General features: G+C 60.3%; 775 protein-coding genes, 18 tRNA genes, 3 rRNA genes and 31 pseudogenes (1 of these 827 running past the window's edge). 486 read left to right on the top strand and 341 right to left on the bottom strand.

The window, feature by feature from the left end:
• Nucleotides 1-56: 56 nt before the first annotated feature.
• Nucleotides 57-335, bottom strand: a complete 279-nt coding sequence (locus tag J3P81_RS17810) for a DUF3509 domain-containing protein (protein WP_434560097.1) — start codon at nt 333-335, stop codon at nt 57-59.
• A 356-nt stretch (nt 336-691) separates the two neighbouring features.
• Here J3P81_RS17810 and J3P81_RS17805 point away from each other — a divergent pair, with 356 nt between their 5' ends.
• From J3P81_RS17805 to J3P81_RS17790, 4 genes are all read left to right on the top strand, one after another.
• Entirely contained in the window at nt 692-2,518 is a 1,827-nt protein-coding gene (locus J3P81_RS17805) for a long-chain-acyl-CoA synthetase (protein WP_434560095.1), read from the top strand.
• A gap of 95 nt (nt 2,519-2,613) precedes the next feature.
• Nucleotides 2,614-3,132, top strand: a complete 519-nt coding sequence (locus J3P81_RS17800) for an ankyrin repeat domain-containing protein (protein ID WP_420766956.1) — start codon at nt 2,614-2,616, stop codon at nt 3,130-3,132.
• Between the two features lie 71 nt (nt 3,133-3,203).
• Nucleotides 3,204-3,734: a hypothetical protein gene (locus J3P81_RS17795; protein ID WP_434560093.1), complete on the top strand. Its 531-nt coding sequence runs from the start codon at nt 3,204-3,206 to the stop codon at nt 3,732-3,734.
• 71 nt (nt 3,735-3,805) lie between these two features.
• Complete coding sequence (locus tag J3P81_RS17790) at nt 3,806-3,997, top strand: PLDc N-terminal domain-containing protein (protein WP_053149901.1); 192 nt, start codon at nt 3,806-3,808, stop codon at nt 3,995-3,997.
• Between the two features lie 64 nt (nt 3,998-4,061).
• On the opposite strand, the gene J3P81_RS17785 is transcribed toward J3P81_RS17790, so the two are convergent.
• From J3P81_RS17785 to gcl, 9 genes are all read right to left on the bottom strand, one after another.
• Nucleotides 4,062-5,261 (bottom strand): MFS transporter, encoded by a 1,200-nt coding sequence (locus J3P81_RS17785; RefSeq protein ID WP_434560091.1) that lies wholly within the window; start codon nt 5,259-5,261, stop codon nt 4,062-4,064.
• 248 nt (nt 5,262-5,509) lie between these two features.
• Nucleotides 5,510-6,508, bottom strand: a complete 999-nt coding sequence (locus J3P81_RS17780) for a sulfate ABC transporter substrate-binding protein (protein ID WP_420766953.1) — start codon at nt 6,506-6,508, stop codon at nt 5,510-5,512.
• Between the two features lie 90 nt (nt 6,509-6,598).
• Nucleotides 6,599-7,423: an ion transporter gene (locus J3P81_RS17775; RefSeq protein ID WP_420766952.1), complete on the bottom strand. Its 825-nt coding sequence runs from the start codon at nt 7,421-7,423 to the stop codon at nt 6,599-6,601.
• Nucleotides 7,424-7,444: 21 nt separating this feature from the next.
• Nucleotides 7,445-8,347, bottom strand: coding sequence for an urea transporter (locus J3P81_RS17770; RefSeq protein ID WP_434560089.1), 903 nt, complete (start codon nt 8,345-8,347; stop codon nt 7,445-7,447).
• A gap of 123 nt (nt 8,348-8,470) precedes the next feature.
• Nucleotides 8,471-9,886, bottom strand: coding sequence for a pyruvate kinase (gene pyk / locus J3P81_RS17765; protein WP_434560087.1), 1,416 nt, complete (start codon nt 9,884-9,886; stop codon nt 8,471-8,473).
• Nucleotides 9,876-11,156: a glycerate kinase type-2 family protein gene (locus J3P81_RS17760; protein ID WP_434560085.1), complete on the bottom strand. Its 1,281-nt coding sequence runs from the start codon at nt 11,154-11,156 to the stop codon at nt 9,876-9,878. Before J3P81_RS17760 ends, pyk begins: the two co-directional genes overlap by 11 nt.
• Before the next feature lie 149 nt (nt 11,157-11,305).
• Entirely contained in the window at nt 11,306-12,196 is an 891-nt protein-coding gene (locus J3P81_RS17755; RefSeq protein ID WP_420766948.1) for a 2-hydroxy-3-oxopropionate reductase, read from the bottom strand.
• A gap of 161 nt (nt 12,197-12,357) precedes the next feature.
• A complete protein-coding gene (hyi, locus tag J3P81_RS17750) occupies nt 12,358-13,140 on the bottom strand; it encodes a hydroxypyruvate isomerase (RefSeq protein ID WP_420766947.1) in 783 nt (260 codons plus the stop codon).
• A gap of 75 nt (nt 13,141-13,215) precedes the next feature.
• Nucleotides 13,216-14,991 carry a glyoxylate carboligase gene (gene gcl, locus J3P81_RS17745; protein WP_434560083.1) on the bottom strand — a complete coding sequence of 592 codons (1,776 nt, stop codon included), beginning with the start codon at nt 14,989-14,991 and terminating at the stop codon, nt 13,216-13,218.
• Between the two features lie 267 nt (nt 14,992-15,258).
• Here gcl and J3P81_RS17740 point away from each other — a divergent pair, with 267 nt between their 5' ends.
• The gene (locus J3P81_RS17740; protein WP_420766945.1) at nt 15,259-15,699 is read left to right on the top strand and encodes a GlcG/HbpS family heme-binding protein; all 441 of its coding nucleotides are present in this window, start codon (nt 15,259-15,261) and stop codon (nt 15,697-15,699) included.
• Between the two features lie 216 nt (nt 15,700-15,915).
• Nucleotides 15,916-16,374: an REP-associated tyrosine transposase gene (locus J3P81_RS17735; RefSeq protein ID WP_434560081.1), complete on the top strand. Its 459-nt coding sequence runs from the start codon at nt 15,916-15,918 to the stop codon at nt 16,372-16,374.
• 138 nt (nt 16,375-16,512) lie between these two features.
• Here the strand turns inward: J3P81_RS17735 and J3P81_RS17730 are convergent, their stop codons facing one another.
• On the bottom strand, nt 16,513-17,121 hold the full coding sequence (locus tag J3P81_RS17730; RefSeq protein WP_420766943.1) for a TetR/AcrR family transcriptional regulator: 609 nt from the start codon (nt 17,119-17,121) through the stop codon (nt 16,513-16,515).
• Between the two features lie 131 nt (nt 17,122-17,252).
• On the opposite strand from J3P81_RS17730, the gene J3P81_RS17725 reads away from it, so the two are divergent.
• On the top strand, nt 17,253-18,167 hold the full coding sequence (locus tag J3P81_RS17725; protein WP_434560079.1) for a DUF808 domain-containing protein: 915 nt from the start codon (nt 17,253-17,255) through the stop codon (nt 18,165-18,167).
• A 132-nt stretch (nt 18,168-18,299) separates the two neighbouring features.
• Here the strand turns inward: J3P81_RS17725 and J3P81_RS17720 are convergent, their stop codons facing one another.
• Nucleotides 18,300-19,088, bottom strand: coding sequence for an MlaA family lipoprotein (locus J3P81_RS17720; protein WP_420766941.1), 789 nt, complete (start codon nt 19,086-19,088; stop codon nt 18,300-18,302).
• Nucleotides 19,081-20,379 (bottom strand): serine/threonine protein kinase, encoded by a 1,299-nt coding sequence (locus J3P81_RS17715; protein ID WP_420766940.1) that lies wholly within the window; start codon nt 20,377-20,379, stop codon nt 19,081-19,083. Before J3P81_RS17715 ends, J3P81_RS17720 begins: the two co-directional genes overlap by 8 nt.
• Before the next feature lie 427 nt (nt 20,380-20,806).
• Between J3P81_RS17715 and J3P81_RS17710 the strand changes: the two genes are divergently transcribed.
• The 3 genes from J3P81_RS17710 (at nt 20,807) to J3P81_RS17700 (ending at nt 23,944) form a co-directional block, all read left to right on the top strand.
• Nucleotides 20,807-21,661, top strand: a complete 855-nt coding sequence (locus J3P81_RS17710) for a glycine betaine ABC transporter substrate-binding protein (protein WP_420766939.1) — start codon at nt 20,807-20,809, stop codon at nt 21,659-21,661.
• Nucleotides 21,662-21,977: 316 nt separating this feature from the next.
• The gene (locus tag J3P81_RS17705; RefSeq protein ID WP_420766938.1) at nt 21,978-22,289 is read left to right on the top strand and encodes a DUF485 domain-containing protein; all 312 of its coding nucleotides are present in this window, start codon (nt 21,978-21,980) and stop codon (nt 22,287-22,289) included.
• Nucleotides 22,286-23,944, top strand: coding sequence for a cation acetate symporter (locus J3P81_RS17700; protein WP_434560077.1), 1,659 nt, complete (start codon nt 22,286-22,288; stop codon nt 23,942-23,944). Before J3P81_RS17705 ends, J3P81_RS17700 begins: the two co-directional genes overlap by 4 nt.
• 277 nt (nt 23,945-24,221) lie before the next feature.
• Here J3P81_RS17700 and gltA read toward each other — a convergent pair whose 3' ends face one another.
• Nucleotides 24,222-25,511 (bottom strand): citrate synthase, encoded by a 1,290-nt coding sequence (gene gltA, locus J3P81_RS17695; protein WP_003172803.1) that lies wholly within the window; start codon nt 25,509-25,511, stop codon nt 24,222-24,224.
• A 365-nt stretch (nt 25,512-25,876) separates the two neighbouring features.
• Between gltA and sdhC the strand changes: the two genes are divergently transcribed.
• From sdhC to J3P81_RS17640, 11 genes are all read left to right on the top strand, one after another.
• On the top strand, nt 25,877-26,251 hold the full coding sequence (gene sdhC / locus J3P81_RS17690) for a succinate dehydrogenase, cytochrome b556 subunit (RefSeq protein WP_024780620.1): 375 nt from the start codon (nt 25,877-25,879) through the stop codon (nt 26,249-26,251).
• Nucleotides 26,245-26,613 (top strand): succinate dehydrogenase, hydrophobic membrane anchor protein, encoded by a 369-nt coding sequence (sdhD, locus tag J3P81_RS17685; RefSeq protein WP_003179222.1) that lies wholly within the window; start codon nt 26,245-26,247, stop codon nt 26,611-26,613. Before sdhC ends, sdhD begins: the two co-directional genes overlap by 7 nt.
• A gap of 3 nt (nt 26,614-26,616) precedes the next feature.
• Entirely contained in the window at nt 26,617-28,389 is a 1,773-nt protein-coding gene (gene sdhA, locus J3P81_RS17680) for a succinate dehydrogenase flavoprotein subunit (protein WP_039594132.1), read from the top strand.
• Between the two features lie 11 nt (nt 28,390-28,400).
• Complete coding sequence (locus J3P81_RS17675; RefSeq protein WP_039594133.1) at nt 28,401-29,105, top strand: succinate dehydrogenase iron-sulfur subunit; 705 nt, start codon at nt 28,401-28,403, stop codon at nt 29,103-29,105.
• A gap of 262 nt (nt 29,106-29,367) precedes the next feature.
• Nucleotides 29,368-32,199: a 2-oxoglutarate dehydrogenase E1 component gene (locus J3P81_RS17670; RefSeq protein WP_420766934.1), complete on the top strand. Its 2,832-nt coding sequence runs from the start codon at nt 29,368-29,370 to the stop codon at nt 32,197-32,199.
• Nucleotides 32,200-32,241: 42 nt separating this feature from the next.
• Nucleotides 32,242-33,465, top strand: coding sequence for a 2-oxoglutarate dehydrogenase complex dihydrolipoyllysine-residue succinyltransferase (odhB, locus tag J3P81_RS17665; protein ID WP_420766933.1), 1,224 nt, complete (start codon nt 32,242-32,244; stop codon nt 33,463-33,465).
• A 111-nt stretch (nt 33,466-33,576) separates the two neighbouring features.
• On the top strand, nt 33,577-35,013 hold the full coding sequence (gene lpdA, locus J3P81_RS17660; protein ID WP_434560075.1) for a dihydrolipoyl dehydrogenase: 1,437 nt from the start codon (nt 33,577-33,579) through the stop codon (nt 35,011-35,013).
• Nucleotides 35,014-35,210: 197 nt separating this feature from the next.
• Nucleotides 35,211-36,377: an ADP-forming succinate--CoA ligase subunit beta gene (gene sucC, locus J3P81_RS17655; RefSeq protein WP_003179235.1), complete on the top strand. Its 1,167-nt coding sequence runs from the start codon at nt 35,211-35,213 to the stop codon at nt 36,375-36,377.
• Nucleotides 36,377-37,261 (top strand): succinate--CoA ligase subunit alpha, encoded by an 885-nt coding sequence (gene sucD, locus J3P81_RS17650; protein WP_039594137.1) that lies wholly within the window; start codon nt 36,377-36,379, stop codon nt 37,259-37,261. The genes sucC and sucD overlap by 1 nt, the downstream gene beginning before the upstream one ends.
• Nucleotides 37,262-37,592: 331 nt before the next feature.
• On the top strand, nt 37,593-38,906 hold the full coding sequence (gene brnQ / locus J3P81_RS17645) for a branched-chain amino acid transport system II carrier protein (protein WP_434560073.1): 1,314 nt from the start codon (nt 37,593-37,595) through the stop codon (nt 38,904-38,906).
• A 136-nt stretch (nt 38,907-39,042) separates the two neighbouring features.
• Nucleotides 39,043-39,780, top strand: coding sequence for a DUF599 domain-containing protein (locus tag J3P81_RS17640; protein WP_420766930.1), 738 nt, complete (start codon nt 39,043-39,045; stop codon nt 39,778-39,780).
• Nucleotides 39,781-39,853: 73 nt separating this feature from the next.
• On the opposite strand, the gene J3P81_RS17635 is transcribed toward J3P81_RS17640, so the two are convergent.
• A complete protein-coding gene (locus tag J3P81_RS17635) occupies nt 39,854-40,105 on the bottom strand; it encodes a hypothetical protein (RefSeq protein WP_420766929.1) in 252 nt (83 codons plus the stop codon).
• Nucleotides 40,106-40,252: 147 nt separating this feature from the next.
• Between J3P81_RS17635 and J3P81_RS17630 the strand changes: the two genes are divergently transcribed.
• The 4 genes from J3P81_RS17630 to J3P81_RS17615 all read left to right on the top strand — a co-directional run bounded on the left by J3P81_RS17630 (nt 40,253) and on the right by J3P81_RS17615 (nt 43,976).
• Nucleotides 40,253-40,729, top strand: coding sequence for a PaaI family thioesterase (locus tag J3P81_RS17630; RefSeq protein ID WP_434560070.1), 477 nt, complete (start codon nt 40,253-40,255; stop codon nt 40,727-40,729).
• Nucleotides 40,726-41,187, top strand: a complete 462-nt coding sequence (locus J3P81_RS17625) for a PaaI family thioesterase (protein ID WP_434560068.1) — start codon at nt 40,726-40,728, stop codon at nt 41,185-41,187. The genes J3P81_RS17630 and J3P81_RS17625 overlap by 4 nt, the downstream gene beginning before the upstream one ends.
• 87 nt (nt 41,188-41,274) lie before the next feature.
• On the top strand, nt 41,275-43,179 hold the full coding sequence (htpG, locus tag J3P81_RS17620; RefSeq protein WP_420766926.1) for a molecular chaperone HtpG: 1,905 nt from the start codon (nt 41,275-41,277) through the stop codon (nt 43,177-43,179).
• Nucleotides 43,180-43,247: 68 nt separating this feature from the next.
• Nucleotides 43,248-43,976, top strand: coding sequence for a dienelactone hydrolase family protein (locus J3P81_RS17615; protein WP_434560066.1), 729 nt, complete (start codon nt 43,248-43,250; stop codon nt 43,974-43,976).
• Nucleotides 43,977-44,129: 153 nt separating this feature from the next.
• On the opposite strand, the gene J3P81_RS17610 is transcribed toward J3P81_RS17615, so the two are convergent.
• On the bottom strand, nt 44,130-44,990 hold the full coding sequence (locus J3P81_RS17610) for a pirin family protein (RefSeq protein WP_434560064.1): 861 nt from the start codon (nt 44,988-44,990) through the stop codon (nt 44,130-44,132).
• 120 nt (nt 44,991-45,110) lie between these two features.
• On the opposite strand from J3P81_RS17610, the gene J3P81_RS17605 reads away from it, so the two are divergent.
• Both J3P81_RS17605 and J3P81_RS17600 read left to right on the top strand, forming a co-directional pair.
• Nucleotides 45,111-46,127, top strand: a complete 1,017-nt coding sequence (locus J3P81_RS17605) for an amidohydrolase family protein (RefSeq protein ID WP_434560062.1) — start codon at nt 45,111-45,113, stop codon at nt 46,125-46,127.
• A gap of 146 nt (nt 46,128-46,273) precedes the next feature.
• The gene (locus tag J3P81_RS17600; RefSeq protein ID WP_420766922.1) at nt 46,274-46,738 is read left to right on the top strand and encodes a DUF3859 domain-containing protein; all 465 of its coding nucleotides are present in this window, start codon (nt 46,274-46,276) and stop codon (nt 46,736-46,738) included.
• Nucleotides 46,739-46,929: 191 nt separating this feature from the next.
• On the opposite strand, the gene fabB is transcribed toward J3P81_RS17600, so the two are convergent.
• From fabB to J3P81_RS17575, 5 genes are all read right to left on the bottom strand, one after another.
• Nucleotides 46,930-48,150 (bottom strand): beta-ketoacyl-ACP synthase I, encoded by a 1,221-nt coding sequence (fabB, locus tag J3P81_RS17595; RefSeq protein WP_420766921.1) that lies wholly within the window; start codon nt 48,148-48,150, stop codon nt 46,930-46,932.
• An 11-nt stretch (nt 48,151-48,161) separates the two neighbouring features.
• Nucleotides 48,162-48,677, bottom strand: a complete 516-nt coding sequence (fabA, locus tag J3P81_RS17590) for a 3-hydroxyacyl-[acyl-carrier-protein] dehydratase FabA (protein WP_030138344.1) — start codon at nt 48,675-48,677, stop codon at nt 48,162-48,164.
• A gap of 250 nt (nt 48,678-48,927) precedes the next feature.
• Nucleotides 48,928-50,829: an ATP-binding protein gene (locus J3P81_RS17585; RefSeq protein WP_434560060.1), complete on the bottom strand. Its 1,902-nt coding sequence runs from the start codon at nt 50,827-50,829 to the stop codon at nt 48,928-48,930.
• Nucleotides 50,826-51,758, bottom strand: a complete 933-nt coding sequence (locus J3P81_RS17580; RefSeq protein ID WP_434560058.1) for an ABC transporter substrate-binding protein — start codon at nt 51,756-51,758, stop codon at nt 50,826-50,828. The genes J3P81_RS17585 and J3P81_RS17580 overlap by 4 nt, the downstream gene beginning before the upstream one ends.
• On the bottom strand, nt 51,759-53,918 hold the full coding sequence (locus J3P81_RS17575) for a TonB-dependent receptor plug domain-containing protein (protein ID WP_434560056.1): 2,160 nt from the start codon (nt 53,916-53,918) through the stop codon (nt 51,759-51,761).
• Nucleotides 53,919-54,082: 164 nt separating this feature from the next.
• Here J3P81_RS17575 and J3P81_RS17570 point away from each other — a divergent pair, with 164 nt between their 5' ends.
• The 8 genes from J3P81_RS17570 to J3P81_RS17535 all read left to right on the top strand — a co-directional run bounded on the left by J3P81_RS17570 (nt 54,083) and on the right by J3P81_RS17535 (nt 60,264).
• Nucleotides 54,083-55,108 (top strand): NAD(P)H-dependent glycerol-3-phosphate dehydrogenase, encoded by a 1,026-nt coding sequence (locus J3P81_RS17570; protein WP_420766917.1) that lies wholly within the window; start codon nt 54,083-54,085, stop codon nt 55,106-55,108.
• Between the two features lie 28 nt (nt 55,109-55,136).
• Nucleotides 55,137-55,484, top strand: coding sequence for a DUF4389 domain-containing protein (locus J3P81_RS17565; RefSeq protein ID WP_434560054.1), 348 nt, complete (start codon nt 55,137-55,139; stop codon nt 55,482-55,484).
• A complete protein-coding gene (gene sixA, locus J3P81_RS17560) occupies nt 55,481-55,933 on the top strand; it encodes a phosphohistidine phosphatase SixA (protein ID WP_420766915.1) in 453 nt (150 codons plus the stop codon). Before J3P81_RS17565 ends, sixA begins: the two co-directional genes overlap by 4 nt.
• 46 nt (nt 55,934-55,979) lie before the next feature.
• On the top strand, nt 55,980-56,423 hold the full coding sequence (locus tag J3P81_RS17555) for a hotdog fold thioesterase (RefSeq protein ID WP_420766914.1): 444 nt from the start codon (nt 55,980-55,982) through the stop codon (nt 56,421-56,423).
• A 151-nt stretch (nt 56,424-56,574) separates the two neighbouring features.
• Nucleotides 56,575-57,369, top strand: a complete 795-nt coding sequence (locus J3P81_RS17550) for an alpha/beta fold hydrolase (protein ID WP_434560052.1) — start codon at nt 56,575-56,577, stop codon at nt 57,367-57,369.
• Entirely contained in the window at nt 57,366-58,217 is an 852-nt protein-coding gene (locus J3P81_RS17545) for an alpha/beta hydrolase (RefSeq protein WP_434560050.1), read from the top strand. The genes J3P81_RS17550 and J3P81_RS17545 overlap by 4 nt, the downstream gene beginning before the upstream one ends.
• 129 nt (nt 58,218-58,346) lie before the next feature.
• Entirely contained in the window at nt 58,347-59,165 is an 819-nt protein-coding gene (locus J3P81_RS17540) for a DUF4892 domain-containing protein (protein WP_434560048.1), read from the top strand.
• Between the two features lie 61 nt (nt 59,166-59,226).
• Complete coding sequence (locus J3P81_RS17535) at nt 59,227-60,264, top strand: AI-2E family transporter (protein ID WP_420766910.1); 1,038 nt, start codon at nt 59,227-59,229, stop codon at nt 60,262-60,264.
• Between the two features lie 9 nt (nt 60,265-60,273).
• Here the strand turns inward: J3P81_RS17535 and J3P81_RS17530 are convergent, their stop codons facing one another.
• Together J3P81_RS17530 and J3P81_RS17525 are read right to left on the bottom strand one after the other, a co-directional pair.
• Nucleotides 60,274-61,314 carry a sensor histidine kinase gene (locus J3P81_RS17530; protein WP_434560046.1) on the bottom strand — a complete coding sequence of 347 codons (1,041 nt, stop codon included), beginning with the start codon at nt 61,312-61,314 and terminating at the stop codon, nt 60,274-60,276.
• A pseudogene (locus tag J3P81_RS17525) lies at nt 61,314-62,071 on the bottom strand (response regulator). The gene J3P81_RS17530 and the pseudogene J3P81_RS17525 overlap by 1 nt, the downstream one beginning before the upstream one ends.
• 276 nt (nt 62,072-62,347) lie before the next feature.
• Here J3P81_RS17525 and pyrF point away from each other — a divergent pair.
• The gene (gene pyrF, locus J3P81_RS17520) at nt 62,348-63,046 is read left to right on the top strand and encodes an orotidine-5'-phosphate decarboxylase (RefSeq protein WP_420766907.1); all 699 of its coding nucleotides are present in this window, start codon (nt 62,348-62,350) and stop codon (nt 63,044-63,046) included.
• 76 nt (nt 63,047-63,122) lie between these two features.
• Here pyrF and J3P81_RS17515 read toward each other — a convergent pair whose 3' ends face one another.
• Nucleotides 63,123-64,127, bottom strand: coding sequence for an NADP-dependent oxidoreductase (locus J3P81_RS17515; protein WP_420766906.1), 1,005 nt, complete (start codon nt 64,125-64,127; stop codon nt 63,123-63,125).
• A gap of 226 nt (nt 64,128-64,353) precedes the next feature.
• On the opposite strand from J3P81_RS17515, the gene J3P81_RS17510 reads away from it, so the two are divergent.
• The 4 genes and pseudogenes from J3P81_RS17510 to J3P81_RS17495 all read left to right on the top strand — a co-directional run bounded on the left by J3P81_RS17510 (nt 64,354) and on the right by J3P81_RS17495 (nt 68,799).
• Nucleotides 64,354-65,115 carry an SDR family oxidoreductase gene (locus J3P81_RS17510; protein WP_420766905.1) on the top strand — a complete coding sequence of 254 codons (762 nt, stop codon included), beginning with the start codon at nt 64,354-64,356 and terminating at the stop codon, nt 65,113-65,115.
• Nucleotides 65,116-65,323: 208 nt separating this feature from the next.
• Entirely contained in the window at nt 65,324-66,721 is a 1,398-nt protein-coding gene (locus J3P81_RS17505; protein WP_434560044.1) for a PLP-dependent aminotransferase family protein, read from the top strand.
• Between the two features lie 110 nt (nt 66,722-66,831).
• Nucleotides 66,832-67,890, top strand: a pseudogene (locus J3P81_RS17500) (HAMP domain-containing protein); the annotation flags it as partial.
• The gene (locus tag J3P81_RS17495; RefSeq protein WP_434564132.1) at nt 67,891-68,799 is read left to right on the top strand and encodes a methyl-accepting chemotaxis protein; all 909 of its coding nucleotides are present in this window, start codon (nt 67,891-67,893) and stop codon (nt 68,797-68,799) included.
• A 164-nt stretch (nt 68,800-68,963) separates the two neighbouring features.
• Here the strand turns inward: J3P81_RS17495 and J3P81_RS17490 are convergent, their stop codons facing one another.
• Nucleotides 68,964-69,722, bottom strand: coding sequence for a hypothetical protein (locus J3P81_RS17490; protein WP_434560042.1), 759 nt, complete (start codon nt 69,720-69,722; stop codon nt 68,964-68,966).
• Nucleotides 69,723-70,093: 371 nt separating this feature from the next.
• Between J3P81_RS17490 and J3P81_RS17485 the strand changes: the two genes are divergently transcribed.
• From J3P81_RS17485 to J3P81_RS17470, 4 genes are all read left to right on the top strand, one after another.
• Nucleotides 70,094-70,169: transfer RNA gene (locus J3P81_RS17485), tRNA-Glu, on the top strand.
• 2 nt (nt 70,170-70,171) lie between these two features.
• Nucleotides 70,172-70,247, top strand: a tRNA-Gly gene (locus J3P81_RS17480).
• Nucleotides 70,248-70,352: 105 nt separating this feature from the next.
• Nucleotides 70,353-70,428: transfer RNA gene (locus tag J3P81_RS17475), tRNA-Glu, on the top strand.
• A gap of 3 nt (nt 70,429-70,431) precedes the next feature.
• Nucleotides 70,432-70,507: transfer RNA gene (locus J3P81_RS17470), tRNA-Gly, on the top strand.
• Between the two features lie 181 nt (nt 70,508-70,688).
• Here J3P81_RS17470 and J3P81_RS17465 read toward each other — a convergent pair.
• Together J3P81_RS17465 and J3P81_RS17460 are read right to left on the bottom strand one after the other, a co-directional pair.
• A complete protein-coding gene (locus tag J3P81_RS17465) occupies nt 70,689-71,096 on the bottom strand; it encodes a PA2817 family protein (protein ID WP_420766902.1) in 408 nt (135 codons plus the stop codon).
• A 77-nt stretch (nt 71,097-71,173) separates the two neighbouring features.
• On the bottom strand, nt 71,174-73,621 hold the full coding sequence (locus J3P81_RS17460) for an acyl-CoA dehydrogenase (protein ID WP_434560040.1): 2,448 nt from the start codon (nt 73,619-73,621) through the stop codon (nt 71,174-71,176).
• Nucleotides 73,622-73,924: 303 nt separating this feature from the next.
• Between J3P81_RS17460 and J3P81_RS17455 the strand changes: the two genes are divergently transcribed.
• The 3 genes from J3P81_RS17455 (at nt 73,925) to J3P81_RS17445 (ending at nt 76,392) form a co-directional block, all read left to right on the top strand.
• On the top strand, nt 73,925-74,548 hold the full coding sequence (locus tag J3P81_RS17455) for a glutathione S-transferase family protein (RefSeq protein WP_434560038.1): 624 nt from the start codon (nt 73,925-73,927) through the stop codon (nt 74,546-74,548).
• 135 nt (nt 74,549-74,683) lie between these two features.
• Complete coding sequence (locus tag J3P81_RS17450) at nt 74,684-75,616, top strand: ABC transporter ATP-binding protein (RefSeq protein ID WP_420766899.1); 933 nt, start codon at nt 74,684-74,686, stop codon at nt 75,614-75,616.
• Nucleotides 75,613-76,392 carry an ABC transporter permease gene (locus tag J3P81_RS17445; RefSeq protein WP_420766898.1) on the top strand — a complete coding sequence of 260 codons (780 nt, stop codon included), beginning with the start codon at nt 75,613-75,615 and terminating at the stop codon, nt 76,390-76,392. Before J3P81_RS17450 ends, J3P81_RS17445 begins: the two co-directional genes overlap by 4 nt.
• 57 nt (nt 76,393-76,449) lie before the next feature.
• Here the strand turns inward: J3P81_RS17445 and J3P81_RS17440 are convergent, their stop codons facing one another.
• Entirely contained in the window at nt 76,450-76,965 is a 516-nt protein-coding gene (locus J3P81_RS17440; RefSeq protein WP_420766897.1) for a DUF2062 domain-containing protein, read from the bottom strand.
• Between the two features lie 145 nt (nt 76,966-77,110).
• Between J3P81_RS17440 and J3P81_RS17435 the strand changes: the two genes are divergently transcribed.
• The 12 genes from J3P81_RS17435 to J3P81_RS17380 all read left to right on the top strand — a co-directional run bounded on the left by J3P81_RS17435 (nt 77,111) and on the right by J3P81_RS17380 (nt 88,605).
• Nucleotides 77,111-79,357, top strand: coding sequence for a DNA internalization-related competence protein ComEC/Rec2 (locus J3P81_RS17435; protein WP_434560036.1), 2,247 nt, complete (start codon nt 77,111-77,113; stop codon nt 79,355-79,357).
• 96 nt (nt 79,358-79,453) lie between these two features.
• Nucleotides 79,454-80,089: a MotA/TolQ/ExbB proton channel family protein gene (locus J3P81_RS17430; RefSeq protein ID WP_420766996.1), complete on the top strand. Its 636-nt coding sequence runs from the start codon at nt 79,454-79,456 to the stop codon at nt 80,087-80,089.
• Nucleotides 80,086-80,514: an ExbD/TolR family protein gene (locus J3P81_RS17425; RefSeq protein ID WP_434560034.1), complete on the top strand. Its 429-nt coding sequence runs from the start codon at nt 80,086-80,088 to the stop codon at nt 80,512-80,514. The genes J3P81_RS17430 and J3P81_RS17425 overlap by 4 nt, the downstream gene beginning before the upstream one ends.
• Nucleotides 80,514-81,524 carry a tetraacyldisaccharide 4'-kinase gene (gene lpxK, locus J3P81_RS17420; protein ID WP_434560032.1) on the top strand — a complete coding sequence of 337 codons (1,011 nt, stop codon included), beginning with the start codon at nt 80,514-80,516 and terminating at the stop codon, nt 81,522-81,524. The genes J3P81_RS17425 and lpxK overlap by 1 nt, the downstream gene beginning before the upstream one ends.
• Nucleotides 81,525-81,546: 22 nt before the next feature.
• Nucleotides 81,547-81,732, top strand: coding sequence for a Trm112 family protein (locus J3P81_RS17415; RefSeq protein ID WP_003179363.1), 186 nt, complete (start codon nt 81,547-81,549; stop codon nt 81,730-81,732).
• A complete protein-coding gene (gene kdsB / locus J3P81_RS17410) occupies nt 81,729-82,493 on the top strand; it encodes a 3-deoxy-manno-octulosonate cytidylyltransferase (protein ID WP_420766893.1) in 765 nt (254 codons plus the stop codon). Before J3P81_RS17415 ends, kdsB begins: the two co-directional genes overlap by 4 nt.
• On the top strand, nt 82,493-82,957 hold the full coding sequence (locus J3P81_RS17405; protein ID WP_420766892.1) for a low molecular weight protein-tyrosine-phosphatase: 465 nt from the start codon (nt 82,493-82,495) through the stop codon (nt 82,955-82,957). The genes kdsB and J3P81_RS17405 overlap by 1 nt, the downstream gene beginning before the upstream one ends.
• Nucleotides 82,954-83,973: a UDP-N-acetylmuramate dehydrogenase gene (murB, locus tag J3P81_RS17400; protein ID WP_434560030.1), complete on the top strand. Its 1,020-nt coding sequence runs from the start codon at nt 82,954-82,956 to the stop codon at nt 83,971-83,973. Before J3P81_RS17405 ends, murB begins: the two co-directional genes overlap by 4 nt.
• A 267-nt stretch (nt 83,974-84,240) precedes the next feature.
• Nucleotides 84,241-84,711 (top strand): (2Fe-2S)-binding protein, encoded by a 471-nt coding sequence (locus tag J3P81_RS17395; protein ID WP_420766995.1) that lies wholly within the window; start codon nt 84,241-84,243, stop codon nt 84,709-84,711.
• Nucleotides 84,708-87,023, top strand: coding sequence for a molybdopterin cofactor-binding domain-containing protein (locus tag J3P81_RS17390; RefSeq protein WP_434560028.1), 2,316 nt, complete (start codon nt 84,708-84,710; stop codon nt 87,021-87,023). Before J3P81_RS17395 ends, J3P81_RS17390 begins: the two co-directional genes overlap by 4 nt.
• A complete protein-coding gene (locus J3P81_RS17385) occupies nt 87,023-87,994 on the top strand; it encodes an XdhC family protein (RefSeq protein WP_434560026.1) in 972 nt (323 codons plus the stop codon). Before J3P81_RS17390 ends, J3P81_RS17385 begins: the two co-directional genes overlap by 1 nt.
• 20 nt (nt 87,995-88,014) lie before the next feature.
• Nucleotides 88,015-88,605: a nucleotidyltransferase family protein gene (locus J3P81_RS17380; RefSeq protein WP_434560024.1), complete on the top strand. Its 591-nt coding sequence runs from the start codon at nt 88,015-88,017 to the stop codon at nt 88,603-88,605.
• Between the two features lie 1,055 nt (nt 88,606-89,660).
• On the opposite strand, the gene rne is transcribed toward J3P81_RS17380, so the two are convergent.
• Nucleotides 89,661-92,852, bottom strand: coding sequence for a ribonuclease E (rne, locus tag J3P81_RS17375; protein ID WP_434560022.1), 3,192 nt, complete (start codon nt 92,850-92,852; stop codon nt 89,661-89,663).
• Between the two features lie 699 nt (nt 92,853-93,551).
• Between rne and rluC the strand changes: the two genes are divergently transcribed.
• The 3 genes from rluC to J3P81_RS17360 are packed head-to-tail and all read left to right on the top strand — an operon-like array spanning nt 93,552 to nt 96,170.
• A complete protein-coding gene (gene rluC / locus J3P81_RS17370) occupies nt 93,552-94,508 on the top strand; it encodes a 23S rRNA pseudouridine(955/2504/2580) synthase RluC (protein WP_434560020.1) in 957 nt (318 codons plus the stop codon).
• Nucleotides 94,498-95,160, top strand: a complete 663-nt coding sequence (locus tag J3P81_RS17365) for an HAD-IA family hydrolase (RefSeq protein ID WP_420767180.1) — start codon at nt 94,498-94,500, stop codon at nt 95,158-95,160. The genes rluC and J3P81_RS17365 overlap by 11 nt, the downstream gene beginning before the upstream one ends.
• A gap of 20 nt (nt 95,161-95,180) precedes the next feature.
• Nucleotides 95,181-96,170: a S49 family peptidase gene (locus J3P81_RS17360; RefSeq protein WP_434560018.1), complete on the top strand. Its 990-nt coding sequence runs from the start codon at nt 95,181-95,183 to the stop codon at nt 96,168-96,170.
• Nucleotides 96,171-96,212: 42 nt separating this feature from the next.
• On the opposite strand, the gene J3P81_RS17355 is transcribed toward J3P81_RS17360, so the two are convergent.
• Nucleotides 96,213-96,791, bottom strand: a complete 579-nt coding sequence (locus tag J3P81_RS17355) for a Maf family protein (protein WP_420767182.1) — start codon at nt 96,789-96,791, stop codon at nt 96,213-96,215.
• 105 nt (nt 96,792-96,896) lie between these two features.
• On the opposite strand from J3P81_RS17355, the gene J3P81_RS17350 reads away from it, so the two are divergent.
• The 23 genes from J3P81_RS17350 to araH all read left to right on the top strand — a co-directional run bounded on the left by J3P81_RS17350 (nt 96,897) and on the right by araH (nt 117,029).
• Nucleotides 96,897-97,424: a YceD family protein gene (locus J3P81_RS17350; protein ID WP_003204262.1), complete on the top strand. Its 528-nt coding sequence runs from the start codon at nt 96,897-96,899 to the stop codon at nt 97,422-97,424.
• Nucleotides 97,425-97,437: 13 nt separating this feature from the next.
• The gene (gene rpmF, locus J3P81_RS17345; protein ID WP_003179396.1) at nt 97,438-97,620 is read left to right on the top strand and encodes a 50S ribosomal protein L32; all 183 of its coding nucleotides are present in this window, start codon (nt 97,438-97,440) and stop codon (nt 97,618-97,620) included.
• Nucleotides 97,621-97,624: 4 nt separating this feature from the next.
• Nucleotides 97,625-98,635, top strand: coding sequence for a phosphate acyltransferase PlsX (plsX, locus tag J3P81_RS17340; RefSeq protein WP_434560016.1), 1,011 nt, complete (start codon nt 97,625-97,627; stop codon nt 98,633-98,635).
• Between the two features lie 123 nt (nt 98,636-98,758).
• A complete protein-coding gene (fabD, locus tag J3P81_RS17335) occupies nt 98,759-99,697 on the top strand; it encodes an ACP S-malonyltransferase (protein WP_434560014.1) in 939 nt (312 codons plus the stop codon).
• Between the two features lie 15 nt (nt 99,698-99,712).
• Nucleotides 99,713-100,456: a 3-oxoacyl-ACP reductase FabG gene (fabG, locus tag J3P81_RS17330; RefSeq protein ID WP_420767185.1), complete on the top strand. Its 744-nt coding sequence runs from the start codon at nt 99,713-99,715 to the stop codon at nt 100,454-100,456.
• 190 nt (nt 100,457-100,646) lie between these two features.
• Nucleotides 100,647-100,883 carry an acyl carrier protein gene (acpP, locus tag J3P81_RS17325; RefSeq protein WP_003175607.1) on the top strand — a complete coding sequence of 79 codons (237 nt, stop codon included), beginning with the start codon at nt 100,647-100,649 and terminating at the stop codon, nt 100,881-100,883.
• A gap of 108 nt (nt 100,884-100,991) precedes the next feature.
• On the top strand, nt 100,992-102,236 hold the full coding sequence (gene fabF, locus J3P81_RS17320; protein WP_109754384.1) for a beta-ketoacyl-ACP synthase II: 1,245 nt from the start codon (nt 100,992-100,994) through the stop codon (nt 102,234-102,236).
• Complete coding sequence (gene pabC, locus J3P81_RS17315; RefSeq protein ID WP_434560012.1) at nt 102,236-103,051, top strand: aminodeoxychorismate lyase; 816 nt, start codon at nt 102,236-102,238, stop codon at nt 103,049-103,051. Before fabF (J3P81_RS17320) ends, pabC begins: the two co-directional genes overlap by 1 nt.
• A gap of 3 nt (nt 103,052-103,054) precedes the next feature.
• Entirely contained in the window at nt 103,055-104,215 is a 1,161-nt protein-coding gene (gene mltG, locus J3P81_RS17310) for an endolytic transglycosylase MltG (protein ID WP_434560010.1), read from the top strand.
• Between the two features lie 20 nt (nt 104,216-104,235).
• Nucleotides 104,236-104,868 (top strand): dTMP kinase, encoded by a 633-nt coding sequence (gene tmk / locus J3P81_RS17305; RefSeq protein ID WP_434560008.1) that lies wholly within the window; start codon nt 104,236-104,238, stop codon nt 104,866-104,868.
• Nucleotides 104,861-105,847 carry a DNA polymerase III subunit delta' gene (locus J3P81_RS17300; RefSeq protein WP_434560006.1) on the top strand — a complete coding sequence of 329 codons (987 nt, stop codon included), beginning with the start codon at nt 104,861-104,863 and terminating at the stop codon, nt 105,845-105,847. The genes tmk and J3P81_RS17300 overlap by 8 nt, the downstream gene beginning before the upstream one ends.
• Before the next feature lie 40 nt (nt 105,848-105,887).
• Nucleotides 105,888-106,244 (top strand): PilZ domain-containing protein, encoded by a 357-nt coding sequence (locus J3P81_RS17295; RefSeq protein WP_186611513.1) that lies wholly within the window; start codon nt 105,888-105,890, stop codon nt 106,242-106,244.
• A gap of 11 nt (nt 106,245-106,255) precedes the next feature.
• Entirely contained in the window at nt 106,256-107,050 is a 795-nt protein-coding gene (locus tag J3P81_RS17290) for a TatD family hydrolase (protein WP_434560004.1), read from the top strand.
• Nucleotides 107,051-107,433: 383 nt separating this feature from the next.
• The gene (locus J3P81_RS17285) at nt 107,434-108,072 is read left to right on the top strand and encodes a TetR/AcrR family transcriptional regulator (protein WP_039593659.1); all 639 of its coding nucleotides are present in this window, start codon (nt 107,434-107,436) and stop codon (nt 108,070-108,072) included.
• A 138-nt stretch (nt 108,073-108,210) separates the two neighbouring features.
• Entirely contained in the window at nt 108,211-109,179 is a 969-nt protein-coding gene (locus J3P81_RS17280; protein ID WP_420767192.1) for a GTP 3',8-cyclase MoaA, read from the top strand.
• A gap of 99 nt (nt 109,180-109,278) precedes the next feature.
• On the top strand, nt 109,279-109,884 hold the full coding sequence (locus J3P81_RS17275) for a DUF4823 domain-containing protein (RefSeq protein WP_039593661.1): 606 nt from the start codon (nt 109,279-109,281) through the stop codon (nt 109,882-109,884).
• A 15-nt stretch (nt 109,885-109,899) separates the two neighbouring features.
• Entirely contained in the window at nt 109,900-110,460 is a 561-nt protein-coding gene (locus J3P81_RS17270) for a DUF1285 domain-containing protein (protein ID WP_420767193.1), read from the top strand.
• Between the two features lie 114 nt (nt 110,461-110,574).
• Nucleotides 110,575-111,318, top strand: coding sequence for a FadR/GntR family transcriptional regulator (locus J3P81_RS17265; RefSeq protein WP_434560002.1), 744 nt, complete (start codon nt 110,575-110,577; stop codon nt 111,316-111,318).
• Nucleotides 111,319-112,194, top strand: a complete 876-nt coding sequence (locus J3P81_RS17260) for an SMP-30/gluconolactonase/LRE family protein (protein ID WP_434560000.1) — start codon at nt 111,319-111,321, stop codon at nt 112,192-112,194.
• Nucleotides 112,195-112,431: 237 nt separating this feature from the next.
• Nucleotides 112,432-113,250, top strand: a complete 819-nt coding sequence (locus tag J3P81_RS17255) for an SDR family oxidoreductase (protein WP_434559998.1) — start codon at nt 112,432-112,434, stop codon at nt 113,248-113,250.
• Between the two features lie 175 nt (nt 113,251-113,425).
• On the top strand, nt 113,426-114,430 hold the full coding sequence (locus J3P81_RS17250) for a substrate-binding domain-containing protein (RefSeq protein ID WP_420767197.1): 1,005 nt from the start codon (nt 113,426-113,428) through the stop codon (nt 114,428-114,430).
• A gap of 75 nt (nt 114,431-114,505) precedes the next feature.
• Complete coding sequence (gene araG, locus J3P81_RS17245; RefSeq protein ID WP_420767198.1) at nt 114,506-116,050, top strand: L-arabinose ABC transporter ATP-binding protein AraG; 1,545 nt, start codon at nt 114,506-114,508, stop codon at nt 116,048-116,050.
• A gap of 10 nt (nt 116,051-116,060) precedes the next feature.
• Nucleotides 116,061-117,029 carry an L-arabinose ABC transporter permease AraH gene (gene araH / locus J3P81_RS17240; RefSeq protein ID WP_420767199.1) on the top strand — a complete coding sequence of 323 codons (969 nt, stop codon included), beginning with the start codon at nt 116,061-116,063 and terminating at the stop codon, nt 117,027-117,029.
• A gap of 206 nt (nt 117,030-117,235) precedes the next feature.
• Here the strand turns inward: araH and J3P81_RS17235 are convergent, their stop codons facing one another.
• Nucleotides 117,236-117,616, bottom strand: a complete 381-nt coding sequence (locus J3P81_RS17235; protein ID WP_434559996.1) for a Rho termination factor N-terminal domain-containing protein — start codon at nt 117,614-117,616, stop codon at nt 117,236-117,238.
• Between the two features lie 32 nt (nt 117,617-117,648).
• Nucleotides 117,649-117,996: a hypothetical protein gene (locus J3P81_RS17230; RefSeq protein WP_434559994.1), complete on the bottom strand. Its 348-nt coding sequence runs from the start codon at nt 117,994-117,996 to the stop codon at nt 117,649-117,651.
• A gap of 166 nt (nt 117,997-118,162) precedes the next feature.
• Here J3P81_RS17230 and J3P81_RS17225 point away from each other — a divergent pair, with 166 nt between their 5' ends.
• Nucleotides 118,163-118,645: a GNAT family N-acetyltransferase gene (locus J3P81_RS17225; RefSeq protein WP_434559992.1), complete on the top strand. Its 483-nt coding sequence runs from the start codon at nt 118,163-118,165 to the stop codon at nt 118,643-118,645.
• Nucleotides 118,646-118,648: 3 nt separating this feature from the next.
• Here the strand turns inward: J3P81_RS17225 and J3P81_RS17220 are convergent, their stop codons facing one another.
• Nucleotides 118,649-119,281, bottom strand: a complete 633-nt coding sequence (locus tag J3P81_RS17220; RefSeq protein ID WP_420767202.1) for a glutathione S-transferase family protein — start codon at nt 119,279-119,281, stop codon at nt 118,649-118,651.
• Between the two features lie 186 nt (nt 119,282-119,467).
• On the opposite strand from J3P81_RS17220, the gene J3P81_RS17215 reads away from it, so the two are divergent.
• The 5 genes from J3P81_RS17215 to J3P81_RS17195 all read left to right on the top strand — a co-directional run bounded on the left by J3P81_RS17215 (nt 119,468) and on the right by J3P81_RS17195 (nt 124,573).
• On the top strand, nt 119,468-120,451 hold the full coding sequence (locus J3P81_RS17215; RefSeq protein ID WP_420767203.1) for a 2-dehydro-3-deoxygalactonokinase: 984 nt from the start codon (nt 119,468-119,470) through the stop codon (nt 120,449-120,451).
• A 19-nt stretch (nt 120,452-120,470) separates the two neighbouring features.
• On the top strand, nt 120,471-121,091 hold the full coding sequence (locus tag J3P81_RS17210) for a 2-dehydro-3-deoxy-6-phosphogalactonate aldolase (protein WP_434559990.1): 621 nt from the start codon (nt 120,471-120,473) through the stop codon (nt 121,089-121,091).
• 49 nt (nt 121,092-121,140) lie between these two features.
• Nucleotides 121,141-122,289, top strand: a complete 1,149-nt coding sequence (gene dgoD, locus J3P81_RS17205) for a galactonate dehydratase (protein ID WP_434559988.1) — start codon at nt 121,141-121,143, stop codon at nt 122,287-122,289.
• A gap of 112 nt (nt 122,290-122,401) precedes the next feature.
• On the top strand, nt 122,402-123,712 hold the full coding sequence (locus tag J3P81_RS17200) for an MFS transporter (protein WP_420767206.1): 1,311 nt from the start codon (nt 122,402-122,404) through the stop codon (nt 123,710-123,712).
• Nucleotides 123,713-123,769: 57 nt separating this feature from the next.
• On the top strand, nt 123,770-124,573 hold the full coding sequence (locus J3P81_RS17195; RefSeq protein WP_434559986.1) for an IclR family transcriptional regulator: 804 nt from the start codon (nt 123,770-123,772) through the stop codon (nt 124,571-124,573).
• A 6-nt stretch (nt 124,574-124,579) separates the two neighbouring features.
• Here the strand turns inward: J3P81_RS17195 and J3P81_RS17190 are convergent, their stop codons facing one another.
• Complete coding sequence (locus tag J3P81_RS17190) at nt 124,580-125,632, bottom strand: NAD(P)-dependent alcohol dehydrogenase (RefSeq protein WP_434559984.1); 1,053 nt, start codon at nt 125,630-125,632, stop codon at nt 124,580-124,582.
• Between the two features lie 178 nt (nt 125,633-125,810).
• Here J3P81_RS17190 and J3P81_RS17185 point away from each other — a divergent pair, with 178 nt between their 5' ends.
• Nucleotides 125,811-126,701, top strand: coding sequence for an AraC family transcriptional regulator (locus J3P81_RS17185; RefSeq protein ID WP_420767269.1), 891 nt, complete (start codon nt 125,811-125,813; stop codon nt 126,699-126,701).
• A gap of 183 nt (nt 126,702-126,884) precedes the next feature.
• On the opposite strand, the gene J3P81_RS17180 is transcribed toward J3P81_RS17185, so the two are convergent.
• Nucleotides 126,885-128,549 (bottom strand): electron transfer flavoprotein-ubiquinone oxidoreductase, encoded by a 1,665-nt coding sequence (locus J3P81_RS17180; RefSeq protein ID WP_434559982.1) that lies wholly within the window; start codon nt 128,547-128,549, stop codon nt 126,885-126,887.
• Nucleotides 128,550-129,095: 546 nt separating this feature from the next.
• On the opposite strand from J3P81_RS17180, the gene J3P81_RS17175 reads away from it, so the two are divergent.
• The 11 genes from J3P81_RS17175 to J3P81_RS17125 all read left to right on the top strand — a co-directional run bounded on the left by J3P81_RS17175 (nt 129,096) and on the right by J3P81_RS17125 (nt 137,041).
• On the top strand, nt 129,096-129,845 hold the full coding sequence (locus J3P81_RS17175; protein ID WP_007908338.1) for an electron transfer flavoprotein subunit beta/FixA family protein: 750 nt from the start codon (nt 129,096-129,098) through the stop codon (nt 129,843-129,845).
• Nucleotide 129,846: 1 nt separating this feature from the next.
• Nucleotides 129,847-130,776 carry an electron transfer flavoprotein subunit alpha/FixB family protein gene (locus tag J3P81_RS17170; protein WP_420767210.1) on the top strand — a complete coding sequence of 310 codons (930 nt, stop codon included), beginning with the start codon at nt 129,847-129,849 and terminating at the stop codon, nt 130,774-130,776.
• Between the two features lie 75 nt (nt 130,777-130,851).
• Nucleotides 130,852-131,676 carry a substrate-binding periplasmic protein gene (locus tag J3P81_RS17165; RefSeq protein WP_434559980.1) on the top strand — a complete coding sequence of 275 codons (825 nt, stop codon included), beginning with the start codon at nt 130,852-130,854 and terminating at the stop codon, nt 131,674-131,676.
• Between the two features lie 9 nt (nt 131,677-131,685).
• Complete coding sequence (locus J3P81_RS17160) at nt 131,686-132,045, top strand: DUF4398 domain-containing protein (RefSeq protein ID WP_420767212.1); 360 nt, start codon at nt 131,686-131,688, stop codon at nt 132,043-132,045.
• Nucleotides 132,042-132,851: an OmpA family protein gene (locus tag J3P81_RS17155; protein WP_434559978.1), complete on the top strand. Its 810-nt coding sequence runs from the start codon at nt 132,042-132,044 to the stop codon at nt 132,849-132,851. Before J3P81_RS17160 ends, J3P81_RS17155 begins: the two co-directional genes overlap by 4 nt.
• Nucleotides 132,852-133,045: 194 nt before the next feature.
• The gene (locus J3P81_RS17150) at nt 133,046-134,488 is read left to right on the top strand and encodes a PLP-dependent aminotransferase family protein (RefSeq protein WP_420767214.1); all 1,443 of its coding nucleotides are present in this window, start codon (nt 133,046-133,048) and stop codon (nt 134,486-134,488) included.
• A gap of 85 nt (nt 134,489-134,573) precedes the next feature.
• Complete coding sequence (locus J3P81_RS17145) at nt 134,574-135,056, top strand: translation initiation factor 2 (RefSeq protein WP_434559976.1); 483 nt, start codon at nt 134,574-134,576, stop codon at nt 135,054-135,056.
• Between the two features lie 148 nt (nt 135,057-135,204).
• Nucleotides 135,205-135,459 carry a YkgJ family cysteine cluster protein gene (locus J3P81_RS17140; protein ID WP_420767216.1) on the top strand — a complete coding sequence of 85 codons (255 nt, stop codon included), beginning with the start codon at nt 135,205-135,207 and terminating at the stop codon, nt 135,457-135,459.
• Nucleotides 135,460-135,513: 54 nt separating this feature from the next.
• Complete coding sequence (locus J3P81_RS17135) at nt 135,514-136,122, top strand: START domain-containing protein (RefSeq protein WP_420767217.1); 609 nt, start codon at nt 135,514-135,516, stop codon at nt 136,120-136,122.
• A 138-nt stretch (nt 136,123-136,260) separates the two neighbouring features.
• Nucleotides 136,261-136,497: a hypothetical protein gene (locus J3P81_RS17130; RefSeq protein WP_420767218.1), complete on the top strand. Its 237-nt coding sequence runs from the start codon at nt 136,261-136,263 to the stop codon at nt 136,495-136,497.
• 202 nt (nt 136,498-136,699) lie between these two features.
• Nucleotides 136,700-137,041 (top strand): ribonuclease E inhibitor RraB, encoded by a 342-nt coding sequence (locus J3P81_RS17125; protein ID WP_434559974.1) that lies wholly within the window; start codon nt 136,700-136,702, stop codon nt 137,039-137,041.
• Nucleotides 137,042-137,202: 161 nt separating this feature from the next.
• Here the strand turns inward: J3P81_RS17125 and J3P81_RS17120 are convergent, their stop codons facing one another.
• On the bottom strand, nt 137,203-138,015 hold the full coding sequence (locus J3P81_RS17120) for a c-type cytochrome (RefSeq protein WP_434559972.1): 813 nt from the start codon (nt 138,013-138,015) through the stop codon (nt 137,203-137,205).
• Between the two features lie 610 nt (nt 138,016-138,625).
• On the opposite strand from J3P81_RS17120, the gene J3P81_RS17115 reads away from it, so the two are divergent.
• The 3 genes from J3P81_RS17115 (at nt 138,626) to J3P81_RS17105 (ending at nt 142,824) form a co-directional block, all read left to right on the top strand.
• Nucleotides 138,626-139,831 (top strand): acetyl-CoA C-acetyltransferase, encoded by a 1,206-nt coding sequence (locus J3P81_RS17115; RefSeq protein ID WP_434559970.1) that lies wholly within the window; start codon nt 138,626-138,628, stop codon nt 139,829-139,831.
• Nucleotides 139,832-139,857: 26 nt separating this feature from the next.
• Nucleotides 139,858-142,002, top strand: coding sequence for a 3-hydroxyacyl-CoA dehydrogenase NAD-binding domain-containing protein (locus tag J3P81_RS17110; protein ID WP_434559968.1), 2,145 nt, complete (start codon nt 139,858-139,860; stop codon nt 142,000-142,002).
• Between the two features lie 87 nt (nt 142,003-142,089).
• Nucleotides 142,090-142,824 carry an amidotransferase gene (locus tag J3P81_RS17105; RefSeq protein ID WP_434559966.1) on the top strand — a complete coding sequence of 245 codons (735 nt, stop codon included), beginning with the start codon at nt 142,090-142,092 and terminating at the stop codon, nt 142,822-142,824.
• A gap of 95 nt (nt 142,825-142,919) precedes the next feature.
• On the opposite strand, the gene J3P81_RS17100 is transcribed toward J3P81_RS17105, so the two are convergent.
• From J3P81_RS17100 to J3P81_RS17090, 3 genes are all read right to left on the bottom strand, one after another.
• Nucleotides 142,920-143,891, bottom strand: a complete 972-nt coding sequence (locus J3P81_RS17100; protein WP_420767224.1) for a magnesium and cobalt transport protein CorA — start codon at nt 143,889-143,891, stop codon at nt 142,920-142,922.
• A 132-nt stretch (nt 143,892-144,023) separates the two neighbouring features.
• On the bottom strand, nt 144,024-144,746 hold the full coding sequence (locus tag J3P81_RS17095) for a 1-acylglycerol-3-phosphate O-acyltransferase (RefSeq protein ID WP_434559964.1): 723 nt from the start codon (nt 144,744-144,746) through the stop codon (nt 144,024-144,026).
• Between the two features lie 186 nt (nt 144,747-144,932).
• On the bottom strand, nt 144,933-145,622 hold the full coding sequence (locus J3P81_RS17090; protein WP_434559962.1) for a crotonase/enoyl-CoA hydratase family protein: 690 nt from the start codon (nt 145,620-145,622) through the stop codon (nt 144,933-144,935).
• Nucleotides 145,623-145,928: 306 nt separating this feature from the next.
• Between J3P81_RS17090 and J3P81_RS17085 the strand changes: the two genes are divergently transcribed.
• From J3P81_RS17085 to J3P81_RS17065, 5 genes are all read left to right on the top strand, one after another.
• A tRNA-Ser gene (locus J3P81_RS17085) sits at nt 145,929-146,018 on the top strand.
• A gap of 237 nt (nt 146,019-146,255) precedes the next feature.
• A complete protein-coding gene (locus tag J3P81_RS17080; protein WP_434559960.1) occupies nt 146,256-147,278 on the top strand; it encodes a UV damage endonuclease UvsE in 1,023 nt (340 codons plus the stop codon).
• Nucleotides 147,279-147,404: 126 nt separating this feature from the next.
• Nucleotides 147,405-147,899, top strand: coding sequence for a nuclear transport factor 2 family protein (locus J3P81_RS17075; RefSeq protein WP_434559958.1), 495 nt, complete (start codon nt 147,405-147,407; stop codon nt 147,897-147,899).
• Between the two features lie 52 nt (nt 147,900-147,951).
• Complete coding sequence (gene dapF, locus J3P81_RS17070; RefSeq protein WP_434559956.1) at nt 147,952-148,755, top strand: diaminopimelate epimerase; 804 nt, start codon at nt 147,952-147,954, stop codon at nt 148,753-148,755.
• A 179-nt stretch (nt 148,756-148,934) separates the two neighbouring features.
• Nucleotides 148,935-150,107, top strand: coding sequence for a zinc-dependent alcohol dehydrogenase (locus tag J3P81_RS17065; RefSeq protein WP_434559954.1), 1,173 nt, complete (start codon nt 148,935-148,937; stop codon nt 150,105-150,107).
• A gap of 142 nt (nt 150,108-150,249) precedes the next feature.
• Here the strand turns inward: J3P81_RS17065 and J3P81_RS17060 are convergent, their stop codons facing one another.
• The 6 genes from J3P81_RS17060 to J3P81_RS17035 are packed head-to-tail and all read right to left on the bottom strand — an operon-like array spanning nt 150,250 to nt 164,362.
• Complete coding sequence (locus tag J3P81_RS17060) at nt 150,250-152,424, bottom strand: HlyD family efflux transporter periplasmic adaptor subunit (protein WP_434559952.1); 2,175 nt, start codon at nt 152,422-152,424, stop codon at nt 150,250-150,252.
• On the bottom strand, nt 152,421-153,800 hold the full coding sequence (locus tag J3P81_RS17055; RefSeq protein WP_434559950.1) for an efflux RND transporter periplasmic adaptor subunit: 1,380 nt from the start codon (nt 153,798-153,800) through the stop codon (nt 152,421-152,423). The genes J3P81_RS17060 and J3P81_RS17055 overlap by 4 nt, the downstream gene beginning before the upstream one ends.
• Nucleotides 153,797-154,558 carry an efflux RND transporter periplasmic adaptor subunit gene (locus tag J3P81_RS17050; RefSeq protein WP_434559948.1) on the bottom strand — a complete coding sequence of 254 codons (762 nt, stop codon included), beginning with the start codon at nt 154,556-154,558 and terminating at the stop codon, nt 153,797-153,799. The genes J3P81_RS17055 and J3P81_RS17050 overlap by 4 nt, the downstream gene beginning before the upstream one ends.
• Nucleotides 154,555-156,453, bottom strand: coding sequence for a TolC family protein (locus tag J3P81_RS17045; protein WP_434559946.1), 1,899 nt, complete (start codon nt 156,451-156,453; stop codon nt 154,555-154,557). Before J3P81_RS17045 ends, J3P81_RS17050 begins: the two co-directional genes overlap by 4 nt.
• A 39-nt stretch (nt 156,454-156,492) precedes the next feature.
• The gene (locus tag J3P81_RS17040) at nt 156,493-164,091 is read right to left on the bottom strand and encodes an Ig-like domain-containing protein (RefSeq protein ID WP_434559944.1); all 7,599 of its coding nucleotides are present in this window, start codon (nt 164,089-164,091) and stop codon (nt 156,493-156,495) included.
• 46 nt (nt 164,092-164,137) lie between these two features.
• Nucleotides 164,138-164,362: a hypothetical protein gene (locus tag J3P81_RS17035; protein WP_434559942.1), complete on the bottom strand. Its 225-nt coding sequence runs from the start codon at nt 164,360-164,362 to the stop codon at nt 164,138-164,140.
• 240 nt (nt 164,363-164,602) lie between these two features.
• On the opposite strand from J3P81_RS17035, the gene J3P81_RS17030 reads away from it, so the two are divergent.
• The 6 genes from J3P81_RS17030 (at nt 164,603) to J3P81_RS17005 (ending at nt 169,756) form a co-directional block, all read left to right on the top strand.
• Entirely contained in the window at nt 164,603-166,792 is a 2,190-nt protein-coding gene (locus J3P81_RS17030; RefSeq protein ID WP_434559940.1) for a response regulator, read from the top strand.
• A gap of 655 nt (nt 166,793-167,447) precedes the next feature.
• A complete protein-coding gene (locus J3P81_RS17025; protein WP_420767236.1) occupies nt 167,448-167,864 on the top strand; it encodes a glycine zipper domain-containing protein in 417 nt (138 codons plus the stop codon).
• Between the two features lie 120 nt (nt 167,865-167,984).
• Nucleotides 167,985-168,158, top strand: coding sequence for a hypothetical protein (locus J3P81_RS17020; RefSeq protein ID WP_434559938.1), 174 nt, complete (start codon nt 167,985-167,987; stop codon nt 168,156-168,158).
• Between the two features lie 42 nt (nt 168,159-168,200).
• Nucleotides 168,201-168,404, top strand: coding sequence for a hypothetical protein (locus J3P81_RS17015; protein ID WP_420767238.1), 204 nt, complete (start codon nt 168,201-168,203; stop codon nt 168,402-168,404).
• Between the two features lie 85 nt (nt 168,405-168,489).
• A complete protein-coding gene (locus J3P81_RS17010) occupies nt 168,490-168,861 on the top strand; it encodes a hypothetical protein (RefSeq protein ID WP_434559936.1) in 372 nt (123 codons plus the stop codon).
• A gap of 199 nt (nt 168,862-169,060) precedes the next feature.
• Nucleotides 169,061-169,756 (top strand): HAD-IA family hydrolase, encoded by a 696-nt coding sequence (locus J3P81_RS17005; protein WP_420767240.1) that lies wholly within the window; start codon nt 169,061-169,063, stop codon nt 169,754-169,756.
• 40 nt (nt 169,757-169,796) lie between these two features.
• Here J3P81_RS17005 and J3P81_RS17000 read toward each other — a convergent pair whose 3' ends face one another.
• Entirely contained in the window at nt 169,797-170,543 is a 747-nt protein-coding gene (locus tag J3P81_RS17000; protein ID WP_420767241.1) for a 3-oxoacyl-ACP reductase family protein, read from the bottom strand.
• A gap of 125 nt (nt 170,544-170,668) precedes the next feature.
• Between J3P81_RS17000 and J3P81_RS16995 the strand changes: the two genes are divergently transcribed.
• A complete protein-coding gene (locus tag J3P81_RS16995; protein ID WP_434559934.1) occupies nt 170,669-171,592 on the top strand; it encodes a LysR family transcriptional regulator in 924 nt (307 codons plus the stop codon).
• A gap of 124 nt (nt 171,593-171,716) precedes the next feature.
• Here the strand turns inward: J3P81_RS16995 and J3P81_RS16990 are convergent, their stop codons facing one another.
• The 3 genes from J3P81_RS16990 to J3P81_RS16980 all read right to left on the bottom strand — a co-directional run bounded on the left by J3P81_RS16990 (nt 171,717) and on the right by J3P81_RS16980 (nt 175,229).
• Nucleotides 171,717-172,445, bottom strand: coding sequence for an aspartate/glutamate racemase family protein (locus tag J3P81_RS16990; protein WP_420767243.1), 729 nt, complete (start codon nt 172,443-172,445; stop codon nt 171,717-171,719).
• A gap of 59 nt (nt 172,446-172,504) precedes the next feature.
• Nucleotides 172,505-174,034: an NCS1 family nucleobase:cation symporter-1 gene (locus J3P81_RS16985; protein WP_434559932.1), complete on the bottom strand. Its 1,530-nt coding sequence runs from the start codon at nt 174,032-174,034 to the stop codon at nt 172,505-172,507.
• 451 nt (nt 174,035-174,485) lie between these two features.
• A complete protein-coding gene (locus J3P81_RS16980; protein WP_420767244.1) occupies nt 174,486-175,229 on the bottom strand; it encodes a phosphoadenylyl-sulfate reductase in 744 nt (247 codons plus the stop codon).
• Between the two features lie 172 nt (nt 175,230-175,401).
• On the opposite strand from J3P81_RS16980, the gene thrH reads away from it, so the two are divergent.
• Nucleotides 175,402-176,019, top strand: a complete 618-nt coding sequence (gene thrH, locus J3P81_RS16975; RefSeq protein ID WP_434559930.1) for a bifunctional phosphoserine phosphatase/homoserine phosphotransferase ThrH — start codon at nt 175,402-175,404, stop codon at nt 176,017-176,019.
• Nucleotides 176,020-176,122: 103 nt separating this feature from the next.
• Here thrH and pabB read toward each other — a convergent pair whose 3' ends face one another.
• The 4 genes from pabB to J3P81_RS16955 all read right to left on the bottom strand — a co-directional run bounded on the left by pabB (nt 176,123) and on the right by J3P81_RS16955 (nt 180,804).
• Nucleotides 176,123-177,466 carry an aminodeoxychorismate synthase component I gene (gene pabB, locus J3P81_RS16970; RefSeq protein ID WP_434559928.1) on the bottom strand — a complete coding sequence of 448 codons (1,344 nt, stop codon included), beginning with the start codon at nt 177,464-177,466 and terminating at the stop codon, nt 176,123-176,125.
• A 277-nt stretch (nt 177,467-177,743) separates the two neighbouring features.
• The gene (locus J3P81_RS16965; RefSeq protein ID WP_039593716.1) at nt 177,744-178,730 is read right to left on the bottom strand and encodes an alpha-L-glutamate ligase-like protein; all 987 of its coding nucleotides are present in this window, start codon (nt 178,728-178,730) and stop codon (nt 177,744-177,746) included.
• Entirely contained in the window at nt 178,730-180,262 is a 1,533-nt protein-coding gene (locus tag J3P81_RS16960; protein WP_420767247.1) for an inactive transglutaminase family protein, read from the bottom strand. The genes J3P81_RS16965 and J3P81_RS16960 overlap by 1 nt, the downstream gene beginning before the upstream one ends.
• Nucleotides 180,263-180,267: 5 nt before the next feature.
• Nucleotides 180,268-180,804: an ATP-dependent zinc protease family protein gene (locus J3P81_RS16955; RefSeq protein WP_420767248.1), complete on the bottom strand. Its 537-nt coding sequence runs from the start codon at nt 180,802-180,804 to the stop codon at nt 180,268-180,270.
• A gap of 276 nt (nt 180,805-181,080) precedes the next feature.
• On the opposite strand from J3P81_RS16955, the gene J3P81_RS16950 reads away from it, so the two are divergent.
• The 5 genes from J3P81_RS16950 to prpF all read left to right on the top strand — a co-directional run bounded on the left by J3P81_RS16950 (nt 181,081) and on the right by prpF (nt 187,883).
• The gene (locus J3P81_RS16950; protein ID WP_434559926.1) at nt 181,081-181,794 is read left to right on the top strand and encodes a GntR family transcriptional regulator; all 714 of its coding nucleotides are present in this window, start codon (nt 181,081-181,083) and stop codon (nt 181,792-181,794) included.
• Nucleotides 181,791-182,675, top strand: a complete 885-nt coding sequence (gene prpB, locus J3P81_RS16945) for a methylisocitrate lyase (protein WP_030137801.1) — start codon at nt 181,791-181,793, stop codon at nt 182,673-182,675. Before J3P81_RS16950 ends, prpB begins: the two co-directional genes overlap by 4 nt.
• Before the next feature lie 40 nt (nt 182,676-182,715).
• Complete coding sequence (gene prpC, locus J3P81_RS16940) at nt 182,716-183,843, top strand: bifunctional 2-methylcitrate synthase/citrate synthase (RefSeq protein ID WP_434559924.1); 1,128 nt, start codon at nt 182,716-182,718, stop codon at nt 183,841-183,843.
• 204 nt (nt 183,844-184,047) lie between these two features.
• Nucleotides 184,048-186,639, top strand: a complete 2,592-nt coding sequence (acnD, locus tag J3P81_RS16935; RefSeq protein ID WP_434559922.1) for a Fe/S-dependent 2-methylisocitrate dehydratase AcnD — start codon at nt 184,048-184,050, stop codon at nt 186,637-186,639.
• 53 nt (nt 186,640-186,692) lie between these two features.
• Nucleotides 186,693-187,883 carry a 2-methylaconitate cis-trans isomerase PrpF gene (gene prpF, locus J3P81_RS16930; protein ID WP_434559920.1) on the top strand — a complete coding sequence of 397 codons (1,191 nt, stop codon included), beginning with the start codon at nt 186,693-186,695 and terminating at the stop codon, nt 187,881-187,883.
• Nucleotides 187,884-188,012: 129 nt separating this feature from the next.
• On the opposite strand, the gene J3P81_RS16925 is transcribed toward prpF, so the two are convergent.
• The 9 genes and pseudogenes from J3P81_RS16925 to J3P81_RS16885 form a co-directional block, all read right to left on the bottom strand.
• Nucleotides 188,013-188,906 carry a metal ABC transporter substrate-binding protein gene (locus J3P81_RS16925; protein WP_434559918.1) on the bottom strand — a complete coding sequence of 298 codons (894 nt, stop codon included), beginning with the start codon at nt 188,904-188,906 and terminating at the stop codon, nt 188,013-188,015.
• Complete coding sequence (locus tag J3P81_RS16920) at nt 188,907-189,806, bottom strand: metal ABC transporter permease (protein ID WP_420767253.1); 900 nt, start codon at nt 189,804-189,806, stop codon at nt 188,907-188,909.
• Nucleotides 189,806-190,558 carry a metal ABC transporter ATP-binding protein gene (locus tag J3P81_RS16915; protein ID WP_434559916.1) on the bottom strand — a complete coding sequence of 251 codons (753 nt, stop codon included), beginning with the start codon at nt 190,556-190,558 and terminating at the stop codon, nt 189,806-189,808. The genes J3P81_RS16920 and J3P81_RS16915 overlap by 1 nt, the downstream gene beginning before the upstream one ends.
• Nucleotides 190,555-191,484, bottom strand: coding sequence for a metal ABC transporter substrate-binding protein (locus J3P81_RS16910; RefSeq protein WP_420767255.1), 930 nt, complete (start codon nt 191,482-191,484; stop codon nt 190,555-190,557). The genes J3P81_RS16915 and J3P81_RS16910 overlap by 4 nt, the downstream gene beginning before the upstream one ends.
• Nucleotides 191,485-191,519: 35 nt before the next feature.
• Nucleotides 191,520-192,095 (bottom strand): DUF6162 family protein, encoded by a 576-nt coding sequence (locus J3P81_RS16905; protein WP_434559914.1) that lies wholly within the window; start codon nt 192,093-192,095, stop codon nt 191,520-191,522.
• Complete coding sequence (locus J3P81_RS16900) at nt 192,092-192,418, bottom strand: hypothetical protein (RefSeq protein WP_420767257.1); 327 nt, start codon at nt 192,416-192,418, stop codon at nt 192,092-192,094. Before J3P81_RS16900 ends, J3P81_RS16905 begins: the two co-directional genes overlap by 4 nt.
• Nucleotides 192,415-192,957 carry a thiamine pyrophosphate-binding protein gene (locus J3P81_RS16895; protein ID WP_434559912.1) on the bottom strand — a complete coding sequence of 181 codons (543 nt, stop codon included), beginning with the start codon at nt 192,955-192,957 and terminating at the stop codon, nt 192,415-192,417. The genes J3P81_RS16900 and J3P81_RS16895 overlap by 4 nt, the downstream gene beginning before the upstream one ends.
• Complete coding sequence (locus tag J3P81_RS16890; protein WP_420767259.1) at nt 192,954-194,168, bottom strand: PepSY-associated TM helix domain-containing protein; 1,215 nt, start codon at nt 194,166-194,168, stop codon at nt 192,954-192,956. The genes J3P81_RS16895 and J3P81_RS16890 overlap by 4 nt, the downstream gene beginning before the upstream one ends.
• 229 nt (nt 194,169-194,397) lie before the next feature.
• Nucleotides 194,398-194,481 (bottom strand): annotated as a pseudogene (locus J3P81_RS16885) (redox-sensitive transcriptional activator SoxR); the annotation flags it as partial.
• Between the two features lie 233 nt (nt 194,482-194,714).
• On the opposite strand from J3P81_RS16885, the gene J3P81_RS16880 reads away from it, so the two are divergent.
• The 4 genes from J3P81_RS16880 to J3P81_RS16865 all read left to right on the top strand — a co-directional run bounded on the left by J3P81_RS16880 (nt 194,715) and on the right by J3P81_RS16865 (nt 198,881).
• Nucleotides 194,715-194,981: a hypothetical protein gene (locus J3P81_RS16880; RefSeq protein WP_420767260.1), complete on the top strand. Its 267-nt coding sequence runs from the start codon at nt 194,715-194,717 to the stop codon at nt 194,979-194,981.
• 98 nt (nt 194,982-195,079) lie between these two features.
• Nucleotides 195,080-195,700 (top strand): LysE family translocator, encoded by a 621-nt coding sequence (locus J3P81_RS16875; protein WP_420767261.1) that lies wholly within the window; start codon nt 195,080-195,082, stop codon nt 195,698-195,700.
• Between the two features lie 155 nt (nt 195,701-195,855).
• Nucleotides 195,856-197,022, top strand: coding sequence for a cysteine desulfurase family protein (locus J3P81_RS16870; protein ID WP_420767262.1), 1,167 nt, complete (start codon nt 195,856-195,858; stop codon nt 197,020-197,022).
• 50 nt (nt 197,023-197,072) lie between these two features.
• Nucleotides 197,073-198,881 carry an aminopeptidase P family protein gene (locus J3P81_RS16865; RefSeq protein WP_434559910.1) on the top strand — a complete coding sequence of 603 codons (1,809 nt, stop codon included), beginning with the start codon at nt 197,073-197,075 and terminating at the stop codon, nt 198,879-198,881.
• Nucleotides 198,882-198,891: 10 nt separating this feature from the next.
• On the opposite strand, the gene J3P81_RS16860 is transcribed toward J3P81_RS16865, so the two are convergent.
• Together J3P81_RS16860 and J3P81_RS16855 are read right to left on the bottom strand one after the other, a co-directional pair.
• The gene (locus J3P81_RS16860) at nt 198,892-199,482 is read right to left on the bottom strand and encodes a 2-hydroxychromene-2-carboxylate isomerase (RefSeq protein ID WP_420767264.1); all 591 of its coding nucleotides are present in this window, start codon (nt 199,480-199,482) and stop codon (nt 198,892-198,894) included.
• Nucleotides 199,483-199,514: 32 nt separating this feature from the next.
• A complete protein-coding gene (locus tag J3P81_RS16855) occupies nt 199,515-200,243 on the bottom strand; it encodes an SDR family oxidoreductase (protein WP_434559908.1) in 729 nt (242 codons plus the stop codon).
• An 89-nt stretch (nt 200,244-200,332) separates the two neighbouring features.
• Here J3P81_RS16855 and J3P81_RS16850 point away from each other — a divergent pair, with 89 nt between their 5' ends.
• Nucleotides 200,333-200,902 (top strand): TetR/AcrR family transcriptional regulator, encoded by a 570-nt coding sequence (locus tag J3P81_RS16850; protein WP_420767266.1) that lies wholly within the window; start codon nt 200,333-200,335, stop codon nt 200,900-200,902.
• Between the two features lie 8 nt (nt 200,903-200,910).
• Here J3P81_RS16850 and J3P81_RS16845 read toward each other — a convergent pair whose 3' ends face one another.
• Together J3P81_RS16845 and rhtA are read right to left on the bottom strand one after the other, a co-directional pair.
• Nucleotides 200,911-201,192 (bottom strand): hypothetical protein, encoded by a 282-nt coding sequence (locus J3P81_RS16845; protein WP_420767267.1) that lies wholly within the window; start codon nt 201,190-201,192, stop codon nt 200,911-200,913.
• 165 nt (nt 201,193-201,357) lie between these two features.
• On the bottom strand, nt 201,358-202,245 hold the full coding sequence (gene rhtA, locus J3P81_RS16840; RefSeq protein ID WP_420767268.1) for a threonine/homoserine exporter RhtA: 888 nt from the start codon (nt 202,243-202,245) through the stop codon (nt 201,358-201,360).
• Nucleotides 202,246-202,926: 681 nt separating this feature from the next.
• Between rhtA and J3P81_RS16835 the strand changes: the two genes are divergently transcribed.
• The 5 genes from J3P81_RS16835 to rrf all read left to right on the top strand — a co-directional run bounded on the left by J3P81_RS16835 (nt 202,927) and on the right by rrf (nt 208,122).
• Nucleotides 202,927-204,465, top strand: a 16S ribosomal RNA gene (locus J3P81_RS16835).
• A 65-nt stretch (nt 204,466-204,530) separates the two neighbouring features.
• A tRNA-Ile gene (locus J3P81_RS16830) sits at nt 204,531-204,607 on the top strand.
• 27 nt (nt 204,608-204,634) lie between these two features.
• Nucleotides 204,635-204,710 (top strand) — tRNA-Ala (locus tag J3P81_RS16825).
• Nucleotides 204,711-204,960: 250 nt separating this feature from the next.
• Nucleotides 204,961-207,852: ribosomal RNA gene (locus J3P81_RS16820) — 23S ribosomal RNA — on the top strand.
• Between the two features lie 154 nt (nt 207,853-208,006).
• Nucleotides 208,007-208,122, top strand: a 5S ribosomal RNA gene (gene rrf, locus J3P81_RS16815).
• The 16S, 23S and 5S rRNA genes sit together here with 2 tRNA genes alongside, the layout of an rRNA operon.
• A gap of 98 nt (nt 208,123-208,220) precedes the next feature.
• Here rrf and J3P81_RS16810 read toward each other — a convergent pair.
• Nucleotides 208,221-208,622, bottom strand: a complete 402-nt coding sequence (locus tag J3P81_RS16810) for a lysozyme inhibitor LprI family protein (protein WP_434559906.1) — start codon at nt 208,620-208,622, stop codon at nt 208,221-208,223.
• A gap of 120 nt (nt 208,623-208,742) precedes the next feature.
• Here J3P81_RS16810 and J3P81_RS16805 point away from each other — a divergent pair, with 120 nt between their 5' ends.
• On the top strand, nt 208,743-209,201 hold the full coding sequence (locus J3P81_RS16805) for an SRPBCC family protein (protein ID WP_434559904.1): 459 nt from the start codon (nt 208,743-208,745) through the stop codon (nt 209,199-209,201).
• A gap of 302 nt (nt 209,202-209,503) precedes the next feature.
• On the opposite strand, the gene J3P81_RS16800 is transcribed toward J3P81_RS16805, so the two are convergent.
• The gene (locus J3P81_RS16800; protein WP_434559902.1) at nt 209,504-210,451 is read right to left on the bottom strand and encodes an AraC family transcriptional regulator N-terminal domain-containing protein; all 948 of its coding nucleotides are present in this window, start codon (nt 210,449-210,451) and stop codon (nt 209,504-209,506) included.
• 198 nt (nt 210,452-210,649) lie between these two features.
• Here J3P81_RS16800 and J3P81_RS16795 point away from each other — a divergent pair, with 198 nt between their 5' ends.
• Entirely contained in the window at nt 210,650-211,387 is a 738-nt protein-coding gene (locus J3P81_RS16795) for an SDR family oxidoreductase (RefSeq protein WP_420767864.1), read from the top strand.
• Nucleotides 211,388-211,449: 62 nt separating this feature from the next.
• Here the strand turns inward: J3P81_RS16795 and inhA are convergent, their stop codons facing one another.
• Nucleotides 211,450-212,136, bottom strand: a complete 687-nt coding sequence (inhA, locus tag J3P81_RS16790; protein WP_420767863.1) for an isonitrile hydratase — start codon at nt 212,134-212,136, stop codon at nt 211,450-211,452.
• A gap of 99 nt (nt 212,137-212,235) precedes the next feature.
• On the opposite strand from inhA, the gene J3P81_RS16785 reads away from it, so the two are divergent.
• The gene (locus tag J3P81_RS16785; RefSeq protein WP_434559900.1) at nt 212,236-213,222 is read left to right on the top strand and encodes a GlxA family transcriptional regulator; all 987 of its coding nucleotides are present in this window, start codon (nt 212,236-212,238) and stop codon (nt 213,220-213,222) included.
• On the opposite strand, the gene J3P81_RS16780 is transcribed toward J3P81_RS16785, so the two are convergent.
• The 4 genes from J3P81_RS16780 to J3P81_RS16765 all read right to left on the bottom strand — a co-directional run bounded on the left by J3P81_RS16780 (nt 213,191) and on the right by J3P81_RS16765 (nt 217,391).
• Nucleotides 213,191-214,093 (bottom strand): alpha/beta fold hydrolase, encoded by a 903-nt coding sequence (locus J3P81_RS16780; RefSeq protein WP_434559898.1) that lies wholly within the window; start codon nt 214,091-214,093, stop codon nt 213,191-213,193. The genes J3P81_RS16785 and J3P81_RS16780 overlap by 32 nt on opposite strands.
• Before the next feature lie 28 nt (nt 214,094-214,121).
• A complete protein-coding gene (locus J3P81_RS16775) occupies nt 214,122-214,499 on the bottom strand; it encodes a hypothetical protein (protein WP_434559896.1) in 378 nt (125 codons plus the stop codon).
• Between the two features lie 275 nt (nt 214,500-214,774).
• On the bottom strand, nt 214,775-216,598 hold the full coding sequence (locus tag J3P81_RS16770; RefSeq protein ID WP_434559894.1) for a glycoside hydrolase family 15 protein: 1,824 nt from the start codon (nt 216,596-216,598) through the stop codon (nt 214,775-214,777).
• The gene (locus J3P81_RS16765) at nt 216,591-217,391 is read right to left on the bottom strand and encodes an SDR family oxidoreductase (RefSeq protein WP_420767858.1); all 801 of its coding nucleotides are present in this window, start codon (nt 217,389-217,391) and stop codon (nt 216,591-216,593) included. The genes J3P81_RS16770 and J3P81_RS16765 overlap by 8 nt, the downstream gene beginning before the upstream one ends.
• A gap of 157 nt (nt 217,392-217,548) precedes the next feature.
• Here J3P81_RS16765 and J3P81_RS16760 point away from each other — a divergent pair, with 157 nt between their 5' ends.
• On the top strand, nt 217,549-218,721 hold the full coding sequence (locus J3P81_RS16760) for an MFS transporter (protein ID WP_434559892.1): 1,173 nt from the start codon (nt 217,549-217,551) through the stop codon (nt 218,719-218,721).
• Between the two features lie 50 nt (nt 218,722-218,771).
• Here J3P81_RS16760 and J3P81_RS16755 read toward each other — a convergent pair whose 3' ends face one another.
• Nucleotides 218,772-219,905, bottom strand: coding sequence for a cupin-like domain-containing protein (locus J3P81_RS16755; protein ID WP_434559890.1), 1,134 nt, complete (start codon nt 219,903-219,905; stop codon nt 218,772-218,774).
• 82 nt (nt 219,906-219,987) lie between these two features.
• Nucleotides 219,988-220,758 (bottom strand): trans-aconitate 2-methyltransferase, encoded by a 771-nt coding sequence (gene tam / locus J3P81_RS16750; protein WP_434559888.1) that lies wholly within the window; start codon nt 220,756-220,758, stop codon nt 219,988-219,990.
• A gap of 131 nt (nt 220,759-220,889) precedes the next feature.
• Between tam and J3P81_RS16745 the strand changes: the two genes are divergently transcribed.
• The 5 genes from J3P81_RS16745 to J3P81_RS16725 all read left to right on the top strand — a co-directional run bounded on the left by J3P81_RS16745 (nt 220,890) and on the right by J3P81_RS16725 (nt 253,894).
• Entirely contained in the window at nt 220,890-221,624 is a 735-nt protein-coding gene (locus J3P81_RS16745; RefSeq protein ID WP_434559886.1) for a thioesterase II family protein, read from the top strand.
• Between the two features lie 264 nt (nt 221,625-221,888).
• The gene (locus J3P81_RS16740) at nt 221,889-234,302 is read left to right on the top strand and encodes a non-ribosomal peptide synthase/polyketide synthase (RefSeq protein ID WP_434559884.1); all 12,414 of its coding nucleotides are present in this window, start codon (nt 221,889-221,891) and stop codon (nt 234,300-234,302) included.
• Nucleotides 234,302-247,870, top strand: a complete 13,569-nt coding sequence (locus J3P81_RS16735) for a non-ribosomal peptide synthase/polyketide synthase (protein ID WP_434559882.1) — start codon at nt 234,302-234,304, stop codon at nt 247,868-247,870. The genes J3P81_RS16740 and J3P81_RS16735 overlap by 1 nt, the downstream gene beginning before the upstream one ends.
• On the top strand, nt 247,867-251,079 hold the full coding sequence (locus J3P81_RS16730) for a non-ribosomal peptide synthetase (protein ID WP_434559880.1): 3,213 nt from the start codon (nt 247,867-247,869) through the stop codon (nt 251,077-251,079). Before J3P81_RS16735 ends, J3P81_RS16730 begins: the two co-directional genes overlap by 4 nt.
• A gap of 355 nt (nt 251,080-251,434) precedes the next feature.
• On the top strand, nt 251,435-253,894 hold the full coding sequence (locus J3P81_RS16725; RefSeq protein ID WP_434559878.1) for a TonB-dependent siderophore receptor: 2,460 nt from the start codon (nt 251,435-251,437) through the stop codon (nt 253,892-253,894).
• Between the two features lie 687 nt (nt 253,895-254,581).
• Here J3P81_RS16725 and J3P81_RS16720 read toward each other — a convergent pair.
• From J3P81_RS16720 to pvdM, 5 genes are all read right to left on the bottom strand, one after another.
• Nucleotides 254,582-258,712 carry an amino acid adenylation domain-containing protein gene (locus J3P81_RS16720; RefSeq protein ID WP_434559876.1) on the bottom strand — a complete coding sequence of 1,377 codons (4,131 nt, stop codon included), beginning with the start codon at nt 258,710-258,712 and terminating at the stop codon, nt 254,582-254,584.
• A 39-nt stretch (nt 258,713-258,751) separates the two neighbouring features.
• Nucleotides 258,752-260,410, bottom strand: coding sequence for a cyclic peptide export ABC transporter (locus tag J3P81_RS16715; RefSeq protein WP_434559874.1), 1,659 nt, complete (start codon nt 260,408-260,410; stop codon nt 258,752-258,754).
• A gap of 276 nt (nt 260,411-260,686) precedes the next feature.
• Entirely contained in the window at nt 260,687-261,562 is an 876-nt protein-coding gene (locus tag J3P81_RS16710) for a formylglycine-generating enzyme family protein (protein ID WP_434559872.1), read from the bottom strand.
• Between the two features lie 20 nt (nt 261,563-261,582).
• Entirely contained in the window at nt 261,583-262,863 is a 1,281-nt protein-coding gene (gene pvdN / locus J3P81_RS16705) for a pyoverdine-tailoring periplasmic protein PvdN (protein WP_434559870.1), read from the bottom strand.
• A complete protein-coding gene (gene pvdM, locus J3P81_RS16700; RefSeq protein ID WP_434559868.1) occupies nt 262,860-264,230 on the bottom strand; it encodes a pyoverdine-tailoring dipeptidase-like protein PvdM in 1,371 nt (456 codons plus the stop codon). The genes pvdN and pvdM overlap by 4 nt, the downstream gene beginning before the upstream one ends.
• 256 nt (nt 264,231-264,486) lie before the next feature.
• Here pvdM and pvdP point away from each other — a divergent pair, with 256 nt between their 5' ends.
• Nucleotides 264,487-266,103, top strand: coding sequence for a pyoverdine maturation tyrosinase PvdP (gene pvdP, locus J3P81_RS16695; RefSeq protein WP_434559866.1), 1,617 nt, complete (start codon nt 264,487-264,489; stop codon nt 266,101-266,103).
• Nucleotides 266,104-266,297: 194 nt separating this feature from the next.
• Here the strand turns inward: pvdP and J3P81_RS16690 are convergent, their stop codons facing one another.
• Genes J3P81_RS16690 through J3P81_RS16680 form a run of 3 tightly spaced genes read right to left on the bottom strand, consistent with a single transcriptional unit; the run spans nt 266,298 to nt 270,819 of the window.
• Complete coding sequence (locus J3P81_RS16690) at nt 266,298-267,698, bottom strand: efflux transporter outer membrane subunit (protein ID WP_434559864.1); 1,401 nt, start codon at nt 267,696-267,698, stop codon at nt 266,298-266,300.
• Nucleotides 267,699-267,708: 10 nt separating this feature from the next.
• Nucleotides 267,709-269,670, bottom strand: a complete 1,962-nt coding sequence (locus tag J3P81_RS16685; protein WP_434559862.1) for a MacB family efflux pump subunit — start codon at nt 269,668-269,670, stop codon at nt 267,709-267,711.
• The gene (locus J3P81_RS16680; RefSeq protein WP_434559860.1) at nt 269,671-270,819 is read right to left on the bottom strand and encodes an efflux RND transporter periplasmic adaptor subunit; all 1,149 of its coding nucleotides are present in this window, start codon (nt 270,817-270,819) and stop codon (nt 269,671-269,673) included.
• 436 nt (nt 270,820-271,255) lie between these two features.
• Between J3P81_RS16680 and J3P81_RS16675 the strand changes: the two genes are divergently transcribed.
• The 10 genes from J3P81_RS16675 (at nt 271,256) to J3P81_RS16630 (ending at nt 282,846) form a co-directional block, all read left to right on the top strand.
• Nucleotides 271,256-271,738, top strand: coding sequence for a sigma-70 family RNA polymerase sigma factor (locus tag J3P81_RS16675; protein ID WP_420767837.1), 483 nt, complete (start codon nt 271,256-271,258; stop codon nt 271,736-271,738).
• A gap of 145 nt (nt 271,739-271,883) precedes the next feature.
• On the top strand, nt 271,884-273,218 hold the full coding sequence (locus J3P81_RS16670; protein WP_434559858.1) for a lysine N(6)-hydroxylase/L-ornithine N(5)-oxygenase family protein: 1,335 nt from the start codon (nt 271,884-271,886) through the stop codon (nt 273,216-273,218).
• A gap of 187 nt (nt 273,219-273,405) precedes the next feature.
• Nucleotides 273,406-276,678: a transporter substrate-binding domain-containing protein gene (locus J3P81_RS16665; protein WP_434559856.1), complete on the top strand. Its 3,273-nt coding sequence runs from the start codon at nt 273,406-273,408 to the stop codon at nt 276,676-276,678.
• Between the two features lie 154 nt (nt 276,679-276,832).
• The gene (locus tag J3P81_RS16660) at nt 276,833-277,255 is read left to right on the top strand and encodes a response regulator (protein WP_434559854.1); all 423 of its coding nucleotides are present in this window, start codon (nt 276,833-276,835) and stop codon (nt 277,253-277,255) included.
• A gap of 113 nt (nt 277,256-277,368) precedes the next feature.
• The gene (locus tag J3P81_RS16655) at nt 277,369-277,983 is read left to right on the top strand and encodes a response regulator (RefSeq protein WP_420767833.1); all 615 of its coding nucleotides are present in this window, start codon (nt 277,369-277,371) and stop codon (nt 277,981-277,983) included.
• Nucleotides 277,984-278,127: 144 nt separating this feature from the next.
• On the top strand, nt 278,128-278,994 hold the full coding sequence (locus tag J3P81_RS16650; protein ID WP_434559852.1) for a pirin family protein: 867 nt from the start codon (nt 278,128-278,130) through the stop codon (nt 278,992-278,994).
• Between the two features lie 94 nt (nt 278,995-279,088).
• Nucleotides 279,089-280,531 carry a mechanosensitive ion channel domain-containing protein gene (locus J3P81_RS16645; RefSeq protein WP_420767831.1) on the top strand — a complete coding sequence of 481 codons (1,443 nt, stop codon included), beginning with the start codon at nt 279,089-279,091 and terminating at the stop codon, nt 280,529-280,531.
• Between the two features lie 123 nt (nt 280,532-280,654).
• Complete coding sequence (locus tag J3P81_RS16640) at nt 280,655-281,095, top strand: carboxymuconolactone decarboxylase family protein (RefSeq protein ID WP_434559850.1); 441 nt, start codon at nt 280,655-280,657, stop codon at nt 281,093-281,095.
• A 141-nt stretch (nt 281,096-281,236) separates the two neighbouring features.
• Entirely contained in the window at nt 281,237-281,659 is a 423-nt protein-coding gene (locus J3P81_RS16635) for an HPF/RaiA family ribosome-associated protein (protein WP_420767829.1), read from the top strand.
• Nucleotides 281,660-281,670: 11 nt separating this feature from the next.
• Entirely contained in the window at nt 281,671-282,846 is a 1,176-nt protein-coding gene (locus J3P81_RS16630) for a hypothetical protein (protein WP_434559848.1), read from the top strand.
• Between the two features lie 203 nt (nt 282,847-283,049).
• Here J3P81_RS16630 and J3P81_RS16625 read toward each other — a convergent pair whose 3' ends face one another.
• Nucleotides 283,050-284,201 (bottom strand): MFS transporter, encoded by a 1,152-nt coding sequence (locus J3P81_RS16625; RefSeq protein ID WP_434559846.1) that lies wholly within the window; start codon nt 284,199-284,201, stop codon nt 283,050-283,052.
• Between the two features lie 129 nt (nt 284,202-284,330).
• A complete protein-coding gene (locus J3P81_RS16620) occupies nt 284,331-284,987 on the bottom strand; it encodes a carboxymuconolactone decarboxylase family protein (protein WP_434559843.1) in 657 nt (218 codons plus the stop codon).
• A gap of 256 nt (nt 284,988-285,243) precedes the next feature.
• Here J3P81_RS16620 and J3P81_RS16615 point away from each other — a divergent pair, with 256 nt between their 5' ends.
• Nucleotides 285,244-286,263: a diaminopimelate epimerase gene (locus J3P81_RS16615; RefSeq protein ID WP_434559841.1), complete on the top strand. Its 1,020-nt coding sequence runs from the start codon at nt 285,244-285,246 to the stop codon at nt 286,261-286,263.
• Between the two features lie 679 nt (nt 286,264-286,942).
• Here J3P81_RS16615 and codA read toward each other — a convergent pair.
• From codA to J3P81_RS16590, 5 genes are all read right to left on the bottom strand, one after another.
• Nucleotides 286,943-288,190, bottom strand: a complete 1,248-nt coding sequence (gene codA, locus J3P81_RS16610; protein WP_434559839.1) for a cytosine deaminase — start codon at nt 288,188-288,190, stop codon at nt 286,943-286,945.
• Nucleotides 288,191-288,202: 12 nt separating this feature from the next.
• Entirely contained in the window at nt 288,203-289,474 is a 1,272-nt protein-coding gene (codB, locus tag J3P81_RS16605; RefSeq protein WP_434559837.1) for a cytosine permease, read from the bottom strand.
• 257 nt (nt 289,475-289,731) lie between these two features.
• On the bottom strand, nt 289,732-290,562 hold the full coding sequence (locus J3P81_RS16600; RefSeq protein WP_434559835.1) for an alpha/beta fold hydrolase: 831 nt from the start codon (nt 290,560-290,562) through the stop codon (nt 289,732-289,734).
• Nucleotides 290,563-290,639: 77 nt separating this feature from the next.
• On the bottom strand, nt 290,640-290,996 hold the full coding sequence (gene queD / locus J3P81_RS16595; RefSeq protein WP_025212792.1) for a 6-carboxytetrahydropterin synthase QueD: 357 nt from the start codon (nt 290,994-290,996) through the stop codon (nt 290,640-290,642).
• A gap of 83 nt (nt 290,997-291,079) precedes the next feature.
• Nucleotides 291,080-292,159, bottom strand: coding sequence for a patatin-like phospholipase family protein (locus J3P81_RS16590; protein WP_420765667.1), 1,080 nt, complete (start codon nt 292,157-292,159; stop codon nt 291,080-291,082).
• A 225-nt stretch (nt 292,160-292,384) separates the two neighbouring features.
• On the opposite strand from J3P81_RS16590, the gene J3P81_RS16585 reads away from it, so the two are divergent.
• The 8 genes and pseudogenes from J3P81_RS16585 to J3P81_RS16550 all read left to right on the top strand — a co-directional run bounded on the left by J3P81_RS16585 (nt 292,385) and on the right by J3P81_RS16550 (nt 299,854).
• A complete protein-coding gene (locus tag J3P81_RS16585; RefSeq protein WP_434559833.1) occupies nt 292,385-292,693 on the top strand; it encodes a PepSY domain-containing protein in 309 nt (102 codons plus the stop codon).
• Nucleotides 292,693-293,004 (top strand): PepSY domain-containing protein, encoded by a 312-nt coding sequence (locus J3P81_RS16580; protein ID WP_420765669.1) that lies wholly within the window; start codon nt 292,693-292,695, stop codon nt 293,002-293,004. Before J3P81_RS16585 ends, J3P81_RS16580 begins: the two co-directional genes overlap by 1 nt.
• Nucleotides 293,004-293,672, top strand: coding sequence for a response regulator transcription factor (locus J3P81_RS16575; protein WP_434559831.1), 669 nt, complete (start codon nt 293,004-293,006; stop codon nt 293,670-293,672). The genes J3P81_RS16580 and J3P81_RS16575 overlap by 1 nt, the downstream gene beginning before the upstream one ends.
• Complete coding sequence (locus J3P81_RS16570; protein WP_420765671.1) at nt 293,669-294,982, top strand: ATP-binding protein; 1,314 nt, start codon at nt 293,669-293,671, stop codon at nt 294,980-294,982. Before J3P81_RS16575 ends, J3P81_RS16570 begins: the two co-directional genes overlap by 4 nt.
• A 234-nt stretch (nt 294,983-295,216) precedes the next feature.
• Complete coding sequence (locus tag J3P81_RS16565; RefSeq protein ID WP_420765919.1) at nt 295,217-296,533, top strand: Na+/H+ antiporter family protein; 1,317 nt, start codon at nt 295,217-295,219, stop codon at nt 296,531-296,533.
• 82 nt (nt 296,534-296,615) lie between these two features.
• Nucleotides 296,616-297,506: pseudogene (locus J3P81_RS16560) on the top strand (cache domain-containing protein); the annotation flags it as partial.
• 84 nt (nt 297,507-297,590) lie between these two features.
• Nucleotides 297,591-298,412, top strand: coding sequence for a methyl-accepting chemotaxis protein (locus J3P81_RS16555; RefSeq protein WP_371914218.1), 822 nt, complete (start codon nt 297,591-297,593; stop codon nt 298,410-298,412).
• Nucleotides 298,413-298,792: 380 nt separating this feature from the next.
• Nucleotides 298,793-299,854, top strand: coding sequence for an AI-2E family transporter (locus J3P81_RS16550; protein ID WP_420765672.1), 1,062 nt, complete (start codon nt 298,793-298,795; stop codon nt 299,852-299,854).
• Here the strand turns inward: J3P81_RS16550 and J3P81_RS16545 are convergent.
• The 4 genes from J3P81_RS16545 to J3P81_RS16530 all read right to left on the bottom strand — a co-directional run bounded on the left by J3P81_RS16545 (nt 299,851) and on the right by J3P81_RS16530 (nt 302,068).
• Entirely contained in the window at nt 299,851-300,033 is a 183-nt protein-coding gene (locus J3P81_RS16545; protein WP_420765673.1) for a hypothetical protein, read from the bottom strand. The genes J3P81_RS16550 and J3P81_RS16545 overlap by 4 nt on opposite strands.
• An 89-nt stretch (nt 300,034-300,122) precedes the next feature.
• The gene (locus J3P81_RS16540; protein ID WP_420765674.1) at nt 300,123-300,317 is read right to left on the bottom strand and encodes a hypothetical protein; all 195 of its coding nucleotides are present in this window, start codon (nt 300,315-300,317) and stop codon (nt 300,123-300,125) included.
• Between the two features lie 257 nt (nt 300,318-300,574).
• Nucleotides 300,575-300,650: transfer RNA gene (locus J3P81_RS16535), tRNA-Asn, on the bottom strand.
• 221 nt (nt 300,651-300,871) lie between these two features.
• Nucleotides 300,872-302,068: an amino acid aminotransferase gene (locus J3P81_RS16530; protein ID WP_434559829.1), complete on the bottom strand. Its 1,197-nt coding sequence runs from the start codon at nt 302,066-302,068 to the stop codon at nt 300,872-300,874.
• Nucleotides 302,069-302,400: 332 nt separating this feature from the next.
• Between J3P81_RS16530 and uvrB the strand changes: the two genes are divergently transcribed.
• From uvrB to J3P81_RS16475, 11 genes are all read left to right on the top strand, one after another.
• A complete protein-coding gene (uvrB, locus tag J3P81_RS16525; protein WP_420765676.1) occupies nt 302,401-304,416 on the top strand; it encodes an excinuclease ABC subunit UvrB in 2,016 nt (671 codons plus the stop codon).
• A gap of 242 nt (nt 304,417-304,658) precedes the next feature.
• Nucleotides 304,659-306,140: a glutamate--tRNA ligase gene (gltX, locus tag J3P81_RS16520; RefSeq protein WP_039593947.1), complete on the top strand. Its 1,482-nt coding sequence runs from the start codon at nt 304,659-304,661 to the stop codon at nt 306,138-306,140.
• Nucleotides 306,141-306,286: 146 nt separating this feature from the next.
• Nucleotides 306,287-306,362: transfer RNA gene (locus J3P81_RS16515), tRNA-Ala, on the top strand.
• Nucleotides 306,363-306,441: 79 nt separating this feature from the next.
• Nucleotides 306,442-306,517, top strand: a tRNA-Glu gene (locus tag J3P81_RS16510).
• Between the two features lie 53 nt (nt 306,518-306,570).
• Nucleotides 306,571-306,646 (top strand) — tRNA-Ala (locus J3P81_RS16505).
• Nucleotides 306,647-306,721: 75 nt separating this feature from the next.
• A tRNA-Glu gene (locus J3P81_RS16500) sits at nt 306,722-306,797 on the top strand.
• A 179-nt stretch (nt 306,798-306,976) separates the two neighbouring features.
• The gene (locus J3P81_RS16495) at nt 306,977-307,516 is read left to right on the top strand and encodes a TetR/AcrR family transcriptional regulator (protein WP_039593946.1); all 540 of its coding nucleotides are present in this window, start codon (nt 306,977-306,979) and stop codon (nt 307,514-307,516) included.
• 27 nt (nt 307,517-307,543) lie between these two features.
• Nucleotides 307,544-308,377, top strand: a complete 834-nt coding sequence (locus J3P81_RS16490; protein WP_434559827.1) for an alpha/beta fold hydrolase — start codon at nt 307,544-307,546, stop codon at nt 308,375-308,377.
• 45 nt (nt 308,378-308,422) lie between these two features.
• The gene (locus tag J3P81_RS16485) at nt 308,423-308,872 is read left to right on the top strand and encodes an acyl-CoA thioesterase (RefSeq protein ID WP_434559825.1); all 450 of its coding nucleotides are present in this window, start codon (nt 308,423-308,425) and stop codon (nt 308,870-308,872) included.
• Nucleotides 308,873-309,250: 378 nt separating this feature from the next.
• Nucleotides 309,251-310,210, top strand: coding sequence for a tRNA dihydrouridine synthase (locus J3P81_RS16480; RefSeq protein WP_420765680.1), 960 nt, complete (start codon nt 309,251-309,253; stop codon nt 310,208-310,210).
• Nucleotides 310,211-310,329: 119 nt separating this feature from the next.
• Nucleotides 310,330-310,782, top strand: coding sequence for an Hsp20 family protein (locus J3P81_RS16475; protein WP_420765681.1), 453 nt, complete (start codon nt 310,330-310,332; stop codon nt 310,780-310,782).
• Nucleotides 310,783-311,016: 234 nt separating this feature from the next.
• Here J3P81_RS16475 and J3P81_RS16470 read toward each other — a convergent pair whose 3' ends face one another.
• Complete coding sequence (locus J3P81_RS16470) at nt 311,017-314,295, bottom strand: PAS domain S-box protein (protein WP_434559823.1); 3,279 nt, start codon at nt 314,293-314,295, stop codon at nt 311,017-311,019.
• A gap of 67 nt (nt 314,296-314,362) precedes the next feature.
• Complete coding sequence (locus J3P81_RS16465; protein WP_420765683.1) at nt 314,363-315,253, bottom strand: LysR family transcriptional regulator; 891 nt, start codon at nt 315,251-315,253, stop codon at nt 314,363-314,365.
• Nucleotides 315,254-315,410: 157 nt separating this feature from the next.
• On the opposite strand from J3P81_RS16465, the gene leuC (J3P81_RS16460) reads away from it, so the two are divergent.
• The 19 genes from leuC (J3P81_RS16460) to J3P81_RS16370 all read left to right on the top strand — a co-directional run bounded on the left by leuC (J3P81_RS16460) (nt 315,411) and on the right by J3P81_RS16370 (nt 334,482).
• Nucleotides 315,411-316,829: a 3-isopropylmalate dehydratase large subunit gene (gene leuC, locus J3P81_RS16460; protein WP_420765684.1), complete on the top strand. Its 1,419-nt coding sequence runs from the start codon at nt 315,411-315,413 to the stop codon at nt 316,827-316,829.
• 11 nt (nt 316,830-316,840) lie between these two features.
• A complete protein-coding gene (gene leuD / locus J3P81_RS16455; RefSeq protein ID WP_030142033.1) occupies nt 316,841-317,485 on the top strand; it encodes a 3-isopropylmalate dehydratase small subunit in 645 nt (214 codons plus the stop codon).
• 142 nt (nt 317,486-317,627) lie between these two features.
• The gene (locus J3P81_RS16450; protein WP_434559821.1) at nt 317,628-318,392 is read left to right on the top strand and encodes a class I SAM-dependent methyltransferase; all 765 of its coding nucleotides are present in this window, start codon (nt 317,628-317,630) and stop codon (nt 318,390-318,392) included.
• A 56-nt stretch (nt 318,393-318,448) separates the two neighbouring features.
• Nucleotides 318,449-319,531: a 3-isopropylmalate dehydrogenase gene (gene leuB, locus J3P81_RS16445; RefSeq protein WP_063320312.1), complete on the top strand. Its 1,083-nt coding sequence runs from the start codon at nt 318,449-318,451 to the stop codon at nt 319,529-319,531.
• A gap of 54 nt (nt 319,532-319,585) precedes the next feature.
• A complete protein-coding gene (gene asd / locus J3P81_RS16440; protein WP_420765686.1) occupies nt 319,586-320,698 on the top strand; it encodes an aspartate-semialdehyde dehydrogenase in 1,113 nt (370 codons plus the stop codon).
• Between the two features lie 253 nt (nt 320,699-320,951).
• The gene (locus tag J3P81_RS16435) at nt 320,952-321,962 is read left to right on the top strand and encodes an aspartate-semialdehyde dehydrogenase (protein WP_420765687.1); all 1,011 of its coding nucleotides are present in this window, start codon (nt 320,952-320,954) and stop codon (nt 321,960-321,962) included.
• Between the two features lie 208 nt (nt 321,963-322,170).
• Nucleotides 322,171-324,744: a FimV/HubP family polar landmark protein gene (locus J3P81_RS16430; RefSeq protein ID WP_434559819.1), complete on the top strand. Its 2,574-nt coding sequence runs from the start codon at nt 322,171-322,173 to the stop codon at nt 324,742-324,744.
• 280 nt (nt 324,745-325,024) lie between these two features.
• On the top strand, nt 325,025-325,849 hold the full coding sequence (gene truA / locus J3P81_RS16425) for a tRNA pseudouridine(38-40) synthase TruA (RefSeq protein ID WP_434564131.1): 825 nt from the start codon (nt 325,025-325,027) through the stop codon (nt 325,847-325,849).
• A 63-nt stretch (nt 325,850-325,912) separates the two neighbouring features.
• Nucleotides 325,913-326,545: a phosphoribosylanthranilate isomerase gene (locus tag J3P81_RS16420; protein WP_434559817.1), complete on the top strand. Its 633-nt coding sequence runs from the start codon at nt 325,913-325,915 to the stop codon at nt 326,543-326,545.
• 256 nt (nt 326,546-326,801) lie between these two features.
• Nucleotides 326,802-327,722 (top strand): acetyl-CoA carboxylase, carboxyltransferase subunit beta, encoded by a 921-nt coding sequence (gene accD / locus J3P81_RS16415; protein WP_434559815.1) that lies wholly within the window; start codon nt 326,802-326,804, stop codon nt 327,720-327,722.
• Entirely contained in the window at nt 327,719-329,026 is a 1,308-nt protein-coding gene (gene folC, locus J3P81_RS16410) for a bifunctional tetrahydrofolate synthase/dihydrofolate synthase (protein ID WP_434559813.1), read from the top strand. Before accD ends, folC begins: the two co-directional genes overlap by 4 nt.
• A complete protein-coding gene (locus J3P81_RS16405) occupies nt 329,010-329,699 on the top strand; it encodes an SPOR domain-containing protein (RefSeq protein ID WP_434559811.1) in 690 nt (229 codons plus the stop codon). The genes folC and J3P81_RS16405 overlap by 17 nt, the downstream gene beginning before the upstream one ends.
• Before the next feature lie 89 nt (nt 329,700-329,788).
• Entirely contained in the window at nt 329,789-330,349 is a 561-nt protein-coding gene (locus tag J3P81_RS16400; protein ID WP_039593931.1) for a CvpA family protein, read from the top strand.
• 41 nt (nt 330,350-330,390) lie between these two features.
• Nucleotides 330,391-331,896: an amidophosphoribosyltransferase gene (purF, locus tag J3P81_RS16395; protein ID WP_305495814.1), complete on the top strand. Its 1,506-nt coding sequence runs from the start codon at nt 330,391-330,393 to the stop codon at nt 331,894-331,896.
• A gap of 57 nt (nt 331,897-331,953) precedes the next feature.
• Nucleotides 331,954-333,165, top strand: a complete 1,212-nt coding sequence (locus J3P81_RS16390) for an O-succinylhomoserine sulfhydrylase (protein ID WP_420765693.1) — start codon at nt 331,954-331,956, stop codon at nt 333,163-333,165.
• Nucleotides 333,162-333,935 carry an SDR family oxidoreductase gene (locus J3P81_RS16385; protein ID WP_434559809.1) on the top strand — a complete coding sequence of 258 codons (774 nt, stop codon included), beginning with the start codon at nt 333,162-333,164 and terminating at the stop codon, nt 333,933-333,935. The genes J3P81_RS16390 and J3P81_RS16385 overlap by 4 nt, the downstream gene beginning before the upstream one ends.
• 170 nt (nt 333,936-334,105) lie before the next feature.
• Nucleotides 334,106-334,181: transfer RNA gene (locus J3P81_RS16380), tRNA-Val, on the top strand.
• 58 nt (nt 334,182-334,239) lie between these two features.
• A tRNA-Asp gene (locus J3P81_RS16375) sits at nt 334,240-334,316 on the top strand.
• An 89-nt stretch (nt 334,317-334,405) separates the two neighbouring features.
• Nucleotides 334,406-334,482: transfer RNA gene (locus J3P81_RS16370), tRNA-Asp, on the top strand.
• A 210-nt stretch (nt 334,483-334,692) separates the two neighbouring features.
• Here J3P81_RS16370 and J3P81_RS16365 read toward each other — a convergent pair.
• The gene (locus J3P81_RS16365) at nt 334,693-335,976 is read right to left on the bottom strand and encodes an NAD(P)/FAD-dependent oxidoreductase (RefSeq protein ID WP_420765695.1); all 1,284 of its coding nucleotides are present in this window, start codon (nt 335,974-335,976) and stop codon (nt 334,693-334,695) included.
• Nucleotides 335,977-336,159: 183 nt separating this feature from the next.
• On the opposite strand from J3P81_RS16365, the gene J3P81_RS16360 reads away from it, so the two are divergent.
• Nucleotides 336,160-336,236 (top strand) — tRNA-Val (locus tag J3P81_RS16360).
• A 108-nt stretch (nt 336,237-336,344) separates the two neighbouring features.
• On the opposite strand, the gene J3P81_RS16355 is transcribed toward J3P81_RS16360, so the two are convergent.
• On the bottom strand, nt 336,345-337,481 hold the full coding sequence (locus J3P81_RS16355) for a tyrosine-type recombinase/integrase (RefSeq protein WP_030142010.1): 1,137 nt from the start codon (nt 337,479-337,481) through the stop codon (nt 336,345-336,347).
• Nucleotides 337,481-337,714 carry a hypothetical protein gene (locus tag J3P81_RS16350; RefSeq protein ID WP_434559807.1) on the bottom strand — a complete coding sequence of 78 codons (234 nt, stop codon included), beginning with the start codon at nt 337,712-337,714 and terminating at the stop codon, nt 337,481-337,483. The genes J3P81_RS16355 and J3P81_RS16350 overlap by 1 nt, the downstream gene beginning before the upstream one ends.
• Nucleotides 337,715-337,887: 173 nt before the next feature.
• On the opposite strand from J3P81_RS16350, the gene J3P81_RS16345 reads away from it, so the two are divergent.
• The 3 genes from J3P81_RS16345 to J3P81_RS16335 all read left to right on the top strand — a co-directional run bounded on the left by J3P81_RS16345 (nt 337,888) and on the right by J3P81_RS16335 (nt 339,511).
• Nucleotides 337,888-338,169 carry a hypothetical protein gene (locus J3P81_RS16345; protein ID WP_434559805.1) on the top strand — a complete coding sequence of 94 codons (282 nt, stop codon included), beginning with the start codon at nt 337,888-337,890 and terminating at the stop codon, nt 338,167-338,169.
• Between the two features lie 669 nt (nt 338,170-338,838).
• Entirely contained in the window at nt 338,839-339,243 is a 405-nt protein-coding gene (locus J3P81_RS16340) for a hypothetical protein (protein ID WP_434559803.1), read from the top strand.
• A gap of 13 nt (nt 339,244-339,256) precedes the next feature.
• On the top strand, nt 339,257-339,511 hold the full coding sequence (locus J3P81_RS16335; RefSeq protein ID WP_434559801.1) for a DUF7660 family protein: 255 nt from the start codon (nt 339,257-339,259) through the stop codon (nt 339,509-339,511).
• A 34-nt stretch (nt 339,512-339,545) separates the two neighbouring features.
• Here J3P81_RS16335 and J3P81_RS16330 read toward each other — a convergent pair whose 3' ends face one another.
• The 4 genes from J3P81_RS16330 to J3P81_RS16315 all read right to left on the bottom strand — a co-directional run bounded on the left by J3P81_RS16330 (nt 339,546) and on the right by J3P81_RS16315 (nt 341,939).
• Nucleotides 339,546-339,788, bottom strand: coding sequence for a hypothetical protein (locus J3P81_RS16330; protein ID WP_420765703.1), 243 nt, complete (start codon nt 339,786-339,788; stop codon nt 339,546-339,548).
• A gap of 592 nt (nt 339,789-340,380) precedes the next feature.
• Nucleotides 340,381-340,842 carry a hypothetical protein gene (locus J3P81_RS16325; RefSeq protein WP_434559799.1) on the bottom strand — a complete coding sequence of 154 codons (462 nt, stop codon included), beginning with the start codon at nt 340,840-340,842 and terminating at the stop codon, nt 340,381-340,383.
• A gap of 246 nt (nt 340,843-341,088) precedes the next feature.
• Nucleotides 341,089-341,652: a siphovirus Gp157 family protein gene (locus tag J3P81_RS16320; RefSeq protein ID WP_198795952.1), complete on the bottom strand. Its 564-nt coding sequence runs from the start codon at nt 341,650-341,652 to the stop codon at nt 341,089-341,091.
• Nucleotides 341,649-341,939, bottom strand: coding sequence for a hypothetical protein (locus J3P81_RS16315; RefSeq protein WP_434559797.1), 291 nt, complete (start codon nt 341,937-341,939; stop codon nt 341,649-341,651). The genes J3P81_RS16320 and J3P81_RS16315 overlap by 4 nt, the downstream gene beginning before the upstream one ends.
• Nucleotides 341,940-342,238: 299 nt before the next feature.
• Here J3P81_RS16315 and J3P81_RS16310 point away from each other — a divergent pair, with 299 nt between their 5' ends.
• Both J3P81_RS16310 and J3P81_RS16305 read left to right on the top strand, forming a co-directional pair.
• Nucleotides 342,239-342,550 carry a DUF1654 domain-containing protein gene (locus tag J3P81_RS16310; RefSeq protein ID WP_434559795.1) on the top strand — a complete coding sequence of 104 codons (312 nt, stop codon included), beginning with the start codon at nt 342,239-342,241 and terminating at the stop codon, nt 342,548-342,550.
• Nucleotides 342,551-342,640: 90 nt separating this feature from the next.
• Nucleotides 342,641-343,483, top strand: coding sequence for a sce7726 family protein (locus J3P81_RS16305; RefSeq protein ID WP_165887382.1), 843 nt, complete (start codon nt 342,641-342,643; stop codon nt 343,481-343,483).
• Here the strand turns inward: J3P81_RS16305 and J3P81_RS16300 are convergent.
• The 3 genes from J3P81_RS16300 to J3P81_RS16290 all read right to left on the bottom strand — a co-directional run bounded on the left by J3P81_RS16300 (nt 343,465) and on the right by J3P81_RS16290 (nt 345,859).
• Nucleotides 343,465-344,541, bottom strand: coding sequence for a beta family protein (locus J3P81_RS16300; protein WP_198795955.1), 1,077 nt, complete (start codon nt 344,539-344,541; stop codon nt 343,465-343,467). The two genes, J3P81_RS16305 and J3P81_RS16300, sit on opposite strands and share 19 nt — an antisense overlap.
• A gap of 1 nt (nt 344,542) precedes the next feature.
• Complete coding sequence (locus J3P81_RS16295; protein WP_434559793.1) at nt 344,543-344,962, bottom strand: hypothetical protein; 420 nt, start codon at nt 344,960-344,962, stop codon at nt 344,543-344,545.
• Between the two features lie 87 nt (nt 344,963-345,049).
• Complete coding sequence (locus tag J3P81_RS16290) at nt 345,050-345,859, bottom strand: XRE family transcriptional regulator (RefSeq protein ID WP_165887385.1); 810 nt, start codon at nt 345,857-345,859, stop codon at nt 345,050-345,052.
• 99 nt (nt 345,860-345,958) lie between these two features.
• On the opposite strand from J3P81_RS16290, the gene J3P81_RS16285 reads away from it, so the two are divergent.
• The 3 genes from J3P81_RS16285 to J3P81_RS16275 all read left to right on the top strand — a co-directional run bounded on the left by J3P81_RS16285 (nt 345,959) and on the right by J3P81_RS16275 (nt 346,920).
• Nucleotides 345,959-346,198 (top strand): YdaS family helix-turn-helix protein, encoded by a 240-nt coding sequence (locus J3P81_RS16285; protein WP_165887386.1) that lies wholly within the window; start codon nt 345,959-345,961, stop codon nt 346,196-346,198.
• A 31-nt stretch (nt 346,199-346,229) separates the two neighbouring features.
• On the top strand, nt 346,230-346,436 hold the full coding sequence (locus J3P81_RS16280) for a hypothetical protein (protein ID WP_030141993.1): 207 nt from the start codon (nt 346,230-346,232) through the stop codon (nt 346,434-346,436).
• A gap of 76 nt (nt 346,437-346,512) precedes the next feature.
• Nucleotides 346,513-346,920 (top strand): hypothetical protein, encoded by a 408-nt coding sequence (locus J3P81_RS16275; protein WP_434564130.1) that lies wholly within the window; start codon nt 346,513-346,515, stop codon nt 346,918-346,920.
• A 1,186-nt stretch (nt 346,921-348,106) separates the two neighbouring features.
• On the opposite strand, the gene J3P81_RS16270 is transcribed toward J3P81_RS16275, so the two are convergent.
• Nucleotides 348,107-348,376, bottom strand: coding sequence for a hypothetical protein (locus J3P81_RS16270; protein ID WP_434564129.1), 270 nt, complete (start codon nt 348,374-348,376; stop codon nt 348,107-348,109).
• 252 nt (nt 348,377-348,628) lie between these two features.
• Here J3P81_RS16270 and J3P81_RS16265 point away from each other — a divergent pair, with 252 nt between their 5' ends.
• The 11 genes and pseudogenes from J3P81_RS16265 to J3P81_RS16215 all read left to right on the top strand — a co-directional run bounded on the left by J3P81_RS16265 (nt 348,629) and on the right by J3P81_RS16215 (nt 357,767).
• On the top strand, nt 348,629-348,961 hold the full coding sequence (locus J3P81_RS16265; RefSeq protein ID WP_434564128.1) for a phage holin, lambda family: 333 nt from the start codon (nt 348,629-348,631) through the stop codon (nt 348,959-348,961).
• Between the two features lie 301 nt (nt 348,962-349,262).
• Nucleotides 349,263-349,886 (top strand): putative metallopeptidase, encoded by a 624-nt coding sequence (locus J3P81_RS16260; protein WP_434559791.1) that lies wholly within the window; start codon nt 349,263-349,265, stop codon nt 349,884-349,886.
• A gap of 32 nt (nt 349,887-349,918) precedes the next feature.
• A complete protein-coding gene (locus J3P81_RS16255; RefSeq protein WP_420765718.1) occupies nt 349,919-350,380 on the top strand; it encodes a DUF2280 domain-containing protein in 462 nt (153 codons plus the stop codon).
• A pseudogene (locus J3P81_RS16250) lies at nt 350,367-350,561 on the top strand (terminase large subunit domain-containing protein); the annotation flags it as partial. The gene J3P81_RS16255 and the pseudogene J3P81_RS16250, both read left to right, overlap by 14 nt.
• A gap of 314 nt (nt 350,562-350,875) precedes the next feature.
• The gene (locus J3P81_RS16245) at nt 350,876-351,250 is read left to right on the top strand and encodes a hypothetical protein (protein ID WP_420765733.1); all 375 of its coding nucleotides are present in this window, start codon (nt 350,876-350,878) and stop codon (nt 351,248-351,250) included.
• A 40-nt stretch (nt 351,251-351,290) separates the two neighbouring features.
• Nucleotides 351,291-351,974, top strand: a complete 684-nt coding sequence (locus J3P81_RS16240) for a phage minor tail protein L (protein ID WP_434559789.1) — start codon at nt 351,291-351,293, stop codon at nt 351,972-351,974.
• A gap of 3 nt (nt 351,975-351,977) precedes the next feature.
• Complete coding sequence (locus J3P81_RS16235; RefSeq protein WP_434559787.1) at nt 351,978-352,763, top strand: C40 family peptidase; 786 nt, start codon at nt 351,978-351,980, stop codon at nt 352,761-352,763.
• A 242-nt stretch (nt 352,764-353,005) separates the two neighbouring features.
• Nucleotides 353,006-353,899 (top strand): hypothetical protein, encoded by an 894-nt coding sequence (locus J3P81_RS16230; protein WP_434559785.1) that lies wholly within the window; start codon nt 353,006-353,008, stop codon nt 353,897-353,899.
• Nucleotides 353,900-354,360: 461 nt separating this feature from the next.
• Complete coding sequence (locus J3P81_RS16225) at nt 354,361-354,936, top strand: tail assembly protein (protein ID WP_434559783.1); 576 nt, start codon at nt 354,361-354,363, stop codon at nt 354,934-354,936.
• A 60-nt stretch (nt 354,937-354,996) separates the two neighbouring features.
• Nucleotides 354,997-357,513, top strand: a complete 2,517-nt coding sequence (locus J3P81_RS16220) for a host specificity protein J (protein ID WP_434559781.1) — start codon at nt 354,997-354,999, stop codon at nt 357,511-357,513.
• Nucleotides 357,510-357,767 (top strand): hypothetical protein, encoded by a 258-nt coding sequence (locus J3P81_RS16215; RefSeq protein WP_434559779.1) that lies wholly within the window; start codon nt 357,510-357,512, stop codon nt 357,765-357,767. Before J3P81_RS16220 ends, J3P81_RS16215 begins: the two co-directional genes overlap by 4 nt.
• A gap of 2,276 nt (nt 357,768-360,043) precedes the next feature.
• Here J3P81_RS16215 and J3P81_RS16210 read toward each other — a convergent pair.
• The 3 genes from J3P81_RS16210 to J3P81_RS16200 all read right to left on the bottom strand — a co-directional run bounded on the left by J3P81_RS16210 (nt 360,044) and on the right by J3P81_RS16200 (nt 362,145).
• On the bottom strand, nt 360,044-360,523 hold the full coding sequence (locus J3P81_RS16210) for a hypothetical protein (protein ID WP_434559777.1): 480 nt from the start codon (nt 360,521-360,523) through the stop codon (nt 360,044-360,046).
• 318 nt (nt 360,524-360,841) lie between these two features.
• Nucleotides 360,842-361,252, bottom strand: coding sequence for a VOC family protein (locus tag J3P81_RS16205; protein WP_420765744.1), 411 nt, complete (start codon nt 361,250-361,252; stop codon nt 360,842-360,844).
• Nucleotides 361,253-361,404: 152 nt separating this feature from the next.
• Nucleotides 361,405-362,145, bottom strand: coding sequence for an SDR family NAD(P)-dependent oxidoreductase (locus J3P81_RS16200; protein ID WP_420765745.1), 741 nt, complete (start codon nt 362,143-362,145; stop codon nt 361,405-361,407).
• A gap of 155 nt (nt 362,146-362,300) precedes the next feature.
• Here J3P81_RS16200 and J3P81_RS16195 point away from each other — a divergent pair, with 155 nt between their 5' ends.
• Nucleotides 362,301-362,903 (top strand): TetR/AcrR family transcriptional regulator, encoded by a 603-nt coding sequence (locus tag J3P81_RS16195; RefSeq protein ID WP_434559775.1) that lies wholly within the window; start codon nt 362,301-362,303, stop codon nt 362,901-362,903.
• A 31-nt stretch (nt 362,904-362,934) separates the two neighbouring features.
• Here the strand turns inward: J3P81_RS16195 and J3P81_RS16190 are convergent, their stop codons facing one another.
• The 3 genes from J3P81_RS16190 to J3P81_RS16180 are packed head-to-tail and all read right to left on the bottom strand — an operon-like array spanning nt 362,935 to nt 365,073.
• Nucleotides 362,935-363,912, bottom strand: coding sequence for a saccharopine dehydrogenase family protein (locus J3P81_RS16190; RefSeq protein WP_434559773.1), 978 nt, complete (start codon nt 363,910-363,912; stop codon nt 362,935-362,937).
• A complete protein-coding gene (locus tag J3P81_RS16185) occupies nt 363,909-364,310 on the bottom strand; it encodes a VOC family protein (RefSeq protein WP_434559771.1) in 402 nt (133 codons plus the stop codon). Before J3P81_RS16185 ends, J3P81_RS16190 begins: the two co-directional genes overlap by 4 nt.
• Nucleotides 364,311-364,329: 19 nt before the next feature.
• Nucleotides 364,330-365,073, bottom strand: a complete 744-nt coding sequence (locus J3P81_RS16180; protein WP_434559769.1) for an SDR family NAD(P)-dependent oxidoreductase — start codon at nt 365,071-365,073, stop codon at nt 364,330-364,332.
• A gap of 138 nt (nt 365,074-365,211) precedes the next feature.
• Between J3P81_RS16180 and J3P81_RS16175 the strand changes: the two genes are divergently transcribed.
• Nucleotides 365,212-366,138 carry an AraC family transcriptional regulator N-terminal domain-containing protein gene (locus tag J3P81_RS16175; protein WP_434559767.1) on the top strand — a complete coding sequence of 309 codons (927 nt, stop codon included), beginning with the start codon at nt 365,212-365,214 and terminating at the stop codon, nt 366,136-366,138.
• A 351-nt stretch (nt 366,139-366,489) separates the two neighbouring features.
• Here J3P81_RS16175 and J3P81_RS16170 read toward each other — a convergent pair whose 3' ends face one another.
• Together J3P81_RS16170 and J3P81_RS16165 are read right to left on the bottom strand one after the other, a co-directional pair.
• Nucleotides 366,490-367,656 carry an ATP-binding protein gene (locus tag J3P81_RS16170; protein ID WP_434559765.1) on the bottom strand — a complete coding sequence of 389 codons (1,167 nt, stop codon included), beginning with the start codon at nt 367,654-367,656 and terminating at the stop codon, nt 366,490-366,492.
• The gene (locus J3P81_RS16165) at nt 367,646-368,461 is read right to left on the bottom strand and encodes an alpha/beta fold hydrolase (protein WP_434559763.1); all 816 of its coding nucleotides are present in this window, start codon (nt 368,459-368,461) and stop codon (nt 367,646-367,648) included. Before J3P81_RS16165 ends, J3P81_RS16170 begins: the two co-directional genes overlap by 11 nt.
• 931 nt (nt 368,462-369,392) lie before the next feature.
• On the opposite strand from J3P81_RS16165, the gene J3P81_RS16160 reads away from it, so the two are divergent.
• Both J3P81_RS16160 and J3P81_RS16155 read left to right on the top strand, forming a co-directional pair.
• Entirely contained in the window at nt 369,393-369,683 is a 291-nt protein-coding gene (locus tag J3P81_RS16160; RefSeq protein WP_434559761.1) for a hypothetical protein, read from the top strand.
• Complete coding sequence (locus tag J3P81_RS16155) at nt 369,680-370,066, top strand: response regulator (RefSeq protein WP_434559759.1); 387 nt, start codon at nt 369,680-369,682, stop codon at nt 370,064-370,066. Before J3P81_RS16160 ends, J3P81_RS16155 begins: the two co-directional genes overlap by 4 nt.
• Nucleotides 370,067-370,525: 459 nt before the next feature.
• Here J3P81_RS16155 and J3P81_RS16150 read toward each other — a convergent pair whose 3' ends face one another.
• Complete coding sequence (locus J3P81_RS16150) at nt 370,526-370,735, bottom strand: hypothetical protein (protein WP_434559757.1); 210 nt, start codon at nt 370,733-370,735, stop codon at nt 370,526-370,528.
• A gap of 369 nt (nt 370,736-371,104) precedes the next feature.
• Here J3P81_RS16150 and J3P81_RS16145 point away from each other — a divergent pair, with 369 nt between their 5' ends.
• Nucleotides 371,105-371,749 (top strand): hypothetical protein, encoded by a 645-nt coding sequence (locus tag J3P81_RS16145; RefSeq protein ID WP_434559755.1) that lies wholly within the window; start codon nt 371,105-371,107, stop codon nt 371,747-371,749.
• A 183-nt stretch (nt 371,750-371,932) separates the two neighbouring features.
• Here J3P81_RS16145 and J3P81_RS16140 read toward each other — a convergent pair whose 3' ends face one another.
• The 3 genes from J3P81_RS16140 to J3P81_RS16130 form a co-directional block, all read right to left on the bottom strand.
• Nucleotides 371,933-372,490 (bottom strand): nuclear transport factor 2 family protein, encoded by a 558-nt coding sequence (locus J3P81_RS16140; RefSeq protein ID WP_434559753.1) that lies wholly within the window; start codon nt 372,488-372,490, stop codon nt 371,933-371,935.
• A gap of 141 nt (nt 372,491-372,631) precedes the next feature.
• Nucleotides 372,632-373,273: a hydrolase gene (locus tag J3P81_RS16135; RefSeq protein ID WP_434559751.1), complete on the bottom strand. Its 642-nt coding sequence runs from the start codon at nt 373,271-373,273 to the stop codon at nt 372,632-372,634.
• 180 nt (nt 373,274-373,453) lie between these two features.
• Nucleotides 373,454-373,864 (bottom strand): hypothetical protein, encoded by a 411-nt coding sequence (locus J3P81_RS16130; protein WP_434559749.1) that lies wholly within the window; start codon nt 373,862-373,864, stop codon nt 373,454-373,456.
• 256 nt (nt 373,865-374,120) lie between these two features.
• On the opposite strand from J3P81_RS16130, the gene J3P81_RS16125 reads away from it, so the two are divergent.
• A complete protein-coding gene (locus J3P81_RS16125; RefSeq protein ID WP_434559747.1) occupies nt 374,121-375,032 on the top strand; it encodes a LysR family transcriptional regulator in 912 nt (303 codons plus the stop codon).
• A 735-nt stretch (nt 375,033-375,767) separates the two neighbouring features.
• Here J3P81_RS16125 and J3P81_RS16120 read toward each other — a convergent pair.
• Complete coding sequence (locus J3P81_RS16120; protein WP_434559745.1) at nt 375,768-376,742, bottom strand: LysR family transcriptional regulator; 975 nt, start codon at nt 376,740-376,742, stop codon at nt 375,768-375,770.
• A 239-nt stretch (nt 376,743-376,981) separates the two neighbouring features.
• Between J3P81_RS16120 and J3P81_RS16115 the strand changes: the two genes are divergently transcribed.
• The 6 genes from J3P81_RS16115 (at nt 376,982) to J3P81_RS16090 (ending at nt 381,982) form a co-directional block, all read left to right on the top strand.
• Nucleotides 376,982-377,644 (top strand): 3-keto-5-aminohexanoate cleavage protein, encoded by a 663-nt coding sequence (locus J3P81_RS16115; RefSeq protein WP_434559743.1) that lies wholly within the window; start codon nt 376,982-376,984, stop codon nt 377,642-377,644.
• Nucleotides 377,637-378,887, top strand: coding sequence for an MFS transporter (locus J3P81_RS16110; protein WP_434559741.1), 1,251 nt, complete (start codon nt 377,637-377,639; stop codon nt 378,885-378,887). The genes J3P81_RS16115 and J3P81_RS16110 overlap by 8 nt, the downstream gene beginning before the upstream one ends.
• Nucleotides 378,888-379,667: 780 nt before the next feature.
• Nucleotides 379,668-379,958: a winged helix-turn-helix transcriptional regulator gene (locus tag J3P81_RS16105; protein WP_434559739.1), complete on the top strand. Its 291-nt coding sequence runs from the start codon at nt 379,668-379,670 to the stop codon at nt 379,956-379,958.
• Between the two features lie 87 nt (nt 379,959-380,045).
• Nucleotides 380,046-380,651, top strand: coding sequence for a hypothetical protein (locus tag J3P81_RS16100; RefSeq protein ID WP_434559737.1), 606 nt, complete (start codon nt 380,046-380,048; stop codon nt 380,649-380,651).
• Between the two features lie 796 nt (nt 380,652-381,447).
• Nucleotides 381,448-381,678, top strand: a complete 231-nt coding sequence (locus J3P81_RS16095; protein ID WP_420765760.1) for a hypothetical protein — start codon at nt 381,448-381,450, stop codon at nt 381,676-381,678.
• Nucleotides 381,679-381,778: 100 nt separating this feature from the next.
• Nucleotides 381,779-381,982, top strand: coding sequence for a hypothetical protein (locus tag J3P81_RS16090; RefSeq protein WP_420765924.1), 204 nt, complete (start codon nt 381,779-381,781; stop codon nt 381,980-381,982).
• A gap of 124 nt (nt 381,983-382,106) precedes the next feature.
• On the opposite strand, the gene J3P81_RS16085 is transcribed toward J3P81_RS16090, so the two are convergent.
• Complete coding sequence (locus J3P81_RS16085; RefSeq protein ID WP_434559735.1) at nt 382,107-382,991, bottom strand: LysR substrate-binding domain-containing protein; 885 nt, start codon at nt 382,989-382,991, stop codon at nt 382,107-382,109.
• Nucleotides 382,992-383,098: 107 nt separating this feature from the next.
• Between J3P81_RS16085 and J3P81_RS16080 the strand changes: the two are divergent.
• Nucleotides 383,099-383,515: pseudogene (locus J3P81_RS16080) on the top strand (PACE efflux transporter); the annotation flags it as partial.
• 1,010 nt (nt 383,516-384,525) lie between these two features.
• On the opposite strand, the gene J3P81_RS16075 reads toward J3P81_RS16080, so the two are convergent.
• Both J3P81_RS16075 and J3P81_RS16070 read right to left on the bottom strand, forming a co-directional pair.
• On the bottom strand, nt 384,526-385,050 hold the full coding sequence (locus J3P81_RS16075) for a DUF2867 domain-containing protein (RefSeq protein ID WP_420765762.1): 525 nt from the start codon (nt 385,048-385,050) through the stop codon (nt 384,526-384,528).
• Nucleotides 385,051-385,074: 24 nt separating this feature from the next.
• Entirely contained in the window at nt 385,075-385,719 is a 645-nt protein-coding gene (locus tag J3P81_RS16070) for a DJ-1/PfpI family protein (RefSeq protein WP_434559733.1), read from the bottom strand.
• A gap of 125 nt (nt 385,720-385,844) precedes the next feature.
• Here J3P81_RS16070 and J3P81_RS16065 point away from each other — a divergent pair, with 125 nt between their 5' ends.
• From J3P81_RS16065 to J3P81_RS16055, 3 genes and pseudogenes are all read left to right on the top strand, one after another.
• Nucleotides 385,845-386,405 carry a TetR/AcrR family transcriptional regulator gene (locus J3P81_RS16065; protein ID WP_434559731.1) on the top strand — a complete coding sequence of 187 codons (561 nt, stop codon included), beginning with the start codon at nt 385,845-385,847 and terminating at the stop codon, nt 386,403-386,405.
• A 391-nt stretch (nt 386,406-386,796) separates the two neighbouring features.
• A complete protein-coding gene (locus tag J3P81_RS16060; RefSeq protein WP_434559729.1) occupies nt 386,797-387,408 on the top strand; it encodes a hypothetical protein in 612 nt (203 codons plus the stop codon).
• A 43-nt stretch (nt 387,409-387,451) separates the two neighbouring features.
• Nucleotides 387,452-387,580 (top strand): annotated as a pseudogene (locus tag J3P81_RS16055) (chlorhexidine efflux transporter); the annotation flags it as partial.
• A 75-nt stretch (nt 387,581-387,655) separates the two neighbouring features.
• Here J3P81_RS16055 and J3P81_RS16050 read toward each other — a convergent pair.
• Together J3P81_RS16050 and J3P81_RS16045 are read right to left on the bottom strand one after the other, a co-directional pair.
• Nucleotides 387,656-387,832: a DUF3606 domain-containing protein gene (locus J3P81_RS16050; RefSeq protein WP_434559727.1), complete on the bottom strand. Its 177-nt coding sequence runs from the start codon at nt 387,830-387,832 to the stop codon at nt 387,656-387,658.
• Nucleotides 387,833-387,993: 161 nt separating this feature from the next.
• Nucleotides 387,994-388,422 (bottom strand): DUF2628 domain-containing protein, encoded by a 429-nt coding sequence (locus tag J3P81_RS16045; protein ID WP_434559725.1) that lies wholly within the window; start codon nt 388,420-388,422, stop codon nt 387,994-387,996.
• A 304-nt stretch (nt 388,423-388,726) separates the two neighbouring features.
• Here J3P81_RS16045 and J3P81_RS16040 point away from each other — a divergent pair, with 304 nt between their 5' ends.
• Together J3P81_RS16040 and J3P81_RS16035 are read left to right on the top strand one after the other, a co-directional pair.
• Nucleotides 388,727-389,437: an AzlC family ABC transporter permease gene (locus J3P81_RS16040; protein ID WP_420765767.1), complete on the top strand. Its 711-nt coding sequence runs from the start codon at nt 388,727-388,729 to the stop codon at nt 389,435-389,437.
• Entirely contained in the window at nt 389,434-389,742 is a 309-nt protein-coding gene (locus J3P81_RS16035) for an AzlD family protein (RefSeq protein WP_186707518.1), read from the top strand. The genes J3P81_RS16040 and J3P81_RS16035 overlap by 4 nt, the downstream gene beginning before the upstream one ends.
• A gap of 48 nt (nt 389,743-389,790) precedes the next feature.
• Here J3P81_RS16035 and J3P81_RS16030 read toward each other — a convergent pair whose 3' ends face one another.
• A complete protein-coding gene (locus J3P81_RS16030) occupies nt 389,791-389,997 on the bottom strand; it encodes a hypothetical protein (protein ID WP_420765768.1) in 207 nt (68 codons plus the stop codon).
• A 232-nt stretch (nt 389,998-390,229) separates the two neighbouring features.
• A complete protein-coding gene (locus J3P81_RS16025; protein WP_434559723.1) occupies nt 390,230-391,441 on the bottom strand; it encodes an MFS transporter in 1,212 nt (403 codons plus the stop codon).
• A gap of 129 nt (nt 391,442-391,570) precedes the next feature.
• On the opposite strand from J3P81_RS16025, the gene J3P81_RS16020 reads away from it, so the two are divergent.
• Nucleotides 391,571-392,059, top strand: a complete 489-nt coding sequence (locus tag J3P81_RS16020) for an anti-virulence regulator CigR family protein (RefSeq protein WP_434559721.1) — start codon at nt 391,571-391,573, stop codon at nt 392,057-392,059.
• A 186-nt stretch (nt 392,060-392,245) separates the two neighbouring features.
• Here J3P81_RS16020 and J3P81_RS16015 read toward each other — a convergent pair whose 3' ends face one another.
• Complete coding sequence (locus J3P81_RS16015) at nt 392,246-394,096, bottom strand: sigma-54-dependent Fis family transcriptional regulator (protein WP_434559719.1); 1,851 nt, start codon at nt 394,094-394,096, stop codon at nt 392,246-392,248.
• A 359-nt stretch (nt 394,097-394,455) separates the two neighbouring features.
• Here J3P81_RS16015 and J3P81_RS16010 point away from each other — a divergent pair, with 359 nt between their 5' ends.
• From J3P81_RS16010 to J3P81_RS15985, 6 genes are read left to right on the top strand one after another with little or no spacing between them, the layout of a single operon-like run.
• Nucleotides 394,456-395,550 carry an ABC transporter ATP-binding protein gene (locus tag J3P81_RS16010; protein ID WP_420765772.1) on the top strand — a complete coding sequence of 365 codons (1,095 nt, stop codon included), beginning with the start codon at nt 394,456-394,458 and terminating at the stop codon, nt 395,548-395,550.
• Entirely contained in the window at nt 395,550-396,659 is a 1,110-nt protein-coding gene (locus J3P81_RS16005) for an ABC transporter ATP-binding protein (protein WP_420765773.1), read from the top strand. Before J3P81_RS16010 ends, J3P81_RS16005 begins: the two co-directional genes overlap by 1 nt.
• Complete coding sequence (locus J3P81_RS16000) at nt 396,656-397,522, top strand: carbohydrate ABC transporter permease (RefSeq protein WP_420765774.1); 867 nt, start codon at nt 396,656-396,658, stop codon at nt 397,520-397,522. The genes J3P81_RS16005 and J3P81_RS16000 overlap by 4 nt, the downstream gene beginning before the upstream one ends.
• 10 nt (nt 397,523-397,532) lie before the next feature.
• Nucleotides 397,533-398,333, top strand: a complete 801-nt coding sequence (locus tag J3P81_RS15995; protein WP_420765775.1) for a carbohydrate ABC transporter permease — start codon at nt 397,533-397,535, stop codon at nt 398,331-398,333.
• Nucleotides 398,334-398,343: 10 nt separating this feature from the next.
• On the top strand, nt 398,344-398,616 hold the full coding sequence (locus J3P81_RS15990) for a DUF2160 domain-containing protein (protein ID WP_030142071.1): 273 nt from the start codon (nt 398,344-398,346) through the stop codon (nt 398,614-398,616).
• A gap of 42 nt (nt 398,617-398,658) precedes the next feature.
• The gene (locus J3P81_RS15985; RefSeq protein ID WP_420765776.1) at nt 398,659-400,401 is read left to right on the top strand and encodes an ABC transporter substrate-binding protein; all 1,743 of its coding nucleotides are present in this window, start codon (nt 398,659-398,661) and stop codon (nt 400,399-400,401) included.
• 90 nt (nt 400,402-400,491) lie between these two features.
• Here the strand turns inward: J3P81_RS15985 and J3P81_RS15980 are convergent, their stop codons facing one another.
• Nucleotides 400,492-401,430, bottom strand: coding sequence for an alpha/beta hydrolase (locus J3P81_RS15980; protein WP_434559717.1), 939 nt, complete (start codon nt 401,428-401,430; stop codon nt 400,492-400,494).
• Nucleotides 401,431-401,616: 186 nt separating this feature from the next.
• Here J3P81_RS15980 and J3P81_RS15975 point away from each other — a divergent pair, with 186 nt between their 5' ends.
• Nucleotides 401,617-401,844, top strand: coding sequence for a hypothetical protein (locus tag J3P81_RS15975; RefSeq protein WP_434559716.1), 228 nt, complete (start codon nt 401,617-401,619; stop codon nt 401,842-401,844).
• Nucleotides 401,845-401,938: 94 nt separating this feature from the next.
• Complete coding sequence (locus J3P81_RS15970; RefSeq protein WP_420765783.1) at nt 401,939-402,481, top strand: hypothetical protein; 543 nt, start codon at nt 401,939-401,941, stop codon at nt 402,479-402,481.
• Between the two features lie 49 nt (nt 402,482-402,530).
• On the opposite strand, the gene J3P81_RS15965 is transcribed toward J3P81_RS15970, so the two are convergent.
• The 16 genes from J3P81_RS15965 to J3P81_RS15890 form a co-directional block, all read right to left on the bottom strand.
• Nucleotides 402,531-403,325, bottom strand: coding sequence for a ChbG/HpnK family deacetylase (locus J3P81_RS15965; protein ID WP_434559715.1), 795 nt, complete (start codon nt 403,323-403,325; stop codon nt 402,531-402,533).
• A complete protein-coding gene (locus J3P81_RS15960) occupies nt 403,297-404,472 on the bottom strand; it encodes a GNAT family N-acetyltransferase (protein WP_434559713.1) in 1,176 nt (391 codons plus the stop codon). The genes J3P81_RS15965 and J3P81_RS15960 overlap by 29 nt, the downstream gene beginning before the upstream one ends.
• A gap of 5 nt (nt 404,473-404,477) precedes the next feature.
• Nucleotides 404,478-405,167: an N-acetyltransferase gene (locus J3P81_RS15955; RefSeq protein ID WP_420765786.1), complete on the bottom strand. Its 690-nt coding sequence runs from the start codon at nt 405,165-405,167 to the stop codon at nt 404,478-404,480.
• Nucleotides 405,164-407,059, bottom strand: a complete 1,896-nt coding sequence (locus tag J3P81_RS15950) for a hypothetical protein (RefSeq protein WP_420765787.1) — start codon at nt 407,057-407,059, stop codon at nt 405,164-405,166. Before J3P81_RS15950 ends, J3P81_RS15955 begins: the two co-directional genes overlap by 4 nt.
• A gap of 227 nt (nt 407,060-407,286) precedes the next feature.
• Nucleotides 407,287-408,591 carry a lipopolysaccharide biosynthesis protein gene (locus J3P81_RS15945; RefSeq protein WP_434559711.1) on the bottom strand — a complete coding sequence of 435 codons (1,305 nt, stop codon included), beginning with the start codon at nt 408,589-408,591 and terminating at the stop codon, nt 407,287-407,289.
• Entirely contained in the window at nt 408,588-409,592 is a 1,005-nt protein-coding gene (locus tag J3P81_RS15940; RefSeq protein ID WP_434559709.1) for a polysaccharide deacetylase family protein, read from the bottom strand. The genes J3P81_RS15945 and J3P81_RS15940 overlap by 4 nt, the downstream gene beginning before the upstream one ends.
• Nucleotides 409,593-409,604: 12 nt before the next feature.
• The gene (locus tag J3P81_RS15935) at nt 409,605-410,741 is read right to left on the bottom strand and encodes a glycosyltransferase family 2 protein (protein ID WP_420765789.1); all 1,137 of its coding nucleotides are present in this window, start codon (nt 410,739-410,741) and stop codon (nt 409,605-409,607) included.
• Complete coding sequence (locus tag J3P81_RS15930; RefSeq protein WP_434559707.1) at nt 410,734-411,693, bottom strand: glycosyltransferase; 960 nt, start codon at nt 411,691-411,693, stop codon at nt 410,734-410,736. Before J3P81_RS15930 ends, J3P81_RS15935 begins: the two co-directional genes overlap by 8 nt.
• Nucleotides 411,690-413,060, bottom strand: a complete 1,371-nt coding sequence (locus J3P81_RS15925) for an O-antigen ligase family protein (protein WP_434559705.1) — start codon at nt 413,058-413,060, stop codon at nt 411,690-411,692. The genes J3P81_RS15930 and J3P81_RS15925 overlap by 4 nt, the downstream gene beginning before the upstream one ends.
• Complete coding sequence (locus tag J3P81_RS15920) at nt 413,057-414,160, bottom strand: glycosyltransferase family 4 protein (protein WP_420765792.1); 1,104 nt, start codon at nt 414,158-414,160, stop codon at nt 413,057-413,059. The genes J3P81_RS15925 and J3P81_RS15920 overlap by 4 nt, the downstream gene beginning before the upstream one ends.
• A complete protein-coding gene (locus J3P81_RS15915) occupies nt 414,157-415,749 on the bottom strand; it encodes a GumC family protein (RefSeq protein WP_420765793.1) in 1,593 nt (530 codons plus the stop codon). The genes J3P81_RS15920 and J3P81_RS15915 overlap by 4 nt, the downstream gene beginning before the upstream one ends.
• 16 nt (nt 415,750-415,765) lie before the next feature.
• Entirely contained in the window at nt 415,766-416,788 is a 1,023-nt protein-coding gene (locus J3P81_RS15910; protein ID WP_420765794.1) for a polysaccharide biosynthesis/export family protein, read from the bottom strand.
• A gap of 20 nt (nt 416,789-416,808) precedes the next feature.
• Nucleotides 416,809-417,453, bottom strand: coding sequence for a CpsD/CapB family tyrosine-protein kinase (locus J3P81_RS15905; RefSeq protein WP_420765795.1), 645 nt, complete (start codon nt 417,451-417,453; stop codon nt 416,809-416,811).
• On the bottom strand, nt 417,454-418,200 hold the full coding sequence (locus tag J3P81_RS15900; protein ID WP_434559703.1) for a sugar transferase: 747 nt from the start codon (nt 418,198-418,200) through the stop codon (nt 417,454-417,456).
• Nucleotides 418,197-419,255, bottom strand: coding sequence for an NAD-dependent epimerase (locus J3P81_RS15895; RefSeq protein ID WP_434559701.1), 1,059 nt, complete (start codon nt 419,253-419,255; stop codon nt 418,197-418,199). Before J3P81_RS15895 ends, J3P81_RS15900 begins: the two co-directional genes overlap by 4 nt.
• Entirely contained in the window at nt 419,252-420,610 is a 1,359-nt protein-coding gene (locus J3P81_RS15890; protein ID WP_434559699.1) for a UDP-glucose dehydrogenase family protein, read from the bottom strand. Before J3P81_RS15890 ends, J3P81_RS15895 begins: the two co-directional genes overlap by 4 nt.
• 376 nt (nt 420,611-420,986) lie before the next feature.
• Here J3P81_RS15890 and J3P81_RS15885 point away from each other — a divergent pair, with 376 nt between their 5' ends.
• Nucleotides 420,987-422,684 carry a sulfatase-like hydrolase/transferase gene (locus tag J3P81_RS15885; RefSeq protein ID WP_434559697.1) on the top strand — a complete coding sequence of 566 codons (1,698 nt, stop codon included), beginning with the start codon at nt 420,987-420,989 and terminating at the stop codon, nt 422,682-422,684.
• Nucleotides 422,685-422,692: 8 nt separating this feature from the next.
• On the opposite strand, the gene J3P81_RS15880 is transcribed toward J3P81_RS15885, so the two are convergent.
• Entirely contained in the window at nt 422,693-424,612 is a 1,920-nt protein-coding gene (locus tag J3P81_RS15880; protein WP_434559695.1) for an acyltransferase family protein, read from the bottom strand.
• Nucleotides 424,613-424,860: 248 nt separating this feature from the next.
• Here J3P81_RS15880 and J3P81_RS15875 point away from each other — a divergent pair, with 248 nt between their 5' ends.
• The 5 genes from J3P81_RS15875 to J3P81_RS15855 all read left to right on the top strand — a co-directional run bounded on the left by J3P81_RS15875 (nt 424,861) and on the right by J3P81_RS15855 (nt 429,566).
• Nucleotides 424,861-425,529, top strand: a complete 669-nt coding sequence (locus J3P81_RS15875) for an ABC transporter ATP-binding protein (protein ID WP_420765801.1) — start codon at nt 424,861-424,863, stop codon at nt 425,527-425,529.
• Complete coding sequence (locus tag J3P81_RS15870) at nt 425,529-427,997, top strand: FtsX-like permease family protein (protein WP_434564127.1); 2,469 nt, start codon at nt 425,529-425,531, stop codon at nt 427,995-427,997. The genes J3P81_RS15875 and J3P81_RS15870 overlap by 1 nt, the downstream gene beginning before the upstream one ends.
• Nucleotides 427,987-429,057 carry a lipocalin-like domain-containing protein gene (locus J3P81_RS15865; RefSeq protein WP_434559693.1) on the top strand — a complete coding sequence of 357 codons (1,071 nt, stop codon included), beginning with the start codon at nt 427,987-427,989 and terminating at the stop codon, nt 429,055-429,057. The genes J3P81_RS15870 and J3P81_RS15865 overlap by 11 nt, the downstream gene beginning before the upstream one ends.
• Nucleotides 429,058-429,119: 62 nt before the next feature.
• Nucleotides 429,120-429,362, top strand: coding sequence for a hypothetical protein (locus J3P81_RS15860; protein ID WP_420765803.1), 243 nt, complete (start codon nt 429,120-429,122; stop codon nt 429,360-429,362).
• A 30-nt stretch (nt 429,363-429,392) separates the two neighbouring features.
• The gene (locus J3P81_RS15855; protein WP_420765804.1) at nt 429,393-429,566 is read left to right on the top strand and encodes a hypothetical protein; all 174 of its coding nucleotides are present in this window, start codon (nt 429,393-429,395) and stop codon (nt 429,564-429,566) included.
• 168 nt (nt 429,567-429,734) lie between these two features.
• Here the strand turns inward: J3P81_RS15855 and J3P81_RS15850 are convergent, their stop codons facing one another.
• The 6 genes from J3P81_RS15850 to xthA form a co-directional block, all read right to left on the bottom strand.
• A complete protein-coding gene (locus tag J3P81_RS15850) occupies nt 429,735-430,253 on the bottom strand; it encodes an Hcp family type VI secretion system effector (RefSeq protein ID WP_420765805.1) in 519 nt (172 codons plus the stop codon).
• Nucleotides 430,254-430,348: 95 nt separating this feature from the next.
• The gene (locus J3P81_RS15845) at nt 430,349-430,519 is read right to left on the bottom strand and encodes a hypothetical protein (protein ID WP_420765806.1); all 171 of its coding nucleotides are present in this window, start codon (nt 430,517-430,519) and stop codon (nt 430,349-430,351) included.
• A gap of 10 nt (nt 430,520-430,529) precedes the next feature.
• Nucleotides 430,530-431,924: a 2-oxoadipate dioxygenase/decarboxylase HglS gene (hglS, locus tag J3P81_RS15840; protein ID WP_434559691.1), complete on the bottom strand. Its 1,395-nt coding sequence runs from the start codon at nt 431,922-431,924 to the stop codon at nt 430,530-430,532.
• 137 nt (nt 431,925-432,061) lie between these two features.
• Nucleotides 432,062-432,991: an alpha/beta fold hydrolase gene (locus J3P81_RS15835; RefSeq protein ID WP_420765808.1), complete on the bottom strand. Its 930-nt coding sequence runs from the start codon at nt 432,989-432,991 to the stop codon at nt 432,062-432,064.
• Between the two features lie 383 nt (nt 432,992-433,374).
• Nucleotides 433,375-434,709 carry a substrate-binding domain-containing protein gene (locus J3P81_RS15830; protein ID WP_420765809.1) on the bottom strand — a complete coding sequence of 445 codons (1,335 nt, stop codon included), beginning with the start codon at nt 434,707-434,709 and terminating at the stop codon, nt 433,375-433,377.
• A gap of 224 nt (nt 434,710-434,933) precedes the next feature.
• Nucleotides 434,934-435,746: an exodeoxyribonuclease III gene (gene xthA, locus J3P81_RS15825; RefSeq protein WP_434559689.1), complete on the bottom strand. Its 813-nt coding sequence runs from the start codon at nt 435,744-435,746 to the stop codon at nt 434,934-434,936.
• 175 nt (nt 435,747-435,921) lie between these two features.
• Here xthA and J3P81_RS15820 point away from each other — a divergent pair, with 175 nt between their 5' ends.
• From J3P81_RS15820 to J3P81_RS15790, 7 genes are all read left to right on the top strand, one after another.
• The gene (locus J3P81_RS15820; RefSeq protein WP_420765811.1) at nt 435,922-436,566 is read left to right on the top strand and encodes a GNAT family N-acetyltransferase; all 645 of its coding nucleotides are present in this window, start codon (nt 435,922-435,924) and stop codon (nt 436,564-436,566) included.
• Nucleotides 436,567-436,631: 65 nt separating this feature from the next.
• Nucleotides 436,632-438,359, top strand: coding sequence for an autotransporter assembly complex protein TamA (locus J3P81_RS15815; protein WP_420765812.1), 1,728 nt, complete (start codon nt 436,632-436,634; stop codon nt 438,357-438,359).
• Nucleotides 438,356-442,042 (top strand): translocation/assembly module TamB domain-containing protein, encoded by a 3,687-nt coding sequence (locus J3P81_RS15810; protein WP_434559687.1) that lies wholly within the window; start codon nt 438,356-438,358, stop codon nt 442,040-442,042. The genes J3P81_RS15815 and J3P81_RS15810 overlap by 4 nt, the downstream gene beginning before the upstream one ends.
• A gap of 233 nt (nt 442,043-442,275) precedes the next feature.
• Nucleotides 442,276-442,749, top strand: coding sequence for a MarR family winged helix-turn-helix transcriptional regulator (locus J3P81_RS15805; RefSeq protein WP_420765814.1), 474 nt, complete (start codon nt 442,276-442,278; stop codon nt 442,747-442,749).
• Nucleotides 442,746-444,215: an efflux transporter outer membrane subunit gene (locus J3P81_RS15800; protein WP_434559685.1), complete on the top strand. Its 1,470-nt coding sequence runs from the start codon at nt 442,746-442,748 to the stop codon at nt 444,213-444,215. Before J3P81_RS15805 ends, J3P81_RS15800 begins: the two co-directional genes overlap by 4 nt.
• 15 nt (nt 444,216-444,230) lie before the next feature.
• Complete coding sequence (locus tag J3P81_RS15795; protein WP_420765816.1) at nt 444,231-445,427, top strand: efflux RND transporter periplasmic adaptor subunit; 1,197 nt, start codon at nt 444,231-444,233, stop codon at nt 445,425-445,427.
• Nucleotides 445,428-445,671: 244 nt separating this feature from the next.
• A complete protein-coding gene (locus tag J3P81_RS15790; protein ID WP_420765817.1) occupies nt 445,672-447,201 on the top strand; it encodes a DHA2 family efflux MFS transporter permease subunit in 1,530 nt (509 codons plus the stop codon).
• Between the two features lie 115 nt (nt 447,202-447,316).
• Here the strand turns inward: J3P81_RS15790 and J3P81_RS15785 are convergent, their stop codons facing one another.
• A complete protein-coding gene (locus J3P81_RS15785; protein ID WP_434559683.1) occupies nt 447,317-448,084 on the bottom strand; it encodes a UDP-2,3-diacylglucosamine diphosphatase in 768 nt (255 codons plus the stop codon).
• Nucleotides 448,081-448,584 (bottom strand): peptidylprolyl isomerase, encoded by a 504-nt coding sequence (locus tag J3P81_RS15780; RefSeq protein WP_420765819.1) that lies wholly within the window; start codon nt 448,582-448,584, stop codon nt 448,081-448,083. Before J3P81_RS15780 ends, J3P81_RS15785 begins: the two co-directional genes overlap by 4 nt.
• 248 nt (nt 448,585-448,832) lie before the next feature.
• Here J3P81_RS15780 and J3P81_RS15775 point away from each other — a divergent pair, with 248 nt between their 5' ends.
• The 3 genes and pseudogenes from J3P81_RS15775 to J3P81_RS15765 all read left to right on the top strand — a co-directional run.
• Complete coding sequence (locus tag J3P81_RS15775; RefSeq protein ID WP_420765820.1) at nt 448,833-450,530, top strand: glutamine--tRNA ligase/YqeY domain fusion protein; 1,698 nt, start codon at nt 448,833-448,835, stop codon at nt 450,528-450,530.
• Between the two features lie 21 nt (nt 450,531-450,551).
• Nucleotides 450,552-451,934, top strand: coding sequence for a cysteine--tRNA ligase (cysS, locus tag J3P81_RS15770; protein WP_434559681.1), 1,383 nt, complete (start codon nt 450,552-450,554; stop codon nt 451,932-451,934).
• 216 nt (nt 451,935-452,150) lie between these two features.
• Nucleotides 452,151-452,236, top strand: a pseudogene (locus J3P81_RS15765) (DUF2214 family protein); the annotation flags it as partial.
• Between the two features lie 194 nt (nt 452,237-452,430).
• On the opposite strand, the gene csrA reads toward J3P81_RS15765, so the two are convergent.
• On the bottom strand, nt 452,431-452,625 hold the full coding sequence (csrA, locus tag J3P81_RS15760) for a carbon storage regulator CsrA (RefSeq protein WP_003179932.1): 195 nt from the start codon (nt 452,623-452,625) through the stop codon (nt 452,431-452,433).
• A 247-nt stretch (nt 452,626-452,872) separates the two neighbouring features.
• Between csrA and J3P81_RS15755 the strand changes: the two genes are divergently transcribed.
• A complete protein-coding gene (locus J3P81_RS15755) occupies nt 452,873-453,235 on the top strand; it encodes an SPOR domain-containing protein (RefSeq protein ID WP_420765822.1) in 363 nt (120 codons plus the stop codon).
• A gap of 132 nt (nt 453,236-453,367) precedes the next feature.
• On the opposite strand, the gene J3P81_RS15750 is transcribed toward J3P81_RS15755, so the two are convergent.
• The 3 genes from J3P81_RS15750 to J3P81_RS15740 all read right to left on the bottom strand — a co-directional run bounded on the left by J3P81_RS15750 (nt 453,368) and on the right by J3P81_RS15740 (nt 455,606).
• Nucleotides 453,368-454,057 (bottom strand): endonuclease, encoded by a 690-nt coding sequence (locus tag J3P81_RS15750; RefSeq protein ID WP_434559679.1) that lies wholly within the window; start codon nt 454,055-454,057, stop codon nt 453,368-453,370.
• A 5-nt stretch (nt 454,058-454,062) separates the two neighbouring features.
• A complete protein-coding gene (locus tag J3P81_RS15745; RefSeq protein WP_434559677.1) occupies nt 454,063-454,362 on the bottom strand; it encodes a DUF1654 domain-containing protein in 300 nt (99 codons plus the stop codon).
• A 155-nt stretch (nt 454,363-454,517) separates the two neighbouring features.
• Nucleotides 454,518-455,606, bottom strand: coding sequence for an asparaginase (locus tag J3P81_RS15740; RefSeq protein ID WP_420765825.1), 1,089 nt, complete (start codon nt 455,604-455,606; stop codon nt 454,518-454,520).
• Nucleotides 455,607-455,920: 314 nt separating this feature from the next.
• Between J3P81_RS15740 and J3P81_RS15735 the strand changes: the two genes are divergently transcribed.
• The 8 genes from J3P81_RS15735 to J3P81_RS15700 all read left to right on the top strand — a co-directional run bounded on the left by J3P81_RS15735 (nt 455,921) and on the right by J3P81_RS15700 (nt 463,464).
• Nucleotides 455,921-456,367: a hypothetical protein gene (locus tag J3P81_RS15735; protein WP_434559675.1), complete on the top strand. Its 447-nt coding sequence runs from the start codon at nt 455,921-455,923 to the stop codon at nt 456,365-456,367.
• Nucleotides 456,368-456,501: 134 nt separating this feature from the next.
• Nucleotides 456,502-457,461 (top strand): sugar ABC transporter substrate-binding protein, encoded by a 960-nt coding sequence (locus J3P81_RS15730; protein WP_420765827.1) that lies wholly within the window; start codon nt 456,502-456,504, stop codon nt 457,459-457,461.
• A gap of 55 nt (nt 457,462-457,516) precedes the next feature.
• Nucleotides 457,517-459,070 (top strand): sugar ABC transporter ATP-binding protein, encoded by a 1,554-nt coding sequence (locus tag J3P81_RS15725; protein WP_434559673.1) that lies wholly within the window; start codon nt 457,517-457,519, stop codon nt 459,068-459,070.
• Nucleotides 459,067-460,044 carry an ABC transporter permease gene (locus J3P81_RS15720; protein WP_039592822.1) on the top strand — a complete coding sequence of 326 codons (978 nt, stop codon included), beginning with the start codon at nt 459,067-459,069 and terminating at the stop codon, nt 460,042-460,044. Before J3P81_RS15725 ends, J3P81_RS15720 begins: the two co-directional genes overlap by 4 nt.
• 3 nt (nt 460,045-460,047) lie before the next feature.
• Nucleotides 460,048-461,067, top strand: coding sequence for a LacI family DNA-binding transcriptional regulator (locus J3P81_RS15715; RefSeq protein WP_420765829.1), 1,020 nt, complete (start codon nt 460,048-460,050; stop codon nt 461,065-461,067).
• A 23-nt stretch (nt 461,068-461,090) separates the two neighbouring features.
• Complete coding sequence (rbsK, locus tag J3P81_RS15710) at nt 461,091-462,005, top strand: ribokinase (RefSeq protein WP_434559671.1); 915 nt, start codon at nt 461,091-461,093, stop codon at nt 462,003-462,005.
• Nucleotides 462,002-462,406 carry a D-ribose pyranase gene (gene rbsD, locus J3P81_RS15705; RefSeq protein WP_434559669.1) on the top strand — a complete coding sequence of 135 codons (405 nt, stop codon included), beginning with the start codon at nt 462,002-462,004 and terminating at the stop codon, nt 462,404-462,406. Before rbsK ends, rbsD begins: the two co-directional genes overlap by 4 nt.
• Nucleotides 462,407-462,435: 29 nt before the next feature.
• Nucleotides 462,436-463,464, top strand: coding sequence for a nucleoside hydrolase (locus J3P81_RS15700; protein ID WP_434559667.1), 1,029 nt, complete (start codon nt 462,436-462,438; stop codon nt 463,462-463,464).
• 42 nt (nt 463,465-463,506) lie between these two features.
• Here the strand turns inward: J3P81_RS15700 and J3P81_RS15695 are convergent, their stop codons facing one another.
• A complete protein-coding gene (locus J3P81_RS15695; protein ID WP_434559665.1) occupies nt 463,507-463,704 on the bottom strand; it encodes a hypothetical protein in 198 nt (65 codons plus the stop codon).
• Between the two features lie 131 nt (nt 463,705-463,835).
• Between J3P81_RS15695 and J3P81_RS15690 the strand changes: the two genes are divergently transcribed.
• Nucleotides 463,836-464,141: a hypothetical protein gene (locus J3P81_RS15690; RefSeq protein WP_434559663.1), complete on the top strand. Its 306-nt coding sequence runs from the start codon at nt 463,836-463,838 to the stop codon at nt 464,139-464,141.
• Nucleotides 464,142-464,304: 163 nt separating this feature from the next.
• Nucleotides 464,305-464,619 carry an I78 family peptidase inhibitor gene (locus tag J3P81_RS15685; RefSeq protein ID WP_434559661.1) on the top strand — a complete coding sequence of 105 codons (315 nt, stop codon included), beginning with the start codon at nt 464,305-464,307 and terminating at the stop codon, nt 464,617-464,619.
• Nucleotides 464,620-464,684: 65 nt separating this feature from the next.
• On the opposite strand, the gene J3P81_RS15680 is transcribed toward J3P81_RS15685, so the two are convergent.
• Both J3P81_RS15680 and J3P81_RS15675 read right to left on the bottom strand, forming a co-directional pair.
• Complete coding sequence (locus tag J3P81_RS15680; protein ID WP_003179963.1) at nt 464,685-464,897, bottom strand: cold-shock protein; 213 nt, start codon at nt 464,895-464,897, stop codon at nt 464,685-464,687.
• Nucleotides 464,898-465,186: 289 nt separating this feature from the next.
• Nucleotides 465,187-465,489, bottom strand: a complete 303-nt coding sequence (locus tag J3P81_RS15675; RefSeq protein WP_420765836.1) for a hypothetical protein — start codon at nt 465,487-465,489, stop codon at nt 465,187-465,189.
• 373 nt (nt 465,490-465,862) lie between these two features.
• On the opposite strand from J3P81_RS15675, the gene thrS reads away from it, so the two are divergent.
• The 16 genes from thrS to J3P81_RS15595 all read left to right on the top strand — a co-directional run bounded on the left by thrS (nt 465,863) and on the right by J3P81_RS15595 (nt 483,973).
• Complete coding sequence (gene thrS, locus J3P81_RS15670; protein ID WP_434559659.1) at nt 465,863-467,785, top strand: threonine--tRNA ligase; 1,923 nt, start codon at nt 465,863-465,865, stop codon at nt 467,783-467,785.
• On the top strand, nt 467,785-468,336 hold the full coding sequence (infC, locus tag J3P81_RS15665) for a translation initiation factor IF-3 (protein ID WP_169432615.1): 552 nt from the start codon (nt 467,785-467,787) through the stop codon (nt 468,334-468,336). Before thrS ends, infC begins: the two co-directional genes overlap by 1 nt.
• 60 nt (nt 468,337-468,396) lie before the next feature.
• On the top strand, nt 468,397-468,591 hold the full coding sequence (gene rpmI / locus J3P81_RS15660; protein WP_002553160.1) for a 50S ribosomal protein L35: 195 nt from the start codon (nt 468,397-468,399) through the stop codon (nt 468,589-468,591).
• Nucleotides 468,592-468,621: 30 nt separating this feature from the next.
• On the top strand, nt 468,622-468,978 hold the full coding sequence (gene rplT / locus J3P81_RS15655; protein ID WP_039592831.1) for a 50S ribosomal protein L20: 357 nt from the start codon (nt 468,622-468,624) through the stop codon (nt 468,976-468,978).
• A gap of 109 nt (nt 468,979-469,087) precedes the next feature.
• On the top strand, nt 469,088-470,104 hold the full coding sequence (gene pheS / locus J3P81_RS15650) for a phenylalanine--tRNA ligase subunit alpha (RefSeq protein ID WP_207964006.1): 1,017 nt from the start codon (nt 469,088-469,090) through the stop codon (nt 470,102-470,104).
• A gap of 26 nt (nt 470,105-470,130) precedes the next feature.
• Entirely contained in the window at nt 470,131-472,509 is a 2,379-nt protein-coding gene (gene pheT, locus J3P81_RS15645; RefSeq protein ID WP_434559657.1) for a phenylalanine--tRNA ligase subunit beta, read from the top strand.
• A gap of 3 nt (nt 472,510-472,512) precedes the next feature.
• On the top strand, nt 472,513-472,815 hold the full coding sequence (ihfA, locus tag J3P81_RS15640; protein ID WP_002553164.1) for an integration host factor subunit alpha: 303 nt from the start codon (nt 472,513-472,515) through the stop codon (nt 472,813-472,815).
• The gene (locus J3P81_RS15635) at nt 472,796-473,152 is read left to right on the top strand and encodes a MerR family transcriptional regulator (protein WP_003179985.1); all 357 of its coding nucleotides are present in this window, start codon (nt 472,796-472,798) and stop codon (nt 473,150-473,152) included. Before ihfA ends, J3P81_RS15635 begins: the two co-directional genes overlap by 20 nt.
• A 90-nt stretch (nt 473,153-473,242) precedes the next feature.
• Nucleotides 473,243-473,319, top strand: a tRNA-Pro gene (locus J3P81_RS15630).
• 318 nt (nt 473,320-473,637) lie between these two features.
• Nucleotides 473,638-475,479, top strand: a complete 1,842-nt coding sequence (locus J3P81_RS15625; RefSeq protein WP_434559655.1) for a DUF4011 domain-containing protein — start codon at nt 473,638-473,640, stop codon at nt 475,477-475,479.
• A gap of 29 nt (nt 475,480-475,508) precedes the next feature.
• Nucleotides 475,509-475,898: a hypothetical protein gene (locus J3P81_RS15620; protein ID WP_434559653.1), complete on the top strand. Its 390-nt coding sequence runs from the start codon at nt 475,509-475,511 to the stop codon at nt 475,896-475,898.
• Nucleotides 475,899-476,658: 760 nt separating this feature from the next.
• Entirely contained in the window at nt 476,659-478,098 is a 1,440-nt protein-coding gene (locus J3P81_RS15615; protein ID WP_434559651.1) for a hypothetical protein, read from the top strand.
• A 9-nt stretch (nt 478,099-478,107) separates the two neighbouring features.
• Nucleotides 478,108-478,920, top strand: coding sequence for a hypothetical protein (locus J3P81_RS15610; protein ID WP_434559649.1), 813 nt, complete (start codon nt 478,108-478,110; stop codon nt 478,918-478,920).
• A complete protein-coding gene (locus J3P81_RS15605; protein ID WP_434559647.1) occupies nt 478,921-480,453 on the top strand; it encodes a hypothetical protein in 1,533 nt (510 codons plus the stop codon). It begins immediately after the preceding gene.
• Nucleotides 480,453-481,502, top strand: a complete 1,050-nt coding sequence (locus J3P81_RS15600) for a hypothetical protein (RefSeq protein WP_434559645.1) — start codon at nt 480,453-480,455, stop codon at nt 481,500-481,502. Before J3P81_RS15605 ends, J3P81_RS15600 begins: the two co-directional genes overlap by 1 nt.
• 419 nt (nt 481,503-481,921) lie before the next feature.
• Nucleotides 481,922-483,973 (top strand): ATP-binding protein, encoded by a 2,052-nt coding sequence (locus J3P81_RS15595; RefSeq protein WP_434559643.1) that lies wholly within the window; start codon nt 481,922-481,924, stop codon nt 483,971-483,973.
• Nucleotides 483,974-484,409: 436 nt separating this feature from the next.
• On the opposite strand, the gene J3P81_RS15590 is transcribed toward J3P81_RS15595, so the two are convergent.
• Nucleotides 484,410-485,285 (bottom strand): LysR family transcriptional regulator, encoded by an 876-nt coding sequence (locus tag J3P81_RS15590; RefSeq protein ID WP_420765839.1) that lies wholly within the window; start codon nt 485,283-485,285, stop codon nt 484,410-484,412.
• Nucleotides 485,286-485,384: 99 nt separating this feature from the next.
• On the opposite strand from J3P81_RS15590, the gene J3P81_RS15585 reads away from it, so the two are divergent.
• Nucleotides 485,385-486,554, top strand: coding sequence for a mandelate racemase/muconate lactonizing enzyme family protein (locus tag J3P81_RS15585; RefSeq protein WP_434559641.1), 1,170 nt, complete (start codon nt 485,385-485,387; stop codon nt 486,552-486,554).
• Between the two features lie 100 nt (nt 486,555-486,654).
• Nucleotides 486,655-487,962: a C4-dicarboxylate transporter DctA gene (dctA, locus tag J3P81_RS15580; RefSeq protein WP_434559639.1), complete on the top strand. Its 1,308-nt coding sequence runs from the start codon at nt 486,655-486,657 to the stop codon at nt 487,960-487,962.
• Between the two features lie 81 nt (nt 487,963-488,043).
• On the opposite strand, the gene J3P81_RS15575 is transcribed toward dctA, so the two are convergent.
• The 5 genes from J3P81_RS15575 to J3P81_RS15555 form a co-directional block, all read right to left on the bottom strand.
• The gene (locus J3P81_RS15575) at nt 488,044-488,805 is read right to left on the bottom strand and encodes an SDR family oxidoreductase (RefSeq protein WP_434559637.1); all 762 of its coding nucleotides are present in this window, start codon (nt 488,803-488,805) and stop codon (nt 488,044-488,046) included.
• 29 nt (nt 488,806-488,834) lie between these two features.
• A complete protein-coding gene (locus J3P81_RS15570) occupies nt 488,835-489,662 on the bottom strand; it encodes an EamA family transporter (RefSeq protein ID WP_420765843.1) in 828 nt (275 codons plus the stop codon).
• Nucleotides 489,663-489,738: 76 nt separating this feature from the next.
• Entirely contained in the window at nt 489,739-490,644 is a 906-nt protein-coding gene (gcvA, locus tag J3P81_RS15565; RefSeq protein WP_420765844.1) for a transcriptional regulator GcvA, read from the bottom strand.
• 130 nt (nt 490,645-490,774) lie between these two features.
• Entirely contained in the window at nt 490,775-491,383 is a 609-nt protein-coding gene (locus tag J3P81_RS15560; protein ID WP_434559635.1) for a LysE family translocator, read from the bottom strand.
• Between the two features lie 137 nt (nt 491,384-491,520).
• Nucleotides 491,521-492,303 (bottom strand): SDR family NAD(P)-dependent oxidoreductase, encoded by a 783-nt coding sequence (locus J3P81_RS15555; protein ID WP_420765846.1) that lies wholly within the window; start codon nt 492,301-492,303, stop codon nt 491,521-491,523.
• A gap of 202 nt (nt 492,304-492,505) precedes the next feature.
• Between J3P81_RS15555 and J3P81_RS15550 the strand changes: the two genes are divergently transcribed.
• Nucleotides 492,506-493,075 carry a TetR family transcriptional regulator gene (locus tag J3P81_RS15550; protein ID WP_434559633.1) on the top strand — a complete coding sequence of 190 codons (570 nt, stop codon included), beginning with the start codon at nt 492,506-492,508 and terminating at the stop codon, nt 493,073-493,075.
• A gap of 225 nt (nt 493,076-493,300) precedes the next feature.
• Here the strand turns inward: J3P81_RS15550 and J3P81_RS15545 are convergent, their stop codons facing one another.
• Nucleotides 493,301-493,564, bottom strand: a complete 264-nt coding sequence (locus J3P81_RS15545; RefSeq protein ID WP_420765848.1) for a hypothetical protein — start codon at nt 493,562-493,564, stop codon at nt 493,301-493,303.
• Nucleotides 493,565-494,021: 457 nt separating this feature from the next.
• On the opposite strand from J3P81_RS15545, the gene J3P81_RS15540 reads away from it, so the two are divergent.
• Nucleotides 494,022-494,723 carry a TetR/AcrR family transcriptional regulator gene (locus tag J3P81_RS15540; RefSeq protein ID WP_434559631.1) on the top strand — a complete coding sequence of 234 codons (702 nt, stop codon included), beginning with the start codon at nt 494,022-494,024 and terminating at the stop codon, nt 494,721-494,723.
• A complete protein-coding gene (locus tag J3P81_RS15535) occupies nt 494,720-495,505 on the top strand; it encodes a pyrroline-5-carboxylate reductase family protein (protein ID WP_434559629.1) in 786 nt (261 codons plus the stop codon). The genes J3P81_RS15540 and J3P81_RS15535 overlap by 4 nt, the downstream gene beginning before the upstream one ends.
• Nucleotides 495,506-495,663: 158 nt before the next feature.
• Here J3P81_RS15535 and J3P81_RS15530 read toward each other — a convergent pair whose 3' ends face one another.
• The gene (locus J3P81_RS15530; protein WP_434559627.1) at nt 495,664-497,700 is read right to left on the bottom strand and encodes an FAD-dependent oxidoreductase; all 2,037 of its coding nucleotides are present in this window, start codon (nt 497,698-497,700) and stop codon (nt 495,664-495,666) included.
• A gap of 481 nt (nt 497,701-498,181) precedes the next feature.
• On the opposite strand from J3P81_RS15530, the gene J3P81_RS15525 reads away from it, so the two are divergent.
• Together J3P81_RS15525 and J3P81_RS15520 are read left to right on the top strand one after the other, a co-directional pair.
• Nucleotides 498,182-499,081, top strand: a complete 900-nt coding sequence (locus J3P81_RS15525) for a glycine betaine ABC transporter substrate-binding protein (protein WP_434559625.1) — start codon at nt 498,182-498,184, stop codon at nt 499,079-499,081.
• A 182-nt stretch (nt 499,082-499,263) separates the two neighbouring features.
• The gene (locus J3P81_RS15520) at nt 499,264-500,100 is read left to right on the top strand and encodes a DMT family transporter (protein ID WP_434559623.1); all 837 of its coding nucleotides are present in this window, start codon (nt 499,264-499,266) and stop codon (nt 500,098-500,100) included.
• A gap of 118 nt (nt 500,101-500,218) precedes the next feature.
• Here J3P81_RS15520 and J3P81_RS15515 read toward each other — a convergent pair whose 3' ends face one another.
• Complete coding sequence (locus tag J3P81_RS15515; RefSeq protein ID WP_434564126.1) at nt 500,219-500,923, bottom strand: methyl-accepting chemotaxis protein; 705 nt, start codon at nt 500,921-500,923, stop codon at nt 500,219-500,221.
• A 204-nt stretch (nt 500,924-501,127) separates the two neighbouring features.
• Nucleotides 501,128-501,982, bottom strand: a pseudogene (locus J3P81_RS15510) (cache domain-containing protein); the annotation flags it as partial.
• Nucleotides 501,983-502,429: 447 nt separating this feature from the next.
• Between J3P81_RS15510 and J3P81_RS15505 the strand changes: the two are divergent.
• Nucleotides 502,430-503,473, top strand: coding sequence for a GlxA family transcriptional regulator (locus J3P81_RS15505; protein WP_420765854.1), 1,044 nt, complete (start codon nt 502,430-502,432; stop codon nt 503,471-503,473).
• 6 nt (nt 503,474-503,479) lie between these two features.
• Here J3P81_RS15505 and J3P81_RS15500 read toward each other — a convergent pair whose 3' ends face one another.
• The 3 genes from J3P81_RS15500 to J3P81_RS15490 form a co-directional block, all read right to left on the bottom strand.
• Complete coding sequence (locus J3P81_RS15500) at nt 503,480-503,686, bottom strand: hypothetical protein (protein WP_420765855.1); 207 nt, start codon at nt 503,684-503,686, stop codon at nt 503,480-503,482.
• Between the two features lie 177 nt (nt 503,687-503,863).
• Nucleotides 503,864-504,265, bottom strand: a complete 402-nt coding sequence (locus J3P81_RS15495; protein WP_434559621.1) for a hypothetical protein — start codon at nt 504,263-504,265, stop codon at nt 503,864-503,866.
• Between the two features lie 138 nt (nt 504,266-504,403).
• Nucleotides 504,404-505,609: a YbfB/YjiJ family MFS transporter gene (locus tag J3P81_RS15490; protein WP_434559619.1), complete on the bottom strand. Its 1,206-nt coding sequence runs from the start codon at nt 505,607-505,609 to the stop codon at nt 504,404-504,406.
• Between the two features lie 111 nt (nt 505,610-505,720).
• Between J3P81_RS15490 and J3P81_RS15485 the strand changes: the two genes are divergently transcribed.
• The gene (locus J3P81_RS15485) at nt 505,721-506,596 is read left to right on the top strand and encodes a LysR family transcriptional regulator (RefSeq protein WP_434559617.1); all 876 of its coding nucleotides are present in this window, start codon (nt 505,721-505,723) and stop codon (nt 506,594-506,596) included.
• Nucleotides 506,597-506,661: 65 nt separating this feature from the next.
• Here J3P81_RS15485 and J3P81_RS15480 read toward each other — a convergent pair whose 3' ends face one another.
• Nucleotides 506,662-507,384, bottom strand: coding sequence for a pirin family protein (locus J3P81_RS15480; RefSeq protein ID WP_434559615.1), 723 nt, complete (start codon nt 507,382-507,384; stop codon nt 506,662-506,664).
• A 237-nt stretch (nt 507,385-507,621) separates the two neighbouring features.
• On the opposite strand from J3P81_RS15480, the gene J3P81_RS15475 reads away from it, so the two are divergent.
• Nucleotides 507,622-508,572 (top strand): GlxA family transcriptional regulator, encoded by a 951-nt coding sequence (locus J3P81_RS15475; protein WP_434559613.1) that lies wholly within the window; start codon nt 507,622-507,624, stop codon nt 508,570-508,572.
• Nucleotides 508,573-508,755: 183 nt separating this feature from the next.
• Nucleotides 508,756-510,240 (top strand): ATP-binding protein, encoded by a 1,485-nt coding sequence (locus tag J3P81_RS15470; protein WP_434559611.1) that lies wholly within the window; start codon nt 508,756-508,758, stop codon nt 510,238-510,240.
• Here the strand turns inward: J3P81_RS15470 and J3P81_RS15465 are convergent.
• Nucleotides 510,187-512,997 carry an ATP-binding protein gene (locus J3P81_RS15465; RefSeq protein WP_434559609.1) on the bottom strand — a complete coding sequence of 937 codons (2,811 nt, stop codon included), beginning with the start codon at nt 512,995-512,997 and terminating at the stop codon, nt 510,187-510,189. The genes J3P81_RS15470 and J3P81_RS15465 overlap by 54 nt on opposite strands.
• Before the next feature lie 245 nt (nt 512,998-513,242).
• Here J3P81_RS15465 and J3P81_RS15460 point away from each other — a divergent pair, with 245 nt between their 5' ends.
• The 7 genes from J3P81_RS15460 (at nt 513,243) to J3P81_RS15430 (ending at nt 520,035) form a co-directional block, all read left to right on the top strand.
• Nucleotides 513,243-514,064, top strand: a complete 822-nt coding sequence (locus J3P81_RS15460) for an alpha/beta fold hydrolase (protein ID WP_434559607.1) — start codon at nt 513,243-513,245, stop codon at nt 514,062-514,064.
• A gap of 129 nt (nt 514,065-514,193) precedes the next feature.
• Nucleotides 514,194-515,141 carry a LysR family transcriptional regulator gene (locus J3P81_RS15455; RefSeq protein WP_434559605.1) on the top strand — a complete coding sequence of 316 codons (948 nt, stop codon included), beginning with the start codon at nt 514,194-514,196 and terminating at the stop codon, nt 515,139-515,141.
• Nucleotides 515,138-515,551 carry a DoxX family protein gene (locus J3P81_RS15450; RefSeq protein WP_434559603.1) on the top strand — a complete coding sequence of 138 codons (414 nt, stop codon included), beginning with the start codon at nt 515,138-515,140 and terminating at the stop codon, nt 515,549-515,551. Before J3P81_RS15455 ends, J3P81_RS15450 begins: the two co-directional genes overlap by 4 nt.
• Nucleotides 515,544-516,182, top strand: a complete 639-nt coding sequence (locus J3P81_RS15445) for an antibiotic biosynthesis monooxygenase (RefSeq protein ID WP_434559601.1) — start codon at nt 515,544-515,546, stop codon at nt 516,180-516,182. The genes J3P81_RS15450 and J3P81_RS15445 overlap by 8 nt, the downstream gene beginning before the upstream one ends.
• Before the next feature lie 118 nt (nt 516,183-516,300).
• Nucleotides 516,301-518,139: an amidohydrolase gene (locus J3P81_RS15440; protein ID WP_434564125.1), complete on the top strand. Its 1,839-nt coding sequence runs from the start codon at nt 516,301-516,303 to the stop codon at nt 518,137-518,139.
• Between the two features lie 148 nt (nt 518,140-518,287).
• The gene (ycaC, locus tag J3P81_RS15435) at nt 518,288-518,917 is read left to right on the top strand and encodes an isochorismate family cysteine hydrolase YcaC (RefSeq protein WP_014337664.1); all 630 of its coding nucleotides are present in this window, start codon (nt 518,288-518,290) and stop codon (nt 518,915-518,917) included.
• 239 nt (nt 518,918-519,156) lie between these two features.
• Nucleotides 519,157-520,035: a LysR family transcriptional regulator gene (locus J3P81_RS15430; protein ID WP_420765858.1), complete on the top strand. Its 879-nt coding sequence runs from the start codon at nt 519,157-519,159 to the stop codon at nt 520,033-520,035.
• 51 nt (nt 520,036-520,086) lie between these two features.
• Here J3P81_RS15430 and J3P81_RS15425 read toward each other — a convergent pair whose 3' ends face one another.
• The 24 genes from J3P81_RS15425 to J3P81_RS15310 form a co-directional block, all read right to left on the bottom strand.
• A complete protein-coding gene (locus J3P81_RS15425; RefSeq protein ID WP_420765859.1) occupies nt 520,087-520,563 on the bottom strand; it encodes a hemerythrin domain-containing protein in 477 nt (158 codons plus the stop codon).
• 202 nt (nt 520,564-520,765) lie between these two features.
• Nucleotides 520,766-521,875, bottom strand: a complete 1,110-nt coding sequence (locus J3P81_RS15420) for an NAD(P)/FAD-dependent oxidoreductase (protein WP_434559599.1) — start codon at nt 521,873-521,875, stop codon at nt 520,766-520,768.
• 254 nt (nt 521,876-522,129) lie between these two features.
• Nucleotides 522,130-523,593 (bottom strand): NADH-quinone oxidoreductase subunit NuoN, encoded by a 1,464-nt coding sequence (gene nuoN / locus J3P81_RS15415; RefSeq protein WP_186609337.1) that lies wholly within the window; start codon nt 523,591-523,593, stop codon nt 522,130-522,132.
• A 7-nt stretch (nt 523,594-523,600) separates the two neighbouring features.
• Complete coding sequence (gene nuoM, locus J3P81_RS15410) at nt 523,601-525,133, bottom strand: NADH-quinone oxidoreductase subunit M (RefSeq protein WP_434559597.1); 1,533 nt, start codon at nt 525,131-525,133, stop codon at nt 523,601-523,603.
• 39 nt (nt 525,134-525,172) lie between these two features.
• On the bottom strand, nt 525,173-527,026 hold the full coding sequence (gene nuoL / locus J3P81_RS15405; protein WP_420765863.1) for an NADH-quinone oxidoreductase subunit L: 1,854 nt from the start codon (nt 527,024-527,026) through the stop codon (nt 525,173-525,175).
• Complete coding sequence (gene nuoK, locus J3P81_RS15400) at nt 527,023-527,331, bottom strand: NADH-quinone oxidoreductase subunit NuoK (protein WP_003180046.1); 309 nt, start codon at nt 527,329-527,331, stop codon at nt 527,023-527,025. The genes nuoL and nuoK overlap by 4 nt, the downstream gene beginning before the upstream one ends.
• A 4-nt stretch (nt 527,332-527,335) precedes the next feature.
• Nucleotides 527,336-527,836: an NADH-quinone oxidoreductase subunit J gene (gene nuoJ / locus J3P81_RS15395; protein WP_186609331.1), complete on the bottom strand. Its 501-nt coding sequence runs from the start codon at nt 527,834-527,836 to the stop codon at nt 527,336-527,338.
• Nucleotides 527,837-527,845: 9 nt separating this feature from the next.
• A complete protein-coding gene (nuoI, locus tag J3P81_RS15390) occupies nt 527,846-528,394 on the bottom strand; it encodes an NADH-quinone oxidoreductase subunit NuoI (RefSeq protein WP_215005602.1) in 549 nt (182 codons plus the stop codon).
• Nucleotides 528,395-528,405: 11 nt separating this feature from the next.
• Nucleotides 528,406-529,413 carry an NADH-quinone oxidoreductase subunit NuoH gene (gene nuoH / locus J3P81_RS15385; protein ID WP_039592869.1) on the bottom strand — a complete coding sequence of 336 codons (1,008 nt, stop codon included), beginning with the start codon at nt 529,411-529,413 and terminating at the stop codon, nt 528,406-528,408.
• Nucleotides 529,410-532,124: an NADH-quinone oxidoreductase subunit NuoG gene (gene nuoG, locus J3P81_RS15380; RefSeq protein ID WP_434559595.1), complete on the bottom strand. Its 2,715-nt coding sequence runs from the start codon at nt 532,122-532,124 to the stop codon at nt 529,410-529,412. The genes nuoH and nuoG overlap by 4 nt, the downstream gene beginning before the upstream one ends.
• A 142-nt stretch (nt 532,125-532,266) precedes the next feature.
• On the bottom strand, nt 532,267-533,625 hold the full coding sequence (nuoF, locus tag J3P81_RS15375) for an NADH-quinone oxidoreductase subunit NuoF (protein ID WP_420765866.1): 1,359 nt from the start codon (nt 533,623-533,625) through the stop codon (nt 532,267-532,269).
• On the bottom strand, nt 533,622-534,119 hold the full coding sequence (gene nuoE / locus J3P81_RS15370; RefSeq protein WP_092196990.1) for an NADH-quinone oxidoreductase subunit NuoE: 498 nt from the start codon (nt 534,117-534,119) through the stop codon (nt 533,622-533,624). The genes nuoF and nuoE overlap by 4 nt, the downstream gene beginning before the upstream one ends.
• A gap of 2 nt (nt 534,120-534,121) precedes the next feature.
• Complete coding sequence (gene nuoC, locus J3P81_RS15365; RefSeq protein ID WP_434559593.1) at nt 534,122-535,903, bottom strand: NADH-quinone oxidoreductase subunit C/D; 1,782 nt, start codon at nt 535,901-535,903, stop codon at nt 534,122-534,124.
• 72 nt (nt 535,904-535,975) lie between these two features.
• A complete protein-coding gene (locus J3P81_RS15360) occupies nt 535,976-536,650 on the bottom strand; it encodes a NuoB/complex I 20 kDa subunit family protein (RefSeq protein WP_039592874.1) in 675 nt (224 codons plus the stop codon).
• Nucleotides 536,651-536,660: 10 nt separating this feature from the next.
• Entirely contained in the window at nt 536,661-537,074 is a 414-nt protein-coding gene (locus J3P81_RS15355) for an NADH-quinone oxidoreductase subunit A (protein WP_030141323.1), read from the bottom strand.
• A gap of 662 nt (nt 537,075-537,736) precedes the next feature.
• A complete protein-coding gene (gene aceA / locus J3P81_RS15350) occupies nt 537,737-539,062 on the bottom strand; it encodes an isocitrate lyase (RefSeq protein WP_018925513.1) in 1,326 nt (441 codons plus the stop codon).
• 456 nt (nt 539,063-539,518) lie between these two features.
• Nucleotides 539,519-540,280: a secretin N-terminal domain-containing protein gene (locus J3P81_RS15345; RefSeq protein WP_434559591.1), complete on the bottom strand. Its 762-nt coding sequence runs from the start codon at nt 540,278-540,280 to the stop codon at nt 539,519-539,521.
• Nucleotides 540,281-540,520: 240 nt separating this feature from the next.
• Entirely contained in the window at nt 540,521-540,946 is a 426-nt protein-coding gene (locus J3P81_RS15340) for a GNAT family N-acetyltransferase (RefSeq protein ID WP_420765869.1), read from the bottom strand.
• Nucleotides 540,939-542,105 carry a JmjC domain-containing protein gene (locus tag J3P81_RS15335; RefSeq protein ID WP_420765870.1) on the bottom strand — a complete coding sequence of 389 codons (1,167 nt, stop codon included), beginning with the start codon at nt 542,103-542,105 and terminating at the stop codon, nt 540,939-540,941. Before J3P81_RS15335 ends, J3P81_RS15340 begins: the two co-directional genes overlap by 8 nt.
• Before the next feature lie 84 nt (nt 542,106-542,189).
• Nucleotides 542,190-543,560 carry an adenylosuccinate lyase gene (purB, locus tag J3P81_RS15330; RefSeq protein ID WP_420765871.1) on the bottom strand — a complete coding sequence of 457 codons (1,371 nt, stop codon included), beginning with the start codon at nt 543,558-543,560 and terminating at the stop codon, nt 542,190-542,192.
• 124 nt (nt 543,561-543,684) lie between these two features.
• Nucleotides 543,685-544,308: a high frequency lysogenization protein HflD gene (hflD, locus tag J3P81_RS15325; protein ID WP_039592880.1), complete on the bottom strand. Its 624-nt coding sequence runs from the start codon at nt 544,306-544,308 to the stop codon at nt 543,685-543,687.
• The gene (mnmA, locus tag J3P81_RS15320; RefSeq protein ID WP_434559589.1) at nt 544,305-545,429 is read right to left on the bottom strand and encodes a tRNA 2-thiouridine(34) synthase MnmA; all 1,125 of its coding nucleotides are present in this window, start codon (nt 545,427-545,429) and stop codon (nt 544,305-544,307) included. Before mnmA ends, hflD begins: the two co-directional genes overlap by 4 nt.
• A gap of 59 nt (nt 545,430-545,488) precedes the next feature.
• A complete protein-coding gene (locus tag J3P81_RS15315) occupies nt 545,489-545,935 on the bottom strand; it encodes an NUDIX hydrolase (RefSeq protein ID WP_420765873.1) in 447 nt (148 codons plus the stop codon).
• Nucleotides 545,936-546,133: 198 nt separating this feature from the next.
• Nucleotides 546,134-548,359, bottom strand: a complete 2,226-nt coding sequence (locus tag J3P81_RS15310; protein ID WP_420765874.1) for an NADP-dependent isocitrate dehydrogenase — start codon at nt 548,357-548,359, stop codon at nt 546,134-546,136.
• 480 nt (nt 548,360-548,839) lie between these two features.
• Here J3P81_RS15310 and icd point away from each other — a divergent pair, with 480 nt between their 5' ends.
• Entirely contained in the window at nt 548,840-550,096 is a 1,257-nt protein-coding gene (icd, locus tag J3P81_RS15305) for an NADP-dependent isocitrate dehydrogenase (protein ID WP_030141334.1), read from the top strand.
• 73 nt (nt 550,097-550,169) lie between these two features.
• Here the strand turns inward: icd and cspD are convergent, their stop codons facing one another.
• Nucleotides 550,170-550,484 (bottom strand): cold shock domain-containing protein CspD, encoded by a 315-nt coding sequence (gene cspD / locus J3P81_RS15300; RefSeq protein ID WP_434559587.1) that lies wholly within the window; start codon nt 550,482-550,484, stop codon nt 550,170-550,172.
• Nucleotides 550,485-550,711: 227 nt separating this feature from the next.
• Between cspD and clpS the strand changes: the two genes are divergently transcribed.
• Together clpS and clpA are read left to right on the top strand one after the other, a co-directional pair.
• Complete coding sequence (clpS, locus tag J3P81_RS15295; protein ID WP_030141336.1) at nt 550,712-551,074, top strand: ATP-dependent Clp protease adapter ClpS; 363 nt, start codon at nt 550,712-550,714, stop codon at nt 551,072-551,074.
• 29 nt (nt 551,075-551,103) lie between these two features.
• Nucleotides 551,104-553,374 carry an ATP-dependent Clp protease ATP-binding subunit ClpA gene (gene clpA, locus J3P81_RS15290; protein WP_305495539.1) on the top strand — a complete coding sequence of 757 codons (2,271 nt, stop codon included), beginning with the start codon at nt 551,104-551,106 and terminating at the stop codon, nt 553,372-553,374.
• A 237-nt stretch (nt 553,375-553,611) separates the two neighbouring features.
• Here clpA and infA read toward each other — a convergent pair whose 3' ends face one another.
• From infA to trxB, 4 genes are all read right to left on the bottom strand, one after another.
• Nucleotides 553,612-553,830, bottom strand: a complete 219-nt coding sequence (gene infA / locus J3P81_RS15285; RefSeq protein ID WP_002553999.1) for a translation initiation factor IF-1 — start codon at nt 553,828-553,830, stop codon at nt 553,612-553,614.
• Between the two features lie 157 nt (nt 553,831-553,987).
• Nucleotides 553,988-554,695, bottom strand: coding sequence for an arginyltransferase (locus J3P81_RS15280; protein WP_420765876.1), 708 nt, complete (start codon nt 554,693-554,695; stop codon nt 553,988-553,990).
• Between the two features lie 56 nt (nt 554,696-554,751).
• Entirely contained in the window at nt 554,752-555,432 is a 681-nt protein-coding gene (gene aat, locus J3P81_RS15275) for a leucyl/phenylalanyl-tRNA--protein transferase (RefSeq protein WP_434559585.1), read from the bottom strand.
• Nucleotides 555,433-555,501: 69 nt separating this feature from the next.
• Entirely contained in the window at nt 555,502-556,461 is a 960-nt protein-coding gene (trxB, locus tag J3P81_RS15270; protein WP_434559583.1) for a thioredoxin-disulfide reductase, read from the bottom strand.
• Nucleotides 556,462-556,780: 319 nt separating this feature from the next.
• Here trxB and J3P81_RS15265 point away from each other — a divergent pair, with 319 nt between their 5' ends.
• The 6 genes from J3P81_RS15265 to cysG all read left to right on the top strand — a co-directional run bounded on the left by J3P81_RS15265 (nt 556,781) and on the right by cysG (nt 564,425).
• Nucleotides 556,781-559,189 (top strand): DNA translocase FtsK, encoded by a 2,409-nt coding sequence (locus tag J3P81_RS15265; RefSeq protein ID WP_420765879.1) that lies wholly within the window; start codon nt 556,781-556,783, stop codon nt 559,187-559,189.
• A 58-nt stretch (nt 559,190-559,247) separates the two neighbouring features.
• On the top strand, nt 559,248-559,871 hold the full coding sequence (gene lolA, locus J3P81_RS15260; protein ID WP_420765880.1) for an outer membrane lipoprotein chaperone LolA: 624 nt from the start codon (nt 559,248-559,250) through the stop codon (nt 559,869-559,871).
• Nucleotides 559,872-560,037: 166 nt separating this feature from the next.
• Entirely contained in the window at nt 560,038-561,363 is a 1,326-nt protein-coding gene (locus J3P81_RS15255) for a replication-associated recombination protein A (RefSeq protein WP_434559581.1), read from the top strand.
• The gene (gene crcB / locus J3P81_RS15250; RefSeq protein WP_207961507.1) at nt 561,360-561,734 is read left to right on the top strand and encodes a fluoride efflux transporter CrcB; all 375 of its coding nucleotides are present in this window, start codon (nt 561,360-561,362) and stop codon (nt 561,732-561,734) included. The genes J3P81_RS15255 and crcB overlap by 4 nt, the downstream gene beginning before the upstream one ends.
• A 15-nt stretch (nt 561,735-561,749) precedes the next feature.
• Nucleotides 561,750-563,030: a serine--tRNA ligase gene (serS, locus tag J3P81_RS15245; protein ID WP_434559579.1), complete on the top strand. Its 1,281-nt coding sequence runs from the start codon at nt 561,750-561,752 to the stop codon at nt 563,028-563,030.
• Entirely contained in the window at nt 563,031-564,425 is a 1,395-nt protein-coding gene (gene cysG, locus J3P81_RS15240; protein ID WP_434559577.1) for a siroheme synthase CysG, read from the top strand. It abuts the gene before it with no gap.
• A gap of 151 nt (nt 564,426-564,576) precedes the next feature.
• On the opposite strand, the gene J3P81_RS15235 is transcribed toward cysG, so the two are convergent.
• From J3P81_RS15235 to J3P81_RS15205, 7 genes are all read right to left on the bottom strand, one after another.
• Complete coding sequence (locus J3P81_RS15235) at nt 564,577-565,563, bottom strand: glutathione S-transferase family protein (RefSeq protein ID WP_434559575.1); 987 nt, start codon at nt 565,561-565,563, stop codon at nt 564,577-564,579.
• A gap of 88 nt (nt 565,564-565,651) precedes the next feature.
• The gene (locus J3P81_RS15230) at nt 565,652-566,653 is read right to left on the bottom strand and encodes a glycosyl transferase family protein (protein WP_434559573.1); all 1,002 of its coding nucleotides are present in this window, start codon (nt 566,651-566,653) and stop codon (nt 565,652-565,654) included.
• Nucleotides 566,650-566,985: a TusE/DsrC/DsvC family sulfur relay protein gene (locus J3P81_RS15225; RefSeq protein WP_434559571.1), complete on the bottom strand. Its 336-nt coding sequence runs from the start codon at nt 566,983-566,985 to the stop codon at nt 566,650-566,652. The genes J3P81_RS15230 and J3P81_RS15225 overlap by 4 nt, the downstream gene beginning before the upstream one ends.
• Nucleotides 566,982-567,275 carry a sulfurtransferase complex subunit TusB gene (tusB, locus tag J3P81_RS15220; RefSeq protein WP_434559569.1) on the bottom strand — a complete coding sequence of 98 codons (294 nt, stop codon included), beginning with the start codon at nt 567,273-567,275 and terminating at the stop codon, nt 566,982-566,984. The genes J3P81_RS15225 and tusB overlap by 4 nt, the downstream gene beginning before the upstream one ends.
• A complete protein-coding gene (tusC, locus tag J3P81_RS15215) occupies nt 567,275-567,637 on the bottom strand; it encodes a sulfurtransferase complex subunit TusC (protein ID WP_434564124.1) in 363 nt (120 codons plus the stop codon). The genes tusB and tusC overlap by 1 nt, the downstream gene beginning before the upstream one ends.
• On the bottom strand, nt 567,637-568,029 hold the full coding sequence (gene tusD, locus J3P81_RS15210) for a sulfurtransferase complex subunit TusD (protein ID WP_420765889.1): 393 nt from the start codon (nt 568,027-568,029) through the stop codon (nt 567,637-567,639). Before tusD ends, tusC begins: the two co-directional genes overlap by 1 nt.
• A 98-nt stretch (nt 568,030-568,127) precedes the next feature.
• Entirely contained in the window at nt 568,128-568,457 is a 330-nt protein-coding gene (locus J3P81_RS15205; RefSeq protein ID WP_434559567.1) for a DUF6388 family protein, read from the bottom strand.
• A gap of 132 nt (nt 568,458-568,589) precedes the next feature.
• On the opposite strand from J3P81_RS15205, the gene J3P81_RS15200 reads away from it, so the two are divergent.
• Nucleotides 568,590-568,940 (top strand): hypothetical protein, encoded by a 351-nt coding sequence (locus J3P81_RS15200; RefSeq protein WP_420765891.1) that lies wholly within the window; start codon nt 568,590-568,592, stop codon nt 568,938-568,940.
• A gap of 55 nt (nt 568,941-568,995) precedes the next feature.
• Here the strand turns inward: J3P81_RS15200 and J3P81_RS15195 are convergent, their stop codons facing one another.
• Complete coding sequence (locus J3P81_RS15195; RefSeq protein WP_434559565.1) at nt 568,996-569,427, bottom strand: GNAT family N-acetyltransferase; 432 nt, start codon at nt 569,425-569,427, stop codon at nt 568,996-568,998.
• A 129-nt stretch (nt 569,428-569,556) separates the two neighbouring features.
• Here J3P81_RS15195 and ggt point away from each other — a divergent pair, with 129 nt between their 5' ends.
• The 3 genes from ggt (at nt 569,557) to J3P81_RS15180 (ending at nt 573,247) form a co-directional block, all read left to right on the top strand.
• Nucleotides 569,557-571,284, top strand: coding sequence for a gamma-glutamyltransferase (ggt, locus tag J3P81_RS15190; RefSeq protein ID WP_434559563.1), 1,728 nt, complete (start codon nt 569,557-569,559; stop codon nt 571,282-571,284).
• 69 nt (nt 571,285-571,353) lie between these two features.
• Entirely contained in the window at nt 571,354-572,574 is a 1,221-nt protein-coding gene (locus tag J3P81_RS15185; RefSeq protein ID WP_434559561.1) for a helix-turn-helix domain-containing protein, read from the top strand.
• 34 nt (nt 572,575-572,608) lie between these two features.
• Nucleotides 572,609-573,247 carry a Vgb family protein gene (locus tag J3P81_RS15180; protein ID WP_434559559.1) on the top strand — a complete coding sequence of 213 codons (639 nt, stop codon included), beginning with the start codon at nt 572,609-572,611 and terminating at the stop codon, nt 573,245-573,247.
• A gap of 105 nt (nt 573,248-573,352) precedes the next feature.
• On the opposite strand, the gene J3P81_RS15175 is transcribed toward J3P81_RS15180, so the two are convergent.
• On the bottom strand, nt 573,353-574,240 hold the full coding sequence (locus tag J3P81_RS15175; RefSeq protein ID WP_434564123.1) for an EamA family transporter: 888 nt from the start codon (nt 574,238-574,240) through the stop codon (nt 573,353-573,355).
• Between the two features lie 361 nt (nt 574,241-574,601).
• Between J3P81_RS15175 and J3P81_RS15170 the strand changes: the two genes are divergently transcribed.
• On the top strand, nt 574,602-575,690 hold the full coding sequence (locus tag J3P81_RS15170; protein ID WP_420765897.1) for an SMP-30/gluconolactonase/LRE family protein: 1,089 nt from the start codon (nt 574,602-574,604) through the stop codon (nt 575,688-575,690).
• 134 nt (nt 575,691-575,824) lie between these two features.
• On the opposite strand, the gene J3P81_RS15165 is transcribed toward J3P81_RS15170, so the two are convergent.
• Nucleotides 575,825-576,265, bottom strand: a complete 441-nt coding sequence (locus J3P81_RS15165; RefSeq protein ID WP_434559557.1) for a hotdog fold domain-containing protein — start codon at nt 576,263-576,265, stop codon at nt 575,825-575,827.
• Nucleotides 576,266-576,427: 162 nt separating this feature from the next.
• Between J3P81_RS15165 and J3P81_RS15160 the strand changes: the two genes are divergently transcribed.
• Complete coding sequence (locus J3P81_RS15160; protein WP_434559555.1) at nt 576,428-577,045, top strand: TetR/AcrR family transcriptional regulator; 618 nt, start codon at nt 576,428-576,430, stop codon at nt 577,043-577,045.
• A 4-nt stretch (nt 577,046-577,049) separates the two neighbouring features.
• On the opposite strand, the gene J3P81_RS15155 is transcribed toward J3P81_RS15160, so the two are convergent.
• The 4 genes from J3P81_RS15155 to J3P81_RS15140 all read right to left on the bottom strand — a co-directional run bounded on the left by J3P81_RS15155 (nt 577,050) and on the right by J3P81_RS15140 (nt 581,595).
• Complete coding sequence (locus tag J3P81_RS15155; RefSeq protein WP_434559553.1) at nt 577,050-577,433, bottom strand: DUF1850 domain-containing protein; 384 nt, start codon at nt 577,431-577,433, stop codon at nt 577,050-577,052.
• Nucleotides 577,430-579,457: a TRAP transporter permease gene (locus J3P81_RS15150; RefSeq protein ID WP_420765901.1), complete on the bottom strand. Its 2,028-nt coding sequence runs from the start codon at nt 579,455-579,457 to the stop codon at nt 577,430-577,432. The genes J3P81_RS15155 and J3P81_RS15150 overlap by 4 nt, the downstream gene beginning before the upstream one ends.
• 78 nt (nt 579,458-579,535) lie before the next feature.
• A complete protein-coding gene (locus J3P81_RS15145) occupies nt 579,536-580,489 on the bottom strand; it encodes a TAXI family TRAP transporter solute-binding subunit (RefSeq protein WP_434559551.1) in 954 nt (317 codons plus the stop codon).
• 95 nt (nt 580,490-580,584) lie between these two features.
• Nucleotides 580,585-581,595 (bottom strand): LacI family DNA-binding transcriptional regulator, encoded by a 1,011-nt coding sequence (locus J3P81_RS15140; protein ID WP_434564122.1) that lies wholly within the window; start codon nt 581,593-581,595, stop codon nt 580,585-580,587.
• A 174-nt stretch (nt 581,596-581,769) separates the two neighbouring features.
• Here J3P81_RS15140 and J3P81_RS15135 point away from each other — a divergent pair, with 174 nt between their 5' ends.
• The 3 genes from J3P81_RS15135 to J3P81_RS15125 all read left to right on the top strand — a co-directional run bounded on the left by J3P81_RS15135 (nt 581,770) and on the right by J3P81_RS15125 (nt 585,504).
• Nucleotides 581,770-582,945 (top strand): Gfo/Idh/MocA family protein, encoded by a 1,176-nt coding sequence (locus tag J3P81_RS15135; RefSeq protein WP_434559549.1) that lies wholly within the window; start codon nt 581,770-581,772, stop codon nt 582,943-582,945.
• Between the two features lie 59 nt (nt 582,946-583,004).
• Nucleotides 583,005-584,021 carry a sugar phosphate isomerase/epimerase family protein gene (locus J3P81_RS15130; RefSeq protein ID WP_434564121.1) on the top strand — a complete coding sequence of 339 codons (1,017 nt, stop codon included), beginning with the start codon at nt 583,005-583,007 and terminating at the stop codon, nt 584,019-584,021.
• Between the two features lie 250 nt (nt 584,022-584,271).
• Nucleotides 584,272-585,504 (top strand): nucleoside permease, encoded by a 1,233-nt coding sequence (locus J3P81_RS15125; protein ID WP_420765905.1) that lies wholly within the window; start codon nt 584,272-584,274, stop codon nt 585,502-585,504.
• 18 nt (nt 585,505-585,522) lie between these two features.
• Here the strand turns inward: J3P81_RS15125 and J3P81_RS15120 are convergent, their stop codons facing one another.
• Nucleotides 585,523-586,179, bottom strand: a complete 657-nt coding sequence (locus tag J3P81_RS15120) for a polysaccharide lyase family 7 protein (protein WP_420765906.1) — start codon at nt 586,177-586,179, stop codon at nt 585,523-585,525.
• A 248-nt stretch (nt 586,180-586,427) separates the two neighbouring features.
• Between J3P81_RS15120 and J3P81_RS15115 the strand changes: the two genes are divergently transcribed.
• Nucleotides 586,428-586,763, top strand: coding sequence for a hypothetical protein (locus J3P81_RS15115; RefSeq protein ID WP_420765907.1), 336 nt, complete (start codon nt 586,428-586,430; stop codon nt 586,761-586,763).
• A gap of 85 nt (nt 586,764-586,848) precedes the next feature.
• Here J3P81_RS15115 and J3P81_RS15110 read toward each other — a convergent pair whose 3' ends face one another.
• The 4 genes from J3P81_RS15110 to J3P81_RS15095 all read right to left on the bottom strand — a co-directional run bounded on the left by J3P81_RS15110 (nt 586,849) and on the right by J3P81_RS15095 (nt 590,764).
• Nucleotides 586,849-588,612: an L-lactate permease gene (locus J3P81_RS15110; RefSeq protein WP_434559547.1), complete on the bottom strand. Its 1,764-nt coding sequence runs from the start codon at nt 588,610-588,612 to the stop codon at nt 586,849-586,851.
• 219 nt (nt 588,613-588,831) lie between these two features.
• Nucleotides 588,832-589,167, bottom strand: coding sequence for a DUF6124 family protein (locus tag J3P81_RS15105; RefSeq protein ID WP_434559545.1), 336 nt, complete (start codon nt 589,165-589,167; stop codon nt 588,832-588,834).
• A gap of 418 nt (nt 589,168-589,585) precedes the next feature.
• On the bottom strand, nt 589,586-589,966 hold the full coding sequence (locus tag J3P81_RS15100; RefSeq protein WP_420765910.1) for a RidA family protein: 381 nt from the start codon (nt 589,964-589,966) through the stop codon (nt 589,586-589,588).
• 114 nt (nt 589,967-590,080) lie between these two features.
• Nucleotides 590,081-590,764: an SOS response-associated peptidase family protein gene (locus J3P81_RS15095; RefSeq protein WP_434559543.1), complete on the bottom strand. Its 684-nt coding sequence runs from the start codon at nt 590,762-590,764 to the stop codon at nt 590,081-590,083.
• 295 nt (nt 590,765-591,059) lie between these two features.
• On the opposite strand from J3P81_RS15095, the gene J3P81_RS15090 reads away from it, so the two are divergent.
• From J3P81_RS15090 to J3P81_RS15080, 3 genes are all read left to right on the top strand, one after another.
• Complete coding sequence (locus J3P81_RS15090) at nt 591,060-592,235, top strand: hypothetical protein (RefSeq protein WP_420765912.1); 1,176 nt, start codon at nt 591,060-591,062, stop codon at nt 592,233-592,235.
• On the top strand, nt 592,232-592,957 hold the full coding sequence (locus J3P81_RS15085) for a ferritin-like domain-containing protein (protein ID WP_434559541.1): 726 nt from the start codon (nt 592,232-592,234) through the stop codon (nt 592,955-592,957). The genes J3P81_RS15090 and J3P81_RS15085 overlap by 4 nt, the downstream gene beginning before the upstream one ends.
• Nucleotides 592,958-593,032: 75 nt before the next feature.
• Nucleotides 593,033-593,299, top strand: coding sequence for a hypothetical protein (locus tag J3P81_RS15080; RefSeq protein WP_420765914.1), 267 nt, complete (start codon nt 593,033-593,035; stop codon nt 593,297-593,299).
• Between the two features lie 203 nt (nt 593,300-593,502).
• On the opposite strand, the gene galE is transcribed toward J3P81_RS15080, so the two are convergent.
• Nucleotides 593,503-594,549 (bottom strand): UDP-glucose 4-epimerase GalE, encoded by a 1,047-nt coding sequence (gene galE, locus J3P81_RS15075; protein WP_434559539.1) that lies wholly within the window; start codon nt 594,547-594,549, stop codon nt 593,503-593,505.
• 330 nt (nt 594,550-594,879) lie between these two features.
• Here galE and J3P81_RS15070 point away from each other — a divergent pair, with 330 nt between their 5' ends.
• The 4 genes from J3P81_RS15070 (at nt 594,880) to J3P81_RS15055 (ending at nt 600,139) form a co-directional block, all read left to right on the top strand.
• Nucleotides 594,880-596,034, top strand: coding sequence for a glycosyltransferase family 1 protein (locus J3P81_RS15070; protein WP_434559537.1), 1,155 nt, complete (start codon nt 594,880-594,882; stop codon nt 596,032-596,034).
• Nucleotides 596,022-597,203, top strand: a complete 1,182-nt coding sequence (gene glf / locus J3P81_RS15065; RefSeq protein WP_434559535.1) for a UDP-galactopyranose mutase — start codon at nt 596,022-596,024, stop codon at nt 597,201-597,203. The genes J3P81_RS15070 and glf overlap by 13 nt, the downstream gene beginning before the upstream one ends.
• A gap of 63 nt (nt 597,204-597,266) precedes the next feature.
• Entirely contained in the window at nt 597,267-598,376 is a 1,110-nt protein-coding gene (locus tag J3P81_RS15060; protein WP_420765929.1) for a beta-glucosidase, read from the top strand.
• Nucleotides 598,373-600,139 (top strand): ABC transporter ATP-binding protein, encoded by a 1,767-nt coding sequence (locus J3P81_RS15055; RefSeq protein WP_434559533.1) that lies wholly within the window; start codon nt 598,373-598,375, stop codon nt 600,137-600,139. The genes J3P81_RS15060 and J3P81_RS15055 overlap by 4 nt, the downstream gene beginning before the upstream one ends.
• Before the next feature lie 1,360 nt (nt 600,140-601,499).
• Here J3P81_RS15055 and J3P81_RS15050 read toward each other — a convergent pair.
• Nucleotides 601,500-602,402 carry a LysR family transcriptional regulator gene (locus J3P81_RS15050; RefSeq protein ID WP_434559531.1) on the bottom strand — a complete coding sequence of 301 codons (903 nt, stop codon included), beginning with the start codon at nt 602,400-602,402 and terminating at the stop codon, nt 601,500-601,502.
• Between the two features lie 100 nt (nt 602,403-602,502).
• On the opposite strand from J3P81_RS15050, the gene J3P81_RS15045 reads away from it, so the two are divergent.
• Complete coding sequence (locus J3P81_RS15045) at nt 602,503-603,366, top strand: aldo/keto reductase family oxidoreductase (protein ID WP_434559529.1); 864 nt, start codon at nt 602,503-602,505, stop codon at nt 603,364-603,366.
• 100 nt (nt 603,367-603,466) lie between these two features.
• Nucleotides 603,467-604,732 (top strand): cytochrome P450, encoded by a 1,266-nt coding sequence (locus J3P81_RS15040; RefSeq protein WP_434559527.1) that lies wholly within the window; start codon nt 603,467-603,469, stop codon nt 604,730-604,732.
• Here J3P81_RS15040 and J3P81_RS15035 read toward each other — a convergent pair.
• Nucleotides 604,702-605,487: an MBL fold metallo-hydrolase gene (locus J3P81_RS15035; RefSeq protein WP_434559525.1), complete on the bottom strand. Its 786-nt coding sequence runs from the start codon at nt 605,485-605,487 to the stop codon at nt 604,702-604,704. The two genes, J3P81_RS15040 and J3P81_RS15035, sit on opposite strands and share 31 nt — an antisense overlap.
• 92 nt (nt 605,488-605,579) lie before the next feature.
• Here J3P81_RS15035 and J3P81_RS15030 point away from each other — a divergent pair, with 92 nt between their 5' ends.
• Complete coding sequence (locus J3P81_RS15030; RefSeq protein ID WP_434559523.1) at nt 605,580-606,158, top strand: DJ-1/PfpI family protein; 579 nt, start codon at nt 605,580-605,582, stop codon at nt 606,156-606,158.
• Nucleotides 606,158-606,547 (top strand): helix-turn-helix domain-containing protein, encoded by a 390-nt coding sequence (locus J3P81_RS15025; RefSeq protein WP_434559521.1) that lies wholly within the window; start codon nt 606,158-606,160, stop codon nt 606,545-606,547. Before J3P81_RS15030 ends, J3P81_RS15025 begins: the two co-directional genes overlap by 1 nt.
• A 12-nt stretch (nt 606,548-606,559) precedes the next feature.
• Here J3P81_RS15025 and kefC read toward each other — a convergent pair whose 3' ends face one another.
• The 4 genes from kefC to J3P81_RS15005 all read right to left on the bottom strand — a co-directional run bounded on the left by kefC (nt 606,560) and on the right by J3P81_RS15005 (nt 611,065).
• On the bottom strand, nt 606,560-608,386 hold the full coding sequence (gene kefC, locus J3P81_RS15020; protein ID WP_434559519.1) for a glutathione-regulated potassium-efflux system protein KefC: 1,827 nt from the start codon (nt 608,384-608,386) through the stop codon (nt 606,560-606,562).
• 1 nt (nt 608,387) lies between these two features.
• Nucleotides 608,388-608,909 (bottom strand): glutathione-regulated potassium-efflux system oxidoreductase KefF, encoded by a 522-nt coding sequence (gene kefF / locus J3P81_RS15015; protein ID WP_434559517.1) that lies wholly within the window; start codon nt 608,907-608,909, stop codon nt 608,388-608,390.
• Nucleotides 608,910-609,011: 102 nt separating this feature from the next.
• On the bottom strand, nt 609,012-610,358 hold the full coding sequence (locus tag J3P81_RS15010; RefSeq protein WP_420763530.1) for a sensor histidine kinase: 1,347 nt from the start codon (nt 610,356-610,358) through the stop codon (nt 609,012-609,014).
• Nucleotides 610,355-611,065 carry a response regulator gene (locus J3P81_RS15005; RefSeq protein WP_420763531.1) on the bottom strand — a complete coding sequence of 237 codons (711 nt, stop codon included), beginning with the start codon at nt 611,063-611,065 and terminating at the stop codon, nt 610,355-610,357. The genes J3P81_RS15010 and J3P81_RS15005 overlap by 4 nt, the downstream gene beginning before the upstream one ends.
• A 340-nt stretch (nt 611,066-611,405) precedes the next feature.
• On the opposite strand from J3P81_RS15005, the gene J3P81_RS15000 reads away from it, so the two are divergent.
• The 4 genes from J3P81_RS15000 to J3P81_RS14985 all read left to right on the top strand — a co-directional run bounded on the left by J3P81_RS15000 (nt 611,406) and on the right by J3P81_RS14985 (nt 614,418).
• A complete protein-coding gene (locus J3P81_RS15000) occupies nt 611,406-612,191 on the top strand; it encodes an MlaA family lipoprotein (protein ID WP_434559515.1) in 786 nt (261 codons plus the stop codon).
• On the top strand, nt 612,184-612,423 hold the full coding sequence (locus J3P81_RS14995; RefSeq protein WP_434559513.1) for a hypothetical protein: 240 nt from the start codon (nt 612,184-612,186) through the stop codon (nt 612,421-612,423). The genes J3P81_RS15000 and J3P81_RS14995 overlap by 8 nt, the downstream gene beginning before the upstream one ends.
• A gap of 146 nt (nt 612,424-612,569) precedes the next feature.
• Entirely contained in the window at nt 612,570-613,871 is a 1,302-nt protein-coding gene (locus tag J3P81_RS14990) for an Nramp family divalent metal transporter (RefSeq protein WP_420763534.1), read from the top strand.
• Nucleotides 613,872-613,938: 67 nt separating this feature from the next.
• Nucleotides 613,939-614,418, top strand: coding sequence for a VOC family protein (locus J3P81_RS14985; protein ID WP_420763535.1), 480 nt, complete (start codon nt 613,939-613,941; stop codon nt 614,416-614,418).
• Here the strand turns inward: J3P81_RS14985 and J3P81_RS14980 are convergent, their stop codons facing one another.
• On the bottom strand, nt 614,419-614,820 hold the full coding sequence (locus J3P81_RS14980; RefSeq protein WP_434559511.1) for a RidA family protein: 402 nt from the start codon (nt 614,818-614,820) through the stop codon (nt 614,419-614,421). It lies immediately after the preceding gene.
• A gap of 130 nt (nt 614,821-614,950) precedes the next feature.
• Here J3P81_RS14980 and J3P81_RS14975 point away from each other — a divergent pair, with 130 nt between their 5' ends.
• Together J3P81_RS14975 and J3P81_RS14970 are read left to right on the top strand one after the other, a co-directional pair.
• Nucleotides 614,951-615,877: a LysR substrate-binding domain-containing protein gene (locus J3P81_RS14975; RefSeq protein WP_434559509.1), complete on the top strand. Its 927-nt coding sequence runs from the start codon at nt 614,951-614,953 to the stop codon at nt 615,875-615,877.
• Nucleotides 615,878-615,907: 30 nt separating this feature from the next.
• Nucleotides 615,908-616,300, top strand: a complete 393-nt coding sequence (locus J3P81_RS14970; RefSeq protein ID WP_434559507.1) for a GFA family protein — start codon at nt 615,908-615,910, stop codon at nt 616,298-616,300.
• 13 nt (nt 616,301-616,313) lie between these two features.
• Here the strand turns inward: J3P81_RS14970 and J3P81_RS14965 are convergent, their stop codons facing one another.
• The 3 genes from J3P81_RS14965 to J3P81_RS14955 all read right to left on the bottom strand — a co-directional run bounded on the left by J3P81_RS14965 (nt 616,314) and on the right by J3P81_RS14955 (nt 618,992).
• Nucleotides 616,314-616,811, bottom strand: coding sequence for a DUF3916 domain-containing protein (locus J3P81_RS14965; protein ID WP_420763539.1), 498 nt, complete (start codon nt 616,809-616,811; stop codon nt 616,314-616,316).
• A gap of 108 nt (nt 616,812-616,919) precedes the next feature.
• On the bottom strand, nt 616,920-618,365 hold the full coding sequence (locus tag J3P81_RS14960) for an aldehyde dehydrogenase family protein (protein ID WP_434559505.1): 1,446 nt from the start codon (nt 618,363-618,365) through the stop codon (nt 616,920-616,922).
• A 180-nt stretch (nt 618,366-618,545) separates the two neighbouring features.
• Nucleotides 618,546-618,992, bottom strand: a complete 447-nt coding sequence (locus J3P81_RS14955) for a thioredoxin family protein (protein WP_420763541.1) — start codon at nt 618,990-618,992, stop codon at nt 618,546-618,548.
• Nucleotides 618,993-619,342: 350 nt separating this feature from the next.
• Between J3P81_RS14955 and J3P81_RS14950 the strand changes: the two genes are divergently transcribed.
• The 8 genes from J3P81_RS14950 to J3P81_RS14915 all read left to right on the top strand — a co-directional run bounded on the left by J3P81_RS14950 (nt 619,343) and on the right by J3P81_RS14915 (nt 626,025).
• Entirely contained in the window at nt 619,343-620,191 is an 849-nt protein-coding gene (locus J3P81_RS14950) for a transporter substrate-binding domain-containing protein (RefSeq protein ID WP_420763542.1), read from the top strand.
• A 54-nt stretch (nt 620,192-620,245) separates the two neighbouring features.
• Entirely contained in the window at nt 620,246-620,908 is a 663-nt protein-coding gene (locus J3P81_RS14945) for an amino acid ABC transporter permease (RefSeq protein ID WP_434559503.1), read from the top strand.
• Nucleotides 620,909-620,917: 9 nt separating this feature from the next.
• Nucleotides 620,918-621,580, top strand: a complete 663-nt coding sequence (locus tag J3P81_RS14940) for an amino acid ABC transporter permease (protein ID WP_434559501.1) — start codon at nt 620,918-620,920, stop codon at nt 621,578-621,580.
• A complete protein-coding gene (locus tag J3P81_RS14935) occupies nt 621,577-622,365 on the top strand; it encodes an amino acid ABC transporter ATP-binding protein (protein ID WP_434559499.1) in 789 nt (262 codons plus the stop codon). The genes J3P81_RS14940 and J3P81_RS14935 overlap by 4 nt, the downstream gene beginning before the upstream one ends.
• 26 nt (nt 622,366-622,391) lie before the next feature.
• Complete coding sequence (locus J3P81_RS14930; protein ID WP_264427496.1) at nt 622,392-622,781, top strand: RidA family protein; 390 nt, start codon at nt 622,392-622,394, stop codon at nt 622,779-622,781.
• 164 nt (nt 622,782-622,945) lie between these two features.
• Nucleotides 622,946-623,710 (top strand): IclR family transcriptional regulator, encoded by a 765-nt coding sequence (locus tag J3P81_RS14925; protein WP_420763545.1) that lies wholly within the window; start codon nt 622,946-622,948, stop codon nt 623,708-623,710.
• A gap of 29 nt (nt 623,711-623,739) precedes the next feature.
• Nucleotides 623,740-624,957, top strand: coding sequence for an amino acid deaminase (locus J3P81_RS14920; protein WP_434559497.1), 1,218 nt, complete (start codon nt 623,740-623,742; stop codon nt 624,955-624,957).
• A gap of 153 nt (nt 624,958-625,110) precedes the next feature.
• A complete protein-coding gene (locus J3P81_RS14915) occupies nt 625,111-626,025 on the top strand; it encodes a sugar kinase (RefSeq protein ID WP_434559495.1) in 915 nt (304 codons plus the stop codon).
• A 42-nt stretch (nt 626,026-626,067) separates the two neighbouring features.
• On the opposite strand, the gene J3P81_RS14910 is transcribed toward J3P81_RS14915, so the two are convergent.
• Both J3P81_RS14910 and J3P81_RS14905 read right to left on the bottom strand, forming a co-directional pair.
• A complete protein-coding gene (locus tag J3P81_RS14910) occupies nt 626,068-626,343 on the bottom strand; it encodes a peptidylprolyl isomerase (RefSeq protein WP_019690952.1) in 276 nt (91 codons plus the stop codon).
• 48 nt (nt 626,344-626,391) lie between these two features.
• Nucleotides 626,392-628,929, bottom strand: coding sequence for a PAS domain S-box protein (locus J3P81_RS14905; RefSeq protein ID WP_434559493.1), 2,538 nt, complete (start codon nt 628,927-628,929; stop codon nt 626,392-626,394).
• A gap of 133 nt (nt 628,930-629,062) precedes the next feature.
• On the opposite strand from J3P81_RS14905, the gene J3P81_RS14900 reads away from it, so the two are divergent.
• The gene (locus J3P81_RS14900; RefSeq protein WP_420763549.1) at nt 629,063-630,181 is read left to right on the top strand and encodes a PilT/PilU family type 4a pilus ATPase; all 1,119 of its coding nucleotides are present in this window, start codon (nt 629,063-629,065) and stop codon (nt 630,179-630,181) included.
• A 133-nt stretch (nt 630,182-630,314) separates the two neighbouring features.
• Here the strand turns inward: J3P81_RS14900 and J3P81_RS14895 are convergent, their stop codons facing one another.
• The 10 genes from J3P81_RS14895 to J3P81_RS14850 form a co-directional block, all read right to left on the bottom strand.
• Nucleotides 630,315-632,270: an acetoacetate--CoA ligase gene (locus J3P81_RS14895; protein WP_434559491.1), complete on the bottom strand. Its 1,956-nt coding sequence runs from the start codon at nt 632,268-632,270 to the stop codon at nt 630,315-630,317.
• A gap of 161 nt (nt 632,271-632,431) precedes the next feature.
• The gene (hbdH, locus tag J3P81_RS14890) at nt 632,432-633,208 is read right to left on the bottom strand and encodes a 3-hydroxybutyrate dehydrogenase (protein WP_420763551.1); all 777 of its coding nucleotides are present in this window, start codon (nt 633,206-633,208) and stop codon (nt 632,432-632,434) included.
• Between the two features lie 7 nt (nt 633,209-633,215).
• Nucleotides 633,216-634,607 (bottom strand): GntP family permease, encoded by a 1,392-nt coding sequence (locus J3P81_RS14885; protein WP_420763552.1) that lies wholly within the window; start codon nt 634,605-634,607, stop codon nt 633,216-633,218.
• 302 nt (nt 634,608-634,909) lie between these two features.
• Nucleotides 634,910-636,325 carry a sigma-54 interaction domain-containing protein gene (locus J3P81_RS14880; protein WP_420763553.1) on the bottom strand — a complete coding sequence of 472 codons (1,416 nt, stop codon included), beginning with the start codon at nt 636,323-636,325 and terminating at the stop codon, nt 634,910-634,912.
• Between the two features lie 144 nt (nt 636,326-636,469).
• Nucleotides 636,470-638,050, bottom strand: a complete 1,581-nt coding sequence (locus J3P81_RS14875; RefSeq protein WP_434559489.1) for an ABC transporter ATP-binding protein — start codon at nt 638,048-638,050, stop codon at nt 636,470-636,472.
• 13 nt (nt 638,051-638,063) lie between these two features.
• Nucleotides 638,064-639,086 carry an ABC transporter permease gene (locus J3P81_RS14870; protein ID WP_434559487.1) on the bottom strand — a complete coding sequence of 341 codons (1,023 nt, stop codon included), beginning with the start codon at nt 639,084-639,086 and terminating at the stop codon, nt 638,064-638,066.
• Nucleotides 639,086-640,144, bottom strand: coding sequence for a microcin C ABC transporter permease YejB (locus tag J3P81_RS14865; RefSeq protein ID WP_434559485.1), 1,059 nt, complete (start codon nt 640,142-640,144; stop codon nt 639,086-639,088). The genes J3P81_RS14870 and J3P81_RS14865 overlap by 1 nt, the downstream gene beginning before the upstream one ends.
• Complete coding sequence (locus J3P81_RS14860; RefSeq protein WP_434559483.1) at nt 640,144-642,012, bottom strand: extracellular solute-binding protein; 1,869 nt, start codon at nt 642,010-642,012, stop codon at nt 640,144-640,146. The genes J3P81_RS14865 and J3P81_RS14860 overlap by 1 nt, the downstream gene beginning before the upstream one ends.
• Before the next feature lie 129 nt (nt 642,013-642,141).
• The gene (locus tag J3P81_RS14855; RefSeq protein WP_042610373.1) at nt 642,142-642,423 is read right to left on the bottom strand and encodes a peptidylprolyl isomerase; all 282 of its coding nucleotides are present in this window, start codon (nt 642,421-642,423) and stop codon (nt 642,142-642,144) included.
• A 73-nt stretch (nt 642,424-642,496) separates the two neighbouring features.
• On the bottom strand, nt 642,497-643,381 hold the full coding sequence (locus J3P81_RS14850) for an esterase/lipase family protein (RefSeq protein WP_434559481.1): 885 nt from the start codon (nt 643,379-643,381) through the stop codon (nt 642,497-642,499).
• Between the two features lie 324 nt (nt 643,382-643,705).
• On the opposite strand from J3P81_RS14850, the gene J3P81_RS14845 reads away from it, so the two are divergent.
• Nucleotides 643,706-644,758: a hypothetical protein gene (locus J3P81_RS14845; RefSeq protein WP_434559479.1), complete on the top strand. Its 1,053-nt coding sequence runs from the start codon at nt 643,706-643,708 to the stop codon at nt 644,756-644,758.
• A gap of 73 nt (nt 644,759-644,831) precedes the next feature.
• On the opposite strand, the gene J3P81_RS14840 is transcribed toward J3P81_RS14845, so the two are convergent.
• Nucleotides 644,832-645,902 (bottom strand): 3-deoxy-7-phosphoheptulonate synthase, encoded by a 1,071-nt coding sequence (locus J3P81_RS14840; RefSeq protein ID WP_434559477.1) that lies wholly within the window; start codon nt 645,900-645,902, stop codon nt 644,832-644,834.
• A gap of 733 nt (nt 645,903-646,635) precedes the next feature.
• Here J3P81_RS14840 and J3P81_RS14835 point away from each other — a divergent pair.
• The 6 genes and pseudogenes from J3P81_RS14835 to J3P81_RS14810 form a co-directional block, all read left to right on the top strand.
• Entirely contained in the window at nt 646,636-647,064 is a 429-nt protein-coding gene (locus tag J3P81_RS14835) for a GNAT family N-acetyltransferase (protein ID WP_434559475.1), read from the top strand.
• A 129-nt stretch (nt 647,065-647,193) separates the two neighbouring features.
• On the top strand, nt 647,194-647,835 hold the full coding sequence (gacA, locus tag J3P81_RS14830) for a response regulator transcription factor GacA (RefSeq protein ID WP_003200277.1): 642 nt from the start codon (nt 647,194-647,196) through the stop codon (nt 647,833-647,835).
• 2 nt (nt 647,836-647,837) lie between these two features.
• Nucleotides 647,838-649,661 carry an excinuclease ABC subunit UvrC gene (gene uvrC, locus J3P81_RS14825; RefSeq protein WP_420763562.1) on the top strand — a complete coding sequence of 608 codons (1,824 nt, stop codon included), beginning with the start codon at nt 647,838-647,840 and terminating at the stop codon, nt 649,659-649,661.
• A gap of 32 nt (nt 649,662-649,693) precedes the next feature.
• On the top strand, nt 649,694-650,254 hold the full coding sequence (gene pgsA, locus J3P81_RS14820; RefSeq protein ID WP_030141409.1) for a CDP-diacylglycerol--glycerol-3-phosphate 3-phosphatidyltransferase: 561 nt from the start codon (nt 649,694-649,696) through the stop codon (nt 650,252-650,254).
• Between the two features lie 62 nt (nt 650,255-650,316).
• Nucleotides 650,317-650,392 (top strand) — tRNA-Gly (locus J3P81_RS14815).
• Between the two features lie 222 nt (nt 650,393-650,614).
• Nucleotides 650,615-651,253 (top strand): annotated as a pseudogene (locus J3P81_RS14810) (tyrosine-type recombinase/integrase); the annotation flags it as partial.
• Between the two features lie 10 nt (nt 651,254-651,263).
• Here J3P81_RS14810 and J3P81_RS14805 read toward each other — a convergent pair.
• Nucleotides 651,264-651,773, bottom strand: a complete 510-nt coding sequence (locus J3P81_RS14805) for an Lrp/AsnC family transcriptional regulator (protein WP_434559473.1) — start codon at nt 651,771-651,773, stop codon at nt 651,264-651,266.
• A 199-nt stretch (nt 651,774-651,972) separates the two neighbouring features.
• Between J3P81_RS14805 and J3P81_RS14800 the strand changes: the two genes are divergently transcribed.
• The 4 genes from J3P81_RS14800 to mdeB all read left to right on the top strand — a co-directional run bounded on the left by J3P81_RS14800 (nt 651,973) and on the right by mdeB (nt 656,734).
• Nucleotides 651,973-652,989: a 1-aminocyclopropane-1-carboxylate deaminase gene (locus tag J3P81_RS14800; RefSeq protein ID WP_434559471.1), complete on the top strand. Its 1,017-nt coding sequence runs from the start codon at nt 651,973-651,975 to the stop codon at nt 652,987-652,989.
• Nucleotides 652,990-653,097: 108 nt separating this feature from the next.
• Nucleotides 653,098-653,559, top strand: a complete 462-nt coding sequence (locus tag J3P81_RS14795; protein ID WP_434559469.1) for a transketolase — start codon at nt 653,098-653,100, stop codon at nt 653,557-653,559.
• A gap of 56 nt (nt 653,560-653,615) precedes the next feature.
• Entirely contained in the window at nt 653,616-654,035 is a 420-nt protein-coding gene (locus tag J3P81_RS14790) for a hypothetical protein (RefSeq protein ID WP_434559467.1), read from the top strand.
• A complete protein-coding gene (mdeB, locus tag J3P81_RS14785) occupies nt 654,026-656,734 on the top strand; it encodes an alpha-ketoglutarate dehydrogenase (protein WP_434559465.1) in 2,709 nt (902 codons plus the stop codon). Before J3P81_RS14790 ends, mdeB begins: the two co-directional genes overlap by 10 nt.
• 10 nt (nt 656,735-656,744) lie before the next feature.
• Here the strand turns inward: mdeB and J3P81_RS14780 are convergent, their stop codons facing one another.
• From J3P81_RS14780 to J3P81_RS14750, 7 genes are all read right to left on the bottom strand, one after another.
• Nucleotides 656,745-657,899 carry a M20 family metallopeptidase gene (locus tag J3P81_RS14780; RefSeq protein WP_434559463.1) on the bottom strand — a complete coding sequence of 385 codons (1,155 nt, stop codon included), beginning with the start codon at nt 657,897-657,899 and terminating at the stop codon, nt 656,745-656,747.
• Nucleotides 657,896-659,320 (bottom strand): M20 family metallopeptidase, encoded by a 1,425-nt coding sequence (locus J3P81_RS14775; protein WP_434559461.1) that lies wholly within the window; start codon nt 659,318-659,320, stop codon nt 657,896-657,898. The genes J3P81_RS14780 and J3P81_RS14775 overlap by 4 nt, the downstream gene beginning before the upstream one ends.
• Nucleotides 659,317-660,306, bottom strand: a complete 990-nt coding sequence (locus J3P81_RS14770; RefSeq protein ID WP_434559459.1) for an ABC transporter ATP-binding protein — start codon at nt 660,304-660,306, stop codon at nt 659,317-659,319. Before J3P81_RS14770 ends, J3P81_RS14775 begins: the two co-directional genes overlap by 4 nt.
• Complete coding sequence (locus tag J3P81_RS14765; protein WP_434559457.1) at nt 660,303-661,319, bottom strand: ABC transporter ATP-binding protein; 1,017 nt, start codon at nt 661,317-661,319, stop codon at nt 660,303-660,305. Before J3P81_RS14765 ends, J3P81_RS14770 begins: the two co-directional genes overlap by 4 nt.
• Before the next feature lie 47 nt (nt 661,320-661,366).
• On the bottom strand, nt 661,367-662,269 hold the full coding sequence (locus J3P81_RS14760) for an ABC transporter permease (protein WP_214509212.1): 903 nt from the start codon (nt 662,267-662,269) through the stop codon (nt 661,367-661,369).
• 9 nt (nt 662,270-662,278) lie between these two features.
• Entirely contained in the window at nt 662,279-663,196 is a 918-nt protein-coding gene (locus J3P81_RS14755; RefSeq protein WP_434559455.1) for an ABC transporter permease, read from the bottom strand.
• A 103-nt stretch (nt 663,197-663,299) separates the two neighbouring features.
• Nucleotides 663,300-664,820, bottom strand: coding sequence for an ABC transporter substrate-binding protein (locus J3P81_RS14750; protein ID WP_434559453.1), 1,521 nt, complete (start codon nt 664,818-664,820; stop codon nt 663,300-663,302).
• Nucleotides 664,821-665,005: 185 nt separating this feature from the next.
• Here J3P81_RS14750 and J3P81_RS14745 point away from each other — a divergent pair, with 185 nt between their 5' ends.
• Both J3P81_RS14745 and J3P81_RS14740 read left to right on the top strand, forming a co-directional pair.
• Nucleotides 665,006-665,938, top strand: a complete 933-nt coding sequence (locus J3P81_RS14745) for a LysR substrate-binding domain-containing protein (protein WP_434559451.1) — start codon at nt 665,006-665,008, stop codon at nt 665,936-665,938.
• Between the two features lie 156 nt (nt 665,939-666,094).
• Nucleotides 666,095-666,199: pseudogene (locus J3P81_RS14740) on the top strand (restriction endonuclease); the annotation flags it as partial.
• 698 nt (nt 666,200-666,897) lie between these two features.
• On the opposite strand, the gene J3P81_RS14735 reads toward J3P81_RS14740, so the two are convergent.
• A complete protein-coding gene (locus J3P81_RS14735; protein WP_434559449.1) occupies nt 666,898-667,080 on the bottom strand; it encodes a hypothetical protein in 183 nt (60 codons plus the stop codon).
• 365 nt (nt 667,081-667,445) lie between these two features.
• The gene (locus J3P81_RS14730) at nt 667,446-670,676 is read right to left on the bottom strand and encodes an AAA domain-containing protein (protein WP_434559447.1); all 3,231 of its coding nucleotides are present in this window, start codon (nt 670,674-670,676) and stop codon (nt 667,446-667,448) included.
• A 364-nt stretch (nt 670,677-671,040) separates the two neighbouring features.
• On the opposite strand from J3P81_RS14730, the gene J3P81_RS14725 reads away from it, so the two are divergent.
• On the top strand, nt 671,041-671,496 hold the full coding sequence (locus tag J3P81_RS14725) for a hypothetical protein (RefSeq protein WP_434559445.1): 456 nt from the start codon (nt 671,041-671,043) through the stop codon (nt 671,494-671,496).
• 156 nt (nt 671,497-671,652) lie between these two features.
• On the opposite strand, the gene J3P81_RS14720 is transcribed toward J3P81_RS14725, so the two are convergent.
• On the bottom strand, nt 671,653-672,132 hold the full coding sequence (locus J3P81_RS14720) for an endonuclease/exonuclease/phosphatase family protein (RefSeq protein WP_434559443.1): 480 nt from the start codon (nt 672,130-672,132) through the stop codon (nt 671,653-671,655).
• A 704-nt stretch (nt 672,133-672,836) separates the two neighbouring features.
• Here J3P81_RS14720 and J3P81_RS14715 point away from each other — a divergent pair.
• Nucleotides 672,837-673,466 (top strand): LysE family translocator, encoded by a 630-nt coding sequence (locus tag J3P81_RS14715; protein WP_434559441.1) that lies wholly within the window; start codon nt 672,837-672,839, stop codon nt 673,464-673,466.
• A 34-nt stretch (nt 673,467-673,500) separates the two neighbouring features.
• Here the strand turns inward: J3P81_RS14715 and tnpC (J3P81_RS14710) are convergent, their stop codons facing one another.
• On the bottom strand, nt 673,501-675,042 hold the full coding sequence (tnpC, locus tag J3P81_RS14710) for an IS66 family transposase (protein WP_434559439.1): 1,542 nt from the start codon (nt 675,040-675,042) through the stop codon (nt 673,501-673,503).
• Here tnpC (J3P81_RS14710) and tnpC (J3P81_RS14705) point away from each other — a divergent pair.
• From tnpC (J3P81_RS14705) to J3P81_RS14695, 3 genes are all read left to right on the top strand, one after another.
• Nucleotides 674,971-676,467: an IS66 family transposase gene (gene tnpC / locus J3P81_RS14705; protein ID WP_434559437.1), complete on the top strand. Its 1,497-nt coding sequence runs from the start codon at nt 674,971-674,973 to the stop codon at nt 676,465-676,467. The two genes, tnpC (J3P81_RS14710) and tnpC (J3P81_RS14705), sit on opposite strands and share 72 nt — an antisense overlap.
• A gap of 54 nt (nt 676,468-676,521) precedes the next feature.
• Nucleotides 676,522-677,028: a GNAT family N-acetyltransferase gene (locus tag J3P81_RS14700; RefSeq protein WP_434559435.1), complete on the top strand. Its 507-nt coding sequence runs from the start codon at nt 676,522-676,524 to the stop codon at nt 677,026-677,028.
• Between the two features lie 150 nt (nt 677,029-677,178).
• Complete coding sequence (locus J3P81_RS14695; protein WP_434559433.1) at nt 677,179-677,439, top strand: hypothetical protein; 261 nt, start codon at nt 677,179-677,181, stop codon at nt 677,437-677,439.
• Nucleotides 677,440-677,558: 119 nt separating this feature from the next.
• Here J3P81_RS14695 and J3P81_RS14690 read toward each other — a convergent pair.
• Both J3P81_RS14690 and J3P81_RS14685 read right to left on the bottom strand, forming a co-directional pair.
• Nucleotides 677,559-677,756, bottom strand: a pseudogene (locus J3P81_RS14690) (hypothetical protein); the annotation flags it as partial.
• 182 nt (nt 677,757-677,938) lie between these two features.
• Nucleotides 677,939-678,753, bottom strand: a pseudogene (locus tag J3P81_RS14685) (alpha/beta fold hydrolase).
• 1,391 nt (nt 678,754-680,144) lie between these two features.
• On the opposite strand from J3P81_RS14685, the gene J3P81_RS14680 reads away from it, so the two are divergent.
• Nucleotides 680,145-680,510, top strand: coding sequence for a histone-like nucleoid-structuring protein, MvaT/MvaU family (locus tag J3P81_RS14680; protein ID WP_434559431.1), 366 nt, complete (start codon nt 680,145-680,147; stop codon nt 680,508-680,510).
• A 167-nt stretch (nt 680,511-680,677) separates the two neighbouring features.
• On the opposite strand, the gene J3P81_RS14675 is transcribed toward J3P81_RS14680, so the two are convergent.
• The 3 genes from J3P81_RS14675 to J3P81_RS14665 all read right to left on the bottom strand — a co-directional run bounded on the left by J3P81_RS14675 (nt 680,678) and on the right by J3P81_RS14665 (nt 682,530).
• Complete coding sequence (locus J3P81_RS14675) at nt 680,678-681,370, bottom strand: DUF421 domain-containing protein (RefSeq protein ID WP_434559429.1); 693 nt, start codon at nt 681,368-681,370, stop codon at nt 680,678-680,680.
• Nucleotides 681,371-681,591: 221 nt separating this feature from the next.
• Entirely contained in the window at nt 681,592-681,822 is a 231-nt protein-coding gene (locus J3P81_RS14670; protein WP_434559427.1) for a DUF6555 family protein, read from the bottom strand.
• A 126-nt stretch (nt 681,823-681,948) separates the two neighbouring features.
• Nucleotides 681,949-682,530: a chemotaxis protein CheB gene (locus tag J3P81_RS14665; RefSeq protein ID WP_434559425.1), complete on the bottom strand. Its 582-nt coding sequence runs from the start codon at nt 682,528-682,530 to the stop codon at nt 681,949-681,951.
• Between the two features lie 341 nt (nt 682,531-682,871).
• On the opposite strand from J3P81_RS14665, the gene J3P81_RS14660 reads away from it, so the two are divergent.
• A complete protein-coding gene (locus J3P81_RS14660; RefSeq protein ID WP_434559423.1) occupies nt 682,872-684,383 on the top strand; it encodes a diguanylate cyclase in 1,512 nt (503 codons plus the stop codon).
• Nucleotides 684,384-684,823: 440 nt separating this feature from the next.
• Entirely contained in the window at nt 684,824-685,048 is a 225-nt protein-coding gene (locus J3P81_RS14655; protein ID WP_434559421.1) for a DUF2188 domain-containing protein, read from the top strand.
• Between the two features lie 1,559 nt (nt 685,049-686,607).
• Here J3P81_RS14655 and J3P81_RS14650 read toward each other — a convergent pair.
• Together J3P81_RS14650 and J3P81_RS14645 are read right to left on the bottom strand one after the other, a co-directional pair.
• Nucleotides 686,608-687,488, bottom strand: a pseudogene (locus tag J3P81_RS14650) (manganese catalase family protein).
• Nucleotides 687,489-688,637: 1,149 nt separating this feature from the next.
• The gene (locus J3P81_RS14645; RefSeq protein ID WP_434559419.1) at nt 688,638-689,048 is read right to left on the bottom strand and encodes a response regulator; all 411 of its coding nucleotides are present in this window, start codon (nt 689,046-689,048) and stop codon (nt 688,638-688,640) included.
• A gap of 392 nt (nt 689,049-689,440) precedes the next feature.
• On the opposite strand from J3P81_RS14645, the gene J3P81_RS14640 reads away from it, so the two are divergent.
• Nucleotides 689,441-691,099 (top strand): sensor domain-containing diguanylate cyclase, encoded by a 1,659-nt coding sequence (locus tag J3P81_RS14640; RefSeq protein WP_434559417.1) that lies wholly within the window; start codon nt 689,441-689,443, stop codon nt 691,097-691,099.
• Nucleotides 691,100-691,270: 171 nt separating this feature from the next.
• On the opposite strand, the gene J3P81_RS14635 is transcribed toward J3P81_RS14640, so the two are convergent.
• On the bottom strand, nt 691,271-692,275 hold the full coding sequence (locus J3P81_RS14635; RefSeq protein ID WP_434559415.1) for a chemotaxis protein CheB: 1,005 nt from the start codon (nt 692,273-692,275) through the stop codon (nt 691,271-691,273).
• A gap of 336 nt (nt 692,276-692,611) precedes the next feature.
• Here J3P81_RS14635 and J3P81_RS14630 point away from each other — a divergent pair.
• A pseudogene (locus J3P81_RS14630) lies at nt 692,612-692,790 on the top strand (KUP/HAK/KT family potassium transporter); the annotation flags it as partial.
• A gap of 203 nt (nt 692,791-692,993) precedes the next feature.
• Here the strand turns inward: J3P81_RS14630 and J3P81_RS14625 are convergent.
• Nucleotides 692,994-694,007 (bottom strand): chemotaxis protein CheB, encoded by a 1,014-nt coding sequence (locus J3P81_RS14625; protein ID WP_434559413.1) that lies wholly within the window; start codon nt 694,005-694,007, stop codon nt 692,994-692,996.
• Between the two features lie 454 nt (nt 694,008-694,461).
• Here J3P81_RS14625 and J3P81_RS14620 point away from each other — a divergent pair, with 454 nt between their 5' ends.
• The gene (locus tag J3P81_RS14620) at nt 694,462-694,746 is read left to right on the top strand and encodes a hypothetical protein (RefSeq protein WP_434559411.1); all 285 of its coding nucleotides are present in this window, start codon (nt 694,462-694,464) and stop codon (nt 694,744-694,746) included.
• Nucleotides 694,747-695,203: 457 nt separating this feature from the next.
• Here the strand turns inward: J3P81_RS14620 and J3P81_RS14615 are convergent.
• Nucleotides 695,204-695,974: pseudogene (locus tag J3P81_RS14615) on the bottom strand (MFS transporter); the annotation flags it as partial.
• A 20-nt stretch (nt 695,975-695,994) separates the two neighbouring features.
• On the opposite strand from J3P81_RS14615, the pseudogene J3P81_RS14610 reads away from it, so the two are divergent.
• From J3P81_RS14610 to J3P81_RS14600, 3 genes and pseudogenes are all read left to right on the top strand, one after another.
• Nucleotides 695,995-696,929, top strand: a pseudogene (locus J3P81_RS14610) (LysR substrate-binding domain-containing protein).
• 494 nt (nt 696,930-697,423) lie between these two features.
• Complete coding sequence (locus J3P81_RS14605; protein ID WP_434559409.1) at nt 697,424-699,130, top strand: sensor domain-containing diguanylate cyclase; 1,707 nt, start codon at nt 697,424-697,426, stop codon at nt 699,128-699,130.
• 913 nt (nt 699,131-700,043) lie between these two features.
• Nucleotides 700,044-701,365, top strand: a pseudogene (locus tag J3P81_RS14600) (APC family permease).
• A gap of 443 nt (nt 701,366-701,808) precedes the next feature.
• On the opposite strand, the gene J3P81_RS14595 reads toward J3P81_RS14600, so the two are convergent.
• Together J3P81_RS14595 and J3P81_RS14590 are read right to left on the bottom strand one after the other, a co-directional pair.
• Nucleotides 701,809-702,078, bottom strand: a complete 270-nt coding sequence (locus J3P81_RS14595; protein ID WP_434559407.1) for a DUF6555 family protein — start codon at nt 702,076-702,078, stop codon at nt 701,809-701,811.
• Nucleotides 702,079-702,461: 383 nt separating this feature from the next.
• Nucleotides 702,462-703,145, bottom strand: a complete 684-nt coding sequence (locus tag J3P81_RS14590; protein WP_434559405.1) for an SOS response-associated peptidase family protein — start codon at nt 703,143-703,145, stop codon at nt 702,462-702,464.
• A gap of 295 nt (nt 703,146-703,440) precedes the next feature.
• Between J3P81_RS14590 and J3P81_RS14585 the strand changes: the two are divergent.
• Nucleotides 703,441-704,140: pseudogene (locus J3P81_RS14585) on the top strand (hypothetical protein); the annotation flags it as partial.
• A 351-nt stretch (nt 704,141-704,491) separates the two neighbouring features.
• On the opposite strand, the gene J3P81_RS14580 reads toward J3P81_RS14585, so the two are convergent.
• The 3 genes from J3P81_RS14580 to J3P81_RS14570 form a co-directional block, all read right to left on the bottom strand.
• A complete protein-coding gene (locus tag J3P81_RS14580) occupies nt 704,492-704,716 on the bottom strand; it encodes a ferredoxin (RefSeq protein WP_434564120.1) in 225 nt (74 codons plus the stop codon).
• A 97-nt stretch (nt 704,717-704,813) separates the two neighbouring features.
• Nucleotides 704,814-706,220, bottom strand: coding sequence for a heavy metal sensor histidine kinase (locus tag J3P81_RS14575; protein WP_434564119.1), 1,407 nt, complete (start codon nt 706,218-706,220; stop codon nt 704,814-704,816).
• A complete protein-coding gene (locus tag J3P81_RS14570; protein ID WP_434559403.1) occupies nt 706,220-706,897 on the bottom strand; it encodes a heavy metal response regulator transcription factor in 678 nt (225 codons plus the stop codon). The genes J3P81_RS14575 and J3P81_RS14570 overlap by 1 nt, the downstream gene beginning before the upstream one ends.
• Before the next feature lie 165 nt (nt 706,898-707,062).
• On the opposite strand from J3P81_RS14570, the gene J3P81_RS14565 reads away from it, so the two are divergent.
• From J3P81_RS14565 to J3P81_RS14525, 9 genes and pseudogenes are all read left to right on the top strand, one after another.
• Nucleotides 707,063-707,269, top strand: a complete 207-nt coding sequence (locus J3P81_RS14565) for a co-regulatory protein PtrA N-terminal domain-containing protein (RefSeq protein WP_434559401.1) — start codon at nt 707,063-707,065, stop codon at nt 707,267-707,269.
• A gap of 182 nt (nt 707,270-707,451) precedes the next feature.
• Nucleotides 707,452-709,245: a copper resistance system multicopper oxidase gene (locus tag J3P81_RS14560; RefSeq protein WP_434559399.1), complete on the top strand. Its 1,794-nt coding sequence runs from the start codon at nt 707,452-707,454 to the stop codon at nt 709,243-709,245.
• Between the two features lie 14 nt (nt 709,246-709,259).
• Nucleotides 709,260-709,583, top strand: a complete 324-nt coding sequence (locus tag J3P81_RS14555; RefSeq protein WP_434559397.1) for a hypothetical protein — start codon at nt 709,260-709,262, stop codon at nt 709,581-709,583.
• Nucleotides 709,573-710,673 carry a copper resistance protein B gene (locus tag J3P81_RS14550; protein ID WP_434559395.1) on the top strand — a complete coding sequence of 367 codons (1,101 nt, stop codon included), beginning with the start codon at nt 709,573-709,575 and terminating at the stop codon, nt 710,671-710,673. Before J3P81_RS14555 ends, J3P81_RS14550 begins: the two co-directional genes overlap by 11 nt.
• A 10-nt stretch (nt 710,674-710,683) precedes the next feature.
• Nucleotides 710,684-711,427, top strand: coding sequence for a c-type cytochrome (locus J3P81_RS14545; protein WP_434559393.1), 744 nt, complete (start codon nt 710,684-710,686; stop codon nt 711,425-711,427).
• Nucleotides 711,417-711,632, top strand: a pseudogene (locus tag J3P81_RS14540) (DUF411 domain-containing protein); the annotation flags it as partial. The gene J3P81_RS14545 and the pseudogene J3P81_RS14540, both read left to right, overlap by 11 nt.
• Before the next feature lie 9 nt (nt 711,633-711,641).
• Nucleotides 711,642-711,797, top strand: a pseudogene (locus J3P81_RS14535) (IS3 family transposase); the annotation flags it as partial.
• Nucleotides 711,790-712,107, top strand: a pseudogene (locus J3P81_RS14530) (IS66 family transposase); the annotation flags it as partial. The pseudogenes J3P81_RS14535 and J3P81_RS14530, both read left to right, overlap by 8 nt.
• 158 nt (nt 712,108-712,265) lie before the next feature.
• Nucleotides 712,266-712,592: a four-helix bundle copper-binding protein gene (locus tag J3P81_RS14525; protein ID WP_434564118.1), complete on the top strand. Its 327-nt coding sequence runs from the start codon at nt 712,266-712,268 to the stop codon at nt 712,590-712,592.
• A 145-nt stretch (nt 712,593-712,737) separates the two neighbouring features.
• Here J3P81_RS14525 and J3P81_RS14520 read toward each other — a convergent pair.
• Nucleotides 712,738-713,214: pseudogene (locus J3P81_RS14520) on the bottom strand (sensor histidine kinase); the annotation flags it as partial.
• Between the two features lie 687 nt (nt 713,215-713,901).
• Here J3P81_RS14520 and J3P81_RS14515 point away from each other — a divergent pair.
• From J3P81_RS14515 to tnpC (J3P81_RS14480), 8 genes and pseudogenes are all read left to right on the top strand, one after another.
• A pseudogene (locus J3P81_RS14515) lies at nt 713,902-714,536 on the top strand (IS3 family transposase); the annotation flags it as partial.
• A gap of 163 nt (nt 714,537-714,699) precedes the next feature.
• Entirely contained in the window at nt 714,700-715,158 is a 459-nt protein-coding gene (locus tag J3P81_RS14510) for a hypothetical protein (protein WP_434559391.1), read from the top strand.
• Between the two features lie 23 nt (nt 715,159-715,181).
• Entirely contained in the window at nt 715,182-716,060 is an 879-nt protein-coding gene (locus tag J3P81_RS14505; protein ID WP_434559389.1) for an RHS repeat-associated core domain-containing protein, read from the top strand.
• Complete coding sequence (locus J3P81_RS14500; protein WP_434559387.1) at nt 716,061-716,468, top strand: hypothetical protein; 408 nt, start codon at nt 716,061-716,063, stop codon at nt 716,466-716,468.
• An 886-nt stretch (nt 716,469-717,354) separates the two neighbouring features.
• Nucleotides 717,355-717,623 (top strand): annotated as a pseudogene (locus J3P81_RS14495) (IS3 family transposase); the annotation flags it as partial.
• An 85-nt stretch (nt 717,624-717,708) separates the two neighbouring features.
• The gene (gene tnpA / locus J3P81_RS14490) at nt 717,709-718,026 is read left to right on the top strand and encodes an IS66-like element accessory protein TnpA (RefSeq protein ID WP_434559385.1); all 318 of its coding nucleotides are present in this window, start codon (nt 717,709-717,711) and stop codon (nt 718,024-718,026) included.
• On the top strand, nt 718,023-718,358 hold the full coding sequence (tnpB, locus tag J3P81_RS14485; RefSeq protein ID WP_434559383.1) for an IS66 family insertion sequence element accessory protein TnpB: 336 nt from the start codon (nt 718,023-718,025) through the stop codon (nt 718,356-718,358). Before tnpA ends, tnpB begins: the two co-directional genes overlap by 4 nt.
• A gap of 49 nt (nt 718,359-718,407) precedes the next feature.
• Complete coding sequence (tnpC, locus tag J3P81_RS14480; RefSeq protein ID WP_434559381.1) at nt 718,408-719,955, top strand: IS66 family transposase; 1,548 nt, start codon at nt 718,408-718,410, stop codon at nt 719,953-719,955.
• A 52-nt stretch (nt 719,956-720,007) separates the two neighbouring features.
• On the opposite strand, the gene J3P81_RS14475 is transcribed toward tnpC (J3P81_RS14480), so the two are convergent.
• The gene (locus J3P81_RS14475) at nt 720,008-721,885 is read right to left on the bottom strand and encodes a preprotein translocase (protein ID WP_434559379.1); all 1,878 of its coding nucleotides are present in this window, start codon (nt 721,883-721,885) and stop codon (nt 720,008-720,010) included.
• Between J3P81_RS14475 and J3P81_RS14470 the strand changes: the two are divergent.
• The 6 genes and pseudogenes from J3P81_RS14470 to J3P81_RS14445 form a co-directional block, all read left to right on the top strand.
• Nucleotides 721,874-722,361: pseudogene (locus J3P81_RS14470) on the top strand (transposase); the annotation flags it as partial. The gene J3P81_RS14475 and the pseudogene J3P81_RS14470 sit on opposite strands and share 12 nt — an antisense overlap.
• 998 nt (nt 722,362-723,359) lie before the next feature.
• The gene (locus J3P81_RS14465; RefSeq protein ID WP_434559377.1) at nt 723,360-723,743 is read left to right on the top strand and encodes a hypothetical protein; all 384 of its coding nucleotides are present in this window, start codon (nt 723,360-723,362) and stop codon (nt 723,741-723,743) included.
• A gap of 359 nt (nt 723,744-724,102) precedes the next feature.
• Nucleotides 724,103-724,702, top strand: a complete 600-nt coding sequence (locus tag J3P81_RS14460; RefSeq protein WP_434559375.1) for a hypothetical protein — start codon at nt 724,103-724,105, stop codon at nt 724,700-724,702.
• 319 nt (nt 724,703-725,021) lie between these two features.
• Nucleotides 725,022-725,660 carry a DUF2459 domain-containing protein gene (locus J3P81_RS14455; protein WP_434559373.1) on the top strand — a complete coding sequence of 213 codons (639 nt, stop codon included), beginning with the start codon at nt 725,022-725,024 and terminating at the stop codon, nt 725,658-725,660.
• A 423-nt stretch (nt 725,661-726,083) separates the two neighbouring features.
• Nucleotides 726,084-726,704, top strand: coding sequence for a hypothetical protein (locus J3P81_RS14450; protein WP_434559371.1), 621 nt, complete (start codon nt 726,084-726,086; stop codon nt 726,702-726,704).
• A gap of 47 nt (nt 726,705-726,751) precedes the next feature.
• Entirely contained in the window at nt 726,752-727,027 is a 276-nt protein-coding gene (locus J3P81_RS14445) for a hypothetical protein (RefSeq protein WP_434559369.1), read from the top strand.
• A gap of 108 nt (nt 727,028-727,135) precedes the next feature.
• On the opposite strand, the gene J3P81_RS14440 is transcribed toward J3P81_RS14445, so the two are convergent.
• The 12 genes and pseudogenes from J3P81_RS14440 to J3P81_RS14385 all read right to left on the bottom strand — a co-directional run bounded on the left by J3P81_RS14440 (nt 727,136) and on the right by J3P81_RS14385 (nt 738,306).
• Nucleotides 727,136-728,131 carry a hypothetical protein gene (locus tag J3P81_RS14440; protein ID WP_434559367.1) on the bottom strand — a complete coding sequence of 332 codons (996 nt, stop codon included), beginning with the start codon at nt 728,129-728,131 and terminating at the stop codon, nt 727,136-727,138.
• 281 nt (nt 728,132-728,412) lie between these two features.
• Nucleotides 728,413-729,306, bottom strand: a complete 894-nt coding sequence (locus tag J3P81_RS14435; RefSeq protein ID WP_339555750.1) for a LysR family transcriptional regulator — start codon at nt 729,304-729,306, stop codon at nt 728,413-728,415.
• Nucleotides 729,307-729,387: 81 nt separating this feature from the next.
• A complete protein-coding gene (locus J3P81_RS14430; RefSeq protein WP_434564117.1) occupies nt 729,388-730,428 on the bottom strand; it encodes an alpha/beta hydrolase in 1,041 nt (346 codons plus the stop codon).
• A 73-nt stretch (nt 730,429-730,501) separates the two neighbouring features.
• Nucleotides 730,502-731,446, bottom strand: a complete 945-nt coding sequence (locus tag J3P81_RS14425) for an alpha/beta hydrolase (RefSeq protein ID WP_434564116.1) — start codon at nt 731,444-731,446, stop codon at nt 730,502-730,504.
• 127 nt (nt 731,447-731,573) lie between these two features.
• The gene (locus J3P81_RS14420; RefSeq protein ID WP_434559365.1) at nt 731,574-732,347 is read right to left on the bottom strand and encodes a carboxymuconolactone decarboxylase family protein; all 774 of its coding nucleotides are present in this window, start codon (nt 732,345-732,347) and stop codon (nt 731,574-731,576) included.
• 201 nt (nt 732,348-732,548) lie between these two features.
• Nucleotides 732,549-733,043 carry a (R)-mandelonitrile lyase gene (locus J3P81_RS14415; RefSeq protein WP_434559363.1) on the bottom strand — a complete coding sequence of 165 codons (495 nt, stop codon included), beginning with the start codon at nt 733,041-733,043 and terminating at the stop codon, nt 732,549-732,551.
• Nucleotides 733,044-733,102: 59 nt separating this feature from the next.
• Nucleotides 733,103-734,095, bottom strand: coding sequence for an aldo/keto reductase (locus tag J3P81_RS14410; RefSeq protein WP_434559361.1), 993 nt, complete (start codon nt 734,093-734,095; stop codon nt 733,103-733,105).
• Between the two features lie 25 nt (nt 734,096-734,120).
• Nucleotides 734,121-734,711: a flavodoxin gene (locus J3P81_RS14405; protein ID WP_434559359.1), complete on the bottom strand. Its 591-nt coding sequence runs from the start codon at nt 734,709-734,711 to the stop codon at nt 734,121-734,123.
• Complete coding sequence (locus J3P81_RS14400; protein WP_434559357.1) at nt 734,708-735,697, bottom strand: aldo/keto reductase; 990 nt, start codon at nt 735,695-735,697, stop codon at nt 734,708-734,710. The genes J3P81_RS14405 and J3P81_RS14400 overlap by 4 nt, the downstream gene beginning before the upstream one ends.
• 474 nt (nt 735,698-736,171) lie before the next feature.
• Nucleotides 736,172-736,415: pseudogene (locus J3P81_RS14395) on the bottom strand (LysE family translocator); the annotation flags it as partial.
• 192 nt (nt 736,416-736,607) lie between these two features.
• Entirely contained in the window at nt 736,608-737,888 is a 1,281-nt protein-coding gene (gene umuC, locus J3P81_RS14390) for a translesion error-prone DNA polymerase V subunit UmuC (RefSeq protein ID WP_434559355.1), read from the bottom strand.
• Nucleotides 737,875-738,306: a LexA family protein gene (locus J3P81_RS14385; protein WP_420763597.1), complete on the bottom strand. Its 432-nt coding sequence runs from the start codon at nt 738,304-738,306 to the stop codon at nt 737,875-737,877. The genes umuC and J3P81_RS14385 overlap by 14 nt, the downstream gene beginning before the upstream one ends.
• Before the next feature lie 99 nt (nt 738,307-738,405).
• Here J3P81_RS14385 and J3P81_RS14380 point away from each other — a divergent pair, with 99 nt between their 5' ends.
• Both J3P81_RS14380 and J3P81_RS14375 read left to right on the top strand, forming a co-directional pair.
• Nucleotides 738,406-738,612, top strand: a complete 207-nt coding sequence (locus tag J3P81_RS14380; RefSeq protein WP_434559353.1) for a hypothetical protein — start codon at nt 738,406-738,408, stop codon at nt 738,610-738,612.
• Nucleotides 738,613-738,826: 214 nt separating this feature from the next.
• Nucleotides 738,827-739,072, top strand: coding sequence for an EAL domain-containing protein (locus J3P81_RS14375; RefSeq protein ID WP_434559351.1), 246 nt, complete (start codon nt 738,827-738,829; stop codon nt 739,070-739,072).
• Here J3P81_RS14375 and J3P81_RS14370 read toward each other — a convergent pair.
• Nucleotides 739,044-741,149, bottom strand: coding sequence for a TonB-dependent siderophore receptor (locus J3P81_RS14370; RefSeq protein ID WP_434559349.1), 2,106 nt, complete (start codon nt 741,147-741,149; stop codon nt 739,044-739,046). The two genes, J3P81_RS14375 and J3P81_RS14370, sit on opposite strands and share 29 nt — an antisense overlap.
• 235 nt (nt 741,150-741,384) lie before the next feature.
• On the opposite strand from J3P81_RS14370, the gene J3P81_RS14365 reads away from it, so the two are divergent.
• The 3 genes from J3P81_RS14365 to J3P81_RS14355 all read left to right on the top strand — a co-directional run bounded on the left by J3P81_RS14365 (nt 741,385) and on the right by J3P81_RS14355 (nt 745,378).
• The gene (locus tag J3P81_RS14365; protein ID WP_434564115.1) at nt 741,385-741,900 is read left to right on the top strand and encodes a sigma-70 family RNA polymerase sigma factor; all 516 of its coding nucleotides are present in this window, start codon (nt 741,385-741,387) and stop codon (nt 741,898-741,900) included.
• A complete protein-coding gene (locus tag J3P81_RS14360; protein WP_434559347.1) occupies nt 741,887-742,867 on the top strand; it encodes a FecR domain-containing protein in 981 nt (326 codons plus the stop codon). Before J3P81_RS14365 ends, J3P81_RS14360 begins: the two co-directional genes overlap by 14 nt.
• Nucleotides 742,868-742,987: 120 nt before the next feature.
• On the top strand, nt 742,988-745,378 hold the full coding sequence (locus tag J3P81_RS14355) for a TonB-dependent siderophore receptor (RefSeq protein ID WP_434559345.1): 2,391 nt from the start codon (nt 742,988-742,990) through the stop codon (nt 745,376-745,378).
• Nucleotides 745,379-745,665: 287 nt separating this feature from the next.
• Here J3P81_RS14355 and J3P81_RS14350 read toward each other — a convergent pair whose 3' ends face one another.
• Together J3P81_RS14350 and J3P81_RS14345 are read right to left on the bottom strand one after the other, a co-directional pair.
• Nucleotides 745,666-746,139, bottom strand: coding sequence for a LysR substrate-binding domain-containing protein (locus tag J3P81_RS14350; RefSeq protein WP_434559343.1), 474 nt, complete (start codon nt 746,137-746,139; stop codon nt 745,666-745,668).
• A complete protein-coding gene (locus tag J3P81_RS14345) occupies nt 746,126-746,626 on the bottom strand; it encodes a MaoC/PaaZ C-terminal domain-containing protein (RefSeq protein WP_434559341.1) in 501 nt (166 codons plus the stop codon). The genes J3P81_RS14350 and J3P81_RS14345 overlap by 14 nt, the downstream gene beginning before the upstream one ends.
• A gap of 321 nt (nt 746,627-746,947) precedes the next feature.
• On the opposite strand from J3P81_RS14345, the gene J3P81_RS14340 reads away from it, so the two are divergent.
• The 6 genes from J3P81_RS14340 to J3P81_RS14315 all read left to right on the top strand — a co-directional run bounded on the left by J3P81_RS14340 (nt 746,948) and on the right by J3P81_RS14315 (nt 754,058).
• Entirely contained in the window at nt 746,948-747,973 is a 1,026-nt protein-coding gene (locus tag J3P81_RS14340) for an AraC family transcriptional regulator (RefSeq protein WP_434559339.1), read from the top strand.
• A 284-nt stretch (nt 747,974-748,257) separates the two neighbouring features.
• Nucleotides 748,258-749,601, top strand: coding sequence for an MFS transporter (locus J3P81_RS14335; protein WP_434559337.1), 1,344 nt, complete (start codon nt 748,258-748,260; stop codon nt 749,599-749,601).
• Nucleotides 749,602-749,642: 41 nt separating this feature from the next.
• Nucleotides 749,643-750,389, top strand: coding sequence for a nitroreductase (locus J3P81_RS14330; protein ID WP_434559335.1), 747 nt, complete (start codon nt 749,643-749,645; stop codon nt 750,387-750,389).
• Complete coding sequence (locus J3P81_RS14325; protein WP_434559333.1) at nt 750,386-752,038, top strand: AMP-binding protein; 1,653 nt, start codon at nt 750,386-750,388, stop codon at nt 752,036-752,038. Before J3P81_RS14330 ends, J3P81_RS14325 begins: the two co-directional genes overlap by 4 nt.
• Before the next feature lie 50 nt (nt 752,039-752,088).
• Entirely contained in the window at nt 752,089-753,396 is a 1,308-nt protein-coding gene (locus J3P81_RS14320; RefSeq protein ID WP_434559331.1) for an OprD family porin, read from the top strand.
• Nucleotides 753,397-753,557: 161 nt separating this feature from the next.
• On the top strand, nt 753,558-754,058 hold the full coding sequence (locus J3P81_RS14315) for a hypothetical protein (RefSeq protein ID WP_434559329.1): 501 nt from the start codon (nt 753,558-753,560) through the stop codon (nt 754,056-754,058).
• A 3-nt stretch (nt 754,059-754,061) separates the two neighbouring features.
• Here the strand turns inward: J3P81_RS14315 and J3P81_RS14310 are convergent, their stop codons facing one another.
• Entirely contained in the window at nt 754,062-755,039 is a 978-nt protein-coding gene (locus tag J3P81_RS14310; protein ID WP_434559327.1) for a polyprenyl synthetase family protein, read from the bottom strand.
• Nucleotides 755,040-755,196: 157 nt separating this feature from the next.
• Between J3P81_RS14310 and fni the strand changes: the two genes are divergently transcribed.
• From fni to J3P81_RS14285, 5 genes are read left to right on the top strand one after another with little or no spacing between them, the layout of a single operon-like run.
• On the top strand, nt 755,197-756,252 hold the full coding sequence (fni, locus tag J3P81_RS14305) for a type 2 isopentenyl-diphosphate Delta-isomerase (protein ID WP_434559325.1): 1,056 nt from the start codon (nt 755,197-755,199) through the stop codon (nt 756,250-756,252).
• The gene (locus J3P81_RS14300) at nt 756,249-757,547 is read left to right on the top strand and encodes a glycosyltransferase (RefSeq protein ID WP_434559323.1); all 1,299 of its coding nucleotides are present in this window, start codon (nt 756,249-756,251) and stop codon (nt 757,545-757,547) included. The genes fni and J3P81_RS14300 overlap by 4 nt, the downstream gene beginning before the upstream one ends.
• Entirely contained in the window at nt 757,544-758,722 is a 1,179-nt protein-coding gene (crtY, locus tag J3P81_RS14295) for a lycopene beta-cyclase CrtY (protein ID WP_434559321.1), read from the top strand. Before J3P81_RS14300 ends, crtY begins: the two co-directional genes overlap by 4 nt.
• On the top strand, nt 758,719-760,209 hold the full coding sequence (locus J3P81_RS14290; protein WP_420763616.1) for a phytoene desaturase: 1,491 nt from the start codon (nt 758,719-758,721) through the stop codon (nt 760,207-760,209). Before crtY ends, J3P81_RS14290 begins: the two co-directional genes overlap by 4 nt.
• The gene (locus J3P81_RS14285) at nt 760,206-761,207 is read left to right on the top strand and encodes a phytoene/squalene synthase family protein (RefSeq protein ID WP_434559319.1); all 1,002 of its coding nucleotides are present in this window, start codon (nt 760,206-760,208) and stop codon (nt 761,205-761,207) included. The genes J3P81_RS14290 and J3P81_RS14285 overlap by 4 nt, the downstream gene beginning before the upstream one ends.
• On the opposite strand, the gene J3P81_RS14280 is transcribed toward J3P81_RS14285, so the two are convergent.
• A complete protein-coding gene (locus tag J3P81_RS14280) occupies nt 761,089-761,634 on the bottom strand; it encodes a sterol desaturase family protein (RefSeq protein ID WP_434559317.1) in 546 nt (181 codons plus the stop codon). The two genes, J3P81_RS14285 and J3P81_RS14280, sit on opposite strands and share 119 nt — an antisense overlap.
• A 268-nt stretch (nt 761,635-761,902) precedes the next feature.
• Between J3P81_RS14280 and J3P81_RS14275 the strand changes: the two genes are divergently transcribed.
• A complete protein-coding gene (locus J3P81_RS14275; protein WP_434559315.1) occupies nt 761,903-763,153 on the top strand; it encodes a serine hydrolase domain-containing protein in 1,251 nt (416 codons plus the stop codon).
• 105 nt (nt 763,154-763,258) lie between these two features.
• On the opposite strand, the gene J3P81_RS14270 is transcribed toward J3P81_RS14275, so the two are convergent.
• Nucleotides 763,259-764,254: an MBL fold metallo-hydrolase gene (locus J3P81_RS14270; protein ID WP_434559313.1), complete on the bottom strand. Its 996-nt coding sequence runs from the start codon at nt 764,252-764,254 to the stop codon at nt 763,259-763,261.
• Between the two features lie 147 nt (nt 764,255-764,401).
• Between J3P81_RS14270 and J3P81_RS14265 the strand changes: the two genes are divergently transcribed.
• Nucleotides 764,402-764,905, top strand: coding sequence for a YkgB family protein (locus J3P81_RS14265; protein ID WP_434559311.1), 504 nt, complete (start codon nt 764,402-764,404; stop codon nt 764,903-764,905).
• 162 nt (nt 764,906-765,067) lie between these two features.
• On the opposite strand, the gene J3P81_RS14260 is transcribed toward J3P81_RS14265, so the two are convergent.
• The gene (locus J3P81_RS14260) at nt 765,068-765,571 is read right to left on the bottom strand and encodes a MarR family winged helix-turn-helix transcriptional regulator (RefSeq protein WP_434559309.1); all 504 of its coding nucleotides are present in this window, start codon (nt 765,569-765,571) and stop codon (nt 765,068-765,070) included.
• A 197-nt stretch (nt 765,572-765,768) separates the two neighbouring features.
• On the opposite strand from J3P81_RS14260, the gene J3P81_RS14255 reads away from it, so the two are divergent.
• Complete coding sequence (locus J3P81_RS14255; RefSeq protein ID WP_434559307.1) at nt 765,769-766,581, top strand: DUF1206 domain-containing protein; 813 nt, start codon at nt 765,769-765,771, stop codon at nt 766,579-766,581.
• Between the two features lie 29 nt (nt 766,582-766,610).
• Nucleotides 766,611-767,856 (top strand): annotated as a pseudogene (locus J3P81_RS14250) (cation:proton antiporter).
• 144 nt (nt 767,857-768,000) lie between these two features.
• On the opposite strand, the gene J3P81_RS14245 reads toward J3P81_RS14250, so the two are convergent.
• A complete protein-coding gene (locus J3P81_RS14245; protein WP_434559305.1) occupies nt 768,001-768,996 on the bottom strand; it encodes a lipase family protein in 996 nt (331 codons plus the stop codon).
• Between the two features lie 366 nt (nt 768,997-769,362).
• On the opposite strand from J3P81_RS14245, the gene J3P81_RS14240 reads away from it, so the two are divergent.
• From J3P81_RS14240 to qhpG, 4 genes are read left to right on the top strand one after another with little or no spacing between them, the layout of a single operon-like run.
• Nucleotides 769,363-771,267 carry a sigma-54-dependent Fis family transcriptional regulator gene (locus J3P81_RS14240; protein WP_434564114.1) on the top strand — a complete coding sequence of 635 codons (1,905 nt, stop codon included), beginning with the start codon at nt 769,363-769,365 and terminating at the stop codon, nt 771,265-771,267.
• Complete coding sequence (locus J3P81_RS14235) at nt 771,267-772,985, top strand: ABC transporter ATP-binding protein (protein WP_434559303.1); 1,719 nt, start codon at nt 771,267-771,269, stop codon at nt 772,983-772,985. Before J3P81_RS14240 ends, J3P81_RS14235 begins: the two co-directional genes overlap by 1 nt.
• Nucleotides 772,975-773,652 carry a subtilisin-like serine protease QhpE gene (gene qhpE, locus J3P81_RS14230; protein WP_434559301.1) on the top strand — a complete coding sequence of 226 codons (678 nt, stop codon included), beginning with the start codon at nt 772,975-772,977 and terminating at the stop codon, nt 773,650-773,652. Before J3P81_RS14235 ends, qhpE begins: the two co-directional genes overlap by 11 nt.
• Entirely contained in the window at nt 773,649-774,944 is a 1,296-nt protein-coding gene (gene qhpG, locus J3P81_RS14225) for a flavin-dependent monooxygenase QhpG (RefSeq protein ID WP_434559299.1), read from the top strand. Before qhpE ends, qhpG begins: the two co-directional genes overlap by 4 nt.
• Nucleotides 774,945-775,065: 121 nt before the next feature.
• Here qhpG and J3P81_RS14220 read toward each other — a convergent pair whose 3' ends face one another.
• Entirely contained in the window at nt 775,066-776,556 is a 1,491-nt protein-coding gene (locus J3P81_RS14220) for an aldehyde dehydrogenase family protein (protein WP_420763626.1), read from the bottom strand.
• A 476-nt stretch (nt 776,557-777,032) separates the two neighbouring features.
• Here J3P81_RS14220 and peaA point away from each other — a divergent pair, with 476 nt between their 5' ends.
• From peaA to J3P81_RS14175, 9 genes are all read left to right on the top strand, one after another.
• A complete protein-coding gene (gene peaA, locus J3P81_RS14215; RefSeq protein WP_420763627.1) occupies nt 777,033-778,613 on the top strand; it encodes a quinohemoprotein amine dehydrogenase subunit alpha in 1,581 nt (526 codons plus the stop codon).
• A gap of 81 nt (nt 778,614-778,694) precedes the next feature.
• Nucleotides 778,695-780,125: a quinohemoprotein amine dehydrogenase maturation protein gene (peaB, locus tag J3P81_RS14210; protein WP_434559297.1), complete on the top strand. Its 1,431-nt coding sequence runs from the start codon at nt 778,695-778,697 to the stop codon at nt 780,123-780,125.
• A 1-nt stretch (nt 780,126) separates the two neighbouring features.
• Nucleotides 780,127-780,450 (top strand): quinohemoprotein amine dehydrogenase subunit gamma, encoded by a 324-nt coding sequence (gene qhpC / locus J3P81_RS14205; protein WP_007933151.1) that lies wholly within the window; start codon nt 780,127-780,129, stop codon nt 780,448-780,450.
• Between the two features lie 24 nt (nt 780,451-780,474).
• Nucleotides 780,475-781,593, top strand: coding sequence for a quinohemoprotein amine dehydrogenase subunit beta (gene peaD / locus J3P81_RS14200; RefSeq protein ID WP_434559295.1), 1,119 nt, complete (start codon nt 780,475-780,477; stop codon nt 781,591-781,593).
• A gap of 80 nt (nt 781,594-781,673) precedes the next feature.
• Nucleotides 781,674-783,374, top strand: coding sequence for an AMP-binding protein (locus J3P81_RS14195; RefSeq protein ID WP_434559293.1), 1,701 nt, complete (start codon nt 781,674-781,676; stop codon nt 783,372-783,374).
• Between the two features lie 73 nt (nt 783,375-783,447).
• On the top strand, nt 783,448-785,433 hold the full coding sequence (locus tag J3P81_RS14190) for a M10 family metallopeptidase C-terminal domain-containing protein (RefSeq protein WP_434559291.1): 1,986 nt from the start codon (nt 783,448-783,450) through the stop codon (nt 785,431-785,433).
• A gap of 164 nt (nt 785,434-785,597) precedes the next feature.
• Complete coding sequence (locus J3P81_RS14185; RefSeq protein ID WP_434559289.1) at nt 785,598-785,966, top strand: RidA family protein; 369 nt, start codon at nt 785,598-785,600, stop codon at nt 785,964-785,966.
• A gap of 45 nt (nt 785,967-786,011) precedes the next feature.
• A complete protein-coding gene (locus J3P81_RS14180; protein ID WP_434559287.1) occupies nt 786,012-786,890 on the top strand; it encodes a LysR substrate-binding domain-containing protein in 879 nt (292 codons plus the stop codon).
• A 188-nt stretch (nt 786,891-787,078) separates the two neighbouring features.
• The gene (locus J3P81_RS14175; protein ID WP_434559285.1) at nt 787,079-788,005 is read left to right on the top strand and encodes an AEC family transporter; all 927 of its coding nucleotides are present in this window, start codon (nt 787,079-787,081) and stop codon (nt 788,003-788,005) included.
• Between the two features lie 169 nt (nt 788,006-788,174).
• Here the strand turns inward: J3P81_RS14175 and J3P81_RS14170 are convergent, their stop codons facing one another.
• Nucleotides 788,175-788,870, bottom strand: coding sequence for a TetR/AcrR family transcriptional regulator (locus J3P81_RS14170; protein WP_434559283.1), 696 nt, complete (start codon nt 788,868-788,870; stop codon nt 788,175-788,177).
• 135 nt (nt 788,871-789,005) lie between these two features.
• On the opposite strand from J3P81_RS14170, the gene J3P81_RS14165 reads away from it, so the two are divergent.
• The 3 genes from J3P81_RS14165 (at nt 789,006) to J3P81_RS14155 (ending at nt 792,047) form a co-directional block, all read left to right on the top strand.
• On the top strand, nt 789,006-789,887 hold the full coding sequence (locus J3P81_RS14165; protein ID WP_434559281.1) for a DMT family transporter: 882 nt from the start codon (nt 789,006-789,008) through the stop codon (nt 789,885-789,887).
• Between the two features lie 161 nt (nt 789,888-790,048).
• The gene (locus J3P81_RS14160) at nt 790,049-791,371 is read left to right on the top strand and encodes an APC family permease (RefSeq protein ID WP_434559279.1); all 1,323 of its coding nucleotides are present in this window, start codon (nt 790,049-790,051) and stop codon (nt 791,369-791,371) included.
• A 130-nt stretch (nt 791,372-791,501) separates the two neighbouring features.
• A complete protein-coding gene (locus J3P81_RS14155) occupies nt 791,502-792,047 on the top strand; it encodes a cytochrome b (RefSeq protein ID WP_420763639.1) in 546 nt (181 codons plus the stop codon).
• Between the two features lie 25 nt (nt 792,048-792,072).
• On the opposite strand, the gene J3P81_RS14150 is transcribed toward J3P81_RS14155, so the two are convergent.
• Entirely contained in the window at nt 792,073-792,966 is an 894-nt protein-coding gene (locus J3P81_RS14150) for a LysR family transcriptional regulator (protein WP_434559277.1), read from the bottom strand.
• A gap of 94 nt (nt 792,967-793,060) precedes the next feature.
• On the opposite strand from J3P81_RS14150, the gene J3P81_RS14145 reads away from it, so the two are divergent.
• The gene (locus J3P81_RS14145) at nt 793,061-794,227 is read left to right on the top strand and encodes an MFS transporter (protein WP_434559275.1); all 1,167 of its coding nucleotides are present in this window, start codon (nt 793,061-793,063) and stop codon (nt 794,225-794,227) included.
• 52 nt (nt 794,228-794,279) lie between these two features.
• Here the strand turns inward: J3P81_RS14145 and glcF are convergent, their stop codons facing one another.
• The 3 genes from glcF to glcD are packed head-to-tail and all read right to left on the bottom strand — an operon-like array spanning nt 794,280 to nt 798,064.
• A complete protein-coding gene (gene glcF, locus J3P81_RS14140) occupies nt 794,280-795,497 on the bottom strand; it encodes a glycolate oxidase subunit GlcF (protein WP_434559273.1) in 1,218 nt (405 codons plus the stop codon).
• A 3-nt stretch (nt 795,498-795,500) separates the two neighbouring features.
• Complete coding sequence (gene glcE, locus J3P81_RS14135) at nt 795,501-796,565, bottom strand: glycolate oxidase subunit GlcE (RefSeq protein ID WP_434559271.1); 1,065 nt, start codon at nt 796,563-796,565, stop codon at nt 795,501-795,503.
• The gene (glcD, locus tag J3P81_RS14130; RefSeq protein WP_434559269.1) at nt 796,565-798,064 is read right to left on the bottom strand and encodes a glycolate oxidase subunit GlcD; all 1,500 of its coding nucleotides are present in this window, start codon (nt 798,062-798,064) and stop codon (nt 796,565-796,567) included. The genes glcE and glcD overlap by 1 nt, the downstream gene beginning before the upstream one ends.
• A gap of 232 nt (nt 798,065-798,296) precedes the next feature.
• Here glcD and glcC point away from each other — a divergent pair, with 232 nt between their 5' ends.
• Entirely contained in the window at nt 798,297-799,064 is a 768-nt protein-coding gene (gene glcC, locus J3P81_RS14125; RefSeq protein WP_434559267.1) for a transcriptional regulator GlcC, read from the top strand.
• On the opposite strand, the pseudogene J3P81_RS14120 reads toward glcC, so the two are convergent.
• Nucleotides 798,997-799,239 (bottom strand): annotated as a pseudogene (locus J3P81_RS14120) (ACT domain-containing protein); the annotation flags it as partial. The gene glcC and the pseudogene J3P81_RS14120 sit on opposite strands and share 68 nt — an antisense overlap.
• Before the next feature lie 67 nt (nt 799,240-799,306).
• Nucleotides 799,307-800,203, bottom strand: coding sequence for an alpha/beta fold hydrolase (locus J3P81_RS14115; protein ID WP_434559265.1), 897 nt, complete (start codon nt 800,201-800,203; stop codon nt 799,307-799,309).
• Nucleotides 800,204-800,493: 290 nt separating this feature from the next.
• Here J3P81_RS14115 and J3P81_RS14110 point away from each other — a divergent pair, with 290 nt between their 5' ends.
• On the top strand, nt 800,494-802,671 hold the full coding sequence (locus J3P81_RS14110) for a PQQ-dependent dehydrogenase, methanol/ethanol family (protein ID WP_434559263.1): 2,178 nt from the start codon (nt 800,494-800,496) through the stop codon (nt 802,669-802,671).
• 41 nt (nt 802,672-802,712) lie between these two features.
• Nucleotides 802,713-804,149 carry an aldehyde dehydrogenase gene (gene aldA, locus J3P81_RS14105; protein WP_434559261.1) on the top strand — a complete coding sequence of 479 codons (1,437 nt, stop codon included), beginning with the start codon at nt 802,713-802,715 and terminating at the stop codon, nt 804,147-804,149.
• 55 nt (nt 804,150-804,204) lie between these two features.
• Here the strand turns inward: aldA and J3P81_RS14100 are convergent, their stop codons facing one another.
• The 4 genes from J3P81_RS14100 to J3P81_RS14085 form a co-directional block, all read right to left on the bottom strand.
• Nucleotides 804,205-806,148, bottom strand: a complete 1,944-nt coding sequence (locus J3P81_RS14100) for a sigma-54-dependent Fis family transcriptional regulator (RefSeq protein ID WP_434559259.1) — start codon at nt 806,146-806,148, stop codon at nt 804,205-804,207.
• Between the two features lie 138 nt (nt 806,149-806,286).
• Nucleotides 806,287-806,682: an alpha/beta hydrolase gene (locus J3P81_RS14095; RefSeq protein ID WP_434559257.1), complete on the bottom strand. Its 396-nt coding sequence runs from the start codon at nt 806,680-806,682 to the stop codon at nt 806,287-806,289.
• A gap of 51 nt (nt 806,683-806,733) precedes the next feature.
• On the bottom strand, nt 806,734-807,462 hold the full coding sequence (locus J3P81_RS14090) for an ABC transporter substrate-binding protein (RefSeq protein WP_434559255.1): 729 nt from the start codon (nt 807,460-807,462) through the stop codon (nt 806,734-806,736).
• 1 nt (nt 807,463) lies between these two features.
• Nucleotides 807,464-808,507, bottom strand: a complete 1,044-nt coding sequence (locus tag J3P81_RS14085; protein WP_434559253.1) for an Ldh family oxidoreductase — start codon at nt 808,505-808,507, stop codon at nt 807,464-807,466.
• Between the two features lie 95 nt (nt 808,508-808,602).
• On the opposite strand from J3P81_RS14085, the gene J3P81_RS14080 reads away from it, so the two are divergent.
• From J3P81_RS14080 to J3P81_RS14070, 3 genes are all read left to right on the top strand, one after another.
• Nucleotides 808,603-809,490: a LysR family transcriptional regulator gene (locus J3P81_RS14080; RefSeq protein WP_434559251.1), complete on the top strand. Its 888-nt coding sequence runs from the start codon at nt 808,603-808,605 to the stop codon at nt 809,488-809,490.
• 219 nt (nt 809,491-809,709) lie between these two features.
• Nucleotides 809,710-810,135 carry a YciI family protein gene (locus J3P81_RS14075; RefSeq protein ID WP_434559249.1) on the top strand — a complete coding sequence of 142 codons (426 nt, stop codon included), beginning with the start codon at nt 809,710-809,712 and terminating at the stop codon, nt 810,133-810,135.
• A 23-nt stretch (nt 810,136-810,158) separates the two neighbouring features.
• Nucleotides 810,159-810,566, top strand: a complete 408-nt coding sequence (locus tag J3P81_RS14070; protein WP_420763671.1) for a VOC family protein — start codon at nt 810,159-810,161, stop codon at nt 810,564-810,566.
• Nucleotides 810,567-810,667: 101 nt separating this feature from the next.
• Here J3P81_RS14070 and J3P81_RS14065 read toward each other — a convergent pair whose 3' ends face one another.
• Complete coding sequence (locus J3P81_RS14065) at nt 810,668-812,104, bottom strand: amidase (RefSeq protein ID WP_434559247.1); 1,437 nt, start codon at nt 812,102-812,104, stop codon at nt 810,668-810,670.
• 116 nt (nt 812,105-812,220) lie between these two features.
• On the opposite strand from J3P81_RS14065, the gene J3P81_RS14060 reads away from it, so the two are divergent.
• Together J3P81_RS14060 and J3P81_RS14055 are read left to right on the top strand one after the other, a co-directional pair.
• Entirely contained in the window at nt 812,221-812,793 is a 573-nt protein-coding gene (locus J3P81_RS14060) for a TetR/AcrR family transcriptional regulator (RefSeq protein WP_434559245.1), read from the top strand.
• 27 nt (nt 812,794-812,820) lie between these two features.
• Nucleotides 812,821-813,723 (top strand): LysR family transcriptional regulator, encoded by a 903-nt coding sequence (locus tag J3P81_RS14055; protein WP_420764030.1) that lies wholly within the window; start codon nt 812,821-812,823, stop codon nt 813,721-813,723.
• Nucleotides 813,724-813,803: 80 nt separating this feature from the next.
• Here the strand turns inward: J3P81_RS14055 and J3P81_RS14050 are convergent, their stop codons facing one another.
• From J3P81_RS14050 to J3P81_RS14040, 3 genes are all read right to left on the bottom strand, one after another.
• The gene (locus J3P81_RS14050) at nt 813,804-815,360 is read right to left on the bottom strand and encodes a TerC family protein (protein WP_434559243.1); all 1,557 of its coding nucleotides are present in this window, start codon (nt 815,358-815,360) and stop codon (nt 813,804-813,806) included.
• A gap of 271 nt (nt 815,361-815,631) precedes the next feature.
• The gene (chrA, locus tag J3P81_RS14045; RefSeq protein ID WP_434559241.1) at nt 815,632-816,993 is read right to left on the bottom strand and encodes a chromate efflux transporter; all 1,362 of its coding nucleotides are present in this window, start codon (nt 816,991-816,993) and stop codon (nt 815,632-815,634) included.
• Between the two features lie 113 nt (nt 816,994-817,106).
• Entirely contained in the window at nt 817,107-817,976 is an 870-nt protein-coding gene (locus J3P81_RS14040) for an NmrA/HSCARG family protein (protein WP_434559239.1), read from the bottom strand.
• Nucleotides 817,977-818,093: 117 nt separating this feature from the next.
• Between J3P81_RS14040 and J3P81_RS14035 the strand changes: the two genes are divergently transcribed.
• A complete protein-coding gene (locus tag J3P81_RS14035) occupies nt 818,094-818,969 on the top strand; it encodes a LysR family transcriptional regulator (RefSeq protein ID WP_434559237.1) in 876 nt (291 codons plus the stop codon).
• A 19-nt stretch (nt 818,970-818,988) separates the two neighbouring features.
• Here J3P81_RS14035 and J3P81_RS14030 read toward each other — a convergent pair whose 3' ends face one another.
• Nucleotides 818,989-819,342 carry a hypothetical protein gene (locus tag J3P81_RS14030; protein ID WP_420763678.1) on the bottom strand — a complete coding sequence of 118 codons (354 nt, stop codon included), beginning with the start codon at nt 819,340-819,342 and terminating at the stop codon, nt 818,989-818,991.
• Nucleotides 819,343-819,748: 406 nt separating this feature from the next.
• On the opposite strand from J3P81_RS14030, the gene J3P81_RS14025 reads away from it, so the two are divergent.
• The 3 genes from J3P81_RS14025 (at nt 819,749) to J3P81_RS14015 (ending at nt 822,919) form a co-directional block, all read left to right on the top strand.
• A complete protein-coding gene (locus tag J3P81_RS14025) occupies nt 819,749-821,164 on the top strand; it encodes an acyclic terpene utilization AtuA family protein (protein WP_434559235.1) in 1,416 nt (471 codons plus the stop codon).
• Nucleotides 821,161-821,469 carry a DUF4387 domain-containing protein gene (locus J3P81_RS14020; RefSeq protein WP_420763680.1) on the top strand — a complete coding sequence of 103 codons (309 nt, stop codon included), beginning with the start codon at nt 821,161-821,163 and terminating at the stop codon, nt 821,467-821,469. The genes J3P81_RS14025 and J3P81_RS14020 overlap by 4 nt, the downstream gene beginning before the upstream one ends.
• Nucleotides 821,470-821,545: 76 nt before the next feature.
• Nucleotides 821,546-822,919, top strand: coding sequence for an MmgE/PrpD family protein (locus tag J3P81_RS14015; protein ID WP_434559233.1), 1,374 nt, complete (start codon nt 821,546-821,548; stop codon nt 822,917-822,919).
• Between the two features lie 41 nt (nt 822,920-822,960).
• On the opposite strand, the gene J3P81_RS14010 is transcribed toward J3P81_RS14015, so the two are convergent.
• On the bottom strand, nt 822,961-824,166 hold the full coding sequence (locus J3P81_RS14010; protein WP_434559231.1) for a citrate synthase: 1,206 nt from the start codon (nt 824,164-824,166) through the stop codon (nt 822,961-822,963).
• Nucleotides 824,167-824,425: 259 nt separating this feature from the next.
• Between J3P81_RS14010 and J3P81_RS14005 the strand changes: the two genes are divergently transcribed.
• From J3P81_RS14005 to J3P81_RS13975, 7 genes and pseudogenes are all read left to right on the top strand, one after another.
• On the top strand, nt 824,426-825,715 hold the full coding sequence (locus J3P81_RS14005; RefSeq protein WP_434559229.1) for a CitMHS family transporter: 1,290 nt from the start codon (nt 824,426-824,428) through the stop codon (nt 825,713-825,715).
• Nucleotides 825,716-825,806: 91 nt separating this feature from the next.
• Nucleotides 825,807-827,204, top strand: coding sequence for an OprD family outer membrane porin (locus J3P81_RS14000; protein WP_434559227.1), 1,398 nt, complete (start codon nt 825,807-825,809; stop codon nt 827,202-827,204).
• Between the two features lie 81 nt (nt 827,205-827,285).
• Nucleotides 827,286-828,263, top strand: coding sequence for a phosphoglycerate dehydrogenase (locus J3P81_RS13995; protein WP_434559225.1), 978 nt, complete (start codon nt 827,286-827,288; stop codon nt 828,261-828,263).
• Nucleotides 828,260-829,243, top strand: a complete 984-nt coding sequence (locus J3P81_RS13990) for an alpha/beta hydrolase (RefSeq protein ID WP_434559223.1) — start codon at nt 828,260-828,262, stop codon at nt 829,241-829,243. The genes J3P81_RS13995 and J3P81_RS13990 overlap by 4 nt, the downstream gene beginning before the upstream one ends.
• Entirely contained in the window at nt 829,240-830,493 is a 1,254-nt protein-coding gene (locus J3P81_RS13985) for a lipase family protein (protein ID WP_434559221.1), read from the top strand. Before J3P81_RS13990 ends, J3P81_RS13985 begins: the two co-directional genes overlap by 4 nt.
• Nucleotides 830,494-830,672: 179 nt before the next feature.
• The gene (gene treS / locus J3P81_RS13980) at nt 830,673-832,739 is read left to right on the top strand and encodes a maltose alpha-D-glucosyltransferase (protein WP_434559219.1); all 2,067 of its coding nucleotides are present in this window, start codon (nt 830,673-830,675) and stop codon (nt 832,737-832,739) included.
• Nucleotides 832,740-832,812: 73 nt separating this feature from the next.
• A pseudogene (locus J3P81_RS13975) lies at nt 832,813-833,205 on the top strand (hypothetical protein); the annotation flags it as partial.
• A 23-nt stretch (nt 833,206-833,228) separates the two neighbouring features.
• Here J3P81_RS13975 and J3P81_RS13970 read toward each other — a convergent pair.
• The 4 genes from J3P81_RS13970 to J3P81_RS13955 form a co-directional block, all read right to left on the bottom strand.
• Nucleotides 833,229-833,759, bottom strand: coding sequence for a cupin domain-containing protein (locus tag J3P81_RS13970; RefSeq protein ID WP_434559217.1), 531 nt, complete (start codon nt 833,757-833,759; stop codon nt 833,229-833,231).
• Nucleotides 833,760-833,842: 83 nt separating this feature from the next.
• Complete coding sequence (locus J3P81_RS13965) at nt 833,843-834,577, bottom strand: substrate-binding periplasmic protein (protein WP_434559215.1); 735 nt, start codon at nt 834,575-834,577, stop codon at nt 833,843-833,845.
• A 23-nt stretch (nt 834,578-834,600) separates the two neighbouring features.
• Complete coding sequence (locus J3P81_RS13960) at nt 834,601-835,944, bottom strand: GGDEF domain-containing protein (protein WP_420763693.1); 1,344 nt, start codon at nt 835,942-835,944, stop codon at nt 834,601-834,603.
• Nucleotide 835,945: 1 nt separating this feature from the next.
• On the bottom strand, nt 835,946-836,716 hold the full coding sequence (locus tag J3P81_RS13955) for a substrate-binding periplasmic protein (protein ID WP_434559213.1): 771 nt from the start codon (nt 836,714-836,716) through the stop codon (nt 835,946-835,948).
• A gap of 229 nt (nt 836,717-836,945) precedes the next feature.
• Here J3P81_RS13955 and J3P81_RS13950 point away from each other — a divergent pair, with 229 nt between their 5' ends.
• Nucleotides 836,946-838,682 (top strand): OPT family oligopeptide transporter, encoded by a 1,737-nt coding sequence (locus J3P81_RS13950; protein WP_434559211.1) that lies wholly within the window; start codon nt 836,946-836,948, stop codon nt 838,680-838,682.
• A 57-nt stretch (nt 838,683-838,739) separates the two neighbouring features.
• On the opposite strand, the gene J3P81_RS13945 is transcribed toward J3P81_RS13950, so the two are convergent.
• Both J3P81_RS13945 and J3P81_RS13940 read right to left on the bottom strand, forming a co-directional pair.
• On the bottom strand, nt 838,740-840,524 hold the full coding sequence (locus J3P81_RS13945) for an IlvD/Edd family dehydratase (protein ID WP_434559209.1): 1,785 nt from the start codon (nt 840,522-840,524) through the stop codon (nt 838,740-838,742).
• Nucleotides 840,525-840,570: 46 nt separating this feature from the next.
• Nucleotides 840,571-841,752 (bottom strand): fumarylacetoacetate hydrolase family protein, encoded by a 1,182-nt coding sequence (locus tag J3P81_RS13940; RefSeq protein WP_434559207.1) that lies wholly within the window; start codon nt 841,750-841,752, stop codon nt 840,571-840,573.
• A 114-nt stretch (nt 841,753-841,866) separates the two neighbouring features.
• Here J3P81_RS13940 and J3P81_RS13935 point away from each other — a divergent pair, with 114 nt between their 5' ends.
• From J3P81_RS13935 to J3P81_RS13920, 4 genes are all read left to right on the top strand, one after another.
• Nucleotides 841,867-842,805, top strand: a complete 939-nt coding sequence (locus J3P81_RS13935) for a LysR family transcriptional regulator (protein ID WP_434559205.1) — start codon at nt 841,867-841,869, stop codon at nt 842,803-842,805.
• 244 nt (nt 842,806-843,049) lie between these two features.
• Nucleotides 843,050-844,432, top strand: a complete 1,383-nt coding sequence (locus J3P81_RS13930) for an MFS transporter (RefSeq protein ID WP_434559203.1) — start codon at nt 843,050-843,052, stop codon at nt 844,430-844,432.
• Nucleotides 844,429-845,169, top strand: coding sequence for an SDR family oxidoreductase (locus J3P81_RS13925; RefSeq protein ID WP_434559201.1), 741 nt, complete (start codon nt 844,429-844,431; stop codon nt 845,167-845,169). The genes J3P81_RS13930 and J3P81_RS13925 overlap by 4 nt, the downstream gene beginning before the upstream one ends.
• 25 nt (nt 845,170-845,194) lie before the next feature.
• Nucleotides 845,195-846,043 (top strand): ureidoglycolate lyase, encoded by an 849-nt coding sequence (locus J3P81_RS13920; RefSeq protein ID WP_434559199.1) that lies wholly within the window; start codon nt 845,195-845,197, stop codon nt 846,041-846,043.
• Between the two features lie 57 nt (nt 846,044-846,100).
• Here J3P81_RS13920 and J3P81_RS13915 read toward each other — a convergent pair whose 3' ends face one another.
• A complete protein-coding gene (locus tag J3P81_RS13915; RefSeq protein WP_434559197.1) occupies nt 846,101-846,982 on the bottom strand; it encodes a LysR substrate-binding domain-containing protein in 882 nt (293 codons plus the stop codon).
• Between the two features lie 116 nt (nt 846,983-847,098).
• Here J3P81_RS13915 and J3P81_RS13910 point away from each other — a divergent pair, with 116 nt between their 5' ends.
• Nucleotides 847,099-847,524, top strand: a complete 426-nt coding sequence (locus tag J3P81_RS13910; RefSeq protein WP_420763703.1) for a VOC family protein — start codon at nt 847,099-847,101, stop codon at nt 847,522-847,524.
• A gap of 123 nt (nt 847,525-847,647) precedes the next feature.
• Here J3P81_RS13910 and J3P81_RS13905 read toward each other — a convergent pair whose 3' ends face one another.
• The 3 genes from J3P81_RS13905 to J3P81_RS13895 form a co-directional block, all read right to left on the bottom strand.
• Nucleotides 847,648-848,601 carry a diguanylate cyclase gene (locus J3P81_RS13905; protein ID WP_434559195.1) on the bottom strand — a complete coding sequence of 318 codons (954 nt, stop codon included), beginning with the start codon at nt 848,599-848,601 and terminating at the stop codon, nt 847,648-847,650.
• 3 nt (nt 848,602-848,604) lie between these two features.
• Nucleotides 848,605-849,564 (bottom strand): response regulator, encoded by a 960-nt coding sequence (locus J3P81_RS13900; protein WP_434564113.1) that lies wholly within the window; start codon nt 849,562-849,564, stop codon nt 848,605-848,607.
• Between the two features lie 168 nt (nt 849,565-849,732).
• The gene (locus J3P81_RS13895) at nt 849,733-850,545 is read right to left on the bottom strand and encodes a helix-turn-helix transcriptional regulator (RefSeq protein WP_434559193.1); all 813 of its coding nucleotides are present in this window, start codon (nt 850,543-850,545) and stop codon (nt 849,733-849,735) included.
• A gap of 103 nt (nt 850,546-850,648) precedes the next feature.
• Between J3P81_RS13895 and J3P81_RS13890 the strand changes: the two genes are divergently transcribed.
• Nucleotides 850,649-851,605, top strand: coding sequence for a threonine dehydratase (locus tag J3P81_RS13890; protein ID WP_434559191.1), 957 nt, complete (start codon nt 850,649-850,651; stop codon nt 851,603-851,605).
• Nucleotides 851,606-851,693: 88 nt separating this feature from the next.
• The gene (locus tag J3P81_RS13885) at nt 851,694-852,314 is read left to right on the top strand and encodes a TetR/AcrR family transcriptional regulator (RefSeq protein WP_420763708.1); all 621 of its coding nucleotides are present in this window, start codon (nt 851,694-851,696) and stop codon (nt 852,312-852,314) included.
• A 53-nt stretch (nt 852,315-852,367) separates the two neighbouring features.
• Here the strand turns inward: J3P81_RS13885 and J3P81_RS13880 are convergent, their stop codons facing one another.
• Nucleotides 852,368-853,828, bottom strand: coding sequence for an efflux transporter outer membrane subunit (locus J3P81_RS13880; RefSeq protein ID WP_434559189.1), 1,461 nt, complete (start codon nt 853,826-853,828; stop codon nt 852,368-852,370).
• Between the two features lie 211 nt (nt 853,829-854,039).
• Here J3P81_RS13880 and J3P81_RS13875 point away from each other — a divergent pair, with 211 nt between their 5' ends.
• Genes J3P81_RS13875 through fabF (J3P81_RS13865) form a run of 3 tightly spaced genes read left to right on the top strand, consistent with a single transcriptional unit; the run spans nt 854,040 to nt 859,503 of the window.
• Entirely contained in the window at nt 854,040-855,149 is a 1,110-nt protein-coding gene (locus tag J3P81_RS13875) for an efflux RND transporter periplasmic adaptor subunit (protein WP_434559187.1), read from the top strand.
• A complete protein-coding gene (locus J3P81_RS13870; protein ID WP_434559185.1) occupies nt 855,146-858,208 on the top strand; it encodes an efflux RND transporter permease subunit in 3,063 nt (1,020 codons plus the stop codon). Before J3P81_RS13875 ends, J3P81_RS13870 begins: the two co-directional genes overlap by 4 nt.
• Complete coding sequence (fabF, locus tag J3P81_RS13865) at nt 858,205-859,503, top strand: beta-ketoacyl-ACP synthase II (protein ID WP_434559183.1); 1,299 nt, start codon at nt 858,205-858,207, stop codon at nt 859,501-859,503. Before J3P81_RS13870 ends, fabF (J3P81_RS13865) begins: the two co-directional genes overlap by 4 nt.
• Nucleotides 859,504-859,510: 7 nt before the next feature.
• On the opposite strand, the gene J3P81_RS13860 is transcribed toward fabF (J3P81_RS13865), so the two are convergent.
• Together J3P81_RS13860 and J3P81_RS13855 are read right to left on the bottom strand one after the other, a co-directional pair.
• The gene (locus J3P81_RS13860; protein ID WP_434559181.1) at nt 859,511-860,725 is read right to left on the bottom strand and encodes a multidrug effflux MFS transporter; all 1,215 of its coding nucleotides are present in this window, start codon (nt 860,723-860,725) and stop codon (nt 859,511-859,513) included.
• A 190-nt stretch (nt 860,726-860,915) separates the two neighbouring features.
• Complete coding sequence (locus J3P81_RS13855; protein ID WP_434559179.1) at nt 860,916-863,126, bottom strand: TonB-dependent siderophore receptor; 2,211 nt, start codon at nt 863,124-863,126, stop codon at nt 860,916-860,918.
• Between the two features lie 289 nt (nt 863,127-863,415).
• Here J3P81_RS13855 and J3P81_RS13850 point away from each other — a divergent pair, with 289 nt between their 5' ends.
• The 10 genes from J3P81_RS13850 to J3P81_RS13805 all read left to right on the top strand — a co-directional run bounded on the left by J3P81_RS13850 (nt 863,416) and on the right by J3P81_RS13805 (nt 897,188).
• Nucleotides 863,416-864,219 carry an ABC transporter ATP-binding protein gene (locus J3P81_RS13850; RefSeq protein ID WP_420763715.1) on the top strand — a complete coding sequence of 268 codons (804 nt, stop codon included), beginning with the start codon at nt 863,416-863,418 and terminating at the stop codon, nt 864,217-864,219.
• Nucleotides 864,216-865,199, top strand: a complete 984-nt coding sequence (locus J3P81_RS13845) for a FecCD family ABC transporter permease (protein ID WP_420763716.1) — start codon at nt 864,216-864,218, stop codon at nt 865,197-865,199. The genes J3P81_RS13850 and J3P81_RS13845 overlap by 4 nt, the downstream gene beginning before the upstream one ends.
• Nucleotides 865,196-866,245, top strand: a complete 1,050-nt coding sequence (locus J3P81_RS13840; protein WP_420763717.1) for a FecCD family ABC transporter permease — start codon at nt 865,196-865,198, stop codon at nt 866,243-866,245. Before J3P81_RS13845 ends, J3P81_RS13840 begins: the two co-directional genes overlap by 4 nt.
• 63 nt (nt 866,246-866,308) lie before the next feature.
• Nucleotides 866,309-867,238, top strand: a complete 930-nt coding sequence (locus tag J3P81_RS13835; protein WP_434559177.1) for an iron-siderophore ABC transporter substrate-binding protein — start codon at nt 866,309-866,311, stop codon at nt 867,236-867,238.
• A 157-nt stretch (nt 867,239-867,395) separates the two neighbouring features.
• Nucleotides 867,396-868,349: a TauD/TfdA family dioxygenase gene (locus J3P81_RS13830; RefSeq protein WP_434564112.1), complete on the top strand. Its 954-nt coding sequence runs from the start codon at nt 867,396-867,398 to the stop codon at nt 868,347-868,349.
• Nucleotides 868,350-868,419: 70 nt separating this feature from the next.
• Nucleotides 868,420-873,234, top strand: coding sequence for a condensation domain-containing protein (locus J3P81_RS13825; protein ID WP_434559175.1), 4,815 nt, complete (start codon nt 868,420-868,422; stop codon nt 873,232-873,234).
• A 41-nt stretch (nt 873,235-873,275) separates the two neighbouring features.
• Entirely contained in the window at nt 873,276-882,740 is a 9,465-nt protein-coding gene (locus J3P81_RS13820) for an amino acid adenylation domain-containing protein (protein ID WP_434559173.1), read from the top strand.
• 11 nt (nt 882,741-882,751) lie between these two features.
• Nucleotides 882,752-891,769 (top strand): amino acid adenylation domain-containing protein, encoded by a 9,018-nt coding sequence (locus J3P81_RS13815; RefSeq protein WP_434559171.1) that lies wholly within the window; start codon nt 882,752-882,754, stop codon nt 891,767-891,769.
• Nucleotides 891,766-895,548: a non-ribosomal peptide synthetase gene (locus J3P81_RS13810; protein WP_420763722.1), complete on the top strand. Its 3,783-nt coding sequence runs from the start codon at nt 891,766-891,768 to the stop codon at nt 895,546-895,548. Before J3P81_RS13815 ends, J3P81_RS13810 begins: the two co-directional genes overlap by 4 nt.
• Nucleotides 895,545-897,188 (top strand): cyclic peptide export ABC transporter, encoded by a 1,644-nt coding sequence (locus J3P81_RS13805; RefSeq protein WP_434559169.1) that lies wholly within the window; start codon nt 895,545-895,547, stop codon nt 897,186-897,188. Before J3P81_RS13810 ends, J3P81_RS13805 begins: the two co-directional genes overlap by 4 nt.
• Nucleotides 897,189-897,206: 18 nt before the next feature.
• Here the strand turns inward: J3P81_RS13805 and fhuF are convergent, their stop codons facing one another.
• On the bottom strand, nt 897,207-897,935 hold the full coding sequence (fhuF, locus tag J3P81_RS13800) for a siderophore-iron reductase FhuF (RefSeq protein WP_434559167.1): 729 nt from the start codon (nt 897,933-897,935) through the stop codon (nt 897,207-897,209).
• A 199-nt stretch (nt 897,936-898,134) separates the two neighbouring features.
• Here fhuF and J3P81_RS13795 point away from each other — a divergent pair, with 199 nt between their 5' ends.
• Together J3P81_RS13795 and J3P81_RS13790 are read left to right on the top strand one after the other, a co-directional pair.
• Nucleotides 898,135-898,338, top strand: coding sequence for an MbtH family protein (locus J3P81_RS13795; RefSeq protein ID WP_420763725.1), 204 nt, complete (start codon nt 898,135-898,137; stop codon nt 898,336-898,338).
• Between the two features lie 48 nt (nt 898,339-898,386).
• Nucleotides 898,387-899,817 carry a diaminobutyrate--2-oxoglutarate transaminase gene (locus tag J3P81_RS13790; protein WP_434559165.1) on the top strand — a complete coding sequence of 477 codons (1,431 nt, stop codon included), beginning with the start codon at nt 898,387-898,389 and terminating at the stop codon, nt 899,815-899,817.
• A 153-nt stretch (nt 899,818-899,970) separates the two neighbouring features.
• Here J3P81_RS13790 and J3P81_RS13785 read toward each other — a convergent pair whose 3' ends face one another.
• From J3P81_RS13785 to J3P81_RS13775, 3 genes are read right to left on the bottom strand one after another with little or no spacing between them, the layout of a single operon-like run.
• Nucleotides 899,971-900,897, bottom strand: coding sequence for a sugar ABC transporter substrate-binding protein (locus tag J3P81_RS13785; RefSeq protein WP_434559163.1), 927 nt, complete (start codon nt 900,895-900,897; stop codon nt 899,971-899,973).
• 59 nt (nt 900,898-900,956) lie between these two features.
• A complete protein-coding gene (locus J3P81_RS13780; protein WP_434559161.1) occupies nt 900,957-901,748 on the bottom strand; it encodes a TIM barrel protein in 792 nt (263 codons plus the stop codon).
• The gene (locus J3P81_RS13775) at nt 901,745-902,767 is read right to left on the bottom strand and encodes a Gfo/Idh/MocA family oxidoreductase (RefSeq protein WP_434559159.1); all 1,023 of its coding nucleotides are present in this window, start codon (nt 902,765-902,767) and stop codon (nt 901,745-901,747) included. Before J3P81_RS13775 ends, J3P81_RS13780 begins: the two co-directional genes overlap by 4 nt.
• A 179-nt stretch (nt 902,768-902,946) precedes the next feature.
• Here J3P81_RS13775 and J3P81_RS13770 point away from each other — a divergent pair, with 179 nt between their 5' ends.
• A complete protein-coding gene (locus J3P81_RS13770) occupies nt 902,947-904,947 on the top strand; it encodes a sigma-54 interaction domain-containing protein (protein ID WP_434559157.1) in 2,001 nt (666 codons plus the stop codon).
• A 20-nt stretch (nt 904,948-904,967) separates the two neighbouring features.
• Here J3P81_RS13770 and J3P81_RS13765 read toward each other — a convergent pair whose 3' ends face one another.
• Nucleotides 904,968-906,269, bottom strand: a complete 1,302-nt coding sequence (locus J3P81_RS13765) for an SDR family oxidoreductase (protein ID WP_434559155.1) — start codon at nt 906,267-906,269, stop codon at nt 904,968-904,970.
• A 147-nt stretch (nt 906,270-906,416) separates the two neighbouring features.
• Between J3P81_RS13765 and treA the strand changes: the two genes are divergently transcribed.
• Both treA and J3P81_RS13755 read left to right on the top strand, forming a co-directional pair.
• Nucleotides 906,417-908,021 carry an alpha,alpha-trehalase TreA gene (treA, locus tag J3P81_RS13760; protein WP_434559153.1) on the top strand — a complete coding sequence of 535 codons (1,605 nt, stop codon included), beginning with the start codon at nt 906,417-906,419 and terminating at the stop codon, nt 908,019-908,021.
• A gap of 61 nt (nt 908,022-908,082) precedes the next feature.
• The gene (locus J3P81_RS13755; RefSeq protein WP_434559151.1) at nt 908,083-909,000 is read left to right on the top strand and encodes a LysR substrate-binding domain-containing protein; all 918 of its coding nucleotides are present in this window, start codon (nt 908,083-908,085) and stop codon (nt 908,998-909,000) included.
• 65 nt (nt 909,001-909,065) lie between these two features.
• Here J3P81_RS13755 and leuD (J3P81_RS13750) read toward each other — a convergent pair whose 3' ends face one another.
• From leuD (J3P81_RS13750) to xylA, 6 genes are all read right to left on the bottom strand, one after another.
• Entirely contained in the window at nt 909,066-909,671 is a 606-nt protein-coding gene (leuD, locus tag J3P81_RS13750; RefSeq protein ID WP_434559149.1) for a 3-isopropylmalate dehydratase small subunit, read from the bottom strand.
• Between the two features lie 3 nt (nt 909,672-909,674).
• A complete protein-coding gene (leuC, locus tag J3P81_RS13745; protein WP_434559147.1) occupies nt 909,675-911,096 on the bottom strand; it encodes a 3-isopropylmalate dehydratase large subunit in 1,422 nt (473 codons plus the stop codon).
• 154 nt (nt 911,097-911,250) lie between these two features.
• The gene (locus J3P81_RS13740; protein WP_420763736.1) at nt 911,251-912,387 is read right to left on the bottom strand and encodes a sugar ABC transporter permease; all 1,137 of its coding nucleotides are present in this window, start codon (nt 912,385-912,387) and stop codon (nt 911,251-911,253) included.
• Nucleotides 912,388-913,944, bottom strand: a complete 1,557-nt coding sequence (gene xylG / locus J3P81_RS13735; RefSeq protein ID WP_420763737.1) for a D-xylose ABC transporter ATP-binding protein — start codon at nt 913,942-913,944, stop codon at nt 912,388-912,390.
• Between the two features lie 164 nt (nt 913,945-914,108).
• Nucleotides 914,109-915,110: a D-xylose ABC transporter substrate-binding protein gene (xylF, locus tag J3P81_RS13730; RefSeq protein WP_305494967.1), complete on the bottom strand. Its 1,002-nt coding sequence runs from the start codon at nt 915,108-915,110 to the stop codon at nt 914,109-914,111.
• A gap of 147 nt (nt 915,111-915,257) precedes the next feature.
• A complete protein-coding gene (gene xylA / locus J3P81_RS13725) occupies nt 915,258-916,574 on the bottom strand; it encodes a xylose isomerase (protein ID WP_434559145.1) in 1,317 nt (438 codons plus the stop codon).
• 154 nt (nt 916,575-916,728) lie between these two features.
• Here xylA and J3P81_RS13720 point away from each other — a divergent pair, with 154 nt between their 5' ends.
• The 4 genes and pseudogenes from J3P81_RS13720 to J3P81_RS13705 all read left to right on the top strand — a co-directional run.
• Complete coding sequence (locus tag J3P81_RS13720; protein WP_420763739.1) at nt 916,729-917,916, top strand: XylR family transcriptional regulator; 1,188 nt, start codon at nt 916,729-916,731, stop codon at nt 917,914-917,916.
• Nucleotides 917,917-918,134: 218 nt separating this feature from the next.
• A complete protein-coding gene (locus J3P81_RS13715; protein ID WP_434559143.1) occupies nt 918,135-918,476 on the top strand; it encodes a hypothetical protein in 342 nt (113 codons plus the stop codon).
• 165 nt (nt 918,477-918,641) lie between these two features.
• Complete coding sequence (locus J3P81_RS13710) at nt 918,642-919,019, top strand: hypothetical protein (protein WP_434559141.1); 378 nt, start codon at nt 918,642-918,644, stop codon at nt 919,017-919,019.
• Nucleotides 919,020-919,112: 93 nt separating this feature from the next.
• Nucleotides 919,113-919,580: pseudogene (locus J3P81_RS13705) on the top strand (LysR substrate-binding domain-containing protein); the annotation flags it as partial.
• A gap of 9 nt (nt 919,581-919,589) precedes the next feature.
• Here J3P81_RS13705 and J3P81_RS13700 read toward each other — a convergent pair.
• Nucleotides 919,590-919,898, bottom strand: a complete 309-nt coding sequence (locus tag J3P81_RS13700) for a hypothetical protein (RefSeq protein ID WP_434559139.1) — start codon at nt 919,896-919,898, stop codon at nt 919,590-919,592.
• Between the two features lie 160 nt (nt 919,899-920,058).
• On the opposite strand from J3P81_RS13700, the gene J3P81_RS13695 reads away from it, so the two are divergent.
• From J3P81_RS13695 to J3P81_RS13685, 3 genes are read left to right on the top strand one after another with little or no spacing between them, the layout of a single operon-like run.
• Nucleotides 920,059-920,787 (top strand): STN domain-containing protein, encoded by a 729-nt coding sequence (locus tag J3P81_RS13695; RefSeq protein WP_434559137.1) that lies wholly within the window; start codon nt 920,059-920,061, stop codon nt 920,785-920,787.
• Entirely contained in the window at nt 920,784-921,329 is a 546-nt protein-coding gene (locus tag J3P81_RS13690; RefSeq protein WP_420763744.1) for an RNA polymerase sigma factor, read from the top strand. The genes J3P81_RS13695 and J3P81_RS13690 overlap by 4 nt, the downstream gene beginning before the upstream one ends.
• Nucleotides 921,330-921,383: 54 nt before the next feature.
• Complete coding sequence (locus J3P81_RS13685) at nt 921,384-922,340, top strand: FecR family protein (RefSeq protein WP_434559135.1); 957 nt, start codon at nt 921,384-921,386, stop codon at nt 922,338-922,340.
• A 22-nt stretch (nt 922,341-922,362) separates the two neighbouring features.
• Here the strand turns inward: J3P81_RS13685 and J3P81_RS13680 are convergent, their stop codons facing one another.
• Nucleotides 922,363-922,746 carry the 3' portion of a prepilin-type N-terminal cleavage/methylation domain-containing protein gene (locus tag J3P81_RS13680; RefSeq protein ID WP_434559133.1) on the bottom strand. Its footprint extends 228 nt past the window's final position, so 384 of the gene's 612 nt are visible here — the last part of the coding sequence; the start codon falls outside the window, past its right edge; it ends in the stop codon at nt 922,363-922,365.

Here is a 922,746-nt window from a genome sequence, read left to right as displayed (position 1 = left end):
CAAAAAAAATCAGGCCATGGAGCCATAAGCTCCAGGCCTGATCCCGGCACAGCGTGTCAGGCGCTGTGATAGGTCGGTAGCGCGAAACGATGCTGGCTTTGCAGCATCGCCACAGGCGGCAATTCGCTGGCTTGTTCAGCCAGATCGCGGCGAATGGCACTGATGGCCCAGGACAACTGGTCCCCCGCGTGCAATTGCGCATAGGAAATCGTGCGTTTGAACAGTTTGCCGTCGCTGTTGCGCAAGGTCAGCAGGATCCCGCCATCCGGGCGTGCCTGGGTAGTGACTTCGTAGTTGGAAAACAGCGATGCAAACTTCTCTTGAATCACGTTCATCGTTCATTGCTCCATGGTATGGCAAACCGTGGAGGGGTAGTTGCAGTGTCTGTGCCAGTATTTGATTTGTTAAAAAATCCTTTTAAAACAATAGCTTAATAAATACCTATATTTTTGCTTTCGTGCAACTTGCATGAACGGCCATCGTGCATCCTGCATTTTGCGTGGTCCGACAATTATTTTTGGAACCAAACCGTGTCCCCGCGCTCACGCTTCGCCTGTTCCATGCAGCGGATACAAAACATTGCAAAAACCGCGTGTACAGCCTTGGAATCGCTGGCGTACTTTCGATCCAGATTTCGCATAACCCCACACAAGAACCGCGACCCATAAGGTCGGCCGGGGAAGGATCACCCATGAGTCGTACACCCAGCGACGCTATTACCTGGGGCATGATGTTGCGCAAGTTGCCCGCCATCGCCAGAGCTGTTCCCCGCATTGTCAAAGGCATGAAACTCGCCAACGTCCAGGATCCCGCGCAGCCCTGCGGCCTGGGTTGGTGCTTCGAACAAGCCACGCTACGCAACCCCCGAGGCCCGGCGCTATTGTGTGGCGATACGGTGCTGAGTTATGCACAGGTCAACGAGCAGGCCAATCGCATCGCCCATTGCTTGTTGGCGCGAGGCGTCGCGAAGGGCGACTGCGTAGCGATTTTCATCGAGAACCGTCCACAATTGCTGATCACGGTGCTGGCGGTGGCGAAAGTCGGCGCGGTCAGCGCGATGATCAACACCTCGCAAACGGGGGATGCACTGGTCCACAGCCTCGCATTGGTCGCGCCTGTTGCGGTGATGGTCGGGGATGAGCTGGTCGCGGTGTTCAACGATGTGCGCGGTCGAACCGCGCTACCTGATGCTCGAACGTGGTGGGTGGCGGACCAGGATGCCTCCTCGGCGCCGTCCGGATTTGTCGACCTGATGGGCACAAGCCAGCAATTCCCCGGCGCCAACCCGGCCAGCAGCCAGCAGGTGTTTTTCAACGATCCCTGTTTCTATCTCTACACCTCCGGCACCACGGGGCTACCGAAGGCGGGGGTGTTCCGCCACGGCCGCTGGATGCGCACGTCCACCAGTTTCGGCCTGATCGCCTTGGACATGCAGCCCGACGACATCGTCTATTGCACGCTGCCGCTGTATCACGCCACCGGGTTATGTGTGTGCTGGGGCGCGGCGATCTGCGGTGCCTCGGGATTTGCGATCCGCCGCAAGTTCAGCGCCAGCCAGTTCTGGAGCGACGTGAGAAAGTATCGAGCGACGACCCTGGGTTACGTCGGTGAGCTGTGCCGTTACCTGGTCGATCAGCCTGCCAGCATCACGGACCGGCAGCACCGCGTGACGAAAATGATCGGCAATGGCCTGCGCCCTGGCGCCTGGGCGGCGTTCAAGACACGTTTCGGCGTTGACCACATCTGTGAACTTTACGCGGCCAGCGACGGCAACATCGGGTTTACCAACATCCTGAACTTCGACAATACGGTCGGGTTTTCACTGATGGCCTGGGAACTCGTGCAATACGATCACGACAGCGGCGCGCCCTTGCGCAACCTGCAAGGCCGCATGCAAAAAGTCCCCAAGGGCGAACCGGGCCTGCTATTGGCGCGCATCGACGAAAAGGCGCCGCTGGATGGCTATACCGATCCGGCGAAGACAGAGAAAACCATCCACCGGGACGTTTTCGTCCCGGGCGACCGTTATTTCAACACCGGTGATTTGCTGCGCAACATCGGTTTCGGCCACGGGCAGTTCGTCGATCGTCTCGGCGACACCTACCGCTGGAAAGGCGAAAACGTCTCCACCACGGAAGTCGAGAACGTGTTGCTGCAACATCCGCAGGTTGCCGAGGCGGTGGCCTATGGCGTCGAGATCAACGGCACCAATGGTCGCGCCGGCATGGCCGCGATCACACCGGCCGAATCCCTGGCGACCCTGGACTTCAATGAACTGCTGCGGTTTCTCCAGTGCAAACTGCCCGCCTACGCGGTACCGCTGTTCTTGCGCATCAAGGTGAAGATGGACACCACCGGCACCTTCAAATACCGCAAAACCCGTCTCAAGACCGAGGCTTTCGACCCGTGCCAGACAGGCGATGAGCCGATCTACGCCTGGCTGCCCGAGACCTCGACCTATGTGCCCGTGGACCGGCAATTGGCGATGCGCATCCAAGGGGGACAGTACCGCTATTGATTCTGACTATGAGCATCGCAGAGAAAAAAGGGATGACAGCCCCGGAGTCCCTCGGGAAACTAGCGGCTTTGTGATGAGCCTGATGGAGTTTTCCCATGTCTGATACAAGCCGCCAGATGACCCCGGAAGAAGCAGCGGAATTTGCCGAGCAGGTCTTCAACGTTGCCCGCCAGGGCGACGCCGCGATGATGGCCGCGCTGCTGAGCAAGGGCTTGCCGCCGAACTTGCGCAATCACAAGGGCGATACCTTGCTGATGCTGGCCGCGTACCACGGGCATGTCGAGACAGTAAAAGTCTTGCTGGAACACAAGGCCGATCCGGAAATCCGCAACGACAACGGTCAGAGTCCCATTGCCGGTGCAGCGTTCAAGGGTGACCTTGCGGTGGTTTCAGCCCTGGTGGACGGTGGCGCGCAAGTGGAAGGTTCCTCGTTCGACGGTCGCACGGCATTGATGATGGCGGCGATGTTCAACCGAGTCGAAATCGTCGATTACCTGATCGGCAAAGGCGCCGACCCGAAGGCCAAGGATGCCAACGGCGTCTCGGCACTGGACGCGGCCAGGACCATGGGCGCGGTGGACACCACGGCGCAATTGGAGAAGTTGTTGGGCTGACCTCGCCAAAGGGAGTGGGGGATGCGCTATCCTTCGCGCCCGAAAAAAACACATCGCCACAGGATCCGCCCATGAAAGCCGTACTCATCGAACTCATCAGCAAAATCAGCTCCGGCTGCCTGGGCGAGGCGGACATCGAGAAGATTGCCGATGAGGCGGCCCAGGCCTACGCCGACCCGGTGGCGTTCCTGGCGGCCAACCCGGACATCAATTACGACGACACTTTCCCCATCGCGCTGGGCGAGTGGGTGGTGGTGGGCAGCTTGCCCGATACCGTGTTGTTCCAGGCGGATACCTACGTCGAGTTGTTCGAGCAGATCGTCGCCTCGTTCGGCCCCGGCGTCGCGTTCAACCTCAAGCCCAAGCAACTGGCCAAGACTGAAGCCCTGACCGCACTCAACCGCATCCAGATCCAGATGAGCAGCCTGAACAAGGAAAACGGTGGCTACGTGCTGATGAATTTCAGCCAGTTGCTCGACGATGAATTGCAGATGGTGCTGGTGTACGGCAACGACGTGCCGCGCGTGCTGGAGTTGTGCGCCGAGGTGGGCATCGCCGCGGCACCGTCCTTGGAAGCGCTCAAGGTCGCGGTTTACGTCTGAAGCAATAAAACGGAACCCTTGCCCAGGGGCCGCTATCCTAAATGGGCATATCACCATTCGGGAGCGACACCATGGGTTCCACTTTCAACGGCCTGATTGGCCTGATTATCCTGGCGCTCGATATCTGGGCGATCATCAACGTACTCAAGAGTGGCGCGGGCACCGGGGCGAAAGTCCTTTGGGTACTGCTGATCCTGCTGCTGCCGGTGTTGGGCCTGATCATCTGGGCGATTGCCGGGCCGCGTGGCAACGTGCGGGTCTGACCGCCCGATAAAAAAATGCCCGACAGGTCATGACCTGTCGGGCATTTTTATTTGCGCGCCGTTATCAGGCTGTCGCCAACGAGGCCTTCTGCGAAGCGCTCAAGAAACGCAGCAAAGCCAGCAGCGGGAAGGCGCTGCCGACGATGACCACCCACAGCCAGCCGCCGTGTTCGTAGACCGCACTGGCGATGGACGAACCGAACGCACCGCCGACGAAGATGCTGGTCATGTACAGCGCGTTCAGTCGGCTGCGACTTTTGGCGTCGAGGGCGTAGATGGTGCGTTGGCCCAGGACCATGTTCATCTGCACGCAGAAATCCAGGACCACGCCGGTCACCGCCAGGCCAATCACGCTGTAGGTCGGGTGAATGAAGGCGGGCAGGAAACTCAAGCTGGCGAACAGCATCGCCAGCAGCGAAGCGACGCGGGTGTGACCGGCATCCGCCAGGCGCCCGGCTATGGGTGCGGCTATGGCACCGATGGCGCCGACCAGGGCGAACAAGGCGATCTCCGTCTGGGTGAGACCATGGTTGCGCGCCAGCTCCAAGGGCGCGGCGGTCCAGAACAGGCTGAACGTGGCGAACATGCAAGCCTGGTAGAACGCCCGTTGACGCAACTGCGGTTGTTGGCGCAACAAGGTGCCGAGCGATCCCAGCAGCTGGCCGTAGGAAGCGCTGTGATCGGGCTGGCGCTTGGGCACGGTCAGCGCCAGGACGATACTGATGGCCGCCATCAGCACGGCGGCGATCATGAACATCGCCCGCCAGCCGAAATGATCGGCGACGACGCTGGAGATCGGCCGCGCCAGCAGAATTCCAAGCAACAGGCCGCCCATGATCCCACCGACAACCCGTCCCCGGGATTCCTCGGGTGCCAGGTGCGCTGCCAGTGGAATCAGCACTTGCACCGAGACAGAACTGAAGCCAACCAGTAGCGAGACCAGCAGGAACACATTCGGCTGATCGGTGAAGGCCGCACCCAGTAGGCTGGCTATCGCGACCACGGTGGTGAGAATCATCAAGCGCCGGTTTTCCAGCAGATCGCCCAATGGCACCAGGAAAAACAGGCCCAGGGCATAACCGATCTGGGTCAGCGAGACGATCAGGCTGGCCATGGTGCTGGACAGGCCGACGTCGGGAGCGATCAGTTCGATGATGGGTTGGGCGTAGTAGATGTTGGCGACGATGGCGCCGCAGCAGAAGGCGAACAGCAGGACCATGCCGCGGGTCAGGGTGACGCCGGGCGAGGAGGGATGAGCACTCATGGCAATCTCGTCGATCGATTGAAAGGATGGCGTGAGGCTAAAGACTTGCAGGGCTCTGGAACAGGCTTTGCGGCTGATATCAGTCATGCCCGGGATTAATGATGGCCATCAAATTCCTGTGGGAGCGAGCTTGCTCGCGATAGCGGCTGCTTATTCAGCATCGTTGATGCAGACAGACCGTATCGCGAGCAAGCTCGCTCCCACAGGATGGGGCTTGGCTGACAGGCGGTGTTTATGTGAGTCGAGTCTTACTGTCCGCTATAGATCTGATCGAAAACCCCACCGTCATTGAAGTGAGTCTTCTGCACGGTGCGCCAGTCACCGAAGGTTTTTTCCACCGACAGGAAATCAACTTTCGGGAAGCGGTCCGTGTATTTGGCCAGCACGGCCGGATCCCGCGGACGCAGGTAGTTGGCGGCGGCAATTTCCTGGCCTTCGGGTGACCACAGGTATTTGAGGTACGCCTCGGCGGCTTCGCGGGAGCCTTTTTTCTCGACCACTTTATCCACGACGCTCACTGGCGGCTCGGCTTCGGCGGACACGCTTGGGTAGACCACTTCGAACTGGTCCCGGCCAAACTCGCGGGCGATCATTTCCGCTTCGTTTTCAAAGGTCACCAACACGTCGCCAATCTGGTTGGTCATGAAGGTCGTCGTCGCGGCGCGGCCGCCGGTGTCCAGCACGGGGGCTTGTTTGAACAGCTTGCCGACGAAATCCTTGGCCTTGTTCTCGTCGCCGCCGTTCTTGAGCACGTAACCCCACGCCGACAGGTAGGTGTAGCGACCATTGCCGGAGGTTTTCGGGTTGGGCACGATCACCTGCACGCCGTCCTTGAGCAGATCAGGCCAGTCCTTGAGCGCTTTCGGGTTGCCTTTGCGCACGATGAAGACCGTGGCCGAGGTGAACGGCGCGCTGTTGTTCGGCAAACGAGTGACCCAGTTTTCCGGAACCAGCTTACCGTTGTCCGCCAAGGCGTTGATGTCTGTGGCCATGTTCATGGTGATGACATCCGCAGGCAGCCCATCGATCACCGAACGCGCCTGCTTGCTGGAGCCGCCGAAGGACATCTGCACGGTGATGTTCTCTTTGTGCTCGGCTTGCCAGTGCTTCTGGAACGCAGCGTTGTAGTCCTTGTAGAAATCGCGCATCACGTCGTAGGAAACGTTCAGCAGGGTTGGGGCGGCGTTGGCCAGGCTGCCGAAGGTCAGGCCGGCGGCGAGAAGGGAGGCGCCAAAGAAGTTCTTCACTGCGAATTCCTTTTTATAGGGGGAGGCGGGCGAGTAGCCAGCACACTAATGGCAAGTCTATAGGCCTTCAAGAATTTAAAAGTACTTTGCTTATTCCGTTTTCTTGAAAAGCGCATTACCGCAACGAGAGCAGAAAGCAGCGCCATGTTCATGGTTGTTTTTGCTGCACACCGGGCAATCGTGCTTGAGCTGGTCGCCCCGCATGGCCGTGGCGAGTTCAGCCGTGAAAATACCCGTGGGCACGGCGATGATCGAGTAACCGGTGATCATCACCAGCGATGACACCACTTGGCCCAGGGGTGTCTTGGGCACGATGTCGCCAAATCCTACGGTGGTCAATGTCACGATAGCCCAATAGATGCCCTTGGGAATGCTGGTGAAACCGTGCTCGGGGCCCTCGATGACGTACATCAGCGTGCCGAATACGGTCACTAGGGTCGAGACGCTGACGAGGAACACGATGATCTTCTGCTTGCTGCCCCGTAGCGCCGCCATCAGGTAGTTGGCTTGCTTGAGGTACGGGCTGAGCTTGAGCACCCGGAAGATCCGCAGCATGCGAATGATCCGCACGATCAACAGGTATTGGGCATCGCTGTAGTACAGCGCCAGGATCCCCGGCACGATTGCCAGCAGGTCCACCAATCCATAGAAACTGAAGGCATAGCGCAGCGGTTTCGGCGAGCAGTACAGGCGTAGGACGTACTCGACGAGAAAAATGAAGGTAAAGCCCCATTCGATGTAGGCCAGCAGGGCCGCGTAGTTCTTGTGCACGCTGTCGATGCTGTCGAGCATCACGATCACCAGGCTGGCAAGGATGATCAGCAGCAGCGTACTGTCGAAGCGCCGGCCGGCCACGGTGTCGGTCTGGAAAATGATCACATAGAGGCGTTCACGCCAGTTGTTGCTGCTGTCCATAACCTTCGCCTGAATCGATGATCAGCGAAGCCTAGGGCGATTGCCCCGCAGAGCGCAAGGCTCGTTATCAAGGATGGTCTGGTGCCAGAGCCGCTCTGTTGAGTGAACCAGCCAGCAGGCGAGGATGAATGGCGCTGTCAGTGGGGCCAGGCCCAGGGCGGCGAAGCCCGGCGTGAGAAAGACCGCCAGTAAAATGCCCGTCAGCGGCTTCCATGGTCCACGGGCCCGTTGACCCAGGGCCACGGCCACCAGCGCCGGGTTATAGCCGCCCAATCCGGACAGGGCGAGGCTACTGTCGTGTTGTAGCCAGGCGAACCCAAGGCCGACGACGGAGCCGAACAGTGCCCAGCCAGCGGCGCGGCGATTGGCGATCAACAGGCCGATCGCGACCAGCGCTCCGGCCAACGGGTGGTCGAGAAACATGACCTGGCCCAGCCCGATCAAAGGGGCCGTCAACAGATCGGGTAACGTCATGTCCAGCGCCGCGGGTGAGGGCGATGGCGGGGGGAAACCCAGCAACAACCAGCCCATCCCCACGAAGGGCGCGGTGTAGGCGGGCAAGCAGCGAGGGCCGGTGGTTCGCTTGAGCCATTGTTGGGTCAGCATCGCACCGAGGCCGCCACCGGCGATGATCAACGGTGGCAGCAACACCGACCACGGCAGGGCCAGGCTCAACAGCAATCCCAGCAGGATGCCGTTGTAGCTGAAGAGGCCAGCTTGTCGATCTTCCTTGGTATAGCCGCGTCGTTGCGCCGTCAGCAATCCAGCCACGCCGCCCAGCAGCGCACCGCCGAGCAAGGTGGGTGCGGTGAGCAGGATGGCCAACAGGCACAGCAAGCCGCACAGCGGATGGCGCTGGAGGAAAATCTGGCTGAAGCCGTTGAGCAGGGCGGTGGCCCAGTCGGGGCAGTGGGGGTTGGGCATGATAGGTGATGTCAGATGGACCGAGTCGCCTTCATCGCGAGCAAGCTCGCTCCCACAGGGGTTTGTGATCGCCGCAAATCCAGTGTGGGAGCGAGCTTGCTCGCGATAGGGCCAGTTCAGACGCTAGAGCAGCGTCTCGATGCGCAGCGAATTGGTCGACCCCGGCTGCCCGAACGGCACCCCCGCCGTGATCAGCAAGGTGTCGCCACGCTGGGCCATGCCTTGGGCCTGGGCGATTTCCAGCGCCGTGGAGCACACTTCATCCACCTGCCGCAGCCGATCGTTGACCACCGAATGCACGCCCCAGGCCACGGTCAGGCGGCGAGCGGCCTGCAGGTTCGGCGTGAGGTTGAGGATCGGCACTGTCGGCCGTTCCCGTGCGGCCCGCAGGCTGGAGCTGCCCGACTCGCTGTAATTCACCAGCACCGCCACCGGCAGGACGTTGCTGACCCGGCGAATCGCGCAACTGATGGCGTCCGACACTGTTGCCTCGGCTTTCGGCCGGCTGACGTCCAGTTGCGCCTGGTAGTCGGGGCCGTTTTCCACCTGGCGGATGATCTTGCTCATCATCTGCACGGCTTCGAGGGGGTAATCGCCAGAGGCGGTTTCCGCCGACAGCATCACCGCATCGGCACCTTCGGCCACGGCGTTGGCGACGTCGGTGACTTCGGCGCGGGTCGGCGCCGGGGAGAACCGCATCGACTCCAGCATCTGTGTCGCCACCACCACCGGTTTGCCCAGGGCACGGCAGGTGCCGATGATGTTTTTCTGGATCTGCGGCACGCTCTCGGCCGGCACCTCGACGCCGAGATCACCACGGGCCACCATGATCGCGTCGCTCAGTTCGGCAATCTCGCGCAACTGGGCGACGGCCGATGGTTTCTCGATCTTGGCCATCAGGAACGCCTTGTCGCCGATCAGCGCGCGGGCTTCAAGGATGTCCTCGGGGCGCTGCACGAACGACAGCGCCACCCAGTCCACGCCCAGCTCCAGGCCGAAGCTCAAGTCGCGGCGGTCCTTGGCGGTCAGCGGGCTCAGGTCAAGCACGGCCTGGGGCACGTTCACGCCCTTGCGGTCCGAGAGTTCGCCGCCGTTAAGCACCTCGGTGTCGATGGCGTCGGCATGCTGGGTGATTACCCGCAGGCGCAGCTTGCCGTCGTCCAGCAACAAGTCCATGCCAGGCTTCAACGCCGCGATAATCTCTGGGTGGGGCAGGTTCACCCGGCGTTGATCGCCCGGCGTCGGGTCCAGGTCCAGTCGAAGGGCCTGGCCCTGTTGCAGCAGCACCTTGCCGTCGGCGAATTTGCCGACCCGCAGTTTCGGGCCCTGCAAGTCCATCAGGATGCCCAGCGGATAATTGAGCTGCTGCTCGACTTCGCGAATCCACTCATAGCGCTGGGCGTGGTCGGCGTGATCACCGTGGCTGAAGTTCAGGCGAAAGATGTTCACACCGGCCTGCACCAGTTCACGGATGTCATCGATGCCGCGAGTGGCGGGGCCGAGGGTCGCGAGGATCTTGACCTTTTTATCAGGCGTCATTTTTTGGGGTCTCGAGGATCAGGATGGCGCGAAAGTCGTTCACGTTGGTGCGGGTCGGTTCGGTGACGATCAGCGCGTCCAACGCGGCGAAGTAGCCGTAGCCGTTGTTGTTGTCCAGCTCGTCGCTGGCGTTGAGGCCCAGCTCGGCGGCGCGGCGATAACTGTCAGGCGTCATGAGGGCGCCGGCATTGTCCTCGGAGCCGTCGATGCCATCGGTGTCGCCGGCCAGCGCATAGATGCCGGGATGGCCCTTGAGGCTGTCGGTCAGGCTCAGCAGGAATTCGGCGTTGCGCCCGCCACGGCCGTTGCCGCGCACGGTGACGGTGGTTTCGCCGCCGGAAAGGATCACGCACGGCGCCGCCAACGGTTGGCCGTGCAGGGCGATTTGCCGGGCGATGCCGGCATGGACCTTTGCCACCTCCCGGGATTCGCCTTCCAGGTCACCGAGAATCAATGGGCTGAAACCAGCCTGGCGCGCCTTCACGGCTGCGGCTTCCAAGGATTGCTGGGGGCGAGCGATCAGTTGGAAATGACTGCGGGCCAGGCTTGGGTCTCCGGGTTTGACGGTTTCCGATTCCGGGTTTTGCAGCCAGGTGCGTACCGAGGCCGGCACTTCAATGTTGTAGCGCTTGAGAATCGCCAGGGCCTCGGCCGAGGTGCTGGGGTCGGCCACGGTGGGGCCGGACGCGATGACCGTGGCGAGATCGCCGGGCACATCGGAAATCGCATAGGTGTACACCGTCGCCGGCCAGCAGGCCTTGCCCAGGCGTCCGCCTTTGATGGCCGAGAGGTGTTTGCGCACGCAATTCATCTCACCAATGGTGGCGCCGGATTTGAGCAAGGCTTTGTTGATCGATTGTTTATCGGCCAGGGTGATGCCGGCCGCTGGCAAGGCCAGCAATGCCGAGCCCCCGCCGGACAGCAGGAAAATCACCCGGTCGTCTTCATTGAGGTTGCTGACGAGTTCGAGCACCCGTCCGGCCACTTCCAGGCCCGCGGCGTCCGGCACCGGGTGAGCGGCTTCGACCACTTCGATTTTCTGGCAGGGCGCGCCATGGCCGTAGCGGGTCACCACCAGGCCGCTGACCTCGCCTTGCCAGCAACGCTCGACCACTTGCGCCATGGCCGCCGCCGCCTTGCCGGCCCCGATGACGATCACTCGGCCGCTGCGGTCGCTGGGCAGGTATTGTTCGAGGACTTGCTGCGGATGAGCCGCGTCGATGGCTGTGGCAAACAGCTCGCGCAGCAGTTGTTGCGGATCGACCGACATGGCGGGCTCCCGAGATTCTTGTTATTTGAGGGCAACGCAGACTCCTGTGGGAGCGAGCTTGCTGGCGATGGCTATTTCAGAACCAACAATGATGCTGACTGAACGACCGCTATCGCGAGCAAGCTCGCTCCCACAGGGTTGTTTGAGTGTCAGTTGTCGCGAATCGAGAAATTCGCCATATGCTCCAGCCCTTTGATCAACGCCGAGTGGTCCCAGTTGCTGCCGCCGATGGCCGCGCAGGTGCTGAACACTTGCTGGGCGTTGGCGGTGTTGGGCAGGTTGATGTTCAGTTCCTTGGCGCCTTGCAGGGCCAGGTTCAGGTCCTTCTGGTGCAGGCTGATGCGGAAGCCCGGGTCGAAGGTGCCCTTGATCATGCGCTCGCCGTGGACTTCGAGGATCTTCGACGAAGCGAAACCACCCATCAGCGCTTCACGGACCTTGGCGGGGTCGGCACCGTTTTTCGAGGCGAACAACAGGGCTTCGGCCACGGCCTGGATGTTCAGGGCAACGATGATCTGATTCGCCACTTTGGCGGTCTGGCCGTCGCCGTTGCCACCGACCAGGGTGATGTTCTTGCCCATGGCCTGGAACAGCGGCAGGGCTCGTTCGAAGGCAGCGTTGTCGCCACCGACCATGATGCTGAGGGTCGCGGCCTTGGCGCCGACTTCGCCGCCAGACACCGGGGCGTCAAGGTACTGCGCGCCTCTTTCATTGATTTTGGCCGCGAAGGTCTTGGTGGCGGTCGGCGAGATCGAGCTCATGTCGATCACTACCTTGCCCGCACCCACGCCGGCCGCGACGCCATCGGCGCGAAACAGCACGTCCTCGACCTGTGGCGTGTCCGGGACCATGACGATGATGAATTCGGCTTCCTGGGCGACTTCCCGAGGATTGGCCAATGCCACCGCGCCACCGGCCACGAGATCGGCCGGGGCGGCGTCGTGGTGCTGGGTCAGGAACAGGCTGTGACCGGCTTTTTGCAGGTTGAGAGCCATTGGGTGGCCCATGATGCCGGTGCCGATGAATCCGATTTTAGCCATGAGAAAAATCCTCTCTTATTAAAGTGCCCACGGACTCTGTGGCGAGGGAGCTTGCTCCCGCTGGGCCGCGAAGCGGCCCCAGAAATCCATCGGTGAAAAAACATGCGTCTGCTTCGCAGCCGAGCGGGAGCAAGCTCCCTCGCCACACGAGCTCTCGCCAGTCAGATTGCGTTATGGGTTTTCAGCCAGCCCAGTCCCGCTTCGGTAGTGGACAGCGGCTTGTATTCGCAGCCGATCCAACCCTGGTAGCCGATGCGATCCAGGTGTTCGAACAGGAAGCGGTAGTTGATCTCGCCGGTGCCCGGCTCGTTGCGGCCCGGGTTGTCCGCCAATTGCACATGGTTGATCTCGCCCAGGTGCGCCGACAGCGTCCTGGCCAGGTCGCCTTCCATGATTTGCATGTGGTAGATGTCGTACTGCAGGAACAGATTGGCGCTGCCCACCTGCTCGCGGATCGACAGGGCCTGGGCCGTGTTGTTCAGGTAGAAGCCCGGGATGTCGCGGGTATTGATGGCTTCCATGACCAACTTGATGCCTTCGCCTTGCAGCTTTTCGGCGGCGTATTTGAGATTGGCGACGAAGGTTTTTTCCGCCAGTGCCTCGTCGCACTTCTGTGGACGAATCCCGGCCAGGCAATTGACCTGGGTATTGCCCAACACTTTTGCGTAGGCGATCGCCAGATCGACCCCGGCGCGGAACTCTTCGACTCGGTCCGGCAGGCAAGCAATGCCGCGCTCACCGTCGGCCCAATTGCCGGCCGGCAGGTTGAACAGCACCTGGGTCAGGCCGTTGGCGTCGAGCAGGGCCTTGAGTTCGGCAGAGCTGTAATCGTAGGGGAACAGGTATTCGACTCCACTGAAACCGGCCTTGGCGGCCGCTTCGAAACGGGCGAGAAAATCCTGTTCGGTGAACAGCATGGACAGGTTGGCGGCGAAACGCGGCATGGTTGTCTCCTGTGGATAGTTGGCAGGCCCCCTTGTGGAAGCGAGCTTGCTCGCTCCCACAAGGGGGCCACTCGGTCAGTCGAGCAATGAGATGGCCGTAGGTGCATCGTTGCCTACCAGCGCCAGGTCTTCAAATTCATTGACGGCGTTGATCTCGGTGCCCATGGAAATGTTGGTCACGCGTTCCAGAATGATCTCGACGATCACCGGCACCTTGAATTCCTCGATCATTTCCTGAGCCTTGCGCAGTGCCGGCTGGATGCCAGACGGTTCGAACACTCGCAGAGCCTTGCAGCCCAGGCCTTCGGCGACGGCGATGTGGTCAACGCCATAGCCGTTGAGTTCCGGGGCATTGAGGTTGTCGAACGACAGCTGCACGCAGTAGTCCATGTCGAAACCGCGCTGGGCCTGGCGGATCAAGCCCAGGTAGGAATTGTTCACCACGACATGGATGTACGGCAGCTTGAACTGCGCGCCCACCGCCAATTCTTCGATCATGAACTGGAAATCATAGTCGCCCGACAGCGCTACGACTTTGCGGTTCGGATCGGCCTTGACCACTCCCAGGGCGGCTGGGATGGTCCAGCCCAAGGGACCGGCCTGGCCGCAGTTGATCCAATGGCGTGGCTTGTAGACGTGAAGAAACTGCGCCCCGGCGATCTGCGACAGGCCGATGGTGCTGACGTAGCAGGTGTCCTTGCCGAATACCTGGTTCATTTCCTCGTAGACACGCTGCGGCTTGACCGGCACGTTGTCGAAGTGGGTCTTGCGTTGCAGGCTGGCCTTGCGTTGCTGGCAGTCCTGCAGCCAGGCGGTGCGGTTCTTCAGCTTGCCGGCCGCTTGCCATTCACGGGCCACCTCGATAAACACGGTCAGGGCCGAAGCGGCGTCGGAGACGATGCCCAGGTCGGGGGTGAATACACGGCCGATCTGGGTGGGTTCGATGTCGACGTGAATGAACGTGCGGCCTTCGGTGTAGACATCCACCGAACCGGTGTGACGGTTGGCCCAGCGGTTGCCGACGCCCAGCACGACGTCAGACTTGAGCAACGTAGCGTTGCCATAGCGATGCGAGGTCTGCAGGCCGACCATGCCGACCATCAACGGGTGATCGTCGGGGATGGTGCCCCAGCCCATCAACGTAGGAATGACCGGGATGCCGGTCAGCTCGGCGAATTCCACCAGGAGGTCGCTGGCATCGGCGTTGATGATGCCGCCACCGGCCACCAGCAAAGGGCGCTCGGCCTGATTGAGCATTGCCAGGGCTTTCTCGATCTGCACGCGGTTGGCCGCGGGTTTGGCCAGGGGCAGCGGCTGGTAGGCGTCGATGTCGAATTCGATCTCGGCCATCTGTACGTCGAACGGCAGGTCGATCAGCACCGGGCCGGGACGGCCGGAGCGCATTTCATAAAAAGCCTTCTGGAAGGCATACGGCACCTGGCCGGGTTCCAGAACAGTGGTGGCCCACTTGGTCACTGGCTTGACGATGCTGGTGATATCCACAGCCTGGAAGTCTTCCTTGTGCATCCGGGCGCGGGGCGCTTGTCCGGTGATGCACAGGATCGGAATCGAGTCGGCCGACGCGCTGTAGAGGCCGGTCACCATGTCCGTACCAGCCGGGCCCGAGGTGCCGATGCACACGCCGATGTTGCCGGCCTTGGTCCGGGTATAGCCCTCGGCCATGTGCGAGGCACCTTCAACGTGGCGAGCAAGGACGTGATCGATGCCACCCACCTTTTGCAGGGCGGAGTACAGCGGGTTGATCGCAGCACCCGGGATGCCGAAGGCGGTGTCCACGCCTTCACGGCGCATCACCAGAACGGCGGCTTCGATTGCTCTCATTTTGCTCATTATTTTGTGCCTCTTACGTTTTGTAATTGTATACAAGTGGCTGTGCGAAGAGTTTATTCATGGCGGATGGCGCAGGTCAATCCCTTTCCTCAAGCAGCTGTTTCATTCGTCGGCCTAGCTGGTTTTTAGCGGCTCTTTGCTGAATAAGGTTGGTTTGCGGAAATTATTGTATACAAAAACATAACGTGTTGTGTTCTATTTGTGGGGTTCGGTTTTGCTGCAAAGTGAAGCCCGAGGCTTTCCCATGACAAAAGAAGGACAGCACCCATGAGCGCTCTGACTTTGAAAATCGCCCTCGACCTGGCTGGGCAAGCCCTTGCCATCGGTCGTGAAATAAGCGCCGCCCCCCTGACCGTCGCGGTCCTGGACAGCGGCGGGCACCTGGTTGCCTTGCAACGCGAAGACGGCGCCAGCCTGCTTCGCCCGCAGATCGCCATCGGCAAGGCCTGGGGGGCCATCGCCCTGGGCAAAGGCTCGCGGCTTCTCGCCCAGGACGCCCAGCAACGCCCAGCGTTCTTTGCTGCTTTGAATGGCTTGGGCCAAAGCAACATCGTGCCGGCCCCGGGCGGGGTGTTGATCAGGGATCAGGCCGGGAAGGTGCTGGGGGCGATGGGAATCAGCGGGGATGTTTCGGATGTGGACGAGCAGGTGGCGGTGAAGGCGGTGGAGGCTTCGGCGTTGAAAGCGGATGCCGGGATGGTTGCTTGATGATGGGGTGAATGGACTGGCGCCATCGCGAGCAGGCTCGCTCCCACAGGGTTGATGTTGGGACACGCGATGTCTGAATACCGCAAACCCCGTGTGTGGGAGCGAGCTTGCTCGCGATGGCGATCCTGCAGACACATCCAGCTAAAAGTCTGCCTCCCACCCAGGCATCCGCAGGTCTAGCCTTCCCGGTGAGTCAGATCATTGAAGGGGCAAGGAATGCCTGGTTTACCTGCTTCACATCGACTGCGCCTCGGCCGCTACGCTGAATCCAGCCGGATCTATTTACTGACCACCAACACACTTGGCCGTGCCCCCATTTTCAAAGACGTTATTTTGGGGAGGTTGGTGGTTGATCAATTTCGAAAAGCTCAGGAGCAAGGCTGGGCCGATTCATTGGCTTGGGTGGTCATGCCTGACCACTTCCATTGGCTGATCGAGTTGCGCAAGGGATCTTTGAGTGAGTTGATGCAACGGACCAAATCATTGAGCACCAAAGCGGTAAACCTACGCTTGGACAATAAAATCAGCCTTTGGCAGCAGGGGTTTCATGACCGGGCATTGCGGCGAGATGAAGATTTGGTGTTCATGGCTCGCTATGTCATCTGCAACCCCTTGCGGGCAGGGCTGGTGAAGAGGCTTGGCGACTATCCGCTCTGGGATGCCATTTGGCTTTGACTGGATATCGAGTTGCCTTCATCGCGAGCAGGCTCGCTCCCACAGGGGTTTTGTGGTGAAAAAAGAATCTGCAAGCAACCTGAGTTTCGTGTGGGAGCGAGCCTGCTCGCGATAATGGCGACTCGGTCCCGAGCCTAGCTAGCGATCCAGCTCACACCCCTTCAAAACCAACCGGATAATCGTCTGCGCCGCCGCTTCGTAATCCGCTTCATCCAGCTTGGCCTTGCCGGTCACGGCGCTGATCTGCCAGTCGAAATCGGCGTAGGTCTGGGTGGCGGCCCAGATGCTGAACATCAGGTGGTTGGGGTCGAGGGGGGCGATCTGGCCGCGGTCGATCCAGGTCTGGATACAGTCGATGTTGTGCCGGGCCTGGGCGTTGAGCTGTTCCACCAGGTCCGCGCTCAGGTGCGGGGCGCCGTGCATGATTTCGCTGGCGAAGACTTTCGAGGCGAAGGGCAGGTCGCGTGAGATACGGATCTTGGAGCGGATGTAGTGGCTCAGCACTTCGCCCGGCTCGCCATCGGCGTTGAACGGTGTCGAGGCTTGGAGGATGGGTTCGATGATGCTTTCCAGGACCTCGCGATAGAGGTTTTCCTTGGACTTGAAATAGTAGTAGACGTTGGGTTTGGGCAGGCCCGCCTTGGCCGCGATGTCGCTGGTTTTGGTCGCGGCGAAGCCCTTGTCGGCAAATTCTTCGCTGGCGGCACGCAGGATCAGTTCTTTGTTGCGCTCGCGGATAGTGCTCATAAACCCTGGGTTTCCTTGCCGGTTCTGGCGGTTGCGCATGGTAGCACCGGCCTCGCGCGACGCTCAAGAATGCCCCTAGGATGCGTGGCTCGCGCTATGCTTCGCAGCATTATTTGTTCAAGGAGCCCCCCATGGCTGGAAGCAGTTTGCTGGTTTTGATCGACGACATCGCTACCGTGCTCGACGATGTGGCATTGATGACCAAGATGGCCGCCAAGAAAACCGCCGGCGTGCTGGGCGATGACCTGGCGCTCAATGCCCAGCAGGTGTCAGGCGTGCGTGCCGAGCGGGAGCTGCCAGTGGTCTGGGCGGTGGCGAAGGGATCCTTTATCAACAAGCTGATCCTGGTGCCGTCGGCGCTGGCCATCAGTGCCTTCGTCCCTTGGCTGGTGACGCCGTTGTTGATGGTGGGCGGCGCCTACCTGTGTTTCGAAGGGTTCGAAAAACTCGCCCACAAATTCCTTCACAGCAAGTCCGAGGACCAGGCCGAGCACGCGCAACTGGTCGAGGCGGTGGCGGATCCAGCGGTCGATCTGGTCGCCTTCGAAAAGGACAAGATCAAGGGCGCGGTGCGTACCGACTTCATCCTCTCGGCGGAGATCATCGCCATTACTCTTGGCACTGTTGCCGATGCGCCGTTGACCCAGCAGGTGATCGTGCTGTCGGGCATCGCCATTGTCATGACCGTCGGCGTCTACGGCCTGGTGGCGGGAATCGTCAAGCTCGATGACCTGGGCTTGTGGCTGACCCAGAAGCCAGGGCAGGCCGCCAAGAACATTGGCGGGGCGATCCTGCGCGCAGCGCCTTACATGATGAAAAGCCTGTCGGTGATCGGCACGGCAGCGATGTTCCTGGTGGGCGGCGGCATCCTCACCCATGGCGTGCCGGCGGTGCATCACTGGATCGAAGGCGTTGCCGCGAGTGCCGGTGGCGCCGGGTTCATCGTGCCAATGCTGCTCAATGCGGTGGCGGGAATTGTCGCGGGGGCGATGGTGTTGGCGGGTGTGCTCGTCGTGGGCAAAATCTGGAAAGCGCTGAAAGGCTGAGTCTGCCAACGCATTACAACTGTGGGAGCGAGCTTGCTCGCGATGACGGTCTGACATCCAACATTAATGTTGCCTGACAGACTGCAATCGCGAGCAAGCTCGCTCCCACAGTGGTTTTGCGGTCTCCGAACGTTACTCGGCGATCTGCAACTTCCGCGACTCGGTATACACGTACCGCACCTTTTCATACTCGAACGGCGAATTCAGCTGGCCGTAGCGGAAGCTCGTCTGGTAGCGCCTGTCCACGCCGCGCAGCAACAACAGTTCCGGGTGGTTGGAGCTGACCTCCGACACGTTGAGGAAGTTGATCGCCGATTCCGCCGTGTAGTCCACCAACAAGCCCGACGTGTCGCGCAGGTTCGAAGGGCCGAAGATCGGCAGGACGAAGTACGCACCGCCCGGTACGCCGTAGAAGCCAAGGGTCTGGCCGAAGTCTTCGCTCTGGCGCGGCAGGCCCATGGCGGTGGCCGGGTCCCACAGGCCGGCGATGCCGACGGTGGTGTTGAGTAGCAGCCGCGCCGTGGTTTCCATCGAACGCTTGCCCTTGAATTGCAGCAGGCTGTTCATCAGGTTCGGCACGTCCCCCAGGTTATTGAAGAAATTGCTGACCCCGGTGCGCACAAAGCTTGGGGTGATGTAGCGATAGCCGTCGACCACGGGCAGGAACACCCACTGGTCGAAGCGGTAATTGAAGTGGTAGACGCGTCGGTTCCAGGATTCCAATGGGTCGTAGACGTTCAGCGCGTTGAGCGTCGAGCGTTCGAATTCCCGTTGATCCAGGCCCGGGTTGAACTTGAGTTTGGTCAGCGGCTCCTTGAAGCCGTCCGAGTCCACCACCACAGGCGCGTCGGCCTTGCTGTTATCGGCGTGGACCATGCCCGCGCTCATTAACGCGGCGATCAGCAGGAGGTATTTAGCCACGGAAGAACTCCAGCATGGCGTCGCTGTTGACGCGATAGTTAAGGTTGCCGCAATGGCCGCCCAGCGGATAGACCGTCAGGCGATCACCAAAGGTCTTGCGCAGGAAGCCCAGGTCACCCGGGCCGAGGATCACATCGTCGGCGTTGTGCATGACCGCGATCTTCGGGCTGGCCTGCAAGTAATCCTTCAGTGCATAGAGACTGACCTGGTCAACCAGTTGCAGCAGGCTGCCGCCGTCAGTGCGTGCTCGCCACATCGGGATCACCTGCTCGGTGAGATAACAATCGAAGTCGCATTGCAGCGCGCGCTTGAGGAATGGCGTCAGGCTGGTGCTCTCGGTGATCGGAAACTTGGGCGGAGTGATGAGGCCGCGACGATTGATCAAATCCGAAGTGAAGGCGATGTCGGCCGCCGAGAAACGGAACGACGTGCCGATCAGCATCGCCATCTGCTCGTTGCTCAAGTGCTGCTTGGACTGCTGAAAATCGTAGAGCAGCGCATCGTTGAGGTCGATGTAGCCTTTTTGCTGGAAGTAGCGGGTCAGCTTGTTCAGGACCAGTTCATAGAACGTGGTGGTGCTGTTGATGCCCTTGACCTCGGTCTGGACCAGCTTGTCCAGGTTGGTGATCGAGGTATAGAGGTTCACCGGTGGGTTGAGCAGCAGCACTTTCTTGAAGTTGAAGCTGCGTCGGGTTTCGTCCAGGTGCGCGACGAACGCTGCGTCCAGTGCGCCGAGGCTGTAGCCGGTCAGGTAGTACTCGGTCACGGGCACTTTTGGATTTTGCGCGCGCACGGCCTGCATCACTCGATACATGTCTTCGGCATCTTCCTTGGTGATGCCCGGTGTGGCGAAGCGCGAAGCGGCGCTCATGAAGTCGAAGCTGGTGGGCGAAGACAGCTGCACCACGTGGTAACCGGCCTTGTAATAGAGGCGCTTGAGGTATTCGTTGAGCGTGCTGTCATACCGCGCGCCGGTGCCGGCGATCAGGAAGATCAGCGGCGCCGGTTTGTCCTGGGTGGCCATGCGGTAGGTGAGGCTTTTCACCGGCCAGAAATTGTCCGGCAGGATGAACTCCCGTTCGGGGCGCAGGGTGACGTTGTAGTCCGCCTGGTCGATGTCTTCGTTCAGCGGCAGTTCCGGTCTAAGGTCTGGCGGCGTTGTCGCGATCGTCGCCTCGAACGGGTTGGTCAGGGGGTAGCCATAGCTGGCGGCGTCGACATCCACCGCCAGCGCGGACGCACTCAGGATAAGGCCGCCGAGGAGGGCAGCGAAGCGCAAGGAACGGAGCATGACTGGATCCCTTAGAGGAAGGTGCCGAATGAGGTTCGCAGCCTATGACCATCGAAGTGAAGCCAAGTGCCATGACGGCTGCAAAACAAGCGCGTGCGAGGCGCGACAGTAGCGGGACAATACACGTTGGAGCGTGGAGGCGGCTAGTGGAGCCGCCAGCTTCCTGGTACTGGCATGCAAAGTTTGGGCGAAAATGACCCTGCTAAACCGGTTAGATGGGTTGCTGGCTTTCTGATGTCGTTTCTCGCTGCTTCGGCGTCGCAGACAGAGCAGGTTCCAGATCGGCGCAGGTTGATGATCAGTCGGTCAGTACTCCACTGGCGTTCGGAGCGGTTTGCAGGCGAGCGTGATGGGGGCGCTGGGCACCATAACAATACGTTGAAGCCGCTCGGCATCCGCCGGGCGCAGCACTTTCGGGGAAGTAACGATGAAGATGCGACGACTCTTGGGCGCAGGTGCCGCACTGGTACTGGCGATCAGCTCCACCTTGGCCAGCGCCGAAACCAAAACCCTGAGCATTGGCTACGTTGACGGTTGGTCCGACAGCGTTGCGACCACTCACGTGGCCGCCGAAGTGATCAAGCAAAAACTTGGCTACGATGTGAAGTTGCAGGCTGTCGCGACCGGGATCATGTGGCAGGGCGTTGCCACCGGCAAGCTCGATGCGATGCTGTCGGCCTGGCTGCCGGTGACCCACGGCGATTACTGGACGAAGAACAAAGACCAGGTCGTCGACTACGGTCCCAACTTCAAGGACGCGAAGATCGGCCTGATCGTACCGGAGTATGTCAAGGCCAAGTCGCTCGAAGACCTGAAGACCGATGACTCCTTCAAGAAGCGCATCGTTGGCATCGACGCCGGTTCAGGCGTAATGCTCAAGACCGACCAGGCCATCAAGGACTACGACCTGACCGGCTATCAACTCAAGGCCAGTTCCGGCGCCGGCATGATCGCCGAGCTGACCCGTGCCGAGAAAAAGAACGAGTCCATCGCCGTCACCGGTTGGGTGCCGCACTGGATGTTCGCCAAGTGGAAACTGCGCTTCCTGGACGACCCGAAAGGCGTCTACGGCGCGGCTGAAACCGTGAACAGCATCGGCAGCAAGGAATTGGGCACCAAGGCGCCAGAAGTGGCCGAATTCCTGAAGAAATTCCAGTGGGCCTCGAAAGACGAAATCGGCGAAGTCATGCTGGCGATCCAGGAAGGCGCCAAGCCGGACGCCGCCGCCAAGGATTGGGTCGCCAAGCACCCGGACCGCGTGAAGGAGTGGACCGGCAAGTAATCGGCCTGGTTTGACTGTTCCAAAAGCCGCATGACGTTGTGTCATGCGGCTTTTTTGTGCCCGCGATTCCTGGATTCTCCTCAAAACACTGTGGGAGCGAGCTTGCTCGCGATGACGACGCAACATTCAACAGAGATGCAAGCAGACACACCGCTATCGCGAGCAAGCTCGCTCCCACAGGAGGGTGAGTATGGAAATGTGCGGAAAACTGGCGCAACCGTCATGTCGTTCTAATACTAAGGTCGTCTGGAACCTGGCCTTCAGCCGCATAGAGTAGAGCTGTACCAAATAAATCTGTGCTGCGAGGATAAAAACAATGAACGACAGCATTTACCTCTCGATTCAAAACAGCCCGCGCTTCAAGGAGCTGGTGAAAAAGCGAGAGAAGTTCGCCTGGATTCTCTCGGCGATCATGCTAGGGCTGTATTCCGGCTTCATTCTTCTGATCGCCTATGGGCCGCATATTCTCGGGGCCAAGATGTCGCCCGAGTCGACCATCACCTGGGGTATCCCTATCGGGATTGGCTTGATTCTGTCGGCCTTCGTCCTGACCGGCATCTACGTGCGACGCGCCAACGGCGAATTCGACGACCTGAACAATGCGATTCTCAAGGAGGCTCAGCAATGATCCGGCGTCTAGTGGCTCTTTTGAGCATTGCAGCATTTGCACCGGGTGCCTGGGCGGCTGACGCCCTGACCGGCGCCGTGCAGAGACAACCCCTCAACGTCCCGGCTATCTTGATGTTCGTGGCCTTCGTGGGCGCGACCCTGTACATCACCTACTGGGCTTCCAAGAAAAACAACTCGGCGGCGGACTACTATGCGGCCGGCGGCAAGATCACCGGCTTTCAGAACGGCCTGGCGATTGCGGGCGACTACATGTCGGCGGCGTCCTTTCTTGGGATTTCCGCACTGGTATTCACCTCCGGCTACGATGGCCTGATCTACTCCATCGGCTTCCTGGTGGGCTGGCCAATCATCCTGTTCCTGATCGCAGAGCGCCTGCGTAACCTGGGTAAATACACCTTTGCCGACGTGGCGTCCTATCGCCTCGGGCAAACCCAGATCCGCACCTTGTCCGCCAGCGGCTCGCTGGTGGTGGTGGCGTTCTACCTGATCGCGCAAATGGTCGGTGCCGGCAAGCTGATCCAGCTGCTGTTCGGCCTGGACTACCACGTTGCGGTGATCCTGGTCGGCATCCTGATGTGCCTCTATGTACTGTTCGGCGGCATGCTGGCGACGACCTGGGTGCAGATCATCAAGGCGGTGCTGTTGCTGTCGGGTGCGTCGTTCATGGCCCTGATGGTGATGAAGCACGTCAACTTCGATTTCAACATGCTCTTCGCCGAAGCGGTCAAGGTTCACCCTAAAGGCGAGGCGATCATGAGCCCCGGCGGCTTGGTGAAGGATCCGATCTCGGCCTTCTCCCTTGGCCTGGCGCTGATGTTCGGTACCGCTGGCCTGCCGCACATCCTGATGCGCTTCTTCACCGTGAGCGACGCCAAGGAAGCTCGCAAGAGCGTGCTGTATGCCACTGGCTTCATCGGCTACTTCTACATCCTGACCTTCATCATCGGCTTCGGCGCGATCCTGCTGGTCAGCACCAACCCGGCCTTCAAGGACGCGGCAGGTGCCTTGCTGGGCGGCAACAACATGGCGGCGGTGCACCTGTCCAACGCGGTTGGCGGCAGCATCTTCCTGGGCTTCATTTCGGCGGTGGCGTTCGCGACCATCCTGGCGGTGGTAGCGGGCCTGACCCTGGCCGGTGCTTCGGCGGTGTCCCATGACCTGTATGCCAGCGTGATCAAGAAGGGCAAGGCCAACGAGAAGGACGAGATTCGCGTCTCGAAGATCACCACCATTGCCCTGGCAGTGCTGGCGATCGGCCTGGGCATCCTGTTCGAGAAGCAGAACATCGCGTTCATGGTGGGCCTGGCGTTCTCCATCGCGGCAAGCTGCAACTTCCCGGTGCTGCTGCTTTCGATGTACTGGAAGAAGCTGACCACCCGTGGCGCCATGGTCGGTGGCTGGCTGGGCCTGATCAGTGCCGTGGGCCTGATGGTGCTCGGCCCGACCATCTGGGTACAGATCATGGGTCACGAGAAGGCGATCTTCCCGTACGAATACCCTGCGCTGTTCTCGATGATCATCGCGTTCGTTGGCATCTGGTTCTTCTCCGTTACCGACAAGTCGGCCGAAGGCGTCAACGAGCGGGCGCTGTTCTTCCCGCAGTTCGTGCGTTCGCAGACTGGCCTGGGGGCGAGTGGGGCGGTGAACCACTGATGCAGAGGTAAGTGCTTGAAGAAATACCCCGGTCGAGAGGCTGGGGTATTTTTTTGTGTAAGGTTTATGGAAGGCAGGCCTGCCCCCATCGCGAGCAAGCTCGCTCCCACACTGGAGCACGTTCATCCTGCGGGAGCGAGCTTGATCGCGATGGCGCCGGGTCTGCCAATACAGTTACCGGATCAGATTAAAAGAGGCATAAACAAAACAGCCCCCGCTCTTATATAAGAAGCGGGGGCTGTTTCAGTGCAGCTTGGGACCTATCGCAAGGCAGGTCTTACTTGCGGTCTTCCAGCTTGGTGATGTCACGCGACTCGTAGCCGGTGTACAGCTGGCGTGGGCGGCCGATCTTGTACGGGCTGGAGAGCATTTCCTTCCAGTGAGAGATCCAGCCGACGGTCCGCGCCAGGGCGAAGATCACGGTGAACATGCTGGTTGGAATGCCGATCGCCTTGAGGATGATCCCCGAGTAGAAGTCGACGTTCGGGTACAGCGAGCGCTCGATGAAGTACGGGTCGGTCAGGGCGATCTCTTCCAGGCGCATGGCCAGTTCGAGTTGCGGATCGTTCTTGATCCCCAGTTCCTTGAGCACTTCGTCGCAGGTCTGCTTCATGACGGTGGCGCGTGGGTCGCGGTTCTTGTAGACCCGGTGACCGAAGCCCATCAGCTTGAACGGATCGTTCTTGTCCTTGGCCTTGGCGATGAACTTGTCGATGTTGGAGACATCGCCGATTTCATCGAGCATGGTCAGTACCGCTTCGTTCGCACCGCCGTGGGCAGGGCCCCAGAGCGCGGCGATACCGGCGGCGATACAGGCGAACGGGTTGGCACCCGACGAACCGGCCAGGCGCACGGTGGACGTGGAGGCGTTCTGCTCGTGGTCGGCGTGGAGGATGAAGATCCGGTCCATGGCCTTGGCGAGCACCGGGCTGATCGGTTTGATCTCGCACGGGGTGTTGAACATCATATGCAGGAAGTTCTCTGCATAGGTCAGGTCGTTGCGCGGGTACATCATGGGCTGGCCCATGGAGTACTTGTAGACCATGGCTGCCAGGGTCGGCATCTTCGCCACCAGGCGGATCGCGGAGATTTCGCGATGCTGGGGGTTATTGATGTCCAGGGAGTCGTGGTAGAAGGCCGAGAGGGCACCGACAACGCCGCACATGACGGCCATCGGGTGGGCATCGCGACGGAAGCCGTTGAAGAAGGTCTTCAACTGTTCATGAACCATGGTGTGGTTCTTCACGGTGCTGACGAACTGGGCCTTTTGCTCTGCGGTCGGCAATTCGCCGTTGAGCAGCAGGTAGCAGGTTTCCAGGTAGTCCGATTTTTCAGCCAGTTGCTCGATCGGGTAGCCGCGGTGCAGCAGGATGCCGTTGTCGCCGTCGATATAGGTGATTTTCGATTCGCACGAGGCGGTCGACATGAAACCTGGGTCAAAGGTGAAACGGCCCGTGGCCGTCAGGCCCCGTACGTCGATTACATCGGGACCAACGGTGCCGGTTAAAATGGGCAGCTCGACGGGGGCTGCGCCCTCGATGATCAACTGCGCTTTTTTGTCAGCCATGTGGCCTCCTATTAATGCTTGGAATCATCAGACAGACCCCCCACGCAGGGCCCGCACCACTATAGTGAGATAAATCCGAATGTCAATTTGCCTAAAGTCTTGCTCCAGAAGGCTTTAACCGGACTTTTTCCGCGAAATTGCCTGCCGTTTACGCCTTTTGCCTCATATGTGCAATGCGCTATTAGGGGAAGGTGAACGCGTTGTCATTAGTAGCCTAACTGTCTATACTCGGCCACCGACCGCCAGGGGCTTTTGGGCCTGCTTTCTTGGGGGTCGTCACTCCCTGGGTGGTGAGTACCTGACCAGTGCGCGCCCCAACAACTTTGCCCTGATTGTTAGGGGCTCTTCAGTGTGAAAAAAAAGCCGTGAAAAGCCAACGACCTGTAAACCTAGACCTAAGGACCATCAAACTCCCAGTCACTGCTTACACGTCCATTCTTCACCGTATTTCCGGTGTCATCCTCTTCGTCAGCCTGGCCATCATGCTTTATGCATTGGACAAGTCGCTCGATTCGGAAGAAGGCTTCGGTCAGGTGAAAGCGTGTCTGACCAGTCCGCTAGCCAAGCTAGTGATTTGGGGCATCCTGTCCGCCTTGCTGTATCACTTGGTCGCCGGTGTGCGCCACTTGATCATGGACATGGGCATCGGTGAGACGCTGGAAGGCGGCAAGCTGGGCTCGAAAATCGTTATCGCCGTTTCGGTGGTGGTAATCGTTCTGGCAGGAGTCTGGATATGGTAACCAACGTCACGAACCTCTCGCGTTCTGGCCTGTATGACTGGATGGCGCAGCGTGTGTCTGCGGTCGTTCTCGCGGCTTATTTCATCTTTCTGATTGGATATGTAGTCGCCAACCCCGGCCTGGGCTACGCCCAATGGCATGAACTGTTTGCAAACAACTGGATGCGTATCTTCAGTCTGCTGGCACTTGTCGCACTGGGCGCCCACGCCTGGGTCGGCATGTGGACCATCGCGACCGACTACCTGACGCAGATGGCGTTCGGCAAGTCGGCGACTGCCGTACGTTTCCTCTTCCAGGCAGTATGCGGCGTTGCGATGTTCGCTTACTTCGTCTGGGGTGTGCAGATTCTCTGGGGTATCTGATTCATGGCTAACATTCCAACGATTTCTTTCGACGCCATCATCATTGGTGGTGGCGGTGCCGGCATGCGCGCTGCGCTGCAACTGGCACAGGGCGGTCACAAGACTGCCGTGATCACCAAGGTTTTCCCGACCCGTTCGCATACCGTGTCCGCCCAGGGTGGCATCACCTGCGCCATCGCTTCGGCCGACCCGAACGATGACTGGCGCTGGCACATGTACGATACCGTCAAGGGTTCCGACTACATCGGTGACCAGGACGCTATCGAATATATGTGTCAAGAAGGCCCGGCCGCTGTGTTCGAGCTGGACCACATGGGCCTGCCGTTCTCGCGTACCGAAACCGGCCGCATCTACCAGCGTCCGTTCGGCGGCCAGTCCAAGGACTATGGCAAGGGCGGCCAGGCTGCGCGTACTTGCGCGGCGTCCGACCGTACCGGTCACGCTCTGCTGCACACCCTTTATCAGGGCAACCTGAAAGCCGGCACCACGTTCCTGAACGAGTACTACGCCGTTGACCTGGTGAAAAACCAGGACGGCGCGTTCGTCGGTGTGATCGCGATCTGCATCGAAACCGGCGAAACCACTTACATCCGCTCGAAAGCCACCGTATTGGCGACCGGCGGTGCAGGCCGTATCTACGCCTCCACCACCAACGCCCTGATCAACACCGGTGACGGCGTTGGCATGGCCCTGCGTGCTGGCGTGCCGGTGCAAGACATCGAAATGTGGCAGTTCCACCCGACCGGCATCGCCGGCGCTGGTGTACTGGTCACCGAAGGCTGCCGTGGTGAAGGCGGTTACCTGATCAACAAGCACGGCGAGCGTTTCATGGAGCGTTATGCTCCGAACGCCAAGGACCTTGCCGGTCGCGACGTCGTGGCTCGTTCGATGGTTAAAGAGATCATCGCCGGCAACGGCTGTGGCCCGAATGGCGACCACGTGATGCTCAAGCTCGACCACCTTGGCGAGGAAGTGCTGCACAGCCGCCTGCCGGGTATCTGCGAGCTGTCGAAGACCTTCGCTCACGTCGACCCAGTCGTTGCGCCGGTTCCAGTGGTTCCAACGTGCCACTATATGATGGGCGGCGTTGCCACCAACATTCATGGCCAGGCAATCACTCAGAACGCCGAAGGCGTGGACGAAATCATCCCTGGCTTGTTCGCCGTGGGTGAAGTGGCTTGCGTATCGGTACACGGTGCCAACCGCTTGGGCGGCAACTCGCTGCTCGACCTGGTGGTGTTCGGCCGCGCTGCCGGCCTGCACCTGGAAAAAGCGCTGACCGACGGTATCGAATACCGCGACGCCAGCGACACCGACATCGACGTGGCCCTCAAGCGTCTGGCTGGCCTCAACGAGCGCACCGAAGGCGAAGACGTCGCCACCCTGCGCCGCGAGCTGCAAAGCTGCATGCAGAACTACTTCGGTGTGTTCCGTACCGGCGAGTACATGCAGAAGGGTATTGCCCAGCTCGCACAATTGCGTGAACGAATCGCCAACGTGAAGATCAACGATAAGTCGCAGGCGTTCAACACTGCACGTATCGAAGCGCTGGAGCTGCAGAACCTGCTGGAAGTGGCCGAAGCCACCGCCATCGCCGCAGAAGTGCGCAAAGAGTCCCGTGGTGCCCACGCCCGCGAAGACTTCGAAGACCGTGACGACGAAAACTGGCTGTGCCACACCTTGTACTTCCCAGGTGAAAAACGCGTCGCCAAGCGTGCCGTGAACTTCTCGCCGAAGACTGTTCCGACTTTCGAACCAAAAGTCCGGACTTATTAAGGGTGACCGCTATGTTGCAAGTCAGTGTTTATCGCTACAACCCTGATCAGGACGCCGCGCCGTTCATGCAGGACTTCCAGGTCGATACCGGTGGTAAAGACCTGATGGTGCTGGACGTGCTGGCCTTGATCAAAGAGCAGGACGAAGGTTTTTCCTATCGTCGCTCGTGCCGCGAGGGCGTTTGTGGCTCCGATGGCATGAACATCAACGGCAAGAACGGCCTGGCCTGCATCACGCCGCTGTCGGCTGTGGTCAAGGGCAACAAGCTGATCGTTCGTCCGCTGCCAGGTTTGCCGGTCATCCGTGACCTGGTCGTCGATATGAGCATCTTCTACAAGCAATACGAGAAGGTGAAGCCATTCCTGCAGAACGACACGCCGGCTCCGGCCATCGAGCGTCTGCAGTCCCCTGAAGAGCGTGAAAAGCTCGACGGTCTGTACGAGTGCATCCTGTGCGCTTGCTGCTCGACCTCGTGCCCATCCTTCTGGTGGAACCCGGACAAATTCCTGGGCCCGGCCGCCCTGCTGCAAGCGTACCGCTTCCTGGCAGACAGCCGTGACACCAAGACGTCCGAACGTCTGGCCGCACTGGATGACCCGTTCAGCGTATTCCGCTGCCGCGGGATCATGAACTGCGTCAACGTCTGCCCGAAAGGCCTGAACCCGACTAAGGCCATCGGTCACGTACGTAACATGCTGCTGCAAAACGGCGTGTGATTCAGCTGCTGTACCCGTAGAACCGCTGTACCCGTAGAGGCGAGGGCGTGGGCTTCAACCCACGTCCTGGCTATAACCAGAACAGCCGCTCACAAAGCGGTCGTTCTTATTTTGAAGAAATGAGACAAGCAGGGGCATCCGGGCTGGTACCCGGACTATCAGCGTGATCCTAAGTGGCTTGTTTTAGTCGCTGCACTCGGACTTCTGCAAGTTTGCTCGGTGTTTTCGCCGGTGGTGTTCCCCTAATCGAGGGTGACCAAGCATGCAAGAAAGCGTGATGCAGCGCATGTGGAACAGTGCCCACCTCTCCGGTGGTAACGCTGCCTATGTGGAAGAGCTCTACGAGCTCTACCTGCACGACCCTAACGCTGTGCCAGAAGAATGGCGCACCTACTTTCAGAAGTTGCCGGCTGACGGTAACTCTGCCACCGATGTTTCGCACTCGACGATTCGCGATCATTTCGTGCTGCTGGCAAAGAACCAGCGCCGCGCTCAACCGGTTTCTGCCGGCAGCGTGAGCTCCGAGCATGAGAAGAAGCAAGTTGAAGTGCTGCGACTGATCCAGGCCTACCGGATGCGTGGCCACCAGGCAGCCCAGCTGGACCCGCTGGGGCTGTGGCAGCGTCCTGCTCCTGCAGACCTGTCGATCACTCATTACGGCTTGACCAATGCCGATCTTGATACGACCTTCCGTGCCGGCGACCTGTTCATCGGCAAAGAGGAAGCGAGCCTACGCGAAATTCACGAAGCGTTGCAGCAGACATATTGCCGCACCATCGGCGCTGAATTCACGCACATCACCGATTCCGAGCAGCGCCAGTGGTTCCAGCAGCGTCTGGAAAGCGTTCGTGGCCGTCCGACGTACTCCGCCGACATCAAGAGCCACTTGCTCGAGCGCGTCACCGCCGGTGAAGGCTTGGAAAAATACCTGGGCACCAAATACCCAGGCACCAAGCGTTTCGGCCTGGAAGGCGGCGAAAGCCTGATTCCGATGCTGGACGAGCTGATCCAGCGCTCCGGTTCCTACGGCACCAAGGAAGTCGTCATCGGCATGGCCCACCGTGGCCGCCTGAACGTACTGGTCAACACCTTCGGCAAGAACCCACGCGAGCTGTTCGACGAGTTCGAAGGCAAGAAGAAGGTCGAGCTGGGTTCCGGTGACGTGAAGTATCACCAGGGCTTCTCGTCCAACGTGATGACCACAGGTGGCGAAGTCCACCTGGCCATGGCGTTCAACCCGTCCCACCTGGAAATCGTTTCCCCGGTGGTCGAGGGTTCCGTCCGTGCGCGCCAGGATCGTCGCAACGATCCGACCGGTGAGAAGGTATTGCCAATTTCCATCCACGGTGACGCGGCATTCGCCGGTCAAGGCGTGGTCATGGAAACCTTCCAGATGTCCCAGACCCGCGGTTTCAAGACCGGTGGTACGGTTCACATCGTCATCAACAACCAGGTCGGTTTCACCATCAGCAACCCGCTGGACTCGCGTTCCACCGAGTACGCAACCGACGTCGCGAAAATGATCCAGGCGCCGATTCTCCATGTGAATGGCGATGACCCGGAAGCCGTGCTGTTCGTGACCCAACTGGCCATCGACTACCGCATGCAGTACAAGCGCGACGTGGTGATCGACCTGGTCTGCTACCGTCGTCGCGGCCACAACGAGGCCGACGAGCCAAGCGGCACCCAGCCGCTGATGTACCAGCAGATCGCCAAGCAGCGCACCACTCGTGAGCTGTACGCCGAGCGCCTGACCCAGAGCGGTGTTCTGGATGCCGAGCGCGTCCAGGAAAAAGTCGATGAATATCGCAACGCCCTGGATAACGGCCTGCACGTTGTGAAGAGCCTGGTCAAGGAACCGAACAAGGAACTGTTCGTGGACTGGCGTCCTTACCTGGGCCACGCCTGGACCGCTCGTCACGACACGCGCTTCGATCTCAAGACCTTGCAGGAACTGTCCGCCAAGCTGCTGGAAATCCCGGAAGGCTTTGTGGTCCAGCGTCAGGTCGCGAAGATCTACGAAGACCGGCAGAAGATGCAAGCCGGCGGCCTGCCGATCAACTGGGGTTACGCCGAAACCATGGCGTACGCGACCCTGGCGTTCGAAGGTCACCCGATTCGCATCACCGGCCAGGACGTAGGCCGCGGCACTTTCTCGCACCGTCACGCGGCGCTGCACAACCAGAAAGACGCCAGCACCTACATCCCGCTGCAACACCTGTACAAGGGCCAGCCACGTTTCGACCTGTACGATTCGCTGCTGTCCGAAGAAGCCGTCCTGGCGTTCGAATATGGCTATTCCACCACCGAGCCGAATGCGCTGGTGATCTGGGAAGCCCAGTTCGGCGACTTCGCCAACGGTGCCCAGGTGGTTGTCGACCAGTTCATCACCAGCGGCGAGCACAAGTGGGGTCGTCTCTGCGGCCTGACCATGCTGTTGCCACACGGTTATGAAGGGCAGGGGCCGGAGCACTCTTCGGCACGTCTGGAGCGTTACCTGCAGCTGTGCGCCGAGCACAACGTCCAGGTTTGCGTACCAACGACCCCGGCGCAGATCTACCACCTGCTGCGTCGTCAGGTCATCCGTCCGCTGCGCAAGCCGCTGATCGTGCTGACACCGAAGTCGTTGCTGCGTCACAAACTGGCGATTTCCACGCTCGAAGACCTGGCCGAAGGCTCGTTCCAGACCGTCATTTCGGAAATCGATACCCTGGACGCAGCGAAGGTGACTCGCCTGATCCTGTGCAGCGGCAAGGTCTACTACGACCTGCTGGAAAAACGTCGTGCCGAAGGCCGCGAAGACATCGCCATCGTGCGTATCGAGCAGCTTTACCCGTTCCCGGAAGAGGACCTGATGGAGGCCATCGCGCCTTACACCAACCTCACCCATGTGGTGTGGTGTCAGGAAGAACCGATGAACCAAGGCGCGTGGTACAGCAGCCAGCATCACCTGCGTCGCAGCATCGGCAACCATAACAAGGCCCTGGGCCTTGAATATGCCGGCCGTGATGCGTCTGCCGCACCTGCTTGTGGTTATGCATCGATGCACGCCGAGCAGCAGGAAAAACTGCTGCAAGATGCCTTTACCGTTTAATGCCTTCGCGCACCTGAAACCGAATTTAAGGAACCACAGATAATGGCTATCGAGATCAAAGCCCCCACTTTCCCGGAATCGGTTGCCGATGGCACCATTGCCACCTGGCACAAAAAACCGGGCGACGCGGTCAAGCGCGACGAACTGATCGTCGACATCGAAACCGACAAGGTCGTGTTGGAAGTACTGGCCGAAGCTGACGGCGTCCTGGGCGCTATCGTCAAGAACGAAGGCGACACCGTGCTGTCCGCTGAAGTCCTGGGCTCCATCGAAGAGGGCGGTGCTGCCGCCGCCGCTCCAGCCGCCGCTGCCGCACCGGCTGCTGCTCAAGCCGACGCGCCTGCTGCCTCGGGCGAAGACGATCCAGTCGCCGCTCCGGCCGCTCGCAAGCTGGCTGAAGAAAACGGCATCAACATCGCTTCCGTTGCCGGTACCGGCAAAGGCGGTCGCGTGACCAAGGAAGATGTGGTTGCCGCCGTTGCCGCCAAGAAAGCCGCTCCAGCCGCTGCCCCGGCCAAGCCAGCCGCGCCTGCCGCTTCCGCGCCAGTGTTCGCTGCCGGTGACCGCGTTGAAAAACGCGTTCCGATGACCCGCCTGCGTGCCAAGGTCGCCGAGCGCCTGGTTGAAGCCCAGTCGAACATGGCGATGCTGACCACGTTCAACGAAGTCGACATGACCGAAGTCATGGCCCTGCGTTCGAAGTACAAGGACCTGTTCGAGAAGTCCCACAACGGCGTACGCCTGGGCTTCATGTCGTTCTTCGTCAAGGCTGCCACCGAAGCGCTCAAACGCTTCCCGGCCGTCAACGCGTCGATCGACGGTTCCGACATCGTCTACCACGGCTACGCCGACATCGGTGTTGCGGTCTCCAGCGACCGTGGCCTGGTGGTTCCGGTCCTGCGCAACGCCGAGCTGATGAGCCTGGCCGAAATCGAAGGCGGCATCGCCACCTTCGGCAAGAAGGCCCGTGACGGCAAGCTGTCCATCGAAGAGATGACCGGCGGTACGTTCACCATCACCAACGGTGGTACATTCGGTTCGATGATGTCGACCCCGATCGTCAACCCGCCGCAAGCGGCTATCCTGGGCATGCACAACATCCTGCAGCGTCCGATGGCGATCAACGGTCAGGTCGTGATTCGTCCGATGATGTACCTGGCTCTGTCTTACGATCACCGCCTGATCGACGGCAAAGAAGCCGTGACGTTCCTGGTAACCATCAAGAACCTGCTTGAAGACCCGGCTCGTCTGCTGCTGGATATCTGATTTTCGCCGCGAGGGCCGGTCTGTCGACCGGCCTCTTGCTGAAACAACCGGTTTCGTCCCTCGACGGTCATCACAAGTGATCGTCCGGTTTGATTCGAAAAGGAATGACTCATGACTCAGAAATTCGACGTGGTAGTGATTGGTGCGGGCCCTGGTGGCTACGTAGCGGCCATCAAGGCTGCGCAACTGGGCCTTACCACTGCCTGCATCGAGAAATACACCGACAAGGAAGGCAAACAGGCCTTGGGCGGTACTTGCCTGAACGTCGGTTGCATTCCTTCCAAGGCGCTGCTGGACAGCTCCTGGAAATACAAGGAAGCGAAAGAAAGCTTCAACGTTCACGGTATCTCTACCGGTGAAGTGAAAATGGACGTCGCCGCGATGGTTGGCCGCAAGGCTGGCATCGTCAAGAACCTGACCAGCGGTGTCGCCACCCTGTTCAAGGCCAACGGCGTGACCTCCATCGAAGGCCACGGCAAACTGCTGCTGGGCAAGAAAGTCGAAGTGACCAAGCCGGACGGCTCGGTTGAAGTGATCGAAGCCGAAAACGTCATCCTGGCGCCAGGCTCGCGTCCGATCGATATCCCGCCTGCTCCAGTCGACCAGAATGTGATTGTCGATTCCACCGGCGCCCTGGAATTCCAGACCGTGCCAAAACGCCTGGGCGTGATCGGCGCTGGCGTGATCGGCCTCGAGCTGGGTTCGGTATGGTCGCGCCTGGGCGCTGAAGTGACCGTGCTCGAAGCCCTCGACACCTTCCTGATGGCCGCCGACGCCGCGGTTTCCAAGGAAGCGCTGAAGACCCTGACCAAGCAAGGCCTGGACATCAAACTGGGCGCCCGCGTGACCGGCTCCAAGGTCAACGGCGACGAAGTCGTGGTGAACTACACCGACGCCAACGGCGAACAGACCATCACCTTTGACAAGCTGATCGTGGCCGTCGGCCGTCGTCCAGTGACCACCGACCTGCTGTCCGCCGATTGCGGCGTGGAAATCGACGAGCGCGGTTTCATCGCGGTCGATGACCATTGCGCAACCGCCGTACCTGGCGTCTTCGCCATCGGCGACGTGGTTCGCGGCATGATGCTGGCCCACAAGGCTTCCGAAGAAGGCATCATGGTCGTCGAGCGCATCAAAGGCCACAAGGCCCAGATGAACTACGACTTGATCCCATCGGTTATCTACACCCACCCGGAAATCGCATGGGTTGGTAAAACCGAGCAGGCCTTGAAAGCCGAAGGCGTTGAAGTTAACGTCGGCACCTTCCCGTTCGCCGCCAGTGGCCGTGCCATGGCAGCCAACGATACCGGTGGTTTCGTGAAAGTCATCGCCGATGCCAAGACGGATCGCGTATTGGGCGTTCACGTCATCGGCCCAAGCGCTGCCGAGCTGGTCCAGCAAGGCGCGATCGGTATGGAATTCGGCACCAGCGCCGAGGACCTGGGCATGATGGTCTTCTCCCATCCGACCCTGTCCGAAGCCTTGCACGAAGCGGCCCTGGCTGTGAATGGCGGCGCCATCCACGTGGCCAACCGCAAGAAGCGTTAATAGATAATAAGAAACCACGGCGGTATCGGCCCGTCGTGAGCCTTGCGCGCAAGACTCACCGCGGAATGTCCGCTGGACGCAGTCTTGCGTAGCAGCACCGGTTGACCGGAACGCTACGCAAGCAGCAGTCACAGGTGGTGCGGCACCACAACGGTGCAGCACCGAATGCGCAGTACCTAACGAAGACGGTAATAAGCATGAATCTTCACGAGTATCAGGGTAAGCAGCTGTTCGCTGAGTACGGCCTGCCAGTATCCACCGGCTACGCTGTAGACACCCCGGAAGCGGCAGCAGAAGCTTGCGACAAAATCGGCGGCAGCGAATGGGTCGTCAAAGCCCAGGTTCACGCCGGTGGTCGCGGTAAAGCGGGCGGCGTCAAGCTGGTTCGCAGCAAAGAAGACGCCAAAGCCTTCGCACAGCAGTGGCTGGGCAAGCGTCTGGTGACCTACCAGACCGACGCCAACGGTCAGCCAGTCACCAAGATCCTGGTTGAATCGTGCACTGATATCGCTAAAGAGCTGTACCTGGGCGCTGTCGTTGACCGTTCGAGCCGCCGCATCGTGTTCATGGCTTCCACCGAAGGTGGCGTGGACATCGAGAAAATCGCTCACGACACCCCTGAGAAAATCCTCAAGGCCACCATCGATCCACTGGTTGGCGCACAGCCGTTCCAGGGTCGCGAGCTGGCATTCCAGCTGGGCCTGGAAGGTAAGCAGGTCACTCAGTTCGCCAAGATCTTCGTAGGCCTGGCCAAGCTGTTCCAGGACCACGACCTGGCACTGCTGGAAGTGAACCCGCTGGTGATCAAGGCCGACGGCGATCTGCACTGCCTCGATGCCAAGATCAACATCGACGCCAACGCCATGTACCGTCAGCCTAAGCTGAAGACTTTCCACGATCCGTCGCAAGACGATCCGCGCGAAGCGCACGCTGCCAAGTTCGAACTGAACTACGTAGCCCTGGAAGGCAACATCGGCTGCATGGTCAACGGTGCCGGCCTGGCCATGGGTACCATGGACATCGTCAACCTGCACGGCGGCAAGCCAGCCAACTTCCTCGACGTGGGCGGCGGTGCTACCAAGGAACGCGTTACCGAAGCGTTCAAGATCATCCTGTCCGACACCAACGTCGCTGCAGTACTGGTCAACATCTTCGGCGGCATCGTTCGTTGCGACATGATTGCCGAAGGCATCATCGGCGCCGTGAAAGAAGTCGGCGTGAAAATCCCGGTTGTTGTTCGCCTCGAAGGCAACAACGCTGAGCTGGGCGCTAAAGTACTGGCAGAAAGCGGTTTGAACATCATCGCTGCTACCAGCCTGACCGACGCTGCTCAACAAGTCGTTAAAGCTGCGGAGGGCAAATAATGAGCGTCCTGATCAACAAAGACACCAAGGTTATCTGCCAGGGCATTACCGGTTCGCAAGGTAGTTTCCACACCCAGCAAGCCATCGAGTACGGCACCCAGATGGTTGGCGGCGTAACTCCGGGCAAGGGCGGCACCGAACACCTGGGCCTGCCTGTCTTCAACACCGTGAAAGACGCCGTAGCGGCCACTGGCGCCACCGCCAGCGTGATCTACGTTCCAGCTCCTTTCTGCAAGGACTCCATCCTTGAAGCAGCGTTCGGCGGCATCAAGCTGATCGTTTGCATCACCGAAGGCATCCCGACCATCGACATGCTGGAAGCCAAGGTCAAGTGCGACGAACTGGGTATCACCCTGATCGGCCCTAACTGCCCAGGCGTGATCACTCCAGGCGAATGCAAGATCGGCATCATGCCAGGTCACATTCACTTGCCAGGCAAGGTCGGTATCGTTTCCCGTTCCGGTACCCTGACTTACGAAGCCGTGAAGCAGACCACTGACGCCGGTTTCGGTCAGTCGACTTGCGTCGGCATCGGCGGTGACCCGATCCCAGGCTCCAACTTCATCGACATCCTGAAGCTGTTCCAGGAAGACCCGAAGACCGAAGCGATCGTCATGATCGGTGAGATCGGCGGTTCCGCTGAAGAAGAAGCCGCTGCCTACATCAAGGCCAACGTGACCAAGCCGGTTGTTTCCTACATCGCGGGTGTGACTGCTCCTCCGGGCAAGCGCATGGGCCATGCTGGCGCAATCATCTCTGGCGGCAAAGGCACTGCAGACGAGAAGTTCGCTGCGCTGCAAGACGCAGGCGTGAAAACCGTGCGTTCGCTGGCAGACATCGGCAAGGCCCTGGCCGAGCTGACTGGCTGGGAAATGAAGAAGTAAGCTTCGGCTGACTTTTTTGTTTCAGCAACAAAGGCCACCTTCGGGTGGCCTTTGTCGTTTCTGGCATTGGGTCGCGTTTGCCCTTGTGCGAACCCGGTTAACCGGAAAAATAGATACGTAAACGCGACACAGAAACGTCGTGTATCGGATAGTTCGCCCTGTAACAGTGCGTTTTTCCGCCAAATTCGTTAGTCTGGCGGCCAATTTTGCGACCGCGGCCCACAAGGCGGCGATGCGCTCAACGGGTCGATCCCATACGGATCGGCAGCATTTCCCTCACCCTTCAGGGAAATCCCTCTCTAAATTCCGATTCAGTAGTGTGGTTTCCTTAATGAAAGTGTTGAAAGGTCAGGACATCCTGGCGCTTGGTTTCATGACATTTGCCCTGTTCGTCGGGGCCGGCAATATCATCTTCCCGCCTATCGTTGGTTTGCAGTCCGGGCCTCATGTCTGGATGGCGGCGTTGGGCTTCCTGATCACTGCGGTTGGGTTGCCGGTGATCACCGTCGTTGCGCTGGCGAAAGTCGGTGGCGCGATGGACGCGTTGAGCAGCCCAATCGGCAAGATTGCCGGTGGCTTGCTGGCGGCAGTCTGCTACCTGGCGGTCGGCCCGCTGTTCGCCACGCCCCGAACCGCCACCGTATCGTTTGAAGTAGGCCTGGCGCCGCTGACCGGCGAAAGTCCGTTGGCGCTGTTTCTCTATAGCGCGGTGTACTTCCTGCTGGTGTTCTTCATTTCGCTCTATCCAGGGCGCCTGCTCGATACCGTCGGGCGCTTTCTCGCGCCGCTGAAAATCATCGCCCTGGCCGTGCTCGGCATCGCTGCGTTTGCCCTGCCCGCAGGCGATATCGGCGTGGCGACACCCGAGTACGTGGCGGCTCCGTTTTCCCAAGGCTTCATCAATGGTTACCTGACCATGGATACCCTTGGCGCTCTGGTGTTCGGCATTGTTATCGTCAACGCCATCCGTTCTCGGGGCGTCGAGTCGCCGGCCTTGATCACCCGTTACGCCATCATCGCCGGGCTGATTGCCGGTGTGGGGCTGGCGCTGGTTTATGTCAGCCTGTTCCGCCTGGGCTCCGGTAGCCACGAAGTGGCGGTGGGCGCGACCAACGGCGCCGCTGTGTTGCACGCCTACGTACAGCACACCTTCGGCAGCCTGGGCAGCGGCTTCCTTGCGGTGTTGATTTCCCTGGCATGCCTGGTGACCGCCGTCGGCCTGACCTGCGCCTGCGCCGAGTACTTCAGCCGTGTACTGCCGCTGTCCTACAAGACCTTGGTGATCATCCTCGCGGCATTTTCGCTGCTGGTGTCCAACCTGGGCCTGACCAAGCTGATTGCCTTCTCGATCCCGGTCCTGACTGCGATCTATCCACCTTGTATCGCGCTGGTGGCCCTGAGCTTCTGCAAGGATTTCTGGCACGAGCAAGGTCGGATTGTCGGCCCGGTCATGCTGGTGTCGTTCCTGTTCGGCTTGATCGATGCGCTCAAGGGGGCAGGGCTGGCGGATTGGATGCCGGCGCAACTGGCCCATCTGCCGTTGAGCGAGCAAGGCCTGGCGTGGCTGGTGCCTTCGGTCATGACCCTGGCGGTCGCTGTGGTGTGCGATCGGTTGCTGGGCAAGCGCAGCGAAGCCTTGGCTTAAGCGTCTCGCTGCAGCTCACCGATAAGACCGAAATGCCCCGTATCAGTCGATACGGGGCATTTTTTTGCCCGCGGTGTCTCCCACAGGGTTCGCTGATACTATTGCCACCGATTTTGTTTCTGCCACAGGGAATTGCATGTCATTCATCCAAGCCAACCTGATCCATCTTCTGGCCGCGGTATGGTTCGTCATCTGCTGGGCCGGTTATACCCGGTATGCCTCTTGGAAGGCTCGCGACACGGCATGCCTGGCCAGCGTTATGCATTTGTACCGTGAAGACTGGATGCGACGCATGTTGCTGCGCGACAACCGCATCGCCGACGCCAGCGTGATCGGCAACCTGGAGCGCAACGCGTCGTTTTTTGCCTCCAGTACATTGATTATCCTGGCGGGTATCCTGACGGTGCTCGGAGCGTCTGATCGAGCGGTTTCGTTGCTGGCTGACCTGCCGCTGGTGCAGCAGGCCTCCCAAGGCATGGCGGAAGTGAAGCTGCTGTGTCTGGCGTTGGTGTTCGTCTATGCGTTCTTCACGTTCAGCTGGTGCATGCGCCAATACAATTTCGCCGCCGTCCTGGTGGGGTCGGCGCCGATGATCGGTGAGCGGCACGTGTCCGAGCTTGAGCGCAAGGCCTTTGCTTCGAGGGCGGCGCGGGTTATTTCCATGGCGGCCAACCAGTTCAACTTCGGTTTGCGTTCCTATTATTTCGGCATGACCATGTTGGCCTGGTTCGTCAGCCCGTGGTTGTTCATGTTGATGAGCGCCGGCGTGGTCTTTGTGTTGTATCAGCGCGAGTTCCATTCGGACGTGCTGGACGTCATGGTCTATACGCCTACCGAGGCGCCAGCGCCCGAAACCGGCAAGGAAACCGCCTGACGGCGTGACTCGTTGAATCGCAGGCAAAAGAAAACCCGCACCAGGCGGGTTTTCTTTTACTGCTAAAACCGTATCAGTTGGTTTTAGGCGCGTCGGCAGGGGCTTGTTCCTGTTGCGCGGCATTGTTCGATTCAGCCTGATCTTTGGCGGCTTCGGCGTTTTCTTTCGCCGCGTCGTTCACTTTATCCTGTGCTTTGTTCATGTCTTGCTGAGCTTGTTCAGCGTGTTGTTGGGCATCTTGAGCCTTGTCCTCGGATTTTTTATCGCAGGCAGCGAGACCGAGAGAGGCGGCCAACATCAAGGCAATAGCTAAAGTCTTACGCATGGGGTGTTTCTCCTTATGGATATAACTACTGGCCTTTTGAACCGTGCCCTCAGGGTTAAGTTCCTCTCGCTCGTTAGATATATAACTTTGCACACCGATGGAACTTTGCCGGGTGCACCTGAAAGTCCCTGAAGGAGTTATCGGTCAATGGCTGAAGATCCCGTTTTTGAGCGCGCGACCCGCTTTTTATCGGCGCTCAGGCATTGCCACGTGCTGGGCATCAAACTGCACAGCGCCAGTCGCGATGGGTTGACCCTGGAGTTGCCCTACAGCGCGCATCTTGTCGGCAATCCCCTGACGGGCATTGTCCATGGCGGAGCGCTGACTTCATTGATGGACACCGCCTGCGGCATGTCGACCTTATGTGTACTGCCGCAATTCGAAGTCTGCCCGACATTGGACCTGCGCATCGACTACATGCACGCTGCCAGGCCCAACAAGGCCATCTATGGTTTCGCCCAATGCTATCGGGTGACGCCGGATGTGATTTTCAGCCGGGGATTTGCCTATCAGGATGATCCCGAGCAGCCCATTGCCCACGTTGTGGGTACTTTCATGCGCCTGGGCGACAACGCCCGAGGACTCAAGGGAGGCGGCCCCACGGCTGCCGCGCTGACACCATGACCGAGCTTACCGAGGTGCAACTGCGCCAGGCTTGCGAGCAGGGTGACGTCGCGATGCTGCTGGCTTCGATTCCCTATGCGCGGCTCATCGGCGTCGAATGCACCCGCCAGGGTGATGATCTGCTGTTTCGCCTGCCGGCCAATAAAGACAACATCGGTAACCCTTTACTGCCCGCTATCCACGGCGGGGTCATCGCCGGATTCATGGAGCTGTCGGCCGCCGTTCATCTGCTGATTGCCACCCGTGCGACCGGTGTGCCGAAGATCATCGATTTTTCCCTGGATTACCTGCGTGCCGGGCAGTTCCGCGACACCTTTGCCCGGTGCCAGGTCTGGCGCCAAGGGCGGCGCGTGGCCAACGTGGCGGTCACGGCCTGGCAAGAGTCCGAAGCCGAACCCATTGCCACCGCCCGTGCCCATTTCAAGATCCCGGCGCCCTCCAGGCCGAGCGGCCCTTGAAATCATCAACGTTGCCCCCACCTTGTGGACATCCCGCCGCCATTCTCTGCGAGGCGGACACCACCATCCACTTGGAGTTTGATGACCATGAGCGTGGAAACTCAAAAGGAAACCCTGGGCTTCCAGACCGAGGTGAAGCAACTGCTGCACCTGATGATTCACTCGCTGTATTCGAATAAGGAAATTTTCCTCCGCGAGCTGATTTCGAACGCCTCCGACGCTGTCGACAAATTACGTTTCGAAGCGCTGTCCAAGCCAGAACTGCTGGAGGGCGGCGCCGAGCTGAAAATCCGTGTGAGCTTCGACAAGGACGCGAAAACCGTCACCCTCGAAGACAACGGTATCGGCATGAGCCGCGACGAGGTGATCACGCACTTGGGCACCATCGCCAAGTCCGGCACCGCCGATTTCATGAAAAACCTGTCTGGCGACCAGAAGAAGGATTCCCACCTGATCGGTCAGTTCGGCGTCGGATTCTATTCCGCGTTCATCGTTGCCGATCACGTTGAAGTGTTCAGCCGCCGTGCCGGCCTCGCCCCGAGCGAAGGCGTGCACTGGTCCTCCAAGGGCGAGGGCGAGTTTGAGGTCGCGACCATCGACAAGGCCGATCGCGGCACCCGCATCGTCCTGCACCTCAAGTCTGGCGAAGACGAGTTCGCCGATGGCTGGCGCCTGCGCAACATCATCAAGAAGTACTCCGACCACATCGCGCTGCCGATCGAGCTGCCGAAGGAAGCCACCGCTGCCGAAGGCGAAGAAAAGCCCGAAGTGGAATGGGAAACCGTCAACCGCGCCAGTGCCTTGTGGACCCGTCCGCGCACCGAGGTAAAGGACGAGGAATATCAGGAGTTCTACAAGCACATCGCCCACGATTACGAAAATCCGCTGAGCTGGAGCCATAACAAGGTCGAAGGCAAGCTGGAATACAACTCGCTGCTGTACGTGCCGGCCCGCGCGCCGTTCGACCTGTACCAGCGCGAAGCGCCACGTGGCCTGAAGCTTTACGTGCAGCGCGTGTTCGTAATGGACCAGGCCGAATCGTTCCTGCCGCTTTACCTGCGCTTCATCAAGGGTGTGGTGGATTCCAATGACCTGTCGCTGAACGTTTCGCGGGAAATCCTGCAGAAAGATCCGATCATCGACTCCATGAAGTCGGCGCTGACCAAGCGCGTGCTGGACATGCTGGAGAAACTGGCGAAGAACGAGCCCGAGCAGTACAAGAGCTTCTGGAAAAACTTCGGCCAGGTCATGAAAGAAGGTCCGGCCGAAGACTTCGCCAACAAAGAGAAGATCGCCGGCCTGCTGCGCTTTGCCTCGACCCAGGGTGAGGATGGTGAACAGATCGTTGGCCTAGCCGACTACCTGGCTCGCGCCAAGGAAGGACAGGACAAGATCTACTACCTGACCGGCGAGACTTATGCACAGGTCAAGAACAGCCCGCACCTGGAAGTCTTCCGCAAGAAAGGCATCGAAGTGCTGCTGCTGACCGATCGCATCGACGAGTGGCTGATGAGCTACCTCAACGAGTTCGACGGCAAGAGCTTCGTCGACGTGGCCCGTGGCGATCTCGACCTTGGCAACCTGGATTCGGAAGAAGACAAGAAAGCTGCCGAAGAAGTCGCCAAGAGCAAAGAAGGCCTGGTCGAGCGGATCAAGACTGCCTTGGGCGAAGCCGTCAGCGAAGTGCGGGTTTCCCACCGCTTGACCGATTCCCCGGCGATCCTGGCCATCGGTGAGCAAGACCTCGGTTTGCAGATGCGCCAGATCCTCGAAGCCAGCGGACAGAAAGTCCCGGACTCCAAGCCGATCTTTGAATTCAACCCGGCCCACCCGCTGGTGGAGAAGCTCGACAACGAGCAGAACGAAGAGCGTTTCGGCGACCTGTCGCACATTCTCTTCGACCAGGCGGCCCTGGCGGCTGGCGACAGCTTGAAAGACCCGGCTGCGTATGTACGTCGCCTGAACAAGCTGTTGGTTGAACTGTCAGCTTGATCAAGTGAGACAAAACCCGCTTCGGCGGGTTTTGTCATTTCTGGTGTTGAGTCAAAGAGGAGTCCGTCATGAGTCAGGTTACGGTTCGTTCGCTGGTCTATCAGGTCGATGGTCAAAGTTATGAGGGGCGCCTGGCCTTTGATGTCAACCAACAGGGCCCACGTCCGGGTTTGCTGATGGCGCCGAACTGGATGGGTGTTGGGGCGGGGGCCGAGGAAATCGCCAGGTCTGTGGCGGCAAACGGATATGTGGTGCTGATTGCCGACCTTTACGGGCAAACAGTGCGCCCGAGCAATGCCGATGAGGCGGGAGCGGCGATGATGCCGCTCAAGAACGACCGGGCGTTGTTGCGCAAGCGCATGCAGGCAGCGTTCGAGCGACTGCAGAGCCAGGACCAAGCGAAGGTCGACACGGCGAAGCTGGCCGCTTTTGGTTTTTGCTTTGGGGGATGCTGCGCCTTGGAGTTGGCTCGCACTGGCGCACCCCTGAAAGCGACGATCTCATTCCACGGCACCCTGGATACGCCGAACCCGGTTGATGCGCAGAACATCGAGGGGGCGGTATTGGTCCTGCACGGCGCCTCCGACCCGCTGGTGCCAAAGGAACAGCTGCCGGCCTTCGAAGATGAAATGAACGCGGCTGGGGTGGATTGGCAATTGCTGAGCTACGGCGGTGCGGTGCACTCGTTCACCGACCCGCAGGCCAATGTGCCTGGCAAGATGATGTACGACGCCAAGGTCGCCGGACGGGCGTTCCGCTCGATGCATAACCTGCTGGATGAAGTGTTCAAGGGCTGACGTCGGGCCCGGATCTCTTTTGTCTGGTACAAAGCCATCGCGAGCAAGCTCGCTTCCACATTGGATCAAGTTGTTCTCGGCATTTGTGAACCGCACCGATTCAGTGAGGGCGCGAGCTTGCTCGCGATGTCTGCCTGACAGGCAACCCTTGAATCAGGGCAACTCGATCCGCTCGCTTTCCCCTGGTACGGTTGGCCAGTCCCCGGCCGCCCAGCGTCGGCGGGCTTCGTCTATGCGGGCCGGGTCGCTGGAGACGAAATTCCAATTCATCCGCCGTGGCCCATCCAAGGGCGCACCGCCGAACAGCACGGCATGGCACTCGGTGTCGGCAGACAGCGTCATTTCTTCCCCGGCAGGCAATATCGCCAGCGAATGGGGCTCAAGCGGCTCACCGTCCAACTGCGCCTCGCCGTCCAGGATGTACAGTGCGCGTTCTTCATGTTCCGTGGGAATCAGCAGCGTCGTTGCGGTCTGCAGGTTCAGTTCGGCATAAAGCGTAGGAGACAGCACCGGCACCGGCGATTCCAGGCAAAAGCCTGACCCGGCGATCATGCGGATGCTCACCCCCAGGTTCTCACTGACCGGCAGGCTCTGTGCCGGATGATGGCTGTAGTGCCCCGGACCTTCCTCGTGAGACTTGGGCGAGGCCAGCCAGATTTGCAGCCCATGCAGCACGAAGCCGCTCTCCAACAACGCTTTTGGTGTCCTCTCGACATGGGCAATGGCGCTGCCGGCGGTCATCCAACTGACATCCCCGGCGTTTACCACCTGATCGGAACCGAGGCTGTCCTTATGCTGGATCTGGCCCTCGAACAAGTAGGTGAGGGTGGACAGACCGATGTGTGGATGTTGGCGAATGTTCATGCCTCGACCGGCCGGGTAGGACGTTTGCAGCATATGGTCGAAAAACACGAAAGGTCCGACGCTGCGGCATTTAGCGGACGGCAAGGGCCGAAGAATCGGCTGGCCTTCCACGTCTTCTGCGCGGGGACGAACGATGAGGGGAGCGGTCATGGTGTCTTCCAGGTTGAACGACGGATGGGCAGAGCATAACCCGAGGTTGCAACGGACGGCAGCGCCGGCTTGAACCCAGGCGGGACGGCTGGGGTCTATGCTGCTCATGGCCTATGGAGAATGCCCGTGCCCTCGATCCGTTTGATGTTCGCCTGCCTGCTGGCCGTTACGTGCAGCACCGCCTCGGCTCGCGAATATGCCTACAGTGATGCGCACCTGCATTACGTCGATTTCTTCCAGGAAACCGCCGGCATGGCCAAGCTCCTCAAGGCCATGGCGGACAATCGCATCGAGCATGTGATGATTTCCGGCGTGCCCGTGGCGAAGAAATGGCACGAAGACGAACCCAAGCGACCGCGTTACTACGCCGGTGACGATGCGGACGCCTATTGGTACAGCGCCACCGATGTGATTGTCGCTGCCGCGGTGTCCAAGCTCCCCGCTGAGCAACGCCAGCATTTCCATCCATTCCTGTCGGGCTTCAACCCCAATGACAAGAACTCCGATGCGCATATCCAACGCATGCTCGATCTCTATCCGGGGCTGTGGCAAGGCATCGGCGAAGTGTTCACCCGTCATGACGACCTGACGGCGCTGACCTCCGGCGACACGCCGCGCGCCAACAACGAAGCCATGACGCGCATCTATCACCTGGCGGCGGAGAATGATCTGCCCGTGATGCTGCATTCCAACATCACGTCCAAGCGTGAGAGAAATCCGCTGTACCTGGCAGAAATCGAAGAACCGCTGCGCAACCATCCACACACACGGTTCATCTGGGCCCATGCCGGCACGAGCATGGAGATTCACCGGCACCAGACCCGGCTGGATTTTCTGCTGCCGACCTTGACGCGGATGCTGGAGTCTTATCCCAATCTTTTCATCGACCTGTCCTGGAGCATGCTCACGCCGTATCTACTGGATGAGGCGGGCAAGCCCCGGGATGAATGGTTGAAACTGGTGGAGCGCTTCCCGGAGCGGTTCATGGTGGGATCGGACGTGGTAGGACGATTCAACAAATTGGGTAACGAGTTGCACAGCTTCGATCCGTTCCTGGATGCCTTGCCTGAGGATGTGGCGCGGAAGGTGGCGCGAGACAACTTTCTGGCCGTGTTGCCGCGCTCAGTCACCCGCTGAGCTCGCTCTTGTCGCGAGGGAGCAGGCTCCCTCGCCACAGGTCAACCCTGTATGCGGGCTTTAGCTGGCCTGGTGAACACCGCTTTGTCATCAGCCTGTCACCCCCGCGTCATACCCTCGCGCTCATCTCAATCAAGGAGCGCACCATGCACCTCACCCGTTCAAGCGCACTGCTCGCGCTGTTGTTGACCTGCGGCCTGGCCCAGGCGGAAGTTCGTGTCGAAGGCCCGGTGGAATATGGGGTATTCGAAGGGCCGAAGGCCGAGTTGCAATCGGGCGAGCGGGTCTTGCGTCGCAGCAATGAGCAGATCCGCCAGACCGAAAGTGTTCCGGCCAAGCTGGGCACCAAGTTCGGCATGCGCTATCAGCTGGCGGGCAAGGTCGCTGACGACCAGCCGTTGACCCTGTTGTACTTCACCCCCGGTATCCGCACACCCGATGGCGTACGCCACGACAAATTCGAAGTCATCCAGAAACTGGTGCCCGGCGCGCCCCAGGACGTCATGGCCTATGAATTTACCGAAAGCCACGAAGTGGTGCCGGGGGAGTGGCGGTTCATGGTGTTCCAGGGGGATCGGCTGTTGACGCAGCAACGGTTTGTCGTGCGCTGAAACTTCATTTGCACAGATCAAAGTGTGGGAGCGAGCCTGCTCGCGAAGGCGGTATGACAGTCAGAGCGTTGTTGCTTGATACTCCGCTTTCGCGAGCAGGCTCGCTCCCACAAGGAATTTAGGCAATCCGCCGGACAAAAAAACGCCCCGAACCAGTCGGGGCGTTTTTTTGTGTGGCGTAGTAGCGGGGCTTACTTGCCCTGCCAGCGCTTCATCACCAGGGTAGCGTTGGTGCCACCGAAGCCGAAGCTGTTGCTCATCACGGTGTTGATGGTGGCGTTCTCGCGAGTCTGGGTCAGGATAGGCAGGTCGGCCACTTCCGGATCCAGTTCGTCGATGTTGGCGGAACCGGCCATGAAGTTGCCTTCCATCATCAGCATGCAGTAGATCGCTTCGTGAACGCCGGCGGCGCCCAGGGAGTGACCCGACAGGCTCTTGGTGGAGCTGATGGCCGGGGCCTTGTCGCCGAACACTTCGCGCACACCCTTCATTTCCGCGACGTCGCCGACCGGGGTCGAGGTGCCGTGGGTGTTCAGGTAGTCGATCGGTGCATCGACGGTGGACATGGCCATCTGCATGCAGCGCACGGCACCTTCACCGCTCGGTGCGACCATGTCATAGCCGTCGGAGGTGGCGCCGTAGCCGACGATTTCCGCGTAGATCTTCGCGCCACGGGCAAGGGCGTGTTCCAGCTCCTCGACCACGACCATGCCACCACCGCCGGCGATGACGAAACCGTCACGGTCGGCGTCGTAGGCACGGGAGGCTTTTTCCGGCGCGTCGTTGCGCTTGCTGGACAGGGCGCCCATGGCGTCGAACAGGAACGACTGGCTCCAATGTTCTTCTTCACCGCCACCGGCGAACACGATGTCCTGCTTGCCCATCTGGATCTGTTCCATGGCGGTACCGATGCAATGGGCACTGGTGGCGCAGGCGGAAGCGATGGAGTAGTTCAGGCCCTTGATCTTGAACGGCGTGGCCAGGCAGGCCGAAACGGTGCTGCTCATGGTCCGCGTGACGCGGTACGGGCCGACACGCTTGACGCCTTTTTCGCGCAGGATGTCCAGCGCTTCCATCTGGTTCAAGGTGGAGGCGCCGCCGGAACCTGCTACGAGGCCGGTCCGTACGTTGGAGACCTGCTCTTCGGTCAGGCCGGAGTCAGCGATGGCGTCTTTCATGGCCAGGTAGGCATAAGCCGCTGCGTGGCCGACGAAACGGTAGATCTTGCGATCGATCAGCTCTTCGAGGTTCAGGTCAATGGAGCCGGAAACCTGGCTACGCAGACCCATTTCGGCATATTCCGGATTGAACCGGATGCCAGGGCGACTTGCACGCAGGTTAGCGGAGACGGTCTCTTTGTCATTGCCCAGGCACGAAACGATGCCCAGACCAGTGATAACGACGCGGCGCATGCGGATAACCCTTAGAAGTTGTCAGTGGAAGTGAAAACGCCAACCCGGAGGCCTTCGGCGGTGTAGATCTCGCGACCGTCGACAGCCACCGAACCATCGGCGATGGCCATGTTCAGCTTGCCCTTGAGGACGCGTTTGATATGGATGTTATAGGTGATCTTCTTCGCAGTCGGCAGTACCTGACCGAAGAACTTCACTTCGCCCGAACCCAGGGCGCGGCCGCGACCCGGCAGGCCTTGCCAGCCGAGGAAGAAGCCGACCAGTTGCCACATGGCATCCAGGCCCAGGCAGCCGGGCATCACCGGATCGCCTTCGAAATGGCAGGCGAAGAACCACAGGTCCGGAGTGATATCCAGCTCGGCGACCAATTCACCTTTGCCGTACTTGCCACCCTCATCGCTGATATGGGTGATGCGATCCACCATCAGCATGTTCGGGGCGGGCAGTTGCGCGTTACCTGGGCCGAACAGCTCACCGCGACTGCAGCGCAGCAGATCTTCCCGAGTAAAGGCGTTTTGTTTGGTCATGCGAGCTCCTCAATAGTCCCATGCGGCAGGGTGGGGCAAATCTTCCCGACCGATCGAAGCGTTCATGCCTCGAGTCGGCAGCCTACTCATAGACTATTGCGTTGTAGTGAAAGTCACAGCACACGGGAAAATCAATGTACACCTGTGCACTGAAATAGTTATTCCTTCCCCGATCGAGGCGTGGCCGGGTGCTTAAGACTGCCGCACTTTCGCCTTTCACGCCAGTCGCAGATAGTCCTAAGCCCTGCATTTACCCGACCCAGCGTTGCAGAATCTGCTGCAAGTCGATTCGTTTGAAGGGTTTGGCCAGGTAATCGTTCATGCCCGCTGCCAGGCACGCTTCGCGATCACCCTGCAGTGCATTGGCGGTCAGGGCGATGATGGGCACGTCGGTGCAGCCGGGCAACTGGCGGATCTGCCGCGTGGCTTCGTAACCGTCGATGACCGGCAACCGGCAGTCCATCAGGATCGCTTCGAAAATCAGGCTCTCGGCGCTACGTACGGCCTGGGCGCCATCGGTGGCGACGCTGACCTTGAAGCCGAGGCTGCGCAGCATCGCTTCGATCACCGTCTGGTTAACCGGATTGTCTTCCACCAACAAGACATTGCCGCCTTCTCCGTTGCTACCGCCGCCGGGCAGGCGTGGGGGCAGGGTCGGTGGCGCCAGGCGCGACAGGGCCAGCGGGATTTCCAGGGTAAACACCGAGCCCTGGCCTTCCTGGCTCTGGGCCCGCAGCGTGCCGCCCATGCGTTCGGCCAGGGTGCGGGCGATCGGCAGGCCGAGGCCCGTGCCGCCGTAGCGTCTTGAAATGGAACTGTCGGCCTGCTGGAAGGCGTCGAACATGCGCTCCAGGCTTTCGGCCGGGATGCCAATGCCGCTGTCGCGCACGGTGCAGGTGAACCACAGCAATTCGTGATCAAGGGCCTGCCACTGGCACTGCACCGTGACGCGGCCCTGGTCGGTGAATTTCAACGCGTTGCCGATCAGGTTCACCAGGATTTGCCGGATCCGCGTCGGGTCGCCTTGTACCTGCAGCGGCTTCATGTCGTCGGGGACCAGCAGGTCCAGGCCCAGCTTGCGCTGCGCGGCGCTGTGCTGGAACGACTGCGCGCAACTGCCCACCAGCTCGGCCAGGTTGAACGGGATGTGCTCCAGCTCCAGCGCCGAACGCTCGATGCGCGAGAAGTCGAGAATGTCGTTTATGACCTTCAACAGGTGCTCGGTGGATTCCGATGCCAGCGCGGTGTATTCATGCTGCTCATCGGTCATGTGGGTGGTTTCCAGCAATTGCAGCATGCCCAATACGCCATTCATGGGCGTGCGCAGTTCGTGGCTCATCATCGCCAGGAATTCCGACTTGGCGCTGTTGGCCTTTTCTGCTTCCTCACGGGTCTTGATCAATTGAGCCATGGCCTGGTGCTGTTCGCGGCTTGCTTGTTCGAGGCCCGCGGCCAGGTTGTTGATATGCCGCGACAGGGCGCCCAATTCCCCGTCGTCGACAATAGGCAAGGGCCTGCTGTAATCACCCTGCTGGATGGCCTTGACCGCATGGCCGATGTCGCGAATCGGCTGCGACAGGCTCGCTGCCAGGCGGCGCGCCACCAGGAATGTGAACAGCAGCGCAAACAGGGCCAGGACCGCTGCCTTGAGCAGGATCTCCTGCTGCCGCTGGCTGAAGGCGTCGCTGGACATGCCGACAATGACGCGGCCCAGGTAATCCTCGCCGGCCGCCTCGATGGGCGGACTGTTGCCTTGCAGGAAATCATTGTTGAGGGCAATGCGCTGCAGGCGAACGGGGGCCTGGAATACTTCGACCTGCTGGGAATGGTTGCGGGTTTGCGACGGCTGTTCCACGTACACGAGAACCCGCTCGGTGCGGTCCTGGACTTCCAAAAAGCGCACGTGAGGCGTGGCGAGCGTGGCCGTCAGCAGGCTTTCCAGCACGTCATTGTTACCGGATATGACGCCGTACTCCGCAGCTGGAGCGAGTTGGTTGGCGATCAGCTGCCCGGTGTGGTTGAGTTCCTGGCGCAGGTCCTGGATTCGCACGAAGGTGAAGAAGCTGATCAACAGCACCGTCAGCAGCAGTGCCGGCCCCAGGGCGATGAGCTGGGTACGGGTATTGATATCCCAGCGGCGACGCAAGGTCATGGACGGTGTTCTCCTTCTGCCAGCTGCGTAGCGACGGATTCGACGTCAATCGGTTCGATCCCCAACGAGCGAGCGACCTGTTGATTGCTCAAGACTTTGAAGCGGGGCGGATACAGGCTGCGCGGCCACGTGGCGGCGGGGCGGTCCAGCAATTCGTCGAGAATCGCCAGCCAGTCTTCCTGGTCGCTGTAGGTGCTGGCCAGGCTGCCGGCCTTGACGAAGGCGGCGCTTGGCCCGATCAGCGCGCGTTGCCGGGCGTAACTGCTCAGCAGCAGGTTCTTCACGGTCTTGGGGTTATAAAGGTCGGGGTCGTCGAGGCCCAGCAAGACGTCGCTTTGGCCCAGCAGGTTTTGCAAAGGGCGGCTGTCGTTGATGTCGTCCCAGCGTTCGCTGACGATTTGCAGGCCCAGCGGCAACGCTGCCTGCTGAAGGTCCTTGAGCAGGAACTCGCTGTGCCTGTCGTACAGCACGCCGACCCGCCGTACTTGTGGCAGGACCTGACGAATCAGGCGCAACTGCCGGCCCATCGGTGGATCGCTCCAGAGCAGGCTCAGGTGTCCGGGCGTCCCGTCACCCAGGCGTTCCCGGGCTTGCTGACGGCTGATCCGCAGCACCAGAGTGGCCGGCCCGCGAGGCGTTTGCAGGCGCCAGTCGAGGCTCGGCGGGTCGAGCAGGATCAGACGCACGTCATCCGGCAACCGATCCGGCGCCGGCAGGTTGGCCAATGGGGTGAATCGCACGCGGTCCTGGGGACGCCGGGCCTGCAAGGCCTGGGTGAATGACTGCACGCCGGGGCTGTCCTGGACGCCTGTCAACAGGACCTCGGCGGCCCGAGCCTCGAGCGTGACCAGCAGGCCGGCAAATGCCAGGCACAGTAACCACCACAGGCGGCCACGAAAGGGCGTCGTGCGGGGTTGGCACCGGGACATCTAGAAGGACAACTCCGCGCTGAAATACACCACATGGCGGGAATCGTAGCGGTTGTCGACGAACGTGGTCGGCTGGTCATCGAGGCGTTGCTGCAGGGTCCCCGCGACTTCCAGGCTGGCTTTGCCCAGGGGAATGCGCCGGGCGAGGCGGGTGTCGATCCGTTCGTAGCGGTAACCGTTGAGGGCGTCGGCGGCGTAATAGAAAACCGCGCTATTCCAGCCCCGGCCCCAATCGCGCAGCCAGCCGGCCGAACCGCTGTTGCGGGCGGTCAGCTGTTCGTCGAGGGGGTTGCTGGCCAGCGCATCGACATAGGCGTAGGTCAGGCGCAGCCGGTCGGCCGCTGTCATCCGCCAATCGAATTGGGTCTCGGCGCCGGTGAACTGCGATTCGTTGCTGTTGCTGGCGATGTACTGGTTGTTGCGCAATGGTTCGCTGATCATTCCGGTGATTTGGTCGTGGAACAGCTTCACGTCCACCGCCAGGCCCAAATCCATGAAATAACCGTTATAGCCAAGCTCACGCGAGCGCATGTGCTCCTGATCCAGGTTGCCAGGGCCGCGCGTTCGAACGAAATAACGGGCGCTGTCCTGACCAAAGGCGGCCGGCCGTAGATTGGTGACTTGATAACTCCAGTTGACGTTGTTCTCGAACATGTCCGGCGAGCGCACCGCCTCGGAATAGACCGCCCGGAGGCCGTGTCGCGGGGTGATCAGGTAGTTGATTGCCATCCGAGGGGTCAGCGAGCTGCCCGTCAGGCGTGCGTCCTCGAACATCGCGCCGCCCTGCAACAGCCAGTGTTCGCTGGCCCGCCATTCGAGCTGGCCGAACAAACGGTAGGTGGTGTCGTCCAGGGTGCCGTTGAAGTACGTCTGCGAATCGGCCCGGTCGTAACGATAATTCACGCCGGTGACCAGCCGCAGGCTGTCGGAGAGACTGAGGGTGTCCTGGACCTCAAGGTCATAGCGCGACTCCCGGGCGCTCTGGTCGATATCGCCACACAGTGTCCGGGAAGCACCGTTTCGCCATTGATCGAGCACTTGATTGGCCAGTGCCTGTTCCTGGGCCGTGCCGGCGGGGACCCCGGTATTCAGGAAACTGGGAATATTGCGCGCCAGCTTCTCGGCATAGTTGGGGTTGAGCTGCCACAGATCGGTCAATTGCGGGCTGAACGACACCTCGGCATCGCAGGCGCGCCAAGTCTGCTGGCGATCCCAATGCTGCATCGAACCCTGGATATAAAGGCTGTGGTTAGGATTCAGGTCCAGGTTCCAGCGCAGCGAAGCGGCGTAATCCTTGGCGCTGACGTCGGAGTTATCCCCAGCTTCGGTAATCCCGGCGAACACCGGACGGTAGGTGTAGGGCCGCTGGTTGGTCCCTTCCTTGGCATTCAACTGCCAGTCAATGCTCTGGTATTCATCCAGGGTTTGGCTGACGGACAGGTTGAAGCGGTTCAGGCGACGGCTGTCGCGGTAGTCGGCCCCGTTGCGGTTGCTGTCAAAACCGTCGTCTTGCTGGCCGGACAGCGACAATCGCATGTCACCGTCTTCCCAGCCTGTGCCCTGGCTGGCGTACCAGTCGCTGATGCCGTTCTGGCCTCGGGTAACCTTGAAACGGGTGCCGTGGCTGTCGGCCGGGGCGCGGGTGATGATGTTGACGACGGCCATCAGTGCATTGGCGCCATAGCTGACGGTGTTGGGGCCGCGAAAGACTTCGATCCGCTCGATGTCTTCCATGGCGACCGGTATATCGCTCCAGTCCACCGTCGCCAGGCCGGCCCGGTACACCGAGCGACCATCGATCAGCACTTGCATGCGCCGCGCTTCACTGGCACTGGTGCCGTGGTAGTTGGCGGTGGGCTGGTTGCCGCTGATGTTGCCGACCATCATGCCTGGCACCAGGCGCAACAATTCGCTGATGTCCCGAGCGCCGCTGGCCTTGATCAATTCACGGTCCAGCACGGTCATGCTGCCCGGTACCGCCGCCGGCGACTGCTTCAGGCGCGTGGCGGTCAATACCTGGGGGAGGGGCTGGTTGTCCACGAACAAGTCGTCGGCCACCGCTGGCGGGCTGATGATCAGCGCCAATAGCAATGATGAGCCTGGACGGGTGGGGCCAACGAACACGGCACAGCCTTTGGATAGAAGAAGGATGGCGGGCATGTTAACCGAGCCGAACGACTTTTCCATTCACGTTGACAGCATTTTCCTAGGAATTGGTGGTCAGCTTCCTACAGCGATGGGTAATTGCGGACGGGGCTGGTCGCGCTCTGGCTGCTCCGTATAATGCCCGGCATTGCCACTTGGTATGGAAGAGCGGATTGCATATGACTGAACAGCGCCCGATTGCGGTCCTTGGAGGCGGGAGTTTCGGCACCGCCGTGGCTAACCTGCTGGCGGAGAATGGCCACGCGGTGCGCCAGTGGATGCGTGACCCGGAGCAGGCCGAGGCCATCCGGGTCAACCGGGAAAATCCGCGTTATCTCAAAGGCATCAAGGTCCGCCCTGAAGTCGAGCCGGTGACCGATTTGCAGGCCACACTCCAAAATAGCGATCTGTTTTTTGTCGCCTTGCCCTCTAGCGCCCTGCGTTCGGTGCTGGCACCGCACGCCGAGCGCTTGAGCGGCAAATTGCTGGTGAGCCTGACCAAAGGCATCGAGGCGCAAACGTTCAAGCTGATGAGCGAGATTCTTGAGGACATCGCCCCCAAGGCGCGAATCGGCGTGATATCCGGGCCTAACCTGGCGCGGGAGATTGCCGAACACGCCCTGACCGCCACCGTCGTCGCCAGCGAAGATGAAGAGCTGTGCCAGCAGGTCCAGGCCGCGCTGCATGGCCGCACCTTCCGGGTCTATGCCAGCGCGGATCGTTTCGGTGTGGAGCTGGGCGGTGCGCTGAAGAACGTCTATGCGATCATCGCCGGCATGGCGGTCGCCCTGGGCATGGGCGAGAACACCAAGAGCATGCTAATCACTCGGGCGCTGGCGGAAATGACCCGTTTCGCCGTGAGCCAGGGCGCCAACCCGATGACCTTCCTCGGCCTGGCCGGCGTGGGCGATCTGATCGTCACCTGTTCCTCGCCCAAGAGCCGCAACTATCAGGTCGGTTTCGCACTCGGCCAAGGCCTGAGCCTGGACGAGGCCGTCTCGCGCCTGGGCGAAGTGGCCGAAGGGGTCAACACCCTCAAGGTGCTCAAGGCCAAGTCCCAGGAAGCCGGCGTGTACATGCCGCTGGTCGCCGGTCTGCATGCGATCCTGTTCGAAGGGCGCACGCTGGAGCAGGTGATCGAACTGTTGATGCGTGGTGAACCCAAGACCGACGTCGATTTCATTTCCACCAGCGGTTTCAACTGATTCCGTTGACCGCAAGCAGGAGCGAACCATGAACGATCCGAAAGGGCAGCCGCAATACGAATCCATCCTGCTGCGAGTGCTGTGGATGGTGATTTACCTGCTGGTCTGGCAGGTGGCGCAATTGATCCTCGGCGCCGTGGTGCTGGTGCAATTGATCTACCGGCTGATCTACGGCGCACCGAGTGCCAGCCTGATGAATTTTGGCGACAGCCTGAGCCAGTTCCTGGCGCAGATCGGTCGCTTCGGCACTTTCCATAGCGACCAGAAGCCTTGGCCATTCGCCGACTGGCCAACCCCACGCACACCGGAAGGTGAAACGCCCCACACCGTTGCAGCGGCACCGCATCCCGCCCGGGACGAGGAGCCGAAGCTATGAAATTGTGGGTGTTGCGTCATGGCGAGGCCGAGCCCCACGGTGTTCGTCCCGACCCTGAACGGGTGCTGACCATCCATGGCCGCGAGGAAGTCTTGCTCAGCGCCGGTCGGTTGATGGGCGAGCCCTTGCGGGCCATTTTTGCCAGCCCCTATGTACGTGCCCAACAGACCGCGCAATTGGTTCGCGAGGCGCTGGGGTTCGAGCCGGAGTTGGTCACGGTTGATTGGCTCACGCCGGAAACCCGTCCGGCCGAGGTATTGAAACACCTGGATGATCAAGACAACGTGCTGCTGGTCAGCCATAACCCACTGGTGGGCAGCTTGCTGGGGCTTTTGCAGCACGGTCATCTGCAGCAACCGGAACAAGTATCGACGGCAGGCCTGGCCGAGCTGGAGGGCGACCTGCCACTGGCCGGTTCGATGAAACTCAAGAGCCTCAGGCACCCCTGAGAACAACCGTCCCAAGACAAAACAAAAACACAAAGGAAGGGCAGCGATGAGTCTGTGGCGCACCACCCCCAATATTGAACAACTGAACGCGGCCGGTAAGAACACCATCAGCGAAGTGCTGGACATCCGTTTCGAATCTTTCGACGACGAATCCCTGACCGCGAGCATGGTGGTCGATCATCGTACCCATCAACCGTTCGGCCTGTTGCACGGCGGCGCGTCCGTGGTGCTGGCCGAGACAGTCGGCTCCATGGCGGCCTATCTGTGCGTCGACACGAGCAAGTTCTACTGCGTCGGCCTGGAAATCAACGCCAACCACTTGCGTGGCGTGCGCAGCGGGCGAGTAACCGCGACGGCCCGGATGGTTCACCTGGGCCGCACCACCCAGGTCTGGGACATCCGCCTGGTCAATGATGACGGCAAGGTCAACTGCGTATCGCGCCTGACCATGGCGGTGGTTCCATTGGGTGAGCAGCCGCCGGCGCGCTAAGAGACGTTACAAGCTAAGCAGTCCCGCTTTTACTTGTAGCTTGCAGCTCGAGGCTCAATGTTGCTGTCATCATTCCTGTCAGTTCCGGTCATTGCCGCACCATCAGGTTCTGCGCAAAATCGGTCGCAGTTCTCGCAATGGATCGGCCAATATGTCGCAACAGGTGTTTTTCGCCCACGCCAATGGTTTCCCCTCCGCCACCTACGGTAAGTTGTTTGCCGCGCTGGCGCCGCAGTACGAGGTTTCCCACCTCGAACTGCACGGCCATGACCCGCGATTCCCAGTCGACGACAATTGGAACAATCTGGTGGACGAACTGATTCACCACCTTGAGCGGCAATCGCAGCCGGTGTGGGGCGTCGGGCATTCTCTGGGCGGCGTACTGCATTTGCATGCGGCGTTGCGCTGCCCGCAGTTGTATCGTGGTGTGGTCATGCTCGATTCCCCGGTCCTGACCCGCGCCGACCGCTGGCTGATTCTTGCCGCCAAGCGCCTGGGCTTCATCGATCGCTTGACGCCGGCCGGGCGAACCCTGGGGCGGCGGGAAGAATTCAACGACCTGGCGTCGGCGCGGGAATATTTTGCCGGCAAGACGTTGTTTCGCGGTTTCGACCCGGAGTGCTTCGAAGCGTACCTGCAACATGGTTTGCAGCCGGTTGGTGATCGGTTGCGGCTGCGCTTCGACCCGGCCACGGAAATCAGCATCTACCGAGGCGTGCCGCACACCAGCCCCGGGAGGGCTCGAAAGCTCGACATCCCGTTGGCGGTAGTGCGGGGCCGACAGAGTCGGGTGGTGATGCGTCATCACGCCCGATCCGTGAGCCGCATGCCCTTGGGCGAATCCTTGACCATGCCGGGTGGTCACATGTTTCCACTCGAATATCCCCAGGACACGGCCAACTTGCTCAAGGGCCTGCTGCAGCGCTGGCAGGGTCGTAGCCCATGAGCGTCGTCGAAGAAATTCGCCTGAGCCTGCCCCACATCGAGTTGGCGGCCCATTTGTTCGGGCCGGAAGATGGCCGGCCGGTGATTGCCCTGCATGGCTGGCTGGACAACGCCAACAGCTTCGCCCGGCTGGCGCCTATGCTCCAGGGCGTACGGGTGATTGCCTTGGACATGGCCGGTCACGGACATTCCGGGCACCGTCCGCCCGGCGCCGGCTATGCCCTGTGGGATTATGCCCACGATGTGCTGCAAGTTGCCGAGCAACTGGGCTTGAAGCGTTTCGGGCTGCTGGGGCATTCCATGGGGGCCATTGTCTCGCTGGTCCTGGCCGGTGCCTTGCCGGAGCGGATCAGTCACCTGGCCTTGATCGATGGGGTGATTCCTCCTACAGCGAAAGGCGACAATGCGGCCGAGCGCATGGGCATGGCCCTGCAAGCGCAACTGGATTTGCAGCAAAAACGCAAACCCGTCTACAAAACCCTCGACCGGGCCATCGAAGCGCGTATGAAGGGACTGGTGGCAGTCAGTCGCGAAGCCGCCGAGCTACTGGCCCAGCGCGGCTTGATGCCGGTGCCGGGAGGGTTCACCTGGCGCACCGACAATCGCCTGACCTTGCCCTCGCCGCTGCGCCTGACCGAGGAACAGGCCATGGCCTTCGTCGCGCGGGTCGCTTGCCCCGCGCACTTGGTAGTCGCGGCCGACGGCATGCTTGCCCAGCACCCCGAATTGCTGGAGCGTCTACCCTTCAGTCATGAACAGTTACCTGGCGGCCATCATCTGCACCTGAACGACGAGGTCGGTGCCGCTCTTGTAGCAGACTGTTTCAATCGGTTCTTCAGCGTTTCTTGACTTGCGCCGGGCAAGTGTCGAGGCTGGGCGGGTTGAAAGGGAGCCAACCATGACAGATATCCATTCACTTGCCTTGTTGTGCATTGATGAACGCCTTTGCGTCGCGCGGACCCAGGCCAAGCCGATCCAATGAAACTATCCATTCGTTCATTCGTCCTGCTGGCACTGGCCGGTTTCAGCCCGCTATCCCTGGCTGCCGATGTACCCGGCAGCCGGGATCTGGAACGCGTGCCGCGCATGCCCGACGCGCAAATCGTCGATTATCGGCAAACCAGCGACCTTGAGCGTATCTACCCCATGGGGTCGATTCGCAAGATCAGCGGCCAACTGCGTTTCGACGGGCAGGTCGATGCCCGTGGCAACGCCACCTCGGTGACCTACGAACTGCCGCCGGAACATACCGCCACACAAGCGTTCACCGCCGCCCGCGAAGCCTTGCAGAAACAGGGCGCGGAGCTACTGTTCTGGTGCCAGGCCCGCGATTGTGGCGAAAGCAGCCTGTGGGCCAACGAAGTGTTCGGCAATGCCAAGCTCTATGGCGCCGACAACGGCCAGGCCTACCTGTTGCTGCGCCTGGCGCCGCCGGCGGACAACACGCTGATCGCGCTGTATGCCATCACCCGTGGCAACCGCAAGGCCTACCTGCATGTCGAGCAGTTCGAAGCGAGCGCGCCCCTGGGGGATGTGCTGCCGACTTCTGCCACGTTGTTGCGCCAGCTCAAGGACACCGGCGTGCTGGACTTGCCGCGTCTTGCCGGCGAACCGGAGGAAGCCTGGCTACGCCTGTTGTCTCGGGCCTTGAACCTGGACACCGGCCTTCGGGTCAGCGTCGCCGGCCCACACGCCGAGGCGTGGCGCCAGGCGCTGGTCGAGCAGGGCGTCCGGGCGGCAAGAATGGAAGCGGCCGGCGGTAACAAGGCGGGCTTGCACCTGGAGCTGTTGCGATAAGCTGACGTGGCGAACGCGCGTGTCGTCCTAGCCCGGCCTTGTTCATTTCTCGAGACCTTACATGCTCAATAACGATCGGCTGTTGGTGCAAATACTGCTCCTGGTGTTGTTCGGGGCCAGCCTCTGGGTGATGGCTCCGTTCTGGTCGGCGCTGTTCTGGGGGGCTGTGCTCGCTTTTGCCAGTTGGCCACTGATGCGCCTGCTGACCCGTTGGGTCAACGGTCGCGAATCCTTGGCGGCGGCCTTGCTGACGGTCGGCTGGATGTTGCTGGTGGCGGTGCCGCTGGTGTGGCTGGGCTTCAATCTCGCCGATCATGTGCGCGATGCCACGGCCTTTGTCAGGGATGTGCAGGTCGATGGCCTGCCCGAAGCCCCCGACTGGCTCGCCGGCGTACCGCTGGTGGGCGGGCGCCTGGTAACGCTCTGGAACAGCATCGACCAGCAGGGCGCGGCGATGATGGTGTCCATCAAGCCCTACCTGGGACGTGTCGGCAACTGGTTGCTGGCCCGTAGTGCGCAGATCGGCGGCGGAATCCTCGAACTGACCCTGAGCATCGTGTTCGTGTTCTTTTTCTACCGGGACGGCCCGCGATTGGCGGCGTTTGTCCAGGGGCTGCTGGAGCGGCTGATCGGTGATCGTGCCGGGTACTATGTCGAATTGGTGGCCGGCACGGTGCAGCGAGTGGTCAACGGGGTGATCGGTACCGCCGCGGCTCAGGCGGTACTGGCGCTGATCGGCTTTTTGATCGCCGGGGTGCCGGGTGCGCTGGTACTGGGTATCGTCACCTTCCTGCTCAGCCTGATTCCCATGGGGCCGCCGCTGGTCTGGATACCTGCCACGGCCTGGCTGGCGTGGAAGGGCGAGTATGGGATGGCGGTGTTCCTGGGTATCTGGGGCACGTTCATCATCAGTGGCGTGGACAACGTGCTCAAGCCCTACCTGATCAGTCGTGGTGGAAACCTGCCGTTGGTGATCGTGTTGCTCGGGGTGTTCGGTGGCTTGATCGCGTTCGGTTTCATCGGGTTGTTCATCGGTCCGACCCTGCTGGCGGTGGCGTACAGCTTGCTGACGGATTGGAGCAAGAGCCAGGCGCGGTAACGCAGCGGTTCAGGCCACACGGGGCACGCGAATCACCGCCGTCAACCCGCCGCCGGGTGTTTCCTCCAGGCTCAAGTGCCCGCCCAGGCGTTCGGCGGCCTCCCGGGCGATGGTCATGCCCAGGCCGACGCCTCCCGAGTTGCGGTTGCGCGAACCCTCCAGGCGAAAGAATGGCTCGAATACCGCTTCGCGCTTGTCCGCCGCGATGCCGGGGCCGTGGTCAATCACCCGGATCAGCAACTGGTGCTGCTGATCGTCCAGCACGATCGATGCGTCGCCCGCGTAACGCACGGCATTGTCGATGAGGTTGTTGATGCATGAACGCAGTGCCATCGGTTGCACCCGCAAGGGCGCGCAGGTACCGCTGGCATGCACATTGGCGCCGTGGTCCTGGGCGTTTTCGCTTAATGATTCAACCAGCGCCTGCACGTCCATCCATTGCAACGCTTCGCTGGTGCGTTGTTCGTGGAGATAGGTCAGGGTCGCGTCGAGCATGCCGATCATATCGTCCAGGTCTTGACGCATCTGATCCTGCAGCCGGGGGTCGTTGATCTGCTCCAGGCGCAGCTTGAGTCGCGCAAGTGGGGTGCGCAGATCATGGGATACCGCGCCAAGCATGCGCGAGCGTTGCTGCACCTGCTCTCGGATCCGTTGTTGCATCAGGTTGAACGTATGGGCGGCTTGGCGGGCCTCCCGCGGACCGTTCTCCTCCAATGGCGGGCTATGGAGGTCCTCGCTCAGCCGTTGGGCGGCGTCGCTCAGTCGCTGGATGGGCCGAGTCAACAGCTTGGCGCCGTACCAGGCCGCAACGATCAGGAACACAAATTGAAACGTCAGGGGCACCACAGGCCCGCCAAACCGGGGGCGTGGGCCGGGTGGCGGGCCGGAGTGCGAGGGACCTGCGGTTTGATGGGAAAATTCCGGGGGCGGCCCGGGAGGTGGCTTGTCGTAATGAAAAAACCAGGCAAAGGCCAGCAGGTGCGCCAGCACGATCGCCACCAGCAGCACGCCGAACAGGCGGCCAAACAGGGAATCGAAGCGCAGGCGCATCAACCGATATCCCGCGCATCGAACAGGTAGCCTTCACCGCGCACGGTCTTGATCAACTGCGGAGCCTTCGGATCGTCCCCCAGTTTCTGGCGCAAGCGCGAGACCAGCAGATCGATACTGCGGTCGAAGGCCTCGATCGAGCGACCGCGCGCGGCGTCCAGCAATTGTTCACGGCTGAGCACTCGGCGTGGTCGCTCGATGAACACCCACAACAGGCGGAATTCTGCGTTGGAGAGGGGCACTACCAGCCCGTTGGCGGAAACCAGTTGGCGCAGCACGCTGTTGAGCCGCCAGCTATCGAAGCGAATGTTGGCGCGCTGCTCGCTGCGATCGTCGCGCACCCGGCGCAGGATGGTCTGGATTCGCGCCACCAGCTCCCGGGGTTCAAAAGGTTTGGCCATGTAATCATCCGCGCCCAACTCCAGGCCGATGATGCGGTCGGTGGGTTCGCAGCGGGCCGTCAGCATCAGGATTGGAATATTCGACTCGGCGCGCAGCCAGCGGCACAGTTGCAAGCCGTCTTCGCCCGGCAGCATCAGGTCCAGCACGATCACGTCGAAGTGTTCGGCCTGCATCGCCTGGCGCATGGCCGCGCCATCGGTTACGCCACTGGCGCGAATGCCGAAGCGGCCAGGTAGTCGATCAGCAGCTCGCGGATCGGTACGTCGTCATCGACGATCAGCGCGCGGGTGCTCCAGCGCCTGTCGTCGTCGGACACTTTCTGATCGCCAGAATTTGCTACAGGGGTGTACTGCATGAGATGCATCATCTGCCATTGGGGCTGCCAACCGAAAGAAGGCGGCGGGGGTGTGGGGTGAGCATAAGCTTCGCGGCGGTGGGCCGTGAAGCGTTGAAAGAGCGGCGTTCGGCGGCTGAGGGTAGCGTCCCGTCGTGTTATGCGCATGTCATGAATGTATCGGCGTTGACACACATGACGGTAGTGCCGATCAATGATTTGCCGATCATCGGGTCCCGCTAGGGCGCTGGTTCCGCTACAATGCGCGCCGATTTCGACTTGCCTGAGAGCTCATCCATGTCCGCCTGCCAGACGCCTATCATCGTCGCCCTGGATTTTCCTACCCGTGACGCCGCCCTGAAGCTGGCCGACCAGTTGGACCCCAAGCTCTGCCGGGTCAAGGTCGGCAAGGAGTTGTTCACCAGCTGCGCGTCGGAAATCGTCGGAACCTTGCGGGACAAGGGTTTCGAAGTGTTCCTAGACCTCAAGTTCCACGATATCCCCAATACCACCGCCATGGCCGTCAAGGCCGCTGCGGAAATGGGCGTGTGGATGGTCAATGTGCATTGCTCCGGTGGCCTGCGCATGATGGCTGCCTGTCGTGAAGTGCTGGACCAGCGCAACGGCCCCAAGCCGTTGCTGATCGGCGTGACCGTGCTGACCAGCATGGAGCGTGAAGACCTGGCGGGCATCGGCCTGGACATCGAGCCCCAGGAGCAAGTGCTGCGCCTGGCGGCGCTGGCGCAAAAGGCGGGTATGGACGGCCTGGTTTGCTCGGCCCTGGAGGCCAACGCCCTGAAAACGGCCCACCCCTCGTTGCAACTGGTGACCCCGGGCATTCGCCCGGCGGGCAGTGCCCAGGACGACCAGCGCCGCATCCTGACCCCGCGCCAGGCACTGGACGCTGGCTCCGACTACCTGGTGATCGGCCGGCCGATCAGCCAGGCAGCCGATCCGGCCAAGGCGCTGGCGGCGGTAGTGGCGGAGCTGGCCTGACCCAACTACGCGGGCCCCTGTGGGAGCGAGCTTGCTCCCACAGTTGTTTTGCGTCGGCCACTCACAGTGATGTGCCTCAGACCTTCAACACCAACTTCCCAAAATTCTCACCACTGAACAATTTGGTCAGCGTCTCGGGGAATGTCTCCAGCCCTTCGACGATGTCTTCCTTGCTCTTGAGCTGCCCCTTGGCCATCCAGCCGGCCATTTCCTGCCCGGCGGCGGCGAACTGCGAGGCATAGTCCATGACCACGAACCCTTCCATCCGCGCGCGGTTGACCAACAGCGACAGGTAGTTGGCCGGGCCCTTGACCGCTTCTTTGTTGTTGTATTGGCTGATGGCGCCGCAGATCACCACGCGGGCCTTGAGGTTCAAACGGCTGAGCACCGCATCGAGAATGTCGCCGCCAACGTTATCGAAATACACATCCACGCCTTTGGGGCATTCGCGCTTCAGGCCGGCGTGAACGTCTTCACTCTTGTAATCGATGGCACCGTCGAAGCCCAGCTCATCGATCAGGAATTTGCATTTGTCGGCGCCGCCAGCGATGCCGACCACGCGACAGCCTTTGATCTTGGCAATTTGCCCGGCAATGCTGCCTACCGCCCCGGCGGCACCGGACAGGACTACGGTTTCGCCGGCCTTCGGTGCGCCGACATCCAACAGGGCGAAATAGGCGGTCATGCCCGTCATGCCCAGCGCTGACAGATAACGTGGCAGCGGCGCCAGTTTCGGATCGACTTTGTAGAAGCCTCGCGGCTCGCCGAGGAAATAATCCTGCACACCCAAGGCACCGTTCACGTAGTCGCCTACCGCGTATCCGGGGTTATTCGAGGCGACGACCTGGCCTACGCCCAAGGCGCGCATGACCTCACCAATGCCGACCGGCGGGATGTACGATTTTCCCTCATTCATCCAGCCACGCATGGCCGGGTCCAGGGACAGGTACTCGTTCTTGACCAGGATCTGGCCGGGTGCCGGCTCGCCGACCGGGACTTGTTGATAAGTGAACGTCTCACGGGTAGCGGCGCCCACCGGGCGTTTGGCGAGCAGGAACTGGCGGTTGGTCAGGGCGGTCATGACAGGCACTCAAGATGAATGAAGCCTTGTTGATAGACGCTTGGAGCCTTCGCTGCAAGGTTTGCCGATACAGCGAATGCACATCGATCCAACCCAGTGATAATCCGCCGGGTATCGTTATCACTGGCGTTCATGCGACGCCAACCGGCGGTTGGATAGTGCTGCCGCACCGAAGCGATGGATGGCTATATTGCAGCGACAACGGTAATTCTTCGAGGCATTGACGATGAGCATGACGTTTTCCGGACAGGTTGCCGTGGTGACGGGCGGCGCGGCGGGCATTGGTCGCGCCACGGCCCAGGCGTTCGCAGCACAGCACCTGAAGGTAGTCGTCGCCGACCTGGACGTCGCGGGTGGCGAAGGCACGGTGCAGTTGATTCGCGATGCGGGTGGCGAGGCTGTGTTCGTGCGCTGCGACGTGACACTGGACAGCGACGTGCAAAATCTCATGAATGAAGTCATCGGCGCCTACGGTCGCCTCGATTACGCATTCAATAACGCGGGCATCGAAATCGAGAAGGGCAAACTGGCTGACGGGACGCTGGATGAGTTCGACGCGATCATGGGCGTCAACGTTAAAGGCGTCTGGTTGTGCATGAAATACCAACTGCCCTTGCTGCTTGCCCAGGGCGGCGGCGCGATCGTCAATACGGCCTCGGTGGCAGGGCTTGGGGCGGCGCCAAAGATGAGCATCTACGCGGCGTCCAAGCATGCGGTGATCGGCTTGACCAAGTCTGCGGCGATTGAATATGCCAAGAAGAAAATCCGCGTTAATGCGGTGTGCCCGGCGGTGATCGATACAGACATGTTTCGTCGGGCCTATGAGGCGGACCCGAGAAAAGGCGAATACGCCAACTCGATGCATCCGGTGGGCAGAATCGGCAAGGTCGAGGAAATCGCCAGCGCCGTGTTGTATTTATGCTGCGACGGCGCGGCATTCACCACGGGCCAGGCGTTGGCGGTGGATGGGGGGGCTACGGCAATCTGATTCCGACAAGCGCTTTTCTCGCTGCAGGACAAAGCCCGCACTGGTTGCGGGTTTTTCTTTGGAGGGCAAAGGTTCCCCTGATGGGTTTGCCATTGTATTTCAAGAAATGAGAATCAGCCGTTTTTGCGTGTTCTCTTACATCGCCCACCATCGCCCTGTGCTTAACTGTTTGTGGAAATAAAACAAACGCTTAGGAGCTTGGTTACTCATGGAGTTGAGAATCGACCGGCAGGCCCTGGTGCCCGTCGTGCAGCAAATTGTCGATGCGTTGGCCTGCTGGATTCGACAGGGCGCGGTGGAGCCGGGGACTCGCCTGCCATCGATCCGCCAGCTGGCACGGGAGAACCTGCTGAGTCAGGCGAGCGTCCATGAAGCCTGCCAGCGTTTGGTCGCCCAGGGCTTGCTTGCGTCGCGCCACGGTTCGAGTTTTGTCGTGGCTCCGGCCGCTTGCGCAACGGAAGAAGCCTTGGCCCATGGCTGGCTGCAAGGTGTATTGGCCGATCATGACGCCCCGGCAGGCGTTATGTATCAAGCGCTGAAGCTGGGCGGCGGCGGGCTGCCTGAAAGCTGGCGCGAAAGTGATGACCTGGGGTATGCGATACGTCAGGTGACTCGCACCGACATGGCGGGGTTGTTCAACTACAGCACGCCACTGGGACTGCCAGCCCTGCGTGAGCAGCTGTCCAGGCGATTGAAACAGTTCGATATCGATGCCGATGAAAAACGCATCCTGACCACCCTGGGCGCTACCCACGGGCTCGACCTGATCGTGCGCACGCTTCTGCGACCGGGCTGCTGCGTGGTGGTGGAGAGCCCCGGTTACTCGAAGCTGTTCGACCTGCTCAGGCTGCACAAGATAGACATGATCGAGCTGCCCAGGACACCCCGTGGCCCGGACGTCGACGCCCTTCAACGCCTGCTGGCGATTCATCGACCCAGCGCTATTTTCGTCAACAGCGCCTGCCACAACCCAACCGGCAGCAGCCTGGCGCCGGCGGTGGCCCAGCGTCTGCTGCAACTGGCGCAAGAGCACGCGATGCTGGTCATCGAAGATGATGTCTACGCCGATTTCCAGGGGCCAACGCGGGCCCGATTGGCGGCGCTGGATACCGACGTGGTCTACCTGGGCAGCTTCTCCAAGACCTTGAGCAGCTCTTTACGCGTTGGGTTCATGGTGGCGGCGCCCTCCGTCATCGCGCGTCTGAGCGAGATCAAGGAGATCACTTGCCGGGGCGGTTCCCGATTCGCCGAGTCCGTGCTGGCCAGCCTCCTGGCCAATGGCGCCTATCGCAAGCTGGTCCAGCGCCAGCGCCAGCGCCTCAATGCCGACATGGCGGTGGCGTTGCAGCTTTTGGAGGATGCCGACTGGAAAGTATTCGGCAAACCGGCGGGAGGCCTGTTCATCTGGGCGCGTCCGCCGCTGTGTGACTATGCTGAGGTACAGCGTCTGGCCAGGCGGTGCGGCATTCAGTTGTCATCCCGCACGGCGTTCAGCCCATCGGGTGCCGAGACGGATTGGCTGCGGGTCAACGTCGCCTATGCCCGGGATCCCAGGGCCTTGGCTTTCTTCCGGGCCACGGCTCTGGATCGACCTCAAATGTCCTGAAAACGACGCGGCTGTAGCTTTTTGCCATTATTCCGACGCCAGCATCTTGTGTTGCGGGGCGTCTCGTTGCGAATCTGCAATCAACACACACCGGCAGAGGACTGGGCGCAATGATTTCGGCCGTGCAAGGACGTTTTGCCAACCTGGGTATGGCAAAGAAATTGGGTATCGGCTTTGTCCTGGTGCTGCTGCTTACCGCAGTAGTGGCGGCCATTGGCGTCTGGTCCCTGCAAACCATCAGCCATCGCTTCGACGGCTTGAAGCAGATGTCATCCCTCAACAGCCGGTTGCTCAAGGTCCGGCTGCTGGAGCAGGAATTTGCCTTGCGTTCAGACCCCAAGTCCGCCGATGCCCTGCGACAGGGGGTCGATGGCTTGTTGGCCCTGGCGAACGACCTCAGGGCACGGTCAGACGGCAATGCGGCGGTGATGAATGAGGTGGAGCAGGCGCTGACGGCGTATCGCAAGGCCTTCGATGAGTTCGTCGGGCTGAGCCAGAGCAAGGACCTGGCGCTGGAAATGGCCAGCTGGTCGGTGTCCAGTGTCGCCAACAACCTGGATGTATTGCAGGCCGGACTCGCCGATGATGGCGCCTATACCTTGAAGGATTCCGAGGGCAAGGAGGGTGCAGAGTTCATCGAGCAGGCCAACCAGGTCAGCGAAGTGTCGCGACTTATGCTGCAGTCGATGAACGAAGCGCGCGTTCGGTTGGACCAAAGCCGTAAAGGCAGTGATGAGGCTGCCGGGCAGGGCAATATCGAACAGGCCGAACAGGCCATGAAGTTGGCGGAAGCGCTCAAGGGCGCGGTCAAGGATCCGGGTTACCAGACCGTACTCAACGAGGTCGCCGGGCACATCGGCGGGTTCAATCAGCAACTGGCGGAATACACCGCGCTGCTGGCCAAGGAAAAAATCGTCTACCAGCAATTGCATGAGCGCGCCGATCAGGTGATGGCGCGGGTCGACCAGGCCTACAGCGCCGAAGACAGTGCCATGCAGGCGGAACTTAAGAAAAATTCATTGATGATCATCGGCTCGTCGGCTTTGGCGCTGCTGGTTGGATTGATCGCGGCCTGGGTGATTACCCGGTTGATCGTCGCCCCGCTGCGCAGTGTGATCCGTGTCGCCCAGCGGATCGCCGCCGGGGACCTGAGCGCCAAGGTCGAAGTGATGCGCCGGGATGAGATTGGCCAGCTGATGTTGGCGATGCAACAGATGGGTGCCGGCTTGAGCAGTATCGTCAGCGGTTTGCAGGCTGGCATCGACCAACTGGCCAGCTCCGCCCAGTCGCTGTCGTCCGTCACTGAACAGACCAACCTGGAAGTCAGCAGCCAGAAGGAAGAAACCGAGCAAGTGGCCACGGCGATGAACCAGATGACTGCCACGGTTCACGATGTAGCCCGCAATGCGGAGGAGGCGGCGCAAGCGGCCCAAACGGCTGATGATAAAGTCGAAAGCGGCCAGCAGGTCGTGCGCCAGAGCATGGTCCGTATCGAGCAACTGGCTGACTCGGCGACCATGGCGAGCACCAGCATCGAAAGCCTGAGCGCCGAGATACAAAACATCGGCACCGTGCTGAGCGTGATCAAGAGTGTCGCCGAGCAAACCAATCTGTTGGCGCTCAACGCAGCTATCGAGGCGGCGCGGGCTGGCGAACAGGGCAGGGGGTTTGCGGTGGTGGCCGATGAAGTGCGGGCCCTGGCCAGGCGCACGCAACAGTCCACCGAGGAAATCGAGCGCCTGGTCAGCGCGCTACGCTCTGCTGCTCAAGCGTCCGTACAGCAAATCCAGAGCAGTGGCGAGCTGGTAAAAATGGCGGTCAGCGATGCATTGCAGACCGAAAGCGCGCTAGGCAGCATCGCGGCGGCGGTGTCGTTGATCCAGCAAATGAACCAGCAGATCGCAGCGGCCGCCGAACAACAAAGCTCCGTGGCCGAAGAAATCAACCGCAGCGTCACCAGCATCCGCGCCAGCGCCGATCAATCATCCGTGGCCATGCAGGGTAATGCTGCCTCCAGCGTTGAACTGGCGCAGTTGGGCGTTGAGTTGAAAGGAATGGTGGGGCATTTCAAGTTGTGAGTTGGGGAGCTGTTGCTGCCACTATCGCCAGCAAGCTGGCCCCCACGTGGGATGTCCGGTGAACACAAGGTTCATGTCGCCGCAAATCCTGTAGGAGCGGGCTTGTCCGCGAAGAGGCCAGCACGTTCCAACCTTCTCACCCCATCCCGCTCCGCACCCCAACCTCAGTCGTAGACCTTCTTTTTCTTCCACTCGTCGTTCGCTTCGTCTTCCTTCAACCCCTCGGTCAACTGGTTCACCTCACCCTCCACAGGCTGAGTGCTCGCCAGGACCTGGGCATTGGCCCGAGCCAGAAGCTTTTCCAGATAAGCCAGCTGTTCAGCATAGACCTGCGGTTCCTGCTGCTTGCGCAAATACTGGACACCACGCTCGAACGCCAGGCGAGCCTGCCCGGGCTGTTCCTGCTGCAGCGCCTGCTGGCCGAGGTTGTTGAAGAATTCGATGTGCAGCAGCACCAGAATGTGCCGGACCTCGCGAACCCAGCGCTTGGCCTCGTTGGGCGGCAGGAAACCGTCCTGGGCCGCGCGGGTGATCTGGCCGTGCAAGGCCTCGAGCAGGAACCGAACATCCTTGGCCTTCGCTTCGGTCTGGATCGGCGCCGGCGGGTTGTTGACCGGAATCGATTCACCCTGGGCGGCCAGTGCAGTCAGTTCGTCCAGGCGTGCCTTGACCTGAGCGTTGGACTTGTCGAGATTCAGCAGGCGCTGGCAGACGTTCAGCTCAAGACGCGTGATCAACAGCTTCAGGGCAGGGGTCATCAACTGGCCGGGGAAGGTTTCGGTGAGCTCGCCACAACGACGCAGGCGGTCGTTGAGCTCGACCTTGGTGCGGGCCTTTTCCAGCTTGTTGTTTTCCACCACATGGTTCATGTAGCCAATGGCGATCAACAGTGCGATCCCGGCTACGACGAGCAGGGTGATCATGAGTGGTGTCACCGGTAAGACCTCTTTAATGGGGAACGCATGTCATGAGTGTAGTGGCTTGGCTTTTAAGCGCATAGGCCCGAGCGACGCGATTAGACGGGCGTCGTGCTGTTTATAGGGCCTACAGCGGAGTAGATGCACATTGCCACTATTTGCCTGGTGCGACTATAGCGCCTTGGCGGGTGACAGAATATAGGCGTCAGAGACCGGGCGGACAAAATTCGCGAAGCCGCTTCAAAGCGGGGGAAGTCATTGATTTAAATAAATTTATATCTGGGGGTTGACGACCCTCCAATCCATCCATAGAATGCGCGCCACTTACAGCGTAAAGCACCTAGCCAAACGCGATAAGCAGTGAATGTTGTACGTGTGTCCCCTTCGTCTAGTGGCCTAGGACACCGCCCTTTCACGGCGGCAACAGGGGTTCGAGTCCCCTAGGGGACGCCAATGCGGGAATAGCTCAGTTGGTAGAGCACGACCTTGCCAAGGTCGGGGTCGCGAGTTCGAGTCTCGTTTCCCGCTCCATTTTTAAACAGCGTTGCTTTCGGGCAGGGCTGAGTGAAGCCAGAGCCGACATCTTAGGATGCGGATTTGGGCACTGGAATACACACCATGTGTTCCAGTTAGTGTGTCCCCTTCGTCTAGTGGCCTAGGACACCGCCCTTTCACGGCGGTAACAGGGGTTCGAGTCCCCTAGGGGACGCCATATGCGGGAATAGCTCAGTTGGTAGAGCACGACCTTGCCAAGGTCGGGGTCGCGAGTTCGAGTCTCGTTTCCCGCTCCAAATTCAAGAAAACGCCGCTCATTCGAGCGGCGTTTTTTTATGCGCCTATAAAAAGTCTCCTAGCCCTCCAGGCGGTCGCGAGCCGCGATGACTCAGCGATCGGGCTGGGTTGCGCTGCTCCACAGCAAAGAAAAAGCCCGCAAGGTGTAAGCCGTGCGGGCCTGTTTTTTACTGGCTGCGATCAGTGTTTGCTGTCCTGGTCCGACATCGCCAGCAATTGTTTTTCCTGGTTCCAATCGAAGGGCTCGTCGTTCTGCTCAGCTTCGAACCGACGTTCCTCCAAGGCCTGGTACAGGTTGATTTCTTCGTCGGGCATGTAGTGAAGGCAATCGCCGCCGAAGTACCACAGCAGGTCGCGAGGCACCAAGTGGGCAATCTGCGGATATCGGACGATCACTTGGCACAAGAGGTCCTGGCCCAGGTATTGGCTTTCGATCGGATCGACCGGCAACTGCGCGCGCAAATCATCAAAGCGTTCCAGAAACAGCGCATGGCTTTCTTCGGGCACCTGTTCGGCCTCACCCACGGCGACCAGGATGCTGCGCAAGTGGTCAAGCAAGACGAGGTGATCGGCAACGACGTTGGACACGAGATAAGTCCTCAAGAGCAAAACGGGCGCAGGAGTATAAAGCGCCTGCGCCCGCTTTTACATGCTGGTCGTCCGGATCAACGGACTTTGTCCTCAGTGAGCGTCAGCGCTTGCGGGTCGAAGTCGTCCACGTCGATGACCTTGCGGCGTGCCGTTTCAGCGGCTCGCAGGGTCTGCGCTTCAGTTGCATTCAGCACGCCCGCTTCGAGCGCTGCATCGATAAGGGGCTCTCCAGGTGCCGGGTCGAGCTGACCCTGCTTCAATGCCACGTGCAATTTCTTGTGCAGCGGATGGGCGGTGGCCAGCAGGTCGGCGGCGTATTGCAGCGCACCGACAGGATCATCCTGTGACTGTGGGCGATAGCAGCCTTGAAGCAACTCCTCCAAAGTCGGATCGCCCTTGGCGCGACCGATAACCGCTGCCACCTCGGCATCGAGCCGGTCGCTCGGACCTTTATGACGCCGGCCGAAAGGAAACACCACCACACGCAACAGGCAGCCCAGCAGCCGGCTTGGGAAGTTGGCCAGCAGCTCGTCCAACGCCCGCTCCGACTGACCCAGGCTTTCTTCCATGGCCCACTGGAACAGTGGCGCCATATGGTCCGGCGAATCGAGATCGTGGTAGCGCTTGAGTGCAGCCGAGGCCAGGTAAAGGTTGCTCAACACATCACCCAATCGGGCAGACAAGCGCTCGCGGCGCTTGAGCTCACCACCCAGCAACATCATGCTCAGGTCCGCCAGCAAGGCAAATGCCGCCGCTTGCCGGTTGAGGGCGCGGAAATAGCCTTGGCTCAAGGCGTTGCCTGGCACGTTATCGAAATGCCCCAGGCCGAGATTCAGCACCAAGGTACTGGCGGCGTTGCTGACCGCGAAACCGATGTGCTTGAGCAGCAATGCGTCGAATTCGAGCAATGCCTGGTCTTTGTCCTCGCGGGTGGCCAGGGCCATTTCCTTGAGCACGAACGGATGGCAGCGGATGGCACCCTGGCCGAAGATCATCAGGTTGCGCGACAGGATATTCGCGCCTTCGACCGTGATGAAAATCGGCGCGCCTTGCCAACTGCGTCCCAGGTAGTTGTTAGGACCCATGATGATGCCTTTGCCGCCGTGAACGTCCATGGCGTGGCTGATGCATTCGCGGCCACGTTCGGTCAGGTGGTACTTGAGGATCGCCGACAGCACCGAAGGTTTTTCGCCGAGGTCCACCGCGTTGGCCGTCAGCATGCGCGCGGCGTCCATCAGCCAGGCGTTGCCACCGATGCGCGCCATGGCTTCCTGGATGCCTTCGAAGGCCGACAACGGCACGTTGAATTGTTCACGCACCTGGGTGTACTGGCCGGTGACCAGGCTGGTGAACTTCGCCGCGCCGGTACCGACCGCGGGCAATGAAATCGAGCGCCCGACCGACAGGCAGTTCATCAGCATCATCCAGCCCTTGCCGAGCATGGCCTGGCCGCCGATCAGAAAGTCCAGCGGGATGAAGACATCCTTGCCCCAGTTCGGCCCGTTCATGAAGGCGGCGCCGAGGGGCAGATGGCGACGGCCGATCTGAACGCCGGGCGTGTCGGTGGGGATCAGCGCCAGGCTGATTCCCAGGTCTTCTTCGTCGCCCAGCAAGTGGTCCGGGTCATAGGCCTTGAAGGCCAGGCCGAGGAGGGTGGCGACCGGGCCTAGGGTGATGTAGCGCTTTTCCCAGTTCAGGCGCAGGCCAAGGGTTTCCTCGCCTTGCCACTCGCCTTTGCAGATGATCCCGGTGTCGGGCATCGCCCCGGCGTCGGACCCGGCCAGTGGGCCGGTCAGCGCGAAGCAGGGGATGTCGTCGCCACGGGCCAGTCGCGGCAGGTAATGGTTGCGTTGTTCGTCGGTGCCGTAATGCAGCAACAGTTCCGCGGGGCCGAGGGAATTGGGGACCATGACGGTGGAAGCCAGGTCGCCGCTGCGGGTGGCGAGCTTCATTGCCACCTGGGAGTGGGCATAGGCGGAGAACCCCTTGCCACCGTATTCCTTGGGAATGATCAGGGCGAAAAAACCATGCTCCTTGATGTGTGCCCACGCTTCGGGCGGCAGGTCCATCGCCTGGCCGATCTGCCAGTCGCTGACCATCGCACAAAGCGCTTCGGTAGGGCCGTCGAGGAACGCCTGCTCCTCGTCGGTCAGACGAACCTTGGGGTAAGCCAGCAGCGTGTCCCAGTCTGGCCGTCCACTGAAAAGCTCGCCATCCCACCATACCGTGCCAGCGTCGATGGCGTCGCGCTCGGTCTGGGACATGGGCGGCAGGGTTTTCTGGAACCAGTCGAACATCGGCGCGCTGAAGTATTTGCGGCGCAGGTCCGGTAGCAGCAGCGGTGCCGCGATGGCGGCGAGCACCAGCCAGAGAACGAGCATCAGCCAGCCGGGTGCATGGCTGGCGATGCCCATCACCAGCAGGTAGACGGCGACGATGCCCAGCGCCGGTAGCGGGGCGGTGCGACGATGCGCCAGCCAGGCTACCCCGACGACCAGAACCAGTATCCACAACAACAGCATAAGTGATCCTCCGTGAACCAAGGCAAAACCGACCTTCAGAGCTTAGACGGCCCCTGCAAAACCGGCAGTCGGCGCGATGTGATTGATTTCGTGGGAAACCCTCGACGTATCGCGCCAGTCTGGTTGGCAACAACCGTGGGAAATCGTTCGTTGCCAGCGTGAGAAAACGCCATTGTTTGGCGCAAATGCCTTGTCGGCCCCGGCTGGGTCGACAGCGCGCGTCGGCTCCGTGGCGGGTAATGATTTGAGCCGTTCCTCATCCGGCGTATGCTGCTGCGGCATTTATCCTTTGAGGAAGCCGAGATGCTGAAGATTTGGGGCCGGAAGAACTCATCGAATGTTCGAAAGGCGTTGTGGTGTGCCGAGGAACTGGGACTGGCCTACGAGGCCATCGATGCCGGCGGGGCCTTCGGTGTGGTGGACACGCCGCAGTACCGCGCCAAGAACCCCAACGGTCGGGTTCCGATGCTGGAAGACGAAGGCTTCGTGCTCTGGGAGTCGAATACCATCGTTCGCTACCTGGCCGCTCGTCATGCATCGGGTTCGGCTTGGTACCCCGACGATGTCCAGGCCCGGGCCAAGGCAGAGAAGTGGATGGACTGGACCACGTCCAGCTTCGCGGCCCCGTTTCGCACGGTATTCTGGGGCGTCCTGCGCACCCCGTCCGAGCAGCAGGACTGGGTTGCCATCAAGGCGGCGATCAAGGAGTGCGACGACCTGCTGGCGATGGTCGACCAGGCCCTGGCCGAACAGCCTTACCTTGGCGGTGAGGAAATCGGCATGGGCGACATTCCCCTCGGCAGTTTCATTTATGCCTGGTTCGAGATGCCCATCGAGCGCGCCGCGCTGCCGAACCTCCAAGCCTGGTATGCACGGCTCAGGCAGCGTCCGGCCTATCAGAAAGCTGTCATGACCGCGTTGACTTAATAGTTACTATCGACACACTTCACTGTACTTGTGCGGCGACGCCACGCACCATTGCCTTCGTGCGCCATGGTTGCATTGCTCGCCGTGCGCCCTTATCTAGTGTTCTTCTTCCCCCTTCTTGGTGCGTAATCCGATATGAGTTCCGCTCTGTCCATACGGCAGTTAACCAAAACCTACGGCAACGGTTTCCAGGCCCTGAGTGGTATCGATCTGGACGTCGCCGAAGGTGATTTCTTCGCCTTGCTTGGCCCGAACGGGGCAGGCAAATCCACGACCATCGGCATTCTTTCCACTCTGGTGAACAAGACCGGCGGCACGGTCAATGTCTTCGGCCACGATCTGGACCGCGCGCCCGCCGCGCTCAAGCGCTGCATCGGCGTGGTGCCTCAGGAATTCAATTTCAACCAGTTCGAAAAGACCTTCGACATCGTCGTGACCCAGGCCGGCTACTACGGCATCCCACCGAAGATTGCCAACGAGCGCGCCGAACAGTACCTGACCCAACTGGGCTTGTGGGACAAGCGCGACGTGCCGTCCCGTTCGTTGTCCGGTGGCATGAAGCGACGTTTGATGATTGCGCGCGCGCTGGTGCATGAACCGCGCCTGCTGATCCTCGATGAACCGACCGCGGGCGTGGACATCGAGCTGCGCCGTTCGATGTGGACCTTCCTGACCGAGCTGAACCAGAAAGGCATCACCATTATCCTCACGACGCATTATCTGGAAGAAGCCGAGCAGCTGTGCCGCAATATCGGCATCATCGACCACGGCACCATCGTCGAGAACACCAGCATGCGGCAGTTGCTGAGCCAATTGCACGTGGAAACCTTTTTGCTGGATCTCAAGCATGACTTGAGCGTCACCCCTCAGCTCGTAGGCTATCCGGCCCGGCTGCTGGACGGCCACACCCTGGAAGTCCAGGTCGACAAATCCGTCGGCATTACCGGGCTGTTCACCCAGCTGGCCCTGCAAAACATCGAAGTGCTGAGCCTGCGCAACAAGACCAATCGCCTTGAGGAGTTGTTCGTGTCCCTGGTGGAAAAAAACCTGGCGAAGGTGGCGGTATGAGTTCGGAACTGCGCCCCAACCTGATCGCCCTCAATACGATCGTTTATCGCGAAGTCCGACGCTTCATGCGGATCTGGCCGCAGACCTTGCTGCCCCCGGCCATCACGATGGTTTTGTACTTTGTGATCTTCGGTAACCTGATCGGCCGGCAGATCGGCGACATGGGCGGCTTTACGTACATGGACTACATCGTGCCGGGGCTGATCATGATGTCGGTGATCACCAACTCCTACGGCAACGTCGTGTCGAGTTTCTTCGGCAGCAAATTCCAGCGTTCGATCGAAGAACTGATGGTCTCACCGGTTTCGCCCCATACGATCCTGATCGGGTTTGCCTTGGGCGGTGTGTTGCGAGGATTGGCGGTTGGCCTGATCGTGACCCTGCTGTCGCTGTTCTTCACCGACCTGCAGGTGCATCACCTGGGCGTGACGATCCTGGTGGTGGTGCTGACGGCTACGATCTTTTCGCTGCTGGGTTTCATCAATGCCGTGTTTGCGCGCAACTTCGACGACATCTCCATCATCCCGACCTTCGTACTGACGCCGCTGACCTACCTGGGTGGAGTGTTCTATTCGATCTCCTTGCTGCCCCCGTTCTGGCAGACCGTATCGCTGGCCAACCCGGTGTTGCATATGGTCAACGCGTTTCGCTACGGGATCCTTGGGGTGTCGGACATTCGCATCAGTATCGCGATCACCTTCATGCTGGTGGCGACCGTGGTGCTTTACGTGGGGTGCGCGCGGTTGCTGGTGAGTGGGCGGGGAATGCGTACCTGAGATTGTCTTGGGTTCTTCGTTTTTTTGGGGTGCGTGAATACACACACCCCAAAATCATCACATCCGACTCCGCTTGCGCCGCCTCCATTGTCTGGTAACCCACCAGCGCCAGTACGCCATCGTCACGAAGTATGCCAGCGCCCCAAGCACCAACCCAGTCACCACCGAACCCAACAGAAACGGCTGCCACAACGTCGCCAGCTGGTGGGTGATCCACTCCCAGGTCAATTCGTCCGGCAACGTCCGGGCTGGCACATCCATCAGCCAGGCGCCGGTTTGATAAGTGCAGAAGAACACCGCCGGCATGGTGATGGGGTTGGTCAGCCAGACCAGGCTCACGGCAATCGGAATGTTGCCGCGAACCGTGATGGCCAGCGCCGCGGCCAGCAGCATTTGCAGGGGAATAGGCAAGAAAGCGGCGAACAGGCCGACGGCCATCGCCCGGGCGACCGAATGGCGATTGAGGTGCCAAAGGTTGGGGTCGTGCAGCAGCGTACCGAGAAAGCGTAAGGATTTGTGTTCCCGAATGCTCGCTGGGTCAGGCATGTAACGTTTGAATAGGCGCCGGGGCATAAGGCTTCTCGGTCGGATCACAGCAGTCAGGCCGCAAGTATGTCCGGATTCTACGACTGACAGATTCAGACTTTGTGACAATTGATAACGCGCAGGGTGCCATTGAACGTCTAAGCCTGGAGAGGGAACTCTCAAGGATGGGCTTATGCGCACGGCAATGGTCGCGCTTGCACTGGGGCTGCTGGCCCCGATTTTTCTACCGGCCTTGCCGCCGTCCTGGTTGATTGCAGCCATGACTGTGGCGGCGTTGTTGGTGTTGCCGACGCGTACGTACTGGGCAGGCTTGTTCTTCATCGGGCTGGCCTGGGCCTGTTTTTGCGCACAGCTCGCATTGGACGATCGGTTGTCCGTCGCGCTGGAGGGTGAGACTCGCTGGGTCGAGGGGCGGGTCGTCGGTTTGCCGCAACAGGGTGATGGCGTCGTGCGTTTCGAGCTCGCCGATGCGCATTCCCGGCGTACGCGTTTGCCGGCGTCGATGCGCCTGGCCTGGTATGGCGGGCCGCTGGTCAATAGTGGAGAGACGTGGCGCCTGGCGGTGAAACTCAAGCGACCCGCGGGGTTGCTCAATCCCCATGGCTTCGACTATGAGGCCTGGCTGTTGAGCAGGGGGATCGGTGCGACCGGCACCGTCAAGGATGGTTCGCTGCTACAACCGGCCAAAGGCGCCTGGCGCGATGGGGTGCGCCAGGCACTGGCAAAGGTCGATGCCCAGGGCCGTTCCGGTGCGCTGCTGGCGTTGATCCTCGGTGACGGCGCCGGGTTGAGCCGCGAAGAATGGCGGGTGCTGCAAGACACCGGCACCGTCCATCTGCTGGTGATTTCCGGGCAGCATATCGGCCTGCTTGCCGGCCTGGTCTATCTGCTGGTGGCGGGGGCGGCGCGTTATGGCGTCTGGCCGGCGCGTTTGCCGTGGTTGCCCTGGGCGTGCGCCCTGGCATTTGCCGCGGCCCTGGGGTACGGCCTGCTCGCCGGGTTCGATGTGCCGGTGCGACGGGCCTGCGCAATGATTGGCCTGGTGCTGTTGTGGCGCTTGCGTTTCCGCCAGGCTCAACCCTGGTGGGCCTGGATGGCGGCGTTCGTCGGGGTGCTGGTGCTGGATCCGCTGGCCAGCCTGCGGCCAGGCTTCTGGTTGTCGTTCGCTGCGGTGGCGATATTGATGTTCACTGTTGGCGGTCGCCTGGGGCCGTGGCGCTGGTGGCAGACGTGGACCCGCGCCCAGTGGTTCATTGCCCTGGGGCTGTGCCCGCTGTTATTGATCCTGGGACTGCCGGTCAGCCTCAGCGGTCCTTTGATCAACCTGCTGGCGGTGCCCTGGATCAGCCTGTTGGTGTTGCCCTCGGCACTGCTTGGCACGGCGTTGCTGCCGATCCCCTTCGTCGGCGAAAGCCTGCTCTGGATCGCCGGCGGGCTGCTCGATCTGCTGTTCAATGGGCTCGGCTTGGCTGCCGGGCAGGTGCCGGCCTGGGTGCCTCTCGCCATACCGCTGTGGGCGTGGTGCATTGCAGCGACCGGTGCTCTGCTGTTGTTGCTGCCCGAGGGCGTGCCCCTACGCCTCCTCGGATGGCCGATGTTGTTGCTGATGGTTTTTCCTCCCAGGGACGAAGTGCCTCCGGGCCAAGCGGAAGTCTGGCAATTGGACGTCGGCCAGGGGTTGGCGATCCTGGTGCGCACCCATCGGCATACCTTGCTCTACGACGCAGGGCCGCGCTTTGGCGAGGCGGATTCAGGCGAGCGCGTGGTCGTGCCGACCTTGCATAAGCTTGGTGTGGAAAAGATCGACATTCTGTTGCTTAGCCACGCCGATGCCGATCACGCCGGCGGAGCCCAGGCCGTGCGCAACCGATTGCCACCGACTCGGGTCATCAGCGGTGATCCGCAAGCGCTGCCCGGGGATTTGCAGGCGGGTTCATGCGATAGCGGCGAGAGCTGGGCATGGGACGGGGTCAGGTTCGAGCTCTGGCGCTGGGATTCAGCTGTCGAAAGCAATCAGAAATCCTGTGTCTTGCTGGTCATGGCGGGCGAGGAGCGACTGCTGTTGACCGGCGACATCGATACCCACGCCGAGCGCGCCTTGCTCGAAGGTCCCTTGGCGGGACCGATCCAATGGCTGGCGGCACCGCACCATGGCAGCCGCAGCTCATCGTCGATGGCGCTGCTGGCGCGGCTCAAACCTCATTCGGTGTTGATATCCAGGGGGCGGAGCAACGCGTTCGGCCATCCGCACCCCTGGGTGATCGAGCGATACAGGAGGTTGGGCCTGTCGATTTTCGACAGCGCCGAGCAGGGCGCCATTCGTCTGCAACTGGGCGCCTTCGCGCCGGCGCGCACCCAGGCAGATGTTCGGCGTTACTGGCGTGACCGGCTGGCCGCGGGGGCTTGGACAGAACATTGACCCAGCTCGTCAGTCATGGTCGTGTTGTCGGCGGCACGGGTCTGCACCGCGCGTCTGTATGATAAAGTGGCGCACTTTTTCGAGGGGGCAGTCACTGTGTGGGAATTGGTCAAATCCGGCGGCTGGATGATGTTGCCGATCATCCTGAGTTCCATCGCGGCATTGGGAATCGTTGCCGAACGCCTGTGGACCCTGCGGGTCAGCCGCGTGACCCCGGAGCATCTGCTCGGGCAGGTCTGGGTCTGGATCAAGGACAAGCAGCTGAACAAGGACAAGCTCAAGGAGTTGCGTGCCAGTTCGCCGCTGGGCGAAATCCTTGCGGCGGGCCTGGCGAACTCCAAGCATGGCCGCGAGATCATGAAGGAGTGCATCGAAGAGGCGGCTGCCCGGGTCATCCATGAGCTGGAGCGCTACCTCAATGCCTTGGGAACCATTGCCGCCATGGCCCCGTTGCTGGGATTGCTGGGCACGGTGCTGGGCATGATCGATATTTTCAGTGCGTTTACCGGGACCGGCATGACCACCAATGCATCGGTGCTGGCCGGTGGCATTTCCAAGGCGTTGATCACCACCGCAGCCGGTTTGATGGTGGGAATCCCCTCGGTATTCTTCCATCGTTTTCTGCAACGTCGCGTCGATGAGTTGGTGGTGGGCATGGAGCAGGAAGCTATCAAGTTGGTCGAGGTGGTGCAGGGCGACCGCGATGTGGACCTGGCCGGGGGCAAGAAGTGAAATTCCGCCGCAAACCACGGGAAAACATCGAGATCAATCTCGCGTCGCTGATCGACGTGGTATTCATCCTGCTGCTGTTTTTCGTCGTGACCACCACGTTTACCCGGGAGACCCAGCTCAAGGTCGAATTGCCGCAGGCCGTCAGTGGCTCGCCGGCCGAAGACCAGCAACTGAAGAACCTGGAGGTCACCATCAGCGCCGAAGGGACGTTCTCGGTCAACAACAATCTGTTGCCCAAAAGTGACCTGGCGAGCCTGATCGAGGCCCTGCAGAAGGAGTCCGGCGGCGATACGAGCCTGCCGCTCTCCATCAGCGCCGACGGCAAGACGCCTCATCAATCGGTCATCACCGCCATGGACGCCGCCGGCAAGCTCGGCTTCAGCCATCTGCGCATGACCACCGTCGAGGCGGCGCCCGCACCCTGATGGCCATGTCCGATCGATTGCTTGCCGCCTGGTATGAAGGGCATCCCGCCCTCGCGCTACTGCGGCCATTTGAATGGCTGTACCGACGCGTCGTGGTCGGCAAACGCGAGCGTTTCCTGGCAGGCGAGGGTGAGGTTTACCAGCCGCCCGTGCCGCTGATCGTGGTTGGTAATATCACCGTTGGCGGCACTGGCAAGACGCCGCTGATTCTGTGGATGATCGAACATTGCCGGCGCAGTGGCCTGCGGGTCGGCGTAGTCAGCCGGGGCTACGGCGCCAAGCCGCCGCAATTGCCCTGGCGGGTCGCGGCGGACCAGGGCGCCGACATCGCGGGCGACGAGCCGCTGCTGATCGTCCAGCGCACCGGCGTGCCATTGATGATCGATCCCGATCGCAGCCGCGCTGTCCGGGCTTTGCTGGAAAGCGAGCCGCTGGATCTGATCCTGTCCGACGATGGCATGCAGCATTATCGCCTGGCGCGGGACCTTGAACTGGTATTGATCGACAATGCCCGGGGCCTGGGCAACCGGCGTTGCCTGCCTGCCGGTCCGCTGCGCGAGCCGGCCGAGCGCCTGCAATCGGTCGACGCCGTACTGTTCAACGGCGCCAGCGCTGATCGCGAGGACGGCTTCGCCTTCCAGCTCCAACCCACCCTGCTGGTCAACCTGGCCAGCGGCGAACGGCGCCCCCTCGATCATTTTCCACCCGGCCAGGCCCTGCACGCCGTGGCCGGCATCGGCAATCCGCAGCGTTTCTTCACGACCCTTGAAACGCTACACTGGCGGCCAATACCGCACGGGTTTGCCGATCATGCCGAATACAGTGCCCAGGCGTTGAATTTTACGCCGTCCCTGCCGGTGGTCATGACGGAAAAGGACGCGGTCAAGTGCCGTGCCTTCGCCGCGCCCGACTGGTGGTACCTGGCGGTGGACGCAGCACCTTCGCCGGCCTTCGCGGCCTGGTTCGATACGCAGCTGATGCGCCTGTTGCCGGATCGGCTCTTGCCTTAAACGTTTTTCCAGGGGATTTTTCATGGACACCAAACTGCTCGATATCCTGGCTTGCCCGGTCTGCAAAGGCCCGCTCAAGCTCAGCGCCGACAAGACCGAGCTGATCAGCAAGGGCGCCGGCCTGGCCTATCCGATTCGCGACGGCATCCCGGTGATGCTCGAGAGCGAAGCCCGCACCCTGACCACCGATGAGCGCCTGGATAAATGACCACAGCCTTTACCGTCGTCATTCCGTCGCGCTTCGCCTCGACGCGCCTGCCTGGCAAGCCGTTGTTGTTGATCGCCGGCAAGCCGATGATCCAGCATGTCTGGGAACAGGCCAGCAAGAGCAGCGCCCAACGCGTAGTGGTCGCGACGGACGATGCGCGCATCGTTGAGGCGTGCGAGGGCTTTGGCGCCGAGGTGGTGATGACGCGCGAGGACCACAACTCTGGTACTGATCGCCTGGCGGAAGTGGCCGCGAAGCTCGGGCTGGCGCCCGATGCCATCGTCGTCAACGTGCAGGGCGACGAGCCATTGATACCGCCAAGTGTCATCGACCAGGTGGCCGCGAACCTGGCGGCCCATCCCGAGGCGCGCATGGCCACCCTGGCCGAGCCGATCGAGGACGTGCCGACGCTGTTCAACCCCAATGTGGTCAAAGTGGTCAGCGACCTCAACGGCCTCGCGCTCACGTTCAGTCGCGCCACCTTGCCCTGGGCCCGGGAGGCCTTCGCGCAGAGCCGCGACGTGCTGCCCGACGGCGTGCCGTACCGCCGCCATATCGGCATCTATGCCTACCGCGCCGGTTTCCTCCAGGACTTCGTCGCCTGGGGGCCGTGCTGGCTGGAAAATACTGAGGCCCTGGAGCAACTGCGCGCATTGTGGCATGGCGTGCGGATCCACGTCGCCGATGCCTTGATCGCGCCTCCGACCGGGGTGGATACCCCCGAAGACCTTGAGCGCGTTCGTCGCCTGCTGGAGGCTTGATGCGGGTTCTGTTCGTCTGTCTTGGCAATATCTGCCGGTCGCCCACAGCCGAAGGTATCTTGCGCCACAAATTGCGCGAAGCCGGGCTGCAAGAGCAGGTGGAAGTCGCTTCCGCCGGCACCGGCGACTGGCATGTCGGTAAAGCGCCGGACAAACGCAGCATGGCCGCGGCCCTGCGTCGCGGCTACGATTTATCGGCCCAGCGAGCCCGGCAGGTGACCCGCGCCGATTTCGCCACCTATGACCTGATCCTGGCGATGGACAGCAGCAACCTGCGCAACCTCAAGGTGTTGCAACCGGCCAATGCCCGAGCAGAGCTGGACCTTTTCCTGCGTCGCTACGAAGCCGAACTCGATGACGTGCCTGACCCTTACTACGACGGTGAGCAAGGTTTCGAGCAGGTGCTGGATCTGATCGAGCGCGCCACGGATCGTCTGGTGATCGAATTGAAGGGGCGGTTATGACCTTGCAAGTCCAGACGGGCGTCAGCCTCAAGCCGTACAACAGCTTCGGTGTGGATGTCGGCGCCCGGCTGTTCGCCGAAGCCCACAGCGATACGGATGTTCGGGAAGCCTTGGCCTATGCCGCCGGCCACGACGTGCCGCTGCTGGTCATTGGCGGCGGCAGCAACCTGTTGCTGACCGGCGACATCAACGCGCTCGTGTTACGCATGGCCAGCCGGGGGATTCGCTTGCTCGTCGATGACGGCGAGCGGGTGGTGATCGAGGCCGAGGCCGGGGAGCCGTGGCATCCGTTTGTCCAGCACACGCTGGCGCAAGGTTGGTCGGGCCTGGAAAACCTCAGCCTGATTCCCGGTACGGTGGGGGCTGCGCCGATGCAGAACATCGGTGCCTACGGTGTGGAAATAAAGGATGTTTTCGCCGGCCTCACCGCGTTGGATCGCTACACCGGCGAGCTGCGCGATTTCACCGTCGACGAATGCGCCTTCGCCTACCGCGACAGCCTGTTCAAGCAGCAGCCGGACCGCTGGTTGATCCTGCGGGTGCGCTTTGCCCTCAGCCGTATCGCGCATTTGCACCTGGAATACGGCCCGGTGCGCCAGCGCTTGACCGAACAAGGCATCGACCAGGCGACGCCTGCCGATGTCAGCCGGGCGATCTGCAGCATCCGCAGCGAGAAACTCCCAGACCCCGCCGTACTCGGCAACGCCGGGAGTTTTTTCAAGAATCCATTGGTGCCGGCCGCTCACGTGGCGCATCTCAAGGCGCAATACCCCGACCTGGTGGCTTATCCACAGGCTGGTGGGCAGATGAAAATCGCCGCCGGCTGGCTGATCGAGCGGGCCGGTTGGAAAGGGTTCCGCGAAGGCGACGCCGGAGTGCATAAGTTGCAGGCGCTGGTGTTGGTCAACTATGGCAATGCCACGGGGCTGGAGCTGCTGGATCTGGCTCGACGGATTCAGAAAGACATCGCCGAGCGTTTCCAGGTCGAGCTGGAAATGGAACCTAATCGGTATTGATAGCCCTCGCAATCGCGTCAGGAAAAACGCCCTGCACCGCCCGCACAATGTGATTTGTGCAGGATTGTGCAGGGCGTTTTGCGTGTTCCTGGGTTAATTTAACTGGCTGATGATGCGAGCATTCGCGTCCCAAGGCCCGGTGCAGACGCTTGCTTGCGTATGCGCAACGAAGAGCCCGATTAGCCTGAGCCAATCTGCGATACCGAACCGATTACCCAACGGCAGATGGCTCGACCCTCATAACTCGATAACGATGCGGGCGTGCCCATGATTACCCTGAAACTCAATGGAAAAGATCACTCACTGGATGTGACCGAGGACATGCCTCTGTTATGGGCGATCCGAGACGTGGCCGGCTATAACGGCACCAAGTTCGGCTGCGGCATGGGCCTGTGCGGCGCCTGCACCATCCACATCGACGGCGCCCCGGCGCGCAGTTGCATCACGCCGATCGGCTCAGTGAAGGGCCAGAACATCAGCACCATCGACGCGCTTCACGTCGATCCGGTCGGGCAGGTCGTGCAGAAGGCCTGGCTGGATACCGCCGTCGCCCAATGCGGCTATTGCCAGGGCGGGCAAATCATGTCCGCCACCGCGTTGCTCAAGACCAACCCCAACCCCAGCGACGAGCAGATCGAAGAAGCCATGGCTGGCAACATCTGCCGCTGCGGTACGTATAACCGGATCAAGACCGCGATCCGCCAGGCTTCCACTCACTTGAAGGAGGCCAAGGCATGAGCCGCTTGCCCGCTGATTTCGCGCTGAGCAACCTCAGCCGTCGTGGATTTCTCAAGGGCGCCAGCGCCACCGGCGTGCTGGTCCTGGCCGCCACTTGGGGCCTGCCGGATGCCTTTGCCGAAGAGAAGAAGTTCGGCGCCGAGGGCATGCCCCATGGCGCGGTCGATGATCCGAAGGTGTACGTCAGTATCGCCGCCGACGGCAGCGTGACAGTGATCTGCAACCGTTCGGAAATGGGCCAGGGCGTGCGTACCAGCCTGAGCATGGTAGTGGCCGACGAACTGGATGCCGACTGGGCGCTCGTCAAGGTCCGGCAGGCGCCGGCGGACGAGGCGCGTTTCGGCAACCAGGACACCGACGGTTCACGCAGCATGCGTCACTGGTACGAGCCGATGCGTCGTTGCGGTGCCGCGGCCCGGACCATGCTCGAACTCGCCGCCGCTGCGCAGTGGAAGGTGCCGGCGCAAGAATGCCGTGCACAGCTGCACAAAGTGGTGCATCAACCTTCAGGGCGCGAGTTGGGTTATGGCGAGCTGGCTGCCGCCGCCAGTGCCTTGCCGGTACCGGCTCGCGACAGCCTACGCCTCAAGCAGCCCTCGGAGTTCCGCTACATCGGCAAGCAAGCGAGCCGCGCCATCGATGGCGCAGACATCGTCAACGGTCGTGCGGTCTTTGGCGCCGATGTGCATTTCGACGGAATGCTCTACGCCGTCGTGGCCCGTCCGCCGGTCTATGGCGGCAAGGTCAAGTCCGTGGATAGCAGCGCAGCGCTGAAAGTACCTGGTGTGGTCAAAGTGCTGCAGATCGAAGGGCGCCCGTTGCCTTCCGAGTTCCAACCCCTGGGCGGCGTCGCCGTGGTGGCGAAGAACACTTGGGCGGCTATCAAGGGCCGCGATGCACTGAAGATCCAGTGGGACGATGGCCCGAACGCTGGTTATGACTCCATTGCCTACCGCAAGGAACTGGAAGCGGCCGCCCTCAAGCCCGGAAAAGTCCTGCGCAGCACCGGCGATCTCGACGGTGCGCTGACCCAGGCTGATTCAACTCTTGACGCGTCGTATTACCTGCCGCACCTGTCCCAGTCGCCCATGGAACCGATGGTGGCCGTCGCCCGGTTCAAGGACGATCAATGCGAGGCCTGGGCACCCAGCCAGGCACCGCAGGTGACCCGTGAACGCGTGGCCGAGCGCCTGGGCATTCCTTTCGAAAAGGTCACGGTGAACATCACGCTGCTGGGCGGCGGTTTCGGACGCAAGTCAAAACCCGACTTCGTCGTCGAAGCGGCTGTCCTCGCCAAGGAATTTCCCGGCCAGGCCGTACGGGTGCAATGGACCCGCGAGGACGATATCCATCACTCGTATTTCCATACGGTATCGGCTGAATACCTGAAGGCCGGCCTGGACAAGAACGGCATGCCCTCCGCTTGGCTGCACCGCACCGTGGCCCCGACCATCACCGCGCTGTTCGCGCCCGGCATGACCCATGAAGCACCATTCGAAGTGGGCATGGGCGTGACGAACATGGCCTACGCCATTCCCAACATGCGCCTGGAAAACCCCGAGGCGGTGGCCCATACCCGGGTTGGCTGGTATCGCTCGGTCTCGAACATTCCCCATGGCTTCGCGATCCAGAGTTTCATCGACGAACTGGCCCACAAGGCCGGCCAGGATCCGCTGAAATACCACCTCAAGTTGCTGGGCCCGGACCGCAAGATCGATCCGAATTCCCTGAATGACGGTTGGAACTACGGCGAATCCCCCGAGCGTTATCCCATCGACACGGCGCGGATCCGTACCGTGCTGGAAACCGCCGCGAAGGCCGCCGGTTGGGGACGTGAGCTACCCAAGGGGCGGGGATTGGGATTGGCGGTGCACTACAGCTTCGTCACTTATGTGGCAGCGGCGATCGAAGTCGAGGTCAAAGACGACGGCACGGTGATCGTGCACAAGGCGGACATCGCCGTGGACTGCGGTCCGCAGATCAACCCTGAGCGCATCCGCTCGCAGTTCGAAGGTGCCTGCGTCATGGGGCTGGGCAATGCGATGGTAGGCGAGATCAGCTTCAAGGGTGGCAAGGTGCAGCAGGACAATTTCCATATGTACGAAGTGGCGCGAATGTCCCTGGCGCCCAAGGAAGTGGCGGTGCATCTGGTCACTCCGCCGGGCGAGGTGCCGTTGGGCGGTGTTGGCGAACCGGGCGTGCCGCCCATTGCGCCGGCCTTGTGCAACGCGATCTTCGCTGCCACTGGCAAGCGTATCCGCAATCTGCCCGTGCGTTATCAGCTGCAAGGCTGGCAACAGGCCAAAGCCTGATGGACAGCGTTGACCTGAACGTATTGCGCAGCGTCCTGGAATGGCGCCGCGCTGGGCAGCGGGTGGTATTGTTCACCGTGGTTCAGACCTGGGGCACCGCGCCCAGACCTCCGGGGGCCATGTTGGCCCTGCGCGAGGACGGCGTGGTGATCGGTTCGGTATCGGGCGGTTGTGTCGAGGATGACCTGATCGCCCGGCTGCACGACGGCCGTATTCCCGAGGACGGTCCGCCGGTGCAACTCATCACCTACGGCGTCACCCGCGAAGAGGCAGCGCGCTTCGGCCTGCCGTGTGGCGGTACGTTGTGCCTGACCGAAGAGCGGGTCGGCGATCCTGCCTGGGTCGCCGAATTGCTTGAGCGATGCGAGGCCCATGAAATCGTCGCCCGGGAGCTGACGATCGCCAGTGGCAATGTGACTCTGGCGCCGGCGAGCAAAACCGACGCCCTGGTGTTCGACGGGCAGCTGCTGCGAGCCATTTATGGCCCACGTTGGCGGTTGCTGTTGATCGGCGCTGGGCAACTGTCCCGTTACGTGGCGGAAATGGCCCGATTGCTGGATTTCGAGGTGCTGATCTGCGATCCGCGCAAGGAGTTTGTCTACGGTTGGGAAGAACAGCATGGCCGCTTCGTTACCGGCATGCCCGACGAAGCGGTTCTGGACATCCAGACCGACGAACGCACGGCGATCGTGGCCCTGACCCATGATCCGCGCCTGGACGACATGGCACTGCTCACCGCCTTGGATTCCAAGGCCTTTTACGTCGGCGCCCTGGGCTCGCGGGTCAACAGCCAGAAGCGCCGAGATAATCTGGCTCAGCTAGGCTTGTCCGCAGAGGCGATCGGACGCTTGCATGGACCAATCGGCCTGCACATTGGCAGCCACACGCCGGCGGAGATCGCTTTGTCGCTGTTGGCTGAAATCGTGGCCATCAAAAATGGCGTGGAACTGCGGCAGAAAAAAACGTTGTAGGCCGTGGACGAGGAGGGCGTATGGGAAAGTCGATTGGCGTGATCATCCTGGCGGCGGGATCGGGCAGTCGCTTTCGTCAGGTAGCCGGCGCGGACAAGGATAAGTTGCTGGCCGACTGCACGGGGCGTGACGGCGCCGTCAGATCGGTAATCGAGCATGTGTTGGTCAACCTGCCGGCATCCTTGGAACGGCGCGTTCTGGTGGTGAACAACGACCGGCCGCAAGCCATTCGCATGGCCCAGGCCTATGGCTGCGATATTGTGGAACTGAACTCCCCCGGCCTGGGGGATAGCATTGCCGCGGGTGTCCAGGCCTGCCCGGATGCCGATGGCTGGCTGATTATGCTGGGCGATATGCCTTTCATCCTGCCGTCGAGCATCGAGCAAGTGGCCGCGGTAATTAGCGAGGAGGGCATCAGCGTGCCGGTCCTCACCGGCGAGTACGGACACCCGGTGGGATTTGGTCGTGGGCTCGGGCCGAAACTGATGGCACTGACCGGGGATTTTGGTGCCAAGGCGCTGTTTACCGGAGCGCAAGTGCTTGAGGTTCCGGTGGACGACCCTGGCGTAACCTGGGATGTCGATGTGCCAGATGCGCTGGCCTTCAAATAAACCATCGACGATGGACCATGACCGGTATCGGCTGCACATCCCGTGTGAGAGCTTTAGGGGATAGAAATCCTGCGCCTGGCTCGAATCCCCTGTGGGAGCGAGCCTGCTCGCGATAGCGGTCTAGCATTCACCATGGTTGCAGGCTGAGCCGGCGCCATCGCGAGCAGGCTCGCTCCCGCATTGGATCTTCAGTGGGTATAAATCCTGAAGCTGGCCCGAATCCCCTGTGGGAGCGAGCCTGCTCGCGATAGCGGTCTAGCATTCCCCACGGGTGCAAGTTGAGCCGGCGCCATCGCGAGCAGGCTCGCTCCCACATTGGATCTTCAGTGGATATGAATCCTGAGGCCGGCCCGAATCCCCTGTGGGAGCGAGCCTGCTCGCGATAGCGGTCTGGCATCCACCATGGTTGCAAGCTGAGCCGGCGCCATCGCGAGCAGGCTCGCTCCCACATTGGATCTTCAGTGGATATAAATCCTGTGCCTGGCCCCGAATCCCCTGTGGGAGCGAGCTTGCTCGCGATAGCGGTCTAGCATTCACCATGGTTGCAGGCTGAGCCGGCGCCATCGCGAGCAAGCCCGCTCCCACATTGGAGCTTAGTGGATATAAATCCTGTGCCTGGCTCGAATCCCCTGTGGGAGCGAGCCTGCTCGCGATAGCGGTCTGGCATTCACCATGGTTGCAAGCTGAGCTGGCGCCATCGCGAGCAGGCTCGCTCCCACATTGGATCTTCAGTGGATATGAATCCTGAGGCCGGTCCGAATCCCCTGTGGGAGCGAGCCTGCTCGCGATAGCGGTCTGGCATTCACCATGGTTGCAAGCTGAGCCGGCGCCATCGCGAGCAAGCTCGCTCCCACATTGGATCTTCAGTGGATATGAATCCTGAGGCCGGCCCGAATCCCCTGTGGGAGCGAGCTTGCTCGCGATAGCCGTCTGGCATCCACCATGGTTGCAAGCTGAGCCGGCGCCATCGCGAGAGGGATGTGTTTGTATATCTGCGTGCATGAAAAAGCCCCGCCTGGCATAACCAGGCGGGGCTTTTTTACTTGGCGGTGGGATTAAGCGTGAGGTTTAGGCTCGTGCTCTTTTTCCAGCGCTTCAGTGTGACGCGGTGCGACTTCTTCAGCGGTGTGCTGAGGTTCGTCAAACGTCGGAGCCGGTTCAACCGGGGTTTCGGCGACCGGGGCAGGAGCTGCCTCGGCGACTTCTTCCACGGCCGGAGCGGGCTCGGCAGCAGGGGCTTGGGCGGCGGCAGCGGCAGCTTGTTCGGCTTCCTTCTGCAGACGCTCGGCTTCACGCTTGCGGCGGCGAACTTCGCGCGGATCGTTTGGAGCGCGACCGTTCGGAGTCAAGGCGCTGACAGGGGCAGGCTCTTCAAGCGGGGCCGGTGCTTCGACAACCACGGGCGCTTCGACCACTGGAGCAGGTTCGACCACTTCTGGCTCGGCCGCTTTCACCGGCTCTGGCGTCGGCTCAGGCTCGACAACGGCGGCCGTTGCGGCTGGCTCCGCGGTCCAGTTGAACGCAGTCTGCTCTTCGCGGGCAGGCTCTGGCGCCTTTTCCTCGATCGGTGCTTCGACAACCGGCTCGGCAGCAACAACGGGTGCTTCGACGACCGGCGCAGGCTCGGCGGCGACTTCAACTTCAGGCTGGGCTTCGGATGCCGGTGCGAGTTCCACTTCAGGTGAAGCGGTAGCTTCCACCGGGGCAGAGGATTCGACCACAGGCGCTTCAACCGGCGCGTTTTCCACCGCAGCGGTGGCACGTTCAGCCTGCTCGTTTGCCTGGGCTTCGGCCGGGGCGCTGATCGCGCTGCTGGCAACTGCCGCAGTGACCGCCAGGCCAGCGGCCAGGTCAGCAGCGCTTGGCGTTTCGGCGTTCTCGGTGGATTCGGATTCTTCCGAACCTTCGATCACGTTGCCATTGGCGTCGCGCTGACGCTCACGACGGTTGCTGCGACGACGCTGGCCACGGGAGCGGCGGCGTGGACGATCGCCTTCGGCGGTGTCCTGGCCGTCTTCCTGCAACTGCTCTTCGGTGTTCAGCACTTCTTCTTCGCTGGCAGCGGCGGCTGCCTGCTCGGCGCGTGGCTGGCGTTCCTCGCGTGGAGGACGCGGTGCGCGCTCTTCACGAGGCTGGCGAGCCGGACGCTCTTCAGCGACGGCGGCGGCAACGGCCGGGGCCGCATCCAATGGCTCTCGCAGTTCGCGAACGCGTTCTTCACGCTCGCCGCGAGGCTTGCGGTCTTCACGCGGCGCACGCGGTTGGCGTTCTTCACGCGGCGGACGCGGTGCGCGCTCTTCGCGGGCTACGGCCGGCGCTTCCTCACGGGCTTCGCGAGGTTGGCGCTCTTCACGCGGCTCACGTGGCGCACGCTCTTCACGCGGGGCACGTTCTTCGCGCGGCTTGCGCTCTTCGTCGCGACGACCGTTGCGGTTGCGGGTCTGCTGGCGACCGTTGCGGCGTTCTTCGTTGCGGGCCGGACGCTCGGAAGCGGCGGGCTTGGCGACGACGGTCGGGGCAGCCGGCTCTTCCTTGGTGGCGAACAGGCTGACCAGCGACTTCACCAGGCCTTTGAACAGGCTCGGTTCCGGGGCGGCGGCCGGGGCGGCAACCGGAGCGGTCACTTCGGTCGGAACCGGAGCGTTGGCGCGGGCCGGAGCGGTCTTGACCGCTGCCTCCTGGCGAACCAGGGTGCGAGTGGCGGCGGCCGGCTGGATGTCTTCCACTTCGGCAGCGGCAGCGGCGATTTCGTAGCTGGACTGGTTGGTGTGGGCTTCCGGGCTGTCATCACGCAGGCGCTGCACTTCGAAGTGCGGCGTCTCGAGATGATCGTTCGGCAGGATCACGATGCGGGCGCGGGTGCGCAGTTCGATCTTGGTGATCGAGTTGCGTTTTTCGTTGAGCAGGAACGCAGCGACCGGGATCGGCACCTGGGCGCGAACTTCGGCGGTGCGGTCCTTCAGGGCTTCTTCTTCGATCAGGCGCAGGATCGCCAGGGACAGCGATTCAACGTCACGAATGATGCCGGTACCGCTGCAGCGTGGGCAAACGATGCCGCTGCTTTCGCCCAGGGATGGACGCAGGCGCTGACGGGACATTTCCAGCAGGCCGAAGCGCGAGATACGGCCGACCTGTACGCGGGCGCGATCGGCTTCCAGGCATTCACGGACTTTTTCTTCCACGGCGCGCTGGTTCTTGGCCGGGGTCATGTCGATGAAGTCGATGACGATCAGGCCGCCGATGTCGCGCAGGCGCAACTGACGGGCGATTTCCTCGGCGGCTTCAAGGTTGGTCTGCAGGGCTGTCTCTTCGATGTCGCTGCCTTTGGTGGCGCGCGCCGAGTTGATGTCGATGGACACCAGGGCTTCGGTCGGATCGATGACGATGGAACCGCCGGACGGCAGCTCGACGACGCGCTGGAAGGCGGTCTCGATCTGGCTTTCGATCTGGAAGCGGTTGAACAGCGGAACGCTGTCTTCGTAGAGCTTGATCTTGCTGGCGTACTGCGGCATCACCTGGCGAATGAAGGTCAGGGCTTCGTCCTGGGCTTCGACGCTGTCGATCAATACTTCGCCGATGTCCTGGCGCAGGTAATCGCGGATGGCGCGGATGATCACGTTGCTTTCCTGGTAGATCAGGAACGGCGCGGAGCGATCCAGCGATGCTTCTTTGATGGCGGTCCACAGTTGCAGCAGGTAGTCGAGGTCCCACTGCATTTCTTCGCTGCTGCGGCCCAGGCCGGCAGTGCGCACGATCAGACCCATGTCGGCGGGGGCTACCAGGCCGTTGAGGGCTTCACGCAGTTCGTTGCGCTCTTCGCCCTCGATGCGGCGGGAGATGCCGCCGGCGCGTGGGTTGTTCGGCATCAGGACCAGGTAACGGCCAGCGAGGCTGATGAAGGTGGTCAGGGCGGCGCCCTTGTTGCCACGTTCTTCTTTTTCAACCTGGACGATGACTTCCTGGCCTTCGCTCAGCACGTCCTTGATGTTGACGCGGCCTTCAGGGGCTTTCTTGAAGTATTCGCGGGAGATTTCTTTGAGGGGCAGGAAGCCATGGCGCTCGGAGCCGAAATCGACAAAGGCAGCCTCAAGGCTTGGTTCGATGCGAGTAATCCGGCCTTTATAGATATTGGCCTTCTTTTGCTCGCGTGCACCGGATTCGATATCCAGGTCGTAGAGGCGCTGGCCGTCTACCAGTGCAACACGCAACTCTTCGGGTTGAGTTGCGTTAATCAGCATTCTTTTCATGTAGTACCGTCGGTTTCCGGGCTGCCGGAAACGGCGTTCGGCACACACGACTTCTCACGGTCGGTGTCAGGTGCGTCCTGGAAATGGCGGGGCCATTCCAGTGTCCAGCGAGTTCGACCCAATGATGGCGAAGTCGCGACGGACGCGTCCTGCTTGCTGGTACTCAAGCACTCAGTCAGGAGGAGGAATCAACCGGCGCCTGTGGACGAGATGAAGCGTCTAAATATAAGCCTAGTGCTACACAGTCCGACGGTTGTACATCTCCACCCTACACGTATCCCTGATAGTTCGGGTGCTGCCGCGCGCAGAATCCGCAGCGGGTTGGCATTTACCGTGAGCTCCGAAAGGGGAAGTCACGCATCATGGCTAATTTAGGCGTTGTTTCCGAAGCTCTCGCTCGGGGTCGTTCCCGGGTGACTGCACTTTGTGAACTGGCCGTGAATGTGGCGCGCAAGGCGAGTCAGAACTCTGCTTTGCGGCGTATTTCAGGCCTCATGTCACCTGCGCTCGTTGCACCTGCAAACTCTGCCGTTACGTAGCAAGAACCCCGTAGGACGGCCTCTCGTCCTCGTGAATTGCGTTGGTCAGGGCCGGTTTTTGACCGTTAGTCCGCTGTCCAGCCACTTTTGGCGGCGTTCGCGACTATAGCAGCAATGATTAAGTGCTTCAATTCCATAAAAAATTGTTATGATCGCCGCCATGACGACTACTGCCCCTTCGACCCCTGGCGTTCAACTGCTCGAGGTCTCGCCGGAATATGCCGGCCAACGAATCGATAATTTTCTCCTTGCCCGGCTCAAAGGTGTGCCCAAGACCTTGATCTATCGCATTTTGCGCAAAGGCGAAGTGCGGGTGAACAAAGGTCGGATCAAGCCCGAATACAAGCTGCAGGCCGGTGATGTCGTGCGTGTACCACCGGTTCGCGTGCCGGAACGTGACGAGCCGGTGCCTTTGGCCCAGGGCCTGTTGCAACGCCTGGAGGCTGCCATCGTCTTCGAAGACAAGGCCCTGATCGTGGTCAACAAGCCTGCGGGTATTGCGGTCCATGGCGGCAGCGGCCTTAATTTCGGTGTGATCGAAGCCTTTCGTCAGTTGCGTCCGGACGCCAAGGAATTGGAGTTGGTCCATCGTCTCGACCGCGACACCTCCGGCCTGCTGATGATCGCAAAGAAGCGCAGCATGCTGCGCCACCTGCACGAGCAATTGCGCGGCGATGGCGTCGACAAGCGCTACATGGCGTTGGTGCGTGGCCGCTGGGAGACCTCTGTCAAGCAGGTCCGCGCCCCGTTGCTCAAGAGTAACCTGCGTTCAGGCGAGCGCATGGTGGAGGTCAACGAGGAAGGCAAGGAAGCGCTGACCGTATTCAAGGTGCTTCGACGCTTCGGCGACTTTGCCACCATGGTCGAGGCCAAGCCGGTCACCGGGCGTACCCACCAGATCCGCGTGCACACTCTGCATGCCGGGCACTGCATCGCCGGCGACAGCAAATACGGCGATGACGATTTCACCAAGGAAATCCGTGACTTGGGCGGCAAACGCCTGTTTCTCCATGCCTATATGTTGACGGTGCCGTTGCCTGACGGCGGCGAGCTGAAGCTGCAGGCTCCCGTGGATGACATGTGGGCCAAGACCGTGGAGCGGTTGAGTGCATCCTGACTACAAGCTGCTCATATTCGATTGGGATGGCACTCTGGCGAACTCCATCGGTCGGATCGTGGATGCGATGCACGTTGCGTCGGATCGCACGGGGTTTCCCCGGCGGGATGATTTCGCGGTAAAAGGCATCATCGGTCTCGGCTTGCCGGAGGCGATTCGCAGCCTGTACCCGGAAATCGATGATCAAGAGCTGATCGTTTTTCGCCAGCACTACGCCGATCACTACATTGCCCTGGAAGCCGAGCCTTCGCCGCTGTTTGACGGCGTGGTGCAAACCCTCGGGGCCTTGCGGGAAGAGGGGTATCGGCTGGCGGTCGCGACCGGCAAGGCCAGGCGTGGGCTGGATCGGGTATTGAAGGCGCATGGTTGGGAAGATTATTTCGATATCACTCGTGCCGCGGATGAAACGGCGAGCAAGCCACATCCACTGATGCTTGAGCAGATCCTGGCTCATTGCAATGTGTCCGCTGGCCAGGCGCTGATGGTCGGCGACTCATCGTTCGACCTGCAAATGGCCCGTAACGCAGGCATGGGGTCGGTGGCTGTCAGCTATGGCGCGCAGACGATCGAGGCGCTTAAGGCCTTCGAGCCGTGCCTGGCGATCGACCATTTTGCGCAATTGCACGCTTGGTTGAGCCAGCGTGCCGATTAAGTTCTGATGGAGATACATGCATGACGGATGAATGGAAGGCACCGGCCAAGGCGAGCGCCGAGAGCGGTGACGATAAAAGCTGGAAGCTGCTGGAAAAGACGTTGCTGGCCAGCGTCCAGGAGCAGCGCCGGTCCCGTCGCTGGGGGATTTTCTTCAAGCTGCTGACGTTCATCTATCTCTTTGTCGCGCTAATGCTGTTTACGCCGCTGATGAGCATAGAGAAGGGGGCCGTGAGCGGCTCGGCTTATACGGCGCTGATCGACATCGAAGGCATGATCGCCGACAAGGAACCTGCAAGCGCGGACAATATTGTCGGCAGCCTGCGGGCGGCGTTCGAGGATCCAAAGGTCAAGGGTGTGGTGTTGCGCATCAACAGCCCGGGCGGTAGCCCGGTTCAGTCGGGTTACGTCTATGACGAAATCGTTCGGTTGCGCGGGTTGCATCCAGACATCAAGGTCTACGCGGTGATCGCCGATCTCGGTGCGTCCGGGGCCTACTACATCGCCAGTGCGGCGGACCAGATCTACGCCGACAAGGCCAGCCTGGTAGGCTCCATTGGTGTAACGGCGGCCGGCTACGGGTTTGTCGGCACCATGGAGAAGCTGGGCGTGGAGCGGCGGGTCTACACCTCAGGCGAGCATAAATCGTTTCTTGATCCGTTCCAGCCGCAAAAGCCGGAGGAAACCGCATTCTGGCAAGGCGTGCTGGACACCACTCACAAGCAATTCATCGCCAGCGTCAAGAAGGGTCGGGGCGAGCGTTTGAAAGACAAGGAGCATCCGGAGCTTTTTTCCGGGCTGGTCTGGTCTGGCGAGCAGGCTCTGCCGCTGGGCTTGATCGATGGCCTGGGCAGTGCCAGCTCCGTGGCTCGGGATGTAATCGGTCAGAAAGACCTGGTGGATTTCACTATCGAAGAATCGCCGTTCGATCGCTTCTCCAAGAAGTTGGGGGCGAGCATCGCTGAGCACTTGGCGATGTGGATGGGCTTCCAGGGGCCGGCGTTGCGCTAGGCTCTGGCGGGGCCCCTCGCCACAAATGGGTTGTCTGGGGTTTCAGGGAACCTGCACGCCCTCAGCCAGCAACATATCCACAAGGCGAATCAGCGGTAGGCCGATCAGGCTTGTGGCGTCCGGGCCTTCGGTGCTCTGGAACAGGCTTACGCCCAGGCCCTCGGCCTTGAAGCTGCCGGCGCAGTCGTACGGCTGCTCGGCGCGCAGATAGCGCTCTACGCGAGCTTGATCCAATGCCCGCATATTCACGGTGAAGGGTACGCAGTCGACCTGGCATCTGCCGGTCTGGCTGTTAAGCAGGGCCAGGCCGGTCAGGAATGTCACTCTGGCGCCGCTGGCGGCCATCAGTTGCTCGCGGGCATTTTCGAATGTGTGAGGCTTGCCCAGAATGCGGTCGCCGAGCACGGCGACCTGATCCGAGCCGATGATCAGGTGGCCTGGGTGGCTATCGGCGAGTGCCAGGGCTTTCTCCCGGGCCAGGCGCTTTACCAGTTGGGCCGCAGGTTCGTCGGCGTGACGGTTTTCGTCGATGTCCGGCGAACTGCAGACGAATGGCAGCCCCAGGCGGGCCAGCAGTTCCCGGCGGTAAACCGAGCTTGAAGCGAGTAATAAGGGCAGCATGGCTATCTCCGATGGGCAGGGAAGGATTCTAGCCAGGCACGCAAGTGACGGACAGGGCTGAATTTCCTTTGACATGGCCCGGTGCATCCCTATAATGCTGCGCCTATGTTGAATGACCCGATTCCACCTCACGTTGACCCGCGCAAATTGGCTGATCGTGGCACCACCCTCCAAGGTGAACTGCTGCTGGCCGATTTGAAGAGACTCTGCGACCCGCTTTCCGACGATGTCGGTACGGTCCAGGCCAAATTCGTTTTTGAACGAGATGAACGTAAATCTGTGGTAATCCACAGCTTTATCGACACTGAAGTCAAAATGGTTTGCCAGCGTTGTCTTGAGCTGGTCACCCTGCCGATCCACAGCGAATGCAGTTACGCGGTGGTGAAGGAGGGTGCGAATACCCAGTCGTTGCCGAAAGGTTATGACGTGCTGGAACTGGGCGAAGATCCTTTGGATCTGCAGTCACTGATCGAGGAGGAGCTTTTGCTCGCCTTGCCCATTGTGCCTGCTCATCATCCGGAAGAATGCCAGCAGCCGGCGGGAGCAGATGAGCCCGAACCGAGCGAGGACGAGGTAACGCGGTCCAACCCGTTCAGTGTATTGGCGCAGTTAAAGCGTGACCCAAACGTTTAGGAGTTAATCAATTATGGCTGTTCAGCAGAACAAAAAATCCCGCTCTGCCCGTGACATGCGCCGTTCGCACGACGCTCTCGAGGCTAGCACCCTGTCTGTAGAAAAAACCACTGGTGAAGTTCACCTGCGTCACCACGTATCGCCAGAAGGCGTATACCGTGGCCGTAAAGTGATCGACAAGGGCGCTGACGAGTAATCACTTGTCCGCTCAAGTCATCGCGATTGACGCAATGGGCGGGGACTTCGGTCCCCGCAGCATTGTCCAGGCCAGCCTTGCTTGCCTGCGTGCCACGCCCTCGCTGCACCTGACCCTCGTCGGTCAACCCTCCCTTCTAGAAGAACTGCTCGGCGGCCAATCGGCTGCGGATCGCGCGCGCCTGTCGATCATGCCCGCGTCCGAAATCATCGCCATGGACGAAAAGCCAGCCCAGGCCCTGCGCGGCAAGCCTGACGCGTCGATGCGGGTGGCCCTGGAGTTGTTGCGCGATGGCAAGGTGCAGGCGTGCGTCAGTGCAGGCAATACCGGGGCGCTGATGGCGCTGTCGCGCTACGTGCTCAAAACGTTGCCGGGCATCGATCGTCCGGCAATGGTGGCGGCGATCCCGACCCAGCGCGGGTTCTGCCAATTGCTTGATCTGGGCGCGAACGTCGATTGCAGCGCCGAGCACCTGCTGCAATTCGCCGTGATGGGTTCGGTTGCGGCGCAGACCCTTGGCATTGCGCGTCCTCGCGTGGCGCTGCTGAACATTGGCACCGAAGAGATCAAGGGCAACCAGCAGGTCAAGCTGGCGGCGACTTTGTTACAAAATGCACCGGGCATCAATTACATCGGATTCGTCGAAGGTGATGGCTTGTATCGCGGCGAGGCCGATGTGGTGGTGTGTGACGGCTTTGTTGGCAATATCCTGCTCAAGTCCAGCGAGGGATTGGCCACCATGATCGGGCAGCGCATCGAGGCGTTGTTCAAGCAGAGTTTGGCCTCGCGGGTGGTGGGTGCGCTCGCGCTGCCGTTGATGCGTCGGTTGCAGGCGGACCTGGCGCCGGCGCGGCACAACGGTGCAAGTTTCCTGGGGCTGCAAGGTATCGTGATCAAGAGCCATGGTTCGGCCGGGGTGCAGGGGTTTCAAAGCGCCATCAACCGGGCGGTGATCGAGATCCAGGAAAACCTGCCGGAACGCCTTCATGGGCGCCTCGAGGATTTGTTAACTTAGGCGTTTTCGTCCGACAATGCTTAAATGTGACCGGTCGGTTCAAGCCGTCATCCAACTGTCAGTTTCCTAGCGCCCCCAGGGGCGTCAATTTTTGACGACAAGATCATTAGGGGCTTTGTTTTCATGTCTGCTTCCCTCGCATTCGTCTTTCCAGGACAGGGCTCGCAGTCCCTCGGCATGCTGGCCGAGCTGGGCGCGCAATACCCGCTGATCCTCGAAACATTCAAAGAAGCATCCGATGCACTCGGCTACGACTTGTGGGCACTGACCCAGCAAGGGCCGGAAGAGCAACTCAATCAAACCGATAAAACCCAGCCGGCAATCTTGACGGCCTCCGTTGCGCTGTGGCGCCTATGGTTGGCCGAGGGCGGCGCGCGCCCGGCGTTTGTCGCCGGTCACAGCCTGGGCGAATACAGCGCCCTGGTGGCTGCGGGTAGCCTGAGTCTCGGCGACGCGGTGAAGCTGGTGGAACGTCGTGGCCAATTGATGCAGGAAGCCGTTCCGGCCGGGCAGGGCGGCATGGCCGCGATCCTCGGCCTGGAAGACGCCGACGTGTTGGCAGCGTGTGCCGAAGCGGCTCAGGGTGATGTGGTCAGTGCGGTCAACTTCAACTCCCCGGGCCAGGTGGTCATCGCGGGGGCCAAGGCCGCCGTCGAGCGCGCCATCGAGGGTTGCAAGGCCCGTGGTGCCAAGCGCGCCATGCCGTTGCCGGTCAGTGTGCCGTCGCATTGCGAGCTGATGCGTCCAGCCGCCGAGCGTTTTGCCGAGTCCATCGCCGCCATCGACTGGCAGGCTCCGCAGATTCCCGTGGTGCAGAACGTCAGCGCCAACGTCGCAGCAGACCTGGAAATCCTCAAGCGCGACCTGCTGGAGCAGCTCTACAAGCCGGTTCGTTGGGTTGAATCGGTCCAGACGCTGGCAGCCAAGGGTGCGACCGAACTGGTCGAGTGCGGTCCTGGCAAAGTGCTGGCAGGCCTGAACAAGCGCTGCGCCGAAGGCGTGTCCACTTCCAACCTCAACACCCCAGACGCTTTCGCTGCCGCTCGCGCAGCGCAAGCCTGAACAGGAGAAGCTTGCATGAGTCTGCAAGGTAAAGTTGCACTGGTGACCGGTGCAAGCCGCGGCATCGGCCAGGCCATCGCCCTGGAACTGGGTCGCCAAGGCGCCATCGTTGTCGGCACCGCGACGTCCGCTTCGGGCGCCGAGCGTATCGCCGCTACCTTGAAGGAAAACGGCATCCAGGGCACCGGTCTTGAGCTCAACGTGACCAGCGATGAGTCTGTTGCGGCGGTATTGTCCAGCATTCAGGAGCAGTTCGGCGCGCCGGCGATCCTGGTCAACAATGCCGGTATCACCCGCGATAACCTGATGATGCGCATGAAAGATGACGAGTGGTTCGACGTGGTCGATACCAACTTGAACAGCCTGTACCGGCTGTCCAAGGGCGTCCTGCGTGGCATGACCAAGGCTCGTTGGGGCCGAATTATCAGTATCGGCTCGGTTGTGGGTGCCATGGGCAACGCAGGCCAAGTAAACTATGCTGCAGCGAAGGCCGGTCTGGAAGGTTTCAGCCGTGCGCTGGCACGAGAAGTCGGTTCGCGCTCGATTACGGTAAACTCGGTCGCACCGGGTTTCATCGACACCGACATGACCCGTGAACTGCCGGAAGCGCAGCGTGAAGCCTTGTTGACACAGATTCCGCTGGGTCGTCTGGGGCAAGCTCAAGAAATCGCGTCCGTGGTCGCTTTTCTTGCTTCGGACGGTGCGGCATACGTGACTGGGGCTACAATCCCGGTGAACGGCGGGATGTACATGAGTTAAATGTGACGGATTGCTTCAAAAAAATGTCATACGAGCTGTCTAAAATCCGTTATAAAGCTGCAATCTATTTATAGGCGGCGGGCCCCAGGTTCGAGGAGTGAAGCTTTCGGTTGAAAAACCGAAAAGTCTTTCTATACACTTACCCACCGGCCAGCTGCCTGAATTTGTCCATTAGGAGTGAAAACAAGGTATGAGCACCATCGAAGAGCGCGTCAAGAAAATCGTTGCCGAGCAACTGGGCGTTAAAGAAGAAGAAGTTGTGAACACCGCTTCCTTCGTTGAAGACCTGGGTGCCGACTCCCTTGACACCGTTGAGCTGGTGATGGCTCTGGAAGAGGAATTCGAGACCGAGATTCCTGACGAAGAAGCTGAAAAGATCACTACTGTACAAGCTGCTATCGACTACGTTACCAGCCACCAGGCGTAATCGTATTCAGTCGTCGCTAGCTGTCATGGAAAAACCGCACTGCCATCACGGCGTGCGGTTTTTTCTTTAGGCCTGATGCAAAGTCGTCATTTGAAAAAGGAGAGTGCTGTGTCGCGTAGACGCGTCGTAGTCACCGGTATGGGTATGTTGTCGCCACTGGGCACGGATGTGCCGAGCAGCTGGCAGGGCATTCTGGCTGGCCGTAGTGGCATTGGTCTGATCGAACACACCGACCTTTCTGCCTATTCCACCCGTTTTGGCGGCTCGGTAAAGGGCTTCAATGTCGAGGAATACCTGTCGGTCAAGGAAGCTCGCAAGCTTGACCTGTTCATTCAATACGGCTTGGCTGCCGGTTTTCAGGCAGTGCGTAACGCCGGCCTGGAAGTCACCGACGCCAACCGCGAGCGCATCGGCGTGGCAATGGGTTCAGGTATTGGTGGCTTGACCAATATCGAAGAAACCAGCCGCACGCTGCATGATTCGGGGCCGCGACGGATTTCTCCGTTCTTCGTGCCGGGCTCGATCATCAATATGATTTCCGGTTTCCTGTCCATCCACCTCGGTGCACAGGGGCCTAACTATGCCATCGCCACGGCGTGCACCACCGGCACCCACTGCATCGGCATGGCCGCGCGCAACATCATGTACGACGAAGCCGACGTGATGATCGCCGGCGGCGCCGAAATGGCGGCCTGCGGTCTGGGCATGGGCGGTTTCGGCGCCTCCCGCGCGCTGTCGACCCGCAACGATGAGCCTGCACGGGCCAGCCGGCCTTGGGACAAGGGCCGCGACGGCTTCGTGCTGTCCGACGGCGCCGGTGCGCTGGTGCTCGAAGAATTGGAGCACGCCAAGGCTCGCGGTGCGACCATTTATGCCGAGCTGATCGGCTTTGGTACCAGCGGCGATGCGTACCACATGACGTCGCCACCGGCCGATGGCGCTGGTGCTGCCCGCTGCATTGCCAATGCCTTGCGTGATGCGAAGATCAATGGCGAGCAGGTCCAGTACATCAACGCCCACGGCACTTCGACCCCGGCGGGTGACCTCGCGGAAGCCCAGGCGATCAAGACGGTGTTTGGCGAGCACGCCTACAAGCTGGCCGTCAGTTCCACCAAGTCCATGACCGGTCACTTGTTGGGTGCGGCGGGGGCGGTGGAAGCCATCTTCAGCGTACTGGCGATCAATAGCCAGACCGCGCCGCCGACCATCAACCTCGATGAGCCGGACGAAGGTTGCGACCTTGACTTCGTGCCGCATACGGCCCGCAGCATGGACATCGATGTGGTGTTGTCCAACTCCTTCGGCTTTGGCGGAACCAACGGATCGCTGGTGTTCCGCCGGTTCGCCGGTTGATGGAAAGCTGGGTCGACGGTCAGCCGGCAGACGTCCTGTCGCTGAAAGATCGCGGCCTGGCTTATGGCGATGGGCTGTTCGAGACCATCGCCGTGCGCAATGGCGCACCTGTACTGCTGGAACGCCACCTGCAGCGTCTGGAGGCCGGTTGCCAGCGTCTGGCGTTCAACGTCGACTTGAGCGTGCTGGGTGCTGAGCTGAGCGCCTATGCCCAGCGCCTGGGCAATGGCGTGCTGAAACTCATCGTGACCCGGGGCAACAGCCTGCGTGGTTATGCGGCCGATCCGTCGAGTCCGGCCAGGCGTATTCTGCAAGGAGGCCCGCCGGCTGCTCATCCCGCCACCCATGCCGAACAAGGCATCCAAATGTTCCCCTGCACCGTGCGTTTGTCCGAACAGCCCTTGCTCGCCGGCCTCAAGCACCTCAATCGCCTGGAGCAAGTGCTGGCCCGCGCCGAGTGGCGCGACATCGAGCATGCCGAGGGATTGATGCTTGATACGTCCGGACGGGTGATCGAAGGCGTCTTCAGCAACCTGTTCCTGGTGCGCGATGGCGTTCTGTTCACAGCGGACCTGAGCCGTTGTGGCGTGGCCGGTGTGATGCGCGCCGAATTATTGTTTCAAGCCAAGTCCCAAGGCATCGCCACGCAAATCACCGACATCAGCCTCGAACAGCTGCACCAGGCCGATGAAGTCATGGTCTGCAACAGCGTTTATGGCGTGTGGCCGGTACGCGGGTGCGGTTCGGCGCGCTGGCCCGTTGGCCCGCTCACCCGTAAACTGCAGGCCCTTGCCCGTGCGCTATTGGATGCTTGATTCGTGAGACGTAAATTCTTGTTGTTGCTGGAGACCGGACTGGTTCTGGCAGGGCTGTTGTTGGGCGCTTCGGCCTGGAAAATTCATTCGGCGCTGCAGCAGCCGTTGAACATCACCCAGGAAGAGTTGCTGGATGTGCCCAATGGGACCACGCCGACCGGAACCCTCAATCGTCTCGAAGCCGATGGCCTGATCAAGGATGCGTTCTGGCTGCGCGTCTATTGGCGTTTCAATCTTGCCGGCCAGCCGTTGCACACTGGTGAATACCGGATGGTGCCGGGCATGACGATGGAAGGCCTGATCGGCGTCTGGAAGCGCGGTGAAGTGGTGCAGTACAGCGTGACGCTGGTGGAGGGCTGGAACTTTCGCCAGGTGCGCGCGGCGTTGGCCAAGGATGAAAAGCTCGAGCAGACGCTCGCCGGCCTGAGTGATAGCCAGGTCATGGATCGCCTTGGCCATTCCGGCGTATTTCCGGAGGGTCGGTTCTTTCCGGACACCTACCGATTCGTGCGCGGTACATCGGATGCCGACCTGCTGAAGAAAGCCTACGAGCGGCTCGATGATGTGCTTGCCAAGGAATGGGCGCAACGGGCCGCCGACGTGCCCTACACCCAACCCTATCAAGCATTGATCATGGCTTCGCTGATAGAAAAGGAAACCGGTGTGCCCCAGGAACGGGGTCAGATTGCCGGGGTGTTCGTGCGGCGCCTGCGCCTGGGCATGCTGCTGCAGACCGATCCCACTGTGATCTACGGCCTGGGGGAGCGCTACACCGGCAAGCTCACCCGTTCCCATCTGAAAGAACCCAATCCCTACAACACCTACCTGGTGCCGGGCCTGCCGCCTACGCCTATCGCGATGGTCGGGCGCGAGGCGATTCACGCAGCATTGAACCCGGCCGACGGCAACAGCCTTTACTTTGTTGCGCGGGGCGACGGCAGCCATGTGTTTTCCGATGATCTGGAGTCGCACAACAATGCGGTGCGGGAATACCAGCTCAAACGTCGCGCCGACTACCGCTCCAGCCCGGCCCCGGCCACACCTGAAGATTCGGCGCCGATTCCCGCCGCGTCACCTGATACCGCGCCGCAAGACGGGCCCCAGGTGCCGCCTCAGGATCCGGCCCCCGAACCGGATGCCAGTGAGCCACCGAACCCGCAATGACTTTGACTAAGGATCGCCCCGTGACTGGTTTGTTTATCACGCTGGAAGGCCCGGAAGGCGCCGGCAAGAGCACCAACCGCGAATACCTCGCCGGACGCCTCCAGGCCGCCGGCATCGAGGTGGTCTTGACCCGCGAGCCGGGCGGTACGCCGCTGGCCGAGCGGATTCGCGAGGTGTTGCTGGCGCCCCTTGAAGAAGTCATGAACCCTGACGCTGAGTTGTTGTTGGTGTTCGCTGCCAGGGCGCAGCACCTGGCCGAAGTGATTCGACCGGCGCTGGCCCGAGGAGCCGTGGTGCTTTGTGACCGCTTCACCGATTCGACTTACGCCTACCAGGGTGGTGGCCGAGGCTTGTCCGTCGAGCGTATCGCTGCGCTGGAAACGTTTGTCCAGGGCGACCTGCGGCCGGACCTGACCCTGGTTTTCGACCTGCCGGTGGAAATCGGCCTGGCGCGGGCCAGCGCTCGTGGCAGGCTGGATCGCTTCGAGCTTGAAGGGGCAACGTTCTTCAATGCCGTGCGCAACGCCTTCATCGAGCGAGCCAAGGCCGATCCGACGCGTTACCTGTTGATCGATGCCGCGCAGCCGTTGACCCAGGTCCAGCAATCGCTGGATGCGGTGTTGCCCGGGTTGCTGGAGCGTGCCCGTGGCTGAAGCCTATCCCTGGCAGGACGGTCTCTGGCAGCAACTGGCCGGCCGCACGCAGCATGCCCACGCGTACCTGTTGCATGGCCCGGCCGGTATCGGCAAGCGGGCGTTGGCCGAGCGCCTGATGGCGAGCCTTTTGTGCCAGGCCCCGACGGCCACGAATGCCTGCGGGGAATGCAAATCGTGCCTGCTGCTCAAGGCTGGCAGTCATCCGGACAATTACGTGCTGGAACCTGAAGAAGCGGACAAAGCGATCAAGGTCGACCAGGTCCGTGACTTGGTCAGCTTCGTGGTCCAGACCTCGCAAATGGGCGGGCGCAAAGTCGTGCTGGTCGAGCCGGTTGAGTCAATGAACATCAACGCCGCCAACGCTTTGCTCAAGAGCCTCGAAGAGCCTTCCGGCGATACCGTCCTGTTGCTGGTCAGTCATCAGCCGAGCCGTTTGCTGCCGACCATCAAGAGCCGCTGCGTGCAGCAGGCCTGCCCGCTGCCCAGCCAGGCGATGAGTTTGCAATGGCTCGCCCAGGCCATGCCTGACAGCACCGATGAGGAACGTGGCGAACTGCTGACCCTGGCCGCCGGTTCGCCGCTGGCGGCCGTCAGCCTGCAGGCCCAAGGCGTGCGCGAGCAGCGGGCGTTGGTGGTGGACGGCGTGAAGAAGCTGCTCAAGCAGCAACAATCTCCAACGCAACTGGCCGAAGGCTGGAACGCCATTCCCCTGTTGCTGTTGTTTGACTGGTTCTGCGATTGGTCGAGCCTGATCCTGCGTTATCAGCTTACCGAGGACGAAGCCGGCCTCGGATTGACCGACATGCGTAAAGTCATCCAATACCTGGCGCAAAAAAGCAGCCAGGACAAAATCTTGAACATCCAGGACTGGATTCTTGCCCAACGTCAGAAGGTGTTGAGCAAGGCCAACCTCAATCGCGTATTGCTGTTGGAGGCGCTGTTGGTGCAATGGGCGAGTTTGCCTGGTCGTACCTGACAGAGGCACTAGACTCAGCTCAATCGCAGCGGAGACCAGCATGAACGAACCTGTCAGTCCCGGACCACGCAACGGCATTCTGTCCCTGACCATCAAGGACAAGTCGGTGCTCTACGCGGCCTACATGCCGTTTATCAAAAACGGCGGCCTGTTCATTCCCACCAACAAGAATTATCGCCTGGGCGACGAGGTGTTCATGCTGCTGAGCCTGATGGACGAACCGGAAAAAATCCCGGTCGCCGGCAAGGTGATCTGGATGACTCCCAAAGGCGCCCAGGGCAACCGGGCCGCCGGCGTTGGCGTGCAGTTCAACGAAGGCGACAACTCGGCTCGCAACCAGATCGAAACCCACCTGGCCGGAACGCTCAAGTCCGACCGTCCCACCCATACGATGTAGCCTGGCCCTTTATGCTCGTAGACTCTCATTGCCACCTCGATCGCCTTGACCTCGCCGCCCATAGCGGATCCCTCGACGCCGCGTTGGATGCGGCGCGCCAGCGAGGGGTGGGGCATTTCCTCTGCATCGGTGTCAGCGCCGACAACGCCGCCGACGTCAAGCGCCTGGCTGAACGATACGAAGACGTCGATTGTTCGGTGGGCATCCATCCACTGGATGTGCAGCCCGATGCCACGCCGGCCCTGGATTGGCTGTTGCACGAACTCGATCATCCGCGAGTCGTGGCTATCGGCGAGACCGGGCTCGACTATCACTACGAGCCGGAGGCCGCCGAAGTCCAGCAGGCGTCGTTCCGGTTGCACTTGGAGGCCGCCAGGCAGACCGGTAAGCCGGTGATCATCCATACCCGTGGCGCGCGGGCCGATACCTTGGCATTGCTGCGGGACGCGGCGCTGCCCCACGCCGGTGTGCTTCATTGCTTCACCGAGGATTGGGATATGGCCAAGGCTGCCCTGGACATGGGTTATTACATTTCCTTGTCCGGCATCGTCACGTTCCGTAATGCCGACGCCCTGCGCGACGTCGCAAGCAAAGTGCCAGCCGATCGTTTGTTGGTGGAAACCGACTCGCCTTATCTGGCGCCCATCCCTTATCGTGGCAAGCCCAACCTTCCGCAGTATGTCCGGGAGGTTGCCGAATACCTGGCGATGCTGCGGGGGGAACCGTACGACCGGTTCGCGGAGCAAACCACCGAAAATTTCAAGCGGCTGTTCCCGTTGGCTCGGGTCCGTACGGCAAGAGCCTGAAATCGAGGCAAAAAAAACCCGGGTTCTGGGGGGTGAATCCGGGTTAAGACCATTAGGAGTAAAACAAAGGCACGCGGTCCGTTGGTACCTTTACCGGCGCGTCACTTGGGGGAGATGTCGTGCCGACAGTTCAAGTATTGATCAGTCTGGCGATGAGTCCAGTTTGACCGAGGTCGTTTTTAAACAAATTTGGAATACGTTCGCTTCGGATAAGTTCTCATTGCCGGCAAAGCCTGCCCAGGCGGGTCCGCGCTTACCAACTGAGGAGCTGGGGTCGCACCGTTTTGTGAAGAACTGTGGCCGTGCGCGGATGATCCGTGCATTTTTGCGTAAGTTAGGCATAATACCCGGCTTCGAATTTTGACCCTTCAGACCTTTTTCTTATGCACAAAGAACCTCGTAAGGTCCGTGAGTTTCGTCGCCGCGAGCAGGAAATTCTCGACACCGCGCTCAAGTTGTTCCTCGATCAGGGTGAAGACAGCGTCACCGTCGAGATGATTGCGGATGCCGTGGGTATCGGCAAAGGCACGATTTACAAACACTTCAAGTCCAAGGCAGAGATCTACCTGCGGCTGATGCTCGATTACGAGCGGGATTTGAACGAGCTGTTGCATTCGGCCGATGTCGACAAGGACAAGGAAGCGCTGTCCCGAGCGTACTTCGAGTTCCGCATGCGCGACCCGCAGCGTTACCGCTTGTTCGATCGCCTGGAAGAAAAGGTGGTCAAGGGCAACCAGGTGCCGGAAATGGTCGAGGAGCTGCACAAGATCCGCGCCTCGAATTTCGATCGCCTGACCTTGCTGATCAAGGGCCGGATCAGCGAAGGCAAGCTTGAAGACGTCCCGCCGTATTTCCACTACTGCGCTGCCTGGGCGCTGGTGCACGGCGCGGTGGCGCTGTACCACTCGCCGTTCTGGAGCAATGTGCTGGAAGACCAGGAAGGCTTTTTCCAATTCCTGATGGATATCGGTGTGCGCATGGGAAACAAGCGCAAGCGCGACACGGATACGCCGAGCAGTTGAGGCATTCAGCTGCTTAATTGCGCCATGTCCGCTTACATGGCGGAGTGCCCCAGGAATATACTCGGGCTTGGGTCTTGCGAAAACTTGATTTCTAGGTCAATTTTCACGGGCTCGATTCTTCTTTCGCCGGAGTGATCCATGATCGTTGACCGTCAAGGCAGGCGTTTTCGCAATTTGCGGATCAGCCTGACTTCAGCCTGCAATTACGCCTGTACCTACTGCGTGCCTGATGGCAAGCGGCTGGTGGCTGCGCAGGATGAACTGTCGGCCGAGGCCATGGCGCGAGGCGTGGCGTATCTGATCGAAGCGGCCGGAATCGAGCGGTTGCGCATCACGGGTGGCGAGCCGCTGGTCAGCCCCAAGCTTGAGAGCTTCATGACAGCGGTAGGGCAGATGGGCCTTGAGGACATCAGCCTGACCACCAACGGCCAGCTGCTGGCCAGGAAGCTGCCGCTGCTAATGAATGCCGGTATCCGCCGGATCAACGTTTCCCTCGACACCCTGGACGCCGCTGCCTTTCGCAGCATAGCCCGCGGAGGAGACCTGGCGACTGTGCTCGATGGCATGGAGCAGGCCCGGGCGGCGGGCCTGAAGATCAAGGTCAACATGGTGCCGCTGCGCGGGCAGAACCTCGATCAGGTGATGCCGTTGCTTGAATACTGCCTGGAACGTGGCTATGAGTTGCGCTTCATCGAGTTGATGCGCATGGGGCACCTGGCCAAGGATTCCAATGCGTTCCTTCAGCAATTCGTCAGCCTTCAGCAACTGCTGGGCCTGATTGGCGACCAATACGAATATCTGCAAGCCGACGCTCCCGTCGATGCCACGGCTGTGCGCTATGAAATTCCCGGGCTCGGGCACTTTGGCGTGATCGCCAACGAAAGCGTGCCGTTCTGCCGAACCTGTTCGCGACTGCGGTTGTCTTCCACTGGCTGGCTGCACGGCTGCCTGTCGTCGAGCAACCGTCATTACGTCGGCGATCTGCTGGACAAGCCCCGACACCAGGCGTTGCCGGCGCTCCAGCGCTTGCTGGTCAAGGCGTTGGGAGACAAGCAGGAAGTAGCGTTCTCGGGTGGCGCGACCATCATGAAAATCATTGGCGGCTGACTGGCTTCTCGTGGCGAGGCGCATACCCTGCAAGCTGGCGCAAAAGCTGCATCCCACGGCCATTCGCCGGTTTTCCGTCACCGGTTTTTGGAGGATAGGATGCGTAGCCTGTTTTTGCTGCTGACCGTTTTGACGCTTGGTGGCTGCATGAATGTCAGCGATATGGGGGAGGGCGTTCGTTATCACATGAGCGATGCCGGCCTGCTGGACCATAGCGACAGCCGCCGTGTAAACAACCTGCGCATCCAGCCGGATTCCTTCATCTACATCGCTCAGGGCGCTTTTGCTCCGCCAGGTAGCGCCTATCCGCGACCCAACGTCGTGGCTGAAGAAGCCTTCAATGGATTCATCGAATATTTCCCGATGGTTCGTCGCGCCCGGGTCCCGGAAGGCCTCGATCAGGCGATGGGTGAAGCGCGTGCCGCCGGTGCCCACTATTTGCTCTACACCCGATTTGCCAAGGCGGACAACCGCATCGGCAACACCGACGAATGGCTGGATGAAGAGGCGGTGGATCGCCTGGGTGTCGACACCAGTGTGATTCAAATCATGTTGATCGAGACCAGCACCCAGTATTTGATTGATACTGCACGCATCAAGAGTCGTGGCGGTTTGCTGACGTTGCACGACAAGCAGCCACAAGACCTCATCGCCGCGCCGTTGCGTGAGTACGCCCGCAGCTTGTTGGGGATGAGCAACGAATAAACAGAAGGGGGCACCATGAGCGGACCGCAAAAAGCCAATGACCTGCTGGGGCAGATCCCCAAGACCAAAGGCCTGCCGCCGGTCCACTTGTGGAACCCTGACTTCTGCGGCGACATCGACATGCGCATCGCCCGCGATGGCACTTGGTACTACCTGGGCACCCCCATCGGACGCAAGCCGATGGTCAAGCTGTTCTCCACCATCATTCGCCGCGACGGCGATGATTACTTTCTGATTACCCCTGTGGAAAAAGTCGGCATCAAGGTCGATGACGCGCCGTTCGTGGCCGTGACCCTGGAGGTCGAAGGAGAGGGGGAAGGGCAGTTGTTGCGCTTTACCACCAATGTCGAGGAAGTCACCGAAGCCGGCCCGGAACATCCGATGCGGGTGATGATCGATCCCCAGACCCAGGAACCGGCGCCTTACATTCATGTGCGCAGCAATCTCGAAGCGCTGATTCATCGCAATGTGTTCTATCAATTGGTGGAGCTTGCGGTCAGCCGTGAGATAGATGGGCAGCGCTGGTTGGGCGTCTGGAGTGGTGGCGAGTTTTTCCCCATCGGCCTGGAGCCCTGATTTTTCTGTAGGGGCGAGCTTGCTCGCTTTCACAAGGCGCCAAAAATTCAAATTGACACCCAATCGTATGATGATTAGCGTGGGCACCTAACAAGAAATGCCCACGGGGTGCTCATGTCCAGCAGTTTTCACGCGTCGACCGTCGATTGGCTGGGGGGCTGGATCGCCGCCGGCCAGGTCAAGCCTGGGCAAACCATCAAGGTCGAGGCGGATCTGGGCGAGCAACTGGGCGTCAGCCGCACGGTGATTCGCGAAGCCATCAAAACCTTGGTGGCCAAAGGCATGCTGGAAGTCGGGCCGAAGGTCGGCACGCGGGTATTGCCGGTGCGCCGCTGGAACCTCTTTGATCCACAAGTGGTGGGCTGGCTGTCGCGCAGCGGCTTGCCGGAGAATTTTGTCGACGATCTGCTGGACCTGCGCCGCACCATCGAACCGATGGCCGTGCGCTGGGCCTGTGAACGGGCGACGGCCGACCAGGTGCAGGCGATCCGCCTGGCCTATCATGCGCTTGAGCGGGCGGTGGACAGCGGTGCGGATTACAACCGCGCCGACCAGTTCTTCCACGAATGCATCCTCGCGGCCAGCCACAATCAATTCATCGAACAAATGGTCCCAGCCCTCGGAGCGTTGTTGGCGGTTTCGTTCGAGGTGTCGGCCGCCGACCCGGACGAACTGCGCCGCACGCTGCCGATCCACAAGGACATCGCCGAAGCCATCGCCGCTCGGGACGCGACGCGAGGCGTCTGGGCCTGCATGACGCTGATCGATAACGCAGACCTGGCCATCAAGCGTTTTTACCCCAATGTCATGGCCGGTCGAACAGACAACGCCGGGAAACTCGGGAACAGGAGGTTTTAAATGAAGTGGACGGCTGTGACGGAGCATCGGGCGAAGCTGGGCGAGGGGCCTTTTTGGGACGAGCCGACCCAGGCGCTGTATTGGGTCGATATTGCCGGCAAGCAGGCGTTGCGGCTGATTGGCAAGAACGTGCAGATCTGGCAGATGCCTGAGCACGTCTCTGCATTCATCCCGACCCAGAGCGGCGATGCCTTGGTGACGTTGAGCAGTGGCGTTTACCGGTTGGACCTGGACTCCCCAGGACTGGAACCGCGCCTGAAGTTGCTGTGCATGGCCGATCCCCAGCCGGGCAATCGCGCCAACGAAGCCCGCTGCGATGCGTTGGGCCAGCTCTGGCTGGGCACCATGCAGAACAACATCGGGGAAGATGGCGAAGACTTGCCCATCGAGCAGCGCTCCGGTGGGCTGTTTCGTGTCGGCGGCGATGGCCGCGTGATGCCGCTGTTGCGTGGCTTGGGCATCCCCAACACATTGTTGTGGAGCCCTGATGGCACGACCGTCTATTTCGGCGAGAGCCTGGACGGGACCCTTTATCGGCACTTCATTTACCCCGATGGAAAACTCGCGCCCGCCGAAGTCTGGTTCGGACCCCATTCCCGTGGCGGGCCGGATGGTTCGGCGATGGATGCGCGGGGCTATATCTGGAATGCCCGTTGGGACGGCAGTTGCCTGCTGCGGTTGCATCCGGAGGGTCACGTCGATCAGGTGATCGAATTGCCGGTCAGTCGCCCTACCAGTTGTGTATTCGGTGGTGAAGACCTACGGACTTTGTATATCACCAGTGCGCAAAGTCCCCTCAATCACCCATTGGACGGGGCGGTGCTATCGATGCGCGTCGATGTGCCGGGCGTGGCTTGTACACGGTTCGCGGGGTAAATCCCAAAATGTGGGATGTAAATATATATATTGAGATTATTTGGCGGTCGGGTTTATAGTCGGCTCCATCAGCAATACGCACTCACACTTAAAAAAACAAAACAGGTGAAGTGATGCATCGTTTTTTCCCGGAACGCCTCGGCGGTGTTCGCGAATCAGTGTTGAGCCCACAGCTTTTGAACCGGCCATCGTTGGGTGTCCGGTTTTTGTCGTGTGTTTGCACTGGAGGCCCCGTCCATGGCTGAAGCGCTTTGCTTGCCGCCGGTGCCTGAGCCCGTGAAGGGCGAACGCCTTAAAGACAAGGTCGTGCTGTTGACCGGCGCTGCCCAGGGCATCGGCGAGGCCATTGTCGCCGCGTTCGCTTCGCAACAGGCCCGGCTGGTCATCAGCGACATCCAGGGGGAAAAGGTCGAAACCGTCGCCGCCCATTGGCGTCGACAGGGTGCGGATGTCCAAGCGCTGAAGGTTGATGTCTCGAACCAACAGGATTTGCACGTCATGGCCCGCCGGGCGGTCGAGTTGCATGGTCGCATCGACGTGCTGGTGAACTGCGCAGGCATCAACGTGTTCCGCGATCCGCTGGAAATGACCGAAGAGGACTGGCGCCGTTGCTTTGCCATCGACCTGGATGGCGCTTGGTACGGTTGCAAGGCGGTGTTGCCACAGATGATCGAACAGGGCGTGGGCAGCATCATCAACATCGCGTCGACCCATTCGTCCCACATCATTCCCGGTTGTTTCCCATACCCCGTAGCCAAACATGGCCTGCTGGGCCTGACCCGTGCCCTGGGCATCGAGTACGCACCCAAGGGCGTGCGGGTGAATGCCATTGCGCCGGGCTACATCGAGACTCAACTGAACGTCGACTACTGGAACGGCTTTGCCGATCCCCAGGCCGAACGCCAGCGCGCGCTGGACCTGCACCCGCCACGGCGCATCGGGCAGCCGATTGAAGTGGCAATGACGGCCGTATTCCTGGCCAGTGACGAAGCACCGTTCATCAATGCCTCATGCATCACCATCGATGGTGGGCGTTCGGTCATGTACCACGACTGAACATTCTTGGATTGCGGAGGGAAACTTCGCCTGTAATCCAATCATCATACGATATGACTATTTACACCTATGCTTGTGCAGTAACACGATTTGACCGGCCAGCCTGCGCAATTCCACCCATGTGGAGCAGATCCCTGGACGTTTGGCTTTCAATAAAAAAAACAAGGAGTCAGCTATGAAATATCGTCGTGGGATCCGTTCCCTGTGTCGTGCCGCCCTGGCGGTGACCGCGGTCAGCCTTAGCAGCAGCCTGCTGGCAGCGGATCCGGTAAAAATCGGTTTCCTGGTCAAGCAGGCGGAGGAGCCCTGGTTCCAGACCGAGTGGGCTTTCGCCGAGAAGGCGAGCAAGGACAAAGGCTTCGAATTGATCAAAATCGCCGTGCCCGATGGCGAAAAAACCCTTTCGGCCATCGACAGCCTTGCCGCCAACGGTGCCAAGGGCTTCGTGATCTGCCCGCCGGACGTGTCTCTCGGCCCAGCCATCATGGCCAAGGCCAAGCTTAACGATCTCAAGGTGATCGCCGTCGACGACCGTTTCGTCGACGCCAAAGGCAAGTTCATGGAGGACGTGCCATACCTGGGCATGGCGGCCTTCGAGGTGGGCCAGAAGCAGGGCGCCGCGATGGCCGCCGAGGCGAAAAAGCGTAACTGGGACTGGAAAGACACCTACGCGGTGATCAACACCTTCAACGAACTGGACACCGGCAAGAAGCGCACCGACGGTTCGGTCGATGCCTTGAAGAAAGCCGGGATGCCGGAAGACCACATTCTGTTTGCGGCGCTCAAGACCCTCGACGTCCCCGGCAGCATGGACTCCACCAACTCGGCGCTGGTGAAGCTGCCAAGCGCTGCGAAAAACCTGATCATCGGCGGTATGAATGACAACACCGTGCTGGGCGGCGTGCGCGCCACCGAAGCAGCCGGCTTCAAGGCGGCCAACGTGATCGGCATCGGCATCAACGGCACCGACGCCATCGGCGAGTTGAAGAAACCGGACAGCGGCTTCTTCGGTTCGATGTTGCCAAGCCCGCACATCGAAGGCTACAAGACCGCCGAAATGATGTACGAGTGGATCACCACCGGCAAGGAACCGCCGAAGTACACCGCCATGGACGAGGTGACGCTGATCACCCGGGAGAACTTCAAGCAAGAGCTGGAAAAGATCGGCCTGTGGAACTGACGGCCGGTTGATTCAAAAGCGGCCCTGGCCACATGAGTGGCAGGGTCGCTTGATCTCTGTGAGTTCGAGGTGGTTATGCAAGCGCAAACAGCGACACGGCAACACAACATCGGCGGCAGCTTGCGATTCAACGGGATCGGCAAGTCCTTTCCTGGCGTGCAGGCGCTGGCCAATATCAGTTTCGTTGCTCATCCGGGGCAGGTGCATGCCTTGATGGGCGAGAACGGCGCGGGCAAGTCCACGTTGCTGAAAATCCTCGGGGGCGCCTACATCCCGAGCAGCGGCGACTTGCAGATCGGCGAGCAGACGATGGCCTTCAAAGGCACCGCCGACAGTATCGCCAGCGGTGTGGCGGTGATTCACCAGGAATTGCACCTGGTGCCGGAAATGACCGTCGCGGAGAACCTGTTCCTCGGTCATTTGCCGGCGCGTTTCGGCCTCGTCAATCGCGGCGTACTGCGTCAGCAGGCGTTGACATTGCTCAAAGGGCTTGCGGACGAAATCGACCCGCAGGAAAAAGTCGGTCGTCTGTCCCTTGGCCAGCGCCAGTTGGTGGAAATCGCCAAGGCCTTGTCCCGTGGCGCCCACGTCATTGCCTTCGACGAACCGACCAGCAGCCTGTCGGCCCGGGAAATCGACCGTTTGATGACGATCATTGCCCGCCTTCGGGACGAGGGCAAAGTGGTGCTGTACGTCAGCCACCGCATGGAGGAGGTGTTCCGCATCTGTGACGCGGTGACGGTCTTCAAGGACGGTCGTTATGTCCGCACCTTCGAGAACATGAGCGAGCTGACCCACGATCAGTTGGTCACGTGCATGGTCGGTCGCGATATCCAAGACATTTATGACTACCGCCCCCGCGAGCGCGGCGATGTGGCGTTGCAGGTGAAAGGCCTGCTCGGGCCGGGCTTGCGCGAACCGGTGAGTTTCCATGTACACAAGGGCGAGATCCTCGGCTTGTTCGGGCTGGTCGGCGCCGGTCGTACCGAGCTGCTGCGTTTGCTCAGTGGCCTGGAACGTCAGAGCGAGGGCAGCCTGGTCCTGCACGGCAAGGAGTTGAAACTGCGTTCCCCCCGGGATGCCATCGCCGCTGGTGTGCTGCTCTGTCCGGAAGATCGCAAGAAGGAGGGCATCATTCCGTTGGGCAGCGTGGCCGAGAACATCAACATCAGCGCCCGTCCGGCTCATTCCGCGCTCGGCTGCCTGTTGCGTGGCGAGTGGGAGCGGGGCAATGCCGACAAGCAGATCAAGTCGCTCAAAGTGAAGACCCCGGCGGCGAGCCAGAAAATCATGTACTTGTCCGGCGGTAACCAGCAGAAAGCAATCCTGGGACGCTGGCTTTCCATGCCGATGAAAGTCCTGCTGCTTGACGAGCCGACGCGAGGCATCGACATCGGCGCCAAGGCCGAGATCTACCAGATTATCCACAACCTGGCGGCCGATGGCATCGCGGTGATTGTGGTGTCCAGTGACTTGATGGAAGTGATGGGCATTTCCGACCGAATCCTGGTGCTGTGCGAAGGGGCCATGCGCGGCGAGTTGCCGCGTGACCAGGCCGACGAATCCAACCTGCTGCAACTGGCGCTGCCGCGCCAACGCGTTGCCGACGCGGCGAACTGAGAGGTAAATCATGACCATCCAAAACAATGCACTGCCAACGGCGCGCAAACCCCTGGACCTGCGCCGCTTCCTCGACGACTGGGTCATGCTGCTGGCGGCCATCGGCATCTTCGTGCTCTGCACCCTGATGATCGACAACTTCCTGTCGCCGCTGAACATGCGCGGCCTGGGCCTGGCGATTTCCACCACCGGCATCGCGGCATGCACCATGCTGTATTGCCTGGCGTCCGGGCATTTCGACCTGTCGGTGGGTTCGGTGATTGCCTGCGCCGGCGTCGTCGCGGCCGTCGTGATGCGTGACACCAATAGCGTATTTCTCGGCGTGAGCGCGGCGTTGGTGATGGGGCTGATTGTCGGCCTGATCAACGGCATCGTCATCGCGAAACTGCGGGTCAATGCGCTGATTACCACGCTGGCGACCATGCAGATCGTACGCGGCCTGGCCTACATCTTTGCCAACGGCAAGGCGGTGGGGGTGTCGGAAGAATCGTTTTTCGTCTTTGGTAACGGCCAGATGTTCGGTGTGCCGGTGCCGATCCTGATCACCATTGCCTGCTTTCTGTTCTTCGGCTGGCTGCTGAACTACACCACTTATGGGCGCAACACCATGGCCATCGGCGGCAACCAGGAAGCGGCATTGCTGGCAGGCGTTAACGTTGATCGCACCAAGATCATCATCTTCGCCGTGCACGGTGTAATTGGTGCGCTGGCAGGCGTCATCCTGGCGTCGCGCATGACCTCGGGCCAGCCGATGATCGGCCAGGGTTTCGAACTGACCGTGATCTCTGCTTGTGTTCTGGGTGGCGTTTCGTTGAGCGGCGGCATCGGCATGATTCGCCATGTCATCGCCGGCGTGCTGATCCTGGCGATCATCGAGAACGCGATGAACCTGAAGAACATCGATACGTTCTACCAGTACGTCATCCGCGGCTCGATCCTGCTGCTGGCGGTGGTGATTGACAGGTTGAAACAGCGTTGAAGATTATTGGAGGCTGACCTGCCGCCATCGTCGGATCGCCGCCCGGAGCAGGCTCGCTCCCACACTGGCTCTGCACTGTTCCGAAGTCCTGAGCCAGGCACAAAAACCTGGGGGAGCGAGCCTGCTCGCGAAGGCGTCGGCACATCCGACACTTCCTTAGCTGACCCACCGCATTCGCGAGCAGGCCCGCTCCCACAGTTTTCGCTCTACCCCGCCTTGCGCAACGCCTCGACCAGTTCCTGCTTGCGCATCTTCGAGCGTCCGGGAATATTTTTTGCCCGGGCTTCTTTCATCAAGCTGTCCACGGTCTGGGCCTCATGGGAGGCTTTGCTGGTGCGCGGCTGCCCTTCGCGGCTCTTGGCGGCGCGCCGGGCCGACTCCTTGCGATCGGATTGCTTGGCTTCGGCGGGCTTCTTCTTGCCGGATCCACCAGAGCGTTCGCCGCCTCCCGATTGCTTGTTCACCGTGGCCCAGGCCCGAGCCTCGGCCTCGCCTTCCGACACACCTTTTTGCTCATAGCTGTCTTCGATGTGCTCGGCCTTGCGCTTCTGCTCATCGGTGTACTTGTCTTTGCTTCCACGAGGCATGGGAACGGTCCTCCTCAATGGCTGGGTAGAAGTTATTGACTGGAGGCCCCACCACCTTCAGAGCCTGAACCTCCGGTTGTGGTTTTCGAACCCACGCCAGTATCGGCATTGTCGGGCGCAGTGGAGTCAGGTGTGTTCATCCCGCCTTGGCGGCCCGTGTCGTTGCCTTGGACCCGCGGATCGGTGCCTGTGGCAGGCGGCTGGCCATTGTTCAAGGTGCCGCCCGTGCCATCGGTGTTCAGTTTGGGCAAACCTTGGGTGGCCGGCGAGTTGGGTGCCTGAACCGGGTCGGTCGGTCCGGTGCCACTGGTCGTGGCCGCGAAAGCCGCCGAAGACAGCAGCGTGGCGAATGTGAGTGCAGTCAGCCTTGAATAGATCATGGTGTCGCCTCCATTTTTGAAATGCTTGCCAGATTTTTGGCCGCGCTGGAGTGGGGTTGGTGCCGCAGGGGCGACGAACGGCGCTATTGGGGGTGTCTTTAGAAGATGTGACGAGCGCCGCAGAGCGGCTTAGTATGATGCTTTCAATTGGCGACAAGGCCTGTTCATGTCCATCGAAATCCGTCCCGCGCAGCCCAGCGATGCGCCGCAAATCCTTGCTTTCATCACTGAGCTGGCCGATTACGAAAAAGCTCGCCACGAAGTCATCGCCAGCGTGGCCGACATCGAGCGCAGCCTGTTCAGCGAAGGCGCCACCGCCCACGGCTTGATCTGCCTGCGCGATGGCATGCCGATCGGTTTTGCGGTGTTTTTCTTCAGCTATTCCACTTGGTTGGGCAGTAATTGCCTGTACTTGGAAGACTTGTACATCACGCCTGAACAGCGCGGTGGCGGGGCGGGCAAAACCTTATTGCGACATCTGGCGAAGATCGCCTGCGACAACGATTGTGGTCGCTTCGAGTGGAGCGTGCTGGACTGGAACACCCCGGCCATCGACTTCTACAAATCCCTCGGCGCGCAACCGCAGGAAGAGTGGGTGCGCTACCGGATGGATGGCAAGGTGCTCCGGGACTTCGCTAACGGCAACTGACGTTCATGAGTACGCGTCGGACGCCCACTGGGTAAACCCGGGTCGCTGTTGGAGTCGCGTGCAATAAGCGGCTACGGCTGGATAGTCCGGACGTTCCATGGGCGTCTGCCGCCAGCGGTGTACGGATAGGCCAATGAGTACGTCTGCAAGGGAAAAGTCCGCACCGGCTACGTAGGCGCCGGTGTGGTCCAGCTGTTGTTCCAGCAAGCCCATCTTCTCATTCCAGCCTTTGACGCCGGCGGCGATGAGTTGTGGGTCCTGGAAATCCGGGTGCTTGCGCACCAGTCCATAAAACGCATCGCCCCACGACGGATTGAGCTCGGTGGCTTGCCAATCCATCCACTGCTCTACACGCGCCCGTGCGGCAGGCTCGACAGGCAGCAGGTCGCTGCGCCCGTGCTTGCCCACCAGATAGCGGCAAATGGTGTTCGACTCCCAGAGCACGCCGCTCTCGTCGACAATCACCGGCACCTGGGCGTTGGGATTCAATGCCAGGAACGCCGGGTCATGGGTCGACGCGAAGCCGATGCCCCAGTCTTCGCGCTCGTAGGAGATTTCCAGTTCCTGGCAAGTCCACAAGACCTTTCTGACGTTAATCGAGGAAGTGCGGCCGAGGATCTTCAGCAATTGTCCCATCACTTTTTCCCTGAGTTGTTTGGCGTCCGGTCAGAAACGTAGCAGGGTCTTGGGTGGATGGCGATGCCTTCACGATAGAATTGATATCCCAATATGTGGGAGAGATATTTATATATTGAGATTTTCCTGCGTCCGGGTTTATAGTCCGCGTCACTCACTGCCCAATAAACAAAACAGGTGAAGCGGATGCAGGCGCAATTGATCGCGCTCGATTGGGGAACGACCTCATTACGGGCTTACAAACTAGCCGCGGGAGGCGAAGTGCTCGAACAGCGTTCGCTGTCGTCGGGGATCATGCAGTTGCCGTCCGGGCCGCGGACGATAGCGGGCCAGGTCTGCATCGACGGTTTTGAGCTGGCCTTCGATGAAGCCTGCGGCGATTGGCTCGATGCGCAGCCAGGCTTGCCCGTCATTGCCTGCGGCATGGTGGGCAGCGCCCAAGGTTGGCGGGAAGCGCCTTACTGCGACACGCCGGCAAACGTCGCCAATCTCGGACATTCCCTACAAATTATCCGGAGCCTTCGCGGTGTTGATGTTCACATCGTGCCAGGGGTAATCCAACGCTCCCGACTGCCCAATGTGATGCGCGGCGAAGAAACCCAGGTGCTCGGTGCGTTGCCTGGCTTGCCCAACGAAGCGGTGCTGATCGGCTTGCCGGGCAGCCATTCGAAATGGGTGGAGGCGGCCGAAGGCTGCATCGTCCATTTCGACACCTTCATGACCGGCGAGATCTTCGCCGTGCTCAGCGACCACAGCATTCTCGGCCGCACCCAGCAGCGCGGCGCGGCGTTCGATGGCGTGGCTTTCGATCGCGGCGTGCAGGTGGCGCTGTCGTCGGATGGGCAGATTGGCCCGCTGTCCACCGTGTTCAGCGCCCGCAGCCTGGGCCTGACCGGCGAGCTCGGCGCGAGCGCCCAGGCCGATTATCTGTCGGGTGTGCTGATCGGCCATGAGTTGACGGCCCTGGCCGCCGTGCAACGTCAACGGCGCAACAGCGTTCACCTGCCGACGGTCGTGCTGATTGGTAATTCTCAACTCTGCGCCCGTTACCAGCGGGCCCTCGACGCCTGCGGTTTCGCCCGCGTGATCCTGGCCGAACAGGCCACCGAACGCGGTTTGTGGCAACTGGCCTTGGCGGCCGGGCTGCTCGGACCCACCGCGTCGCGTTAAACCTGACTGGAGACCTGACATGCTCAAACAAGCATTGGCGCACAACGGGCTGATCGCGATTCTTCGCGGCCTGCGCCCCGAGGAGGCGGCATCTATCGGCGAAGTCCTGTATAGCGAGGGATTTCGAGTCATCGAAGTGCCGCTCAATTCCCCCGAACCGTACGAAAGTATCCGCATCCTGCGCAGTACCTTGCCCGCCGATTGCCTGATCGGCGCGGGTACCGTGCTGACCCCGGAGCAGGTGGAGCAGGTCAAGGCGGCCGGTGGCCAGGTGATCGTCATGCCTCACAGTGACCCGAAGGTCTTGCGGGCGGCAAAAGCGGCGGGGCTGTACCTGTCGCCCGGCGTCGCCACGCCGACCGAAGCTTTCGCCGCGCTGGCCGAGGGCGCTAATGTGCTGAAGATGTTCCCCGCCGAGCAAATGGGCCCGGCGGTGGTCAAGGCCTGGCTCGCGGTTTTACCGGCCGGGACCGTGCTGGTGCCGGTGGGCGGGATTACGCCGGACAACATGGCGGTGTTCGTCGAAGCCGGCGTCAAGGGTTTCGGCCTGGGTTCCGGGTTGTTCAAGCCGGGCCTGACAGCAGATCAAGTGGCGGTGCGCGCCAAGGCCTATGTGGCCGCATGGAATGCCTTGAACTGAAGACTTTTCCAGCGCTCCGAGCGCTGCATCTGACAAGAGAGACAACAAGATGAAAATCACCAAGCTGACCACGTTTATCGTTCCGCCGCGCTGGTGCTTCCTCAAGGTCGAGACCGATGAGGGCGTGACCGGTTGGGGCGAACCCGTGGTCGAAGGCCGTGCCCACACAGTGGCGGCTGCGGTTGAAGAATTGTCCGACTACCTGATCGGCAAAGACCCACGCAACATCGAAGACATCTGGACCGTGCTCTATCGCGGTGGCTTCTACCGCGGCGGGGCCGTCCACATGAGCGCCCTGGCCGGTATCGACCAAGCGTTGTGGGACATCAAGGGCAAGGCCCTGGATGTGTCGGTCAGCGATCTGTTGGGCGGCCAGGTGCGGGACAAGATCCGTGTCTATTCATGGATCGGCGGCGACCGGCCGGCGGACACCGCCCGAGCGGCGAAAGAGGCGGTGGGACGCGGCTTCACGGCGGTGAAGATGAACGGCACCGAAGAACTGCAGTTCCTCGATACCTTCGAAAAAGTCGACCTGGCCCTGGCCAACGTGGCAGCTGTGCGCGACGCGGTCGGGCCGAACGTCGGCATTGGCGTGGATTTCCACGGCCGTGTGCACAAGCCAATGGCCAAGGTTCTGATGAAGGAGCTCGACCCCTTCAAGCTGATGTTCATTGAAGAACCGGTGCTCAGCGAAAACTACGAAGCCCTCAAGGAACTGGCGCCGCTGACCAGCACCCCGATTGCCCTGGGCGAGCGGTTGTTCTCGCGATGGGATTTCAAGCGGGTACTCAGCGAAGGCTATGTGGACATCATCCAGCCGGATGCGTCCCACGCCGGCGGCATCACCGAAACCCGCAAGATCGCCAACATGGCCGAGGCCTACGATGTGGCGCTGGCACTGCATTGCCCGTTGGGTCCGATCGCCCTGGCGGCGTGCCTGCAACTGGACGCGGCTTGCTACAACGCGTTTATCCAGGAGCAGAGCCTGGGCATCCATTACAACGAAAGCAATGACTTGCTGGACTACATCAAGGACCCGCGAGTGTTCGACTATGACCAAGGCTTCGTGAAAATTCCGAACGGTCCTGGCCTGGGTATCGAGATCAATGAGGAATACGTCATCGAGCGCGCGGCCATTGGCCATCGCTGGCGCAACCCGATCTGGCGCCATGCCGATGGCAGTTTTGCCGAATGGTGAGTCACGCCTGACCCTGTGGGAGCAAGCTCGCTCCCACAATTTGATCTTCGCAAGCAGGAGATCTTCTTCGATGCGCCCGTTTCCTCAATAAACATAAAAAGAGGCACCTCACATGCAAGCGCACACCCTGAGCGCGCAGGCGTCGTCGGTGACGCCCAGCCGCAAGCGTTTTTTCATCATGGTGTTGCTGTTCATCACGGTGGTGATCAACTACCTGGACCGCAGCAATCTCTCGATCGCGGCCCCCGCATTGACCAGCGACCTGGGCATCGACCCGATCCACGTCGGGCTGATTTTCTCGGCGTTCGGCTGGACTTACGCCGCCATGCAGATCCCCGGCGGCTGGCTGGTGGACCGGGTGCCGCCGCGCATCCTGTATAGCGTGGCGTTGTTGCTGTGGTCGGCGGCCACGGTGATGCTCGGTTTTGCCGCCAGTTTCATCGCGCTGTTCGTGCTGCGCATGGCCGTCGGTGCCCTGGAAGCGCCGGCTTATCCGATCAACAGCCGCGTGGTCACCACCTGGTTTCCCGAGCGCGAGCGGGCCACGGCCATTGGTTTCTATACCTCCGGGCAGTTCGTTGGGCTCGCATTTTTGACTCCGGTGCTGGCGTGGCTGCAACACGCGTTTGGTTGGCACATGGTGTTTGTCGCCACGGGCGCGGTGGGCATTCTCTGGGCGGTGATCTGGTATGCGGTATATCGCGAGCCTCGGGATTTCAAGGGCGCCAATGCCGCGGAAATCGAGTTGATCCGTGAGGGTGGAGGGCTGGTGGACATCCAGGCCGATACCGCCAAGGCCAAGGCCAAATTCAGCTGGAGCGACCTGGGCATCGTCCTGACCCAACGCAAGTTATGGGGTATCTACCTGGGGCAGTTCTGCCTCAACTCCACGCTGTGGTTTTTCCTGACGTGGTTCCCGACCTACCTGGTGAAGTATCGCGGCATGGACTTCATCAAGTCCGGCTTGCTGGCGTCGTTGCCGTTCCTTGCGGCATTCGTCGGCGTGCTGTGTTCCGGCTTCTTCTCGGACTGGCTGATCCGCCGGGGCGCCACGGTGGGTTTTGCGCGCAAGCTGCCGATCATTGGCGGGCTGCTGATTTCCACCTCGATCATCGGCGCCAACTTCGTGGAGTCGACGCCCCTGGTGATCGCCTTCCTGGCCCTGGCGTTCTTCGGCAATGGCCTGGCGTCGATCACGTGGTCACTGGTTTCCACCTTGGCACCGGCGCGGTTGCTCGGTTTGACCGGCGGGGTGTTCAATCTCATCGGTAATCTGGCGGCCATCGCCACGCCGATTGTCATCGGCTTCCTTGCCAGCGGTGATTCGTTTGCCCCGGCCATTACCTATATCGCCGTATTGGCATTGGCCGGGGCGCTGTCCTACATCCTGCTGGTCGGGAAGGTCGAGCGCATCGAGTTGTAGTCCGACGGGGCGGGCGACCATAATGCCGCCCGTTCCCCGCACTGTTGAAGGCCGGATATGCAGCAAGACGATCCAAAAATCATCAAGGATGCCGCTCCTACTGGCACGCAGACCTTGCTGCGCGGCCTGGGCGTGGTCCAGGCGGTCGCCAGCGGTGCTCGCGACTTGAAGGAAATCGCCCGGCTGATCGGCACCACCCGCAGCACCACCCACCGCCTGGCCAGTTGCCTGGTGGACGAACGTTACCTGCGCGTGGTGCCGCAAGTGGGTTACCTGCTGGGGCCGAAGTTGATCGAGCTGGGTTTCCAGGCTCGGGAAGAGTTGCCACTGGTGAGCCTGGCGGGGCCGTACCTGGACGAGTTGTCGGCGCTCACCGGGGACACCGTTCACCTGGCGATTCGCGAGGGCGACGAAGTCTTGTATCTGCTGAAGAATCCGGGGCGTAACGGGCCGGAAATGCGTTCGCGCGTGGGCCATCGCATGCCGTTGGCGCGGACAGGGATCGGCAAGGCGCTGATGCTCGATGATGCCCAGGAACAATGGAAGCGGCTGTACGAAATCAGCCTGCCGGCGGGTGGGAAGAATCAATTCTGGCCGCAGCACCAGGAGCAATCCTGGGAACAGTTCCAGCAACGGATGGTGGAGTATGTGGCGGGGGGCTATGCCTTCGACCTGGAGGACAACGAACCGTCGATCCGCTGTGTGGCGGCGCCGATCCGTGACGCCGGCAAGCGCATCGTCGCCGGTATCAGCATCGCCAGCACGGTGCCGTACATGCCTTTGGAAAAGATGGCCGAGCTGATTCCCCTGGTCAAAAGGGTCACAGCCCGGCTGTCGGCGGAACTGGGTGCCAAGGTTTGACGAACGTCAGGCCTTGAGCGTCGCCATGTCGATAACGAAGCGGTACTTCACATCCCCGGCGATCATGCGGCTGTAGGCCTCGTTGATCTGGCGGATGTCGAGCATTTCAATGTCGCAGCTGATGTTGTGTTTTGCGCAGAAATCCAGCATTTCCTGGGTTTCGGCGATGCCGCCAATCAGCGAGCCGGCCAACACTCGGCGACCCAGGATCAGCTTTGCCGCGTGTACGGGTGGGTCGACCGGCTCGACCAGGCCGACGATGATGTGCACGCCGTTGAAATGCAGCGTATCGAGGTAGGGATTGAGGTCGTGCTGCACCGGAATGGTGTCCAGCAGGAAGTTGAAACGTCCGGCGGCGGCCGCCATCTGTTCGGCGTCGGTGGACACGATCACATGATCCGCGCCTTGGCGACGGGCTTCTTCTGCCTTGCTCGCCGAGCGAGTGAACAACGTCACTTCCGCGCCCATGGCCTTGGCGAACTTGATGCCCATGTGGCCCAAGCCACCCATCCCCAGCACGCCGACCTTGTCTCCGGCCTTCACGCCATAATGCTTGAGGGGAGAGTAGGTGGTGATGCCTGCGCAGAGCAGCGGCGCGGCGCTAGCCGGGTCGAGTGTCTGGGGGACGCGCAGTACAAAATGCTGGCTGACCACGATGCTGTCGGAATAGCCACCCATGGTGTGGCCGCCGCTCACGTGGTCCGGGCTGGCGTAGGTCTGGGTCATGCCTTCCAGGCAGTATTGTTCCAGATCGGCACGGCAAGCTTCGCATTCGCGGCAGGAGTCGACCATGCAGCCTACGCCTACCAGGTCGCCGACCTTGTGATGGGTGACATTCGCCCCCACGGCGGTGACTTTGCCGATGATTTCGTGGCCGGGCATCAGCGGATAGACGGCGATGCCCCATTCGTTCCGGGCCTGATGGATGTCGGAGTGGCAGACGCCGCAGTAGAGAATTTCGATCGCCACATCGTCCGCGCGCGGGCTGCGGCGCTCGAACTTCATGGGGGCGAGGGGCGTGGTGGCCGATTGGGCGGCATAACCGATGGCTGTGTACATGATGGACCTCGCTATCATTGAACGGTGAGGGGTTCATTCTGGGAGGCAGGGCGGCCGGTGGCGATGGCGATTCCTACGCCTGTCATGCCTAATCCTACGGCGTTGGCCAGGATTCGATTCCATGTGGCGCCAGACCTGCGATGATGTTTTCATCCCTTTCTTCGTGAAGTTTTCGCTCATGCTGCTGACCCGTCATCTCGATGCCAACGCCACGCTGGTTTCGCTGATAGAACCTTTGGCGACCCACGACGGTTTTGTTCCTACGCGACTGCCAGGGGTGCACGCGCTTCGCGCCAGCCAGGACGTCGCTCGTGGCCCGCAGCTCTACGAACCGAGCCTGGTGATCATTGCCCAGGGCAGCAAACTGGCGTACCTGGGGCCCCGCACAATGGAATATGGCGCGGGGCATTATCTGATCCAGGCCCTGCCGGTGCCGTTCGAATGCGAAACCTACGCCATGCCCAATGCTCCGCTGTATGGAGTTTCCGTTGCGATCGATCGGGCGATGCTGGGCGACCTGGTGCTGGCCATGGGGTTGATGCCGGGGCGGAATCTGCCGCCTCAGACGCCGGAGTCCATGACTTGCGCAGTGCTCGATGACGCCATGCGTGGGTGTGTCGAGCGCTTGTTGCGCTGCTTGCACGACCCGTTGGAATGCCAGGTCATGGGCCAGGCGCGGCTGCGGGAGCTGCTGTTCGTCGCGTTGCGCGGACCCCAGGCCGATGTGCTGCGGGCGTTGGTGGAACAACAGGGCCAGTTCGCCCGGATTGCCGCTGCCCTGGGCCATTTGCATGCGCACTTCACCGAGCCGTTGAACGTCGAGATCCTGGCCAGTCGCGCGAACATGAGTGCTTCGACCTTTCACGAGCATTTCAAGCGCAGCACGTTGCTATCGCCGGTGCAGTACCTCAAGCGATTGCGCCTACTCAAGGCCCAGCGGCTGCTGCTCTGCGAGGGCATGAGCGTGGCCCAGGTCGCGCACCAGGTGGGGTATCAGAGCCCGTCGCAATTCAGCCGGGAGTACAAGCGTTACTTCGAGCGCAACCCAGGGGACGAACGCGCCGCCTGAATTGTGCAGGGAACCCTGTGGGAGCGAGCCTGCTCGCGAAAGCGGTTTATCATTCAACACACATGTCGACTGAGACACCATTTCGCGAGCAGGCTCGCTCCCACTTTGGTTCGGTGTGTTTCCCGGAATCGCGGGCAACAAAAAGGCCCCCATTGCGGGAGCCTCGATGTTCAGCGTTCCGGCTTACATGTTCGGGTAAGTCGGTCCGCCGGCGCCTTCCGGCGTGACCCAGGTGATGTTCTGTGCAGGGTCCTTGATGTCGCAGGTCTTGCAGTGAACGCAGTTCTGGGCGTTGATCTGGAAGCGCTTCTCGCCATCTTCCTTGGTGATCACTTCATAAACGCCGGCCGGGCAGTAGCGCTGGGCCGGTTCGTCGTACAGCGGCAGGTTCTTGCTGATCGGGATGCTCGGGTCGGTCAGCTTCAGGTGGCAAGGCTGCTCTTCTTCATGGTTGGTACCGGAGATGAACACCGAGCTGAGCTTGTCGAAGCTGATCTTGCCGTCCGGCTTCGGGTAGTCGATCTTCTTGCATTCGGCCGCAGGTTTCAGGCAAGCATAATCTGGCTTGGTGTCGCGCAGCGTGAACGGAATCTTGCCGCCGAAAATGTTCTGGTCGAGCCAGTTGAAACCGCCGCCGATGATCGCACCGTACTTGTGGATCGCCGCGCCGAAGTTGCGGCTGGCGAACAGCTCTTCATACAGCCAGCTGTTCTTGAAACTGTCGACATAGGCCGTCAGTTCATCGCCGCCTTCGGACTCGGCGAACAGGCGATCAGCCACGGCTTCGGCAGCGAGCATGCCGGATTTCATGGCGGTGTGACTGCCCTTGATCTTGGCGAAGTTCAGGGTGCCGAGGTCGCAACCGATCAGCGCGCCGCCCTTGAAGACCATCTTGGGCAGCGAGTTCAGGCCGCCCTTGGCGATGGCGCGAGCGCCGTAACTGACGCGCTTGCCGCCTTCCAGATACTGCTTGAGCACAGGGTGATGCTTGAGGCGCTGGAACTCGTCGAATGGTGACAGGAAGGTGTTGCTGTAGGACAGGTCGACGATCAAGCCGACGACCACTTGGTTATTTTCCAGGTGATAAAGGAAAGAGCCGCCGGTATTTTCGGTGCCCATGATGTCCAGCGGCCAGCCGGCGGTGTGCACCACCAAGCCTGGTTGATGCTTGGCCGGGTCGATTTCCCAGATTTCCTTCAGACCGATGCCGTAGTGCTGGGTGTCGGCTTCGCTGTTCAGGTTGAAGCGCTTGATCAATTGCTTGCCAATGTGGCCACGGCAGCCTTCGGCGAACAGCGTGTACTTGCCGCGCAACTCCATTCCAGGGGTGTAGAGGCCTTCTTTCGGATTGCCTTCGCGGTCGACGCCAAGGTCGCCGGTGATGATCCCGCGGACGACGCCGTTTTCGTCGAACAACGCTTCCTGGGCGGCGAAGCCCGGGTAGATTTCCACGCCCAGGTTCTCGGCCTGCTGGGCCAGCCAACGGCAAAGATTGCCAAGGGAAATAATATAGTTGCCTTCGTTGTGCATGGTCTTGGGCACAAAGAAGTCAGGGATTTTGCTCGCGGTCTCGGCGTTTCTCAGGACATAAATGTCATCGCGCTTGACCGGCGTGTTCAACGGAGCGCCGAGCTCTTTCCAATCCGGAAACAGTTCGTTCAGGGCGCGCGGTTCGAACACTGCGCCGGAGAGGATGTGCGCGCCGACTTCGGAGCCTTTTTCGACCACGCAGACGCTGATTTCCTTACCGGCTCCGGCGGCCTTCTGTTTCAGTCGGCAAGCGGCAGACAGGCCAGCGGGGCCGGCACCGACGATGACCACGTCGAATTCCATGTATTCGCGTTCCACAGGCTATCTCCTACTCAAGGCTCAACAGTTTTTTCTAATTGGAGGTTTGGCGTTGCATCCGTTGTTTCCTTCGCGAAGCGACGAAAGCGACAATGGATGACCCGAGCTTCTCTCTTAAGCGGCGCATTATATCTACACCACTCTCAGGGTCCAATACAAACGTTTGTTTGAAATTGCCGCAGCCCAGATAAATCACTGACGTACGGCTTATGACTGACCATTTTGCCGTATTGACCGGAATAGACGTTCCGGTCAAGATACGGGCGGTTTTGCGCTCGCCGTAGGCTGACTGTTGGTTCCAAGAGCACCTCTAAAGACAGGGCGAAGGCAGCACAAAGTGACGAGTTGCGCGGTTCGGACGCGCAGTTTACACGCCGCGATAATGAATGACTCATCGGTCATCACTGACGAATGGTCTTCACTCCCGTGAGCAAAGGTCATGTGTGGTTCATGCCGGCGTTTTTAGAGGTGCCCTTGCGCCCATGATCATCAACCGCCAGGTTCGCCCAGGCGACTTTCTTTTCACCGGAGAGTAACGAGGAATCCATGAAGGTTCTTGTAGCTGTCAAACGAGTGGTCGACTATAACGTCAAGGTTCGCGTCAAGGCGGACAACTCCGGCGTCGACCTCGCCAACGTCAAGATGTCGATGAACCCTTTCTGCGAAATCGCCGTAGAAGAAGCCGTACGCCTGAAAGAAAAAGGCGTGGCGACTGAGATCGTCGTCGTTTCCATCGGCCCGACCACCGCCCAGGAACAACTGCGCACCGCGCTCGCGCTGGGTGCCGATCGCGCCATCCTCGTCGAATCCGCCGAAGACCTGACTTCCCTGGCCGTTGCCAAGCTGTTGAAAGCCGTAGTTGACAAGGAACAGCCACAGCTGGTGATCCTCGGCAAGCAGGCCATCGACAGCGACAACAACCAGACCGGCCAGATGCTCGCTGCGTTGAGCGGCTACGGCCAGGGCACCTTCGCGTCGAAAGTCGAAGTGTCGGGCGACAGCGTTGCCGTGACTCGCGAAATCGACGGCGGCGCGCAGACAGTTTCCCTGAAACTGCCGGCCATCGTCACCACCGACCTGCGTTTGAACGAGCCGCGTTACGCGTCCCTGCCAAACATCATGAAAGCCAAGAAGAAGCCGCTTGAAGTGCTGACTCCTGACGCTTTGGGCGTTTCCACCGCCTCCACGAACAAGACCCTGAAAGTCGAAGCGCCGGCTGCACGCAGCGCCGGCATCAAGGTCAAGTCGGTGGCTGAACTGGTCGAGAAACTGAAAAACGAAGCGAAGGTAATCTGATATGACTATCTTGGTAATCGCCGAACACGATAACAAGGCGCTGGCTCCGGCCACGCTGAACACCGTTGCTGCCGCCGCCAAAATCGGTGGCGATGTCCACGTCCTGGTGGCCGGGCAGGGCGCTGGCGCCGTTGCCGAAGCCGCCGCCAAGATCGCTGGCGTGAGCAAAGTCCTGAACGCCGATAATGCTGCCTATGCGCACCAACTGCCGGAAAACGTTGCTCCATTGGTAGCTGAGCTGGGCAGTGGCTACAGCCACATCCTGGCGGCCGCGACATCGAACGGCAAGAACATCCTGCCTCGCGTAGCTGCTGCATTGGACGTCGACCAGATCTCCGAAATCATTTCGGTAGAAAGCGCCGACACCTTCAAGCGTCCGATCTACGCTGGCAACGCCATCGCCACCGTGCAATCGACCGCTGCGATCAAGGTCATCACCGTTCGCGCCACCGGTTTCGACCCGGTTGCCGCCGAAGGTGGTTCGGCTGCCGTTGAAGCCGTGGGCGCTGCCCACGACAAGGGCATTTCCAGCTTCGTCAACGAAGAGCTGGCCAAGTCCGATCGTCCTGAGCTGACCGCCGCCAAGATCGTCGTTTCCGGCGGCCGCGGCATGCAGAACGGTGACAACTTCAAGCACTTGTACGCCTTGGCCGACAAGCTGGGCGCTGCCGTTGGCGCATCCCGCGCAGCGGTCGACGCCGGTTTCGTTCCCAACGACATGCAGGTCGGCCAGACCGGCAAGATCGTTGCACCACAGCTGTACATCGCCGTCGGTATCTCCGGCGCGATCCAACACTTGGCCGGCATGAAGGACTCCAAGGTGATCGTTGCGATCAACAAGGACGAAGAAGCGCCAATCTTCCAAGTGGCCGACTACGGCCTGGTGGCGGACCTGTTCGAAGCCATCCCTGAGCTGGAGAAGCTGGTCTAATCCGGCATCTTCACTTATAAAGAGCCCGGCCTTTTGGCCGGGTTTTTTATTTCTGTTTCCGGAGCGCTTAGTGCCATGGATCTTCGCCGTTTGGCTTGCTCGTCGTTGTTCTGGGCGTTGGCGTGCGCGCCAGGGCTGTCTGCCGCCGCTGGCAAATGCGAGCGCCTGATCGCTACTGGCAGCCCCGATGCGCCGCCTTATCTTTGGCAAGATCCCCAGGATCCCAAGCATTTGATCGGTGCCGGGGCCGACCTGCTGGCGCAGGTGGCGCAGGCGCTGGGGATCAAGATCGAATTGCTCTACGCCGGCAAACGCGCCCAGGCGTTGGACGAAGTGCGCAGCGGACGCATGGACCTGCTCACCGATGCCCCGCTGACCACGACTGGGTTGCAAGCCTTGGATTACGTGCACCCGCCACTGCTGGAGAACGATTACCTGGTCTGGACACGCAAGGATTCGACGCTGGTGGTCGAGCGACCGGAGGATCTTCATGGGCATAACGGCGCCTTGTCGGAAAAGGCTCGCATGACACAGGGATTTGGCCTTTTCGCTGAGCAGAATCTCACCGTGACCCGTACGCCCAACCTGACCCAGGCCTTTCAGAAACTGCTCCTGGGTGAAGTGGAATATGTACTGGCGGGGCGCTACTCGGGCCTGGCGATGGCGCAGACGCTAGGGATGGCGAATGACTTGCAAGCCGCACCGCAAGCGGTGGACAAGCCGGGCTTGTTCCTCGCGCTTTCCCATAACTCCGCCTGCAATGACCCATGGTTACGCGGACAGCTGGCGCAAAAGATGACAGAATTGGCCGCGTCTGGCCTGACGGAGCCTGTGTTGCAGCGCAATCTGGAGCGTTGGAGAGCACAGTTGAAGTCCCCCGTCAGTGCCCCCAAACAGTAGGGAATATTAGTGACTATTCGACCTCTTTTCGCTGCCCTGGCCGTTCTGGCTCTGGCGGGTTGCGCAGCCGATCCAGCGCCGAATGAACAGATCCGCCTGACTGAACAGGCCATTGAGCAAGCGCGTGCGGTGGGTGCCACCACCGACGAAGTACCCGAATTGAAACTGGCTGAAGAAAAATTCACGCGCGCCAAATCCAACATGGCCGATGAATCCTATAAAAAGGCGCGCATGCGTGCTGAACAGGCCGAGTTGGATGCACGTCTGGCCGAAGCGAAGGTGCTGACGCTCAAGAGCCAGGAGCAATTGAACGTGCTCGACACTCGCATCAAGCGCTTGCGCAAACAGCTGAGGGAGGATGCCCAATGAAGCACTCCCAAGTATTGGGCGGCCTGGTCCTCGCGGGGCTGGCCAGTCTGTACGGTTGCGCCGGACAGCGCAGCGAGGTGGCGCTGGAAAAGGCCAGCAATGACTTCCAGAAGGTCAAGGAAGATGCCAACGTGCTGCGTGCGGCGCCCCGGGACGTGATCCGGGCCGGCGAATCCCTGGCCCGCGCCGATCGCTTGTCCAGCTACTGGGGCAGCGGTGAGGACGTGCAGCATTACGCCTACTTGAGTCAGCGCTACAGTCAGATTGCCCGTGAGCACAGCAACCAGGTGCTCAACGAAGAGCGCGCGACGAAGCTCGAGCTGGAGCGCCAGCGCCTGCAGCTGGCTCTGCGCGAATCCAAGCTGCTGAGTGTCCAGCAGCAGGGCAAGTGGCTTGAAGAGCAGATCATGGCGATGGCGACCACCCAGACCGATCGCGGCCTGGTGATGACCCTCGGGGATGTGCTGTTCGATACCGGCGAAGCCGAGCTGAAAAACTCGGCCAATCGCGTGGTGCTCAAGATCGTGCAGTTCCTGCAACTCAATCCCAAGCGCGTGGTGCGCATCGAGGGCTACACGGACAGCACCGGCGGCAAGCAGGAAAACCTCAAGCTGTCCCGCGACCGCGCTCAGGCCGTGGCGGACGTGCTGGTGGACCTTGGCATTGACGAAAAGCGCATCCAGGTCGAAGGCTACGGCGATCAATACCCGGTGGACGTCAACGCAACCGAGCGTGGCCGGGCGCAGAACCGTCGCGTTGAAATCGTATTCTCCGATGACAAGGGCCAGCTCGGCGCCGCCCGTTGAGGACGGCGTCACTGGAAAACCCGGCCCCTTCGAGGCGCCGGGTTTTTTTTCGCCTGATGTTTGGGATGAGTACAGTTGGGGCTGTCAACCCACTGTACTGTCGAGTAATCTGGCAACTGTCCCAGTACACTTCTAAACTGTGCCGGTAGAATTTCCGACAAGAATAAAACGTCTGCGAAATCGAGTACTGCGTCATGACCAACCTCCTGCTCTATCAACGTATTGCGCAACAGTTGGCGGAAGACATCCGGCGTGGGGTGTATCAGCCGGGTGAACGCGTGCCTTCGGTGCGCAAGATGAGTTCGCAGCTCAACGTCAGCCATGCCACCGTCCTCCAGGCCTATGCGAACCTTGAAGACCAGGGGCTGATTCGCGCGCGGCCGCAATCGGGCTATTACGTGCACCAGACGCCGGCGTTGACCGCGCCGACGCCGGACATTGCCCGGGTCGAGCGCCCCGGATTGGTGACGCGTAGCAGCATTATCCAACAGGTGTTGGTCGAGTCGCGCCGCGAAGGGGTGTTTCCGCTGGGCGCGGCGGTGCCGAGCGTTGATTATCTGCCCGTGCGGGCGTTGCATCAGCAGTTAGCCAAGGTCACGCGTTTCCACAGCCCGCGGGCGTTCAGCTACATGTTCAGTCCCGGCTTCGAGCCGTTGCGCCGCCAAGTCGCGATCCGCATGCGTGACGCCGGCGTGGTGGTGGATCCTTCCGAGGTCGTCATCACCCATGGCTGCGTCGACGCCCTGCAAATGTCCTTGCGCGTGCTGACGCGTCCCGGGGATTTGATCGCCGCCGAGTCGCCCACTTACTACGGGCTGCTGCAACTGGCGGATCTGCTGGGCCTGAAGGTCATCGAGATCCCCAGCGACCCGGTCACTGGCATGAGCCTTGAAGCCTTGCAATTGGCGGCCAACCAATGGTCGATCAAGGCGCTGGTCCTGACCACGCGCCTGAGCAATCCCTTGGGTGGCACGATGCCCGAAGAGCGGCAAAAACAACTGCTGCGCCTGGCATCGGATTTCGATATCCAGATCGTCGAGGACGATATCTATGGCGAACTGATGTTCGAACAGGGCCGGACCAAGGCATTGAAGGCCTACGATCGCTTGGATCGGGTGATCTACTGTTCGAGTTTCTCCAAGACCCTTTCGCCCGGCGTTCGGATTGGCTGGATGATCGCCGGCAAGTTCCAGCAGGAGATCCAGCGACTCCAGACGTTCAGCACCCATTCGGCGTGCAGCGTCACTCAGATGGGGATCGCGGCTTACCTGGAGAATGGCGGCTATGACCGGCACTTGCGCTATATTCGCCAGGAGTACCGCAAGAACCTCAGCGCTTTTCAATTGGCGGTGCAACAGCACTTTCCGGAAGGCACGCAGATGAGTCGTCCCACCGGTGGGTTCATTCTTTGGGTCAGCCTGCCGGGGCGGGTCAACACCCAGGAACTGCACGTCCGCGCGCTGCAACAGGGCATCAGCATCGCCCCCGGGCTGATTTTCAGTAATACCGAGCAATTCAACCACTGCATCCGCCTGAATTGCGGCATACCCTGGAATCGCGAGGCAGAGCGTGCGTTGATGACCCTGGGGTTGCTGGCGACCCAGTTGTGCCAGGAGACCGCCAGCGGGTTTTTATAGAAATCAGCGGCTTGGCCCGATGTGCTTGTCAGCGCCTCAATATCGGGCGAGCATGGACATCTCTGCCGTAGGTGTCGTCGTGTCTATGAAAGCCATTGTTCCTGCTGCGTGGGTTTTGATCGGCCTGTTGAGTGTCCTCGACATGGGGAGTGCCATGGCAGCTTCGGCCCAAGAGAAACCGGCCGCCAGCGCCGCCAAGCCCACCGCGAAGAAAACCGCCGAGATAAAGAAGACTGTCAAAAAGACGCCCGCCAAAACGGCCGCCGCAAAGAAAAAGCGCGCCCCCATTGCCTCCAAGAGCAAATCGGCCCGCGAAGTCGCCAAGACCCCTTTACCACCGGCCAGGCTGGACCTGAGCCTGCCACACGATATGGTCGATCAGTTGCAGCCACCCGGCAAGGTGCCCCTGCCCAAGCGTGAGCCACTGTTGCCGTCCATGTTTGGGGAAAAGCCGGGCCCGTTCCAGCTCAACGGCCGTCTGTTGAGCAACGAGATGCAGCTGCCCTTGCGCAATCAGGAGCGCAACGAAGTGGAAGGCGCGGCACTGGAATTCGAATTCAAGCAATAAGGCCATGCAATGCTGCTGTTCGTCGCTGACTGCCGGGTCACTCCACCCACTACGAAAAAAACCCCCGGACGGCGATTTCAAACAGCTGTTTTAGCCGTTACCCTGTGTCCTGTTACCAATCATTACCTGTCGTGAGGATCCTGTCGTCATGAAGTGCCGTGAAGGCTGTGGCGCCTGTTGCATCGCCCCTTCCATCAGTTCTCCCATCCCTGGCATGCCCCAAGGCAAGCCGGCGGGAGAACGTTGCGTGCAGTTGTCGGCCGGTAATCTCTGCCTGATCTTCGGCCAGCCTGAACGCCCGGCGGTGTGTTCGGCGTTTGAGGCGGACCTTGAGGTCTGCGGCAATAGCAGCGAAGAAGCCATTCGATTGATTGGCTGGTGGGAGCAGGTCACGGCAGCGTAGTGGGACAACGATCGGAAACGACATGAACGAACTTGGACGATAAGGAAAACAATTATGGGTTCGCTGCATCGTATGGCTGTGTTGTGTGGATTGACCGTCCTGTTGGCAACAGCTACCGCCCAGGCAGAAGACTGGCAAGTCGCCAAGGAAAAGGAAGGTATCCAGGTGTCGCTGAGTGAGGTCGCTGGCTCGAAGTACAAGGCCTATCGCGGCGTGACCGTCATGAAGACCACCATGGCCAAACTGCGGGCCCTGCAGGAAGACGTTGCGGATGCGTGTGGATGGATCCATGAATGCAAGAGCCAAAAGTTGCTCAAGCACGAGGGCGACAAGAGCTGGACCTACACCCAATTCAATACGCCGTGGCCGGTCACGGCCCGCGACTCCGTGCTGGAAGTCACTACCGTTGAAGGAGCTGATGGCAGCCTCACTCGCAAACTCAAGGGCGTGCCTACCTATCTGCCGGAAGAGAAAGGCTTTGTGCGCGTGACGCAGGTCGAAGGCTTCTGGAAGTTCACCCCCAAGGCGGCGAACCAGATCGAAGTGACTTACCAAGTCCACACCGAGCCGGGGGGTGATGTACCGTCCTGGCTGGCTAACAAGTTCGTGGTGGACGCGCCGTTCAATACGCTGAAAGCGCTGAAAGAGCGCGCCGAAAAATAATCGGTAGGCCGCGATGAAGAAACCGCCCACGAGGCGGTTTTTTCATTGGTGCCGTCAGCGAACTCAGCGGAACGATTGTTTCGCCATCAATGTCGAGATAGACGTAAGCCCGGCCATGTATTGATCGAGGAGACACCGATGCAGAAGTGGGAAATCACTTTCGTTGATGATCACGGCGAAGCCGTCGCCGAGCAGTTCGATTACGACCAGGAGCCCACAATGGAACAGGCCGCCCAATTGATCCGCCAGAGACTGCTCCCCGTGCCCGCCAAGCTTGATCTCAACGACCTGGAAGGTCGCACGCAAGACCCTACGCTCAAAAGCCTCAAGACCCAAAACAGCATTGAAATCATCAGCATTAAACCGATTTCATGAAATTCATTGTTCGGTCCCGCTTGGCAGTGGCGATGACTTGAAGCTACTCTGCAACCGAGATCAGCGAAAGGATCGCCAAGGTCCGGTCTTGTCAGCTACATGCTTGTGTCCCGACGGCCAGTTGATGCCGTACTGCTTGTAACCAGCGGTTGCACGCACGGGAAGACGGAAAGTCTATCCATCGGTCTGAGGAGGACGTTTCATGAGCACAGCCTATCAAGAAGACATCAGCGCCAGTGTGCTGCGCCGCATGAAAGAAGGCGGTTTCGATTTCTCCCAATTTCATCCCATCGAGTTCTATGCCATTTTCCCCGACGAGGAACGGGCGCGCAGGGCGGCAGGCCAATTCAGGGGGGAATCGCTGAATGCGCAGATCAGCGCGCGGGACGATGGAGCCTGGTCGCTCGAACTGAGCCGGGTGATGTACGCCACTTATGATGACATCGGCGATTTCGAGTTGAACTTCGAGGCCGTGGTCGAGCCCTTGGGTGGCGTTATCGAAGGGTGGGGCGTCAAGCAGGAGATCCGTCGCCTGCAGGCCTGAATGTTTTATGCATCCAGCAACGGCTGACCTTTGTGTCGGCCGTTTTCATGTTGGGTGCTGATCGATTTTCTGTCGTCATCGCGAGCAAGCTTGCTCCCACAATCGGTCTGCGATCCGCCACAACGCCCAGTGGTAACGGGCTTTGCGGCGAAGGAACGCGCCTACGGCTTCAACGGCTGCTTGCGTCCTGCCATGTGCTTCAAATACCCCACCAACAGGTCAAGCTCAGAATCCGGCAACACCGCTGCGGAGAATCCCGGCATTTTACCCTGTGGCCAGTGGCGCAAGCTTTGAGGGTCACGGATGTAACGTTTGAGGAAATCTTTCGAGAAGTATTCCGTAGGGTTGAAGGGAATGTTCAGGTCCGGTCCGAACTGCGCATCACCCGCGCCATTGAGTCGATGACAAGCCAAACAGTTTTTCTGAAACAACTCGAAGCCTTTGTTGACCGGATCGTTTTTGGCCAGGCTGGGCGAGGGCAGCAGGGCGGGGAAGCGGTCGGCCACTGGTGACAAGCGCTTGATGCTTGCCAGCGCATACGGCCATTGCTCGGGGCTGATATGGCCCGCTTGAGGATCGGTCCAGATCAGATAGAAAGGACCGGCGCTTTGCTTGCCTTCCCCCAACGCCGGCCAGGGTTTGGTCGGGTCCTCGATCGCCAGCCACGCGCGGGCGCCGTGTGCATTGAGTAATGGCGCCGCTGGCAGTTCAGCTGCGAAACCGTCCAGGGCTACGGCTTGCAGATGATCGTTCGGTTGCACCCCGGTCAATAGCGAGGTCAACGGCACGGCGCGATAGCTCATGGGTTTCTTGTAGGAAACGTCTTCGTTGATCTGAATTGTTTGAACGTCGGGATGCTTGAGTAGCTCTTCAGTCTGCCAGGTGCGGGTACCCGCGCCCAGCTCCAGCGTGAGCTGCGCCGCGTACAGAGGGCCGCTGATCAGCAGTGCCCCGAGGACAATTAGTGCTTTCAAGTGAATCGCCGTCCATGTCGAGAGGGAAGCGCAAAGGTTGGCACAGCCACCGTTGCCGGAACAATCAACCCTCTCACATTTATTTAGCGAAACGACTGTAATAAAGCGGACATCGCGCGTCTGGGTCAGCCGATCACTTTAGTGATGTTCGGCAAGATCAACAGCAGCGTCGTGGCGAAGAGAATGAGTCCGGCTTGACGAACTTTCGTATGTTTGAACATGGCTGACCCGCCTTTTTGTTATTTCCTGAGGCCAGCCTGCATTACTCCGTGACGGCTGGCGTTGCACTTCCTGTCTGACAAGCGCCTCGGCAAAACCCGACGACTTACTTGTACAAGGTTTACATTAGGGGCCGCAGCCGGCTTCGCTTAGACCCAATTAGTATCAGTTTATGGGTCCAAGTTATCAAAACAGCATGAGGCCTATTGCCAGCTGCTTGCGGGCCCTTTTGCTAGACAGCTTGCTTACCTGAAACGGTTAATCCGATAGCTCGCTACCGTTCGTCTGAGCGTGCCTGTCAATGTCGTTGAGCACTGAGGTCATTGAATCCGCCGCCGCTGGGCTTAAGGTTAGAGGTGTTTGTAAAAGCCGATCGCGGTTTGAGGATGTCATGACCGAAGCTATGATTTTTGACGCATTACGCACGCCTCGCGGTAAGGGAAAAGCTGACGGCGCCCTGCACACCGTCAAGCCGGTGAACCTGGTCGGTGGCCTGTTGACGGCGTTGCGCCAGCGCATGAGCCTGGACACCAGCCAGGTGGACGACATTGTGCTCGGCTGCGTGACGCCGATCGGCGATCAAGGTGCCGACATCGCGAAGACCGCCGCCCTGGTGGCTGACTGGGATGTCAGCGTGCCCGGCGTTCAGCTCAACCGCTTTTGCGCTTCGGGTTTGGAAGCGGTGAACCTGGCCGCGATGAAGGTTCGTTCCGGTTTCGAAGACCTCGTAGTGGCGGGGGGCGTCGAGTCCATGTCCCGTGTGCCTATGGGCAGCGATGGCGGCGCATGGGCGCTGGACCCGCAGTCCAATCTGCACGGCCATTTCGTTCCCCAGGGCATCGGCGCCGACCTGATTGCCACCCTCGAAGGTTTCAGTCGCGAGGACATCGATGCCTTTGCGTTGCAATCCCAGCAAAAAGCCGCGCGAGCACGGGAGAACGGCTCGTTCGATAAATCCCTGGTGGCAGTACGGGACCAGAATGGCATCGTGCTGCTGGACCATGACGAATTCATCCGCGCCGACTCGACGCTCGAAGGCCTGGGCAAACTGCGGCCAAGCTTCGAAGCGATGGGGCAGATGGGCTTCGACGCCACGGCATTGCGCGTCTATAGCCATGTGGAGCGGATCAATCATGTGCACACGCCGGGCAATAGCTCGGGCATCGTCGATGGCGCCGCGCTGATGCTCATTGGCTCCCAGGCCAAAGGTCGCGAGCTGGGCTTGCAACCCCGGGCGCGGATTGTTGCCACTGCCGTCACCAGCAGCGAGCCGACCATCATGCTCACCGGTCCGGCCCCGGCCACCCGCAAGGTATTGGCCAAAGCTGGCCTGCGGGTCGAGGACATCGACCTGTTCGAAGTCAACGAAGCCTTTGCCTCGGTAGTGCTCAAGTTCATCAAGGACATGGCCATCGATCCCGCCAAGGTCAACGTCAACGGCGGCTCGATCGCCATGGGCCATCCGTTGGGCGCCACCGGTTGCGCAATCCTTGGCACGCTGCTCGATGAGTTGGAGGCGCGTCACCTGCGCTATGGCCTGGCGACACTGTGTGTCGGCGGCGGCATGGGCATTGCCACCCTTATCGAACGCCTCTGAGCCCCGATTTTGAAGGAACACTTTTCATGACCCATGCCATTCGTTTCGAAACCGGCCCGGACCGGATCGTCGTGCTGACCCTGGACATGCCGGGGCAGGCGGCCAACACCATGAACGCGATATACCGCGAGGCCATGGGCGCCTGCGTTGCTCGCCTGATCGCCGAAAAAGACTCGATCGCCGGCGTGATCATCACTTCGGCCAAAAAGACGTTTTTTGCAGGCGGCGACCTGAACGAGTTGGTCCAGGTCGACAAATCCCAGGCCCAGGCCTTTTACGAAACGGTGTCCGAGATCAAGGCGCAGCTGCGCGCATTGGAGACCCTCGGCAAACCGGTGGTCGCCGCTATCAACGGTGCGGCCCTGGGCGGCGGCTGGGAAATCTGCCTGGCCTGCCATCATCGGGTGGCGCTGGATCATCCCTCGGTGTTGATCGGCCTGCCGGAAGTCACCCTTGGCCTGTTGCCGGGCGGCGGCGGTGTGGTGCGGATGGTGCGCTTGCTGGGCTTGGAGAAGGCATTGCCGTATTTGCTCGAAGGCACCAGGGTTCGTCCGCAACAAGCGCTGCTGGCTGGTTTGATCGATGAGCTGGCGACGGATCGCGACGAGCTGCTGGATAAGGCCCGGGCCTGGATTCTCGCTAACCCGAGCGTGGCCCAGCCGTGGGACATGAAGGGCTATCGGATCCCTGGGGGCACGCCGTCCGCCCCGGCGGTCGCCCAGATGCTGGCGATCGCGCCTTCGATTCTGCGCAGCAAGACCCAGGGCTGCCTGCCCGCACCGGAAAAAATCCTCTGTGCGGCGGTGGAAGGCGCGCAGGTAGGCTTCGATGCGGCGCAGTTGATCGAAACCCGATACTTCACCGAGCTGACGACCGGCCAGGTGGCGAAAAACCTGATTGGTACGTTCTGGTTCCAACTCAACGAGATCAAGGCCGGAGGTTCTCGCCCGCAGGGTTTTGCGCCTTTTCTGACGAAAAAAGTCGCTGTGCTCGGCGCCGGGATGATGGGCGCGGGTATCGCCTATGTCAGTGCTGCGGCCGGCATCGACGTGGTACTCAAGGACATTGACCTGGACGCAGCGCAAAAGGGTAAGTGCCGCGCGGCGTTGCTGCTGGACAAGAAAGTCGTCCGTGGCCTACTCACCGCGCAACAGCGCGACGCCATCCTGGCGAGGATCCAGCCGACCGACAGCGATGCGGACCTGGCCGGCTGCGACCTGGTCATCGAGGCCGTATTCGAAGACCGCGTCCTTAAAGCCAGCGTGACGGCCGCAGCCCAAGCAGTGGCCGGGCCGGACGCGGTGATTGCGTCCAATACTTCGACCTTGCCCATCACCGGCCTCGCGATGGCGGTGCCGGACGAGGGCAAATTCATCGGGCTGCATTTCTTCAGTCCAGTGGAAAAAATGCCCTTGGTCGAGATCATCAAGGGTGCCCGCACCTCTGACGAAACGCTTGCCCGTGGCTTCGATTTCGTCCGGCAAATCGGCAAGACGCCGATTGTCGTCAACGACAGTCGTGGGTTTTTCACTTCGCGGGTGTTCGGCACCTTTACCCACGAAGGCATCGCGATGCTCGGCGAAGGCGTGAGCGCGCCGATGATCGAAACCGAGGCACGCAAGGCCGGGATGCCAGTCGGGCCGCTGGCTGTCTCCGACGAAGTTTCAATCAGCCTGATGAGGCATATCCGCACGCAGACTGCCAAAGACTTGCAAGCAGAGGGGAAAACTCCGACCGAGCACCCCGCATTCGCTGTGATCGATCTGCTGCTCGAAGAATACAAACGGCCAGGTAAAGCGGCCGGAGCCGGTTTCTATGAGTACCCATCCCAAGGGCAGAAATATCTCTGGCCGGGGCTCAAGGCGCGTTTCGAGAAACCCGCGGGGCAGATTCCAGCCCAGGATATCCGTGATCGCCTGCTGTTCATCCAGGCCCTGGAAACCGTTCGTTGCGTCGAGGAAGGCGTTGTCACCTCGACGGCGGACGCCAATATTGGCTCGGTCTTCGGCATCGGATTCGCGGTCTGGACGGGCGGGGCGTTGCAGTTTATCAACCAGTACGGTTTGCCGGCGTTTATCGCCCGCAGCCAGTACTTGGCCGAGCAATACGGCGAACGTTTTTCACCCCCGGCACTGTTGCTGGAAAAGGCCGCCGCTCAAGCACTGTTCTGACTATTCGCGGGGGGCTTGCCTTGGGACGGTGTTTCAGGGCAGGCTCTGGGGTGTGCAATATTCCCATCATCGTGTCAGGTATTTTTTATGTCGCTACGCATCTGCATTCTGGAAACCGATATCCTGCGTCCAGAACTGGTCGACCAGTATCAGGGTTACGGGCAGATGTTCCAGCGCCTGTTTTCGCAGCAGCCCATTGCGGCCGAATTTGTCGTGTACAACGTGGTGGAAGGGCAGTATCCAGGCGACGATGAACAATTCGACGCTTATCTGGTGACCGGCAGCAAGGCGGATTCCTTCGGGACCGATCCGTGGATACAGACGCTCAAGACTTATCTCCTGGACCGCTACCAGCGTGGCGACAAGCTGCTAGGCGTCTGCTTCGGCCATCAATTGCTGGCACTGCTGTTGGGCGGCAAGACCGAGCGCGCCAGCCAGGGTTGGGGGGTGGGCACCCATCGCTACAAACTCGCGGCCAAGGCCCCCTGGATGAGCCCGGTGATGGAGGAGCTGACCTTGTTGATCAGCCATCAGGATCAAGTCACCGAGCTCCCGGAAAATGCCACCGTCATCGCCTCGAGCGATTTCTGCCCGTACGCGGCTTATCACATCAATGATCAAGTCCTGTGCTTCCAGGGCCATCCGGAATTCATCCACGACTATTCCCGGGCCTTGTTGGAGATTCGCCAGCAACACCTCGGTGAGAAGATCTACAGCCAGGGCGTGGCGAGCCTGGAACAGGAACATCACGGTACGACGGTAGCGGAGTGGATGATGCGTTTCGTCGCCCATAAACCCCAAGCCGATGCCGCCCAGGGCTGACTACTCGGGCATGCCACCGTTGATCAGCGGTTCACTGCTGATCAACGGTGGGAAGCTGCTCGCGAAGAAGGCTACGCAAATCCCGTCGAAAAATCCTACAACCACCCCGACCGCTTGAAACTTGCCCACAACGCGGTACATCCAACCCCGATGAACCCGAGCACCAGGAAATATCCATAGTGCCAGGTCAGCTCCGGCATGTTTTCGAAGTTCATCCCGTAGATGCCGGCCACCGCCGTCGGAAACGCCAGGATTGCCGCCCAGGCGGCGAACTTGCGTTGCACCACGCTCTGGCGCGAGGCTTCGAGCAGCACGCCGATTTCAATCGTCTGGCTGGCGATGTCCGCCAGGGTCGCCAAGTCTTCCATCTGCCGTGTGACGTGGATCTGCACGTCGCGGAAATAGGGGCTCATGTTCTTGTCGATGAAGGGGAAATCCAGGCGCTGCAGTTCTTCGCTGATTTCCACCATCGGCGCCGCATAGCGACGCAGGCGCAGCACGTCGCGGCGCAAACTGTGCAGGTTCTGGATGTCCCGCTCATTCAGGGCGCTGCATAGCACGTTGCGCTCCAGTTCATCGATCTCGGCATGAATGGCTTCGCCCACCGGCAGGTAATTTTCAATGACGAAATCGAGGATTGCGTAAAGAACGAAATCCTCCCCGTGCTCCAGCAGGATAGGACGTGCCTCACAGCGTTGTCGGACATGGGCGTAAGACGCCGAGTGACCGTTGCGGGCGGTAATGATGTAGCCCTTGCCGGCGAAGATATGGGTTTCGATGAACTGCAGCTTGCCGTCCTTGCGCACCGGCGAATACGTGACGATGAACAGCGCATCGCCGAACGTTTCCAGCTTGGGCCGGCTGTGCTTCTCCATCGCGTCTTCAATCGCCAGCTCATGCAGGTTGAACTGGCGCTGCAGGTTGGTCAGTTCCTGGGTGCTGGGCTCTTCGAGGCCGATCCACACGAAGTGTCCGGGCTTCGCCGCCCAGGCGCTGCCTTCATCGAGGGTGATATTGGTGACTTTCTTACCGGCGCTGTAAACCGCAGCAGCAACAACTCTACCCATGATGTGGTTCGCTTCTTCTTGGAAATTGGCAGTGGGGGCAGCGTCCAGCTTAGCGCGCCACGCTGATTGAGAGTCAGCGAAATTCATGAAGTTCGCGTAAAAGAAAACCCGCCGTAGGAGCGGGTTTCTTGTTCACATGGGCTGCAACTGCCGGTCCATCGTCTCGATGCACTCGCGCATCTGCTCACGACATTGAGCGATAAGGCGAGGCATGTCGTCCATGCTCAGGCCCGCCGTGGGAATTGCCGGCAGGGAGCGTATGAGAATGTCACCACTGCGCCAGCGATTGAGCTGCATATGCTTGATATAAGTGCTCACACAGACTGGGATGATCGGCACTCCGGCAGCAATCGCCATCTGGAACGCGCCTTTCTTGAACGGCAGCAATTCAGCGCCCAAGTTGCGTGTGCCTTCCGGAAACACCCAGATCGAGGTGTTTTCATGCTGGAGGGTGTGGGTGGTGGTCAGCATCGACTTGCGGGCCTTGATTGCATTGCCCCGATCAATCAACACGTTGCCCGCCAGCCAGAACAATTGACCGAACAGCGGTACCCATTTCAGGCTCTTCTTGCCGATGCACACGGTACGACGCGGTACCACATTGCCGAAGACAAACAGATCATAGTTGGATTGATGATTGGCGATGATCACGCTGCTCTGGGCTTTATTCGCCAGTGTGTCGACTTCGGCCTTGACCCGCAGGCGCAGGATCCACATCGCGGGTACCGCATACAGCCTGGCGCACAGACGGCTGTTGTCAGGGTTGAACGGGCGACACACACCCAGAATCACCCCCAACACACCCGCCAGGATAAAGTGCAGGCCCATCAAAGACATACGCAGTGCAAACAACATCAACAGGCCCCACAGGGACAAAAGGTGGCGCAGTGTACGGATGTGCACTGTTTTCAGCAATTGCCCCTATAGAGGTAGGAGATGGGCGATGTTTAAGCTGATGTTTCGAAATGGCGCGTAAGAAGCGGCTTAGAGCGGTCGCCGGGTTTTAAGCCGCACGTGTCGGAACCTCACTTCAGCCAGGGTTCAGCCCATGTATTCCTGGTCCAGCAATATCGCGCTGTCCAACGCATCCAGCAGCGACTTGCGAACCTTAAGCTTGGTGTTTTTGTGGGCGGTCATATTGATCTTTTTCAACTGACGCGCCGCTTCCAACGCCGTAGATTGCAATTCGTCCGCCGACACCACCTTATCGAGGAAGCCCGCATCCACGGCGCTCTGGGGATTGAACATCTCGCCATTGATGACCGAGCGGTGGAATGCCGACTTGCGCAACCGATCCCGGGCCAGCTCGATACCGGCATGGTGCATGGTCATGCCGATCTGCACCTCGTTCAGGCCGATCGTGAACGGCCCTTCGACACCAATGCGGTAATCCGCCGACAACAACAGGAACGCTCCCTTGGCGACCGCATGCCCCGGGCAAGCGACAATGACAGGGAAGGGGTGCGACAACAGGCGGCGAGCCAGGGTCGAACCGGACGCCACCAGGCTCACCGCTTCCTTGGGACCTGCGGTCATCACTTTCAAATCGTACCCGCCCGACAGAATCCCCGGCTGCCCGGTAATGATCACCACCGCGCGATCGGCCACTGCCTGGTCCAACGCAGCGTTGAACGCGGCAATCACATCAGGCGAAATGGCATTGACCTTTCCGTTGTTCAAGGTCAGGGTCGCGATACCGTCTTCGAGATGGTAGGCAATCAGGTCGCTCATGACGCTATTCCTTGTAAGAGAAGTCAGCAGACGTTACCCACCGTCGCAGGCCAGGTAAAGCGCCGTGACTGACTCACCGGTCAGCCCCGCCCCTTTCAAACGGCCTCGCCCGCCCGATGGGCCGCGCTTGCTTCTATAAGCGGGCCTGCGGACAAAGCCGAAGTTTGGCCGGTTTGCCATGCCCCGACCCGTTTGAAATGCTGGCCTGCCTTAAGCACATGAAAATTCTGAAAAAAACCTTTGCCATCGCCAAGGCTTTCGACTACATTAGCGCGCCTCGACAGACTGAACAGTTTGCCGAGACACGGTGAAGTGTCCGAGTGGCTTAAGGAGCACGCCTGGAAAGTGTGTATACAGGAAACTGTATCGAGAGTTCGAATCTCTCCTTCACCGCCACATTCTACAAACACAAACCCCTGATTTTCCTAGAGAAAGTCGGGGGTTTGTGGTTTTTGGCGTCTGGAAAAGGGGCGGTATGGGAACAATGTGGGACCAGCCCACGTTTCTGTTCGGGCTGCCACTGCCTGATCTCGAACACTTTCCGAGGAAAGCTGTTTCAACGACCAATCAAAAACGACGACTCGGCCGCCAGGATGTCTACCGCCAACACAGACTCAACGGCCAGGACTCCCCATGACCCACCCCCGCATTGGCTTCGCCTGCCAATACCGGCACCCTGATCGCGGCCTCTCGGCGGCCGCGCTAAAGACAATCGAAGCCCCCTTCAATCCGCGCACTACAACGTTGCGCTGGATGGACAGCGTCTCCCCACAGGTCGCCCGCGACAAGCTGTTGGAAATCATCACGCACAATCTCGACGCGCAGTTACGCCTTATCGCCTACGTCGCCGAGCTTCCCCCGACCCTGCGCATGCTTCGGCTGAGTAGCGATCTGTTGCCGTTCTACAGTCATCCGAAGGTGAGCGCGTTCTATCAGGACCCTGCCATCCAAGCCCAACTGGAAGAGCGCTTTGGCGCGATCGGGGATCTGGCGCGTTCAGCGGACATCAGGCTGTCCTTTCACCCCGGCCAATACTGCGTACTGGGTTCGGATAAACCGCCGGTGGTGGAGAACAGCCTCGCCGAGTTCGAGTACCACGCCGACATGATCCGGATGATGGGCTTTGGTCGGCATTTCCAGGATTTCAAATGCAACGTGCACATTGCCGGGCGGCTGGGGGGCGAGGGGATACGTTCGGTCTGGCCACGGTTGTCGGAGGCGGCGCGCAATTGCATTACCTTCGAAAACGAGGAAAAGACCTACGGCCTGGATGATTGTCTGGAACTTGCCGACCTCGCACCCATCGTGCTGGATATTCATCACTGTTGGATCAACGAGAACGATTACATCGCGCCGGATTCCCCACGAGTCGATCGCGTCATCGACAGTTGGCGCGGCGTGCGGCCCACCATGCATTACTCCCAACCCCCGGAGCGGCTTCAGGCGTTGGGTTTCGATGCTGACGATAAGCTTGAGATGGATGCCTTGTTGAGGGTCGTGTCCAAGCGAGACCTGTACGGGCACAGCGCGCAGATGTGGAATCGCTGGACGAACCAGTACGCCCTCAGGTTTCTGGACCGGTTCGACATTATGTTGGAGGCGAAGGACAAGAATCTGGCAGCGCAGGGTTTCTACGAGGACGTTGTACGGCGTTGACGGCGGTATCCACGTGATAGCTCAGCGCCAAACAGCATCAGGCAACCCCACTGCAGTATCGAGCAAAGACCTCTCCCCGTATGCCGTTAAGGTTCTATTGAAATTTAATGGCTGTGGGAGAACATCATGACTCGGTGGATGAGTTTGGCTTGGCAAGCCCAAGTGCTTGCACTTTCTTTTATATTCTCAGCGGGCAACGGCTGGGCTTCGGACAATGTTCAACGTACCAATACGGATCTGGTTCGCCAGGCTTTCGCGAATTGGCAGGAGGGCAAGGGCACGGTCTTCGACCTGCTGGCGCCGGATGCCAAATGGACCGTGGCCGGCACAAGCCCGGTGTCAGGCGTCTACACCAGCAAGGCTGAGTTGGCCCAAGCCGTGCGCCCGATCACTGCTCGGCTGGCTACGCCGATTGTGCCAACGGTGCAAAGCATCATTGCCGAGAACGACGTCGTGGTTGTTCTTTGGAACGGCACAGCCACGGCACTTGATCACAAGCCCTATAAAAACACTTACCTGTGGCACATGACGCTCAAGGATGGGCAAATCATCGAAGTGACCGCCTTTCTGGACACCTATATGCTCAACGATCTAATGCATCGAATTTCATACAAACCCTAGATGCTCGTCCGACCTCGCGCAGGGCAAGTTGTCGCAAGACCAGGATCAATCCATGCCGCTTAACTTCCACAAGATGCATGCCAACGGCGATGACTTCGTTATTGTCGATTCGCGAAACTCGGCCAATCCGGTGACAGGTGCGCTGGCCCAGCGAATGGGCGACCGCAACCGGGGTATTGGCTTCAACCAACTCGCGGTACTGCTCGATTGCGACGATGCTGCTGCGCGGGTGGTCTTCTGGAATGCGGATGGCTCGGCGCTGGATGTTTGTGGCAGCGCGACGCGGGGGGCGGCGGACCTGCTCATGCGCGAAGCGAATGTGGGTTCGCTGATGCTGCGGACCAACCGGGGTCTACTGACTTGCGAACGCACCCCAGCCGGTGATATTTCCGTTGACATGGGCGTACCGCTTTTTGGCTGGTCGGACATCCCGCTGGCGCAAGCAGCGGACACCGCTGACTTGCCACTGGCTGGCAGCCCGGCCGCTTGCAGCATGGGCAATCCCCACTGCACCTATTTTGTCGAAGACCTGGCCAGCGTTGATATCGCCACGGTGGGTCCCGCTATCGAAACCAATGCGTTATTTGCGCTCAAGACCAACGTTCATTTCGTCCAGATCATTGAGCGAAGGCATATTCGTCTACGCATCTGGGAGCGTGGTGCCGGCATCGCGCTGGGGTCAGGTTCTTGCTCATGTGGTGCGGTCGTCAACGGCATCCGTCGTGGTTTGTTGGACAGCACCGTTGAGGTTGAATGTGATGGTGGAAGCGTGACGGTGCGATGGGATGGCGTGGGCGCGGTCTTTCTTATCGGACCGGTGGAGGCAAGTTTTTCGGGGGCAATGAGTCTGGGGTGAGCGGAGGGAAGAGCCGCTTGATAACCCGAATGACGGCGCAACCGTCTATCGCGTTTTACCGATGTGGGCAGACATGCTTTGAACTTGTCGCGTTTTCCTCCGACCGAAAACATCAGTAGGTGCGCATAACGAGAATGTTCATGGCTGGCGCACCGACCCTGTTCAGGAGGTGTACCAAGATGAAAGCGTTACGCTGGCATGGAAAAAAAGATATCCGCTGTGATGATCATCTGCCCGACCCCACCATAGAAGACCCACGTGACGCCATTATCAAGGTCACCTCGTGCGCCATCTGCGGCTCGGACCTGCACTTGTACGATGGCTTCATGCCCGGCATGAAGCATGGCGACATCATGGGCCATGAGTTCATGGGTGAAGTAGTGGAAGTGGGTTCGGCCAACAAGAAACTGAAAATTGGCGATCGCGTAGTGGTGCCCTTTACGATTTGCTGTGGTGAATGCGATCAATGCCGTCGGGGTAACTTTTCGGTCTGCGAGCGCAGCAACCGCAACAAGGACCTGGCCGACAAGGCCTTCGGCCACACCACTGCGGGGCTGTTCGGTTATACCCACCTGACTGGCGGCTATCCTGGCGGCCAGGCCGAGTACGTGCGGGTGCCTTATGCGGACTTTACCCCGGTGGTGATTCCGGACGGCCTGACCGATGAGCAAGTGCTGTTTCTAGGGGATATATTCCCCACCGGTTGGCAGGCGGCCGTGCAATGCGATATCCAGCCCACCGACACCGTGGCCATCTGGGGCGCCGGTCCGGTAGGACAGTTCACGGTGCGCAGCGCGGTGATCCTGGGAGCCAAGCAGGTGGTGTGCATCGACAACGTGCCCGAGCGCCTGGCCATGGCCAAGGCCGGGGGCGCCATCACCATCAACTTCGATGACGAAAGTGTGCTGGACCGCTTGGCCGAGCTGACGGGCGGCAAGGGCCCAGAGAAATGCATCGACGCGGTAGGCATGGAATCCCACGCGACCCGTTCGTTCGATTCCATCTACGATCGGGTCAAGCAAGCGGTGATGCTGGAGTCAGACCGCCCCCACGTGCTGCGGGAGATGATGTATGTGTGCCGCCCCGCCGGCACGTTGTCCATCCCCGGTGTGTATGGCGGCTTGATCGACAAGATCCCGTTCGGCGCGGCCATGAACAAGGGCCTGACTTTCAAGATGGGGCAGACCCACGTGAACCGCTGGACCGACGACCTGCTCCGGCGCATCCAGGAGGGGCAGATTGATCCAAGCTTCGTCATCACTCACACCGTGAGCCTTCAAGACGGCCCGCAAATGTACAACACTTTCCGGGACAAAAAAGACGGCTGCGTGAAGGTGGTGCTCAAGCCTTGAGCCGACGATGCACCCGTGGCGAGGGAGCTCGCTCCCGCTTGAGTGCGAAGCGCTCACAGAAAAGGGGCCGCTGCTCCCGAGGCGTCGGAGCGGCCCAGCGGGAGCAAGCTTCCTCGCACGGGGGAGCAGGTGAAAGCCCCCGTCAGAACCCGCTTTCTCTGATCAGAATCGACAACGCATCGGTGAACAGCTCTGCAACCGGGCTGATGCGGGCCCCCTCGATGGACACGTTGCCCAGGCGCATCATCATCTGGGCGGGAGGGGCGTCCAAACGTATTCTCACCCGGTAAAGGGCATCACGGATCTGCAGGTTCCGGTCCTGTTTTGCGGAGACGGCGATGGGACCGCCGTAGGTCGTGCTCAGCATCAGATGCGGGACGTTCTGGGTGCGTGAATCGTCAATGCCGATCACTTCTCCCTCAAGCGTCGTGCCGCTGCCTCCCTGTGCATAAAAGCGCGCGCGAGCGCCAACGGCCACGCGCGCGAGGTCTTGCTGGCGAACGAATGCTTCCACCGTCCAGCTATCGGGGCTGACCAAGACGCCCAGCGGCTGATTGGGCTTGACCCAGACGCCGGGCTGCACGGCGGGGTCGATGTCGATGAGCACTCCGGCCATCGGGGCGCGCAATGTCAGGCGTTGCAACTCGGCCGCCTGGGCGGCGGACTCGGCTTGCTGACGGTTGAGCTGGCTGGCAATCGAGGCATATTTTTCGGCCCCATCGGCAGTTCCGGGGAGCCCGGCAAGCTGCGCGCGCAAGGCGAGGGTCGCTTTGTGAGACCGTTCGGCCTTGTCGCGTATGACCGGGGAATCCAGAACGACCAAGGTTGAACCGGCTTCGATCGGTTGCCCGGCGAGAGGCATCTCCACCAGCCGGGACGGCAAGGGACTATAGAGCGTGTATTGAACCTCTGCATGCAGCCAGGCGGGCGCCTGCACCTGGGTGCTCCACGGCAAGGCGGCCAATAGCATCAGCGCGCCTGGCCCGAGCAAAAGCAGGCGACCTCGCCGCGTGGGGATCTCCTTGCGACGACCCCACCAGACCTTGAGTTCACGCTGGATAGGCATGACGACGAACCATGCAATTTCGACTAGGAACAACAAGATACCCAGCGCCTTGAAAAACAGGTAATACACGGCGACGGCGATGCCGAGAAACACTACCAGGCGATAGATACGGGTGACGATGGCAAAGGCAATGAGAAAACCACGCAGGCGCGGCGCTACGACTTCCGGATCGGGTTCGTCCCAGGACAACAGGCGACGGCGCATCCAGGCTTGCGCCAAGGCACCCGAGCGCTCGTGGAGGTTGGGCAGGTCGAGCCAGTCCGACAGCAAAAAATACCCATCAAAGCGCATGAAGGGGCTGGCGTTGAGGGCCAATGAAATCATCCAACTGGTGGTCGCCAGGAAGAACAGCCCGCTCTTGAGCATTGGGTTTTCGCACAAGGCCCAACCTAGCGTCGAAACTCCGGCAACCAGCAGCTCCACGAGAATGCCGGCACCGGCGATGTGAAAGCGTTGACGGCGGTCGGCGAGCTTCCAGGATTCGCTGGTATCGGTGTAGAGCACCGGCCATAGCACCAGGAACGCCACGCCCATGTGCGCGACGCGCACGCCGTAGCGCGTAGCCGTATAGGCATGGCCGAGCTCGTGAAGGCACTTGGTAATCGCCAGGGCTACCAGATAACCGACCAGGCCTTGCGGTGACAGGCTTTGCTGGAAGCTGGCAACGAACACATCCCATTGCTGTTCGACGAAGAACAGGCCCAGCACGATGGCGAGGGCGATGCACACCAGAAAGGTCCGGCTGAACAGTGGCGCGACCCAGGGCAGGGTTTTTTCTAACAGGCGCTGCGGACGCCAGAGCGGCACGCGCATGAACAGGTAATTGTGAAGCAACCATTGCCAACCGGTGTGCTTGCCTTGCCGGGCCATCTCTTCCAGGCGTCGGGTACCGGTGACGTCGCTGACATGCAATAACTGATGGCGGCTCAGAAACGCCAACAAGGCCGCCAGTTCCGCTCGGCTGACGTTCAGGGGCGTTTCGGCCGCGAGCGCCTCGAGCAAGCGGGTCGGGCTACCCAGGGACCAGCGTGACAGGATCTCGAACTCCAGCCAGCCGATGTTGAAGAACCGGTTACCGACCGGGTCCTGGATCATCCAGGCTGGCGAGCCATCACGTTGCGAGGCCGCGGGAATCAGGCGCAAGTCTTCGCGCACCGCGGGCAGGTGTTCGGGAAGATGTACGTCTGGGTCTTGCAATGTCGATCCGGCCGATGAGCCCGACAGCAGAGTCGCCAGGTCCAGTTCGCTCACAGCCCGCTCCATTCACGCAGGGCGGCCAACGGACGGCGCATGACGTAATAGATCAGCGGTACCGATTCGCCATACAGCTTGGCGGTGCCCTTGAGGCCGATCCGCGCCAACTGGCTGGCATCACCCTGGAACTGCCCCCGAATGCGATACGAGGGAATGTTGTCTGGCGAAAGCGTGGCCTGGTAGCTGGTCTGGATCAGGCTGGCGGTCAAGGGCGATAGCGGCGCAACGTGCAGGAACAGACGAATTTCAGAACCGGTATCGAGGTTGATGGCATTGGCCACCGGGAGCCAGACCAGCACCCCCGCATCTTGCGGGTCGGCCAGCTGGATGATGCGCTCGCCAGTGACCACCGGCTTGCCGATCCAATCATTGGTGTCGCCAAATATCGCGATGCCGTCGCGTGGCGCTCGGACCACATTGCGCTCAAGCATTTCGTCGAGCCAAGCGACCTCGGCCTGTTTCTCCTGCACTTGCCCATTGAGCGCGGCCAGCTCGCCCTTGCTCTGTGCGCTTTCGAAGGCTTTTTGCGCAGCGAGCAGCGCTTCGGACCGGGCGACTTCCAGCGCTTGCCGGGCAACCGCGCGGCGATTGCGCAGGGTCGTGTCGTCGAGGCTGAACAGCGGTTGATCCTTTTGCACCATCTGGTTGGGCTGCACCAGGAACTCGTGCACCACGCCATCTTGCGGGGAGGCGATGGCCATCGCGTTATGGGCTTCGATCTCGGCCGGTGCCAGGGCGCTCAGTCGGACCGGCACCAGGCACGCCAGGGCCATGGCCGTCCCCAACGCCAATAAACGCCACGGGCGCTGTCGCCAGACCTGCCAGCGGGCGCCGAGCGTGGGGCGTTTGTTGGTCAGCGCCGCGAGGCAGTAGGCATAGGTTTGCCCCAGTCTGGCGAGCAGGGCCTGGGTATGTTCGTCCGGCTCGGTATCGCAGGCAAGCAGCAACATGCCACGACGTGAATGATCGCGAGGCGGTAGCGGTACGCACAGCAGATGCATCGGCATCCATTCGGTCCAGCCCTCGGCGAAGCTTTCGGGAAGGTCCCGGGCTCGCAACAGATGCAAGACGGTGGCTGGTGTCGATTCGGCCGATACCGCGGGCTGCGTCCAGAGATGCTGGGCCAGCCTCTTGAGCCAGACGGTAAACGGTGTCTCTTCAGGCAGCACCGCCAAGCTGGAAACGTTGCTCAGCGAGGGCTTGCCCAGCACATCGCTGACAAATACATAGCCTTGGCGATAACGCAGAAGTTGCCACGTTTCGTTGACCATCACAAAACCCAGCTCGGCGGTACTGCGCGCTTCTTGTGCGCGCTGCTCAAGATGCAGCAGCACCGCGACCGGGTTGGGCGCTGTATTGGCTTGGGCGTTCATTGCGGCGCTTCGAACAGCGCAGTGCCACTCATGCCGGCGAGCAGATCGACGGGCCGGCCTTCGATCACCCCTTCAAGCTCGATGGTCTGGCTGACGGCGTCGACCTGGCCGTTGATGGCGCTGACTTTGGCGGGATAACGTTTGCCGGTCTCACCCAAATCAACCTGGAAGGGCAGGTCGGGCTTGAGCCAGACCAACCATTTGGAAGGTACATTCACACGTACCTTCAATGGCCCTTTGCTGATGATGTCGAGCAGTGGTTGGCCCAGGTTGACGCCCTGAAAGGCTTTGACCTGGACCTTGACCACGCGCCCGTCGAACGGTGCGAGCACATTGCATTGTTGTTGCTGGGCCCGGTACTGGGCCACCTGGGCAGCGGCTTTCTCTGCGGCACTGGCGGCCAGCGAAACTTCCACCTCGCCGGCGGACTGCAACCCTTGCAAGCGCAGCTTGGCGTCATGGGTTTCACGGGCGGAGCTCAGGTCGGCCTGGGCCATCTTCAGGCGAGCGACCTGTTCGTCGCAGTCGAAACTGACGAGCACGTCACCCTTGCTGAACGTCGATCCCAGCGACGCGTTGACCGCGCGTACCCGCCCCACCAGCTGGCTCGCCAGGGTGGTTTCCTGGTCGGCCACCAGCAGCACGCGTACGCCGGCATCGGTTTCGCTTTGTGCCCATGCCGGTTGCGCTGACACGACCAGACCGAGCAACGAACCGCCGATCACAGAAAGAGAAGCACAACGTGATCGGATCTTCATTTCGAGGCCACCTGTGTTGGGCCCGATTTCAACCACGCGCGCAAATTCGGCACTTCAGCGACCGTGGCGGCTTCGCAGAATGCGTTCAAGGAATCTCTGTCTGGCTGGGCGCGCAACGTGCTCTGGTAGTGACTGGTGCCTGCCACGCTTCCGTCGGCACGGCGCAGGCTGACGCTCCATTCACCGCGACGGATACCATCCTGAATGTTGGCGATACGCAGTTGCATGATCAGCGTAGGCCCGGGCTGGTTGTTTTCGGCAAGCACGAACTGGTTGCGTTTCAATGCTTGGCGAGCCACTTCGAGCATGTCATTGGCTGCCCGGGCATCGCCTGAGTATTCCAGGCGTACCGCCAACGGTTGCTGCGAAGGCAACTCTCCGATCGCCGTCGTGAACGCCTGGCGTTCTGAACGGCTCAGGCTTTCCTGCAGTTGTTGCGAGAGTTGCTGCAAGTCGCTGGCGTCGCGCACGTCTTCGGGTAGCACGTCCAGGCCCAAGGAGTTGTAGATGCGCCCGAAAGCGGTCTGCGCCGTGGCGTAGGCCGAGTATCGCTGGAACTGTGCGAGCAGGGCGCGGGTTTCGGTGCGAATGACTTCAAGCTCGGAATCGGTGCGGGACGACACCGAAGCGCGGGCGAACTTGGCCATGCGTTGATCGACCTGGCTCGACTGGTCGGCCAGGTCGTAATCGACCAAGGCGAGCTTGTAGCGCTCCACCGAGATGCGCACTTGTGTCAGCACGGCCATCGAGAGCGCAAGGCGGCGCGCGTTGTCGGTTTTTTCCTGGGAGGCGCTGGCTTTTTGCGTGGCCGGGATGGCCGCCAGCTTGAACAGGTTGGCGCTGACCTGTACGCCGCTGTCGACCCAGTTGCTGTTATAGAGATATTTGTTGGAGTCGTACTGATCGTTGATGTTGATTCCAAGGCTGGGCAGCAGTGCCAGCAATTGGCGTCGCGCTTCGTCCGCCGAAATGCGCTTGCGATAGTCTTCCTCACGCAGCTCAGGACGCGCCTGTAAGGCGATTTCCTCAAGTTTGGCCATGTCGACCGGGACGCCAGGCAGCGAGGGCTCGCTTTCCTCAGCCAGCGTGAATTGGGTGCCCGGTGGAATGCTCATCAGCGCGGCCAATTCGCGTTTGGCGAATTCCAGATCCTGGCGGCGAGCGTTGAGCAAAGTGGTCGCGTCCAGCAGGGCGCTTTGGTAAGCCAACGCCTGTGCCGGCGGTAGCAGACCCTGTACCTCGGCCTCCCGTGATTTGCCCAGCGCCAGACGTACACGGTTCAGCAGCTCGTCGGCCTGGCTTTCAAGACGCTGGGCGCCCAGGGCGCGCCAGTAGGAGGTGCGCAAGTCCTGCAGGACCGTTTGCATCACGCGTCGGCGTCGCTCCTCGGCGATCAGGTATTGGTCGGCACTCTGCTTGGCGCGGTAGTAGCTGACGCCAAAGTCCAGCAGGTTCCAGGAAAACTCAGCGTTGGCCAGTGTCCGGTTACGCTCGACGGAGGAAGAGGGGATCAACGAAACCGTGTTGGTTTCAATGCCGACGCTCGTACCACCCGACTCGTTGTTGCGCGACGTGTAGCCAGCCGAGACCAGCATCTTGGGAAGCATGTCGTAACGTGAAACGTCATGCAGGCCCGCCGCCAGAGCCGATTCCATCAACTTCAGGCGATAGTCGAGGTTGTATTTGAGCGAGCGTGCCAGCGCGTCGGCGAAGGTCAATGGCCCCTTGATCGGTTCCTGGTCGGCGTAAAGCTGGAGCTGGTCACCGGCCACTCGTTGGTGAATTTCATCTTGTTGCAACGGCTTCGGCGCAACGGAGCAGCCTGCCAGGCCGATAACCATGGCCGCGACCCAGCCTGCGCCCAGTACTGAACGATTTTTTTCCATCAAAGACATGTGATTACCGTTTTTATAAGGAAAGTAGAGGACGTTGGGTCAACCTTTGCGCTGGGGCGGCGGTAGCCGTTCGACTTGAGTGGACGAATGAGGCTGGCGCTGTTTGGCGGCCTGGCTGATTTGGTCACTGAAGGAAACGGCCGCCTTGGGCTGATCAGACGGCGGGCTGGGCTTGACTTCTCTTGCCGAAGGCTCTTCAGCCACAGGCTGCAAGGCATCGAAATCGCCGAACAAGCTATGGCCACCGGTGAAATACAGGCTGTCCTTGAATTTGAGCGAACCTTCCTGGTAATCGACGGTTTTTTGCGAATCCTGTACCGCCAGCGTGACGTGCAGATTAGGAACGAAACCGAGGCCGATCCCGATCGACTCCGAACGTATTTCGCCGCTGTAGGCTTCGGCATAGCCGGAGCGCAGCGGGTCGAGTCGTTCATCGGCCTGGATTTGCGAATCCATCACCGGAAGCGTGACGAACAAGCCCGGCACCATGTCGCGCCGTACGCTCAACGAATCAAGCTGCCAATCCGGGTATTCATGACGCAGAACGTCGCCGGTGGGCGCGTTCCGATCCGTCGAGACATCGGACGTGGGCGGCAGCGGCAATGTCGAGGAGTCCATGCGCAGCCTCAATTGCGCCGTTGCGAAGCCGCCATGGTCGTCGGTGATCCGGTAATCGATGGTCGGCACCGCGCCGAGATAATTGGCGTTCGGTGTAAATACGAAGCGGCCATCGAGGTCGAGCCTAATCGTGCCGACGCCTGGGATTGCCACGCTGTCGCCGGCCGCGAAGGTGCCGGTCACGCCATCCACGGTGAAATCGACCACATGAATCGCATCGTTCTCGGGGTCGCTGTCGTTGCCGAGCACGCTGCCCCTGATCGGGTCTCCTTGGGGCGCGCTATGAACGCCGTCGTTGACGGCCACGGGCGGCTCATTGATATGGATGCGCACTTGGGCGGTGTCGCTGCCACCCACGCCATCGCTGATCACGTAGGTGATCGTGACATCGCCCGTGACGCCGGGTGCCGGGGTGAAATCCAGGGTTCCGTCTGGGTTGATCGTAACGCTGCCGTCAGCGCTCTGGGCGTGGGTGACGGTGAGCGGATGGCCGCTCGGATCGGTGTCGTTGGCCAACACCGGTATGGATTGGATGGGCGTGTCGCGGTCTGTGAGCAACACCCCGTCATCGTTGGCGACAGGCGTGGAATTGACCCGGATGGTCAGGTCGGCATTGTCGGTACCGCCCGCGCCGTCGGTGATGCTGTAGGTCACCACCGGCACATCGCCGTGGAAGGTCGCAACCGGCGTGAAGAGGTAACTGCCGTCGGCGTTGAGCGTCAGGGTGCCGACACCGGTAATGGTTGCGGTATCGCCAGGATTGAAAGTGCCCGCAACCCCCGCGACAGTAAACCCGGCGACGCTCAGCGGATGACCTTCCGGATCACTGTCGTTGGGCAGGACGTTGCCGCTGGCCGGCGTGCCCTGCTGGACGGTTTGCAGCCCATCGTCTACCGCCACTGGCGGCGCGTTGACCCGAATCGTCAGGTCGGCGCTGTCGGTACCGCCCACGCCGTCGGTGATGCTGTAGGTCACCACCGGTACATCGCCGTGGTAGGTGGGGATCGGCGTGAAGAGGTAGCTGCCGTCGGCGTTGAGCGTCAGGGTGCCGACACCGGCAATGGTTGCGGTATCGCCAGGATTGAAACTGCCGACTACCCCCGCCACGGTGAACCCGCCGACACTCAGGGAGTTGCCGTCCGGGTCGCTGTCATTGGGCAGGACATTGCCGCTGGCCGGATCGCCTTGCTGGACGGTTTGCAGACCATCGTCCACCGCAACCGGTGGCGCGTTGACCCGGATGGTGAGGTCGGCGGTGTCGGCGCCGCCCGTGCCATCGGTGATGCTGTAGGTCACCACCGGCACATCGCCGTGGAAGGATGGCGCTGGTGTAAACAAGTAGCTGCCGTTGGCATTGAGCGTCAGGGTGCCGACGCCGGCAATGGTGGCGGTATCGCCAGGATTGAACGTGCCGACGACCCCCGCGACGGTGAACCCGGTGACACTCAAAGGGTTGCCGTCCGGGTCGCTGTCATTGGGCAGGACATTGCCGCTGGCCGGATCGCCTTGCTGGACGGTTTGCAGGCCATCGTCCACGGCCACCGGCGCGGTGTTGAGGTGGATGGTGATGGTTTGCGTCGCGATTTTCCGCCCTTCGGCGCCTTGGTCCTGGCCGCTGCCGGCAGTGCCGCTGTCGGTGGTGTTCGGGTTCTGGTCGTTGAGCACGAAGTCGACGGCTACGTCGGCGCTGGCCGATGTCGAGGCGTTGGTGTTGCTGTAGGTGACGGCGCCCATCACTTTGCCGACCACTGAACCGTCGGCATCGGCGTTGAAGGTGACTTGCAGCGTGCCCGAGGCATTGCTGATGCTGCCCACGACCACCCCGTCGACGAGCAGGTCGCTGCCGTTGACCTGAACACCGACCGCATCGTCCCCCGCATCGCTGTCGAAAAGGCCAAAGACATCATCGGCATTGCCGCCGCCCTGACGGTTGATGGTCAGCGTCGCGCCCTGCCATTTGTCAGCACTCACATCCAGTTCGAGGTCGCTGACGGCCACATTGCCGTCGCCATCCAGACGAACGGGGTTGCCGCCCTTGGTCACGGTTTGCGAGCTGTCGAGGCCCGAGGCCAAAGGCGCATCGTTGACCGGCAGCACGGTTACATTGATCGTGCGGGTGGTGATCAGCGCGGCGGTGGTGCCGTCGGCGTAGTCGAAATCGCCCGGGTTCTGGTTGGCATCGTCGGTGTCGCCGGTCAACGCTCCAGGACGCTGCCCGGTGCTGCCGCCATCGTTGACGGAAACCGTCACCGTGAAGTTGCCCGTGTAGTCGCTGCCTGCCGGCGCGCCCGTGGCCGTCGGGTAAGTAATCGTCAGGGCCTGAAGGCGAGCGTTGACTTCGGCTTGGGTGGCCCCGCTGATCGTCACCGTATCGCTGCCCACACCGCTGATCGAACCACCACTGCCGCCCACGCCGGAAATCACCCCCTGGCTGACGTGTACGGTGGCCGAGAACGTATTGGCACCGTTGGCGTCCGGGTCACTGATGGTGAACCCACCCACGCTGCCGGTCAGGTTGAGGGTCGCCGAGCCTTCCCTGACGGTGACATCGCTGGCGGTAACCTGGGTCGGGTCGTTGAGGCTGGAAACAAACAGCGTCCGCGTGTTGCTGCCCATATTGAGCGTGAGCGAGCCAGGCAACGCCGCGTAGGGATCGATAACGGTGGCGGGGACCACGGCGGTCGAAGCACCGGACGGATTCAAGCCGCCGTTGGCCAGACCACTGGCGTCCAGCACGCCGGTGGCAACGTTGCGAATGCGGTCGTCGGCAATCACCTGCACCCTGTAGCTGGTGTCGGTGTTGGCAAGGGTGCCGCTGAGGGTAACCTGCAAACCCGCGAGGTAAGCATTGACGTTGGCCAGGCTGCCGCGGATGACCAATGCACTGTCCGTGCCGGAGTAGGTGTCATCGATTTCGAAGCTGGTGTGATCTTCCGTGGGCGAGCTGGTGGAGCCGAGAATGATGTCGGTGTAGCTCGCTTGGCTCAGCGGCACGCCATTGGCATCGGTCAGGCGCACGGTCACCTGAGTGAAGTCCTGTTCCGGCGAAGCGCTCTCGCCTGGCGGTGCGCTGATGCCCCCACCGTCGTTGTAGTCTCGATCCGAGACCGAGAACCCCGGCACGGCCACCGCTGCGCCGCTTTGGCCTATCGCCAGGCTACCGCTGCCTGCCGTTACGGTAGGGGCGTCGTTGGTCGCTTGCAGGGTGATTGCCAGTTCGCTGGTCTGGGCGGGCGACGCAACGCTGCCACTGCCCACGTCACCACCGATGGCGGCGGTGCCTTCGTTCATTTGCACGCTGAGCGTAACGTCGCCAGCAGTGGCACCGTTGTAGTCGTGGTTGGCGTGGGCTGCGCTGGTGTAAGTCAAGCCAGTGCCGGCGGCGTTGAGCAGCGACTGGATATCGTCCGCCCGACCGATCAGGGTGACGCTGTTGCTGTTATCGCCACTGATGCTCACGGTTCGCCCTGACGGCAGGGTGATGGTGGTCTGCGTACCCGCGCCGCCAATCCCCAGTATGCCTTGGCCCGATGGCACGCTGACCGTCACGGAGACCGGAACGTCGAGGGCCGTGGACTCGGTATCGACCACCGAGATGCCGGTGACGGCGGTCGAGCGATCTTCGTTGATCAGTTGGGACGCCGGGATGCCCACGCTGGGCAGGCTGTTGATTGTCGACACGCGGACCAACACGCTGGCCTGTGCCAGGTTGAGGTCGGTGCCGGTGACGCTGTCGGTGTATCCATCGAATTCAACGGCGGAGATCGGCTGCCCGTTGCCGCCGGGGGTGGCCGCCTGGTTTTCGCTGCCGCCATTGGCCCCCGTCGTCAGGTTGCCGCCGGCGTCACGCAGCCGATCATCGACCACGACCTGGATGCGGTATTGATGGTCCTCGTTGCTGGGGTCGTTGACGCTGGCGGTCAGGGTCGCCAGCGCCGCGTTGACTTCGGCTCGGGTGCCGCGAAGGACCAGGTAATCGCCATTGCCGTCTTTATCGGCGTCTCGGGTAGCGCCGCCGCCCAGGCCGACGGAGAGGGTGACGCCCGCATACTCGCCCGCCGTGAAAGCGGTGCCGTCGGTCTGGGTCAGCCGCACGATGACTTGCACCGAATCCTGCGTGCCGACGCCGCTCAAGTCATCGAGATCGCCCACCGTGAAGCCGCCCACCGGATTGTTGCCAGCGACGGTGCTGTCGATATTGACCGGGTTGTTGGGGGCAGACACCGTTGGCTTGTCGTTGGTCGGCAGAATTTCGATGTTGTAGGTCGATGCCGTGGCGGTGACGCCCTGGGCGAATGAGCCACTGTCGTTGACGCTGAAATCACCGTCACTGACGATGTAGGAAAATGAGTCGTTGCTGGTTTCACTGCCGTCATGTTGATAAGTGACGCGATTGGCGTCCAGGTCGGCTTGGGTGAAGACCGAGCCGAGCCCGAGGACGCCGCCGTTGAGCATCAACCTGCCATGCTCCGGAATAGCGGTGAGCCGGTATTGGCGCTGTAGGCTGGAGTTATCGTCATCGCCGTACACAAGGTGCGCGCCGCCCACCGAGCCATTTATCGTCCCGGATCCATCGGCATTGGCATAACCCGATGCACCGCCGATCACTGCCGATTCCCCTTCGTGGATGGCGCCCGCTTCACCGGCGACCAGTTGGGATTTGGAATTGAACGCGGGCGCATCGTTGACCGGTGATATGGTGATCGGCACCACCAAAGCCGAGCCGGTGCTGGATTGGTTGGTACCCGCTCCGACGGCCACGCCCTGGTCGTCAACGGGCACCACGGAAAAACTGTCAGTAAAGTTTTCGCTGCCGTCATGGACGTACTTCAGGTCGCCCGCGGCCAATTGCGCCGAGGTCACGGTCTGATTCAACGTCACGGTCACGCCGCCAAGCGTCAGGTGACCGAATTGTGGCAGCGCACTGATCTGCAGGATGACGTCGTTGCTCGTGGCGTATTGGGTGCCGCCGCTGGCATCGGCTTGTCTGTCGGTATCGGCGACCACGATGTTGCCGTTGGTAATGGTGACGGTGCCGCCTTCGGCCGTGAATACCCGATCGTCATTGGTGGCGGTCGGTGTGTCGTTTTTCGGCACGATACTGAGGCTGAAATTTTCGGTCGCGGTGGTCAGCGTCCCGTCGGAAACCGAGAATTGGAAGTTGTCGACAAAGTGTTCGTCGCCGCTGTGCTGGAACGTAACGCGTCCAGCGTCCACGTCGGCCTGGGTGAAGGTGCCGAACGCACCGATCGCCACACCGTCGAGCAGCAATGTGCCGCTGCCCGGCGTGACCAGCACCCGGTACGTCAAACCGTCGGCGGGGGTGAAGTCATCCGTGGCGTTGAGGTCGGCGGTCGTCAGCGTGTAGCTGGCGGCTTCGTCGATCGTCGCGGTTTTGTCGCCGCCGCTGACGGGCGCCTGGTTAGGCGCGGGGTCGGCCGGCAGTGCCCCCGGCAACGTCGATGGCTCGGCCGGCACGTGGACGTTGAACGTCTTGACCGTCAACGAGCTGTTGGCCGCGTCGGTGTCGTAGATACCGCCATCGCGCGCGCTTGGATACAGGCGTACGCCGCCGTCCTTGACGGTAAAACTCATACTGTCGGTTCGCGCCGTGCCGGTATAGGCCCGAACGTGATAGACCACGTTGCCTGCGTTGATGTCGGCCTGGGTAAAGCTCGATCCCACCACCAGCAACCCACCGTTGAGCGTGAAATAACCGACGTTTCTGTCGGGCACGGCGGTGAGCGTATACCTGAGGCTGGAATCGAAGGAGTCGTTGTCGGTGACCTGCAGCATGGCGTTGGTGACGACGCGAATCGTTTCCCCAGGATTCAGGTTCTGGTCGATGCTGTGATCCAGGACCGGATCGTCGTTGTTGGGCAGGATGGTGAGATCGACGGTCAACGTCGACGTCTTGGGCACACCGGTGCCGCCGCCATCATCGGTGACATTGAGCAAGAAGCTATCGGTGGCGCCGGCCCCGCTGGCTTCGCTGCCGTCGTGGCTGTAGGTGAGCTTGGAGAGGTCCAGGATGACGAAGCTGCTGTCGGTAATCACCACGCCGTCATAGCGCAACGTACCGTGGGTCGGCAGGGAGTTGAGCGTATAGGTGAAGTCGACACCCGGGGATTGATCGGGATCGCCGATCTGGATCGTGCCACGGGGCGTGCCGATCGGGCTGACCAGGTTGCCGTTGTCGGTCAGGTTGACGCTTTGCTCGCCCTCGATGATCGTGATGGTGCCGCTCGATGTCGGCGCCTGGTTCACCGGATTGACGTGAACCTGCACGTTGTGGTCGTGAACGACGCCGCCGGCGCCGTCATCGATGGTAATGGTGAAACTGTCGGTGAGGCCCGCGGGATTGATGACCTGGTCGCCATTGTGGCGATAGCTGAGGTTGGCGATCTGGTCGATGGAAAAACTCGACCCTACCCCTAGCTCCTTACCGTTGAGCAACAAGGTGCCATTGCTCGCCAGGGAGGTGAGCTTGATGATGACCTGTTGCTGCACGTTATCGACATCGGTCATGCCCAGGTTGCTTTGGGTGAAGCCCTTGCCGTCGGGGGAGCTGGTGGCCGGCGAGAAATTCGCCGTCCCGCCTTCGTCCACCTGCAACGCCGGGCCACTGCCGGAAATCGTCGGTGCGTCATTGACCGGGGTCAGGTTGATGTCGATGGTTTTGCTGGTGGTATTGCTGCCGTCGTCGCTGGTCAACGTAAACGAGGCAGCACCATTGAAGTTGCTGTCGCCCCGGAACGACATGCCGTTCAAGGCGGCGTTGATGTCTGCCAGCGAGCCGCTGAAACTGATGCTGGCGCCGCCATTGCCGGTCAAGCCGGTGAGGCCATTGGTACTGGCCAGGTTCAGCGTGCCATGGCTGGCATTCAAGGTGACGTGTTGTGTTGCGCTATCGGTGTCGCTGACGCTGATGCCGCTAATCGCGACGGAAGCATCTTCGGCGCCGCTACGTGCCACGACCGCGGTATCGGCGATGACCGCCGCCGCGCCGTCGAATAGCATTCGTTGTTCAAGGGCGAAAAACCTGTTGCGTGATACTGGAGATACATCACTTCTGGGTTTGGTGTTCTTCACCGTTTCGCCCCTGATTTTTTTTCTTATCTATATGTCCTTCGCCTGTTTCGTCGGACACCTGCGTTATCGCAGTCTCGTCCGCTTGCGCCTTCGTCTCCATGTCTCGGGCGGGTATGGCAAATACCAAGTGCGCCTGTTTTATCGGCGCCTGCAAGCCGATCTTTAGCCCCATGATCCACATCTTTTCGAGTCGCTGCATCGCCTTGATCCGACGATGCGTACTGGTCGCCAGAGGAGGCGAAAGCCCGCCACTTTCGTTGGTTTGTAGGACGTTGCTGTAGCCTTTCGGTCGAGAATCGTCATTTGTTGGGTAATTGCAGCCCGACACATCCCACAATCCAATCGCACTTTCCTACCCCGCGCGGGATAATACGGCCCTGCCTGGGGTCACAAGCTTTTCCCCTCGCTGGGTATTGGCGTGCCAGAAGGATCGAACGCAATGACAGATTGGCTCCAGAGCTATGGAGAAATGGCTGAAAGGGTGCGCCGTCACGATTGGAACGACACCTCCCTCGGACCCTTCGAAAAATGGCCAGATGTGCTCAAGACCACCGTGGCGCTGAGCTTTGCGTCCCATTTTCCCCAAGCAATCGTCTGGGGCCCCGAGCTGGTCATGCTGTACAACGATGCGTTCTTGCCCATCCTCGGTAGCAAACCCGAAGCATTGGGCCGTCCGTTCGATCAGGTTTGGCAGGAAGCCTGGAGCGATATCGGGCCGATCGTGGGCGCGGCCTTCGAGGGACAAGCGACCTATATCGAGAATTTTCCATTGGTCATCGAACGTGGCGGTGGCCCCGAGAAAGCTTTTTTCACGTTCTGCTACAGCCCCATCCGGGATCAGTTCGGCAAGGTCGTGGGTATGCTGGACACGGTCACCGAGACGACTTCCACGGTGCTCATGACCCAACGCCTGGCGGTGCTCGATGCCATTGGCAGTGCCGTGGCCAATGCCACGGATCCGCAGGCGATCATGGCGACCACCGCGCGCATTCTCGCGGCGCACCTCAACCTGTCCAACTGCGCCTATGCCGATATGGATGAGGACGAGGATGGCTTCACGATTCGTGGCGATTGGGCGAGGGCTGGTTCGCCCAGCATCATCGGGCATTACCGTCTGCTGGATTTCGGCCGGTTGGCGGTCACCAATCTGCGGGCCGGCAAGCCATTGGTGATCAACGACAACCTGACGGAGCTGGCGCCTGAGGAAGCGGCTGCGTTCCAGTCGATAGGCATCGCGGCCACCATTTGCGTCCCGCTGATCAAGGATGGTCGCTTGACGGCGCTGATGGCGATCCATGACAAAACACCGAGAACCTGGACGTCGAACGACCTGACGTTGCTGATGGAGGTCACCGAGCGCTGCTGGGCCCACATCGAACGCGCCCGTGCGGACGCCGCGGTGCGTGAAGGCCTGGCGGCACTGGCCGAACTGAACGCGACCCTGGAACAACGGGTCGAGGAGCGCACGACGCGGCTGCAACAGACCGAAGCGGCGCTTCGCCAGTCGCAAAAGCTCGAAGCCATCGGCCAGCTCACCGGTGGCGTGGCCCATGACTTCAACAACCTGCTGACCATCATCCGGTCCTCGGTCGACTTCCTGCGCATGCCCAACCTGTCCGACGAGCGCCGGCAGCGCTACATGGTCGCGGTTTCCGAAACGGTGGAGCGGGCTTCGAAGCTGACCAGCCAGTTACTCGCGTTTGCACGGCGACAGCCGTTGAAGCCGGAAATCATCGACGTGGGCAAGCAAGTCCAGAGCCTGGGGGACATGCTGGAAACGGTCACGGGGGCGCGCATCCACGTCAAGGTCCAATTGTGTGAACAGCCTTGCTACATCCGCGCGGATCTGAGCCAGTTCGAGACGGCGCTGATCAACATGGCCTTGAACGCCCGGGATGCCATGAACGGCCAGGGAACGTTGTGGTTGAGGCTCGATTGTGGGCACAGCATGCCGCCGATCCGAGGCCATGCCGGGGCAGGGCAGGCCTTCGCCGCCATCGCCCTGGAGGACACCGGGACGGGAATCGACCCGCAAATACTCGAGCATATTTTCGAACCGTTCTTCACCACCAAGGAAGTGGGCAAGGGCACGGGGCTGGGGTTGTCCCAGGTATTTGGTTTCGCCAAGCAGTCGGGAGGCAACGTCGATGTTTCCACCGTCGTCGGTAAGGGCACCGTCTTTACGCTGTATCTTCCGGAAGTCGAACCAGAAGGAGTCCAGGCGCCCAAACGCGAGGAAACCACGCCTATGGTGCTGGAGAAGGGCCGGCGTCGGGTATTGATCGTGGAAGACAACTTGGAAGTGGGGCGTTTCGCCAACCAGATCCTGCAAGACCTGGGATACGAAACGGCCTGGGCGACCAATGCCGAGCAGGCGTTGGAGATGATTGGCCAGGATGCGACGAGGTTCGACGCCGTATTCTCCGATGTCGTCATGCCCGGCATCAGCGGAATCGCCCTGGCGAGGGAATTGCACAAGCGTCGCCCGGAGCTGCCGGTGGTGTTGACGTCTGGTTACAGCGAGGAGCTGGCTCGAAGCGGACATGAAGGTTTCGAGTTTCTGTCCAAACCTTATTCGGCTGATCAGGTCTCCAGGGTTCTGAGCCGCACCATACTGGGCGCGGAGTGAGTGTTTCCTTTTTGAAACAGTGGGTTCCGTTCGTCGGTCAGGGCGGGTTGCGGACAGGCAGTCTGTTGATGACCCGCTAGTCTCACTGACGTGAAAGTCGATATTTATAGGCAATCGTTGTTGCCGGTATCGGCTTCGTCAAAAGGGGAAATGCGATGGGAGCACAGTACAGCGAGGAAAATGGCGCCGCGTATCCGGTCAACGAAGGTCTACAGTGTGGTCAGTCGGCCTATCGATCGGATTTCGGCGACGAGCCGATCAAGTCCATCAAGACGAGAGTATCCAAGGTACAGCGAGGGGAAAAAGCCAAATTCCTGCCCCGAATACCCGTCAGGAAATAATCGTCAGCGCAGCCCCTCATCGAATGGGGCTTTTTTTCGCCCGTTCGTTTCGTAAAAACGGGACGTTTCCTGAGATTTTTCATTTTTTTCCTACAGAGATTTGCTTTCACGTTTCTTTCACAGTCGGTCGCGTAGTCTCAGCTCATCCGTTAGAAAGCAGTACCTGCCCGTTTCCCCAGCGGGCTTTTTTTTGCCTGTCATAAAACTACCCCCTTGCTTGTGGTCCAACCGCCATGGCTGTCGCGGTTTGGCGTACACTCGCGCCCGCGCGCGCCGGCCTTTTCCCCCGATGCGGCATTCTTGAGGTTTTTATCATGCGTTTGACTTTGTCCACCTTGGCGCTTGGGCTTGTGCTCGCTCAGGGCGCGATGGCCGCTGGCGACGGTACTGCTGCGGTTGGCGGTGGTCTGGGCGGTGTGTTGGGTAATGTGGTTGGCCAACAGATGGGCGGCAGCACTGGCGCCGCGATTGGCGCGGGTGTCGGCGGTGCGGCCGGTAGTGCGGTGGGCGCGCGCAAGGGCAGCCGTACGGAAGCAGCCATCGGTGGTGGGCTGGGTTCGGCGGGTGGCTCGATCGTTGGCAACCGCTTGGGCGGATCGACCGGATCCACCATCGGCGCGGGCATTGGTGGGGCGGCAGGCGGTGCGCTGGGCAGCAACCTGTCCAACGATAATGATGGACACTCGGGCGGCAAGAAGCACAAGCACAAGCACAAGAAAAAGCATCGCTGAGCGAATCCACGCATTGAAAATACCGGCCCAGCGCCGGTTTTTTCTTATGGGCATTTACCCGGAACGATTAGCTTTCTATCGCCTCGAATTCATACATTCACGTGTGATTGGAGGTGTGTCATGACGCCGGAAACTGAAGGCAAGGAAGAAAAGGGCCCGTCGGGTGTTCCCTTCATCAACGATCCGGGCGTCAACGATCCGGGTAACGAAGACCCTGGTTCCCTGATGGATGATGCTCAGGTTCCCTTGATCGACGATGAAGATGCCGAGGTTGAGGATGAGTCCTACAAATAAGTCCGTCTTGCTTGCGCTTATTGCAAATACCAAGAGGTTGCCATGACTGCTGATACGCCCGTACCCGACGACGAGACGCCGGAATATCCGCTGCGTTCACCCACCGACCCGCTAAGCCGCGACCAGCGACCCCCTGATGACGACGACACTGGAGTCGAGCAGGTGCCAAGCGATGATCAGGATGTCGAGGCGACGCCGGACGATCCGGACATCGCCGGTGACGACGCTTCGGGCACGCCCAGCTGATCGTCATCCGCCCGTCGATTTCGCGGCACCATCGGCGCGCCAGGGTTGCCTGACATGAAGTAATCATCTGAAAAGGAGATTGACCATGATGAAGTCAAACCTGACGGCTCTGGCATTCGCCGGAGTCCTCTGCGCCAGTTCACTGGCGGCTTTCGCCCAATCGTCGGACAACGCGCCCGTGGACAAGGGAGGCATGCCGCCTTCGACGCAGATGGATGCGGGATCCACCACCGACACCACCGGCAACGCCCTGCCACCCGGCTCCGTGGGTGGAGGCAACGGTGGTGATGCCAGCGGCAGCAGCACCAGCCCGGGAACCGGTAGCGGTTCCACCAGCGGCGGCAGCACGATGGGCGGCGGTTCCGGCTCAAGCAGTGGGACCGGCAGCAGCAGCGGTAGCGGCGGTAGCTCAAGCGGCGGCGGGTCGGGCTCCGGCTCAGGTGGTTCCGGCAGCTGACGCACGTTCCCGTCGATCATCCCAACTGTTCGTGACGGGGGGTTGCAGTTGCCAATCCCCCGTCACCGTCCTACCAAAATTTTCCATTGCCTGTATCGAGCGCGCCTCGTTATTCTGCTGAATCCTTTAAGGCGAATACGTTGCGCCGGGCGCACCTGAGCCATCCCTGAAATGCTGAGTTGATAACGGATCAGATGCGATGAATGCACCGCTGAAAAAGTTTGGCCCGATCAAGGCCGTGATTTTCGACATGGATGGCTTGCTGCTGGACACCGAAGGCATCTATACCGAAGTCACGTCCATCATTGCCGAGCGCTACGGGCGCACCTTCGACTGGAGCGTCAAGCAGAACATCATCGGGCGTGGCGCCACGGACCTGGCCAACTACGTTGTCCAGGCGCTGGAGTTGCCAATCACCCCCCAAGAATTCCTGACCATTCGCGAACCCTTGATGCGCGAGCGTTTTCCTCATGCCATGGGGATGCCTGGCGCTGAGGAGCTGGTGCGGCATTTGAAGGCTCACCACATCCCGATTGCGGTAGGGACGAGTTCGGCTCGCCCATCGTTCGAGCTGAAAACCACCCTGCATCGGGACTGGTTCGCGTTGTTCGACTGCATCGTGACCGCAGATGATCCGGAAGTGGGTGCGGCCAAGCCCGCTCCGGATATCTTCCTCACCGCGGCCCGACGCCTGGGCGTCGATCCTCGCGATTGCCTGGTCTTCGAGGATTCCCCGTTCGGCGTCACGGCGGCGAAAGCGGCGGGCATGACCGCCATCGCTATTCCGGATTCGGCCATGGCCGACGAAAAGTACGCCCACGCCGATGCGATCATCCGATCGCTCAAACTGTTCCAGCCAAGCCTGTGCGGTTTGCCGGAACTGGAATGGGCTTGATGCGAAAGGGCTGCTGTGCAGCCCTGCGGGTTGCCTCGGATCAAGCGCCGAAACCGCCGTCGATGGTCAGGCTGGCCCCGGTGATATAGGCAGCTTCCGGGCCCGCGAGGTAGGCAACGAAGCTGGCGATTTCTTCCGACGTGCCGTAACGGCCAACCGCCATGAGGTCTATCAGGCTGGAGGCGAAGTCGCTGTCGGCCGGGTTCATGTCAGTGTCCACCGGGCCGGGCTGCACGTTGTTGACGGTGATGCCCCTTGGGCCTAGGTCACGGGCCAGGCCTTTGGTCAGGCCTACCAGCGCGGATTTACTCATGGCGTACGTGGCGCCTCCAGCGAAGGGCATGCGATCGGCGTTGGTGCTGCCGATGTTGATGACCCGGCCACCTTCGCCCATGTGCCGCGCGGCGGCCTGGGTGGCGACGAACACACTGCGCACGTTGACGGCCAGGGTCTGGTCGAAATCTTCCAGCTTGAACTCATCCAGCGGCGCCATTGCCAGCACGCCGGCATTGTTGACGAGGATATCCAGGCGGCCAAAAGCCTCGACGGTGGCGGCGACGGCGTTGCGCACGGCGTCGGCGTCGGCGCTGTCAGCCTTGATGGCCAGGGCCTTGCCGCCCGCTGCAGTGATGCTGTTCTGCAGTTCTTCGGATTTTGCGCCAGAGCTGACGTAGGTAAAGGCGACTGCCGCGCCTTCCGCAGCCAGGCGCTTGACGATGGCGGCGCCGATGCCACGGGAACCGCCTTGGACCAATGCGACTTTGCCGTTCAGTGCTTGGGTATTCATGATGTTCTCCAGAAGGTGCCGGGGCGAGGTGCCGCGGTGATGGGGCGAGTATCAAGACTAGGCTATCGGCTGGGTAGACCTTCGTTGATATAGTCTGTGTAAACCCAAAGTTGGTAGTGGGCGCCATGGAGAGTTTCAGCAGTATCGAATGTTTTGTTCGCAGCGCCGAAGTCGGCAGCTTTGCCGAGGCGGCACGACGTTTGGGCGTGACCCCGGCAGCGGTGGGTAAAAGCGTCGCCAAGTTGGAGGCGCGGATGGGGGTGCGCCTGTTCCAGCGCAGCACCCGCAGCTTGAGGCTGACCGAAGCCGGCCAGTTGTTTCTAGGAGAAGTTGGCAGCAGTTTCAACACCATCCAGAATGCCGTCGCCAACCTGGCCAGCGCCGGCGGACAACCGGCGGGAACGCTGAAAGTGAGCATGGGCACGGCGTTCGGGCGGTTGTATGTCGTGCCGTTGTTGGGGGAATTGCTGCGCAGGTACCCGGCGATCAGCCCGGATTGGCATTTCGATAACCGGCAGGTGGACTTGATCGGCCAGGGCTTCGACGCGGCTATCGGCGGCGGTTTTGAGTTGCCTCAGGGCGTCGTTGCTCGAAAATTGGCCGTGGCCCACCGGGTGCTGGTTGCGTCAGGCGATTATTTGCAGAAATATCCAGAGATCATCGAGCCCGGGGATCTGGCGCACCATCGAGGCATTCTTATTCGTTCGCCCCAAACCGGGCGTGTCCGTTCATGGCAATTGACCAGCCGCGACCAACAACATAGCCCGCTCATGCTTAAACCCGGCATGACAATGAGTGATTCAGAGGCCGATTGCGCCGCCGCGGCTCAGGGGTTGGGCATCGGTCTGGTCAGCATGCCAGTAGCTCTTCCCTTCCTCGACAGCGGCGCCGTGCAACGGGTCCTGCCGGACTGGTACGTCGATGATGGCAACATTTCCATCTATTACGCTGAGCATAAACTGTTGCCAGGCAAGACTCGGGCGTTCGTGGACTTCATCATTGAGCAGTTTGGCGAACAGGGGTTAGCTCGGCGGTTCAGCGCGGTCTGATCTGGACGTTGACCGAGTTGGCTCCAGTCGCGAGCAAGTTCGCTCCCACAGGATTTCGCAATAACACAGTTTGTGTGGCCGCTGGAATCCATGTGGGAGCGCGCCACGGTCTAGAGCCGCACACTCACCGCCCAAACCGCCCCGGCCAGCCGATGATGTTCTTCGGCCGAGGTGTCGCATAGGTGCGCACCTTAGAGGTGGACAACCCCAGCCGCACCAGCGATTCGGCAATCGTCACGGCCGCGGTCACCCCGTCGACCACCGGCACGCCGGTGCGCTGGCGGATCTGCTCATCGAGCCCGGCCATGCCGCCGCAGCCCAGGCAGATCACTTCCGCCTTGTCCTGCCTTACCGCCAGTTCGGCCTGCTGCACGATCGCTTCCACCGCCCGTTGCGGGTCCTCTTCAAGCTCCAATACCGCAAGGCCGCTGGCCCGCACCGAGGCGCAGCGATCGAACAGGCCGGAGAGTTTGAGACGATCTTCGATCAGCGGCACTGTGCGGTCGAGCGTCGTGACGACCGAGTAAGCGTGGCCCAGGAACATGGCGGTGCTGGCGCCAGCGTCGGTGATATCCACCACCGGCACGTCGAGCAACTCCTGCAAGCCCTCGCGACCATGCTCGCCGTAGCCGGCCTGGATTACCGCATCGAAGGGTTGGTCATAGGACATCACCCGGTCCATGACGGCGATGGCCGCCAGGTAGCTCTCGAAGTTGCCTTCGATGGAATCGGCACCGAAATGCGGCGTGAGCCCAATGATCTCGGTACCCGGCGCGGCGACGGCCTGGGCTTGTCGGGCAATGGCCTGGGTGATGGAATCGGTGGTGTTGACGTTGACCACTAGAATTCGCATGAGCTATTCCTTTTGAACGAAAAACAGGAGGCCCGTACCTGACGAGCCATCTCTATGGATTAATGGTTGACGTTATCCACAGCGATGGATTCGCCGCTTACGTCCTCGTAGTGCGGCTCGCGCTTGGCGATGATCAGGTACAACAACCCTGCAATCGAAGCGCCAATCAGCCAGGAAAATGGTGAAATGCTGTCGAAGCCGGGCACCAGCGCCAGGACAATCGCGATCAGTGCCGCTGGAATGAACGCCGCCACCGCCCGCAGGTTGACCCCGTTGCTGTAGAAATACGCACCATTTGGGTCCTCGCTGTACAGTTGCGGCACGTTGATGCGGCCTTTTCGCAGCAGCCAGTAGTCGACCATGATCACGCCATACAGCGGCCCGAGCAGGGCGCCGAGGCCGGACAGGAAATACACGATCACCAGCGGGCTGTTATAGAGATTCCACGGCAGGATCAGCACGGCAATGGCGGCGCTGATCAACCCCGCGCGGCGGAAGGTCAGGTACTTGGGCGCCAGGTTGCTGAGCACGAACGCCGGGGCGACGAAGTTGGCCATGATGTTCACCGCCACGGTGACGATCAAAAAGGCCAGGCAGCCAAGCACCAGGAAGAACGTATTGGGAATCGAGGCGATGACCTGGGTCGGGCTTTCGATGATCTGGCCGTTGATCTGGAACTGCGCACCGCACAACAGGATGGTAATGGCGGCAAACACCAGAATGTTCACCGGCAAGCCCCAGAAGTTTCCTACGACGATGGTTCGGCGGCACGGCGACGAGCGGGCGAAATCGCAGAAATTCAAGATGAGCGTGCCATAGATCGCCAGCCACAGCGCACCGCCCGCCAATATGTTGCGCCACATCTCGCCTCCGGTCAGGGGCTCGCGGATCGACCAGGCAATGGTTGCGTCGGCCTGCAGATACATCCAACCGGCAAGTGCCGCGACCGTCACCAGAATTACCGGCCCGGCGAAGCCTTCGTAGCGCCGGACCATCTCCATGCCGTAGGCCAGGATCACCAGTTGCACGAACCAGATGGCCACGAAGCACACCCAACCCAGGCTCGACAGCCCGAGGATGGAGTTCTGGTCGTACTCGGCGAACCCAGGGTGGACAGCGGTCAACAACACGCGAAATACCACTGAAGCCAGGTACGTCTGAATACCAAACCAGGCGATGGCGATAACGGCCCTGATCAGCGCAGGAATCTGCGCGCCGTGGATACCGAAACTGATCCGGCTGATGACGGGAAAAGGTACTCCAGTTTTCTGCCCCATGTAGCCGGACAGGTTCATGAAGCCATACACCAATGCCGCGCCGATCCCCAGGGATAGCAGGATCTGCCAGCCGCCCAGGCCCAGGGCATAAAGGCCGATGGCGAATGAATAGTTGGCGATGTTGTGTACGTCGTTGGTCCACAGGGCAAAGATGCTGTAGCGACCCCAGCGCCGGCCTTCGGCCTTGGTTGGCGCTAAATCCTTGTTATGCAATCTGGGGCTCAAGGCGAGAGGAGCTGCTGCTCGTTCTTCGAGCGCAGTGGTTGGGGAGGGCAGATCCAGCGCGATGTTATTAGAAAGACTTGTACGCATTCCGGCAGGCTCCAGAGTCTCGGGCCACGGTGACTGTGCATGAGCGCGAGGCTCGGCAGATCTTCGTCGCGGCGGCGAGCATCATTGGTTACGGGGCATCTGCAGCCTGTACGGGATAGGGCGCTTCAGGCTTGCGGATCGAAAAGTGTGTGTATTTTGTTTGGTCTTTGTATACAAAACGCTGGTCGTCTTAAGCCAGATATATGCCACTTCAGGATCTAACGAATAGGTCGTTGATTTCGGTTTGTTATGGATTGCAAGTAACCGCCTGAAATATCGAAGGTAAAATTTGACCGTTCGAACAGGTATTTATTTTCAACGCTAGCGTCAAGCGGGGGAGGCAGCAGGTAGGGTTTTAGAGTCGGTGTAACTTTTAGGGGCATTCAAGCGGGGCATGCACACAAAAATGGCACCTGAAGTGACATTTTTGTGTACAGAAAATGAGGAAGGACTAAACAGTCTTGGATTTGGCGATGATATTGCCGGCGTGCAGCCCGCATTCTTTCTGCGTGGCTTCCTCCCACCACCAGCGGCCCTCGCGCTCATGTTGGTTCGGCAGGACGGGGCGGGTGCATGGCTCGCAGCCGATGCTGATAAAACCGCGTTCGTGCAGGCTGTTATAAGGCAGCTCGAGCATGCGGATATAACCCCAGACTTCCTCGCTGGTCATCTGCGACAGCGGGTTGAACTTATACAGCGTGCGCTCGGGCGTAGAGAATGCCGTGTCGATTTCCAGCACCGCCACCTGGCTGCGGGTGCCAGGGCTCTGATCGCGACGCTGGCCGGTGGCCCAGGCGCGCACGTCGGTCAGTTTACGCCGCAACGGCTCGATCTTGCGGATGCCGCAGCATTCGCCATGGCCGTCCTTATAGAAACTGAACAGGCCTTTTTGCTTAACGAAAGGGTCCAGTTTCGTATGGTCGGGCGAGATCAATTCGATGTCGATCTTGTAGTGGTCGCGGACCTGGTCGATGAAACGATAGGTTTCCGGATGCAGGCGGCCGGTGTCGAGGCTGAACACCTTGACGTTCTTGTTCAGTTTCCAGGCCATGTCCACCAGCACCACGTCTTCGGCGCCGCTGAAGGATATCCACAGGTCATCGCCGAATTCGGCGAAGGCCAGCTTGAGGATGTCTTGGGGGGACTTGTTGGCATAGGTCGTGGCGAGTTCCACGACGTCAAACGATGGGCTCATCAGGGCGGTTTCCTACAGGTCGGTGGCGCTGGGCGCTCTATATGGGGCTGATGGTAACAAAAGCAACGGGGGCTGGCGCGCTCCTGTGCGTTGCGCGGGCTTCGACGAATGGCTAGAGTCGGCAAGCCTTTTGTTCGCTCAACCGATAAACATCAAAAAATGGGAGTGTCTTGTGGAAATTGCCTGTCTCGACCTGGAAGGTGTGCTGGTCCCGGAGATCTGGATCGCCTTCGCTGAAAAAACCGGGATTGAATCCCTCAGGGCAACCACTCGGGACATTCCCGACTACGACGTGCTGATGAAGCAACGGTTGCGCATCCTTGACGAGCATGGTCTCAAGCTCTCCGATATCCAGGAAGTCATCGCCACCCTCCAGCCGCTGGACGGCGCCATCGAATTCGTCGACTGGCTGCGGGAGCGGTTCCAGGTGGTGATTCTTTCCGACACCTTTTACGAGTTCTCCCAACCGCTGATGCGTCAGCTGGGTTTCCCGACGCTGCTCTGCCATCGTTTGATCACCGACGACGGCGGGCGAGTGACTGGCTATCAGCTGCGTCAGAAAGATCCCAAGCGTCAGTCGGTCCTTGCCTTCAAGAGCCTTTACTATCGGGTGATCGCGGCGGGAGATTCCTACAATGACACCACTATGCTGGGCGAAGCCGACGCTGGGATACTGTTCCATGCGCCTGAAAACGTCATCCGCGAGTTCCCGCAATTCCCGGCGGTGCATACGTTTGCCGAGTTGAAGCAGGAATTCATCAAGGCTTCGAACCGCCCCCTCGGCCTGTAACACTTCTCAGTGTGGGAGCGAGCCTGTTCGCGAAGCGGTTTGTCAGTCAACATCAATGCTGGCTGAACCACCGCCTTCGCGAGCAGGCTCGCTCCCACAGGGTTTACAGGTTCTGCAAGGTTTCGAGCAGGACCTTCACCTTGGTCATCGACTCCTGATATTCCGCCTGCCAATCTGAATCCGCGACAATCCCACCACCGCCCCAGCAACACACCTGTCCATCCTTGACCAACAAACTGCGGATGGCGATCGAGCTGTCCATTTCCCCGCGCACATCCAGATACAGCAGCGAGCCGCAATACAACCCGCGTCGGGTCGGTTCGAGTTCGTCGATGATCTGCATGGCGCGGATTTTCGGCGCGCCGGTGATCGAGCCGCCGGGAAAGCTACCAGCGATCAGGTCCAAGGCGTCCTTGCCATCCGCCAGTTCGCCGGTCACGCTGCTGACCAGGTGATGCACGTTCGGATAACTTTCCAGGCTGAACAGCTCCGGCACTCGCACCGAGCCGATGCGGCACGTGCGGCCCAGGTCATTGCGCAGCAGGTCGACAATCATCAGGTTTTCCGCTCGGTCCTTGGGGCTGGCCAGCAGTTCGGCGGCGTGGGCCGTGTCTTCCTCGGGCGTTGTGCCGCGGGGTCGGGTGCCCTTGATCGGGCGGGTTTCGACGTGGCCTTCGCTGACCTTGACGAAACGCTCCGGCGACAGGCTCAGTACCGCGCCGCCCTCCGGCAGGCTCTGGAAACCGGAAAAAGGCGTCGGGCAGGCCGCCCGCAGCGCCTGGTAAGCGGCCCACGCATCGCCCTGGCACCGGGCGCGAAAGCGCTGGGCAAAGTTGACCTGATAACAATCGCCGGCCTGGATATACGCCTGGATACGTTCGAATGCCTGCTTATAGGCTTCAGCGCTGAGGTCGGGCGCCATTGGGCCCTCAAGACTGAACGCCTTGGCAGGCGCCGCGAGCGGCTGGCTGAACAGTTCAATCAAACGTCGGCGTTCACTTTCGCCGCAATGGGGATGGAAAACCAGTTGGCTGGTAGCGGCCTGGTGATCGGTAATCAATGCCCAGTCGTACAGGCCGAAACGTGCGTCGGGCAGTTGCAGGTCATCGTGTGCATGGGACGGCAGTGCTTCGAGGTGTCGGCCGAAGTCGTAGCTCAAGTAGCCAATCAGGCCGCCAGCGAAGGGCAATTGCACCGTGCCAGGTAGCTCTGCGTGGCCCAGCTGCGTTAGATGCATCCGAAGACGCTGTAGGAAATGGCCACCGCTTTCATCCGGCAGCACCGCCAGTTGTTCCAGCGGCCAGGCACTGAGCAGGTCATAACGCCCCCGCTCGGCGCTCGGCCGGCCGCTGTCGAGCAGCACGCTTCCCGGGGCATGGCGGATCGCCGCGAAATAATCGGCGGGGTTGGCGCGGTAGGGCAGCGGGTGTACGAAGCAGGTTGGCATGGGCGGGGTGGGTCGGCCGTTCAGGCGGGGTGGCGATTGTAATCCCCTGTAGGAATTGCTCCTAGAGGGATGTCGGTATTGAACAGGTCTGAAGCTTCAATGAGACCCGTGGCGAGGGAGCTTGCTCCCGCTGGGCAGCGAAGCGGCCCCCTGGGCAGTTGAGCGCGATCATTCTGATACACCGAGGTGCTGGGCTTTGGGGTTGCTGCGCAACCCAGCGGGAGCAAGCTCCCTCGCCACAGGGTTCAACCTTCAGCTTCGGTTTTCATCCTCAGCTTCACCCCTCAACCGGCGGAATGTGCCCGAACAATTCCTGGGCAAACGCCACGCGCTCTTCCACGGTTTCGATCACGCCTCGGGCCTTGAGCTCTTCCAGGCGTGCTTCCACGGCATGGGTGCGCAGGGTCAGCCCGCAGTCGTTGGCAATCTGGATGTTCAGCCCGGGGCGGGCGTTCAGTTCGAGGATCAACGGTCCTTTTTCCTGGTCCAGCACCATGTCTACGCCGATGTAGCCCAGCCCGCACAGTTCATAGCAACCGGCGGCCAGTTTCATGAAGCCGTCCCAGTAGGGCAACTGCACGCCATCCACCGCGTTGGTGGTGTCGGGGTGCTTGGTGATGATGTTGTTCAGCCAGGTGCCGCGCAGGGTGAGGCCGGTGGCGAGGTCGACGCCGACGCCGATGGCGCCCTGGTGCAGGTTGGCCTTGCCGCCGGACTGACGGGTCGGCAAGCGCAGCATGGCCATCACCGGGTAGCCCATCAACACGATGATGCGGATGTCCGGCACGCCTTCGTAGCTGATGCTCTTGAAGATCTGGTCCGGCGTCACGCGGTACTCGATCAGCGCCCGGTCACGGTGCCCGCCCAAGGAATACAGGCCGGTGAGGATGCTCGAGACGTGGTGCTCGATTTCCTCGTGGCTGATGATCTTGCCGGACACGGTGCGGTAGCGGCCTTCGAAGCGATCGGCGATGACGATGATGCCATCGCCGCCGGCGCCCTGGGCCGGCTTGATCACGAAGTCGGTGCGCCCGCCGATGATCTCGTCGAGCTTGTCGATTTCCTTCTCGGTGGAGATCACCCCGTACAGCTCCGGCACATGAATGCCGGCGGCGATAGCCCGTTCCTTGGTGATGATCTTGTCATCGACGATGGGGTACAGGCTGCGCTTGTTGTACTTGAGCACGTAGTCGGCGTTACGCCGGTTGATGCCCATGATGCCCCGGGCTTCCAGGGCTTTCCAGGTCTTCCAGAGGCCGAACATCAGGAGTCAGCCTTGACGAAGGCCTTGAACCGAACCAGCTCGGTCAGGCGGTAGCCGCGATAGCGACCCATGGCCAGCATGAAGCCCACCAGGATCAGCAGGATCGCCGGGAAGGTGAACACGAAGTACACCAGCTCAGGAACACTCATGATCAGGTGCGCCAGCGACGCGGCGAACAAGGTGCCGATGGCGACTTTCATCGCGTGGCCGGCGCCGCGTTCTTCCCAAGTGATGGACAGGCGTTCGATGGTCATGGTCAGGATCACCATCGGGAACAGCGCCACTGACAAGCCGCGTTCCAGGCCCAACTTATGGCTGAACAGGCTGATGGCGGCGATCAGCACCACCACGAACGTCAGCACCACCGAGAGCCTCGGCAGCATTTGCAGCTTGAGGTGCTCCAGGTACGAACGCAGCGACAGGCCCAGCGTGGTGATCACCGTGAACAGTATGATGCCGAAACCCAGTTGGGTTTCGCGGAAGGCGAGGGCGATCAGCACCGGGGTGAAGGTCCCCAGGGTTTGCAGGCCGATCAGGTTGCGCAGCACCAGGATCACCAGCACGCCAATGGGGATCATCACCATGATCATGAAGGTTTGCTGGGTCTGCAGCGGCAGGCCGTACAGGGAATATTCGAGGAAGTTGGCGTCAGTGTTCTCATCCGTCAGCTTGGCCAGGCGAATGGCGTTCATTTCGCTGTTGTTCATGCTGAAGGTGACGGTGGCTTTCTTGCCGCCATCGACGGTGATCAGGTTCTCATCGCCGGTCCACCACAGCAAACGGTCGGTGGGCAGGCCTTGCTCGCCGGTATCCGGGTTGAAATACAGCCAATCGGTGCCGTTGAAACTGCGCAGCCACAGCTCGGGTGTCTGCGGTTGGTCAGCCACCAGGCGGATGGTGTGGACCTTTTCCACCGGCACGTGGGCAATGGACAGCACCAATTCAACGATGCGTGCCTTGTTGGCCGACGAAGGATCACCGGCCAGCAACAGCTTGACGTTGTCGTCGTTGAGGTTGTTGACCCGCTTGATCGCTTCGCTGATGAAGGTCTCGACGTCTGCCGAATGCTGGCGGATCGGCGCGAGCAGTGCTTCGGCGGCGAGTTTTTCCGGCCCTTCGACGGCAATGCTGTCGCGGAAGGTAGGGCCCTTGACCTTGGTTTTCTCGGCGCTGTAGCGCTTGGTCAGCACCAAGCGGTAATAGAGGGTCTGGTTGCCCTTGGCGCGACGGGCCGACCACGTCACCTTGCGGTTGCCGTCGACCCGGTTCACCGCCACGCCGTAATTATTGGAAATGAAGCTCTCGTTGAGGCTCACATAGTCGCGGCTCAAGGGGGGCACGAACATCTGGATCTTCACCGGATCCTTGGCGTTGGGCACGAATTCGACCTTGGCATCGATATTCCAGAGATCATCGGTGGCGTCTTCGGTCACCGGGATGCCGAGCACGAAAATCTGATAGGCCGTTACCGACAGGCCCAGCACCACCAGGATGGCGATCAGCATTTTCAAATGGAGGGTAAGGGAGCGCATTGGAATTACTCTGCGGTGTGAGCGGCATTGGCGCAGGCGGGTTTGCCGGCTGCGTATTTGAGACTGGGGTCGACCAGCGCGTCGAAGCGTTTAAGCGCCTCGGAGCCGATCAGCAACGGGTATTGAAAGGCGCTGCGGTCGGTCAGGTTCACTTCGATGCTGCGCAGGGCCGAGCCCATGCAGATGTCCAGTTCGATGACCGGCCGGGCCGTGTACTTCTTGCCTTCTTCGGGGTCGTAGTCACCGGCGCGGCGCTTGATCTTGCTGACCCGGGCCAGCGGGCGTTCGATGGGGTGCGAATGGGCGGCGTCGATCGCCAGGTAAAAGCGCACCCAGGATTCGCCGTTGCGCTTGAAGCGCTTGATGTCGCGGGCACTGAGCGAGGCCGTCTTGGCACCGGTGTCCAGCTTGGCGGCAACCTCCAGGTCAATGCCCTGCAGCGCCGCATATTCGTTGAGGCCGTACACGGTTTTTTCCCCCGCCGCGGCGAGCCCCGGCAGGCACATAAAGCAAAAGGCAGCGGATAAGGGCTTGAGTGTCATAAATCCTGGTGCGCAGCGTTCCGTTTTCGGTTCAGGCCCTGGCATTACTGCACAAGCTCCCTAGGTGCCTTCTCTATATAGAAGAGTGGCAAATGCGGCGGCATTCTAGCACGGTGGTTTTCTGACGCCACCGCTGGCCGGGGCTACGATACTTCGAAGCGGCAAGTTATGTCAGCACGCGTTATTAGACGATTGTCGACAATATGGTTTTTTGCTTTGACCTTTGAGGGTTATACGTTTAGTTTTTGCCGTATTGATTTCAAAGGTGTCGACAATATGCTCGATCAGCTCGAAACGCCGGTCCTCGTCCAAGACGATGTCGAGACCTTGTCCGAGAACGTTTTTCGACGCATCCAGGCTGCCATCGTCAAGGGCGATATCGCCCCGGGCAGCAAGATCTCCGAGCCCGAACTGGCCCGTACCTACGGCATCAGCCGTGGGCCGCTGCGCGAGGCGATCCATCGCCTCGAAGGCCAGCGCCTGCTGGTGCGCATCCCCCATGTCGGGGCACGAGTGGTCTCGCTGAGCCATGCCGAGCTGCTGGAGCTCTATGAAATTCGCGAGTCCCTGGAGGGCATGGCCTGTCGCCTCGCGGCGCAGCGCATGACCCTGGAGGAAATCGACGAACTGCGCCGGGTCCTGGAAACCCACGAGCGGGATGCGGCGTTCCAGGCCGGTGTCGGCTATTACCAGCAGGAAGGCGACTTCGACTTCCACTATCGGATTATCCAGGGCAGCGGCAATCGCACCCTGACGCAGATGCTCTGCGGCGAGTTGTACCAACTGGTGCGCATGTACCGCATCCAGTTCTCCACCACGCCCAACCGTCCGCGCCAGGCTTTTGCCGAGCACCATCGGATTCTCGATGCCATCGCCGACCGTGACGGCGAACTGGCTGAATTATTGATGCGCCGGCACATCGGCGCGTCCAAACGCAACATTGCGCGTCATTTCCAGGACAGCGCCGCCACTGAACGAGGTGAGTCATGAGCAACAGCACTCCAGGCCAGCGATTCCGCGATGCGGTCGCCAGCGAGCATCCGCTGCAAGTGGTCGGCACGATCAACGCCAACCACGCGCTGCTGGCCAAGCGCGCCGGTTTCAAGGCGATCTACCTATCGGGTGGCGGCGTGGCAGCCGGCTCTCTCGGCGTGCCGGACCTGGGCATCACCGGCCTGGATGACGTGCTGACCGACGTGCGCCGCATCACCGATGTTTGCGACTTGCCGTTGCTGGTGGACGTGGACACCGGTTTCGGTTCCTCGGCGTTCAACGTGGCGCGCACGGTCAAGTCGATGATCAAGTTTGGCGCGGCGGCGATTCATATCGAGGACCAGGTCGGCGCCAAGCGCTGCGGCCATCGCCCGAACAAGGAAATCGTCTCGCAGCAGGAAATGGTCGACCGCATCAAGGCCGCCGTCGATGCCCGCACCGATGACAGCTTCGTGATCATGGCCCGTACCGACGCCCTGGCGGTGGAAGGCTTGGAATCGGCGCTGGACCGCGCCGCCGCATGCATCGAGGCCGGCGCCGACATGATTTTCCCCGAAGCCATCACCGAACTTGAAATGTACAAGCTGTTCGCCAGCCGCGTGAAAGCGCCGATCCTGGCCAACATCACCGAATTCGGCGCGACCCCGCTCTACACCACCGAACAACTCGCCGGGGCCGACGTGTCCCTGGTGCTCTACCCGCTGTCGGCCTTCCGGGCCATGAACAAGGCGGCCGAAAACGTCTACACCGCCATCCGTCGCGACGGCACGCAACAGAATGTCATCGACACCATGCAGACCCGAATGGAGCTTTACGATCGCATCGACTACCACACCTTCGAGCAGAAGCTCGATGCGCTGTTCGCGGCGAAGAAGTAAGGCGCGACTCCCTACAAATTCAAGAAAATGGAGACAGAACATGGCCGAAGCAAAAGTACTCAGTGGCGCCGGGCTCCGTGGCCAGGTAGCTGGGCAAACAGCCCTGTCCACCGTAGGCCAGTCGGGCGCCGGGCTGACCTATCGCGGCTACGACGTCCGCGACCTGGCGGCGGATGCGCAATTTGAAGAAGTGGCCTACCTGCTGCTGTACGGCGAGCTGCCGACCCAGGCACAGCTGGACGCCTATACCGGTAAATTGCGCCAATTGCGCGACTTGCCCCAGGCCTTGAAAGAAGTGCTGGAGCGCATTCCCGCCGACGCCCACCCGATGGACGTGATGCGCACCGGTTGCTCGTTTCTCGGCAACCTTGAGCCTGAGCAGGATTTCTCCCAACAGCACGACAAGACCGACCGCCTGCTCGCGGCGTTCCCGGCGATCATGTGCTACTGGTATCGCTTCAGCCACGAAGGTCAGCGCATCGAATGCGTAACTGACGAAGTGTCCATTGGCGGCCACTTCCTGCATCTATTGCACGGTAAGAAGCCGAGCGAGCTGCACGTCAAAGTGATGAACGTGTCGCTGATTCTCTACGCCGAGCACGAATTCAACGCCTCGACCTTCACCGCCCGCGTCTGCGCCTCCACGCTGTCAGACCTGTTCTCTTGCATCACGGCCGCCATCGGCTCGTTGCGCGGCCCGTTGCATGGCGGCGCCAACGAGGCGGCGATGGAAATGATCGAGCGTTTCAGCTCACCGCAAGACGCCATCGAAGGCACCCTCGGTATGCTGGCGCGCAAAGACAAGATCATGGGCTTCGGCCACGCGATCTATAAGGACAACGACCCGCGCAACGAGGTAATCAAGGGATGGTCGAAAAAACTTGCCGATGAAGTGGGCGACACGGTGCTGTTCCCGGTTTCCGAAGCCATCGACAAGACCATGTGGGAGCAGAAGAAACTGTTTCCCAACGCCGATTTCTACCATGCCTCGGCGTACCACTTCATGGGCATCCCGACCAAGCTGTTCACGCCGATCTTCGTCTGCTCGCGCCTGACCGGCTGGGCCGCCCACGTGTTCGAACAACGCGCCAACAACCGCATCATCCGACCGAGCGCCGAATACACCGGCGTTGAACAGCGCAAGTTCGTGCCAATCGAACAACGCTGAGCTGGAGGGCTAGCCGCAGGAACTGGGGAACTGGATAAACCCACAACCCTGTGGGAGCGAGCCTGCTCGCGATAGCGTCGGGTCAGCAGCATCAATGTTGGCTGACACACCGCAATCGCGAGCAGGCTCGCTCCCACAAGGGAACATGTTCACTTCAGTAGCTGCGCCAACCCTTCTGAAACCACCGTGACCCGAGTCCTGACGATGAACACAGAATTTCGCAAACCGCTGCCTGGCACTTCGCTGGATTATTTCGATGTTCGCGCGGCCGTGGAGGCCATCCGCCCCGGCGCCTACGATGGCTTGCCGTACACCTCTCGCGTATTGGCGGAGAATCTCGTGCGCCGCTGCGACCCGGCCACGCTGCGTGAATCGCTGCTGCAACTGATCGAGCGCAAGCGCGACCTGGACTTCCCATGGTTTCCGGCGCGGGTGGTGTGCCATGACATTCTCGGCCAGACCGCCCTGGTGGACTTGGCCGGTTTGCGCGACGCCATTGCCCAGCAGGGCGGCGACCCGGCGCAAGTCAACCCGGTGGTGCCGACCCAACTGATCGTCGACCACTCCCTGGCGGTCGAGAGCGCCGGTTTCGATCCCCAGGCCTTCGCCAAGAACCGCGCCATCGAAGACCGCCGCAACGAAGACCGCTTTCACTTCATCAACTGGACCAAGAAAGCTTTCAAGAACGTCGATGTGATTCCGCCGGGCAACGGGATCATGCACCAGATCAACCTGGAGAAAATGTCGCCGGTGATCCAGCAGCGGGACGGCGTGGCCTTCCCGGACACGTGCGTCGGCACCGACAGCCACACGCCCCACGTCGATGCACTGGGCGTGATTGCCATCGGCGTTGGTGGCTTGGAAGCGGAAAGCGTCATGCTTGGCCGCGCCTCGTGGATGCGCTTGCCGGAAATTGTCGGCGTCGAGCTGACCGGCAAGCTGCAACCGGGCATCACCGCCACCGACATGGTGCTGGCGCTGACTGAATTCCTGCGTAAACAAAAAGTCGTGGGCGCATGGCTGGAGTTTTACGGCGAAGGCGCCAGCGCGCTGACCTTGGGCGACCGGGCGACCATCTCCAACATGGCCCCTGAGTACGGCGCCACGGCGGCAATGTTCCATATCGATCAGCAGACGATCGACTACCTGAAGCTCACTGGGCGCGAAGACCAGCAAGTGCAGCTGGTCGAACACTACGCCAAGACCATTGGCCTGTGGGCAGACAGCCTCAAGGGCGCGCAATACGAGCGTGGCCTGACGTTCGATCTTTCTTCGGTCGTGCGCAACATGGCCGGCCCGAGCAACCCCCACGCCCGTGTCGCGGTGTCGGATCTGGCCGCCAAAGGCATCTCCGGCCAGTGGGACGACGTGCCTGGGCAAATGCCCGACGGCGCGGTGATCATCGCCGCGATCACCAGTTGCACCAACACCAGCAACCCGCGCAACGTGATCGCCGCAGGCCTGCTGGCGCGCAACGCCAACCGCCTGGGCCTGGCCCGCAAGCCGTGGGTCAAGTCATCCCTGGCACCGGGCTCTAAAACCGTGGCGCTGTACCTGGATGAAGCCGGCCTTACGCCCGAGCTTGAGAAGCTGGGCTTCGGCGTGGTGGCGTTTGCCTGCACCACGTGCAACGGCATGTCCGGTGCGTTGGACCCGGTGATCCAACAGGAAATCATCGACCGCGACCTGTACGCCACCGCCGTGCTGTCGGGCAACCGCAACTTCGACGGGCGTATCCACCCGTACGCCAAGCAGGCGTTTTTGGCCTCGCCGCCCCTGGTGGTTGCTTATGCCATCGCCGGGACCATCCGCTTCGACATCGAGAAAGATGTGCTGGGCGTGGTGGACGGCCGCGAAATCCGCCTCAAGGACATCTGGCCAAGCGACGAAGAAATCGAAGCCGTGGTCAAGGCAGCGGTGAAGCCGGAGCAGTTCCGCCAGGTCTACATCCCGATGTTCGCCATCCAGGAAGACACCGGCCCGAAAGTCACGCCGCTGTACGACTGGCGCCCGCAAAGCACCTACATCCGTCGCCCGCCTTATTGGGAAGGTGCATTGGCCGGTGCGCGGCCACTGCAGGGCATGCGCCCGCTGGCGGTGCTGCCGGACAACATCACCACCGATCACCTGTCGCCATCCAACGCCATCATGTTGGACAGCGCCGCCGGTGAGTACCTGGCGAAAATGGGCCTGCCGGAAGAGGACTTCAACTCTTACGCGACCCACCGCGGCGACCACCTGACCGCGCAGCGCGCGACCTTCGCCAACCCGAAACTGTTCAACGAAATGGTCGTTGAAAACGGCAAGGTCAAGCAGGGCTCCCTGGCCCGGGTCGAGCCGGAAGGCAAGGTCATGCGCATGTGGGAAGCCATCGAGACCTACATGGAACGCAAGCAGCCGTTGATCATCGTCGCTGGCGCCGACTACGGCCAGGGATCGTCGCGGGACTGGGCGGCCAAGGGGGTGCGTCTGGCCGGTGTCGAGGCGATCGTTGCCGAAGGCTTCGAGCGCATCCATCGCACCAATCTGGTGGGCATGGGCGTGTTGCCGCTGGAGTTCAAGCCCGGTACAGATCGCAAGACCCTGGGCATCGACGGCAGCGAAATATACGACGTGATCGGCGAGCGCACCCCGCGCGCGACGTTGACGTTGGTCATCACCCGCAAGAACGGCGAGCGCGTCGAAGTGCCGGTGACCTGCCGCCTCGATACCGCCGAGGAAGTGTCGATCTACGAAGCCGGGGGCGTGTTGCAACGTTTCGCCCAGGACTTCCTCGAGTCGGCGGTGGCCGTTTAAATCGCCTGGGTGGCCGGTTTTTCCGGCCGCCCGTTTTTAAGGAGTTGGAGCACATGGCTCACTCGCCTCAAATCAAGATCCCCGCGACCTACATGCGTGGCGGCACCAGCAAAGGCGTGTTCTTCAGCCTGCCAGACCTGCCCGAAGCCGCCCGAGTCCCTGGCCCGGTCCGGGATGCCCTGTTGCTGCGGGTGATCGGCAGCCCCGACCCGTACGAAAAACAGATCGATGGCATGGGCGGCGCGACGTCCAGCACCAGCAAGACGGTAATCCTGTCCAAGAGCACCCGGGCCGACCACGATGTCGACTATCTGTTCGGCCAGGTGTCCATCGACAAGCCTTTCGTGGACTGGAGCGGCAACTGCGGCAACCTGTCGGCGGCGGTGGGGTCGTTTGCCATCAGCAGTGGCTTGGTGGAGCCGGCCCGGATTCCGCAAAACGGTGTGGCCGTGGTGCGGATCTGGCAGGCCAACATCGGCAAGACCATCATCGCCCATGTACCGATCACCGACGGCGCGGTGCAGGAAACCGGCGACTTCGAACTCGATGGCGTGACCTTTCCGGCGGCTGAAGTACAGCTGGAATTCATGGACCCGGCTGCCGAGGAGGAGGGCGGTGGCGGCTCGATGTTCCCAACCGGGAACTTGGTGGACGACTTGGAAGTGCCCGGTGTTGGTACCTTGAAGGCGACGCTGATCAACGCAGGCATCCCGACGATTTTCATCAATGCCCGGGATATCGGGTACACCGGTACTGAATTGCAGGGCGCCATCAACGGCGATCCGAAGGCGCTGGCGATGTTCGAAACCATCCGCGCCCACGGTGCCTTGCGCATGGGGTTGATCAAGCATCTGGACGAAGCGGCTCAGCGCCAGCACACCCCCAAAGTCGCGTTTGTCGCGCCGCCAGCGGATTACCTTTCGTCCAGCGGGAAAGCCGTGGCGGCGGGCGACGTCGATTTGCTAGTGCGGGCGTTATCCATGGGCAAGCTGCACCACGCCATGATGGGCACCGCCGCCGTCGCCATCGGCACCGCCGCCGCGATTTCCGGCACCCTGGTGAATCTGGCCGCCGGCGGTATCGAGCGCAACGCCGTGCGTTTCGGCCACCCGTCCGGCACCTTGCGTGTCGGCGCCGAGGCCAGCCAGGTCGACGGCGAATGGACTGTGAAAAAAGCCATCATGAGCCGCAGCGCGCGGGTATTGATGGAAGGGTTCGTGCGGGTGCCCGGGGATGTTTTTTAACGGGTTCCTTCAGACATAACCCAAGACCTGTGGGAGCGAGCCTGCTCGCGATGAGGCCGGCACATCCAGCATCTATGTTGGTTGACACACCGCTTCTCGCGAGCAGGCTCGCTCCCACCGTGGCTGTGGTTAGCCTCCCATCAGTGCCGTGACGACCACCCCCACATTAGTTTCCAGCTCCGCCACCGGGTCGGCGCCATCGGTGCTCAGTACCAGCAACTGACTGCCGCCCTCGGTAATGGCCGCTTTCACAGCTTCCGACGGCTGGCGATGATGCAGCACCAGCGCCACGTCATTGTCTTTCAACGTTGTGGTCAATTGCTTCAAGGCCTCGGGCGTCCACTCGGCGTCGGGCCGGGCGTCAGTACTGATGCCATCCAGATTCAACCCGCTGATCAAGTAACCAAAATGCTCACTCAGGCTGACTACGCTCAGGTTATCGGCACTGGCGAGACGTTTTTCGCTGTCGGCGCTGAGCTTGAGCAGGCGTTGCTTGAGGGCCGCCAGGTTGGCGTCGATTTTCGCTTTGTCGTTTGGGGCCAGGCGCACCAGGTCGGCGGCGATCACGTCGGCCATCCGCCCCAGGTTGGGGCTGGCCATCCATGGCTGGCTCGCCAAACCATCAGCCATCCCCGGTTGCACGGCGATACCGGGCAGGGCGCCGTCCACCGGGCGGGCCGCGTCGACTTCGACGATGCGGATGTTGCTGCGTCGGGCCATGGGGTACAGCGGATCGTCCGGCCATAACGAGCGCAGGCCGATCACGGCATCGGCATCGCTGGCCAGTTTGCCCAGGGCCGGCGCGCCACGGCCGCTGAAATAGGCATTCTGGCGGGTGCCAGGCAGATTGGCGGGCGCGGCCCGCTCCAGGCTGACCTCGGTGCCCTTGAGCAAGGCCTCGCCCAACCCGTAGGTGACCGGCAACGACGCCAGCAGACGGACCTTTTCGGCGGCGAATGATGAAGTGACGGCCACGCCGCACAACGCGACGGCCAGGGTCAGTTGTCGCAATGAAAAAACCATTTATCCAAGATTCCCTTTGAGGCTGGGGACGACGCCACGGGCGATGGCGCTCAGGGCGAAGGCGATGCCGGCCACCAGAATGATCGCGGCACCGGACGGGATCGGCAGGTCGAAGACGATCGGCGCGAGAATCCCGCACAACGTGCTGACGGTGGCGATCAGTACCGAACACCAGAAGAAGCCTTTCAACGATTGGCTGAGCAGGCGCGCGGCAGCCGCCGGGATTACCAGCAGCGCTCCCACCAGAATGGCGCCAATGACTTTCACCGCCGCCACGGTAATCAATGTCACCAAGATCACGAACAGGTAGTCCAGGGCCTTGACCGCCACCCCGCGCACCGCCGCCAGTTGCGGATTGAAGCTGGCGAGCATGATGCGGTTGTACAGTGGCAACGCCAGCGCCATCACCAGTGAACCGACCACCGCCAGCACCAGCAGGTCGTTGCCGTTGACCGTCAGCACGGAACCGAACAGCACGTTCTCCAAGATGTGTACGTTGATCTTGCCCGCCAGGATCAACAGCAGGCTTGCACCCAGGGCCAGGGACACCGAAAGGAAGACGCCAATCAGGGTGTCCGGTGACAGGCCGGTTCGGTTGCGCAGGTAATTGAGCAGGATGCCGAACAGCAGGCAATAGCCGAACAGGCTTCCGTACGGCCCGGTGTAGGGTTCGCCGAGCAGGATGCCGACGGCCACGCCAGTCAGCGCCGCATGGCCCACGGCTTCGGAAAAAAACGCGAAGCGCTTGACCACCACCAGCGTACCGAGGCCGCCAAGCACCGGGCCGATCAACAACCCGGCCAACAATGCGTTGACCACAAACCCATAGGCCAGCGCTTCGGGCAGATAGCCGGACGAGGCCCAGCCCTGGACCATCAAGCGAAAGGCTTCGTAACTCATCAGGCCGCGCTCCCGTTAGTGCGTGGATGGGTGGAAAACAGCGTGAGCAGTCGCTCCGGGGTCAAGGTTTGGCGTGGCGGGCCGTCGAACAGTACCCGGCGATTGAGGCCCGTGACCCGGTCGGCCAGCCGCCCGACGGCTTCCAGGTCATGCTCGATCCACAGCACGGTGATCCCGGCCTGGCGCCAGTCCTGCAGCAACCGCTCGAACACCTGGATGCCGGCCTCGTCGAGGGCTGACATCGGTTCGTCCAGCACCAGCAGTTGCGGCGAAGGGATCAAGCCCTGGGCGAGCAATACCCGCTGGCGCTCACCGCCGGACAGCGCGCCCATCCGGCGCTTGCGCTTATCCTGCATGCCGACCCGCTCCAGGGCCTGGCCGATGGCACCGGTGTAATGCTTGCTCAAGCCGAGAAAGGCCGGGCGCCGTTGACACATCGCGGCCATGAAATCGTCCACCGTCATGGGCAGGCCACGATCGAACTCAAGGGCCTGGGGCACATAGCCGATGACGCCGGGCTCACCTGGCCACTGCAAGCTCAGGCGCCCCTTGTGCGGCATTTGTCCGAGCAGGGTCTTGATCAGGGAACTCTTGCCGCCGCCGTTGGGGCCGACCAGGGCATGGACGCTGCCAGGTTGTATCTGCAAGCCCACGTTGTCGAGAATCGTGGTGCGCCCCAGCTCGAGGCTGATGTCGATGAACTCGATCAGCGGGCCGGCCTTTGGCTGGATAAGGGTTTGCTGCACGGTCATGCGCCGGACTCCTGGATCGCCCGGACCACGGTGTCGAGGTTGCCGGTCATCTCCTTTTCGTATTTCCCGGCGCTGTATTCACCGTAGGAAATGTGCGAAAGCGGGTACAGCTTTACGCCTGATTCACGTTGGATGGTGTCGACGTAGGTGGAGGGAAAATCCATCTCCGAAAAGATCACTTTCACATCCAGTTCGCGCAACTGATCGATGGTCTTTTTCAACTGGCTGGGGCTCGGCTCGATACCGTGGGCCGGCTCGACCACGGCGGTCACTTCCAGGCCGAACTCGCGCAGCAGGTAATCGTAGGCGGCATGTACAGTCGCGACCCGCAACTCGGCGTTCGGCGCCTGGGTCAGCTTGGCCAGGGCGTCCGCACGCATCTGCCGCAGGCGCTTGCCGTAGGCGCGAGCGTTTTGCGTGTAGGTCTTGGCGTTATCGGGGTCGAGCTTGCCCAGCTCCCGGGCGATGTTGTTGACCTGGGCAATGGACGCGCTGATGGACAGGAACGTATGCGGGTTGACGACTTTGCCCGCGCCCCTGGCGGCAGTGCCGGTGGCGGCGAGCAAGGGCACGTTTTCGTTGGCTTCGATGACCTTCACGTCTGGTGTTTCGCTGGCGGCGATCATGCGGTCGGCAAAATCGTCATGGCCGACGCCGTTGAGCACGATCACATCCAGACCGCTGATGCGCTTGATGTCTTCGGCCCTGGGTTCATAGGCGTGGGGATTGAATCCGGCCGGGATCAACGGCACCACTTCGGCCTTGTCACCGACGATGTTCGCCACGTAACTGTAGTAAGGGTGCAAGGTGATGCCGATGCGCAGGCGCTTGGACGTTTCGGCGCTGGCCATCGGGGCGAGCAGGCAGGCCAGCAGGCCAAGCAACAGCAGGCGCAGGAACGGGCGGCGTGGAGAGGCGATAGACATGGGCAAGCGGTCTTCTCTTGGATGAGGGCGAGGGGTCAATGCCGGTGCTGGCGGGTCACGCCGGCATCGAATTGCGCGACGATCTGTTGCCAGCCGGATGCGGACAAAGCAGCGTCTTCCAACACGGCAGGGGCGGTCGCAGGATTGCTGCGGTTGAGCCAGATGTCCGGGGGCGCGTCGGATGTTTCGCTGATGCGCATCAGAAAGGAGCCTGCGATTGACGGGGTAGCACTCGCGCCAAAGTAGGCTTTTTCACCCAGCAGTTGCCAGGCGTGGCCGCCGCGGGTGACAGAACTGGCATCTTGGGCGAACGGGGCAAAACCTTCGTCCGCCAACGCTTGCGGGCCGGGAAGGGCTAGCTCGCTTTCCCGCAGAATGCGGATCTCGTCCAGCGTGACCCGCAGGTCGGCATAGATGCCTTGCTCGGCGGCGCTGAGGTCGCGACGGGCATCCAACTGGTTGCTTTGCACGTGAGTGACGTCCTGGGTTTCGCCATGCCAGGCCACCACCGACCCGGCTCCCAATACGATGATCAGGCACAGCAGCAAGACATAAAGGGTTTCGTGGCCCGCGCCAGCGGGGCGAACGACGTGGAGGGTAGGTGTGCTCATGGGGCCTCGATGTCGGCTTGGTCGATTTCCACGACGTGCCCGGGGCCGGCGTCGAAGAGTACGTAGAACTCGGCGTCCGGTTTCTTGAAGGTCAGCGTTGAGTCGGCGCCGAGCTTGCCGGGAACGAGGATGGTTTCGTCATAGCCAATCACGTCCAGCGTCACTCCGGGTGCACCGCTGCCGTCGGAAAAACCGCCGGTGCATTGGATCTGCTCGGCGTCGATGGCCTTGCACTCGCACATCGGGTTATGGGCCAGTGCGCTGGTGCTCAAGCTTGCGCAAAGGAGCAATGCCATGCTGTTGAGGAAGGCGCGGAGGGTCATGGTCGGGCTCCTTGGGTTTTCAGCCAGGCAACGGTGGCCGGGGAGGCCTGGTTCAGTGGAATCGAGGCCTGGTGCATCGAACCGTCCCAACCCTCGAGGGTTATCCACAGTTCGGCATCGGGCTGGGTCTTCGGCGGGACTGGCAACAACGCGCCCATGCGATAGGGCGAGCCAAAGAAAATCACCCCGGCGGCCCGCAGGCTGCGGGGCTTGCCAATGCGCAGATAGGTGGCTTTCACCTGGCTGATGCAGCGTTGGCACAGCGCGGCATTGAAGTGCTTCATGGGGCCGGCGGGACCCTGGGTACGAGGGGCTTCGTTGCGAAATTCCGCCAGGCGCAAGCTCCACGGCCCGACCCGGATCTCGCCGACTTCCCGCTCGCCGAGCCCGCCGTCGCCACGGAACAACGCAGCTTCCGAGAAATACTTGGGCATGAAGCCCAGGGGAATCAGCAGCAACAGCACATTGAGATGGAAACGCCATTTATGCCAGAACCGGCCCAGGCGAGAGGGTGGCAGGGTTGTGGTGGACGGATTCACAGGCTGCCCTCCGGCGAGTCACGGTGGAGGGAGGGTTGCAATGGGGGGGCGATCCGGGCGGGCCGGGCAGGTTTCTGGCTGCGCTTGACGGCGTTGGCAGTGGCCAGGGCGGTGCGTTTGGTCCAGATCAGCAACCCACTGAGGACCATCATGCTCAGGATCAGACCGAAGAAAAACCAGATGAGCTTGATCCAGAGGCCGCCGAAGTCCCCGGTGTGCAATGGCCGCATGGATTCGGTGACGAACTCCAGGGGCGTGCGGTCCGCCAACAATCGCGTGGCGTCCACCTCGCCGCTGTAGGGATTGATGGTCGCGGTCTGGAACATCAATGGATACCAGCCGCGCCCGCCGATTTCGACGTGGCTGTAGGCATTGCCGGGTAGGCTGACAAAACTCGCGTCCAACCCCGGGATTTGCTGCCGGGCGATCTCGATGGCTCGGTCCAGGTTCAATCGCGGTGGAGCAATACCATCGGCTGACAGTGGAACGCTTTCACGAGCCACGACCGGGACGACCGGCGCGCTGGAGATGGAGATGCCGTTGTCGGCCAGTGTGGCTTCGATCAGGAACCAGGTGCCGGTCACGGAAATGACCGCGATGAACCAGATCGACCAGATACCGCTGAGCCGATGGAAATCGCCCCAGAAAATCCGCGCGCCGTGGCGGATGCGCAAGGTCGGGCGCAGGAAACCTTTCCAGAAGCGTTTGTAGACGACAAGCCCGGTAACCAGTGATGCCAGCATCGGCAGGCCGAGGAGAGACACCAGGTACCAGCCCCAGCTGTAGCCGTTGGTGAACGGCACCAGCCACCATCCATGCAGGGCGCGGGTAAAAGCCCTGAAATTGAACGCCGGGGCCGATCCCTGGATGACGCCGCTGTAGGGATTGACGTAGACGGTGTCCGGGCGGCCGTCGGGGTAGGTGACTTTGGCTTCAAGGGCAAAATGAGACTCATCCGGACGCACGATACTTTGCACTTGTGTCAGCGGCTGGGCTTGCTTGATGGCGGCCATGACCTGGTCATAGCTGAGCAACGGGGCGTCATCGCTGGGCTTGCTGGCGCGCATCTCAGGATTGACCAGCCAGACGATCTCCTGGCTGACCACCGCCAGAGTGCCGGTGACGCAGACGATCAGGACAAAAAACCAGATGGGCAACGCCAACCAGCTATGAACGAGAAACCAGAGTTTGGAGCGGGACTTCTTCGACATGATTGAACGTCTTGATTCGATGGAAGGTTCCGTGTCGCGGGCTTCGCAACGGCCTGAACCCTGGAAAAGCAGGCCGTGGCTTTTGCCGACGCGGCCTGCTGCATCTAATTAAGACGAACGAGACACTCAAATCCTGAAGAGTAAGTTGAAAGAAAATGTTTCGCGTTAGCGATAAGCGTGGTTTGGTGTTTGGGTGGCGAGCCATCAAGCTCCCGGACGATCACACATAACCGATGCAGCCGTTCAGTCGGTCGCGCAGAGCGATCAGTTGATTGATGCGCTCATCCAGATTCCGGCTCCACGGCGCCGGAATTTCTGGTGGCTGGTTCACAAGCATCGGGCCAAAGCGGTGACGTTCGGCTCATTTCAGGTACTGCGCATTATCGAGCGCAGCCTGGACGGCGCTCTGCATTGCCCCTGGGTCAGCCAAGCGCAACGAGAGATACGAGAGGGCGATACCCACTATCGAAACCGTTGATTTTTGCCGTTCCATGCTGGCGGGTAGCCTTTGTTCATCGCCCCACTACAGAACATTGGACGCCCGCCATGAACCGTATCCTTGCTGTCTTGCTACTGTTGGCCGTCACCGTATTGAGCGGTTGCGCCTCGTCGTCTCCGGAGCTGCGTCCTTACACAGCTGAGGAAACTCGTGAGCTGGCGCTCGAAGCGCTGAATCGCCGAGGCCTTTCTTTTGAGGAATATCACGCGAAGAAAGCCGAATTGCTGGGACCGTCGCAGAAAAATACCGGTTTCGACGAGCGTGGCGAAATGAATGCCGAACGGACCGTTCAACTGCCTGGCCGACCAAGCTGAAGGACTGTACCGCTCGAAGTTTTGCCTAACTGTCCATGGGCGCGTGCCGGGACGTGGGGTAGGGTCATCATTTGACTGCCCCAACGGATTGATTTGCCATGACGCTCTCGCTTGACCTGCTGCTGGGCTTCGCCCTGTTTGCCCTGGTGACCTCGATCACACCAGGCCCCAACAACACCATGTTGCTGGCCTCGGGTGTCAATTTCGGTTTCAGCCGTACGATCCCTCACATGCTGGGCATCACCTGCGGCTTTTTTTCCCTGGTGCTGGCGGTGGGCCTTGGCCTGGGCGCGGTGTTCCAGACTTATCCATTGCTGTACACCGTGCTGCGCTACATAGGCGCGGCGTATCTCATGTACCTGGCATGGAAAATCGCCCATTCCGGCCCGGTCTCGGACAGCTCAACGGGCAACAACAAGCCGATCGGTTACTGGGGCGCGGCGGCGTTCCAATGGGTCAACCCCAAGGCCTGGATCATGGCCATCGGTGCAATCAGCACCTATACACCGCTGCAAGGCTACTTTTTCAATGTGGTAGTGATCGCGGCGGTGTTTGCCTTGATCAATCTGCCAAGCGTCAGCCTTTGGGTCGTTTGTGGCAGCCTGTTGCGAAACCTGTTGCGTGATCGTCGATGGTTGCGCCTGTTCAACTGGGGCATGGCGCTGCTGTTGGTCGCGTCGCTGTATCCGTTGTTGCTCGAAAGCATGAGTGAGGGCTGAGCTTCGGCGCGATGCCTGCTAAGCTCGCTGTTCCAGGAGCGTTCCTACGCACTTATAAATGAAGTCCGACTTCTTTAAAGGTCTTGATCAGGTAATGCTTGTCTCGAATCCAACGAGGGCACCCTGGTCTTGGAACCGGCTCTGCGAGTTTCCTTATGAATAAGCGTCCTTTGTATTTCGATTACGCCGCCACCACGCCGGTGGATGAGCGGGTTATCCAGGTCATGATCCAATGCCTGGGCTTCGACGGTAACTTTGGCAACCCAGCCTCCAGCTCCCATGCGTTCGGCCAGGAGGCACGACAAACCGTGGAGCAGGCACGCCAGCAGGTGGCCCGGTTGGTTGGCGCTCGAGCCGATCAAATCATCTGGACCTCCGGTGCCACCGAATCCAATAACCTGGCCTTGAAGGGCGTGGCGCAGGCGCGCGGTGCCGGTGGTGGGCATGTCATTACCAGCCTGATCGAACACAAGGCAGTTCTCGATACGGTCAGGCAACTAGAGGAAAGTGGCGTCGAGGTGACTTGGCTGGCGCCAGACGCCGATGGCCTGATCACTGCACGCGCGGTTCGCGAGGCCCTGCGCGAAGACACGTTCCTCGTGTCGCTGATGCTGGTGAACAATGAGTTGGGGACCGTCAACGACGCCGTTGCCATCGGTGAGATCGTTCGCGAGCACGGCGCGCTGTTCCACATGGACGCCGCCCAAGGGGCGGGAAAGGTGGGCATCGACCTGGCCCGGTGGCCGGTGGACCTGATGTCCTTTTCCGCGCATAAGATCTACGGACCCAAGGGTATCGGCGCGCTATACGTTGGCGACCGTGCGAGGCCTCGGGTATCGGCACAGATTCATGGCGGAGGCCACGAAGGTGGTTTACGCTCCGGCACCCTGGCGACCCATCAGATTGCAGCCATGGGCGCTGCGTTCGAGCTGGCGGCGCAGTCGTTCGACCAGGAGCTTGCCCAGATCGCCCGGTTGCGCAATCGTTTGCTCGAGCCGCTATTGGCATTACCCGGTGTATGTATCAATGGCAGTGCGAGCTGCCGTATTCCCCACACGTTGAGCCTGACGTTCAATGAAGGTGAATTCAACTCGGCGACATTGGGTGCGTCGATTGCATTTTCGGCTACTTCGGCCTGCAATTCAGCGCAGAACAGCCCATCCCATGTCCTGCTGGCCCTGGGGCATGATGCACGTGCGGCCGGGCGGACTATCCGCTTGAGCCTGGGGCGTTTCACTAGCGAACAGGATATTGATGAGGCGGTGCGGGTTATCAAGGAAGCCTGCGCTGCTGCGCCGGCGTTTTGGGCGACGACCCCTTGAACCGACCGACCTTTTGCAACGAACAATAAAATCGATTAGCAGGAGTAATAATGAGTACCGAGCCTTTGACCCCAGGAGAGGTGCCCCAGCGCCTGGCCCGAATTCGCCAGTTGATGAGCGAGGAGGGCGTTCATGCGCTGCTGGTCCCGTCGGCCGATCCGCATCTGTCCGAATATCTGCCAGGCTATTGGCAAGGGCGTCAGTGGTTGTCCGGTTTCCATGGATCGGTCGGCACCTTGATCGTGACGGGGGAATTCGCCGGGGTCTGGGCCGACAGTCGATACTGGGAACAGGCCACGAAGGAACTGGAGGGCAGTGGGATCGAGTTGGTCAAGCTCATGCCAGGTCAGCCCGGCCCATTGGACTGGCTGGGTGAACAAACACCCGAGGGTGGTGTTGTGGCGGTCGACGGTGCAGTCATGGCCGTTGCGTCGGCCCGCACGCTGAGCAGTAAGCTTGAATCGCGCGGCGCGCGGTTGCGTACCGACGTCGACCTGCTGCATAAGATCTGGACCGATCGTCCAGCCCTTCCGGATCAGCCCGTCTACGCCCACCTGCCACCCCAAGCCACGGTGAGTCGTGTAGAGAAGCTTGCCAAACTGCGCGAATCCCTCAAGGAACGCGGTGCCGATTGGCATTTCATTGCGACCCTGGATGACATTGCCTGGCTGTTCAATTTGCGTGGCGCGGATGTGTCGTTCAACCCGGTGTTTGTCTCCTTCGCGTTGATTGGCCAACAACAGGCGACGTTGTTCGTAGCCTTGGACAAAGTCGGTGCGCCATTGCGTGCCACTCTTGAACAGGATGGCGTGACGCTGCGCGATTACAGCGAAGCCGCGGCCGCGCTGCGTGAAGTGCCAAGCGGTGCGAGCCTGCAGATCGATCCGGCGCGGGTCACGGTCGGCTTGCTGGATAACCTGGACAGTGGCGTCAAGCTGGTCGAAGGTCTCAACCCCACGACCCTGGCCAAATCCCGCAAAACCTCGGCGGATGCCGAGCATATCCGCCAGGCAATGGAACAGGACGGTGCGGCGCTCTGCGAATTCTTCGCCTGGCTGGAAAGCGCCTGGGGCCGCGAGCGCATCACCGAGCTGACTATCGATGAACATCTGACCGCGGCACGCAAACGCCGGCCGGATTTCGTCTCCCTGAGCTTCAATACCATCGCGGCCTTCAATGCCAATGGCGCAATGCCCCACTACCACGCCACGGAAGAAGCGCACGCCGTTATCGAAGGCGATGGCCTGTTGTTGATCGATTCGGGTGGCCAGTATCTCGGCGGTACCACGGACATCACACGCATGGTACCGGTCGGAACGCCAACGCCGGAGCAGAAGCGTGATTGCACCCGAGTCCTCAAAGGTGTGATCGCGTTATCGCGGGCCAAATTTCCCCGGGGCATCCTATCGCCTTTGCTCGATGCCATCGCCCGCGCGCCAATCTGGGCCGAGCAGGTGGATTACGGCCATGGCACTGGCCATGGCGTCGGTTATTTCCTGAACGTGCACGAGGGGCCACAAGTCATTGCCTATCAAGCCGCTGCCTCGCCACAAACCGCGATGCAGCCGGGTATGATCACGTCCATCGAACCGGGCACTTATCGCCCGGGTCGCTGGGGTGTGCGCATCGAGAACCTGGTCCTCAACCGCGAGGCAGGCAGTAGCGAGTTCGGTGAGTTCCTGTCCTTCGAAACCCTGACGCTGTGCCCGATCGATACCCGTTGCCTTGAGCCAGCGTTGCTGACCCAGGATGAAAGGGACTGGTTCAACGCCTACCACGCCGAGGTTCAGCGTCGGTTAAGCCCATTGCTGCAAGGCGATGCGCTGCAATGGCTGAACATCCGGACAGCGGCGATCTGATGCAAAAAGGTCAGGCTAGGGCTTCACGGACGAAGTCCAGCCGATCCTGGCCGAAGAACAGCTCGTTGCCTACAAACATGCTCGGCGCGCCAAACACGCCTCTGCGGATCGCTTCTTCGGTGGAGTTTTTGAGCTGGTCCTTGACCTGTTGATCAGAGGTCAAGGCCAGTACATACCCAGGATCAAAACCGCCGTCTTCCAGAACCGCCGCAACTGTCGCTGGATCGTTGAGATTTCGGGCGTCAATCCAAAGCGCGCGGAACAGGCAATCGATAAAGGTCTCGAATCGGTCTGGGTGGCGCAATTGCATCCCGGTTACGGCGCGCATCAACAGCAACGTGTTGATTGGGAAATAGGGGTTGAGCTTGAACTCAACGCCATAACGGGTAGCAAAGCGATTCAGATCCTTGAACAGATAAGGCCCTTTGGCCGGTACGGTAACAGGCGATGCGTTGCCGGTTGCCTTGAAGACACCCCCCAGCAACATCGGGCGGTAGATCAGCTCACTATCCGCTTGTGCGCAAAGCGCAGGTAACTGCGTGTAGGCCAAGTAGGTGGTGGGGCTGCCGAGATCGAAGAAAAACTCTACGGATTTGCTCATGGGCTGCTCTTTTTTTGTTATGAGGTGGAGGCTTACCAGCGTTCGCTCCAGGGGCGCAGATCCAGCTCGAATGTCCAGGCATCGCGGGGCTGGGTATGCAAGTACCAGTAATTTTCGGCAATGTGTTCCGGATCGAGAATGCCGTCTTCGTCCTTGGTGGCATATTTTTCCGGGAAGTTGTCGCGAATGAAGGCCGTGTCGATGGCGCCGTCCACTATTATGTGAGCGACATGGACGTTCATCGGGCCCAGTTCGCGCGCCATGCTTTGCGCCAAAGCTCGCACGCCATGCTTGGCCCCGGCAAACGCGGCGAACCCTGACGCTCCGCGCAATCCGGCCGTGGCTCCGGTAAACAGGATTGTCCCGCGCTGGCGCTTGACCATGCGCTTGGCCACTTCCCGAGCATTGAGAAAGCCGGAGAAGCAAGCCATTTCCCAGATCTTGAAATACTTGCGCGCCGTCTCTTCCAGAATGCTGCAGGGCACATTGGCGCCAACGTTGAATATGAAAGCTTCGATCGGCCCGATCTGTACTTCAATTTGCTCGATCAGCCCGATGACTTCATTTTCGTTGCGCGCATCGCAGGCGAAACCGTGAGCATCACCTCCCTCGTCCCGAATGCTGTTAACTAACGGCTCAAGCTTGTCGGCACTTCGACGCGTGACGCAGGCAACGAAACCCTCCCGGGCGAAACGCCTGGCTATTGCCCCGCCGGTGGCATCGCCAGCACCCACAACCAGTACGACCTTCTTGTTATTCATAGTTCGTCCCATTGCTAAACGATCGTTAACTAAACGGACGTTATGTTAAGATCCGGCCAACGTCAAGGTGTGCATTCAGAGGCAGGACGATGCGTTATTCAGCCAACCACAAGATGGAAACTCGCGAAAAACTGCTCGCCAGCAGCGCTATCTCCGCTAAGAAGTCCGGATTTGCAACGGTGGGCGTTGATGGCCTGATGAAGGCGATCGGGTTGAGCGGCGGCGCGTTCTATAGCCATTTCTCATCCAAGGATGAGCTTTTCAGGGCGATTGTCGAACGAGAGCTGGCCCACAGCCTGGACCGCTTGAGTGGCGATGGGATCATGGACTCAACGAAACTGGAGCGTTGTCTCAAGCAGTACTTGAGCATGAGCCATGTGGAGCAACCGGAGGTGGGGTGTGCCTTGCCCGTGTTGGGGGCAGAGATCGCGCGCTCGGATATTCAGGTACGGGAGGCGGCACAGACTTGGATCTGCCGGTTGCATGAAGGCTGGGCGCGGATAATGGGAAGTGACAGCCTGGCATGGGCGGTCCTGTCACAATGTGTCGGGGCATTGGTGGTGGCACGCATGTTGGCATCGCCTGAGATTCAGCGCGATGTCCTCAAATCCAGCCGTGAGGAAATCAGTCGTCGAATCGCCGAGCGACCCTTTGACTGATCCGCTGATTATTTGCAGATGACGATCATGCTGCGGCTGGTATACCCGGCGGGGTTGAGCCCGAAGGGATAGTCACCCGGTTCCTCGACGGCATCACCGGATTTGGCGATCACCTTGTAGTTCTTGGGGGCGCATGAATTGGCCGCCGTGGCGGCGCATTGATCCCAGGATGAAGTCAGACCGGAGCAATTGATGTGAAGGCCCTTTTTACCGCGTTTCATTTCGGTTTTCGATGTCGCCGCGCAGCCCGCAACTGCCAGCACGGCGATCAAGATCAAGATTCGTTTCATTCCCGTCCTTATGCCGTCGTGGATCTTGTGTCTACGTACGGCTGTGTTCGCTTTCGCTTGAAGCGTTCATGACGTCCTGTATAAAAAAATCCATGCCTGGCATTAGGTTACGGGGCTAAACATGGCCTAAATGTGCGGTAAATACCAGAGCTATATAAAAACTGCTCAATCTGCTGCGATGGCGGGCTTTGCGGTATCTCCCATCGTCAGTGTCGCGCCGACTGATGCAAGGACGATGCAGGTGATGGCGGCCCACTGCGCCAGCGACAGGTATTCCTGAAGGAAGATAAATCCTGACAAGGCGCCGATCGCGGGCTCGACGCTCATTAGCGTCCCGAACGTGCGGGCTGGAATCCGGGTCAGGGAAATCATCTCCAGGGTATAAGGCAGGGCTGTGGACAGGATGGCGACCCCGATGGCGACCGGAATCAGACTCGGCGTCAGCAGCGCGGCACCGGCGTGCACAATACCAATAGGGGCGACAAACAGAGCCGCTATCATGACTCCCAATGCTGCGGTCTGAACGCCATTGTCCGCGCCGGCCTTCTGGCCAAACAGAATGTATAGCGCCCAACACACGCCTGCGCCCAGGGCGTAACCGGCACCTACCAAGTCGATGCCGGTGTCGGCTGCCCCGGTAGGTATCAATAGCAGCAATCCGATCACTGCCAAGGCGATCCAAAGGAAATCGATCGCCCGACGCGAGGCGTAGATTGCAACCGCCAGCGGGCCGGTGAATTCCAGTGCCACGGCAATGCCCAGCGGAACGCTACGAAGAGACATATAGAAGAGGAAGTTCATGCCGCCGAGCGCCATCCCGTAGACCATCACCGTGCGCAGGGATTGAGCGGTGAGCTTGGCGCGCCAAGGGCGTAGCAATAACAACATGATGATGCTGGCGAAGATAAGGCGCAGGGTCGTGGTTCCTTGCGCGCCCACTACCGGGAACATGCTTTTGGCAAGAGCCGCGCCAGACTGGATCGAGGCCATCGCGATTATTAGCAAGGCAACCGGGAATAAAGAAGAAACCAGGTTGCGATTGGCTGGAGTCATTACGGGGTGTCATCCAATAAAAGGGCAAGAGAAACGGGTTTGAGCAATATAGTGCGCATTTCAAGCGGCGCAGTCTATATATCAGGCGGGTTTGGACCCGTTCAGCCGGAAAGATAAAGAAAGGAAAAAATAACGGTTGACGGCAAATTCTGGATGTCTATAATTCGCCCCACTTCCGGCGCAGTCGAAACGGAAAACTCCTTGAGTTTCAATGAGTTAACCAAGTTTCGGTAAGTGCTTCGCTTCAGTTCATCGAGGCGCGGAAGGAGTGGGTAGGCCGGTTTGTTGGGCGCTATCGACGGTTCGATCTTCTCGGTCGAAAGCGGTAAAAAAGAGGTGTTGACAGCAGCGAGTAACGCTGTAGAATTCGCCTCCCGCTAACGAGAGATCGGAAGCGCAAGTGGTTGAAGTTGTTAAGGATTTCCAAGCGAAACTTTGAAAACTTCTTAAAATAACCGCTTGACAGATACACGGGGCGCTGTAGAATGCGCGCCTCGGTTGAGACGAAAGGCTCAACCCACCGCTCTTTAACAAATGAATCAAGCAATTCGTGTGGGTGCTTGTGGAGTCAGACTGCTAGTCAACAGATTATCAGCATCACAAGTTACTCCGCGAGAAATCAAAGATGTAACCAACGATTGCTGAGCCAAGTTTAGGGTTTCTCAAAACCCAAAGATGTTTGAACTGAAGAGTTTGATCATGGCTCAGATTGAACGCTGGCGGCAGGCCTAACACATGCAAGTCGAGCGGCAGCACGGGTACTTGTACCTGGTGGCGAGCGGCGGACGGGTGAGTAATGCCTAGGAATCTGCCTGGTAGTGGGGGATAACGCTCGGAAACGGACGCTAATACCGCATACGTCCTACGGGAGAAAGCAGGGGACCTTCGGGCCTTGCGCTATCAGATGAGCCTAGGTCGGATTAGCTAGTTGGTGAGGTAATGGCTCACCAAGGCGACGATCCGTAACTGGTCTGAGAGGATGATCAGTCACACTGGAACTGAGACACGGTCCAGACTCCTACGGGAGGCAGCAGTGGGGAATATTGGACAATGGGCGAAAGCCTGATCCAGCCATGCCGCGTGTGTGAAGAAGGTCTTCGGATTGTAAAGCACTTTAAGTTGGGAGGAAGGGCATTAACCTAATACGTTAGTGTTTTGACGTTACCGACAGAATAAGCACCGGCTAACTCTGTGCCAGCAGCCGCGGTAATACAGAGGGTGCAAGCGTTAATCGGAATTACTGGGCGTAAAGCGCGCGTAGGTGGTTCGTTAAGTTGGATGTGAAATCCCCGGGCTCAACCTGGGAACTGCATTCAAAACTGTCGAGCTAGAGTATGGTAGAGGGTGGTGGAATTTCCTGTGTAGCGGTGAAATGCGTAGATATAGGAAGGAACACCAGTGGCGAAGGCGACCACCTGGACTGATACTGACACTGAGGTGCGAAAGCGTGGGGAGCAAACAGGATTAGATACCCTGGTAGTCCACGCCGTAAACGATGTCAACTAGCCGTTGGGAGCCTTGAGCTCTTAGTGGCGCAGCTAACGCATTAAGTTGACCGCCTGGGGAGTACGGCCGCAAGGTTAAAACTCAAATGAATTGACGGGGGCCCGCACAAGCGGTGGAGCATGTGGTTTAATTCGAAGCAACGCGAAGAACCTTACCAGGCCTTGACATCCAATGAACTTTCCAGAGATGGATTGGTGCCTTCGGGAGCATTGAGACAGGTGCTGCATGGCTGTCGTCAGCTCGTGTCGTGAGATGTTGGGTTAAGTCCCGTAACGAGCGCAACCCTTGTCCTTAGTTACCAGCACGTTATGGTGGGCACTCTAAGGAGACTGCCGGTGACAAACCGGAGGAAGGTGGGGATGACGTCAAGTCATCATGGCCCTTACGGCCTGGGCTACACACGTGCTACAATGGTCGGTACAGAGGGTTGCCAAGCCGCGAGGTGGAGCTAATCCCACAAAACCGATCGTAGTCCGGATCGCAGTCTGCAACTCGACTGCGTGAAGTCGGAATCGCTAGTAATCGCGAATCAGAATGTCGCGGTGAATACGTTCCCGGGCCTTGTACACACCGCCCGTCACACCATGGGAGTGGGTTGCACCAGAAGTAGCTAGTCTAACCTTCGGGGGGACGGTTACCACGGTGTGATTCATGACTGGGGTGAAGTCGTAACAAGGTAGCCGTAGGGGAACCTGCGGCTGGATCACCTCCTTAATCGACGACAGCAGCGGCTCCATGAGCTCCCACACGAATTGCTTGATTCATTGAAGAAGACGATTGGGTCTGTAGCTCAGTTGGTTAGAGCGCACCCCTGATAAGGGTGAGGTCGGCAGTTCGAATCTGCCCAGACCCACCAATTTCATGGTGTACCCTGTAGCGATACGGGGCCATAGCTCAGCTGGGAGAGCGCCTGCCTTGCACGCAGGAGGTCAGCGGTTCGATCCCGCTTGGCTCCACCATTACAGATTGGTTCCAACGTTTAAAGCTTAGAAATGAGCATTCCATCCGCGGGATGATGAATGTTGATTTCTAGTCTTTTGATTAGATCGTTCTTTAAAAATTTGGGTATGTGATAGAAAGATAGACTGAACGTTACTTTCACTGGTAACGGATCAGGCTAAGGTAAAATTTGTGAGTGGCTCTTAGAGCCAGATCGAATTTTCGGCGAATGTCGTCTTCACAGTATAACCAGATTGCTTGGGGTTATATGGTCAAGTGAAGAAGCGCATACGGTGGATGCCTTGGCAGTCAGAGGCGATGAAAGACGTGGTAGCCTGCGAAAAGCTTCGGGGAGTCGGCAAACAGACTGTGATCCGGAGATGTCTGAATGGGGGAACCCAGCCATCATAAGATGGTTATCTTGTACTGAATACATAGGTGCAAGAAGCGAACCAGGGGAACTGAAACATCTAAGTACCCTGAGGAAAAGAAATCAACCGAGATTCCCTTAGTAGTGGCGAGCGAACGGGGACTAGCCCTTAAGCTTCTTTGATTTTAGCGGAACGCTCTGGAAAGTGCGGCCATAGTGGGTGATAGCCCTGTACGCGAAAGGATCTTAGAAGTGAAATCGAGTAGGACGGAGCACGAGAAACTTTGTCTGAATATGGGGGGACCATCCTCCAAGGCTAAATACTACTGACTGACCGATAGTGAACTAGTACCGTGAGGGAAAGGCGAAAAGAACCCCGGAGAGGGGAGTGAAATAGATCCTGAAACCGTATGCGTACAAGCAGTGGGAGCCCACTTTGTTGGGTGACTGCGTACCTTTTGTATAATGGGTCAGCGACTTATTTTCAGTGGCGAGCTTAACCGAATAGGGGAGGCGTAGCGAAAGCGAGTCTTAATAGGGCGTCTAGTCGCTGGGAATAGACCCGAAACCGGGCGATCTATCCATGGGCAGGTTGAAGGTTAGGTAACACTGACTGGAGGACCGAACCGACTACCGTTGAAAAGTTAGCGGATGACCTGTGGATCGGAGTGAAAGGCTAATCAAGCTCGGAGATAGCTGGTTCTCCTCGAAAGCTATTTAGGTAGCGCCTCATGTATCACTGTAGGGGGTAGAGCACTGTTTCGGCTAGGGGGTCATCCCGACTTACCAAACCGATGCAAACTCCGAATACCTACAAGTGCCGAGCATGGGAGACACACGGCGGGTGCTAACGTCCGTCGTGAAAAGGGAAACAACCCAGACCGTCAGCTAAGGTCCCAAAGTTATGGTTAAGTGGGAAACGATGTGGGAAGGCTTAGACAGCTAGGAGGTTGGCTTAGAAGCAGCCACCCTTTAAAGAAAGCGTAATAGCTCACTAGTCGAGTCGGCCTGCGCGGAAGATGTAACGGGGCTCAAACCATACACCGAAGCTACGGGTATCACGTAAGTGATGCGGTAGAGGAGCGTTCTGTAAGCCTGTGAAGGTGAGTTGAGAAGCTTGCTGGAGGTATCAGAAGTGCGAATGCTGACATGAGTAACGACAATGGGTGTGAAAAACACCCACGCCGAAAGACCAAGGTTTCCTGCGCAACGTTAATCGACGCAGGGTTAGTCGGTCCCTAAGGCGAGGCTGAAAAGCGTAGTCGATGGAAAACAGGTTAATATTCCTGTACTTCTGGTTATTGCGATGGAGGGACGGAGAAGGCTAGGCCAGCTTGGCGTTGGTTGTCCAAGTTTAAGGTGGTAGGCTGAGATCTTAGGTAAATCCGGGATCTTAAGGCCGAGAGCTGATGACGAGTTGCCCTTTGGGTGACGAAGTGGTTGATGCCATGCTTCCAAGAAAAGCTTCTAAGCTTCAGGTAACCAGGAACCGTACCCCAAACCGACACAGGTGGTTGGGTAGAGAATACCAAGGCGCTTGAGAGAACTCGGGTGAAGGAACTAGGCAAAATGGCACCGTAACTTCGGGAGAAGGTGCGCCGGTGAGGGTGAAGCACTTGCTGCGTAAGCCCACGCCGGTCGAAGATACCAGGCCGCTGCGACTGTTTATTAAAAACACAGCACTCTGCAAACACGAAAGTGGACGTATAGGGTGTGACGCCTGCCCGGTGCCGGAAGGTTAATTGATGGGGTTAGCTAACGCGAAGCTCTTGATCGAAGCCCCGGTAAACGGCGGCCGTAACTATAACGGTCCTAAGGTAGCGAAATTCCTTGTCGGGTAAGTTCCGACCTGCACGAATGGCGTAACGATGGCGGCGCTGTCTCCACCCGAGACTCAGTGAAATTGAAATCGCTGTGAAGATGCAGTGTATCCGCGGCTAGACGGAAAGACCCCGTGAACCTTTACTATAGCTTTGCACTGGACTTTGAATTTGCTTGTGTAGGATAGGTGGGAGGCTTTGAAGCGTGGACGCCAGTCTGCGTGGAGCCATCCTTGAAATACCACCCTGGCAACTTTGAGGTTCTAACTCAGGTCCGTTATCCGGATCGAGGACAGTGTATGGTGGGTAGTTTGACTGGGGCGGTCTCCTCCTAAAGAGTAACGGAGGAGTACGAAGGTGCGCTCAGACCGGTCGGAAATCGGTCGTAGAGTATAAAGGCAAAAGCGCGCTTGACTGCGAGACAGACACGTCGAGCAGGTACGAAAGTAGGTCTTAGTGATCCGGTGGTTCTGTATGGAAGGGCCATCGCTCAACGGATAAAAGGTACTCCGGGGATAACAGGCTGATACCGCCCAAGAGTTCATATCGACGGCGGTGTTTGGCACCTCGATGTCGGCTCATCACATCCTGGGGCTGAAGCCGGTCCCAAGGGTATGGCTGTTCGCCATTTAAAGTGGTACGCGAGCTGGGTTTAGAACGTCGTGAGACAGTTCGGTCCCTATCTGCCGTGGACGTTTGAGATTTGAGAGGGGCTGCTCCTAGTACGAGAGGACCGGAGTGGACGAACCTCTGGTGTTCCGGTTGTCACGCCAGTGGCATTGCCGGGTAGCTATGTTCGGAAAAGATAACCGCTGAAAGCATCTAAGCGGGAAACTTGCCTCAAGATGAGATCTCACTGGAGCCTTGAGCTCCCTGAAGGGCCGTCGAAGACTACGACGTTGATAGGCAGGGTGTGTAAGCGCTGTGAGGCGTTGAGCTAACCTGTACTAATTGCCCGTGAGGCTTGACCATATAACACCCAAGCAATTTGTAGGCTCGAAAGAGGCCAGATTGGGGTGTTGTGAAGACGAAACGAACCGAAAGTTCGAGATACTCACAAGCAACACGCTATCACATACCCATTCGCTGGAACGTGACCGTAAGGCACGCGCTGGCTACCGAATTTCTTGACGACCATAGAGCATTGGAACCACCTGATCCCATCCCGAACTCAGAAGTGAAACGATGCATCGCCGATGGTAGTGTGGGGTTTCCCCATGTGAGAGTAGGTCATCGTCAAGATTAAATTCCGAAACCCCTATCTGCTGATGCAGGTAGGGGTTTTGTTTTTGCGCTTGGATTAAAACCGGATGGCTTGTCATCCCTCTCATTGTCCTCAATCAAGCTTCAGGCACCGGACAGCTCAGGTCCCCTTCTTTGCAGCTGAGATAGGTGTTGAACGCGTCAATCCGCGCCTTGGTCAGCGTCGTGATGCACTCATTGTGGATCATGGGATGGACGCTTCCGCCTTCGACACCGGACGCCGAAAAGCTACATTCAGCGTCACGGAAGTCAATCCAGGCGCGCTGTGCCTTGACCAACAATTGTTTGGCCGTAGCGTTATCCTTCAGGCGCGCTGTGATTTTTTGGTACAAGCGGTTCAACTCTTTATCGGCGGCCCTGTTTTCCTGGGTTGCGCACTGGTTCAACTCGCCCTGGGTCGTGGCGTTTGCGCAATCATCAGCTTGGACGGGGCTGACGAACAGCAGCGGAATAAGGGGCAGCAGCAAGCGTTTGGACATTATCAATCTCTCCTTGACGGGTAAAACTGCCGGAGGGAGTGTACCCAAACAATGCGCTGACACAACTTTCCGGTTGGCCTCGTGGTCTTACAAGCCTAGTGTTGAACAAGGAGGTGACCCATGCATTTACCTGACCGTATCGAAAGAAAGATCTTATTGAAGGCGCCCCGTTCGCAGGTTTGGCGCGCACTGGCCGATGCTGAGACCTTCGGCCAATGGTTTGGTGTGAATCTCGACGGGAAACGGTTTGTCGCCGGAGAGCGCACCCAAGGGCAGATTACTTATCCGGGCTACGAACACCTCGTTTGGGATGTGATGGTGGAGCGTGTCGAGCCCGAGCGGGTGTTTTCGTTTCGCTGGCATCCCTACGCTATCGAGCCACAGACGGATTACTCCCAAGAGTCCGAGACTCAGGTGGAGTTCGAACTCGAAGACTTTAAGGGGGGGACGTTGTTGAAAGTGGTGGAGTCGGGATTCAACGGTATTCCTGAAGCGCGTCGACTCAAGGCCTTTCGAATGGATAGTCGGGGTTGGGATGAGCAAATGGCCAACATCGAGGAATTCCTGAGCAAGGCATGATATGGCTTCAGAGCCTTTATCGATCCGATGCCCGATTGACTAAGGGTTTTCGGAAGGGAGGGTATAGCGAATCTCTTACACGGCTTGGTAGTTATATCCTCTATTTCACTTTGGATCCGACGCGTAATCTTTGCTCATCCACTGAAGCACAGGGAGTGCTCAGGATCAGGGATGATCGACCTTGCAAGGATAGCTATCGACAGGGAGTCGTAATGGTCTTGGAAAAACCCGCTTAGGCGGGTTTTTTTTCGTCTGCGAGAAAGATATTCCGTCAGGCCTGGCGTCGGGTTTTGCATGCCGGATCAGGCGCTGCTGGCCTGTAATGCCATCGCCCGCAGACGAGCGATGTCCTTGCTCGGCGAGGCGCCGAATAGGCGGCTGTATTCCCGACTGAATTGAGAAGGGCTTTCATAGCCCATCTTGTAGCCAATTGACGAAACGTCGCAGTTCTCGGCCAACAACAATCGTCGGGCTTCCTGCAGGCGCAGCTGTTTCTGATATTGCAGCGGGCTCATGGCGGTCACGGCTTTGAAGCGGTGATGCAGCGCCGAAGGGCTGAGATTGATCATTTGCGCCAGACTCTCGATGCTCAATGGCTCGGCGTAATGGCTATTGAGCCACTCGATGGCTCGGCTGATGCGGTGGGTCTGGGTGTCAGGAATTGCGATTTCATGCAGGCGCCGGCCTTGGGCACCGCGCAACAGTCGATAGAAAATCTCCTGCTGGGCCAAGGGCGCAAGTGTCGCGATGTCGTCCGGACTGTCGAGCAGCCGCAGCAAACGCAGCATAGCGTCGAGCAGGGGTTCGTCAATTCGGTCCAGGAATAATCCGCGGTCAGTTCTTTCAGCCGGCAAACCGATGGGGTTGGCATCGGCAATCAGCCGACAGATCTGGGCCGGCTCAATGTCCAGGCGAATGCACAGGTACGGTTGCTCTGGACTGGCCACGATCACTTGGTCGGCCAGCGGCAGCGTCACCGAGACCACCAGGTAATTGAGAGGGTCGTAGACATAGCGCTCGTGGGCCAGCGTGACTTCTTTGCGACCCTGCACAATCACACAGAGCCCCGGCTTGTGCACGACGTGCAGGGCTTCTGTGGGTTGGTCGCAGCGGATCAGGTGCAACGCTTCAATAGCCGTGGCGTGGACACCAAATTCCGGTGCGAAGCGCTTCATCAGGTTCGCCAGTTCGGCGCGACGCACGTCTATGCGGTTATCGGGCGTGATGGTGATGGACGTGGATACCGACATGCCGATCAATCTCCCTGGCCAATTGAATGGATCGCGCTAGTAAAGCTGATTGCAACTGCGACGACCAGAGGCGCTATCGTTACAGGATCGTGCAAATGCGCAGGAGAATCCGGCTAACCGAAACGCAGAACGAATCCCTAATCTGGACCTGTCAAAACGCTCCACCGGGAGCCAACACATCCAGACGAGGGATTCATCATGTCCGATATTCAAAACAAAGTCGTGGTCATTACTGGCGCCAGCAGCGGGATTGGTGAGGCGGCGGCACGCTTGCTGGCTGCCCGGGGGGCTTGCGTCGTATTGGGCGCCCGGCGCGAGGAGCGTTTGCAGGCACTCGTGCAGGAGCTTGAGGCCGCCGGCCAACGGGCTGCTTGCAAAGCCGTGGATGTGAGCCGTCGCGATGACGTGCAGAGCCTAATCGATTTCGCCGTCGAAAAATTTGGCCGACTCGATGTGATCGTCAATAACGCCGGGGTCATGCCCCTCTCCAAACTTGAGGCATTGAAAGTCGATGAGTGGGATCGCATGATCGACGTCAACATCCGCGGGGTGCTCCACGGTATCGCTGCCGGCCTGCCACTGATGCAGCGTCAGCGCAGCGGCCAATTCATCAACATTGCTTCCATCGGTGCCTACGCAGTCAGCCCGACTGCCGCGGTGTACTGCGCCACGAAGTATGCCGTGCGGGCGATTTCCGAAGGCTTGCGTCAGGAAGTCGGTGGGGATGTTCGCGTGACCGTGATTTCCCCCGGCGTCACCGAGTCGGAGTTGGCCGAAAGCATTTCCGATGAAGGCGGTCGCGCCGAGATGCGTGAGTTCCGTCGGATCGCCATACCCGCCGAGGCCATCGCCCGGGCGATTGCCTACGCCATCGAACAACCGGCGGACGTCGATGTCAGCGAACTGGTGGTGCGGCCGACGGCAAGCCCTTACTGAGGCGAATCGATCCAGCATCGGCTCCAGCCAGGTAACGCTCGCTTACCTGGCTCAACCTCCCGCTACACCTTTTCCAACCGCGCCGCAGCCCGGTGAGTGATCTGCGAACGTACCCGCAAAGACTCTGCCGAACGCCGGTTGGCTTCTTCCAATACTTTCGTCGGCGCCGTGTCCGGACACCCTGAGGCGAACGGCGGTGCGGGAGCGTATTCGAGTTGCAGCTGGACCAGTTCCGCGGTGTCTCGATCGAACAGCTCCGCCGCCAAGGTCAGCGCAAAATCGATGCCTGCCGTGATGCCGCCCCCGGTGAGCAGGTTACCGTCTCGTACTACGCGGTCCTTGACCGGCGTCGCGCCCAGGGGCTGCAGCAAACTGTGGAAGGCCCAGTGGGTGGTGGCGCGCTTGCCACGCAACAATCCGGCCGCACCAAGCACCAGCGAACCTGTGCACACCGAGGTGACATATTTGGCATGGGCCGCCTGGCGTTTGATGAAGGACAGGGTCTGCTCGTCTTCCATCAGTGGACCGACGCCACTGCCGCCGGGGACGCAGATCACGTCGAGCCTCGGGCAGTCCTCAAATGTGGTGGTCGGCAGCAAGACCAGCCCGGTGCTGGAATTGACGGGCGCCAGGTCTTTCCAGATCAGGTGCACTTTTACATTCGGCAACGAGGCCAGTACATCGTAGGGGCCGGTGAGGTCCAGTTGCTGGACCTGAGGGAACAACAGAAAACCGATCTGCAACGTCATGTGGCTTGCTCCTTTGGATGATGGCCGAGGGGTAGACGGTTTTACTGTAGGCTCGTAGGATCTGGCGTATTCGCCAATAAGCCCACGAATCACGCCAATATGCCAAATACACCGAAATCCATTCATGTGCTGGCCTTCGCCAATGTGCAGGTGCTCGATGTCACCGGCCCCCTGCAAGTATTTGCATCGGCCAACGATCTTGTTCGTGGGCAGGGTCTGCCGGCGCCGTACGCGCCGACCGTGGTCGCTGCCGGTGGCGGGGCAGTGATGTCGTCGGCGGGGTTGGCGCTGATGGCCGAGCCGCTCCCCAACGACGTCAGCGACACCTTGTTGATCGCGGGCGGTTGGGGCGTGTACGAAGCCGCCGAGGATCCAGCCCTGGTGGCCTGGGTCAAACATCAAGGGATGCGCTCGCGACGGGTCGCGTCAGTGTGTACCGGAGCGTTCCTGTTGGCGGCCAGTGGCTGGCTGGATGGGCGCCGGGTGGCGACTCACTGGACCCGCTGTGAACAGTTGGCCCAGCAACATCCGCAACTGCGGGTCGAACCCAATCCGATTTTCATCAAGGATGGTCCTGTCTGGACGTCGGCCGGGGTCACGGCCGGGATTGACCTGGCATTGGCGTTGGTCGAAGAGGACTTGGGCCGGGCGATGGCCTTGGAGGTGGCTCGGCATCTGGTGGTTTTCCTCAAGCGCCCCGGCGGGCAATCGCAGTTCAGCGCCACCCTGGCGCTACAAAAGCAGGGCGGTCGCTTCGACAAATTGCACGCCTGGATCGCCGAGAACCTGACGCGGGACCTGGGCCTGTCGAGCCTGGCTGCCGAGGCGGGCATGAGTGAGCGCAGTTTGGTCCGCCATTACCGCGCCGAGACCGGCCAGACCCCGGCCCGCGCCGTGGAACTGATCCGCGTGGAGACCGCTCGCCGTCTGCTTGCCGACAGTGCGGTGCCGGTCAAGCGCGTCGCCCTGCAATGTGGCTTCGGCAGCGAAGAAACCCTGCGCCGCAGCTTTTTGCGAGCCGTGGGCGTGACACCCCAGGCTTATCGCGAGCGGTTCAGTGCCCAAGCAGATCAAGCAACGCCTTGACCGTGGCCTCGGGTGCTTCCTGAGGAATGTTGTGGCCGACGCCGGGCAGTACGCGGCGTTCATAGAACCCGCTGAAGTGGCCTGTATCTTCATCGTCCTCCGTCGCAGGCCCCACACCGTCATCGCCGCCGCACAGGGAAATACTTGGCACGCTGATGACAGGTTGCTCTGTCAGTTTTTCCTCCATCCACTCGAGCGTCGGATCCCCCGGCGCGTACATGAAACGATGGCGATAGGAGTGGATCGTCACTTCGACGAAGTCCGGATTGTCGAATGACGGTGCGCTAAGAGCGTACAGCTCGGCGCCGCGTTTCCAGGTTGGCGACCAGAGGCGCCAGAGCAATCGGCACAATTCACGCCGATTCTGCGTCAGGCCTTCGACGCCCCGGGCGGTGTGGAAGTAATACTGGTACCACAGACGGTATTCATCTTCGGGGCTCAGCGGCTGGGTTGAATGGGGAATGTCCTGCAGATTGTAGCCATCGCCCGTTACCAGGCAACGGGCGCGCTCGGGCCACAAGGCGGCGACGATGCACGCGGCGCGGCCACCCCAGTCATAACCGCACAACGCGGCTCGGGGAATGTCGAGCGCGTCCATCAGGTCCAGCAGGTCCTGGGCCAGTGCCGCCTGTTGGCCGGAGCGGGCGATGGCGGGATTGTTGAACCGGGTCGGTCCATAGCCGCGCAGGTAGGGCACGATGACCCGATAGCCGCGTTGGGCCAGGACCGGGGCCACCTCGTCGAAGGCGCGCGGGTCATAGGGGAAACCGTGGAGCAGGATGATTGGCTCGCCGCTGGCGGGTCCATGTTCTTCATAGGCGATGCGCAGCAGTGGCGTCACCGCGAAATTGACCTTGGGCGCAGTTGTCATATCTGCCTCCGGCATCGCTCGATTGTTGTCAGGCGGGCTCCTGGTTCACGTATTTGGCCCGCTCCGGTGTGAACGTCACGATCATGTTCGTGCTGGAGCAGGTCAGGGTTCGTTCCTGGGCCAGGTCGATGTCCAGGTCCTCCCCGCGCAGGCCCTGCCATTGGGCCAGGTACTTGAGACAACCGAATTTGGCGGTTTTCTTCAGACTGCGGCTGACCCCGCCTTTCCAGCCCAGCACCGGCAGTTCACCGTCCCGGCAGCGTTGAGCCAGTTCCGGAAACCTCGCCGCCCGGTCGCGGCCGATTTCCCAGCATTTGATCAAGCCTTTGTCGTGGTCGTCCCAGAGTTCTCCCCGGGTCAGCCCTGTTCGGGGCTCGGTGGTAATGGAGCGTTTGATGTGCGTCATGTCAGGTCCTTGAATCGGGTTTTATCGGGCAGCTCCGCTGCACCCGTGAGTGCATCGATCTTAGGAGAGGGTTGGAGGACTGGCAACCTGCAGCCAGCGAAATGCGTTCAGCTTTGTTGGAATCCAACGTGGCGAGGGAGCTTGCTCCCGCTGGGACGGTCCGACGCTTCGGGCGAAGCGACCCCAAATTTCCGAACTGAAAAGCGGCGTCTGCTACGCAGCCGAGCGGGAGCAAGCTCCCTCGCCACGGAATCGTCATTGGTCATAACCGCAGCTCACGGCTGCCAATGATTTTTCTCCCCGCTCAACTTGCGATCCAAAAAGCTCGCCGCGCTGATCAGCGCCAAATGGCTCAAGGCCTGGGGCAGGTTGCCGAGATGATAACCGTGGCTGTCGAACTCCTCGGCATACAGGCCCAGCGGATTGGCGTAGCGCAGCAGCTGTTCGAATTCCAGTTGGGCTTTTTCAACCCGGCCGGCGCGGGCCAGGCATTCGACGTACCAGAATGAGCAGGCCACGAACGAACCTTCGGTGCCGCTGAGGCCATCAATGGGGTTGTCGTCGGTGCGGTAGCGATAGACCATGCCGTCTCGCACCAGGTCTTTTTCGATGGCGTCCAGCGTCGACAACCAGCGCGGGTCGCGGGCGCTGACGAAGCGCACCAGCGGCATCAGCAGCATCGAGCCGTCCAGGGCGGTGCTGCCCAGGCACTGGACGAAGTGCTGATGTTCGTCGCTCCAGAAGTTCGTCCAGATGTCTTCGTAGATGGCCTGGCGGGTCTCATCCCAACGGGCGAACGGGGCGGGCAGGGAGCGTTTGCTCGCCAGGCGGATGGCGCGGTCCACGGCCACCCAGCACATCAAGCGCGAGTGCAGGAAATGTTGCTTGTCACCGCGCATTTCCCAGATGCCGACATCCGCGTCCCGCCAGATCGTGCATACCTGATCCACCACATCGACGGTGTGTTTCCAGCCCTGGTGGGAGATGGCTTCGCCGTATTTGTTGACCAGGTACACCGCGTCCATCAGCTCGCCGAAGATGTCCAGCTGCACCTGCTGGTAGGCCAGGTTGCCGATACGCACCGGCTGCGCGTTGCCATAGCCGCTCAGGTGCGTCAGTTCGGTTTCGGGCAATTCAAGCCGACCGTCCAGGCCATAGAGGATGTTGAGTTTGGTCGGTTGGTCGCGACAATCGCTGACTCGGCCACGCAGCCAGCGCATGTAGGCGTTGGCTTCGTCGACAAAGCCCAGGCGCATGAAGGCGTAGACGGTGAACGAGGCGTCGCGGATCCAGGTGTAGCGATAATCCCAGTTGCGCTCGCCGCCACGTGATTCCGGCAGGCCGAAGGTGGCGGCGGCGAGGATGGCGCCCTGTTTGCGCGATGTCAGGAGTTTCAGCGCCAGGGCGGAACGGTTGACCATTTCCCGCCAGCGGCCGCGGTAGTTCGATTGGCTGATCCAGCCGCGCCAGAACGCCAGGGTTCGTTCCAGGCAAAGGGCACTGGTATCGTCCACCAGCCGAGGGTCGTCGATGCTGCCCAGCAGGAACTCAGCGGTCTGGCCTTGCTCCAGGGTGAACTCCGTCACTGCCGCCTGGCCGTCCAGCGTCAGGGGCTGGTCGGCGCACAGGCGCAGGCTCGGTTGTTGCGGTGCCTCGAAAATGACGTGATCGCCCTCCTGGCGCGCCGTTGTCGCGGCGCGGGAATAATCATGGCGCACCGCGCAACGCATGCGAAACGTCGCGCTGCCGACGGTCATGCGCACCCGACGCATCAGCACCGGCAGGTCATCCTCGCTGTCGCCGATGGGCAGCAAATCGGTGATTTCCACCACCACGCCGTCGCTCAGCCAGCGGGTCTGCAGGACGTTGGTGTCGGGCAGGTAGATCTGCTGGCGACGGGCGTCCGGCAAGATCGGCGCGAGTTGAAAGATGCCGGCCTCGGGAGTGTCCAACAGCGAGCAGAAGATCGACGGGCTGTCGAATTCCGGCCAGCAGAAAAAATCCACGCTGCCTCGATCGTTGACCAGCGCGGCGGTGCGCATGTCGCCAATGATGCCGTGGTTCTCGATGGGGCTTTGCGGTTCGTCATGATCAACCATTGCCGCGGAACCCCGGATAGAGGCTCATTCCACCGTCGATGAACAGCGTGGTGCCCACGACATAATCGGACAAGTCCGATGCCAGCCAGACCACCGCATTGGCGACATCCTCCACATCGCCGACCCGACCGTAGGGGATGAGCTCGAGGATTTTCTCCTCATTGTCGCCTGCCATGGCCTCCCGATTGATGGCCGTGCGGATGGCGCCGGGGGCGATGCTGTTGATGCGGATGCGCTGGTGGCTGGTTTCCTGGGCCAGGGTCTGCATGAGCTGGTCGATGCCGCCCTTGGATGCCGCATAGTTGACATGACCGGCCCAGGGGATGCGCTGGTGCACCGAGCTCATGTGGATAATCTTGCCGGCGGCCCGGGACACGCCCTGGCGAATGCCCTGGCGGTTGAAGATTCGCAGGGCGGCGCGGGCGCAGAGGAATTGGCCGGTGAGATTGACGTTGATGACGGTGTTCCAGTCGTCCAGGGTCAGGTCCACGGCGGCGGCGTCCTTTTGCAGGCCGGAGTTGGCGACCAGGATGTCCAGCGTGCCGAAGGCGTCGAGGGTCTGGGCGAACAAGCGTTCGACATCCTGCTCCTTCGATACATCGGCGCCGAGGGCGATGGCGCGGCCGCCGCTGTCGTTAATCTCGCGGGCCAGGTCTTCGGCCGGGCCTGCACTGGAATGGTAGTTGAGCACCACGGCGGCACCGGCCGCCGCCAATGCCCGGGCGGAGCCGGCGCCGATGCCAGAGCTGGCGCCAGTGACCAGGGCAACTTGTCGGGCGAGGGAAATCTGCATGGGTAGCACCTTGAACTGAGGGCCTTACTTGCTGACTGGCGCCAGGTGCCGAGAGTTCATTTGCAGGAAACAGTCTTCACATTTCACCCACAGTTTTACGCTTTCCCCGTCCCGGTCGTTTATGGCAAGTTGCAGGCCCTTGTTGAGACTGTGTCCCATGGCAAACCCCTATCGTGAATTATTCACTGCCCCTGGCAGCCGCGGCTTCGTGCTGGCGGGGATGATCGCGCGCATGCCGATATCCATGACCGGCATCGGCGTGATCACCATGCTTTCGCAGCTCAAGGGCGGCTATGGTCTGGCCGGCGCGGTGGCGGCGACGTTTGCCTTGGCGACCGCGTTCTGCGCGCCTCAGGTGTCGCGGCTGGTGGACCGTTTCGGCCAGAGACGGGTCTTGCCGGCGGCGGCGTTGCTGGGGGGCGGGGCGCTGTTGATGCTACTGCTGTGTACGCGATTGCAGGCGCCCCATTGGACGCTGTTCCTGTTCGCTGCCCTGGCCGGTTGTATGCCCAGTATGTCGGCGATGGTCCGAGCGCGCTGGACCGAGGTGTATCGCGGCCAGCCGCAACTGCGCACCGCTTATGCGCTGGAGTCGGTGCTCGACGAGGTCTGTTTTATTGTTGGGCCGCCGCTGTCGGTGGGGTTGTGCGTGGTGGCGTTCCCGGAAGCGGGGCCCCTGGCCTCGGTGCTGCTGCTGGCGATCGGCGTGACCGCGTTTGTGCTGCAACGTGGGACCGAGCCGCCGGTGCATCCGCACCAGGCCCATCATCAGGGCTCGATCATTGGTTCAGGGGATGTGCTTTTGCTGCTGTTGTTGATGGTCGCCATGGGCGTCATTGTCGGGGTGGTGGATGTGGTCAGCGTGGCGTTCGCCCAGCAGCAGGGGCAACCGGCGGCGGCGAGCATCGTGCTGTCGGTCTACGCCATCGGCTCGTGCCTGGCCGGGCTGGCGTTCGGCGCGCTGCGATCCAAGCTGCCTCTGCCGCGGTTGTTCCTGTATGGCGGCGTGGCGACCGCGGTCACCACGCTGCCGCTGTTGTTGGCGAGCAATATCCTCGGATTGTCCCTGGCGGTGTTCGTTGCCGGTTTATTTTTCGCGCCGACGCTGATCGTCGCCATGGCCTTGGTGGAGCGCATCGTGCCGCCAGCCCGGCTGACCGAAGGCCTGACCTGGCTGGTGACTGGCCTGAGCATCGGCGTGGCGATCGGCGCGGCCGGTTCGGGGTGGCTGGTGGATACGTTCGGCGCGCGCAGTGGGTTCTGGCTGGCGATTGCGGCCGGGGCGGTGGTGCTGGGGGCGGCGGTGCAAAGTTATCGCCAGCAGAGGTAAGCGACAGGTTTGCCGTACACATTCCCTCGCCACGAGTGCAACCTCGACCGCTACCAACCCCGTCCCGAATTCACCCAGAAATTGACTGACAGCGATGTGGACACCGATTCCACTTGATGAAACCAGCCTTCCGGCAAGAACAGCAGGTCACCGGCCTCCAGTGTGGCCCGCAGGAACGTCACGTCCCGGGCGCTGGGGAAACGTGCATAGTCCGGCGCGTCGGGATTGAAGTCGCAGCCGTCCAGCCCGCCTTGGGGCGCGGTCGACCAGGTGCCCAGGGCTTCGCGGTGGTGGGGCGCGGCGAGGGTGAAGGTTTTCTGGCCCCAGACCTGGGCGAACAGGTTATCGGTGTCGTCGCGGTGCAGTGGGGTGAGGGTGCCCTTGGGACCGATCCAGATACGTGGCGGGATGAACAGCGAAGCGTCGAAGTAGGGCGGGTATTTGATCAACTCCATCAACTGCGCCGGCAGAATGTTGTTGCCCATGTACGCCGGCGGCTCGCCGTTGGCGGCCGTGGTCACCGGGTTGTCGAGGGAGGCGATGAAATCGGCCATGGAGGTGGAGCGAAAATCCCGCTCCGTTGAAAAGGTTTTCTTGACGTAGTCGCCGTGGCGGGTGATGCCTTGCAGCTCGGCAAAATGCACCAGGGTTTCTTCCCGGCTGAGCTTGAACAAGGGCCAGTCCTGCAGCGCATCGCTGATGACCACCGGGATGCCATGGGGCAGATAGCGCGCCTTGAATTCCTGGACTGACAACCCGCTGCACGGCCGACGTTCCACGCTGTGTTGGGTTGGCAGGCTGGCGGTGAGCTTTTCGCTGAAGCGCGACGGGGTGGGGTAGCGCTTGTTCATGTCGACCTTTTCCACCGGGCGGCTGCCATGGCGCGCATGGTCGATGATCTGTGGCAGCAACGTCGCCAGGCCCATGTTGCCGCCGATTTTCAAGCGGCCGCTGGCGAACAGTTCCTCGACATTGGCCAGGCCGGCCATGATCCCGAGGAAGTCCTTTTCCGCCACTTCGATGGTGACGTCGGGGCTGGCGTGGCGCCCGGCCTGGGTGCGGCTGGTGGCCTTGACCTCGGACCAGTACGCCTGGTGCGGGCCGAACACGAACTGGAAGACGCCTTCGATACCAACGGCGCCGGCATTGGCGAACAGCTTGCCCAGGATGGTTTGCAGGTCCACGGCGGTCACTCTTGCGGGTTTTCGGTCTAGCAGGTAACGAGGGCCGTGACCGAAAATTTAGCCTGTGCCGCCAGTCGCCGCCCTAGCGTGTCGCGACGATGAAGACCCGTGGAAACGGTAGCAGGACCGAACCATCGTCCAGGGTCGGGTAGGCCTGTTCGACAGCCTTGAGGTATTGCATCAGGTATTGCTCGCGTTGCGCCTCGTCCAACGGTTCGAGAAACGGGCGCAAGCCGCTGCCCTTGAACCATTCCACGATGCCCGAAGCGCCACCGGCCAGTGGATGATGATAGGTGGTGCGCCACACATCGACCCGGCTGCAATGGGGCTTGAGGATCGAATAATAGGTGCTGGCGTCCTCCACCTCGGTCCGAGAATCAGCGGCCCCGGCCAGTTGGCTGGCCCAGGGGCCATTGGCCGCAATCTCCCGCATCAAGCGGTGGGACGGCTGATGCAGCGTGTCGGGCATCTGGATCGCCAGGCTGCCACCTGGCGCGAGCTTGTCCACCAGTGACGGCAGTAGGGTGGCGTGGTCCGGCAGCCATTGCAGCACGGCGTTGGCGAAGATCACCTCGAAGGGGCCGCTTTCATTCCAGTGGCCGATGTCTGCCGTGTCGAATGTCACGCCGGGCAAGCGCTTGCGGGCGGCTTCGACCATGTCGGCGGAACTGTCCAGGCCACGCACCGTCGCGCCGGGGAAGTGCTCCACCAACAGTTCGGTGGAGTTTCCGGGGCCGCAGCCCAGATCGATCACCTGGCGCGCCTGTACCGGCGGGATCGCCGCCAGCAGATCGCGGGACGGGCGGGTGCGTTCCTGTTCGAAAGCGACATATTGTTGGGCGGACCAGCTCATTGTGTTCTCCTTGGGCAGACCAGAACCATGGGGTTTGCAGTATAAGACGCATCCAGGGGAGAGGCCGGCGACTAATTTTTTACGGCCCGGCCTCGTTATCCTTTTGACTCGAACGATCGGAGAAAACCGCAGTGACCCAACTGACCCTGCTGTGCCTGCCTTATTCCGGCGCCAGCGCAATGGTGTACAGCCGGTGGCGGCGCAAATTGCCGCACTGGCTGCACGTGCAACCAGTGGAGTTGCCGGGACGCGGGGCGCGCTTCGACGAGCCGCTGCACACCGAGATGGGCCCGTTGGCGATGCAACTGGCGCGGGAGCTTTACCCGACGCTCCAGGCGCCGTACGCCTTGTTCGGTCACAGCCTGGGTGCGCTGTTGGCCTGTGAAATCGCCCATGCCCTGCGTGAACTCGGCAGCCCGGAACCGGTGGCGCTGTTTGCATCCGGCACCGCCGCGCCGACGATGCGAGCCGACTATGATCGCGATTTTGCCACGGCAAAGACCGACGCTGAGTTGATCGAGCAACTGCGCACCCTCAACGGCACGAGCGAGGAGATCCTGGCCAATGAAGAACTGATGGCCCTGACCCTGCCGATCCTGCGGGCCGATTTTTTGCTGTGCGGACGTTTTCAGCCGCGGCAGCGACCGTTGCTCAAATGCCCGGTGCACGTGCTCGGCGGCACCGCCGACAAGGCCACCACGGCGCAACTGATGGGCTGGCGCCAGGAAACCACGGGCAGCTTTTCGGTAGACATGCTGGCCGGCGGGCATTTTTTCATCCACGAGCACGAGGCCAAGGTGCTGCGGCTGATCAAGGATCAGTTGAGCGTGCATCATCGGCGGCATGGGTTGGCGATCAGCGCATAACCCGTTAAAGACCCGCTTTCGTGACCTAGGGAGCTTGCTCCCGCTGGGCGGCCGGGCCGCCTCAAAAAGAATGGCGCATTAACCCAGGCAGACCGCATCAGCCGGTTTACGACTGCTGCGCAGCCGAGCGGGAGCAAGCTCCCTCGCCACGGTTTTCTTCCTTCCTGACACTTGTTCCCAATCGCTAATTTTTCCGGTTTGCATTCGTTTCATAGGGACGACATGCCTCTGTGCCTTGTGCCCACTGATTCCGGATACCCAGAAATGAATGCTGAAAACGCCTTGAAACTTGCTCGCCGGTTTATCGGGTTGCCTTTGGACAAGCGCCAGATGTTCCTGGCGGCGCTGGACAAGGAGGGCGTGGATTTCAGCAGCTTTCCCATTCCCCAAGGCGTCGAAGCCGAGGATCGCCAGGCCCTGTCCTATGCCCAGCAGCGCATGTGGTTTCTCTGGCAGTTGGATCCCGAAAGCGGCGCCTACAACCTGCCCGGGGCGGTGCGGCTCAAGGGCGCGTTGAGCCTGTCGTCGCTGGAGCAGGCTTTTGCCAGTTTGGTGGCGCGTCATGAAACCCTGCGCACGGTGTTCCAGCGCCAGGCCGACGACAGCCTCTTGCAAGTGGCGACCGATGCGCCGCTGCTGATCGAGCATCAGGACCTCAGCGGCTTGCCGGCAGGCAATCGCGAGCAAGCGGTGCGCCAGGCTGCGCAAGCACAATCGATGCGGCCCTTCGACCTGTCCAGCGGCCCCTTGCTGCGGGTCGAGTTGCTCAAGCTCGATGCGCAGGAGCACGTACTGCTGTTGACCCTGCACCACATCGTCTCCGATGGCTGGTCGATGAACGTGCTGATCGAAGAGTTCATCCGCTGCTACGACGCCCACGAAGCCGGCGTGCCGCCGCAACTGGCCGATTTGCCGATCCAGTACAGCGACTACGCGCTGTGGCAGCGCCGTTGGCTGGAGGCCGGTGAGCAGGGCCGACAACTGGCGTACTGGCAGGCCCAGTTGGGTGATGAGCATCCGGTGCTGGAATTGCCCACCGACCATTCGCGCCCGGCCATGCCAAGCTATCGCGGCAGCCGTTATGAATTCGCCATCGAGCCGGGGTTGGCGGAGCAACTGCGCAGCACGGCCCAGCAGCAGGGCGTCACGCTGTTCATGCTGCTGCTCGGCGCGTTCAACGTGCTGTTGCATCGCTACAGCGGCCAGTCCGACATCCGCGTGGGCGTGCCGATTGCCAACCGCAACCGCGATGAAATCGAAGGCCTGATCGGTTTCTTCGTCAACACCCAGGTGCTGCGCACCGAATTGGATGGCCAGATCCGGGTCGACGAGTTGCTGCGCCGGGTCAAGGAGACCGCGCTCGGTGCCCAGGCCCACCAGGACTTGCCTTTCGAGCGCCTGGTCGAGGCATTGAAATTGGAGCGCAGCCTCAGCCATACGCCGCTGTTCCAGGTGATGTACAACCATCAGCCCCAAGTGGCGGATGTCACCACGATCCGAACGGCGTCCGGGCTGGAACTGGACATGATCGAGTGGCAGACCCGCACCACCCAATTCGACTTGACCCTGGACACTTACGAAAAAGCAGGCACGTTGCGCGCCGCGCTGACTTATTCCGAGGACCTGTTCGAGGCGCCGACCGTCGCGCGCATGGCGCGGCATTGGCTGCGATTGCTCGCGGCGATGATTGCCGATCCGTCCCGGCGTGTCGGGGAGCTGGCGCTGCTTGATGCCGACGAGCACGCCACTCTGGTTTATGACTGGAACGCCACGGCCCAACGCTACCCGACCGAACTGTGCATGCATCAGTTGATCGAAGCCCAGGTGGCGCGCACTCCGCACGCTCAGGCGCTGGTGTTTGGCGACCAGAGCCTGACCTACGCCCAGCTCGATGCCCGCGCCAACCGTCTGGCCCATCTGCTGCGCGGACGCGGTGTACGAGCGGACAGCTTGGTGGGCATCTGCATCGAGCGTTCGGTTGAGATGGTGCTTGGCCTGCTGGCGATCCACAAGGCCGGCGGTGCCTACGTGCCGCTGGATCCGGAATATCCGCAGGATCGCCTGGCCTACATGATCGAGGACAGCGGCATCGGCTTGCTGCTGACCCAGCGCGCGCTGTCGGCGGGGCTGCCAACCGAGGGGATCGGGGTCATCGCGCTCGACCAACCGGACGGTTGGCTCGACGGTTACAGCGACAGTCGACCCGACGTCGCGGTCGACCCGCTGAACTTGGCTTACGTGATCTACACCTCTGGTTCCACCGGCAAACCCAAGGGCGCGGGCAACAGCCACGCGGCACTGGTCAATCGCTTGTGCTGGATGCAACAGGCGTATCGCCTGGATGGCAGCGACGCGGTGTTGCACAAAACCCCGTTCAGTTTCGACGTGTCGGTGTGGGAGTTCTTCTGGCCGCTGATGACCGGAGCACGCTTGGTGATTGCCGCGCCTGGTGCCCATCGTGATCCGCGGCAACTGATCGATAGCATTAACCGTCATCGCATCAGCACGCTGCACTTCGTGCCGTCGATGCTGCAGGCCTTCATCCATGAACCTGGCGTGGAATCCTGCGAAAGCTTGAAGCGTATCGTCTGCAGTGGTGAAGCCTTGCCGCTGGATGCGCAGCAGCAGGTCTTCGCCAAACTACCGGACGCAGCGCTCTACAACCTGTACGGCCCGACCGAAGCGGCCATCGACGTGACTCATTGGACTTGCCTAGATGAGGGCGCCGATTGCGTACCGATCGGCCAGCCCATCGCCAACCTGCGTACCCATGTGCTCGACGCCGATCTGTCGCCGGTACCGTGGGGCGTGGCGGGCGAGTTGTACCTGGGCGGGGCGGGGCTGGCGCGCAGTTATCACCAGCGTCCGACGCTGACCGCCGAGCGTTTCGTGCCGTGCCCGTTCCATGACGGCGCGCGCCTGTACCGCACCGGCGACCGCGTGCGCCAGCGCGCCGACGGTGTGATCGAATACCTTGGCCGTCTCGATCATCAGGTCAAGCTGCGCGGCCTGCGCATCGAACTGGGGGAAATCGAAGCCCGTCTCGTGCAACATCCACTGGTGCGCGAGGCCGTGGTACTGGTGCAGGACGGCAAGCATCTGGTGGGCTACCTGGTGCTGGAAAACGGCGACCCGCACGAGCAGTGGCAACAGGACCTCAAGGCCTGGCTGCTCGCCGGCCTGCCGGAATACATGGTGCCGACCTACCTGATGCCATTGGCCGGCCTGCCCGTGACCGCCAACGGCAAGCTCGATCGCAAGGCCTTGCCACAACCCGACGCCGCGCCCCGGCAAACATTCATCGCCCCGCAAGATGCACTGCAAACCGTCTTGGCTGAAATCTGGCAGAGCGTGCTTGGCGTTGAGCGCGTCGGTCTCGAAGACAACTTCTTCGAACTGGGCGGCGATTCGATCATTTCCATCCAAGTGGTGAGCCGCGCACGACAGGTCGGTGTGCATATTCATCCCCGCGACCTGTTCCAGTACCAGACCGTGCGCAGCCTGGCGCTGGTCGCCCGCCACGACAACCACAGCGCCCTGGACCAAGGTCCGGTCACTGGCGATGCCATGCTCGGGCCGATCCAGCAGCAGTTTTTCGCCCAGGCGATGCAGGCCCGCGAGCACTGGAACCAATCGCTGTTGCTGACCCCACGCGAACCGCTGAATGCACAATGGCTCGACGCGGCGCTGACCTGCGTCATCAACCACCACGACGCCTTGCGCCTGCGCTTCGTCGAAGACGCCGACGGTTGGCGGCAGAGCCATGCCGCGCTTTTGCAAAGCGCCGACCTGTGGCAACGCGATGCCCGATCCATCGAGCACCTGAATGCGCTGTGCGACGAGGCGCAGCGCAGCCTGGACCTGCAAGACGGGCCACTGGTGCGCGCCATGCTGGTGAACCTGGCCGACGGCAGCCAGCGCCTGGCGCTGGTCATCCATCACTTGGTGGTGGACGGCGTGTCATGGCGCGTGCTGCTGGAAGATTTGCAGCAGGCCTACGAGCAACTGGCGGCGGGTGGCGGTGTTACGTTGCCGGCCAAGACCAGCGCCTTCCAGAGTTGGACGGCGCGTCTGAGGGCCGACGCATCGCGCTTCGATGACCAGTCGGCCTATTGGAAAAACCAGCACGAGGCCGCGTGGGACCTGCCATGCGAACGCCCGCAGGGCAGCTTGCAAAATATCCACGGCGAGAAAATCCAATGGCGCCTGGAGGCCGAACTGACCCGGCAACTGCTGCAACAGGCGCCCGCTGCCTATCGCACCCAGGTCAACGACCTGCTACTCACCGCGCTGACCCGCACCATCAGCCGTTGGAGCGGGCAGCCAAGCACATTGATCGAGCTCGAAGGTCATGGCCGCGAAGACCTTTTCGATGACATCGACCTGACCCGCACGGTGGGTTGGCTGACCAGTCTGTTCCCGGTCAAGCTGACAGCCACCGAGGACATCGGCGGCTCGATCAAGACCATCAAGGAGCAACTGCGCAGCGTCCCGGACAAGGGCCTGGGCTACGGCGTGCTGCGTCATCTGGCAGCACCGTCGGTGCAAGCTCGATGGACGGATCTGGCGCCTGCGCGCATCACCTTCAATTACCTCGGCCAGTTCGACCGCCAGTTCGATGAGGCGGCGCTGTTCCTGCCGTCCGGCGAAGGCAGTGGCGTCGCCCAGGACCCGACGGCACCGCTGGCCAACTGGCTGACGGTGGAAGGACAGGTGCATGGCGGCGAGCTGGCGATGAGCTGGGGCTTCAGCCGTGACATGTTCGACAGCACGACCGTGCAGCAACTGGCCGATCAATACGCCGTCGAGCTCAAGGCGCTGATCGACCATTGCGTCAACCTGGCGGAACCGCAAGCCACGCCGTCGGACTTTCCGCTGGCGCGGATCACCCAATCGCAACTCGATCATCTGCCAGTGGCGGCCGGTCAGTTGGATGATGTCTATCCGCTGTCGCCGATGCAGCAGGGCTTGTTGTTCCACACGTTGTACGAGCAGGCGGCCGGCGAATACGTCAATCAATTGCGGGTGGACGTGCAAGGCCTGGATGCCGAGCGCTTCCGTGCGGCGTGGCAGGCCACTGTCGCGGCGCAGGATATTTTGCGCAGCGGCTTCGTCTGGGAAGGTGAATGGCCGCAACCGCTGCAGATCGTTCACAAGCAGGTGCAGTTGCCGTTCACGGTGCTGGACTGGCGCGAGCATGCCGACCCGGCCCACGCCCTCGCCGCGTTGGCCGAGGCCGAGCGTGCCCAAGGTTTCGACTTGAGCCAGGCGCCGCTGTTGCGCCTGGTGCTGGTGCAGACCGGAGCGGCGCAATGGCATTTGATCTACACCCATCACCACATCCTGATGGATGGCTGGAGCAACTCGCAGTTGCTCGGCGAGGTGATGCAGCGCTACAAAGGCCGCGCCCCGGCCAGCACTGTTGGGCGTTATCGCGACTACATCGCTTGGCTGCAACGCCAGGACGGCCAGCTCAGCCAGGATTTCTGGAGCGCACAGCTGGCCCCGTTTCAAGAGCCGACCCGACTCGCCCGCGCGGCCTCGGACAGCGGCGAGAGCGGTCACGGCGATCATTTCCTGACCCTCGACATGCGGCGCACCCAGGCACTGGAGTCGTTTGCCCGCCAGCAGAAAATCACCCTCAACACGCTGGTGCAAGCGGCTTGGCTGCTGTTGCTGCAACGCTATACCGGGCACCCGACCGTGACGTTTGGCGCGACGGTTGCCGGTCGCCCGGCGGATCTGCCGGGGATCGAGCAGCAGGTCGGCCTGTTCATCAACACCTTGCCGGTCATCGGCAGCCCGCGTCCGGACCAGACGGTCGGCCAGTGGCTGCAAACGGTGCAGGACCAGAACCTGAGCCTGCGGGAGTTCGAACACACGCCGCTGGCGGACATCCAGCGTTGGGCCGGGCAGGGCGGCGAGGCGCTGTTCGACAACCTCTTGGTATTCGAAAACTATCCGATTGCCCAGGCTTTGCAGCAAGGCACTGCCAGCGATGTCACATTCGGCGACGTTGCCAACCGTGAGCAGACGCATTACGCACTGAGCGTGGCGGTTACCCTCGGCGAACAATTGGCGCTGCACTTCAGTTACGAGCGTCGGCAGTTCGCCGACGAGATGATTGATCACATCGGCACTCATCTGCTGCATCTGCTTGAGCAATTCAGCCAGGACGCCGGACGCAATCTGGGTGAAATCGCCCTGGCCAACGGCGCCGAACACACGCGCCAACAGGCCGACAACCACCCGCAGCCGTACCCGGTAAACATCCCCGTGCACCAGCGCATCGCCGCGCTGGCCGCCGAGCGCCCGCAACGCACGGCGGTGATTTTCAACGACCGACACGTCAGCTACGGCGAGATCGATCGGCGCGCGAACCAACTAGCCTACGCCTTGATCAGCCGCGACGTCGGCCCGGAAACCCGAGTCGGCGTGGCCCTGCCGCGCAGCGAAGAGGTGATCGTCACGCTGTTGGCGGTGCTCAAGGCCGGCGCTGCCTACGTGCCGTTGGACGTCAGCTATCCCCGCGAACGCCTGGCTTATTTGATGAAGGACGCCGGGTTGGCGCTGCTGGTCAGCGATTCCTCGGTATCGGCCCAGTTGTCCGTGGATGAGTCGTTGCCGTTGCTGGAGCTGGACCGTATCGATCTGCGCGAACTGCCGACCAGCGCGCCCAACGTCCAACCCGACCCGCACAACCTGGCCTACGTGATCTACACCTCCGGTTCCACTGGCAACCCCAAGGGTGTCAGCGTGGCCCACGGTCCGCTGGCGATGCACTGCCAGGCCATTGGCGAGCGTTATGAAATGCGCGACAGCGATTGCGAATTCCATTTCATGTCGTTCGCGTTCGACGGCGCCCACGAGCGCTGGCTCACCAGCCTGACCCACGGTGCGTCGCTGCTGATTCGCGACGACAGCCTGTGGACCCCGGAGCAAACCTACAACGCCATGCACGAGCACGGTGTGACGGTGGTGGCGTTCCCGCCGGTGTACCTGCAACAACTGGCCGAGCACGCCGAGCGTGAAGGCAACCCGCCGAAGGTGCGCATCTATTGCTTCGGCGGCGACGCGGTGCCCAACGCCAGTTTCGAGCGGGTCAAGCGCGCCTTGCGTCCTGAGTACATCATCAACGGTTACGGTCCGACCGAAACGGTGGTCACGCCGCTGATCTGGAAGGCCGGTCGCGAGGCGTGTTGTGGCGCTGCCTACGCGCCCATCGGCAGCCGCATCGGCGACCGCAGTGCCTACGTGCTCGATGCCGACCTTAACCTGTTGCCCCAAGGCATGGCCGGTGAGCTGTATCTGGGCGGCACGGGATTGGCTCGCGGTTACCTGAACCGACCGGGGCTGACCGCCGAGCGTTTTGTCGCCGACCCGTTCAGCGCCGGCGGCTTGCTGTATCGCACCGGAGACCTGGTGCGCCAGCGCGCCGACGGCACTTTCGATTACCTGGACCGCATCGACAACCAAGTGAAGATCCGTGGTTTCCGCATCGAACTCGGTGAAATCGAAGCCAGTCTGCAAGCCCTCGATGGCGTGCGCGAAGCGGTGGTCGTGGCCCAGGAAGGCACCGCCGGCAGCGGCAAGCGTCTGGTCGCCTATGTGGTGGCGGCAGAACCTGCCCGTGAAGACTTCGCCGAGCACTTGCGTGAGCAGCTCAAGGCGACGTTGCCGGCGCACATGATTCCGGCCTATCTGCTGCTGCTCGAATGCCTGCCGCTGACCCCCAACGGCAAGCTCGACCGCAAGAACCTGCCCAAGCCCGACGCCAGCCAATCGCAACACGCCTACCTGGCGCCGCGCACTGCGCTGGAACAGCAACTGGCGGCGATCTGGCGGGACGTGCTCAAGCTTGAACGCGTGGGCCTGCGGGATAATTTCTTCGAACTGGGCGGCGATTCCATCGTCTCGATCCAGTTGGTCAGCCGCGCCCGCCAGGCCGGTATGCACTTCACGCCCAAGGACCTGTTCCAGCACCAGACCCTGGAAACACTCGCGACCGTGGTTCGCCAGGGTGAAGCCGCCCAAGTCATCGATCAGGGTCCGGTGACCGGTGAACTGGCGCTGTTGCCGGTGCAGCGGGTGTTCTTCGAACAGGCGATACCGCAGCGTCATCACTGGAACCAGGCGGTGATGCTCAAGGCGACCGAACGCCTGGATGCATCGGTTCTGAACCAGGCTTTGAACGCGTTGTTGGAGCATCACGATGGCCTGCGCTTGAGCTTCACCGAGCAGGCCGAAGGCTGGAAGGCGGTTTACCGTCTCGCCGACATTCAATGCCAAGACCTGCTCTGGACTATGGACGCACCTGATGCGCAGGCCTTGCAAGGCATCGCCAATGAGGCCCAACGCAGCCTGGACCTGCAAGATGGGCCGTTGCTGCGGGCAGTCCTGGCGACGCTGGGCGATGGTACCCAGCGGTTGTTGCTGGCGGTGCACCACTTGGTGATCGACGGCGTGTCGTGGCGAATCCTGTTCGAGGACCTGCAAAGCGCCTATCGTCAGTTGTCCAGCGGTGCGGCGCTGCGATTGCCGCTGAAGACCACCTCCGCGCAGGCCTGGGCCGAGCGCCTGCAAGCGCATGCCGGCAGCAACCGGCTGGCGCAGGAACTGGCGTTCTGGCAAGCCCAGCTCGAAGACGTCGATGCCTCGTTGCCGATGGATAACCCGGCGGGCGGCCAGCAGAACCGCCTGGCCGTGACGGTGCGCACACGACTCGACGCCACGCTGACCCGGCAACTGCTGCAAGACGCGCCCAAGGCTTATCGCACCCAGGTCAACGACCTGCTGCTCACCGCGCTGGCGCGGGTGATGGTGCGCTGGACCGGCAGCGACAGCGCGCTGATCCAGCTTGAAGGCCATGGCCGCGAAGCCTTGTTCGACGACGTCGATCTGACTCGCACCGTCGGCTGGTTCACCAGCCTGTACCCGGCGCGGCTCACGCCTCGGGCAGACTTGGGCGATTGCCTCAAGCAGATCAAGGAGCAACTGCGGGCGATGCCCGACAAGGGCCTCGGTTTCGGCGCCCTGGCCCATCTGGCGGATGACGCGACGCGGGCGATCCTGGCCGGGCTGCCGACGCCCAGCCTGACCTTCAACTACCTGGGCCAGTTCGACGCCAGTTTCAACGAAGCCGACGGCGCTTTGTTCGTGCCGGCCCACGAAGCCGCCGGCGATGAGCTGGACGCCGAAGCACCGCTGTCCAATGCGCTGGCCTTGAACGGCCAGGTGTTCGGCGGCGAACTGGACCTGGGCTGGACCTTCAGCCGCGAGCAGTTCAACGAGTCCACCATCCAGGCGCTGGCCGACGATTATGGAATGGAACTGCAGCGGCTGATCGAGCATTGCTGCCGGGGCGAGCACAGCGGCGTGACGCCGTCGGACTTCCCGCTGGCGAGCCTGAACCAGCAGCAACTGGACGGACTGGCGCTGCCTCCAGCGCAGATCGTCGACCTGTATCCGTTGTCACCGATGCAACAAGGCATGCTGTTCCATGGTGTGTATGGCGACGCGAGCGGCGACTACATCAACCAACTGCGCCTGGACGTCGAAGGGCTGGACCCGGAACGCTTCCGCCAGGCCTGGCAAGCGGCGGTGGATGCCCATGACATCCTGCGCACGCGGTTTGTCTGGCAGGGTGATTTGCCGGCGCCGGTGCAAGTGGTCAGCAAGTACCTGCAACTGCCTTACAGCGTGCAGGATCTGCGCGGTGAGTTATCGCCTGACCAGACCCTGCGGGCCCTGGCCGATGCCGAACGCCAGCAACTTCACTTGAGTGCGCCGGCCCTGATGCGGCTGATGATCGTGCGTCTCGACGAGCAGCGTTATCACCTGATCTACAGCCACCATCACATCCTCATGGACGGCTGGAGCAATTCGCAACTGCTTGGCGAAGTGCTGCAACGCTACAGCGGGCAATCCGTTGCCGTATCGGGCGGTCGTTATCGGGACTACATCGCCTGGCTGCAACGCCAGGACGCGGCGCTCAGCGAAGCGTTCTGGAAACCTTTGCTGCAACGCCTGGAGGCGCCGACGCGGCTGGCTGACGCGGTGGCCAAACCCACGGACGCTGGTGTTGGTTATGGCGATCATGTGCAGGTGCTGGACGAAGCCCTGACCCGTCGCCTGGAAGCCTTCGCGCGTGCCTCGAAAGTCACGGTGAACACGCTGGTGCAGGCGGCGTGGTTGCTGCTGTTGCAGCGCTACACCGGTCGAGAAACGGTTGCCTTCGGTGCGACGGTGGCCGGTCGCCCAGCGGACCTGCCTGGCATCGAGCAGCAGATCGGTTTGTTCATCAACACCTTGCCGGTGATCGCCAGCCCTCGGGCCGAGCAGTCTTTGGACAGCTGGCTGCAAGCGGTGCAAGCGCAGAACCTCGCCTTGCGCGAGTTCGAGCACACCGCGTTGCTGGACATCCAGCGCTGGGCCGGGCAGGGCGGCGACGCGTTGTTCGACAGTTTGTTGGTGTTCGAGAACTACCCGATCGCCGAGGCCCTGGAGCAGGGAGCACCGGACGGTTTGCGTTTTGGTTCGCCGATCACTCAGGAGCAGACCAACTATCCGTTGACGCTGTTGGTGGGGCTGGAGCGGCAGTTGTCGGTGCATATGAGTTATCAGCGGGCGAGTTTCTCGGCGGTTACCGTGGAGCGGTTGGCGGCGCATCTGGCTCAGTTGCTCGGACAGATGACGGCTAATGGCGAGCTGTGCTTGGGTGAACTGTCGATGCTGGAATTCGATGAACACCAGCGCCTGACCCATGACTGGAATCCGGTGGATGCGCCGTTCGAGCAAGACCTATGCATCCATCAATTGATTGCCCGCCAAGCGGAAAACACCCCGGACGCCTTGGCGGTGACGTTCAATGATATTCGCCTGAGCTACAGCGAACTCGACGGCCGCGCCAATCGTCTGGCCCATAAACTGATCGAGCTGGGCGTCGGCCCGGAAGTGCGCGTGGGCGTGGCGATGCCGCGCTCCGAGCAACTGCTGATCGCCTTGCTGGCGGTGCTCAAGGCTGGCGGCGCGTATGTGCCGCTTGACCCGGATTACCCGGCCGAGCGCGTGGCCTACATGCTCGACGACAGTCGGGCGAAGGTGCTGTTGACCGAGCAGGCTGTGGCGCAGACGTTGACCGTTCCGGCTGGAACCGAAGTGCTGATGCTGGATCGGGTTGAATTGACCTCATATCCCTTAAAAACACCGGACACAGCGCTCACACCAGATAACCTCGCCTACGTCATCTACACCTCCGGTTCCACCGGTAAACCCAAAGGCGTGGCCATCGCCCACCGCAACGTTCTGGCGCTGATCGACTGGTCGAAAACCGTCTACAGCCGCGACGACATCCAAGGCGTGCTGGCCTCGACCTCGGTGTGTTTCGACCTGTCGGTGTGGGAGCTGTTCGTGACCCTGGCCAACGGCGGTTCGCTGATCATCGCTCGCAATGCCCTGGAACTGCCGCACCTGCCGGCCCGCGACCAGGTGCGCCTGATCAACACCGTGCCCTCGGCCATCGCGGCGTTGCAGCGCAGTGGGGATATCCCGCAGAGCGTGCGCATCATCAATCTGGCCGGTGAGCCGCTGAAGCAAAGCCTGGTGGATGCCCTCTACCCAACACCCCTAACCTGTGGGAGCGAGCCTGCTCGCGAAAGCGGTGGGTCAGGCAATCCGATGCAAACTGACAGGACGCCTTCGCGAGCAGGCTCGCTCCCACAGGGGATTGAGCATGTCTATGACCTTTATGGCCCATCGGAAGACACCACCTATTCAACCTGGACCCGCCGCACCCAAGGCGGCACGGCCAATATCGGTCGCCCACTCAAGCACACCGCCAGCTACCTGTTGGACGCCAACCTGCAACCGGTCCCCCAAGGCGTGTCCGCTGAGCTGTACCTGAGCGGCGCGGGCATCACCCGGGGTTACCTTGGCCGCGCGGCGATGACCGCCGAAAAATACGTGCCCAACCCGTTCTCCACCACCGGCGAACGCCTGTACCGCACCGGCGACCTGTGCCGTTACCGCGACGACGGTGCGCTCGAATACCAGGGCCGCATCGACCATCAGGTGAAGATCCGTGGTTTCCGTATCGAGCTGGGGGAAATCGAGGCGCGACTGTTGCAGCAGCCCGAGGTCAACGAAGTCGCCGTGCTGGCCCAGGAAGGGCCGGGCGGGCAGCAACTCGTCGCCTACGTGGTGGCCTCGCTGGACGCCGACACCCTGCGCGATCCACTCAAGGCCCGCCTCAAGGAGCATCTGCCCGACTACATGGTCCCGGCTCACTGGCTGTTCCTCGATCACCTGCCGTTGACCCCCAACGGCAAGCTTGACCGCAAGGCGTTGCCGGGCATCGAGGCCGGGCGCTCGAAAAACGCATACCAAGCACCGGTCAGCGAACTGGAACAGCAAGTCGCGGCGATCTGGGCCCAGGTGCTCACCGTCGAGCGCGTGGGCCTGAACGATCACTTCTTCGAGCTGGGCGGCCACTCGCTGCTGGCGGTCACCGCCGTCTCGCGCATGGCCCTCGAACTGGGGTTGAGCCTGACCCCGCAACTGCTGTTCCAGCACCCCGTCCTGCAGGATTTCATCGCCCGACTCGACAGCACGGACGGGCCAATCAATGAAGAGAAACTTAACAAGCTGGACGCCCTGCTTGATGAAATGGAGGAAGTCTGATGGACAAGAGTGTTGCTTTGAGGGTCGTCAAGCGCTTTATCACTCTGCCGCTGGACAAACGCAGGCTGTACCTTGAGAAGATGCTGGAAGAGGGCGTCTCGCCGGCCAACCTGCCGATCCCCGAGGTGCGTTCCGGGTTCGAGCATATCCCGCTGTCCTACGCCCAGGAGCGTCAGTGGTTCCTCTGGCAAATGGAGCCGGACAGTTCGGCCTACCACATCCCCAGCGCCCTGCGCCTCAGAGGTCGATTGGACGTGCCGGCGCTGGAACGCAGCTTCAACGCTTTGGTCGAGCGCCACGAAAGCTTGCGCACCACGTTCAGCGAGCACGGCGAGCAAGCCGTTCAGGTTATCCACCGGCAGATGCCCCTGAGCATCGCTGTCGAGGCGCTGCCTGCTGGTTCACCGATCAGCGAGGACGCGCGCATCAAGGCATACGTCGAAGGCGAAACCGCGCGTCCGTTCGATTTGCGCCAGGGGCCGTTGCTGCGGGTTTCGCTGTTGAAAGTCGCCGAGGACGACCACGTGCTGGTGCTGATCCAGCATCACATCATTGCCGATGGCTGGTCGATGCGCGTGTTGGTAGACGAACTGGTGCGCTGTTACGCCGCCGACACAGACGGCCAGCCGTTTGTATTGCCGGAGCTGCCGGTGCAATACGCCGACTACGCCATCTGGCAGCGCCATTGGCTGGAAGCCGGCGAACGTGAGCGCCAGTTGGCCTATTGGGTGCAGACCCTGGGCGACGAGCAACCGGTGCTGGAGCTGCCGTTCGATCATCCGCGTCCCCCGGTGCAAAGCCTTCGTGGCGCGCGGCTGGATTTGACACTGGCGCCGGAGCTGGCTGCCTCGCTGAAACAACTGGCCCAGCGAGAAGGCGCCAGCCTGTTCATGGTTTTGCTCGCCTCGTTCCAGGCGTTGCTGCACCGCTACAGCGGCCAGCCGCAGATCCGCGTCGGCGTGCCGACGGCGAACCGCAACCGGGTCGAGACCGAAGGGCTGATCGGCTTTTTCGTCAATACCCAGGTGCTTAACGCCCACGTCGATGGGCAGCAGCCATTCGATGGCTTGCTCGCCCAGGTCAAGCAAGCGGCCATGGCGGCCCAGGCCCATCAGGATTTGCCTTTCGAGCAACTGATCGAGGCGTTGCAACCAGAGCGCAGCCTCAGCCACAGCCCGATCTTCCAGGTGATGTTCAACCACCAGAACGCCGATGCTACGGGTCGCCGGCAGACGCACCTGCCGCAACTGCGCGTCGAGGACCTGACGTGGGAAGGGCGCACCGCCCAGTTCGACTTGACCCTCGGTAGCTACGAAACCGAGCAGGGCATCGCCGCGGAGCTGACCTACGCCACCGACCTCTTCGAACCGCAGACCATCGAGCGCCTGGCCGCGCATTGGCAAAACCTGCTGCAAGGCATTGTCGATGCACCCCGCCAGCGGGTCGGCGAACTGCCGCTGCTCGACCCGGCGCAACAGCGATTCACGCAACAGCAATGGCTGCGCGTCGCCGACCACGGCGCCGGAGCCGTGTGCGTGCACCAGCGCATCGCTGAACAGGCGCAGCAGAACCCCGACGCACTGGCACTGACCGTGGACGGACAATCCCTGAGCTATCGGCAATTGGACGCCCGCGCCAATCAACTGGCCCACCGCTTGATTGATCTGGGTGTGTCCCCCGGCGAGCTGGTGGGCATCGCGGTGGAGCGCAGCATTGAGATGATTGTCGGCCTGCTGGCGATCCTCAAGGCCGGCGGCGCCTACGTACCGCTGGACCCGGCGTATCCCGAGGATCGCCTGGCCTACATGATCGAAGACAGCGGCATCGGGTTGCTGCTGACCCAGGCCCGTTTGCAGGCGCGATTGCCGATCCCGTCGACGCTCCGGACCCTGCTGCTCGATCAGCGGGACGCCGCGCTGCAAAAGGCTCCGAAAACCTGCCCGGCCGTATCGCCGACCGGCGAGCACCTGGCCTACGTCATCTACACCTCCGGCTCCACCGGTAAGCCCAAGGGCGTGATGGTGCGCCATGGTGCGCTGAGCAATTTCATCACCAGCATGATCGCCCAGCCGGGGCTCGCGGCGAGCGATCGCATGTTGTCGCTGACGACCTTTTCCTTCGATATTTTCGGCCTGGAAATCTACGGGCCGCTCTGCGCCGGGGCCAGCATCGTCCTGACCGGGCAGAACGTGCATCAGGATCCGCAAGCGGTGCTGGCGCTGGTCGAGCATCACGACATCAGCGTGCTGCAAGCCACGCCGTCGAGCTGGCGCATGCTGCTCGACCATGAGCGGGCATCGGTGCTCGCCGGCCGGACATTCCTGTGCGGCGGCGAAGCCTTGCCCCAGGAACTGGCGCAGCGACTGCTGGCGCTTTCGCCAAAGCTCTGGAACCTCTATGGCCCTACCGAAACCACCATCTGGTCGGCCGCGCATCCATTGAGCCCCGAGCGCGACCGGCCGTTCCTTGGCCAGCCGCTGGACAATACCGCGCTGTACGTCGTCGGCGGCGACCTGACCCTCAATCCGCCCGGCGCGCCGGGTGAGCTGCTGATCGGCGGCGCCGGCCTTGCCCGTGGTTATTTCCAGCGCCCGGGGCTGACCGCCGAACGCTTCGTACCGGACCCGTTTTCCACCGCCGGCGAACGGCTGTACCGCACCGGCGACCTGACCCGCTATTGCCCCGAAGGCGTGGTCGAATACCTCGGCCGCATCGACCATCAGGTGAAGATCCGCGGCCTGCGCATCGAACTCGGGGAAATCGAAGCCGCGCTGCTGGCCCAGGACAGCGTGCGCGAAACCGTGGTGGTCGCCCACGAGGGCCCGACCGGTGCGCAACTGGTGGGCTACGTCGTGCCTGCCAGCGGCGCGGTGCCGGAGCCCGATGCGCCGTTGCGCGTCGCGCTCAAGGCAGCCCTCAAGGCGCAGTTGCCGGACTACATGGTCCCGGCGCACCTGTTGTTCCTGGCCCGATTGCCACTGACACCCAATGGCAAGATCGATCGCAAGGCCTTGCCGGCGCCCGACGCCAGCGATCTGCAACAGGCCTACGTGGCGCCTCGCAGTGAGGTCGAGCAACAAGTCGCGGCGATCTGGCAGGACGTGCTCAAGCTTGAGCGCGTGGGCCTGGAGGACAACTTCTTCGAATTGGGCGGGCATTCGCTGCTAGTGACCCAAGTGGTCTCGCGAATCCGTCGGGTGCTGGGCATCGAGGTGCCGCTGCGCAGCCTGTTCGAACACAGCACCTTGCAGGCGTTTGTCGCAGCCTTCGAGGCCACGCCAGGCGAACAGGCTCCGGCAATGGTGCCGGTGCCTCGCGATGCGCCACTGCCGCTGTCGTTTGCCCAGGAACGCCAATGGTTCCAGTGGAAAATGGACCCGGACAGCGCCGCCTACAACATCCCCACGGCCCTGCGGATGCGCGGCACGCTGGACAAGGAGGCGCTGCGCGAAAGTTTCGCCGCGCTGGTGGCGCGTCACGAAAGTTTGCGCACTGTATTCGTCGAAGAGGGTGGGCGCACCTGCCAAGTCATTCGCGAGCAGGGTGAGGTCGACTTCGTCGAGCAGCGCCTGGAAGAGGATGAGATCCAGGCCTTTGTCGAACAGCAGACACAGCGCCCCTTCGATCTGTTGACTGATTCATTGCTGCGCGTGGCACTGCTGGAGGTGGATGAGCAGGATCACATCCTGGTGCTGACGCTGCATCACATCGTCTCCGATGGCTGGTCCTTGCAGGTGATGGTCGATGACCTGATGAGCCTGTATTCGGCGTTCGCCCAAGGCCAGCAAGCGCATCTGCCGCCATTGGCGGTGCAATACGCCGACTACGCCGTCTGGCAGCGGCAATGGATGGCGGCCGGTGAGCGGGATCGCCAATTGGCCTATTGGTCCGGGCAACTGGGCGGTGAGCAACCGCTGCTGGAACTGCCCACCGACCGTCCACGCCCGGCGCAGCAAAGCCTGCGCGGCGCACGCCTGCCGATCAGGCTGGACGCTGCCTTGAGCGCGAACCTCAAGGCCCTGGCCCGACGGGAAAACGTCACGCTGTTCGTGCTGTTGCTCGGCTCTTTCCAGGCGCTGCTGCACCGCTACAGCGGCCAGGCCGACATCCGCGTCGGCGTGCCGATCGCCAACCGTCAACGACTGGAAACCGAGCGACTGATTGGTTTCTTCGTCAACACTCAGGTCCTGCGCAGCGAGTTTCACAATGGGCTGACCGGCGCCGCTCTGTTGCAGCAGCTCAAGCAGACGGCCCTGGCCGCGCAGATGCACCAGGACCTGCCTTTCGAGCAACTGGTGGATGCTTTGCAGCCGCAGCGCAACCTCAGCCACAGCCCGTTGTTCCAGGCAATGTTCAACCACCGCAACGAAACCGATTCGGCGTTCGCCAATGCCTTGCCGGACCTTTGCGTCGAGCCCCTGGGCTGGACGCAGCGTACCGCGCAATTCGACCTGAGCCTGGACACGGTCGAGGGCCCGCAGGGCTTGCACGCGGCCCTGACCTATGCGACGGATCTGTTCGAGCCGGCGACCATCGAGCGCATGGCCCGGCATTGGCTCAACCTGTTGCACGAGCTGGTGCAAGACCTGCATCGCCCGGTGGTGCAGTGGGCGCTGTTGGATGAGGACGAGCGCCGGCACATGCTCAGCGACTGGAACGCGACGGCGCAGCATTACCCGCTCGACCGCAGCGTGCAAAGCCTGATCGAGGAGCAAGTGCGCCGGACCCCGGACGCGCCTGCGCTGGTCTTCGGCGAGCAGCGCCTGAGCTACCGTGAACTCAACGCCCGGGCCAACCGTTTGGCCCATCGGTTGATGGACCAGGGCGTCGGCCCCGACGTGCTGGTGGGCATCGCCGTGGAGCGTTCCGTGGAGATGGTGCTGGGGCTGTTGGCGATCCTCAAGGCCGGCGGCGCCTACGTGCCCTTGGACCCCGAATATCCGCGCGATCGCCTGGCCTACATGTTCGACGATAGCGGCATCGGCTTGCTGCTGACTCAGCGACATTTAATCGATTCCTTACCGATTCCGGTAGGGCTGCACAGCCTGGTGCTGGACCTGCCCGATGACGGCTTGTATGCCAGCCGCGTCGGCAATCCAGGCGTCGAAGTCCACGGCGAAAACCTGGCTTACGTGATCTACACCTCCGGCTCCACCGGCAAGCCCAAGGGTGCGGGCAATCGCCATAGTGCCTTGGTCAACCGGTTGTGCTGGATGCAACAGGCGTATGGCCTCGATGCCTCGGACAGCGTGCTGCAAAAGACACCGTTCAGTTTCGACGTGTCGGTGTGGGAGTTTTTCTGGCCGCTGCTGACCGGTTCGACGCTGGTGGTGGCCGCGCCGGGCGCCCACCGTGACCCGGCGCAGTTGATCGACTTGATCACGGCCCAGGGCATCACCACGCTGCACTTCGTGCCGTCGATGCTCCAGGCGTTTATGCAGGACCCGCGCGTGGCCGAATGCACCGGTTTGAAGCGGATCGTCTGCAGCGGCGAAGCGCTGCCGGTGGATGCCCAGCAGCAGGTGTTCGCTAAATTGCCGAACGCCAACCTGTACAACCTCTACGGCCCGACCGAGGCGGCCATCGACGTCACTCACTGGACCTGTGTCGAGGAGGGCCGCGACAGCGTGCCCATCGGCCAACCGATCGCCAACCTCGGCACCTACATCCTCGACGATGAATTGTCGCCGGTTCCGGTGGGGGTGATCGGCGAGTTGTATCTGGCGGGCGAAGGGCTGGCGCGGGGTTACCACCGACGCGCGGCGTTGACCGCCGAGCGCTTCGTCACCGGGCCGTTCGGCCATGGTCAGCGCTTGTATCGGACCGGCGATCTGGCGCGCTATCGCCCCGACGGCGTGATCGAATACGCCGGGCGGATCGACCATCAAGTGAAGATCCGTGGCCTGCGCATCGAACTGGGCGAGATCGAAGCGCGCCTGGCCGAACACGATGCCGTGCGCGAAACCGTGGTCCTGGCCCAGGACGGCACACTGCTGGTGGCTTATCTGGTGCCGGCGCGCGCCGAGCTGCTCGCCGCCGATGGCGCCGTTCGCCAGGCGCTGCAAGCACGCCTCAGGGAACATCTGAGCCAATCCTTGCCCGACTACATGGTGCCGCAACACTGGGTGTGGCTGGAAAAAATGCCGGTCAGCCCCAACGGCAAGCTCGAGCGCAAGGCACTGCCCAAGGCCGAGTCGAGCGCCCATCCTCAAGCCTACATCGCAGCCATGACGGCGCAGCAGCAGACGCTGGTCGATATCTGGCAAAGCGTGCTTGGACGCGAGCGCGTGGGTGTGACCGACAATTTCTTCGAGCTGGGCGGCGATTCGATCATCTCCATTCAGGTGGTGAGCCGGGCCCGGCAGGCCGGCCTTCATTTGAGCCCCAAGGACCTGTTCCTGCACCAGACCATCCAGGGTTTGGCCGGCGTGGCGACAACGGGAGACGGCGGGCCGGTCATCGACCAGGGCCCGGTGACAGGCGAGGCGCTGCTGCTGCCGTTCCAGCAGTTGTTTTTCGAGCAGGCCATGGCCGAGCCCCATCACTGGAACCAGTCGGTACTGCTCAAAGGCGTGCGGCCGGTGCACGCCGGGCATCTGGAGCAGGCGTTGCAGGCCGTGGTCGAACATCACGATGCGTTGCGCTTGGCCTTCTCCCATGAGGATGGCGCCTGGATCGCTCGCCATAACACCCTGGCCGATCAACGTGCGTTGTGGCAACGCTCGCCGCTGTTGTGGGCCGCCGAGGTTCCCGACGCGCCGGCCCTCGAACGCCTGGCCGAACACGCCCAGCGCAGTCTTGAACCGGGCAGTGGCGCGCTGCTGCGCGGTGTCCTGGCGACCCTGGCTGATGGCAGCCAGCGGTTGTTGTTGGTGATTCATCACCTGGTGGTGGACGGCGTGTCCTGGCGGGTGCTGCTGGAAGATTTGCAACAGGCATACGACCAATTGCAGGCCGGCCAGATGCCGACGTTACCGGCCAAGACCACGTCTGCACAGACTTGGGCGCAACGGTTGCGGGCCCATGCCAGCAGTGCGGCGTTGCAAGGCCAAGTCGCTTACTGGCAGGCGCAACTGGACGGCGCTCGCCCCGACCTGCCTTGCGACCACCCGCAAGGTGATTTGAGTCGGTGTCATGGGACGCAAGTCCAGACGCGGCTGGACAAAGCACTGACACAACGATTGTTGCAGCAAGCCCCGGCGGCCTATCGCACCCAGGTCAACGACCTGCTATTGACGGCGCTGGCCCGGGTGATCGGCCGCTGGACTTCCCAGGCGTCGACCTTGATCCAGTTGGAAGGCCATGGCCGCGAGGCCCTCTTCGATGATGTGGACCTGAGCCGCAGCGTGGGTTGGCTCACCAGCCTGTTCCCGGTGCGTCTGACCCCGACGGCGACCGCCGAAGGCTCGATCAAGGCGATCAAGGAGCAACTGCGGGCGATCCCCGACAAAGGGCTTGGCTTCGGCGTGCTGCGTTACCTGGGCGATGAACCGACGCGTCGTGCCCTCGCGGCACTGCCGGTGCCGCGCATCACCTTCAATTACTTGGGGCAGTTCGACAGCGGCTTCAACGAAGCGGCCAATGGGCTGTTTGTCCCGGCCAGCGAATCGGCGGGCGCGGCGCAAAGTCCGTTGGCACCGCTGGATAACTGGTTGACTCTCAATGGCAGCGTCTATGCCGGTGAGTTGAGCATCGATTGGAGCTTCAGTACGCAGATGTTCGACGAAGCGACGATCCAGGCGCTGGCAGAGGATTACGCTCGGGAATTGCGGGCGCTGATCGACCACTGTTGCCAGACCGAACGCCACGGCTTCACGCCGTCGGACTTCCCCCTCGCCGGGCTGAACCAGGCGCAATTGGACGCGTTGCCGCTGGTGGCGCGAGAGGTGGAGGACCTTTATCCGCTATCGCCGATGCAGCAGGGCATGCTGTTTCACACGCTGTACGAGCAACAGGCCGGCCACTACATCAACCAGATGCGCGTGGAGGTCCAAGGGCTGGACGTCGAACGCTTCCGCCTGGCCTGGCAGGCGGCCACGGATACCCATGACGTGCTGCGCAGCGGGTTTGTCTGGGACGGCGATTTCAAGCATGCATTGCAGGTGGTGTACAAGCGCGTCGACGTTGTGTTGCAGCTTGAGGACGGGCGCGCACAGGCTGACCTGGCTCACTATCTGGAAAACCTCGCAACGGCCCAGCGCCAACAAGGGTTTGCCCTGGACGCGGCGCCGTTGTTGCGGTTGGTGGTCGTGCGCGTGGCGGACGATCGTTATCACCTGATCTACACCTGCCATCACATCCTCATGGACGGCTGGAGCAATTCGCAGTTGCTCGGCGAAGTGCTGCAATGCTACAGCGGGCAGTCCGTTGCCGTATCGGGCGGTCGTTATCGGGACTACATCGCCTGGCTGCAACGCCAGGACGCGGCGGTCAGCGAAGCGTTCTGGAAACCTTTGCTGCAACGCCTGGAGGCGCCGACGCGGCTGGCTGACGCGGTGGCCAAACCCACGGACGCTGGTGTTGGTTATGGCGATCATGTGCAGGTGCTGGACGAAGCCCTGACCCGTCGCCTGGAAACCTTTGCCAGATCTTCGAAGGTCACGGTCAACACGCTGGTGCAGGCCGCCTGGTTGCTGCTGTTGCAGCGCTACACCGGTCGAGAAACGGTTGCCTTCGGTGCGACGGTGGCCGGTCGTCCGGCGGACCTGCCTGGCATCGAGCAGCAGATCGGTTTGTTCATCAACACCTTGCCGGTGATCGCCAGCCCTCGGGCCGAGCAGTCTTTGGACAGCTGGCTGCAAGCGGTGCAAGCGCAGAACCTCGCCTTGCGCGAGTTCGAGCACACCGCGTTGCTGGACATCCAGCGCTGGGCCGGGCAGGGCGGCGACGCGTTGTTCGACAGTTTGTTGGTGTTCGAGAACTACCCGATCGCCGAGGCCTTGGAGCAGGGCGCACCGGACGGTTTGCGCTTTGGTTCGCCGATCACTCAGGAGCAGACCAACTATCCGTTGACGCTGTTGGTGGGGCTCGAGCGGCAGTTGTCGGTGCATATGAGTTATCAGCGGGCGAGTTTCTCGGCGGTTACCGTGGAGCGATTGGCGGGGCACTTGGCTCATTTGCTGGGACAGATGGCCGCTCAGGGCGAGCGCCCGTTGGGTGAGCTGTCGATGCTGGGATTTGATGAGCATCAACGCCTGATCCATGACTGGAATCCAGTGGATGCGCCGTTCGAGCAAGACCTATGCATCCATCAATTGATTGCCCGCCAAGCGGAAAACACCCCGGACGCCTTGGCGGTGACGTTCGATGATATTCGCCTGAGCTACAGCGAACTCGACGGCCGCGCCAATCGTCTGGCCCATAAACTGATCGAGCTGGGCGTCGGCCCGGAAGTGCGCGTGGGCGTGGCGATGCCGCGCTCCGAGCAACTGCTGATCGCCTTGCTGGCGGTGCTCAAGGCTGGCGGCGCGTACGTGCCGCTTGACCCGGATTACCCGGCCGAACGCGTGGCCTACATGCTCGACGACAGCCGGGCGAAGGTGCTGTTGACCGAGCAGGCTGTGGCGCAGACGTTGACCGTTCCGGCTGGAACCGAAGTGCTGATGCTGGATCGGGTTGAGTTGACCTCATATCCCTTGAAAGCGCCGGACACAGCGGTCACACCGGACAACCTCGCCTACGTCATCTACACCTCCGGTTCCACCGGCAAACCTAAAGGCGTGGCCATCGCCCACCGCAACGTTCTGGCGCTGATCGACTGGTCGAAAACCGTCTACAGCCGCGACGACATCCAAGGCGTGCTGGCCTCGACCTCGGTGTGTTTCGACCTGTCGGTGTGGGAGCTGTTCGTGACCCTGGCCAACGGCGGTTCGCTGATCATCGCTCGCAATGCCCTGGAACTGCCGCACCTGCCGGCCCGCGACCAGGTGCGCCTGATCAACACCGTACCCTCGGCCATCGCCGCGTTGCAGCGCAGTGGGGATATCCCGCAGAGCGTACGCATCATTAATTTGGCCGGTGAGCCGCTGAAGCAGAGCCTGGTGGATGCCCTCTACCCAACACCCCTAACCTGTGGGAGCGAGCCTGCTCGCGAAAGCGGTGGGTCAGGCAATCCGATGCAAACTGACAGGACGCCTTCGCGAGCAGGCTCGCTCCCACAGGGGATTGAGCATGTCTATGACCTCTATGGCCCATCGGAAGACACCACCTATTCAACCTGGACCCGCCGCACCCAAGGTGGCACGGCCAATATCGGTCGCCCACTCAAGCACACCGCCAGCTACCTGTTGGACGCCAACCTGCAACCGGTCCCCCAGGGCGTGTCGGCTGAGCTGTACCTGAGCGGCGCGGGCATCACCCGGGGTTACCTTGGCCGCGCGGCGATGACCGCCGAAAAATACGTGCCCAACCCGTTCTCCACCACCGGCGAACGCCTGTACCGCACCGGCGACCTCTGCCGTTACCGCGCCGACGGCGTGCTCGAATACCAAGGCCGCATCGACCATCAGGTGAAGATCCGCGGCTTCCGTATCGAGCTGGGGGAAATCGAGGCACGACTGCTGCAACAGCCCGAGGTCAAGGAGGTGGCGGTGCTGGCCCAGGAAGGGCCGGGCGGGCAGCAGTTGGTGGCCTATGTGGTGGCTTCGGCGGATGCCGACACCCTGCGCGATACACTCAAGGCCCGCCTCAAGGAGCACCTGCCCGACTACATGGTCCCGGCTCACTGGCTGTTCCTCGATCACCTGCCGTTGACCCCCAACGGCAAGCTTGACCGCAAGGCGTTGCCGGGTGTGGAAACCGGGGCGACGCAAAACGGTTACGCGCCACCCGCAAGCGAACTGGAGCAACAGATCGCCGACGTCTGGCGTGAAGTCCTGGAAGTGGAACAAGTCGGTCGCAACGATCATTTCTTCGAGCGCGGCGGTCACTCATTGCTGGCGACCCAGGCCATCTCTCGGCTGCGCAAACTCACGGGCTATCCGCTGAGCTTGCGTGATCTGTTCGATCATCCACGCCTCAGCGCATTGGCGGCGCTGATGAGCGGGACCGGTGATGCAAGTGTGCGCGCCGGCGACTCCAGCAAGGTCCGGCTCAAGGCCCACGGGCCAAGGCAATCGGCTCCGCTGTCGCTGGTGCAACGGCGGTTGTGGATCGCCGAGCAGCTGTCCGGTGGCACTTCGGCGTATGGCATGCCCATGGCCCTGCGCTTGTGCGGCGAGTTATCGGTCGAACGCCTGATGAGCAGTTTTGCCGAAGTGACGCGCCGTCACGCCGTACTGCGCACCGCGTACGTCCAGGACGACGAAGGCGATCCGCTGGCGCTGATTGCCGACGAAGTCCGGTTGGATTTCCCGCTGGTCGATCTCTGCGATCTATCGCCGGGTGCCCAGCTGGAACAGGTGGCCCAGGCGACGCTGGACAATGCTCGCACGCCGATCGACTTGGAGCAGGCGCCGCTGCTGCGTGGGCGAATCCTGCGCCTGAACCCCACCGAACACGTGTTGTTGTACGCCATGCACCACATCATTTCCGATGGCTGGTCGATGGGGCTGTTGATCAACGAACTGGTGCAGATCTACCAAGCCGCTTCGCGCCATGAACCGATGCCGCTGGCGCCGCTGGAGGTCCAATACCATGACTTCGCCCTCTGGCAACAGGCGTTGGAAGAGCAAGGCGTTCTGGCGCGCCAGGCCGACTATTGGAAGCAACGGCTCGATGGCTTCAACGGGCGTCTCGACCTGCCGCTGGACAACCCTCGTGGGCAGACCTCGTCGTATGAGGGCGATGCGTTGCAGTTCGAACTGTCTGCCGGACTCAGCGCGGCATTGCGGCGGCTATCGAGCGAAGCCGGCGTCACGCTGTACAGCACGCTGCTGGCCTCGTTCCAAGTGTTGTTGCATCGCCTCTGCGCCGCGCAGGATCTGGTGGTGGGCGCTGACGTGGCGGGGCGCGAGCAACCGGAGCTGGAGCGCTTGATCGGCTTCTTCGTCAACGTATTGCCGCTGCGCTCGCGCTTCGATGCGGGCATGACGTTCACGCGGTTCCTGGCCCAGACCCAGGACGACTTGCTCGGCGCGCTGGAGCATCAGGACTTGCCGTTCGACCAGATCGTCGATGCCTCGGGCGTGCCTCGTCACAAAGGCATGAACCCGTTGCTCCAGGTGCTGTTCGTGATGAACAACGTGCCGGTGCGCACGCGCTCCATGGCGGGCTTGAGCGTGGAGTTCCTGCCAGCGCTGCAGAACCATTCTAAATTCGACATGGCATTGTTCGTTGACGAAGAAGAAGGGCAATTGCGCGGTAATTGGCAGTTCGCCACACGCTTGTTCGGACATGGGCGCGTCCAGTACCTGATCGGGGCCTGGACGACCCTGTTGGAACAGATCGTCGCTGATCAGGATATTCAATTGGGAGCTATCAGCATGCCAGTCGACAACGTGGCGACAGCCGCCACGCCTGCCAACGTCCCGGGGCCCAAGGCCGACAAACTGGGCAAGTTCCTCAAGCGATCGGCGACACCGGCCGCGCGGCCGCGTCCGGCGCTGGTGCGTGAATCCCTGGTGGCCGCGCCACAGCGGTTCCCATTGATGCTGGAGCCCGGCGACCCGCACCTCGACGTTATCGAGTGGATCTGGCAAAACCGGCCATTGATCGAGCAGAAGCTGGCCGAACACGCTGGCATCCTCTTCCGTGGTTTCGAGCTGGACGGCATCCAGGGTTTCGAAGCGTTCGCCGAAGCGATTCAACCGGGGTTGTACGGCCAGTACGGCGATTTGCCGAAAAAGGAAGGCGGCAAGAACACCTACCGTTCCACGCCATACCCGGAACGCAAGATGATCCTGTTCCACAACGAGAGCTCCCACCAGGATCGCTGGCCGCGCAAGCAGATGTTCTATTGCGAGCAAGCGGCGCCCGTGGGCGGCGCGACCCCGGTGGTGGACTGCCGCCTGATGTACGAAAAACTGCCGGCGGACCTGCGCGAAAAATTCGAGGACAAGGGGCTGCTCTACGTACGCACCTTCACCGACAAACTCGACGTGTCGTGGCAGCACTTCTTCAAGACCGAGGATCGCCGCGAAGTGGAGGCCCGTTGCCGGGCCGGCGGCATCCAGTGGCGTTGGCTCGATAACGATGAATTGCAAACCCGTACGCCAGGGCCGGCAATCATCACGCACCCGATCACCGGGGAAAAATCTTTCTTCAACCAAGTGCAGTTGCATCACATCCATTGGCTGGAGCCGGACGTGCGCCAGGACCTGTTGTCGATGTACGGCCTGGACCGCATGCCCCGGCATGTCTACTACGGCGACGGCACACCGATCGAAGACGAGGTGATGGCGCGTATCGGTGAGTTGTACGAAGCCTGCGCGGTGCGTTTCGACTGGCGCAAAGGCGATGTGATCCTGCTGGACAACATGCTGGTGGCCCATGCCCGCGACCCGTTCGAAGGGCCACGCAAGATCGTGGTCGCCATGGGTGATATGTACGACCACGCCAGCCTGCAACGGCCCGCGACCGTCGGGCAATCCGCCCGGGGCGTATTCAGTACCGAGGAAACCGGAGCATGAACGAGGTGATGATGGACGTGCAGGACGCGGGTTTCGCCCTGGCGCCCGAGCAGCAACGGGTCCTTGAGCAATTGTCGGGCACGGTGACCACTGGCGAGGCCTTGCGTTGGGTAAGCGTGGCTATCGACGGCGACCTTGACCCGCAGCGATTGCAGGGCGCTTTCGACAGGCTGGCGACGCAGCAGCCGATGCTGCTGGCGCGGTTGGTCAAGGTCGCAGGTTTCCACGGCTTGCGTCAGGTTGCCCAGGCCGGGCGCTTCCCGCTGACGATAAACGCAAGCGAACAGCCCGTTGAAGAGGTCCAGGCACAGTTCAACGAAACCCTCGGCCGGGCGTTCGTGGTCGGCGAATCGGCTGGCGTCCAGGCGGTGCTTTATCGTTTGGCGCCACGGCAATGGCAACTGCTGCTGGGCATCGCCCGCTACAGTGCCGATGCGCCATCGATGAACCTGCTGCTTGGACAGGTAGGGCAGGCGTATGCGGGCCAGTGCTCGGAAGACGAAGCGCCGGGAGAGTTCGCCCAGTACCTGGAATGGCGCAGCGAAGTGGTCCTGGATGAAGATGCCGCCACCGCGCGAACCTATTGGCAGCAACATCTGCAAGGTTTGCAGGCGCAGATCGACACGCCATGGTTGGCGGCACGCCGCGCCGGCAGCGGGACCGCCGATGCCCGTGTTTCATTGGAGCTGGAACCGGTCCGGCGCGATGCTTTGCAGCGCTTGGCCGATGAGCTCGGGCAACCGTTGGAGACGTTATTACAGGGCGCATGGTGGGTGCTGCTGGGACGCCTTAGCGGTTCCGATCAGGCACTGGTGGGCGTGCGTCGCGACAGCCGCAGCGATTATGACTACTTCGCCAGCGCCATTGGCGTGTTCGAGAAGACCCTGCCGCTTTGCGTGCCGTTGCCCCCCAACGCGCCGTTCAGTGAGTGGCTGGTGCAGTTGGCGGCGGGCCTTGAGGCGCATCGCACCTGGCAGGAATATTGGGTGCCGGAACTGGCACCTTACGCGGCGTATCCGGCCTATGGCTTTGCGATCGGTCGAGCAAGTTTCGTCCACAGCGACGCCGGTTTGAAGTGGCAGGAGTCTTTGCCTGTCCGGACCGATCCGCTTGAGCTACTGCTGCAGGTTCGATTGGAGGATGCCCAGCAGCTTGCCGCGATCGACCTGCAATACGCCGACGCTCGTTATTCGAAAGCCACCGCCAGCACCGTGTTGGAACAATACGACGTGCTGCTGGCCTCTATCCTGGCGGATGCGCAAACGCCGCTCGCGCAGCTCAACCTGCTGGGCCGCAGCGAGGAACAGCGCTTGCGCGCGATCAACCCGCCGATGCAAGTATTGAGCGATAACCGCTATCTGCCGCAACGCATCGCGGACCTGGCGCTACGGACGCCGGAGGCCATCGCGCTGACCGACGCCCACCAGTCCTTGAGCTACGGCCAGTTGAATGAGCAGGTCGAACGCGTGGCCCTCGGCCTCCAAGAGCAAGGCCTGGGTAAGGGCTCGATCGTCGCCCTGGCCTTGCCGCGCTCGGCGGATCTGGTGATCGCGATGCTGGCGGCATGGCGCATCGGTGCGGCCTATCTGCCGCTGGATATCCAATGGCCCCAGGCCCGTCAGGCGTTGATGCTGGAGCAGGCGGGCGCCGCAGTGGTGGTCACCGATGCGGCGCACCTGCCGGCGTGGCAGGCCCCGCCATGTAACGTGCTGACGTTGGCCGGGCTGAGTCCGTCGAGCGAGCCCTTGCCGGCGCTGGCGACCAAGGGCAACGACATCGCCTATGTGTTGTTTACGTCCGGCTCCACCGGTGTGCCCAAAGGCGTGGTGATCGAGCATCGGCAATTGCTCAACTACACCGCCCAGGCCAGCCAGGCGTTGGCGCTGGATCAGTGCACACATGTCGCCTTCAGCTCCACCGTGGCGGCGGACCTGGGCAACACGGCGCTGTTTGGCGCGCTGTTCAATGGCGCGACGCTGCACGTTGCCAATGACGAGCAGATGCAGGACGGCGCGTTGTTTGCCACGTTCATGCGGCGGCAACAGATCGATTGCCTGAAAATCGTGCCATCGCACCTCGCGGCATTGCTCGACAGCGAGCAGGCGACATTGCCGCGTACCCTGGTGCTCGGCGGTGAGCCGATTGCGCCGACATTGATCGAGCGCATCGCTCGGTTGCGTAGCGATTGCCGAGTGTTCAACCACTACGGGCCGACGGAAGCCACGGTCGGGGTGATGATCCATCCGGTGTCGCTGGGGGGTGCCGCTGAGGATTGTTCGGCGCTGACCCAGGTGCTGGGCAACAATCAGGTTTATATCCTGGATGCTGATTTACGCCTGGCACCGGTGGGCGTGCCGGGTGAGTTGTACTTGGGCGGGGCGCAACTGTGCCGGGGTTATTTGAACGCCGGGGCCGATGGACAGACGTTCATCCAGAGCCCGTTCGATCCGGCGCAGCGCCTCTACCGCACGGGTGACCTGGCGCGTTATCGCCCGGACGGCGGCATTCAACTGCAGGGGCGGCGCGATCAGCAGGTCAAGGTGCGGGGCTTCCGTATCGAACTGGCGGAAATCGAAGCCCAGCTGCTGCGCCTGCCACAAGTAACCGAGGCGCTGGTGGTGCCAGCCACCTCGGCCGAGCAAGGTTTGCTGGCATTTATCGTGGTAGCGCAAGGCTTGCCTACGGATGTGCTGGACACCGTGCGCGCCGAGCTGAGCGCACGCTTGCCCGGCGTGATGGTGCCGCAGCATTGGCACCTGATCGAACGCTTTCCACGGCTGGCCAACGGTAAGATCGATCGCCAGGCGTTGCAGCACTTGGCCGTCGCGACGAGCGATGAAGAGGGCGTCGCACCCCGTGATGGACTCGAACAATTGCTCGCTGCGCGCATGGCCCAATTGCTTGGGCTCGAACGGTTGGGCATCGATCGCGACTTCTTCGCGGCCGGCGGTCACTCGCTGCTGGTGATCAAGTTGGTGGCCGGCATTCGCAAGCTGTTGCAGTGCGATATCCATCCGGGACTTGTCTTCGATCATCCGACCGTGGCGTCGCTGGCGACGGCCTTGCGGGCGGAGGAGAACATCCCGGGACAACTGGAGAAAATCGCCCAGGCCCGCCTGCGCTTGGAGGCGATGAGTCCCGAAGAAAAGGCTCGACTGACCGAACAGGCTCGCCAACAGCAGGCGGCCAAAGCGGCGCAGGGTCGTTGATCTGAGCTAAACGCAGTGCAGAGGGTCCCTGGCGGCGTTCCCACGCGAAAGCCTGGGAACGATGCTCAACCAACAAAAGGCCGACGCCAGCACGCGTCGGCCTTTTTTGTAACTTTCGTGCAAATGATAAATAAACTCATTCCGGTTTTTCCAAGGTGCTTCGTCTTACTAAGGAATGCGGGCGAATCGGCTCGGGCAAGGCAGCCCAGGCGCCGGTTGTGTCCAGAAAACATGTCGCTGTCGTTCAGCCGGATGACCGTGCCCGGGGAGGGGTCGGTCAGCAGGTAATCCGCGCTGGCGAACGGCAGGCCCTTCGGCCCCATGGGCTTTTCACTTCTATCAATAAGAGAGCACGATGTCGGCAATTCATGAGTTGAAACCGCTGTTCAAGGCACTTGTCATGTCCCGCGGCCTGCGTTCGCGGCGGGTGTTGACGGGCTTGGGTCTGGTCTGTGTGTTGCCGTTGAGCACCCAGGTGATGGCCGAAGACGTCAGTGTCAACATCCCAGCGCAACCGCTGCCGCAGGCGCTGCAAGCGTTCGGCCAGCAAACCAACCAACAAATGATCTACAACGTCGACGAGTTGGCCGGCCTGAAAAGCAACCGCGTCAGCGGCAAGATGAGCCCGCAGGCGGCCATCACCGAATTGCTCAAGGGCACCGGCGTGCGCTACAGCCTCGAGGGCAACACCCTGATATTGGTGAAGGGCTCCCCCGCGGGCCTGGAACTGGGCGCAACGACCATCAACGCCGAACAGTTGGCTGCAACGACCGAAGGCAGCAACTCGTACACCAGCAACGCCGTGACGATCGGCAAGGGCACCCACACCCTCAAGGAAATTCCCCAGTCGATCACCGTGATGACGCGCAAGCAGATGGATGACCAGAACCTGGTCAACCTCAAGGACGCCGTCAACCAGACCACCGGCATTGTCGGCCTGCAGGGCGTGGGGCAGGGCATGATCCTGTCGTCGCGCGGTTTCCAGATCGACGATTGGCAGTACGACGGTGTGCCGATCCCGCGTAATACCTACTCGCTGGGCAACTGGGCGACCCAGGACCTGATTTTCTACGACCGCCTGGAGATCCTTCGTGGCGCGTCCGGCTTGCTGCAAGGTACCGGCAGCCCCGGCGGCGCTGTCAACCTGGTGCGCAAGCGTGGCCAGAGCACACCGACCGTGACCCTGACGGGCAAGGCCGGTTCCTGGGACCACTACGGCTTGCAGCTGGACGCTGGCGGTCCGCTGAACGACGCTGGCAACATCCGCGGCCGTATCGTTGCCGACGAAGACCAGAGCAACTCATTCATCGACCACGCGTGGACCAAAACCCACTCGCTGTACGGCTCGTTGGACATCGACCTGAGCGAAGACACCACCCTGGGCTTGGCGGTCAGCCAATCCAATGGCGAATCGCGCGGCAACATTCGTGGTTTGCCGCGCTACGCCGATGGCTCGATGCCGGACGTGTCGCGCTCCACCTACACCGGCGCGCGTTGGAACCGGTCGGAAATCGATGTCACCACCTACTATGCCGATCTGGAGCATCGCTTCAATGAGGATTGGGCGTTCAAGGTGGGGGGCGTGTACATGACTGAGGACAACCAGGCGAAGAACCAGCGCGTCCAAAGAAACGGTGGTCTCTTGCCCGATGGCAGTGGCGTGCAATATGCCGACTTCCTGACCGACTTCCAGTCTACCAAGACCGGTCTCGACATGAACCTGACCGGCAAGTTCGAAGCCTTGTCGATGGAACAGGAGGTCATGCTGGGTGGCAACTTCTCCCAATTGGAGACGGATGATAAATATGCCCGTACCTTCAACAGCACCAGCGACTCGATCTTCGACCTTGACAATGACCGCCCGGACATCAGCTACGACAGTTTGATCGCTGCGGGTGGCATGGGCGTCCTCAGCAAGTACGACGTGCGCCAGAAAGGCATATACGGCACCTGGCGCGTCAAGCCGGTGGATGACCTGACACTGATCCTGGGTTCCCGGGTCAGCTGGTACGACTTCAGCTACAAGTCGAAAAATGAACTCGCAGCCGGAATTACACGCAACACGCCAAGCTACTCAACCGAAACCGGCGTGGTCACGCCCTATGCCGGTGTCGTCTATGATCTGAGCCGTGAGTGGGCGGTTTACGCCAGCTATACCGACGTGTTCCAACCGCAGACCAACGTCGATCCCAGTGGTTCGGTACTCAAGCCCATTGTTGGCAAAAACTACGAAGTCGGCCTCAAGGGCGAGTTGATGGATGGACGGGTCAATACCTCCTTGGCTGTGTTCCGCTACGACCACGAAAACCGCGCCGTCAACATCCCTAGCTGCACTGGGGTGAACTGCTCTTCTGCCTCCGGGAAAGTGCGCAGCCAAGGCATCGAGGCCGAAATCAGCGGTGAAGTGGTAGACAACTTGCAGTTGTTCGCGGGCTACACCTATAACACGACGAAGTACCTGGAAGATCCGATCAACGAAGGCAGTATCTTCAGTACCTGGACGCCGAAACACATGCTGCGCGTGTGGGGCAACTACCAGTTCACCGGCGACTGGAACCGTGCGAGCGCCGGCCTGGGCTTCACCACCCAAAGCCATACGCAGGTCTACGATCTGAACCATGACGTACCGGGTTATACCGTATGGAACGCCCGTGTCGGCTACAAGTTGACGTCTGAGATCGATCTGGCGGTCAATGCCAACAACCTGTTCGACAAGACCTACATAACGCCGGCTTACAACCAACTCAATGGCAACAACAACTTTGGCGATCCGCGTAATTTGATGTTCACGGTGAAGTACACGCCGCAGTTCTGATTGCCTGCAAATAAAAAAACCGACCCACTTACACGGGTCGGTTTTTTTATGGGATTAATTTCGCTGAAAACGCAAACCCCGTGGCGAGGGAGCTTGCTCCCGCTGGGTTGCGAAGCGACCCCAGAGTTCCTGAACTGAAAAACGGCGTCTGCTGCGCAGCCGAGCGGGAGCAAGCTCCCTCGCCACAGGAACCTGTGTCCTACAAAAAATGTGGCGAGCCGGACATTTCTGACGAGTCGTGTCGGTTGGTGGTTCGGAAGCGATGGGGATAGGCTTTGTCCGTCGCTGCAAAATCAGCGACCGGGTTTGGTCGCCCGGGGTTAGAATGGCGCACTTTCAGCCGCGCGAGCGGCTGTCTGCCTTATGGCTGACTGTGCGTGGGAGGGCTTCGGCCCTGCCGGGTTCCATTCCCTGGTCGACCAACCTGCGTACAGTTCGCCACCCTCTGCTTGGTCGCAGAAATGGTGAACTCCACTTCTGAATGGAGTTGCACGACTGACCAATCGGGCACTGGATGACATCGAGCTGCCCCAGCCTCCACGCTAGCCGCAGCACCGCAGCCCCCCGTGGCGAGGGAGCTTGCTCCCGCTGGGCCGCGAAGCGACCCCAGAGTTCCTGAACTGAAAAGCGGCGTCTGCTGCGCAGCCGAGCGGGAGCAAGCTCCCTCGCCACAGGTTCATTTTTTGCTCAAGAAAGCTTCTCTACCGTACTGGCCAGAAAAACCTCGACCAGCTCCCCAAGCAACCCCTCATCAAAAATCATGCTGCGATGACCCAGCGGAGACTGCACCGAACACCGCAACGCCCCCGTCAAGCTATGCTCTCGAACCAGTGCCTCGCAAAAAGCCAGCTCTTGCGGGGTTTTCTCCGCCTGTGTCCACCAGCAGCTCGGTCGAACCCTCACAGGCTTGAAATTGAATCCCGCAAATGCCTCCAGCAACCGATCATGCACCGAGAACGCCTGGGCATTCATGACCTCTTCCTTGACGCTCTGCACGATCGAAAGCAAGTCGCCTCGCTCAGGCTCGATCTGTCCGGCTGCCCACTCATGGAACGCCTTGACCGAACTGTCCGGTCGCTCCCGTCGATAAGCCGCCGTGCGCTCCGTCAGCGAAGGGAACAGCAAGTCGAAGTATTCAATTGCTTCAAGTAGATCCTGGGAGGCCGCATCGTCTTTTTCGTTACCCGCCAGATGCCGATGGCGCGGCAGCCCTGAGGGATACAGGTGTTCTGGAATCGTGCTGTCCACCAACCCGAGGAAATCAACCGTGTGCCCCTGGCTTTCCAGCATCGCCGCGATGTCGAACGCGATCGCGCCGCCGAGGGACCAGCCCATCAAGTAATACGGACCTTCAGGTTGGGCCCTGATGATTTCCTTGCTGTAGTCGGCAATCATCTCCTGCCAGGCCTCGGGGCCTGCATGGGGTTCGCTGAAGCCGCGGTGCATGACGCCGACAGTGCGCGCCCGGTTTTGCAGTCTGCGCGCCAGCGGTTGGTAGCAGAACACGATGCCGCCGCTGGGGTGCAGGCAAAACAGCTGCGGTGCGCTGGCGGGCGCGTTATTCAGGGCAACGAGGCATTGCGTCTGTTCACGGTGTTTCTGTGAGATGAACAGGGCCAACTCGGCGATGGTCGGGTTGGCCAGCAACTCTTGCAGACGCACGGTGATGTTCAGGTTCGCCTTGAGCTTGGCGATCAGCTCGATCGCCAGGATCGAATGCCCGCCCAGTTCAAAGAAACTGTCGCTGATACCCACGCGCTCGGCTTTGAGGGACTGCTGCCAGAGTTGCGCCAACGCCTGCTCCAACTGCGTGCGGGGCGCCACGTGGTTCGAATGCCGAAGGGTGGCCTCGGGTTCGGGCAAGGCCTTGCGGTCGAGCTTGCCGTTGGCGTTGAGCGGCAGGTGATCGATGAACAACAGATGGCTGGGCACCATGTAATCCGGCAGATGCGCCTTGAGCGCGATCAGCAGGTTATCCCGCAGTTCGGCCGTGGCCGGTTGTGTCGGGATGACGTAGGCGATCAGTTGCAGGCCGCCCGGGCCGTCGTGGGTCAGCACCACGCCCTCGCGCACGCCCGGCAGTACTTGCAGGCGCGCCTGGATCTCGCCCAGTTCAATGCGGAAGCCGCGGATCTTGACCTGGTGATCCAGGCGCCCGATGTATTCAATGCTGCCGTCGCTGAGGTAGCGGGCCAGATCCCCGGTGCGGTACAGGCGTCCACCTGGCGATGGGTCGAACGGGTCGGGAATGAAACGGCTGGCGGTGAGGTCGGCACGCTGGTGATAACCACGGGCCAGGCCGGCGCGCCCAATATACAGCTCACCGCTGCACCCCTTGGGCACCGGGTTCAGGTGCGCATCGAGCAGATACCAGGACAGGTCGACGATGGGCTCGCCGATGGGGCTCGCGGCTTCGCCGTGCAAGTCCGCCATCGACAGTGGTCGCCAGGTGACATGGACGGTGGTTTCGGTGATGCCATACATGTTGATCAATTGTGGCGCCTGATCGCCGAAACGTTCGAACCAAGGGCGCAGACTGTGCACATCAACTGCTTCGCCGCCGAAAATCACCTGCCGCAACCGATGGATGAGGGGCTGTCCAGGCTTACATGCAACTCGCAGCAACGACTTGAACGCCGAAGGCGTCTGGTTGAGCACCGTGACTTTTTCCTGGCAGAGCAGGGCGTAGAAATCCTCTGGCGACCGGCTCACGGCGTGGGACACGATGACCAGCCGCCCCCCGTGCAGCAGCGCGCCAAAAATCTCCCACACGGAAAAATCGAAGGCATAGGAATGAAACAGGCACCACACGTCCCGGTGGTCGAAACCGAACCACTGTTCAGTGGCCTGGAACAGGCGGTTGACGTTGTGGTGCGCGAGCAGCGCGCCTTTGGGCTTGCCGGTCGAACCGGAGGTGTAGATCACATACGCCAGGTTGTCCGGATCCATTGGCACATCGGGATTGTGCTCAGGCCAGGCGTTGTCGGCATCGCTCGTATCCAGCAGCAGGCAGTCGATGTCGGCCGGCAACGCCAGCGATTCAAGCAGATGGGCCTGAGTCAGGATCTGCCTGACGCCGCTGTCCTGGATCATGTAGGTCAGTCGGTCGGCCGGGTAGGCCGGGTCCAGCGGCACGTAGGCGCCACCGGCCTTGAGAATCGCCAGCAGGCCGATGATCATTTGCGGCGTCCGCTCCACGGCGATGCCCACCAGCACATCGGGGCCGACGCCTTGCTCGATCAATCGATGGGCCAATCGGTTAGCGTGGCGGTTAAGCTCGGCATAGCTCATGTGCTGCCCGTCGAACGTTAGCGCTATCGCCTCACCTGTGTTGGCGGCATGGGTTTCGATCATGCGATGCAGGCATTCTTCGCTATGCAGCCGGGTGGGTTGGCGGTTCCAGTCGTCCAGGGTCAGCCGCCGTTCTTCGGCGCTCAATAATTGCAATTCGCCGAGGGCGCGTTCGGGCGTCTCGATCAGCCCCCGCAACAGGTTCTGCCAATGCTCGGCCATGCGCTCGATGGTGTCCGCGCGGTACAGGTCACGGCTGTACTCGAACGTCGCGAGTATCTGCTGCTGTGAATAGTCGACATCCAGTGACACATCGAACTTGGCCTGGCCTTCACCGGTGTCGAGGAACTCCAGCGTCAGTAGATCCAGGCTTGGCAGCGATGTCGTCTGTGACCCGGTGCGCCAGTTGAACAGGACCTTGAACAACGGGTTGGCGCCCAATTGATCCTGGATCAGTTCCAGCGGGTAATCGGCATGCTCCAGCGCGGCGAGGGATTGGCCGCGTAGCGCTCGTAGGTAATCCAATGCGCTGCGGCTCGAGTCGATCCGCGCCCGGTACACCTGGCTGCTGACGAAAAATCCCACCAACGCCTGGCTTTCATGGCTGTTGCGATTGGCGTTGGGGACACCGACGGCAAAATCGTCCTGGCGGCTGTAGCGGGCCAGCAGCAATTGCCACGCACCCAGCGCCACCACGAACGGCGTGAGCCCCTGGCGTTGGCAAAAAGCGTCCAGTGCTCGCGCCAACGACGGCGCCAGCGATACGTGCACGCGACCGGCCCTGTGTTGTTGGCTTGTGTTGCGTGGAAAGTCCTGGGGCAACTCCAGGGTGGGCAAGTCGCGGCCCAGGTACTCGCTCCAGTATTCGCCACTGCGCAGGCGGGCAGCGCTTTGCAGATAGTCGCCGCGCTGGTGAATCGCGTAATCGGCGTATTGCATCGGTAACGGTGGCAGCGCAGACGAATCACCCAGCACCGCCCGGCGGTACGCCTGGGTCATGTCCTGCATGAGGATGGTATTGGACCACGCATCGGAAACGATGTGATGCATGTTGAGCAGCAGCACATGTTCGGTACGGCTCAATCTCAGCAACGTGGCCCGTATCAGCGGTGCCTGGGTGAGATCGAACGGTTGCCGGGCGTGTTGCTCGATGCGCTGCGATAGCGCCGGCTGGTCGAGCCCGGCAAGGTCTTCGCGATGCAGGGTCAGGCAGGCGCTGCGCTCGATTACCTGAGTGGCGGCGCCGTCGATTTCAATGAACGCGGTGCGCAGGATGTCGTGTCGGTCAATGACGCGGTTCAGGGCGTCTTCCAAGGCATCGGCGTTCAGTTCGCCGCTCAGGCGCAAGGCCCGTGGCAGGTTGTAGGCCGAACGGGTCGGGTCCCGCTGCTGCTCCAGCCACAAGCGTTGCTGGGCGAAAGACAGGGGCGCGCGATCCAGCCTGCCGCGGCTGGCCAGGGCGTGCCTGTCATCGGCGACCTCATCGAGCAACAGCGCCAACAGATCATCATCTAGCAGTTCGTTCATGGTGTTCTCGCGGTAAAACAGCATTGGCGTCGGGCAGGCTCAGGCGAAGGCTGCCGGGACCTTTTCACTCACCACCCGGCCGGCCTGCATTCGCACCAGTTGATCGGCGATGTCGAAGTAACGATCGTCGTGGGAAATGACGATGATGGTTTTGCCCAGGGCCTTCAGCTCCGGCAGCAGTTCGGTGTAGAACACGCGCCGGAACACCGGGTCCTGGTCGGCGGCCCATTCGTCGAAGACCAGCACGGGACGTTCTTCCAGCCAGGCATTGAGCAGGGCCAGGCGCTTGCGCTGCCCGGTGGAAAGATCGGTGGTGCTGAAAGCGCCGTCGCGAATGCTGACTTTATGGGCGATCTCCAGGCGATCCAGGTAGCGGTTGGCATCCCCGGGTACGTTTTGATCGCCCTGCACCAGTTCATCGAACAAGTAATAGTCGGCGAAGATGGTGGTGAAAAGCTGGCGATAATCGTCACGTCGCGCCGCCGATACCGGCTCGCCATCCAGGAGAATTTCACCGCCCTGGGGCGCATAAAGGCCCAGCAGCAATTTGATCAGCGTGGTCTTGCCGCCGCCGTTCTCACCGACGATAAACACAATGTCGCCCTGGGCGATGGTCAGGTTGACCGGTCCAAGGGCGAAGGGCTGGGTGCCGTCGACCGCGGGGAAGGCGTAATGCACGTCACGCAATTCGAGCCGCTGAATTGTCGGCTTGGGGGCGCTTTTGTTGTTGAGCAGCAGGTGCGGTTCCGGCGAGGAAAACTGCTCGGCCAATTCGGCAATGCGCTTGAAGGCGATGTTGGCGCGGCTGATCACCGGCAACGTCATCACCAGGTATTCCAACGGCCCCTTCATGTACAGCAACACCAGCACGAAACCGCTGAGCACCGCTTTGTCGGTGCCCAGCCACAGCGATTGCAGGGCCAGGACCAAGCCGATGACCACGAAAAAAAGCATCGAGCCGAAGGTCTTGGCGACCACGAAAGTATTGACCGCGCGGATGTTGGTGTCGCAGATCTGCTCGGCGGTGGCTTCGATGCGCTGGCTGAACATACGCTGGCGGCGCGGGCGGTGGATGCGCAGCTCCTTGGCGCCCGCGGCGATGGCGCTATAGTGCTTTTGCAGGGCGTCTTCGGCCTCGCGGGCGGCTTCGAAACCACGAATGCCACGAGCGCGCGCCACGTACTGGATGACCGTGCCGATCACCAGCGCCACCAACAGCAGCGCAAACATCGGCAACGACAGGTAGGCCAGGTAGCCCAGGCAACCGAGGGTGACGGTAAAGGCAATCGCCAGCGGTGCGAAGGAAAACGCGAAGTTGCTGACCATGTTGACGTCGTGGGTCAGGATCGGGATCAGCCGATGACTGCGGAACCGCTCGATCTGCTCGATGGGCGCCAGCAGGACTTTCTGGCCGAGGGATTTGCGCAGGCTGGCGATGATGTTCTGGCCGACGTGGTTGGTGCCGATGTCCGACAGGATCGAGGTCAGCAGCGCTGCCACGCACAGGCCGGCGAAGGTCGCCAACACTTGGGGGGTGGGCCCCGTATCGGCGTTCAAGGCCCCGTTGATGGTTGCCAGCAGGGCCGTGATGCTCAAGCCACCCAGCATGCCCAGGAGAATGGAGCCTGCGACAATCAGCCGGAAGGGTTTGAGCAGAATGAACAGCTCAGCGATCACCCCGCGTTTTGGTTGGCTCATGAGGTTTCCCTGCTAGTTGAAAAAAAGGCAAAGGCCATCGCGGGCTTTCACCGCAAGGGCTGGAGGACAGCGGCACGCCGGTTGGGGCGCGCCCACCTATGGAACGATTGGAGGGGAAGGGGATTTAACCAGAGTCTCCTGACACACATTATTGTGGCGAGGGAGCTTGCTCCCGCTCGGTTGCGCAGCGACCGCAAAATCTAGGGGCCGCTTCGCAGCCCAGCGGGAGCAAGCTCCCTCGCCACAAAAAGCGGATCTTCAGATGGTCCGGTTGAGCTACATATCCCGGGCGACCCGAAACCCCAGCCAGTCACCGCGGGCATCGGAAAACACCGCATTGCGATTGCCCGAACGGGAAAACACCGGCGCTTCGCCCCAGTCGTTGCCGCGGATGCGTCGCACCTTGCAGTTGCCCATCAGCGCGGCGCTGCCGTCGCTCGGCGCATCGGTGTAGTTTTCGTTGAAACAATCGGCGGTCCATTCGTAGACGTTACCGTGCATGTCGTACACGCCAAAGGCGTTGGGCGCGAAGCTGCCCGCCGGCGCTGTGAAGTTGAAGCCGTCGGCGGCGCCATAGGTATTGGCGTGCTGGGCGATGCTGTAGTCCTTGCCTTCATCGAACGGGAAGGGGAACGGGCCGGTGCTGCCACCACGTGCGGCGTATTCGCGCAGGGATTCACTGACCAATCGGTACGGCTTACCGGTCTTCTTCGAAAGCCACGCCACGTAGGCAGTAGCCTCTTGGAGGTTCATGCACACCGCCGGGTGCCGGTCGGTGTATTGCTTGCGCGGGTCGCTGCCCTGGTAGTCCGGCACGCCGGCCCGGCACGCGCGGCCGGGGCGCTTGTCGCCGTCGGGCATCACGTAGCCGGTATCGCGCAGGTAGGCGAACCATTCACCTTTGAGCACCTGGAAACGGCTGATCGCAACGGGCTTGGCGAACGTCACCGGGTGCAGCGGGCCTTCGTCGGGCTCGCGGCCCACTTCGTCTTCCGGGGTGCCCATCTGGAAGGTGCCGGTGGGCAGCACGACCATTTCCGGGCAGTTCTTGCAGTCGCGAAACACATGGCCCGGTTGCGAGGCCTCGGCATCGGAGGGCAGCAGGGCGGCGAGGGCCAACGCCGGGAGTGTCTTCAATAAAAAGCGGTTCATCGATTGCTCTCGATCAGTCATCAGAGTGTTTTGCCCAACAGCGCCAGGAAGCGATCAATCTCGGCTTCGGTGTTGAGCAGCCCCGGCGCGGTGCGGATCACCGGTCCGGCATCGCGGTGCACGGCATCGGCGACCACGCGGTTTTGCATCAGGTAGGCGGCGATCTCGTCGCTCTTGCGATCCTTGACCCGGAAGAAGGTGAAGCCGGCGGACAGTTCTGGGCTCAGCGGCGTCACCAGCTCGATCTGCGGCAACGCGAGCAGGTGTTTTTTCAGGTAAGTGTTGAGCGCGTGGATAAGCGCCTGCACCTCGGCCTTGCCCAGTTGCAGGTGCAGCTTGAACGCTTCGTCCGCCGCCCAGCGATGCTCGAAGGCGTGGTAGCCGCCCGGGGTCATGGTGGTGGAAAACGCCGTGGCTTCGGAGAAGGTCGGGATGATCGGCGTGACGTACCTGACCTCTTCGCTGCGGCTGCACACCACGCCGGTGCCCCGTGGGCCGAACATCCACTTGTGGGTGCCGGCGATGAAAAAGTCGCAATTCATCGCCGGGAAACTCAAATCCTCGACGCCGAAACCGTGCACGCCGTCCACCACGTACACGATGCGCTGTTCATCGCTGCGGCCCTGGTTGTGCTTGTCCACCAGGGCGCCGATCTTGCCGATGGGCAGCTTGACGCCGCTGCCTGAGTGCACCCAGGTCATGCCCAGCACGCGGGTTTCGGGACGGATGTTGCGGTCGATGGCCGTGAGGATTTGCGCCTCGCTGACGCCATGGGCGTTCTCGAACAGCTTGATCTTGCGCACCCGTGTTCCGTCCCGTTGCTTGCGCAGATCGAGAATGGTGTGGGTGGCGTAGTGTTCGTGGGCGGTGGTGAGGATTTCCTGGTCGGGCCGGACATGGACCCCGCCGTAAATCATCGCCAGGCCTTCGGTGGTGCTGCCGGTGAGGGCGATCTGCTTCGGGTTCGCTTGCAGGTAGCGACCGGCCCAGGTCCGCACGTTTTCCTCGCGCGCTTCGGTGACGCCCAAGTCCCAGTCCATCAACAGCCCGGGGTTTTTATCCAGGGCGGCGCGGTGCCGCTCGATGGCCTCGCGCACCGGGCGCGGGTGGGTGGTGACCAGGAAATTGGAGAAGTGCAGGTAGTTCGGGTCCTGGTTGAACAGCGAGCGCAGCTGCGCCCATTTGTCCCGGGACAGCGGCGGCGGAGAGTCGGCCGCGGCACTCGAAGGCAGGTTTGCGGCCAATGGCAGGCCGGCGGCGATAATACCGGCGTGCTTGAGGAAGGCGCGGCGCTCGATCATGGCTGAGCGGCCTTCTGCGCCGAGGCGATGGCAGGGCGGGCGGCTTTCTGCACCTGATCCCAGACCCGCAGGAAATTGCCGCCCCACAGCTTGGCGATGTCGGCTTCGGAGTAACCGCGGGTCAGCAGTTCGGCGGTGACGTTGCGGATGTCGCTGACGTTCTGCCAGCCTTTCACGCCGCCACCTTCGTTGAAGTCCGAACTGATGCCGACGTGGTCGATGCCGATCTTGCGCACGGCATAGTCGATGGCATCGCCCAAATCCTTGAGGCTGGCCTTGGGTTCCTCTTCGAGAATGCCGTAGAGCTGGCCGGCGTATTCGCCGAACTTCTGTTCCGGCCACGCGGCGATGATCGGGTCGCCGGGCATCAAGGCCATCGCCAGGTTGGGCAGCGGTGGCAGGTCGAAGCGCTCGCGCAGGGCATTAAGTTTGCCCTGGGTTTTTTGCGTCAGCGGGCGCAGGTATTGAGAGAACCCCACGATCTGCACCACGCCGCCGCTGGCTTTGATCAGCTGCATTTCCTTGTCGCTGAGGTTACGCGGGATGTCCACCATCGCCCGTGGCGCGGAGTGGGACGCCACCAGCGGCGTGCGGCTCAGTTGCGCGACTTGCTCCAAAGCCTGGGTCGACATCTGCGACACATCGATGATCACGCCCAGGTCGTTCAGACGTGTCACTGCTTGCTTGCCGATGTCCGATAGCCCGCCAAGGGCGTCGGGCGAGTCGTTGAAGAACGGCAGCGGGCGCGAGGAGTCGGCCCAGTCGTTGTTGCCGATGTAGCTGAAGCCGAACATACGCATGCCCCGCGCCGTCCACAGGTCCAGCAGGTTCAGGTCGTGGCCCAGGGGATACGCGTTGAGCATGCTGATGAAAATCGCAAACTTGCCTTCGCCATGCAGGCGCCGGAAATCGTCCGGGGTGTAGGCGATGGCGACCTGGTTGGGGAAGTCCCGGACCATGCCGGTGATGATCTTGTAGCGCACCTCTTGCTGGTTGCGCGCTTCCTCGACGAACCCGGCGGTGGGCTTGTGTGGCGCGTTGGGCCCGTTCCACAGTTCGGGCCAGCCGAAGATCGTCAGCGCGGCGCCGGAGAGGCGGCCGCGATTGGCTTTCACCAGGTCGAACTGGCCCTCGCCGTCCTTGTCCGCTTCGTTGCCGGCGGTGCCGAAATCCAGCGGCACGGTGATGTGGCTGTCGAAGGACAGCAGGCGTTCGTGCAGCTCGCGCGCTTCTTTCATCACCTTGACCGAGTAGCCGGGGTTGTCCCGCCACCAATGGTCCCAGGCCGCGACGCCAGCCCCGACGACCAGCGCCAGGGCCAGGGGCACGCCGGTGAAAAGAGCCTTTTTCGAACGTGGTGTTGTCATTGCCGATCTCAGTCTGGTTCGCCTTGGAAGGACAGGCGCGGGGGCCTTTGCTATCTGGGGGGAACGAGTGATCGGGCAGGAAATTTAGATGTTCTCAGCGCCGCCATCATGAGCAGGCTCGCTCGCACATTTGGAATGCGATCCCCTGTGGGAGCGAGCTTGCTCGCGATGAGGCCCTTACAGCCTCTATAAATTTGTCAGGCCGCCCATCGTTCTAGCTTGGATAAAGCCCACCAGGGCGAATACAGGTAAGGCAATGACGATTTCTCGACGATGGTTCATGGCAGGCCTGGCGCTGACCGGTGCCGCCGTGCCTGCGGTGTACTACGGGCATCGCGAACTGACCCGGCCGGACCCGACCATCACACCCGGCGAAGCTTCCTTCGATGTGGCGGACGTCGCCGGACAGCGGCGGGCGAACACGTTGCGGGGAATCTGGACGATCCGTTTCAGCGGGCGCGATGCCGGCCTCGACGGCTTGCCGGGCGACAATCTGGAGATGTTTCTCGACATCGCCCACAAGGGCCGTGGCCTGGTGGGTTACCTCGACACCGCCGAACGGCTGCGCGGTGGGGATGAGCCGCGTTATCGGCTGCTGGGCGACCTGGCCGGCAGCGACCCGAAGCAATTGAGCTGGCGATTGATCGGTGCCGGGCATGGCACGCCAGACTACGAATTCATCATGACCCTGGACGAAGTCTGGGCCGGTTTCGGCAACGCCGGCACGGCCACCCTCAGCGGCCGGGTGTTGTGGTTGGATCGCCCGTTGGCGTTGCCGGAGCTCGACAATCAGTTCGTCGCCGTCAAACAGCGGTTCCCCGAAGCCCGGGAACGTACGCCGCTGAGCCCGAAGTTGCTGGACTGGCTGGTGTCGCCCGAGCACCGGCTGTTCCATCAACTCTGGCATGCCACGCGAGACAAATGGCACACCCTCGACGAAGACAAGCGCGACGCCCTGCGTGGCATCGGCTGGCAACCCGGGCCGCGGGACAACGAACGTGATGCTCGCGGGCCGCGCAAAGATCGCAACGGCTCGGGCGTGGATTTCTTCTTCATGCACCGGCATATGCTCGGCACGGCGCGTTCTTTCCAGCCGTTGCCGTCATGGCCACGTTTTCCATTGCCGCAACCTGAGTTGGAGCGTGATCGCCTGGGCTTTGCCCGGTATTTCGACAACGTCGACGGGACGGCACTGCCACCAACGTGGCTCGCCCGTGGTGACGAGCAATACGCCCAATGGGTCAGCGACATCAAGACCGCCGAGACCTATCACAGCAATTTCCAGGTCTGGGAATCCCGTTACCGCGACCCGCGCTATTTATCCAAACTGACCCTGGGCCAGTTCGGTTCGGAAGTGGAATTGGGGCTGCATGACTGGCTGCATATGCGCTGGGCCTCGGTGCCGCGAGATCCGTCAAACGGCCATCCGGTGCCATTCGCCCGTGATCAGGCCGACTTCGCCCAACGCTGGTTCGAACCGGAAAACGACTTTTTAGGCGATCCGTTTTCCTCCCATGTAAACCCGGTGTTCTGGGCCTTTCACGGCTGGATCGACGATCGTCTCGAAGACTGGTTTCGCGCCCACGAACGTTTTCATCCGGGAGAAGTGAGCCGGCTCGAAGTCAACGGCGTGTCCTGGTTCGCCCCGGGCCGCTGGGTCGAAATCGCCGACCCCTGGCTCGGCCCGGACACCCATGGCTGCAGCACCACGCCGGGTTTGCAGGTCGGGCGCTCGGTGGAGATGGACCCGGAAACCATGAAGTTGGCGTTGCGTATTACGTTTGGCAGTGATGACGACAAGCTGGCTCAACTGTTTCGCCGCGTACCGCAGAGGCCTTGGTATGCGCGCAATCTCAAGGCCAAGGTGGTGTGAGCCCAGGCTCGAACCGACCGAACCTGGGACCGTGTGCAATGACTGCTTTTGTGGCGAGGGAGCTTGCTCCCACTGGGCTGCGAAGCGCCCCAATGACGAGCGCCTCTGTGGGTCAGGTGTTTTGAGGCGGCTGGTTCTGGGGCTGCTGCGCAGCCCAGCGGGAGCAAGCTCCCTCGCCACGGTGGTGCTCGGCTTTAGATCGGCTCCACCCGCCAACCCCCACCCAACGCCTTGTACAACGTCACGCTCGCCTGCACCCGCGCCAGTCGCAACTGCACGTTCATGTCCTGGGCGGCGAAGAGGGTACGTTGGGTTTCCAGTACCGTGAGTAAATCTTCAGCGCCGGCCTGGTAGCGGCGTTGGGCAATGTCGAAGGCAGTCTGGGCCTGGTGCAGTTCTTCGCTTTGCCATTGCCGTTGGCGGTCCAGGCCGTGGATGCCGTTCAGGGCTTTTTCGACGTCGGCGAAGCCGTTGATGATGGCGGCGCGGTAGGCCTCCAGCAGTTCTTCCTGGCGCGCGGTAGCCCGGGCTCGCTCAGCCTCCAGGCGACCATTGTTGAAGATTGGCGCGGCCAGCCCGGCGCCGAGGTTGTAGACGTTGTTGCGCAGCAACTGGTCGGCGATGTCGGCGCCGGTGGCCAGGCTCAGGCCGAGGGTGGCGGAGGGCAGCATGGCGGCGCGGGCGACAGTGATGTCGGCCTGGGCGGCGGCAAGGCGCGCTTCGGCGGCGGCGATGTCGGGGCGGCGCAGCAGCAGGTCGCTGGGCACGCCGGCATCGATGGCGGGCCAGCGCAATGCGTCGAATGGTTCATCGTCGAGTTGCAGCGATTGCACCGGTTCGCCCAACAATGCCGCGAGGGTGATCAATGCCTCGCGGGCCTGTTGCTGCACTTGCGGCAGGCGGCGTTCCTGGGCCGCCACCAGGCTCTTTTGTTGAGACAGTTCCAGGGCCGTGGCGCTGCCCGCGTCGTAGCGAGTCTGCACCAGGTCCAGCACATTGCGGGCGTTGCCCAGGTTCAACTCGGCGATGCGCTGTTGCTCGCGCAGGGACAACGCCTGGGTGTAGCTGTTGGCGACGCCGCTGAGCAGGGTCAGCTCCACGGTCGCGCGGTCGGATTGGCTGGCCGACAACGTGCTCAGCGCACTGTCCCGGGCCGCCCGTTTACCGCCCCAGAAATCCAGCTCATAAGTGGCGCTGAGGTTGGCGTCGTAGTAATCGATGGTGCGGTTGTCCCGATCCACGTCCAGCTGGCTATAGCCCTGGCCCCGCAGCAATTCCTGGCGATTGCCGTTGAGCCCGGCGGTGATTTCCGGCAGCAACGGCGCGCCGGCGATCACCGCGCTGGCCTGGGCCTGGCGAACCCGAGCCATCGCGGCGGCCAGGTCGTGGCTGTCCCGGCGCGCCTGTTCGATCAAGCGGTTCAATGACGGGCTGCCGAACTGCGTCCACCATTGTTGGTTATCCGCTCGGACACCGGGCGTATCGAGGCTCTGCCAGGCTTCGGGCGGTTGGATGCCGCTGTCCGGTGCCGACACCGGCGTGGCGCAGGCCACCAGCATCAGGCTGGCGGCCAGGAGAGTCAGGTGCGCTTTCATAAGGAGGGGTTCATTCACTGGTGAGGGCCGCGACCGGGTCGAGGCGGGCGGCCTTGCGGGCGGGCATGAAACCGAAGACGACGCCGGTGACCAGGGCGCAGCCGAAGGCGCCGAACACCGCCAGCCATTCGAAGGCCACGGCGATCTTGCCCAGCAGCAGGCCGCCGCCCACCAGCAGGGCCAGGCCGATACCGGCCAGCCCGCCGACCACCGAGAGCATCACCGCTTCGGTGAGAAACTGGCGCAGGATGTCCCGCTGGCGGGCGCCAGTGGCCATGCGGATGCCGATCTCCCGGGTCCGTTCGCGCACGGTCATGAGCATGATGTTCATCACGCCAATGCCACCCACCAGCAGAGAGATCGCCGCAATGGCCCCGAGCATCAAAGACAGCGTGCCTTGGGTGCGAGCTTCGGCCTGGATCATCGCGGCGTTGTTGGTCAGCTCGAAATCCCGCTTGCCGTCGTGCAGGCGCGACAGGGTACGGGAGACCGCCTGCTCGGCCTCCTTGACCTTGCCCGCATCCCGGGCGGCGATCACCACGTACTCGGGATGACGGGTGCCGAACAGCCGAACGCTGGCGGCGGAATAAGGGATGGCGATGCGATTGTCGGCATCCGAATCCCCGGAGCTGGCGCCTTTTTCCGCGAGTACGCCGACCACCTGGAACGGCACGTTCTCGATCAGGATGTAACGGCCGATGGGGTCGGCGACGTCCTTGAGCAGTTTTTGCCGGACCTTGTGGCCGATCACCGCCACTGCCGCGGCGCCTCGTTCATCGGCGTCGCTAAAGTAGGCGCCCTCGGCCACGGGCCAATTGAAGATGATCGGGAAGTGGGTGTCGTTGCCGCCCACGTAGCTGGTGTGGTCGAGGTTGCCGAACCGCACGCTGGCGTTCTTGCCGTTGACCGGCATGATGCGTTGCACTTCGGGCAGGGCAGCGAGGGCGGCAATGTCCTGTTCGCTGATGATGCCCTTGGCGGCGCGCGGGTTGGGGGCCGTGCCGTTGAGGTAGATGATGTTCGAGCCGAAGGCGCCCATCTGGGCCATGACCTGGCGCTTGCTGCCTTCGCCCACGGCGAGCATGACCACCACCGAGGCCACGCCGATGACGATGCCGAGTAGGGTCAGGGCGGTGCGAAAGCGATTGATCCACATCACCCGCCATGCGGCCTGCACCGCGTCCACCAGCTCGCCTTTCCAGGCGCCGTTGTGTTCGCTGCCGGCACTCAGGCGTTGGCGCAGGTCCACGGCGTGCAAGGCGTTCGGATTGGCCTGCGGTGCGGCGGTAGCGCTGTCGCTGATGATCAAACCGTCGCGGATCTCGATGATGCGCTTGGCCCGGGCCGCCACTTCACGGTCGTGGGTGATCAGGATCACCACGTGCCCCTGGCTCGCCAGTTCGTCGAGCAACGCCATCACCTCAATCCCGCTCTGGCTGTCGAGGGCGCCGGTGGGCTCGTCGGCGAGGATGATGTGGCCGCCGTTCATCAAGGCCCGGGCAATCGACACTCGTTGCTGCTGCCCGCCGGAGAGTTGATGGGGGCGGTTGCCGGTGCGGCTGGCCAGGCCGAGGCGGTCGAGCAGTGCGCTGGCCCGGGCGTGGCGCTCGGCGGCGGAGGTGCCGGCATAGATTGCCGGCATCTCGACGTTTTCCTGGGCGGTGCCGGAAGCAATCAAATGGTAGCCCTGGAACACGAAGCCAAATGCTTCGCGCCGCAGCCAGGCCAGTTCGTCGCTGCCCAGGCCGGCGACGTCTTCGCCGGCGAAGCGGTACTCGCCACTGGTAGGACGGTCGAGGCAGCCGAGGATGTTCATCAAGGTCGATTTGCCGGAGCCGGACGCCCCGACAATCGCCAGGAACTCACCGGCATGAATGGACAAGTCGATGCCGCGCAGCACTTCCACCCGGGGGCTGTCGCCGCCGCCATAGGCCTTGCGAATGTCCCGCAGTTCGATCAGGGGCGTGTCCACTCAGCCTCCGCTTGCGCTGGATGGGCCGATCAGCACGCGCTCGCCTTCGCTCAAGCCGTCGAGGACCTGGGTGCGCAGGCGATCGCTGACGCCCGTACGGACGGTGCGCGGCTGGACATCACCATTGTCGGCGAGCACGCGTACCTGGTCGGCCTCTTGCAAGGCGGCGATGGGCACGGTCAGCACGTCCTTGGCCTGGGCGGCGACAAAAAACACTTGTGCGGTCATGTCGGCCATCAAGGCGCGGTCGGCGTTGTCCACGTCGAGTAGCACGGTATAAAGCACCACCCGCTCGCTGCCGCTGCGGCCGCCGGTGGGGCTGCCGCCCTGGCTGGCTTCCAATGGGCGCGGCGGCACGGGGAGGATCTGGCGAACGGTGCTGCTCCAGCGGCGACTGCCGCCGGCCAGGGTGGTGAAGTACGCGGTCATGCCCGGCTTGACATGGCCGATGTCGGCTTCCGAGACTTCGGCCCAGACCGTCATCGGCGACAACCGGGCGATGCGCAGGATCAACGGCGTCTGCTGCTGGGCGTTGAGGGTCTGACCTTCCCGCGCGCCGACCGCGACCACGGTGCCGCCCATGGGCGCATAAATGCGCGTATAGCCCAGTTCCGCCTCGTCGCTGCGCAGGCTGGCCTGGGCCTGGCGGATCTGGGCCTGAAACATGTCGATGCGCGCCTGGGTCGCGCGCACCTCGGCCTGGGCGGTCTGCACATCTTCTTCGCGGGTGGCGCCGCCGGCCTTGAGCTGTTGCTGGCGACGGAATTTCTGCTGCGCCAGGTCGTGCTGGGCGCGCTGTTCCTGAAGCTGGGCCTTGAGGTTCTCGATGGAAAATCGCCCGGCGTCGAGCCTGGCTTTTTGCGTGGAGGGGTCGATTTCCACCAGTAGCTGGCCTTTAGTCACTTCGTCGCCGGCTTCGACGTGGATCTTCTGGATCTGCCCGGACGCCTGGGCGCCGACGTCCACGTAGCGCCGGGGCTGCAAGGTGCCCAGGGCCGTTACGCTGTTTTCGATGTCGCCACGGGTGACCGGGACGGTGTCGAGCGGCACGCGGTCCGGCACAACCACTTGCCACGCAGCGAAAGCCACGGCCGGAAGCAGGGCGAAGGTGAGAAGCCAGGCGCGTCGGGTAGGGCGGGGACGTTTCATGCGGGGTTCCGGCCGGTGATATCGGGCCCATCGCACGGAAGGCCGGGACGGGTGGCTGTTCTGGTAAACGAGCGTTGTGGGCGGGAATTTAACGAGGGGAACCCATGGTAGCGCTTGAACGACACCCACCCCGTGGCGAGGGAGCTTGCTCCCGCTGGGCCGCGAAGCGGCCCCAAAACCTGAGTTCTCTCCTGAAATGTGTCGCCTGCCCTGGGCCTGCTGCTCAGGCCAGCGGGAGCAAGCTCCCTCGCCACAAATGCAGGTTCCGATGCCCGATGACCTGAACGATTGAGCCCCGATACAAACCAAAGCTTTAAATCTATATGAGAATTACTATAAATTACGCAATTGAATCTGCCACCATCGTGCCATGTCCGTTTCAGGCATGCCGGGGGGGGCACAGGGATAGCTGTCGCAGTCATTGCGCACGGGAGTCATGTTGGAAAACTACTATCGCGAACTGGTGTGTTTCCTGAACGCCAGGCTAGGCAACCGCCAGGCGGCCGAAGACGTGGTGCATGACGCTTATGTGCGGGTGCTGGAGCGCGCCAGCGATACGCCCATCGAGCAACCCCGTGCGTTCCTTTATCGCACCGCGTTGAACCTGGTGATCGACGGGCATCGGCGCAACACCTTGCGCCAGGTCGAGTCCCTCGATGTCCTGGACAGTGAAGAACGCTTCTTCACGCCATCGCCCCACACCAGCCTCGACCATGGCCAGCGCCTGGACATGCTGCAACGCGCCCTGGCCGAGCTGCCACCGATGTGCCGCGAGAGCTTTCTGCTGCGCAAGCTCGAAGGCCTGTCCCACCCGCAAATCGCCGAGCGCCTGGGCATTTCCAGGGCGTTGGTGGAGAAACACATCGTCAACGCCATGAAGCATTGCCGCGTTCGTGTGCGGCAGTGGGACGCGACCTGATTCGTCCCTCGCCGGTCGCAAGGCGGTAAATTTTTTTTCATTGTCCTCGTTCCACTCAACAGACGACTCGCCGGCGCTTGAAATGCCGGCCGGTTCCCCAGGCTTTCCGCGCCCTGTTGAGGGACTTTTCCAGAGGACACTGGACATGACACAGGCAATTGCATCGCCCATCGTTCACGACTTGATCGGCATTGGCTTCGGCCCTTCGAACCTGGCGCTGGCCATCGCGCTACAGGAACGAGGGCCGGTCCAGGGTGAACTGGACGTGCTGTTCCTCGACAAACAGGCCGATTATCGTTGGCACGGCAACACCCTGGTGACCCAGAGCGAACTGCAGATTTCCTTCCTCAAGGACCTGGTGACCCTGCGCAATCCCACCAGCCCTTACTCGTTCGTCAACTACCTCAAGCACCACGGCCGCCTGGTGGATTTCATCAACCTCGGCACCTTCTATCCGTGCCGCATGGAGTTCAACGACTACCTGCGCTGGGTGGCCGGGCACTTCACCGAGCAGAGCCGCTATGGCGAAGAAGTGCTGCGCATCGAGCCGGTGCTGCGTGACCAGCAGGTCGAAGCACTGCGGGTGATTTCCCGCGGTGCCCAGGGCGAAGAGCTGGTGCGCGCCACGCGCTCTTTGGTGGTCAGTGCCGGTGGCACGCCGCGCATCCCCGATGCGTTCAAATCGTTCCAGAACGACGCCCGGGTATTCCATCATTCGCAGTACCTGGCGCGCATGGCGAACCAGGCCTGCGTGAGCGGTCAGCCGATGAAGGTCGCCATCATCGGCGGCGGACAGAGCGCGGCGGAGGCTTTCATCGACCTCAACGACAGCTTCCCGTCGGTGCAGGTCGACATGATTCTGCGGGGCTCGGCCCTCAAGCCGGCGGATGACAGCCCGTTCGTCAACGAAGTGTTCTCGCCGGAGTTCACCGACCTGGTGTTCCAGCAACCCCACAGCGAGCGCGAGCGCCTGGTCAACGAGTACCACAACACCAACTATTCGGTGGTGGACATCGATTTGATCGAACGCATCTACGGGATTTTTTACCGCCAGAAAGTCTCTGGCATCGCCCGTCATGCGTTCCACACCCTCACCACCATTGAGAAAGCCACGGCCACCGACGCGGGCGTGGAGCTGGCGGTGCGCAACAACGCCACCGGCGAGCTGACGGTGCGCTGCTATGACGCGGTGGTGCTCGCCACCGGCTACGAACGCCAGATGCATCGCACCTTGCTGGAGCCGCTGGCGCAATACCTGGGGGATTTCGAGGTGGATCGCAACTACAAGCTGATCACCGATGAGCGCTGCAAGGCCGCGATCTATATGCAGGGCTTCTGCCAGGCCAGCCATGGCCTGAGCGACACATTGCTTTCGATCCTGCCGGTGCGCGCCGATGAGATCGCCGGCTCGCTCTATGAGCACGCAAGGCATCGTGGCCAGGGGCATTCGGTGCGTGACCTGAAGCTGGCCACGGCTTAAGTCTCACCGAGCTTGCACATTCCTCAGGAAATTCTTGAGAAACTTCCTACACTCATCTTACGTCCCTCTCGGTAGCCCCGGGAGGAACGTAAACGGTTCGCTGTTCCCTCGCATTGGCAGTCCGAACCGATCAGCCGGTCGCTGAAGTAGCGTTCCGGGCCGATTTCGCCAAGCGAAACCTGATCGAATGATGCTGTTGCTGCGCACGGGCCTGGCGGCGATATGGCTGGGTCTATCCTGTATGGCGCCACAGGTGGGCGCTAAACCCGAGTCGCTGCAGGTGCTCGGACGATCCACTGTGAGCGATTATTCGGTGAGCCTGGACGAAGCCGACTGGGCCTGGCTGCGGCGCAAGGGCACGTTGCTGCTGGGCACCTCGGCACCGGATTATCCGCCGTTCAGCATCACCGGCAATGGCAACGATTACGAAGGCTTGACCGCTGACTACGCCCGGTTGATGGGGCAGTTGTTGCACGTCGAGGTGCGGGTGCAGCGGTACGCCTCGCGGGATGCATCGCTCCAGGCCCTGCGCAGCGGGGAAGTCGATGTGCTTGGCACCGCCAATGGCTTCGAGGCCAGCGATCCGGGGCTGGCGATGTCCCAGGCCTATGCCGATGACATTCCTACGCTGGTGGCCAGGGTCGATGCCGGCGAGGAACTGCCCGCGGACCTGGCGGGCAAACGGGTGGCGATGCTGTATCACTACTTGCCCCCGGACAAGGTCGAGGCTTTTTATCCCGACGCCACTTTGCAGTTGTTTCCCTCGACCTTGAGCGCCATCGGCGCCGTGGCGTTCGGCCAGGCCGACGTTTACCTGGGGGATTCGATCAGCGCCCACTACCTGATCAGCAAGAACTACCTGAACAATGTCCAGTTGGTGGATCTTTCCCGCATGGAAGTGCAACCGTTCGCCTTCGCGGTCAGTCGTGGCAACAAGCAGCTGTTGCGCATCGTCAATGCCGCGTTGCAGGCCATCCCCATCGGCGAACGCATGGGCATCCTGCGGCGTTGGAATGCCGGCGGGGCAAGCGTGCCGGGCCAGCAGGCGTTGCATTTCAGTGTGAATGAACAGCGCTGGCTCGATGCCCATCCGCGAATCAAGGTGGCTGTCAGCGAAAATTTCCTGCCGTTGACGTTTTTCGATGAGCACGGCCAACTCCGCGGCATCGGGGCCGATGTGCTGGCCAGGATCAGCTTGCGCACCGGCCTGAAATTCGACATCCAGCATGGCGATTCGGTGGATGACCTGGTCGGCAGGATCACCAGCGGCAAGGCCGACGTTCTGGCAACCGCGATTCCCAGCGCGGAACTCGAAGACGAGTTGCGCTTTACCCGTCCGTACCTGACGAACCCCTTTGTGCTGGTGGTGCCGGTCAAGGCGAATGACTCGCTGACGATGGATCGGATGGCCGGCAAACGGCTGGCGCTGGTGCGCGGGAACATGCTGCGCGAATACCTGTTGGAGCAGTTTCCCACGGTGCAGTTGGTGCCGGCGCAGAACCTGGCCGAGGCCATGTCCATGGTCGCCACAGGCGCGGCGGACGGCGCGATCAGTTCGCTGATCAGCGCTCGCTACATGATCTCTCGCCAGTACCGCGAGAAGCTGCAAGTCACCAGCACCGTCGGCACGGTGCCCGCCCGCGTCGCGCTGGCGACCAGTCATGACGCAGCGCAGCTCTATTCGATCCTGGACAAGGCGCTGCTGAGTATTTCCCCCGAGGAAATGGATGAGCTGACCAACCGTTGGCGCAGTGAAGTGGTAATCGATGATAGCTACTGGCTGCGCCATCGCACCGCGATTGTCCAGGGTTTCGCCATCGCCGCGCTGCTGTTGCTGCTGGCATTGGGCTGGGTTGTCTACCTGCGGCGCCTGCTCGAGCAATTGCGCGTGGCCAAGGCCAGCGCCGATGATGCCAACCGGGCCAAGACCACGTTCCTGGCGACCATGAGCCACGAAATCCGCACGCCGATGAACGCCGTGATCGGCATGCTGGAAATGGCGCTGAAAAAAGCCGAGCAAGGCGTCATGGACCGGGCCGCCCTTGAAGTCGCGTCGAGCGCCGCCCAAGGCTTGTTGGATTTGATCGGCGACATTCTCGACATCTCCCGTATTGAGTCGGGGCGGCTGTCGCTGACACCTGAGCGCGCCAACCTGCGCACGATGGTCGAGGCCGTGGCGAGGATGTTCGAGGGCCTGGCCCGGCAAAAACAATTGAACCTGCGACTGGATGTGGACGCGGCGAGCAATCAGGACGTATTGATCGACCCGATGCGCTTCAAGCAGGTGCTCTCGAACTTGCTGAGCAATGCCATCAAGTTCACCGAGCAGGGCCACGTGCGCCTGGTGCTGCGAGCCGAACCGGGAAAGGGAGGGCAGCGCCTGGCCATCCGTCTGCGGGTTGAAGACACCGGCCGCGGAATTTCAGTCCACGACCAGCAACGCTTGTTCAGCCCCTTCGCTCAAGTCGGCGACAGCACCCAGGCGGCGCGCAGCGGTTCGGGGTTGGGGCTGGTCATCAGCCGCACCTTATGCGGCATGATGGGCGGCACATTGCTGCTCGATAGCGTGCCGGGACAGGGTACGCAGGTCGAGATCCGCCTGGAGTTGCCATTGCTTGAAACGGTGGGCGAAGCGCCGGTGGTGCAGACCGAGGCGGTGATGCCCGCACGGCCGTTGAACATCCTGGTGGTCGATGATTACCCGGCCAACCGGTTGTTGCTGGTCCAGCAAATAAACTACCTGGGCCACCGGCTGCGGGAGGCCGAGGACGGTGCCGAGGGGTTGCGGGCGTGGCGCGCCGGGCAGTTCGACGCCGTCATCACCGATTGCAACATGCCGCGGATGAGCGGTTATGAATTGGCCCGCGCCATTCGCGACGACGAGCGGGACCGAGGCCTGGCGCCGACCACGATTCTCGGCTTCACGGCCAATGCCCAGCCCGAGGAAAAGGCCCGTTGCCTTGCGGCGGGAATGGACGACTGTCTGTTCAAACCCATCGGCCTGAACCAATTGAACGCGCGTCTGGCATCGGTCGTGCCCAACGGTGCGGTGGAACCGCGTGTTGCTGACGCAGACTTCGACCTGACCAGCCTGGAACAACTGACCGGCGGCGACTGGGTTTCCACCCAGGGCCTGTTGCTGGAACTGATCGACAGCAATGGACAGGACAAGGCGCGGTTGCAGACATTGTTTTCGCGCCATGACGTGTCCGGGCTGTCCGATCTGGCGCATCGGATCAAGGGCGGGGCCAGGTTGATCCAGGCACAGCGCTTGATTGCCGCTTGCGAAATACTGGAAAACGCCTGCCGCGCGGGCGAAACGTCATCGCTCGCTGCTGCGGCGGATGAGTTGCACGAGGCGATGGAGCACCTGACTGGGCGGCTCCAGGCTTACATGACAAGCAAGCCCGTTGCGCAAGGCAACGCCGGCGCCATCGACCCTACGCGCGACCGGCATTGATAGAAAACGCACACTGCCGCAGGTCGACAGGCGATTTTTCTTCCTGTTTTTGAGATTTGTCCTACAGCGTGCCTAAAGACCTTCCTCTAGCCTGACGCGACTTAACGTTCCCGAGCCGGTTCGTACCTGCCGCGTTGCCATTGGAATGCCTGCCATGCCAAATAAAGCTCTACGCATCATGATTGCCGATCCTGAGCATTATCATCGACTGCAACTAGAACGCCTGTTTAATCACCAAGGCTATTTCCGCATCGCTCCGGTGAGCGACGTGCATGAACTCCTGACGTTGGTGGACTGCGGCTGTGAGCCGTTCGACCTGGTCATCGTCAATGCCAGCGTGGCGGATGACGCCTTGGACCTGCCCGGATTCTTCCTCGACAACCCTCTGGTTCGTCATGCTTTGATCTACAACGCCCAGCAGGGCACCCCGGCGACTCGCCAGCCTTTTCTCCAGGTAAGCAACGCCCGACTGCCCGATGCGATTTCCGTGCAGCGCTTGATGAAAAGCGTCGATCCAGCGGCCAACGAGCCGGTTCCGTCCTGGGCTCGCACCGTCGAACAGCGTCACGGAACCTGACGGCACCGTTAGTCCGCACTGTCAGATCTTACAGGTGGCTGGGTCAGCCATTTGTGTCACCGTCGATGCAGTCATGGCGTCGGCGCCGTTTGCATTGTCCCCGGGGAGTTGCCTTGAAAAACGTATTGATTGTGGACGATCACCCCGTCATCCGGGGGGCGCTGCGGCTTGTATGCCAGAACGAGGGATTCAGCCAGGTCACTGATGTCAGCGGCGTGGCCGATGCGCGGGCATGTATCAAGCAGGATATCCCGGACGTGGTGATCTTGGACCTGGTCATGAATGGTTTCGATGGCCTGGACCTGCTTGTCTGGATCACCGGCCAATTTCCCGGTTGCGCTGTGCTGGTGTTCACCTCCCAGGATGCCCAGCATTTCTGCAACCGCTGCATTTCTGCCGGGGCCAGGGGGTTCGTGACCAAGAAAAGTGACCTGAAGGAGCTGATAAAGGCCATCCACGCCTTGAAGTCCGGCTATTCCTATTTTCCGCAGATGTCCGTCAGGCTGGACTTTCAACAACGTTCCGAGCAGAAAGCACTCGAGAGTCTTTCCACCCGGGAGCTGTCCATCCTGCGGATGCTGGCGATGGGCATGCGTGGCAAGGACATCGCCGAGACTTTGTTCCTCAGCCCGAAGACAGTCAGCACCTACAAGACCCGTTTGCTGGAAAAGCTCGGCTTGAGTTCCCTGGTGGGCCTGTCGGAATTTGCCAAGCGCAATCAGCTTTGAGCGTCAGAACCGAGTTCGCCCTTGCAGTGTCGATCGTCGTTCCATAGGTAGAACGCTAAGGCCGGTTTTTGCAGTCTGGTGCGTTATTGGTATGGGTTTTAAGCTGTGTCCATCGAATCTCAACCTTTGATTTGGAGACGCAGCTTGAAAAAGATCATAGGCCTCTATACCAGTCCAAGGCCGCATTGGGTTGGCGACGGCTTCCCGGTCCGTACGCTGTTTTCCTACGACAACCTGGGCAAGCACATCAGCCCGTTCCTGCTGCTGGACCACGCCGGCCCCAACGAATTCACGCCCACCACCGAGCGCCGTGGCGTCGGCCAGCATCCTCATCGGGGTTTCGAAACCGTGACCATCGTCTACCAGGGCGAACTGGAGCACCGCGACTCTACCGGCAGTGGCGGCAAGATCGGCCCCGGCGACGTGCAGTGGATGACCGCTGCCTCAGGAATCATCCATGAGGAATTTCACTCCGAAGCGTTCGCCCGGCAGGGTGGCTTCATGGAGATGGTCCAGCTGTGGGTCAACCTGCCAGCCAAGGACAAGATGGCGCCGGCCGGCTACCAGACCCTTCTCAAGCAGGACATTCCGAACATCACGCTAGAAGACGCGGCCGGCAGCGTGCGGGTAATCGCCGGGCGCTTCGAGGGGCACCAAGGCCCGGCGAAAACCTTTACGCCCATCGACGTCTGGGATATCCGACTGAACGCCGGAAAAGAGCTGACCCTGGACCTGCATGACGGCCACAGCAGCGCGTTGGTCGTGCTGCGAGGTTCGATCCAGGCCAACGGCCGCGAACGGGTCGAAGCCGGGCAACTGGCACTGTTTGATCGGGTAGGCGACCAGTTGAGGGTGCAAGCCAACAACGACGCGGTACTGCTGTTGCTCAGTGGCGAGCCGATCGATGAGCCCATCGTCGGCCATGGTCCGTTCGTGATGAACAGTGAGCAGGAAATCCACCGGGCCTTCGAGGATTTCCATTCCGGGCGCTTCGGCCGGATGGATGGCTAGTCAAGCAGCAACGCGAATCCATTGTGGGGGTGATCTCTACAGCCGCTTGAATCTGTGCCAATCTTCGCCAATCGCCCTTCCTGGAGCTGTCCCGATGCTCGCCCCGATCACCGACCATCCGCTGCTGTGTGCCCTGGCATTGCTCGTGCTCGATTTGCTGGCGTGGCGGCTGGTCAGTGCCGAACGGACCTACTGGAAAATCGGCGTGCGGCTGGCGATTTTCATGTTGTTCAGCATGCTGCTGTTCAACGAAGGCCTCAACCCCATGCAGACCGCACAATGGGTCGATGACGTACCTCGGCACCTGGCGGCGACCGGCCTGCAGATTGCGTGGTGGTTGTTCGCCGCGCGAACCCTGACGGTGATGATCGGCGCGGTCATGATGCAACGGGTCGGCCATACGGGACGGCTGTTGCAGGATCTACTGGGGGCGGTGATTTTCCTGGTCGCTGTCATCGCGGCGCTGGCTTATGTGTTGGATCTGCCGGTCAAGGGCGTGCTCGCGACGTCCGGCGCAATGGCGATCATCGTCGGCCTGGCCTTGCAGAGCACCCTCAGCGATGTGTTTTCCGGCATCGTGCTCAACACCACCAAGCCCTATCAAGTCGATGACTGGATTTCCATCGACGGCACCGAGGGCCGGGTCACCGACATCGACTGGCGGGCCACGCGATTGCAGACCTCCCAGGGCAGCATGGCGGTGATTCCCAATTCCTTGGCGGCGAAAGCCAAGATCGTCAACTTCAGCCGTCCCAGCGACATGCATGGCTTGTCCATCAGCCTCCAGATCAGCCCGCATGCGCGCCCACAAAAAGTGATCGAAGCGCTGGAGCGGGCAATGATCGGCTGCCGGGCGCTGCTCGCCAGCCCGGCGCCCAGCGTCACGCTCAAGAGCGCCGGCAGCGCCGGAGCGGAATACGAGATCAGCGGTTTTGTGGCCTCGATGGGGCAAAAACGCGAAGTCCGCAACCAACTGTTCGATCTGGCGTTCCGGCATCTGCATGCATCGGGCGTGAGCCTGCTGTCTACTGGCGAAAGCGCGGCGGCCGTGGCGGTGTCGCGTCCTCGGGCATTGCTGGAAAGCTCCAGCATCTTTTCCACGCTGCGCCCGGACGAGAAAGACACGTTCAGCCAGAACATGACCCTGCAGACGTTCCGCGCCGGCGACGTGATCCTGGCGGCCGGAGAGGTCAGCGACCACCTGTTCATCATCGAGTCCGGCGTGGTCAGCGCGAGCCTCATGCGTAATGGCCAGCCCATCGAGGGCGGGCGCATGGGGCCGGGTGAAGTCATCGGCGAAGCCGGGGTCGTCGCCGAGCAAGCGGCGTTGGCGAGTTTCACCGCGAAGACGTTCTGCACCCTGTATCGCATCGAGAACAGTTACCTCAAACCCTGTCTCGAGGCCCGTCGTGACATCGGCGACGCCATGAAAAACCTGTTGGACGTACGCATCCACCTGGCTCAGAACCTGACCCGTGACATACCCAAGCCGGTCGCCAAGAAGCGCTTTCTGCAATGGTTGCGCAGCCGGGCCTGACCTATCTCCACCGGCAGGCAACGACGCTTCATTGGTCACTCGAACTTCCCCACAATTGGCTATTTGTCCTGCGCCAGTGCAGGGCTAACGTAGCGCCACACCCAATTGTTCAGGAGTTCCCCCATGCAACCGCGTATCGATTTTTATGCCGCTTCCCCTGATGCCTACAAAGCCATGCTGGCCCTGGAGAACGCGGTCTCCAGATTGGGCCTTGAAAAGTCCCTGATCGAGCTGGTGAAGCTGCGCGCTTCGCAAATCAATGGCTGCGCGTTCTGCATCGATATGCACGCCGCCGATGCGCGCAAGGACGGCGAGACCGAGCGGCGCCTGTATGCCGTGACCGCCTGGCGCGAGGCGCCGTTTTTCACCGGCCGTGAACGCGCCGCGCTGGCTTGGACCGAAGCCCTGACGCGCCTGAGCGAGACCCATGCGCCCGACGCCGACTACGAGCTGCTGAACGAGCACTTTACGCCCAAGGAAATGGTCGACCTGACCGTTGCGATCAACGCCATCAACGGTTGGAACCGCTTGGCGGTGGGCTTCCGAAAAATGCCGGAGGTCTGAAAGGCGAGGTAATACCGGCTCCCACAAAGGGTAATCAACAGCCGCTCAGGCTCCAGTCATCCCGCGCCGGGAACTTCGCCCGTTTGATCTTCTTCTACCTACAACAGGCGGCGTCAGCCGTCTTTTGCAAAGGAGTCGATCATGCAAGTTCAAGTCAACAGCAACCATATTGAAGGCAGTGCCCGTTTGCAGGAATGGGTTGGCAGTACGGTGGTGGACGCGTTGCAGCGTTTCGAAGATCAGCTGGCCCGCGTCGAGATTCACGTCAGTGATGAAAATGCCCAGAAGGGCGGTGCCGCCGACAAGCGTTGCCAGATCGAGGCACGCGTACAGGGCCACTCATCGTTGTCGGTCAGTCACAAGGCCGAGAGCCTGGAGCTGGCCGTGGAGGGCGCTGCCGAGAAAATGCTGCACGCGCTCGATCATCAGATCGGCAAGCTCAACCCCGCCGTCGAATCGATGGGCCGCGTGACCGCACCCGTCGATGAGGCGCCGCCGGAGATGGTGGACGCCATGCTGGAGGAGGACTTCCTCGAAAACCAAGAGGCTCGTGGTAAAGAATAAAGGAGACGATCATGACCGCTCATCAACCCTTCAGCCGGCAGGTGCTGGCCGAGCTCCTGGCGTTCGACGAACAGCCGAGCCTTTCGTTGTACATGCCCACCCATCGCACATTCCCCGAGCGTAGCCAGGACCCGATCCGCTACAAGAACCTGGTGTGTGACCTGCAAACCCAACTTGAACAACAGCACCCTGGCATGGACTGCGCGCCGTTGCTGGCTCCGTTCCTGGCCTTGGTGGAGGACCAGGGTTTCTGGAATTCCAACCGCGACGGCATCGCGGTGTTCGGTGCCCTTGACTATTTCAAAGTCGTTTCGGTGAGCCAGCGCTTGCCGGAATGCGCGTTCGCCAACAGCCATCCTTATCTCAAGCCGTTGTTGCGCCTGGTGCAGTCCACCGAGCGTTACCAGGCGTTGTGCCTGACCCGCAACGAGATCTGGTTGTATGAAGGTTCCAGCGAGCAGTTGGAAAAAATCGAGCTGGCCGAACCGGTCCCGCGCAACCAGAACGAGGCGTTGGGCGATGAGCTGACGTCGGGTGACCAGCAGGGCTTCCCCAATGGTTTCAGCCGCAGCGGCGAGCGTGGCGATGCGATGATGCATGAGTCCGCCGGTGGCGGTAAGCAGGACGAGATCAACCTGGATCGCGAACGGTTTTTCCGCGCGGTGGACAAAGCCATCCTGCAACATCACTCGCAGCCTTCGGGCCTGCCGATGATCCTGGTGGCCTTGCCGGAAAACCAGGCAGTGTTCCGTGCCGTCAGTCATAACCAGCACCTGCTGACGCAGGGTATCGAGGGCGATCCTTCGCGGTTGAGCGTCGAAGAGTTGCGGGTCCAATGCGCCAAGCTCATGGCCCACAGTCACGCCGACCAAGTGGTCGATAGCCTGAATCGCTATGGCGTCGCGGTCGGCCAGGGACGCGCCCTGGACAAGCTGGCCGACATCGCCAAGGCCGCTTGGGAGGGCCGTGTCGCGATGTTGCTGGTGGAGGCGGAGCGCCAGGTGCCCGGCCAGCTGGACCCGGACAAAGGCCGGTTGATCATCGACGAGACGGGCGATGAACAGGCTCCAGATGTGCTGGACGAACTGATCCTCGCGGTGACGCGTCAAGGCGGTGAAGTGGTCGTGGTGCCGCCCGAGCATGTCATGCCGACCGACACCGGGGCAGCCGCGGTGTGCCGGTTCTGACCGATACGTGATGTAAGCCGAGCCCTGTGAGAGCTTGGTCGCGATGGCAGATTGTCAGTCATCCCTCGATGTCGACTGACCCGACGCCATCGCGAGCAGGCTCGTTCGAATGCGAAGCCTCTGGCACAGCGCGTTCACCGGTTTACGACTGCTTCGCAGCCGAGCGGGAGCAAGCTCCCTCGCCACGGGGACGTCTCAAGGCTTCAGACTTTCAACACCTTACCGCTAAACGCCACCGCCACCAGCGATAGCGCAATCAAGCCGAACGCGATGCCCAGGCTGCTGCCATGGGCGACGAAGCCGATCAGTGCCGGCCCTGCGAGAATGCCGGCATAACCGATGGTGGTAATGGCCGGCACGGCGATGGCTTCGGGCATCAGCGTCTGTTTACCAACGGCGGTGTACAGCACCGGCACGATGTTGGAACACCCGGCACCGACCAATGCATAACCCAGCAGCGCGGCTTGCCACATGGGCGCGACGGTCGCCATCAGAAATCCCGCGGCGGCCATCGTTGCGCCGTAAATGATCACCCGCTTGGCCCCCAGTCGATGCACCACCGAATCGCCCGTCAGCCGGCCAATGGTCATGGTCAAGGCAAACGCGGCGTAACCCAGCCCGGCATAAGCGGTATCCACTGCGCGTTCGGCGGTCAGGAACACGGCGCTCCAATCCAGCACCGCGCCTTCGGCCAGGAACACGATAAAGCACAGGATGCCGATAAACAGCACCACGCCGTGGGGAATGGCAAACGCCGGCCCAGCACTTTCACTGCCATAGGGCAGCAGGTGCGGCGCTGCCTTGAACAGCGCCACCAACAGCACGCCATTGACGACAAGCGTCGCCGCCAGCGGCGAAAGTCCCAGGCCGAGCAGGGCGCTCACACCGGCGGCGCCAATGATCCCGCCGAGGCTGAACATGCCGTGGAAACCCGACATCATGGTCTTGCCGCTGGCGCGCTCGACGATGACCGCTTGCAGGTTCACCGTCGAGTCCACGGTGCCGAGCCCGGCGCCAAACAGGAACAACGCCGCCACCAACCACGGCAAGGAACTCATGGTCGCCAGCAATGGCAGCGCCAGGCAGACCAGAAGCGTGCCGCCACTGAGTACTCGACGGCAACCGAACCGTGTCGCCAGCGCGCCGGAAATCGGCATCGCCAGGATCGATCCGACTCCAAGGCATAGCAGCAGCAACCCGAGGGTGCCTTCGTCGAGGTTCGCCCGCACCTTGGCATAAGGCACCAGCGGTGCCCACGCGGCGATGCCGATTCCGGCGATGAGGTAGGCGACACGGGTGGACATCTGCTCCAGGCGCCTTGGAACAAAGGTAGGTGGAGGGGTGATAGCGGTCATGAATCGTCCTTGGCGTTCGTGCGGTGCGGTCAAGCGGGCAGGGAGGCGCCTATGCTTGCATATCCACTGACCGCACCGCGACCCCAACGTGCCAAGGCACTGGACGTGTCCTGTCGGAACCCGCGCGAGTCATCGCGCCTGATACAACCTGAGGCTGATCACATGGTCAGCCTCCACCTCGAAATACACCAGGGCGGTGGGGAAGTCGGATTCTGCATCGAAGCATTCGACGACCACATTCCGGGCCGACGTTCCATGAACCGACAAGCGTAGGGCTTTGCGCAGCAACCGCTTGATCTGAGGTTGGACCGGGATGGGCGGACGGCCCTTGCGCACCCGCTCGCAAAAGTCCAGCGTCACCTCCCGGGGCGTGGGTGGCGGTGGCGAGGCGAGGCCCGCTTCTGCAAACAACCGATTGAGCTGATCGGCCGCGGAGACGGCTCGCGGAAAACCCGCGAACGCCGAGGCCTGTACCACCAGTTCAATCATCTCTCCCGGCGCCAACCCTGATGCGAGCCCGGTTTTCAAATGTACGCTAAGGGGAGGACCGACCATTCCGGCCGCCACGATGGCGGCCAGCGTTGCGCCTTCACGCAGGCGCGGGTCGAGGCCGGGACGACTCTGCAAATGACCGTACACCACACCGACGGCGAGTTCGCCAAGCGCCGGAGCAGTGTGGAACAACGCGTCGAGTCGCGCGCCGCCGTCGGGTACCAGTTCGATGAAGTGTTTTCGGCCTTCGCTGTAGAGCTCTGCCATGGGCGTTGAGGTGCGCTTGTCTTTCATGATGAGTCCTTGTCCGGGCGTGACTTGCCTACGTTACGAGCTAGCCAGCCAAGTCGCACCTGTCGGACCTTACAGGTGACGCCCCGGTGTTTTGCGTGTACCGAACCGGCGTTGCAGCATTTTCCATCGGCAGATCCGATTGGCGCTGGAGGATGTGCAAACGCGATGACAGGGTTATTGATGCTGTATCCGCGTGTGCTCGGTCGGTGGATTGGCCTAGAGTAGCGACTTCCCCAGGCTTATTCCGGACCGACGCATGGCACAGTTCTACGACGCACGCGGCAATGTTTATGGAGTCGTTTCCCCGCAGCAAATCCGTGCCGAGGGGATCGATCTTCCGCCGTCTGCCGTCCAGGCAGCGCGAACGCGCCAAGCCTGGAGTTGTGCCGCGGTGCAGGCTTTTTGCGCATGGGCGCCGGGCGAAGCGCCGCCGGATGCCAAGGCCCATCGCAGTGATGGCCTGCTGATTGGCCCGTTCCAGGACGAGCCGCCATTCGATGTGTTGATCGTTAATACCGATGGAACGCTGGCCGAGCGCAGTGGCAATGGCTTGACGATTTTTTCCCTGGCCCTGCAAGAGCGAGGTCTGCTGCCGGAGGACATGGATTTTTTGCTAAGGGTCCATCACGACAAACCCGAAGGTGTCTCACCGCTGCAAACGACGGTTCGCGCCGCCGAGTTCGAAGGCGTGCAAGGGTTCTGGCTGGATCTGGGCAAACCGCTGTTCGGACCCCGTGCCGTCGCTGCCCAAGGGGTGGACAAAGTGACGTCCGGCCGGTGCGAAACAAGCCGGGTGCCTGCGCTTCATGCGTTGGATCCGGCGTGGGGCAATAGCCAGTTCGTGCGTATCGGCAACCCCCACTGCGTGACGTTGGTCGATGACGTGGAGGCATTGCCGAGTCTTTCACAGATGCGCGCGCCGTTGCTGTCGCAGAGCCTGACCGCCATTGCCTATGCCACCCCCGGCGGGGCGGGCGATCCTTGTCCGGCGGGGATCAATCTGCAGTGGGCGTGGCGCGCGGGCGAAGGGCAAGTCGCGGCGCGGGTGTTCGAGCGGGGCGAAGGCCCTACCGCGTCATCAGGCACCAGCGCCAGCGCCGTGGCCAGTGCCGCCTGGCGGTTGGGGTGGGTGAGGGCGGGGGTGGTGAGGGTGGTGATGCCCGGCGGTACGGCGCCGATCCTGCTGGAGGAAGAGGCAGGCGAGCTGGTGCGGGTCAGGTTGTTTGGCGCGGCGCGGCCGATGACGTCTTCGCGAGCAAGCTCGCTCCCACAGTAGATCTCCAGCGGGCGCAGATTTCAGGTATCACACCAATCCCCTGTGGGAGCGAGCCTGCTCGCGATGGCGTCAGCTCAGTCACACAGACATCAACTGACAGGCCCCTATCGCGAGCAGGCTCGCTCCCACAGTAGATCTCCAGCGGGCGCGGATTTCAGGTATCACACCAATCCCCTGTGGGAGCGAGCCTGCTCGCGATGGCGTCAGCTCAGTCACATAGATATCAACTGACAGACCCCTATCGCGAGCAGGCTCGCTCCCACAGTAGATCTCCAGCGGGCGCAGATCTCAGGTATCACACCAATCCCCTGTGGGAGCGAGCCTGCTCGCGATGGCGTCAGCTCAGCCGCATAGATATCAACCGACAGCCCCCTATCGCGAGCAGGCTCGCTCCCACAGTAGATCTCCAGCGGGCGCGGATTTCAGGTATCACACCAATCCCCTGTGGGAGCGAGCCTGCTCGCGATGGCGTCAGCTCAGCCGCATAGATATCAACCGACAGCCCCCTATCGCGAGCAAGCTCGCTCCCACAGTAGCTCTCCAGCGGGCGCAGATTTCAGGTATCACACCAAGCCACTGTGGGAGCGAGCCTGCTCGCGATGGCGTCAGCTCAGTCGCATAGATATCAACTGACAGACCCCTATCGCGAGCAAGCTCGCTTCCACAGGTATAGGGGATTTCAGGTCAGCTGCGGCCCGAACTCTACCACCGGCATCTGCCGCTTCATCAGCACTTCGCCCTTGCGAATCGAGTAAAGCGGCAGGCCCTGGCTGCGGATCACTTCGTAGTCGCTGTCGGCCGAAAGGACCAGCAGGTTCGCCGGACGCCCAGGCTCCAGCCCGTAGCGCTCGCCCAAGGCCATGGCCTTGGCACTGTTGTCGGTGACCAGGTCCAGGGCGCTTTGCAGGTTGCGATAGCCGAGCATATGGCAGATGTGTAGCCCGGCTTCGAGCACGCGCAAGATGTTGCCATTGCCCAGCGGGTACCATGGATCGACGATCGAATCCTGGCCGAAACACACATTCATTCCGGCTTCGAGCAGTTCATTGACCCGGGTGACGCCGCGACGCTTGGGGAAGTTGTCGAAACGTCCTTGCAAATGGATGCTTTCAGTCGGGCACGATACGAAGCTGATTCCAGAGTGGCCGAGCAGGCGGAACAGCTTGGCGCAGTAGGCGTTGTCGTAGGAGCCCATCGCCGTGGTATGGCTGGCGGTCACCCGCGCGCCCATGTCGCGACTGCGCGCTTCTTCGGCGAGCACTTCGAGGAAGCGCGAGTGTGGGTCGTCGGTTTCATCACAATGCACGTCCACCAGGCAGCCGGTGCGCTCGGCCAGGTCCATCAGGAACTTCACCGAACTAACACCCTGGTCGCGGGTGTATTCGAAATGCGGAATGCCCCCCACCACGTCGGCGCCCATGCGGATCGCTTCTTCCATCAGCTCGCGGCCGTTGCGGTAGGACTCGATGCCCTCCTGGGGGAACGCGACGATTTGCATGTCGACCAGATGGCGGCTTTCCTCGCGCACTTCGAGCATTGCCTTGAGCGCCGTGAGCGCCGGATCGGTCACGTCGACGTGGGTGCGCACGTGTTGGATGCCATGGGCGGCCAGGGCCTGGAGAGTCTTCTTGGCGCGGGTCTTGGTGTCTTCTTGGGTGATGGTGGCCTTGCGTTCGCCCCAGCATTCGATGCCCTCGAACAGCGTGCCGCTCATGTTCCAGCGCGGTTCACCGGCGGTCAGTGTGGCGTCCAGGTGTATGTGCGGCTCGACGAAAGGCGGCACCACCAGGTTGCCTCCGGCATCAATGTCTTCGGGGCCCAGGCTGGGGGCTTCGGTCTGGCGGGCGATGCTGGCGATCAGGCCGTTTTCCAGGTGCAATTCATGCAAGCCTTCGCGGTTGCGCAGGCGGGCGTTGATGATGTGCATCAGGCGAATCCTTTAGAGGTCTTGTAGGGGCGCGTCAGCGGTGCGAGTGCCTGTCACGCCGATCAATAGCACATACGTTAGCGCGCCGGTGGCGATTCCTACCAGCGGTGCGACCCATGGCGAGTTGAACGCCGCAACGGTGCCGACGGCATAGGCACCCAGCCCAGGCCAATTGAACGCAGGCAGTTGCGCCTGCGCCAAGCGAGGATAGCGCCCACGCCAGCGGAAGAAGAAGTCGGCCATGATGACCCCGCCAATCGGTGGAATCACGGTGCCGAGCAGGATCAGGTAAGGCACCAGCAAATCGTACATGCCCAGCAACGCCAACAGGGTGCCGATCGCGGCGCCGACCAGCGTGACCGCCCTGCGTCGGCGAGTGCGCAGCAGGTTGCAACCGGCCACGGCGAAGTTGTAGATGGTGTTGTCCTGGGTGCTCCAGATATTGAGCAGCAGCATCGCCATCGCCGCCATGGCGAAGCCCTGCAACAACAGAACTTCGACGACGTCGGGCTGCTGGTAGACGATGGCACCGTATGCGCCGATCAACACCATCAGGCCATTGCCCAGGAAAAAGCCGATCAGGCTCGCCAGCACCGCGACCTTCGCCGAGCGGGAAAAACGTGTCCAGTTGGTCGCCTGCGTGGCGCCGCTGACGAACGTGCCGAAAACCAGGGTGATTGCCGTAGACCAATCCAGATTACCCGTTGGCACAACTGCCAGCAGGCCATCGAGGCCGCCGACCTTCTGCGTCGCGACCCACATCGAGAGCATCAGCAACAACAGCATGGCCGGTACGGCGATGTACGACAGGATCTCCAGCCCGCGATAGCCGATATAAGCCGTGGCGCAGAATCCCAGGCCGAACAGCACCATCAGCCCCAGCACCGTGCCCTGGCCCAACTCGAAGTACTTGCCCAGCACCACCGCAGCGGTGGCCGTGCCCCAGGCGTACCAACCGATCTGGGTAAAGCCCAGGATCAGATCGCTGAGCTTGCTGCCTACTTCGCCAAAACAGAGGCGGCCCATCAACACTGAATTGAGCCCGCTCTTGAACGCGATGTAACCCAGGCCCGCGGCATAAAGGCCCAGCAACAGATTGCCGATGACGATGACGCCGAGCATGTCCGCGAAACCGAACGCCACGCCCAGCTTGCCACCGGCAAACATGGTGGCGGTGAAAAACGTAAAGCCCAGCACCACCATGGCCGTCGAAGCCAGGCCCTTGCGCGCGCTCATCGGGACTTCACTCAAGGGGTAGTCATTACCGGGATCGTTCTGGGTCATGTGGCGGGTCCTTGCGGAGAGAGAAAAAGCGCAAGCGTGCAGCGGCCGTGCCAAGCGAGCGATCGCCGGTTATTTATAGACAATCCCGTTGGGTTGGGTGGGTTTCGAGGAACAAAAGTGGTGCAGGGATGGTTCACGTTGGAACACGGAGGGGCCGTGTGGGAGCGAGCTTGCTCGCGATAGCGTCAGGTCAGCCACATTCCCATCAACTGACGAATCGCTATCGCGAGCAAGCTCGCTCCCACACCATAAAGATTTCAGGTAGGGGAAAGCGGCCCTAAGAACCGCAACACCGCCGCAACGATGGCTTCCGGCGCATCCTCCTGAACCAGATGTCCAGCGTTCGGCACGGCCTGAAACAGCGCCCCCGGAATCATCTTGTGCAGCGCGCGGCCACGCTCGATGGGGATCCACTGGTCATCTTCACCCCACAATATCTGGGTCGGGCAGCGTACGCTGGGGTACAGCCCTTCGACCTCACGGGTGTAGCGCTCGTCCATCTGCGCAATCTGCCGGTAGAAGGCCGCCTGGCCCGGCTCGCCAAGCCACGGCTTCACGTAGGGCGCCAGTTCTGCGTCGCAGATGTCTCGTTTCATCGCGCCGCGGACATAGGTCGGCACGATGGCGCGCTGGATGTAATCGGGCAGGCCGCTGAACGCCGCTTCATGCTGGCGCACATGCTGGACGAAAGGCGAACCCCAGGGCGACAGGGCCACCGGGTCGATCAGGGTCAGGCTTCGGTAATCCTTGCCATCGAGCAGATGTGTACGCAGCGCGGTGGCGCCGCCAAAGTCATGGGCCACTACGTCTGGACGCTCCAGGTTCCAGTGTTCCAGCAATTGGGCAAGCAGTGTGTTCTGCACGCCCAGGGACACGTCGGCGTCCGGTTGCGCAGATTGGCCATAACCCAGCAGGTCGAAGTAATGCACTTTGTGCGTGGCGAAGAAGAGCGGGGCGATGCGGTGCCACACATGGGAAGAAAAGGGCGTGCCGTGGACAAACACCAGCGGCGGGCCGTCGCCGTGGATGGCGTAGCGGACGGGGTGTCCGTTGAACTGGTAGACCTGATCCAGCGGCCAGTGAGTCATGATCGTATCCTCTTGGCATGTTTAAGCCAGAGAGCATAGACACAAAAGCTGCAGCTCCCTCGCCACAGCAGGTTTGGTTACTCCCCGTGATAGATGCAGCCGCTGGTGCAGGTCTCGTGGATGCGAATGGCGCTGAGTTCCGGCAGCAGCGGCTTCAACTCATTCCAGATCCACTTGGCCAGGACTTCGCTGGTCGGGTTTTCCAGGCCAGGAATGTCGTTGAGGTAGTTGTGGTCCAGGCGCTCGTAGAGCGGCTTGAAGATCGCCTTGATTTCCGAGAAGTCGCGAATCCATCCAGTGTGCGGGTCGATGTCACCGCTGAGGTGGATAGCCACCTTGAACGAGTGACCGTGAAGACGGCCGCACTTGTGGCCTTCGGGTACGTGGGGCAGGCGGTGGGCGGATTCGAAGGTGAATTCTTTGAAGATTTCCACAGGTTCAGGCTCTTTAAGGTAGCGGTCGCGAGGCAGGCGGCGGAGTTTATCAGGTTGATCCGTGTGATGCGCGAGCATGCTGACTAAAGGGTCAGCAAACGCTCGCCCCATCCACCGTTGGCCGTCAGTTCAAGGAACTCATCGCCGAGCCGGCGGCTTTCGTCCATCGCCGTGCGCCAGTATTTACGGCGGCTCGGGTCATCGCCCATGAAGCGCTTGAAGTCGTTGCGATCCGGCAGTTTGCCGTAGGGCAGGCGAGCCAGGTATTCGCGCGATGGCGCGAGCAACAGCACGTTCTGGAGGCGTTCGGCGTTGCCCCTGCGCCATGGCAGGCCCTTGTCGAACCAGCCGGGAATGACCCGATCGGTGAAGTGTGGATAAAGGACTATGTCGTCGCCGCTGTAGGGCAGGTCGAGGTGATAGTCCAGCAGACCGCCGTCGCGGTAGGTGCCGGCGCCGGCGCCGGGGAGGTCGCGCACGCCTTCCATTACCATCGGGATCGAGCCCGACGCCAGCAACGCCTGGCGCAGGTTATCGGCGGCCAGCGGCACGAAGCGCGACGGGAAGTCTGTCAGCGGATTCAGCGGAGGCGCCAACCGAGGATCGTGTACGATCAGCCGCTCAAAATGCCGCGACAAGCGTGCGCGGCCTCGCAAGTTGTCGGCAATCACCGATGACAAGCCCAGGCCCAGCCGGCCACGGTGGTCCAGTGCCAGCAAGCCGTGGCTCTTGACCACCATGATATTGAGCCGGTAGAGCGGGTTATCGAGGATCGTCAGGTCCCGGCCTTCCAGCAGGTCGTCGAGCATGCGCTGGGAGCTTTGGCTGACGCCGGCCATGGTCACGCCTTTGGCGAAGCTCTGTTCGTTATACAAAGTGCCCAGGCGCCGGATACCCTCGGCGGCGTTCGGCAGACAGGCGCTGGCAAAGCGCCAGGAGCCAACCGAAGCGCCGATCAGCGATCGCTCTCGCGGCGCGGCGGGGAGCCATTCACCGAACAGGGCCAGGTCCAATCCCTGGATGCCCAAGGCTTTCGGGCCACCGGCGGCACCCGGCAGGATGCCAACATCGGCGGCCTTGAGGCCCGCCTCGCGGATACGCTTGAAGGCGCGGGAGCCGGCCTTGACGGTGAGGGCTGGGAATTTGATATGGATGGCGGTCATACCGGTCTCTGATACTGGCAAGCGATGAATTATAACGACACAAAACCCCGTGGGAACGAGCTTGCTCACGATAGCGTCAGCCCAGTTGCATCGATGGCAACGCAAAGACCGCTGCTGCCAGCAAGCTCGCTCTCAATTGATGTGTGTCCAATGATGGCAATTCAGTTTCAGTTAAGTTCACCCCGATAAAGTTTCCCGGTGAAGATTATAAGAAGGAGATAATCCGTGAACCGCCTGACTGCCTTTATTCTCGTGACGCTCATGGCCTTTGGCGCTGGCCTGGCTCAAGCACGAGATCTCCATCGCCATGAGATCAAAAAGCTGGTGGACGCTGGTACCATCCTGCCTTTTGACAAGCTCAACGAAGCGGCCCTGGCCGAACACCCTGACGGCACCGTGATTGATTCAGAGCTGGAAGATGAATACGGCAAGTACCGTTACAAGGTGGACCTGCGCGATGCGGATGGCATCGAATGGGAACTGGAACTCGACGCCGTCAGCGGCAAGGTGCTCAAGAATCATCAGGATACGTAATGAAGCTTAGTTTACGCGCCCGCAGCCGCTGGGCGCTGGCGCTGCTGGCGTTCTGTTCACTCGCCATGGCCCGGGACCTGGACCAGGACGAGGCCCTGCAACTGCGCCAACAGGGCGTGATCCTGCCGCTGGAGCAATTGCTCCAACAAGCGCTGGACCGCCATCCTGGCGCCAAGTTGCTGGAGGCCGAGCTGGAGGAAAAGCACGGCGTCTATATTTATGAGGTCGAGCTGCTGGATACCGACGGCGTAGTGCGCGAACTGGACCTGGAGGCCGCTACCGGCCGTTTACTCAAAGATAAGGAAGACTGATGCGCCTGCTCCTGGTGGAAGACCACGTTCCCCTGGCCGATGAGCTGATGGCCGGGCTTGCGCGGCAGGGTTATGCGGTGGATTGGCTGGCCGATGGTCGTGATGCGATCTATCAGGGCAGCAGCGAGCCCTACGACCTGATCATTCTCGACCTGGGCCTGCCGGGCGTTCCTGGGCTTGAGGTGCTGACGCAATGGCGAGCCGGTGGCCTGGCCACGCCGGTGTTGATCCTCACCGCCCGCGGCTCCTGGGCCGAGCGCATCGAAGGGCTCAAGGCCGGGGCCGATGATTACCTGACCAAGCCCTTTCACCCCGAAGAACTGCACTTGCGCATCCAGGCGCTGCTGCGTCGTTCCCACGGCCAGGCCAATCAACCGACGCTCCAGGCGGCCGGGTTGCACCTGGATGAAGGGCGCCAGTGCGTGATTCGTGACGGAGCGGAGATCCAGCTGACCGCCGCCGAGTTCCGCTTGTTGCGCTATTTCATGTTGCACCCCGAGCAAATCCTCTCCAAGAGTCATCTCGCCGAGCACCTGTATGACGGAGAAACCGAGCGCGATTCCAATGTGCTGGAAGTCCACGTCAACCACTTGCGGCGCAAGCTGGGGCGCAGCGTGATCGAAACCCGTCGCGGCCAGGGATACCTGTTCGGCGGGCAGACGCAGTGAGATCCATCCAACGGCGCCTGAGCCTTGGGCTGATCGGTGTGATGGTCGTGGTCGGCCTCGTCCTGGCGCAGACCAGCCTGTGGCTGTTCGAACTAGGCTTGCAGCGTTATCTGGAAGCGGGGCTGCGTAACGACAGCGAGAACCTGTTGGTGGCTTTGGTCCGTGGCCCGCAAGGTTTGCAGTTGGACGAGCGGCGCTTGTCACCGGCGTATCTGCGGCCGTTTTCCGGGCACTATTTCCGCATCGATTTCGCCAACGAGCATTGGCGCTCCCGCTCCCTGTGGGACCAGGAACTGCCCCGGCTCGACCATCCGGGCCTGCACAGCAATCTGCAACTGGGCCCCGAAGGCCAGAGGCTGCTCGTACTGCGCACCGACTATCGGCGCTTGGGCCAGGCGATTTCCATCAGCGTGGCCCAAGACTACACGCCCGTGCGGGACAGCTTCCTGAGGATGCAGCAGGTCGGCTTGGGGCTCGGCCTGGCCGGGTTGCTGCTGATCCTGTTACTCCAGCGCCTCACCGTACATCGCGCGTTGCGTCCGTTGGAAAAGGCTCGGGAGCAGATTGCCCAGTTGCAACGCGGGCAGCGCTCGCAGCTCGATGAGCAAGTGCCCAGGGAGCTGGAGCCACTGGTGGCGCAGATCAACCATCTGCTGGCCCACACCGAAGACAGCCTCAAGCGCTCACGCAACGCCCTGGGCAACCTGGGCCATGCCTTGAAGACCCCGCTGGCGGTGCTGCAAAGCCTGGCGTCGAACGAAAAGCTCGACCCTTATCCGGAACTGCGCAAGTTGCTGCTCGAACAACTGGAGCAGGTTCGCCAGCGCTTGAACCGCGAACTCAATCGCGCCCGGTTGTCCGGTGATGCGTTGCCCGGGGCGCACCTGGACTGCGACGCCGAACTGCCGGGATTGCTGGCGACGCTGAACATGATCCATGGCGAGCATCTGCATCTGGCCTACGTCGGGCCGCCCGGCTTGCACCTGCCTTGGGATCGTGAAGACCTGCTGGAACTGCTGGGCAACCTGCTGGACAACGCGTGCAAATGGGCCGACGCCGAAGTGCGCCTGAGCGTGAGCGAGACGGTCGAGGGCTTCAGCCTAGTGGTGGAAGACGATGGGCCGGGCATCCCCGCGGAGCGCCGCGACCAGGTATTCAGCCGAGGCACGCGGTTGGATGAGCAAACCGACGGCCACGGCCTGGGGCTGGGCATCGTGCGCGACATCGTCGACACCTGGGGCGGGACGCTGGCGCTGGGTGACAGCGAGTGGGGCGGCTTGAAGGTCGTGATCGACTTGCCCAAGCGCTGAAACACGCTAATGGTGCCGCTGAGCCCTGGGGGAGCGAGCTTGCTCGCGATAGCGTCAGTTCAGCCAAATGAATATCAACTGACCCACCGCCATCGCGAGCAAGCTCGCTCCCACAGTGGATCGGCAGTGAATGCGAAACCCGCCGCATGACCCTTGCAGCTTGCCGCCGCTTCCTGCAAAGTCGCGACCTTTTTGTCCGGTGGCTTTCCATCGCTGTGCTTTGAGGTAACGATGATAAATGCAGTAATTGCGGCGGTTGGCGTCATGCTGGTGCTCAGCCTGTCCCGCGTGCATGTGGTGATCGCGCTGATCGTCGGCGCATTGGTGGGCGGCCTGACGGGCGGCCTGGGGATCGAGGCGACGCTCAAGGCGTTCAATGCAGGCCTGGGTGGCGGCGCTACGGTGGCGCTGTCCTACGCATTGCTGGGTGCTTTCGCCGTGGCGATCGCCAAGTCCGGCATGGCTCACGCCTTGGCCGACAAAGCCCTGGCCATGGTCGACCGCCAGGACGCCGCCGGCGGCACGGGCGTCAAGTGGGTGCTGATCGGCCTGCTGGGTACCGTCGCGGTCGCTTCACAGAATATCCTGCCGATCCACATCGCCTTCATCCCGCTGCTGGTGCCGCCACTTTTATATGTACTGACCAAGTTGCAGATGGACCGCCGGTTGATCGCCTGCGTCATGACCTTCGGCCTGATCACGCCCTATATGTTCCTGCCGGTGGGCTTCGGCAATATTTTCCTTAACGAAATCCTGTTGGCCAACGTCGCGAGAAGTGGCGTGGACGTCAGCGGCATCAACATCACCCACGCCATGGGCATCCCGGCGCTGGGTATGGTGTTTGGCCTGGCGCTGTCGTTTATCACCTATCGCAAGAAACGCGTCTATGACCTGAAGAAAATCGCTCGCGCCGAGCAGGTGGCGGTGCGCTATAACCCGCTCAGCCTGTTGGTGGCGGGGTTGGCGATCGCGGCGGCCTTTGCCATCCAGCTGCTGCTCGACTCGATGATCATCGGCGCCCTGGCCGGCTTCCTGATCTTTTCTGTCTCGGGTGTGGTGCGTTGGCGCGAGACCGATGACCTGTTCACCGAAGGCATGAAGATGATGGCGATGATCGGCTTCATCATGATCGCCGCGTCGGGGTTCGCCGAGGTGATGAAGGCCACCGGTGAAGTCCAGAGCCTGGTTGAAACCTCGGCGGCCTGGATCGGCCACAACAAGGGCGTCGGCGCATTGCTGATGTTGCTGGTGGGATTGTTGGTGACCATGGGCATCGGCTCGTCGTTCTCCACGGTGCCGATCCTGGCGACTATCTTTGTGCCGCTGTGCCTGCAACTGGGTTTCAGCCCGCTGGCGATCGTCTGCATCGTCGGCACCGCCGGCGCCTTGGGCGATGCCGGCTCGCCTGCCTCGGACTCGACGCTGGGCCCGACCTCCGGCCTGAACATCGACGGCCAGCATCACCACATCTGGGACACCGTGGTTCCGACCTTCATCCATTACAACCTGCCGTTGCTGGTGTTTGGTTGGGTGGCGGCGATGGTGTTGTAGGCCAAGACCGCGTTGCGTTCATCGCGAGCAGGCTCGCTCCCACAATGGATCGCATTTTCCTGTGGAAGCGAGCTTGCTCGCGATGGGGCCCTTGAATTCAGCGACCCTGCCAACTGACTGTTCACCTTGTCCTACAGTTTTGCCGTGGGCTGCCGTTAACCCAGCTAACCACACCATAAAACCTACAAGAGTGAACAGCATGCGCCTGAGCTTGAAGGCTAAAGTCCTGTCCCTGGCAATACTGCCGGTATTGCTGTCCGCCGTGATCATCAGCCTGACCACTGCGTTCATCTTGAAGGAACAGGCCAGCAAAGAAGTCCAGCAAACCCGCGAGCGCCTGCTCAGCGAGGCCAAGGCCACCCTACAGAATTATGTCGCGGTCGGGCTGACGGCCATCAAGCCGCTCTACGATGCCGCCGCGCCCGGCGATAACGAGGCGCGTGCCCAGGCGATCAAGTTGCTGTCCAATATCAGCTACGGCAAGGACGGCTATTTTTTCGGCTACGACTCCGAGACCATTCGTCTGTTCAAGGCCAACAGCCCTGATGGTGTGGGCAAGAGTTTCAAGGACAACCGCGATCCGAACGGTGTCTACGTCAACCGTGACCTGGTGAAAGTCGCCAAGGACGGCACGCATTACCTCGAATACAGCTCGCCGCTGCCGGGCAGCAAAGACCTGGTGCCGAAGCTCGGCTACACCGAATACTTGTCCAAGTGGGACCTGGCGGTGGGCAGCTCGGTGAATCTGGATGGCATCGAAGGTCAGGTGGCGTTGGTGGAAGCCAAGGTCCACGATCGGCTGCAAGGCGTGATCCTCAGCATCGTCGGGATTGCCGCCGTGGTGTTGCTGGTGATCGCGGTGGTGGGCCTGGTGCTCGCCAACACCATCCTGCGTCCGTTGCACCTGATGAAGGACAACCTCGACGACATCGCGGCGGGAGAGGGCGACCTGACCCGGCGCCTGGCGATTACCAGCCAGGATGAACTGGGCCAACTGGCCGGTTCGTTCAACCGTTTCGTCGACAAGATCCACGGCCTGGTGCGGCAGATCACCGACATGACCTCGCAGCTGACCGGGCTGGTGACACAAGTCTCCGAGCAAGCCCAGCGTTCAGAGCAGGCCATGGAACGCCAGCGCCACGAAACCGACCAGGTCGCCACCGCGATCAACGAGATGTCCTCCGCCGCCCAGGAAGTCGCCCGCAGTGCCCAGGGCGCCGCCGTCGCGGCCCAGCAGACCGACGAAGAAGGCCAGTCGGCCAAGCGCGTGGTGGCCGGCAGTATCCAGCAGATCCATGCGTTGGTGAACGATATCCGCAGCAGCGGCGTGTCCTTGGACAGTCTGCAACAGGACGTGGCCTCGATCGTCAGTGTCCTGGGAGTGATTCGTTCGATCGCCGAGCAGACAAACCTGCTGGCCCTTAACGCCGCCATCGAGGCCGCGCGGGCCGGCGAAGCGGGACGCGGTTTTGCGGTGGTCGCCGATGAAGTCCGTGCCCTGGCCAGCCGGACCCAGCAAAGCACCCAGGAAATTCAGGGGATGATCGACCGGTTGCAGTCCGGCACCCATGCGGCGGTGGAAGCGATGCGCCGTTCCAGTGAGGCCGGCGACGGCACGTCGGAGCGGGCCAATGAGGCCGGCGCTTCACTGGACACCATGGCGCAGCTGATCGGCACCATCAACTCGATGAACGCCCAGATCGCCAGTGCCGCCGAAGAACAGACCGCGGTAGCCGAAGAAATCAACCGCAGCGTTCACCAGATCGCCGTGGCCGTGGACAGCGTTGCCGACGAAACCCAACTCGGCGCCCAGACCTCCCGCAGCCTGGCCGACCTGGGCCAGCGCCTGGGCAAGCTGGTGGGGCAGTTCCGGATCTGATCCGGGCAGCAGGAGCTGCCGAAGGCTGCGATCTTTCGCTTTCGATCCAGATGTGCCGCCTGGCTCGCCAGGCCCTATCGGAAGCGGAGGATCGCAGCCTTCGGCAGTTTCTGTCGGTCATCCTGTGGGAGCGAGCAAGCGCGCTCCCACAGTTGTTCTTCGCCGCCTGCATTGCCGGATCAGTGCCTGGGCTATGGCTCGCGCACCCTGTATCAACACGCCGAACGGCACATCCACCGCAATGTCGGGTCGAAAAACGGCGGGGTAGGCCACGTCCGGCCAGGCGGTGTTGATTTGGGTTCATGGCGCGCAGCAGACGCGACGGCACTCCGGCGAGTCCTGGCGGACTAATGTGTATCTGCCAAGGACATGGAAAGCAAATGAACCGCAAGAACCTCCAAAACAAATCGCAGATGTTGCTGCTGATCCTGGTCAGCATCGCCTTCGTCTGGATCCTGCTGCCGTTCTACGGAGCGGTGTTCTGGGCCGTCATCCTGGGCATCGTCTTCGCGCCGCTGCAGCGGCGGCTGCAATTGAAACTCAACTGGCCGCGCAACCTCACGACGCTGCTGACCCTAACCAGTTGCATGCTGATCGCTGTCTTGCCGGTCATCGTCATCAGCACCTTGCTGGTCCAGGAAGGCGCGGCACTCTACAAGAGCCTGGAAAGTGGCGAGCTGGACGTTGCTGATTACCTGGCCCGCTTCAAGGAAGCATTGCCCCCGTACTTCCAGCACCTGCTGGACCGTTTTGGCCTGGGCAACCTGAGCGGGTTGCGGGACAAGATCGTCAAGAGCGCGATGCAGGGCAGCGAATTCTTCGCCACCCAGGCGTTCAGTTTCGGCCAGGGGACGTTCCAATTCCTGGTGAGCTTTTTCGTGATGCTCTACCTGCTGTTCTTTTTCCTGCGCGACGGTCCGGAACTGGTGCGCAAGGTTCGCTTTGCCGTGCCATTGGCGGAGCACCAGAAGCGCCGCCTGCAGTTGAAATTCAACCGGGTGGTGCGGGCGACGGTGAAAGGCAACCTGTTGGTAGCGATTACCCAGGGCGCACTGGGCGGCTTGATCTTTTGGGTGCTTGGCATTCCGACAGTGCTGCCCTGGGCGGTGCTGATGGCGTTCCTGTCGCTGCTGCCAGCCGTGGGAGCGGGCATCGTCTGGGCGCCGGTGGCGGTGTATTTCCTGCTGTCGGGGGCGATCTGGCAGGGCGTCGTGCTGACCCTGTTCGGTGTATTCGTGATCGGCCTGGTGGATAACTTCCTGCGGCCGATCCTGGTGGGCAAGGACACCAAGATGCCCGACTACATGGTCCTGGTCTCGACACTGGGCGGGCTGGCGGTGTTTGGCCTGAATGGCTTTGTCATCGGCCCGTTGATCGCGGCACTGTTCCTGTCGTGCTGGGCGTTGTTCGTCGAAAATACGCCTCGGGTGCAATTGCCTTAGGCGCGCAGCAGATAGGGACCGATGCGTTGCGACATGGCCTGGGCAGCGGGCAGTGAAGTCAGCGGGCCGCTGATGGTCACACCGTCCTGCACCAGATACCAGCAAGCCAGCAGGCCTCGTTCCCTGAGCGGGGCGGGGACGGCGCTGCCAACGACAGACATGATTTGAACCTTGGGCATGGGAAACCTCCATCAATCGATGGGGCTACCTTACGTCTCATGAAGGATGGGGAAAAATCAACGGCTTCAATAGTAGGAATCGATGCCGCTCAATCGACCACCAGGTCCAGCATGTGCACCACTTCCTGCTCGTTGAGCAGGCCCTTGCGGACCAGGCTCTCCGCGAGCAGCGAGAGGAACTTGGCGCTGCGGTGGCCTTCCAGGTGCTTGAGCTCGGTCAGTGCGTTGTACACCTTGCTCGAGGTGCACAGTCCCACGATGCGGTGAGGGTTTTGTGTTGGCATGGCTTCGTCCTTGTTGTTATGAAGCTGCAATGGCGGACCGGGACAGTTTGCGGCACGGCCATGACGCTCAGGTGACAGCTTGGGATTGGGAAAAACAAAGCAGGATTCAGACCATGATGCCGCATTGGCGCCAAATTATTGTTCTGGTAGCGACCTCAGACAGGCGCGCTACGGCCATCAGCGGGCTCTGACCGCCGAAAGGCGCCCATAAAAAAGCCCCTGAATCTTTCGATTCAAGGGCTTTGATTTTTGCTGTCTGGCTCCACGACCTGGACTCGAACCAGGGACCCAGTGATTAACAGTCACTTGCTCTACCAACTGAGCTATCGCGGAATGACGCGTATGTTACTGATTGGAAAAGAGAAGTCAAGCTTGGGTTGATGATTGGGCGGGATTTTCGTGGTTGAGGTGTTCAGGTAGCAAATGTTACTGCTCCACACATTACCGGCCGGACGCTGACCATTGTGGCGAGGGGATAAATCCCTGGCCACAGGGGGCACCCAAAAAAAACGGGAAGCACGATGGCTTCCCGCTTTTCATCCAGCGCCGGGGTGTCAGATCACCTGGACGATGGCCTTGGTTACCGCATCGATGTTGTTCTGGTTCAGCGCGGCCACGCAGATGCGGCCGGTGTCCAGGGCATAGATGCCGAACTCGTTGCGCAGGCGCGTCACTTGTTCAACGGTCAGGCCGGAGTAGGAGAACATCCCGCTCTGGCGTGCGACGAAGCTGAAGTCGTGGTGCGGCGCGGCCTTGGCCAGCATGTCCACCATCTGGTCGCGCATGCCGCGGATGCGCAGGCGCATCTCGGCCAGTTCTTCTTCCCACTGGGCCCGCAACTCAGGGCTGTTGAGCACGGCGGCGACGATGCTGGCGCCGTGGGTTGGCGGGTTGGAGTAGTTGGTGCGGATCACGCGCTTGACCTGGGACAGGACGCGGGCACTTTCTTCCTTCGACTCGCTGACGATCGACAAGGCGCCGACGCGCTCGCCATACAGCGAGAACGACTTGGAGAACGAACTGGAGGCGAAGAAGGTCAGGCCCGACTCGGCGAACAGGCGCACCGCCGCGGCGTCTTCATCAATACCCTTGCCAAAGCCCTGGTAGGCCATGTCCAGGAACGGCACGTGGTTCTTGGCCTTGACCACGGCCAGCACGTTTTTCCAGTCCTCGGGGCTCAGGTCCACGCCGGTCGGGTTGTGGCAGCAGGCGTGCAGCACAACGATCGAGCGGTCGGGCAGGGCGTTGAGGTCTTCCAGCAGGCCGCTGCGGTTCACGTCGTGGGTGGCGGCGTCGTAGTAGCGATAGTTCTGTACTGGGAAACCGGCGGTTTCGAACAGGGCGCGGTGGTTTTCCCAGCTTGGGTCGCTAATGGCCACGACCGCGTCTGGCAGCAGTTGCTTGAGGAAGTCGGCGCCGATCTTCAGCGCGCCAGTGCCGCCCACGGCCTGGGTGGTGATGACGCGGCCCGAAGCGATCAGCGGGGAGTCCTTGCCGAACAGCAGGGTCTGGACCGCCTGGTCATAGGCGGCGATGCCGTCGATCGGCAGGTAGCCACGGGACACGTGCTGAGCCACGCGAATCGTCTCGGCTTCAACCACGGCGCGCAGCAATGGAATGCGCCCTTCCTCGTTGCAGTAAACACCTACGCCCAGGTTGACCTTGTTGGTACGGGTGTCGGCGTTGAAAGCTTCGTTGAGGCCCAGGATGGGGTCGCGTGGTGCCAATTCGACAGTGGAAAACAGGCTCATTAGTGCGCGGCTCTGAATGGAGAGTGAGGGGACGTGTCGCGCTCCAGCCGGATGCACTAGAGCGGTGCACAAACGGGGAGCTAGTATAGAGGCCATCACCGGGCAGGGCGACAGGCTAATCGGTCTTTACCGTAAGTATTTTCGTTTTTTTTCGACCGTTAGTCCCTTCGCCGCGTCAAAGTCTGCAAGGCGTGTAGGACGCTCGTCTTGAAAGCGAAGGCATTCACCTCCACATTGTGTGAATTCCAGCTTTTTCATCGGCCGACGTCAGTCAATTCGGTCTTCCTCGTTCCCGTCGGCTGGCCGACAGGAGTGAACCCAGGGGTTATGTTATGTCTGAATTCCAGCTAGTCACCCGCTTCCAGCCCGCCGGCGATCAGCCGGAAGCCATCCGCCTGATGGTCGAAGGCATTGAGGCCGGGCTGGCGCACCAGACGTTGCTGGGTGTGACCGGCTCGGGCAAGACTTTCAGCATCGCCAACGTGATCGCCCAGGTGCAGCGCCCGACGCTGGTGCTGGCGCCGAACAAGACGCTGGCGGCGCAGTTGTACGGCGAGTTCAAGGCATTTTTTCCGAACAACGCGGTTGAATACTTCGTTTCCTACTACGACTACTACCAGCCCGAAGCGTATGTGCCGTCGTCGGACACCTTCATCGAAAAGGACGCCTCGATCAACGACCACATCGAGCAGATGCGGCTGTCGGCGACCAAGGCGTTGCTCGAGCGCAAGGACGCGATCATCGTCACCACGGTGTCGTGCATCTATGGCTTGGGCAGCCCGGAAACGTACTTGAAGATGGTGCTGCACGTGGATCGGGGCGATAAGCTCGACCAGCGCGCCTTGCTCCGGCGCCTGGCGGATTTGCAGTACACCCGCAACGACATGGATTTTGCCCGGGCGACGTTCCGCGTGCGGGGTGATGTGATCGACATCTACCCGGCAGAGTCGGACCTGGAAGCGATCCGCATCGAGCTGTTCGACGACGAAGTGGAAAGCATCTCGGCCTTCGATCCGCTGACCGGCGAAGTGATCCGCAAGATGCCGCGCTTCACCTTCTATCCCAAGAGCCACTACGTAACGCCACGGGAAACCTTGCTGGACGCCATCGAGGGGATCAAGGCCGAGCTGCAAGAGCGCCTGGAATACCTGCGTTCGAACAACAAGCTGGTGGAGGCCCAACGCCTGGAGCAGCGGACCCGCTTCGACCTGGAAATGATCCTGGAATTGGGTTACTGCAACGGCATCGAGAACTACTCGCGCTACCTCTCGGGCCGTCCGGCGGGCGCGCCGCCGCCCACTTTGTACGACTACCTGCCGCCTGACGCCCTGCTGGTGATCGACGAGTCCCACGTCAGCGTGCCGCAAGTTGGCGCCATGTACAAAGGGGACCGTTCGCGCAAGGAAACCCTGGTGGAATATGGTTTCCGCCTGCCCTCGGCCCTGGATAACCGGCCGATGCGTTTCGACGAATGGGAAAGCGTCAGCCCGCAGACGATTTTCGTCTCGGCCACTCCTGGCAATTACGAGGCCGAGCATGCCGGTCGCGTGGTCGAGCAAGTGGTGCGGCCGACGGGGCTGGTGGACCCGCAGGTCGAGGTGCGCCCGGCACTGACCCAGGTCGATGATTTGCTGTCGGAAATCACGAAACGCGTGGCCTTGGAAGAGCGGGTGCTGGTCACCACGCTCACCAAGCGCATGGCCGAAGACCTCACCGATTACCTGGCAGACCATGGCGTGCGGGTGCGTTACCTGCACTCGGACATCGACACGGTGGAGCGGGTCGAGATCATCCGCGACCTGCGCCTGGGCACTTTCGACGTGTTGGTGGGCATCAACCTGCTGCGCGAGGGCCTGGACATGCCGGAGGTGTCGCTGGTGGCGATCCTCGACGCTGACAAGGAAGGTTTCCTGCGCTCCGAGCGCTCGTTGATCCAGACCATCGGTCGCGCGGCGCGAAACCTCAACGGTCGCGCGATTTTGTATGCCGATCGCATCACCGGGTCCATGGAGCGGGCTATCGGCGAGACCGAGCGTCGCCGCGACAAGCAGATCGCCTTCAACCTGGCCAATGGCATTACGCCTAAAGGCGTGTTCAAGGACGTCGCCGATATCATGGAAGGCGCCACGGTGCCTGGCTCGCGCAGCAAGAAACGCAAGGGCATGGCCAAAGCCGCCGAGGAAAGCGCCCGCTACGAAGCCGAACTGCGCTCGCCGAGCGAAATCACCAAGCGTATCCGGCAATTGGAAGAGAAGATGTACCAACTGGCCCGTGACCTGGAGTTCGAGGCCGCGGCGCAGTTGCGCGATGAGATTGGCAAGTTGCGCGAGCGGTTGCTGACTGTCTGACTCTTGCAGTGGCTTCGAAGGCCTCATCGTCGGAACGCCGCCCGGAGCAGGCTCGCTCCCACAGTGGACCGCATCCAGTCCAGACAACTCGGTTTCCTGTGGGAGCGAGCCTGCTCGCGATGAGGGCGACTCGGTCTGGCAGGCTTACTCAAATCGGCCTCTCACTGGAGCCCGCCCACCATCGCCTGTTACCATTCGCCCCCTGTTTGATCTTCGCTTTTATCTTCTTTCCGAGACATGCCATGACCACCGTCCGTACCCGCATCGCGCCTTCGCCCACTGGCGATCCCCATGTCGGCACCGCTTACATCGCCTTGTTCAACTATTGCTTTGCCAAGCAGCACGGTGGTGAGTTCATCCTGCGGATCGAGGACACCGATCAGTTGCGCTCGACCCGCGAGTCGGAACAGCAGATTTTCGACGCCCTTCGCTGGCTCGGCATCGACTGGAGCGAAGGCCCGGATGTTGGCGGCCCGCATGGCCCGTATCGCCAGAGCGAGCGCGGCGAGATCTACAAGCAGTACTGTCAGCAACTGGTGGACATGGGGCACGCATTCCCTTGTTTCTGCACCGCCGAAGAGCTCGACCAGATGCGCGCCGAGCAGATCGCCCGTGGCGAAACCCCGCGCTATGACGGTCGCGCGCTGCTGCTGTCCAAGGAAGAAGTCGCCCGTCGCCTGGCCGCTGGCGAGCCCCATGTGATCCGCATGAAGGTGCCGACCGAGGGCGTCTGCGTGGTGCCGGACATGCTGCGTGGCGATGTCGAGATCCCATGGGACCGCATGGACATGCAAGTGCTGATGAAGACCGACGGCCTGCCGACGTACTTCCTGGCCAACGTGGTCGACGACCACCTGATGGGCATTACCCACGTCCTGCGCGGTGAGGAGTGGCTGCCGTCGGCGCCGAAACTGATCCTGCTTTACGAGTACTTCGGCTGGGAGCAACCGCAGTTGTGCTACATGCCGCTGCTACGCAATCCGGACAAGAGCAAGCTGTCCAAGCGCAAGAACCCGACCTCGGTGACCTTCTACGAGCGCATGGGCTTCATGCCCGAGGCGATGCTCAACTACCTGGGGCGCATGGGCTGGTCGATGCCCGACGAGCGCGAGAAGTTCTCGCTGCAGGAAATGGTCGAACACTTCGACCTTTCGCGTGTTTCCTTGGGGGGGCCGATCTTCGACGTCGAGAAATTGTCCTGGCTCAACGGCCAATGGCTGCGCGACCTGCCTGTGGAAGAGTTCGCCGCGCGCGTGCAGAAGTGGGCGTTCAACCCTGAATACATGATGAAGATTGCCCCGCACGTGCAGGGCAGGGTCGAGACGTTCAGCCAGATCGCGCCATTGGCCGGGTTCTTCTTTGCCGGTGGCGTGACCCCCGATGCGAAGCTGTTCGAATCCAAGAAGCTTTCGGGCGACCAGGTGCGGCAGTTGATGCAATTGATCCTCTGGAAGCTCGAAAGCCTGCGCCAGTGGGAAAAGGACAGCATCACCGCGACGATTCAGGCAGTGGTCGAATCCCTGGAGTTGAAACTGCGCGACGCGATGCCGCTGATGTTTGCCGCCATTACTGGCCAGGCGAGCTCGGTGTCGGTGCTCGATGCCATGGAAATCCTCGGGCCGGACCTGACCCGTTTCCGCCTGCGCCAGGCCATCGATCTGCTCGGTGGCGTGTCCAAGAAGGAGAACAAGGAGTGGGAAAAGCTGCTGGGCGCGATCGCTTAAGCGGCTGATGGAGGAGGGCATGCCCCGGTTTTCCGGGGTTTGTCGGTAAGTGATTGTTATCCCGGCAAAAAATTTTCAAATTCTTTGAAAATAAATTTGACAGCCCTCCGATACGCCCTTAAGATTCGCCCCGTCCTCAGCGATGAGGGGCTATAGCTCAGCTGGGAGAGCGCTTGCATGGCATGCAAGAGGTCGACGGTTCGATCCCGTCTAGCTCCACCAATTTACACTTCAAGGCCTGGCCACACCGGCCTTGAAGCGATCAACTCTCAGCGTTGATCAGTTATATAGAAGGGTTTGCGTCCCCTTCGTCTAGTGGCCTAGGACACCGCCCTTTCACGGCGGTAACAGGGGTTCGAGTCCCCTAGGGGACGCCAGTTTTACAGAAGCGATGTTGCAAGATGTCGCTCCGCCGCGAGGCGAAAAATCCGGGGCTATAGCTCAGCTGGGAGAGCGCTTGCATGGCATGCAAGAGGTCGACGGTTCGATCCCGTCTAGCTCCACCAATCTCAGGTTCAAGGTCTGGCCACTCCGGCCTTGAATCGATCAGTTCTCAGCGCTGATCAAGTAAGAAGGTTTGTGTCCCCTTCGTCTAGTGGCCTAGGACACCGCCCTTTCACGGCGGTAACAGGGGTTCGAGTCCCCTAGGGGACGCCACGATTACCCGCTCTGCGGGATTTTATAAGGGTCATTCAATTCTTGAATGGCCCTTTTGTTTGCCTGGCGTTCAGCCAATTTCCTATTCTCCTGAAAATACTTCTGACCGGCGGTCAACATTTCGCTTGCGAAAATTTATTATGAGAATAATATTTCAATCGTAATATTCGGAGGCAACGATGAGCGATAAAAAAGCACAGACCCGCGAACGCATTCTCAAGGCCGCCAGCGATGCGCTGATCCAGCGCGGGCCGGCCGAGCCGAGCGTGGGCGAGGTGATGGGGGCGGCCGGGCTAACGGTGGGTGGTTTCTACGCTCATTTCGAAAGCAAGGACGCCTTGATGCTGGAGGCGTTCAAGCAGTTGCTGAACCGCCGCCGTGGCTTGATCGCCGACATGGATGCCGAGCTGACGGGTGAAGAACGGCGCGCCTTGGTCGCGGCCTTCTACTTGTCGCGCAAGCACCGCGATTCAACCGAGCAGGCGTGTCCGATTCCGGCATCGGTCGGCGAGCTCGGGCGGCTGCCGGATGCATTTCGTGAGGTGCTCAATGAGCATATCGAGCTGATGGTCGCGCAATTGGCCGCCAGCCCCGAAGACGCGGACAAAGCCCTGGCTGACATTGCCTTGATGGTCGGCGGCCTGGCGCTGGCACGGGCATTGGGCCCGGGTGAGTTATCGGATCGTTTGCTGCGCGCCGCCAAGTCGGCGGTGCGCTGAGCTAAGGCGCAAGCCCTGGAGATGAGCATGGACAGGTTGAGCTGGATTCGTGGCGTCAATGGCACCCTTGGTTGGATAGCACCGCGCCTGGTGGCGAAGAAAATGCGCAGGGCCTTCATGAGTCCGCGCAACCTGCCACCGAGGGCCTGGGAATTGCCATTGCTTGCCTCGTCCGAGCGCATTACCTTGCGCTTCGGCCTGTCTGCCTTGCGCTGGGGCAAAGGCCCGGCGGTCCTGCTGATGCATGGCTGGGAAGGACGGCCGACGCAGTTCGCGGCCTTGATAACCGCGCTGGTGGATGCCGGTTATACCGTGGTGGCGCTGGACGGACCGGCCCATGGTCGCTCGCCGGGCCACGAAGCCAACGTCCTGTTGTTTGCCCGGGCGATGCTCGAAGCCGCAGCTGAATTGCCACCGCTGCAAGCGGTGATCGGTCACTCCATGGGTGGCGCCAGTGCCATGCTGGCGGTCCAGTTGGGCTTGCGGACCGAGACGCTGGTCAGCATCGCCGCGCCTGCGCGGATCCTCGGCGTGCTGCGTGGGTTCGCCCGGATGATGGGAATGCCCGCCAGGGCCCGCTCGGCTTTCATTCGCCAGGTGGAGCAGGATGTGGGCATGCAGGCTTCGAAGATGGATGTTGCGCAATACCAGCTGGATATTCCAGGGTTGATTGTCCATGCCGAGGACGATACGTCGGTTTCGGTCAGGGAATCGCAACTGATCCATGAAGCCTGGTTCGACAGTCGCTTGCTGCGGTTGTCCGAGGGTGGACACCAGCGAGTCCTGGCCGATCCCCGTGTCATTGATGGCGTGTTATCACTGCTGGCGGGGCGCAGCCTGCAAGCGCGGCAATCGGCTTGAGCTTCCGTTACACTGCCCCGATCCAAATTCGACCGGGAGAGGGGCATGGGCTGGGATCGGGCAACGCCGTTCATTATTGATCTTCAGGTCAATCCAGAAGATATCGATGGGCTAGGCCACGCCAACAACGCGGTGTACGTCACCTGGCTGGAGCGTTGCGCGTGGCGGCATTCCCAGCGCCTGGGCCTGGATCTGGTGGAATACCGGCGACTGGATCGGGCCATGGCGGTGGTGCGGCATGAAATCGATTATCTGGCGGCCGCCTACGAGGGCGACGAATTGCAGTTGGGGACCTGGATCGTCGACTGGGACCAGCGCCTGAAAATGACCCGGCATTTCCAGCTGGTCCGTCCCAGTGATAACACCACATTGCTGCGGGCCCAGACCACTTTCGTCTGCATCGAACTGTCTACCGGCCGGCCCAAGCGCATGCCGCCGGAGTTCATCGAAGGTTATGGCGTGGCGCTGAATTCATCTGGCCTCTTTATAGACTGACCCACCGCCATCGCGAGCAGGCTCGCTCCCACAGGGTTTGGTGGTGGATTCCGGTTTTGTGGGCGCCTTGGAGTCGGTGTGGGAGCGAGCTTGCTCGCGATGGCGGCGGCACATCCAGCATCTTCCCAAGCTGATACACCGCCATCGCGAGCAGGCTCGCTCCCACAGGGTTTGGTGGTGGATTCCGGTTTTGTGGGCGCTTTGGAGTCGGTGTGGGAGCGAGCTTGCTCGCGATGGCGGCGGCACATCCATCATCTTCCCAAGCTGATACACCGCCATCGCGAGCAGGCTCGCTCCCACAGTGATTCGTGGTGGATTCCGATTTTGTGAAGGAAATCCGCTAAACTGCCGCACGTTTTTTCGTTGAGTGTGTTTCCCATGCAAATTGCCTTGGCGCCCATGGAGGGGTTGGTCGACAACATCCTGCGGGACGTCCTGACCCGTGTTGGCGGTATCGACTGGTGCGTCACCGAGTTCATTCGCGTCAACGACCGTCTGCTCACGCCGGCCTATTTCCATAAGCTTGCCCCTGAACTGTTGACCGGTGCCCAGACAGCGGCGGGTGTGCCCCTGCGTGTGCAGTTGCTCGGTTCCGACCCGGTATGCCTGGCGGAAAACGCGGCGCTGGCCTGCGAGCTGGGCTCCGAGGTGATCGACTTGAATTTCGGTTGCCCGGCCAAGACAGTGAACAAGTCACGGGGCGGGGCGGTGTTGCTCAAGGAGCCAGAGCTGCTCAACGAAATCGTGGAACATGTCCGTCGTGCGGTGCCCAAGCACATTCCGGTTACGGCGAAGATGCGCCTGGGTTTCGACAGCCCGGACGGCGCGCTGGTCTGCGCCACGGCGCTGGCCGAGGGCGGCGCGGCGCACATCGTCGTGCATGCGCGGACCAAGGTCGACGGCTATAAGCCACCGGCCCACTGGGAGTGGATTCCCCGCGTCCAGGAAGTGGTCAAGGTGCCGGTGTTCGCCAACGGCGATATCTGGTGCGTCGATGACTGGCGTCGGTGCCGGGAAATCAGCGGTGTCGAAGACATCATGCTTGGCCGTGGACTGGTCTCCCGTCCCGACCTGGCGCGGCAGATCGCCGCCGCCCGGGCGGGTGAAGAGGTTATCGAGATGTCTTGGGCCGACCTGCAACCGATGCTCCAGGATTTCTGGGTACAGGTGGTGGAGCAATTGACCCCTCGCCAGGCGCCGGGTCGCTTGAAGCAATGGCTGGCCATGCTGACCCGCAATTACCCCGAAGCCGTGGAGTTGTTCGGCGCGCTACGGCGAGAAACGGAACTGGATGCGGTGGGCCATTTATTGGGTGTGCAGCGCACCGAAGCGGCCTGAAAAAAATCTCAGGAAAAGCTCTTGAAAAGTTTTTGGCGGACCCTAGATAGGGGGTACGCGATGCCGAATTCGGGTCGCGGAGACAAAAAACCTTGCTGAACTTTCAGGAGATTTGAATCATGAGTACTGCATTTTCGCTGGCCCCTCTGTTCCGTTCCTCGGTGGGCTTCGACCGTTTCAACGACCTGTTCGAAACCGCACTGCGCAACGAACCGGGCAGCAGTTATCCACCCTACAACGTGGAAAAACACGGCGATGACGAATACCGCATCGTAGTCGCCGCTGCCGGGTTCCGGGAAGAAGACCTGGACCTGCAAGTGGAAAAAGGTGTGCTGACCATCAGCGGCGGCAAGCGCGAGGCCAGCAACGACAGCGTGACCTACCTGCACCAAGGCATCGCCCAGCGGGCGTTCAAGCTGTCCTTCCGGTTGGCGGATCATATCGAGATCAAGGCCGCCGGCCTGAGCAACGGTCTGTTGAGCATCGACCTGTTGCGCGTGGTACCGGAAGAGGCGAAAGCCAAGCGCATCCCGATCAACGGTGCGCAGCAAAAACCCGCGCTGGAGAATTGATCCATCGCAATTGAAGAAGGGCGCCGAATGGCGCCCTTCTTCATTTTTGAGATCGGTGGAAGATTAATCGTGGCGAGGGGATTTATCCCCGCTGGGCTGCGAAGCAGCCCTAAAAGCCGTCGCCTCGGCGTGTCAGGCTAAACAGCGTCGTCTGTTCTTTTTTGGGGCTGCTTCGCAACCCAGCGGGGATAAATCCCCTCGCCACAAAAGCCCGTCTTGTATTGCGGTTCAGAATTAGGGCAACAACCGCTCAAACGCCTCCAGCGGCAACGGCCGGCTGTGCAGGTAACCCTGGTACAAATGACAATCGAGCCCCTGCAGGAACTGCAATTGTTCCAGCGTCTCCACCCCTTCGGCGATCATTTCCAGGTTCAGGCTACGGGCCATGGCCACGATGGCGCGGATGATTTCGGCGTCGTTGGGGTCGCTGGTGGCGTCCCGCACGAAGGATTGATCGATTTTCAACGTGTCGACCGGTAGGCGTTTGAGGTACGTCAGCGACGAGTATCCCGTGCCGAAATCATCCATGGCGAAGCTCACGCCCAGTTTCTTGAGGCGACGCATCTTGCCGATGGTGTCGTCCAGGTTCTGGATTACGATGCCTTCGGTGATTTCCAGTTTGAGCACGCAATAGGGCAGGCCGTGACGGGAGAGGCTGCTTTCGATGCGTTCGACGAAATCACTCTGGCGAAACTGCCGTGGGCTGATGTTGACGCACAATTTGAAGCGCTGCGGATCGACCTTGCCCTTGGCGATCAACTGCTTGAAGCCGTTGCAGGCTTCATCGAGGATCCAGGTCCCGACCTCCAGGATCAAGCCGCTGTCTTCCAGCACCTTGATGAACTCGTTGGGCGACTGCGCACCCAGGTCCGGATGATTCCAACGGACCAGGGCTTCGGCGCCGATGATGCGGTTGTCCCGGGCATCGATCTGGGGCTGGAAATGCAAACTGAACTCGTTGCGAGCCAGGGCCTGGCGCAAGTCGGTTTCCATGCGCAGTCGCTCGCTCGCGGCTTTTTGCATGGTGGCGTGGAACATCTGCGACGTGTTGCGCCCCGAGTCCTTGGCGCGGTAGAGGGCAATGTCGGCGCGCTTGAGCAGGTCGGTCGGGGTGGAGCCGTGGTCCGGAATCAGCGCCATGCCAATGCTGGGGGTAACTTGAAGCCGTTGGCCGTCCAGGAACATCGGTTCCGAGAGCAGGTCACGCAGGGTGTCGGCCAGGTTCTGTACCTGTTCGCTGACTGCGGCCCGTGTGCCTTCGAGGCCGCTGAGCAGTACCACGAACTCGTCGCCACCCAGCCGCGCCACGGTGTCTTCGAGGCGCACGCTGGCTTCGAGGCGTGCGGTGATGATCTTCAGCACCGTATCGCCCACCGGATGGCCGAGGGAGTCATTGATGTGCTTGAAGTGGTCCAGGTCGAGGAACAGCAGGGCTCCGCGAAGGCTGTGGCGCTTGAGCAAGGCGATCTGCTGGCTCAAGCGGTCCATCAACAACGCCCGGTTGGGCAGGTTGGTGAGTGGGTCGTGATAAGCCAGGTGGCGGATCTGCGCTTCGGCGTTGCGCAGCAGGCTGACGTCCCGGGCTGTCAGCAGCAGACAGGCGGTCTCGTTGAGCGTGATGGGTTCCACCGACACTTCCACCGTGAGGATTTCCCCACGCTTGTTGCGCCCGAGCATTTCCTGATGCACGACCCGGCCCTTGAGCTGTAGCTCTGCCAGCAGCGCCGTGCGTTGTTTTTCCTCGGCCCAGATGCCGACTTCGTACACTGTGTGGCCGACCACTTCGTCGGCGCGATAGCCAGTGAGGCGGCAGAAACCGTCGTTGACCTCAAGGTAGCGGCCGCTTTCGCATTCAGTGATGGTGATGGCGTCAGGGCTGGAGTGGAAAGCCTTGGCGAATTTTTCCTCGCTGGCCTTGAGCGCCGCCTCGGAACGCTGCTGCTGGGTGATGTCCCGCAGGGTGGTGACGATGCAGGGCTGGTTGCCGACGTGGATCTGCCGGCTGGAAATCACGCAGGTCAGCGGCTGGCCGTTCTTGTGGTGGACGACGATGGCGACATTGCTCAGCGATTGCTCGCGGATCACCCGTTCGATGCGTTGCAGGCTGCTGCCGGACGCGTCCCACAGACCAATCTCGTCGGCGCTGCGGCCGATGACGTCGCTGGCCGCCCAGCCGAAGGTCTGGGTGAAGCTGGAGTTGATTTCCAGGAATCTGCCATCGTCCTGGTGGGTCACGCAGATCGGGTCGGGGCTGACCTGGAACAGTGTGGCGAATTTTTCTTCCGATGCCGCCAGGCTCTGTTCGCGCTCCACCTGATCGGTGATGTCGAGCAAAGTGCCGGCCATGCGCAAGGGGCTGCCGTCGTCGTCGCGGTAGAGGCGGGCGCGGCTCTCCAGATAGCGTGAGCTGCCGTCCGGCAGCTGCACGCGATAGGTCAATTGATAGTTGCCCGCCGGGCCTTCGCGCAGGCTGCGGTAGGCGTTGCGCATGTTGTTGCGTTCTTCGGTGGGTACGCCCTCGAAAAACGCGTCGAACGATTCATGAAAGGCTTTGGGCTCCAGGCCATGGAGCTGCGCGGCCCGGGCCGAACCGTAGAGCATGCCGCTGGGAATGTGCCAGTCCCAGGTGCCCAGTTGCGCCGAGTCGAGGGCCAGGTCCAGGCGTTCCTGGCTGTCCTTGAGGGCCTGTTCGGCGAGTTTGCGCTCGGTGGTATCGAGGAACGTGCTCAGCAGGTACGGTTGGCCTTCGAGTTCGACTTTCTGCGCGCTGAGGATGCCGTTGTGGACCTGGCCGTTACTGGCCCGGAACTCCACTTCCATGCTCACCAGTTCGCCTTTGGCCTTGGTCGCCTCCACCAGCTTCGCCCGTTGCCTGGGGTCGACCCACAGGCCCAGTTCCAGGGTGGTGCGGCCAATCACATCGTGAACCGGCCAGCCGAACAGGCTTTCGAAATACTGGTTGGCTTCGCTGATCAGGCCGTCCTCCTGGCGGGTCAGCAAGACCATGTTCGGGCAAAGATGAAAAAGCGTGGCGAAGCGTTTTTCCGAGCTGCGCAGCGCCTGTTCCCGTTCGCGCTGGTGGGTGATCTCGCGAATGACCCCGATCATGCGTGGACGGCCATGTTTGTCGGGCAATACGCTGCCGCTGATTTCCAGCCAATGCAGGCTGCCGTCGGGCCAGACGATTCGGTGGTGCATGGCCTGCTCGAGCGGTGCGCCGGCCACCGCCGCGTGAAACGCGCGCATGGCCCGGGCCCGGTCCTCGGGCAGCAACAGATCGAGGTAGTCCACGTCGGCGGGTAACGGATGGCGCGGATCGAAGCCGAACAGTGCCTGGGTGCCTCGGGACCAACTGATCTGCCCGGTATCGATGTCCCACGACCAGGCCCCCAGCCGCGCTCCGTTCAGGGCGGCCAGCAGCTGTGGCGCGCTGTCCCAGCTCTGCTCGGACCGCTTCGGGTCGAGCGCCTGGATACGCGGCAGGGGCGGAAGATGGTCGGCGGGTTTGGGCATTCTCTAGCGGGCCTTGGGCGGGTGGGTGTGATGCACAGGCGTAGTGGCCCTATAGGAGTAGCACAACTTATGCCCTTGTCCCTGGCAGATCGATTTGTGCGTCCAGTAGAGCCATGAAAGCCCGTGCTGCATTCGACAGCGTCCGTTCGGTGTGCACGATATAGCCTAGCTGGCGACTGAGCTGTATGCCCGGCAAAGGGATGCGCGCCACCTGTTCGTCGAGCATGGTGCGCGGCAGGACGCTCCAGGCCAGGCCAATGGAGACCATCATCTTTATGGTTTCCAGATAATTCGTGCTCATGGCGATGTTCGGTGTCAGGCCTTGGGCTTCGAACAGTCGCTGGACGATGTGATGGGTGAAGGTATTGCCGCCAGGGAACACCGCCGGATGCAACGCGATGTCCGCCAGGCTCACTGCGCCGTTTTCCAGCAGCGCATGTTCCGGCGCTACGACGAAATCCAGCGGGTCGTCCCACACCGGCTTGGCCCTTACCAGTGCGTGGGGCTCGGGGGCGAGGGTGATGACGGCGAGTTCCGCGCGACCGTGAAGGATTTCCTCGTAGGCCACTTCCGAATCAAGGAACTGAATATCCAATGCCACCTGTGGGTAGCGTCGGGTGAATTCCCTTAATAAGGAGGGCAGGCGATGCAAGCCGATGTGGTGACTGGTGGCGAGGGTCAGCCGCCCGGTCACTTCGCCGGTCAGATTGGTCAGGGCGCGGCGGGTGTCGTCGAGCACGTTGAGAATCTGATAGGCCCGGGGCAGCAGCGCCCGGCCGGCTTCGGTCAGGCCAATTTCACGGCCCAGCCGGTCGAAGAGGCGCACATTGAGCTGTTGTTCCAGCCCGGCAATACGCTTGCTGATAGCGGGCTGGGTGAGGTGCAGGCGCTCGCCGGCTCCGGAGAAACTGCCGGTCTCGGCGATGGCAATAAAGGCGTTGAGGTTGGCTAAGTCCATGGCCGTACCGGTCGAATTCCTGTTGGTTATGCAAAGCATGAAAAATATGAATTTGAGTTATTTAATGTAGCCTCATAACATCAGCCTCACAAGCCAAGGGATCATTTACTCACTCAAGACCCAGGGCATAGAAACAAGCTGATGAGGAAACCGTGTGATGGCCGGCAAAACGCTCTACGACAAGCTCTGGGATTCGCATTTGGTCAAGCAGCGCGACGATGGCTCGGCGCTGATCTACATCGATCGTCACATCATCCATGAAGTGACTTCGCCGCAAGCCTTCGAAGGCCTGCGCCTGGCTGGGCGCAAGCCTTGGCGCATCGATGCCAACATCGCCACCCCGGACCACAACGTACCGACCACCCCGGAGCGCAAGGGCGGCATCGAAGCCATTGCCGACCAGGTCTCGCGTCTTCAAGTCCAGACCCTCGACGACAACTGTGATGAATACGGCATCGTTGAATTCAAGATGAACGACGTGCGCCAGGGCATCGTCCACGTCATCGGCCCGGAGCAAGGCGCGACCTTGCCCGGCATGACCGTGGTCTGCGGTGACTCCCATACCTCGACCCACGGCGCATTCGGCGCCTTGGCCCACGGCATCGGCACTTCCGAGGTCGAGCACGTGCTGGCCACCCAGTGCCTGGTCGCCAAGAAAATGAAAAACATGCTGGTGCGCGTCGAGGGCAAGTTGCCGTTCGGCGTGACCGCCAAGGACATCGTCCTGGCCGTGATCGGCAAGATCGGTACCGCTGGCGGTAACGGCCATGCCATCGAGTTCGCTGGCAGCGCGATCCGCGACTTGTCCGTCGAGGGCCGCATGACCATCTGCAACATGTCCATCGAAGCCGGCGCGCGCGTCGGGTTGGTGGCCGCCGATGAAAAAACCGTCGAATACGTCAAGGGCCGTCCGTTCTCGCCCAAAGGCGCGGAGTGGGACATGGCGGTCGAAGCCTGGAAAGACCTGGTCTCTGACCCGGACGCCAAATTCGACACCGTGGTCGAGCTCGATGCGACGCAGATCAAGCCGCAAGTCAGCTGGGGCACTTCGCCGGAAATGGTCCTTGCAGTGGACCAGAACGTGCCGGATCCGGCCAAGGAAACGGACCTGGTCAAGCGCGACTCCATTGTCCGTGCCTTGAAGTACATGGGCTTGAGCGCCAACCAGGCGATCACCGACATTCAGCTCGACCGTGTTTTCATCGGCTCCTGCACCAACTCGCGGATTGAGGACCTGCGCGCCGCGGCGGTCATCGCCAAGGGCCGCAAGGTCGCCTCGACCATCAAACAGGCCATCGTGGTGCCGGGCTCGGGCCTGGTGAAGGCCCAGGCCGAAGCGGAAGGGCTGGACAAGATTTTCCTCGAAGCCGGTTTCGAATGGCGTGAGCCGGGTTGCTCGATGTGCCTGGCGATGAACCCGGACCGCCTGGAGTCGGGCGAGCATTGCGCCTCGACGTCCAACCGAAATTTCGAAGGCCGTCAGGGTGCCGGTGGTCGTACGCACCTGGTTAGCCCGGCGATGGCCGCGGCGGCAGCTGTCAACGGCCGTTTCGTCGACGTCCGCGAATTGATCTGAAGGAGCGCAGCATGAAAGCTTTTACCCAGCACACCGGTCTTGTCGCGCCTTTGGATCGTGCCAATGTCGACACCGACCAGATCATCCCCAAGCAATTCTTGAAATCCATCAAGCGCACCGGCTTCGGCCCGAACCTGTTCGACGAATGGCGCTACCTGGATGTCGGCCAGCCGTACCAGGACAACTCCAAGCGTCCGCTGAACAAGGACTTCGTGCTCAACGCCGAGCGCTACCAAGGCGCCAGCGTGTTGCTGGCCCGTGAGAACTTCGGCTGCGGCTCGAGCCGCGAGCACGCGCCGTGGGCTCTGGAAGAGTACGGTTTCCGCAGCATCATCGCGCCGAGTTACGCGGACATTTTCTTCAACAACAGCTTCAAGAACGGCCTGCTGCCGATCATCCTCAGCGATGCCGAAGTGGACGAGCTGTTCCAGCAGGTCGAGGCCAATCCTGGTTATCAATTGCAGATCGACCTGGCCGCGCAGACGGTGACCCGCCCCGACGGCAAGGTGCTGGGTTTCGAGATCGATGCGTTTCGCAAGCATTGCCTGCTCAATGGCCTGGATGACATCGGCCTGACCTTGCAGGACGGCGAGGCAATTGCCGCGTTCGAGGCCAAGCATCGGGCGAGCCAGCCTTGGTTGTTTCGCGATGCTTGATGGATTGATGTAGGCAGTACCGGCCTCATCGCGAGCAAGCTCGCTCCCACAGGTGTTTGTGAACACCCAAAATCCCTGTGGGAGCGAGCTTGCTCGCGATGAGGCCCACCCAGGCAACACAACACCCAAAAGGAAGCCACACATGACCAGCACCGCCCACAGCCAAGTCGTCCAAAAGCAATTCGGTGAACAGGCCTCGGCCTACCTGAGCAGTGCCGTGCACGCCCAGGGCACCGAGTTCGCCCTGCTACAGGCCGAGCTGGCCGGTCGTGGCGATGCCCGTGTGCTGGACCTGGGTTGCGGCGCCGGCCATGTGAGTTTCCACGTGGCGCCGCTGGCCGGTGAGGTGGTGGCATACGATCTGTCCCAGCAGATGCTCGACGTGGTGACGGCGGCGGCTGCCGAGCGTGGCCTGGGCAATATCAGCACGGTTCGTGGCGCCGCCGAGCGGTTGCCGTTCGCCGACGCTGAGTTCGACTTCGTGTTCAGCCGCTATTCGGCGCATCATTGGAGCGACCTCGGCCTGGCATTGCGGGAAGTGCGCCGGGTGCTCAAGCCGGGCGGGGTGGTAGCGTTCATCGATATCCTGTCGCCTGGCACGCCGTTACTGGACACCTACCTGCAAAGCATCGAAGTGCTGCGCGACACCAGCCATGTGCGCGACTATTCGGCCGCCGAATGGTTGCGCCAGGTCAGCGAAGCGGGGCTGCACACTCGCAGCACGTCGCGCCAGCGCCTGCGCCTGGAGTACCAGTCCTGGGTCGAGCGCATGCGCACCCCCGAGGTGATGCGTGCGGCGATTCTTGAGCTGCAGCGTTCGATGGGCGACGAAGTGCGTGAATATTTTCAGATTGAGGCCGATGGTTCGTTCAGTACAGATGTGCTGGTGCTGTGGGCCGAGCGATAGGATTTTTACCGGTCGGCCCCAGGGGTTGTGCCGAAAACCGAACAAACGAGGAAAGCATGAGCAAACAGATTCTGATTCTCCCAGGTGACGGCATCGGCCCGGAAATCATGGCCGAGGCGGTCAAGGTCCTGGAGTTGGCGAACGACAAGTACGGCCTGGGCTTCGAACTCAGCCACGACGTCATCGGTGGCGCGGCCATCGACAAGCACGGCGTACCCCTGGCCGATGAAACCCTGGACCGTGCCCGTGCCGCCGATGCCGTGCTGCTGGGCGCCGTGGGCGGCCCGAAATGGGACAAGATCGAACGCGACATCCGCCCGGAGCGCGGCCTTCTGAAGATTCGTGCGCAACTGGGTCTGTTTGGCAACCTGCGTCCGGCGATCCTTTATCCGCAACTGGCCGACGCGTCGAGCCTGAAGCCGGAAATCGTCTCGGGCCTGGACATCCTCATCGTCCGCGAACTGACCGGCGGTATCTACTTCGGCGCCCCGCGCGGCACCCGTGAGCTGGAGAATGGCGAGCGCCAGGCCTACGACACCCTGCCATACAGCGAAAGCGAAATCCGCCGTATCGCCCGGGTCGGCTTCGACATGGCCCGCGTGCGGGGCAAGAAACTGTGCTCGGTGGACAAGGCCAACGTGCTGGCTTCCAGCCAACTGTGGCGCGAAGTGGTCGAGCAGGTGGCCAAGGATTACCCGGACATCGAACTGAGCCACATGTACGTCGACAACGCGGCGATGCAACTGGTGCGTGCGCCGAAGCAGTTCGACGTGATCGTCACCGACAACATGTTCGGCGACATCCTGTCCGACGAAGCGTCAATGCTCACCGGTTCCATCGGCATGCTGCCGTCGGCCTCCCTGGACGCCAACAACAAGGGCATGTACGAGCCGTGCCACGGTTCGGCGCCGGACATCGCCGGGCAGGGCATTGCCAACCCGTTGGCGACCATCCTGTCGGTGTCGATGATGCTGCGCTACAGCTTCAACTTGAACGATGCCGCCGACGCGATCGAAAAAGCCGTCAGCGTGGTCCTGGACCAAGGCTTGCGCACCGGTGATATCTGGTCGCAAGGCTGTACCAAAGTCGGTACGCAGCAAATGGGCGATGCAGTAGTCGCCGCGCTGCGGAATCTGTAATCTTTCGGGCCCACCGCCTCGACGGTGGCCCACTTTTGTATAGGTGTAGTTGCGATGAAACGTGTAGGTCTGATCGGTTGGCGCGGCATGGTCGGTTCCGTGCTCATGCAGCGAATGCTGGAAGAGCAGGATTTCGATCTCATTGAGCCGGTGTTCTTCACCACTTCCAACGTGGGTGGCCAGGGCCCGTCCGTGGGCAAGGACACCGGTGCGCTCAAGGATGCCTACAGCATCGACGAGCTCAAGACCCTCGACGTGATTTTGACCTGCCAGGGCGGCGACTACACCAGCGAAGTCTTCCCGAAACTGCGTGAAGCCGGCTGGCAGGGTTACTGGATCGATGCCGCTTCCAGCCTGCGCATGCAGGACGACGCGGTGATCATCCTCGACCCGGTCAACCGCAAAGTCATCGACCAGCAGCTGGATGCGGGCACCAAGAACTACATCGGCGGCAACTGCACCGTCAGCCTGATGCTGATGGGTCTGGGTGGCCTGTTCGAAGCGGGCCTGGTGGAGTGGATGAGCGCCATGACCTATCAGGCAGCCTCCGGTGGCGGCGCGCAGCACATGCGCGAGCTGATCAAGCAAATGGGCGTGACTCACGGCGCCGTGGCTGACGAGCTGGCGAACCCGGCCAGTGCCATCCTGGACATCGACCGCAAGGTCGCCGAAGCGATGCGCAGCGATGCCTACCCGACCGAGAATTTCGGCGTGCCGCTGGCCGGCAGCCTGATCCCTTGGATCGACAAGGAACTGCCGAACGGCCAGAGCCGTGAAGAATGGAAGGCCCAGGCCGAGACCAACAAGATCCTGGGCCGCTTCAAGAGCCCGATCCCGGTGGACGGCATCTGCGTGCGCATCGGCGCCATGCGTTGCCACAGCCAGGCGCTGACCATCAAGCTGAACAAAGACGTGCCGATCGCCGACATCGAAGGCTTGATCAGCCAGCACAACCCGTGGGTCAAGCTGGTGCCGAACAACCGTGAAACCAGCATGCAGGAGCTGAGCCCGACCAAGGTCAACGGCACCCTGAACGTGCCAGTGGGCCGCTTGCGCAAACTGAACATGGGCTCGCAGTTCGTCGGTGCCTTCACCGTTGGCGACCAACTGTTGTGGGGCGCGGCCGAACCGCTGCGCCGCATGCTGCGGATTTTGCTCGAGCGTTGATCGATTGTCGCTGTGAAAGAACCCGCGCCTTGTAAGAGGTGCGGGTTTTTTATTGGGGCAGTTTTTGGGTGTCTGGACCGGCCCCTTCATGAGCAGGCTCGCTTCCACAGGTTTTGTGTTCACTGAAGATCCAATGTGGGAGCGAGCCTGCTCGCGAAGGGGCCGCCACAGTCACCACAAACTTCCCGCCAATTGCCTGCCCACCCACCACCCGGTAAAGTGCCGCTCCCCACGTTTTACCTGAGGTAGACCCATGAGCCAGTCCTTTGATATTGCCGTGATCGGCGCCACCGGTACTGTCGGCGAAACCCTCGTCCAGATTCTTGAAGAGCGCGACTTCCCGATCGGCAACCTGCACCTGTTGGCCAGCAGCGAGTCGGCGGGCAGCTCGGTGATGTTCCGGAGTAAAAACGTGCGGGTGCGCGAGGTCGATGAGTTCGATTTCAGCAAAGTCCAACTGGCGTTTTTCGCGGCGGGGCCGGCGGTCACTCTGAGCTTCGCTCCGCGCGCCACGGCGGCCGGCTGCGCGCTGATCGACCTGTCCGGTGCGCTGCCGGCCGAACAGGCGCCGCAGATCGTACCGGAGGCCAACCCGCACGTGCTGGCGAACCTGTCCAGGCCCGTGCAGGTCAGCAGCCCCAGCCCCTCGGCGACGGTCCTGGCCGTTGCCTTGGCACCGTTGCGCCAATGCCTGGATATCCAGCGCGTGAGCCTGACTGCCAGCCTCGCCGTATCGGCCCAAGGCCGCGTTGCGGTCACTGAGTTGGCGCGCCAGACGGCGGAATTGCTCAACGCCCGTCCGCTCGAACCGACGTTCTTCGATCGGCAGATGGCGTTCAACCTGTTGGCCCAGGTGGGTAGTCCCGATGCGCAGGGCCATACCCCACTGGAAAAGCGACTGGTGAGTGAGCTGCGCCAAGTGCTGGAGCAACCTTTGTTAAAGATTTCCGCGACTTGCATTCAAGCCCCGGTGTTTTTTGGCGATAGCTTTAGCGTGACCGTGGAGTCTGCCGGTCCCGTCGACCTGGCGAAGGTCAACGCCGCCCTGGAAGCGGCCCCCGGCATCGAGCTGGTGGAGGCGGGTGATTATCCGACGCCGGTGGGTGATGCGGTGGGGCAGGATGTGGTCTATATCGGTCGCGTGCGCGGCGGCATCGATGATCCGTCGGAGCTGAATATGTGGCTGACGTCGGATAACGTGCGCAAGGGCGCGGCGCTCAACGCGGTGCAGGTGGCTGAGTTGTTGATAAAAGACCTGCTGTAAAAGATACTTGGCAACAATTTGTCGAATGGTTCTAGCTGGGCGCTATGCTTGGCCAGAGTGCTGAAGGCGAACCTCCCTCCCGGGGACTGCCTCGGGCATGAGTGAAACGATCGCGCGCACCGTCGCTTGGGGCTGCGCGCAATGCCTTACGGCAGCGGCATCAACACCTTCTCGCTGGCCGAGGAATGTTCAAACAAAGGAAGAGGCTATGGTTCAAGTTCGCAAACTGGTGTTAGCAATAGCGGCCGCCTCGGCGCTGTCCTCCGGTATGGCGCAAGCGCTCGGGCTGGGGGAATTGACCCTCAAGTCGCCGCCGAACCAGCCTCTGGTGGCCGAGATCGAACTGCTCGATGTCCAGCAACTGACCGCCGCCGAGGTGGTGCCGAGCCTGGCCCCACCTGAAGAATTCGCCAAGGCGGGCATTGACCGCCAAGCCTTTCTCAATGAATTGAGCTTCACACCGGTGATCAACGCCAACGGCAAGAGTGTCCTGCGGGTGACTTCCAGCCGGCCGCTGACCGAACCGATGGTCAAATTCCTCGTGCAGGTGATGTGGCCCAACGGCCGCTTGCTGCGCGACTACAGCGTACTGCTCGATCCGTCTAAGTTCTCGCCGCAGGCCGCTGACGCCGCTCGGGCGAAGCCGTCCCAGGTGGTTTCATCGCCGGTCACCGGGGCTACCAAGCCGTCCCAATACACCACGACGCCGCGCGATACCCTATGGGAAATCGCCGCCAAGGTGCGCAACGGTGGTTCGGTGCAGCAAACGATGCTGGCGATCCAGGCGTTGAACCCGAACGCATTCATCGACGGCAACATCAACCTGCTCAAGACCGGCCAGGTGTTGCGCCTGCCCGATCCGGTGCAAAGCACGGCATTGCCGCAGCCCCAGGCCATTGCCGAAGTGGCCGCTCAAAACGCCGCCTGGCGTCAGGGGCGTCGGAGCGGGGCGGGTAACGGACGCCAGCAGGTGGACGCCACCCGGCGTGGCGGTGGCGATAACGCACCGGCCCAGGGCGCGGCTCGCGATAACCTGAGCCTGGTTTCCGCCGAGTCGGCGAAAGCGGGTGCCAAAGGCAAAGGCGCAGCCGGTGATGCCCAGGCCCTGAGTAACCAACTTGCCGTGACTCAGGAAAGCCTCGATTCGGCTCGTCGCGACAATGAAGAACTGAAGAGCCGCATGGCCGATCTTCAGAGCCAGCTGGACAAACTGCAGCGCCTGATCGAGCTGAAGAACAACCAACTGGCGAAAATGCAGGCCGAAGGCGTCGCGGTCCCGCCCACTGGCGAAGCCACCCCGGCGATGTCGGCGGAACTGACCCCCGCGCCAGCGGCACAAGCACCGTCCGCCGCCCCGGCACCCCAGGCCACCCCGGAAGCGACCCCGCCGGTTGAACCGGCGCCGGCCGCAGCCGACGAGAAAAAATACAACGACCTGCTGACCAATCCGATCCTGCTGGGCCTGATTGGCGGCGGTGCGTTGCTCCTCTTGCTGCTGCTCCTGCTGCTCGCTCGCCGCCGCAAGGCCCAGCAGGAAGCCGAGAAACATCTGCGCATGGCCCGAGCCCTCGAGGAGGAGGCCGACTTCTCCCCGGAGCTCGATCTGCCCCCGAGCAGCTTCGAGGGCATTGAAGTACCACCACCCAGCGTAAAGCTCGAACCCAAGCCAGCCCCCGCGCCAGCCCCTAGGCCTGCCCCGGTGGTTGCGCCCGTGGTCGTCACGCCCCCCATAGCCGCACCGCTGGTAGCACCGGCCGCGGAGCGTTCGGACGACGTGCTGCCCCAGGCTCAGTCGCACATCGATCGTGGTCGCTTGAATCAGGCCGCCGACCTGCTTGAACAAGGCATCAAGGCCGAGCCCCAGCGCAGCGACCTGCGCTTGAAGCTGATGGAAGTCTACGGCCAGCAGGGCGACCGCGACGCCTTTGTCGCCCAGGAGCGGCAGTTGGTCGCCAATGGCGACAATTACGCCCAGGTCGAACAGCTCAAGAGCCGTTTCCCGGCCATGGCGGTCGCCGCCGGTGCAGGCCTGGCTGCGGCAGCCGTCGCCGCTGAGTTGGATGCCCAGTACGTCAAGGAGCTGTTGGAAGACAAATCGCCGACCGACGACGAGCTCGACAGCGCTTTTGATCTGAGCCTGGAGGACATGGACACCTCTCCGGTCGCGCCAGCCCCCGAGCCGCTTGCCGAACTGGATGCGTTTCCGCAAGACGATGACCTGAGTTTTGAATCGGTGCTCAAGCAACAGACCGAGGCCAACGAAAGCCTCGACGATCTGTCGGAGTTCGATCTGGACCTGGGCGCGGACTCTCCGGCACCCGCCTTGGCGGATGAAGACTTCCTGCTGGACCTGGACGACGATCTCAAGGGGTTGGATATTCCAGCGGCCGAAACGCCCGCGTTGGATGACACGCCGGCCGACGATCTTGAACTGCCGGCGGATTTCGATCTGTCCCTGGCCGACGAGATGGACGCCCACGATCAGCCTAAGGATGCTTTCGAGTCCGAGCTGGACGATGTCAACGCCGAGCTGGATCGCCTGTCCGACAGCATAGGCCAGCCAACCTTCACTGCTGAAGACGCCCTGGCGACTGCCGACGACGAGCCGGACTTCGATTTCCTCAGCGGCACCGACGAAGTGGCAACCAAGCTCGATCTGGCCCAGGCCTACATCGACATGGGCGACAATGACGGCGCCCGGGATATCCTCGGCGAAGTGCTCAGTGAAGGCGATGCCACGCAGAAGAGCGAAGCGAAGGAGATGCTGTCGCGCCTGGCGTGAGTCGGCGGTTAAACAAAAACGGCAGCCGGTGAGGCTGCCGTTTTTGTTTGCAGGTTTTGTAGCGTCTGGGCTGGCGGCATCGCGAGCAGGCTCGCTCCCACAGGTGTTGTGGTCGCTGGAAACCCCTGTGGGAGCGAGCCTGCTCGCGATGGCGCCAGGCCATTCACTGCGGGACCGCCGGTTACACTGGCATCCCACCGCACCCGCTTTATAATGCCCGCCTTTGCGTACCTCAGCAGGCTGTAATTCCTTGGCAAACATAGACAACCCGGCCGCCGAAATGGCGGCCGACGGCTTTTTCCGAATCGCCTTGGGCGTTGAATACAAAGGCTCGCGCTATCGCGGCTGGCAGCGTCAGGCCTCCGGCGTATTAACGGTGCAGGAAACCCTTGAAGACGCGCTGTCCAAAGTCGCCGATTCCCCCGTGTCGCTGCATTGCGCCGGACGAACCGACGCCGGCGTGCATGCCTGCGGCCAGGTGGTGCATTTTGACACCCAAGTCGAGCGCTCGATGAAGGCTTGGGTGATGGGGGCCAATATCAACCTGCCGCACGATGTCAGCGTCAGTTGGGCAAAGGCGATGCCCGCGCATTTTCATGCGCGCTTCAAGGCCATCGCCCGGCGCTATCGCTACGTGATTTACAACGATCAGATCCGCCCAGCGCACCTGAATGAAGAAATCACCTGGAACCACCGTCCGCTGGATGTCGAGCGTATGGCCGAGGCCGCGCAATACCTGGTCGGCGTTCATGATTTCAGCGCTTTTCGCGCGGGGCAGTGCCAGGCCAAGTCGCCGATCAAGGAACTGCATCATCTGCGCGTGACCCGTCACGGCAAGATGATCGTGCTTGATATCCGCGCCAGCGCCTTTCTGCACCACATGGTGCGCAACATCGCCGGTGTGCTGATGACCATCGGCGCGGGTGAGCGGCCGGTAGAATGGGTCAAGGAAGTGCTCGAAAGCCGCATTCGCCGCTCGGGAGGCGTGACCGCGCACCCGTTTGGCCTGTACCTGGTCCAGGTTGAATATCACGACGAATTCGAGTTGCCTGAGCGTTACATCGGGCCACATTTCCTCACGGGTTTCTCGGAACTCGACGGCTGACGCCCTCCGCTGCATTTGTTACCATCCGGGACTTCCACGGATTTGCCTGAGGTTTTATCCACCATGTCGGTCGTTCGCAGCAAGATATGCGGAATCACCCGAGTCGAAGACGCCTTGGCGGCGGTCGACGCCGGTGCGGACGCCATCGGCCTCGTGTTCTACGCCAAGAGCCCACGGGCGGTGACGGTGCAGCAGGCACGAGCGATCATTCAGGCGTTGCCACCCTTCGTCACGCCGGTCGGCCTGTTCGTCAATGCGAGTCGTTGCGAGCTGGGCGAAATCCTCGATGCGGTGCCGCTGGCCTTCCTGCAGTTCCATGGCGACGAGACACCCGCCGATTGCGAGGGTTGGCATCGACCGTACATCAAGGCGTTGCGGGTCAAGGCCGGCGACGACATCGCCGCCAGTTGCAAAGCCTTTTCCGGGGCCAGCGGTATCTTGCTGGACACCTACGTGGAGGGCGTTCCGGGAGGGACCGGTGAAGCGTTCGACTGGACGTTGGTGCCGCAGGGCCTGGACAAGCCGATCATCCTCGCCGGTGGCCTGACGGCGGACAACGTGGCTGACGCCATCGCCCAGGTTCGACCCTACGCGGTGGACGTCAGTGGCGGGGTGGAGCAGGCCAGGGGCATCAAGGACCCGGCGAAGATCCAGGCATTCATGGCGGCTGTGCGCAGCAGCCAGTCGTCAATGTGACGGCTGGCAGACTGCCGCCGTCCATACCTGCACTGTTCAAAGCAGGCAGGCGCCGCCTACGGGTGGGCCGATAGCGTAGTGGCAATCGCAGTGCAGCGGTTGCCGGGATGGTGGGGGATGGTTGGGCTGGGCGCAGGTCATGTTTCGCACTGACCGCGACGATCCTCGTTCCTCGCCGCACAATGAATTTGAGCTCAAGGGCATACGCGGGGCCGCGAACCAGAGCGTTCGGGCCGCCGGTACTGGAGAAAGAAGCATGAGCAACTGGTTGGTAGACAAACTGATCCCTTCGATCATGCGTTCCGAGGTGAAGAAAAGCTCGGTGCCTGAAGGTCTGTGGCACAAATGTCCATCCTGCGAAGCGGTGCTGTACCGTCCCGAGCTGGAAAAGACCCTGGACGTTTGCCCCAAGTGCAACCACCACATGCGCATCGGCGCGCGTGCCCGTATCGATATCTTCCTGGACGCCGAAGGCCGTGTTGAGCTGGGTGCCGAACTGGAGCCCGTGGACCGCCTTAAATTCCGCGACGGCAAGAAATACAAGGATCGCCTGACCGCTGCCCAGAAGCAGACCGGTGAAAAAGACGCCCTGGTTTCCATGAGCGGCACCCTGTTGGGCATGCCGGTGGTGGTGTCGGCCTTTGAATTCTCGTTCATGGGCGGTTCCATGGGCGCCATCGTCGGCGAGCGCTTCGTTCGCGCCGCCAACTACGCCCTGGAAAACCGGTGCCCGATGATCTGCTTCGCCGCCTCCGGTGGCGCGCGGATGCAGGAGGCCCTGATCTCGCTGATGCAAATGGCCAAGACCTCCGCGGTACTGGCGCGCTTGCGTGAAGAAGGCATTCCGTTCATCTCGGTGCTGACCGATCCGGTCTACGGCGGTGTGTCCGCCAGTCTGGCGATGCTGGGCGACGTCATCGTCGGCGAGCCGAAAGCCCTGATCGGCTTCGCCGGTCCGCGTGTGATCGAGCAGACCGTGCGTGAAAAGCTGCCGGAAGGTTTCCAGCGCAGCGAATTCCTGCTGGAACATGGCGCGATCGACATGATCATTCACCGCCAGGAGCTGCGTCCGCGCCTGGGTAATCTGCTGGCGCAACTGATGGGCCTGCCGACGCCGACCTTCGTCGCCACGCCAATCGAGCCGATCGTGGTTCCGCCGGCGCCTGCTGGCCTATGACCGAACGTACCCTGGGCGACTGGCTTGCCTACCTCGAGCAGTTGCATCCATCGGCCATCGACATGGGGCTGGAGCGCTCGCAAGCGGTAGCGTCCCGCATGGGACTGGCCAAGCCGGCGCCTCGGGTCATCACGGTTACCGGCACCAACGGCAAGGGGTCGACCTGCGCCTTTCTGGCCTCGCTGCTGCGGGCCCAGGGATTAAGTGTCGGCGTCTACAGTTCGCCGCACCTGCTGCGCTATAACGAGCGGGTGCAGGTCAACGGTGTCGAAGCTTCCGACGCCGATCTGTGTGAAGCCTTCGCGGCGGTGGAAGCCGGGCGGGGCGAGACTTCCCTGACCTATTTCGAGATGGGCACGCTCGCGGCGTTCTGGCTGTTCGCCCGTGCCGGCCTGGATGCGGTCGTGCTGGAAGTCGGCCTGGGTGGTCGCCTGGATACCGTCAATCTCGTGGACGCGGACATCGCGCTGGTCACCAGTATTGGCGTGGATCACGCCGATTACCTGGGCGATACCCGCGAGTCCGTGGCTTTCGAGAAGGCCGGCATTTTTCGCCAGGGCGCGCCGGCACTCTGCGGCGATCTCGATCCGCCGCAGCCGTTGCTGGATAAAGTGCGCGAGCTGGGCTGCCCGTTCTTCCTGCGTGGGCGGGACTTCGACCTGGCCATGACGGAGCGGCACTGGCAATGGCGTGGCAGCGATGCTCGGGGCAACCCGGTCGAGCTGCGTGACCTGCCGCAGCTGGACTTGCCAATGGAGAACGCCGCGCTGGCACTGCAGGCCTACCTGCTGCTCGGGCTGCCGTGGGACACCGGACGGATTATCCAGGCACTGCAGGCGACTCGCGTTGTCGGTCGTCTTGATCGCCGCTCGATCGATTGGCAAGGCAAGCGCCTCGACGTGCTCTTGGATGTCGGTCACAACCCCCACGCGGCGCAGTACCTGGCTGAACGCCTGGCGCGTCGACCCGTGGCGGGCAAGCGGCTGGCGGTGTTTGGCCTGCTGTCGGACAAGGACCTGGATGGCGTTGTCGATGCGTTGGGTGCTAGTGTCCAGCACTGGGCCGTGACGCCACTGGATTCGCCGCGTTCGCGTCCGGTCAGCGAGTTGCAGGCGGTGTTGCAGCATCGTGGCGCTTCGGTGGAAGCTTATGGCAGTGTGGCCGACGCGCTGGAAGGGCAGTGCGCCCTGGCGACGGCAGACGACGAGATTCTGTTGTTCGGATCATTTTATTGCGTTGCCGAGGCCCTTCAATGGTTGGCCCGGCGCTCCACGGAGGAAGCTGCAGATGGCATTGCTGGATAAGGCTTACAAGCAGCGCATGGTCGGGGCCCTGGTGTTGGTGGCCCTGGCGGTGATTTTCCTGCCGATGCTGTTTTCCCGGCAGGACGAGCAGCGCCAGGTCACGGTTGATGCGCCGGCCGCGCCCCAAGCGCCTGCGGTGCCACCCGTGCAAGTCGAGCCCGTGCCAGTGCCCGAGCCGCAGGCACTGCCCCAGGAGCCGGTGCCGAGCGACGCGGAATTGGCTGAACAATCCGCCGCGCCTACCGCGCCGGTCGGGTCCACGCCGACAGCGCCCGCATCTGCCGCTGCCGCGCCTGCCCCGGCGGCACCCGCCAAGCCTGCTGTAGCGCCAACGCCCATCCCGGCGACGCCGGCGATCAAACCGGCGCCAAGCCAGCCGATCACCGCTGCCCCCAAGCCAGACACCACCCAGAGCCGCGTCGATGCCAACGGCCTGTCGGTGAGCTGGTCGGTGCAACTGGCCAGCCTGACCAGTCGCGAGAGCGCGGAAAAACTGCAGAAAAGCCTGCGCAGCCAGGGCTACAACGCCTACATCCGTTCCGCCGATGGCAAGAATCGGGTCTTTGTCGGTCCGTTGATCGAGCGTGCCGAGGCCGACCGCCTGCGCGACTTGCTCAATCGCCAGCAGAACCTCAAGGGTTTTGTGGTTCGCTTCCAGCCAGAGCGCGGTTGACAGCCATTTAGCCGATTTGAATCACGCAGCTTACCGACAGCCCTGCGCTCTGCTAAAATGCGCCGCCTTATCCGTCTGTAGGCTGCACCGTGCCATTTACCTGGGTTGACTGGGCGATCGTTGCGATCGTCGCCATCTCCGCATTGATCAGTCTGAGTCGCGGCTTCGTCAAGGAAGCGCTCTCGCTGCTGACCTGGATCATCGCGGGAGTCGTGGCCTGGATGTTTGGTGGCTCGCTGTCCCAGTACCTCGCCGGATACATCGAAACACCCTCGGCCCGCGTGATCGCGGGCTGTGCCATCTTGTTTATCGCCACCTTGCTGGTGGGCGCAATGATCAATTATCTGATCGGCGAACTGATTCGCGTCACCGGGCTTTCCGGGACGGACCGGTTCCTGGGCATGGCTTTCGGCGCGGCGCGTGGCGCCTTGCTGGTGGTCGTGGCCGTCGGGCTGTTGAGCCTGGGGCCGGTACAGCAGGATACGTGGTGGCAGGAGTCCCGGCTCGTGCCACAATTTCTATTGGTCGCAGACTGGTCCAAGAACCTGATCCTGGGTTGGAGCAGTCAGTGGCTTGCCAGCGGTATCAGCGTACCCGCTGAAATACCGTTCAAGGAACAGCTCTTGCCGATGGCCAAAACGCCGCAGTGAGTGTTGTTCAGTTCAGATCCATTAAGTAGGGGTTGCGTCGCATGTGTGGCATCGTCGGTATCGTCGGTAAGTCGAACGTCAATCAGGCGCTGTATGACGCGCTAACCGTGCTCCAGCACCGCGGCCAGGACGCTGCCGGTATCGTGACCAGCCATGACGGCCGGTTATTCCTGCGCAAGGACAATGGCCTGGTGCGCGACGTGTTCCATCAGCGTCACATGCAGCGCCTCGTCGGGCATATGGGCATCGGCCATGTGCGTTACCCGACAGCGGGTAGCTCGACTTCGGCCGAAGCCCAGCCGTTCTATGTCAACTCGCCGTACGGCATCACGTTGGCGCACAACGGCAACCTGACCAATGTCGAGCAACTGGCCAAGGAGATCTACGAATCTGACTTGCGCCACGTCAACACCAGTTCCGACTCGGAAGTGATGCTCAACGTCTTCGCTCACGAGCTGGCCCAGCGCGGCAAGCTGCAGCCGACCGAAGAAGACGTGTTCGCCGCCGTGACCGACGTGCACAACCGTTGCGTGGGTGGCTACTCGGTGGTGGCGATGATCACCGGCTACGGCATCGTCGGTTTCCGCGACCCGCACGGTATTCGTCCGATCGTGTTCGGCCAGCGTCACACCGACGAAGGCGTCGAGTACATGATCGCCTCCGAGAGCGTGTCCCTGGACGTGCTTGGTTTCACCCTGATTCGCGACCTGGCCCCGGGCGAAGCGGTCTACATCACTGAAGACGGCAAGTTGTTCACCCGCCAGTGCGCGACCAACCCGAGCCTGACGCCGTGTATCTTCGAGCACGTCTACCTGGCCCGTCCGGACTCGATCATTGACGGTATCTCGGTCTACAAGGCGCGCCTGCGCATGGGCGAGAAGCTCGCCGACAAGATCCTGCGCGAGCGTCCGGACCATGACATCGACGTGGTCATCCCGATCCCGGACACCAGCCGCACCGCGGCCCTGGAGCTGGCGAACCATTTGGGCGTGAAGTTCCGCGAAGGCTTCGTGAAGAACCGCTACATTGGCCGCACCTTCATCATGCCGGGCCAGGCTGCACGGAAAAAATCCGTACGCCAGAAGCTCAACGCCATTGAACTGGAATTCCGCGGCAAGAACGTGATGCTGGTGGACGATTCCATCGTACGCGGTACCACCTGCAAGCAGATCATCCAGATGGCCCGCGAAGCCGGCGCCAAGAATGTCTACTTCTGCTCGGCGGCCCCGGCCGTGCGCTACCCGAACGTCTACGGCATCGATATGCCGAGTGCCCATGAGCTGATCGCTCATAACCGCACGACCCAGGAAGTGGCCGACCTGATCGGTGCCGACTGGCTGATCTACCAGGACTTGCCGGACCTCATCGAAGCGGTGGGTGGCGGCAAGATCAAGATCGAGCAGTTCGATTGTGCGGTATTCGACGGCAAGTACGTCACCGGCGACATCGACGAGGCCTACCTGAATCGGATCGAGAACGCGCGTAACGACGCGTCCAAGGCCAAGACGCAGGCGGTCAGCGCGATCATCGATCTGTACAACAACTGAGTCACGAACCGGCCCCGAGGGGCCGGTTTGCGTTTAACCGATTACAGGAGTGGCAGCATGAGTCAGGATTGGGATGCCGGTCGGCTGGACAGCGACCTTGAAGGCGTAGCGTTCGATACCCTGGCGGTTCGCGCGGGCCAGCACCGTACACCGGAAGCCGAACATGGCGATCCGATGTTCTTCACCTCCAGCTACGTGTTCCGCACGGCCGCCGATGCCGCGGCGCGCTTTGCCGGGGAAGTGCCGGGCAACGTCTACTCGCGTTACACCAACCCGACCGTGCGGGCTTTCGAGGAGCGTATCGCCGCCCTGGAAGGCGCCGAGCAGGCCGTGGCGACCGCCACCGGCATGGCCGCGATCATGGCGGTGGTGATGAGCTTCTGCAGCGCTGGCGACCATGTACTGGTGTCGCGCAGCGTCTTCGGCTCGACCATCAGCCTGTTCGAAAAATACTTCAAGCGTTTCGGCGTGGAAGTCGATTACGTGCCCCTGGCGGATTTGTCCGGTTGGGATGCCGCGATCAAGGCCAATACCAAGCTGCTTTTCGTCGAGTCGCCGTCCAATCCGCTTGCTGAGCTGGTGGACATCGCCGCGCTGGCGGAAATCGCCCATGCCAAGGGCGCCATGCTGGTGGTCGACAACTGCTTCTGCACACCGGCGCTGCAACAGCCGCTCAAGCTGGGCGCGGACGTGGTGGTGCATTCGGCCACCAAGTTCATTGACGGCCAAGGTCGTTGCATGGGCGGTGTCGTTGCTGGTCGTGGCGAGCAAATGAAAGAGGTCGTGGGCTTCTTGCGCACCGCTGGGCCGACCCTTAGCCCGTTCAATGCCTGGATCTTCCTCAAAGGCCTGGAAACCCTCGGCCTACGGATGAAGGCTCATTGCGCCAATGCCCAGGCCCTGGCCGAGTGGCTGGAGCAGCAGGACGGTATCGAGAAAGTGCATTACGCCGGCCTCAAGAGCCATCCGCAGCACGAACTGGCCTTGCGTCAGCAGCGCGGTTTCGGCGCGGTGGTGAGCTTCGAGGTCAAGGGCGGCAAGGAGGGCGCCTGGCGTTTCATCGACGCGACCCGGTTGATCTCCATCACCGCCAACCTCGGTGACAGCAAAACCACCATTACCCACCCGAGCACCACCTCCCACGGTCGCCTGTCGCCCCAGGAGCGTGAATCGGCGGGTATCCGTGACAGCCTGATCCGCGTGGCGGTCGGCCTGGAAGACGTGGCGGACCTGCAAGCCGACCTGGCCCGCGGGTTGGCGGCCTTGTGATCGAGCTGGCTACGCCGCCGAGCGGTACTCATGGCCGGGTAGCCCTGGTGACGGGCGCCGCGCGGGGTATCGGCCTTGGGATTGCCGCCTGGCTGATCTGTGAAGGTTGGCAGGTGGTTCTCACCGACCTGGACCGCGAGCGCGGTTCCAAGGTGGCGAAAACCTTGGGTGACAATGCCTGGTTCATCGCCATGGATGTGTCGGACGAGGCCCAGGTTGCCACCGCTACCGCTGAAGTGCTCGGCCAGTTCGGGCGGCTCGACGCGCTGGTGTGCAACGCCGCCATCGCCGACCCGCACAACATCACCCTGGAAAGCCTGGACCTGGCGCATTGGAACCGGGTCTTGGCGGTGAACCTGGGCGGGCCGATGCTGCTGGCCAAGCACTGCGCGCCTTACCTGCGTGCCCACAACGGGGCCATCGTCAACCTGGCCTCGACCCGCGCCGCGCAGTCGGAACCGGACACCGAGGCCTATGCGGCCAGCAAAGGAGGTTTGCTGGCCCTGACTCATGCCCTGGCGATCAGTCTAGGGCCGGAGATTCGGGTCAACGCCGTCAGCCCTGGTTGGATCGACGCGCGAGACCCATCGCAACGTCGAGCGCAGCCGCTCACCGATGCCGATCACGCCCAGCATCCGGCGGGCAGGGTGGGTACGGTGGAGGACGTGGCGGCGATGGTGGCATGGCTGCTTTCGCGCAACGCCGGTTTTGTCACGGGGCAGGAGTTCGTGGTGGATGGCGGCATGACCAAGAAAATGATTTATGAGTAAGGAGCAGCTGCAAGCGGCAAGTTTCAAGCTGCAAGCAGCGTGGTGCGGGTCCGGTGCTTTTTACTTGTAGCTTGGCACTTGTCGCTTGAAACTGTTTCTGAAAAAAATCCAACCCTGCTATTGACTTAGCTTCGGTACCTGCGTAAATTTCGCGGCCTCAACGCAGCAAAGGGTGATTAGCTCAGCCGGGAGAGCGTCTGCCTTACAAGCAGAATGTCGGCGGTTCGATCCCGTCATCACCCACCATGTTTCTTGAGAGTCTTGCGAAAGCAAGATGGAAGCTGTCAAAAGCATCCACCGACGCGCAGCGGTAGTTCAGTCGGTTAGAATACCGGCCTGTCACGCCGGGGGTCGCGGGTTCGAGTCCCGTCCGCTGCGCCATATTTTCCGAAGCAGGTTCGCCTGGTTCGAGATCCAAGCCCGCGGGTTTGGATCAGACGAGTTAAATGGACGCAAGTCCACAGCGATACGCAGCGGTAGTTCAGTCGGTTAGAATACCGGCCTGTCACGCCGGGGGTCGCGGGTTCGAGTCCCGTCCGCTGCGCCATATCTGCTTCGAGGCCCACTGAACGCCTTAAAGCTAAGAAGAAAGCTGAAGAGCTTCTTCCAATCGATAGCAAAGACCCTGGTCGAAAGACCGGGGTTTTTTGTTTCCGGGATTTGAAAGATTGAAACAAGCCCCTGTGGCGAGGGAGCTTGCTGTGGCGAGGGGATTTATCCCCGTTGGGCTGCAAAGCAGCCCTTGTTGTTCGCAGCTTCAGAACCCCAACCGATCCCGCAACCCGTAATACCAAGCCCCCATCGCTGCAAACGGGGTGCGCAGCAATTGACCGCCGGGGAAGGGGTAGTGCGGCAGGTCCGCAAACGCGTCAAAACGCTCTGCTTGCCCTCGCAATGCCTCTGCCAGTACCTTGCCCGCCAAATGCGTATACGTCACGCCATGACCACTGCAGCCTTGGGAATAATAAATGTTATCCCCCAGCCGCCCGACTTGCGGAAGACGCGACAGAGTCAGTAGGAAATTTCCGGTCCAGGCGTAATCGATCTTCACATCCTTGAGCTGCGGGAACGCTTTGAGCATCTTCGGCCGAATGATCGCTTCAATGTTGGCCGGATCCCTTGCGCCATACACCACGCCACCACCGAAAATCAGGCGCTTGTCACCCGTCAGCCGGTAGTAGTCGAGCAGGTAGTTGCAATCTTCGACGCAGTAATCCTGAGGCAGCAGGCGATGGGCCAACTCGTCCCCCAGCGGCTCAGTGGCGATCACCTGCGTACCGCAAGGCATCGACTTGGCCGCCAACTCCGGCACCAGGTTGCCCAGGTAAGCATTGCCCGCCACGATAATGAATTTGGCCCTGACCTTGCCCTGCGGCGTATGCACGACCGGACTGGCGCCGCGCTCGATGCGCACCGCCGGCGACTGCTCGTAGATCACACCACCCAGTGACTCCACCGCCGCCGCTTCGCCCAACGCCAGATTGAGCGGGTGGATATGCCCTCCGCTCATATCCAACATGCCGCCGACATACTCCTCGCAAGCCACCACCTCGCGAATACGCCGCTGATCCAGCAACTCCAGCTGTGTATGACCGAAACGCTCCCATAAACGCTTCTGCGACTCCAGATGACCCATCTGTTTAGCGGTGAGGGCCGCGAATACACCGCCGTCCTTCAGATCGCACTGAATCTGATACTTAGCCACCCGCTCACGGATGATCCGCCCACCCTCGAACGCCATGTTGCCGAGCAACTGCGCTTGCTGTGGACCGACGCTGCGCTCGATCACATCAATGTCACGGCTGTAGCTGTTGACGATCTGCCCACCGTTGCGACCCGAAGCGCCGAAGCCGACCTTCGCCGCCTCGACGATCGTCACTTTAAAACCGTGCTCCAGCAGAAACAGCGCGGAAGACAACCCCGTGTATCCCGCACCGATCACGCAGACATCGGTTTCGACATCATCCTGCAGGGCGGGGCGCGACGGCGTCGCATTGGCCGATGCGGCGTAATAGGACGCTGGGTAGGATGTGTTCGCCATTCTGGAACCTCTGTTTTATATTTTTTACGAATGCAGCGATCCTACCCGAGATAAAAATCCGCCGCCAGCCACCACAAAATCCTTGTCGCCTCGGCGCAATTAAATATTTTGCATATTCATAGGCTTAGGTGAAAAAAAGGTGTTGACACCCTTTTGGAATTCCGTAGAATGCCGCCTCACAGCAGGCACGTAGCTCAGTTGGTTAGAGCACCACCTTGACATGGTGGGGGTCGTTGGTTCGAGTCCAATCGCGCCTACCAAACAAAATCCGCTCTGCTGGGCGGTCTAGAAGGGCTCACCGAAAGGTGGGCCCTTTTTTGTTGGCTGCGATTTTCAAAACTTTTTCAAAACTTTTGCAAAACCCCACCTCACAACGCCAATTCGGCACCCACCTCGACGTATTCAATCGTCTGCTCGCCGTGTCCCTTCTGGTAGTGCTTCGTCATCTTTTCGTCTGCATGACCAAGCAGCGCCTGGATGTATTCCTGGGGGAAGTTCTGCTGCTCATAGAGCCACGCGCCTAAAGCGCGAATCTCGTGAAAAGTGGGGCGCTCTCCTGCTGGCATATAGTCATAGGCGTGCGCCTCGTCCCTGGCCTTGCTGAATTCCTTGGTCAGGTAATCCGGCGTCACAGAGGTCCAGTGATCCTTCGCATTGATCTGCTCTCTGCGCCTCGCCTTGGGCTTGTAATGGATCAGGTAGGGGGAAGCGACGGGTGAGCGTAGGCACTCTCCTACAACCTCGCGTAGGGCGGCCCCCATCTTGATTTTGAGGTGAACCGGATTGCTGTAACCCTGAGTTTTTCCGGGCGAAACGGTCAGCGTGTTTTCATCCATGTTGGCGGCTGATTTCTGCCAGGTCACGATGTCCTCGCGCCGCTGGAGGCTAGTCAGCGCTAGGCGGATGGCGCGCTTTAACCATGGAGGTGTAGTTGCGGCGTTGATTATGGTTTTCAGCCCTTCGAGGGTGTGACGTTGTCGCTTCTTCTCCGCCTCCTTTTTCACCAGGGTTAGCTCGGCCACATTTCGCTCTGCGAGGCCTTTCGCCACGGCAAAAGCGAATATCTGTACCCAGAGACCGCGGTGCTTCGTGTAGGCGTTGTTGCTGAACTGGTCCAGGTATTCAGCCATGGCAAGCACGTCCAATTGCCCAATCAGGCGTTCGCCAAGGTCTCGCTGATACCGCTGAAGCTTGAACTTGATCTCCTCTAGTGTGCGAGCTGCGTAGCCTTTGTCCTTAAGCCATTCGTCCTGAAAACGCTGCAATAGGATGTTGATCGTCGGCAGACGCTCGCCAGTCAACACGGTGAGTAGCGCGCCGTCGTCGACAACCAGCGCCGACAGTTTCAGATTCGCCGCCCGCGCTAGCTTTATTGCTTCTTCCAAAGGACGGTTGATGCTCGTCACCAATCCGGTGATGGGATTGCGGTACCGCCAATATTTTCCGTTGGGGTAGAGGTTCGGCGGCAACTTTCTATTTTTCAATATGCGTGGCCGAGCCGCCATCAACCAATCTCCATCATTTGTGCGAGCAGCGGGTCGTTTGCTCCCATGACTGCTGCTTGCAGGTCTACAAAGTACATCCCGCCCTTGATCTCCCCGATCACTTCCCCCTCCTCGATCCATCTTTTGAGCTGCTGGACGCTAGGTTTGCCGCCTGCGTACCGTAGTTTTCTGTACTCGCTCACCTCCATGAGGCGAGGGAGCTTTACTGTCATTTGGGCAATGATTTTTGCCATGATGATGCTCCATGCCGCGCGCAGCGGCGGAAGGTTGTGATGATATGGAGTGATGTTCGGGAAGGAGAGCAGGCAGCCAAAAAGACCGTTTCGGCTGGTAACAGATTGCCTTTGGCGGAATACTGGTGGCATTCTGCTGCTAGACGAATTGGGCCATGCGAGAGGATTGTAAAATGACAACTAACGCAAACGAAGCAATGCTTGAACAACTGAAAAATGAAGCCACCAAAATGGGCATTGACCCAGATTTGGTTCGTTTGGAAGACATCAGCGTCATGAAGCGTGCCGAAAAAATACGTGTCAAATGGCGCGACATTGAAATTGAAGCCCCCGCGCCATCCCAGGAAACATTTGATTCCTGGTTTGAAGAAAATGGGAAGGTAATAGCCGGTGCTGTCGTTGCTTTAGCCGGTGTTACGATTGGGCTTATAGGGGCTGCAGCGCTTAAGCGATAAGTCGACTATTGAAAGCGGACGAGGTATCGCCTACAGAAAAATGCCCCAGCTCAATTTGAGTGGGTTTTACAGGTGGTTTGTGAGTATGAGAAGTGCTGATGTGGAACGTATTCGTAGCAGATCAGCATATACAGAATGAGCAGCATGGACGCGGAATAATGGACGTGCAGATGACGGCAGCATCAAACACAACACAGAGACCTACCAGTCTACAATACAGTTATAAGAGCTTTGAGGTCTCAATTCGATTCGATTGGACCGAGGAGCTTCCATTTCCTAAAGCCTTTTACGTCACTCTCCAGCAGTCACATACGGCCTCCATAGAGGAGACAAGAGAGGATGGCGCTTGGGTCAATTATGAGGAGGCTGCCGAGCAAGGTAAGCGGCTTGCAGAAGGTTGGGCGGACCAAATAGAGCGTGAGCGACTAGCGGGTAACAGATCTTGTTGAGCTGCTCTTGGTGGTGGAAATTGGATGCTCGATGGGGCTGATGGTAATCATCTTCCTGTACGAGCTCACTGATCTGGCAACTTACAACGAACCTTGAATCTCTTGCCAACGGGCTTGATCTCGACTGATCCGATGCGCTCCGTGGTGAAAGCGCTATGCTGGCAATTTTATAATGGGTGGAGTTGAATAGCCGATTCACGAATGGAATACGGGACGGTTTATGCAGTTCAAGCGCGGCTTCAGCATCCTCGGTTTCGCTATGATTATCGTTATGGCGGCTGGGTGTAAGTCCTACACTGAGAAAGCAGCGGAGGGGCTACCTAACTCCGAAACCGCAGGTATTCGGGCGATAGAGAAGACGCTCACGATTGCCAGCGTAGATGGAGCAGACACTCTGTATGCGTTGTACACGCAGCGTACAGAATATCGCTTGTCGCCGGGAAAACACCGTCTGGAAGTGAAGAAGTGGACGGGAACACGAGCGACGAGGCCAATTTTTCGGGACGTTTACCTAAAAGCCGGGCGTGAGTACGGTCTCAAATCGATGCCAAGCGAAGACTGGTGGGACTTTAAGATCGAGGATATGGAATCCGGTGAACGGATAGATAAACCGATCACCCCTTAAGGATGGGGCGACGATGGACCCCTACGACCTCCTAGAAGAAGTCAACGACGACCAATCTTTTCTTAGATTTGCCCATGCTCTGATGGCAGATAGAGCGGCAGCCTCGGCAGATAGCACAGATTGGGAAAACGATACGATAGATGGTTTCTTGGAATCTGCCGTTGCGTGGGCAAAAGCCAGCGACTTTGGTATCAGGCAGGGGCTTGATCCGTCTAACCCTTGGCGTCAGTTTGCGGTTTTTCTGTACTGCGGAAAGATCTGTGAATGACCCGTGCGTTTGAGGGCTGTTGGAAAAAAAGCTCCTATTTAGCGTTAAGTGCCAAGTCTCTAAGCCTTCTCTCCGTCGCGTGGTCGAACCGGTCCAGAATTAGGTCGGCTTGATCCCCGGTGATGGCTCCCGCGCAGGTTAGGCCGATCACAAATCCGTGAGCTTTTGCACCGCTTTTGACGGCCAGGATCATCGATCCAGCGGTCTCGATGTCTTTTAGTATCTTCTCAGCGGCGCGCATCGCCCCGGCTGGTAGGTTGAAAGGTTCGTTAGACATTTGGTACTCCGCACACGCAAGTTTGCCCTTCGCCGGGCCGGGGCGTCGTCGCCCTCTGATGCCATCGACCAATTCGACGAAGTAGGGTTTCAGAAATCCTTAGCTTTTGGCGCCTGACGGGGTCGCGTTTCCGATAGGCTGCCCATCTGCCGGCTGGCACGACAAACGGCTCGCCAGCGACCTCATCCTAGGAGGAACCCAACCCGTTTGCCTAGAATCCAATTTGGAAACGGGAGGTGGAAGTGGAATGAAGTGCAGTTGCTGGATTTGTTGGGGCGACGCGTATCGCAAGGGTCTATGCGGTGACTGGGATGATGTCACTTGCCTAGAGTGTGGACATTACATAATTAGTCGCCGTTTGTTGAAGGATTACCTAGGTAGTAAATTTGACGTAGAGCGCATGCGAGACACTTTCGCTTTCGTTAGCGCTCAGGGTTGCATTCCGCTGGTGCACAGGTACAGCGCCGTATTTGCCAACAAAATGCCGCCACTAAAGCCTTCTGGGAAATTGATCGGCTGGCCTATCACCTTAAACAAGCTGGCAGTACAGCGGGGTGAATAGATGATCTGTCATGGCGAGCCCAAATAGGTATCAAGCGGCTAATCTGACCTGATTCCAGGCGCCGACGGCAGAGAATAGCTTCGCGACTTGTCCCTCTCCCAGACACACATCGTCGGGTATCGCAATCCAGCCAGACGCCACCAGATGGTTCGGATTGCAGCTCTTGCGGAGCTCCAGGTAGTAATGCTCGATAGCATGCGTAAGACTTTCCACCTTGTAGACGCCTTGTGGCGATATCTCCACTGACTTGATGTACTCGGCTCCGCGGTCGTCTCGGCACATGCCGGCGATATAGATTGTCCAGTTGTAGGCGAAATCGAAGATTGCGTTTGCGATTTCAAGCGTTCGGATCTGGCGGCAACTTTTCCAGTTCATCATGACCTGCGTGCCGCTCGGGTCAATGTTTACCACTGCGACATGGTTGGTCCTGAGCAATGCCCGGCATTTTCGTTCGGCGCGGGCGACGTTGTTATTCGCTTTACGTTTGCTCATGGCGTGTCCACCGCTTTGCGCCTCGTACTCCGCTTGGCGTGAGGCCGCGATTTGCGTCTCCGCTTCAGGATTGTTTCCGGGTCTATACGGGTGGAGCGGGGCGGTCGTATCGGATTGAAAGGCGGTGCCTCCAATTGAACGACTCGTCCGCCCTCCTGGAGATATTTGGTGATCTGATCATCGATCGATTCTGCATTCCGCCGCTGCAGCTCGATCAGGCTGAGGTGATTGCTAATCATCTTTGCCTCACTTAATTCGGATGGAGCTATCTCCACGTTCCAGGTGCGCCCAGGACGGTTCGGGCAGAAGTTCATGCTCGACGTCTTCACCAGCTTCGATCCGTTTCCGGACGGCGTCGTTGTGATCGCGGATTTCTTTGAGTTTGGCGGCGATAGCGTTCTTATCGGGCGCAATGCTGGTTTTCACGGCAATGAGCTCATCCGGCACGGCGTCCTCGTTGTCCACGATTACCTTCTCTTTGCCGAGGGCCAGGGTAATGGTGAAAAGGGGACGCTTAATGGTTTTGAGATTTGCCGCTTCCATGTTTCGGCGAAGGTAGTCGGTGATCTCGGCCACGCTGTTGTTCTTGATGCGCTTGAGCTCGGTGAGACGCTCAATCTCGTTTTCAATCGCGGCCACATCGCTTTCAATGTTCCGGCGCAGCATGACGACATTGTCGGCCTTCACTTCGAACTCGCCTTGGATCTCTTCCAGGGCGTGCTGTAGGGCCTCTTTAAGTCCCTCATCATCGACGTCGGCCATCGCTTGGATCTCGGCGAGCTTGCCGGAGAGTGCGTATAGCTGGGTCATGCAGCTGACTCCTCTTCGAATTTCGCAGAAAGGTCTTTCAGTTCTTTGGCGATGCGCCGGACCGCCGTATCGTCTTTACGCGCGGTCAGGCGTCGAACTGCGTGGTCATGGATCTTTTTGAGTTCTTGCAGCGACTGGGCACCTTGCATCGTCTCGACAACCGACCTGATGTAATCCAGCCGTTCTTGCTTCTGGCGTTCCTCTTCCGCGACCTTGTCTTCAGCTTTGATCATCGCTACCTCATCGCGCACCGCATCGACATAGGCGGCGTCCTCATAGAGGCCCATGTGGATGTCGGCTGCAAACCCGAGGGGTTGACCTCCCAGCGTGAGCCGGGTAATCGTTTATGGCGCGTGTTGTTAAAGAGCTGTGGGACCTGATCAGGCCCTTTTACGGCGTAGCGCAGTAGAGATGGGTAAAAATTAGCAATGGCTAATCGAGACGTCAATAGCAAATGCTAAAAAATTGGATAATAAGCCGCACCCTGCCTAGAGCTCCAATTTCGTGAGCGCAGGAGGTGGTTACATTTTTATTGGACTCAGATATGCTAAATAAGCTGGTTATGCATACAGTGTTGGAGCAATCTATGGTGACTGAACTCAAGCACACCCAACCAAAACGCCAGGGAATGACCGCGATTGAGCGCCTGGGCCTGCGCATCTCTTCGTTAATCAATCATCCTGTTGCGCAGATTCAACGCAGGATTACGTTTCAGCGCTTGGATACAGAGGGAGACCAAGAATGGGACGAAGTGATGGGGCTGTTATCCGATACGCCGGGGATCACGGTGACTTTCAACAACGACGCGACAGTTACGTTGAGATGGGACGCGCGTACAGAGGATGACGTGGAGATTGAGTCGGAGTCCTTAAGGGCAATAGCTGAGCCGTTGCCTTGAGAGCGTTGTAGATAGCTGCTGTTGCCCCGAGATGCAGCGAATGTGCATTTATGGTGTATTCTTAGCGGTCAGTGGTGCGTTAAACGCACCTTGAATCTTTTCATTGTGTCAAGATTTGTTGGTGATTTTGTGATCAAGGAAAAGGCCATTAAGGCTGCTCTGATCGATTGGCTGTATGCCAAAGGGATGGTCCGAGACGCTGTGGTAATCAACGAGATGGTCGTGGCTAATTGGGCTCGACGAGCTGATATAGCGCTTGCTAACGGCAGATTATACGGTTTTGAAATTAAGAGTGCTTTCGACTCCTTAAAAAGACTGCCGGGGCAAATTGAATCGTTTAGGTGTCATTTTGACAAAGTCACAGTGGTAGCGGCTTCTAAATTTATCGCTGATATTACCGAAAGCTATCCGTCTGAAGTCGGTGTAATTGAAGTTTACCTGAAATCTGACAAGGTCGCATTTAGACAGGTGAGGGCGGGGCGGATTGATGAGGTTAAAAACTCCCAATACCTTGCTAGCCTGATAACGCGAGTGGAAATCGAAAGGCTGCTAAGGGCGGAAGGTATTTCCTTTAAGGTTGGAGCTACAAGGAAGGAGCTTCTTCAATATGTAGATTTGATCGCTATAAAGAAAATGCGTTCGTTCGCGCTATCATGTATAAAAGAGCGGTATCGAAAAACGTTTATAGCCTTTGATAAAGCTAGAGAGGCTAACGGGTCGCTAGAAAGCTTATCATTACTAAGTCGAGGTGAAAGCCTGCGAGCTGTCCTGTCTCTATCGCAAGAAATACCACAAAGCTATTTTAGGGCAGCGGGAGGAGAGTATGAACGTAGCGTTGATACTTCAGTACTTGGCCATGAGTTTGGAGCAATACCAGAGGATATGCCCCAAACGGTTTTAGTAAGGCGGAGAAGTCAAATTAGATCGTCATAGTCTTCTTCATCGTCTATACGGCCGCTGCATCTGAAATCGATTTGTTTAGATATATGCATGTTGACTCTCGCGGCTATCCAAGCAGCAGGGGTCTTCATGCCTTCGATATTTCCTTGAGCAGCCTGTCTGATCATTTCGGCTCCCCATGTCAAATCGTCTTCGATTTCTGTATATGAAGAAATAAGCTTTTGCGCAGCGTCAATATATCCTGTTGAGTTATTCTCTGGGCGTCTTTCAAAGATCCAGGCATCGTTCAATGGATAGTCAATTCGGGGGGTGTAACGGCCTCCTCCGGTAATGTAAACGCGTGAATGTATGGAGCCATGATCCCCATAAATCGCTGCTCCTGAACCAATTGCATCATGGATCTTAGACTCGTACATGGCAATCAGGCCGCGCTTACCGCCGCTATTAGGGTCTAAAAAAGAGACTACAGACGATGGAAAGCTGGTCGCAGTGATGATTATTTCTGCATCCTCTACCTCGTCCCTTATTTCGTTTATAGTAGAAATGCATCCTGCCAAGCAGGCGGGCAGGGTATCTCTTACATATCCTGCGTCGATGATTACTACCGCGTTCTCAACGGAGTCCAAAGAGGATAACGCTGAAATTATTTTTGCGGTGTCCTCGCCAAAATTTCTGACTTTAAATGCTACTTTGTTACAACCGATTCTCTCCAGTTCCCTGGTCTGTCTGATGATCTGGGATGTTTTAGAATCAGGGGTGATTTGAATTATAGGTATAACGGGGGCATTGATTTTGCTTATAAAGTCTCTCCAATTTTTAAAATTGGTACTAGAATCTTTTAAGCGTTTGATATCTTCTGTGAGAAAAGAGGGCTCGGTTGTTAGATCCAGCATGAATGGACGGCCGGCAGTAGCGGAAACTATTTTAGATAATGGAACCTCTATGTTGGGCTGTCGAGGCCAAGCGCCTAACGTGAAAGCAGGGATAATCGCATCTTTATGATTGTTGGTGAGATTTTCATAGCCGGTAATTTCTGCAGGCCTGCTACGTAGTGCCGGGTAATAATTATAATCTTCGAAGGTTATGTCCATGTTACGCTTCCTCTGGTGACTCTAGTTCTACCTGAATACCATTCGGGGCAGGAGAATGGGGCTCTGCGGGTTTTCGCTCTCTTTTTGTCGCCTGCTGTCGTACCGTTTTTGAAATTATGTAAGCGTTGATTTCTATAATTTTGGCGTTTGCATTTTCAAGATCGTTAACCCTGATTAGCAGCTCGGCGTATGCCTGATGAGCCTTCGTTAATTCGGACATCAATTTCCATAGAGGAATTGTTAAAAAAATTCCCACTAATAGCGCTGCCGACCAACCAGAGATTCCGAGCCAAATGGCTTTCTCGCCTGCCGACAATGTATATACGGAGAGCAAAACACCGATGATACTTAAGGAGACGCCGGCAATACCTAAGTAGATCCCGGCATTCGATTCGATTGAGAACGGCTTGATTCTTTGCAACTGTCACCTCCTGGCATGGAAATCCTGTTTATTGCATGAATTGTTTGTTGTCTCTAGATAAGAGGGGCTGAACATACGACGTAAAGCTCACAGCTTTCGAGCATTCCAAACGAGCAGAACCTTTGCGTGGATCGTCACGTCATTGACGTGTGCTATCAAATCCTTGTTTTTTTTATTATCCGAAATAAGCCAGAAATGCTCGGCGTCCTTCATTTGCAGACGTTTTATATAGAGCAGTCCGTGCCACGTGATAACATACACGCCTTCGCCTATAAATTCGTTGACGCCGCGATCAACTATGACGGGGTCGTTGTTATTAATAGTGCCCTCCATGCTCTGGCCCCAGCCAGTGATCATCGCGAGGGCAGAAGCGGATGTATAGGTCACACCTTTCTCGCGAAGCACTTCCTCTCGGACCACAAGGTTCCGGATTGCCTCGTTATATTCCGGTGGAACTTGACCATGGCCCATCGCCGCTCTGACGTCATACTGGGGAATCAAAATTTCGTCGTTGGTTGGGCGCAGATGGGCCAAGTTTGCTGGATAAAAATTATCAAGCTCGTCATCTGGCGCTTCAGCAGCAGCAAGGATTCGGTCGCGCGCTTCGCTGGAAAATCCCGTTACCTTCGTGAGCGAATGCTTCAACTGTTCAATAGCTGAAAGCCCGGCCTTCGCATGGACAGCTGGTTCCATCGGAACCGGACTGACCAAGCTACCTGCCGGAAGGCCAATTTTGTCTTCCAGATTCGCGGCAGCCTTTTCTCCGAGGTTTCGGTGCCCATTCAGGATTTGTGACAGGTACGACGCATCAAGGCCGTATTGATTGGCGAAGTCTTTTTGGGAGGCTCCAGCCATTACGGCTTTCAGCGCCTTCACTCTCAATTGATTTATGTCCATCCCTAAATCATCGCCTCCGGTTAGCACACAGTAAATTACAGGTTGCTATTGAATAGGGCATTAGCAATTGCTAATCTTGTGAGTGCACGGAGGTACAACATGAACCTGCACGATTACATCAAGCCTTTCAACAAACAGGCACTAGAGGAATTTGCGGGCAACTGCGGCACTACGGTGGGCCAACTCAAGCAGGTTGCCTATGGCTATCGCCGGCCAGGCGCAGCCCTCGCAATCGGTATCGAGCGTGAGTCCTCTCGAGCTGTCACGTGCGAGGAAATGCGTCCAGACATCGATTGGGCATATTTGCGTAATTCTCTATCAACCAAACCAGCTGCGTAACCTTTCAAAGCAACCAAGGAGTTTTGCACCGATGGGATTTAAAGACCCCCTCAACCAACGCAGAGATATCGCTCGCAAGATTCGTCTCTATCCGCTCTTGGATCGGCAACTGCAACGTGCCGCCGACAAGAGCCGCCGCGAGTACGCAACCTACCTATTCGAGATGCTTGAGTGGGCCGCCGTAAACGGGGCCATCGAAGCACTGATGCCGGAGGATCTGAAGGATATCGCGGGCTAGAGGCCCTCAGGAGGGCACGATGCAATTTACTGAAGAGAACGTGCCGCCCGAGATCCGAGCCAAGGTTCATCGACTCATGGAAGCAAGAGGGTGGGTATTCGGGCGACTGCATAGATCTCTTTCTTCCGCGCATTGGCGTGTGCTCGTGGCGAAGTTCTCGACTCACACCGAGCGCAAACACACCGCCATCGCTGAGCTGACAAAGACTGTGCGCTCACCAGCACCTGAGCGATTTCGACATTGTGCGATCGTTACTTGGGCATTACCCAAGCCAGCTGGAGTCAGTGGCAAACGTTCGACAACCGTGCTGCCAGCAGCGTGGTACGAGATGGATAATTGGTCTGAAGAGCCTTATCCGATCAAGACCCAGGAGCGGTGGCGGAGGGATATACGTAAGGCGCTGGAACGCGAAGTTGATCAGGCTTTAGTTGCTGCCCAAACGCTGTTGGATGCAGAGGGACTTATTGAAACAAAAGCCGCTTGACTTGATTTGAGCCAATGAGCCATTATTTACCCATCCTGCCGTTCCTGCGTATTGATAGGGATGATAGAAAGAGCCCAGCCATAGATGCTGGGCTTTTTGTTTTTAAGATTTACTGGTTGATAGGTTGGACTGCTAAAATCTGGCGCCGATACTATGGTTCGGCCGAAACATAGCCGGTTAGCGGGAGAAAATGAGAAAAGAGTTTGAAGCTGTACGTTAAGCCCCATGAGCTCGCTAGATCCAAGCATGGCTATTTAGACGCAGCAACTGAGCGTGGGTGGGTCCTCTGGCAGAGGGCTTGGCATGCAGCAATGTCAATTGGATGCCCAATACTCTCGCAACAACCAGATACTGCGAATTTGACCGAAGAAGAAATTGATTTTCGTCAAAAAGCTATTCCAATAGTTTACTGAACTTCCTCTTTAAAGCAGGTCGAGCACTATCGAGGATCTCTGCATCCGCAGAGGCCTTTTCGTTTCCGGCTCCACCACAGCCATTGCCCTGGTGGGTACCGTTGGGGCTGACTTACACAGAGTCCCTATGGCTTTTGCTTCGGCAATGCGCAAATTGCGGGGGCTCATTCGTACCTGTATCCCGCTGGCCGTCTCCAAACGGCTTGTATATTTCTGAAGTAACCCTGGACTCAGTCGAGCTCGCCATAGGCTCAGCCACTTGGTTGACCGGTGCTGGGAACGTGGCGCTCGGTAGTTCCATATGGTTAAGCTTGGCGCCTGCAGAACTTGTATCGAGGTCAGTTACGCTACGCGGCTGAAATAGACAACGGTCTGAAACCGCCGCGGGAGTTGTACTGGCCGGCTGATCATGAGACGTTCTCGCATCAGCTTCGGAACGTTCACTAGAGGTCAGGGCACCAGCCGTGTAATTCTCGTCTAGCCACGCTACCAACTGCACTGCGCGATAGGGTGGGCGCCCTGGAGCCGCTTCCAACCGTAGCGCAATGCGTTCCCTGTTCATGTCGTTGACTTGGAATCCACGCAGAACAAGATATTGATCAATAAAGTCTTCGACATCCCACGCCTCGGTGATCGAGGCGAAGATGCCCTCGATCTTTCCCGAGTAGCGCTTTTTATCTGAACGTTCCCAAGGCATGATCTAGACCCTTAATATCAGAATGATACTGTGGTGGCGTGCGGTGTGCTTGGCAATATTTCATTCTCGCGAGCGATTACTGGCCAATGACGGCTGAAGAAAGATCACCTGTCCTCGCCATGCCCTGCGCAGCTAATGTGTTGGGTTTTGCGTACCGAGGGGAAAGATTCCAGCGGACATTTGAGACTCCATGGCTCCGTGCTACTGTTCTGACAGCTGACAATAGTTGAGCGTGCAACATCACGCTGAAAGATACTCCACATGCTATCGCTGCGAGTGTCCAGGCATCGCCGTCACTCATCTGGCTTGCAGTGTGAAGCGTGACCCTTTTTACGCCGCCGAACACATAGTGGATCTCGTAAGTGTTAAGAGTTTGCACCTTCAGCTGGCTCCTATTAGGCAGTCGCTAGCCATGCTTAAGTTTCTGACCCATTAGGGGTTTTACCGCTCGACCGCTTAGGGGCCGACGCGCTCAGAAATAGATTGCGCAAACTTAAAAAAATTCAGTGCGGCCGCCTTTCCGCATAATCATTAGTCCCTGATCAGCTCGGCCTTCGCCGAGTTTCGTATATATCCCCCCGAAAGGGAGGAAGCTGAGATACCGAAGATGCCAGACAAACCAGACACTTGGGCGATAGCGCTTACGTGGTTGAGCCAGCATTCGCCAATCCTCTATGCGGCTGCGTTGTCCTGCGCTATGGCCGTCCTGCGAATCACGTACGGTGGTGGCACAAGGCGCCAGATGATCGTAGAGGGCGCCATCTGTGGCGGCCTGGCCCTGACGATCATCAGCGGACTTGAGTTCTTCTCGCTGCCCCAGAGCATGGCGACATTCGTTGGTGGCTGGGTTGGTTTCCTTGGGGTGGAGAAGATTCGCTCCATTGCTGACCGGGTGACTGATTTCAAGCTCCCTGGCCGCAAGGCCGAGTAGCGCGATACACGTTTCGCGCATCAGCAAACTGTGTCGCGATATGGGGCAAAACCACTACCACCTGGTGTATTGATCATGAAGCTGCTTGAGAGCGCCCTGATATACGGAGGCAGTGAGTTTAGACCTGAGCCTTCGCATGACGTCCTGAGCGGTAGAGCTTACCTTCTCGGTGTTTCTCCCGGTTCGCTCCGCCCATGCAGATGCTGCCTTCAATACAGCTTTTTCATCAATGCGCTGGGACACCTGTTCATTTCCTTTTTGAACACAGCTGATCTTAGTTGAACGGGCGGGATGGGGAGAAATGAATCGACCAATGCCGCCAGCAGCTTTACTCGACCTGTCCGATCTTCCCGGCCTAGGCATGCGCCTGGTCCCTGCGCCAGAAGTGTGGGAATGGCTCCAGGCCGAGATCCTTGCCGACACCGGTAGCATTCACAGTTTAGACCATGCTCACCTACTGGATGCAGACGTCCGGGTCATGTGGGCGTCGGCGAGCTTCGACAAGCAGGGCCGCACAGTCCTGGGCCAGGCCGAGCAAGTGGCGTTCCGTGCCGGTGGCTGGCAGAAGGCCCGGATGGAGCAGCAGATGCGTGATTGGTTCGGCGATGTGCCGAGCTTCATCATCACCCTGGCCGCCGATTACTGCGCCCAATGCAGCGACCTAGAGTTCTGCGCACTCATTGAACACGAGCTGTATCACCTAGCTCACGCGACCGACAAGTACGGTCAACCAGCATTCACCCAAGACGGTAAGCCGAAGATAAAGCTTCGAGGCCACGACGTGGAAGAGTTCGTCGGTGTGGTCCGCCGCTACGGCGCTACGCCTGACGTTCAAGCTCTGGTGGATGCTGCAAACAGCCCTGCTGAGGTGGGGAAACTGAACATAGCGAGGGCCTGCGGAACCTGTCTCCTCAAGTCGGCCTGACACTTGACCAGACTTTGACGGAATAAACCCATATGGCAGCCCTGAAAGATGAGGTAAAGCGCTTCATTGTGCAGTCCCTTGCCTGTTTCGATACGCCAAGCCAAGTGGCGCAAGCAGTCAAGGACACCTTCGGCCTCGAAGTCAGTCGGCAGCAATGCGAGTTCTACGACCCCACGAAATACGCAGGGCGCGACTTAGCGCTGAAGTGGCGGACGGTGTTTGAGGACACTCGCAAGCGCTTCAGAGAAGAAACGGCAGAGATCCCCATCGCCAACCGAGCGTTTCGCCTTCGCGCCTTGAACCGCTTCGTGGAGAAGGCCGAGAGCATGAAGAACATCAGCCTCGCGATGCAGATCCTGGAGCAGGCGGCGAAAGAGACGGGCGATATGTACGTCAACCGCTCGCGCAAGGAAGAGCCGGACGACGAGCCGGCGGTTCCCACTCGTATCCAGGTGGACGTAGTGGATGCGAGGAAGCCGAATGCCGAGCCTTAACGTTCCCCAGGCTCAGTTCCTCACGTTGCCCCACAAGTTTCGCGCTTTCGTTGCTGGATTCGGTTCCGGCAAGACCTGGGTGGGTTGCTCTGCACTGAGCAAGCACTTCATGGAATGGCCGAGCGTAAACGCTGGCTACTTCGCACCGACCTATCCGCAGATCCGAGACATCTTCTACCCGAACGGCGGAACAGAAGCAGCTCCCGCAACGGTGACGATCAACAGCCGTTACACGGTAGCCAACCCGTTCCCTGGGCACGAGGTGATTGTACAGGCGGAGATCCTGATCGGAGGCAAGTGGGGCGATGCTGGTTGGTTCTACAGCTCTGGCGGCTACGGCACCAAGGGCTCACAACTGGACTTGAACACCTTGATCGTTCAGACGGGGGCGAGCCGAGTTAGCTACACATCCAACGCCAGTGGCGACCCCTTTGGACAAACAGCCACAGGACTGACGTCCGCAACTTGTCGCTTAAAAGTCTGGAGAGTCCATGCATGACCTTGTGCGTTTACGCTGAGATTGGCAGCAATTTTCAACAGGTGGGTGGGGACTGCCCTAATGGTTGGATTCAAATGAATGGTCAGCGTCCCGATGATGAGAAGACCCTGCTTTACACCGCATCGGAGAAAGGCGAGTGGGTAATCTCCGATAGAACGTTGCTGGAGATCCAGATGAAAAGGGAAGCGGATTGGGCATCCTCTGAGATGGTCGTCGTGGCCGAACAGCTCGTGATGCTTGAAGACTCTGACCCTGCCGCCTTGCCTGGGACAGATCGGCAATGGCGGGACTATCGAATCGCGCTCAGAGCCTGGAAGGAAGGGCACCCTGATTTCCCAGACGAAGCAAAGCGCCCAAAACGGCCCATCTGATCTCCACTCGCCTGATTTTAATTTTTTCTGAGGACACTCCATGCCGATTACGGCTGATATCCAGACGCTGGAGCCTGGCGCTTGGGTGGAGCTTTTTGAGCTCGATGCAACGATGCTGGGCGCCGAGCTGTACCGCTTCCATGGTTACCCACAGCAATCCTCAATATTTTGGCAGGGCAAAGAGTATTCGCCTTGGCCGATTAAAGCTGAAGGCTTCGAGATGACGGGGCAGGGGACGCAACCGACGCCGACTCTTTCCGTGGGCAACGTTGACGGCTTTATCACTGCGCTGGTTTTGTATTTCGAAGATCTCGTCGGCGCGAAACTGATTCGCCATCGAACCCTGGGCAAGTATCTCGATGGGCAGCCCGAAGCGGACCCAGAGGAAGAACTTCCACCAGATATTTGGTATGTCGAGCGCAAGGCTGCCGAGGACAACGAAGTTGTCCAGTTCGAACTGGCGACGGCCCTGGATTTCGCTGAAGTCCAACTACCTCGGAGACAGATCGTAGCCAACGTGTGCTGGTGGCTTTCCTGTGGCGGCTACCGAGGTCCGTATTGCGGCTACAACGGGTCACCCGTTGCCGACGAGAACGATGTCATCGTCACTGACGCAGCCAAGGATAAGTGCGGCGGTCGCTTGACTAGCTGCAAGCTACGTTTCGGCGAAAATAACCCCCTCCCATATGGCTCTTTCCCCGCTGCGGGGCTGCTCCGGACATGATCTATGAACAAAGCAAACAGAGCGGCAATCGAGGCACACGCCATCGACGAGTATCCGCGCGAGGCGTGTGGGCTGTTGGTGAGGGTAGGTCGAAAAGAGATCTACGTTCCATGCCGCAACATCGCCTCGACGCCGAACGAGCATTTCCGCTTGGCGCCTGAGGATTACGCAGCCGCTGAAGACAGGGGCGACATTTTCGCGGTGGTACACAGCCATCCCGATTATCCTGCCACACCGAGTGAGGCTGATCGCGTCTGCTGCGAAGCGTCGGGCTTGCCCTGGCACATTCTCGAAGTGCGAAAAGGCGATGACGGTGTAGTGCGAGCTGGGAATTTGATGAGCTTCGCGCCGGTTGGGTATCAGGCACCTCTGATTGGCCGCAATTTTGTCCACGGTGTGCATGATTGTCTCAGCATCATCCTGGATTTTTACCGTCGTGAGATGGGTATCGATCTTGGCAGCTATGAGCGGGAAGACGGTTGGTGGGATAAGGGCGGCAATCTCTACCTCGAAAATTTGCCCGCGGCTGGCTTCGAAAAGGTATCCGCACCACAGCACGGCGACATCGTGCTGATGCAGATCCGTTCACCGGTGCCCAACCATGCGGGGATATACCTGGCCGACGGTGTGCTGAGGAGTGAGCCAGAGCACTACCCGGCGCCCGGATCGATTCTTCATCACCTCTACAACCGCGACAGCAAGCGGGATGTGTACGGCGGGTACTGGTCTGAAGTCACCGTTGGTTACTGGCGTCACCGGGACGCAAAACCTTTGCTAAAACAGCCCTGAAATCCTAACGAGGTCATCGTTTATGGTGGGCCATGGCAGGACATGGTTAAAGGTCATCGACCCACCTGCCCGGGTTGATTGCAAATTTTTCGTGAGCTGTCAAATAGCTTGGCATTTCGCTTCATCTTCCAATCATGTGAGCGAAGCATCGCGTTACTACATCGCGATTCGTTGCGGTGCTGGGATTCGTACACCGGCCAACCGGTGATATCTTGGTGCCATCTTTCACAGGAGTGGTATTGATGAACAGAGGCGCAACGTTGCTGTCGGTTATTTTGGGGTTGGGGTCGATGATTGCATCTCTTGCCCATGCGGAATGGATGAAGTCAGAAATCAAAGACGAAATGCGCGGCACAAGCACTATAGTCTTCAGCCAAACATCATCCCCTCTGGCTGGCGACGGACCTAGCGTTACTTTAATGGTTTTAGATGATAAAGATGGAAAGCCGGGTGTAGTGTTTAACTTGAATAGTGGTCGAACTGAGGGGTGCCCCGCCGCCGACAACTCCTTTTGTAACGTGAATGTCAAATTTGACGAGGGAAAAATCACCGAGGAGCTTTTCGCGACGACAGATGGCAAACAACTGATCCCATCACAGGTAGTGGCGTTCGCCGGGTCAGTTTCGATCGCAAAAAAATTGTTTATAGAAGTGGAGTTGCAGGGAGTTGGGACTCGTCAATACAAATTCATTGTCGGCGATCTTGATATCCCCGTAGATCGAACTCCTTCGGTAAAGCTGCTAGGGTACGAGTTGGGCCGCAAATATTCTGACGTTCCATCGCCGCTGAAAAAAGTTAAGGCGAACGGTCTAGACGTATGCTACGAAGGAGAGGGCCTTACTGGCTTATTCAGCGCGGAACCGGTAAATAAGGCAACCCTCTGTTTCTTTAATGGCGTTTTCTACAGTGCGGTCATCATTCCCGGAACTAAGGCTAGTTATGTTTCTGGAGAAAAATATCTGACCAAAATTTTCGGAAAACCTGACCCTGAGACCCTCTATCCTTCTTGGCCTAACAAAGGTGACAATCTCTTAAATAAAAATACTAAGCGTGCAGCTTATTTCACGTTCAGTCCGAATTCCTATTACGACCCTCTAGTAATCACCGATGAGATTGTTTCTCCGCTCGTGCCATAGTGCTAGGGCGTGTCTTTCTATGAAGGAGAAATGAAATTAGCCCTAATGCTCCGTTAGGTCGTCTTGTCTGCCTGCGCTAGCAGGCAGACTCCGATCAACCGAAGCCGATCCGGTGCCGCCGTCTAAGCTTTTTCGCATTTCAGGACGCCCTTTGGTGGTAAATCTGTGTTGGTAGTGACGCACGGTGAGGGCTGCGTTAGCACTGGCTGTAAGACTCCTGTGAACATCAACGGACGCCGAGCTGCAGAAACCGGCTCAGGCGAGACCGCGTAATTCCGTGTGGCTCTAGGTGACCATATATTGTCTCGGCATCGTCCTGCGGAAGCGGCCTGAATGAACTTGACTCCACCATAAGGAGCGGCAGTTCAGGATATTCAAAGACTAAATGATGAGCATGGATGTATCACTCACCACGCAATAATAAAAGCCGCCTTGGGCTGTTTTTTTCGTTCGGAGGAAAAATGTCGCAGTTGCTTGAGAAGATGCAAACGGTGATTGTGTCCAAGCAGTTAGCTGAAATCACTGGCAAGCGCGAGCACCGTATTACGACCGGAGCAGGCTGGCGCGACATCATCGGTTATTTCAAGCAGTTTGCTGGTTTCGAAAAATTTATGCTTGAGAGCAAGGATAAGGGCCTTCGTTTTGCCATTTTTAATGGCAATAGGAACATTGGAGAGGACGACCTCGGAAAGCCTACGGGGAGGGATGTCATCCGAATCGTTCCAGTTATTGAGGGTTCAAAGCGTGCCGGGGCGCTACAAACCATAATCGGTGCCGTACTTATCGTGGTTGGCCTCGTCTACAGCCCGATTCTGCCGGTCGGCATTGCCATGGTTGCCGGTGGGGTGATGCAAATGCTCAGTCCCCAGGCAAAAGGTCTGGGCACCCAAGACAGCCCAAACAACCGACCCAGTTATAGCTTCAACGGCCCGGTTAATACCAGCGTCCAAGGCAACCCTGTCCCGCTGCTGTATGGCCGCATGATTGTCGGCAGCGCCGTGATCAGCGCGGGTATTTACTCCGAAGACCAGATGTAACCGAAGCATCCATCACGAGGCCCGCCATTGAGCGGGCTTTTTTTCGCCCAAAGGAAAGTCATGACCCAGCTAGCCATAGCCGGACGCAAGGGTGGTGAGTCGAAGCCGCGTCCTTCCGTTGAGGCTCCGGACAACCTGCAAAGCACCGCTTTCGCGCGAATTCTCGACCTGGTGAGTGAAGGTGAGATTCGAGGCTTGGCGAACGGCATGCAGTCCATTTTTCTTGATGAAACACCGCTGGCAAACCCGGATGGAACGCTGAACTTCAGCGGCGTCAGCCAAGAGGTGCGAACCGGCAGTCAAGATCAACTACACATCTCGGGCTTCCCCGCGGTGGAGAGCGAAATTGCCGTCGGTGTTGAGCTCCGCTCCGACCAGCCTTGGGTGCGCGCGGTAACCAATCTTCAACTCTCGGCAGTCCGGATCAGACTTTCCACTCCACGTCTTGCACGGACAAACACCACAAACGGCGACACCAACGGATACACGGTCCGATACAGGATTGAGCTGTCCACCGACGGCGGTCCCTTTGTGTCCGTGCTAGACGCGGCTTTCAGCGGAAAAACATCGACAAAATACGAACGATCACACCGCGTCGACCTTCCTAGCGCGACCAGAGGCTGGACCGTGCGCGTGATCCGTCTGACGGCCAATGCCACCAGCTCCGCGATATCAGACACCACCAACGTTGAGGCAATTACAGAGATTATCGACGCGAAGCTGAGATACCCAGGTTCGGCCATCGTCGGCCTGCAATTCGATGCGTCGCAGTTTCAATCGATTCCGACTCGCTCGTTCGATTTGTATGGCCGCATCATCAAGGTTCCAAGCAACTATGACCCAGAGACGCGCACCTACACGGGAGTCTGGGATGGCACCTTTAAAAGCGCCTGGACAGATAATCCCGCCTGGATTTTTTACGACTTACTGCTGCATTTCCGCTATGGGCTCGGCCATCTGCTGAACGCGGGGCAGGTGGATAAATGGGAGCTGTATCGGATCGGTCAGTATTGCGATCAGCCAGTCCCCGACGGAAAGGGCGGCACCGAGCCGCGTTTCACCTGCAATCTGTACCTTTCGGTCCGCGCTGATGCGCTGCGCGTGCTCCAGGATCTGGCGACAGCGTTCCGTGGGATGGCGTACTGGGCTGCCGGTTCCGTCATGGCCGTGGCCGATATACCAGAGGATCCTGTTTATACCTACTCGAATGCCAACGTCATCGACGGGAAATTCAGCTACACCGGATCTGCCAAGAAGACGCGCTATACCGTTGCCCTGGTGAGCTGGAACGATCCTTCGGATTTTTACCGGCAGAAGGTTGAGTACGTAGACGACCAGCCCGGAATCGCTCGTTACGGCATCCAGCAAACCGAAATCACAGCTACAGGATGCACGTCTCAGGCTCAGGCGCAGCGCGTTGGTAAATGGGCATTGCTTACCAATCGTCTGGAGACAGAGAGCGTCAGCTTTTCCGTTGGCTTGGATGGCACCTTGGCGCGGCCTGGTCAGATCATCCGGATCGCGGATAACGACAGGGCTGGGCGCCGAATTGGTGGCCGGCTGCGTTCTTCAACGCTCGACACTCTCGTCCTCGACGCGGATGTGACGGCCTTTCCGGGCGACACCATCACCCTGATTATGCCCAACGGTAAGGCTGTGTCTCGAGCCATCAAGTCTGTGGGTTATCCGCTGACTTGGGACAGCTCCGGCATCACGTGGGACAACGGCAACATCACTTTTGATACCACGGGTTTTCCGGCTGAGGTACAACAAGTTGTGCTGTCGGAAAGCCTCGAGGCGTTGCCACCGCTTCACTCCATGTGGGCAATCGACTCACCTGCCTTGGCGGTGCAACAGTTTCGGGTGATGTCCGTAGCGGAAGATTTTTCGGACACGGAAATCAAGTTCACCATCAATGCTGTACGGCACAACTCGAGCAAATACGGTGCAATCGACAACGGCAGCCGTATCGAGCGTCCACCAATCAGCGTCGTTCCCCCAAGCGTTCAGAAGCCGCCAACGAACGTGACACTCAGTAACGACCATTTCGTCGATCAGGGTAGCGCGATTAGCGTCATGACAATTACCTGGGAGAGGCCAGAAGCGGCAATCGCTTATGAGGTGTATTGGCGCAAGGATGAAGGTGATTGGATCTTTGCAGGCCGTACCGGGACGACATCAATTGACGTCAGCGGGATCTATGCCGGGAGGTACACGGCGAAGGTGTTGGTCCTGGGCGCGCTGGCGTTGCTGCTGTTCTCCGTAGGAGCGGGGTTCGGTGGGTGGCTGGCTGCTGCCCACTATAGGCCACTGCTGGACGCATCGAACAAAGACCTATCCCGGGCCACTCTGGCCCGTGACAACCTAGAGTCGTTGGCCGGCGAGCAAGGCCGGAAGCTGGGCGAGCTTGTTCTGGCGGGTGAGTTGCGGGAGCGAAATGCCGCATTGGCGCAGGATAAGGCCAGGGAAGAGGCCCAGCCAGACTACGCGGTAGCCAATCGCCTCCTGCAGGAGCGAACCGGCGGCGCCCAGTGCACCGCGGCTGAATCCATCATCGATCGGGAGCTTGGCTTATGAAGGCGATGCTGCTGATTGGTGTGCTGGCGCTGGCGGGATGCGCCGGTCGTGAGCCTGAGATTCGAACGGTCCGGGTGGAGATTCCCGTGCAGGTGCCATGCAAGACCGAGGAGGTGGCGGCACCGCTCTGGGCAACTGATGGGCTTAAGAAGTCCGACTCGCTCGAGGTGAAAGTCCGGGCGCTGCTGGCTGAGCGCCGGCAGCGCATGGGCTATGAGCGGGAGCTTGTCGCAGCAGTTTTAGCATGTCGGTAACAGGTTAATATCACTGACGACTAGGTGGGACCTATCCGGCAGGTAGGTTTGTTAAGTGTTCCTCCGTCATAGGTGAGCTTCTGCACAGCACCGCGTGTACTTTGTGGGCAAGCATTCCCTCGATAAAGCGGCTGTGAAGGTCGTACTTAGCAGCTTGAGCACCTACAACGCTGCTGTGGTATCCCATTTGGCGTACGTACCTAGTAGTGCAGTCGATCTCGATCATGGTGTAGGAGGTAAAGTAAGAGCCTACGCGGCGAATAACTGCCTGGACGGTAGGCCCGGTCTCAACAGAGGAAATGATGGAGTACTCTGAATCATCATCATACGACCATTTGTAATCCAGCTGCATACCTGCAGCTGAAGGGAACGATAGGCAAGAAGTTAGAAAAAAGGTGGCGACTCTCATTTTGATCTTCCTTGAAATAGGCTGCAGGCCATCAAGCCTTTTGTAGCGTAGTCGCTGCTAGAGCCAAGGTTGATCGATTGGGTGTTTTGGCGACGAGTGTCAGATGGGTAAACCGGCGACAGGGCGAGCTAGCTCGGCCCCCTTGGTTGCGCGCGTTGCCGATAACGTGGCTAACCTTGAGCCACTCGAAGGCATCGGCCGGTTCGCCCTTCTGCAGCACAATCTGCTCCGCGCCCTCCTGCGGCTTGGCTGGGTCAGCCACCGCGGGCGGTTTCTGCGGATTCATGGAGGAAAAGAGCCCAATTCGAGCCAGCGCATGCTCAACGAATTATCGCCATCACCGACGACGGTGATCGGGCCGTAATTAACTTGCGCGCTTGTCACGCAATATGCGGGAGCTGATGCCCAGACATCGATTAGCCCACCCATCCACAGCATGGAACATTTTGGTGATGATAGGCTCCACCGCAGGACGACGTTGAGGAAGAGAGGATGGCTGGATTGAATAAGGAACAGGCGCTTAATGTGTGGAGAGAGCTCCTTCGAAGGCCGGAAGGCCGAGCAGACGCCGAAAGACAGTACGGCCTTCTCCTCCGAATTGCTGACGAATATAGGCAGAAGGGGATAATCGATAACGCTGAATGGCGCAGGCTTGCTGAGGAAGCTGTAGCGTTCTACGCCTGGTCCATCAAGGATGAATCGAACAAGGGTTAGCAACAAAAAAAAAAGAAACCCGCCTAGTGGCGGGCTTTGTACTGCGTTGGGGCGGTGGTGCTGGATTGATTACCAATATTGCACATCGGTTTCGCTCTGTGGGTTTTCAATCCCTGTCGAGCTAGCTGAATGTCCTCAAATATATGCTTAGCGAGGCTTTTCAATCCAGCTCCCCCTCGATAGTCACTTCGGACCAGTCCCACTACCGCAAATGATTCCCCGGTCTCACCTGTTACCGTAAGTGAGGCGGAACCGTCACCCCATAAAACACATTTGACCATGCTACCTGGTAGCAAGCGTCCCAAGGCATCCTCAATTTCCGCCCTACTTAGTCTATCCATGGCGCAGCCTCGGTTCGTAGGGACCAGAGGATAAGCCAGAAAAACAGTTAGTAATATGGTGGCGCGGTGCCTCTCTGGGGTCAGCCGGTGCCGCCGGGAATCCGCCCGATCATCGGCCAGCGGTCGTGTATGAATGCATATTCCGGAGGAGGGGAAGTGGTGACTATGTACACGCGCCGAGCATCGCCTTCACCTAATATTAGGCATTCAAGCCCAAAGCCCTCGTTCATATCGAACCAGTGCGACACGCGATCCGCATCTTTCTCCATGTATCGCTGCACAAGTCCCAGCGCTCGCTGCGGGTGATACTTTTCCCATCCCCCTCGTTCCACCGTCTCTAGTTTTGCCCACCCACCTGATGGGCCTGTGCCTTTCTCCTCTCGACGGCGCCCCCATCGCACCCACCCAAGATCCGTCCCGTCCTGCAGTACCACGGGAATTGCTGCTTTGGGGTTCGGGAAATACACCCTGACCCGTTCATAGGCTCTATTTTTGTCCGCTGCCTCAACTCCGCCGCACATCTTGCACCCCGGGTTCGCTGGTTATTTCCAGTGGACCTCGACGCTCCAAGGGAAGTTTACCTGGGCATTTCGGTCTTTCGACGAACCCTAAGCCGTTGCAAGATAGGCAATCGTCGCGCTCGCCAAACCGATCCAAGCACGATGAACACAGGACGAACCTTGCCAGTTCCGCAAACGGCCTAAGCTTTTCCATTAGCACTAAATTTCGATTTTCGCGCGCGATTTGCAGGGCATCGACAAGCCACCGGTAGACGTCTGGATCTTCAACGGGCGTATAGACAACTCCCAAGATCATTCTGGCTGTCTCAACCAAGTAAACTGGCGACCATCATCCAAGGTAAGGACAAACCTCTCAATCACGCCCGTGGTTGGCGCCGCGCTATAAATCAGCTTCAACTCCCCACCTTGGCGATACACATTTCCGTCGTAGGGGCGGATGCAGCCGCCCTCGCTTTTTTCCGAAAAGGTTGATTGATGAATCGTGCCAAGGTTTGAGGAGCCGTCTCGCGCGACGACGTCGTATTGAGACGCGCTGTGATACAGGACCGTCGTCGATTGCAGCTCTTCTACTGCGAGCCAGTATGCGAAGTTCGCTAGTTCATCCATGCCAAACTGTTCGTCTCGATCAATCAACCGCTCCTCGGCCAGCCTTGCGCTTGCCGAAAGCAGGCTGGACCGATACGCCTCGGGCTTCTGTGACCGGAAGTCGTGATCATCGAGCGTATCGCGCCATTGCTTGATTCCCAGCGCTTTGGCTTGTTCAAAATTCATGGGAGGTCGCTTGCTCGGTTCTATATGTGCATACAGTATCCAAGGCAAGGCAATACTTACGAGGGCTAGGCGACGAGCGCGTCGACGGCAGCTTTCGGCCAGGAGCAGCCATTTAGCACCAGGCTAGAGGAGCAGCCTCAGGATTGCAGCCGTGCGACGAGACATCTTGAGTTGGCGCTGCTATCTGTTATCAGAATTGCTCCACGGCTAAAGATGAACGCATTCAATCCTGTGAAAACGTCCATGGCTAAACGCTCGATGTGGTTGAAAAGCTGGCGAAGAATGCCACCCGACAGGTCCTAATGAAAGCCCAGGCAACTAAGGCGTCCGTTGGCAAACACACTCCAGATTCACTCCGTCAGGGCCCAGTACATAGGCCGCGTAATAATCGGAGTGGTACTGAGGCCTGATCCCTGGTGCGCCATTGTCCTGTCCGCCAACGGCGATGGCAGCCGCATGGAATGCGTCGACGGCCCCATGACTCTGCGCCACCAGCGCGATATGAGCCCCGTAGCTGGGAACTGGAGCATCGTGCAGCCACAGGAATGGCTTGCCTGCGGAGCCGAACCCCAGTCTGCGAGGCGTCGAATGCGGATGGTCCGTCTCGATGCTCATTAGCAATGTGATCCCTAACGGCTCGAGCGACCGTTCGTAAAAGGCGCGAGCATGCAAAATGTCCGAGACATTAATGCCCACATGATCGATTACTGATCCAGCAAACTTTCTCATTTGGTACTCCTTGCATCCCCGATTCACTCGGCGGGATGGTTGCGCTCGTCATCTATAAGCGAATGATATTTCCCGTTGCGGATTGTCAGTTAAGGCATTGTCGTCGTTCAGCGGAAGGTCAGCTTTTGGCGAGTCGACCGATCCATGTACGTTCAAACCTGAGAAGCTCCACCGTCGGCGAACAGCTCGGCACCATTGACATAGCTCGACGCCTCGCTCGCCAGAAAGAGCGCAGCTTGGCCGATCTCGTGTGCCTGGCCGATCCGGCCGAGGGTGCTCTTCTCATTTAGCAAGTCGATTACCTGTGGCGCATTTTCACCAAGCACGGCCCGTAGGGACGGGGTGTCCACCGGCCCGGGGCTGAGTAAGTTAATGCGTACACCCGATCCTTTGATGTCGAGAATCCAGCTCCTCACCAACGCGCGTAGTGCGGCCTTGGTTGCTCCGTACACGCTCATACCAGGTCCAGGGTTGATCGAAGAAGTCGAGCCGATAATGACAACGCTGCTCCCCTCGCTCATCAGCGGTAACGCCCCCTGAACCGTAAAGGTGGTGCCTTTGACATTGGTCGCGAACACCCGATCGAAGCCCGCTTCGGTGATTGCACCTAGAGGCTCGATTTCACCCATCCCGGCATTAGCGATCAATACATCGATACGACCGTGGACCGCACCGATATGCTTGAACAGTTCCCCTAGGGAGGCTGGGTCCGAGATATCAGTCCGCACCGCAGAAACATTCCCACCGAGGCGACTTGCTGCTTCGTCTAGCTGAGGCTGGCGGCGCCCGGTAATGATCAGATCCGCACCCTGGCTGACGAATGCTTCGGCGATTGCGAAGCCGAGGCCCGAAGAACCGCCAGTAACCAGCACAACCTTGTTTTTGAATTGCATGTGATGAACCTCAACTGTCGAATATGTAGTGAACACTACATAGAGAGGACGTCCTCTGCAAGTTATTTAGTGACTACTAAATAAAAGGTACAACCGAAGCGGTTGAACTTGCATGTAGCGATCACTACAGTGGCGTATCACCTAGAGAAATAGCCATGAACGAAAAACCCAGACAGCGCCGTTCCGCCTTTGACCGGAAGCAAGGGATAGCCATCGCACAAGCACTATTTCACCAGCGTGGATACGACGCTGTCAGCCTGACCGACCTGACCGAGGCAATGAATATCAAGCCGCCGAGCTTTTACGCCGCCTATGGAAGCAAGGCCGAACTGTTCGAACGAGCAATGCGTCGCTATGCCGCAGAAAACGCGCTGCCAATGGACAGACTGCTGGCACCGGATCGCCCTCCCGCCGAAGCGCTAACCTCGCTGCTGATTGCCGCTGCGCAGCAGTACGCGCGAGATAGCGCTTTGCGTGGTTGCCTGATCACCGAAGGCCTGCGTGCGGACGATCCGGTCGCTCGAAACATGGCGGAGAAATTCGGCGACGCTGGAATCCAGGCGATCCGCCGGTATTTGGACCAAGTCTGCCCGGACGCTGCGCAGACCCGGGCTGACTACATCCTGGTCACCCTGCGGGGGCTGTCTGCAGCGGCATGCAGTGGGATGTCCAGCGAGCGCTTGGTGAACGTCGCACGGATTGCCGGCAGGTTGCTTGCCCATGAGTTCGAGGCAGACGACAGCGCAGTGGAATCCTGAGTAAACAACATCTGCACTATCGTCCGATCAATCAGTAATCAGTGATGGTCGTACCGCCGATGCTCTCGGCGAATGAGCCCCCCAGCAGCTTTGCCGGTGTCTCAAAACCCGGTCGTCGCACGCCGTTCAATACTTGGCGTGCCGCCTCCATGGCAGCAATCGGCGTATAGGTGTAACCGTTGGCGGTTTCGATCACTGAACGTGCCACAGTGCCGTCAGCGCCAGTCACCTCGGCCACTGCCCGAGCGCGATGAGCTTCGCGCTGTTGCGCGTTCGGCCCCTCGGGAATTTTTGAAAGATCTCCGTCAGGTAATGGATCACCGGAAAAATGTACAAATATTGCAATATTGGGAATGCCGGTGGAGTGCCAGCCGGTGACCAAATCACCGAACGACAAAGGTACGCACAGCTCCTGGCCGTCGCCAAAATCGAAGTGTCGCGGTTGCGCATCGGGAGTTGAAAGAAGCGCTCCATCAATCCGGGCCAGCAGCCCCGCTCCAACAATTTCGCTAACACTCAGTGCTGACCCACGTGACATGGAGCCCGCGACCTGTAGTGCAATATTTAACGACTGCGGATTTTTAGACCGGCGAGCGACATGCACCGCCAGACAGTCAGTCGGCACTACGTCCCAGCCGACGCCAGGCAGAAGCATGACCCCTGACCCAGCCGCCTCATCACCCAATTGCTCGGCCAACCGATATACATTGATCTCGGCCGTGATATCCAGATAGTCGACTCCAGCCTTGATGCAGAGCCGCATCAAGGCGTCGGCTGTCCGCGCGAAGGGTCCTGCAAAGTTCACCAGCACGCCAATGCCTTCCAGGGATCCTGTCGTCGGGGCATCAGGGATAAACACGCGATAAGGAACGTCCAGCTGCACGGCCAGAGCGCGCAGCTTGTCGTGGCTGCGCCCGGCGATGACAACGTCCAGTCCCTGCGCCACTGCATAGTCGGTCGCCATGCGCCCGACATAGCCGGTTGCGCCATAAATCATCAATTTCTTCATTGGGCGTGCTGCCAGTTCTTGTAAACGAATTCCAGGCTGTATCCGTCAGGATCCAGAACATTGGCCGCGTAGTAGTTGGGGTCGTAGTGCTGACGCGCCCCCGGTGCTCCTTGATCGACGGCGCCCTGAGCCAACGCTGCCGCATAGGCCGCCGCAACCTGAGCTTTACTGTCTGCGACGAAACCGACATGTACCACTCGGCCTTCGACTTCACCCTGACGCAGCCAGAAAAACATCCGGCCCTTGGCGCCGAAACCTTTCAGGTCCGGATGCCCAGGCGGACCGTCCTTGCCATCGTAGTCCAAGCGCGCGGTGATACCCAGCGGCGCCAACGTAGCTTCGTAGAAACGGATAGAGCGCTCAATGTCACTCACAGACAGAAAAATATGATCCAGCATGGCAACGTCTCCCGATCGTTCAGATGATGTAGCCGCCCGCGACTTCGATGGTCTGGGCATTGATCCAGGCCCCGTCTTGGGACAGCAACATGGCAATGACGCGGGCCACATCTTCGGGCTCACCGACTCTGCCTAGCGCCGTTTGCTCAGCCAGCATCGCCTCAAACTCATCATTGAGCCCGCCACCTAACTCGGTTCGAATCGCCCCAGGTGAAACCGCATTGACACGTATGCGCCGATCACCGAACTCTTTGGCCATGTAGCGCGTGAGCACTTCCAGTCCACCTTTGAACGCCGCATACGGCGCCACCCCGGTGGTGGCCACGCGTGTAGTAGCACTGGTCAGATTGACGATGCTGGCGTTCTCCTCCAGTAATGGCAGCAAGGTCTGCGTCAGGAAGAAAGGGCCTTTCAGATGGACTTTGAAAAGACCATCAAACTGAGCCTCGCTGACCGACGCCAGCGGGTTGAACAGGCCGTAGCCGGCGTTATTAACTAAACCTGAGAGGGTGCTTGTGCCCCATGTCTCCCGGAGCACTAACAGGATGGCATCGCGGAACCTTTTGAAACTTTCCACATCCGCCACGTCGAGATTAAGCGCAACGCCCTTGCCGCCCGCTCGTTCAATGCGTCGCACCACATCATCCGCATCGTCCGGATGCTGGTTGTACGTAAGAATGACACCCATACCGCGCCGGGCGGCGTGTTCTGCTGCACTCGCACCGATCCCTCGACTGCCTCCGGTAATGACGATAACGCCCATGACGTACTCCTTGATTGATTGAATGAGCCTCCACATTAAGGGCGCTGGTCACTGCGGACGCAGCCGTTCCTACTCGAAATCTGCCTGTTTCTACTTTTTGCTTGCGTTGCTCCTGCTGTGACATTCAGCATGGCCAGCATGAACGAACAACTTAACGAACTCCGCATCCTCGCCGCCAAGGCCGAAAACCGCCGCACAGAGACTGGCATTCCCCGCGTCGCTATGGTCCAAGGCAAAATCCCCGAGCATATGTTGGCGGCAGTCTATGATCCGATGATCAACTTGATTCTGCAGGGCAGCAAAACCATGACCGTGGGCGACCGCACGCTGCGATACGACCCTGCGACCTATTTCGTCATGTCGATTCAGTTGCCTGCGGTGGGCGCAGTGCACCCTGCGGCAACGGGCGAACCCTATCTGGCCATAAGCCTCACGCTTGATCCCACCGTGTTATCAACCTTGCTGGCTGACCTGCCCAAACCTGTCAGCCGCCATGAAAGCGACCCGGGCTTTTCGGTGGCGGCCGTTACGACCGAATTAATGGACGCATGGGTGCGCATGTTGCGATTGATGGGCAACCCGGAAGCTATCGCAGCCCTGGCGCCTGCTTATGAACGCGAGATACTGTTTCGCGTGCTGCAAGGCCCCCACGGCTGGATGCTGCGAGAGATCGCAGCGCCCGATACCGCCATGGCCAGAGTGAACACAGCCATTCAATGGATCCGTCGAGATTTTGCGGAGCCGATCAGGGTGGAAAGCTTGGCTCAGAAAGCGGCAATGAGCGTCTCGGCCTTCCATCGCCACTTCAAAGCGGTGACGACGTTGAGTCCATTGCAGTATCAAAAACGAGTGCGCTTACTTCAGGCGCGGATGCTCATGGTAGCCAGCGGCAAGAGCGTCATGGCGGCAGCTTTCGAGGTGGGCTACGAAAGCCCAACGCAGTTTAGTCGAGACTATACGAAGGTATTTGGGCTTTCACCTGCGAAGGATGCAGGAAGGATTCTCGGAAAAACGAAGGTTCCAGAATCTAACAGGCGCAGGAATTTGGCCCCCTTCAAGATTTAGATAGCAAGCAACTGGGAAAGAGTTTAATCGACCAATTTCAGGCGTATGCGGATGACTGGATTCGCCCAGAATCCACAAGTCTTAAAGGTCCGCTTTTGGCCAGGAGCTGCCTGTCGCCTCCGCGATCAATGAGCGACTCTGTAGGGGCAGGGCTGCGGCCTTGAATTTAACGATACAATCCCCTCCAACCAGACCAGTCTGTTCCTGCATTACTTTCGGGAAAGCAGCCAATGCCATGGCACCATTGTCCTATCGTCCTTGAACGTGGACAGCTAAGCTGCAGTACAGCAGGACAGCGCGGAGGTAAACCAAGCAGGGCTAGGAGGCGGTCAAGTTGCGGGAGGGTGCAGCTTAATTGAGCGGAAAGGCGACAGTGAATGAAGTGCCGTCCTTATCATCGGAGCTGACCGATACCCGGCCGCCATGTGCCTTGGCGATTTCCCGGACTATAAACAACCCAAGACCGACGCTGCGTACGCCATCTTCGGGGTCCGCGCCTCGGATCATCGGCTCGAATAATCGGGTCATCAGTGATGGCGCAATTGGAACACCATAGTTTTTTACCGATACATGGGCAGTGTCATCATCCACAGTTGAAGTAATCGTGATCGGCCGCTCCAGGTCACCATAGGTCACGCTGTTCCCAATAAGGTTACCGAGGAGTTGGTGTACTCGGTCCGCGTCAAGCTGCGCAGAGCCTGTCCCATTTGCGTGGTGAACAAGTTTGGCGTTGGGAAACGCAACGCGCAGTTCCTCGACGCTTCGGCGGATAAGATCATGAAAATCCACGGCACGAGGAGAGACGATGATTCCTTGTCCGACCCTGGCCAGCGCCAAATCCAACAGGTCCGCGATCAAGCGTTCTGCACGGTTAGCTGACTGCGTTATGTAGCCGAGTATCTTGATTTTCTTAGGGAGGCTCTCGCCGCGTGCGAGCGCGTCGGTGCCCATTTTGATTGCTGTCAGTGGATTTTTCAGGTCGTGGCTTACTATTGCGACCATTTGCTCGGCAAATGATGCACGTTGCTGGGCTTTCTCGAAAGCCCTGCTCAGTGCCGCTTGAGCCAGACGGAGCTCCGTTTCGGCAGCCGTTTTCTGCTGCAGTAGCTCTTCGGCGAGCTTCCGGGCTTTAATTAACTCCCTTTCGTACTTGTCTCGATCATATAATGTGAAGAACGCAAGTTCGTGCTCTACACCGTTGGCCCCCTCGCGCCTGATCCCGTTCACGAGCATCGTGACTTTGCCTCGATCACGACGCAGCAGGTCGAGTTTCACCTCGGCGACAGAGCCTTGCAGCTTCATCAGTGGAGCCCAGTGCGTCTGATGAAAGATGCGCCCGCCCATGGTGAGCAGATCTTGAAAGCGCTTGTTCCGAAGCTCTTGTGCGCTGAAACCGATACAGCGCCTGAACGTAAGGTTGGCGCGCAGTATGGCTCCGTCCTCTGTCGTCACTACCAGCCCGCATGGCGCCTCATCATAGAGCCTCTGCGGGTCGAGCGGTGGAGGCTTACCGTGCATTTAACCCTTTCCAAGGCTGTACAAAGCTACCCATGGCATCAGCGCAGGCGCCCGGCGCGGTCATGTGAGGGCAATGACCCACATTATCCACTAGGACGAGCGTGCTGTTGGGCATGCTGTCGCGTAAATAATCGCCGACGACAACGGGAGCGATCAGGTCGTCGGTAGACTGAAGGATCAGGGTCGGCGTAGCCAAGCCAGCAACGTCTCCTCTGTTGTCCGACATGAAGGTCACTCTTGCGAAGTGCTTGGCGATCTCAGGGTCGGTACGGCAGAAGCTATTGGTTAGCTCAGCGCCCAGCTCGGGCTGCCCAGGCGCACCCATGATGACCGGTGCCATATTGCTAGACCAGCCGAGGTAGTTGTCATCTAGAGTGTCGAGGAGTGATTGGATGTCTTCGAGCGTGAACCCACCCACATAATTGTCGGAGTCGATATAGCATGGAGATGGGCCCACCATGATATGGGCAGCGATGCGACCGGGTACTTGCCGGTCAGCTAAGACGTCAATCATCGCGCTTACGGAATGGCCTACCAGAATCACTGGCCCGATGGCGAACTGGTCAATGATTTCGTTAAGGTCTAAGGCGTATCCGTCCAGCGAGTTGTACTTTGTCCGGTCATACGCGCTGATGTCTGACCGGCCGGCGCCGACGAGGTCGTACACGACGATCCTGAAATGGTCCACGAAATGGCCTATGAGATAACGCCACATGGTTTGGTCGCAGCCGAAACCATGGGAAAAAATCAGCGTGGCTGGACCTTCGCCCATCACGTTCAGGTTGTTGCGATGTTTAAGATCCATGTGCATTTCCAGACAAGGTAATGACCAAGTCCCTCGGAGTGTATATAGGCAGGGTCGATAGGTCATTTATTAAGTTCATCGAGCATTCGTACGCGAGGGGCTATTGATATAGACGCTGGCCTTTGTGGTACGGGTTTGGCCACGGGGTCGGGTGTAGATTATCGCGGCGGCTGTACGTACCCCAGCGACCTGGGTAATTTTCTACCGCACCGATAGCTTGTTCCTCCAACACGATCAAAGGCGCTGGCAGATAACCTGTTTGGGCGGTTGTAGCAGCAGGACGCTCGCACCGTAGCCCGATAGCGTCAGATTCGCTCGCGGGAGTGGCCCAGACACAAATATGTTTAGCTTGTAGGGGCGCCCCGGAAACCAGCGTATGAAACCGATACCAGGAATGAATAGTCAACACGACTCACTCCTATTGTTTCCCTGCGACCAGTCTCCTACTAAAATCTAGAATGAGACCCACAGCTCGCAGGCTGTGGATCCGGAGCACACCATGTGTGACTAGGCGTCAACGTTGATAACTTGCTTGAAGAGCTGATGTCATGCGCTTTCGGTTTCCAAGAGTTTCCCGAAGCGCTCAGGAGTACGACATTGCTAATCTTGATGAGCACACGCTCGATACGTTTCCTCGCGCCGTCTATTCGTGCGACAGCGACGGCTGGATCCTCAGATACATCACGGAGGTGCCTCGGCTGTGGCGCAGCGTGCTCGGACTCAGGCGTAATGGAGATCGTGACCGCGGCTCGTATAGCTGCTCTTGCCGGAAGGGGCGCCGCTCCCGGCTGACGAAGACCCGGTGGCAACGGAGCTCTAAACTGCGTTGAATCTAGGCATGTTGGCAGTAAATTTATAGGTGCAGACGACACGCGGCTGGTGGCTATGGTTAATATGCGCGCATTCGAAGATAGGCATGGCAAAATAAGAAGTGATCGATTATTTGCAGGACGCCTCCGCGCTTCATGCCGTGACGCAGGAGCTGGTGTGTAAAGACACCGATTCGAAAGATTCCTTCAACAACGGTACGGTATGCCTGCACGGCTTCAGCTGTGACGGTGTAATTCTGGGTGAAGTTTTTGAATTAACGCGGCATGGTTTGGGGTTGCGTTTGATGACGCGTTGTATAGAGCGTCGTCAGGACAAAAGGATTGAGTTCCCGTTTCTTGCTGCAGGGATGTTTAGCCGCATCTCATTCCCTATCGGAGCGAACTACCTGTGAACGCTTTAAATGGAATCAGGGTGCTCGTTGTCGAGGATGAGGGCGCAGTCGCCATGTTGATCGAGGATATGTTGGAGGACTTCGGATGCGTGGTCGTTGCGTCCGTTGCCCAACTCGGGAAGGCGTGCGACGTCGCTCGCTCGATTGAGGTGGATTTGGCGATGCTGGATGTAAACCTGGCCGGCCAGTTAGTCTTCCCCGTCGCCGAGATTTTACGCGACCGCGAAATTCCCTTCCTCTTTAGTTCGGGATACGGTCGCGCCGCACTCCAGGGCGAGTTTGCCTTGCGGCCCGTATTGCAAAAGCCGTTTTCGCAAGAAGAACTGAAGGAAAGAATTGCTGTTGCGCTGGCATTTGACACAGGGAAAATCTATGAGAGCTAGTTGCGCTGAGCCTCGATAGTCCAATACTTCTCCTTTTCCTCAATGCTGCCTGTTTCATGAAGCTGGCCGCAGAGCAACTGCTTGACAAAAAAACCAGCTCTGGCGCATATCTTCGTTGAATCAAAGCTGCTGTTCCTCAGCTGCTTATGGCTGGAGGCGTATTGCCTTGAGCCAGGAATTCTGGTCATAGGTCTGAACGCATGCAGGCGATATCTGGTAGCCGCTAGCGAACGCAATGTGACAGGAGGCAATCTTCGTGCGGAACGGCCTCGATTGGCCGATTGTGTTGAAAAAGTCGCCTATGGTTTGCGCATCAGGAAAGTACGCTTCCGAGATTGATTTTTTATTTTTGGCAGACGCTCCAGGACTCGGATTTCACGCAGCAGCGAAAAAAGGCTTTTTTCCCCTAAGCAGCAGTTTGGGCAGACCGACTTTTGCAACAAAATCGGCCGAAAGCGATCATTCAGGCGTCATTAGAACCGCGAGCGCCATCTTGATGAACTCTTCATTCATTTCGATCGTGTCTAGAGTCCCCCGTACGTTGTCGGCAACTTCAACTGAGCCGCGCGCCTCCACCCAGTTGGACAGTTCAAGAATGGCTGCCTCCAGGGCAAGCTGATTTTCATGGATTTTGTGTAGCAGCGAAGGGATTAGGTCGTGATTTGGCATCGGCAGCTCCTGTCTCATGGGTCAGATTAGCAGCGCATAGGGATGGGGGCCAGTTGGGCCGAGGGAGGAAAATACTGTAGGAATATACAACGCTAACTTATTGATTTTAAAAGGGGTCTATAGCCGTTTTTCGCAGTGCATTAGACGAAAGTTTTTCTTTTCAAATCAATAGGTTAGTATGGAGGTACGGTCACCTTGACATGGTGGGGGTCGTTGGTTCGAGTCCAATCGCGCCTACCAAACAAAATCCGCTCTGCTGGGCGGTCTAGAAGGGCTCACCGAAAGGTGGGCCCTTTTTTGTTGCCGCTCTTTACGGCTGGGTTTGTTCCCTTTCCAATCAGCGAACTTCGAATACATAGGGATATGGTCATGCGAGTTGTCACTCTCGTAACGCTTTTTGGTGTCGTACTTGCGGGTTGTTCTGGAATTCCTTCAGTTCCATACGAAGAGCCTGCTCAATCCGAGGCAATTGCGCGTGTTCGTGTCATCACCAACTCCGATGTGTACGGCGATAGCATCGTTGGCAGTTGTGCTCCTGCTACCCGGCACAAGATGGCTCAAGCCGGACGTTTCGGGCGTGACGGGACGGCGAACATCAACTATCCGCAGTACCCTCTTAATTCGGCAAGCATTGGCATGCCGAAACGAGTTTCGCCTACTCTTGCCCAGTACATCCCTGCCATTCGGATGGGCGAAGGGGCATACAAAGAGGTCGTAGCCGAGTATCGCGTCAGGACTGACCTTCCATTTCAACTTGCGACCCTGGGCGCGACCATAGGTGGCAATGGCAGCACTTACTGGTCCTGCGGTGGCCAGGCACTCGTTTATAAGCTGGAGCCAGGGAAGGATTACGAGGCTTTGGTTGGGGTGGGCACCAGGCCAAACAAAGATGGCGAGCAAGCGCTTCTCTGCGTGTTAGCGGTTCTCGAAGTTACCACTTTGCCTGGTACTTCAATTGTGATTCCCCGAAAGTTGGAGCCTGCATCGCCTCCGCAGGTGGTTTGCAAAAACTGACGAGCTCAGCCGGCTGCCGAAATCCCCCTAGGAAAAAAGACGAAAAAGGGGACAGATTTACTTTCGCTGCGCTGTGAGTTCCGTCAAATGGATTCGCTTGGTTGGATCAGGAGCCGGCTAGAAGATAAACTCGGCCCATGTCCCGCTTTTCCTATCAAATGGTTTTCGCGTGCTCGCGGATGATTAATCTGCCTTCACCGTAAAAGGGGCTGAATCCGCTGATGTCTTTACCATCCACGAACCCGACTGTCTGAACGAACTCGCCGATGCATAGGTATCTTCCATAAACTGGAAATAAATCATCTTGCCGTCACGTACCTTGGCATGGATGGAAAACGGCGATGTGAATACGTGTCCCACTGCCACGGATCGGTAGGTGAACTTGCCGAAAACCGCAACATCCTCACCGGATGCCATTTTAGTGCTGATGGTGAAGTCTTCAATCTTCCAATAATCCGATACCTGCATGAATAAGGAACTAAAGGCTTTCGGGCCCTTGTTAGTTCCGGTCCAGGGCATGATTTTTTTTAATTCTGGATTGTCGAAGTTGAGAGAAACGTAAGTTGCGTCCGGAGCTGCCAGCTTCGCTGCAGCGGCTTCAACCTTATCGGGCGCGGTATTGGCCAGAAATTCCATGACTACCGATAGCGCAGCAGCAGCCTTCGCTTCGCTAGTGGACGGTGCCGCCACAGCGTTAGCAGTCGAAGCGTCAGGTGACAAATTGGTCTCAGACATGGTCATGTGCATTCTCCGTTTTTAACTATTGTTTGCAGTACGTTGGGGGGACGGGGCGATGGAGGACTGGCTCTTGGATTTCCTCGACACAGGGTAGCGGCGGCTGCTCGAGCCGCCGCTACTGTCCACCCGAAGGTGAGGCCGGTCTTAGTTGGCGCCTTTTGCGACGGGTTTCTCCGGGTTGAACCCGTCATAACTTTGGAAAACTTCCATGAAGCCCGGGACGGTTTCCTTACGAGCCCAATCGCGCTGGAACTCGCAGTACAACTGGACGCGGCTGGTCATCTTGCCGCCGGCTTGCTCAATACGACGGAGCCCAGCCTCGTGGGCCGCCACCGAGGTACCGCCCACTGCGTCCACGGGGACATATACTTCGTAGCCTTCCAGAAGCGCATCAAGCGCAGGGAACGCCAAGCACACCTCTGTCCACAGCGCGGTCACGATAAGTTTGCGACGCCCGAGCGCTTTAACGGCCTGTTTGAATTCGACATCTTCCCAAGCATTCACGGTGGTGCGGTCGTAGATCGGAAGGTGACCGAGGACGTCCTGCAATTGCTCAATCGGTGGTTTGTTGAGGCCGGACGAGACATTCACCGTCGTATGAACGACTGGAACGCCATAACTCACCGCCGCTTTTGCAAGGCTGGTGATGTTAAAGACCAGTTCCTCGCGCGGCATCGAGCGGATGGAGGAGACCTGAATCGGCTGATAATCAATGATCAGAAGTGCTGAGTTCTGAGGCGTGATGAGATGGTCGGTATGTGGATTACGCATCGTTTCGCTTGTCATGGATAGCTATCCTTGTTGGGTGAAATGGAAGATCAGCTCATGCCTGTTTTCTTTAGGCGAAGCCGGTCCAAACTCGACATACATATGTCGAATGCCTTGGAGTGCTTTAGCTTTTTTAAGGGGCGGGTCGCGGTTTGGATCCGTGCGGCTCAGGGTGTAGCGATCAGGTAAAGCGAGGCTTTATGCGGGGCGCATCGGGCGGTATAGCCCCAGGCTCGACAGTGCGAGCCCCAGAACCCAGAACAGTGGGCCCGACAGGCCGGGCCACATCGAAACATAGCCGGGAAAGAGCATGTAAAAGATGAAACCGAGATCGACCACGCTGATGACCAAGAGGTTGATCCACCACCCGCGAACGTCGTTACGCCAGTTCAAGACGACTGCGACGATGAGCGCGATAATTGAAAGCCAGAAGAGATTCCAGGCGTCCTGCAGCACGCGCCCCCGAGGCATGCCTTCAGCCATGGATTGGCCGAGCTGATAGATGGACCAAGCGGCATTGACGTGTAGCAGAGCCCAGATGATGTACGCCAAAGCGCCCGCTTGGGCGAGTCGAGAAGTGGTGTTCGCGGCGACGTTCGGATGTGGCATGAGAGTCCTAGGAATATGGCGCTAGCAGTGGACGTAACGGTCTGACCGAGGGCAAACAACGAAGCCCCCTGAATCGTGAATTGCCCGACGTGCCTTGCGACGGCAGAAATCGAACTGCGGCAAAAGTACGCCAGTTCCAGTTCTCGAAAAACTACCAATCCAAGGATTGACTGTTCTCGTTTGGAGCACAATCGGGAAGTATTCAATAAACGGGCTGTCAGTTGATTCCTGATGCTGCGGCCCGCACAATCCGCCAATGGCTGACCGATTCGAAGATATGCGGGCGTTTGTTGCTGTCGTCTCAGCCGGCGGGTTTGCTGCGGGCGCGGAACGCCTCGGCATCGTCAAGTCGGCGGTGAGTCGCCGAGTTCGGGACCTCGAGGACAGGCTTGGGGCGCGGCTATTTGACCGGACGACGCGCCGTGTCCAGCTCACAGAAGCGGGCCGTGATTTTCATGATCGCGCCGTCGAGTTGCTTGCGGGGCTTGAAGAGGCAGAGGAAGCCGCTTCGAGCGCAAGCAAGGCGTTGAGGGGGCGTATCCGTATCGCCGCTCCGGTCTCATTCACAGCGCACTGCCTGGCACCGGCAATAGGCCAGTTTCTGAACCGCCATCCCGCAGTCTCGGTCTCCATCGACACCGATGATCGAACGGTCGATCTGATACGCAACGGCTTCGATCTCGCGATCCGCATCGCGCGGCTTCCAGACTCATCTCTCGTGGCTCGGCGGCTCGTTACCATCCGGCACGTGTGCGTCGCCAGTCCGGCACTTCTAGAGCGCCTCGGGACACCGCAAAGTCCCGTTGAATTGTCGCGCTTTCCGGGCGTGACTTATTCTAATGTCGAGGACGCTCACTATTGGAAATTCACCGGCAACGTCGTGCCATCAGTGACCAGCCGGCTCGACTTCGCCAACGGCGATGCCATTCGCGAAGCGGCCATCGCAGGGCTTGGCGTAGCGGTACTTCCAACCTTCATCGCCCATGACGCGGTACGGCGCGGAGCGCTTTCTATTGTGCTCGCGCAATATATGCGACCACCAATCGCAATGTATGCGGTGCATCCGTCAATGCGTAATCAAACCGCGCGAGCGCGGGCATTCATCGACTTTCTTGTCGATACGTTTGGCAGTGAGCCATTCTGGGATCGGGATCTGCTTGACAGTTAGGTTTGGAGAAAAAGGGACACAGAAAAAGGCAGAAAGGGGACGACAGAAAAGACTACAGATTTATTTTAGCTTCGCTGCATTACGAGTCGCTATTAATCGATTAGCTTGGATCAACGGCTGCACGGCTAGAAAATAAATCCGACCCCTTTTGTCGGGGTGGGCACCAGGCCAAACAAAGATGGCGAGCAAGCGCTTCTCTGCGTGTTAGCGGTTCTCGAAGTTACCACTTTGCCTGGTACTTCAATTGTGATCCCCCGAAAGTTAGAGCCTGCAGCGCCTCCGCAGGTGGTTTGCAAAAACTGACGAGCTCAGCCGGCTGCCGAAATCCCCCAGAACGGCTCACCGCCAAACGTATCGACAAGAAAATCGATGAATGCCGGCGCTCGCTCGGTTGAGATCAATGCTGGAGTCTTTAATCTAATTAGGCTGAGGTTTAGCACTGGCAAGTCGACGAGAGACGCTGAGGGTTCTTGGATGGGCGAGCATCATTTCTCAAGTCAGGTTTGACCTATGAACTCGTTTTTGGCACCTCTGATGGCGCTCGCCCTGGTGGGCCGGCAGCTGAAGCTACCAAAGAGCCGCTTCAGGCTCAAAACGGCTCTTCAGGGACGGTAGCTTTTGCCTGGGCAATCATTTCGCATATAGGCTTGGTGCTGACACAGCTAATGACCTGTGGATCAGCTTTTCGTTTTTATGGCGCGATGATTGATCTTATAAATGGCGTATAGGAATTGGCTAGCTTAGTGAAGTGTACGAGGTGCCGGGGCTCGCTACGGTAAATCTGGAATCATTTGTCATGCTACTTAGATTGTCCCATAAGATCTCAGCATTCGCGCCAAGCTTTTCTTTGCGACGATAAATATTAATTTCTAACGCTATATCAAAATCGGCAGTGCCCGCCCGAACCAAATCTTTCCTTTCCAGATCGTTCCGAACGATCTCCAAAGGAAGCCATGCAACGCCTAATCCGGTTATCGCCATAGAACGAAGACCATCGGCCAGAGAGCTATCATGAATTTTACGAAGTGCTGGTAAGTTTGGAGCGACTTTTAACATTTTTTCAAGCGCCCAACTTAAAGAGCAATCCTGGCGGTAATGAAGATATGAGATTTCACCTCTAGGTGAACCAATGCTATTTAGAGGTTCTCCTAGCAAATTAGGTGCGCTCACAGGAACTAGCCACTCGCGGCCAATTTTCAAGCATTCGAGTTCCCCTAGTGGTAATGTTTTATTAAGATGTTCGTTAATGCCATTATGTTTGTCATCAAAAGCGACGACAAAATCCACTGAGCGATTGGTTAGTTGCTTGAAACATTCAGGAAGATTGGCGAAGTCTATGGAAAAACGAGTGGCCTCTAACTGCTTGCTCGCCCTCGGCAACCAAGCCGGAAAAAACGCTCTCGACATGATATGTGGCGCAACAATAGAAATTTGCCGCCTGAACTTCTCTTGGGTACGGATAACCGAGTTTCTCGTTTTTTCTAACAGCTCTACAATTTCGACAGCAGCGATATGGAACTCGGCACCCGCATCGGTAAGCTCTAGCTGGTGACGTGCACGATCAAACAACGAAGCACCTAACCATTCCTCTAAAGCGGTGATCCTACGGCTCAAGCCAGAGGTTGTTACATTGCAATGTATCGAGGCTTGGGAAAAGCTTCGAACGCGGGCCAGCACAATAAAATCCTTTAAGGTCCGAAAATCCGTCATGTTGCTGATCTCGCAATTTTTTGGTGGTCGTATCATGACATGCGCAACCCAGGGTCTGAAAGTCAAAAAAAACCCTCTGGCATGAGGTTTTATCAAAAAACCTTGCTTAATCCGCAACGTGCGAAAGTGGCAAACTGATAAAACGTCAAGGCCCAGCCGACGCCGATACTGACAAGGTACTAGTCAACCTACCGGCACAGTCGATTAGAGGGTATCTGGCCATTTGACAGGGAAGTAATATGAATAATCCACAGAACACTCTTATCTTAGGGTGCGCATCCACGGGCGCAAAATTTACGCCTCGCAACCATTATCTTACTGGGGATCAGCTTCTCGACTCTATTTGTACAGGCATGACTATTAAGGGAGGCCAAGACGCCATCGTTAACGAAGCAATCGAACTTTATGATCTCGGGTGCCGTTACTATCACTATCATGCTCGAAACCCGATCACGCAGGAGCAAACCACCGATAATGATATCTATCAGGCGGTGAGCCGAAATGTACAGCGCTCCTGCAAAGACATTCTATTGAGCTTCGGGGCTAGTCGCAACGGTAAAGAGGTTCAAGAAAACATCAGGGCTTTTGGGGAATGGGAACGGGTTAGCCAATGTGCTTTGCCTTTACATTTCGGCGGAGCTCATTTCGTCACCATCCAAGCCGCGATAGAACTGCAGATCATATGTGAGTTGGAAAAGAAAACGCAAAAACTCGACTTTGAATATATGTACAGCTCTGCTTTTCTTGACGATATAAAAAAATACGTGCCGTCTGCCCGTGTTGTACAGGCGACCATGGAAACAAACTCCACGAGTAAGGGGGCTGACTACGGTAGTACTTCACAGCACAACGTCAAAGGCCTCTCGGCGTACCAGAAAATGCCGGAGCTTTTCAATGACTGATGTAAACGGTGTGCACCCAAAAGCCAGTTATCGCTGGGTTATTCTTCTGATCGCCACGGTGGCCCAAGCGAGCGCCTGTTTCTTTGTACAAGGTATCGGTGCTATTGCTATTTTCATCCAGCAGGATTGGAACCTGTCCACGATGCAAATAGGATTATTGGTCTCAGCTGCACAGTTAGTTCCCATTCTCGGCTTGCTAGTTGCTGGGGAGTTGTTGGACAGATTTGAAGAGCGCAAAGTTGTAGGTGTGGGAACTTTAATCGTTGCGGTTGCACTTTGCGCATCAACGCTTGCTAGCAGTTACCTGTCATTGCTTATGTTTTTGATTGTGGTCGGTGCTGGCTACAGCACCGCGCAACCAGGCGGCAGCAAATCCGTTTCTAGCTGGTTTCCAAAAAGCCAGTTAGGATTTGCTATGGGTATCCGCCAGGCTGGCTTGCCTTTGGGTGGTGCGCTTTCAGCGGCGATACTCCCCTACATTGCCACCCATTGGGGGTGGCAGTACTCCTTTTTAGCGGGGGGACTTGTTGCGCTGTTTGGAACTCTGACTTTTTTAAGTTTTTATCGGTCTGCCAATGCTAACAAGCCCCCGCCGGTGAAAGCTGAAGGAAAGCAATTAAAAGCAGTTTTGGCTTCGAGATTATCCATGCTAAACGATCCTGCGATGAAGAATATTATGTTCTCGGGGGTTAGCCTTATTTCGGTCCAGTATGGGATTTTGATATTCACCGCACTTTATCTTTATGATTTGCTCGATTTGAGCATCACTGTCGCTGCCACATTGCTGTTGATTGCCCAGGGAGCGGGCATAGCGGGGCGTATCATCTTGGCTGCATGGAGTGATCGCTGTAGATCGGGCCGCTATTTCCCTGTGTTGATCTGTATGCTCGCAGTTATTTTTGGCTTGATCATTCTCGCTTGGGCTCCTATGCGTTCTTTCTGGATGTTGAGCGTATTAGTCGGCTGGCTCGGATTCTTCGGTTTTGGCTGGTATGGTCCTTGGGTAGCCTACGTTGCTGATTCTGCACCACCGGATAAGACTGGATTCGCATTAGGTTTAGCCATGGCGATAAATCAAGTTGCGATTGTCATAATGCCACCCGCATTGGGTTTCCTGAAGGACTTGTCTCATAGTTATCTGCCAGGGTGGAGCGTATTAATAATCATGACTCTAACCGCACTGGTTTGCACAGCCTGGAGCACATTTGGCCTCTCGAAATCACCGTCGCTGAGTAATAAGTAGCCGTTGGCTTTTTGAACCATTGCTAGGAAAGGGTCGAGCTTGAATACTCTCAAATATCTAAGTCATTCAGAGCTTTATGCATTAGCAGAACGCTCCCATTCCGTTCGTGACGTCTGCATTTGCACGAAAAAGGCACTGGTAGGGTGGGAAAGTCCTCTGATTTCCCTGCCGGAGACGTTATTAGTCGATATTGGTACGCTCATGTATGACGTCGAGGAAGAAATGACACTCATTGAGTATCATCCGAGCAATACTAATTACTGGTCGTTGGATGCTCCGATTGCACCGCTCTACTTTCCCTACAATCTATGCAAGATTTCTGAGTGCTCTATTTGCGGTCGCTGTTTCTTACGCTACACCGAGAGGGGGGCCTACCATATCGAGAACAGGATTCGTAGCCTGGACCCCTCCTTAATCATTAGTGCTCCTCTACCTCAGGTAGTTGAGGCTTCTTCATCATCTATGACATGAGCCTTGATGGCGCGAATGGCCGCCATGTAACCGCTGGTTCCGATGCCGACCTGACCCCAATATCCACATTCATAGCGATATCCCAGCTTCCAGCACCGTTCTTTGCCAAGCCGATCATCATCAGTCCAAGCCACTCCAGCGACTGGGCCACTTGCAAGCCACCGACATCCAACGGACGCAGGCCGAGGCTCGTGAGAAGGGCTGAAACGAGCGCCTTGGGGTTCGCATCGTCCGTCGCGATAAACGCGTCCAGACGTTCATTCTTCGCAAGGACGTGGCCGAACAGGGTATTGAACGCCTTGACGACTTGTGAGTTGGCCGGGGATCATCCGCGACATCGTCTTCACTGGGAAAAAGACCTACGGCCAATTCCTAAAATCGGAGGAGGGAATCGCGACCAATGTCCTGGCTTCTCGCCTTGCCTTCCTCAAGGAGGAGGGAGTTCTCTCGAAGGCGCCCAATCCCGATGACCGACGCAAGGACTTTTATGAATTGACCGAGAAGGGCATACGACCTTATTCCGATCCTGCTCAACATCGTCATGTGGAGCGCCAAGCACTATTCGCAATCATACGTGCGCCCGGGCTCCAGGCTTTTTGAACAGTTGAGCCTAAATCCCGTACAGGCGATCGAAGAGGTGAAGACGCTATTGCGTAGGGGTGGATGTATTTTTCCGGCGACTAACGAATGAGCAGACGGCAAATAGCCATATTCCGCAGGATAGTGATCCCCGCCGCTTGGGTGTCCGGGCTTACGACGATAGGACTCTTGTGGGGCATGATACGGTTTTCGCCCGATAAGCTTACAGTCGAAGGCCGTCAGCTCTTGCTGGCTTCTTTTTCTATTTTTTTCCTCGCCACAGGGTATCTGATACGGCGCAAGAGACGAGCAAAAGCACTTGTAGCATCCATCAATTTAAAAGAAGGCTTGAGCCTGGACGATACTCAGCTGCTCGGCTATCCCAGCCCCCTGTTTTTCGTCTTTGACGTCTCTAACAAAAAACTCGCTCAATGCCAAAGCACCGCCGGCGATTATCAAATTCGAGACTTCATGTGGGTGACGGGCTGGCATTTTGAGTGGCAACGGATCGACAGCAGGGTGACAGGCGGAGTTCTTCAAATAGTCGATGGGGCAGGCATGAGCGTTCCAGCCGACGAAATTCGGCGCAGATACATAAAGTTCTCGCTAATCCTGACGGTTGCCGATACGAGTCATCCTCTCTTGCGTTTTCCAATGAACCGGAGCGCAGCTGAAGGGTGGTGTAGCCGGTGTAATGTATTTTTCACGTGCTGAATACGGGAACGTGGGCCGATTTATTTAGCTGCGCTGAAGCCGTTTTTGGCTAGTTCAAGGAAGAGTATGAATACGCCCCAGCGGAAACAGGCTCCCTCGCCACGGGGATGGGTTGTCCTTGGCGGATACTGAGCCCGGTCAAGGCATCATAGAGCGTTTATTAGGACAGCAGGCAGGGCTGCGGCGTAATGCCGCTTGCCTCAACAGTCTCCTATATCGAGCCTTCCCCTTTTCCGAACGACCTCTTCCAGGATGCGGGCCCAAGGCATGCCGCTTGGCGAGCAACAGAAAGAAGTTGAGCGGAGGTGTCCTGGCCTGATCGCTCATCCGCTCGTCGCAGACATAGCACTTCCTGCCCAAGCAAGCCCTCTCAAATGTATGCGCAGAACTGCGCCGCAGACAGGAGAGAGATTATGGTGATTGACAATAACGGTCCGGAAGCGCCATACCCAGGGCCAAGTGAGGAAGCGCCTGATACAGGCAAAGGACATGGTTCTGGTCTTGATCAGGCTGAGTCTGAGCCAAAGCAGGGCACTGGCGAGAGGCCAGAGGATTGGAATCCCCCGCCTGGGAACCCCGGATCCGACCAGGATGCCCAGACGAATCGTGGCAACGGCGGTGCGAAGTAAGCTACAGCGGATGCTGATGATTCCATGGAACCCGGCCACGGAGCCGGGTTTTTATCATCTGACGGGTGGACGATTGATTTGGCGTAGTCACTGAGCGAAGGTCAGCCAGTTGAAACTTCCGCCATTACGAGACGATCTCCTAAACATCATTGAACAGGAGATCAGTCATGAAGTGCTATCTGTGCGCGATGGAAGCGAAGCGGTCCGAAGCGGATCAAAGTGGAGAGCTTGTCGACTGCGGTGACTGCGGCACCTACAAAATTTCAAGTCTTGTGCTCAAAGAGTTGGAGAACAAGAAGTTCGATTATTCTAAAATGCGCGATGACCTTCACCGTCAGCGGCAGTTTAATGCTACTTCTGTCGCCGAGATCAACACAGAGACGGCCATCTGGGCTTGAGTGGCGCGCTCTTCGAGGCTTATGCGCGCTTTCGGCTAGCAGGTGGTATAGGCCGCAACGCAAAAGGCCTCGAACCACCCTGAAAGAAGCGTCCATGAACATGCCAAAGAAACAGCCGGATAACAAAACGACAGCAAGCGCTGCCGAAATCGAGCGATCTATCCAGGCGCTCAACAAGATGGCTGAGCGCCTGTGGGGAGATGGCCGGGAAGCTGAAGCACAGGCGCTGTTAAAGGCTCTGGATGCGTTAAACCGCGCCCTTGATCGTATAAGAATTGGGGAAAGCCGTAGAGTGCTCCATTGAAGGCCTGATGTGATGCCGGGCTACTTTGTTTTATCGTCAGGCGTGAGTCGCTCGTTCAAACACCTCGTCCGCCCATTGGTTCAGGCTTTACCCGCCAATAGCTCCTTTCATCGTGCGTTCCGACTCAACCAACATTCTGCCCCAACACCCACTCACTGAAAGCCCTCACCTCAACCTGCCGCTCCCGCCCCGGTACGCACACCACCGTATATCGCGCACCCGCCAAGCGAATCTCGGGCTGATAACCAACCAGTTGCCCGCGTGCAACCGCTTCCGCAACCAGCACATTACTGGCAAGCACCAGCCCATGCCCGGCGACCGCTGCCTGCAGAGCGTGCTGTTCCTCGTCATAGCGGCGCAGGCGCGCGTTTTGCAGCCAACCCAGGGTGCCGGACTTGGCGCACCATGCAGCCCAGTCCACCGTGACGTTTGTGCTGCTCAGCCAGGGGACGTCAATCAGTTCGATGGGCGAGCCCGCTGCGGGTGGTTGCCAGTCGGGGTGGCAATACGCGCCGAAATATTCTTCCAGTAGAGGTTGCTCGAGCAGTTGAGGATCCGAGGTGAAGAGGGCGCGGATCGCCAGGTCGATGCTGGCGTCACGTCGCAGGTCGATCACGTCGTTGCTGCTGTGCAGCCTGAGGTCGATCTCAGGATGTCTTCGATGAAAATCTCCGAGCCGAGGTATCAGCCACAGGCTGGCGAACGCTGGCGTTGTGCTCACCACCAGCGATTGTGCGGTACATGATGGCGATAGCGTTTGCAGGCCATGTTGGATATCGAGCAGCGCGCGGTGCATGTAGGGCTGGAGGCGTTCGCCGTCCGCGCTCAGCCGCACATTTTGACTGGAACGCTCGAACAGTCGCACGCCGAGAAACGCTTCAAGGCTTTTGACCTGATGGGAGATCGCCGCCGGGCTGACGTTCAGTTCCTGGGCCGCCGCCTTGAAGCTGCCCAGCCGTGCGGCGGATTCGAAGCCGCGCAAGGCGGTAAGGGGCAGTTTGGCGAACATGGGCGGGGAAGTTACTCAGGTTGAGCGAGGCTCAATTTAGCTCAATTGTGGGCCGGCGCTCAACTTGCCAGGCTGTGGTTCCCTTCCGCCATTCGTGGAGACAATCGATGCAAGGCGCCTCTCGCAAAATTCTTCAGGCCGTGCTCTATGAGGCCGGTGGTGTGCTTTTTGTCGCGCCATCCCTCGCGCTTATCTATGAGCAGGGAATGGGCTATTCAACCCTGCTGTCCTTGGTGATTTCCGCCGTTGCGCTGGGCTGGAACATGCTTTTCAACGGCCTGTTCGAATGGTGGGAGCGTCGTCAACCCAACCGCCATCGCAACTGGCGGCGCCGACTGCTTCATTCCCTTGGGTTCGAGGGCGGCTTGACCCTGATTCTGACGCCGGTAATTGGAGCCTGGTTGGGTATCGGTCTGTGGTTGGCGCTGGTGACGAATCTTGGATTATTTGTGTTTTTCTTTTTTTATTCGCTGGGTTTTCAGTTGATATTTGATCGAGTGTTCGATGTGCCACTTTCGGCGCAGTCAGATCAGGGATCTACGGCGCAGTCCGCTCAGCACATGGCCGGAACACCCCAGCACTGTCGCGCATCTACCGAAAAACGCACAATCGGAGTGCTCGGCAGTGGATGTGTACAGGATCGAGTTCGAGAACGACCGTTGGACACTTTATAAATCCCATGGCTACAAACCGATCCGCCAAGCGGACAGCCAAGGCGAGTTGATCGATCATGTTCTTGCCTTGACGCGGGGAGAGGGTGTCGTGGTTCGGTTCATTGCAGACGGCGGTATACGCGAGGTGAGATTGGGGGATGTGCAGGGGGACGAACCGCGTTCTGATTGAAGTGCCAGCGCCATGGTCTGCCCAACCCCATATCAATGAGCGAGAGGGCACACCAATGGCCGACGAGGAAGGGAAAAGGGGACGGATTTTTTTGCCGCTGCTGTAAAACTGCGACGTAGGATTTCTGAAAATGTCCTCAAGCGCGCTAATCAGGCCCACCCTGGCGACCCGCAACACACAGCGTCTGATCGATCAAGTCGGATAGTGGTTATTCGAGTCGAAATCCATCCTGAATTGCGGGCTGATATCGAGTTGGTACTCGCAGCCCATCCTTTTGCACTAAGACCGGATAATTAAAGTTTTTACCGTCTGCATGATTAACAAAGGTCAGACACTTCCCAGTTACATGGGGTGTGATCAGCGATATCACGAGCCGGCAGCGGCTCGATCCGGCCAACTTCGCCATATTCATATCGCTCTACCACCCCAAAAGTTCAGGGCTTCCGATCGGCAAGCCTAAAGAAAATGCGACATGAAGCGGCCGCAGTTGGATGCCGCTTTAGTCTACGTACAGGGCGAGCTTTACGAAGACCGATACATGATCCTCGCATTCGCGCCGTATGAATCCCCTTTGCCAATTTCTTAGCTCAAAACCCTGGTCTGTTCCTAGTCTTTCGCCATCCCTTTTTGGGGCGGCTTCGCCACCCAGCGGGAGCAAGCTCCCTCGCCACGGGGTTTGTGGTGTCGCGGCTCAGGCAGCCAAAGGCCAACCAATGCGCGCTGCACGGCGCAGGCTCGCCTTAACAACCAAGCGATGAAATGGCGCAATCACGAAGATATAGGCCCGGCCCAGACGGTTGTGACACTGGACCACGGTTGAGAAAACCAGTTGGCGACTACCTTCCTGCTCTACCTCTCCAGAGCACAGGATCGATATGCGGAAGTCGAGGTGCTTGTCGTCCTCTCCCAGCACGATTTCAGTCTGGTCGGTGCTGTAGACCTTGAAGATTTGAATCCGATGAGCAAGTGTTGCCAAATGCCTCGCTGTCTTGAGCCCAAAACGGGCAACGACAGTGTCTCGGACTTTCATGAGCCATCCGATCCAGGATGGCTGGTGGGAAAGGATGAATCGGGCGAGCACCTCTGGATCGCTGGATGTGCCCGCAGGGAGGCGAATCGCAAAAGCGTCCGCCAGGTTCGTCGACTTGTAAAGGTGGGTGACGCCGGACCTCGAGGGGACGGGCACGGACATAATGAGCTCAAATTCTCGGGGCATCGGAGATCTCTTCCTGAGTGCTAACTACCAATTAGATGACATGCCTTGTCGCGTTTCTTGTTGGGAGGTGGCCACTTCTCCTTGTCGGATACTGAGCCCGATCAGCGCATCATACAGCGCCTGCTGCCCGGCGGGCAGGACAGGGAGCAGCGTCGCGCGGCGCTTGTCGGCATCGAACCAGGACTCAACCAACCATCCCACCAGATAGAGCGCCGAAAGGCATCCGCCAGCGGTTGCGACGTTGCCCTGGCATACAAGAGGCTGGTCCACGGGCTCAAGTCCCAGGGCTTGCAAGCCCGATCGTGCATCCGGGTGTGTCGTTGCTCGGCCGCTGAGCAGCCCAAGCCGTTGGAGAATGAAAGCGCCGGCGCAGATGGAGCCGATTCGCTGGCGTTTCGGGTCAAGTTCAAACGACGGTAGGAAATCCGGGGAGGCCAGTGCGGCGGGTATTCCTTCCTTGCCGCTGGCGAACAATACCGCGTCGGCATTATTGGCCTCGGAAAGCGGACCGTGCACCGAAACAGGCAGGCCATGCGCCGATCGTACGACAGGGCTGGAACCCAATATTCGGACGTGCCAGTCCTCGGTGTTGCGGCCTAAGATGTCCCACATCAGGAATAGGTCGATATCGGTGAATTGGTCGAAAGCAACCAGGACGATTTTCTTCAAGGCGAGCTCCATGAAAAGTGCTGGCGTGCAAAACGCAACGGCCATCTTTGCTGGTGTTCGCAGGGTATCTATCGGTTGCGCGCCATACAGGTCTGTATGGTGCTAAATAGGGAGTGAAATAACGAATGGAAAAACTAACGCGTCACCATTGGATCGCGGCAGGTTTCGAGGCCCTCGATCAGACAGGGCATATTGGCGTGTCAGCCGAGAGTCTATCGCGCCGTTTGAATGTGACCCGCGGATCGTTCTATCACCATTTCCGCAATCGCGATGATTTTGTCCGCACCTTGCTGGCCGCTTGGGAAGAAGACTACACGGAGCGCATGCTCGCTTTTGCGGCCCAGGGTCGTAGCGCGGGCGAAATCTTGAAACGCTATTTGAATATTGCCGCTGAGAAACAACCTGGGCGGGAAGTCTCCATCCGAGCCTGGTCGCTGCACGATCCGTTGGTGGCCGAGTTTCAGCAGCGTGTAGACACACGACGATTGGACTTCGCGATACGGACATGTCGTCGCTTGGCCCATAGGCCAGGCGAAGCAGAAGTGATGGGGCAGGTAGCCCACCTGTGCCTGATCGGGGGGCAACAGGCGGGGCTGCGGCGTGATGCCGCTCGTTTCAACCGTTTCGTGCATCGAGCTTTTTCACTTTTCGAAGGGGCTCTCCCACCGTGGCGATCCAGGTCGTGAGAAGCATAAACAAGGGACGTCCGTGATCTGATAGCGTCGTGTAAAAGGGCCATGAATGGGCCGTTTGAATGGGCAAACCATGTGTTCCGATGTCTATTCGGAATGAGGACCGTTAATGCCGTACAACTACACGAATTGCCGCTACCTGGTCTTTGGGATCCCAGCTCCAATCCGATGTACCTCCGGGCCCTCTCGATACTCAGCATGACGATCTCGATGAATGCTGAAGCGACGTTATCAAATGCATGGGGAGAACATTTGATCGTTCTTGCGGTTTCTGCTTTCTACGCCAGCGCGTATGAAAAAAGCCTTCAATAGCGGCGGTCGCTGTCTATTTCCGATAATCTTTCACGCCGGAACCCGGATCACCCACGCAACTCAAGGAAGAGACATGAACAGGACGCTCTGTACCGCACTGAGTCTTTCGATTATTGCGTCATCTGCCGGGTGCGCCTCACAAGCTGTAAAGGAACCGTTTAAAGCGCCCCAGATTTACGGTTATACCTTGGGTCAGCCGCTTTCCAGCGATGAGTTCAAGGCGCTTTCCGCTACCGGAGGCGAGTCGCTCACGGGCTCCAAGATTTACAAGCGCGTCGATGAGCAAGGCGATACCTACGAGGTCTTCCTCGATCATCAGATTCGCCCAGATCTCATTACGAAGGCGAGTCGTGCTTTTGTCAGTCAGCCTGAATGTGAGGCTGAATTTGAGGTGCAGGTCGCCCAGTTGAAGCAGCTCCTTGCCAGTCACGAAGACCGTACGCCAGTGACGGGTGATCGTTATGTCAGCTTGAGCACCACGCCATGCAATGTTGACCGGTATGATCAATCCCAAACCTATCGTTATGCCCTGATCGTGTCCGTGGACACCGTCGCCGCTCCCTCGAAACGAAGCCTGGGCGATAAGATCCACGATGCCTACGGGGCCGTCGGGATGACTGTGTTCGTCATCGCCCTGTTGCCGTTTGCGCTGGTTGCTTTGGCCGTTGATAAGGCCACCGATTGAGTTTCGTTCGGTCTCGGTTTTCTGTAGGAGAGGTAGTCCGGAGTGGGAGCGCCGCCAACCCAGCCGCCATCGCAACTGGCAGCGGCGGTTGCTGCATTTCCTTGGATTTGAAGGCGGCTTGACGCTGATCCTCACGCCGGTGATTGGCGCATGGTTGGGCATCAGCCTGTGGTTTAAAGTGACTCGTGTTAACCAGACTCAATATGTAGCCAACGCATGCCCTACGGAGCACCGTAGGGCCAATGCATCATTTTTTAAGTTGTTCGCGAACATCGGCCACCATCGGCCCAGCAGCCTTCACCGCTGCCTTGAGTACTTCTTCAGTCACGTCGAACTCATTCGCCCAGTACTTCAACTCCCAAGCTTCGGTAATGTTGATGCGGTTCCTGTCCTGCGGCCCGCGGTTGCTCAGGTCATCTGCCATTGTCGAGTTCCCTATGTAAGGCCTGGTATCGCCAGGCGACATGGGGTAGACAATTGGGAGGCGCTATCTGCGCAATAAAATTGCCCAAATTTCCACGACTCGGAAACAAAGAGCCCGCACACTCATGACGAGGTGCGGGCTCTTGAGACCCAAGCCTGCATTCAGAGACGCATGCCTTTGAACGGGTTCCAGCCTTGTTCGCCTTTCACTTCCTTGAGGTAGTAGGCGTAGTTGGTCATCAGCGCATACATCATCGACATGGCGATGCTCAGACCCGTGCTCAACGGCCGCGGAAACTCCATCCCAATGATGGCGAAAATGGCGCTCAAGGCGATGTTGATCGCCAGGAAAATACCCAGCAGGGCCAGGTTCTTCTTCCAGAGGCCCAGGACGAACAGGTAGATAGGGCCGAAGAAAAATGCGATCACGTTTGCATTGATCAGTATTTTTTTCTTGAAGCCAGGCAGCGCCTTGAAGGCTTCCTTGTAGCGCGGGTCGCTTGGCGCACCGTAGGTGTTAAAGAAGTCGAAGCGTTCCTGCCACTTGGTGCTGTATTTACCAGTGCTTTGTACTTGTTCAGTCGTGCTCATTTTCAAGGTTCCTGTTTTCCATAATTAAATTTTCTTTCTTCCAAGAAATCCTGTGCTCTGGTTTAGCACATTGGCTGCTTTGGTCTATTTGTCGAAAACGCACGTGAATCTTCAGAGGCGTCCATTTTGCCGCTTTAAGGCTGGAGGTGTGGAACATTCCGCACTGGCCGCTTGTGCGGTCGCCTGGTCTGTGACGGGCTTCACTCTATTGATTTGCTGGATTGCCCGCTAAAAAGTTCTCGGCATAGAGAATCAGCCTCATACTCCCAGTTTTACACCATGGAAAACCAGAAGAGGCGATGTTTTGTCGAACGATCAATCCCATCTGTATGAGCTGACGCTGAAGCAAGTTTACGACGGTTTCAAGCAACTGATCCCCATCTCTCTTTTTGTCGTCGTGTTCGGTGTTGCTTTCGGCCTGGCGGCTGCACAAACGGGCCTGAGTGACACGTCAGCCGTGCTCATGAGCACGCTGGTTTTTGCCGGCGCTTCTCAATTTGCCGCGCTGGATCTGTGGGGCCAGCAAGTGCCGGTCGTTCCGCTGATGATCACTGTCTTCGCCATCAACGCCCGGCATTTGTTGATGGGCGCGACGCTTTATCCGTGGTTACGGGAGCTACCCGTTGCCAAACGATACGGTGTCATGTTGGTTGTTTCGGACGCCAACTGGGCCATGGCGATGCAGGCGTTCAACCGGGGCAAGCCGGGACTGGGGATTTTATTCGGTGGCGGCATTGCACTCTGGATCACTTGGATCCTGGGAAGTTGGCTGGGACTTCATTTTGGCAGCGTCATCGAGAACCCGGTCAGTTTCGGGCTCGATATGGTGATGGGCTGTTTCTTGTTGGCGATGGTCGTGGGTGGGAAGAAGAACCTGCGTATGTTCATCATCTGGACCGTGGCGGCATGCTCATCGCTATTGGCCTACTGGTATTTGCCGGCTAACAGCCATGTCGTGGTGGGTGCTCTGGCGGGGGGCGTTCTGGGCGCAGTGTGGATGGAGAAACAACAATGAACATTGAAACGGCGGGTTATGGCACCTTGCTTGTCATCTTGATCATGGCCGCAGTAACCTTGGCCACTCGGTGGGGCGGTGTTTTCGTGATGTCGTTCGTGCCGATCAACTATCGGGTGCAGCAGTTCATCACGGCCATGTCCGGCTCGGTGTTGGTGGCGGTGCTGGCTCCGCTGGCGGTTAAAGGTGACAACGGCGCACGCCTGGCTTTGCTGGCCACGGCAATCGTCATGCTGACACTGAAAAAACCGCTGCCGGCAATTGCGGCCGGCATACTTGCAGCGGCTTTAGCCAGACAGTTTTGAACGGCCGAGTCGCCCGCTTACAAACGGGCGACGGCGCCCTGTCAACAGTCAAAAACTCAGCGCAGCCGCTTCCCCGAACGAGTGATCCTGTATACCCGTCATGAAGTGCAGCGACATCTCCTGTGGCGCCTCGATGGGCGGAATTTCAAAACTTCCCACCACCTGTCCCTGAAGCGCACTCAACCGCATCGACTCTTCTTCCTTTAACTTTGCCATTCTCGCGTGGTTCGCTGCGATTTCGTTGAGAGTTGACACGGTACATCTCCGTTTGCTGACCAAGCATTGATAAATGTGCTGCCGCGTCAGAATCATGTCGTTCTTGGCTGCTGAGACAGGCCAGTGCAAACCCTGAGCCAGACATGGCCGCCTGTAGATTCCAACATTTAACAGGTGACGAATGGTGGGTAGACGCGCATCGACGCTGGCAACGATGCAACCATGCCTCAAGAATAAGTCACTGATAATACAAGCCGAGGCTCCGGCAGGGTTAATCTGAATCGGTGCGGTAGACGCTTGTCCCCTGTGCTGATTGCCTGTTCATCACGACCACACCGACGCCGATCAGGCTGGTGACCACCGCCAGCAGCACAATCACCTCCTGCGTCCCCACCGGTGCCGCCAACACCGCGACGAGCAAGCCCGCGAACGGTTGCGACAGGTTGTTGAGCAGCGTAATCACGCCGACGGTCTTGCCAAAGTCCTGTGGGGGAATGACCTGCTGACGGATGCTGCGCATGTAGACGTTGAACATCTTGTCGAAACCGACGATCAGCAGGAAACCGACGACGTAGCCCCAGATGTTCGGGCTGAGCGCGGTGATGAAAGCGCCGACGGCAATCAGCGTGTAGGAGAGGGCGCCGAGAAGTTTCAAAGGCAAGGTGACCCGGGCCAGGAGAAACAGGATGACGATGGTGGTCACGGCACCGGCCGCCTGCAACCCGGCGTAATCATCTTTTCCGGCGCCATAGTGGCCGATGACCATGGCCGCCGACGTGGCGAGGGTGACGCCAATGATCAGGTTGACGCCCACCGCCAGGCTGATGACTTTTTTCAGTTCTGCCAAGTTGCGGATGTGACCCAGGGCAATGCGCAGCGGGTTCAACCAGAGGTCGTGGTGTTGCTCGAACGACTCAAGGGTGACCGAGCTGGTGCGTTGCCAGTACAACATGGCCAGGTCTGCCAGCAGGAACAGTCCGGCGATCGCCAGCAGCACCCAGTGCCACGCCCACACTTCAAGCAGCAGCGCTGCGACCAGCGGGCCCAGTACCAAGCCGGTCTGGTCGGCGATTTGCGAATAGGACAGCGTCTTGGTGTAGGTGTAGTGCTTGAAGATGTAAGGCATGACCACTTCGCGGGCCATGATGCCTTGGGTAGTCAACACGCCACAGAGGGCCGACAGGGCCACGATCCAATAGACACCGCCAAAGACGCCATAGAGCAAGACTGCGACGCCGCAGGCTGCGGCGCGATAGACCTGGCTGATATGCAGGATGCGAATCGGCGGAAACTTGTCGCACAGCGCGCCGCAGATCGGGAACGCCAGGTAGCGTGGCAAGGATTCGACAAAGAACGCCAGGCCCGCCCAGGAGACGCTGTTGGTGGTCTGGAAAACAATCAGCGGGACGATGAACAGCAAGATCTGATCGGCCAACCGCGAGAGGAACATCGAGACGAAAAAAGCCAGGTAATCCTTGCGCATGAAGCTCCTTGATTGCGGTGTTCAGGGGTTGTCCGGTCCAGGCAAGCGACGCGCAGCGTGATATGGAACTAATATCACCGTCAGTCTCTATATCTTTACAGGGGATGTCCCTTCTTCGAGAGAACTGCCATGTTCAAATCGCGCTCGTTGATTGCCGCAGTGACCTGTTTCGCCCTGGCGGCCAGCCCTGGCATTGTTGTCGCGGACCCGGGAAACGGCAAGGGAAACGCTCAATTTGATCAAGGTCCCGGTCAAGGGCAAGGAGGCAAGGGCGGGCAGGGCAACAAGGGGGGGCAAGGGAATCCTGGGAACAAGGGCAACCAAGGTGGTGGCGATTGGCATAACGGCCCCAGCATCGATCGTGGCGGCATCCTGGGTGTGATTGGCGGTTATCGCGATTATTGGAGCCCCGGCCCGGCATTGCCGCCGGGCATTCAGAAAAACCTGGCCCGAGGCAAGCCGTTGCCCCCCGGCATTGCGAAGAAGCTCGATGGCCGGCTGTTGGGACGCTTGCCGCACTATGACGGTTATGAATGGCAGCAGGTCGGCTCGGACCTGATCCTGGTGGCGATTGCCACTGGCATCATTTATGAAGTGCTCAACGGTGCGTTCGACTGAGCCGGAGCTTCCAGTTAGGAAATGAAACCTGTGGGAGCGAGCCTGCTCGCGAAAGCGGTGTGTCATTCAGCATTGAGGTTGGCTGACCCGACGCCTTCGCGAGCAGGCTCGCTCCCACATTTTTTCCAGGTGTTCTCGGGTAGCGCATTTCCCCCTGCGGGAGTGAGCTCGTTCCCATAGGATTTATCAGCTTTCCAGCTGCCGCAGGCGTTTGTACAAGGTATTGCGGCTGACTCCCAGCCGTCTCGCCAGATGCGAAATATTCCCGCCCACGGCCTGCAACTGGCGGTTCAAGTCTTCAGCATCGTTGAGGTCCACCGTCAGTGGTTCGGGCGTTTCCACCGGCTCCATGTCCAGGTCGACAAAAAAATCGTCGGGCAGGTGCTCTGGGCGGATCGGTTGTTCCTCGGCCATCGCCAAGGCGACTTGCAGCACGCTGCTGACTTGCCGCAGGTTGCCGGGCCAAGGATGCCGCTCGAATAAATCCGTCACTTCACGGCTCAGGCCGGCCCATTGGGTCGGTTCGCGGTGATGTTCCCAAAGGCGTTTGAACAGCGCCTGCTTGTCGCTGCGTTCGCGCAGGGGCGGCAGTTCGAGGGTCAGGCCGCCGATGCGGTAGTACAGGTCCTCACGAAAACGCCCCAGTTGCACCTGTTCACGCAACGAACGGTTGGTGGCGGAGATGATGCGAATGTCCACCGGGAACAGCTCGGCGCTGCCCACCGGTTGCACGCAACGTTCCTGCAGGACCCGCAACAGCCTGGCCTGGGTCGGCAGGGGCATGTCACCGATCTCGTCGAGGAACAACGTGCCGCGATCCGCTTTGCGGATCAGGCCGATGCTGCCTTTTTGATTGGCGCCGGTGAAGGCGCCTTTTTCATACCCGAACAGTTCCGATTCCACCAGCTCCGCTGGAATGGCCGCGCAGTTGACCGCAATGAACGGCTGTTGGCAGCGCGAGCTGGCCTGGTGCAGAGCCTTGACGAACACTTCCTTGCCGACACCGGTCTCGCCGTGGATCAGCAGCGGAATATCTTTTTCCAGCAAACGCTCGGCCTGCCGCACGGCTTTTTCCACGCGGCTGTCGCCGAAGTGCAGCGAGTTGAGGCTGATGCCGGTATTGGCCGGTGCTGGCGTGGGCGAGGGCGCCGGTTCGGCGAAGATGCGCGGCTTGACCGAAACCTGTTTCGGTCGCCTGAGCACACACTGGAACCGATTGCGTCCGGAGGCCTGCAAGGCGAACGGCAGGCCGTCGGGCTGGTTCAGCAATTCCATCAGCGAAACCTTGAACAGGCTTTCAATGCTCACCCGCGACAGGCTTAGGCCCAACAGGTTGTCGGCGCGGCGGTTGGCCGAGAGCACTTGGCCGCTTTCATCGAAGATCAGCAGCCCGGCCCATTGGCTGTCGAGGTTGTTCAGGCCGGTGTTGAACGTCAGCTGGAAATGTTCACCGCGAAACAGGTTGAGGATCAGCCGATTTTCCACGGTCTGGCTCATCATCTTGACCATGCCCAGGGTATGGGAGGGCGGCAGGTAGCTGTCGCTGGAGACGTCCAGCACGGCGATGACCTTGCGCTCGGCATCGAAGATCGGGGCGGCGGAGCCGGTCATGAACCGGTTGGCCTTGAGGAAGTGTTCATCGTGTTCAATGTGAACGGCCTGCTCGCAAGCCAATGCTGTGCCGATAGCGTTGGTGCCGGTGCAGCGCTCCATCCAGCTCGCCCCGGCGCTGAAGCCATGGGCCAGTTTCGGTTCGATGAAGCGCTGGGTACCCCAGGACGTCAGGACCTGTCCTCGATTATCGGCCAGCATGATCAGGCAGTTGGAGTTGCTCAGGATGTTCTCATAGTACGGCAGCACTTCCTGGTGAGTGGTCTGCACCAGTGAATGCTGGCTCTCCAACAACTGGGCAATACCTTCGGCCGGCAGTTGGTCGAACGCGGGCACGCTCTGGTGGTTCAGGCCAAAGGCACGGCAACGGGACCAGGAAGCCTGGATGATGGCCTCGTGGGACAAGGCAGGAGCAGGTGCGGCCATGGGGCACTCTCGCAGGTGCTGTTTTTATTGTTGTGGCAAGTCTCGCACAGAGTCCTTGTGCTGGGGCAGGCCCAAACACCACATAGGTGTTCGGCCCTTGTGGGAGCGAGCAAGCTCGCTCCCACAAGGGCATGGCAGGCTAGCCGAAAGCGTTCATTGAGTGTTGTTCAAAATTGTTCATTGTCAACCGACTGGTTGTTCAGTTGTTCATTCATGGTTGTTCACTTGTGTTCATCAGTGAACGTCTTTTTTCAGTGGATCAAACGAAATACCAGCCTGATCAGTGGCTTATGATTTCTGGCACGGCTTTCGCTTTCTTACTTGGGTCGCTTGACTCCAAATAATAAAAAGGCCGAGCCATGTCATTAAAGCTTGAGCACATCTGTCGCACCGTCGAAGGCCAGACCTGGATCGACGATGCCAATCTGAATTTCGAACCCGGATCCTTCAACGTTTTGCTGGGCCGCACGCTGTCCGGCAAGACCAGCCTCATGCGCTTGATGGCCGGGCTGGACAAGCCCGACAGCGGCCGCATCCTGATGAACGGCGTCGACGTCACCCAGCGCCCGGTGCGGTTGCGCAACGTGTCGATGGTCTACCAGCAGTTCATCAATTACCCGACCATGACCGTTTTCGAAAATATCGCCTCGCCGTTGCGCCAGGCAGGCGTGGCCGAGGAGATCATCCAGGGCAAGGTCCTGGAAACCGCGAAAATGCTGCGGATCGAGAAATTCCTCAAGCGCCATCCTCTGGAATTGTCCGGAGGCCAGCAGCAGCGCACGGCCATGGCGCGGGCCCTGGTCAAGGACGCCGAGTTGATCCTGTTCGACGAGCCGCTGGTGAACCTGGACTACAAGTTGCGCGAAGAGCTGCGCCAGGAAATGCGCGAGCTGTTCGAGGCCCGTCATACCATCGCCGTCTACGCCACCACCGAGCCTAACGAAGCGCTGGCCTTGGGCGGCACCACGACCATTCTTCACGAAGGCCGGGTGATCCAGAGCGGCAAGTCTTCATCGGTCTATCACCAGCCACAAACCGTGCTGGCCGCCGAACTGTTTTCCGAACCACCGATCAACCTCATGCCGGGGCGTATCGCTGGCAATGAGGTCAGCTTCGCCAATTTCGTGCATTTCCCGCTGAACGTCGACCTGCGCCCGGTGGGCGAGGGCGAGTTCCGTTTCGGCGTGCGCCCCAGCCATATTTCCCTGGTGCCGAGCAACGACGATGACCTTGAACTGGCGGTGACCGTCGAGGTGGCCGAGATCAGCGGCTCGGAGACATTCCTGCACGTGCGCAACGAACATTTCCTGCTGGTGCTGCATTTGCCGGGGGTGCATGAATACGACGTGGACGCGCCGATCCGCATCTACATTCCGACCCACAAACTGTTTGTCTTCGACGCCGAGGGCAAGCTGGTCCAAGCCCCGGGTCAGCGTATTGCGAGGGTTGCCTGATGGCCGAAATTCGTTTGCAGAACCTCGCCCACAGCTACACCAGCACCCCGGCGAGCCCCGAGGACTACGCGATCCGCGAGATGAACCACATCTGGGAGCAGGGCGGTGCCTATGCGCTGCTCGGGCCTTCGGGCTGCGGCAAGTCCACCTTGCTCAACATCATTTCCGGCTTGCTCAGCCCTTCCGAAGGGCAAGTGATGTTCGACAGCAAAGTCGTCAACGAACTGTCCCCGGAGCGGCGCAACATCGCCCAGGTGTTCCAGTTCCCGGTGGTCTACGACACCATGACGGTGTTCGACAACCTGGCATTCCCGCTGCGCAACCAGGGCATGGCCGAGGCGCGGATCCACACCAAGGTGCAGGAAATCGCCGAGGTCCTGGACCTGCAGAATCTACTGGATAAAAAGGCCCGCAACCTCACCGCCGACGAGAAACAGAAAGTCTCCATGGGCCGTGGGTTGGTGCGCGACGATGTGTCGGCAATTCTGTTCGACGAGCCGCTGACGGTGATCGACCCGCACCTGAAATGGAAACTTCGGCGCAAGCTCAAGCAGATCCACGAGCAGTTCAACATCACCATGGTCTACGTCACCCACGACCAGTTGGAGGCCTCGACGTTCGCCGACAAGATCGCCGTGATGTACGGCGGGCAGATCGTGCAGTTCGGCACACCCCGGGACTTGTTCGAGCGCCCGAGCCACACCTTCGTCGGCTACTTCATCGGCAGCCCGGGAATGAACCTGATAGAGGTCACGGCGCAGCCCGGTGGCGTTGGCTTCGGGTCGACCCATTTGCCCCTGTCGCAAACCTTGCAACGGCGTGTCGCCGAAGCCGAGGGCAAAAGCCTGAAGGTCGGCATTCGTCCGGAGTTCGTCCACGTCTGGGATGGCCCTTACGACGACGCGATGCGCGCTGACGTGGTCCACGTCGAAGACCTGGGCACCTACAAGATCCTGACCCTCAACCTCGATGGCGCTCCGCTGAAAGTGCGCCTGGCCGAAGACAAGCCGGTGCCGGAAGGCACGGCGTACATCAGTTTTCCGGGCCAATGGCTGATGGTCTATGCCGATGAATATTTGCTTGAACCGGTGGGCGAGGTGCAGCCATGAACAAGGTGCAGAACAACAAGGCCTGGTGGCTGGTGTTGCCGGTGTTCCTGCTGGTGGCCTTCAGTGCCGTGATCCCGATGATGACCGTGGTCAACTATTCGGTGCAGGACATCTTCGACCAGTCCAGCCGATATTTCGTCGGCGCCGACTGGTACAAGCAGGTGCTGCTCGATCCACGGCTGCACGATTCGCTGTTGCGCCAGTTCATCTACTCGGCGTGCGTGCTGCTGATTGAAATTCCCCTGGGTATCGCCATTGCCCTGACCATGCCGACCAAAGGCAAGTGGTCGTCCCTGGTGCTGATCATCCTGGCGATTCCGCTGCTGATTCCGTGGAACGTGGTCGGCACCATCTGGCAGATTTTCGGCCGCGCCGACATCGGCTTGCTGGGCTCCACGCTCAATGGGCTGGGCATTAACTATAACTACGCGGCCAACACCATGGATGCCTGGGTCACCGTGTTGGTGATGGACGTCTGGCATTGGACGTCGCTGGTGGCTCTGCTGTGCTATTCGGGGCTACGGGCAATTCCCGACGTCTATTATCAGGCGGCACGGATCGACCGGGCGTCCAACTGGGCGGTGTTCCGGCACATCCAGCTGCCGAAGATGAAAAGCGTGCTGCTGATCGCCGTGATGCTGCGCTTCATGGACAGCTTCATGATCTACACCGAGCCGTTCGTCCTCACCGGCGGCGGGCCGGGCAACGCTACCACGTTCCTCAGCCAGACCCTGACGCAGATGGCCATCGGTCAATTCGACCTGGGCCCGGCGGCGGCGTTTTCCCTGGTGTACTTCCTGATCATTCTGTTGGTGTCCTGGCTGTTCTATACCGCCATGACGCACGCCGACGCCAACCGTTGAGGCCCGCAAAATGAGCAAGAGAAAGCTGATTCCACTGCTGATCTACATCCTGTTCCTGCTGGTGCCCATCTACTGGCTGCTGAACATGTCGTTCAAGAGCAACACCGAGATCCTCGGCGGCCTGTCTCTGTGGCCGCAGGATTTCACCTTCCAGAACTACAAGGTGATCTTCACCGATCCGAGCTGGTACACCGGTTACCTCAACTCGCTGTACTACGTGAGCCTGAACACGGTGATTTCCCTGGGCGTTGCGTTGCCGGCGGCCTATGCGTTTTCCCGCTATCGGTTCCTGGGGGACAAGCACCTGTTCTTCTGGCTGCTGACCAACCGCATGGCGCCACCGGCGGTGTTCCTGTTGCCGTTCTTCCAGCTGTATTCGTCCATCGGCCTGTTCGACACCCACATCGCCGTGGCCCTGGCTCACTGCTTGTTCAACGTGCCGCTGGCGGTGTGGATCCTCGAAGGGTTCATGTCCGGGGTGCCAAAAGAAATTGACGAGACCGCCTACATTGACGGCTACAGTTTCCCCAAGTTCTTCGTCAAGATCTTCATCCCGTTGATCGGCTCCGGCATCGGTGTCACGGCGTTTTTCTGCTTCATGTTTTCCTGGGTCGAACTGTTGCTCGCGCGCACGCTCACCTCGGTCAATGCCAAGCCGATCGCGGCGGTCATGACGCGCACGGTGTCGGCGTCGGGTATCGACTGGGGCGTGCTGGCGGCGGCGGGGGTGTTGACCATCCTGCCGGGCATGCTGGTGATCTGGTTCGTTCGCAACCATGTGGCCAAGGGCTTTGCCCTGGGCCGGGTCTGAGGAGTCGATGATGGAATGGATGAACTGGACCGTCCCGACGGCGGCGTTTTTTGGTGTCATCGCCTTGTTGTTGATAGGCATGACCACATGGGAACTGCGTTCGCCGAGTATCCCTCGGCGTGGTTTCCTGCCGATTGCCACCACCCGTGGCGATCGGTTGTTTATCGGTCTTCTCGGTAGCGCCTACCTGCATCTGCTGGTGATCGGCGCCACCGACTGGAGCATCTGGATAGCGTTCGCGTTGTCTTTGGTGTGGCTGTTGGCAGTGATGCGGTGGGGCTAGTCGCTCGACGATCAGGCTCTTAAACCCAAACAGGAGGTCTCTATGTTCGATAAAAACAATAAGCTGCGACATAGCGTTTCATTGGCAGCCGCGCTGGCACTCAGCGGGCTGAGCGCTACGGCCTGGGCCGACGCCTATGAAGACGCCGCTAAAAAATGGATCGGCAGTGAATTCAAGCCGTCGACGCTGACAGCCGAGCAGCAGCTCGAAGAGTTGAAGTGGTTCATCAAGGCGGCCGAGCCGTTTCGCGGGATGAAAATCAACGTGGTGTCGGAAACCATCGCCACCCACGAGTATGAATCCAAGGTGCTGGCCAAGGCCTTCAACGAAATCACCGGGATCCAGCTGACCCACGACCTGCTGCAGGAAGGCGACGTGGTGGAGAAGCTGCAGACCCAGATGCAATCGGACAAGAATATCTATGACGGCTGGGTCAACGACTCGGACCTGATCGGTACGCACTTTCGCTACGGCAAGACCGAGTCGATCACCGACCTGATGGCCAACGAAGGCAAGAATTTCACTTCGCCAACCTTGGACCTGAAGGACTTCATCGGCATTTCCTTCACCACCGCGCCGGACGGCAAGGTCTATCAACTGCCGGACCAGCAGTTCGCCAACCTGTACTGGTTCCGCGCCGACTGGTTCGAGCGTGCGGACCTGAAGGCCAAGTTCAAGGAAAAGTACGGCTACGAGCTGGGTGTGCCAGTGAACTGGTCGGCTTATGAAGACATCGCCAAGTTCTTCTCCGAGGACGTCAAGGAGATCGACGGCAAGCGCGTCTACGGCCACATGGACTACGGCAAGAAAGACCCGTCCCTGGGCTGGCGCTTCACCGATGCCTGGTTCTCCATGGCCGGCGGCGGCGACAAGGGCCTGCCCAACGGTTTGCCAGTGGACGAGTGGGGTATCCGCGTCGAGGACTGCCATCCAGTGGGCTCCAGCGTGACCCGTGGCGGGGACACCAACGGCCCCGCGGCCGTATTCGCCACCACCAAGTACGTGGACTGGATGAAGAAGTACGCGCCACCGGAAGCCGCTGGCATGACCTTCTCCGAATCCGGCCCGGTACCGTCCCAGGGCAACATCGCCCAGCAGATTTTCTGGTACACCGCTTTCACGGCCGACATGACCAAGCCGGGCCTGCCGGTGGTGAACGCCGACGGCACGCCGAAATGGCGCATGGCGCCTTCGCCACGCGGTCCGTATTGGGAAGAGGGCATGAAGCTGGGCTATCAGGACGTGGGTTCCTGGACGTTCATGAAGTCCACGCCTGAGAAACAGCGCCTCGCGGCCTGGCTCTACGCACAGTTCGTAACCTCCAAGACCGTGTCGCTGAAAAAGACGATCGTTGGCCTGACGCCGATTCGCGAATCGGACATCAACTCCCAAGCGATGACCGACCTGGCGCCGAAGCTCGGTGGCCTGGTGGAGTTCTACCGCAGCCCGGCCCGCGTGCAATGGTCGCCGACCGGGACCAACGTGCCGGACTACCCACGCCTAGCGCAGTTGTGGTGGAGCCACATCGCCGAAGCGGCCAGCGGCGAGAAAACTCCGCAACAAGCCCTCGATGGCTTGGCCAAGGACCAGGACGCGATCATGACGCGTCTGGAACGCTCCAAGGCTCAAGCCACCTGCGCACCTAAGATGAACCCTGAGCGCGACGCGCAATACTGGTTCGATCAGCCGGGCGCACCGAAGCCGAAACTGGCGAACGAGAAGCCTAAAGGTGAAACCGTGAGCTACACCGAGCTGCTGAAATCGTGGGAAGCGGCGCGTAAATAACGCTGCACGGCAATGAGAAAACGGCACCGAAAGGTGCCGTTTTTTTTCGCGAGTTTGAACTCAAAACCAATCCCCCGTGGGATTTGCGCATCAACCCGCCTTGGCGGCGCTTGCTTGAGCGTGTTTGGCCACCGGTGTTGGCTGGGGTTTCATCAACGCATCCAGCGCCTGGCGATACGTGCGGCCCGCCAGGCTCATGCTGTTGTTGTGCGTGGCTCCTGGCACCAACAGCAAACGCTTGGGTTCACGGGCGGCGTTGAACAACTGCTCGCTGAAACGCGGCGGTACGTAGCGGTCGGCGGCGCCATGGACAATCAGCAGCGGCATGTTGATCTGGCCGATCTTGTCGATGGAATCGAACTTCTGCGACAGCAACCAGCGCACCGGCAAGGATGTGTCCGCCATCGCGGTGGCGACATCACCCAACGACGTAAACGTGGATTCGATCACCAGGCCCCTGGCCGGTACGGCGCTGCCACTGCTCGCGGCTTTCTGAGCCAGATCCGCAGCGAGATCAACCGCGACGGCACCGCCCAGTGAATGACCGTAGATCAGCCGCAAGGCCGGGTCCGGTTGCAGCGTTTCGAGGCGCTCCCAGGCGATTCGCGCGTCCTCGTAGACACTGGATTCCGATGGCAGGTCGCCCTGGCTTTTGCCGAAGCCACGGTAATCGATCGCCAGCACCGAATAGCCCAAGGCCCTCAGCTGCTGGATGCGAAACAACTGGCCCGTCAGGTTCCAGCGCACGCCGTGCAGGTACAGGATGGCCGGCGCGTCCTTGCGTTCGGCCGGCCACCACCAGCCGTGAATGTTTTCCCCGGCCCTGAGCTGCTTGGGCTTGAGATCGAATTCCTGCACACCGCTGGGAAGGCCACTGAACCAGCTCGCCGTCCCCGGCTCGATGCGAAACACCAGCTCGCGCTCCTTGTGTTGCAACACTGCACAGCCCACCGGCAGACCGGCCACTATCGCGACCATGAACGACCAGGCCAGCCAGCGCTGTTTGAGACGAGAGAATAAAGAAGGCATCGATGCGATTCGCTACGGGTAACAGAAGTTGCCTTTTAGCAGATTCGCGCAGGGGCGCGCAGGAGTTTCGGACAACTTGCCACTGGGTGCCTCGCTCTGCCTTGGGAGGGCGAGTGCAAGCCGATCGAACTCTCGCCGTTTCGTCCCACTCGAAACTCAATATCCATCCTTACCGAGGACGACGCCATGACGAACGAACATTCCAAAGGACAAACCCAAGCCGACAATCATGCACCCGCCAAGGATGCCACCGGCGCCCCGGTGCCAGTAGTGGAGCGCGACGTTCACCACCCCGATCCGGCGACCGACAAGGTGGATAAGACCATCACGCCCAAGTCGATCAAAAGCCACGAGCAGGATGCCGAAAAACTGCAGGACGAGGTGGCGCAACTGGAGAAAAAGCTCGACCGCTAGGCAAGCCTGTCATTCGTCCGGAGGGCGCTTTGCGCAACTGGAAATTACTCCACCCGTGTGCCTTACTGCCTGTTCCTTAGGGGAGGGCGACGGGATGCGACGTAGAAGCGCACAGTATTGGCTTTGGGTGAACAGTCGGCTGCCGGGCCGCAACCATGAAGAAATCCTCGACGACGGCACCCATGTCGAGGTCCAGGCGAGGATCAATCACCAGTCCGTCACGCAGGTCTTCGTCTGTGTCTATCGTCCGAACGGCGCCGTTTGGGTCGAACAATTCCATGACCGGAGCATGCGCGAGCCGCTGTGCCAGGCGTTGGAGTGGGGCTTGGGCCGGGCGCGGGAAATCGTCGCCGGTACGGCAGGTTTCAAGGCACCGCACAAGATCCAGACGACCCTGGGCCCCTTGATCAAGGACGAATGCGCCTTGGCCCTGCGACGCATGGACATGAGCGATGAAGAACGACTCCGGCTCAAGGCTCGGGATGCATGGGCTGAATACGTCAACGCCAAGCAAGCGATGCTCGCATTGATGCGTTCGGCCCGGGTCGACGCCGACGTGTGGGAGGAGCAAAAACGTCGACTGCGCGAAGCCATCGATCGCCGCGCCTCGCTGGCGCGGGCAAGCCTGGACCACTGACACACGCCCCACCGTGGCGAGGGAACAAGCTCCCTCGCCACGTGCCCCATCAGTGCACATCCCCAAATTCAACCAGCGCCAACTTGCGGCCATTCTCGCCATACCCGACCTTTGGCACCCCCGCCAGGCGCCGCTGAAGCACTTGGGTCAATGAATTGCCAGGCGCCAGGCTGGCATCGCCAAAATCCCCGTCCAGTTCCAGTGGATGGACAATCACTTCCAGCGAGCCATGGACCGGCGGTGCGGCGTGGTGCAGGTCCGCCGGGGTGCAGACGTAATCGGCGGTTGCGCCGCAGAGCTGGCGCAGACGATGGTTGAGCAGCGTCTTGAAGATGCGCTTGGGCACGCTCAGGTTGGGCCCCAGGTTGCGTGCCAGGCGCATAGGCACGCCTTGTCGCGCTGCGAAGCGTGCCACCAGTTCTCCGACGGGCCAGATGTTATGCACGTGTTGATGCGAGTCCAGGTGGCTGGGGCGCAGGCCGCGGTCCAGGCAATGCTGCCATTGCGCCTGAAGTTCTGCTTGCACCGCTGCCAGATCGGCCGCTCCCAAGTGCAGGCAGTAGCGTGACAGGTTGAGGTCGAATTCGCCGTTGGCATTGCAAAACCTCCGTCGCGCCCTGATTGCCTGGCTTAGTGGCGGTCCGTAGCTGAGATTGAAATGCAACCCGATGCGTCCTTCAAGCAACGGGTGTCGGGACAGTTCACAGGCCTGGTCGAAGGCCGGCATGTTGGCCATGGCGGTGGCGGAGCTGATGACGCCTGCTTCGAACGCCCGCAGGATCAGTTCGTTTTCACTGAGGCTGAGTCCGAAATCGTCAGCGTTGATGATCACTTGGCGAGGCATGTGTGTTTTCCTGGCGCTTGGAAGAGGACGAGGCCGTCGTCACGGTCGGTCTGGCCCGGCGCTTGCCTAGCCAAGGCTTCAGGCTTTTCCATAGCCGCAAGGCGAATCCCATGAGCAGGCCATCGGGCTGCCAGGAATAGAAACTCCAACGCCAATGTTCCAGTTGTCCGGTCATGCGTTCGTGCAGTTGATGGCTCGAATTTTCCAGGCTGACCCGTGAAGCGTCGATCCACCGCCAGTTGTCGTCCAGCCCCCAGCGAATCCATTCCTCGAGTAATACGCGGCCGCTGCCCAGGTCGGCGTGCTGTGGCAGGAACGCCAGGTTGTAGTCATATAGTCGCCCTTGATCCAACAGGCCCAGGCGATAGCTGATGCATTCGCCGTTCAGCTCCAGCGTCACCACCCGCACCAGGCCTTGGGCGGCGAGGGCGGTGAAGGCATGGTTCATCCATTGCCGACGCCTGGGGTCGGCGAAGATGCCGACGCCTTCCTCGCCTTTCCAGCTGGCGGCCTCCACCTCGGCAAGGGTCCGCAGCAGCGGCCCCATGCCGATGGCGTCCGGCGTGATGCGGCGAATCTGTGCACCACACGCGGCGATTCGCTTGCGCGCCCGGCGCAACTTGTAGCGTGGGTCGCCGGAAATTTCCTGGTGATCGCTGGCACTGATCAAGTGCACCGGAACCCGGCAACTGAGCCGCCGCTCCCCGGTGGAGCTCATCGCCATCCATGCACTGAGCACGCTTTGCTCGCCCACCGGCTCGACCACTTCGTTCAATTGCAGCAGCGCATGCGGTAAATACTGGCGGATCTGCGTCAGCGCCTGGCCCATGCCGTCGGCGTCCAGGCGCGCCAGTAAGGCGATACGGTCGGCCAAGGGGTAACCCAGGTGATGCAAGACCCGGAACCGCAGGCCGCCGACACGCTCCTGTCCGCTGATCAATGGCAGGCACAGCAGCAGGTCCTGGTCCTGCCAGCCCAGCAGAACATGCAACTGCTGGTCGGGCAATAGCGCGAACTCCGATGCTTGCAGCCAGGCCAAGGTGTTGAACGGCGTTGCGTCGGTCACCTGTGCGCGCAGCTGTTCAAAAGCCGTTACAGGGAAATCCGCCGCGCTCAGAGAGCCATACCATTGGAACCGGATCGCCATGAGCATCAAGCCGTCGCAGTCGATGCAACCGGCCGAGCCGGTTTACGGAAGGCGTCCAGTACCGAGCCGGTGTAGAACGTATCGCGGAAAAACCGAAAGCGTCCAAACAGGCAGTACACATGGGTGATCTGCCCACGCTCCACGAACTCCATGCGTATATGCATCTTGATCGCCGGGGTGTTTTCCAGGTCGCAGACATCGACCATCTTGTTGCAACCCTGGTCAGCCATGACTTTCCAAACGTCGGCCTGGACATCGGCCGACAGCTGCGAACCCCAGTAGGCACGGGTCATCTCTCCACCGAACTGAAAGTATTCACCGGGCTTGACCGGAAACCAGCAGCGATAGAAATGGCGATCGAAATAGTCTCGCGTGCTCGCCCAGGCAAACCCCACGGTGTTGCCCTTGTCATCCAGGTACATGAACCCTGTATAGCCTTCGGCTGCCAACTCGCGCATGGTTTCGACACGGTCGCCGAAATGCGTGGCGAAGGCATCGGCATTGCTGACGGTGATGAACTCGCGGCGCACCGGTGGGTAGGGCCGCAGGTTATGCGGTTTGAGCGGGATCCTTACATCGTGTTCGAGCCATACCAGTCGCGAATGGAAAAACACGAAGCGGCGTACCAGCAGTTTGATAACCGAGCGCAAGCCTTTTTTCTGAATGCGGTCGCGCAATTTTTGCAGAGCTTTCATGGTGCCTCCTGACGGGTGGCGGGTTGAGGAAAAACAGAGGCCGTCCAACTCAGGGCGAAGACGGTTTCACCTGGCAAAAGGAAACCGAGTTGGCCGGCTTTGCATTCGAATGGGACGTTGCGGCTGATGTTGTCCGGGCCGAAATAAACCAGGGCAGCGCCGGGCTGCGGACAGGTCATGCCGTCGAGGCTGACTTGATGGGCCCGGACGCTTTTGTTCACGCCAAGCAGGCTGCGCTCCAGGCCGTTGGCCATGGCCAGTGCATCGACCTCAAACGCATCGTTGTCCAGACGCAGCACCTGGCCGAGCCAATGCTGTTGGATGAATTGCTGGACCAACCCCACCGGCTTGAGCTCGAAGCGTTGGTTGTCCAGTATCCGCACCATGCCCTTGGGGTACTCCGGTTCGTCGGCGGACATGAACCAGTTGAGCATGTCCAGCCAGCCGTCGGCCGAGGCGTTGATGGCCACCGACGTCCACCACAGGGCGGCGTAATGGGTTTCCTGGTCGTAAGGGCTGAGGCTTGATCCGCTGGACATATTGGTCTGGTCCAGCAGCAAGGCTTTGCGCGGCCGGCCCTGGTTGTCCAGTCCCACCAGGTTGGCGGCCCGACGAACACTGTTGCGATAGACGCGGGTCGCCAGCAGGTCGCGGATCATCCATTCATGCCAGGCCAGGGCGTCGATCTGGGCGCTCGATGTTTCCAGCAGCCGTCGTGCCCAGTCGATGCCACGTTTGTCTGCGGCGTTCTCGGCCAACGGACCGTTGGTGAACCGCGAACTGGCCGGTATGGCGATGCGGACGCCGGCGCGGCTGTTGGCAGGGTTGGCGCGGACCTGGGCGGACAGGCTTTGGAACACCTGCTGGAAACTGTCGAAGTCGGGATAGTTGAGGTTCGGCTCATCGGCAAAGCTGAGATAGTGGATGCCTTTGCCGCCCAGGGCGCGGGTTGATTCGAGCCAGGCTTGCAGCCCGTTGCCGCTGGTCCGGTCGGCTTGCAGATCGGCCCTGCGCTGGCTGCCAGCGAGCAGAGTGATGTCTTGGGTGATGCCAAAGCGATCCTGGTACAGACGTCGAAACGCGTCCTCATGATCGGCCTTGGCCGCCGTGACATCGACGAGGCTGTAATAGCTGGCCGCCCGGGGGTTGAGCGCATCGAGCACGGCGTAGCTGGAGGGCGGAGGCAGTACGTAGGGCAGGGACATCCCCAGCTTTGGAGTCGTGCCGAGTACATCGGCGTGAAGCGTCAGGTGGGTTCGCCCCGGATCCTGGCGCAGCGGCTGCAGTTGCGCCGGGTCCTGGGCGAACAGGTTGGCGGTGCCGTCCAGCCAGAACGCCGCCTTGCCGTTGCCTTGCAGATGCAGGCGCCAGACCTGGTCCGCGTCCGCCACCGGCAGGGCCACTGTGTCGAATTGCCAATAGGCCCGGTAGGGCTTGAGGTTCAGTTGCACCTGCTTGCCATCGGCAACGCGCCGGGCTTGCAGCGCACGCACGCCGCCGTGGAATTTGCCGGCCAGCACAGCCTGTTCACCGGCTGCGACTTTGAAATAAAGCTCATCACCATCGTGTGTTTCCGAGCTGAAGTGCACTTTGGCCGGGGCGAACAGCGCGCGGGTGCGGGCATCGTGTTCGACCGTATAGCGCCGGAAACTGTAGCCGGGGATCTCCAACCGATAGCTCGCCGCCCCGGGTAACAGCGGCCATTGCTGCTCGCCGCGCACTTGGGCAGCCTTGACCAGGCGCTCACCCACTAACCGGCCTTGGCCGTTGAGCAGATACAGGTGTTCGGTATTGGCCTCGGCCTGCCAGGCCGGAACCCAGCGGACGGTCACTTGGTCCGGGCGATCGGTTTGCAGATACAGGCTGCCGTCGCGGATGTTGGTCCAGTGCATGGACGCGCCATGGGCCGAGGTGGCCAATACCAGAAGACATAGACCCGCGGCCATTTTCCTCTGTGGGAGCCAGCCTTCTCGCGAAGAGGCGGTTAGCTTCATCATCACAGCAAGCTGACCCACCGCCATCGCGAGCAAGCTCGCTCCCACAGGGGAACTCGGCTGGACGCAACCGGCGCCTGTGGGAGCGAGCTTGCTCGCGATGGCGGTCTGGCGGGCGACGATATTCACGCGGATTTCCCCAACAACATCTGGCGCATCGGCAGCAAATCGCTGGGCAGGATGATCAGTGTCTGCCACAGCGCCACACCGCTGAGACGGCAGTACATTGTCAGCAGCGCCAAGGTCACGCCCAGGTAGGCGATCGAGGAAGCGGCGGCAGCGCCGACGATGCCGTAGCGCGGGATCAGGATCAGGTTCAGGGCCAGATTCAGCAGCGCGCCCACGCCCATCAGCAGTGAAACGGTGCCGGGACGGTTCTTGCCCAGCAGGTCCAGGCGCAAGATGCTGGCGTAGCACAGACCGAACAATCCCGGCAGCAACGCCAACAGCGCCGGGTACGCCGGTTGATAGGCGGCGCCGAACAGGGTGATGATCAGCCATTCGCCAATCAGCGCCATGCCCAGGCAGGCACCGAGCATCACCGTAGCAGTCAGGCGCAAGGCCAGCGGGGTCAGGCGCTGCATGTCGGTGTCTTGCTGGAGCAGGCGTTTCATCAGCGGCGTGGTGACCGCTTCGGGCACGATCAGCAGCAGTTCGGCCGCGGCGCTGGCCATGGCGTAGTGACCCAGCGCCGTGCTGCCCAGCAATGCGCCAATGAACAAAAAATCCGAGCGCAGCATCACTTGCTGGAACAACAGGTCCGGATGACTACGGGCGCCATAACGCAACAGTTCGTTCTGGCCGGTGCGATCCCAGCGCAGGGTGACCACATGATCGCGCCGCAACCACATCCAGCCGGCCAGCACCACCAGGCTCAGGCCCGCCAGCCAACTGATCAGCGCCGCCTCCAGCGCCGTGTCTTGCCACATCCAGAACAGCGCTACAAACAGCAGCAACGGCGCCAGGGATTCCATCAGTCGCAGCGCATTGAACGCGCCTACGCCGCCGGAAGCATTGTGCAATGTCAGCAGGCCGCTCTTGAGCACCGTCAGGGGGACGGCCAGCAACAACAGCCAAGCCAGCAATCCCAGCTGCGCGGTGATGTCCAGCTCAGCGCCGAACTCACGCGCCAGCGCCACCACCAACAGTGTCAGCAACCCGGCCAGCAGACACCCGAAAACCAACACCTGGCAAAGCAACAGACCCATGGAGCGCTGCTGCGCCGCCTGGTAACCCACCGCGGAATTGAGGCCTCCACTGGTGGCGGCGCTGATCAGGTCGGGCAGGGTGCTGAGCAGCGCGAACAGTCCGCGTTCGCTGGGCCCCAGGATTCGTGCCAGCAACACATTGCGCAACAGCCGCAGGCCGATCATCGCCAGGCGCGTGCCCATGCTTAGCGCCAAATGCTTGAGATAGTGTGCACGGCTCATGGACGGGCTCCTCGGCGAATGCGCCAGGCGAGCAATTCAGGGTGATGGGCGTTGCGCTGGCTGACGCCGAAACGCGGCAGGTTCAACGGGTCGCCGTCGTGGCGATACAGCCCGGCCTCGGTGCCCAGGGCGAACGGAAAACCGTGGGCCGCCACCTGCTCGCGCACGCGCACATCATTGTCACCGTTGGGGTAGCAATACACCGGCAGCGGCTGGGCGCAGCCATTTTCCAGCGCGGTCCAACTGCGGGTCAGTTCTTCATGCAGGCGCTGATCGTCCAGCCCGGTCAAAATCGCGTGGCTGGCGCCATGGGGGCCGAAACGGATCAGCCCGGAATCTTCGAGCATACGCACCTGGGGCCAATCCAGCGCCTGGGGTTGCGAGCCTTGCGGGCAGGCTTCGGTGAGATCGCTCAAAGTGCTTGGTTCGAGCGTCTTGAGGCTTTGCAGGTAATGCAGCAGCGCCAGGCTGCGGCGCTCGTCGTCGATGTCGTCGAGCAGCACCGGCAACGGCCGGCCGACGTGCTGCAAGTGCTCGATCAGCGAATGCCGTGCTACTTGCCCGTGGCTGCCCCACAGGGTTTCGCCAATGCTTTCCCACCAGAAATGCTGGCGACTGCCGACAAAATCGGTGGACAGAAAAATACTCGCCGGCACCTGGTACTGACGCAGCAGGGGAAAGGCGTTCATGGCGTTGTCACGCCAGCCATCATCGAACGTCAGGGCCACCCGAGGACGGTCCGGAGCGCTTTCCGGGTCGGCCAGCAGCAAAGTCATCAAGGGCACGCATTCAAAATGCCGTTGCAACCAGATCAACAGGTGTTCGAACGCTTCGGGCCCCACGCACAGCTCGTTGCGGTGGGGCAGCTCGGCGGCGCGGTCGTTGTTCAATACCCGGTGCAACATCAGGATGACGCCTGCGCCACGCAATGGATGGCGACCCATGGACGTGTTCAGGTACAGCCAGCCGCCGGTGCGCTTGAAAACATGTTTGATCGACATCGGCCACACTCCTTAGCGGTTTTGGTCGGGATTCCATTGGCTGTAGCGCTGGCCTCGCAGGAATTGCCAGAGCCCGATGCTCATGCCGGCCAGTGTTACCAGCACGAACGCGGCCAACCGAAACGGCCGAGGCAAGCGGTGGCCTGCGTCGAGCAAGCCGATCAGCGCTGTGGCATAACCGAGCAGTTGCGCCACCAGCGTCAGGCGATAGAACGGATGGTCATTCCACAGCCAGGCGTTGCTCAGCAGCAACGGCAACAGCAGCACCGGCGCCAGGCGGCGGATCAATTTGTGGCTGATCAGGCCAATGGCGTAGAGCCCATGGCGCAGCGGGTTGAGCAGTTCCCGGCGCTGGGCCAGGCTCTGCAATCCGCCGACAGTGACGCGCTGACGACGACGAAACTGCTTGTCGGCTTCGTCCACGCCCTGGTCGGTCACCCGCGCTTTGGGTGCATAAACAATGGATTTGCCGGCTGCCGGCGCGCAGGTGCTGAGGAAAAAATCATCGTTGACCTGGGCCGGAATCGGCTGGAACAAAGCCCTGCGCAAGGCCAGCAAGGCGCCGTCGGCCGAGACCATGCAGCCAGTGCGGCTTTCCACCCGGCGCAGCCACCCTTCGTAGTGCCGATACAGACTGTCGCCGAGGCTCAGGCCCTTGCCGGGCACGGGGATGACCATGTGCCCGGCACAGGCGCCCACTTCGGGATCGCCCAGCGGCGCCAGCAGGTGGCCGAGGGTGTCGTGGGCCCATTGGTTGTCGGCATCGGTGAACACCAGGATCTCGCCGTAGCTATGGGCCACGCCGGTATTGAGGGCGGCGGCCTTGCCCTGGCGTGGCAGGTCAAGCACGGTGATGCGTGAGTCGCCGATTTTGCGCGCACAGGCCACCGTGTCGTCGGTGGAACCGTCGCTGGCCAAGATGATTTGCAGCGAGCGTGCCGGATAATCCTGGGCCAACAGCGTGCGCAATTTCGCTTCGATGTGCCGTGCCTCGTTGTGGGCGGCGATAACAATGCTGACGTCCATCGGCAGGGGCTTGCCATAGCGCCGTAGCGGAAACAACGGTGTCAGCAAGGTCAACAGCACGGGGTAGCCGAGGTAGGCGTACACCGGCAGCAACAGGCAAGACCAATAGATGAATTCAGCCACGGGCGGGTCTCCTGACGTTCCATTGAAAAAGATTGAGCAGCAACGCGGCGCCGGTCAGGTGCAGGCGCACCCCGTGCAAGGCCCACAGTTGCAACGCCAGGCGCGGGTCGCGCTGGCTCTGGCGCAGGCTGAGAAACAAGGCCGGCAATGTGCTGATGAGCAGTAGCGTCAACCCGAGGCGCACCTGGCCCTGGAGCAGGGCGGTGAGCGCAAGCAGATCCAGGCCCCAGGCGCCAACGGACAAGGCGGGAAAGCGCAGCAAGCGCAGGCTCGGCCCATGGCTGCGCAGCAACTGCCAATGGCTGCCCTGGCGCCACAGCTCCTTGCTCATCCATTCGCGCCAGCTGCCTTCGTAACCCCAATGCAGGGCCAGGCTTTCGTTCACCAGCAACAACTGCGCACCGGCTTGGCGCAAGCGCAGAGAAAAATCCTTGTCTTCACCGGTACGCAGGGTCTCGTCGAAGCCGCCGACCTGTTCGAACCAACGGCGGCGCATCAACAGATTGGCGCTGGGCAGCCACTGCACTCGATGCAGCGGACGGGCGCCAGGACGTTGGCTGCGGCGTTGCCAGGCCTGGGCGAACCAAGGCGCGTGTCGGGGCGTGTCCAGGTCCAGTCCCAACACATCGCCCTGACGGCCCTCCATTTCGACGAGCAGCTTCAGCCAGTCGGCGGGCATTTCCATGTCGGCGTCGATGAATGCCAGCCACTCACCGCTGGCAACCGCCGCGCCACGGTTGCGCAAGGCGCCGATGTGGACGCCGGGCACAATCAGCACCCGGGCGCCCAGTTCGTTGGCGATGCGCGGCCCATGATCGTCCGAGCCGTTGTCGACCACGATCAGTTCGCATTCCAGTTGCGCCTGGCGAGCAGCTTGCTGCGCGGCCAGCAGGGTGCGGCCGATGTGGCGGGCCTCGTTGAACATCGGGATGACGATACTGACGCGGCTCATGGGCGGGCCTCCCGTGACGCGGATTGTTCGGCGTCGTAGCGCAACACACTGGTCAAGGCGAGCATGATCCACAGCAACTTGTGGTTCGGCGCGCTGAGAAACATCAGGAACAAGGCCAGCGCCAGGAAACTCATCCCCAAATGTGTGAGCAGGTCGGCCTGTGCCCAGTCCCGACGCTGGAGCCAGAGTTGGCGCGCGCGCACCAGGTTATAGAGGCCAAGACCGATCATGCCGACAAACATCAACCCGCCCGGTACGCCGATCTCGCTGAATATTTCCAGGTAGGTGTTGTGAGCGCGACGGTACAGGTCGCCCAGTTTGCGGTTGGCCGAGAAGGCCTTGGCATAACCGGTCGGCGCGTAGTGCAGGGGAAACGTCCCGGGCCCTGAACCGAGGATGGGGTTCTCGCGGATCATCTGGCTGCCCACCAGGATGTAGGAGGCGCGGCGGCCCAAGGATTCATCCTTGTGAGCGCTGGCGCCGGCGCTGAGGATGCTCAACGATTGGATGCGTGCCACGTAGCCGGCGGGCATCACCGCGATCGCCAGGGGAATCATCAGTGCCAGCCCGAGCATGGCGAAGCCCAGGTGCCGTGGACGAATCCGCGGTAGCTGCGCGCGGTAGTGGTACAAGCCGATCATCAGGCTGAGCAGCAGCACCACCAGCCCGGAACGCGATTCAGTCTTGGTCATGCCGCCCAGCAGCAGGATGAAACCGCCTCCCCAGAACAGCCGGTGCAACAGGTTCGGGCTGCGCAGTACCAGCAACAAGGCCAGCGGTATGGTGAACGCGATCAGCAGCGCAAAGGAGTTCGGGTCTTCCAGCAGTCCGGACGCGCGGCCCTGGTCCTGGTATTTGGCCGAGAACATCGCGAGTACGCACGTGGTGGACACGCTCACGGTCATCAAGCGGGCAAACAGGTCCAGGTTCAGCTCGCGTCCGATCAACAAGGTGATCACGAACAGAATCAGCCCTACCGTCAGTTCCCGCAGATGGGTCTGGGACAGGTCCATGTTTTCCGACAGCAGCAGGCTCAGGCCATACAGCGCCATGAAGCCGACCAGCGGCTTCCAGATATTGCTGCGCAGGCGCGTCGCCGGAATCTGGTGCAGGGCCAGTTGCAGTGCCAGGATCAGGATCAGCGCCAGGCCAAAGAACTTGCTGCCCGACAATCCGTTTTCCTTGAACAGCCCTTCGAATGGCACCAGCGCGGCGATGCCCAGCAGGCCCCAGCCGGGCTTGCGGTACAGGACGGCGACGCCGACCAGGCCGAACACCGCGCCGGGCGCCAGGAACGGATAAGGACTGGCCAGCAATGCCAGGCAGACCAGCCCCAGCAAACTGATGATCGAGAGCGGGACGATCATGGTCGAGCCTCCCGTGCCGTGCGGATATAAAGTTGCGACCAACGTTCGGCCAGCGTGCGCAGATCGTAGCGGTCGCGTTGGGTGCGCCGGGCGTTGTCAGCGAGGATCCGCGCCAGGGGCGGTTCGCTGAACAGCGTTTCGATCTGGCGGGCCAATTCGTCGCTGTCGGCCGGCGTGGCCAGCAGGCCGTTGTGGCGGTCCTGCAGGATGTCGGGAATGCCGCCGACGCCAAACGCCACCACCGGCACCCCGGCTTGCATGGCTTCGAGCAGGATCATCGGCGTGCCTTCGGTGCGTGAGCTGATCACCAACGCGTCGAGGCGGCTCCACCAATCATTCATGTCGGTTTGATAACCGGGCAACTCGATGCGCGTCGGCAACCCCGCGTCGGCGATGCGCTTGAGCAGCGGCTGGCGTTCCGGACCGTCGCCGAGCATGACCGCATGCAGCGAACCATGGCGCTGGCAGAGCGGGATCATCGCGTCGAGGAACAGGTCAGGGCCTTTCTCGCTGCTCAAGCGACCCACGTACCCGACCCGCCAGCGCTGCCTGTCGTCGCGATGGGGCAGCGGTGTCGTGACGGCCGGCAAACCGTTGGGAATGACGTCGAGCTTGTCCGCCTTGACGCTGGCCTTGCGGTGCAATGCCGCGATGCTTTCGGCGACGCAGACCACGCGCTTGACCGGCGCGGTGCGGCACAGTTGCAGGCTCAACCAGGTGTAGAAACGCTGCTTGGTGCTGCGCGGCGTGAAGCCGTGCTGGGTAATCACCAGGGGCAGGCGCAACAGCGTGGCCGCGGCCCAGCCGAACAGCAAGCCTTTGAAGTTGTGGGTGTTGATCAGCGGCCGGTCCGCGCGACGTTGCCGCAGATGCTGCAACAATTCGCCCAAGCTGGCGCAATGTCGGCAATCCACCCCGGCCTGGCGAAACCGCGTGATCAAGGTCGGCGGCGCCGCCAGGAACAGCACTTGGTGCTGCCCCGGTGTCGCCAGGCAATGATCGAGCAGCATCCGCTCGGCCCCATAGAAGCCGCCGCTGTCGAGCAGATGAATGATCGACAGGGGGCTGCTGCGGTGGGACGGGCCGAACGGCGCGTTCAATTTTTCACCCAATGGACAAGGCTTGGCAGGCTCCAGTTGCGGTGCGGATTGACCTGTTCGGGCGACTGCTCATTGATCACCAGCAAGACCGGCAGGTCCAGTTGCTGGCTGATTTGCGCAGGATGCTTGAAGCGATGGTCGAAGAACTCACGCACGTAGACCAGAGCGATCGCCAGCAGCAGGCCGCAGAACAAGCCGAACGGGATAATCAGCATCGGCTTGGGGAATACCGCGGCGGTGGGTTCGAACGGGGGGCTCAGGACACGGGCGTTGGACAGGTCATTGTCCAGCGAGCGCGCGGAACTGGCTTCGGCGAACCGCTGGGCATAGGTGGAGAACGCCGCGTGGAGTGCGTTGATCTCGGTGTCCATCTGCCGCAGCTTGCTCTGGGTTTCCTGTAACTGGTGGATGCGTTCCTTGAAGGCCGCGATGCGCTCGACCTTCTGGTTGATCACCGAGCTGACGACGGCCAGGTCGGTGGTGCGTTCCTGGATGCGGTTGTTCACCACTTTGAGGAACTGCTGGCGTGTGCGCATGATCTGTTCGCGGGCCAGCAGCATCGGTTCGCTGCTGGGCTGGAAGATCGCCAGGTCGTTCATGTAGCGGCTGACCTGGCTGGTCAGCTGTTCACCCAGTTGCCTGATTTCCCGGTCCTCGAAGGCGATGTTGTCCACGGTCGTGGTGAAGGTGAACGGGAACGTGTAGTCGTTGAACCGCGAGCTGTTCGCCGCTGCCAGGCTGGTCTTGAGGTAATCGAGCCAGCGTTGGCTTTGCAGCAGGCGATCCTGGTACAGGTTCAGGGCCTGTTCTTCGGTATTGATGGCGTTCAGGCGAAACGTGATTTCTTCCTTGGGATCGGAGGAACCGACGCCTTCGAGCAGGCCGAGCCGGGTGCCTTCCAGACCGTCGAGGCGCGTCTGGTATTGGACTTTTTTCTGCTCGTAGAAGGTCTGGGGCAATTCGATCGATTGCAGGTCCTGGCGGCCGGTGAGGTAGTTTTCCAGCAGCTGCGCGACGAACCGGGTGCCCTGGGCGGGATCGCCGAAGCTGTAGATGATGGAGATGACGTTCGAGCCGGGCAGGGTCTCGATTTTCAGGTTCGCGATGGCCTCGTCGGTGAGGGTATCGAGCATCGTGTCGCGTACCGGATCGACTTCCAGCCCGAGGCCGTCGCGCAGCGGATTGATGACGTATTCACGCAGTGGCTGGGTGATGTAGCGCTTGAGCGGTTCGCTCACCCATTTATTGAGGGCCCCTGGGCTCGGGGTGTATTCACCCTGGTCGCGCAGGGTCTTGATGGTTTCGCGAATCAACGCCGGTGAGCGCAGGATGTTGCTCTCGGTTTCCATGTCCGCCAGGGACGGCGGAATGAAAGTCGCGTTTTCCTGGTTCAACGAGGTAGTGGCGTCGCCTTGGGAGAGTTTTTTCGACTGGACGATCACTTGGGCGGTGATGTCGAAACTCTGCTTGAGCATCAACGGCAACACCAGAGCGATCACGGCGAAAACCAGGAAGACGCGCTTCACCCACTGCTTGTTGGCGAAGAAGATCCTGAAAAACTCGTGCAGATAATTTTCCTTGGGGTTCATGTCGGTCACCTGAGTCTCAGTTGTCGCTGCCTTTGTTGTCGACGCGGTAGCCGAAGCTCAACCCCGTGCCCTGGAACAGCACCACATCGGCCAATTGCCTGGCCAGTTCACCGGCACTTGCAAGCTTGGTCTTGGGCACGAACAGCATGTCTTCCGGTTGCAGATAGGCGATCTGCGACGCGTCGCCGCTCAAGGCTTTCTCCACGTCGTAGTGGCGGGCTTCGACCTGATTGCCGTTGCGGCGCATGATTACCACGGAGTCGAGCCGGGCCTTGACGTTCGTGCCCCTGGCCAGTGTCAGGGCCTCGAGTACCGAGATTGGCCGGCGGATCGGGTAGGAGCCGGGCTGGGCCACTTCGCCGAGGACATAGATTTCGTTGCCGGCGGTGGACTTGAGCAGCACGTCCACCGTCATGTGGCCGGGCAGTTGGGCGTAGCGCTCGTTGAGGAAAGTCTCCAGCTGGCTGACGGTCATGCCTTGCAAAGGCACGGCGCCAATTTCCGGGAAGCTGGCGTAGCCATCCCTGCCCACGGTGATTTCCCGGCTCATGCCCGTGCCAGGGTGAGTCAGGGTGTTGCGCAGCTTCGTCTCGCCGGAGAGCGGGCTCGTCACCAGTACGGTCAATTGGTTGCGATTGGGCTGGAACAACATCTTCTGGTCATAGGCGCGCTGCACCGCCAGGCGCGCCTCGTCGGTGGTCAGGCCGCCGACTTTCACCGAGGTGTTGGCGCCCGGCAGTTCGATACTGCCGTCGGGCATCACCTGTTGCGTGCCGTTGAGCTGGCTGGCGGCGGTGAAGTTCAGGGCAACCTGGTCGCCCGGCTGCACGCGATAAGCCTGGGAAGAGGTGGTGCCGATGTGAAATATCACGTCCAGCACATCCTGGGGCCGCAAGGTCTGCTCGACCTTGGGCATGTCGGTGGCCTGGGCATTGGCCGGCGCCGCGGTGAGGATCTGCACCGGCATCGAGCGGGTATCGGTGTTGCTGGAGCAACCGGCAAGCGGCAGCAACAGCAGGACAAGCATTCTAGCGTTCATCTCGTCATCCTTTTGCAGGCTTACAGGTTGTTGTAGAGCCATTTGGGCATGTAGTACTTGCGGCGGTTGAACACGCTGCCGACCACTTTCGCGCCGGCCTGGGCCAACCTTTGTCGGGTGGCCTGGGCCACTTCCCAGCGGGTGTCTTCGCCGCGCACCACCAGCACCACGCCGTCCACCTGGGTGCTGATCACCAGCGTGTCGGTGGCCGAATACACCGCGTCGGCGTCGATCACCACGAAGCGGTACTGCGCCGCCAGTTGCCGGAACAGCGGGCGCAATCGCTCGGGGCTCAGGCGTTCGGCGTTGTGGCCGAGGCGGCCGTGGGGCAGCACGTCGAAGGGCAGGCTCGACACCTGTACTACGCAGTCCTGCAACAACGGTGGGGACAGGCTGTTGAACAACAGGTCGCTGAAGCCGCGCTCTTTTTGCAGCGAGAGCTGCTGGCTGAGGTTGCGCGGCGACTGGCTGGCGTCCACCAGCAACACCCGGCCATTGCTCATCTGCGCCAGCTGGGCGGACAGCGCCATGGCGCTGGTGCTCGTGCCGGTGCCGGTGTTGGCCGCTGTCATGAGAAGGATCCGCAGATCCGGGTCGAGCACGGTCGAGGTCAGGTTGGTCTCGCTCGGGCTGGCTATGGTCAGGATATTCGTCGAACCGTCCATTTAACTCGCTCCGTGGCCGCTGAACACTTTGAAGGGGGTAATCATCAGGATCTTCAGATCCAACAGCAGGCTCTGCTCGGCGATGTAGCTGAGGTCCAGTTCCACGCGCTGGTCGAAGTCGATATTGCTGCGCCCGGAGATCTGCCACAGGCCGGTCAGGCCGGGGTAGATGCTCAGGCGCACCAAATGGTTGTCCTTGTAGCGATAGGCGTTGAACGAGGTGGGCCGCGGGCCTACCAGGCGCATGTCGCCGGTCACTACATTGATCAGGTTCGGCAGTTCATCGAGGCTGCTGCGTCGCAGGAACCTGCCGATCGGGGTAATGCGCGGGTCGTTGTCGATCTTGAAGTCGATGGCGTCGGCGCCGTGCTTGTTGAGGTGGCGCAGCGACTCTTTCAGGGCCTCGGCATCGACGACCATGGTGCGAAACTTGTACATGCCGAACACGCGCCCGCGATAACCGGTGCGTTTCTGCACGAAAAAAACCGGGCCAGGGCTGGAAAACTTGATCAGCAATGCCAGACCCAGCAGCAGCGGGGTGAGCAGTACCAGGATCGCCAGCGCGCCGAGGCAAGCCACGACCCGATTGGTCCGCGAAACCGTCCAGGGCCGACCACCGTCCCGACCGGTGAGCCAGCCACGGCCCTGGCGGTGGATGGCGGCATCCAGGCGTCGGCGATGCTCGGGGTCGACACGTTTGTCGCGTCCGGAGGTGCTGATCGGAATGTCTTGTTCATGTCGGGTCATAGACTCCTCCGCTGAGGTACGGCCGCAAGCGGCGTGTGAACGATGGGTTGCGCGTAGTAATCGAGGAACCAGTCGACGAAGCGACCCAGGCCGTCATCCAGTGCAATGCACGGTTGGAAACCGGTGGCCCGGGCCAGGTCGCTGGCATCGGCGCAGGTGTTGAGCACGTCCCCCGGTTGCAGGGGCAGCAGCTCGATCCGGGCGGTGCGGCCCAGATGTTTTTCCAGCAGCGCCACGTAGGTTCGCAACGCCACCGGGTGCTGTCCGCCGATGTTGTAGATGCGCCATGGCGCCAGGCTGGTGGCCGGGTCCGGTTGCTCGCGATCCCAGTGGGGCGTTGGCTGCGGCGCACGTTCGATCAACCGGGCGATGCTCTCGACGATGTCGTCGATGTAGGTGAAGTCGCGTTCGTGCTCACCATGGTTGAACAGCCGCAACACTTGGTTTTGCGCGATGGCCGTGGCGAACTGGATCGGCGACATGTCTGGCCGGCCCCACGGGCCGTACACGGTAAAAAAGCGCAGGCCGGTGCACGGGATCCCGAACAGATGGCTGTAGCTGTGGGCCATCGATTCGTTGGCCTTCTTTGTTGCCGCATACAACGACAGCGGATGATCGACGCCGTCCCGTACCGAATAGGGCGTGCGCTGGTTGGCGCCGTACACCGAACTGGAAGAGGCGTAGATCAGGTGCTTGACCGGATGACGGCGGCAACTTTCGAGAATGTTCAGAAACCCGGCGAGGTTGCTGTCGACATAGGCGCGGGGATTGTCCAGCGAATAGCGCACGCCGGCCTGGGCGGCGAGGTGGATCACCACCTCCGGGCGATGGCTCTGGAACAGTCCGTCGATCGCCGAGGCGTCGGTCAGGTCGATACGCGCCAAGGGAAATGCGCCGACCTGGTCACGCACCCACGCCACGCGGTCGTGCTTGAGCTGCGGGTCGTAGTAATCGTTGAAGTTGTCCAGCCCGTACACGTGATGGCCATCGCGCATCAACCGCAAGACGCAGTGGGCTCCGATGAATCCGGCGGCGCCGGTCACCAGGACGTTCACGCTTGTGGCCCCGGGGCGCTGGGCACGGTGTGGCGCAAGCCGATGCCACGGTACAGCAGCCCGGCGGCAGCCAGGTGCTCGGGGTTGTAGAGGTTGCGGCCATCGATGATGACCCGGGCGCGCAGCTTGCTCGCCAGCAGGTCGAAATCCACCACGCGAAAATTCTTCCACTCAGTGCAAATCACCAGGGCATCGGTGTCCTCAAGCGTGTCATCGCGGGTGGCGCACAGGTTCAGGTCTTTGCGATAACCATACAGGCGCCGGCATTCGGACATGGCTTCCGGGTCGTAGGCCTGCACGCGCGCGCCTTCGCGCCAGAGGGCTTCCATCAGGTAGCGGCTCGGGGCTTCGCGCATGTCGTCGGTGTTGGGCTTGAAGGCCAGGCCCCAGATGGCAATCGACTTGCCGGCCAAGCCGTCCGGAAATTGCTGCGCCAGCTTCTCGAAAAGGATGTGCCGCTGGCTGTCGTTCACATCGGTGACGCTGCGCAGCAGGCGCAGCGGCATGCCGCTCTGTTCGGCCGTGTGCAGCAGGGCGCGCAGGTCCTTGGGGAAGCACGAGCCGCCGAAGCCGCAGCCCGGATAGATGAAGTGATAGCCGATGCGTGGGTCCGAGCCGATGCCTTTGCGCACGGCTTCGATGTCGGCGCCCAGGCGTTCGGTGAGGTTGGCCAGTTCGTTCATGAAACTGATGCGGGTGGCGAGCATGGCGTTGGCGGCGTACTTGGTCAGCTCCGCGCTGCGGTTGTCCATGAACATCAGTTTTTCGTGGTTGCGGCAGAACGGCGCGTAGAGCTCGCCCATCTGATCCCGCGCCAGTTGATCGCTGGCGCCGATGATGATGCGGTCCGGGCGCATGCAATCGGCGAGAGCGCTGCCTTCCTTGAGGAACTCCGGGTTGGATACCACACGCACATTCAGCTGTTTAAGGCCCCGACGAGCCAGCGCCTGGCGGGCGCACTCCGCGACTTTATCGGCTGTTCCGACCGGTACGGTCGACTTGATGATCAGGGTGCGGTCACTGTCCATGAAGTCGGCGATCTGGCGGGTCACCGCCAGCACATGGCTCAGGTCCGCCGAGCCGTCTTCGTCGGCTGGCGTGCCGACGGCAATAAAAATCAACTCGCCATGGTTGACCGCATCGCTGGCCTGGCAACTGAACAAAAGCCGGCCGGCCTTGATGTTGTCTTCCAGCAATACGGACAGCCCAGGCTCACTGATGGGCGGTACGGCTTGTTGCAGTTGACGGATCTTGTTCGGGTCGATATCGACGCACAGGACTCGGTGCCCGACGTCGGCCAATGCCGCTGCCTGAATCAGCCCCACATACCCCGTGCCAAATACGCTCACGTCCATTCTAGGCGCGCCTCTCAAACCGGTTGATGTAACTCGGATGAAACTGTTTAGAGGGTATAGCGCAGCTTCAAAAAAACGTGTCAGCAAAATGACAGTTGTCAGTGTTGGCAAATCTCGACGGATTAGGGCTTTTTGATATCAAGTCATTGACTGACTTGGAAAAGCGCCATTTTTAAAGGGCTCTGGAGACGTTTAAGTAACCGATGAACGGTATATATCCATAGATTTTTATGTTTTTGATGCGTCAAAGGTGTCACTTTTGAGGTAACTTTTTTTTGACGCTGCGACCGATCAGTCTCTTTCTTGCGCTTTGAAATCCCGCTGCTAGTGTGCAGAAAACGAACCCTCCATCCGCCGCGCCACCGCCGAGAAAAACATGACCCGATACCTCAAGGAACTGCTGCTGTTGCTGTACCTTTTCAGGGGACATGACTATTACCTGGAGCGTCTCGCTGCGCTGGGTCTTGGTTTTGCAACGGTGCTGTTCGGTGCGATGTTCCTTGTGCTGGTGCTTGCGTTGTGGATGAGCGCCTACATCCGCCAGACGTTGGTGCGGCATCTGTTTGCCTTGGCACTGTTTGCCTCGGCGGTGTTCTTCGAGGTGTATACCCGGGTCACCGACAGTTACCTGACCTACAGCCAGTTCGTGTCGCTGGTGTATTCGGGCGGCTTTATCCAGGAGGCGGCTTATCAGTATCGAGAGGTGATTCTCAGCGCGATGGCGGGCGGCCTGTTGCTGCTGTTGGGCATCGGGCTGAAGCCTCGGCGGCGTTTACCATTGCCCGGTTATGTACCGGTCGCCGCGCCGTTGCTCGGGGTATTGCTGCTCAGTGGTGTGCTGTTCGCAAGGGCGGGCGAGGGCGCCCGTGGTCTACCAGTGATGTATACGCCGCTGGCCTATCTGAACCTGTTTGCCTACGAGGCGCTGCACAACACCGTCGGCGTCCGCGAGCCTGTCAGCTTGGGTCGCCGTTCTCCTGCGATCGAGCACGATATCGTGTTGATCATCGACGAAAGCATCGGTGGCAACTACCTCGATATCAACACCCCGTTCGGTGTGAACAGCGGCCTCAAGACCCCGCCGCCTGGGGTGGACATCTTCAATTACGGTTATGCCGCTTCCATCGCCAATTGCAGCGCCGACACCAATATCACCCTGCGTTATGGCGGTACGCGGGCTGATTACGTGCGTATCAACAGCACGCAGCCGTCAATCTGGCAGTACGCCCATGTCGCGGGCTTGCATACCGTCTATATCGATGCCCAGCGCACCGGCGGCAACTTGCAGAACCTGATGACCGAACAGGAAAAGCAAGACATCGACCAATTCATCCAATTCGACCAGGTCCGTGTGCTGGACCGCGACATGGCAGCCGCGGCGCAGTTGATCGAGCTCTTGGGCAATGACCGGGCCGAACTGGTGGTGGTGAATAAAGTGGGGGCGCATTTTCCGGTCCACGACAAATACCCCGACGAATTCATGAAACACCGTCCGGCCTTGCCCCGGGGGCGGTTCCAGGACGTGGCCGACACCGGCCAGCGCGACGGCTTCAACGGCCAGCAATATGACTGGTTGCTGTATCGCAATGCGTACCAGAACACGCTCCTATGGAACGTCGGCGAGTTCTTCCGGCGCCTGTTGCGTCAAGGCAATCTTCAGAATGCGGTGCTGATCTATACCTCCGATCATGGCCAGGATCTGCACGAGCGTGGCAATCCCGGGCTCAATACGCATTGCGGCGGCGACCCGGTGGAGGAGGAGGGGCTGGTGCCTTTGGTGGTTATCCAGGGCAGCCAGCTGCGCACCTTGGACTGGCGCGGCGCCTGGGCGCAAAACAAGGATCGTTCCAGCCACTACAACATCTTTGCGACGCTGCTTGAATTGATGGGCTACGACCCGGCGGCGGTCGTGGCGCGCTATGGAAAACCCCTGAGCCAACCCACCGAGGACGACTTCACGTTCAACTACCGCTTCAACGCGCGGCTGGGGGCCAAGCCAGCCTGGAAGCACATCGATCTGGGCAACATCGTCATACCGAAACCGGCCCAGACCGAGATGGCGGCGGGGCATTGAGCGAGCGCCTATCGGGTGGTAGCAATCGGCGTGGTTGGCGCTGGGTCGTACAGCAGCGTGAAGCCCAGGTCGCGGAGCGCGCGGCCAATGAAACGCGAGCCGACATCGTTCAAGTGCGCGTCATCCCGGTAGAGCAGTTGTCCGTTGATGATCGGGCTGCACAGGCCGGCCGGGCAAATCACCTGGTTGGGATCGATGAAGCGCACCTGGGGCAGCCTGGCGCGTATCTGCGTCCAATAGGGCGCCGCGGCGTCCAGCCGCGTTGAACACTGCCGAAGAGGAGCGAACATCAAGCGGCGCACCGGGCACGTCGCGGCGTTGTCGATTGGCTGATTGCTGAGAACGACGATGACTTGGCCGGTCCGGTCCGCCACTTGCCGGATGCTTGCCTCGATGACGGCTCCTGCTGCCGGGTCCCGGGGCCAGGCGCCGGCGAGCACCACGTAGGGATACCGGTTCCGCTCGATCAACTGCAACACCTGCTCATTTCGCGCCACGCAGCGTGCCCCGTAACCCGCCGACATCTCGGCGGCGTGGCCGAAGATGGGTGGGCACTTGTCGAGGGTGTAATCCATCAAGGCGATGCCGTTGGGTTCGGCCAGGACATCGACCATGCCGGTGAAATGGTTGGCGAAAGAGTCTCCGACCATCACGCCGTCGATCTGCGCCTTGCGTGCCCCGAGATGGCACGCCGGATCGGGCGCGGCGTTGTAGCGCGCATTGGGCATGTGGCAGCGCTCACGCAGTTTGTTCGGTTCGGTCAGGCTCATCGCTTCAAGGATCGACACCTGCGGTACGAAACGCTGCGGGAACCCCTGCCATTGCACGCTCATTACAGCCAGCACGGCCAGCCCCAACGCTGGAACCATGAACCGACGGCCAAATGCGCGGGTGAACGGCAACAGCGCCCCGGTTCGTCGAAAGGGGACTTCGACAAAATGCCAGGAACCCCAGGCCAGTAGCGTCGCCACTGCCATCAGGCCCAGCCCCAGCGGGAGCGTGATGTTGATATCCAGATATCTCAGGTACGCAATCAAGGGCCAATGCCAGAGGTAAAGCGAGTAGGAAATCAGACCAACAAATACCATCGGCCGGTTGGTCAGCCAGCGCGAGCGTGTTCCGCCGCTGCCAGCGAGGATCAACAGCGCCGCCCCCAGGCAAGGTATAAGCGCATTGAGGCCGGGAAAGGTTGTTTCCGGACTCAGTGCAAACAATGAATAGGCAATCGATCCGGCTCCCGCCAGCGCCCAGATCCGGCCCACCCCGTCACTGAACGTACGTGGCTGCGCGAGATAAATCGCCAACGTCGCCCCCAGCAGCAGTTCGAAAAAACGTGTGGGCAGCAGATAGTAGGAGGCAGAGGGAACGAGGGTCGTGGCGTACTGCGAAACGCCAACCGTCACGACAACGCCGATGCACACCAGCGGCAGCAAGTAGCGGGGTGCCCATCGACACAGCATCAGCATCAGCAGCGGCCAGAGCAGGTAGAACTGTTCTTCGATGCCCAGTGACCAGGTATGCAGAAGTGGGGCTTCGCTGGCGTCCGCCGCGAAATAATTTCCGTACTTCATCCAGATATAGATATTCGAAACACCGAGCAGGGAGGACAGCGCGCTGATGTTCAGTCGGGTCAGGTCGACCGGAGACAGGACGAAGATCCCGGCGATCACGCTCGCCACCACCACCGTCGTCAGCGCCGGTACGATGCGGTTGATGCGCCGCTGATAAAACCGCTTCATGGAGAAGGTGTTCTGTTGGATCTCGCTGAACACCTGGGACGTGATGAGGAACCCCGAGATGACGAAAAAAATGTCCACCCCGACGAAGCCGCCTGGTAAGAGGCTGGCGTTGAGGTGATGGATAAACACGGCGATCACCGCAACAGCGCGAAGACCATCGATATCGGGGCGATATTGGGTGTGAGGCATGGCGGCGATCGTCCGTGAAAGGAGGAATCCTTGATGCGTCATGTTAATGACGATTGCGCCGACAGCCTTTAACGGCGCGCGTTAGTTATTGATCAATAGCAGAAAGTTGACGAAGTGCAAGATTATCCGGCGCGTCAGGCAGGGGTGGCGACCAGTGGTAACGGAAACTGCCGATGACGTCGGCCAATGGCCGTGGCCCTCGATTCCGCTATCCTGAGAGCCAATGGTTTTACCCAATGAGCCTTTCAATGCTTGAAGTTCGAGAAGTATTCAAAAGCTACCCAACCCCCCAAGGTCTTCTGCCGGTGTTGCAAGGCATCGACCTGACCTTGCCCCCCGGCAGCAGCCTGGCGCTGATGGGCGAATCGGGCAGTGGCAAGAGCACCTTGTTGCACCTGGTTGCCGGCCTGGACAAGGTCGATCGCGGCAGTATTCGCAGCGGCGGGTATCGGCTCGACGGCATGAGTGAACATGAGTTGGCGAACTGGCGGCGCACGGAAATCGGCCTGGTGTTCCAGCAGTTCAACCTGATCAGCAGCTTGCCGGTGGAAGACAACCTGGCGTTCCAGGCGCGCCTGTGTGGGCGTTTCGACGCGGCCTGGCAAACGCATCTGGTGCAGCGGCTCGGGCTGTCGCAACTGCTGCGGCGTTATCCCGAGCAGCTTTCCGGCGGGCAGCAACAACGGGTCGCCCTGGGCAGGGCGCTGGCGTCACGTCCGCCGTTACTGTTGGCCGACGAACCCACTGGCAATCTGGACGAAGCCACCAGCGACGAAGTGCTGAAGCTGTTGCTGGAATTGCTCGACGGCAGCCCGACCAGCCTGTTGATGGTCACCCATAGCCAGCGGGTGGCGGCGCGCCTGGCCCATCGGGTGGTATTGCAGGGCGGGCGCCTGGCAGAGGCGACCCAGGGGTGATGATCGTTCGCCAGACCCTCAAGGCGCTGCTCAGCCATTGGCGCCGGCACCCGGTGCAGTTTTTCAGTGTATTGACCGGGCTTTGGCTCGCCACCAGCCTGCTGACCGGTGTGCAGGCGTTGAACAGTCAGGCCCGCGACAGCTACGCCCGGGCCAGTCAGTTGATCGGCGGCGAACCCCAGGCCAGCTTGAGCGCCCCCGGCGGTGGCACGTTCGCGCAGCAATGGTTCATCGACCTGCGCCGCCAGGGCTGGCCGGTGTCGCCGGTGTTGCAGGCGCGAGTGACGCTCCAGGGGCACGAAGACCAACGCCTGCAACTGATGGGGATCGACCCGGTGTCGCTGCCGCCGGGTTCGGCTTTGGCGGGGCAGGCGCGGGAGATTGCCGAGGTGGTGGAATTTTTCACAGGTGCCGGCCACACCTGGATTGCACCGCAGACATTGCAGGCCCTGGGGTTGAAGGAGGGCGACCGCCCCCGCACCGTTGACGGCCAGGCCCTGCCACCCTTGCACGTGCAGCCGGACATGGCCCCGGGCGTGCTGCTGATGGACATCGGTTTTGCTCAAGCGCTACTTCAGATGCCGAACCAGCTTTCACGATTGGTACTGCCCAGCACCTACACCGCCGCCTTGCCCGAGGCCTTCAACGGGCTGTTGCAATTCAAGCGCGCCGAGGACGAAAACAACCTGTCGCGCCTGACCGAAAGCTTCCACTTGAATCTCGACGCACTGGGGTTTTTGTCCTTCGTGGTGGGCCTGTTCATCGTCCATGCCGCCATTGGCCTGGCCTTGGAGCAACGCCGCGGCCTGCTGCGGACCCTGCGGGCCTGCGGCGTCAGCGCGGGGGTGCTGATCAGCAGCCTGGCGCTGGAACTGGGCGCACTGGCCCTGCTGGGCGGGATCGCCGGCGTGCTAAGTGGTTATTGGCTGGCCAGCCTGCTGTTGCCTGATGTAGCGGCGAGCCTGCGAGGTTTGTACGGCGCCGAAGTCCCCGGACAACTGAACCTCAGTCCCTGGTGGTGGTTGGGCGGTATCGGCCTGGGCCTGCTCGGCGCTGTACTGGCCGGCGCCCAGAGCCTGTTGCGCGCCGCTCGCCTGCCGTTGTTGGCCCTGGCCAATCCCCAGGCCTGGCACCAGGCCCATGCGCGTTGGTTGCGGCGCCAAGGTGGGGTGGCGCTGTTGGCGGCGCTGGTCGCCGCGTTGGCGCTTGCCTGGGGCGACAGCCTGGCGAGCGGTTTTGTCCTGATGGCCGCATTGTTACTGGGCGCGGCGTTGGCCTTGCCGGTGTTGCTCAACGCCGTATTGAACCGACTGCTGCGCCGCAGCCGTTCGGTGCTCGGCCAATGGTTCCTCGCCGATTGCCGTCAACAACTGCCGACGTTGAGCCTGGCGCTGATGGCGCTGCTACTGGCGTTGGCGGCGAACATCGGCGCTGGCAGCATGACGTCGGGGTTTCGCCAGACGTTCAGTGACTGGCTCGAGCAGCGACTGACCGCCGAGCTGTACATCAACCCGCAAACGCCGGCCCAGGCGGCCGAACTGCACGACTGGCTCAACCAGCAACCCACGATCACCGCCGTGTTGCCCAACTGGCAGGTGTCGATGCCGTTGCAAGGTTGGCCGACGGACATCTACGGCATCATCGATCACTCGTCCTATCGCCAGCACTGGCCGTTGCTGGAGTCCGCCGGTGACCAAGCCTGGCAGCAACTGGCAACAGCCGACACGCTGATGCTCAGCGAACAACTGGCTCGGCGCCTGAAGGTGCGGATCGGCGACCGCTTGAACTTGCCGACCCCGCAAGGGCCCTGGACCCCAAGGGTTGTCGGGATTTATGCCGACTACGGCAACCCCAAGGGCCATGTGCTCATCAACGCCGAACATTTACGGGCGCATTGGCCGCAGTTGGCACCCAATCGCTTCAATCTGCGTATCGAGCCGTCGGCGATTCCCCCGATGTTGGCGGCGTTGCAAGACCGCTTCAACCTGGATGACAACCGCATTGTCGATCAGGCTCGACTCAAGGGCTGGTCTACCCAAGTGTTCGAACGCACCTTTGCCGCCACGGCGGCGCTTAACAGCTTGACCCTGGCGGTGGCTGGCGTTGCGCTGTTCATCAGCCTGCTGACCCAGAGCCAGAGTCGCCTCAGTCAGTTGGCGCCGTTATGGGCATTGGGAATCACGCGGCGGCAATTGATGCTGCTCAACCTCGGGCAGACCTGGCTGCTGGCGTTGCTGACGCTGCTGCTGGCCCTGCCGCTGGGCATTGCCCTGGCCTGGTGCCTGGACGCGGTCATCAATGTCCAGGCCTTTGGTTGGCGCCTGCCATTGCGCATCTTTCCGATGCAGTTGGCGCAGTTGTTGGGCCTGGCGATGTTCGCCACGCTGCTGGCATCGGCCTGGCCGCTCTATGCGTTGTACCGCACGCGGCCGGCGGACCTGCTGAGGACTTTCGCCCATGAGGATTAGAATCGGCCTGGTGTTGCTGGCGCTGCTCGGCGGTTGTGACAACACAACGCCTCCGGACAAGGGCTTTGCAGGGCTGGGTACCGAGGCTGTCGCCTTTACGCCGGTGGTACCTGGGCGCGTGTTCAGCTTTCCAGCCGATCATGGTGCGCATGAAGGCTTTCGCATCGAGTGGTGGTACGTCACCGCCAATCTCAAGGACGTCGAGGGGCGGGATTTCGGTGTGCAGTGGACGCTGTTCCGCAGTGCCCTGGATGCCGCGCCTCCGGCCAGCGGTTGGCGCAACCAGACGATCTGGCTCGGCCATGCCGCCGTCACGTCCGCCACCGTCCATCACGCCGCCGAGCGCTACGCCCGGGGTGGAGTGGGGCAGGCCGGGGTGCGTACCACGCCCTTCGAGGCCTGGATCGACGACTGGCGATTCGGTACTCAAGCCGCTGGCCCGGACCCGCTCGCAGACATGCAGTTGCAGGCGCGCGGGCCGCGCTTCAGCTACGACCTGCGGCTGACGTCGAGCCGTCCACTGGTGCTGCAGGGCAACCAAGGCTTCAGTCAGAAATCCGAGCAAGGCCAGGCCTCGTACTATTACAGCCAACCGTTTTTTCGAGCCGGTGGTCACTTGGAAATCGATGGCCAGCGCTATCAGGTCAGTGGCCCGGCCTGGCTCGACCGGGAATGGAGCAGCCAGCCCCTGACGGAAAACCAGACCGGGTGGGACTGGTTTTCCTTGCACCTGGACAAAGGCGAGCACGTGATGCTGTACCGCATGCGCCACAAGGACGGTGAGCCGTACCTCACCGGCACCTGGATTGACGCCCAAGGCCAGGCGACGACACTGGCCGCCAACCAAATCAGCCTCACACCGCTGGACACCGCCGAAGTTGCGGGAAGGCCCATGCCAGTGAGCTGGTCAATCAGGATTCCCGGCAAGCAATTCGATATCACCACGCGAGCCCTGAACCCCAATGCCTGGATGAACCTTCGCATCCCGTATTGGGAGGGGCCGGTGCAACTGAGCGGCAGCCATGGTGGCACCGGTTATCTGGAAATGACGGGGTATTGATTCGTCGGAACTCCCTGCGTTCATCGCCCCTCATACCTATGAATGCCTCGCGGGAGTCCGTCATGAGCGATGACATCAAACAACCGTCGCTGGCCAACTGGCAGCGGCTATTCGACGACAAGGCCTATTGGCAAGAGTCGCCTGATGCTCATTTCACCGAGCTGATGCGGCTCGCCGACGACCTGTTCGGCCTGGGAGAGATTGACCTGGACCGGTGGCAAGATTTGAAAACCAAGGCTGAGGAGCTCCACCAACGCTCGCCAGATGCCAACGTTGCCGAGGAAATGGCAGACCCCGACGCTTGATACCTTTCAAGCCAACCCAAGGAGTTCGTGATGAAGTCCAGCCATGATCAAACCCAGCAGAACCCCGACGCCCCGGCCTTGCCCGGTGAAGTGGAGCGTGACAACGACGCTTTGCGGCCCAACGACCCGGCCAAGCGCGAACAGCAGCAGGGCAACCCCGATGCGCAGGAAACCGACGCGCAGAAAACAGCAAGGCGCAAATAACGCTGCCGGGAGCAGGCTGCCTTGCCATCCTCATGAAGAATAATTTAAGCCTGGCTCACGCACATCCCTCGCAAGCTCCACTATCATTGTTTGCGTTCGCCCAGTGCCAGGCTCTTTACCAGTGCATGGAATGCCGAGGCCGTCGCACTGGGCGAACACCCGTGAGGCTTAGCTTGTGACGGGGGTGCGCCAGTCATCGGAGCCCGAAGTGCCGCTCACCTCGTGGGTCCAAGTGATCTTGCGGTAGGTGAAATGGACGTCCTCCAGATGGGTGAAGTGGCTGTTGCCAGGGTCCTGGCAATTAAGCATGTAGTCGTTCATATCAACGATGATCGCGTCTTCCAGAGTGGTGGTGTAGTAGTGTTCCTGGGTGCCCGCGGCCGAGGTGCGATACCACTGGATTTCGACTTTCGTCAGGCGTTCGCCGCTGGTCAGGGCTGCCTGGAGCAGCGGCGAGGCCTTGTCGAACACCTTGGTGATGACCAAGGGTTTGTGTATGCGCTGGCCGGTTGGCTGCCCGGACTGAGGGTCGCGGGGGATAGTCACCTGGTGCTGGAAACCCTGCACCATGATCTGGTCTTCATGACCTTCCTGATAGGTATTGCCCACCGAGTCGGCGGTGAACGCTCCGGCGGTGATCAGACCTTGTTTGGTGCCTTCGATGGACATGTAAGCGGGGGTAGCCAATGGATGCTCTCCTTCCTGGATAACGGGATGCCGGGGCGGGAATCGTCCCGAGGCGGCTGACCGTTATCAAGAGCTATGCCATCTTTAGAAAATGTTTAAAAATCAATCAGTTGTAGGTTTTCTGCGATTGGGTATAGCGACAAAGTCGCGAAATTCACGCAGAAGGTTGCACCGCGCTCCACGTTCCATTGCCCACGCAGCGCAGGGCGCCTGCCTCGGGCAACGAACAGCAACGACAGGGCATGGCCGATGAGCTGTTGTGCCATTTCCTGCTCTTTATTCGTGGCTCGCTTGCTGAGCGCCCAACGCCAACAGGCATTCCTCGAGGGAGCGCTTTTGTGTCTCGGCGTACAACCCCAACTCATCGATGGCCGGCCGTCCCAGTGCAGTTTCGAACGCTTGTCGATTGGATTGCCCTGCGTAGTGACTCTGGGCGGCGTCGCCAAGGTTCGACTGGAATATCCCGGCGGCGCTGACCGGCAGGAAATCTTCGTAGACCAGCGGTTCGGCGCGCAGATAGCCCTGTTCCAACAGGCGTTCCAGCGAGACATTCGGTTCCAACGCGCCTTTGGCGGCAAGCCCCGCCGGTGTCACGAAATAGCGGAAGTAAGCCAGCGCCTGTCGGCGCAATGATTGGTGATCATCGGGAAACTGAGCAAAGTGTTCGGCCATCAGCGCGTTGTAGCGTTCGGCATTGGCTTCATTGGGAAATCCGCCCAAGGCATCCCGCGCTGCATTCAACAGTTGGTCGTAGAGCGCCCGTCCGTTTGGCGTAAGAGCGGCGCCACGTTGTTCGATTTCCCCGAAACGGGCGCTGTGGCTGCCCTGGGATTGGGGTTGATCAGTGAACGCGACGGGCTCATCGAGCGCCTTGAAGCTGGTCTGGCGCAGCAGGATCGGGCACCGGCGACGCGGTGGCCCCTCGACCACCGCTTTGGGCGTGATGCCATGCAGCGGCATTTGGGCCTGGACGACGTCGATGTCCAGCGTCCGCGGCGTGAGGTGGTTGATGTGCGGCCCCTTGAACGCCACGACATCGGCGATCAGGCGATGCTGGGCGCTGAGTTGTCGGTATTGATCGGCGGTAACGGTGGCGCTGTGGTGCCAGCGAAAAGTCTCCAGCGCTTGCAGGACAAAATCGTCAGCCTCGGGTTGCGTCAGGCCGCCCTGGCGTTCGGCCAGATCGATCAGTTCAAGGGCGCCCGGGGTGAAGATTTTCCGTCTGGCCAGCACCGACTCGGCAAAGGTCCGCAGCTCGCTGTTTTCGATCAATTCCAGGCGCAACAGCGACGTAAATACTCGGAACGGGCTTATTTGCAGCGACTTCTCATGAACGGCGCGGAAGGCCGTTGAGTGCACTGGCACCCCAGCCGGCGTCAGGTCGTAGTAACCCACTGGCTGCATGCCCATGACCGCGAACAGCCGGCCCAGCATCGCCAGTTCCGAGGCGGTGCCGACGCGGATCGCGCCATGGCGTTCCATGTCCAGGCGTTGAAGTTCGCCGGTGCTGCTCAGGTGCTCGGCCAGTGATGGGTCGTTGGCCAGTGCCTGGGCGTTGGTTTGCTCCACGAGGTTCATCAATGCCCCATACAACGGGACCTCGTCGCGGTACATGTCGGACATCGCCTTGGAGAAGCGTTGGCGGATCAAGTCGGGGCTGACGAAGCTCATCGTAAGGATTCCAGGCGAGGACTGTGGGAAAGTTGGACGAAAGATCGCAGCCTTCGCCAGTGCCGGCAAACGAAGAATCTTCAGGACTTCATTCTGCCAAGGACTGATTGGTGGCTCATTTCAGCCCTGCATCTTCCTCACTGCCCTAATCCCTCAAGAAAGTCCCGATACAGCGCCGCGGTCTTGCCGGGTTTTTCAACCATGGGCATGTGCCCCACGCCTTCCCAGATTTCCACTCGCAGGTCGGCGATGCCCTTGCTCCACACCGGCACACTGCTGACGTCGATCAGCCGGTCCTTGCGTCCCCAAAGCAGTAATGACGGTGCGCGGATATCGTCCAGGCGAGGCTCCATCGCCGGGCTGGCGCGCAAGTCGACGAAAATCTCCGCCAATTCCTCCCGGCGCTGCTCGTAACGCTGGGCCAACGCCGCGAGTACAACGCTGGGCAGCCACGGCGGGGATGCCATGGTCATGGCGTAGAAGGGCGCAAAATCATCCCGGGAATGGACCAGAAACGGGTTGTGGCCGGCGGCCAGGTGACGCTCCATGTCGCTGGGCTCGGGAGCAGTGACGCCGGCCGGGTCGATCAGCGCGAGGGTCAGCACTCGTTCAGGCGAAGTCGCCGCCAGCCACGCCGCAAGGTGGCCGCCCATGGAGTTGCCGATGACGTGGACCTTGTCCAGGCCGCAGGCATCGAGCAGTTCGATGACTCGCCGGGCCTGGGTCGGGATGTCGTAGCCGCCGCCGGCCTTGAAGCCGGTTTCGCCATGGCCGGCCAAGTCGGGTATGACCACCCGGTACTGGTTGACGAAGTGCCGGGCGAAGCGCAGCCACAGGTTCTTGTCAGCGCTATAGCCATGCAACATCAGGATGCTGCCGGAGGCTTCGTAAGGCCCGCCTTGCCAGGTCGACACGGTCATTTCGCTGATGGGCACGGTGATTTTGTGCAGCCGATAAAGGCGCGCTTCCAAGGCCATACCCAGGTCGTACAACACATGTCCGATGCCTGGATACGTCAGCCAGCTCCAGACGATGAACACGGCGAGGACCACCCACAACACCAGCATGTCTTTACCTCCATGGGTCATGGTGGATTCGACCCGCCTCCTGAGTCGGCGGCGTCATTACGTAAGTGAAGCTCAAACCTGGGGATACCGCGACGACGGGCGGGTTTGCTGTGAAACACGCGATGTCGGCCAGCGAATCTCCTTTTTCATATATAGCCAAGATTCATGGGGAACGTTGAAAGCGTCAGTGTTCGAGTCGGCCGGGCGGTAGCGCACTGGCTTCTGTGGCAAGGGAGCTTGCTCCCGCTGGGCTGCGCAGCGGCCCCAAAAGGGGCTGGCGTGGTGATCAGGAATACCACGTCGGCTGTTCAACGACTGCTGCGCAGCCGAACGGGAGCAAGCTCCCTCGCCACAAAACCGAGTTCGCTTTTTGATTGTGGCGTTTAATATACCCAAACCTCCACCCGCCGATTCCGGACCCTTCCTTCGTCTTCGCTGTTGGCCGCCACCGGCATCAACGCGCCGAACCCGCGTACCTCGCGCAAGGTCACGCCGTATTTGACCAGTTCGCGCCGCACCGCCATGGCCCGAAGCCTGGACAGCAGGTCGGCTCGCGCCGGGTCGTCCTTGAGATCGCCGAAACCTACCAGGGTCACGCGCCGGTCGGCCTTGCCGTGCTGCTTGATGTAATCGAGTACGCGGCCCAGGTCTTGTTGGGCCTTGTTGTCCAGGCTGGCACTGCCTTCTTCGAAACGAAAATTCACCGTCAAGCGCTGGGCATGGCGGCTCAGGGCCTGATAACCCTCTGGCATCAGCGCGTTGGGGGTGACGGACATCGCTTGTACGGTCTGGGCAATGAACCCGTTCGCTGCAACGATGGCCTGGCCCTGTTCGCTTTGGGTGAAATCGACCAGAGCCTCGGCCCAGGGATTGCTCTGCAGAGGGGGTAGGTAAAAGAACAATCGTCGGGACAGGGGATAGTCCTCGGTGGCAATCAGGTTGTTCAGCGGCAACATCGGCTGGGAATCGCCGTCGACAATTGCCAGGGGCTTGGCCTGCCTTACGTAGGGCAAACCGATAAAACCGATACCCTGCGGGTCCTGGCTGACAGCGTCCGACAACTGCTCACTGGATTCGAAGCGCCGAGCTGTAGGATCCAGCTTTTTCCCTTGTCGGTTGAGTACCAGTTCCTTGAAGGTATCGTAGGTCCCGGACTGCTCGTCCCGCGCATACAGGTGGATTGCCCCGCCGACACTGCCCACGGCTTCCCAGGTTTTCGCCTCGCCACTGAAAATGCGCGCCAGTTGCCGGGTGTCGAGCTGTCGCAACGGGTTTTGTGGATGAAGAATGATCGCCAGGCCGTCGATGGCGATGACTTGCTCGGCGGTAGGACTTTTCAGGTCTCCAAGGGCCGCCAGGTCGTGCAGTTCGCTGTCCTTGACCGGCCGGGAAGAGGCGGCCAGGTCGGCGTTGGCTTGCTTGAGGGCGGTGAATCCGGTGCTGGAGCCGTGGGCGGCGATCTCGACTGAGACTCGCTGGCCTTCGGCGGTTTGTCCGACGATGCGTTGCTCGTTGTCGCGGCCGGTAATTTCAGTGCTGACCTTGAGCAATCCCTGGTCTTCCATCAGGCCTCGGACCAGGGCCGGCCCCAACGCCGCGCCAATGGTGTTGGAGCCCTGCAGGCGCAGGGCGGGGCCGTGTTCAGGAATGGGCAAACGGCCGGCCCATGCCACGCACGGCAGCCAGAGGCCCAGGAAAAACACAACGCACAGCCGCATGCCGGCCACCTTCTGACCTTGGGAAATGCCGGAAGATTAAGTCAGTCGGGTTACTGAAAGATGACAGCGGTGCGACGCCGGCCAATAACCGGCGCAGCAACTGTGGCAGCGAGCCTGCTCGCGATGACGGCAGCACAGTCAGTGTTGATGTGGCAGATAAACCGCTATCGCGAGCAAGCTCGCTTCCACAGGGCAGCCTTTGGAGGGAATCCGAAGGCTGGGATTCAGTTCAATTCCAACCAGATCGGCGCATGGTCCGACGGCTTTTCCATGCCCCGCAGTTCATAGTCCACGCCGGCGTCCTTGACCCGTGGCAGCAAGCCCTGGGACGCCAGGATCAGGTCGATGCGCAGGCCGCGCTTGGGTTCGTCTTCGAAACCACGGCTGCGATAGTCAAACCAACTGAAGCGGTCGGTGACGTCCGGGTTCAAGTGGCGGAAGCTGTCCACCAGGCCCCAGTTCTTCAGGCGAGCCATCCATTCGCGCTCTTCCGGCAGGAAGCTGCATTTGCCGGTCTTCAACCAGCGCTTCATGTTGTCCGGGCCGATGCCGATGTCGCAATCCTCGGGGGAAATGTTCACGTCGCCCATCACCACGACCGGTTGGTCGTTGCTGAAGCGGGCTTCCAGCAGTTGTTGCAAGTCGCTGTAGAAGCGCTCCTTGGCCGGGAATTTGGTGGGGTGATCGCGGCTTTCACCTTGTGGGAAATAGCCGTTCATGATGGTCACCGGCACACCGTTGGCATCGGCAAACGTGCCCCAGATGAAGCGCCGCTGGGCGTCTTCGTCGTCGGTCTCGAAGCCTTTGTGCAAGCTCAGCGGAGGCTGGCGAGAGAGCAGGGCGACACCGTAATGGCCTTTTTGCCCGTGGTAGTGCACGTGATAACCGAGGGCTTGCACCTCGGCCAGTGGGAACTGTTCATCGTGGACCTTGGTTTCCTGCAACCCGATCACGTCCGGCTGGTGCTTGTCGATCAGTGCCGCCAACTGATGGGGACGGGCTCGCAGGCCGTTGATGTTGAAGGAGACGATCTTCATGGTCGACTGTCCTGGCAAAACTGCGATGCTAGCTGACATGTGGGAGCGGAGCCAGCGTGGCAGTAGGACAAATGCACTGCTAATGTCCTTGGCATGTAGGAACGATCGCAACCCTGCCGGGTTCGTAGTCAATAAGAGCAGGGCCTCACCGAGCCCGCCCAGGAGACGCAACGCCATGCCCGAAACCGCCACTGCTGATATCCACATGCTCGACAGCGGTTATTCCCGCGAAGCGCGTTCATTGCTGTATCAGGCTTATCGCCACGAGCCGACCTTCAGCTACCTGTTCGAGTCCGAGCGTCCCGGTTACGAGCAGCGGGTGCGGGCGACCGTGCGAGAGCTGGTCAAACAGCATTTCTTCCAGGATCTGCCGGCGATCGGTCTGTTGGTGGACGATCGCTTGATCGGCATCGCGCTGATTGCCCCACCGCAGCGCCGCCTGGGCATTACCGAAAGCTGGGCCTGGCGCCTGCGCATGGTCTTGAGCACCGGATTTCGCTGTACCCGGCGGTACTTGGAGTACCACGCTGCGGTGCTGGCCTGCCTGCCGTCGGAGGCGGTGCACGTATTGCCGTTGTTGGGGGTTCATCCGCAATTCCAGGGCAAACACTACGGTGAGCAGTTACTCGAAGCAGTGCATAACTGGTGCGCCGTGGACGAGCATTCCCAAGGCGTGGTGCTGGACACGGGTAATTCCCGTTACCTCGAATTTTATAAACGCCAGGGTTACGAGGAAATTGGCGAAGTCGCCGTAGGACCGATCCGCGAGCATGTGTTCTTTCATGCGAACCCGCAGGTTCTGCGGAGCGCGACGGCTTAATCAGACGAACTTTTGGGAGTCGTCTGGCTCTATCAGGCTCCCAACCTCGTGATAGCATCCGCGCCATGAACTTCCCAGGACGAATGACCGGTGGCGCGCTCTTGCTGTCTCTCAGCTGCGTGGCGCTGGCACAAAGTGAATTGGATGTGCGGGTCAAACCGTCCAATGATGAACTCAAGGCCAACATAGAAGGCTACATCGGTGGTGTGGGCGACCGTGATGAAGAAGCGTTGCTGCGCTTCAGTCGCGGCGCCGAAGAGCAGGCGCGCAAAGCGGCCCAGGCGCTGGGCTACTACCAGCCGCAGATCGACAGCGAGGTCAAGGCGGGCAAGGCGCCGCGCCTGATCCTGACCATCGACCCCGGCGAGCCGGTGCACTTGCGTCATGTCACGATCCGCATCGACGGCCCAGCGTCATCGCTTGAGGGGTTTCGCGTGCCCGGCGGCGCGGGCCTCAAGCCAGGCGCTGTGCTCAATCACGGTCGATATGAAGACGCCAAGCGGACGATCCAGAACCAGGCCTCGCGCTATGGTTTTTTCAGCGGACGCTTCGTCAGCCAGACGTTGCGCGTGGATCCGCAGGCCGGTATTGCCGATATCGAGTTGATCTACGACAGCGGCCAGCGCTACGCCCTGGGGCCGGTCAGTTTCGAAGGCGACACGCCCTTCGACGAAGACCTGCTGCAACGCATGGTGCCGTTCAAGGCGGGCGCGCCCTACGACTCCGAGCTCATTGCCGAACTCAACCAGGCTTTGCAATCGAGCGGCTATTTCGAAGGTGTTCGCGTCGATGCAGCACCCACCGCGGCCACCGACAACGTGATCCCGGTAGCGGTCAAACTCGATACTCGCAAGCCGCGCACCATGGGCCTGGGCCTGGGTTTCTCCACTGACGTCGGGCCACGGGCCAAGGCCAACTGGACGCGTCACTGGGTCAACCCGCAGGGGCACAGCTACGGCTGGGAAGCGGAAGTCTCGGCGCCCCGGCAGAACGTCGGCCTCTGGTATGACGTGCCGCTGGACCCGCCGCTGACCGACAAGCTGCGCTACGCCGGTGGCTATCAATATGAAGAACTGGCCGGCACCGACACCCTCAGCAAACTGCTGACCGTCGGGCCGGAATGGCACAGCAAGTTGCCCAGCGGCTGGCAGCGGGTGGTGTCGCTCAAATGGCAGCGCGAGGAGTATCGTCTCGGTGACGATTCGGGCCTGAGCACGTTGCTGATGCCGGGTGTGAGCTATTCGTACCTGCGCAGCGATAACCGTATCGACCCGCACAATGGCTATCGGCTGCAATTTGACACCAAGGTCGCCAAGGAGGGATTGGGGTCGGACAATAACCTTTTGTACGGCACCGCCATGGTCAAGGGCCTGACCACCGTGTTCGACAAGCATCGCCTGCTGGCGCGCGCCCAGATTGGCGGCAGCGCCACCAATGGCTACAAATCGATTCCGCCGTCCCTACGGTTCTTTGCCGGCGGCGACCAGAGCGTGCGCGGCTACGACTACCAGAGCCTGTCGCCGGAGAACTCCGAGGGCGACCGTATCGGCGGCCGCTACATGGTGGCCGGCAGCCTCGAGTATCAGTATTCAGTCGCGGAAAAATGGCGGGTCGCAACCTTTGTTGATCAGGGCAACTCTTTCAACAGTCTCGAGCTGCCGAGCCTGAAGACCGGCGTCGGCGTCGGCGTGCGCTGGGTGTCGCCGGTCGGCCCGATCCGCCTCGACCTGGCCCACGCGCTGGACGACGACGGCGGCATTCGATTGCACTTTTCCATGGGGCCAGAGTTGTGAATCGCGGTTTGAAGATAACGTTGCTGGCCCTCGGCGGGTTGCTGGCGACGCTCGTGCTCGTGTCGAGCATCGTGTTGGGCACGGCGTTCGGAAGCCGCTGGGCACTCGGCCTGGTGCCGGGCCTGACCGTGGAGAATTTCCAGGGGCGGTTGGGCGGGCAATGGAGTGCCGACCGGGTGCTGTGGCAGCAGGACGCCAGCCGGGTGGAGCTTCATCAGCCGATCTTCGCCTGGTCGCCGTCGTGCCTGCTGCGCATGACCCTGTGCATCGATCAGCTCAAGGCCGACAACGTTGCGGTGCAACTGCCGGCCTCTACCGACGAGCCGAACAGCGGTCCGATCAGCCTGCCGGACCTGGACTTGCCCCTGGCGATCGAGCTGGGCGACGTCCAGGTGGGCAGCCTGTCGTTCAACGGCAGCGAGCAACTCAAGGGCCTGCAACTGGCGGCGCACTGGACCGCCGAGGGTTTGCAGATCGACTCGGTGCAACTGCAACGCGACGAACTGAGCCTGAAACTCTCCGGCCTGTTGCAGCCGCATGGTGATTGGCCGCTGAGTGCCGCGGGCCAGCTGACGTTGCCGGCACCGGGTGCGACGCCTTGGGCGCTGGATCTGAAAGTCGATGGCGAGTTGCTCAAGACCCTCAATCTGGCCGCCGACAGCAGCGGCTATCTGCAAGGCCGCCTGACCGGCGAGCTGCAACCCCTGGCGGATAACCTGCCGGCCAAGGTGCGCATCACTGCCGATGGCTTCAAGGCCAGCGCCGATTTACCGGACACGCTGCTGCTCGACCAGGTGGAATTGACCGGCGAAGGCGACCTGAAAAAGGGTTACCAGTTGCATGGCAAGGCGAGCCTTCGCGCCGAAAAAAAACCGGTGGCGTTGCTGTTGCAGGGCAAGGTGGACGCCAATGGTGCGCAGATCGCCGGCCTTGATCTTGAGGCCGGCGACCAGCAAAGCCTCAAGCTCACCGGACGGTTGGATTGGCGCGAGGGCCTGAACGCCGAAGCGGAAGTGGCTTGGCTGGATTTCCCCTGGCATCGCCTCTATCCGCTGATCGAAGAACCGCAAGTCACGCTGCGCAGTTTCAATGGCGAGGTCTCGTACACCGATGGCCAATACCTCGGCAACTTCCAGGCGGCGTTGGACGGTCCGGCCGGGGCGTTCAGCCTCGACAGCCCGTTCAGTGGCGACCTGACGCAAATCCACCTGCCGCAGCTCAAGGTCGCCGCCGGGGAGGGCAAGGCCGAGGGGCACTTGAGCCTGCAATTTGCCGACGGCATCGCTTGGGATACGGCGCTGCAATTGTCGGCCATCAATCCGGCGTATTGGCTTGGCGAGCTTCCCGGCACGCTGGCCGGGCCGTTGCGCAGTAAAGGCGCGATGAAAAACGACCGCCTCGAACTCGACGCGGACCTGGACCTCAAGGGCAAGCTGCGCGGCCAACCGGCGCTGTTCCAGGCCAAGGCCAACGGTGCAGGCGAGCAATGGAACCTCGGCGCCCTGGACATTCGTCTGGGCGACAATCGCATCAACGGCACCGCAAGCCTGCAACAGAAGCTCAGCGGTCAGATCGACATCAAGCTGTCACGGCTGGCCCAACTCTGGCCGCAATTGCGTGGCCAAGTCTTCGGACGCGTCGACCTGGCCGGAACGCTCAAGGCGCCCCAAGGCAAGCTCGGTGTGCAAGGCACGCAGTTGGCTTTTCAGGACAACCGCCTGCAAAGCCTGAACCTGGACGCGACGCTCGACAGTGCGCAGCGGGGCAAGGTCGACCTGAAGGCAAGCGGCATCCGGGCCGGCGAAACATCGCTGGGCGTGTTGACGGTCAGCGGACAGGGCGACATCAAGCAACAGAAGCTCAATCTCGACCTGCAAGGGCCCCAGTTGGAAACCAACTTGGCTCTTGATGGTTCGCTCGACCAAGGCAACTGGCGCGGACGCCTTGCCAAGGGAGATGTACAAGTCGGCGGGCAAACCTGGCGCTTGCAGGCGCCGGCCAAATTGGAGCGCCTGGCCAACGGCACGCTGAACTTCGGTGCTCACTGTTGGCGATCCGGCCCGGCCAGCCTCTGCGGCGAGGATCAGCGCCTGATGCCGGAGCCGAAGCTGCGCTATCACCTCAAGCAATTCCCCATCGAAAGCCTGGCCCAGTGGATGCCCAAGGACTTCGGCTGGCAGGGCCGGCTCAATGCCGACCTGCAACTGGACTTGCCGGCCAGCGGCCCAAGCGGTCGAGTGTTGGTGGATGCCAGCGGCGGTACGTTACGGATTCGAGACAAAGAGCAGGGCAAGGGGCAATGGTTGGATTTCCCCTATCAGACCCTGACGCTCAACAGCCGCCTGACGCCCACGCGCATCGATACGGACGTCAATTTCGTCGGCGAGAGGCTGGGTGAACTGACGCTTCAGGCGCGAATCAATCCGTTGCCGGCCAGCAAACCGTTGAGCGGCACCTTCCGGCTGAGCGGTCTGGACCTGTCGGTAGCCCGGCCGTTCGTGCCGATGGTGGAAACCCTGACCGGCCGTTTGAACGGCAGCGGCACGCTGTCCGGTGGCTTGCTCGCGCCCCAGGTCAACGGCAACCTCGTGCTCAGTGACGGCGAAGTCTCCGGCCCGGAGCTGCCGGTCAGCCTCGAAGCCCTGCAAATGCGAGCGATGATCGCTGGCGAAACCGTACGGCTCGATGGTGATTGGAAAAGTGGCAAGAGCGGGCAAGGCCGACTGACGGGGAACATCGGCTGGGGCGAGGCCCTGACCCTGGACCTGGCGCTCAAGGGCTCGCAACTGCCGGTCACCGTCGAGCCTTACGCGGTGCTGGATGTCGCGCCAGACCTGAACATCACGATGCAAGGGGAACGGCTTTCGATTGCGGGCAAGGTCCTGGTGCCCAAGGGCGAGATCACCATACGCGAGCTGCCGCCGTCTACGGTCAAGGTCTCGGATGACACGGTGATCGTCGGCCACCAGACTGAAGAGGGCGAGGTGCCGATGGCCATGGCGATGGACATCGACGTGATCGTCGGCCAGGAAAAACTCGCCTTCTCAGGTTTCGGCCTGACGGCCAATGTGCAAGGGCAGGTCCACATCGGCGACAACATGGACACACGCGGCGAGCTGTGGCTCAACGACGGCAAATACCGAGCCTATGGGCAACGGCTGACGGTGCGTCGGGCGCGATTGTTGTTCGCCGGGCCGATTGACCAGCCCTACCTGGACATCGAGGCGATCCGCCAGACCGACGATGTGATCGCCGGCATCCGCCTGAGCGGCAGCGCCGAACAGCCAGCCACGCAGATTTTCTCGGAGCCGGCCATGAGCCAGGAGCAGGCGTTGTCCTACCTGGTGCTGGGCCGGCCGTTGAGCACCACGGGGGAGGACAACAACATGCTCGCCCAGGCAGCGCTGGGCCTGGGCTTGATGGGCAGCTCCGGAGTGACCACCAGCCTGGCCAACAATCTGGGGATCGAAGATTTCCAGCTCGACACCCAAGGCAGTGGCAACGACACCAGCGTGGTCGCCAGCGGCAACCTGTCGGAAAAACTCAGCCTGCGCTACGGCGTGGGTGTGTTCGAACCGGCCAATACCATCGCGTTGCGCTACAAGCTGAGCAAAAAGGTCTACCTCGAAGCCGCGAGCGGCGTCGCCAGTTCGCTGGATATCTTCTACAAGCGCGATTTCTGATCCCCTTTCTACATTCCCAATGCCCAATGTGGGAGCGAGCCTGCTCGCGATAGCGCAATGACATTCAGCATCTTCGATGACTGACACACCGCTATCGCGAGCAGGCTCGCTCCCACGAAATTTTCTGCGTCTGTTTGTTTATGCGTAGCTAACTAACTATTTGTTTGACATTTGCTGCCTAGGCAGTAACATCTCGTCATACATTCACTGCCTAGGCAGCAAAAGGTGGTCAGATGAAGCATTTCACCCCAGACGAATTCCACAATTGCCATCTCGGCATGCTGCTCGGCCGTGCCGCGATGCTCAAGGATCGGATCATCGACACGCACATGGAGCCCGTCGGCATCACTGCCGCGCAGTTCAAGGTGCTGATCATCATGGCCCAGCACGGCATCGACACGCCGGTGGAGCTGTGTCGTTACCTGTCGCTGGACAGCGGCTCGATGACACGAATGCTCGACCGCCTGGAGCAGAAGAGCTTCCTGGTTCGCCAACGCTCGGCCCAGGACCGACGGCAGGTCCGCCTGGTGTTGACCGAGGCCGGCCAAGCGCTGGCTGACCGCCTGCCATTCATCGGGGCCGACGCCATGAATCAACTGGCCGGTGCCATCAGCCGCGAGGAGCTGCAAACCCTCGAGAACATCCTCAAGAAAATACTGCTCGCCGCCGGTGATCCCTTCACCGTCCTGCGATTGGGGGAAAAATGAAGCGTCAAACCTTGCGTACCGGCCTGAGCCTGGTGCTATTGGCCATGAGCCTGGCCGGTTGTGCCAGCTACAGTGGCCTGAATACCGAAGGTGTCAGCCTCGAGGCCAAAAGCCTCCAGGCGGGACAATCGCTGACTGGCGTCACGTTGTCGCCGGCCTCGTGGCCCAAAAGCGATTGGTGGAAGAGCCTCGGCGATCCGCAACTCGATAGCCTGATCCGCGAAGCGCTGCGTGACAGCCCTGACATGCAGATCGCCAGCGCCCGTGTTCACCAGGCCAGCGCCGCTGCCTACGCCGCCAATGCCGCGCGTCTGCCGTCCCTGGACGCCAGCGGCAGCGTGAGCCGTTCGCGCCTGGCTCGCGACCAGGATCCGCAAGGGCAGGGCGGCGCCTACAGCACCTTGCGTTCGCTGAGCGTGGATTTCAACTACGACTTCGATTTGTGGGGTGGCCAGCGCGCTGCCTGGGAAGCTGCCCTCGGCCAGGCCCGCGCCGCCGAGATTGACCGCCAGGCCGCACAGCTGACCCTGGCCGCTGACGTGGCCCGGGCCTACAGCGACTTGGGCCAGGCCCATATCATTTATGACCTGGCCAACGAAGATCTCAAGCGCACGCGGCAAATGCTAGACCTGGGCAAGCGCCGTCTCAGCGCCGGGATCGACAGCGAATATCAGTTCCAGCAGACCGAAAGCCTGGAGGCCAGCGCCGATGCCACATTGATCGACGCGGAGAAACGTTTGCAAAGCGCCAAGATCGCCTTGGCGGTGCTGCTGGGCAAAGGGCCGGATCGTGGCAACGAAATCGCCCGGCCCCACGTGTTGCAGGCCAGCGCGGTCGCCTTGCCGTCGAACCTGCCTGCCGAGTTGCTGGGCCGTCGTCCGGACCTGGTCGCCGCGCGGTGGCGGGTGGAGGCGGCTAGCAAGAACATTGAGGCCGGCAAGACGAACTTCTACCCCAACCTCAACCTGAGCGCGGCGGCCGGGGTGCAATCGCTGCTGGGTGACGCGATGTTTGGTTCAGCGAGTCGCTTCTTCAACGTGGCGCCGACGGTGTCGCTGCCGATTTTCGACGGTGGACGTTTGCGGGCGGACCTGGACGCCCGTGACGCCGACTACGACCTGGCGGTGGCGCAATACAACAAGAGCCTGGTCGCGGCACTTGGCGATGTCAGCGACACCATCAATCAGTTGCGTGACATCGGCCGGCAGATCGGCGCCCAGCAGCACGCCGTGGATATCGCACAGAACTCCTATGACACCGTGGTCCAGCGCTACGGCTCCGGCATCGGCAATTACCTGGACGTGTTGAGCATCGAGCAGCAGTTGCTCCAGGCCCAGCGCCAACTGGCAACGCTCAATGCCGAGCAGATTGATTTGTCGATCCAACTGATGCAGGCCCTGGGCGGCGGCTTCGACACCCAAACCGTGGCTTCGGCCGCACCGGCCGCCACCGCGCCGGCTCACTGATTCGAGGTATTTGTCATGGCAACTGCCGAAACAACGCAACAAACGCCACAGGACAGCGGCAACCCACGCAAACGCAAGGTCATGCTGCTCGCCCTGGCCGTGATCGTCATTCTCGGTGGCCTGGGCGTCTGGGCCTGGCACGAACTGTATGGGCGCTGGAGCGAAAGCACCGACGATGCCTACGTCAACGGCAACGTCGTGGAAATCACCCCGCAGGTCACCGGGACCGTGATAAGCATCGGCGCCGATGACGGCGACCTGGTGCGCGAAGGCCAGGTGCTGGTGCAGTTCGACCCGAACGATGCCGAAGTTGCGCTGCAAAGTGCCCAGGCCAACCTGGCCCGTACCGTGCGCCAGGTGCGCGGCTTGTACAGCAATGTCGATGGCATGAAGGCGCAAGTCCATGCGCAAGAAGCCGAAGTGCAGAAGGCCCAGGAGAACTACAACCGACGCAAGAACCTGGCGGCGGGCGGGGCGATTTCCCAGGAAGAACTGTCCCATGCCCGGGATGACCTGACCTCGGCGCAGAACGCCCTGGCCAATGCCCGGCAGCAGCTCAAGACCACCAGCGCCTTGGTGGATGACACCGTGGTGTCGTCCCATCCCGACGTGCAAGCGGCCGCCGCGCAACTGCGCCAGGCGTTCTTGACCAATGCTCGCAGCACCTTGATCGCGCCAGTGACCGGTTACGTCGCCAAACGCACCGTTCAGCTCGGCCAACGGGTGCAACCAGGCACCGCGTTGATGGCCGTGATCCCGCTGGACCAGTTGTGGATCGACGCCAACTTCAAGGAAACCCAACTGCGCGACATGCGCATCGGCCAACCGGTGGACATCGAGACCGATCTGTATGGCAGCGATGTGAAGTACAGCGGCACGGTCGACAGCCTGGGCGCCGGGACCGGCAGCGCATTCGCCTTGCTGCCGGCACAGAACGCCACCGGCAACTGGATCAAGATCGTCCAGCGGGTGCCGGTGCGCATTCATATCAATGCCCAAGAGTTGGCCAAGCATCCGCTGCGGGTGGGGCTGTCGACCCAGGTCGACGTCAACCTGCATGACCAGAGCGGGCCGGTTCTGGCCCAGCAGCCACCGCAAAAAGCCACGTTCAGCACCCAGGTCTACGACCGCCAGCTGGCCGACGCCGACGCGATGATCACGCGCCTGATTCATGAAAACAGCGCGGCGGCGGGCAAGACCGCGCAGCGCTGAAGCAGCGCCGCCAACCCTGTGGCGAGGGAGCTTGCTCCCGCTCGGCTGCGAAGCAGTCGTAAACCGGTGGGAGCGGTGTGTCTGATGTTGCGTGCTCGACAGGTTTTGGGGCCGCTCCGCGGCCCAGCGGGAGCAAGCTCCCTCGCCACGTGTCTGTCAAAGGCCTTAAGTGACAGTGACAGCATCACGGTCCTGGCGGGTTTTTGCTTCGATTTCACCACCACCGCTTCATAGGATTCTCGCAATGAGCAATAACGCGTCCTTCACGCCGCCCAGCCTGTTGCTCAGCACCATCGGGTTGTCGCTGGCGACGTTCATGCAGGTGCTCGACACCACCATCGCCAACGTCGCCTTGCCGACCATTTCCGGCAACCTGGGCGTGAGCTCGGAGCAGGGCACTTGGGTGATCACTTCGTTCGCGGTGAGCAACGCCATCGCGCTGCCATTGACCGGCTGGTTGAGCCGGCGGTTTGGCGAGGTGAAGCTGTTTCTGTGGGCAACGATGTTGTTCGTCCTGGCCTCGTTCCTGTGCGGAATCTCGACATCGATGCCCGAGCTGATCGGCTTTCGTGTGCTTCAAGGGCTGGTGGCCGGGCCGTTGTATCCGATGACCCAGACCTTGCTGATCGCCGTGTACCCACCGGCCAGGCGTGGCATGGCCCTGGCGTTGCTGGCGATGGTCACGGTGGTGGCGCCGATCGCCGGGCCGATCCTCGGCGGCTGGATCACCGACAGCTATAGCTGGCCTTGGATTTTCTTCATCAACGTGCCCATCGGCATCTTCGCGGTGATGGTCGTGCGCCAGCAGCTCAAGGCGCGGCCGGTGGTCACCAGCCGCCAGCCGATGGACTATGTCGGCCTGATCACGCTGATCATTGGTGTCGGCGCGTTGCAGGTGATTCTCGACAAGGGCAATGACCTGGATTGGTTCGAGTCGAACTTCATCATCATTGGCGCACTGATTTCGGTGATCGCCCTCGCGGTGTTCGTGATCTGGGAAATGACCGACGGCCACCCGGTGGTCAACCTGCGGCTGTTCGCCTATCGCAACTTTCGCATCGGCACCATTGTGCTGGTGGGCGGTTACGCCGGTTTCTTCGGCATCAACCTGATCCTGCCGCAATGGCTGCAGACCCAGATGGGCTATACGGCCACATGGGCCGGCCTGGCGGTAGCGCCGATCGGTATCCTGCCGGTGTTGATGTCGCCCTTCGTCGGCAAGTACGCCCACAAGTTCGACCTGCGCCTGTTGGCCGGGCTGGCCTTCCTGGCGATTGGCCTGAGTTGCTTCATGCGCGCCGGGTTCACCAACGAAGTGGATTTCCAGCACATCGCCCTGGTGCAGTTGTTCATGGGCATCGGAGTGGCGCTGTTTTTCATGCCGACCTTGAGCATCCTCATGTCCGACCTGCCGCCTCACCAGATCGCCGATGGCGCGGGGCTGGCGACGTTTCTGCGGACCCTGGGCGGCAGCTTCGCCGCATCCTTGACCACATGGATCTGGATCCGTCGGGCCGACCAACACCACGCGTACCTGAGCGAAAGCATCAGCACCTTCGAGCCGGCCACGCGCGAGACGATCAACCAGCTCGGCGGGGCGAGCACGCCGGTCTATGCCCAGCTCGACCAGATCCTCACCAGCCAGGCGTACATGCTCTCCACCGTGGATTACTTCACGTTGCTGGGCTGGGCATTCATGGGGTTGATCCTGCTGGTGTGGCTGGCGAAACCGCCGTTCACGGCGAAGGCGGGGCCTGCTTCGGCAGGGCATTGACTGGGTAATGCAGTTTCAATGTGGGAGCGAGCTTGCTCGCGATTGCGGACTCATATCCAACATTTTCGTTGGCTGATACACCGCTATCGCGAGCAAGCTCGCTCCCACAGGGGATTTATATTGGATCGGGGATTGCGTCGGGTGCCGGCAGTTGTGGCGGCGGGGCAAACCCGAACGGCGCCAACGCAAACCCTTGTTCATCTACCTGCAACGCCCACCCTTGCTTGTCCCAATCCCCCAGCACGATGCGTCTCGCTGCGTGTTCGCCCAGTTGCAGCTTATGGATGGCGGGGCGGTGGGTGTGGCCGTGGACCAGGGTCTTCACGCCGTACTGCTGCATGATCAGCGGGATCTCTTCGGGCGTGACGTCGACGATGTCGTTGGCTTTCATCCGCGTCTGCGTGCGGCTTTCGCTGCGCAGTTTGCGCGCCAGTTTCTGGCGGCTGCCCAGTGGCAGGTGGCGCAGGATGAACAGCGTGACCGGGTTGCGCAGCCAGCGGCGCAGCTTCATGTAGCCGATATCCCGCGTGCAGAGGCTGTCGCCGTGCATCAGCAATACAGGTTCACCGTTGAACTGCACGACGCTCGGATCCTGGAGCAAGGTGCAGCCAGCCGCTTTGCAGAACGCCTGCCCGAGCATGAAGTCGCGATTGCCGTGCATGAGAAAAATGGCCGTGCCGCTGTCGCTCAATTCGCGCAGGGCCTGGCAGATGGAACGCTGGAACGGCGTCATGGCATCGTCGCCGATCCAGGCTTCGAAAAAGTCGCCCAGGATGTACAACGCTTGCGCCGCACGGGCGCGTGTGGCGAGCAGATCCAGAAACGCCCGGGTGATGTCCGGGCGCTCCTCTTCCAGATGCAAGTCTGAAATCAGCAATATCACTCAATGATCTCGGCTTTCTCGATGATCACGTCTTCTGCCGGGACGTCCTGATGGCCGGCCTTGGAGGTGGTGGACACGCCTTTGATCTTGTCGACCACATCGGTGCCGGCGGTGACTTTACCGAATACCGCATAGCCCCAGCCCTGGACGTTCTTGCCGCTGTGGTTCAGGAAGCTGTTGTCGGCCACGTTGATGAAGAACTGCGCGGAGGCCGAATGCGGCTCCATGGTGCGGGCCATGGCGACGGTGTATTTGTCGTTGGAAAGACCGTTGTCGGCTTCGTTCTGGATGCTTGGGCGCTTGTCTTTCTTTTCCTTCATGCCCGGTTCGAAACCACCGCCCTGGATCATGAAGTTGCCGATGACACGGTGGAAAACGGTGTTTTCGTAGTGGCCGGCCTTGACGTATTCAACGAAGTTGGCAACGGTGATCGGTGCCTTTTCGGCGTTCAGTTCCAGGACGATGTCGCCATGGTTGGTGGTCAGTTTGACTTGGGTCATGATTACTACTCTTCAAGGAATTCGTGGGTTTGGGGGGCGCGGGCGCCCGCAACCGGTCTGGCCGCAATCGCCAGGTTGGGCAGTTTAGCGTGCCATGCACGAATTTCGAGGCTGTTTTTCATCGGGTCATCGATTAAATTCAATCGTTTGCCGGCTCGGCCTGTCAGGTGCTTGACAGCATCGGCTATGATACGGGCTTTGATTTATCAGGCCGCACCCGGCCGCGCACTTGTATGTTCAAGGATCCTATGAGCAAGCCCACTGTCGACCCTACCTCGAATTCCAAGACCGGCCCGGCCGTGCCGGTCAATTTCCTGCGCCCGATCATCCAGGCGGACCTGGATTCGGGTAAGCATACGCAGATCGTCACCCGCTTCCCGCCGGAGCCCAACGGCTACCTGCACATCGGTCACGCCAAATCCATCTGCGTGAACTTCGGCCTCGCCGAGGAGTTCGGTGGCGTCACGCACTTGCGTTTCGATGACACCAACCCGGCCAAGGAAGACCAGGAATACATCGACGCGATCAAGAGCGACGTCAAGTGGCTGGGTTTCGAATGGGCGGGCGAAGTGCGCTATGCCTCGCAATATTTCGACCAGTTGCATGACTGGGCGGTCGAGCTGATCAAGTCCGGCAACGCCTACGTGTGCGACCTGACCCCGGAGCAGGCCAAGGAATACCGTGGCAGCCTGACCGAACCGGGTAAGAACAGCCCGTTCCGCGACCGCAGCGTGGAAGAGAACCTGGACCTGTTCGCCCGCATGCGCGCCGGTGAGTTCCCGGACGGCGCCCGCGTGCTGCGCGCCAAGATCGACATGGCCTCGCCGAACATGAACCTGCGCGACCCGATCATGTACCGCATCCGTCATGCCCATCACCACCAGACGGGCGACAAATGGTGCATCTATCCGAACTATGACTTCACCCACGGCCAGTCGGACGCCATCGAAGGCATCACGCATTCGATCTGCACGCTGGAATTCGAAAGCCACCGTCCGCTGTACGAATGGTTCCTGGAGCACCTGCCGGTGCCGGCCAACCCGCGCCAGTACGAATTCAGCCGCCTGAACCTGAACTACACCATCACCAGCAAGCGCAAGCTCAAGCAACTGGTGGACGAAAAGCACGTCAACGGTTGGGATGACCCACGCATGTCGACGTTGTCGGGCTTCCGCCGTCGTGGCTACACGCCGAAGTCGATCCGCAATTTCTGCGAGATGATCGGCACCAACCGTTCCGACGGCGTGGTGGACTTCGGCATGCTGGAATTCAGCATCCGTGACGACCTCGACCACAGCGCGCCGCGCGCCATGTGCGTGTTGCGTCCGCTGAAAGTCGTCATCACCAATTACCCGGAAGGCCAGGTCGAGAACCTCGAACTGCCGTGCCACCCGAAGGAAGACATGGGCGTACGCGTCCTGCCGTTCGCCCGGGAAATCTACATCGACCGTGAAGACTTCATGGAAGAGCCGCCCAAAGGCTACAAGCGCCTGGAACCTGCCGGCGAAGTGCGCCTGCGTGGCAGCTACGTGATCCGCGCCGATGAGGCCATCAAGGACGCCGACGGCAATATCGTCGAGCTGCGTTGCTCCTATGATCCCGACACCCTGGGCAAGAACCCGGAAGGTCGCAAGGTCAAGGGCGTGATCCACTGGGTGCCGGCCGCCGCGAGCGTCGAGTGCGAAGTGCGCCTGTACGATCGCCTGTTCCGTTCGCCGAACCCGGAGAAGGCCGAGGACAGCGCCAGCTTCCTGGACAACATCAACCCTGACTCCTTGCAAGTACTCACTGGTTGTCGTGCCGAGCCTTCGCTGGGCAACGCACAGCCGGAGGACCGTTTCCAGTTCGAGCGCGAAGGTTACTTCTGCGCGGATATCAAGGACTCGAAACCCGGTGCTCCGGTGTTCAACCGTACCGTGACCTTGCGCGACTCCTGGGGTCAGTGATCAAGTCTTAAGGGAAACCCTGTGCTTACGATCTACAACACGCTCACCAAGAGCAAAGAAGTCTTCAAGCCGCTGGATGGCAACAAGGTGCGCATGTACGTCTGCGGCATGACCGTGTACGACTATTGCCACCTGGGTCATGGCCGCAGCATGGTCGCCTTTGACCTGGTGACCCGCTGGTTGCGTTTCAGCGGCTACGACCTGACCTACGTGCGCAACATCACCGACATCGACGACAAGATCATCAATCGCGCCAACGAGAATGGTGAAGCGTTCGATGCGCTGACCGAGCGCATGATCAAGGCCATGCACGAGGACGAGGCGCGCCTCAACATCCAGAAGCCGGACCTGGAGCCCCGTGCCACCGATCACATCCCGGGCATGCTGGCGATGATCCAGACCTTGATCGACAAGGGCTATGCCTACGCACCGGGCAATGGCGACGTGTACTACCGCGTCGCCAAGTTCATGGGCTACGGCAAACTGTCGCGCAAGAAGATCGAAGATTTGCGCATCGGCGCACGCATCGAAGTCGACGAGTCGAAGGAAGACCCGCTGGACTTCGTGCTGTGGAAAGGCGCCAAGCCGGGCGAGCCGAGCTGGGAGTCGCCGTGGGGCGCCGGGCGTCCGGGCTGGCACATCGAATGCTCGGTGATGTCCACCTGCTGCCTGGGCGAGACTTTCGACATTCATGGCGGCGGCAGCGACCTGGAATTTCCGCACCACGAAAACGAAATCGCCCAGAGTGAAGCGGCCACCGGCAAGACCTACGCCAATGCCTGGATGCATTGCGGCATGATTCGCATCAATGGCGAGAAGATGTCCAAATCCTTGAACAACTTCTTCACCATCCGCGACGTGCTCGATAAGTACCATCCGGAAGTCGTGCGTTACCTGCTGGTGTCGAGCCACTACCGCAGCGCCATCAACTATTCGGAAGATAACCTCAAGGATGCCAAGGGCGCCCTGGAGCGTTTCTACCATGCGTTGAAAGGCCTGCCGAGCGTGCCACCTGCCGGTGGTGAAGCGTTCGTGGCACGGTTTACCGAAGTGATGAACGATGACTTCGGCACGCCGGAAGCGTGCGCGGTGCTGTTCGAGATGGTGCGTGAGATCAACCGCCTGCGCGAGAGCGATCTCGATGAGGCGGCCGGCTTGGCGGCGCGCTTGAAGGAACTGGCCAGTGTTCTGGGTGTGTTGCAGCTCGAAGCCGATGACTTCCTGCAGGCCGGTGCCGAAGGCCGCGTCGACGCTGCCGAGGTCGACGCGCTGATTCAAGCACGGCTCGCGGCGCGGGCCAACAAGGACTGGGCCGAATCCGACCGCATCCGCGACCAGCTCACTGCCATGGGCGTGGTGCTGGAAGACGGGAAGGGCGGGACGACCTGGCGTTTGGCGGACTAACATCTCTTAGAACGCGCAATACCCACTGTGGGAGCGAGCAAGCTCGCTCCCACAGTTTTTTGCATTTCAATTGATTCTGACCGATCGCTCGACATCCCTGACGGGAGCCTTCCCATGCTTTTCCGCTGATCTGTCGCGGCCACCCATCTGCTGGCGTTTGCCTTCGAGTTCTGGGCGGTGCTGACCTTCGGCATGGCGCTGCGGCGCTGGCAAGTGGCGCGGATCAGCCACCTGCAAGCGTTGCTGTTGATCGTGTGGTCGTGGCGGCCACGGGCATGACCCGTGGCGTGCGCTTGGGCTGACCGGCGCTAGCGCCTGCTTCATCGCCATTAAAACGAAACGTCTGACAGCCATGGTGTGGGGCATGCCAGTAGTATCGGTTCCGGGTTGATTGGATTTACAAGGCGGGATTGGACAGGGTGCGGCTCGGTCGGCATGCATCTTTAGCCAGCCATTGCGGCGATGCAAACGGGCTGGCTGCGGACTGCGGCAGGGCTCAGGGCGTTTGCGGTTTGTCAGGGGCAGTGAGGCCGGCCTGGATGCGCTGATAAATTTCTTCGCGATGCACCGCAACGTTTTTCGGGGCGTTGATGCCGATCCGGACCTGTTGGCCGCTAACGCCCAGAATGGTGATCGTGATGTCGTCACCAATGTTTATGCTTTCACCGACTTTGCGGGTGAGTATCAGCATGGTGTTCTCCTTGATTGCTTTATAGGGCACCTGATTCAGACAGTGCAGATGTCGGTACTGCTTATAGATTAGTGCTAAGTGTCACAATGTGTGTGCCTCTTTCTGACGTGCAGATGCTGCATTAATTCCCAGGGTGCGACTATACAGAGACGTTGGAGAGGATTCTCGTGTTTTGCGCACTGTTTAGGGCGTTTCCGGCGAAACTGGATGCTAAAATCCTCGCTTCATGTCTTGCGGGGGAATCGTTGTGCGTAAATTGGCTTGGGTAATTGCGGTACTGGCGCTGGCGGGATGTGGGGAAGGGCGCGACGTCGAAGCACCCAAGCCGAAGCCGGCGGCGACCTCCACGCCGGCAGTCGCGGCGCCGCAGTGGGCTGTCGAGGTGCGAGGCCAGACGCCCCAGGCCGTCAGCGACCTGACGGGCTGGCTGATCGAGCACAGCTTCATGTCCAGTGTCGTCAGGGAAAATGGCAAGGATCGGGTCCTGGTCGGGCCGTTGGGTTCCGAGGCTGAAGCTCAGGCGAAACAGGAGCAGATCAATGCTGCGCTGGTACGAGCCAAGAAGCGCAACATCGAGACCTTGGTCGTGGACTTTCCGCCAGCACGATAATCAGACAAAACCAAACCTGTGGGAGCGAGCTTGCTCGCGATAGAGCCGTTGCCAGTCAGCGTCAATGTTGCGGGTCCACCGCCGTCGCGAGCTCGCTCCCACAGTTGAGCTGTGCCGTTCGTATAGGCCAGGTCAGCCGCAGGCCTTCAAGTCCACCGGTCCGACGAATTCGTTTCCACGCCCCATCACGCATGCCACGCTCTGGTTGCGCTGGCGCTCCCACGCTTGCACCGGGTAGGTCTTGTCCCAGGCTTCGTACAGGCGCCGGTCCTGTTTGGAGAGCCGCAGGCCATATTGTTTGCTCATGTAAAAATAGGTCCTGGCGATCATCCCGCGGATGGAAGGGCGGGGCATGACTTTTTTGGCCTTGAAGTCCACCTGGGTCAGGCACGAGCCGTATTGGCCCTTCTGCACCGGCAACCAGCCGAAGCTGAAGTTGCTGCGATCGCCATTGACCTCGCCAATGCTGGGCACCAGGTTGTGAAGGTCGGCCTCGGCCCGTTGGTAGACCGGGTCGTAGCGAGTGCAGTTCTTGCGCCCACCTTGTTGCCAGCATTGACGCTGATGGCCGATATGCCAGGCCGGAACGATATGTTCCCACTCGATGCGGGCGGCGCGACTGGCGTTTTTGCGGGGTACATAACCGCAGGCGGAGAGGTTCACGCGGTTGCCGGTGTATTTGCAGCCGCAGTAGAACTCGGTGGATTGGGGGGCATAGAGCTTCCAGGCGACTTTCTTGGCTTCGTTGAAGGTACGGGGCGCTCCAGCCTGTGCGCCCATGGCAACGAAGCCGAGCAATAAAACCAGACAGCGGAAATTCATCAAGCTCAATCTTCCTTCGGCACAACCCAGAAAACCTGCACGCCGCCATCGTCGCGATAGGCGAGGGTGACGTTGTCGTTCTCGTCGATTTCTGCCAGCAGGCGTTCCCATTCCTCCACCGGCTCATCGGGCAGGCGAAAGATCAGAGCGGCCTTGGCATTTTGTGCGGTGGGCGCGTTGATGATCTTCGAGACCCGTAGACCGAGTCGTGCATAGGAATCTAAGGGGGTAGTTGCAGCGGAGGGCATGGCCACAGGATTATCCTTATCAAGCTGTACGTGCATACAGTATTTAACCGTAGGCATTTACGCAACTGCTTAAATTTCAAGAAAATCGTCTGACAGCGCTTTTTTCATTTTGATGTAGGACGAAGGTGATTTTTTACCGGACCTGGTAATGGGCCCGTGGGGCGGATGATGAAAAAAGCGGTGCCCGACCGGTCTCGGTCGGGCGGGGGAAATCAATATTCCCAGAAAATTCGCTGCAACTCCTTGCTGTCCTGGGTCTTGGTCAGGGCAACCATTGCCAGGATACGGGCCTTTTGAGGATTCAAGTCGTGGGCTACGACCCAGTCGTATTTGTCGTCAGGCTGTTCGGCGTTTCGCAGTACGAAACCACCTGCGTTGGCGTGTGACGAACGAATGATCTGCACGCCTTCCTTGCGCAAGGCCTGCAACGAAGGAACGACGCGCGAAGACACCGAACCGTTGCCGGTGCCGGCGTGGATGATCGCCTTGGCGCCGGATTGGGCCAGGGCCTTGTACGCGGTGTCGCTGACGTTGCCGTAGGAGTAGGCAATTTCCACGTCCGGCAGGCTCTTGATGGTCTTGATGTCGAACTCCGAGCCGGAGGTGTGACGCTTGGCCGGCAGGCGGAACCAGTAGGATTTGCCTTCCACCACCATGCCCAGCGGGCCCCACGGGCTTTTGAATGCCTCGGTCTTGATGTTGATCATCTTGCTCACATCACGGCCCGACTGGATTTCATCGTTCATGGTCACCAGTACGCCCTTACCGCGCGCTTCCTTGCTGCTGGCGACCGCCACGGCGTTGTAGAGATTGAGCATGCCATCGGCAGACATTGCGGTGCCGGGCCGCATCGAGCCGACGACAATGATCGGTTTGTCGGTTTTCTCGACAAGATTCAGGAAATAAGCGGTCTCCTCCAGCGTGTCGGTGCCGTGGGTGATGACGATGCCGTCGACATCCTCGCTGTCGGCCAGCTCGGCGACACGGCGTCCCAGTTGCAAAAGGTTTTCGTTGGTGATGCTCTCCGATGCGATCTGCATCACCTGTTCGCCGCGCACGTTGGCCAACCGGCTGAGCTCCGGTACGCCGGCGATCAGTTGTTCGATACCGACCTTGGCTGCCTGGTAGGTGGCGCTGTTGGCGGAGCTCGCGCCGGCGCCGGCGATGGTGCCGCCCGTGGCGAGGATGACGACGTTGGAGAGCTTTTGCTCAACCGGGTTTTCTTTCGCCTGAAGGGCGCTGGGCAGGAGCAGCAAGAGGGCCAAAGCGCCCGGAACAAGAGTCTTTAAGGCAGATGTCATTATTTTTCTCTCTAGTCATGAGGATTCATCTAGATGCTCTGGCAGACCTGAATGCCGAGAGCACTCCTCTCAGAGCACGATCCGTACCACTGCTGCGCAAGCGTGGGTCTACCTTCTAACGCCTTGAAAATCAAAACGATGTGTATTTGAGGAGATGCCCCTTCGGTGGATGCATGGCCGGATTTCCGAACATCAAGCTGTTTGCTGTTCGGTTAACCGGAGCAGAACGGTCTGAAGGAAGGTTGGGTTGTGAGGCTAAAGAAAACGCGCCAATGGACGATCTACCTTGTAGGAATTCATTCATGGAGCGAGACATGAGCTTTTCAATCGGCTTTCCAAATGCCGCCGCCGTCACCATCGGCGGTAAATCCGCAGCGACGTTGAATGCCTTGAGCGAGGCAACCGCCGATGCTGCCGACCAAGCCCTTGGCGAAACGCAAGCGCCCGGTAAGGTGCGCGCGAACCTGCATACCGACGCCGAGAGCAAGACCGAAAAAAGCGACAGCACCCAAAGCATCGCCATGAAAGTCCTGCTCAAGCGCATGCAAGAGCTACAGCAGCAACTGCGTGAGCAACAGCAGCAGCTCGCCGCTGCGCAGGCGCGTCCTTATTCCACGCCTGAAGCCAAGACTGCCGCGATCATGGCCATCCAGGGACAGATCGCCGATACCACCGGTGCGCTGCAGGAAGTCACGGGCAGCTTGATCAAGGAATTGGCGAAGGATTCCAGTTCGGGGACGCTGGTCAACACCACGGCTTGATCCACAATGTTCCGGATAAAACCGGAGCGTTGACAAAACGCCGATGCTTTACCATAGTTCATTCCACGCAAACGTTTGCGCAGTCGTCGTATGACGATTTTTGCTCACAATAATCATAAAATCGGAGTGAACCCATGAAGCTGCCATTCGCTGGTCGCCTGCTCGCCGTTGCCATGCTCGCGACCGCATCCGCTGCGCTGCCTTTCTCCTCGGCGCTCGCCCAGACTCCCGAAAAACCCAAGGTTGCCCTGGTCATGAAATCCCTGGCCAACGAATTCTTCCTGACGATGGAGGATGGCGCCAAGGCTTATCAGAAAGAACACTCCGCCGACTTCGACCTGATCTCCAACGGGATCAAGGATGAAACCGACACCGCCAACCAGATCCGCATCGTCGAGCAGATGATCGTGTCCAAGGTCGACGCGCTGATCATCGCGCCTGCCGATTCCAAGGCCATGGTTCCGGTGATCAAGAAAGCCGTCGATGCCGGCATCACTGTGATCAACATCGACAATCAACTCGATCCAGCGGTGGTCAAGAGCAAGAACATTACGGTGCCTTTCGTAGGCCCTGACAACCGCAAGGGCGCTCGCCTGGTGGGCGAATACCTGGCCAAGGAGCTCAAGGCTGGTGACGAGGTGGGTATCATCGAAGGCGTGTCAACCACCACCAACGCCCAGGCGCGTACTGCGGGCTTCAAGGATGCGATGGAGGCCGCGCAGATCAAGGTCGTTTCCCTGCAATCGGGCGATTGGGAGATCAACAAGGGCAACCAGGTTGCCTCGTCGATGCTCAGCGAATACCCGAACATCAAGGCGCTGCTGGCCGGCAACGACAGCATGGCGGTAGGTGCGGTCTCGGCCGTGCGCGCGGCTGGCAAGGCGGGCAAGGTGCAAGTGGTCGGCTACGACAACATCAACGCCATCAAGCCGATGCTCAAGGACGGCCGTGTCCTGGCAACCGCCGACCAGTTCGCTGCCAAGCAGGCGGTGTTCGGCATCGAGACCGCATTGAAAATGCTCAAGGGCGAAAAAGTCGACAGCGGCGCCAACGGCGTTATCGAAACTCCGGTCGAGCTGGTGACCAAGCAGTAATCCTGGCGACACAACGGCGCTCGCCCGTCCGGGTGGGCGCATTGGAGAGTTTGTTATGTCCGTTCGCGACCCGAACGCTGTCCTGTGCGTCAGCGGTATCGGCAAGACCTATGCCCAGCCGGTACTGAGCGATATCAACCTGACGTTGATGCGCGGTGAAGTGCTGGCGTTGACCGGTGAAAATGGCGCCGGCAAAAGTACCTTGTCCAAGATCATCGGTGGGCTGGTCACGCCGACGACGGGGCAGATGCAGTTCCACGGGCAGGATTACCGTCCCGGCAGCCGGACCCAGGCGGAAGAGCTGGGCGTGCGCATGGTGATGCAGGAACTCAACCTGCTGCCGACTCTTTCCGTGGCCGAGAACCTGTTCCTCGACAACCTGCCCAGCCACGGCGGCTGGATCAGTCGCAAGCAATTACGCAAAGCGGCGATCGACGCCATGGCCCAGGTGGGGCTCGATGCAATCGATCCCGACACGCTGGTCGGTGAACTGGGCATCGGTCATCAGCAGATGGTCGAGATCGCCCGCAACCTGATCGGCGATTGCCATGTGCTGATTCTCGATGAGCCGACCGCGATGCTAACGGCCCGCGAAGTCGAAATGCTCTTCGAGCAGATCACCCGCTTGCAGGCCCGCGGCGTCTCGATCATTTATATCTCCCATCGTCTTGAGGAACTGGCGCGGGTGGCCCAGCGCATTGCGGTGCTGCGCGACGGCAACCTGGTCTGCGTCGAGCCGATGGCCAACTACAACAGTGAGCAGTTGGTGACGCTGATGGTCGGTCGGGAGCTGGGCGAGCATATCGACCTGGGCCCGCGCCAGATCGGCGCCCCCGCGCTGACCGTGAAGGGCCTGACCCGTTCCGACAAGGTCCGCGATGTGTCGTTCGAAGTTCGCAGCGGTGAAATCTTCGGTATTTCCGGGCTGATCGGGGCAGGGCGCACGGAGCTGTTGCGGTTGATCTTCGGCGCGGATGTAGCCGACAGCGGTACGGTGGCACTGGGCTCGCCAGCCAATGTGGTCAGCATCCGTTCCCCGGCCGATGCGGTGGCCCACGGCATTGCCTTGATCACCGAGGATCGCAAGGGCGAGGGCTTGCTGTTGAGCCAATCCATCGCCGCCAACATCGCGCTGGGCAACATGCCGGAGATATCCAGTGCCGGCCTGGTCAATGGCAGCGCGGAGCAGGCCTTGGCGCAGCGGCAGATCGACGCCATGCGCATCCGCAGTTCCAGCCCGACGCAGCTGGTGTCCGAATTGTCTGGCGGCAACCAACAGAAAGTGGTGATCGGCCGTTGGCTCGAACGCGATTGCTCAGTACTGCTGTTCGACGAGCCGACCCGTGGCATCGACGTCGGCGCCAAGTTCGATATTTATGCGTTGCTGGGTGAACTGACTCGCCAGGGCAAGGCGCTGGTCGTGGTCTCCAGTGACCTGCGGGAACTGATGTTGATTTGTGACCGGATCGGTGTGCTTTCCGCCGGGCGTCTGATCGACACATTCGAGCGCGACAGCTGGACCCAGGATGACTTGCTTGCCGCCGCGTTCGCCGGCTACCAGAAACGTGATGCGCTGCTCAACGAAGCGGCGCCTAGGGATCTCTCATGAAAACCGCACCTGCCGTCGGCAAATCCAATGGCAACTTTTATGGTCTGGGCACTTACCTGGGCCTGGCTGGCGCCTTGCTCGCCATGGTCGCGCTGTTCTCGGTCCTGAGCAGCCACTTTCTTTCCTACGACACCTTCAGCACCCTCGCCAACCAGATCCCCGATCTCATGGTGCTGGCGGTCGGCATGACCTTTATCCTGATCATCGGCGGCATCGATTTATCGGTGGGCTCGGTGCTGGCGTTGGCGGCTTCGACGGTCAGCGTGGCGGTGCTGGGCTGGGGCTGGAGCGTCTGGCCATCGGCCTTGCTTGGCATGGCCGTGGCGGCATTGGCGGGCACGGTCACCGGTTCAATTACCGTGGCATGGCGTATCCCGTCGTTCATCGTTTCGCTGGGTGTGCTGGAAATGGCCAGGGGGCTGGCGTACCAGATGACCGGCTCGCGGACCGCCTATATCGGCGACTCCTTCGCCTGGCTGTCCAATCCGATTGCCTTCGGTATTTCGCCTTCGTTCATCATCGCCTTACTGGTGATCTTCGTTGCCCAAGCGGTGTTGACCCGCACGGTGTTCGGGCGCTACCTGATTGGCATCGGCACCAATGAAGAAGCCGTGCGCTTGGCCGGCATCAACCCCAAGCCCTACAAGATCCTGGTGTTCAGCCTGATGGGCTTGTTGGCCGGTGTTGCGGCGCTGTTCCAGATTTCTCGCCTGGAAGCGGCGGACCCCAACGCAGGCTCGGGGCTCGAGCTGCAAGTCATCGCCGCCGTGGTCATCGGCGGCACCAGCCTGATGGGCGGGCGCGGCTCGGTCATCAGCACCTTTTTCGGCGTGCTGATCATTTCGGTGCTGGCGGCAGGCCTGGCCCAGATCGGCGCGACCGAGCCGACCAAACGCATCATCACCGGCGCGGTGATCGTGATTGCAGTGGTGCTCGATACGTACCGCAGCCAGCGCGCCAGTCGGCGGGCTTGAACCATGGCGACGATCAAGGATGTGGCGGCGCTTGCCGGGATTTCCTACACGACCGTGTCCCATGTGGTGAACAAGACGCGGCCGGTCAGTGACGAGGTGCGGCGCAAGGTCGAGGCCGCCATCGAACGGTTGGACTATGTGCCCAGCGCCGTGGCGCGCTCGCTCAAGGCCAAGACCACGGCCACCATTGGTCTGCTGGTGCCCAACAGCCTCAACCCGTACTTTGCCGAGCTGGCTCGGGGGATCGAGGATTATTGCGAGCGCAATGGCTACTGCGTGATCCTATGCAATTCCGACGACAACCCGGACAAGCAGCGCAGTTATCTGCGGGTGCTGCTGGAAAAACGTATCGACGGATTGATCGTGGCGTCGGCCGGGGGCGATGTCGGCCTGGCTGAGGGCCTGACCAACGTGCGCACGCCCATGGTGATCGTTGACCGTGGCCTCGATGGCGTCGATGCGGACCTGGTCCGTATCGACCATGAATATGGCGCGTACCTGGCCACCCGGCATCTGCTGGACCTGGGCCATCGCGACATTGCCTTCATTGGCGGGCCGGCGGACACCAGCGTGGCACAGATGCGCCTGGCGGGTTATTGCCGTGCGCTGAAGGAGGCGGGGATCGAGCTGCCCGTCGAGCGCATGCTCGAGAGCGATTTCACCAGCATCGGCGGTTACCGTGCGGCGGCCCAATTGCTTGGGCAACGGCCGCCCAGCGCGATTTTCGCGGCCAACGACATGATCGGCATCGGTGCATTGCGCGCCGCCGCCGAACGCAATGTGCGCGTGCCCAGTGAGCTGTCGATCATCGGTTTCGACGATATACAGATGAGCCGTTATGTCTACCCGGCGCTGACCACTGTGGGGCAGTCGATCCTGGACCTGGGCGAGATGGCGGCCGAGGTGTTGCTGCGGCGCATCGCAACGCCGGGGCTTGCCACTGACCAGCGGATCGTGACGCCCAGCATTGTCTTGCGAGAATCGACTGCACCGGTGCCCGGTACATTCGCCCAATACCGCTGAACCGAATTGATGAGTAATGATGTATGCCAGCAAAAGTAGTGGTGATAGGCAGCCTGAACATGGACCTGGTGACGCGTGCGCCGCGTCTGCCTCGTGGTGGGGAAACCCTGATTGGCGAGTCGTTTTCCACCATCCCGGGGGGCAAGGGCGCCAACCAGGCGGTGGCCGCCGCGCGCCTGGGTGCGCAAGTGTCCATGGTCGGTTGCGTCGGCAATGACGCCTATGGACAGCAGTTGCGTGGCGCGCTGCTCGCCGAGGGCATCGATTGCCAGGCGGTCAGCGTGGTGGAGGGCTCCAGTGGCGTGGCGCTGATCGTGGTCGATGACAACAGCCAGAACGCGATCGTCATCGTTGCCGGCGCCAATGGTGAGCTGACGCCCGGCGTCCTCGATAGTTTTGATGCGGTGCTGCAAGGCGCCGATGTCATTATCTGCCAACTGGAAGTGCCGGACGCCACCGTAGGGCATGCGCTCAAGCGCGGCCATGAGCTTGGCAAGATTGTCATTCTCAATCCGGCACCGGCCTCCCATGCCCTGCCGGGCGACTGGTACGCCTACGTCGACTACCTGATCCCCAACGAAAGCGAAGCGATGGTCCTCAGTGGCCTGGCCGTGGATTCCCTGGAGACCGCCGAAGCCGCCGCGACGCAGTTGCTCGCGGCGGGCGCCGGCAAGGTCATCGTAACGCTGGGTGCCCAAGGGTTGCTGTTCGCCAACGGAGCGAGCTTCGAACACTTCCCCGCGCCGCGGGTCAAGGCGGTTGACACCACCGCGGCAGGCGATACGTTCGTCGGCGGTTTCGCGGCGGCCCTGGCGAACGGTAAGGACGAAGTCGAGGCCATTCGTTTCGGGCAGGTCGCCGCTGCGCTGTCGGTCACTCGCGCGGGCGCCCAGCCCTCTATTCCTGCATTGTCGGAAGTTCAGGCGTTCGAATCATGAAAAAGACTCCTTTGTTGAACATCGCCCTGTCACGCCTGGTCGCTTCCCTTGGGCATGGCGACAAGGTGGTGATCGGTGATGCCGGGCTGCCGGTGCCGTCACACGTCGAACTGATCGACCTTGCGTTGACCCATGGCGTCCCCGATTTTGTCAGTACCTTGAACGTGCTGCTCAGCGAGATGCAGGTCGAAAGCCATGTATTGGCGCAGGAAATTATCGACAAGCAACCGTCAGCCCTGGCGACGTTAGAGGCGCTGCACGCCGAAGGCGTCTTAGGCGCGCGGGCGTTGGTCAGCCATGAGCAGTTCAAGGTGCTTACTCGCGAGGCGAGGGCGGTCATTCGCACCGGAGAATGCTCACCGTACTGCAACGTGGTGCTGATCGCAGGCGTCACGTTCTAGATATTCACAACCTGCACAAGGAGTGCGCCATGCACCGCTATGCTCAAAAAATGCATCAACTGTTGCGGAGTCTGCTGCTTTTGTCATTCATCACGGCTACAAGCGCCCAGGCGGCAGAGAAGATCGACTTGATCATCGACACCGATCCGGGCGCCGATGATGTGGTTGCGCTGTTGTTCGCGCTGGCATCCCCCGAGGAGTTGCACGTTCGCGCGTTGACCACCGTGGCGGGGAACGTGCGCCTGGACAAGACTTCCCGCAATGCGCGCCTGGCCCGTGAGTGGGCGGGTCGCGAAGAGGTGCCGGTCTATGCCGGCGCGCCGAAACCGTTGATGCGCACGCCCATCTACGCGGAAAACATCCACGGCAAGGAGGGTTTGTCGGGTGTCACGGTGCACGAGCCGAAGAAAGGCTTGGCCGAGGGCAATGCCGTCAATTACCTAATCGACACGCTTAAGGCGGCCAAGCCCCACAGCATCACCATTGCCATGCTCGGCCCGCAGACGAACCTGGCCTTGGCGCTGGTCCAGGAGCCCGGGATCGTTCAGGGGATCAAGGAGGTGGTGATCATGGGTGGCGCGCACTTCAACGGCGGCAATATCACGCCGGTGGCCGAATTTAATTTATATGCCGATCCTCAGGCGGCGGAGATCGTCGCCAAAAGCGGTGTGAAGCTGACCTACCTGCCCTTGGACGTGACTCACAAGATCCTTACCAGCGAGACACGCCTGAAGCAGATCGCTGCGCTGAACAACAACGCGAGCAAGTTGGTCGGCGATATTCTCAACGAATACGTCAAGGGCGACATGGAGCACTACGGCATGACGGGCGGGCCGGTGCACGATGCAACCGTGGTCGCCTACCTTCTCAAGCCGCAGCTGTTTAGCGGGCGTGCGGTCAACCTTGTGGTGGACAGCCGTGAAGGGCCGACTTTCGGCCAGACCGTCGTCGATTGGTACGACGGCCTGAAAGCGCCAAAAAATGCTTTTTGGGTGAAGGACGGCGATGCCCAGGGGTTCTTCGATCTGCTGACCGAGCGATTGGCGCGGCTCAAGTAACGCATCTCAAGGCAACCCCGCAGGCGTCTGCCTGCGGGAACCTTATGCAGTTGTCTCAATGATGCTCGGATAGCGCTCGAACGCTTGCTTGACGAAGTTCTGCGCGGCCTGCGTCCCGAGTTCTTTCACCAGCAACTCGATGCTGAGGATCGCCAGTTCTTCCGGGCTGCCTGGGCTGTACGAGCTGTGGCCCTGCGCCCATTTTGCATTGATGGTGGCTTCGATGCTGACGGTGCTCATGTCGGGGGCTCGCAGGTTGGGAAATCTGTAGGCTGAGTTAAGCATTTTTGGAGTGGGTTTGGCAGTGCGACTTAGGCATCAGGCGAGCACTGTGCGACACTCGGTTTTTTATTTTTCCCGGGGGCTCCTACGTGCAGATCGATTTGAAGGATCCTGAGGCGTTCACCCTCGAGGCCGTGCGTGATTTGCTCGCGTCCGCCAGTGATGACGAACATACCCAGTTGCGTGTGACCAAGGCTGGCATTGCCTATCTTTCCTCGGGTGTCGTAGGCGGTGTCGACATCGCAGGTTTGTTGTTTCGGCTTGAAACCTGGGCGAAGGGTTCGGGGTATGTCGGAAACGTTGCGGCGAGCGATGAGGTCTGGGTGATGCAAATCTACAATGCATTGAAAGACAACTGGCCGAACCCGCCCTTCGATTACATCGACATCTACTGAGCGCCATTCATATTCAGTCACGATTGAGCGGTGAACAGCTGGGCAGGGCTCAGGCAAACTGCCGTTTTTCCAGATGAGGGCACCATGATGGCCTTGGCGTTGAAACCAAGTTTCGTTTGGGTTGTCGCACGCTCTCTGCTATTTCACTGAAAAAGGAGGCTTCATGCCTTGGAAGCTCGCGTCACTGAGTATTTTGCTGGCCGCTGCGCTCTTGAGCGGTTGCAGCAGCACCTCTGAATCGACCCCTGATCCCGTGACGGCCGAAACCGGGCATAGTCGCTGCGAGGCGAAGGCTGCCGAGTTCGCGATTGGCAAGCAGGCCTCGCCCCAGTTGCTGGAGCAGGCGCGGAGCCGTTCCGGCGCGCAAAACGCCCGTATTCTCAAGCCCAACGACATGGTGACGCTTGAGTACCGCTCCGATCGCTTGAACCTCAATACCGATGCCAACCTGGTGGTCAACCGGGTCAATTGCGGCTGATTGGTTTTAAGCTGACCATAAAAAACCCCGTCACATGGACGGGGTTTTTTTAGCGCGCCGGGAAATTACTCTGGGCGAACTTGTGCAGCTTGCATACCCTTTTGGCCTTTCTCAGCCACGAAGGAAACAGTCTGGCCTTCTTTCAGGCTTTTGAAACCGTCGCTTTCGATAGCTTTGAAGTGTACGAACAGGTCGTCACCGCCACCTTGAGGAGTGATGAAGCCGAAGCCTTTTTCATCGTTGAACCATTTAACGGTGCCGGTTTGGCGATTAGACATGGTGTATCTCCAAGAAACATATATTTTCAGTGTACTGTGCTGCTCAGGCCAACTGGGCACACCCGGGTATCATAGTCGAAATGTTCGATTTGGGAGCCCCCCGGACGAGCTGTTTGCCAATCAGTCGTGTTTTCTTTACCGTCTGAACGGGCTGGAAGCCCCGGTTTCAAAGGCTTTCAGCCGAACGTAAAGACGATAAAAAAAGCTGAAAAACCTGCAAAAATCGTAGGAAAAAGCGCTTATTCAAGCCTTTTTACCCCTGTCGGGCGCCTTCCTGACGCCCAAACCGTCATTTTTTCGCAGGCGGATTCGCCTTGCATTTGGCGATCTGGCCGAGGGCTTTCTGTTGCAGTTCAGGGGTGGCCTTGTTGTCCATCAGAGCCTGGATATCACTGGCCGGATAGGATTTGATGGCGTCGGCGCCACAGGCGCAGTGTGACTTGGCCGCTGCCGCGCCGATCTGTGGCGTTGCCGCCTGGGTGCACTGGGCCATGTATTTTTCGCGCTCGCCCTTTGGCCAGTCGGCATGGGCGGCAATCGGGAGCAGCAGGGCGAGGGGGGCGACTACTGCGAATAACGTATTCAGACGCATGCTGAGATGCTCCTTTCGGGTCGATGTCTTGGTATCTGAGGGGTTGCGGGCGCTTCAGTTCAGCACTTTGGCATAAAAGCCCCGCTTTTACGTTCGCTTCAACGCGAGCGCGGCGATGACCGTTCATCTGTGTTAGCATGCCGGGCTCGGGTATTTTCAGGCTCCGGATGACGACAGGTCCCGGCGGCGGCAAATGTTCGATTAACCCTGATTTGAATCCCAGTCACTCTGGTTCGGTTTTCCCGGTTGGCCGCAAGGCTCCTGCCGCTGTAAGGCAGGCGTTCGTCATTGAATGGCCTGGACTGGATCTTGTACTGGCTCATCCCAACCCACGTGACCTTTGGTAGGGGTCACCACTAGGAGAGGAGGCGCCATGCCAACTATCACTCTTCCCGACGGCAGTCAACGTTCATTCGACCAGCCGGTTTCCGTAGCCGAGGTCGCCGCATCCATTGGCGCGGGCCTGGCCAAGGCCACCCTGGCCGGCAAGGTCAACGGCAAACTGGTCGACGCCAGCGATGTCATCGACGGCGATGCCACGCTGCAAATCATCACGCCCAAGGATGAAGAGGGGCTGGAGATCATTCGTCACTCCTGCGCGCACCTGGTCGGTCATGCGGTCAAGCAGCTGTACCCGAGCGCGAAGATGGTCATCGGGCCGGTCATCGACGAAGGCTTCTATTACGACATCGCCTTCGAGCGTCCTTTTACCCCGGACGACATGGCCGCGATCGAGCAGCGCATGCAGCAGCTGATCGAGAAAGATTACGACGTCATCAAGAAAGTCACCCCGCGCGCCGAAGTCATCGAAGTCTTCAAGGCCCGTGGCGAGGACTACAAGCTGCGTCTGGTGGAAGACATGCCGGACGAGCAGGCCATGGGCCTGTACTACCACGAAGAATACGTCGACATGTGCCGCGGCCCGCACGTGCCGAACACGCGTTTCCTGAAATCCTTCAAGCTGACCAAGCTGTCCGGCGCCTACTGGCGTGGCGACGCGAAGAACGAACAGTTGCAGCGCGTCTACGGCACGGCCTGGGCGGACAAGAAGCAGCTGGCGGCCTACATCCAGCGTATCGAAGAGGCTGAGAAGCGCGATCACCGCAAGATCGGCAAGCGCCTGGGCCTGTTCCATACCCAGGAAGAATCCCCGGGCATGGTGTTCTGGCACCCGAACGGCTGGACTCTGTACCAGGTGCTGGAACAGTACATGCGTCAAGTCCAGCGTGAGAACGGCTATCTCGAAATCAAGACGCCGCAAGTGGTCGACCGCAGCCTCTGGGAGAAATCCGGGCATTGGGCCAACTACGCCGACAACATGTTCACCACCCAGTCGGAAAACCGCGACTACGCCATCAAGCCAATGAACTGCCCGTGCCACGTGCAGGTATTCAACCAGGGCCTGAAGAGCTATCGCGAGCTGCCGATGCGCCTGGCCGAGTTCGGTGCTTGCCACCGTAACGAGCCATCGGGTGCGCTGCACGGCATCATGCGCGTGCGGGCATTCACTCAGGACGACGCGCACATTTTCTGCACTGAAGAGCAGATGCAGGCTGAATCCGCCGCGTTCATCAAGCTGACCATGGACGTCTACCGGGACTTCGGCTTCACCGAAGTTGAAATGAAGCTGTCCACTCGTCCGGAAAAACGCGTCGGTTCCGACGAACTGTGGGATCGCGCCGAGGCCGCCCTGGCCGCCGCCCTCGACAGCGCGGGGCTTGCGTACGAGCTGCAGCCGGGCGAGGGCGCATTCTACGGTCCGAAGATTGAATTCTCGTTGAAAGATTGCCTTGGCCGCGTCTGGCAATGTGGTACCTTGCAGCTCGATTTCAACCTGCCGATCCGTCTGGGCGCTGAATATGTGTCCGAAGACAACAGCCGCAAGCACCCGGTCATGCTTCACCGCGCGATCCTCGGTTCCTTCGAGCGTTTCGTCGGGATCCTGATCGAGCATTACGAGGGTGCGTTCCCCGCATGGCTGGCGCCGACCCAGGCAGTGATCATGAATATCACTGATAAACAGGCAGATTTTGCCGCCGAAGTCGAAAAAACTCTCAATCAAAGCGGATTTCGTGCCAAGTCCGACTTGAGAAATGAAAAGATCGGCTTTAAAATCCGCGAGCATACTTTGCTCAAGGTTCCCTTTCTCTTGGTTATTGGAGATCGGGAGGTCGAGATGCAGACTGTCGCTGTGCGTACTCGTGAAGGTGCTGACCTGGGCTCGATGCCCGTCGCCGAATTCGCCGAGTTTCTCGCGCAAGCGGTTTCCCGGCGTGGTCGCCCAGATTCGGAGTAATTATTATTAAGCGTGAAATGAGACAAGATAAACGAGCTGCACCGAAAGCCCCGATCAACGAGAATATCTCGGCACGCGAGGTTCGGTTAATTGGCGCTGATGGCGAGCAGATTGGCATCGTCTCGATTGATGAAGCGCTTCGTATTGCTGAAGAAGCCAAGCTTGATCTGGTGGAAATTTCCGCGGACGCAGTCCCACCCGTTTGCCGGGTGATGGACTACGGCAAGTCGATCTTCGAAAAGAAGAAGCAGATTGCCGCGGCGAAGAAAAACCAGAAGCAGATTCAGGTAAAAGAAATCAAGTTTCGTCCAGGGACGGAGGAAGGGGATTACCAGGTAAAACTGCGCAACCTGGTACGTTTCCTGAGTGACGGGGACAGGGCCAAGGTATCCTTGCGATTCCGCGGCCGTGAGATGGCCCACCAGGAGCTGGGGATGGAACTCCTCAAGCGGGTTGAACAAGACCTGCTCGAGTACGGTTCGGTCGAACAGCATCCTAAGATGGAAGGACGCCAGCTGATCATGGTCATCGCCCCGAAAAAGAAGAAGTAATCACCAGGGCACGGCAGGCCTTGCGATTATGTTTATCAACTGAATGCGGAGTATCCGAACATGCCAAAGATGAAAACTAAAAGTGGTGCTGCTAAGCGGTTTCTGAAAACTGCTAACGGCATCAAGCACAAGCACGCTTTCAAGAGCCACATCCTGACCAAAATGTCGACCAAGCGTAAGCGTCAACTGCGCGGTAGCAGCTTGCTGCATCCGTCTGACGTGGCAAAAGTCGAGCGCATGCTGCGCCTTCGTTAATTTTTGGATCAAGAATAGAGGAAGTAACTCATGGCTCGTGTAAAGCGTGGCGTCATTGCCCGTAAGCGTCACAAGAAAATTATGAAACTTGCTAAAGGCTACTACGGTGCGCGTTCCCGCGTATTCCGTGTTGCCAAGCAAGCCGTAATCAAGGCAGGCCAATACGCCTACCGTGACCGTCGTCAGAAAAAACGTCAGTTCCGCGCTCTGTGGATCGCTCGTATCAACGCTGGTGCTCGTACCTACGGTCTGTCCTACAGCCGTTTCATCGCCGGCCTGAAAAAAGCGTCCATCGAGATCGACCGTAAGGTTTTGGCTGATCTGGCAGTGAACGAAAAAGCGGCGTTTGCTGCGATTGTCGAGAAAGCTAAAGCCACCTTGGCTTAAGTACCCCCGGCAGTCACCGGGGCTCACCTCTGTGGGCCCGGGTGCCAAACGTCATAAATAGGGGAAGAGCCTTAAAGCTCTTCCCCTATTTTGTATCTGGAGTCTGTACATGGAAAACCTGGACGCGCTGGTCGCTCAAGCACTAGAGGCTGTGCAAAGCGCTGAAGATATCAATGCCCTGGAGCAAATCCGGGTTCACTACCTTGGCAAGAAAGGCGAGTTGACTCAGGTGATGAAGACCCTGGGGAACCTGCCGGCCGAAGAGCGTCCGCAGGTTGGTGCGCTGATCAACGTCGCCAAGGAACGTGTCACAGAAGTCCTCAATGCGCGCAAGGCGCTGTTCGAGGAGGCGGACCTGGCGGCCAAGCTCGCGGCCGAATCCATCGACGTGACCCTGCCTGGCCGTGGCCAGACTTCCGGTGGCCTGCATCCGGTGACCCGGACCCTGGAACGCATCGAGCAGTTCTTCACCCGCATCGGCTATGGCATTGCCGAGGGTCCTGAGGTCGAAGACGACTACCACAACTTCGAGGCGCTCAACATCCCAGGCCACCACCCGGCCCGGTCGATGCATGACACCTTCTATTTCAATGCGAACATGTTGTTGCGCACCCATACCTCTCCGGTACAGGTCCGCACCATGGAATCGCAGCAGCCGCCGATCCGCATCGTCTGCCCAGGCCGTGTGTACCGTAGCGACTCCGATATCACCCATTCGCCGATGTTCCATCAGGTCGAAGGCCTGCTGGTGGATCGCGACATCAATTTCGCTGACCTGAAAGGGACTATCGAAGAGTTCCTGCGGGTGTTCTTCGAAAAAGAACTGGCCGTGCGCTTCCGCCCTTCGTATTTCCCGTTCACTGAGCCATCGGCCGAAGTCGACATGGAATGCGTGATGTGCAGCGGCAAGGGCTGCCGCGTCTGCAAGCAGACGGGCTGGCTGGAAGTCATGGGTTGCGGCATGGTTCACCCGAACGTGCTGCGCATGTCCGGGATCGATCCGGAAGAATTCTCGGGCTTTGCCTTCGGCATGGGCGTGGAACGCTTGGCCATGCTGCGTTACGGCGTGAACGACTTGCGTCTGTTCTTCGACAACGACTTGCGGTTCCTCGCGCAATTTCGCTAGTCGTAACGAACCTTTAGGAGAGCAGGATGAAATTCAGTGAACAATGGCTGCGCGGCTGGGTTAGCCCGCAGGTAAGCCAGGACGAGCTGGTTGCTCGCCTGTCGATGGCCGGTCTTGAGGTCGATAGCGTGACGCCGGCCGCCGGCGCATTCAGTGGCGTGGTGGTGGGGGAGGTGCTGAGCACCGAACAACACCCTGACGCGGACAAGCTGCGGGTTTGCCAGGTCAGCAGTGGCGGGGAAACGTTCCAGGTCGTATGCGGTGCACCAAACGTGCGTCCCGGCCTGAAGATCCCGTTTGCCATGATCGGTGCAGAACTGCCAGGTGACTTCAAGATCAAGAAAGCCAAGCTGCGCGGTGTCGAGTCCAACGGCATGTTGTGCTCCCAAGCCGAATTGCAGGTTGGCGAAGGCAACGACGGCCTGATGGAGTTGCCGGCGGATGCGCCGGTCGGCAAGGATTTTCGTGAATACCTGGGCCTGGACGATGCGAGCATCGAAGTCGACCTGACGCCGAACCGTGGCGACTGCCTGTCAGTGGCTGGCCTGGCCCGTGAAGTCGGCGCGTTGTACGCCACCCCGGTCACTCGCCCGGTGGTTGCGAGTGTCCCGGCCGTGCATGACGAAGTCCGCCCGATCGAAGTCTTGGCGCCGAGCGCATGCCCGCGTTACCTGGGCCGCGTGATCCGCAATGTCGACCTGTCCAAGCCGACCCCGCTGTGGATGGTCGAGCGCCTGCGACGCTCCGACGTGCGCAGCATCGACGCGGCTGTCGACATTACCAACTATGTAATGCTTGAGCTGGGTCAGCCGCTGCACGCATTCGATCTCGCCGAAATCAACGGCGGCATCCGCGTGCGCATGGCTGAAGAAGGTGAAAAGCTGGTGCTGCTCGATGGCCAGGAAGTGGCCTTGCGCAGCGATACGCTGGTGATTGCCGACCATACCCGCGCCCTGGCGATTGCAGGCGTGATGGGCGGCGAGCACAGTGGCGTCTCCGCCACCACCCGTGATGTATTCCTTGAAAGCGCCTTCTTCGACCAGATCGCCGTCGCCGGCAAGGCTCGTTCCTACGGCCTGCACACTGACGCCTCGCACCGCTATGAGCGTGGCGTGGATTGGCAACTGGCCCGTGAAGCCATGGAGCGCGCCACTGGTCTGCTGCTGGAAATCACCGGTGGCGAAGCCGGCCCGATCATCGAAACCGTCAGCGAACAGCACCTGCCGAAGATCGCGCCGGTGACGCTGCGTGCCCAGCGCATCACCCAGATGCTCGGCATGGAAATGGACCCGGCCGAAGTCGAGCGTCTGCTCAACGCCTTGGGCCTGACCGTCCGTGCCGAGGGGGAAGGGCAGTGGCAGGTCGAAGTGCCAAGCCATCGCTTCGATATCAGCCTGGAAGTCGATCTGATCGAAGAGCTGGCCCGCTTGTACGGCTACAATCGCCTGCCGGTCCGCTATCCCCAGGCTCGCCTGGCCCCGCAAGCCAAGGCAGAGGCCCGCAGTGACCTGCCGGAGCTGCGTCGCCTGCTGGTGGCTCGTGGGTATCAGGAAGCGATCACCTACAGTTTCATCGATCCGCGTCAGTTCGAATTGTTCAGCCCAGGTGTTGAGCCACTGCTGTTGGCCAACCCGATCTCCAATGACATGGCCGCCATGCGCTCGTCCCTGTGGCCGGGCCTGATCAAGTCGCTCCAGCACAACCTGAATCGCCAGCAGGACCGCGTACGCCTGTTCGAAAGCGGCCTGCGTTTTGTCGGTCAGTTGGACGGCCTGAAGCAAGAGCCAATGCTGGCCGGTGTCGTTTGCGGCAGCCGCCTGCCGGAAGGCTGGGCCCAAGGTCGTGATGGCGTGGATTTCTTCGACGTCAAGGCCGACGTGGAAGCGGTGCTGGGCTTTGCCGGTGCGCTCGGCGCGTTCACCTTCGTGCCTGGCAAGCATCCGGCGCTGCACCCGGGTCAGACCGCGCGCATCGAGCGAGACGGTCGTGAAGTCGGTTATGTCGGCGCGATCCACCCTGAGTTGTCGAAGACGCTGGGTCTTGATCGTCCAGTCTACGTTTTCGAGCTGGTCCTGGCTGAAGTCGCCCAAGGAAAAATGCCGAAATTCCAGGAGTTATCGCGCTTTCCTGAAGTGCGTCGCGACCTTGCCTTGATAGCCGATGTCGGCGTTGCATCCAGTGCCGTACTGGCAGTAATCCGTGAAAATGCAGGCGAATGGCTGACGGACCTCAGGCTATTTGACGTGTATCAAGGTAAAGGCATTGATCCGCATAGAAAAAGCCTTGCAGTCGGCTTGACCTGGCAGCATCCATCGCGCACTCTTAATGACGATGAGGTGAATACCGCAACGCAGAATATCCTCACCTCGCTCGAACACAGGTTGAACGCCACGTTAAGGAAGTGACGTATGGGGGCTCTGACGAAAGCTGAGATGGCGGAACGTCTGTATGAGGAGTTGGGCCTGAATAAACGGGAGGCCAAAGAATTGGTCGAACTGTTTTTCGAAGAAATCAGGCACGCTCTCGAAGACAACGAGCAGGTCAAATTGTCCGGATTCGGCAATTTCGACCTTCGGGACAAACGCCAGCGGCCTGGCCGCAATCCGAAAACGGGAGAAGAAATTCCGATCACGGCTCGCCGTGTGGTCACCTTTCGTCCAGGGCAGAAGTTGAAGGCCCGAGTTGAGGCTTATGCTGGAACCAAGTCATAACGACGAACTACCCGTCATCCCGGGCAAACGCTACTTCACCATTGGTGAAGTCAGCGAGCTGTGTGCGGTTAAACCGCACGTGCTGCGCTATTGGGAGCAGGAGTTTCCTCAACTCAATCCGGTCAAGCGCCGCGGAAACCGACGGTATTATCAGCGCCAGGACGTGCTGATGATCCGGCAGATCCGCGCGCTGCTGTACGACCAGGGGTTCACCATCGGCGGAGCGCGCCTGCGCCTCTCCGGTGACGAGGCCAAGGACGATACAACCCAGTACAAACAGATGATCCGCCAGATGATCGCCGAGCTCGAAGATGTACTGGTGGTGCTCAAGAAATAAATTTCTGCTTTTAAATACTTCCAGTTTTCAAAAGCTTGCGATATATTCCTGAGCGTTCCGTTGAGAAGCGGAACAAGATTCACGCCTAGTCGGGGCGTAGCGCAGTCCGGTAGCGCACTAGCATGGGGTGCTAGGGGTCGAGTGTTCGAATCACTCCGTCCCGACCATATTTTTCAAAGGGTTGCGAGATTTTATCTCGCGACCCTTTTTTATTTTTCCGCGTTTTACCCCCACAAAACAGCTGGATCTGAGTGGATTTTTCGGATGTGTGACTGATATAGGATTTTGTCCTAATAGCCTTCGGCGGGCGAATTGCTCCGGTGTGTCTAGCGGTCATTCGATGAAGTGATGAGAAGTCGGTAACGACCAAAGGCACATTACGGCTCTCACTAGAAAGAGCTATCATCCCGCCATCAGCTCAAGAGGGGCCCTCTGGCCGGCCAATTCCGGCACTCCCTTGGGCATAACGACAAGGATGGTTGCGCATGGACGACCTCGTTCAGCCCCTCACACTTCAAGAAGAAGTCCCTCCTAAAGAAATAAAGATTCTTGCTACCTTGGTGGCAAAGCTGAACCTTGCAGATTTCCAGAATGCTATCCCTGTGATTCGCGAGCTTCGTGTCTCGAACGAGACGAGTGATCGTTTCGTCAGTGCGACTCTTACCCTTAGCTCGGCACCCGAGGTATTTAAATCCAAGATCTGGCGGATTGACGAAATCGCTGCAGATAGCTTCCAGGTTATACCGGGGCTCGATCTTGTCCTGGATGGCCCGTTCTTGAATCGCCTGACAGAAGCGGAGATGTCGACCTTTACCTTCGTTCTGGAAGCCGAAGACAAGGACCGGGAAAGCGGTCGCAAGGAGGTTGCTCGGCTTGAGCAGGTTGTGGACCTTTTGCCCAGAAACCAGTGGGGCGGATTGCGGCATATACCCGATATGACTGCGGCTTTTGTTCAACCGAATGATGCTGCGGTTGAGCGGTTGCTCAAACAAGCGGCTGAGTTGCTTCGTCTTAGCGATAAGCCATCTGCACTTGATGGATATGAGGGAGGGCCAAAAAGAGCTTGGCAGTTGGCTTCGGCAGTGTGGGGCGCCGTGGCGCGCATGAAACTCGACTATGCGTTGCCGCCGGCTAGCTTTGAACAATCAGGACAGAAGATTCGTAGCCCCAGTCAGATTGCTGACTCCGGGTTGGCTACATGTCTCGACCTAACTCTGCTTTTCTGCGCAGCATTGGAGCAGATGGGGCTTAACCCTGTGATCGTATTCACCTACGGTCATGCCTTTGCTGGTTTGTGGCTTAAGCCCGAAGAGTTTACGACTGCCCTGGTGGATGATGTCACAGCAGTACGTAAGCGGGTGAAGCTTCAGGAACTCGTGCTGTTCGAGACTACCCTCATTACCCACAACTCAATACCGCCATTCTCTTATGCGGTAGAGATGGGCACTAAACAGGTAGCTGAAGAAGCCGAAAGTGTTTTCGAAATGCTGCTGGATATCCGTCGCGCCCGTCTGCAACGTATCAAGCCGCTCGCCAGCTCAGAGGCTCAGATCGCGCGTGTTGCCGTTGCTGAATCTGCTGAAGCTCCATCGTTTCTGGTGGAGGAAGGGATCGGCATCGCCGATGACAACATTGAGGTGCAAGTTGAGGATCTGTCCAAACTCGACCCAGCCGATCGCCTCGGCCGTTGGCAGCGTAAGCTTCTAGATCTGTCGCTTCGAAATAACTTACTCAATTTCAAAATGGGTAAGCGAGCGCTGAAGCTTGAGTCACCTGATCCAGGTGCGTTTGAGGACATTATTGCAAGTGGACAGGCGCTGAAGCTGCTTACCAGACCTGACCTGATGGATGGAACAGATCCGCGTGAGCGCGCACTCTATGAGCAGCGTGAGCGAGAAGATGGTGTCCTTGAAGCCCGGGTCGCTATCCATGGCTCAGATGTGATTCCGACCGAAATCAAATCTCTTCTCAAAAGCGGCAAATTGTCGACCAAAGCCATGCCTGCCGGGCGGTTCAACGAGCTGCACCAGGACTATGTATGCAGCTGCACCCTGCGAGTAGGTCGAGAGTTGTTGGCAATCCTGCCGGATGACCTAGTCATCGTCACCGCTCTGGACAATGTGCTCAATAGCTCGACAGGTCATATGGAGGAGGAACCAATTCTGAGTGTTGCGTTCTCTCGGTCAACCGTTGACGGACTTAACCTAGAAACGATAGATCCGTCTGATGCGATGAAGAATTTCGTTCATAACATGAACTTCAAGAAGGGCGCCGGATTCTCTGCCGTTGCCGCCCTTGATGCTCAGCGCTTCGCCGTAACCGTATAACTGAATCATCTCAGAGCCCAGAGAGTGAAATGGCAAACATGAAGCAAATTGGTTTGTACGCAGGGATATTGGGAGCCTTGGCATCAGTGGCGGCGCTCGTCCTGCCGACGCAGGCGGTGTCGCACAACTCTAGTGGTAATAACAGTCCGGTCATTTCTGGCAACGGTAACAACGTCAGCTATCAATCCGGTTTTCCCGATCTTGAAACGATAAGAGCCCAGCGTCCTAATATCAGTGATCAACAATACGCTGCAATTAAGCCCGGCATGACATATGAACAGGTGCTGGAAATCGTCAAGATTCCCGGTAAGGAGGCCACCAGCGGCGGCAACGTGCAGATCTATACATGGGGGACGGAGGTGTACGTATATATGGTGGTGACCTTGGTGGATGGAAAGGTTCAATCCAAGTCACATTGACGACGCAGTTTCATGTATTACATCGCCAGATAACTTCATGGATACCGGGCGACGCAGTTCAGCATGGGTCTATTTGCTCCGAGGTTTACCGGCGTCACTCCGATTGTCTCGAATTTGACCGTCTTGATTTCGAGAGCGAGGCTGTTGGCCGCCGCCGGGCTTCGGAACGTTTACATCTTTGTTGATAGGGCGTCGATCGGTCATCGTAAATCTCCTACGAGTGCGGGTTTTTTACATATAATCGTTAAGTCGACTTCTACAAAAAAACACATCATGTAGTGGTTTGTTTTTGTTACGGGCACAATATATCGCGTATTTTACGTTGGTCAATGACTGCGTGCTGACGCTGCTGCGATTTTGACCCGGGCTCCTTATTTTGAGTGGTCCGCATGCTGTCTCCAACATCGCCCGCAATGTCGCCATTTTTTGGGTGGAGGGGTGGTCAATGAATTCCGGTAGCCAGGGTGGAAAACGTGTCAGCACCAACAGGTGAAGGAGCTCCATCTCCAGCATCCAGTCTCTGAATTGCAGTTCACCACTCCTACTGTCGAACTACGCAATGCACATCTTGCTAAGAATCCTGACGAGCGTCATCATCCCGTTATATTTGATGGCCATTCGCCCATGGTCGCGTGTCGCCCGTCAACCAAGTCGGCTATACAGATAATTCCATCACTCCAGTTTTTGGCTTCGTGAAGCAGGAAACTGTTGCGTTTCGAGTTGTTTAGCCATTTAAAACAAAGACTTATGGATGTTAGTGATGTCGTTTCTAAGGAAGCTGTTGGCGGCGCTTAAGGCATTTTTGTTTGGGGAAAGGGTCGAGACCGGCGAAGAAGGAGGCTTTCCTAAAATTGACCCTGAAAAGATCAAAGCCGACCTCAGAGTCCTGGAAAACGCTCGTGCTCATGGTGCGTCGGGTATCCCTGATGCTAGAGATACTCGTCTAACGGAAACTGAACTCCAGATTATGGGTACCGTGGGGAAGCTTCGCGCAGCCACGTTCAAAAGCGGCGAGCGTTGGCTCAAGCAAATCCAAGCCCGTCTGGACAGCATCGACCTGACTCAAGAGACGAACCATACCGTGCAACTCGGTGAGGAGTTCGTACGAAAAGCCGACTCTATTCTCTCCCAGGCAGACGCTGAACTTCAGGATGAAGCGCGCACGACTCGGGCCCAAAAGGAAATCCTCGATCGCTTCAGGTCTGAGAACAAGCTGCCTGACACACCTGCGAAGCTGGCAGGCTGGACCGATCATGCAACAAAGGTTGGCGTGCTCGTGTTGTGTTGCGCGCTGGAAGCATTCGCGAACTCGACCTTCTTCGCAGGAGGAATGCAGGGCGGACTGCTAGCCGGTCTGATGCTGGCAGGGCTGTTAGCGGTCGCCAACATCGTTGGATGCTTTTTCGTTGGTCGTCTCTTTACTAACAAAAACCATGTGAACAGCGGTCGCAAAACCCTCGGATGGGTTTGCGGATTATTCGGTGTTACTTGGACACTTTTGGTTGGTTGCTTCGTGGCTTACTGCCGCCATGTGATGCCTCAGATTGATGACGAAACTGCCAATCAGCTGCAACTGGTTTGGGAAAGCGCCAGTTCGTTGGTGTCGCCTTTCAGCGACTTTGAAAGCATTGGTCTGTTTGTTGTGACTGTCATTTTTGGCTTGCTCGCATTGCACCATGGATACGCCTGGCAAGATCGCTACCCGGGGTATTCGAAGGTCTATGGGGCGTACGTTGATTCTTATCAGAGCATGGTCGAGGTTATCGACCGCCTGCGTGAGGAGCTAGAACTGGAAAAACAGACGACGCTCGCGCAAATCGACGAGAACGTTAAAAAAGCCAAGCAGGCCATTAAACGCTTCAAATCCAACATGAATGAGAAGTCTGTCGCCGAGAAAAAGGTGACGGAGCACCTCGTATTGGCTGACAACACCATATTGGCCCTGACGCAGGCATATCGGTATGAGAACCAAATGGTTCGACCGGCTGATAAACCTCGTCCTGACTATTTCAACGATGACGTCGTGCTGGAAGAACAGGGTTTTCCAGATTTTAGCACAGAGCGTGACGAGGACCGCTTGAGGGTTCAGGAGCAGATGTTGAGCGAAATGCTCGCCATTGAGCAGCCAACCCGGGCAAAGGTTCAGTCGTCGTTCACGCAGAAATTTGACCAGCTCAAACCCATTGAAAGCCAGATTTAAAGGCGTCCCATGTCGCTGTACAAAAAACGAAAACAAAAATCGGCTACGGTAGCCATTCTCTGGATTTTGCTGACGCTTGCCTTGGTGGTTGGTGTTGTCTACGGAATCTACTGGTCTTTCAACCAAGATAAAATTGACAAGGTAACGCTTTGCCCAAGCAGTGGTGCGAAGGGTGAATACGTCGTGTTGATCGACAATACGTCTCCCTTTCCCTTTACGCAGAAAGCGGCTTTGGCCAAGCGGCTTCAAAACATGATTCTGAAAGAGGTTCCGGAAGGTGCCCTGGTGACGGTGTTCCTGTTGGGGGAGGATTACCAGCACAACAGCGATCCTGTATTCGTCATGTGTAACCCAGGGCAGTGGGAAGACAAAAACAAGTTCACGAATACCCAGAAATTCGTGGACAAGGATTTCAACGAGAAATTTACCAAGCCTCTCGATGCGGTCGTACGCAAGATTCCTTTGGATGTGCGAGCGAAAACCTCTCCCATTTTCGAGATGCTTCAGCTAGCCAGCCTCCACGGATTCAACCATCGGAATGCCCAGGGTGAGAAGCATCTGATCATCTATTCGGACATGGCCGCGAACATGCCTCGGTTCAGCATGTACAAAAATGCTCAGCTCTCCTACAAAGATTTTGCAAAAAGCGCCTACGGCCAAGAGGCGGTAGCGCCTGCGCTGATGGATGTCTCTGTCACCATCAATATGTTGGCCGCAGAGTCTTCGGTTACCCCCTACAACAAGCGCGCGGAATTTTGGGCGCAGTACTTTTCTGCCAATGGTGCGTCACTGGACCGAGTAAACCCCATGGAGGGGCTGTAAATGAGCGCTGTAAAGCCACTGCACCGAGTACAATACTGGTTTGTTTTCGCGCTCATTCTGAAGATTTTTTGCGCCGGGATCAGCCTCTACATTAACGACCCTAAGTGGTTTGGCTTCTGGGTTCCGTTGACCATCATGCTGGCTTATTGGCTGGTGGGTTATCGCGTGCGAAAACTGTATGACGTGAAGCTTACCTTGGCCAAGTTTGCTGACTCTGTTTATTACCTCGGCTTTCTGTTCACCGTGGGCAGTATCATCATCTGTCTGTTCGACATCCAGAGTATCGGTGAAGACCTCAGCAACATGGCGATGCGCTTCGCTGCTGCGATGGTGAGCACTGCGATTGGCATGGTCGCCCGCACCCTTCACGTCGGTTTTAAGCACGACCAGGAGGACGCCATCTCAAGCGTCGAAGAGCGCGCGATCACAGCGGCTGAAAATCTCACCCTGATGTTTGATGACACCTTCCAGAAGCTGACGGTGTTCCGAGATGAAGTGGTTGCCACGACCAAAGAAACCGTCACCGGTGCCAAGGATCAGATTGAGGCGCTTTCCAAGCACAGCATGGGTGCCATGGATGCGTACTTCGCCAATGCCACTCAGCGAAGTAATGAAGCGTTCGATGCCATGCTCAAGGACGCCAGAGCCGCCAGCAACGACTTGCTGTCGACCATCAATGGTTTTTCCGAGAAGAGCGAGAAAACCCTCGAGCGTATGGAAGCGCATGCATTGGATTTCGGGAAGAAAGCAGAGGCACGCCTGGATCAGACGCTGTTCCCAGAGAATCTGTTTGCCAACAAGCTCAATCCTTCCATTGCCGTTTTGGCTGAGACAACAGATGGGGTCAACACGGGTATCACGACCCTGGCAGAAGACATTAAATCTGCGGCTAAGGCTGTGGGCACTGCGATTCGTGGTTTGAACACCAAAACCCAGACTCTTGAAGAAACACTCACGGCTGTGGGTTCTATTGTTGAAAGTCAGCAGCGTCTCATGGACGCTATGAACAGCCAGGGCGCTAGCCTGGTGGGCGGAATCGAGCGGGTTCAGAAAGAGTTTTTGGACACCCTAGACGACTATCAAAATGACTTCGAGCAAGAGCTTAAAGAAAACCGTGCAGTGATTGCACAGGTCGTCGAGAAGCTTGACGGGCTTCACACAAGACTTGAGCGGGGCGATTCTGTCGCAGTCCTAAGCCAGGAAATGGGCGAAGCGTTCAGAGCTGCAGGCGAGGCGAGTTTCCGGGCCAACGAAGCCCTTTCTGAGTCGATCAAGTCGACCCTGATGCCTCTCATTCAGGCCATCAACGAAAGCAACGAAACGCACAAAGATTTGGCCAGTCAGGTCATTCAGGGGAACAGTGCGATAGACACCGCCCATGCGCACCTTGATGAGCTCGTTCGCAAGATCGATCACGTGAATCAAATCGAGATTCGCCAAGCCGCGGTTAATGAGCCTCTCATCGCATCCGAGGCCAGTTCTGTGGCCTTGCTCCCATCTGATCGTATGTCCTCAGATGTGAGACCTGCCTGATGAGTCAGAAGAACGACCAGGTCTTCAACCTGTCGATTACTGAAATTTGGATGGTGCTGGCTTTCATTTTGCTACTTCTGAGCGGCTGGCAAGTGTGGAAGCTCACCAATGCCAATAAATCGTTGGAGCAAAAAGTCGCTGACTACCAAAGCCTGGATGAGCGTGAGAGGGCGATCAATGAAGCGACCGCAGCGCTCAAGACTAAGCTCTCAAAAATGGGTTTGAAAAACCCTTATGAGCTTATCCGAAAACTGACAGATGCTTCCAAAGCACGGGACGAGTCAGAGCGCCTGAAGGTACTGCTCACTCAGAAAGACGAAGAGTTGTCGGCGCTTGCTGCGATCGACAAAGCGTTGGATCAGTCAGCGAGTAAAGACAAAGGCAAAGAAGCCAAACGCTTGATACTTGAAACGCTCATGACCTATGACCAGTTGAAGCAACTGGTCGCAGATCCAAACGCAGACGTTAAGCCTACCGAAATCGTGAAGCGTATCGCCGACATGAAGGCTACGGAGCAGATGATTAAGGATGCTCTGAAAACCGAGGGCGATCCGAAGACTGATCAGGTTCACAAACTGCTTCAGGATTCGCAGGCATACGCGGAAGCGGAGAAAGCGGGGCTGAATCCGACTGTACTGCAGAAGACGAACAGTGATCTGAAAGGGCAGGTGCAGTTTCTACAGAACAAAATTAACCGGGGTAAGGGAGGAGATCTCCCTCCGTGCTGGGCTAACCCCGATACCGGCAAGCCTGAGATGTTCCTCACGGTCTACCTCAAGGAAAATAATCTGACGTTCGAGCCAGCCTGGCCAGTTTCACGACTTGCGGATGCACAAGCGCTGCCAGGTTTCGATGCGCTCATGGCTAATAAAGATAGAGGCTATGAGGATTTTTTGCGCGCCACCCAAGCGATTAATGTGTTTGGCAACGCGAACGGGTGTAAGTACTACGTCCGTCTTGCGAGTCAGATTCAGGACGCTCCGACTTCTGACAAGCGCCGGATTCAAGTAGAAAGCAATTTCTACAAAATTGAAGTGAGGCGGTGGTAAACGGTCTGGCTCTTGCGGGCCGCTTGCGTGTTGTGCAACTCGTTATTCAAACGATGAAATGACGGGAAGGGGACTGAAAGAGTACTTCGTTGGCGCTGGTGCGATTTTGAATAAGGCTGCTGATTTTGACTGATCCACATGCTATCTCCGAGATCACCCGCGAGTTTCATCATTTTTGAGTAGTCGGTGAGGCAATGAATTCCGGTAGCCTGGGTCAATATCGCACCAGCGCCAACACCTAGTTCTCAGCCAGGCAGATATCCCGATGATGCGATAGGATCAAGGTGTTCGAATTGAGGGGCTTTCTTCTTTAGCGGCATTGGCATACCGCAGAGCGAATGCGTTAATTCCTCGAGGGCGTACATGACCAGAATGAACAGGGCCATGATAATGACAAAGGATCGGGAGGAAGGGATCAGGTGAGCCTAAACACATATTTGCCGGGGCGGCTACGTAACACGCCGCTACCCCGCAGTCATGGATTGATGCCGTTGTTCGAGGCTGTCGTGAATTCCATTCACTCGATTGCCGAAACCAGCAGCGATCCCGAGTATGGACGGATCACGATCGAGATTGTGCGTGTGCCTCAATCCACTTTGGCCTTGGACGTAAGTAAGGCGAAACGGGGTGCGCCTTCCCAAGAACCTATCATGGGGTTCAAGATCACCGATAACGGAGCGGGCTTTCACGACAAGAACATGGCCTCGTTTGAGACACTCGATAGTGAATACAAAGCTCAGCAAGGCTGTCGGGGTGTAGGGCGTCTGCTCTGGTTGAAAGCGTTCGAGGCGGTCAACATCAGCAGTGATTACAAAGATGAAAGTGGTGCTATCAAGCACCGTTCATTCGCGTTTACGGCGGCGCAAGGCGTATCTAGCCTCCCTTCGACCATGAAGCCAGCCGATTTTGCATTGCAGACCTGCGTCCATCTCTCAGGTTTCAATAAACCGTATAGACAAAATTCCGCCAAGACAGCTAGGAAGATAGCCACAAGTCTTTTCGAACATTGCCTTTGGTACTTCGTTCGTGATTCTGGTGCGCCGAAAATCCACATCAAGGATGGTGAGGAAGAAATTGACCTTGATGAGGTGCTCGATCAATACCTGTTCACCTCATCGAAAAAGGAACAGATTGAAATCAAGGGGCAGACATTTGAGCTTACCCATCTGAAGCTCAAGGCCAGTTCGGCGAAACAGCCGTTCATTGCCTGGTGTGCTGCCAGTCGCGTGGTTGAAGAGGAAACGCTCTCCGGTAAGGTTCCTGGCTTGCACGGGAAAATTCGTGATGACGACGGTGATTTTGTCTACGCCTGTTATGTAACGTCTCCCTTTCTTGATCAAAATGTACGTCCCGAACGTATCGGTTTTGATATCGAAGAGCTGAGCGACGATCTCTTTTCGGAAACGGAAGTCAGCTTGAGCGACATCCGCAGGGCAGTCATTGCTTCGTCTAGCGGCTACCTCGAAGGCTATCTGCAAGAGATCCGTAAAACTGGGCGCGAGCGAGTCGAAAAGTTTGTGTCTGTACGTGCGCCACGGTATCGACCAATTCTCCGTCGAATTGATGAAGAGAAGCTCAGCGTCGATCCGGACATTTCAGATAAAGATTTGGACCTTCTGCTCCACAAACAGCTCTCCGAGATTGAGAATGCTTTACTGTCAGAGGGGCATGATGTGATGAGTTTCGGGAGTGGTGAAACCACTGCTCAGTACCAGGAAAGGCTCGTAAGCTATCTTGAGAAAGCGGATGACATCAAGAAGTCGGACTTAGCCAATTATGTATTCCATCGCAAGGTGACTTTGGACATTTTGGCGAAAGCGCTTGAGCGTGGGGAAGACGGCAAGTACGTCAAGGAGGAGTTGATCCATGAGCTCATCATGCCAATGCGCAAAACGTCGGATGATGTTTTTCTGGATAGCTGCAATCTCTGGTTAGTCGATGAGCGTTTGGCGTTCCACGACTTTCTAGCCTCGGATAAGTCACTTCGGTCCTTTCCGATTACTCATTCAACGGACACAAAAGAACCTGATATTTGTGTTTTGAATGTTTTTGATGAGCCATTATTGGTTTCCGATAACAAGAGGATGCCACCGGCGGCTCTGACGATTGTAGAGATTAAACGTCCGATGCGAAATGACGCTGGCGAGGGAGAGGAGAAAGACCCGATTGAGCAGGCGCTTGGCTATCTGCAGCGTATTCGTGACGGTAACGCTCAAACCGCCGCAGGGCGACCTATTCCCAAAGGAAATGAGATCCCAGGCTTCTGCTACGTGATCTGCGATCTCACGCCTTCGATGGAGAGGCGATGCAAGATGCATGACTTGACTCGTGCCGCGGACGGATTGGGGTATTTTGGGTACAAGAGTAGTTTCAACGCCTATGTTGAGGTCATGTCGTTTGACGGTGTCATTAAGTCTGCGACGGAGCGCAATAAGGCGTTTTTCGAGAAGCTTGGGCTGCCAACGAATTAGTCTGAGTGACACATCGTCCTTACGGACTGAGATTCGACGGCCTGATTGCCATCCTCCCGGAGGGAGCGGCCGGCATCGTTGAGCGTCAGTGACTCGACTTCTTTAATGGAGATTTTGGTCGGAAATGAGTTACCCCCTACTTTTCCCCCCACAAAACCGTCGGCTCTCGATGGATGCTACTGGACTCTCATGGAGCAGAACACCGCTGGAACTCAAGTAAATACTAGCTTAGTAAAAGCCAGAGTAGAGTTTTGAAAGCTTTTGAGAAGTATGAAAAAGAAGATGGGGTGCTAGGGGTCGAGTGTTCGAATCACTCCGTCCCGACCATACAATCCAAAAGGGTTGCGAGATTTAATCTCGCGACCCTTTTTTTATGGTTGTTCCCACCCCCTCAATACAACGGCTTCAGATGAATCTCAGGCCACGCGTGATAAGCCTAGACGCCCACCCTGGACCAGAACTCTTCCGCGGATTGGCTGAGTGGCGCCGTCGGGCGGGTCAGGTGAATTTCCAGTGGGATATCCCAACTCTCGTCCAATGCCCTGACTAAGCGCCCGTCCAGTATCTCCTGCTCGGTGAGGCTTTTGGGTAGCCATGCGACTCCTTTGCTTTCCAGCGCCATCGACATCAGCACCGCCGCGAGGTGGCTGCTGAAGAGGGGCTTGAGGTGGAGGTAGTCTTCCTTGCCCTGCAATCGATGAGCAACGATGCGCCCCAATCCTGATTCATGGGTGTAGGCGAGGTAGGGCAGTGCCGCTGGGGAGGTGCCAAAGTTGGCAGAAGCACTCGCCAGGGGAACCAGGACGTCTTCGCCAACTTTCTTACCCGTGAACTGGTCAGGCGCCAGCAACGGAGGAACGTCGGGATGACGATGACAGAGCAGAAACTGAACCTGTCCGTGTATCAGCATTTGCTCACAGACGGCCATGCTACCTGAATGCAACTGCACGGCCTCGATGGGGGCGCCGTGTTCTGCGCCGCGGAGCCATCTTGGGAAAAAGGTAAACGACAGGGAATGGGTTGCAGCGAACTGCAATGATCTGGCGGCCATTCCCGCCACTTCCTGAGCCTCGTTGCGCATTCGGTACAAGCGCCGCGCGGCTTCCTGGGCGCTCGGCAATATTTGCCTCCCCGCTTCGGTCAGCGTCGCGCCATGAGGCGTGCGGATGAACAGCTGTACGCCCATCCAATTTTCCAACGAGCGCACTCTGCGACTGAACGCTGGTTGAGTGACGTGCCGCGCTTCAGCCGCCCGAACAAAGCTCCCATATTCCGCGAGTGCTGAAAGGTCTTCGAGCCAAACGAGTTCCAAGGGCCATGCCTCCTGTGCATAGGGTGCGGCATTAATAGCATTGGGCGGGAAAGATCGCAAAGCCTAACGTGGGGCTACAAACAACAAGAGGAACCCCTCATGCGCATCGTCGATATTCGTGAAAAAACCGTTTCCATTGCGTCCCCAATCGCCAACGCCTACATCGACTTCTCCAAAATGACCTGCTCGGTCGTCGCTGTGGTCACGGATGTGATTCGCGATGGCAAACCCGTGATCGGATACGGTTTCAACTCCAATGGCCGCTACGGCCAGGGTGCCCTGATGCGTGATCGTTTCCTGGCGCGTGTCACCGAAGCTGAGCCCGACACCCTTGTCGATCATGCGAACAATAACCTGGATCCGTTCGCGATCTGGAAGACCCTGATGACTAACGAGAAGCCAGGCGGACACGGAGAGCGCTCGGTCGCAGTTGGCACCATCGACATGGCCGTATGGGATGCCGTCGCCAAGATTGAAGGCAAACCGCTCTATCGTCTGCTGGCTGACCGCTACCGCAATGGCGTGGCGGATGACAAGGTCTGGGTCTATGCAGCGGGTGGCTACTACTACCCTGGCAAGGATCAGACAAAGCTCAAGACGGAAATGCAGAGCTATCTGGATCGTGGCTACGATGTGGTCAAGATGAAGATCGGTGCGGTGCCACTGGACGAAGACATCCGTCGCATCGAAGCGGTACTTGAAGTGGTGGGGGACGGTCGTCGATTAGCGGTCGACGCCAATGGTCGCTTCGATCTTCAGACGGGTATCGCTTACGCGGAAGCCATCAAAAAGTACAACCTCTTCTGGTACGAAGAGGTCGGTGATCCGCTTGACTACGCATTGCAGGCTGAGCTGGCTAATCACTATGAATTGCCCATGGCCACCGGTGAAAACCTGTTCTCCCACCAGGACGCTCGCAACTTGTTGCGCCACGGTGGCATGCGGCCCGATCGCGACTTCCTCCAATTCGACTGCGCACTGTCTTATGGCCTCGTGGAATACCTGCGCACCCTTGAAGTCATGGAAGAGCTGGGCTGGTCTTCCCGTCGCGTAGTGCCCCATGGCGGTCATCAGATGTCTCTGAACATCGCAGCCGGCCTGCACCTGGGCGGTAACGAATCATACCCAGACGTGTTCCAGCCATTCGGTGGGTTCGCCGATGGGATCAAGGTGGAAAACGGCTACGTCGGTCTGCCGGATATTCCGGGTGTGGGATTCGAAGCCAAGTCTGCCTTGTATGCAGTCATGCGTGAGCTGGGCGAAGGCTGATCACCCTCAAGCTGCGGCCTGCGGGAGCAGGCCGCAGAACCAGGCGCCGACCACCGGCGCCAGCCCACAGCCCATCACAAAAATAAAATGAGGTGCTTCCGTGGAAAATTCCAAGTCCCGCTGGTATAGCCAGCTGTACGTGCAAGTGCTGATCGGTATCGTGATCGGCGCAGCAATCGGTTACTTCGTTCCTGATATCGGAGCCAAGCTCCAACCCTTTGCCGATGGCTTCATCAAACTGATAAAGATGCTATTGGCACCCATTATTTTCGGCACTGTCGTGGTCGGCATAGCGAAGATGGGCAACATCAAGGAAGTCGGTCGGATCGGTGTGAAGGCATTGATCTACTTCGAAATCCTGTCCACCATTGCTCTGGTTGTCGGTCTTATCGTCGTCAACATCGTGAAGCCTGGCGTGGGTATGAACATCAATGCCAGCGCGCTTGATGCAAGTGCTATTGGCAAATACAGCCAAGTTGCGAATGAACAGGGCGGCACCGTTGAGTTCTTCCTCAATATCATCCCGCAGACTTTCATTGGTGCGTTCTCCAATGGCGTCATGCTTCAGGTCATCCTGCTTTCGGTATTGATGGGAGTTGCCCTGGTTCAAATGGGCGAAACCAGCAAGCCGTTGATCAACACCATTGACCTGTTCTTGCAAGGCCTCTTCAAGATAGTTGCGATGGTCATGCGCTTGGCGCCGATTGGTGCTGGGGCCGGTATGGCATTCACTATCGGCAAATACGGAATTGGGACCTTGTTCTCACTGGGACAACTGCTTGTCGCGCTCTACGTCACGACGTTGATATTCATCGTGGTCGTGCTGGGTACGGTGGCGAGATGGTCGGGCATGCCGCTGCTGCAATTTTTGCGTTATTTCAAGGATGAAATCCTCATCACGCTGGGCACCTGTTCAACCGAGGCTGTGTTGCCGCGAATGATGGTGAAGCTTGAAAAGCTTGGCTGCAAAAAATCAGTAGTGGGGATGGTGCTGCCTACGGGATATACCTTCAACGCTGACGGCACTTGTATCTATCTCACCATGGCCGCCATTTTTATTGCCCAAGCCACCAATACGCCGCTGACTTTCGTGGACCAAATGATCCTGCTTGGCGTGTTCCTGCTGACGTCCAAAGGCTCGGCTGGCGTGGCGGGCGCTGGGTTTGTGACACTGGCGGCAACGCTCACGACCATCCACTCCATCCCGTTGGTAGGCCTCGTTTTGCTCTTGGGGATTGACCGGTTCCTGAACGAAGCGCGGGCTGTGACCAACCTCATTGGCAACGGCATCGGCACCATCGCCATTGCCAAGTGGGACAACTCTTTCGACGTCGAGGCCTGCGAGCGTGAAATCGCCGCAATGAAGCAAGACAAGGCTGCGAGAAAGGCATTGTTGGCGCAAAAATAATCGATAAGGCCTCCGGTCATTCCGCTTCAGCGGCATGACCGGCTCTGGCCTCCAGGCTTCGTTCCAATGAGGCCATCCACGTCATTTGCCCCCCGTCACATCAAGAAATGTCCCGGTCACAAACGACGCCTCCGTGCTGGCCAGCCATAGAATGGCGCGCGCCACTTCCTCCGGCTGACCGCCACGCCCCATGGGGATGGAATCCTTGACCCGATCGACCCGTCCCGGCTCGCCGCCGCTGGCATGCATTTCGGTGTAGATATGCCCGGGGCGGATGCAGTTGACGCGTATGCCTTCTCGGGCCACCTCTTTGGCGAACCCGATAGTGAACGTCTCCAATGCTCCCTTTGATGCCGCATAGTCGACGTATTCATTGGGGCTGCCGAGGCGCGCCGATGCCGAGGAGATATTGATCACGACTCCGCCGGGGCCGTTGTGCCGGTGGGACATGCGTTTCACTGCCTGCTGGGCGCAGAGAATCGGGCCGATGGAATTGACTGCAAAGATGCGCTGCATGCGCTCGAAGCCGAGGTCCTCCAGGCGTGACTGAGCCGACAGTACCCCAGCGTTATTGACCAGGACGTCGATGCGTCCGAACGAGCGGTCGATGGCTGCGAATAGATCGGCGACCTGCTTGGGGTCCGAGCTGTCGGCGCGCATGGCTAGCGCGCGCCGTCCCAATGCCTCCACGTCCGCCACCACGGTCAGTGCCGCGGTCTCGTTGGCGATATAGCTGATGGCGACGTCGTAGCCTTGTGCGGCGGCCAGCCGAGCGGTGGCGGCACCCACGCCGCGGCTTCCACCGGTTATCAGGATCAAGGGCGCCTGCGGGATGTCAGCCATTGGGAATATTCTCCTGGGCAGTTGATGGGTCAGCCGATGATGAAGGTGCCGCTGGCGATCACGGTGCACGCCAAGACCCGGCGGGCGGTGAGCGTCTCGCCAAGAAACAGGTAGCCGATCAATACCGCGAACAACACGCTGGTCTCGCGCAATGCCGATACCGCGCCCAGAGGCGCTTCGTTCATGGCGTAGATGACAATTGCATAGGCGATCAGCGAGACCAGCCCGCCGACCGACGCGGCGAGTATCCCGGGCCGGACGGAGAATAAGCTGCGGGCGTCGCGCAGGCCGATGTACACGAGAGGCATCAGCACACCCCACGCGGCGCACATCCACACCGTGTAGGCGAGCGGCGCGCCGGAAAGCCTGGCGCCCATGCCGTCGACGACGCTATAGGCCGCGATGAAGCAACCCGTTCCCAGCGCATAGGGCAGGCTGGGAACCGACAGGCTGCGTCCACGGAAGGCCAGGGAAATGATGCCGCCGGACACCAGGCCGATACCGAGCAACTCGCCGGGGGTAATGTTTTCTCCGGCAAAGATCGCCGCCCCCAGGGTGATCAACGCCGGTGACGATCCGCGGGAAATCGGATAGATCTGCCCCAGGTCGCCGACCCGGTAGCTGCGCACCAGAAACAAGTTGTAGCCCACGTGCAGCAACGCCGAAAGCAACCCATAGCCCCAGCTGGCCGGTGCCGGTGGCACCATGAATATCGCGGCGATGGCACAGACGATGGCGATGACGATACACATGACCGTCATTGACCAGAGTCGATCGGCGCCGCCACGCAGCAAGGCGTTCCAGCTGGCATGCAGGAGCGCGGCGAACAGGACCAGCAGGACGATATGGGTAGGCATGGTCGCCATTCTAGGCAGCGCGACGGCCGGGCGACAGAGAAGTCTCCTCATTGGTTCATGAGCAAATTCTCATGTATCAGTCGTAGACGTGTTGAACCTTCAACGCCTCGCTGGCCAGCCATTGGCGGAAGCTGACGATGTGCGGTTGCGATTCGATGCCCTTGGGACAGACAAAATAATAGGCAAGCGGTGACGCAAACGGCACATCGAACAGCCGCACCAGGCGGCCGTCGCTGATTTCGGTTTCAACGTGGCCGCTACGCACCAAGGCAACACCTTGGCCGAGCAACGCGGCTTCCACTGTCATGTTGGTGTCGCCGAACCTGACGCTCTCCTTGAGCGGCGACAATTCCAACCCAACCTTCTGAAACCAGTCCTCCCATTTTGGTACCAGCTCGGCGCCGTCACGGGTCAGCAGCGGGTAATGCAGCAGTTCGGCGGGGCTGTGTGGCATGCCCAAGCGCTGCAGCAGATCGGGGCTCGCCACCGGAAACACCTGCTCGCCGAACAGGAATTCCGAATACAGGCCGGGATAGTTGCCTTTGCCAAGCCGGATCGCAACATCGGCTTGGGCGTTGGAGAAATGGATGATCTTATCGGTGGTGTCCAGCGCGACCAACAGTTCCGGATAATGGCGGGAAAGCCCCGGCAAGCGCGGCAGCAGCCATTTCAGCGCGAAGGAGTACGTGGTGCTGACTTCGAGCCTGACCCTGCCTTTCTGCTCGCGCAGATCGCCCAGGGTCGCTTCCAGGCTCATGAAAAATTCCCGCACGATGGGCGCCAGCGTAGCCCCCGCTGCCGTGAGGGTCAGTGACTTGCCGCGCTCGAACAACTGCAACCCCCAAAGCGCCTCCAGGTGCTTGAGCTGGTGACTGACTGCGCTCTGCGTCACGTGCAGCTCCTGCGCGGCCGCGGTGAACGTGGGGTGTCGGGTGGCGACTTCAAAGGCACGCAATGTGGCGGTCGGCGGCAGGTCTCTCATGTATAGGTATCCCGGCGATTCGGCGCAAAAGCAAATCATGAACGTTAGCTCATGATAGAGCCAGGCCTGGAGTCGGGGGCGCTTTCTACGCGATGGTCCGATGGGTAGGCAATGATTGCGGTTTAGGTATTCAGCTATGAATGGGCAAGCTCACCCCAAAAGCCACAAAAAAGCCACCGCAGACTTTGTTGAACCGGCGCCCGGTTCGAGCCAGCCAAGGCCTGACCCGGTGAGCTGCGCTGGCGACAAAGTATTCAACGATGAATTCGACCACGGCGTAAGTCAGGGCAATAGTGAGTGTCTGCACAATGATATTGCGGTGCGGATCAAGGAAGGGCGGGATGAACGCGGTGAACAGCAGCAGCGCCTTGGGATTGGAGATGGCCGATACCAAGCCTTGGCGGAACAGCGACCACCGTCGAAAGCCTTCGATACTCGTCGCGTCGAGACTGACGGGTGGCGATCGCCACAGACCGAAGCCCAACCAGATCAGGTAGAGCCCGCCAACGATCTTCAGTGCTGTGAACCAAGTGGCGGATGCCTGGATCAGCGCACCCAGCCCCAATGCGCAAAGCGAAAGCACGACTGAAAAGCCGAGTACGCCGCCTGCGATAGTGAACAACGTCTTGCGGGTTCCATGGATTGCCCCATGGGTAAGCGCCAACAACGCATTGGGGCCTGGCGCTACCGCAATGCCGCAGCAGGTGAGCAGATAGAGCAACCAAGTCTCAAATGGCATGATCCAGTCCAGGTGTGGTGATCCCGAGCACATCCTGCGGGGTGAACAGCGATCATGGAAAGCGCTTAATCCACTTCACCGCCATTTGGCTAACCAATAGAGGGAACCGCGGCGGCGTAGCGGTGACCTTGGAACCGTCAGGCCTTGTACCGCTCAGCCACCGCCGATTGCTTGATCTGCCCCAGCAACCCTTGGCGTGCGGCCTGCAACGCATCCCAGCGAGCGCCGTCCTGCAGTGGCGGAATGGTCACCGGTTCGCGACGATCGAAGCCGATCAGCGCCGCGTCGACCAGATCGCCCACTTCCATGATTTCACTCAGCGTATTGACGTCGATGCCAGCGCGTTCCCAGATTTCGGTCCGGGTAGCCGCCGGCAGGACGGCTTGGACGTAGACGCCCTTGGGGTTGAGTTCGAGGCTGAGCCCCTGGGAGAGGAACAACACGAATGCCTTGGTCGCGCCATATACCGACATGCCGAATTCCGGCGCCAAGCCGACCACCGAGCCAATATTGATGATCGCGCCGTCGCCGGCCTTTGCCAGGCGTGGAGCGACGGCGCTGGCGAGCCGTACCAACGCGGTGGTGTTGAGCGAAACCAGGTGCGCGACGCTGTCGGTGGTCTGTTCGATAAAACTGCCGGATTGGGCCGCGCCCGCATTGTTGATCAGGATGCCGATACGGTCGTCATCTCGCAGGCGCGCTTCGACCTGGTTCAAGTCAGCGGATTGGGTGAGGTCGGCCTGGAGCACATCGACGGTAATATGGTGTTCGTTGCGCAGCTCGGTTGCCAATGCTTCCAGCCGGGCGTTGTCACGGGCCACCAGCACGAGATCGTGGCCGCGTTGGGCAAAGCGCTTGGCATAGACAGCGCCGATACCGGTGGAAGCGCCAGTGATGAGGACGGTTTTGCGAGTGGTCATGGTGTCGGTCTCTTCAGGGATTAAGACGTGCGATCAACGGCGGGGTTTTTCGCCGCCGTTGGCGTTCCACATCGAGCTTAGGGGGGGCGTGTGGGCTGGTTGTTAGGATGATGACCGAAATCTAAGATGTCAATGAATTTGATTATGGTCGGCATCTATGTATGATGCGAGGCATGATTCGAGCGGTACGAGGTGATGAAAAATGAGAGTGACTAAGGCTCAGGCACAGGCAAACCGGCAACATATCGTCGAGACGGCGTCTGTTCTGTTTCGTGAACGTGGCTTTGACGGCATCGGTGTGGCGGACCTGATGGCCGCCGCCGGCTTCACCCACGGTGGTTTCTACAAGCATTTCGGTTCGAAAGCCGACCTGATGGCGGAAGCCGCCGCAGACAGTCTTTCGCGCTCATTGACCAGCGCAAGCAAACTGGATGTCGCGGGTTTTTTCGCCATGTATGTCTCGCGCGAGCACCGCGATGCGCGGGGCAACGGCTGCACGATGGCGGCATTGTGCGGCGACGCGGCGCGTCAGGACGATGAGGTGAAAACCACGTTTGCCACTGGATTGGAGGGCACCCTGGCTGCACTGGAGGAAAAGCTCGGGTCGACAGAAGAAGGGGGCCGGGCAGCGATGATCAACCTGTTCGCCCAGGCCGTCGGCGCGGTCATGCTGTCGCGGGCCTGTCCGGATGATGCTCCGTTGGCGGATGAGATACTGCAAGTCTGCCGTGATCGGATCCTGGCGTTATTGCCCGCGTCCGAACCCGTGTAAAGCCAGCGGTAGCGCAATGCGCTACCGCTGGCCGGATCAGAAAATGAACTTGAACAAGGCAATGACCACGATCAGGCCGATCAGGAAAATGATCCCAACGGTACCACCAAGAAATTTCAACATAGGAACGCTCTCATCGGATGGGCTTAGTTTTCTAGACCCTTGGCGAGCGCGCGCGGTTCGTTAAATTTTCGCAATGAATCGATGCTATGAGGGGCAGGGCTGTCAGTGCACCGCGAGGGACCTCGGGATGGAAACGTGTTCGAATTTCGAAACGGTCTTGATCCAGTAGCGCCGGTATTCGGTCTTGTCCGGTGCCAGTGGTTTATGGCTTGACCAAGGGTGTTCCGCCTTCAGACTGGCTCGATAAGCTTCCCATTCCTTCTGCTCGGCCACTTCCCGGGCCTTGGTTCGGTCATCGAACCAACCCAGGACGTACGCATCGCTCTGGTCCGTACCGCTCGCTATCAGCAGATATATGTCTGTCATTACCGGTTCCCGCCGCCATCCAGCTACCCAGTCGCTGGGCTCTTGTCATGGGTATCGGCCGCAGGCCCGGTTTTTTAAGCAGATTGATAAAAAACGGGTCGAGGCACCACCGATCAAACATCCTTCGTTTGGGCCAGATGTGTCATCAGCCATTCGCGAAAACGCCTGACACTTTGTCGCTCAGACGTCCGGCCCAACGGGCCCAGGAGGCAGAGCTTGGCATCGGTGCGTAAGAGGGTTTGGGTAGGACGGACCAGGTTGCTCGTCTGCAAATGATCGCCGAGCAACCGCGACAGGCCAGGGCGACACTTTGGGCGACCCATGACTTGCGCTCATTGGTCCTTTCGCGACCTCGGGGAGAGGAGGGCGCGGCTCGTCAATCAAATGTACTTAGGTGTACATTTAGCGGGCATCCGAGTACATTCGCGTTACGTATGTTCAATAAGGTGGATGCAAGATGCCCCAGGTGGGAAAGACGCGTGGCAAGGCCCAGGACGCGGGTTGGCGAGGGTCGCCCGAAGGGTGGCTGGAAGCGGCCTATGAGGCTTTGAAGGAGTCCGGCATCGATGCGGTCCGGGTCATGCCGTTGGCCAAGCGCCTGGGTTTGTCACGCACCAGCTTCTATTGGTTTTTCGAGGATCGCGAACAGTTGCTGGCGGCCTTGCTGTCGCGCTGGCGCGAAACCAACACCGGGGGTTTGATCCGGCAAAGCGAAAGCTACGCCGAGAGCATCTCCGAGGCGATCCTGAATGTTTTTGAATGTTGGCTCAATCCGCAATTGTTCGATTCTCAGTTTGAATTTGCGGTGCGCAGTTGGGCGCTCCAGTCCGCAGACGTCGCGCAACAGGTCGCCATTGTCGACGAGCAACGTATGGGCGCCCTGGCGAGCATGTTCAAACGCTTCGGCTACGACAGCCAGGGGGCCGACGCACGAGCTCGGACGATTTATCTGACGCAGATCGGCTACATCACCATGAACACCAGCGAGCTGATCACCGTGCGCTTCCAGCGCATCCCGCATTACGTGAGCATTTTCACTGGCAAGGTGCCCAAGCAGCGTGAGCTGGATCGGTTTTATGGCAAATTCGGCTATGCCGAAAAAGAGCCAGGGGTGTTCGTGCCGCTGATGGAAACCTTTGAAGAAACGGCTGAAAAATGAATGACGTGACGCTGGGAATCGTCGGCGGAACGGGGTGGTTGGGCGCGGCGATTGCCAAGGCCGTGTTGGCGAAGGCCTGGTTGCCGGCGGGTAATCTGGTTATTTCCAATCGCTCAGGGGCCCATCCATGGGCGAAGCAAGGCGTTTGCCTGGTCACCGATAACCAGGCACTGGCGGATCGCAGCGACGTCATCATCATCGCAGTAAGACCCGAGCAATTCGCCAGCCTGACCCTCGACGCATCGGGCAAGACGGTGATCTCATTGATGGCCGGGATCACGGCGCAGGCAATCGCCGCACGGACCTTGGCCTCAAGAGTCGTGCGGGCGATGCCCAACGCGGCGGTGGAAATCGGGCAGTCCTTTACGCCTTGGTATTGCGCTGGCGCGGTGGAACCGATGACGAAGACCCTCATTCAGCAGTTGTTCGAATGCGTGGGCACTGCTGCAGAGGTCCAGCAGGAAGACTTTATCGATTATCTCTCCGCGCTTTCGGGCACCGGCCCGGCCTTTCCTGCCTTGTTGATGACAGCGTTGGCGAATCAGGCGATGGCAGCCGGTATCCCCGGCGAGATTGCGCAGCTTGCCGCAAGCAATGTCGTGATCAACAGCAGCCAGTTGCTGGCCTCCCGCGACGCCCAGCAAATGATCGATACTCTGGTTGCCTACCGCGGCGTGACAGCCGCCGCCTTGCAATCGATGACCCAGGGGCATTTCGAGGCGCAGGTGGGAAGGGCATTGCAAGCGGGCGCCGCCGTGGCGCGCAAAGGGCTTCAAGCCTGACCCCAAGAGTCCCGCGTCCGCAAAACCCTTATGGGAGCGAGCTTGCTCGCGACGACGGCAGCCGGTCCTACATCCCTGTGACTGAGGCACCGCTATCGGGAGCAAGCTCGCTCTCACTTCAGTTTTCAGCAATTGAAAAGATCATGTTGGGCACGACTTCAGATGTCCTTGACCAGCCGCAGCGCATCATAGATGGCCGCGTGGGTATTACGCGCCGACACCGCGTCGCCGATCCGGAACAACTGGAAGCGGCCCTCGGGGTTGGTCACGATGTTCTGGGGGCTCCCTGCGATCAGGTTGTGCTGTTCGACCGCGCCGTTGTTGCTCGAATATGGGCGCAGTTCGAAGTACAGATCGTCCAGCGGCAGGGTGCCATGGTTGACCACCACCTGATCGACCACGCGCTGCTTGTGCACCTGGCCGTAATCGCTACCGAAGTGGGCAACCAGCTGCCCGTCGCGTTGCTCCACCGAGTCGACCCGATACGTGACCGTGAACGTGACGTTCAGGTCTTGCAGGCTGCGCATGTACGGCACCAGGTTCATCGCCATCACCTCCGGCGAAAACGACCGGTCCGGCGTGACGATCTCCAGTTTCGCGCCGCTGTTGGCGATGACCTCGGCGGCCTGGAGCGCCGCGTGGTCGCCGGCGTCATCGAAGATCAGCACGTTCTGGCCAGGCTTGACATCGCCGCAGATGATGTCCCAGGTCGACACCACCAGCTCATTGCCTAGCTTGAGCACCTCGGTATGGGGCAAGCCGCCTGTGGCAACGATCACCACATCCGGTTCTTCGGCCAGGACCGTCTCGGCTTCGGCCCAGGTGTTGAAGTGGAACCTTACGCCCAGCCGTTCGCACTGCGTCATGCGCCAATCGATGATGCTGATCATCTCGCGCCGCCGTTCGCTTTGCGCGGTCAAGCGGATCTGCCCCCCGGGCTGATCCGCCACTTCGAACACCGTGACGTCATGGCCGCGTTCGCCGGCCACCCGTGCTGCTTCCAGGCCCGCCGGGCCGGTGCCGATCACCACCACCTTGCGCTTGACCGATGCCTTGGGAATCTCGTGGGGCATGGTGGTTTCGCGGCCGGTGGCGGCGTTGTGGATGCAGTACGCCGCGCCGCCCTGATAGATACGGTCCAGGCAGTAGTTGGCGCCAACGCAAGGGCGGATCTCTTCTTCACGTTTTTCGATGATCTTGCGCACGATGTGCGGGTCGGTCATGTGGGCGCGGGTCATGCCGATCATGTCCACCTTGCCAGAGGCGATGGCGTGTCGCGCCGTGGCGACGTCCGGAATCTTGGCCGCATGGAACGTCGGGAAACCGGTTGCCGAGCGGATCTCCCCGGCAAAATCCAGGTGCGGCGAGTTGCGCATGCCCTGGATCGGTATCACGTCGGTGAGGCCCGCATCGGTATCGATATGACCGCGCACGACGTTTAGGAAATCCACCAGGCCGCTGTCCTTGAGCATGTGGGAAATCTGGATGCCGTCGCTGAAACCGAAACCGCCGGGAAGATCCTCGTCGCCGGTGTAGCGCACACCAAGGAGGAAGTCCTCGCCGCAACGCTGGCGGATACCGCGCAACACATCGAAGGTAAAGCGCATTCGGTTTTCCAGGGAACCGCCGTAGGGCCCATCAAGCTCATTGGTCAGTGGCGACCAGAATTGATCCATGAGGTGCCCGTAGGCCTGCAACTCCAGGCCATCAAGCCCCGCGGCTTTCATGCGCTCGGCGGCATCGACGTAATCCTTGATGATGCGGTCGATGTCCCAGTCTTCCAGCTTTTTCGGAAACGCCCGGTGGGACGCTTCGCGGCGATGGGACGGCGAGACAACCGGCAGCCAGTCGGCCTTGTCCCAGCGCGTGCGGCGTCCCAGGTGGGTGAGCTGGATCATCACCGCCGCGCCGTGTTCGTGGCACTCATCGGTCAGGTCTTTCATCCATTTGACCACTTCGTCCTTGTACGCCAGCACGTTGTTGAATACCGGCGGGCTATCCCGAGAAACGGCAGCGGAGCCGGCAGTCATGGTCAGCGCCACGCCGGCCTTCGCCCGCTCGACATGATAGGCACGGTACAGATCCTTCGGCATGCCATCGACGGGATACGCGGGCTCATGCGAGGTGGTCATGATCCGATTCTTGAGCGTCAGATGCTTGATTTTGTAGGGCTGCAGCAGAGGATCGCTGGACATGGTGTTGCTCCGGGAACAGAACATCAGGCTGGGTTTTGACATAACGGTATGTTGAATGTTCATGTGTGTCAACGAGTGAGACACAGGTGTACATTATTCTTGCGTGGCAGGAAAACCAGGATTACCATCCAGTCGAAACAGGGGGATTCGGCACGTGTGGTCGCTCGCCTGCATCAGCGTGGTGGCGCGATGGGTGCCTCCCGCGCAGCGGTGGATTCAGGGTTTGCCCCCAACGGTCTGGAGGCTGGGCGGATTACCTGCTGAGGGCGGATTTTTTCGAGGCTTTGCCGGCACGCGAGAAAGCGCTGTGAATGAGCCGGTCATTGCGGTTGGAAACGCCAAAGGGCGGAGGAGGGCCGAAAACACAAGTCCCTGTATTTTGATAACTAGAACTCACCGGATGGCCGCGTGCGGTCGTGATGGAAAATGAATGCTTCTGCTGCCCTGCCAATAACTATTAATACAGTCTGCGGAGATGCACATGATGACGTTATCCAGTAAAAATTTTATCGGCTGGTTTGCAGGCCTTGCATTTGCCTGCGGCAGTCTGATCGCTCAGGCCGATGAACCCGCGCCCATCCGCATCGGCTGGGTGAACTGGTCGGATACGGAGATCGCGGTGAAACTGGCGAACACCGCGTTGCAGGATCACCTCAAGCAACCGGTCAAGTTGGTGCTGGCCGATATCGGCATCCAGTTCCAGGCCGTGGCCAACGGCAATATCGACCTGATCCCGATGGTCTGGCTGCCCAGCACCCACAAATCGTTCTATGACAAGTACAAGGACAGGCTCGAAGACCTCGGCGTGCTGTACGAAGGCCGGATCGGCATGGCGGTGCCCACCTCCATTCCAACCAGCGAGATCGCCAGCGTCGAAGACCTCAACAAGCCTGAAGTGCGGGAAAAACTCGGCGGCAAGATCCTCACTTCGGAAGTGGGCAATGGTCAGTACAAGCTGACGGAAAAAGCCATCGAGCAATACAAACTCGACGGCTACAAGATGGTCGCTTCTTCAGAGTCCGGGATGCTGAGTGAATTGGATCGCAACCTCAAGCGTGACAAATGGTCACTGGTCAACGCCTGGAGCCCGCACTGGATGTTCGCCAAATGGCCGCTGCGCTACCTGGATGATCCGAAGCAGATTTTCGGTGGCGCTGAGCAGATCCACGCCGTCGCACGCAAAGGTTTCAGCGCGGAGCATCCTGATGTGGCCCGATTCTTCGCCAACTTCAAGATCCCGAAAGCGGACCTTGAGAAGTTGATGGCGGACGCCCGTGACAGCTCGGCGGACAAAGTGGTGGCAGAATATTACGCCGCCAACAAACCGCGTTTCGAAGCGATGTTTGGCAGCCAGACGGCGTCCGCGACACCCGCCCAGTGATGGCCGTTGCTGTCCGATAGCTGTTGCAGTCCGGTGCCCTTGGTCGAGAGCCAAGGGCGCTGCTGGGTGAGTCCTTGTTCTATTCAGAGGCTGAGCGATGACGGTCACGACATGGGATATCAAACCGGATGAGGAACCGCCCGTCAGGTTGAAGTCGGCCTCGACCGAGGCAGGTGCGCGCGGTGCATGATCATGACGCCCCGCGTCCGCGCTTAGGTATCGTCCTTTGCCTTCTGTCCATGCTGATCTTTGCAGCTCAGGATGGGGTCACCAAAGTGCTGGTCAAGGAGCTCCCGATCGCACAATTGGTGATGGTGCGTTATTGGGTGTTCCTGGCTTTTGCTGTCGGTTATAGCGCCTATCAGGGCAGCCTATGGACCGCGTGCCGAAGCCGCCATCCCTACCAGCAGATCATTCGTGCGCTCATTGGCGTGGGTGAGAGCGCCTTGTTCGGATTGGGGCTGCGCTATTTGGGACTCGCTGAAATGCATGCCCTGTACGCGGTATTCCCCTTGATGACACTGGCGTTGGCGGGGGCGTTTCTAGGGGAGTTCATTGGCGTGCGTCGATGGGTTGCCGCCGCCATTGGCTTCACGGGGACGCTGGTTATCCTTCGTCCCGGCTCCAGTGTTTTCGAACTGGCGGCGCTGATTCCGCTGTTGTCTGCCCTGGGTTTCGCCATCTTCAGCGTGCTGACCCGTCGAATCAGCCGGGGAGACTCGTTCGCCACGAACATGCTTCACATGGGTTTTTTCGGCGCGATAGCGATTACCTTGTTGGGTCTTCCAAGTTGGGTAGCACCGAACCCGGCGCAATGGGGCCTGATAGGCGCTGAAGGTTGCAACGGCAGCCACACTTCAACCGTTCAATTATTCTCTTCTGGTGTTCGCTACGCTGATTGGGCTATTGGTATTCGGCGAGCTGCCCGACACATGGACAGTCGTAGGGGCCTGTCTGGTAATTGCCGGCGGGATGTATGCGATCAAGGCAAAAGGGTAGTGATTCCATCAAACCCATAATCCTGTGGGAGCGAGCCTGCTCGCGAAGAGGTCGGCACGTTCAGCTCCTTCGCTGATTGTGACGACGCTTTCGCGAGCAGGCTTCCCACATTTGATCTTCAGTGGACTTAAGCCCAGTTTAGAACTTGAAGCGTCCCACCAAGCCCTTGAGCTGTCCGGAGATATCCGTCAAACGCCCTGAACCGGTTTGTGCGGTGTGAGCAAACTCTTCAACCAGCTGCGCATCGGAGTGGATCTGCGCGATGTGCCGGTTGATGTCTTCGGCCACTTGGTGCTGTTGTTCCGCGGCGGTGGCGATCTGCGTGTTCTGGTCGCGGATCGAGTCCACCGAGGTGCGGATCTTGTCGAAACTGTCGCGGGCCTGCTGGATGCGCTCGACGCTGGTTTGCGACACGTGCAGGCTGTTCTGCATCTGTTGCGTCACTTCCTGGGTGCGCCGGGCGAGGTTGCCGAGCAAGCTGTCGATCTCGCCGGTGGAGTCAGCGGTGCGCCGCGCCAGGGCGCGTACTTCGTCGGCCACCACGGCAAAGCCGCGGCCTTGGTCGCCGGCACGTGCGGCTTCAATCGCCGCGTTGAGGGCCAGCAGGTTGGTCTGTTCGGCGATCGAGCGAATGGTGTCCAGGATCGTGTTGATGTTCTTGCTGTCCTGTTCCAGCGCCTGCATGGTCTGGGTCGACTGCTGCAATTCTTCACTGAGCCTCAACACGCTGCCCGTGGCTTCGCCGATGTGGTGCTGGCCGTCGTGTACATCCCGATAACCGGTATCCGCGCTGACGGCGGCCTGGCTGCACGAGCGGGCCACTTCGTTGGCGGTGGCGACCATTTCATTGAACGCGGTGCTCACCAGCTCCACGGCCTGGCGCTGGCGCCCGGCGGCTTCGTTCATGTTCTGTGCGACGTCGCGGGTGTCCGCGGCTGCGGTTTGCAGGTCGGAGGAGGCGCTGCCGATGCGTTGAACCAGTTGCGCAATCATGCCCAGGAACTGGTTGAACCAGCTTGCCAGGGTGGCGGTTTCATCCTTGCCCTGTACAGCGAGTTGGCGGGTGAGGTCGCCTTCACCTTCAGCGATTTCCTGCAGGCCGTTGGCAACGCCGCGGATCGGCCGGACGATAACGCTGGCGAAGCTGGCGCCGACGATTGCGAAGACCACGGCCAGCGCGGCGGCGATGATAGCGATCAACCAGGTCAGGCTCGCGGCTTCGGCCATTACCTCGTCACGCTTGATCAGGCCGATGAACCGCCAGCCCAGGCTTTTAGAGGTGACGATGTTGGCCATGTACGGCACGCCGTCGATCTCGATCTGGGTAGCGCCATCGCTGCTCTTAGCCAATGCTGCGTAGTTGGGACCGAGGTCGGCCAAGGGTTTGAAGTTGTGCTTGGCGTCGGCGGGGTCCACCAGGACGTTGCCGCTACCTTCCACCAGCATCAGGTAGCCACTGTCGCCCAGCTTGATGTTCTTCACCAGTTCGGTCAGTTGCTTGAGCGACACGTCCAGGCCCACCACGCCAACCAGCTTGCCGCTGGCATCGGCGACGGTGTGCACGATGCCGATCAGCGACACGTCGTCGGGGGCCCAGTAATAGGCATCGGTCTTCACGGTAGTGCCCGGCGCGGCAACGGCAGCCTTGTACCAGGGGCGCTGGCGCGGGTCGTAGTTGGAGATTTTCGGATCATCCGGCCAACTGGCGTAGCCACCGTCCGCCAGGCCCAGGGATAGGTAGGCGGTGGTCGGGTGGCTCTTGGCGAACCGATCGAAGATATCCAGCAGTTGTTTGTTGTTCTCGGTAAGAGGAATTTGCGCAGCATCAGCGCCGGAGTAGTTCTTCAGGTCCTTGGCCGCGACGATCCGCGGGTCTTTGGCGAAGAATTCAACGTTCTGCATGATGCCGTCGAAGAACTGCTTCATGCCGTTGTCGATCTGGCGGATTTCGCGGCTGCTGCTGTCCAGGAAGTTGGCTTGTGCCGCATCGCGCAGGTTCATCACCACGAGCACCGCCACCAGGATAACCGGGAGGCAGGCAATGGTTGCGAACGCCCAGGTCAGCTTCTGTTTGATATTCATGACTTCTCCCGCGGGTATTTATCGGTATTGGAACGGCGGAAACATTAGCGGTGAGCATTGCGAACTCTGAAACGGAAAGCGCCCATGCCTACATCCACGCTATCGACCAAGGTCGTATTCCCTTGAGAGCACCATTTGTCGGACGTCGTTAATGCCGATGGTTATGTCGCGGGAACGCAAGCCGCTCCTGCGGTTAATCCGCAAGATGGCATGCTCCGGGCTTTGCGCCGGCTCCCCACCAGATCGCCTTCCTGCATCCGAGGCCCCATGCCAAGCGCATTCGAAAGCGTACTCAAGAACAAGAACATGGCTTATCGGCCCCAAGGGACTGCGTCGGTCAGCCAGGCGCCGGTGCGCGTCGCGTTTGTGCTGATGGACAACTTCTCGATGATGTCCTTCACCGGAGCGGTGGACGCACTGGTCACCGCCAACCTGATGAACGACACGCCACTGTATGAAGTGCTGACCGTAGGCGCTTCGGGCGGGCAGGTGACGAGCGACCTGGGAATCGTCATCTCAACCGATCTTGAGCTGGCGCAGTTGCCGGACAACCTGGACGTGCTGATTGTCGCCGGCGGCTTTCGCGTGAAGCTTGCGGGTACGCCATTACTGCGGCGCAAGCTGCGCGCCAATGCGGCTTGCGGGGCGTTGTTGGGCGGGTTGTGGAATGGCGTGTTTTTCGTGGCCGAGGCGAACCTGCTCGACGGTTTCGAATGCGCGGTCCACCCGGAAAGTCGCGCAACGATGGCTGAGATGTTCCCTGGCGTGAAAGTGTCCAGTCGCGCTTATGTCGTGGATCGTGAGCGGGTCAGTTGCGCGGGCGCCAACAGTTCGCTGCGCATGATGCTCCAACTGATCCGCCGCACGGGCGGGGAGACGCTGGTGGGAGCCATCGAAGAGATCCTTCGCTGCGATGAGTCAGGGGATGACGCCTCGGATCTGCCGCCAATCTTCGTCGAGACGGACCCGACGCTGCCGGAAAGCCTCAAGCTGGCGCTGGAACTGATGTGGCAGAACGTCGAGGAGCCGTTGACGATCGATGAGCTGGCGGCGTGCGTCAAGGTTTCCAAACGCCAGCTTGAACGGCGGTTCTGCCGGTTTCTCGGCGCGACCCCGACGCGTTATTACCTGGAGCTGCGCCTGACCCGTGCACGCCAGCTGATCCAACAGACCAACCGCTCCGTCACCGAGATCGCCGTCGCGACGGGTTTCGTCAGCTCACCGCATTTCCAGCGACGCTTCCGGGATTTTTTCGGCGTACCGCCTGGCAGCTATCGCTCGACGTTTGGACGCAAGCAGATTTCGCCGTGAGCCTTGTCAGGCGGTACGCATTTTCTGAACGAAGTACAAGGCGATACAACCCGTGGCGCACAGCCAGATGATCGAGCCGCAGGCGGCCGTTATCAGGGAGAAGTCAGAGTCGAGCTCGACCATCCCCGGCACGGCGTAGGCGAACCAAAGCAAGGAGATGAGGACATAGGCCAGGGACGACATCAGGAGTTCGAAGATCTTTCTTGCGTGCATTGCAATTCCCCGCCCGTCGTGAAAGACGGGTGTTCAAGCTATCGGTCAGGTTGGCTTTTTTTCTGTCTGGGCAGAAATAAAAGAGTCTTAAGGCGGCGGATGGCGAGCGGTTGCGAGCCTCGTCGATCAACTGCGCAGACATTCCATGTCAGAAAGCTTCCAGGAAACGGCTTTGGTTCAGCCCTGGTCGTCCAGCAGATTTTCGATTGGCACTTCTTCCATTTGCGAGGCGGTCAGGGTAGTGCCTTTGCAGAGCACCTTGCTCACTTCGTCAGCGATCGAGCCCTCGACGATGCGGCCCTGCATCTGGTCGAAATCAGCCTTTTCCAATCCGTCGACGCTGTTATACATGCCCATGTGACGGACATTGCGACTGGCGCAATCAAGTTCAAGCTTTGTGTAATTGGTGAAGTAGGCACCGGTTCTTTTTACCGTGGCCTGTACAGCCGAACCACTTTCAACGAACGAGACGATGGCGTATTCGGCATTCGAATCATCGTAGCTGTACTGAATTTTATGTACGTCCGCTGCGGCTGGGTAAGCGGTCAGGACGGCGACCAGTGAAACAATCCTTTTCATTTCTTTCTTCCGTGATTGGCCTGCAACAAAGAATGATGGCCAAGTGAGATCATTCTGCTTGGCTTGTCGGCCCGAGTCAACATTGCAAGATGATGACAAAGTTGACCGTTGGTCGGGCGGCGACGATCGTGCGGAACTTTAATCTTTTGATACATAACTCGCAATGGAAGGAACATAGTCCACCAGCAACGCGACGACAATTGCGCCTGCGGAAATCAAAAACAGCAGCCCATGATGCCCGCCGCTGGCGTTGAACAGCGCCGAATACGCAAAACCCGCCACCGCCTGAAATGTGGCGAATGAAACGGTCGCCCGGCTCCAGGCGACTTGCTGGCCATGATGGTTCGGTACCAGTTCATGCACCCGGGCCAGGGCCAGCGGCACGATACCCGGTGGGAACGAACCGATGACCACAGCCAGCAGCGCCAACGCCAGGAATGAATGGGCGGTCGCCAGCAAGACAAGGGCAGTCGCCTGCACGGCCAGCACCCATCGGATGCTTTTGCGCGCGCCCAGGTGGTCCGCCAGGAAGCCATAGGTCACCGGGCCGATAATCGCCCCCAAGCCGTACATCACCCATACCAGCGCACCGACATGGGCGCCGGCCTCAAGGCCGCGGGCGACATAGTCCACCAAAAACACCATCGCCGGGACCAACCCCGCCGCCATGAATGCGTACTGTGCAAACAATTGATGGACGGCGCGGGGCATGGGTGCTTTTTGCGTGTCATGTTTCACACTCACGGCTGCCTGGGGCAGATCCTGCGGCCAGCCGAACCAGCTCAGCCCGGTCAGGACCAGTGACAGCACGCCGAGCCCGAGCCAGGTGGCTTCGAGGCCGAGGCTCAACAGCGGCGGCACAAGGGTTCCGGAGCCGGCGATGCCCAGCCCGATGCCCAGGAAAATCGCGCCACTGGCCAGCCCCCTGCGGGCGGCAGGTACATGGGGCAGCACGGTGGCCGCCACCAGCACCATGATCGCGCCGCCGGCGATGCCCGACAGCAATCGCCAAGCGAAATACCAAGCCACGGACACAGGAAAGGCACAGGCAAAAAACGCCGCCGTCACGGCCAGCATCATCAGCCGCAAGGCGTTTTTATGGGACAGTCGACGGGCCATCGGCCGGCCGAGCAGGGCGCCGATCAGGTATCCGACAAGGTTGGCGGCCCCGAGGTAGACCACGTCGCCGGGGCTGAACCAATGCGCTTGGATCAGCGGCGGAATCAAGGGGGTATAGGCGAAGCGCGCCAGGCCAATGCTGACGAGGCTGGCACAGAGGCCAGCGAAAATCGGTAGCCAGATGCCCGTGGAAGGTGACGCGAGCGCCGCGGATGATGTACGCATGGTAGCGATCCCATAGAAGGTTTATGGGGCCCAGCATATCGGCTATCGTTGTTGCGTTTATGCAGCGATTATTCGGCGCAGCGATGCAATTTTGCATCGATAGGAGGACGGATGAATTGGGACGATGCGCGGGTATTCCTGGCGGTGTGTCGGGAGTCGACCCTGCGAGGGGCGGCGCGTGTGCTGGGGGTGGACCAGGCGACTGTGGGCCGGCGTATCGCCGCGTTGGAGAAATCCCTGAGCGCCGCGCTGTTTCTGCGCACACCCGACGGTTATGCCCTGACGTCAATGGGCGAGGCCGCGCTCAGGTCCGTGGAAAAAATGGAGCAGTCGGCCCTGGAACTGGAGCGTCGGATACAAGGACTGGACGATCGGCTGATGGGCAATGTGCGCGTCGCCACCACCGATTCATTGGCGATCGACTTCCTGATCCCGGCCATTGCCCGCCTGCATCAACGTCACCCGGACGTGCGCGTGCAGTTGGACGCCTCCACGCAGATCATCAGCCTGGTAAAGCGCGAAGCGGACGTTGCCGTGCGCAACACCCGGCCAGAAAACCCTGACCTGATCGCGCGGCGGATCGCGCGCTGGCCGGTGGGGTTGTTCGCGGCGCGCGAGTATGTCGATGTCCATGGGGAGCCGACGCCGGGCAGCGCGTTCGAGGGCCATGACCTGGTTGTCTACCAGCCGTATTTGCAGGCGCAAAAAGATTTTACCCTGGTCGCCGAGCCGGTCAGTCGCGGGCGGATCGTTGCCAGCCTGAGTTCGAGCCTGTTGGTGCGTCGCTCGATTGCGGCGGGTATCGGAGTGGGGGAAATCCCGGTGTACATGGGCGAACGCGACGGGTTGGTGCGCCTATGGCCTGAGCGCACGCGACCGCTGCCGTACGAGGTCTGGCTGGTGACTCACGCGGACTTGCGCCACACGGCGCGGGTGCGGGCGGTGATCGATGAGATTGTCGCGGCGTTTTCCCAGGAAAACGAATAACGCTGGATAAGAGAACCTGTGGGAGCGAGCAAGCTCGCTCCCACAGGTAGTCCCGCACACTGGCCTCACGGCATTTGCGGCAGTTCCTGCGGCCGCAGGTCAAATACCAGCACTTCGGCATCCTGGCCATTGCCCAGCGTCAGTACCTGTTCCTGGCGCACCCGCACGCCATCGCCTTCGTGCAACGGCACGCCATTGAGCTCTACGCTGCCCCGGGCCACGTGGACATAGGCATAGCGATCGGCAGCCAACGTCAGCGTGGCGCTTTCCTGGCCATCGAACAGCCCGGCATAAACCCGCGCGTCCTGGCGAACGTGGAGCGATCCCTGGGCCCCGTCCGGCGAAATGATCAATTGCAAGCGGCCACGTTTCTGCTCGGTACTGAAATGTTCCTGCTGATAACGCGGCGTGGCGCCCACCACGTTGGGCACGATCCAGATCTGCAGGAAATGCACCGGCTCGTCGGCGCTGTGATTGAATTCACTGTGCGCTACGCCACTGCCAGCACTCATCAATTGCACATCACCGGGGCGAATGACCGAACCGGTGCCCAAGGTGTCCTTGTGCTCCAGTGCCCCTTCGAGCACGTAGGAGAAAATCTCCATGTCGCGGTGTGGGTGCTGGCCGAAACCTTTGGCGGCGGCGACCCGGTCGTCGTTGATCACCAGCAGGTCGGAAAAACCCTGTTGATTGAGGTCGCGGTAGCTGGCGAACGAAAAGGTGTGGAACGACGTCAGCCAGCCGTGACGGGCAATACCGCGATCAGAAGCTTTGCGAAGGGTCAGCATGGAAATTCTCCTGGTTCAGTGGGCGGTGGCCGTGGCCGTTCGCCGGGTTCAGAAGAAGGTTAATGGTTATCGGATTGTTCAATAAGCAGGTAAATAGGGAAATACTGTCCGTTGTGAGTGGACAATCTCGCAGCGGGCGCTTCGCTTGGTCATAATGCCAACCGATGATCCTTGTGCAAGCGAACAAGCTCGCTCCCACAGGGTCCGGCATGTTCTTCTCGATCTTGGCGTCTTCCCATGAAAACCGTAGCAATGGTGCTGTTCCCCGATTTCCTGCTGCTCGACATGGCCGGGCCGCTTGAAGTGTTTTCCATCGCCAACCGTTTTCTTGCACCCGACCAGCACTATCAGTTGCTGACCCTGGGCACCGAGCGAGGCCCGTTGCGGGCGTCCAACGGTGTGACTGTCCATGCCGATATCCATATCGACCAGGCCTGGGCCGCCTACGACGTACTGCTCGTGCCGGGTGGTCCCGGTGCCTATAACGACCGGCACCCGGGCTTGCACACATGGTTGCGGGCGGCGGCGCCAAGGGCCACCTGCTATGGCTCGATTTGTACCGGCGCGTTTGTGCTCGGCGAAGCGGGGTTGCTCGATGGACACCGGGTTACCACCCACTGGCACTACACCGAGCGCTTGATCCAGCGTTTTCCCAAGGTATTGATCGAGACCGACAAAATCTTCTTGCGCGACCGACGGCTGATCACCTCCGGCGGTGTCACGGCCGGCATCGACATGGCCTTGGCCATCGTCGCCCAGGACCACGGCCGCAAAGTCGCGCTGGACGTCGCCAAAGTGCTGCTGGTGCTGATGAAGCGCCAGGGCGGGCAAGCGCAGTTCAGCCCGCTGGTGGCGACCGTGGCGGCCCAGGAGTCGGCGGTCACGCGGGTGCAGAACCACGTGATGGAGCATCTGGAGGAGCCCTTCACCGTGGAACGCATGGCGGCGGTCGCGGCCATGAGCACCCGGCATTTTGCCCGGCTATTTGTCCGCGAAGTGAAGATGACGCCCATGGAATTCCTTCAAGGGGCGCGCATCGATCGGGCGCGTCAGTTGCTCGAATCCACCGACTTGCCGCTCAAGACCGTGGCGTTTCGCAGTGGCTTTGGCAGCGTGCGGCACATGCGTCAGCTGTTCAGCGAAAAGCTTGGCCTGACGCCGATCCAGTACCGCCAGCAGTTCAGTTGAGCCTCGGGTGTCCGTCCAGGGCACCGTGATGTCCGTGATGGGGCCTGTGCCAGCATTGTTATCGGGCGCAGGGCTGCCAAGATTACCGCGAACCCTCTGGAAAGGATGCGCGAGAGCCAGGGCAGACGCGTGCGGCGCTTCGCAACGACATGCCTGGACCGGTCATCTGGCGCTGGATCGCTCATGAACAGTTTCGTCAAACCCTGCACCGGGCCAACGGTGTGCTTTGGCCCGTTCGTCTTTCACCGACAGCAGCGGCTGGTCTCTCGCGAAGGTCAACCTCTGGCATTGGGCGGTCGCGCCCTCGACATCCTGCAGATACTGGTCGCGCACGCCGGCGCTTTCGTCAGCAAGCAAGCGCTGATCGACCAGGTCTGGCCCGACAGCGTGGTCGAAGACATCAATCTGCGGGTGCACATCGCCGCGCTGCGACGGGCCTTCGGCGAGACGCGCGAAGGCAATCGCTACATCCTCAATCATCCTCGCCAGGGCTACTGCTTTGCGGTGCCCCTGACCCTGGAATCCGTGGGCGAGTCATCGAGCGCGGAGCCCTCCGAACGGCACAATCTGCCCGCCCGGCTGAGCCCGGTGATCGGTCGCGACAGAATCCTGGGCCGGCTGTTGGTGGAAGTTCCTCGCCAATCCTTGACCACCGTCACCGGCCCGGGTGGTATCGGCAAGACCACCGTGGCGTTGCGGGTGGCGGAACTGTTGCTGGAGCACTTTGCCGATGGCGCCTGGTTTATCGACCTGGCCGGCATCGGCGACCCGGCGCAGGTTGCGCTGCGGATTAAGCATGCCCTGGGCCTGGCGGACGGTTGCCTGGCCCAGCAGCTGCAAGCCCGTCGGATACTGCTAGTGCTCGACGGTTGTGAACAACTGATCGATACCTGCCGGGAATTGGCCTTGACGTTGCGCGCAGGGGCGCCTGGCGTATCACTGTTGGTGAGCAGTCGGGAAATCCTCAACCTGGCCGACGAAAATGTCGTGCAACTGTCCGGTCTGGGGATGGCGTCGGCCGATGAGTCCGATTATGTACTGGGGTGCCCGGCGGTGCAGTTGCTGGTCGAGCGGGTCGGCGCCCGCCAGCAGGGTTTCCAGCCGGGAGAACGCGACCTGGCGGCCCTTGCGCAGATCTGTCGGCGCCTCGACGGGTTGCCGCTTGCCCTGGAACTGGCAGCGGCCCAAGTCGATGTGCTGGGCGTGGCCGGGGTCCTGGAGCAGTTGGACCATGGTCTGTCGCTGCTGAGCCACGGACGTCGAACCGCCGTGCCTCGCCACCGTAGCCTGGAAGCTGCCCTGGATTGGAGCTTCGAGCGCTTGAGCCACGATGAGCGAACGGTGTTCCAACGCCTGGCGGTGTTCGAAGAACGGTTCAGCCTCAAGACCGCCCTGGCGGTGATCAGCTGCCCTGAAGTGGAAGCGGGACGATTGCCCTGGTTGTTGTCGCGGTTGGTCATCCAATCATTGGTGATGGTTGAGCAACGCGCCGAAGGGACGCGTTTCCATCTGCTGCGCACCACCCGCGCCTATGCTTTGGAGAAACTGCGTCACAGTGGGCAGTGGCCGCTTTGGCATCGGCGTTACGCACTGCAACAGGCGTGGCAAACCCGGTCAAGACCCGAGGCGCCCATCCAGCGTACGCAGCAGCGCGTCGGCTTGCTTTAGGTCGGGCGTGTCGAAGCCCTCATTGAAACGCCGATAGACGGGGCGCAGCAGATCCGCGGCGGCCTCATCCTGGCCACGCCGTTGCCACAGCCGCGCCAGGGAAAAGGCGCTGCGCAATTCCCACGCCAGCGCGCCTTGCTGCCGGGCGACGGCCAGGGCGGCGAGCAGTTGCTCTTCGGCTTGTTTTTCGGCCGATGGGTCATCCTGCGCCAACAGGGCTTCGGCGCTGGCTCGCAGGATCTCGGCGCAGCACCAGCCTGCGGCGCCGCTATGGGCGCGTTCGATCTGCCCCGGTCCCACGGCATCCGCCCGCAGCGTCACGACGATGTCCTGCATCAAGCCGCTCGTGGTCGGGCAGGCCTCCAGGGACGCTCCATCGAACGCGTGCTCGTACTGGCAGGCCCACTCATGGAACAACATCACCGAATGCTTCCGGGCCTGGTGTTTCAACATACCGAGCCGTTCCCGTGCGATTGAATGTTCGCCGGTGTAATGGGCGATCAAGCAACCGCTGATCACCAGCGTGTAACAAATCGAAAGACCGTGATTGATCTGCAGGGCAATCTGCAGCGCGAGATTGGCGGTGCGCCGGGCTTTATCGGCGAACCCTTGCAGCCAGAGGATGCGCGCCAGGATTGTCAGCGCCGCCACGCTCTGTTCGTACTGCACGCCAAAACCGTGGGTGAAGCGGCCCAGGTGGCCGTTCTGGGCCAGGCGCTGGATGACCTGTTCGGCATCGCGCCGCGCCGCGCCCTGGTCGCCAATGAAATGCAACGCCAGCACCCGCAGGCGCTGGGTGCTCAAGGACAGCACCGGGTCGCCCGGGGGGCCCAGCCGGTCGAAGTCCTGGCATTGTTCCAGCGCCTGTTGGTAGCGGCCGCAACTGAGGTTGACGGCCATGTGGCCGGACACGGCCCGCAGCTCACCGGCCAGGTCGTGGCACTGCCGGGCCAGGCGCCGGGCCGTGACGAACGCCTCGACCGTGGCCGGCGTGCCGCCCTCGGTGTGGTAGTTGAGACTGGCGTGGGCCAGTTCCAGCGCAAGGGTCAACCTGGGGCATGGCGAGGCGGTGCCGTGCAGCAGGGCCCGGGCTTTGCTCACGTAAAGGCCATGTTCCTTGAGCAGCGAGAGCTCCTGCCAGAGGGGCAGGCTACGGGCCGTCAAGCGGATCGCCACGGCGTGGGAGCCGTGGGCAGCCAGCCCCCGGTCCAACGCCGCGCGGATGTCGTCTCGGTAGGACGCGTAGCGCGCGATCCAAAGCTGCGTCGGGGTGGTTTCCCAATCTTTTTCAGCCTGTTCCATCAACGTCAGGCAACGTTCAGCGTGTCGCGCCTGGCTCGCGGCCAGTTCGCCTGTCTCCAGCAGTTTTTCCAACGCGTAGCTGCGCGTGGTGTCCAGCAGGCGGTAGCGCACCTCGTCGTCACCGATCTCCACGTTGAGCAGCGACTTGGCGACCAACTGGCTGACCGATACCAGCACCTTGTCGGGCGCGACATGTTGGCCGACGATGACGGCCGCCGCCGAGGCGAGGTTGAAACTGCCCATGAACACCGCCAGGCGCCGCAGGCAGGTCTGCTCGCAGGCAGTGAGCAGCGCGAAGCTCCAGTCCAGCGTGGCGCGCAGGGTCTGTTGTCGCGGTGCGCTGGCACGCTTGTCATGGTCGAGCAGTGCGACGCTGTCTCGCAGTTGCCGGCACAACTGCTCCAGCCCAAAGTGCCCGACCTGGGCAGCGGCCAGTTCGATGGCCAGGGGAATGCCGTCCAGGCGTTGGCAGATGTCGACGATCAGCGGCACCTCATGGTCGGTCAGCTCGAAGTCGTCCTGGCTGGCCATCGCCCGTTCAGCAAACAGTTGCAGCGCTGGATATTCCAGGGCCGGATAACCTTCGATGACCATCCCCCGGGGTGGGATCGCCAGTGAATCGAGGCGCTGCACATGTTCGCCTTCGGCGCGCAGGCCTTCGCGGCTGGTGGCCAGGATATGCAAGTGCGGTGCGGCGCGCAGCAGCGTCTCGCAGAGCAGGGCCACGGCGTCGACCAGATGTTCGCAAGTATCGATCACCAGCAGCAGATGCCGTTCCTTCAAGGGCCGGACGACGGCTTCCAAGGGCTCGCCGTCTTGTGGCGACAGCTCCAACAGGGCGCAGAGGTTGGGCGCGATCATGGAAGGGTCATTGAGCGAGCCGAGGTCCAGCAGATACGTGCCGTCGCGGTAATGGCCGATCAGCCGCTCGGCGACCCGCAACGCGACGGTGGTCTTGCCGATGCCGCCGCTGCCGACCAGGGTGATGAAGCGTTTTCGCGGCAGCTGGGCGACCAGGCTTTCCACCAGCCCCTGGCGCCCGATCACCCGGGTTCGGCGCGGCGGCAGGTTGCGCGCCAGGGCAGGGTGGGGGATACGTGCCAGTGGCTCGGGCGACTCGAAAGTCACTGGCGCGACGAAGCTGTAGCCGCGCTGCGCCACGGTGACGATGTAGCGCTGGCCTGCCTGTCCATCGCCCAACGCCTTGCGCAGCGCCGCCACGTGAACCCGAAGGTTGGTGTCTTCCACCACGCTCTTGGGCCAGACACGGGCGATCAGTTGCTGCTTGCTCACCACTTGGCCTGCGTGTTCGAGCAGCACCAACAGAATCTCCACCGCGCGCCGACCCAGGCGCAACGGCTGCCCTCCTTCCAGCACCAGGCGCTGGCGGGGATGAACCCGGTAAGGGCCGAAATGCAGCGTCTTTTCGACGGGCAGGCTGAGGTACTGGCTCATGGCGCGCTCATTGTTCTGTTCCCTGGAGATGGCTGTACCTGAGCATATTCGTCAGGTTTTGTGACAAGCGCAACGGTGGACAGCCTTATCCAGAGCCATCGACAGATACAAATCCCCCCTACAAAAGCAATCTTCATTGGGGCTTTTAACACCACCGTCCCGAAAAAATTAACAACGTTTAACTCACGCATATACACCCCCTGACCGGACCATGGAGCAATCGACCCACCTCAAGGAGTCATGTCATGAGCACATTCATCACCCGCGACGGCACAGAGATCTACTACAAGGATTGGGGTACTGGTCAACCGGTGGTCTTCAGTCACGGCTGGCCGTTGAACTCCGACAGTTGGGAGGCGCAGATGATGTTCCTGGCGTCCAATGGCTACCGGGTGATTGCCCACGACCGTCGCGGTCATGGGCGTTCCAGCCAGCCGTGGGACGGCAATGACATGGACACTTACGCCGACGACCTGGCGGAACTGATCGAACGCCTGGACCTGAAGAACGCCGTGTTGCTCGGCTTCTCCACCGGCGGTGGCGAAGTGGCCCGCTACATCGGCCGTCACGGCGCCGCCCGCGTCGCCAAGCTCGGCCTGATCTCGGCTGTCACGCCGCTGATGCTCAGGACCGCGGCCAACCCCGGTGGCTTGCCTGTCGAAGTCTTCGACGGTTTCCGCCAGGCCTCCCTGGCCGACCGTTCTCAGCTATACAAGGATGTAGCCAGCGCGTTTTTCGGCGCCAACCGTCCGGGCGCCAAGGTCTCCCAAGGCATGATCGACTGGTTCTGGATGCAAGGCATGCTCGCCGGCCACAAGAACACCTACGACTGCATCAAGGCGTTCTCGGAGACCGATCTTTCCGACGACCTGCGCAACATCGACGTGCCGACCCTGGTGGTCCATGGCGATGACGACCAAGTCGTGCCGATCGAAACCGCCGGCATCGCGGCCGCCAAATTGCTCAAGAACTCGCAGCTGCTGGTTTACCCAGGCGCGCCCCATGGCCTGACCGATACCCATAAGGACCGCTTGAACGCGGACCTGTTGGCGTTCATCCAGGGCTGACGCAAGCAAGCTAAGACCTGTGGGAGCGAGCCTGCTCGCGAAGGCGGTGGCTCAGCTTGCATCGATATTTGCCGTGCCGGCCTCTTCGCGAGCAGGCTCGCTCCCACAGTTAAAACAGGAACAACACCCATGAACCGCAATGATCTACGCCGTCTCGACATGAACCTGCTAGTGATCTTCGAGGCGCTGATGTTCGAGAAGAACCTGACCCGCGTTGCCGAAAAACTGTTCATGGGCCAGCCGGCGGTGAGCGCGGCGCTTGGGCGGCTGCGGGATCTGTTCGATGACCCGCTGCTGATCCGTCATGGCCGGGGCATGGAACCGACGCCTCGGGCCCTGGCGATCCTGCAGGAATTGCAGCCGGCCATGGACACGATTTCCGGTGCGGTCAGCCGGGCCAAGGCGTTCGACCCGTCCACCAGTTGCGATGTGTTTCGCATCGGTCTGTCCGACGATGCCGAATTCGGCCTGTTTCCGCCCTTGCTGAGCCAACTGCGCGAGGAAGCGCCGGGCATCATCGTGGTGGTGCGCCGGGCCAATTTCCTGCTGATGTCGTCGCTGCTGGCCAGCGGTGAGATCAGCGTCGGCGTCAGCTACACCACCGATCTCCCTGCTAACGCCAAGCGCAAGAAACTGCGGGACATTCCTTGCAAGGTCTTGCGTGGCGACAAGCGCCCGGGTCCGTTGACCCTGGACGAATATTGCTCGCGGCCCCATGCGATGGTTTCGTTCTCCGGCGACCTGAGCGGCAACATCGACCTGGACCTGGCCCGCATCGGCCGGGCGCGCAAGGTCGTGCTGGCGGTGCCGCAATTCAGCGGGCTGCGCGCCTTGCTGGCCGGCACCGAGCTGATCGCCACCGTGCCGGACTATGCCGCCTGCGCACTGGTGGAAGGGTGCGCGTTACGCGCCGAAGATCCGCCGTTCGAAATCAATGCCGCCGAGTTGTCGATGGTCTGGAGCGGCGTGCATGACAACGACCCCGCCGAGCGCTGGCTGCGCTCGCGCATTGCGGCCCACATGTCCCAACCGCTGCCGGCCGCCGCTTCGACGGACCCGGCCGGAGCCCACCGATGAATACCACTGACGAAAGCCGCTTGCAGGACGTTGGCCTGCTGTTGCTGCGCCTGAGCGGCGCGCTGTTCCTGTTATGGGTGCATGGCTTGCCGAAATTGCTGAATTACAGCGCCGAGCTGACCCGCATCGAAGACCCGTTCCACCTCGGCGCGGCGACCACGCTGGTCTTGGCGATTTTTGCCGAGGTGCTGTGTCCCTTGCTGATCATGGCCGGCGTGCTGGTGCGGTTGGCGTGCCTGCCCATCCTGTTCCTGCTGGCCGTGGCGCTGCTGGTCGTGCATCCGCAGTGGAGCCTGGAAGAAGGCCAGTTCGGCTGGTTGCTGTTGATCATATTTACCAGCGTGTTCATTGCCGGCCCTGGACGTTTGGCGATGAACGCGCGCTTTGCTGGAGTGCTGCGTCATGCCTGAGGCCCAAACCCTCGGATCCACCGCGAGCCCGGCGGTACCCGGTTTCGATGAAATCGTCACCCTGGTGGTTAAGCATCGGATCAAAGCCGGGCAGAACGATGCCTATGAGGCCTGGTTGCGGCGCATCGTCACCGTGGCCGGCCAGTGGCCGGGCCATTTGGGCGTCGACGTTGTGCGGGGCAAGCAGGGCGGACTGTCATTGTTTACCTGCGTGCTGCGTTTTCGCTCCACCGAGGCCATGCAACGCTGGCTGGATTCCTCCGAGCGTCGTGAATTGGTGGCCGAGGCAGCGCCACTCTTGGCCGACGGCGACAAGATCGAGGTCGGTTCCCATAAGGAATTCTGGTTCGCCCCGCTGGCCGATGCCGCCACGCCGCCACCGCGCTGGAAGCAATCGGTGGTGACGCTGCTGGTCATCCTGCCGCACACCTTGCTGGTGCCGTTGCTCTGGGGCCCGCTGCTGCAGCTCAACGCATTTCTGTCCAACTACGTGGTCGCCACGTTCCTTATCACCGTGACCATCGTGCTCTCGGTGGTGTACGTGTGCATGCCGTTGGCGACCCGGTTGTTCGCGCCCTGGTTGGAATCCTCCAAAACCCACGAACACCTGGAGCCCGGCCATGGCCAATAACGACGACCCAACCGATCCTCTGCGCCGCCAGTTGCTTGCCGCCGGATCCTTGCTCAGCGCCGCCGCCGCTTTCTGGCCGCGCCTGTCCCTTGCTTCTTCCCATTCACAAGGAAACCCGATGAACGCCGATCTGATTCTGTTCAATGGCCAATTCCACACCGTCGACCGTGAGAAGCCTCGCGCCAGCGCGGTTGCCATCAGCCAGGGCCGCTTCGTCGCCGTGGGCACCGACGCCGAGGCCATGGCCCTGCGTGGCAGCGGCACCCAGGTCATCGACCTCAAGGGCCGCACCGTCATCCCCGGCCTCAACGATTCGCACCTGCACCTGATCCGTGGTGGCTTGAACTACAACCTGGAGCTGCGCTGGGAAGGTGTGCCCTCGTTGGCCGATGCCTTGCGCATGCTCAAGGACCAGGCTGATCGCACGCCGACCCCGCAATGGGTCCGAGTGGTGGGCGGCTGGAACGAATTCCAGTTCGCCGAAAAACGCATGCCGACCCTGGAAGAACTCAACCAGGCCGCTCCCGATACGCCCGTGTTCGTGTTGCACCTCTACGATCGTGCCTTGCTCAACCGCGCCGCGCTGCGCGTGGCCGGCTACACCCGTGACACGCCGAACCCACCGGGTGGCGAAATCGTGCGTGACAGCAGGGGGGAACCCACCGGCATGCTGGTGGCGCGCCCCAACGCGATGATCCTTTACTCGACGCTGGCGAAAGGGCCGAAACTGCCGCTGGAGTACCAAGTCAACTCCACGCGCCAGTTCATGCGCGAGCTCAATCGCCTGGGCCTGACCAGCGCCATCGACGCCGGCGGCGGCTACCAGAACTACCCGGACGACTACGAAGTCATCGAGCAGTTGGCCCGCGAGCAACAGTTGACGGTGCGCATCGCCTACAACCTGTTCACCCAGAAGCCCAAGGAAGAACTCACCGACTTCAAGAACTGGACCGGCAGCGTCAAGCTGCACCAGGGCGATGACTTTTTGCGGCACAACGGCGCCGGCGAAATGCTGGTGTTCTCTGCGGCAGACTTCGAAGACTTCCTCGAACCGCGCCCGGACCTGCCGCCGGGCATGGAACAGGACCTGGAGCCAGTGGTGCGTCACCTGGTGGAACAGCGCTGGCCATTCCGCCTGCACGCGACCTACGACGAATCCATCAGCCGCATGCTCGACGTGTTCGAGAAGGTCAACCGCGACATTCCGTTCAATGGCCTGCCGTGGTTCTTCGACCACGCCGAGACCATCACGCCGAAGAACATCGAACGCGTGCGGGCGCTGGGCGGCGGTATCGCAATCCAGGACCGCATGGCTTTCCAGGGTGAATATTTTGTCGATCGCTACGGCGCCAAAGCCGCCGAAGCCACACCGCCGATCAAGCGGATGCTCGCCGAAGGCGTGCCGGTGGGCGCTGGCACCGACGCCACTCGCGTCTCCAGCTACAACCCGTGGACCTCGTTGTACTGGATGGTCAGCGGCCGCACCGTCGGCGGCCTGTCATTGCATGAAGAAGGGCTGCCGCGCCTGACCGCGCTGGAGCTGTTTACCCACGGCAGTGCCTGGTTCTCGTCGGAGCAGGGCAAGAAAGGCCAGATCAAGGTCGGCCAACTGGCGGACCTGGCGGCCCTGAGCGCGGATTTCTTCAGCGTCGAGGAAGAAGCCATCAAGTGGATCGAATCGGTGCTGACGGTGGTGGACGGCAAGGTGGTCTACGGGGCTGGCGATTTCGAGAAACTTGGCCCAGCGAGCGTCCCGGTGTTGCCGGACTGGTCGCCGGTGGTCAAGGTCCCGGGCCACTGGCGCCCGACATCGCCCTTGCAGGCGCAAGTCCACCAGTGCAGCGGTCCTTGCACGGTGCATTCCCATAGCCACGAGCGGGCGCGCCTGTCGAACGTCCCGGTCAGCGACTTCCAGGGTTTCTGGGGCGCGTTTGGCTGTTCCTGTTTTGCCTTTTGACTAACACACCGATTCTCCCCTTGTGGGAGCGAGCCTGCTCGCGAAGGCGTCGGCACATCCGACATCGCCGCCAGCTGACACACCGTCATCGCGAGCAGGCTCGCTCCCACATTGGTTTTCAATACATCCATCCCAAAGGAGTCACCCCATGAGCAACGTTCCCGCCTACAACCGTCTGAACAAAGACGACGCGGTCGTCCTGCTGGTCGATCACCAGACCGGTCTGATTTCCCTGGTCCAGGACTTCTCGCCCAACGAGTTCAAGAACAACGTGTTGGCCTTGGCCGACCTGGCGAAGTTCTTTGAACTGCCGACCATCCTGACCACCAGCTTCGAACAAGGCCCCAACGGTCCGATCGTGCCGGAGCTCAAGGAAATGTTCCCGGACGCGCCGTACATCCCCCGTCCAGGCCAGATCAACGCCTGGGACAACGAAGACTTCGTCAAGGCGATCAAGGCCACCGGCCGCAAGCAACTGATCATCGCCGGCGTGGTGACCGATGTCTGCGTGGCGTTCCCGACCCTGTCGGCGCTGGCTGAAGGCTTCGACGTGTTCGTCGTTACCGACGCTTCGGGTACCTTCAACGAAACCGTGCAACAAGCTGCCTGGGTACGCATGACTGCTGCTGGCGCGCAGATGATGAACTGGTTCTCGGTGGCCTGTGAGCTGCACCGCGACTGGCGCAACGACATCGAAGGCCTGGGCAACCTGCTGTCCCAGCGCATTCCGAACTACCGCAACCTGATGAACAGCTACTCGGCACTGACGGCCAAGTAAGCGGCCCTTGCTCGACGACGCCCGCTCTGTGCGGGCGTTTTTGTGCCCGGCATCAGAGCCTTGCAGCTGACCCACCGCCATCGCGAGCAAGCTCGCTCCCACAGGTTTTGTGACGACTCGAACATTGTGGGAGCGAGCTTGCTCGCGATGGCGGCGGCACATTCAACAGCTAGGCAATCAGACTCACCAAGACCACAATGCCCAACTCATCCCCCTGACTGTCCACCCACGGAATGACAATGAACCCCTTCGAAGAGATGCGCATCTTTGCCCAGGTCATGGAGTCGGGCAGTTTCACCGCCGCAGCGGACAAGCTCGGGCTGTCCAAGCAATTCGTCAGCCGCAAGCTCATGGAGCTGGAGCAACGCCTGGGGGTGCGCCTGCTCAATCGCTCGACCCGTCGGCTGGATGTCACGCCGCTCGGCCAGCGCTACTACGAAGCGGCGTTGCGCCTGCTCAGCGAAGTCGAGCAAGTGGAGCAGGGTATCAGCGGCCAGACCAGCGAGCCGCGTGGGACCATCCGGCTCAGCGCGCCGTTGTCATTCGCCGTGGCGCACCTGGGCAGCCTGCTGCCGCTGTTCTTGCAACGCTACCGGGATGTCAGCGTCGAAGTGGACCTGAGCGACCGCTCGGTTGACCTTTTGGGGGAAGGCTATGACCTGGCACTGAGGATCGGCGTGCTGGAGGATTCAACGCTGATCGCCCGGCGCATCGCGAGCATCGAACGGGTGTACTGCGCCAGCCCGGCTTATCTGTCAGACAAAGGCACACCCATACGACCTGAAGACCTGCGCAATCACGACTGTTTGCCTTATGGACACAGCCGTCAGGTGCAGTGGCGTTTCGAGGGGCATGGCAAACCGCTGGTCCTGGAAGTAGTGGGACGGATGCGGGCCAATAACGGCGACCTGCTCAGGGATGCGGCGATTGCCGGGATGGGGATCACGTATCTGCCAACCTTCATCGTCGGCGATGCGCTAAAGGATGGTCGCCTGGTCAAGGTACTGGAGGGGTTTGAAACCGAGCCGTTGACGCTGTCGGCGGTCTATCCGCAACACCGTCAGGCTTCGCGACCGGTGCAGGCGCTGGTGGAATTCTTGCGCGAGCAGATGATATGAAGGCCGCGACGCTTCAAACCGATCGGTGGTTGAAGCGTTCGCGGCCATGGATCAAGCGGCGAGGTTGGCGCTGCTCAGTTCTTTCTTGTACTGCGCTTTCATGGTTTCCATCTGCTCGCCCAAGGCGTCCAGCTTGGCCTTGCCCAGCACCTTCTTGGCTTGAGGGAACATTTCTTTCTCTTCTTCCTCGATGTGGTGCTCCAGCAGCTCTTTCACCACTTTGACGCGCCCCGCGAATTCAGGCTGGGAAGGGTCGGTGGCTTTCAGGTCGGGCAGCACCAGCGAATCGACGGTGCGGTGCTCTTCCTTGGCTTCGTAATACATCTCGGCTTCTTCCTTGCCGCCTTCCTGCTTGAAGGCCGGGTACAGGATTTCTTCTTCCAGGCGGGTGTGGATGGTGACTTCCATTTCCAGCTTCGCCAGTAGCTCGGTGCGTTTCTTGACCGCGCGATCAGTGGACTCACTCAATTGAGTGAGAATGGCTTTGACGCGTTCATGGTCGGCTTTCAACAGGTCGATGGCGTTCATGTGCTGCTCCTCGGTCATTCACGGATGCGGGCCGGCTTCGAGCGCCGACGCCACGTAACATGACAGGTGCATCCGTCGTGCCAGCCGAGCCGCTTTATTAATTACTTAAAAATCAGTGGCTTATGTTTTTTGCCAGTTTCGCTATCGTGCAGGCTGCAAGAGTCACCATCAAAACGCGTTGCACTTTGCGCTGCCAAGGCCGTCAGCGGTAGTCGATCGATTGCCTGACCCGTTCCGCCAGTGCCAGGCAGGACGTCAACCCCGGGGATTCGATACCGAACAGGTTGATCAGCCCCGGCACCTTGTGCTCGGTTTCAGCGCTGATAAGAAAGTCCCGGGCCGGTTCCCCCGGGGCGGAGATTTTCGGGCGAATGCCGCTGTAGGCGGGTTGCAGGCTCCGGTCGGGCAAGCCCGGCCAGTAGTTTCGAATGGCCTGGTAGAACGCTTCGGCCCGGGCCGGATCCACTCGGTAGTCTTCTGCTTCGACCCATTCGGTGTCAGGACCGAAACGCGCCTGGCCCGCCAGATCGAGCGTCATATGAATGCCCAGGCCAGCGGCTTCTGGCGCCGGATAGACCAAATGGCGGAATGGTGCCCGCCCGGCCAGTTGGAAGTAGTTGCCCTTGCACAGGTAACCATCGGGAATCCACTGCCGGGCCAGACCCTCGATCCGGCGGGCGAGGGCAGGGGCCTGGAGGCCGGCGGCGTTGATCAGGCGGCGGCACGACAACGTCATCTGCGCCGTGCCGCCCAATGTCAGGCTGAAGCCCTCGTCGACAACACGAGCCTCTAGCAAGGGCGTGCGAAACACCACGTTGGCGCCCGCCGCCTCGGCATCCCCCTGCAATGCCAACATCAAGGCGTGGGCGTCGACGATACCGGTAGAGGGCGAGTACAGCGCGCCAACACAGGACAGCTCCGGCTCCAGCGCCTGTGCCTGCTTTTTATCGAGCAGGCGCAGGTCGTCCACGCCGTTGAGCAGGCCGCGCGCCAGAAGCTTTTCAAGCTCGGCCAGTTGTGCTTGGTCCTTCGCCACGATCAGTTTGCCGAGCCGGCGAGTCTGGACGCCGTGGCTGGCGCAGTAGTCATACAGTCGTCGCCGGCCTTCGACACACAGCTGCGCCTTGAGGCTGCCGGGCGGGTAATACAGCCCGGCATGGATCACTTCCGAATTGCGCGAGCTGATGCCCGCGCCGATGGCATCGCCTGCTTCGATCACCAGCACTTCATGCCCGGCCTGCGCCATCTCCCGCGCCACGGCCAGGCCGACGACGCCTGCGCCGACGACCATGCAATCAATATCCACATTCAACGCTGGATCTCCTTCAAAGGCACAATAGCGCTTGAGCATAGTCCCTTCTGCAGGAGTGCATCTGTGACAGAGAACTTGCTCACGCTGGGCTGCGCCGGTAGAAGCTGTGTAGGAGCGGTGTAGGAGCCAGCTCCTACTGAATCGAGCGGGAGCAAGCTCCCCCGCCACGGTTCTTGCAAATTCAAACTTGCATCCCAAAAAAAATGCCCGCATCTCACGATACGGGCATTTTGTCATCGATGACGCTTCAGCTATCAGCCGGTCAGACCAGCCTGCTGAACCAGGGTCAGCAACGGCTGCGGGTACACGCCCAGGAAGAACGCCAATACGGCGATGGCCAGCAGCATGACGCCGCCTGCCTTTTGTTCCCAGTGCAACTCGGCATCGTGGCGACGCAGGTTCGGTTCCATCAGGTACAGCGTGACCATGACGCGCAGGTAGTAGAACACGCCGATGGCACTGCCCAGCACCAGGGAGCCGACCAGCCACCATTGGTGAGCCTCGACGCCGGTGGCAATGATGTAGAACTTGCCGATGAAGCCGGCGGTCAGCGGGATGCCGGCCAGGGACAGCATCATCACGGTCAGCACGGCGGTCAGGTACGGACGGCGCCAGAACAGGCCACGGTATTCGTACAGGGCATCGGCGTCGCGGCCGTTGTACGGCGAGGACATCAGGGTGATCACGCCGAAAGCGCCGAGGCTGGTGATCACGTAGGTGACCAGGTACACGCCAATGGCTTCCACGGCCAGGCCCTTGCTGGCGATCAGAGCGATCAGCAGGTAGCCGAAGTGGGCGATGGACGAGTAACCCAGCAGACGCTTGAGGTTGCTCTGGGTCAGCGCCAGCAGGTTACCGAACAGGATCGACGCGATGGCGATGATGGTCAGCACGTTACTCAACACGCCGCTGCTGGCCACTGGCGAGATCTGGAACAGACGCACCATGACCGCGAACACCGCCACCTTCGATGCGGTGGCGAGGAACGCCGCCACGGGCGCCGGGGCGCCTTCGTAGACGTCCGGGGTCCAGAGGTGGAACGGAACCAGCGACAGCTTGAACGCCAGGCCGATCAGCATCATGCCCAGGCCCAGTTGAGCGATCGGGCTAGGCAGGCCGGTGGCCGCCAGGGCCTGGCCGATACCGACGAAGCTCAGGGTGCCGGCTTCAGCGTAGAGCAGGGCCATGCCGAACAACAGGAACGCGGAACCGGCGGCCGACAACACCATGTACTTGATGCCGGCTTCCAGGGAGCGCTTGTTGAAGAAGGCGTAGGCCACCAGGCCATAAACCGGCACCGACAGCAGTTCCAGGCCGATGAACAGGCTCGCCAGGTGCTGTGCGCTGACCAGGACCAGGCCACCGGCGGCGGCCATCAGGATCAGCAGGTACAGTTCTTCGCGGTTGCCCGGGTAACCCGAGCCCCCATCACCCAGATAGGCGTGGGCGAGGGTGACGCAGGCGAGGGTGGCGACCAGGATCAGCGCCATATACAGGCAGGCGAAGCTGTCGATCTGTATCAGTGGCGTGACCGCCAGGGGCGCGACTTTCAGGGCCGGCAGGATCGACAGCAGGGCCAGGTTCAGCCCCGCCACCGACAGCAGGAAGGTTTGTGCGTGATTGCGACGCCAGGCGATCGCCAGCATCACCACGATGATCGTGGCGCTGGTGATCAACAGCGGCGCAAGCGCGATAAAGTGTTGAATCGTGAATTCCATAGCGCTCTTACCGGGCCGAAGCGAGTTGAGAGAAGGCGGTGCCGAGCCACTGCTGCACGCCATGCATCGTGGCGGCGGAAGTGTCGAGGAATGGCTGCGGATAGACGCCGAGGTAAACCAGCAGCACCGCAAGGCCAAGCACCATGATCAGTTCGCGACCGTCCATGCCGCGCAGCACTTCATCGGACTTGGCCGGACCGAAGTAGGCGCGGTGGATCATGATCAGCGAGTAGACCGAACCGAACACCAGGCCGGACGTGGCAATCGCGGTGATCCATGGCGCGCTGACGAACGAGCCGATCAGGATCAGGAACTCGCCGACGAAGTTGCCGGTGCCTGGCAGGCCCAGGGAAGCGGCTGCGAAGAACAGGCTGATGGCCGGCAGGTAGGCGATGCGCGACCAGATGCCGCCCATTTCACGCATGTCCCGGGTATGCAGGCGCTCGTACAACTGGCCGCTGAGGATAAACAGCGCCGCAGCCGACAGGCCGTGGGCCAGCATCTGGATCACCGCGCCTTGCAGGGCCAACTGGCTACCGGAGTAGATCCCGATCAGCACGAAGCCCATGTGCGAAACGCTGGAGAACGCGATCAGGCGCTTGATGTCGGTCTGAGCGAAGGCCAGGAACGCACCGTAGAAAATACCGATCAGGCCCAGGGTCATGGCGATCGGCGCAAACTCGGCCGAGGCGTTCGGGAACAGCGGCAAGGCAAAGCGCAGCAGGCCGTAGGCCGCTGTCTTCAACAAGATACCGGCCAGGTCCACGGAACCGGCCGTCGGCGCCTGGGCGTGGGCGTCGGGCAGCCAGGAGTGGAATGGCACCACCGGCAGCTTCACCGCGAAGGCGATGAAGAAGCCCAGCATCAGCACGTACTCGGTGGTGCGCGACAGCTCTACTTTCAACAGGTCGGCGTAGTTGAAAGTAATCACGCCGGTGTTATTGAAGTTCACCAGGACCAGGCCAAGGATCGCCACCAACATGATCAGGCCGGAAGCCTGGGTGAAGATGAAGAACTTGGTCGCTGCGTAGATCCGCGTCTTCTTGCCGTCCGAAGAACTGTGACCCCAGAGCGCGATGAGGAAATACATCGGCACCAGCATCATTTCCCAGAAGAAGAAGAACATGAATAGGTCCAGCGCCAGGAACACGCCGACGACACCGCCCAGGATCCACATCAGGTTCAAGTGGAAGAAACCGACGTGACGCTGGATCTCTTTCCAGGAGCAGAGCACCGAGAGAATACCCAGCAAGCCGGTCAGCAGGATCATCAGCAGCGACAGGCCGTCGAGGGCCAGGTGCACGCTGATGCCGAAGCGCTCGATCCAGGCGTGCTTGAATTCAAGTGCCCAGGTCGGATCGGCGCCAGGGGCCGGTGCGAATGAATAGTCGCCGGTCGCCCACAGCCAGAGGCCGAGCGCGAGTTCCAGGGACATGGTCAGCAGCGCAATCCAGCGCGGGAGGGTAGAGCTGGAACGCTCCGCCATCCAGCACAGCAGGCCGCCGATGAAGGGGATCAGGATTAGCCAGGGCAGAATCATGACGGGCTCGTTTCCTTTCGCAAGTTCGCAAGGTTCATATCAGACCGCTACCAGCACGATGGCGCCGATAACCAGCACGGCGCCAGCCGCCATGGAAGCCGCATACCAACGCAGTTGACCGGTCTCGGTACGGCTCAGGGCAGTGTGGCCACCCTTGGCCATGCGCGGGATCAGGCCAATGGTCTGGTCGAGCGGGTCTTTGCGCAGAATGTGGCTGATCGCAAGGTATGGCTTGACGAACAGTTTGTCGTAGATCCAATCGAAGCCCCAGGCAGCGAACCACCAGGCCGAGAGGAAACGCCCGATGCCGCTGTTGGCGATGGCCGTGACGAAGCGACGCTTGCCGAGGAACAGCAGGGCAGCCAGCAGGATACCCGCCAGGGCGATGGCGCCCGAGGCGATCTCCAGGCTGTGCTTGGCTTCGCCGCCGGCATGGCCGACGCTTTGCGGCAGCACATCGGCCAGCGGTGGGGTGATCATGGCGCCGACGAAGGTCGACAGCACGATCAGCACCGACAGCGGCAGCCAGTGGGCAATGCCGTGGCCGGCGTGGGCTTCGGTCTTGGCTTCACCGTGGAATGCGATGAAGATCAGGCGGAAGGTGTACAGCGAGGTCATGAACGCACCCACCAGGCCGGCATAAAGCAGACCCTGGTTACCGCTGGCGAACGCTTCCCAGAGGATCTCGTCCTTGGAGTAGAAGCCGGCGGTGACCAATGGCAGGGCCGCCAGGGCCGCGCCACCCACGATGAAGCTGGCATAGGCCAACGGCAGTTTCTTCCACAGGCCGCCCATCTTGAAGATGTTCTGCTCGTGGTGGCAGGCAACGATCACCGCACCGGAAGCAAGGAACAGCAGGGCCTTGAAGAAGGCGTGGGTCATCAGGTGGAAGATCGCGCCTTCCCAGGCACCGACGCCCAGGGCCAGGAACATGTAGCCAATCTGGCTCATGGTCGAGTAGGCGAGGATGCGCTTGATGTCGGTCTGTACCAGCGCGGCAAAACCGGCCAGCACCAGGGTCACGCCGCCAACCAGGCCGACCAGGTGCAGGATGTCCGGCGCCAGGGCGAACAGGCCGTGGGTACGGGCGATCAGGTAGACACCGGCGGTGACCATGGTCGCGGCGTGGATCAGTGCCGAAACCGGCGTCGGGCCCGCCATCGCGTCCGCCAACCAGGTCTGCAGCGGCAGTTGCGCGGATTTGCCGACAGCGCCGCCCAGCAGCATCAGGGTCGCCAGGACGATCCAGAAGTCGCCGGCCTTGAAGTGCTCGGGCGCCTTGACCAGCAATTCCTGGATATTCAGCGTGCCCAGCTGCTGGAACAGGATGAACAGGCCGATGGCCATGAACACATCGCCGATGCGGGTCACGATGAAGGCCTTGAGCGCGGCGTTACCGTTGTTGCGGTTGCTGTAGTAGAAACCGATCAACAGGTACGAGCACAGGCCCACGCCTTCCCAGCCGAAGTACAGGAACAACAGGTTATCGCCGAGCACCAGGAACAGCATGCTGGCGATGAACAGGTTGGTGTAGGCGAAGAAGCGCGAGTAACCGGCTTCACCGCGCATGTACCACGAGGCGAACAGGTGGATCAGGAAACCCACGCCGACCACCACGCCGAGCATGGTCACCGACAGGCCGTCCAGGTAAAGGGCGAAGTTCGGCGTGAAGCCTTCCACCGCCATCCACTGCCACAGCACCTGCACGTACGCGCCACCTTCCGGCGGGGCGACGTTGAATTGCCAGATCACATACGCGGTAACGATGGCAGACAGGCCGATGGAGCCCACGCCAACCAGCGCCGAAAGGTTTTCCGACCAGCGTCCACGGGAGAACGACAGCAGCAGGAAACCGATGAGGGGAAATATGAAAGTCAGGAAAAGAAGGTTCATCCGCGCATCTCGCTGGCAGCGTCAATATCGAGAGTGTGGAAGCGGCGATACAGCTGCAACAGGATCGCCAGGCCAATACTGGCCTCGGCGGCTGCCAGGCTGATCACCAGGATGAACATGATCTGTCCATCCGGTTGCGCCCAGCGAGCGCCCGCAACGATGAAGGCCAGGGCGGAGGCATTCATCATCACCTCCAGGCTCATCAGCACGAACAGAATGTTGCGGCGGACCATCAGGCCGACCAGACCGAGACAGAACAGGATGCCGGCAACCGCCAGACCATGCTCGAGAGGGATAGCAGGCATGTGATTACTCCTTCGCCTCATTACGGCCCAAATGGAACGCCGTGACGACTGCGGCAAGCAGCAGCATCGAGGCGAGTTCGACCACCAGCAGATACGGGCCGAACAGGCTGATGCCCACGGCCTTGGCGTCTACGGTGGTGTGGCCGATGGCCTGGCCGCTCTGGTGGGCGAACAGCACATACAGCAGTTCTCCCAGCAGCAGGGCGGCGAGAATCACCGGCCCCGCCCAGATGCCAGGCTTGAGCCAGGCGCGTTCCTGTTGGATCGCCGCCGGGCCGAGGTTGAGCATCATCACCACGAACACGAACAGCACCATGATGGCGCCGGCGTAAGCGATCACTTCCAAGGCCCCGGCGAACGGCGCGCCGAGGGCGAAGAAGGTCATGGCCACGGCGATCAGCGAAATGATCAGGTAGAGCAGGGCGTGCACGGGGTTGGTGTTGGTGACCACACGAAGCGTGGACACCACCGCGATACCCGATGCGAAATAGAAAGCGAATTCCATCTTTCTTCCTTAAGGCAGCAAGCTCTTCACGTTGATCGGTTCGGCTTCGTTCTGCGCGGCGCCTTTCGGCTTACCGGCAATGGCCATACCTGCAACACGATAGAAGTTGTAATCAGGGTTTTTACCGGGACCGGAAATCAGCAGGTCTTCTTTCTCGTACACCAGGTCCTGACGCTTGAAGTCAGCCATTTCGAAATCCGGCGTGAGCTGGATCGCGGTGGTCGGGCACGCTTCCTCGCACAAGCCGCAGAAGATGCAGCGTGAGAAGTTGATGCGGAAGAAGTCCGGGTACCAGCGACCGTCTTCGGTTTCGGCTTTCTGCAGCGAGATGCAGCCTACCGGGCACGCCACGGCGCACAGGTTGCAGGCCACGCAGCGCTCTTCGCCGTCAGGGTCGCGGGTCAGGACGATGCGCCCGCGATAACGCGGCGCCAGATAGACCTGTTCTTCCGGGTATTGCAGGGTGTCGCGCTTGCGAAAGCCATGGCCGAAGATCATGACCAGGCTTCGCAGTTGGGTACCGGTACCCTTAACGATGTCGCCAATATATTTGAACATGGGTCAAATCCTCACTGAACCGCGGCCGCGGGCGCGTTCATCAAAACGATCGCAGCGGTCACCAGCATGTTGATCAGGGTCAGCGGCAGGCAGAATTTCCAGCTGAAATCCATCACCTGGTCGTAGCGTGGGCGCGGGATCGAGGCGCGCAACAGAACGAACAGCATGATGAAAAACGCGGTCTTCAGGGCGAACCAGACGAAGGACAGTTGCGGCAGGATGCCGAACGGACCGTGCCAGCCACCGAAGAACAGCGTCACCAGCAGTGCCGAGATCAGGATGATGCCGATGTACTCGCCTACGAAGAACATGCCCCATTTCATGCCGGCATATTCAATGTGGTAACCGTCGGCCAGTTCCTGTTCCGCTTCCGGCTGGTCGAAGGGGTGACGGTGAGTCACGGCCACGCCAGCGATGAAGAACGTACAGAAGCCGAAGAACTGCGGAATGATGAACCACAGGTTCTGGGCCTGGTACTCGACGATATCGCGCATGTTGAACGAGCCGGCCTGAATCACGATGCCCATCAGCGACAGGCCCATGAACACTTCATAGGACACGGTCTGGGCCGAGGCCCGCAGGCTGCCGAGCAGGGCGAACTTGTTGTTACTCGACCAACCGGCGAACAACACCGCGTACACCGACAGGCCGGCCATGGCGAAGAAGAACAGCAGGCCGATGTTCAGGTCCGCCACGCCCCAGGTCGGGGTGATAGGGATGACCGCGAAGGCGATCAGCAAGGCGCTCATGGCCACGACCGGTGCCAGGGTGAAGATCACCTTGTCGGCGAACGGTGGCGTCCAGTCTTCCTTGAAGAACATCTTCACCATGTCGGCGGCGATCTGGAACATGCCGAACGGGCCGACGCGGTTCGGACCGTAGCGGTCCTGCCACCAGCCCAGCAGGCGACGTTCGACGAAGCTTAGCAACGCGCCGCAGACCACCACGGCCAGCAAGACCACGATGGCCTTGAGGACCGTCAGGATCACGGCGATCACTTCAGGGGTGAACCAGCTCATTGCGCTGCCTCCTGCAGACCGTCGACGGTTTTGCCGAAAATCGCCGGTGGAATACCCGCCAGGCCAGCCGGCAGGGCCACCAGGCCGGCGCCCAGTTCTTCATTGATGCGCAGCGGCAGACGCAAGGTCTGGCCAGCCACGTTCAGGCTCAGCAGGGCACCGTCGTTGACGCCCAGGCGATCGGCTTCGGACTTGGCCAGCGACACGTAGGCGGCCGGGATGCGCTCCTGCACCGGCTCGGCCTTGGAAGAGTTCTCTTCGCTGCCGAACAGGTGATGGAACGGCACGACCTGCCAGGTGCCCGGTGCCGGGTTGAAGGCACGTGGGACGCTGGCGAACCAGCCCAGGCCATCGCCCTGGCTTTCGATCAGGCGAGTGCCCGGATCACCGGCGCGCAGGTGGCCGCCGACTTCGTCCTGAAACTTGTTCCAGGCCTGCGGCGAGTTCCAGCCCGGCGACCAGGCGAACGGCACTTGCGAGCGCGGTTCGGCGGAGCCCGAGTAACCTTCCATGGAGAAGGCGAACGCGGTGTCCTTGTCCTGCGGAGTACGCGGTTCGTGGACACTGATATTGGCGCGCATCGCGGTGCGACCGGAGTAGCGCAGCGGTTCGCGAGCCAGTTTCAGGCCCTTGATGCGGAACGCGGCGGACGGCGCGGCGTCGACCACACCGGCCAGTTGCGCAGTGCTCGAGGCAACGGCGGCCGTGACGTGGTCCAGTTGCGTCCAGTCGATCGGCTGGTTCAGCAGGGTGGCGCGCAGGGCGTGCAGCCAGCGCCAGCCTTCGTGGACCAGAATGCTGGCGTCCAGGTACTGCGGGTCGAAAACCTGGAAGAAGCGCTGGGCGCGGCCTTCCTGGCTGACCAGCGTACCGTCGCCTTCGGCGAAGCTTGCCGCCGGCAGCACCAGGTCGGCGCGGTCGGTGGTGGCGGTTTTCTGATGGTCGGCGACGATCACGACCTTGGCGGCGCTCAGGGCGGCATCGACCTTGGCATTGTCGGTGCGGGTGAACAGGTCGTTCTCCAGCACGACGATGGCGTCGGCGTTGCCGTCGATCACCGCTTGCAGCGCCGCGTCGACCGATTCGCCACCAAGCATGGCCAGGCCGAGGCTGTTGGCCTCAGGTACAACCAGGCTGATGGAGCCATTTTTCTCGCGCAGCTTCAGTGCCTTGGCGATGTTGGCCGCGGCTTGGATCAGCGCCTTGGAACCCAGGGAGGTGCCGGCGATGATCAGTGGTCGCTTGGCGGCCAGCAGGGCGTCGGCAATGCGTTGGGCGAGGGCGGCTGCTTCACTGTCCAGGCCGTCGACGGCCGGGGCGCTGGCGTCCAGGGCGTGGGCCACGGCGAAACCGATGCGCGCCAGATCGTCCGGAGCGGCGTGGACGCATTCTTCGGCCACGTCGTCGAGCTTGGTTTCAGCGAGGCTGGCGATGAACAGCGGGTTCAGCGCGTGCTGGCCGATGTTCTTCACGGCGGCGTCGAGCCATGGCTGGACGCGCATGGCGTCGGCCATGTCCTCGGCCTTGCCCTTGACCGACTGGCGCAGGGCGAGGGCCATGCGGGCGGCGGTCTGGGTCAGGTCTTCGCCGAGGACGAACACTGCGTCGTGGTCTTCGATGTCGCGCATCGTCGGCACGGGCAGTGGGCTGTCCTTAAGCACTTGCAGCACCAGGCGGATGTGTTCCAGCTCGCCGGCCTCAATGCCACTGTAGAAGTGCTCGGCACCGACCAGCTCACGCAGGGCGTAGTTGCTTTCCAGGCTGGCGCGAGGCGAACCGATGCCGACGATGTTGCGTCCGCGCAGCAGCTCGGCGGCCTTGTCCAGGGCTTCGTCCAGGCTCAGCTTGGCGCCGTTTGCGAGCAGCGGCTGGCGCGGGCGATCCTTGCGGTTGACGTAGCCATAGCCGAAACGGCCACGGTCGCACAGGAAGTACTGGTTCACCGAACCGTTGTAGCGGTTTTCGATACGGCGCAGTTCGCCGTAACGCTCGCCCGGGCTGATGTTGCAACCGCTGGAGCAGCCGTGGCAGATGCTTGGCGCGAACTGCATGTCCCACTTGCGGTTGTAGCGCTCGGAGTGGGTCTTGTCGGTGAACACACCGGTCGGGCAGACCTCGGTGAGGTTGCCGGAGAATTCGCTTTCGAGGGTGCCGTCTTCAACGCGACCGAAGTAGACGTTGTCGTGGGCGCCGAACACGCCCAGGTCGGTGCCGCCGGCGTAGTCCTTGTAGAAACGCACGCAACGGTAGCAGGCGATGCAGCGGTTCATCTCGTGGGAAATGAACGGGCCGAGATCCTGGTTCTGGTGGGTACGCTTGGTGAAGCGATAACGGCGCTCGTTGTGGCCGGTCATCACGGTCATGTCTTGCAGGTGGCAATGGCCGCCTTCCTCACAGACCGGGCAGTCGTGAGGGTGGTTGGTCATCAACCATTCGACGACGCTGGCGCGAAACACTTTCGCTTCTTCGTCGTCGATGGAGATCCAGCTGCCGTCGGTGGCGGGGGTCATGCAGGACATGACGATCCGACCACGCTTGTCGTTCTCGTCGGTGTACTGCTTGACCGCGCACTGGCGACAGGCGCCAACGCTGCCAAGGGCGGGGTGCCAGCAGAAATAAGGAATGTCGAGGCCCAGCGACAGACATGCCTGTAACAGGTTGTCTGCGCCATCGACTTCGAGCTCTTTGCCGTCTACGTGGATAGTGGCCATGGTTCAAAGTTCTTCGTTGGCCCGGTGTCAGCGGGCGTGGCTAATGGAATCTTGTCGTTCGTCCGAATCCAAACAGCCTCGGTAAAGAGGCGTCATCGAACGAAAGGCGAAGGGCACGGACCCTTCGCCTTTTTAAGCGTCGTTACGCGCCGACCATGGTCGGCGAGACCACCTGATTGAGATCGTCCGCGCGGGTTGGCGCGATGCCGGCCTCGAATTCAGGGCGGAAGTATTTGATGGCGCTGCCCAACGGCTCCACGGCACCCGGTGCGTGAGCACAGAAGGTCTTGCCTGGGCCGAGGAAACCCACCAGACCCAGCAGGGTCTCGATGTCGCCGGGTTGGCCTTGGCCTTTCTCGATAGCCATCAAGAGCTTGACGCTCCAGGGCAGGCCATCGCGGCAAGGGGTGCAGAAACCGCAGGATTCGCGCGAGAAAAACTGCTCCATGTTGCGCAGAAGCGAAACCATGTTGACGCTGTCGTCCACCGCCATCGCCAGGCCGGTACCCATCCGGGTGCCCACCTTGGCGATTCCACCGGCATACATTTGTGCGTCCAGGTGTTCCGGCAACAGGAAACCGGTGCCGGCGCCGCCGGGCTGCCAGCACTTGAGCTTGTAGCCGTCGCGCATGCCACCGGCGTAGTCTTCGAACAGCTCGCGAGCGGTGACGCCGAACGGCAGTTCCCACAGGCCAGGGTTCTTGACCTTGCCGGAGAAGCCCATGAGCTTGGTGCCCATGTCTTCACTGCCGTCACGGGCCAGGGATTTGTACCAGTCGACGCCGTCGGCGATGATCGCCGGCACGTTGCACAGGGTCTCGACGTTGTTCACGCAGGTCGGCTTGCCCCACACGCCGACGGCGGCGGGGAAGGGCGGCTTGGAGCGTGGGTTGGCGCGGCGGCCTTCCAGGGAGTTGATCAGCGCGGTTTCTTCACCGCAGATGTAACGCCCGGCGCCGGTGTGGACGAACAGCTCGAAATCGAAGCCTGAGCCCAGGATGTTCTTGCCCAGCAGGCCAGCGGCCTTGGCTTCTTCCACGGCACGGTTCAGGTGCTTGGCGGCGGTGGTGTATTCGCCACGCAGGAAGATGTAGCCACGGTAGGTCTTCAGCGCGCGGGCACTGATCAGCATGCCTTCGATCAGCAGATGGGGCAGTTGCTCCATCAGCATGCGGTCTTTCCAGGTGTTGGGTTCCATCTCGTCCGCGTTGCACAGCAGGTAGCGGATGTTGATGGACTCGTCCTTTGGCATCAGGCCCCACTTCACGCCAGTGGGAAAGCCCGCGCCGCCACGGCCCTTGAGGCCGGCGTCCTTCACGGTCTGGACGATGTCATCGGCGGCCATGTCGGCGAATGCCTTGCGCGCGGCGGCATAGCCGTTCTTCGCCTGGTATTCGTCCAGCCATACCGCTTCGCCGTCGTCACGCAGACGCCACGTCAGGGGATGGGTTTCGGCCGAACGCTGGATGCGGTTGGCGGGCCCGAAGGAAGTCAGGGTCATACGTAGCCCTCCAGCAGTTTGGCGACGCCGTCCGGCTTGACGTCACCAAAGGTGTCGTCATCGATCATCAGCGCCGGTGCCTTGTCACAGTTGCCCAGGCAGCACACGGGCAGCAGGGTGAAGCGGCCGTCGGCGGTGGTCTGGCCCAGGCCGATGCCCAGCTTGCTCTGGAGCTCGCCGACCACCGATTCGTGGCCGCCGATGTAGCAGACCATGCTGTCGCAGACGCGAATGATGTGGCGGCCTACGGGCTGGCGGAAAATCTGGCTGTAGAAGGTAGCGACGCCTTCGACGTCGCTGGCCGGGATGCCGAGGATCTCGCCGATGGCGTAGAGCGCGCCGTCAGGCACCCAGCCACGTTCCTTCTGGACGATCTTCAAGGCTTCGATCGACGCCGCGCGCGGGTCTTCGTAGTGATGCAGCTCGTGCTCGATGGCCGAGCGCTCGGTTTCGCTCAGGGCGAAACGGTCAGTCTGGATAAGCGTGCTGTTCATGCTTAGCGGTCCACGTCGGCCATAACGAAATCGATACTACCCAGGTACGCGATCAAGTCCGCGACCATGCTGCCTTTGATCACCGAAGGGATCTGCTGCAGGTGCGGGTAGCTTGGGGTGCGAATCCGGGTGCGGTAGCTCATGGTGCCGCCGTCGCTCGTCAGGTAATAACTGTTGATGCCCTTGGTCGCTTCGATCATCTGGAAGGATTCGTTGGCCGGCATGACCGGGCCCCACGAAACTTGCAGGAAGTGGGTGATCAGGGTCTCGATGTGTTGCAGCGTGCGTTCTTTCGGTGGCGGCGTGGTCAGCGGGTGGTCCGCCTTGTACGGGCCTTCCGGCATGTTGCGCATGCACTGCTCGATGATCTTGACGCTCTGGCGCATTTCCTCGACGCGAACCATGCAGCGGTCATAGGCGTCACCGTGAGTCGCCAGCGGGACTTCGAACTCGAAGTTCTCGTAGCCGGAATACGGGCGCGCCTTGCGCAGGTCGAAGTCCAGGCCGGTGGCGCGCAGGTTCGGGCCGGTAACGCCCCATTCCAGCGCTTCCTTGGTGTTGTAGGCGGCCACGCCTTCGGTTCGGCCGCGCAGGATGCTGTTCTTCAGGGCGGCCTTGGTGTATTCGTCCAGGCGCTTGGGCATCCACTCGACGAAATCCTTGACCAGCTTTTCCCAGCCGCGCGGCAGGTCGTGGGCCACGCCGCCGATGCGGTACCAGGCCGGGTGCAGGCGGAAACCGGTGACGGCTTCGATGACGGTGTAGGCTTTCTGGCGGTCGGTGAACGTGAAGAACACCGGCGTCATCGCGCCCACGTCCTGGATGTAGGTGCCCAGGAACAGCAGGTGGCTGGTGATACGGAAGAACTCGGCCATCATGATGCGAATCACGTTGACACGGTCCGGCACCGTGATGCCCGCCAGTTTTTCCACCGACAGGACGTACGGCAGGTTGTTCATTACCCCGCCAAGGTAGTCGATGCGATCGGTGTAGGGGATGTAGCTGTGCCAGGACTGGCGCTCACCCATTTTCTCGGCGCCACGGTGGTGGTAGCCGATGTCCGGAACGCAATCGACGATCTCTTCGCCGTCCAGCTGCAGGATGATGCGGAACGCACCGTGGGCCGAAGGGTGGTTCGGGCCCAGGTTGAGGAACATGTAGTCCTCGTTGGCACCGGAACGCTTCATCCCCCAGTCTTCAGGCTTGAAGCGCGCGGACTCTTCTTCGAGTTGCTGCTTGGCCAGGGTCAGGCTGTACGGGTCGAACTCCGTGGCACGGGCCGGGAAGTCCTTGCGCAGCGGGTGACCTTCCCAGGTCGGCGGCATCATGATGCGCGTCAGGTGCGGGTGGCCGGGGAAATCGATGCCGAACATGTCCCAGACTTCACGCTCGTACCAGTTGGCGTTCGGCCAGATGCCGGTCACGGTCGGCACGCTGAGGTCGCTTTCGGACAAGGCGACCTTGATCATTACGTCACTATTACGCTCCACCGACAACAGGTGGTAGAACACGGTGAAATCGGCACCAGGCAAGCCCTGGCGCTTGGTGCGCAGACGCTCGTCCACGCCATGCAGGTCATAGAGCATGACGTACGGCTTGGGCAGGTTGCGCAGGAAGGTCAGGACTTCGATCAGCTTGGCGCGGGCAACCCAAAGCACCGGCATGCCGGTGCGGGTCGACTGGAGCGTGAACGCCTCTGCGCCAAAACGGTTGTTCAGTTCGACGACCACATCCTGGTCGTCTGCCTTGTAAGGCGGGATGTACAGAGCACTGCCTGTAGTCATGGTTATTTATCGCTTTCGGTCAACGTAAAGAATGAAGCCAGGTTCTCGTTTCTTCTACAGAGCAGAGCTGGATCAGACTTCGTCGGGGCTGCGCAGATTCGTGACTGCGATTCGCTGTTCGCGGCGCTGTTCCTTTTGCGACGGCATGTCGGCGCGATAGACGCCTTGATCACCGACGACCCAGGACAGTGGACGACGCTCCTGGCCGATGGATTCCTGCAGCAGCATCAAGCCTTGCAGGAACGCTTCGGGGCGGGGCGGGCAGCCGGGCACGTAGACATCCACGGGGAGGAATTTGTCGACCCCCTGGACCACGGAGTAAATGTCATACATGCCGCCGGAGTTGGCACAGGCGCCCATGGAAATGACCCACTTGGGTTCCAGCATCTGTTCGTACAGGCGCTGGATGATGGGGGCCATTTTCAGGAACGGCGTACCGGCGATAACCATGAAATCCGCCTGGCGCGGCGATGCCCGGATCACTTCGGCGCCAAAGCGCGCGATGTCGTGGGGCGCCGTGAAGGCGGTGGTCATTTCCACGTAGCAGCACGAAAGGCCGAAGTTGTACGGCCAAAGGGAGTTCTTGCGACCCCAGTTGACCGTGCTGTTCAGCACGTCTTCGAGCTTGCCCATGAAGATGTTCTTGTGGACTTGATCTTCTAACGGATCGGCGACGGTTTCCCGCTTGCCGATCGGATACTGCTCGTTAGGAGCATCGGGGTCGATCCTGGTGAGATTGTATTGCATTGCCAAAGCCTCATTGTTTCAGCTTCGCTTGCCGCTTGCGCCGAGCTTCCGGAGCCCAATCAAGAGCTCCCACCCGGTAAAGGTAGACAAGACCTGCCAACAGAATTGCTATGAAAACGAGAGCTTCGACGAATCCGGTCCAGCCGCTTTCGCGGACGGACACAGACCAGGCAAAGAGAAAAAGGGCTTCGATATCGAAGATCACGAAGAGCATCGCGACCAGATAGAATTTGGCTGAGAGCCGCAAGCGGGCGCCACCGGTAGGCAGCATGCCGGACTCGAACGGTTCATTCTTGCTGCGGCCCCAGGCTTTTGACCCGAGCAGGCTCGACACGCCGAGCATGAAGGCACACAGGCCGACGACGCCCAGAAGGAAAATGGCAAAGCCCCAATTGTGGGCCATGAGTCCTGTCGCTTCGGGCATGCTGGAAATCCTTAACAGAGAGCAAAGGTCTCTGAGCTTCAAAAAGAAATAACGCAGTGACGATATGTCGCAGCAATCAATCGCGGTGATTTTATGGCTAAACACCGGGCAAGTAAAATTCCAATGGCGAAATTATTTATTGGGATAAGGACATAGTACGTCTCCACGGCCCCGCAGCCCCGGCCCCATGGGGATTGGCTGTTGATACCTCAAAAGAATTTCGTTTCATATGTAACAATGAAAGCGCCTTCAAATGATAATTATTACTGTTTGGCTGCGCGGCACCGCAGGTAGTCGATGCAACAACTGAGAACTTGTCTTATATAGCCGTGATGGCAGTTGTCAGCGCTGGCCGTTTTACTCTTTTTCTGACTGCCCGATACTGCGTTCGATCAATTTTTTTGCTTTTCCTGTGGGGCGCTTCCTTAAGGCTTGTCTGGATCCCTGTGGCGAGGGAGCTTGCTCCCGCTTGAGTGCGAAGCGCTCACAAAAAGGCTGCTGCGCAGCCAGCGGGAGCAAGCTCCCTCGCCACAAAATCCTTTCATGTGACGACATTGCTGCCAAAGCATAGGCAAAAAAAAGCCCCGAACCAGTCGGGGCTTCAAATCGTCGGCTTTGCGGTTAGCTTTTATTCGGTCCGCAAGGGCCGTTTACGCGATAGATCAGTGGAACTGCTCTTCTTCGGTCGACCCGGTCAGCGCGGTCACGGACGAGGTGCCGCCCTGGATCACGGTGGTCATGTCGTCGAAGTAGCCGGTGCCGACTTCCTGCTGGTGGGCCACAAAGGTGTAGCCTTTGGCGGCGTCAGCGAATTCCTGCTCTTGCAGCTTCACGTAGGCGGTCATGTCGTTGCGGGCGTAGTCGTGCGCCAGGTTGAACATGCTGTGCCACATGTTGTGGATGCCAGCCAGGGTGATGAACTGGTGCTTGTAGCCCATGGCGGACAGTTCGCGCTGGAACTTGGCGATGGTCGCGTCGTCCAGGTTCTTCTTCCAGTTGAAGGAAGGCGAGCAGTTGTACGACAGCAGTTGGTCCGGGTATTCCTTCTTGATCGCTTCGGCGAAGCGACGGGCTTCGTCCAGGTCCGGCTTGGCGGTTTCGCACCAGATCAGGTCGGCGTACGGGGCGTAGGCCAGGCCGCGGGCGATGGCCTGGTCGAGGCCAGCGCGTACTTTGTAAAAGCCTTCCTGGGTACGGGTGCCGGTGACGAACGGCTGGTCGTACGGGTCGCAGTCCGAGGTCAGCAGGTCAGCGGCGTTCGCGTCGGTACGGGCCAGGATGATGGTCGGTACGCCAGCAACGTCGGCCGCCAGGCGAGCGGCGGTCAGCTTCTGTACGGCTTCCTGGGTAGGAACCAGTACCTTGCCGCCCATGTGGCCGCATTTCTTCACCGAGGCCAATTGGTCTTCGAAGTGAACGCCGGCGGCACCGGCCTCGATCATGCTCTTCATCAGTTCGTAGGCGTTCAGTACGCCGCCGAAACCGGCTTCGGCATCAGCCACGATAGGTGCGAAGTAGTCGATGTAGCCTTCGTCGCCCGGGTTCTTGCCGGCTTTCCACTGGATCTGGTCGGCGCGACGGAACGAGTTGTTGATGCGCTTGACCACGGTTGGAACCGAGTCCACTGGATACAGCGACTGGTCAGGGTACATGGATTCGGCGGAGTTGTTGTCCGCGGCCACTTGCCAGCCCGACAGGTAGATCGCCTGGATACCGGCCTTGACTTGCTGCACAGCCTGGCCGCCAGTCAGGGCGCCCATGCAGTTGACGAAGTCTTTCTCGGGGCGGAAGGAAGGCTTGGCGCCCTGGGTGACCAGGTTCCACAGCTTCTCGGCGCCCATTTTCGCAAAGGTGTGTTCAGGTTGAACCGAACCACGCAGACGGACGACGTCAGCAGCGGAATAATTGCGCTTCACGCCTTTCCAGCGCGGGTTTTCAGCCCAGTCTTTTTCAAGGGCTGCAATTTGCTGTTCGCGTGTCAGTGCCATGGAGATAAACCTCGTCGCATAGGTCTGGGGTGGAAAATTCCTGCTCCTGCCGACCAGGGGTTGGCGTACAAGTCGGTTCAGGCGGGGAGGCGACGGGATGAACGATGGGCTCGAGGGGAAAGTGAGCAGGTAGAGGCGAACTGCGGGCGCATTCGGGCGTCGTGGGCCTTTATACGAACTCAGAGTGATGCCGGGTTACCTAGTTACGCTTCCGTCCCTCGGGACAACTTCGTTCCAGTCGCAACCTCGTCAAACACACCTTGTGGGCGGTACAGACACGAATCGGCTCGCAGGGTAGTTGCAAGCATCGACCCGAAGGCCCTTGCCAGGGCCCCTGATTAGCGGGAGCGAGGCCATCATGCCTTCGGTTTTTTGGCTCGTCAAACGTTTTGTAGTGCTTTTTTTCAAGCACTACATCTTTGGTCTAATACGACTCATCAGTCAGTTTTTGGTGCTTCAGTTCAGGGTGTCGACCTTCACCCGCAGAATCATGTCATCCCGGCCTTGGGTCGAGTAGCTGCGGGTCAGGCCTTGTTTGTCGGCTTGAGTCTGGCGATTTACCCCAGCGAGGGTGATCCATTCGCCGAGGCGCCCGCTGACGGTTGTGTCGGTGCTTTGCACGTTCACTACATCTGGACGTTCCTGGCTCATGCGGTCACGGTTGGTGCTGATACTCAGGTGAACGGTCTCGCCAGTGACACTGGCGGTGACATAAAAACCTTGGGTGACGTTGCGGTATTCGGTCTGGCTTTGCATGCGACCGTAGCCGTCGGTCTGGTTGCTGGTGAATGGCACGCTCTGACCGACCTGGATGAGCGCCGGCTGGCCTTCGCTGGCCTGGATCTGCTGCACGCCGCCCTCACGGCTGGCGGTGCTGCGGTTGATGATGCGCGTCTGGCTGGGCGCGGCGCCGTTGATCGAGTAGCCCTGGTCACCTTGCAGGTTGTTCTCGTTGGTGTCGACGGTGATCAGCAAGCGCTTGGGAGCGGTGTCCAGCTGCGCCAGGAATTGGCGGAGTTCTTCGATCTTGCCCGGTTCGGCATTCACGATCAGTTGGTTGCCGTAGGCGCTTACCTGGCCATCCTTGCCGAGGAAATTCTGTGCCACCGGCAGTAGATCCGCGCTGGTGCGGTAGTTCAGCGGTACGATTTCGGTTGCGGCCATGACTGACAGGCTGCAGCCGAGCAGCAGGGTGGTCAGCAAGGTGCGTAGGGACATGTCCATTTCTCCGCGAGACAAAGGCTAGATATTGCCAGTTTGTCGGCCCCGGGTGGGGCAAGTTGAATGGTAGACGGCAAAACGCCCCGGCATCGGTGGATGGCGGGGCGTTTTGTGGATGGCTTTAGGGCCTCATCGCGAGCAAGCTCGCTCCCACATGGGGCCGCGGGTGTACGCGATTCACAGGTTCACCGCTGGCCCTGTGGGAGTGAGCTTGCTCGCGATGGCCGCGCCGGGGTTTCAGGCCGAGCGCCGCACCATGTCCACATGGGGAATGCCGGCCTCGAGGAATTCCTCGCTGACCACCGCAAACCCCAGTCGCTCATAGAACGGCGTGGCATGGACCTGGGCGCTGAGCATCTGCTGTTGCAATCCGCGTCTCTCGGCCTCGGCGATCACTGCATGCATCAACGCATCGCCGACCTTCAGGCCGCGCCAGTCCTTGAGGACCGAGACGCGACCGATATGGCCGTCAGTCAGCAGCCGCGCGGTACCGATGGGGAAGTCGCCTTCGAAGGCCAGGAAATGCACGGCGTCCTGGTCATCCGAATCCCACTCCAGCTCTGGGGGGACGGATTGCTCGGCAATGAACACTGTTTCACGAATGCGCCGGATCTCGGCGTTATCCTTTTGCCAGTCTGCGACACGAACGTGAATTTTATTCATCGGCGAACCCCAGGCTGCCTTGTTTGACCAATTCGTGGATAAGGCCGCGGCCTTCTTCATCGTCCAGCCATGGGCCGAGGTTTTCGATGTGCAGCGCGTCGGCGGCGCAGATCATCTTCAGCAGGTCCCGCAGCTTGCCCGGCAGATAACGGCTCTGGCCGCTGGCGAACAGTAGCAGGTCGTCATCGACTTCCGACCAGGCCAGGCGCGCGCTCGGGTTGCGGATGATCACGGCGCCTTGTTCCAGGCCAGCCAGCAGATCGTCTTCTTCCAGCTCCGGGCCTACCACCAGTTCCGGGTAGCGGGGTTCGGTCATGAACTGGCCGAACCAGGTCAGCAGCAAGCGCTCATCGCTCATGTGCTCGGCCAGAAGGCCTTTGAGGCGGTCCAGGGCGTCGTGCTGGATCTGGTGCGGGTCCGCGACGGGGCGTGCGTCGGCGTCGGTGTAACGCTCTTCGTCCGGCAAGAACTGGCTGAGGAAGTCGGTGAAATGGGTGAGCACTTCGGCCGCGCTCGGCGCTCGGAAGCCGACCGAGTAGGTCATGCAGTCATCCACGGCGACACCGCAGTGGGCCAGGCGCGGTGGCAAGTAGAGCATGTCGCCGGGTTCCAGGGTCCACTCGTCGGTGGCCTCGAAATCGGCGAGGATGCGCAGGTCCGCATGGGGCAGCAGCGGGCTTTCGGAGTCGCACATCTGGCCGATCTTCCAGTTGCGCTTGCCATGGCCTTGCAACAGGAAAACGTCGTAGTTGTCGAAGTGCGGACCGACACCGCCACCCGGGGCGGCGAAGCTGATCATCACGTCGTCGATGCGCCAGCTCGGCAGGAAGCGGAAATGCTCCAGCAGCTCGCTGACTTCGGGGACGAACTGGTCGACCGCCTGCACCAGCAGCGTCCACTCGCGCTCCGGCAGCTTGCTGAATTCATCTTCGGCGAACGGGCCGCGACGCAACTCCCAGGGACGCTCGCCGTGCTCAATCACCAGGCGCGATTCAACCTCTTCTTCCAGCGCAAGGCCGGCCAGTTCGTCGGCATCGATCGGGCTTTCGAAGTCAGGAATCGCCTGGCGGATCAGCAGGGGTTTCTTCTGCCAGTAATCGCGCAGGAACTCCCGTGCCGTGATGCCGCCCAGGAGTTGCAGTGGAATGTCAGGATTCATGTGTAACCTATTGAAAAAATATACTTTTCAGACGCGAATAAAAACGCCCGGCGCGGCCGGGCGTCTCAAAGGTAAAGCGATGTGTCAGATGCGCTTGGCTTGTGCCGCCGCGTTGCCGATGTAGCTGGCCGGGGTCAGCTTCTTCAGCTCGGCCTTGGCTTCGGCAGGCATGTCCAGGCCATCGATGAAAGTCTGCAGCGCTTCAGGGCTGATGCCCTTGCCACGGGTCAGCTCTTTGAGCTTCTCGTACGGGTTTTCGATGTTGTAGCGACGCATCACGGTCTGGATCGGCTCGGCCAGGACTTCCCAGCAGGCGTCCAGGTCGGCGGCGATCTTCTGCTCGTTCAGTTCCAGCTTGCCGATGCCCTTGAGGCTGGCCTCGTAGGCGATGACGCTGTGGGCAAACCCTACCCCCAGGTTGCGCAGCACGGTGGAGTCGGTCAGGTCGCGCTGCCAGCGGGAAATCGGCAGCTTACTCGCCAGGTGCTGGAACAGCGCGTTGGCGATGCCCAGGTTGCCTTCGGAGTTTTCGAAATCGATCGGGTTGACCTTGTGCGGCATGGTCGAGGAACCGATCTCGCCGGCGATGGTGCGCTGCTTGAAGTAACCCAGGGAGATGTAGCCCCAGATATCGCGGTCGAAGTCGATCAGGATGGTGTTGAAGCGTGCGATCGCATCGAACAGCTCGGCGATGTAGTCGTGCGGTTCGATCTGGGTGGTGTACGGGTTGAAGCTCAGACCCAGTTCGTCTTCGATGAAGGCGCGGGCGTTGGCTTCCCAGTCGATGTCCGGGTAGGCCGACAGGTGGGCGTTGTAGTTGCCCACGGCGCCGTTGATCTTGCCCAGCAGGGGCACGGCGGCTACCTGGGTGATCTGGCGCTCCAGGCGGTAGACGACGTTTGCCAACTCCTTGCCCAGGGTGGTCGGCGAAGCCGGTTGACCATGGGTGCGCGACAGCATCGGCACGTCGGCGAAGCGGATCGCCAGCTCGCGAATGGCCTGGGCGATCTGGCGCATCAGAGGCAGCAGCACATCGTCACGGCCTTCGCGCAGCATCAGGGCGTGGGACAGGTTGTTGATGTCCTCGCTGGTGCAGGCGAAGTGGATGAACTCACTGACGTTGGCCAGTTCCGGCAGCTTGGCCGCCTGCTCCTTGAGCAGGTACTCGATGGCCTTGACGTCGTGGTTGGTGGTGCGCTCGATCTCTTTGACGCGCTCAGCGTGCTCCAGGGCGAAATTGTCGGCCAGAGCGTTCAGCACTGCGTTGGCTTCGGCGGAAAAGGCCGGAACTTCACCAATGCCAGGGTGGGCGGCCAGGCGCTGGAGCCAGCGCACTTCAACCAGGACACGGGCACGGATCAGGCCGTACTCGCTGAAAATAGGGCGCAGGGCCTGGGTTTTGCCGGCGTAGCGGCCGTCTACAGGGGAAACCGCAGTGAGCGAAGAGAGCTGCATGGGGTGTTCTCGGACAGTCGGGCAACGAAATGGGGCGCGTATCATACATGAAAATCAGCGCCGGTCCGTCGCCAACTGACCGGCGTGTTACGCGTAAAGAGGTACAAAAGCAGGTCGAGGCGACTTATTCGTTGCGCATCAACGGGTAAAGCTCTTTCAATAATTTGCGTCGGCTGATCACCAGTTGCCAACGATGGCCGCCCAGCTGCCGCCACAGCCGTGCCGAGCGGATCCCGGCGAGCAGCAGGGCGCGGATCTTCGAGGCGTTGCTCGGTTGCTGCAGGTTGCGCATGTCGCCATGCACCTGGATGCGCTGGCGCAGCGTGCTCAAGGTGTCCTGGTACAGCGCGCCGCATGCGGCGATCACGTTTTCGTGGGACGGGCCGAAATGCTCGACCTGGGATTGGATCTGCGGCAAACGATTGCCGATGGTTTCCAGCAGGTCGTCACGCTTGGCCAACTGGCGCTCCAGGCCCAGCATCGACAGGGCGTAGCGCAGCGGTTCGCGTTGCAGGGCGCTGGGGTCGCGCTCCAGGGCGCCGATCAAGGCGCGGTAGCCTTCGCGCAGGTTCAAGTCGTCGCCACCGTAGACCTCCAGGGTGTCCTTGGGGTCGCGTACCAGCAGGCTGCCGAGCATGCAGCCCAGGCCGGCCTCGGTGGCCTGGCCGGTCTTGGCGATCCGGTCCACCAGCACGGCGGCCAGGAAGACGCCGCCCAGCGCCGTCAGTTGTTCCTGGATTGGCGTCATGCCTTGCTGCTCCATGGCTCGGCGACTTCGATCACGCCGCCGCCCAGGCAGATTTCGCCGTCGTAGAACACCACCGACTGGCCGGGCGTGACCGCGCGCTGCGGGTCATCGAAGGTGGCGCGGTAGCCTGTGGCGGTTTTTTCCAGGGTGCAGCCCTGGTCGCTCTGGCGATAGCGAACCTTGGCCGTCAGGCGGCGCGGTTCACTGAGGTCGATCGGGTTGACCCAATAGATGTCCGAGGCGAGCAGGGCACCGGAGAACAGCCACGGGTGGTCGTTACCCTGGCCAACGATCAGCTCGTTGTGCTCCAGGTCCTTGACCAGCACGTACCACGGCTCTTCGCCGGCGTCCTTCAAACCGCCGATGCCCAGGCCCTGGCGCTGGCCGATGGTGTGGTACATCAGGCCATGGTGGCGGCCGATGACCTCGCCTTCGGTCGTCTTGATCTCGCCCGGCTGCGCCGGCAGGTATTGCTTGAGGAAGTCGCTGAAACGGCGCTCGCCAATGAAGCAGATCCCGGTGGAGTCCTTTTTCTTGGCGGTGGCGAGTTGGTGCTTCTCGGCGATCGCGCGTACTTCGGGCTTTTCCAGTTCGCCGACCGGGAACAGGGTCTTGGCGATCTGCTCGCCGCCAACGGCATGCAGGAAGTAGCTCTGGTCCTTGTTCGGATCCAGGCCCTTGAGCAGTTCGGTACGGCCGTCGATGTCGCGGCGGCGCACGTAGTGGCCGGTGGCGATCAGGTCGGCGCCGAGCATCATGGCGTAGTCGAGGAACGCCTTGAACTTGATTTCGCGGTTGCAAAGGATGTCCGGGTTCGGTGTGCGACCTGCCTTGTATTCGGCTAGGAAATGCTCGAACACGTTGTCCCAGTACTCGGCGGCGAAATTCGCGGTGTGCAGCTTGATGCCGATCTTGTCGCACACGGCCTGGGCGTCCGCCAGGTCGTCCATGGCGGTGCAGTATTCGGTTCCGTCGTCTTCTTCCCAGTTCTTCATGAACAGGCCTTCCACCTCATAACCCTGCTCGATCAGCAGAAGGGCGGAAACGGAAGAGTCCACGCCACCGGACATGCCGACGATGACGCGTTGCTTTGGGGTGTTCGAAGAGGCTGGATCACGCATAGGAATTCAATGAGTGTCTTGAAAAAGGACGCGATTCTATCAGGCCCGGGCGCGCAAGGCTAAAGAGAAGGGCGGATAAGCTCCAGGCTATGGCGATGGCCGGCCAGGTAATCGTCGATGCAACGGATGATGAGCTCGCTGCGCCAGCGGTCGCGCTGCTCGAGCAGTTCGTCGCGGGTCAGCCATTTGGCGCCTAGGATGCCATCGTCCAGTTGATACTCGGGGTGGTGTTTCAGGGCCTTGGCGGCGAAGCAGACCCGCTGGTAGGTCACGCCGTTGCTGGGGGCGGTGTACAGATAGATGCCTGTTACGCTGGTGGGCTCTACGTCCCAGCCGGTTTCTTCCAGGGTTTCGCGCACGGCGGCCTCGATCAGTGTTTCGTTCGGATCCAGGTGGCCGGCGGGCTGGTTGAGCACGGCGCGCCCGCCCTTGGATTCCTCGACCATCAAGAAGCGGCCGTTGTCTTCGACAATGGTGGCGACGGTGATGTGGGGGTTCCAGTCCATGGGGGCCTCGTTTGTTAGATGAAGTACAGATCACTGTGGGAGCGAGCCTGCTCGCGAAAGCGGTGTATGGCTCAGTATCAATGTTGAATGGTATATCGCTTTCGCGAGCAGGCTCGCTCCCACAGGGGATTGTTTTCAGGGAAGGTAGAAACACAAACCCCGGCACAAGGCCGGGGTTTGTGGTGCTTGCTTACAACCTTACACCAGCGCAGCAATCGCCGCGTTGAAGGTGGCGCTTGGGCGCATGGCCTTGCTGGTCAGCTCGGGGTTGGCGAAGTAGTAGCCGCCGATGTCCACGGGCTTGCCTTGCACGGCATTGAGTTCGGCAACGATTTTTTCTTCGTTGTCGGTCAAGGTCTTGGCCAGGGTGGTGAATTGCGCCTTGAGGGCTGCGTCGTCATCCTGAGCGGCCAGTGCCTGGGCCCAGAACAGGGTCAGGTAGAAGTGGCTGCCGCGGTTGTCGATGCCGCCGACCTTGCGCGAAGGCGACTTGTTGCGGTCCAGGAACTCACCAGTCGCCTGGTCGAGGGTCTTGGCCAGCACCAGCGCCTTGGGGTTGTTGTAGGTCACGCCCAGGTGTTCCAGGGACGCGGCCAGGGCGAGGAACTCGCCCAGGGAATCCCAGCGCAGGAAGTTTTCTTCCAGCAGTTGCTGCACGTGCTTGGGTGCCGAGCCGCCGGCGCCGGTTTCGAACAGGCCACCGCCGTTCATCAGCGGCACGATCGACAGCATCTTGGCGCTGGTGCCCAGTTCCATGATCGGGAACAGGTCAGTCAGGTAGTCGCGCAGTACGTTGCCGGTCACCGAAATGGTGTCCTTGCCTTCGCGGGTGCGAGCCAGGGTGAACTTCATCGCGTCGACAGGCGACATGATGCGGATGTCCAGGCCGCTGGTGTCGTGGTCCTTCAGGTAGGCCTGGACCTTCTCGATCATCACGCCGTCGTGGGCGCGCATCGGGTCGAGCCAGAAGATCGCCGGGGTGGCGCTGGCGCGGGCACGGTTGACGGCCAGCTTGACCCAATCCTGGATCGGCGCGTCCTTGGTCTGGCACATGCGGAAGATATCGCCAGCCTCAACGGTCTGCTCCAACAGGGTTTGACCGTTGTTGTCCGAAACACGAACCACACCGTCAGCCTTGATCTGGAAGGTCTTGTCGTGGGAGCCATACTCTTCGGCTTTCTTGGCCATCAGGCCAACGTTCGGCACGCTGCCCATGGTGGTTGGGTCGAAGGCGCCGTGTTGCTTGCAATCTTCGATCACCGCTTGGTAGATGGTGGCGTAGCAGCGATCCGGGATCACAGCCTTGGTGTCGTGCAGTTGGCCGTCGGTGCCCCACATCTTGCCGGAGTCACGGATCATGGCAGGCATCGAGGCGTCGACGATGACGTCGCTCGGTACGTGCAGGTTGGTGATGCCCTTGTCGGAGTTGACCATCGCCAGCGCCGGACGAACGGCGTAGACCGCCTGAATGTCGGCTTCGATCTGGGCCTGCTGCTCGGCCGGCAGGGCCTTGATGCGCGCGTACAGGTCGCCGATGCCGTTGTTCAGGTTGAAGCCGATCTGCTCCAGCACCTCGGCGTGCTTGGCCAGCGCGTCTTTATAGTACTCGGCGACGATCTGACCGAACATGATCGGGTCGGAGACCTTCATCATGGTCGCCTTCAGGTGGACCGACAGCAGGACGCCTTTTTGCTTGGCGTCTTCGATTTCAGCGGCGATGAAGTTGCGCAGGGCGTTTTTGCTCATCACGGCGCAATCGAGGATCTCACCGGCTTGTACGGTGGTTTTTTCCTTGAGGACAGTGGCAGTGCCGTCCTTGGCGATCAGCTCGATCTTCACGGTGCCCGCGGCGTCGATCAGGGCGGCTTTTTCGCTGCCGTAGAAATCGCCGGCGCTCATGTGAGCGACGTGGGACTTGGAGTCGGCAGCCCAGGCGCCCATTTTATGCGGGTGCTTGCGAGCATAATTCTTGACCGACAGCGGCGCGCGGCGGTCGGAGTTGCCTTCGCGCAGGACCGGGTTCACGGCGCTGCCCTTGACCTTGTCGTAACGGGCGCGAGCGTCTTTCTCGGCGTCGGTGGTCACGGTTTCCGGGTAGTCCGGCAGTGCGTAGCCCTGGGCCTGCAATTCCTTGATCGCGGCCTGCAGTTGCGGCACCGAGGCGCTGATGTTCGGCAGCTTGATGATGTTGGCTTCAGGCGTGACGGCCAGGTCGCCCAATTCGGCGAGGTGGTCGGCTACGGCTTTGTCACCCAGTTGCTCGGGGAAGCTGGCCAGGATGCGTCCTGCGAGGGAGATATCGCGGGTCTCCACGGCGATATCGGCCGAAGCGGTGAAGGCTTCGACGATCGGCAGCAGCGAATAGGTGGCGAGGGCAGGCGCTTCGTCGGTGAAGGTATAGATGATCTTCGAGCGGGTGGGCATATTCGGATTAACTCTCTTCTTTGCTAAAGCATGCGCAGAAACTCGAGGGGCGCCGGGTAAGCGCGTTCGTTCAAAGTCATCCGTGAGCCGAATGTCGAGGTTTCTTCGCGGTGATGTTGGGTGCATCAGTCGAGCGTCAAGCGGTCGGGCCGCGGTAACGGTCCGGCTTTAAAGTGGCGGAAAGTCTCGTGATAGAGCCGTCAGCCGTCGTGACCCTGTGGTCAGCGGCGGCATTATACATAGGTAGCTGGCGATCTGCCGACGGTTCATAGACTTCCGTACACGTCCATTGGTCTAAACGTCGCAGGCCGGGGAGTTGGACTATGCTCGAATTTGGCGCTTTTCCCTTGGTTTTCAGGCTTGTACGCGGCGAACTTGATTAAATTGCCGGGGATGGGCCGAACGTAGGGTTTGCGTGCCGATACAACTGGGGTACGCTCGAACGCAGCCAGATGTTCAATCCAAGCAATGGAGTTCAGCATGGGGTATCAAAAGATTCAGGTTCCAGCCGTCGGCGACAAAATCACCGTCAATGCAGACCATTCTCTTAATGTTCCCGACAATCCGATCATCCCTTTCATTGAAGGCGACGGCATTGGCGTTGATATCAGCCCGGTCATGATCAAGGTGGTGGACGCCGCGGTCGAAAAGGCCTACGGCGGCAAGCGCAAGATTTCCTGGATGGAAGTTTATGCGGGCGAAAAAGCGACCCAGGTCTACGACCAGGACACCTGGCTACCCCAGGAAACCCTGGACGCGGTCAAGGATTACGTGGTTTCCATCAAGGGCCCGCTGACCACGCCGGTCGGTGGCGGTATCCGCTCGCTGAACGTTGCATTGCGCCAGCAGCTTGACCTGTATGTCTGCCTTCGCCCGGTGCGCTGGTTTGAAGGCGTCCCGAGTCCGGTCAAGAAACCGGGGGATGTGGACATGACCATCTTCCGCGAGAACTCCGAGGACATCTACGCCGGTATCGAGTGGAAGGCCGGTTCGGCCGAAGCCACCAAGGTGATCAAGTTCCTCAAAGAGGAAATGGGCGTCACCAAGATCCGTTTCGACGAAGATTGCGGCATCGGCGTCAAGCCGGTCTCCAAGCAGGGCACCAAGCGCCTGGCACGCAAGGCCTTGCAATATGTCGTCGACAATGACCGCGATTCGCTGACTATCGTGCACAAAGGCAACATCATGAAGTTCACCGAAGGTGCCTTCAAGGAATGGGCCTACGAGGTGGCGGCCGAAGAGTTCGGCGCGACCCTGCTCGACGGCGGCCCGTGGATGCAGTTCAAGAATCCGAAGACCGGGAAGAATGTCGTGGTTAAGGACGCCATCGCCGACGCCATGCTCCAGCAGATCCTGCTGCGCCCGGCCGAATACGACGTGATCGCGACCCTGAACCTCAACGGCGACTACCTCTCCGATGCCCTGGCGGCTGAAGTAGGCGGTATCGGTATCGCGCCGGGCGCCAACCTGTCCGACACCGTGGCAATGTTCGAGGCCACCCACGGCACCGCGCCTAAATATGCGGGCAAGGACCAGGTCAACCCGGGGTCGTTGATCCTCTCGGCGGAAATGATGCTGCGCCACATGGGGTGGACCGAGGCGGCCGACCTGATCATCAAGGGCACCAACGGCGCAATTTCGGCCAAGACCGTGACCTATGACTTCGAACGCCTGATGGACGGTGCCAAGCTGGTGTCGTCTTCCGGTTTCGGCGATGCGCTGATTTCCCATATGTAAGCGAAGCCTGAACACAAAAATGCCCGGTTCGAGTGATCGAAACCGGGCATTTTTTATGGGTTGGGGCCGGGCTTTAGTGGTCTTCGGTTACCCGCGGCTTGAGGCGGACCTTGATCGGTGCTGGCTTTACGCTGGCCTCGGTGCTGTTGGGGTCGACGTCCACGGCAACCGGGCAAATCTCAACGGCATGTGTACCCTTTGGCCCTTGTATCATGCAGAACGTCACCGGCTGACCTGCCTTCAGGGTTTTATAACCTTCCATCTGGATCACAGAGTAGTGAGCGAAGAGGTCTTCGTCCTTCCCGTCTTGGATAATAAAACCATAGCCCTTGGCGTTGTTGAACCACTTGACCTTTCCCTTGACTCGCATACTGGTGGTACCTGACATACCATTTTCCCTCTGCAACACACCCCGGCAACGGAGTATCATCCTGATCATCCGCTGTCGATCAAATAAGAAATCGGATTGACTTTGCGGACCTTTTTAACCCACGGTGGGCTCTATTGGTTGTAACACCGATTCACCGTTAGTCAAGGTGATCGGGCGGTAGCGGTTGAAATCGCTCGCAAGCGGCCCCATCACTGTATTTGCCAACTAAACGAACCTTTCTTTCCATGCATGCAATCAGCCAGATTCGACTAACATTCAATCAGGATCGCCCGGATCAACATGATGACGATTCAGCGGGCATTGCTGTTCAGGAATCAAAGCCCGCTTTACAGGCTCCACCGATGTACAAGGTGGTTTTGTTCAACGATGACTACACACCGATGGATTTCGTCGTCGAAGTGCTCGAGGTGTTTTTTAACCTGAATCGCGAGCTGGCGACCAAGGTCATGCTGGCCGTTCATACAGAGGGACGGGCAGTATGTGGTGTGTTTACCCGCGACATTGCGGAGACCAAGGCCATGCAGGTCAACCAGTACGCCCGGGAAAGCCAGCATCCGCTACTCTGTGAAATCGAGAAGGACGGTTAACGCCGACCACTTGGGTATGAGGTGAAGCCATGTTAAACCGCGAGCTCGAAGTCACCCTCAATCTTGCCTTCAAGGAGGCTCGTTCGAAGCGTCATGAATTCATGACCGTCGAGCACCTGCTGTTGGCCCTATTGGATAACGAGGCTGCCGCCACCGTTTTGCGTGCCTGCGGCGCGAACCTCGACAAACTCAAGCATGACCTGCAGGAGTTCATCGACTCCACCACGCCACTGATCCCCGTCCACGACGAGGATCGCGAAACCCAGCCAACCCTGGGATTCCAGCGTGTGCTGCAGCGTGCTGTCTTTCATGTGCAGAGCTCGGGCAAGCGCGAAGTCACCGGCGCCAACGTGCTGGTTGCCATTTTCAGCGAGCAGGAAAGCCAAGCGGTGTTCCTGCTCAAGCAACAGAGCGTTGCGCGTATCGATGTCGTCAACTACATCGCCCATGGCATCTCGAAAGTGCCGGGGCATGGCGATCATTCCGAAGGTGAGCAGGACATGCAGGATGACGAGGGCGGCGAGTCTTCTTCATCAGGCAATCCGCTGGACGCGTATGCCAGCAATCTGAACGAACTGGCTCGCCAGGGCCGTATCGACCCGCTGGTCGGGCGCGAGGCGGAAGTCGAGCGCGTTGCGCAGATCCTGGCCCGGCGCCGCAAGAACAACCCATTGCTTGTAGGCGAAGCGGGCGTGGGCAAGACCGCGATCGCCGAAGGCCTGGCCAAGCGCATCGTCGATAACCAGGTGCCAGACCTGCTGGCCAACAGCGTGGTGTATTCCCTTGATCTGGGTGCCTTGCTGGCCGGTACCAAATACCGGGGTGACTTCGAGAAGCGCTTCAAGGCGTTGCTCGGCGAACTGAAAAAACGTCCGCAGGCGATCCTGTTCATCGACGAAATCCACACCATTATCGGTGCCGGGGCGGCGTCGGGCGGGGTCATGGATGCGTCCAACCTGCTCAAGCCGCTGTTGTCGTCAGGTGATATCCGTTGCATCGGCTCGACCACGTTCCAGGAATTCCGTGGGATTTTCGAGAAGGACCGTGCATTGGCCCGGCGTTTCCAGAAGGTCGACGTGTCGGAGCCTTCGGTGGAAGACACCATCGGTATCCTGCGTGGCCTGAAAGGGCGTTTCGAGTTGCACCACAGCATCGAATACAGTGACGAGGCATTGCGCGCTGCCGCCGAACTGGCGTCGCGCTACATCAACGATCGGCACATGCCGGACAAGGCCATCGATGTCATCGACGAGGCGGGCGCCTATCAGCGGCTGCAACCGGTGGAGAATCGAGTCAAGCGCATCGACGTGCCGCAAGTCGAGGACATCGTCGCGAAAATCGCGCGGATTCCGCCAAAACACGTCACCAGCTCCGACAAGGAATTGCTGCGTAACCTGGAGCGTGACCTGAAGCTGACGGTGTTCGGCCAGGATGCGGCCATCGACTCGCTGTCGACCGCGATCAAACTGTCCCGCGCGGGACTCAAGTCGCCGGACAAGCCGGTCGGTTCATTCCTGTTCGCCGGGCCTACTGGTGTCGGCAAGACCGAGGCGGCGCGGCAGTTGGCCAAGGCGCTGGGGATCGAGTTGGTGCGCTTCGACATGTCCGAGTACATGGAGCGTCATACCGTATCGCGTCTGATCGGTGCGCCTCCAGGCTATGTCGGTTTCGACCAGGGTGGTCTCTTGACCGAGGCAATCACCAAGCAGCCTCACTGCGTGCTGTTGCTCGATGAGATCGAGAAGGCGCATCCGGAAGTCTTCAACCTGCTGCTGCAGGTCATGGACCACGGTACGCTGACCGATAACAACGGGCGCAAGGCGGATTTCCGCAACGTGATCATCATCATGACCACGAACGCCGGTGCCGAAACCGCCGCGCGCGCTTCGATCGGTTTCACCCATCAGGACCACTCGTCCGATGCGATGGAAGTGATCAAGAAGAGCTTCACGCCTGAATTCCGCAACCGCCTGGACACCATTATCCAGTTTGGTCGCCTCAGTCATGAGGTCATCAAAAGCGTGGTGGACAAGTTCCTTACCGAACTCCAGGCGCAGCTCGAAGACAAGCGTGTGCTGTTGGAGGTCACCGATGCGGCGCGCAGCTGGCTGGCGGAAGGTGGTTACGATGTGACGATGGGCGCCCGGCCAATGGCTCGCTTGATTCAGGACAAGATCAAGCGTCCGCTGGCCGAGGAGATCCTGTTTGGCGAACTGGCCGAGCATGGCGGTGTGGTTCACATCGACATCAAGGACGGCGAGCTGACCTTCGACTTCGAAACCACGGCCGAGATGGCTTGATCGTTAGCTGCAGCAAAATAAAAAGGCGCCGAAAGGCGCCTTTTTGCTGTCCAGCCCAAATCCTTGTGGGAGCGAGCTTGCTCGCGATGGCGGAGGATCGGTCAACATCAATACCGACTGTGACGACGCTATCGCGAGCAGGCTCGCTTCCACAGGATCTGTGTAATGTGGATGGTTGGAGCAAAACCCAGGCAAACAAAAACGCCCGACATGAGCCGGGCGTTTTGTATTGACTTGTTAGCGAGCGCGGTAAGTGATGCGCCCTTTGCTCAAGTCATAGGGCGTCAGCTCGACGCGCACTTTGTCACCGGTAAGAATACGAATGTAGTTCTTGCGCATCTTGCCGGAGATATGCGCGGTTACGACGTGCCCATTTTCCAACTCCACACGAAACATGGTGTTGGGCAGGGTGTCGACGACAGTGCCTTCCATTTCGAAGCTGTCTTCTTTCGACATGCAGTAAAGCCCTCGGTATCCAGTGAATGGCCCGGTGCAACTGCGCCAGGCAAAAGCGGCGTGCATTGTGCCCGAAAAAGGGGGGGCAAGCCAAGGGGTTCTTAGGAGTAACTCAATGAATGCGGCGCATGGATAAGGCGCAAACTACGAGCGGCCCCTAGTTCAGGACAACCCACCGCTGGTTGATCAACAATTCAATGGGCCGATATTGGGTCTTGTAGTTCATTTTTTTGCAGTTCTTGATCCAGTAGCCCAGGTACACCGCTTCCAGGCCCAGGCGGCGGCATTCGTTGATCTGCCAAAGGATCGCGAACCGTCCCAGGCTGCGCTTTTCCTCGTTGGGCTCATAAAAGGTGTAGACCGCCGACAGGCCGTTGGGCAGCAGGTCGGTGACGGCGATGGCCACCAGCCGCCCGTCGAGGCGGAACTCATAGAAACGCGAGAACGGCAGGTCGCGCACCAGGAAGGTCGAGAATTGGTCCCGGCTGGGCGGGTACATGTCGCCATCGGCGTGGCGCTGTTCGATGTAGCGCTGGTACAGGTCGAAATATTCTTCGCTGAACTGCGGTTTGGCCGGGCGCACCTGCAAATCGGCGTTGCGCTTGAAAATACGCTTCTGCTGCCGGTTCGGGGTAAAGCGGGCCACGGGAATGCGCGCCGGCACGCACGCATTGCAATGCTGGCAATGGGGCCGGTAGAGGTGATCGCCGCTGCGACGAAACCCCATCTCCGACAGGTCTGCATAGACATGCACATCCATGGGCTGGCTGGGATCGAGGAACAGGGTCGTAGCCTGCTCCTCTGGCAGGTAGCTGCAAGAGTGAGGTTGAGTGGCATAAAACTTCAAGCGCGCCAACTCGGTCATGATCAACCCTCGGGATAAACTTCAATTCAAGTGTAAGCCAGGAGCGCGAATATCGCTCAGCAAACCCAGGTGGCATGGTTGGGTTGGTCCAGATGGGCCTTCAAGTAAGCCGCGAACTCGGTTCGCGGAATCGGCCGCGCGCCCAGGCTATGCAAGTGCTCGGTGGGCATCTGGCAGTCGATCAGGACGAAACCCGCCTCCTTGACGTGTTGGACCAGGGTTGCGAAGCCGAATTTCGACGCATTGTCGGCGCGACTGAACATGGACTCGCCAAAAAACAACTGACCCATTGCCAAGCCATACAGGCCGCCGACCAGCGTGCCTTGATCCCAGACTTCCACGGAATGGGCGAAGCCGCGTCGGTGCAGTTCCAGATAGGCGGTCTGCATGGCGTCGGTGATCCAGGTGCCATCGGCATAATCCCGGGGCGCGGCGCAAGCCTGGATGACCCCGGCGAAATCCCGGTCGAACGTCACTTCATAGCGCTGCTTGCGCAACAGCTTGCCCAGGCTGCGCGATACATGCAGCTCGTCGGGAAACAGTACCGTGCGCGGGTCCGGCGACCACCACAGGATCGGCTGGCCTTCGGAGAACCATGGAAAGCAGCCGTGGCGATAGGCCTGGATCAAGCGGTCGGCGGACAGGTCCCCGCCGGCGGCGAGCAGGCCGTTGGGGTCGCGCATGGCTTTTTCCAGTGGCGGAAAATCGAAAGTGTTGCGTTGTAACCAAGTCAGCATCGTTGTCCGGGCTTGCAGAAGGGGAGGGCGGGACTCCAGATCAGCCAGAGCCCGCCTAGAGGTTAACCGTCAAACGGCCGGGATGTCATCGAGATACTTCTCTGCGTCCAGGGCGGCCATGCAGCCGGCGCCGGCCGAAGTAATGGCCTGGCGATAGACATGATCGGCCACATCGCCAGCGGCAAACACGCCTTCGATGTCGGTGGCCGTGGCATTGCCGTCGCTGCCGCCGCGCACGATCAGGTAACCATCGCGCATCGTCAGTTGGCCCTGGAACAGGTCGGTATTGGGTTTGTGCCCGATGGCGATGAAGACGCCGGCCAGGGACAACGTGCTGGTTTCACCGGTCTCGCTGTGCCGCAGGCGCGCGCCGGTCACGCCGCTGGCATCGCCCAGGACCTCGTCCAGGTTCTGGTTCCAGTGCAAACGGATATTGCCATTGGCGGCTTTCTCGAAGAGTTTGTCTTGCAAGATCTTTTCGGAGCGCAACTTGTCCCGCCGGTGAATCAAATGCACCTCCTTGGCGATATTCGACAGGTACAGGGCTTCTTCCACGGCGGTGTTGCCGCCACCGACCACCGCCACCACCTGGTTTCGGTAGAAAAAACCATCGCAGGTCGCGCAGGCTGAAACACCTTTGCCGGCGAAGGTTTCCTCCGACGGCAGGCCGAGGTACTGGGCTGAGGCGCCGGTGGCGATGATCAGTGCGTCGCAGGTGTAGGTGCCGCTGTCACCGATCAATTCGAACGGACGTTGTTGCAACTTGGCGGTGTGAATATGGTCGTAGACGATCTGCGTGTCGAAGCGCTCGGCGTGCCGTTGCATGCGCTCCATCAGCACGGGGCCGGTCAGGCCTTCGACGTCGCCGGGCCAGTTATCGACTTCGACCGTGGTGGTGAGCTGGCCACCGGCCTGTATGCCGGTGATGACAACGGGTTTGAGGTTGGCACGGGCCGCATAGACAGCAGCGCTGTACCCTGCAGGGCCGGAACCGAGAATAATCAGGCGTGAATGCTTCGCTTCGCTCATAAAAACACCTCATAAGCCTTTGTCACAAAAGAGAATGCATGCTCAAATTGGCGCCCAAGACCCCCTGATCATGGCTATGCTGTCGCCAAGCGTGCGGGCAATGCCTTGGGCATGACAAACCCGTACAATGCTTGGGTTTTGAACGCAGGATGAGCAAAAGATCAAATCTTCAGCGACTCCTGTGGTTTTCCGGACGCATGCCACAGTGGTAAAAGTAGTACCGGTTGGGCACATTCACTTTTTTTACCTGCTCGTCATGGGCAGTTTTTCATAGTCATTCAACAGATGGACGCGCCTTGGGCGCAGGAAAAGAAGCGTTTTGAAGAAATCCACCGCAGCACCCAAGACAGTCGTTCCGCTCTGGCGCCAACAATTGCACTACCGGCTCAAGGAAGGTGCGTTGATCGCCATCGGTGCCTTGTGCCTGTTCCTGATGATGGCCTTGCTGACCTACGGCAAGGACGATCCGGGCTGGAGCCACAACAGCAAAATCGAAGACGTGCAGAATTTCGGCGGTCCGGCCGGTTCCTACAGCGCCGACATCCTGTTCATGGTGCTGGGCTATTTCGCCTATATCTTCCCGCTGCTGCTGGCGATCAAGACGTACCAGATATTCCGCCAGCGCCATGAGCCCTGGCAGTGGAGCGGCTGGCTGTTCTCCTGGCGCCTGATCGGCCTGGTCTTCCTGGTGCTGTCGGGAGCCGCGCTGGCCCATATTCATTTCCACGCCCCCACTGGCCTGCCCGCAGGGGCGGGTGGCGCACTGGGTGAAAGCCTCGGCGACCTGGCCCGCAATGCCCTGAACATCCAGGGCAGCACGCTGCTGTTCATCGCCTTGTTCCTGTTTGGCCTGACGGTGTTCACCGACCTGTCGTGGTTCAAGGTGATGGACGTCACCGGCAAGATCACCCTTGACCTCATTGAATTGATCCAGGGCGCGCTGAACCGTTGGTGGGCAGCGCGCAACGAACGCAAGCAACTGGTGGCGCAACTGCGTGAAGTCGACGACCGCGTCCATGACGTTGTGGCGCCGACGGTGACTGACAAACGCGAGCAGGCCAAGGTCAAGGAGCGCCTGATCGAACGCGAGCAGGCCCTGAGCAAGCACATGTCCGAGCGCGAAAAGCAGGTGCCGCCGGTCATCACCATGGCCCCGGCCAAGCCGCCGGAGCAAAGCAAGCGCGTGCAGAAAGAGAAACAGGCACCGCTGTTCGTCGACAGCGCGGTGGAAGGCACCTTGCCGCCGATCTCGATCCTCGACCCGGCCGAGAAGAAACAGCTCAACTATTCCCCCGAGTCCTTGGCGGCCGTCGGGCATTTGCTCGAAATCAAGCTCAAGGAGTTCGGTGTGGAGGTCTCGGTGGATTCGATCCACCCGGGCCCGGTCATCACCCGTTACGAAATCCAGCCGGCCGCCGGCGTGAAGGTCAGCCGTATCGCCAACCTGGCGAAGGACCTGGCGCGGTCCCTGGCCGTGACCAGCGTGCGGGTGGTGGAGGTGATTCCCGGCAAGACCACCGTGGGCATCGAGATTCCCAACGAAGACCGGCAGATTGTGCGCTTCTCCGAAGTACTGTCGACGCCGGAATATGACAACCACAAGTCGCCGGTCACCTTGGCCTTGGGTCACGACATCGGCGGCAAGCCGGTCATCACCGACCTGGCGAAAATGCCCCACCTGCTGGTGGCCGGTACCACCGGCTCCGGTAAGTCGGTGGGCGTGAACGCGATGATCCTTTCGATCCTGTTCAAGTCAGGCCCGGAAGACGCCAAGCTGATCATGATCGACCCGAAGATGCTCGAATTGTCGATCTACGAAGGCATCCCGCACCTGCTGTGCCCGGTGGTCACCGACATGAAGGACGCGGCCAACGCCTTGCGCTGGAGCGTTGCCGAGATGGAGCGCCGCTACAAGCTGATGGCGAAGATGGGCGTGCGCAACCTGTCGGGCTTCAACGCCAAGGTCAAGGAAGCCGAGGAAGCCGGTACACCGCTGAGCGACCCGCTGTATCACCGCGAAAGCATTCACGACGAAGCGCCGCTGCTGCATAAGCTGCCGACCATCGTCGTGGTGGTGGACGAATTCGCCGACATGATGATGATCGTCGGCAAGAAGGTCGAAGAACTGATCGCCCGTATCGCCCAGAAGGCCCGTGCGGCCGGTATCCACCTGATCCTCGCCACGCAGCGACCGTCGGTGGACGTGATCACGGGCCTGATCAAGGCCAACATCCCGACCCGCATGGCGTTCCAGGTGTCGAGCAAGATCGACTCGCGGACCATCATCGACCAGGGCGGCGCCGAGCAATTGCTGGGGCACGGTGACATGCTCTACATGCCGCCCGGCACCAGCCTGCCGATCCGTGTCCACGGCGCGTTCGTCTCCGACGATGAAGTACACCGCGTGGTGGAAGCCTGGAAATTGCGCGGCGCGCCTGAATACAACGACGACATCCTCAACGGTGTCGAAGAAGCAGGCAGCGGTTTTGAAGGCAGCAGCGGTGGAGGCGGTGATGATGACGCAGAGACCGACGCGCTTTATGACGAAGCGGTGCAGTTCGTGCTCGAAAGCCGCCGTGCCTCGATTTCCGCCGTGCAGCGCAAGCTGAAGATCGGCTACAACCGCGCCGCTCGCATGATCGAGGCCATGGAAATGGCTGGGGTCGTGACGGCCATGAACACCAACGGTTCGCGCGAAGTGCTCGCGCCTGGCCCGATGCGCGACTGATTACCCGGGCGACGTGACGATGCGTCGCTCGAACCCCCACGAATTCATGAGGACTCCCATGCGCCTGATTCGCATGTTGCTGTTGCCCGTACTGGCCTTGTCTACTTTTTCGGCCCACGCCGGCGAAAAGGACGTGGCCCGCCTGACCCAGTTGCTGGGCGGCTCCCAGACCCTGACTGCGCGTTTTTCCCAGTTGACCCTCGACGGCAGTGGCACCCAGCTGCAGGAAACCGCCGGTGAAATGGCCCTTCAACGTCCTGGCCTGTTCTATTGGCACACCGATGCTCCCGCCGAACAACTGATGGTTTCCGACGGCAAGAAAGTCTCGCTGTGGGACCCGGACCTGGAGCAGGTGACCATCAAGACTCTTGACCAGCGCCTGACCCAGACGCCAGCGTTGCTGCTGTCCGGTGACATCTCGGAGATCAGCCAGAGCTTCGACATTACCTCCAAGGAAGCCGGCGGGGTGATCGACTTCACCCTCAAGCCCAAGACCAAGGACAGCCTGTTCGACAGCCTGCGCCTGTCGTTCCGCAACGGCCTTGTCAACGACATGCAGCTGATCGACAGCGTTGGCCAGCGCACCAACATCCTGTTCACCGGGGTCAAGGCCAATACGCCGATCGCCGCGTCCAAGTTCAAGTTCGACATCCCCAAGGGTGCGGATGTGATCCAGGAATAACCCAATGGCCCTGTGGGAGCGAGCCTGCTCGCGATGGCGGCGGATCAGTTGGAATTGATGTAACTGACCCACCGCTATCGCGAGCAGGCTCGCTCCCACAATGGATTGTGGTGTTCAATCAACTAACTGATCGGCAACAGGACCCTGCGGAGGTTTTGTAGTAATCATGGACCTGTTTCGAAGCGCCCCGATTGCCCAGCCATTGGCCGCCCGCTTGCGCGCGACCAACCTGGATGAGTATGTCGGTCAGGAACACGTGCTCGCTCGCGGTAAGCCTCTGCGCGAAGCCCTGGAGCAGGGTGCCTTGCACTCGATGATTTTCTGGGGGCCGCCGGGCGTGGGCAAGACCACCCTGGCGCGGCTGCTGGCGGAGGTTTCTGACGCGCATTTCGAAACGGTCTCGGCGGTGCTGGCCGGGGTCAAGGAGATCCGCCAGGCCGTGGAAATCGCCAAGCAACAGGCCGGCCAGTACGGTAAGCGCACCATCCTGTTCGTCGACGAAGTACACCGGTTCAACAAATCCCAGCAGGACGCTTTCCTGCCCTATGTGGAAGACGGCACGCTGATATTCATCGGCGCCACCACCGAAAACCCTTCGTTCGAACTCAACAACGCCTTGCTGTCGCGGGCGCGGGTCTATGTGCTCAAGAGCCTCGATGAAACCGCGATGCGCAAGCTGGTGCATCGCGCGCTGACCGAAGAGCGGGGCTTGGGCAAGCGCCAGCTCAGCCTCAGCGATGAAGGTTTCCAGATACTCTTCAGCGCCGCCGACGGCGATGGCCGGCGCTTGCTTAACCTGCTGGAAAACGCCTCGGACCTGGCCGAAGACAACAGCGAGATCGGCGTCGAGCTGCTGCAAAGCCTGCTGGGCGATACCCGCCGACGTTTCGACAAGGGCGGCGAGGCGTTCTACGACCAGATCTCGGCCCTGCACAAATCGGTACGCGGCTCCAATCCCGACGGTGCCCTGTACTGGTTTGCGCGGATGATCGACGGCGGTTGCGATCCGCTGTACCTGGCCCGGCGGGTGGTGCGCATGGCCAGCGAGGACATCGGCAACGCCGACCCTCGGGCCCTGAGCCTGTGCCTGGCGGCCTGGGACGTGCAGGAGCGCCTCGGCAGCCCGGAGGGCGAGCTCGCCGTGGCCCAGGCCATCACTTACCTGGCCTGCGCACCGAAGAGCAACGCCGTGTACATGGGCTTCAAGGCCGCGATGCGCAGCGCCACCGAACACGGCTCCCTCGAAGTACCGCTGCACCTGCGCAACGCACCGACCAAGCTCATGAAACAGTTAGGTTATGGCGATGAATACCGCTATGCCCACGATGAGCCCGACGCTTATGCCGCCGGCGAAGACTATTTTCCCGAAGAACTCGAACCCCAGCGCTTCTACCAGCCCGTACCTCGAGGCCTTGAGTTGAAGATTGGCGAAAAGCTCAACCATTTGGCCCAGCTGGACCGATTGAGTCCACGACAGCGGAGAAAACCGTGATCCCCTTGATTCTCGCAGTCTCCGCTGGCGGCGTTGCCGGTACGTTGTTGCGTTTCGCCACGGGTAACTGGATCAGTGCAAATTGGCCGCGGCACTTCTATACCGCGACGCTGGCCGTTAATATCGTGGGCTGTCTGCTGATCGGCGTTCTTTACGGCCTGTTTTTGATTCGTCCCGAGGTGCCCATCGAGGTGCGCGCGGGGTTGATGGTCGGCTTTCTTGGCGGCCTGACGACTTTTTCATCTTTTTCACTGGATACGGTGCGCCTGCTGGAAAGCGGGCAGGTGCCGCTGGCCCTGGGCTATGCGGCCATCAGCGTGTTCGGCGGGCTGCTCGCCACCTGGGCCGGCCTGTCCTTGACCAAACTTTGATAACGAGAGACCGACATGCTCGATTCCAAACTGTTACGTAGCAACCTTCAGGACGTAGCGGACCGCCTGGCTTCCCGTGGCTTTGCCCTGGACGTCGCGCGCATCGAAGCGCTGGAAGAACAGCGCAAGACCGTCCAGACCCGCACCGAGGCCCTGCAGGCAGAACGTAACGCGCGCTCCAAGTCCATCGGCCAGGCCAAGCAGCGTGGCGAAGACATCGCGCCGCTGATGGCCGATGTCGAGCGCATGGCGGGCGAGTTGAGCGCCGGCAAGGTCGAGCTGGACGCGATCCAGACCGAGTTGGATTCGATCCTGTTGGGCATTCCGAACCTGCCTCACGAGTCGGTGCCGGTCGGTGAAGACGAAGACGGTAACGTCGAAGTACGCCGCTGGGGCACGCCGAAAACCTTCGATTTCCCCGTGCAGGACCACGTGGCCCTGGGCGAGAAATTCGGCTGGCTCGACTTCGAAACCGCCGCCAAGTTGTCGGGCGCGCGTTTTGCCCTGTTGCGCGGGCCGATCGCCCGTCTGCATCGGGCGCTGGCGCAGTTCATGATCAATCTGCACGTCACCGAGCACGGCTACGAAGAGGCCTACACGCCGTACCTGGTCCAGGCCCCGGCCCTGCAAGGCACCGGCCAGTTGCCAAAGTTCGAGGAAGACCTGTTCAAGATCGGTCGCGACGGCGAAGCCGACCTGTACCTGATCCCCACTGCCGAAGTGTCGCTGACCAACATCGTCGCGGGCGAAATCGTCGATGCCAAGCAACTGCCGATCAAGTTCGTTGCCCATACGCCGTGCTTCCGCAGCGAAGCCGGCGCGTCGGGCCGTGATACCCGCGGCATGATTCGCCAGCACCAATTCGACAAGGTCGAAATGGTGCAGATCGTCGAGCCGTCCAAATCCATGGAAGCCCTGGAAAGCCTGACCGCCAACGCCGAAAAGGTTCTGCAACTGCTGGAGTTGCCGTATCGCACCCTGGCGCTGTGCACCGGCGACATGGGTTTCAGCGCGGTCAAGACCTATGACTTGGAAGTCTGGATCCCGAGCCAGGACAAGTACCGCGAGATTTCGTCGTGCTCCAACTGTGGCGACTTCCAGGCCCGCCGCATGCAGGCGCGTTTCCGCAACCCGGAAACCGGCAAGCCGGAACTGGTCCACACCCTCAACGGCTCCGGCCTGGCGGTGGGTCGTACGCTGGTGGCGGTGCTTGAGAACTACCAGCAGGCCGACGGCTCGATCCGTGTGCCCGAGGTGCTGAAACCGTACATGGGCGGCATCGAGGTCATCGGCTAAATGGACTATTTGCCACTGTTCCACAACCTGCGCGGCAGCCGCGTGCTGGTGGTTGGCGGCGGGGAGATTGCCTTGCGCAAGTCTCGCCTGCTGGCCGATGCCGGCGCATTGTTGCGGGTGGTCGCACCCGATATCGAACCGCAGTTGCGGGAACTGGTCGGTGGCAGCGGCGGCGAATGTGTCCTGCGGGGCTACGTGGAAGCGGACCTGGACGGCTGTGGCCTGGTCATCGCCGCCACGGATGACGAACCGCTCAATGCCCAAGTCTCGGCGGACGCCCACAAGCGCTGCGTGCCGGTCAACGTGGTGGACGCGCCGGCGCTGTGCAGCGTGATTTTCCCGGCGATCGTCGATCGCTCGCCCCTGGTGATCGCGGTGTCCAGCGGCGGCGACGCGCCGGTGCTGGCGCGGCTGATCCGCGCCAAGCTGGAAACCTGGATTCCGTCGACCTACGGGCAGTTGGCCGGTTTGGCGGCGCGCTTTCGCAATCAGGTCAAAGGCTTGTTTCCCGATGTCCAGCAACGGCGGGCCTTCTGGGAAGAAGTGTTCCAAGGCCCCATCGCCGACCGCCAATTGGCCGGGCAGGGCGCCGAAGCCGAGCGGCTGTTGCGGGAAAAGATCGACGGCCAGGCGCCGAATGCGCCGGGTGAGGTCTATCTGGTGGGCGCCGGGCCGGGTGATCCCGACCTGCTGACGTTCCGCGCCCTGCGCCTGATGCAACAGGCGGACGTAGTGCTGTACGACCGTCTGGTGGCGCCGGCCATCCTCGAACTGTGCCGCCGCGACGCCGAACGGGTCTACGTCGGCAAGCGCCGCTCCGAGCACGCCGTGCCCCAGGACCAGATCAACCAGCAACTGGTGGACCTGGCCCGGCAAGGTAAACGTGTGGTGCGGTTGAAGGGCGGCGATCCTTTTATCTTCGGTCGTGGTGGCGAAGAGATCGAAGAGCTGGCGGCCCATGGCATCCCGTTCCAGGTGGTCCCGGGCATCACTGCCGCCAGTGGCTGCGCGGCCTACGCCGGGATTCCGCTGACCCATCGCGATTATGCCCAGTCGGTGCGCTTCATTACCGGTCATCTAAAGGACGGCACCAGCGACTTGCCATGGGCCGATCTTGTCTCGCCAGCACAGACGCTGGTGTTCTACATGGGCTTGGTGGGGCTGCCGGTGATTTGCAACGAGCTGATCAAGCACGGTCGCGCGGCGGACACGCCGGCGGCGTTGATCCAGCAAGGCACGACTTCAAACCAGCGCGTTTTCACCGGCACGTTGGCGGACCTGCCACGGCTGGTGGCGGAGCATGAAGTCCATGCGCCGACGTTGGTGATTGTTGGCGAAGTGGTGCAGTTACGCGAGAAGCTGGCTTGGTTTGAAGGGGCTCAGGGGCAGGTCTGAGGACCGCGTTGCCCCTTTCGTCGGAACGCCGCCCGGAGCAGGCTCGCTCCCACAGGGGGCTGTGTGCAGCCACAGATTGTGGTTCAACACGAATCAAATGTGGGAACGAGCCTGCTCGCGATTGGCCTTCAGAGGCAATAAAGATTGCGGATCAGCTTTCAGCCCGAAGCCAAATCCCTTTCCCGCTCAACCTCTCTCGATCGTGGGCCACCGTGAAATCCTGCCCCGGCCCCTTGGGCACGATCCCATTCGGGTTGATGGTCTTGTGGCTGCCGTAGTAGTGCCGCTGGATATGGGTGAAGTCTACGGTCTCGGCAACGCCCGGCCACTGATACAGCTCGCGCAGCCAGTTCGACAGGTTCGGGTAATCGGCGATGCGGCGTAGGTTGCATTTGAAGTGGCCGAAATACACCGCGTCGAAACGAATCATCGTAGTGAACAAGCGGATATCCGCTTCGGTCAGGTATTCACCCGCCAGGTAGCGACGGGTTTGCAGCAAGGCTTCCACTCGGTCCAGTTCGACAAACAGTTGATCGAAGGCTTCTTCATAAGCGGCCTGGGTCGTCGCGAACCCAGCACGGTATACGCCGTTGTTCACCGCTGGGTAGATGCGCTCGTTCAACCCATCGATCTCGTGGCGCAGGTGCTCGGGATACAGGTCCAGGTCGTTGCCGGTCAGGCCATCGAACGCGCTGTTGAACATGCGGATGATTTCCGCCGATTCGTTGTTGACGATGCGCCGTTGCTGTTTGTCCCACAAGGCCGGAACGGTCACCCGGCCGGTATAATCCGGCGTGTCGGCGGTGTAGCGCTGGTGCAGGAAGCTCAGGTTGTCCAGTTTGTCGCCGGTCGAGCCGTGGGTCTTGTCGAACGTCCAGCCGTTTTCCAGCATCAGATAGCTGACCACTGAAACGTCGATCAGCGCTTCCAGGCCCTTGAGCTTGCGAAAGATCAGCGTGCGGTGCGCCCAGGGGCAGGCCAAGGATACATACAAGTGGTAGCGCCCGGCCTCGGCGGGGAAACTGCTTTTGCCGTCGGCGGTGATCCAGTCGCGGCGTTGCGCCTGCTCACGCTGGAAACTGCCGTCCTTGCTTTCATACCACTGGTCCTGCCAGCGACCCTCGACCAACAAACCCATCTGAACGTCCTCTCTCAATAATCATTGGAGACGAGTCTATTCCGATAGGTTCGAACTAATAGCGCAAAGGTTGGGCGTCGATGATCGACTAAATCGATCTATCGCGCGCATCCCAATACTGCCGGGCCTTGTCGAACGCTGCTTCTCGGGTAAGGCCCAAGCCGCGCAAGGCCAGGGCCATGGTGGCGATCAGCGCCAGCTGCGGATAACTGTCCTCGAGGTCACCGCGCCATACCGCTTTCAAATGCTCGGGGTCGAGGCGCTCCGGCTTGACGTGGCGCTGTTCGGACAGTCGCGGCCATTCTTCATCCCAACTGGCGCCGCCGGTGGTGCCGTACAAATGACTGTCGGCGTCGGGGTTGATCTCGATCTCGCCGCCGTCGCCCTTGATCACGATGCTGGTGTCGCCCAGCAGTCCGCTGGCCTCGCGATGCACGGCCTGGTAGCCGGGATGGAAGATGCTTTGCAGGCCGCAACGCGCACCCAACGGGTTGAGAATGCGCGCCAGGGAATGAATCGGCGAGCGCAAGCCCAGCGTGTTGCGCAGGTCGATCATGCGCTGCATTTGCGGCGCCCAGTCCACCAGCGGCATGAAGGCCAGGCCGCCGTTGTCCAGCGCCGCGCCGACCTGCTGCCAGTCGCGGCACAAGGGGATGGCCAGCAAATCCAGCAGCTGTTCCGTGTAGAGCCGGCCCGCCGTGTGGGCGCCGCCGCCGTGCATGAAGATTCGCACACCGTTTTGCCCGAGACATTTGGCGGCCAACAGATACCAGGGCAGATGACGCTTCTTTCCGGCGTAGGTTGGCCAGTCGAGGTCTACCGCCATGGCCGGGATAACCAGGCGCTGACGCAGGGCGTCGGTAAACCCGGCCATTTCCTCAGCGCTTTCTTCCTTGTGCCGCAACAGCATGAGAAACGCGCCCAGTTGGGTTTCTTCGACCCGCTCATCCAGCACCATGCCCATGGCCTCCCGCGCTTCGTCACGGGTGAGGTTACGGGCGCCGCGCTTGCCCTTGCCAAGGATGCGCACGAACTGGGCGAACGGGTGTTCGGCAGGGGTTTGGAGGGTCAATGCTGGAAAGTCGGTCATAGGCAATTCGTCGGTTTGGGCAGGCCCGCCAGCTTGGCGGCGAGTTTGGCGGGAGTGCCTTTGAACAATCGGTTCAGGTGCAGGCTGTTGCCCTTGTCCGCCCCCAGTTTCAGCGCGGTGTACTTGATCAGCGGGCGGGTGGCCGGAGACAACTGGAACTCAGCGTAGAACGCGCGCAGCAGTTCGAGGATTTCCCAGTGTTCGGGGCTCAGCTCGATGTCTTCGGCGGTGGCCAGGGCCGTGGCCACGTCGGCGGACCACTCATTGAGATCAGCCAGGTAGCCATCCTTGTCCAACGCAATGCTGCGCTCGCCCACGTTCAGGGTCTTCATAGCCAGCTGTTGACCTTGTCGTGCTGGATCGAGAGCTCGACGAAGGCCGCATAATCGATGGCCTCGGCCCAGTCCGGAATGGGCAGGGCGCGGGCCTGTGCATCTTCGGCCAGGATGAACACCTTGGCGCCGCCGGCCCGCAGCGTGTCGAACGGCACGGTACCGGTTCGCAGCGCATACGTTGCGTCGCCGCACAGCAGCAGCGCGTCTTGGCTTCCCAGGATCCGCAGGCAACTGGCGAGGCGGCTGTCGCCGAAAGGGGAATGAGACAACACATGCAAAGTCGACATCAGAGGGTAATCACCTGGTCGTAACGGTCAATGAGCGCGGCGATGTCCGCAGCGCCCAGCGCTTTGAGGTCGTCCAGCGCCAGGGCATCGACGGCGAGACCGCGCTGTGCGGCGCTGTCGGCGCAGACGAACAGGTCTTCGACGCCAAACATCGGCAACGCCTGCAAGTTGGCGCTCAAGTCTTTTTGCCGGACGGCCTTGGCATCCTGACCGGCGGCGAGCTGGAACACGCCGTCATCGAGAAACAGCAGACCGATGGGCAGGTCGAAGGCGCCGCCGGCCAACACGATGTCCAGCGCTTCCCGGGCACCGGGGCCGGACCAGGGGGCCTGGCGGCTGATGAGCAACAAAGACTTGGCCATCATGTGCCTCCAAAACAGATCAAGCGGTCGGCGTCCTGGATCGCATCGTGCAACTGGCCCAGCCCGGACAACGCCCACGGCGCTTGGACACTGGCCGCCGAACGCTGGTAACGCTGGGCTTCTTCCTCGTTAAGCACGCCACGGCGCAACGCCGCCGCAATGCACACCACGCCGTCGAGCTGGTGCTCGCTAACGAAGGCGCGCCATTGCTGGGGCAGGTCTTGCTCGTCCTGGGGCGTGACGACGCTGTTGGCGGCGTTGTAGACGCCGTCCTGGTAGAAAAACAGCCGCACGATCTCATGCCCACCGGCCAAAGCTGCCTGGGCAAACAGCAAGGCGCGGCGCGAGGAGGGCGCGTGGGCGGCGGAAAACAGCGCGATGGCGAACTTCATGACAGACCCGATCAGCGAAACTGCGGCCATGATAATGCTTTATGGGCGGTGGGGCGATTCTCAGAGCATGTGTGAGCACCTGGCCCACAGCCTCAACCTCAGAGTTCGAGGCCATACAGCTCGCAATACTCCGGCCATTCCATTCCTGCCATCTCCGCCACTTCCTTGTGAACTTCCATGCGTTGGGCCTGGTAGTCCTCGGCTGAATCGGTCGTCAGCAGCAGCGTCAGTTCCCAGGCGAACAATCCGGCGCTCTCGGCCTCGGCTTCGAAGGCTTCATGCAACCGCTCGGCGCGGTACTGCGCGGCGGTTTCGCCCTTGGCCTGGGCCAGCAGCGGGTTGAGGTTGTCCAGTTCGTCGCGCAGCTCGGGGCGTTGCTCGAGAAAAATCTGCAGGGCTCGTTCGTGTTGCTGTTCGGTTGTCGCCATGGTCGCTCCTGGGTCAATGATCTGACAGGTTGCGTGAATAGATAGCCGTTGTCGCGCGCAAATTTCAATCATGGCGCACGGCAACGAGGGGCGCAGTGCTACAGTCGGTTTTTTTCCAGAAGAGTGAATGCAATGCGAATGCTGATGGTGGCCGTGGCCGCAACCCTGCTGGCCGGCTGCGCGGGTTCGGCGATGGAGCAGGCCCGGACCCAAGCCCCCTACAAGACCCTGTCCTCGGACAAGCCGGAACAGAACGTCGCCCAATGCGTGAAGTTTGCCTGGGAAGACGAAGCGGCGTTCGGGGTCGATGCCGGCGCCTATCTGCAGCCCGGCAAGCAAGGCGGCTCGACGGTGTACACCCGATCGGCCGAGTCGTTTGTGGATCTGCAAGCCAGCGCCACGGGCACGGCGCTGAATTATTACGCCAAGCACGATGATTTTGTCGCCAAGCGCCGATTGGCGGCGTTGGCGACGTGTCTCTAAGCCGATAAACCGAGGTGTTTGCCTTCGCGAGCAGGCTCGCTCCCATAGGTTGAGCTTAATTCTCGAGATCCAGGCGCTTCTGGAAAAAGTAGCGCCGGTGACCCGGCGGATAGTCATCGATCTGGCCGCACTGGGTGAAACCCTGTCTGCGATAGAAATCCGGAGCCTGGAAGTCGAAGGTGTCGAGCCAGATGCCCACGCAATCCTTTTCCCTGGCCAGTTGTTCGGCCATGCGCATCAATTCCGAGCCCGTGCCCTGGCCGCGCGCCTGTTCGGGCACCACCAGTAATTCGATATAGAGCCAACGAAAAAATACCCGGCCATACAGGCCGCCGACGATTTCATCGTGCTCGTCGCGCACCAGCCAGGCGACCGCTTCCGGTGCGCTTCCACCGGTCTGGGCGGTGTTATAGGCGCGTAGCGGCGCGAGGATGGCCTGGCGTTCTTCATCGGTTGGAGCGTCCGTGCGTTCGATTCGCAGCGTCATCGGCGATGTCCTTGTGCGGGGATGATCAAGCACGCGAGCCTACAGGAAACGAGCATATTGTTTAAACCGAGCCATACTCCTGTGTGCTTTTGAAGCGATCCCGACCCTAAAACAAGAAGAGACCGACTCATGAAGTTCCAATCCCTGGCCCGGACCCTCGTCGCCACCTCGCTTTCCCTTTACTGTCTGACTGCCCACGCCGCGTCCCAGGCCCCGGTTGCCGCCGAGAACGGCATGGTGGTGACGGCCCAACACCTGGCGACCCATGTCGGCGTCGATGTGCTCAAGAACGGTGGCAATGCGGTTGATGCGGCAGTGGCGGTGGGCTACGCCCTGGCGGTGGTTTATCCCGCGGCGGGTAACCTGGGGGGTGGCGGTTTCATGACCTTGCAGATGGCCGACGGCCGCAAGACCTTCCTGGATTTCCGTGAAAAAGCCCCCCTGGCCGCCACGGCCGACATGTACCTGGACAAGGCAGGCAACGTCATCCCCGAGCTCAGCACGCGCGGCCATTTGGCGGTAGGCGTACCCGGCACCGTGTCTGGCATGGAACTGGCGCTGAAGAAATACGGCAGCAAACCCCGGGCGGAATTGATCGCGCCGGCGATCAAGTTCGCCGAGGACGGTTTTGTCCTGGAACAGGGCGACGTGGATCTGCTGGAAACCGCCACGGATGTCTTCAAGAAAGATGCGCGCGATTCCGGCGCAATCTTCCTGCACAACGGCGAGCCGATGCAGGTCGGCCAGAAGCTGGTGCAGAAAGACCTCGCCAGGACCCTGCGGGAGATTTCCGACAAGGGTGCCGACGGCTTCTATAAAGGCTGGGTCGCCGATGCGCTGGTGACGTCCAGCCAGGCCAACAAGGGCATCATCACCCAGGCCGACCTGGACAAGTACAAGACCCGTGAACTGGCGCCGGTCGAGTGCGATTATCGCGGCTATCACATCATTTCCGCGCCGCCACCCAGCTCAGGTGGCGTGGTGCTTTGCCAGATCATGAACATCCTCGATGGCTATCCGATGAAAGACCTGGGTTTCCATTCGGCCCAAGGCATGCACTACCAGATCGAAGCCATGCGTCACGCCTATGTCGACCGCAACAGCTACCTGGGCGACCCGGACTTCGTGCAGAACCCCATCGATCATTTGCTGGACAAGAATTACGCCGCGAAACTGCGCGCCGCCATCGAGCCGCAGAAAGCCGGCGACTCCCAGAAGATCAAGCCCGGCGTGGCGCCCCACGAGGGCAGCAACACCACCCATTATTCGATCGTCGATCAATGGGGCAACGCCGTCTCCGTCACCTACACCCTCAACGACTGGTTCGGTGCCGGCGTGATGGCGAGCAAGACCGGGGTGATCCTCAACGATGAAATGGATGACTTCACCTCCAAGGTCGGCGTGCCCAACATGTACGGCCTGGTGCAGGGCGAGGCCAATGCCATCGCGCCCGGCAAGGCGCCGCTGTCGTCCATGAGCCCGACCATCGTCACCAAGGACGGCAAGACCGTGATGGTTGTCGGCACGCCGGGCGGCAGCCGCATCATCACGGCGACTTTGCTGACCATCCTCAACGTGATCGACTACGGCATGAATTTACAGGAAGCCGTCGACGCGCCGCGCTTCCATCAACAGTGGATGCCGGAGGAGACCAATCTGGAGACCTTCGCGGCCAGCCCCGATACCCTCAAGTTGCTGGAAAGCTGGGGCCATAAGTTTGCTGGGCCGCAGGACCCCAACCACATCGCCGCGATCCTCGTGGGCGCGCCGTCGTTGGGCGGCAAGCCGGTGGGCAAGAACCGTTTCTACGGTGCCAACGACCCGCGTCGCAACACGGGGTTGTCGTTGGGCTATTGACCGTTCAACGAGGGATCAGGCTGCGCGGGTCAGTGGAAGAGAGCGCCCTTGCCATGAAGGTCATTGACCGTGGATGAGGCGATTGGCGCGGCGGCGCGCGCATTGGCGGCTGGTGATCCCGTGGCGGCGCTCAATCGTGTCGCCCTGCGCAATGATGCCCCGGCCCTCGCGCTCCGCGGCATCGCCATGGCGCAGTTGGGGGACCTGGAAAAAGCCAGGAGCCTGTTGCGCCGGGCAGGTACGGCCTTCGGATCCACGGACGCCGTGGCACGGGCGCGCTGTGTCGTGGCCGAAGGTGAAATCGCCTTGGCCTCTCGTGACCTGTCCTGGCCGCCGAAACGCCTCGACGCCGCCCGTACGGTGCTCGAAGCTCACGGCGATCGGGCCAACGCCGGTCATGCACGGATCATCGAGATTCGCCGCCTGTTGCTGATCGGTCGACTCGACGAGGCGCAACTCAAGCTCATCGACCTGGAGCCCGCCGGCCTGCCGTTGGCGTCCTGGGCGGTGTGCCAGTTGGTGGCTGCGGGAATTGCCATGCGACGGCTGCAAGCGCACACCGCCCGTGAGGCTTTGGAACGGGCCGGGCAAGCCGCGCAACAAACAGGGATCAGCGCGTTGAACGGCGAAATCGACAACGCCTGGCGGATGCTGAGTACGCCCGCAGCCCGGCTGATCGCTCGAGGCGAAGAGCGTTTGCTGGTGCTGGAAGAGGTGCAATCGCTGCTGGCCGGCCCGGCGCTGGTTGTGGATGCCTGCCGGTTCGGTATCCGCTGCGCGGGCGTCCAGGTCGTGCTTGTACGGCGGCCGGTGCTGTTTGCCCTGGCCCGTGGGTTGGCCCAGGCCTGGCCCGGCGATGCGTCGAGGGAAGCGCTCATGACCCAAGCCTTTGGTTTGAAATTGACGGACGAGACCCATCGCGCCCGGTTGCGGGTTGAAATGGGACGGTTGCGAGAGGCGCTGCGCCCAATGGCTGGCGTAGTCGCAACCCGGCGCGGTTTCAGGTTGTCGCCACACCATGCTCACGAAGTCGTGATCCTGGCGCGGGTCGTTGAGGAACCCCACGGGGCGGTGCTGGCATTGTTGGCGGACGGTGAAGCCTGGTCCAGTTCGGCCCTGGCGCTGGCCTTGGGCACCAGCCAGCGCAGCGTGCAACGAGCCTTGGAAAACCTGGCTGCTTGCGGCAAGGCGCAGTCGTTCGGTCGCGCACGGGCCCGGCGCTGGACAGTACCGTCAATGCCCGGATTCGCGACCGTATTGTTACTCACTGCACTGCCGTTCGATGGTTAGGATGCAAGCACACCCACCGATGAGGCGATGTGAGATGAAACGTTCAGAGGCACAAATCCTGCGTGAATACGGCCCGTTCCCTGGCGTCGATTGCGTCCACGGCGTGAGCCATGACGGCGAGCGCGTCTGGTTCGCCTCGGGCGAAAAGCTTCACGCCTTCGATCCCGCCAGTGGCCAAACCGTGCAAACCCTCGACGTCCCGGCGAACGCCGGCACCGCGTTCGATGGCCAGCATCTGTTCCAGATCGCCGGCGACAGCATCCGCAAGATCGATCCGCGCACTGGCCAGGTACTGGCGACGATTCCAGCGCCCAACAGTGGCGACGACTCCGGGCTGGCCTGGGCCGAAGGTTCGCTCTGGGTCGGTCAGTACAAGGCGCGCAAGATCCTGCAGATCGATCCGGCCGACGGCAGGATTGTGCGTACGATCGAATCCAACCGTTTCGTCACGGGCGTGACTTGGGTCGATGGCGAGCTGTGGCATGGCACCTGGGAAAACGACGATAGCGAATTGCGGCGTATCGATCCGCAAACGGCGCAAGTACTGGAAAGCGTGACGATGCCGCCAGGGACCGGCGTGTCGGGGCTGGAGTCCGACGGCGTGGACCGATTTTTCTGCGGCGGGGGTGGCAGCGGCAAGGTAAGGGCGGTGCGTCGGCCGGCTCGAGATTGAACGACCTGCACAGCCCCCCGTGGCGAGAGAGCTTGCTCCCGCTGGACCGCGCAGCGGGCCCAAACTCTTTGGGCCTGCTACGCACTAGAGCGCCAGTCAATCAGTTCAATCGTGTGCAGCCACCGGCGCCTTGACCCGCTCGGCCTTGCGCCAGGTCAGCAAAACGATGCCGGTCACCACGATCGCGCCGCCCAGGATCTGCCCCGGGTTGAGCATCTGGTCCAGTACCAGCCAGCCGATCAACAGTGTCGCCAGCGGCTCGATGTTCATCACCGGGGCGTTGCGCGGCATGTCCAGGCGTGGCACGCACATGAACAAAACGATGAACCCCGTCCCATAAAGCACCACCAGGGTGGCGAGCGCGAACCAACCGGTGCTGCTGGCGGGCAGGTCGAGGCCGCCGGGCAGGGCGCCGGTCAGGCCGGCGAGGTTGACGCTGCTGAACACAATGAAAATCGTCAGCAGGCTGCGCACCGATCCGCGCACCTGGGACAACTTGTGATCGGTGATCCACAACGCACAAGCGAAGACGCACGCGGCGCAGAAGGCCAGGCCAACCCCCAACAGCCACTGCGGGCCGACGTCTGCCTGGGAGGCCAACCGCGTCGGCACTTCCAGCACGAACACCAGGCCCACCAGGATCATGCCCATCAGTGCCGCCGTCCGGGCGGTGGGGCGCGGGCCGCCTAGGGCCCAGGTCAACAGGGCCAGGAGGATCGGGAACACGTTGCCCACCAATAGCGCCAGCGCCACCGGAACCCGGGCCACGGCGGAATACAGGCATAGGCTCTGGGCGCCGATCAGCACGCCCAGCAGCAACTGCCAGCGCCAGGCGCCGGCGGGCAAGCGAAGGCTTTGCCGTTGCCACAACACCATCGCCGCCAGTACCAGCAACGTTCCGCCCGAGCGCAGCAGGATCGCCAGCAGCACGCCGGCGCCATCATCGAACGCCGCCCGCGCCGCGACATGGTTGCCGGCAAAGGCGCACCCCATGCAAAGCAGGACAAGCACGGCGATATGGCGGGGAAAGGGAACAGGGGTATTGGATGCGGCGGTGGAGCGGGTCATGGCAGGACGTCTCAAAGGGGAGTGAATTAAGCCCTTCAAAGGGCTTTTTGATTTTGTTGTCGTACAACCTGGGTCGGATTTTTACCCCATATGGCAGGAGCGAACAAGCCTGGCGCAAACCCTGATTCGGTGCAGATCAGTAATACCGGCGTGTTCAAGGCGGTTTCGCATCGTAGAGGGTCAGGCCGCAAGTCCCATGATGTCACCGTGTTTTACACCTTGTACGATGTCCTATCAGAGAGTAAAACAATCTTCCCCGTCCAATAATAATTAACGGAGACGTACGATGGATGCTTCGCAACCTGCAACCGCCGATCAGGGGCGCCGGATTTTCCTGAAAAAATCCCTTGTGGTCTCGGCCGCCGCCGCGACGCTGGGAAATCTTCCCGGGCTCGCCCAGGCCGCGCCTTTGAGCCAGCGCTATCCAGACCCTCTGATCAATATCCTCGACCCCAGCTTCATGGACTTGCGCATCTTCAATGCCAGCGTCGAGAAGCTCGCCGATGGCTTGCGCTGGGCGGAAGGGCCGGTGTGGATCGGTGACGGTCGTTACCTGCTGGTCAGTGACATCCCCAACAACCGCATCGTGCGTTGGGACGAAGTCACCGGAGGTTTGTCGGTGTACCGCGAGAACTCGAACTTCTCCAATGGCATGTGCCGCGATCGCCAAGGACGGTTGCTGGTCTGTGAGGGCTCGACCACGTCCACCGAAGGGCGGCGTATCACCCGTACCGAACACAACGGCACCATCACCGTGCTGGCCGACAGTTTCGACGGCAAGCCATTGAATTCGCCGAATGACATCGTCTGCAAGCGGGATGGCTCGATCTGGTTCACCGACCCGCCGTTCCAGACCGGCAATAACTATGAGGGCCATAAAGTCACCCCGGCGCAGCCCCACGCGGTGTACCGGATCGACGGCGCGACCGGCAAGCTCAGCCGGGTGATCGACGATTTGGCGGGGCCGAATGGCTTGTGCTTTTCCCCGGATGAAAAAATCCTTTATGTGGTCGAAGGGCGGGCCAAGCCGAACCGTCTGGTCTGGGCGATCACGGTCAAGGACGACGGCACCCTGGGCGAGCGACGCAAGCATATCGAAGGGCTCGACTATGCGGCCATCGACGGCATCAAGTGCGACGAGAGCGGTAACCTCTGGTGCGGTTGGGGCGGGAATGGCGACCCCAAGGCCGACCTGGAGAAACTCGACGGCGTGCGGGTATTCAATCCCGAGGGCAAGGCCATCGGGCACATTTCGTTGCCGGAACGCTGCCCCAACGTCTGCTTCGGCGGGCGAGAAGGCAACCGGCTGTTCATGGCCGGCAGCCACTCGCTGTACTCGCTGTTCGTGAACACCCGAGGAGCCACCTTCGCCTGACCCTCAGGCACCACCAATGACTGGCTGGGGGCTTGAGTTGCCATTGCGATTGCTGAGCAATCGAGCGGGAGCAAGCTCCCTCGCCACGAACATCTAGCTTTCATCGATAAAGGGCGTCCCCGACGCCCTCGATTTCAACCCAACTTCACGTTCATGGTGATCTGCGCCGTGAATACTTTCTTGCCCTGCGCATCATTAATGTCCACCGGCACGACCTTGTCGCCTTCGGTCTGCCAATCCACCTCGTCGCCTTTCGCCACCGCCGTCACGTCGCTCTTGGCCTTGGCCAGGTATTGCACGGTCATGCCTTTGGGAATCCACCGGGCGCCGTCGGGGATGGAAACGTTGGTCATCATGCCAGCGGCGAGCTCGGCGGCGTTGCACATGGCGATGGCGTGGACGGTGCCCAGGTGATTGGTGATTTCCTTGCGAAACGGCACCTGCACGGTCGCCGCGCCCTGGCGCAACTCTGTGACCAGCGGGTTGATAGTGGAAAAGTACGGTGCCATCTGACAGGCCATTTTGCTGAAAGCATCCGGACCTGCGCTGTTGAACATACCGAGAACCTGATTCATGTGAAGCCTCGCTGACAATTGGGGTTACGGAATAGTGTTCTAATACAGAATAATATTCTGTAACGGAACGGTATTCTGTCGGCGGCGAATCTGTCAAGCTGTGCCCACTTCTTCACGGGCAGCCAGTGCCCGGTCCCATCCAAAAAACCGGTTATGCCAAGCATGGAAACAGCAGATCTACTCGAACGCGCCTTCCCCGGCAGAAGGGCTGAACTCAAGCGCGATATCTTTCGCAAGGCCCTGGCGCTGTTCAACGAGCAGGGCATCGAGGCGACCACCATTGAAATGATCCGCACCGAATGCCAGACCAGCGTCGGTGCCATCTACCATCATTTCGGCAACAAGGAAGGCTTGGTGGCGGCGCTGTTCTTCACCGCCCTGGACGATCAGGCGCGTTTGCGCGAGCAATATCTGTCCGAAGCAACCACCGCCGAGCAGGGCGTGCAGGCGTTGATCCATAGCTACGTCGATTGGGTGGACAGCCAACCCGAATGGGCGCGTTTCCAGTATCACGCGCGCTTTGCGGTGACCAAGGGACCGTTCAAGGACGAGCTCGCCAGGCGCAACACCTCACGCAACGGTCAGCTTTGGCAGTGGTTGAGCGCGGCAGAGCAGGGCGAGGCGCTCAAGCGCTATCCCGCCGAGTTGATGTTTTCGTTGATCATCGGCGCGTCTGAAAGTTATTGCCGGGCATGGCTGGCGGGGCGGGTGCCCTCCAGCCCGAAGGCGCACCGGGAATTGTTGGCGCAAGCGGCGTGGCGTTCCATCAGCGCTGACTGAGCGATCACTGCGGGCAGCTCCACAATTCCACGGCCGGTTGTTGTGCATCGGGCGGTCCCAGCCAGTGCGCCATGGGTTGGCAAACGCCGGCATGACACAGTTGATAATCACCGGCCTGGGGCGTGCGACCGAGCTTCAACGGTTGCAGCGGTGGCAGTTCGCGGTGATATCGCCAACTGCCATTTTCCAGCCGTGCGCCTTCGGGAATTTCCATCCCAGCGCCATTGCCCTTGACCCTGGCTTCACCCAGGATCAGGCCCTGTTCGCTGACCCGGTAATCCTCCTCCCAACGGATCTTCTCGATGGTGTGATTCCACGCCAACGTAAACTCGCTGAGTTCAAGTTGCGCCCAGACCACGCCGGACAGGCCCAGGCACAAGCCAATCACGCCAAGGCCCGCCCGACACGCCGGGCGCGCCAGAGGTGTTGCCCGATCAACAGCGCACCCAGGGCGAAGCCGATTTCATCGGTCAGCGGCAGGGCAACCACCAGCAATGCACCGGCGGCGAAGCACATCAGACGCTCCCAAATGGGCATTTTCTGTTGCATGTAACCGGTAGACGCCATGCCCCATAGTCCGATTGCCAGCAACGTCTTGACCAGCATGTAGGCAGTCATCCACAGGTTGTCGCCCTGGAGCATCAGCGCCGGGTTGTACACCGTCATGAACGGGATGACGAAGCCTGCCAGGGCGATGCGCACCGCCCAGAAGCTGATTTTCAGGCCGCTTTCCCGGGCAATGGGCGCGGCGGCGAAGCAGGCCAGGGCCACAGGCGGGGTCAGGTCGGCGAGGATGCCGAAATAGAACACGAACATGTGCGACACGATCAGCGGCACGCCCAATTCCAGGAGCGCGGGCGCTGCAATCGAACTGGTGATGATGTAGTTCGGAATGGTCGGGATGCCCATGCCCAGCACCAGGCAAGTGAGCATGGTCAGCAGCAGCGACAGGAACAGGTTGTCCTTGCCGATCGCCAGGATGTAACCGGCGAAGGTGGACGCCACGCCTGTCAGCGACACCACCGCGATGATGGTGCCGACCAAGGCGCAGGCGATCCCCACCGGAACGGCGTGCCGAGCGCCGTCCACCAATGCGTGCAGGCAGATGACCAGGGTTTCCCGAGTGCCCTTCATGAACCAGCAAGCCACCACCAGCACGCCGATCACGGCGAACACGATGCCGATGCCCATCCGGAAGAATCCGACGCACAGAATGCCCAGCGCGACCCAGAAGGCGCAGCGCAAGGCGTAGCTCGAGACTTTGAGGATGATCGCCGAGCCGAGAATCACGATGGCCGTCAGTGCCAGCCCGACCATGCCGGAAAACAACGGCGTGCGTCCGGAAAACAGCAGGTACACCAGCACCCCCAGCGGGATCAGCAGGAACCAGCTTTCCTTGACCGCGCCCCAGGCGCTCGGGCATTGATCCTTGGGCAGGCCCTTGAGGTCGGAGCGCTTGGCTTCCAGGTGAACCATCCAGAACACCGAGCCGAAATACAGGCACGCCGGAATCAACGCGGCCTTGGCGATTTCCACGAACGGCACGTTGATGGTCTCGGCCATGATGAACGCCACCGCGCCCATCACCGGCGGCATGATCTGGCTGCCCATGCTCGACGTCGCTTCCACGCCGCCGGCGAACGCCGCCTTGTAGCCAAAGCGTTTCATCAGCGGAATGGTGAACTGCCCGGTCGTCACCACGTTGGCGATTCCCGAGCCGGTGATGGTGCCCATGAGCGCCGATGACACCACCGACACCTTCGCCGGACCGCCAAGCTTGTGACCGAACAGGCCCATGGCGAAATCGGTGAACAGCTTGATCATGCCGGCCTTTTCCAGGAAGGCGCCAAACAGGATGAACAGGAAAATGTAGGTGGCCGATACGTAGGTCGGCGTGCCGTAGAGCCCTTCGGTGCCGAAGGACAGTTGGTTGACGAGCTGATCGACGCCGTAGCCGCGATGGGCCAGGTCGCCTGGCAGGTGTTCGCCGAACAGGCCATAGGCCAGGAACAGGCCGCAGATGATCGGCAGCGCGATGCCCATCACTCGCCGCGCCGCCTCGAACACCAGCACGATCAGGACGACGCCGACGACCATGTCGGCAGTCGTCAGGTCGCCGGAGCGCTGGATCAGGTCGGCCTCGAACACCCATTGATAGAGCGCCGTGGCCATCCCCGCCAGCCCCAACGCCCAGGCCAGGGGTTGCCATGGCCTTTGCTTGCCGTGGGCCGGGTAGCTCAGAAACACCACCCACAGCAGAAAGCCCACATGCACCGCCCGCAACACAATGCTGGAAACCGGTGAGAAGGCTGCCGTGATGATTTGAAAGATGGAAAACAGCAACGCCACGTAGAACAGCGTCTTGGGCCAGTCCCGCGGGTCCGTGGCGATGCCGTGCTGGTCTTCACTCATGAGATGCCTGCCTGTTGTCGACTTGCGGATGCGAAACGCAATGCTGCAACGGCGCCGAGCGCCGTTGCAGTCCAGGGGCTATAGCGCGCCCACTTCCTTGTAGTAGCGCTCGGCACCGGGGTGCAGGGCGATCGGCAGGTTTTTCGCGGCGTTCTTCAGCGAGATGTCCTTGGCCGCTGAATGGGAGGTGCTCAGGCGGGTGAGGTTGTCGAACATCAGCTTGGTCATTTGGTAGGCCACCTCATCCGGGACATCCTTGTGTGTCACCAGGATATTGGTGATGGCCACGGTGGGCACGGCCTCAGCCTGGCCGTCGTAGGTGTTGGCGGGGATCATCGCGCTCTGGTAGGCCGGGTTGCCGATTTTTTCCACCACGTCGGTGGGAATCGACACGTAGTTCAGCTTCATCGTTGACGCCAGGTCACGAATCGCCGCCATGCCCAGGCCAGAGGATTGCAGGGTGGCGTCCAGTTGGCGGTTCTTGATCAGGTCGACCGACTCGGCGAAGGGCAGGTATTGGACCTTCATGTCGTTGTAGGTCAGGCCGGCCGCCTTGAAGATCGCCCGGGCGTTGAGTTCGGTGCCGGATTTAGCCGCGCCCACGGAGACGGTTTTGCCCTTGAGGTCTGCCAGGGTCTTGATCCCCGATTCCTCGCTGGCAACGATCTGGATGTAATTGGGGTAGGCGCCCGCAATCGCTCGCAGTTTGGTGAGCGGTGCCTTGAAGCCGGCATCCTCCACGCCGTTTTTCGCATCGGCGACCGAGTCGCCCAAGGCCAGCGCCAGCTCCCCGCGCCCGGCTTGCAGCAGGTTGAGGTTCTCCACCGACGCCTTGGTGGCCTGGACCGACGTTTTGGAGCCCTCGATGCCGCTGCTGTAGATCTGTGAAAGCCCGACCCCGATCGGGTAATACACTCCGCTGGTGCCCCCGGTCAGGATGTTGATGAACACCGGTGGAGCCGCATGAGCGGCGGTGGTGACCGCCAAGGCTGCGGCGGCGGCCAGGAAGGTGAAGCGCTTGTTGACTCGCATTGGGAACTCTCCGTCTTGTTATGGCTTTATGCAGAGTCCCCCCACTGTAGTCGAAACGTGCTTGATGGCGAATAGGCAGTTAACGGTATGTCGGATTAAACAAAGTGGCTGCCTGGGGCCGCGCTGCTGCCGCGCACGGTCAGCTCGAACGGTAGGCGCACGTGTCGCTGGGTGATGGGCTTGTTCTCGATCAAGGCGATCAACATGTCCACCGCTTTCTGGCCGAAGGTTTCGGCCGGTTGGGAGATGGTCGTCAACGGCGGGTCGCAATACGCGGCAAACGGAATGTCGTCAAAACCCACCAGGGAAATATCCTCGGGCACCCGCAACCCCGTCTGCTTGATGCGCTTGAGCGCGCCGATGGCCATTTCGTCGTTCTCGCAGAACAGCGCGCTGGGGCGTTCGGTCAAGGCGAGCATTGTCCCGGCTCCTTCGTAGCCGGCCTTGAGAGTGAAATCCCCGTGGCAGATCAGTTCAGGTGCAAGGGCGATACCGGCGTTGCGCAGGGCGTCCTGGTAACCGGCCACACGGTCCAGGGTCAGAGGGCTGCTGCGCGGGCCTTTGATGATGCCGATGCGCCGGTGGCCAAGCCCGATCAGGTGCTCGGTCATGGCGCGCGCCGCGCTGCGGTTATCCAGGCTGATGGTCGGGTAGGGCGCGTCCTTCACCACTTCGCAGGCGTTGACCAGCGGTAGCGCGTCGGTGCCAGGAGGCAGGGAGACGAAGGGGTCGCCGGCGCGCAATTGGATCACGCCGTCCGCCTGATGGGCGTAGACCAGGGCAGCGAATTCCTGCTCGATGGCTTCGCGGCCCTGGGTGTCGCACAGCAGCAGCCGATAACCGGCCGCTTGCGCCGCTTGTTGGGCACCGCTGATGACGCGGGCGAAAAAAGTGTTGGCGATTTTCGGCACCAGGATCACCAGGTTGCCGGTACGTCGGGAGCGAAACTGCACCGCCATCAGGTTCGGTCGATAACCGGCTTGCAGCACGGCTGCGTTGACCTTGTCCCGCGTCTGGGGCAGCACCCGCTCCGGGGACTTGAGTGCTCTGGACACGGTTGCCACCGACACGCCGGCCAGCCGGGCCACTTCACGGATATTGGACAAATTCACCTCGATTCGGCGCCTTGAAAACAGGCATGACCGCGAGCTTACCGCAGGTTCGATAGCTGACAAACGCTCATCGGCGATGCAAGGGGTTTGACACGGGGCAAAACCGAGCCTAGATTCCCGTCATGATGTAACCGGTTACATCAACGATCCGGACAGAAGAGAGTCGCGATGAATCCTGTAGCACCCAGAATAAGAATGGGCTTCGTTGGCGGTGGGGAGGGCGCGTTCATCGGCCAGGCCCATCGCCAGGCGGCGGGCCTGGACGGCGGTTTCGAGCTGGTGTGCGGCGCGTTCAGCCGCGACCCTCACAACAATCGACAGACCAGTGCGGCCCTGGGGCTCGCCGCGTCCCGTTGTTACCACGACTGGCAGCAGATGCTCGATGCTGAAGCGTTGCTGCCGCTGGACCAACGCATGGAATTGCTGGTGATCGTCACGCCCAATCACCTCCATGCACCGATAGCCAGCCAAGCGTTGAAAGCCGGTTTCCACGTGTTCAGCGAGAAACCCGCCGCGCTGAACCTCAAGCAGTTATTGGCCCTCAAGGACGTGTTGCAAGGCAGTCGTTGCCTCTACGGCCTGGCCCACACCTACCTGGGTTATCCGATGGTCTGGCAGGCCCGTGAGATGGTTCGCTCAGGCCTGATCGGCAAGGTGCGCAAAGTATTCGTCGAGTACCCCCAAGGCTGGCTCAGCCAGGACGTCGCCGCCCAAGGCAACAAGCAGGCCGAGTGGCGCGATGATCCGGCCCAGTCCGGGTTGGGCGGTTGCATCGGCGACATTGGCACCCATGCGTTTTCCCTGGCGGAGTTCGTCGCGGACCAACCCATCCAGCAACTCTGCGCCACCCTGGGCACCCATGTTCCGGGGCGGCAGTTGGACGATGACGCAGCGATGCTCTTCAAGATGAAAGACGGCGCCACCGGCGTGTTGCTGGCCAGCCAGGTCTGCACCGGCGAAGAAAACCCGCTGAAGATCCGCGTCTATGGCGACAAGGGCGCGCTGCAATGGCGCCAGGAAGAGCCGTCGAGCCTGATCCACCGCGCCTTCGACCAACCGCTGCGCATTCTGCGCGGGGGTGTCGGCCAGCCTTGGCTGTGCGAGGCGGCGACTCAGCGCATGCGTCTGCCGGCGGGGCATCCGGAGGGTTATCTGGAGGCGATGGCCAACCTGTACGGCGATTTTGCCCGGGCCATTCGGGCGCGGGTGGAAGGCCCGGACGTTCCTGGCGTACCCGGCATCGAGACCGGTTTGCGCGGCATGGCGTTTATCGAGGCGGCCCTCATCAATCACCGGGGCGACACAAAGTGGACCGCGCTGGAAACCGGAGAATCGCGGCTGTGATTACACACGACCACACACCAGGCGGCCTGCGCGGGCCGGCGATCTTCCTGGCGCAGTTCATGTCCGATGAAGCGCCGTTCGATACCCTGGCGGACATCGCCCGATGGGCCGCTTCGCAAGGCTACAAGGCCATCCAATTGCCGACCCTGGGCACGCGTTACATCGACCTGGCCCGGGCCGCCGAGAGCCAGGATTATTGCGATGAACTCACGGCCACCTGCGCGGCGGCCGGCGTCGAGATCAGCGAGTTGTCGACGCACCTGCAAGGGCAACTGGTGGCGGTGCATCCGGCATTCGACGCGCTGTTCGATGACTTCGCCCCGGCCCACCTGCGCGGCCAGCCCCAGGCGCGCACCGAGTGGGCCATCGAGCAATTGAAACTGGCGGCTCGCGCCAGCCAGCGCCTGGGCCTCAAGGCCCACGCGACGTTTTCCGGAGCTTTGTTGTGGCCCTACATATACCCGTGGCCGCAGCGGCCCACAGGACTGGTCGAGCAAGGTTTCGCCGAACTGGCCCGGCGCTGGCTGCCGATCCTCGACTGCTTCGACGCGGCCGGCGTGGACCTGTGCTACGAGATCCATCCTGGCGAAGACCTGCATGACGGCGCCTCGTTCGAGCGCTTCCTGCAAGCCGTCGATCATCATCCACGGGCCGCCATTCTCTACGACCCCAGCCACCTGCTGCTGCAACAGATGGACTACCTGGGCTTTATCGACCGCTACCACGGGCGCATCCGGATGTTCCACGTCAAGGACGCCGAATTCCGCCCTGACGCCCGCTCCGGTGTCTATGGCGGCTACCAGGGCTGGGTGGACCGCCCCGGCCGGTTCCGTTCCCTGGGCGATGGGCAGATCGACTTCAAGGCGATTTTCAGCAAGCTGACCCAATACGGCTTCGACGGCTGGGCGGTTTTGGAATGGGAATGCTGCCTGAAGGATTCGCAACAGGGGGCGGCCGAAGGCGCGGCGTTTATCCAGCGGCACATGATCACCAGGACGGCCAAGGCGTTCGATGATTTTGCCGGGGTCACGGCGGATGAGGCATCCAATCGGCGGTTGTTGGGGTTGTCTGGGTAACGGCTGATCGCAGAAGCCTTGTGGCGAGGGAGCTTGCTCCCGCTGGGTGGCGAAGCCGCCCCAAATACAATGTTCCAGGCAGACCGCGTTGCCTGGTTTTACGACTGCTGCGCCCGAAGCGTCGGACCGGCCGAGCGGGAGCAAGCTCCCTCCCCACAAAAGCAGGCCACAAAAGCAGGCCACAAAAGCAGGCGGCAACAGCAGCGCACGACTTTGTTTCAACAAAAACAACAACAAGACGGTGACGGTCATGACGACGATGTACGCACGCCTCAGCACGATGATGTTCCTGCAATTCTTTATCTGGGGTGGCTGGTTCGTCACCCTCGGCACGTTCCTGTCCAACACCCTGGGCGCCAGCGGCGAGCAGGTCGGCAGGGCCTTCGCCACCCAGTCCTGGGGCGCGATCATCGCGCCGTTCGTGATCGGCCTGATCGCCGATCGCTACTTCAACGCCGAGCGCATCCTGGCGGTGTTGCACCTGGTGGGCGCGGTCTTGTTGTACCGGTTGTATTCGGCGGTGGATTTCAGCGCGTTCTACCCGTTCGTGCTGGCTTATATGGTGATCTACATGCCGACGTTGGCCCTGGTCAATTCCGTGGCCTTCCGGCAGATGCGCGACCCCGCGCTGGAATTCTCGCGGATTCGAGTCTGGGGCACCCTCGGTTGGATCCTCGCCTGCGTGGTGATCAGCTATGCGTTCGCCTGGGATTCGCGCGAGTCGATCTCAGCGGGCGGCCTGCGCAATACTTTCCTGATGGCCGCGGTCGCTTCGCTGGTCCTCGGGCTCTACAGCTTCACGCTGCCCGCCACGGCACCGCTCAAGGAGCAGGCGAGCACCCGTGGCATCAAGCAGTCCCTGGGGCTCGATGCGTTGGGCCTGCTCAAGGATCGCAGCTACCTGGTGTTCTTCATCGCCTCGATCCTGATCTGCATTCCCTTGGCGTTTTATTACCAGAACGCCAACCCGTTCCTGGCCGAAACCGGGATGACCAACCCGACGGCGAAAATGGCCATCGGGCAAGTCTCCGAGGTGCTGTTCATGCTGCTGTTGCCGCTGTTCATCCAGCGCTTCGGCATCAAGTTGGCGTTGCTGGTGGGCATGCTGGCGTGGGCGTTGCGCTACGTGTTGTTTGCCTATGGCGATAACGGTGAGCTGGCATTCATGCTGTTCATCGGCATCGCCCTGCACGGCATCTGCTACGACTTCTTCTTTGTCTCGGGGCAGATCTACACCGACGCCAAGGCGCCCAAACACCTGCGCAGTTCGGCCCAGGGCTTGATTACCCTGGCGACCTATGGCGTGGGGATGTTGATCGGTTTCTGGGTGGCGGGGCAGGTGACCGATCACTTTGTCGTGGCAGGCGGGCACGATTGGAAAAGCATTTGGCTGTTCCCGGCCGGTTTTGCGCTGGTGGTATTCGTGTGTTTCCTGCTGACCTTCAGTGGTCGGCAAGGGGTCGTGGCACCGTCCGAGGCATGAGCAAGGGCAGAACGTCAGTCACTTGTGACTGACGCTCAGCTTGGTGTATGTCACTTTCCCGCCTTCGTTGGAGTAACCCTTGTTGTCCAGCGTGTAGACGCCGGCCTTGAAATAGAAGTCGTAGCCGTACCAGGACTTGTCGAGCTTCACCTTTTTGCCACTGTTGCCGATCAGCACCGAGAGCTGGCCTTGCTTGTCCATCTGCAGCGTATAGGAGAAGGACTTGTTCAACGGCACCTTGGGCACGGTGTAGATCACCGGGCTTTTCTTGTCCTTGGGCTTGACCCGGTATTCCACGTCAATGTTGCCGGTGCCCTTTGCATAGCGGTAAACCAGTTTCAACAACGGCGTCGGCGCATTCTTGGCGTGAATCTGCGCCACCACTACACGGCCTTCCGAAGGCACCTGGTTGACCGTCAATTCACCCTTGAGGGTATTGACGCCACTGTTGTAGCGCCAGTTGCGGTGTTTCCCGTCCCGGCTGGTTTCCCGCAGTTCTGAGCGCGGGTAATCGCTGTTACCGGTATGAGAGCCGGTGACGGGGGCCCAGAAGACAATCCTCTGGCCGTTATTGTCGAAATACTTGTTTTTCAAACTCGGCATGGCTTTGGTCGCCACGACCTGCGCGGGCGTTTGCACCGGCAGGGTGACGCTCCAGACCGTCACGTCAATCATGATGAAACCCTCCAACGGGACCGGCCGCTATCTGGCGGCCGTCAAGACAAAAAACAGCCTTCCGTGGCGTAGTCTTGATGTTATCGACGAGGGCGTGTTTCGCTGGAGGCGTACCTGACGGATGGCTCTGTGATAAGCCCCTCAGGCCGAAAAACCAGGCAGGTTATCCTGTGTCATTTTGTTGCTGATCGGGTAGAGTACGCGCCGCCCGAGAGATGGATCCCGGGCGTTTTCCCATGGAGCGTCAAATGAACCACCTCAGCAAAGTTGTCGCCTGCGCACTGTTCGGCCTGGTCCTGGCGGGTTGCACCGGCACCCCGATGAAGACCCAGCAATACGACAGCAGCCAATACACCGTCGTCGGTCACAGTGAAGCCAAGGCCACTGGCCTGCTGCTGTTCGGCGTGATCCCGATTCGCCAGAACAACCGTTTCGTGCGCGCCCAGAACGCAGCGATCCAGGCCAAGGGCGGCGACGCCATGATCAACACCCAAGTCCAGGAAAACTGGTTTTGGGCCTGGGTCCTGACCGGTTACACCACTTCGGTTTCCGGTGATGTGGTCAAGCTGAAGAACGTTCAGTAAACCCAAGCGTTAAAGGTAGGCGAGCTTACCTGTGGCGAGGGGATGAATCCCCTCGCCACAACAGCCCACGATCATGCCTCCTCTTTCAGCGTCCTCCCACCACCATGTGACTGAACGGCGCCACATACGCCTGCAATGTCACCAATCCGCCCACCAGAATCGCCAGTACCACCGAGTGGAAAAACACGTAGCGCAGGATTTCTCCTTCGTGGCCGTACCACCGTGTCGCGGTGGAAGCGACCACGATCGACTGGGCGTCGACCATCTTGCCCATCACCCCGCCTGAACTGTTCGCGGCAGCCATCAGCACCGGGCTGATCCCCAGCTGTTCCGCCGTGACCCGCTGCAGACCGCCGAACAGCACGTTGGAAGCGGTGTCCGAACCGGTCAGCGCCACGCCAAGCCAGCCCAGCAGGGTGCCGAACATCGGATAGAAGATGCCCGTCGCGGCGAACGCCAGGCCCATGGTGGCGTCCAGGCCCGAATAACGCGTGAGGAAACCCAACGCCAGCATCGCCACGATGGTGATCAGCGAATAGCGCACCACCCAGAGCGTTCGCAGGTATTGGCGCACCAGTTGCGGGATGGAATAACCCATCAGCAAGCCTCCCACGATCGCCGCCAGGAAGATGCCACTGCCGGTGGCGGTGAACCAGTTGAACTTGTAGACCGCTTCCTCGGTTTTAGGCTGGGGCACTACGGGCGGGACTTTTTCGATCTGTTGGTGGATGGTGCCGAAGGTCAACAGCGGCGAGAAGATCGGATTCGCCTCGCGCATCGGCTTGCCTTGGGGGTCGAGCCTGGCCGATTGCGTCTGCGGGTCGATGGCCGGGCGGGTGTCGAAAATGTTCTTGAAGCCCTGGGTGCCCCAGGCGAATACGAACACCGTGAGGATGATCCACGGCATCCAGGCGCGCAGCACGGCGGGTCGAGCGTCATTGGAAAACGCGGCGCTGGCCACTGGTGTTTGTTGTTCGCTGGCGTCAATCTTCGAGTCGTCGTGCCGGCCGGTCAGCGCCGCCGAGGTGTGAATCGTGGCCGGTTTCCAGATTTTGAGAAAACCGGCCAGGCAGGCCATGGATATCAGCGCGGCAATCACGTCCACCAGCATCGGCCCGTGGTAGTTCGACACCAGAAACTGCGGGATAGCGAAGCTGACACCGGCCACCAGGATTGCGGGCCATACTTCAAGCATCTTGCGCCAGCCGGCGAACGCCCAGATCAGCCAGAACGGTACGATCACCGAGAAGAACGGCAATTGTCGGCCGACCATCATCGACAGTTCCATTTCATCCAGGCCGGTGACCTTGGCCAGCGTGATGATCGGCGTGCCCAGGGCGCCGAAGGCCACTGGCGCGGTGTTGGCGATCAATGCCAGGCCCGAGGCGGCCAGCGGCGAAAAGCCCAGCCCGATCAGGATCGCCCCGGTTACCGCCACCGGCGTGCCAAAACCCGCCGCGCCTTCGAAAAACGCGCCGAAACAAAAGGCGATCAACAGCAACTGCAAGCGGCGGTCATCGGTGATGCGCGCCAGGGAGTCCTGCAGGACCTTGAACGAACCGTTCTCGGTGGTCAGTCGGTGCAGGAAGATAATGTTGAGCACGATCCAGCCGATGGGCAGCAGCCCGTTGGCCGCGCCATAAAGCGCCGCTGAACCGGCCATGTCGGCGGGCATGCCGAAGGCGAAAATCGCGATGAGCAACGCCGAGGCCAGGGCATACAGCGCCGCCAGGTGTGCCTTGACGTGAAAGAACGCCAGGGACGCCAGCATCACCACCACCGGGACCGCCGCCAGGAACGTCGACAGCACCGCATTACCGAAGGGATCGTAGACTTGTTGCCAGACCATGTTCCACCTCTGCTTTTTATTGTTGGAAGCGCAGGCCCCGGGGGGATTGGCAGAGAAGTATAGGCGGGGATCGGGGGACGGGATTGGAACCTGTTGGCCCCGCCTACCCATTGTGGGAGCGAGCTTGCTCGCGATGGCGGTGGGTCAGTTGGAAGTAATGCTGACTGTGCCACCGCCATCGCGAGCGGGCTCGCTCCCACAGGGTTTCGGGGGAGGGGGCTATCGCGCTTCGACGTTTTCCAGCGCGCGGTTGGCGAGCATCGCGCCCAGTTCGATCAACTGCAGGATGCCCAGGGCAACGTGTCGTCGCGAGCCGTCCAGGTCGAACGCCAGGTCGTTGATCATGGCATCGGCCGAGGCGAGGGTTTCGCTGAGGTTGGCGAGCAGGGCTTCGGTGTCGATGCCTTCATTCACGGTGAACAGCCGGCCTGGGTCAGTTTTCGATTGGCTGGACTTGGGCTTGAGGTAGAAGTCGAGGGCGCGGTCGGCGGCTTCGTCTAAGTCTTTCGAGTCGGCTGGATCGGTGTCGGGAGGGTTGGGGGTTACTTTGAACATAGTGAAGTTCTCATGTGGAATTTAGAGAAGCTTTCGCCCTCGCTACCAAACGAAGGGTGGCGGCCATACGAAGGTTGGTAGACCGGTCCACATGAACACCGGCGCGCCCGAAGACGCCCTACGCATGGCCACCATTGATACAGATGCGCAAGGGCACCTCAAAAGTGAAGCTGTGCGTCATGTAGAAGCCGGGCTACCAAACCCGATCGCTGATGTTCAGCGACCGAGCAACAGTAAAGCCCGGCCCCAAGGCGCACAAGCCGGCGGATTCTGGCGTAGTTGTAGGTAAGGGCGCAAGGCGACGTAGCCCGAACCCGAAGGATCCTACAACCGAATAAACACAGCCCTCTGTAGGCTGAAAAGATGGGTTAACACAGAACCCGCCACGAAAGCACCTCGCTTGTTTGAGGTCTGCCGCTCAGCCCTTCGCCGCCATCGCCGTCACTTCCACCCGCATCCCTTCAACCGCCAACGCCGCCACGCCGACAGCCGCGCGCACGGGCCAGGGCTTGGCAAAAAAGCGTTTGTAGACTTCGTTGAAGGCCGCGCGGTCGGCCATGTCGGTGAGGTAGATGGTCAGGTGCAACACGCGGTCCATGGAACTGCCGGCGCGTTCCAACGCGGTCTTGAGTGCCTGCAACGTGCATTCGCTCTGCGCCGTGATATCGCCCAGTTCCAGGCTGCCGTCGGCGCGGGTGGGGATTTGCGTGGAAACCAGCAGGCCGCCGAAGCCGGCGACGTCGGATGAGATGGAGTCCGTGTCCGGGTCGGGAGTGAACGTGATGTCTGGGTTCGCCATGGAAGTCTCTTGCTCGTAAAAGAAAAAAGGCCAGTCACTTCAAAGCGACTGGCCTGCCAGTTTAGCGCCGATTATCGAGCTGTCAGCGATTTCCGCAACTGGGTCGGATAACGGTCACCGGCGACCCTGGACCATCCGCTTGGCGGTCAGCACGTGCTCCAGTTGCGGTTCGTCGACGGCCACGTGTGCGGCCATGTGTCGTGCCTGTTCCCAATCCAGGTCAGGGCGCAACCACTGGAGGGCGTTTTCGCCAGTGAAGGCCAGCAGTCGCTGCTGTTGATTGGCTATGTCGCCATAAGTCACCAAGGCCAGCCCGTCGCAACCGTTGGGCGTTTCACTGGCCTGGGCCAGGGCGGCGAGAAAGATGGGCGACGACTGCCGCGAAGTCGTATAGCTCAGGCGGTTGGCCTGGGCGGGCGCGATGGTGTCCGAGGCGGCTTCATACCAGCCGTCCACCGCTACCAGGACGCGGCCGTCGCGCTTGATCCGGTCAAACACTTTGGAGCGCATCACCAGGTGCAAGGGCAGGTGGGTCAAGGGCGGCATCGTGCCCATCGACCAGACGGGCGACCACCCCCAGCGCACCTTGATGCTTTCCAGGCGCCCGCCACGGTTGCGGATGGCGCTGACCTGCATGTTCGGCTTGATCACGCTTTGTCGGTCATGAAGCGCGGGAGCCGCCGCGGCGTGAAGGCTGTCGGCGGACAAGCTTGATTGGTTGGCGCCGAAGGGCTCGCGCTGGGCAAAGAACGCCAGGGAATCCTTGGAAGAAACAGGCTGAACGAAACATTCACACATCGCGAAAACTCCAGGCAGATTTGTACGACACCTCCCGCCGTGAAAGCCCTGGGACCGCTTCGTTTGCGGTGGGCTGCGGCAGTGTTATGTACCTCCGAGCCGGCGCGCCAGCCCTTGGTTCGAAAATCCTTGTCCCGACCTGATGAGCGGAAAATCAAGCGGCATTTCATCCACTTATGCGACCGCTCATCGTCTGCGTGGAGAGCTGCGCATTTCTCCAGGGTCGTTCGTTTTGTGCCCCAGCGCCGTTGCTTCGACGGTGCTTCGCGTGGCCTCTGATGAAGGAGATCGACCCATGACCAAAATCGATAATCTGCTGGATAACAAAGGGACGCCCCTCGACAAGCAGACCTTTACCTGGCGTGAGCTGGCCGGCAAACCGATCAGCAAACTGGACGACGATGCGTTCACCCGTGTGCGGGTGATATTGATGAACGGCGTCGAGTCCGACGCCCTGCGCCTCAAGCATTTCGGTGCGCGTTTCCACAAGGAGCTGCAACTGCCCCTGGCTCAGGTCAGGCGTGCCGAACACCATCAGATGACGGCCATCAACTGGTTGCTGTCGGCGGATCATTCCCCCCTGGAAACCACCGTGGCCTACGAACAGGTCGCCATCGAAGTCACCGCCGCGGTGGCCCAGAACGAGCCGGATCCTTACCAGGCGCAGACATACCGCTTCGGTTTGCTGGAAGATTTCGACCACCTCTACCGTTACGCCGCGATGCTTGATCGCCTGGAAGGCAAGGACGCCAATAACATCCTGCAAGGCTACACGGACATCGTGCCCGGCCGGCCCACCAGCGAGCACCACCGCGCCCCCGGCGATGACCTTCGAGACAACTATCAGAAGGACAGCGCCGCACTGATCACCAAAATCCATGCCGCGCTGATTACCGGCGCGGAATACCAGACCCACGATTACTACATGAACATCGGCCCGCTGTTCGCTGACCCGGTGGCACGGGCGTTGTACGCCGAGATTGCCTCGGTGGAGGAACAGCACGTCACCCAGTACGGCTCGCTGCAGGACCCCAGCGAATCCTTCATGGAGAAGTGGCTGGTGCATGAGGCGATGGAGGTCTACACCTACGCCAGTTGCGCCGAGCAGGAAGAAAACCCGCGCATCAAAGCGATGTGGGAACGCTTCCTCGACTACGAACTGGGCCACTTGAACCTGGCCTGCGAGTTATTCAAGAAACACGAACGGCGCGATCCCGCCGAAATCCTGGCCGGTCCGCTGCCACGCATGATCGCCTTCAAGAGCCAGCGCGATTTTGTCCGCGAGACGTTGTCCCGGGAAGTCGACCTGCGCGCCCATGGCATCGACTACGTGCCCAAGGAGCGCGAAGGGCATGCGTCCCTCGACTACCGCGCCCAGCTCAACAGCGAAGGCGTGCCCGCCAACATCGCCTCGGCCGGCTACACCTTCAAGCCCGGCTCCGAACTCAACCCAGTGGGAGAACAGCAATGAGCGAACGCCAAGTCACCATCGGCATGAATCGTACCGGCACCCAGATGTCTCCCGAGGACACGGCTCGCCAACTGGAAGCCACCCGACTGTTCCCGGCGGACGTGCCCGGCGACATCAGCGACTACACCGCCGAACGCGAGCGCGCCATTCGCGAGGCCGACCTGATAGGCTCGGTGCCGGCGCCAGGCTCGGTCAAAGGCATGGTCAAGACCGCGTTGGACAAGACCATCGGCAAGGCGCCGGAAGTGTTGCTGGACAAGCTCGGCGAACGCCTGGCCTTCGAGCGCACCGGCGTGAGGCTGTATGAGGCGATGGTCGCCAAGGCCACGTCCGCGCCCGGTGCCGACCCAGCATTGGTGGAAACCTTGCGTCAGATCCAGGCCGAGGAACTGGAGCACATGAACATTGTGCGCGAAGCTATCGAAACCCTCGGCGGCGACCCGACGGCCATGACGCCTTGCGCGGACGTGGCGGGCGTCAAGGCCATGGGCGTGCTGCAAGTATTGACTGACCCACGCACAACCGTCTCGCAATCGATGAGCGCGATCCTGACCATCGAACTGGAAGACAACGCGGCTTGGGAACTGCTGATCGAGCTGGCGCACAAGGGTGGTCATCCGCTGATCGCCAAGGGCTTCGGCCATGCGCTGGAACAGGAGGAAACGCACTTGGCCACGGTGCGCAACTTCATCAAGCAAGACCTGCTTGCGCAAGTGAGCTGAGCTTGCTTGTAACTGGCTCCACCCTGGTTGACCCGGGGTGGGCCGCTGGTTCGAACTTCAAAAGGACAACCGCCCGTGAGTGAAACCGACCTTGAGATGGAATTGAAAGCCTGGCGGCTTTTGCTCGAAGACGACGCGTATCGCCTGGACTTTCCCGAGGATTATCGCGACACGCTGATTCGGCGCGCCGATGAATTGGTGTTGCATCAATTTATCAGCCTGGAGGACTGGCAACTGCTCAAAGATGCGGCCGATCAGGCGTATCAGCAGACCGTGGAGATGCTTTCGAGGAACCAGCGCGATTGTTTGAATGTGAAGGGGATGCGGTTGCCTGGTGGCTGAATGCGAGGGCCTCGTCGCGAGCAGGCTCGCTCCCACACTCGTCCTTCAGCAGCAGCGCAACCGACGTCAACACTGCCCCTGTGGGAGCGAGCCTGCTCGCGATGAGGCCGGTACATCCAGCATATTCCTTCACTGAAACCCCGCCATCGTCGGATCGCCGCACGGAGCAGGCTCGCTCTCACATTGGATCTCCCCATTTGGATTCATCCCTGTTCAACACTCGGCCAGACCACCTCCTTGCGCTCGGCCCGAGGGAAGTTCAGGCACTGCCAGCGCCAGGCATCCTCCAGCATCCGCTCAAGCCCATGACGGGCGCTCCAGCCCAGTTGTTCGGCGGCCTTGCCAGGGTCGGCCCAGCACCGGGCGATATCGCCCGGGCGACGCGCCTCAAAGGCCAGCGGCACCGTCTCACCGGTCACGCGCTCGAACGCGCTGACCACCTCCAGCACCGAATAACCACGCCCAGTGCCCAGGTTCCAGATGTGTACACCGGTCTGCCCACGCAGAAACTCCAGCGCCCGCAGATGTCCCTCGGCCAGGTCTACCACATGGACATAATCCCTGATCCCCGTGCCGTCCGGCGTCGGGTAGTCGGAACCGAATATGCGCAGCACCTCCCGCTCACCGTTGGCTACCTGCAACAGGTACGGCAAAAGGTTGTTGGGCGTCTGCGTCGGCGTCTCTCCCAGTAGGCCGGAGCAATGGGCGCCGATGGGATTGAAATAGCGCAGCAGGCCGATGGACCAACGAGAGTCCGAATTCGCGGTGCAACGCATGACATGCTCGGCCATCAGCTTCGACTGGCCATAAGGGTTGGTCGGCTGTCCCGTTGGGCAGGTCTCGGCGATGGGCATCTGTGGGCAATCGCCATAGACCGTCGCCGATGAACTGAACACCAGGTTGAACACCCCGGCTTCGGCCATGGCCTGGCACAGCGTCACGCTGCCACTGACGTTGGTATCGAAATACCGCAGCGGCTCGCGCACGCTTTCGCCCACGGCCTTGAGCCCGGCGCAGTGAACGACGGCTTCGATGGGGTATTCCTTGAACACGTTATCCAGCGCCCGTCGGTTACGCACGTCGGCATAGACAAAACCGGGCTCGCGTCCTGTCACGTCCGCAATGCGCTGCAGTGTCCCCCGGGAGCTGTTGCAGAGATTGTCCAGGATTAGCACCCCGTAGCCCTGGTTCATCAACTCGACCGCCACATGGGCACCTATGTAGCCCGCACCACCTGTTACCAGAATCATCACTCAATCCCTCTCGGTTGTCCCTGTCCTGATGTCTCATGGGCGAGACACTCGGCGTTGATCGGCGGTCTCGCTTCGGCAGTGGTGCGCGTGGGAGACATCAGCCTGTTCTGTTGAGTGTGGTGGTGTGCGTCAGGAGTTCAGAGCAGTTGACTGATCGGTGCGTGCAGTTTGTCGGCTGGCTTCAACAAGTTTTGGAACGGCTTTGGAACCGGTTTTCTCCAACGTCCACAAGGCCAAGCGCGAGGGGAGTCTTCAGGTCTTGTTTGCCAGGCGGCCAGCGCCAGATTCCGGTGGGCCCAGCATCGATCTCTAGAAAAGGAACGTCACATGAATCAACAAGAACAACTTCACCCCAAGCAGAGCGCCGCTTCCACCACGAGCCTGCGACCCACGCTGTTGTGCCTGTCACATTTGCGCTGGGGTTTCGTCTACCAACGGCCCCAGCACGTGATGTCGCGATTGGCCAGGGACTACGACGTTCTGTTCTTCGAGGAGCCGATTTTCGAAGGGCGGCAGACCGCGCACCTGGAACACTATGGGGTGGCCGAGGGCGTGACGGTGCTGGTGCCCAGGCTTCCGGAAGGGCTGGATGAAGCCCAGGTGATCGATGCCCAGCGCGAGCTGCTGGACGCCTGGCTGGCGCAACACTGGCCGAGTGAGCTGATGCTCTGGTACCTCACGCCAATGAGCCAGGTCTTCACCGATCACCTGGAGGCCAACGTGGTGATTTTCGATTGCATGGACGAGCTCTCGGCCTTCAAGTTCGCCCCGCCCGCGCTGGTGGAAATGGAGCGGCGGTTGATGGCAAAGGCCAACGTGGTGTTCACCGGCGGCTACAGCCTGTGGGAGGCCAAACGCCAGCACCATGACAACGTCCACGCCATGCCCAGCAGCGTTGATGTCGCGCACTTTGCCGCGGCCCGACAGCCGATTCCGGACCCGGCGGACCAGGCCGCGATTGCTCATCCGCGGCTGGGGTTCTTCGGGGTCATCGACGAGCGTTTCGATATCGACCTGGTGAGGGAACTGGCTACCCAACGCCCCGAGTGGCAGATCGTGCTGATCGGGCCAGTGGTCAAGATCGATCCGGCTACATTGCCGCGCTCGCCTAATATTCATTATCTGGGCGCCAAGCAATATGAGGAGTTGCCCGCTTACCTGGCGGGTTGGGATGTGGCGTTGATGCCGTTCGCCCTGAACGAATCCACGCGCTTCATCAGCCCCACCAAGACGCCCGAATACCTGGCGGGCGGTTGCCCGGTGGTATCCACGCCGATCCGTGATGTCGTCAACGGCTACGGCGGCAGTGGCGTCGTTGCCATTGCTGATTCACCCCAGGCATTCATCGAGGCGATCCAGGCCGCGCTGGACCTGCGCACCCAGCCAGGCGTGATTGCGCAGTACGCCGATAAAGCCCTGGACGGCATGTCCTGGGACAAGACGTGCGCAATGATGAAGGAGCAGATCGAATGCCAACGATAACCCTCGAGACCCTGGACAACTCACTCGATGCCACGCCGTACGACTACCTGATCGTCGGCGCCGGTTTTGCCGGCAGCGTACTGGCCGAGCGACTGGCCGATGGGTTGGGCAAGCGCGTCCTGCTGATCGATCGTCGCGATCACATTGGCGGCAACGCCTACGACCATCTGGATGAGGCGGGGGTGCTGGTCCATCGCTACGGCCCGCATATCTTTCACACCAACGCCCAGCGCATTATCGATTACCTGTCGCGGTTCACCGAATGGCGGCCCTATGAACATCGGGTCCTGGCCCAGGTCGACGGCCACCAGGTGCCGATTCCGATCAACCTGACCACCCTCAACACGCTGTTCGGCTTGTCCATGGATGAAGCCCAGGCCGAGGCGTTCCTGGCGCAGCGGGCGGAGCCGGTCGAGACGATCCGTACCTCCGAGGACGTGGTCATCAACCAGATCGGTCAGGAGTTGTACGAGAAATTCTTTCGCGGCTACACCCGCAAACAATGGGGCCTGGACCCTTCGCAGCTGGACAAATCGGTGACCTCGCGAGTGCCGACACGCACCAACACGGACGATCGGTATTTCACCGACCAGTTCCAGATGATGCCCTTGCACGGCTACACGCGAATGTTCGAGCGCATGCTCGACCATCCGAACATCGATGTGCTGCTGTCCACCGATTTCAAGGCTGTGCGCCAGCGCATTCCACATCGCGAACTGGTCTATTGCGGGCCCATCGATGAGTACTTCGACCACTGCTTCGGTCGGCTGCCGTACCGCTCGTTGCGTTTCCAGCACGAAACCATGGATCAGGAGCAGTTTCAGCCGGTGGCGGTGGTCAATTACCCGGACGAGGCCGTGCCCTACACGCGTATCACCGAGTACAAGCACCTAACCGGCCAGCAACACCCGCGCACCAGCGTGACCTACGAATTTCCCTGCTCCGACGGTGACCCGTACTACCCGGTTCCGCGTCCGGAGAATGCCGAGTTGTACAAGCGGTACAAGGCGTTGGCCGATGAAACACCGGGGGTGACTTTTCTCGGGCGGCTGGGCACCTACAAGTACTACAACATGGATCAGGTGGTAGGGCAGGCGCTCGCGTTGTACCAGCGTATCGCCGAGCAAGAGGGTGTTCAGGCGAAGGCCCACGAGGTCGAGCCAGGTTGATGCCTGGCTCCGCCTTCGCGTACAGGAGACCGCAACGTGCAGGACAGGATTTTCAGCAGTTTCATGATGGCCGGCTACGAGTGCTCCACCCAGCGCCGCGCCGATGGGCGCCGATTGGACATGCTCGCGGCGACTCGCCACGACCGCTGGGCAGGCGAGGATTATCGCCAGCTCGCCAGGTTGGGCATCCGTTGCGCCAGGGATGGCCTGCGCTGGCATCTGATCGAGCAGCAACCGGGCCGTTACGACTGGAGCAGCTTCCTGCCGATGCTGCGCGCCGCCCGGCGTTGCGATGTGCAAGTGGTATGGGACTTGTGTCATTACGGCTATCCCGACGACCTGGACATCTGGCGCCCCGCTTTCGTGGAGCGGTTTGCCCGCTTCTGCGCCGCCGTGGCGCGGTTGATGCGCGAGGAGGGGATCGAGGTCCCGTTCTACTCGCCGATCAATGAGATTTCTTTCTGGAGCTGGGCCGGCGGCGACGTCGGTTATTTCAACCCAGGCGCGCAGCGTCGGGGTACTGAACTCAAGCATCAGTTGGTGCGCGCAAGCATCGCGGCCATCGAAGCGATTCGAGAGGTCACGCCCGGTGCGCGGTTCGTCCAGTGCGATCCACTGATCAACGTACTGTCCTCGACTCGGCGAGCCGAGGACATCGAGGCCGCCGAGGCGTATCGACAATCCCAGTTCGAGGCCTGGGACCTGCTGACCGGCAGAAGCTGGCCGGGGCTGGGCGGACGAGAGGAGTACCTGGATATCGTCGGGGTGAACTTCTATCCCCATAACCAGTGGTTCCTCCATGGCAATCGGATCGAGCCGGGCAGCCCCGAATATCGCCCGTTGGTGGGCATGCTCAGCGAGGTCCACCAGCGCTACCGCAGGCCGATGCTACTGTCGGAAACCGGTGCCGAAGACACCGCCCGTGTTCCGTGGTTGAACTACATCGGCGAGCAACTGGCGCTGGCCATCGAGCGGAAAATTCCGATGGAGGGAATGTGTTGGTATCCGTTTCTCGATTACCCGGGCTGGGACGATGACCGCTACTGTCCCACCGGTGTGTTCGGTTATGCCGACAATGAGGGAAGCCGTGCGTCCTTCCATCCGCTGCTGGTGGCGATCACCGCGTTGCAGGCGCGCTTCGCCTCACCCGTGGCGACGGCACAAGTGCCATGAACAGCCAGCAACCCCATGGGCTGCCGTTGCCCAATACGGCGATCGCTTTTCTCTGGCGCTACGTCACCCTCAGGCCGTGGCATTTCGCGACCTTGTTTTTGCTGATTATCGGCGCCGCGAGCTGCGCCGTGGCGGTGCAGTTCGGTATGAAGCTATTGGTGGACGCGATGGCCCAGGGCAGGGAGGCCGCCGGGCATGTGTGGCTGCCGTTCACAGTGTTCATTGCCTTGATCGTGATTGAAAACGTGTTCTGGCGCTCCGGTGGCTACCTGGGTTGTCGGACGGTGGTCGCCAGTTGCGCGGACCTGCGCATCGACCTGTTCAATCACTTGACGGGCCATCCAATGCGCTATTTCTCCCAGCATTTTGCCGGGGCCCTGGCCAATCGGATTTCCTCGGCGGGCGCCGCGGCTGGGTCCATCTACGGTGGGCTGGCCTGGAAAATCATCCCGCCTTGCGTCGATTTCATCGGGGCCGTGGTGGTGTTGTTCACCGTGCGACTTTCCATGGGCATCGCGTTGATTGGCGCCGTGGTCGTGGTGGCAACCTTGATCACAGTGATGGGCCTGCGAGGCCGCAGTCGCCACATCGACTTCGCGTCCCAGGCCGCGCGCGTCGGCGGCGAGCTGGTGGACCAGGTTTCCAACGTCTGGACGATCAAGGCTTTCTCCGCCCGGCATCGGGAACGGCGTCGACTGGAGCAAGCGATAGGTGTCGAGGCCAAGGCTCAACGCCGCAGTTGGATCTACCTTGAAAAAGCCCGAGTCCTGCATGACATCTGCCTGTCGATCATGGCCGGCGGCATGCTCGGCTGGTCGATCCTGTTGTGGCAGGACGGGCAGATCACCCCGGGCGATGTGGTGATGGTCAGTGCATTGTCGTTTCGCATCCTGCACGGCTCGCGGGACCTGGCCCTGGCTTTGGTGGATACTTCGCAGCAAATGGGCGTGATCGCCGAGACCCTGCGCATCATCGTCCAGCCGCACGCCCTCAGCGACACCCCGGCAGAACTGGCGCCGGGGCGCGGCAACATTCGCTTTATCGACGTCAGCTACAGCTACGCCGACGGTCGGGGTGCGATCAAGCACCTGTTCCTCGATATTCCCGCCGGACAGAAAGTCGGCATTGTCGGCCCTTCGGGGGCGGGCAAGTCGACGCTGGTCAGTCTGGTCCAGCGCCTTGACGATGTGCGCAGCGGGGTGATCCTGATCGATGACCGAGACGTGCGCTCGGTCAGCCAGGACAGCCTGCGCAGACAGATCGCCGTGGTGCCCCAGGAACCGGCGCTGTTCAATCGCACCATCTACGAGAACATCGCCTATGGTCAGCCCGACGCCACCGAGGAACAGGTGATCGACGCGGCCCGCCATGCCTATTGCGAAGAGTTCATCCGTGGCCTGCCGGACGGGTTCAATACCCTGGTGGGTGAGCGCGGCGTGATGCTGTCGGGCGGTCAGCGCCAGCGCCTGGGGTTGGCGCGGGCGTTCCTGAAAAACGCGCCGATCCTGATCCTTGACGAAGCCACCTCGGCCCTGGACACGGAATCGGAAGCCAAGGTGCAAATGGCCCTGGACGACCTGATGCGCGGCCGCACCGTACTGGCAGTGGCCCATCGGTTGTCGACGGTCGCAAGGTTCGATCGGATCCTGGTGCTGCAGGCAGGAAGAATCGTCCAGGACGGCGCGCCCGATGAACTGCGCCAACGCGCAGGGCCGTTCCAAACGCTGTGGCAGGCCCAGGGAATGGAGTTAGGCAAGCGCTAGCGCCTCAAATGTGCCACCGCAGGGCAGTGTTGTTTGTTGAATTTAGCCACACTCGCGATAGCGGTGGTTCAGCTTATGGAGATGTTGGATGTGCCGCCGCCATCGCGAGCAGGCTCGCTCCCACAGGGGGGCAGTGTTGTGTCTTGAATTTGGCCACACCGCAGGACCTATTGTGGGAGCGAGCCCTGCTCGCGATAGCGGTGGTTCAGCTTATGGAGATGTTGGATGTGCGGCCGCCATCGCGAGCAAGCTCGCTCCCACAGGGAGGGCAGTGTTGTTTGTTGAATTTGGCCATCCCGCAGAACCTTTTGTGGAAGCGAGCTTGCTCGCGATAGCGGTGGTTCAGCTTGCAGAGATGTTGGATGTGCCGCCGCCATCGCGAGCAGGCTCGCTCCCACAGGGGGGCAGTGTTGTTTGTTGAATTTGGCCACACCGCAGGACCTATTGTGGGAGCGAGCTTGCTCGCGATAGCGGTGGTTCAGCTTATGGAGATGTTGGATGTGCGGCCGCCATCGCGAGCAAGCTCGCTCCCACAGGGGGGCAGTGTTGTGTGTTGATTTTGGCCACACCGCAGAACCTATTGTGGGAGCGAGCCCTGCTCGCGATAGCGGTGGTTCAGCTTGCAGAGATGTTGGATGTACCGCCGCCATCGCGAGCAGGCTCGCTCCCACAGGGGGGCAGTGTTGTGTCTTGAATCTGGCCACACCGCAGGACCTATTCTGGGAGCGAGCTTGCTCGCGATAGCGGTGGTTCAGCTTATGGAGATGTCGGATGTGCGGCCGCCATCGCGAGCAGGCTCGCTCCCACAGGGAGGGCAGTGTTGTTTGTTGGATGCGGGCACACCGCAGGACCTATTGTGGGAGCGAGCCCTGCTCGCGATAGCGGTGGTTCAGCTTGCAGAGATGTTGGATGTGCCGCCGCCATCGCGAGCAGGCTCGCTCCCACAGGGGGGCAGTGTTGTTTGTTGAATTTGGCCACACCGCAGAACCTATTGTGGGAGCGAGCCCTGCTCGCGATAGCGGTGGTTCAGCTTGCAGAGATGTTGGATGTGCCGCCGCCATCGCGAGCAGGCTCGCTCCCACAGGGGGGCAGTGTTGTTTGTTGAATTTGGCCATCCCGCAGAACCTTTTGTGGGAGCGAGCTTGCTCGCGATAGCGGTGGTTCAGCTTGCAGAGATGGTGGATGTACTGTCGCCATCGCGAGCAAGCTCACTCCCACAGGGGGGGCAGTGTTGTTTGTTGGATGCGGGCGGCGCAGGGCTTTTTGTGGGAGCGAGCCCTGCTCGCGATAGCGGTGGTTCAGCTTGTGGAGATGTTGGATGTACTGCGGCCATCGCGAGCAGGCTCGCTCCCAAAGCGGATTAGTCGCGGTTCTGATTGACAAAGTCCACGAACGCCCGCAGCGGCGAGGGTAGGTAGCGGCGGCCGGGGTAGTAGAGGAACGGCCCGGTGAAATGCTGCCACCAGGGTTCGAGTACCGGTTCGAGCAGGCCGCTGTCCAGGTGTGGTCGCAGCCAGTCCTCGAACAAATGAACGATGCCCATCCCATCCACCGCCGCCTGCACCGCCAGGTCCATGGCGCCGCCGATGCGCACGATCAACGGGCCGTTCGGCTCGACGCTGATGGTTTCCCCGTCCCGTTCGTACTCCCAGAGCGGCAGGGCCCCGCTGGGAAACTTGCCGGCCAGGCAGGCGTGCCGCAGCAGGTCCCGCGGGTGCTCGGGTCGGCCACGGGCGTCGAGGTATGCCGGTGAGGCGGCGGTGGCGAAGCGCTGCAAGCGTGGGCCGATGGGAATGGCGATCATGTCCTGCTCAAGGCGTTCGTCGTAGCGAATGCCGGCGTCACACCCGGCCGCGAGCATGTCGACGAAGCTTTCCTCGGTGACCACTTCGAGGCGGATGTCAGGGTAGCTTTTGAGGAACGGCGCGATGATCGCAGGCAGCACCAGCCGGGCGGCGCTAACCGGTACGTTCAGCCTGAGGGTGCCCGAGGGACGATCACGAAAATCGTTGACCACGTCCAGCGCGGATTCCACCTCGCCCAAGGCCGGCACGATGCGTTCCATCAGGCGCGCGCCGGCCTCGGTCGGCACCACGCTACGGGTGGTGCGGTTGAGCAGGCGCACGCCGAGCCGGCTTTCGATGCGTCGCACGGCATCGCTGAGGCTGGAGGCGGATTTGCCGCTGATCCGCGCGCCTTCACGAAACCCGCCCGCGCTCACCACCGCCACGAAGGACAGCAAGTCCTGGATATCTGTCGCCATTGTTCTCTCCACCGTACAGCCCGTTCGGATTGCACCTGATTATCAGCGGAGTGGTCAACGCCTATAGTCGGCCCAGGCACATTTAATCAAGGGGTACGAGATGAGCAGGGCAGACACCGCAGGGACTTTTCAACTGGGCGATCGTACGGTCAAGCGCATGGGCTACGGCGCGATGCAACTGGCAGGCCCCCAGGTTTTCGGGCCACCCAAGGATCCGGCGGCGGCCATCGCCGTGCTGCGCGAAGCGGTGGCGGCGGGCGTCAACCATATCGACACCGCTGACTTCTACGGGCCCCATGTCACCAACCGGCTGATCCGTGAAGCGCTCCATCCTTACGCCGACGAGCTGGTCATCGTGACCAAGGTTGGCGCCGTCCGGGGTACGGATGCGTCATGGAACCCGGCCCACAGCCCGGCCGAGCTGACCCGCGCTGTCCATGACAACCTGCGCAACCTTGGCGTGGATGTGTTGGAGGTGGTCAACCTGCGCGCCTGGGGCAATTTGCATTCGCCAGCCGATGACGACATCGAGGAACAGTTCTCGACGCTGGCCGAGTTGCAGCATCAGGGCCTGATCCGCCATCTGGGCTTGAGCAACGTCACCGCGTCCCAGGTCAAGCAGGCCCAGGGCATTGCGAAGGTGGTCTGCGTGCAGAATCACTACAACCTGACCCATCGCGTCGACGAACAACTGATTGTAGAGCTGGGCAAGCAAGGCATCGCCTACGTGCCGTTCTTCCCACTGGGTGGGTTTACGCCGCTGCAATCGCAAACCCTGTCGGATGTCGCCGCGCGCCTGGACGCTTCACCGCTGGGCGTCGCGTTGGCCTGGCTGCTGCAACGTGCGCCGAATATGTTGCTGATTCCCGGTACGTCATCCGTGGCGCACCTGCAGGAAAACCTCTCGGCAAGTGAGCTGCGAATTCCCGCGCAGATGCTGGCCGAGCTTGACGCCATGCTATAGCGACAGGCGCCGCGCGGCGGTGTGCCTGGTGCCTGAAAAATCGAACAGGCTCCGGCCGGACGATGTCCCAGATTTATCGTCGTCAGGCAAGGATTTCGTCATGGCAGACCCTGGTATTCCCGGCCATCGCTGGGCTGATTCGACATGGGCTTTTTTACGCGAGGGCTACCCGTTCATTCGCAAGCGGTGCGCCGCCTATGGCAGCCCGGTTTTCCAGACCCGGCTGCTGGGTCGGCGCACGCTTTGCCTCAGCGGGCTGGAGGCGGCGGAGCTGTTTTACGACGCGCGGCGCTTTGTCCGAACGCCCACGTCCACGCCGGCGCCGCTGCGCAATATTCTGCTGGGGGCCGGTGGGGTCCAGGGGCTCGACGGAGCCCCTCATGCGCGACGCAAGCAATTGTTCCTCGAACTGCTGGACAAGGAAAACGTCCAGCGTTTGACCCAGGTTTATGAAGCTCGCTTGAGCGAGGCCACGGCAAGACTTCCAGTGGGCGAGGCGTTCGAATGCCTGCCTTGGATCGAGGCCCTGTTGTGTCGGTCGGTCTGCGAATGGGCCGGCGTTGCGACGATGAGCGATCAACAAATGCACCGGCTGACCCGGCGGTTGGCCTCGTTGATCGACGGCAGCGGTCGCCTGGATTGGCGCATGCCAGCCGCGTGGTGGCGGCGCAAGGCCTGCGAAGCCGAGGCCGCGCGCTGGATCGAAAGCTGCCGGCGAGGCGCCCACCCTGCGTTGCCGAAGTCCCCTCTGCACAAGCTTGCCCAGCATCGCGATGAGCAAGGGCAATTGTTGGCGCCACGGGTAGCGGCCGTCGAATTGCTCAACATTCTGCGCCCGGTGGTCGCGGTGGGGCGCTTCCTGTTGTTCGGGCTGATCGAGCTGGAGCGACAGCCGCGATGGCGAACCTCCATCGCCCGCAGCGAAGGCGCGGCGTGGGCCTTCGCCGAGGAAACGCGGCGCTTCTACTCGTTCTTTCCGATGGTGGCCGCGTTCGTGCGCGAGAGCTTCGAATGGCGCGGCTATCGTTTCGACAAAGGCACCCGGGTGCTGCTGGACCTCTTCGGCAGCAACCGCGATGCGGCGCATTGGAAGGCGCCGGACAGTTTTTCGCCCGAACGTTTCGGCCAATGCCCGATGAAAACATCGGTCATCAGCCAGGGCGGCGGCGAGTACACCTACCACCGTTGTCCTGGCGAGCCGTTGACCTTGTCGTTGATGCAGGCAACGTTTGAATATTTGTGCCGGCACCTACAATGGCGTTTGGACGTGAAGGCCGTCGATTTCCAACGCCTGCCCATGTTGCCCCGAGAGGCCGTGCCGATGACCGTGACGGGTCATTGGGGGGACGAAAAGACCAGTGCCTGACCGTCGTCCGGGATGAGCAGCCGTTCCGCAACCCCCGCCCGCTCGGCGGCAGCGCGCAGTGCCTCTCGCGTCGTCGGGCAATGGCTGATGGCTTCCAGGTGATTGGCCACCACGGTCCCACGAGACAGACGGGTGAATTCCAGGGTTTCTTCCATGCCCATGATGATGTCGTCGCCGATATCGAAACGTGCCCCGCCTGCCGGGACCACGCTGACCTGCGGCTGATGGCGCAATACGAAATCGCACACAGTGGGGGTGAGCACGGTGTCGCCGGTGAGGTAGACGCTGGGCTCGTCGGGCAACTCGATCAGGTAGCCAACGCCGTGCTCCATCAGCTTGCCCACCAGGCCCCGTCCGTGGGTGCATTTGACGGACCGAATGCTGCCACCCAGGAACGCGCCGGGTTGCTCGTGATCGTTGGCGAGCGGTTGGACGTTCAAGCCTCGCCTGGCGAGGTACCCGGCGTCGCGGGGCGTGCAGATGACCGGGATCTGGCGTTCTCGCAGCCAGTGTTTCGCCGCCCGATCGAGATGATCGAAGTGGCCTTTCTGGCAGTGCGTGATCAGACAATGAGTCACGGTTTCAAGAGCGCTTGCCGTGAACGCCGGCAGCTCCACCAGCGGATTGCGCTGGGTCGCGCCGAACAGGCGAAGCGGCGGCAGGGCGCCTTTGCCGGCCAGCATGGGGTCGACGAGCACGCGGTACGGGCCGAACTCAAGGATGATCGTGGCGTTGCGGATCTGTTGGATTTTCATGGAGCGTTCCTTGTAGGGCGAGCGTTCCATGGTGCCGATCCCGGGCGATGGGCATAATGGCTGGATCTGACATCCTTGATTCAATTTGAGCCATGCCGAAAAAACTCCGTGTCGGTTTGTTGCTGTTTCCCGGTTGCATGCCTGCCGGCCTGTTTGCCTTTGCTGATTTGCTGCACGCGGCCAACCGCCGCAGTGGTCGGGTGCTGTTCGAGGCGACCTATGTCGCGCTGCAAGCCGGCCCGGTGACCTGCGCCCATGGCATCGGTCTTCAGGCTGAGAAGTCGTTGGGCGAGGCCGACCTGGATGCGCTCATGGTGCCTGGTTTCTGGGCCGAATCGGCCGAACAGGTCAAGGGTGTGCTTGCCGGCCAGGCTCCGCTGTTGAAAGCGCTGTCGAACCGCCCCCGGCGCTTGCAACTCTGGGCCTACTGCACCGGGGTCTGTCTGCTGGCCGCCTGTGGCCGATTGGACGGGCAGGGCTTGACAGTCACCTGGTGGTTGGCGCAGTCGATGCAGGAGCAGCACGGCAAAGTGCGCTGGCAGAGCGAACAGAACTGCGTGTTCAACGCGCGAACCGCCACCGCGTCGGGGGTGAACGGTTACCTGCCCATCGCCGAGCACCTGATCGAACGTAACGTCAGTCGCGATGCACTGCGCGATATACCCGGCTGATGGTGTTGCCGCGCCCGGCCGTCCCTCACGTGGCGTTTCAGGGGATTGCGCTGATACAGCAGCCCGACGGATTGCTGCGCCGGTTGCATGGCTTGATCGAGCAGATGCCGGCGGAGCAGATCACGGTCAAGGCGCTGGCGAGTCGGCTTGCCATGTCCGAGCGCACGCTGGCGCGCAAGATTGGCGACGCAACCGGCCAGACCGTCGCCGCGTATGCCCGGTGCATCAAGTTGAATCAGGTGGGCGAACGCCTGACATTGACGTCGCTGCCCCTGGCCAGCATCGGCGCCGAGCTGGGTTTCAGCAGCAGCTCCAACCTGCAGCGGATGTTCAAGACGCTGACAGGGCTGACGCCGATGCAGTACCGGCGCCAGTTCGGGCGGGTGTGAAGCTGGGGCGCGTCAGCTGCGCGCCTGCTCCTTCTCGTTTCGGTGATGGTCCGGCCAGCTGTCGACCGGGTGCGCGCGGTCCTCGTTGAACATTTCCGTGAGCAGCGCATTGGCGCGGCGGTAGGCGTCGTGCCGGAACTTGAGGTCGTCTTCCGGCTGGGCGACGATTTCTTCGAGCATCTGCAAGTTGAGACGACGGAACTGGTCGGCGCGTTCGCGCGCCTCGTATGCGCCGACACCCATCTGCACCAGCGCGCGTCGACCCAATGACAGCGCGCTTTCAAAGGTCTCCCGCTCGGCGCTTTCCACGCCCAACTGCCGCAGGGTGATCAGGTGCGCCATGTCCCGCGCCCGCACGATCAGTTTCAATCCGGGGAAGTGTTCCTGGGCCATTCGGGTCAGCGTCAGGTTGTCCTGCTGATCGTCTATCGCATTGATCAGCACCATCGCCTGGGCCGCGCCGGCGGCGTGGAGCAGATCGAGGCGCGTGGCGTCGCCGTAGAACACTTTTACGCCAAACTTGCGCAGCGTCTCGATGTTGTCGGGGTCATGGTCGAGAACCACCACCTCAACGCCGCAGGACATCAGCAAGCGACCGGCGATCTGCCCGAAACGACCGAAGCCGGCAATGATCACCCGTGGGTTCTGCTGGTCGACGAGATCGGATTGCTGGTTGTCCTTTTTGGTGGCCGATTCCACGCGGTCCAGCAGCAGGATCAGCAAGGGCGTCAGGCACATGGACAGGGCGACCGCCAGCGTCAGGCTTTTGCCCCACTGGTCGGTGAGGATGCCGGCCAACGTCGCAGCGCCGAACACCACGAAGGCGAATTCACTGCCCTGGCCGAGCAGCACCGCTTGCCAGGATCGCTGGCCGGCGGGCACGTTCAGGAAGCGGCTGACGGTCTTGATCACCAGCAGTTTGATCAGGATGAAGCCCAGGGTCAGGGTGATGACCTTCAGCGGTGCGTTGATCAGCGTGCCGAAATCGATCGACATGCCCACGCCGATAAAGAACAGCCCCAGCAGCAGGCCCTTGAACGGCTCGATGTCGCTTTCCAGGGCGTGGCGGTATTCGGAGCTTGCCAACAGCACGCCGGCGAGGAACGCGCCCATTGCCATCGACAGGCCGGCCTCTTCGAGAAGAAAGCCGAAACCGAACACCAGGAACAGCGCCACCGCACTGAAAATCTCCCGCAGGCCCGAGCGCGCGGCGAAGCGCAGCAGCGGTCGCGTTACGTAGCGCCCCAACAGCACGACGACGCTGATGGCGGCGACAATTTTGACGATCGACAGCGCCAAGGCCATGCCTGACGGGGTTTGGCCGTGGGCCGACAACAACGGGATCATGGCGACCAGGGGAATGGCCGCGATGTCCTGGAACAACAGCACCGCAAAGCTGCTGCGCCCGACGGCGGTGGCGGTCAGGTTGCGTTCGCTCATCGCCTGCATGGCGATGGCGGTTGAGGACAGGCTCAACGTCAGGCCGACCAGCAGCGCCGCCGTCCAATTCAGCCCCAGGGCCGCGCAGAACGCGGCGATTGCACCGCCGCAGGCCAGCATCTGCAGGGCGCCGCCGCCGAACACCATCCTGCGCAGCGCCCACAACCGCTTGGGGTCGAGCTCTAGACCAATGATGAACAGCATCAGGACGACGCCGATTTCGGCGAACTCCAAAATAGCTTTTACATCGGTGATGAGCTTGAGGCCCCACGGGCCGATCACGCAACCGGCCAGCAGGTAACCCAGCACCGGGCCCAGGCCGAAGCGCACGGCAATCGGCACGATCAGCGTCGCCGAGGCCAGGTAGATGAGCATCTCGATCAGGCTGTGCGTCTGCATTTCAATCTTCCTTCCAAGCGGCCAGGCGTGCGCCGTAGTGTTCGATTTGTGCCCGTTGAGTGTCGGACTCGGCGGCGTAGGCGCCGTGCACGGCGACCGGCTCGAGCCAGCGCATGTGGCAATAAAGCGCCGTGGCATGGAGCGGCTGGGCCAGCGCGGAAAAGTCCGGGTACGCGCCGATCTGGAAATGCTCCCGTTCGCCACCCGTGCTCACGGCCCACAACAGGCGCTTGCCGTTGAGGGCCGTGGCGCCTTTGCCATAGGCCCAGCCATGGGTGAACACTTTATCGATCCACAATTTCAAGAGAGGCGGCATGCCGTACCAGTACATCGGGTGCTGGAGGACAATCAGGTCAGCCTGCTCGGCAGCGCGCTGTTCGGCCTCGACGTCGATGTTGAAGTCTGGGTAAAGCTCGTAAAGAGACCGTATGACCACGTCTGGGTTGTCGGACGCGCGCTTGAGCATCTGTTGGTTGACCCGCGATTGGTCGGGGTAGGGATGGGCGTAAACGATCAGGATCATCGGGGCGGTTCCGCGCGACAGGGCCAGGTCAAAAGGCCGGACATCCTACCGAGTAAGGCACGTGTTGTTTAGGACATTGTTCGCCGCAATGCCATGCCGAGGTCAATTGAGCGGCAGCGAGACCCTGACCTCGAGGCCACCGTCCCTGCGGTTCCTGAGCATCAGCGTTCCGCCATGCTCCAGTACCGTCGCCCGTGCCGCCGACAGGCCCAGCCCGACGCCACCGGTGTTCTTGTTGCGCGAGCCTTCGATGCGAAAGAACGGCGCGAACACTTGCTCCTGATATTGGAGCGCGATGCCCGGCCCGCGATCGACGATGCGGATCTCGACGCAGTCGGCGAAGGACTTCAACCGCACGCCCGGTTCGCTGCCGTATTTCGCCGCGTTGTCGATCAGGTTGCTCAGCGCGCGCTTGATCCCGATGGGCCGGCCGACATACACGAACCGCTGGGCGCCTTCGAAGGACACTTCGGTGCCAGCGTCCCGGAAATCGTCGACGACGGTGTGCAGCAGTTCCGCCAGGTCGAACGCCGTGGCGTGTTCCAGGCGCGCTTCGTCGCGGAAGAATTCCAAGGCGGCATTGACCATCGCCTGCATCTCGTCGACGTCCCGGAACAACCTCGATTGCTGATCGGGGTCCTCTATGAATTCGCCGCGCAGGCGCATGCGGGTCAGGGGGGCTCGCAAGTCGTGGGAGATGGCGGCGAGCATCTGCGTGCGGTCCTGGACGAAGTGCTTGAGCTGGGCCTGCATGGCGTTGAACGCCAGGATCGCCTGGCGGATTTCGAAGGGACCTACGACCGGGATCGGCGGTGCCCGGAAGTCCACGCCAAAGCGTCGGGCGCCCTCGGCAAAGCGCTCCAGCGGTGTGGCGAGGTGTCGCGTGGCGATCAGGGCGACGATCAGTGTCGACAGCATGATCAGCGCGATGATGATCAGGTTGCGGGCCCATTCTCCCAGGCCCCAGCTGCGCGAGGTCACAGAGACGGTTACCCAGGAGCGATCGGACAGTTCGATGATTACGGCGTAGCGCCTGGCGGGGTCATCGGCTGGCCAGTCTCCTGGTTCGTAGGCGTCGATCCGTGCGTCGGGCCTGCCCAACTGCCGATGCAGGAATGCCGAGCCTTCGCTGAACTCCGGGTCGTCGATCACCGGTAACCGCGCATCTTCATAGCGCCGCAGCCACTGGACGCTGAACGCCTCGTCACTGGCCGCCACGGCAATGTCGGGTCGTTGTGCGGGCTTGACCGAATCAATGATGCGGGTAATCGCTGCGGCCTTTTCCATCAGGCCGGTTTCCATCAGGGGAGGGCGCGCCCAGGCGCCGGCCAACAGGCTGAACAGTTCGTTGAGCGCCAGCAACGTCAGCATCGCCACCATTGTGGTCAGCGCGATCCAGCGTGCCACGGTGTCCCGTGGTCGATGGACCTTCGTGGGCCCGGTGGTCATCGCTTCACCACGTGGGGACTGAACAGGTAGCCACTGTTGCGAACGGTGCGGATCATCGACGGACCGGTGACGTCGCTTTCCAATTTGCGCCGCAAACGGCTGACCTGGACATCGATGCTTCGGTCAAACGCATCGAAGGTCTCACCACGGGCCAGGTCGAGCAGTTGCTGGCGGGTGAGCACCCGGCGTGGATGTTCGGCGAAGACCAGCAGTAATTCGAATTCCCCGGTAGACAGCGGAATCATGACCTTGTCGGGCGAGCGCAATTCGCGACGGGTGACGTCCAGTTGCCAGCCTTCGAACTCCAAGGTCGGCCGGGCGAGGTCGCCCGGGCTGCCCCTGGCCTCGCCGGTGCGCCGCAGGACGGCGCGCACCCGGGCCAGCAATTCTCGGGCATCGAAGGGCTTGGTGAGGTAGTCATCGGCGCCCATTTCCAGGCCGACGACACGGTCGCTCAATTCACCCATGGCGGTGAGCATGATGATCCCGACCCGGTGCTCGTTGCGCAGGCGCTGGCACAGCACCAGGCCGTTATCGCCCGGCAACATCACGTCGAGGATGATCAGGTCCGGCTGCCGGCGTTCCACCGCTTGCCACAGGGCGTTGCCGTCGGCGGCGACTTCGACGCTATAGCCATGTTGCTCAAGGAATTTGCGCAGCAGGGCGAGGACTTCGAGGTCATCGTCCACCAGTAATAAGTGGCTCACGGTGGTCACGTCGGGCAATGAATACGGGGTGCAATACTAGGGTCAATCCGGGCCTGCGTCATTTATTTCAATCCGGAAACAAAGCTGCCGGCGGGCAATATTCCGGAAATCTGCGGGCAAGAAAACGGCGGCAGGATGGGGTCGATGTCGGTCTCTCCAAATAGTCAGTTCCACCCAGAACCCGTGGCAAGGGAGCTTGCTCCCGCTGGGTCGCGAAGCGGCCCCAAAACAGCGGTGAGCGCTTCGCACTAAGGCGCGAGCAAGCTCCCTCGCCACGGGTTTGGTGTTTGGCTTTTAACCGGCATAGGCACCCCTCCATTCCTCCCCGAGATAGCCCCGCATGTCGATCCTCAAACCCGCGCCGCTGTTTGTCCGATCCACCGTCATCGTCGCGCTGGCGGTACTCGCCAGCGGCTGCAGCAGTACGCCAACCGCCAAGCCGGGCAGTTGCGAAAGTGTTCCCTATGCGGTGCACGATCCGGCCGAACCGGTGAACCGCGGCATCTTCGCCTTCAACCGTACCGTGGACGATTACGCCCTGGCCCCCGTCGCCCGTGGGTATCGCAAACTGCCGGACATGTTCCAGGCTGGCGTACACAACTTCGTCGCCAACTTCGGTGAGCCCAAGGTGTTCATCAACGATTTGCTGCAAGGCAATGGGCAGCGTTCCGTCACGACTCTTGGGCGCTTCGTCATCAATACCACCGTGGGCATCGTCGGGCTGATCGACGTGTCGGGCAAGATGGGCATCGCGCGTCATGAATCGGATTTCGGCCAGACGTTTGGCGTCTGGAATATCGCCCCCGGACCGATCGTGGAATTGCCGCTGCTGGGCACTGCCAACCTGAGGGACGCTACCGGCAAGGTGGTGAGCTTCGTCGTGGACCCTTTCGGCGACAACAGCGATACCGTCCAGACCCTGAGTACGATCAAGACCGTGGGCGGCGTCGTCGATGGACGCGCGCAGGCGCTGCCGCTCACCGACCAGTTGCAGGCGCGGCCGGACTATTACGTGGCGCTGCGCGACGCCATCGCGCAACGACGTGCTGATTTCGTCGCGGATGGCAAACTGGGCGCCGTCCAGGACGAGCCGCAATGCCCGGAACGCGGTGGCGCCGATGAATAGCCAGGCGCTGGTCCTGCATCGGCGGGTGAAGACCATTGACCAAGGCTCGCTGCATTGCCGCGAGCTCGAACTGCGGCTTGCCGAGGACGGCCAGCACGTACTGCTCAGCCGCTACGTCGAATGGTACGACCCGCAGCAACCGGGCCTGTGTGCAGCCCAGCACTATCGGGTGCCGTTGGCGAGCATGATTCGCTGGATGATCAACAATGGCGAGCGGGGCAGCGGGCCGTGACGATGGGCGATCTCCCCGGCGTGTAACCATGTCGGGGAGTTGAAACATTTTTACATACTTCCGGCTTAATTATGGTTGTACGATGTCGTACGAAATATGGTCGACTGTTTCCGTTCCTCACAAAAAAAATAACGGAGATTTCATCCATGTCGAGCATTCCCTCCGCAGAAGGCCAGGCCGTGGCCCCCGCGCAGAGCCGCTTCGTACGCCTCTTGAAGCTACTTGGCCCCGGTATCATCGCGGTACTGTCATGGCTGGGCGCTGGCGATCTCATCACATCTTCCGTGGCCGGCGCGAACTACGGCTACGCAATGATGTGGGTGCTGGCGGTGTCCTTGCTGCTCCGATACCTGATCGTCAACATCATTGCCCGCTTCCAGCTGTGCAATAACCAGGGCATGACCATCCTGCAGGGTTACGCCCAGCTCAATCCGTTTTTCGCCTGGTTCATGCTGGTGTATGCGCTGCTCATGGGGCACCTGATGAACGCCTACATGATCAAGGGCGCCGGCGAGGCCTTGGCGATGCTGCTCAAGACCGATTACCCGCTGCTGTGTTCGGTGGCGGTGGTGTTGGCAGTGTGGATGCTCGTCGGGCGCAATATCTACTCGATGATCGAGGGCGTGATGAAGGTGTTGCTGGCGATCATGACCCTGGCGTTCCTCGCCTTGGCGGTCATGTCCGGCCCGGATGTCGCCGGAATCGTCAAAGGCACCATCGGCTTCAGCATTCCACCCGATGAAGGCGTGCACGGTGCGCTGCTGGTGGCGGTCTCGGTGATTGGCGCGGTGGCGGGTTCCATCGCCAACTTCGTCCACCCTTATGTCATGCGCCAGAAAGGCTGGGTTGGCCCTGAGCACAAGCGCATCCAGCGCAACGACCTGTTGTTTGCGGTGTTTGTCGGGATCGTCATCAACCTGGCGATCTGGATCGTCGGCGCCGAGATCCTGCGGCCTAATGGCATCGAGGTGAAGACCCTTGGCGACCTGGGCAAGGCCTTGGAAATGTTCTTCGGCTCGATCGGTTGGTATGTGTTCTTCGTCGGTGTGTTCGCCACGCTGTTCGCCAGCATTTCCGGCAAGACCACGGCATTCCCGATGCTGATCACCGATGCCTTCCAGCACGTGCGTCCTGAGCGTCGCGAGCGCTATGGCAAGGAGTTCCACCGCGACCCGATGCACAAGTGGTTCATGCTGTTCATCCTCGTCACGCCGCTGATCTGGTCGCTGCCGGGCATGCCGGACTTCGTGACCCTGACTATCGGTGTCAACGCGCTGAACATCGTCGGCCTGCCAGTGATCTCCCTGGGCCTGCTGATCATGTCCAACCAGAAGTCGCTGCTGGGCAAGGAATACCGCAACAACCTGTTCGAGAACATTGCGCTGGTGTTCGCGACCGGCCTGGCGTTGTGGGTGGCGTTCCAACTGGGCGTCGATCTGTTTGCCTGAGCCTTGGGCATTCATCTCAGGAAGGGGCTGCTAGACTTCATGGTCCAGTCCCTTTCGGAGAATCCCAATGAACAACAAGAACAGGATTTGCCTCTGGTACGACGGCACCGCGCAGGACGCAGCTGAGTTCTACGCAAGCACGTTTCCCGACAGCGCGGTGAACGCGATCCACCATGCGCCGGGCGATTATCCGGCGGGCGAGCAGGGCGATGTCATCACGGTGGATTTCACGGTGATCGGCATTCCCTGCATCGGCTTGAATGGCGGCGCGATGTTCAAGCACAACGAAGCCTTCTCCTTCCAGGTCGCAACCGATGACCAGGCCGAGACGGATCGCCTCTGGAACGCGATCATCGACAACGGCGGCCAGGCGAGCGCTTGCGGCTGGTGCAAGGACAAGTGGGGTGTGTCGTGGCAGATCAGCCCCCGGGTTCTGGTCGAGGCGATCACCAGCGCCGACAAAGCCGCCGCCAAGCGCGCCTTCGAAGCCATGATGAACATGACCAAGATCGACATCGCGGCGATCGAGGCGGCGGTGAAGGGGTAGTCAGCTTGTGGTTCCAGGCAACCTGGCAATCACCTTGATCTCGAACTGGAAACCATACAGCCATGTCACACCCACCGCTGTCAGCGTTGGGTGCGGCGCGTGGCCCCAGAATTCGGGCACCACGCTCCAGACCCGTTCGAATATCGATTCGGGATCAACCATGAAGACCGTGACGTCGATCACGTCGTCAAAGCTGCAATCGGCGGCGGCGAGTATGGCCGCAAGATTGGTGAAGGCGCGGCGCACCTGGTCTTCCAGCACGGGCTCGGGCGAGCCGTCCTCGCGGCTGCCGACCTGTCCGGATACGAACAGCAAACCATTGGAGCGAATCGCCGGCGAATAGCGGTTGCGCTCGTAAAGCGCCTGGCGTCCGGGCAGAAAAACGACGTCACGCTGTGTCATGGGGTGTCTCCTCGATGGGCCGTAGCGGCCGCCAATGTGCGATGGAGAAACTGTAGGGGCTTGTGCTCGGGCGATAAACGGGCAAGCTTGGCGTTCACTGTTTGTCAAACCCAAACAATCCGAGGCGCAGATGGACCGTTTCGATGCGATGCAGGCGTTCGTGCGTGTGGTGGAGTCGGGCAGTTTCACCAAGGCCGCCGAGACGCTGCACATGAGCAAGACCACCGTGACCCAGCTGGTGCAACAGCTCGAAGCGCGGCTGCGAGTCAAGTTGCTCAACCGCACGACACGCAAGGTCAACGTCACGGCGGACGGCGCGGCCTTCTATGAGCGTGCGATCCGCCTGTTGGCGGACCTGGATGACGCCGAGACCAGCTTGTCCGGCGCCCAGGCCCTGCCGCGCGGGCGGCTGCGGGTGGATGTGCCGAGCCCGCTGGCGGCGCTGATCCTGATACCGGCGCTGCCGGACTTTTACGAGCGTTACCCCGACATCCAGATCGACATGGGCGTCAGCGACCGCATCGTTGACATAATTGACGAAAACGTCGATTGCGTGGTTCGCGGCGGCGAACTGAAGGATCAATCGCTGATCGCCCGACGCGTCGGCGACCTGGCCCTTGGGGTCTTCGCCGCGCCAAGCTACCTGGCGCGTCTGGGTACCCCGGTCCATCCGCGAGAGCTGGAGGATTCCCAACATCGCGTCGTCGGTTTCCTGTGGGCACGCACCGGCAAGGCCTTGCCCTATGCCATGCACCGACAGGACGAGCACCTGCGCATCAAGGCGCGTTACGCCCTGGCGATCGACGATGGCAACGCCTACCTGGCCGCCGGCCTGGCCGGGCTGGGCGTGCTCTGGTTGCCCATCTATATGTCGCGGACTCACCAGGCGCAGGGGACGTTGGTCCCGTTGTTCGAAGATTGGCGCCTGGAGTCGATGCCGATGTACGTGGCCTACCCGCCGAACCGGCACATCAGTGCCAAGCTGCGGGTGTTCATTGACTGGGTGATGGAGCTGATGGCGCAGCATGCGCCTATCCTTGATCGGCAGGCGTCATGACATTTTTCTCGATCGCAGAGGAGAACAGCGATGGAACGATTCACCGGCGGTTGCCTGTGCGGCAACGTTCGTCTTGAAGCGTCTGGCCGTCCATACCGGGTCGGCCTTTGCCACTGCCTGGATTGCCGCAAGCATCACGGTGCACTGTTTTTTGCGGCGGCGGTGTTCCCCGAGGACGCCGTCACCGTCACGGGCGAGCCCCGGGATTATGCCGGGCGCTTCTTCTGCCCCAATTGCGGCTCGTCGCTGTTCGCCCGCAGCGGCGACGAGATCGAAGTGCACCTCGGCACGCTCGATACCCCCGACCAACTGACGCCCACCTACGAATGCTGGACCGTGCGCCGCGAGTCCTGGCTGCCGGCATTTGCGTTGGCGCGTCGGTATGAGCGTGATCGCGAGGGCAAGGGGCGGGCAGAAGAGTAGGGGGGCGAGGCGCTCAGGCCGGTTCGCCTATGCACCACCATTGGACTGTGATGTTGTTTTCTGGGTCGACTACGTTACGCCCGTGCTCAATGAAATTGGGTGGAACGTGCAGCGCCAACTTGTCGCTGATCCGTTGGGGCGCTAGCGCGTTCGCGTCGCTGAGGAAACCCAGGTAGTAGTCCTTGTCATAGAAAATGGTGACTTCGCTTTCAAAGAGCCATGGCCATGTCAGAAGGCAGGCGACGCGGTAATAACCTTCGGAGCGGTCTGCCGCCCGGGATATGTGGGCCGCTGCCTCGAGCAACTGCTGGACGCAGAACGCCTGGACTTCGATTCGGGCTTGATCGCCTTCGACCAGCAGTTCGTGGACCGGGATTTTCCAGTTCGAATATCGGTAACCTTCCTGCCTTGGATAGAAATTGCCCTCAAAACTCGACGCCCAGCGCTCGATTGAGCGAAGGCGGCGATGCAGGCCCCTGAGTGGCTTTCCGTTGACGCTGATTTGCCGCATTGATGTGTCCTGCCAAATGAGGCCGGCCATTCTCTGGGCTGCAATGCGGCAATCCAAGGATAACGCTGGTCATTTCGGTTTCATTTGATGTCCGCGATATCAGAGCGATCAAGCAAATCCGACAATCGCCTTGATCTCCAGATACTCCTCGAACCCATGGACCCCATATTCGCGCCCGTTGCCCGAGCGCTTGTAACCGCCGAACGGGGCCATGGGGTTCCAGGTCGGATAGTTCAGCAGCACTTGCCCGGCACGGATGCGCTTGGCCACGGCGCGTACCTGGTCAAGGTCGCGGCCCTGAACGTGCGCGCCCAGCCCGTAGACGGTGTCGTTGGCGATGGCGACGGCTTCGTCCAGCGTGTCGTACGGGATGATGCACAGCACCGGGCCGAAGATTTCTTCCTGGGCGATGCGCATGCCGTTGTCGACTTGCGAGAACACGGTTGGCCGGGTGTAGAAGCCTTTGGTGAAACCGTCGACGCGTCCCGGCCCACCGCAAATCAGCTTGGCCCCTTCCTCCAGGCCCGCTTCGATCATCGCCTGCACGCGCTTGAACTGGGCCTGGTTGGCAATCGGGCCGAGCACGGTGTCTTCCGACCGTGGGTCACCGACGATGATGGCATTGGCCGTGGCGGCCGCCAGTGCCTCGACTTCCGCCAGGCGGTTCCTGGGTACGATCATCCGCGTCGGCGCGCTGCAGGACTGGCCGACATTGCGCAACGCCGACATCACGCCGGGCGGCACGGCCTTGGCGAAGTCGGCGTCGGGCAGAAACACGTTTGGCGACTTGCCGCCCAGCTCTTGGGTGACCCGCTTGACCGTGGGGGCGGCGGCTTGGGCCACCAGGGCGCCGGCGCGATTGGAGCCGGTGATGGAAATCATGTCGATGTCGGGGTGCGCCGCCATGGCCGCGCCGACCTCGGCGCCGCCGCCGTTGACCAGGTTGAACACGCCTGCCGGCAGGCCGGCGTCATGCACCAGTTCGGCGAACAGCAGGGCGCTCAAAGGCGACAGTTCGCTGGGCTTGAGCACCACGGTGCAACCGGCGGCGATCGCCGGGGCGACCTTGGCGGTGATCTGATAGAGCGGCCAGTTCCACGGCGTGATCAAACCGCAGACGCCGATGGGTTCGCGCACGATGGCGGTGCTGTTCTCGATTTTCTGAAATACATAAGTGGACAGCACATCGCGCGCCACACGAACGTGTTCGGCCGCCAGCGGCACTTGCATGGATCGGGCGAAACCGATTGCCGCGCCCATTTCCAGGCACAGCACCTGGGCCAGCGCTTCCTTGCGTTCGAGCATCAGTTCATGGATCTTCCCGAGGATTCGGGCGCGATCCGCCACTGCGGTCGCGGCCCAGCCGGGCATCGCCGCCTTTGCCGCCGCGACGGCGCGGTCAACGTCGTCGGATGATCCTTGGGCAACCTCGGCGAGCACCTCTTCGGTGGCCGGATTGACGACTGCCAGCGTCGTCCCCCGGGTCGGCGATTGCCAATGACCGTCGATGTAGAACTGCCCGGTATTTTGCGGAATATATGAGGGTTTGGTCATCCATCAGGCTCCCATAGAGCGGTGATGACACTGCCGGCAGCAGGTCGTGGTTGCATGCCGATAAACTACCAAAGCGGCCCTGGCGGGTTGTGCCGTTGTTTGGCTCGGCAAAGAACAATCTGCTGAATATGCCGGGCTGACTTTGCAAAAACGTAGCGAAGGCGCTTCGCAGGCCCGACGCTACCGAGGCGTCGCCCGCAGCCGCAAAAGTGCCGGGGCCCGGCGGGCGGTGCACAGTGTTTTGAGTTGCTGGCGCAACCAGCGCAAATCGTGCCGCCGTGGCGTCGGCAAGCGCCTGGGTCTGGTCCGGCCGACGAGCTCGGTAAAGGTCTGGACGAACGAGGCCGGGTCACCGATGCCCTTGAGCTTGCGCCGTAGTTTTCCGTCTTTATAGAACAGCACGGTGGGCGTGCCGGTGACTTCCGGGTGCCGAGGCGATTGATCGGTGCTCAGTTTGTAGATCACGGCCCGATTCTCGAAGGTCTCGGCAACCTTGCAGAACAACGGGTCGGCCATGCCGCAGGCGTAGCAGTGCGGATGGCCGAAATAAAAGACCACCGGGCGCCAGGTCTTGAGCGCCGTGCGGTAGTCCTTTTGAGTGCTGACGTGAGTGATGAGCGAGCTCATGGCGGCTTCCCTGTGTCGAGACGTGCCCAGGACCATAAGCAACACGTTCCGGCGACGCTACTGTCAGAGTTGACAGGTGGCGGCCCCGTTTCGGTGCGATGGGTGTATTGCGCCCCCGATAGGCTTCGTAATGGGGCCTTGTTACCCAGCGGCCGTAGCCATCGGTAGCAGCCGCGAGCGGGTCATGGTTGCGCCGTCCGATCCGCTGGATTTCTATCTTCCTGATTTCATTGACGTTCCATTTTTCACTCCACCGCATCGAAAGGCTGTGGCACACTTTCTGCTGTCTATTCCGTTGTTACATACCACATTCCGGTATAGCGGAATAAACTCACCCTGGAGTGCTTGCCATGCAACGCCGACCTTCCTTGTTCAAAGCGTGTGTTTTTCTCTTCGCGGCCACGACGGCCGCCATGGGTGTCGCCCAGGCGGCCGACAGCAAGCTGGACAGCGTGCTGCAACGCGGGAAATTGATTGTGGGCACGGGCAGCACCAATGCGCCGTGGCACTTCCAAGGAGCGGATGGCAAGTTGCAGGGGTTTGATATCGACATCGCGCGGATGGTCGCCAAGGGGCTGTTCAATGACCCGGAAAAAGTCGAGTTCGTGGTGCAATCATCCGATGCGCGGATTCCCAACCTGCTGACCGACAAGGTCGACATGAGCTGCCAGTTCATCACCGTCACCGCCAGCCGCGCCCAGCAAGTGGCGTTTACGCTGCCGTACTACCGCGAAGGGGTGGGCCTGCTGTTGCCGGCCAACAGCAAGTACAAGGAAATCGAGGACCTCAAGGCCGCCGATGACGACGTCACCGTGGCGGTGCTGCAAAACGTCTACGCCGAAGAACTGGTCCACCAGGCGCTGCCCAAGGCCAAGGTCGACCAATACGACAGCGTCGACCTGATGTACCAGGCGGTGAACTCCGGCCGCGCCGATGCCGCCGCCACCGACCAATCCTCGGTCAAGTACCTGATGGTGCAGAACCCCGGTCGCTACCGCAGCCCGGCCTACGCCTGGAGCCCGCAAACCTACGCCTGCGCGGTCAAGCGCGGCGACCAGGACTGGCTGAACTTCGTCAACACCACCCTGCACGAGGCCATGACCGGTGTGGAATTCCCCACCTATGCGGCGTCGTTCAAGCAGTGGTTCGGCGTTGAGTTGCCGTCTCCGGCGATCGGTTTCCCTGTTGAATTCAAATGACCCTGTGAGCCCGGGGCGCCCCTCGCGGGCGCACCGTCGAAGGTACTGCCGACCATGAATTATCAGTTGAATTTTGCCGCCGTCTGGCGCGATTTCGACACCTTGCTGGCGGGGCTTGGCCTGGGGCTTTCCCTCGCGCTGGTGTCGATCGCCATCGGTTGCGTGATCGGCCTGGCGATGGCGTTCGCGCTGCTCAGCAAGCATCGCTTGCTGCGGGTGTTGGCCTCGGTGTACGTCACCGTGATCCGCAACACGCCGATCCTGGTGCTGATCCTGTTGATCTACTTCGCCTTGCCGAGCCTGGGCATTCGCCTGGACAAGCTGCCGTCGTTCGTTATCACGCTCTCGCTGTACGCCGGGGCCTACCTGACCGAAGTGTTTCGCGGCGGGCTGTTGAGTATTCATAAGGGCCAGCGCGAAGCAGGGTTGGCGATCGGCCTGGGCGAGTGGCAGGTCAAGGCCTACGTCACCGTGCCGGTGATGCTGCGCAACGTGTTGCCGGCCCTGTCGAACAACTTCATTTCGCTGTTCAAGGACACCTCCCTGGCGGCGGCGATTGCCGTGCCGGAGCTGACCTATTACGCCCGCAAGATCAACGTGGAGAGCTACCGGGTGATCGAAACCTGGCTGGTGACCACGGCCCTGTACGTCGCGGCCTGTTTTCTCATTGCCATGCTGCTGCGTTATTTCGAGCAGCGCCTGGCGATCCGCCGTTAGGAGTTTCCCATGTACGAATCCCCCAGTTGGTTGCACGAGTTGTGGGTCGCCCGGGACACTTTGTGGAGTGGCTTCCTGACCAGCGTGCAATGCTCGGCGCTGGCGATTGTGTTGGGCACATTGATCGGTCTCTTCGCCGGGTTGGCGCTGACATACGGGCGGGTCTGGATGCGCGCGCCGTTTCGTTTCTATGTCGACTTGATCCGCGGTACACCGGTGTTCGTGCTGGTGCTGGCTTGCTTCTACATGGCGCCGGCCCTGGGTTGGCAGATCGGTGCGTTCCAGGCCGGTGTGCTGGGCCTGACGCTGTTCTGCGGCTCTCACGTGGCCGAGATCGTGCGCGGCGCCCTGCAGGCGTTGCCTCGTGGGCAGATGGAAGCGAGCCAGGCCATTGGCCTGACATTCCAGCAGGCGCTGGGCTACGTGCTGTTGCCCCAGGCGTTGCGGCAGATCCTGCCGACCTGGGTCAATTCCTCCACCGAGATCGTCAAGGCCTCGACCCTGCTGTCGGTGATCGGTGTGGCCGAATTGCTGCTCAGCACCCAGCAGATCATCGCCCGGACGTTCATGACCCTGGAGTTCTACCTGTTCGCCGGTTTTCTCTTTTTCATCATCAATTACGCCATCGAATTGCTCGGGCGGCACATTGAAAAGCGGGTGGCCTTGCCATGACTGATATTTCCCTCTCCAACGCTCAACCGCTGCTGGACATTCGTGGCCTGCGCAAACAATACGGCCCGCTGGAAGTGCTCAAGGGCGTTGACCTGAGCATGCAGCGCGGCAACGTGGTCACGCTGATCGGCTCCAGTGGTTCGGGCAAGACCACGCTGCTGCGTTGCGTCAACATGCTGGAAGAATTCCAGGGCGGCCGGATCATGCTCGACGGCGAGTCCATCGGCTATGACGAGGTGGACGGCAAGCGTGTGCGCCACCCCGAGAAAGTCATCGCCCGGCACCGGGCCATGACCGGCATGGCTTTCCAGCAATTCAACCTGTTCCCGCATCTGACCGCGTTGCAGAACGTCACCCTGGGCCTGCTCAAGGTGAAAAAACTGCCCAAGGACGAAGCCGTGGCCCTGGCCGAAAAATGGCTGGAGCGGGTCGGCCTGCTGGAACGGCGCGATCACTTCCCCGGTCAGTTGTCCGGCGGTCAGCAGCAGCGCGTGGCGATTGCCCGGGCGATTGCGATGAACCCGAGCCTGATGCTGTTCGACGAAGTGACCTCGGCCCTGGATCCGGAACTGGTCGGCGAAGTATTGAACGTGATCAAGGGCCTTGCCGAAGACGGCATGACCATGCTGCTGGTGACCCACGAGATGCGCTTTGCCTTCGAAGTTTCGGACAAGATCGTCTTCATGAACCAGGGCCGCATCGAAGAGCAGGGGCCGCCGAAGCAATTGTTCGAGCGACCGCAATCGCCGCGCCTGGCGGAATTCCTCAAGAACACCCGTTTTTAACTTCCATTCAACAAGGAGATAAATCCATGAGCATTACCCGTTACGGCACCGGCAGCACCGCAGGCGGCGGCCAGCCACGGCCCTTCGCCCGCGCCGTGGAGGCCGATGGCTGGCTGCACGTGTCCGGCCAGGTGCCGGCAGTGAACGGCGAAATCATCGTAGGCGGTATCGTCGAGCAGACCCACCAGACCATGAAGAACCTGATCGCCATTCTCCAAGAGGCCGGTTATGGCCTGGAAGATGTGGTTCGCTGCGGTGTCTGGCTGGAAGACCCGCGGGATTTCTGGAGCTTCAACAAGGTGTTCGGTGAGTATTTCAGCCCGGAACACGCCCCGGCGCGGGCGTGTGTGCAGGCGAGCATGATGGTCGATTGCAAGGTCGAGATCGACTGTGTGGCCTACAAGAAAAAGGCCTGACCAGGATTTTCTGGCGAATTCACTTCTGTGGCGAGGGAGCTTGCTCCCGCTGGCCTGCGCAGCAGGCCCATTCTTTACGACCGCTGCGCAGCCGAGCGGGAGCAAGCTCCCTCGCCACAATAAAGATACATGCGATTATGGGTGAAATTTCAGGAACCAAAGACATGACCGAAGACACCATCAAACGCCGGGCCCGGGGATTGGATCGGGCGTTCGATATCCTCGATTTCCTCAAGGAGATCGGCCAGCCGTTGCGCCCGAACGACATCGCCAGCGGTATCGGCAGCCCCAAGTCCACGGTCTATGAGCTGGTGGCGTCGCTGCTGGAGCGTCGCATCCTCGAGCCGGTGGGCAAGGATGGCCATGTCTACCTGGGGCGCCAGTTGTACTTTCTCGGCCAGGCGCATTTGCGGCATTTCGACCTGAGCCGCGAAGCCGACCAGGCCTTGCAGGACATCGTCCGGCAGACCCGGGAAACCGCGCAGATGTGCCTGCTCAATGGGCGCAAATACACGGTCGCGCTGATGAAGGAGGGCGAGCGGCACTTTCGCATCTCTTCGGACATCGGTGAAAACGCGCCGATCCCCTGGACGGCCTCCGGTCGCCTGTTGCTGGCGCATCTGAGCGACCAGCAGATCATCGACCTGATCGACCCCGATGACTTCATCCTGCCGGACGGCGAACGCCTGCCGCTGGAGCGGTTTCTAGGAGAGATCCGCCAGGCCGGCATCGATGGATTTTTCTCCTTCGATAGCGTTGCCGACACCTTCACCCACTGCTTCGCCGCACCGGTCAAAGACCCCAACGGCGTGGCCATCGCGACCCTGTGCATCGTCGCCCCGAGGGCTGACGCCAAGAACAATTACGCCGACTACCGCCGGGTGCTGATCGAAAGCGCCAACCACCTGGCCCGTCGCATCAACGAATAGACAGCCTTGGCTGTGTGAGGAGTTCGAACATGTCTTCTGTCATTACTAACGCGGGCGTCGAGAAGGGCGCCGCGCCCATCGGCGCTCATTTGCTGCGGGACGTGAGCCTGCCGGCGCTGGTGCTGCATCGCGAGGCCCTGGAGCACAACATCCGATGGATGCAGAAATTTGTCAGTGACAGCGGTGCGCAGCTGGCGCCCCACGGCAAGACCAGCATGACCCCGGCGTTGTTTCGTCGCCAGATCGAAGCCGGCGCCTGGGGCCTGACTTTGGCCACGGCGGTGCAGACCCGTGCCGCCTACGCCCATGGCGTACGGCGCGTGCTGATGGCCAATCAATTGGTCGGCAAGCCCAACATGGCATTGATCGCCGATCTGCTGGCCGACCCGGCGTTCGAATTCCATTGCATGGTCGATCATCCGGACAACGTCGCCCAGCTCGGCGCTTATTTCGCTTCTCGCGGCGTGCGGCTGAACGTGATGATCGAATACGGCGTCGTCGGCGGTCGTTGCGGTTGCCGTACCGAAGCCGAGGTGCTGGCCCTGGCCGAGGCCATCGGAGCGCAACCGGCACTGGCATTGACCGGCATCGAAGGCTATGAAGGGGTCATCCACGGTGATCATGCCGTCAGCGGCATCCGCGCATTCGCCGCTTCCCTGGTGGGGCTGGCCATGCAGTTGCAGGACAGCGGCGCGTTTGCCATCGACAAACCCATCATCACCGCCTCGGGGTCGGCCTGGTACGACTTGATCGCTGAATCTTTCGAAGCCCGCAACGCCCAGGGCCGTTTCCTCAGCGTGCTGCGCCCCGGCAGTTACGTGGCCCACGACCATGGCATCTACAAGGAGGCCCAGTGCTGCGTACTGGAGCGGCGCAGCGATTTGCACGAAGGCTTGCGTCCGGCCCTGGAAGTCTGGGCCCACGTGCAGTCGATGCCGGAGCCGGGCTTCGCGGTGATCGCCCTGGGCAAGCGCGACGTGGCCTACGACGCCGGGCTGCCGGTGCCGCTCAAGCGCTACAAGGCGGATTCTGATTCGGTGGCAGGCGACGATGTCAGCGCCTGCAAGGTGACGGCGGTGATGGACCAGCATGCATTCATGACGGTGGCGCCGGGGGTCGAGCTGCGGGTCGGGGACATCATTTCGTTCGGGACCTCCCACCCGTGCCTGACATTCGACAAGTGGCGGGTGGGGTGCCTGGTGGATGAGGGGTTGCGGGTGGTTGAGCTTATGGAGACTTGTTTCTAAGGCTTGAGAGCGAGTCGCGGCTATCGCGAGCAGGCTCGCTCCCACATTGGATTTGTTGTGAATACAAAACCAGTATTCATCCACGATCCCTGTGGGAGCGAGCTTGCTCGCGATAGCGGTCCGCAATACACCACCGAACCATCAGGACCATCCATGAGCAACACTAAACCCCGCATCGCCCTGATCGGCGAATGCATGATTGAACTGCAACACCGCGCCGACGGCAGCCTGCAGCAAAGCTTCGGCGGCGACACGCTGAACACTGCGGTGTATCTGTCCCGTGCGTTGGGCGACAAAGGCTCGGTGGATTACGTCACCGCCCTGGGCGACGACTCTTTCAGCGATGCCATGTGCCAGAGCTGGGCTTCGGAAAACATCGGGTTGGAAAGGGTCCAGCGTTTGCCCGGTCGTCTGCCGGGCCTGTATTGCATCCAGACCGATGCGGCGGGCGAGCGGCGTTTCCTGTACTGGCGCAACGAGGCTGCCGTGCGGGATTGCTTCACCACGCCGGCCGCCGTGCCGATCCTGGAAGCGTTGCCCGGATACGACGTGCTGTATTTCAGCGGCATCACCCTGGCGGTGATTGGCGAGCAGGGCCGGCGCAAACTCATCGAGGCCCTGATCGAGGCACGGCGCCGGGGCGCGCAGGTGGTGTTCGACAACAATTACCGGCCACGGCTCTGGGCCTCGGTCGAGGCGGCCCGGGCGGCCTATCGCAGCGTGTTGCCCTATGTGGAGCTGGCGTTGCTGACCGTGGATGACGAACAAGCACTGTTCGGCCATGCCGACAGTGACGCAGTGTTCATCGCCTATGAGCAACTGGGGACACCGGAAGTGGTACTTAAGCGCGGCGCCGAGGCGTGCCTGATTCGTTGTGATGGCCGGTCTTATGACGTGCCGGCCCAACGGGTAGAGCGCGTGGTGGATACGACAGCGGCGGGGGACTCGTTCAGCGCCGCCTACCTGGCGAGTCGCTTGCTGGGGGGCAGCCCGGCGGAGGCGGCCGAGGCCGGGCATTTGTTGGCGAGCCGGGTGATCCAGGTGCCGGGGGCATTGATACCGAGATGATCTGGCCAGCACAAAACCTGTGGGAGCCAGCCTGGTGTTCCTTCAGTCCCGGTAAAACACCTGCACCAGGTGATAGCCAAACTTGCTCTTGATCGGCCCATGCACCACCCGCAGTGGTTTCTTGAAGATCACCGCGTCGATGGCGCCGACCATTTGCCCGGGCCGCACTTCACCCAGGTCGCCGCCGCGCTTGCCGGAGGGGCAGGTGGAGTATTTCTTTGCCAACACGTCGAACGCTTCGCCCTTGGCGATGCGTTGTTTGAGCTGTTCGGCTTCTTCGGCGGTTTTCACCAGGATATGGCGGGCTTGGGCTTTCATTGCGGCACAGACCTGAAGGGGGCGAAAGGGCGGCGATTATGCCTCAAGTCAGTGGTCATGGTTGATCATCGTCCGAATCTTGTTGGCCAACAGGTCCAGGGTAAACGGCTTGGCGACCATGTCCATGCCCTGATCCAGGAAACCTTGGCGTTCGGCGGCTTTCTGCGCATAGCCGGTCATGAACAGCACCTTCAAGCCGGGCCGGTGCTGACGGGCGATTTCCGCCAGCTGGCGGCCGTTCATGCCCGGCAGACCGACGTCGGTCACCAGCAGATCGATGCGTTGCTCGGATTCGAGCAATACCAGCGCCCGCTTGGCGTCCTCGGCTTCGAGGGCGGTGTAGCCCAGGGTGGCGAGCAGGTCGAGCACCAGCATGCGCACCGCCGGTTCGTCCTCCACCAGCAACACCGTTTCGCCGGCGATGGCGGGCGGAGCGTCGGTGGTAGTCGGTGCCGTTGCCTGTTCCGCCGGCGCGACGTGCAGGCGCGGCAGGTACAACTGCACGCGCGTACCTTGGCCCGGGACACTGTCCAGGCTCAGGTGACCGCCAGATTGCTGGGCGAAACCATAAATCATCGACAGCCCCAGGCCGGTGCCCTGGCCGATGGGCTTGGTAGTGAAAAACGGATCGAAGGCCTTTGCCAACACGGCGGGGGTCATGCCGCTGCCGTTGTCGCGCACGGCGATCATCACGTAATCGCCGGCCTTCACCGGCTCCAGCGTGCTGATGTCGCTGCCGTCGAGGTAGACGTTGGCGGTCTCGATGTTCAACTCGCCGCCATCGGGCATCGCGTCCCGGGCGTTGATGACCAGGTTGAGCAAGGCGTTTTCCAATTGGCTGGCATCGGTGCTGACCGGCCACAACTCGCCGGCCAGTTGCAGTCGCAGCACAATGTGATCGCCGGTGGTGCGGCTCAGCAGGTCTTCAAGCGAGCGAACCAGCGTATTGGCATCCAGAGGCTTGCGGTCCAGTGACTGGCGTCGGGAAAAAGCCAGCAGGCGGTGGGTCAGGGCGGCGGCGCGGTTGGCCGATGAAATCGCAGCTTCGGTAAAACGGCCGATCTCGGCGGCACGACCGGAGGCGATGTAGCGCTGCATCAAGTCGAGGCTGCCGAGGATGCCAGTGAGCATGTTGTTGAAGTCATGGGCGATGCCGCCGGTGAGTTGGCCCACGGCTTCCATCTTCTGCGCATGGCGCAGGGCTTCTTCGGCGCGTTCGCGTTCGAACATCTCGCTTTGCAGTCGATGGTTGGCCTCGGCTAGCTGCTGGGTGCGGGCGATCACCCTTTCTTCCAGCGTTTCGTTGAGGTGGCGCAGGGCTTCCTCGGTTTTCTTGCGCTCGGTTTCGTCGATGACAAAAATGTAAAAACCGTTCACCGATCCGTCGGCGCCACGGCGTGGCAGGTAGTTGATCAACGCATGGCGCGGCCGGCCGTCGCGGTGGGGCGACTCTACGGTGAAACTGCACGGCTTGCCCACCAGGGCGCCGGCGATCTGTTCGGCTCGGGCGGCGTAGGCCTCGTCGCCGATGACCTCACGGATGGTCTTGCCGTAGAGCTCTTGCGGCGTCAGCCCGTACCAATTCAGGTAGGCACTGTTGTTCAGCCGGAAACGCTCCTCGCGGTCGACGTAGCCGATCAGCACCGGCATGGCGTTGATGATCAGTTGCAGCTCGGTCTGGCTCTGGCGCAAGGCATGTTCGGTGCGCTTGCGTTCGGTCAGGTCCAGCGCCGCGCCGAGAAAGCGCTTGGGCCGGCCATGGCGATCCTTGTAGCAACGTCCACGCACGAACACCCAGCGCAGCTCGCCGTGGGGCTGCTGCAGCCGATACTCCTCGGCGTACTCGGTGCCATGGGTGATGCAGTGCTTGATGCTGCGCGCAACCATCGCCCGATCTTCCGGGTGGACGCCCTCGAGATAGGCGCTGATGGGCAATTGCCGTGACAGGGCCGGGTCGACGCCATGGAGGAGGGCAAAATGCGCATCGGCGATGAAGCGATCCTCGCCGATGTCCCAGTCCCAGGTGCCCAACGCATCGGTGGCCGCCAAGGCCAGTTGCAAGCGTTCTTCGCTTTCCTGCTGGGCCTTGAGGCTGGCCTCGGAGCGCCGTTCGAATTCCTGAGCCAGGCGTCGCCGCTCGCCCGTCTCGATGGCAGTGATCAGAATTCCGGCGACGCTGGCGTTTTCGTCATGGATCGGGCTGTAGGTCAGGTCCAGCCAGACATCGCAGAGGCGGCCGCCAAATGGCATGCGCCAACGTTGATCGCGGCAGGTGCGCACCCGGCCCTGCAACACGCTGCGATAAACCCCTTCGGTTTCGCTGCGAAGTTCGGGCCAGGCCGTGTGGGTTGGCTGGCCAAACGCCCTGGGGTGCTTGTCGCCGACCAATCGCGCATAGGCGTCGTTGTACAGGTGGATCAACTGCGGCCCCCACAGCACGGCCATCGGCATGGGCGAATGGACCACGATGTCCACGGCGGTGCGCAGGCTCGGGGGCCAGGTTTCTTGGGCGCCCAGCGGGCTGGAAGTCCAGTCCAGACGGGCGATCAACTGCTGTGTGTCGCTGCTGGCAGGTACTGCATTCATCACGGGAATCCCTGGATGTCATGTCGATGCTGCGGCTTCTACTATCCTCTGAAGAAGGTAAGCGCGGGTTGATCTGAAGTTTTTCTGGCTCGGGTCAGCGTGTCCATTGAAGTTCGCGGAAGTTTTTATAGTCATGGAAATTGATCCTTTACTGCGAGTCCTGGCAAGCCAGGACGGCTCCGACCTCTACATGTCCACCGGCGCGCCGCCCTGCGCGCGTTTCGAAGGTGTGCTCAAGCCACTGAGCAACCAGGCGTTCAAGGTTGGCGACATCGCTGGGCTTGCCGAGTCATTGATGGACGCCGAACAGCGCCTTGAGTTCGATCGGGAATTGGAAATGAACCTGGCGATCTCTCTGGCCGGTGTCGGACGGTTTCGCGTCAACATCTTCAAACAGCGCAATGACGTGTCCATGGTCATACGCAACGTCAAGCTGGATATCCCGCGTTTCGAAGACCTGAAGCTGCCCAAGGTGCTGCTCGAAACCATCATGCACAAACAAGGGCTCATGCTGTTCGTCGGCGCCACGGGCTCGGGCAAATCCACATCACTGGCGGCGCTGATCGACTACCGCAACCGCAACAGCAGCGGCCATATCATCACCATCGAGGACCCGGTGGAATATATTCACCGGCACAAGAAATCCATCGTCAACCAGCGAGAAGTCGGTGTGGATACCCGCAGCTTCCACGCCGCTCTCAAGAACACCCTGCGCCAGGCGCCGGACGTAGTGCTGATCGGTGAAATACGCGACCGCGAGACCATGGAACACGCCTTGGCCTTCGCCGACACCGGCCATCTGGTGATTTCCACCCTGCATGCCCACAACGCCAACCAGGCCCTGGACCGGGTGGTCAATTTCTTCCCGGAAGAACGCCGGCCGCAACTGCTGCAGGATCTGGGCAACAACCTCAAGGCGTTTGTCTCCCAGCGGCTGGTGCGCACCCGCACCGGCCAGCGGCGGGCGGCCGTGGAGGTGATGCTCGGCTCGCCCACGGTGGCCGACCTGATCCGTCGCAACGAGCTGGGCGAGCTCAAGGGCATCATGGAAAAATCCGAGGAACTGGGGATGCAAACGTTCGACCAGGCGCTGTTCAACCTGGTGGTGGAAGGGGCGATCGATGAAGAAGAGGCGTTGAAAAACGCCGATTCTGCGAACAATTTGCGCTTGCGGCTCAAGCTCCATGCCGAATCGGGAGCGGCGCCACCGGCTGAGCCGTCGGCGGGCGGGGAATGGGGGCTCATGGACTGATCGGTTGGTAGTGCGACCGCGTTATCGTTCATCGCGAGCAGGCTCGCTCCCACAAGGGATTTGGGTGCAAACAGTCCCCTGTGGGAGCGAGCTTGCCCGCGATGAGGCCCTCAAGCCCAGCAAAACATTCAGATCAGGTCGCAAGCTCCACCCGCCCACGAAACTGCTCCAGCGCCTCGGGATTGGCCAGTGCATCGGTGTTCTTTACCGCCTCGCCATGCACCACGTTGCGCACCGCCAGTTCCACCACCTTGCCGCTGATGGTGCGTGGGATATCGTTGACCGCGAGGATTTTCGCCGGCACGTGGCGCGGTGTAGTGTTGGCGCGGATGACCTGGCGGATCTTCTGTTCCAAGGCGTCGTCCAGCACCAAGCCCTCTCGCAGGCGCACAAACAGCACCACCCGCACATCATCCTGCCATTGCTGGCCGATGGCGACGCTGTCCAGGACTTCCTCGACTTTTTCCACCTGCCGATAGATTTCCGCCGTGCCGATGCGCACACCACCGGGGTTGAGCACCGCGTCGGAGCGGCCGTGGATCAGCAGGCCGCCGTGGGGCAGCTCTTCGGCGTAGTCCCCCTGGGCCCACACGCCCGGGAACTGGCTGAAATAGGAGGCGCGAAGTTTCTCCCGCTGGGGATCATTCCACAGCCCGATGGGCATCGCCGGGAAATGCCGGGTGCAGACCAGTTCGCCTTTTTCGCCAACCACCGCTTCGCCGGCTTCGTTCCATACCTGCACGGCCATGCCCAGGCTCTTGACTTGCATCTCGCCGCGGCGCACAGGGGCCAGCGGATTGCCGTTGACGAAGCACGACACGATGTCAGTGCCGCCGGACATCGAGGCCAGGCAAACATCGGCCTTGAAGTCGCGGTAGACATAATCGTAACTGTGGGGCGCCAAGGCTGATCCCGTGGACAGGATCGTCCTCAGGCTGCCCAGGTCGTGGGTCTGGCGTGGCTTGATGCCTTGGCTTTCCAGGGCGGCCAGGTATTTGGGGCTGGTGCCGAATACGCTGATGCCTTGTCGGTCGATCAGGTCGAGCAGGCGTTCCGGGCTGGGGTGGAACGGCGACCCGTCATAGAGCACAACCGCGCTGCCCACGGCCAGCGCCGACACCAGCCAATTCCACATCATCCAGCCGCAGGTGGTGTAGTAGAACAGCCGGTCTTCGGGGCCCAGGTCGACGTGCAGGCCATGTTCCTTGAGATGTTGCAGCAGCACGCCACCGGTGCCGTGGACGATGCACTTCGGCACGCCGGTGGTGCCGCTGGAATAGAGAATGTACAGCGGGTGATCGAACGGCACGGGGTTGAACACCGGCTCGCCGCCGCATTGGTAGAAACCGTCCCACAGGGCCACGCGGGCTGGGGTCTTGAAATCTTCGACGCGAACGTCGGGCTGGGCGTAGGGCAGTACGATCAATTGTTGCAGCGACGGTAGCCGTTCGAGTATTTCGTTGACCTTGGGCCGCTGGTCGATGGTTTTCCCGGCGTAGCGATAGCCGGCGCAGGTGATCAGGACCTTGGGTTCTATCTGACCGAACCGGTCGATGACGCCCTGGGTGCCGAAATCCGGCGATGAACATGACCAGATGGCGCCCAGGCTGGTGGTGGCGAGCATGCACACTAGCGTCTGCCAGGTGTTGGGCATGCAAGCGGCGACCCGATCGCCCTGGGTCACGCCAGCGCCTTGCAGGCTTTTTTGCAGGCCGGCGACATGGGCGGCGAGATCGGCCCAGGTCAGCGTTTCTTCGCCGCCGTTTTCATCGAGTGCGACCACTGCCACGGCGCTGTCGCGGCGACGCAACAAGTGTTCGGCGAAATTCAGCGTCGCCCCTGGGAACCAGCGGGCACTGGGCATCTGCGGGCCTTCGTCGAGCACCGCGCCAGGCGCTTGATGGAAGCGGATCTCGAAGAAGTCGACGATGGCCTGCCAGAAGGCTTCGCGGTGGTCGGTGCTCCAGGCATGCAGGGTCGGGTAGTCGTTGAGTTGCAGCGAGTGCCGTTCGTTGACGAACCGGCGAAAGGCGTCCATTCGCGACTGGGCGATGCGTTCGGGGCTGGGGTGCCAAAGGATGTCGGACATGGTTTGCCTCTTGTTTTGGGGCTTACAAATAGTTCAGCACAAGGCGCCGGATGTGGCGAGGGAGCTTGCTCCCGCTGGCCTGCGAAGCGGGCCCAAGAGGCGCCTGCTGCGCAGCCGAGCGGGAGCAAGCCCCCTCGCCACAAAAGCTCGACGGCGCGGCGTTATTGAGCCAACCACCCACCATCAATATTCCACGCCGCGCCCCGCACCTGGCTGCCCGCTTCACTGCACAGGAACAGCACCAGCTCACCCAACTGCGGCGGGGTCACGAACTCCAGGGACGGTTGCTTCTCGGCCAGCAGATCATGCTGGGCCTGTTGCGGGTCCACACCCGTGGCGATGCGGTCGTCGATCTGCTTCTGCACCAGCGGCGTCAGGACCCAGCCCGGGCAGATGGCGTTGCACGTGACGTTGCTGGCGGCAGTCTCCAGGCCCACTACTTTGGTCAACCCGATCACCCCGTGCTTGGCCGCGACGTACGCCGCCTTGCCCACCGAACCGACCTGGCCATGCACCGAGGCAATGTTGACGATCCGTCCCCAGCCCTTGGCGCGCATGCCCGGAAGGCTCAGGCGGGTGGCGTGGAACACCGAGGACAGGTTGATCGCAATGATCGAATCCCAGCGCTCCACCGGGAAATCCTCCACGGCCGCCACGTGCTGGATGCCGGCATTGTTCACCAGGATGTCGACACCGCCGAATTCGCGCTCGGCGTAGGCGAGCATGTCGGCGATCTGCGCGGGGTCGCTGACGTCGGCCGGATGATGGCCGACCTTGACGCCGTGTCGAGCGACTTCGGCGACCACCGCCGAAGCATCGCCAAAGCCGTTGAGGATCAGGTTGGCGCCGGCCTTGGCCAGGCTCAGGGCGATGCCCAGGCCAATGCCGCTGGTGGAGCCGGTGACCAGGGCCGTCTTGCCGGAAAGGGTGGTTGTCATGGGAACCTCACACAATGCCAGTGGCGTAGAACACACCGATCACGAAGAACACCGCGAGGGTCTTGATCAGCGTAATACAGAAAATGTCTTTGTAGGCTTCACGGTGGGTCAGGCCCGTGACCGCCAGCAAGGTGATGACCGCGCCGTTGTGGGGCAGGGTGTCCATGCCGCCGCTGGCCATGGCCGCTACCCGGTGCAGCACTTCCAGTGGAATGTTGGCGGCGTTGGCGGCGCTGATGAAGGTTTGCGACATCGCCGCCAGGGCGATGCTCATGCCACCCGACGCGGACCCGGTGATGCCCGCCAGCAGCGTCACGGTCACGGCTTCGTTGACCAGCGGATTGGGGATGTTCTTGAGCCAGTCGGCGAGCACCAGGAAGCCCGGCAGGGAGGCGATCACCGCACCGAAACCGTATTCCGACGCGGTGTTCATGGCCGCGAGCAACGCACCGCCCACCGCGCTCTTGCTGCCTTCGGCCAGCTTGCTGCGAATGGCTCGGAAGCCGAACAACAGCACCATGACGATGCCCACCAGCAAGGCCGCTTGCACGGCCCAGATCGCCGTGAGCTTGGCGATGTCGCTGGTCACCGGCGCCGCCATGCCCGGCAGGGCCAGGCTATGGGTCTTGCCGTACCACTGTGGGATCCACTGGGTGAACAGCAGGTTCATGACCCCTACCGCCAGCAATGGCGAAACGGCGATCCAGGGGTTGGGCAGCTTGATGTCTTCGGCGGTTTCCGGCTCGTTGCGCAGCTCGGTACCGTAGCCTTCGCCCGTGCGCTGGGCCTTGTTGCGTTGGCGCTGCAAGAACAGCATGCCGAAGCTGAACACGAATATCGTACCGATCACGCCCAGCCACGGCGCTGCCCAGGCAGTGGTATTGAAGAAGGTGCTGGGGATGATGTTCTGGATCTGTGGCGTGCCGGGCAGGGCGTCCATCGTGAACGAAAAAGCGCCGAGGGCGATGGTGGCCGGGATCAGCCGCTTGGGAATGTTGCTCTGGCGGAACATCTCGGCCGCGAACGGATAAACCGCAAAGACCACGACGAACAGCGACACGCCGCCATAGGTGAGCAGCGCGCACACCAGCACGATCACCAGCATGGCCTGGCGCGTGCCCAGCAGGCGAATCGCCGCCGCGACGATGGAGCGGGAAAACCCCGACAGCTCGATCAGCTTGCCGAACACGGCGCCGAGCAGGAACACCGGGAAGTAGAGTTTGATGAAGCCGACCATCTTGTCCATGAACACCCCGGTGAAGGCTGGGGCAACGGCGGACGGATCGGTGAGCAACACCGCGCCGAGGGCGGCGATGGGGGCAAAAAGAATGACGCTGTAGCCACGGTAGGCGGCAACCATCAGCAGCGTGAGGGCTGCCAAGGCAATGATCACACTCATGGTGTGTCTCCTGGATTGTTATTTTTGTGGGTGATGCGGTGGGGAGGGCTATAGCGAGTTTTGTGCCAGTTGTTTAACTTATTGAAATTTAAGGAATTTATTGAGGCGGGCGACGTGAGCTTGGAAAGCGCGTCTCTGTTTTGAGATTTTTGTTGAGATTACTGGCCTCATCGCGAGCAGGCTCGCTCCCACAGGTGAACGAGGATGGCAGGGGGAACGCCAGTTCCTGTGGGAAAGAGCCTGCTCGCGATGAGCGCGAAGCGCTCCAATCCATATGTCTAAATAAGGAGAATTGAGTCTCTTTATTGAGACTCAGCAATCCCCAGCGCCACCATTTTCTTGTAAAGCGTCGACCGCCCCAGTCCCAACCGCTCGGCTGCCTCAATCACCCGCCCACCGCATTGCGCGAGGGTGGTCTCGATCAAATGTCGATCGAATCGGGCCCGGGCCTGGCTGAAGGTTTCCTGGGGCAACGGCTCGAGGCTCGGACTCGCCGCGCGTACCACCGGCGTGAAAGTACCGATGGCGGCACGAATATCGGCGGCGGTGAGCATCAGGTCGTCGCTGAGCAGCGCGGCCCGTTCCAGCACGTTGCGCAACTCCCGGATGTTGCCCGGCCAGGCGTGCTGGCCCAGCAGGTCGAGGGCGTCGGGATTCAGTTCGTGCTGGCTGCGCAATTCTTCGAGGATCGCCTCGCTCAGGGCCGGCAGGTCATCCAGGCGTTCGCGCAGCGGCGGGACCTGGATGGGCAGCACATTGAGGCGGTAATACAGATCCGCCCGGAATTCGCCACGCTGGATCGCCGCCTCCAGGTTGGTGGAGGTCGCGGCAATCACCCGAACATCGCTTTGCAGTACTTCGTTGGAGCCGACCGGTTCGTATTCCTTTTCCTGCAACACGCGCAGCAGTTTGCTTTGCAAGGGCAGCGGCATATCGCCGATTTCGTCGAGGAACAATGTGCCGCCCTGGGCGATTTGCAGCTTGCCGGCGCGGCCCTTGCGGTCGGCACCGGTGAAGGCGCCTGGCGCGGTGCCGAAGAATTCGGCTTCCAGCAAGGATTCGGGGATGGCGGCGCTGTTGATGCTGACAAACGCCTTGTGCGCACGCGGCGAAGCACCGTGGATCGCCTGGGCCAGAAGCTCCTTGCCGGTGCCGGTTTCGCCGAGGAGCAATACCGGGGAGTCGGTGCTGGCGCTGCGTCGGGCACGGCGCTTGACCTCGAGTCCCGCAGCGCTGGTGCCGATGAAATGGGCAAAGTTGTACTTGGTCTGCCGTGCCCGCAACAGCGAGCGGGTAGAGGCCAGTTCTTCCTGCATGCTCAGGTAGCGTTTGAGCATCGGCGACAGGCTGCGCAACTCGTCGAACAGGGCAAAACCGATGGCGCCGATCACCGCGCCGGCGCTGTCATGGATCGGCAGGCGCATCACCACCAGCGGTTCCTTGGGCGTGTCCTGCATGTCCAGCAGGATCGGCCGCCCGGTACGCACCACCTCTCGCAACAAGCTGCCCGGAATGACGCTTTCGCAAGCCCGGCCGATGGCCTCTTGCGCCGAATTCAGGCCGAAGCGACGAGCGTAGCGCTCGTTCATCCAGACGATGTTTGCATCGCGGTCGACGATCACCGTGCCTTCGCTGGACTGCTCGATGATTTCGAACAACGAGCGGATCGCCAGCGTACGCACGCGCTTGTAATCCTTGAGGCTTTCGGTGGAGTTCATGATCGGATCCGGGTTGTGTGTTGCTTGTCAGGCCCCCATCGCGAGCAAGCTCGCCCCCACATGTGGCCTTCAGTGCAACACCGGCCAATGTGGGAGCGAGCTTGCTCGCGATGGGCGCGACACGAAGCTACGCCATGCGCCGCATTATGCCCACTCTGGATGCGCCGCCGCCAACAACTCCTTGGTATACGGGTGCTGGGGTGAATCGAACACATCATGGCTGGGGCCTTGCTCGACCACCTTGCCGTCCTTGATCACGATCATGTCGTGGGCCAGGGCGCGGACCACCGCCAGGTCGTGACTGATGAACAGGTAGGTCAGGCCGTATTTTTCCTGGAGCTGGCGGAGCAGGGCAACCACCTGCTTTTGCACGGTGCGGTCGAGGGCGGACGTAGGTTCGTCAAGCAGGATCAGGGCGGGCTTGAGCACCAATGCCCGGGCAATGGCGATGCGTTGGCGCTGCCCACCGGAAAACTCGTGGGGGTAGCGATGCCGGCTCTGCGGGTCGAGGCCGACCTCCTTTAGCGCCTGGATCACCTGGGCTTCGCATTGCTCGGCACTGGACCGGCTGTGGACTTCCAGGCCTTCACTGATGATCTGTTGCACTGACATTCGCGGGCTGAGGCTGCCGAACGGGTCCTGGAAGACGATCTGCATCTGCTTGCGCCATGGCCGAAGCTCTTTATGCGACAGATGATCAAGCGCCTGGCCCTGGAAGCGAATGCTGCCTTCGGACTCTATCAGCCGCAGGATGGCCTGGCCGAGGGTGGATTTGCCGGAACCGGATTCGCCGACGATGCCCAGGGTCTTGCCGCGCTGGATATTCAGGCTGATGCCGTCCACGGCTTGCAGGTACTGCTTGCGCCGGAACAATCCGCCACCGAGGGGAAAGCTGACGCGCAGTTCCTGCACTTGCAGGACGTCTTCGCGTTCGTCCCGGGGCAGGGCTTCGCCTTCCGGTTCGGCGTTCAGCAATTCGCAGCTATAAGGGTGGCGGGGGGTGCTGAACAAGGTTTCACAGGGCGCCTGCTCGACAATTTCCCCGGCTTTCATTACGCACACCCGCTGCGCGATGCTGCGCACCAGGTTGAGGTCGTGGCTGATCAGCAGCAGGGACATGCCCAGGCGCTGCTGCAACGATTTGAGCAGCAGCAGGATCTTGCGCTGCACCGTTACGTCCAGGGCGGTGGTCGGTTCGTCGGCGATCAGAAGCTCCGGCTCGCAGGCCAGGGCCATGGCGATCATGACGCGCTGGCGCTGGCCGCCCGATAGCTGGTGCGGATAGGCCTTGAGTCGTTCGGCGGGTTTCTGGATGCCGACCAGGGCCAGCAATTCCAGGATGCGCTGGCGCGCGGCCTTGCCGCCCAGGCCGCGATGCAGCATCAGTGTTTCGCCGATCTGCTTTTCGACGCTGTGCAGCGGATTTAGCGAAGTCATCGGCTCCTGGAAGATCATTGCGATCCGATTGCCGCGCAGTTCCCGTAGCGTCTTGGCCTCGGCACCCACCAGTTCTTCGCCGCGATAGCAAATGCTGCCGGTGGTGCGCGTGCCGGTTTCCGGCAGCAGTTGCAGGATGGAATGGGCCGTCACCGACTTGCCGGAGCCCGACTCGCCCACCAGCGCCAGGCATTCGCCTTGGCGGATATCCAGGCACAGGTTGCGCACCACCGTCTGGCCGTTGAAGGCCACGCTCAGGTCACGGATTTCGATCAGGTTTTCGCTCATCTAAAGGTTCCGCTCATGACCGAGGGTCGAACGCGTCTCGCAACGCTTCGCCGATAAACACCAACAGAGAAAGAATCAGCGCCAAAGTAAAAAACGCCGTCAGCCCCAGCCAAGGCGCTTGCAGGTTCTGCTTGCCCTGCGCGATCAGCTCACCCAGGGATGCGCTGCCGGCCGGCATGCCGAATCCCAGGAAATCCAGCGCTGTCAGGGTGGAGATCGCCCCGGTGAGAATGAACGGCAGGTAGCTCAGGGTGGCGTTCATGGCATTGGGCAGTATGTGCCGCACGATGACCTTGCGGTCGGTCAGGCCCAGCGCCCGCGCGGCTTTCACGTATTCGAGGTTGCGCCCGCGCAGGAATTCGGCACGCACCACGTCCACCAGCGCGAGCCAGGAGAACAGCGCCATGATACCCAGCAGCCACCAGAAGTTAGGCTCGACGAAACCCGACAGGATGATCAGCAGGTACAGCACCGGCAAACCGGACCAGACTTCCAGCAGGCGTTGCCCCAGCAGGTCCACCCAGCCGCCGTAGTAACCTTGCAGGGCACCGGCGGCAATGCCGATCAGCGCGCTGATGGCGGTCAGCGCCAGGGCGAACAGGATCGACACCCGCGCGCCGAATATGACCCGCGCCATCACGTCCCGTGCCTGGTCGTCGGTGCCCAGCCAGTTCACCCTCGACGGCGGGCTTGGGGCCGGCCGCTCAAGGTCATAGTTGGGCGTGTCGTCGCTGAAAGGAATAGGCGGAAACAGCAGCCAGCCGTTGCCCTGGTGAATCAGGTCCTGCACATAGCTGCTGCGATAGTCAGCCTGGAACGGCAATTGACCGCCGAACTGCTGTTCGGTGTAGCGCTTGAACACCGGGAAATACAACGAGCCTTGGTAGCTCACCACCAAGGGCTTGTCATTGGCAATCAATTCCCCACCCAGGGTCAGGACGAAAAGCCCGATGAACAGCCACAGCGACCACCAGCCGCGACGGTTTTTCCTGAAACGTTCGAAACGCCGCCGCCCCAGGGGCGATAACTTGAACATCAGGCGTTCCTCGCGGCGAAGTCGATGCGCGGGTCCACCAGGGTGTAGCAAAGATCGCCGATGAGTTTGATCAGCAGGCCGAACAACGTGAAGATAAACAGCGAGCCGAACACCACTGGATAGTCCCGGGACACGGCGGCCTCATAGCTCATGCGTCCCAGGCCGTCGAGGGAGAAGATCACCTCGATCAGCAAAGAACCGGCGAAGAACACGCTGATGAACGCTTGGGGAATGCCCGATACCACCAGCAGCATCGCATTGCGAAACACGTGTCCATACAGCACGCGTCGTTCACTCATCCCCTTGGCTCGCGCCGTGACCACGTATTGGCGGGTGATTTCGTTGAGGAACGAGTTCTTGGTCAGGATCGTCAGGGTAGCGAAGCCGCCGATGACCAACGACGTGACGGGCAGCACCAGGTGCCAGAAATAGTCGGCGACCTTGCCCAGCGTCGAAAGGGACTCGAAGTTGTCCGAGACGAGCCCGCGCACCGGGAACCAATTGAGCGAGGTGCCGCCAGCGAAGATCACGATCAGGAACATCGCGAACAGGAACGCCGGCATGGCGTAGCCGATAATGATTGCGGTGCTGCTCCAGACATCGAATGCCGAACCGTGGTGTACCGCCTTGCGAATCCCCAGGGGAATCGACACGAGGTAGGTGATCAGCGTCGCCCAGAGCCCGAGGGAGATGGTCACCGGCATTTTTTCCAGAATCAGGTCGGTGACCGTGGCACCGCGGAAGAAGCTTTTGCCGAAGTCCAGGCGGGCGTAGCTGGTGAGCATCAGCCACAAGCGTTCATGGGCGGGCTTGTCGAAGCCGTACTGTTTTTCGATGTCCTTGATCAATTGCGGATCCAGGCCTCGGCTGGCGCGGGAGCTACCGGTCATGGCATTGCCCGAGCTGCCGACGCTGGCGCCGCCAATGCCCTGCAGGTGAGCGATCGCCTGCTCCACCGGCCCGCCTGGCGCGGCCTGGACGATCACGAAGTTCACCAGCAGGATGATCACCAGCGTGGGAATGATCAGCAGCAAGCGCCGCGCAATGTAAGCCCACATCAGTGATGCCCTCCAGGCGAGCCACGCTTGATGCGTTCGGCGGTCATCTGTTCGTTGGTCAGTGGCGTGGTGCTGACTTCCCACCAGCTCTCGATGGCTTCGTCATTGCTCGCCTGGACTTTCGGAATGCCGAAGCGATTCCACCAGACCGTCGAGCTGCCTGGCGGGTAATAGTTGGGAATCCAGTAGTAGTTCCATTGCAGCACCCGGTCCAGCGCATGGGCATGGCGGAGCATGTCGTCCTGGGTGCTGGCTTTGACCAGGCCATCGATGAGGGCGTCCACGGCAGGATTCTGCAAGGCCATGTAGTTGTTGGCTCCCGGGTCGTTGGCCGCCGCCGAGCCGAAATAATTGTAAAGCTCCGTGCCCGGCGAAGTGCTGACCGGGTAGCCGGTAATGATCATGTCGTAGTCGCGGCTCATCAGGCGATTGACGTACTGGGACGAGTCGATGCGCCGGATGTGCATGTCGACGCCGATCTGTGCGAGGGTGCGCTTGTAAGGCAACAACAGGCGGTCTATTCCGTTTTGCGTGACCAGGAACGTGAAGCTCAGTGGCTCGCCTTCGGCATTGACCAGGCGGTCGCCTTCAGGTTTCCAGCCGGCCTGTTCCAATAGCGCCAGGGCCTGCAATTGCTTGTCGCGGATGACCCCGCTGCCGTCGGTCTTCGGCGCTTGGAACACCTGGGTGAACACCTCTTGCGGTACTTTGCCGCGCAGCGGTTCGAGAATCGCCAGTTCCCCCGCGTCGGGGAGCTCCCGGGCGGCGAGGTCGGTGTTGGAAAAAAAGCTCTGCTGGCGCACGTAGAGGTTGCGCATCATCTGGCGATTGCTCCACTCGAAGTCCCAGAGCATGGCCAGCGCCTGGCGTACGCGGCGGTCCTGGAATTGTGGCCGTTGCAGATTGAACACAAAACCCTGGGCCGGCTGGGGCGCCTCGGTGGCAAGGTGGGCTTTTTGCAGCCGACCGTCGCGCAGGGCCGGGCTGTCGTAGCCGATGGAAAAGCCCGTGGCGGAGAACTCGCGGTTGTAATCGTAGGCGCCGCCACGCAAGACCTGCCGGGCCACGTCGGTGTCGCCGAAGTATTCGATACTGAAGTGGTCGAAGTTGTAGAGCCCGCGGCTGACCGGCAGGTCCTTGCCCCACCAGTCGGCGTTGCGCTCGAAGGTGATGCTGCGGCCCGAGTCGACCTTGCTCACCCTGTACGGTCCGCTGCCCAGGGGCGCCTCGTAACCGCCGCCGTTGGCGAAGTCGCGACTCTTCCACCAGTGCTCGGGAAAAACCGGCAAGGTGGCGATGTCCAGGGGCAGGGTGCGGCTTTCGTTATTCTTGAAGTCGAAGCGAACGGTTCGTTCCGATTCCACCTCGACACCTTTGACGGCGGCGAACTGCGTGCGATAGCGCAGGCTGCCCTGGGTCATCAGCAGGTCGAAGCTGTAGCGCACGTCTTGCGCGGTGATGGGCTTGCCATCGGCGAAACGCGCCTTGGGATTGAGGTAGAAGCGCAGGGACAGGCCATCTTCGGCGCGTTCCATTTTTTCGGCGACAAGGCCGTAGACGGTATAGGGTTCGTCCAGGGAGCGTTGGGCCAGCGGCGAATAGAGCATGCCGTCGACCTGGCTGACGCCGATGCCTTTGTCGATATAAGGCAGCACATGGTCGAAATGGCCGATCTCCACGGCCGAGCGGCGCATCGTCCCGCCCTTGGGGGCCTGGGGATTGGCGTAGGCAAAATGGGCGAAGCCTTCGGCGTACTTGGCCGGTTCGCCATAAACGGTCAGGGCATGTTGGGGGGCGGCATTCACGCCTGCGGCGCCCGTCAGCAGCACCACGGCAATGAACAGCCAGGAGGGAAAAGCCAGTCGCATTGTCAGCCTTAAAGCCGGGTGATCGATGAGTGCGATTTGTACGCGAGGGACGCGCTGATCGCCAGCCCTTCGCATGGCTCAAGCATGACAGCCCGCCCTAAGGCGGACCGTCGTGTCGATAAACCGAAATCAGTCCTGGCGGCTGGTTACTTCCAGCAGGTGATAGCCGAACTGGGTCTTGACCGGGCCTTGAACCACATTGATCGGAGCGCTGAACACCACGGTGTCGAACTCCTTGACCATCTGGCCCGGGCCGAACGAGCCCAGGTCGCCGCCCTGACGGCTGGATGGGCATGTGGAGTTGGTTTTGGCGACTTCAGCGAAATCAGCGCCAGCTTCAATCTGGGCCTTGAGTTCGTTGCACTTGTCTTCGCTGGAAACCAGGATGTGGCGGGCAGTGGCTTTGGCCATGGAGGTACTTCCTTTCAGTGTCGTAAAACGCCCAGCCTACCGGAATCAGTCCGCGGTTGTTGCCAAAATTGCGTCAGAGTCCGACGATCCGCAAGCGTTCTGCATGTTTCACGTAGAGCTCCATCGGATCGTTTCCCTTGCGCCAGCCTCCGTCAGCGCCCTGGTTGAGGGTGTCCAAGTGATCCATTGGGTAGTCGGAGCGGATCACCTTGCCCAGGTGGGAGCTGAAGCGTCCGACGATGCCATCGTTCTGTCCCGCCTCGGTGGTGAAATATTCGGAAAAAGCGCGGCAGAAGTCATGCAACGGATCGGGCGCGCTATTGCCGGCTTGTTTCACGGTTTCCTGCACCGTGCCACTCCAAGAGTAATACCGCACGCCGTTAACCAATTGCGGCCCGTTGCCGCCCCAATGTCGGGGCAAGCCTTGCGGATACCTGTCATTGAATGCGCCTACGCCTTCGGTAGTCAGCGCCGCCAGCGCTGCAATAGCGTTTTGCGGAAGCTGTGCCTGGCCACTGAGCAGTGAAATGAAATCGGCGAAAAGCGTGGCGACCCGGTTCGCCACGTGTTCCGGCAAACGACCAGGCGTGAGGGCCTTGCGCAGGAAATCAGCGAGTTCCGACCCTTGGTTGGGGCCGCTGACGGAGGTGACCGAGGCGACACTGCCGGGCGCCAGGGCGGCGGCATAACGAGCGGCCAACGCGCCTTGCCCGTGGCCGATAAGGTTGACCTTCGCGGCCCCGGTTCCTTCGAGAACCCGGTCCATCTGAGCCAGCAACTGTTCGCCGCGCGCTTCGTTGGAGTGGGTGGCCGACACGTACGGGACGAATACTCGGGCGCCGGCATTGCACAACGCCTGTCTGACGTCGTGAAAAAGTTCGAGCGGGCCGACCCTGTCGAACCCGAACAAACCATGTACCAAAAGGATGGGAAAGCGGGTGGTTGCATTCCGTTGCATGTTCGTACCTTTTTCGAAGAGGTTCATGTTGAGTTTGCGGCACCACTCTAATCCAGGCCGTTAGTGAGCGGTGTAGGACCAAACCGTTACTAGCTGCGGAAACAGGAATAGAAAGCGCGAGAAATTTTCCTCAAAAGCCAGGCGGCTCCTGCGGTTTCGGACGCTTCCGATAACCGATTGCCCTTCAAGCCACATCTCAAGGAGCGAGAGACCACGCAACTTGTCGCCTCGTCTGGCTGCGCGTCCCGGGCCGGAGAGTTCTAATGGTTTCATCCGGTGTCGCTATGGAAGCGGTGCCCCTTTCCAAGGGACTGGAGCCTGGAAATGACCATTGAATCAACTGTACGAAAAAGCCGGCCTCCATCGCGAAAGCTGCCCGCGCCTTTGCTGACGAGGGCCCGCGAAGGCATCGTCGACCCTGCCTGGAGCAAGGCCGTCATCACCGTCAAGCCGTACCCGCTCATGTCCTGTGGCGACGAGCTGATGTTGTATTGGCGCGGGCTCAATAACGAAGGCGAGCAGTACCACCATCAAATTCGCCGGTTCGTCACGGAGCGGCAGGTCGGGCGCGAGCTTGTCTTTGTTGTACGCGAACCGCATATCGCCGAACTCGACGGCGGCTCGCTGGACATTTCGTACCGGGTCATTGGCAAGCAGTTGCCGACCGCATTGGCCTCACAGGCCCTTCAGTTGCAAATTGGCGACGTGGCGCCGCTGCTGCTGCCACCCATCGCCAATGATGCGGTGGGTGGGCACCTTGATCCGGGGCGGGTGCCTGAAGGCACGACGATGACCGTGCGGCCTTATTCGCGAATGGCGGCCGGTGATCGACTGATCCTTCTGGCCAGCCGCGATTCCAAGCCATTGTGGCGGGATGTGCTGGACATAGAGGCTCATGCAGTGGGCGAAAAAGTATCGTTCTGGATCGATCATGGAGACATCGCTTCCCATATCGGGCACTCGTTGACCGTGGCTTATGTCGTCAGGCGCGGACATTCGATACGTCGAGCCGAGCCGCTGTCCGTCTGGATCGGTCCTCTGGTACGCCCAGCGCTGGTGGCGCCGAGGGTATTGGAGTTGATGGAGGGTGAACTGGATGTCGACGGGCTCCATGGCGCAGCGACGGTGGTGATCGACGGCGTAGGGCTGGAGGCGGGCGAACGGGTCTGGTTGCAATGCAACGGCAGCTACTCGGATGCCCAGGAGCGGGAAATCACCGAGGCCACGGCCGGCCAGCCAGTTGTCTTCACGGTGCCGATTGCCTATTGGCAGGAGCAGGGCGGCCAATCGGTCCGCCTGTTCTATCAGGTTGAGCGTCTGGATGATGTAAGCCAGCGCTCGCCGGAGATCACCATTGAAGTTCGCGCCAGGCCGTAACGAAGGATCCGCAATGAAAAAAACCGTGGCGAGGGAGCCAGCTCCCGCGCCACGGCATGAACGGGTCCGAAACTCAGACGCCCAATCGCAACCTGCGATGAGCCTGGCGCAGCAACTGCTCGGTGGACTCCCAGCCAAGGCATCCATCGGTCACCGACACGCCGTAGCGCATCGCCGGCCCCAACGGTTGGCAGCCTTCGAAGAGGTGGCTTTCGAGCATCATGCCGATCAGGGCCTTGTTGCCTTGCAAGCGCTGTTGCAGCACGTCCTCGAACACTTGGGGCTGGCGCAGCGGATCCTTGCCACTGTTGGCGTGGCTGCAATCGACCAGGATGCGGGCCGGGATGTTGAGGCGGGCGAGGTCGGCGTGAATCTGCGCCACGCTTTGGCGATCGTAGTTCGGGCCGCGGTGGCCGCCGCGCAGGACCAGGTGCGTATCAGGGTTGCCTTGGGTCTGGATGATCGCCGGATGCCCTTGGCTGTCGACGCCGAAATGTCGATGGGGGTGCGCCGCGGAGCGCATGGCGTCACAGGCGATGCCAACCCCGCCGTCGGTGCCGTTCTTGAAACCGACCGGCATGCCCAGACCGCTGGCCATTTCCCGGTGAATCTGCGATTCAGTGGTGCGCGCACCAATGGCGACCCAGCTAAGCAGGTCGTCGAAGTAGCCGGCCGCCATCGGCTGCAACAGCTCGGTGGCCACGGGCAGGCCGAGTCGGAGCATCTCACGCATCAACTCCCGCGACAGCTCGAGGCCGGTGGCCATGTCGTCGCTGCCATCGAGATGGGGGTCGTAGGCCAGGCCTTTCCAGCCCACGGTGGTGCGGGGCTTTTCCACGTAGGCGCGCATCACCAACAGCATGCTGTCGCTGACTTCCCGGGCAAGGCGAGCCAGGTTGGCGGCGTATTCGAGCGCGGATTTCGGGTCGTGGATGGAGCATGGACCAACGATGACCAGCAGGCGGGAGTCCTCACCGTCGAGGATGGCGCGGATGGCCTGGCGATGGGCGCCAACTTGTTGGCTCAATACGCTGTCTAGCGGCAATTGTTGCTTGAGTTGCAAAGCGCTTGGCAGGCGCAGGGTCAGGGTTTCATTGGCAGGGCTGAGCGTGGACAGCGGCAAAGCGAAGACGGACGAATTCATGATCTGGCTTCCTGGGCGAGCAGCGGGTTCGTTCCCGCGCCGGCCCTAGTTGGGTGTTCGACAATTGGCCGTAATGGCCCGCAACGTTGGCATGCCACCGATAGGTGACCGATCGGAGGCGGCAGGCTGTCCCGAGCGGTGGCTGGTAAATCGCCAGGCGGAAAAACTGTCGTAACGGTAATAAGTGGCGTAGTTCATGGTTCGATCCTCAAGTGGTGTGATGCTGCGTATGTCTGGGGCCTGAAAAACAAAACCCCCGGTCGGGAGGCCGACCGGGGGTTTGGAAAACTCTGGAAGGCGACCCGTTTAAAATGGGCGCCGGTTGGGTATCAGGCGCGCCAGTGGCTAAACCAATACCCAAAATAAAAGCTGACCGAAGTTGGCACGTCGTTCGCCCAGGCAGCCGCAACCGAGCGCGAGGCGCTGGTAGGTTGAAGCGGTGAAAGGGCGCTGGACATGCTGTGTCTCCGATGAATGATCTGGAGCTTACAAGAGCGCGGGGCGGCCGTTCAATAAGAAAATGCTATGGCCTTTTAATAACAACCCCATCGCTTGTATCCGACGGGCTTTATGACAAACTCCAGCGTTGTGCCAATTTCAATCACCGAAGTCGACAATGACCCGGATGGCACGCTAATGGCAGCGGCCCCAGGCGTGGAAGAGCTGTTGGTCATCGCTCGCCGCGACGACAGCCGTTGGGCGGGTGAGCCCGTGGCATAGTGATGAGGTTTCAATGAGTTTTGTATGGCGCCCGGCTGAAGTCGGTGACGTTGAATTCGCACGTCAATTGACTTGCAGCAATATGCTTCCCTATTACCTTCGCCATGATTTGCTGTGGCAGGACGAAGCGTTCGATCTGGCCTGGGTCATCCGCCAGAACTGGATTCTTCAGCGCAATGAACAGGCGCTGGGTTTCGTCAGTCTCAGTCGTGATGCTCGCGCCTTGTACATTCGGGAGTTGCAGATCGATGAGGCGTTTCGTCGGCAGGGTGCCGGAACCTGGGCGATCGGACAGGTCTGGACGATGGTGGCAAATGAGCATCGACCGGCGTTGCGGCTCACCGTTTTCAAGGACAACCCGGCCCGCGCGCTCTATGAACGCATGGGGCTGCGGGTGGTCGGTGAGGATGAGTGTTTCCTGAGGATGCAGCGAGACGCCTAGGCTTGAGGCGTCGAATATTGGATCTGAAGATTTGTTGTAACTTTTATCTGCCCGTTTGCGCTAGGTCTGCCGAGTGCTTTTTGCTAAGGTGTGGGCAACCTATACAAGACCAAATCGTGAGGTGTCTGCTTGATTAGGGTGTTAGTGGTCGACGACCATGATCTCGTCCGTACGGGCATAACACGAATGCTGGCTGACATCGATGGCCTGCAGGTGGTTGGCCAGGCCGAATCCGGGGAAGAATCCCTGATCAAGGCGCGTGAATTGAAACCCGACGTGGTGCTGATGGACGTCAAGATGCCGGGCATCGGTGGTCTTGAAGCCACGCGAAAACTGTTGCGTAGCCATCCGGACATCAAGGTCGTCGCGGTGACCGTCTGTGAAGAAGACCCGTTTCCCACCCGGCTGCTTCAAGCGGGGGCGGCGGGCTATCTCACCAAGGGCGCTGGCTTGAACGAGATGGTCCAGGCCATCCGCCTGGTATTTGCCGGACAACGCTACATCAGCCCGCAAATCGCCCAGCAATTGGCGATCAAGTCTTTCCAGCCGACCAACGATTCGCCCTTCGATGCGCTGTCCGAGCGAGAAATCCAGATTGCGCTGATGATCGTCGGCTGCCAGAAGGTCCAGATTATTTCCGACAAATTGTGCCTGTCGCCCAAAACCGTCAATACCTACCGTTACCGTATCTTCGAAAAGCTTTCGATCAGCAGTGACGTCGAGTTGACGCTGCTGGCGGTGCGTCATGGCATGGTCGACGCCAGCGCCTGATAATGACCGAACAGTTTGATCCAAGTGCTTTCCTGTCCACGTGCAGCGGCCGCCCCGGCGTGTACCGCATGTTCGACAGCGACGCGCGCCTGCTTTATGTCGGCAAGGCCAAAAACCTCAAGAAGCGCCTGGCCAGCTACTTCCGCAAGACTGGCCTGGCACCGAAGACGGCCGCGCTGGTGGGTCGCATCGCGCAGATCGAAACCACCATCACCGCCAATGAAACCGAGGCGTTGCTGCTTGAGCAGACGCTGATCAAGGAATGGCGGCCGCCGTACAACATTCTGCTGCGCGACGACAAATCCTATCCGTACGTGTTTTTGTCCGACGGGGCGTTTCCGCGCCTGAGCATTCATCGCGGAGCCAAGAAGGCCAAGGGCCGATATTTCGGTCCTTACCCCAGTGCCGGGGCCATCCGTGAAAGCCTGAGCCTGTTGCAGAAAACCTTTTTCGTACGCCAATGCGAAGACAGCTACTACAAGAACCGCACCCGGCCCTGCCTGCAACACCAGATCAAACGCTGCAAGGCGCCCTGTGTCGGCCTGGTGGAGCCCGAGGTCTACGCCGAAGACGTGCGTCACTCGGTCATGTTCCTGGAGGGGCGTAGCAATGCGCTGACCGATGAGCTGTCGGCCGCCATGGAAGAGGCCTCGATCAATCTCGAATTCGAACGCGCCGCTGAGCTTCGCGACCAGATCGGGCTGCTGCGCCGGGTTCAGGACCAGCAAAGCATGGAAGGCGGCAGCGGCGACGTCGATATCGTGGCCGCGTTCATCAACCCGGGCGGCGCCTGTGTGCACTTGATCAACGTGCGGGGCGGCCGGGTTTTGGGCAGCAAGAACTTCTTCCCCCAGGTAGGGATCGAGGAAGACGTCTCCGAAGTCATGGCCGCTTTCCTGGGTCAGTACTACATCAGCAGTCCAGAACGCGACTTGCCCAGCGAGTTGATCGTCAACGTGGTTCATGAGGACTTTCCGGCCTTGATCGAAGCCATCGAAAAGCTTCGCGGTCGCGAACTGACCATCAGCCACCGTGTGCGTGGCACCCGTGCGCGCTGGCAGCAACTGGCCGTGACCAACGCCGAACAGGCCCTTGGCGCACGCTTGGCCAACCGCCAGCACGTCGCGGCGCGGTTCGATGCCCTGGCCGATGTCCTCCACCTGGACGAGCCGCCGCAACGGCTGGAGTGTTATGACATCAGCCACTCCAGCGGCGAGGCAACGGTAGCCTCCTGCGTGGTTTTCGGCCCGGAAGGTCCGATCAAGTCCGATTACCGTCGCTACAACATCGAAGGCGTTACCCCTGGCGATGACTATGCCGCCATGCACCAGGCATTGATGCGGCGTTTCAGCAAGATAAAGGACGGGGAGGGCAAGTTGCCGGACATCCTTCTGGTAGACGGCGGCAAGGGCCAGTTGTCCATGGCCCGGGACGTCCTCAACGAGCTGGCCGTTCCTGACCTGATCCTGCTCGGCGTGGCCAAAGGCGCGACGCGAAAGGCCGGTTTCGAGACGTTGTACCTGAACGACGCGGCCCACGAGTTCACGTTGAAAGGGGATTCGCCGGCGCTGCACCTGATCCAGCAGATCCGCGACGAAGCCCACCGTTTCGCTATCACCGGCCACCGTGCCCGCCGAGGCAAGACCCGCCGCACCTCCACGCTGGAAGGCGTGGCAGGGGTCGGGCCGACGCGCCGGCGCGATCTATTGAAACATTTTGGTGGATTGCAAGAACTGTCTCGTGCCAGCATCGAGGAGATAGCCAAAGCACCCGGTATCAGTAAAAAGCTCGCAGAGTCGATTTATGCAAACCTGCATAGCGAGTAGAATGCCCGTCAACCTCGTAGCCAGTTGTGCCGATGAATATCCCAAACCTGATTACCGTTCTACGCGTCCTGCTCATCCCGATCTTCATATTGCTGTTCTATTTGCCGTACCACTGGAGCTACGTGGCCTCCGCCTCGGTCTTTGCCTTCGCAGCCGCGACGGACTGGCTCGACGGCTACCTGGCTCGCCGCCTGGAGCAAAGCACGCCGTTCGGCGCGTTCCTAGACCCAGTGGCCGACAAACTGATGGTCGCGGTGGCCCTGGTGCTGCTGGTGCAGGAACACGGCAACCTCTGGCTGACCCTGCCGGCGGCGGTGATCATCGGGCGAGAAATTGTCGTATCGGCGCTGCGTGAGTGGATGGCCGAGCTGGGCGCCCGCGCCCAGGTAGCCGTGTCGAACCTCGGAAAATGGAAAACCGCCGCGCAGATGCTGGCCCTGGTGATTCTGCTGGCCAACCCCTCGGATTTCAGTTTTTGGGTGCTGTTGGGTTATGCCTTGCTGCTGGTGTCCGCTGGGCTGACGCTATGGTCGATGGTCCAATACCTGCGCGCCGCCTGGCCGCACCTGCGGACTGACGTTGATCCGAAATAAACTTTTTTGAATCAAAGGGTTGACGGCGTGTTTGGATTCTATAGAATGCGCCACACCAAGACGCGGGAATAGCTCAGTTGGTAGAGCACGACCTTGCCAAGGTCGGGGTCGCGAGTTCGAGTCTCGTTTCCCGCTCCAAATATTGCGCTACAGAGTTCCACTGAATTCTGTAAGTGATTGAAATAAGGGCCTTTAGGCCCTTTTTTCGTTCCAGCGGGAACCACTGAAATCCAGCACTATCCGGTGCGTTTAAGTCCAGGATTGAGTCCAGAATCCTGACGCGTACCGAATCGGTTTGATGCTGGAGCAGATTGTGTAGCGAGATGAGCATCTGGCCCTGACTCTGTTCAGGAGCTCGCGATGGCACTCTCAGAAATGACAGTTCGGCATGCCCGAATCACCGGTAATGACTACACCCTCGGCGACAGCGATGGTCTCACACTCAATGTGACGGCCAGAGGCGGAAAAGTCTGGCTCTTCCGTTATTACTGGGCTGGCAAGCAGAAGCGCATGTCCTTGGGTTGTTACCCACAAATCTCCCTCAAAGAAGCACGTACACGACGTGACGATGCGCGCGCCTTGGTTGCCCAGGGCATCAACCCCTATGAGCATCGTAAACAACAGCGACTTGCTGTTCATGCTGCGAAGGAGCACACCTTCGAGGCCGTGTTCAATCAGTGGGTGGAGTTCCGCAGGCTAAGCCTGAAGGAAGGGCGCCAGAGCACGCTCTCGCAGATCTTGAGGATCTTCAGTAAAGACGTCCTGCCCCTACTGGGTGGGCGGTCCATCTACGATATCAATCGTCACGATCTGCTGGATTTACTGAGCAGGATCGAACAGCGCAAGGCCTTAACGACCGCCGAAAAATGCCGGACTTGGTTCAACCAATTGTTCCGCTATGCGCTGGTGAATATCGAGGGGCTGGAACACAACCCAGCTTCGGACCTTGATGTGGTTGCAATCCCCAAACCGCCTGTTACGCGCAGACCGACCCGCCGGGGCTTGCGCCTCAAAGTGGGATGTGCGTTGTCGACAAGACCTGGCGCAACCCCATGAACGAGCGAATCTGGCGAACCCCGGGCAAGTAAAGCAATTGCTCCGCATGGAGCCGGTTGAAGCTGTTGCTGTCCTTCGTGCGCAGCAACATGAAGTAGTCGAACTCTCCCGTCACCACATGGCACTCCATGCAGCCGGACACTTTTTGGGCGGCTGCCTCGAATGCGGCGAAGGATTCCGGTGTGGAGCGGTCCAGCACTACGCCGATCAGTACCACCATCCCCGCATCCAGCGCTTCATTGTCCAGCAGTGCGACGATGTTCTTGATCAGGCCGGCCTGCTTGAGCCGTTCGACACGCCTTAGGCAAGCAGGGGCACTCAATTTCACCTTCTCTGCAAGCGTGACATTGGAGATGGAGGCATCTCGTTGCAGGGCCTTGAGAATGGCGCGGTCGGTTCGATCCAGTGGCTGCGGCATTGGGGCTGAAACGCCCGGCTTCTTGTGAGTATTTGTTGCTTTCATATTGATTTCTACACATTAAAAGTATGTTAAGTGCCATCTGATGGAAATTATGTTTCGCCAAGCGATAAAAACTTGCAACACATATTTTTCCGATTCTTCTTAATATTGAACTCATCGAAGCCCTCCTGAAAGAGCCTTCAATGCGGCCCTTTTTCCTTTCGGTCTGGCGCTTGGATATCCAATATCAAGGAGCAGAGTCATGAACCTGAATCGTTTTGAACGTTATCCATTGACCTTCGGTCCTTCGCCCATCACGCCCTTGAAGCGCCTGAGTAAACATCTGGGGGGCAAGGTCGAGCTGTATGCCAAACGTGAAGACTGCAACAGTGGCCTGGCCTTTGGTGGGAACAAGACACGCAAGCTCGAATACCTCATTCCCGAAGCGCTCGAGCAAGGCTGCGATACGCTGGTCTCCATCGGTGGCATTCAGTCGAACCAGACCCGCCAGGTTGCCGCAGTCGCTGCCCACTTGGGCATGAAGTGCGTGTTGGTGCAGGAAAACTGGGTGAACTATTCCGATGCGGTGTATGACCGGGTAGGCAACATCGAGATGTCGCGAATCATGGGCGCTGACGTGCGGCTTGATGCAGCTGGCTTCGATATCGGCATTCGGCCAAGTTGGGAAAAGGCCATGAGCGATGTCGTGGAGCAGGGCGGCAAACCGTTTCCGATTCCGGCGGGTTGTTCCGAGCACCCTTATGGCGGCCTCGGTTTTGTCGGCTTTGCCGAAGAAGTGCGGCAGCAGGAAAAAGAACTGGGCTTCAAGTTTGACTACATCGTGGTCTGCTCGGTGACCGGCAGTACGCAGGCGGGCATGGTGGTCGGTTTCGCGGCTGACGGTCGTTCAAAAAATGTGATTGGCATTGATGCTTCGGCCAAGCCGGAACAGACCAAGGCACAGATCCTGCGCATCGCCCGCCACACCGCTGAGCTGGTGGACCTGGGACGCGAGATTACCGAGGAGGATGTGGTGCTTGATACGCGTTTCGCCTACCCGGAATATGGCTTGCCCAACGAAGGCACCTTGGAGGCCATCCGTCTGTGCGGCAGCCTTGAAGGCGTGCTGACCGATCCGGTGTACGAAGGAAAATCGATGCACGGCATGATTGAAATGGTGCGTCGTGGTGAATTCCCCGAAGGCTCGAAAGTGCTTTACGCGCACCTGGGCGGGGTGCCGGCGCTGAACGCTTACAGCTTCCTGTTTCGTAACGGCTAAGTGTGGCGCTGCTTTTGGAGTCATCTGTGGGAGCCCCTGTGGGAGCGAGCAAGCTCCCCACGGGGAATTGCGTCAGCCAGGCTCAGGAATCACACCGGGAGTACCATCATGCATGCGTTATCGCAGTCTGCAATCTGGGTGAAAGAACCCCTGGCGGATACCGGCGTTGTCATCGTGACCAGCGCAGCGTTGCCCAAGTACATGATTGACTCGTTGCACATGGCGATCGACGACTGGGACCAGGTTGCCTATCTGGTGGTCCAGCAATCCAAGGCATTCATGCTCGACTGGCTGCAGTTTGGGGCCCACTCGATAGAGCCGGTGCCGGCTAGCACCTGTCGGGCCAGCCAACTGCTGCACGGTATCTCCAAAGGTTGTTTTTTACTGGATATCGAAGACACCCCGATACCCCGTCTGACCTGGCTGGGATCAGTCTGCGGACACCCACTGCGTGTCCTCAAGCTGGGAGACGCAGCCTCCCAGGCAGCGATCGATAAACAGGTGGAAGAGATTTTATCGGTGACCCGGACACTGGTGAAAAGCGGGTTGCAGGAACGTTGTTTCAGCTAGCAGATGTCATCGCCATTCTCGCCTGAATTTATTCTCCAAATAGAAAGGCCACATCCATGAGCCGATCTGCCGACTGTCGTTCTAAAACCCTGAAGTGGATGCGTGAGCCTTCGAGCTGTACGCGCATCGTGGTCATCGTGTCCGCAATGGACAGTGATCATATTGACCTGATGCATCACGGGTTCAGCTGTTTTGACAATATCGCGCTGGTACAGGTTGAGCCTTCAGGCAGGGGGGCGCAAAGGTGCGTTGAAGTACACGTCGCGGGGTGTGATTACAGCTTTCTCGTTTGCGGTGAACTGGAAGAGTCTCTGTTAAATGATCTTTCCATTGGCAATCCGTGCATCTACCAGATAGGGCAAGGCAGCTGGGCCGAGCGCTCCGTGATTGAAGCGGTAGAGCAGGTCAAGAAACTCGCCCGATTGAGCTATTCACGCCTTGAAACGTTACCCGACATTTGCAGGATATGCCCATGAACGACCTGTCCGATATTCACGCCCAATGGCCGGGCCAGGCCACCGAAGATGCTCAAGAAATTGCTGAATGGCGGGACGCCTTGCTGTCGGTTATCGCCCATAGCGGCGCGGTTCAGGCCAAGCAGATCCTCGACATGCTGATGACTGTGGCAAGCGCCTCGGACATCGATTGGCGGCCCAGCCATGGCACGCCCTACATCAATACCATCGGTGTCGAGCGCCAGCCGGTATTTCCAGGGGACCTGGCCATCGAAGAACGGCTGGCCTCGATCATGCGCTGGAACGCGTTGGCGATGGTTGCCAGGGCCAACCACGCTTATGGCGAATTGGGCGGACATATCGCCAGTTATGCCAGCGCGGCGGACTTGTTCGAAGTGGGCTTCAATCATTTTTTCAAAGCGCGGACCGACAGCAACGGTGGCGATCTGGTGTTCTATCAACCGCATTCGGCGCCAGGGGTCTATGCCCGGGCGTTCCTCGAGGGCCGCCTGGAAGAAAAGGACCTAATGCATTATCGGCAAGAGATCGGCGCATGCGCCAAGGGCGCCCGAGGGTTGTCGAGTTACCCGCATCCTTGGCTAATGCCGGATTTCTGGCAGTTTCCGACGGGCTCCATGGGCATTGGTCCAATCAGTTCGATCTACCAGGCGCGTTTCATGCGTTACCTGGAGCACCGGGGCCTGCAAGACACCACGGGTCGAACCGTCTGGGGCGTGTTTGGCGACGGCGAAATGGATGAGCCGGAAAGCATGTCGGCGCTGACGATGGCCACCCGGGAAGGGCTGGATAATCTGGTCTGGGTGGTCAATTGCAACCTGCAACGGCTGGACGGGCCGGTTCGTGGCAATGGACGCATCATTGACGAGTTGGAGGCGTTGTTTGGTGGGGCAGGCTGGAACGTCATCAAACTGGTCTGGGGTTCCGACTGGGACAGTTTGTTTGCGCGCGATACAGATGGCGCGCTAGTAAAGGCGCTGTCCAGTACTGTCGATGGGCAGTTCCAGACGTTCGCGGCCAAAGACGGGCGCTTCAACCGGGAACATTTCTTTGGCCAGAACGAGGCATTGGCCCATCTGGTACACGGCCTGACGGATGAGCAGATCGATCGTCTGAAACGGGGCGGTCACGACATGGTGAAGATCTTCGCCGCCTATCAAAGCGCACTGCGCGAAGGCAACAAGCCCACTGTGATTCTGGCGCAGACCAAGAAAGGCTTCGGCATGGGCGATGCCGGACAGGGCAAGATGACCGTGCACCAGCAGAAGAAGCTCGACAAGGAGGCGCTGATCGCGTTCCGCAAACGTTTCAACCTGCCGCTGACCGATGAGCAGGCCGCCTCGTTGAGCTTCTTCAAGCCCGCTGAAAACAGTGCTGAAATGCGCTATCTGCATGAGCGTCGCCGTGCATTGGGCGGGTACATGCCATCGCGTCCTTCGACCGCCGAATCATTGGCGGTGCCTGACGTCAGCAGCTATGGCACGTTTGCCATTGCCGCGGATGGCAAGGAGATGTCTACCACCATGGCGTTCGTGCGAATGCTCAGTGGTTTGCTGCGGGACAAACAACTGGGCCCGCGCATCGTGCCGATCGTGGCGGATGAAGCGCGTACGTTCGGCATGGCCAGCCTGTTCAAGCAGATCGGCATTTACTCCAGCGTGGGGCAGCGATATGAGCCGGAAGACATCGGCTCGATCCTGAGCTATCGAGAAGCGCTGGACGGCCAAATTCTCGAAGAGGGCATCAGCGAGGCAGGGGCGATCAGTTCCTGGGTTGCAGCAGCGACCAGCTATTCGGTGCATGGCTTGCCGATGCTGCCGTTCTACATCTATTACTCGATGTTCGGTTTCCAGCGCATCGGCGACCTGATCTGGGCCGCAGCGGATCAACGGGCTCGCGGTTTTCTGCTCGGGGCCACCGCCGGCCGCACGACATTGGGCGGTGAAGGTCTGCAGCACCAGGACGGCAACAGTCATCTGATGGCGGCGATGGTCCCCAATTGCCGGGCTTACGATCCGGCATTCGCCTGCGAGTTCGCGGTGATCCTGGATCACGGCATGCGCCAGATGCTGGAGCGTCAGGTGGACGAGTTTTATTACGTCACCTTGATGAACGAGAACTACCCGCAGCCCAGCCTTCCTGACGGCGTCGAACAGGCGATTATCAAGGGCATGTATCGGTTCGCCGGGCATGAAGTCGAGGGTGCGCGTGGACGTGTGCAGTTGCTGGGCTCCGGCGCCATCCTGCGCGAAGTGATTGGCGCCGCCGAGTTGCTGGCCAGCGATTGGGGTGTCGACAGCCAGGTCTGGAGCGTGACCAGCTTCACCGAGTTGGCTCGTGATGCGCGCGAAGTGGAGCGCTGGAATCGACTGCATCCTGGACAACCTTCGCGCCGCAGTCATGTCCAGGTGTCGCTCAACGACTCGGCGCCGATCATTGCCTGCACCGACTACGTTCGCGCCCTGCCGCAGTTGATCGCCAGTTATCTCGACGCCCACTACACGGTACTCGGCACCGATGGATTTGGCCGCAGCGATACCCGCAGTCAGCTGCGCAGGTTCTTCGAAGTGGACCGCCACCAGATTGTCCTGAGTGCATTGACTGCATTGGTGAACACTGCGCGCCTCGATGCCAATGTATGTGCCGAGGCCATTGAACGCTACGCGATTGATGTTGACGCGGTGGCCCCTTGGGACGCTTGAAACCGGGCAATCAACAGTTATCACCGACCGCCAGAATGGTCGCCACCAACGCCAGAGCGCGAGGCACCAGCGTGTCCAGTTCCAGATATTCACGGTCGGTATGGACTTTGCCACCCACTGGCCCGAGGCCACACAGGGTCGCAATGCCCAGGCTTGCTGTGAATCCGGAGTCGGCACAACCGCCGGTGAACTCACCTTCGACGCTGAAACCCAGCGCCAGCGCTTCTTGTTGGTAGATTTGCAGCAGCCGTTCGCTGTGACAGGCTTCCATTGGTAGAAAGGTTGTCGCTTCCTTGAGGATGGCGCGGGTGCCTGCCAGTTCTTCCTCTGCGACGATGGCCTGAATTTCGGTAAAGAGTTGATCCCAGTGCTTGAGTTCGATGAAGCGCACATCCAGCCGGGCAGAGGCGCTGGGCGCGACGGTGTTGCTGGAGGTGCCACCGGCTATCAGGCCGACATTGGTCGTGATGCCTGCTGTGTAATCGGTCAAGGCATGGAGCTTGACGATCTTGCGTGCCAGGGCTTCGATGGCACTGGCGCCGTCGGCATGGTTGACCCCGGCATGCGCCGCGCGGCCGCTGACTTCGATGATCAGCGTGGCGCCGCCTTTGCGTGCGCTGACCACGTTGCCGCTGGCCCGGCCGGGTTCGGTATTGAGCACGGCACGGGCGCCACGGGCGGCTTTTTCGATATGGGTCCTGGCGCTGCCGGAGCCGATTTCTTCGTCGCCGGTGTACAGGACCTGCACCGGGTAGGGCAACTGACCGGCGCGCTTGAGTGCCCTGAGCGCGAAGCAATTGAGCACCAGGCCGCCTTTCATGTCGGCGACGCCGGGGCCATAGGCGAGGTTGGCAGCGCGGCTGTAGCCGCGCGTCGAGGTGGTGCCTTTGGGAAACACCGTGTCGCGATGGCCCAGCAACAGCACCGGCTTTCCAGATGCGCCTGGCACCTCTGCGAGTAGCACGTCGCCAAAATCATCGACCGGCATGCGCTTGAGCAGGATGCCGTCGGCTTCCAGTTCCGTCGCGAGCAGCGCGCCCACCGCGTCGACGCCCGCCTTGTCATAGCTGTTGGAGTCGGTGTCAACGATACGTTGTAGCAGCGACTCCATGGCGTGGCGCTGGCCGGCAAGCCAGTCCAGCGCCTGTTGTGGCGAGTCGCTCATTGCGCCTGCTCCCGCAACTGGTGCTCCTGAGTCAGGCGTGCCGCATCGTTGCCCAGGTCCCAGAACAGACCGGCCATGATTTGCAGGCTTTCCTTGACCACCGGCGCCAACAAGTGCTCATTCGGCGCATGTTGCGAGCAGGCCGGGTACGAGTGCGGTACCCACAAGGTCGGCAGGCCAAGCACGTCGGCGAAGACGTCGTTGGGCAGCGAGCCCCCAAGGTTTGGCAGCAGCGCAGGTTTTTTACCGGTGGTCTGTGTCAACGAGCTGAGCGCCCAATTGACCCACGGGCTTTGCGGGTCCAGCCGAGTGGCATGCATCACATCGATGCGACTTTGCTTGACCTCGACATTGCTGAAGCCATGGGCATCCAGGTGGGCACGAACCGCCGGGATAAAGGTCGTGTAGTCGCTGTTCACTACGAAGCGGATATGGCAGTGGGCATTGGCTCTACCAGGGATCGCATGCACGGGGGCATCCGGGTTGCCGGTCTTGAAGGCGATGACGTCGAGGGTGTTCCAGCCGAACACCTTTTCGCTCAGCGAGAGCTGTGGGTTACCCCAGTTGGCGTCGATTTCCGGATCGCCCGGGCCGCCGCCCACATCAATATCAGCCAGTGCCCGGCGAACCGGTTCCGGCAGTGACTCGGGCTGTAGGCCTGCCACTTTCACCCGGCCCTGTTCATCGACCATGCTGGCGATGGCATTGGCCAGAATGATGCCTGGGTTGGCCAGCAAGCCGCCCCAGTTGCCAGAGTGATGGGCGCCTTCGCGCAAATTGACCACCAGCTCGAAATTGAACACCCCGCGTGAGCCGAGAAAAATCGTCGGTCGTGATGCCGCCAGGCGCGGGCCGTCCGAGGCGATGAAGATATCTGCCGCAAGCTCTTCGCTGTGGGCGGCACAGAACGCGTTCAAGCCCGGCGAGCCTTCTTCTTCGCCCATTTCCAGCAGCAGCTTGACGTTAAAACCCAGCTTGCCGTCGCGAGCCTTGAGCGTTTGCTCCAGCGCGGTCAGGTTGATCAAGTGCTGGCCTTTGTTGTCCGCCGTGCCGCGGCCGTACCAGCGATCACCTTCGACAGTGACTTGCCACGGGGACAGGCCTTCACGCCATTGCGCTTCATAGCCGCGCACCACATCACCATGGCCGTAGCTGAGTACGGTCGGCAGTTCCGGATGTTCGATGCGTGTGGCGATCATGAAGGGGCCACGCTCTGCCACCGGGTTGTCATAGATCTTGACGCTGAAGCCCATTGCCTCGACATGCGGGGTGATGAAGTCATTGAGGTAGCGATACAACTCGGGCTGGCTGTCCGATGCCTGGCTTTCGGTGTGCAAGGCGACGCTGCGTTCGAGCAGGTTTAAAAAAGCGCCGTTGTCGAATTGCGCGGTGGTGTTGCTGATGGCCAATGAACGACTCATGAGTGGACAAGCTCCAGTGTTTGGGCGGGACTGTCGTGAAGGTGGCAACGCACGTTGCCGCCGATAATGGAATCATTGGCCGGGTAGGCCGTTTTGCAGGGTGCGAAGCAGCTCGGGCAGCGCGGGTGAAACGCGCAACCGGACGGCGGTGACATCGGATTGGGAAAGGTGCCGTGCAGGCCGATGTCGGGAATGCCCAGACGCGGATCGGGGGTGAGCACCGAGTCCAGCAAGGCGCGGGTATAAGGGTGGCCGGGTTCGGCAAACAACGCTTCGCGCGTACGTTCTTCGACGATGCGCCCCAGGTACATCACCGCGACCCGGTCGGCGAGGTGTTCGATGACCGCGAGGTTGTGGCTGATCAGCAGATAGGTCAGGCCGAATTCGCGCTTGAGGTCTTGCAGCAGGTTGAGGATCTGCGCCTGCACCGACACATCCAGTGCCGAGGTGGGCTCGTCGCAGATCAACACATCGGGGCGCATGATCAGCGCGCGTGCGATCGAGACGCGCTGGCGTTGTCCGCCGGACAACTGGCTCGGGTAGCTGTCGATCACCCGCTTGGGCAGACCGACCACATCGAGCATCGTTTCGGTCTTCTTGCGCCGCTCGGCGGGGCTGCCGATGTCATGCACGATCAGCGGCAGGGTAATGATTTCGCGCAGCGTCTTGCGTGGGTTCAGCGAAGAATACGGGTCCTGGAATATCGGCTGGATGTGCCGGGACATTGTCTTGCGATCCGTCGCCGCCAGATGTTTACCATTGACCAGCACATCGCCGCTGGTAGGCGGCAACAGGCCGAGCAGCAGCTTTGCCAGGGTACTTTTTCCGCAACCGGACTCACCCACCAGGCCGAGGGTCTCGCCCCGCATCAGCCGCAGGGAAACGCCATCCACGGCCTTCAGGGTGGCGGCGGGTTTGAAAAAGCCCTGGTTGATCCGAAACTCGCGACGGATGTCGCACAGCTCCAAAGCGATGTCTTTTTTCATGACCGTGCACGCTCCTGAAGGCGAATCGGTGCCGGGGCTGGTGCGGCGAACAGACAGCGCGCCATGTGTCCGTCCTGCTCGACTTCGGGGATGTCTTGCGCGCAGGCCGGTATCGCCTGACCGCAACGATTGCGGAACGCACACCCTTGCTGTTCGCCTACCAGGCTTGGCACCAGACCTGGAATCGAACCCAGCGCCGCCCCCGGTTTGGTCTGGCCCGGGATCGGGATACTGGCCAGCAGACCACGTGTGTACGGATGCTGCGGGTTCTCGAACAGCTGCAAGGCAGGGGCGGTTTCGACGATTTCCCCGGCGTACATCACGGCGACCCGATCGGCGATTCGCGCCACCAGTCCCAGGTCGTGGGTGATGAAGATCACCGCCAGGCCGAGCTCTTTCTGAATGTCGCGAATCAGGTGCAGGATCTGCGCTTGAATGGTCACGTCCAATGCAGTGGTGGGCTCATCGGCGATGATCAGGTCCGGTTCGCACATCAGCGCCATGGCAATGATCACCCGCTGGCGCAAACCGCCAGACAGTTGATGCGGGTACTGGCGCAAGCGCTCGGTGGCATTGCTGATGCCGACTTTCTCCAGCATCTGCCCGGCGCGCAACAGGGCTTCCTTGCGCGACACCTTGCGATGCCGGGTCAGCACTTCGCTGAGTTGATCGCCAATGCTGTAGGCCGGATTCAGCGAGGTCATCGGTTCCTGGAAGATCATCGCCAGGCGGTTGCCGCGCAGGTCGCACATGTGCCGTTCGCTCTGGCCGATCATGTCGATGCCGTCCAGCATCAGCCGCGACGCCGTGCGCTTGGCCTTGCGTGGCAACAGGTCCATCAGCGCCAGCGACGTCAAGGATTTACCGCAGCCGGATTCGCCGACGATGCACAACATTTCACCGCGCTCGACTTCAAAGGTCAGACCGCGCACCGCATGCAGCATGTCATCCGGCGTCGGGCGGTTGCCCATGGGGATATCCACGCGCAGGTTTTCTACATGGAGTAGTGCCATGTTCGGTACCTTCTATAGTTACGGCATCTATCAGTTACGGCTGTCTATCAGCTACGGCCGTCGGGCAGGATCAGATCGCGCAGGCCATCGCCGACCAGGTTGATGCCCAGCACCAGAATCATCAGGGCGACGCCGGGAATGGCGATGACCCACGGGGAAAAGAACATGTAGGGTTTGCCTTCGGCGATCATCAAGCCCCAGGACGGCGTTGGCGGCTGCACACCCACCCCGAGGAACGACAGTGCCGACTCCAGCAGGATCGCGTGTGCCATTTCCAGCGTCGCGACGACGATCAATGCGCCGACCAGATTGGGCAGGATTTCACTGACCAGAATGCGCAGGGTCGAACAGCCCAGCGCCTGGGCCGAAGCCACATATTCAGCATCGCGAATCTGTTGCACCGAAGCCCTGACCACCACCGCGAAGCGATCCCAGAGCAGGCAGCCGAGCAGCACAATCACCACTTTCAGCGAGCCGCCCATCAGCGAGGCCGAGGCCAGTGCGACCATCACGACCGGCATCGCCAGCCGGGTGGTGATCAGGTAGCTGATAAACGCATCGACCTTGCCGCCGTAGTAACCCGCCAATAGCCCCATGACGGTGCCGATAAAGCCGGAAATAAGCGCCGCGGCAATGCCGATGAACAGTGAGATACGTGCGCCGTAGAGCAGTCGTGACAGGTAGTCACGGCCCAGCTTGTCGGTGCCCAGGACGTATTCCCAGGTGCCGTTGGCCATCCATACCGGCGGTTTCATACGCAGCATCACGTCTTGCGCATACGGGTCATAAGGTGCCAGCCACGGCGCGAACAGTGCACCCGTGAAGATGATCAGCAACAACACCGTGCCGATGGCGAAGCCACGATGGCGAAAGCTCTTGCCAAGTACGCGGCTCAGGCTGCTGGGGGGTGGCAGGTAGTCATTGATCGCGAGGGTAGTGGGGGTGCTCATGTAAGCCTCCTAGCGCACGCGAATGCGCGGGTCGAGCAGTGCGTTGAGCACATCGGCCAGCAAGGTGAGGATGATGTAGATCACCGCGATGAGCAGGACCACGGCCTGTACGACAGGAAAGTCGTCACGGGCGATGGCGTCCCAGGCGAGCTGTCCGATACCTTGCAGGGAGAACACGGTTTCGATCACTACCGAACCGCCGAGCATGAAGCCAAACTCCACCGCCGCCAGTGCGACGACCGGAATCAAGGCGTTGCGCAGCGCATGCTTGAACAACACGCGGGCAGGGCGCAGGCCCTTGGCGCGGGCGGTGCGGATGTAATCGGAACTGAGCACATCGAGCATGCCGGCACGGGTCAGACGCATAATTGCCGGCGTCGCGTAATAACCCAAGGCAATGGCCGGCATGACGAAGTGCAGCATCGTCGAGTTGCCGGACACCGGCAGCCACTTGAGCGTCACCGCGAACACTACAATCAGCATCAGCGCAAACCAGAAACTTGGCATTGCCTGACCCAGCACGGCGATGCTCAAGGCCAATCGGTCAATCCAGGTGTCGCGTTTGACCGCGGCCAGCACGCCCAGTGGAATCGCTACCAGCAAGGCGATAGCCAGCGCCATGGCGCCTAACCCGAGGGTAATCGGCAAGCGGCTGGCGACGAGGTTGTAGACCGACTCCTGAAAGAAAAACGAGTTGCCCAGGTCCAGCCGCAACAAGTCGCCCAGCCAGTTGAAGTACTGGGTCGGTAGTGGTTTGTTCAAACCGTACTGCACGCGGATCTGTTCGATCTGCTCGCTGGTGGCTTCAGGTCCGCCAATGGCCGTGGCCAGGTCGCCGGACAAGTGCAACAGAGAAAAGCTGATCACCGACACGGTAATGGCAACGCAAATGGCGATGCCCAGACGGCGCAGAAGGAATCCAAGCATGGCAAGTTTCCTCATATCCAATGGATGACAGGTGTGAGGACGTGTCCGTGGTGCGGGTCAGTTCGCGCGCCACGGCACCTCGATCAATCCGCTCGGTGGCGGATTACTTCCAGCTGGACTGAACGAAACGCGGCAGCTCATCCGGATACGGCGTGAACGCCAGATCGGCGGTGTAGGCGTAGTTCATCGAGTAGTTGAACAGCGGTGCCCAGTACGCCTGTTCGCTGATGCGCTGCAACGCCATGCGGTAGTTGTCTTTGCGCAATTGCGGGTCGAGGGCGTTGTCAGCGGTCTGCAACCAGCCCTGGACTTGCGGGTCCTTGATGTTGTCGTCCGGGTTGCCCTTGAACCAGGTGCCGGCCGACGCCGAGGTGTCGAGGATCGAGAACGAGCCCCAGGCCTGAAACGACATGGGCACCTTGCCGCCACGTTGCTGATCGCGCAGGGCGGCGTACTTCAAGTAGCGCAGTTTGGCGTTGATGCCCACGGCCCGCAGGTTGCCAATGATGGCTTCGACGTAATCCCGGTCGCGATAAGCGAAGATTTCTGTCTCGAAGCCATTGGGGTAGCCGGCCTCGGCGAGCAGCGCCTTGGCCTTGGCCGGGTCGTAGTTGTAGACCGTGGCCGCGGTGGTATCGCAACCGAATTGGCCTGGATAACAGGCCACCTGCAAAGGCTTGGCTTCGCCACCCACCAATTGCGTGGCCAGCGCATTGCGGTTGATCGCATGGTTGATGGCCTGGCGTACCTTGAGGTGCTTCATCGGCGAGTTTTCAGTGGAGGTGCCCCGAGCATCGAGAATCAGGAAACCGATGCGCATGGTTTCGCCGCTGGTCACGGTCAGGTTCGGCATACCTTTGAGGTCGACTGCCTGATCCGGGGTCACACGCCACGTCCAGTCGACACCATCGGTCATCAACTCTGCCAGGCGGGTTTCCGCATCCGGGATCACCCGGAACTTCAGGTGGCCGATATGCGGCTTGCCTTGTGGGCTGTCCGGAAAGTAGTCCTTGTTGATCTCCATGGTCACGCCTTCGCCAGCCACCACCGACACGGCTTTATACGGCCCGGTACCCACTGGCTTGCGGCTGAACTCAGCCAGGCCGACTTTCTCGAAGTACTGCTTGGGAAACATCGGAACGGCGTTGGACAGGTATTCCAATGCCGGAGGGAAAGGTTTCTTCAAATGCAGGCGGACGCTGTAGTCACCGGTTTTTTCGGCGCTCTTGATCCAGTCTACGTTTTGCACGGTAACGACTTTCGCTTCAGGCGATACCACGTAGTTGAGGGTGAACACCACGTCGTCGGCGGTGAAGGCGTCGCCGTTGTGAAATTTGACGCCTTTGCGCAGCTCGAAGTCGAGGGTGGTGTCGTCAACCTGTGTCCAGCGGGTAGCCAACATGGGTTTGTATTCGCCGCTGTTGGGATCGCGGTAGATCAGGTTGTCCCAGATCAGCCGGCCGAGAATCACCCCTTCGCGCAAATCGTTGTGATAGGGACTGATGTTTTCAGGCTCGCTGTCGGAAGCGTAAACCAGGGTGTCGTTGGCTTTACCGGCATGCGCCGGAAAACTGCTGATGAGGCCTGCCAGCGCAATGCTGCAGGCGAAACCTTTGATGCCCATGCCGTCGTCTCCGTTGGCGAGAGTGGTTGAATCAAAGGGCAGCGAATCGCAAATGCGCAAAGGAGGATGAAGCGGTCAGGTCATGTTTTTTGGTATATACACGAATGTAGGGAAAGGCTATCAATGCCACAAGAATAATATTTCGATACTTGCGTTGCCGAAAAGGCAATTCCCTGGAGGCGCCGATGCAGCTGTATGGTGTGCAGTCCACGGCACTGCGTTATTTTCTGGAAGTGGCGCGATGCGGATCGATCAGCGAAGCCTCGGTGCGCTTGAACGTCGCAGCCTCAGCGGTGAGCCGACAAATTGCCAAGCTCGAGTTGGCTCTGGACGCCAGCCTGTTCGAGCGCCGTGCCCGAGGCATGGTGCTCAGCGAGGCGGGGGCGCGACTGGCGGCTTATGCGCGCAAGTCGCAGCTTGAGGCCGAGCAGGTAGTGCTTGAGATCACCGAGCTGCACGGCTTGCAGCGGGGCCATGTGCATGTTGCCTGCTCGGAAGGGTTTGCACTGGAGTACATGCCCCGGAGCATCAGCGCATTCAGGCGTGAGTATCAGGGTATTCATTTCACATTGGAGGTCTGTGCGCCGGCCGAAGCGACCGAAAAGGTGCGTTCCGGCGAAGCCGATCTGGCGATGACCTTCAGCCTGACGCCGCAAAGTGAAATCAAGGTCGAACATGTCATGAGCGGGGCGATTTTTGCCGTGGTCGCCAATTCCCATCCCCTGGCCGGGCGCGAAGCGGTCAGCCTCGCTGAGCTGCAGCCCTGGCCCATTGCGTTACCCAAGGCTGACACCACGATACGGCAGCTGTTCGACATCTGTTGCGGTGTACAGGGGTTGTTGTTCGACCCGGTGTTGACCACCAATTATGTGGCCGCGCTCTATAGCTTCGTCCGCGAAGAAGGCGTTATCAGCCTGGCCAGCGAAATGACCTTGCAAAAACAGGTAGCGGACAAGGCCCTGCAATGCGTGCCGATCCTCGATGAAGGCATGCAGGCACGACGTATAGAACTGCAAAGCATGGCGGGCCGCAATTTACCGGCGGCGGTTTCTGCGTTCAGGGATTTTTTGATTGCTGATCTGGAAAGCGGAGCGTCGTTAAAAGGAGGCCGTCCGTGAGGTTTCGCACACCCGATGCCCGGGGGGCGATCCGAATCTTTCTTAGGAACATTTTTCAGACCAGCGAACGGGGCAAAGTTGCCGCAGGGTGACCCAGGGCAACTGCAACGGGAGAGGAGGTAGACTGCAGCCACCTCAGAAAAAGTCCCACATTTCTGGAATATAGCTGTTCTGGCAATCGAGCCCGTACGAGAAGAACAAAGCGCGTTTAGCGAACCCTACGTCATCATCGAGGGGACGTACTGGGTGGCGGCGGATTCTCCCTAATTAATGTTCTTAATTGATGCCCATATAATGAAGGGCTCCAGTGTTGCCTAGTCCCGATCCAGATATCCCACAGTTCCCCTTCACTTCATAATAATCTATTACGCTGCTGTCGTTTTTAACCCAGAATGAGACGGTGCAGCGCTCCTGAATATTTTTTGTTTGAATCTGCTGCACGTTGATTGGCTGTCCAGATGATGTGTCCATATATTGAGCCTACAGCTGTTTGCTGGTCGTAATTAGTTCCATAGCTGTCGAATACGTATATTTTTTGTCCATACAGCTCATGACTTGAACTTACTGAGTGCTCTGTTAAGGTTAAAGAAGGCTTGCCAAATTTTTTCTATGCCTCCTGAATGTTTTTTCCCATAAGTTCACTTGCGGCGGAACGTTCAGGTGCAATTGTAGAGCACCCCGATAAGGAAAGTGTAAGCAGAGAGAGGAGTGTGAGTAGTGGTGCTTTATAAAAAACCATACAGTCATTCCTTGAGTGGATTGGAATTTTAAGTAAAGTTGCAATAAGCACCATCGGTCTTGCTAGGTTGCACTCAGTGTGTGCTTTTAATCAGAAGGTGGAGAAGTGTTTTAGATGCTTATGGTTTTGATAGGGCGTTGCATATTATGTGTAACGCCCTGGTTATTAGTTGGCTAAGGATTTTGTTACATGTGCATTCACGAGTAAAAAGCCAAAAGAATTAACCATCGCCTCCACCCCCACAAGCAATCAGCTCGATAAGCCCCATTTGATACCACTTATTCTGGCAACTCCAGCCGTGTTCAAAGGTAAAGGCACTTGCCGTGCCGCTAAACGCGAGCCCCACTGAAAGGGCGAGAGCAGTTCCAATGGTCCAACGTGTTTTCTTCGTTTTTTTACTCATGGAGACTTCCTCTATCACTCTGTCGCTCTACGGGCTAGCCGGTGAAGGGGCAGCGGTTGTCAAAACGAGCCGCCATTCCTGTGGCAGGGATCCCACTTTTTTGCTTGTCAACTGCATCTGAATAAGTAAAGCGGTGGGGGGTGGTTAACACTGAAACAACGTTGATTCAGCGAAGCACGCTCCTCAGATCCATTTGATTACGGAGAGCTATCTATATCAATAGTACAGATGACCTATTCCCTCGTCGCAAAGACAGAGAAACGAAATAATCTAGGTTAGATGTGCCAGTTTCGATACCTCCTTCAAACTGCAGTAGTGGCTTCTTGAATCGTCAGGCCGCCTCGAATACTCGAGGCGGCCTTTTGTCATGCGGGTGTATCGGCAGTCATCTGGGGATGGGCGGGTAGCAGGTCCATGACGTTGCAGAAGAGATTACGCTGCTTCCAGTCATTGCGATCACCGATCACATACAGCCGGCGCTTGGCGCGGGTGGCGGCGACGTTGAGGAGGTTAGGTTGAGAAACTGCCCAATTGCGAGCGCCGGCGTTTTCGCTGTTACCGCCCAAGACGAGGATGATGACTGCGGCTTCCTTGCCCTGCATGGTGTGGATGGTGCCTCGTACGATCTTCTCGGGGAGACGGTCCTTGAGCTGGTTGCGTACGTCCTGAAAGGGTGTAATGACGGCGATACTGTCGGGTGGTACGCCATCGGCATCAAGCAACCCGAGCAGATGTTCGAGGGCGTGCCCTTCGTTGTCGACCCAATTGCCGGAAGAGCGACCGCTTGCGTGCACCCAACCGGTGGGTAGGCGGGCTGGGGTCTCCTTGGCCGCGGACGGGGCAATGGTGCCATAGACCATTGCGCCGTCGTAGGCGATGCGGTTGGCCAGGTCGAACATCGGCTTGTCGCAGCGCCGGTGCACTACCAGCGGCAGGCCGACCCAGCATTTTTGGCCTTGTGGGCCGGCCATGCGGCCCCAAGGGGTGGCATGGTCGGCAAGGGTTTGGGCGGACTGACGGTTGGGCAGCCAGTGGGCGTCTACCTGATAGCGGGTGCGCATGTGCTCAAGCACAGCGTCGGAGACGGTGACGATGGGCTCCAATTGCAGCGGATCACCGACCAGTACGGCACGGCGCGCGCGCCATAGCGCGCCCACTGCAGCCTGCGGGGTGGCCTGGCCGGCTTCGTCCACCAGCAGCCAGCCGATCTCGCCGCAACCGAGGCTACCGAAGGAGCGGGCGAATGAGGCAAAGGTGCTACTAAGCACCGGCACCACCATGAACAGCGACGCCCAGGCCGAGCGCATCACGGCTTGGGACACACCACGATAACGGCTTCCGGTCAGCAGGCTGGTGATGAAGGTCAAGTTATTGCCCAGGCGTGAGGCTTCGATCTGGAAGAAGGTGCGATGTAGCTTGAGCGCTTCGATGAACACTTTTGACCTGGCCTGGCGCCAGCCTTCGAGGATCCAGGGTTCGAGCAGTTCGATCTCGCTGCCTCTGCCGAGCTGGCCTTGCGTGAGCCAAATCAGCAGGTGTTCGGCCTGGCCGGCCTGGGCAACGCTGCGAGCTTTGTCGATTTGCAGGGTGGCGTGGCGTATGGCTTCGTTGATCTGCTGTTCGTCCGTGGCCAGTTGTCGATTGAGTTGGCTGAGTTGGGCGCTGAGTCGCTGCAGTTGGCGTTGGGCGCTGTCGAAGGCCTCTCGGGCCAGGGCATGGGCGCTGTCGAGCAGGCGTTGCCGGACGGACCACTTACGATGAGCACCCCATAGGCTAAACAGGTTGGCGAGCAGGCCGGGCTTTTGTACAAAGTGCGCTTCGAGGGCTTGGAGTTCACGCTGCAGCTGCTCACGGGCGGGCGTTAGCTGCCGGATCTCAAGGGTGGTTTGTTCCTCGTCGAGGCTGCGGCGTTGCGTCAGGCGTATCTGACGCTCCTGTTCCTTCTGTCTGATCCGCGCCTTGGCACTGATCACGGCCTGGATCCGTTCCAGGATGTCGCTGACCTGAGCACGCAGCGCCTGTTCGGCGTCCTTGGCGTCCTGGTACTGCTTGACGGCGGCACGCCAGAGGGTGGCTTTTTCGGCAGGCGCGAGCAGCTTCATCTGCTGCGCCTGCTCGTTCAGCCACTCACGCATGCCCTTGGGCGCCGGCTCGTTGTTCGCTTCCGGGTTGTCGAGCATAGGCTCACCGGTGTACAGGTCTTCGTCCGGGGCTTGGCTGTCGAGAGGTTCCAGGTTTAGAGGCGCTGGCTCGTTTTCTGACTTCGTCGCTTTAGAAGGACGTTTGCCATAGAAGAAGCGCTCGACAAACTGGGTGCGCTTGGATTTGCTGCCCAACGCTGCAGAGATCAGGCCCCAGGCAGGCCTGCCGCTGGTTAGCTCGGCAAGCTCGCTGAAATATTCGGCATCGGGCAACCAGGACGGGTCGATTTTGTCGCGCTGGGGCAACTCAAGAGTTACATTCTCGACGGCACCGTTGTTGGAAGAGGCCACCACCATCTCGAAGCCGAACAGGCGCGGGTCAAGTTGGTAAGCATAGCGCTCGCGTCCGCCATCGTTGGCAGATTCGCGGCCATTCTGGACGAAGGCCTCCGAGGCCTTGCTCAGCGAAGCCAACACATCGGCTCGCTGCGTCACCACGGCGGCAATCAGGTCGCGCAACAGGGTTGTCTTCCCTGTACCTGGCGGGCCGTTGACGCCCATCACGCCGGTGTCGTTGCCCAACGTCTGCAGCAGACTGTTGACCGCCAGTTGCTGGGAGTGCACGAGGCCCAGGTGCCGTTCGGCAGGCCAGCAGCCGACGGCGTAGCGCGAGGGGGCGAGGCGATCGATTAGCGCAAGGTCCGCGCGGGACTGGTCTAGATGCAGCCGCTGACTGGGATCGTGCAGGCTAAGGTAGCGGGCCAGCGGTTCACTGATCTTGCCGCGAGCGAGGGCATCGGCCACATCGGCCAGGTCGCTGAGCAGGAAACTGTTGAGCGGATCATCTTCATGTTCGGGCTTGTCCGGGTTGATCGGCGCCGAGCGGAAGCGATGCATGCGCGGCTTGTCGCCGAACAACGTATCGAGCCCCAGGGCCTGGCGGATAAGCTCGGTCATGCTTGCCAGGTCGGCAGCCATGACCACACCTCCAAGCAGGCTGTTGGCCTGTTCGCGAAGGAACTCCTGGGTTTCGTCGAAGCCTCGAGTCCAATCCTTATGGTTGATGGCGCAGCCGACAAACCACGCCTCGCTAGACAACACCAGGCTGTCGGTCACCATCATGCCCCGGTCGTTGAATTTCAATGCGAACAGAGCCGACTGTCGACGTTGAGGCTCCTTGTAGCCTTGGTCTGCGCCATAGAGCGCCTCCAACTGGCGGGAGACATCCAGATTGTCGTAAAGATGTGCATAGAGCGTATGGCTCCATGCGCGTTTGTTGGGCAGGGGCTGTCTGCTCAAGGAGTTGCCTGGCATCCATGGCAGAATCTGGGTGGAGGCGGGGATGTCCTGGAAATAAGGCTGATAGTCGCTGTCGCGCTTCTTCAGCTTTGGGACCGCCTGAGGTTGCAGTAGCTCGACGGCGTGCCAATAGCGCACGATGTTTTGCGGATTCATTGACGTCCTTGAAGCGCTGGTTTGGATTCCTGGTTGGAAGGATATCAGGCATTGCGCATTGCTTTCTCGTGCGGCGCGCGGAAGCGATGCTGACTGGGCTAACGGACGATGTGATCGAGAACGTAAGATCTCCTTCATGACGCCATGGAAGTGAAGTTGTACTTGCCAATGGTTAATCACCGACCCGGCCCACACGATAGAACACGATATGGCGTGGCTTTCTAAAGTGACCACCATGGTGTGTATCAGCAGGTGGGGCAGACTAATGTCGTGGTAGTCTTCAAGTGTGCCCCCCTGGCAACGTACTGTTTTTACAGGGGGACGGTCCGCAACGCTGGAGTATGTTTTCTATAGGAGATTTCGCGTGCCCTGGAAGTCAAATCTTGTAGTGCTCGCCCTGTCCGCCGTTGCCTTTTCGGCGCAGGCCCAATCCGATCGTCAAGTGGTCGAGGACATGGTTACTCGCTCGGCCAATGTCTGCCCAGGCCACAGCACCGAGCGCACCGCGCCCACGGTGAGGGCGGTGCCTGTCGGCGCGTTGCGGGTTATGCTTGACCGCGGCCTGGTCATGTGTCCCGACCGGCGCCTCGATGTCGACGCGCCGGCTGTGTTCTACGGCAGAGTTGGCGTATTTGAATGGAACCCCGAAGTGCCTGCAAGCTCGGAGGTGATCGTCAAGCAGATCGACGCCATGACCCGCAAGGACGAGTACCCATCGGACACTTTAGTTTGGGATGCCAAGGGTATGCCACTTGAGCAGCGCACCGTGCCGGCTTTCGAACCCAAGCCGGGGGCTGCTGTGCTGTACCAGATACGGTAAGTCTTGTCGACGAGGCGCCTGGAAATACTACTACCCCCGGGTGTTGAGCAGCCTGTCGTTCAGGCTGCTTAACTAGATTGTGTCGTGTTTATGAAAGGGAAGGCAACGGTAGGGGTTGCGAAGGCGGGTCGAAAGCAGCGATTAGCTCCAAAGCGCTCAAATGTCTAGATCTACCCACACAGCAGCATGGTCGGACCCCGCATTTTCTTTCTTGATGATTTCCGGGTAGGTCTCCCAGCGTACCGGTCTTGAACCTGGCCACATTCCCTTGCGGTAAACCCCACCAGCTTTTACCTTCAGAAAGAGCTCCGGCGACAGCAATAAATAATCAATTTTGTCGGCGGCTGTGCACGAGCCGTATCTTCCAAGATAACCGCCGTCATCGAAACGTTGGTGGGTGAGTGCATCCTTCAGCGTCGTATCTTCAAGGAGCGGCTTCAATGCGTCGCTGCCTGGCGTGTCGTTCAAGTCCCCCACAACGGCGACATATTGTTCGCCTTGCTCAATCAGCGAGTCATAGATCTCTTTCACTCGACTGGCTTGAGCAAATCTTCTTTTGGCCGAGTCAGCGAGGCTACCGTAGTCTTTGCTTTTGAAGTGATTGACTAACAATACCAACCGGAGGCCGGATGGCATCGAGAGATGAAACTCTGGACAAACCCTCGAACCTTTTTTGCACTATAGGCATCTAATTGGGCCGACCGCCCGCTAGTATCGGCCGGTTCGGTTTGAAATTTAGTCGCAATCAAGGACGATGCGGTCAGAGACAATCCTGCCGCCGTGGTTGATGGTCTTATGGAAGGAATCAAAGGCCTGTCACAAAGCGTGGTTGACGGTTTTCGTGAGGGCGGCAACGCAATTGGAGAAGGTGCAGCCGTTGCGTAAGCAGGCCGTAGAGCTCCGCAGCCATCCCATTAGCTGAACTCTGCGGTCTGCAGGGCTCGACGCTTCCGAAAGGAATAGGCAGCTATCGACTTTACTTTATCAGGCTGGCTCAAGGCCAACGCCGATTGACTCTTCATCTGGCAGATATGTAGAACCTTGGAGGGGTACGATGACGGCTAGCATATTCGCAGTAGACCGTAAGCGGCCCGGGAATACGCCTTGCGGAGCTTGGGCGAGCATCCGCTCATGCGGCAGCAACTAGCTGTGCGCAGTCCTTCGCGAACAACTGCCTCGGGTCGACTCTGTTGAAAAAGCCGGTGGGGGGCGGTCAAAAAGCACTCGCGTGATTACCTTCTGGTAAACACATCTTCTTGATCCCAGCGTTTAGGGCTAAAGTGAAAATCGATTTAAAACAGGTAGATTGTTGCTGATCACCGCTGAGGAAGGATTCCTTCATGCTGGGTATAGTCCACTTTCCGTTGTTTGTACTAGCAGTAATCGCTCTCAATGCAACGCCAGGCCCGGACGTCGCTTACGTTGCAGGCCAAAGCATGGTGCATGGCAGGCGCGCCGGCATTTTGTCGGCCTTGGGCGTATCCTTGGGAGGATGTTTGCATACGATTTTTTGTGCGGTCGGGCTCACGGCCCTGCTGGCTACTTCCCCATCAGCGTTCATCGCGATTAAATACCTAGGTGGCATGTATCTTGTTTATCTGGGGGTGCGGACGATCTTCGCAAAAGCGGCTCCAAGTCACATCAGCCCTAGTACACCCCGTTTAAAAAACAGGACACTTTTGTTTCGTGGCTTCCTGACGAATGCGTTTAATCCCAAAGTCTTACTTTTTTACGTCGCATTTTTTCCACAATTCGTAACACCCGATAGCGCTGACAAAACTGCTGCGTTTTTGGTGCTCGGCGCAGTTTTTGTCTTCCTGGGGCTAATCAACGATATTACCGTCGCGTGGTTAGCGGCCAAAGCCGCACGAGCAGTCAGCAGTAGCCCGCGTGTCAGGAGGTGGATAGATAGAATGATCGGTTTCACGTTCATCGGGCTAGGCGTGCGACTCGCTCTGACTCATAAGTAAAGAGTCAAATGATCGGATGATGCTCGATCATAATCTACCGGCCATTATAGTCGCGCAACGGCATCCAGTTATGCGGCAACAACTCGGCGATCTCACTTGCACGCTGCGTCGGTAGCCGGGTTAGGACGTCTTTCAGGTAAGCATATGGGTCATGCCCGTTGAGTTTGGCCGACTGGATCAGGCTCATCAGCGCCGACGCGCGTTTGCCGCTGCGCAGCGATCCTGCGAAGAGCCAATTCTTGCGTCCAAGAGCCCATGGCCGGATCTGTTGCTCGATGTGGTTGTTATCAATAGGCACCGCGCCGTCATCCAGATAACGCGACAATGCCGTCCAGCGTTTCAGGCTGTAATCCAGGGCCTTGGCAATGGCCACGCCATCGTGCACAAGCTCGCGCTGGGCGATCATCCAGGCGTGCAGCATATCCATCACGGGGACGGCTTTTTCTTGTCGTATTCGTCGCCGTAAATCTGGCTTCAGGTCGCGGATCTCACTTTCGATTTCGTACAGTAACTGGATAAAGCGCAGTGCCTGCTCGGCGAGCGTGCTTTTGTTCGTGGCGTGCAGGTCGAAGAACTTGCGCCGAGCATGGGCCATGCAACCGATTTCGGTGACCCCCAATGCGAAACTGGCCTTGTAGCCACCAAAATCGTCGCACACCAGTTTGCCTTTCCAGTCTTGCAGGAAGTGGCGCGCATGCTCGCCCGAGCGGCTTGGGCTGAAGTCGTACACCACTGCGCTGATATCGACTGATGCGGTGGTCGCGTAGGCCCAGACGTAGCCACGATGGGTTTTCTTCGCGCCAGGCATGAGCACCTGTACCGGTGTTTCATCGGCGTGCACCACGCCGTGGGTGAGCACCACTTCGCGTAGGGCATCGACCAGCGGTTGCAACTGCACACCGCAGGCGCCGACCCACTGGGCCAAGGTCGAGCGCGGGATGGCAAAGCCAGCCCGACCGAAGATCTTTTCCTGGCGATACAGCGGCAAATGATCACCGTATTTGGCAACCATCACTTGAGCCAGCAGCCCGGCAGTGGGGATGCCTTTATCGATGATCTGCGCGGGGACGGGTGCCTGGATCAGCGTTTCGCAGTCATCACAGACCCATTTGCCACGGACATGGCGCTCGACGGTAAATACGCCAGGCGTGTAGTCCAGCTTCTCGCTGATGTCCTCACCAATGCGCTTGAGCGCGCAGCCACATGAGCAGTGAGTGTTGTCTGGTTCGTGATGGATCAACGTGCGCGGAAACTCTGCCGGCAATGCCGCGCGTTTAGGCTTTTGCTTTTTCTCAGGCTGCGTTGGAGCCGCCTGCAAGGCTTGAAGCTCAGCTTCAATCGCGGCGATATCGGTATCGATCAGGTCATCGAGCAGGCTGGCCTGCTCTGGATTCAGCTGCTCGCTGCGCTTGGCAAACTTGAAACGCTTGAGCTGTGCGATTTCGTGGGTCAGCTTCTCGATAACCGTTTGGTCGCGGTTGATCTTCTTGCCCATGGTCTCGACTTGCGGCAGCAACTGCGCCGCGAGGGCGCGCAGTTGATGTCGAAGGTCGACACCATGGGCAGGAAGATCCATCGCGATCAAACCATCATCGAACAGCTGACTCACGAGATCGCGATCCTCAAGCGGCACAGGTTTGCCAAGCGCAGCGAGCAGATCAGCCCTGAGCAAGGCAGCTTGCTCGACGATCTACTTAACACTGATCTTGAGGCTATCGACGCTGAGCTGACGGCACTCCAGCCGGCTCCGGCTCCAGAAGAGGTGCGCCAAAAACCAAAGCGTGCACCGCTGCCGCCGCAGTTTCCACGCACCGTCATTCATCACGAACCAGAAAACACTCAGTGCACTTGCGGTTGCAAGCTTCAGCGCATCGGCGAGGACGTCAGCGAGAAGCTGGATTACACGCCAGGCGTGTTCACCGTCGAGCAACATGTACGTGGAAAATGGGCCTGCCGTCAGTGCGAAACACTTATCCAGGCGCCGGTACCGGCCCAAGTGATCGACAAGGGCATTCCGACTTCAGGTCTACTGGCTCATGTGATGGTGGCGAAGTTCGCTGATCATTTGCCACTGTATAGGCAGGAGAAAGTCTTCGGGCGCGCCGGTTTAGCGATACCGCGCTCCACACTGGCTCAATGGGTTGGGCAAACCGGTGTACAGCTTCAGCCGCTGGTTGATGCCTTGCGAGAAGCTGTTCTGGCGCAGCAAGTTGTCCACGCCGATGAGACGCCGGTGCAGATGCTTGCGCCCGGACAGAAGAAAACGCACCGCGCTTATGTCTGGGCTTACTGCACCACACCGTTTTCGGCGCTCAAGGCTGTGGTCTATGACTTCAGTCCGAGCCGCGCCGGTGAGCATGCGCGTAACTTCCTCGGCTCGTGGAACGGCAAGCTGATGTGCGATGACTTTGCTGGCTACAAAGCTGGCTTCGAAAAAGGCATGACCGAAGTCGGCTGCATGGCTCACGCCCGTCGCAAGTTTTTCGATCTGCACGTGGCAAATAAAAGCCAGCTGGCTGAACAGGCGCTGCACTCGATTGGCGGCTTGTACGAAGTTGAACGCCAAGCGCGAGACATGAGTGATGAGGATCGCTGGCGAATACGACAAGAAAAAGCAGCACCATTGGCGAAAGCACTGCACGAGTGGATGTTGACCCAGCGCGATCTTGTGCCCAACGGATCAGCGACGGCCCAAACCTTGGATTACAGCCTTAAACGCTGGGTAGCGCTGACGCGCTACCTTGATGACGGAGCTGTGCCAATCGACAATAATCCGGTCGAGAATCAGATCCGGCCGTGGGCACTTGGGCGTTCGAACTGGTTGTTTGCGGGATCGCTACGCAGCGGCAAACGGGCGGCGGCGATCATGAGCTTGATCCAATCTGCGCGCATGAATGGGCATGATCCGTATGCGTATCTCAAAGATGTGCTGACGCGCCTGCCGACGCAACAGGCGAGCGAGATTGAGCTACTGCTGCCGCATCAGTGGGTATCTGGCTGAGTCATGTGAGGTAAGCGGAATACTCGTCCAGCGATCTTAATGAGAGAAGAAAGCATGCATAGCTACCAACTCCGGCTTAGTGGCATAGATGATGTTGCAGATTTATGCCGTATCTCGGCTCAAGCACGTCTGCGTTACAAGGCCATTCCAAATCTCGCCCATATTGCTGAAACACCCGCACTGCCCCCAGCGAGATTTGAAGCCTGTCGGGTCGTAGTGGCGCTCGATAGCAAAAGCCAGAAAATAATGGGCTTTGCGGCAATGCGACCACTGGACGGGCTTTTATATTTAGACAATATTTCCGTCGACCCGGATGCTTCAGGGAGTGGGATTGGAGCAAAGCTTCTCACGGCAGTTATAGAGCATGCTGAAAGCAGTGGGGTTCAAGCAGTGACCTTAACAACTTTTCATGAGCCTCCTTGGAATGGCCCTTGGTTCCGCAAACATGGCTTCCGTACGATGCCCAGTGAACACATAGCTGAGGGCTTGAGACAGGTTATGGATCGTCAATGGCTGACCTTGGACGCCACAACTCGTGAAACATTGTGGCGTGTCCTATGATTGCTGGATCAACAAGAAAATTGGGCATTACCACCTAACCTAGGGTGTCTTTGCCATTCGCTTACTCCCCATGAACGAACGGTGCTTGTCCCAGAGCGCAGAATTAACACGATGGCTGGTTCCGCGCTGGCCTTGGACACGGAGCTCGTTATGATTGCCAGCCAACCGTTGAATGATGAACTTGTGAGCCGGCTGGAAGAAAAAATCCCAACCATGGCGAAGGGCGCAATTCATGCCGCTTATATCAATATGCTGGCGGCCGGACTCAGTGTGATGGAAATCAGGAATGGCATGCTCGTTGAAACAATGGCCGATGGTCAGCACAAGGTTATTCGAGCGGCCAAGCCCAAGCATAAGGTAGCTTCGGGCAGGATTTTCAAGGTGTGCCACCTTTTCATAACGAGAGGTTGAGAGCGCCCGTATCTTCACGATGTCACCGCGCAGCGCGCGGGAGTTCTGACGCTTCGGCGAGTCCAGCCTTTATGCTGCGCAGGATAACCGCCAAGCTCGCCATCGCATGGGCCGTTAAATCAGTGACCCTGGGTTCTCAGCTTAGCCAAGCCCTGCTTGATGTGTCCGGCGTTCTCTCCGATGGTGTGAAGTGCACCTCGGACGTTAGCACCAATCTCCGTTGCACCTTGGTCTTCTACCTTCAAGGTCAGTTCCATCACTGCGGCCTCCAAGGCGAGCTGATTTGGGTAAAGCCGCTCAAGAACATCAGAAAGGGTATTCGGTGGGCATCATCTCGACTCCAATCAAGGAGTCGAAAGCGTAGCAGCGTAAGGGACAGAAACCAAAGGTCAGTGCGGGCTAGCGAGTATTGCAGGGTCTAAAGACAGCGATCGGCCAAATGCGACATTCACGCGGAGCTGTTTCCAGACCGAAGCGGTCATTAACGGCGTCGCGATGGTCATCGCTCGGTGAAAAATTCCTTCAGTGCACGAGCCAACTCGACCGGAGCTTCTTCAGCAATGTGGTGACCGCAGTCGATACCTTCTCCGGTGACTTTCAGTTCTGCCCATGGCTCCCAAACTGCAACTACATCGCCGTACAGGTCCTCTAGGTCATCCCTTAACGACCAAATAACATGGAGCGGACATTGAAGTTTTCGACCAGCCTCACGGTCTTCCCGATCATGCAGGTAGTCCAGCTCGATACCCGCGCGATAGTCACCGAGCATTCCAATAACAGTTTCATGATCGTGAATCGCAGCCTGAAAATCCTCGTAATTTTCCCGTCCCATAGTTTCTGAGCAACCCCCATACCAACCCTTTGGATCCGCGAGGATTGCCCTCTCTGGCTTGTCGGGCTGAGCATAGAAAAACCAGTGCCACCATTTGGATGCGAACCGCGCGTCACATCGCTCAAGAGCCTCCAAGATAGGCACACCGTCTTGGATTGCCAGTTTTAGCACGCGTGACGGGTGGTCTAACGCTGAGCGGAAAGCAGCGTAGCTACCTCGATCATGACCCGCTAGGTAAAACTTATCGAACCCAAGGCTATCCATGAGGGCAACGCATGAGCTTCGTAGTCATTGGGGGTCGCAGGCCGGCTGGACTTGCCGAACCCTCTCAAATCGGGACAGACCACCGTAAAAGAACTGGCGAGCAGCGGTGCAACCCTATGCCAAGTCGTGTGCGTACGCGGGTGCCCATGAAGTAACAATAACGGCGGGCCCGAGCCACCATAGCGAACGCGTAATGTCGCCTCAGGCAAGTCAATCATTTTTAGCTGGAAACCTTCGAACATCGTCACTCCTAACGAGGCTTTCCACTCCAAACAATAGATCACGGATACGGTAGCTAGGTCGGACGAGCGGCTGAATCCTCCGCAGGATGCATCATACGGTGTTGGCCCCAGCGTAAGGGTAGGACAGCCAATGGTTCAAGCTTGAGTGGCCGCTACGGTTCTTAATCTTCAGGAAGAATTTTATTTATTGTAAAGCGTCAACTCTCTGAGCCTGCTCTCTGTTGCGTGGTCAAACCGACTCAGAATCACATCGGCTTGTTCCTCTGTGATAGCTCCAGCACACCTTAGGCCAATCACAAACCCATGCTTTTGCGCCGTTTTTCACCGCTAGGATCATCGATCCGGCAGTCTCGATCTCTTTGAGTATTTTCTGGGCAGGGCGTACCGCCCCGACTGGCAAGTCGAAAGGTTCGCTGGACATTCTATACTCCGTACACGCAAGTTTGCCCTTCGCTGGGCTGGGGCGTATCGCCCTCTATTCTCATCGACCCTATCAGGCGAGGTAGGGTTTCCTATGATCCTTTAGCTTGTAGCGCTCTCCCAGGGCCCTGCGCCGTTAAGCACCTGGGTTAGGCGACGAATGGTGCTGCGTGCATGCTTCCCGAAGGAACCCAATCCGTTTCCAAAAAATCTATCTAGGCAACGGGAGGGTAGTAATGAAGTGTGGCTGCTGGATCTGTTGGGGCGATGCGTATCGAACAGGCCTATACGGTGATTGGGACGACATCATCTGCGTCGCTTGTGGTCATTACAAAATCAGCCGCCGCTTCGTAAAAAGTCACCTAGGCAGGAAGTTTGACGTCGAGCGCATGCGCGACCATTTCAATCACATTCACGTTCAAAATTGCACTCCCATCGTGGAAAGATACAGCGCAATTTTTGCAGGGGAGAAGCCGCTACGAGAGCCACTTGAAAAGCTGGTTGGCTGGCCGCTCGGACACGCTGTAAACAGAACGCGTTGAATGAGGCTATTTTTCGTTTGCGTTGGTGGTTCTGGCAAGTCTCAAACTTGACATGAGTTCAGGCGCCGACGGTGGAGAGAAGCTTTGTGACCTGTGCTGCCTCAAGCGATACCTGGCCTGGGGATGGCTATCCAGTCGTGCGCCGTTAGGTGATGGGTTGCAAGCTTCGTGCGCATGATGAATGGGCGTGACTGAGCGCATTAGTGGAGCGCGATGCACTGGAATTCGGACAGGGAAGCGCTAGTGTGTTTTGGATGCGTCAAAGGCATGGTAAACCAATTGTTTTGAGTTATGACTCAGCCAAAACGGTTGCCGAGACATGATTTTTTATACCTGCTCTACAAGCCGAGCGCGAGCTCTAGATCTGCAATACACTCTAAGGTAACCATCAAAACGAGACCTACCATGTCCAAACTCGCAGAATTTCGCCAGCTCGAGAAGCACCTCGCTGAACAGCTCCAAGCACTTGAAGCCCTCAAAGGCGATGCTGGACTTAAGAAAGAAATTGAATTTGAAACGAAGCTCCGCGATTTGCTAGAAAAATACAGCTACAGTCTGAAGGACGTGATCAATCTGCTTGATCCACAAGGGGGACGTCGCGCTGCAGCGGCGACTCTAAAATCTGGCACGCGGAAAGTTCGCCAGGTGAAGTCCTATAAAAACCCGCACACAGGCGAGATCATTGAAACGAAAGGTGGCAATCACAAAGGCTTGAAAGAGTGGAAGGCTGAACACGGCTCAGACACCGTTGAGTCTTGGCTGACCAAGTGACTAGGTGTTGAATACAAAGGAGCGCTGCGGGCTCTTTCAGTTCTCGATTTTTCCGCGAGCCGCCTGAATCAGTTTCAGGCGCTGGTTTGACTGGCGCTCCTTGATTTTTTTTCGCCGTACACCTATCCCAAGTGGAAGTGGTGAGGGTGGTATTGATCTCAATACCATCACCTACATCTTGGACTGCTTAACGCGGTAGACCATATGTCATGGTCGCATCGGGAGCAATGGCCGCCTTGCTCTTCCTGGAGATGCTTCGCGAAACCGCAATTCACGCAGCAATAGAGCGCGGAAATAGATGCTATTTTGAACTCCGGGCGATGTTCCACAGGCAGAACGGATAACCCAGGACGTAGGTCCTCATGATCGTAAAAATAAAGGCTGATATCGCCGTCAGTCTCCATTAGCCCCAGCCTCACCTGGCCTAGGTGTTCAACGCCTTGTTGCCGCAACTCCATCAGCAGCTCGCTCGATGAAATGTTCAGCTTTTCTAACGATTTGAGCTCGTATTGGCCTTCGATGATGACAGTCACAGGCAAGCCATCAATCCACGCTTCAAATTTTTTGCTCTTCGTCATGATCAGTACGGTAGTGCGATAAAGAAGCAGGAGCGTTAGAAAAACCACTGCTACCGGCAACAGCGGGACGTCATGGTAGAAGGACACGTCCCCGGCAGCGGAGCCCAAGGTCAGAATGACGACTAGCTCAAAGAGTGATAGCTGCCTTATGCCCCGCCTACCACTTGATTTTAAGAATAGAAAAACAGCGAGAAAGGCAAAGGTAGCTCTGAAGCCAACCTCTAACAAGAATTGCAATGGGAACTCATCTATCAACATTCGCTGTAGATCGAAGGGTGACATCATTGCCTCTGTTGATTTAGAACGGCCAGGGGATAGCGGTGCATTCCGTCGCCAGACCTGCGATTCGGAGCGCATCTGCTAGTTAACAGAAACAGGAACGCGTTCAGCATGATGAGGCAAGCTCCCACAATGCTTAACAAACTAGGCGTCTGCCTAGTTTAGACATAGCTGACCGCCAAATGGGTTGATGTTCCAGATAGCGCCAGGATTGAAGCCTGGAGCTACTGAGCTCCGCTCGCTCGCCATGTGACATCAGTGACGCCGTACTTCTCAGCTTGAGGCTTTGAGACCATCTTCATTGGCGGACGGCCTGGCTTGGGGATGGGGGCAACGCCGACATCGCAGCTTGCCCAGTGCCAGGCCTCTACGTTTCGCATCGTTTTGCTGCGGATGATGAAGGATTTTGGTTCGCCGTGAAGTTTGTAGGCGATGACGAACAGGTTGTTGTCCATGAGTGGCTCCATTTGCTCATATCTAACGGAGTCATCAGGCTGGGAAAAATTCAAATGAATTGGGAATCTTAGATTGGGCGCGCAGTGGCAGACGCCTTATCCAGGGCTGACCGGCCCGAAGAACGCCTAACTGCGTGAATCAGAACGGTTGCCAAATGCTTTCGCTTTGACTAAGACGTCCGGGTGATCCTTAACGATGGCTTCAACAGGCATACTCGCTACGTCAGCATCGCTCGGATCTTGAACGAGGTTCAAACCCCCCACCGCCCCAACCGCAATCGCTCCGTCTGCTCCGTCAGCCCCGTTGCCGGATAGGATCACACTGATCACTCGGGGGCCGAAGACTTCAGCGGCGGTCTGAAAGAGACGGTCAACTGCTGGCCTACAAAAATTCACTTTCGGTCCGTCACTTAAAAAAACCAAGCCAGGTGCCGAAACCTCAAGGTGTTTGTCTGGCGGAGCCAGATATATACGGCTAGGCAGAATAGCGTCGCCATTCGCGCCATAAGCTATCGGCATAGATGAGGATCGCTGAAGAATGGCGGCCATCATCTTCAGGCTTGAAGAGTGAGTATGCAAAACGATCAAAATTGCGGCGGGAAATTTCGGTGGCAAACCCGCGAGAATTTCTTTCAATGGCTCAATACTTCCCTCTGACCCGCCGATGACGACGATGTCTCTGTACTGGACGATATCGTCTGACATCATTTTCTCTCCTGCTCGGGGGATAGGTACTCTTTCTCATGAGGATGTAGCGGTCAAGAAATTGTCCTGCTGATTCCCCACCATCGAGTGTAGCCTGCCAGCCTAATAACGGCCGCCATCAAAAGACGTGTACAGTCTGTACATGATCTCATGCTGGAGCCTACCTTCATCGGGCATGACGATACTAGCTCGCGTAGCAATGCCCGAGCCCTAATCGCATCCTAAGTCGCGATTAGGTATGCCGGAACGTCCTTGGTTCGCGCGTGATTGCTTTGACGTTGTGCTCCCGCTGATCGGTACGAAAATTGCTCCGCCAAACCCACCGCCAATTTGACGACGCACAAATGACGCTCTTCTTACCGATCTCAGCAAGGCTGACGCCTAAAGCGTTGTCCCTTTCGCTGATAGGTTTCATTCTCCTAGTTTGTTTTTCGCTGATCCTCGCAACCGCCTGGCAGATGGTGCAGTCGTCCGGTGAGCGAGTCGATGCGGCTAAAATAGCTGTTTCGAACATTGTCCTTGCCGCTGAACAGCAGGCCCGTGACACGATGCTGCAGGCTGACAATACCTTACGAGATCTTTCTGAGCGTGTAGCGCACGATGGGATCGGCCCCGATCAACAGAAGCGGTTGGCGAAGCTGATGGCCCGGCAGGTGAATGATATTGAAGGCATTCAGGGGCTTTTCATCTTCGATGCACAGGGCAGTTGGATGGCCAACTCGTTTTCCGAAGGCTTGCAAACCAAAAACAACAGCGACAGAGCGTACTTCATTTATCATCGTGAACACGATGACCAGTCCATTCACGTTGGCTCCATAGTTGAAAGTCGAACGACAGGGGACATGGTAATCCCTATCAGTCGACGTATTGAAACAGTTGATGGAGCCTTCGCAGGCGTCGCGTTAGCCACGGTTCCGGTTTCATATTTTCAAAGCTTTTTCAAACGTATGGACGTTGACGACGAAGGGGTTATTTTTCTAGCGCTCGATAACGGTGAACTACTCGCCCGACGCCCGACAGTCGCGGCATTGATGACGACCAATCTCTCCAAAGGTGAGATTTTTAGCCGGTACTTACCGCAGAGTGATAGCGGTACTGCAATAATCAAATCCATTGTAGATGGTATCGAGCGTATTTACGCCTATCGCCGCCTATCGGGGCTGCCCATTGTCGCGGCGGCTGGCGTATCATACGAACATGTATTTGCTCCGTGGTGGTCATATGTCTATCAATCGGTCGCGCTGGTAGGTTCCATCATATTGGCACTAGCATTCTTAGGCGGCTGGCTATATCGACAGATTCAACAGCTGCTTGTTGCAGAACGCGAACTGAAGGTGGTCAGAAAAGAGTTAGAGGTAATAGCCCTGACAGATGGTCTTACTGCCTTGGCCAATAGGAGGAGTTTCGATGGAGCTATAAATAAAGAGTGGAAGCGTGCTGCGCGAAATCAAGCAAGCGTTTCGTTAATTCTTTTGGATATAGATTTGTTTAAACAATATAATGACTGTTACGGTCATCTAAGCGGTGATGACTGCCTTGTTCAGGTCGCAAACCTTATCGCGGCCAATGTTAACCGGCCAGGTGATATCGCTGCTCGCTACGGCGGGGAAGAGTTTGTAGTTTTGCTTCCGGACACTGAACTCGCTGGCGCGGTCATGATTGCAGAAAAAATCAGACTCTCCTTGATCAATGCAGGAATTCAGCACTCAGCGAGCCCGTTTGGTATAGTCACAATTAGCTCTGGTGTAGTCTCAACTTGCAATACAGGAGAGGAAAATCATAGGGATTTTTTAATCAAAGCTGACCGCTTGCTTTACGGCGCCAAGTCTAAGGGGCGGAATCGGATAGAAAACTAGATCGTTTTCTTCCTCTTCATAATGCACTTGGCTACTTTTTATTGGCTTGGCTTGGCTTGGCTTGGCTTGGCTTGGCTTGACTGGACTGTTGCTGTCCATGTTGCCTTAGAAAGGCGGCACGAGACGCTGATGGATTCCATATGGCTAATTGCTGGCGCAGCCGATCTCCACTTTTCGGAAGCGGGCTCCGCTTTGATTCGAATTGGGCCCCCTGGCGCTACTTGTCTGAAGGTAGGCTGCCCTCGAGATAGTTCATTCCCTCCTACAGCGAATTTTGGTCACGTACTCTTTGAGCGTTCGAGTTCTGCCTAGAGCCCACTGCATGGGAGAGCCATGGCAGAAGGTGTCGGAATTTGTGACGCTCAATATTTCAAACTTTGATGGCGACCTGCTGTCAACTCAGTACCTTGCCGCACATATTCTAATTCCGAGGTGACCTCATGGATAATTACCACATCAATAAAAGCGAGAAGCTGTGGGAGCTAGTCAAAGAGGGGGCACAGCGCGCCTCCAAAACTGCATCCACAAAAGCTGAGATAACGGCAATAGCCAGTCAATTTCTTCGAGGTAAAACAGCTTCGCTAAAGATCCACAGAGAGGACGGAACGATCCAGGAGGAACGCACATTTCCGCGTGCAGCAGATCCAAGGAAGTCCAAGGGCTAGTTTGGCGATCTGCGGACGCAATGAGTGGCTGCGCAAAGCTTAACCTTGAGTCGTCTTCGCTTGGCTACCGCCATCGCGCCAGCGACACATATGCACACCAAGGATGAGAATCATGCTAATCGCATGCTTAGGATGGGGATCTTTAATTTGGAAGCCGGACACATTGCCGCTGGCAAGCGATTGATTCCTAGACGGCCCTGAACTATCCATTGAGTTTGCTCGAGTCGGCGATAGTGGAGAACTTTCCACGGTGATTTGCGCGAACGCGTCCTCGTGTAAAGTGCTATGGGCAGTGTTAGATGTTGAATCGCTCAATGAGGCGTGTGAGGCGTTGCGCATTCGAGAGCAGGTCCCTGAAGACAGGCAGGACGGCGTCGGGGTCATAGCAATCCGTAGCGCATCGGTGGGCGTGATTGCCGCATGGGCATCGGCTCGACAGTTGGATGCAGTGATATGGACTGCGCTTCCTCCCAAGGTTAATAACGTCGAAGGTCTTATACCTTCCGTTGACGACGCCGTTTCGTATCTCGCTAGCTTAACTGGAAAGGCGTACGACCACGCGCGTAGCTACATCAAGCGTGTGCCTCCCCAGATTGATACCCCTTATAGGCGCGAAATTGTCTCGAGACTTGGATGGTAATCATGACCGGTAGTAGCAGAGTCCGCGTCGCAGCCATCTTTGACCAGTTCGTGGTTCTACTGAAGAGTGTCAGCGGTACTTCAGAAGGCGGAGGCAGACAGGATAAGCACACTTCGCCGTCATCAAACCATGTGGACGACTCGTTCTGCCTGGTGCTCCAGAAGCTTCAGGTCGAGATCGCCCGCCTGGAGAGACTCTGGCGACTATTTGCTGAAGCCACCGACGATGTACTATAGCTCTAGGGGGCAATCCTCGTAGAACGTCCCCGAATCTTTTAACCCTGCACCAGAAATATCGCACAACGCCTTGGGACGATATCGACGGTCTTGCATGGATTTTGGTTAAAAGCTCATCGGGGCTTATGCCAATAAGCTGTTTCCATTGAGCGCTCGGCATAATTGATGCCAAGCGCTTAGGTGTGATTAGGGTATGTTCTCCAGCAAACTGCTTAGTATGATCATCGTGCCGGTTGAAAATATCGCAAAACCCACCAGGAACAAAGGACGGAATAATCCCTCTGATGAGGGATTACCGAGGTTATTTGGAGTTCTCATCTCATCCTCCTACCAATCAGTATTTTGAAGGCGGTTGGGGCTGTCTATGCCGCAGCCGAACGTCCCGTGAATCCCTTCGCATCAGACAGGAATGAGACGTGATCTTTCCCCGGCTGCGTTGTGCTCACATCTATGACATCATCCGCGAGGTCATTAGGAAGTAACGTTCCCATGCCGAAAACATTGACTGCAATACTTACCCTCATTCCTCTACGCGCCTGTCTGCAGTCATGTTCAAAGCCTGCACATGCGGCCCCCATGATGCGTTGGACTAGATGATATGTTGGTGCAGATGGTTTTGCGTTTTTCATGTCATCACTCCTGAAAGAAGGGGCGACCCTGCTCAAGGGCCGCTGTTACGTTTGTTATGCATCTCTGCCCTGAACGTAACCTGAACCCAAATCGGCACCTGTGACAGGTTGGCTGAGGGGATCCGACGCTGTGCGGATTTTCATTGCTTCCAACACTTCTTGGTCTTCTAAAGGGAGACTCACGGTCGCTAGGCCATCACCGCCGTCAACAGCCGGCTCAGGGCTTTCCACATATTCCCAGACACCTCCTTCGTTCCAAGGGCCGCGCACGTTTGGTTCGCCCGACATATTGAAATATTTATTTGTGAACTCGGGTATCCCTGGAAGTTTCCCTTGTGGGAAATTCGGTTGGATGGAATGGAGTGCCTTTTCAAAAGATTGCTGGTGGGCAATTTCTCGTGTCATCAAAAAACCGAGCGCTTCCTTAACTCCGGGATCATCTGTGACGTTGATCAAGCGCTCATAAAGAATTTTTGCGCGTGCTTCCGCTGCGATGTTAGAGCGAAAGTCAGCGGTCGGTTCAGTGATCGAGTCGACGTATGCGGCTGTCCAAGGGACGTCAGCGGAGTTTACCAATGGAGCGCCCGCACCATAAAGAAGGCTTGTGATGTGGGAGTCGTTACCATTGCCGTTTATGGCACGATACAGTTCGCCTTCTTCTTGTACGCCTTCTGCTAACTGGCCTTTCGCGCCTCGGTTGAGCATTACAATGATGGAGCCGACGATTTCCAGATGGCTAAGCTCTTCGGTGGCAATGTCCATCAGGAGGTCTTTGCGACCTGGGTCTTCTTCCGCTAATGCCTGGGTAAAGTAACGCGCCGCCGCTGCAAGTTCGCCGTTGGCGCCACCGAATTGCTCAAGTAGAAGATTTGCCAAGCCGGGGTTCGGCTGGGCAACACGAACGGTGACTGAAGACGCTTGTTATGTAAGAACATTCATTGCTCCTCGGTCTGGGCTAAAGCGCAATCACCACTGCGGGTATTAGCGCGTGCATAGTTTGGGAGTTTTATAGCAAGCAAAAATTTCTTTTTCTGAAAATGAGCTAGACCAGCGGTACAAGGCTAAAAGTTCAAAAAAATCAGCAAGGCGTAAACCCCGATAGGTTCGCAGTAGTTAAACTCCTAAAATTAACCTTCGGCAGGGTTCGCTAGTCGTCATGCTACTAACACTCATGGGAAGGGCTCGGCATGGTGAAAATTGATCGTCGCTTTGCCTGTTATATAGTATCCGCGAGGGACCCATTTGAGGTCAAAACAATGGCTCGGTCATGAAGGCTTTTTGGACGGGCCAAACCTTGCTTGATGCGACCGGCGTTCTCGCCGTTTGCGTAGGCGCTCCGACGTCGTCGCCGACTTCCGTAAGTCCCTGAGCTTCCACGCTGAAGCCTCAACTCATTAGAGCTGCCTCAAGGAGAGCTGGTTTTGGTACATCCTGTCCAAAATATAGGCAGTGGGTATTCGGCCGCAACACAAGTCTCGGCTGGGCTAAGAAAGTTCAGCCCAGCGAGTAGGGCGTGATGACGATTTTGTAGGCAGGCGCTGAGGCTTACAGTAGGGCAGGAACTAATCCAGAATTAATGTCGGTGAACCAAGCGATCGCCGGATAGCGTATCCCAGTGACATGTTTGGTTATAAGGATGAGTGGCACGGCGTCGATATTGGCGTGGTGCTGACGTTTCTCGAAAAGCGGCGGTATTGAACATCTCGTTCGCCTGGTGTGAAGCAATGCAGACCCTGCGCTATCGATTGGGCCTCATCCAACGGCGTCGCCATGCCGACGACTTCGTGCCCCAATTCGGTAACCATGTCTTCAATAAACACTGCTACAAGAGCTTCGTCTTCGACGATGTAGGCCCTTGTCCATATCACGAGCCAGAGGCGCACGGATGTTGCACCGCATACCGTCCGGTTGAAATGAAAGCGTGGCTTCGCCTTCCAGCTCTGATGCCAAGTATCGCTGGATCAGTCTGGTACCGAACCCAGGCGGGTCAAGTAGCTGATGGAGTCGATCGCCTTAGCAATACTTCTCCGTGGCGCACTGGGTGTACGTAATCGAGCCGTAAATAATGAATTTGAAAAGGAGCGCTACCGTTCTGTCGCGGGGTAATCAGGGTAAAGTACACCGGTTATAGAGCTGATTAGGTCTTTCATAGACCAAGGTTTTTGCAGATAAACCGTAGGAGAAGGAACGGTTTCACGCATCAACTCATAGCCGGACATGAGTATCGTTTTTGTTGAAGGCCATTTATCTCTGACCATTCGTATAAACTCCATTCCATTTATTTGGCCTGGTACCCCGTAGTCAACAATCACAAGGGTACAAGGCCGTCCTGATTGCAGCAAATAAACCAATGCTTCATCGGCGGTTTCAAATGCTACTGTCTTCGCACCTATTTCTTCTACAATTTGCTTTGTAAGCGCACGCAGAGTCGAATCGTCTTCTACGACCAGAATTTCCCCTTCGATTTGTTGTAGGGTTTCCTGATTAGCGGTCATAGCTGGCCTTACGCGGACGAATGGTAGGTACGAGAGTGTACGCTCAATTCGTCTGCCATGCCTCGGCTCGCTACCCCACCAGCTGCATTGTCGCTAGGATCGGCATTCGCACAGGAGGCACCGGCGTTCACTTTTAGGTGGGCGGGGCTTGAGTAGTCCAGTATGTATAGATGGGGGTGGAATTATCGATCGATATCGGTGACGCTCGCCAACGCTTGCTACCTTAAGCTTCGCCACAGCCGAACTCCACAACATGGTGGCGATGCGCTCCTAAATCTAGGACGCATACAAAGAAGGCCAACTGTAGTAGTTAAAGCAAGGGCGCTGCTGGCCGATAACCCCTGCAAGGATGCCAGGGATCGTAGGCGTTTAATCTACTGGGCCTACCTATCATGCAGCTTCTTCCCTTTAAGAGCTTACGGGCAAAATTCGCGATTGTAGTGGCCCTCGCCGTGCTAGTCCTCACTTGCATTTTCGGTAGTGTCATTGGCGCCTCCGCCATTTCCCGGCACAAAGAACAGACAGGACATCAGCTCGTTGAATATGCCGCCTCGATGATTGACCGCCTTGATCGTGACATGTACAGCCGCTCCAAGGAACTCGGCGTCTTGAGTGCGCTGGAGGCACTGCGCAACCCTGCTAACGTAGGTGAAGCAAGAAGTCTGCTCAACCACCTCAACGCCCAATTCCCGAGCTATTCATGGATTGGACTCACTAACGCTCAAGGAACGGTCGTTGCTTCGACCGGTCGTTTGCTTGAGGGCGTCAGCATTGCGCATCGGCCAGTCTTCATGGAAGGGCAGGACAAGACGTTTGTCGGCGACGTACACGAAGCGGTAATGCTTGCAAAGCTTTTGCCCAACCCTTCGGGGGAAGCAATGAAGTTTGTCGACATCAGCATGCCGGTACAGGATAAAGCCGGACGCTTTATCGGCGTACTGGCCACCCACCTTTCCTGGCAATGGGCCGCAGAAATAGGCCGAACCATGTTCGAGCCTCTGAAAAATAGCCTTCCGGGTTTAGAGTTTCTGGTCGTTAGCAAAGACGGGAATGTCCTGCTCGGCCCCAAGCACCTGATCGGCAAGCCAAGTGAGGCCGGCATAGCTCATAACAGTGAGATCCGATGGTCGGTGAATAAATGGCAGGATGGAAAAACCTATGTGGTGGGATCGGCTGAAAGCAAAGGACTTGATGGTTACCCTGGTTTGGGCTGGACCGTTGTAACGCGTCAGCCGGCAGAAGTCGCCTTTGCTGAGGCAAACGGACTCCGCGCAGAAATACTGCTTTGGGGGAGCATGTTGTCCATCGCTTTTGCTGTGATTGGATGGTTTGTGGCTGGTGTCATCACTGGACCGCTAAACCGAATAGCTGAGGCTGCTACGCTTCTCTCCGAAGGGGCCGATGTAGACATTCCGCTGGTGAAGGGGAGTATTGAAGTAGAAAAGCTGAGCATGGTCATTCGACACTTGGTTGAAAGCCTGACGCAAAAGAAGGGGCAATTGGCGCTCATCAAAGGGGTAGCCTATCGCGATACGGTGACAGGTTTGCCTAATCGCGCCGCGTTGGAAAACTACGTCAAGAATATAGAAAGTGAGCCTGGTCAGCGTCCTGCTTTTGGCGTGTTATGCCTGGATCTGGATGGTTTCAAACCAGTGAACGATCGTTTTGGACATGCCGTTGGGGATGCCCTGCTTCATGCTGTTGGGCTACGGCTCTTAGCAACGGTGCGCGATGGCGACATTGCGGTACGCCACGGCGGTGACGAGTTCGTGCTGCTGCTGCGGTTGAGGGCGGGCGAATCACTGGCAAACGTGCAGAGCGCAGCTCAACGCATCATTACAAAGCTCGCGGAACCGGTCCCGCTAGCAGGCGAGGTGATCAGGGTAGGCTGTAGCATCGGGGGAGCGCTGTGGACCGAGGGCGACTTCGCTGACACATTGGGTAAGGCCGATGAAGCGTTGTATGGAGCTAAGCGAGCTGGCAAATCCCAAGCGCAGTTTCATGAGTCCGCAGGATATAAAAATGCCTTAGCCAGCGAGACTGAGCTGTAAAGGTCTAAGATAATAGTACTTCGCGTTCGACGATTGATTCCAAAATACCGTGGCATCGTGAGCCAGATTTTAATGTGCACCTATCTGCCAGGCTTAATCCACAGCGTTCAGCAGTTAATCGTCCAAATCAATGTCTTGTGATAGGAGCTTCCCTACAATGACGACATTCAGTCAGCGTAGGTTCGCGATTAGCTCCCGTAGAACGGCGCTGTGTGAATTAAGCTCCTCTCTCGCAAGCTCGTATTCGTCCACCGCCTTGCTGCGCCCGTTGCATTTGCTGCGCTCCGCCAGCTGGTCCAGCAGCGTTTGCTTTTCATGCAGCGCTCGTATGGCCACCCAAAGAGCATCTTCCATTGTCTTGTTCTGGGATTGGAACAGCGCTGCAGCGGTGTAGCTATGACCGGTATGGCAACGATACCGCGGTGGCGAAGCCCCTATCTCCCATAGTGCGCCCCCGCATTCGGGGCAAGACATTCCTGATGCGGCGCCTACCTGAGATACAGCGTTTGGGGCTCCCGCGCTCAAATCGAAGGTGAGCTCATTCTCGGTGGCGAATGGCTCAATGCGAGAATGCATAGACAGTGCTGTGCCCACCGCAGCACGCTCTTGGACTGTCTGAACGATTATCTTCCCTAGTTCCGCTACGGATCGGCAGGCATCAACTTCTACATGGCGAAGTGCGCTCTCCGGCATAGAGGGCGCCTCGGCGGTGGCCGGGTCCTGTACCAATGCTAACCCCCCATACACCTTCACCGCTTGCAATCCAACGATCCCGTCATCCATTTCGCCAGTGAGAATGACGCCAATTACCATGTTTCGGTGGCTGATGGCTGCGGAGCGAAACATGGGGTCAATTGCCGGTCGGGCATGATTTTCCTTGGCGCTTCGAACAACCTGGATGACGTCGTTTTCAATTAGAAGATGACGATCAGGCGGCGCGACGTAGATGCGCCCATTTTTGATCTTTTCGTGAGGCTCCGCGAAGCCGATCCCTAGAGAGGTGTCTTTGGCAAGGATATGCGGTAACGAACTGGCGTTTCCCCCGATGTGCATGGTAATGAAAACTGACGCGTTGAGATCATTTGGGAAATGGCCTAGGAGTTCCCGAAGTGCTTGAAGCCCGCCAGTGGAAGCGCCTATGACAATAATCTGGTGCGCGGGTGTGTATGGCTGCATTGATTACCCAACATATCGATAGGCCATGTGGTCGGCCGGTTTCAAATTTAGGTTGCACGTCTTTAGAACCTCAACCGGAGCTAAAAGTTAGCCGGCGGCGGCAGCAGGAGGCCGAGCGGAGCAGTTTTATGCTTTTTTGCGGAGGCTTTTTCCTTCCGTCGGGATACTAAGCGCGTTTCCGGCGCCCTTTGCTTAATCTCTGCATCGCATCGATCATACCTAGGGAAGCCATGCATTTATTCCTCGCAACCTGTGGAGAGGTCAAACCACCGCCCAGCAGCCCCAACGCAGCGCCACCGTCGGCCCAGCCACCACCTTCGATGGCCCCGAGACTTCGTGAGTGAAACCGCGACCATTGCACATAAAACTCACCCAAAACATCCGGCTTCGGCTTGGTCATTGCTGCCGTCGGCGTGGTCTACGGCGATATCGGTACCAGTGCTCTCTATATACTGAAAGAGGTTTTTGCCGGTCACTTTGGTATACAAGCTAATCACGGCGGGGTGCTGGGCATCGCTCAGAGCGTATTACTTGAGTGTCCGGATGAGGTTGCGCGAGGCTTCGCGTTGCAGGTATTGGCTATGGAAACCTGGCACAGTGCAAAGGCGATTACAGATGCGATCGGCTACGACAGTTCTAGGGAGTCGCTCTGGTGGGCAGCGATCAGCTAGGAGCAATCGTCGCTGATCCCCCTGAGGGTGCTGATTGATTGCGTCACTCAACTGGTGCGAAAAAAGTCTGGGTCTAGTACAAGCTCGCGGAGCGGCTTCAAACGGTTTTCTGCGTCCTTGGCTTGGGAACGGGAACGCTCGGCATCTTTCTTAGAACCTTGCGCTTCTGCCAGGTCGCCCATTTGACGAAGCAGCATAATTCTTTCTTCAACCGCCCTGAGCGCGTCCCAGAGCCCGGTATCAATCGCGGCGTTAACTTCAGCGATTAGGGTCTTGATCGAAAACGCATGGCCCGTATGGCAGCGAAACCTGACAATCGATCCTTCTTCTATCTGCACCAAAACTCCATGACAATCGGGGCATGTATAGCTCGAAATATTCCCTATACTCATGACCCCAGCTTCCAAGCCGTTGCCATTTTCACTGATGCTCGTCTCGATCAGATGGCGCTCGTTTAAGGGCCTTGTGGCCAGTTGCTTGATCGGCAATCTAACCCGCGTTGCTATCTGATTCGCCAGCTCAGTGAGCGTGCCTACAAAGTCTGTTTCGACGTGCTCTATTGCACTACGGGGCATGGATTCATAAGTAGCTTCAGAAGGATCCTGCACGAGTGCCGTACCGTTTTTGTCCTTTATCGCCCAAAGTCCCGCTGTTCCGTCGTCCAGCGCTCCGGTCAGTATCACTCCGATCACCCTAGAGTCATAAGCCACCGACGCTGAGCGAAAGAGTACATCGATAGCCGGACGAACTCTGCATTCCTTCGGTCCGCGAGTAAGGCGGACCCCCTCCTTCGTCACAAGCAGATGGTGATCAGCGCTGGCGACGTAGACGGTTGAGGTTTTGAGCGGTTGATTGGCTTGTACCGAAATGACCTTCATGCTGGTTTCACGAGCAAGTATCCTTCCTAGCTCACTCGGCGAGTGCGGAGGAATATGTAGCACTACCAAAAAAGCCGCTGGCAAGTCAGAGGGTAGGGAGCGAAATAGACTCCTTAATGCTTCGACTCCACCGGCGGAAGCCCCAATAACGATAATATTCCGACAGTGGCTATCGAGTTGCATAGATACACACCTCCCTCTCTAAAAGCGAAACGCAAGATTACGAGCCGCACCATGATCAAAGGTTTTAGCTCCTCACAAATGGGTGAGCGTTCGATTGACGCGCGACTAGCGATCAGTGTTTCTTCCGAAATACGGCCCTCGCCTGGTCCCAGGCTTTTTTGCCTTCAAGGCTTTTCGCATCCGCTGCTGCGCGCTCGTTTTGAAACGCGATCATGGCTTCAGACGAATCTGTGGCATGGGTTAGCAGTTCATAAGCAATCGCGTTGAGACGATCGGCCTCTCGAAACAGCTCGTTGGTGCGCTCGGTGGCTTCATGCCAAGCGGAAATAATGGCGTTATCTCATGATCGTCCTCGCGTGTCATCCGGCCTTTGATTGGTAAGAGAGGAGCGCCTTTTAGTTTCTCGAAACTTACGTTTATGGACGCAATTTTTGCTTAATGCAAATGGATTCGGATGGTGGCGGGCGTCAAGGTCGTGGGCGTGCTGCAAGTATTGACCGCCCCACGCACGACCGTGTCCCAATCGATGAGCGCGACCCCGACAATCGAGCTAGAGGACAACGCCGTTTGGGAGTTGCTGATCGAACTGGTTCAGAAGGGGGCCCATCCACTGATTGCCAAGCGCTTCGGCCATGCCCTGGAACAGGAGGAAACGCACCTGGCCGGTGCGCAACTTCATCAAGCAAGATCTTCTTGCGTAAGTGAGCTGAGCCTTGCTTACCACCTGGCGCCACCCTAGTTTATCCGGGGTGGGACCACTGGCTCGAACTTTAAAGGACAACCGCCCGTGAGTGAAACCTACTTGAAAATGAACTGAAAGCCTGGCGGCTGTTGCTCGAAGACGCCTATCGCCCGGAGTTTCCCTAGGATTACCCCGCCACATGATTCGGCGCGCCGATGAACGGGTGTTGCAGGAGTTCATCAGGCTGGAGCGCTGTATCGAGTTGCTCGCGGACATGACAGCGAAGGGGTGCGGGCGACACGACTTTGACGTCCGTGGCATTGCTCATCAGGAATAATCTCAGCTCCTGAGTGTCGGGCAATTCACACCGCAGCAACCATCTGTTTGTGTGTCGGTCATGGCCTTTCCCCTGGAGAGGACCCAGCATGAGGCCAACGGGCACAATACGCTCCGCCAATCTTGCTCTCTTTAGCGCCCCGTCCGGTCGTTTTACCGGCCCGTGACAAGCCGTGCGTTACGTCTTGGCCGGCGAGTCGACCAGCCTCCAAGCCCCCAGGAAATAAAACACGCCACCGGCAGCAATGAAGAGGGCGAGCCTGTAGAAGATGCAGTGAGGCGGTTGTCGCCAATACCAGGGCGCACAGCACCGGACCGGAGGCGGCGCCGAGGTTGCCAAGATTTTGCGCAGCGTAGTACATGCCTCGAAAGTGGTCGGGCGCGATGTTGCCGATGAACATGTATTCAGCGGGGAAGACGATGATCTCTCCGAGCGTGAACACCGCCATGGCAATCACCCAGAGCACGAGGGTATCGGCCAGGACAAAGCCGGCCACCCAAGGATGAACAGACTCAGCCCCGCCGCCAGCCACAAGTTCAGATGTTGAGAGACTCTTCGGCCAATGGCGTATTCCAGGCTGATCACCATCAGCGCATTGGTCGTCACAATGGCGCTGATGGTGCGATAGGTGGACTCTGCTAATGTCGTGACCACCAGGTACTGTGAGAGATAGGCCGTGAACTGGCCGGAGACCACCGCGCTGAGCAGACCGCCGAGGGTGAAGCACACTAAGCGGTAATCCCGGAGCAGAAGCTTGCCTACGGCCAGGAAAGGCACAGGTTTGTATCTCACATCAACGACCGTCAGGCCTCTGTCGCCCCAGACGAAATAGACCAGGCAGAATCCGGCGCCCAGCATGCCGGACAACAGGAATGGCAAACTGATGTCCAGCTTGGCCATGCCCGCCCTCAGAAACGGCCCAACGGCATAACCGATGTTGGTCAGCGTGTCATGAATCAAGGATGTCCATGTTTTCCTCCGAACGATTGAAGGGCATCGATGTATTCGTCTGCGTCGCTGAATCCGGCAGCTTCAAGGCTGCTGCTGAACGGATGAGCCTCACGGGTTCTGCCATCAGTAAAAGCGTTGCTCGCCTGGAAAGCCGGCTCGGCGTCCGACTGTTCGACCGTACGACCCGACGTGTTTCGCTTACCGATGCAGAGGGGGCCCTTTTTCGCACATGCACAAGCGTGCTTGCCGACCTTGAAGAAGCCGAGCTGTCGCTACAGGCTGAAAACGCCGAGCCCCGTGGCAGGGGCCGGATCGACCTTCCCGGTGCTTTCGGCCGTTCCCAGCTACTGCCTGTCGTCTTGCGCTGCCTGGAGCGATACCCGCAATTGGTCCCGCACATTTCGTTCTCCGACAGTTTCATCGACGCCGTACAGGAAGATGTGGACATCGCTATCCGTTTGGGCGGCGCAGAGGTATGGCCGGACACGGTGGGGCATCGGTACCTGGGTAGCGAATGGCATATTTTCTGCGCATCACCTGCGCATCTCGCCAGGCATGGCACGCCCCTGACGGACCTTGATCTGGAACAGCACCGGTGCATCGCCTACGGATGGCGGGATGGAAATGTCAGCCCTAGGAATTTCGCCGGGCGCCACAGGGGCGAAACGGCCAGGATGCTGGTGGCTCCAACGCTGGTGGTGGGCGATGCCGAGGGCTTGGTGGTTGCGGTGTTGGCGGGCTGCGGTATCGTCCAGTTGCCGTCCTGGTTGGTCCAACGGCAATTGGACGAAGGAACATTAGTCGAAGTACTGCCCCAGTCGGCAACTGATGGGATGGCGATCAATCTTGCCTGCAACAAAGCCGTGAGGCGCTGCCCAAGGTCGCTGTTTTATTGGACTTACTGACGGCCAATTTGACTCAGGTGGTAGGAGGGCGGGCGCAACGGTTATAAAGGCTTTTGCCCGTGGTGCCACGAACCAGTCGGCAACGAGTCATGACAGCAGACGCACAGCTTGTTGCCATCGAGATCTCGAAAGTAGGCACCGCGATAATTGGGGTGGTGGTGGGATCTCAAGCCGGGTTCCCCCTCACATGTCCCGCCCAATGCCACAGATTTCTCTCGTTCATTTGCCTATAATCCGTTTTGTCTGCGAGAAGGTAGTTCGGGATTGTGCCGTGCGGGGCGCCCCTTGGGTGGAACAGCGCATGCTGGCCCCGGCCCTTTAACCTCGTAGCGAGGCAGTACCTCGTCCAGCGTCTAAATCTGATGAGTGGTGCCTCAAGGATTCAATGGGAGCTTCTTAGCGCAATCTCCTAGCTTCCCCGACACCTGGCGATAGCGGTTAGTTGCCTTATTATTGGGTGCCATAACCTATTAACTGCCTCTGCCTGCTGCCGTTTTCTCTAGCATGTCGACATCATTGGTCCCCAAGAGCGTAATCGTTAATGCCTGATCGTAAAGCAAGCCTTCTCATCGCTACCGCTGCCGCGAGTATTGTTATGGCCGTCACCGCGGCCGTGAGTCCCACCACGTTGTTCTGGACAAATGAGACGCGCCTGGAGCGTAACGTTGTCGAGGCCCAGATAGATCGTATTCGCAACGTTCAGAGCTTGTTGGTGGATGCTGAGACCGGTGAGCGCGGTTACGTGTTGACGGAAAAGGAAGTCTTTCTACAACCATACTATATCGCCATATCCCAACTGCCTCCGGCCCTCAAGAGCCTGCGCGAATCCTATCAAGGCGATCCAGCGGAAGAGGTTGGGCGCGTTGAAGAATTCATCCGCCACGCTGAAATGAAAATGGCGCATTTGGATCGTGTGGTGAAGCTGGTAAGCCCCCACGGAAATGACGCGGCAGTGACGGAGATTGCTGCTGGCGGTGGTAAAGCCCTGATGGACACGGTGCGCACCATCAGTGCGGAACTAATCAGTGACGAAGCAGAGGAACTGGCAGCGCTCGAACGTCAACTCTTGAGCAACATCCGCTGGGCCGTCGCGGTTTCCATCATAAGTTTTATCGTGACCTTGGGCTTGGGTCGCTTTATCTATACATCCATGCGACGTAGCATCCGACGTCAATCGGAGTCCGCCGCAGCGGCCATCCTTGTCAGCGATCAACTGAGCCAGAGCCTGGAGCGGTTGGAGCGGCGCAACGGGGAGATAGGCCTTCTCGCTGAGATGGCGAGGTTGGCGCAGACGGAGTTGACTCAAACGGAAACGCTGCAACTAGCCAGCACGTACTGTCAGCGATTAATACCTGAGAGTGAAGGGGAGTTTTTTCTCTATCGCAATTCGGCGGATGTCCTTCAGCAAGCGGCATCGTGGGGCCAAGCTGAAGGGAAGAATGCTGATGTCATGCTCAGCCCAAAGGATTGTTGGGCAATCAGGCGAGGGCGATGGCATTTGACTGAGCATCATCACGATCTTTCCTGTCGCCATTACCCAGCGGCGTCGGGCACCGACCAAGTGACCGATTGCTGTTTGCCCTTAATGGCTTATGGCGAGATTCTGGGTCTGTTGCATATCCGTCAGGTTGGACTGCAGGACCTGTCCGAAGAGCGGTTACAGATTGCTGAGGCTGTGGCGGAACAAACGGCTCTGGCGTTGGCGAATGGCCGGATGCGTCAAGTATTGGAGACTCAGTCCATCAAGGATCCGCTGACAGGGCTGTATAATCGGCGGTTCATGGACGAGGCGCTAAAGCGGGAGCTGGCGCGCTCTGAGCGCAACGGGTCAGCCCTGAGTGTCGTCATGCTAGACCTCGATAACTTCAAACATCTGAATGACTCCTATGGCCATCCAGCAGGCGACACTGTGCTTCGTGCGGTTTCCGCTTTGCTTTTGCGATCGTTGAGGTCGTCAGACATCGCGTGTCGATTTGGCGGAGAGGAACTGATTGTGATTCTTCCAGAATGTCCCTCAGAGAGCGCTACGTCACGTGCTGAGCTCATACGAGCATCTCTTGAAGGGTTGAGTCTTACGGATCACGGTCAGACATTCACAGTGACTGCTTCGTTCGGGGTCGCTTCTACAGAAACCAGCGGGTTGGACCAAGGCTCTCTTTTGAAGGCGGCTGACTCAGCGCTTTACGCAGCCAAGCGGTTGGGGAAAAACAGAGTTGAATGCTGGCCTCTGGTGAAGCATGAGCGCTAGAAGTTTCGATGGGATGCAGCAGGCTGATCGCTGCTCGTCGCCCGATCAGAAGCACCAGCGATGACTGGTTGACTGCCGCAGACACCGCAAAGGTGTCGCAGTTCAGTACCCGCAACCCGAGCGTCCTGTCAAACAAATGGAAAAAGCAAAGTTGGCGTTAGGGCAAAATACAGTAACCGTCCAGCCATCTCATCTTGCATGGGAGATATCTACGTTTTTTACTCATCCTAGCGATCTGATGAGTCTCATGGTTCCTGCAAAAATGACGGTTTCTTCCACTATTGCGATGGGCCTATGCTAAATTTAGATCAGTTATGAATGGATTGTTCGGTTATGGAGAACGCATCATGCTCCCAATAGGCATCTCGCTACTTGCCGTAGGCTTAGGCACCGGCAATCCTGGCTTTTGGATACCAGGCTGCGTCTTCGCGGCTATAGGGTGTTCTCAAAAAGCTAAACGTCGAGACTGACCGTAAGCAGTCAGCCTACGCATCGCTCACATCACGCACATCAAGTTGGCATCCACTTATGTGGCAGTAATTGCCCGACTCGTCCTTAAATGGATTCGAGTGCAAACGGACAAAGCCATGGCGCTACCACCTGCTTTCATTACGCTTACTTTGCAGTAGTTGGAGCGCATTCCGAGGCTTCTTTATTGAGCATTGCGTTTTAATCCCGTACCCGCGTGGCACCGTCAAAGTGACTGGCCGACCGAAAGCGCTGCCGCTTGTGCCACTTGAGGATTTTGAGCCTTTGAGACTGGCGGTTCGCGAGCTAATCCACTCTTGTGCCCCACCTCCATCGGCGATTAAGTGAACTTTTACCCTGCGAATTTTTCCACTCCTCAGAGGTTATGCCAGGGCATGACGCTCGGATGAATCTTGCGGGAAAATATCCCCTGGCAGAGCCTTCAATGACAGTAAACCCGTCACAACCCAAGCCCTCTTTGCGCCGCGCCGTCACGGGGCCGATGCTGTTTCTGTTCATCCTGGGCGATGTACTGGGCGCTGGCGTTTATGCGCTGGCGGGTACCATCGCCGGTGAGGTAGGCAGGGCGATCTGGGTGCCGTTGTTGATCGCGTTGTTTTTCGCAATGTTGACGGCAGGTTCGTACGCCGAACTGGTCTCGAAATACCCTCACGCGGGCGCGGCGTCGGTGTCTGCCGAAAAGGCTTTCAAGTCACCGCTGATATCGTTCCTGGTCGGTTTTTGCATGCTCGCCGCGGCGGTGACCAGCGCTGCCGTCTCTCGCTGGCCTTCGCGGGGGGCTATCTTGGCGCATTCATCGAGGTATCACTCCACGTTGCTGCGCTGATCTTTTTGTTGGTCATTGCCCTGTTGAACGCACGAGGGATCAAGGAATCGCTGGGGGCGAATCTGCTGATGACCGTGATCAAGCTGTCAGGGCTGATATTGGTCATCGTTGCTGCGGGTTACTTTTTCAGTTCTGGCGAAGCTGAACTGGCAAGGGCGCTGGAGTTCAAGCCAGGGGTCAGTCCGATGCTGGCGGTATTGGGCGCTGCGTTGCTCGCATTCTATTCGTTCGTGGGTTTTGAGACGTCCGCCAATCTCGCGGAAGAGATCAAGGATGTTCGCAAGGTATACCCACGGGCGTTGATCGCGGCGCTGATTACCGCAGGGGTGGTTTACATGGCTGTTGGGGTCGCCGCGTCCTCAGTATTGCCAACGGAGAAACTGCTCGCGACCTCAGCTCCATTACTCGAGGTGGTTCGGGCTTCCGGGCTCGACATTTCGCCTCGCCTGTTCGCCTTTATCGCGCTCATCGCGGTGGCCAACGGAGCGCTGCTGACCATGATCATGGCCAATCGACTTACCTATGGGATGGCAAATCTGGGGCTGTTGCCAGATGTCCTGGGACGGGTCCTGCCGCACAGGCGCACACCATGGGCGGCCATTATTGCCATGACGCTCGTCGCCATCGCACTGACGCTGACAGGAACGTTGGCGACCTTGGCGCAAACCGTGGTGCTGCTTTTACTGTTCGTGTTCCTCAGCACCAACGTGGCCGTGCTGGTGTTACGCAAGGACAAGGTTGCAGAAGAACATTTTCAGGTTCCCACCTGGGTACCCTGGCTGGCGATCCTGTCTTGCCTCGTATTGCTGAGTCAGCAAAACATGGGCACTTGGCTGCGAGGCGGGGCACTTGTTTTAGTGGGTGTGCTGCTGTATGTGTTTACCCGGCTTACCGTGCCTACCGTTGTTAAGCTTAACTAGCCGAGCAAATGGCACGATTAAAGCGTAGATTTTGAGTGGACCGCCTGTTTTGGGGACCAGGGAGTACTCTTCCTGCCTGACTCGCTGAGTTCGTTAACTTGAAAAAGCACCAATCGAGTAGCTCAAGCATTTGTTTAGGGGCTTGGGCGGGTAGGGGAAGTGCTTCTGCCCGCATCGAGACGATGCTGACAATTAAACAGTGTTATGTATGCACCGCTAAGTCAGAGACCCTTAGCTCTGAATGATGTAATACGAGACTCGGATCATCATGGCAGATCATCGTCATGAGGCCGCTCAGCATCGACCATTTATGCGGCCGCAATCCTTCGGTATCCCCCTTCCGTTGCGTCGACAAAGGAGTCAGAAGGTCCTTCAGATACCAGACGCTTTATGGTGGAGGGCGGTCGCGAATCAGCTTAAGGACCACCCTCTTCATGAAGGAGCTAATACCTTGGTGGGACGTAGGCGGCGGGCTTGAAAGGTTCTGCGCCCGACAAGCGCCAGCGAACATTGGAAATGCCTAAACGCTCCGCGAGGGGCTTACTGACACGCCTGACCTTTTCTCGACCGAACTTCGGAATCCGGCCCACGCCCGCATCGCAACTCGCCCAATGCCATGCCTCAGCGTTATTCATGATGTCTAAGCGAATGATGAAAGACTTCGGCACTCCATGTATTTCGTAATCGATGATGTACAGCATGGCTGAGGGCATCGTTATTTCTCCCGGTGAGGAGTTACTGAGTTCTTGGAGGGCTTTTAATTCAATCCGTCTGACGAGGCTGGACGTGGGCGCCGAGGTGCATACCTAATCCAGCCTTGGCGATGAACAATAGGCCTACAAACCCGGCAAAGCTATCGATGGTCGGCGCGGTAGCCAACGGAAAATTGAGTCATCATTGATTCCGTGGCCGGAGCGGCAATGGATTGCTAGGGCTGCCGACGGCGGTGACTTTTTCCTGCGTTCCAGAATTGTTGCGGTGGCGGTTGCGGTATGTGACGACGGCTCGAACGCGATGCAGTGGACCGTCAAAAATTTGTAAACAATTTCGGATAAAAGTCCTTCCTTATAGAGATGTTTACAACACCATATAGCGGTCATCCTCGCCTTCCTAGGGCCCGTCGCTCAGTTGTCAATAAGTGTTCAAGCTGCGGTTCGGCAATCGCAATATGAATGGCGATCTGCTGCGCTTGCCCCCATTGTAAGTCGGGCTGGAGCCATACCAACGCATCTTCGCGGGTAAAGGCCAGCACTCTTTGCTGCTCGCTGACGATCTCGCCGTAGGTCACTAGGGCAAGGCCATCGCAACCATTTGGCGTTTCACTGGCCTGGGCTAGGGCCGCAAGGAATATCGGTGACGATTGGCGGGAGGTCGTATAGCTGAGGCGGCGGGACGGTGCAGTCACGTCAGGTTCTGACGCTTCATACCAACCATCGACCGCTATCAAGACTCTGCCATCGCGCTTGACCCGGTCAAAGACTTTGGAGCGCATCACCAGGTGCAAGGGCAGGTGGGTCAGCGGCGGCATCGTGCCCATCGACCAGACAGGCGACCACCCCCAGCGCACCTTGATGCACTCCAGCCGCCCGCCACGGTTGCGTATGGCGCTGACCTGCATGTTCGGCTTGATCACGCTTTGTCGCTCATGCAGCGCGGGCGCCGCCGCGGCGTGAAGACTGTCGGCGGACAAGCTTGATGAGTTGGCACTGAAGGGCTCGCGCTGGGCAAAGAACGCCAGGGAATCCTTGGAAGAGACAGGCTGAACGAAACATTCACACATCGCGAAAACTCCCAGGCAGATATTGACTACACCCCGCCGTTGAAGCCGCAAAAAACCAGTCGTCTTGAGTCGGTTGCGGCGATGTTATGTACCTCCGAGCCGGCGCGCCAGCCCTTGGTTCGAAAATCCTTGTCCCGACCTGATGAGCGGAAAATCAAGCGGCATTTCATCCACTTATGCGACCGCTCATCGTCTGCGTGGAGAGCTGCGCATTTCTCCAGGGTCGTTCGTTTTGTGCCCCAGCGCCGTTGCTTCGACGGTGCTTCGCGTGGCCTCTGATGAAGGAGATCGACCCATGACCAAAATCGATAATCTGCTGGATAACAAAGGGACTCCCCTCGACAAGCAGACCTTTACCTGGCGTGAGCTGGCCGGCAAACCGATCAGCAAACTGGACGACGATGCGTTCACCCGTGTGCGGGTGATATTGATGAACGGCGTCGAGTCCGACGCCCTGCGCCTCAAGCATTTCGGTGCGCGTTTCCACAAGGAGCTGCAACTGCCCCTGGCTCAGGTCAGGCGTGCCGAACACCATCAGATGACGGCCATCAACTGGTTGCTGTCGGCGGATCATTCCCCCCTGGAAACCACCGTGGCCTACGAACAGGTCGCCATCGAAGTCACCGCCGCGGTGGCCCAGAACGAGCCGGATCCTTACCAGGCGCAGACATACCGCTTCGGTTTGCTGGAAGATTTCGACCACCTCTACCGTTACGCCGCGATGCTTGATCGCCTGGAAGGCAAGGACGCCAATAACATCCTGCAAGGCTACACGGACATCGTGCCCGGCCGGCCCACCAGCGAGCAGCGCCCCCGGCGATGACCTTCGAGACAACTATCAGAAGGACAGCGCCGCACTGATCACCAAAATCCATGCCGCGCTGATTACCGGCGCGGAATACCAGACCCACGATTACTATATGAACATCGGCCCACTATTCGCCGACCCGGTGGCGCGGGCGTTGTACGCCGAGATTGCCTCGGTGGAGGAACAGCTGCCTGAGGGCATACCGCCTGGAAATAATCAGCCAGCCTTGTCTTGGCGGATTACCCTGCCAATTGACGGGGCCTACATAAGCCGCTTCCAGTGCCGTCAGAACGCAGGACGCTTCCGCCGAAGCTGGCTGGTAGGTGTGAGCCAAGAGGCGTATCCTACGAGTGCTTGCTCCGAGACTTGTTGGCCTACAGCCTTCCCTTGGAGACATCTGATAGCCCGCCGCCGAGGCGGGCTTCTTTGTAACAATATCCATAAGGCAGCGCCGTTGGTTAGCTAGCTGCCCAAGCTAGGCTCCGCCAGAGAGCATGCTCGTCATGAGCGGTCTACCCGTCTCCTGGGCGAAATACGCCTACGCAGCCATTGCTTCGCAGGATGCTGCATAGGCCATCCAGGCCTCTGCGCAATGCTGACAGTGGTCTGCCTTATGCTCACCGCACTCCTCCCCGGAAGCGCGGAAAATCCTGGCGCACAGCGCATAATGGGCTTTGGCGAGTATGCTTTCTCGTGCCATCAAGGTAGCCGCAAGCTTGCACATCTCTGCGCAATCCCTGTCCGCCTTGATGCAGTCGGCCATCATTGATACGTCCTGTTTCTTCCAGGCAGGCTCATGCGCAGTATTCTCAGGCCAGCGCACAAGGCAGGCATTACAAGATGTATTCTTGAATTCAGCATTAAGGGGTTGGGGCTGCACCGACCAACCGCTTGGAGGCTTGGAGGCTGATGAGAAAAGTTGTGACACCCTCCGACGAAGTACACCAGATTCGTCCGCTGTGAGCCTCAATGATGGAGCGTGTTATCGACAGACCCAGGCCAGCATTGCTCGGCCCGCCTTCTCGCCTGGCTGGATCTGCTCGATAGAACCGGTCGAAGATCTTGGCAATGTGCTGGGGATCGATGGTTACCCCGCTGTTACGCACGGAAAGCGTCACGGTTTCAGGTGTTTGCTCGATCTGCACTGATATCTCATTGCCTTCCGGGGTGTAGCGCAACGCGTTCGATAAAAGGTTGGAAAGCGCTCGGTCAATCATCAGGCGATCGCCACGAACCTTGCCACGACCTTTGAGGGTCAGCTGAATGCCACGGTCCTCAGCCAGGAACTGATAGTACTCGAACAGCTTGGATACGAGCTCGGAGAGCTCCACATCAATCTGCTCAGGCACGATCAGACCGTTATCCGCCTTGGCGAGGAAAAGCATGTCGTCGATCATGCGCGACATGCGCTTGAGGTCTTCAAGGTTCGAATAGAGGTTTTCCTCATAGGCATCCAGGCCACGCTTCTTGGTGAGCACCACTTCGGTATGGGTCAGTAGGTTGCTGACCGGCGTTCTCAACTCGTGAGCGATATCGGCAGAGAAGTTGGACAACCGAACGAATGCATCCTCCAATCGTCCCAGCATCCCGTTGAAAGACAGGATGAGCTCCTGAAGCTCTAGCGGTACGGGCTCCAGGGGAATGCGCTCGCGGAGTGATCTTGCCGACATCCCGGTCGCCACTTTGGTGATTTGCCCAACAGGCCGAAGCCCACTCTTGGCCACGACCCAGCCCAAGCCTGCGCTCACAATCGCGCTGATCACCAAGCCGATGCCGAACCACCATTGCAGGGTGACAAAGAAATGGGCGTGAGTGGTGACATTGAGCATCAGCACGGCAGTCACTGGTTCAGGCTCGCCTGTCATGGTCAGCTGGGCGGTAATGCCGCGGAAGTTCTGCGATTCATCCTGCCATTCCCAGACCGCACCCCGATGCGCCTGCTCGAACCCCTGAGGAATTTGGGAGGCTTTGGGGTCTGAAAAAAGGACCGTTCCGTCAGCCTTGGTGATTTTCACCGACAGATCTTGATGTGCGCCGAGCAATGCCCGCAGCTGCTGCTCCTGATCGTCTAGCCCGCCTCGCGCTGCTGAGATGGACAGGATATGACGCGTTGACTCCAGCTTTTCGGAAAGCGCCTGCTCATCTAGCATCCGGAAATGGTGCTGGCTGAGTCCATAGAAAGCCACGCCAGCAACCATCAGGACAGCAGTCACCGCGAACATGAACATCAGGGTCAGTCGCTTGACGAGCGATGATTGCGGTCGCATCACTCGGACACATCCATCATGTAGCCCATGCCTCGGGCGGTATGGATGAGCTTTGGCGCGAAGTCGTCATCAATCTTGGCCCGCAGTCGACGAATCGCGACCTCGATCACGTTGGTGTCACTGTCGAAATTCATGTCCCAGACCTGAGAAGCGATCAGCGACTTGGGGAGCACCTCGCCGCGTCGGCGCATGAGCAGCTCCAACAGGGAAAACTCCTTCGCAGTAAGGTCGATCCGCTTGCCGTTTCGCGTAGCTCGACGCTTGAGCAGGTCTACCTCAAGGTCTGCCATCTTCATGGTGGTTTGAGCAGAACCACCGTTGCCTCTGCGCAGCAACGTGCGAACCCGAGCCAGCAGCTCCGAGAACGCAAAGGGCTTCACCAGGTAATCATCAGCGCCCAGCTCCAAACCTTTCACGCGGTCGTCTACGCCGTCTCGGGCCGTCAAGAAAAGGACCGGCACATCCTGACCCGCTGCACGGATCTTGCGCAGGACCTCCCAGCCGTCGAGCCCCGGCATCATCACGTCGAGGATCAGCAAGTCATACGCTTCGCTCTGTGCCTGTTGCAGGGCGTCAGTGCCTGACATCACCCGGTCAACGGTGAAGCCAGCTTCTGTCAGGCCTTGCTGGAGGTAGACACCGGTTTTCGGCTCATCTTCGGCTACGAGTAATTTCATCTGCTCTCATCCATGCGGGGTGCATCTCCAGTTTGCAGGAAAAAAGACGCCCCACCAGAAGCTGACGGAAAAGTAATGTCGAGATCAGTTTTCTGACAGCACCGCGAGGCTAACTTGACCCTGTACCTGACGCCATGAGGCGCAGAACCCACTGAGGATCTCCAGATGAACATGGTCAAAGCAATTTTGATGGTCGTTACCTTCGGCATGGCAGGCATCGCCCTGGCAGAGGGCGGCGCGGACCGGGCTTTTGCGCGGATGGAAGCGGCTCGCCAAAGCTCCATGCAGGCCTACCAGGTTGCGCAGGAGAAGAAAGAGCAGGCGCCAGTCGCCGCCCAGCCCAGTAAGCACGCGGGCCACGAAAACTGCTGATCCGAGCTTACAGAAAATGTAATTACCCCGGAATCTGAATTATGGCAGTTTCAGACTACGGCCTCTCATCAGCCTCGCGCTGTGGCGAAAGTCTACGAGACTGGTGAGAGCTCCAATGAACCCAAGGGCTGCGCCATCGAGCAGCCTGGATATCAGCGATCTACCTGACTGGACGCAACGGCATGCAAAGCAAAACCACGAGACGATCTTTCGTCAAAGGCCTGGCCGCTACCGGACTTCTGGGTGGGCTCGGCATGTGGCGCGCGCCGGTCTGGGCCGTGACCAGCCCTGGCCAACCGAACGTGCTGAGCGGCACGGACTTCGATCTGTACATCGGTGAGCTGCCCGTCAACATCACGGGTGCAGCTCGTACGGCCATGGCCATCAACGGCTCAGTGCCAGGGCCGATCCTGCGATGGCGCGAAGGCGACACCGTGACGCTGCGCGTACGCAACCGGTTGAAACAGGACACCTCCATTCACTGGCACGGCATCATCTTGCCCGCCAACATGGACGGTGTGCCGGGCTTGAGCTTCCACGGCATCGCTCCCGATGGCATGTACGAATACAAGTTCAAGGTCCACCAGAACGGTACTTACTGGTATCACAGTCACTCAGGCTTCCAAGAACAGTCCGGGGTCTATGGGGCTTTGGTGATCGATGCCAAGGATCCGGAGCCGTTTGTATATGACCGTGATTACGTCGTCATGCTCAGCGATTGGACGGATGAAGACCCGGCGCAGGTGCTCTCCAAACTCAAGAAGCAATCCGACTACTACAACTTCCACAAGCGCACAGTTGGCGACTTCGTTGACGATGTGAGCGAGAAAGGCTGGTCGGCCGCTGTAGCGGATCGGAAGATGTGGGCTGAAATGAAGATGAGCCCCACCGACCTCGCTGATGTGAGCGGGTATACCTACACCTACCTCATGAACGGCCAGGCTCCGAACGGCAACTGGACGGGAATCTTCAAGCCCGGCGAGAAAATCCGCCTGCGCTTTATCAACGGCTCGGCCATGACCTATTTCGATGTCCGGATTCCTGGGCTCAAGATGACGGTTGTGGCTGCCGACGGCCAGTACGTCAAACCCGTATCGGTCGATGAGTTTCGGATCGCCGTTGCGGAAACCTACGATGTCATCGTCGAACCTGAAAACGAGCAGGCCTATACGATCTTCGCGCAGTCCATGGACCGTACCGGGTACTCCCGAGGCACCCTGGCAGTTCGTGAAGGCTTGCAAGCGCCCGTGCCGGAGGTAGATCCGCGCCCGATCATCGCTATGAGCGACATGGGCATGGACCACGGCAGCATGGGCGGAATGGATCACGGCAGCATGGCTGGCATGGACCATAGCAAGATGGCTGGGCTGGACCATGGCAGCATGGCCGGCATGGATCACAGCAAGATGGCTGGGATGGGTCATGAGGGCATGGCCGGCATGAGCGGTGCAATGCAGAGCCATCCAGCTTCCGAGACCAACAACCCGTTGGTCGATATGCAGACCATGTCGCCGACCCCGAAGCTGAACGATCCGGGAATCGGCCTGCGCAACAACGGGCGCCGAGTACTGACCTACGCCGATTTGCGGAGCACCTTCATCGATCCCGATGGTCGAGAGCCTGGACGCACAATCGAACTGCACCTTACCGGCCACATGGAGAAGTTCGCGTGGTCGTTCGACGGTATCAAATTCTCCGACGCTGAACCGCTGCGATTGAAATATGGCGAGCGTCTTCGCATCACCTTGGTCAACGACACCATGATGACTCACCCCATCCATCTCCACGGTATGTGGAGTGATCTGGAGGACGAGAACGGCAACTTCATGGTTCGCAAGCACACTATCGACATGCCACCTGGCTCAAAACGAAGCTATCGCGTCACCGCAGGTGCCTTGGGACGTTGGGCCTATCACTGTCACCTACTGTTCCACATGGAAATGGGCATGTTCCGAGAAGTCCGTGTGGACGAATGAACTGGAGATCTGAGATGAGCAAACCAATGAAACGAAGCGCCTTTTTCTTTTCTGCTGCGATGGTAGGCATGCTGGCTGTTTATGCCCCGGCGTCGTGGTCCAGCGACAACCATGATCAGCACTCCCAGAAATCCACCGAGGCAGGCAAAGCCAAAGGCTCGCAGGACAAGCAGGGCCAGGGGATGAACCATGAAGGCATGGACCATGGTTCCATGGAAGGTATGGATCACGGCTCGATGAAGGGGATGGACCATGGCTCGATGGAAGGCATGGACCACGACAAAATGATGGAATCGCATGGCAGCGACAAAGCTAAGGCAGGGAAAGATGGCCAATAGCTTTGGGCGGCCTTCGCTGCTGGCCCTGACTGTTTCAATCGGCATGCTGGGCGTAACGCCCAGCTTCGCCGCTGAAGAAATGGATCACTCGGGCATGGATCATTCGAAAATGGGGCACGGTTCCATGCAAATGGATGCTGCTCCGTCCGAAGCGATGCCGGCGATGGATCACAGCAAGATGGTGGTTAGCAAACAGCAGAAACAGACTGCCCCTGTTGATCACAGCCAGATGGGGCATGCTCAAAGCCAGAGCAAATCCAGCCCGGTGGACCATAGCAAGATGGACCATGGAAACATGAAGGGCATGGATCACGGTTCGATGAAGGGCATGGACCATTCCCAGATGAACCATGGTTCAGCGACTTCTCCAACCACAACGAGCCGCACGCCGATTCCAGTGCTCACTGATGCCGACCGCGAGGCAGCCTTTCCGCCTTTGGGTGGCCACCAGGTGCACGACAGCGGAATCAATAGCTTCTTCCTGTTGGACCAGCTCGAATACCAGGACTCCGATGAGGGCAGCACCCTGGCCTGGGACGCATCAGGCTGGATAGGCGGCGACATCAATCGACTCTGGGTTCGTTCGGAAGGCGAGCGCACAAATGGGTTAACCGAAGACGCTGAGCTGCAATTGCTGTACGGGCGCGCGGTCAGTCCCTGGTGGGATGTGGTCGCCGGAGTCCGTCAGGATTTCAAACCGGAATCACCCCAGACCTGGGCAGCCTTTGGTATTCAGGGCATGGCCTTGTATGACTTCGAGGCCGAAGCCACGGCGTTCATCGGCGAGAACGGCCAGACTGCTGCGCGTCTTGAGGGAGAATACGACATCCTGCTGACCAATCGCTTAATTTTGCAGCCCACGGCCGAGGCGAACTTCTATGGCAAGAACGATCCTGAGCGCGGTGTTGGCTCGGGTCTGGCCAATACCGAAGTCGGGCTGCGTCTACGGTATGAAATTATCCGCCAGTTTGCCCCGTATATAGGCGTGACCTGGAGCCGCTCCTACGGCAACACCGCTGACTTCATCCGAGACGAGGGTGGAGATGTTAATGAGGCACGCTTCGTTGCCGGTATCCGGATGTGGTTCTGAGAATTCCAACATGAAAAGAACAATTGCAACGCTGCTCGTGGCCGGTGCTGTCGGAAGTGCTGCGGTTTTGGGCACGGCGTATTTCGGCTTGGTGAATGTCGGAGCCGATGATCCTCACTTTCCGGCTGTTCATTCGTTTCTCGCCATGGCTCGCGACCGGTCGATAGAGGTTCGAGCGCGAGACATTGAAGTGCCTGACCTCAAGGACGCCGCGTTGATCAAGGCAGGAGCAGGCAATTACAACGCCATGTGCATTGGGTGCCACCTCGCCCCAGGCGTTGAGAAGACTGAACTAAGCCAAGCGCTATACCCGTCGCCACCTGACCTCACCAAGGTGGGTGTCGGAGGCGATCCGGCCGCCGCATTCTGGACGATCAAACACGGTATCAAAGCCACCGGCATGCCCGCTTGGGGCAAGAGCATGGGTGACGAGTACATCTGGGGAATCGTCGCGTTCCTGGATCAAGTGCCCCAAATGAATCCGGAGCAGTACAAGGCTTTGGTGGCCACGAGCGGTGGCCACCAGCACGGCGGCGGTGAAAGCGATATGCATAACCATGAGGGTCAGCACGGCGTAAGCGGTAATGCCGAGCATGGCGATCACGACCATGGAGCTGCACCCGCAGGCCCCGCTCAAGCGGCAGATCATCACGGTGACCACAATGCGGCCGAAGCCCATTCGGATGCCCACCCGCAATCGTCGCCAAAAACGCATGTTCACAAAGACGGTAAGGAACACACTCCTGCCAACTAACCGGATACTCGTTCGTCTAGCCGCTATCGCTGGGCTGCTGGTGACCTCGGCGGCCTACGCTGCCGAGCCATTGTCCATCGACGTTCACCGGGACGCGAACTGCGGTTGCTGCAAGAAATGGATCGCGCACCTGGAAGCCAATGGTTTCAAAGTGACCGACCATGTTGAGACGGACATGAGCGCAGTGAAACAGAAGCTGGGCGTAGCGCCACGGTTAACCGATGTGACGGAGTTTCGGGTCGGGGGGCAGAAGCTTTATCTCTCGCCGATCCTTGACCTCTATAACGGCGAAGTAATCGCCTTCAAGACCGCGAGGCGCCCGCTGTTCGACATGGTTGGTGCGATGCTACGGCAAGCTTTTGAGAGGCTCGGCTACGGCCAAGGCCTTGGATTACAGCCTTAAACGCTGGGTAGCGCTGACGCGCCATCTGGAAGATGGTGCTGTGCCCATCGACAACAACCAGACCGAGAACTTAATCAGGCCGTGGGCGCTTGGGCGGTCGAACTGGTTGTTTGCGGGGTCGCTGCACAGCGGTAAGCGGGCGGCGGCGATCATGAGTTTGATCCAGTCGGCACGCATGAATGGGCATGATCCGTACGATTATCTCGCGGACGCGCTCGCGCGGCTGCCGACGCAGCGGGCCAGTGAGATCGAGCAACTGCTTCTACATCAATGGATGCGAGCCTGCTCTGTGCCCGCATCTTCGCTGATCGCTGCTGACAGAAATGTAATTATTTTCTTGCAACGGCGGCGTCCCATAGCAGGTCAATTCTATGTCCCTTGGAGTAAAAGGCCCGATAGGGACTTCAGAATCGACCAACGATATTGGAGATTTTTATGAACGCCAACTTTGAAGCATGCATCTCAGAATGCACGAAATGTGCTCTAACCTGTGAGGCCTGTGCCTCTGCCTGTCTGGGCGAGCAGGACGTCCAAATGATGGCAAAATGTATTCAGCTGGATAGGGATTGCGCGGATATGTGCGGGCTTGCCGCCGCGTTGATGGCACGTGAAAGTCCAGTTGCAGCTGAGTTTTGTGGGCTTTGCGCAAAAGTCTGCCGCGCCTGCGCTGATGAGTGCGGCAAGCATGACGCGGATCATTGCCAAAACTGCTCAAAGGCTTGCATAGCGTGCGCGGGCGCGTGTGAAAAAATGGCCGCTTAAAATAAAGCATTGCGAGGTGTCCGACGCCGAAATGTTGGACACCATCTTTCTTATTGACGGGATCTGGAAGGTGACTTTGCCGAACGCTTACGATTTCCGATGCGATGAACAGTCCCAGCCCCAGGCCAGCGGTGGAGCCTTTTTCAGTGGCCGCGTAGCTTGAGTAACGCGCATTGGGATCAAAAAGATGGGGTATCACATGAGCAGGTATCAGTTCGCCGTGATTTTGTACGCTGAACAACGAGTAATCATCATCCTGGGTTAACGTCACGTAAATAGGCTGAGATGAATCGCCGTGTCGGACGGCATTGCCGATTAGGTTGGTAAAGACCTGCTCCATGCGCGACGAATCATACTTGCCCGTCACTCGACCGCTAATTTTGGTGATGATCTTCGCGTGAGCAAATCCCGTGCGCAATTCCTCCACTACAGAAGCGCAAATCATACTGAGATCTATCAGCTCCGGATTCACGGGTATACCAGAGCCGAGATTGCAGCGGGCTAGATCCAGCAAATCACCGACCATTCGATTCGCTCGCCGAACACTCGCGTTAATCTGCATGGCCAGCTTCCTGTCCCTATCAGTCGCATCGGCACTTTCACGCAGCAAGTCACTGGCCATCAATACCGCGCCAAGCGGAGAACGGAGGTCATGACCTAACACACCCAGCACCTTTGTATGGGTGTGCTCGACAGCCTTGCCATAGGTTGCAATTGACTCCATGAGTGCCTGATCTATCGATTCATTAAAGCGGATGATGTCTTGTACATCATGCTCATCATCAATCCTCTGCGCTGCCAGCCAAAGCCTGAGCACACTGGAGCGCAAAGCGCGGTATTCGGAAACCATCTGATCCATGGAAAAGCCCGCCGCGAACCGCGTCATCGCATGCGTCTGTGCAGGCGAAACCCCTGGCGAAATCGGTCCATGGCCAAGCGATTTGGCGATCTGCTGTCGCTCGGTCTGAGGGCTTTGCATGTCGCGCGCTACCGTTCTCAGAATATGCTCGGAATGATTCCTCAACCCTTTGGAATCCATGGCAGGTACCGCCGTGTCCACAGTGCGCGCAAAGCTTTCCCAAGCCGACAAAATCGATTCGATATGCTTCAGGATGAACTCGTGCAGTCTCATCGTGGTCCTCGAATTTAGCGGGATGGCGTGTGACGTCGAGCGGTAATGCGCTTTCAAGACTAGACTTGAATGAAGGAGTAGAGAAGTCAAATCTGTCGATTGATAAATGGTCGACTGAATCGCCCCTAGTTTCGTAGACACCCCCAAGCCTTAAAATGAGGCCCATTAGGAGGTGCCATGAGCAACCAGCGTTATCCCGAAGAATTCAAAATCCAGGCGGTCAGCCAAGTGACCGAAAAGCAGCTTCCTGTCTCGGAGGTGGCTGCGCGATTGGGTGTGTCCGTGCACAGCCTCTATGCCTGGATTAAGCGCTACACCAAGCCCCAGAAGCAGCGCGTCCAGGAGGACGATCAGAGTGCTGAGCTTCGCCGTCTACGTGCTGAGTTAAAACGGGTGACGGAGGAGCGAGACATCTTAAAAAAGGCCGCCGCGTACTTTGCCAAGGAGTGCGGCTGAAGTACGCCGTTATTAAGCAGCTTGCGGGTGACTACTCCATTCGACGGCTTTGCCTGACGCTGAAGATTCATCCCAGCGGCTACTACGCGTGGCTATCCGAACCAAAGTCTGCACGAGCCAAGGACGATCAACGACTGCTCGGCTTGATCAAGCATTCCTGGCTGGAAAGCGGAGGTGTTTATGGCTATCGCAAGATCCATGATGACCTGCGCGAGGTTGGCGAGAACTGTGGCCGTCATCGTGTGGCTAGGCTGATGCGCCTTGAAGGTTTGCGTTCTCAGACTGGGTATCGGCGGCGACCAGGAAAGTCTGGTGGCAAACCAGCGGTTGCCTCACCAAACTTACTGAAGCGCCGGCACCACCTCTAGCTATGGCCAAAATGCACGTCTGTGGCCGACCAGCTTCACTACCCAGAAAGCCGCTACAGCCGGCGTCTACCTCAACAATAGCTACACCTATGACGGCGTCGGCAACCTGGCTTCGATCAGCGATACCACCGACAGCAGTTTCAACCGCACGTTGGGCTACGACAACATCAACCGCCTGACCAGCGCGGCTGGTTTCTGGGGTCAAGGTAGCATCACCTATGACGGCGGCGGTAATTTGACCGCTCAGACGCTCGGTCAATCCAGCCTCGTTTATAGCTATGATGCCAATAATCGCCTCAGCAGTGTGAGGGGGCTACGGGCTGATACCTTTGGCTACGATGCCTACGGAAACGTTGCCAGCAGCTCGGGCGCTACCTACACCTACAATGACGTGCCCAACCTCGTGTGCATCAATTGCGCTAACCCAGCGAACAAGGTGGAGTACAGCTATGACGGTCTCAACCACCGAAGTGCCGTGACCAAGGCCAGCGGCAAGGTTTACGAAATGCACGATTCCAATGGCAAGCCCTTGATTGAGATGGATGGCAATAGCCTGACCGAATACTTCTATCTGGGTGACAAGCGCATCGCTCAACGGGTGAGTCCATGAGCTGGGATCAGGGAGAGAGATACATGGATGCTTTGAAAAAGCTGGGCAAACAACTCGGTGTGTCGCTGCTGGCCTGCGTACTGAACACCGTCGCGGTAGCGGACACCGTTACCTATTTCCACAACGACATTTCGGGCAGCCCGCTGGCGGCCACCGACGCAACCGGCGAGTTGCTGTGGAAGGAAAACTATAAACCTTATGGCGATAAGTTGAATCGGTCAGCGACCAGCAACAGTAACAAGATCGGTTACCACGGCAAAGTCCACGATGACTCCACAGGCTTGTCGTACATGGGGGCTCGGTATTACGACCCGGTAGTTGGCCGTTTCATGGGAGTCGATCCGGTCGATTTCCAGACGGATAATCTGCATAGCTTTAACCGGTATGCCTACACCAACAATAATCCCTATAAGTATGTGGATCCTAACGGGCGATATGCGTATCTCGTTGCACCGATAATGTCTTTGTTTAGTGCTTTATCTGTGTCTGCGATTTTGAATTCAGCTAACAATAGCGGTAAAGAATTCACTGACGGTGGAGCTTTTAAAAGTACTCCTGCAAGTCACGATCTAGGAAATTCTGATAACTGGTCCGCAGGAAAAGTATATAACGAGGATGTTTCCTCAACGAAAACAGATGAAACTAATAACAAGTCTGAGCAGCGCCCCACTAAGACACCTAATGAAGGTGAGCCTGGCTCTAGACACACGAACCCGGGCAGTGGCCAGGAGCGCTGGTATGGGCCGGATGGGAAACCAATCAAAGATATCGACTGGGATCATAATCATGGTCAAGGGGTGCCACATGTTCATGATTGGGGAAGGGGAGTAAATGGTAATCCCACACGAGCCCCAGGCCGCCCATTTGATCCAAAAATTGACCGTTGGACAGGAGATAATTAAATGAATACTAAAGTCTTATATCAATACCATGACGCGGTACTGCTAGGTATAAGTACTGATGATGCCTTCGGTTCCTGCTTGCTATCATTTAAACAGAGTGATGGCAAAAAGAGTGAATTAATTTTGAGCGGTTGCGAGTTAATTAGGGTGGTTGATTATACAAATCAAAACATAGTTTCTAGATTGGTAGTTTACCAGGGTGGAATTGTCGATAAAGTCGATGCTGCGACAAAACTGATTTGGGCCTCGGAGCTTTCAGATGCCTCAAGCTATCTAAGTCAAGAGGCCTTAAATAGCATCATAGAGCGTATAAGCTCAGGTTCTGCTTGCTTAATTTATCTAGAGCCAAGTAGCGGTGCGGAAGTTGTTGCGCTTTGCAATAATATAATTGAGAAAAGTGCAGCCTAAATTACAAAGGGTAGCCATTATATTGAATCTTAGGTGCCGCAGTTCCCATTGACGCTCAACTTTTTACATCAAAAGCGGAGAAGCGGAACGGTAGCTGAGTTACACTATAATGGCTTGACTCAACACGGCCTCCCTTATGTACCCATCCTGCTCTACATAGGCTTTTGGAACGTGTTATACACCTACTCTAGTGTTCTGAGCCACAGTGGTGCTGTCCCAAGCGGATGGATAATCGTATCCGATCCATGAAGTACATCTACATCCAGACCGAGTAACGCTTACCGTGGCATCTCTGACGTAAGCGTCTGCCTAACACATCTTGCTCAATGTTCAGATTTTGTCTGGGGGCAGGAAATCTACCTCATAGATTCCCCGTTCCGCACGGATGACTACAGGATGTGTGATTGACCTTACGTCACTCAACTCCCATGCGAGCCAGCCATCCTCAAAATAGTTTGCACAGGCCGCTTGCATGTCAGCGAGGATGAAGGGTAGCACGGCCTTCACGCGCGTAATTGCGACGGCAATACCCTCATCATCTTCGTCTCCATCGATATGCAGGAGTCGCTCGTTTTCCACAATCAAGAGATACTTGGAAGGATCTAAGTCTGGATGCCAACGACGGACTTCGAGGATTTTCTCGCCAGAAGTGAGTCGGCCGCCATTGGCCGTACAATTGATAACGCCATTATGGTTCTCTCCTAAAAATTAGATGCTTGGAAAATAATCGCTTCGATATGGTTCTGCTTATGCGGCAGAAGCTCGCCGATTCGCTTCCAGCTTTTATAAGGCTCCGTCTCGCTAAGAGGTGTGAGTAGGTCGTTGAACGAGCTCCATGAAAGACCGGACACCGTTTCCCCTTACGATAGGGGATAGGCAAACGGTTATGTTTATAACTAACAGCAACGACAAGAGTGGAGAGCTTTTAGGCCAGGAGCGGCGACGCCGCTGGAGTCCTGAGCAAAAACTCGCCATGGTTCGCGAGATCCTTGAGCGTGGTGCCGGCCTCCGAGCGGAGTGATGCGCTCAAGCAGATTCGTGAACTGCAACGGATTTGGGCAAGAAAGCGATGGAAGCCGAGATCCTCAAAGAGGCCCTGGAGATCGCCCGCTCGCGAAAATGGATTGCGCACTCGCCCTTGTTGCCGGGGGACGGTAAGCGAACAGCCAACACACCTTCCGAGCTCCATAATTAAGGGCGATGGTGTCCGCCTATTTTTAAGCGGACACGATAGCCCTTAATGCGCCAACGAAACTCTTACCCCAGACAGTTCAAAGCCCAGGTCGTCCAGGAATGCCTGCAACCCGGCGCAACCATATCCAGCGTTGCCATCAGCCATGGCATCAACGCCAACGTTATTCGTAAGTGGATACCGCTTTACCGAGAACAACCGCCCGCAACGCTGCCGGCGTTCGTTCCGGTGAAAATAGCGCCGAAAAGGCCAACTGAAACCTCTGCGATCCTTGAGTTGCCATTTGGCGAGCAAACCATCACCGTGCGATGGCCTTCATCCGATCCCGAGGGCTGCGCCCGTTTTGTTCTCGGGCTTGCCCCATGATCCGTATCGACACAATCTGGCTGGCCACCGAACCGCTGGACATGCGCAGCGGCACCGAAAAAGCCCTCGCCCATGTCGTGGCTGTCTTCGGTGCGGCGCAGCCGCACTGCGCCTATCTGTTTGCCAATCGGCGAGGCAATCGCATGAAAGTGTTGGTGCACGATGGCCTTGGGGTTTGGCTGGCAGCTCGTCGTCTGCACCAAGGGAAGTTTTCCTGGCCGAGCAATCGACAGGGCGACCAGATGGAGCTCAACCCCGAGCAGCTCCAGGCTCTGGTGGTGGGTCTTCCCTGGCAGCGTCTTGGGTCTGACGGAGCGATCCGTACCCATTAACAGAAATGGATGACATACACCGATCAACTGATCGGGCACAGTCATCGCCATGACGCCAACTCCTCCTCTCGATCAGCTCACTACCGAGCAACTGCGCAGCCTCGCTGCGCAGTTGCTTCAGCACGTTGAGCATCTTGATTCGCGGCTGGCAAGCCTCGACAAGGAAGTGCTGCACCATAAAACCCGGAATCAGCAGCTCACCCACGAAATCGCCCTGCTCAAACGTCACCGCTTCGCCAAGCGTTCCGAGTCATTCAGTCCTGGTCAGGCAAGCCTGCTGGACGATCTGATCGAGACCGACCTGGCCGCCATCGAAGCCGAGCTTGAAGTCCTGGCACCAAAGCCCGTGCAATCGCCAGCTCGTCAGCAACCTAAACGTACTGCTCTGCCTGCCGAATTTCCGCGCACGCTGATTCATCACGATCCCGAGAACACTCAATGCCAATGTGGCTGCGTCCTCAAACGCATTGGCGAGGATGTCAGCGAAAAGCTCGACTACACGCCGGGCGTGTTCAGCGTTGAACGGCATGTTCGTGGCAAATGCGTCTGCGATAACTGCGAAACCTTGATTCAGGCACCGGTACCGGCGCAGGTCATCGACAAAGGCATCCCGACCGCCGGGCTACTGGCCCAGGTGATGATCGCCAAATACGCCGATCATTTACCGCTGTACCGCCAGGAGCAAATCTTCGGGCGTGCCGGTCTGGCGATTCCTCGTTCAACATTGGCCAGTTGGGTCGGCGTTTGTGGTGTGCAACTGCAGCCACTGGTCGATGCCCTGCGCGAAGTGGTGCTTGAACACACCGTGGTTCACGTTGATGAAACCCCGGTGCAAATGCTCGCACCGGGCGAGAAAAAAACTCACCGGGCTTACGTCTGGGGGTATGCCACGACGACCACCGCACCGATCAGTGCGGTGGTATACGACTTCAGTCCCGGTCGGTCGGGGGAATATGCCCGCAACTTCCTGGGTGACTGGAAAGGCAAGTTAGTCTGCGACGACTACGGCGGTTACAAAGCCAGCTTTGCGCTTGGTGTCACTGAAATCGGCTGCATGGCCCATGCCCGTCGTAAGTTCTATGATTTGCACATTACCGGCAAAAGCGTGCTTGCCGAACAAGCACTGCGGTACATCGCGGCTTTATATGAAATTGAACGCGAAGCGAGGGATTTGGAGCCGGACGTTCGACGACGAATACGTCAGGAAAAAGCGGCGCCCCTGATGGACGCCTTCCATACCTGGATGATCGCCCAGCGCGAGCTTGTGCACGAAGGTTTGGCTATCACCAAAGCCCTGGATTACAGCCTCAAACGCTGGACAGCGTTGAGCCGTTATCTAGATGACGGCACGGTACCGATAGATAACAATCACATCGAAAATCAGATACGGCCGTGGGCGCTGGGACGGAAAAACTGGCTGTTCGCTGGTTCGTTACGCAGTGGTCAACGGGCGGCTGCGCTGATGAGCTTGATCCAGTCGGCCAAGCTCAACGGGCATGATGCGTATGCTTATCTGAAGGATGTTCTTATTCGCCTGCCCACGCAGCGGGCGAGTGAGATCAGGGAGTTGTTGCCGCATCGTTGGCAGCCGGCTTAGTTACGCAAGACGGGATGCCTGAACGGTTACGAAGAAGGTTCCATGTCTTTGGTTAACTCATCCATCTCAGGGGATCGTTTCCAAGGGAAACTGAGTGTGATGCCGAATTGGATTTCGCCCCTAAGCCCCACAGATATTCCGTACCACTCCGCCGCTCGTTGAACGTACTTTCGTTTGGAACAGTGCAACTCCAGGGATCTAATAGCGTCCTCGCTGGGTGTAGGATTGCAATGGAAGCAATCCCAGTCTCCGGTTCAGACATCCCAAGTACAAAGTCATGGCGTTTGCCATCCATCTTTGCCATGGCGGTCAGGCCTTCGATAGCCTTGTGAACCTTGTTACATGATTCCTCTCCCATAGACAGCAGAGTGAACCCCAGCTCAAGAACCGCAGAGTCAGGCCGGCGTTCGATCTGTTCAATCAATCGCTCGTAATACGTCCCTCTCATCTTGGTGAGGATGCCTTCAGGGACTCGCTGGCCCGGAAGACCTTCCCGCCGCACAGTCATGGCGGTATCTAAATCCGCTGGGATCGAGTCTTCAAGCATCACCATGTTGTATTCATCATCGAGGCAGAGGTTGCATCGCAGATGGTAGGCAAGTGCGGTGAGCTCGTGTCCCATCATCAGCTTTTGTGCCGACTCCAGGCGCATTCGGACATAGCTCAGAAAACGCAACGGTGTGTTCAGCATCTCTGCTAGTACATCCAGCAGAAATACGTCCATCACAAAGGGCGGGCGAACGATCTCATCAGCGGTGTATTTCAGGTACTGGCTGGCTTGAAACGCTAACGCAGGGTAGTGATCGGACACTACGCAAAACGGGTAGATCTCCTTAACCTGCTCTGGAAGCACGACAGCCTGGCCACGATCATCTTCGAGCCTGCATTTTCCAGAATTGATAGCAGCCGCACACTCAGCCCCTTGGTCATAGGCCTTCTGTATCGCAGCGGCGAAGTCCGCCTTGATATGCCCATCGCTACCTTTGCGAGCAGCTAGGGTTAGCTTTTTGGCTTTAGCCTGAACGATGATGATCCGGTCACCGAAGATGACCAGCACGTCCGCCTCGGCGACAATCCGCTTTCCCTCAAACAGATTGACGTTCGTGTAGACATTGGCTTTTCCAAACACGGATGCCAAGCGGCGCTGAGAGAACTGTTCGGTGAAGGCACCTCGATTGTCCGATGCCTGTTGCTTGTATTCTTTATCCTGGTTCATCCAGAAGAAAGGCGACTCGTAAAGCGCTTCGTAGATCGAGTAGTGAGAGAACAGCAATACTGAGCCCCGCCCTGTCGGCAGCAGTGGGGTTGCGGCGATCTGGTTAAAATCTCCGATCTCCTTGAATTGGCCATTGTCACCACTGAACATTAGCGCTTTGAAAACTGCTTGAACGACAGCGAGCTCCTGACCCGAACGCTGGGCTACCTCCTGCGCAGTAAACTCAAAGAGCTCCAGCACCGAGCCTGTAGGTATCTCTCCTACGTGGATTTCGCCGATCGATCCCACTCCATTGGTTGCTCGCGCGTCCATCAACGAACACATCGCACTCGCCACTCGCAGTGCCTGGGTACTGCTGAACCCCATGACCCTTTCTAACCAGTCATCATCAGGGGCATGCTTCTCCGCAAAAAAATCTCGGTACTGGAAGCTGTAAGCTGACTCGGTGCCATAGAAAATCGGCTCCTTCATCATTGCGCCTTGCCAAAAATCGTCCATAGCCGGGCCCTGCTGAGCCTGGGTTACCAGCTCACCGATCATCAGGCTGGTCATGGCGTCGTGAAGCTCGCCCAACAACTCGTCAGTTCGAAAGACATAGCTTCTAAGGGTGGCTTCATCGACCTCAGCTAGATCGAGAGTGTAGTGGTCTAATGAAACCGGACACCCATTTGGGCGAGAATGCTCGCCAGATAGAGGTGTCTGATGACCAAACAACGTCGTTCCTTTTCCGCTGAATTCAAACGCGAGGCCGCAGGCCTCGTGCTCGATCAAGGCTATAGCCATACCGAAGCCAGCCGTTCGCTTGGAGTGGTCGAGTCCGCATTGCGTCGCTGGGTTAACCAACTCCAGCAGGAGCGCAGCGGCGTTACTCCGCAGAGCAAAGCGCTGACGCCTGAGCAGCAGAAAATCCAAGAACTGGAAGCGCGTATTGCTCGTCTTGAGCGGGAGAAATCCATTTTAAAAAAGGCTACCGCGCTCTTGATGTCGGAAGAGCACGAGCGCACACGCTGATTGATCAGTTAAGTACCCAAGAGCCGGTCGATTGGCTTTGCGCAGTCTTTGATGTCACTCGTTCGTGTTACTACGCTCGCCGCCTCAGACGCCGAAATCCCGACGTTGAGCGGCTTCGGTTGCGCAGTCGGGTCAACGAACTGTTCACGCAAAGTCGAAGCGCTGCCGGTATGGGCTCGTCGTTAACAGTGACAATGGTTTTTCCTTCAGCATTGATCTTCCTTGCATAACCGTGCGCTTGAGATTGCTCGACTGATGAGAGTGAAAAGGTTGACGACTACGGCACGGGAACGGCTGGCGCGCATCCTAGGGGCATGATTGGAAATGCGGCATCGCGAAGGTCCAATCCTACGGTTCTGTTGAATATGTAGCTGCCTGCCGGGCCTGCGGCAAATCTCCGGCGTTGGCCATCAGGTGGGAAGAGCGTGATGGGTGGTTATCGTATGAGCAGGAACTGTCCGATGAAAGCCAAGTGTTATCGGACACTCAGGATGTGGGTTGGCGCGTAGCGTCGTCAACGCTTAGGTTTGGATGTCCCTTCTTGCCCGTTGATGTGCTTTTAAAACAAGTCCAGAATCAAGTCTTTTCCTGCTCCGGCAAGAAAAGAAACCCCTTAGACTTCAATGGGTCGGACGCTAGATGCGAGTCTCGTTTCCCGCTCCAAGATTCACAAAAAAGCCACTCAGAAATGAGTGGCTTTTTTGTGCTTGAGAAGTTTTGGTATTCATGTTGACAGGCAGCTTTCGGCCAAAAGCGGCCACCGAAAACAAGACTCTCCCGGCGCACTGTCTCGCCTTGTGGCGCATCGCAGCGGTAATCCAGCTTATTATCGAACGCAGAAACAAACGAGGGCATTGATTGAGCGCGGTAATCGAATTTGAACGCTGGCTACTGAATGGGCTTGCTCGTTGCGAAAAAAACGAATGGGCTTTAACTACTGCTAGGAAGGAAATCGGGGGTTGCCCGAATTTTATGTTCTCAACAGCTTCCCTTATTTGGCGAGCCAGCTGAACACGGTGAGTCGGATCATCCGCCAGTGGGCGGCAGCTCTCGTCGGCCGAGATGTCGCGAAGGCGTGCCTCTCACACGGGCCACACTCAAGAACGCGCCACAGCTGCCGACTTAATGATTCAGCTATCACCGTTCTTGATGATGGAGATTTTTCCAAGGAGGCTCTATGCAACGCTATCTATCGTTCACCTGTTTGGCAGCTGTTCTGATTACGACCCTTACAGGTTGCTCCACTCCGACGACTCCGACTTCCGTATCTGCCAATATCGACTACGCACAGCTGCGTTACGAAGACACTCGCTTCGATAAGCCGGGAATGCCGCTGCCGACAAAAGCCACCGGCTTCAAAGCGGATATCGATGGCTGTGAAATGCAAGCTCAAAAGCACTTTGAAGAAGCGCTGGCGAACAGTGCAAAACTTGGGAACATTTACGGACAAAGCATTACGCCTCAAAAACTGCTAAGCATGAAACGTATGCAGGTCTTGAGCTGCATGACCGAAAAGGAAGCGAATGATGTAAACAGCAAAGGCTGGACAATAATCAAATAAGTCATCTATAACGCATCTTCTGTGGCTGTCCTCGGTCTGGGCGGGGGTTAGCCACTGAATGATTAAGCAGCGCGGTTAATGCTGTTTTCTCCTTCAGGACCGATCGGTTCTGTCCGATAGCTGCCTAGCGCGAAGGGCTTCGACCGATTTTCGGCGGCCCGTCGGATGACTATGAGAACAAGAGCGATGCGGATCCACTGCATCCTATTAATAGGAACTACTTCCGTACTGGAAGATATAAGTCAGAAGGATAAATGAGTTCAAGACTTTGCTCCGTGCCGGCGTCAGCGCACGATCAGCTTATAGCATCATCCGAACTGAAGGACCTACATGGCTCAAGATTAACCGAAGGAAAGACCATGCTTCGCATCTCACTTATGGCAGCAACCGCTCTACTTATAAGCGCCTGTGCAGGCATCGCTCATGACACACCTGAAGCTAAGCAGCAGATGAAGCAGGACCTGCATCTGGCTACAATCATAGACTCCTCAAGAATGAACTGGTGCGTTCACCCCTACGGCAGCGCTCCGGGATGTAAGCCGGAGAAGGGCATTGGCATTGTTACTCCGGACGGCTTAGTGATGGCCCATGTTGTCGAAGGTAAGTATGTGCTAGCACGTATTATCAAATCTGGGGAGGTGATCTGCTCAGCTGTACCTGGCGGAGCATCTGCCGACGGGTATTTTTTTGCGTTCGCTGCCAATGCGGCTTATATGCTGGGCCCTCTGAAAGCAGATCGGGATGAGATCAATACGCGCTTCAAAGCCAACATGTTTAATTATCTTCATAGCAAGGGTCAGCACAGCTACAGCGGGCCGGAAGTGAACTTTCAGCGTCCGACCGGTGAAAAAATCAAAAAGATAACTGTCATTCCTGTCGGTCTGTCTACCGTAAGTACCACTGAAATGATTGACGTGCTCGAAATCCACAATCCCTGCGCTGACGGTGGTGACAATTAGTAATTGTCGGGCAACTCGCCAGCGAGAGCGTTGGCGAATGTCCCAAAGCCTTGAATGCTGGGCTTGGAATTTGAGAGTCGTTTGGCGTATTACCTCATTCCACCGGACAGACAAAAAGGGGAACAGATTTATTTCCTGAAAATAAATCTGTTCCCCTTTTTTAATATCGGCAATTGGCCGATGGCTGCCTGCCGCGATTGTCCATGAATGCCTGCTTGATGGTGCGAGCCAGCTTCTATGCTTCTATACAGCACCCGCCCCTGCGAGGGTCTTCCACGTTCGTTAGTGAGCCTCCAAACCCTTGTGCATGCGCATTGTAGTGCTGGCCCTGATCCTGACACTGTTCGGCTGCGCTACCGCGTCGGACCCGCCGAGGGGTGAGGGTGGCGATTGGCGGTCCTTCTATGTGGTGAATCATGGACTGCATACCGGGCTGGCAATTGCGCGCCCCGATCTACTTCAGGTGCTTCCCGCACTGGCCGAAGACTTCGGCGACGGCGACTTCGTTGAGTTCGGGTGGGGTGACGAGGACTTTTACCGAGCCCCACACGCCACGTTGAGCCTCGCCCTGCGAGCCTTGTTCGGGTCGACGGCAACCGTGCTGCATGCGGTCAAGATTGACGGGGACCCCAGGCGGCGTTTCGCCGTAAGCGAGGTCATTGAAGTGCGAGTGACGGAGGACGGCTACCGGCGACTGCTCGCGTTCGTGGCCGGGACCTTCACCCACTCAGCGACGGGCACTTTGACGGTGCTCGGGCCTGGCCTGTATGGAGACAGCCGATTCTATCGGTCCGAGGGTAGCTATTCGCTGTTTTATACCTGCAACGCCTGGGTCGCAGAGGCGCTGGCCGCCAGCAGTTGCCCAATGTCGCCTACAACGGTGATTACGGCGGGGAACGTCATGTCGCAATTACGTCGTGCGACAGCGGTCGGTGCCTCTTGCCTGGTTATCCGCTAACCCGCGCTGACGATGGGGGTGGGGATGTATTTCAACCTAGTGTCGAATGATACTGGCGCGCAAATCACCGCGTTTGGCTGTCAGGAGGGGCAGCATTCGACCCATAGCAGTCTCTGAACCGCATTGATCGAAAGAAATGTCCACCGCCAATCCTAAAAACGTGATGGTGGCTCTTTTCCGGCCTTGATATGCGAAAAGACCTGATCTGGATCGGCCTGGCACCAATATCTGAACAGAAGGCGAGGTTCGGCATTTCCGAAATATTGATCCACGATTTCGCCACCGTAATGTAAGCGTCCAGTCAAGTCATCTACCGATGCAGCTATAAGCACGAGGATGACTGGTAGCCGCCCATGCCGTAAGGTTCGCTACCAAAATCGCCACAGCCTTCCAGTGGTGGTAATACAGCAAGGAGAGCGAACAATGAACACCTTCAAATCGTCAGTTCAAAACGTAGCTGCGGCCATAGGCCTTATCGCAGCAGTGACAGTCGGTGGATGCGTGATGATCCCTTACGACACGCCGGAATCAAAAGCCCAAATCCAGCGCGATCTGAAAATTGCACCATCGGATATTCAAGCCGTGTCGGAAACGAACTGGTGCTTGTTCCCATATGGAAGCGAAGGCAACTGCAGAGCCACTCAAGGCCTGGGAGTGTTGACCAGCAAAGGCCTGATCCTCAGCCTCTACAACAACCACACCTACACGGAAACCGCACGCATCCTCCCAGAACAAGTGCAGTGCGTGAAGACGGTTGGTGGCCGCACTGGAGTCGAACCGTTCGTTGTATTCACCAAAGACCGAGCGATCATGCTCGCCGTCATTACGCCGGGTGGGCAAATGAATGTGCCTGTGAAAGTCAGTTTCTTTGATTATCTGACGAAGCCAGGGCAGCACATCTTCACCGGGACGGATGGCGGATATGTGCGCAAGTCGGGTCGACAGCAGACCGTAGGCGGAATGGTGTCAGGCACTGCCGTCCCGTGGCATACAACACTCGACGTAACCGAGGTATTTAACCCTTGCCCGCAGGTTACAGATTAACGAGAGGAAACGGGGACAGACCACGATATGAGACAGTCCGATTACAGGTGAGCCAAAATCGTGGTCTGTCCCCGGTTTCCCTTAGCGGTAAACACGCGGGTTTTCATTTGATTCTCTGGCTGACTACAGACCAAAACGAAAACCAGCTAGTCGAAGCAGCGAAACAGGTCGGGCTGCAGCTGCAACCGCTTCGCCACTCTTGTCACAACCTTCAACCAGGATCAGCGTTTGTCTTGGGCTTTGCCGCGCTCACCCGCGCCCAGGTAAAAAGCGCTGCGGGAAAACTGGCGCACCTGCTCAAGGCCAACCAGCCCTCGCAGTGAAGAAAAACCAAGTGGTTTGCACCTGTTGCTGTCGGCTCTGCCTTTCGGCACCCCCGGCAAGGTGACCGGCACATGCTGGGCCAACCATTTAGTTAAACGATCGCGCGTTTAGTCAGTAAGTGTGGCCAACACCTTTCCGTCTCTGCGCTGCACGATGGTCTTAGGCGCTATCGGCTGTGAGCCGTCGGCGCCCGGCGGTGGGGTTATCAACCAGGCACCCGCATAGTCTTCCCGGATATGGAGCGGATTGAAGCGGATAGCGCTTGCCGCCGCATAACGGCGCCCTGCGAGTGTGGCAACGCTCGAAAGCACCGCACCTCTGACTTCATAGAGCCTTCGCTCTGCGTCGAGGGCAATACTGGCATCCGCAAGCTCGAAATTATCGATACGCACGGGTACGCCTTCCGGCATATCGAGAACCCACCGGTCAGAGTCTACAAACCCATCGGCATAGACATTGCCGGTCGAAGCCCGGAGCGAGGTGCCTTCGGGCAAGGTGATGCCATCGACTACATTGCCATCAGCAAGCGTACAGGTGCTGAACCTCGATACGCCGCCATCTGGCTTGAGCTCAAACTCCACCGGTTGCAGCGCATTGCACCGCCAGCCGATCTGCATCGTCGTGCCGTGGCCGGTTAGCCGCATGTTCTCTGGCGTGAAGCCCACCGTTTCGTATTTTTCGTTGGTTTGAATCGCGATGTAGCGGGCTACTTCGACGGCATCCATATCGAGCATGCGCACAGGGCTTGGAAACACGGCTCGTTTGAAGGATTCCCGATGATCCGCAACGGCTAATTCGAGTTTTGTGCCTTTGGGCATGTCGATCTGGCCAAGGCGCATCGGCTCTACTAGTTCCGGGCGATAACTTGCCTCTCTCTCCCGTTCATAGCTGCGCATCTGCACATAAAAAGCCGCGGACTGCCACAGGGTAAAAAGCGCACACGCGGTGACAAGCATGTAAGGCAGGAGGAGAGGGCGGCGCCAGCGACCTTTGATATATCGAACCATCAGCCTTATCGTCCACCCGAACCAGAAAAGCGTCGTGGCGACGAAAAAGGCAAGGTAAAGCAGTAGTTCGGCGGAGGGCAGTGCAACGGGGATCATGCGAGCCAAACTTCCTGAACGGGTGATGGGGTTTGCACGCACCTACGACACAAAGAGGGCGAGCCGTTACGTTGAGTCAATTTTACTCCGATGCCGCGTAATCAGGCACGTGAGCATTCGCACCGGGATGTTCAGCCAGTAGCCAATTGATGCGTTTCACGAACGGCCGCAATCGGCCCATTGCGGCCGTTCGTCCACTACTGCAATCGATCCAAAGCATATGCTTAACCGCGGGCTTGTGAGGCGGGGGTAAAAATTGAGACGGCTTGATGGTCGATGACTCAGCGCTTGTATAGCAACGCTTCAACTACAACGCCAAACGCAGATGAATGTTCACGGCGATTCGGGTAATAGAGATGGTAACCGGCAAAGGGTTGGCACCAATCTTCCAACACTCGCACAAGGCTTCCCTCGGTAATCTCCTTGGCAACCATATCTTCCGGAAGGAAACCCAACCCACATCCCGCAACGGCGGCACGCAGAATCGGCACGCTGCTGTTGAACGTCCATTGTCCTTCAACGCGCGCCTTGAGTTCATGACCATCCTTTTCAAAATCCCATTGCATCAGGCTTCCATGGGTGGGCAGGCGCAGATTGATGCAATTGTGTGCGGCCAGATCACCCGGCACCTTTGGCACTGGGCGCTGTTTGAAATACTCGGGTGAGCCCACGACCGCGATGCGCAAGGACGGCCCGATAGGAACGGCAATCATGTCCTTGGCCACTTGGTCCCCAAGCCGTACCCCTGCGTCATAGCGCTGCGCGACGATGTCGGAGAGTGCGTAGTCGACGGTGATTTCGACCTTGATGTCCGGATAGTCGGGAAGCACCTTCAGCAACTTGGGCCATAGAATATTGTTGGCTGCATGTTCGGACGCTTGAATCCGCACGTTCCCTGCCGGGGTGTCACGAAACTCGCTGACCGCTGCCAGTTCGAGTTCAATCTCTTCGAACCTCGGCGCCATGGATTGATATAACCGTTGTCCTGCTTCGGTAGGGGATACGCTACGGGTGGTTCGGGTCAGCAGACGAACCCCGAGTCGCGTCTCAAGGGCACGTAGAGTATGGCTTAGCGCAGACTGGGAGACGCCCAGCTGTGCCGCAGCGCGGGTGAAGCTGCCTTCGCGGGTAATGATCACGAAGGCTTGCAGATCGTTGAGATTGGCGCGTGACATCGATGAGAGCCTCTCATGGGGATCGCGTAATTATTCCATGTAAGCAGGTTCCGCATCGATACGCGATCCCCGAACAGCCCATCAAAGGGTTCGTGCGTAGAACGTTGTCAGCTTGCCCATTGCCGCGTCGACATAACGCGGAACCCAGTAGGTTTCGATGTGGGTGGCGCCGTCGATGATGAGCAATTCCTTGTCCTTGGTGCCGGTGGCCTTGGGAAATGCATCCTGGGTCATGTACAGGCTGTCAGCCTTGCTGCCGGCGATCATCAGCAATGGCTGATTGATCAACTCGATCTGATTGGTCGCGTCAAAACGCATCAGGTCCAACAGGCTGCTGGTGGTGTACTTGAACGTTGAGTTCGGGTGCGCGTGGGTTTTCCAGTAGTACTCGTAGCCCTGGCGATACAGCTCGAAGGGCAGCTTGGCGATCTGCTCGTCGGTGAGGTTGGCGTCACCCGAATAAAACACAGCACCGCCGGCCGCCTCCTGAGCGCGCGCAGCGGAAGCCTGTTGCAGGCGTTGCTGAACGCTGTCCAGTTGCGAGTCGTTGTAGCCGTTGCGACGCACCCGACCGGAGTTGAACATGCTAATGGTTGCCAGCGATTTGAAGCGTTTGTCGGTTTGCGCGGCGGCCAACGAATAGCCACCGCCGCCGCAGATCCCGAGCAGGCCCAGGCGCGTGCTATCGACCCCCGCATATTGGCTGATGAAGTCTGCCATGCCATGGATGTCTTCGATGCGATACGCCGGCTTGTCGATGCTGCGAGGCTGTCCGCCACTTGCGCCCTGGTAGGCCGCATCGGCGGTGATCGTGATGTAGCCCTGTTCGGCCAGGCGCTGGGCGTAAAGACCAGCGACCTGCTCTTTGACGCCACCGTTCGGATGCGCGACCACAACGGTCGGGTAGACCTTCTTCGCATCGTAGTTGGCCGGGGTGTAAACGTTGGCCGCGATGTCCAGGCCGTTGAGCTTGTAGCTGACCGGATGGATGCTGACCTTGCCCGGTTCGTTTCTGGTAATGGCGCCGTCGTAAGCCAGTGTGAGCGGGTTTTTTTTGTAGTCCGCCGCGCCGGCTTCGCCCGCAGAAAGGCCAACCAGCGCCGACATAAGCGTGGCTTTCATAAAGGTGTTTATCACTTGAAACTCCTGAGCAATCAAAAGAAGGGCAGTTGGAAAAAGTGGATGTGAGCCCTGGTTAGTCCAGGTGCTTTTCTTTTAAGAAACTCGACACCAGATCCGCGATCCGCACGTTGTTCAAATCGGACATGGGGAAGTGGGTATTGCCCTTGATGCCGATTTCCGGCAAATGGATCAGCCTTACGTCACCGCCGCGCTGGTTGACGGCATCGCGCCAAAGCCGGGCCATCTTCAGCCGTGCGCGCCAACTGTCCTGAGCGGGCAGGTCAACGGCTTGCTCCGGGATGTTGTCGCCGTAGAGGATCAGGATCGGAACGCGCGTGAGCGCCATGAACTGATCAATCGGCACGGCCGCACCCTGCACCGTGTCGAAGGCACTGGGGATCGGCGCGGGCACCTGACCCTGCGGGAAGACAAAGCTGCTGCCCGGCTCGAAGGCGACAATGGCCTTCACCTTGTCATTCTTGATCGCGGTCAGCCAACCCGGCCCGCCACCTTGCGAGTGCGTGAACAGAATGCCGGGGCCGATTTTGTCGAAGACCGCCGACACACCATCAGACACCACACCCATGTCGAACGGCCCGGTGTTCGGTGTCATTGCCCGGAAGAATTGCTCGCGCGTCTGTGCATCCTTGCCTACTTGCACACCGTTGAAATAGTTGGGCCACAAGCCGATGCGAAACTGGTTGAACCACAGTTGTTCGTCCGGCGTCGGTTTGACCGTCGCCTCGACCATGCTGCGGCCGGCATTGCCACGTCGCGGCTGGTCGATCAGGTACACACCGAAATGGCGGCGCAGGAAAATGTTCTGGAAGCCTTCGCGGCCGTCGGCGGTGGTTTCCCAGGTCTTGGAGAACTGGCCTGCGCCATGCCACATGACGATGGGTAGTTTCCGGGCATCGATCGGGATTTGGTAGAAGGTATAGGCATGGTCACCGTGATAGGTCTGGCCATCCGGAGCCATCGGCTTGCGCGGGTTGAACGTGCCCGGCGCAGTGGTCATCGTTCCACCGGCGGCGAAGCTGCCTTGCGCCTGAATCAGTAAAGGGCCTGAACCATCGGGCTGGTTCGCGCAGGCTGCCAACAGGCTGAGCAGGGTGATGCTGAACAAGCGTTTTGCATGTTTCATGTTATTTCCCCGAAGCTTCAAGGGCCTGGGTCAGCGCCGTATCTGCACGCACGGCGGTCTGTGCATCGCCGTGCTTTTTCAACTGCTCGATGACTTGGCGCAACTGCGCTGCGCTGAGCCCGACGCGCAGACTCGCCAGCATGTGCGAGCGCAATTGCGATTCCACACCCGGCGTCGCCGCCAGCGCCCCGACGGTGGCCAGTTCGCGGCTTTGCCAGTCGAGGTTGTCGCGCTCGAAGATGTCGCCAAACAGATGGGTTTGCAGAAACCGGTTGATCACCGGAGCGAACTCGAACACCGGGCCTTTGACCGGGGAACCGGAAATCTTCGTTTGATTTGCCGTGCCGGCCGCCAGCAGATCATCACCGGTTGGAGTGGCACGGCTTGGCTCACGCCCCGGTGCATCCTCAATGCCACGTTGCTTGCGCATCTGCACCACCGTCATCTGTTCGTTCAGGGCGTTGAGGCTGCGCGGAAAGCCGACGTAGGCATAGAGCTGCACCAGAATTTCCCGGGTCTCACTGATGGTCAAGCCGGCATCGAGACCTTCGTTGAGCGCTGCGTTGAGTGAGGGCATGTCACTGGTCGCCATGAACGCTGCGATCAGGGGAATCGCCTGTTGTTTGCTCGACAGCGTTTCTGCGCTGGCTTGTGTGCGGGTCATGGTTTGCGATGCCTCGGCGGCTGGAGTGGTAGCACTGAACATCACCCCAAGGCTCAGACAGAGCGCCATCAGCGCAGGATGGGGTCGGATCTTGCTTGCGTCTGTGGTCATCGTGAAAAGCTCCGTCCATTGCGGATCACTGCGGTATCGCTGGATCGTACGGAGGACGGTTGTGGTGATTAACCCCGATATTGCGCAAGGACTCCTGAGCAAAACTCATGAGTCGTTTTTACGATTGCCGCTGAAACCTGGCGTTGCCGCACAAATACGGGGGCTTGAGGAGTTTTGATGGCTCAACGCGAAGGAGCTGCGCTACGGTTTCGACACATTCGGTAACTTCATTTTGCCGGCGTATTGCGCCTCCGAGACTTTCTCTGCCCAAGTCACGGTCTTGCCGTCCTCGGCTTCTGCAATCGCGATGTGGGTCATGCCGTTACTGGCGGTGGCACCATGCCAATGACGGGTGTGCGGCGGAATCCAGACAATATCGCCCGGATGGATTTCCTGTCGCGGCCCGCCTTCTTGCTGCACGTAGCCTACCCCGGCGGTGACGATCAGCGTTTGCCCCAACGGATGGCTATGCCAGGCGGTGCGCGCACCGGGTTCGAAGGTCACCGTGCCGCCGCCGATGCGCGCCGGCAGATCACCCTTGAACAGGCCATCAACGCGTACCGCGCCGGTGAAGTTTTCAGCGGCGCCCTTGATCGAAGGCTGGGCGCCGTTCTGGATGATGCGGATTTCGCTGGCGGCCTGGGTTTCTGCGCTCAACAGCGACAAGGCAACAAGCGGTGCGATCAACCGGTTCATCGAATGAACTCCTGTCAGACAGTGAAGCTGCTCCAAGCCCGGAGCAGCGGTGGCAAGGCTCAGAGCCCGGTCATTTTCAGCGCCGATTCCGGCAAACGTTCACCCCGCACCTGGATCTGCGCCATCTGCTCATTGATCACACGCAGATCGTCGCCGGTCAGTTCCAGTTCGACCGCGCCCAGGTTCTCTTCCAGTCGGTGTTGTTTGGTCGTGCCCGGGATCGGCACGATCCATGGTTTCTGCGCCAGCAACCAGGCGAGTGCGACTTGTGCAGGCGTCGCCTGCTTGCGCTTGGCAACGGCCTTCACCACGCCGACCAACGCCAGGTTGGCCTTGCGCGCTTCAGGTGAAAAACGCGGGACCAAATTGCGGAAGTCGCTGACGTCAAACTGGGTGTTCTCATCGATCTGCCCCGTGAGGAAGCCCGCGCCGAGTGGACTGAACGGCACGAAGCCGATACCCAGTTCCTCCAGTACGCCAAGCAGTTCATGCTCTGGGCCACGCCAGAAAAGCGAATACTCGCTCTGCACCGCTGTTAGCGGTTGCACGGCGTGTGCCCGGCGGATGGTTTGCACACCGGCCTCGGACAGGCCGAAATGCTTGAGCTTGCCCTCGGCGATCAGCTCCTTGACGGTTCCGGCCACATCTTCAATCGGCACTTGCGGATCAACGCGATGCTGATAAAACAGGTCGATGCGATCAGTGCGCAAACGCTTCAACGACGCCTCTGCCAAGGCGCGGATATGCTCAGGTCGGCTATTGGTGCCGCCGGCTCGTGCGCCGGTGACCAGGTCAATATCGAAACCGAATTTGCTGGCGATGACCACCTGTTCACGGATCGGTTGCAAGGCCTCGCCCAACAACTCTTCATTCGCGAATGGGCCATACGCCTCGGCGGTGTCGAACAAAGTGATGCCTTGCTCATGGGCCGAGCGAATCAGCTTGATCATGCTCGGTTTGTCGGCGGCCGGGCCGTAGGCGGAGGTCATGCTCATGCAGCCGAGGCCCAATGCGGAAACTTCCAGGCCGTTGCCCAAAGTGCGTGTTTTCATGGTGCTTCTCCAATCCAGAAATCGGTCAGCGCTTGAGAGGGTGGTCGCTCAGCCAGCCATTCACGCGCTCCATGGTCTTGCGCTCTTGCTCACCCTCCATCACAAAACCTTCCATCACCTTAGTCTTGGGCGCGTGCCTTTCTAGGACGCTGCGGCTATTGCCCAAGCCGTAACCACCGTGGGTGGTGAAGGGGATGAGGGTTTTACCAGTCAGGTCGTGGGCGCTCAGAAAAGTACGCACGATAGGCGGGGTGGTCTCACCCCAGATCGGAAAGCCAAGATAAATCGTGTCGTAGTCGCTCATAGCGTGAACCTTGCTTTCCAGCTCGGGCTCGAAGCGGCTGTCGCGCTCCTGACGCGCCTGCTCCACGGTTTGCAGGTAGTCCTCGGGATAGGCTTTGGCCGGACGGATCTCGAACAGGTCGGCACCCAGTCGGCGCTGGATGAGCCCGGCGACCACGCGGGTATTGCCGGAGCGGGAAAAGTACGCCACCAGAATTCGCGAGCCTGAACGTGGTATTTCGCTGGCGGTTTGCGTGTCGGCGAATGACAGCAACGGGGCGCTCGCCAGTGCGGCGATGACCGTGCGCCGTAGAGGATCGTGATCGTTGTTCATCGCCCGACGCGCGCCTTGAGGGCCTCGGGATAACGCTCGCCTTCGATGCGGATCTGCGCCAGTGCGGTGTCAATGGACTGGAGTTCGGCCGCGTCGAGGATGACGTCCGCGCCGCCAAGGTTTTCTTCCAGGCGATGCAATTTGGTCGTCCCGGGAATCGGCACAATCCACGGCGCCTGCGCGAGCAACCAGGCCAACGCAATCTGCGCCGGTGTCGCTTTTTTTTGCGCGGCTATCTGGCGGATCAACACCACCAACCCTTGATTGGCTTGTAGTGCTGACTGGCTGAAGCGCGGCACGATGCTACGAAAATCGTCGCTACCGTATGTGGCGTCGGCCGCTACTGTGCCGGTGAGGAAACCCTTGCCCAGTGGACTGAAAGGCACGAAGCCGATCCCCAGATCCTTGAGCGTCGGCAGGATTTCCTGCTCAGGCTCACGCCACCACAATGAGTATTCGCTTTGCAGCGCCGTGACTGGCTGTACCGCATGTGCACGGCGAATGGTTTGCGCACCGGCTTCCGACAGGCCGAAATGCTTGACCTTGCCTTCGCCAATCAGATCTCTCACTACACCTGCGACGTCTTCAATCGGTACGTCCGGGTCAACCCGATGCTGGTAAAGCAAATCAATGAAATCGGTCTTAAGTCGGCGCAATGAGCCTTCGACGGCGAGTCGAATGTGCTCAGGGCGACTATTTAGAATCTGCTGCTTATTGTCGGCACCGAAGGTGAAGCCGAACTTGGTGGCGATAACCACTTTGTCGCGAACTGGCGCCAATGCCTCACCCACCACTTGCTCGTTCAGGTACGGGCCGTAAACCTCGGCGGTATCGAAGAACGTAACGCCTCGGTCAACCGCCGAACGGATCAGCGTAATGGCTTGTTGCGTGTCAGTCGCCGGGCCGTAGCCATGGCTCAAGCCCATGCAACCCAAGCCCAGGGCTGACACTTCGAGTGAACTGTTTCCGAGTGTGCGCTTGTGCATTTCGATCTCCCGACGTTTGCGTTGGGGAAACAGTAAGCCAGCTAACGAGTGGAGACTAGACGGGTAGATCGGCAAGGGTTCATGAGGTTTGCTCATCAGTCCCAGAAGAGAGGAAGGTGGCGCCTTGCCCTAAAAGAAGCCCAGGCGCTCTTAGCAAAGACATACTCAGTTCCCCATCCAGAATTCCTTCTGGCACAGAATCAGGCTTAACGTGCGCGTTCGATAATAATCGACCGTCCGCTTTTAGCCGAAAGCTGCCTGTCTCAATGCGCTCTAATTGAGCCGGTGCTGTACGCAGCCAGATCTGTAATGAAGCCTCGCGCCGTACGCGTACGGAGACCTGCAATTATTCGACGGAACAGGGTCGATCTTCGTTGCTCCCGCAGTTGTCGTCGTTCCGCGCCGCGAAGACTAACGTCATCCGGGGCGCGGATTTACTTCAACGCAGCTACCACGGCATCGAAGAATACCAGTCATCGAAACCACCACTACGACTGCCAGCATCGACAAAAACGTGCTGGGTGAAACGTGGGTGACCATGGATTTAGGATTGCCAATGTTCGTAATGACCCCTTGGATGAATGACTGCCAAGGCCAAAACTCCTGACCGCGTAGCAGCTACCGCTTTGTGGACTACTGCAACGAAATTTGGCCCTGAAATAACGACACCGGCCAGGTAAACCAAAAAGACTGTCAAAACGGCGGGAACATCGATCATCTGCATTCCTTTGCGAACGTTGTGGCAGGGGACGGTCATCATTCAGTTCAAAGCCGTCCGCGGCTTCAACGTACAACGAAAAAAATTCGATTCAGGGCTTTTGAGCGTAGTTGTGTTTTTACACACTCTGGGCCGTAAGTAGTCGGCATAGGAGGCGCATTTTTTAAGCTGCAGATGCCGAACGCGTCCTCGCTAGCGGGCTTTCACCGTCCACAACTGCTCAAGCTTCGTCGTATAGCTCTGACTCATCAGCTCTCGACGCATTGCCCAACCAGGCGCTGCAGGCACACTCGCTATCCGAATAACCCCCTTTCCCCATCGACCATTGATTTCATCCAAAACACTCATCACCTTATCAGCCATGACGGGTTGAGAATGAGCGAACAGATCATCAGTGAATTCGCCAGGCTGGCGCAGATCCATCAGCAAAACTTCTGCTTTGCTGTACTTGAAGCCAGGCCGGAATAGACGGTTTACCGCTTCGGTTGCGGCCTTGGTCATGAGCCGCACGTCGTTGGTCGGGTAAGGCAATGCGACCAACGCCCCGTTCGCATACTTCGCTTCCTGAGGGTTGAACATGCCGGTTCTAATGCTCACGCGGATTTTCTTGCACAGCGAGCCTTGAGCTCGGAGCTTTTCCGCCGCGCGTTGTGTGTAGGTAGCGACAGCTTCCTTGATTGGCTCAATCTCGGTGAGCCGCGTGCCGAACATCCTGCTACAACAAATCTCCTGCTTGGGTGGATCAGCCTCACTCAACTCCAAACATGGGGTGCCGGCAAGTTCGCGAGCGGTTTTCTCGATCACCACGCTGAATTTTTGACGAAGCATCCACGGGTCGGCTTTGGCCAAGTCCATCGCGGTCTGGATCCCCATTGTTTCCAGATGCGCCTTCATGCGCCTGCCGATGCCCCAGACCTCGCCGACATCAGTGTTGCGCAGCGTCCAATCCCGTTTGAAGGGATCACAGAGATCCACTACGCCGCCCGTGATATCCAGCAGCCGCTTGGCGGTATGGTTGGCAAGCTTGGCCAGCGTCTTGGTGTGGGCGATTCCAACCCCGACAGGAATGCCAGTGCGTTTGAGAAGGGTAGAACGCATGTGCCGGCCAAACGCAGATAAGTCACCTGGGATACCGGTGAGGTCGGCGAACGCCTCATCAATGCTGTAGATCTCAAGCGTCGGTACTAACGATTCAATGATCGTCATGACACGCTCGCTCATGTCGCCGTACAGAGCGTAATTACTGCTGAACGCCACAACCCCATGCCGACGTAGATGATCTTTGATTTGGAAGTACGGCTGGCCCATCTTTACGAAAGGTTTTGCGTCGTAGCTACGCGCAATTACACAGCCATCGTTGTTGGACAGCACCACAATAGGTGTCTTCGCGAGGTCAGGTCTGAAGACGCGCTCGCAGCTGGCGTAAAACGAGTTGCAGTCAATCAGGGCGAAGACAGGTTCACGTGTTGTCATGATCGCGGACGCTGTATTTCACTACACCCCAAATCATGAGTTCGTCGCCTTCCATCACGTGCCTTGCCGGATACTTGGGATTTTCCGACAGAAGTATTACGGCGTTGTCGCGCAAATGCAGACGCTTGAGCAGTGGCTCGGAGTTAAGCGCAGCTATAACGATGTCCCCACTGATCGGATCTATGCTTCGATCAACCACCACCATATCCCCCGAATAGATCCCCGCGCCCTGCATGCTGTCGCCATCGATCCTCACGAGATAGACGTGGGGAGCTCGTACATCGAAGAGCTCATCCAGGGAAATGTGCTTTTCGATGTGGTCAGCAGCGGGCGAAGGGAAGCCTGCAGGCACCTTGAATGAATAAAGAGGCAGCTTCTCGCCGCCGGTAGCCAACAGGCCCAGGATGGTGATGCTCATGATGCAAGCCTTAAAGGGATTAACTGTGCGTATATACAGTTAACGATTTGCATCGCTTGCGGTCAATGTCATAAGCAGCACTATTCGACGGGTGACAGCATGCGCGGACGCATGGCGCCTGAGCATGCTCGTGAATGGATTGATCCCGACACGCCACCTGACCGAGCGCGCGAATTAGCGATGGAGCATTGTCGACCAGCAACAGACTTTCATTGGTACAAGGTTGGCAAGGATGTCGGAAATGTTCGCAAACAGGGCTCGCATCTGATTCAGCCGCTTTCCTTTGCCTCTGATGCCGATGATTGAGCAGAGACTGACACCGTAGCCCTGCAGAGGCCTCACGTTCTGTGTAGGCATATGGACAGCTACCTCATTAGCCCAGCCGCTTTCCTTTGGCAACGGTACCCGTCTGCGCTGATCCACAGCTATCGGTGGAACATCCGACGGGAGAATTCACGGTGGAACTGAAGCTGGTTGATGTTTTGGCACCGGCTATTCGGCCCTCAGCTACTTGAGTCGCTTGCCCATCGAAACGCTCAAGATCCACCGCTCGTTTATCAACGACATCGAACACAACCGCGACAGCGCGGAACTGGTCAAGGCGATTATCTCCATGGCTCATAGCCTTCGGTTGACCCTGGTTGCCGAAGGTGTCGAGGAGGCCTCTCAGCAGGCGCTCCTGAAAATCGATTCCTGGCGCTCGAGCGGTGAATGCATTGCGACCTTGGCGATCACTGTCAGAGGTCGAGGCTCAGACTCACACTGAGGTTACGCGGCTCTCCGGGCAGGACCCAGGCACTGTTATAGGATCGTTCGTAGTACTTGCGATCGAACAGATTGTTCAGGTTCAGCCCGAGCGTAACGTCTTCGCTGGCTTTGTAGTGCGCGAGCAGATCGACAATGCTATACGACGGCAGTTTGAAGCTACTGCCAGCCTGGCCTGAGCGTTCGCCGACATAGTTGAAGGCTGCGCCCATGTCCGATCCACGCAAGGCGCCGTCCTGAAACTCATAAACACCCATCAGGCTACCGCTGTTGCGGGCGATGCCTAACAGGTCGCTGCCTTTGGGTAGCGCGGAGTCGCCTTTGGTCACCTCGGCGTCGATGTAGGCATAAGCACCGATAACACGCAGGGCATCGGTGATCTGGCCGCTGAACTGCAGATCCAGGCCCTGGCTGCGAGCCTCACCGGCTGCGACACTTTCACCGAGCGCGTCGGTCGTCACGACGTTTTCCTTGTCGATGTGAAACAGAGCGATGGTCGCACCAATACGGCTGTCGAACAGGTCCAGTTTTAAACCGGTTTCATAACCCAGGCCTTTTTCCGGTTTATAGACCTGGCCTTGCGTGCCGATGGTATTGGGCTTGAAAGACGTGGACGCGTTGGCGAATACGCCGACCTGTGGTGCCAATTGGTAAAGCAGCCCAACGCGTGGAGTGGCGACGTCTTTTTCCTGGCTGTTGCTGACAGCTGTCGTGCGATTCAGCGAAGTCTGCTCGATGCGCTCCAGGCGCACGCCGATCAATCCGCGCAGACGATCGGTAAAGGCGATCTGGTCCTGCAAATTGAGCGCGTAGCTCTCGGTGTGCTCGTGGAAATCGTTGGCGCGGGTCAGGGCCGGCTTGGGCTGACCATAAACGGGGTTGTAGATATCCAAGCCATAGCTTGCAAGCGTGGCGCTCTGGGGATACTTCTGGCTGTTGCGGTAGTTTTCATACTCCAGTCCCGCCAGCGTCTGATGCTGCCAGCCGGCCAGTTCGAAGTTGCCATGTAGCTCGGCCTGGGTGATGTTGTCGTTCCATTCAAAGTCACGCTCGCGATAGAAACGCGTGATGGTGGTGCCGACCAATGCTTGAGGTTCCGAGCTCGCCCCATTGAGCGTGCCCTGCGTGTAGTGATTGGCCAGGCGAACCTTCCAGTTGTCGTTCAAATAATGTTCCAGCGCCAGATCAATGGTCTGGTTGTCGTTGCGTATCTGGCCATCGTTGGGCTCACCCATGAAGGTCGACCGCTTGACCGAGCCCAGCTCACCATTGACTGCCGGAATGCCGCGGTCGAACACCGATTCGGTACGGGAGAACTCGGTGTCGAGCATCAGGCGGGTGTCTGGTGAAATCTGCCAGGTCAACGACGGGCTGATGATCCGTCGTTGACTGTCAACGTGATCGCGAAAACTGCCATTGTCTTCGATGGCCATGTTTACTCGTGCCAGCAGGTTGCCCTCGCTGTCGAGTGGCGAGTTGACGTCGAGGCTGCTGCGGTAACGGTCCCAGGTGCCGGCGCTGATGTTCAGGTTGCTGAACGCCTCAGCCTGCGGACGCTTGGTCACGATATTGACCAGGCCGCCGGGATCGCCGCGACCGTAGAGACTTGCCGCCGGGCCTTTGAGCACTTCGATACGTTCGATATTGGAAGTGTCCGGCGCGCTGTAGCTGCCACGGTTGATGGCAAAGCCGTTCTTATAGAGTTCGCCGGTGGTAAAACCACGGACGCTGTAGTTGAGAAAAGTTAGTCCGCCAAAGTTGTTCTGTCGTGAGACACCGCCTGCGAAATCCAGGGCGCGATCGATTCGCGTGGTGTTGAGGTCCTTGATCACCTGGGCGGGTATTACATCGATGCTTTGTGGGGTATCGCGAATGTCGGAGTCGGTGCGAGTAGCTGTGCTCGAACGCGTTGCTCGATAACCTTGCACTGGACCATCGGCACGCTCCTCCACGGTGGATCCGGTGATAGTCAACGCGTCCAGCGTCAGAGGTTGTGCGGCTGAAATAGGTTGTCCAAGTAGCCCGAGGGTGAATCCTGTCAGCAGCGGAACGTGATGTTTCAAAATGAACTCTCCCATAAAGATGTAATAACATAACATTTATGGGGCCAGTCACACCACAACCTATAGATCGCCACTTGCTTGTTGATTGGGCACCGTCCTGATGATCATCTGCGTGCCTGGCGTTCCCTCGCAGCCTCTACAAAATGATAGCGTTCGCCCAAAGCAGACACTAAGCAGCACGTATTTGCCTCAGGCCTACCGCATGAGTAGAATGCGATTAATTATCAATCATGTATTTGCCGGGATTCCGATGCGCAGCGATGAACCACTAGGTACTGCAGATCTAGGGCTGCTCTATCGAACCCACCACTCGTGGTTGCACGGCTGGCTAATCCGACGCATTGGATGTCGTGATAACGCAGCAGATTTGGCGCAGGACACCTTCGTACGCCTGCTCAAATCCCGTCAGCCCAGCCCCTTGCGTGAACCACGCGCCTATTTGAGCAGTATCGCCCGCGGGTTGATGATTGATCAGTATCGCCGTCGCGAACTCGAACGTGCCTACCTGGAGAGCGTCGCGTTACTGCCTCAACACGAGGTTCCCTCGGAAGAAAGCCGACTGCTGATTCTCGATACGCTCGAGCGGATAGATCGCATGCTCGATATGCTTAAACCGAGAGTTCGCCAGGCGTTTTTATTTGCCCGGCTCGACGGCTTGACCTGCGCACAAATAGCCGAAAAGTTGGGTGTTTCCCGTGCGACGGTGGAACGCGATCTGGCCACCGCCCTGCAACACTGTTATCGCTTGCGTTATGTCGAGGCGTGAGTCCCAGACGCTGGATCCGGCCGTTGTCGACCAGGCGATCTACTGGCAGGTGCGCCTGCGCTTCGATCAGCCAGATGAGCAAACACAGCGCACATTTGAGCACTGGCTGCAGCAGTGCCCGGAGCACGTGTTGGCGTGGCAGCGCGTGGAAGCGCTTGGGGATGAATTCGCAGGCGTGCCAGCTCAACTGGCCCGGCAAACCCTTAATGGGACCAATCATGGAATGCGGCGGCGGGAAAGCCTGAAACTCCTGGGCATATTGGCGACTGTTGGCACTGCAGCCTGGCTCGGCCGGGACTACACACCCGTACCCGCCATGCTTGCGCAGCAGCGCAGCAGTACCGGCGAGCAACGGCGCTTCCAACTCGATGATGGCAGCCTAATCCAGCTCAATAGCGATAGCGCCGTCGACAGCGATTTCGATGCCCAGCGACGTCTGATAATCCTGCGACGTGGTGAAATCATCGTGAATGTCGGCGCGGATCAACACTCGCCTCGAGCGCGACCGTTCTGGGTGCAATCACGTGACGGGATCATGCGCGCTCAGAGTTCCCGCTTTCTGGCACGCGAGTTCGACGGTGGCACGCTGGTCGCGGCTCAGGAAGGATCAGTCACGGTTTTCCCCGGCTCCAGTCAAACGCCTGCCAGCCGCAGTGTTCAGGCAGGAAATCAGCTGCTGTTCACATCAAGTGGGGCCCGAATGTTCAAAGGCAACGGCCTTGATCTATGGAGCTGGGGTGACGGGGTGATCAGTGCGCGCAATATGCGCCTCGATGATTTCATCGTGGAGTTGTCGCGCTATCGCCCCGGTGTACTGCGCTGCGCCGACGAGGTCGCGGATCGTCGCGTTTCCGGCACCTTCCAACTCGCCGACAACGATCAGGTCCTGGCATTGATCGCGCAGTCACTGCATTTGCACGTTGATTATCGGACCCGTTATTGGGTGACCGTGACCGCTGCCACCTAAGCCCATCAGAACTTTGTGTCATCTGAAAAAAATAATGAGGTGTATTCTCATTCTCGTTCGACCTCTTAGAAAGGCCGGAATACAGGCCTGTCTGCCGATGTCCTTTCTTGGAGCGAGAATATGAGTTCGTCCCCTGTTTCCCAGCGCCATCCATTGAATCGTGCCTTGCACGGTGCGATTTTGGGGCTGATCGTAAGCAGCTACGCCTTGCCATCGCTGGCTCAAACGCCGAGCGCTGACCACAGCAATCAGGTCAAGCAGTGGAACATCGCTGCCGGCCCGCTGGCGCCGGCGCTTGACCGCTTTGCGCGCGAGGCTGGCATCAGCCTTTCCTTCGACGCGTCGAGTGTAGCGAACCGCACCACTGCTGGCGTGAATGGCACGCTCGATACGTCGGCAGCGCTGTCATCCTTGCTACAGGGAAGCGAATTGCAAATCCAACAGCAAGGCCCGAATGCCTATCTACTGTTCCCTCAGCCTACGCCCGCCGGCCCGCTGGAGCTCGACACAACGTCCGTCGAGGACTATCGCCTTGCGCCCCTCATCATCAATGCCAAGGTCAGGGTCAGTGCCGACGACGACGCCAACTCGGTTGTCGCCAAGGAACTCTGGGTGGGCGGCAAGGTGGCCACCAGCATTCTCAATACACCGGCATCGGTGTCGGTTGTTACCAACAAGGAAATGGAACAACGCAGCGTCAGCACCACGGAAGAGGCGCTGCAATACACGCCCGGTGTGGTCAGTGACTTCTATGGTACGGATGACCGCAACGACTATTTCCAGATCCGGGGCTTCCAGGCCACCACCTACCGTGACGGCTTGACCCTGAGTTCGATGCGCGGCGTACGCGAAGATCCATTCGCTTACGAACGCATAGAGATTTTGCGTGGCGCCAACTCCACGCTGTTTGGCCCAGCGGACCCGGGCGGTTCGGTGAATTTCGTGACCAAACAGCCGCGCTTTGAGCAGTTTGGCCAAGGCTATGTGACCTACGGTTCGTTTGACCATGTCGAGACAGGCATCGATGTGGGGGATGCGCTGAACGACGAGAAAACCTTGGCTGGCCGCTTTACTGCCAAAGGCCAAAACAGCGACCGCGAATACGATCACTCACAGGACGACAACCAGTTGCTGATGGGTGGCCTCACCTGGGCGCCCACGGATTACACGTCAGCCACCGTGATTCTGGACTATCTGAAAACCGAAAGTTCGCCCAACAGTGGCGGCTATCCGCTGGACAAGGAATACGACCGCAGCAAGTTTTATGGTGAGCCGAGCTACAACTTTCACGATGTCGAGCGCACCAGCCTCAGCGGTAACGTCACCCATGACTTCGACAACGGCTTCGTATTGCGCAGCAATCTGCGTTACAGCAAATTGACCGATGATTTTGGCTACGTTTACATCAGCGACAGCGCCGCGCGTGTCGGTACTACCGTTGACCGGTACTTGTTTGGAACGGACAGTGAGGCCGACCAGTTCAACGGCAACCTGATGCTGCAATACGATGCCCGCTTCGAGAACATCGACAGCAGCAGCCTGGTGGGGGTGGAATACCTCGATTCGACTACCAAGGAAAGCTCGGTCTACGCCCTGACGACCCCGATTGACGTTGCAAATCCCGTGTTTACTGGCGTTTCACGCTCTATCACCCCGTATGCGGTCAACAAGCGAGACGCGACCACCAAGGCCGTATTCCTTCAGCAGAACCTATCGTTCTACGAGCGTTTCATCGTCACCGCCGGTATGCGCAACGATTCGATGGACCTTACCAGCAAAGGCTTGCAATCCACCGAGAAAGACAACTTCTCCGAAACCTCCTACCGAGGTGCGTTGACCTATATCGTCAACGATGAGGTGTCCACCTATGTGAGCATGGTGGAGTCCGTCTCGCCGCCTCAGGTTGGCGTAACACCGCAGACCGGCAGGCAGTACGAAGTGGGCGTGAAGTATGCGCCGATGGGGATGGACGCACTGTTCTCCGCGGCCGTTTATGACTTGACCCAGGAAAACGTCACCATCGCCGTGGTGCTGCCGAGCGGCATCATCGAGCAACAGACGGTGGGCGAATCGCGGGCGCGTGGCCTCGACCTGGAGGCCAAGGCGCAGGTGACGCAGAACCTCAGCCTGATTGGTGGCTACTCCTATATGGAGTCCGAGGTACTGCGCGGTTCGTTGTACGACGGCAGCTCCCTGAAGGGTAATGAGTTCACCACGGCACCCAAGCATTCCGCTTCGCTCTGGAGTTATTACGACGTGCCCGGTACTGATGTCAGCGTTGGCTTGGGCGCGCGCTACGTCGGCTCTTATTACTTCGATGCAGCCAACTCCGGCAAAAGCGATGGCGCCACGCTGTTCGACGCCGCCTTCAACTACGAGATCGCCAAGGGCACCGACCTTGCGGTGAACGTCAGCAACCTGCTGGATGAGCAGCACGTGGTCGGTTCCGGCACAGCGAACTTCTACAACCCGGGTCGCGAGATTACCGCCAAAGTGAGTTACAGCTGGTAAGCAGGCGTGTAAGCCTTCGTCCCCTATGGGAAGCGGTGCCCGCTATACGCGGGTACCGTCAACTTGGCCATAATTGTGCGAGATGAAAAGCAAGGGCGTTCGATTTTCATCGTTACGCGCCAGCGGTTGCTACGCGCGAAATCCAACGATGCTCACCGGAAAAAATCGCCTGATGTTCGTCCGGTTGTGGCACCTGAAAATGTTCGGTCCGAGCCGCGAGTCATTCGCCTTGGGGGCGGGCAGAGGAAGGTGGGACTGTTAATCAGGCCAACACCAATGAGGCCGCGCTAATGCCTCTTCTCTTGGAACAACGCACTCACCCATTCGACAAATACCCGCACATTGGGTGATAGATGACGGCGATCCGGAAACAACACGGAAACGGTTTTCGGCTCGACTGGAACATCCGGCAGAACTTCCATTAGACGTCCGCTATCGATGTATCGCTGCAGCGCCGGGCGCAGCCCCTGCACCATCCCAATCCCCGCCAATGCGCAATAAAGCAATGCCTCTGCGTTGTCGACGACGATGCCGCTGCGCATCTTCACAATGATAATTTTACCGTTGCCCCTGAACCGCCAGGGCATGATCTGGCGGCGCTGTTCAACCATGAAGTTGACAGCCAGGTGCGCCTGCAGATCATCCAGCGTGGCTGGTAAACCATGTTTCTTTACGTAGGCGGGAGCCGCGCAGGTCACCAAAGCAACCTCGCCGATACGTTTGGCAACCAGGCTCGAATCATCCAGATCACCGAGCCGCACGGAACAATCGATGCCTTCTGCAATAAGGTCGGTCGCCCCTTCGCAATATCAATACGGCCACCTCATAAACAAGCACTGTTTTTCCGGAATGGGTGGTGACATCGACCTTAAACACGACCCAGCCCCGTTGATGATTTGACGCATGAATGAATGATCGAACGACTTGAACGGATAGCTTGAGCGTGTCTCCAGGCACCACCGGAGCAACCATTCTGAAACCATCGATCTTGCCACCCGCCACGACATTGGTTTGAAGCAGCAAAGCGTCGCACATCAGCCGCTGCGAAATACCGAAGGTTTGCACTGCACTGGCACAGTGCACGCCAAGCGGACTCGAACGGGCAAGGTCAGGATCTATGTGAATGTCGAGAGGATCGTACTCTGCGGCAAAGGCAATGATCGCCTGCGTTGTAATAGGCGCAGATTGCTTGGCCGTCCAGAGGCTACCTGGCGTGAAGTCTTCCCAGTACAGCTCTTTCTCTGTCACGGTAACTCCTGGATTCTGTAGCGTCAGACTCAACGTAACCGAAGGTTGCCGGCCGATAGTGTCGGTGGGCGACGGCCTGGACAATGTCCAAAAGCCTCGGCGTGGTTGAATGTTTTGGACAACTATCAAGACCCGCCATCAAAGCCTGGGAAGAGGGCCCATGCGCTTGTTGATAACAAAACCTTCGGGTTGACAGGTCATGTCGAGAAGTCGGAACGTAGAAAGCGTTCAGGCTCGTCAGGTTGCCCAAGGCAGGACTGCCGAAGAGATTCAAAAGTCAGCATCAAGTCAGCAGGCAACCACCGGCAGAGGGGAAAGGGCGTGCTCATCCAGGATAAAGGAACGACTTCAATCGGATTGGTGCATGAGGCCCTGGAGGGCGCGTTGCGTCGCCAGCTGGACACCTCCCTTGCACTGCAGCAAGCACGTATCGACCCTGTACTCCTCACTTCCCCCCAAGCCAGGGTTTCGGCTGCAGCATTTTCTCGGCTGTGGGTCGCGCTCTCGGATCTGCTCGACGATGAGTTTTTCGCAATCGATAGCCATCCCATGCGACGGGGCAGCTTCCGATTGATGTGCCAGTCGTCGATTGACTGCGAGTCGTTAGAGCAAGCGTTGCGACGGATTCTGAAATTTTTGCGTCTCGTACTGGACGATATTCACGGTGAGCTGAGTTTTGATGGCGACTGCGCCGTCATCGTTATCCATGACAACGGCATTGAACGTCGTCTCTTTAGTTATGGAACATGGCTGATCCTGGTCCATGGACTGCTCTGCTGGTTGGGTAACAGACGCATTCCCATTAAACAGCTCTGCTTCAGGCCGAATCGACCACTCGACGATAGCGACTATCGGATGCGCTTCTGTGAAGACATTCAGTTTGGTGCGCCAGCGACGATGATTCGTTTCGAGCGCAGTTTTCTAAGCCTCAAAGTCGCGCAAAACAAAGCCAGTCTATCGGCTTTCTTGAAGGAGTCGCCTGCCAGTCTGCTGGTGAAATATCGTAACGAGGACAGCATCAGCGCCCAGATCCGCCTCAGATTGAGAGGCCTCGATCCGGAGCAATGGCCAGAGCTGGACAAGATGGCAAGCACGCTGTGCATGTCTTATTCGACGCTCCAGCGAAGACTGCAGGCCGAGGGGGTCAGTTATCAGCGTTTGAAAGACAATCTGCGCCGTGACATGGCGATCAATCTGTTGTGCCAGCCGAATATGACCGTGACTGAAGTGGCTGCCCTCACGGGTTTCCAGGAAAGCAGTGCGTTTCATCGTGCATTCAAAAAGTGGACGGGCGTGAGTCCCGGCGCTTACCGCCGCTCCAATGCTGACGAATCGGGCGAGATTTAAAAGCGTTTCTTGCGCTTATACAAAAGCACTGCGTCCCCGCCAGATTACCTCCTGTGATCTGCAACTCGTTTCATCCGCCAAAACCTCAACAGACCAGGGTCATCCCGGGCGTGGCGGGTAAGTCACGAGTGTCCAAAACGGTCACGTACAACGATGCCGTCGGGCATAGGCCGCCGCAAAGGCAACTCCTACGATGCGCTGCAGGTAGCCCTGGCATCGCCTGTCAAGCGAGCCAGTAACTCTTCGCACTTCACAAACAAAAACAAGATCGAAGGAGACGCGATATGCAGCCGGTAAACGTCTATACACTCGCGGTTGAATCAAAGTTCAACCGCTTCCATGGGCTCATCCTGTTTTGGTGTGTGCTCATTCTGATCATCGATGGTTATGACCTTGCGGTCGTCGGTGCAGCCCTTCCGGCGATCATGAAGGACATGAACGTCGATCCAACCAGCGCCGGCGTCATGGCGGGCTCTGCGCTCTTCGGAACGATGCTGGGCGCCATTTTTCTTGGCACGCTAGCCGATCGTATCGGGCGTCCCAGGATGATCGCCATCTGCGTGGCCTTGTTCAGTATTTTCACGGCGGCGGCAGGCCTCACCAGTGACCCGATCAGCTTCAGCGTAGCCCGCTTCATCGCCGGCCTTGGCATCGGCGGCGTACTGCCTATCTGCACCGCTCAGATGGGTGAATTTTCTCCACTCAAACTGCGTACTCGGCTGGTCACCCTGGTTTTCGCGGGGTACTCCGTGGGCGGAATCCTGGTCGCGCTGACGGGTAAGCAACTGATCGAGAGTCATGGATGGCAATGGGTGTTTTTTGTGGCGTTGCTGCCCGTGGTGCTTATTCCCCTGATCCTGAAGACCATGCCTGAATCCATCGGCTACCTGCTCAAGACCGGACGTCAGGACGAACTGCGAGCGATCGCTCGTAAACTGGACCCTGCTCTCGTTATCGACGAAAACACGCTGACGACAGGGAACGCCACGGTCCTGGATAAGCAGCAAGCACCGGTTCGTAACTTATTCAGGGAGGGGCGGGGCTTCAGCACTTTAATGATCTGGGCCGCGTTCATGACGGGCCTGTTCATGGTCTACGCCCTTAACTCCTGGCTAACCAAGCTGATGGCGATGGCTGGATTCAGCCTGGGTTCTGCGTTGAATTTTGTGATTGTTTTCAACTTGGGAGCCATCGCCGGTGCAATAGGCGGAGGGTGGTTGAGCGACAAGCTGAACATCAAGCACGTACTGGTCTGCTTCTATATCGTCGGTGCGATAGCACTCACCGTTTTGGGTTATACGCGTTCAACGTCGTTGCTGTTTCCAGTGGTGTTCATCGTCGGCGCATCGACCCTGGGAACTCAATTGCTGGCGTATGCGTACGCTGGCGATTTCTACCCGTCATCGATTCGTTCAACCGGCGTGGGTTTCGCGTCTGGTGTGGGACGAATAGGCGCAATCGTCGCCCCTGTCCTGATTGGCTGGCTGGTGTCGTTGAACCTTGCGCTCGAGAAAAACTTCATGGCCATCAGCCTGGCTGGCCTCATTGGCGCTGTCGCCGTAACCCTGATCAATCAGTCACGCGCCGACTCTACCCAAGTCAGAAAATCCCCGGCCCTGTCGAACTGATGGATGTCCCCGTCTGTAGCTGAATCCGTGGAATTGAATGCATGAAAATGAATCGCTTATCCAAACCGCCCATACCGCCTGAACTGCTTGCTCAAACGGTTGATTGGGCGATCGCTTCGCGCCGCAGTATTCGGGCTTTTTTGCCCACTCCCGTACCGCGCGAAGACATTGAGGCGATCCTTGATGTCGCTCGGTTCTGCGCTACGGGGGTGAACATGCAGCCTTGGCGCGTGCATGTCGTCACTGGAGAAGCAAAGGCTCGTCTTTCATGCGCCATCGCGGAAATTGACAACGATCCATCACAGAGCAACGACCTTGAAGATGCCTATGACTATTACCCACGCGAGTGGACTTCACCCTACGTGGATCGGAGAAGGCAGGTCGGGTGGGAGCTCTATGGGCTGCTGGGCATTGAAAAGGGAGACAAGCAGCGGATGCATGCGCAACACGGCCGCAATTACCAGTTCTTCGACGCCCCCGTCGGCCTGATCTTCACCATGGATCGGGTGTTGAAGGAAGGCAGCCTTCTTGACTACGGCATGTTTCTACAGGCCGTGATGGTCGCTGCGCGTGGAAGGCATCTGCACACCTGCCCACAAGCCGCTTTTTTGAAATATCACCAGGTCATTTCGCAAGCCCTTGCGATTCCCTCGGATCAAATGCTGGTTTGCGGAATGAGCCTTGGATACGCCGACGAGAGCAGCATCGAGAACACCTTGGTCACTGATCGGGAGCCGGTGAGCGCGTTCTGCACTTTTCATCACAATAATAAGGAAACAACATCATGACCCCTGGTGCTTATGAAAGTGGGCTTGATCGCTGCAAGGCCAACTATCTGCCCCTGACGCCACTTGGTTTTCTGGATCGGGCAGCCCTTGTGCACCCGGATCGGGTAGCGGTGGTGCATGGCGAACTGCAACGAACCTGGCGTGAAACCCGCGAACGCTGCTATCGACTTGCCTCGGCACTTTGCGAAAAAGGCCTGGGAGCAGGGGACACCGTTTCAATTCTGTCTCCTAATACTCCTGCCATGCTCGAAGCGCATTTCGGGGTCCCCCTCAGCGGCGCGGTACTCAATGCGGTCAACTACCGCCTCGATGCCGAAGGTGTGGCATTCATTCTGCGTCATGGCGAATGCAAGTTGCTGCTGGTGGATCGAGAGTTTGCTGCGCTTGCGGAGGCTGCATTGGCACTCCTCGAACATCCCCCGATGGTGATTGATATCAATGATCACCTGGCGCCATTTTGCGCGAGTGTCGCAGACATTGACTACGAAACCTTCATCCGCAGCGGCAGCCCTGATTTCGAAGGCGTCTGGCCGGATGATGAGTGGCAGCCGATAGCGCTCAACTACACCTCCGGTACAACCGGTGATCCAAAGGGCGTGGTCGCGAGCCATCGTGGCACCTACCTCATGAGTCTGCTGCAGATGACCAACTGGCCGCTCACGCGGGCGCCTCGTTACCTGTGGACATTGCCGATGTTCCACGCCAACGGATGGTGTTTTACCTGGGCGATCACGGCTGTGGCCGGCACGCACGTCTGCCTGAGAAAAGTGTGCGCAGAGACGGTGTTCGATGCGATCGATAACCACGGTGTCGATCACTTCTGTGCGGCGCCGATTGTCATGGCCATGATTGCCAACGCCGAAGACCGCCCCGCGCTCAAGACGCCGGTTCGAGTGTTGACTGCTGGGTCTCCACCTCCGGCCAGCATACTCAACGCAGTTGTTTCACGAGGCTTCGACGTGGACCACGTGTACGGAATTACCGAAGTGTCCGGTACGCCGATCAGCTGCGTCTGGCAAGACGGCTGGGACGATTTAACGCCCGGTGAGCAAGGCGCTATGCGAGTACGCCAAGGGGCTCGTGCAGCCGCCTTCGAAGGTTTGATGGTGGCTGACGCCGATACGATGCGGCCAGTCGCAAAAGATGGCCAGACAACGGGTGAGCTGCTGCTCAGGGGCAACACCGTAATGATGGGTTATCTGAAGAATGACAGTGCAACCCGAAAAGCATTCGAAGGCGGTTGGTTTCATACGGGTGATGTCGCCGTCGTGCACCCTGACGGCTACGTCCAGATTACCGACCGGTGCAAAGACGTGATTATCTCCGGTGGGGAAAATATTTCGTCTGTAGAGATCGAGGAGGCGATCCACTGTCACCCGTCTGTTCTGTATGCCGCGGTAGTCGCTCAGCCGGATGACAAATGGGGTGAAGTACCGTGCGCGTTTGTCGAGCTGAAAACGGGTGTCGAGCCTCCCACCGAAGCAGAAATAATGGAGTTCTGCCAAGCACGTCTGGCTCGATTCAAATGTCCGCGCAGAGTGGTCTTTACGGTGTTGCCGAAAACCGCAACCGGGAAAATCCAAAAGTTTGTACTTCGAGAGCAGGCAGGCAGTCGCGATGCCATTGTCCGTTTGGCTTCGAATGGCTAGGTCGTAGTCGCTTCCATCACCTACTAAAAATAAGAATCGGAGCGTTATAAGTGAGCCTGAAAAAAATAACTGCAACGTTGGTGTCTGGCAGCATCGCCCTCAGCGGCCAGGCGTTTGCCGACTTTCTAAGTGATAGCAAAGCCACCTTGGGCATGAGGAGCTTCTACTTCAATAACGACAACCGCGATGGTGTCGCTGCCCCTTCAAAAACCGAAGAGTGGGCGCAGGGCTTCATGCTGGACTTCAAGTCGGGTTATACCGAGGGCGCCGTTGGTTTTGGTGTTGATGCCCTTGGGTTGCTGGGCGTCACCCTGGGCAGTGGCAAGGGACGTCACGTTGGCAGCTCGATGATTCCCTCGGACAGTGACAACCGCGCCGTCGACGAGTGGAGCCGGCTGGGACTGACCGGTAAGGTCAAAATGTCCAGGACCGAACTGCGCTACGGCACCTTGATTCCGAAACTTCCGATTCTGGTCGCCAACGATGGACGGGTGCTTCCACAAACCTTCGAGGGCGGCCAGATGACTTCGAGCGAGTTCAAGGACTTGACCCTGACGGGTGGGCGAATTGAACGGGCAACCGGTCGTGCCTCAACGGATCAGACGGGGCTCGCCGCTATGGGCGGTACGCGTCAAAGCAACCAGTTCGCCTTCGCCGGGGGTGACTGGAAAGTCACCAAGGACCTGACGGCTCAGTACTACTATGCCCAGCTCGAAAACTACTATAACCAACAGTTTTTCGGACTGACGCACACCCTCGCGTTCTCGGACAGTCAATCGTTGAAAACCGACCTGCGTTACTTCAGGACTGACGCGTCAGGTGAAAACAGTTCCGGTACATCGGGCTACCGAATCAGCGGTTACACCAAAAACGGAGATGGCGTTATCGACAATCGTCTCTGGAATGCTGCATTGATCTACAGCATCGGCGCTCATGCGATGACGGCGGGTTACCAAAGCGTCTCGGACGGTAGCAGCTTCACCCAGCTCAATCAGGGTGGCCTGATAGATAAAGGCGCAGCAGGCAGCTCCTTGTACCTGCACACAGATCGTCTGATCCAGAGTTTCACCCGTGCAGGGGAGCGCACAGTATTCGGTCAGTATGCCTATGACTTTGCCGCCCTGGGTGTCCCGGGCCTGAAAGCCTCGGTCATGTACCTCTCCGGTGACAACATCAAGACGAGATTCGGTGACGATCAGAAAGAATGGGAGAGGGATATCTTTCTGGACTACGTCATTCAGTCGGGAGCGCTCAAAGGGGTTGGCTTCGGCTGGCGTAACGGTAAATCCAATAGCGAAGCCGCCCGTGACCAGGATCATAACCGGGTGTTTGTCAGCTACAGCATTGCGCTGCTCTAAGGGCGCAGCATCGCCATCCTCGGCCCGGCGCCCCCGTGGCAACGCGCTTGCGAGCAGGTCAGGCAACAAAAGCGTTAATGCGCTAGAGCGCGACAGCCAGGCTGACGTAGGATGGCGTCAGCGTTTCACTCCGTGACTTTCCTCGAATAAGGTACGAAACCATGCGGCTTATGATCCTGCTGATCGGTGCACTACTGAACTTCCACGTGTTGGCGCAGGAGTCAGCCCAATCAAAAGATTTGGATCAACCCAAAGATCTGAACCAGCCGGCGATGAAGTGGACCCTGCTGGATCAGAACGAGAAGGCGTATACCTTGAACGACAGCGCTCAGGTGCTGTTGATAGCGCGCAGTATGTCGGCCGCCAAGTTAGTGGATGCGGCGATGGAAGGCCACCCGGAGGGCTATCTTGAAGCGCGCCACATTGTGTACCTGGCGGATATCGAGAAGATGCCTTCTATGATCAAACTGGTGGCAGTACCGGCCATGCGTTCGGCCAAATACAGAATTATGCTCGACCAGGACGGCAGGGTTGCCACCCGCTATGGCGGCGACCGGGACACCGTCCAGTGGCTCGCCTTGAACAATGGCGCGGTCGTCAATGAGCAGCGTTTTGCCGACGCCGAAAAGTTGAAACAAGCAATCGCCGAGCAGGCCAAGTAGGCTCTACAGCCTTGCGCCACGTTGTCGCACCGCTTTCTCGAAGATCATCCGCACATACCAGGTGATCATTCGCGAGGGCCCGAAAACTTCTCGCAAATGGCTTTCGGCGCTCATTAGATGAGCCTCTAGCTGTTCGCGGACTTTTTGCTCGCCGTAAAGCGCAACGAACGTCGACTTGCCCTCGTCCTTGCCCTGGTCCTTATTGCTGTCCGGACAACGATCCAAAAGGTCATCATACATTTGGAACGCCTGACCCAGCTCAACGGCAAAGTCCTGCAAGATCGGGCGTGTGTGAGCTTTGGCACCACTGATCAGCCAGGCCATGTCCATGATCGCGCTAAACAGTACCCCCGTCTTGAGGTTGTTGGTCAGTGCAATTTCCTCGGGGGGGCGGTTTTTCTGCCCGTCACGCAGATCCTTGAACTGACCCTTGACCAGACCCTGCATGCCAACGGTATTGGCCATGACCTCCACCAATTGCATGCGGATTGCGGGTGCCAGATCGGTAATCCCGGCGGCCACCCCGAATGCGCGGCTGAGGAGGGCAACGGCGGCAAGAATCGCCACGTCTTCGCCAAACTTCAGGTGCACGGTCGGCTGCCCACGGCGCAATCGGGCGTTGTCCATGCACGGCATGTCGTCCAGAACCAGTGACGCTGCGTGGATCAATTCCACGGCGCAGCCCAATTCCAGTGCCTGATCACCACCGTGCCCCAAGCCTTGTGCAGCCAGTATCAACAGAATCGGCCGGATCCGCTTGCCGGGCGCCAGCGTGGAGTCACGCATGGCCAGCGCGACAAGGTCGCGCTCGTCGCTGCTGCTCGGCAGCAGTTGGTCCAGACGCTGCTCAATAGCCGCGCGCACATCTTCCAAACGTTCGCTAAACCCATATTCGACGGTTGCGTCAGGCTCGATGGTCATCGGTCTTGACCTTTGCTTTAAGGGCAGTTGTGAAGGGTGATCTGCTTTCTGGTGGTTCACGTGATGGGCCTCAAACTCTGAACCACTTTGAATAACCAGTGCCTCAATTATCAGTCAGCGTTGCACACAAGTTGTACGATCGGCCTAAGCTTGTATAACGCCACTCAACAAAATGACCACGCGCGCCGCGAAATGATTCAACCGAATTGGAGCTTTCATGACCGAGCATCCCTTAAGTCGGAGAAAGGATGATCATCTCAATATCGTGCTGGACGGCCGTGGTGTGAGCCATAACCCACGACAGGGTGGCGGCAACGGGCTGGATGCCTTTCAGTTCGAGCATTGCGCGTTGCCCGAGCTGAATCTGAACGACATTGACCTTGCCAGCGCGCTGGTTGGGATCCCCCTCAGAGCGCCCTTGCTGATCAGTTCCATGACCGGCGGGGCGCAGCGTTCTTCGGCCATTAACCGCCATCTGGCTGAGGCCGCCCAGGAGCTTGGCATCGCCATGGGCGTAGGTTCGCAGCGCGTCGGTCTGCGCAGTGGCAACGATCAGGGCTTGACCCGTGAGCTGCGGCGGCTGGCGCCCGACATCCCGTTACTGGGAAATATCGGCGCGGCACAGTTATTGGAAAAGGATGGCCAGGAGTTGGCGCGCCGCGCCGTGGAGACTTTGCAGGCCAACGCTTTGATCATTCATCTGAACCCGTTGCAGGAAGCCGTTCAGGCCGAAGGTGATCGGGATTGGCGAGGCGTACTGGATGCCATCGGGCTGACGGTGCAAAGTCTCGGCGTGCCGGTGATCGTCAAGGAGGTCGGGGCCGGTATATCGGCATCGGTGGCGGTGGCCCTGGCTGGAGTCGGGGTCAGCGTGATCGATGTGGCAGGCAGCGGCGGCACCAGTTGGGCAGCGGTAGAGGCTGAACGCGCCAGCAGCCCCGCCGATCGCGAGGTGGCAATGGCGTTTGCCGATTGGGGTATAACGACGTCCACCAGCCTGATCAGCGTGCGTGAGGCATTGCCCGGCATGACGGTGATTGCATCCGGCGGCATTCGCAACGGCGTGGATGTGGCCAAGGCGCTGTGTCTGGGGGCCGACCTGGTAGGGCAGGCGGCCGGAGTGCTGCGCGATGCGACGGTGTCGACAGCGTCGGTCATCGAGCATTTCGACATCGTCATCAGGCAGCTGCGCATTGCCTGTTTCTGCACCGGTTCCGGAGATCTGGCGGCATTGCGTCAAGCCAGATTACTGCCACCGGTTCATCGCCCATGAGCCATTTCGGCGTGGTGACCCCGGCGTTCCATAGCCACTTCCAGGCCTTTCAGGCGCTGGCGGTAGAGCTGTTGAATCGTGGGCATCAGGTCACGTTCTTCCAGCAGGCCGACGCGCGCCGTTGGCTGGGTGATCCGCGCATCGGTTTTCATGCGATGGCTGCTAGCAGCCATCCACCGGGGAGCCTGGACGCTGTGCTGCAGCGCGCGGCCAGCTCTAATAACCCGCTGACCCTGCGGCGGGTTATTGCCGATATGTGTTCAACCACAAACATGCTTTGTAATGAATTACCCGCGGCGCTGGCTTACGAGCAGGTCGATGCACTGCTCTGCGATCAGATGGAGGCTGCCGGTGGGCTGGTCGCCGAGGCCTTGGGGCTACCTTATGTCTCGGTGGCTTGCGCGTTGCCGGTCAACCGCGAGCCAGGCTTGCCGCTGCCGGTGATGCCGTTTGCCTACGGTCGCGACGAACGTAGCCTACGCATGTACGCCGGTAGCCAGCAGGTCTACGATTGGCTGATGCGACCGCTCAGAGACGTATTGCGGGGTGCATGTCGACGGCTTGCCATCGTGCCTCGCGATGCGCTGCATGAATGCCTTTCTCCGCTTGCCCACATCAGTCAGACCCTTGCGGGATTTGATTTTCCCCGTTTGCAGCAGCCCGCGCATTTCCACGCAGTCGGACCGTTGCGCCTGCCTTTTTCGGGCACGGGGCAATCTTCGCCAGGCAATGAAACCTTCGAGTGGCAGATTGATATAAATCGACCCTTTGTCTTCGCCAGCCTGGGTACCTTGCAGGGCGGGCGCCTGGGTATGTTCCGGCAGATTGCAAAGGCTTGCCGTCGCCTGGATGCGCAATTGTTGGTCGCCCATTGCGGCAGGCTTGATCCGGTTCAGGAACGCATGCTTCTCGACAGTGGCGCGACCTGGGTCACTGCGTTCGCCCCCCAGCAAGCGGTGCTTGAACACGCCGATGTAGTCGTGACCCATGGAGGACTCAACACCGTGATGGATGCCATAGCCACCACTACGCCGATGCTCGTCATGCCCATCGGTTTTGACCAGCCGGGGGTGGCTGCGCGTGTCAGCTACCGAGACCTGGGCCTGAAGTTGAACCGCCGGGCGAGCGCCGCCACCATTGCTGATGGGCTGGCCCGGCTGCTTGTTCTGCCACGAGAGCCCTTGCAGCGGATGGCGGCTGAGTTGCAGCGCGCCGGTGGCGCCAGCAAAGCGGCGGACATCGTTGAGGCGGCGGTGCGTAGCGGCGAACCCGTGCTGACGCAGGCGGTGGCATGAACTATGACCTGATCCTCGCCGGTGGTGGGCTGGCCAATGGGCTGATCGCCTGGCGGCTCAAGCAGTTGCGCCCTGAGTTACAGGTGCTGTGCGTTGAAGAGCAGGCCCGGATCGGTGGTAACCATACCTGGTCCTTTCACGACTCGGACTTGACGGCCGAGCAGCATCAGTGGATCAGGCCCTTGGTAGTGCAAACCTGGCCTGCCTACGAGGTGCATTTCCCGGGGCGTTCGCGACGGCTGAACAGCGGTTATGCCAGCATCACCTCCGAACGCTTTGCCCAAGTGATCGAACCGGCGCTCAGTGACGGGGGGCGGGCAGGGTTGCGTGTGTCACAGCGGATCGAACAGATCACCCCGACTTCGCTGTTGCTGGAGGACGGCGAACAGCTGTGGGCCAAGGCCGTCATCGACGGGCGTGGCGTCCAGCACAGCGAACATCTGGTGCTGGGCCAACAGGCGTTCCTGGGTCAGGTGCTGCAGCTACAGGCCCCTCATGGGCTGGACGTGCCGATCATCATGGACGCCCGGGTGGCTCAAGGGCAGGGCTATCGTTTCGTCTACGTCTTGCCGTTTTCAGCCGACACGGTGCTGGTGGAGGACACCCACTACGTTGACCGCCAGAGCTTTTCTTCAGAACAACTGCGCCAGCATGTCCGTGATTATGTGCAAGATCGCGGATGGATCATTGCCCGCTGCCTTCGCGAAGAGCAAGGCGTGTTGCCGATCACCCTGGCAGGCGACTTTTCCGGCTTCTGGCGCGAGGCGCCCGGCCAGCCGCGTTCCGGTTTGCGGGCCGGTCTTTGCCATTGCACAACAGGTTATTCGTTGCCCCAGGCGGTGCAACTGGCGGACTGGGTCGCCCGCCAGCAGAACCTGCAGGCGGACGCCTTATACCTTGGCATTCGCGCATTCGCTGAACAGGCGTGGCGGCGCCAGGGGTTTTACCGTTTGCTTAATCGCATGCTGTTCCTGGCAGGCAAACCCCAGGACCGCTGTCGGGTGATGCAACGTTTTTATGGTCTGCCCGAGGGGCTGATCAGGCGTTTCTATTCGGGCGACAGCACCCTGCAAGACAAGCTTAGAGTGCTGATCGGCAAGCCGCCTGTTCCCATCAATGAGGCCCTGCACGCTGCACGTCGCTGCCTGCCTCGGCATTACAAGGATCAAGCATGACCCAGGGGAAAAGCGCGATTGTGATTGGCGCAGGCTTTGGTGGCCTGGCACTGGCGATCCGGCTGCAGGCGGCGGGCGTGCAAACCACCTTGCTGGAAAAACGCGACAAGCCCGGCGGCCGCGCCTATGTGTATCACGACGAGGGATTCACTTTCGATGCCGGGCCGACGGTGATTACCGATCCCACCGCCATCGAGGAATTGTTCACAGCGGCCGGCAGATCCATGCGTGACTACGTCGAGATGCTGCCGGTCTCGCCGTTCTATCGCTTGTGCTGGGAGGACGGTACGCAGTTTGACTATGCCAACGATCAGGCCGAGCTGGACCGCAATATCTCCAGGCTCAACCCCAAGGATGTTGAAGGCTACCAGCGGTTTCTGGCGTACTCCAAGGCGGTTTTTCGCGAGGGTTATCTCAAGCTGGGCGCCGTGCCGTTTTTGTCGTTTCGGGACATGGTCAAGGCCGGGCCGCAGCTGGCTCGGCTGCAGGCGTGGCGCAGTGTCTACTCGATGGTTTCCGAATTTATCGAAGACGAAAAACTGCGCCAGGCGTTTTCGTTTCACTCCCTGCTGGTGGGCGGAAATCCGTTTTCCACCTCATCGATCTACACCTTGATCCATGCACTGGAACGCGAATGGGGCGTGTGGTTTCCCAAGGGAGGGACGGGGGCGCTAGTGCAGGGGCTGGTGAGGTTTTTCGAAGACCTCGGCGGGCGTCTCGAGCTCAATGCCGACGTCGCCAGCATCGAGGTGCAAGCGGGCAGGGCCAGCGGCGTGCGCTTGAAAAACGGTCGCTTGCTGAATGCCGACTGCGTCGCTTCCAATGCGGACGTGGTGCATACCTATGAGCAACTTCTGGGCGGCCATGCCCGTGGCATCAAGGAAAGCGCGCGCCTCAAAGGCAAGCGTTTCAGCAACTCACTGTTCGTCATCCATTTCGGCCTCAAGCGGCCGCAACCTCAGCTTCGACACCACACGGTCTGCTTCGGGCCGCGCTACCGGTCATTGATTCAAGAAATATTCAATGGCGCTGAGCTGGCTGAGGATTTCTCGCTCTACCTGCATGCGCCCTGCATCACGGATCCGAGTCTCGCCCCGCCGGGCTGCTCCAGCCACTACGTGCTCTCGCCGGTTCCTCATCTGGGTAACGCGCCTATCGACTGGGAGGTGGAGGGGCCACGCTACCGTGATCGGATTTTCGCGTATCTGGAAAAACACTACATGCCTGGCCTGCGGGAAGATTTGGTGACCAGTCGGATTTTCAACCCGAATGATTTTCGCAGTGAGTTGAACGCACATTTGGGTTCGGCGTTTTCACTTGAACCTGTCCTTTGGCAGAGTGCCTGGTTCCGGCCCCATAACCGCGACGCGAGCCTTGGCAACGTTTACCTGGTGGGCGCGGGCACTCACCCCGGTGCGGGCGTCCCCGGTGTCATCGGCTCGGCCAAGGCCACGGCAGGTTTGATGCTGGAGGATCTGCACTCATGAATCGCGATGCTAACCAGGACCAAGTCCTGCTGGAGCATGCCGAACGCAGCATTGCTGTGGGCTCGAAGAGCTTTGCCGCGGCCTCGCGCTTGTTCGACCCCTCGACCCGGGCCAGCGCCATGATGCTCTATGCGTGGTGCCGGCATTGCGATGACGTGATAGATGGTCAGGAGGCGGGGCATTCGGCGACCGTGTTGAACCAGTTTGACATTGAACGGCGCCTTGCCGACCTTACCGCTCAGACTCGGGCGGTGTACGCCGGGTTGCCTGTGCAGCACGAAGCCTTCGCTGCGTTCAGAGAGGTGGTGGTCAAACATCGCATTCAGGAGCGTTATGCCCTGGAGCACCTGGCGGGTTTTGCGATGGATGTACACCAGCGCCGCTATCAGAGCGTAAACGACACCTTGGACTACTGCTACCACGTGGCCGGGGTCGTCGGGCTGATGATGGCTCAGGTCATGGGCGTCAGCGACCAAAAGACATTGGACCGCGCCTGCGACCTGGGCATGGCGTTTCAATTGACCAACATTGCCCGGGATATCGTCGAAGACGCTGCCGTCGGCCGGTGCTATCTGCCACGAGACTGGCTGGATGAGCTTTCGATCCCCGAGGCGTCACTCGCCGACGATCAGCATCGGCCCGGTCTGGCCATCCTCGCGCAACGGCTGGTGCAGCTGGCCGAGCCTTTTTACGCCAGTGCCGAGGCGGGATTAAGGGCATTGCCGTGGCGCTCCGCGTGGGCGGTGGCGACTGCGTCGGGTGTCTATCGGCAAATTGGCATCAAGGTCTCAAGGCGGGGCGAGCATGCCTGGGATACGCGGGTGTCGACCTCGAAGGTCGACAAGTTGCGGCATGTGCTCGGCGGCCTGTGCCGCGCCGTTACTGCTCGCGGGCGTCACTGGCCCGAGCGTCTGCCGAGCCTGTGGCAGCGTCCGGATCATTCTTGCGAAGAGGTCCGCCATGCAGATCGCGCAACTGAACCCGAAGCACCGCGGTAGGTGGGGCATAGAGAAAACCGAATGAGACACAGCGGTCCTTGCCCGACACGGCATGGTGCATCAAATGCGCTTGATACAGACGCTTGAGATAGCCGGTGCGGGGGACGTACTTCAATGGCCAGCGTTTGTGGACTAGCCCATCATGGGCCAGAAAGTACAGGAAACCGTAAGCCGTCATCCCGGCCCCTATCCATTCCAGCGGGTGCATGCCCTGGGTGCCAAGCGCGATCAGTACGATGGCGAACAGCGCAAACGCGATCGCGTACAGGTCGTTTTTCTCGAACCAGCCGGTGCGGGGCTCATGATGGGAGCGGTGCCAGCCCCAGCCCCAGCCGTGCATCACATATTTGTGGGCGAGAAACGCAAAACCCTCCATACCGATAAGGGTCGCGAAAAAAACCAGTGCGTTCGTCATGAGGCGGATCATCCGAGCAAAGACACAGCATCGGACTGCGCCGAGGCGGTGAACGTTCTAACATCTAACAACGCGATCTTGGCCCTGTTGAGCTGCTCAATCACCTCATTGGCGGTCATTCTCGACATATTCACCGTTCAGTGGCGCGCAGTTGTTTATACCTGACGAGAAGCGATGAGTGTCGTCCTTCAGCTTGGGCGCGATTCCAATGAGTAGACTATGGTTCAAGCGGCCGCGTTATTTAACATGCGTGAAAAGCAAAACAAAAAAAGGATCGGTTATGCACTCATCCGCGATTTTTCGTGCGACTGCGACTGCGCCTGGTCGCTCGCTGCTTCTCTCACTGGGTCTGCTCGCTGCGGGTATCACCTCGGGCGCATGGGCTGAGGATTATCCCCACGCCAAGGAGCCGATTGGCACGGTGGAGCAGATCTATGACGGCGCCATGCTCCCCGATCTGGCGGTCAGTACCTACCGCAACATCGACCGGCTTTTCCCCACCCACAGGATCAAGGCCGGCGATCACCCGTATGCACTGCCCAAATCAGACAAACAGTTGCCCAACGTTCGGTTCACTGTCGGGGACAAAAAGTACGACCTGTATGACTTTGTCGCACTGGACAGCATTACGGCGATGCTCGTGCTCAAGGACGGCAAGATCGTGTTCGAGACCTATCAGCGTGGCAACACGGAGAAAACCCGATGGATGTCGATGTCGATAGCCAAATCCATCACCTCCACGCTGGCAGCTGCAGCGATCAAAGACGGCCTTATCAAGAGCCTTGACGCACAAGTGGTGGATTACGTTCCCGAGCTCAAGGGCAGCGCCTACGAAGGCGTGACCGTGCGCGACGTGCTGATGATGTCTTCGGGCGTGAAGTGGAACGAAACCTACACCGATCCGGCGTCCGATCGTCGCGCGCTACTCAAAGCGCAGATTTCGCAGAAACCGCGTTCTGCCATGGCCTTGATGGCAAGTTTGCCGCGAGCGGCCGAGCCCGGCACGGCCAACACGTACAGCACTGGCGAAACGCAGGTACTCGGCGAGATCGTCCGTGGCGCTGTGAAGATGCCACTGGCCGATTATCTATCGCAGAAGATCTGGCAGCCGTTCGGTATGGAAAGTGACGCCCGGTGGTGGCTCGATTCGCCTGACGGCGTGGAAATCGGTGGCAGCGGTATCAGCGCCACGCTGCGTGATTATGGACGCTTCGGGCTGTTTTTCATGAACGGCGGCAAGATCAATGGCACCTCGATTCTGCCCGAAGGTTGGGTCAAGGAGGCGACGCTGCCGACCACCCTCAAAGGCGGTAAGTCCCTGGACTACGGCTACATGTGGTGGACGGCGTGGACCGAGCCGTCGGTGAAAGACGGCGCCTATGCGGCGGTCGGTATCCAGGGCCAGAACATCTACCTCAACCCTGCCAATAACGTGGTGATTGTCACCTTCGGTGCCCAACCCAAGCCGGTTGACAAAGAGCCGATCGACCCGATGGTGTTCTTCGATGCCGTGGTAGCTGCGTTGAAGTAAATTCGCGCGTTGATGACATCAACCTAGTCGTCGCGAGCCTATGGCCCCGCGTAGCGGGGAGCCATGTATTTCGTTCTGGATCAATTGCGATCCAGGCCTACGGTATTAGTCGCGATTGCGGTATTGGACGGGTACCCACTCATACCTGCCGGCTTCGCGCCTGATGTGGCCGATACCCGGAAATGGCAAGTGAGCGACTGCTGACAACCGTCGTTCACTCGCGGCTGTCTCGAACTGTTCTAGCCGCTGGGCGCGAGCAGCGTTCTGATTGACGTCGAAGGTTATTGTCACTTCTGGCCTCGAGAATTGAATGAGGCCGACATGCATGATGTCGCCCCAGAAATCGATGCTCTCGCCTTCGCTTGTGACCCGGAAAAAGCTGTGGCCCGGGGTATGTCCCGGCGTGGGTATGGCAGTGATACCCGGGAGGATTTCGGATTCGGCAGAGAATGGCTTCAGCTTACCTGCGCGCTGATACGGGCCAATGGTCTTCAACGCTTCCTCCAGATATGCCGGCTTTAACCCCTTGTCCAGATTGGCGCGGTCCAGGAAGAAGTCGACATCGGCCTGGCCGACGTGGATGGTCGCATTGGGAAACATCATCTGGCCGCCGCGTGTCAGGCCGCCAGAGTGATCGGTGTGGATGTGGGTAATCAGCACATCGCTGATCTGCGCCGGCTGGTAACCCGCAGCCGCCAGGCTTTCGGGTAGCTTGCCGCCAACGCTTGCGAACAATTCACCGGCACCGGTATCGACCAGTACGACACGTGAGCCAGTGTCGATAAGGTAGGCATTGATAGACGTCTCCAGCGGGTTGCGAGCAAATCCGCGTTGCAGCATTGCGTCGATCTGCTTTGGACTGATGCCTCTAAGCAGCGGATGTAGATCGAGGGGCAGCGTCCCGTCGCTCAGTGCGGTGATGCGGAACTTGCCCAGGTTGAAGGCATAGACGCCTGCGAGTGCGGGCTTATGGGTCGAGGCAGTCGTTGCGGTCGATGTCTGTGAGGCTTGCGCTGCGGTGGACGACAGTGAGTAGGTTGCGCCCGTGACCAGGGCGGCTGTCAGAAGGGCCGCGAGTTGGAACCGCGCGTGGTTATGCATGATGAGTACCTTTGTGAGTGCGACCATTGGTGATCGCTGGGATAAAGGTAGATAAAGAGTCCATAGCGAAATATTATATGCACGGCGCATGCAATTCTCCATTCGATAATATATGCTTCGAGCACATATCAGCAATCGGAGGATGTCATGCAGCACATCACGAGCGTCACCAGCAGCCAGGCTGCTTCCATTTCCAGTGTTTCGAAACTCCAGAAGGTAAGCCGCGCGATTGTCTTATCGGGTGTTGTTCTTCCCCTGCTAATGATTGGTCTGCTTAAGTTCACACAGATTGAGGTGCAGGCACTCATACCCCTTATCAGCGGCACTCCTTGGCTAGCCTGGCTTTATCCAGTTTTTGGCGAAGCCGGTACCTCTTACTTACTGGGTGTAGTCGAGATATTGACTGCACTGCTGCTTATCGCTTCACCCTGGTCTGCTCGAACAGCTATCGCGGGTGGCTTGTTAGCCTCGCTGATCTTCTTCACGACCATTTCCATGCTGTTTGTATTGCCAATTTGGGAGGCGGGATCGGGAGGTTTTCCATGGCTGAACTTCCTAGGCACGTTCCTGATAAAAGACGTTGCGTTGTTAGGCGTCAGCCTGGTGATCCTCACCGAGGGCCTGCAGCGACTGCGCCCAAATTTGGGATAAGCCAGGAGTAGTTGAAGGACTGAGGCGAAGAGGGCAGCAGGAAGATGGAATGATGGCAAGACTTGTCGAAGTTCTGATAAATGATTTGCTGCCTTTTTTTCTTGAGTAGCGCAGTCAGCAGAAATTCCTAAAAAAGTTGTTCAACCTGCTGGAAAATCTAAATCAGTGATCTTCATCCAGCGCATGTGCGACTGGGCAATTCTTGCAAGCCGTGGGGTCGCACAGTCGGCAAACTGAATAGGCTTGATCGAGATCATGCACCAAGCCGTTAAGTAGTTTTTCGGTTATCCGTTCAAGCACTTCACGCTCATCGGGATCAAGAACTTCCAAAGCACGCGCTATACGTTCATGGCGGACCGCTAGCACCGCAGCACAGTTCGTACTTCCAGCGGCAGTAAGGTGGAGCGCAACGGAGCGACGATCAGCTTCTGCTTGTCTACGTTCCACTACACCCTGAGTGACAAGCCTATCAACCAGGCGCACAGCCCCAGGATGAGATAACCCTAAGGCTCGCCTCAAACGTTCTATAGACAGGCCTGGCTCGTGACCGAGTAGGGCGATGGCCGCTGCCGCCGGACCCACTTCCGGAGCTTCGTCTTGAGTGCCTTGGTGGATAGAGTCAGAAATCGCCAGCGACAGCGCCCCAACTATGTTTTCTAGTTTCATGTCTTTCATGGGCTAAATATGTGTGCATCGCGCATAGAATGCAAGGTGTTTAGATGAGGGCCAATGAGGGAGCTACCTGTCGCCCCCGAGGTCAGCGAATGACGCTGCGTAGGTCAGGGCTGCGGTTTTGAATTTAACGATAGAACCCCTTCCAGCCAGACGAGTCTGTTCCTGTACTACTTTCGGGAAAGCAGCCAATGTCAGCGCACCAAAGCCTTATTGTCCTAGCACGCGGAGGGTACGCCGCGCGAGGTGTGATTTACCTCATCATCGGTATCTTCGCATTGCTTGCGGCACAAGATTCGACAAAGCCGAAAGATAGCCAGAAAAGCCTGGAAGCCTTATTGGGCCAGCCGTTTGGCTATTTTTTAGTGGGAATCGTCGTGGCGGGTTTGCTCGCATTTTCGGCTTGGCGTGTTCTGCAAGCTACCCGTGATGTCGACCACCACGGCAAAAATCTCAAGGGACTGATAATTCGCACCGGTCTTTTTGCGGGGGGATTGGTCAATGGTGCTCTGGCATTTTTTGCGTTAGGCCTACTTGTAAGCGGAGTGGGTAGCTCTGGCAACTCAGGAGAACAGAACACGGATTGGCTGGCGCATCTATTGTCCTGGAAGCATTCCAACCTATTGGTGTATCTGCTTGCTCTCGTTCCGCTTGGCGTTGGAATTGCTCACATTTACAAGGGATGGAAGGCATCGTTTGAAAAGTATTTCGAGGCTGACGAAGACGTCATGCGGTACGTCCGCCCGGTGTCTCGGTTTGGCCTGATCGCACGTGGCGTCGTCTTTATAGAGATTGCATTGCTGTTGGCCTTTAGCGGCTCGGCCTATCAAGCCATGGATCCACCCGGTATGAAGGAAGCCCTCGACGCACTTCAGGGTTTGCCCGCTGGATGGTTGGTTTTGATGGTGATGGCCTTCGGATTGATTGCTTTCTCGGCATACAGCTTCTCTGAAGCCTTCTGGCGCAAGATAAATATGGAAGTACCCGGATTGTCGAAAGCGTAGTGCACCGTATCAACCAGGGCCATTATCGAATGCTGGATATCGTTGCTGTCTTTGTGAGTATCACGGCGGTTCTTGCCTTCCTCAATCGCCGTTATGTTGGGCTGCCGCCAGCGATTGGTGTCATGGGCATTGCGCTGGGCCTCTCTGTGCTGAATATGGCGTTGGATGCGATGGGTTTTCATGCACTCCACACGCTTGAGCAATCGTTGGTGGAATCCATCGATTTTTCCGAACTGCTCATGCAGGGGATGCTTTCCTTACTACTGTTCGCTGGAGCGTTGCACGTCGATCTTTCGCAGCTGCGTTCTTACCGGTGGCAGGTGGCTTCTCTGGCACTAGTAGGTACAACAGCCTCCACATTGTTGATTGGCTATGGGCTGTGGCTACTTCTGTCACTAACGTCTCTGGAACTTCCCCTTGCCTACTGCCTGGTATTCGGCGCCCTGATTTCTCCCACGGATCCCATAGCGGTCATGGGTATCCTGAAGTCCGCCGGGGCTCCCAAAAGCGTCGAACTGGTGATAGCGGGCGAATCACTGTTCAACGACGGAGTCAGTGTTGTGCTGTTTTCACTCATTGTGGCGATGATAGCCAGTGGCGAAGCACCGTCGGCGTTGGGCGCATCGAAGTTGCTTCTGACAGAGGCCGGTGGCGGCGTGCTTCTAGGCGCAGCCATTGGATATCTAGCCTATTTGATGCTGAAAAGCATCGACAGCTACCAGGAAGAAATCTTGATCACATTGGCTGCGGTGCTAGGTGGGTACGCGCTGGCGAACCATCTTCATGTGTCCGGCCCCCTGGCGATGGTAGTCATCGGGCTTATCGTCGGAAACCAGGGACGATCCTACGCAATGTCCGAGCAGACATGAAAAACATGTGGACATGTTCTGGGAGCTGATAGACGAGATCTTGAACGCCGTTTTGTTCGTACTGATCGGCCTGGAGGTGGTTCTCATCCAGTTCTCGAACTCCTTGATCGTCACCGGGCTGGCGGTAATAGCACTTACCTTGCTGTCTCGATTGCTTACGGTAGGCGTTCCTATTGCTGCGCTTGGAAGACGCTTTCGTTTACCCAGCGGTTCATGGCGCGTTTTGACCTGGGGAGGTTTGCGAGGGGGCATATCGGTAGCCTTGGCGCTGTCACTGCCAGCCGGAGGCGCGCGGGATATTGTCGTTTCACTCACCTACATGGTGGTGATATTTTCAATTTTGATCCAAGGCATGTCTATCGCAAGCGTGGTTAAACGAGTCATCCCATGCGCGGACACCAAGTAACGTTAGTGGGTGCCGTCCGCCTAGGTTCGTGAGTGTTTGCGGGTTGAAAAAAAGCGGGCGACAAAAAGGCGAATTGCAATTCTGTGATTTGCCGAACAGGTGCCGACAGTTGCAGGTCGAACACCTGGTCGACGAGGCTGCGCGCTAGCTGCCAGACGGCGCCGGCATCGGAATATCACCCAGCTGCAGCCCCAGCAGCGTCATGTATTCGTAGATGTGCTGGTAGCCCGATTGCGCTTCATAGCTAGGGCACGGGGATTGAAGTTCTCCACAGAGCCGCAGCTCCATGTTTGCGCCGCCCATGCCCCATTGCGTGTAGTTGGAGTTATTACGGGTGACGGTATCGATATTGGAGCAAACCAGTCCCTTCATTTTTTCATCGATGACATTGGTCGGCTCATAAAGCGTCAAGGAGAAATCGAGAGAGGTTGCGCACCAGGCCATCGGAACGACATCCAGCGTGTTGTAGATGCGTAGCGCATTGCCGGCCATTTGCTTATTGAAATAGCTTGCAAAAACACCGTCGCCGGCCGTTGGTGCAGCAATTGTTTCGCAACGGAAATTAAAGTTCGAGAATTTATCTTTCAAATAAAGCGCAAGAACCGACATCAAGGCACCGCCGAGGCTATGCCCGACCAACCGGATCGTTGCCCCACTGCGCTGTTCCGCCAGAAAATCGCAAAGTGTGCCCTGGAAACCGATTGTCGATTCCTGACCCAATATCGCCTTTACACCTTCCGCAGTTCCCTGCGCCAGGTGTGCCGGCACCGGGCAGTTCTTGATGAGGCTCTGCAGCGGCACCATTGAAGAAATATCAAGATCATCTATCTGATCCTTGACCGAATCGGCGAGGGTTCCACTCGTCACCACCACAATGTCGTTTTTGTCCTGCCCGCCGACCAACACCACCGTGATGTGGGCCACATGCTCGCCATCCGGGACCAGGGCGGGTCCCCAGGCTACGTCATAGCCGCCGCCAAACTTGGAGCCGTTAAGGCGCGTAAGAATGTTGTCTTTGACCTGGGTCGGCGAAGGCTTCTTCATGTTTTTCCAATCCGGCGAAGCCAACGCCGCATTGTTCACCACGTACGCGTGGGTAAGATTGATTTGTCTTTGTTCAATTGAGTCTAGCGAAGTCATGACTGCTCCTTGTCTCAGATAATTCAACGGGACCAACGAAAACTCACGCTGCCGTCGATCCTTCTTGGCCAGCAAGACCGAGTGTAGTCGCAGTTTTGGAAGCGACAACTTAATGCGCAGCCTTAGCAGTTCGAACGGTCCTTGATCCGCAAATCCGGAACCGAGGATGAGGTGCAGCTGGTCTTGATATCACCGAACCAGCGCCCTGCGTATTCAATGCGAGGAGGAGCGACCGAGAAGCGAGCACCCGCCTCGGATCAAGCACAAACGCCGTAAGGCACTTGCCAATGCCCTGACGTTAACGTAAAGATGGCAACAAAGCGCTGAACTCAGAAGGGCGCAGGGCGGACCGATCCGGAGCGCTTGCTGATGCTGATAAAAACAACTCATCCCAAACTTCATCGCGAAGCACGGCTGGCCCGGGAAAAGCTGCACCTCGAAGGCACCGTCCCCGATGGCGTATTGCGTGCGGAAATCGATGCGTCGTGGCGGCGCAGCCTCAGCCATGGCGTGCATTTCAATGCCAAGCAAGAACTGGCGTTGGAGTCGAACGCCAGCCTTGATGTGCTGCTGGAGAGCAATCGCTTGTTGATCGATGCGGCGATGCCGGCCATCGATTATCTGGCCGAACGCCAGGGCAAGGAAGGGCTCATCATCCTCGCCAATTCCGACGCCACCATCCTTGCAGCCGAAGGGCACGCCGACCGTTTCAAAGGCAGTGGCCTGCAAGACATCACGCTGGGGGCTTGCTGGAGCGAAGCGGTGCGCGGCACCAACGCCCTGGGTACCGCACTGGTGGAAGCCCGACCGACGATGATCGATTGCGGCGAACATTACCTTGACCGTCTGACTGATTTTTCCTGCACCTCGGTGCCTATCCATTGCCCGCAGGGCGACATCCTCGGCGTCCTTGACCTGACCCGCGAAGGCCCGCTCGGCCGTGTTCACGACAGCACCGCGTTGCTGACCATGGCCGTCAGCCAGATCGAAAGTCGCGTCTTCAATGCCTGTTACCCGGACCAGATCGTTCTCGCCTTCCACAGCCGTCGACAGTACCTCGAATCCCCTTGGCAGGGCTTGCTCGCGGTGAGTCTCGGGGGTCAGATTCTCGCGGTCAGCGCCCAGGCGTGTCAGTTGCTTCACGCCGAGCGTTCGGCGCTCGTGGGGCGGCGCTGTGAAGATTTCCTGGGTGTCGATGGCCTGCAGCTGTTATCGCGTCTGCACCAGGGCGGCGTCGGCAGCCTGCAAACCGCCAAGGGTGAATTTTTCTACAAAGCCCTGCGCGCACCGCAGCGCTCGATCAACGTCAGCACGGTATCGCGCACCCCAGCTAAAAGCGCTAAACCACAACCCGATCTCGAATCCCTGGCCGGCAACAATTCCCGTTATGCCCGGGCGCTGCGCATGGCTCGCCAGGGTCTGGCCAATGAATTACCGGTGTTGCTGCAGGGCGAAACGGGCACCGGTAAGGAAGTCATCGCCCGAGCGTTGCATACGGCTGGAGCGCGCTGCGACAAACCTTTCGTGGCGGTGAACTGCGCGGCAATCCCTGAAGGCCTGATCGAGTCGGAGCTGTTTGGCTATCGCGAGGGTGCCTTTACCGGGTCGCGCCGGGGCGGCATGGTCGGGCGTCTGCAGCAGGCCCATGGCGGCACGTTGTTTCTGGATGAAATCGGCGACATGCCGCTGGCCTTGCAGGCCCGTTTACTCAGGGTATTGCAAGACCGCAAAGTCGCGCCGCTGGGCGCTGGCGAAGAGCAAGACATCGACATCGCGCTGATCTGCGCCACGCATCGCGACCTCAAGCGTCTGGTGGAAGACAAACACTTTCGCGAGGATCTGTTCTACCGAATCAACGGCATCAGCGTGATGCTCCCGGCCCTGCGCGAGCGCGACGACTTCACTGGCCTGGTCGACCGTTTGCTGGCCAAGCTCGATGCGCCGACGGTAGTCCTGCATGACGATTTGAACCGGTTGCTCGGCGGCTATCACTGGCCGGGCAACATCCGCCAGCTGGAAATGGTCCTGCGCACCGCGCTGGCCATGCGTGAACCGGGGGAGACTGTGTTAACCCTCGACCATTTGCCCGACAGCACGCTCGATGAGCTCACCGCCGGCGAGCGCCCTCCAAGTGGCAGTATCCGAGAGCATGAACTGGAATTGATTCGTCAGTCCCTGGACACGCACCAAGGTAATGTCTCAGCCGCCGCCGAAGCCCTGGGCATCAGCCGCGCGACCCTGTATCGCAAGCTTAAACAGCTGCGCTCGTGATGCTGCGTTTGATCGTTCGGCTGATCGACAGCCAGAACCCTGCGGCCCAGCAAGCGGCGTTGCGCTGGCTCTACGGCTTCGTGCGTCCGCACCGGCTGGCGATTGCCGGGCTGCTCGGGCTGTCGGCCTGCGCCTCGTCGTTGGTATTGGTGCAACCTTGGCTGACCAAGCTGCTGATCGACGATGGTCTGTTGGCGCGCAACTTTACGATGCTGGTGCTGATCGCCGGGTTGATGATGGCCGCCGGGTTGCTGGGCACGGCACTGTCGGGCGTGAATCGATATCTGCACACGCGATTGTCCGGACGGATTCTGTTTGCCCTGCGCGATGACCTTTATCGGCATTTGCAGACGCTCTCGCCGGGTTTCTACGGCCAGCGGCGGATCGGCGATCTGATGTCGCGCCTCGATGGTGATGTCGCGGAGATCCAGCGTTTCGCCGTGGACTCGCTGTTCTCCGCGGTGTCGAGCGTGATCGGTCTGGTGGTCGCCGTGGCGATGCTGGTGACCTTGTCGTGGAAACTCTCGTTGCTGGCCCTGGTATTGATTCCGATCGACGTGCTCTGGCTACGCTGGATGCGCCGTAAGGTCGAGCGCGATGTCCGGCAGTTGCGCGAGCGTTCGGCGGACATGTCCTCATTCATGGTCGAGACCTTGCCGGTGATGAAATTCATCCAGTCCGCCGGCCAGCAACGGCGCGAAGCACGGCGCCTGGAAACGTTGGGCCAGGGGTACATGAGCCAGCTCTTGCGCTTGCAAGTGACCGAGTTCTTCACACAGGCGGTGCCCGGCACCCTGACGTCGTTGTCGCGGGCCTGTGTATTTTTGATTGGCGGTTACTGGGTGGTGCAAGGGACTTGGCAGTTGGGCGCGCTGATCGCGTTTTCGACCTATCTGGGAATGGCGGTGGGCCCGGTCCAGAGCCTGCTGGGGCTCTATGTCGCGGTTCAGCGGATGACCGTGAGCCTTGGGCGGGTCATGGAACTGCGCGGTGAAGAGCCAACCGTCCTCACTCCGGTTACACCCCAACCGATGCCGGTTTCTGGCGATTTGCGTTTCGACAACGTGCACTTCAGCCATCCCGGTCGCGCGACGACCCTGCGTGGCGTTGAAGCGCAAATTCCCTACGGTTTGAAAGTCGCCTTGAGCGGCGGCTCCGGTGTCGGTAAATCAACCCTGATCGATCTGCTGCAACGGCACCATGATCCGCAATCCGGCCGGGTTCTGCTGGGGGAGGTCGATCTGCGGGAACTGGACCTGTTCCAGCTGCGTCGGCGCATTGCCGTGGTCAGTCAGGACATCGTGCTGTTTCGCGGCAGCCTTGCGGACAACCTGGCCTATGCCGTCCCGGACGCCAGCCGCCAGGCCATCGCCGAAGTGGCGCGGCTGGCTCAGCTCGATAGCCTCATCGAGTCACTGCCCGAAGGTCTCGACAGCCCTTTGGGCGAGCGTGGCCAGCAGTTGTCCGGCGGACAGAAACAGCGCATCGCCATCGCCAGGGCGCTGTTGCAGGATCCGTTGATCCTGGTGCTGGACGAAGCGACGTCGGCGGTCGACGAAGCCACCGAGCGCGAAGTGATCGAGGCCATCGACCGGCTGTTCGCCGGGCGCACGCGGATTCTGATCAGCCATCGTCCGTCGACCCTGGCCGATGCCGATCTGCGCTTTGAACTGCTGGACGGCGTGCTCACGTCAAAATCGGTGCAGCATGAAACCTGAGCTGCGGATTGGGGTGGTGGACAGCGGTCATTCAGCCGCGCAACGAGTGCGGGTGATTGCCGGTCGACGGTTCTCGCTGCTGGAGGATGGACTGGCCGAAAGCGATTTACGCGACGATCCGCTGGGTCATGGCAGCGCGGTAATCGAGGCCATCGGCCGACGAGCGCCGGCGGCGGTTTTCTGCATCGCCCAGGTGTTCGACCAGCGAGGCATCACCAGCGCCTTGCAGATCGCTGCCGCTATCGATTGGCTGGTGGCGCAGGACGTGCGGGTGATCAACCTGAGCCTCGGTCTTCGGCAGGATCGCAGCCTGTTGCGTGAGGCCTGTGCCGCGGCGGTGGCGCGGGGTGTTTTGCTGTGTGCGTCCAGCCCGGCCCAAGGCGAAGGGGTGTTCCCAGCGAATTATCCGCAAGTGCTACGGGTGACCGGCGATGCGCGTTGTACCGAACAGCAATGGTCGTGGCTCGACAGCGCCCAGGCAGATTTCGCCGCGTGTGTTCACGGCACCCACCCGGGGCAGTCGGGTGCAAGCCTGGGCTGTGCGGCATTGAGCGGACACATTGCGAGTTGTCTCGTTGAAAATCCCGAGGCGAGCAACGCGCAAATTGTCCAATGGCTGCAAAGAAACGCCTGTTATCACGGCCCTGAACGGCGCGTCGGCCCATGAAGCCGATTGTGATTCTCGGCGCGGGGCCTGCGGGGGCTGCGGTGGCCCTGGGGCTGCGGCGGCTCGGCTACCCCGTAACGCTGGTCAGCGAGTGGCGGCGCTTCGCGGCGCTGGAAGGGGTTTCGGCACGGGTGCTGGATGCGTTGCGGGGCGCGGGGCTGCATCAAGCGTTGACGGACGCGGCGCAGCCTTCCCAACGGCAGGTGTCCTGGAACGGTCAGCGGCATGCGCAGAACATTGAGTTTTTGCTGGACCGTCCGAGCTTCGATCGAGGCTTGCGCGAGGATCTGCGGCTGGCCGGCGTCGAGTTGATCGAGGGCCGAGTGCTGACGGTGCAGTCGCACGCTTCGGGGCATCGAATCGAACTGGAAGGGCGCGAAGCGGTGCTCGCGGATTTTCTGGTGGACGCTCGCGGACGTCAGGCACCGGCCCTTGGCAAAGGGCTGCGGGGGCCGGAGACGGTCAGTTTGCTCAATCGCTGGCGAGGCGCGTCGGGTATCACCGCCAGTGCTGTGGAAAGCCTTGGGGACGGCTGGGCCTGGATGGCGCGTCGGGCTGACGGCCAGTGTTACTGGCAATGGACGGTGGACGTGGCCAGTGCCGGGTTGCCGGGTAAGGCGCTGCTGCTCGATCACTGCCGTCAGCGCCGCCAGGATTCGCCATTGGCCCGGGAGTTTTTCGGGAGTGAACCGGAAACCGGACTGCATTTGCATGCCCGCAGCAGCACGGCGATTTTGTGTCCCCACGTCTGTGGCGATAACTGGATTCGGGTAGGGGACGCGGCCATGGCGGTCGATCCACTGTCGGGTAATGGCATTTTTCAGTCGTTGTCTTCGGCGTTGCAGGCGCCTGCGGTGGTCAACACGCTGTTGCGCAAACCTGAGCGGGCGTTGCTGGCGCAGCGTTTTCATCAGCGGCGGGTCGAGCAGCTGTTTTTGCGTTTTGCGCGCATCGGGCGGGATTTTTATGCCGATGAGCAGCGTTGGCCGGACCAGCCGTTCTGGCTGGCGCGGCGTCAGTGGCCGGATGCTGAAGTCGCCCACGCCGAGGTGGATTACGCCACGTTGAGGGTTGAGCGGGCACCGGTATTGCGCGATGGCTTCGTGGAGGAGGCCGAGGTGGTGATCACGGCGGATCAGCCGCTCGGTATCTGGCATCTGCAAGGCGTGGAGTTGGCACCCTTGGTGCGACGGTTGCGCAGCGAGCCAGCCGAGCGGGTGTTGGAGGGGTTGACGGTGGACCAGGGGAGGATGGTTCGGAGCTGGTTGTCGGGGCAGGGGTTCAAGCCCTGACATTGGGCTGCCTGGGCTGGCCTATCGCGAGCAAGCTCGCTCCCACAATGGTTTTGCGTCGACCGAATATCCACTGTGGGAGCGAGCCTGCTCGCGATAGCGGTCTAAAGAACGCCGCCAATCACAACTTGATCAACACCGACTTCAACTCGGTGTAATGCTCGATCGCCGCATATCCCATTTCACGCCCGACCCCCGACATCTTGTAGCCGCCAAACGGCAATGCCGGGTCCAGGGCGCTGTGGCAGTTGACCCACACCGAGCCCGACTTGATCCGCGGAATCATCCGGTGCACCGCGGCCAAGTCATTCGACCAGATACTCGCCCCAAGGCCATAAGGGCTGTCATTGGCCAGGCGCAGCGCATCGGCTTCGTCATCGAACGGAATCGCCACCAGCACCGGGCCGAAGATTTCCTCTTGTACCAATGAGTGCCGCTGATCGACATCCACAATCACCGTGGGCTTGACGAAGAAGCCTGGGCCGAATTGCTCACCGCCGCAAGCGATGGTCGCGCCGCTTTCCCGACCTTTTTCGATGTAACCATAAACCCGCTCCTGTTGACGCGCGGAAATCAGCGGGCCCATTGCGACACTGGGGTCCAAGCCATTGCCCAGTTTCATCGCATTGGCGATGTCGGCGATGTCCGCCACCACATTGTCGAAATGCTTGCGTTGCACATACAGCCGGGACCCGGCGCAGCAGACCTGGCCCTGGTTGAAGAAGATCGCGCTGGCGGCGCCCGCTGCGGCGGTCTTCAGGTCGGCGTCGGCCATCACAATGGTTGGGGATTTGCCGCCCAGCTCCAAGGTGACCCGGGTCATGGATTCCATGGCGATCTTGCCGATCTGCTTGCCCACGGCGGTGGAGCCGGTGAACGTCAGCTTGTCCACCAACGGGTTATGAGTCAGGGCGGAGCCCGCCGTGACACCGGTGCCGGTGACCACATTGAACACGCCTTCGGGGTAACCGGCTTCCAGCACCAGTTCGGCGAGCTTCAGCGCGGTCAACGGTGTTTCGTCGGCAGGTTTGAGCACGACGGTGCAACCGGTGGCCAGGGCCGGACCGAGTTTCCAGCAAGCCAGCAGCAGCGGGAAATTCCAGGCGACGATGGCCCCGACCACGCCCACCGCTTCGCGACGAATGAAACTGTGAAATTGATCGTTGGGCATCAGCGGCAGCGACACGTCAACGCTGGAACCTTCGATCTTGGTGGCCCAACCGGCCATGTAGCGCAGGAAATCGATAGACAGCTGCACGTCCATCACTTGCGCCACCGCCGCGCTCTTACCGTTGTTCAGGCATTCGAGTTGCGCCAGCAGTTCGGCGTCGCGCTGCATCAGATCGGCGAGTTTCCACAGCAGGTTCTGCCGTTCCCGAGGGCGGGTGCGGGTCCAGGCCGAATCGTCGAACGCCTGACGGGCGGCGAGCACTGCACGGTCGACATCCTCGGGCGTGGCCCGTGGCACCACGCATAACACTTCGCCCGTGGCCGGGTTGTGCAGGGGCATGGTCTGGCCGTCCGCGGCCTCGACCCAGTCGCCGCCGATGAGCATGCGTGGGGCGCGTTGGACGAAGGCCGAGGTGGCGGGAAGCAGATTAGGCAGGGGCATGATGAGACCTCTTGTTGTGCGTGAGAACGTGGATCTCTCCAAGGTTGGCAATGGCTGTGCCAAGTACCGGGAACGGGCCAAGGCCCTTTGTTGGCGGGGGTTGAGCGATAAAAGGAGAAAATGGCACCCAGTGGTTTTGTCGCAAATCGCGACATCGGTGAGACGGCGAGCCATTGCGTTTGTACTTGAACATTGCCGCTGGCCATGAAGTATTCCAGCCGGGGGCACCTATGCTTGTCTCAGACTGCAACGGCTGTCGCGATATAAGACGCAGGTCATCTCGTTCTGATGCGTAGAAAAGCCAAGATATTCCTATAACTCATTGATTTAAATGCCGTTCGTTAAGCTGGCACGCTCCGTGTATTGCTCATCGCAGACGTTTCTCTTGCCTCCGTCAGCGGCTTGTCGCCGACGGCAGAAACCATAAAAACGATAAGCCACAAAAATAAGAAAGCACCGTGGGAGGTTCGACGTTGATGAAGAGAAAACTCCGATCAGGCCTGAGCGCCAGTCTGTTGACCGTGGCGGCCTGTGTAGCGCTGCATTCGCCTTACAGCCTGGCAGCTCGCGACGCCCAGACCATCCTCAGGGAAACCTGTCAGGGCTGTCACATCCCCGAAGCCGATAACGCCCTGAGCCGTATCAGCCACCAGCGCAAAACGCCGGAAGGCTGGCTGATGAGTATTGCCCGGATGCAGGTCATGCATGGTGTGCAGATCAGCGATGACGATCGCCGGACCCTCGTCAAATACCTGGCTGACACCCAAGGCTTGGCGCCCAGTGAGACCGATGGTGTGCGTTATGCCTTGGAGCGACGGCTCAATACCGTCGAGAAGTTCGACGACCAGACCAGCCAGATGTGTGGCCGCTGTCACTCCGGTGCGCGGGTTGCCCTGCAGCGTCGACCTGCCCAGGAATGGGAGCGCCTGGTGAACTTCCACCTCGGCCAATGGCCGTCCCTCGAATACCAGGCCCTGTCCCGCGACCGCGATTGGTTCGATCTGGCCCGCAAAGAGATGGTGCCGCTGCTGGCCAAGCGTTATTCGCTGGACAACCCGGCCTGGAAGAAATGGGTGGGTAGCGCGCCGAAAGCCGAGGCGCTGGTCGGCGACTGGAGCTTCAGCGGGCACCTGCCGGGTAAAGGCGAACTGGCTGGCGTCATGAGCGTGACTGCCGATGGCAGCGACACGTTCAAGGTCAACGTCAAAGGTCAGTATGCCGACGGCAGCCCGTTCAACGGCGATGGCAGTGCGATTCTCTACACCGGTTACGAATGGCGCGGCAACGTGACCATCGATGGCGTAGTCATGCGTCAGGTGTTCGCCGCCCAGGGCAACGCCATGCAGGGTCGGATGTTCGAGGCCGAGCACGACGAGCGGGGCCTGGACTTTGTCGCCGCCAAACAGGGCTCCAACCGTTTGCTGGCCGTGCAGCCGGGGTATCTGAAGGCGGGCAGCGAAACCGAAGTTACCCTGATCGGCAGCGGCCTGACCGGCAAACCGGATTTTGGCAAAGGCGTGGAAGTGGTTCAGGTGCTTGAGCAAAGTCCGGAGCGCCTGCGAGTCAAGATCAAGGCCGCTGCCAATGCGCAACCGGGCTTGCGCAACGTCACGCTCGGCACGCTGAAAGGCCCGACACTGTCGGTCTATAGCAAGATCGCTGAAGTCAAAGTCGTGCCCGAATTCTCGGTGGCGCGGATCGGCGAGGGCGGTGGTTCGACGCCAAAAGTCCAGGGCCGTTTCGATGCCGAAGCCTGGGGCAAGGGCGCTGACGGCAAGCCCTATCGCATCGGCGTATTCCCTGCGCAATGGAAGGTCGAGGCTTTCGATGACCGTGCCAAAGAGGATGAAGACGTCAAGTTTGCCGGCACCATGCAGGCCGATACCGGTGTGTTCACCCCAGGCGATGCCGGGCCGAACCCGCAGCGCAAGATGTCCACCAACAATGCCGGCAATCTCAAGGTGATCGCCGCCGTCGACGACGCAGGGAAATCCCTGACCGGCGAAGGCCACATGATCGTCACCGTGCAACGCTGGAACAATCCACCCATTCCATAAGTTGGCTGTTTGTAGCGGTTCCAGACACTTTTCGGAATGACCGCAGGCCTCGTGAATCGGGGCTTGCACAGGAGGTTTGCAATGGGCGCTATTTTGAATCTGGTCGAACGCAATCTGCACGAAGTGCATGTCGACGCCGACCGCATGCTGTTCCACATTCCCAGCAGCTCGCTGTTCGCCAGCGATGAGCTGACGGGCACCATCATCGATACCTTGCGCGGCCCCGGCTGCTCATCGGACGACCTGATCCAGCGCTTGGCCGCACGCTTCAACGGCGAAGAAATCACCGAAACCCTGCGTGAGCTGATTTCCCTGGGACTGGTCAGCGACGGCTCACCGGTGTCGCCGGACATCGGTACCAAACGGGTGGAGCGCACCGCAATCAATACCGTGGTGCTCAACGTCAACACGGGCTGCAATCTGAGCTGCACCTACTGCTACAAAGAAGACCTCGACAAGCCCTCGGCGGGCAAGAAGATGGACGTCGAAACGGCGGTCGCTTCGGTAGAAATGCTGCTGCGCGAATCCCCCGATGAAGAGCGTTTCACTGTGGTGTTCTTCGGGGGGGAGCCGCTGAGCAACCGCAAGCTGATCGAGTACATGGTCGACTACTGTGAAAAGCGGTTTGCCGAGGCGGGCAAGTTCGTCGAGTTCGTCATGACCACCAACGCCACGCTGCTCACCGAAGACACCGTGGACTACCTCAACGCCCACCGCTTCGGGCTCTCGGTGAGTATCGACGGGCCGAAGACCGTGCATGATCGCAATCGCATCACGGTGGGTGGGCAGGGCACGTATGACGTGGTGCGGCGCAAGGCCGAGATGCTGTTGTCGCGTTACAACAGCCGTCCAGTGGGCGCGCGGGTGACCCTGACCACTGGCGTTACCGATGTAGAGACCATCTGGGACCACCTGTTCAACGAACTGGGATTTGCCGAGGTCGGTTTTGCTCCGGTGACGTCCGGTGATATCAGCAGCTTCAACCTGTCCAGCGACGAACTGATCGAGGTCTTCGCCAACATGAAAAAGCTTGGTCGTCGTTACCTGGAAGCGGCACTGGAGCACCGCAACATCGGGTTCTCCAACCTGCACCAGTTGATCACCGACATCCATGAGGGCCACAAGAAAGCCCTGCCGTGCGGCGCGGGCCTGAAAATGCTGGCGGTGGATCACAAGGGCGAATTGAACCTGTGCCACCGCTTTACCGGTTCGAGCCTGCCGACGTTCGGTAATGTTCACAGCGGGGTGAAACAGGTCGAGTTGAATGACTTCCTGTCCCAGCGGCTCGACCGTACCAATACTGGCTGTGAAGACTGCCAGATCCGCAATCTCTGCTCCGGCGGCTGCTACCACGAGAGCTACGCCCGATACGGCGACCCGACTCATCCGACCTACCACTACTGCGAACTGATGCGTGGCTGGGTCGACTTCGGCATCGAGGTCTACACCCGGATCATGGCTCACAACCCTGCGTTTATCAGCAGTTACATCACTCCGCGCAAGGCTCACTGATATGAAACATCTCAAGGCAATCAACAACAAAGCCCAGAAACTCGATCAGGCCGCGGCCGAGAACCGAATCGAAGAAGTGGTGGCGATGAGCTCCGTCGCCGGCTGCGCCTCGACCACCGATCCTGGTTGGGAAATCGACGCGTTCGGCGGCGTGTCGTCGCTGTGCCAGCCGATGGAAGCCGACCTGTATGGTTGCTCCGACCCCTGCTGGTGGCCGGCCCAGGTACCGGACATGATGAGCACCTATCCGGACTGGAACAAGGATGCCCAGGCGTCCAATGAAAACTGGCGCAACCTCGGCACCGTTTTTCCTAAAGACAAGTGATCGGTCATGAAGAAGGATTCCAGCATGCAATGCATCAAAGCCTGCGGCTTGGCCGCGTTCGGTGTCCTGGGCGTTATCTCATTCGATGTCCTGGCCGATGAAAACACCGCACTGCAAAGCGGTCACGAGTACATGGTGACCACCAATTATCCGAACAACCTGCACGTGATCGACCTGGCCACCGACAGCCTGTTCAAGACCTGCAAGATGCCGGACGCCTTCGGTCCCGGCACCGTGCAACTGTCGCCGGATCGCAAGACCGCGTACGTGTTGAACAACCATTACGCGGATATTTACGGTGTTGAGCTGGACAGCTGCAAACAGGTCTTTCACGCCAGCATCACCCAGAAACCGGGGGAGAAAGCGAAATCCATGTTCGCTTTTACTGTTGGCCACGACGGCAAGGAACTCTTTGCCATCGCCAACCCGACGTTGATGCTCAACGACCGTTACGAAGTACAGCAACCCCGGCTCGATGTGTACGCCACCGATGCCGGCATGAACGCCAAACCTGTTCGCAGTTTTCCGGCACCGCGGCAGCTGACCATCATGCAAAGCGGTGACGATGGCACGCTGTATGTGGCGGGAGCGGATGTCTACAAGGTCAACGTGAACACCGGCACATTCGACGTGCTGATCCCCAGTCGTCATTGGAAGCGTGAAAACTACAGCGCGCCGGACGTGCTTTATGTGTGGAACCAGCAAACGTACCGCCATGATTTTTCGCTGCTCTACACCGCCGCGAAATTCAAGGACAAGCAGCAGGACCCGGCCACCGCCGAATACCTCTATGGGCTGTTCAGCATCGACCTGAAAACCGGCAAGACCGAAACCACCGACTTCGGCCCTCTGACGGAGATCTATTTCAGTGGCATGCGTTCGCCCAAGGACCCGAACCTGATGTTCGGTGTACTCAACCGTCTGGCCAAGTACGACATCAAGCAGAAAAAACTGCTTCAGGCCGCCACGCTGGACCATTCCTTTTACTGCATTTCGTTCAACAAGGCCGGCAGCAAGATTTACCTGGCGGGTACCTTCAACGACGTAGCGGTGTTCGACGCCGACAGTTTGAAGCAGATCGGCAACATCAAATTGCCCGGCGGTGATATGGCGATTACCACGGCGCAGATATTCACGCGTTAAAAACAAAGAGGGCAAGCCATTCAACAAAGCGCCGTGGTTGAAACCCCGGACCACATTTGGATCGTACAGAGAGAACAGATATGAGTGTCCCCAGTTACACCCGTGGACCGCAAACTACACCCTTGCTGGCGATGACCATTGGCGCGGCGTTCGACCGAGCGGTGGAACGGTTCTGCGATCGCGAAGCGTTGGTCGTACGGCATCAAGGGCTGCGCTACACCTGGGCACAGTTGGCCGAGGAGGTGGACTGTTGCGCACGAGGATTGCTCGCGCTGGGCCTCAAGGCCGGTGAACGGGTCGGCATCTGGTCGCCGAACTGCGCGCAATGGTGCATTGCCCAATTCGCAACCGCCAAGGTGGGAGCGGTGTTGGTGAACATCAATCCGGCCTACCGCCTGACCGAGCTTGAATACACCCTCAAGCAGTCGGGGTGCCGCTGGCTGATTTGTGCCGATTCGTTCAAGACCTCCAACTACCACGCGATGCTTCATGATCTGCTGCCCGAACTCCAACGCTGCGCCGTAGGCGCACTGCAAAGTGGCCGGTTGCCTGAGTTGCGGGGCGTGATCAGCCTTGGCGATGCGCCAGCCGCCGGTATGTTGTCATGGGAGGGGTTGCGAGACCTGACGGAACGAGTGGCTCCGGAGCAATTGCGCGAACGCGGCGAACAATTGCAGTTCGACGATCCGGTCAACATCCAGTACACCTCGGGGACCACCGGATTCCCTAAAGGCGCCACCCTCAGCCATTACAACATCCTGAATAACGGCTTTATGGTCGGTGAAAGCCTGAAGCTCAGCGAGCAAGACCGGCTTGTAATACCGGTGCCGTTGTATCACTGCTTCGGCATGGTCATGGGTAACCTGGGTTGTGTCACCCACGGAACGACAATGATCTACCCCAGTGCGGCGTTCGATCCTCTGGAGACCTTGCGGGCCGCCGCACAGGAAAAAGCGACCGGCGTGTATGGCGTGCCGACCATGTTCATCGCGATGCTCGACCACCCGCAGCGCCAGTCGTTGGATTTGAGTCATCTGCGAACGGGCATCATGGCCGGCTCCACCTGCCCGATCGAAGTCATGAAGCGGGTGATCGAAGACCTGCACCTCAAGGAGATGCAGATCGCCTACGGCATGACCGAAACCAGCCCGGTCTCCACCCAGACCGGGCCGGACGACGATATCGAACACCGAGTCACCCGTGTCGGCCGCACCCAGCCGCACTTGGAAAGCAAGGTCATCGACGAACAGAACCGGGTCGTTCCTCGCGGTCAGATTGGCGAACTGTGTACTCGCGGCTACAGCGTGATGCTGGGCTACTGGAACAACCCGCAGGCGACCGCGCAGGCCATCGACGATGCGGGCTGGATGCACACCGGCGACCTGGCAATCATGGACGACGAGGGTTATCTGAAGATCATCGGGCGCAATAAGGACATGATCATTCGAGGGGGCGAGAACGTCTACCCGCGCGAAATAGAGGAGTTCTTCTTCAGCCATCCTTCGGTGGCAGACGTTCAGGTCATCGGTGTTCCGGACAAAGTCTATGGGGAAGAGATCGTTGCTTGGATCAGGCTGCACGAGGGACACCAGGCAAGCGCTGAAGAGCTGCGCGATTACTGCAAGGGCCGGATCGCTCATTTCAAGACGCCACGCCACTTCAAGTTCGTTGACAACTTTCCGATGACCGTCAGCGGTAAGGTGCAGAAGTTCCGCATGCGTGAAATCAGCGTAGAGGAACTGGGAGCGCCCGGTTCGCCGATGCCCTTGATAGGCGGTTGAGGGATGAAAAGTGGCAACCTGACTGACCCATGTCTATAGTTTTTGGCGCCTAATAGCTACAGGAGACATGGACATGAGTCAGGACATTTCGCCCGCCGCTGCAGCGGCGCGGAACACAGGCATGGTGGCCACCACCTTATGGGGCTCGGACACTGTCGCAGGTATCACGGTCGATCCGGACGGTGCTATCTGGCTGGGCGCTTATAGTCGCCTGGGATTGGGAGGCGAAGAGGACTCGGGCTTCACCGGTAGCCTGGTCCGGTTCGATGCCGACGGTAGCCTGGACCGCAGTTTCAGTGGAGACGGTAAATCGCTTCTTCCTGTGTCGCTCGATATCGAGGACGGCGGTAATGCCGCGGTGCAGCCGGGAGGCGCTTACCTGGTGGCGCAGTACGTGCAAGTCGGCGACGCCTGGGTATCGGGGGTAAGTCGCACCTTGGCGGACGGCAGCCTGGATACGAGTTTCGGGAATGGCGGCACCGCGATCGTGCCTTTTTACTGGAATGACAATCTAGGCCAGCAAGCGTCGTTCTCCGTGCAACGCGACGGAAGCTTTTTCGCAAGCGCGGCGTATCCCTCCGGGGAGATCCATATCGCCCGCTTCGACGCGACGGGGGCCTTGATCCCGTCTTTCGCAGAGGCAGGGGTCTTGCACCTGCCAGCCTCCGTCGGCATTCACCCCAGCGGCACGATCGACGTTTCGCTGCAGGAAGACGGGAAAGTATTGGTCACAGGGCAAGATACCCTGACCCGCCTCAACCCGGACGGTACCCTGGATAGCGGCTTCGCGAACGGGGGCAGCCTCGCCCTGGATGTTCATGCGGATGCCCTCGTCATCCAGGATGACGGCAAAATCCTGCTGGCGGGCGCCTCGGGGGGCGTGGCGACCGTCACCCGACTCAACGCCGACGGCTCGCTCGACAGCAGCTTCGGTGACCAGGGTAAGGTGAGTTGGGGCTCGCAAAACGCTCCTTTTGCGATCGCCGACATGATTGTGCTGGCCAACGGCAAGGTATTGATTGGCGCAAGCCAAGGTACAAGCGCGGACGGCTACCTGGCCTCCCTGGTTCAGTTGAACCCCGACGGTAGCCTGGACCACAGCTTTGGCAATCCCGACGACGGCTATCACCACGTCGACGGTGGCCGCGATGATGATTTCTTGCCCGGTACCGCGTCATTCGACGATGCGATCTCTGGCGGAGCCGGTAACGATCTGCTCGATGGCCAGGAAGGTCGTGACCTGCTGACGGGCGGGGCCGGTGCCGATACGTTCCGTTACGAGTCAATCGCAGACAGTTACCGAACCGCAACCACCGCCCATAGCGACCGAATCACCGACTTCGACCCCAGCACCGATACCCTCGATCTCTCATCCCTGGGCTTCCTCGGGCTGGGCAATGGCTATGACGGAACGCTGGCGATACGCGTCAATGAAAGCGGGACGCGGACCTACCTCAAGAGTTTCGAGGCCAACGCGGATGGGGAACGCTTCGAAGTGGTCTTCGAGGGTAATCTGGGCCAAACGCTGGATGAAACCAACGTCCTGTTCCAGCAAGCCAGGTTGGTGGGCACCGAAGGGGACGATCGTTTACAAGGCAACGCCCGAGGCGAAATCATCGAAGGGCACGCGGGCGATGATCGCCTCTATGGAGCGTTAGGCAATGACGTATTGATTGGCGCAGAAGGCCGGGACCAATTGGTCGGTGGCGGCAACAACGACGTGTTCCGCTTCGACCTGCTGAGCGACAGCTACCGTACCGCCACCGAAAACCACACTGACCGCCTGATGGACTACACCACGGGTGAAGACACGATCGATGTGTCCGCCTTGGGCTTTACCCGACTCGGCAATGGGTACAACGGCACCTTGGATGTGGTTGTCAATGAAGCCAAGAACCTGACTTACTTGAAGAGCTACGAAGCCGACGCATCAGGGGCTCGATTCGAGTTGAGCCTGGTCGGGGATCACTCCGGTTACCGTGACTTGAACATCATCTTCGCCGAGCCCCCGCAAGAGGAGGTCTTTCAACTGATCGGAGTGGCTGACTCGCTGGCGTGAAACGCAAACCTGGCTGTTCCGGGCCTAAGGCGTTGGCATGAAAGGCCCGCTTGGATGTCAATCCAGCTGCGCTGGGCATAACCTTGGCATTTGGTGGTGCCCAGCGTATGGTTCGGCTGGTTGACGGCCCGACCTTAATATTCCCAGTTCATGGATTAAAACCGATGGCAACGATTGAACGTTTTCAGAGCAACGCGCGGATGTCCGGTGTGGTTAGTCACGGCGATCTGCTTTATCTCTCCGGCCAGGTACCTACTGATCTACAGGCCGGCATCGAAGAGCAGACGCAGCAGGTGCTGGCCAAAATCGAAGCCTTGTTGGCGTTGGCGGGCAGCGACAAGGGCCAGCTTTTGAGCGCACAGATCTGGCTTAAAGACATTGATCGTGATTTCGCGGCGATGAACTCAGTGTGGGATGCCTGGCTTCCAACCGACTGCGCTCCTGCACGGGCCACTGTTCAGGCAAGTCTGGCGCGACCCGAGGTGCTGGTTGAGATCATGGTAATAGCAGCGAAACCTGCCCTTGATGCTTGATCCCTTTATGACAAGCTCGGCCATCAATCTGCAGGATTAATGGCTATGTCTCTACGCGCACTTCGAACGCTGCTTGCCATTGCCCAATACGGTTCTTTTGTTAGGGCCGCGGACGCCGTGCATTTGACCCAGTCAGCGATCAGCCTTCACGTCCGGTCTTTGGAGGAAGATTTCAATACACTTCTGTTTGATCGGTCACGGCGGTTGCCGGTGCTGACGGATGCTGGGCATATTGCCGTTGAGCGCGCGCGAGAAATTCTAGCCTTATACGACGGCATCTCGTCCGAGATTGGAGGCGACACCGAGTTGCGCGGCAGGCTTAGAATCGGTGCCATTCATACAGCGCTGGCGAGCGTGCTGCCTCTCGCGCTGTCGGCATTGCGTGCCGAACATCCTCACCTGCGCATCACTGTTGCGTCGGGAATGTCCGCCGAATTGGCCACGCGCGTAGAGGCGGGCGAGCTTGACGTTGCGATCACCACCGAACCGGTAAAACCACACCCTTACGGCCTGGCAAGCACGGTACTTTACGAGGAAGGGTTCTGGATCATCGCGCCGGTATCACACGCGCATGAGGACTTGAAGCTTCTACTCAAAAGCCAGCCGTTCATTCGATTCGATCGTCGCGCCTGGGCAGGTCGAACCATTGAGCGAGAGCTTCGCGCTATGCGGCTGCGTGTGGAGACCAGCATGGAGCTGGATAGCCAGGATGCGATTATCAAGATGGTCTCAAGCGGGTTGGGCGTATCGATCGTTCCGCTCTCCCGGCACCAAGTCATAAGCTTGAAAACACTGGCCGTTCAACCGTTCGGCATCCCTCAAAAAACCAGGCGTGTGGTATTGCTGGAGCGCGAAGATCGTCCGCTTGCGCGACTGGCGGCAGCGCTGGCGAACGCGGTGAAAGCCCATGTCTTGCCCGATTAACCATGAGTAATACTTGTTGATCGCTGAAGTTTAAAACGTTTTTATTTTGGAGTTCGACCTCTTATCGTGGTCCTCAGTCATTAAGTTTTTGGGGGCGCCATGATCAGTAGACCTACCGTAGACATGCCGCTGATGAGCCGACGGATTGCGGAATGCGAACCGTTGGCACAGAAAATCAAGGCACGCGCATGACCCTCTCCTTGCTGACTGCCTTGTTGCCCATCGCGCTTTTGATCGTGCTGGGCGCGTGGCTCAAGCATCGTCAGTTTTTGGCGGATACTTTTTGGGCGCAGGCAGAGCGCTTGGCGTATTACGTGTTGTTGCCTTCTCTTTTCTTTCACGGACTGGCGACCGCCAACCTTGATGGCGTGCCGTTTCAAAGCATGGTTTCGGTGCTCGTATTCTCGACTGTTGTGGTATCGCTAATGTTGTTGAGCGCCAGATCGCTGATCACCACGGACGATGCTGCGTTCACTTCGGTTTTTCAGGGGGGGATACGTTTCAATAATTACGTGGGTGTGTCGGCAGCTGCGGGCTTGTTCGGTGTGCAGGGTATAGCCCTGGCCGCGGTAGCGAACGCGGCCATCGTGCCCAGTGTGAACATTTTGTGTGTATTGGTCTTCGCAAAGTACGGCTCAGGCGGCAGGATGTCATTGGGCAAAGTCCTCAAACAGTTGGCATTGAACCCGCTGATACTTGCGTGCTTCGCCGGCGGATTGATCCAATTCTCGGGCTGGGGATTACCTGTGGGCATTGAGCCGATGCTCAAAGCCTTGGGGCAAATGTCACTACCGCTCGGATTGCTCTGCGTGGGTGCTGCGCTTGAGTTCGCAAGCATCAGGCAATGGTGGCGTCCGGTTGGTTACTCGTCGCTGACCAAGTTTTTAATCATGCCGCTGGTGACACTTTGGGCGTGCCACCTATTCGGACTTGAAGGAAAGGCCGCGGTTGCAGCACTTCTGTTCCAAGCACTGCCCACGGCCTCGTCCTCCTACATCATGGCAAGGCAGTTAGGAGGGGATGCCCCTCTTATGGCTGGGATCATCGCTTGCCAGACCATGCTGGCAGGACTGGCACTTCCAGCTGTCATCCTCGTGATGACCCTGTGGATTTGAATATGCACCGCGGCCTGTAGAGCAAAGCAGTCCGCCGTCCAAACCGTTCAATCGCAAGCCGGCGATTTGCCCGTGGCCCATCGCGCACAGCAACGATGCGAAGGAACGGTTTTTTGGCGAGCGGATTCTACATTTTTTGATCCGTCAGTGGGCTTTTCAACAGTCCGACCTACAGGGAACCGCCTTGCTCAACCTTCAGTCCGGGCAGGAGGGTGTCGCAGAAAAACGTCGCGATGGATTCCGGCGAGCGCGGGCCGCCGGGCTTGATCCACAAGTAGCTGTAATGGTGTATGCCAAGGATAGCCTTGACGGCCAACGCGTCAGCTGTACGGAAGGTCCCCTCGTTCACGCCGGCCTTGAGGATTTGCGACCAGAGCTTTTCATACTGCCGGTGCAGGGCGAGCAACTCGGTCTGGCGCTCGCCAATGACGGAATACACCTCCCGGAAACATACCGTCATTTCGGCCAGGTGAGTGACAATCGTGCGCATCACAATGGCGGAGAACTGGCGAAATTTATCCTCCGCGGGCAGGTCACCCTCGCACAGAGGCGTGCCCTCAGCGATGAGCACCCGCAAGTACCGGCTGGTGATCTCGAACAGGAGCTCTTCCTTGCTGCCGATGTGGTAATACAGCGCGCCTCGAGCCAGGCCGGTGGCTTTTTCCAACTCAGCCATGCCGGTCGCGTGAAACCCGCGCGTCGAAAACAATTGCGCAGCGACTTTCAGTATCCGCTCCTTGGTGCTGGTTTCAGCAGGTTCGGCAGCGACGACGGCGTTCTTTTTTCCCATGGGCCATTTCCAACCGGTTGAGCGGCAATCATACCCATGCGTGCGCGTTGAAGGATACAAACGGGAGTAGCTCATCCGAGGGTCGTAGGAAGATAGTTGTATTGACCGATCGGTACAGAGACGACTATAAGCCCAGCGTAGTTGAACGTGTTTCAACGGGCGCGGTGGCGTCGAACGTTCTAAGAGCCTGCCTGGGCATTGGGATCGACCATGACAATAAGCAAACACCCCACATTGGCGTCCAACTCGTCAGCATCGGCCAGATTGATAGCGATGACCTGTTTCGCCCTGTTCGCCTTCGCCGCTAACTCATTGCTGTGCCGCCTGGCGCTTAAGCACACTGATATCGATGCCGCGAGCTTCAGCGTTGTCCGGCTGGTCAGCGGGGCCTTGGTGTTAGGGCTGATGTGCCTCATGAGGCGGTCCTCAACCCTAACCAAAGGCAGTTGGAAGGGCGCCGCAGCCTTGTTCGTTTACGTCTTTGCTTTTTCCTTCGCGTACCGTCATTTGGAGACCGGGACGGGGGCGCTGTTGTTGTTTGGCGCGGTTCAACTGAGCATGGTTCTGTTCGGCTTGTTCAAAGGCGAACGGATGCATACGCGGGCAATCGTTGGGTTTGTGTTGGCGATGGCTGGCCTGGTCAGTCTGCTGCTGCCAGGCGCAGCCGCTCCCGACCCCGTTAGCGCGCTTACGATGCTGTTATCGGGGCTGGCATGGGGAATCTACTCGCTGCTTGGCAAAACTGTCGCCGATCCGCTGGCGACCACAACCGGCAATTTCCTGCGGTCGATTCCCCTGGTCCTGGTGGCAAGCTTGCCGTTTCTCTCAACGCTGCGTTGGGATGCGCTGGGTGTGTTTTATGCGGTTCTTTCCGGCGCGCTGGCGTCAGGCGTCGGCTACGCGGTCTGGTATGTCGCGGTGCGTCATCTTGCGGCGTTTCAAGCCGCAACGGTGCAGTTGAGCGTGCCCATCCTGGCTTCGCTGGCGGGTATCGTATTTCTGGGTGAAAGCCTGAGCGTAAGGATGGTCTTGGCATCCGTCGCCGTGCTGGGGGGTGTTGCTTTGGTGCTGGGTAGCAAACGGCACGGGTAGTTGGCATTGGATGGATAACCGTTCGTTTGGCTATGGGCTAAGTAGGGCACGGGTGATTTAGTGAACTTTTACCCTACGAATCCATTCCACTGGTGCAGACGTTGTGCGCATGCATGACGCTTGAATACCTTCGCGCATTCACATCTGTGACAGAGCCTTCAATGAAAGTAAACACGTCCCAATCCAAGACCTCTTTGCGTCGCGCTGTCACGGGGCCGATGCTGTTTCTGTTCATACTTGGCGATGTGCTGGGCGCTGGCGTTTACGCGCTGGCGGGTACCATCGCTGGGGAAGTCGGCGGCGCGATCTGGGTGCCGTTGTTGATCGCGTTATTGTTCGCAATGCTGACGGCGGGTTCGTATGCCGAACTGGTCTCGAAATACCCTCACGCGGGCGCAGCGTCGGTATTTGCCGAAAAGGCTTTCAAGTCACCGTTGATATCGTTCCTGGTCGGTTTTTGCATGCTCGCCGCGGCGGTGACAAGCGCTGCCGGTCTCTCGCTGGCTTTCGCGGGGGACTACCTTGCAGCGTTCATTGAAGTACCCGCCCACGTCGCAGCCCTGATTTTCTTGTTGGTCATCGCGCTGTTGAATGCCAGAGGGATCAAGGAATCCCTGGGGGCGAATATGGTGATGACCGTGATCGAGCTGTCGGGGCTGATCCTGGTCATCGTCGCGGCGGGGAGTTTCTTCAGTTCTGGCGAAGCGCAACTCGCAAGGTCGCTGGAATTCAAGCCTGGAGTCAGCCCGATGCTCGCCGTCCTGGGCGCTGCGTTGCTCGCGTTCTATTCGTTCGTGGGTTTTGAGACTTCCGCCAACCTCGCGGAAGAGATCAAGGACGTCCGCAAGGTATACCCCCGCGCCTTGTTTGCGGCGCTGATAACCGCGGGCGTCGTTTACATGGCCGTTGGGGTCGCAGCCTCGTCAGTACTGTCCACGGAGAAACTGCTCGCGACCTCGGCGCCGTTACTTGAGGTGGTCCGTGCGTCCGGGCTAGATATTCCGCCTCGCCTGTTCGCGTTCATCGCGCTCATCGCAGTGGCCAACGGGGCGCTGCTGACCATGATCATGGCCAGTCGTCTCACGTATGGGATGGCAAATCTAGGCCTCTTGCCAGACTTCCTGGAAAAGGTACTGCCCCACCGGCGCACGCCGTGGGCGGCCATTGTCGCAACGACCCTCGTAGCAATCGCACTGACGCTCACGGGGACCTTGGCTACCCTGGCGCAAACCGTGGTTCTGCTCTTACTGTTCGTTTTCCTCAGCACCAACATAGCGGTGCTGGTGTTACGCAAGGACAAGGTCGCAGAAGAGCATTATCAGACGCCTACGTGGGTACCTGTGCTAGCCATCCTGTCTTGTCTCGTATTGCTGAGTCAGCAAGACATGGGCACTTGGCTGCGCGGCGGGGCACTCATCCTGGTGGGCATGCTGCTGTATGTCTTTGCTCGGATGACCGTGCCTACCGTTGCGAAGCCAAACTAGCCGGGGCAGTGCAGGCAGGAACGCGAGACTACAGCCAAGCAGCTTGATTGCGGCAGGGTACGGCCGTACGACGGCCCGTCACCCGACAGCATGATCTATCATTGGGCTGATCACTCACTGGGCTTGCACGATGACTTCATCAAACTGGCAACTACACGACAGCCATGTTCGCTACGGAACAGTCAGTCGTTTCCTGCACTGGTCAATGGCCGCCTTGCTTGCGTGGCAATTTGCTACGGCGTTTTCCCATCTTCTACTGGAGGACACGGCCGTCGAGAAATTTTTGTGGGGCACCCACAAGACACTCGGGTTCGTATTGATACTTCTGGTGATACTGCGGGCGTGCTGGTCCTTGCACAATCGCGGCCATAGGCCCGCGTCCCTGAGCATCGCAGCGACACTGGGACACCTGGCGATGTATGCCCTCGTCATCATCATTCCGCTGATCGCACTGGTCCGGCAATACGGCTCCGGGCGGGCTTTTTCGCCGTTGGGCATTCCGTTGATGCCGGGTTTCGATGAAAAAGTCGAATGGATGATGTTGCCCGCGAACCTCCTGCATAGCTGGTTGGGTTGGTTGCTGCTGCTACTGATCATCGGCCACGTCGCCATGGTGCTGATCCATCGGCGGCGTGGCGGGGAAGGCGACGTTCTGGTGCGAATGTTCGGACGCTAGGCCGCCTGGTCCCCCCGGGCTACGCTCACAGTCGATGATGCTCCAGCAGAAAATCGACGAATACCCGCACCCGCGCTGGCATTGCCGTCCCGCCAACAAAAACTGCGTGGATCGGTTCCCGGTCCCCGGGGTTCCAGGCACCTAGTAGCGGTACCAGATCGCCGCGCCGCAAATCCTCGGCCACGGTGAACTCGCCGATACGGGCGATGCCGGCGCCCACACGCGCGAGTTGTGCCAGCGCCTCGCCGCTGCTGCATTCGATGTTGCCGGTGACTTTCAGGGAAAATTCTTCGCCGTCGCGGATGAACGGCCAGTTGGGTTCGGCGCGACGGAAATTGAAGCGCAGGCAGTTGTGTTGCAGCAGGTCTTCCGGTTCCTGGGGTGTGCCATGGCGCTCAAGATAGGCGGGCGAAGCCACCACCACCTGGCCGGTGTCGCCGATCCGGCGCGCGGTCAGTGGGCTGTCGGGCAAGTGGCCAAACCGCACCGCGACGTCGGCCTGGCCGCCGAGGATGTCGACCACTTCGTCGCCGAGGGTGAGGTCGACGACGATGTTCGGGTAGCGGGCGCTGAAGGCCGCCACCAAGGGAACGATGGCTTGCCGCCCATGGCCAAGGGCGGCACTGACGCGCAAGCGGCCCCGGGGCACGCCCTGGTCGGCGACGGCTTCTTCGACCTCGGCCATGTCGGCCAGGATCCGCCGAGCGCCGCGCAGGTAAGCCTCGCCTTCGGCCGTGAAGGTGATCGCCCGCGTGGTGCGCAACAGCAGGCGGGTGCCCAGACGCTGTTCGGTCCGCGCGATGGTCCGGCTGACCGCCGAGGGCGTCAGCCCCAATACGCGCGCGGCGGCCGACAGGCTGCCTTCCTGCGCCACCGTGGCGAACACAGCCATTTCCCCTGATTTGCCGTTGAAGTCCATTTGTGCTCCGCACGCAAAGGTGTATGCCAGAAAGGCTATCTACCGCCTTGAAAGTCCGCATCGTAGCATTTGCGACATAGATGAGGAGACTTCCATGCGTATCAATCCACCGCTTGTTGCACTCGCCATTGGTGCCTTTGGCATCGGCGTTACCGAGTTCGCGCCGATGGGCATGTTGCCGGGCATCGCTGCGGATCTTGGCGTTTCCATTCCCTCCGCCGGCCTGCTGGTCAGTGCTTACGCCCTCGGCGTACTGCTCGGCGCGCCGTTGATGACCCTGACCACCGGCAGGATTCCCCGACGTTATCTGCTGATCGGGCTCATGGCGATTTTCACCCTCGGAAACCTGATGTCAGCGCTGGCGACCGACTACTACAGCCTCATGATCGCCCGGGTGGTGACCTCACTGAATCACGGAGCGTTCTTTGGCGTTGGCTCTATTGTCGCTGCCAGCGTGGTCGCGCCGCAGAAACGTGCCGGAGCGGTCGCGGCCATGTTCATGGGCCTGACCCTGGCGACCATCGGCGGTGTGCCGCTGGCCGCCTGGTTTGGCGAACTGTTCGGCTGGCGCACGGCATTCTGGGGCATTACTGGCCTGGGCGTGGCGGCGATGGCCGCGCTGTGGTTCGCCCTGCCCAACGTGCCGACGCCGCAAAGCATCGGTGTGTTGGCGGAAATCCGGGTGCTGGGCCGTGGCCCGGTGTTGGGGGCATTGGCCCTGACCGTTGTCGGTTCAGGTGCGATGTTCACCGTCTTCACCTATATCGCCCCGATCCTGAGCAGCGAGACCCATGCTCGCACCCCTTTCATCACCGCGATGTTGGTGTTGTTCGGTGTCGGGCTGACGTTGGGCAATATGTGGGGCGGCAAGGCCGCCGATCGCTCGATAGACCGCACGCTGATCGTATCGCTGAGCATACTGATTGTTGTCCTGCTGGCGTTTACCGTGCTGATGCGCTGGCCGCTGCCGGCCGCGGTAGCCATCCTGATCTGGGGTATCGCCAGCTTTGCCTTGGTGCCGCCTTTGCAGATGCGCGTGATGGAAGCCGCCAAGGACGCGCCTAACCTGGCGTCTGCGGTAAACATCGGTGCCTTCAACCTGGGCAACGCGATTGGCGCGGCGCTGGGAGGCGCGGTGATCAACGCGGGGTTGGGTTATCCGGCGATCTCCCTGGCCGGAGCAGCGATGGCGGCCCTGGGGTTGCTGATGGTGCTGGCTTTTGCCTGGCGTTCCAGGGTGGTTGCGGCTGCTGCAGTGTGACCGGGGGTTGAATACAAGCGGGCCGCGACGCCTGTTGAATCCCAGTGCTCGGTCAAGGCATCGCGGCTTCGACCAATTCTATCCAGTGCCGGACCGAGGTTCGGCCAGCACCGTCGAGGTGGGACTGGCAGCCGATATTGGCGGTGGCGATGATCTCGGGGTGTCCGCTTTCCAGCGCATTGAGCTTGTTGTCCCGCAATTGCCGGGACAGTGCAGGTTGGGTCAGCGAATAGGTGCCCGCCGAGCCGCAGCACAAGTGACTGTCGGGCACCGGCGTGAGGTTGAATCCGAGCTTCTCGAGGATGGCTTCAACCGCTCCCCCAAGCCTTTGCGCGTGCTGCAAGGTGCAGGGACAGTGGAAGGCCAGGCGCTGATCGCTGTGTACACCGAGCTTGTCCAGTGGCTCGTCACGCAGTACTTCGACCAGGTCCTTGGACAACGCACTGACCCTTGCGGCCTTGTCGGCATACGCTGGGTCGGTGCTGAGCAGATGCCCGTAATCCTTGACGAAGGCGCCGCAGCCGCTGGCGGTTTGCACAATGGCCTCGGCACCGCTTTCGACGGCCGGCCACCACGCGTCGATGTTACGTCGGGCTCGATCGAGGCCGGCGGCCTGGGCATCCAAGTGGTAATCCAGCGCACCGCAGCAGCCGGCCTCGCGAATCGGGGTGACACTGATTCCCAGCCGGTCCAGTACCCGGGCGGCGGCGGCATTGGTATTGGGCGACAGGATCGGTTGCACGCAGCCTTCGAGCATGAGCACTTGCCGATCATGGCGCAGGGTCGGTCGTGGCTTTGCCCGATGAGTGTTGCGAGGCAGTTTGGCTTGCAATGCATTGGGCAGCACGGCACGGAAAACCTGGCCACTGCTCACCAGCCCTTTGAACAATCCTGGATTGGGCAGCACGCCGCGCAATCCCTCGCGCAACAGCCGTTGGCCGGGTGAGCGTGGGACCGCCGCATCCACCACCGCCCGACCGATGTCCAGCAAATTGTGATAATCGACGCCAGAGGGGCAGGTGGTTTCGCAGTTGCGGCATGACAGGCAACGGTCAAGGTGTTCCTGGGTCTTGCGGGTCACTTCGTTGCCTTCGAGCACCTGCTTGATCAGGTAGATGCGCCCCCTCGGGCCGTCCAGTTCATCGCCCAGCAATTGGTAGGTCGGGCAGGTGGCATTGCAAAAGCCGCAGTGCACGCAACTTCGCAGAATCCGTTCGGCTTCTTCGGCGCGAGGCAGTTGGCGGGCGTTGTCGCTCAAGTTGGTCTGCATGGTTCAGAGCTCCGCGTACAGGCGACCGGGGTTGAAGATGCCACGCGGGTCGAGTTGTTGCTTCAAGTTCCGGTGGTAGCGCATCAGCGCGTCGGGCAGCGGCTGGAAGGGGGTGTCGGTCACGCCAGGCGTGTAGCAGGTGGCATGCCCTCCGGCTTGTTCGACGAGCGAGCGGATAAAGGGCGCTTCGGCAGCGGATTTGAGCCAGCGCTGGGCGCCGCCCCAATCGATCAACTGAACGCCCGGCAAGGGCAGTCGAGGCGTGCCATTGGGCACGGCGAGGCGCCAAAGGGGGCGGTCCTCATCGAAGAAGCTCAACCGGTGTTCATTCAGATCCTGCCAGTACGAAGAGTCCAGCCACTCGCCGCCCAGACGGTCGCGGGCCGCGGCGACCGAGCCTTCGCCACCTTCGAGCCGCAGGTGCAGGCGCTCGCCATCGTGGCACGCCGCGCTGATGGGCAGTGGTTGCTGGCCCCATTCCGCGAGGCGCAACAAAGCCCGGGCGGCGTCCATTTCCAGGCTGATGCTCAACGTTTGCCGCGGTTTTGGCAGGACCTTGAGGGACACTTCGGTCACCACGCCCAGCGCGCCGTAGCTGCCGGCCATCAAGCGCGACAGATCGTAGCCGGCGACGTTTTTCATGACTTCGCCACCGAAGCGCAGGTGTTTACCGTGACCGGTGATGACCCGTGTGCCGAGAATGAAATCGCGCACCGACCCAGACCAGGGGCGCCGGGGCCCTGAGAGCCCGCAGGCAATCATGCCGCCCACGGTGGCGTTCTCGCCGAAGGAGGGCGGTTCGCAAGGCAGCATTTGCTGCGCCGCGTCCAGCACCTCGCAAAGATGAGCCAGCGGCGTACCGCAGCGAACGGTGATCACCAGTTCCGTCGGATCGTAGCTGACGATGCCTCGGTGCGAGCGCGTGTCGAGGACCTCACCGGCGACGCTGCGTCCAAGTGACGCTTTGCTGTTGGAGCCTTGGATGCGCAGCGCGGTGGCGCTTTCCAGCGCCTGGTTGACCTGCTGCAGCAGCGCTGCGCTGTCGTCGAAATCATGTTCGCTGCCCATCAGAAACGCTCCAGTTCAGGGAAGGGCACCTGACCCATGTGGACGTGCATGGCGCCAAACTCGGCGCAGCGATGCAGCGTTGGAATGTTCTTGCCAGGGTTGAGCAGTCCGCTCGGATCGAATGCGGCTTTGACGGCGTGAAACACGGTCAACTCGTCGCTGTTGAACTGCGCGCACATCTGGTTGATCTTTTCCCGGCCCACGCCGTGTTCCCCGGTGATGCTGCCACCGACTTTTACGCACAGTTCGAGGATCTTGCCGCCCAGGGCTTCGGCGCGATCGAGCTCACCCGGTTGATTGGCATCGAAGAGGATCAGCGGATGCATGTTGCCGTCGCCCGCGTGAAAAACGTTGGCCACCCGCAGGCCTTGTTCGGTCGATAACGCCGCGATGGCGCGAAGCACTCCGGGCAGTTCCCGGCGCGGTATGGTCCCGTCCATGCAGTAGTAATCCGGCGAGAGGCGTCCCACCGCAGGAAACGCATTCTTGCGTCCAGCCCAGAAACGCACGCGCTCGGCCTCGTCGCGAGCCTGGCGCACTTCGGTGGCGCCGGCCTGCTGCAATACCTGGCGCACGCGATCGCAGTCGTCGTGGACGTCGGCCTCCACGCCGTCGAGCTCACACAACAGGATGGCTTGGGCGTCTACCGGGTAACCTGCGTGAATGAAGTCTTCGGCGGCGCGGATGGCCAGGTTGTCCATCATTTCCAGGCCGCCCGGGATGATGCCGGCGGCAATGATGTCACCCACGGCGCGGCCGGCCTTTTCAACCGAGTCGAAGGCCGCCAGCAGGACTTTGGCCGTTTGCGGTTTGGGCAGCAGTTTGACTGTGACCTCGGTGATCACCCCGAGCATGCCTTCGGAACCGGTGAACAACGCCAGCAGATCGAACCCGGGTGAGTCGAGGGTCTGCGACCCCAACGTCAGGTGTTCGCCGTCGACGGTGAGAATGTCCACCTTCAACAGGTTGTGGACGGTCAGCCCGTACTTGAGGCAATGCACGCCACCGGCGTTCTCCGCGACATTGCCACCGATCGAGCAGGCGATCTGGGAGGAGGGGTCCGGCGCGTAGTACAAGCCGAACGGCGCGGCCGCCTGGGAAATCGCCAGATTACGCACCCCCGGCTGGACCCGTGCGGTGCGGGCGGCAGGGTCGATGTGCAGGATGTTGTTGAAGCGCGCCATTACCAGCAACACGCCTTTTTCCAGCGGCAGCGCACCGCCGGACAAACCAGTGCCGGCGCCACGGGCAACGACGGGGACCTTGCGCTCATGACAGAGCCGCAGCACGCCCTGGACCTCTTCGATGTGGCGCGGCAGCACCACCAGCATGGGCGTGGTGCGGTAAGCGGAGAGCCCGTCGCATTCGTACGGCTTGAGCTCCTCGCGCTGATGCAGGATTTCCAGGTCGGGCAACTGGGTTTGCAAGGCCTGCAGCAGCGCGTTTTTGTCGACGTCAGGCAGGGCGCCGTCGACGCGTTCGTCGTAGAGAATATTCATCGTTCGTAGGCGACACTCGGTTGTTTTTATTAGAGGTCTGTTCCGATACGGCTGACTTGCATCATTAGGCCGACGCGTTCTACTGTCTATGGGGTGTTCAGCTGGTCGAACCAGTTCTTTGAGCGGGTTCTCATGGGCTATAGGGTAAAAGCCTTATAGGGCAATGGCTTATCAGCATGTCCGAACGGACGATTACATTGGTCTGAATCTGGTCATACCAGTGGGAGATTCGATGGAAAGCGTGGAAACGAGCCGCAACCCGCAGGTCGCCGACGTCGTCTGTGAGCGCATCGAACGCCTGATTGTCGATGGCGTACTCAAGACCGGGCAATTGTTGCCTTCGGAGCGCCGGTTGACAGAAAAACTCGGCGTCTCCCGGACTGCGCTTCGCGAGGGCCTGAAGCTGTTGCGCGCCCGCGGAATCATCAAGACCGAGCAGGGCAAGGGGTCCTTCGTGGCCGACCTGGCTGGGCATGGCTTGGCGTCGCCGCTGATGCACCTGTTCAGCTCGCAGCCACGCACACTCTACGACTTGTTTGAAGTGCGCAGCCTGCTTGAGGGCGAATCGGCGCGCTTGGCGGCCCTGCGCGGGACCGAGGCTGACTTCGTACTGATTACCCGCAGCTACGAGGCCATGCTCGACGCCCATAGCCATCCCCTGGAGGCCAGCGTCCACGCCCGGCTCGACCATGCGTTTCACCTGGCGATCTGCGAGGCCTCACATAACCCGGTGCTGGTGCAGACCTTGCGTTCGCTGACGGACTTGCTGCTCAGTTCAGTGTTTGCCTCGGTCAACAACCTCTACCACCGTGAACCACAGAAGCGCCAGATCGACCGCCAACACGCCCGGCTCTACAACGCCGTGACCGGACGCCTGCCGGAGCAGGCACGCAAGGCGGCCATCGCCCACATCCAGAGCATTTGCGAAAACCTCAAGGAAATCGAAAACGAAGAACAACGCCTGGTGCGCGCCACGTTGCGGCTTGAGGGGTGGGTGTAGAGGCAGTGGCTGGCGGGAGCGCTAATGGATGGCTTTTCATCTTCCCACCCCACGAAAAGTGGTCGTGGTAGTAAGCCGCGATGACGTTGCAACTGATGCCCGCATTTCCCAACGCCGTTGCGAAGGCTGCGGTCAAGCCGACGGCGTCCAGGGCGGAATGCACGGTCAACGTGACGATGGATTGGGCCCCAGTGTCCAGGAATTTGCCGGCAGGTGTTGTAGGAACGGTTGCCGCCTGTAAATTACCGGCCTCGGGGGATCGAAGGGAGCAAAAATCCAAGCACCTCGTCCAGCAAAAGCTTCGGCGCTTCTTCCGCTATGTAATGCCCCGACGGTAACGCTTTCCCTCGCACCTCGGTCGCGACTTTTTGCCATTCCCCCAGCGGATCGAAGCAACGGCCCACGACGCCGTCCGCTCCCCACAAGGCCAACAATGGCACTGAGAGTTTTCGGCCGGCTTGTCGGTCGCTCTTGTCGTGCTCCAGATCGATGCTGGCGCTTGCACGGTAGTCTTCACAAACACCATGAGCTGCGCCGGGGAGTGACAGGCAGCGCAGGTATTCGGCCAATGCTGAATCAGTGAAAGGCGCCATGCCAGCGCTGCGAGTGCCCATGACGCTGCGCAGATAGAGCTCCGGATCGGCCTCGATGAGCGTTTCGGGAAATGGGGCCGGGCGAATCAGGAAAAACCAGTGCCAATAGGCGCGGGCAAACGCTTCGTTGGTTTGCTCGTACATCGCCAGTGTCGGAGCGATGTCCAGCGTGATCAAGCGCTTCACTGCATCCGGGTGATCCATCGCCATGCGATGGGCCACGCGTGCGCCTCGGTCATGCGCCAATACGTCAAACTTCACGAACCCCAGCGCGCGCATGAGTTCGAGCCCGTCCAGGGCCATTTGCCGCTTGGAGTAGGCGACGTGTTCTGCGTCGCCTGCCGGTTTGTCGCTGTCACCGTAGCCGCGAAGATCCGCCGCGATCACGGTGAAATGCTCCGCCAGGGGTTCGGCGACTTTGTGCCACATGACGTGGGTCTGGGGATGCCCGTGGAGCAAGAGCAGACCTTGGCCGCTGCCACCTTTGCGGTAGTTGACGGTAATGCCGTTGACTTGGCATCGGCCCGATTCAAATGAGGCGAACATCGCTTGGCTCTCCTGCTGATGGTGGCTTTTATTCTAGGCCCCTCGCGCCAAGGTGCTAAGGCACAGCGTGTGACCGCTTTCTTCACGAATCGTGTGCAACCTGGCGCACGTCTGGCACAGCTGTCACGGTGAATGCGACAACTGTCGCACGTCTTCGCAACCCGCCACACCAAGCGCAGCCCCCGTAGAACGGGGCTTGCAGAGCATTTCCCGACGGTGGCATGGGGGTTGCTCCTGCCTGAGTGCGCAGCGCAATGGCTTCGCTACTAATAAGAATCAGGAGTCCTCCCATGACACAGATTGGCCTCGCCGTGCCTACTGCTTCTCGGAACGCGCCCCTTCGCGCTCCCCTCAAGGCGCTATATGTCGTGCTGGCGCTTACCCTCAATACTGCTCCGAGCTGGGCCCAGGACATGCCGGCGAATGTCGACGGCAAGCGCATCATCGCCGCCGACCAGGAGCCCGGTAACTGGATGAGCACCGGTCGCACCTACGACGAGCAACGCTACAGCCCGTTGAACAAGATCAGCGACCGGAACGTCGACCAGTTGGGGCTCGCCTGGAGCTACAAGCTGGACCTGGATCGCGGTGTCGAGGCCACGCCTATCGTGGTCGACGGCGTGATGTACACCACCGGCCCGTTCTCGGTGGTCTACGCCCTGGACGCCCGCGACGGCAGGTTGATCTGGAAGTACGACCCCAAGTCCGACCGCAACCGCGCCGGCGAGGCCTGTTGCGATGCGGTCAACCGGGGCGTCGCGGTGTGGAAGGGCAAGGTTTACGTGGGCGTGCTCGATGGTCGCCTGGAGGCCATCGACGCCAAGACCGGCCAGCGGGCGTGGTCGGTGGACACCCGTGCCGATCACTCGCGCAGCTACACCATCACCGGTGCGCCGCGCGTGGTCAACGGCAAAGTGGTGATCGGCAATGGCGGCGCCGAGTTCGGCGTACGCGGTTATGTCACCGCCTATGACGCCGAGACCGGCAAGCAGGCCTGGCGCTTCTTCACGGTGCCGGGCGACCCCAAGCTGCCGCCCGAAGACAAGGCCATGGAAATCGCCGCCAAGACCTGGCACGGCGACGCCTATGTGGCCCAAGGCGGTGGCGGCACGGCCTGGGACTCGTTTGCGTTCGACCCGGATCTGAACCTGCTGTACATCGGCGTGGGCAATGGTTCGTTGTGGGACCCGAAATGGCGGAGCCAGGCCAAGGGCGACAATCTGTTCCTGTCGTCCATCGTCGCGGTCAATGCCGATACGGGGGAATACGCCTGGCACTACCAGACCACGCCGGGTGACGCCTGGGACTACACCGCTACCCAGCACATGATCCTTGCGGAGCTGCCGATCGACGGAAAGCCGCGCAAGGTGCTGATGCAAGCGCCGAAGAACGGTTTTTTCTACGTGATCGACCGCGCCACGGGTGAGCTGCTGTCCGCCAAGGGCATCGTGCCCCAGAGCTGGACCAAGGGCATGGACATGAAGACGGGCCGGCCCATCGTCGATGACGAGAATGCCGCGTACTGGAAGGACGGCAAACGTAAACTGGTCACGCCGGCGTTCTGGGGCGCCCATGACTGGCAGCCGATGTCCTACAACCCGAACACCGGGCTTGTGTATATCCCCGCGCACATCATGTCCGCCTATTACGAGCACATCCCCGAGGCGCCGAAGCGCAACCCGTTCAAGAGCATGTACCAACTGGGCCTGCGCACCGGGATGATGCCGGAGGACGCAGATGGGCTGTTGGAAATGGCCAAGGGCTGGTCAGGCAAACTGATTGCCTGGGACCCGGTCAAGCAGCAACCGGCGTGGGAAGTGCCCTATGTGACGATCTTCAACGGCGGCACTTTGAGTACCGCCGGCAACCTGGTGTTCGAGGGCAGCGCCGACGGCCGTGTGATCGCCTACGCTGCCGACAGTGGCAAGAAACTCTGGGAGCAGCCGGCGGCCAGCGGTGTGATGGCGGCGCCGATTACCTACAGCGTGGACGGTGAACAGTACGTGACGTTCATGGCCGGTTGGGGCGGTGCTTTCTCGACATTCGCCGGAGCCTTGTCCCTACGCGCCGGGGTTCGGCCGTTCTCCCAGGTGTTGACCTATAAATTGGGCGGCACCGCGAAACTCAACGAGCCGGCACCGCTCGCCGACACCCCGAAACCGCCACCCCTGACCGGCGACCTGGCGGCAGTGGAGGCCGGCGGCAAGCTCTACGACGGCTACTGTTCTCAGTGCCACGGCATCCACGCGGTCAGCGGCGGTGTGCTGCCGGACCTGCGCAAGCTGACGGCGGAAAAACACCAGATGTTCCTCGGGATTCTCTACGGCGGCCGAGTGCCGGACGGCATGCCGTCCTTTGCCGACGCCTTCACGCCGGAACAGGTGGAGCAGATCCACCAATACCTGATCAAGCGCGCCCACGACCTGCAGCAAGAAGGCGGGGTCTGGAAGACCTTCACCGCCAAATGAGCGCCCCCGCATTATTTCGACCCTGACGCGAGAGCAAGCACATGACCGAGATCACCGATTACCAGAACTTCATCGCCAACGCTTTTGTTCCCAGCGACCCAAGCATCGAAGTGCGCAACCCGGCCAACGGCCGTTTGCTCGCACGGGTCCCCGAAGCCAGTGGCGAGCAAGTCGAAGCGGCCATTGCCGCAGCGCGCAAGGCGCAAAAAAGCTGGGCTGCCCGTCCGGCCATCGAGCGCGCCGGTTACTTGCGAAAAATCGCCACGAAAGTGCGCGACAACGCCGAACGCCTCGCCCATATCATCACCGCCGAGCAGGGCAAAGTGCTGGGATTGGCGCGGGTGGAAGTCAACTTCACCGCCGATTACCTGGACTACATGGCCGAGTGGGCGCGGCGCCTTGAGGGAGAGGTGCTGACCAGCGACCGTGCCGGCGAAAGCATCTTCCTGCTGCGCAAGCCCCTGGGCGTAGTGGCCGGGATTCTGCCGTGGAATTTCCCGTTCTTCCTGATTGCTCGCAAAATGGCCCCGGCGCTGGTGACCGGCAATACCATCGTGATCAAGCCCAGCGAAGAAACCCCCATCAATTGCTTCGAGTTTGCTCGCCTGGTGGCTGAGACCGACCTGCCGGCCGGTGTGTTCAACGTTGTCAGCGGCACGGGGGCGACCGTGGGGCATGACTTGACCCGTCATGCCGGCATCGACTTGATCAGCTTCACCGGCAGCGTCGGCACCGGCTCGCGAATCATGGCGGCGGCAGCGCCAAACATCACCAAACTCAACCTGGAGCTCGGTGGCAAGGCGCCGGCCATCGTGCTGGCGGACGCCGACCTGGACCTCGCGGTCAAGGCCATCACGGCTTCGCGGGTGATCAACACAGGGCAAGTCTGCAATTGCGCCGAACGGGTGTACGTCGAGCGCAAGGTCGCCGATCGGTTCATCGAGCAGATTGCCGCCTCGATGGCCGCGACCCGCTACGGCGACCCGCTGGCCGAGGACAATCTGGACATGGGGCCGCTGATCAACCAGGCGGCCCTGGACAAGGTTGCGCGAATGGTCACGGTCGCGAAGGGAGAGGGGGCCGAAGTGGTCACCGGCGGCGCGGTGGCCGACAAGGGCCAGGGTTTTCACTATCAGCCGACGGTGCTGGCCGGGTGCGGCGGCGAGATGGCGATCATGCGCCAGGAGATCTTCGGCCCGGTACTGCCGATCCAGATTGTCGACGACCTGGACGAAGCCATTGCCCTGGCCAATGACAGCGAATACGGCCTGACTTCATCGATCTACACCCGCAGCCTGAGCGCGGCCATGCGCGCCAGCAATGAGCTCGATTTCGGTGAGACCTACATCAATCGAGAAAACTTCGAAGCGATGCAGGGCTTCCATGCGGGGGCGCGCAAGTCTGGTATTGGCGGCGCGGACGGCAAGCACGGCTTGTATGAATACACCCATACCCATGTGGTTTACATCCAGGTCTGATCGGACGACAAAAAATGCCGGCACCCGCAAGGGCGCCGGCATTTTCATGGGCATATCAGAACTGGTCGTTGGGCGCGACGACGCCGTGCTTTTTCATCTTGCGGTACAGCGTGGAGCGAGAGATGCCCAGTTCGGTAGCGGCGGCGCTGATGTTCCAACGATGCTGACGCAAGGTCGCCAGCAAGCGGCGGGCCTCTTCGTCGCCCAACTGTTCGCCCAGGTTGCCGGACAACGGTGTGGAGTTGTCGGGCAATGACAGCCGCCGTGGCGCCAGCACTTCGCTGGGCAAGCAGTCCAAGTCGATGACCCCGTCTTCGGCCAGGGCTACCGCGTAACGCAGGGCGTTGAGTAATTGGCGGATATTGCCAGGCCACTGATAGTCGAGCAGGCATTGGCGGGCGTCCGTGTTCAGCCGTAGCCCGAGAGTTTCGTCCTGAGCCGCGAGCAATTGATCGATCAGCGCGGCGCGATCACTGCGTTCGCGCAAGGCGGGCAGCGCCAGGTTCATGCCGGCGAGGCGATAGAACAGATCTTCGCGAAAGCGCTTCTCGCCGATCATCGTAGGCAGGTCCTGGTGAGTCGCCGAGATGACCTGGACGTCCAGCGTCACCGGCACTTCAGCCCCCAGCGGCGCGATTTCCCGCTCCGCCAGTACCCTCAGCAAGCGGGTTTGCAAATGGGCGGGCATGTCGCCAATCTCATCGAGAAACAGCGTGCCGCCGTTCGCCAGCTCCAGCTTGCCCTTCATGCCTTTTCGGTTGGCGCCGGTAAAACTGCCGGCGCGATAGCCGAACAGCTCGCTCTCGATGAGCGTCTCCGGGATGGCCGCGCAATTGAGTGCAACGAACGGGCCTGAGCGACGATGGCTGGCCTGGTGGATGGCTCGGGCAAAGGCTTCCTTGCCGGTGCCGGTTTCGCCGGTAATCAAAATAGGGATGCCTTTGTCGATCACCTTGCGCACCCGCCGCACGCTCTGTTGCAGTTGAGGGTCGAGGCCGGCAAGTTGTTGCAGCTCCGGGTGAGCGTCAAGGGCAGGGCGGGCGATGGGGCGCGGGCGGTGCTGTTGGGATGGAATCCGCAGGCCGACCTCCAGCAGCGCTTCATCGCGAAGGCCACGCAAACGCACGCCCTGGGCGCCGCCATTGGTGAGCTTCAGCAATTCGTCCATTGTGGTGGGAAGCAGGCGATCGATGGGCGTGCCCAGCAACTGCGGCCCCTGAGCCAGCTCCAGGGCGACAAATGCCGCACGGTTGGCCCCGATGACGCGGCCGTTTTCATCGAGCGCCAGCAATTGCTCGTTGGCCAGGTCGGCGATTTCATCCAGGGGCTTGAGGGACAAGGTCAAGCGGTCGCGGTAGCTCTGGCGAAAATGTGCGTTCTCGATCAGACGCGCATACATGATCACCAGTTGCAGCGTCAGGTATTGGCTTTCCCGGGGGCCTGCGCTGTTCATGCAGGTCGCATTGAGGCAACCGCGCAACAGGCCTTGGGCATCGAAAATGGGCGCCACCGAACAACTCAGGCTGAAATTGGACGCCAGGAAATGCTCCTCCCGATGAATGATCAACGGCTGCGCGGCTGCCAGCGTGGTACCGATGCCATTGGTCCCCACCACCGATTCCTCCCACTGCGCACCCACCACCAGCCCGGACTGCGTATAGATGTCGTGCTGGTCGGGCAGTCGGGAATCCAGGGTAATGCCGCGCTCGTCGCTCAGCAGCACGGCAAAACCGGCGGGCACCACGCGCCGGGCCAGACCGCTGACGCCTTGGCTGGCGATGGAAAGATACTGCTGGTGCTGTTCCTGATGACGCCGGATGTCCTCGGCGCTGAGGATGTTCTTGCGGCTCGCCGCGCCAGGGTCGAGCCGGTGCTCCACGACGCTGCGGTACCAGGACTGGGCGATGAGGCCATCGGGCTTCAGGCCGCGTCCGGAAAAATGGTCGTTGACGAAGGCTGCCAGTTCGCTCGGGATAGGCTGCGCGCTATGCAGGGTCATGAAATGCTCCATCAGGCGTGAATCCGCGAAGGGGCTTCACGGCGATCTTGTTATTGGACGATGGCCGCCATTGCAAGTATCTACCATAGACGCTGGCGCGTAAGTTTTCATCGTTGGGTTGAAGGTCCGGATCCGATTTCACACCCTCCTCAGAAAAACGCCCAACGCCCGGACGATGTCGCGGGACGCTTGATCCGCGATGCGCCCTGGCACCTGGTCGAACATATGGGGCGCGCCAGGATAGACATGAAGTTCGGTGGCAACGCCTGCGCGAATCAGCCTCATTGCAAAATCGACGTCCTCCTCGAGGAACAAATCTTGAGAACCGACCGAAATGAACGTCGGTGGCAGGTTACGCAGGTCTGGTTGCAGCGCCGGTGAGAACAGACCGACACGATCGTCGTCCAGGGGGGCGCCCCCGCGAAGGCACTGCCAGCAGAACTGATTGGGCTCCGGCAGCCAACTGAATGTGTCTGTGTCGCGGCTCGGGTAGGTAAATGCCACGACCATTGATAAGCCAAGGAATGCCAACATGTCAGATACTCTTGTTTTTATTGGATAGGGCGAAAGTGGTGTGCGCGATCGTCAACCGGGGACGGTGGCCCCAACGATGCCGTGGCGCTTGATGGCCTCGGCAACGAAGCCGCTGGCCTTGGCCTGCTCCACGAATTGTCGCAAGCGCTCGGCGGCTTCCTTGCCATAGGCATGGGGAACGCCCATGGCCTGGCGGATCTCCATGAAACGCTCCGGCAACAGGCGCAGGCCGGGGAAGCGAGTGGTATCGAACTCCAGCTGTTGCTTCACGCCGGCTGCCACGTCGGCGCCCTCGGCGAGGAAGGTATCGACGACGGTTGGCGAAGTCGGTGAGCGAGTGATCGTGGCGTGCTTGAGTTCGCGCGTCAGGTACAGGTCATAGGCGCTGCCTTTGCCGACCACCACTTCGATACCTGGCTGGTCCACCTGAGCGATGTCCTTGAAGTGCGAATCATCCCTGACCAGGTAACAGCCCTCGATCACCACATAGGGTTCGGTGAAGGCCAGTTGTTCGGCCCGAACCGGGTCGATGGCGAAAAAGCCAAAGTCGGCGCGGCCTTCTGAAACCGCCGCCACGGACTCGCCGGCGCTGTTGAACACCCGCAGTTCAAGTAGCAGCCCGAGCTGGGCCGCAAAGGCATTCGCCAGATCGACCGATACTCCGGCCGCGCGACCGGATTCGTCCAGGCGCGCGAGGATGGGATTGCCCACGTTGATCGAAGCGCGCAGCGCGCCGGTGGGATTGAAGAGGGTGGCAAGGTTTTCGTTCGAGGACATCATGTCAGGCCACCCGGTTTGCGTATTGATCCAGGAGCTGTCTGGTGGCGGCCTCTACCGGGACACCTTCCTGCAAATGGCGCCGCATCTTCTTCAGTTCGATCTCCCCCGGGACGATGACGGGCGAGGCGGGATCGACCGCCGGGCTTTGGTGCAGAATGTCGGCAAAATCGATCATCCGCTCCTTCAGCCATGCCGTGGAGCCAAGGCGTGCGGTGTCGATAAGAATGAAGAAGTGCCCGAGGTTCTGAGGCTCATCCGGCGCATCGACCCAGGATTTCACATGGGTCAGGTAGGCCGCGTTCGAGAGCAACCCGGCCAGCAGGTCGACCACCAGCGCGAGCCCATAACCCTTGTGGCCGCCGATGGGTAGCAGGAAGCCGTCCAACGCCGCGCGAGGATCGGTAGTGGGCCTGCCGTTGGCATCCGTTGCCCAGTTATCCGGGATGGTCTCCTGGCGCGCGAGTGCGTTGCGGATCTTGGCGCGCGCCACCACGCTCATGGCCATGTCCAGCATGAAGTGATTGCCATTGGGGTTCGGTACGCCGAAGCCCAGAGGGCTATTGCCCAGGCGCGCGTCACTGCCCCCCGAGGGGGCAATGGTGGTGGTCGCGTTACTGCCGATGATGCTGGCGAAACCCTGCTCGGCGGCGATGTACGAGTAAGGCGAGATGGGCCCGAAATGATTGCTGCCTCGGGCGAGGACCAGACCTATTCCGAACTGCCTGGCGATCTTCATTCCGACTTCGAGCGCCGTCATGCCGACCAGAGGGCCAACGGCGTTGTGCCCCTCGACCCGAGCAATGGCAGGGGCAAGCGTTTCCACGGCTGGCTCGGCTGAGGCGCTGATACCACCGGACTGGAGGCGCTCCCCATAAGACTCGACGCGGCTCAGACCGTGGGTCGTCAAGCCGAACAAGTCGGCCAGCACCAGCACCTCGCAAACATGTTCGGCAGCCTCTTGCGTAAGGCCCAACCCTTGAAATGCCTGGCATCCAAGTTGTCGTAGTTCTTCAACCGCGAGAGTGGGTTCGGTTTTGTGTTGCATGGAAAATGCCCTATTGGTTCGACAGAGTTGACAGGTTGAAGGGCGCTGATTAAAAAGAGAAATGCAAATAAAAGTGTGATCTATGAGGAAAGCGCATGAATTTCGACCTCGCCGATTTGCGCGGTTTTCTCGCCGTAGCGGACCTGGGAAGTTTCAGCGCAGCTGCGCAAGCGCTGCACCTGTCGCAATCCGCGCTGTCGCGCCGCGTCGATAAGCTTGAGTCGGCGTTGGGGGTGCAGTTGTTCGAGCGCACCACTCGTCGGGTGGAGCTCTCCACGATCGGCCGTGGATTCTTGCCACGAGCGCGCAACGTATTGAACGAACTGGAGAATGCCCTGATAGGTTTTCATGACCTGGCCTACAGGCTTTCCGGAGAGGTCACCATCGCCTGCGTACCCTCTGCGGTGGCGTATTTTTTGCCGGATGTCATTCGCCAATACCACGCCAAATACCCCGGCATCCGGGTGCGGGTCATCGATGAGTCGTCGTCTGCGATCCTGACCGTCGTGGCCAGGGGAGAGGCGGATTTTGGGTTGACCTACATAGGCACCCAAGATTCCGACGTAGTGTTCCAGCCGCTGCTGGACGAGTCGTTCGTGGTCGCGTTACGAGTCGGCCATCCATTGACCGAACGTGAATCGCTGACGTGGGACGACCTGACCGAGGTGGACTACATCAGCCTGGCGCAAGGCAGCGGCAACCGCTTTCTGATCGACCAGGCCCTGGCCAATCGCGATGTCCGGCCCCGGTCGTTCTGTGAAGTCAAGCACGTGCCGGCGCTCGTCAGCCTGGTGGAAGCAGGGCTCGGCGTCGGCGTGGTGCCCAAGCTGGCCATGCCGGCGCAAGGGCATGCGACCTTGGTCACGCGCCCGCTGATGGATCCGGCGATCAGCCGGACCTTGGGGCTGATATCACGTCGCGGGCGAACATTGTCGCCCGTCGCGCAGTTGCTTTTCGACCTGCTGATAGCGATCAAGAAGTAACGATCTGCTGCGATGCGCCGCACACATGGCAACTCCGGCCCCAGGCCCGGGGCCTTGCCAGGTTCGAGCGTCGCGCTTGGCGAAGATGCTCCAGCGGTCTCCATAAGCCATCTGAAAAATAATCGAGCGACCTTGTCGATTTCGCCTGCCCCCATTCGATTAGTCATGGAGCCCTCTCACGGACGGCTCAACAGTCCTCTACTCTAAGGAGATTCGAGCATGCGATTTATGGTTATCGTCAAGGCCAGTCCGGAATCGGAAGCCGGGGAAATGCCCAGCGCGCAACTGCTGGCCGCCATGGGCGCTTACAACGAAGAGTTGGTCAAGGCCGGGGTGATGCTCGCCGGTGAAGGCCTGCATCCCAGTGCCCAGGGCGTGCGCGTGCGCTTTTCCGGTAAGGACCGGAGCGTCGTCAAGGGCCCCTTCGCTGAAACCAGGGAGCTGATCGCCGGTTTCTGGATCTTCCAGGTCAGTTCATTGCAGGAGGCCATCGACTGGGTCAAGCGTTGCCCGAACCCGATGGTCAGCGATAGTGAAATCGAGATTCGCCAGATCTTCGAAGCCGAGGAATTTGGCGAGTCCTTTACCCCCGAGTTGCGCGAGCAGGAAGATCGCTTGCGGGCTCAGATGTCTGGTCAACAATGAAACGGTGACAGGAGAAAAGCACCATGAAAATCATTCCGTACCTGACCTTCGACGGCCGCTGCAAGGAAGCCTTTGCGTTGTACAAGGAGGTGCTTGGCGGCGAACTGTTTTCCATGTCCTTCGCCGACGCGCCAGAGGACGTGGGCATGCCCAAGGACCCAAACCTGATCATGCATGCCTGCCTGACGGTCGGCGATTTCAGCCTGATGGCTTCCGACTGCCCGCCTTGCCAGCCGTTCAGCAAGCCGCAGGGCGTGTCGGTTTCCCTCAACGTCGACAGCGCGCAGGAGGCTGAGCGACTCTTCAAAGGCTTGAGCGAGGGCGGCCAGGTACAAATGCCATTGGCGCAGACATTCTGGGCGGAACGTTTTGCGATGTTCGAGGACCGTTTCGGAGTGGCCTGGATGGTCAATTTCGAAGGGCGGAAATAAACCGGGTCGCGTACAGCCAAAAAAACCACTCGACTGAGTGGTTTTCGCTGTGTGGACTTTATGTTTTCAAGTTGAAGCCGTCGCGGTGTAAGCCCCCCGCGTCAAAGCTTCCCAGCCCAAACCTCGGGTTTGCGTCCAGCCCAAGGCAACACACCCTCCAGCTGTCCCGCCAGACGCAGCAACCTGTCTTCCCGACCAAAACCCGCCGAGAACTGCATGCCGATTGGCAGGCCGGTATGCGGATCGAACGCCAGTGGCATGGACATGGCAGGGGACCCCGTAACGTTTGCCAATGCGGTGAACGGCGAATGGCTGAAGACCCGATCCATCCAGCCCCTGCCATCCAGGAACTCCTGGCCTTCGTTATAGTGGCCAATGGCAGGAGGCAGCGCTGGCAGTGTCGGGCTCATCAAGATGTCGAAGTTGCAGAAAAAGCTGCCCATGCTGCGAGTGACGAGGTTCCTTGAATGCATGGCCCCAAGCAGATCGATGGCAGTGAGTTCACTGCCCATTCGATGCAGCGAAAGCGTGGCGGGCTCCAGTGTGCTGTCATCGACGGGCCGGCCGGTTGCCGCTGCGATGGCATTGATCCAGGCTGCGGTGTTGGCTGACCAGAAGCGGGCATTCATTTCAACGAAGGCGTCCCAGCTCAGGCCGATGTCCAGGCGGATCTCTTCCACACGGTGCCCCAGGCCTTCGAGCTGGGCGGCAACCTGGCGAGTGGCTGTAGCGACCGGCTCGGCGCAGCGAGTGCCGTTCAGCGGATGCGGGAGCAGGCCGATGCGCAGTGACCCGGGGGCGCGATTCAATTCGGATAGATAGGGCTGCTGCGGCCTGGCGATCTCAAAGGGATCACCCGTGGCGGCGCCCTCGATGGCATCCAGTAAAGCAGCGCTGTCACGCACGGTTCGACTGACGACACCGTGCACCGCAAGCCCGGCCCATACTTCGTCCACCGCCGGGCCCATCGCAATCCTGCCCCGGCTGGGCTTGAGCCCGAACAGTCCGGTGGCGGCGGCGGGTACGCGGATAGAGCCGCCGCCATCGGTGGCGTGCGCCGCCGGTACGAGGCCGGCGGCTACAGCGGCGGCCGAACCACCGCTTGACCCGCCTGCGCTGCGACTCAGATCCCACGGGTTGCGTGTCGGCCCTGGAAATACGGCTTCGGTGGTGGTGCTGGTCGCCAGTTCAGGCGTGTTGGTCCTGCCGAGGGTCACCAGTCCCGCTTGGCGCAAGCGCGTCATCAGGGTGGAGTCTTCGTCGGCGATGCATCCGGCGGCCAAGCGACTGCCCAGCTCATTCAGACGCCCTTTGGCGGTCAGCCCGAGGTCCTTGACCAGGAACGGCACGCCCTGGAACGGCCCGGACGGAGCCTCGGGTTCAGTTTCCCAAACCTCTACCAGCCCATTGATTTTCGGGTTGAGCTGTTCGATAGCGGACAAGGCCGCGGCCCGGACTTCATCTTGGGTGACGTGACCGTTGGCGATCAGCTCAGCCAGGCCCAGTGCATCGTATTCGGCGTATTCAGCGCTTTTCATCACATTTCTCCGAGCCAATTGCCTGGCAAAAGCGTTATGATTTACTCGTCGGTATCGAGTGATACTGACTGGTATAGTAAGATACCGTTGAGTATCGATGTCAAGCGGAGAGCATCATGCGGCCCGAACGTATTCCCCAGTTAGCCCCAAAAGAAAGGATTCTCGATGCTGCCGAGGCGCTGTTTTTCAGCGAGGGCATCAGTCGGGTGACGGTGGATGCCATCGCGGCGAAGGCCAAGTCGACCAAGATGACGGTGTACCGGCATTTCGATTCGAAAGACGCGCTGGTGCTTGAATGGCTACGTCTGCTCGTCGAGAAATATGCCGAGGTCTTCGAGGCGCTGTCGGCGCAACACATCGACGATCCCAAGGCGCAGATTCTCGGGTTTGCCGAGTTCATCGCCCACGACCTTTCGGCGTCGTCATACAGGGGCTGTCCATTCACCAATTCGCTGGCGGAAATACCCGAGCCGGCCAATCCCGCCCGCGTTCTGATCGAGGAACATAAAAAGCGTCAATTCTTGCGATTGGTCGCGCTCTGTGAAGAGGCTGGCCTGCCCGAGCCGGACGAAGTGGCAATGGAGCTCACGTACCTGATGGAAGGGGCCCAGGTCGTTGCGCAGAACAAAAGCATCGAGGACGTCGGCGCAAACCTCATGACGATGGTTCGGAAAAAAATTGCTGGATAAACCGAGAGACATGACAGCGTGAAAAGAATCATTCGAGTCGATGATCTCCAGGTATTCGTGACCACGACGGATGCCGGAAGCTTTTCAGCGGCAGCACGGTTGCTGGACATCTCTCCGGCATTGGCCAGCGTCGCGGTGCAACGACTCGAGGCCAGCCTGGGGGTGAGGTTGTTCGTGCGGTCCACCAGGCGGCTGCGTTTGTCGGATGACGGCGAGCGGTACCTGAGCCACGCGCGGCAGGCGCTGGAGGCCTTGGAAAATGGGGAGCTTGCCCTGGCCCAGGGGCGCGATGAAATTTCCGGGACGCTGCGCTTGTCCATGCCCTCGGACATCGGCCGCAACCTGCTTCTGCCATGGCTGGATGAGTTCCAGCAGTTGCATCCCAAGGTCCTGTTGCAGTTGCGCGTCAGCGACCAGGTGGCTGATCTGTTTACCGAACACCTGGATGCGAGCATTCGTTATGGCCAGTTGGCTGATTCAAGTCTCGTGTCCCTGGCGCTCGCGCCGTCCAACAGACGGACGGTGTGTGCCTCGCCCGACTACATTGCACGCCATGGCCGCCCAGAAACGCCCGGCGAGCTGAGCAGGCATAATTGCCTTCGTTATGTGATGGGCGAGCAGACCTTCGAACGCTGGAGTTTCCAGACGCCGCAGGGGGTGGAAACCGTCCAGGTGCTGGGCAACCGCATCAGCGATGACGCTGACATCGTCAGGCGTTGGGGGGTGTCGGGACTTGGCGTCGTCTACAAATCCAAGCTCGATGTGATGGACGATATCCGCAGCGGGCGCCTGGTGGAAATTTTCCCGCCGGACTATGGCCAGCCCGCGCCGCTGCAACTGGTGTGCGCCCACCGGACCTCGCTGACGCCGGCGGTCCAGGTGTTGAGGGCATTCCTGGTGGCGCGTTTAGAGCGTTACATCAGCGGGTGAGCGACAGCGCTGCAGCGCGTACCCTGGCTACCGAACGGCCATGGTATGCGCTTCGCGGCCGCCGGCCCCGGACAATCAGGTCAGCCCTGGTCCTCGACGCGTAACAACACCCGGGTCACCCGCCGCTCTTCCACCTCGACGACCGTCATGCTCCATTGCTCCCAACGCAGGCTATCGCCGATGATGGGCAGACGGTCCAGCAAGCTCATCACCAAGCCGGCGAGCGTTTGGTAGTCCTCCGTCGCTTTCGCCTGGAAGCCGATATGTTCGCGGACCTGGCTGAGATTCAGGGCGCCGCTGACCAAAAAACCTCCCTCCTGGGCAACGATGTTCGGACCCTCGATTTCACTGGCATCGGGCAGTTCCCCGGCGATGGACTCGAGAATGTCAGTCATGGTCAACAGGCCGACGAAATCACCGAACTCGTTCACCACGAAGGCGATGTGGGTTGACTCCTTACGCATTTGTTCCAGTGCGTTGAGGATCGTGAAACTGTCCAGCAGGTTGATGGCCTTGCGCGCCATGGCTTCCAGATTCGGCGGGTTGCCCGCCAGCATTTCCTTAAGCAGCTCTTTTTTGTGGACGAAGCCCAGGGGTTCGTCCACGCGACCTTCACGGATCAACGGCAAGCGTGAATACGACGAATGCATCAGTGTCGTACGGATTTCTTGCGCAGTGTTCGCCAGGTCAAGGTGATCGATCTGCGCGCGATGAGTCATCACGCTGCGTATCGGGCGCTCCGCCAATTGCAGCACGCCACTGATCATCACCCGTTCCCGTCGATGGAAAACCTGTTCGGGTTCTTCGCCGGCCAACATGTCGGCTATTTCCTCGCCGACTTCGTCGGGGCCGAGCTTCTGGCCTCCCAGCAAGCGCATCACCGCGTGGGCGGTACGCTCGCGCATCGGCCGCAGACCCTGCAGGCTTTTCTTGCGCCGCGAGCGTGCCAACTGGTTGAACAATTCGATCAGGATCGAGAAGCCAATCGCGGCGTACAGATAGCCCTTCGGAATGTGGAAGCCCAATCCTTCGGCGGTGAGGCTGAAGCCAATCATCATCAGGAAGCCCAGGCAGAGCATGATGACGGTCGGATGACTGTTGACGAAGTGGGTCAGCGGCTTGCTCGCGATCATCATCAAGCCGATGGAGAAAATCACCGCGATCATCATGACCGACAGGTGCTCCACCATGCCCACGGCGGTGATCACCGCATCCAGGGAAAAAACCGCGTCCAGCACCACGATCTGCGCGACGATGGGCCAGAACAACGCATAGGCAGCATTGCCGGAGCGTTGCGCCACGTGGCCTTCGAGACGCTCATGCAGTTCCATGGTTGCCTTGAACAACAGGAACACACCGCCGAACAGCATGATCAAGTCTCGGCCCGAGAACGTCTTGCCGAAGATTTCGAACAGCGGGTTGGTCAGGGTCACCATCCACGAAATGCTCGCCAGCAGGCCCAGGCGCATCAGCAATGCCAGGGACAAGCCGATGACACGGGCACGGTCGCGTTGTTCGGGGGGAAGTTTATCGGCCAGGATGGCGATGAAGACAAGGTTATCGATGCCGAGCACCAGCTCCAGCACGATCAACGTCAGTAGGCCCAGCCAGGCCGTGGGATCAACGATCCATTCCATGGTTTATTTGCTCCCTCGACCGGTCAGTGCGAGGGCAAGAGGCTGCGACGAGCCTGCCCAGGGCGCGGCGACGGGGGAGAGGCGGTTGTTCGTTGAACGGCGACTGGGAGGTTCCTGAAGGGTTTTCATACAGACCTGAGGTTAAATGGGGAAGAAATCCTACAATGGTTTCCAGCGTTTCCCACGAGACGATTTATTACAGGATCTGACGAAGCAACGGCGAAGCGCAGCAAACCGTGTGATTTTCATGGCGGGTCGGGCCAACATCAATCTAGCGAAATAAGTGCACGGCCAAGCCAACAAGCCCACAGCCGAGCAATACCTGGATCACGCCCCGCTTAAAGCGAAACAACGCAATTGCCGCCCCGATCGCTATCAACGCCGAAGGCCAGTCGAGGCTGCCGCTGAACCCGGTTGGCCAGAGCACGTGGTAACCAAAGAAACACGCCAGGTTGAGGATGACCCCGACCACCGCCGCGGTGATGGCGGTCAGCGGCGCGGTGAACTTGAGCGCGTTGTGAGTCGATTCCACCAACGGCCCGCCCGCGAGAATGAACAGGAAGGAGGGCAGGAAGGTGAACCACGTCACCAACGCTGCCGCAACGGCACCGGCCAGGAACACTTGATCGGCGCCAAACACTTGCGAGACATACGCCCCGATGAAACCTACGAAAGCCACGACCATGATCAGCGGCCCGGGGGTGGTTTCGCCGAGCGCAAGGCCGTCGATCATTTGGGTCGGAGTCAACCAGCCGTAATGGCTGACCGCGCCTTGGTAAACATAGGGAAGCACCGCATACGCACCACCGAAGGTCAGCAGCGCGGCCTTGGTAAAGAACCAACTCATCTGGGTCAGCGTGCCTTCCCAACCAAACAGCGCAGTCAGGGCGGCCATTGGCAAGGCCCACAGCACGGCGCCAATCAATCCCAGCAATGCCAGCCTTGGCCAACTGAACCGGGCATGCTCTGGCGTGGGTGTCTCGTCATCGATCAGGGCCGGGCCGAATGACTTGTTGGCGGCGCTGTGCCCACCAACCTGGAATTTTCCTGGTGCCAGGCGGCCACCGATGTAACCGATCAGCGCCGCACCCAGCACAATCAGCGGGAACGGAACATTGAAAGCGAAGATCGCCGTGAACGAGGCGGCGGCGATGGCCCAAAGCCAATTATTCTTCAACGCCCTGGAGCCGATTCGATGCGCCGCCTGCACGACGATCGCGGTCACTGCTGGCTTGATCCCGTAGAACAGGCCGGCCACTACCGGAACTTCACCAAAGGCGATGTACACCCAGGACAAGGCGATCAGGATGAAAAGAGAGGGCAATACAAACAGGGCGCCGGCGATTACGCCGCCCCAGGACCGATGCAATAGCCAGCCGATGTAGGTCGCCAACTGCTGGGCCTCCGGCCCGGGAAGCAACATGCAATAGTTGAGGGCATGAAGAAAGCGTCGCTCGGAGATCCAGCGCCGTCGCTCGACCAACTCCTGATGCATGATCGAAATCTGTCCCGCTGGGCCGCCGAAGCTGATGAAGCCCAGCTTCAGCCAGAACCAGAAGGCGACGCGCAAGCTGATCGGTTCAGGTCTCGCAGGATCATGTTCAAGGGCAGATTCGGCAAGCTTGGGGTTCATGGGCGATAGCTTGGAAAAGTGAGGGTGCCGCTACAGTATCGGCTGCATATGAAATTGAAAGCTATTTGTCGCAGGCCGGTGAAAGGTCATCGCCTCCCACCGGCAGCGGTCAATCAAGCGCCGCCGACGGCCTCGCGAACGAAGTCTTCATAGCTGCGCAACGGACGGCCCAGAATGGCTTGGAGTCGCTCCACCGTTCCTGCCTCGGCTTGCATGCCGAACGCCTGGATACCGGCCATCATCAGGCGCATGTCGTAGGCCAGCCAGCCAGGGCCGAACGACGCCATCTGGGTTTCGAAGGCGGCCACGTCGTCACCGCCATAAACCACCTCCCGGCCCAACGCCGAACCCCAGGTTTGCGCCACGGCCGCGCCAGTCAGGGCCCGGGGGCCGACCAGTTCCAGCGTGAGCCGTTCGAGGGCAGCGGGTGCCCGGTCGCGTCGCAGCAATTCGGCGACGGCGATGTCGGCGATGTCTCGCGCATCGATCATCGAGACCCCGGCCGAGCCGATCGGCATCGGGTATACGCCATAGTCCTGGATGGTCTGCCGGACCATGAGCTCGTTCTGCATGAAATACGCCGGACGCAGGATGGTCGCCGGCATGTCGAGGCTTTCGAGCATGCGCTCCACCGTATGCTTGCCGGTGAAATGCGGGACATTGGTGAACCTGTCGGCATGTATCACCGACAGGTAGACGATGCGCTCGATACCGGCTTCACGCGCCAGGTTGAGTGTGATCAAGGCCTGTGTCACTTCGTCCGGCGTGACGGCGTTGAGTAGAAACAACGTGCGTACCGACGCGAGCGCGGCGCGCATCGAGGCTACGTCTGTCAGGTCGCCAACGACTTCCGTCACGCCAACCGGGAAGTCGCGCTTGCCGGGCTGACGCACCAGGGCCTTCGCTTCGGCGCCTTTCTCGGCAAGTCGTGTGGTGATGAGAGAACCGATGGTGCCCGTGGCGCCGGTGATCAAGATGCTCATGTGAATCTCCTGTCGCTGATATCAAGGAATGGCATTGCAGTGACCAGACGATAGGGCGTTGCAGGGATAAAACGAAGGCGCCAGAATGCAAACACCTCGTTTCAAAAATGGAACAACATGAACCTGAATGCGCTCATTGATTTCGCGCTGGTCGCCACCAACGAAGGATTGGGCAAGGCAAGCCGCGCCAGCGGCCGGTCGAAAGCCACCTTGTCGCGGCGCATCGCCGAATTGGAGGAACAGCTGGGCGTCAGGCTGATCGAGCGTAGCGCCCGTGGCCTCAAGCTTTCCGAAGCCGGCGAAATGCTGATTGCCCGGACCGAAGGGCCGCTGGGGGAGGTGATCGAAGCCATGACGGCGACCCAGGAAGGCGTGTCGACGCCTAACGGACGCTTGCGGGTGGCGGCGCCGGTCCTGTTTTCCCAATTGACGATGGGGCGCATTGGCGCGGATTTCTGCGCGGCCTATCCGCAGGTGACGATCGATGTGCGGGCGGAGGACCGCCTGGTGGATCTCGTCGAGGAACAATTCGACGTCGCCATCCGAGTCAACCCAAGCCCGGACAGCAATCTCGTCGGACGTTGCTTCGCCAAGGACCGGTTGGTGGTCGTGGCCGCGCCTGGCGTGGCCAAGCCTGAACCCGGAGCGGTCAGGCCTGTCCCCAGTATCGTGCCTTCCAATTTCCAGCCGACCCACTGGAATCTCGATGGTGGGCGCTTGATCCTGGAGCCCATCCCCAAGCTGTGGTTCTCTTCCTACCTGATGATTCGCGACGCCGCGGTCGCCGGTGGGGGCGCCGCGCTGCTTCCGAAATCGATTGCCTGGAATCAATTGGCCCGCGGCGAGTTGGTCCAGTGGGGGATGGTCGCAAGCGCCGAACGACAGTTGTGGGTCCTGCACACCTCCAGGCGCCTGGCGGCGCCGAAGGTTCGCGCGTTTGTGGACTTCCTGTGCGCCCGTTACCCGGATATGTCATTGACACTGGAAGGATAACGGAGCGGTTTGCGCCCACTCAAGGTAACGGCTGTTCCTTGACCTTGGTTGAAACGACCGCGTCGTAACCGCCCGGGCTCTGCACTTCGTCGGAGACCCATAACCGCTCGCTGCGGCATTTGTATTTCACGCCTTTGCGCGGTGCCATGACTTGCGCGCTTTCAATACACATCTGTCTGGATGCATAGGTCGGCCCGGGGTTTCGCTCTTCCACACAGCCTTCCATGCCACTACAGATCCTCATGACAAGAAAATAGACAGTCATCATCCTAATGTTGCTCCAGCGAGCGATGCGGTTGGTTACGTCCTGTGTCAGCGCGGTTTTAGCGCCTGAACGCACAGCGATCATGCGGCGGATGATGAGCCCGCTCACAAATCTTCAGCAATGGGACATCAGTGCCATCTGTCGGAAAAATGGCGCTTCATATAAAAGTTTTTATAGGAAGGTTTTTGGTGACGGATTGTTGACGTCACGGAGGGCGTCATGTCGCGCTTTTTCCCGTCCCTTGAAGCGATGACTGGGAAGAGCTACGGGTGGGACAGACGGCCGTTTTGAACGTGTTGCCATGTGCGCTTCGAGCGGCCTTCGAACAGGTATCTGAACTTGATTTTTTTCTTCGTTAGTTATGCAGGATAAACACGATTAATCATTAAAAGTTATCTTGCGGTAGCCTTCCGAGAGCATTAATTCGCAGGGCTATATGGACAAAATCTGTCCACTTGTCAACGTAATTGCAGCCCCTATTATTGGCGCACTGAGTCGCCAAGAAGAGGGTGTCATGAAGCAGTTATTTGAAGGTTGTGTAAAAGTGATTGTCCCCTGTGGTTCATTGGGAGCGGGTGTACGAGAAGAAGAAATTGCTTATGGGCTGGCGGCGGGGGCGCAAGTAATTGCCACGGACGCGGGTTCAACCGACAGCGGCGCGGCTTATCTTGCCCTTGGCAAGTCGAAGAATAACCGAGGCGCGGTCAAGCGCGACCTGACTATTCTGATGAAGGCCCAGGCGCAATCCGGCGTGCCGATTATTGTCGGGACTTCGGGGCAGGCGGGCGGCGATCTGAATCTTGATTGGACGCGTGATATTGCCTTGGAAATTGCCGGGGAGTTGGGTGTATCACCAAAGATTGCGCTCATTTATTGTGAGCAAGACAAGCAAACCATTAAAAAGCTGAACGCTGAAGGTCGTATCAAACCATTGCCGCCCCACGCCGAGTTGGACGACGCGACAGTGGACGCCTGTGAGCACATTGTCGCTGCCCTAGGGGTTGAACCCTTCCTCGCCGCGCTGGACGCGGGCGCCGATATCATATTGGCCGGCCGTTCGACCGACACAGCCGTCATAGGCTGCTATCCCATTTGGAAAGGCGCGCCATGGGGACCGTCCTGGCATGCCGGCAAGACCGGTGAATGCGGCGTGCAATGCGCCGTCAACCCGACGCTAGGGTCGGGGATCCTGCTCAGTGTTGACGCGAACGGCTTCGAAGTCGAGCCGTTGAGCCTGGACAACCAGTGCACGCCCCATAGCGTATCGGCCCATATGCTCTACGAAAACAGTGACCCGTTCCGGTTGTTGGAGCCCGGTGGAATCTTGAACGTGGCCCAGGCGCGCTACACCGATTTGAATGGGCGCGCTGTTCGGGTAGAAGGCTCGCAATGGGAGCCGATGCCTTACACCATGAAGTTGGAAGGCGCTGCCGCCGGTTTGTACCAAACCATCATGCTGGTGGGCATCCAGGACCCCGATGTGCTCAAGGACATCGATGGTTTTCATGACCGTTTGCTGGACGCGCTATATAAGAGAACACGTCAGTCGATTCCCGCCGAAGAGTTGGGCGAGTTTCATATTTCCCTGCGCATGTACGGGTGGAATGGCGTGACCGGTGTCAAACCCGCAGCCGGAACGTTACCGCCACCGGAACTAGGGATGTTGTTTGTCGCCACGGCTGCAACGCAGGAAATGGCCAATACCATTGCCCAGGCGTGTAATCCGTACTTCTTCCATTATCCAAGCGTGATGGGTAAGGAGTTGCCTTCCTATGGGTTTGCCTTTACACCGGCCGATATACCTCGCGGGCAAATATTCGAGTTCAAGTTGAATCACGTGGTGCAACTTGAGAATCCCCTTGAATTGGTTCGTTTGAAGTGGATTGATCTGTCGGACACCCCAATAGCTGTGAAGGAACTTGCACAATGACTAAGTTGCGTGATGTATGCCGGCACGTCCGATCCAAACAAGCGGGGCCGTTCTGGGTTACGTTCGATATCTTTTTCAACGGACGCGAGAATTTCGAACGTTATTCCAATTGCGCGGCACTCTCGCCGGCTCAATTCGCAACGCTCTACGGCACCGACCCGGAACGGGTCAAGCGGATCCCGGTGCCGGATCTGGAAATGGTCAAGATCTCCTATCCCCGTGCGACGCCCCAGGGCGGAATGGTCGAGCGCGACATGCACGCCGGCCAGCAATACGTCCGTCTGCTTGACGTGATCGTCGACTGAGGCCGGGCGCCCGCTCGAGCCTTGATTTGTGCGCCTCATGGACGAGGACCGACCCCCCTGTTTACCCGAGGTAACTATGACGGACCCGACCGTTGCGATGCGCCTTGCGCAATATGCCCATGAATTTCGTAGCCAACGCCTGCCCGAAGACATCATCAAACTGGTACGCCAGCGTTTCATCGACAGCCTGGCGTGCATACTGGGCGCCTACGGGGCTGACCCGGTCAAGGCTGCCCTCTGTTACGCCGCTGCAAACACGGCGCAATCATCCAGCGTATTCGGCACCAACCTCAGAACAACGACGGAAATCGCAGCTTTCGCCAACGGCTTGATGGTTCGTTTCCTGGACTACAACGATGGCTACATGGGCCTGGAGCCCGGCCATCCGAGCGATAACATCCCGGCCTGCCTGGCGGTGGCGCAAGCCGAAAACGCATCCGGGGCTGAGTTGGTCTCGGCCATCGTCCTGGCATATGAGATCCAAATGCGCTTGCAGGATGTGGCGAGCCTGAACAAGCGTGGCTGGGACCACGTGAACTACATCAACGTCGCGATGGCGGCGGCGGCTTCCAACTTGATGAAGCTGGACGTGGCGCAGACCGAGCAAGCGATCAACATCGCCCTGAGCGGGCATTTGGCGATGCGGCAAGTGCGCAGCGGGTCGTTGTCCGACTGGAAGGGCTGTTCCGCGGCCAATGCCGCTCGCAACGCGATTTTCGCAGCGCAACTGGCGCGCCATGGCATGACCGGGCCGTCGCCGATCTTCGAAGGCGAGATGGGCTTCTTCAAACAGATTAGCGGACCGTTCGACCTGGACATCAGTCGTTTCGGCACGCCCGGCAACGGCGACTACGCGATACGGCGCTCGCTGACCAAGACGTTTCCCACCAATGGCGAATTGCACACGGCCGTCTGGGCCGCGCTGGATATCCGCAAGCGGATTGACGGTGTGCAGGACATTGCCGCCATTTCAATCGAAACGTCTGAATTCAACCGTCGGGTACTCGCCGATACCCCAGAGAAATGGCTGCCGAAAACCCGCGAAACGGCTGACCACAGCCTGCCTTACAACGTCGCCCGGGCCTTGCTCGATGGCGATATCACGGTCGGCTCGTACGCCGCAGAAAAGATCGCCGACCCCGCAGTGATTGCCTTGATGGAGAAAGTCAGCGTCGTCGAAGATCCGGCGCTCACCGCGCTGTTTCCGCGGCACCTTGCCAACCGTGTTTGCGTAACCCTGAAATGCGGCGAGCTGGTCGTGAGCGAGATGATCACCGGTCCCGGTTCGGTCGAAACGCCAATGACCGATAGCGACTTCGAGCGCAAGTTCCGGCGCATGGCGATGCCTCATCTCGATGCATCGGCACAGGCTGCGGTGCTTGGGTTCGTGGCGGGGCTCGAGCATCAAACCGAGTTCGAGACATTGTTTGCGGCGATGGTTGCCTCCTAGGGGCGCCAGCGCCCCAATGGCATCGCCAACGAATGCCCCAATCAGCGGCGTCCGGTATCGGTCGCCGTTGGCAGCGTCCCGGTGTAGCGAGCGCGGGGGCGGCCCTCGTGGTGTTGGTTGTATTGCTCGCTGGCGTGGGCGATCCAGCCGATGGATCGACCTACGCCTCCCAATGAAATTTCCTGCCCGCGCAATCCCAGTTTCCTGCCGATGAAGCTCACCATGAGAATGAATTCCGGTGGGTACGCCACGAGCTCCGAGGCCACCGAGAAGGCTTTTTGCAGCTTGATGAACTCACTGTCGCCATCAAAGGCAGCCGTGAGCGCCGCCAAAAGATTGCTGGCACGCGGGTCGTTGATCGAGTGGACATTGGGACCGAACCCGACAATGTGTCCGTCCTGGTTGTAGCGCTGCAAGATCGGTCGCGTAGGGTCCACGGCGGTACAAATCTCTTCGATCATCCGACTGGCGGCTTCATTCCTGCCATAGGCGATTTTATGGCCCCGTGCGGCGGCGAGTGCAGCGATGACCGCGTAGTACGGAGTGGCGCCAGTGGTGGCGGCGACGCGGACGCTGTGGGTGGTGTGATCCAGCTCATGGTCGATACTGAGGATCAACAGGCGCCGGATCAGATCGGCGTGGGCCGGCGGGGCGCCGCACGACTGGGTGATGAACTCATGCAGGGGTTGCGTACTCGGTTCGGTCGCCCCCACGACCAACGCGGCAAACCACCTCACGACATCGGCGCCTGTACGGGCGTAGCTGTCCGGGGAAAGGTCGAACGCTTTGGGATTCTCTCGCTGGACCAAGGGGAAAAGCGCGATGGCTTTTTCCTGGGCAGACATGTGCTCGTAAATCTGCAACAGCTTGGCGCTGTCCTTCGGGGTGCGAGGCAGCGAATCGCCGAACGCCGAAGGCACCTGCCAGATCAACTCGGCCACCTCTTCGACGGTGGCCCGGTCCGCGAGCTCGACGACGTCATGGCCACGATAAAACAGCCCATCGTCGGTGATCAGCGTAATCGCACTGTCCGAGGGCGATGAGCGCTTCGCCACGGGTTTCTCCGCCGCCGGGACCTTCACCAGCCGCTGAATATCCTCGGCCCAATAGCGACGCTTGGGCGTCCCGGCGATTTTGATGGAGCGGATATTCTTGCGACTGACGTAGGCGTACAACGTCGGCAGGCTGATCCGGAGCAGGGCGGCTGCCTCGTCTGCCGAGAGGTAAAGGCCTTCTTGTTCTGGCATGACGGGCCCACTCGGGTGATTGGAAGTCGTACATGTTTATTAGATATGCAGTCAGGTCGTCAATGTGTATTGGTGGATAAATTTCAACACGTGTTTTTTAGACGACCGATGGCGGGATAGGCCCGATTAAGCCGGGATGTTGACGAAAAAAATCAAGATTTACAGCGTTTCAGCCCCTATGTAGATTTCGGCTGCGCAAGAGTTGTTCACATTGATTTTTCGATGCATCGATAACAATAAAAACGAAAAGGTGAAACGCATGGCTTGGTTAGGTTTCGCAATGGTCGTCACGTTTATGGCCTTGATCATAAGCAAACGACTTTCTGCTGTGACGGCACTCATCCTTATTCCGGTTGCCTTCGGGCTGGCCAGTGGGGCAGGACCGGAACTGGGCGCGATGGTGATGAACGGCGTCAAGCAAGTTGCGCCCACCGCGTTGATGCTGATGTTTGCAATCCTGTATTTCGCGATCATGTTCGACGCCGGGCTCTTCGAACCCGCCGTGAGGAAAATCCTGCGCCATGTAGGAAATGATCCTCTTAAAGTCGTACTGGGCACTGCATTGCTGGCCACCGTCATCTCCTTCGACGGCGATGGCGCAACGACTGTGCTGATCGTCACGACGGCGTTCCTGCCGCTTTACCTGCGGCTGGGGATGAACCCGCTGATCCTGGCATTGATGCTTTTGCTGACGAATACCGTGGTCAATCTCATCCCTTGGGGAGGACCGATCGCCCGCGCCGCCAGCGCTCTTCACCTTGATGTGGCAGAAATGTTCCTGGGGCTGGTGCCGGCGATGCTGGTGGGGCTTGCCTATGCGTTTGCCGTGGCGTTCTGGATAGGCCGAAAGGAGCGGCGCCGCTTGGGATGGACGCCCGGCACCCAGGACGCCGCACCGCAGGAGGTCGCTTTGCCGACCGTACACGCCGAAACCCATCGGCCGAAACTCTTCTGGGTCAACCTGGTGCTTACCGCGGGGCTCATGTACTCCATGGCCACAGGGCTGGCACCCTTGCCGTTGCTGATGATGGTGGGTTTTTCCCTGGCGCTGCTGATCAACTATCCACGCTTGGCGGAGCAGAAGGCTAGAGTCGCGGCTCACTCGGAAAGTGTGCTGATGGTCATCGCGCTGATATTTGCCTCAGGTGCGTTCACCGGCATCTTGTCCGGCACCGGGATGGTTGATGCCATGTCAGGAAAGATCGTCCAGCTGATTCCCGACGGCGGTGGCCAATACTTCAGCATCATTACTGCGCTGGTCGCCTTGCCGCTCAATTTCCTGCTGTCCAATGACGCGTTTTTCTTCGGCATCTTACCGGTGCTGGGGGCGGCGGCTGCCGAATATGGCATCGACCCGATGCATATCGCTCGCGCGTCGGTGCTGGGGCAGCCGGTGCATGCATTGAGCCCATTGGTTGCAGCGGTCTATCTCATCAGTGGAATCATCAAGCGCGACATGGGCGACATGCAACGCTATTGCCTGCTCTGGGCGATCGGCAGCAGCGTTGTCCTGATTGTAACGGCAGTTATTACCCGGGCGATTAATTAATTAATTAATTAATTAGTTCGCTGCGCCGAAGTTCAAAGGACGCCAGTTCGCGTCTGCTCACGTCAAAATAAAAATAATAGAGAGGTGGTCGATGAAATCGATTAACGCCGTCGCTATGACGTTCCTGTCGACATTGTTAATGTCTGGAGTTTGCCTTTCGGCAACCATCAGTGATCCTGACAGGTTCCAGCATGAAGGGAAGTTGAATGCTTATCTTCGTTCGGTCTATATCAATACGCGTATCGCCAACGATTTGATCGAAGACCGCTTTGGCGGTTTTCCGGACGGTGCCCAGCTGGGTGGCACAGGCGTCGGTGCGATCCTGGATTACAACTCCAGTTATTGGGCCGGCGTTGTAGGGATTGATGCCTCTTTGTATGGCGTGGCAATGATCGATTCAAAAGACAATGGCCGGGACCTGTTCGACGATACTGACGGCACCAACGGGGGCTTTACCAAAGTTGGACAGAGTTATTTCAAGTTGCGTTACGAGGGCAACGGCTGGAATGCCGATTCCCAAGTAGGTCGGGGGCGGTTCGACGCCGGAACGTTGGTCACGCTGGACACTCGGATCGTTCCCGGCTCCTACCAGGGAGGCCGCGCCCATTTGAACTTCACCGAGATGGGGATCGGTCCGCTTCCTGGCACGTTGGGGTTCGAAACTGCCTATATCAACCGCACCTCGCCTCGGGACAGGGAAGACTTCGAGCACCTGCTGAGCCAGACGGGCGAGGAAATCAAGGATCTGTATACCTACGGCATCAATTACGACTTGAAAGCTGTCGAGCTGGGTTACGCCCACGGGGTGGCGCGGGACTTCAATGAAAACACCCGTTATGGGCTGACATTAAAAGCGCCGCTGGGCGACAAAGCCGGTGTGGTATTGGACACCCAATATTATGAGTTCCAGAAAGCCGGGCGAATCTGGGAGCGTGACTGGGAGGCGGGTGAGGCGGCTTACGATGATGACGCGACATGGTTGAATATCAACCTGGGTTTATTGCTCGATAAACTTCGCCTGGGTCTTTCTTTTTCCGAGACCCAGGCAAAGTTGAGCAACGGGCAACTGGGTTATGCCTACTTCGACCACGGCGATAATGTTGACGGCCGGATGGATGCCTGGACACGCTCCGGCAATGATTTCAATAACGACGGTGAGCGAACCTGGCAGATTGGCGCCGAATATGACTTGAGCGGGCATTCTTTATTGGGCGCTTCGCTGGATGGTTTCAAGGTCATGACTATTTATAAACAAGGTGAGTTTGATGCGACCGACCCGTTCAGCGGTCGACGCACCGACGTGACCGAGCGACAAAATGAATATCGCCTCTACTATCGCTTTGACGAAAAAGAATACGCAGGACTTTCCGTGGGCCTGATTTATATCAACTACCGGATTAACCAGGACTTCGTCGCACTGGTTTCCGCTCAACCCGATAACGTGGTGAGCGGTTCGGAGGCGCGGGTCTATCTGGACTACGCGTTTTAGAAGTTCAACCGCTCTATCGAGAGGCTCGAGATGTCTACACCTCGTCATAAAATAGTGGTCACACAGCGATTTTTCGATGCCATGGCGACCGACTTCCTGAAGAGCCGCGGCTGTGATGTAGTCGTCGCCGACCTGGCGCCCGGGCAAGCGGACGGCGACCTGAGTGAACAGCAACTGACCGACATCCTGAAGGACGCTGATGGCTGGATCGTCGGGCACGCGACTATCACGTCCAGCCTGTTGGGCTCGCTCCCGCGCTTGCAGGTCATCGCCCGTCGCGGTGTGGGTTACGAACGGGTTGATACGGCGGCGGTGGTAGCGGCGGGGAAGGTCGCGACCATAGCGATCGGCGGCAACGACGCAAGCGTCGCCGACCACACCGTGGCATTGATGCTCGCTGTGTGCCGCCAACTCAAGCGCTGCCAATCGGGATTGTCCGCAGGGGATTGGTCGATCCCCCTGGGCGGCGATTTGTACCGCAAGACGGTGGGCGTCGTCGGGATGGGGCGGATCGGCCGGGGCGTTCTGCAGCGCTTGTCCGGGTTTGAAGTTACACCGTTGATTTTTACCCCTGATCCTCACAAAACACAGCTCGACGGTATCGCCCACGGTAAATTCGTTGGTCTGGAAACGCTGCTCGAGGAAAGCGATTTCGTCACCCTTCATGCGCCTCTCAATCCTCAAACCCAAGGGTTGATCGACGAGCACGCATTGAGATTGATGAAGGGGTCCTCGGTGTTGATCAACACCGCGAGGGGCGGGTTGGTGCGCGATGCGGATCTGCTCTGCGCGCTGCGGGAGAACCGGTTGGCGGGGGCGGGGCTCGATGTCTTCGAAAGCGAGTCTGACCCCACGCTTTTACCTGTGACCGAACGATTGATCCAACTGCCGAACGTGGTCGTGACGCCCCACGTCGGCGCCTCCACGGTCGAGGGGCTCAATCGCACCAACCTGATTGCCGCCCAGTGCGCGGTGGCCGTCCTGCAAGGGCGCAGCCCGCCCAGCCATTGCGTTATCGCGGACGGACGTCGACCCGCCGGCACGCAGGTGTGGCCATGAGTCGTAGCGAAAACCCGTCGCCGGACTCATGCCCGCCGGTTCATCCCGACTTGCTCGCGGTGGCGACGTCGCTGCGCCAACAGGGCCTGCTTCCGATTGTCCAGGGCGATGTGCAGAGCGTCCGGGGCCAGTTGGAGCGGATCAATGCGTGGGCGGCGCACCGCAGCGTGCCCCTGAGCTACGAGCGCACGCTGGGCTTTTGCGTCGACGGCCGAACGGTTCCCTGCAAGCTTTATTGGCCGGAGGGCGATGAGACGCCTTGTTTGATGTTCTACTGCCATGGCGGCGGATTTCGCCATGGTTCGCTGGCCGGCTGGGACGCGCCGCTGCGTCAGTTGGTTCGCGACAGTGGCCTGGCGGTGCTCTCCATCGACTACGCGTTGTCGCCGGAGCATCGCTTTCCCGTGGCGTTCAACGAGGTGGTAGCGATCGTCAGCCGTGTCATCAAGCTCGGGGCAATCACCGACTGCCCGGTGCGCGGCTATGCCCTGGGCGGCGATTCGGCGGGCGCGAACCTGGCCCTGGGCGCGGCCATTGCGCTGCGTGACGTGGGGATCAATGCGCTGCGCCAGCTGTTGCTGTTCTACGGCAGCTACTCGCGGGACATGACCTCCAACTCGTGGCAACGGTTGGGCGGATACGCAGGGCAGAATCTGTCGGTCGAAACCATGAGCGCCTATTGGGCCAGCTATCTGGCCGATGATGAGGACGACTGGCGGGTGCAGCCAATCACGGCTGACCTGACGGACCTGCCGCCGACGCGATTGGTCATTGGCGAGCTGGACCCACTGCTGGACGAAAACCGAGGGTTGGCGCAGCGCTTGAAGGACGCAGGTGTGGTGACGAGCCTGCAAGTCCTGGCGAACATGACCCACGGTTTTATCCGTTTCAACGAAGTGGCGCCCATCGCGCGCAACGTACTCGCTGCTCAGGGTAACGCGTTGCGCAAGGCGCTTTCCAATCAGGCGAACCTTCCATGAATGTTTTCCGAATCGCCGCCTTTGCATGGGCCTGCGTCGCGGCATCCGTTGGCATGGCCGCCGGTACGCTGCCTGTCGGGCCCGTTGCCGGGGATGTGCAGTTGTCGGCGTTTTATCGCTGGCCTGAGGCAATGCCCGAATCGCCGGGTACGCTGCTGCGAAACGAGCGCATGCCAGTGCAGGCACTAATGCCTGCCGCCGCGCAGGCGATACGCCTGCTCTACAGTTCGGTTGACGAACGCTGGCATTCCGGCCTCGTTCCGGTCAGCGGCGCGTTATACCTGCCGGCGGGCAATCCCCCCGCCGAAGGCTGGCCGCTGCTGGCCTGGGCCCACGGTACGCTGGGGATCGCCGATGCGTGCGCGCCCTCCTGGACCGGGCTGCGCGACCGTGACGCGGCGTACATCAATCGTTGGCTGGCGCGAGGGTTCGCGGTGGTCGTGACTGACTACCAAGGACTGGGCGGGCCGGGGCCGCATCCCTATACATTCTGGCAAGCCGAGGGACGTTCCGTTCTCGACTCGATTCGCGCTGCCCGCGCCATCAGACCAGGGCTGATCGCCCCTCGCACGTTCCTCGCCGGGCAATCCCAGGGCGGCGGGGCGGCGTTGGGCGCGGCGATACTTGCCACGACCTACGCACCCGAACTGCCTATCCTGGGGGCGATACTCACGGCGCCGAACAGCACGTTTCCCCAAGGCCCCATTGCGCTGCCGCCACGCCAATCCAACACCGTGTTCCTGGTCCTGGCGTCCGGTGGCCTGCGCGAAGACGGACCGCCAATCGAAACCATCCTGACCGCCAAGGGCCTCCAATTGCTGGACGTCGCCCGGCAGGGCTGTACCCGTGACATCGCGCTCAAATCCAAGGCGTTGCGGATCGGTTCGTTTGCAGAGCTGTTGACGATCACCCCCGAGGCATTGAACTCAGCGCGCATCCCGTCCACCGACATGCCGCAGGCTTCGATTGCGTTTGCGTTGTTCATCGCCACCGGCCAGGCAGATCAGACGATCACGCCAGAGCGGCAGTACGCGGTCGCGGCGGCGTTGTGCGCCGCCGGCAACCCCGTCACTTGGCGCACCTATGAAGGCCTGGGGCATGACGGGGTGTTGCACGGTTCGCTGGAAGATGCCTTCGCATTCGTCAGGGCCCGACTCGATGGGCAGGGCGATGGTTCGAATTGCGCCACCTTGCAAAGACCTGGTCCGCCGGGGGAGAGAAACGAAGGAGCGCTGTTCAACGACGACTGAGTGCTGAGTACACCTATGTGGCAAGGGAAGTTGCTCCCTCTCCACGGTTTTGGCGGGTTTGCCATCTCGCGAACCGTCCCAATGCAACGATTGCCAGGCCATGGCCTCATATGAGTCATAAGCGGCGCCCTGGATACCAGGCGCCGGGCCGATTTTCCTTATGACGGGTGATTGTTTTCATGACGATGGCTGAGAAAAACCATGTCGACTGGCTGGTGGAGCAATCGATGCTCAAGGCGGCGAGGCAACGGGCCAAGCTTTACTCGGGACAAGGGCGCCTGTGGCAACAGCCCTTCGCACACACCCGGCCCCGTGACGCCTGCGCGCTATCCTCCGTTTGGTTCACCGCGTACCCGGCCTCCATCGTCACCCGGGAAGATGGCACGGTGCTCGAAGCGCTGGGGGATGAAACCTTGTGGCATGCGCTGTCGAAGATCGGCATCCAGGGCATCCACAACGGCCCCTTGAAAAGGTCCGGAGGCCTGCACGGCACTGAATTTACGCCGACGATCGACGGCAACTTCGACCGCATCAGCTTCGACATCGACCCGGAACTGGGCACCGAGGCCCAGTTGCAGGCATTGACACGCATGGCCGCTGCCCACAATGCCGTGGTCATCGACGACGTCATCCCGTCCCACACCGGCAAGGGCGCGGATTTCCGCCTGGCGGAGCTGGCCTACGACGACTATCCAGGCCTCTACCACATGGTGGAGATCCGCGAGGAAGACTGGCCGCTGTTGCCTGAAGTCGAGGAGGGGCGCGACGCGCAGAACCTCACCGCGCAGCAGGTGGACGCCCTGCGCGACAAGCACTACATCGTCGGCCAGTTGCAGCGGGTGATCTTCTTCGAACCCGGCGTCAAGGAAACCGACTGGAGCGCAACCCCCGTCGTCATGGGTGTGGACGGTAAGCCGCGGCGTTGGGTCTACCTGCATTACTTCAAGGAAGGGCAGCCGTCGCTGAACTGGCTTGATCCAAGCTTTGCCGCGCAACAGATGATCATTGGCGATGCGCTGCACGCCATCGATTGCATGGGGGCGAAGATCCTGCGCCTGGACGCCAACGGTTTCCTGGGCGTCGAGCGCAAGCTCGATGGCACTGCATGGTCCGAGAGCCACCCGCTGTCGATCACCGGTAACCAGCTGCTCGGCGGTGCGATTCGCAAGGCAGGGGGTTTCAGTTTCCAGGAATTGAACCTGACGTTGGATGACATCGCCGCCATGTCCCACGGCGGGGCGGACCTGTCCTATGACTTCATCACGCGACCGGCCTACCAGCATGCCTTGCTGATGGGCGATACCGAATTCCTACGCTTGATGCTGCGCCAGATGCACGCCTTTGGCATCGATCCGGGGTCGCTGATCCACGCGCTGCAAAACCACGACGAATTGACCCTTGAGCTGGTGCACTTCTGGACGCTACACGCCCATGACACCTACCTCTACCAAGGCCAGACGTTTCCCGGCAACATCTTGCGCGAGCACATCCGCGAGCAGATGTATGAGCGCCTGTCCGGTGAACATGCGCCTTACAACTTGAGGTTCGTGACCAACGGCGTGTCCTGCACCACGGCCAGCATCATCACCGCCGCGCTGGGCATCCGCGACCTCGATGCCATCACCGCCGCCGATATCCAGCAGATTCGCCAGGTGCATCTACTACTGGTGATGTTCAACGCCATGCAGCCGGGCGTGTTCGCCTTGTCAGGCTGGGATCTGGTGGGGGCATTGCCGTTGCCGGCGGAGCAGGTCGAGCATTTGATGCGCGACGGCGACACGCGCTGGATCCATCGCGGCGCCTACGACCTTGTAGACCTCAACCCGCAAGCGCCGATGTCTGCCGGGCAAATGCCCCGCGCCAGGACGTTGTATGGCAGCCTGCCGAGCCAATTGAAGGATCCGGATTCGTTCGCCTCCCAACTGCGCAGAATCCTGGCCGCGCGCCGGGCCTACGACATCGCCGCGAGTCGCCAGATATTGATTCCGGACGTTGAGCATCCAGGGTTGCTGATCATGGTCCATGAACTGCCGGCCGGCAAAGGCACGCAGATCACCGCGCTGAATTTCGGCTCGACGCCCATCACTGAAACCCTCCATCTGCCAGATATCGCGCCGGGACCGGTGGTGGACATCATCAATGAGCGAGTCGAAGGGGATCTCACGTCGGAAGGCGAGTTCACCATCACCTTGGACGCGTTCGAGGGGCTGGCGCTGCGAGTGGTGAGCAGTTCGCCGATGATCTGAGGGAGTCGAAGTCTTTGATCCGTGAGGAAGATTGAAAAGATAAATATCAATATGCCACTATTGTTATTGCCGCATCAATCAGGTGCAAGTCCAGGACATCGCCGGTTCGGCGTTGTATCGCATGCGCATTGAAGTCTCCAGCCAGCCGATCCGGCGTTGCGGCAAGCGTTGTGTCGACGACGGCTCGCTGGACCTGGCGCAAGTGACGACGGCGCTCGACGAATGTATCGATGAGTCGATGCGTGTGCTGGCTGCCGACCTGATGTTGCCGGCGCCGCCGGAAGCGGCCCAGGAAACCCTGCGCTATGTGCTTGATGGGCAGCGTGTAGTCGAGCGCGGTTATCAGTTGGCCAACAATGGGAATTACTGGCGCTACCGCAACCTCTACGGCGCGGTGAAATCAGTGCCGGTGCCGTTCGAGGACGCGTTGACTCAGGAGCAGTTGCGCCAGGTATACGGCCGCTGACCGCTCACATGTTCGGCCAGATGTCAGCGTTGGTCCGTCCAAAACCGGCTGACGCCGCCGTTGGCACCCTGCACCGGATCCCGATCCGGAAACGGCAACCCTTCGATGTTTGCCAGTTGCGCCTCGCTCGGCGCTTCGCGGCAGATGTCGGCCTGCTGGCCGGGTGGATACGCGCCGACCACCAGGAAGTCCTCGCTGGAGTCCAGGTTGCAATGCCCGGTGCCGGCGGGGAGAAGCAGCGCATCACCGGCCTTGACGTCGATGACTTGGCCGTTGGGGCCACCGATCATCAAGCGAGCCTTGCCGCTGGCAACACCGAGCACTTCGTGGCCTTCAGTGTGATAGTGGTGAAAGTCGTAGATCCCGTAACGCCATTGCGGTGGCCAGCCGTTGGCGCGTAAAGTCTGCTCCAGGCGGGCGGCCAGATCGTCGGTATGGGTCGCGACCGCATCACGGTAAATGATCACCGGCAGGCGTGGGTTGTTGGGTACCCAATCGTTGCGTTCCAGCAACAAGGTCTGGATTGAATCCGGGAGTGCGTTGAGCGTGCTCATCGAAGAAGCTCCACATCTGTGCCTTTATGGCCTAGACGATGCGTTCGAGGGGAGAGTTCAACGTCGCTGACCGGTGCCGCCCGTCAGCGCTTTTCCTTCATGATCCGCTCCACTTCACCCGAAGCCTTGAGCTGTTCGAAAGCGCGTTGTGCCTTGGCGACCGTCTCGTCGGGTGTGCTCAGGCTGAACGCCAGGTAAACCCGATGGGGCTGCTCATCCAGCGCGTAGACCTCCTCCAGCAGGTTGAAGTCAATCCGGGCATCTTGGCTCATCAGGCGCGCGGTGTTCTCCGGCATCGGCACGAGCTGGACCTGACGGTTCAACAGTTTCTGGAAGTTATCGTGGTTATTCGCTGAAACGACCAGTCGGCTGAAGCCACGACCTTGCAGATAAACCTGCTTGGCGTCATTTCGTACCACGCCGATGCTGTACTGCTTGGCCTCTTCCAGGGTGCCAATGGCGATGGGGGCCGTGTCGCGCAGCTTGTAGAGCCGGCTGGTGGAGCGATGGATTTCACCGACCCACTTGAACAGCTGTTCACGGGCCGGGGTGCGATCCAGCGGAAAGATCAGCACGTTGGGCTCGCGCAGCGCCATTTCATAGGCCCGCGCCCAGGGGTAGAGGGCCATGTGGAAATCGTCGAGGTCGGCCTGCTTCAAGGTATCGGCGGCGATATGGATACCGGGGCCGACCAATTTCTCGTCGCGCAGATAGGCATACAACGAGTCCTCGGTCACGACCTCGATGGTTTCGGCCTGGCTTTGAAGGCTGTTCAAGGCCAGGAATACCCATGAACAGAGCATCAATGAGTGGCGCATACAGACCTCGGTTTTGGCGATGATTAGAGGGACACGCGGTTGCGGCCCTGGTGCTTGGCCCGGTACAGCGCCTGGTCGGCGCGTTGCATCAATTGGTCGAAATGATCCATGGCCTCGGGGTCCAGCTCGGCGACGCCGATGCTCAGGGTGACGAATGGGGAGATCGATGAGCCGCTGTGGGGCAGTTGGCGTTCGGCCAGGGCGCCACGCAAGCGTTGGGCCGCCTCCCAGGCCTGCCCTGCGTCGATATTGGGCAGCAGGACGACAAATTCCTCGCCACCGACCCGTGCGGTCAGCTCGCCAGAGCGGCCGAAGACCTCGCGCAGGGTTTCAGCGATCTGTTGCAGGCATTGGTCGCCGTTCATATGGCCATAGGTATCGTTGTAGATCTTGAAGAAATCGACGTCGCACATCAGCACCGCAAGCGGCGTCTTGTGGCGCATGGCGCGGCGAAACTCGACTTCCTTCAGCTCGTCGAAATGGCGACGGTTGGCCAGGCCCGTCAAGGCGTCGTGACGGGACAAGGCTTCGAGGGCCTGGTTGGCGGCCTTGAGCTCCGCGGTGCGCGCCTCGACCAGCTCGACCAGTTGATCGCGGCTGGCGGCGATCGCCAGCTCGTCCGAACGCTGGCGCTCCAGGTGGGCGTGGAGATTGTCCTGGAGTTCATTGACCTGGGATTCGAGCAAGCTCAACTCGTCCTGGCGATCCACCGAACGCTGCAACTTGAGGTGGTGCTTGAGTGTTTGTGGCTCGAGCTCGCCCAGGTGCCGGGCGATATGCACCACGTGGATCGTCACCAGGCGGTTGAACATGGTCATGACCAGGCCCGCCAGCAGCATGGATTGGATGATCTGGGTGATGACGATGCTGCGCGCTTCGCCCCACAGGCGCTGCCACAGCAGTTGGTTATCGCCTTCGATGATGAGCTCGCCGACTTTTTCGTGGGCGCCGAGATAAGGCTGCGCGATGAGCTCGCGGTGCAATACCGGTGCTACCCCTTCGTTACCGGTGGTGTAGCGATTGAGCTCGATGATTTCCGGCGACCGGCCGGGCCGCAGGACATTCAGCGCCACGCGTCCGACCGGCGCGGCCTTGGCGACGCTGGCAAGCTGTTTGTCCAGGGAGTCGCGGTCCATCTCCCAGATCGCATGAGCCAAGGTGTCGCGGAAAACCTGGTCGATCAGCCCCAGCTCGGCATTCATGTCCGTCAGGTTGCTTTCCCAGGCTAGCCAGGTGCGCCAGGTGACCATCGCCACTGTGAAAAACAGGCAGAACAGCAGGGTCGCCAGGACCAGGCGCCGACCCAGGGAGCTGAGGGTCTTGGCCTGTGCCCGTTGAGAGGGTGGGGGTGTGAGATGGCTGTCCATCTCATAACCACTTGCGCGCGATGGCATCGTAGACGCCGTTGCGACGTATGGCTTGCAGGCCTGCGCGGAATTTTTCGACGGTCTGCGGCGGCGTGTTGCGGCTGAACGCCATACTCAGGCCGTCGACACTGCTCAGTTCGGGCAGCGCCAGCGACTTGATCAATACTTTGTCCGGGTCTTCGCCGTTCTGACGGGTCAGGTACAGCGCATTGAGCTCGTTGGAAATCCACAGCTCCACGTGGTCGACCTTGAGCTTGCGGTAATTGTGTTCATATTTGGTGCTGGACTGAAGTTCTTCGCCGATGCGGAAGCCCTTCGAGACGAGAAACTGCTCGCCCACATCCTGATTGACGGTAGCGATCTGGTGCCCATGGGCATCGGCCAGGGAGTCGAGTTTCACCGGCCGCTCGGCCAGTGAATAGATATACCACTGGGTCGGGGCGATGGCGCCGATCCACTGGAACAGCGATTCGCGTGCCGGGGTGCGCACGATGGAATAGATCAACACATTGCTTTCATTGAGCGCCAGTTCATAGGCCCGCGCCCAAGGCATGGGCTGGATCGATGCTTCGACGCCGATCTCCTTGAGCACAGCCTCGACCACTTCGGTGCTCATGCCGGTCACCCGGCCGTCCTGCGTCATGTTGTAGGGCGGCAACTCCTCGGTGACGATGCGCAGTGGCGGCTCAGCCGCGATGGCCAACGCCGATCCACCTGCAACCAGGAGCATCAGGGCGCCACACATCAGTAAGCGGTTAACCAGCGAAGCCATTGATCATCACCCTATGCAGCCAGCAGAGCCTGGCGAGGCCTGAGGGCCTTCGTCATCCAGGTTATCGGCTGGGTGAGGGTGTTGCTTGAGCGCAGCTACGCATCTTCCGGGCGACCGCTCTATCACGCGGACGCCAGGACGCGCCGGTGAACCTTCCGTCAATACAACGCTCACTTGTTAGGTCGTCGCCCCGGGTGAACGCGCTGTTTTCTGCCGATAAGGAATTCGCATGGATCCAACCTCGACCTCCCACGTGCGCCCCGTAGAGCGCGAGTTCAGCCCACGCGCGGTAATCACCGGGATCGTGCTGGGTATTTTGCTGACGCCCTCCAATGTCTATGCGGGATTGAAGATCGGCTGGTCGTTCAACATGTCGATCATCGCCTTGCTGGTTGGCTACGGCATCTGGCAGGGCCTGGCCAAGCGATCGTCCGGCCGGCTGCCCTGGACGCTCCACGAGAGCAACATCAACCAGACCGTGGCGTCGGCCGCGGCATCGATCATTTCCGGCGGGCTGGTGGCGCCGATCCCGGCGTACACCTTGCTGACCGGCCAGCAACTCGACGCGTTGCCCATGGTCGCGTGGGTATTTTCGGTGAGTTTCCTGGGTATCTGGATTGCCTGGTACCTGCGGCCCTCGTTGCTCAACGACAAGGCGCTGAGGTTTCCCGAGGGCATGGCGACCCTGGAGACCTTGTTGCATATCTACAATCACGGCCACGAAGCCGCGACGCGCCTCAAGGTGCTGCTCGGCGCAGCCGTGCTGTCCGGGTTCGCCAAGTGGGTCGATACCTTCGTCTGGGCCATCCCGCGCTGGTCGCCGAGCGCCCAACTGGAGCGGCTGACATTTACCGCGGATCCGTCGCTATTGCTGGTGGGGTTTGGCGGCATCATCGGCATCCGTGTCGGCCTGACCCTGTTGCTCGGCGCGCTGTTGGCGTGGGGTGGGTTGGCGTCGTGGCTGTTGGAAAATGGCCTCGTGCACTTACCGCCCGGCAGCAGCGGCCCGCAATTCGCCGTGCTAGTGGAATGGCTGCTGTGGCCGGGCGTGAGCCTGATGGTTTGCGCGACCCTGGCTTCCCTGGCGATCCGCTTGTGGTCGCTGCACCGCTCAACCAAGGCCAGTGGCGCGGCGTCCTGGGCGGTGCCCAAGGCCGGGCCCGCCGTTGGGTTTTTGCTGGCAATCGTCTTGGTGGTCAGCCTGCAAGCCATGTTGTTCGGCATCAATCCCTGGATGGCGCTGCTGACCATTCCCTTGGCCATTTGCCTGGCGGCGGTGGCAGCCCGGGTGGTCGGCGCCACCGGAATTCCTCCCATTGGCGCCATTGGGCAACTGTCCCAGCTGAGCTTCGGCATCGTTGCACCGGGGCAGGTGCCGATCAACTTGATGAGCGCCAACACCGCCGGCGGTTCGGCGGGGCAATGCACGGACCTGATGAATGATTTCAAGGTCGGCCGGGCGATCGGCGCGACGCCGCGCAAGCAACTGCTGGCCCAGACGCTGGGGATTTTCATCGGCAGCATCGTCGGCGTGCTCGCTTACCTGGCGTTGATCCCCGACCCGCAAACCATGCTGCTCACCGAAGAATGGCCGGCCCCGGCCGTCGCCACCTGGAAGGCCGTGGCGCAAACCCTGACCCATGGCCTGGACTCGTTGTCGGTGAGCATCCGCTGGGCGATCTTCATCGGCGGCGCCGTCGGTTTGCTGCTGGGCATCCTCGACAGCCTGCTGCCGGCCCATCGCGCCCGCTACCTGCCCAGCACGGCTGCCCTGGGCCTGGCGTTTGTCCTGCCGGCCTCGGTGTCGCTGATGATGGCCCTTGGCGCCGTGCTGACCTGGCTGGTGAGCTGCCGCTGGCCGAGCCTCACCGAACGCTTCGCCATCACGGCGGCGGCGGGGTTGATTGCCGGGGAGAGCATTACCGGGGTGGGGGCTTCGTTGTGGGAGATGCTCGGTAATCTGTGAGCCCCCGTGGCGAGGAAGCAAGCTCGCTCGCCACGGGAAGCGGTGGGTGGCGCCGAGTCAGTGTGAATGTCGCGGCTCACCACTGCGGGCGATCACCCTCAGGTGCAACGTGGCCGGCTCCAGGCAACCGCCCGTGGAAAGCTGGCCGACCAGTTGCCGGTACAGTTCCTGCCAAGGCGTTTGCGACGGCGGGAAGTTTGGCGTCCAGGCGCGGCGGCGCCGCTCCATCTCGGCGTCGTCCACCAGCAGGTTCACGGTGCGGGTGTTCAGGTCGACTTTCAGCCGGTCATTGGTCTGTAGCAGCGCCAGGCCGCCGCCAACGGCCGCTTCCGGGGACATGTTGAGGATCGACGGGCTCGCCGAGGTGCCGCTCTGGCGACCATCGCCCAGGCACGGCAGGGAGTCAATGCCGCGCTTGATCAGCGCGGCGGGCGGGGCCATGTTCACCACTTCGGCGCTGCCGGGATAGCCCACGGTGCCGGCACCGCGAATCACCAGGATGCAGCGCTCGTCGATGTCCAGCGCCGGGTCGTCGATGCGTGCGTGGTAGTCCTCCGGCCCCTCAAATACGATGGCCCGCGCTTCGAAGCTGTTTTCGGCTCCGGGTTCGGAGAGGTAGGTTTTGCGGAACGCTTCGCCCACCACCGACATCTTCATGATCGCGCTGTCGAAAAAGTTTCCGCTGAGTACGATGAAACCGGCGCGGTGCTTGAGTGGGGTGTCGAAGGGGTGGATGACGTCGGCGTCGCAGGTCAGGCTGCCGCTGACGATCTCGCCGATGGTCTTGCCGCTGACCGTGGCGCAGTTCTCATGCAGGCGGCCGGCCTTTTGCAATTCGTGCATGACGGCCGGCACGCCGCCCGCGCGGTGGAAGCCTTCGCCCAGGTATTTGCCAGCGGGCATGCAGTTGACCAACAGCGGCACGTCCTCGCCGATTTTTTGCCAGTCGTCCAGGCTCAACTCGACGCCCATGTGCCGGGCGATGGCGATCAGGTGCGGCGGGCAGTTGCTCGATGCGCCGAGTGCCGAGGCGACGGCGATGGCGTTTTCGAAGGCTTCACGCGTCATGATCTGGGAAGGGCGCACGTCCTGGCGCACCAGTTCGCAGATGCGCTTGCCAGTGGCGTAGGCCATCTGCCCGCGCTCGCGGTACGGCGCCGGAATGCTTGCGCAACCGGGTAACGACATGCCCAGGGCTTCGGCCAGCGCGTTCATCGACAGGGCGGTGCCCATGGTGTTGCAGTGGCCCACGGAGGGCGAGGCCGCCGTGGTCATTTCCATGAAACCTTCGTAGTTGATCTCGCCAGCGGCCATCAAATTGCGAGCGTGCCACAGCACTGTGCCGGAGCCGATCAGCTCGCCCTTGTGACGACCGTCGAGCATCGGCCCGCCGGACAGCACGATGGACGGCAGGTCGGTGGTGGCTGCCGCCATCAGGCAGGCGGGGGTGGTCTTGTCGCAACCGGTGGTGAGCACAACGCCGTCCAGGGGATAGCCGTGGAGGATTTCCACCAGGCCCAGATACGCCAGGTTTCGGTCCAGGGCCGCCGTGGGGCGACGCGACTGTTCGGCGATGGGGTGCACCGGGAATTCCATCGGAATGCCGCCGGCGTCGCGGATACCGGCCTTGACCCGTTGCGCCAGCTCCAGGTGATGGCGGTTGCAGGGCGTCAGGTCGCTGCCGGTCTGGGCGATGCCGATGATGGGGCGGCCCGATTGCAGCTCTTCGCGGGTCATGCCGTAGTTCATGTAGCGTTCGACATACAGCGCGGTCATGTCCGCGTGGGCCGGGTCGTTGAACCATTGCTCGCTGCGCAGGCGGCGTTTTGGCGTGTCACTCATGATTCATTTCTCTCTTGTAATTGGGTGAATCGACGATCAGTCGGGCTCAGCGGTCGAGCAGCCCCCGCGCGGCGAGGTTACGCAACAGGGCGCCGACGCCGAAGGTCCACGGTGCCGCGTCGCAGCTATGGGTCACCTGATTATGCAGGCTGCCCAGTAGCGGGCTGCTGATACTGACGCGGTCGCCGAGTTTGTGGGTGAAACCGCTGCCGGCATGATCACGGTCCTCGGTGGGGGCGAACAGCGTACCGAGAAACAGCAGGAAGCCATCGGGGTATTGATGGTTGGCGTTGAGTGTCTGGCCTGCCAGGTCCTGCGGGTCGCGGCTGATCTGGCTCATGGAACTGCAACCGTGCAGCCGGTAACCGTCTTCGCCTTGTACGTGCAGATCGACTTCGCAGGCACGCACATCGTCCAGGCTGAACTGCTCGTCGAACAGGCGAATGAACGGCCCGATGGCGCACGAGGCGTTGTTGTCCTTGGCCTTGCTCAGCAACAGCGCGCTGCGGCCCTCGATGTCCCGTAGGTTGACGTCGTTGCCCAGGGTGGCGCCGTGGATCTGGCCACGGCTGTTCACCGCCAGCACCACTTCCGGTTCCGGGTTGTTCCATTGTGAGGCGGGATGAATGCCGATCTGGCTGCCACTGCCCACGGCGGCCAGCACCGGCGCCTTGGTGAAAATTTCCGCGTCCGGGCCGATGCCCACTTCCAAATACTGCGACCACATACCTTGCTCGATGAGGTACGCCTTGAGGCGCATCGCTTGCTCGGAGCCTGGCACGATCGAGCGCAGGTTGTCGCCGATCACGCCGTGGACCGTGGCGCGCACGGCTTCGGCGCGGGCCGCGTCGCCGCCGGCCTGTTCCTCGATGACCCGCTCGATCATGCTCGCCGCGAACGTCACGCCGGCCGCCTTGATCACTTGTAAGTCCAGCGGCGGTAACAGGAACGGCTTGGCCGGGTCGGCATGGGGGCCGGTGTTGGCCAAGAGTGCTTCGAGGGTGGCGATGAAGGTGCCAGGCGTCTCTCTTACCGTCGCCAGGGGCGAGGGTGTTTCCAGTAGGTCGCTAAGGGTCGCGAATCGATCCGAGAGGTCGAACACCCCGTCACTGCGCAGCACGATGGGCGAAGGCCCGGCGATCCGCCCCGGGACCCAGGCGCGACCAATCAACGTGCCGGCCACGCCATCGACCGGCAGAGTGTTCTCGGGAGTAAGCAATAGCGACATGGACAGGCTTCCTGGTTCGTAAAGCCTTCACGCTAGGGCCCGTTGTCGATGAACTCCAATGAGATATATTCAGTATCCGATAACGCGTGGTTATTGCGCTGCCGAGGAATGCCCATGTCCGATCTGTCCTTTTCCAGCTTTTGCGGCTGGCTCAAATTTCGTCATCTGCTGCTGATCGACACGCTGGGACGCACCTGCAACATGCATTTGGCGGCCGAGCAGATGAACCTCAGCCAGCCGGCCGTGAGCAAAATGCTCAAGGAAATCGAGAGCCTGCTCGGCTTCGCCCTGTTCGAGCGTCGACCGCGCAGCATGCCGCCCACCGCTCTGGGCGAGCACGTGCTGCGCTACGCGCAAATAGCCCTGAATGACGCCCGTTCGTTCGTCGAACAGATCAGCAGCCTGCGAGAAGGTGGCCACGGTTACTTGAAGGTCGGCGGTATTTTTGCCGCGACGGCGGTGGCGTTGCCCGAGGCGATCCTGCAGATCAAGCAGCGCTGGCCCTTGCTGTCCATCGAAGTGGTGGAGCAAACCAGTAATCATCTGATGAAGATGCTCGAAGAAAAGAAGCTCGACCTGGCCGTGGCGCGTTTCACCGATCAAAGCCAGCAGCAGCGCTACGACTTCCAGCCCCTTGCCCCCGAACCGTTCTGCATCGTGGTCAACGATCGCCATCCGCTGGCCAACGCTGGGCCGACATCCTTGCAGCAACTGGTGGACCTGCCGTGGATTCTCTATCCGGTCGGCACGCCGATTCGCGCCCGCATGGAGCTGGCCTTCGCCGAAGCTGGTGTGGGGATGCCGCGCAACACCATCGACACGATTTCGATGCAGACTTTCCTCCAGGTCCTGCAACGTGGCCCCATGATCGGAATGCTGCCCAACGCCATGGTCGACCCGCTGCTCGAAAGCGGCCAGCTCAAGACCCTCGACACACCGCTGCACCTGGTGCCCCAGGACTACGGCATCCTCACCCGCAAGGACGAGCCGCTGGTGGGCGCGGCCCTGGAGTTCGCCGAGATCCTCAAGGACAACGCCCGCTTGAGTGGTTGAACGTGCCGCCCCATCGCGAGCAAGCTCGCTCCCACACAGCCTGCTTGCGCTGAACCCGTGGCGAGGGAGCTTGCTCCCGCTGGGCTACGCAGTAGCCCCCTACGATTTCTGATAACACTGGGTTATCAACTAATCCAAAAATGCCATTGGGAAAGAATCGCTTCCCGACAGTAGAGTCCTCGTTCAATCGCCGGATGACTCGCTCATTCGACGTGACCCAATAAAAACAATCAGGGGTTACCTCATGCAAACCATCTCCGAGCATTCGCCCGCCCAGGCTTCCGCCGGCGGACTCGATTTCGAGGACCGGACCTACCGCAAGGTCATCTGGCGAATCCTGCCTGTCCTGCTGTTGTGCTACATGGCGGCCTATCTCGACCGGGTGAACATCGGTTTCGCCAAGCTCGACATGCTCAACGAGCTGCAATTCAGCAACACGGTCTATGCCTTGGGCGCCAGTATGTTTTTCTGGGGCTATTTTCTGTTCGAAGTCCCCAGCAACCTATTGCTGCATCGCTTTGGCGCGCGGTTCTGGATCGCCCGGATCATGCTCAGCTGGGCGGTGATCTCCATGGCGGTGGCCTACACTGTGCCGCTGGCGGCGTTCTTCCATATCGAATCCAGCACTATGTTCTATGTGCTGCGTTTCCTGCTGGGTATCTGTGAAGCGGGCTTTTTCCCGGGCGTGATCCTTTACCTCAATTACTGGTTTCCGACCCACCGGCAGAGCCGGGTGATGTCCGGGTTCCTGTTGGCCTTGCCGGTCAGCCTGACCCTCGGCGGGATCTTGTCCGGCTGGCTGATGAATAGCATGCAGGGCGTGCAGGGCCTGTCCGGCTGGCAATGGATGCTGATCATCGAGGGCATTCCTTCGATCATCATGGCTTTCGTGGTAATCGTCTGCCTGGCCGACAACATCGACAAGGCCAAGTGGCTGTCGGCAGCAGAAAAAGCCATGCTCAAGGCCAACCTGCAAACCGACAACCAGGGCAAGGCGTCGCGCTTGAGCGAGGTGTTTTTCAACCCTCGGGTGTGGTTGCTGGTGTTGATTTTGCTGACCTTCAACACCGGCTTCTATGGCCTGGCGTTCTGGATGCCTTCGATCATCAAGAGCACCGGCATCACCAACAGCCTGCACATCGGTTTGCTCACCGCCATCCCTTATTCGGTGGCCGTCGTGGCGATGCTGCTCAACGCCCGGCACTCCAACCGCACCGGTGAGCGGCGCCTTCACGCGGCGATTCCAGCCTTCATCGGTGGCGCCGGGCTGATCCTCAGTGCGTTCTTCGCCGATAACCTGGTGCTGTCGGTGCTGTTCCTCAGCGTCTCCGCTTCGGGGATCCTCAGCCTGATGCCGATCTTCTGGACCCTGCCGGGCACCGTGTTGTCGGGCGTCGCTGCCGCTGCCGGGATCGGCATGATCAACGCCATCGGCAACCTGTCGGGCTTCACCGGATCGATGATCACCGCCGTGGCCGAGACGCTTACCGGCAATATCAACAATGGTACCTATGTCCTGGCCCTGTGCCTGTTGGTCAGTGGCGGGCTGATCCTGGCCATTCCGGCCTCGATGCTCGCCAGGGCACCAAAACGCGCGGTCCCGGCAACGCAACTGGAGACCGCATGAGCCTGCAGAACAAACGGGTGCTGGTGTCGGCGGCCGGGCAGGGTATCGGCCTCGCCAGCGCGGTGGCCTTCGCCCAGGCCGGGGCCGAGGTGTTTGCCAGTGACATCGATACGCGCGCATTGGCGGGCATCGAAGGGGTGACGGCGGTCACCCTGGATGTCACCTCGGCCAGCGCCATCGAGGCTGTCCGCGACTGGATCGGCGGCCTGGACGTGCTCTTCAACTGCGCCGGTTACGTGCACAGCGGCAACATCCTGGACTGCGACGAAGCGGCCTGGGTGCGTTCGATGGACCTCAACGTCACGGCCATGTACCGGATGATCCGTGCGTTCCTGCCAGGCATGCTGGCGCGGGGTGGCGGGTCGATCATCAACATGTCGTCGGTGGCGTCCAGTGTCAAAGGCGTGCCCAATCGTTTCGCCTACGCTGCCAGCAAGGCAGCGGTGGTGGGGCTGACCAAATCTGTCGCCATCGACTTCGTCAGCCAGGGGATCCGCTGCAACGCGATCTGCCCCGGCACCGTGGATTCACCATCGCTGCGCCAGCGCATTGCCGACCAGGCCGCGCAGCAGGGTGTCGATGTGCAACAGGTCTACCGGCAGTTTCTCGACCGTCAGCCCATGGGGCGCATTGGCAACACTCAGGAAATCGCGCAACTGGCGCTGTACCTGGGCAGTGACGCGTCCGCCTACACCACGGGAGCGGTGCACGTGATCGATGGCGGCATGAGCCTTTGAGTTTTCACTTGAACAGGAGCACTTCATGAAACTGTTGCGATACGGCGAAAAAGGTTCGGAAAAGCCCGGGCTGCTGGATGACGACCATCGGGTCCGCGACCTGTCGGGCCATGTGCCGGACATCGCCGGCAACGCCCTGGAGCCGGAAGGCCTGGCCAGACTCGCGGCCATCGACCCGCGCAGCTTGCCGGTGGTGACCGGCCAGCCTCGGATCGGCCCGTGCGTCGGGCAGGTCGGCAAGTTCATCTGCATCGGTTTGAACTACGCCGACCATGCCGCCGAATCGAACATGGAGGTGCCGAAAGAGCCGATCATCTTCAACAAATGGACCAGTGCCATTTGCGGGCCGAATGACGATATCCAGATCCCCCGCGGCTCGCTCAAGACCGACTGGGAAGTCGAGCTGGGCGTGGTCATCGGCAAAGGCGGGCGCTACATCGACGAAGCGAATGCCCTGGAGCACGTCGCCGGATATTGCGTCATCAACGACGTGTCGGAGCGCGAATGGCAGCTCGAACGTGGCGGCACCTGGGACAAAGGCAAAGGCTTCGACACCTTCGGCCCTCTCGGGCCGTGGCTGGTGACCAAGGATGAGATCCCAGACCCGCATACGCTGGACCTGTGGTTGGAAGTCGACGGGCATCGCTATCAGAACGGCAACACCCGGACGCTGATCTTCAGCGTGCCGCAACTGATCGCCTACCTCAGCCGGTGCATGAGCCTGCAACCGGGCGACGTCATTTCGACCGGCACGCCGCCGGGTGTCGGGCTGGGCATCAAGCCCAACCCGGTGTTCCTGCGGCCGGGCCAGACCATGCGCCTCGGGATTGCAGGATTGGGCGAGCAGCGTCAGGTGACCGTGCAGGCGGATTGATCCGGGAAGCGTTCAAGGGTAAGTAGTGCCGCCAATCCTATTCGGGTCTGCGACACCTTACGCGCTTGCGGGCGTGCCTGCCTGCTCGATGACCAGCTCGGCAAGAATCGCAACGGGGTCGGCCAGGCTCTGTCGCGACCGATGGATCAGGCCGATGTCCCGATGAAACGTGTGTGGCCCCAGGTCTAGGGCCCGCACGCCTTTGGGCCACGGCTGATGGGCTGACGTCTGCGGCACCAGGGCGACACCGACGCCTTTTTCCACCAGTTTGATGATCGCGTCCAGTTCATCCAGTTCGCACACTTCCCGCAGGGTGAAATGCATCTGCCGCAGGAAACGATCGACTTGCCTGCCGCCGAACGAGGACCGGTCATAACGGATGAAGGGTTGGCTGGACAGCAGCGCCGCCCAATCCTCGCCGGGCATTGCACGGGGAATGATCAGCCGATAAGGCTCCAATGCCAGGGTGGTCCAGCGCAGATCGCTTTGCAGCGAGAACGGCGGGCGGATCATCACGGCCATGTCGATTTCACCGGCGTCCACCAGATTGATCAATTCCACCGACAGGCCCGGCACGATGCGTGTGCGGCACTGCGGGCATTGCTGGTGAAACCTGGCGAGAGCGTCCGGCAGGTACGAGCGCTGGACCGAGGCGATCGCGCCGATGTTCACCAGCACGCTGGCGGGAAGCCCGGGGGTGGCGGAGCCGAGGCTCTCGTAAAGGCGAAGCAGTTCCTGGGCTTGCAGGAGAACCTGGTGGCCCCGCTTGTTGAGGTGGGCCGTGCGCCCCTTGCGGTCGAATAGCTGGAAGCCCAGCTCGGCTTCCAGGCGCTGGATCTGCGCACTGACCGCCGCCTGGGTGAGGCCGATCTTGTGCCCGGCTGCGGCGAAGGTGCCTTCGCGCGCGACGGCAATGAGGGTCTTGAGTTCTTTGATCATTGATAAAGATTAATGGTCTTTCTAAGAAATTTATATTGATTTTATTGTTCGGTTCCCGCGCCTACGATGGGCAAACGCGCGGTTGCGTATCCCATGATTGAATCTTTGGAGTCCCGATGAGCGTCTCGCCTTTCCATTTAGCAATTCCGGTCTATGACCTTGCGGCAGCCCGTACTTTTTACGGCCAAGTGTTTGGGTTGGAGGAGGGCCGCTCCAGCGAGCAGTGGGTCGATTTCAATTTCTACGGTCACCAGTTGGTGATCCACGAGCACCCCAAGACCGCGTCCCAGGAAAGCGTGCACAGCAACGCCGTGGATGGGCACGATGTGCCGGTGCCTCATTTTGGCGTGGTATTGGGGTGGGCTGAATGGGAAGCGCTGGCCGAGCGACTGAAATCCTTCGGCACTCAATTTGTGATCGAGCCCTACGTGCGTTTCAAGGGGCAGGTGGGCGAACAGGCGACGATGTTCCTGTTCGACCCTTGCGGCAATGCGCTGGAGTTCAAGGCGTTCAAGGACATGAGTCAGTTGTTCGCCAAATAACGGCATGCACATGACCTTGTGGGAGCGAGCCTGCTCGCGATAGCGTCGGATCAGTTTGCAGCGATGTTGGATGTGCCGACGCCTTCGCGAGCAGGCTCGCTCCCACAGGGTTCGGTGCCGTCCTTAGCCATGCACCGTCACGCGATTGCGCCCTGTCTTCTTCGATGTATACAACGCCTGGTCGGCCCGGGCGATCAGCTCGGCGTGGTCGTTCGCCGGCGTGCTCAGGTCGGCCACGCCCAGGCTGATGGTGAACCGAATCTCCTGGCCGTTGTACTGCACCAACAATTGTCCGACAGCCTTGCGCAGGCGCTCTGCGAAAATCCGTGCGCCGGCCTGGTCGGTGTCCGACAGCACCACGCCGAACTCTTCGCCCCCGTAGCGCCCGGCCACGTCGGACTCGCGTACGTGCTCGTGCAATAGCGCGGCAACCTGTTCGATCACCTTGTCGCCGGCCTGGTGGCCGTAGGTGTCGTTGACCTGCTTGAAATGATCGATGTCCAGCATCACCAGGCTCAGGGCGTTGCCATAGCGCTGATGGCGGGCGTAGGCGGCTTTCAGGGTGCCTTCCCAATGACCGCGGTTATAGAGGCCGGTCAGGCGATCGGTGCTGGAGAGCAATTGCAGTTGTGCATTGGCGGCCTGGATCTGATGGCGATTGGTCGCGACGTCGGTGACGTCATAGATCACCAGGCAGATATGGTTGATTCGGTTGTCAGGCGAGCGCAGCGGCAGCAAGGTGGTGTTCTGGTACATGAACTCTTCCTGGCCGGTGATCGGTTGGTAGCTCTTGAAGCGCATCAGGTACGGGCGCTGCTCCCAGACCGTGAAGGCGGGGGTGCCCAGGGTCGCGACGCTTTCCACCTTGCGGCTGAACCATTGGCGGTCGATTTCCGGGAACAGGCTGAAGAAATTCCGGTTCTGGGCGTCCTTGGGTTGGACGCCGGAGCGGTTCTCCATGAAGGTGTTCCAGACCTGAACGCGGTACTCACGGTCGAGCACCACCACGCCGACGTCGATGCTCTGAACGATGGCCAGCAACCAGTGGAATTCGTTCAGATCGATGGAGTCAGTCATGGCTCAGCTCATCAGGTAGGCGAGTTTGTGGGTCAGCCGCTCGATGGAATCCTCCGTGAACAGCAGTAACAGGTCGAAGCGGATATCCTGGCCTTCGAGGCCGTAGCTGATCTCCACCGCGAGGGTTTTTTTCCAATGGACGCGGTTTGCCCGGATCAATTCCTCGATGGCCGCATGCTGGCCGAGGACCTGCGGATGACCTTGGGAGAACACCACATCGATCTGCTCGGCGATGCTGCTCAGGCACGCACCGATCAGGATGCTCGAAAGGTCCACCAGCATCTCCAGGTCTGAATAGTCGGCGCTTTCGCGCTGCATCAACTGGGCGATATCGGCGATTTCCGAATCATGGAAGATCAGCAGGGCTTCGCCGGCAATGCCGCTGCCGATAAACCCCTGACAGATGGCCGTGAGTTGCTGGGAACCGCCGACGTCGTTCAAGGCCATGTGCAATTCGCCGACTTCGAGCACGTTGACGTTCGGCACCGGCAGTTGCACGAAAACCCCCAGCACCTTGGCAATCAGGGCGGCGGCCTGGCCGATGGCAACGTTGACCGTTTCGCGGAACGCGTCCTGGAAGCTGATGGCCGTGTTCGGTGTCGCTCGGTTCTGCGGCGGCGCCTGAGCGGGCTGGCTCAACAGCCCCACGCGGTTGAGGGTCTGGCGCAGTTCGTTTTCATCGAACGGTTTTTTCAGGAAGGCCAACGCGCCCAGCTCAAGGACGCGGCGCACGGCCTCATCCTGAATGTCACCGGAAATCACGATGACCTGCGCCTTGAGGCCTTCGGCGCGCAACGCGCTCAGGACCTGGTATCCATCCATTTCCGGCATGGTCAGGTCGAGCAGCACCACATGGCCGAGGCCCTGACGTATGGCATCCATGGCCTGGCGGCCATTGACCGCCTCGGTGACTGAAACCGGCCAGTCTTGCGGCAGCGCACGCAACACTTGCTTGCGCGCCATGGTGGAGTCATCGCACACAACCAGAGGGATCAACGGCACTGGGGTGTCCAACGACGAATAGCGGGGGAGTTCCTTCGTGCCTCATTCATAGGCGGCAGTGGCCCTCTGATCAATGAACGGGATGCTGTCTTGGCTTCTTTTAAAAACTGGACCATTAAGTCAAGGGCGTCAAACGCCACTCGTCATCTGGCGCAACTGCGCCGGACTCACCCCTAGGCGCTGCTTGAACGTTGTTGTCATGTGCGCCTGGGAGCTGAAACCGCAGGCGTGGGCGATTTGCGCCAACGTCGCCGATGAGTCGCGTATAAACGCCCGGGCTTTGGCGAGGCGGCGGTCGATCAGGTAGGCGTGGGGGCTTTTGCCCGTCGCGAACTTGAAGGCGCGCATGAAATAACCTTCGGACAATCCCAGCAACTGCGCCATTGCCGAGACGCCCAGCGGTTGATCGAGGCCGGCATCGATGAACTCGTCGAGCAGGCGCATCCGGCTGTCGGTCATGGAGCCCCGGGGCGTTGCGCAAGAATGTTCGCCCGGCGTCACGCGCTCGGCCAGCGCCACGGCCCAGGCTTCCCAATCATCTTCGACCGAAGCGTGCAGCAACGCCTTGCGCATGCGTTGCGCGAGGGCGCTGGCGCGTGGGTCGACGCGATTGTTGAACGCATGATCTCCAGGCAGCACGCCGCCGTCAGTGCGCACCAGACGCAGGTATTCGCCGCCAACGGGTGACTCCGAATACACGTCGCACTGGGCTGGCACGAACGCCAGGCCGTTGGGCTTGGCGTAGAACGGCTGCACCCGGTCGCTGCCAATGGCATGCAGGCCTCGCTGGCTGTCGAAGGCAAAGCCGATGACCGGCTGGGTTGCAACGTATCGAGCCGAATAGGCGCTACCGGGGAGCAGTTCGATGAGCCACGGGCCGGCCTCGACGCGACGGGTCGATTCAGTCGGGCGCGGTGGCTGTGGGCGGTTTCGATGGCTCATCTACCCATAGTAGTGAAGCGAGGGGACAAAAGTCAGGTCAGTTTTTTGAAAGCCCGGCTTCGGCGTCCCTGGCTAGACTGGCCGAAACCCAAGGAGACCCATCATGTACGCACTGACTCTCGACGATATCGAACAAGCGGCTCGCCAGGTCTACCAGGTCATGCCCGCCACGGCCCAGTACGCCTGGCCCTTGCTGGCGGAACGCCTCGGTTGCACGGTGTGGGTCAAGCACGAAAACCATACCCCCACGGGCGCGTTCAAGGTCCGCGGCGGCATCACATTCATGGATTGGCTCAAGCGTGAGCATCCGCGAACGAAAGGCATTGTCACCGCGACCCGTGGCAACCATGGCCAGAGCCAGGCGCTGGCGGCCAGCGCGGCGGGGCTGCGGGCATTGATCGTGGTGCCGGAGGGAAACTCGGTCGAGAAGAACGACGCCATGCGCGGCTTCGGTGGCGAAGTGATCGAATACGGTCGCGATTTCGATGAGGCCCGTGAAGAAGCGGCACGCCTGGCGCAGACCCAGGGACTCTATCTCGTACCGCCGTTTCATACCGAGCTGGTCAGAGGCGTCGCCACCTACGCGCTCGAGCTGTTCAAGGCCGTGCCTGACCTGGACACCGTCTACGTGCCCATTGGCTGCGGCTCCGGGATCTGCGCGGTCATCGCTGCCCGTGATGCCCTGGGCTTGCAAACCCAGGTCGTGGGCGTGGTGTCCACCGAGGCGACGGCGGCGAAACTGTCATTTGAAGCGGGTGAAATCCGCGAAACCGCCTCGGCCGATACCTTTGCCGACGGCCTCGCCGTGCGCAAGCCGATTGTGCAGGCCTTCGCCATCTACGGCGCTGGCGCGGCGCGCATCGTAGCGGTCAGCGACCAGGAAATTGCCGAGGCCATGCGCGTCTATTACACCGACACCCACAACCTGGCCGAAGGTGCCGGCGCGGCGGCGTTGGCGGCGCTTATCCAGGAGCGCGGGAAGATGGAAGGGAAGAAGGTCGGGGTGATTTTGTCCGGCGGTAATATCGATCGATCGGTGTATGCCCGCGTAATCGGGTAGTCAAGAGACGACAGGGCGATGGGGTTGTGACTAAATTCAGATTTGGTCATAAGTTGTCAATGGCCGTCGGGATGCGTAAGCTGCCCCGATGAACCAGCCATCCATCGCACCACCCAGCGCCCGTGGACCCGCCGATCACGACATTCGTGACCAGATCATCGCGGCCGCCCATGAACATTTCAGCCAGTACGGCTTTGGCAAGACCACGGTTTCCGACCTGGCCAAGGCTATCGGCTTCTCCAAGGCGTACATCTACAAGTTCTTCGATTCCAAGCAGGCGATCGGCGAAGCCATCTGCGCCAACTGCCTGTCGACGATCGTCGAGGCGGTGGAAGAGGCGATCAACGTAGACGGGCTGACGGCAACGGAGCGCTTGCGCAGGCTGGTCAAAACATTAGTGGTCACGGGCGTGAACCTGTTTTTCAACGACCGCAAGCTCTACGATATCGCGGCTTTCTCGGCTTCGGAGCGCTGGCCCAGTTCCCAGGCGTATAACGAACGGATCAAGAGCTTCGTGCTGGAGATCATCCGCCAAGGGCGTGAGCTCGGCGAGTTTGAACGACGCACGCCTCTGGACGAAACGGTGGAGGCCATCCACCTGGCCTTGCGGCCGTTCGTCAACCCCTTGCTGCTGCAATACAACCTCGACTTCGTCGAGGAAGCCCCCACGCTCACGACCAATCTCATCCTGCGTAGCCTGATGCCCTGAGCTTTGGCTGATGGCCACTCTTGCCGCTATTTAGTGACCATTTCTAAAAATGTTCACCTTGTCGCCACAGCTCCTTCCTCAGGAGCTTGCCAACCACCGCCAAGCGCACGGAATGCCGCGACCGCTGCCCGTGCTGATTCGGTTCGAGCCTGCGCTCGGGCATCGGATGCCTGCAGCAACGTCTCGTCGGCGTTGAACACGTCGATCAGGCTGGCGGTGCCTTTCTGGTAGGCGACGAAGGTCGATTGACGGGCCTGGTTCAAAGACGTTTCGCCTTGGGTGAGGGTGGTCGCCTGGGTTTCGCGATTGACCAACGCGCTAAAGGCGTTTTCGACGTCTTCAGTGGCGCGCAGCACGGACTGGCGATAAGCAGCCAACGCTTCGGCTTCCTCGCCCTTGGCCTCGTCGATCCGGGCGTTGATGCGGCCAAAATCGAAGAGCCTCCAGCGCAGCCCCAGCACGCCCGCCGATTGGCTGGCGCCGCCACTGAACAAGTTACCGCCGGACACCGCCGTGGCGCTGCCGAGCAAGGCGCTGAGGGAGAACTTTGGATAGTACTCGGCGACGGCCTCGCCGATGCGCGCATTGGAGGCCGCAAGGTGACGCTCGGCGACGATCAGGTCTGGCCGGCGACGCAGCAGGTCCGCCGGCGTTCCGGTTGTGGTTATTTGTGGGGCGAGGGGAATGTCGCGGCGCTCGGCCAATAGCGGCCGATGGGTGCCGGGCGGAGTGCCGAGCATGACATCCAAGGCGTTCATCGCGGCATCCAGGCCGGTCTGCAGGACCGGTAACGTTGCCTGGACTTGTGCCAGTTGCCCCTCGGTCTGGCGAACCTGATAGCTGGCGGCGAGGCCTTTGTTGTACAGCAATTGGACTTTTTCCAGCAGGTCTTGCTGCGTCCTGACCTGTCGGTTTGCAATGTCCAGCCGGGCCTGCAGTCCACGAACGGTGATGTAGGTGTCGGCGACCTGCGCGGCGACCGCCAAGCGCGTGGCGACCGCACCGGCCTCGGACGCCTGGTAGTCCGCCAGCGCTGCTTCGCGTCCACGCCGCAGGCCGCCGAAGGCATCTATCTCCCAACTGGCGCCGAGGTTGAGTTCGTAGGAACTTCCGTATCGATCATAGCCAGGCGTTGAATCGAGCACCTGGCCGAGCGGGGTCTCCACCGACTGGTAGGCGCGCGCGGCCTGGCCACTGATATTTCCCGAGGGCAGCAAAGCGGCGTTCGCTGCGCCCAGTCCGGCCCGTGCCTGCATCACGCGCGCCGATGCCTGCGCCAAGTCCAGGTTTTGTTCAAGGGCCTTGGTGACAAACACCGTGAGGTTTGGATCACCAAACGCTTCCCACCAGACAATCGAGTCGGCCCGAACGCTCGCGGACCGCTGTTCGACCAGAGGCTGGCCTACGTAACGACTCGAAAGTGGAACTGCGGGACGATGGTAGTCCGGGCCGACCGCGCAACCTGTCAACAAGCCGGTGCTCAAAAAAAAAGCCAGGGGGCGCAGGGGTGGCATGGAAAATTCCTCGAGTCGATGCGGACTGTGACCATATCATAAGATGGTCACAAGCTGTCAATTGGCTTCCAGGCAGAGCTAACGGACAGTTGTTAAGCGCAACACGGCTTGAAGGCTGACGGTCATAGCGCAAGGATCGTGACGATTGACAGATATGGTCACTCGAATGAGAATGCGCCTTCCATCCTGTCCGCTCATGAAAAGGGACCTTATGCTCCGGCGCCGACCTGTCACCCTTGCCGCTTGCTTGCTGCCTCTCGTCCTGACGGCGTGTGGCGAGTCATCCACCGAGAAAGATCCACGCACGCTTGCGCCCATAGTGAGGGTCGCGCAAGTTTTGGGTTCGCCCGACCGGTCGCGTTCGTTTACCGGCGTGGTCACGGCCAGGGTCCAGAGCGACCTGGGCTTTCGCGTGTCGGGCAAGGTCCTCGAGCGGCTGGTCGACACCGGCCAGACGGTCAAGCGCGGCCAGCCACTGATGCGCCTGGACCCTGTCGACCTGGGGCTGCAAGCGCGAGCACAACAGGAGGCCGTCGCCGCCGCTCGGGCGAGGGCGAAGCAGACCGCCGATGACGAGACTCGTTACCGAGACCTTGTCGCTGCCGGCGCCATTTCCGCCTCGGGCTACGACCAGATCAAGGCCGCCGCCGATACCGCAAGGGCGCAACTCAGCGCGGCCCAGGCCCAGGCTGACGTTGCCCGCAACGCTTCTGGTTATGCCGTGCTGCTCGCCGACGCCGATGGCGTTGTGATGGAAACCCTCGCCGAGCCCGGGCAAGTTGTCGCTCTTGGACAAATCGTGGTTCGACTGGCCCGGGCAGGCCAGCGCGAAGCCGTGGTGCAACTGCCTGAAACCCTGCGGCCGACGTCGGGGTCAGTCGCCCAGGCGACGCTGTACGGCAATGCCAGCGAGGCGGTCAATGCGAAGCTGAGGTTGCTGTCGGATTCCGCCGACCCTGTAACGCGCACCTTCGAGGCGCGTTACGTGTTGGAGGGCGCGCTGGCCAGCGCACCGCTGGGTTCCACGGTCACGCTCCGGGTCGCCGCGGGGCCTCGGACGGAACAGGCACTGCAAGTTCCGATCGCTGCCATTTTCGACTCGGGCAAAGGCAGTGGTGTCTGGGTCATCACGGGCGAACCGGCGACAGTCGCCTGGCGTCCGGTGAAGGTCGTCGGCTTGAGCGACGACGCCGCGCAGGTCTTGGGCGAGCTGAAAATGGGCGAGCAGATCGTTGCGCTCGGCGCCCATCTGCTGCACGAGGGCGAGGCGGTGCGTCTTGCGCAACCGCAAGACGTGAAGGTTGCGGGGAATCGCCCATGAGCTTCAACCTCTCCGCGCTCGCCGTCCGCGAGCGTTCCATCACGGTATTCCTGCTGTTGCTGATCGCCGTTGCGGGTGTCCTCGCTTTTTTCCAGCTCGGCCGCGCGGAAGACCCACCCTTCACGGTAAAGCAACTGACGGTCATCACCGCCTGGCCAGGCGCGACAGCCCAGGAAATGCAAGACCAGGTCGCCGAACCGCTGGAAAAACGCCTGCAAGAATTGAAGTGGTACGACCGCACGGAAACCTATACCCGTCCCGGCCTTGCGTTCACGATGGTGTCGCTGGTCGATCGGACGCCGCCGTCGCAAGTGCAGGAAGAGTTCTACCAGGCGCGCAAGAAGCTGGCTGACGAGGCGATCAAACTGCCGCCCGGGGTTATAGGGCCGATGGTCAATGATGAATTTTCCGACGTGACCTTCGCCTTGTTCGCCCTGAAAGCCAAAGGCGAGCCGCAACGACGGCTGGTGCGTGATGCCGAAGCGCTGCGCCAACAACTGCTGCATGTGCCAGGCGTGAAGAAGATCAATATCATCGGCGAGCAGGCCGAACGGATCTTCGTGTCCTTTTCCCACGATCGCTTGGCGACCCTGGGTGTGTCGCCCCAGGATATTTTTACCGCCCTCAACAGCCAGAACATGCTCACGCCCGCCGGCTCCATCGAAACCGTCGGGCCGCAGGTGTTCCTGCGCCTGGATGGCGCTTTCGACAAGCTGCAGAAGATTCGCGACACGCCGGTCGTGGTACAGGGGCGCTCGCTGAAGCTGTCGGACGTGGCGACTGTCGAGCGTGGCTATGAAGACCCCGCCACGTTCCTGGTGCGCAACGGTGGCGAAGAGGCGTTGTTATTGGGCGTGATCATGCGCGAGGGCTGGAATGGCCTGGACCTGGGCAAGGCCTTGGATACGCAGATCAGCAAGATCAACCAAGACATGCCGCTGGGCATGGCGCTGACCAAGGTTACCGATCAATCGGTCAATATCGACTCGGCGGTCGGCGAGTTCATGGTCAAGTTCTTCGTCGCGCTGCTGGTGGTGATGATTGTCTGTTTCCTCAGCATGGGCTGGCGCGTGGGTGTCGTGGTCGCGGCGGCCGTGCCGTTGACGTTGGCCGTGGTGTTCGTGGTCATGGCCGCCACCGGCAAGAATTTCGACCGAATCACCCTCGGCTCGCTGATCCTCGCGCTCGGTTTGTTGGTGGACGACGCGATCATCGCCATTGAAATGATGGTGGTGAAAATGGAGGAGGGCTACGACCGGATCAAGGCCAGCGCGTATGCCTGGAGCCACACGGCCGCACCGATGTTGTCCGGCACGCTGGTGACCGCCATCGGCTTCATGCCCAACGGCTTCGCGCAATCGACCGCCGGCGAATACACCAGCAACATGTTCTGGATCGTCGGCATCGCGCTGATTGCTTCCTGGGTGGTCGCGGTGGCATTCACACCGTACCTGGGCGTGAAATTGTTGCCCGACATCAAGCAGGTCGAAGGCGGGCACGCGGCCATCTACAACACGCGGCACTACAACCGTTTCCGCCAAGTGCTGACGCGAGTCATCGCGCGCAAATGGTGGGTGGCCGGTACGGTGATCGCGACATTCGTGGTGGCGATCCTCGGCATGGGCCTGGTGAAAAAACAGTTCTTTCCGACCTCGGATCGGCCCGAGGTGCTGGTGGAAGTGCAGATGCCGTACGGCACCTCCATCGAGCAAACCAGCGCCACCACCGCCAGGGTCGAGGCCTGGCTGCAACAACAGGAAGAGGCCCGGATCGTCACCGCCTACATCGGCCAAGGCGCGCCGCGTTTCTACCTGGCGATGGCGCCGGAACTTCCCGATCCGTCATTTGCCAAGATTGTCGTGCTGACGGATAGCCAGCAAGCACGCGAAGCCCTCAAGTTCCGTCTCCGCGAAGCGATCGCCGAGGGGCTGGCTCCCGAGGCGCGGGTGCGGGTCACTCAATTGGTGTTCGGCCCGTATTCACCGTTCCCCGTGGCGTATCGTGTGATGGGCCCTGATTCGACGAAGCTGCGCGAGATCGCCAGTCAGGTCCAGAGCATCATGCAGGCGAGCCCGATGATGAGGACCGTCAACACCGACTGGGGACCCTTGGTGCCGACGCTGCATTTCAATCTCGACCAGGACCGCTTGCAAGCGGTGGGGCTGACGTCCAATGCGGTCGCCCAGCAATTGCAATTCCTGCTCAGCGGCGTGCCGATCACGGCAGTGCGCGAGGACATCCGTTCGGTGCAGGTGATCGGCCGCGCCGCCGGTGACATCCGCCTCGACCCCGCGCGGATCGAAGGTTTCACCCTAGTGGGCGCGACAGGCCAGCGCATTCCGCTGTCCCAGGTCGGCGAGGTGGATGTGCGCATGGAAGATCCGATCCTGCGCCGTCGTGATCGCACGCCGACCATGACGGTGCGCGGCGATATTGCCGAAGGCCTGCAGCCGCCGGACGTCTCCAGCGCGATTATCAAGCAACTGCAACCGGTCATCGACAGGTTGCCCGCCGGCTACCGGATCGAGCAGGCGGGCGCCATCGAGGAGTCGGGCAAGGCCGGCAAGGCCATCGTGCCGCTGGTGCCGATCATGGTCGCCTTGACGTTGCTGATCATCATCCTGCAAATGCGCTCGATCTCGGCGATGATCATGGTGTTCTTGACGGCGCCACTGGGGCTGATCGGCGTCGTGCCGACATTGCTGATCTTCAATCAGCCATTCGGTATCAATGCATTGGTCGGCCTGATCGCCCTGTCGGGCATTCTCATGCGCAATACGCTGATCCTGATCGGACAAATCCATCACAACGCCAACGAAGGGCTGGATCCGTTCCATGCGGTGATCGAGGCCACGGTGCAGCGTGCACGGCCGGTGTTGCTCACGGCACTGGCGGCAATCCTGGCATTCATCCCCCTGACACATTCGGTGTTCTGGGGCACGCTGGCCTACACCCTGATCGGCGGCACGTTCGTCGGCACCATCATGACGCTGGTGTTCCTGCCGGCGATGTATTCCATCTGGTTCAAGATCCGTCCTGATACGAAGAGGGCTCCATGAAAAATCGCGAAGGTCAAAAACGCATCGTCATCACTGGCGTAGGCATCGTCGGCCCGCTGGGCTGCGGGGTGGAAGAGGTCTGGCAGCGCTTGCTGGCCGGGCAATCCGGCATTCGCAACCTGTCCGCCGACGTCACCGACGGGACCGGCGTCGCCGTGGGGGGGCAAGTGCCGACCTTGGAAGAGGACGGTATCGCCGGTTACGACCCGGAGCGCCTCATCGCGCCCAAGGATCGCAAGAAGATGGACCGCTTCATCGAGTTCGCCCTGGTGGCGGCTCACGAAGCCTTGGAGCAGGCGGGCTGGCATCCTGTTGATCCCGTCCATCAGGAGCGGACTGCCACGATCATTTCTTCGGGCGTGGGTGGTTTCGCCACGATTGCCGATGCGGTGCGCACCACCGATGCTCGCGGTCCACGTCGACTGTCGCCGTTCACCGCGCCGGCTTTCCTGGCCAATATGGCGGCCGGGCAGGTGTCCATCCGACATGGTTTCAAAGGGCCGCTAGGTGCACCCGTTACCGCTTGTGCTGCCGGCGTACAAGCCATTGGCGATGCCGCTCGGCTGATCAAGAGTGGCGAGGCGGACATTGCCATCTGCGGTGGCACCGAGGCGGCGATCGACCGCGTGACGTTGGGCTGCTTCGCGGCGGCGCGGGCACTGTCCACGGGATTTGCCGAGCGTCCACAAGAGGCCTCGCGGCCGTTCGATCGGGAGCGCGACGGCTTCGTCATGGCCGAAGGCGCCGGGTTGCTGGTGATCGAGTCGCTGGAACACGCCCTGGCCCGGGGTGCCAAGCCCCTGGCGGAATTGGTGGGGTATGGCACCAGCGCCGATGCCTACCACCTGACCGCAGGCCCGGAAGATGGCAACGGCGCCCGCCGCGCCATGGAGCAGGCGTTGCGCCAGGCAGGTCTCAACCCCAGCGAAGTGCAGCACATCAATGCCCACGCGACGTCCACCCAGGTGGGTGATGCCGGTGAGCTGGCGGCGATCCGCGCGGTTTTTGGCACGAACGGCGGCGCGGGCGCAGGCGTGGCGATCACTTCTACCAAATCAGCCACTGGCCACTTGTTGGGCGCGGCCGGCGGCATCGAAGCGATCTTCACGGTTTTGGCGCTGCGTGATCAGGTCGTGCCGCCGACGCTGAACCTGATGCATCCCGACGAGGCAGCCAACGGCCTCGATCTGGTTGGCCTGAAGGCCCGGAAAATGCCGATCACCCATGCACTGTCGAATGGGTTCGGTTTTGGTGGCGTCAATGCCAGCGTGTTATTCCGTCGTTGGGACGATTGACGCCGCGTCAGCGGCGCAAGCGGAACAGCACCAGCGCGACCAGGCAGGTCAACGCCTGGATCGCACCCAGTGTGGCGATGGGTGAAAAGCTCAGCACGGCGGCGAGCCAGGTGGTCAACGCTGCCGCACCCATGGAGAGAAAACCCAGCAGCGCCGAGGCCATCCCGGCCTCTTTGCCGAAAGGCCCCATGGTGATCGCCGTACCCAACGGATTCGCCAGGCCCATGCCCCAAAGGAACGTCACCATCGACACCGCATACCAGCCAAGCCCCGGGCTAGCTGGCCCCACGATGAGCAAACCACCGCCGATCATGGCGCAGGCAATGCCCAGCAGGGCGGTGTTACCTGGGCCAAAACGTCGGGCCAGGCGAGGAGCGGCCAGGCCGGCGGCGAACACCACAAACACCGTTGATGCGAAATACAGGCCGGCCTGCAGGGACGTCAGGCCGATGCCTTTCATGAGAATGGCCGGGGCAGCGGCGAATGACGCGAACAGACCGCTGAGCAACAGGCTCATCGACAGGGCAGGGAGGATGAAACGCTTGTCCACCATCAGCCTGGCGTAAGCGCGCACCACACTGCCGGTAGAGTGCGGCGCCCGGCGGTCGGCGGGATGGGTTTCGCCAAGATCGCGTACATAGAAGAACGCCAGCACCACGGCGGCCAATCCCACCAGGATAAAGATGGCGCGCCATCCGAGCGTGACGGACAGCACGCTGCCCGCCAAGGGTGAGAAACCTGGCGCCGCGGCCGTGGCGACCATCGTCAATGACAGGGCGCGGGCCAGTGTCTCGCCTTCGAACAGATCCCGTGCGATGGCCCGCGACAGCACCGAGGCCGCGCACACGCCCAACGCCTGAACGACGCGGCCGGCAATCAGTACCTCAAGGGTGGTGGCGAGGCCGCCAATGACGGTGCCGACTATGAACACCGACAGTCCGCCCAGCACCAGTTTCTGCCGTCCATAACGGTCAGCCAACGGCCCGACCACCAATTGGCCCAGGGCAAAAGTGACGAAGTAACTGGAGAGCGTCAGGCCCAGTTCGCGGGCGGTCACGCCGAGGTCATCACCGATCACCGGGAACGCAGGGAGGATGATATTGGTGGAGAGCATGCCGATGGCCGCGAGGCCGGCGAGCAGTGCGACGATTCGGCCGGTCAGGGCTGGGCTCGATGCGAGTGGCTGCGTTTGCACAATCGCTGATGCATCTGCGGTTTTCATGGATCAACCCTCTGGCCGGTTTTGTCTCGCTTATGATGATCGTAATATGACGATCGTCATCTAGGGCGTCAAGGTCAATGGAAAATTTAGGGGGATGGGTGCGATGAGGGGATTCGAGAGGGCTTACAAAAGTTTATACAGCTGAAATGACTCGGTCGACACCTGGCGGCGCCGACCGAGTCAGGGGTATTTACCAGCGGAAGTTGACGGAGGTCACCAACTCGCGCTCGTCGCCGTAGCGGCAGATGGCAAATTCGCAATAAGTGTATTTTTTGTTCGTCACGTTGTTGGCGTTGAGGGCGATGTCCCAGTTCTTGTCGATCTGGTAGCTGGCCATTGCATCGAACAGCGTGTAGGCAGGCATTTGCGAATCGATGCCCGAAGCTTGGGTGGTTCCCTTGTAGCGCGCGCCGCCGCCGATTTTCAGCTGCGGTACGCCGAAACGGGCGAAGTTGTAGTCGGCCCACAGCGCGGCTTGGTGGTAAGGCGTATCTTCGCTGCGCTGACCCACTTCGCTCTGGATTACGCTTTTGGTGATGCGCGCATCGGTGTAGGCGTACGTCGCGATGACCGTCAGTTGAGGCGTGATGTCGGACTTGGCTTCGAGTTCCAGGCCACGGGAGCGCTGCTCGCCAATCTGCTGGGGATTGAGGCCAGCCAGGTCGCGCTTCACGACGTTTTCCTGAGTCAGTTCATAAACCGCTGCGCTCAACAGTGTATTGCTGCCCGGAGGTTGGTAGCGGATGCCGATCTCGTACTGCTTGCCTTCTGTAGGCTTGAACGTCTGGCCAGGCGCGTCGGCCACCGCAACTGGGAAGAATGATTCGCTGTAGCTGATGTAAGGTGCCAGGCCGTTGTCCGCCTGGTACACCAGGCCGGCGCGCCAAGTGGTGGATTCGTCGTTCTGGCTCAGCTTCTCGCCGGTGGCGAAGCCTTTTTGGTCCTGGTCGGCCCAGTCGTGGCGGCCGCCGAGCAACAGGAGCCAGTGATCGTCGAACTTGATCTGGTCTTGCAGGTAGATACCTGTCTGGAAGGTATCGATCTGCGAACCACGGTCGCGGCTCCGGCTCTTGTCCACTATCACCGGCTGACCGTAGTTGTAGTCACCAATATTGATAGAGGTCGAGTTGGCTCGGAAGTTATGCGAGTCGTATGACGCGTCGTAGGTATCGGCACCCACCAGGAAGGTGTTTTCAATCCCGCCAATGTTCCAACGCGTCTCGAAGTTGGTGTCGCTGGCCAACGCCCGGGAGCGCTCCCGCCGATCACTGTACTGACGACCCAAAACGCCCGTGGCGGCTGCTGTATTGACTGGATTCCCTGTCCGAATCTGCATGTATTTCCACTTCACATCCGCTTCGTAGTAACGCAACTTGTTGCTGATACGGGTGTGTTCATCAAACCGGTGTTCGAACTCATAACCGATGGCGGACATCTCGCCGTTCATGTCGTCGTAGTCGGGTTCGCCGATGAAATCGTGGCGGCCGATGGTGAAGGGGCCGTTGCCAACGCCTTTGACCAATTGATAGGGCAGCGGGGCGGAGAAGCGCGTGTCGCTCTTCTGATAGAACGAGAGCAGGGTCAGGGACGTGTCTTCATCAGGGCGCCAGGTCAGGGCCGGGGCGATGTAGAGCTTGTCGTCGTTGACGTAATCCTGCTGGGTGTCGCTGTCGCGCTTGAGCATGGTCAGGCGGTAGGTGAGGACCTCGCTGTCACCGAGCGGGCCGCTGAAGTCGGCGGTCAGTTGCTTGCGATCATGGTTGCCATATTGCAGCCCCAACTCATGCAGCGGGGTTTCGGTCGGGCGCTTGCTGACACCGTTGACGAAGCCGCCTGGCGACAGTTGGCCGTACAGCACCGACGCCGCGCCGCGGATAACTTCCACGCGCTCCAACCCATACGGGTCCTGGACGCCATCGTAGGAGTTGTTTTGCAGGCGCATGCCGTCGCGCAGGGAGCCGCCAGTGGCGGATTCGACGTCGAAGCCGCGAATGCGGAACCGGTCCGAGGTGCGGTTGAAGCTGCTCGGTTGGCTGGTGAAGCCCGGGGTGTAGCTGAGGGCGTCCGCCATGGTGTCGGACTTGCGATCGCGCATTTCATCGGCGGTGACCACGGACACCGATTGCGGCGTTTCAGTGATGGCCGCGTTGGACTTGGTGGCACTGCCGTTGCGCAGGGCGACTTTGCCGGCCAGCGGCGCCGTGGGGTTTTCCACGGCGGCGGCATTGATGTTGATTTCGCCGAGTTGAAGAGGAGCGTTGGCTGCAGCCTCTTCTTGTGCGGCGATCGCCTGTGCTGAAAAGATGCTCCCCAAAGCCAGGGCCAGAGTGCTCAAGTGAAACGCTGGATGACGCGAGACGTAACATTTTTCGGTGCCAACTGTTGTTTTTCTTACGAGCATCGAGGAAGTCCTTGAGGATTGTTATTGATCTTCGCAAGCCTATCGTCCCGGTCCGGCGGCAGGGCAGGCGAGCGAAGTTAGTGTCTACTGGCCATAATCTGACTGTGAATGATAAGGGTTTGCATTAATATTGTCAGGCTTGTAGGGAATTTATTTTAGTTTCGACATATTCTGTGCCGCACTTTTTAGCCTGCGGTGGGTTTTCCGGCGTTGTTACCGGGAAACGAATGCGCGGGATCTGTACGATGGACGATTCGATCAGGCCCTCTTGGGCGGTGGAGGGACGGTCATGCTGAAAGCCAGCAATGTGCGGCTGAGCTATGGCGAGCAACAGATTCTCAACGGTGTCAGCCTGGACATTCCCGAAGGCTGCTTCACGGCGTTGATCGGGGCCAACGGCTGTGGCAAGACCACACTCTTGAATGTGCTGGCACATATGCTGCGCCCAAGCGCGGGTGAGGTGCACCTGTCCGGCAAGGCTCTGGGGCAGTATTCGCGCCGGGCGCTGGCGCAGCGCATGGCGTTGTTGCCCCAGCGCACTACGTCACCGGCCGGCATGAGCGTGCGAGAGCTTGTGATGCAGGGACGTTTCCCCTGGCAGAGCTGGTGGCGGCAATGGTCCGAACAGGATCAGCAGGCAATCGACCGTGCCATCGAACTGGCGGGCATCGCACCGTTGCTCGATCGCTCGTTGGCTACCCTGTCGGGTGGACAACTGCAGCGCTGCTGGATTGCCATGACCTTGGCCCAGGACACCCCAGTGATCCTGTTGGACGAGCCCACGACGTTTCTCGATATCGCTCATCAGATCACCTTGCTCGAACTACTGGTGGATCTGCGCGAGCAAGGCAAGACCGTCGTCGCCGTGCTTCACGATCTCAACCAGGCCGCGCGTTATGCCGATCACCTGGTGATGATGCGTGAAGGCCGCTTGCTGGCCCAGGGCGCGCCCGCTGAAGTCTTTACCCGTGAGAATCTCAAGGCGGTCTTCGACCTGGACGCGCACATCATCACCGACCCTTATTCGGGCGACCCGCTGTGTGTTCCGCAAACCACCCGTAGCCAGCCATCGGCTGTGCGGGAGGCGATGTGAGTCACGGTTTGCGAATACCGGTGTGGCTGGGCCTGCTGGTCGCCATCGCCTTGGCCGCGCTGCTGCACCTGGCGGTTGGCGCCAAGAGCATCCCTTGGAACGAGGCCTGGCAGGCACTGGTGGCGTATGCACCGGACAACGCCGATCAGAGCGTCATCCGTGGCAGCCGCCTGCCACGCTTGCTGGTTGCCATGCTGGTGGGCGCCAGCCTTGGCCTGGCGGGAGTGATCATGCAGGCGGTAGGTGACAACCCCCTGGCCGACCCCGGCATTCTCGGCATCAACAGCGGCGCGGCATTGTTCGTGGTGTTCGGCTTGCTGGTGCTGCCCGGTCACGACCTGTCGATGATCCCATTGTTTGCTTTCAGCGGTGCCCTGGTGGCAGCCATTGGTGTCCTGCTGCTGGCGGGCAGGGGCCATAACCCGATTCGACTGACCTTGTCCGGCGCGATGATCGCGGCGTTGTTCAGCGCCATCACGTCAATCCTGCTGTTGCTCGACCAGCAGGGGCTCGACAGCCTTCGCCGCTGGCTCACCGGGTCGATCGGCGTCACCGGAGGCTCGATGCAGGCATGGGTCTGGCCTTATGTGGTGTTGGGCATGGTCTTGTGCCTGGTCAATGTCCGGGCCTTGAACGCCCATCGGCTCGGTCCGCAGGCCGCGGCCGGCATGGGCGTCAACTTGTTGAAAATGCGCCTGTTCGGGCTGGCTTCCGTGGTGCTGCTGTCAGGATGCGCCGTGGCGCTGGCGGGACCGATCGGTTTTGTCGGGTTGGTGGTGCCCCATGCGGCGCGGCTGTTGTTTGGCGATGATTATCGACGGCTATTGCTGGCCGCGCCGCTGCTCGGCGCGTTGCTGCTGATCCTGGCGGACATTGCCGCACGAACCGTTGTGCGGCCCTTTGAGCTGAACACCGGGATTGTCACGGCACTGATCGGCGGGCCGATTTTCGTCGCGTTGGTGTTGAGGAAAGTCAAATGACGCGCGTTGGGCTGATCTTGCCCAGGGCACTTCCATTACTGCCTTGGGTGGCCCGGCCCATCGACGTGATTTCGGTGCTGGCCCTGATGTTCGCATTGGTTGCCTTATCGTTGTACGCGTTGACTGTCGGCAGTTATTCGTTGGGGGTTGTCCAGGCCTGGCAAGCGCTGTGGGCGCCTGAACAGGTCGACTCGACGACGCGCAATCTGCTTTGGGAATTGCGACTGCCACGTGTGGCCCTGGCGATCCTCGCCGGCATGGCCATGTCGCTGGCCGGCCTGTTGATGCAGTCGTTGACGCGCAATCCGCTGGCGGCGCCGGGGCTGGTGGGCGTGGAGTCGGGCGCCAGTGTGACGATGCTGCTGATCATTGTGCTCTGGCCCACGCTGTTGCCCCTTGAACTCTATCCATTGGCGGCACTGGCGGGCGGGTTGGCCGTGGCATTCTTCGTCGCGCTGCTGTCGTGGCGCCAGGGGATTTCGCCGCTGCGGTTGATCCTTGTCGGCGTTGGGCTCACCGCGATGCTCAGTGCAGTAGCCGATTTACTGATCACCTACGGCAACATCGACCAGGTCGAGTCGGCCCTGATGTGGCTGGGCGGCAGCTTGCACCGGGCCGGTTGGCCGCAGGTTCACAGCCTCGGCACCTGGCTGTTGCTCGCGGGGGTTCCCTTGCTGTTTTTTCACCGTCAATTAAACCTGTTGCAGTTGGGCGAAAAAGTCGCGCTCAGCCGGGGCCTGAACGTCACGGGTGTCATGGCTTTCCTATTGCTGTGCAGTGTCATGCTGACAGCGGCCGCCGTGGCGAACGTCGGCACCATGACTTTCGTCGGGCTGGTGGCGCCGCACCTGGCGCGCCAACTGGCAGGCGATCGCCACGGTGCGCTGATGCCTTTGTCGGCGTTGATGGGGGCATTGCTGGTACTGGCGGGGGACACACTGGGCAGGGGGCTGTTCCCACCGCTGCAATTACCGGCGGGGCTGGTGGTTGCAATTATCGGCGCGCCTTATCTGATCATATTGTTGGCGCGTCAACGCAGTCGCTGAAAACACAGCGGCGCTTATCTTGAAATTATCGGAGGCAAACGCGTGCGGGTAGGGATGAGAGAAGTGTTCAAGAGGTTGTTTGGCATGCTGTGCGTGCCGTTTGCATTGATGTCGATGCACGCTGGCGCGGCCGAAACCAAAGTGTTCGAGAACAGTTTCGGTCGTGTCGAGGTGCCTGTTTCACCCCACTGCATTGTCTCCCTGCACGATTTCAGCCTGACCGATCAGTTGCTCGAATTGGGTATCAAGCCCTGCGGATCGACAGGCAGGAAGAAGCTGTTTTCGGACGTGCTGTTTCGCGGTGCCCAGGAGCGCTTCGACGTGACGGGCATTCAATACATCGGCTCGCACCAATCTCCTGACCTGGAAGCCATCGCCGCCCTGAAGCCTGACCTGATTGTCGGCCTGTCTTATCACGCGGACCTAAAGGAAAAGCTCAGCAAAATCGCACCGGTCGTGCTGCTGCCCTCCCGGGAAAGCGACATCAAGACCTACGCCAGGCAGCTCGCCGAGCTGGTCGGCAAGCAGCAGCGTTACGAAGAAATGCTCCATGAATACGAATGGGTCGTCAGCGAGTTCAAGAAGCGGGTCAAGGACCCTTCGCGGATCACGGTCACGACGCTCGAGGTCTATACCGATGGTTTCCAGTTGATCGGCCGTGGCGGGATGGACGACGTCATCAAGGATTTCGGCCTGGGCCGTGTCGCCGCCTATCGCGAAGCGCGCCAGAACGTGCCCTACAGCCTGGAGCGAATCGGCGACTTCGACAGTGATTTCATTATCGACACATACGAAGAACTGCTCGATTCGGAAGCGAGCACGGCTGCGTTTCGCCAGTCGCCGCAATGGCAGAACCTGTTTGCGGTGAAGAACCGCCAGTTTCTGTACCTGAACCGCAGCCGCTATGCCGATACGATGCAGGGCTTGCTGGGTTCCGCCTACCTGTTGATGTCCCATATCGCTGAGCGGGAGAGCATGCTTCAGGCCAAATGATTTGTGTCGATTGTCATACAAACGTCATTAATGACAATGATTCTCTATTGCAGTTGTTACTCGTTTGTAATAGTTTGTGCTCTCGAAAAAACACGCTCATCGGAATGGCGAGGGATCACAAATGGAAACTGGTTTGGCGCGTGCACAGGTTCAACCCATGGAAGGCGTACCGGGCGACGAGCAGACCTTGCCATTTATCTTCCACGCGCCAGGCGCGGGGGCTGCGTGGCAGGACAGCCGGGCGCAGATCCTGCAAGCAGTCGAGGCGCAGTTACCGCGAGCGGGCGGCATCCTGTTTCGTGGCTTTGTGTTCAATGGCGAAGCGGACTTTGAAGCATTCGCCCGCGGTTTCGGTCATGAACTGCTGACCTACGACTACGCCTCAACGCCGCGCACCAAGCTCAACAACCGGGTCTACACGTCGACCGAGTACCCGGCCCACCAAGTGATCCCTCTACACAACGAGCAGTCCTACTCGCTTAACTGGCCAATGAAAATCTGGTTCCACTGCATGCAGGCCTCTGCGGTGGGCGGTGAAACCCCCATTGCCGACAGCCGCAAGGTCTACCAGCAACTCGACCCCGCCATACGTCAGCGTTTCGCCGAGAAGCGCCTGATGTACGTGCGCAACTATGGCAACGGCCTCGACTTGCCCTGGCAACAGGCGTTCAGCACGGAAGACCGTTCACAAGTCGAACATTTCTGCCGCGCCAACCAGATCCAGTTCCAATGGAAAGAGGACGGCGAGCTGTCCACCCGCCAGATCTGCCAGGCCGTGGCCCAGCACCCGGTGACTGGGGAGTGGGTGTGGTTCAACCAGGCGCATCTGTTCCATATCTCCAATCTCGCCGCACCCGTGCGCGAGACGCTGATTTCCATCGTCGGTGAAGAGGGCGTGCCACGTAACGTTTTCTACGGTGATGGCTCGCCTATCGAGCTTGATGCCCTGGAGCATGTCCGTGCCGTATTGCAGCGCTGCCAGGTGAGCTTTCCCTGGCAAGCCGGTGACGTGCTGATGCTCGACAACATGCTGGTGGCCCATGGCCGTTCGACATTCCAGGGCGCGCGAAAGGTCGTGGTCGCCATGGCCGAGCCTGCTTCCGCGAACTGAGCTAGACGCTCTTGCAGACAGCCGTCACATGGGGCGGCTCATTCAGAACAAGCAAAATGAAGGACATCAAATGCTCGATCGCTTGATGCATCGCTGCTGGCTGCGTGGGATTCGCCTATCGAAAGTCGAAGGCCAATTGGTCATCACCCCCGGATCACCTAGGGCGTTGGACGATGAACTGGCAAGCGAACTGACGGCGCACGGCGCCGACGTGCCGCAATGGCTGGCCCGGCACCCCGATTACTTTGAAGCGCGCCCGCTGACGGATAACGAGCAGGCGCTTTGGTTCTTGCAACGACTGGAGCCGGACAGCTGCGCCTATAACATCGCTTACGCAGGGCGCATCAAGGCGCAGTTCGTCACCGACGACTTGCCCCGACGCCTGCAAGACGCCTGGGAAACGGTGCAGCGACGCTATCCCATGCTGTGCACCGCCTATGCCGAGCGCAATGGCGACCTGTTGCAGTGGAGCGACCGCGAGCGAGTCCGGCCGCTGGAGCGCATCGCGCTGCAGGCGGCCGACAGGCAGGCGTTGCAGCAGCGCGTCACCGAGTGGGCCGATAAGCCTTTCGACTTGGAAGCCGGCGACGTCAGTCGGGTCGTCCTGTTGAGCAACGTTCACGCCGATGATGTCGAGCACACCGTGCTGCTGGTAATTCATCACATCGCCGCTGACCTGGCCACGTTCTACATCGTGCTCAATGAACTGTTCGCGCTGATCAACGAGCAAGCATTGCCCGCTGTGAATCCAGATGCCTATCGCGACTATTGCAGCGAATTGCACATACGCAGCGAAGCCGCCGAACCGATGGAGCTGGCCTGGTGGCAGGCGCAATTGGAAGGCGCCCCGGCACTGGAGCTACCGACCGATTTTCACTACGGCAGCAATCAGGCATTCCAAGGCGGGGAGCTGTCGTTTCGTTTCGACCGGGCCACCACGGCCAGAATTCGTGCCGTGGCCCGTCAATGGGGCGTGACGCCTTATATCTGTTGGTTCTCTTTGTTCCAGCAGTTTCTCGGCGTGCTGTCCGGCCAGGATGACTTTGTGCTGGGCACTCCCAGCGGTTGGCGCCTGCGCCGCGAGCACGTCAATCTGCCGGGCTACCTGGTCAACCCGTTGCCGGTCCGCTGTCGTTTGCAGCGCGAGCTGTCCGGTGGCGATTGGGCCAGGCAGGTGGACGCCAACGTCAAACAAACCTTGCAGCACCGTCATTATCCGTTCTCGCGCCTCGTCAAACAGTTGGATCTGCCTCGGCAGATGGGCAGGGCGCCGCTGTTTCAGCACATGTTCACCCTCAACAAGGAGCGCATCGCGCCGTTCGAGCAGTACGTCGACCGTCTGCTGTCGGAGCAGCGTGGCGCGGCCCATGAGCTGAACATGGTCATGATCGACGAGGAAGACGGCTTCCTGTGCCGGTGGCGTTACAGCAAGGCCTTGTACCGCCACGAAACAGTCCAACGTTTTTGCGACCAGTTCGTTGCGTTGGTCCACGCGGTCATCGAACAGCCGGACGTACCGTTTGCCCAGCTCGACTGGCTGGCACCGGCGCAGCAATCCTTGCTCTGTGGCGAGGACCTGCCGGTCCCGGTCAGCAACGCCTGGCAGGCATTCGTCCAGCAGTGCGTTCGAAAGCCCGAGTCGATTGCCCTGCAAGACGAACAGGGCACGCTCAGCTATGCCGAATTGGGCCGTGCAGTGGTCGCCCGTGGCGAGCGCTTGCAAGCAGGCGCGAATCTGGAGGGCGCACGCATCGCCTTATGCTTGCCCCGCAGCCGCGAGCTGGTGATGCACATGCTCGCCGCCTGGCAGTGCGGCGCCACCTACCTGGCCCTCGATCCGCAGTGGCCGCAGTCGCGTTTGCAGGACATCTGCCAGGATGGCACGCCCAAGGTCTGGGTCGGCGAGGGCCAGCGTCCCGAGTGGCTGCCTGAAACGGTGCGGTGGCTGTCGTTGCCAACTGAGGCGTTGTCGGGTGAATCGCCGTTGCGCGCGTCCTTGCCCGCTGAAAGGTCGGCCTACGTCGTCTACACCTCCGGCTCCACGGGACGGCCGAAGGGGGTGATGGTCAGCCAGGGCAACCTGATCCATTACGTGGTCGGGTGCCTGGAACGCCTGGATCTGTCCGCCGATGCCAGTCTGGCAAGTCTCGCCAGCTGCGCCACCGACTTGGGGCACACGGCCTTGTTCGGTGCGTTGCTCAGCGGCCGTCGCCTGCGGCTGTTGGCTGAGGAACTGTCATTCGACGCCGAGGAGCTGGCGGCCGTGCTTGAGCGCGATCCCGTGGACCTGCTTAAAATTGTGCCTTCACACCTCAACGCCTTGCTGGTCGCCAACGATCCCCAGCGCCTATTGCCGCGCCGATGCCTGGTCACCGGTGGCGAAGCCCTGGGCAATGAGCTGGTTTCGCGCTTGCGGGCATTGATGCCGGACCTGCGTATCGTCAACCACTACGGCCCCAGTGAAACCACCGTCGGGGTGTTGACTCATGAGGTCGATATCGATGGCGCGGCACCGCTGGGACGACCGCTGCCCAATGTCCAGGTCAGCGTGCGTTCGCCCGAGGGCCGTCTGTTGCCGATCGGTGTCAGCGGCGAACTTTGCGTGCAGGGCAAAACGGTTGCGCTGGGTTACCTCAGCGCCAACGATTCAGACCACGCCCGCTTCGGTGCCCATGGCTATCGCACCGGTGACCGGGTGCGGCTCAATCATCGGGGGCAGATGGAGTTTCTCGGTCGGCTCGATGAGCAGGTCAAGATCCGCGGGTATCGGGTCGAGCCGGCAGAGGTTGCGGCACGGCTGCGGGCGATGCCGCAGGTCGGCGACGTACAGGTGCTGAACAACCCATCGCCCCTGACGGGCAACCGCTTGGTGGCGTTCCTGGTCGCACCATTGGCCGCGTTGCCTGATATTCAGGCCGCCCTGCAAGCGCAACTGCCGGACTATATGCAACCGTCCCAGTGGCATTGCCTCGATGGGTTTGCCTTGTTGCCCAACGGAAAAGTCGATCGCAAGGCATTGCAGCATTTGGCCGGGCAAGCGCCGGCCACCGCGCAGACGACGTCTCCCATCGAAGAACCCCTGAATGCGGTTGAAAGCGCGTTGCTGGATATCTGGCGCGGGCTGCTCGGCAACCCCGACCTCGGCCCCGATGACAACTTCTTCGCCTTGGGCGGCGATTCGATCCTCGGCCTGCAGATCATTGCTTTGGCCCGCCAGCAACATATCCTGATGACGCCCAAGCAGTTGTTTGCCGAACAGAGCGTACGCGCCTTGGCCCGAGTGGTGCAGACGCCACAGCGCAACCTCGAACAGCGTCTGCTCGATATCGCTCGTGAGATTCTCAATAACCCCGACCTGAGGGTCGATGACAATTTCTTCAGTGTCGGGGGAGACTCGATCCTGAGCTTGCAGATCATCGCCCGGGCCAAGCAGCACGGGCTGCAGCTCAAGCCCAAGCAGATTTTCGAGTTCCCAACCGTGCGCGGTTGGGCCGAGCAGGTGGTTGATCTTGGCGCGGTGGAGACGGGCGCTACGCCGGCCGTGCTCGAACCTGTCACAGCGTTCGCCCTGACGCCGATCCAGCAATGGTTTTTCGCCCAGGAGCAAACCGAGCCCGAGCATTGGAACCAATCCTTGCTTCTGGGATTGAACGCACCATTGGAACAGGCGCGGTTCATCCAGGCTGTTGGCGCACTGTTACAACGTCATGCCAGCTTGCGCCTGATATTTGAAACGTCGGAGCAGGGTTGGCAACAACGCTACCAGGCGTTTTCCTCGGGCCAGCTCGACGGGTTGTTCCACATCGAAGACCAACCCTTGGACGAAGCGCTGTTGCAGCGCTGGCAACAAGGCTTTGATTTGGGCAAGGCGCCTTTGATCCGCTGGGTGTATTTCTCCCAGAGCCGTGAGCTGCTATGCACGGCGCATCACTTGGTGATCGATGCCGTGTCCTGGCAAGTGCTGCTGGAGGAATTGGAAAGCCTCTACTTGCAACCGAACGCGGCGTTGCCTGCCGTGTCGGCGGGTTTCCACGCATGGAGCGAGGCCTTGCAGCAGCATCGCCGCGAGCCCGCCGTCCTGGCCCAGGTTGGCTACTGGCATGAGCAGGTAGCCGCCGAACATAGCGCTCCTCAACAGCCCAATACATACGGCGAAAGCCGGACACTAAACATGCAACTGTCGGTCGAGCAAACACAATTGCTGTTGGGCGATTGTCACGCGGCCTACAGCACTCAGGTCCAGGATCTGCTGGTGGCCGCGTTGGCCGGTGTCATCGGCCAATGGCAGGGGCGCGAGCGCGTCACCCTGGAGCTGGAAAGCCACGGTCGTAGTGGCTGGGAGCAAGGCCCCGAGCTGTCGCGCTCCATCGGTTGGCACACCAGCCGATATCCGCTGGCCATCGATACTTCCTGGGATTTGGAATCCTCGATCATCGCGGCCAAGGAAGCCCTGCGCCGCGTCCCCGAACAAGGCATCGGCTACGGCCTGCTGCGCCAGGATCCGGCCCACGGCCTGGGTGCCGTCACGCTGCTGACGTTCAACTACCTGGGGCGTGTCGATCAGTGGATCGGCGCATCGAGCCTCTGGCGCCTGGCGCGGCCGATGTGCCCCGGCATGCGCGCCGACAGCACCTGCCGCACCCATTGGCTGGACGTGACGGCGCTCGTCAATGAAGGCCAGCTACACGTCGAATGGCGTTATGCGCCGCAGGTCCACGATCAGGTGTTGGTGAACGAACTGGCGCGGCAATTCCAGCAGCGACTCAGCACCTTGCTGGATCACTGTCAGGCCCCTGCGGCGGGCCGCGCCACGGCTTCGGATTTCGCCGACTCGGGCCTGTCCGACGATGAATTTTTGGGGTTGCTCGAACAACTTGAGCAATGAACCCCCTGCGCCCCCCAATTACAGGTTCGGATACCGTCAGCATGAACGACAAGGTCAAAGCTGTTTCGCGCAATATCGAAGCTATTTACCCGCTGGCTCCCATGCAGCAAGGACTGCTGTTTCACAGCCTGATGCACCCTGGCAAGGGCATGTATCTGCTCCAATATCGCCATGTCATGGTCATGCCGGACCTGGACCTCGCGGCCTTCCGCCAGGCCTGGGCGCAGGTGGTGGAGCGCCATGAACTGCTGCGCACATCGTTCGTCTGGAAGCAGCAGAAACGCCCGATGCAGGTGGTGCACAAGCAGGTCGAATTACCGATCACCTATGAAGATTGGTCGCATCTGAGCGAAGGCGAGCAGCAGGACCGCCTCGAGCAATTGCTCAGCGCGGAGCGTGCCGAAGGCCTGGACTTCACCAAGGCGCCACTGATGCGGGTCAGGCTGTACAAACTGGCGCCCGATACCTACCAGTTCGTGCGCAGCTACCACCACATCCTCATGGATGCATGGTGCTTCTCGATCATCATGATGGACTTCCTCAACGGCTACCGCGCCGCCCGGGAAGGGCGCCGACTGAGCCTGCCGACACCGCGCCCGTATCGCGACTTCATCCGGTGGCTGGAAACCCAGAAACCGGAAGATCACCAAGCCTTCTGGCACCAGCGACTGGCGGGCTTCGATACGCCCAACGAGTTTGGCTTTGGTCATGTCGGTCGCATCCAAGGTGCTGCCGAACCGGTCGAAGACTGTGTCGAACTCCTGGAGCCCGGGCAGACCCAGGCGTTGCAGAACGTCGCGGCGCAGCACGGCCTGACCCTCAACACCCTGGTGCAAGGCGCCTGGGCGCTATTGCTCGGGCGCTACAGTGGTGATCGCGACTTGGTAATGGGCATCACTGTCGCTGGCCGCCCGGTGCACCTGCAAGGCATGGAAAGCATCGTCGGCCTGTTCATCAATAGCTTGCCGCTGCGCTGGAGCTGTGGTCCGGAGGATAAGCTCGGCCCGTGGCTGAAAGCCTTGCAGACCGAAAACCTGAGCCTGCGCGAACACGAAAGTGTTTCCCTGGCCGACATCCAGCGCTGGAGCGACGTTCAGCGACAGGACTTGTTCCAGAGCCTGTTCGTGTTCGAGAACGCGCCCATTGCCGCCGACTTGCGCCAGGGCCAGTTGGATTACCTGATCAGCGACATGGCCAACCGCACCCACACCAACTACCCGGTCACTGTGGTAATCGTGCCGGGCGAGCGCCTGCACCTGCAGTTGACCTATCAAACCGACTGGTTCCTGCGCGAAGAAATCGAGCAGATGCTGCGGCATTTCCGCACCTTGCTGTTGAACATGGGCGATGCCCTCGGCGCAGACGCCGGCACGCCCTTGCATCATTTGGCGATGCTGGATGAAAGCGAAGTCACTCACCAGCACGAGGTTTGGGCCGGCGGTGGCCTGGCGGCGGACGAGCAACTGCTGCAACCCTTATACATCGAGCGATTCCAGCAACAGGTGCGCCAGACGCCAGAGCGTGTCGCCGTTGTCCATGGCGAGCAAAGCCTGACGTTCGATCAGCTGAACCGCGCCGCTAACCGACTGGCTCGGCACTTGCGCGCCCAGGGTGTGGGCAGCGACGACCTGATCGCGGTGTTCGACGAGCGGGGCCTGGATCTGGTGGTGATGATTGTCGCCACGCTGAAGGCCGGTGCCGGTTGGCTGCCGCTCGATCCGCGCAACCCGGCGCAGCGCCTGGCCCAAGTGCTGCGCCAGAGCCGCACGCCGTTGCTGATCCATAGCGCAGGGCAGGGCGAGCTGGCGATGCAGGCCCTCGACCTGCTCATGCACCGACCCAAGGCCGTTCGCTACGACCCTTCGGTGCTGGGCAGCTATAGCGACGATAACCTCGACATCACGGTGCACGGCACATCATTGGCCTACTGCATCTTCACTTCCGGCTCCACTGGCACGCCGAAGGGCGCGATGGTGGCGCAGGCGGGCATGCTCAATAACATTCTCGGTAAATTGCCGGGGCTGGGGCTCGATGCGAACGATGTGATTGCCCAGACCGCGCCGCAGTGCTTTGACATCTCAGTCTGGCAGACCCTCGCCGGCCTGGTGCTCGGAGCCCGCACCGTGATCCTCGGCGACTGCGTGGTGCAGGACCCCGAGGCATTGGCCTCGGCCATCGGGCGGCACGGCATCAGCATCCTCGAAGCGGTGCCGTCCTTGATGCAAAGCCTGCTGGACGCTGGATTGGAAACGTCCCCCCTGCGCTGGGTGCTTGCCACGGGCGAGGCCTTGCCGCCGGCCTTGGCGCGTCGCTGGTTCGAGCGCTACCCGGCGATCCCGCTGATGAATGCCTACGGGCCGGCTGAGTGCTCCGATGACGTGGCCTTTCATCCGCTGCTCGAGCGCCTGCCGGAACAGCGCATCAACGTACCGATCGGCCGCGCCACGCTGAACAATCGCTTGTACCTGCTCAACGCCGATCTGCAGCCGATACCGGTCGGCGCGGTCGGGGAGATCTTCGTTGCCGGTGTCGGCGTCGGGCGCGGTTACATGGCCGACCCTGCGCGTACGGCGGCGGTGTTCCTGCCGGACCCGATCGCCAACGACGGTTCGCGCCTGTACCGCACCGGTGACCTGGCGCGCTTCCTGCCCAACGGCGACCTGGAATACGTCGGACGCACCGACCATCAAGTCAAGATTCGCGGCCACCGCATCGAGCTGGACGAGATCGAGGCATGCCTGACCCATTACCCCGGTGTGCGCGAAGCCGTGGTCGTGGCCCGTGACGACCAGCAACGCGCCAAGGTACTGGTGGCTTACATCGTGGCCGATGACGCCTGCAGCATCGAGATGTTGCGCGAGCATGTACTGGGCAATCTCCCGGCCTACATGATCCCGAGCGCATTCGTATTCCTAAAGCGTTTCCCGCTCAACGGCAACGGCAAGATCGACCGCAAGTCGTTGCCCTCCCCGGATTTTGCCGCGCAAAGCCAGGCCCGCTATGTGGCGCCGAGCAGCGAGTTGCAAGGCCAGTTGGTGCAAGCCTGGCAAAGCGTGCTCGGCCTGGACCAGGTGGGTGTCGAGGACAACTTCTTCGAGCTGGGCGGCCATTCGCTGCTGGCGACCCAATTGATCGGCCTGATCGGTAAGCTCAGCGGCAAGGATTTGCCGTTGCGCGTGGTCTTCGAGCGTCCGACCATTACCGCCATGGCGGATTGGCTGGAGAACCAGGCTGGCGCGGTAAAGCCGTCGCCGTCCTTGCTGCCGCGCCCGGAAACGCTGCCGCTCTCGTTTGCCCAGCAACGGTTGTGGTTCCTGCAACAACTCGACCCCGACAGCCCGGCGTACAACCTGGCCGGCGCCGTGCGCCTGACTGGCGAGCTGTACGTCGCTGACCTGCACGCGGCGTTGCAAGCGGTCCTCGACCAGCACGAGGTGCTGCGCACCGGGTTCATCGGCGCGGCCCAAGGGCCGAGCCAGGTTGTCCTGGCGCACAGCGAAATTGAGTTGCCGGTCATCGATGTGGCGAGCGAAGACGCGCTGCAGGAACGGCTACGCCTGGACGCCATGACACCGTTCGCCCTCGACGCGGCGCCGCTGTTGCGCGCCAGGCTGTATCGCCTGGCGCCGGAGGCGTTTGTCCTGTCGTTGAATTGCCACCACATCGTTGCCGATGGCTGGTCCTTGCAACTGATCATCGACGGCCTCTGCGAGCAGTACCGCAATTGTCGCAAGGGCGTCGCGACCCCACGGCCCGCCCCGGCAATGCAATACGCCGACTACGCCGTGTGGCAACGCCAGTGGATGGGCAGCAAGGCGTGCGAGCAAGAGCTGGCCTACTGGCGCGAGCAACTGGCCGGCGAGCTGCCGGTGCTCGACCTGGCGGCCGATTTCCCTCGTCCCGCCCAGGCGAGCCAGGCCGGTGGACGTGTCGAGCGTCGCTTGCCCGACGACCTGGCGGCGCGGCTCAGGACCTTCAGCGCTCGCCATGGCTGGAGCAACTTCATCCCGATGCTGACCGCTTTCCAACTGCTGTTGCGCAGTCGCAGCGGAGAAAACGACATCCTGGTCGGTGTACCGGCGGCCAACCGGCACCATGCGGCGTTGCAGCCGCTGGTGGGTTGCTTCGTCAACACATTGGTGTACCGCAAGAGAATCTCCGGCGAGCGCAGCCCGCTGCAACTGATGAGCGAATTGCAGGCATTGTCGGTTTCGGTCCAGTCCCACCAGGACTTGCCGTTCGATTACTTGATCGAACAGTTGGGAGTGGTCCGGCAGGTGAGCTACAACCCGCTGTTCCAGGTCATGTTCAATTACTTCCCGGGCAACGCTCTGGAGCGTTTCGAACTCACTGACGTCATCGCCGAGCCGCTGGACAACCGCCCGGAGAGCGCCTTGTGCGATCTGCACCTGGACGTGCGCGACAGCGAACACGGGATTAACCTGAGTTTGCAATACAGCAGCGACCTGTTCCGCGAGCAGACGGTGCGAGGCATGGCCGAGCAGTACCTGGCCTTGCTCGATGCGGTGATCCAACAGGCCGGGCGGCCGCTGGGTGAGTTGACATGGCAGCCCGCTGAACGGGCCCTGGCGCGGATCGATGGCCGCGCCCTGGCCGGTCAGCAAGACATCCTTGACGCCTTCGCGCTTCAGGTTGCGCGCCAGCCCGAGGCGATTGCCGTCGTGGCAGGCAATCAACAAATGACGTACGCCGAATTGGACCAAGCCGCCGAGGCACTCGCAACGAGGTTGCAGGTCCAGGGTGTCGGTGTCGAAGACCGCGTAGCGTTGAGCCTGCCGCGCGACGCTCGCCTGCCCATGGCCATGCTGGCGGTCCTCAAGGCCGGGGCGGCGTATGTGCCGTTGGCCGAGGACACGCCGCCGGAACGCGGCCGCTACATTCTCCAGGCGGCGCAGCCCACGTTGTGCCTGGGCACCGCCGCGAGCCTCGGCGTGTTGGCGCAGTGGAACCCCGGCCTGCCGCTGCTGGACATCGACGCCAGTGGGGCGACCGGTACGCGCAAGCCTGTGGACTGCAACCCCGGTCAACTCGCCTACGTGCTGTACACCTCGGGTTCCACCGGCCAGCCCAAAGGGGTGGCGATCAGCCGTGGCAACCTGATGAACCTGATGCTGGCCGTCGAGCAGGTCCTGCCAATGACGGCCCGGGACCGGGTCCTGGCCTTGACCACCGCGACCTTTGACATTGCCATTGTCGAGTTGCTCCTGCCCTTGGCCCATGGCGCCAGCATCCTGCTGGCCGATCGAGAGCAGGCGCGGGACCCGCAAGCGATCGATCAGTTGCTGATAGGCGGACAACCCACCGTCATGCAGGCCACGCCGGCCACCTGGCGAATGCTCGTGGCGCATACCTCCCGCAGCTGGCGGGGCGTGCGTGCCATCTCCGGTGGCGAAGCCTTGCCGTGCGCGTTGGCCGAAGCCATCGAGGGCAGGGGTGCCAAGGTCATCAACGGCTACGGGCCGACTGAAGCGACCGTCTACAGCACCTTCGAAGTGCGCGGTGGCGAAGAAAGCGCGGTCGAGGTGCCGATCGGGCAACCGGTGGCGAACACCGCCGCATACGTGCTCGACGCTGACTTGCAACCGGTGGCTGCCGGCGTGCCAGGTGAGCTGTACCTCGCGGGGGCCAACTTGGGTCGCGGCTATTTCGCTGCCGCGCGCCTGACCGCCGCCGCGTTCCTGCCGGACCCTTTCGTGGCTGGCGCGCGCATGTACCGCACCGGCGACCGGGTTCGACGCAATGGCAACGGCAGCCTGGATTACCTCGGGCGCCTGGATTTCCAGGTCAAGCTGCGGGGTTTCCGTATAGAACTGGGGGAAATCGAAGCGCTGTTGTCCCGCGTCCCCGGGGTCCGCGAGGCGGCCGTGGTGCTGCTGGGCAGCGGTGACGCGGCGCGGCTGGTGGGCTACTACGCTGGCGATGCGCTGGACGAAACGACGCTGCGCGCCAGCCTCGGCGCCCAATTGCCGGACTACATGTTGCCCGGCCAGCTCGTTCGCCTCGACACCTTGCCGTTGAGCCCCAGCGGCAAAGTCGACCGCAAGGCCTTGCCGGCGCCGCAACAGCGTGACGGCCAGCAGGGCGCGCTGTCGAGCGACTGGGAACAAACCCTGGCCGGCCTCTGGGAAGAGCTGCTGGAATGCACCGACATTGGCGCCGACGACAACTTCTTTGCCCTCGGCGGACACTCGCTGTTGGCGGCGCGGCTGGTGGCGCGAATCGCCGAACAGCATGGCCGCCGCCTGCCATTGCGCAGCGTGTTCGAACAACCGGTGCTACGGGACTTGGCCGCCATTTTGGCCCAGGCAAGCACCGAGGCTGATCGCATCTTGCGCCCGTTCGCAGAACCCTTGGCGCCGTTGCATTTCACTCAGCAACGCTTGTGGTTCCTTGACCGTTTACAGGGCGATACCCAGGCCTACCACCTGTCCTTGGCGCTGCGCCTGGATGGCACCCTACAACCCGATTTGCTGGAGCAGGCGCTGGCGCAACTGGAGGCTCGCCAACACAGTCTGCGGACGGTGTTCAGCGACACCGCCGACGGCGCACGCCAGCATATCGAAGACCTTGTGGCGGTGCCGCTGAGCTTCGAACCGCTGGAAGTCGATGAGCATTCGAGCGGCTTCGCCCAGAAGCTCAGCCAGGAGGCGCAGCATTCATTCGATCTCACAGCGCCGCCGCTGTGGCGGGTGCGTGTGTACCAGGGCCAGGATCGCAGCGTGCTGCAGGTGACCTTGCATCACATCATCGCTGACGCGCGTTCGCTGGAGATTCTCTTCAATGAGCTGCAAGTGATCTACCAGGCTTTGCTGGAAAGGCGTGACGCTTGTCTGCCAGCGTTGCCGTTGCAGTTTTCCGACATCGCGGCCAGTTGGCAGAGCCCGGCGGGGCAGGCGCAGATCGAGTCGCAACTTGACTATTGGCGCCGTACCCTGGCGGGCGAGCCGCCGGTGCTGAACCTGCCGACCGACATGCCTCGGCCCGCCGAGCAGGGCTACAAGGGCCAGCGTCTGCGCTTCAACCTGTCGGCTAGGCTGGTCAAGCGCCTGCGCGAGACGGCGCAGCGCCGTGGCCTGACCGCTTTTGCACCGTTGCTGGCCGCCTGGAAAACCTTGCTGGCCAGGCACTCGGGCCAACGTGAAATCTGGATTGGCTTGCCGGTCGCCCATCGCCATCAGGCTCATACCGACAACCTGATCGGCTATTTCGCCACCACTCAGGTCCTGCGCAGCCATCTCGATCCGCAACAATCGGTCGAACAGTTCTGGCAGCAGTTGCAAACCACGCACCTGGCGGCGCAACAGCACGCCGACGTGCCTTTCGAGCGCCTGGTGGAAGCCCTGCAAGTACGCCGCGATCTCAGCCACACGCCGCTGTTCCAGGCGTTGTTCAACCTGATCCAACGCGATGCCAACGCAACGACCGAGCAATACTTCGCCGGCTTGCCCGTACAGCGACTCAACGTTGAAAGCGACAGTGCCCTGGTGGACATCGGCCTGCACATCGAGCAGCAGGGCGAGGAGTGGCAATGCGTGCTGGAATACAACACCGACCTGTTCCTGGCGCACACCGCGCATCGTTATGCCGATGAGTTCCGCTACCTGCTTGAAGGCATGTTGGAACAACCCGAAGCGCGCCTCTGGGACATCGACCTGGCCAATGCCGACCACGCCTTGGCCCAGCGTCCTTGGAACCGTCCGGCGCAATCCTCGACGCCAGTGGTGGACGTCATCGCCCGTTTCGAACAGCAGGTCGTCCTGACACCTGAAGCGCTGGCGGTGGATTGCCAGGACCAGCAACTGACCTACGCGCAACTCAACGCCATCAGCAATCGCCTGGCCCAGTGGCTGCGCGCGCAAGGTGTCGGCACGGATGACCTGGTTGCGGTCTGTCTGACTCGCGGTCCATGGCTGCTGCCAACCCTGTTGGCGGTCCACAAGGCCGGTGCGGTGTACCTGCCACTGGATCCGCAGCAGCCGGGCGAGCGCCTGGGCTTAATCATCCGGCATGCGCGTGCGGCCATGGTGCTTACTGAAAGCCTTTGCGCCGGGGCCTTGGGCGGCGTCAACCACTTCCTGCTCGACGGGTTGGCGCTGGACAATTGCAGCGACGCCAACCTTGCATTGCCGATTGATCCACAGCAGCGCGCCTACGTGATCTATACCTCGGGCTCCACCGGCACACCGAAAGGCGTGCAGGTCAGCCGCGGTAACCTGAGCAATCTGCTGGCAGGCCTCGATCGCTTGCTGCCGCTTGGCGCCGAGGATGTTTGGCTCGCCAGCACCACGTACGCGTTCGATATGTGCAAGCCGGAGCTGTTCCTGCCGCTGGTCAACGGCGCGGCCATCCTGCTGGCGCGCCGCGAGCAGGTGATCGACGGGCATCAACTGTCCGCGCTGCTGCGCCGGGCGACGGTATTCCAGGCTACCCCCGCTGGGTGGCAGATCCTGCTGGAAACCGGCCAGGCCGATTGGCCGCCGCTGCGTGGCCTGATCGGTGGCGAGGCGGTGCCCGGTGAGCTGGTGAACGAACTGCGCGGTCGTGGCGTGGCGCTGATCAACGCCTACGGCCCGACGGAAACCACCGTCTGGTCGACCACCCAGGCGTTGCAGGAGGTGCCGTCCGGCGTCGCCGACATCGGCGCGCCGTTGCTCAACACGCTCTGCTACGTGCTCGACGACATGCTCCGCCCGGTGCCGCTCGGCGCGACGGGTGAGCTGTATATCGCCGGCTCCGGCGTCACGCGAGGGTATCAGCATGCGCCGGCCACCACGGCGGCGGCGTATTTGCCGGATCCCTATGCAGGCGAACCCGGTAGCCGCATGTACCGCACCGGCGACTTGGTACGCCGCCGCAACGACGGGCGGCTGGCCTATGTAGGTCGCGGCGATTTTCAGGTCAAGGTGCGCGGTTTCCGTATCGAGCCCGGTGAAATCGAATCGCTGCTGCGCCGTTACCCAGGCGTGGAAGAAGCGGTGGTGATGATCGATCCGTGCAGCCAGAGCCTGTTTGCCTGGCTGCAGACACCGAGCCCGGTCGATCAGGCGGCGTTGCGTCGGTATCTGGAAGGCGTGCTCCCGGGCTACATGATCCCGGCTGGCTTCATCGAGCAGCCACGTCTGGCCCTCAACGCCAATGGAAAGATCGACCGCAAGGCCTTGCCGGCACCACAGCCTGTGGCGATCCAGGGAGTGGCGCCGCGCAGCGAGCTGGAGCGGGAGTTGGCGGGCATCTGGCAGGACCTGCTGGCGTTGCCGCAGGTTGGCGTGTTCAGCAGCTTCTTCGAGCTGGGCGGACATTCGTTGTTGGCCATGCGTTTGATGACTCAGGTCGAGAGCCGTTTTGGCGTCAAGCTCGAACTGCGCAGCCTGTTCCAGAACCCCACAATCGCCGCGCTCGCCGAGCAGATTGAAAAACCCCAGGGGCCTTCGACCGACGAAGCCCTGGACGAAATGCAGCGCCTGTTGGCCGAGATGGAAATGTAAGGATGAGTACGATGACGCAACAAGCTTTCCTGGAGATTGCGCAGCGGCTGGCATCCTTGCCCGCGGAGAAGAAAAAGGTCTTTCGCCAACGCCTGTCCGAGAAGGGCATCGACAGCTGGCGCCTGCCGATCGTCCCCGCTCTGCTCGGCGAAGGCGAACACAGGCCGCTGGCGCAGGCGCAACGGCGCTTCCTGTCGGCTGAAGCCCTGAGCAGCCGGGCCCTTTATAACCTGTGCTCGGTGCTGCGCTTCGATGGGCGCCTGGATGGCGCGCGTTTGCAACAGGCGATGCAGCAGGTGGTCGACCGCCACCAGATCCTGCGCACGCGCTACAGCCCTGACACCAGCGGACAGTTGCAGCCCCATTGCGAGCCACAACAGGTGCACTTGCCGGGCGTCGAACGGTTGACCATCGCCGCATCCGAGCACGAGCAATGGTGTGCCGATGAATATGCCCGCCAACTCGCCGAGCCCTTCGACCTGGCGCAGTCGATGCCTTGGCGCTGGAAGGCATTCAGCGATGCCCAGGAGCATTGCACCTGGCTTTTTTTCACCATTCACCACGTCGCCTATGACGCCTGGTCGGCCCAACAACTGACCCTGGAACTGGCCGAGGCTTACCGGGCACTCGCTTCGAACGAGCCTGCCGCGTTAGCTGAACTGAGTATCCAGTACGCCGATTACGCCGCATGGGAACGCGAGTGGCTGGACAGCGATAGCTGCCGGCAGCATATCGATTTCTGGCGCGACCAACTGGCCGATGCACCGGCGCCGATGGCGTTGCCACTGGACCGTCCGCGCCCCACGCCCACACAACGTCGCCACAGTGGCGCGGTCCTGGCCCGGGAGCTCCCGCCGCAACTGACCACGGCAGTCGAAAGCGCCATCCGCAATCATGGCGTGACGTTGTACATTTATGGCCTGACGGCATTCACCTGCCTGCTGTCGCGCTATAGCGGCGAGACTGATCTGTGCCTGGGCACCTCGATTGCCCAACGTGACCGTCCGGAACTGGCATCGTTGATCGGGCCGTTACTCAATACCCTGGTGATTCGCCAGCGCCTTCAAGGCAATCCGGACTTCAGCAGCGCGTTGCAGCGCACCCGCGACACCGTTGCGGCGGCGTTCGACCATCAGCAGTTGCCCTTCGAAAACATCCTCGAAAACCTTGAACGTCCACGTTCGAGCCCGTTGTTCCAGGTCATGTTCGTCCAGGTCGATCTGCCCGAAAGCCGCACCCTGGCCTTGCCCGGCGTGGCGGTGGAGGTACTCGACCCGCCGCAACGCCACGCGCGTTTCGACTTGACGTTGCGCATGGTCCGTACCGCCGACGCGCGGCTGCGTTGCGAACTGGAATACAGCGACGAATTGTTCGATACGGCCACGGTCGAGCAAATGCTCGACGACTTGCTGGCGATCTTCCACGAGGGCTCGGCTCATCCGCAGCGGCGGTTGTCGGACCTGCAACTGGTTTCCACGCCGAGTGAAGTGCGCGGCCCGGTCCTGGGCGCGATCGCGTTGCCGTTGGACCAGCAGGTGCTGCATTGGGCCACGCACACGCCGAATGCCGTGGCGTTGTGCAGTGTGGGGCAGAGCATCGATTACGCCACGCTCGGCGCGGCCAGTCGCTCGATGGCCGCACGGCTGGCCGCGCAGGGCGTTGGGCCGGGTCAGGTGGTCGCGCTGTGCATGCCGCGCTGTGCCGAACAAGTGCTGGCGACCCTGGCGTGCTGGCAGCGTGGCGCCACCTGTCTGTTTCTCGACCCGGCGCAACCAGCCCGGCGACTCGCACAACTGTTGCACGACAGCGGCGCGAGCCTGTGGCTGACATTGGCGCAAGCACCCGAGACTGGCGTGGGCATCCCATGCCTGGTGCTGAGCGCCGACGATTGGTCGCTCAACGCGAACGTCCACCAGTACGAAAGCCTCAGCCAGCCTCAGTTGCCTGCCTACCTGATCTACACGTCGGGCTCGACCGGCCAGCCGAAAGGCGTTCAGGTCACGCATGCCAACCTCGCCCATTACGCCAATGCCGTCGGTCAACGCTTGCAAGCCAAATCGGGTAGCCGCTGGGCGACCTTGGCAACGGTCGCCGCCGACCTCGGCTTGACCTCTGTTTTCGCCGCGCTCAACGCAGGCGACACGCTGGTATTGCCACCGGCGTCGTTGGCCTTCGACCCGCCCGGCTGGGCCGATTTTCTCGACCAATATCCGGCGGATTGCCTGAAGATCGCCCCTTCGCACCTGCGCGGTTTGCTGGCGTTGGACGACGCCCGTCGCGTGTTGCCCAAGGTGCTGTTGATTCTTGGTGGCGAGGGGTTCGACCAGGCGTTATTCGCCAAGGTGCGTGAACTGGCGCCGCAACTCCGTATCTTCAATCACTATGGCCCGTCGGAAACGACTGTCGGCGTGGTCTGCGGTGAAATTCTGGACTCCGAGGCGTTCGTAGCGGGTCAGTATCTGCCGCTGGGCCAGCCGCTGTCCGGCTGTGAGTTGCGCATCGTCGATGGTCAAAATCGGTGCGTACCGCTGGGTGTCGCCGGTGAGCTGCTGATTGGTGGTCCCCAGGTTGCCCAAGGCTATCTCGGCCAGCCTGAGTTGACAGCACGTGCGTTCGGCGTCACGGCCCAGGGCCAACGCTTTTATCGCAGCGGCGATCGGGTTCGCCTGGATCGCGACGGGCGCCTGGTGTTTCTCGGACGTCAGGACGATCAAGCTAAGATCCGCGGGTTCCGCGTCGAACCGGGCGAAGTCAGCGCCTGGCTCAACGCCCAGCCTCAGGTTCGCGAAGGCGCCGTGCTGGCTTGTGAAGTAAAAGGGCGGACGCAACTGGTGGCGTATGTCAGCCCCTCGATGACCACCCAAGCGCTGGCGGCGCTGCAAGCCGAGGCCAAGCGGCAACTGCCGGAACACATGGTGCCGGCCCATTGGTTGGCGCTGGACGCTTTGCCGCTGACTGCCAATGGCAAGCTGGACCGACGTGCATTGCCTGAGCCGGCGATCGATGAGCCGGCCGCCGAAGCCACCGAGCAGCCCAGCGGAGCGACCGAACAACGATTGGCGCAACTGTGGTGCCAGATCCTCGGCTGCGCGCCAGTTGGCCGCGCGGACGATTTTTTCGCTCTCGGCGGGGATTCGATTCTCAGCCTGCAATTGATCGGCCTGGCATCCCGGGAAGGGCTCAATCTGGAGCCGCGGGACGTGCTGCAGCATCCGACCCTGGCGGCCATGGCCCTGTGCATCGACTGCCGCGCCGAGCCGGCATTGCTTGCGGTTCTGATGGCTTTTCGCGAGTTGCTCGGACAACCTGGCCTGGGGCCGGACGCCGATTTCTTTGCCATGGGCGGCGACTCGATCCTCAGCTTGCAGTTGATCGCGCGCTTGCGTCAGGCCGACTTGCGCCTGATGCCCCGGCAATTGCTGGAAAACCCGACCCCTCGGCAACTGGCCAAGGTGCTCGCACCGATCGTCGCACCGGTCGCTGATGCCGTGGCGCCGTGCGAGGACGCGGCGCAACCGCAGGCTCTGTCCCATGCCCAGCAACGGGTGTGGTTCATGCAGCAATTCGACCCGGCTGAAACCGCCTACAACGTTACCCAACTGTTGGCCTTGCGCGGCGACCTGGATGTGCCCCGCCTGCAACGCGCCTGTCAGGCGCTGGTGACCCGGCATGACGCATTGCGCTGCCGTTTTTTCGAAGAGCACGGGCAAGTCTGGCAGCGGCTGGGCGATACGACTGCACCGATCTTCAACGTCCATGACATCGGCGCCCTGAGTGACTCGGAACAGGACGCGGCCATTGCCAGTGCCGCCAAGCGGGTGTTCGATCTCACGCGAGGTCCGCTGCTGGCCATCGATGTGTTTTGTGTGGCGCCCGGCGACTATCGCCTGCTGTTCAACGTGCACCACATTGCCGTGGACGGTTGGTCGATGGGCTTGCTGGTCCAGGATCTGGCAGCGCTTTATCAAGATCAGACCCTACCGGCGGCAAGCGCTTTGCTGCCGTTGATCAAGGCGCATCGAGAGCGCTTGGATGGCGCGTATGGCAAGGATTCGTTGGCCTATTGGCAACAACGCCTGGAAGGCCTGGGCAACGAGCCGCTGGAGCTGCCTGAGCAATCCACGCGGCCGGCGGTGCAGGCGTTCGGTGGAGCGCGAGACGAATATGTGCTGCCCGGTTCGCTGAGCACTGCGGTCGAGGCGCGGGCGAGGGCGCTAGGCGTCACGCCGTTCGTGCTGTATTTCGCGGCCTATCAGTTGCTGCTCTGGCGCCACGGCGGGCGCAGTGATTTCGCCATCGGCTTGCCGGTGGCGGGGCGTGAGTCAGTCCAGAGCCAGGCGTTAGTCGGGTTGTTCGTCAACACCCTGGCCCACCGTGTCCAGATCGACGGCCGCCAGAGCCTGCAAGCATTCGTCCAGGCCCTGAACAGCACGCTGAATGAGGACCTGGCCCATCAATCGCTGCCGTTCGAGCAGTTATTGGAAGTGCTGTATGTAGAGCGCAGCCTGGATCGCACGCCGCTGTTCCAGACGATGTTCAACTATCAGGTCGACCATCAGGATTCCCGCAGCCTGAACCTGCCCGGCATCAGTGCCCAGGCTTTGGCGCTGCCGGGTGGCGTGGTGAGCGCCAAATTCGACCTGACGTTCAACCTGTTCACCCAGGGTCGCGGTGCCGAGGCCAGCACCGGTTTGATCGTCGAATACGCGACGGCATTGTTGCGGCCCGACATCACTCGCCGGTTGGTAGAGGATTACCAGGCATTGCTCGCCAGCCTGTCGGGCCAGGATATTGATGCGCGCCTGCTGGAAATCCCGCTGCGTTCGGTTGCGACTTTGGCGACTGCCGGGAAGTCGTTGCCCTTGCAAGGCGAAGCGGATTGGGTGACGCGTTTCGAAGTGCAAGCCGCTGTGCATCCCGAGTGCATCGCCGTCTACTGCGCCGACCGCCAATTGAGCTATGCCGCGCTGGAGGCCCAGGCTAACCGCTTGGCTCATTGGTTGCTGGCCCAGGGCGTCGGGCCTGAATCGTTGGTTGCCTTCTGCCTGCCTCGGGATGAACGCCTGTTGGTGTGCATGTTGGGCATCCAGAAGGCCGGTGCCGCCTATTTGCCACTCGACCGCGCCCATCCACCGGCCCGCCAGGCGCAAGTGCTCAACCGGGCGCAGCCACATATGCTGCTTTGCGATTCGACGACAGGGGATTGGCCTGCCGACCTACGTGTTTGCCTGTGGGCAGATCTGCCATTGGCGCAATTTCCCACCCAGGCGCCTGGATTGGCGACGCACCTCGGGCAACTGGCCTACACCCTCTACACCTCGGGGTCGACCGGGCAACCCAAGGGCGTGCAGATCAGCCGTGGCAACTTTGCCAATTTCCTGCTCGCCATGGAGCAGGCGCTGCCCTTGGATAACGTGCAGCGTTACCTGGCCTTGACCACTGTCACTTTCGACATCTGTGGCCTGGAGCTCTGCCTGCCGCTGGTGCGTGGCGGCTCGGTGGTCCTGGCGGACGAGGACGAGCGCCAGGATCCGCTGCTGCTTGCACGCTTGATTGACGAACGGTCCGTTGACCTGATCCAGGCCACGCCCGCTACCTGGGCGATGTTGTTGCAAGGCGACCGCCGGGTGTTGGAAGGGCGAGTGGCCCTGGCCGGCGGCGAGGCGGTGCCGAAGGAGCTGGCCAGCGAGCTGAAGCAGCACGTGGCGCGCTTGATCAATGTCTACGGCCCGACCGAGACCACGGTGTGGTCGACCCAGACGCCGATCGACACACTTCAATTGCCCGTCGCCCCGATAGGCCGGCCGTTGCTCAACACCCGCTGCCATGTTCTCGATGAATACCTGTGTGAAGTGCCGCCAGGCTGCGTCGGTGAACTCTATATCGCCGGTGACGGACTGGCCCGGGGTTATGCCGGGCAGCCGGGGCTGACCGCAGAGCGCTTCATTGCCGACCCGTTCGGTAACGGTGGTCGCTTGTACCGCACCGGCGATCTGGCGCGCTGGCAGCCCGACGGCCAGCTGTACTACCTCGGACGCACCGACGACCAGATCAAGTTGCGTGGCTATCGCATCGAACTGGGGGAAATCGAAGCCGTCCTGCTCAGCCATCCTCAAGTGCTGCAAACGGTGGTGGCCGTGCAAGGCGAGCAGTTGGCCGGATTCTGGGTGGCGAATCCTGACGATGCACCTGGTGAGGCAGCTGTTCGAGACTATTTGCAGGCGCGCTTGCCGGTCTACATGGTGCCGACGCACCTGCAGGCGCTTGAGCAACTGCCGCTCAACAGCAATGGCAAGGTCGATCGCAGACAACTGCCGCGCTTGCAATCGGTTGTCGGCAGCGCGCCAGCAACCGGGCGCCCGCTGTCGGCCGGCGAGGGGATGCTGGCGCAGATCTGGGCCTCGGTGCTGAACGTGCGGGACGTCCCACCCGACGGACATTTCTTCCAATTGGGCGGGCATTCCCTGATGGCGGCCCAGGTACGCGGGCGCCTGCGGGAACAGGGCTTCGAGGTGCCATTGCGCTGGCTGTTCGAAACACCGGTGCTGGCGCGACTGGCCGAGCGAATCGAGGGCCTCGCCGCTGAGCAGGATCTGGCGTCGGTGACGATTCCGGTGGTTGACCAAGGCATCGATCAACCCTTGTCCTCGGCGCAGCAACGGGTCTGGTTGATGCAACAACTGGATGAGGTCGACAGCAGCTTCAACATGAGTAGCAACGTGCGCTTGCGTGGGGAACTGGATAACCAGGCCCTGGAGCGTTCGTTGCAACGGTTGGTGAATCGACATGCCATCCTGCGCACCACCTATCACCAGTGCGGCGGCGAGTTGCGCCAGCGAATCCACCCGCAATTGGCGGTGGCTTTGCAACGCCTGCCGTCGAGCGAATCGAAGTGGTCACTCGATGCCCGGGACATGGCGCTGCGACCGTTCGACCTCGGCAGCGAAGCGCCGCTTCGGGTGGTCCTGTATCGCCTCGGCGAACAGGAGCATGTACTGCAAATGGTCATGCACCACATTGCCTCCGACGGTTGGTCCGGCGCGGTGTTGGTCGATGAGCTGATCGAAGGTTACGAGGCCTACAGCACCGGCGTGCTGCCAACCCAGGAAGCGCTGCCGATCCAATACGTCGACTACGCCGTTTGGCAAGGTTCGGCGGCGGTCCAGTTGCGTCAAAGGGAAGGCTTGGAGTTCTGGCGAAGGACCCTGGCGGGGATTCCCGCGCAGGTGCCATTGCCATTCGATTTCCCGCGTCCGGAGCGTGATAGCGGTGCCGGGGCGGCGGTGGATTTCCAATTGTCGCCCGCCACGGTGGGCCGGTTGAAAACCTTTGCCCAGGACAGCGGCATGTCGCCTTTCATGGTGCTGCTGACGTGTTATGCAGCCGTGCTGCAACGTGAGACACAAGGCCGCGACCTGGTGATTGGCACGGACGTGGCGAACCGCGACCATCCGGCCACCGAATCGCTGATCGGCTTCTTCGTCAACCTGCTGGCCTTGCGCATCCGCGTGCAACCGGAACTGAGCTTCCATGAGCAGGCCATGCAAGTCCGCGAGTTATGCCTGCAAGCGTTCGCCTGGCAGGACACGCCGTTCGAACGCGTGGTCGAATGCCTGGAATTGCCGCGGGTGGCCAATGTGCATCCACTGTTGCAGACACTCTTCGTGCTCGACAACACGCCGCGTCAACAGCGCCAACTGGGCGATCTGCAGGTCGAGCCGTTGACGGGCGAGCAGCACCACTCCAAGTTCGACATGGCGCTGTTCGCCAGCGAAGACCGCGACGCGCTCAGCCTGCGCTGGGTGTACCGCACCAGCCTGTTCCGTCCGGCCACCATCGAACGCTTGCGCGATGCCTTCGAGTTGCTGCTGGAGCGCGCGCTCGCCGCGCCGCAAACCCCTATCGATACCTTGATGCCGACTGTGAAGGGAGCTGCTGCAATGTCCACGGACAACCCGCTGCAACGCAAAATGAGCAAATTGGGCAAGATGCGCCAGGGCGGATCGGCGGCTACCCGTGAGCCCATCGAGGCCCGGCCGCTACGAGTGGACTCGGCATTCCCGTTGCTGGTTTCGTTGCGTGACCGCGAACTGGCCCCGGCCATCTGGGCGCAAGCCAACCGCGACAAGGTCGAGCACTGGTTACGCAAGCATGGCGGCATCCTGTTCCGTGGCTTCGACCTGCCGACCCCGGCGGATTTCGAGGCGTTCTGCCAGGCGCTGTGCCCGCAGCTGTACGGGCAATACGGTGACCTGCCGAAAGAGGAAGGCGGCAAGAACATCTACAAGTCCACGCCATACCCCAAGGACCGGATGATCCTGTTCCATAACGAAAGCGCGCATCAGCACCGCTGGCCACGTCGGCAGTGGTTCTACTGCGAGACGCCCGCGACGTCCGGGGGCGCGACGCCAATCGTTGACAGTCGCCAGGTCTACCGCGAATTGCCGACGTGGTTGCAGGCGAACCTACGGAGCAAACAACTGATGTACGTGCGCAATTTCAGCACCAGCCTGGACGTTAGTTGGCAGCACTTCTTCCAGACCGAGGACCGAGCCGACGTCGAGCGGATCTGTCGTGAGAGCAACATCGAGTTCCAGTGGCGCGGCGCCAATGACCTGCACACCCGGCAGGTGTGCCCGGCGGTGATCCTGCACCCGTTGACGGGCGAAGAAAGCTTCTTCAACCAGATCCAGCTGTACCACCCGGCATTGCTCGATGAGGATGTTCGCGAGCAATTCCTGCGCGACGGCGAATCGGCAATGCCCAGGCAAGTGTTTTATGGGGACGGCTCGGAGCTCGAACCAGCGGCTATCGATGCCATCAATGCCGCCTACGACCGTTGTGCCGTGCGCTTCGACTGGCAACAGGGCGACGTGGTGATGCTTGATAACATGCTAGCGGCCCATGCTCGGGATCCGTTCGAGGGCGAGCGCAAAATCGTGGTCGCCATGGGGGAAATCTATGCCCGCCAGCAAGTCATGGCCGCGCCGGCGCAGACCGAAGAGACACTTGAAGAGTTGACGCCATGATGGACCTTGGACTCACGCTTTCACCCCAGCAGAAACAACTGGCCCAGGCCAACCCACACGCCTGGCGCTGGGTGCGCATGGTACTGACAGGCGTTCCCGAAGGCATCGTCGAGCAACGCTTGCGCGACAGCCTGGCGCAGCATCAAGCGCTGCGCTTGCGCTATGAGCGGCCACTGGGCGCCACCGGGCTGCGCCAAAGGGTGATCGAACCTCAGGCATTGCGCCTTGACTGGCGCCTGGGGCGCGCAACCGACGGTCACGATGAGCAGGATTGGCTGGAAGAGGCGCGGCGTCGCTGCCAGGCCGAACAGCCCGACGTGCTGGCTTGGCTGCTCGATGATCAATTGTTGCTGGCGGTCCCGGCCTACTCGCTGGACGCGCGCAGCCTGGTCCAGTTGCGCGAGCATTTGCTGGGCCGCGCCGCGCCGCTGGATGACGAGCCCATGCAGTACGTGGACTACGTCGAGTGGATCAACGGCCTGCAACTGGATGAAGACGCTGAGCAGGGCGCACAGTTCTGGCGCAACCTGGCCTTGCAGGACATCCCGGGCATGCGCCTGGTCGAACGTTATGGCATCGCCAGTGGCCGTCATGCCGTCGTCCGTCAGGAGTTGGCGCAAAGCGAGGTGACGGGGCTGACCGCCCTGGCCGAGCAGGAAGGTATCGCTGAGGAGCAGTTGGTCTTGGCGGCCTGGGGATCATTGCTCGGCAGGCTCAATGGCCAACGGCAGGGCCAACTGGGTTTGCAGCATGACCCTCGAGATAACTACGAGGAACTGACCGGCGCGTTTGGTGTGTTCGAACAGACGTTGCCGATGGTGATGCAAATGTCCGAGCACAGCACCCTGGTCAACCTGGCCCGGCAAATGGCCCGGCAACTGGAGAGTGCCGTCGACTGGCAGGAATACGTCGGCCAGGCGCAGTTGTTGCCAGAGTGGCGAGCCAGTTTCCAGGCAGGATTGCAGGTTCTGCAAGTGCCGCAACCGGACGCGTTGCAGTGGCTCTCGTTTGACACGCCGATCGAGCTGCAACTTCAGTTGACCCTCCACACCCAGGGCAATGGCGAGCTGGCGTTGGCGTATGATTGCGGGGTGTATCGCGAGGAGCAGATGCAGGCGCTGCTCAAGCGTGTCAAGCATTGGCTCGGCCAACTGATGCAGTCGCCCAATGAGCTTATCGATGGCATGGATGCGTGTCTGCCCGAGGAGTCGCTGGTGTCCTCGCCGCGTCCTGACCTCGGAGCGGACCTTGACATCATCGTTGCCCTGCGCCGGCACGCCCAGGCACACCCGGATCGCCCGGCGCTGCGGTATGCCGACCAATTTCTCTCATACGCTGAACTCGATGCCTTGAGTGACCGCGTCGCCGGCAGCCTGGATCAGGCGGGCGTGGGCCGCGGCGACGTGGTGGGGCTGTATCTGCCACGCGGCGCGCAGATGCTGGTTGCGATGCTCGCTTGTTTCAAGGTCGGTGCCGCGTATCTGCCTTTGGATCCCCAACAGCCGCCGCTGCGGCTGGCTGCGGTACTCGATGACGCCCAACCTGCGTTACTCCTGCACTTGGAGGGCCTCTTGCCTGACACGTCGGCCCGGACGCTGTGCTGGTCCCAGGCAAGCAAAGGGCCTGTGTCAGCTACATCGCACTCCGGCACCGCGCAAGACCTGGCCTACGTGCTCTACACCTCGGGCACCAGCGGCAAGCCAAAAGGGGTGCAGATCGAACAAGGGCAATTGCGCCATTACGTCACCCAAGTAACCCGTGCACTGCAACTGCCCGAGGGCGGGCATTATGGGTTGGTGTCCTCGCTGCTCGCGGACCTGGGCAATACCGTGTTGTTCCCGGCGTGGCTGCAGGGCGGTTGTGTGCATGTGCTGGCGCAGTCGACGGTGACCGACGCCCAGGCCTTTGCCGAGGAGCTAAGGCGTTATCCCCTCGACGTGCTGAAAATCGTCCCATCGCACCTCGAAGCCTTGATGGGCGAGCAAGCCGTCGGCGTACTGCCTCGCCAGGTGCTGGTATTGGGCGGGGAACCGATTGGCGAGGCGTTGCTGACACGCTTGGCCCAGGCCGAGCCGGCCTGCCGACTATATAACCACTATGGCCCGACCGAAACCACCGTCGGGGTGTTGTGGCGAGCCATTGATCTTGCGCAGGGCGTGACTGGTTGCGCGTTGAATCAAGTGTTGGGTGCCAACCGTATTCATCTGCTTGACGAGCAGCAACGGCCAGTGCCGCCCGGCCAGGCTGGCGAGTTGTACATCAGTGGCGCCAGTGTCGGCAGGGGATACGTCGGCAATGTCGGTGGCGAGGCCTTCGGTGTAGATCCTGCCAGCGGCAATCGCCTGTACCGCACCGGTGACTTGGTCTTACGCCAGGCCGATGGGGCCCTGCGCATTCTGGGGCGCAATGACCAGCAGGTGAAAATTCGTGGGTTTCGCCTTGAGCTGGCGGAGGTCGAGCAGGCGATGCTCGCCCAGCCGGGCGTCTTGCAAGCCGCTGTGCTGCTGGATGGCGAAGGCGATCTCGGGCGGTTGCTGGCATTTGTAGTCACGGACGATGTTCAGTTCCAGGGGACGGATCCGTTGCGCGCCAGCTTGGCTCGTCAATTGCCGGATTACATGCTGCCCAGCGGTATCTTTGCGTTGAAGGCCATGCCTCTGAACAGCAACGGCAAGCTCGATCGTAAGCACCTGCTCGAACGGGCCCGGCAGCGATTGCAGAATACGCGGGTGAAGCCGGAGGGGGAGTTGGAGACGGTGGTCCTTGCGATCTGGTGTGACGTGTTGGGGGTCGACGACCTCGGCGTAACGGACAATTTCTTCAACGTTGGCGGGCATTCGCTGGCGGCGATCAAAGTGGTGTCGCTGATCCGTGAACGGTTGGGCCTCAACCTGCCGACCAATCTGTTGTTCGAGCGGCATACGGTGCGTGATCTGGTGCAGGACCTGGACGATATCGGCAGCGGCCCCTTTAAGATCTTGAGCGACGCCGATCCGCACGCACCGGCCTTGCTGGCGGTGCATGGTGCGCAAGGGCACCTGCAGGCTTACCAGCCGCTGGTGGAAAACCTGCGCGGCGAAGTGGCCGTCTTTGGCCTGGCCGCCCTTGAAAATGACTGGGCCCACGGCGATATGGATGCGCTGTTGCAGCAATACGTGGCGAGTATCCCGGTCCAGCTCAAACAGCGACCGATGGTGTTGTTGGGCTGGAGCCTGGCCGCGCGCCTGGCCTTGTTGCTGGTGCCGCATCTGCAAGCCAGCGGCTTCAGCGTCGAAGGCCTGGTGTTGCTCGATCACGATGCTCAGCGCAGCCTGGCCGGCGAGGGCGACGAAGCGGGCCAGTTGATTGCCGATTTCGCGTTTTATTGCCGCAGCCACGGCCAGCCGATCGGCGAGTCGCTACGGGAACGGTTGACGGGCCTGTTGGCCGGCCTCGACTATGCCGAGGGTGTCGCCCGGCTGCTCGACGATGAACAGGTGCGCGGGCACCTGCAATGGAAAGCGGCGGATGGTGAACTGCTGGCGCTGATGGCGCGATATCGCGCGATCAAGACCCGTTTGTACGAGCAGGCCTTGCCAACCGTTGACGTGCCAGTCTGGTTGTGGCGCGGCAATGCCCACGGCGACTTGCGCGCACAATGGCAAGTCCACGCGCGCCAACCGGTTAGCCAGTGGACGCTGGACGTGGGGCATCATGAGATGCTCGGCGAGCCGCGACTGGTCGAAAACCTGCTGCCTTTACTGTTGCAAACCTCTGCCAAGGTGGTGTCGGTCCCATGATGTTATTGAGAGAATTACTGCACAACGCGCGATGGCGCATTTTCCTAGCGGTGCTGAGCAGTGCCCTGAGCGCGGCCACCAGTATCGGCCTGATCGGCTACATCAACCGCTGCCTGGAACAAGGTCTCAATGACCTCGGCCAGGGCTTGCTGCTGTTCGGTGGCCTGCTGGTGCTGTTGTTCATCAGCGGGGTCACCGCGCAATGGCTGCTGGTGCAGATCGGCCATCGGCTGGTGTACCAGCTGCGCTTGCGGCTGGTGGGCAAGGTGCTGGGCACCGCGCTGGAACGCATCGAACGGTTGGGCAGCCCACGCATCTACAACGCCCTGACCAAGGACGTGACCACCGTCGCCACGGCCTTCAAGCAATTGCCGATTTCCTTGTACAACGGCTTGCTGCTGTTGGCGGGGCTGGCCTATATGGCGTGGTTGAGCCTGCCGTTCTTCGGCCTGACGCTGGCAGTAATCGCCGCTGGCGTCGGCCTCGACGTGCTGCTCGGGCGCAAGGTCAAGACCTTGATGCAGGCGGTCCGGCAGCAGGACGACCAACTCACCGAGCAGTTCGAAGCCGCCATCCAGGGGCGCTGCGAACTGGGCCTGAGCCGGGAGCGTCGGCATTTGCTCTATCAACGCAAGCTCGAACCCATCGCCCGGGCGTCGCTGGACGCATCGGTACGCGCTGACACTTTGTGGGCCGTCAACCTGAACTGGACGACGTTGCTGGTGTTCGTGCTGATCGGCACGCTGTTTTTCCTTGGCCAGGGGCTGGGATTGCTGAGCCAGCAGGTGGTGGTGGGCTACGTCTTGGCGATCATGTTCCTGCGCACGCCGATCTCGATGATCCTCGACGCTATTCCCGCTGTCATTCGTGGTCATGTCGCTTTACAGGCCATTGATGCCCTGGCACTGGGCGAGACGGTAGAGTTCAAGGCGTCCGCGCAAGCAGCGCAGCCGTTTCGTGATCTGCGTCTGTCGAACGTGCATTACCGGTATGCCGGCAGGAACGAGGAATTTGCCTTTGAATTGGGACCGATCGACCTGACGATCCGGCGCGGCGAGTTGATCTTCATTGTGGGGGGCAACGGCAGTGGCAAGTCGACCCTGGCCAAGCTGCTGACCGGGCTCTATGTGCCCGCTTGCGGGGAAGTTTCACTCAACGGCGTGGTGCTCGATGCCAGCACCAGCGAATGGCATCGCGAGCACTTCGCCGCGATCTTTGCCGACTTCTATCTGTTCGCCGATGTGTTGGGCGAGGCGGGCGACCATGAAGGGCTGGAGGCTCGGGTGGACCATTATCTGGAGCGCCTGGGGCTGGCCCACAAGGTTGAATTCGCCGCTGGACGCCTGTCCACCACCGCGTTGTCCCAGGGCCAGCGCAAGCGCCTGGCCTTACTGTTGCTGATGATGGAAGGCCGTGAAGTGTTCCTGCTGGACGAGTGGGCGGCCGACCAGGACCCGGTGTTCCGCCATGTGTTCTACAACGAATTGCTGCCCGAGCTCAAAGCGGCCGGCAAGACGGTCATCGCGATCACCCATGACGACCGTTATTTCGACGTGGCGGACCGGGTCTATCGTCTCGACTACGGCCACCTCGTCGATTACGACCGGGCGACGGAGAATCCCTTTCAATTGGCAAAATGATCGGCGCGATCAGGCGCTTCAATGCTGCCGCTTGCATTCATCGAGGGGGCAACTGCTGCAATAGCCGACGCTGGGAAGGCGATACCGAATGCAGCAGATTCGCCGCAGGCGCTGCGGCTCGTCCTTGCCGATATCGTGGTAACGCACGGGGGCGAACAGCGGGTTGCGCCGACCATCGGGGCGCAGGCGGGCAGTGAGGATTTGCCGGGCGGGCAGGGTGCTCTCGGGATTGGCCAGCGGATGCAGGTCGATCCGCGTGGTGACGAATTCGAAGGTGTTGCCGGCATTGCTCCAGAACAAGCGGGGCGATGCGCGGCTGACACTGGCCAGCGTGTCGATGACCGGTTCCAGGTGTTGTTCGACCAGCGTATGGAACCGTTCAAAGGCTGTGCATTCGGGCAGTGGTTGCCCGGCGTCGCGAACATGTAAGGCCTGTGGCCTGGCGTCGTCGCCGAGTTTCAACCCAACATCGTTCAGAGCGACTGGCAGGTCCCGTTGCAGCAACAGGTTGGCGCCCATCACCGGCGCGAGGAAGGTACTGAAATACCACTTGGACCACAGCGACACCAGGGCCAGGCGTTCATCGGTCTTGTAGCGCGCCAGCAGCTCGTCGACGAACTGACTGAACGTCTCGCGCTGGAAGAACAGTTCCACCGACAGAACGGTGGGCGAGTGGCTGCGCAGTTGCAGTTTTTCTTCGAAGGCCGCGAGCGGCCCGGTGAACAGCGGAGCAAGGCTGGGAATCATTGACTCATCCGTGACCGCGAATTGAGAGACGTTATCGTCCAGAAGGGGCGAAGTATAAACAGCGCACCACCGTCTTGCGACTGCTCGTGGGTGTTGAAGCAGGCAAGCCATGTAAGATTTATAAAATATTAATGAGAATCGATACTATTTGTATTGTATCGTAGCGATCTTTCCCGTCATGCCAGTCAAGGAGCAAGCAATGAGTTTGGATAGCCCGGATACGCGGTTTCTGGTTGTCGTCAACGAAGAGGAGCAGTACTCGATCTGGCCGGACTACCGCAGTGTGCCCGATGGCTGGCGCACCGTAGACATGCAGGGCAGCAAGGAAGAGTGCCTGGCCTACATCGAGAAAGTCTGGACCGACATGCGCCCGCTGAGCCTGCGCCAGGCAATGCAGGCATAAGGACAGGGCTGATCGCCCACGACAGCGTTCTCATCTCAGGGAGTCAAAATGGAAAGTGTCCAGCCCCGCTCATCATCCAGCGCCACCTTCACGCTGGAGCAGTTCCGCCAACAGGCGCCTCGCGAACTGAATACCAATCCGTACCTGCAACGCCAGGCGGCCCGGGAATCGAATGCGCGTTCATACCCGCGACGCATCCCGCTGGCCCTGCAAGAGGCTCACGGCCTTTATGTTCGCGACACGCAGGGGCAATTGTTCATGGACTGTCTCGCCGGCGCGGGAACCTTGGCGCTGGGCCATAACCACCCGGTGGCCATTGCGGCGATGCGCCAGACGCTCGATTCCGGCTTGCCCTTGCACACCCTGGACCTGACGACGCCGGTCAAGGATCGCTTTGTCGAGGACCTTTTCAATGCCATGCCGGAAAACTTCGCGCGTCACGCGCGCATACAGTTCTGCGGGCCGACGGGTGCAGATGGCATCGAGGCGGCCCTCAAACTGGCGAGAATCGCCACCGGGCGTAAGCCGATCCTGACGTTCTCCGGCGGCTATCATGGCATGACCCTGGGGACATTGAGCCTGATGGGCAACCTGGGGCCGAAACAGGCGCTGGGCTCGCTGATGGCCGACGTGCAATTCCTGCCGTACCCTTACGACTACCGTTGTCCGTTCGGCATCGGTGGTGACGCTGGCATCGATGCCGGGCTGCACTTCATCGAACAACTGCTGAGCGACCCGGAATCGGGCGTGTTGCCGCCGGCGGCAGTGGTCGTGGAGGTGGTGCAGGGCGAGGGCGGGGTGATCCCGGCACCGGTACGCTGGCTCCAGGGCTTGCGTCAATTGACTCGCAGATACGGCGTGGCCCTGATCATCGACGAAGTGCAGACCGGCCTGGGTCGTACCGGCAAGCTGTTCGCTTTCCAGCATGCCGATATCGAGCCAGACATTCTGGTGCTGTCCAAAGCCATCGGTGGCGGCCTGCCACTGGCGGTGATGGTCTATCGCGAAGAGCTGGACACCTGGAAGCCCGGTTCCCATGCCGGCACGTTCCGTGGCAACCAGATGGCGATGGCTGCAGGTGCCGCGACATTGCGCCATATCATCAGCGAAAACCTGCCAGAACATGCCGATGCCATGGGGCAGCGCCTGATGGAGCAACTGCGCCAGTTGCAGGGCGACTACCCTTGCCTGGGCCAGGTGCGCGGTCGGGGGTTGATGGTGGGCGTGGAAGTCGTCAGCGACACCCCGAGCGACAGCCGTGTTCCTCCTGCGGACACCGCATTGGCCCAGGCCATCCAGCGCCAATGCCTGCGCCTGGGTGTCATCCTGGAACTGGGCGGGCGTCACGGCGCCGTGGTGCGATTCCTGCCGCCGCTGATCATCCAGGCCGACGAGATTGATGTGCTGGTCGAACTGTTCCGTGTTGCATTGAACAACGCCCTCGCCGAGACCAAGGGCCGAGCGTTGCACATCGCTTGATCCAGCGCTGTTCACTCGTGGCGAGGGAGCTTGCTCCCGCTGGGTCGGTCCGACGCTTCGGGCGCAGCGGCCCCGAAATCTTGCGGCTGCTACGCAACCGAGCGGGAGCAAGCTCCCTCGCCACGGAGCCATCATTTTCTCAGGTGATTACTGCTACTTGTAACGCTGCTCGAACACCGCCAGTTGTTCAGGCTTGATCAACTGGAAGGGCACCCAGACTTCTGTCTCGACCGGCTCGCCCTTGATCATCTTGATGGCTGCCTGCACCGCGCTGGTCGCCTGGGCCTTAGGGTCCTGGAATACCGAGGCGACTAGCATCCCGCGCTTGATCGCCGCCAGGCCGTCCGGCAAGCCGTCAATTCCGACAATCGCAACCTCGCCCTTGGCCTTGCCGGATTGTTGCAAGGCCATGGCCGCACCGATGGCCATCTCGTCATTGTTGGCGACGATGGCATCGAACCGGCTGCCGGCGAGCAACCAGTTGCTGGTCAGGTCCATGCTCTTGTTGCGTTGCCACTCGGCACTCTGCTGCTCGACGATCTTGATGCCGGGAAAGTCCTTGAGCACTTGCTTGACCCCTTCGGTGCGGTCGTGGGTAGCGTTTTGCGCGAGGTCACCCATGATGATCGCCAGGTTGCCTTTGCCACCGAGCTTTTCGGCGAGGTAACGCATCTGCAATTGGCCAGCCTCGATGTCATTGGACGCCACCGTGACCACCCCTTTGGGCAGCGTACGCTCGTCCGGGTGCCGATTGACGTAGACCAGTGGCGTCTTCGCCTCGACTGCGGCACGGGTGATATTGGCGGTGGCGGAGGTGTCGACCGGCAGGACGATGACCGCGTCCACTTTCTGGTTGATGAAGCCCTGGACCTGGTTGAGCTGGCGAACCACATCGCCCTGGGCGTCCTCGAACTGGATCTGGACGTTGTCCTTCTTGGCGGCCTCGTCCAGGCCGTTACGCACATAGGTCATGAAGTTATCGTCGACCCTGGCGATGCTGACGCCGATGCGATAGTCGGCGGAGGCCCATTGGCTGAAGAGCAGGAGCAGCGTGGCGAACAGCAGTGTGCAACGACGCATGATGGTTTTCCTTTTGTTGTTATGGAGTGAACGTCATCCATAAATGTTCTGCACGGGCCTTACTCATCCAGCGTGAAGGCCCGCCTGAATCGCTCAAGCGCCCGCTCGCTGTCTCCGCTGGCCCATCCTTCGAGGCCGACGACACCGCTGTATCCCATGCCGGACAACGCCCTGGCAATCGCCGGATAATTGATTTCGCCAGTGCCGGGCTCCATGCGGCCAGGCACATCGGCGACTTGGATTTCACCGATGGCGCCGCCGGCGCGCTGGATCAGTTCGGTCAGGTTTCCTTCGCCGATCTGCGCGTGATAGAGGTCCAGATTCATTTTCAGATGCGGGCTGCCTACGGCTTCGATCAGCGCCAGAGTGTCGTCGGCGCGAGCGAAAGGCGTGCCCGAATGGTCGACTTCGGTGTTGAGGTTTTCCAGCAGGAATACCCGGCCGGCGTCTTCCCCCAGGCGGGCGATTTTTTCCAGGGTCTTGCAGGCGCTCAACCACATGCGGCCGGTGGCCTGGGCCACGGGTTTGACCGGCAGACCCTGGTCCCCCAGGCCGGTGCCGTGCAGGTTCAGGCTCGGGCAATTCAATTGCGCGGCGACACCCAGGGACTCCTGGGCACTGTCCAGCAGTTGCCGGATGTCCTCGGGGTCGGTGAGGTTGCCCGTGATGTAGCCGGTCATCGAGGTAAAGTCAGCGCCCGTCGCGGCGAGGGCGGGGATGTCCTTGGTCGTCCAGTTCCATATCTCGACGCTGAAGCCCAGCGCATGGATGCGTTTGACGCGTTCGATAAAGGGCAGGTCGAGGAACACCATCTCCGCGCTGACCGCCAGCTTGAACGGTACGAGACTCATGACAGCGCCCCTTGGACACGCACCGCTTTGCCTTGCTGGAAAGACTCGATACAGGCACGGGCAATCGCCAGCGCGGCCCGGGCGTCCTCACCGCTGGCTAGGGGCTTTTCACCGCTGCGTACGCAATTGACGAAGTGATTGAGTTCGGTCACGTAGGCGTCACGCAGCAAGTCGGTGTCCATGCGCTGGGTATCGGCCTGGACGCCACTTGCCAGGTAGCGCAGCAAGTCGCTGTCGTTGACGCTGCCCATGGTCAGCATGCCGGCGCTGCCGAACACTTCGCCGCGGACGTCGTAGCCGTAGACCGCCTGGAAGTTGGCCTCGGCCGTGGCGATGGCGCCGTTGTCGAATCGGATCGTGACCACCGCCGTGTCGAGGAACCCTTTGTGTTTGAAGTCGGGCGCGATCAACGCGTCGGCCATGACGAACACCTCGACCGCTTCGGCACCCGGATTGAGGTAGCGCAGGGTGTCGAAGTCGTGGATCAGCGTCTCCAGGAAAATGACCCACTGCGGCGAGGCGGCGGGATTGTTCAGCGCCGGGTCGCGGGTCAGCGAACGCAGAAGCTGTGGCGTGCCGATTCGGCCGGCGACCACGTCCAGGTGCGCGGTGCGGAAGCTCTTGGCGAAGCGCCGGTTGAAGCCGACTTGCAGCGTCACCCTCGCATCGGCAGCGGCGGCAATGGCCCGATCGGCTTCCTCCAGCGTGACGGCCATGGGTTTTTCGCAGAAAACGCTTTTGCCCGCCTGCGCCGCGCTAATCACCAGTTCGGCGTGGCTGCGAGCTGGCGCGGCGATCAGCACCGCGTCGATATCCGGGTCATTCAGCAACTGTTGTGGATCGGTATGAACCTTCCCTACGCCCAGTTCTGCGGCCAGGCGCTCGGCCTGGCCGGGGGTAGGATCGGCAATGGCGGCAAGGTATGCGCCGGGGATGTGGCGAGCGGCGGTCAGGCCGTGAAAGCTGCCCATGCGACCCGCACCGATAAGACCCAGGCGGACGGTTTTTGACGTACCCATGAAAGACTCCCTTTTATTGTTGTTCGCGACTCGGTGTCGGTGCATTGCCGGGAGCAAGGGCTGTGCCAATTGTTAACAGTCTGAAAATAAAGGGTTTTATGGGTGCTTTGTGATTGCATGTGTCCATTTAGAAGACATGCCTATACTGACATGTCAAAAGCATGTACATAGAGCCCGCCATGAACACACAGCCGATGACGTTGAGCGTTGAAGACCGTGATTACCTGACTGCCCTGGGGCCTGCGTCATTGAATGGGGGATCAAGCCCGGCGCTGGATGAAGCCTGGCGAGCCTGCTTGAGCGGCGTCACCGAGCGTCCTGAAGGTGTCCGGCAGGTTATCTGGAGTTCCTGGCAGCGTAGCGTCGATGCCGGCCTCGACTCGGCAGACGGCGAGTACCGTTTTGTCTCGCCTGCCGAGCTGACCGCCACACTGGCGGCGAATCGACTGTTGACCGCCGCGGCGGCGCAGGTCATGCGCGGCCTGCTTGCCTACAATCCCAACGGGCATATCAACCTCACGGATGCCCAGGGCACCACCTTGTACTTCTGTGGCTTGGACCTCACACCCATCGGCAGTCGCTTGCTTGAATCGGTACAGGGCACCAATTGCACCGGCCTGGCGCTGGTTGAAGACCGCTTGGTATACGTGCTGTCTGGCGAGAATTTCGGCGCCGGCCTGCGCCAGCGGCAGATGCATTGTGCCGCCGCGCCCATCCGCGATGCCCACGGCCGGACCCTGGCCATGTTGACCCTAACGGCCGAGCCCGGCTGGTTTCACTTCCACACCTTGGGCACCGTCCAGGCTGCAGCCGAAGCTGTTTCCAGGCAAATGGCGCTGCAAGCGTTGCTGGAAGAACAACAAACGGTTTTGGAAGTGCTCAACGAGGGCTTGGTCGTATTGGATGAAAAAAACGATATCAAGGCCCTCAACCATTACGCCCGGCAATTGTTTCGTGTCGACCCTGCCTGGCTGGGCAAGCCGTTCCAGAGCCTGGGCCAGACCGAACTGAGCGATGAAATCCTGCGCAGGGCCGGGGAAGGAGTACGGGACCTGGACTGTACGTTTGAGCTGCACGATCGCAGCCACCTGGCCTGCCTGGTGTCGGTCTGTCCCCTGGAGCAGGGCGGTCGCATTGTTTCATTGCGCGAGAACCGGCGCATCCGCGAGATTACCCGGCGCATCATGGGTACCCAGGCCAGCTATACCTTCGAAACCATCCAGGGCCATTCACGCGCCATCCAGGACGCATTGCACCTGGCTCGAATCGCCAGCCGCAGCGATTCGACCACGCTGATTCTCGGGGAGAGCGGCACCGGCAAGGAACTGTTTGCCCAGGCCATCCACAATGGCAGCGAGCGTTGCGGCGGACCTTTCGTTGCGGTCAATTGCGGGGCCATTCCTCGCGACCTGGTCCAGAGTGAACTGTTCGGCCATGTCGAAGGCGCGTTCACCGGATCGGTGCGTGGCGGTTCGGCGGGCAAGTTCGAATTGGCTGACGGCGGGACGATCTTTCTCGACGAAATCGGCGACATGTCATTCGATGCTCAAGTCAGCTTGCTGCGTGTCCTGCAGGAAGGCGAAGTCACTCGGGTGGGGGCGAAAAAATCGTTGCGGGTGAACGTGCGCATCATCGCTGCGACCCATCGCAACCTGAGCCAGGCCGTGGCCGAAGGGGCTTTTCGCGAAGATCTTTATTACCGCCTCAACGTGCTGGGCCTGACGGTACCGCCCCTGCGCATGCGCCGCGAAGACGTGCCGATGCTGGCACGGCATTTTCTTGCGCGTTGCGCCCGGTCGCTGCGAAAACCCATGCGCGACCTGTCCCCGGAGGCGCTGGAGCTCTTGGGCGCCTACCACTGGCCGGGCAACGTCCGTGAGCTGGAAAACGTCATTGAGCGCGCGACCAACCTGGCTGCCACCGAGCTGATCCAAGCGAGTGATCTTGCGTTGGAGATCAGGCAGGGAGGACAGCCATCGGCCCGGCATTTTGCCCCCGAGCCCCGGGCAGCCGTGGATCTAGGTACCCATGAAATGAACGCGATCATCGCGGCCCTCAGGGACACGCGGGGCAATATCCGCCTGGCCGCCCGGCAGTTGAACGTTTCCCGTGGCGGTTTGTACAACAAGATGAACCGATTCGGGCTCAAGGTGGAAGCGTTCCGTTCGGGATTGGCCTGAGCCAATACCCAGACGCCGCTTCAGCGACGACTTCGTTCCCGACCCAGCGCCACCAGGCACCCACCAATCAACAATGCGGCGCCCGCCACCAGCAGGGGCGCGGATCGCCGCGTCGGCTTGCGCCAACCGCCTTCGACACGTCGCTGGCCGCTGGGCGGGGAGAACAGGTTTCCGGAGGATGAAGCCATTGCCGGGCTGCGATCCAGGCCCCGGCGTGTCAGCCAGCCGGAGATTTGCGCAAACCCGGGCACAAGAAAATGCGCCATCCTTGCCAGTGTCGCGGCGCTGCCCACGGTGGTGGTGGGCTTGGGGTTGAGTGCGCAACTGACCATCGCCTCGGCGACGCGATGGGGGTCGTAGACCGGTGGTGGTGGCTTCAGCGCGTGGCCGGTGAAGTTGGCGCCATCGCGAAAACCCGGCGTATCGATGACCGCGGGATAGATGTCGCAGACGTGGATGTCCCGGTATTCCCCCAACTCACCGCGCAAGGCTTCGGACAACCCGCGCAGTCCGTACTTGCTGGCGGAATAGGCGGCGGCGTAAGGCTGGGCGACCCAACTGCCTAACGACAGGGTATTGATCAGGATGCCGCGTTGTTGCTTCTTGAAATACGGCCAGGCCACGTAGGCGCCGCGCAGGTAGCCAAGCAAATCGGTTTGCAGGACCTGCTCATGCACATCGAGCGGCGTCTGCTCGAAGCTGCCTACCGCACCCACGCCGGCATTGTTGATCCAGATGTCAATGCGACCGTCACCGAACGTTGCGGCTTCGGCGGCAAGCGCCTGCATCTGCTCACTGCTGGTGACGTCTGTGCACACCGCCAACGCGTCGGCTCCCTGGGCCTGGCATTGTGCAACGACCTCATCGAGCGCCGCACGGTCGCGTGCCGCCAGGACCAGGCGTGCGCGCTGCCTGGCAAACGCCTGGGCGGTGGCGCGGCCGATCCCGCTCGAAGCGCCGGTGATGACCACCAGTTTCTCCGACAAGGGATACGACGTCGTCTTACGGCTCGGGGCGGTTTCGCCTGTCGGCTGATGGATCTCGGGCTGCATGGGCGAAAGCTTCAGGCGCACCCCGTCCGCCATGATCAGCGTCAGGTCCTGGACGGTGCCGGCGACCCTGTCCGGGTACACCGGCTCGCCCTCGGGATCGAGTTGGTCATAGACAAACTTTTCGCCCTCCAGCCAGCCCACCGCGGTGTTCAGTTCTGGGCCCAGGTAATACTTTCCATCAAGGAAAAAGCCGGGGAAATGTGGCGCTCGCTCGACGCTTTCGACGGCATAGCGTTCGCCCGTCCTCATTCCGGTTGCCGGGGAAATCATGATCAACACCTCCGCTCTGTTGGTTCTGCGATAGAGAGCGAGGGTGAAACGGGGGTTCCATTGAAGTGAGGAAAGGAAGTTCGAGTGAACCGAGGCTCATTTTCTTCAGTCATTGCTGTAGGAAGTGATCACATCAAGGAGCCTCAGATGCGTTCTGTTTATCTCGCCAGCCTGTCCTTCACCGCGTTGCTGTGCGCAGCATGCTCAAGCCAATCGCCTGCGACATGGAGCTACGAGGACGCGCGAAGTCGCACCCCCGTGCCGCCCGACCAGGCCTATCCCGAGTTGTTTGAGGCGGTGCAAGGCAAACAGTTGTTCACTGACCAAAAGCACTTCGTCGATGCGCTGCCCAAGCGCGACCCCTCGCAGATTCGCGCCGATTACCTGGCCCGCCGCGACAGTGCCGATTTCGATCTCAACGCGTTCGTGAAGGACAACTTCGTCGAGTCAGGCCAGGCTGAGAGCCCGACCCCAAAACCCGGCGCGCCGATCAAGGAACACATCGACAATCTCTGGCCGGTGCTCAGCCGAACCTACACCGAGGTTCCGCAATACAGCAGTCTATTGCCGTTGCCGCAGCCCTATGTCGTGCCAGGCGGGCGTTTCCGAGAAATGTATTACTGGGATTCGTATTTCACCATGCTGGGGTTGGAGCAAAGCGGTGACCAGACGCAGGTTCGCCAGATGGCCGACAACTTTGCCTACATGATCGACACCTACGGCCACATTCCCAATGGCAATCGCACCTACTACCTGAGCCGATCGCAGCCGCCATTCTTTGCCTATATGGTGGAATTGCAGGCGCATATCGAGGGCGAGCAGGCCTACGGGCGTTACCTTGGGCAACTGCAAAAAGAATATGCCTACTGGATGGAAGGGGCGCAGACCCTCAAGCCGGGTGAGGCTGGGCGACACGTCGTCAAGCTTGCCGATGGCAGCGTGCTCAACCGCTATTGGGACGCCAGCCCCACGCCTCGTCAGGAGTCGTGGCTGCAGGACGTCAAGACCGCTGAACAGGCAGCCGACAGGCCCAAGCAAGAAGTCTGGCGCGACTTGCGCGCAGGCGCTGAAAGCGGCTGGGATTTCAGTTCCCGCTGGCTGGGAGACGGTAAAAACCTGGCGACCATTCGCACGACCTCCATCGCACCCGTGGACCTGAACAGCCTGATGTATCACTTGGAGCGCACCATCGCCAAGGCCTGTGAAACGGTGCGGAACACGCCGTGTACCCAAGCCTATGGGCAACGGGCCGAGCAACGCCAGCGCGCCATCGAGACGTACCTGTGGAACGCCGAAGGCGGTTATTACGTGGACTACGATTGGCAGCAGAACCGGCAGCGCCCGGCACTCACTGCCGCGACGCTGTTCCCGCTCTATACCGGCCTGGCTTCCAGCGAACGCGCCAACCGCACTGCCGACGCCGTGCGCAAGGGCTTGCTGCGTCCCGGCGGCATCGCCACCACCCAGGTCAATAACGGCCAGCAGTGGGATGAACCCAATGGCTGGGCGCCCCTGCAATGGGTGGCGGTCGAGGGGTTGGAGCGCTACGGCCAAACCGACCTGGCCAGGGAGGTTGGCAGCCGTTTTCTGCAACAGGTCCAGGATCTCTACCGCAAGGAAGACAAACTGGTCGAGAAGTACGACTTGTCCGGCCAAGGCGACGGTGGGGGCGGGGGCGAGTATGAATTGCAGGATGGCTTTGGCTGGACGAACGGCGTGACGCTTAAATTGCTGGGCAAATACGGCGGTTGAGCCGGGCCGCTTCAGTGCTATTCTTCGCGAAATTGCGAAGAATAGCGCTGCGGTAGCGCCGATGAACACAACCCGTGATCAATTCCCCTTGCCGGAGGACCTGAAGGTCTTTCTGACTGTCGTCCGAAAGAATGGCTTTGCCAGCGCGGCCGAGGCATTGGGCTATTCACCGGCCTATATCAGCAAGCGCATCTCGGTATTGGAGTCGACGCTCGCTACCCGACTGCTGCATCGCACGACCCGGCGCATCGCATTGACCGACGACGGCGAGCGCGTGCGGGTGTGGGCCGAAAAGCTGCTGGGGGATTTCGATGAGTTCGTCGGTGATATCGCCCGGGCTCGCCATCAGCCCACCGGCTCGTTGCATATCTGCAGCAGCTTTGGTTTTGGCCGCAACCATGTCGCGCCGGCAATCGGCAAGCTGTCGCAGACGTATCCTGGCCTCGACATTCGGCTGGATGTGTTCGACCGCGTCGTCGATATCGTTGGCGAGGGGTTCGACCTTGAGATCCGCGTCGGTGATGACCTGCCAGGGCAACACCTGGGCCGCAAGCTGGTGAGCAATCGGCGCGTGCTCTGCGCAGCCCCCGGGTACCTGGAACGACGGGGCACACCGCGTTCGCTCGATGACCTCAAGGACCATGATTGCCTGGTGCTCAAGGAGCGCGACAACGCCTTCGGCATCTGGACCTTGAGCAAGGATGGGGTGCAGGAGACTGTGCGCATCGGCGGCCCGTTGTCCTCCAACAGCGGCGAGATTGTCCTGGAATGGGCGTTGAGTGGCGGCGGGATCCTGCTGCGCTCGATGTGGGACGCCGGGCCCCTGCTTGAACAGGGGCGGTTGGTTCAGGTGCTGCCGGCGTATTCGCAAAGCGCCAACGTCTGGGCGGTGTATCCTACCCGGCTCAGTCAGTCGGCGAAGCTGCGGGTTTGCGTTGAATTTCTTGAGACGTGTTTTCGGGACTTGTCGGCTGGGTAGGAGAGCAGCACCGCTTTCGCGAGCAGGCTCGCTCCCACAGTCTTGCTCAGTGGTTGGACGTTACGCTACAGCCAGGGATTTTCCGCCAGGTGCCGGCTTTCGAAGCGGCGTATCTGGTCCGCACGTTGAAGGGTCGTGCCAATGGCATCCAGGCCGAGCAGCAAGGATTGCTTGCGCAGCTCGTCGATCTCGAAAGAAATTAGCTCACCGTCCGCCAATCTGATCTGTTGCGCCGGCAGGTTAACGCTGATGCTGGCGGTTTCGGCGCGGCTGATCGTCTGCGCGAGTCTCTTGAGTTGCGCTTCGGGCAATTGAATGACCAACACCCCGTTACGCTGGCAATTGTCATAGAAGATCCCGGCGAAGCTGCTGCCGATCAACGCCCGGATGCCCACTTGCTTCAAACCCCACACCGCATGTTCGCGGCTTGAGCCGCATCCGAAGTTTTCCCCGACCACCAGGAACGTTGCGCCGCGCCAGCCCGGTTTGTTGAGCACGAATTCAGGATTGGGATCGCCGTTGCCCAGCCACTTCAAGTCGAAGAACAGGCCACGGTCCAGCCCGTTGCGGTCGATGCCCTTGAGGAACTGCTTGGGCATGATCACATCGGTGTCGATGTTGGCGGCCAGCAGCGGGGCGGCGGTGCCACTTACAGTATTGAAGGGTTGCATGCTTCAGGCCTCCGGCAGCAGTGAACGAACATCGGTCAAATGACCAGCAATCGCGGCGGCGGCCACCATGGCCGGGCTCATCAGGTGGGTGCGCGCGCCGGCGCCCTGGCGTCCTTCGAAGTTGCGATTGGTACTGGAGGCGCAGCGATCCCCAGGGGCGAGCACGTCATCGTTCATCGCCAGGCACATCGAACAGCCGGATTGGCGCCATTCGAAACCGGCTTCGCGGAATATTTCCGCCAGGCCTTCTTCTTCGGCCTGTTCGCGCACCATGGTCGAGCCGGGCACGATCATCGCGCGCACATGGGCGGCAACGTGCTTGCCCTGTACGACACGCGCCGCATCGCGCAGGTCCTCGATTCGTGCGTTGGTGCACGAGCCGATGAAAGCATGGTTGATGACCACGTCGGCGAGCGGCATGCCTGGCGTCAGGCCCATGTAGGTGAGGGCACGCTGCAGGCCTTGGCGCAGGATCAGGTCGGGTTCTGTCGCAGGGTCGGGTACCTGGCTTCCGATCGGTGCAGCCTGGTCAGGGCTGGTGCCCCAGGTGACCATGGGTTCCAATGCGTCGACATCGAGCGTCACTTCCCGGTCGAACACCGCGCCTTCATCGCTGTGCAGGGCTCGCCATTTGGTCACGGCCCGTTCCCACAGCTCGCCCCTGGGAGCGCGGGGCTTGCTTTGCAGATAGGCAAAAACCTTGTCATCCGGCGCCATGAACGCGCCCCGGGCGCCGGCTTCCACGGCCATGTTGCAGATGGTCATGCGGGCTTCGACGCTAAGGGCGATGATTGCCGGGCCGGTGAATTCGATCGCATAACCGGTGGCGCCCGAGGCGCCGATTCTTTCGATCAGCGCCATGATGATGTCCTTGGCGGTGACACCTGCCCCAAGCGTGCCGTTGACCGTGACGCGCAGAGTTTTCAGGCGCTTGTAGACCAGCGTTTGCGTAGCCAGCAGGTGTTCGATTTCAGACGTGCCGATGCCAAAACCAAAGGCCCCCAACGCGCCGTATGTCGTGGTGTGGCTGTCGCCCGCGGCCACCACCATGCCCGGCAGGATGAAACCTTGCTCGGGGGCGACGACGTGCTCGATGCCCTGGCGTTTGTCCAGCACGTCGAACAGTTCGATGCCGAAGTCCCGGCAGTTTTCTGCGAAGTACGAGACCTGCCGGGCGCCGCCGGCATTCGGCATGGCTGCGATGCGCTGGGGCGCCGTCGGGTTGACGTGATCGACCACCGCCAGCGTCGCGCTCGGCCGCCAGACGCTGCGGCCGTTTTCACGAAGGCCGCTGAAGGCTTGCGGGCTGGTGTATTCGTTGGCGACCTGGCGGTCGATGTACAACAGCACGTGGCCCTGATCGTCCAACGGGCAAACGGTATGGCTGTCGATGTGCTTTTGGTAGAGCGTTCGGGGGCTGTTCATGCAGGCGCTTCTTCATTTTTGGCGGGTCTGCCCACAGCATATTGGCTGCCGGCGTCGCATCAAGAGCCCAGCGGTGAAGGCGTTGCACACGGATTGTGATCAATCACGACGGGGGGTGGGGCGGCCATCCATGGTTGCCCCGAATCGGTGTGGGTCAGCGTCGGGCGGTGCGGGTGCTGACATCCACCCACACGGCCAGGACCAAAATGCTGCCCTTGACGATCATCTGCCAATAGCTGTCGACGTCGAGCATGGACATGCCGTTGTCCAGGCTGGTGATGACCAGCGCGCCCAGCAGCGCGCCGTAGACCGTGCCCGAGCCACCGCGCATGGATGTGCCGCCGATAAAGCAGGCGGCGATAGCGTCCAGTTCGCCCATGTTGCCCGCCGAGGGCGAGCCGGCGGCAAGGCGCGCGGTGTTGACCATGCCGGCGAGGGCGCACATCACGCCCATGATGCCGAAGATCCACAGCTTCACTGCCTGTACATTGATGCCGGACAGGCGCGTGGCCTCCATGTTGCTGCCCACCGAGTAGACGCGCCTGCCGAATACGGTTTGGCTGGTCACGTAGCTGAACACCCCCAGCAGAACCAACAGCAGCAGCACCGGAACCGGGATCCCGTCGTAGCTGTTGAGCGTATATACGAACCCGGCCAGCACGGCGCCGATCAACACCACCCGCGCCACGTCCCGCGTCAGGGAATGGGCCGCGAGGCCATGCAGCGCGCGGTTGCGGCGCTGTTTCCAGGTCAGGAAAAGCGTCAGCGCGAACAACAACACGCCCAGGCCCGTGCCGACTGCGTGGGGCAGGTAACCCTGGCCGACGTAAACCAGCTCCGGCGATACCGGCGCGATGGTGGTGCCGCCAGTGATGCCCAGCAGGATTCCGCGAAACGCCAGCATGCCACCCAGGCCGACGATGAAGGAGGGGATGCGCAGGTAGGCGGTCATGTAGCCGTTGGCCAGGCCGATCATCAGCCCACACAGGGCGACCAGGCTCAGGTTCGCCAGCAGCGGGATGTGATAGACCACGTCGAGTATCGCCGCCAGACCTCCCAATAAACCGAGCAACGAGCCCACCGACAAATCGATCTCGCCACTGATGATCACCAGCACCATGCCGCAAGCCAGGATGCCGGTGATGGACATCTGCCGCAGCAGGTTGGAGAGGTTGCGCGGAGTCAGGAACCCGCCCTCGGTCTGCCAGCTGAAGAACAACCAGATGACCGCCACGGCAATCACCAGGGCGAGCATTTTGTAGCGGGTGAACACTTGTTTGACTTGGTTCATCTACGCGGACTTCCGATCATTGTTGTTATTGCTTTCGGGATGGCTGAGCGCGGCGGCAAGCACCTGTTCCTGGGTCAATTGCTGGTTGATGAAATCGCCGCGCAGTTGCCCCTCGCCGATCACCAGCACGCGGTCCGACACACCCAGCACTTCGGCCAGTTCCGAGGACACCATGATGATCGACACGCCTTCGGCCGCCAGCGCGCCCATCAGCTTGTAGATCTCGTACTTGGCGCCGACGTCCACGCCCCGGGTGGGTTCGTCGAGAATCAATACCCGGGGCTTGGTCAGGAGCATCTTCGCCAGCACGGCTTTCTGCTGGTTGCCACCGGAAAGGCTTGTGATCGGCAGGAACGGGCTCGCGGTCTTGAGGTGCATGCGCGAGATTTCCCGGTCGATGCTGCCCAGCTCGGCCTCGGCGTCGATGCGGGTCATCTTCGAGAAGTTTTCCAGGACCGCCAGGGTGATGTTCTGGCCGACGCCCAGGTCCGGGATGATGCCCTGGCGCTTGCGATCTTCAGGGACCATGCACAGGCCGGCCCGGATCGACTTGAGGGGCGTGCTGCTGTCAATGCGCTGGCCGTCCAGCCAGACTTCGCCTTCGTGACGACCGGGGTAAGCGCCAAACAACGCCGACACCAGCTCCGTGCGACCCGCACCCACCAACCCGGCGATGCCAAGGATTTCGCCGCGCTTGAGCACGAACGAAATGTCGTCGACGCGTTTGCGCCTGGGGTTGTCGACGTCGTAGCAGGTCACATGGCGTGCCTCGAAAATCACCTCGCCGATAGCGTGGGGTTCGGTGGGGTAGAGGTTACTCATCTCCCGCCCGACCATTTGCGTGATGATCTTGGGAATATCCATGTCGGCCATGGCAGTGGTGGCGATGTGTTTGCCATCGCGTATCACCGCGATGGTGTCGCACACGGCGGCCACTTCATCGAGCTTGTGGGAGATGTAGACGCACGCCACGCCCTTGGCCTTGAGGTCGCGGATGATGTCCAGCAGCACTTCGATTTCCGAGCGGGTCAGGGCCGACGAAGGCTCGTCGAGGATCAGCAGGCGGGCCTGTTTGTTCAGGGCCTTGGCGATCTCGACCAATTGCTGGTAGCCACCGCCGTACTGCGAAACCGGCAGCGAGACGTTCATGTCTGGCACCTTGAGTTCACGCATCAGGGCTTCGGCGCGGTGGATCATCGCCGGGTAATTCATGCGTCCGCCGGGCAAGGTCAGCTCGTGGCCCATGAAGATGTTTTCGGCCACCGACAGGTCGGGCACCAGGGTCAGTTCCTGGTGAATGATGACGATGCCGGCAGCTTCGGTTTCGCTGATCGATTGCGCCTTCAGCGGCTGGCCGTCCCAGAGAATCTCACCCTCCCAGGTGCCGTAGGGATAGACCGCCGATAGGACTTTCATCAAGGTGGATTTGCCGGCGCCGTTCTCGCCGCACAGGCCGACGCATTCACCCGGCCTGACCTTGATGTCGATGCCGTTCAGGGCCTTGACACCGCCGAAGGTCTTGACGATGCCGTTCATTTGCAGCAGGTATTCAGACATGGCGAGGGCTCGTAAGAAAGGGGCTCACACAACATAAAACCTGTGGGAGCGAGCCTGCTCGCGAAAGCGGTAGGTCAGCTTGCATCTGCATTCACTGTGCCGCCGCCATCGCGAGCAGGCTCGCTCCCACAAGGATTTTTGCTATCCAAAGAGCTGCGCCCGGGTCATTGCCCCGCGATCTGCGCCTTGGTGTAGAACCCGTCCTTTTCCAGTAGGTCGATGTTGTCCTTGGTCAGCGCGGTAGGCGTGAGCAGGATGGTGTCGACTTTCTTGTTGCCATTGTCGTACTGCGAGCTGTAGGTGGGTTTTTCGTTGCGCGCCAGTTGTACCGAAAGCTTGGCGGCTTCGGAGGCGATCAGCTTTAAGGGCTTGTAGACCGTCATGGTCTGGGTGCCGTCGATCACCCGCTTGACCGCCGCCAGGTCGGCGTCCTGGCCGGAGATCGGCACCTTGCCGGCCAGCTTTTGCGCGGCCAGGGCCTGGATGGCGCCGCCAGCGGTGGCGTCGTTGGAGGCGACGATGCCGTCGATTTTGTTGTTGTTCCGGGTCAGGGCGTTTTCGACGATGCTCAGGGCTTCGGTGGGGTTCCATTCCTTCACCCATTGCTGGCCGACAATCTTGATGTCGCCCTTGTCGATGGCCGGTTGCAGCACCTTCATCTGGCCTTCACGCAGGATCTTGGCGTTGTTGTCGGTAGGCGCGCCGCCGAGTAGGAAGTAGTTGCCCTTGGGCGCTGCCTTCAACACGCCGCCGGCCTGCATCTCGCCGACCTTTTCGTTATCGAAGGAAATGTAAGCGTCGATGTCGGCGTTGAGGATCAGCCGGTCATAGGACACCACCTTGATCCCGGCCTTCTTGGCTTCGGCGACGGCGTTGGTCAGCACAGTGGCATTGAACGGCACGATCACGATGACGTCGACGCCACGGGAAATCAGGTTTTCGATCTGGGAGATCTGCTTCTGCTCGTTGGCATCGGCGGACTGGACATAAACCTTGGCGTCGAGTTTTTCTGCCGCCGCGACGAAGTAGTCTCTATCGCGGGACCAGCGTTCCAGACGCAGGTCATCGATGGAGAAACCGATCTTGGGGTGGGTGGCGTCGGCCATGGCCGGGAGCGATAGCAGGGCGAGGGCGCCGGCGAGCAGGGTACGTTTGAATGTTTTCATGGTGGTGCGTCCTTTTATTGTTTTTTGAAAGACACTGCCTGACGAGAACGTGATGCCGGTAGAACTGTAGAGCGTTGCGCGGCGTTGCGGGCACAGATTTGTCGCGCGAATGTAACAGCCTCCCCGCGCCCGCAAAGTCGCCCGCCGTCAGGAGTAGATGAACCGGTTGACGACGTTTTCGAGCATTTCCTGCCGACCGCTGACCGCCTGCGGATTCAGCTCGTTGGTGAATGCATGCTCGGCCAGGGATTCGAGGCTGTAGTCCCCCGCGAGCAGCGCCTTGCCGAACGGCTGCTGCCAGCCGGCGTAGCGCTGGTCCTTGAATTTCTGCAACTGATCGTCCTGCACCATGGCGGCTGCGCGTTCCAACGAAAGGGCGAGCACGTCCATGGCCGCGACATGGCCGTAGAACAAGTCGACGTCGTCCAAGCTCTGGCGGCGTACCTTGGAATCGAAGTTGAAACCGCCGTTGCCGAAGCCTCCGGCCTTGAGGATCTCGTAGGTGGCCAGGGTCATTTCTTCGACACTGTTGGGGAACTGATCGGTGTCCCAGCCGTTCTGCGGATCGCCCCGGTTGGCGTCGATGCTGCCGAAGATCCCCAGGGAGACCGCCGTGGCGATTTCATGATGGAAACTGTGCCCGGCCAGGGTCGCATGGTTGGCCTCGATGTTGACCTTGATCTCTTTTTCCAGGCCGAACTGCTGCAGAAAGCCGAACACCGTGGCGCTGTCGTAATCGTACTGGTGCTTGGTCGGCTCCTGGGGCTTGGGCTCGATCAGCAGGTCGCCCTTGAAGCCGATCTTGTATTTATGCTCGACCACCATGCGCATGAACCGGCCCAGTTGCTCGCGTTCGCGGGCCAGGTCGGTATTGAGCAGGGTTTCGTAACCTTCGCGGCCGCCCCACAACACGTAGTTGGAGCCCTTGAGGCGCTGGGTGGCATTCATGGCGCTGAACACCTGGGCGGCGGCGCAGGCGAAGACTTGCGGGTCAGGGTTGCTGGCGGCGCCGGCGGCAAAACGCGGGTTGCTGAAGCAGTTGGCGGTGCCCCAGAGCAGCTTGATGCCGGTCTGTTCCTGGTGACGCTCGAGGTGATCGACCATTTGCGCGAAGTGGTTGCGGTATTCCTTCAGCGATTGGCCTTCCGGCGCGACATCGGTGTCGTGGAAGCAGTAGTAGTCGATGCCCAGCTTGGAGAAAAACTCGAACGCCGCCTCGGCCTTGCCGATGGCCACTTCCATCGGGTCCCCTGCGTGCTGCCATGGGCGTTTGAAGGTTCCCGCACCGAACACATCGGACCCCGGCCAGACAAAGGTGTGCCAATAGCAGACCGCCATGCGCAGGTGCTCGCGCATGGGTTTGCCGAGGATCAGTTTGTCGGCATCGTAGTGCCGGAAAGCGAGCGGCGAGTCGCTGCCCGGGCCCTCATAGCGGATCGGCTGAACATCGGGGAAGTACGACATGGACGGTTTCCTTTTTATTCTTGGCGGTGACCTGATACTAACGCCGCCCCTGGGGCCGCTGATTATGAAAATCATCAAAGGACAGTTCGATTTTGAGTATTGAGATTCGCCGTCCGCGCGCCTAGTCTCTGTCCACCGGCCCAGGGTTCTTACAATGAAAATCGTCCCGCCCGTCCACCGCATCGCCCTTTTGTTCAACGGCAGCAAGATCTACGACCGAGGCATCATCAGCGGCATCGGTAACTACCTGAGCAGTACCCGCGCGTCCTGGGATCTGTTTCTCGAGGAAGATTTCCTATGCAGGTTGAAAGGGATCGAGCGTTGGCAGGGCGACGGGATCATCGCCGACTTCGACGACCCGCTGATCGGCGAGGCGCTGGCCGGGATCAAGATGCCCGTGGTGGCGGTGGGCGGCTCGTACCAGGACGAGCGCGCCTATCCCAAGGGCATTCCCTATGTCGCCACGGACAACCATGGGCTGATCAAATTGGCTTACGAACATCTGATCGAAGCCGGACTGACGCGATTCGCCTGTTTCAGCCTGCCGGAATCCCAAGCCAATCGCTGGGCCCAGGAACGGGAGAAAGCCTTTCGCCGGTTGATGCTGCGCGATGGTCTGCACGCCGAGGTCTATCGCGGCATGGGCACCAGCGCGCCGCTCTGGGACAGCGCCGTCGAACAGCAGATCGCCTGGCTGCAAAGCCTGCCCAAACCCATCGGCATCATCGCCGTCAGCGATGCGCGAGCCCGCCAGCTGTTGCAGGCTTGCCTGACCGCCGGCATCGCTGTTCCGGAGCAGGTGGCGTTGATCGGCATCGACAACGATCCACTGACCCGCAGCCTGACCCGGGTGCCGCTGAGCTCCGTGGTGCAGGGCACCGAAACGATGGGTCGGACCGCCGCGCGGCTGCTCCACCAGATGCTGCATGGCATGCCGTCCACAGGCACGCAGGTGCTGATCCCGCCGGATGCTATCAATGTGCAGACATCCAGTTTGCACCAGCCGCTGGGCAATCCTTATGTGATGCAAGCGCTGTTGTTCATCCGCCAGTACGCATGCCAGGGCATCAAGACCGCGCAAGTGGCGGCGTATGTCGGTGTCTCGCGCTCATCCCTGGAAGCGCATTTTCGCAAGGAGCGAGGTTGCAGCGTTCATGACGAAATCCTGCGCTTCAAATTGGCCGCGGCGGCCAACGGCTTGGAAAACACCGACTCGGCGATCGCCGACATCGCCCGCAATTGCGGCTTCAAGTCGGCGCAATACCTGCACACGGTGTTTCGTCGCGAGTTCGGTTGTACGCCTCGGGAGTATCAGCAGGGCGCGAGTGTGGTGAGCGAGTAGTCCGGGCTCCTGTGGTGAGGCGTTAATCGACGGTCAGCTGCGTCGGGGGAGGTCCGTCGGTTTCATCTTGGCCGAGCGCTTATGCGAGGTCCTTCTGGGGCTTTCAACTATTGCCATCAGTAATAGTGACCATTACGAAATGCAAGTTCTGCTTTGTCGGCAATCATTGGAAAATCAGCGCCATCGAACACGCAGCCCACCACTGCAGGACTTCAATCATGCGCCCTTTATCTTTCCTTGCCCTGGCGTTTCCCCCCTTGTTGCTAGCAGGTTGCGCTTCGGCTCCGAACGATCCGGCCCTGACCTTGCAGACCAGCAAGACACCGGCCGAATACGCCGAATGCGTCGTACCGAAGCTGCAGGGCAGCGCCCTGAACCCGACGGTCTCGCAGACCCAGCGCAGCTACCGCATCGTCGTGCCGAGCAAAACTGCGGCGGACAACGTGCTCGAAGCCTACAAGGCTGGCAACGGTGGGAAGGTGTTCATTTACGACCGGCATCTGTTGGCCTCCAATCTCTTGCCTTCGAATTTTGAACGCGCCGCCCAGGAATGCATCTGACCGGCCCGTAGACGTTTTACCCGTGCTCCTTTGGTTGGCCGCAACCAACCAATTCCCTTTGCCCCGCACCGTATTCGGTCGCGGGGCTTTTTTTGTTTGGAGAGCCTTGCGTACGTGGGTGTGAGAGGATGCCGTACGCGACGTCGCCGCCTATAAAGGATCGAAATGAACCTGCCCCCTGCCCATGCCGTGCCATTCATCCTGATGCTCTCAGCCTTGTGCGTCCCGGTGCACGCCGCGACGTGGCAGATCTGCGATATGCAATTGCGGGTCACTGAGGTGGTCAAGCAGCCGTTCCCTGGTCTCCGAGCCCAGGTTCTGAAAACCAGCCCGGCCTCGCCCAAGGTGGAATGCCCAGAAGTCGGCGCAGTGATCAGCTTCATCCCGGAAACCGCTGACTATCAGTCAACGCTTGCGCGGCGAAAATGGCCCGCAAAAGGCCAGGCGATTCGGATCAGATACCGTTACCTGGACGGCATCTGCAAGGGCGACGGCAACGAGCATCCTTGTCGGATCGAGCATTATCCGTTCGTGGCCCAATGATCAGCCTCGGCCGGCGTTCGCCTCGGCTTCGATCGCAGCCATGACGCTGGGTCGCGTCTCGATCCGAGCCATATACGACGCCAGCGCCGGCCAAAGGGCTTGCGCGCTGACTGGCTGATGTCCGATGAGGTTTTTCCGGTGTGCAGTCCGAAATTGCTGGCGGGGCCCAATGCCCTGAAGGCGCCCGGCGATCTGACCCATCACACCCTGTTGCAGGTCAGTGGTATGACGCGGGACGATTGGAGCCTCTGGCTGGGGGCCGCCGGGCAACCGAGCGCCCTGGCCGAAGGCTCACGGTTGACGTTCGACCTGGCGATGATGGCCGTGCAGGCAGCCATCGACGGCTTGGGTATTTGCATCGGCCGCTCGACCTACGTCGACGACGATCTGAAGGCAGGTCGACTGGTCGCGCCATTTGCCCTGAGGTTGAAGTCCGATCTCGGTTTCTATCTGGTGACACCCGTCGAGACAGCCCACTCGAAAAAGGTCGAGGCGTTCAGGGCCTGGTTGATCGATTCGACCAGGGAGGCAAACACACCGGGTATGCGGTCGTTGGATTAAGCGTCCAGGTCACTGCGGTGGGCGTTGCGGCAACGCCGAGTGGCCGAAGGTATTGCCCATGCGAATCCGCGTGGCCGACTGGTTGTACAGACCCAGCCTGTTCGGCGCTCGCTGCTCTATCGGCACGTTCAACGCTTCCTGGTTCTTGCGCGCTGCCGGCGTACCCTTCGGGTTGGCCATCTGTTCGCTCAGGCATTCGTAGGACAGCGCCTTGTACCCGTTCACCTCGACATTGATGCATCCCTCATTCGCCGGCTCGGCGGCTTGGGCCCACAAGGGAAGGGCAGCAAGCAGCAGCGCGAATACACGACAGTCCATGGCGGAGCTCCTTTCTAACGGTAGAAGCCTGAATCTACCTCGTATTGGAGCGAGGTATGACGATGTTTTTTTTGCAGCGCTCGTCACACAAACGACATGTACACGTCTCATGATGCGCCAACGCAGGGCGTCGACACGCCGTTCGGGCCGGAAGATGTCTATGTCAAGAGAAGCGCTGAGCAGGTGCTGCCTCGCGCCCACGGTACTGTTCTTGTTGCTCCATGCATTGATGCCGCAACGCGACGCGTGGTCTGCCACGCCTGCGCCCGTCGAGGTGGACGATCGGCTGGCGCGTTTTGTCGAGTTTGCGATACCCGCCCAGGAAATGACCGTTGCCCTGGAGCTGTACAGCAGGGCCAGCGGGATGGCGATCCTGGTGGACCGTCAACTGGCACATGGGCGACGGTCGACCGCGGTGCACGGACGCTTGAATGCCCGCCAGGCGTTGGAGCAATTGCTGGCCGGTAGCGGCTTGGCGGCGCTCTACACCGGCGCAGACGCTTTCACCGTGAAAGAGGCAAAGCTGACCCTCCGCGCCGATGCGTCTTCGCGCAACGGTGGTCCTACAGTGCGCGAGGACAATTTTGCCCGTGCATTGCAGGTCGCGTTGGAGCAGGCGCTTTGCCGGTCAATGGTGACTCGCCCGGGCCATTATCGAGCAGCGTTACAGCTGTGGGTGGGGGCATCGGGCGAGGTGCGGCGCAGTCGCTTGCTGGCCTCCACCGGTGACGCCCGGCGCGATGCGGCGATTATCGAGGGGCTGGGCACATTGGACATCGGCCGGGTTCCGCCGTCCTCGTTGCCGCAGCCGGTGACGGTGCTGGTGATGCCAGGCGCCGCTTCGGCCGGCACGGAATGCAACCCATGGGAAGGAGCGGTAGAGCCATGAAGGAAAAGGAGCAGAGCACCATGCTCAAGGTGTTCCTGGCTTCCTATGATGTGTTTCGCGCACGCTTGCGTCGGCGTCTGGGCTCCGATGACCTGGCCAACGACGTACTGCACGAAACCTATCTTCGGGTAGACCGCATGGAACAGCCGGTGGATGTGCAGAAGCCCGGCGCCTACCTGTTCCGCATGGCCCTGAACATCGCGGCTGACCGTCGTGCGCAGGATGCACGCTTGCTCACCGGCACTGAAATCGAGGAACTGATGCAAACCGCCGACGAACATCAGGACCCGGCGGTGATCGTCGGTGGCCAGATTGAAATTCGCGCGCTGATGCAGGCGCTGACCGAGCTTGCGCCCCGGCGCCGGCAAATATTGATGGCGTCGCGCATGGAGCAAACACCGCATCAGGAGATCGCCCAGCGATTCGGCATCTCCACCCGGATGGTTGAGAAGGAACTCAAGGCTGCGCTGCAATACTGTGCCGATCGCCTGGAAAGAAAAGTGATTCAGCGGTTCGGTCCCGGCGCGGGAAAACAGTCTTAGGTGATAAGGCGCTTGTCGCGCATACCTTCTTGAGTCATTTCACGTTTGAAAAACATGTCTATAAGCGCATCTGAATCGGCCACTGCCACGGCTAACCAGCTCCGGGAAGAAGCGTTCCATTGGCTGGTGCGCTTGACTTCAGGGCACGCCACCCACGCCGACGCCGAGGCTTTTCGGCGCTGGAGTGCGCAAAGTTCCGAGCACGCCCGGGCCTTTTTCCTGGCCCGCCAGTTGTGGCAGGCCATGGCGCCCGCCGAGCAAAAGCTCCAGCAGGAGCAGGCGGCAGAGGTCGTCAACCACCCGCGGCGTTTCGGGCGCCGAGCGTTTCTCGGCGGCGCGATTGCCGCGTCGGTTGCGATGCTGGTCGCACGCCCGTCGCTGCTGGACGGCTGGCCCATGGGCGCGGATTTTCATACCGGTGTCGGCGAGCAACGCCGCGTCGACCTGACCCAGGGCGTGGTGCTTGAGCTCAATACCCAGACGCGCATCAGCCAGCGCAGCGAGGCCCCTGGTGACGCCGCCATCGAAGTACTGAGCGGTGAACTGGAAATCCAGGCCAGCACGGCGTTGCGTGTGCTTGCCGGCAATGGCGAGATGTTCGCCGATGGGGCGCGGTTCAATGTGCGGGCCACCGAGGGTAGCGTGTGCGTAACGTGCCTGGAGGGCCGCTTGCAACTGAAGCATCAGGGGCGGCGCGTGAGCCTGGAGCAGGGCCGACAATTGACCTATACCGCGCAGCGACAAGGCCAACCCACCCCCTTCGATACCCAGCAAGTCATGGCTTGGCGTCAACAGTTGCTGGTGTTCAACGATGCCCCCTTGGCGAGCGTGATCGATGAGATCAACCGCTACCGTCCCGGCATGATCGTACTGATGAACGCTGAGCTCGGGCGGCGCAAGGTTCAGGCGCGCTTCAGCCTGGCGCAACTGGCGAATGTCGCCGTACTGATTCGCGATGCCTACGGCGCCACCATCACCGAGCTACCGGGCGGCGTGGTGCTGGTCAGCTAGGCGTTTTCATTCCAATGGGCTGCTATTGAAGCGGTGCCAGCACCTGGCGGTAGCGCTCGGTGCCGTGTGCCGTGCGGCGGCTGAAGCTGATTTCCAGACCCGCCGGATTTTCTTCCTTGCTGCCAGTCAGATGGCTCCAGCCCCGGTCGGTGCGCCATACCCGCACATCAACGCGCTCAAGCTCACTCAACACCGCGACACGCTCCTTGGGCGCCGGTAGGGGGTAGCGTGACCGCGCGACGCCCGAGGCACGGAAAAGCGTGCCGCTTTCAATCCACCACCTCACCCGTTGCATCTTGCCGTCCTGGTCCGCCGCTGCACGTATCAATTCCAACTGCAAAGGGTCGCTGTTGCTGCTGCGAATACTGATCGCAGCGGGCACCGGGGGGCGGCTGGCCGAGGGTTC

Origin of the sequence: Pseudomonas sp. R1-6, assembly GCF_051132115.1 — a bacterium.
Taxonomy (GTDB): Bacteria; Pseudomonadota; Gammaproteobacteria; order Pseudomonadales; family Pseudomonadaceae; genus Aquipseudomonas.
This window is presented reverse-complemented; position numbering and strand designations above follow the sequence as displayed.

Coding starts and splice junctions, on each gene's coding strand:
- J3P81_RS17810 (WP_434560097.1), bottom strand. CDS start 335: ATGAACGTGATTCAAGAGAAGTTTGCATCGCTGTTTTCCAACTACGAA.
- J3P81_RS17805 (WP_434560095.1), top strand. CDS start 692: ATGAGTCGTACACCCAGCGACGCTATTACCTGGGGCATGATGTTGCGC.
- J3P81_RS17800 (WP_420766956.1), top strand. CDS start 2,614: ATGTCTGATACAAGCCGCCAGATGACCCCGGAAGAAGCAGCGGAATTT.
- J3P81_RS17795 (WP_434560093.1), top strand. CDS start 3,204: ATGAAAGCCGTACTCATCGAACTCATCAGCAAAATCAGCTCCGGCTGC.
- J3P81_RS17790 (WP_053149901.1), top strand. CDS start 3,806: ATGGGTTCCACTTTCAACGGCCTGATTGGCCTGATTATCCTGGCGCTC.
- J3P81_RS17785 (WP_434560091.1), bottom strand. CDS start 5,261: ATGAGTGCTCATCCCTCCTCGCCCGGCGTCACCCTGACCCGCGGCATG.
- J3P81_RS17775 (WP_420766952.1), bottom strand. CDS start 7,423: ATGGACAGCAGCAACAACTGGCGTGAACGCCTCTATGTGATCATTTTC.
- J3P81_RS17770 (WP_434560089.1), bottom strand. CDS start 8,347: ATGCCCAACCCCCACTGCCCCGACTGGGCCACCGCCCTGCTCAACGGC.
- pyk (WP_434560087.1), bottom strand. CDS start 9,886: ATGACGCCTGATAAAAAGGTCAAGATCCTCGCGACCCTCGGCCCCGCC.
- J3P81_RS17760 (WP_434560085.1), bottom strand. CDS start 11,156: ATGTCGGTCGATCCGCAACAACTGCTGCGCGAGCTGTTTGCCACAGCC.
- J3P81_RS17755 (WP_420766948.1), bottom strand. CDS start 12,196: ATGGCTAAAATCGGATTCATCGGCACCGGCATCATGGGCCACCCAATG.
- hyi (WP_420766947.1), bottom strand. CDS start 13,140: ATGCCGCGTTTCGCCGCCAACCTGTCCATGCTGTTCACCGAACAGGAT.
- gcl (WP_434560083.1), bottom strand. CDS start 14,991: ATGAGCAAAATGAGAGCAATCGAAGCCGCCGTTCTGGTGATGCGCCGT.
- J3P81_RS17740 (WP_420766945.1), top strand. CDS start 15,259: ATGAGCGCTCTGACTTTGAAAATCGCCCTCGACCTGGCTGGGCAAGCC.
- J3P81_RS17735 (WP_434560081.1), top strand. CDS start 15,916: ATGCCTGGTTTACCTGCTTCACATCGACTGCGCCTCGGCCGCTACGCT.
- J3P81_RS17730 (WP_420766943.1), bottom strand. CDS start 17,121: ATGAGCACTATCCGCGAGCGCAACAAAGAACTGATCCTGCGTGCCGCC.
- J3P81_RS17725 (WP_434560079.1), top strand. CDS start 17,253: ATGGCTGGAAGCAGTTTGCTGGTTTTGATCGACGACATCGCTACCGTG.
- J3P81_RS17715 (WP_420766940.1), bottom strand. CDS start 20,379: ATGCTCCGTTCCTTGCGCTTCGCTGCCCTCCTCGGCGGCCTTATCCTG.
- J3P81_RS17710 (WP_420766939.1), top strand. CDS start 20,807: ATGAAGATGCGACGACTCTTGGGCGCAGGTGCCGCACTGGTACTGGCG.
- J3P81_RS17705 (WP_420766938.1), top strand. CDS start 21,978: ATGAACGACAGCATTTACCTCTCGATTCAAAACAGCCCGCGCTTCAAG.
- J3P81_RS17700 (WP_434560077.1), top strand. CDS start 22,286: ATGATCCGGCGTCTAGTGGCTCTTTTGAGCATTGCAGCATTTGCACCG.
- gltA (WP_003172803.1), bottom strand. CDS start 25,511: ATGGCTGACAAAAAAGCGCAGTTGATCATCGAGGGCGCAGCCCCCGTC.
- sdhD (WP_003179222.1), top strand. CDS start 26,245: ATGGTAACCAACGTCACGAACCTCTCGCGTTCTGGCCTGTATGACTGG.
- sdhA (WP_039594132.1), top strand. CDS start 26,617: ATGGCTAACATTCCAACGATTTCTTTCGACGCCATCATCATTGGTGGT.
- J3P81_RS17675 (WP_039594133.1), top strand. CDS start 28,401: ATGTTGCAAGTCAGTGTTTATCGCTACAACCCTGATCAGGACGCCGCG.
- J3P81_RS17670 (WP_420766934.1), top strand. CDS start 29,368: ATGCAAGAAAGCGTGATGCAGCGCATGTGGAACAGTGCCCACCTCTCC.
- odhB (WP_420766933.1), top strand. CDS start 32,242: ATGGCTATCGAGATCAAAGCCCCCACTTTCCCGGAATCGGTTGCCGAT.
- lpdA (WP_434560075.1), top strand. CDS start 33,577: ATGACTCAGAAATTCGACGTGGTAGTGATTGGTGCGGGCCCTGGTGGC.
- sucC (WP_003179235.1), top strand. CDS start 35,211: ATGAATCTTCACGAGTATCAGGGTAAGCAGCTGTTCGCTGAGTACGGC.
- sucD (WP_039594137.1), top strand. CDS start 36,377: ATGAGCGTCCTGATCAACAAAGACACCAAGGTTATCTGCCAGGGCATT.
- brnQ (WP_434560073.1), top strand. CDS start 37,593: ATGAAAGTGTTGAAAGGTCAGGACATCCTGGCGCTTGGTTTCATGACA.
- J3P81_RS17640 (WP_420766930.1), top strand. CDS start 39,043: ATGTCATTCATCCAAGCCAACCTGATCCATCTTCTGGCCGCGGTATGG.
- J3P81_RS17635 (WP_420766929.1), bottom strand. CDS start 40,105: ATGCGTAAGACTTTAGCTATTGCCTTGATGTTGGCCGCCTCTCTCGGT.
- J3P81_RS17630 (WP_434560070.1), top strand. CDS start 40,253: ATGGCTGAAGATCCCGTTTTTGAGCGCGCGACCCGCTTTTTATCGGCG.
- J3P81_RS17625 (WP_434560068.1), top strand. CDS start 40,726: ATGACCGAGCTTACCGAGGTGCAACTGCGCCAGGCTTGCGAGCAGGGT.
- htpG (WP_420766926.1), top strand. CDS start 41,275: ATGAGCGTGGAAACTCAAAAGGAAACCCTGGGCTTCCAGACCGAGGTG.
- J3P81_RS17615 (WP_434560066.1), top strand. CDS start 43,248: ATGAGTCAGGTTACGGTTCGTTCGCTGGTCTATCAGGTCGATGGTCAA.
- J3P81_RS17610 (WP_434560064.1), bottom strand. CDS start 44,990: ATGACCGCTCCCCTCATCGTTCGTCCCCGCGCAGAAGACGTGGAAGGC.
- J3P81_RS17605 (WP_434560062.1), top strand. CDS start 45,111: ATGCCCGTGCCCTCGATCCGTTTGATGTTCGCCTGCCTGCTGGCCGTT.
- J3P81_RS17600 (WP_420766922.1), top strand. CDS start 46,274: ATGCACCTCACCCGTTCAAGCGCACTGCTCGCGCTGTTGTTGACCTGC.
- fabB (WP_420766921.1), bottom strand. CDS start 48,150: ATGCGCCGCGTCGTTATCACTGGTCTGGGCATCGTTTCGTGCCTGGGC.
- fabA (WP_030138344.1), bottom strand. CDS start 48,677: ATGACCAAACAAAACGCCTTTACTCGGGAAGATCTGCTGCGCTGCAGT.
- J3P81_RS17585 (WP_434560060.1), bottom strand. CDS start 50,829: ATGACCTTGCGTCGCCGCTGGGATATCAATACCCGTACCCAGCTCATC.
- J3P81_RS17580 (WP_434560058.1), bottom strand. CDS start 51,758: ATGTCCCGGTGCCAACCCCGCACGACGCCCTTTCGTGGCCGCCTGTGG.
- J3P81_RS17575 (WP_434560056.1), bottom strand. CDS start 53,918: ATGCCCGCCATCCTTCTTCTATCCAAAGGCTGTGCCGTGTTCGTTGGC.
- J3P81_RS17570 (WP_420766917.1), top strand. CDS start 54,083: ATGACTGAACAGCGCCCGATTGCGGTCCTTGGAGGCGGGAGTTTCGGC.
- J3P81_RS17565 (WP_434560054.1), top strand. CDS start 55,137: ATGAACGATCCGAAAGGGCAGCCGCAATACGAATCCATCCTGCTGCGA.
- sixA (WP_420766915.1), top strand. CDS start 55,481: ATGAAATTGTGGGTGTTGCGTCATGGCGAGGCCGAGCCCCACGGTGTT.
- J3P81_RS17555 (WP_420766914.1), top strand. CDS start 55,980: ATGAGTCTGTGGCGCACCACCCCCAATATTGAACAACTGAACGCGGCC.
- J3P81_RS17550 (WP_434560052.1), top strand. CDS start 56,575: ATGTCGCAACAGGTGTTTTTCGCCCACGCCAATGGTTTCCCCTCCGCC.
- J3P81_RS17545 (WP_434560050.1), top strand. CDS start 57,366: ATGAGCGTCGTCGAAGAAATTCGCCTGAGCCTGCCCCACATCGAGTTG.
- J3P81_RS17540 (WP_434560048.1), top strand. CDS start 58,347: ATGAAACTATCCATTCGTTCATTCGTCCTGCTGGCACTGGCCGGTTTC.
- J3P81_RS17535 (WP_420766910.1), top strand. CDS start 59,227: ATGCTCAATAACGATCGGCTGTTGGTGCAAATACTGCTCCTGGTGTTG.
- J3P81_RS17530 (WP_434560046.1), bottom strand. CDS start 61,314: ATGCGCCTGCGCTTCGATTCCCTGTTTGGCCGCCTGTTCGGCGTGCTG.
- pyrF (WP_420766907.1), top strand. CDS start 62,348: ATGTCCGCCTGCCAGACGCCTATCATCGTCGCCCTGGATTTTCCTACC.
- J3P81_RS17515 (WP_420766906.1), bottom strand. CDS start 64,127: ATGACCGCCCTGACCAACCGCCAGTTCCTGCTCGCCAAACGCCCGGTG.
- J3P81_RS17510 (WP_420766905.1), top strand. CDS start 64,354: ATGAGCATGACGTTTTCCGGACAGGTTGCCGTGGTGACGGGCGGCGCG.
- J3P81_RS17505 (WP_434560044.1), top strand. CDS start 65,324: ATGGAGTTGAGAATCGACCGGCAGGCCCTGGTGCCCGTCGTGCAGCAA.
- J3P81_RS17495 (WP_434564132.1), top strand. CDS start 67,891: ATGCGCCGGGATGAGATTGGCCAGCTGATGTTGGCGATGCAACAGATG.
- J3P81_RS17490 (WP_434560042.1), bottom strand. CDS start 69,722: ATGATCACCCTGCTCGTCGTAGCCGGGATCGCACTGTTGATCGCCATT.
- J3P81_RS17460 (WP_434560040.1), bottom strand. CDS start 73,621: ATGCTGTTGTTGTGGATACTGGTTCTGGTCGTCGGGGTAGCCTGGCTG.
- J3P81_RS17455 (WP_434560038.1), top strand. CDS start 73,925: ATGCTGAAGATTTGGGGCCGGAAGAACTCATCGAATGTTCGAAAGGCG.
- J3P81_RS17450 (WP_420766899.1), top strand. CDS start 74,684: ATGAGTTCCGCTCTGTCCATACGGCAGTTAACCAAAACCTACGGCAAC.
- J3P81_RS17445 (WP_420766898.1), top strand. CDS start 75,613: ATGAGTTCGGAACTGCGCCCCAACCTGATCGCCCTCAATACGATCGTT.
- J3P81_RS17440 (WP_420766897.1), bottom strand. CDS start 76,965: ATGCCCCGGCGCCTATTCAAACGTTACATGCCTGACCCAGCGAGCATT.
- J3P81_RS17435 (WP_434560036.1), top strand. CDS start 77,111: ATGCGCACGGCAATGGTCGCGCTTGCACTGGGGCTGCTGGCCCCGATT.
- lpxK (WP_434560032.1), top strand. CDS start 80,514: ATGGCCATGTCCGATCGATTGCTTGCCGCCTGGTATGAAGGGCATCCC.
- J3P81_RS17415 (WP_003179363.1), top strand. CDS start 81,547: ATGGACACCAAACTGCTCGATATCCTGGCTTGCCCGGTCTGCAAAGGC.
- kdsB (WP_420766893.1), top strand. CDS start 81,729: ATGACCACAGCCTTTACCGTCGTCATTCCGTCGCGCTTCGCCTCGACG.
- J3P81_RS17405 (WP_420766892.1), top strand. CDS start 82,493: ATGCGGGTTCTGTTCGTCTGTCTTGGCAATATCTGCCGGTCGCCCACA.
- murB (WP_434560030.1), top strand. CDS start 82,954: ATGACCTTGCAAGTCCAGACGGGCGTCAGCCTCAAGCCGTACAACAGC.
- J3P81_RS17395 (WP_420766995.1), top strand. CDS start 84,241: ATGATTACCCTGAAACTCAATGGAAAAGATCACTCACTGGATGTGACC.
- J3P81_RS17390 (WP_434560028.1), top strand. CDS start 84,708: ATGAGCCGCTTGCCCGCTGATTTCGCGCTGAGCAACCTCAGCCGTCGT.
- J3P81_RS17385 (WP_434560026.1), top strand. CDS start 87,023: ATGGACAGCGTTGACCTGAACGTATTGCGCAGCGTCCTGGAATGGCGC.
- J3P81_RS17380 (WP_434560024.1), top strand. CDS start 88,015: ATGGGAAAGTCGATTGGCGTGATCATCCTGGCGGCGGGATCGGGCAGT.
- rne (WP_434560022.1), bottom strand. CDS start 92,852: ATGAAAAGAATGCTGATTAACGCAACTCAACCCGAAGAGTTGCGTGTT.
- rluC (WP_434560020.1), top strand. CDS start 93,552: ATGACGACTACTGCCCCTTCGACCCCTGGCGTTCAACTGCTCGAGGTC.
- J3P81_RS17360 (WP_434560018.1), top strand. CDS start 95,181: ATGACGGATGAATGGAAGGCACCGGCCAAGGCGAGCGCCGAGAGCGGT.
- J3P81_RS17355 (WP_420767182.1), bottom strand. CDS start 96,791: ATGCTGCCCTTATTACTCGCTTCAAGCTCGGTTTACCGCCGGGAACTG.
- J3P81_RS17350 (WP_003204262.1), top strand. CDS start 96,897: ATGTTGAATGACCCGATTCCACCTCACGTTGACCCGCGCAAATTGGCT.
- rpmF (WP_003179396.1), top strand. CDS start 97,438: ATGGCTGTTCAGCAGAACAAAAAATCCCGCTCTGCCCGTGACATGCGC.
- fabD (WP_434560014.1), top strand. CDS start 98,759: ATGTCTGCTTCCCTCGCATTCGTCTTTCCAGGACAGGGCTCGCAGTCC.
- fabG (WP_420767185.1), top strand. CDS start 99,713: ATGAGTCTGCAAGGTAAAGTTGCACTGGTGACCGGTGCAAGCCGCGGC.
- acpP (WP_003175607.1), top strand. CDS start 100,647: ATGAGCACCATCGAAGAGCGCGTCAAGAAAATCGTTGCCGAGCAACTG.
- pabC (WP_434560012.1), top strand. CDS start 102,236: ATGGAAAGCTGGGTCGACGGTCAGCCGGCAGACGTCCTGTCGCTGAAA.
- J3P81_RS17295 (WP_186611513.1), top strand. CDS start 105,888: ATGAACGAACCTGTCAGTCCCGGACCACGCAACGGCATTCTGTCCCTG.
- J3P81_RS17290 (WP_434560004.1), top strand. CDS start 106,256: ATGCTCGTAGACTCTCATTGCCACCTCGATCGCCTTGACCTCGCCGCC.
- J3P81_RS17285 (WP_039593659.1), top strand. CDS start 107,434: ATGCACAAAGAACCTCGTAAGGTCCGTGAGTTTCGTCGCCGCGAGCAG.
- J3P81_RS17280 (WP_420767192.1), top strand. CDS start 108,211: ATGATCGTTGACCGTCAAGGCAGGCGTTTTCGCAATTTGCGGATCAGC.
- J3P81_RS17275 (WP_039593661.1), top strand. CDS start 109,279: ATGCGTAGCCTGTTTTTGCTGCTGACCGTTTTGACGCTTGGTGGCTGC.
- J3P81_RS17270 (WP_420767193.1), top strand. CDS start 109,900: ATGAGCGGACCGCAAAAAGCCAATGACCTGCTGGGGCAGATCCCCAAG.
- J3P81_RS17265 (WP_434560002.1), top strand. CDS start 110,575: ATGTCCAGCAGTTTTCACGCGTCGACCGTCGATTGGCTGGGGGGCTGG.
- J3P81_RS17260 (WP_434560000.1), top strand. CDS start 111,319: ATGAAGTGGACGGCTGTGACGGAGCATCGGGCGAAGCTGGGCGAGGGG.
- J3P81_RS17255 (WP_434559998.1), top strand. CDS start 112,432: ATGGCTGAAGCGCTTTGCTTGCCGCCGGTGCCTGAGCCCGTGAAGGGC.
- J3P81_RS17250 (WP_420767197.1), top strand. CDS start 113,426: ATGAAATATCGTCGTGGGATCCGTTCCCTGTGTCGTGCCGCCCTGGCG.
- araG (WP_420767198.1), top strand. CDS start 114,506: ATGCAAGCGCAAACAGCGACACGGCAACACAACATCGGCGGCAGCTTG.
- araH (WP_420767199.1), top strand. CDS start 116,061: ATGACCATCCAAAACAATGCACTGCCAACGGCGCGCAAACCCCTGGAC.
- J3P81_RS17235 (WP_434559996.1), bottom strand. CDS start 117,616: ATGCCTCGTGGAAGCAAAGACAAGTACACCGATGAGCAGAAGCGCAAG.
- J3P81_RS17230 (WP_434559994.1), bottom strand. CDS start 117,996: ATGATCTATTCAAGGCTGACTGCACTCACATTCGCCACGCTGCTGTCT.
- J3P81_RS17225 (WP_434559992.1), top strand. CDS start 118,163: ATGTCCATCGAAATCCGTCCCGCGCAGCCCAGCGATGCGCCGCAAATC.
- J3P81_RS17220 (WP_420767202.1), bottom strand. CDS start 119,281: ATGGGACAATTGCTGAAGATCCTCGGCCGCACTTCCTCGATTAACGTC.
- J3P81_RS17215 (WP_420767203.1), top strand. CDS start 119,468: ATGCAGGCGCAATTGATCGCGCTCGATTGGGGAACGACCTCATTACGG.
- J3P81_RS17210 (WP_434559990.1), top strand. CDS start 120,471: ATGCTCAAACAAGCATTGGCGCACAACGGGCTGATCGCGATTCTTCGC.
- dgoD (WP_434559988.1), top strand. CDS start 121,141: ATGAAAATCACCAAGCTGACCACGTTTATCGTTCCGCCGCGCTGGTGC.
- J3P81_RS17200 (WP_420767206.1), top strand. CDS start 122,402: ATGCAAGCGCACACCCTGAGCGCGCAGGCGTCGTCGGTGACGCCCAGC.
- J3P81_RS17195 (WP_434559986.1), top strand. CDS start 123,770: ATGCAGCAAGACGATCCAAAAATCATCAAGGATGCCGCTCCTACTGGC.
- J3P81_RS17190 (WP_434559984.1), bottom strand. CDS start 125,632: ATGTACACAGCCATCGGTTATGCCGCCCAATCGGCCACCACGCCCCTC.
- J3P81_RS17185 (WP_420767269.1), top strand. CDS start 125,811: ATGCTGCTGACCCGTCATCTCGATGCCAACGCCACGCTGGTTTCGCTG.
- J3P81_RS17175 (WP_007908338.1), top strand. CDS start 129,096: ATGAAGGTTCTTGTAGCTGTCAAACGAGTGGTCGACTATAACGTCAAG.
- J3P81_RS17170 (WP_420767210.1), top strand. CDS start 129,847: ATGACTATCTTGGTAATCGCCGAACACGATAACAAGGCGCTGGCTCCG.
- J3P81_RS17165 (WP_434559980.1), top strand. CDS start 130,852: ATGGATCTTCGCCGTTTGGCTTGCTCGTCGTTGTTCTGGGCGTTGGCG.
- J3P81_RS17155 (WP_434559978.1), top strand. CDS start 132,042: ATGAAGCACTCCCAAGTATTGGGCGGCCTGGTCCTCGCGGGGCTGGCC.
- J3P81_RS17150 (WP_420767214.1), top strand. CDS start 133,046: ATGACCAACCTCCTGCTCTATCAACGTATTGCGCAACAGTTGGCGGAA.
- J3P81_RS17145 (WP_434559976.1), top strand. CDS start 134,574: ATGAAAGCCATTGTTCCTGCTGCGTGGGTTTTGATCGGCCTGTTGAGT.
- J3P81_RS17140 (WP_420767216.1), top strand. CDS start 135,205: ATGAAGTGCCGTGAAGGCTGTGGCGCCTGTTGCATCGCCCCTTCCATC.
- J3P81_RS17135 (WP_420767217.1), top strand. CDS start 135,514: ATGGGTTCGCTGCATCGTATGGCTGTGTTGTGTGGATTGACCGTCCTG.
- J3P81_RS17130 (WP_420767218.1), top strand. CDS start 136,261: ATGCAGAAGTGGGAAATCACTTTCGTTGATGATCACGGCGAAGCCGTC.
- J3P81_RS17125 (WP_434559974.1), top strand. CDS start 136,700: ATGAGCACAGCCTATCAAGAAGACATCAGCGCCAGTGTGCTGCGCCGC.
- J3P81_RS17115 (WP_434559970.1), top strand. CDS start 138,626: ATGACCGAAGCTATGATTTTTGACGCATTACGCACGCCTCGCGGTAAG.
- J3P81_RS17110 (WP_434559968.1), top strand. CDS start 139,858: ATGACCCATGCCATTCGTTTCGAAACCGGCCCGGACCGGATCGTCGTG.
- J3P81_RS17105 (WP_434559966.1), top strand. CDS start 142,090: ATGTCGCTACGCATCTGCATTCTGGAAACCGATATCCTGCGTCCAGAA.
- J3P81_RS17100 (WP_420767224.1), bottom strand. CDS start 143,891: ATGGGTAGAGTTGTTGCTGCTGCGGTTTACAGCGCCGGTAAGAAAGTC.
- J3P81_RS17095 (WP_434559964.1), bottom strand. CDS start 144,746: ATGTTGTTTGCACTGCGTATGTCTTTGATGGGCCTGCACTTTATCCTG.
- J3P81_RS17090 (WP_434559962.1), bottom strand. CDS start 145,622: ATGAGCGACCTGATTGCCTACCATCTCGAAGACGGTATCGCGACCCTG.
- J3P81_RS17080 (WP_434559960.1), top strand. CDS start 146,256: ATGACCCACCCCCGCATTGGCTTCGCCTGCCAATACCGGCACCCTGAT.
- J3P81_RS17075 (WP_434559958.1), top strand. CDS start 147,405: ATGACTCGGTGGATGAGTTTGGCTTGGCAAGCCCAAGTGCTTGCACTT.
- dapF (WP_434559956.1), top strand. CDS start 147,952: ATGCCGCTTAACTTCCACAAGATGCATGCCAACGGCGATGACTTCGTT.
- J3P81_RS17065 (WP_434559954.1), top strand. CDS start 148,935: ATGAAAGCGTTACGCTGGCATGGAAAAAAAGATATCCGCTGTGATGAT.
- J3P81_RS17055 (WP_434559950.1), bottom strand. CDS start 153,800: ATGAACGCCCAAGCCAATACAGCGCCCAACCCGGTCGCGGTGCTGCTG.
- J3P81_RS17050 (WP_434559948.1), bottom strand. CDS start 154,558: ATGAAGATCCGATCACGTTGTGCTTCTCTTTCTGTGATCGGCGGTTCG.
- J3P81_RS17045 (WP_434559946.1), bottom strand. CDS start 156,453: ATGTCTTTGATGGAAAAAAATCGTTCAGTACTGGGCGCAGGCTGGGTC.
- J3P81_RS17040 (WP_434559944.1), bottom strand. CDS start 164,091: ATGCTATTCGACGGCGCGGCGGCGGTCATCGCCGATACCGCGGTCGTG.
- J3P81_RS17035 (WP_434559942.1), bottom strand. CDS start 164,362: ATGCAGCGACTCGAAAAGATGTGGATCATGGGGCTAAAGATCGGCTTG.
- J3P81_RS17030 (WP_434559940.1), top strand. CDS start 164,603: ATGACAGATTGGCTCCAGAGCTATGGAGAAATGGCTGAAAGGGTGCGC.
- J3P81_RS17025 (WP_420767236.1), top strand. CDS start 167,448: ATGCGTTTGACTTTGTCCACCTTGGCGCTTGGGCTTGTGCTCGCTCAG.
- J3P81_RS17020 (WP_434559938.1), top strand. CDS start 167,985: ATGACGCCGGAAACTGAAGGCAAGGAAGAAAAGGGCCCGTCGGGTGTT.
- J3P81_RS17015 (WP_420767238.1), top strand. CDS start 168,201: ATGACTGCTGATACGCCCGTACCCGACGACGAGACGCCGGAATATCCG.
- J3P81_RS17010 (WP_434559936.1), top strand. CDS start 168,490: ATGATGAAGTCAAACCTGACGGCTCTGGCATTCGCCGGAGTCCTCTGC.
- J3P81_RS17005 (WP_420767240.1), top strand. CDS start 169,061: ATGAATGCACCGCTGAAAAAGTTTGGCCCGATCAAGGCCGTGATTTTC.
- J3P81_RS17000 (WP_420767241.1), bottom strand. CDS start 170,543: ATGAATACCCAAGCACTGAACGGCAAAGTCGCATTGGTCCAAGGCGGT.
- J3P81_RS16995 (WP_434559934.1), top strand. CDS start 170,669: ATGGAGAGTTTCAGCAGTATCGAATGTTTTGTTCGCAGCGCCGAAGTC.
- J3P81_RS16990 (WP_420767243.1), bottom strand. CDS start 172,445: ATGCGAATTCTAGTGGTCAACGTCAACACCACCGATTCCATCACCCAG.
- J3P81_RS16985 (WP_434559932.1), bottom strand. CDS start 174,034: ATGCGTACAAGTCTTTCTAATAACATCGCGCTGGATCTGCCCTCCCCA.
- J3P81_RS16980 (WP_420767244.1), bottom strand. CDS start 175,229: ATGAGCCCATCGTTTGACGTCGTGGAACTCGCCACGACCTATGCCAAC.
- pabB (WP_434559928.1), bottom strand. CDS start 177,466: ATGCCAACCTGCTTCGTACACCCGCTGCCCTACCGCGCCAACCCCGCC.
- J3P81_RS16965 (WP_039593716.1), bottom strand. CDS start 178,730: ATGTTCGGCCTCTGGAAGACCTGGAAAGCCCTGGAAGCCCGGGGCATC.
- J3P81_RS16960 (WP_420767247.1), bottom strand. CDS start 180,262: ATGCGCTCCCTTACCCTCCATTTGAAAATGCTGATCGCCATCCTGGTG.
- J3P81_RS16955 (WP_420767248.1), bottom strand. CDS start 180,804: ATGACACTCAAGCCCTTATCCGCTGCCTTTTGCTTTATGTGCCTGCCG.
- J3P81_RS16950 (WP_434559926.1), top strand. CDS start 181,081: ATGCTCGATCAGCTCGAAACGCCGGTCCTCGTCCAAGACGATGTCGAG.
- prpB (WP_030137801.1), top strand. CDS start 181,791: ATGAGCAACAGCACTCCAGGCCAGCGATTCCGCGATGCGGTCGCCAGC.
- prpC (WP_434559924.1), top strand. CDS start 182,716: ATGGCCGAAGCAAAAGTACTCAGTGGCGCCGGGCTCCGTGGCCAGGTA.
- acnD (WP_434559922.1), top strand. CDS start 184,048: ATGAACACAGAATTTCGCAAACCGCTGCCTGGCACTTCGCTGGATTAT.
- prpF (WP_434559920.1), top strand. CDS start 186,693: ATGGCTCACTCGCCTCAAATCAAGATCCCCGCGACCTACATGCGTGGC.
- J3P81_RS16925 (WP_434559918.1), bottom strand. CDS start 188,906: ATGGTTTTTTCATTGCGACAACTGACCCTGGCCGTCGCGTTGTGCGGC.
- J3P81_RS16920 (WP_420767253.1), bottom strand. CDS start 189,806: ATGAGTTACGAAGCCTTTCGCTTGATGGTCCAGGGCTGGGCCTCGTCC.
- J3P81_RS16915 (WP_434559916.1), bottom strand. CDS start 190,558: ATGACCGTGCAGCAAACCCTTATCCAGCCAAAGGCCGGCCCGCTGATC.
- J3P81_RS16910 (WP_420767255.1), bottom strand. CDS start 191,484: ATGTCTATCGCCTCTCCACGCCGCCCGTTCCTGCGCCTGCTGTTGCTT.
- J3P81_RS16905 (WP_434559914.1), bottom strand. CDS start 192,095: ATGAGCACACCTACCCTCCACGTCGTTCGCCCCGCTGGCGCGGGCCAC.
- J3P81_RS16900 (WP_420767257.1), bottom strand. CDS start 192,418: ATGACCCTCCGCGCCTTCCTCAACAGCATGGCATTGCTCCTTTGCGCA.
- J3P81_RS16890 (WP_420767259.1), bottom strand. CDS start 194,168: ATGTCGAAGAAGTCCCGCTCCAAACTCTGGTTTCTCGTTCATAGCTGG.
- J3P81_RS16880 (WP_420767260.1), top strand. CDS start 194,715: ATGAACCGTATCCTTGCTGTCTTGCTACTGTTGGCCGTCACCGTATTG.
- J3P81_RS16875 (WP_420767261.1), top strand. CDS start 195,080: ATGACGCTCTCGCTTGACCTGCTGCTGGGCTTCGCCCTGTTTGCCCTG.
- J3P81_RS16870 (WP_420767262.1), top strand. CDS start 195,856: ATGAATAAGCGTCCTTTGTATTTCGATTACGCCGCCACCACGCCGGTG.
- J3P81_RS16865 (WP_434559910.1), top strand. CDS start 197,073: ATGAGTACCGAGCCTTTGACCCCAGGAGAGGTGCCCCAGCGCCTGGCC.
- J3P81_RS16860 (WP_420767264.1), bottom strand. CDS start 199,482: ATGAGCAAATCCGTAGAGTTTTTCTTCGATCTCGGCAGCCCCACCACC.
- J3P81_RS16855 (WP_434559908.1), bottom strand. CDS start 200,243: ATGAATAACAAGAAGGTCGTACTGGTTGTGGGTGCTGGCGATGCCACC.
- J3P81_RS16850 (WP_420767266.1), top strand. CDS start 200,333: ATGCGTTATTCAGCCAACCACAAGATGGAAACTCGCGAAAAACTGCTC.
- J3P81_RS16845 (WP_420767267.1), bottom strand. CDS start 201,192: ATGAAACGAATCTTGATCTTGATCGCCGTGCTGGCAGTTGCGGGCTGC.
- rhtA (WP_420767268.1), bottom strand. CDS start 202,245: ATGACTCCAGCCAATCGCAACCTGGTTTCTTCTTTATTCCCGGTTGCC.
- J3P81_RS16810 (WP_434559906.1), bottom strand. CDS start 208,622: ATGTCCAAACGCTTGCTGCTGCCCCTTATTCCGCTGCTGTTCGTCAGC.
- J3P81_RS16805 (WP_434559904.1), top strand. CDS start 208,743: ATGCATTTACCTGACCGTATCGAAAGAAAGATCTTATTGAAGGCGCCC.
- J3P81_RS16800 (WP_434559902.1), bottom strand. CDS start 210,451: ATGTCGGTATCCACGTCCATCACCATCACGCCCGATAACCGCATAGAC.
- J3P81_RS16795 (WP_420767864.1), top strand. CDS start 210,650: ATGTCCGATATTCAAAACAAAGTCGTGGTCATTACTGGCGCCAGCAGC.
- inhA (WP_420767863.1), bottom strand. CDS start 212,136: ATGACGTTGCAGATCGGTTTTCTGTTGTTCCCTCAGGTCCAGCAACTG.
- J3P81_RS16785 (WP_434559900.1), top strand. CDS start 212,236: ATGCCAAATACACCGAAATCCATTCATGTGCTGGCCTTCGCCAATGTG.
- J3P81_RS16780 (WP_434559898.1), bottom strand. CDS start 214,093: ATGACAACTGCGCCCAAGGTCAATTTCGCGGTGACGCCACTGCTGCGC.
- J3P81_RS16775 (WP_434559896.1), bottom strand. CDS start 214,499: ATGACGCACATCAAACGCTCCATTACCACCGAGCCCCGAACAGGGCTG.
- J3P81_RS16770 (WP_434559894.1), bottom strand. CDS start 216,598: ATGGTTGATCATGACGAACCGCAAAGCCCCATCGAGAACCACGGCATC.
- J3P81_RS16765 (WP_420767858.1), bottom strand. CDS start 217,391: ATGCAGATTTCCCTCGCCCGACAAGTTGCCCTGGTCACTGGCGCCAGC.
- J3P81_RS16760 (WP_434559892.1), top strand. CDS start 217,549: ATGGCAAACCCCTATCGTGAATTATTCACTGCCCCTGGCAGCCGCGGC.
- tam (WP_434559888.1), bottom strand. CDS start 220,758: ATGAGCTGGTCCGCCCAACAATATGTCGCTTTCGAACAGGAACGCACC.
- J3P81_RS16740 (WP_434559884.1), top strand. CDS start 221,889: ATGAATGCTGAAAACGCCTTGAAACTTGCTCGCCGGTTTATCGGGTTG.
- J3P81_RS16735 (WP_434559882.1), top strand. CDS start 234,302: ATGGACAAGAGTGTTGCTTTGAGGGTCGTCAAGCGCTTTATCACTCTG.
- J3P81_RS16730 (WP_434559880.1), top strand. CDS start 247,867: ATGAACGAGGTGATGATGGACGTGCAGGACGCGGGTTTCGCCCTGGCG.
- J3P81_RS16725 (WP_434559878.1), top strand. CDS start 251,435: ATGTCGGCAATTCATGAGTTGAAACCGCTGTTCAAGGCACTTGTCATG.
- J3P81_RS16720 (WP_434559876.1), bottom strand. CDS start 258,712: ATGAACGAACTGCTAGATGATGATCTGTTGGCGCTGTTGCTCGATGAG.
- J3P81_RS16715 (WP_434559874.1), bottom strand. CDS start 260,410: ATGAGCCAACCAAAACGCGGGGTGATCGCTGAGCTGTTCATTCTGCTC.
- J3P81_RS16710 (WP_434559872.1), bottom strand. CDS start 261,562: ATGAACCGCTTTTTATTGAAGACACTCCCGGCGTTGGCCCTCGCCGCC.
- pvdN (WP_434559870.1), bottom strand. CDS start 262,863: ATGATCGAGCGCCGCGCCTTCCTCAAGCACGCCGGTATTATCGCCGCC.
- pvdM (WP_434559868.1), bottom strand. CDS start 264,230: ATGACAACACCACGTTCGAAAAAGGCTCTTTTCACCGGCGTGCCCCTG.
- pvdP (WP_434559866.1), top strand. CDS start 264,487: ATGACGATTTCTCGACGATGGTTCATGGCAGGCCTGGCGCTGACCGGT.
- J3P81_RS16690 (WP_434559864.1), bottom strand. CDS start 267,698: ATGAAAGCGCACCTGACTCTCCTGGCCGCCAGCCTGATGCTGGTGGCC.
- J3P81_RS16680 (WP_434559860.1), bottom strand. CDS start 270,819: ATGAAACGTCCCCGCCCTACCCGACGCGCCTGGCTTCTCACCTTCGCC.
- J3P81_RS16675 (WP_420767837.1), top strand. CDS start 271,256: ATGTTGGAAAACTACTATCGCGAACTGGTGTGTTTCCTGAACGCCAGG.
- J3P81_RS16670 (WP_434559858.1), top strand. CDS start 271,884: ATGACACAGGCAATTGCATCGCCCATCGTTCACGACTTGATCGGCATT.
- J3P81_RS16665 (WP_434559856.1), top strand. CDS start 273,406: ATGATGCTGTTGCTGCGCACGGGCCTGGCGGCGATATGGCTGGGTCTA.
- J3P81_RS16660 (WP_434559854.1), top strand. CDS start 276,833: ATGCCAAATAAAGCTCTACGCATCATGATTGCCGATCCTGAGCATTAT.
- J3P81_RS16645 (WP_420767831.1), top strand. CDS start 279,089: ATGCTCGCCCCGATCACCGACCATCCGCTGCTGTGTGCCCTGGCATTG.
- J3P81_RS16640 (WP_434559850.1), top strand. CDS start 280,655: ATGCAACCGCGTATCGATTTTTATGCCGCTTCCCCTGATGCCTACAAA.
- J3P81_RS16635 (WP_420767829.1), top strand. CDS start 281,237: ATGCAAGTTCAAGTCAACAGCAACCATATTGAAGGCAGTGCCCGTTTG.
- J3P81_RS16630 (WP_434559848.1), top strand. CDS start 281,671: ATGACCGCTCATCAACCCTTCAGCCGGCAGGTGCTGGCCGAGCTCCTG.
- J3P81_RS16625 (WP_434559846.1), bottom strand. CDS start 284,201: ATGACCGCTATCACCCCTCCACCTACCTTTGTTCCAAGGCGCCTGGAG.
- J3P81_RS16620 (WP_434559843.1), bottom strand. CDS start 284,987: ATGAAAGACAAGCGCACCTCAACGCCCATGGCAGAGCTCTACAGCGAA.
- J3P81_RS16615 (WP_434559841.1), top strand. CDS start 285,244: ATGGCACAGTTCTACGACGCACGCGGCAATGTTTATGGAGTCGTTTCC.
- codA (WP_434559839.1), bottom strand. CDS start 288,190: ATGCACATCATCAACGCCCGCCTGCGCAACCGCGAAGGCTTGCATGAA.
- codB (WP_434559837.1), bottom strand. CDS start 289,474: ATGACCCAGAACGATCCCGGTAATGACTACCCCTTGAGTGAAGTCCCG.
- J3P81_RS16600 (WP_434559835.1), bottom strand. CDS start 290,562: ATGACTCACTGGCCGCTGGATCAGGTCTACCAGTTCAACGGACACCCC.
- J3P81_RS16590 (WP_420765667.1), bottom strand. CDS start 292,159: ATGACCGCCATCCATATCAAATTCCCAGCCCTCACCGTCAAGGCCGGC.
- J3P81_RS16580 (WP_420765669.1), top strand. CDS start 292,693: ATGAAGCTTAGTTTACGCGCCCGCAGCCGCTGGGCGCTGGCGCTGCTG.
- J3P81_RS16575 (WP_434559831.1), top strand. CDS start 293,004: ATGCGCCTGCTCCTGGTGGAAGACCACGTTCCCCTGGCCGATGAGCTG.
- J3P81_RS16555 (WP_371914218.1), top strand. CDS start 297,591: ATGACCTCGCAGCTGACCGGGCTGGTGACACAAGTCTCCGAGCAAGCC.
- J3P81_RS16550 (WP_420765672.1), top strand. CDS start 298,793: ATGAACCGCAAGAACCTCCAAAACAAATCGCAGATGTTGCTGCTGATC.
- J3P81_RS16545 (WP_420765673.1), bottom strand. CDS start 300,033: ATGCCCAAGGTTCAAATCATGTCTGTCGTTGGCAGCGCCGTCCCCGCC.
- J3P81_RS16540 (WP_420765674.1), bottom strand. CDS start 300,317: ATGCCAACACAAAACCCTCACCGCATCGTGGGACTGTGCACCTCGAGC.
- J3P81_RS16530 (WP_434559829.1), bottom strand. CDS start 302,068: ATGAGCCTGTTTTCCACTGTCGAATTGGCACCACGCGACCCCATCCTG.
- uvrB (WP_420765676.1), top strand. CDS start 302,401: ATGTCTGAATTCCAGCTAGTCACCCGCTTCCAGCCCGCCGGCGATCAG.
- gltX (WP_039593947.1), top strand. CDS start 304,659: ATGACCACCGTCCGTACCCGCATCGCGCCTTCGCCCACTGGCGATCCC.
- J3P81_RS16495 (WP_039593946.1), top strand. CDS start 306,977: ATGAGCGATAAAAAAGCACAGACCCGCGAACGCATTCTCAAGGCCGCC.
- J3P81_RS16490 (WP_434559827.1), top strand. CDS start 307,544: ATGGACAGGTTGAGCTGGATTCGTGGCGTCAATGGCACCCTTGGTTGG.
- J3P81_RS16485 (WP_434559825.1), top strand. CDS start 308,423: ATGGGCTGGGATCGGGCAACGCCGTTCATTATTGATCTTCAGGTCAAT.
- J3P81_RS16480 (WP_420765680.1), top strand. CDS start 309,251: ATGCAAATTGCCTTGGCGCCCATGGAGGGGTTGGTCGACAACATCCTG.
- J3P81_RS16475 (WP_420765681.1), top strand. CDS start 310,330: ATGAGTACTGCATTTTCGCTGGCCCCTCTGTTCCGTTCCTCGGTGGGC.
- J3P81_RS16470 (WP_434559823.1), bottom strand. CDS start 314,295: ATGCCCAAACCCGCCGACCATCTTCCGCCCCTGCCGCGTATCCAGGCG.
- J3P81_RS16465 (WP_420765683.1), bottom strand. CDS start 315,253: ATGGACTTAGCCAACCTCAACGCCTTTATTGCCATCGCCGAGACCGGC.
- leuC (WP_420765684.1), top strand. CDS start 315,411: ATGGCCGGCAAAACGCTCTACGACAAGCTCTGGGATTCGCATTTGGTC.
- leuD (WP_030142033.1), top strand. CDS start 316,841: ATGAAAGCTTTTACCCAGCACACCGGTCTTGTCGCGCCTTTGGATCGT.
- J3P81_RS16450 (WP_434559821.1), top strand. CDS start 317,628: ATGACCAGCACCGCCCACAGCCAAGTCGTCCAAAAGCAATTCGGTGAA.
- leuB (WP_063320312.1), top strand. CDS start 318,449: ATGAGCAAACAGATTCTGATTCTCCCAGGTGACGGCATCGGCCCGGAA.
- asd (WP_420765686.1), top strand. CDS start 319,586: ATGAAACGTGTAGGTCTGATCGGTTGGCGCGGCATGGTCGGTTCCGTG.
- J3P81_RS16435 (WP_420765687.1), top strand. CDS start 320,952: ATGAGCCAGTCCTTTGATATTGCCGTGATCGGCGCCACCGGTACTGTC.
- J3P81_RS16430 (WP_434559819.1), top strand. CDS start 322,171: ATGGTTCAAGTTCGCAAACTGGTGTTAGCAATAGCGGCCGCCTCGGCG.
- truA (WP_434564131.1), top strand. CDS start 325,025: ATGGCGGCCGACGGCTTTTTCCGAATCGCCTTGGGCGTTGAATACAAA.
- J3P81_RS16420 (WP_434559817.1), top strand. CDS start 325,913: ATGTCGGTCGTTCGCAGCAAGATATGCGGAATCACCCGAGTCGAAGAC.
- accD (WP_434559815.1), top strand. CDS start 326,802: ATGAGCAACTGGTTGGTAGACAAACTGATCCCTTCGATCATGCGTTCC.
- folC (WP_434559813.1), top strand. CDS start 327,719: ATGACCGAACGTACCCTGGGCGACTGGCTTGCCTACCTCGAGCAGTTG.
- J3P81_RS16405 (WP_434559811.1), top strand. CDS start 329,010: ATGGCATTGCTGGATAAGGCTTACAAGCAGCGCATGGTCGGGGCCCTG.
- purF (WP_305495814.1), top strand. CDS start 330,391: ATGTGTGGCATCGTCGGTATCGTCGGTAAGTCGAACGTCAATCAGGCG.
- J3P81_RS16390 (WP_420765693.1), top strand. CDS start 331,954: ATGAGTCAGGATTGGGATGCCGGTCGGCTGGACAGCGACCTTGAAGGC.
- J3P81_RS16365 (WP_420765695.1), bottom strand. CDS start 335,976: ATGGCGAACACATCCTACCCAGCGTCCTATTACGCCGCATCGGCCAAT.
- J3P81_RS16355 (WP_030142010.1), bottom strand. CDS start 337,481: ATGGCGGCTCGGCCACGCATATTGAAAAATAGAAAGTTGCCGCCGAAC.
- J3P81_RS16350 (WP_434559807.1), bottom strand. CDS start 337,714: ATGGCAAAAATCATTGCCCAAATGACAGTAAAGCTCCCTCGCCTCATG.
- J3P81_RS16345 (WP_434559805.1), top strand. CDS start 337,888: ATGACAACTAACGCAAACGAAGCAATGCTTGAACAACTGAAAAATGAA.
- J3P81_RS16340 (WP_434559803.1), top strand. CDS start 338,839: ATGCAGTTCAAGCGCGGCTTCAGCATCCTCGGTTTCGCTATGATTATC.
- J3P81_RS16335 (WP_434559801.1), top strand. CDS start 339,257: ATGGACCCCTACGACCTCCTAGAAGAAGTCAACGACGACCAATCTTTT.
- J3P81_RS16330 (WP_420765703.1), bottom strand. CDS start 339,788: ATGTCTAACGAACCTTTCAACCTACCAGCCGGGGCGATGCGCGCCGCT.
- J3P81_RS16325 (WP_434559799.1), bottom strand. CDS start 340,842: ATGAGCAAACGTAAAGCGAATAACAACGTCGCCCGCGCCGAACGAAAA.
- J3P81_RS16320 (WP_198795952.1), bottom strand. CDS start 341,652: ATGACCCAGCTATACGCACTCTCCGGCAAGCTCGCCGAGATCCAAGCG.
- J3P81_RS16315 (WP_434559797.1), bottom strand. CDS start 341,939: ATGGGCCTCTATGAGGACGCCGCCTATGTCGATGCGGTGCGCGATGAG.
- J3P81_RS16310 (WP_434559795.1), top strand. CDS start 342,239: ATGGTGACTGAACTCAAGCACACCCAACCAAAACGCCAGGGAATGACC.
- J3P81_RS16300 (WP_198795955.1), bottom strand. CDS start 344,541: ATGGACATAACCTTCGAAGATTATAATTATTACCCGGCACTACGTAGC.
- J3P81_RS16290 (WP_165887385.1), bottom strand. CDS start 345,859: ATGGACATAAATCAATTGAGAGTGAAGGCGCTGAAAGCCGTAATGGCT.
- J3P81_RS16285 (WP_165887386.1), top strand. CDS start 345,959: ATGAACCTGCACGATTACATCAAGCCTTTCAACAAACAGGCACTAGAG.
- J3P81_RS16280 (WP_030141993.1), top strand. CDS start 346,230: ATGGGATTTAAAGACCCCCTCAACCAACGCAGAGATATCGCTCGCAAG.
- J3P81_RS16275 (WP_434564130.1), top strand. CDS start 346,513: ATGGAAGCAAGAGGGTGGGTATTCGGGCGACTGCATAGATCTCTTTCT.
- J3P81_RS16260 (WP_434559791.1), top strand. CDS start 349,263: ATGAATCGACCAATGCCGCCAGCAGCTTTACTCGACCTGTCCGATCTT.
- J3P81_RS16255 (WP_420765718.1), top strand. CDS start 349,919: ATGGCAGCCCTGAAAGATGAGGTAAAGCGCTTCATTGTGCAGTCCCTT.
- J3P81_RS16245 (WP_420765733.1), top strand. CDS start 350,876: ATGACCTTGTGCGTTTACGCTGAGATTGGCAGCAATTTTCAACAGGTG.
- J3P81_RS16240 (WP_434559789.1), top strand. CDS start 351,291: ATGCCGATTACGGCTGATATCCAGACGCTGGAGCCTGGCGCTTGGGTG.
- J3P81_RS16235 (WP_434559787.1), top strand. CDS start 351,978: ATGAACAAAGCAAACAGAGCGGCAATCGAGGCACACGCCATCGACGAG.
- J3P81_RS16230 (WP_434559785.1), top strand. CDS start 353,006: ATGAACAGAGGCGCAACGTTGCTGTCGGTTATTTTGGGGTTGGGGTCG.
- J3P81_RS16225 (WP_434559783.1), top strand. CDS start 354,361: ATGTCGCAGTTGCTTGAGAAGATGCAAACGGTGATTGTGTCCAAGCAG.
- J3P81_RS16220 (WP_434559781.1), top strand. CDS start 354,997: ATGACCCAGCTAGCCATAGCCGGACGCAAGGGTGGTGAGTCGAAGCCG.
- J3P81_RS16215 (WP_434559779.1), top strand. CDS start 357,510: ATGAAGGCGATGCTGCTGATTGGTGTGCTGGCGCTGGCGGGATGCGCC.
- J3P81_RS16210 (WP_434559777.1), bottom strand. CDS start 360,523: ATGAATTTTGAACAAGCCAAAGCGCTGGGAATCAAGCAATGGCGCGAT.
- J3P81_RS16205 (WP_420765744.1), bottom strand. CDS start 361,252: ATGAGAAAGTTTGCTGGATCAGTAATCGATCATGTGGGCATTAATGTC.
- J3P81_RS16200 (WP_420765745.1), bottom strand. CDS start 362,145: ATGCAATTCAAAAACAAGGTTGTGCTGGTTACTGGCGGTTCTTCGGGC.
- J3P81_RS16195 (WP_434559775.1), top strand. CDS start 362,301: ATGAACGAAAAACCCAGACAGCGCCGTTCCGCCTTTGACCGGAAGCAA.
- J3P81_RS16190 (WP_434559773.1), bottom strand. CDS start 363,912: ATGAAGAAATTGATGATTTATGGCGCAACCGGCTATGTCGGGCGCATG.
- J3P81_RS16185 (WP_434559771.1), bottom strand. CDS start 364,310: ATGCTGGATCATATTTTTCTGTCTGTGAGTGACATTGAGCGCTCTATC.
- J3P81_RS16180 (WP_434559769.1), bottom strand. CDS start 365,073: ATGGGCGTTATCGTCATTACCGGAGGCAGTCGAGGGATCGGTGCGAGT.
- J3P81_RS16175 (WP_434559767.1), top strand. CDS start 365,212: ATGAACGAACAACTTAACGAACTCCGCATCCTCGCCGCCAAGGCCGAA.
- J3P81_RS16170 (WP_434559765.1), bottom strand. CDS start 367,656: ATGCACGGTAAGCCTCCACCGCTCGACCCGCAGAGGCTCTATGATGAG.
- J3P81_RS16165 (WP_434559763.1), bottom strand. CDS start 368,461: ATGGATCTTAAACATCGCAACAACCTGAACGTGATGGGCGAAGGTCCA.
- J3P81_RS16150 (WP_434559757.1), bottom strand. CDS start 370,735: ATGCCAAATCACGACCTAATCCCTTCGCTGCTACACAAAATCCATGAA.
- J3P81_RS16145 (WP_434559755.1), top strand. CDS start 371,105: ATGCGAGTTGTCACTCTCGTAACGCTTTTTGGTGTCGTACTTGCGGGT.
- J3P81_RS16140 (WP_434559753.1), bottom strand. CDS start 372,490: ATGACCATGTCTGAGACCAATTTGTCACCTGACGCTTCGACTGCTAAC.
- J3P81_RS16135 (WP_434559751.1), bottom strand. CDS start 373,273: ATGACAAGCGAAACGATGCGTAATCCACATACCGACCATCTCATCACG.
- J3P81_RS16130 (WP_434559749.1), bottom strand. CDS start 373,864: ATGCCACATCCGAACGTCGCCGCGAACACCACTTCTCGACTCGCCCAA.
- J3P81_RS16125 (WP_434559747.1), top strand. CDS start 374,121: ATGGCTGACCGATTCGAAGATATGCGGGCGTTTGTTGCTGTCGTCTCA.
- J3P81_RS16120 (WP_434559745.1), bottom strand. CDS start 376,742: ATGACGGATTTTCGGACCTTAAAGGATTTTATTGTGCTGGCCCGCGTT.
- J3P81_RS16115 (WP_434559743.1), top strand. CDS start 376,982: ATGAATAATCCACAGAACACTCTTATCTTAGGGTGCGCATCCACGGGC.
- J3P81_RS16110 (WP_434559741.1), top strand. CDS start 377,637: ATGACTGATGTAAACGGTGTGCACCCAAAAGCCAGTTATCGCTGGGTT.
- J3P81_RS16100 (WP_434559737.1), top strand. CDS start 380,046: ATGAGCAGACGGCAAATAGCCATATTCCGCAGGATAGTGATCCCCGCC.
- J3P81_RS16095 (WP_420765760.1), top strand. CDS start 381,448: ATGAAGTGCTATCTGTGCGCGATGGAAGCGAAGCGGTCCGAAGCGGAT.
- J3P81_RS16090 (WP_420765924.1), top strand. CDS start 381,779: ATGCCAAAGAAACAGCCGGATAACAAAACGACAGCAAGCGCTGCCGAA.
- J3P81_RS16085 (WP_434559735.1), bottom strand. CDS start 382,991: ATGTTCGCCAAACTGCCCCTTACCGCCTTGCGCGGCTTCGAATCCGCC.
- J3P81_RS16075 (WP_420765762.1), bottom strand. CDS start 385,050: ATGCCCCGAGAATTTGAGCTCATTATGTCCGTGCCCGTCCCCTCGAGG.
- J3P81_RS16065 (WP_434559731.1), top strand. CDS start 385,845: ATGGAAAAACTAACGCGTCACCATTGGATCGCGGCAGGTTTCGAGGCC.
- J3P81_RS16060 (WP_434559729.1), top strand. CDS start 386,797: ATGAACAGGACGCTCTGTACCGCACTGAGTCTTTCGATTATTGCGTCA.
- J3P81_RS16050 (WP_434559727.1), bottom strand. CDS start 387,832: ATGGCAGATGACCTGAGCAACCGCGGGCCGCAGGACAGGAACCGCATC.
- J3P81_RS16045 (WP_434559725.1), bottom strand. CDS start 388,422: ATGAGCACGACTGAACAAGTACAAAGCACTGGTAAATACAGCACCAAG.
- J3P81_RS16035 (WP_186707518.1), top strand. CDS start 389,434: ATGAACATTGAAACGGCGGGTTATGGCACCTTGCTTGTCATCTTGATC.
- J3P81_RS16025 (WP_434559723.1), bottom strand. CDS start 391,441: ATGCGCAAGGATTACCTGGCTTTTTTCGTCTCGATGTTCCTCTCGCGG.
- J3P81_RS16020 (WP_434559721.1), top strand. CDS start 391,571: ATGTTCAAATCGCGCTCGTTGATTGCCGCAGTGACCTGTTTCGCCCTG.
- J3P81_RS16015 (WP_434559719.1), bottom strand. CDS start 394,096: ATGGCCGCACCTGCTCCTGCCTTGTCCCACGAGGCCATCATCCAGGCT.
- J3P81_RS16010 (WP_420765772.1), top strand. CDS start 394,456: ATGTCATTAAAGCTTGAGCACATCTGTCGCACCGTCGAAGGCCAGACC.
- J3P81_RS16005 (WP_420765773.1), top strand. CDS start 395,550: ATGGCCGAAATTCGTTTGCAGAACCTCGCCCACAGCTACACCAGCACC.
- J3P81_RS16000 (WP_420765774.1), top strand. CDS start 396,656: ATGAACAAGGTGCAGAACAACAAGGCCTGGTGGCTGGTGTTGCCGGTG.
- J3P81_RS15995 (WP_420765775.1), top strand. CDS start 397,533: ATGAGCAAGAGAAAGCTGATTCCACTGCTGATCTACATCCTGTTCCTG.
- J3P81_RS15990 (WP_030142071.1), top strand. CDS start 398,344: ATGGAATGGATGAACTGGACCGTCCCGACGGCGGCGTTTTTTGGTGTC.
- J3P81_RS15985 (WP_420765776.1), top strand. CDS start 398,659: ATGTTCGATAAAAACAATAAGCTGCGACATAGCGTTTCATTGGCAGCC.
- J3P81_RS15980 (WP_434559717.1), bottom strand. CDS start 401,430: ATGCCTTCTTTATTCTCTCGTCTCAAACAGCGCTGGCTGGCCTGGTCG.
- J3P81_RS15975 (WP_434559716.1), top strand. CDS start 401,617: ATGACGAACGAACATTCCAAAGGACAAACCCAAGCCGACAATCATGCA.
- J3P81_RS15970 (WP_420765783.1), top strand. CDS start 401,939: ATGCGACGTAGAAGCGCACAGTATTGGCTTTGGGTGAACAGTCGGCTG.
- J3P81_RS15965 (WP_434559715.1), bottom strand. CDS start 403,325: ATGCCTCGCCAAGTGATCATCAACGCTGACGATTTCGGACTCAGCCTC.
- J3P81_RS15960 (WP_434559713.1), bottom strand. CDS start 404,472: ATGGCGATCCGGTTCCAATGGTATGGCTCTCTGAGCGCGGCGGATTTC.
- J3P81_RS15955 (WP_420765786.1), bottom strand. CDS start 405,167: ATGAAAGCTCTGCAAAAATTGCGCGACCGCATTCAGAAAAAAGGCTTG.
- J3P81_RS15950 (WP_420765787.1), bottom strand. CDS start 407,059: ATGCACTGGACCAACATCCGCGACGGCAGCCTGTATCTGCAAACCGAT.
- J3P81_RS15945 (WP_434559711.1), bottom strand. CDS start 408,591: ATGAGCCGTGCACACTATCTCAAGCATTTGGCGCTAAGCATGGGCACG.
- J3P81_RS15940 (WP_434559709.1), bottom strand. CDS start 409,592: ATGTCGATCAAACATGTTTTCAAGCGCACCGGCGGCTGGCTGTACCTG.
- J3P81_RS15930 (WP_434559707.1), bottom strand. CDS start 411,693: ATGAGCCGCGTCAGTATCGTCATCCCGATGTTCAACGAGGCCCGCCAC.
- J3P81_RS15925 (WP_434559705.1), bottom strand. CDS start 413,060: ATGATCGTCCCGCTCTCGATCATCAGTTTGCTGGGGCTGGTCTGCCTG.
- J3P81_RS15915 (WP_420765793.1), bottom strand. CDS start 415,749: ATGAACCCCAAGGAAAATTATCTGCACGAGTTTTTCAGGATCTTCTTC.
- J3P81_RS15910 (WP_420765794.1), bottom strand. CDS start 416,788: ATGAACGCTAGAATGCTTGTCCTGCTGTTGCTGCCGCTTGCCGGTTGC.
- J3P81_RS15905 (WP_420765795.1), bottom strand. CDS start 417,453: ATGGACGGTTCGACGAATATCCTGACCATAGCCAGCCCGAGCGAGACC.
- J3P81_RS15900 (WP_434559703.1), bottom strand. CDS start 418,200: ATGACCCGACATGAACAAGACATTCCGATCAGCACCTCCGGACGCGAC.
- J3P81_RS15890 (WP_434559699.1), bottom strand. CDS start 420,610: ATGGACGTGAGCGTATTTGGCACGGGGTATGTGGGGCTGATTCAGGCA.
- J3P81_RS15885 (WP_434559697.1), top strand. CDS start 420,987: ATGACCCGATACCTCAAGGAACTGCTGCTGTTGCTGTACCTTTTCAGG.
- J3P81_RS15880 (WP_434559695.1), bottom strand. CDS start 424,612: ATGCCTCACACCCAATATCGCCCCGATATCGATGGTCTTCGCGCTGTT.
- J3P81_RS15875 (WP_420765801.1), top strand. CDS start 424,861: ATGCTTGAAGTTCGAGAAGTATTCAAAAGCTACCCAACCCCCCAAGGT.
- J3P81_RS15870 (WP_434564127.1), top strand. CDS start 425,529: ATGATCGTTCGCCAGACCCTCAAGGCGCTGCTCAGCCATTGGCGCCGG.
- J3P81_RS15865 (WP_434559693.1), top strand. CDS start 427,987: ATGAGGATTAGAATCGGCCTGGTGTTGCTGGCGCTGCTCGGCGGTTGT.
- J3P81_RS15860 (WP_420765803.1), top strand. CDS start 429,120: ATGAGCGATGACATCAAACAACCGTCGCTGGCCAACTGGCAGCGGCTA.
- J3P81_RS15855 (WP_420765804.1), top strand. CDS start 429,393: ATGAAGTCCAGCCATGATCAAACCCAGCAGAACCCCGACGCCCCGGCC.
- J3P81_RS15845 (WP_420765806.1), bottom strand. CDS start 430,519: ATGGCACAACAGCTCATCGGCCATGCCCTGTCGTTGCTGTTCGTTGCC.
- hglS (WP_434559691.1), bottom strand. CDS start 431,924: ATGAGCTTCGTCAGCCCCGACTTGATCCGCCAACGCTTCTCCAAGGCG.
- J3P81_RS15835 (WP_420765808.1), bottom strand. CDS start 432,991: ATGCTGGTGTTGTGGGTGGTCCTCGCCGTGTTCATCGTCTGGAGCTGG.
- J3P81_RS15830 (WP_420765809.1), bottom strand. CDS start 434,709: ATGCGGCTGTGCGTTGTGTTTTTCCTGGGCCTCTGGCTGCCGTGCGTG.
- xthA (WP_434559689.1), bottom strand. CDS start 435,746: ATGAAGATCGTCTCCTTCAACATCAACGGCCTGCGAGCCCGTCCCCAT.
- J3P81_RS15820 (WP_420765811.1), top strand. CDS start 435,922: ATGCCCGAAACCGCCACTGCTGATATCCACATGCTCGACAGCGGTTAT.
- J3P81_RS15815 (WP_420765812.1), top strand. CDS start 436,632: ATGAACTTCCCAGGACGAATGACCGGTGGCGCGCTCTTGCTGTCTCTC.
- J3P81_RS15805 (WP_420765814.1), top strand. CDS start 442,276: ATGAAGCATTTCACCCCAGACGAATTCCACAATTGCCATCTCGGCATG.
- J3P81_RS15800 (WP_434559685.1), top strand. CDS start 442,746: ATGAAGCGTCAAACCTTGCGTACCGGCCTGAGCCTGGTGCTATTGGCC.
- J3P81_RS15795 (WP_420765816.1), top strand. CDS start 444,231: ATGGCAACTGCCGAAACAACGCAACAAACGCCACAGGACAGCGGCAAC.
- J3P81_RS15790 (WP_420765817.1), top strand. CDS start 445,672: ATGAGCAATAACGCGTCCTTCACGCCGCCCAGCCTGTTGCTCAGCACC.
- J3P81_RS15780 (WP_420765819.1), bottom strand. CDS start 448,584: ATGACCCAAGTCAAACTGACCACCAACCATGGCGACATCGTCCTGGAA.
- J3P81_RS15775 (WP_420765820.1), top strand. CDS start 448,833: ATGAGCAAGCCCACTGTCGACCCTACCTCGAATTCCAAGACCGGCCCG.
- csrA (WP_003179932.1), bottom strand. CDS start 452,625: ATGCTGATACTCACCCGCAAAGTCGGTGAAAGCATAAACATTGGTGAC.
- J3P81_RS15750 (WP_434559679.1), bottom strand. CDS start 454,057: ATGAATTTCCGCTGTCTGGTTTTATTGCTCGGCTTCGTTGCCATGGGC.
- J3P81_RS15745 (WP_434559677.1), bottom strand. CDS start 454,362: ATGCCTACGGTTAAATACTGTATGCACGTACAGCTTGATAAGGATAAT.
- J3P81_RS15740 (WP_420765825.1), bottom strand. CDS start 455,606: ATGACATCTGCCTTAAAGACTCTTGTTCCGGGCGCTTTGGCCCTCTTG.
- J3P81_RS15735 (WP_434559675.1), top strand. CDS start 455,921: ATGAGCTTTTCAATCGGCTTTCCAAATGCCGCCGCCGTCACCATCGGC.
- J3P81_RS15730 (WP_420765827.1), top strand. CDS start 456,502: ATGAAGCTGCCATTCGCTGGTCGCCTGCTCGCCGTTGCCATGCTCGCG.
- J3P81_RS15725 (WP_434559673.1), top strand. CDS start 457,517: ATGTCCGTTCGCGACCCGAACGCTGTCCTGTGCGTCAGCGGTATCGGC.
- J3P81_RS15720 (WP_039592822.1), top strand. CDS start 459,067: ATGAAAACCGCACCTGCCGTCGGCAAATCCAATGGCAACTTTTATGGT.
- J3P81_RS15715 (WP_420765829.1), top strand. CDS start 460,048: ATGGCGACGATCAAGGATGTGGCGGCGCTTGCCGGGATTTCCTACACG.
- rbsK (WP_434559671.1), top strand. CDS start 461,091: ATGCCAGCAAAAGTAGTGGTGATAGGCAGCCTGAACATGGACCTGGTG.
- rbsD (WP_434559669.1), top strand. CDS start 462,002: ATGAAAAAGACTCCTTTGTTGAACATCGCCCTGTCACGCCTGGTCGCT.
- J3P81_RS15700 (WP_434559667.1), top strand. CDS start 462,436: ATGCACCGCTATGCTCAAAAAATGCATCAACTGTTGCGGAGTCTGCTG.
- J3P81_RS15695 (WP_434559665.1), bottom strand. CDS start 463,704: ATGAGCACCGTCAGCATCGAAGCCACCATCAATGCAAAATGGGCGCAG.
- J3P81_RS15685 (WP_434559661.1), top strand. CDS start 464,305: ATGCCTTGGAAGCTCGCGTCACTGAGTATTTTGCTGGCCGCTGCGCTC.
- J3P81_RS15680 (WP_003179963.1), bottom strand. CDS start 464,897: ATGTCTAATCGCCAAACCGGCACCGTTAAATGGTTCAACGATGAAAAA.
- J3P81_RS15675 (WP_420765836.1), bottom strand. CDS start 465,489: ATGCGTCTGAATACGTTATTCGCAGTAGTCGCCCCCCTCGCCCTGCTG.
- thrS (WP_434559659.1), top strand. CDS start 465,863: ATGCCAACTATCACTCTTCCCGACGGCAGTCAACGTTCATTCGACCAG.
- rpmI (WP_002553160.1), top strand. CDS start 468,397: ATGCCAAAGATGAAAACTAAAAGTGGTGCTGCTAAGCGGTTTCTGAAA.
- rplT (WP_039592831.1), top strand. CDS start 468,622: ATGGCTCGTGTAAAGCGTGGCGTCATTGCCCGTAAGCGTCACAAGAAA.
- pheS (WP_207964006.1), top strand. CDS start 469,088: ATGGAAAACCTGGACGCGCTGGTCGCTCAAGCACTAGAGGCTGTGCAA.
- pheT (WP_434559657.1), top strand. CDS start 470,131: ATGAAATTCAGTGAACAATGGCTGCGCGGCTGGGTTAGCCCGCAGGTA.
- ihfA (WP_002553164.1), top strand. CDS start 472,513: ATGGGGGCTCTGACGAAAGCTGAGATGGCGGAACGTCTGTATGAGGAG.
- J3P81_RS15635 (WP_003179985.1), top strand. CDS start 472,796: ATGCTGGAACCAAGTCATAACGACGAACTACCCGTCATCCCGGGCAAA.
- J3P81_RS15625 (WP_434559655.1), top strand. CDS start 473,638: ATGGACGACCTCGTTCAGCCCCTCACACTTCAAGAAGAAGTCCCTCCT.
- J3P81_RS15620 (WP_434559653.1), top strand. CDS start 475,509: ATGGCAAACATGAAGCAAATTGGTTTGTACGCAGGGATATTGGGAGCC.
- J3P81_RS15615 (WP_434559651.1), top strand. CDS start 476,659: ATGTCGTTTCTAAGGAAGCTGTTGGCGGCGCTTAAGGCATTTTTGTTT.
- J3P81_RS15610 (WP_434559649.1), top strand. CDS start 478,108: ATGTCGCTGTACAAAAAACGAAAACAAAAATCGGCTACGGTAGCCATT.
- J3P81_RS15605 (WP_434559647.1), top strand. CDS start 478,921: ATGAGCGCTGTAAAGCCACTGCACCGAGTACAATACTGGTTTGTTTTC.
- J3P81_RS15600 (WP_434559645.1), top strand. CDS start 480,453: ATGAGTCAGAAGAACGACCAGGTCTTCAACCTGTCGATTACTGAAATT.
- J3P81_RS15585 (WP_434559641.1), top strand. CDS start 485,385: ATGCGCATCGTCGATATTCGTGAAAAAACCGTTTCCATTGCGTCCCCA.
- J3P81_RS15575 (WP_434559637.1), bottom strand. CDS start 488,805: ATGGCTGACATCCCGCAGGCGCCCTTGATCCTGATAACCGGTGGAAGC.
- J3P81_RS15570 (WP_420765843.1), bottom strand. CDS start 489,662: ATGCCTACCCATATCGTCCTGCTGGTCCTGTTCGCCGCGCTCCTGCAT.
- gcvA (WP_420765844.1), bottom strand. CDS start 490,644: ATGAGAGACCTGCCGCCGACCGCCACATTGCGTGCCTTTGAAGTCGCC.
- J3P81_RS15560 (WP_434559635.1), bottom strand. CDS start 491,383: ATGCCATTTGAGACTTGGTTGCTCTATCTGCTCACCTGCTGCGGCATT.
- J3P81_RS15555 (WP_420765846.1), bottom strand. CDS start 492,303: ATGACCACTCGCAAAACCGTCCTCATCACTGGCGCTTCCACCGGTATC.
- J3P81_RS15550 (WP_434559633.1), top strand. CDS start 492,506: ATGAGAGTGACTAAGGCTCAGGCACAGGCAAACCGGCAACATATCGTC.
- J3P81_RS15545 (WP_420765848.1), bottom strand. CDS start 493,564: ATGACAGACATATATCTGCTGATAGCGAGCGGTACGGACCAGAGCGAT.
- J3P81_RS15540 (WP_434559631.1), top strand. CDS start 494,022: ATGCCCCAGGTGGGAAAGACGCGTGGCAAGGCCCAGGACGCGGGTTGG.
- J3P81_RS15535 (WP_434559629.1), top strand. CDS start 494,720: ATGAATGACGTGACGCTGGGAATCGTCGGCGGAACGGGGTGGTTGGGC.
- J3P81_RS15530 (WP_434559627.1), bottom strand. CDS start 497,700: ATGTCCAGCGATCCTCTGCTGCAGCCCTACAAAATCAAGCATCTGACG.
- J3P81_RS15525 (WP_434559625.1), top strand. CDS start 498,182: ATGATGACGTTATCCAGTAAAAATTTTATCGGCTGGTTTGCAGGCCTT.
- J3P81_RS15515 (WP_434564126.1), bottom strand. CDS start 500,923: ATGGTCGCCACCGCCAACGAAGTGGCCCGCTCGTGCAGCCAGGCCGCC.
- J3P81_RS15505 (WP_420765854.1), top strand. CDS start 502,430: ATGCCAAGCGCATTCGAAAGCGTACTCAAGAACAAGAACATGGCTTAT.
- J3P81_RS15500 (WP_420765855.1), bottom strand. CDS start 503,686: ATGCACGCAAGAAAGATCTTCGAACTCCTGATGTCGTCCCTGGCCTAT.
- J3P81_RS15495 (WP_434559621.1), bottom strand. CDS start 504,265: ATGAAAAGGATTGTTTCACTGGTCGCCGTCCTGACCGCTTACCCAGCC.
- J3P81_RS15490 (WP_434559619.1), bottom strand. CDS start 505,609: ATGCGTACATCATCCGCGGCGCTCGCGTCACCTTCCACGGGCATCTGG.
- J3P81_RS15485 (WP_434559617.1), top strand. CDS start 505,721: ATGAATTGGGACGATGCGCGGGTATTCCTGGCGGTGTGTCGGGAGTCG.
- J3P81_RS15480 (WP_434559615.1), bottom strand. CDS start 507,384: ATGCTGACCCTTCGCAAAGCTTCTGATCGCGGTATTGCCCGTCACGGC.
- J3P81_RS15475 (WP_434559613.1), top strand. CDS start 507,622: ATGAAAACCGTAGCAATGGTGCTGTTCCCCGATTTCCTGCTGCTCGAC.
- J3P81_RS15470 (WP_434559611.1), top strand. CDS start 508,756: ATGAACAGTTTCGTCAAACCCTGCACCGGGCCAACGGTGTGCTTTGGC.
- J3P81_RS15465 (WP_434559609.1), bottom strand. CDS start 512,997: ATGAGCCAGTACCTCAGCCTGCCCGTCGAAAAGACGCTGCATTTCGGC.
- J3P81_RS15460 (WP_434559607.1), top strand. CDS start 513,243: ATGAGCACATTCATCACCCGCGACGGCACAGAGATCTACTACAAGGAT.
- J3P81_RS15455 (WP_434559605.1), top strand. CDS start 514,194: ATGAACCGCAATGATCTACGCCGTCTCGACATGAACCTGCTAGTGATC.
- J3P81_RS15450 (WP_434559603.1), top strand. CDS start 515,138: ATGAATACCACTGACGAAAGCCGCTTGCAGGACGTTGGCCTGCTGTTG.
- J3P81_RS15445 (WP_434559601.1), top strand. CDS start 515,544: ATGCCTGAGGCCCAAACCCTCGGATCCACCGCGAGCCCGGCGGTACCC.
- J3P81_RS15440 (WP_434564125.1), top strand. CDS start 516,301: ATGAACGCCGATCTGATTCTGTTCAATGGCCAATTCCACACCGTCGAC.
- ycaC (WP_014337664.1), top strand. CDS start 518,288: ATGAGCAACGTTCCCGCCTACAACCGTCTGAACAAAGACGACGCGGTC.
- J3P81_RS15430 (WP_420765858.1), top strand. CDS start 519,157: ATGAACCCCTTCGAAGAGATGCGCATCTTTGCCCAGGTCATGGAGTCG.
- J3P81_RS15425 (WP_420765859.1), bottom strand. CDS start 520,563: ATGAACGCCATCGACCTGTTGAAAGCCGACCATGAACGCGTCAAAGCC.
- nuoN (WP_186609337.1), bottom strand. CDS start 523,593: ATGGAATTCACGATTCAACACTTTATCGCGCTTGCGCCGCTGTTGATC.
- nuoM (WP_434559597.1), bottom strand. CDS start 525,133: ATGATTCTGCCCTGGCTAATCCTGATCCCCTTCATCGGCGGCCTGCTG.
- nuoL (WP_420765863.1), bottom strand. CDS start 527,026: ATGAACCTTCTTTTCCTGACTTTCATATTTCCCCTCATCGGTTTCCTG.
- nuoK (WP_003180046.1), bottom strand. CDS start 527,331: ATGCCTGCTATCCCTCTCGAGCATGGTCTGGCGGTTGCCGGCATCCTG.
- nuoJ (WP_186609331.1), bottom strand. CDS start 527,836: ATGGAATTCGCTTTCTATTTCGCATCGGGTATCGCGGTGGTGTCCACG.
- nuoI (WP_215005602.1), bottom strand. CDS start 528,394: ATGTTCAAATATATTGGCGACATCGTTAAGGGTACCGGTACCCAACTG.
- nuoH (WP_039592869.1), bottom strand. CDS start 529,413: ATGAGCTGGTTCACCCCTGAAGTGATCGCCGTGATCCTGACGGTCCTC.
- nuoG (WP_434559595.1), bottom strand. CDS start 532,124: ATGGCCACTATCCACGTAGACGGCAAAGAGCTCGAAGTCGATGGCGCA.
- nuoF (WP_420765866.1), bottom strand. CDS start 533,625: ATGACCCTGACTTCCTTCGGGCCCGCCAACCGCATCCAGCGTTCGGCC.
- nuoE (WP_092196990.1), bottom strand. CDS start 534,119: ATGAACAGCACGCTTATCCAGACTGACCGTTTCGCCCTGAGCGAAACC.
- nuoC (WP_434559593.1), bottom strand. CDS start 535,903: ATGACTACAGGCAGTGCTCTGTACATCCCGCCTTACAAGGCAGACGAC.
- J3P81_RS15360 (WP_039592874.1), bottom strand. CDS start 536,650: ATGCAATACAATCTCACCAGGATCGACCCCGATGCTCCTAACGAGCAG.
- J3P81_RS15355 (WP_030141323.1), bottom strand. CDS start 537,074: ATGCCCGAAGCGACAGGACTCATGGCCCACAATTGGGGCTTTGCCATT.
- aceA (WP_018925513.1), bottom strand. CDS start 539,062: ATGGCACTGACACGCGAACAGCAAATTGCAGCCCTTGAAAAAGACTGG.
- J3P81_RS15345 (WP_434559591.1), bottom strand. CDS start 540,280: ATGTCCCTACGCACCTTGCTGACCACCCTGCTGCTCGGCTGCAGCCTG.
- J3P81_RS15340 (WP_420765869.1), bottom strand. CDS start 540,946: ATGAATAAAATTCACGTTCGTGTCGCAGACTGGCAAAAGGATAACGCC.
- J3P81_RS15335 (WP_420765870.1), bottom strand. CDS start 542,105: ATGAATCCTGACATTCCACTGCAACTCCTGGGCGGCATCACGGCACGG.
- purB (WP_420765871.1), bottom strand. CDS start 543,560: ATGCAGCTCTCTTCGCTCACTGCGGTTTCCCCTGTAGACGGCCGCTAC.
- hflD (WP_039592880.1), bottom strand. CDS start 544,308: ATGACGCCAATCCAGGAACAACTGACGGCGCTGGGCGGCGTCTTCCTG.
- mnmA (WP_434559589.1), bottom strand. CDS start 545,429: ATGCGTGATCCAGCCTCTTCGAACACCCCAAAGCAACGCGTCATCGTC.
- J3P81_RS15315 (WP_420765873.1), bottom strand. CDS start 545,935: ATGGACTGGAACCCCCACATCACCGTCGCCACCATTGTCGAAGACAAC.
- J3P81_RS15310 (WP_420765874.1), bottom strand. CDS start 548,359: ATGCCCACCCGCTCGAAGATCATCTATACCTTCACCGACGAAGCGCCT.
- icd (WP_030141334.1), top strand. CDS start 548,840: ATGGGGTATCAAAAGATTCAGGTTCCAGCCGTCGGCGACAAAATCACC.
- cspD (WP_434559587.1), bottom strand. CDS start 550,484: ATGTCAGGTACCACCAGTATGCGAGTCAAGGGAAAGGTCAAGTGGTTC.
- clpS (WP_030141336.1), top strand. CDS start 550,712: ATGCATGCAATCAGCCAGATTCGACTAACATTCAATCAGGATCGCCCG.
- clpA (WP_305495539.1), top strand. CDS start 551,104: ATGTTAAACCGCGAGCTCGAAGTCACCCTCAATCTTGCCTTCAAGGAG.
- infA (WP_002553999.1), bottom strand. CDS start 553,830: ATGTCGAAAGAAGACAGCTTCGAAATGGAAGGCACTGTCGTCGACACC.
- J3P81_RS15280 (WP_420765876.1), bottom strand. CDS start 554,695: ATGACCGAGTTGGCGCGCTTGAAGTTTTATGCCACTCAACCTCACTCT.
- aat (WP_434559585.1), bottom strand. CDS start 555,432: ATGCTGACTTGGTTACAACGCAACACTTTCGATTTTCCGCCACTGGAA.
- trxB (WP_434559583.1), bottom strand. CDS start 556,461: ATGAGCGAAGCGAAGCATTCACGCCTGATTATTCTCGGTTCCGGCCCT.
- lolA (WP_420765880.1), top strand. CDS start 559,248: ATGCGCCTGATTCGCATGTTGCTGTTGCCCGTACTGGCCTTGTCTACT.
- J3P81_RS15255 (WP_434559581.1), top strand. CDS start 560,038: ATGGACCTGTTTCGAAGCGCCCCGATTGCCCAGCCATTGGCCGCCCGC.
- serS (WP_434559579.1), top strand. CDS start 561,750: ATGCTCGATTCCAAACTGTTACGTAGCAACCTTCAGGACGTAGCGGAC.
- cysG (WP_434559577.1), top strand. CDS start 563,031: ATGGACTATTTGCCACTGTTCCACAACCTGCGCGGCAGCCGCGTGCTG.
- J3P81_RS15235 (WP_434559575.1), bottom strand. CDS start 565,563: ATGGGTTTGTTGGTCGAGGGTCGCTGGCAGGACCAGTGGTATGAAAGC.
- J3P81_RS15230 (WP_434559573.1), bottom strand. CDS start 566,653: ATGACCGACTTTCCAGCATTGACCCTCCAAACCCCTGCCGAACACCCG.
- J3P81_RS15225 (WP_434559571.1), bottom strand. CDS start 566,985: ATGAAGACCCTGAACGTGGGCGAGCGCAGCATTGCGTTGGACAAGGAT.
- tusB (WP_434559569.1), bottom strand. CDS start 567,275: ATGTCGACTTTGCATGTGTTGTCTCATTCCCCTTTCGGCGACAGCCGC.
- tusC (WP_434564124.1), bottom strand. CDS start 567,637: ATGGCCAAGTCTTTGTTGCTCATCAGCCGCCAGGCCCCCTGGTCCGGC.
- tusD (WP_420765889.1), bottom strand. CDS start 568,029: ATGAAGTTCGCCATCGCGCTGTTTTCCGCCGCCCACGCGCCCTCCTCG.
- J3P81_RS15205 (WP_434559567.1), bottom strand. CDS start 568,457: ATGGCGACAACCGAACAGCAACACGAACGAGCCCTGCAGATTTTTCTC.
- J3P81_RS15200 (WP_420765891.1), top strand. CDS start 568,590: ATGCGAATGCTGATGGTGGCCGTGGCCGCAACCCTGCTGGCCGGCTGC.
- J3P81_RS15195 (WP_434559565.1), bottom strand. CDS start 569,427: ATGACGCTGCGAATCGAACGCACGGACGCTCCAACCGATGAAGAACGC.
- ggt (WP_434559563.1), top strand. CDS start 569,557: ATGAAGTTCCAATCCCTGGCCCGGACCCTCGTCGCCACCTCGCTTTCC.
- J3P81_RS15180 (WP_434559559.1), top strand. CDS start 572,609: ATGAAACGTTCAGAGGCACAAATCCTGCGTGAATACGGCCCGTTCCCT.
- J3P81_RS15175 (WP_434564123.1), bottom strand. CDS start 574,240: ATGGGGTGCGCCTTTGCCGGCAACCATGTCGCGGCGCGGGCGGCGTTC.
- J3P81_RS15170 (WP_420765897.1), top strand. CDS start 574,602: ATGGATGCTTCGCAACCTGCAACCGCCGATCAGGGGCGCCGGATTTTC.
- J3P81_RS15165 (WP_434559557.1), bottom strand. CDS start 576,265: ATGAATCAGGTTCTCGGTATGTTCAACAGCGCAGGTCCGGATGCTTTC.
- J3P81_RS15160 (WP_434559555.1), top strand. CDS start 576,428: ATGGAAACAGCAGATCTACTCGAACGCGCCTTCCCCGGCAGAAGGGCT.
- J3P81_RS15150 (WP_420765901.1), bottom strand. CDS start 579,457: ATGAGTGAAGACCAGCACGGCATCGCCACGGACCCGCGGGACTGGCCC.
- J3P81_RS15145 (WP_434559551.1), bottom strand. CDS start 580,489: ATGCGAGTCAACAAGCGCTTCACCTTCCTGGCCGCCGCCGCAGCCTTG.
- J3P81_RS15135 (WP_434559549.1), top strand. CDS start 581,770: ATGAATCCTGTAGCACCCAGAATAAGAATGGGCTTCGTTGGCGGTGGG.
- J3P81_RS15130 (WP_434564121.1), top strand. CDS start 583,005: ATGTCCGATGAAGCGCCGTTCGATACCCTGGCGGACATCGCCCGATGG.
- J3P81_RS15125 (WP_420765905.1), top strand. CDS start 584,272: ATGACGACGATGTACGCACGCCTCAGCACGATGATGTTCCTGCAATTC.
- J3P81_RS15120 (WP_420765906.1), bottom strand. CDS start 586,179: ATGATTGACGTGACGGTCTGGAGCGTCACCCTGCCGGTGCAAACGCCC.
- J3P81_RS15115 (WP_420765907.1), top strand. CDS start 586,428: ATGAACCACCTCAGCAAAGTTGTCGCCTGCGCACTGTTCGGCCTGGTC.
- J3P81_RS15110 (WP_434559547.1), bottom strand. CDS start 588,612: ATGGTCTGGCAACAAGTCTACGATCCCTTCGGTAATGCGGTGCTGTCG.
- J3P81_RS15105 (WP_434559545.1), bottom strand. CDS start 589,167: ATGTTCAAAGTAACCCCCAACCCTCCCGACACCGATCCAGCCGACTCG.
- J3P81_RS15100 (WP_420765910.1), bottom strand. CDS start 589,966: ATGGCGAACCCAGACATCACGTTCACTCCCGACCCGGACACGGACTCC.
- J3P81_RS15095 (WP_434559543.1), bottom strand. CDS start 590,764: ATGTGTGAATGTTTCGTTCAGCCTGTTTCTTCCAAGGATTCCCTGGCG.
- J3P81_RS15090 (WP_420765912.1), top strand. CDS start 591,060: ATGACCAAAATCGATAATCTGCTGGATAACAAAGGGACGCCCCTCGAC.
- J3P81_RS15085 (WP_434559541.1), top strand. CDS start 592,232: ATGAGCGAACGCCAAGTCACCATCGGCATGAATCGTACCGGCACCCAG.
- galE (WP_434559539.1), bottom strand. CDS start 594,549: ATGATTCTGGTAACAGGTGGTGCGGGCTACATAGGTGCCCATGTGGCG.
- J3P81_RS15070 (WP_434559537.1), top strand. CDS start 594,880: ATGAATCAACAAGAACAACTTCACCCCAAGCAGAGCGCCGCTTCCACC.
- glf (WP_434559535.1), top strand. CDS start 596,022: ATGCCAACGATAACCCTCGAGACCCTGGACAACTCACTCGATGCCACG.
- J3P81_RS15060 (WP_420765929.1), top strand. CDS start 597,267: ATGATGGCCGGCTACGAGTGCTCCACCCAGCGCCGCGCCGATGGGCGC.
- J3P81_RS15055 (WP_434559533.1), top strand. CDS start 598,373: ATGAACAGCCAGCAACCCCATGGGCTGCCGTTGCCCAATACGGCGATC.
- J3P81_RS15050 (WP_434559531.1), bottom strand. CDS start 602,402: ATGGCGACAGATATCCAGGACTTGCTGTCCTTCGTGGCGGTGGTGAGC.
- J3P81_RS15045 (WP_434559529.1), top strand. CDS start 602,503: ATGAGCAGGGCAGACACCGCAGGGACTTTTCAACTGGGCGATCGTACG.
- J3P81_RS15040 (WP_434559527.1), top strand. CDS start 603,467: ATGGCAGACCCTGGTATTCCCGGCCATCGCTGGGCTGATTCGACATGG.
- J3P81_RS15035 (WP_434559525.1), bottom strand. CDS start 605,487: ATGAAAATCCAACAGATCCGCAACGCCACGATCATCCTTGAGTTCGGC.
- J3P81_RS15030 (WP_434559523.1), top strand. CDS start 605,580: ATGCCGAAAAAACTCCGTGTCGGTTTGTTGCTGTTTCCCGGTTGCATG.
- J3P81_RS15025 (WP_434559521.1), top strand. CDS start 606,158: ATGGTGTTGCCGCGCCCGGCCGTCCCTCACGTGGCGTTTCAGGGGATT.
- kefC (WP_434559519.1), bottom strand. CDS start 608,386: ATGCAGACGCACAGCCTGATCGAGATGCTCATCTACCTGGCCTCGGCG.
- kefF (WP_434559517.1), bottom strand. CDS start 608,909: ATGATCCTGATCGTTTACGCCCATCCCTACCCCGACCAATCGCGGGTC.
- J3P81_RS15010 (WP_420763530.1), bottom strand. CDS start 610,358: ATGACCACCGGGCCCACGAAGGTCCATCGACCACGGGACACCGTGGCA.
- J3P81_RS15000 (WP_434559515.1), top strand. CDS start 611,406: ATGTCGATCCTCAAACCCGCGCCGCTGTTTGTCCGATCCACCGTCATC.
- J3P81_RS14995 (WP_434559513.1), top strand. CDS start 612,184: ATGAATAGCCAGGCGCTGGTCCTGCATCGGCGGGTGAAGACCATTGAC.
- J3P81_RS14990 (WP_420763534.1), top strand. CDS start 612,570: ATGTCGAGCATTCCCTCCGCAGAAGGCCAGGCCGTGGCCCCCGCGCAG.
- J3P81_RS14985 (WP_420763535.1), top strand. CDS start 613,939: ATGAACAACAAGAACAGGATTTGCCTCTGGTACGACGGCACCGCGCAG.
- J3P81_RS14980 (WP_434559511.1), bottom strand. CDS start 614,820: ATGACACAGCGTGACGTCGTTTTTCTGCCCGGACGCCAGGCGCTTTAC.
- J3P81_RS14975 (WP_434559509.1), top strand. CDS start 614,951: ATGGACCGTTTCGATGCGATGCAGGCGTTCGTGCGTGTGGTGGAGTCG.
- J3P81_RS14970 (WP_434559507.1), top strand. CDS start 615,908: ATGGAACGATTCACCGGCGGTTGCCTGTGCGGCAACGTTCGTCTTGAA.
- J3P81_RS14965 (WP_420763539.1), bottom strand. CDS start 616,811: ATGCGGCAAATCAGCGTCAACGGAAAGCCACTCAGGGGCCTGCATCGC.
- J3P81_RS14960 (WP_434559505.1), bottom strand. CDS start 618,365: ATGACCAAACCCTCATATATTCCGCAAAATACCGGGCAGTTCTACATC.
- J3P81_RS14955 (WP_420763541.1), bottom strand. CDS start 618,992: ATGAGCTCGCTCATCACTCACGTCAGCACTCAAAAGGACTACCGCACG.
- J3P81_RS14950 (WP_420763542.1), top strand. CDS start 619,343: ATGCAACGCCGACCTTCCTTGTTCAAAGCGTGTGTTTTTCTCTTCGCG.
- J3P81_RS14945 (WP_434559503.1), top strand. CDS start 620,246: ATGAATTATCAGTTGAATTTTGCCGCCGTCTGGCGCGATTTCGACACC.
- J3P81_RS14940 (WP_434559501.1), top strand. CDS start 620,918: ATGTACGAATCCCCCAGTTGGTTGCACGAGTTGTGGGTCGCCCGGGAC.
- J3P81_RS14935 (WP_434559499.1), top strand. CDS start 621,577: ATGACTGATATTTCCCTCTCCAACGCTCAACCGCTGCTGGACATTCGT.
- J3P81_RS14930 (WP_264427496.1), top strand. CDS start 622,392: ATGAGCATTACCCGTTACGGCACCGGCAGCACCGCAGGCGGCGGCCAG.
- J3P81_RS14925 (WP_420763545.1), top strand. CDS start 622,946: ATGACCGAAGACACCATCAAACGCCGGGCCCGGGGATTGGATCGGGCG.
- J3P81_RS14920 (WP_434559497.1), top strand. CDS start 623,740: ATGTCTTCTGTCATTACTAACGCGGGCGTCGAGAAGGGCGCCGCGCCC.
- J3P81_RS14915 (WP_434559495.1), top strand. CDS start 625,111: ATGAGCAACACTAAACCCCGCATCGCCCTGATCGGCGAATGCATGATT.
- J3P81_RS14910 (WP_019690952.1), bottom strand. CDS start 626,343: ATGAAAGCCCAAGCCCGCCATATCCTGGTGAAAACCGCCGAAGAAGCC.
- J3P81_RS14905 (WP_434559493.1), bottom strand. CDS start 628,929: ATGAATGCAGTACCTGCCAGCAGCGACACACAGCAGTTGATCGCCCGT.
- J3P81_RS14900 (WP_420763549.1), top strand. CDS start 629,063: ATGGAAATTGATCCTTTACTGCGAGTCCTGGCAAGCCAGGACGGCTCC.
- J3P81_RS14895 (WP_434559491.1), bottom strand. CDS start 632,270: ATGTCCGACATCCTTTGGCACCCCAGCCCCGAACGCATCGCCCAGTCG.
- hbdH (WP_420763551.1), bottom strand. CDS start 633,208: ATGACAACCACCCTTTCCGGCAAGACGGCCCTGGTCACCGGCTCCACC.
- J3P81_RS14885 (WP_420763552.1), bottom strand. CDS start 634,607: ATGAGTGTGATCATTGCCTTGGCAGCCCTCACGCTGCTGATGGTTGCC.
- J3P81_RS14880 (WP_420763553.1), bottom strand. CDS start 636,325: ATGAACTCCACCGAAAGCCTCAAGGATTACAAGCGCGTGCGTACGCTG.
- J3P81_RS14875 (WP_434559489.1), bottom strand. CDS start 638,050: ATGAGCGAAAACCTGATCGAAATCCGTGACCTGAGCGTGGCCTTCAAC.
- J3P81_RS14870 (WP_434559487.1), bottom strand. CDS start 639,086: ATGTTCAAGTTATCGCCCCTGGGGCGGCGGCGTTTCGAACGTTTCAGG.
- J3P81_RS14865 (WP_434559485.1), bottom strand. CDS start 640,144: ATGTGGGCTTACATTGCGCGGCGCTTGCTGCTGATCATTCCCACGCTG.
- J3P81_RS14860 (WP_434559483.1), bottom strand. CDS start 642,012: ATGCGACTGGCTTTTCCCTCCTGGCTGTTCATTGCCGTGGTGCTGCTG.
- J3P81_RS14855 (WP_042610373.1), bottom strand. CDS start 642,423: ATGGCCAAAGCCACTGCCCGCCACATCCTGGTTTCCAGCGAAGACAAG.
- J3P81_RS14850 (WP_434559481.1), bottom strand. CDS start 643,381: ATGCAACGGAATGCAACCACCCGCTTTCCCATCCTTTTGGTACATGGT.
- J3P81_RS14845 (WP_434559479.1), top strand. CDS start 643,706: ATGACCATTGAATCAACTGTACGAAAAAGCCGGCCTCCATCGCGAAAG.
- J3P81_RS14840 (WP_434559477.1), bottom strand. CDS start 645,902: ATGAATTCGTCCGTCTTCGCTTTGCCGCTGTCCACGCTCAGCCCTGCC.
- J3P81_RS14835 (WP_434559475.1), top strand. CDS start 646,636: ATGAGTTTTGTATGGCGCCCGGCTGAAGTCGGTGACGTTGAATTCGCA.
- uvrC (WP_420763562.1), top strand. CDS start 647,838: ATGACCGAACAGTTTGATCCAAGTGCTTTCCTGTCCACGTGCAGCGGC.
- pgsA (WP_030141409.1), top strand. CDS start 649,694: ATGAATATCCCAAACCTGATTACCGTTCTACGCGTCCTGCTCATCCCG.
- J3P81_RS14805 (WP_434559473.1), bottom strand. CDS start 651,773: ATGAAAGCAACAAATACTCACAAGAAGCCGGGCGTTTCAGCCCCAATG.
- J3P81_RS14800 (WP_434559471.1), top strand. CDS start 651,973: ATGAACCTGAATCGTTTTGAACGTTATCCATTGACCTTCGGTCCTTCG.
- J3P81_RS14795 (WP_434559469.1), top strand. CDS start 653,098: ATGCATGCGTTATCGCAGTCTGCAATCTGGGTGAAAGAACCCCTGGCG.
- J3P81_RS14790 (WP_434559467.1), top strand. CDS start 653,616: ATGAGCCGATCTGCCGACTGTCGTTCTAAAACCCTGAAGTGGATGCGT.
- mdeB (WP_434559465.1), top strand. CDS start 654,026: ATGCCCATGAACGACCTGTCCGATATTCACGCCCAATGGCCGGGCCAG.
- J3P81_RS14780 (WP_434559463.1), bottom strand. CDS start 657,899: ATGAGCGACTCGCCACAACAGGCGCTGGACTGGCTTGCCGGCCAGCGC.
- J3P81_RS14775 (WP_434559461.1), bottom strand. CDS start 659,320: ATGAGTCGTTCATTGGCCATCAGCAACACCACCGCGCAATTCGACAAC.
- J3P81_RS14770 (WP_434559459.1), bottom strand. CDS start 660,306: ATGAAAAAAGACATCGCTTTGGAGCTGTGCGACATCCGTCGCGAGTTT.
- J3P81_RS14765 (WP_434559457.1), bottom strand. CDS start 661,319: ATGGCACTACTCCATGTAGAAAACCTGCGCGTGGATATCCCCATGGGC.
- J3P81_RS14760 (WP_214509212.1), bottom strand. CDS start 662,269: ATGAGCACCCCCACTACCCTCGCGATCAATGACTACCTGCCACCCCCC.
- J3P81_RS14755 (WP_434559455.1), bottom strand. CDS start 663,196: ATGCTTGGATTCCTTCTGCGCCGTCTGGGCATCGCCATTTGCGTTGCC.
- J3P81_RS14750 (WP_434559453.1), bottom strand. CDS start 664,820: ATGGGCATCAAAGGTTTCGCCTGCAGCATTGCGCTGGCAGGCCTCATC.
- J3P81_RS14745 (WP_434559451.1), top strand. CDS start 665,006: ATGCAGCTGTATGGTGTGCAGTCCACGGCACTGCGTTATTTTCTGGAA.
- J3P81_RS14735 (WP_434559449.1), bottom strand. CDS start 667,080: ATGAGTAAAAAAACGAAGAAAACACGTTGGACCATTGGAACTGCTCTC.
- J3P81_RS14730 (WP_434559447.1), bottom strand. CDS start 670,676: ATGAATCCGCAAAACATCGTGCGCTATTGGCACGCCGTCGAGCTACTG.
- J3P81_RS14720 (WP_434559443.1), bottom strand. CDS start 672,132: ATGCCATCCGGCCTCCGGTTGGTATTGTTAGTCAATCACTTCAAAAGC.
- J3P81_RS14715 (WP_434559441.1), top strand. CDS start 672,837: ATGCTGGGTATAGTCCACTTTCCGTTGTTTGTACTAGCAGTAATCGCT.
- tnpC (WP_434559439.1), bottom strand. CDS start 675,042: ATGGATCTTCCTGCCCATGGTGTCGACCTTCGACATCAACTGCGCGCC.
- J3P81_RS14700 (WP_434559435.1), top strand. CDS start 676,522: ATGCATAGCTACCAACTCCGGCTTAGTGGCATAGATGATGTTGCAGAT.
- J3P81_RS14695 (WP_434559433.1), top strand. CDS start 677,179: ATGATTGCCAGCCAACCGTTGAATGATGAACTTGTGAGCCGGCTGGAA.
- J3P81_RS14680 (WP_434559431.1), top strand. CDS start 680,145: ATGTCCAAACTCGCAGAATTTCGCCAGCTCGAGAAGCACCTCGCTGAA.
- J3P81_RS14675 (WP_434559429.1), bottom strand. CDS start 681,370: ATGTCACCCTTCGATCTACAGCGAATGTTGATAGATGAGTTCCCATTG.
- J3P81_RS14670 (WP_434559427.1), bottom strand. CDS start 681,822: ATGGACAACAACCTGTTCGTCATCGCCTACAAACTTCACGGCGAACCA.
- J3P81_RS14665 (WP_434559425.1), bottom strand. CDS start 682,530: ATGATGTCAGACGATATCGTCCAGTACAGAGACATCGTCGTCATCGGC.
- J3P81_RS14660 (WP_434559423.1), top strand. CDS start 682,872: ATGACGCTCTTCTTACCGATCTCAGCAAGGCTGACGCCTAAAGCGTTG.
- J3P81_RS14655 (WP_434559421.1), top strand. CDS start 684,824: ATGGATAATTACCACATCAATAAAAGCGAGAAGCTGTGGGAGCTAGTC.
- J3P81_RS14645 (WP_434559419.1), bottom strand. CDS start 689,048: ATGACCGCTAATCAGGAAACCCTACAACAAATCGAAGGGGAAATTCTG.
- J3P81_RS14640 (WP_434559417.1), top strand. CDS start 689,441: ATGCAGCTTCTTCCCTTTAAGAGCTTACGGGCAAAATTCGCGATTGTA.
- J3P81_RS14635 (WP_434559415.1), bottom strand. CDS start 692,275: ATGCAGCCATACACACCCGCGCACCAGATTATTGTCATAGGCGCTTCC.
- J3P81_RS14625 (WP_434559413.1), bottom strand. CDS start 694,007: ATGCAACTCGATAGCCACTGTCGGAATATTATCGTTATTGGGGCTTCC.
- J3P81_RS14620 (WP_434559411.1), top strand. CDS start 694,462: ATGGTGGCGGGCGTCAAGGTCGTGGGCGTGCTGCAAGTATTGACCGCC.
- J3P81_RS14605 (WP_434559409.1), top strand. CDS start 697,424: ATGCCTGATCGTAAAGCAAGCCTTCTCATCGCTACCGCTGCCGCGAGT.
- J3P81_RS14595 (WP_434559407.1), bottom strand. CDS start 702,078: ATGCCCTCAGCCATGCTGTACATCATCGATTACGAAATACATGGAGTG.
- J3P81_RS14590 (WP_434559405.1), bottom strand. CDS start 703,145: ATGTGTGAATGTTTCGTTCAGCCTGTCTCTTCCAAGGATTCCCTGGCG.
- J3P81_RS14580 (WP_434564120.1), bottom strand. CDS start 704,716: ATGGCCGACTGCATCAAGGCGGACAGGGATTGCGCAGAGATGTGCAAG.
- J3P81_RS14575 (WP_434564119.1), bottom strand. CDS start 706,220: ATGCGACCGCAATCATCGCTCGTCAAGCGACTGACCCTGATGTTCATG.
- J3P81_RS14570 (WP_434559403.1), bottom strand. CDS start 706,897: ATGAAATTACTCGTAGCCGAAGATGAGCCGAAAACCGGTGTCTACCTC.
- J3P81_RS14565 (WP_434559401.1), top strand. CDS start 707,063: ATGAACATGGTCAAAGCAATTTTGATGGTCGTTACCTTCGGCATGGCA.
- J3P81_RS14560 (WP_434559399.1), top strand. CDS start 707,452: ATGCAAAGCAAAACCACGAGACGATCTTTCGTCAAAGGCCTGGCCGCT.
- J3P81_RS14555 (WP_434559397.1), top strand. CDS start 709,260: ATGAGCAAACCAATGAAACGAAGCGCCTTTTTCTTTTCTGCTGCGATG.
- J3P81_RS14550 (WP_434559395.1), top strand. CDS start 709,573: ATGGCCAATAGCTTTGGGCGGCCTTCGCTGCTGGCCCTGACTGTTTCA.
- J3P81_RS14545 (WP_434559393.1), top strand. CDS start 710,684: ATGAAAAGAACAATTGCAACGCTGCTCGTGGCCGGTGCTGTCGGAAGT.
- J3P81_RS14525 (WP_434564118.1), top strand. CDS start 712,266: ATGAACGCCAACTTTGAAGCATGCATCTCAGAATGCACGAAATGTGCT.
- J3P81_RS14505 (WP_434559389.1), top strand. CDS start 715,182: ATGGATGCTTTGAAAAAGCTGGGCAAACAACTCGGTGTGTCGCTGCTG.
- J3P81_RS14500 (WP_434559387.1), top strand. CDS start 716,061: ATGAATACTAAAGTCTTATATCAATACCATGACGCGGTACTGCTAGGT.
- tnpA (WP_434559385.1), top strand. CDS start 717,709: ATGCGCCAACGAAACTCTTACCCCAGACAGTTCAAAGCCCAGGTCGTC.
- tnpB (WP_434559383.1), top strand. CDS start 718,023: ATGATCCGTATCGACACAATCTGGCTGGCCACCGAACCGCTGGACATG.
- tnpC (WP_434559381.1), top strand. CDS start 718,408: ATGACGCCAACTCCTCCTCTCGATCAGCTCACTACCGAGCAACTGCGC.
- J3P81_RS14465 (WP_434559377.1), top strand. CDS start 723,360: ATGCAACGCTATCTATCGTTCACCTGTTTGGCAGCTGTTCTGATTACG.
- J3P81_RS14460 (WP_434559375.1), top strand. CDS start 724,103: ATGCTTCGCATCTCACTTATGGCAGCAACCGCTCTACTTATAAGCGCC.
- J3P81_RS14450 (WP_434559371.1), top strand. CDS start 726,084: ATGAACACCTTCAAATCGTCAGTTCAAAACGTAGCTGCGGCCATAGGC.
- J3P81_RS14440 (WP_434559367.1), bottom strand. CDS start 728,131: ATGATCCCCGTTGCACTGCCCTCCGCCGAACTACTGCTTTACCTTGCC.
- J3P81_RS14435 (WP_339555750.1), bottom strand. CDS start 729,306: ATGTCACGCGCCAATCTCAACGATCTGCAAGCCTTCGTGATCATTACC.
- J3P81_RS14430 (WP_434564117.1), bottom strand. CDS start 730,428: ATGAAAGCCACGCTTATGTCGGCGCTGGTTGGCCTTTCTGCGGGCGAA.
- J3P81_RS14425 (WP_434564116.1), bottom strand. CDS start 731,446: ATGACCACTGCGCCGGGCACGTTCAACCCGCGCAAGCCGATGGCTCCG.
- J3P81_RS14420 (WP_434559365.1), bottom strand. CDS start 732,347: ATGACCACAGACGCAAGCAAGATCCGACCCCATCCTGCGCTGATGGCG.
- J3P81_RS14415 (WP_434559363.1), bottom strand. CDS start 733,043: ATGAACCGGTTGATCGCACCGCTTGTTGCCTTGTCGCTGTTGAGCGCA.
- J3P81_RS14410 (WP_434559361.1), bottom strand. CDS start 734,095: ATGAAAACACGCACTTTGGGCAACGGCCTGGAAGTTTCCGCATTGGGC.
- J3P81_RS14405 (WP_434559359.1), bottom strand. CDS start 734,711: ATGAACAACGATCACGATCCTCTACGGCGCACGGTCATCGCCGCACTG.
- J3P81_RS14400 (WP_434559357.1), bottom strand. CDS start 735,697: ATGCACAAGCGCACACTCGGAAACAGTTCACTCGAAGTGTCAGCCCTG.
- umuC (WP_434559355.1), bottom strand. CDS start 737,888: ATGACAACACGTGAACCTGTCTTCGCCCTGATTGACTGCAACTCGTTT.
- J3P81_RS14385 (WP_420763597.1), bottom strand. CDS start 738,306: ATGAGCATCACCATCCTGGGCCTGTTGGCTACCGGCGGCGAGAAGCTG.
- J3P81_RS14380 (WP_434559353.1), top strand. CDS start 738,406: ATGCGCGGACGCATGGCGCCTGAGCATGCTCGTGAATGGATTGATCCC.
- J3P81_RS14370 (WP_434559349.1), bottom strand. CDS start 741,149: ATGGGAGAGTTCATTTTGAAACATCACGTTCCGCTGCTGACAGGATTC.
- J3P81_RS14365 (WP_434564115.1), top strand. CDS start 741,385: ATGCGCAGCGATGAACCACTAGGTACTGCAGATCTAGGGCTGCTCTAT.
- J3P81_RS14360 (WP_434559347.1), top strand. CDS start 741,887: ATGTCGAGGCGTGAGTCCCAGACGCTGGATCCGGCCGTTGTCGACCAG.
- J3P81_RS14355 (WP_434559345.1), top strand. CDS start 742,988: ATGAGTTCGTCCCCTGTTTCCCAGCGCCATCCATTGAATCGTGCCTTG.
- J3P81_RS14335 (WP_434559337.1), top strand. CDS start 748,258: ATGCAGCCGGTAAACGTCTATACACTCGCGGTTGAATCAAAGTTCAAC.
- J3P81_RS14330 (WP_434559335.1), top strand. CDS start 749,643: ATGAAAATGAATCGCTTATCCAAACCGCCCATACCGCCTGAACTGCTT.
- J3P81_RS14325 (WP_434559333.1), top strand. CDS start 750,386: ATGACCCCTGGTGCTTATGAAAGTGGGCTTGATCGCTGCAAGGCCAAC.
- J3P81_RS14315 (WP_434559329.1), top strand. CDS start 753,558: ATGCGGCTTATGATCCTGCTGATCGGTGCACTACTGAACTTCCACGTG.
- fni (WP_434559325.1), top strand. CDS start 755,197: ATGACCGAGCATCCCTTAAGTCGGAGAAAGGATGATCATCTCAATATC.
- J3P81_RS14300 (WP_434559323.1), top strand. CDS start 756,249: ATGAGCCATTTCGGCGTGGTGACCCCGGCGTTCCATAGCCACTTCCAG.
- crtY (WP_434559321.1), top strand. CDS start 757,544: ATGAACTATGACCTGATCCTCGCCGGTGGTGGGCTGGCCAATGGGCTG.
- J3P81_RS14290 (WP_420763616.1), top strand. CDS start 758,719: ATGACCCAGGGGAAAAGCGCGATTGTGATTGGCGCAGGCTTTGGTGGC.
- J3P81_RS14285 (WP_434559319.1), top strand. CDS start 760,206: ATGAATCGCGATGCTAACCAGGACCAAGTCCTGCTGGAGCATGCCGAA.
- J3P81_RS14280 (WP_434559317.1), bottom strand. CDS start 761,634: ATGATCCGCCTCATGACGAACGCACTGGTTTTTTTCGCGACCCTTATC.
- J3P81_RS14275 (WP_434559315.1), top strand. CDS start 761,903: ATGCACTCATCCGCGATTTTTCGTGCGACTGCGACTGCGCCTGGTCGC.
- J3P81_RS14270 (WP_434559313.1), bottom strand. CDS start 764,254: ATGCATAACCACGCGCGGTTCCAACTCGCGGCCCTTCTGACAGCCGCC.
- J3P81_RS14265 (WP_434559311.1), top strand. CDS start 764,402: ATGCAGCACATCACGAGCGTCACCAGCAGCCAGGCTGCTTCCATTTCC.
- J3P81_RS14260 (WP_434559309.1), bottom strand. CDS start 765,571: ATGAAACTAGAAAACATAGTTGGGGCGCTGTCGCTGGCGATTTCTGAC.
- J3P81_RS14255 (WP_434559307.1), top strand. CDS start 765,769: ATGTCAGCGCACCAAAGCCTTATTGTCCTAGCACGCGGAGGGTACGCC.
- J3P81_RS14245 (WP_434559305.1), bottom strand. CDS start 768,996: ATGACTTCGCTAGACTCAATTGAACAAAGACAAATCAATCTTACCCAC.
- J3P81_RS14235 (WP_434559303.1), top strand. CDS start 771,267: ATGCTGCGTTTGATCGTTCGGCTGATCGACAGCCAGAACCCTGCGGCC.
- qhpE (WP_434559301.1), top strand. CDS start 772,975: ATGAAACCTGAGCTGCGGATTGGGGTGGTGGACAGCGGTCATTCAGCC.
- qhpG (WP_434559299.1), top strand. CDS start 773,649: ATGAAGCCGATTGTGATTCTCGGCGCGGGGCCTGCGGGGGCTGCGGTG.
- J3P81_RS14220 (WP_420763626.1), bottom strand. CDS start 776,556: ATGCCCCTGCCTAATCTGCTTCCCGCCACCTCGGCCTTCGTCCAACGC.
- peaA (WP_420763627.1), top strand. CDS start 777,033: ATGAAGAGAAAACTCCGATCAGGCCTGAGCGCCAGTCTGTTGACCGTG.
- peaB (WP_434559297.1), top strand. CDS start 778,695: ATGGGCGCTATTTTGAATCTGGTCGAACGCAATCTGCACGAAGTGCAT.
- qhpC (WP_007933151.1), top strand. CDS start 780,127: ATGAAACATCTCAAGGCAATCAACAACAAAGCCCAGAAACTCGATCAG.
- peaD (WP_434559295.1), top strand. CDS start 780,475: ATGCAATGCATCAAAGCCTGCGGCTTGGCCGCGTTCGGTGTCCTGGGC.
- J3P81_RS14195 (WP_434559293.1), top strand. CDS start 781,674: ATGAGTGTCCCCAGTTACACCCGTGGACCGCAAACTACACCCTTGCTG.
- J3P81_RS14190 (WP_434559291.1), top strand. CDS start 783,448: ATGAGTCAGGACATTTCGCCCGCCGCTGCAGCGGCGCGGAACACAGGC.
- J3P81_RS14185 (WP_434559289.1), top strand. CDS start 785,598: ATGGCAACGATTGAACGTTTTCAGAGCAACGCGCGGATGTCCGGTGTG.
- J3P81_RS14180 (WP_434559287.1), top strand. CDS start 786,012: ATGTCTCTACGCGCACTTCGAACGCTGCTTGCCATTGCCCAATACGGT.
- J3P81_RS14175 (WP_434559285.1), top strand. CDS start 787,079: ATGACCCTCTCCTTGCTGACTGCCTTGTTGCCCATCGCGCTTTTGATC.
- J3P81_RS14170 (WP_434559283.1), bottom strand. CDS start 788,870: ATGAGCTACTCCCGTTTGTATCCTTCAACGCGCACGCATGGGTATGAT.
- J3P81_RS14165 (WP_434559281.1), top strand. CDS start 789,006: ATGACAATAAGCAAACACCCCACATTGGCGTCCAACTCGTCAGCATCG.
- J3P81_RS14160 (WP_434559279.1), top strand. CDS start 790,049: ATGAAAGTAAACACGTCCCAATCCAAGACCTCTTTGCGTCGCGCTGTC.
- J3P81_RS14155 (WP_420763639.1), top strand. CDS start 791,502: ATGACTTCATCAAACTGGCAACTACACGACAGCCATGTTCGCTACGGA.
- J3P81_RS14150 (WP_434559277.1), bottom strand. CDS start 792,966: ATGGACTTCAACGGCAAATCAGGGGAAATGGCTGTGTTCGCCACGGTG.
- J3P81_RS14145 (WP_434559275.1), top strand. CDS start 793,061: ATGCGTATCAATCCACCGCTTGTTGCACTCGCCATTGGTGCCTTTGGC.
- glcF (WP_434559273.1), bottom strand. CDS start 795,497: ATGCAGACCAACTTGAGCGACAACGCCCGCCAACTGCCTCGCGCCGAA.
- glcE (WP_434559271.1), bottom strand. CDS start 796,565: ATGGGCAGCGAACATGATTTCGACGACAGCGCAGCGCTGCTGCAGCAG.
- glcD (WP_434559269.1), bottom strand. CDS start 798,064: ATGAATATTCTCTACGACGAACGCGTCGACGGCGCCCTGCCTGACGTC.
- glcC (WP_434559267.1), top strand. CDS start 798,297: ATGGAAAGCGTGGAAACGAGCCGCAACCCGCAGGTCGCCGACGTCGTC.
- J3P81_RS14115 (WP_434559265.1), bottom strand. CDS start 800,203: ATGTTCGCCTCATTTGAATCGGGCCGATGCCAAGTCAACGGCATTACC.
- J3P81_RS14110 (WP_434559263.1), top strand. CDS start 800,494: ATGACACAGATTGGCCTCGCCGTGCCTACTGCTTCTCGGAACGCGCCC.
- aldA (WP_434559261.1), top strand. CDS start 802,713: ATGACCGAGATCACCGATTACCAGAACTTCATCGCCAACGCTTTTGTT.
- J3P81_RS14100 (WP_434559259.1), bottom strand. CDS start 806,148: ATGACCCTGCATAGCGCGCAGCCTATCCCGAGCGAACTGGCAGCCTTC.
- J3P81_RS14095 (WP_434559257.1), bottom strand. CDS start 806,682: ATGTTGGCATTCCTTGGCTTATCAATGGTCGTGGCATTTACCTACCCG.
- J3P81_RS14090 (WP_434559255.1), bottom strand. CDS start 807,462: ATGATGTCCTCGAACGAAAACCTTGCCACCCTCTTCAATCCCACCGGC.
- J3P81_RS14085 (WP_434559253.1), bottom strand. CDS start 808,507: ATGCAACACAAAACCGAACCCACTCTCGCGGTTGAAGAACTACGACAA.
- J3P81_RS14080 (WP_434559251.1), top strand. CDS start 808,603: ATGAATTTCGACCTCGCCGATTTGCGCGGTTTTCTCGCCGTAGCGGAC.
- J3P81_RS14075 (WP_434559249.1), top strand. CDS start 809,710: ATGCGATTTATGGTTATCGTCAAGGCCAGTCCGGAATCGGAAGCCGGG.
- J3P81_RS14070 (WP_420763671.1), top strand. CDS start 810,159: ATGAAAATCATTCCGTACCTGACCTTCGACGGCCGCTGCAAGGAAGCC.
- J3P81_RS14065 (WP_434559247.1), bottom strand. CDS start 812,104: ATGAAAAGCGCTGAATACGCCGAATACGATGCACTGGGCCTGGCTGAG.
- J3P81_RS14060 (WP_434559245.1), top strand. CDS start 812,221: ATGCGGCCCGAACGTATTCCCCAGTTAGCCCCAAAAGAAAGGATTCTC.
- J3P81_RS14050 (WP_434559243.1), bottom strand. CDS start 815,360: ATGGAATGGATCGTTGATCCCACGGCCTGGCTGGGCCTACTGACGTTG.
- chrA (WP_434559241.1), bottom strand. CDS start 816,993: ATGAACCCCAAGCTTGCCGAATCTGCCCTTGAACATGATCCTGCGAGA.
- J3P81_RS14040 (WP_434559239.1), bottom strand. CDS start 817,976: ATGAGCATCTTGATCACCGGCGCCACGGGCACCATCGGTTCTCTCATC.
- J3P81_RS14035 (WP_434559237.1), top strand. CDS start 818,094: ATGAACCTGAATGCGCTCATTGATTTCGCGCTGGTCGCCACCAACGAA.
- J3P81_RS14025 (WP_434559235.1), top strand. CDS start 819,749: ATGAAGCAGTTATTTGAAGGTTGTGTAAAAGTGATTGTCCCCTGTGGT.
- J3P81_RS14020 (WP_420763680.1), top strand. CDS start 821,161: ATGACTAAGTTGCGTGATGTATGCCGGCACGTCCGATCCAAACAAGCG.
- J3P81_RS14015 (WP_434559233.1), top strand. CDS start 821,546: ATGACGGACCCGACCGTTGCGATGCGCCTTGCGCAATATGCCCATGAA.
- J3P81_RS14010 (WP_434559231.1), bottom strand. CDS start 824,166: ATGCCAGAACAAGAAGGCCTTTACCTCTCGGCAGACGAGGCAGCCGCC.
- J3P81_RS14005 (WP_434559229.1), top strand. CDS start 824,426: ATGGCTTGGTTAGGTTTCGCAATGGTCGTCACGTTTATGGCCTTGATC.
- J3P81_RS14000 (WP_434559227.1), top strand. CDS start 825,807: ATGAAATCGATTAACGCCGTCGCTATGACGTTCCTGTCGACATTGTTA.
- J3P81_RS13995 (WP_434559225.1), top strand. CDS start 827,286: ATGGCGACCGACTTCCTGAAGAGCCGCGGCTGTGATGTAGTCGTCGCC.
- J3P81_RS13990 (WP_434559223.1), top strand. CDS start 828,260: ATGAGTCGTAGCGAAAACCCGTCGCCGGACTCATGCCCGCCGGTTCAT.
- J3P81_RS13985 (WP_434559221.1), top strand. CDS start 829,240: ATGAATGTTTTCCGAATCGCCGCCTTTGCATGGGCCTGCGTCGCGGCA.
- treS (WP_434559219.1), top strand. CDS start 830,673: ATGACGATGGCTGAGAAAAACCATGTCGACTGGCTGGTGGAGCAATCG.
- J3P81_RS13970 (WP_434559217.1), bottom strand. CDS start 833,759: ATGAGCACGCTCAACGCACTCCCGGATTCAATCCAGACCTTGTTGCTG.
- J3P81_RS13965 (WP_434559215.1), bottom strand. CDS start 834,577: ATGCGCCACTCATTGATGCTCTGTTCATGGGTATTCCTGGCCTTGAAC.
- J3P81_RS13960 (WP_420763693.1), bottom strand. CDS start 835,944: ATGGACAGCCATCTCACACCCCCACCCTCTCAACGGGCACAGGCCAAG.
- J3P81_RS13955 (WP_434559213.1), bottom strand. CDS start 836,716: ATGGCTTCGCTGGTTAACCGCTTACTGATGTGTGGCGCCCTGATGCTC.
- J3P81_RS13950 (WP_434559211.1), top strand. CDS start 836,946: ATGGATCCAACCTCGACCTCCCACGTGCGCCCCGTAGAGCGCGAGTTC.
- J3P81_RS13945 (WP_434559209.1), bottom strand. CDS start 840,524: ATGAGTGACACGCCAAAACGCCGCCTGCGCAGCGAGCAATGGTTCAAC.
- J3P81_RS13940 (WP_434559207.1), bottom strand. CDS start 841,752: ATGTCGCTATTGCTTACTCCCGAGAACACTCTGCCGGTCGATGGCGTG.
- J3P81_RS13935 (WP_434559205.1), top strand. CDS start 841,867: ATGTCCGATCTGTCCTTTTCCAGCTTTTGCGGCTGGCTCAAATTTCGT.
- J3P81_RS13930 (WP_434559203.1), top strand. CDS start 843,050: ATGCAAACCATCTCCGAGCATTCGCCCGCCCAGGCTTCCGCCGGCGGA.
- J3P81_RS13925 (WP_434559201.1), top strand. CDS start 844,429: ATGAGCCTGCAGAACAAACGGGTGCTGGTGTCGGCGGCCGGGCAGGGT.
- J3P81_RS13920 (WP_434559199.1), top strand. CDS start 845,195: ATGAAACTGTTGCGATACGGCGAAAAAGGTTCGGAAAAGCCCGGGCTG.
- J3P81_RS13915 (WP_434559197.1), bottom strand. CDS start 846,982: ATGATCAAAGAACTCAAGACCCTCATTGCCGTCGCGCGCGAAGGCACC.
- J3P81_RS13910 (WP_420763703.1), top strand. CDS start 847,099: ATGAGCGTCTCGCCTTTCCATTTAGCAATTCCGGTCTATGACCTTGCG.
- J3P81_RS13905 (WP_434559195.1), bottom strand. CDS start 848,601: ATGACTGACTCCATCGATCTGAACGAATTCCACTGGTTGCTGGCCATC.
- J3P81_RS13900 (WP_434564113.1), bottom strand. CDS start 849,564: ATGGCGCGCAAGCAAGTGTTGCGTGCGCTGCCGCAAGACTGGCCGGTT.
- J3P81_RS13895 (WP_434559193.1), bottom strand. CDS start 850,545: ATGAGCCATCGAAACCGCCCACAGCCACCGCGCCCGACTGAATCGACC.
- J3P81_RS13890 (WP_434559191.1), top strand. CDS start 850,649: ATGTACGCACTGACTCTCGACGATATCGAACAAGCGGCTCGCCAGGTC.
- J3P81_RS13885 (WP_420763708.1), top strand. CDS start 851,694: ATGAACCAGCCATCCATCGCACCACCCAGCGCCCGTGGACCCGCCGAT.
- J3P81_RS13880 (WP_434559189.1), bottom strand. CDS start 853,828: ATGCCACCCCTGCGCCCCCTGGCTTTTTTTTTGAGCACCGGCTTGTTG.
- J3P81_RS13875 (WP_434559187.1), top strand. CDS start 854,040: ATGCTCCGGCGCCGACCTGTCACCCTTGCCGCTTGCTTGCTGCCTCTC.
- J3P81_RS13870 (WP_434559185.1), top strand. CDS start 855,146: ATGAGCTTCAACCTCTCCGCGCTCGCCGTCCGCGAGCGTTCCATCACG.
- fabF (WP_434559183.1), top strand. CDS start 858,205: ATGAAAAATCGCGAAGGTCAAAAACGCATCGTCATCACTGGCGTAGGC.
- J3P81_RS13860 (WP_434559181.1), bottom strand. CDS start 860,725: ATGAAAACCGCAGATGCATCAGCGATTGTGCAAACGCAGCCACTCGCA.
- J3P81_RS13855 (WP_434559179.1), bottom strand. CDS start 863,126: ATGCTCGTAAGAAAAACAACAGTTGGCACCGAAAAATGTTACGTCTCG.
- J3P81_RS13850 (WP_420763715.1), top strand. CDS start 863,416: ATGCTGAAAGCCAGCAATGTGCGGCTGAGCTATGGCGAGCAACAGATT.
- J3P81_RS13840 (WP_420763717.1), top strand. CDS start 865,196: ATGACGCGCGTTGGGCTGATCTTGCCCAGGGCACTTCCATTACTGCCT.
- J3P81_RS13830 (WP_434564112.1), top strand. CDS start 867,396: ATGGAAGGCGTACCGGGCGACGAGCAGACCTTGCCATTTATCTTCCAC.
- J3P81_RS13825 (WP_434559175.1), top strand. CDS start 868,420: ATGCTCGATCGCTTGATGCATCGCTGCTGGCTGCGTGGGATTCGCCTA.
- J3P81_RS13820 (WP_434559173.1), top strand. CDS start 873,276: ATGAACGACAAGGTCAAAGCTGTTTCGCGCAATATCGAAGCTATTTAC.
- J3P81_RS13815 (WP_434559171.1), top strand. CDS start 882,752: ATGACGCAACAAGCTTTCCTGGAGATTGCGCAGCGGCTGGCATCCTTG.
- J3P81_RS13810 (WP_420763722.1), top strand. CDS start 891,766: ATGATGGACCTTGGACTCACGCTTTCACCCCAGCAGAAACAACTGGCC.
- J3P81_RS13805 (WP_434559169.1), top strand. CDS start 895,545: ATGATGTTATTGAGAGAATTACTGCACAACGCGCGATGGCGCATTTTC.
- fhuF (WP_434559167.1), bottom strand. CDS start 897,935: ATGATTCCCAGCCTTGCTCCGCTGTTCACCGGGCCGCTCGCGGCCTTC.
- J3P81_RS13795 (WP_420763725.1), top strand. CDS start 898,135: ATGAGTTTGGATAGCCCGGATACGCGGTTTCTGGTTGTCGTCAACGAA.
- J3P81_RS13790 (WP_434559165.1), top strand. CDS start 898,387: ATGGAAAGTGTCCAGCCCCGCTCATCATCCAGCGCCACCTTCACGCTG.
- J3P81_RS13785 (WP_434559163.1), bottom strand. CDS start 900,897: ATGCGTCGTTGCACACTGCTGTTCGCCACGCTGCTCCTGCTCTTCAGC.
- J3P81_RS13780 (WP_434559161.1), bottom strand. CDS start 901,748: ATGAGTCTCGTACCGTTCAAGCTGGCGGTCAGCGCGGAGATGGTGTTC.
- J3P81_RS13775 (WP_434559159.1), bottom strand. CDS start 902,767: ATGGGTACGTCAAAAACCGTCCGCCTGGGTCTTATCGGTGCGGGTCGC.
- J3P81_RS13770 (WP_434559157.1), top strand. CDS start 902,947: ATGAACACACAGCCGATGACGTTGAGCGTTGAAGACCGTGATTACCTG.
- J3P81_RS13765 (WP_434559155.1), bottom strand. CDS start 906,269: ATGATTTCCCCGGCAACCGGAATGAGGACGGGCGAACGCTATGCCGTC.
- treA (WP_434559153.1), top strand. CDS start 906,417: ATGCGTTCTGTTTATCTCGCCAGCCTGTCCTTCACCGCGTTGCTGTGC.
- J3P81_RS13755 (WP_434559151.1), top strand. CDS start 908,083: ATGAACACAACCCGTGATCAATTCCCCTTGCCGGAGGACCTGAAGGTC.
- leuD (WP_434559149.1), bottom strand. CDS start 909,671: ATGCAACCCTTCAATACTGTAAGTGGCACCGCCGCCCCGCTGCTGGCC.
- leuC (WP_434559147.1), bottom strand. CDS start 911,096: ATGAACAGCCCCCGAACGCTCTACCAAAAGCACATCGACAGCCATACC.
- J3P81_RS13740 (WP_420763736.1), bottom strand. CDS start 912,387: ATGAACCAAGTCAAACAAGTGTTCACCCGCTACAAAATGCTCGCCCTG.
- xylG (WP_420763737.1), bottom strand. CDS start 913,944: ATGTCTGAATACCTGCTGCAAATGAACGGCATCGTCAAGACCTTCGGC.
- xylF (WP_305494967.1), bottom strand. CDS start 915,110: ATGAAAACATTCAAACGTACCCTGCTCGCCGGCGCCCTCGCCCTGCTA.
- xylA (WP_434559145.1), bottom strand. CDS start 916,574: ATGTCGTACTTCCCCGATGTTCAGCCGATCCGCTATGAGGGCCCGGGC.
- J3P81_RS13720 (WP_420763739.1), top strand. CDS start 916,729: ATGAAAATCGTCCCGCCCGTCCACCGCATCGCCCTTTTGTTCAACGGC.
- J3P81_RS13715 (WP_434559143.1), top strand. CDS start 918,135: ATGCGCCCTTTATCTTTCCTTGCCCTGGCGTTTCCCCCCTTGTTGCTA.
- J3P81_RS13710 (WP_434559141.1), top strand. CDS start 918,642: ATGAACCTGCCCCCTGCCCATGCCGTGCCATTCATCCTGATGCTCTCA.
- J3P81_RS13700 (WP_434559139.1), bottom strand. CDS start 919,898: ATGGACTGTCGTGTATTCGCGCTGCTGCTTGCTGCCCTTCCCTTGTGG.
- J3P81_RS13695 (WP_434559137.1), top strand. CDS start 920,059: ATGTCAAGAGAAGCGCTGAGCAGGTGCTGCCTCGCGCCCACGGTACTG.
- J3P81_RS13690 (WP_420763744.1), top strand. CDS start 920,784: ATGAAGGAAAAGGAGCAGAGCACCATGCTCAAGGTGTTCCTGGCTTCC.
- J3P81_RS13685 (WP_434559135.1), top strand. CDS start 921,384: ATGTCTATAAGCGCATCTGAATCGGCCACTGCCACGGCTAACCAGCTC.